This is a genomic window from Massiliimalia massiliensis, assembly GCF_900155615.1.
Lineage (GTDB): Bacteria > Bacillota > Clostridia > Oscillospirales > Ruminococcaceae > Massiliimalia > Massiliimalia massiliensis.
In genome coordinates this window covers 1-922,746 of sequence record NZ_FUHT01000004.1, presented here as the reverse complement: position 1 = coordinate 922,746, position 922,746 = coordinate 1, and the positions used below count along the sequence as shown (strand labels likewise).

Annotated in this window: 866 protein-coding genes, 9 tRNA genes, 3 pseudogenes, 4 riboswitches and 5 other annotated features (1 of these 887 only partly in view); of the genes and pseudogenes, 335 read left to right on the top strand and 543 right to left on the bottom strand. The window is 47.0% G+C overall.

Annotation, left to right across the window (positions count from 1 at the left end; translation table 11 throughout):
* The 10 genes from CZ360_RS13005 to CZ360_RS12960 form a co-directional block, all read left to right on the top strand.
* Positions 1–428, top strand: the 3' portion of a protein-coding gene (locus tag CZ360_RS13005; RefSeq protein ID WP_077534646.1) for a sugar phosphate isomerase/epimerase family protein. It extends 415 nt beyond the left edge of the window; the window shows 428 of its 843 coding nt (coding positions 416–843); its start codon lies off the left edge, out of view; its stop codon occupies positions 426–428.
* 16 nt (positions 429–444) lie between these two features.
* The gene (gene melA / locus CZ360_RS13000; RefSeq protein ID WP_077534645.1) at positions 445–1,860 is read left to right on the top strand and encodes an alpha-galactosidase; all 1,416 of its coding nucleotides are present in this window, start codon (positions 445–447) and stop codon (positions 1,858–1,860) included.
* Between the two features lie 70 nt (positions 1,861–1,930).
* Entirely contained in the window at positions 1,931–3,256 is a 1,326-nt protein-coding gene (locus CZ360_RS12995) for an ABC transporter substrate-binding protein (protein ID WP_077534644.1), read from the top strand.
* Between the two features lie 78 nt (positions 3,257–3,334).
* On the top strand, positions 3,335–4,213 hold the full coding sequence (locus tag CZ360_RS12990) for a carbohydrate ABC transporter permease (RefSeq protein ID WP_077534643.1): 879 nt from the start codon (positions 3,335–3,337) through the stop codon (positions 4,211–4,213).
* Entirely contained in the window at positions 4,210–5,046 is an 837-nt protein-coding gene (locus tag CZ360_RS12985) for a carbohydrate ABC transporter permease (RefSeq protein ID WP_077534642.1), read from the top strand. The genes CZ360_RS12990 and CZ360_RS12985 overlap by 4 nt, the downstream gene beginning before the upstream one ends.
* Positions 5,047–5,080: 34 nt before the next feature.
* On the top strand, positions 5,081–6,898 hold the full coding sequence (locus CZ360_RS12980) for a sensor histidine kinase (protein WP_077534641.1): 1,818 nt from the start codon (positions 5,081–5,083) through the stop codon (positions 6,896–6,898).
* Positions 6,899–6,904: 6 nt separating this feature from the next.
* On the top strand, positions 6,905–8,398 hold the full coding sequence (locus tag CZ360_RS12975) for a response regulator (RefSeq protein ID WP_077534640.1): 1,494 nt from the start codon (positions 6,905–6,907) through the stop codon (positions 8,396–8,398).
* 40 nt (positions 8,399–8,438) lie between these two features.
* Positions 8,439–11,465, top strand: coding sequence for a type 1 glutamine amidotransferase family protein (locus CZ360_RS12970; protein WP_077534639.1), 3,027 nt, complete (start codon positions 8,439–8,441; stop codon positions 11,463–11,465).
* 10 nt (positions 11,466–11,475) lie between these two features.
* Complete coding sequence (locus CZ360_RS12965) at positions 11,476–12,687, top strand: hypothetical protein (protein ID WP_077534638.1); 1,212 nt, start codon at positions 11,476–11,478, stop codon at positions 12,685–12,687.
* 4 nt (positions 12,688–12,691) lie between these two features.
* Entirely contained in the window at positions 12,692–13,639 is a 948-nt protein-coding gene (locus CZ360_RS12960) for a sugar phosphate isomerase/epimerase family protein (protein ID WP_077534637.1), read from the top strand.
* 871 nt (positions 13,640–14,510) lie between these two features.
* Here CZ360_RS12960 and CZ360_RS12955 read toward each other — a convergent pair.
* Positions 14,511–14,586, bottom strand: a tRNA-Gln gene (locus tag CZ360_RS12955).
* Between the two features lie 123 nt (positions 14,587–14,709).
* Here CZ360_RS12955 and CZ360_RS12950 point away from each other — a divergent pair.
* The 3 genes from CZ360_RS12950 to CZ360_RS12940 all read left to right on the top strand — a co-directional run bounded on the left by CZ360_RS12950 (position 14,710) and on the right by CZ360_RS12940 (position 17,180).
* Positions 14,710–15,069, top strand: coding sequence for a sulfite exporter TauE/SafE family protein (locus CZ360_RS12950; protein WP_077534636.1), 360 nt, complete (start codon positions 14,710–14,712; stop codon positions 15,067–15,069).
* Positions 15,070–15,090: 21 nt separating this feature from the next.
* Positions 15,091–15,477 carry a sulfite exporter TauE/SafE family protein gene (locus CZ360_RS12945; RefSeq protein WP_077534635.1) on the top strand — a complete coding sequence of 129 codons (387 nt, stop codon included), beginning with the start codon at positions 15,091–15,093 and terminating at the stop codon, positions 15,475–15,477.
* 98 nt (positions 15,478–15,575) lie between these two features.
* Positions 15,576–17,180 carry a Na+/H+ antiporter NhaC family protein gene (locus tag CZ360_RS12940; RefSeq protein ID WP_077534634.1) on the top strand — a complete coding sequence of 535 codons (1,605 nt, stop codon included), beginning with the start codon at positions 15,576–15,578 and terminating at the stop codon, positions 17,178–17,180.
* 132 nt (positions 17,181–17,312) lie between these two features.
* Here the strand turns inward: CZ360_RS12940 and tnpA (CZ360_RS12935) are convergent, their stop codons facing one another.
* Positions 17,313–17,774, bottom strand: a complete 462-nt coding sequence (gene tnpA, locus CZ360_RS12935; protein WP_077532218.1) for an IS200/IS605 family transposase — start codon at positions 17,772–17,774, stop codon at positions 17,313–17,315.
* Positions 17,775–17,943: 169 nt separating this feature from the next.
* On the bottom strand, positions 17,944–19,200 hold the full coding sequence (gene dinB / locus CZ360_RS12930; protein WP_077534633.1) for a DNA polymerase IV: 1,257 nt from the start codon (positions 19,198–19,200) through the stop codon (positions 17,944–17,946).
* A gap of 341 nt (positions 19,201–19,541) precedes the next feature.
* Between dinB and CZ360_RS12925 the strand changes: the two genes are divergently transcribed.
* Genes CZ360_RS12925 through CZ360_RS12905 form a run of 5 tightly spaced genes read left to right on the top strand, consistent with a single transcriptional unit; the run spans position 19,542 to position 23,966 of the window.
* Entirely contained in the window at positions 19,542–20,492 is a 951-nt protein-coding gene (locus CZ360_RS12925) for a D-2-hydroxyacid dehydrogenase (RefSeq protein WP_077534632.1), read from the top strand.
* A gap of 20 nt (positions 20,493–20,512) precedes the next feature.
* The gene (locus tag CZ360_RS12920; RefSeq protein ID WP_143530256.1) at positions 20,513–21,316 is read left to right on the top strand and encodes a Cof-type HAD-IIB family hydrolase; all 804 of its coding nucleotides are present in this window, start codon (positions 20,513–20,515) and stop codon (positions 21,314–21,316) included.
* A gap of 12 nt (positions 21,317–21,328) precedes the next feature.
* The gene (locus tag CZ360_RS12915) at positions 21,329–22,063 is read left to right on the top strand and encodes an acyl-[acyl-carrier-protein] thioesterase (RefSeq protein WP_077534630.1); all 735 of its coding nucleotides are present in this window, start codon (positions 21,329–21,331) and stop codon (positions 22,061–22,063) included.
* Between the two features lie 23 nt (positions 22,064–22,086).
* Positions 22,087–23,418, top strand: a complete 1,332-nt coding sequence (locus CZ360_RS12910; RefSeq protein ID WP_229408060.1) for a tagaturonate reductase — start codon at positions 22,087–22,089, stop codon at positions 23,416–23,418.
* A 59-nt stretch (positions 23,419–23,477) separates the two neighbouring features.
* The gene (locus CZ360_RS12905) at positions 23,478–23,966 is read left to right on the top strand and encodes a deoxycytidylate deaminase (protein WP_077534628.1); all 489 of its coding nucleotides are present in this window, start codon (positions 23,478–23,480) and stop codon (positions 23,964–23,966) included.
* 58 nt (positions 23,967–24,024) lie between these two features.
* Here CZ360_RS12905 and CZ360_RS12900 read toward each other — a convergent pair whose 3' ends face one another.
* Positions 24,025–25,215 carry a Card1-like endonuclease domain-containing protein gene (locus tag CZ360_RS12900; protein ID WP_159438301.1) on the bottom strand — a complete coding sequence of 397 codons (1,191 nt, stop codon included), beginning with the start codon at positions 25,213–25,215 and terminating at the stop codon, positions 24,025–24,027.
* Positions 25,216–25,566: 351 nt separating this feature from the next.
* Between CZ360_RS12900 and CZ360_RS12895 the strand changes: the two genes are divergently transcribed.
* Together CZ360_RS12895 and mutY are read left to right on the top strand one after the other, a co-directional pair.
* On the top strand, positions 25,567–25,911 hold the full coding sequence (locus CZ360_RS12895) for an MGMT family protein (protein ID WP_077534626.1): 345 nt from the start codon (positions 25,567–25,569) through the stop codon (positions 25,909–25,911).
* A complete protein-coding gene (gene mutY, locus CZ360_RS12890) occupies positions 25,901–26,956 on the top strand; it encodes an A/G-specific adenine glycosylase (RefSeq protein ID WP_077534625.1) in 1,056 nt (351 codons plus the stop codon). Before CZ360_RS12895 ends, mutY begins: the two co-directional genes overlap by 11 nt.
* Before the next feature lie 41 nt (positions 26,957–26,997).
* Here mutY and nagA read toward each other — a convergent pair whose 3' ends face one another.
* Positions 26,998–28,119: an N-acetylglucosamine-6-phosphate deacetylase gene (gene nagA / locus CZ360_RS12885; protein ID WP_077534624.1), complete on the bottom strand. Its 1,122-nt coding sequence runs from the start codon at positions 28,117–28,119 to the stop codon at positions 26,998–27,000.
* A 146-nt stretch (positions 28,120–28,265) separates the two neighbouring features.
* Between nagA and CZ360_RS12880 the strand changes: the two genes are divergently transcribed.
* Positions 28,266–28,562: a sporulation transcriptional regulator SpoIIID gene (locus CZ360_RS12880; RefSeq protein WP_077534846.1), complete on the top strand. Its 297-nt coding sequence runs from the start codon at positions 28,266–28,268 to the stop codon at positions 28,560–28,562.
* A 182-nt stretch (positions 28,563–28,744) separates the two neighbouring features.
* Complete coding sequence (gene tnpA, locus CZ360_RS12875; RefSeq protein WP_077534623.1) at positions 28,745–29,206, top strand: IS200/IS605 family transposase; 462 nt, start codon at positions 28,745–28,747, stop codon at positions 29,204–29,206.
* Between the two features lie 104 nt (positions 29,207–29,310).
* On the opposite strand, the gene CZ360_RS12870 is transcribed toward tnpA (CZ360_RS12875), so the two are convergent.
* Entirely contained in the window at positions 29,311–29,817 is a 507-nt protein-coding gene (locus tag CZ360_RS12870) for a YcxB family protein (RefSeq protein ID WP_077534622.1), read from the bottom strand.
* A gap of 246 nt (positions 29,818–30,063) precedes the next feature.
* On the opposite strand from CZ360_RS12870, the gene hrcA reads away from it, so the two are divergent.
* From hrcA to CZ360_RS12795, 15 genes are all read left to right on the top strand, one after another.
* Positions 30,064–31,104, top strand: a complete 1,041-nt coding sequence (gene hrcA, locus CZ360_RS12865; protein ID WP_229408058.1) for a heat-inducible transcriptional repressor HrcA — start codon at positions 30,064–30,066, stop codon at positions 31,102–31,104.
* Positions 31,105–31,120: 16 nt separating this feature from the next.
* Positions 31,121–31,654 (top strand): nucleotide exchange factor GrpE, encoded by a 534-nt coding sequence (gene grpE, locus CZ360_RS12860; RefSeq protein WP_077534621.1) that lies wholly within the window; start codon positions 31,121–31,123, stop codon positions 31,652–31,654.
* Positions 31,655–31,700: 46 nt separating this feature from the next.
* On the top strand, positions 31,701–33,557 hold the full coding sequence (gene dnaK, locus CZ360_RS12855; protein ID WP_077534620.1) for a molecular chaperone DnaK: 1,857 nt from the start codon (positions 31,701–31,703) through the stop codon (positions 33,555–33,557).
* Positions 33,558–33,637: 80 nt separating this feature from the next.
* Positions 33,638–34,798 carry a molecular chaperone DnaJ gene (dnaJ, locus tag CZ360_RS12850; RefSeq protein WP_077534619.1) on the top strand — a complete coding sequence of 387 codons (1,161 nt, stop codon included), beginning with the start codon at positions 33,638–33,640 and terminating at the stop codon, positions 34,796–34,798.
* Between the two features lie 177 nt (positions 34,799–34,975).
* On the top strand, positions 34,976–36,259 hold the full coding sequence (locus CZ360_RS12845) for a UDP-N-acetylglucosamine 1-carboxyvinyltransferase (RefSeq protein ID WP_077534844.1): 1,284 nt from the start codon (positions 34,976–34,978) through the stop codon (positions 36,257–36,259).
* A 147-nt stretch (positions 36,260–36,406) separates the two neighbouring features.
* The gene (locus CZ360_RS12840) at positions 36,407–37,195 is read left to right on the top strand and encodes an MBL fold metallo-hydrolase (RefSeq protein ID WP_077534618.1); all 789 of its coding nucleotides are present in this window, start codon (positions 36,407–36,409) and stop codon (positions 37,193–37,195) included.
* 27 nt (positions 37,196–37,222) lie between these two features.
* The gene (rlmH, locus tag CZ360_RS12835) at positions 37,223–37,702 is read left to right on the top strand and encodes a 23S rRNA (pseudouridine(1915)-N(3))-methyltransferase RlmH (protein WP_077534617.1); all 480 of its coding nucleotides are present in this window, start codon (positions 37,223–37,225) and stop codon (positions 37,700–37,702) included.
* A 138-nt stretch (positions 37,703–37,840) separates the two neighbouring features.
* Positions 37,841–38,491: an amino acid ABC transporter permease gene (locus CZ360_RS12830; RefSeq protein WP_077534616.1), complete on the top strand. Its 651-nt coding sequence runs from the start codon at positions 37,841–37,843 to the stop codon at positions 38,489–38,491.
* 24 nt (positions 38,492–38,515) lie between these two features.
* Positions 38,516–39,259 carry an amino acid ABC transporter ATP-binding protein gene (locus CZ360_RS12825; protein ID WP_077534615.1) on the top strand — a complete coding sequence of 248 codons (744 nt, stop codon included), beginning with the start codon at positions 38,516–38,518 and terminating at the stop codon, positions 39,257–39,259.
* 175 nt (positions 39,260–39,434) lie between these two features.
* Positions 39,435–40,028 carry an RNA polymerase sigma factor gene (locus CZ360_RS12820; RefSeq protein ID WP_159438300.1) on the top strand — a complete coding sequence of 198 codons (594 nt, stop codon included), beginning with the start codon at positions 39,435–39,437 and terminating at the stop codon, positions 40,026–40,028.
* A 103-nt stretch (positions 40,029–40,131) separates the two neighbouring features.
* A complete protein-coding gene (locus CZ360_RS12815; protein ID WP_159438299.1) occupies positions 40,132–41,442 on the top strand; it encodes an anti-sigma-I factor RsgI family protein in 1,311 nt (436 codons plus the stop codon).
* Positions 41,443–41,641: 199 nt separating this feature from the next.
* A complete protein-coding gene (locus tag CZ360_RS12810; protein WP_159438298.1) occupies positions 41,642–42,787 on the top strand; it encodes an efflux RND transporter periplasmic adaptor subunit in 1,146 nt (381 codons plus the stop codon).
* A 12-nt stretch (positions 42,788–42,799) separates the two neighbouring features.
* On the top strand, positions 42,800–45,694 hold the full coding sequence (locus CZ360_RS12805; RefSeq protein ID WP_077534611.1) for an ABC transporter permease: 2,895 nt from the start codon (positions 42,800–42,802) through the stop codon (positions 45,692–45,694).
* Between the two features lie 20 nt (positions 45,695–45,714).
* Positions 45,715–46,401: an ABC transporter ATP-binding protein gene (locus CZ360_RS12800; protein WP_077534610.1), complete on the top strand. Its 687-nt coding sequence runs from the start codon at positions 45,715–45,717 to the stop codon at positions 46,399–46,401.
* The gene (locus CZ360_RS12795; protein ID WP_229408057.1) at positions 46,391–47,317 is read left to right on the top strand and encodes an ATP-binding cassette domain-containing protein; all 927 of its coding nucleotides are present in this window, start codon (positions 46,391–46,393) and stop codon (positions 47,315–47,317) included. The genes CZ360_RS12800 and CZ360_RS12795 overlap by 11 nt, the downstream gene beginning before the upstream one ends.
* A gap of 35 nt (positions 47,318–47,352) precedes the next feature.
* On the opposite strand, the gene yfcE is transcribed toward CZ360_RS12795, so the two are convergent.
* The 5 genes from yfcE to leuC form a co-directional block, all read right to left on the bottom strand.
* Complete coding sequence (yfcE, locus tag CZ360_RS12790; RefSeq protein ID WP_077534608.1) at positions 47,353–47,898, bottom strand: phosphodiesterase; 546 nt, start codon at positions 47,896–47,898, stop codon at positions 47,353–47,355.
* Positions 47,899–48,073: 175 nt separating this feature from the next.
* A complete protein-coding gene (gene leuB, locus CZ360_RS12785) occupies positions 48,074–49,144 on the bottom strand; it encodes a 3-isopropylmalate dehydrogenase (RefSeq protein WP_077534607.1) in 1,071 nt (356 codons plus the stop codon).
* Between the two features lie 23 nt (positions 49,145–49,167).
* Positions 49,168–49,995, bottom strand: coding sequence for a sugar phosphate isomerase/epimerase family protein (locus CZ360_RS12780; protein ID WP_077534606.1), 828 nt, complete (start codon positions 49,993–49,995; stop codon positions 49,168–49,170).
* A 16-nt stretch (positions 49,996–50,011) separates the two neighbouring features.
* Positions 50,012–50,494, bottom strand: a complete 483-nt coding sequence (gene leuD / locus CZ360_RS12775) for a 3-isopropylmalate dehydratase small subunit (protein ID WP_077534605.1) — start codon at positions 50,492–50,494, stop codon at positions 50,012–50,014.
* Positions 50,495–50,515: 21 nt separating this feature from the next.
* Positions 50,516–51,784 (bottom strand): 3-isopropylmalate dehydratase large subunit, encoded by a 1,269-nt coding sequence (gene leuC, locus CZ360_RS12770; protein WP_077534604.1) that lies wholly within the window; start codon positions 51,782–51,784, stop codon positions 50,516–50,518.
* A gap of 176 nt (positions 51,785–51,960) precedes the next feature.
* On the opposite strand from leuC, the gene CZ360_RS12765 reads away from it, so the two are divergent.
* Entirely contained in the window at positions 51,961–52,641 is a 681-nt protein-coding gene (locus CZ360_RS12765) for a Crp/Fnr family transcriptional regulator (protein ID WP_077534603.1), read from the top strand.
* A gap of 57 nt (positions 52,642–52,698) precedes the next feature.
* On the opposite strand, the gene CZ360_RS12760 is transcribed toward CZ360_RS12765, so the two are convergent.
* Complete coding sequence (locus CZ360_RS12760; RefSeq protein ID WP_159438297.1) at positions 52,699–53,670, bottom strand: alpha/beta fold hydrolase; 972 nt, start codon at positions 53,668–53,670, stop codon at positions 52,699–52,701.
* A 474-nt stretch (positions 53,671–54,144) separates the two neighbouring features.
* Between CZ360_RS12760 and glmS the strand changes: the two genes are divergently transcribed.
* Complete coding sequence (glmS, locus tag CZ360_RS12755) at positions 54,145–55,965, top strand: glutamine--fructose-6-phosphate transaminase (isomerizing) (RefSeq protein WP_077534601.1); 1,821 nt, start codon at positions 54,145–54,147, stop codon at positions 55,963–55,965.
* A 78-nt stretch (positions 55,966–56,043) separates the two neighbouring features.
* A complete protein-coding gene (locus tag CZ360_RS12750) occupies positions 56,044–58,026 on the top strand; it encodes an ATP-dependent helicase (protein ID WP_077534600.1) in 1,983 nt (660 codons plus the stop codon).
* A gap of 60 nt (positions 58,027–58,086) precedes the next feature.
* Here the strand turns inward: CZ360_RS12750 and CZ360_RS12745 are convergent, their stop codons facing one another.
* The 3 genes from CZ360_RS12745 to CZ360_RS12735 form a co-directional block, all read right to left on the bottom strand.
* Entirely contained in the window at positions 58,087–58,509 is a 423-nt protein-coding gene (locus tag CZ360_RS12745) for a hypothetical protein (protein ID WP_143530254.1), read from the bottom strand.
* Between the two features lie 122 nt (positions 58,510–58,631).
* Positions 58,632–59,078, bottom strand: a complete 447-nt coding sequence (locus CZ360_RS12740; protein WP_077534598.1) for a cell wall hydrolase — start codon at positions 59,076–59,078, stop codon at positions 58,632–58,634.
* Positions 59,079–59,190: 112 nt separating this feature from the next.
* Positions 59,191–60,039: a putative manganese transporter gene (locus CZ360_RS12735; RefSeq protein WP_077534597.1), complete on the bottom strand. Its 849-nt coding sequence runs from the start codon at positions 60,037–60,039 to the stop codon at positions 59,191–59,193.
* Positions 60,040–60,246: 207 nt separating this feature from the next.
* Between CZ360_RS12735 and CZ360_RS12730 the strand changes: the two genes are divergently transcribed.
* The 12 genes from CZ360_RS12730 to CZ360_RS12675 all read left to right on the top strand — a co-directional run bounded on the left by CZ360_RS12730 (position 60,247) and on the right by CZ360_RS12675 (position 70,465).
* The gene (locus tag CZ360_RS12730; protein ID WP_077534596.1) at positions 60,247–61,083 is read left to right on the top strand and encodes a sulfide/dihydroorotate dehydrogenase-like FAD/NAD-binding protein; all 837 of its coding nucleotides are present in this window, start codon (positions 60,247–60,249) and stop codon (positions 61,081–61,083) included.
* Between the two features lie 56 nt (positions 61,084–61,139).
* Positions 61,140–62,528, top strand: a complete 1,389-nt coding sequence (gene gltA, locus CZ360_RS12725) for an NADPH-dependent glutamate synthase (protein WP_077534595.1) — start codon at positions 61,140–61,142, stop codon at positions 62,526–62,528.
* A 201-nt stretch (positions 62,529–62,729) separates the two neighbouring features.
* Positions 62,730–63,071 (top strand): preprotein translocase subunit YajC, encoded by a 342-nt coding sequence (yajC, locus tag CZ360_RS12720; protein ID WP_324612712.1) that lies wholly within the window; start codon positions 62,730–62,732, stop codon positions 63,069–63,071.
* A gap of 82 nt (positions 63,072–63,153) precedes the next feature.
* Positions 63,154–63,600, top strand: coding sequence for a TIGR04086 family membrane protein (locus CZ360_RS12715; protein ID WP_324612716.1), 447 nt, complete (start codon positions 63,154–63,156; stop codon positions 63,598–63,600).
* 154 nt (positions 63,601–63,754) lie between these two features.
* Entirely contained in the window at positions 63,755–63,898 is a 144-nt protein-coding gene (scfA, locus tag CZ360_RS12710) for a six-cysteine ranthipeptide SCIFF (RefSeq protein WP_077534593.1), read from the top strand.
* Positions 63,899–63,973: 75 nt separating this feature from the next.
* Complete coding sequence (gene scfB / locus CZ360_RS12705) at positions 63,974–65,353, top strand: thioether cross-link-forming SCIFF peptide maturase (RefSeq protein WP_077534592.1); 1,380 nt, start codon at positions 63,974–63,976, stop codon at positions 65,351–65,353.
* A gap of 42 nt (positions 65,354–65,395) precedes the next feature.
* Positions 65,396–66,187 carry a pyrroline-5-carboxylate reductase gene (gene proC, locus CZ360_RS12700; protein WP_229408056.1) on the top strand — a complete coding sequence of 264 codons (792 nt, stop codon included), beginning with the start codon at positions 65,396–65,398 and terminating at the stop codon, positions 66,185–66,187.
* A gap of 60 nt (positions 66,188–66,247) precedes the next feature.
* Positions 66,248–66,991, top strand: a complete 744-nt coding sequence (locus CZ360_RS12695; protein ID WP_077534590.1) for a stage II sporulation protein M — start codon at positions 66,248–66,250, stop codon at positions 66,989–66,991.
* Positions 66,992–67,033: 42 nt separating this feature from the next.
* The gene (locus CZ360_RS12690; RefSeq protein WP_077534589.1) at positions 67,034–67,861 is read left to right on the top strand and encodes a YesL family protein; all 828 of its coding nucleotides are present in this window, start codon (positions 67,034–67,036) and stop codon (positions 67,859–67,861) included.
* 11 nt (positions 67,862–67,872) lie between these two features.
* Positions 67,873–68,658, top strand: coding sequence for an HAD-IIA family hydrolase (locus CZ360_RS12685; RefSeq protein WP_077534588.1), 786 nt, complete (start codon positions 67,873–67,875; stop codon positions 68,656–68,658).
* 94 nt (positions 68,659–68,752) lie between these two features.
* Positions 68,753–69,769: a DMT family transporter gene (locus CZ360_RS12680; protein WP_407656982.1), complete on the top strand. Its 1,017-nt coding sequence runs from the start codon at positions 68,753–68,755 to the stop codon at positions 69,767–69,769.
* A 45-nt stretch (positions 69,770–69,814) separates the two neighbouring features.
* Positions 69,815–70,465 carry an HAD family hydrolase gene (locus CZ360_RS12675; protein WP_077534587.1) on the top strand — a complete coding sequence of 217 codons (651 nt, stop codon included), beginning with the start codon at positions 69,815–69,817 and terminating at the stop codon, positions 70,463–70,465.
* A 57-nt stretch (positions 70,466–70,522) separates the two neighbouring features.
* Here the strand turns inward: CZ360_RS12675 and CZ360_RS12670 are convergent, their stop codons facing one another.
* Positions 70,523–71,125 (bottom strand): sugar O-acetyltransferase, encoded by a 603-nt coding sequence (locus CZ360_RS12670; RefSeq protein ID WP_077534586.1) that lies wholly within the window; start codon positions 71,123–71,125, stop codon positions 70,523–70,525.
* A gap of 175 nt (positions 71,126–71,300) precedes the next feature.
* Between CZ360_RS12670 and CZ360_RS12665 the strand changes: the two genes are divergently transcribed.
* Complete coding sequence (locus CZ360_RS12665) at positions 71,301–71,795, top strand: pyridoxamine 5'-phosphate oxidase family protein (RefSeq protein WP_077534585.1); 495 nt, start codon at positions 71,301–71,303, stop codon at positions 71,793–71,795.
* A gap of 63 nt (positions 71,796–71,858) precedes the next feature.
* Here the strand turns inward: CZ360_RS12665 and CZ360_RS12660 are convergent, their stop codons facing one another.
* From CZ360_RS12660 to CZ360_RS12650, 3 genes are all read right to left on the bottom strand, one after another.
* Positions 71,859–72,458: a hypothetical protein gene (locus CZ360_RS12660; RefSeq protein WP_077534584.1), complete on the bottom strand. Its 600-nt coding sequence runs from the start codon at positions 72,456–72,458 to the stop codon at positions 71,859–71,861.
* A gap of 23 nt (positions 72,459–72,481) precedes the next feature.
* Positions 72,482–74,053, bottom strand: a complete 1,572-nt coding sequence (locus CZ360_RS12655) for a bifunctional ADP-dependent NAD(P)H-hydrate dehydratase/NAD(P)H-hydrate epimerase (protein ID WP_077534583.1) — start codon at positions 74,051–74,053, stop codon at positions 72,482–72,484.
* A gap of 141 nt (positions 74,054–74,194) precedes the next feature.
* Positions 74,195–74,740: a hypothetical protein gene (locus CZ360_RS12650; RefSeq protein WP_077534582.1), complete on the bottom strand. Its 546-nt coding sequence runs from the start codon at positions 74,738–74,740 to the stop codon at positions 74,195–74,197.
* A 146-nt stretch (positions 74,741–74,886) separates the two neighbouring features.
* Positions 74,887–75,127, top strand: a binding site (T-box leader).
* A 90-nt stretch (positions 75,128–75,217) separates the two neighbouring features.
* Here CZ360_RS12650 and pheS point away from each other — a divergent pair.
* Both pheS and pheT read left to right on the top strand, forming a co-directional pair.
* A complete protein-coding gene (gene pheS, locus CZ360_RS12645) occupies positions 75,218–76,237 on the top strand; it encodes a phenylalanine--tRNA ligase subunit alpha (RefSeq protein ID WP_077534581.1) in 1,020 nt (339 codons plus the stop codon).
* A gap of 38 nt (positions 76,238–76,275) precedes the next feature.
* On the top strand, positions 76,276–78,657 hold the full coding sequence (gene pheT / locus CZ360_RS12640) for a phenylalanine--tRNA ligase subunit beta (protein ID WP_077534580.1): 2,382 nt from the start codon (positions 76,276–76,278) through the stop codon (positions 78,655–78,657).
* Positions 78,658–78,723: 66 nt separating this feature from the next.
* Here the strand turns inward: pheT and CZ360_RS12635 are convergent, their stop codons facing one another.
* On the bottom strand, positions 78,724–79,602 hold the full coding sequence (locus CZ360_RS12635; RefSeq protein WP_077534579.1) for an NAD(P)-dependent oxidoreductase: 879 nt from the start codon (positions 79,600–79,602) through the stop codon (positions 78,724–78,726).
* A 176-nt stretch (positions 79,603–79,778) separates the two neighbouring features.
* Positions 79,779–79,955 carry a DUF1540 domain-containing protein gene (locus tag CZ360_RS12630; protein ID WP_077534578.1) on the bottom strand — a complete coding sequence of 59 codons (177 nt, stop codon included), beginning with the start codon at positions 79,953–79,955 and terminating at the stop codon, positions 79,779–79,781.
* A gap of 240 nt (positions 79,956–80,195) precedes the next feature.
* Between CZ360_RS12630 and CZ360_RS12625 the strand changes: the two genes are divergently transcribed.
* The 24 genes from CZ360_RS12625 to CZ360_RS12510 all read left to right on the top strand — a co-directional run bounded on the left by CZ360_RS12625 (position 80,196) and on the right by CZ360_RS12510 (position 96,849).
* Positions 80,196–80,441: an IreB family regulatory phosphoprotein gene (locus CZ360_RS12625; protein WP_077534577.1), complete on the top strand. Its 246-nt coding sequence runs from the start codon at positions 80,196–80,198 to the stop codon at positions 80,439–80,441.
* 242 nt (positions 80,442–80,683) lie between these two features.
* A complete protein-coding gene (locus CZ360_RS12620; protein WP_077534576.1) occupies positions 80,684–81,190 on the top strand; it encodes a terminase small subunit in 507 nt (168 codons plus the stop codon).
* Positions 81,177–82,427, top strand: a complete 1,251-nt coding sequence (locus CZ360_RS12615; protein ID WP_077534575.1) for a PBSX family phage terminase large subunit — start codon at positions 81,177–81,179, stop codon at positions 82,425–82,427. The genes CZ360_RS12620 and CZ360_RS12615 overlap by 14 nt, the downstream gene beginning before the upstream one ends.
* Before the next feature lie 27 nt (positions 82,428–82,454).
* Positions 82,455–83,645 carry a phage portal family protein gene (locus tag CZ360_RS12610; protein WP_159438296.1) on the top strand — a complete coding sequence of 397 codons (1,191 nt, stop codon included), beginning with the start codon at positions 82,455–82,457 and terminating at the stop codon, positions 83,643–83,645.
* Positions 83,642–84,622 (top strand): hypothetical protein, encoded by a 981-nt coding sequence (locus CZ360_RS12605; protein WP_077534573.1) that lies wholly within the window; start codon positions 83,642–83,644, stop codon positions 84,620–84,622. Before CZ360_RS12610 ends, CZ360_RS12605 begins: the two co-directional genes overlap by 4 nt.
* Positions 84,623–84,648: 26 nt before the next feature.
* Positions 84,649–84,984 (top strand): hypothetical protein, encoded by a 336-nt coding sequence (locus CZ360_RS12600; RefSeq protein ID WP_143530253.1) that lies wholly within the window; start codon positions 84,649–84,651, stop codon positions 84,982–84,984.
* Between the two features lie 22 nt (positions 84,985–85,006).
* Positions 85,007–86,011 (top strand): phage major capsid protein, encoded by a 1,005-nt coding sequence (locus CZ360_RS12595; RefSeq protein WP_077534571.1) that lies wholly within the window; start codon positions 85,007–85,009, stop codon positions 86,009–86,011.
* Between the two features lie 41 nt (positions 86,012–86,052).
* A complete protein-coding gene (locus CZ360_RS12590; RefSeq protein WP_077534570.1) occupies positions 86,053–86,412 on the top strand; it encodes a hypothetical protein in 360 nt (119 codons plus the stop codon).
* 11 nt (positions 86,413–86,423) lie between these two features.
* Complete coding sequence (locus CZ360_RS12585) at positions 86,424–86,750, top strand: hypothetical protein (protein ID WP_077534569.1); 327 nt, start codon at positions 86,424–86,426, stop codon at positions 86,748–86,750.
* Positions 86,747–87,259 carry a hypothetical protein gene (locus tag CZ360_RS12580; protein ID WP_077534568.1) on the top strand — a complete coding sequence of 171 codons (513 nt, stop codon included), beginning with the start codon at positions 86,747–86,749 and terminating at the stop codon, positions 87,257–87,259. Before CZ360_RS12585 ends, CZ360_RS12580 begins: the two co-directional genes overlap by 4 nt.
* Positions 87,256–88,281 (top strand): hypothetical protein, encoded by a 1,026-nt coding sequence (locus tag CZ360_RS12575; RefSeq protein WP_077534567.1) that lies wholly within the window; start codon positions 87,256–87,258, stop codon positions 88,279–88,281. Before CZ360_RS12580 ends, CZ360_RS12575 begins: the two co-directional genes overlap by 4 nt.
* 23 nt (positions 88,282–88,304) lie before the next feature.
* Positions 88,305–88,682 (top strand): hypothetical protein, encoded by a 378-nt coding sequence (locus tag CZ360_RS12570; protein WP_077534566.1) that lies wholly within the window; start codon positions 88,305–88,307, stop codon positions 88,680–88,682.
* A 21-nt stretch (positions 88,683–88,703) separates the two neighbouring features.
* Positions 88,704–89,027, top strand: coding sequence for a hypothetical protein (locus CZ360_RS12565; protein ID WP_143530252.1), 324 nt, complete (start codon positions 88,704–88,706; stop codon positions 89,025–89,027).
* A gap of 3 nt (positions 89,028–89,030) precedes the next feature.
* Complete coding sequence (locus tag CZ360_RS12560) at positions 89,031–89,258, top strand: hypothetical protein (RefSeq protein WP_077534564.1); 228 nt, start codon at positions 89,031–89,033, stop codon at positions 89,256–89,258.
* Positions 89,259–89,275: 17 nt separating this feature from the next.
* The gene (locus CZ360_RS12555) at positions 89,276–89,812 is read left to right on the top strand and encodes a LysM peptidoglycan-binding domain-containing protein (protein ID WP_077534563.1); all 537 of its coding nucleotides are present in this window, start codon (positions 89,276–89,278) and stop codon (positions 89,810–89,812) included.
* A complete protein-coding gene (locus CZ360_RS12550) occupies positions 89,803–90,786 on the top strand; it encodes a hypothetical protein (protein WP_077534562.1) in 984 nt (327 codons plus the stop codon). The genes CZ360_RS12555 and CZ360_RS12550 overlap by 10 nt, the downstream gene beginning before the upstream one ends.
* A gap of 23 nt (positions 90,787–90,809) precedes the next feature.
* Positions 90,810–91,157, top strand: a complete 348-nt coding sequence (locus tag CZ360_RS12545; protein WP_143530251.1) for a hypothetical protein — start codon at positions 90,810–90,812, stop codon at positions 91,155–91,157.
* 16 nt (positions 91,158–91,173) lie between these two features.
* Positions 91,174–91,527, top strand: coding sequence for a hypothetical protein (locus CZ360_RS12540; RefSeq protein WP_077534560.1), 354 nt, complete (start codon positions 91,174–91,176; stop codon positions 91,525–91,527).
* 15 nt (positions 91,528–91,542) lie between these two features.
* Entirely contained in the window at positions 91,543–92,604 is a 1,062-nt protein-coding gene (locus CZ360_RS12535) for a baseplate J/gp47 family protein (protein WP_077534559.1), read from the top strand.
* A gap of 27 nt (positions 92,605–92,631) precedes the next feature.
* Positions 92,632–93,132: a hypothetical protein gene (locus CZ360_RS12530; RefSeq protein ID WP_077534558.1), complete on the top strand. Its 501-nt coding sequence runs from the start codon at positions 92,632–92,634 to the stop codon at positions 93,130–93,132.
* A gap of 100 nt (positions 93,133–93,232) precedes the next feature.
* Positions 93,233–93,490 carry a hypothetical protein gene (locus CZ360_RS12525; protein ID WP_077534557.1) on the top strand — a complete coding sequence of 86 codons (258 nt, stop codon included), beginning with the start codon at positions 93,233–93,235 and terminating at the stop codon, positions 93,488–93,490.
* A 277-nt stretch (positions 93,491–93,767) separates the two neighbouring features.
* On the top strand, positions 93,768–94,409 hold the full coding sequence (gene phoU, locus CZ360_RS12520) for a phosphate signaling complex protein PhoU (protein WP_077534556.1): 642 nt from the start codon (positions 93,768–93,770) through the stop codon (positions 94,407–94,409).
* Positions 94,410–94,522: 113 nt separating this feature from the next.
* A complete protein-coding gene (locus CZ360_RS12515) occupies positions 94,523–95,197 on the top strand; it encodes a response regulator transcription factor (protein ID WP_077534555.1) in 675 nt (224 codons plus the stop codon).
* Positions 95,197–96,849, top strand: a complete 1,653-nt coding sequence (locus CZ360_RS12510) for a sensor histidine kinase (protein WP_077534554.1) — start codon at positions 95,197–95,199, stop codon at positions 96,847–96,849. The genes CZ360_RS12515 and CZ360_RS12510 overlap by 1 nt, the downstream gene beginning before the upstream one ends.
* An 84-nt stretch (positions 96,850–96,933) precedes the next feature.
* Here the strand turns inward: CZ360_RS12510 and ade are convergent, their stop codons facing one another.
* Together ade and aroD are read right to left on the bottom strand one after the other, a co-directional pair.
* On the bottom strand, positions 96,934–98,640 hold the full coding sequence (gene ade / locus CZ360_RS12505) for an adenine deaminase (protein WP_077534553.1): 1,707 nt from the start codon (positions 98,638–98,640) through the stop codon (positions 96,934–96,936).
* A 35-nt stretch (positions 98,641–98,675) separates the two neighbouring features.
* On the bottom strand, positions 98,676–99,410 hold the full coding sequence (aroD, locus tag CZ360_RS12500; RefSeq protein ID WP_229408055.1) for a type I 3-dehydroquinate dehydratase: 735 nt from the start codon (positions 99,408–99,410) through the stop codon (positions 98,676–98,678).
* 174 nt (positions 99,411–99,584) lie between these two features.
* Between aroD and rlmD the strand changes: the two genes are divergently transcribed.
* From rlmD to CZ360_RS12475, 5 genes are read left to right on the top strand one after another with little or no spacing between them, the layout of a single operon-like run.
* The gene (gene rlmD / locus CZ360_RS12495) at positions 99,585–100,949 is read left to right on the top strand and encodes a 23S rRNA (uracil(1939)-C(5))-methyltransferase RlmD (RefSeq protein WP_077534551.1); all 1,365 of its coding nucleotides are present in this window, start codon (positions 99,585–99,587) and stop codon (positions 100,947–100,949) included.
* Positions 100,950–100,986: 37 nt separating this feature from the next.
* Positions 100,987–102,024: a glycosyltransferase gene (locus tag CZ360_RS12490; RefSeq protein ID WP_077534550.1), complete on the top strand. Its 1,038-nt coding sequence runs from the start codon at positions 100,987–100,989 to the stop codon at positions 102,022–102,024.
* A 1-nt stretch (position 102,025) separates the two neighbouring features.
* Positions 102,026–103,549 (top strand): lipopolysaccharide biosynthesis protein, encoded by a 1,524-nt coding sequence (locus CZ360_RS12485; protein WP_077534549.1) that lies wholly within the window; start codon positions 102,026–102,028, stop codon positions 103,547–103,549.
* Between the two features lies 1 nt (position 103,550).
* On the top strand, positions 103,551–104,072 hold the full coding sequence (locus CZ360_RS12480; protein WP_077534548.1) for a hypothetical protein: 522 nt from the start codon (positions 103,551–103,553) through the stop codon (positions 104,070–104,072).
* A gap of 33 nt (positions 104,073–104,105) precedes the next feature.
* A complete protein-coding gene (locus CZ360_RS12475; RefSeq protein WP_077534547.1) occupies positions 104,106–105,146 on the top strand; it encodes a glycosyltransferase family 2 protein in 1,041 nt (346 codons plus the stop codon).
* Positions 105,147–105,179: 33 nt separating this feature from the next.
* Here CZ360_RS12475 and hemL read toward each other — a convergent pair whose 3' ends face one another.
* The 6 genes from hemL to CZ360_RS12445 form a co-directional block, all read right to left on the bottom strand.
* On the bottom strand, positions 105,180–106,460 hold the full coding sequence (gene hemL, locus CZ360_RS12470) for a glutamate-1-semialdehyde 2,1-aminomutase (protein ID WP_077534546.1): 1,281 nt from the start codon (positions 106,458–106,460) through the stop codon (positions 105,180–105,182).
* 15 nt (positions 106,461–106,475) lie between these two features.
* Complete coding sequence (hemB, locus tag CZ360_RS12465) at positions 106,476–107,459, bottom strand: porphobilinogen synthase (RefSeq protein WP_077534545.1); 984 nt, start codon at positions 107,457–107,459, stop codon at positions 106,476–106,478.
* Positions 107,456–108,952 (bottom strand): uroporphyrinogen-III C-methyltransferase, encoded by a 1,497-nt coding sequence (gene cobA / locus CZ360_RS12460; RefSeq protein ID WP_077534544.1) that lies wholly within the window; start codon positions 108,950–108,952, stop codon positions 107,456–107,458. Before cobA ends, hemB begins: the two co-directional genes overlap by 4 nt.
* Entirely contained in the window at positions 108,952–109,833 is an 882-nt protein-coding gene (gene hemC / locus CZ360_RS12455; protein WP_077534841.1) for a hydroxymethylbilane synthase, read from the bottom strand. The genes cobA and hemC overlap by 1 nt, the downstream gene beginning before the upstream one ends.
* A gap of 60 nt (positions 109,834–109,893) precedes the next feature.
* Positions 109,894–111,129, bottom strand: coding sequence for a glutamyl-tRNA reductase (locus CZ360_RS12450; protein ID WP_159438295.1), 1,236 nt, complete (start codon positions 111,127–111,129; stop codon positions 109,894–109,896).
* A gap of 187 nt (positions 111,130–111,316) precedes the next feature.
* Complete coding sequence (locus CZ360_RS12445) at positions 111,317–112,237, bottom strand: 4Fe-4S dicluster domain-containing protein (RefSeq protein WP_077534542.1); 921 nt, start codon at positions 112,235–112,237, stop codon at positions 111,317–111,319.
* A 169-nt stretch (positions 112,238–112,406) separates the two neighbouring features.
* Here CZ360_RS12445 and CZ360_RS12440 point away from each other — a divergent pair, with 169 nt between their 5' ends.
* The 3 genes from CZ360_RS12440 to xylB all read left to right on the top strand — a co-directional run bounded on the left by CZ360_RS12440 (position 112,407) and on the right by xylB (position 116,140).
* Positions 112,407–113,327, top strand: coding sequence for a LysR family transcriptional regulator (locus CZ360_RS12440; protein WP_077534541.1), 921 nt, complete (start codon positions 112,407–112,409; stop codon positions 113,325–113,327).
* 1 nt (position 113,328) lies between these two features.
* On the top strand, positions 113,329–114,456 hold the full coding sequence (locus CZ360_RS12435) for an ROK family transcriptional regulator (protein WP_159438294.1): 1,128 nt from the start codon (positions 113,329–113,331) through the stop codon (positions 114,454–114,456).
* A 154-nt stretch (positions 114,457–114,610) separates the two neighbouring features.
* A complete protein-coding gene (gene xylB / locus CZ360_RS12430; protein ID WP_077534539.1) occupies positions 114,611–116,140 on the top strand; it encodes a xylulokinase in 1,530 nt (509 codons plus the stop codon).
* Positions 116,141–116,186: 46 nt separating this feature from the next.
* On the opposite strand, the gene CZ360_RS12425 is transcribed toward xylB, so the two are convergent.
* Positions 116,187–116,894 (bottom strand): putative ABC transporter permease, encoded by a 708-nt coding sequence (locus CZ360_RS12425; protein ID WP_077534538.1) that lies wholly within the window; start codon positions 116,892–116,894, stop codon positions 116,187–116,189.
* Between the two features lie 170 nt (positions 116,895–117,064).
* On the opposite strand from CZ360_RS12425, the gene CZ360_RS12420 reads away from it, so the two are divergent.
* From CZ360_RS12420 to CZ360_RS12405, 4 genes are all read left to right on the top strand, one after another.
* Positions 117,065–117,556: a DNA-deoxyinosine glycosylase gene (locus CZ360_RS12420; protein ID WP_077534537.1), complete on the top strand. Its 492-nt coding sequence runs from the start codon at positions 117,065–117,067 to the stop codon at positions 117,554–117,556.
* Between the two features lie 83 nt (positions 117,557–117,639).
* Positions 117,640–118,119, top strand: coding sequence for a DUF2975 domain-containing protein (locus CZ360_RS12415; protein WP_077534536.1), 480 nt, complete (start codon positions 117,640–117,642; stop codon positions 118,117–118,119).
* Between the two features lie 10 nt (positions 118,120–118,129).
* Entirely contained in the window at positions 118,130–118,339 is a 210-nt protein-coding gene (locus CZ360_RS12410) for a helix-turn-helix domain-containing protein (RefSeq protein ID WP_077534535.1), read from the top strand.
* Positions 118,340–118,457: 118 nt separating this feature from the next.
* A complete protein-coding gene (locus tag CZ360_RS12405) occupies positions 118,458–119,627 on the top strand; it encodes an FAD-binding protein (RefSeq protein WP_077534840.1) in 1,170 nt (389 codons plus the stop codon).
* A gap of 43 nt (positions 119,628–119,670) precedes the next feature.
* On the opposite strand, the gene gdhA is transcribed toward CZ360_RS12405, so the two are convergent.
* The 5 genes from gdhA to CZ360_RS12380 form a co-directional block, all read right to left on the bottom strand.
* Positions 119,671–121,005 carry an NADP-specific glutamate dehydrogenase gene (gdhA, locus tag CZ360_RS12400; RefSeq protein ID WP_077534534.1) on the bottom strand — a complete coding sequence of 445 codons (1,335 nt, stop codon included), beginning with the start codon at positions 121,003–121,005 and terminating at the stop codon, positions 119,671–119,673.
* A gap of 269 nt (positions 121,006–121,274) precedes the next feature.
* Positions 121,275–122,519 (bottom strand): MFS transporter, encoded by a 1,245-nt coding sequence (locus tag CZ360_RS12395; RefSeq protein WP_077534533.1) that lies wholly within the window; start codon positions 122,517–122,519, stop codon positions 121,275–121,277.
* Positions 122,520–122,619: 100 nt separating this feature from the next.
* The gene (locus CZ360_RS12390; RefSeq protein ID WP_077534532.1) at positions 122,620–123,858 is read right to left on the bottom strand and encodes an MFS transporter; all 1,239 of its coding nucleotides are present in this window, start codon (positions 123,856–123,858) and stop codon (positions 122,620–122,622) included.
* Positions 123,859–123,929: 71 nt separating this feature from the next.
* Entirely contained in the window at positions 123,930–125,768 is a 1,839-nt protein-coding gene (uvrC, locus tag CZ360_RS12385) for an excinuclease ABC subunit UvrC (protein ID WP_077534531.1), read from the bottom strand.
* A 67-nt stretch (positions 125,769–125,835) separates the two neighbouring features.
* Positions 125,836–127,569, bottom strand: coding sequence for a B12-binding domain-containing radical SAM protein (locus CZ360_RS12380; RefSeq protein WP_077534530.1), 1,734 nt, complete (start codon positions 127,567–127,569; stop codon positions 125,836–125,838).
* A 181-nt stretch (positions 127,570–127,750) separates the two neighbouring features.
* Between CZ360_RS12380 and CZ360_RS12375 the strand changes: the two genes are divergently transcribed.
* From CZ360_RS12375 to CZ360_RS12235, 29 genes are all read left to right on the top strand, one after another.
* Positions 127,751–128,407 carry a rhomboid family protein gene (locus tag CZ360_RS12375; protein ID WP_077534529.1) on the top strand — a complete coding sequence of 219 codons (657 nt, stop codon included), beginning with the start codon at positions 127,751–127,753 and terminating at the stop codon, positions 128,405–128,407.
* 200 nt (positions 128,408–128,607) lie between these two features.
* On the top strand, positions 128,608–132,051 hold the full coding sequence (locus tag CZ360_RS12370; protein ID WP_077534528.1) for a PD-(D/E)XK nuclease family protein: 3,444 nt from the start codon (positions 128,608–128,610) through the stop codon (positions 132,049–132,051).
* A 1-nt stretch (position 132,052) separates the two neighbouring features.
* Positions 132,053–135,619 carry a helicase-exonuclease AddAB subunit AddA gene (gene addA / locus CZ360_RS12365; RefSeq protein ID WP_159438293.1) on the top strand — a complete coding sequence of 1,189 codons (3,567 nt, stop codon included), beginning with the start codon at positions 132,053–132,055 and terminating at the stop codon, positions 135,617–135,619.
* Between the two features lie 262 nt (positions 135,620–135,881).
* The gene (gene infC, locus CZ360_RS12360; protein WP_077534525.1) at positions 135,882–136,409 is read left to right on the top strand and encodes a translation initiation factor IF-3; all 528 of its coding nucleotides are present in this window, start codon (positions 135,882–135,884) and stop codon (positions 136,407–136,409) included.
* 21 nt (positions 136,410–136,430) lie between these two features.
* Positions 136,431–136,628: a 50S ribosomal protein L35 gene (gene rpmI / locus CZ360_RS12355; RefSeq protein ID WP_077534524.1), complete on the top strand. Its 198-nt coding sequence runs from the start codon at positions 136,431–136,433 to the stop codon at positions 136,626–136,628.
* Positions 136,629–136,720: 92 nt separating this feature from the next.
* Positions 136,721–137,077, top strand: a complete 357-nt coding sequence (gene rplT / locus CZ360_RS12350; protein ID WP_077534523.1) for a 50S ribosomal protein L20 — start codon at positions 136,721–136,723, stop codon at positions 137,075–137,077.
* A 96-nt stretch (positions 137,078–137,173) separates the two neighbouring features.
* Positions 137,174–137,965, top strand: coding sequence for a TrmH family RNA methyltransferase (locus tag CZ360_RS12345; RefSeq protein ID WP_077534521.1), 792 nt, complete (start codon positions 137,174–137,176; stop codon positions 137,963–137,965).
* A 12-nt stretch (positions 137,966–137,977) separates the two neighbouring features.
* Positions 137,978–139,177 (top strand): DNA-processing protein DprA, encoded by a 1,200-nt coding sequence (gene dprA, locus CZ360_RS12340; protein WP_159438292.1) that lies wholly within the window; start codon positions 137,978–137,980, stop codon positions 139,175–139,177.
* 22 nt (positions 139,178–139,199) lie between these two features.
* Positions 139,200–141,368, top strand: coding sequence for a type I DNA topoisomerase (topA, locus tag CZ360_RS12335; protein WP_077534517.1), 2,169 nt, complete (start codon positions 139,200–139,202; stop codon positions 141,366–141,368).
* Positions 141,369–141,410: 42 nt separating this feature from the next.
* Positions 141,411–142,745, top strand: a complete 1,335-nt coding sequence (gene trmFO / locus CZ360_RS12330) for a methylenetetrahydrofolate--tRNA-(uracil(54)-C(5))-methyltransferase (FADH(2)-oxidizing) TrmFO (RefSeq protein WP_077534516.1) — start codon at positions 141,411–141,413, stop codon at positions 142,743–142,745.
* A gap of 5 nt (positions 142,746–142,750) precedes the next feature.
* Positions 142,751–143,761: a phosphate acyltransferase PlsX gene (gene plsX / locus CZ360_RS12325; RefSeq protein WP_077534839.1), complete on the top strand. Its 1,011-nt coding sequence runs from the start codon at positions 142,751–142,753 to the stop codon at positions 143,759–143,761.
* Positions 143,762–143,779: 18 nt separating this feature from the next.
* Positions 143,780–144,460, top strand: a complete 681-nt coding sequence (rnc, locus tag CZ360_RS12320; protein ID WP_077534515.1) for a ribonuclease III — start codon at positions 143,780–143,782, stop codon at positions 144,458–144,460.
* Positions 144,450–145,448 carry an elongator complex protein 3 gene (locus CZ360_RS12315; protein ID WP_077534513.1) on the top strand — a complete coding sequence of 333 codons (999 nt, stop codon included), beginning with the start codon at positions 144,450–144,452 and terminating at the stop codon, positions 145,446–145,448. Before rnc ends, CZ360_RS12315 begins: the two co-directional genes overlap by 11 nt.
* Before the next feature lie 13 nt (positions 145,449–145,461).
* On the top strand, positions 145,462–149,040 hold the full coding sequence (smc, locus tag CZ360_RS12310) for a chromosome segregation protein SMC (RefSeq protein WP_077534511.1): 3,579 nt from the start codon (positions 145,462–145,464) through the stop codon (positions 149,038–149,040).
* A gap of 20 nt (positions 149,041–149,060) precedes the next feature.
* The gene (ftsY, locus tag CZ360_RS12305) at positions 149,061–149,969 is read left to right on the top strand and encodes a signal recognition particle-docking protein FtsY (protein ID WP_077534509.1); all 909 of its coding nucleotides are present in this window, start codon (positions 149,061–149,063) and stop codon (positions 149,967–149,969) included.
* Between the two features lie 24 nt (positions 149,970–149,993).
* Entirely contained in the window at positions 149,994–150,581 is a 588-nt protein-coding gene (rdgB, locus tag CZ360_RS12300) for an RdgB/HAM1 family non-canonical purine NTP pyrophosphatase (protein WP_077534507.1), read from the top strand.
* 5 nt (positions 150,582–150,586) lie between these two features.
* Positions 150,587–150,880 carry a YhbY family RNA-binding protein gene (locus tag CZ360_RS12295; RefSeq protein WP_077534505.1) on the top strand — a complete coding sequence of 98 codons (294 nt, stop codon included), beginning with the start codon at positions 150,587–150,589 and terminating at the stop codon, positions 150,878–150,880.
* Positions 150,881–150,931: 51 nt separating this feature from the next.
* A complete protein-coding gene (nadD, locus tag CZ360_RS12290) occupies positions 150,932–151,555 on the top strand; it encodes a nicotinate-nucleotide adenylyltransferase (RefSeq protein ID WP_159438291.1) in 624 nt (207 codons plus the stop codon).
* A 15-nt stretch (positions 151,556–151,570) separates the two neighbouring features.
* Positions 151,571–152,167 carry a bis(5'-nucleosyl)-tetraphosphatase (symmetrical) YqeK gene (gene yqeK, locus CZ360_RS12285; protein WP_077534501.1) on the top strand — a complete coding sequence of 199 codons (597 nt, stop codon included), beginning with the start codon at positions 151,571–151,573 and terminating at the stop codon, positions 152,165–152,167.
* A gap of 140 nt (positions 152,168–152,307) precedes the next feature.
* Complete coding sequence (gene rsfS / locus CZ360_RS12280) at positions 152,308–152,661, top strand: ribosome silencing factor (protein WP_077534500.1); 354 nt, start codon at positions 152,308–152,310, stop codon at positions 152,659–152,661.
* A 35-nt stretch (positions 152,662–152,696) separates the two neighbouring features.
* Positions 152,697–155,228 (top strand): leucine--tRNA ligase, encoded by a 2,532-nt coding sequence (leuS, locus tag CZ360_RS12275; RefSeq protein WP_077534498.1) that lies wholly within the window; start codon positions 152,697–152,699, stop codon positions 155,226–155,228.
* A gap of 195 nt (positions 155,229–155,423) precedes the next feature.
* Positions 155,424–155,600 (top strand): 30S ribosomal protein S21, encoded by a 177-nt coding sequence (gene rpsU / locus CZ360_RS12270; protein WP_077534497.1) that lies wholly within the window; start codon positions 155,424–155,426, stop codon positions 155,598–155,600.
* Positions 155,601–155,754: 154 nt separating this feature from the next.
* Positions 155,755–156,261, top strand: a complete 507-nt coding sequence (locus tag CZ360_RS12265) for a YqeG family HAD IIIA-type phosphatase (protein WP_159438290.1) — start codon at positions 155,755–155,757, stop codon at positions 156,259–156,261.
* A gap of 1 nt (position 156,262) precedes the next feature.
* Complete coding sequence (locus CZ360_RS12260; protein ID WP_077534493.1) at positions 156,263–157,126, top strand: TIM barrel protein; 864 nt, start codon at positions 156,263–156,265, stop codon at positions 157,124–157,126.
* Positions 157,127–157,144: 18 nt separating this feature from the next.
* The gene (gene aroQ, locus CZ360_RS12255) at positions 157,145–157,603 is read left to right on the top strand and encodes a type II 3-dehydroquinate dehydratase (protein WP_229408054.1); all 459 of its coding nucleotides are present in this window, start codon (positions 157,145–157,147) and stop codon (positions 157,601–157,603) included.
* A gap of 21 nt (positions 157,604–157,624) precedes the next feature.
* The gene (locus CZ360_RS12250) at positions 157,625–158,692 is read left to right on the top strand and encodes a M24 family metallopeptidase (RefSeq protein ID WP_077534491.1); all 1,068 of its coding nucleotides are present in this window, start codon (positions 157,625–157,627) and stop codon (positions 158,690–158,692) included.
* A 155-nt stretch (positions 158,693–158,847) separates the two neighbouring features.
* On the top strand, positions 158,848–159,405 hold the full coding sequence (gene efp, locus CZ360_RS12245) for an elongation factor P (RefSeq protein WP_077534489.1): 558 nt from the start codon (positions 158,848–158,850) through the stop codon (positions 159,403–159,405).
* Between the two features lie 78 nt (positions 159,406–159,483).
* Positions 159,484–159,945, top strand: a complete 462-nt coding sequence (locus tag CZ360_RS12240; RefSeq protein ID WP_229408053.1) for a CD1247 N-terminal domain-containing protein — start codon at positions 159,484–159,486, stop codon at positions 159,943–159,945.
* Between the two features lie 17 nt (positions 159,946–159,962).
* Positions 159,963–160,133: riboswitch (FMN riboswitch) on the top strand.
* A 135-nt stretch (positions 160,134–160,268) separates the two neighbouring features.
* Positions 160,269–160,844 carry an ECF transporter S component gene (locus tag CZ360_RS12235; RefSeq protein WP_077534487.1) on the top strand — a complete coding sequence of 192 codons (576 nt, stop codon included), beginning with the start codon at positions 160,269–160,271 and terminating at the stop codon, positions 160,842–160,844.
* Positions 160,845–161,031: 187 nt separating this feature from the next.
* Here the strand turns inward: CZ360_RS12235 and CZ360_RS12230 are convergent, their stop codons facing one another.
* The 8 genes from CZ360_RS12230 to CZ360_RS12195 all read right to left on the bottom strand — a co-directional run bounded on the left by CZ360_RS12230 (position 161,032) and on the right by CZ360_RS12195 (position 165,994).
* On the bottom strand, positions 161,032–161,535 hold the full coding sequence (locus CZ360_RS12230; RefSeq protein ID WP_077534485.1) for a S1 RNA-binding domain-containing protein: 504 nt from the start codon (positions 161,533–161,535) through the stop codon (positions 161,032–161,034).
* 60 nt (positions 161,536–161,595) lie between these two features.
* Entirely contained in the window at positions 161,596–161,892 is a 297-nt protein-coding gene (locus CZ360_RS12225; protein ID WP_077534483.1) for an FtsB family cell division protein, read from the bottom strand.
* Positions 161,841–162,359 carry a spore cortex biosynthesis protein YabQ gene (gene yabQ / locus CZ360_RS14410; RefSeq protein ID WP_077534482.1) on the bottom strand — a complete coding sequence of 173 codons (519 nt, stop codon included), beginning with the start codon at positions 162,357–162,359 and terminating at the stop codon, positions 161,841–161,843. Before yabQ ends, CZ360_RS12225 begins: the two co-directional genes overlap by 52 nt.
* Positions 162,360–162,381: 22 nt before the next feature.
* Complete coding sequence (locus CZ360_RS12215) at positions 162,382–162,672, bottom strand: YabP/YqfC family sporulation protein (RefSeq protein ID WP_143530248.1); 291 nt, start codon at positions 162,670–162,672, stop codon at positions 162,382–162,384.
* 128 nt (positions 162,673–162,800) lie between these two features.
* Positions 162,801–163,043 carry an RNA-binding S4 domain-containing protein gene (locus CZ360_RS12210; RefSeq protein ID WP_077534478.1) on the bottom strand — a complete coding sequence of 81 codons (243 nt, stop codon included), beginning with the start codon at positions 163,041–163,043 and terminating at the stop codon, positions 162,801–162,803.
* A gap of 66 nt (positions 163,044–163,109) precedes the next feature.
* Positions 163,110–163,397, bottom strand: a complete 288-nt coding sequence (locus CZ360_RS12205) for an HU family DNA-binding protein (RefSeq protein ID WP_267872692.1) — start codon at positions 163,395–163,397, stop codon at positions 163,110–163,112.
* 31 nt (positions 163,398–163,428) lie between these two features.
* Positions 163,429–164,229 (bottom strand): nucleoside triphosphate pyrophosphohydrolase, encoded by an 801-nt coding sequence (gene mazG, locus CZ360_RS12200; RefSeq protein WP_077534475.1) that lies wholly within the window; start codon positions 164,227–164,229, stop codon positions 163,429–163,431.
* Between the two features lie 49 nt (positions 164,230–164,278).
* Positions 164,279–165,994 carry a putative polysaccharide biosynthesis protein gene (locus tag CZ360_RS12195; RefSeq protein WP_143530247.1) on the bottom strand — a complete coding sequence of 572 codons (1,716 nt, stop codon included), beginning with the start codon at positions 165,992–165,994 and terminating at the stop codon, positions 164,279–164,281.
* Between the two features lie 270 nt (positions 165,995–166,264).
* Here CZ360_RS12195 and CZ360_RS12190 point away from each other — a divergent pair, with 270 nt between their 5' ends.
* From CZ360_RS12190 to CZ360_RS12180, 3 genes are read left to right on the top strand one after another with little or no spacing between them, the layout of a single operon-like run.
* Positions 166,265–166,768 (top strand): MarR family winged helix-turn-helix transcriptional regulator, encoded by a 504-nt coding sequence (locus CZ360_RS12190; protein WP_077534472.1) that lies wholly within the window; start codon positions 166,265–166,267, stop codon positions 166,766–166,768.
* On the top strand, positions 166,756–168,987 hold the full coding sequence (locus CZ360_RS12185) for an ABC transporter ATP-binding protein (protein ID WP_077534470.1): 2,232 nt from the start codon (positions 166,756–166,758) through the stop codon (positions 168,985–168,987). Before CZ360_RS12190 ends, CZ360_RS12185 begins: the two co-directional genes overlap by 13 nt.
* Positions 168,980–170,827, top strand: coding sequence for an ABC transporter ATP-binding protein (locus CZ360_RS12180; RefSeq protein ID WP_077534468.1), 1,848 nt, complete (start codon positions 168,980–168,982; stop codon positions 170,825–170,827). The genes CZ360_RS12185 and CZ360_RS12180 overlap by 8 nt, the downstream gene beginning before the upstream one ends.
* 99 nt (positions 170,828–170,926) lie before the next feature.
* Here CZ360_RS12180 and CZ360_RS12175 read toward each other — a convergent pair whose 3' ends face one another.
* Positions 170,927–171,862 (bottom strand): magnesium transporter CorA family protein, encoded by a 936-nt coding sequence (locus CZ360_RS12175; protein ID WP_077534466.1) that lies wholly within the window; start codon positions 171,860–171,862, stop codon positions 170,927–170,929.
* A gap of 298 nt (positions 171,863–172,160) precedes the next feature.
* Between CZ360_RS12175 and CZ360_RS12165 the strand changes: the two genes are divergently transcribed.
* On the top strand, positions 172,161–173,435 hold the full coding sequence (locus tag CZ360_RS12165; RefSeq protein WP_159438289.1) for an AI-2E family transporter: 1,275 nt from the start codon (positions 172,161–172,163) through the stop codon (positions 173,433–173,435).
* Between the two features lie 14 nt (positions 173,436–173,449).
* Positions 173,450–173,869: an SRPBCC family protein gene (locus tag CZ360_RS12160; protein ID WP_077534462.1), complete on the top strand. Its 420-nt coding sequence runs from the start codon at positions 173,450–173,452 to the stop codon at positions 173,867–173,869.
* Positions 173,870–174,001: 132 nt separating this feature from the next.
* Here the strand turns inward: CZ360_RS12160 and tnpA (CZ360_RS12155) are convergent, their stop codons facing one another.
* From tnpA (CZ360_RS12155) to secA, 3 genes are all read right to left on the bottom strand, one after another.
* Positions 174,002–174,463, bottom strand: a complete 462-nt coding sequence (tnpA, locus tag CZ360_RS12155; protein ID WP_077532218.1) for an IS200/IS605 family transposase — start codon at positions 174,461–174,463, stop codon at positions 174,002–174,004.
* 206 nt (positions 174,464–174,669) lie between these two features.
* The gene (locus tag CZ360_RS12150) at positions 174,670–175,776 is read right to left on the bottom strand and encodes an iron-containing alcohol dehydrogenase family protein (protein ID WP_077534461.1); all 1,107 of its coding nucleotides are present in this window, start codon (positions 175,774–175,776) and stop codon (positions 174,670–174,672) included.
* 72 nt (positions 175,777–175,848) lie between these two features.
* Positions 175,849–178,614, bottom strand: a complete 2,766-nt coding sequence (gene secA, locus CZ360_RS12145) for a preprotein translocase subunit SecA (protein WP_077534459.1) — start codon at positions 178,612–178,614, stop codon at positions 175,849–175,851.
* A 335-nt stretch (positions 178,615–178,949) separates the two neighbouring features.
* Between secA and CZ360_RS12140 the strand changes: the two genes are divergently transcribed.
* The 9 genes from CZ360_RS12140 to nrdR all read left to right on the top strand — a co-directional run bounded on the left by CZ360_RS12140 (position 178,950) and on the right by nrdR (position 186,572).
* A complete protein-coding gene (locus CZ360_RS12140; RefSeq protein ID WP_077534457.1) occupies positions 178,950–179,780 on the top strand; it encodes a prephenate dehydratase in 831 nt (276 codons plus the stop codon).
* Between the two features lie 158 nt (positions 179,781–179,938).
* Complete coding sequence (locus tag CZ360_RS12135) at positions 179,939–180,475, top strand: QueT transporter family protein (RefSeq protein ID WP_077534456.1); 537 nt, start codon at positions 179,939–179,941, stop codon at positions 180,473–180,475.
* A 140-nt stretch (positions 180,476–180,615) separates the two neighbouring features.
* Positions 180,616–180,753 (top strand): hypothetical protein, encoded by a 138-nt coding sequence (locus CZ360_RS14115; RefSeq protein WP_159438288.1) that lies wholly within the window; start codon positions 180,616–180,618, stop codon positions 180,751–180,753.
* Between the two features lie 148 nt (positions 180,754–180,901).
* A complete protein-coding gene (purB, locus tag CZ360_RS12130; protein ID WP_077534454.1) occupies positions 180,902–182,332 on the top strand; it encodes an adenylosuccinate lyase in 1,431 nt (476 codons plus the stop codon).
* A 147-nt stretch (positions 182,333–182,479) separates the two neighbouring features.
* Positions 182,480–183,889, top strand: coding sequence for a preprotein translocase subunit SecD (locus tag CZ360_RS12125; RefSeq protein ID WP_077534452.1), 1,410 nt, complete (start codon positions 182,480–182,482; stop codon positions 183,887–183,889).
* Positions 183,882–184,826 carry a protein translocase subunit SecF gene (gene secF, locus CZ360_RS12120; protein ID WP_143530246.1) on the top strand — a complete coding sequence of 315 codons (945 nt, stop codon included), beginning with the start codon at positions 183,882–183,884 and terminating at the stop codon, positions 184,824–184,826. Before CZ360_RS12125 ends, secF begins: the two co-directional genes overlap by 8 nt.
* Before the next feature lie 57 nt (positions 184,827–184,883).
* Positions 184,884–185,672, top strand: a complete 789-nt coding sequence (locus tag CZ360_RS12115; RefSeq protein ID WP_077534448.1) for a sugar phosphate isomerase/epimerase family protein — start codon at positions 184,884–184,886, stop codon at positions 185,670–185,672.
* Positions 185,673–185,778: 106 nt separating this feature from the next.
* On the top strand, positions 185,779–186,024 hold the full coding sequence (locus CZ360_RS12110; protein WP_077534447.1) for a DUF6514 family protein: 246 nt from the start codon (positions 185,779–185,781) through the stop codon (positions 186,022–186,024).
* Between the two features lie 86 nt (positions 186,025–186,110).
* A complete protein-coding gene (nrdR, locus tag CZ360_RS12105; protein WP_077534445.1) occupies positions 186,111–186,572 on the top strand; it encodes a transcriptional regulator NrdR in 462 nt (153 codons plus the stop codon).
* A 4-nt stretch (positions 186,573–186,576) separates the two neighbouring features.
* On the opposite strand, the gene CZ360_RS12100 is transcribed toward nrdR, so the two are convergent.
* A complete protein-coding gene (locus CZ360_RS12100; protein WP_077534444.1) occupies positions 186,577–186,957 on the bottom strand; it encodes a DUF4363 family protein in 381 nt (126 codons plus the stop codon).
* Positions 186,958–186,968: 11 nt separating this feature from the next.
* Entirely contained in the window at positions 186,969–187,643 is a 675-nt protein-coding gene (locus tag CZ360_RS12095; protein ID WP_229408052.1) for a DUF421 domain-containing protein, read from the bottom strand.
* A gap of 134 nt (positions 187,644–187,777) precedes the next feature.
* On the opposite strand from CZ360_RS12095, the gene CZ360_RS12090 reads away from it, so the two are divergent.
* The 3 genes from CZ360_RS12090 to CZ360_RS12080 are packed head-to-tail and all read left to right on the top strand — an operon-like array spanning position 187,778 to position 191,684.
* Positions 187,778–189,334 (top strand): spore germination protein, encoded by a 1,557-nt coding sequence (locus tag CZ360_RS12090; protein WP_077534442.1) that lies wholly within the window; start codon positions 187,778–187,780, stop codon positions 189,332–189,334.
* Between the two features lie 20 nt (positions 189,335–189,354).
* Positions 189,355–190,470, top strand: coding sequence for a GerAB/ArcD/ProY family transporter (locus tag CZ360_RS12085; RefSeq protein ID WP_077534441.1), 1,116 nt, complete (start codon positions 189,355–189,357; stop codon positions 190,468–190,470).
* Positions 190,467–191,684: a Ger(x)C family spore germination protein gene (locus CZ360_RS12080; RefSeq protein ID WP_077534440.1), complete on the top strand. Its 1,218-nt coding sequence runs from the start codon at positions 190,467–190,469 to the stop codon at positions 191,682–191,684. The genes CZ360_RS12085 and CZ360_RS12080 overlap by 4 nt, the downstream gene beginning before the upstream one ends.
* A gap of 31 nt (positions 191,685–191,715) precedes the next feature.
* Here CZ360_RS12080 and CZ360_RS12075 read toward each other — a convergent pair whose 3' ends face one another.
* Both CZ360_RS12075 and hprK read right to left on the bottom strand, forming a co-directional pair.
* Positions 191,716–192,450 carry a phosphatase gene (locus CZ360_RS12075; protein ID WP_077534439.1) on the bottom strand — a complete coding sequence of 245 codons (735 nt, stop codon included), beginning with the start codon at positions 192,448–192,450 and terminating at the stop codon, positions 191,716–191,718.
* Between the two features lie 62 nt (positions 192,451–192,512).
* Positions 192,513–193,472 carry an HPr(Ser) kinase/phosphatase gene (gene hprK, locus CZ360_RS12070; RefSeq protein ID WP_077534438.1) on the bottom strand — a complete coding sequence of 320 codons (960 nt, stop codon included), beginning with the start codon at positions 193,470–193,472 and terminating at the stop codon, positions 192,513–192,515.
* A gap of 207 nt (positions 193,473–193,679) precedes the next feature.
* Between hprK and CZ360_RS12065 the strand changes: the two genes are divergently transcribed.
* The 3 genes from CZ360_RS12065 to CZ360_RS12055 all read left to right on the top strand — a co-directional run bounded on the left by CZ360_RS12065 (position 193,680) and on the right by CZ360_RS12055 (position 198,937).
* A complete protein-coding gene (locus tag CZ360_RS12065; RefSeq protein WP_077534437.1) occupies positions 193,680–194,939 on the top strand; it encodes a glycosyltransferase in 1,260 nt (419 codons plus the stop codon).
* A gap of 198 nt (positions 194,940–195,137) precedes the next feature.
* Positions 195,138–196,523 carry an NAD(P)/FAD-dependent oxidoreductase gene (locus tag CZ360_RS12060; RefSeq protein ID WP_077534436.1) on the top strand — a complete coding sequence of 462 codons (1,386 nt, stop codon included), beginning with the start codon at positions 195,138–195,140 and terminating at the stop codon, positions 196,521–196,523.
* 158 nt (positions 196,524–196,681) lie between these two features.
* On the top strand, positions 196,682–198,937 hold the full coding sequence (locus tag CZ360_RS12055) for a glycoside hydrolase family 3 C-terminal domain-containing protein (protein ID WP_077534435.1): 2,256 nt from the start codon (positions 196,682–196,684) through the stop codon (positions 198,935–198,937).
* A 68-nt stretch (positions 198,938–199,005) separates the two neighbouring features.
* Here the strand turns inward: CZ360_RS12055 and CZ360_RS12050 are convergent, their stop codons facing one another.
* The 5 genes from CZ360_RS12050 to CZ360_RS12030 form a co-directional block, all read right to left on the bottom strand.
* On the bottom strand, positions 199,006–199,758 hold the full coding sequence (locus CZ360_RS12050; protein ID WP_077534434.1) for a class I SAM-dependent methyltransferase: 753 nt from the start codon (positions 199,756–199,758) through the stop codon (positions 199,006–199,008).
* Positions 199,759–199,793: 35 nt separating this feature from the next.
* Positions 199,794–200,591 (bottom strand): mechanosensitive ion channel family protein, encoded by a 798-nt coding sequence (locus CZ360_RS12045; RefSeq protein WP_077534433.1) that lies wholly within the window; start codon positions 200,589–200,591, stop codon positions 199,794–199,796.
* Positions 200,592–200,687: 96 nt separating this feature from the next.
* Positions 200,688–201,236, bottom strand: a complete 549-nt coding sequence (locus tag CZ360_RS12040) for a ferritin-like domain-containing protein (RefSeq protein WP_077534432.1) — start codon at positions 201,234–201,236, stop codon at positions 200,688–200,690.
* 56 nt (positions 201,237–201,292) lie between these two features.
* Positions 201,293–201,499: a hypothetical protein gene (locus CZ360_RS12035; protein WP_077534835.1), complete on the bottom strand. Its 207-nt coding sequence runs from the start codon at positions 201,497–201,499 to the stop codon at positions 201,293–201,295.
* Between the two features lie 59 nt (positions 201,500–201,558).
* Positions 201,559–202,650, bottom strand: a complete 1,092-nt coding sequence (locus tag CZ360_RS12030) for a hypothetical protein (RefSeq protein ID WP_159438287.1) — start codon at positions 202,648–202,650, stop codon at positions 201,559–201,561.
* Positions 202,651–202,759: 109 nt separating this feature from the next.
* Here CZ360_RS12030 and CZ360_RS12025 point away from each other — a divergent pair, with 109 nt between their 5' ends.
* From CZ360_RS12025 to CZ360_RS11925, 21 genes are all read left to right on the top strand, one after another.
* On the top strand, positions 202,760–203,014 hold the full coding sequence (locus CZ360_RS12025) for a YabP/YqfC family sporulation protein (RefSeq protein WP_077534430.1): 255 nt from the start codon (positions 202,760–202,762) through the stop codon (positions 203,012–203,014).
* A gap of 14 nt (positions 203,015–203,028) precedes the next feature.
* Positions 203,029–204,204: a sporulation protein YqfD gene (locus tag CZ360_RS12020; protein WP_077534429.1), complete on the top strand. Its 1,176-nt coding sequence runs from the start codon at positions 203,029–203,031 to the stop codon at positions 204,202–204,204.
* Positions 204,205–204,350: 146 nt separating this feature from the next.
* A complete protein-coding gene (locus tag CZ360_RS12015; RefSeq protein ID WP_077534428.1) occupies positions 204,351–205,322 on the top strand; it encodes a PhoH family protein in 972 nt (323 codons plus the stop codon).
* A 30-nt stretch (positions 205,323–205,352) separates the two neighbouring features.
* Complete coding sequence (ybeY, locus tag CZ360_RS12010) at positions 205,353–205,856, top strand: rRNA maturation RNase YbeY (RefSeq protein ID WP_077534427.1); 504 nt, start codon at positions 205,353–205,355, stop codon at positions 205,854–205,856.
* A complete protein-coding gene (locus tag CZ360_RS12005) occupies positions 205,849–206,343 on the top strand; it encodes a diacylglycerol kinase family protein (RefSeq protein ID WP_077534426.1) in 495 nt (164 codons plus the stop codon). Before ybeY ends, CZ360_RS12005 begins: the two co-directional genes overlap by 8 nt.
* Positions 206,344–206,389: 46 nt before the next feature.
* Positions 206,390–207,292 (top strand): GTPase Era, encoded by a 903-nt coding sequence (gene era / locus CZ360_RS12000; RefSeq protein WP_077534425.1) that lies wholly within the window; start codon positions 206,390–206,392, stop codon positions 207,290–207,292.
* A 213-nt stretch (positions 207,293–207,505) separates the two neighbouring features.
* Positions 207,506–208,261, top strand: a complete 756-nt coding sequence (recO, locus tag CZ360_RS11995) for a DNA repair protein RecO (RefSeq protein WP_077534424.1) — start codon at positions 207,506–207,508, stop codon at positions 208,259–208,261.
* An 11-nt stretch (positions 208,262–208,272) separates the two neighbouring features.
* A complete protein-coding gene (locus CZ360_RS11990) occupies positions 208,273–210,654 on the top strand; it encodes an endonuclease MutS2 (RefSeq protein WP_077534423.1) in 2,382 nt (793 codons plus the stop codon).
* 56 nt (positions 210,655–210,710) lie between these two features.
* The gene (locus CZ360_RS11985) at positions 210,711–211,007 is read left to right on the top strand and encodes a YlmC/YmxH family sporulation protein (protein ID WP_159438286.1); all 297 of its coding nucleotides are present in this window, start codon (positions 210,711–210,713) and stop codon (positions 211,005–211,007) included.
* 111 nt (positions 211,008–211,118) lie between these two features.
* Positions 211,119–212,339 carry a S24/S26 family peptidase gene (locus tag CZ360_RS11980; RefSeq protein WP_077534421.1) on the top strand — a complete coding sequence of 407 codons (1,221 nt, stop codon included), beginning with the start codon at positions 211,119–211,121 and terminating at the stop codon, positions 212,337–212,339.
* A gap of 78 nt (positions 212,340–212,417) precedes the next feature.
* Positions 212,418–213,563, top strand: a complete 1,146-nt coding sequence (locus CZ360_RS11975; RefSeq protein ID WP_077534420.1) for a glycoside hydrolase family 10-like protein — start codon at positions 212,418–212,420, stop codon at positions 213,561–213,563.
* A gap of 51 nt (positions 213,564–213,614) precedes the next feature.
* On the top strand, positions 213,615–213,800 hold the full coding sequence (locus CZ360_RS11970; RefSeq protein ID WP_077534419.1) for a hypothetical protein: 186 nt from the start codon (positions 213,615–213,617) through the stop codon (positions 213,798–213,800).
* A gap of 23 nt (positions 213,801–213,823) precedes the next feature.
* Positions 213,824–214,099 (top strand): spore coat protein, encoded by a 276-nt coding sequence (locus tag CZ360_RS11965; RefSeq protein WP_159438285.1) that lies wholly within the window; start codon positions 213,824–213,826, stop codon positions 214,097–214,099.
* A 159-nt stretch (positions 214,100–214,258) separates the two neighbouring features.
* Positions 214,259–216,247: an NAD-dependent DNA ligase LigA gene (ligA, locus tag CZ360_RS11960; RefSeq protein WP_077534417.1), complete on the top strand. Its 1,989-nt coding sequence runs from the start codon at positions 214,259–214,261 to the stop codon at positions 216,245–216,247.
* Between the two features lie 4 nt (positions 216,248–216,251).
* Complete coding sequence (gene gatC, locus CZ360_RS11955; protein WP_077534416.1) at positions 216,252–216,518, top strand: Asp-tRNA(Asn)/Glu-tRNA(Gln) amidotransferase subunit GatC; 267 nt, start codon at positions 216,252–216,254, stop codon at positions 216,516–216,518.
* Between the two features lie 20 nt (positions 216,519–216,538).
* A complete protein-coding gene (gene gatA / locus CZ360_RS11950) occupies positions 216,539–218,002 on the top strand; it encodes an Asp-tRNA(Asn)/Glu-tRNA(Gln) amidotransferase subunit GatA (RefSeq protein WP_077534415.1) in 1,464 nt (487 codons plus the stop codon).
* Between the two features lie 16 nt (positions 218,003–218,018).
* Positions 218,019–219,458: an Asp-tRNA(Asn)/Glu-tRNA(Gln) amidotransferase subunit GatB gene (gatB, locus tag CZ360_RS11945; RefSeq protein ID WP_077534834.1), complete on the top strand. Its 1,440-nt coding sequence runs from the start codon at positions 218,019–218,021 to the stop codon at positions 219,456–219,458.
* 231 nt (positions 219,459–219,689) lie between these two features.
* Positions 219,690–220,676: a tyrosine recombinase XerC gene (locus CZ360_RS11940; RefSeq protein WP_077534414.1), complete on the top strand. Its 987-nt coding sequence runs from the start codon at positions 219,690–219,692 to the stop codon at positions 220,674–220,676.
* Positions 220,677–220,909: 233 nt separating this feature from the next.
* Positions 220,910–223,534: a bifunctional acetaldehyde-CoA/alcohol dehydrogenase gene (gene adhE / locus CZ360_RS11935; protein ID WP_077534413.1), complete on the top strand. Its 2,625-nt coding sequence runs from the start codon at positions 220,910–220,912 to the stop codon at positions 223,532–223,534.
* Positions 223,535–223,677: 143 nt separating this feature from the next.
* Positions 223,678–223,941, top strand: a complete 264-nt coding sequence (locus CZ360_RS11930; RefSeq protein WP_077534412.1) for a chorismate mutase — start codon at positions 223,678–223,680, stop codon at positions 223,939–223,941.
* Between the two features lie 12 nt (positions 223,942–223,953).
* The gene (locus CZ360_RS11925; protein ID WP_077534411.1) at positions 223,954–224,163 is read left to right on the top strand and encodes a hypothetical protein; all 210 of its coding nucleotides are present in this window, start codon (positions 223,954–223,956) and stop codon (positions 224,161–224,163) included.
* A gap of 44 nt (positions 224,164–224,207) precedes the next feature.
* Here the strand turns inward: CZ360_RS11925 and CZ360_RS11920 are convergent, their stop codons facing one another.
* From CZ360_RS11920 to CZ360_RS11900, 5 genes are all read right to left on the bottom strand, one after another.
* Positions 224,208–224,840, bottom strand: a complete 633-nt coding sequence (locus CZ360_RS11920) for a hypothetical protein (protein WP_077534410.1) — start codon at positions 224,838–224,840, stop codon at positions 224,208–224,210.
* 58 nt (positions 224,841–224,898) lie between these two features.
* Complete coding sequence (locus CZ360_RS11915; protein ID WP_077534409.1) at positions 224,899–225,390, bottom strand: GNAT family N-acetyltransferase; 492 nt, start codon at positions 225,388–225,390, stop codon at positions 224,899–224,901.
* A gap of 19 nt (positions 225,391–225,409) precedes the next feature.
* Positions 225,410–226,417, bottom strand: coding sequence for a tryptophan--tRNA ligase (gene trpS, locus CZ360_RS11910; RefSeq protein ID WP_077534408.1), 1,008 nt, complete (start codon positions 226,415–226,417; stop codon positions 225,410–225,412).
* A gap of 29 nt (positions 226,418–226,446) precedes the next feature.
* Positions 226,447–227,637, bottom strand: a complete 1,191-nt coding sequence (locus CZ360_RS11905; RefSeq protein WP_077534407.1) for an aminotransferase-like domain-containing protein — start codon at positions 227,635–227,637, stop codon at positions 226,447–226,449.
* Between the two features lie 88 nt (positions 227,638–227,725).
* A complete protein-coding gene (locus tag CZ360_RS11900) occupies positions 227,726–228,166 on the bottom strand; it encodes a VanZ family protein (protein ID WP_159438284.1) in 441 nt (146 codons plus the stop codon).
* Between the two features lie 168 nt (positions 228,167–228,334).
* Between CZ360_RS11900 and CZ360_RS11895 the strand changes: the two genes are divergently transcribed.
* Positions 228,335–228,778: a CBS domain-containing protein gene (locus CZ360_RS11895; protein WP_077534405.1), complete on the top strand. Its 444-nt coding sequence runs from the start codon at positions 228,335–228,337 to the stop codon at positions 228,776–228,778.
* A 57-nt stretch (positions 228,779–228,835) separates the two neighbouring features.
* A tRNA-Ser gene (locus CZ360_RS11890) sits at positions 228,836–228,928 on the top strand.
* 293 nt (positions 228,929–229,221) lie between these two features.
* On the opposite strand, the gene CZ360_RS11885 is transcribed toward CZ360_RS11890, so the two are convergent.
* From CZ360_RS11885 to yunB, 12 genes are all read right to left on the bottom strand, one after another.
* Complete coding sequence (locus CZ360_RS11885; RefSeq protein ID WP_077534404.1) at positions 229,222–229,653, bottom strand: flavodoxin family protein; 432 nt, start codon at positions 229,651–229,653, stop codon at positions 229,222–229,224.
* A gap of 211 nt (positions 229,654–229,864) precedes the next feature.
* Complete coding sequence (locus tag CZ360_RS11880; protein WP_077534403.1) at positions 229,865–230,272, bottom strand: YlbF/YmcA family competence regulator; 408 nt, start codon at positions 230,270–230,272, stop codon at positions 229,865–229,867.
* Positions 230,273–230,313: 41 nt separating this feature from the next.
* Positions 230,314–231,747: a tRNA (N6-isopentenyl adenosine(37)-C2)-methylthiotransferase MiaB gene (gene miaB / locus CZ360_RS11875; RefSeq protein WP_324612710.1), complete on the bottom strand. Its 1,434-nt coding sequence runs from the start codon at positions 231,745–231,747 to the stop codon at positions 230,314–230,316.
* Positions 231,748–231,828: 81 nt separating this feature from the next.
* The gene (locus CZ360_RS11870) at positions 231,829–232,053 is read right to left on the bottom strand and encodes a DUF3006 domain-containing protein (protein ID WP_077534402.1); all 225 of its coding nucleotides are present in this window, start codon (positions 232,051–232,053) and stop codon (positions 231,829–231,831) included.
* 6 nt (positions 232,054–232,059) lie between these two features.
* Complete coding sequence (locus tag CZ360_RS11865) at positions 232,060–233,058, bottom strand: ComEC/Rec2 family competence protein (protein WP_077534401.1); 999 nt, start codon at positions 233,056–233,058, stop codon at positions 232,060–232,062.
* The gene (locus tag CZ360_RS11860) at positions 232,998–234,932 is read right to left on the bottom strand and encodes a YgiQ family radical SAM protein (RefSeq protein ID WP_077534400.1); all 1,935 of its coding nucleotides are present in this window, start codon (positions 234,930–234,932) and stop codon (positions 232,998–233,000) included. Before CZ360_RS11860 ends, CZ360_RS11865 begins: the two co-directional genes overlap by 61 nt.
* Before the next feature lie 18 nt (positions 234,933–234,950).
* The gene (locus CZ360_RS11855; RefSeq protein ID WP_159438282.1) at positions 234,951–235,766 is read right to left on the bottom strand and encodes a Cof-type HAD-IIB family hydrolase; all 816 of its coding nucleotides are present in this window, start codon (positions 235,764–235,766) and stop codon (positions 234,951–234,953) included.
* Positions 235,763–238,330 carry an FtsK/SpoIIIE family DNA translocase gene (locus tag CZ360_RS11850; RefSeq protein WP_077534398.1) on the bottom strand — a complete coding sequence of 856 codons (2,568 nt, stop codon included), beginning with the start codon at positions 238,328–238,330 and terminating at the stop codon, positions 235,763–235,765. The genes CZ360_RS11855 and CZ360_RS11850 overlap by 4 nt, the downstream gene beginning before the upstream one ends.
* Positions 238,331–238,363: 33 nt before the next feature.
* Positions 238,364–239,245, bottom strand: coding sequence for an undecaprenyl-diphosphate phosphatase (locus CZ360_RS11845; RefSeq protein ID WP_077534397.1), 882 nt, complete (start codon positions 239,243–239,245; stop codon positions 238,364–238,366).
* A 49-nt stretch (positions 239,246–239,294) separates the two neighbouring features.
* Positions 239,295–239,498 carry a YlzJ-like family protein gene (locus tag CZ360_RS11840; protein WP_159438281.1) on the bottom strand — a complete coding sequence of 68 codons (204 nt, stop codon included), beginning with the start codon at positions 239,496–239,498 and terminating at the stop codon, positions 239,295–239,297.
* Positions 239,479–240,240 (bottom strand): ClpP family protease, encoded by a 762-nt coding sequence (locus CZ360_RS11835; protein WP_077534395.1) that lies wholly within the window; start codon positions 240,238–240,240, stop codon positions 239,479–239,481. Before CZ360_RS11835 ends, CZ360_RS11840 begins: the two co-directional genes overlap by 20 nt.
* Positions 240,241–240,327: 87 nt before the next feature.
* Entirely contained in the window at positions 240,328–240,987 is a 660-nt protein-coding gene (yunB, locus tag CZ360_RS11830) for a sporulation protein YunB (RefSeq protein ID WP_077534394.1), read from the bottom strand.
* Positions 240,988–241,162: 175 nt separating this feature from the next.
* Between yunB and pyrB the strand changes: the two genes are divergently transcribed.
* Together pyrB and CZ360_RS11820 are read left to right on the top strand one after the other, a co-directional pair.
* Positions 241,163–242,230, top strand: coding sequence for an aspartate carbamoyltransferase (gene pyrB, locus CZ360_RS11825; protein ID WP_077534393.1), 1,068 nt, complete (start codon positions 241,163–241,165; stop codon positions 242,228–242,230).
* The gene (locus CZ360_RS11820) at positions 242,193–242,783 is read left to right on the top strand and encodes a flavodoxin family protein (protein WP_159438279.1); all 591 of its coding nucleotides are present in this window, start codon (positions 242,193–242,195) and stop codon (positions 242,781–242,783) included. The genes pyrB and CZ360_RS11820 overlap by 38 nt, the downstream gene beginning before the upstream one ends.
* Positions 242,784–242,838: 55 nt before the next feature.
* On the opposite strand, the gene CZ360_RS11815 is transcribed toward CZ360_RS11820, so the two are convergent.
* From CZ360_RS11815 to CZ360_RS11785, 6 genes are all read right to left on the bottom strand, one after another.
* A complete protein-coding gene (locus tag CZ360_RS11815; protein WP_077534391.1) occupies positions 242,839–243,795 on the bottom strand; it encodes an NAD-dependent epimerase/dehydratase family protein in 957 nt (318 codons plus the stop codon).
* Positions 243,796–243,830: 35 nt separating this feature from the next.
* Positions 243,831–244,946: a THUMP domain-containing class I SAM-dependent RNA methyltransferase gene (locus CZ360_RS11810; protein WP_077534832.1), complete on the bottom strand. Its 1,116-nt coding sequence runs from the start codon at positions 244,944–244,946 to the stop codon at positions 243,831–243,833.
* A gap of 73 nt (positions 244,947–245,019) precedes the next feature.
* Positions 245,020–245,862: a fumarate hydratase gene (locus CZ360_RS11805; protein WP_077534390.1), complete on the bottom strand. Its 843-nt coding sequence runs from the start codon at positions 245,860–245,862 to the stop codon at positions 245,020–245,022.
* A 17-nt stretch (positions 245,863–245,879) separates the two neighbouring features.
* Positions 245,880–247,046: an amidohydrolase gene (locus CZ360_RS11800; protein ID WP_324612709.1), complete on the bottom strand. Its 1,167-nt coding sequence runs from the start codon at positions 247,044–247,046 to the stop codon at positions 245,880–245,882.
* Between the two features lie 255 nt (positions 247,047–247,301).
* The gene (locus CZ360_RS11790) at positions 247,302–248,471 is read right to left on the bottom strand and encodes a cation diffusion facilitator family transporter (protein ID WP_077534387.1); all 1,170 of its coding nucleotides are present in this window, start codon (positions 248,469–248,471) and stop codon (positions 247,302–247,304) included.
* A 114-nt stretch (positions 248,472–248,585) separates the two neighbouring features.
* The gene (locus CZ360_RS11785; protein WP_077534386.1) at positions 248,586–249,263 is read right to left on the bottom strand and encodes a JAB domain-containing protein; all 678 of its coding nucleotides are present in this window, start codon (positions 249,261–249,263) and stop codon (positions 248,586–248,588) included.
* Positions 249,264–249,523: 260 nt separating this feature from the next.
* Here CZ360_RS11785 and CZ360_RS11780 point away from each other — a divergent pair, with 260 nt between their 5' ends.
* Both CZ360_RS11780 and CZ360_RS11775 read left to right on the top strand, forming a co-directional pair.
* Complete coding sequence (locus CZ360_RS11780) at positions 249,524–250,486, top strand: RluA family pseudouridine synthase (protein WP_077534385.1); 963 nt, start codon at positions 249,524–249,526, stop codon at positions 250,484–250,486.
* Positions 250,487–250,577: 91 nt separating this feature from the next.
* On the top strand, positions 250,578–251,795 hold the full coding sequence (locus tag CZ360_RS11775; RefSeq protein WP_077534384.1) for a cofactor-independent phosphoglycerate mutase: 1,218 nt from the start codon (positions 250,578–250,580) through the stop codon (positions 251,793–251,795).
* 50 nt (positions 251,796–251,845) lie between these two features.
* Here CZ360_RS11775 and metK read toward each other — a convergent pair whose 3' ends face one another.
* The gene (metK, locus tag CZ360_RS11770) at positions 251,846–253,030 is read right to left on the bottom strand and encodes a methionine adenosyltransferase (protein ID WP_077534383.1); all 1,185 of its coding nucleotides are present in this window, start codon (positions 253,028–253,030) and stop codon (positions 251,846–251,848) included.
* A gap of 294 nt (positions 253,031–253,324) precedes the next feature.
* Between metK and CZ360_RS14110 the strand changes: the two genes are divergently transcribed.
* A complete protein-coding gene (locus CZ360_RS14110) occupies positions 253,325–253,498 on the top strand; it encodes a hypothetical protein (RefSeq protein ID WP_159438278.1) in 174 nt (57 codons plus the stop codon).
* Positions 253,499–253,534: 36 nt separating this feature from the next.
* Here the strand turns inward: CZ360_RS14110 and CZ360_RS11760 are convergent, their stop codons facing one another.
* Genes CZ360_RS11760 through CZ360_RS11750 form a run of 3 tightly spaced genes read right to left on the bottom strand, consistent with a single transcriptional unit; the run spans position 253,535 to position 257,011 of the window.
* Entirely contained in the window at positions 253,535–254,902 is a 1,368-nt protein-coding gene (locus CZ360_RS11760) for a hypothetical protein (RefSeq protein ID WP_077534381.1), read from the bottom strand.
* Positions 254,899–256,059 (bottom strand): DUF58 domain-containing protein, encoded by a 1,161-nt coding sequence (locus CZ360_RS11755; protein ID WP_077534380.1) that lies wholly within the window; start codon positions 256,057–256,059, stop codon positions 254,899–254,901. The genes CZ360_RS11760 and CZ360_RS11755 overlap by 4 nt, the downstream gene beginning before the upstream one ends.
* Positions 256,060–256,063: 4 nt before the next feature.
* A complete protein-coding gene (locus tag CZ360_RS11750; RefSeq protein ID WP_077534379.1) occupies positions 256,064–257,011 on the bottom strand; it encodes an AAA family ATPase in 948 nt (315 codons plus the stop codon).
* 442 nt (positions 257,012–257,453) lie between these two features.
* On the opposite strand from CZ360_RS11750, the gene CZ360_RS11745 reads away from it, so the two are divergent.
* The 16 genes from CZ360_RS11745 (at position 257,454) to CZ360_RS11675 (ending at position 276,674) form a co-directional block, all read left to right on the top strand.
* On the top strand, positions 257,454–258,251 hold the full coding sequence (locus CZ360_RS11745) for a ParA family protein (protein WP_159438276.1): 798 nt from the start codon (positions 257,454–257,456) through the stop codon (positions 258,249–258,251).
* Positions 258,244–259,206: a ParB/RepB/Spo0J family partition protein gene (locus tag CZ360_RS11740; protein ID WP_077534377.1), complete on the top strand. Its 963-nt coding sequence runs from the start codon at positions 258,244–258,246 to the stop codon at positions 259,204–259,206. The genes CZ360_RS11745 and CZ360_RS11740 overlap by 8 nt, the downstream gene beginning before the upstream one ends.
* A gap of 199 nt (positions 259,207–259,405) precedes the next feature.
* Positions 259,406–263,644 carry a SpaA isopeptide-forming pilin-related protein gene (locus CZ360_RS11735; protein ID WP_077534376.1) on the top strand — a complete coding sequence of 1,413 codons (4,239 nt, stop codon included), beginning with the start codon at positions 259,406–259,408 and terminating at the stop codon, positions 263,642–263,644.
* 3 nt (positions 263,645–263,647) lie between these two features.
* A complete protein-coding gene (locus CZ360_RS13930) occupies positions 263,648–264,121 on the top strand; it encodes a hypothetical protein (RefSeq protein WP_143530241.1) in 474 nt (157 codons plus the stop codon).
* Entirely contained in the window at positions 264,096–264,479 is a 384-nt protein-coding gene (locus CZ360_RS11730; protein WP_159438275.1) for a type II toxin-antitoxin system RelE/ParE family toxin, read from the top strand. Before CZ360_RS13930 ends, CZ360_RS11730 begins: the two co-directional genes overlap by 26 nt.
* Positions 264,480–264,490: 11 nt before the next feature.
* Entirely contained in the window at positions 264,491–264,835 is a 345-nt protein-coding gene (locus CZ360_RS11725; protein ID WP_077534374.1) for a hypothetical protein, read from the top strand.
* Between the two features lie 126 nt (positions 264,836–264,961).
* The gene (locus tag CZ360_RS11720; protein WP_143530240.1) at positions 264,962–266,434 is read left to right on the top strand and encodes a hypothetical protein; all 1,473 of its coding nucleotides are present in this window, start codon (positions 264,962–264,964) and stop codon (positions 266,432–266,434) included.
* Positions 266,427–267,491: a M23 family metallopeptidase gene (locus CZ360_RS11715; protein WP_229408051.1), complete on the top strand. Its 1,065-nt coding sequence runs from the start codon at positions 266,427–266,429 to the stop codon at positions 267,489–267,491. The genes CZ360_RS11720 and CZ360_RS11715 overlap by 8 nt, the downstream gene beginning before the upstream one ends.
* Positions 267,492–267,509: 18 nt before the next feature.
* Positions 267,510–267,839: a hypothetical protein gene (locus CZ360_RS14105; RefSeq protein ID WP_077534371.1), complete on the top strand. Its 330-nt coding sequence runs from the start codon at positions 267,510–267,512 to the stop codon at positions 267,837–267,839.
* Positions 267,803–270,328, top strand: a complete 2,526-nt coding sequence (locus CZ360_RS11705) for a VirB4 family type IV secretion system protein (protein ID WP_077534370.1) — start codon at positions 267,803–267,805, stop codon at positions 270,326–270,328. The genes CZ360_RS14105 and CZ360_RS11705 overlap by 37 nt, the downstream gene beginning before the upstream one ends.
* Positions 270,329–270,358: 30 nt before the next feature.
* Entirely contained in the window at positions 270,359–271,003 is a 645-nt protein-coding gene (locus CZ360_RS11700; protein ID WP_077534369.1) for a hypothetical protein, read from the top strand.
* Between the two features lie 165 nt (positions 271,004–271,168).
* Positions 271,169–272,239, top strand: coding sequence for a hypothetical protein (locus CZ360_RS11695; RefSeq protein ID WP_077534368.1), 1,071 nt, complete (start codon positions 271,169–271,171; stop codon positions 272,237–272,239).
* Entirely contained in the window at positions 272,223–274,229 is a 2,007-nt protein-coding gene (locus tag CZ360_RS11690; RefSeq protein ID WP_077534367.1) for a VirD4-like conjugal transfer protein, CD1115 family, read from the top strand. The genes CZ360_RS11695 and CZ360_RS11690 overlap by 17 nt, the downstream gene beginning before the upstream one ends.
* A gap of 30 nt (positions 274,230–274,259) precedes the next feature.
* On the top strand, positions 274,260–275,264 hold the full coding sequence (locus CZ360_RS11685) for a replication initiator protein A (RefSeq protein WP_077534366.1): 1,005 nt from the start codon (positions 274,260–274,262) through the stop codon (positions 275,262–275,264).
* Between the two features lie 6 nt (positions 275,265–275,270).
* Positions 275,271–275,780 (top strand): DUF5697 family protein, encoded by a 510-nt coding sequence (locus CZ360_RS11680; protein WP_077534365.1) that lies wholly within the window; start codon positions 275,271–275,273, stop codon positions 275,778–275,780.
* An 18-nt stretch (positions 275,781–275,798) separates the two neighbouring features.
* Complete coding sequence (locus CZ360_RS11675; protein ID WP_077534364.1) at positions 275,799–276,674, top strand: hypothetical protein; 876 nt, start codon at positions 275,799–275,801, stop codon at positions 276,672–276,674.
* Positions 276,675–276,697: 23 nt separating this feature from the next.
* Here the strand turns inward: CZ360_RS11675 and CZ360_RS11670 are convergent, their stop codons facing one another.
* Positions 276,698–277,240, bottom strand: a complete 543-nt coding sequence (locus tag CZ360_RS11670; protein ID WP_159438273.1) for a DNA-3-methyladenine glycosylase — start codon at positions 277,238–277,240, stop codon at positions 276,698–276,700.
* A 148-nt stretch (positions 277,241–277,388) separates the two neighbouring features.
* Here CZ360_RS11670 and CZ360_RS11665 point away from each other — a divergent pair, with 148 nt between their 5' ends.
* Positions 277,389–278,081, top strand: coding sequence for a hypothetical protein (locus tag CZ360_RS11665; protein ID WP_077534362.1), 693 nt, complete (start codon positions 277,389–277,391; stop codon positions 278,079–278,081).
* 348 nt (positions 278,082–278,429) lie between these two features.
* Here the strand turns inward: CZ360_RS11665 and CZ360_RS11660 are convergent, their stop codons facing one another.
* The 25 genes from CZ360_RS11660 to CZ360_RS11540 form a co-directional block, all read right to left on the bottom strand.
* On the bottom strand, positions 278,430–279,410 hold the full coding sequence (locus CZ360_RS11660; protein ID WP_077534361.1) for a DUF6744 family protein: 981 nt from the start codon (positions 279,408–279,410) through the stop codon (positions 278,430–278,432).
* 38 nt (positions 279,411–279,448) lie between these two features.
* Complete coding sequence (locus CZ360_RS11655; RefSeq protein WP_077534360.1) at positions 279,449–280,591, bottom strand: DUF3854 domain-containing protein; 1,143 nt, start codon at positions 280,589–280,591, stop codon at positions 279,449–279,451.
* A gap of 1 nt (position 280,592) precedes the next feature.
* Positions 280,593–282,407 carry an AAA family ATPase gene (locus tag CZ360_RS11650; protein ID WP_077534359.1) on the bottom strand — a complete coding sequence of 605 codons (1,815 nt, stop codon included), beginning with the start codon at positions 282,405–282,407 and terminating at the stop codon, positions 280,593–280,595.
* A gap of 11 nt (positions 282,408–282,418) precedes the next feature.
* Positions 282,419–283,069: a hypothetical protein gene (locus CZ360_RS11645; protein ID WP_077534358.1), complete on the bottom strand. Its 651-nt coding sequence runs from the start codon at positions 283,067–283,069 to the stop codon at positions 282,419–282,421.
* Positions 283,070–283,140: 71 nt separating this feature from the next.
* A complete protein-coding gene (locus tag CZ360_RS11640; protein ID WP_077534357.1) occupies positions 283,141–283,953 on the bottom strand; it encodes a Rad52/Rad22 family DNA repair protein in 813 nt (270 codons plus the stop codon).
* Between the two features lie 3 nt (positions 283,954–283,956).
* The gene (locus CZ360_RS11635) at positions 283,957–284,625 is read right to left on the bottom strand and encodes a hypothetical protein (protein ID WP_077534356.1); all 669 of its coding nucleotides are present in this window, start codon (positions 284,623–284,625) and stop codon (positions 283,957–283,959) included.
* Entirely contained in the window at positions 284,622–285,188 is a 567-nt protein-coding gene (locus tag CZ360_RS11630) for a hypothetical protein (RefSeq protein WP_077534355.1), read from the bottom strand. Before CZ360_RS11630 ends, CZ360_RS11635 begins: the two co-directional genes overlap by 4 nt.
* An 11-nt stretch (positions 285,189–285,199) precedes the next feature.
* Positions 285,200–285,514 (bottom strand): hypothetical protein, encoded by a 315-nt coding sequence (locus CZ360_RS11625; protein ID WP_143530238.1) that lies wholly within the window; start codon positions 285,512–285,514, stop codon positions 285,200–285,202.
* The gene (locus CZ360_RS11620; RefSeq protein ID WP_143530237.1) at positions 285,499–286,044 is read right to left on the bottom strand and encodes a hypothetical protein; all 546 of its coding nucleotides are present in this window, start codon (positions 286,042–286,044) and stop codon (positions 285,499–285,501) included. Before CZ360_RS11620 ends, CZ360_RS11625 begins: the two co-directional genes overlap by 16 nt.
* A gap of 23 nt (positions 286,045–286,067) precedes the next feature.
* A complete protein-coding gene (locus tag CZ360_RS11615; protein ID WP_077534352.1) occupies positions 286,068–287,438 on the bottom strand; it encodes a DUF6094 domain-containing protein in 1,371 nt (456 codons plus the stop codon).
* 9 nt (positions 287,439–287,447) lie between these two features.
* Positions 287,448–287,873 carry a hypothetical protein gene (locus CZ360_RS11610; RefSeq protein WP_077534351.1) on the bottom strand — a complete coding sequence of 142 codons (426 nt, stop codon included), beginning with the start codon at positions 287,871–287,873 and terminating at the stop codon, positions 287,448–287,450.
* The gene (locus CZ360_RS11605; protein WP_077534350.1) at positions 287,873–288,091 is read right to left on the bottom strand and encodes a hypothetical protein; all 219 of its coding nucleotides are present in this window, start codon (positions 288,089–288,091) and stop codon (positions 287,873–287,875) included. The genes CZ360_RS11610 and CZ360_RS11605 overlap by 1 nt, the downstream gene beginning before the upstream one ends.
* 19 nt (positions 288,092–288,110) lie before the next feature.
* Positions 288,111–288,887: a ThiF family adenylyltransferase gene (locus CZ360_RS11600; protein WP_077534349.1), complete on the bottom strand. Its 777-nt coding sequence runs from the start codon at positions 288,885–288,887 to the stop codon at positions 288,111–288,113.
* Positions 288,884–290,152: a Mov34/MPN/PAD-1 family protein gene (locus tag CZ360_RS11595; protein ID WP_077534348.1), complete on the bottom strand. Its 1,269-nt coding sequence runs from the start codon at positions 290,150–290,152 to the stop codon at positions 288,884–288,886. Before CZ360_RS11595 ends, CZ360_RS11600 begins: the two co-directional genes overlap by 4 nt.
* Before the next feature lie 281 nt (positions 290,153–290,433).
* A complete protein-coding gene (locus CZ360_RS11590; protein WP_077534347.1) occupies positions 290,434–291,258 on the bottom strand; it encodes a Fic family protein in 825 nt (274 codons plus the stop codon).
* Between the two features lie 411 nt (positions 291,259–291,669).
* The gene (locus CZ360_RS11585) at positions 291,670–293,205 is read right to left on the bottom strand and encodes a vWA domain-containing protein (protein ID WP_083712057.1); all 1,536 of its coding nucleotides are present in this window, start codon (positions 293,203–293,205) and stop codon (positions 291,670–291,672) included.
* Positions 293,206–293,275: 70 nt separating this feature from the next.
* Positions 293,276–293,734, bottom strand: coding sequence for a single-stranded DNA-binding protein (locus CZ360_RS11580; RefSeq protein WP_077534345.1), 459 nt, complete (start codon positions 293,732–293,734; stop codon positions 293,276–293,278).
* A 31-nt stretch (positions 293,735–293,765) separates the two neighbouring features.
* A complete protein-coding gene (locus tag CZ360_RS11575; RefSeq protein WP_077534344.1) occupies positions 293,766–295,133 on the bottom strand; it encodes an AAA family ATPase in 1,368 nt (455 codons plus the stop codon).
* Between the two features lie 22 nt (positions 295,134–295,155).
* Positions 295,156–296,340, bottom strand: a complete 1,185-nt coding sequence (locus CZ360_RS11570) for a beta clamp domain-containing protein (protein ID WP_077534343.1) — start codon at positions 296,338–296,340, stop codon at positions 295,156–295,158.
* Between the two features lie 33 nt (positions 296,341–296,373).
* On the bottom strand, positions 296,374–299,388 hold the full coding sequence (locus tag CZ360_RS11565) for a helicase-related protein (RefSeq protein WP_077534342.1): 3,015 nt from the start codon (positions 299,386–299,388) through the stop codon (positions 296,374–296,376).
* Between the two features lie 588 nt (positions 299,389–299,976).
* Positions 299,977–300,636: a hypothetical protein gene (locus CZ360_RS11560; RefSeq protein ID WP_077534341.1), complete on the bottom strand. Its 660-nt coding sequence runs from the start codon at positions 300,634–300,636 to the stop codon at positions 299,977–299,979.
* 22 nt (positions 300,637–300,658) lie between these two features.
* Positions 300,659–301,105, bottom strand: coding sequence for a hypothetical protein (locus CZ360_RS11555; protein WP_143530235.1), 447 nt, complete (start codon positions 301,103–301,105; stop codon positions 300,659–300,661).
* A 17-nt stretch (positions 301,106–301,122) separates the two neighbouring features.
* Positions 301,123–301,581 (bottom strand): hypothetical protein, encoded by a 459-nt coding sequence (locus CZ360_RS11550; protein ID WP_077534339.1) that lies wholly within the window; start codon positions 301,579–301,581, stop codon positions 301,123–301,125.
* 20 nt (positions 301,582–301,601) lie between these two features.
* Complete coding sequence (locus tag CZ360_RS11545) at positions 301,602–302,240, bottom strand: DUF4367 domain-containing protein (RefSeq protein ID WP_077534338.1); 639 nt, start codon at positions 302,238–302,240, stop codon at positions 301,602–301,604.
* A complete protein-coding gene (locus tag CZ360_RS11540) occupies positions 302,237–302,776 on the bottom strand; it encodes an RNA polymerase sigma factor (RefSeq protein ID WP_159438270.1) in 540 nt (179 codons plus the stop codon). Before CZ360_RS11540 ends, CZ360_RS11545 begins: the two co-directional genes overlap by 4 nt.
* 110 nt (positions 302,777–302,886) lie before the next feature.
* On the opposite strand from CZ360_RS11540, the gene CZ360_RS11535 reads away from it, so the two are divergent.
* From CZ360_RS11535 to CZ360_RS11515, 6 genes are all read left to right on the top strand, one after another.
* Positions 302,887–303,138, top strand: coding sequence for a helix-turn-helix domain-containing protein (locus CZ360_RS11535; protein ID WP_077534336.1), 252 nt, complete (start codon positions 302,887–302,889; stop codon positions 303,136–303,138).
* 155 nt (positions 303,139–303,293) lie between these two features.
* The gene (locus tag CZ360_RS11530) at positions 303,294–303,650 is read left to right on the top strand and encodes a helix-turn-helix domain-containing protein (RefSeq protein WP_077534335.1); all 357 of its coding nucleotides are present in this window, start codon (positions 303,294–303,296) and stop codon (positions 303,648–303,650) included.
* Between the two features lie 93 nt (positions 303,651–303,743).
* Positions 303,744–304,364 carry a DNA polymerase Y family protein gene (locus CZ360_RS14405; protein WP_407656977.1) on the top strand — a complete coding sequence of 207 codons (621 nt, stop codon included), beginning with the start codon at positions 303,744–303,746 and terminating at the stop codon, positions 304,362–304,364.
* Positions 304,289–304,993, top strand: coding sequence for a DinB/UmuC family translesion DNA polymerase (locus CZ360_RS14400; RefSeq protein ID WP_407656976.1), 705 nt, complete (start codon positions 304,289–304,291; stop codon positions 304,991–304,993). The genes CZ360_RS14405 and CZ360_RS14400 overlap by 76 nt, the downstream gene beginning before the upstream one ends.
* A 92-nt stretch (positions 304,994–305,085) precedes the next feature.
* Entirely contained in the window at positions 305,086–305,430 is a 345-nt protein-coding gene (locus CZ360_RS11520; protein WP_077534334.1) for a hypothetical protein, read from the top strand.
* The gene (locus CZ360_RS11515) at positions 305,431–306,324 is read left to right on the top strand and encodes a C39 family peptidase (RefSeq protein ID WP_077534333.1); all 894 of its coding nucleotides are present in this window, start codon (positions 305,431–305,433) and stop codon (positions 306,322–306,324) included.
* Between the two features lie 660 nt (positions 306,325–306,984).
* Here the strand turns inward: CZ360_RS11515 and CZ360_RS11510 are convergent.
* The 3 genes from CZ360_RS11510 to CZ360_RS11500 all read right to left on the bottom strand — a co-directional run bounded on the left by CZ360_RS11510 (position 306,985) and on the right by CZ360_RS11500 (position 313,537).
* Positions 306,985–308,748, bottom strand: a complete 1,764-nt coding sequence (locus CZ360_RS11510; protein ID WP_077534332.1) for a glycoside hydrolase family 2 protein — start codon at positions 308,746–308,748, stop codon at positions 306,985–306,987.
* Between the two features lie 6 nt (positions 308,749–308,754).
* A complete protein-coding gene (locus CZ360_RS11505) occupies positions 308,755–310,137 on the bottom strand; it encodes a GH39 family glycosyl hydrolase (protein ID WP_159438269.1) in 1,383 nt (460 codons plus the stop codon).
* Positions 310,138–310,327: 190 nt separating this feature from the next.
* Positions 310,328–313,537, bottom strand: a complete 3,210-nt coding sequence (locus tag CZ360_RS11500; RefSeq protein ID WP_077534330.1) for a LamG-like jellyroll fold domain-containing protein — start codon at positions 313,535–313,537, stop codon at positions 310,328–310,330.
* Between the two features lie 123 nt (positions 313,538–313,660).
* Between CZ360_RS11500 and CZ360_RS11495 the strand changes: the two genes are divergently transcribed.
* Entirely contained in the window at positions 313,661–314,686 is a 1,026-nt protein-coding gene (locus CZ360_RS11495; RefSeq protein WP_077534329.1) for an IS6 family transposase, read from the top strand.
* Between the two features lie 96 nt (positions 314,687–314,782).
* On the opposite strand, the gene CZ360_RS11490 is transcribed toward CZ360_RS11495, so the two are convergent.
* From CZ360_RS11490 to CZ360_RS11480, 3 genes are all read right to left on the bottom strand, one after another.
* Positions 314,783–315,625 carry a carbohydrate ABC transporter permease gene (locus tag CZ360_RS11490; protein ID WP_077534328.1) on the bottom strand — a complete coding sequence of 281 codons (843 nt, stop codon included), beginning with the start codon at positions 315,623–315,625 and terminating at the stop codon, positions 314,783–314,785.
* Positions 315,626–315,629: 4 nt separating this feature from the next.
* Positions 315,630–316,529 carry a carbohydrate ABC transporter permease gene (locus CZ360_RS11485; RefSeq protein WP_077534327.1) on the bottom strand — a complete coding sequence of 300 codons (900 nt, stop codon included), beginning with the start codon at positions 316,527–316,529 and terminating at the stop codon, positions 315,630–315,632.
* Positions 316,530–316,648: 119 nt separating this feature from the next.
* Complete coding sequence (locus CZ360_RS11480; protein WP_159438268.1) at positions 316,649–317,980, bottom strand: ABC transporter substrate-binding protein; 1,332 nt, start codon at positions 317,978–317,980, stop codon at positions 316,649–316,651.
* Positions 317,981–318,191: 211 nt separating this feature from the next.
* On the opposite strand from CZ360_RS11480, the gene CZ360_RS11475 reads away from it, so the two are divergent.
* On the top strand, positions 318,192–319,958 hold the full coding sequence (locus CZ360_RS11475; RefSeq protein ID WP_077534325.1) for a sensor histidine kinase: 1,767 nt from the start codon (positions 318,192–318,194) through the stop codon (positions 319,956–319,958).
* A gap of 12 nt (positions 319,959–319,970) precedes the next feature.
* On the top strand, positions 319,971–321,527 hold the full coding sequence (locus tag CZ360_RS11470) for a response regulator transcription factor (protein ID WP_077534324.1): 1,557 nt from the start codon (positions 319,971–319,973) through the stop codon (positions 321,525–321,527).
* A gap of 478 nt (positions 321,528–322,005) precedes the next feature.
* On the opposite strand, the gene CZ360_RS14395 is transcribed toward CZ360_RS11470, so the two are convergent.
* Positions 322,006–322,257 carry a recombinase zinc ribbon domain-containing protein gene (locus CZ360_RS14395; protein WP_077534323.1) on the bottom strand — a complete coding sequence of 84 codons (252 nt, stop codon included), beginning with the start codon at positions 322,255–322,257 and terminating at the stop codon, positions 322,006–322,008.
* Between the two features lie 250 nt (positions 322,258–322,507).
* On the opposite strand from CZ360_RS14395, the gene CZ360_RS11460 reads away from it, so the two are divergent.
* The 4 genes from CZ360_RS11460 to CZ360_RS11445 all read left to right on the top strand — a co-directional run bounded on the left by CZ360_RS11460 (position 322,508) and on the right by CZ360_RS11445 (position 325,366).
* Positions 322,508–322,951 carry an RNA polymerase sigma factor gene (locus tag CZ360_RS11460; protein ID WP_077534322.1) on the top strand — a complete coding sequence of 148 codons (444 nt, stop codon included), beginning with the start codon at positions 322,508–322,510 and terminating at the stop codon, positions 322,949–322,951.
* The gene (locus tag CZ360_RS11455; RefSeq protein ID WP_077534321.1) at positions 322,938–323,213 is read left to right on the top strand and encodes a helix-turn-helix domain-containing protein; all 276 of its coding nucleotides are present in this window, start codon (positions 322,938–322,940) and stop codon (positions 323,211–323,213) included. The genes CZ360_RS11460 and CZ360_RS11455 overlap by 14 nt, the downstream gene beginning before the upstream one ends.
* A gap of 465 nt (positions 323,214–323,678) precedes the next feature.
* On the top strand, positions 323,679–323,930 hold the full coding sequence (locus CZ360_RS11450; RefSeq protein WP_077534320.1) for a helix-turn-helix domain-containing protein: 252 nt from the start codon (positions 323,679–323,681) through the stop codon (positions 323,928–323,930).
* Complete coding sequence (locus CZ360_RS11445; RefSeq protein ID WP_077534319.1) at positions 323,909–325,366, top strand: site-specific integrase; 1,458 nt, start codon at positions 323,909–323,911, stop codon at positions 325,364–325,366. The genes CZ360_RS11450 and CZ360_RS11445 overlap by 22 nt, the downstream gene beginning before the upstream one ends.
* 21 nt (positions 325,367–325,387) lie before the next feature.
* On the opposite strand, the gene CZ360_RS11440 is transcribed toward CZ360_RS11445, so the two are convergent.
* The 9 genes from CZ360_RS11440 to CZ360_RS11400 all read right to left on the bottom strand — a co-directional run bounded on the left by CZ360_RS11440 (position 325,388) and on the right by CZ360_RS11400 (position 334,644).
* Positions 325,388–326,392 (bottom strand): GGGtGRT protein, encoded by a 1,005-nt coding sequence (locus CZ360_RS11440; RefSeq protein ID WP_077534318.1) that lies wholly within the window; start codon positions 326,390–326,392, stop codon positions 325,388–325,390.
* A 19-nt stretch (positions 326,393–326,411) separates the two neighbouring features.
* On the bottom strand, positions 326,412–327,104 hold the full coding sequence (locus CZ360_RS11435) for an iron-sulfur cluster assembly scaffold protein (protein WP_077534317.1): 693 nt from the start codon (positions 327,102–327,104) through the stop codon (positions 326,412–326,414).
* A gap of 181 nt (positions 327,105–327,285) precedes the next feature.
* On the bottom strand, positions 327,286–327,666 hold the full coding sequence (locus CZ360_RS11430; RefSeq protein ID WP_159438266.1) for a DUF3783 domain-containing protein: 381 nt from the start codon (positions 327,664–327,666) through the stop codon (positions 327,286–327,288).
* 14 nt (positions 327,667–327,680) lie between these two features.
* The gene (locus CZ360_RS11425; RefSeq protein WP_077534315.1) at positions 327,681–328,490 is read right to left on the bottom strand and encodes an MBL fold metallo-hydrolase; all 810 of its coding nucleotides are present in this window, start codon (positions 328,488–328,490) and stop codon (positions 327,681–327,683) included.
* Positions 328,491–328,493: 3 nt separating this feature from the next.
* Positions 328,494–328,907 carry a DUF3842 family protein gene (locus CZ360_RS11420; protein WP_077534314.1) on the bottom strand — a complete coding sequence of 138 codons (414 nt, stop codon included), beginning with the start codon at positions 328,905–328,907 and terminating at the stop codon, positions 328,494–328,496.
* A 268-nt stretch (positions 328,908–329,175) separates the two neighbouring features.
* A complete protein-coding gene (locus tag CZ360_RS11415) occupies positions 329,176–330,408 on the bottom strand; it encodes a uracil-xanthine permease family protein (protein WP_077534313.1) in 1,233 nt (410 codons plus the stop codon).
* Between the two features lie 133 nt (positions 330,409–330,541).
* Positions 330,542–331,279 (bottom strand): YebC/PmpR family DNA-binding transcriptional regulator, encoded by a 738-nt coding sequence (locus CZ360_RS11410; protein WP_077534312.1) that lies wholly within the window; start codon positions 331,277–331,279, stop codon positions 330,542–330,544.
* A 399-nt stretch (positions 331,280–331,678) separates the two neighbouring features.
* Positions 331,679–334,159 (bottom strand): YfhO family protein, encoded by a 2,481-nt coding sequence (locus CZ360_RS11405; RefSeq protein WP_077534311.1) that lies wholly within the window; start codon positions 334,157–334,159, stop codon positions 331,679–331,681.
* Positions 334,160–334,212: 53 nt separating this feature from the next.
* Positions 334,213–334,644: a GNAT family N-acetyltransferase gene (locus CZ360_RS11400; RefSeq protein WP_077534310.1), complete on the bottom strand. Its 432-nt coding sequence runs from the start codon at positions 334,642–334,644 to the stop codon at positions 334,213–334,215.
* 200 nt (positions 334,645–334,844) lie between these two features.
* Between CZ360_RS11400 and yfbR the strand changes: the two genes are divergently transcribed.
* On the top strand, positions 334,845–335,411 hold the full coding sequence (gene yfbR, locus CZ360_RS11395) for a 5'-deoxynucleotidase (protein ID WP_229408050.1): 567 nt from the start codon (positions 334,845–334,847) through the stop codon (positions 335,409–335,411).
* 120 nt (positions 335,412–335,531) lie between these two features.
* Positions 335,532–336,884 carry a sugar transferase gene (locus CZ360_RS11390; protein WP_077534831.1) on the top strand — a complete coding sequence of 451 codons (1,353 nt, stop codon included), beginning with the start codon at positions 335,532–335,534 and terminating at the stop codon, positions 336,882–336,884.
* Positions 336,885–336,900: 16 nt separating this feature from the next.
* Here the strand turns inward: CZ360_RS11390 and CZ360_RS11385 are convergent, their stop codons facing one another.
* The 26 genes from CZ360_RS11385 to pyrH all read right to left on the bottom strand — a co-directional run bounded on the left by CZ360_RS11385 (position 336,901) and on the right by pyrH (position 363,901).
* Complete coding sequence (locus tag CZ360_RS11385; RefSeq protein ID WP_077534308.1) at positions 336,901–337,863, bottom strand: ATP-binding protein; 963 nt, start codon at positions 337,861–337,863, stop codon at positions 336,901–336,903.
* Positions 337,864–337,874: 11 nt separating this feature from the next.
* On the bottom strand, positions 337,875–338,783 hold the full coding sequence (locus CZ360_RS11380; protein ID WP_077534307.1) for a DnaD domain protein: 909 nt from the start codon (positions 338,781–338,783) through the stop codon (positions 337,875–337,877).
* A 149-nt stretch (positions 338,784–338,932) separates the two neighbouring features.
* The gene (locus CZ360_RS11375; protein WP_159438265.1) at positions 338,933–339,586 is read right to left on the bottom strand and encodes an HAD family hydrolase; all 654 of its coding nucleotides are present in this window, start codon (positions 339,584–339,586) and stop codon (positions 338,933–338,935) included.
* A 128-nt stretch (positions 339,587–339,714) separates the two neighbouring features.
* Positions 339,715–340,920, bottom strand: coding sequence for an aspartate kinase (locus tag CZ360_RS11370; protein ID WP_077534305.1), 1,206 nt, complete (start codon positions 340,918–340,920; stop codon positions 339,715–339,717).
* A 52-nt stretch (positions 340,921–340,972) separates the two neighbouring features.
* The gene (thrB, locus tag CZ360_RS11365; protein ID WP_077534304.1) at positions 340,973–341,869 is read right to left on the bottom strand and encodes a homoserine kinase; all 897 of its coding nucleotides are present in this window, start codon (positions 341,867–341,869) and stop codon (positions 340,973–340,975) included.
* Between the two features lie 15 nt (positions 341,870–341,884).
* Positions 341,885–343,129, bottom strand: coding sequence for a homoserine dehydrogenase (locus CZ360_RS11360; protein WP_077534303.1), 1,245 nt, complete (start codon positions 343,127–343,129; stop codon positions 341,885–341,887).
* Between the two features lie 24 nt (positions 343,130–343,153).
* Entirely contained in the window at positions 343,154–343,588 is a 435-nt protein-coding gene (locus CZ360_RS11355; RefSeq protein WP_077534302.1) for an ACT domain-containing protein, read from the bottom strand.
* Between the two features lie 211 nt (positions 343,589–343,799).
* On the bottom strand, positions 343,800–345,197 hold the full coding sequence (locus CZ360_RS11350; protein WP_077534301.1) for an alanine/glycine:cation symporter family protein: 1,398 nt from the start codon (positions 345,195–345,197) through the stop codon (positions 343,800–343,802).
* A gap of 142 nt (positions 345,198–345,339) precedes the next feature.
* The gene (hisE, locus tag CZ360_RS11345; protein ID WP_077534300.1) at positions 345,340–345,669 is read right to left on the bottom strand and encodes a phosphoribosyl-ATP diphosphatase; all 330 of its coding nucleotides are present in this window, start codon (positions 345,667–345,669) and stop codon (positions 345,340–345,342) included.
* The gene (hisI, locus tag CZ360_RS11340; RefSeq protein ID WP_077534299.1) at positions 345,659–346,003 is read right to left on the bottom strand and encodes a phosphoribosyl-AMP cyclohydrolase; all 345 of its coding nucleotides are present in this window, start codon (positions 346,001–346,003) and stop codon (positions 345,659–345,661) included. The genes hisE and hisI overlap by 11 nt, the downstream gene beginning before the upstream one ends.
* A gap of 14 nt (positions 346,004–346,017) precedes the next feature.
* Positions 346,018–346,779 carry an imidazole glycerol phosphate synthase subunit HisF gene (gene hisF / locus CZ360_RS11335; protein WP_077534298.1) on the bottom strand — a complete coding sequence of 254 codons (762 nt, stop codon included), beginning with the start codon at positions 346,777–346,779 and terminating at the stop codon, positions 346,018–346,020.
* A gap of 14 nt (positions 346,780–346,793) precedes the next feature.
* Positions 346,794–347,510, bottom strand: a complete 717-nt coding sequence (hisA, locus tag CZ360_RS11330; RefSeq protein ID WP_077534297.1) for a 1-(5-phosphoribosyl)-5-[(5-phosphoribosylamino)methylideneamino]imidazole-4-carboxamide isomerase — start codon at positions 347,508–347,510, stop codon at positions 346,794–346,796.
* Positions 347,507–348,112 (bottom strand): imidazole glycerol phosphate synthase subunit HisH, encoded by a 606-nt coding sequence (gene hisH, locus CZ360_RS11325; RefSeq protein WP_077534296.1) that lies wholly within the window; start codon positions 348,110–348,112, stop codon positions 347,507–347,509. The genes hisA and hisH overlap by 4 nt, the downstream gene beginning before the upstream one ends.
* Before the next feature lie 20 nt (positions 348,113–348,132).
* Positions 348,133–348,714 carry an imidazoleglycerol-phosphate dehydratase HisB gene (hisB, locus tag CZ360_RS11320; protein WP_077534295.1) on the bottom strand — a complete coding sequence of 194 codons (582 nt, stop codon included), beginning with the start codon at positions 348,712–348,714 and terminating at the stop codon, positions 348,133–348,135.
* The gene (locus CZ360_RS11315) at positions 348,711–349,775 is read right to left on the bottom strand and encodes a pyridoxal phosphate-dependent aminotransferase (protein WP_077534294.1); all 1,065 of its coding nucleotides are present in this window, start codon (positions 349,773–349,775) and stop codon (positions 348,711–348,713) included. Before CZ360_RS11315 ends, hisB begins: the two co-directional genes overlap by 4 nt.
* A 14-nt stretch (positions 349,776–349,789) precedes the next feature.
* Positions 349,790–351,085 (bottom strand): histidinol dehydrogenase, encoded by a 1,296-nt coding sequence (hisD, locus tag CZ360_RS11310; protein ID WP_077534293.1) that lies wholly within the window; start codon positions 351,083–351,085, stop codon positions 349,790–349,792.
* Positions 351,078–351,734, bottom strand: a complete 657-nt coding sequence (gene hisG / locus CZ360_RS11305; protein ID WP_077534292.1) for an ATP phosphoribosyltransferase — start codon at positions 351,732–351,734, stop codon at positions 351,078–351,080. Before hisG ends, hisD begins: the two co-directional genes overlap by 8 nt.
* A gap of 14 nt (positions 351,735–351,748) precedes the next feature.
* Entirely contained in the window at positions 351,749–352,942 is a 1,194-nt protein-coding gene (gene hisZ / locus CZ360_RS11300; RefSeq protein ID WP_159438263.1) for an ATP phosphoribosyltransferase regulatory subunit, read from the bottom strand.
* Positions 352,943–353,150: 208 nt separating this feature from the next.
* Positions 353,151–357,485: a PolC-type DNA polymerase III gene (locus CZ360_RS11295; RefSeq protein ID WP_077534830.1), complete on the bottom strand. Its 4,335-nt coding sequence runs from the start codon at positions 357,483–357,485 to the stop codon at positions 353,151–353,153.
* Positions 357,486–357,531: 46 nt separating this feature from the next.
* A complete protein-coding gene (gene ispG, locus CZ360_RS11290) occupies positions 357,532–358,578 on the bottom strand; it encodes a flavodoxin-dependent (E)-4-hydroxy-3-methylbut-2-enyl-diphosphate synthase (RefSeq protein WP_077534290.1) in 1,047 nt (348 codons plus the stop codon).
* 24 nt (positions 358,579–358,602) lie between these two features.
* Entirely contained in the window at positions 358,603–359,682 is a 1,080-nt protein-coding gene (locus CZ360_RS11285) for a M50 family metallopeptidase (protein WP_229408048.1), read from the bottom strand.
* A gap of 22 nt (positions 359,683–359,704) precedes the next feature.
* Positions 359,705–360,862, bottom strand: coding sequence for a 1-deoxy-D-xylulose-5-phosphate reductoisomerase (gene dxr, locus CZ360_RS11280; protein ID WP_077534289.1), 1,158 nt, complete (start codon positions 360,860–360,862; stop codon positions 359,705–359,707).
* 37 nt (positions 360,863–360,899) lie between these two features.
* A complete protein-coding gene (locus CZ360_RS11275) occupies positions 360,900–361,772 on the bottom strand; it encodes a phosphatidate cytidylyltransferase (protein WP_159438261.1) in 873 nt (290 codons plus the stop codon).
* Positions 361,773–361,891: 119 nt separating this feature from the next.
* Positions 361,892–362,599, bottom strand: a complete 708-nt coding sequence (locus CZ360_RS11270; protein ID WP_077534287.1) for an undecaprenyl pyrophosphate synthase — start codon at positions 362,597–362,599, stop codon at positions 361,892–361,894.
* A 9-nt stretch (positions 362,600–362,608) separates the two neighbouring features.
* Positions 362,609–363,163, bottom strand: a complete 555-nt coding sequence (gene frr, locus CZ360_RS11265; protein ID WP_077534286.1) for a ribosome recycling factor — start codon at positions 363,161–363,163, stop codon at positions 362,609–362,611.
* A 30-nt stretch (positions 363,164–363,193) separates the two neighbouring features.
* Complete coding sequence (pyrH, locus tag CZ360_RS11260) at positions 363,194–363,901, bottom strand: UMP kinase (RefSeq protein WP_077534285.1); 708 nt, start codon at positions 363,899–363,901, stop codon at positions 363,194–363,196.
* A 255-nt stretch (positions 363,902–364,156) separates the two neighbouring features.
* On the opposite strand from pyrH, the gene CZ360_RS11255 reads away from it, so the two are divergent.
* Positions 364,157–364,357: an alpha/beta-type small acid-soluble spore protein gene (locus CZ360_RS11255; RefSeq protein WP_077534284.1), complete on the top strand. Its 201-nt coding sequence runs from the start codon at positions 364,157–364,159 to the stop codon at positions 364,355–364,357.
* 182 nt (positions 364,358–364,539) lie between these two features.
* On the top strand, positions 364,540–365,694 hold the full coding sequence (locus CZ360_RS11250) for an aldo/keto reductase (RefSeq protein WP_077534283.1): 1,155 nt from the start codon (positions 364,540–364,542) through the stop codon (positions 365,692–365,694).
* A 54-nt stretch (positions 365,695–365,748) separates the two neighbouring features.
* Here the strand turns inward: CZ360_RS11250 and CZ360_RS11245 are convergent, their stop codons facing one another.
* From CZ360_RS11245 to murB, 14 genes are all read right to left on the bottom strand, one after another.
* Positions 365,749–366,300 (bottom strand): hypothetical protein, encoded by a 552-nt coding sequence (locus CZ360_RS11245; RefSeq protein ID WP_077534282.1) that lies wholly within the window; start codon positions 366,298–366,300, stop codon positions 365,749–365,751.
* A gap of 93 nt (positions 366,301–366,393) precedes the next feature.
* The gene (locus CZ360_RS11240; protein ID WP_077534281.1) at positions 366,394–366,645 is read right to left on the bottom strand and encodes a TIGR03905 family TSCPD domain-containing protein; all 252 of its coding nucleotides are present in this window, start codon (positions 366,643–366,645) and stop codon (positions 366,394–366,396) included.
* 23 nt (positions 366,646–366,668) lie between these two features.
* Positions 366,669–367,214: a phosphoribosyltransferase family protein gene (locus CZ360_RS11235; RefSeq protein ID WP_077534280.1), complete on the bottom strand. Its 546-nt coding sequence runs from the start codon at positions 367,212–367,214 to the stop codon at positions 366,669–366,671.
* Positions 367,215–367,295: 81 nt separating this feature from the next.
* On the bottom strand, positions 367,296–368,204 hold the full coding sequence (gene tsf / locus CZ360_RS11230) for a translation elongation factor Ts (protein ID WP_077534279.1): 909 nt from the start codon (positions 368,202–368,204) through the stop codon (positions 367,296–367,298).
* A gap of 82 nt (positions 368,205–368,286) precedes the next feature.
* Entirely contained in the window at positions 368,287–369,030 is a 744-nt protein-coding gene (gene rpsB / locus CZ360_RS11225) for a 30S ribosomal protein S2 (RefSeq protein WP_077534278.1), read from the bottom strand.
* Between the two features lie 212 nt (positions 369,031–369,242).
* On the bottom strand, positions 369,243–370,100 hold the full coding sequence (gene folD, locus CZ360_RS11220; protein WP_077534277.1) for a bifunctional methylenetetrahydrofolate dehydrogenase/methenyltetrahydrofolate cyclohydrolase FolD: 858 nt from the start codon (positions 370,098–370,100) through the stop codon (positions 369,243–369,245).
* A gap of 108 nt (positions 370,101–370,208) precedes the next feature.
* A complete protein-coding gene (gene lgt, locus CZ360_RS11215) occupies positions 370,209–371,348 on the bottom strand; it encodes a prolipoprotein diacylglyceryl transferase (protein ID WP_077534276.1) in 1,140 nt (379 codons plus the stop codon).
* A gap of 85 nt (positions 371,349–371,433) precedes the next feature.
* Positions 371,434–372,720, bottom strand: a complete 1,287-nt coding sequence (gene yfmH / locus CZ360_RS11210) for an EF-P 5-aminopentanol modification-associated protein YfmH (RefSeq protein ID WP_077534275.1) — start codon at positions 372,718–372,720, stop codon at positions 371,434–371,436.
* A gap of 19 nt (positions 372,721–372,739) precedes the next feature.
* Positions 372,740–374,020 carry an EF-P 5-aminopentanol modification-associated protein YfmF gene (yfmF, locus tag CZ360_RS11205; RefSeq protein WP_077534274.1) on the bottom strand — a complete coding sequence of 427 codons (1,281 nt, stop codon included), beginning with the start codon at positions 374,018–374,020 and terminating at the stop codon, positions 372,740–372,742.
* Between the two features lie 308 nt (positions 374,021–374,328).
* Positions 374,329–375,300, bottom strand: a complete 972-nt coding sequence (pfkA, locus tag CZ360_RS11200; RefSeq protein WP_077534828.1) for a 6-phosphofructokinase — start codon at positions 375,298–375,300, stop codon at positions 374,329–374,331.
* 85 nt (positions 375,301–375,385) lie between these two features.
* Positions 375,386–378,850, bottom strand: coding sequence for a DNA polymerase III subunit alpha (locus CZ360_RS11195; protein ID WP_077534273.1), 3,465 nt, complete (start codon positions 378,848–378,850; stop codon positions 375,386–375,388).
* A 16-nt stretch (positions 378,851–378,866) separates the two neighbouring features.
* Positions 378,867–379,769, bottom strand: a complete 903-nt coding sequence (whiA, locus tag CZ360_RS11190) for a DNA-binding protein WhiA (protein ID WP_077534272.1) — start codon at positions 379,767–379,769, stop codon at positions 378,867–378,869.
* A gap of 18 nt (positions 379,770–379,787) precedes the next feature.
* A complete protein-coding gene (gene rapZ, locus CZ360_RS11185) occupies positions 379,788–380,645 on the bottom strand; it encodes an RNase adapter RapZ (protein WP_077534271.1) in 858 nt (285 codons plus the stop codon).
* Positions 380,646–380,648: 3 nt separating this feature from the next.
* The gene (gene murB / locus CZ360_RS11180; protein ID WP_077534270.1) at positions 380,649–381,575 is read right to left on the bottom strand and encodes a UDP-N-acetylmuramate dehydrogenase; all 927 of its coding nucleotides are present in this window, start codon (positions 381,573–381,575) and stop codon (positions 380,649–380,651) included.
* A 196-nt stretch (positions 381,576–381,771) separates the two neighbouring features.
* Between murB and CZ360_RS11175 the strand changes: the two genes are divergently transcribed.
* Entirely contained in the window at positions 381,772–382,773 is a 1,002-nt protein-coding gene (locus CZ360_RS11175) for a tRNA modification radical SAM protein MnmL/YtqA (RefSeq protein WP_077534269.1), read from the top strand.
* Positions 382,757–383,299, top strand: a complete 543-nt coding sequence (locus CZ360_RS11170; protein WP_077534268.1) for a tRNA 5-(aminomethyl)-2-thiouridylate-methyltransferase MnmM — start codon at positions 382,757–382,759, stop codon at positions 383,297–383,299. Before CZ360_RS11175 ends, CZ360_RS11170 begins: the two co-directional genes overlap by 17 nt.
* Positions 383,300–383,332: 33 nt before the next feature.
* Here CZ360_RS11170 and CZ360_RS11165 read toward each other — a convergent pair whose 3' ends face one another.
* From CZ360_RS11165 to dut, 15 genes are all read right to left on the bottom strand, one after another.
* Positions 383,333–384,049 (bottom strand): N-acetylmuramoyl-L-alanine amidase family protein, encoded by a 717-nt coding sequence (locus tag CZ360_RS11165; RefSeq protein ID WP_077534267.1) that lies wholly within the window; start codon positions 384,047–384,049, stop codon positions 383,333–383,335.
* A complete protein-coding gene (locus CZ360_RS11160) occupies positions 384,046–384,858 on the bottom strand; it encodes a Cof-type HAD-IIB family hydrolase (RefSeq protein WP_077534266.1) in 813 nt (270 codons plus the stop codon). The genes CZ360_RS11165 and CZ360_RS11160 overlap by 4 nt, the downstream gene beginning before the upstream one ends.
* A gap of 16 nt (positions 384,859–384,874) precedes the next feature.
* The gene (locus CZ360_RS11155; protein ID WP_077534265.1) at positions 384,875–385,807 is read right to left on the bottom strand and encodes an RluA family pseudouridine synthase; all 933 of its coding nucleotides are present in this window, start codon (positions 385,805–385,807) and stop codon (positions 384,875–384,877) included.
* A complete protein-coding gene (lspA, locus tag CZ360_RS11150; protein ID WP_077534264.1) occupies positions 385,807–386,334 on the bottom strand; it encodes a signal peptidase II in 528 nt (175 codons plus the stop codon). Before lspA ends, CZ360_RS11155 begins: the two co-directional genes overlap by 1 nt.
* An 82-nt stretch (positions 386,335–386,416) precedes the next feature.
* The gene (ileS, locus tag CZ360_RS11145) at positions 386,417–389,200 is read right to left on the bottom strand and encodes an isoleucine--tRNA ligase (protein WP_077534263.1); all 2,784 of its coding nucleotides are present in this window, start codon (positions 389,198–389,200) and stop codon (positions 386,417–386,419) included.
* Between the two features lie 103 nt (positions 389,201–389,303).
* Complete coding sequence (locus tag CZ360_RS11140; RefSeq protein WP_077534262.1) at positions 389,304–390,155, bottom strand: DivIVA domain-containing protein; 852 nt, start codon at positions 390,153–390,155, stop codon at positions 389,304–389,306.
* Between the two features lie 15 nt (positions 390,156–390,170).
* Positions 390,171–390,932 (bottom strand): YlmH family RNA-binding protein, encoded by a 762-nt coding sequence (locus CZ360_RS11135; protein ID WP_143530232.1) that lies wholly within the window; start codon positions 390,930–390,932, stop codon positions 390,171–390,173.
* 3 nt (positions 390,933–390,935) lie between these two features.
* A complete protein-coding gene (locus CZ360_RS11130; RefSeq protein WP_077534827.1) occupies positions 390,936–391,388 on the bottom strand; it encodes a cell division protein SepF in 453 nt (150 codons plus the stop codon).
* A 22-nt stretch (positions 391,389–391,410) separates the two neighbouring features.
* Positions 391,411–392,121, bottom strand: a complete 711-nt coding sequence (locus tag CZ360_RS11125; RefSeq protein WP_143530231.1) for a YggS family pyridoxal phosphate-dependent enzyme — start codon at positions 392,119–392,121, stop codon at positions 391,411–391,413.
* The gene (locus CZ360_RS11120; protein ID WP_077534260.1) at positions 392,102–393,310 is read right to left on the bottom strand and encodes a biotin/lipoyl attachment domain-containing protein; all 1,209 of its coding nucleotides are present in this window, start codon (positions 393,308–393,310) and stop codon (positions 392,102–392,104) included. Before CZ360_RS11120 ends, CZ360_RS11125 begins: the two co-directional genes overlap by 20 nt.
* 15 nt (positions 393,311–393,325) lie before the next feature.
* Positions 393,326–393,562, bottom strand: a complete 237-nt coding sequence (gene hfq, locus CZ360_RS11115) for an RNA chaperone Hfq (RefSeq protein ID WP_077534825.1) — start codon at positions 393,560–393,562, stop codon at positions 393,326–393,328.
* Positions 393,563–393,648: 86 nt separating this feature from the next.
* Entirely contained in the window at positions 393,649–394,590 is a 942-nt protein-coding gene (miaA, locus tag CZ360_RS11110; RefSeq protein WP_077534259.1) for a tRNA (adenosine(37)-N6)-dimethylallyltransferase MiaA, read from the bottom strand.
* Positions 394,591–394,612: 22 nt separating this feature from the next.
* On the bottom strand, positions 394,613–396,613 hold the full coding sequence (gene mutL / locus CZ360_RS11105; RefSeq protein ID WP_077534258.1) for a DNA mismatch repair endonuclease MutL: 2,001 nt from the start codon (positions 396,611–396,613) through the stop codon (positions 394,613–394,615).
* 18 nt (positions 396,614–396,631) lie between these two features.
* Positions 396,632–399,229 (bottom strand): DNA mismatch repair protein MutS, encoded by a 2,598-nt coding sequence (mutS, locus tag CZ360_RS11100; RefSeq protein ID WP_077534257.1) that lies wholly within the window; start codon positions 399,227–399,229, stop codon positions 396,632–396,634.
* 158 nt (positions 399,230–399,387) lie between these two features.
* Complete coding sequence (gene dut / locus CZ360_RS11095) at positions 399,388–399,822, bottom strand: dUTP diphosphatase (RefSeq protein WP_077534256.1); 435 nt, start codon at positions 399,820–399,822, stop codon at positions 399,388–399,390.
* A gap of 179 nt (positions 399,823–400,001) precedes the next feature.
* On the opposite strand from dut, the gene CZ360_RS11090 reads away from it, so the two are divergent.
* Genes CZ360_RS11090 through CZ360_RS11070 form a run of 5 tightly spaced genes read left to right on the top strand, consistent with a single transcriptional unit; the run spans position 400,002 to position 402,635 of the window.
* Positions 400,002–400,367 carry a GntR family transcriptional regulator gene (locus CZ360_RS11090; protein WP_077534255.1) on the top strand — a complete coding sequence of 122 codons (366 nt, stop codon included), beginning with the start codon at positions 400,002–400,004 and terminating at the stop codon, positions 400,365–400,367.
* A 2-nt stretch (positions 400,368–400,369) separates the two neighbouring features.
* Positions 400,370–401,071 (top strand): ABC transporter ATP-binding protein, encoded by a 702-nt coding sequence (locus tag CZ360_RS11085; RefSeq protein WP_077534254.1) that lies wholly within the window; start codon positions 400,370–400,372, stop codon positions 401,069–401,071.
* Entirely contained in the window at positions 401,065–401,907 is an 843-nt protein-coding gene (locus CZ360_RS11080; RefSeq protein WP_077534253.1) for a hypothetical protein, read from the top strand. Before CZ360_RS11085 ends, CZ360_RS11080 begins: the two co-directional genes overlap by 7 nt.
* A gap of 34 nt (positions 401,908–401,941) precedes the next feature.
* A complete protein-coding gene (locus CZ360_RS11075; protein ID WP_077534252.1) occupies positions 401,942–402,193 on the top strand; it encodes a hypothetical protein in 252 nt (83 codons plus the stop codon).
* Positions 402,129–402,635, top strand: a complete 507-nt coding sequence (locus tag CZ360_RS11070) for a hypothetical protein (RefSeq protein WP_159438260.1) — start codon at positions 402,129–402,131, stop codon at positions 402,633–402,635. Before CZ360_RS11075 ends, CZ360_RS11070 begins: the two co-directional genes overlap by 65 nt.
* A gap of 47 nt (positions 402,636–402,682) precedes the next feature.
* Here CZ360_RS11070 and CZ360_RS11065 read toward each other — a convergent pair whose 3' ends face one another.
* The 9 genes and pseudogenes from CZ360_RS11065 to CZ360_RS14390 form a co-directional block, all read right to left on the bottom strand.
* On the bottom strand, positions 402,683–403,477 hold the full coding sequence (locus tag CZ360_RS11065; RefSeq protein ID WP_077534250.1) for an RnfABCDGE type electron transport complex subunit B: 795 nt from the start codon (positions 403,475–403,477) through the stop codon (positions 402,683–402,685).
* Positions 403,478–403,491: 14 nt separating this feature from the next.
* Positions 403,492–404,082 (bottom strand): electron transport complex subunit RsxA, encoded by a 591-nt coding sequence (gene rsxA, locus CZ360_RS11060; protein WP_077534824.1) that lies wholly within the window; start codon positions 404,080–404,082, stop codon positions 403,492–403,494.
* 8 nt (positions 404,083–404,090) lie between these two features.
* Complete coding sequence (rsxE, locus tag CZ360_RS11055; RefSeq protein WP_077534249.1) at positions 404,091–404,762, bottom strand: electron transport complex subunit RsxE; 672 nt, start codon at positions 404,760–404,762, stop codon at positions 404,091–404,093.
* Positions 404,759–405,307 carry an RnfABCDGE type electron transport complex subunit G gene (locus CZ360_RS11050; protein ID WP_077534248.1) on the bottom strand — a complete coding sequence of 183 codons (549 nt, stop codon included), beginning with the start codon at positions 405,305–405,307 and terminating at the stop codon, positions 404,759–404,761. Before CZ360_RS11050 ends, rsxE begins: the two co-directional genes overlap by 4 nt.
* Entirely contained in the window at positions 405,307–406,233 is a 927-nt protein-coding gene (locus CZ360_RS11045; RefSeq protein WP_077534247.1) for an RnfABCDGE type electron transport complex subunit D, read from the bottom strand. The genes CZ360_RS11050 and CZ360_RS11045 overlap by 1 nt, the downstream gene beginning before the upstream one ends.
* 36 nt (positions 406,234–406,269) lie before the next feature.
* Positions 406,270–407,586 (bottom strand): electron transport complex subunit RsxC, encoded by a 1,317-nt coding sequence (gene rsxC / locus CZ360_RS11040; RefSeq protein ID WP_229408047.1) that lies wholly within the window; start codon positions 407,584–407,586, stop codon positions 406,270–406,272.
* Positions 407,587–407,833: 247 nt separating this feature from the next.
* On the bottom strand, positions 407,834–409,111 hold the full coding sequence (locus CZ360_RS11035) for a sodium ion-translocating decarboxylase subunit beta (RefSeq protein WP_077534246.1): 1,278 nt from the start codon (positions 409,109–409,111) through the stop codon (positions 407,834–407,836).
* A 32-nt stretch (positions 409,112–409,143) separates the two neighbouring features.
* Positions 409,144–409,518 carry an OadG family protein gene (locus tag CZ360_RS11030; protein WP_077534245.1) on the bottom strand — a complete coding sequence of 125 codons (375 nt, stop codon included), beginning with the start codon at positions 409,516–409,518 and terminating at the stop codon, positions 409,144–409,146.
* A 219-nt stretch (positions 409,519–409,737) separates the two neighbouring features.
* A pseudogene (locus CZ360_RS14390) lies at positions 409,738–411,110 on the bottom strand (MATE family efflux transporter).
* A 274-nt stretch (positions 411,111–411,384) separates the two neighbouring features.
* Between CZ360_RS14390 and sigG the strand changes: the two are divergent.
* Positions 411,385–412,158: an RNA polymerase sporulation sigma factor SigG gene (gene sigG, locus CZ360_RS11020; RefSeq protein ID WP_077534822.1), complete on the top strand. Its 774-nt coding sequence runs from the start codon at positions 411,385–411,387 to the stop codon at positions 412,156–412,158.
* Here the strand turns inward: sigG and CZ360_RS11015 are convergent.
* The 7 genes from CZ360_RS11015 to CZ360_RS10985 form a co-directional block, all read right to left on the bottom strand.
* Complete coding sequence (locus CZ360_RS11015; RefSeq protein ID WP_077534244.1) at positions 412,142–412,639, bottom strand: NUDIX hydrolase; 498 nt, start codon at positions 412,637–412,639, stop codon at positions 412,142–412,144. The two genes, sigG and CZ360_RS11015, sit on opposite strands and share 17 nt — an antisense overlap.
* On the bottom strand, positions 412,640–413,314 hold the full coding sequence (locus CZ360_RS11010; protein ID WP_229408046.1) for an HAD family hydrolase: 675 nt from the start codon (positions 413,312–413,314) through the stop codon (positions 412,640–412,642).
* 194 nt (positions 413,315–413,508) lie between these two features.
* Positions 413,509–414,042 carry a GAF domain-containing protein gene (locus tag CZ360_RS11005; RefSeq protein ID WP_077534243.1) on the bottom strand — a complete coding sequence of 178 codons (534 nt, stop codon included), beginning with the start codon at positions 414,040–414,042 and terminating at the stop codon, positions 413,509–413,511.
* 177 nt (positions 414,043–414,219) lie between these two features.
* On the bottom strand, positions 414,220–414,456 hold the full coding sequence (gene rpsR / locus CZ360_RS11000) for a 30S ribosomal protein S18 (protein ID WP_077534242.1): 237 nt from the start codon (positions 414,454–414,456) through the stop codon (positions 414,220–414,222).
* A 27-nt stretch (positions 414,457–414,483) separates the two neighbouring features.
* Positions 414,484–414,927: a single-stranded DNA-binding protein gene (locus CZ360_RS10995; RefSeq protein WP_077534241.1), complete on the bottom strand. Its 444-nt coding sequence runs from the start codon at positions 414,925–414,927 to the stop codon at positions 414,484–414,486.
* A 13-nt stretch (positions 414,928–414,940) separates the two neighbouring features.
* Entirely contained in the window at positions 414,941–415,243 is a 303-nt protein-coding gene (rpsF, locus tag CZ360_RS10990; protein ID WP_077534240.1) for a 30S ribosomal protein S6, read from the bottom strand.
* Between the two features lie 99 nt (positions 415,244–415,342).
* A complete protein-coding gene (locus CZ360_RS10985; RefSeq protein WP_159438258.1) occupies positions 415,343–416,359 on the bottom strand; it encodes an RING finger protein in 1,017 nt (338 codons plus the stop codon).
* A 225-nt stretch (positions 416,360–416,584) separates the two neighbouring features.
* Here CZ360_RS10985 and CZ360_RS14140 point away from each other — a divergent pair, with 225 nt between their 5' ends.
* On the top strand, positions 416,585–416,737 hold the full coding sequence (locus CZ360_RS14140) for a hypothetical protein (protein WP_162494504.1): 153 nt from the start codon (positions 416,585–416,587) through the stop codon (positions 416,735–416,737).
* A 286-nt stretch (positions 416,738–417,023) separates the two neighbouring features.
* Here CZ360_RS14140 and CZ360_RS10975 read toward each other — a convergent pair.
* From CZ360_RS10975 to CZ360_RS10950, 6 genes are all read right to left on the bottom strand, one after another.
* Positions 417,024–417,100: transfer RNA gene (locus tag CZ360_RS10975), tRNA-Val, on the bottom strand.
* Positions 417,101–417,123: 23 nt separating this feature from the next.
* Positions 417,124–417,200, bottom strand: a tRNA-Val gene (locus CZ360_RS10970).
* A gap of 47 nt (positions 417,201–417,247) precedes the next feature.
* A tRNA-Pro gene (locus CZ360_RS10965) sits at positions 417,248–417,324 on the bottom strand.
* Between the two features lie 78 nt (positions 417,325–417,402).
* Positions 417,403–417,666: a hypothetical protein gene (locus CZ360_RS10960; protein WP_143530230.1), complete on the bottom strand. Its 264-nt coding sequence runs from the start codon at positions 417,664–417,666 to the stop codon at positions 417,403–417,405.
* Between the two features lie 49 nt (positions 417,667–417,715).
* Positions 417,716–418,891, bottom strand: coding sequence for a trans-sulfuration enzyme family protein (locus CZ360_RS10955; RefSeq protein ID WP_407656974.1), 1,176 nt, complete (start codon positions 418,889–418,891; stop codon positions 417,716–417,718).
* Between the two features lie 5 nt (positions 418,892–418,896).
* Entirely contained in the window at positions 418,897–419,550 is a 654-nt protein-coding gene (locus tag CZ360_RS10950) for an endonuclease III domain-containing protein (RefSeq protein ID WP_077534235.1), read from the bottom strand.
* Positions 419,551–419,723: 173 nt separating this feature from the next.
* Positions 419,724–419,827, top strand: a riboswitch (TPP riboswitch).
* 136 nt (positions 419,828–419,963) lie between these two features.
* On the opposite strand from CZ360_RS10950, the gene CZ360_RS10945 reads away from it, so the two are divergent.
* The gene (locus CZ360_RS10945) at positions 419,964–420,584 is read left to right on the top strand and encodes an energy-coupled thiamine transporter ThiT (RefSeq protein ID WP_077534234.1); all 621 of its coding nucleotides are present in this window, start codon (positions 419,964–419,966) and stop codon (positions 420,582–420,584) included.
* Between the two features lie 82 nt (positions 420,585–420,666).
* Entirely contained in the window at positions 420,667–421,212 is a 546-nt protein-coding gene (gene thiW, locus CZ360_RS10940; protein WP_077534233.1) for an energy coupling factor transporter S component ThiW, read from the top strand.
* 43 nt (positions 421,213–421,255) lie between these two features.
* Here the strand turns inward: thiW and CZ360_RS10935 are convergent, their stop codons facing one another.
* The 9 genes from CZ360_RS10935 to CZ360_RS10895 form a co-directional block, all read right to left on the bottom strand.
* Complete coding sequence (locus CZ360_RS10935; protein WP_077534820.1) at positions 421,256–422,422, bottom strand: iron-containing alcohol dehydrogenase; 1,167 nt, start codon at positions 422,420–422,422, stop codon at positions 421,256–421,258.
* Positions 422,423–422,566: 144 nt separating this feature from the next.
* A complete protein-coding gene (locus CZ360_RS10930) occupies positions 422,567–424,777 on the bottom strand; it encodes a sensor histidine kinase (RefSeq protein WP_077534232.1) in 2,211 nt (736 codons plus the stop codon).
* Positions 424,752–425,456: a response regulator transcription factor gene (locus tag CZ360_RS10925; protein ID WP_077534231.1), complete on the bottom strand. Its 705-nt coding sequence runs from the start codon at positions 425,454–425,456 to the stop codon at positions 424,752–424,754. The genes CZ360_RS10930 and CZ360_RS10925 overlap by 26 nt, the downstream gene beginning before the upstream one ends.
* Positions 425,457–425,597: 141 nt before the next feature.
* A complete protein-coding gene (prfB, locus tag CZ360_RS10920) occupies positions 425,598–426,710 on the bottom strand; it encodes a peptide chain release factor 2 (RefSeq protein ID WP_077534230.1) in 1,113 nt (370 codons plus the stop codon).
* Positions 426,711–426,815: 105 nt separating this feature from the next.
* Positions 426,816–428,216: an aminopeptidase gene (locus CZ360_RS10915; RefSeq protein WP_077534229.1), complete on the bottom strand. Its 1,401-nt coding sequence runs from the start codon at positions 428,214–428,216 to the stop codon at positions 426,816–426,818.
* A gap of 16 nt (positions 428,217–428,232) precedes the next feature.
* On the bottom strand, positions 428,233–428,805 hold the full coding sequence (locus CZ360_RS10910; protein WP_077534228.1) for a lytic transglycosylase domain-containing protein: 573 nt from the start codon (positions 428,803–428,805) through the stop codon (positions 428,233–428,235).
* Complete coding sequence (locus tag CZ360_RS14100; RefSeq protein WP_159438257.1) at positions 428,795–430,429, bottom strand: L-threonylcarbamoyladenylate synthase; 1,635 nt, start codon at positions 430,427–430,429, stop codon at positions 428,795–428,797. Before CZ360_RS14100 ends, CZ360_RS10910 begins: the two co-directional genes overlap by 11 nt.
* 34 nt (positions 430,430–430,463) lie before the next feature.
* A complete protein-coding gene (gene prfA / locus CZ360_RS10900; RefSeq protein ID WP_077534227.1) occupies positions 430,464–431,540 on the bottom strand; it encodes a peptide chain release factor 1 in 1,077 nt (358 codons plus the stop codon).
* A gap of 95 nt (positions 431,541–431,635) precedes the next feature.
* Positions 431,636–431,845: a DUF951 domain-containing protein gene (locus CZ360_RS10895; protein ID WP_077534226.1), complete on the bottom strand. Its 210-nt coding sequence runs from the start codon at positions 431,843–431,845 to the stop codon at positions 431,636–431,638.
* 209 nt (positions 431,846–432,054) lie between these two features.
* Between CZ360_RS10895 and CZ360_RS10890 the strand changes: the two genes are divergently transcribed.
* Both CZ360_RS10890 and CZ360_RS10885 read left to right on the top strand, forming a co-directional pair.
* The gene (locus CZ360_RS10890) at positions 432,055–432,456 is read left to right on the top strand and encodes a hypothetical protein (protein WP_077534225.1); all 402 of its coding nucleotides are present in this window, start codon (positions 432,055–432,057) and stop codon (positions 432,454–432,456) included.
* 109 nt (positions 432,457–432,565) lie between these two features.
* Positions 432,566–433,501, top strand: coding sequence for a S1 RNA-binding domain-containing protein (locus tag CZ360_RS10885; protein ID WP_077534224.1), 936 nt, complete (start codon positions 432,566–432,568; stop codon positions 433,499–433,501).
* Between the two features lie 39 nt (positions 433,502–433,540).
* Here CZ360_RS10885 and trxB read toward each other — a convergent pair whose 3' ends face one another.
* The 11 genes from trxB to CZ360_RS10830 form a co-directional block, all read right to left on the bottom strand.
* Entirely contained in the window at positions 433,541–434,467 is a 927-nt protein-coding gene (gene trxB, locus CZ360_RS10880; protein WP_077534223.1) for a thioredoxin-disulfide reductase, read from the bottom strand.
* 1 nt (position 434,468) lies between these two features.
* Positions 434,469–434,777, bottom strand: a complete 309-nt coding sequence (locus tag CZ360_RS10875) for a thioredoxin family protein (protein ID WP_077534819.1) — start codon at positions 434,775–434,777, stop codon at positions 434,469–434,471.
* 144 nt (positions 434,778–434,921) lie between these two features.
* Positions 434,922–435,797 carry a carbohydrate ABC transporter permease gene (locus CZ360_RS10870; RefSeq protein ID WP_077534222.1) on the bottom strand — a complete coding sequence of 292 codons (876 nt, stop codon included), beginning with the start codon at positions 435,795–435,797 and terminating at the stop codon, positions 434,922–434,924.
* A complete protein-coding gene (locus CZ360_RS10865) occupies positions 435,790–436,686 on the bottom strand; it encodes a carbohydrate ABC transporter permease (protein ID WP_077534221.1) in 897 nt (298 codons plus the stop codon). The genes CZ360_RS10870 and CZ360_RS10865 overlap by 8 nt, the downstream gene beginning before the upstream one ends.
* Positions 436,687–436,769: 83 nt before the next feature.
* Positions 436,770–438,149, bottom strand: a complete 1,380-nt coding sequence (locus CZ360_RS10860; RefSeq protein WP_077534220.1) for an ABC transporter substrate-binding protein — start codon at positions 438,147–438,149, stop codon at positions 436,770–436,772.
* Positions 438,150–438,173: 24 nt separating this feature from the next.
* Positions 438,174–439,352 (bottom strand): FG-GAP repeat domain-containing protein, encoded by a 1,179-nt coding sequence (locus tag CZ360_RS10855; protein ID WP_077534219.1) that lies wholly within the window; start codon positions 439,350–439,352, stop codon positions 438,174–438,176.
* Position 439,353: 1 nt separating this feature from the next.
* Complete coding sequence (locus tag CZ360_RS10850) at positions 439,354–440,490, bottom strand: Gfo/Idh/MocA family protein (RefSeq protein WP_077534218.1); 1,137 nt, start codon at positions 440,488–440,490, stop codon at positions 439,354–439,356.
* Between the two features lie 18 nt (positions 440,491–440,508).
* A complete protein-coding gene (locus CZ360_RS10845) occupies positions 440,509–441,279 on the bottom strand; it encodes a sugar phosphate isomerase/epimerase family protein (RefSeq protein WP_077534217.1) in 771 nt (256 codons plus the stop codon).
* Between the two features lie 25 nt (positions 441,280–441,304).
* Positions 441,305–442,276, bottom strand: a complete 972-nt coding sequence (locus CZ360_RS10840; protein ID WP_077534216.1) for a ketose-bisphosphate aldolase — start codon at positions 442,274–442,276, stop codon at positions 441,305–441,307.
* A gap of 1 nt (position 442,277) precedes the next feature.
* The gene (locus CZ360_RS10835; protein WP_077534215.1) at positions 442,278–443,273 is read right to left on the bottom strand and encodes a carbohydrate kinase family protein; all 996 of its coding nucleotides are present in this window, start codon (positions 443,271–443,273) and stop codon (positions 442,278–442,280) included.
* Complete coding sequence (locus CZ360_RS10830) at positions 443,273–444,700, bottom strand: L-fucose/L-arabinose isomerase family protein (RefSeq protein WP_077534214.1); 1,428 nt, start codon at positions 444,698–444,700, stop codon at positions 443,273–443,275. The genes CZ360_RS10835 and CZ360_RS10830 overlap by 1 nt, the downstream gene beginning before the upstream one ends.
* A gap of 272 nt (positions 444,701–444,972) precedes the next feature.
* Here CZ360_RS10830 and CZ360_RS10825 point away from each other — a divergent pair, with 272 nt between their 5' ends.
* Positions 444,973–445,953, top strand: coding sequence for a sugar phosphate isomerase/epimerase family protein (locus tag CZ360_RS10825; RefSeq protein WP_077534213.1), 981 nt, complete (start codon positions 444,973–444,975; stop codon positions 445,951–445,953).
* 50 nt (positions 445,954–446,003) lie between these two features.
* Positions 446,004–447,074 (top strand): substrate-binding domain-containing protein, encoded by a 1,071-nt coding sequence (locus CZ360_RS10820; protein WP_077534212.1) that lies wholly within the window; start codon positions 446,004–446,006, stop codon positions 447,072–447,074.
* 72 nt (positions 447,075–447,146) lie between these two features.
* On the opposite strand, the gene tagD is transcribed toward CZ360_RS10820, so the two are convergent.
* The gene (gene tagD / locus CZ360_RS10815; RefSeq protein ID WP_077534211.1) at positions 447,147–447,542 is read right to left on the bottom strand and encodes a glycerol-3-phosphate cytidylyltransferase; all 396 of its coding nucleotides are present in this window, start codon (positions 447,540–447,542) and stop codon (positions 447,147–447,149) included.
* Entirely contained in the window at positions 447,539–450,142 is a 2,604-nt protein-coding gene (locus tag CZ360_RS10810; RefSeq protein WP_077534210.1) for a bifunctional glycosyltransferase/CDP-glycerol:glycerophosphate glycerophosphotransferase, read from the bottom strand. The genes tagD and CZ360_RS10810 overlap by 4 nt, the downstream gene beginning before the upstream one ends.
* Positions 450,143–450,285: 143 nt before the next feature.
* Between CZ360_RS10810 and CZ360_RS10805 the strand changes: the two genes are divergently transcribed.
* Entirely contained in the window at positions 450,286–450,609 is a 324-nt protein-coding gene (locus CZ360_RS10805; protein ID WP_159438255.1) for a helix-turn-helix domain-containing protein, read from the top strand.
* 67 nt (positions 450,610–450,676) lie between these two features.
* Here CZ360_RS10805 and CZ360_RS10800 read toward each other — a convergent pair whose 3' ends face one another.
* The 24 genes and pseudogenes from CZ360_RS10800 to murD all read right to left on the bottom strand — a co-directional run bounded on the left by CZ360_RS10800 (position 450,677) and on the right by murD (position 474,046).
* Positions 450,677–451,471, bottom strand: a complete 795-nt coding sequence (locus tag CZ360_RS10800; RefSeq protein WP_077534208.1) for a glycyl-radical enzyme activating protein — start codon at positions 451,469–451,471, stop codon at positions 450,677–450,679.
* Positions 451,468–451,782, bottom strand: a pseudogene (locus CZ360_RS10795) (glycine radical domain-containing protein); the annotation flags it as partial. The pseudogene CZ360_RS10795 and the gene CZ360_RS10800, both read right to left, overlap by 4 nt.
* A complete protein-coding gene (locus tag CZ360_RS10790) occupies positions 451,764–452,717 on the bottom strand; it encodes a response regulator (protein ID WP_229408068.1) in 954 nt (317 codons plus the stop codon). The gene CZ360_RS10790 and the pseudogene CZ360_RS10795, both read right to left, overlap by 19 nt.
* Positions 452,718–452,975: 258 nt before the next feature.
* On the bottom strand, positions 452,976–453,419 hold the full coding sequence (locus tag CZ360_RS10785; protein WP_077534205.1) for a hypothetical protein: 444 nt from the start codon (positions 453,417–453,419) through the stop codon (positions 452,976–452,978).
* Between the two features lie 65 nt (positions 453,420–453,484).
* Complete coding sequence (locus CZ360_RS10780) at positions 453,485–454,222, bottom strand: DUF4367 domain-containing protein (RefSeq protein WP_159438253.1); 738 nt, start codon at positions 454,220–454,222, stop codon at positions 453,485–453,487.
* Position 454,223: 1 nt separating this feature from the next.
* Positions 454,224–454,781, bottom strand: a complete 558-nt coding sequence (locus tag CZ360_RS10775) for an RNA polymerase sigma factor (RefSeq protein ID WP_077534203.1) — start codon at positions 454,779–454,781, stop codon at positions 454,224–454,226.
* A gap of 517 nt (positions 454,782–455,298) precedes the next feature.
* A tRNA-Leu gene (locus CZ360_RS10770) sits at positions 455,299–455,385 on the bottom strand.
* 160 nt (positions 455,386–455,545) lie between these two features.
* Entirely contained in the window at positions 455,546–456,724 is a 1,179-nt protein-coding gene (locus CZ360_RS10765; protein ID WP_143530228.1) for an MFS transporter, read from the bottom strand.
* 162 nt (positions 456,725–456,886) lie between these two features.
* The gene (locus CZ360_RS10760) at positions 456,887–457,858 is read right to left on the bottom strand and encodes a Gfo/Idh/MocA family protein (RefSeq protein WP_077534202.1); all 972 of its coding nucleotides are present in this window, start codon (positions 457,856–457,858) and stop codon (positions 456,887–456,889) included.
* 39 nt (positions 457,859–457,897) lie between these two features.
* Positions 457,898–458,974 carry a uroporphyrinogen decarboxylase family protein gene (locus CZ360_RS10755; RefSeq protein WP_077534201.1) on the bottom strand — a complete coding sequence of 359 codons (1,077 nt, stop codon included), beginning with the start codon at positions 458,972–458,974 and terminating at the stop codon, positions 457,898–457,900.
* 84 nt (positions 458,975–459,058) lie between these two features.
* On the bottom strand, positions 459,059–459,961 hold the full coding sequence (locus CZ360_RS10750) for a hypothetical protein (RefSeq protein ID WP_077534818.1): 903 nt from the start codon (positions 459,959–459,961) through the stop codon (positions 459,059–459,061).
* A gap of 173 nt (positions 459,962–460,134) precedes the next feature.
* Positions 460,135–460,959, bottom strand: coding sequence for a sugar phosphate isomerase/epimerase family protein (locus tag CZ360_RS10745; RefSeq protein WP_077534200.1), 825 nt, complete (start codon positions 460,957–460,959; stop codon positions 460,135–460,137).
* A gap of 184 nt (positions 460,960–461,143) precedes the next feature.
* Positions 461,144–462,151: an alcohol dehydrogenase catalytic domain-containing protein gene (locus CZ360_RS10740; RefSeq protein ID WP_077534199.1), complete on the bottom strand. Its 1,008-nt coding sequence runs from the start codon at positions 462,149–462,151 to the stop codon at positions 461,144–461,146.
* A gap of 35 nt (positions 462,152–462,186) precedes the next feature.
* Positions 462,187–462,930 carry a hydroxypyruvate isomerase family protein gene (locus CZ360_RS10735; protein WP_205411126.1) on the bottom strand — a complete coding sequence of 248 codons (744 nt, stop codon included), beginning with the start codon at positions 462,928–462,930 and terminating at the stop codon, positions 462,187–462,189.
* A gap of 75 nt (positions 462,931–463,005) precedes the next feature.
* On the bottom strand, positions 463,006–464,370 hold the full coding sequence (locus CZ360_RS10730; RefSeq protein ID WP_077534198.1) for an ABC transporter substrate-binding protein: 1,365 nt from the start codon (positions 464,368–464,370) through the stop codon (positions 463,006–463,008).
* 63 nt (positions 464,371–464,433) lie between these two features.
* A complete protein-coding gene (locus tag CZ360_RS10725; RefSeq protein ID WP_077534197.1) occupies positions 464,434–465,285 on the bottom strand; it encodes a carbohydrate ABC transporter permease in 852 nt (283 codons plus the stop codon).
* 16 nt (positions 465,286–465,301) lie between these two features.
* Positions 465,302–466,210 (bottom strand): carbohydrate ABC transporter permease, encoded by a 909-nt coding sequence (locus CZ360_RS10720; RefSeq protein ID WP_229408045.1) that lies wholly within the window; start codon positions 466,208–466,210, stop codon positions 465,302–465,304.
* Positions 466,211–466,761: 551 nt separating this feature from the next.
* A complete protein-coding gene (locus CZ360_RS10715) occupies positions 466,762–467,778 on the bottom strand; it encodes a LacI family DNA-binding transcriptional regulator (RefSeq protein WP_077534196.1) in 1,017 nt (338 codons plus the stop codon).
* Positions 467,779–467,800: 22 nt separating this feature from the next.
* A complete protein-coding gene (locus CZ360_RS10710; RefSeq protein WP_077534195.1) occupies positions 467,801–468,262 on the bottom strand; it encodes a VOC family protein in 462 nt (153 codons plus the stop codon).
* A 289-nt stretch (positions 468,263–468,551) separates the two neighbouring features.
* Complete coding sequence (locus CZ360_RS10705; RefSeq protein ID WP_077534194.1) at positions 468,552–469,103, bottom strand: phosphatase PAP2 family protein; 552 nt, start codon at positions 469,101–469,103, stop codon at positions 468,552–468,554.
* 13 nt (positions 469,104–469,116) lie between these two features.
* On the bottom strand, positions 469,117–470,388 hold the full coding sequence (locus CZ360_RS10700) for a methionine gamma-lyase family protein (protein ID WP_077534193.1): 1,272 nt from the start codon (positions 470,386–470,388) through the stop codon (positions 469,117–469,119).
* Positions 470,389–470,542: 154 nt separating this feature from the next.
* On the bottom strand, positions 470,543–471,556 hold the full coding sequence (locus CZ360_RS10695; protein ID WP_077534192.1) for a M42 family metallopeptidase: 1,014 nt from the start codon (positions 471,554–471,556) through the stop codon (positions 470,543–470,545).
* Positions 471,557–471,559: 3 nt separating this feature from the next.
* A complete protein-coding gene (locus CZ360_RS10690; protein ID WP_159438251.1) occupies positions 471,560–472,591 on the bottom strand; it encodes a M42 family metallopeptidase in 1,032 nt (343 codons plus the stop codon).
* A gap of 48 nt (positions 472,592–472,639) precedes the next feature.
* On the bottom strand, positions 472,640–474,046 hold the full coding sequence (gene murD / locus CZ360_RS10685; protein ID WP_077534190.1) for a UDP-N-acetylmuramoyl-L-alanine--D-glutamate ligase: 1,407 nt from the start codon (positions 474,044–474,046) through the stop codon (positions 472,640–472,642).
* Between the two features lie 275 nt (positions 474,047–474,321).
* On the opposite strand from murD, the gene asnA reads away from it, so the two are divergent.
* Both asnA and CZ360_RS10675 read left to right on the top strand, forming a co-directional pair.
* Positions 474,322–475,329 carry an aspartate--ammonia ligase gene (asnA, locus tag CZ360_RS10680; protein WP_143530271.1) on the top strand — a complete coding sequence of 336 codons (1,008 nt, stop codon included), beginning with the start codon at positions 474,322–474,324 and terminating at the stop codon, positions 475,327–475,329.
* A gap of 42 nt (positions 475,330–475,371) precedes the next feature.
* Positions 475,372–477,456 carry a glutamine synthetase III family protein gene (locus CZ360_RS10675; RefSeq protein ID WP_077534188.1) on the top strand — a complete coding sequence of 695 codons (2,085 nt, stop codon included), beginning with the start codon at positions 475,372–475,374 and terminating at the stop codon, positions 477,454–477,456.
* A 37-nt stretch (positions 477,457–477,493) separates the two neighbouring features.
* On the opposite strand, the gene CZ360_RS10670 is transcribed toward CZ360_RS10675, so the two are convergent.
* The 3 genes from CZ360_RS10670 to CZ360_RS10660 form a co-directional block, all read right to left on the bottom strand.
* The gene (locus CZ360_RS10670; RefSeq protein ID WP_077534187.1) at positions 477,494–477,787 is read right to left on the bottom strand and encodes a Dabb family protein; all 294 of its coding nucleotides are present in this window, start codon (positions 477,785–477,787) and stop codon (positions 477,494–477,496) included.
* A complete protein-coding gene (locus tag CZ360_RS10665; protein WP_077534186.1) occupies positions 477,784–478,167 on the bottom strand; it encodes a MerR family transcriptional regulator in 384 nt (127 codons plus the stop codon). The genes CZ360_RS10670 and CZ360_RS10665 overlap by 4 nt, the downstream gene beginning before the upstream one ends.
* Before the next feature lie 68 nt (positions 478,168–478,235).
* Positions 478,236–478,787: a TIGR01440 family protein gene (locus tag CZ360_RS10660; protein WP_077534185.1), complete on the bottom strand. Its 552-nt coding sequence runs from the start codon at positions 478,785–478,787 to the stop codon at positions 478,236–478,238.
* A 217-nt stretch (positions 478,788–479,004) separates the two neighbouring features.
* Between CZ360_RS10660 and fucO the strand changes: the two genes are divergently transcribed.
* On the top strand, positions 479,005–480,156 hold the full coding sequence (gene fucO, locus CZ360_RS10655; protein ID WP_077534184.1) for a lactaldehyde reductase: 1,152 nt from the start codon (positions 479,005–479,007) through the stop codon (positions 480,154–480,156).
* 75 nt (positions 480,157–480,231) lie between these two features.
* On the opposite strand, the gene CZ360_RS10650 is transcribed toward fucO, so the two are convergent.
* The gene (locus tag CZ360_RS10650; RefSeq protein WP_077534183.1) at positions 480,232–480,894 is read right to left on the bottom strand and encodes a hypothetical protein; all 663 of its coding nucleotides are present in this window, start codon (positions 480,892–480,894) and stop codon (positions 480,232–480,234) included.
* A gap of 142 nt (positions 480,895–481,036) precedes the next feature.
* Between CZ360_RS10650 and CZ360_RS10645 the strand changes: the two genes are divergently transcribed.
* The 3 genes from CZ360_RS10645 (at position 481,037) to CZ360_RS10635 (ending at position 483,740) form a co-directional block, all read left to right on the top strand.
* Complete coding sequence (locus CZ360_RS10645) at positions 481,037–481,567, top strand: cysteine hydrolase family protein (RefSeq protein ID WP_077534182.1); 531 nt, start codon at positions 481,037–481,039, stop codon at positions 481,565–481,567.
* Positions 481,568–481,582: 15 nt separating this feature from the next.
* The gene (locus CZ360_RS10640; protein ID WP_077534181.1) at positions 481,583–483,022 is read left to right on the top strand and encodes a nicotinate phosphoribosyltransferase; all 1,440 of its coding nucleotides are present in this window, start codon (positions 481,583–481,585) and stop codon (positions 483,020–483,022) included.
* A gap of 286 nt (positions 483,023–483,308) precedes the next feature.
* Entirely contained in the window at positions 483,309–483,740 is a 432-nt protein-coding gene (locus tag CZ360_RS10635) for a WapI family immunity protein (RefSeq protein WP_077534180.1), read from the top strand.
* 274 nt (positions 483,741–484,014) lie between these two features.
* Here CZ360_RS10635 and CZ360_RS10630 read toward each other — a convergent pair whose 3' ends face one another.
* The 20 genes from CZ360_RS10630 to CZ360_RS10535 form a co-directional block, all read right to left on the bottom strand.
* Positions 484,015–485,373, bottom strand: coding sequence for a penicillin-binding transpeptidase domain-containing protein (locus CZ360_RS10630; RefSeq protein WP_077534179.1), 1,359 nt, complete (start codon positions 485,371–485,373; stop codon positions 484,015–484,017).
* Positions 485,370–487,148, bottom strand: coding sequence for an FtsW/RodA/SpoVE family cell cycle protein (locus CZ360_RS10625; protein WP_077534178.1), 1,779 nt, complete (start codon positions 487,146–487,148; stop codon positions 485,370–485,372). The genes CZ360_RS10630 and CZ360_RS10625 overlap by 4 nt, the downstream gene beginning before the upstream one ends.
* Before the next feature lie 156 nt (positions 487,149–487,304).
* On the bottom strand, positions 487,305–488,294 hold the full coding sequence (locus tag CZ360_RS10620; RefSeq protein WP_077534177.1) for a zinc-dependent alcohol dehydrogenase: 990 nt from the start codon (positions 488,292–488,294) through the stop codon (positions 487,305–487,307).
* Between the two features lie 22 nt (positions 488,295–488,316).
* On the bottom strand, positions 488,317–489,156 hold the full coding sequence (locus tag CZ360_RS10615) for a carbohydrate ABC transporter permease (protein ID WP_077534176.1): 840 nt from the start codon (positions 489,154–489,156) through the stop codon (positions 488,317–488,319).
* Entirely contained in the window at positions 489,153–490,061 is a 909-nt protein-coding gene (locus CZ360_RS10610) for a carbohydrate ABC transporter permease (protein WP_077534175.1), read from the bottom strand. Before CZ360_RS10610 ends, CZ360_RS10615 begins: the two co-directional genes overlap by 4 nt.
* 88 nt (positions 490,062–490,149) lie before the next feature.
* On the bottom strand, positions 490,150–491,499 hold the full coding sequence (locus CZ360_RS10605; RefSeq protein WP_077534174.1) for an ABC transporter substrate-binding protein: 1,350 nt from the start codon (positions 491,497–491,499) through the stop codon (positions 490,150–490,152).
* A gap of 185 nt (positions 491,500–491,684) precedes the next feature.
* Positions 491,685–492,497 (bottom strand): response regulator transcription factor, encoded by an 813-nt coding sequence (locus tag CZ360_RS10600; protein ID WP_159438249.1) that lies wholly within the window; start codon positions 492,495–492,497, stop codon positions 491,685–491,687.
* A 98-nt stretch (positions 492,498–492,595) separates the two neighbouring features.
* A complete protein-coding gene (locus CZ360_RS10595) occupies positions 492,596–494,365 on the bottom strand; it encodes a cache domain-containing sensor histidine kinase (protein ID WP_159438248.1) in 1,770 nt (589 codons plus the stop codon).
* Between the two features lie 176 nt (positions 494,366–494,541).
* On the bottom strand, positions 494,542–494,742 hold the full coding sequence (locus tag CZ360_RS10590; RefSeq protein ID WP_077534171.1) for a hypothetical protein: 201 nt from the start codon (positions 494,740–494,742) through the stop codon (positions 494,542–494,544).
* 69 nt (positions 494,743–494,811) lie between these two features.
* A complete protein-coding gene (locus CZ360_RS10585) occupies positions 494,812–495,258 on the bottom strand; it encodes a GNAT family N-acetyltransferase (RefSeq protein WP_077534170.1) in 447 nt (148 codons plus the stop codon).
* A gap of 60 nt (positions 495,259–495,318) precedes the next feature.
* Entirely contained in the window at positions 495,319–497,343 is a 2,025-nt protein-coding gene (locus CZ360_RS10580; protein ID WP_143530227.1) for a beta-galactosidase, read from the bottom strand.
* A gap of 197 nt (positions 497,344–497,540) precedes the next feature.
* The gene (locus CZ360_RS10575; protein ID WP_077534169.1) at positions 497,541–498,632 is read right to left on the bottom strand and encodes an aldo/keto reductase family protein; all 1,092 of its coding nucleotides are present in this window, start codon (positions 498,630–498,632) and stop codon (positions 497,541–497,543) included.
* A 19-nt stretch (positions 498,633–498,651) separates the two neighbouring features.
* Positions 498,652–499,494, bottom strand: coding sequence for an aldo/keto reductase (locus CZ360_RS10570; protein ID WP_159438246.1), 843 nt, complete (start codon positions 499,492–499,494; stop codon positions 498,652–498,654).
* 22 nt (positions 499,495–499,516) lie between these two features.
* Positions 499,517–500,041: a VOC family protein gene (locus CZ360_RS10565; protein WP_077534167.1), complete on the bottom strand. Its 525-nt coding sequence runs from the start codon at positions 500,039–500,041 to the stop codon at positions 499,517–499,519.
* A 54-nt stretch (positions 500,042–500,095) separates the two neighbouring features.
* Positions 500,096–501,232, bottom strand: a complete 1,137-nt coding sequence (locus tag CZ360_RS10560; protein WP_077534166.1) for a Gfo/Idh/MocA family protein — start codon at positions 501,230–501,232, stop codon at positions 500,096–500,098.
* 15 nt (positions 501,233–501,247) lie between these two features.
* Positions 501,248–501,997 carry a TIM barrel protein gene (locus CZ360_RS10555; RefSeq protein ID WP_159438244.1) on the bottom strand — a complete coding sequence of 250 codons (750 nt, stop codon included), beginning with the start codon at positions 501,995–501,997 and terminating at the stop codon, positions 501,248–501,250.
* A gap of 27 nt (positions 501,998–502,024) precedes the next feature.
* Positions 502,025–502,891 (bottom strand): carbohydrate ABC transporter permease, encoded by an 867-nt coding sequence (locus tag CZ360_RS10550; protein WP_077534164.1) that lies wholly within the window; start codon positions 502,889–502,891, stop codon positions 502,025–502,027.
* 13 nt (positions 502,892–502,904) lie between these two features.
* On the bottom strand, positions 502,905–503,798 hold the full coding sequence (locus CZ360_RS10545) for a carbohydrate ABC transporter permease (RefSeq protein WP_143530225.1): 894 nt from the start codon (positions 503,796–503,798) through the stop codon (positions 502,905–502,907).
* Positions 503,799–503,865: 67 nt separating this feature from the next.
* Positions 503,866–505,212 (bottom strand): ABC transporter substrate-binding protein, encoded by a 1,347-nt coding sequence (locus CZ360_RS10540; protein ID WP_077534163.1) that lies wholly within the window; start codon positions 505,210–505,212, stop codon positions 503,866–503,868.
* Positions 505,213–505,399: 187 nt separating this feature from the next.
* Complete coding sequence (locus CZ360_RS10535; RefSeq protein WP_077534162.1) at positions 505,400–506,755, bottom strand: ABC transporter substrate-binding protein; 1,356 nt, start codon at positions 506,753–506,755, stop codon at positions 505,400–505,402.
* 215 nt (positions 506,756–506,970) lie between these two features.
* On the opposite strand from CZ360_RS10535, the gene CZ360_RS10530 reads away from it, so the two are divergent.
* The 3 genes from CZ360_RS10530 (at position 506,971) to CZ360_RS10520 (ending at position 510,818) form a co-directional block, all read left to right on the top strand.
* Positions 506,971–508,725: a cache domain-containing sensor histidine kinase gene (locus tag CZ360_RS10530; protein ID WP_143530224.1), complete on the top strand. Its 1,755-nt coding sequence runs from the start codon at positions 506,971–506,973 to the stop codon at positions 508,723–508,725.
* Positions 508,703–509,794 carry a response regulator gene (locus tag CZ360_RS10525; RefSeq protein WP_159438242.1) on the top strand — a complete coding sequence of 364 codons (1,092 nt, stop codon included), beginning with the start codon at positions 508,703–508,705 and terminating at the stop codon, positions 509,792–509,794. Before CZ360_RS10530 ends, CZ360_RS10525 begins: the two co-directional genes overlap by 23 nt.
* 127 nt (positions 509,795–509,921) lie before the next feature.
* Positions 509,922–510,818: a TolB family protein gene (locus tag CZ360_RS10520; RefSeq protein WP_077534159.1), complete on the top strand. Its 897-nt coding sequence runs from the start codon at positions 509,922–509,924 to the stop codon at positions 510,816–510,818.
* Positions 510,819–510,880: 62 nt separating this feature from the next.
* Here CZ360_RS10520 and CZ360_RS10515 read toward each other — a convergent pair whose 3' ends face one another.
* Positions 510,881–511,660, bottom strand: coding sequence for a GolD/DthD family dehydrogenase (locus CZ360_RS10515; RefSeq protein ID WP_077534158.1), 780 nt, complete (start codon positions 511,658–511,660; stop codon positions 510,881–510,883).
* A gap of 280 nt (positions 511,661–511,940) precedes the next feature.
* Here CZ360_RS10515 and CZ360_RS10510 point away from each other — a divergent pair, with 280 nt between their 5' ends.
* Complete coding sequence (locus tag CZ360_RS10510; protein WP_077534157.1) at positions 511,941–512,984, top strand: LacI family DNA-binding transcriptional regulator; 1,044 nt, start codon at positions 511,941–511,943, stop codon at positions 512,982–512,984.
* 73 nt (positions 512,985–513,057) lie between these two features.
* Here the strand turns inward: CZ360_RS10510 and CZ360_RS10505 are convergent, their stop codons facing one another.
* Positions 513,058–513,729, bottom strand: coding sequence for a sugar O-acetyltransferase (locus CZ360_RS10505; protein ID WP_229408044.1), 672 nt, complete (start codon positions 513,727–513,729; stop codon positions 513,058–513,060).
* Between the two features lie 271 nt (positions 513,730–514,000).
* On the opposite strand from CZ360_RS10505, the gene CZ360_RS10500 reads away from it, so the two are divergent.
* The 4 genes and pseudogenes from CZ360_RS10500 (at position 514,001) to CZ360_RS10485 (ending at position 517,470) form a co-directional block, all read left to right on the top strand.
* On the top strand, positions 514,001–514,456 hold the full coding sequence (locus CZ360_RS10500) for a MarR family winged helix-turn-helix transcriptional regulator (protein ID WP_077534156.1): 456 nt from the start codon (positions 514,001–514,003) through the stop codon (positions 514,454–514,456).
* Between the two features lie 196 nt (positions 514,457–514,652).
* Positions 514,653–515,984: an MATE family efflux transporter gene (locus CZ360_RS10495; protein ID WP_077534155.1), complete on the top strand. Its 1,332-nt coding sequence runs from the start codon at positions 514,653–514,655 to the stop codon at positions 515,982–515,984.
* A 98-nt stretch (positions 515,985–516,082) separates the two neighbouring features.
* Entirely contained in the window at positions 516,083–517,123 is a 1,041-nt protein-coding gene (locus tag CZ360_RS10490) for an aldo/keto reductase (RefSeq protein WP_267872691.1), read from the top strand.
* 20 nt (positions 517,124–517,143) lie between these two features.
* A pseudogene (locus CZ360_RS10485) lies at positions 517,144–517,470 on the top strand (carboxymuconolactone decarboxylase family protein).
* 58 nt (positions 517,471–517,528) lie between these two features.
* Here CZ360_RS10485 and CZ360_RS10480 read toward each other — a convergent pair.
* Both CZ360_RS10480 and CZ360_RS10475 read right to left on the bottom strand, forming a co-directional pair.
* Positions 517,529–518,857 carry an MATE family efflux transporter gene (locus CZ360_RS10480; protein ID WP_077534153.1) on the bottom strand — a complete coding sequence of 443 codons (1,329 nt, stop codon included), beginning with the start codon at positions 518,855–518,857 and terminating at the stop codon, positions 517,529–517,531.
* A gap of 209 nt (positions 518,858–519,066) precedes the next feature.
* Complete coding sequence (locus CZ360_RS10475) at positions 519,067–519,279, bottom strand: cold-shock protein (protein ID WP_077534152.1); 213 nt, start codon at positions 519,277–519,279, stop codon at positions 519,067–519,069.
* Positions 519,280–519,877: 598 nt separating this feature from the next.
* Here CZ360_RS10475 and CZ360_RS10470 point away from each other — a divergent pair.
* Genes CZ360_RS10470 through CZ360_RS10460 form a run of 3 tightly spaced genes read left to right on the top strand, consistent with a single transcriptional unit; the run spans position 519,878 to position 522,736 of the window.
* Positions 519,878–520,819: an alpha/beta hydrolase gene (locus CZ360_RS10470; protein ID WP_205411125.1), complete on the top strand. Its 942-nt coding sequence runs from the start codon at positions 519,878–519,880 to the stop codon at positions 520,817–520,819.
* Positions 520,806–522,059: a hypothetical protein gene (locus CZ360_RS10465; protein ID WP_077534151.1), complete on the top strand. Its 1,254-nt coding sequence runs from the start codon at positions 520,806–520,808 to the stop codon at positions 522,057–522,059. The genes CZ360_RS10470 and CZ360_RS10465 overlap by 14 nt, the downstream gene beginning before the upstream one ends.
* 14 nt (positions 522,060–522,073) lie before the next feature.
* The gene (locus tag CZ360_RS10460) at positions 522,074–522,736 is read left to right on the top strand and encodes a DUF6320 domain-containing protein (protein ID WP_077534150.1); all 663 of its coding nucleotides are present in this window, start codon (positions 522,074–522,076) and stop codon (positions 522,734–522,736) included.
* Positions 522,737–522,781: 45 nt separating this feature from the next.
* On the opposite strand, the gene CZ360_RS10455 is transcribed toward CZ360_RS10460, so the two are convergent.
* Together CZ360_RS10455 and CZ360_RS10450 are read right to left on the bottom strand one after the other, a co-directional pair.
* Positions 522,782–523,060: a hypothetical protein gene (locus CZ360_RS10455; RefSeq protein WP_077534149.1), complete on the bottom strand. Its 279-nt coding sequence runs from the start codon at positions 523,058–523,060 to the stop codon at positions 522,782–522,784.
* 306 nt (positions 523,061–523,366) lie between these two features.
* On the bottom strand, positions 523,367–524,194 hold the full coding sequence (locus CZ360_RS10450) for a tyrosine-type recombinase/integrase (protein ID WP_077534148.1): 828 nt from the start codon (positions 524,192–524,194) through the stop codon (positions 523,367–523,369).
* A gap of 257 nt (positions 524,195–524,451) precedes the next feature.
* On the opposite strand from CZ360_RS10450, the gene CZ360_RS10445 reads away from it, so the two are divergent.
* The 3 genes from CZ360_RS10445 (at position 524,452) to CZ360_RS10435 (ending at position 526,734) form a co-directional block, all read left to right on the top strand.
* A complete protein-coding gene (locus CZ360_RS10445; RefSeq protein ID WP_159438241.1) occupies positions 524,452–524,901 on the top strand; it encodes a DUF3592 domain-containing protein in 450 nt (149 codons plus the stop codon).
* A 133-nt stretch (positions 524,902–525,034) separates the two neighbouring features.
* On the top strand, positions 525,035–525,949 hold the full coding sequence (locus CZ360_RS10440) for an ABC transporter ATP-binding protein (protein ID WP_077534146.1): 915 nt from the start codon (positions 525,035–525,037) through the stop codon (positions 525,947–525,949).
* Positions 525,946–526,734 (top strand): ABC transporter permease family protein, encoded by a 789-nt coding sequence (locus tag CZ360_RS10435; protein ID WP_077534145.1) that lies wholly within the window; start codon positions 525,946–525,948, stop codon positions 526,732–526,734. The genes CZ360_RS10440 and CZ360_RS10435 overlap by 4 nt, the downstream gene beginning before the upstream one ends.
* A gap of 97 nt (positions 526,735–526,831) precedes the next feature.
* On the opposite strand, the gene CZ360_RS10430 is transcribed toward CZ360_RS10435, so the two are convergent.
* The 5 genes from CZ360_RS10430 to CZ360_RS10410 all read right to left on the bottom strand — a co-directional run bounded on the left by CZ360_RS10430 (position 526,832) and on the right by CZ360_RS10410 (position 533,256).
* The gene (locus CZ360_RS10430) at positions 526,832–528,502 is read right to left on the bottom strand and encodes a thiamine pyrophosphate-dependent enzyme (RefSeq protein WP_229408043.1); all 1,671 of its coding nucleotides are present in this window, start codon (positions 528,500–528,502) and stop codon (positions 526,832–526,834) included.
* A gap of 30 nt (positions 528,503–528,532) precedes the next feature.
* Positions 528,533–529,870 (bottom strand): FAD-dependent oxidoreductase, encoded by a 1,338-nt coding sequence (locus CZ360_RS10425; RefSeq protein WP_077534144.1) that lies wholly within the window; start codon positions 529,868–529,870, stop codon positions 528,533–528,535.
* 133 nt (positions 529,871–530,003) lie between these two features.
* Positions 530,004–531,338: an FAD-dependent oxidoreductase gene (locus CZ360_RS10420; RefSeq protein ID WP_077534143.1), complete on the bottom strand. Its 1,335-nt coding sequence runs from the start codon at positions 531,336–531,338 to the stop codon at positions 530,004–530,006.
* Positions 531,339–531,386: 48 nt separating this feature from the next.
* On the bottom strand, positions 531,387–532,340 hold the full coding sequence (locus CZ360_RS10415) for a D-2-hydroxyacid dehydrogenase (protein ID WP_077534142.1): 954 nt from the start codon (positions 532,338–532,340) through the stop codon (positions 531,387–531,389).
* A gap of 19 nt (positions 532,341–532,359) precedes the next feature.
* The gene (locus tag CZ360_RS10410) at positions 532,360–533,256 is read right to left on the bottom strand and encodes a sugar phosphate isomerase/epimerase family protein (protein ID WP_077534141.1); all 897 of its coding nucleotides are present in this window, start codon (positions 533,254–533,256) and stop codon (positions 532,360–532,362) included.
* 234 nt (positions 533,257–533,490) lie between these two features.
* Here CZ360_RS10410 and CZ360_RS10405 point away from each other — a divergent pair, with 234 nt between their 5' ends.
* The 6 genes from CZ360_RS10405 (at position 533,491) to CZ360_RS10380 (ending at position 540,727) form a co-directional block, all read left to right on the top strand.
* On the top strand, positions 533,491–534,291 hold the full coding sequence (locus tag CZ360_RS10405) for an IclR family transcriptional regulator (RefSeq protein ID WP_077534140.1): 801 nt from the start codon (positions 533,491–533,493) through the stop codon (positions 534,289–534,291).
* 442 nt (positions 534,292–534,733) lie between these two features.
* Positions 534,734–536,113, top strand: a complete 1,380-nt coding sequence (locus tag CZ360_RS10400) for an ABC transporter substrate-binding protein (protein ID WP_159438239.1) — start codon at positions 534,734–534,736, stop codon at positions 536,111–536,113.
* 73 nt (positions 536,114–536,186) lie between these two features.
* Positions 536,187–537,134 carry a carbohydrate ABC transporter permease gene (locus CZ360_RS10395; RefSeq protein WP_159438237.1) on the top strand — a complete coding sequence of 316 codons (948 nt, stop codon included), beginning with the start codon at positions 536,187–536,189 and terminating at the stop codon, positions 537,132–537,134.
* 18 nt (positions 537,135–537,152) lie between these two features.
* Positions 537,153–538,004: a carbohydrate ABC transporter permease gene (locus CZ360_RS10390; protein WP_229408042.1), complete on the top strand. Its 852-nt coding sequence runs from the start codon at positions 537,153–537,155 to the stop codon at positions 538,002–538,004.
* Between the two features lie 28 nt (positions 538,005–538,032).
* Positions 538,033–539,367, top strand: a complete 1,335-nt coding sequence (locus CZ360_RS10385; protein WP_077534137.1) for an FAD-dependent oxidoreductase — start codon at positions 538,033–538,035, stop codon at positions 539,365–539,367.
* Between the two features lie 22 nt (positions 539,368–539,389).
* Positions 539,390–540,727, top strand: a complete 1,338-nt coding sequence (locus CZ360_RS10380; RefSeq protein WP_077534136.1) for an FAD-dependent oxidoreductase — start codon at positions 539,390–539,392, stop codon at positions 540,725–540,727.
* A 357-nt stretch (positions 540,728–541,084) separates the two neighbouring features.
* Here the strand turns inward: CZ360_RS10380 and CZ360_RS10375 are convergent, their stop codons facing one another.
* The 8 genes from CZ360_RS10375 to CZ360_RS10340 form a co-directional block, all read right to left on the bottom strand.
* On the bottom strand, positions 541,085–541,315 hold the full coding sequence (locus tag CZ360_RS10375; RefSeq protein ID WP_077534135.1) for a DUF6514 family protein: 231 nt from the start codon (positions 541,313–541,315) through the stop codon (positions 541,085–541,087).
* Position 541,316: 1 nt separating this feature from the next.
* Positions 541,317–541,526 (bottom strand): helix-turn-helix domain-containing protein, encoded by a 210-nt coding sequence (locus CZ360_RS14385; protein ID WP_077534134.1) that lies wholly within the window; start codon positions 541,524–541,526, stop codon positions 541,317–541,319.
* Positions 541,527–541,817: 291 nt separating this feature from the next.
* Complete coding sequence (locus tag CZ360_RS10365; RefSeq protein ID WP_077534133.1) at positions 541,818–542,129, bottom strand: phage scaffolding protein; 312 nt, start codon at positions 542,127–542,129, stop codon at positions 541,818–541,820.
* 174 nt (positions 542,130–542,303) lie between these two features.
* A complete protein-coding gene (locus tag CZ360_RS10360; RefSeq protein WP_077534132.1) occupies positions 542,304–542,684 on the bottom strand; it encodes a YjcQ family protein in 381 nt (126 codons plus the stop codon).
* Positions 542,674–542,913: a hypothetical protein gene (locus CZ360_RS14095; RefSeq protein ID WP_159438236.1), complete on the bottom strand. Its 240-nt coding sequence runs from the start codon at positions 542,911–542,913 to the stop codon at positions 542,674–542,676. The genes CZ360_RS10360 and CZ360_RS14095 overlap by 11 nt, the downstream gene beginning before the upstream one ends.
* Positions 542,914–543,084: 171 nt before the next feature.
* Positions 543,085–543,447 (bottom strand): hypothetical protein, encoded by a 363-nt coding sequence (locus CZ360_RS10350; RefSeq protein ID WP_077534130.1) that lies wholly within the window; start codon positions 543,445–543,447, stop codon positions 543,085–543,087.
* Positions 543,444–544,916, bottom strand: coding sequence for a structural protein (locus CZ360_RS10345; RefSeq protein WP_077534129.1), 1,473 nt, complete (start codon positions 544,914–544,916; stop codon positions 543,444–543,446). Before CZ360_RS10345 ends, CZ360_RS10350 begins: the two co-directional genes overlap by 4 nt.
* Positions 544,916–545,368 (bottom strand): phage portal protein, encoded by a 453-nt coding sequence (locus CZ360_RS10340; protein ID WP_077534128.1) that lies wholly within the window; start codon positions 545,366–545,368, stop codon positions 544,916–544,918. Before CZ360_RS10340 ends, CZ360_RS10345 begins: the two co-directional genes overlap by 1 nt.
* Positions 545,369–545,591: 223 nt before the next feature.
* Here CZ360_RS10340 and CZ360_RS10335 point away from each other — a divergent pair, with 223 nt between their 5' ends.
* Positions 545,592–545,849: a tyrosine-type recombinase/integrase gene (locus CZ360_RS10335; RefSeq protein ID WP_077534127.1), complete on the top strand. Its 258-nt coding sequence runs from the start codon at positions 545,592–545,594 to the stop codon at positions 545,847–545,849.
* Positions 545,850–545,852: 3 nt separating this feature from the next.
* Entirely contained in the window at positions 545,853–545,990 is a 138-nt protein-coding gene (locus tag CZ360_RS14380; protein ID WP_407656989.1) for a phage integrase SAM-like domain-containing protein, read from the top strand.
* A gap of 212 nt (positions 545,991–546,202) precedes the next feature.
* Here the strand turns inward: CZ360_RS14380 and CZ360_RS10330 are convergent, their stop codons facing one another.
* The 27 genes from CZ360_RS10330 to CZ360_RS10200 all read right to left on the bottom strand — a co-directional run bounded on the left by CZ360_RS10330 (position 546,203) and on the right by CZ360_RS10200 (position 568,657).
* Entirely contained in the window at positions 546,203–547,828 is a 1,626-nt protein-coding gene (locus tag CZ360_RS10330; protein WP_229408067.1) for a recombinase family protein, read from the bottom strand.
* Entirely contained in the window at positions 547,710–548,696 is a 987-nt protein-coding gene (locus CZ360_RS14275; RefSeq protein ID WP_077534125.1) for a recombinase family protein, read from the bottom strand. Before CZ360_RS14275 ends, CZ360_RS10330 begins: the two co-directional genes overlap by 119 nt.
* A gap of 18 nt (positions 548,697–548,714) precedes the next feature.
* The gene (locus tag CZ360_RS10320; protein ID WP_077534124.1) at positions 548,715–550,250 is read right to left on the bottom strand and encodes a recombinase family protein; all 1,536 of its coding nucleotides are present in this window, start codon (positions 550,248–550,250) and stop codon (positions 548,715–548,717) included.
* 104 nt (positions 550,251–550,354) lie between these two features.
* Complete coding sequence (locus tag CZ360_RS14090) at positions 550,355–550,525, bottom strand: SHOCT domain-containing protein (RefSeq protein ID WP_159438235.1); 171 nt, start codon at positions 550,523–550,525, stop codon at positions 550,355–550,357.
* Complete coding sequence (locus CZ360_RS10315; protein ID WP_077534123.1) at positions 550,518–550,880, bottom strand: type II toxin-antitoxin system PemK/MazF family toxin; 363 nt, start codon at positions 550,878–550,880, stop codon at positions 550,518–550,520. The genes CZ360_RS14090 and CZ360_RS10315 overlap by 8 nt, the downstream gene beginning before the upstream one ends.
* Before the next feature lie 507 nt (positions 550,881–551,387).
* The gene (locus CZ360_RS10305) at positions 551,388–551,840 is read right to left on the bottom strand and encodes an RNA polymerase sigma factor (RefSeq protein WP_077534121.1); all 453 of its coding nucleotides are present in this window, start codon (positions 551,838–551,840) and stop codon (positions 551,388–551,390) included.
* Between the two features lie 292 nt (positions 551,841–552,132).
* Positions 552,133–552,438 (bottom strand): hypothetical protein, encoded by a 306-nt coding sequence (locus CZ360_RS10300; RefSeq protein WP_077534120.1) that lies wholly within the window; start codon positions 552,436–552,438, stop codon positions 552,133–552,135.
* Positions 552,431–553,141 (bottom strand): ImmA/IrrE family metallo-endopeptidase, encoded by a 711-nt coding sequence (locus CZ360_RS10295; RefSeq protein WP_077534119.1) that lies wholly within the window; start codon positions 553,139–553,141, stop codon positions 552,431–552,433. Before CZ360_RS10295 ends, CZ360_RS10300 begins: the two co-directional genes overlap by 8 nt.
* A gap of 26 nt (positions 553,142–553,167) precedes the next feature.
* Positions 553,168–553,794, bottom strand: a complete 627-nt coding sequence (gene lexA / locus CZ360_RS10290) for a transcriptional repressor LexA (RefSeq protein ID WP_077534118.1) — start codon at positions 553,792–553,794, stop codon at positions 553,168–553,170.
* Positions 553,781–554,146, bottom strand: coding sequence for a WYL domain-containing protein (locus tag CZ360_RS10285; protein WP_077534117.1), 366 nt, complete (start codon positions 554,144–554,146; stop codon positions 553,781–553,783). The genes lexA and CZ360_RS10285 overlap by 14 nt, the downstream gene beginning before the upstream one ends.
* A gap of 78 nt (positions 554,147–554,224) precedes the next feature.
* Positions 554,225–554,767 (bottom strand): hypothetical protein, encoded by a 543-nt coding sequence (locus tag CZ360_RS10280; protein WP_077534116.1) that lies wholly within the window; start codon positions 554,765–554,767, stop codon positions 554,225–554,227.
* 159 nt (positions 554,768–554,926) lie between these two features.
* On the bottom strand, positions 554,927–555,757 hold the full coding sequence (locus CZ360_RS10275) for a hypothetical protein (RefSeq protein ID WP_077534115.1): 831 nt from the start codon (positions 555,755–555,757) through the stop codon (positions 554,927–554,929).
* 109 nt (positions 555,758–555,866) lie between these two features.
* Positions 555,867–556,274 (bottom strand): hypothetical protein, encoded by a 408-nt coding sequence (locus CZ360_RS10270; protein ID WP_077534114.1) that lies wholly within the window; start codon positions 556,272–556,274, stop codon positions 555,867–555,869.
* 78 nt (positions 556,275–556,352) lie between these two features.
* Positions 556,353–556,742 (bottom strand): hypothetical protein, encoded by a 390-nt coding sequence (locus tag CZ360_RS10265; protein WP_159438234.1) that lies wholly within the window; start codon positions 556,740–556,742, stop codon positions 556,353–556,355.
* 125 nt (positions 556,743–556,867) lie between these two features.
* A complete protein-coding gene (locus CZ360_RS10260; protein ID WP_077534112.1) occupies positions 556,868–557,437 on the bottom strand; it encodes a DUF6935 domain-containing protein in 570 nt (189 codons plus the stop codon).
* Between the two features lie 48 nt (positions 557,438–557,485).
* Complete coding sequence (locus CZ360_RS10255) at positions 557,486–558,301, bottom strand: TPM domain-containing protein (protein WP_077534111.1); 816 nt, start codon at positions 558,299–558,301, stop codon at positions 557,486–557,488.
* A gap of 13 nt (positions 558,302–558,314) precedes the next feature.
* Positions 558,315–559,409, bottom strand: coding sequence for a TFIIB-type zinc ribbon-containing protein (locus CZ360_RS10250; RefSeq protein WP_077534110.1), 1,095 nt, complete (start codon positions 559,407–559,409; stop codon positions 558,315–558,317).
* 26 nt (positions 559,410–559,435) lie between these two features.
* Positions 559,436–560,188 (bottom strand): hypothetical protein, encoded by a 753-nt coding sequence (locus CZ360_RS10245; RefSeq protein ID WP_077534109.1) that lies wholly within the window; start codon positions 560,186–560,188, stop codon positions 559,436–559,438.
* A gap of 44 nt (positions 560,189–560,232) precedes the next feature.
* On the bottom strand, positions 560,233–560,712 hold the full coding sequence (locus CZ360_RS10240) for a hypothetical protein (RefSeq protein ID WP_159438232.1): 480 nt from the start codon (positions 560,710–560,712) through the stop codon (positions 560,233–560,235).
* A gap of 37 nt (positions 560,713–560,749) precedes the next feature.
* Positions 560,750–561,625, bottom strand: coding sequence for a DUF4428 domain-containing protein (locus CZ360_RS10235; protein ID WP_159438231.1), 876 nt, complete (start codon positions 561,623–561,625; stop codon positions 560,750–560,752).
* A gap of 16 nt (positions 561,626–561,641) precedes the next feature.
* Positions 561,642–562,808 carry a hypothetical protein gene (locus CZ360_RS10230; RefSeq protein WP_143530222.1) on the bottom strand — a complete coding sequence of 389 codons (1,167 nt, stop codon included), beginning with the start codon at positions 562,806–562,808 and terminating at the stop codon, positions 561,642–561,644.
* 75 nt (positions 562,809–562,883) lie between these two features.
* Positions 562,884–564,188, bottom strand: coding sequence for a zinc ribbon domain-containing protein (locus CZ360_RS10225; protein WP_077534105.1), 1,305 nt, complete (start codon positions 564,186–564,188; stop codon positions 562,884–562,886).
* 3 nt (positions 564,189–564,191) lie between these two features.
* Positions 564,192–564,752 carry a hypothetical protein gene (locus tag CZ360_RS10220; RefSeq protein WP_077534104.1) on the bottom strand — a complete coding sequence of 187 codons (561 nt, stop codon included), beginning with the start codon at positions 564,750–564,752 and terminating at the stop codon, positions 564,192–564,194.
* A 23-nt stretch (positions 564,753–564,775) separates the two neighbouring features.
* The gene (locus CZ360_RS10215) at positions 564,776–566,194 is read right to left on the bottom strand and encodes an SPFH domain-containing protein (protein WP_077534103.1); all 1,419 of its coding nucleotides are present in this window, start codon (positions 566,192–566,194) and stop codon (positions 564,776–564,778) included.
* A gap of 101 nt (positions 566,195–566,295) precedes the next feature.
* Positions 566,296–567,675, bottom strand: a complete 1,380-nt coding sequence (locus CZ360_RS10210; protein WP_159438229.1) for a hypothetical protein — start codon at positions 567,673–567,675, stop codon at positions 566,296–566,298.
* Positions 567,676–568,010: 335 nt separating this feature from the next.
* The gene (locus CZ360_RS10205; protein WP_077534101.1) at positions 568,011–568,286 is read right to left on the bottom strand and encodes a zinc ribbon domain-containing protein; all 276 of its coding nucleotides are present in this window, start codon (positions 568,284–568,286) and stop codon (positions 568,011–568,013) included.
* 2 nt (positions 568,287–568,288) lie between these two features.
* The gene (locus CZ360_RS10200; protein WP_077534100.1) at positions 568,289–568,657 is read right to left on the bottom strand and encodes a hypothetical protein; all 369 of its coding nucleotides are present in this window, start codon (positions 568,655–568,657) and stop codon (positions 568,289–568,291) included.
* 403 nt (positions 568,658–569,060) lie between these two features.
* Here CZ360_RS10200 and CZ360_RS10195 point away from each other — a divergent pair, with 403 nt between their 5' ends.
* Genes CZ360_RS10195 through CZ360_RS10185 form a run of 3 tightly spaced genes read left to right on the top strand, consistent with a single transcriptional unit; the run spans position 569,061 to position 572,274 of the window.
* Complete coding sequence (locus CZ360_RS10195) at positions 569,061–570,389, top strand: ABC transporter substrate-binding protein (protein WP_077534099.1); 1,329 nt, start codon at positions 569,061–569,063, stop codon at positions 570,387–570,389.
* A 12-nt stretch (positions 570,390–570,401) separates the two neighbouring features.
* Positions 570,402–572,057: a helix-turn-helix domain-containing protein gene (locus CZ360_RS10190; RefSeq protein ID WP_077534098.1), complete on the top strand. Its 1,656-nt coding sequence runs from the start codon at positions 570,402–570,404 to the stop codon at positions 572,055–572,057.
* Positions 572,044–572,274 (top strand): helix-turn-helix domain-containing protein, encoded by a 231-nt coding sequence (locus tag CZ360_RS10185; RefSeq protein ID WP_077534097.1) that lies wholly within the window; start codon positions 572,044–572,046, stop codon positions 572,272–572,274. Before CZ360_RS10190 ends, CZ360_RS10185 begins: the two co-directional genes overlap by 14 nt.
* Before the next feature lie 146 nt (positions 572,275–572,420).
* Here CZ360_RS10185 and CZ360_RS10180 read toward each other — a convergent pair whose 3' ends face one another.
* The 30 genes from CZ360_RS10180 to CZ360_RS10035 all read right to left on the bottom strand — a co-directional run bounded on the left by CZ360_RS10180 (position 572,421) and on the right by CZ360_RS10035 (position 596,292).
* Complete coding sequence (locus CZ360_RS10180; RefSeq protein WP_077534096.1) at positions 572,421–572,675, bottom strand: helix-turn-helix domain-containing protein; 255 nt, start codon at positions 572,673–572,675, stop codon at positions 572,421–572,423.
* A gap of 12 nt (positions 572,676–572,687) precedes the next feature.
* Positions 572,688–574,517 carry a type IV secretory system conjugative DNA transfer family protein gene (locus CZ360_RS10175; RefSeq protein ID WP_077534095.1) on the bottom strand — a complete coding sequence of 610 codons (1,830 nt, stop codon included), beginning with the start codon at positions 574,515–574,517 and terminating at the stop codon, positions 572,688–572,690.
* A 59-nt stretch (positions 574,518–574,576) separates the two neighbouring features.
* Entirely contained in the window at positions 574,577–574,906 is a 330-nt protein-coding gene (locus CZ360_RS10170; RefSeq protein ID WP_267872684.1) for a toprim domain-containing protein, read from the bottom strand.
* An 18-nt stretch (positions 574,907–574,924) separates the two neighbouring features.
* On the bottom strand, positions 574,925–575,500 hold the full coding sequence (locus CZ360_RS10165) for a DUF3991 domain-containing protein (protein ID WP_077534093.1): 576 nt from the start codon (positions 575,498–575,500) through the stop codon (positions 574,925–574,927).
* Positions 575,501–575,517: 17 nt separating this feature from the next.
* Positions 575,518–577,611: a MobP3 family relaxase gene (gene mobP3, locus CZ360_RS10160; RefSeq protein WP_077534092.1), complete on the bottom strand. Its 2,094-nt coding sequence runs from the start codon at positions 577,609–577,611 to the stop codon at positions 575,518–575,520.
* A 2-nt stretch (positions 577,612–577,613) separates the two neighbouring features.
* Positions 577,614–578,021: a hypothetical protein gene (locus CZ360_RS10155; RefSeq protein ID WP_077534091.1), complete on the bottom strand. Its 408-nt coding sequence runs from the start codon at positions 578,019–578,021 to the stop codon at positions 577,614–577,616.
* A 329-nt stretch (positions 578,022–578,350) separates the two neighbouring features.
* On the bottom strand, positions 578,351–578,749 hold the full coding sequence (locus CZ360_RS10150) for a hypothetical protein (protein ID WP_077534090.1): 399 nt from the start codon (positions 578,747–578,749) through the stop codon (positions 578,351–578,353).
* A complete protein-coding gene (locus tag CZ360_RS10145; protein WP_077534089.1) occupies positions 578,746–579,363 on the bottom strand; it encodes a gamma-glutamylcyclotransferase family protein in 618 nt (205 codons plus the stop codon). The genes CZ360_RS10150 and CZ360_RS10145 overlap by 4 nt, the downstream gene beginning before the upstream one ends.
* A gap of 16 nt (positions 579,364–579,379) precedes the next feature.
* Positions 579,380–580,363 carry an amidoligase family protein gene (locus tag CZ360_RS10140; protein ID WP_077534809.1) on the bottom strand — a complete coding sequence of 328 codons (984 nt, stop codon included), beginning with the start codon at positions 580,361–580,363 and terminating at the stop codon, positions 579,380–579,382.
* A gap of 29 nt (positions 580,364–580,392) precedes the next feature.
* The gene (locus CZ360_RS10135; protein WP_077534088.1) at positions 580,393–580,656 is read right to left on the bottom strand and encodes a DUF6103 family protein; all 264 of its coding nucleotides are present in this window, start codon (positions 580,654–580,656) and stop codon (positions 580,393–580,395) included.
* Between the two features lie 10 nt (positions 580,657–580,666).
* The gene (locus tag CZ360_RS10130; RefSeq protein WP_077534087.1) at positions 580,667–580,930 is read right to left on the bottom strand and encodes a hypothetical protein; all 264 of its coding nucleotides are present in this window, start codon (positions 580,928–580,930) and stop codon (positions 580,667–580,669) included.
* 11 nt (positions 580,931–580,941) lie between these two features.
* The gene (locus tag CZ360_RS14205; RefSeq protein WP_205411123.1) at positions 580,942–581,571 is read right to left on the bottom strand and encodes a DUF6329 domain-containing protein; all 630 of its coding nucleotides are present in this window, start codon (positions 581,569–581,571) and stop codon (positions 580,942–580,944) included.
* 13 nt (positions 581,572–581,584) lie between these two features.
* The gene (locus tag CZ360_RS10120; protein WP_077534086.1) at positions 581,585–581,815 is read right to left on the bottom strand and encodes a hypothetical protein; all 231 of its coding nucleotides are present in this window, start codon (positions 581,813–581,815) and stop codon (positions 581,585–581,587) included.
* Entirely contained in the window at positions 581,812–582,852 is a 1,041-nt protein-coding gene (locus CZ360_RS10115) for a hypothetical protein (protein ID WP_077534085.1), read from the bottom strand. The genes CZ360_RS10120 and CZ360_RS10115 overlap by 4 nt, the downstream gene beginning before the upstream one ends.
* Complete coding sequence (locus tag CZ360_RS10110) at positions 582,849–583,340, bottom strand: hypothetical protein (protein ID WP_077534084.1); 492 nt, start codon at positions 583,338–583,340, stop codon at positions 582,849–582,851. Before CZ360_RS10110 ends, CZ360_RS10115 begins: the two co-directional genes overlap by 4 nt.
* Positions 583,340–585,214 carry a VirB4 family type IV secretion system protein gene (locus CZ360_RS10105; protein WP_077534083.1) on the bottom strand — a complete coding sequence of 625 codons (1,875 nt, stop codon included), beginning with the start codon at positions 585,212–585,214 and terminating at the stop codon, positions 583,340–583,342. The genes CZ360_RS10110 and CZ360_RS10105 overlap by 1 nt, the downstream gene beginning before the upstream one ends.
* Before the next feature lie 91 nt (positions 585,215–585,305).
* Positions 585,306–586,073 (bottom strand): class B sortase, encoded by a 768-nt coding sequence (locus CZ360_RS10100; RefSeq protein WP_077534082.1) that lies wholly within the window; start codon positions 586,071–586,073, stop codon positions 585,306–585,308.
* The gene (locus CZ360_RS10095) at positions 586,051–586,659 is read right to left on the bottom strand and encodes a hypothetical protein (RefSeq protein ID WP_077534081.1); all 609 of its coding nucleotides are present in this window, start codon (positions 586,657–586,659) and stop codon (positions 586,051–586,053) included. Before CZ360_RS10095 ends, CZ360_RS10100 begins: the two co-directional genes overlap by 23 nt.
* Positions 586,660–586,666: 7 nt before the next feature.
* Positions 586,667–586,927, bottom strand: coding sequence for a hypothetical protein (locus CZ360_RS10090; RefSeq protein WP_077534080.1), 261 nt, complete (start codon positions 586,925–586,927; stop codon positions 586,667–586,669).
* Positions 586,924–587,310 (bottom strand): hypothetical protein, encoded by a 387-nt coding sequence (locus tag CZ360_RS10085; RefSeq protein ID WP_077534079.1) that lies wholly within the window; start codon positions 587,308–587,310, stop codon positions 586,924–586,926. The genes CZ360_RS10090 and CZ360_RS10085 overlap by 4 nt, the downstream gene beginning before the upstream one ends.
* 11 nt (positions 587,311–587,321) lie before the next feature.
* Entirely contained in the window at positions 587,322–588,257 is a 936-nt protein-coding gene (locus CZ360_RS10080; protein ID WP_229408040.1) for a conjugal transfer protein TrbL family protein, read from the bottom strand.
* A gap of 55 nt (positions 588,258–588,312) precedes the next feature.
* Positions 588,313–588,645: a DUF3852 domain-containing protein gene (locus tag CZ360_RS10075; RefSeq protein ID WP_077534078.1), complete on the bottom strand. Its 333-nt coding sequence runs from the start codon at positions 588,643–588,645 to the stop codon at positions 588,313–588,315.
* On the bottom strand, positions 588,642–588,983 hold the full coding sequence (locus tag CZ360_RS10070) for a DUF7768 domain-containing protein (protein WP_077534077.1): 342 nt from the start codon (positions 588,981–588,983) through the stop codon (positions 588,642–588,644). Before CZ360_RS10070 ends, CZ360_RS10075 begins: the two co-directional genes overlap by 4 nt.
* Positions 588,980–593,350, bottom strand: coding sequence for a VaFE repeat-containing surface-anchored protein (locus CZ360_RS10065; protein WP_077534076.1), 4,371 nt, complete (start codon positions 593,348–593,350; stop codon positions 588,980–588,982). Before CZ360_RS10065 ends, CZ360_RS10070 begins: the two co-directional genes overlap by 4 nt.
* 77 nt (positions 593,351–593,427) lie before the next feature.
* Entirely contained in the window at positions 593,428–594,111 is a 684-nt protein-coding gene (locus CZ360_RS10060) for a hypothetical protein (RefSeq protein ID WP_077534075.1), read from the bottom strand.
* 75 nt (positions 594,112–594,186) lie between these two features.
* On the bottom strand, positions 594,187–594,528 hold the full coding sequence (locus tag CZ360_RS10055; RefSeq protein WP_077534074.1) for a SpoVG family protein: 342 nt from the start codon (positions 594,526–594,528) through the stop codon (positions 594,187–594,189).
* 15 nt (positions 594,529–594,543) lie between these two features.
* Positions 594,544–594,906 (bottom strand): DUF3846 domain-containing protein, encoded by a 363-nt coding sequence (locus tag CZ360_RS10050; protein ID WP_077534073.1) that lies wholly within the window; start codon positions 594,904–594,906, stop codon positions 594,544–594,546.
* Positions 594,899–595,207 carry an AbrB/MazE/SpoVT family DNA-binding domain-containing protein gene (locus CZ360_RS10045; RefSeq protein ID WP_077534072.1) on the bottom strand — a complete coding sequence of 103 codons (309 nt, stop codon included), beginning with the start codon at positions 595,205–595,207 and terminating at the stop codon, positions 594,899–594,901. The genes CZ360_RS10050 and CZ360_RS10045 overlap by 8 nt, the downstream gene beginning before the upstream one ends.
* Positions 595,200–595,451 (bottom strand): hypothetical protein, encoded by a 252-nt coding sequence (locus CZ360_RS10040; RefSeq protein ID WP_077534071.1) that lies wholly within the window; start codon positions 595,449–595,451, stop codon positions 595,200–595,202. The genes CZ360_RS10045 and CZ360_RS10040 overlap by 8 nt, the downstream gene beginning before the upstream one ends.
* The gene (locus tag CZ360_RS10035; RefSeq protein ID WP_077534807.1) at positions 595,438–596,292 is read right to left on the bottom strand and encodes a DNA adenine methylase; all 855 of its coding nucleotides are present in this window, start codon (positions 596,290–596,292) and stop codon (positions 595,438–595,440) included. The genes CZ360_RS10040 and CZ360_RS10035 overlap by 14 nt, the downstream gene beginning before the upstream one ends.
* Positions 596,293–596,338: 46 nt before the next feature.
* Here CZ360_RS10035 and CZ360_RS14085 point away from each other — a divergent pair, with 46 nt between their 5' ends.
* A complete protein-coding gene (locus CZ360_RS14085; protein WP_159438228.1) occupies positions 596,339–596,509 on the top strand; it encodes a hypothetical protein in 171 nt (56 codons plus the stop codon).
* Positions 596,510–596,544: 35 nt separating this feature from the next.
* Here CZ360_RS14085 and CZ360_RS10030 read toward each other — a convergent pair whose 3' ends face one another.
* The 20 genes from CZ360_RS10030 to CZ360_RS09935 form a co-directional block, all read right to left on the bottom strand.
* A complete protein-coding gene (locus tag CZ360_RS10030) occupies positions 596,545–597,591 on the bottom strand; it encodes an LPD28 domain-containing protein (RefSeq protein ID WP_077534070.1) in 1,047 nt (348 codons plus the stop codon).
* A 5-nt stretch (positions 597,592–597,596) separates the two neighbouring features.
* Positions 597,597–598,712, bottom strand: coding sequence for a DNA (cytosine-5-)-methyltransferase (dcm, locus tag CZ360_RS10025; protein ID WP_077534069.1), 1,116 nt, complete (start codon positions 598,710–598,712; stop codon positions 597,597–597,599).
* Between the two features lie 35 nt (positions 598,713–598,747).
* Entirely contained in the window at positions 598,748–599,041 is a 294-nt protein-coding gene (locus CZ360_RS10020; RefSeq protein ID WP_077534068.1) for a DUF4314 domain-containing protein, read from the bottom strand.
* A gap of 14 nt (positions 599,042–599,055) precedes the next feature.
* Positions 599,056–599,913 carry a hypothetical protein gene (locus CZ360_RS10015; protein ID WP_077534067.1) on the bottom strand — a complete coding sequence of 286 codons (858 nt, stop codon included), beginning with the start codon at positions 599,911–599,913 and terminating at the stop codon, positions 599,056–599,058.
* Entirely contained in the window at positions 599,906–600,598 is a 693-nt protein-coding gene (locus CZ360_RS10010; RefSeq protein WP_077534066.1) for a hypothetical protein, read from the bottom strand. Before CZ360_RS10010 ends, CZ360_RS10015 begins: the two co-directional genes overlap by 8 nt.
* A gap of 271 nt (positions 600,599–600,869) precedes the next feature.
* Positions 600,870–600,960, bottom strand: a tRNA-Ser gene (locus CZ360_RS10005).
* Between the two features lie 36 nt (positions 600,961–600,996).
* Positions 600,997–601,085, bottom strand: a tRNA-Ser gene (locus CZ360_RS10000).
* Between the two features lie 183 nt (positions 601,086–601,268).
* Positions 601,269–602,666, bottom strand: coding sequence for an amidophosphoribosyltransferase (gene purF, locus CZ360_RS09995; RefSeq protein ID WP_077534065.1), 1,398 nt, complete (start codon positions 602,664–602,666; stop codon positions 601,269–601,271).
* A gap of 134 nt (positions 602,667–602,800) precedes the next feature.
* A complete protein-coding gene (locus CZ360_RS09990; protein ID WP_077534064.1) occupies positions 602,801–604,540 on the bottom strand; it encodes an ammonium transporter in 1,740 nt (579 codons plus the stop codon).
* Between the two features lie 242 nt (positions 604,541–604,782).
* Positions 604,783–605,964 (bottom strand): LL-diaminopimelate aminotransferase, encoded by a 1,182-nt coding sequence (locus CZ360_RS09985; protein ID WP_077534063.1) that lies wholly within the window; start codon positions 605,962–605,964, stop codon positions 604,783–604,785.
* A 30-nt stretch (positions 605,965–605,994) separates the two neighbouring features.
* The gene (locus CZ360_RS09980) at positions 605,995–607,623 is read right to left on the bottom strand and encodes a CTP synthase (RefSeq protein ID WP_077534062.1); all 1,629 of its coding nucleotides are present in this window, start codon (positions 607,621–607,623) and stop codon (positions 605,995–605,997) included.
* Positions 607,623–608,462, bottom strand: coding sequence for a diaminopimelate epimerase (dapF, locus tag CZ360_RS09975; protein WP_077534061.1), 840 nt, complete (start codon positions 608,460–608,462; stop codon positions 607,623–607,625). The genes CZ360_RS09980 and dapF overlap by 1 nt, the downstream gene beginning before the upstream one ends.
* Before the next feature lie 51 nt (positions 608,463–608,513).
* On the bottom strand, positions 608,514–609,608 hold the full coding sequence (locus tag CZ360_RS09970; protein WP_077534060.1) for a carbamoyl phosphate synthase small subunit: 1,095 nt from the start codon (positions 609,606–609,608) through the stop codon (positions 608,514–608,516).
* 19 nt (positions 609,609–609,627) lie between these two features.
* The gene (locus tag CZ360_RS09965) at positions 609,628–610,194 is read right to left on the bottom strand and encodes an ANTAR domain-containing response regulator (RefSeq protein WP_077534059.1); all 567 of its coding nucleotides are present in this window, start codon (positions 610,192–610,194) and stop codon (positions 609,628–609,630) included.
* Positions 610,195–610,226: 32 nt separating this feature from the next.
* Complete coding sequence (locus tag CZ360_RS09960; protein WP_407656970.1) at positions 610,227–611,552, bottom strand: glutamine synthetase family protein; 1,326 nt, start codon at positions 611,550–611,552, stop codon at positions 610,227–610,229.
* A gap of 21 nt (positions 611,553–611,573) precedes the next feature.
* Entirely contained in the window at positions 611,574–612,296 is a 723-nt protein-coding gene (locus tag CZ360_RS09955) for a GltB/FmdC/FwdC-like GXGXG domain-containing protein (RefSeq protein ID WP_077534058.1), read from the bottom strand.
* Between the two features lie 15 nt (positions 612,297–612,311).
* Positions 612,312–613,544, bottom strand: a complete 1,233-nt coding sequence (locus CZ360_RS09950; protein ID WP_077534057.1) for an NAD(P)/FAD-dependent oxidoreductase — start codon at positions 613,542–613,544, stop codon at positions 612,312–612,314.
* Positions 613,545–613,563: 19 nt separating this feature from the next.
* Positions 613,564–613,992, bottom strand: a complete 429-nt coding sequence (locus CZ360_RS09945) for a 4Fe-4S dicluster domain-containing protein (protein WP_077534056.1) — start codon at positions 613,990–613,992, stop codon at positions 613,564–613,566.
* 17 nt (positions 613,993–614,009) lie between these two features.
* Entirely contained in the window at positions 614,010–615,515 is a 1,506-nt protein-coding gene (locus tag CZ360_RS09940) for a glutamate synthase-related protein (protein WP_077534055.1), read from the bottom strand.
* Positions 615,506–616,615 (bottom strand): class II glutamine amidotransferase, encoded by a 1,110-nt coding sequence (locus CZ360_RS09935; RefSeq protein WP_077534054.1) that lies wholly within the window; start codon positions 616,613–616,615, stop codon positions 615,506–615,508. The genes CZ360_RS09940 and CZ360_RS09935 overlap by 10 nt, the downstream gene beginning before the upstream one ends.
* A 378-nt stretch (positions 616,616–616,993) precedes the next feature.
* Here CZ360_RS09935 and CZ360_RS09930 point away from each other — a divergent pair, with 378 nt between their 5' ends.
* Positions 616,994–619,132, top strand: coding sequence for a glutamine synthetase III family protein (locus CZ360_RS09930; RefSeq protein ID WP_077534053.1), 2,139 nt, complete (start codon positions 616,994–616,996; stop codon positions 619,130–619,132).
* Positions 619,133–619,262: 130 nt separating this feature from the next.
* Here the strand turns inward: CZ360_RS09930 and CZ360_RS09925 are convergent, their stop codons facing one another.
* Positions 619,263–620,252 (bottom strand): alcohol dehydrogenase catalytic domain-containing protein, encoded by a 990-nt coding sequence (locus CZ360_RS09925; protein ID WP_077534052.1) that lies wholly within the window; start codon positions 620,250–620,252, stop codon positions 619,263–619,265.
* Between the two features lie 149 nt (positions 620,253–620,401).
* Between CZ360_RS09925 and CZ360_RS09920 the strand changes: the two genes are divergently transcribed.
* Positions 620,402–621,154: a helix-turn-helix domain-containing protein gene (locus tag CZ360_RS09920; RefSeq protein WP_077534051.1), complete on the top strand. Its 753-nt coding sequence runs from the start codon at positions 620,402–620,404 to the stop codon at positions 621,152–621,154.
* A 56-nt stretch (positions 621,155–621,210) separates the two neighbouring features.
* On the opposite strand, the gene asnB is transcribed toward CZ360_RS09920, so the two are convergent.
* The 30 genes from asnB to CZ360_RS09770 form a co-directional block, all read right to left on the bottom strand.
* Positions 621,211–622,794, bottom strand: coding sequence for an asparagine synthase B (gene asnB / locus CZ360_RS09915; protein WP_077534050.1), 1,584 nt, complete (start codon positions 622,792–622,794; stop codon positions 621,211–621,213).
* Between the two features lie 63 nt (positions 622,795–622,857).
* Positions 622,858–623,114, bottom strand: a binding site (T-box leader).
* Between the two features lie 155 nt (positions 623,115–623,269).
* On the bottom strand, positions 623,270–624,514 hold the full coding sequence (locus CZ360_RS09910) for a phosphonoacetaldehyde reductase (RefSeq protein WP_205411122.1): 1,245 nt from the start codon (positions 624,512–624,514) through the stop codon (positions 623,270–623,272).
* Between the two features lie 39 nt (positions 624,515–624,553).
* On the bottom strand, positions 624,554–625,420 hold the full coding sequence (locus tag CZ360_RS09905; protein ID WP_077534049.1) for a LicD family protein: 867 nt from the start codon (positions 625,418–625,420) through the stop codon (positions 624,554–624,556).
* Between the two features lie 6 nt (positions 625,421–625,426).
* A complete protein-coding gene (locus CZ360_RS09900; RefSeq protein WP_077534048.1) occupies positions 625,427–626,245 on the bottom strand; it encodes a LicD family protein in 819 nt (272 codons plus the stop codon).
* A 14-nt stretch (positions 626,246–626,259) separates the two neighbouring features.
* Positions 626,260–627,558 (bottom strand): phosphoenolpyruvate mutase, encoded by a 1,299-nt coding sequence (aepX, locus tag CZ360_RS09895; RefSeq protein ID WP_077534047.1) that lies wholly within the window; start codon positions 627,556–627,558, stop codon positions 626,260–626,262.
* 24 nt (positions 627,559–627,582) lie between these two features.
* A complete protein-coding gene (locus CZ360_RS09890) occupies positions 627,583–628,299 on the bottom strand; it encodes a phosphocholine cytidylyltransferase family protein (RefSeq protein WP_077534046.1) in 717 nt (238 codons plus the stop codon).
* Between the two features lie 82 nt (positions 628,300–628,381).
* A complete protein-coding gene (gene aepY, locus CZ360_RS09885) occupies positions 628,382–629,512 on the bottom strand; it encodes a phosphonopyruvate decarboxylase (RefSeq protein WP_077534045.1) in 1,131 nt (376 codons plus the stop codon).
* A gap of 21 nt (positions 629,513–629,533) precedes the next feature.
* Positions 629,534–630,262 carry an ABC transporter ATP-binding protein gene (locus CZ360_RS09880; protein WP_077534044.1) on the bottom strand — a complete coding sequence of 243 codons (729 nt, stop codon included), beginning with the start codon at positions 630,260–630,262 and terminating at the stop codon, positions 629,534–629,536.
* Positions 630,263–630,264: 2 nt separating this feature from the next.
* Positions 630,265–631,047 carry an ABC transporter permease gene (locus CZ360_RS09875; RefSeq protein WP_077534043.1) on the bottom strand — a complete coding sequence of 261 codons (783 nt, stop codon included), beginning with the start codon at positions 631,045–631,047 and terminating at the stop codon, positions 630,265–630,267.
* Between the two features lie 286 nt (positions 631,048–631,333).
* The gene (tyrS, locus tag CZ360_RS09870) at positions 631,334–632,566 is read right to left on the bottom strand and encodes a tyrosine--tRNA ligase (protein WP_077534804.1); all 1,233 of its coding nucleotides are present in this window, start codon (positions 632,564–632,566) and stop codon (positions 631,334–631,336) included.
* A 71-nt stretch (positions 632,567–632,637) separates the two neighbouring features.
* Positions 632,638–632,886, bottom strand: a binding site (T-box leader).
* Positions 632,887–632,931: 45 nt separating this feature from the next.
* Entirely contained in the window at positions 632,932–634,605 is a 1,674-nt protein-coding gene (gene recN / locus CZ360_RS09865) for a DNA repair protein RecN (protein ID WP_159438227.1), read from the bottom strand.
* A 9-nt stretch (positions 634,606–634,614) separates the two neighbouring features.
* Positions 634,615–635,070, bottom strand: coding sequence for an arginine repressor (gene argR / locus CZ360_RS09860; protein WP_077534041.1), 456 nt, complete (start codon positions 635,068–635,070; stop codon positions 634,615–634,617).
* Positions 635,071–635,085: 15 nt separating this feature from the next.
* Positions 635,086–635,946, bottom strand: a complete 861-nt coding sequence (locus tag CZ360_RS09855; protein WP_077534040.1) for an NAD(+)/NADH kinase — start codon at positions 635,944–635,946, stop codon at positions 635,086–635,088.
* A 29-nt stretch (positions 635,947–635,975) separates the two neighbouring features.
* Positions 635,976–636,791 (bottom strand): TlyA family RNA methyltransferase, encoded by an 816-nt coding sequence (locus CZ360_RS09850; RefSeq protein ID WP_229408039.1) that lies wholly within the window; start codon positions 636,789–636,791, stop codon positions 635,976–635,978.
* Entirely contained in the window at positions 636,784–638,637 is a 1,854-nt protein-coding gene (gene dxs / locus CZ360_RS09845; RefSeq protein WP_077534038.1) for a 1-deoxy-D-xylulose-5-phosphate synthase, read from the bottom strand. The genes CZ360_RS09850 and dxs overlap by 8 nt, the downstream gene beginning before the upstream one ends.
* A gap of 49 nt (positions 638,638–638,686) precedes the next feature.
* Entirely contained in the window at positions 638,687–639,139 is a 453-nt protein-coding gene (locus CZ360_RS09840) for a divergent PAP2 family protein (protein WP_077534037.1), read from the bottom strand.
* 22 nt (positions 639,140–639,161) lie between these two features.
* Positions 639,162–640,049, bottom strand: a complete 888-nt coding sequence (locus CZ360_RS09835) for a polyprenyl synthetase family protein (protein WP_077534036.1) — start codon at positions 640,047–640,049, stop codon at positions 639,162–639,164.
* Complete coding sequence (locus tag CZ360_RS09830; RefSeq protein WP_077534035.1) at positions 640,036–640,251, bottom strand: exodeoxyribonuclease VII small subunit; 216 nt, start codon at positions 640,249–640,251, stop codon at positions 640,036–640,038. Before CZ360_RS09830 ends, CZ360_RS09835 begins: the two co-directional genes overlap by 14 nt.
* Positions 640,252–640,255: 4 nt before the next feature.
* Positions 640,256–641,476 (bottom strand): exodeoxyribonuclease VII large subunit, encoded by a 1,221-nt coding sequence (gene xseA, locus CZ360_RS09825; protein WP_077534034.1) that lies wholly within the window; start codon positions 641,474–641,476, stop codon positions 640,256–640,258.
* The gene (locus tag CZ360_RS09820; RefSeq protein WP_077534033.1) at positions 641,473–642,417 is read right to left on the bottom strand and encodes a tRNA (adenosine(37)-N6)-threonylcarbamoyltransferase complex transferase subunit TsaD; all 945 of its coding nucleotides are present in this window, start codon (positions 642,415–642,417) and stop codon (positions 641,473–641,475) included. Before CZ360_RS09820 ends, xseA begins: the two co-directional genes overlap by 4 nt.
* Before the next feature lie 3 nt (positions 642,418–642,420).
* Positions 642,421–642,813 carry a transcription antitermination factor NusB gene (nusB, locus tag CZ360_RS09815; RefSeq protein ID WP_077534032.1) on the bottom strand — a complete coding sequence of 131 codons (393 nt, stop codon included), beginning with the start codon at positions 642,811–642,813 and terminating at the stop codon, positions 642,421–642,423.
* A gap of 52 nt (positions 642,814–642,865) precedes the next feature.
* Positions 642,866–643,219, bottom strand: coding sequence for an Asp23/Gls24 family envelope stress response protein (locus CZ360_RS09810; protein WP_077534031.1), 354 nt, complete (start codon positions 643,217–643,219; stop codon positions 642,866–642,868).
* A gap of 198 nt (positions 643,220–643,417) precedes the next feature.
* Positions 643,418–644,029, bottom strand: coding sequence for a SpoIIIAH-like family protein (locus tag CZ360_RS09805; RefSeq protein ID WP_159438226.1), 612 nt, complete (start codon positions 644,027–644,029; stop codon positions 643,418–643,420).
* Between the two features lie 46 nt (positions 644,030–644,075).
* Positions 644,076–644,648: a hypothetical protein gene (locus CZ360_RS09800; RefSeq protein WP_077534029.1), complete on the bottom strand. Its 573-nt coding sequence runs from the start codon at positions 644,646–644,648 to the stop codon at positions 644,076–644,078.
* 1 nt (position 644,649) lies between these two features.
* Positions 644,650–645,129 (bottom strand): stage III sporulation protein AF, encoded by a 480-nt coding sequence (locus tag CZ360_RS09795; protein WP_077534028.1) that lies wholly within the window; start codon positions 645,127–645,129, stop codon positions 644,650–644,652.
* Between the two features lie 30 nt (positions 645,130–645,159).
* Positions 645,160–646,305 (bottom strand): stage III sporulation protein AE, encoded by a 1,146-nt coding sequence (locus CZ360_RS09790; protein ID WP_077534027.1) that lies wholly within the window; start codon positions 646,303–646,305, stop codon positions 645,160–645,162.
* 15 nt (positions 646,306–646,320) lie between these two features.
* The gene (locus CZ360_RS09785; protein WP_077534026.1) at positions 646,321–646,713 is read right to left on the bottom strand and encodes a SpoIIIAC/SpoIIIAD family protein; all 393 of its coding nucleotides are present in this window, start codon (positions 646,711–646,713) and stop codon (positions 646,321–646,323) included.
* An 18-nt stretch (positions 646,714–646,731) separates the two neighbouring features.
* Positions 646,732–646,926, bottom strand: coding sequence for a stage III sporulation protein AC (gene spoIIIAC, locus CZ360_RS09780; RefSeq protein WP_077534025.1), 195 nt, complete (start codon positions 646,924–646,926; stop codon positions 646,732–646,734).
* Between the two features lie 18 nt (positions 646,927–646,944).
* Complete coding sequence (locus tag CZ360_RS09775) at positions 646,945–647,442, bottom strand: stage III sporulation protein AB (protein ID WP_077534024.1); 498 nt, start codon at positions 647,440–647,442, stop codon at positions 646,945–646,947.
* Between the two features lie 139 nt (positions 647,443–647,581).
* A complete protein-coding gene (locus CZ360_RS09770; protein ID WP_077534023.1) occupies positions 647,582–648,538 on the bottom strand; it encodes an ATPase, T2SS/T4P/T4SS family in 957 nt (318 codons plus the stop codon).
* Between the two features lie 423 nt (positions 648,539–648,961).
* Between CZ360_RS09770 and aroF the strand changes: the two genes are divergently transcribed.
* The 3 genes from aroF to aroC are packed head-to-tail and all read left to right on the top strand — an operon-like array spanning position 648,962 to position 653,409.
* A complete protein-coding gene (aroF, locus tag CZ360_RS09760; protein ID WP_077534021.1) occupies positions 648,962–649,972 on the top strand; it encodes a 3-deoxy-7-phosphoheptulonate synthase in 1,011 nt (336 codons plus the stop codon).
* Between the two features lie 37 nt (positions 649,973–650,009).
* Positions 650,010–652,340 (top strand): 3-phosphoshikimate 1-carboxyvinyltransferase, encoded by a 2,331-nt coding sequence (gene aroA, locus CZ360_RS09755; protein ID WP_077534020.1) that lies wholly within the window; start codon positions 650,010–650,012, stop codon positions 652,338–652,340.
* A complete protein-coding gene (aroC, locus tag CZ360_RS09750) occupies positions 652,321–653,409 on the top strand; it encodes a chorismate synthase (RefSeq protein WP_077534019.1) in 1,089 nt (362 codons plus the stop codon). The genes aroA and aroC overlap by 20 nt, the downstream gene beginning before the upstream one ends.
* Positions 653,410–653,453: 44 nt before the next feature.
* Here aroC and CZ360_RS14080 read toward each other — a convergent pair whose 3' ends face one another.
* The 11 genes from CZ360_RS14080 to CZ360_RS09700 form a co-directional block, all read right to left on the bottom strand.
* Positions 653,454–653,618, bottom strand: a complete 165-nt coding sequence (locus tag CZ360_RS14080) for a hypothetical protein (RefSeq protein ID WP_159438225.1) — start codon at positions 653,616–653,618, stop codon at positions 653,454–653,456.
* A 100-nt stretch (positions 653,619–653,718) separates the two neighbouring features.
* Positions 653,719–655,236 (bottom strand): 2,3-bisphosphoglycerate-independent phosphoglycerate mutase, encoded by a 1,518-nt coding sequence (gpmI, locus tag CZ360_RS09745; protein WP_077534018.1) that lies wholly within the window; start codon positions 655,234–655,236, stop codon positions 653,719–653,721.
* Between the two features lie 43 nt (positions 655,237–655,279).
* Positions 655,280–656,050, bottom strand: coding sequence for a triose-phosphate isomerase (tpiA, locus tag CZ360_RS09740; protein ID WP_077534017.1), 771 nt, complete (start codon positions 656,048–656,050; stop codon positions 655,280–655,282).
* An 86-nt stretch (positions 656,051–656,136) separates the two neighbouring features.
* Positions 656,137–657,348, bottom strand: a complete 1,212-nt coding sequence (locus tag CZ360_RS09735) for a phosphoglycerate kinase (RefSeq protein WP_077534016.1) — start codon at positions 657,346–657,348, stop codon at positions 656,137–656,139.
* 181 nt (positions 657,349–657,529) lie between these two features.
* A complete protein-coding gene (locus CZ360_RS09730; protein ID WP_077534015.1) occupies positions 657,530–658,402 on the bottom strand; it encodes a DegV family protein in 873 nt (290 codons plus the stop codon).
* Between the two features lie 32 nt (positions 658,403–658,434).
* Positions 658,435–658,929: a tRNA (cytidine(34)-2'-O)-methyltransferase gene (locus CZ360_RS09725; protein ID WP_077534014.1), complete on the bottom strand. Its 495-nt coding sequence runs from the start codon at positions 658,927–658,929 to the stop codon at positions 658,435–658,437.
* 232 nt (positions 658,930–659,161) lie between these two features.
* Positions 659,162–659,623 (bottom strand): IS200/IS605 family transposase, encoded by a 462-nt coding sequence (gene tnpA / locus CZ360_RS09720; RefSeq protein WP_077532218.1) that lies wholly within the window; start codon positions 659,621–659,623, stop codon positions 659,162–659,164.
* 189 nt (positions 659,624–659,812) lie between these two features.
* Entirely contained in the window at positions 659,813–660,844 is a 1,032-nt protein-coding gene (locus CZ360_RS09715; protein ID WP_077534013.1) for a DUF4097 family beta strand repeat-containing protein, read from the bottom strand.
* A gap of 5 nt (positions 660,845–660,849) precedes the next feature.
* Positions 660,850–661,449, bottom strand: coding sequence for a DUF1700 domain-containing protein (locus CZ360_RS09710; RefSeq protein ID WP_077534012.1), 600 nt, complete (start codon positions 661,447–661,449; stop codon positions 660,850–660,852).
* Positions 661,446–661,763 (bottom strand): PadR family transcriptional regulator, encoded by a 318-nt coding sequence (locus CZ360_RS09705; RefSeq protein WP_077534011.1) that lies wholly within the window; start codon positions 661,761–661,763, stop codon positions 661,446–661,448. The genes CZ360_RS09710 and CZ360_RS09705 overlap by 4 nt, the downstream gene beginning before the upstream one ends.
* A 136-nt stretch (positions 661,764–661,899) precedes the next feature.
* Positions 661,900–663,243 carry a D-alanyl-D-alanine carboxypeptidase family protein gene (locus CZ360_RS09700; RefSeq protein ID WP_159438223.1) on the bottom strand — a complete coding sequence of 448 codons (1,344 nt, stop codon included), beginning with the start codon at positions 663,241–663,243 and terminating at the stop codon, positions 661,900–661,902.
* A 274-nt stretch (positions 663,244–663,517) separates the two neighbouring features.
* On the opposite strand from CZ360_RS09700, the gene CZ360_RS09695 reads away from it, so the two are divergent.
* Positions 663,518–664,798 carry an O-acetylhomoserine aminocarboxypropyltransferase/cysteine synthase family protein gene (locus CZ360_RS09695; RefSeq protein WP_077534009.1) on the top strand — a complete coding sequence of 427 codons (1,281 nt, stop codon included), beginning with the start codon at positions 663,518–663,520 and terminating at the stop codon, positions 664,796–664,798.
* A gap of 169 nt (positions 664,799–664,967) precedes the next feature.
* Here the strand turns inward: CZ360_RS09695 and CZ360_RS09685 are convergent, their stop codons facing one another.
* From CZ360_RS09685 to ruvC, 16 genes are all read right to left on the bottom strand, one after another.
* Positions 664,968–665,522 (bottom strand): hypothetical protein, encoded by a 555-nt coding sequence (locus CZ360_RS09685; RefSeq protein WP_077534007.1) that lies wholly within the window; start codon positions 665,520–665,522, stop codon positions 664,968–664,970.
* Positions 665,523–665,574: 52 nt separating this feature from the next.
* Entirely contained in the window at positions 665,575–666,195 is a 621-nt protein-coding gene (locus CZ360_RS09680) for a J domain-containing protein (RefSeq protein ID WP_077534006.1), read from the bottom strand.
* Positions 666,192–667,133 (bottom strand): DUF5685 family protein, encoded by a 942-nt coding sequence (locus tag CZ360_RS09675; RefSeq protein WP_077534005.1) that lies wholly within the window; start codon positions 667,131–667,133, stop codon positions 666,192–666,194. The genes CZ360_RS09680 and CZ360_RS09675 overlap by 4 nt, the downstream gene beginning before the upstream one ends.
* A gap of 92 nt (positions 667,134–667,225) precedes the next feature.
* The gene (locus tag CZ360_RS09670) at positions 667,226–669,529 is read right to left on the bottom strand and encodes an ATP-dependent Clp protease ATP-binding subunit (RefSeq protein WP_077534004.1); all 2,304 of its coding nucleotides are present in this window, start codon (positions 669,527–669,529) and stop codon (positions 667,226–667,228) included.
* Between the two features lie 31 nt (positions 669,530–669,560).
* Positions 669,561–670,166 carry a CDP-alcohol phosphatidyltransferase family protein gene (locus CZ360_RS09665; RefSeq protein ID WP_159438222.1) on the bottom strand — a complete coding sequence of 202 codons (606 nt, stop codon included), beginning with the start codon at positions 670,164–670,166 and terminating at the stop codon, positions 669,561–669,563.
* Between the two features lie 55 nt (positions 670,167–670,221).
* The gene (locus CZ360_RS09660; protein ID WP_077534002.1) at positions 670,222–670,920 is read right to left on the bottom strand and encodes a CvpA family protein; all 699 of its coding nucleotides are present in this window, start codon (positions 670,918–670,920) and stop codon (positions 670,222–670,224) included.
* Between the two features lie 22 nt (positions 670,921–670,942).
* Positions 670,943–672,070, bottom strand: coding sequence for a DUF5711 family protein (locus tag CZ360_RS09655; protein ID WP_159438221.1), 1,128 nt, complete (start codon positions 672,068–672,070; stop codon positions 670,943–670,945).
* The gene (gene truA, locus CZ360_RS09650; RefSeq protein WP_077534000.1) at positions 672,054–672,818 is read right to left on the bottom strand and encodes a tRNA pseudouridine(38-40) synthase TruA; all 765 of its coding nucleotides are present in this window, start codon (positions 672,816–672,818) and stop codon (positions 672,054–672,056) included. Before truA ends, CZ360_RS09655 begins: the two co-directional genes overlap by 17 nt.
* 18 nt (positions 672,819–672,836) lie before the next feature.
* Entirely contained in the window at positions 672,837–673,649 is an 813-nt protein-coding gene (locus CZ360_RS09645; protein WP_077533999.1) for an energy-coupling factor transporter transmembrane component T family protein, read from the bottom strand.
* Positions 673,642–674,520 (bottom strand): energy-coupling factor transporter ATPase, encoded by an 879-nt coding sequence (locus CZ360_RS09640; protein ID WP_077534803.1) that lies wholly within the window; start codon positions 674,518–674,520, stop codon positions 673,642–673,644. Before CZ360_RS09640 ends, CZ360_RS09645 begins: the two co-directional genes overlap by 8 nt.
* 78 nt (positions 674,521–674,598) lie before the next feature.
* Positions 674,599–675,441 (bottom strand): energy-coupling factor transporter ATPase, encoded by an 843-nt coding sequence (locus tag CZ360_RS09635; RefSeq protein ID WP_077533998.1) that lies wholly within the window; start codon positions 675,439–675,441, stop codon positions 674,599–674,601.
* A gap of 24 nt (positions 675,442–675,465) precedes the next feature.
* Complete coding sequence (locus CZ360_RS09630; protein WP_077533997.1) at positions 675,466–676,332, bottom strand: class I SAM-dependent methyltransferase; 867 nt, start codon at positions 676,330–676,332, stop codon at positions 675,466–675,468.
* Positions 676,333–676,342: 10 nt separating this feature from the next.
* Positions 676,343–677,695, bottom strand: coding sequence for a phosphoglucosamine mutase (gene glmM / locus CZ360_RS09625; protein ID WP_077533996.1), 1,353 nt, complete (start codon positions 677,693–677,695; stop codon positions 676,343–676,345).
* A 44-nt stretch (positions 677,696–677,739) separates the two neighbouring features.
* Entirely contained in the window at positions 677,740–678,738 is a 999-nt protein-coding gene (ruvB, locus tag CZ360_RS09620; protein WP_077534802.1) for a Holliday junction branch migration DNA helicase RuvB, read from the bottom strand.
* Between the two features lie 54 nt (positions 678,739–678,792).
* Positions 678,793–679,401 carry a Holliday junction branch migration protein RuvA gene (gene ruvA, locus CZ360_RS09615; protein WP_077533995.1) on the bottom strand — a complete coding sequence of 203 codons (609 nt, stop codon included), beginning with the start codon at positions 679,399–679,401 and terminating at the stop codon, positions 678,793–678,795.
* Positions 679,402–679,425: 24 nt separating this feature from the next.
* Positions 679,426–679,932 carry a crossover junction endodeoxyribonuclease RuvC gene (gene ruvC, locus CZ360_RS09610; RefSeq protein ID WP_077533994.1) on the bottom strand — a complete coding sequence of 169 codons (507 nt, stop codon included), beginning with the start codon at positions 679,930–679,932 and terminating at the stop codon, positions 679,426–679,428.
* A 336-nt stretch (positions 679,933–680,268) separates the two neighbouring features.
* Between ruvC and rpsO the strand changes: the two genes are divergently transcribed.
* The 3 genes from rpsO to CZ360_RS09595 all read left to right on the top strand — a co-directional run bounded on the left by rpsO (position 680,269) and on the right by CZ360_RS09595 (position 683,880).
* The gene (gene rpsO / locus CZ360_RS09605) at positions 680,269–680,535 is read left to right on the top strand and encodes a 30S ribosomal protein S15 (RefSeq protein WP_077533993.1); all 267 of its coding nucleotides are present in this window, start codon (positions 680,269–680,271) and stop codon (positions 680,533–680,535) included.
* Positions 680,536–680,752: 217 nt separating this feature from the next.
* Positions 680,753–682,876 (top strand): polyribonucleotide nucleotidyltransferase, encoded by a 2,124-nt coding sequence (locus tag CZ360_RS09600; RefSeq protein WP_077533992.1) that lies wholly within the window; start codon positions 680,753–680,755, stop codon positions 682,874–682,876.
* 182 nt (positions 682,877–683,058) lie between these two features.
* A complete protein-coding gene (locus tag CZ360_RS09595; protein ID WP_229408038.1) occupies positions 683,059–683,880 on the top strand; it encodes a metallophosphoesterase in 822 nt (273 codons plus the stop codon).
* A 58-nt stretch (positions 683,881–683,938) separates the two neighbouring features.
* Here the strand turns inward: CZ360_RS09595 and CZ360_RS09590 are convergent, their stop codons facing one another.
* Positions 683,939–684,157 carry a hypothetical protein gene (locus CZ360_RS09590; protein WP_077533990.1) on the bottom strand — a complete coding sequence of 73 codons (219 nt, stop codon included), beginning with the start codon at positions 684,155–684,157 and terminating at the stop codon, positions 683,939–683,941.
* 165 nt (positions 684,158–684,322) lie between these two features.
* On the opposite strand from CZ360_RS09590, the gene CZ360_RS09585 reads away from it, so the two are divergent.
* Positions 684,323–684,802 carry an acyl-CoA thioesterase gene (locus CZ360_RS09585; RefSeq protein ID WP_077533989.1) on the top strand — a complete coding sequence of 160 codons (480 nt, stop codon included), beginning with the start codon at positions 684,323–684,325 and terminating at the stop codon, positions 684,800–684,802.
* Between the two features lie 57 nt (positions 684,803–684,859).
* On the opposite strand, the gene CZ360_RS09580 is transcribed toward CZ360_RS09585, so the two are convergent.
* From CZ360_RS09580 to CZ360_RS09525, 12 genes are all read right to left on the bottom strand, one after another.
* Entirely contained in the window at positions 684,860–685,255 is a 396-nt protein-coding gene (locus CZ360_RS09580) for an RrF2 family transcriptional regulator (RefSeq protein ID WP_077533988.1), read from the bottom strand.
* Between the two features lie 96 nt (positions 685,256–685,351).
* Positions 685,352–686,440 carry an RNA polymerase sigma factor RpoD gene (gene rpoD / locus CZ360_RS09575; RefSeq protein WP_077534801.1) on the bottom strand — a complete coding sequence of 363 codons (1,089 nt, stop codon included), beginning with the start codon at positions 686,438–686,440 and terminating at the stop codon, positions 685,352–685,354.
* A 68-nt stretch (positions 686,441–686,508) separates the two neighbouring features.
* Positions 686,509–688,260 carry a DNA primase gene (gene dnaG, locus CZ360_RS09570; RefSeq protein ID WP_077533987.1) on the bottom strand — a complete coding sequence of 584 codons (1,752 nt, stop codon included), beginning with the start codon at positions 688,258–688,260 and terminating at the stop codon, positions 686,509–686,511.
* A gap of 41 nt (positions 688,261–688,301) precedes the next feature.
* Positions 688,302–689,006, bottom strand: a complete 705-nt coding sequence (locus CZ360_RS09565; protein WP_077533986.1) for a DUF1287 domain-containing protein — start codon at positions 689,004–689,006, stop codon at positions 688,302–688,304.
* 85 nt (positions 689,007–689,091) lie between these two features.
* A complete protein-coding gene (locus CZ360_RS09560) occupies positions 689,092–690,099 on the bottom strand; it encodes a deoxyguanosinetriphosphate triphosphohydrolase (protein WP_077533985.1) in 1,008 nt (335 codons plus the stop codon).
* Between the two features lie 146 nt (positions 690,100–690,245).
* Positions 690,246–690,905 carry an IMPACT family protein gene (locus CZ360_RS09555; protein WP_077533984.1) on the bottom strand — a complete coding sequence of 220 codons (660 nt, stop codon included), beginning with the start codon at positions 690,903–690,905 and terminating at the stop codon, positions 690,246–690,248.
* Between the two features lie 74 nt (positions 690,906–690,979).
* Complete coding sequence (gene rpmE / locus CZ360_RS09550) at positions 690,980–691,180, bottom strand: 50S ribosomal protein L31 (RefSeq protein WP_077533983.1); 201 nt, start codon at positions 691,178–691,180, stop codon at positions 690,980–690,982.
* A 140-nt stretch (positions 691,181–691,320) separates the two neighbouring features.
* Positions 691,321–691,764: a hypothetical protein gene (locus CZ360_RS09545; protein ID WP_077533982.1), complete on the bottom strand. Its 444-nt coding sequence runs from the start codon at positions 691,762–691,764 to the stop codon at positions 691,321–691,323.
* 34 nt (positions 691,765–691,798) lie between these two features.
* Complete coding sequence (locus CZ360_RS09540; RefSeq protein ID WP_077533981.1) at positions 691,799–693,517, bottom strand: phospho-sugar mutase; 1,719 nt, start codon at positions 693,515–693,517, stop codon at positions 691,799–691,801.
* Between the two features lie 64 nt (positions 693,518–693,581).
* Positions 693,582–694,196, bottom strand: a complete 615-nt coding sequence (locus CZ360_RS09535) for an Rnf-Nqr domain containing protein (RefSeq protein WP_077533980.1) — start codon at positions 694,194–694,196, stop codon at positions 693,582–693,584.
* Positions 694,196–694,843 (bottom strand): Rnf-Nqr domain containing protein, encoded by a 648-nt coding sequence (locus tag CZ360_RS09530; RefSeq protein ID WP_159438218.1) that lies wholly within the window; start codon positions 694,841–694,843, stop codon positions 694,196–694,198. The genes CZ360_RS09535 and CZ360_RS09530 overlap by 1 nt, the downstream gene beginning before the upstream one ends.
* On the bottom strand, positions 694,836–695,855 hold the full coding sequence (locus CZ360_RS09525; RefSeq protein WP_077533978.1) for an RnfABCDGE type electron transport complex subunit D: 1,020 nt from the start codon (positions 695,853–695,855) through the stop codon (positions 694,836–694,838). Before CZ360_RS09525 ends, CZ360_RS09530 begins: the two co-directional genes overlap by 8 nt.
* 142 nt (positions 695,856–695,997) lie before the next feature.
* Between CZ360_RS09525 and CZ360_RS09520 the strand changes: the two genes are divergently transcribed.
* Positions 695,998–696,576, top strand: a complete 579-nt coding sequence (locus CZ360_RS09520; RefSeq protein WP_159438217.1) for an adaptor protein MecA — start codon at positions 695,998–696,000, stop codon at positions 696,574–696,576.
* Here CZ360_RS09520 and rpe read toward each other — a convergent pair.
* From rpe to CZ360_RS09495, 5 genes are all read right to left on the bottom strand, one after another.
* Positions 696,573–697,214 carry a ribulose-phosphate 3-epimerase gene (gene rpe / locus CZ360_RS09515; RefSeq protein ID WP_077533976.1) on the bottom strand — a complete coding sequence of 214 codons (642 nt, stop codon included), beginning with the start codon at positions 697,212–697,214 and terminating at the stop codon, positions 696,573–696,575. The genes CZ360_RS09520 and rpe overlap by 4 nt on opposite strands.
* Positions 697,215–697,329: 115 nt before the next feature.
* Positions 697,330–697,896 carry a hypothetical protein gene (locus tag CZ360_RS09510; RefSeq protein WP_077533975.1) on the bottom strand — a complete coding sequence of 189 codons (567 nt, stop codon included), beginning with the start codon at positions 697,894–697,896 and terminating at the stop codon, positions 697,330–697,332.
* Positions 697,897–698,298: 402 nt separating this feature from the next.
* Positions 698,299–699,699: a S1C family serine protease gene (locus tag CZ360_RS09505; protein ID WP_077533974.1), complete on the bottom strand. Its 1,401-nt coding sequence runs from the start codon at positions 699,697–699,699 to the stop codon at positions 698,299–698,301.
* Positions 699,700–699,784: 85 nt separating this feature from the next.
* On the bottom strand, positions 699,785–701,239 hold the full coding sequence (locus CZ360_RS09500) for a HAMP domain-containing histidine kinase (protein WP_077533973.1): 1,455 nt from the start codon (positions 701,237–701,239) through the stop codon (positions 699,785–699,787).
* Between the two features lie 131 nt (positions 701,240–701,370).
* Positions 701,371–702,063 (bottom strand): response regulator transcription factor, encoded by a 693-nt coding sequence (locus CZ360_RS09495; RefSeq protein WP_077533972.1) that lies wholly within the window; start codon positions 702,061–702,063, stop codon positions 701,371–701,373.
* Positions 702,064–702,333: 270 nt separating this feature from the next.
* Between CZ360_RS09495 and ychF the strand changes: the two genes are divergently transcribed.
* The gene (gene ychF, locus CZ360_RS09490; protein WP_077533971.1) at positions 702,334–703,428 is read left to right on the top strand and encodes a redox-regulated ATPase YchF; all 1,095 of its coding nucleotides are present in this window, start codon (positions 702,334–702,336) and stop codon (positions 703,426–703,428) included.
* A 77-nt stretch (positions 703,429–703,505) separates the two neighbouring features.
* Here ychF and CZ360_RS09485 read toward each other — a convergent pair whose 3' ends face one another.
* The 5 genes from CZ360_RS09485 to CZ360_RS09465 form a co-directional block, all read right to left on the bottom strand.
* Positions 703,506–704,126 (bottom strand): TetR/AcrR family transcriptional regulator, encoded by a 621-nt coding sequence (locus tag CZ360_RS09485; RefSeq protein ID WP_077533970.1) that lies wholly within the window; start codon positions 704,124–704,126, stop codon positions 703,506–703,508.
* Entirely contained in the window at positions 704,101–707,775 is a 3,675-nt protein-coding gene (locus CZ360_RS09480; RefSeq protein WP_077533969.1) for an efflux RND transporter permease subunit, read from the bottom strand. The genes CZ360_RS09485 and CZ360_RS09480 overlap by 26 nt, the downstream gene beginning before the upstream one ends.
* A gap of 181 nt (positions 707,776–707,956) precedes the next feature.
* Complete coding sequence (gene trmB / locus CZ360_RS09475) at positions 707,957–708,655, bottom strand: tRNA (guanosine(46)-N7)-methyltransferase TrmB (protein WP_077533968.1); 699 nt, start codon at positions 708,653–708,655, stop codon at positions 707,957–707,959.
* A 345-nt stretch (positions 708,656–709,000) separates the two neighbouring features.
* A complete protein-coding gene (locus CZ360_RS09470; RefSeq protein WP_077533967.1) occupies positions 709,001–710,449 on the bottom strand; it encodes an alanine/glycine:cation symporter family protein in 1,449 nt (482 codons plus the stop codon).
* 90 nt (positions 710,450–710,539) lie between these two features.
* A riboswitch (glycine riboswitch) is annotated at positions 710,540–710,634 on the bottom strand.
* 95 nt (positions 710,635–710,729) lie between these two features.
* Positions 710,730–711,773, bottom strand: coding sequence for a PLP-dependent cysteine synthase family protein (locus tag CZ360_RS09465; protein WP_407656969.1), 1,044 nt, complete (start codon positions 711,771–711,773; stop codon positions 710,730–710,732).
* A 434-nt stretch (positions 711,774–712,207) separates the two neighbouring features.
* Here CZ360_RS09465 and CZ360_RS09460 point away from each other — a divergent pair, with 434 nt between their 5' ends.
* Positions 712,208–712,411 carry a type II toxin-antitoxin system antitoxin gene (locus CZ360_RS09460; protein ID WP_077534799.1) on the top strand — a complete coding sequence of 68 codons (204 nt, stop codon included), beginning with the start codon at positions 712,208–712,210 and terminating at the stop codon, positions 712,409–712,411.
* Between the two features lie 75 nt (positions 712,412–712,486).
* Here the strand turns inward: CZ360_RS09460 and CZ360_RS09455 are convergent, their stop codons facing one another.
* Both CZ360_RS09455 and typA read right to left on the bottom strand, forming a co-directional pair.
* Complete coding sequence (locus CZ360_RS09455) at positions 712,487–713,188, bottom strand: flavodoxin family protein (RefSeq protein ID WP_077533966.1); 702 nt, start codon at positions 713,186–713,188, stop codon at positions 712,487–712,489.
* A 96-nt stretch (positions 713,189–713,284) separates the two neighbouring features.
* Complete coding sequence (typA, locus tag CZ360_RS09450; protein ID WP_077533965.1) at positions 713,285–715,102, bottom strand: translational GTPase TypA; 1,818 nt, start codon at positions 715,100–715,102, stop codon at positions 713,285–713,287.
* 282 nt (positions 715,103–715,384) lie between these two features.
* On the opposite strand from typA, the gene CZ360_RS09445 reads away from it, so the two are divergent.
* The gene (locus CZ360_RS09445; protein ID WP_077533964.1) at positions 715,385–716,125 is read left to right on the top strand and encodes a tRNA 2-thiocytidine biosynthesis TtcA family protein; all 741 of its coding nucleotides are present in this window, start codon (positions 715,385–715,387) and stop codon (positions 716,123–716,125) included.
* 49 nt (positions 716,126–716,174) lie between these two features.
* On the opposite strand, the gene CZ360_RS09440 is transcribed toward CZ360_RS09445, so the two are convergent.
* Together CZ360_RS09440 and CZ360_RS09435 are read right to left on the bottom strand one after the other, a co-directional pair.
* Positions 716,175–716,429: a hypothetical protein gene (locus CZ360_RS09440; RefSeq protein ID WP_077533963.1), complete on the bottom strand. Its 255-nt coding sequence runs from the start codon at positions 716,427–716,429 to the stop codon at positions 716,175–716,177.
* Positions 716,430–716,443: 14 nt separating this feature from the next.
* Entirely contained in the window at positions 716,444–717,274 is an 831-nt protein-coding gene (locus CZ360_RS09435; protein WP_159438215.1) for a histidinol-phosphatase HisJ family protein, read from the bottom strand.
* Positions 717,275–717,419: 145 nt separating this feature from the next.
* Positions 717,420–717,675 (top strand) — a binding site (T-box leader).
* An 85-nt stretch (positions 717,676–717,760) separates the two neighbouring features.
* Between CZ360_RS09435 and metG the strand changes: the two genes are divergently transcribed.
* The 8 genes from metG to CZ360_RS09395 all read left to right on the top strand — a co-directional run bounded on the left by metG (position 717,761) and on the right by CZ360_RS09395 (position 727,319).
* Positions 717,761–719,710 (top strand): methionine--tRNA ligase, encoded by a 1,950-nt coding sequence (gene metG, locus CZ360_RS09430; protein ID WP_077533961.1) that lies wholly within the window; start codon positions 717,761–717,763, stop codon positions 719,708–719,710.
* A 42-nt stretch (positions 719,711–719,752) separates the two neighbouring features.
* Entirely contained in the window at positions 719,753–720,301 is a 549-nt protein-coding gene (locus tag CZ360_RS09425; RefSeq protein WP_077533960.1) for a GNAT family N-acetyltransferase, read from the top strand.
* Positions 720,298–721,071: a TatD family hydrolase gene (locus CZ360_RS09420; RefSeq protein WP_229408037.1), complete on the top strand. Its 774-nt coding sequence runs from the start codon at positions 720,298–720,300 to the stop codon at positions 721,069–721,071. Before CZ360_RS09425 ends, CZ360_RS09420 begins: the two co-directional genes overlap by 4 nt.
* Positions 721,072–721,102: 31 nt before the next feature.
* Complete coding sequence (gene metF / locus CZ360_RS09415; protein WP_077534798.1) at positions 721,103–721,987, top strand: methylenetetrahydrofolate reductase [NAD(P)H]; 885 nt, start codon at positions 721,103–721,105, stop codon at positions 721,985–721,987.
* A gap of 15 nt (positions 721,988–722,002) precedes the next feature.
* Complete coding sequence (locus CZ360_RS09410) at positions 722,003–722,680, top strand: vitamin B12 dependent-methionine synthase activation domain-containing protein (protein WP_077533958.1); 678 nt, start codon at positions 722,003–722,005, stop codon at positions 722,678–722,680.
* Complete coding sequence (locus CZ360_RS09405; RefSeq protein WP_077533957.1) at positions 722,674–725,028, top strand: homocysteine S-methyltransferase family protein; 2,355 nt, start codon at positions 722,674–722,676, stop codon at positions 725,026–725,028. Before CZ360_RS09410 ends, CZ360_RS09405 begins: the two co-directional genes overlap by 7 nt.
* Positions 725,029–725,043: 15 nt before the next feature.
* The gene (locus tag CZ360_RS09400) at positions 725,044–726,354 is read left to right on the top strand and encodes an alpha-amylase family glycosyl hydrolase (RefSeq protein ID WP_077533956.1); all 1,311 of its coding nucleotides are present in this window, start codon (positions 725,044–725,046) and stop codon (positions 726,352–726,354) included.
* A gap of 113 nt (positions 726,355–726,467) precedes the next feature.
* Positions 726,468–727,319, top strand: coding sequence for a prephenate dehydrogenase (locus CZ360_RS09395; RefSeq protein WP_077533955.1), 852 nt, complete (start codon positions 726,468–726,470; stop codon positions 727,317–727,319).
* Between the two features lie 67 nt (positions 727,320–727,386).
* Here the strand turns inward: CZ360_RS09395 and CZ360_RS09390 are convergent, their stop codons facing one another.
* From CZ360_RS09390 to CZ360_RS09340, 11 genes are all read right to left on the bottom strand, one after another.
* Positions 727,387–728,157, bottom strand: coding sequence for a GNAT family N-acetyltransferase (locus CZ360_RS09390; RefSeq protein WP_077533954.1), 771 nt, complete (start codon positions 728,155–728,157; stop codon positions 727,387–727,389).
* Between the two features lie 97 nt (positions 728,158–728,254).
* Positions 728,255–728,629, bottom strand: coding sequence for a RidA family protein (locus CZ360_RS09385; RefSeq protein WP_077533953.1), 375 nt, complete (start codon positions 728,627–728,629; stop codon positions 728,255–728,257).
* Positions 728,630–728,643: 14 nt separating this feature from the next.
* A complete protein-coding gene (gene ilvA, locus CZ360_RS09380; protein WP_077533952.1) occupies positions 728,644–729,840 on the bottom strand; it encodes a threonine ammonia-lyase in 1,197 nt (398 codons plus the stop codon).
* Positions 729,841–729,900: 60 nt separating this feature from the next.
* Positions 729,901–730,154 (bottom strand) — a binding site (T-box leader).
* A 45-nt stretch (positions 730,155–730,199) separates the two neighbouring features.
* On the bottom strand, positions 730,200–730,688 hold the full coding sequence (locus CZ360_RS09375) for a folate family ECF transporter S component (protein ID WP_159438214.1): 489 nt from the start codon (positions 730,686–730,688) through the stop codon (positions 730,200–730,202).
* 116 nt (positions 730,689–730,804) lie between these two features.
* Positions 730,805–730,904, bottom strand: a riboswitch (THF riboswitch).
* Between the two features lie 138 nt (positions 730,905–731,042).
* The gene (ymfI, locus tag CZ360_RS09370; protein ID WP_077533950.1) at positions 731,043–731,780 is read right to left on the bottom strand and encodes an elongation factor P 5-aminopentanone reductase; all 738 of its coding nucleotides are present in this window, start codon (positions 731,778–731,780) and stop codon (positions 731,043–731,045) included.
* 87 nt (positions 731,781–731,867) lie between these two features.
* The gene (locus CZ360_RS09365) at positions 731,868–733,610 is read right to left on the bottom strand and encodes an LTA synthase family protein (protein ID WP_077533949.1); all 1,743 of its coding nucleotides are present in this window, start codon (positions 733,608–733,610) and stop codon (positions 731,868–731,870) included.
* Positions 733,611–733,798: 188 nt separating this feature from the next.
* Positions 733,799–735,955, bottom strand: a complete 2,157-nt coding sequence (locus tag CZ360_RS09360; protein WP_077533948.1) for a hypothetical protein — start codon at positions 735,953–735,955, stop codon at positions 733,799–733,801.
* An 18-nt stretch (positions 735,956–735,973) separates the two neighbouring features.
* Positions 735,974–737,224, bottom strand: a complete 1,251-nt coding sequence (locus tag CZ360_RS09355) for a glutamate-5-semialdehyde dehydrogenase (RefSeq protein WP_077533947.1) — start codon at positions 737,222–737,224, stop codon at positions 735,974–735,976.
* A 30-nt stretch (positions 737,225–737,254) separates the two neighbouring features.
* Positions 737,255–738,046, bottom strand: coding sequence for a glutamate 5-kinase (gene proB, locus CZ360_RS09350; RefSeq protein WP_077533946.1), 792 nt, complete (start codon positions 738,044–738,046; stop codon positions 737,255–737,257).
* A 4-nt stretch (positions 738,047–738,050) separates the two neighbouring features.
* Positions 738,051–738,848 carry a DUF975 family protein gene (locus tag CZ360_RS09345; protein ID WP_077533945.1) on the bottom strand — a complete coding sequence of 266 codons (798 nt, stop codon included), beginning with the start codon at positions 738,846–738,848 and terminating at the stop codon, positions 738,051–738,053.
* 118 nt (positions 738,849–738,966) lie between these two features.
* Positions 738,967–739,650 (bottom strand): histidine phosphatase family protein, encoded by a 684-nt coding sequence (locus CZ360_RS09340; RefSeq protein ID WP_159438212.1) that lies wholly within the window; start codon positions 739,648–739,650, stop codon positions 738,967–738,969.
* Positions 739,651–739,889: 239 nt separating this feature from the next.
* Here CZ360_RS09340 and CZ360_RS09335 point away from each other — a divergent pair, with 239 nt between their 5' ends.
* The gene (locus CZ360_RS09335) at positions 739,890–740,576 is read left to right on the top strand and encodes a helix-turn-helix domain-containing protein (RefSeq protein WP_077533943.1); all 687 of its coding nucleotides are present in this window, start codon (positions 739,890–739,892) and stop codon (positions 740,574–740,576) included.
* Positions 740,577–740,606: 30 nt separating this feature from the next.
* Here CZ360_RS09335 and CZ360_RS09330 read toward each other — a convergent pair whose 3' ends face one another.
* On the bottom strand, positions 740,607–741,248 hold the full coding sequence (locus CZ360_RS09330; protein ID WP_229408036.1) for a delta-lactam-biosynthetic de-N-acetylase: 642 nt from the start codon (positions 741,246–741,248) through the stop codon (positions 740,607–740,609).
* Positions 741,249–741,320: 72 nt separating this feature from the next.
* Positions 741,321–741,620: a hypothetical protein gene (locus CZ360_RS09325; RefSeq protein WP_077533941.1), complete on the bottom strand. Its 300-nt coding sequence runs from the start codon at positions 741,618–741,620 to the stop codon at positions 741,321–741,323.
* A gap of 238 nt (positions 741,621–741,858) precedes the next feature.
* Here CZ360_RS09325 and eno point away from each other — a divergent pair, with 238 nt between their 5' ends.
* On the top strand, positions 741,859–743,133 hold the full coding sequence (eno, locus tag CZ360_RS09320; protein ID WP_159438211.1) for a phosphopyruvate hydratase: 1,275 nt from the start codon (positions 741,859–741,861) through the stop codon (positions 743,131–743,133).
* A 79-nt stretch (positions 743,134–743,212) separates the two neighbouring features.
* Here the strand turns inward: eno and ftsZ are convergent, their stop codons facing one another.
* The 12 genes from ftsZ to mraZ all read right to left on the bottom strand — a co-directional run bounded on the left by ftsZ (position 743,213) and on the right by mraZ (position 757,722).
* Positions 743,213–744,283, bottom strand: coding sequence for a cell division protein FtsZ (gene ftsZ, locus CZ360_RS09315; RefSeq protein WP_077533939.1), 1,071 nt, complete (start codon positions 744,281–744,283; stop codon positions 743,213–743,215).
* Between the two features lie 186 nt (positions 744,284–744,469).
* The gene (locus tag CZ360_RS09310; protein ID WP_077533938.1) at positions 744,470–745,603 is read right to left on the bottom strand and encodes a cell division protein FtsQ/DivIB; all 1,134 of its coding nucleotides are present in this window, start codon (positions 745,601–745,603) and stop codon (positions 744,470–744,472) included.
* 30 nt (positions 745,604–745,633) lie between these two features.
* The gene (murA, locus tag CZ360_RS09305) at positions 745,634–746,893 is read right to left on the bottom strand and encodes a UDP-N-acetylglucosamine 1-carboxyvinyltransferase (protein ID WP_077533937.1); all 1,260 of its coding nucleotides are present in this window, start codon (positions 746,891–746,893) and stop codon (positions 745,634–745,636) included.
* 78 nt (positions 746,894–746,971) lie between these two features.
* Entirely contained in the window at positions 746,972–748,105 is a 1,134-nt protein-coding gene (gene murG / locus CZ360_RS09300; protein ID WP_077534797.1) for an undecaprenyldiphospho-muramoylpentapeptide beta-N-acetylglucosaminyltransferase, read from the bottom strand.
* Between the two features lie 64 nt (positions 748,106–748,169).
* The gene (ftsW, locus tag CZ360_RS09295; protein ID WP_229408035.1) at positions 748,170–749,366 is read right to left on the bottom strand and encodes a putative lipid II flippase FtsW; all 1,197 of its coding nucleotides are present in this window, start codon (positions 749,364–749,366) and stop codon (positions 748,170–748,172) included.
* 57 nt (positions 749,367–749,423) lie between these two features.
* The gene (gene mraY / locus CZ360_RS09290) at positions 749,424–750,440 is read right to left on the bottom strand and encodes a phospho-N-acetylmuramoyl-pentapeptide-transferase (RefSeq protein ID WP_077533935.1); all 1,017 of its coding nucleotides are present in this window, start codon (positions 750,438–750,440) and stop codon (positions 749,424–749,426) included.
* Positions 750,437–751,813 carry a UDP-N-acetylmuramoyl-tripeptide--D-alanyl-D-alanine ligase gene (locus CZ360_RS09285; RefSeq protein ID WP_077533934.1) on the bottom strand — a complete coding sequence of 459 codons (1,377 nt, stop codon included), beginning with the start codon at positions 751,811–751,813 and terminating at the stop codon, positions 750,437–750,439. The genes mraY and CZ360_RS09285 overlap by 4 nt, the downstream gene beginning before the upstream one ends.
* 26 nt (positions 751,814–751,839) lie before the next feature.
* Positions 751,840–753,276, bottom strand: a complete 1,437-nt coding sequence (locus tag CZ360_RS09280; protein ID WP_077533933.1) for a UDP-N-acetylmuramoyl-L-alanyl-D-glutamate--2,6-diaminopimelate ligase — start codon at positions 753,274–753,276, stop codon at positions 751,840–751,842.
* A gap of 25 nt (positions 753,277–753,301) precedes the next feature.
* The gene (locus CZ360_RS09275) at positions 753,302–755,728 is read right to left on the bottom strand and encodes a penicillin-binding transpeptidase domain-containing protein (protein WP_077533932.1); all 2,427 of its coding nucleotides are present in this window, start codon (positions 755,726–755,728) and stop codon (positions 753,302–753,304) included.
* A gap of 109 nt (positions 755,729–755,837) precedes the next feature.
* On the bottom strand, positions 755,838–756,317 hold the full coding sequence (locus CZ360_RS09270) for an FtsB/FtsL family cell division protein (RefSeq protein WP_077533931.1): 480 nt from the start codon (positions 756,315–756,317) through the stop codon (positions 755,838–755,840).
* A gap of 28 nt (positions 756,318–756,345) precedes the next feature.
* Positions 756,346–757,281: a 16S rRNA (cytosine(1402)-N(4))-methyltransferase RsmH gene (rsmH, locus tag CZ360_RS09265; protein ID WP_077533930.1), complete on the bottom strand. Its 936-nt coding sequence runs from the start codon at positions 757,279–757,281 to the stop codon at positions 756,346–756,348.
* 18 nt (positions 757,282–757,299) lie between these two features.
* Positions 757,300–757,722, bottom strand: coding sequence for a division/cell wall cluster transcriptional repressor MraZ (gene mraZ / locus CZ360_RS09260; RefSeq protein ID WP_077533929.1), 423 nt, complete (start codon positions 757,720–757,722; stop codon positions 757,300–757,302).
* Between the two features lie 263 nt (positions 757,723–757,985).
* Between mraZ and dpsA the strand changes: the two genes are divergently transcribed.
* Positions 757,986–758,870, top strand: coding sequence for a dipicolinate synthase subunit DpsA (gene dpsA, locus CZ360_RS09255; protein ID WP_077533928.1), 885 nt, complete (start codon positions 757,986–757,988; stop codon positions 758,868–758,870).
* The gene (locus tag CZ360_RS09250) at positions 758,857–759,426 is read left to right on the top strand and encodes a dipicolinate synthase subunit B (RefSeq protein WP_077533927.1); all 570 of its coding nucleotides are present in this window, start codon (positions 758,857–758,859) and stop codon (positions 759,424–759,426) included. The genes dpsA and CZ360_RS09250 overlap by 14 nt, the downstream gene beginning before the upstream one ends.
* 89 nt (positions 759,427–759,515) lie before the next feature.
* Here CZ360_RS09250 and spoVG read toward each other — a convergent pair whose 3' ends face one another.
* Positions 759,516–759,815 carry a septation regulator SpoVG gene (gene spoVG, locus CZ360_RS09245; RefSeq protein WP_077533926.1) on the bottom strand — a complete coding sequence of 100 codons (300 nt, stop codon included), beginning with the start codon at positions 759,813–759,815 and terminating at the stop codon, positions 759,516–759,518.
* A gap of 248 nt (positions 759,816–760,063) precedes the next feature.
* On the opposite strand from spoVG, the gene murC reads away from it, so the two are divergent.
* The 3 genes from murC (at position 760,064) to CZ360_RS09230 (ending at position 762,616) form a co-directional block, all read left to right on the top strand.
* Positions 760,064–761,440 (top strand): UDP-N-acetylmuramate--L-alanine ligase, encoded by a 1,377-nt coding sequence (gene murC, locus CZ360_RS09240; RefSeq protein WP_267872683.1) that lies wholly within the window; start codon positions 760,064–760,066, stop codon positions 761,438–761,440.
* Positions 761,441–761,550: 110 nt separating this feature from the next.
* Positions 761,551–762,351, top strand: coding sequence for a helix-turn-helix domain-containing protein (locus CZ360_RS09235; protein ID WP_077533925.1), 801 nt, complete (start codon positions 761,551–761,553; stop codon positions 762,349–762,351).
* A gap of 1 nt (position 762,352) precedes the next feature.
* On the top strand, positions 762,353–762,616 hold the full coding sequence (locus tag CZ360_RS09230) for a helix-hairpin-helix domain-containing protein (RefSeq protein WP_077533924.1): 264 nt from the start codon (positions 762,353–762,355) through the stop codon (positions 762,614–762,616).
* A gap of 18 nt (positions 762,617–762,634) precedes the next feature.
* On the opposite strand, the gene rbr is transcribed toward CZ360_RS09230, so the two are convergent.
* Complete coding sequence (rbr, locus tag CZ360_RS09225; RefSeq protein WP_077533923.1) at positions 762,635–763,171, bottom strand: rubrerythrin; 537 nt, start codon at positions 763,169–763,171, stop codon at positions 762,635–762,637.
* A 118-nt stretch (positions 763,172–763,289) separates the two neighbouring features.
* Here rbr and CZ360_RS09220 point away from each other — a divergent pair.
* The 3 genes from CZ360_RS09220 (at position 763,290) to CZ360_RS09210 (ending at position 765,498) form a co-directional block, all read left to right on the top strand.
* Positions 763,290–763,365: transfer RNA gene (locus CZ360_RS09220), tRNA-Pro, on the top strand.
* 219 nt (positions 763,366–763,584) lie between these two features.
* Positions 763,585–764,535, top strand: coding sequence for a sensor domain-containing diguanylate cyclase (locus tag CZ360_RS09215; RefSeq protein WP_077533922.1), 951 nt, complete (start codon positions 763,585–763,587; stop codon positions 764,533–764,535).
* A 519-nt stretch (positions 764,536–765,054) separates the two neighbouring features.
* The gene (locus CZ360_RS09210) at positions 765,055–765,498 is read left to right on the top strand and encodes a zinc ribbon domain-containing protein (RefSeq protein WP_077533921.1); all 444 of its coding nucleotides are present in this window, start codon (positions 765,055–765,057) and stop codon (positions 765,496–765,498) included.
* Between the two features lie 479 nt (positions 765,499–765,977).
* Here the strand turns inward: CZ360_RS09210 and CZ360_RS09205 are convergent, their stop codons facing one another.
* Positions 765,978–766,934: a helix-turn-helix transcriptional regulator gene (locus CZ360_RS09205; RefSeq protein WP_159438210.1), complete on the bottom strand. Its 957-nt coding sequence runs from the start codon at positions 766,932–766,934 to the stop codon at positions 765,978–765,980.
* Between the two features lie 279 nt (positions 766,935–767,213).
* Between CZ360_RS09205 and CZ360_RS09200 the strand changes: the two genes are divergently transcribed.
* The 14 genes from CZ360_RS09200 to CZ360_RS09130 all read left to right on the top strand — a co-directional run bounded on the left by CZ360_RS09200 (position 767,214) and on the right by CZ360_RS09130 (position 782,265).
* A complete protein-coding gene (locus tag CZ360_RS09200) occupies positions 767,214–769,049 on the top strand; it encodes an ABC transporter ATP-binding protein (protein ID WP_077533919.1) in 1,836 nt (611 codons plus the stop codon).
* Positions 769,015–770,757 (top strand): ABC transporter ATP-binding protein, encoded by a 1,743-nt coding sequence (locus CZ360_RS09195; RefSeq protein WP_077533918.1) that lies wholly within the window; start codon positions 769,015–769,017, stop codon positions 770,755–770,757. Before CZ360_RS09200 ends, CZ360_RS09195 begins: the two co-directional genes overlap by 35 nt.
* Positions 770,758–770,768: 11 nt before the next feature.
* On the top strand, positions 770,769–771,377 hold the full coding sequence (locus CZ360_RS09190) for an MptD family putative ECF transporter S component (RefSeq protein ID WP_077533917.1): 609 nt from the start codon (positions 770,769–770,771) through the stop codon (positions 771,375–771,377).
* Positions 771,377–772,108, top strand: a complete 732-nt coding sequence (locus tag CZ360_RS09185) for an energy-coupling factor transporter transmembrane component T family protein (protein ID WP_077533916.1) — start codon at positions 771,377–771,379, stop codon at positions 772,106–772,108. The genes CZ360_RS09190 and CZ360_RS09185 overlap by 1 nt, the downstream gene beginning before the upstream one ends.
* The gene (locus CZ360_RS09180; RefSeq protein WP_143530216.1) at positions 772,105–773,529 is read left to right on the top strand and encodes an ABC transporter ATP-binding protein; all 1,425 of its coding nucleotides are present in this window, start codon (positions 772,105–772,107) and stop codon (positions 773,527–773,529) included. Before CZ360_RS09185 ends, CZ360_RS09180 begins: the two co-directional genes overlap by 4 nt.
* 23 nt (positions 773,530–773,552) lie before the next feature.
* Positions 773,553–773,918, top strand: coding sequence for a metal-dependent transcriptional regulator (locus tag CZ360_RS09175; protein WP_077533914.1), 366 nt, complete (start codon positions 773,553–773,555; stop codon positions 773,916–773,918).
* Positions 773,919–774,132: 214 nt separating this feature from the next.
* Positions 774,133–774,441: a winged helix-turn-helix domain-containing protein gene (locus CZ360_RS09170; protein WP_229408034.1), complete on the top strand. Its 309-nt coding sequence runs from the start codon at positions 774,133–774,135 to the stop codon at positions 774,439–774,441.
* Between the two features lie 155 nt (positions 774,442–774,596).
* Entirely contained in the window at positions 774,597–775,211 is a 615-nt protein-coding gene (locus CZ360_RS09165) for a TetR/AcrR family transcriptional regulator (RefSeq protein ID WP_077533912.1), read from the top strand.
* A 108-nt stretch (positions 775,212–775,319) separates the two neighbouring features.
* Positions 775,320–777,092: an ABC transporter ATP-binding protein gene (locus tag CZ360_RS09160; RefSeq protein WP_077533911.1), complete on the top strand. Its 1,773-nt coding sequence runs from the start codon at positions 775,320–775,322 to the stop codon at positions 777,090–777,092.
* A 1-nt stretch (position 777,093) separates the two neighbouring features.
* On the top strand, positions 777,094–778,827 hold the full coding sequence (locus tag CZ360_RS09155; RefSeq protein ID WP_077533910.1) for an ABC transporter ATP-binding protein: 1,734 nt from the start codon (positions 777,094–777,096) through the stop codon (positions 778,825–778,827).
* Between the two features lie 404 nt (positions 778,828–779,231).
* Positions 779,232–779,594, top strand: coding sequence for a cysteine-rich VLP domain-containing protein (locus CZ360_RS09145; RefSeq protein WP_077533908.1), 363 nt, complete (start codon positions 779,232–779,234; stop codon positions 779,592–779,594).
* 367 nt (positions 779,595–779,961) lie between these two features.
* Positions 779,962–780,309: a replication initiator protein A gene (locus CZ360_RS09140; RefSeq protein WP_077533907.1), complete on the top strand. Its 348-nt coding sequence runs from the start codon at positions 779,962–779,964 to the stop codon at positions 780,307–780,309.
* Positions 780,302–780,550 carry a hypothetical protein gene (locus tag CZ360_RS09135; RefSeq protein WP_077533906.1) on the top strand — a complete coding sequence of 83 codons (249 nt, stop codon included), beginning with the start codon at positions 780,302–780,304 and terminating at the stop codon, positions 780,548–780,550. The genes CZ360_RS09140 and CZ360_RS09135 overlap by 8 nt, the downstream gene beginning before the upstream one ends.
* 74 nt (positions 780,551–780,624) lie before the next feature.
* Positions 780,625–782,265, top strand: a complete 1,641-nt coding sequence (locus CZ360_RS09130; protein WP_077533905.1) for a recombinase family protein — start codon at positions 780,625–780,627, stop codon at positions 782,263–782,265.
* A gap of 76 nt (positions 782,266–782,341) precedes the next feature.
* On the opposite strand, the gene CZ360_RS09125 is transcribed toward CZ360_RS09130, so the two are convergent.
* Positions 782,342–783,094, bottom strand: coding sequence for an EFR1 family ferrodoxin (locus CZ360_RS09125; protein ID WP_077533904.1), 753 nt, complete (start codon positions 783,092–783,094; stop codon positions 782,342–782,344).
* Positions 783,095–783,489: 395 nt separating this feature from the next.
* Positions 783,490–784,356, bottom strand: a complete 867-nt coding sequence (locus CZ360_RS09120; protein WP_077533903.1) for an AraC family transcriptional regulator — start codon at positions 784,354–784,356, stop codon at positions 783,490–783,492.
* Between the two features lie 174 nt (positions 784,357–784,530).
* Between CZ360_RS09120 and CZ360_RS09115 the strand changes: the two genes are divergently transcribed.
* Positions 784,531–785,547, top strand: a complete 1,017-nt coding sequence (locus tag CZ360_RS09115; protein WP_077533902.1) for a uroporphyrinogen decarboxylase family protein — start codon at positions 784,531–784,533, stop codon at positions 785,545–785,547.
* Between the two features lie 455 nt (positions 785,548–786,002).
* On the opposite strand, the gene CZ360_RS09110 is transcribed toward CZ360_RS09115, so the two are convergent.
* The 6 genes from CZ360_RS09110 to CZ360_RS09085 form a co-directional block, all read right to left on the bottom strand.
* Complete coding sequence (locus CZ360_RS09110; protein ID WP_077533901.1) at positions 786,003–789,278, bottom strand: DEAD/DEAH box helicase family protein; 3,276 nt, start codon at positions 789,276–789,278, stop codon at positions 786,003–786,005.
* Positions 789,279–789,281: 3 nt separating this feature from the next.
* Entirely contained in the window at positions 789,282–792,425 is a 3,144-nt protein-coding gene (locus tag CZ360_RS09105; RefSeq protein WP_077533900.1) for a site-specific DNA-methyltransferase, read from the bottom strand.
* Positions 792,415–792,717, bottom strand: coding sequence for a cyclic nucleotide-binding domain-containing protein (locus CZ360_RS09100; RefSeq protein WP_077533899.1), 303 nt, complete (start codon positions 792,715–792,717; stop codon positions 792,415–792,417). Before CZ360_RS09100 ends, CZ360_RS09105 begins: the two co-directional genes overlap by 11 nt.
* A 427-nt stretch (positions 792,718–793,144) precedes the next feature.
* Entirely contained in the window at positions 793,145–793,321 is a 177-nt protein-coding gene (locus CZ360_RS14375) for an ABC transporter permease subunit (protein WP_407656987.1), read from the bottom strand.
* Positions 793,322–793,651: 330 nt separating this feature from the next.
* Entirely contained in the window at positions 793,652–794,275 is a 624-nt protein-coding gene (locus tag CZ360_RS09090) for a response regulator transcription factor (protein ID WP_077533897.1), read from the bottom strand.
* Positions 794,276–794,353: 78 nt separating this feature from the next.
* Positions 794,354–795,433 (bottom strand): sensor histidine kinase, encoded by a 1,080-nt coding sequence (locus tag CZ360_RS09085; protein WP_159438208.1) that lies wholly within the window; start codon positions 795,431–795,433, stop codon positions 794,354–794,356.
* A 327-nt stretch (positions 795,434–795,760) separates the two neighbouring features.
* Between CZ360_RS09085 and CZ360_RS09075 the strand changes: the two genes are divergently transcribed.
* From CZ360_RS09075 to CZ360_RS09050, 6 genes are all read left to right on the top strand, one after another.
* Positions 795,761–796,690, top strand: coding sequence for an ABC transporter ATP-binding protein (locus tag CZ360_RS09075; protein ID WP_077533894.1), 930 nt, complete (start codon positions 795,761–795,763; stop codon positions 796,688–796,690).
* A gap of 73 nt (positions 796,691–796,763) precedes the next feature.
* Entirely contained in the window at positions 796,764–797,906 is a 1,143-nt protein-coding gene (locus CZ360_RS09070; RefSeq protein WP_077533893.1) for an ABC transporter permease, read from the top strand.
* On the top strand, positions 797,893–799,104 hold the full coding sequence (locus CZ360_RS09065) for an ABC transporter permease (protein WP_077533892.1): 1,212 nt from the start codon (positions 797,893–797,895) through the stop codon (positions 799,102–799,104). The genes CZ360_RS09070 and CZ360_RS09065 overlap by 14 nt, the downstream gene beginning before the upstream one ends.
* Before the next feature lie 196 nt (positions 799,105–799,300).
* Positions 799,301–801,772 carry a YfhO family protein gene (locus tag CZ360_RS09060; RefSeq protein ID WP_077533891.1) on the top strand — a complete coding sequence of 824 codons (2,472 nt, stop codon included), beginning with the start codon at positions 799,301–799,303 and terminating at the stop codon, positions 801,770–801,772.
* The gene (locus CZ360_RS09055) at positions 801,729–802,127 is read left to right on the top strand and encodes a GtrA family protein (protein WP_077533890.1); all 399 of its coding nucleotides are present in this window, start codon (positions 801,729–801,731) and stop codon (positions 802,125–802,127) included. The genes CZ360_RS09060 and CZ360_RS09055 overlap by 44 nt, the downstream gene beginning before the upstream one ends.
* On the top strand, positions 802,120–803,058 hold the full coding sequence (locus CZ360_RS09050) for a glycosyltransferase family 2 protein (RefSeq protein ID WP_077533889.1): 939 nt from the start codon (positions 802,120–802,122) through the stop codon (positions 803,056–803,058). Before CZ360_RS09055 ends, CZ360_RS09050 begins: the two co-directional genes overlap by 8 nt.
* A gap of 148 nt (positions 803,059–803,206) precedes the next feature.
* Here the strand turns inward: CZ360_RS09050 and CZ360_RS09045 are convergent, their stop codons facing one another.
* From CZ360_RS09045 to CZ360_RS09020, 7 genes are all read right to left on the bottom strand, one after another.
* Positions 803,207–804,139: a serine aminopeptidase domain-containing protein gene (locus CZ360_RS09045; protein WP_077533888.1), complete on the bottom strand. Its 933-nt coding sequence runs from the start codon at positions 804,137–804,139 to the stop codon at positions 803,207–803,209.
* A gap of 146 nt (positions 804,140–804,285) precedes the next feature.
* Entirely contained in the window at positions 804,286–805,434 is a 1,149-nt protein-coding gene (gene dgoD, locus CZ360_RS09040; RefSeq protein WP_077533887.1) for a galactonate dehydratase, read from the bottom strand.
* Positions 805,435–805,447: 13 nt separating this feature from the next.
* Positions 805,448–806,068 carry a bifunctional 4-hydroxy-2-oxoglutarate aldolase/2-dehydro-3-deoxy-phosphogluconate aldolase gene (locus CZ360_RS09035; RefSeq protein WP_077533886.1) on the bottom strand — a complete coding sequence of 207 codons (621 nt, stop codon included), beginning with the start codon at positions 806,066–806,068 and terminating at the stop codon, positions 805,448–805,450.
* A gap of 45 nt (positions 806,069–806,113) precedes the next feature.
* Entirely contained in the window at positions 806,114–807,058 is a 945-nt protein-coding gene (locus CZ360_RS09030) for a sugar kinase (RefSeq protein ID WP_077533885.1), read from the bottom strand.
* A 16-nt stretch (positions 807,059–807,074) separates the two neighbouring features.
* Positions 807,075–807,836 carry an IclR family transcriptional regulator gene (locus CZ360_RS09025; protein ID WP_077533884.1) on the bottom strand — a complete coding sequence of 254 codons (762 nt, stop codon included), beginning with the start codon at positions 807,834–807,836 and terminating at the stop codon, positions 807,075–807,077.
* Positions 807,837–807,963: 127 nt separating this feature from the next.
* Entirely contained in the window at positions 807,964–808,116 is a 153-nt protein-coding gene (locus CZ360_RS14075) for a hypothetical protein (protein WP_159438205.1), read from the bottom strand.
* A gap of 64 nt (positions 808,117–808,180) precedes the next feature.
* Complete coding sequence (locus tag CZ360_RS09020) at positions 808,181–809,008, bottom strand: helix-turn-helix transcriptional regulator (protein WP_077533883.1); 828 nt, start codon at positions 809,006–809,008, stop codon at positions 808,181–808,183.
* Between the two features lie 155 nt (positions 809,009–809,163).
* Here CZ360_RS09020 and CZ360_RS09015 point away from each other — a divergent pair, with 155 nt between their 5' ends.
* From CZ360_RS09015 to CZ360_RS09000, 4 genes are all read left to right on the top strand, one after another.
* Entirely contained in the window at positions 809,164–810,009 is an 846-nt protein-coding gene (locus CZ360_RS09015) for a sugar phosphate isomerase/epimerase family protein (protein ID WP_077533882.1), read from the top strand.
* A gap of 42 nt (positions 810,010–810,051) precedes the next feature.
* Positions 810,052–811,125 carry a Gfo/Idh/MocA family protein gene (locus tag CZ360_RS09010; protein WP_077533881.1) on the top strand — a complete coding sequence of 358 codons (1,074 nt, stop codon included), beginning with the start codon at positions 810,052–810,054 and terminating at the stop codon, positions 811,123–811,125.
* A 2-nt stretch (positions 811,126–811,127) separates the two neighbouring features.
* On the top strand, positions 811,128–812,000 hold the full coding sequence (locus CZ360_RS09005; protein ID WP_077533880.1) for a sugar phosphate isomerase/epimerase family protein: 873 nt from the start codon (positions 811,128–811,130) through the stop codon (positions 811,998–812,000).
* A gap of 145 nt (positions 812,001–812,145) precedes the next feature.
* The gene (locus CZ360_RS09000) at positions 812,146–813,372 is read left to right on the top strand and encodes a GNAT family N-acetyltransferase (protein ID WP_143530214.1); all 1,227 of its coding nucleotides are present in this window, start codon (positions 812,146–812,148) and stop codon (positions 813,370–813,372) included.
* A gap of 51 nt (positions 813,373–813,423) precedes the next feature.
* Here the strand turns inward: CZ360_RS09000 and CZ360_RS08995 are convergent, their stop codons facing one another.
* The 3 genes from CZ360_RS08995 to CZ360_RS08985 all read right to left on the bottom strand — a co-directional run bounded on the left by CZ360_RS08995 (position 813,424) and on the right by CZ360_RS08985 (position 819,583).
* Positions 813,424–816,591, bottom strand: coding sequence for a UvrD-helicase domain-containing protein (locus CZ360_RS08995; RefSeq protein WP_077533878.1), 3,168 nt, complete (start codon positions 816,589–816,591; stop codon positions 813,424–813,426).
* A 103-nt stretch (positions 816,592–816,694) separates the two neighbouring features.
* On the bottom strand, positions 816,695–817,504 hold the full coding sequence (locus CZ360_RS08990) for a glycerophosphodiester phosphodiesterase family protein (RefSeq protein ID WP_077533877.1): 810 nt from the start codon (positions 817,502–817,504) through the stop codon (positions 816,695–816,697).
* Positions 817,505–817,534: 30 nt separating this feature from the next.
* Entirely contained in the window at positions 817,535–819,583 is a 2,049-nt protein-coding gene (locus CZ360_RS08985; protein ID WP_077533876.1) for a beta-galactosidase, read from the bottom strand.
* 242 nt (positions 819,584–819,825) lie between these two features.
* Here CZ360_RS08985 and CZ360_RS08980 point away from each other — a divergent pair, with 242 nt between their 5' ends.
* Positions 819,826–821,589, top strand: a complete 1,764-nt coding sequence (locus CZ360_RS08980; protein WP_077533875.1) for an L-fucose isomerase — start codon at positions 819,826–819,828, stop codon at positions 821,587–821,589.
* Positions 821,590–821,706: 117 nt separating this feature from the next.
* On the opposite strand, the gene CZ360_RS08975 is transcribed toward CZ360_RS08980, so the two are convergent.
* The 3 genes from CZ360_RS08975 to CZ360_RS08965 form a co-directional block, all read right to left on the bottom strand.
* On the bottom strand, positions 821,707–824,859 hold the full coding sequence (locus CZ360_RS08975; RefSeq protein ID WP_077533874.1) for an InlB B-repeat-containing protein: 3,153 nt from the start codon (positions 824,857–824,859) through the stop codon (positions 821,707–821,709).
* 182 nt (positions 824,860–825,041) lie between these two features.
* A complete protein-coding gene (locus CZ360_RS08970; protein ID WP_077533873.1) occupies positions 825,042–827,105 on the bottom strand; it encodes a hypothetical protein in 2,064 nt (687 codons plus the stop codon).
* Positions 827,102–829,210, bottom strand: coding sequence for an efflux RND transporter permease subunit (locus tag CZ360_RS08965; RefSeq protein ID WP_077533872.1), 2,109 nt, complete (start codon positions 829,208–829,210; stop codon positions 827,102–827,104). The genes CZ360_RS08970 and CZ360_RS08965 overlap by 4 nt, the downstream gene beginning before the upstream one ends.
* 181 nt (positions 829,211–829,391) lie before the next feature.
* Between CZ360_RS08965 and CZ360_RS08960 the strand changes: the two genes are divergently transcribed.
* On the top strand, positions 829,392–829,967 hold the full coding sequence (locus tag CZ360_RS08960) for a TetR/AcrR family transcriptional regulator (protein ID WP_077533871.1): 576 nt from the start codon (positions 829,392–829,394) through the stop codon (positions 829,965–829,967).
* 82 nt (positions 829,968–830,049) lie between these two features.
* On the opposite strand, the gene CZ360_RS08955 is transcribed toward CZ360_RS08960, so the two are convergent.
* Both CZ360_RS08955 and CZ360_RS08950 read right to left on the bottom strand, forming a co-directional pair.
* Positions 830,050–831,675 carry a response regulator gene (locus tag CZ360_RS08955; RefSeq protein ID WP_077533870.1) on the bottom strand — a complete coding sequence of 542 codons (1,626 nt, stop codon included), beginning with the start codon at positions 831,673–831,675 and terminating at the stop codon, positions 830,050–830,052.
* The gene (locus CZ360_RS08950; protein ID WP_159438203.1) at positions 831,668–833,524 is read right to left on the bottom strand and encodes a cache domain-containing sensor histidine kinase; all 1,857 of its coding nucleotides are present in this window, start codon (positions 833,522–833,524) and stop codon (positions 831,668–831,670) included. Before CZ360_RS08950 ends, CZ360_RS08955 begins: the two co-directional genes overlap by 8 nt.
* 348 nt (positions 833,525–833,872) lie before the next feature.
* On the opposite strand from CZ360_RS08950, the gene CZ360_RS08945 reads away from it, so the two are divergent.
* The 4 genes from CZ360_RS08945 (at position 833,873) to CZ360_RS08930 (ending at position 839,393) form a co-directional block, all read left to right on the top strand.
* On the top strand, positions 833,873–835,207 hold the full coding sequence (locus tag CZ360_RS08945; protein WP_077533868.1) for an ABC transporter substrate-binding protein: 1,335 nt from the start codon (positions 833,873–833,875) through the stop codon (positions 835,205–835,207).
* Between the two features lie 148 nt (positions 835,208–835,355).
* Positions 835,356–836,228: a carbohydrate ABC transporter permease gene (locus CZ360_RS08940; RefSeq protein ID WP_077533867.1), complete on the top strand. Its 873-nt coding sequence runs from the start codon at positions 835,356–835,358 to the stop codon at positions 836,226–836,228.
* A 24-nt stretch (positions 836,229–836,252) separates the two neighbouring features.
* Positions 836,253–837,095 (top strand): carbohydrate ABC transporter permease, encoded by an 843-nt coding sequence (locus tag CZ360_RS08935; RefSeq protein WP_077533866.1) that lies wholly within the window; start codon positions 836,253–836,255, stop codon positions 837,093–837,095.
* Positions 837,096–837,194: 99 nt separating this feature from the next.
* Positions 837,195–839,393 (top strand): glycoside hydrolase family 2 protein, encoded by a 2,199-nt coding sequence (locus CZ360_RS08930; RefSeq protein ID WP_077533865.1) that lies wholly within the window; start codon positions 837,195–837,197, stop codon positions 839,391–839,393.
* 180 nt (positions 839,394–839,573) lie between these two features.
* Here CZ360_RS08930 and CZ360_RS08925 read toward each other — a convergent pair whose 3' ends face one another.
* The 13 genes from CZ360_RS08925 to rhaM all read right to left on the bottom strand — a co-directional run bounded on the left by CZ360_RS08925 (position 839,574) and on the right by rhaM (position 856,471).
* The gene (locus CZ360_RS08925) at positions 839,574–840,965 is read right to left on the bottom strand and encodes an L-fucose/L-arabinose isomerase family protein (protein WP_143530212.1); all 1,392 of its coding nucleotides are present in this window, start codon (positions 840,963–840,965) and stop codon (positions 839,574–839,576) included.
* A 23-nt stretch (positions 840,966–840,988) separates the two neighbouring features.
* Complete coding sequence (locus tag CZ360_RS08920) at positions 840,989–843,061, bottom strand: pyruvate formate lyase family protein (RefSeq protein WP_077533864.1); 2,073 nt, start codon at positions 843,059–843,061, stop codon at positions 840,989–840,991.
* Positions 843,062–843,084: 23 nt separating this feature from the next.
* On the bottom strand, positions 843,085–843,933 hold the full coding sequence (locus CZ360_RS08915) for a glycyl-radical enzyme activating protein (protein ID WP_077533863.1): 849 nt from the start codon (positions 843,931–843,933) through the stop codon (positions 843,085–843,087).
* A gap of 33 nt (positions 843,934–843,966) precedes the next feature.
* Positions 843,967–847,059: a beta-galactosidase, LacZ type gene (locus CZ360_RS08910; RefSeq protein WP_077533862.1), complete on the bottom strand. Its 3,093-nt coding sequence runs from the start codon at positions 847,057–847,059 to the stop codon at positions 843,967–843,969.
* A 30-nt stretch (positions 847,060–847,089) separates the two neighbouring features.
* Entirely contained in the window at positions 847,090–847,920 is an 831-nt protein-coding gene (locus tag CZ360_RS08905) for a class II fructose-bisphosphate aldolase (protein ID WP_077533861.1), read from the bottom strand.
* 16 nt (positions 847,921–847,936) lie between these two features.
* Positions 847,937–848,941, bottom strand: coding sequence for a carbohydrate kinase family protein (locus CZ360_RS08900; RefSeq protein WP_077533860.1), 1,005 nt, complete (start codon positions 848,939–848,941; stop codon positions 847,937–847,939).
* Between the two features lie 103 nt (positions 848,942–849,044).
* Complete coding sequence (locus CZ360_RS08895) at positions 849,045–850,061, bottom strand: LacI family DNA-binding transcriptional regulator (RefSeq protein ID WP_077533859.1); 1,017 nt, start codon at positions 850,059–850,061, stop codon at positions 849,045–849,047.
* A gap of 115 nt (positions 850,062–850,176) precedes the next feature.
* Positions 850,177–850,971 (bottom strand): ABC transporter ATP-binding protein, encoded by a 795-nt coding sequence (locus tag CZ360_RS08890; RefSeq protein WP_077533858.1) that lies wholly within the window; start codon positions 850,969–850,971, stop codon positions 850,177–850,179.
* Complete coding sequence (locus CZ360_RS08885; RefSeq protein WP_077533857.1) at positions 850,964–851,869, bottom strand: ABC transporter permease; 906 nt, start codon at positions 851,867–851,869, stop codon at positions 850,964–850,966. The genes CZ360_RS08890 and CZ360_RS08885 overlap by 8 nt, the downstream gene beginning before the upstream one ends.
* 53 nt (positions 851,870–851,922) lie before the next feature.
* Positions 851,923–852,948 carry an ABC transporter substrate-binding protein gene (locus CZ360_RS08880; protein ID WP_077534794.1) on the bottom strand — a complete coding sequence of 342 codons (1,026 nt, stop codon included), beginning with the start codon at positions 852,946–852,948 and terminating at the stop codon, positions 851,923–851,925.
* A gap of 427 nt (positions 852,949–853,375) precedes the next feature.
* On the bottom strand, positions 853,376–854,683 hold the full coding sequence (locus CZ360_RS08875) for a nickel-dependent lactate racemase family protein (RefSeq protein WP_229408033.1): 1,308 nt from the start codon (positions 854,681–854,683) through the stop codon (positions 853,376–853,378).
* 82 nt (positions 854,684–854,765) lie between these two features.
* Positions 854,766–856,103, bottom strand: a complete 1,338-nt coding sequence (locus CZ360_RS08870; RefSeq protein WP_077533855.1) for an esterase/lipase family protein — start codon at positions 856,101–856,103, stop codon at positions 854,766–854,768.
* Between the two features lie 17 nt (positions 856,104–856,120).
* Positions 856,121–856,471 carry an L-rhamnose mutarotase gene (rhaM, locus tag CZ360_RS08865; RefSeq protein WP_456085454.1) on the bottom strand — a complete coding sequence of 117 codons (351 nt, stop codon included), beginning with the start codon at positions 856,469–856,471 and terminating at the stop codon, positions 856,121–856,123.
* Between the two features lie 277 nt (positions 856,472–856,748).
* On the opposite strand from rhaM, the gene CZ360_RS08860 reads away from it, so the two are divergent.
* From CZ360_RS08860 to CZ360_RS08835, 6 genes are read left to right on the top strand one after another with little or no spacing between them, the layout of a single operon-like run.
* Positions 856,749–864,164 (top strand): non-ribosomal peptide synthetase, encoded by a 7,416-nt coding sequence (locus CZ360_RS08860; RefSeq protein WP_143530210.1) that lies wholly within the window; start codon positions 856,749–856,751, stop codon positions 864,162–864,164.
* A gap of 40 nt (positions 864,165–864,204) precedes the next feature.
* The gene (locus tag CZ360_RS08855; RefSeq protein ID WP_077533853.1) at positions 864,205–866,097 is read left to right on the top strand and encodes a sensor histidine kinase; all 1,893 of its coding nucleotides are present in this window, start codon (positions 864,205–864,207) and stop codon (positions 866,095–866,097) included.
* Positions 866,084–867,637 (top strand): HD domain-containing response regulator, encoded by a 1,554-nt coding sequence (locus CZ360_RS08850; protein ID WP_077533852.1) that lies wholly within the window; start codon positions 866,084–866,086, stop codon positions 867,635–867,637. The genes CZ360_RS08855 and CZ360_RS08850 overlap by 14 nt, the downstream gene beginning before the upstream one ends.
* Complete coding sequence (locus CZ360_RS08845; RefSeq protein ID WP_077533851.1) at positions 867,634–869,307, top strand: AMP-binding protein; 1,674 nt, start codon at positions 867,634–867,636, stop codon at positions 869,305–869,307. Before CZ360_RS08850 ends, CZ360_RS08845 begins: the two co-directional genes overlap by 4 nt.
* 12 nt (positions 869,308–869,319) lie before the next feature.
* Entirely contained in the window at positions 869,320–869,544 is a 225-nt protein-coding gene (locus tag CZ360_RS08840) for an acyl carrier protein (RefSeq protein WP_077533850.1), read from the top strand.
* Positions 869,541–870,089, top strand: a complete 549-nt coding sequence (locus CZ360_RS08835; RefSeq protein ID WP_077533849.1) for a 4'-phosphopantetheinyl transferase family protein — start codon at positions 869,541–869,543, stop codon at positions 870,087–870,089. Before CZ360_RS08840 ends, CZ360_RS08835 begins: the two co-directional genes overlap by 4 nt.
* A gap of 132 nt (positions 870,090–870,221) precedes the next feature.
* Here the strand turns inward: CZ360_RS08835 and tnpA (CZ360_RS08830) are convergent, their stop codons facing one another.
* The 3 genes from tnpA (CZ360_RS08830) to CZ360_RS08820 all read right to left on the bottom strand — a co-directional run bounded on the left by tnpA (CZ360_RS08830) (position 870,222) and on the right by CZ360_RS08820 (position 873,548).
* Positions 870,222–870,683 carry an IS200/IS605 family transposase gene (tnpA, locus tag CZ360_RS08830; RefSeq protein ID WP_077532218.1) on the bottom strand — a complete coding sequence of 154 codons (462 nt, stop codon included), beginning with the start codon at positions 870,681–870,683 and terminating at the stop codon, positions 870,222–870,224.
* Between the two features lie 204 nt (positions 870,684–870,887).
* Positions 870,888–871,694 carry a DUF368 domain-containing protein gene (locus CZ360_RS08825; RefSeq protein WP_077533848.1) on the bottom strand — a complete coding sequence of 269 codons (807 nt, stop codon included), beginning with the start codon at positions 871,692–871,694 and terminating at the stop codon, positions 870,888–870,890.
* A gap of 141 nt (positions 871,695–871,835) precedes the next feature.
* Entirely contained in the window at positions 871,836–873,548 is a 1,713-nt protein-coding gene (locus CZ360_RS08820; protein WP_456085453.1) for a Na/Pi cotransporter family protein, read from the bottom strand.
* A 328-nt stretch (positions 873,549–873,876) separates the two neighbouring features.
* Here CZ360_RS08820 and CZ360_RS08815 point away from each other — a divergent pair, with 328 nt between their 5' ends.
* Positions 873,877–874,515, top strand: a complete 639-nt coding sequence (locus CZ360_RS08815; protein ID WP_077533846.1) for a superoxide dismutase — start codon at positions 873,877–873,879, stop codon at positions 874,513–874,515.
* A 72-nt stretch (positions 874,516–874,587) separates the two neighbouring features.
* Here CZ360_RS08815 and CZ360_RS08810 read toward each other — a convergent pair whose 3' ends face one another.
* Positions 874,588–875,889 (bottom strand): FAD-dependent oxidoreductase, encoded by a 1,302-nt coding sequence (locus CZ360_RS08810; protein WP_077534792.1) that lies wholly within the window; start codon positions 875,887–875,889, stop codon positions 874,588–874,590.
* A gap of 357 nt (positions 875,890–876,246) precedes the next feature.
* Between CZ360_RS08810 and CZ360_RS08805 the strand changes: the two genes are divergently transcribed.
* The gene (locus CZ360_RS08805; protein ID WP_077534791.1) at positions 876,247–876,768 is read left to right on the top strand and encodes a CarD family transcriptional regulator; all 522 of its coding nucleotides are present in this window, start codon (positions 876,247–876,249) and stop codon (positions 876,766–876,768) included.
* A 38-nt stretch (positions 876,769–876,806) separates the two neighbouring features.
* On the opposite strand, the gene CZ360_RS08800 is transcribed toward CZ360_RS08805, so the two are convergent.
* Together CZ360_RS08800 and CZ360_RS14430 are read right to left on the bottom strand one after the other, a co-directional pair.
* Positions 876,807–877,193, bottom strand: coding sequence for a MerR family transcriptional regulator (locus CZ360_RS08800; RefSeq protein ID WP_077533845.1), 387 nt, complete (start codon positions 877,191–877,193; stop codon positions 876,807–876,809).
* Positions 877,194–877,286: 93 nt separating this feature from the next.
* Positions 877,287–878,438, bottom strand: coding sequence for an aldo/keto reductase (locus tag CZ360_RS14430; protein WP_077533844.1), 1,152 nt, complete (start codon positions 878,436–878,438; stop codon positions 877,287–877,289).
* 378 nt (positions 878,439–878,816) lie between these two features.
* Here CZ360_RS14430 and trkA point away from each other — a divergent pair, with 378 nt between their 5' ends.
* Both trkA and CZ360_RS08785 read left to right on the top strand, forming a co-directional pair.
* Complete coding sequence (gene trkA / locus CZ360_RS08790) at positions 878,817–880,175, top strand: Trk system potassium transporter TrkA (protein WP_077533843.1); 1,359 nt, start codon at positions 878,817–878,819, stop codon at positions 880,173–880,175.
* A 135-nt stretch (positions 880,176–880,310) separates the two neighbouring features.
* Complete coding sequence (locus CZ360_RS08785; protein ID WP_077534790.1) at positions 880,311–881,750, top strand: TrkH family potassium uptake protein; 1,440 nt, start codon at positions 880,311–880,313, stop codon at positions 881,748–881,750.
* Between the two features lie 92 nt (positions 881,751–881,842).
* Here the strand turns inward: CZ360_RS08785 and CZ360_RS08780 are convergent, their stop codons facing one another.
* Both CZ360_RS08780 and melA (CZ360_RS08775) read right to left on the bottom strand, forming a co-directional pair.
* Positions 881,843–883,144, bottom strand: coding sequence for an MBL fold metallo-hydrolase (locus tag CZ360_RS08780; protein WP_077533842.1), 1,302 nt, complete (start codon positions 883,142–883,144; stop codon positions 881,843–881,845).
* 210 nt (positions 883,145–883,354) lie between these two features.
* Positions 883,355–884,677: an alpha-glucosidase/alpha-galactosidase gene (gene melA / locus CZ360_RS08775; protein ID WP_077533841.1), complete on the bottom strand. Its 1,323-nt coding sequence runs from the start codon at positions 884,675–884,677 to the stop codon at positions 883,355–883,357.
* Between the two features lie 136 nt (positions 884,678–884,813).
* Between melA (CZ360_RS08775) and CZ360_RS08770 the strand changes: the two genes are divergently transcribed.
* Positions 884,814–885,617, top strand: coding sequence for an AraC family transcriptional regulator (locus CZ360_RS08770; protein ID WP_077533840.1), 804 nt, complete (start codon positions 884,814–884,816; stop codon positions 885,615–885,617).
* Between the two features lie 72 nt (positions 885,618–885,689).
* On the opposite strand, the gene CZ360_RS08765 is transcribed toward CZ360_RS08770, so the two are convergent.
* Complete coding sequence (locus CZ360_RS08765; RefSeq protein ID WP_077533839.1) at positions 885,690–886,352, bottom strand: Crp/Fnr family transcriptional regulator; 663 nt, start codon at positions 886,350–886,352, stop codon at positions 885,690–885,692.
* Between the two features lie 142 nt (positions 886,353–886,494).
* Here CZ360_RS08765 and CZ360_RS08760 point away from each other — a divergent pair, with 142 nt between their 5' ends.
* Together CZ360_RS08760 and CZ360_RS08755 are read left to right on the top strand one after the other, a co-directional pair.
* Positions 886,495–887,202 carry a 4Fe-4S dicluster domain-containing protein gene (locus CZ360_RS08760; RefSeq protein WP_077533838.1) on the top strand — a complete coding sequence of 236 codons (708 nt, stop codon included), beginning with the start codon at positions 886,495–886,497 and terminating at the stop codon, positions 887,200–887,202.
* An 11-nt stretch (positions 887,203–887,213) separates the two neighbouring features.
* Complete coding sequence (locus CZ360_RS08755; RefSeq protein WP_205411121.1) at positions 887,214–887,558, top strand: cupin domain-containing protein; 345 nt, start codon at positions 887,214–887,216, stop codon at positions 887,556–887,558.
* An 86-nt stretch (positions 887,559–887,644) separates the two neighbouring features.
* On the opposite strand, the gene CZ360_RS08750 is transcribed toward CZ360_RS08755, so the two are convergent.
* Genes CZ360_RS08750 through CZ360_RS08720 form a run of 7 tightly spaced genes read right to left on the bottom strand, consistent with a single transcriptional unit; the run spans position 887,645 to position 894,781 of the window.
* The gene (locus CZ360_RS08750; RefSeq protein ID WP_077534788.1) at positions 887,645–888,883 is read right to left on the bottom strand and encodes a 6-phosphofructokinase; all 1,239 of its coding nucleotides are present in this window, start codon (positions 888,881–888,883) and stop codon (positions 887,645–887,647) included.
* Positions 888,884–888,922: 39 nt separating this feature from the next.
* Positions 888,923–890,458, bottom strand: coding sequence for an FGGY-family carbohydrate kinase (locus CZ360_RS08745; RefSeq protein WP_077533837.1), 1,536 nt, complete (start codon positions 890,456–890,458; stop codon positions 888,923–888,925).
* 12 nt (positions 890,459–890,470) lie between these two features.
* Positions 890,471–891,526, bottom strand: coding sequence for a LacI family DNA-binding transcriptional regulator (locus CZ360_RS08740; RefSeq protein WP_077533836.1), 1,056 nt, complete (start codon positions 891,524–891,526; stop codon positions 890,471–890,473).
* 14 nt (positions 891,527–891,540) lie between these two features.
* Complete coding sequence (locus CZ360_RS08735; RefSeq protein WP_159438202.1) at positions 891,541–892,818, bottom strand: glycoside hydrolase family 140 protein; 1,278 nt, start codon at positions 892,816–892,818, stop codon at positions 891,541–891,543.
* Complete coding sequence (locus CZ360_RS08730) at positions 892,811–893,596, bottom strand: triose-phosphate isomerase (RefSeq protein ID WP_077533834.1); 786 nt, start codon at positions 893,594–893,596, stop codon at positions 892,811–892,813. The genes CZ360_RS08735 and CZ360_RS08730 overlap by 8 nt, the downstream gene beginning before the upstream one ends.
* A gap of 17 nt (positions 893,597–893,613) precedes the next feature.
* Positions 893,614–894,072 (bottom strand): ribose 5-phosphate isomerase B, encoded by a 459-nt coding sequence (gene rpiB / locus CZ360_RS08725; protein WP_077533833.1) that lies wholly within the window; start codon positions 894,070–894,072, stop codon positions 893,614–893,616.
* 31 nt (positions 894,073–894,103) lie between these two features.
* Positions 894,104–894,781 carry a class II aldolase/adducin family protein gene (locus CZ360_RS08720; protein WP_077533832.1) on the bottom strand — a complete coding sequence of 226 codons (678 nt, stop codon included), beginning with the start codon at positions 894,779–894,781 and terminating at the stop codon, positions 894,104–894,106.
* Between the two features lie 877 nt (positions 894,782–895,658).
* Between CZ360_RS08720 and CZ360_RS08715 the strand changes: the two genes are divergently transcribed.
* From CZ360_RS08715 to CZ360_RS08685, 7 genes are all read left to right on the top strand, one after another.
* Positions 895,659–896,993, top strand: a complete 1,335-nt coding sequence (locus CZ360_RS08715; RefSeq protein ID WP_159438200.1) for an ABC transporter substrate-binding protein — start codon at positions 895,659–895,661, stop codon at positions 896,991–896,993.
* Between the two features lie 181 nt (positions 896,994–897,174).
* On the top strand, positions 897,175–898,098 hold the full coding sequence (locus CZ360_RS08710) for a carbohydrate ABC transporter permease (protein WP_159438198.1): 924 nt from the start codon (positions 897,175–897,177) through the stop codon (positions 898,096–898,098).
* Between the two features lie 14 nt (positions 898,099–898,112).
* A complete protein-coding gene (locus CZ360_RS08705; RefSeq protein WP_077533829.1) occupies positions 898,113–898,949 on the top strand; it encodes a carbohydrate ABC transporter permease in 837 nt (278 codons plus the stop codon).
* A gap of 32 nt (positions 898,950–898,981) precedes the next feature.
* The gene (locus CZ360_RS08700; RefSeq protein WP_077533828.1) at positions 898,982–900,394 is read left to right on the top strand and encodes a hypothetical protein; all 1,413 of its coding nucleotides are present in this window, start codon (positions 898,982–898,984) and stop codon (positions 900,392–900,394) included.
* A 36-nt stretch (positions 900,395–900,430) separates the two neighbouring features.
* Complete coding sequence (locus tag CZ360_RS08695) at positions 900,431–902,566, top strand: alpha-L-fucosidase (protein ID WP_077533827.1); 2,136 nt, start codon at positions 900,431–900,433, stop codon at positions 902,564–902,566.
* Positions 902,567–902,930: 364 nt separating this feature from the next.
* The gene (locus tag CZ360_RS08690; RefSeq protein ID WP_077533826.1) at positions 902,931–903,977 is read left to right on the top strand and encodes a LacI family DNA-binding transcriptional regulator; all 1,047 of its coding nucleotides are present in this window, start codon (positions 902,931–902,933) and stop codon (positions 903,975–903,977) included.
* A gap of 1,007 nt (positions 903,978–904,984) precedes the next feature.
* Positions 904,985–905,998 carry a tetratricopeptide repeat protein gene (locus tag CZ360_RS08685; RefSeq protein WP_077533825.1) on the top strand — a complete coding sequence of 338 codons (1,014 nt, stop codon included), beginning with the start codon at positions 904,985–904,987 and terminating at the stop codon, positions 905,996–905,998.
* A gap of 588 nt (positions 905,999–906,586) precedes the next feature.
* On the opposite strand, the gene CZ360_RS08680 is transcribed toward CZ360_RS08685, so the two are convergent.
* From CZ360_RS08680 to gtfA, 8 genes are all read right to left on the bottom strand, one after another.
* Positions 906,587–907,924: a glycoside hydrolase family 27 protein gene (locus CZ360_RS08680; protein WP_077533824.1), complete on the bottom strand. Its 1,338-nt coding sequence runs from the start codon at positions 907,922–907,924 to the stop codon at positions 906,587–906,589.
* 93 nt (positions 907,925–908,017) lie between these two features.
* Positions 908,018–909,673, bottom strand: coding sequence for an alpha-glucosidase (locus tag CZ360_RS08675; protein WP_077533823.1), 1,656 nt, complete (start codon positions 909,671–909,673; stop codon positions 908,018–908,020).
* A gap of 94 nt (positions 909,674–909,767) precedes the next feature.
* Complete coding sequence (locus tag CZ360_RS08670) at positions 909,768–910,856, bottom strand: ADP-ribosylglycohydrolase family protein (RefSeq protein ID WP_159438197.1); 1,089 nt, start codon at positions 910,854–910,856, stop codon at positions 909,768–909,770.
* A gap of 72 nt (positions 910,857–910,928) precedes the next feature.
* Positions 910,929–911,921, bottom strand: a complete 993-nt coding sequence (locus CZ360_RS08665; RefSeq protein ID WP_077533821.1) for a LacI family DNA-binding transcriptional regulator — start codon at positions 911,919–911,921, stop codon at positions 910,929–910,931.
* Positions 911,922–912,110: 189 nt separating this feature from the next.
* Entirely contained in the window at positions 912,111–912,971 is an 861-nt protein-coding gene (locus tag CZ360_RS08660) for a carbohydrate ABC transporter permease (RefSeq protein ID WP_077533820.1), read from the bottom strand.
* Complete coding sequence (locus CZ360_RS08655; RefSeq protein ID WP_205411120.1) at positions 912,971–913,852, bottom strand: carbohydrate ABC transporter permease; 882 nt, start codon at positions 913,850–913,852, stop codon at positions 912,971–912,973. The genes CZ360_RS08660 and CZ360_RS08655 overlap by 1 nt, the downstream gene beginning before the upstream one ends.
* A 219-nt stretch (positions 913,853–914,071) precedes the next feature.
* A complete protein-coding gene (locus tag CZ360_RS08645) occupies positions 914,072–915,394 on the bottom strand; it encodes an ABC transporter substrate-binding protein (protein WP_077533818.1) in 1,323 nt (440 codons plus the stop codon).
* A gap of 101 nt (positions 915,395–915,495) precedes the next feature.
* The gene (gene gtfA, locus CZ360_RS08640; RefSeq protein WP_229408032.1) at positions 915,496–916,920 is read right to left on the bottom strand and encodes a sucrose phosphorylase; all 1,425 of its coding nucleotides are present in this window, start codon (positions 916,918–916,920) and stop codon (positions 915,496–915,498) included.
* 1,060 nt (positions 916,921–917,980) lie between these two features.
* Between gtfA and CZ360_RS08635 the strand changes: the two genes are divergently transcribed.
* Both CZ360_RS08635 and CZ360_RS08630 read left to right on the top strand, forming a co-directional pair.
* Positions 917,981–919,258 (top strand): O-acetylhomoserine aminocarboxypropyltransferase/cysteine synthase family protein, encoded by a 1,278-nt coding sequence (locus CZ360_RS08635; protein WP_077533816.1) that lies wholly within the window; start codon positions 917,981–917,983, stop codon positions 919,256–919,258.
* Positions 919,259–919,342: 84 nt separating this feature from the next.
* The gene (locus CZ360_RS08630) at positions 919,343–920,248 is read left to right on the top strand and encodes a LysR family transcriptional regulator (protein ID WP_077533815.1); all 906 of its coding nucleotides are present in this window, start codon (positions 919,343–919,345) and stop codon (positions 920,246–920,248) included.
* Positions 920,249–920,372: 124 nt separating this feature from the next.
* Here CZ360_RS08630 and CZ360_RS08625 read toward each other — a convergent pair whose 3' ends face one another.
* Positions 920,373–921,620, bottom strand: a complete 1,248-nt coding sequence (locus CZ360_RS08625) for a cation:proton antiporter (RefSeq protein ID WP_077533814.1) — start codon at positions 921,618–921,620, stop codon at positions 920,373–920,375.
* Between the two features lie 3 nt (positions 921,621–921,623).
* Complete coding sequence (locus tag CZ360_RS08620; protein WP_077533813.1) at positions 921,624–922,232, bottom strand: TetR/AcrR family transcriptional regulator; 609 nt, start codon at positions 922,230–922,232, stop codon at positions 921,624–921,626.
* Positions 922,233–922,746 lie beyond the last annotated feature (514 nt).

Sequence of the window (922,746 nt, the reverse complement as noted above, 5' to 3'; positions counted from 1 at the left end):
ACACTAAAATGACCTTTGAGTTAATGCCATTCAGCTTTTTAGACTCACCGAAAGAATATTTGAGATTTTTAAAGGCTTTAGACCGGTCAGAAGCAGGAATTCATTTTGACCCAATTAATTGTATCAATAGTCCGCGGGTATTATATGATCATGTCGATTTTTTTCAAGAGGCATTTCGCCTACTTGGTGAACAAATTGTTTCGATTCACTTAAAGGATATTGCTCTGAATCCAGAACCTTTTAGCGTTGTCTTGGAAGAAGTTCCGATTGGGCAGGGCGAAGTTGACTATTTAGTTCTTCTGCGCGAAATTCAAAAACTTTCTAAAGACATTCCGGTTATGCTGGAACATCTTCCTGATGAACAAACATTTGATGAAGCAACATACCGAGTGCGGCAGTTTGCAACCCAAGCAGGTATTACATTATAGTTAAGGAGAGGTTAACATGTCAAAGATAGCGATTATTGGGGCAGGAAGCATTATCTTCTGCAAAACCCTATTAAATGATTTATTGTCGACACCAGCACTGAAAGGCTTCACTTATACACTGATGGGGCCAACTATGTGGAAACTAGAGAAGCAAAAAGAATATGCAGATCAATTGATTGAAAAAAATAATTTAGATGCAAAGATTTTTTGCACAACAGATCGCCGTGAAGCGCTAAAGAATGCAAAATATGTAATTTTAATGTTTCAGATTGGTGGAACAGCCGCCTATCGTTATGATTATGAAATTCCGATGAAATATGGGGTAGATCAATGTATTGGAGATTCTATGGGTCCAGGTGGAGTTTTTAGATGCCTTCGCTCTGCCCCGGTTATTATGGGGATTGGTAAAGACATCAAGGAGCTATGCCCAGACGCTTATGTTCTTAACTATGTTAATCCTATGGGAGCTGTCTGCACAGTTGCTGGATGTGCGACTGATATGAAGATGGTGGGACTGTGCCATGGTGTACAGACAACATTGGATTTGATTGCGGGATATACTAACGTAGCTAAAAATGAGATCGACTATTTGTGTGCGGGAATTAACCACATGGATTGGTTTTTGAAGCTTGAAAAAGATGGGGAAGATTTATATCCGTTATTAAGAGAGAATATGGAAAAACCGGAGTATTATAAGAATGAGAAAGTTCGCGGAGAGGTTATGCGTCAATGCGGGTATTTTATGACGGAGTCAACAGGGCATTTGAGTGAATATTTGCCATGGTTCCGAAAAAATCAAGAAGTATTGGATTTATATTGTGATGAACCTGATTTTGGAGGGGCTTCTGGAGCTTATTATAAATATTCGGTTATGGTAGCAGAAAAATTTGCTAAAACTGATGTGCTTTCTATTGAAAGCGGAGAATTGGAACCGCGTTCAAAGGAATACTGTTCTTATATTATTGAAGCGCTGGAAACTGGTAGACCTTTCAAATTTAGCGGCAATGTGCGTAACAATGGCTTTATTACTAATCTTCCATATGACGCAACAGTTGAAGTGCCTATTTATGCAGACAGAGAGGGACTGCATCCTTTCACGATAGGCGATTTGCCAATCCAGCTAGCGGCAATGAATCAATCAAATCTTACAGTACAAGGATTGGCCGCTGAAGCAGCAATTCATGGAGATCCTGAATTGGCGTTTTGGGCGATAGCCATGGATCCTTTGACTAGTTCTGTGCTCTCTTTAAAAGATGTTCGCAAGATGGTGTCGGAAATGTTTGAAGCAGAAATGGAATGGTTGCCGCAGTTTGCGGGGAAAAAGTTGAAAGAAGTACCTCAAATTATTATTCCGGAGGGAACAACTCCTGTTCCGGTACCTACCGATCCGGCTTTAGCAATTAACAGTCGTTTTGGCAAACTAGGAGAATAAAAGAAAAAATGTAATCTTTCCATTTTTATAGTGGAGGCGTTCTATATTTATTGCGAGGAAATTCGACATAATGTATATTATACATATACTATTTACAGCTTTTAAAATAAAACTAGTAAAAAGAAACAAGGAGGAACTTATGAAAAGAAGAGTATTATCATTGGCACTTACAGCAATGATGCTGTCCGCAGCGATGGTTGGCTGCGGTAGCGGAGGTAATGATAGCAATTCGGGAACAAATAACTCTACTGAAGGAAAAACACTGGAGCTCTATTATCAGAAGACAAATGTAGATCAGTTCCAGAAAATTGTCGACAAATACAATGAAGAAAACACAAAAAATATTACAGTGGAGCTCAATGCGGTTGCTTCTGATACTTCAAAACAGGTGTTTCAAACAAGAATGGCCACAAAAGAATACATGGATATCTTACAACATTGGACCTCGCAGGCGGAATTCAGACTTCAGATTGAGGCTGGGCTTATCTCGGATTTATCAAATGAAAATTGGGTAGACAACGTTGTAGAATCTTACAAAGAAATTTCTTCGGTGGACGGGAAGTTGTACAGCTTGCCGCTTGCTGCAAATACCATGGGGGTTGCATACAATAAGACGATGTTTTCCGAAAACAATTGGGATATACCAACAACCTGGGCAGAGTTTATCAGTCTCTGTGAAACCATGCAGTCAGCAGGGTTCACTCCGCTTGTATTTTCAAATGGTGATAAGGACACGGTTTCCCAAAAATGGTATATGATTTCTGGTTTAGTTGGAGACGCGGAAAGTTTTTATCTTGGTATTAAGGATGGAAACGGTGAAAAAGTAACAGACAACGATATTGCAAAAATCACTTCTGAAAAACTGATAGAAGTGAATAAATTTGCTCAGAAAGACTCAATGGGTTGCAGTTACAGTCAATCCTGCGCTGATTTTGCCAATGGTGTAGCTCCGATGATGATTACCGGAATCTGGACTCAATCAGCGATCGAGGATGCAAATCCTGATATTGACTATGCGTATTTCCCTTTGCCGGGCGATGATGGGAATATCAATCTTGTAACCGCAGTAGATATCTGTCTTGCTGCGATTGAACCATCAGAGAATAATGAGGAGGCCAGAGACTTTATTGCCTATTGTGCACAGCCGGAAATTGCTCAAATGTACCATGATATGGATGGACAGCCATCTCCGATCTTAGGCGTTGAGGTAAGCAACGACAAGATTGATCTACTGCAGCCGCATATTGCAGAAGGAAAGACATTTATTTTTTATGGTGATTATTTCCCGGCAGGTGAACGGAACAATATCGATAATGCTTGTCAGACATTACTAGTGGATGAGGATATTGAGGCGTTCCAGACAGAATGGCAGAGAATCATCACAGCAGAACAATAGAATCAGTAACTTATGATAATATGAGTCTTACCGACTTGCGGTAAGACTCATATTAAAATACCGAAAGGTGGAGTAGTTTTGGTTAAAAGAATTCGTAAAATCAATGGATATCATGTCATTGGCTTAATCGCATTGATTTTATATAGCATTTTTTTTGTTTTTCCAGCACTCTATAGTTTGTTTTACAGCTTTACAGATTGGAATGGGATTTCACCAGGATTTCAGTTTGTTGGAATAAAGAATTATCAGGAGGTGTTTCAAAACAGCCGGCTGTTAAATTCGATTAAAATTACGTTGCTATATACAGTAATCAGCGTAGGAATCACCATCCCGGTTTCTATTATTATGGCAATGTTATTAAATACCAAAATCAAGTTTCAAAATGGATTCCGTTTTATCTATTTTTATCCGGCACTCCTTGCAATGCTGGTAGTAGGATTGATATGGAATGAGATTTTTGCTAATGCACTGCCAGCTTTAGGTGAAACATTAGGAATTTCATTTTTAAAGAATAATCTGACTGCAAGTGCAGACACCGCATTTTTATCAATTATTATTGTATCTATTTGGCAGAATGTAGCAATGCCCACCGTATTATTTATCGCTTGTTTGCAAAGTATTCCGGCAGACCTTTATGATGCGGCTAAAATGGATGGGGCGGGTCCGTTACAGCGCTTTTGGGCCGTTACCTTCCCATATCTCATCCCAACTCTAATCATTAATCTAATTAAATGCATCCGAGACAGCCTGGTAGTATTTGACTATATTTTTGCTATTACGGATGGAGGACCGGCACGTGCAACCGAATCGATGGGATATTTGATTTATAAGATGGGAACTTTTGAATTGAGTTTTTCAAAAGCCTGTTCGATTGCAGAAGTTTTATTTGTCATCATCCTGATTGTCTCATTCGTAATTATGAAAGGCTTAAATAGAAAAGGGGTGGATGCGGCATGACAGTCAAACAAAAACAAAAACTAGGAAGATTTTTCATTTATCTTGTGTTAATTATAGGCGTAATGCTGATTATTTTTCCACTTTATGTTACGATTGTAAATTCCTTTAAGACTATGCCAGAATCGTCACAGAGCTTTTTTACATTCCCTTCTGGTTTATACTTAAATAACTATCAGTCAGTTATACAGAATCCAAAATTTTTTACGGCGTTATTGAATACACTGATTATTACTGTGATTTCAATTGGAGCTATTGTATTGCTGACCCCGATGGTCGCCTATGCGATTACTAAAAATCCTAATAAACGTTTTTTCTCTTTTTTACTGTATTTTATCACAGGAGGTATGTTTGTTCCGTTTCAAATTGTGGCGCTTCCACTTGCAATTTGTATGTCGCGGATGCATTTATCTAATAAGTTTGGGATTATTATCGTATATGTAACTTATGCGATGATTATGGGAGTTTTCCTTTGTCATGGATACCTGAAAACCGTTCCGGCTGAATTGGAAGAATCGGCTTACCTTGACGGGGCAGGGCGTTGGAGAGCCTTCTTCTCTATCATTTTTCCATTAATTACACCGATTATTGCAACTATTATTATCTTGAACTTCTTATGGATATGGAACGAATTTTTAATTGCACTGGTATTAATGACTAATTCGAAAGATCAGACGTTAATGTTGTTTATTTACTCCTTTAAAGGAGAATATACTTTTGAATACAATTTGATGTTTGCAGCGGTAGTAATGTCGATCATACCCATTACAATTCTTTATGCTTTTCTGCAAAAGTATATTGTTACCGGATTGACAGGAGGAGCTGTTAAGACCTAAAATTTAATAGAAAATTAAATTGGAGGTTTCTGTTATGCGTACTCAGAAAATGTCAAGCATACAAACTCATCTGTTAGTGACCTATCTGGTAGCTATTTTATGCCCGATGATTGCTATTATCATTTTCTTTACTTATACGATTTCGCAGGATATTTCAAAACAGCGTTTAGACTTTATGGTTCAGATGAATGCACAGGTAAATAATAATGTAGATTCGCTCTTTTCCGGTATGGAAAATATTTTTTCTATGCATTATCTAAACTATTCTGTGCTTGATATTTTGAGAGAGCGTGGACCTCTGACGGATTTAGAGTATATTCAGAATAACAGTTTGATGAGAGACGTTATCATGCAGTCTGTTGGAATGACGCAATATATTGAAAATATTTTTGTAATCGGCCGCAATGATGTGATTTATACTGCCAGTTCAGCGACAAAGCGACAAGAGGCATTCATAAAATCTTGGATTGATGAACATTTTTTTGAAGACGATTCTGGATATATTACGGACACTTTTTCCGGTTTTGATTCTCTGAATGTGAACCAAGAGTTTGATTTTTCCGGTACAGAGAAATCAAAATTGACTTTTTTTGGCGTGGTGAGGCAGATTTATGATATTAATAATCAGCCGTTAGGGTATATCTGTATTGTAGTGAATACAGAGCGGTTTATGGATGCATTAGTCCCTGAAGAAAAGGATTTATCTGATCAAAGGTTATCAAATACAGTTATTATTAATAACCAAAAAATCATCTATCCCTATAACCGTAAAATTCATACAGATGCGCAGATATGGCTGCAGAGCGGGAAACTCACTGATACGGAATCTACTGAAAAAATAACGTATGCATCTAATCGCAAATTCGGTTACATTTCTTGCACAAATCATACCAGTGGATGGCAGATTGTTCAGTATATGCAGGCGGATCAATTGAAAAAGAATATTTTTGATGCCTTAAAGTATCTCTATTTGGCGATCTTTCTTTTTACTGGACTGGTACTTTTTTTGGGATATCTGACAATCCGAAGTACAATTCGACCGATTCACCATCTGATCAGTTCGATTAATCAGATTGACGAAAACAATCTGGTACCTTTAGATACGGCACATAAAACCAATAATGAGGTAGGTGTTCTCATTCAAGCGTATAACAAAATGATTCTCAGACTTTCTGAAAGTCTTACGCGAGAGCTAAAATATCAACGAGCACAGCATCAAATGGAACTCGAGATGTTGCAAACTCAAATTAATCCGCATTTTCTATATAATACTTTGGGGCTAATGGGAGCAATTGGGGATTTGAATAACATTTCAGAAATTCGTATCATTTCTGAAAGCTTAGCGGATATGTTTCGTTACAACATCAAAGGAAGCCATGTTGTGTTTCTAGAGGATGAACTGAAACAAGTGAAGAATTATATTACTATTCAAACATTTCGCTTTGCAGATTCCTTCAAAATTAAATATCAGATATTGCCAGATTTGTTGCATTGCCGGATTGTCAAATTTTTGATTCAACCTGTTATCGAGAATGCAATTTACCATGGCTTGGAACCGCGCGGCGAAGGAGGCGTTTTAATCCTGCAAGTTAGTGAGAAAGAAAATAATTTACTGATCTATGTGAAGGATAATGGTGTGGGAATTCCCAAAAAACGTTTGAAGGAACTTCATGATAAGTTGGAACATACGCAGGAAAACGTCTTGTTTGGTATAGAAAACCGGAGTATAGGAATCTTGAATTGTCATTATCGAATTCAGCATTACTATGGAAAACAGTATGGACTTTCTATTAACAGCACCGAGGGAAAAGGAACAGAAGTTATGATGATTATCCCGAAAATAGAAGGATGAGACCGTATGAATATTATTGTAGTAGAAGACGAGTTATATCTCCGAAAAAATATTATCAAAATCATTAATGAACGCGAAAGTCAAATACCGTTTTATTTATTTGAGGCGAAAAATGGTTTAGAAGCACTGGAGCTGATTAGAACGCAAAAATTGCATCTGGACTGTGCTTTTGTGGACATACGAATGCCTGTGATGAATGGCATACAGCTAACCGAGATTCTGAGGGAAGAAAGTCCAGAAACAGATGTGATTTTTATATCAGGTTACTCTGATTTTGACTATGCACGTTCTGCAATACAATATCGCGTAAAGGGTTATCTGTTAAAACCATTGAATCATGATGAATTTTGGAAAGAACTCTCTTTGGCGGTGGAACGGCATTTGAGGGAAGCGGAATTGCTCATGAAGAACTTGATGAATGGGTTGATTACAGTTGAGAATATTAATCATAACTTACTAGATAATATCATGACAAGCTATTATTTTATTGCTGCCTATTCTTCTGAAACTGAGCTGTTTAAAGTTGGGACCTTGGGATTATTAAATGCCGATTGTGAAACGTTTTCCTTTACTACACAGCACGATCAAGAACAATTTGTCTATTCAATTTGCTATGCTCATAGTCCAGAACAGATGCGACGATGCTGGGAACAGTTTGATGTGAATCAGTATCAAGTGACTGTACAGCAATGCCTAATTGGAAATTTGCATCATGGAGCAGATGAATTTGAAGAGACTATACGGGAAATGCATATCTTATTCCTAAACAGATCAAAAGAACAGACTGATTCAGTACTGCGTTTTGCGGATTTGAAACGAACCTATTGCCACAGTGAGATAATCTTTAAGAAAGAGGCGGAGACGTTACTGAACAGTTATTTGCTGAATGCGGATTTCAGTCAAATTTATCAGATGGTTCATCATATTTTCGCACAATACACAAAAGCAGAAACATCTGATCTGACAGCCTTACAAGATGTGTATATTCGATTTGTATTAACTGTTAACGATGCAATCCATGGGTTTAATCAAGAACATCAGCTGGAACTTCCTTATTTGGCGGTTGGCGATTTGCGGACTTATTATTCATTAGAACAACTGTGCGACGATCTCTGTGATTCTTTGTGCGGAATCTGCAAGCAAATCCGGGAAGCAGGAATAAGCCGCCAGAAACATTTGATGATGCAACTGAAAACCTATATTGATCAACATTATGCGGAGCCGATCATTGTTCAAGAGATTGCAAAAAACCAGTTGTTTGTCCATCCAAAGTATCTTGGGAATGTTTTTTATAAGTATATGCATATGTCAATAGCCGAATATGTTCTATGTGTGCGAATGGAGGCTTCAACGTCATTGCTACTGTCGGGGCAATTCAATATTACAGAGGTGTCCGAAAGAGTTGGATTTAATAGTCCGTCCTATTTTACGCTTCGATTTCGCCAATACTTTGGCAAAACACCCGGCGAATTTTTAGAGGATCACGGAATTGACGTCTAGTTTTATGAGGTAAATCAAATATTTTGAAAGGAATGAGAGAATGAAAATCATAGTACTAAGAGAACAGGGGATGCCACAAAGAGGCACGATTCCGACTACATTAGATATTTTGCGACGTTATCCAGAAATCACAATAGAATATGCGGGTATAGAAGAAATTTTGAAACATGGGATACAAGGAGACTATTTTTATAATTTACATGGTGAGATTTATCCGATCGTATTAGAAGAAGCAATCTATTCCTTTTTTAGCCGTGGAGGCGGCCTGCTTCATATAGGTGGACTTCCATTTGATACCGCGGTGAAATTTCAAGATGGAAATTGGATTGAGGTAGTCCGTACACTAGGTGATATTCGTAACCATGAAGGATGGGGAAACCTTGAAATGCCGATAGACGTATTTCGTGCACGTCTGGGAATTGTTACTTTCGATCCGCCATATCCGGAGGGGACATTTGAATGTAGGCAGGAGTTCGATCCTGATATGATAGGAAATATATCTTTTCAAGGAAATTTTCCAAGAAGAGGAGTTAATTTTTCTACGACGATTCCATTAGAAATTTTTAAACCCGAATTGACGCTAATTGACAGTCGTTCCTACCATGGACGTCCCATCTGTCGTGAAACCATTACGGCCGGTTGGGTTAATACACCGAATGGAGAGCACTATCTGCCGACCTTACAGTTAGTAAAGTATTTTGGGAATCCCTACCAAAAGGATCAAACAGTGTTATGCCATCCCTGGGTTGTCTTTTGTGGAGAGATGGAATCTGAACTGCCGATGGAGATTTATGACGGAATCTATCGTTGGATGTGCAGTGAAGCTAATTTGAAGGAAATTGAACTGGAGAGTGCTACCGTACATAGAGGTGAGACAGTTCATCCATCTGTTGCGTTGACTGGCCCATTACCGGATGGATGGGAAATAGCTGCATATTGTGCGGAACAGACCAAAAAAGACTATCAGATGAATCGCTCGATTGCATGGCATCCTTGTAAAGTAAGCTGCCAGGAGAAAAACTGGAAGGTGGATATAGCATGGAAAGAAAATAGTTTATTACAGCCAATTCGATTTGTATTGCTTGACCAAAATCAAAAGATTCGTGATTTTGTAGAATCAGCAGTTGTTTGCTGGGATTCTGAAATAGTAAAGCATACACGCAGATTTCAGGTTAATGGATGTTACTTTGATGAACTGAGCGATGACCAAGTCATAGAATCTTCTCGATGGGTCAGCGGAACAAACTGGCAGGATCGTCACCAATATGTATTGACATGGCATAATCCGAATCCACTTCGTGTTGCAAAAGATGCATATGATATGAACACGCATGGAATGACCTTTGTCAGAACTCACTATTTTATGCCGGGATGGTTTCGGGTAATGCCGGGAGAAGTGTTTGACGAAGCCTACCATAATTTTTATCAGGCTTTTGAAACGGGTCCTGAGATTAGTGAGCGGCACCTGCGCGCATTAGAAGCACATGTTATGCTGTTTTCAGAGTTTGGCCTAATCTTTATGCCTACTGTCTATACACAGACAGGGGCCGACATGGGGAATCCTGCACACTGGACTCAGTCATCAAGGATGACCAGAGTCCGTACTTATCGGACAGCTCAAAAGGCGTTTGCTAATCAGATGATGGAACGATTTGGAGATTGTGTCTCAATTTCCTGGGATATTTGTAATGAAATGAATGTATCAATGAACGAGGCTTCTGATTGGTTATCGGATATGAGAACTGTCTTTGGAAAGAAGAATCAGATTCTAGGAATAGGAACTTATACTTCGGATGACAGCATTGCACTGGGAGAGTCTGCTGATTGGCACTCCATTCATACTCCGTGCTGTAAAACCTACAATGTATTTCGAACTGGAAAGCCATGTTTGCTGCAGGAAGCATGGGTTCCTACCTCCTGTGTTGCTGAGGGAGAAGAAGATTTAGAAAAGGTGATGAATAAAAGCATTGCTTGGACACTGCAATTTGGCGGAAGTGGATTTATGCCGTGGAATTGGAATATGAGCCACACTAACTGTAGGTATCAGGGGGGATTTGTAGATTATTGGGATTTGGAACTGGGTTGTGCAGTCCATCCGGACGGTACACCGAGGCGCGGTAGAAAAATCATGCAGGATTGGGCGGCCCTCCTTTCGGGTCTCTCTTTTGACCAGAGACTAAATAGGCAAGTGATTTTTATCTATCCGAAGCACACTGTGGCCGGAGCAGGTTGTAAAGAATATTTTGACTTTTTCCGTTCTAACCGAATTCCTTTTCTGGGTGTTAATGACAGGGATTTTGCGGATTTTGATCTTTCGGATACGATTGCTGTCTTTGCCCCATATTATGGGTTGGGTTATCGTCAGTCAACTTACGAAAAACTGATATCCTTTGCAAAGCAAGGGGGAACTGTATTTACACACAATGATAACATGCAGTTAGATGAAAATGGGGATTATGCTCAAAATCGTGAAATTCCACCTTTCGGAAAGGTTGTGTCAGTTGGAAAGGGACAAATCAGATGGTATCTGGGATTTAATGACAGTAATATATTGGGCGTCTGTGATCCGGTTTTGTTTGAACAATTACCAATAGAGCGCTACTCAGAAACCTGTATTCCTTTAGTAGACGGACAAATCTGCATTCAGGAGCAGTTTTCTACTGAAGAAAAAACGATGCATACTGATTGGATTCCGAATCAAAAGCTTCGAGATCGGAACATGCCTGTCAAAATTGTGGTCCAAAATCACCAAAATCAAATAAGACGTGGATGGCTTAAGAATGGTGAGCCGTTACAAGTTGGTGATTTAACTGTAACCTCTGAGAATCCCTTGTTTTTAATACAGATTTCTGATGAGGAAATAATTGTTTCTGGCTCTGAGTTTGAGGTTTTCAGTTCAAAACCCATTTCAGGCTATTCGTTAGTGGATTATGACATCAGAGAACAGAAAATTCGTACAGTTGCAAAAACTGAGTTAGCAATAAAGTATTCAGAGCGAGAAATGCATGTATCTTTAAAGGGGTGGCAAAGAATGCATTGGCTCTCTATCAGAACGAAAGAAAAGTGAGGGAACAAAGATGACCAAACAAGAGATGATAAAGAAAGTTTATGAGGAGAAGGACGGAGTTTTAGAATTAATTCCGGTATTTGTACCTCGGCGTTTTGGAAATGCCGGACACAGGTTGAAACTGCATCCTGATGATTATTATGCTCTTGGAACTCAGCGTGGTTCCATTAAGGAACGTTGGTTTTCATCCGTTATCACTGCGATGAACGGCGAAAAAGCAGCCACAGATGAAGGCCTCAGTTATGTTAACACTACCGGAAATATAGGAGATAAAATCAGTTTGAAAGACTTTGTGGAAGAACTGAAAGGGAAACTGGTCGGTCAGGAATTATATGAAAAATATCAGACCTGGCCCATGTACTCCAAATTTTTTGACTATGAGGGACCTTTGTTTCATCATCTGCATCTGGACTTTGAAGCTGCTGCAAAGGTGGGGAAAATTGGAAAACCAGAAGCGTATTATTTTCCTCCGCAACTTAATAACTATCTTGGCAGCTTTCCGCATACTTATTTTGGATTTTCTCCTGACTGTACCAAGGATGAAGTGAAGGAACGTCTTCAGAATTATACGAAAGAGGATATTCGGATTACAGAGTTATCCCGCGCATACCGAATTCAGCTCGGCACGGGCTGGTATACTCCACCGGGCGTCATCCATGCACCCGGTTCCTGCTTAACCTATGAGCCGCAATGGAACAGTGATGTTAACTCTGTGTATGAGAACATCTGTGATAATGAAATTTATGATCGATCATTTCTGGATGAGAATTGTCCTGAGGAAGAAAAAAGCAATTTAGACTATATTATCGGTTTGCTGGACTGGAACAAAAATATTGATCCAGATTACCGGAAGCATTATTTCCGTCCACCGATGATTTGTCGGGAGACGGATCAATACTCTGAAAAATGGATCGCATATGGAAACGACTATATTTCCGCAAAAGAACTAACTGTTTATCCAGGGCAGCATGTATTGATTAAAGATCATTTTGCGTATGGATGCATTCTAACACAGGGATATGGAAGATTTGGAGGATATCGCTGTGAAACGGCAACCATGCTCCGGTTTGGGCAGCTGTCCTGCGATGAATTTTTTGTATCGGAACCTGCTGCAAAAAAGGGGATAGTGATTATCAATGAAAGCGAATGCGAACCATTAGTAATTCTCAAGCATTTTCCGTCAAACAGGGAAACGCCAGGAAAGCAAATCGAAAAGGAGTGATGATATGGAATTACAAAATTACGAACGAATTCATCAGGAAATCGAAAAGAAATTTTTGAAAATGAAACAAGAACATCCGGAGTATTTCAAAGAATCATTGAAATTTTCCTGGAGTAATTGGGGATTTGGAATTGAAAAGCTAGAAACTTCTGTAAAGCGATTGAAAAAATTCGATATAGAATATATTGAATTGCATGGAAATCATTATGGAGTAGATTTAGGATATTCTGTAAAAGAAACAAAACAGATTCTTAAAGAATATGGAATTAGTTGCGGAGGAGTATGCGGTATGTTTTCTCCGGAATGCGATCTTTCCAGTAATCTGCCGCGACATCGTCAGGCAGCGATTGATTATTTGAAACGTGAAATCGAATTTACTGCTGAAATGGGTGGAGAATATCTGCTTGTTGTGCCTGCGGCGGTAGGCCGTGCTAAAGCCTATGATGCAACGGAATTGGAACGGAGTACCGAGAGTATTTTAGCTGTTGCAGATTTGTTTGTAAAATACGGTGTTAAGGCAGCCATTGAACCTGTGAGAAGTGCAGAAACGAGCTTAGTACATACAATAGCAGAAGCAAAGCGGTATATTAAAGTCGTGGATCATCCAGGAATACAGCATATTAATGGAGATGTCTATCATATGCAGTCAGAAGAGACTAATATCAGTAAAGCCATACTGGAAGCAGGAGAGGCATTAGTGAATCTTCATCTAGCAGATAGCAACCGCTGTGCATTAGGTAGTGGATCAATGGATATAGATCATATTATTATGGCTCTATATCTGTTAAAATATAACCAAAAACGGTGCTTTGTGACACCGGAACCATTGGGGCCTGGCGGAGATCCATATCCTGCAATGAATGGAAAGCCTGATTCTGCCTTTCTGGATGCGTTAGTAAAAGAAAGCGTTTTCTATTTTAGAAAGCGAGAAAAACTGTTGTGTTCATTATAAGGATAATTCTTTTAATATACTAGTTTTGGATTAACACAAGGAGAGTAGTAATTCGCTACTCTCTTTTTGTTCTAGAAATTTTGAAACAAGTATATTATACGATTTGACATAACTAAAAGAAAAAATCCGGAGAATATAGATGAAAAAAAGAGACTATTTCTCAGGATACCTTACGCTTGCCGTTCAGAAACAACTTGTATGATAAAATCATAGTTTTGACCGTCAAAATGAGATAGACATTTTCGCATATACCTACGCAGGATATCAGGACGATCATTATTTGAACTGTAAATTGACATCTGGATAATTTGAATCGGATTGTAATTCAGAGATAGAAAAAGCCCGGCAGCGTTATGATTTACTTTCTACGTTAGATTAGAAGTCTGAATTAATGATCCAAAACCCGAAAAATAAAAATAAGCCCTTGACAAAGCATGTCATCAGGCTTATTATATCAAAAATAACCAACTATTAACAAAAAACCATCCCATTAGCTGTAATCTGGTTTGGCGACCATCTACAACTAATTGAAACGTAAGGCAATACGTTCAAAACACAACCTTGCAGAAAGCAAGAGACTGAACGCAACTGAACCTTACGCATACTATTTGAAACTTGACAAATAATATGCCAAGCCAACAGGATTTTGATGTGCTCACGTCCTGTGAAAAGGTCATACCCTCGGGATAACAACCAGAATAAGAAACTGATGTATTGCTATGATAGCGTCCAACAAGGATAATAAGGCAAATATGCCGTGCCTTAATTGGAACCCGGCAGGAAATCAATTTAATCGGATATATAGAAGAAAACTACATTAATTCAATAAGCCTATCCAATTTTCTGAATAAGCTTATTGAATTATTCTAATTGGCTGGGGTAAAAGGATTCGAACCTTTGGAATGGCGGAGTCAGAGTCCGCTGCCTTACCGCTTGGCTATACCCCAATAGTATAAAGCTTTTGTTTAACAGCAAGATATATTATAACAGCAGGAAAAGAATTTGTCAACACTTTTTTATATTTTTTTCCAAACGACTTATACTAATAAAAAACGGAAGGGAAGCGGAGGATGAAAAAGCATAAATTCGGATCAATTATATTAGGAGCGGTATCCGGAGTCCTGAATGGACTGTTTGGAGCCGGAGGCGGCGTAGCAGTTGTTCCGATGCTGGAGCAGATGGAGCTTGCCCCTCAGAAGGCCCACGCCACCTCGGTTGCAATTATTCTGCCGCTCAGTGCTGCGACGGCAATTCTCTACTGGATGCGGGGCGTGCAGGTGGACGGGCATATGATGGTGTGGCTGGTGCCGTTTGGACTAATTGGCGCGCTGATCGGTTCAAAACTGCTCAAAAGAATCAACCAGGATTTGCTGCGCCGGATTTTTGGCGCAATCATTGTTTATTCGGGCATCAGGCATTTGCTCGGATAAGGAAAGGAATGGCGGTAGGATATGGATATCGTTGTTTTAGCTCTGGCGGGCCTGCTGTCCGGAATCTGTGCCTCGATGGGCTTAGGAGGAGGATTTGTGCTGCTGGTCTATTTAACGCTCTTTACTCAGCTTTCCCAGTTAGATGCGCAATTAACCAATTTGGTGTTTTTTTTACCAATTGCTGTTTTGTCTGTAATTCTCCATCTGAAAAACCAGCTTATTGAAAAAAAGGTTTTGCTCAAAGCGATTGTAGTAGGTATTATCGGCGTTTTAATCGGGGGATTCCTTTCCGGTGTGATTGAGGAAGAACTTTTATCCAAATTATTTGGCGGATTTATTTTGTTGATCGGGCTGAAAGAATTATTTCATCGTAAATCTGGGAAAAATAAACAAAAAGAGGAAGGATAGATTTCAAATTATTACAAAATCATGCATTTTGTTTGCAATTTATTCATAAAGATGCTATATTTAGACAATAGAGTTTATTGACAGAAAGGAATGTACTTATGGAAGCATTAGAGGCAGTAAACGCGGGCATATGGTCGATTGCCCCGCCATTAATTGCAATCATTCTTGCATTGGTTACAAAAGAGGTCATTTCCTCGCTTTTGATCGGTATTTTTGCCGGCGCGCTGATTTACAGCGGAGGAAATCCGGTGGAAATGGTGGTCACAACCTTTGAGGTGATGGGAAGCAAATTAGGGGAGAACGCCAATATCCTCATCTTCCTCGGCCTTTTAGGAGCATTAGTTGTTGTCGTTACGAGAGGCGGAGGCTCCAGTGCCTACGGGAACTGGGCTGTCAGGAAAATAAAGACCAGAAAAGGAGCTTCTCTGGCTACCTGCGCGCTGGGCTGCCTGATCTTTATTGATGACTATTTCAACTGCCTGACTGTGGGGACGGTCATGCGGCCGGTTACGGACAAGCATCGTATCTCCCGCGCAAAGCTTGCATACTTTTTGGATGCTACCGCCGCGCCGATTTGTATTATTGCTCCGGTTTCCAGTTGGGGAGCGTCTGTCGCTTCCTATATGCAGGACGCGGGCGCAGAAAATGGGATGGCAACCTTTATCAGCACGATTCCCTATAACCTTTACGCGCTGCTGACTATCATTATGGTAGTAATTCTCTGCGTTACAAAGATCCAATTTGGCTCCATGACTAAATTCGAGAAAAACGCGATTGAGCTGGGCGACTTGCATACTACGTCGGCTGAAGACGTCCAGACAGAGGATTTGGGAACAAAAGAGGTTTCTACAAAGGGAAAGGTTTACGACCTGGTAATCCCGATTCTGTCCCTGATCATTTTTACTGTACTGGCAATGGCTTACACAGGCGGATTTTTTGCCGGAGAATGCAGTTTCACAGAATCCTTCGGGAATTGTGATTCCGCACAGTCTCTTGTCCTCGGCAGCCTTGCGGCCCTGGTTGTAACCTTCCTGCTCTATCTGCCGAGAAAGGTTTTGGGATTCCGTACCTTTATGGACAGCATCACGCAGGGAATCAAATCAATGGTACCGGCCTTTACTATCCTGATTCTTGCATGGACAATCGGCGGAATCTGCAACGTGGATTATCTGAATACAGGAGGATTTGTTGGAAACTGGGTCAACAATTCTTCCTTCCCGGTCTTTATCCTGCCGGTCATTATCTTTATTGTAGCGGGCTTCCTCGGCTTTTCTACCGGTACGTCCTGGGGCACAATGGCAATCCTGATTCCAATCGGGGCTGCGATCTGCACCACCCCGGAAACACAGACGCTCTTGATTCCGGTATTGGGTGCGATTCTTGCGGGTGCGGTCTACGGAGACCATATTTCTCCGATTTCCGATACCACGATCCTTTCGTCAACCGGTGCAGGCTGTAACCATATTGACCATGTTTCCACCCAGCTCTGGTATGCGACGGTGGTAGCCGCTTGCTGTGTTATCGGATACCTGATTATGGGTATTACAAACAGCTTTATTATTCCGTTGGTGGTTTCCGTGGCGCTGATGGCTGCGGCAATGCTGGTCTTGAATAGAATTTATAAGAAAAAATATCAGATTGATTATGATAAAATAAAGGTTGAGATGAAGGTAAATCAACCGGAAGAAATTAGCCAATCATAACCACCCGTCAAACGGGTGGTTTGCTCGCCCCTATAAGGGGCAGATACCGACCAGCGCCTAAAGACGCTGGCTTTCTCTTTGTTCAAGCCTATTGCCTTTGCCGCTTTTGCCGCCCCTTAAAGGGCGTTCGTACTACCTGCTACCCTTAAAAGGGTCTTCATACTCTTTTACACTCAATTTATCCAGTGCTATATCGTGCTTTTCCTGTTCCTCTATGTATTTCCGTATGGTTGCCTCATTGAGTCCTACTGTACTTACATAGTACCCCTCTGCCCAGAAATGTCTGTTCCCATACTTATACTTTAGATTTGCATGTTTATCAAACATCATCAACGCACTTTTTCCTTTCAAGTATCCCATGAAACTTGACACACTTATTTTTGGTGGTATACTTAAAAGCAGATGTACATGGTCAGGCATCATATTTCCTTCCAGTATTTCTACTCCTTTGTATTTACACAGTGTTCTTATGATTTTCTGCAAATCCACTCTATACTGTCCGTATATCGCTTTTCTTCGGTATTTCGGTATGAACACTATGTGGTACTTACACATCCATTTTGTGTGTGATAAACTGTTTGTTTTATTTGCCATTAAAATCACCTTTCTTTTTTTGCAATAAGCTTGAACATCTTATTGTACCACGAAAGGTGATTTTTTTGGTTTAACCTTTTGTTTCCCACCCGCATAGCGGGTGGTTTTCTGTTTCGTGCCGCTGGCACTCAACCGTCTAAAGACACTAATAACGACAAACCGGCTGGCCTTAATGGCCAGCCGGTTTGTTGTTTTCAGTTTCTGTATCCTTACGGAAGGAATCTGATCCGACGCCGATATCATTTTTCATCAGCAATGCATTTTGTATGGCCCCTTTTCCATACTTGCTGCGGATTTGATCCACCGCCTGTTCGAGATGAGAGAGCTTTTCGTGCTGATCTGCCAGCTGAGGCTGAAAGAGATTGACCTGAAATCCTTCCTCGGCATCGGTAAGCTGGATAGCTGTAACGGAAAGCATTCGGATCGGGCTGTTGATATCCCAGGAGGATTGCACCAGCTCCATCGCGCAGTCAGCAATTTCCCGGGAAATGTCGGTAGCGTGGTCGAGCTGCTTTTGGCGGGAGATGATATGGAGCGCAGGATTTTTAATAATGACCTGAACGCCCCGGCATTTTAGCCCGTGCTTGCGAAGCCGTGCGGCAACGCTGTCAGATAGGGCAAGGATGCCGGTCTTAATGTCATCTGTTCCCGTCAGATTGCGCCGGAACGTCATATTATTCCCAACCGATTTCACCTCGGGCTGATCGTCATATCGCCGCACCGGGCTTTGGTCAAGGCCGTTGGCATATTCCCAAATATTTTCACCAAGCTTTCCAAGCACGGAGGCAATTTGCCGTTGGTCGCAGGCGGCCAGATCGCCAATCGTGCGGATGCTAAGCTTTTCCAGGATTTTTTCGGCTGATTTCCCAACATAGAGCAGGCTGCTGACCGGAAGCGGAAAAACGACCTGCTGAAAATTTTCAGGGGTAATCACCGTTGTCGCGTCCGGCTTTTTATAATCGCTTCCAAGCTTGGCAAAAATTTTATTGAAGCTTACCCCGACAGAGATGGTAAGTCCGGTTTCTTGTTTGATCCGTTCGCGGAGGGTGTTGGCGATGGCCCGGCCGTCTCCGAACAGCCGCCTGCTGCCTGTGACGTCCAGCCAGGATTCGTCGATTCCAAAGGGTTCCACCATATCGGTATATTCCAGATAGATTTGATTCACCATTTTTGAAAAGCGGAGGTATTCTGCCCGGTGAGGCGGGACAAGAACAAGATCGGGACATTTTTTTCTTGCCTGCCAAATTGTTTCGGCGGTAACCACGCCAAAGCGCTTAGCCAGTTCATTTTTGGCCAGAATGATACCGTGCCTGCTTTCCGGATTGCCGCAGACCGCCATAGGAACGTCCCGAAGCTTGGGGTTATGGACGCACTCGACCGAGGCGTAAAATCCGTTGCAGTCACAGTGCAGTATTGTGCGTTCCAAGCCGATTCCTCCCAAAAGAAAATTTGTTCTAATTTTATTTTAGCGTAAATCTGAAAAGTGATCAAGGGATAAATTGTAAACGGTTTCTCTTTATGGTATAATAACGTTAATCGGAACGTTTAACGTCCCTAAAAACAGCTCCCAGAGCGAACTCTTTCGTGCCTTGCGGCATCGCCGTTTTTATCCCGGCAGCTTCATGGTATCACAGAGCAAACGAGGTTTGCTCCAGGGAGTTTCCTTTTCGGGAGATATCCCGGATTGGAAAAGCGATAAACGGAGTTTGATCCGGGAAAATTTCCTTATGATGAAGAACGGCTAAGGCCTTGACAGGAGGAATTGACATGAATACGGAACAATTACAGGTGCTGGTGTTGTTTCCGGCCAGTGAAGAACATAAAAAAATGCTGGAGTCGAAAGCGGAAATGGCGGAATTTACCTATTCGAGTCCCTCTACGGTAACGGAGGAGCAGGTTCAGCAGGCGGATGTAATTCTCGGAAATCCGCCGACAGACATGCTGCGCCAGAGCGGAAAGCTAAAATGGCTGCAGTTAAACAGCGCAGGCTATGACAATTACCTGGGTGATGGGATTTTATCGTCCGACACTATTCTGACCAATGCCAGCGGAGCCTATGGGCTTGCCATCTCTGAATATATGATCTGCGGACTGCTGATGCTCTATAAAAAGATGCCTTTCTATTTTGATGAACAGAAGCAGGCGAGATGGAGCGACGGCGGAGGCGTAAAATCGCTTTACGGCGCAACTGTTCTGGTTATTGGCTTTGGGGACATTGGAAATGAATTTGCCAGGCGGGCCAAGGCAATGGGTGCAAGAATCATTGGAATCCGCCGCAGGCTTGACCAGAAACCGGATTATGTTGACGAGCTTCATACTATGGATCGTCTGGAGACATTGCTGCCGCAGGCGGACGCGGTATCCCTCAGCATTCCGGCAAGCTCGGAGACCTATCATCTGATGAATGAAAAACGGCTGGCGCTGATGAAGCAGGATGCTGTTTTGCTCAATGTAGGACGAGGAAGCTCGGTAGACAGTGATGCGTTATGCCGGGCGTTAAACAGCGGCAAGCTGGGCGGCGCCTATCTGGATGTAACGGAGCCGGAGCCCTTACCGGGAGACCATCCGTTGTGGAACGCAAATAACATCATTATTACACCCCATATTACCGGCGGCTTTCATCTGCCCGAAACGCTGGAGCGGATCGCCTCAATTTGTGCGGAGAATCTAAAAGCTTTTACCGCAGGCACGGCAATGAAAAATGTGGTTAGAAGATAAGAAAGGATGTCACTGAACCGATGAGATATAAACTGCTGGCTTTAGATATTGACGGAACCTTGACCAACAGTCAGAAACGGATCACACCGAAAACACTGGAGGCGTTGGAGCAGCTCCAGGAAAAGGGAGTTAAAGTCATCCTCGCTTCCGGACGTCCTCTGCCGGGGCTGGAAAAATTTGCGGATGAGCTGCGCTTAAAGGAGCACGGCGGCTATCTGCTCTGCTTTAACGGCGGCCGGATTATCGATTATAAAACCGGAAAGGCGGTCTGCGACCATTTCCTGCCGCAGGAGCGGCTGCCGGCGCTTGCGGACGCCGCGAAGGAATACGGCGTGGCCTTGATGTCCTATGAGGGCAGAGAGGTCATTACCGAGATGCCGGAGGATGAATACATCTGTTATGAAGCGAAAATCAACGGTCTGAAGGTGCGTAAAATCGAAAATTTCAAAGAGTACGTTACCTTTCCGGTAAATAAGTGCCTGATGATGGCCGACGGCGAATATTTGGCAAAGGTAGAAGAAAAAATGAAACAGCGCTTTCCGGATTTGATGTTCTACCGTTCGGAGCCTTTTTTTCTGGAAATTATGCCGCAGGGAATTGACAAAGCGACGTCCCTACAGCAGCTTTTAGACCTGTTAGGCTATCAAAGGGAGGATTTGGCCTGCTGTGGGGATGGCTTTAATGATTTGACCATGATCCAGTTTGCCGGACTGGGCGTTGCAATGGAAAACGCGCAGGAACCGGTGAAACAGGCGGCTGATTTTATCACTCATTCCAATGATATGGATGGCATTGCGCATATGATTTCAGTTTGTTTTCAATAAAGGGGAAGTTGGATGATTCAGCATTTCGAAAAGGATATTACAGTCAGCCAGTATGAATGCGACTTTTTAAACCGGATGAAGCCCAGTTCGATTCTAAGGCAGGTTGAACAGGTCAGTATGGATAACTGTACGGCGATTGGCGTCGACGCCGCGTTATATGAAAGGACACATACGGCGTTTCTGCTGGCTAAGCTTGTGTTAGTACTCAACAGAGATATTACGGTTGGTGAACAACTCCATCTGGATACCACTGCCGCCCTTCCGGTCAGAGCGGTATATAACCGTTATACCAGCCTGACAGTATCCGGGGAAGAAGCGGCCGGTGTTGACACCCGGTGGGTTCTGGTGGACACGCAGACGAAACGAATCCTGCGCAAGCCTCCGGAGGAATTTCAGCTTCCGTTTGTCGACAGGACGGAGAAATCTTTTGACATGTCGATCAGAAAAGGAACGGAGCTGGAAACGCTCGGCATGGTAAAAGCGGAATACTCACGGACTGATATCAACGGTCATCTGAACAATGCAGAATATGCGGATATAGTCTTTAATTATCTTCCGGCGGAGCTGCTGCGAGAACAGGCGCTGAAAAAAATGGTGATCTATTATCATAATGAACTGCCGTTTGGAGAGGAAATGCGGATTCTGAGAGGAACCAACGAGGACGGGCAGTTTTATTTTCAGGGTATCCGGGAACGGGACGGAAAACCTTGCTTTGAGGCGGAGGCTATCTTTGAAAACGGATGCTAATCTGAAGGAAAGAAGGGACTATCGTGAACAGGGAAACAATCATTCAGTTCGGTACAGGACGATTTTTGCGCGGTTTTTTTGACTATTTTATCAACTGTCTGAACCAGCAGGGACTATATGACGGCAGGATTGTAGTAATACAGTCTACGCCGGGCGGCGCGGCAGAACGGATCAATGCGCAAAACGGAGTCTATCATCTGGTTTTGCGAGGAATTGAGAACGGGAAGGCCATGGAGGAATGCCACAGAATTACCTCCATTTCCCGCGCGCTAAATCCGGAATCGGATTTTGACGGCTTTCTGAAGCTTGCCGAAAACCCAGCTATGCGGGTTATTATATCGAATACGACTGAGATCGGCATTCAGTTTGATGCAACCGCTTCCTTTGACGACCGTCCGCCGAAAGCCTATCCGGCGAAGCTGTGCAGATTGTTGCATCACCGTTTTCAGTCCGGGCTGCCGGGCTTTTTAATCTTTCCCTGCGAACTGATTGACCATAACGCGGATGTCCTGCGTTCGGCGGTCTTGGAGCATGCGCGCCGGTGGAAGCTGGGAGAGGGCTTTATTCGGTGGATAGAAACGGAGAATCGGTTCTGCAATACGCTGGTTGACCGGATCTGCACCGGCTTCCCGGCAGAAGAAGCGGAGCAATGGGAGAAAAAGTTAGGAGGGCCGGACGCCCTTTTGAATACGGCTGAGCCGTTCCATCTCTGGGCAGTGGAAGGAAATTATGAGGAGGAGCTGCCGTTCCGGAAAGCGGGCCTGAACGTTGTCTGGACGGACGACATCACACCGTACAAGCTCAGAAAGGTACGAATCCTAAACGGCGGGCATACCTCGATGGTGTTGGGCGCCAGCCTGTTTGGACTGGAAACAGTGCTGGAATGTATGCAGGATGAAACGGTACACAGGCTGTTCCGAAGGTGCGTGTTTGAGGAGATTGTCCCAACGCTGGGAGAAAACGAGGAGACGCTTGCCTTTGCCTGTTCTGTGGAGGAACGTTTCCAAAATCCATATATCCGGCATCATCTGGCCGACATTGCGGTGAATTCGGTCAGCAAATTCAAGGTGCGGGTTTTGCCGACGATTCGGGAATATGAGAAAATGTTCCACTTACAGCCGCATGGGCTTTTGTTCTCATTAGCGGCGTTGCTGGCCTTTTACCGGCTTCGGGAGCCAAACGACAGGGCAGAGTATATCCATGTTCTGAAAGAAGCGCCGCTTTCCGCAATCCTTGCGGACACTGCAGTTTGGGGCGAGGATCTGTCCCGCTATTATGATATTGTCGCGCCGTATTATAACGCGATTCTGCAGAACGGTATGAAAGCGGCCTACCAGATGGTGCTGGAGAAATAAATACAAAACAGTCCGATATCCGACGGAATTTAAAACAAGGGAAAGGAATGATAGAAACGATGAAGCGGGAAGGATATATTTCCTGGGATGATTATTTTATGGGCGTTGCAATGCTTGCCGCTAAACGAAGCAAGGACCCGAACACACAGGTTGGAGCATGTATTGTCAGTCCGGATCAAATTATACTCTCAACCGGATACAACGGTTTTCCCATCGGCTGCTCCGACGACGAATATCCGTGGGAAAGGGAAGGCGAGCAGACCAAGTACCCCTTTGTAGTTCATGCGGAGCTCAATGCAATCCTGAACACCCGCGGGAAATCCCTGGAGGGCGCGAAAATCTATGTCGCGCTGTTTCCGTGCAATGAATGCGCGAAGGCGATCATCCAGTGCGGGATCAAGGAGGTGGTTTACCTGTCCGATAAATATGCGGATACCAAGGAAACCATTGCCTCGAAACGGATGATGTCCTCTGCCGGTGTTTCTTTCCGCCAGTTTACACCGTCGGTCGGTCAGATTGTGATTGATTTTGCCGGCGTGGAAAAATAGTGCTATACAAAAGCTCAGCCAAGCGGATGCTCCGCTTGGCTGAGCTTTTATGTTTATTTTATGTCCTGCGCATCCAGAACCGGCCTTCTGCAATATCGGTAAGCTTCTGCGGAAACTGCTTGTTGAACAGCTCTTCCTCCTCCAGAATCATGACGCCCATGTCCCCGGCGCGGCGGTAGGTCGCAGGAGCGACCTTTGATACGGCTGTAGAGGTTACCAGGACGGCCTTTGCGGCAATTCCGCCAAACCGTTCCGCGAGGAGCTTGATTTCATTCAGTGCGTGGGTAGAAGGGACGCCGGTCTTGCAGGAAATGAAAATGGGGGTTAGCTCATGAACCAGCATTACGTCGATTTCATTGGTAGTATCATTTGGGTCGTGGTCGCTGCCGTCCCAGTCAATGACCACGCTGACCTGCACATCATCGAAAAATTCGGTTTGATCCGCACACAAGCCTGTGTAAAGCTCCAGCCAGATGCCGGCATCGCTTAAGCATTTGCGGAGATGCTCATTCTTAAACTGAAAAGAAACCTGTCCGTTTCTGCGGTGAAGGCGAAGGATAATGCCGCATTCTGCCAGCGCCTGCATAATAGAAAAATTACACTCCGCGTTGACCTTGCCGCTGAGCTTCTCCGGGACAGATACTGCAAGGGTGTGCTCATCCTCCGTTTGAATTTGCTGGAAAAAGGTGGTCTGGGCGCCCCATTCCTGACGGTGCTTTTTATAAATATCCCAGACTGAGAGAATATCCCTTTGCATTTCCGGTGAACGGTATTCCTGGTTAAAATGGCCGTGGCGCATCATAGAGCCACCCGCGAGGGTCAGGATATCCCGGACAGTGAGCTTTGGCAGAGAGATTTCCGGCAAGGTGCTGTTTTGGAATACATTGAGGAATTTTTTGGAACGGTAATCAAAATAATAGACTGGAATTTTTTGCTCAAGGCAAAACGCTCCGGCCGCTAACAAAGGAATTTCTTTTCCTCCGGTAACCTCAAAGGCACAGGACGGGTTTGCCTGAACCACCCTTTGATAGGTGTCCATAATATTTTGGTAGTTCGCATAGTCATAATGATAAAAAGAGATTTTGGTCTGGAGTCCTCTTTGCTTGGCAAAACGGAGGATACTTTCCTTTCGGTATTCCCGCATAATCTTCTTATCGCCGAGGAAAACCACCTGCTGTGGATTCATCATCAACATACCCAGGACATTCTCGATGGGTTCCCGGTCGAACAGCTCAATGATTGTTTTCATCACAATCGACATTCCTTTCCGGATGTTTTTGCCGGTTTTACAAGCTTGCTTTCAAACAGGCGTTTTCTTCATCATACCATTTTTGGGGAGGATTGTAAATCAATGTAATATTTTGAAAGAAAAATAAATTTGTGGTATACTGAAGCAGATGAAACGTTTGCTCTTCTGTTCTCAGCTTCTTGCCTTTATAGTTTCCCGCCAGGGGCTGCTTTCATTCTAAACGGGACGCAGAACAGGAACGGGAATCAGCATGGAGGGCGGCTATCCTTTGCAAACTGAGTTTTTGTGCAAAACTGATTCAATTTGTGAGAAAGGAGCGCTTTCGCCCCGGCGAAGGCCATGGTATAAAGAATGAAAAACAACAGCTTTACAAAAATTTATGAAATTGTAAAAAAGATACCTTACGGAAAGGTGGCCTCCTATGGGCAGATTGCTCTGCTGGCCGGAAATCCCCGATGGTCCCGGGTCGTGGGCTATGCGCTGCATGTCAATCCCGATCCGGAGCATATCCCGTGTCATCGGGTAGTAAACCGATTTGGATATGTATCGCCCGCCTTTATTTTTGGAGGGGAAAACCGTCAGATTGCTTTGCTGGAGGCGGAAGGGGTGGCCTTTATTGCCGAGGGCCAGGTCGACATGAAAAAATACCGTTGGAACGGCGAAACAGAAGGGGGACGAAAGCTTGATGAAGGATAATTTAATAGAGATCGTGCAGCCCTTACTTGCCTGGTACCGTCAATCAGCCAGGGAGCTTTCCTGGCGGAGCGACCCGCAGTCTTATCGGGTGTGGGTTTCAGAGATTATGCTCCAGCAAACCAGAGTGGAAGCGGTGAAACCCTATTATGAGCGCTTTATGTCCGAGCTTCCGGATATCGCTTCCCTTGCAGGGGCCGAGGAGGAAAAGCTTTTAAAGCTATGGGAAGGGCTTGGATATTACAGCCGGGTGCGAAACCTGCAAAAGGCTGCCAGGATTGTGATGGAACGGTATGACGGAGAGCTTCCGGCCTCTTTTGAAGCACTGAGGGAGCTTCCGGGAATCGGGGAATATACAGCCGGCGCGATTGCCTCTATTGCGTTTGGGCTGCCGGTGCCGGCTGTGGACGGCAACGTGCTGCGGGTGCTCTCCCGAGTGACGGAAAGCGACGATGATATTACGCAGGCGAAGGTAAAACGGGATTTTGCCTCACGCTTAAAAGAGATCTATCCGAGGCAGCAGCCAGGCGATTTTACACAGGCGCTGATGGAACTAGGCGCGATGGTCTGCGTGCCGAACGGCGCTCCGCTTTGCGGTCTGTGCCCATTGTCCCATTGCTGCTTGGCGCATCAGCATGGGACGGAGGGGAAACTGCCTGTCAAAGCGGCAAAAAAGGCGAGACGGGTAGAGCAAAAAACGGTTTTTCTCCTTCGGTGCGGAGAGAAAGCGGCTCTTGCGAAGCGCGCGGATTCCGGTTTGCTTGCCGGATTGTGGGAATTTCCTAACGTCGAGGGCCATCTTTCTCCGGAAGAGGCCGGGCGTTTTCTATATAAAAAGGGTGCGGCGCTTTTAGAAATCAAGCGCTTAAAAAAAGCGAAGCATATCTTTACTCATGTGGAATGGGTTATGGAAGGATATTCTGCTCTGCTTCAGGAAGAAACGCCGGGACTTATTTGGGTTTCCAGGGAAGAGATGGCGGCGGGCTATCCTTTGCCGAATGCTTTTAAAGCTTTTCAGACGGTATTGCTCAAAGAATGGGAAAAGTAAACGAAAGCCGGGACAAATTTTCGAATTTGTCCCGGCTTTTATCATAATTCTGATGAAAGGTTACCATCCTGATAAACGGCCTCAACTTGATAATCCTGATCCAGAAGGAGCAGGTCGGCATGCTTTCCAACCTCCAGGCTTCCATAATCGCTGTCGCACCGGATTGATTTGGCGGGAAGAAGCGTTGCGCTTAAAATTGCCTGCTCTGCCGGGACGCCGAACCCGATCACGTTCCGCATACCCTGGTAAACGTTTGTGGAGGAACCGGCAATCGTTCCGTCCGAAAGCGTTGCCTTCCGGTTTACAACAGTTACATCCAGCCCGCCGAGCTGGTATTGTCCGTCCGAGAGCCCGCACGCGCACATAGAATCCGATATCATTACCATTTTAGCGGCACAGAGACGGAACATCAGTCGGATCACAGCCGGATGGATATGAATTCCGTCGCAAATCAGCTCAGCAAAGACATCCCGGTCTGAAAGCGCGCCGATAATCCCGGGATCGCGGTGATGCAGTCCGTTCATAGCATTAAACAGGTGGGTGATATGGTCTGCGCCTCGGTCAAACGCTTCCAGCGCGGTTTCATAGCCGCAGGCGGTATGGGCGATTGAAATGACCTTTTCGCTGTGATAGTCGTCAATGATCTTCATCGCGCCGTCAAGCTCAGGCGCTAGGTTAATGATCTTGAGCAGTCCGCCGGACAAACGGTTAAATTCATCCAGAAGTGCTTTGTCCGGCGCAGTCAGATACTGTTCGTCATGCGCGCCTTTCCTTTGCCGGCTTAAAAACGGCCCTTCCATATTGATTCCGATGATTCGGCTGCCGCCTGCCTGCTTTGCCGCCCCGGCAATATTCCGGGCTGCCCGCCTGCAACCCTCGGACGGCATGGTCATAGTGGTGGCACAGACAGAGGTGATTCCGTTTTTCTGGTAATATTTCAGCATGGTTTCCATTTCTTCCGGAGAAGCAGTAGAAAAATCAAAACCAACGCATCCATGCGTATGGATATCGATCAGTCCGGGAATCAGCAGCTTCCCGGAGCAGTCAAGCGCCGGTTTCCCTGGAATATGGGGCGCGATTTCTTCAATCAGCGCACCGTTCGTCTTTAAATCAAGTCGTTGGAATGTTCCACGGTAAAAGACAGAGGCATTCTGAAAAATCATAGTTTTGTTAAGGCTCCCTTCCTATCGATAGGATTTTTTCGGTAAGTAAAATTTATCTTTATTATACACCTTAATTTTGGAAAAGAATAGTATTTTCCCACATAAGTACAGGCTTTTTTGCATATGATGTACAAACTACAATGGATATGAGGGGAGATCACTTGAGAAAGCAGGCAGAATTTTTAGAGGACAGATGTTTGAAATTAGGGGAATACATATTAGAACATAAAGGAACGGTACGCAGTACTGCAAAGGCTTTCCATATCAGTAAAAGCACAGTCCACAAGGATGTGACTACGCGGCTATCCTCCCTGGATCATGCGCTTTATACGGAAGTGAAGAAAATCCTGGAACAGAATAAACAGGAACGGCACATTCGCGGCGGATTGGCTACCCGGGAGAAATACCGGAAAATCGGCCATGCGGCTTCGGTGGGTAAATAGGAACCAAGGGGAGCCGGCAGACAATTTGTCTGCCGGCTCCCCTTTCTTGTATAGAGAGAACCCCCGGCTGTGCCGGGGGTTCTGGAAAAGCTTTAGCGTTGCGTAGGAAAAAGGAACTCCTTTTGGTAAGATAAAAGTGCGGCCTGACAACTGCACAGGAATACCAAAAGGAGGACATTCGGATGACGAATGACAATAAGAGTTTAGCACATACAACGTGGAACTGCAAATATCATATCGTGTGTGCCCCAAAATACCGGCGAAAATTATTCTACGGAGAACACAAAGCAGAGATCGGGAAAATTCTGCGGGAATTATGCAACTGGAAAGGGATCCAAATAGTAGAGGCAGAAGTGTGCCCGGATCACATTCATATGCTGGTAGAAATCCCGCCAAAAGAAAGTGTGGCAGGATTCATGGATTTTCTCAAAGGAAAGAGCAGTATTCTCATCCACGAGAGACACGGAAATCTGAAATACAAATATGGGAACCGAAGTTTTTGGTGCCGAGGATATTACGTGGATACAGTTGGGAAGAACACAAAGAAGATTGCAGAGTACATACAAAATCAGCTTAAAAAAGATGCATTGCACGACCAATTGACGCTCAAGGAATACGCAGACCCGTTTACGGGTAGCAAGTAGCAATTCTTTCGCAGGTGTTAGACCGCAAAAAGCGCCTGCAGGCGCTGCCAGTCTCAGAGCCTTTCAGGCGTCTTTGCAAACCCACCGGCTTTGCCGGCGGATATTTACTTTAAACGGTATTTTTTGTAGGACAGATGATTGCGGATCATACTGCGGAACTCGATGATCTGATCCTCTGTCATATCGCGTTTCGGGAGATAGAGCATCCGCCTCACAGAAGTATAGCATAACAGCAGGTCGGGCAGCTCGCGCACCTCGTTGATCTGGCTCCAGTTAAGCTCAAGCTGTTCGGCTTCGCTATGTAATGTGATCTGCTCATCGTCAAAGGTCATGAGAAAGGTTTGGCCGATTGATTCCTTCCGCTTCGCGATAAGCTGCCGAACTCTGCGCAGCAGCAGCGCCATCATAATAAACGGATAGAGCATAAATGCGATACAGAGAAGATAATGGACGCGGACAATATCTTGGAAAATCAGGCAGAGCAGCCCGCCTGCAAAGGGAACCCAGCAGAGAACCAGCATTAAAACATTGCGGAAAATCACATTATAATATGCCGTACGCTTGACATCCTGCTCTGTCAGGGTTGTCTGAATTCGGATTTCACCCATCATAATGAAAAGCCTCCAATTATAAACAATAATTCTATTATAACAAATTTAAAATCATTTTCAATCCTAAACAGTACAAAAAAGCCCGATGAAAAAAGTTATCTTAAAATGTTAAAATTTAATTTACAAAATTTATTCAAAGAAACCTTGACAGATTGGATACAGAGTGGTAAATTATAGTTAGCACTCAAAGATGTTGAGTGCTAAAATTTGAAAAAGGATTGTAAGATGTGATAAGCGGCAAAACAGGTGGTGAAAAAATTGAGCTTAGATGACCGAAAACTGTTGGTGCTGTCAACGATTGTAAATGAGTATATCAGGACAGGAGAACCGGTTGGATCAAAAACCATTATTGCCAATTCTAAAATTAATGTTTCGTCCGCAACGGTCAGAAATGATATGGCCGCTCTGGAAAAGCTGGGGCTTTTGGAACAGCCGCATACTTCTGCCGGGCGTATCCCGACTTATCTGGGATACCGCCTGTACATTGAGAGGCTGATGCATCCGCATGTTTTGTCTGCCAAGGAAAAACGTGAGATTGACGAACAACTGACCCAGAATGGGATCACTGCAGAAAACGTAGTGGATAATGCGGTACAGGTGCTGTCCGACCTGACGCAGCTTACTGTGGTGAACAGCAATAATATGCCGCATTTTTCCGTAATTACCCGGGTAGAGGTTATCCCCGCCGGGAGACGTCTCTATGCGCTGCTGATCATTACTTCTACCGGGGCGATTAAAAATAAGATCTGCCGCCTGGAATTTGATTTAACCAATGAGCAGCTTGGCTTTTTTGCGGAATTCGTCAATAAGAACCTGACGGGAACAAATATTGAGGAGCTCACGCCGGCCATGCTCCAAAACCTGGCTATTGCCCTTGGGAGCTATATGATCTCTCTTTCCCCGCTTTTGTATGCGGTGTATGAGCTGAGCGAGGAGTTTACGAAAAACAGCATTAATATCCGAGGGGAGCAGCGCCTGCTTGAGGCGGGAAATATGAACAGTACAGAGATTATCCGCTTCTTAAATGAGAAGCAGGAGCTCGCGAGGCTTCTCTCCAATGCGTTCAGCGGAATCAAGGTGATTTTTGGGAAGGAAAACGATACGTTTTCCATTACCAATTCCTCGATGGTGGTTTCGCCTTATAAAATTGGGGAAGCTCCAGGCGGTTCGCTTGGGATTATCGGCCCGCTGCGGCTCGACTATGCGAAGGTAATACCGTACATGCAGTATTTTTCAGAGAGCGTGACAAAGCTTCTCTCCGATATTCTGCATGAAGAAGAAAAATAGAAGGAGAATATAGGAGATGGCGAAAAAAGAAAAAGAACTGAAGACGGAAACGGCTTCCGAGAATACTGTAGAAGAGGAAGTGAAGGATGAAGCGGCTGAGGAGACCAACCAAGAGCTGGCAGCCCTGCAGAAAGAAAATGAAGAGCTGAAAAACAAGCTTCTGCGCCAGATGGCCGAATTTGACAACTTCAAAAAGAGAACGTCCAAGGAAAAAGACGAGCTTTACGGCTATGCGAAGGCAGATTGTGTCGAGGCTGTGCTGGGAGTGCTGGATAACTTTGAACGCGCCCTTCAAACCGACTGTGCGGATGAAACCTTTAAGCAGGGAGTTGAGATGATCTTCAACCAGTTCAGCGAGGCGCTCAAAAAGCTGGGTGTGGAAGAAATTCCGGCACAAGGAGAAACCTTTGACCCGCAGGTGCACAACGCGGTCAATCAGGTAGAGGATGAAAACTTTGGAGAAAACACTGTTTGCCAGGTGTTTCAGAAGGGCTATAAAATTGGAGACCGCGTGATCCGCCATTCGATGGTGGTTGTAGCGAATCCATAAAAGATAAAGCTTATTACAAAATAGATATTTTAGGAGGAAGATTATTATGGGAAAAATCATTGGTATTGACTTAGGTACTACAAACTCTTGCGTTGCTGTAATGGAGGGCGGCGAGGCTGTTGTCATTGCAAATACGGAAGGCGCGAGAACCACTCCTTCTGTGGTCGCTTTTTCCAAAACAAACGAAAGAATGGTAGGACAGGTGGCAAAACGTCAGGCTGTTACCAACCATGACCGTACCATCACCTCGATCAAACGCCATATGGGTACTGATTACAGAGTGGATATCGACGGGAAAAAATATTCCCCTCAGGAAATTTCTGCAATGATTCTGCAGAAGCTGAAAGCGGATGCGGAAAGCTATTTGGGCGAAACGGTAACGGAAGCGGTTATTACTGTTCCGGCTTACTTCACCGACGCGCAGCGCCAGGCAACCAAGGACGCCGGTAAAATCGCCGGCCTGGAAGTAAAACGTATTATTAATGAACCGACTGCCGCAGCGCTTGCATATGGCGTCGATAAGGAACAGGAACAGAAAATCATGGTATACGACCTCGGCGGCGGTACCTTCGACGTTTCCATCATTGAAATGGGCGACGGCGTTCAGGAGGTTCTGGCGACTGCCGGGAACAACCGTCTGGGCGGCGACGACTTTGACCAGAGAGTGATCGACTGGATGGTTGCTGAATTTAAACGCGATAACGGCATTGACCTGTCTAACGACAATATGGCAATGCAGAGGCTGAAGGAAGCTGCTGAGAAGGCAAAAATTGAGCTCTCCAGCATGCCGACCACCCAGATTAACCTCCCGTTTATTACTGCGGACGCAACAGGCCCGAAACATCTGGATATGACTTTAAGCCGTGCGAAATTCAACGAACTGACCGCAGACCTGGTAGAAGCAACCATGGGGCCTGTCCGTCAGGCTCTTCAGGATTCCGGCCTTTCCACCTCCGAGCTGGATAAGGTACTGATGGTTGGTGGCTCCAGCCGTATCCCGGCTGTTCAGGACGCTGTCAAGAATATCATCGGCAAAGACCCGTTTAAGGGAATCAACCCGGACGAATGTGTTGCGCTCGGCGCGGCGATCCAGGGCGGTGTTCTTGGCGGGGAAGTCAAGGGGCTGCTCCTTCTGGACGTTACTCCGCTGTCTCTGGGGATCGAAACCCTGGGCGGCGTCTGCACCAGAATGATTGAACGGAACACCACAATCCCGACCAAGAAAACACAGGTTTATTCCACCGCTGCGGACAATCAGACCTCTGTTGAAATCCATATCCTGCAGGGCGAACGTGAATTCGCAAAAGACAATAAAACCCTGGGACGCTTCCACCTGGATGGAATCCCGGCGGCTCCGCGAGGAATTCCTCAGATTGAAGTTACTTTTGATATTGACGCAAACGGAATTGTACACGTATCCGCAAAGGATCTTGGAACAGGCAAGGAACAGCAGATCACCATTACTGCTTCTACCAATATGTCCAAGGATGATATTGACAAGGCTGTAAAGGAAGCAGAGCAGTTTGCGGCGGAAGATAAGAAGCATAAAGAGCAGGTTGATATCCGCAACAGCGCCGACCAGATGATCTTCCAGTGTGAAAAGACAATGGGCGAATTAGGCGACAAGGTATCTGCAGATGAAAAAGCTGATGTAGAAGCTAAAATCAATGCGCTCAAAGAAGAATTAAAGGGCGAAAATTACGACGCGATCAAAGCAAAACAGGAAGAACTGCAGCAGTCCTTCTATAAAATCAGCGAAAAGGTATATGCTGCTGCCCAGCAGGCTCAGCAAGCCCAGGCTGGCGCACAGGGAGCACCAGGTGCTGACCCGAACGCGGCGGCCGGCGGGAATGCCGATTATGTTGACGCCGATTTCACAGAAGTGAACGATGACAACAAATAACTTCCTCATAAGAAGGCAGGGTTTGCAGTTAGAGGGAATCCTCTAACTGCAAACTGTTGTAGAAAAGGTGGGTATACAGCTTGGCTGATAAGAGAGACTATTATGAAGTGCTCGGTGTGCAAAAGGGCGCTTCCGATGATGAAATCAAGAAAGCTTACCGCAAAATGGCCAAAAAATATCATCCGGACTTAAATCCGGGCGATGCTGAAGCGGAAAAAAATTTTAAAGAAGTAAACGAAGCCTATGAGGTGTTGTCGGATTCTGATAAAAAGGCGCGGTATGACCAGTTCGGGCACGCGGGCGTTGACCCGAATTACGGTGCCGGTAGCGGCGGTTATGGAGGCGGCTTCGGCGGCGGATTTGACTTTGGCGACCTCGGCGATATTTTTGATATGTTTGGAGGCGGCTTTGGCGGTTTCGGAGGGAGCAGGAGAGCAAACCCGAATGCGCCGAGAAGAGGTGCCGACCTACATACAAGCCTGATCATTGATTTCTTTGAGGCTTGTAAAGGAGCGCGCAAGGAAGTGAGGGTTACCCGTCAGGAAACCTGCGACGCCTGTCATGGCAACGGCTGTGAACCAGGACACAGCCCGCAGACCTGCCCGGAATGTAACGGAACGGGACAGGTGCGCGTTTCCCAGCGGACGCCGTTGGGCGTGATTCAAACCTCTCGTCCATGCTCCCGCTGCGGAGGAAAGGGTACGGTTATCGACCATCCCTGCAAAACCTGCGGCGGTTCTGGAAAACAGTCGCGCACCAAAACCATTGAGGTCAATATCCCGGCGGGAATTGATGATGGCCAGACGCTGGCGGTCCGAGGACAGGGGAACGCAGGCTCTAACGGAGGCCCGGCAGGAGATTTGACAGTCACAGTCACTGTCCGCCCTGATGTTCTGTTCCGGCGTGATGGGTTTGATATCTGGTGCGACATTCCGGTTACCTATTGCCAGGCAGTCACAGGAGATAAACTAGTAGTTCCGACTATAGACGGCAAGGTAGAATACCCGATGCCGGCAGGAACGCAGCCCGGGACGGTATTCCGGCTGAAAGGGAAGGGCGTTCAGCGTTTAAACGGGCGCGGACGCGGAGACCAGTTTGTCACCATGGTGGTGGAAGTGCCAAAAAATTTAAACAAAACACAGCTAGAGGCGCTTAAGCAGTTTGACGAATCGTTAAATGACAAAAATTATGAAAAACGCAAATCATTTTTTGAACGGATTAAGGATAATTTTAATAAATAGTGGGATAATAAGGGTTGGAGAAGTGCCAACCCTTATTTTTTATGCTGCGGATATTATAGCGGAAAATCGCCGGAAAATTACCAAATGTAACAAATTATGAAAATTTGGAAAATTGCTTTGCATTTATACCAGTTTATGTTATAATAAAATGCATGAGCGAAAAAGGAGAGAATGATTGTGGAAAAATACATCATCAACGGCGGAACACGCCTTTGTGGTGAGGTGCCAATCAGCGGTGCGAAAAATGCTGTTGTGGCGATTTTGGCTGCTACGATCTTAGCAGATACTCCCTGCGTCATTGAAAATATCCCAAATATCAGTGATGTTTCGATTTTAACCAGTATTTTACACGAGATGGGCGCTGCCATCAAAGTGATTAATAAACATAAATTAGAAATTGACACCAGCAGGGTGAAAAATCCTGAGGTTCCTTATGAACAGGCAAAACGGATGCGTGCCTCCTATTATTTTTTGGGCTCCCTGTTAGGAAAGTTCAACCATGCAAAGGTGCCGCTTCCAGGCGGCTGCAATTTCGGCGTCCGTCCGATTGATCTCCATCTCAAGGGATTTAAGGCTCTGGGGGCGGATTGGAATCTTGAATATGGAATAGTCAATATATCTGCTCAAAAGCTGATTGGTTCCAGCATTTATCTGGATATGGTTTCAGTCGGTGCTACCATCAATATTATGCTGGCGGCAGTGAAGGCGGAAGGAACCACCATTATTGAGAATGCAGCCAGAGAACCGCATATTGTCGATTTGGCCAACTTCCTCAACTCGATGGGGGCAAATATTATGGGTGCCGGAACGGATACCATCAAAATCCGCGGCGTTAATGAGCTGCGTGGCGTGGAGTATTCCATTATTCCGGATCAGATTGAAGCAGGAACCTATATGGTGGCCGCTGCGGCAACAAAAGGGGATCTGTTAATCCAGAATGTTATTCCGAAGCATTTGGAACCAATTTCCGCAAAGTTATTGAAAATGGGCGTAGAAGTAACGGAATATGACGATGCTGTTCGTGTGCGTTACGTCGGCACGCTAAAACACTGCGATGTAAAGACATTGCCTCATCCGGGCTTCCCAACCGATATGCAGCCTCAAATTACCGCGCTGCTCTGCCTTGCGGATGGGACAAGCATTGTAAAAGAAGGCGTTTGGGATAACCGTTTCCGCTATATTGACGAGCTGCGCCGGATGGGCGCTGTCGTATCGGTAGACGGACGGGTGGCGGTCGTGGAAGGAATCCCGGAGTTTACTGCCGCGCCGGTGAAGGCGGTTGATCTGCGGGCAGGCGCTGCGATGGTAATTGCGGCTTTATCTGCCGAGGGGACAACTGAAATCGAAGATATTTTCCATGTAGAACGTGGATATGAGGATATTGAGAAGAAGCTTCGTGCGATTGGTGCGGATGTGAAGAAAATCTGTATTCCGGATCGTGTTTTGGAGCAGGCTTTATAAAAGAAGAAAAAACAGCCACTTTTTTAAAGTGGCTTATTTTTTGTCAGGCGGGGAGACGGATTTTTTCTCTTTGCCTCAACATAAAGGACGAGTGTCCGGCACACCAATAGAAAGGAAAGCTTTATTTACATAAAGTATGGTTAAACAATGGCAATTATCTATCCATTGGCAAGTTCCTCCAAGGGGAATTGCATTTATGTAGGCAATCAGCAAAGTGGCGTTTTGATCGATGCGGGCATTGGAATCCGGGCGTTTGCCGCACATCTGGCGTTGATCGGAATTCCTCCTGAGGCAATCAAGGGGATATTTGTAACGCATGAGCATACCGACCATGTCAAGGGCCTGGAGAGGATTCAAAAGGCGCTGAAGGTTCCGGTTTACGGTTCAAAGGGAACATTAAAGCGTCTGATTGAAAAGAAAGTGCTCCCGCCTTTTGCGCCGATGCAGTTGGCCGAAGAGGAGACAGTGCTTTCCGGATGCTCGGTCATTCCGTTTGCGACGCCGCATGACAGCGAGCAGAGCCAGTGCTACCGAATCAGGACAGCAGAAGGGACGTCCGCCGTAGTCTGTACGGACCTGGGACATATGACGGATGAAATCCACCGGCATCTGCTTGGAAGCGACGTTGTTATGCTGGAGAGCAATTATGAGGAATCCATGCTTGCGGCGGGCAGCTATCCTTATTTTTTAAAGCGGCGGATCGCAGGACTTACCGGACATCTTTCGAACCTTGACTGTGCCGCGGAAATACGCCGGTTATACGACGAAGGAGTCAGGAAGTTTATTCTCGGACATCTCAGCGAGGAGAATAACCGTCCGGAGATTGCGTATGCCAATATTGTTGAGACGCTGGGACGCTGCGGAGCGACCCTGGGAAAAGACTTTGAACTGATGGTTGCACCGAGGGAAAACCATGGCAAGTGGATCGATTTTTGATCTCCCTAAAAAGGAATGGTGATATTTATGCTGACAATGCGCTTAATCTGTATTGGAAAACTGAAAGAGCATTACTGGCAGGAAGCATGCCGGGAATACCAAAAGCGGTTGGGGGCTTTTTGCCGGCTGGAGCTGATCGAGTTAAACGAATATAAGCTGCCATCCAGCCCTTCTGAAAGCCAGATCACAAAATGTATTGAGGAAGAAGGCCGGGAAATCCTGGCAAAGCTTCGCAGCGGCTATCATATTGCACTGTGTATTGAAGGAAAGGAATTAAGCTCCGAACAGTTAGCGGAGAAGTTTTCAGCGCTTGCTTTAAACGGCGTAAGTGAAATTGACCTGATCATCGGCGGCTCCTATGGGCTGTCAAAAGAAGTTAAGGCAAAGGCGGATCAGAAGCTTTCTATGTCCCCAATGACCTTTCCGCACCAAATGGCCAGGGTGATGCTGCTTGAGCAGGTTTACAGGGCGTTTCAGATTAACGCGAATGGAAAATATCACAAATAGCCAATGGAGAGGAAACACTATTTCCTCTCTTTTGCTTTGAAAAATATCTTGCAAGATTATGGGGATTTATAGTATAATTAGCTTTAGTATGTTACTATGATATCAATTGGTAACGAGAAAGTAATGGAGGGTTCTTTCATGGATTACCTTGGAATGTTTTATCAGCTTTTAAAGGGCTGTGGAATTACGATTATTGTATTTTGCGCGACCTATGTTATGTCAATCCCGCTTGGGATGGTGGTGACGCTTGGGGTTCGCAGCCGGGTGAAGCCGCTGCGGGCTGTCCTGAATTTTTATATTTACATCATGCGGGGAACGCCGCTGATGCTGCAGATTTTCACCATTTTTTACGGCCTGCCGTGCCTGCCGGTGATTGGGCCATACCTGACCCTGAACAGCCGGATGGCGGCAATTCTGATTGCGTTTACCCTGAACTATGCGGCATATTTTGCTGAAATTTTCCGTGGAGGCTTCCTGGCGGTGGACAAGGGGCAGTATGAGGCGGCAAAGGTTTTAGGGCTAAACCGCAGCCAGACCATGTTCCGGATTATTTTTCCTCAGATGTTCCGGGTCGCGCTCCCGTCCCTGGCAAATGAAACAATCACCCTGGTAAAGGATACCTCCCTGGTTTTTGTTATCGGGATGGGCGACCTGCTGGAGGCAGCGAAAAACATTGCCAATGCCGAGGTGACGATCCTGCCGTATTTCTTCTGTATGATCTTCTATCTGGTTCTGACGACAGTGCCCGCGCTGATCTTCAAGAAGCTGGAAAAGAAATATAGCTTTTAATGCTGGATAGGGAGGAAAACTCGAATGAATATGATACAAATTAATGACGTACATAAATCCTTTGACGTAGAAGTTCTGAAAGGGATTACGCTGGAGGTGAATCAGGGAGATGTAGTTGCGGTAATCGGTTCCTCCGGCTCCGGAAAATCAACGCTGCTGCGCTGCCTGATTGATCTGGAAAAGGTGGATTCCGGCTCTGTACTGATTGAGGGAGACCCATTGGTAGAGAACGGAATTTATGCAAAACAGACGGATATCCAAAAGCTGATTTTAAAAATGGGGATGGTGTTTCAGCATTTTAATCTGTTTCCGCACCTGACCGTCCGGCAGAATCTTGAGCTTTCTCCCAAGCTTGTCAAGAAACAGCCACAGGAGGAGATCAGCGCCAATGCGCAGAAGTACCTGAAAAAGGTCGGAATGCTGGAAAAGGCGGACGCATATCCGGCCTCGTTAAGCGGAGGCCAGAAGCAGCGCGTGGCGATCGCGCGTGCGCTGATGATGAACCCGGATATTATGCTGTTTGACGAACCAACCTCCGCGCTTGATCCGGAGCTTACCGGCGAGGTGTTGGAGACGATCCGTCAGCTTGCGGAAGAGAATATGACTATGGTGGTTGTGACCCATGAAATGGGCTTTGCTAGGGAAGTGGCGAACCGCGTGGTCTTTATGGACGGCGGGGTGATTCTGGAAGAGGGAACGCCGCAGGAGGTGTTCGGGAATCCGAAATGCGCCCGGACAAGGGAATTTTTGACTACAATTTTAAAATAGGAATGCCCAGTATGCAGAGATACATAGGCTGGCAGGCTGAAAACCGGTTTTTCAGCCTGTTTTTTGTTGATTCAAAACAGTATTTTATGCTATGATAAACAAAGAAGAAAAAAATTTAGAATTAATGCAATAAAACAGAATGCTCCTGCATTATTCTTATGAAGAGGTAAAAGTGATGATTTTTCTTGGTTTGACGTCAACGATGAAAAACACATTGAAACCGAATCATACACCAGCTATTGACGAACAGCTCTTGTTCCGGATCGCGGAAGGCGATACCGGGGCGCTCTCCGCCCTTTATGCGGAGACGTCCTCAGCGGTGTATGGATTTGCGCTGTCTATTTTGAAGGACGCCCACTCGGCAGAAGATGTGATGCAGGACACCTATCTGAAAATTTATGCTGCGGCTGGAAGCTATGCTGCAAAGGGGAAGCCGATGGCTTGGATTTTAACCATTGTGAAAAATCTTTCCCTGATGAAGCTGAGACAGAATCGGAAGCTGCCGGATGTCCCGCTGGATGAAAGCTGGGATATTTCCGATCCGAAGGACCGGTTTGCGGAAAGCCAGGATAAAATCTTGCTTCAGGCCGTATTAAAAGCATTAACTGAGGAAGAACGGCAGATCGTGACGCTCTATGCGGTTTCCGGGCTTAAACACCGGGAAATTGCTTCTCTGCTGGACCTGCCTTTGCCGACTGTTCTTTCAAAATATCGACGTGCATTAAATAAGATGCGCAGATTCATGGGGGATGAATTCAATGAAAAATAAGGAATTGATGGAAAGGTTAGCAGCCGAAATTCACGATGCTACACCGAATCAATTGGATGATATCCTCCTGAAATGCAAAGAGCAGAAAGGGAAGGCTATCAATATGAATGAGTTAGCAGTAAATAAAAAACCGAACCGGAAAAAATGGACTATTGGAATTGCGGCGGCCGCGGCAGCGTTTGTGATGGCGGTTGGTATCGGTGTGGCAAGCCACAGCTATTATGCCGTAGATTCTGTAATTGATCTGGATGTAAACCCAAGTATTGAGTTAAAGACCAACAAAAATGACACTGTCTTATCCGTGGAAGCACTTAATGACGACGCGAATGAAATCCTGGACGGGATGGATTTAAAGGGAGTTGATTTCGACGTTGCAGTGAATGCGCTGGTTGGCTCGATGCTGAAAAACGGATATATTGACGAGCTGAAGAACTCGATCCTGGTTTCCGTTGACAATGATGATGAAAATAAGAGCAGGGAGCTGGAAAGCCGTCTGATGGAATCCATTAACGCGATCCTATCTGAAAATGAAATTACTCCCGCTATTCTGGCTCAGACGGTGACCAGTGACGAGGAATTACAGAAGCTTGCGGACGAATACCACATTTCGATTGGGCGCGTTTCTTTGATTCAAAGAATTCTGGCAAAGGATCCTACCAAGAGCTTTGCAGACCTTGCAAAGCTGTCGGTTAACGATCTGTATCTGCTTGCGGATTCTAAGGATATTGATTTTGACGACCTGTTAAAGCAGGGTGATCCAAGCAAGGAAGGCTATATTGAAGCGAGCGCGGCAAAATCCGCCGCCTTCTCTCACGCAGGAATCCAGGCCGCACAGGCCTCCAATGTCAAGGCAGAGCTTGACTTTGACGACGGCGTGATGGTATATGAGGTTGAGTTTATCAGCAATAGGACAGAGTATGATTACGATATCGATGCAACAACCGGTGCAGTGCTGAAGGCTGACAAAGAAGCGATGGATCAGGATGATGCAAATGACCAGGACGATGACGATGACCAGGACGATGACGATGACCGGGATGATGACGATGATCAGGACGATGACAAGCCTGTTACCAGCGCCACCAGCCTGATCTCCAAGGATAAGGCGAAAAGCGCCGCCTTCTCCCATGCCGGAGTCAGCAGCGCGAAGAATGTATCGGTCATCCTGGACAAGGAAGATGGAAAGTACGATGTCGAATTTATTGCGGGCGGCTATGAATATGATTATGAAATTAACGCGCGTACCGGAAAAATAATCGAGTACGACCGGGATAAGCTGGAGGGTGAGAAAAAGAGTACTTCGAGCAAGGCGGCGTCTTCTGATGACGACGATGATGACCGGGATGACGATGATGACCGGGATGACGATGATGACCGGGACGACGATGATGACCAGGACGACGATGATGATTAAAACAGAGCGAAACAGGACGCAGGCAGACGCCTGCGTCCTGTTTCATATATCTGTATCCGGCTTGGCAATATCAATAGTATTTTTTTATTAATTTATCATATTGCTAAATAATTTGTGCGTATGAAAGAAAAAACTAGCAAATTTTATTGCTATGTATTATAATATTCCTTAAATGAGAAGTAAAAGAGGGAAGACGGAAATGCATAAATTAAGAGTCGGAAAAATATTGGTATCAATCGCTGCAATGACCTTACTGTTGCAGGGATGTTCTGTGATGCCTGAGGAAGAGGAGCTTCTGGCGCCGCCGGTCAAAGAGCCGGAGGCTGTGGAATATACGACGCAGAAGGTAGAACGCGGAGACATTGTGAATACGGCGAAGGGTTCGGGAAATATCGGTAGCAAAAAACAATACTCCCTCTCTTTTCCATACCGGAGCGGGTATCTGAAATCCGTAAATGTCAAGCTGGGAGATACTGTCAAGAAAGGGCAGCTGATTGCCGAGCTTGATACGGATTCGCTTGAAAAGGATATCCAAAAAAAGCAGCTTGAGATTGAAAAGATCAAGCTGGAATTGGAGCAACTGAAGAAAAATAATTCCTCCAATGAGCTGGAGCGCAAAAAGTTAAGACTTCAATATCTGGAAGACAGGAAAAAGCAGTTTCCGGATGAAGCGCTTGACCTTGAATATCAGATTGAGGACTTAAAGCTGGAAATTAAGGATCTAGAGAATCAGGACGGAGAAAGCTATGATATCAGGGCCAAGAAAAAGGATTTGGAAATTGCGCAGATCGATCTGGATGATCTGAAGCTGACCCGCGATAAGTCGCAGATTGTTGCGCCGAGCAGCGGAAAGGTTACCTACGTGGAGGAAATTGGGATTGGTGATTATGTCCCGGCACTGAAAACGATTATCAAGCTCTCCGACCCATCCGATCTGATCCTGGAATATACTGGCGGCTATGCTTTGGACATGAAGGTAGGGATGCCGGTTACAATCACTGTCGGCGGGACAACGGTCACCGGAGAGGTAGCAACCACACCGTCTGATTTCCCGGCAGAGGAGCAGGAGCTTCGGAAAGAAACGGTCTTTATTAAGATGGATGAAGTGCCGGACGGGATAGAAATCGGGGACAGCGCCAGCTTTGAAGTGATTCTGGAGCAGAAAGAAGACGTCCTGATTGTACCGAAGCGCGCCGTCATTCAATATATGGGAACCTTTACGGCGCGTGTATTGTCTGAGGATAATATCAGAAGTGAACGGGATATCGAAGTGGGAATTGAAACGGCGACGCAGTATGAGGTCGTGAGCGGGCTAGAAGAAGGCGACATTGTCATTTTGGAATAGGGGGAAGACAGCTTGTTTGAATTTTGTGTCAGGAAAATGATGCGAAACAAGTGGATGGTAGCTTGCCTGCTGATTGGTTTCATCATCAGTACTGCTGTAATTACTTGTATTCCCATTTATACCGGCAGCATCCTGCAGCGTATGCTGATCAAGGATATGGAGGCCCGTCAGGAAGAAACCGGGCTTTATCCGGGAAACTATTCTGTTACGATCAAAGCGCTCCAGCCGAACCTCAAAGAGGAGGAGCTTGAAAAAGCGCTGACCACCTTTTTCCGTTTAGAAGAAAAGATGGATGGGGGCAATATCTCTTCATTAGGAGTTCCGATTGTCGTTTCCAGCAAACAGTATCGTTATGTTGACAGCTATGCAAAGGTTGTAAGGAGCTCGTCCCGCGGCGGAAAAGAAGTGATGAGTCTGGCCGGACGAGAGGATATGTTCGACCACTGCAGCCTGGTTGCGGGGGAATTCCCGTCAGATAAGCAGAACGGCGACGCCATTGAGGTGATGCTCACAGAGGAAGGGCTGAATTTCTTTGAGCTTTCCTTAGGAGATACGCTTGATCTGACGCCGTATAACGATAACTACCCGGTGCAGAAGCTGAAGGTTGTCGGAGTCTATACCTATAAGGATTCCAGCGACCTGTACTGGAACAACAAGATCGGGGATTATAAAAAGACCGCGATGATGGACTTTGAGCTGTTTCAGGATTTATTTGTTGCATGTGAAACCCCGTTGATTGATAGTGCGAACTGGTACTATACCTTTGATTATCATGAATTGCAGATGAACCAGGTGCCTACTGTGATGTCCCGGCTGGGACAGCTCAAAAGCACATTGGGAGAAGGCACTTCGGTGGTCTTTAAAGCGAACGAAGTGTTTAAATCCTACGCAGAACGCCAGGAAAGCCTGAATATGACGCTTCAGGTACTTTTGGCGCCTGTCATTCTGATGTTGTTTTTCTATATTTTCATGGTTTCATCCTTGATTATGGAGCATGAGAAGAATGATATCACCCTGCTTAAGAGCAGAGGAGCGAACAACCTTCAGATTTTTTCAGAAACCTTGATGAAAAATGGAATGATTGCCCTCGTATCTGTGGTGCCGGGAACACTGCTTGGAATTTTAATCTGTAAAGTTTTAGGCCTTTCCAATGGATTTATGGAGCTGGTGGGCCGAAAAAATATCAATGTGGACTTTCACCTGGACAGCACCTATTTCCTTGGATTGCTGGGTGTATTCGCGATTGGGTTCCTTGCCATTATGATCCCTGCGACACAGGCTTCCCGGATGTCAATTGTAGAATATAAACGGAAAAAGGCGAAGTTTTTCAAAGGCGCCTGGTGGAAGAAAATTGGGATTGACTTTATCCTGATTGCGGTTTCCGTCTATCTGATCTATAACTACAACAATATGAGTCAGTCGCTGTCCCATTCGGATACCGGCATGCTCTCCTATATTGACCCGACCCTGTTTCTGATCAACGCGTTGTTTATCCTGGGTCTTGGGCTGTTATTTCTGCGGGTTTTCCCGTATTTGGTCAGGCTGATCTTTTTGGCGGGAAAACGGCTCTGGGCGCCGCAGCTCTATGCGTCCTTTTTGTCAGTCTCCCGTTCAAAAGGGAAGGATCAGTTTATCATCCTTTTCATGATTTTGACCGTTGCGCTTGCCATGTTCCATGCGACGGCCGCGAGAACGTTAAATAACTTCATGGAGGATCGCGTGAGCTACGCGGTCGGCACTGATATGGTGCTCAAGCCGGAACTTCCTCACAGGGACTCTTATTACAAAGTAGCAGAAAGTGAGGACGGGCAGGAAACGAAGCTGGAAGCGGCTTCCCCGGACGAAGGCGGATATCTTGTACACTCCGTCACCTATGTGGATATCCCATTCCAGCAGTTTGAGGAGATAAAGGGCGTAGAATCCGCAACCAAGGTGTTCCGGAAATCGGGAACAGAAATTTCCAGGGGCGGCGATGGCTGGAACAATGTACAGCTTATGGGAATCACACCACATGAGTTTGCAAAGGTAGCCTGGATGCGCGGCGATCTGCTGCCTTACCATATTAACGAGTATCTCAACCTCCTTGCGGAGGATCCGCGGATGATGCTGGTCTCCTCCTCTCTGAAAGAAAAGGGACTCAAGGTTGGTGATGAAATAGAGGTAACCTGGAAAAACCAACCCTATGCAATGGATGGGATTGTCGCCGGATTTGTAGACTATTGGCCATCCTTTAATCCGGTAAAATCGGACAGCCTGGATACAGAAACAGATTCGGAGCAGGAACCGACCCTGGTCATTGCAAATTACAGCCTGATTCAGGCGCAGATGAGGCTGGAGCCCTATGAAATCTGGCTGAGCCTGGACGGGAAGACCACCCATGCGGACATTTATCAGGATATTAAGGAGAAAAAGCTTCCGGTTGTTGATGTAAAGGATGCCGGGCAGCAAATCATCCAAATCAAAAACGACCCGATGCTGCAGGGGATCAACGGTTCCCTGACGCTGAGCTTTGTGATCACCCTTTCGATCAGCTTTATCGGCTTTTTGATTTTCTGGATTTTGAATCTGAAGGAACGGACGCTCCAATTTGGCGTACTCAGGGCGATGGGGCTTTCTAAGCGCAGCCTTTTATTCATGCTTGGCTTTGAACAACTGATGGTCACCGGAGGATCTGTAGCAGCCGGGATTTTAATTGGCCTGCTGGTCAACAAGCTGACCATCCCGATGCTGCAATACCTTTATGCTCCCTCAGAGCAGGTTCCGCCGTTTGACATTTATATGGATCCATCGGATTACGTAAAAATATTTGTTGTGATCGGCCTGATGATCCTGTTCGGGATTCTGATTCTGGGGCGGATGATCAATAAAATTAAGATCGACCAGGCTTTGAAACTGGGTGAAGATTAGAGATAAAGTGGAGAACACAGATGGAAAAACAGACGATTATTTCTACTGACGGGCTGTATCGGCAGTATAAGGCGGGAAATACAGTCGTTAACGCTGTCAAAAATATTTCTATGACCGTAAAGGAGGGGGAACTTACCGTCCTGCGCGGCCGTTCAGGGTCTGGAAAAACCACCCTTTTGAATCTGCTGAGCACGCTGGATATGCCGACGCAGGGGACTATTTATTATCATGATGAGGATATTACCAGGTTTTCTGAACAGAAGAAGGATCAGCTCCGCAGGGAGGAAATCGGGATAATTTTTCAGTCCGTTGCGCTGATGAGCCAGATGACAGCCTATGAAAATGTAGAATTTGGCCTGCGAATTGCCGGTATGCCTTATAAGGAATACAAGCCTTTGGTACAAAAGTACTTAAACCTTGTGGGACTCGGAAACAGAATGACTCATCTACCGGGCGAGCTGTCCGGAGGCGAACAGCAGCGAATTGCCATCGCCAGGGCGATTGCCCACCGCCCGAAGGTAGTGTTTGCGGATGAACCGACGGCGCAGCTTGACACCGCTACCGCGCTGCATGTGGTGAAGCTCCTGAAGGAACTGATAGAAACGGAAAAAATTACGGTTGTTATGACAACCCACGACCCGAATATGATGGAAATTGCCGATACGGTATATAGCTTACAGGATGGGGAGATTGTCGATGCGTACTGATACTGAGATGATTTTTTGTGAGAATCTTGTAAAGATATACCGGACGGAGGAAACGGAGATTCTGGCTTTGCAGGGCCTTGACCTGATAATCAATCAGGGCGACCTGGTCGGGATCATCGGAAACAGCGGCAGTGGGAAATCCACCCTGCTCAATATGCTGGGAGGACTGGACAAACCGACTGCCGGCACGATTTTGGTAGATGGGCAGGATTTGTTGAAATTTAATGATCGGGATTTAGTAGAATACCGCAGGAATACGGTGGGGTTTGTCTGGCAGAATGTTGCGAGGAATCTTTTGCCTTATTTAACCGCTACAGAGAATATCGAGCTGGTGATGCGCTTAAAGCATCGCCGGTTCAAAGAAGAACACCGCAAATGGGGGAAAGAGCTGCTCCATATGGTCGGGCTTTCCGGCCGCGCGGACAATAAGCTGAGCGAGCTTTCCGGCGGGGAACAGCAGAGGGTGGCAATTGGGATTGCGCTGGCTAACCAGCCGAAGCTTCTGCTTGCGGACGAGCCGACCGGTGCGGTGGATACACAGACCTCGGATCAGATTTTACAGGTGTTCCGAGATGTCAATGAGCAGTTGGGCGTAACGGTGGTGATCGTCACCCACGATATGTCCTTATCCAGGAAGGTGGATCGGATTATCGCCATCCGGGATGGAAAAACAAGCTCCGAGTTTATCCGGCGGCAGAAATATTCCAGCGCCCTGAACGAAATGGGCAGCTTCCTGGATCAGGACAGTCATGAGGAATTTGTCGTGATGGATCGTGCCGGCCGGGTACAGCTTCCCAGAGAATACCTTGACTCGCTTGGACTGCAAAACAAAAATAAAGTCCGGGTTGAGATGGAGGACGGGAGGATCATTATTGAACCGGTCAGGGAAGCGGAGGAACCAGAGCAGAAAGAATAAAAAAAACAGCAGGCAAAAATCTGCCTGCTGTTTTTTTATTTCATTGCGTATTCTTTCCATACAGTTCCTTCCAGTGTTTTCCATAGGAAGGCCCCGTCCTCTAAGATCAGATAGCTGTTTGGACTGTCCTCCTTAGGGATCGAGACAGAACCTGGGTTTAGATAGGTGTAATGCCCGTGTTGACTGCAGGCAGGAATATGGGTATGTCCGTGCAGCAGAATGTCACCTTCCTTCAGCTTGGGGAGGGAGGATTCGTTGAAGTGATGCCCGTGCGTTGCAAAGATCATTGTGCTGTGGTGGTATAGAATACAATAGTCGGCGAGAATGGGGAAATCCAGTACCATCTGGTCGACCTCGGTATCACAGTTTCCCCGGACACATAAAATTTCCCCGGAAATGTCATTGAGCATAGTGATCACCTGCTTCGGGGCATATTCCCGCGGAAGGTCGTTTCTCGGCCCGTGATACAAAATATCCCCGAGCAGCAGCAGCTTATCCGCCTGTTCCTTTTCATATGCCTGGAGCAGCCTGCGGCAGTAATAGGCAGAACCATGAATATCGGAAGCAATCATCAGTTTCATGCTTATGAACCATCGCTTTCTCTGTTGTGAAAGCGTCCTTTCTTGTGGAATAGGGAACGGCTGTAATACCGTATAAAACAGCTTTCCTGTTCCCGGTCATCATTATAGCATACTGGAAGAAAAAAGAAAACGGATATCAACAGTACTGACATCCGTTTTTATGTTTTTTGTACGGTTAAACACGCTCGGCAATCAAATCGCCCATCTGTTTGCAGCCAACCTGGATGCATCCATCGCTCATGATGTCGCCGGTGCGGTATCCGTCCTTGAGTACCTGTTTTACGGCATTTTCAATGGCGTCCGCTTCCTCGTCCAGATCAAAGGAATAACGGAGCATCATTGCGGCGGAAAGGATGGTTGCGATTGGATTTGCGAGGTCCATTCCCGCAATGTCCGGGGCAGAGCCGTGGCTTGGCTCGTAAAGCCCAAATTTTGTTTCGTTCAGGCTTGCGGAGGAGAGCATCCCGATGGAGCCGGTCACCATGCTTGCTTCATCCGAGAGGATATCGCCAAACATATTTTCAGTCAGAATCACGTCAAACTGCTTCGGGTCTTTCACAAGCTGCATTGCGCAGTTGTCGACCAGCATATCTACACATTCCACATCCGGATAATCCGCTGCCACCTCGTGTACAACCTTTCTCCAGAGACGGGAGGAATCGAGGACGTTCGCTTTATCTACACTGATCACCTTCTTGCGGCGTTTTCTTGCGATATCGAAGCCCTTTACCGCAATTCTCCGGATTTCTGCTTCAGAATAGACGAGGGTATCCTTTGCCACCATCTGGCCGTCCTGTTCCACGGTTTCGCGCGCGCCAAAATACAGCCCGCCGGTGAGCTCCCGCATCACGACCATGTCAAAGCCGTCCCCAATGATTTCATCCCGAAGCGGGCAGGCAGCTTTTAATTCCGGATAGAGGTATGCCGGGCGGACATTGGCAAAGAGTCCCAGACCCTTCCGGATGGCCAAAAGCCCTTTTTCCGGCCGGAGATTACCGGGGAGGGTGTCCCATTTCGGGCCGCCAACGCTGCCGAGCAGTACAGCATCCGCCTTTTGGGCAGTTTCCAGCGCCTCGTCAGTCAATGGAACGCCGTATTCGTCGATGGATTCTCCGCCCATCAAAATTCGGGTATAGTGGAAGGTATGACCGTATTTACCGCATACCCTGTCCAGCACCTTCAGCGCTTCATCAACAATTTCCGGCCCGATCCCGTCGCCTTTAATCAGAACAATATTTTTTTCCATACTGATTGACACTTCTTTCCTATTTATTCACAAATTCCCATCAGGACCTTGAGATAATCCACGCTGATTTTCAAATCCTGATAGCTGTCCCGCTCGTAGGCAAGGTCATGGTCAACAACAAACCATTCCGGCTTGCAGGCGAGACAAAGCGGCATCAGCTTCGGGATGTTCAGCATTCCATAGCCAACCGGACGGAACTCAAAATATCCCTTTTCCGGACGCGCTTTAGCTTCGCCGAGTTCTTCGCTCTTGCCGACCAGCGAAAGGTCTTTGGCATAGATGTCTTTGAAATGGATTACCGGGCAGCGGTAAGAGTATCTTGCCAGCGCCTCCGCCGGGTCAGCCTGGGCGAAAAGCATCCAGCCGAGATCAGGCTCCATGCAGATGCCTTCCGCTTTGCAGCTTTCCATTACAACATCCGCGATGGAAGGGCTGACGCGGTATTCGAAATCGTGATTATGATAGAGCGGGGTGATGCCGGCTTCTTTACAGCGCCCTGCAATTACCTTGATATCCGAAATAGTCTGGTCAAATTCCGGCGTGCCGGGGGCAATGGCGCGGTCAGGCCATGCGATGGTAATATAGCGGCAGCCGATTGTAAGATGATCCCGGATGACCTTGTCGGGATTTTTGATAAACTCGTTGCTCGGGACATGGTTGCCGACGGCTTCCATCGAAAGCTCGTCCAGCTTTGCTTTAATCTCCTCGGGCTTTTTCCCGAAGAAGCCCAGCAGCTCGACCCCTTCAAAGCCGATTGCCTTCAGCTTTTCCAGAACGGCAAAAAGGTCTTGCTCCGCCTCGTTTCTAAGGATATACAGCGGCGCGGCGATTTTAATCTTCTCCATCTTCATTCTCCAATCCCCCTGATTATTTTTTCAGGGAATTTAACAGTCCGTTGGCATGGATGATTTCCTTGATAAAATCAGGGAAGGGCTCTGCCTGATAGGTTTCGTTTTTTGTGAGGTTTGTGATAATCCCGGTATCAAAATCGACCGCGACCTCATCGCCGCCTTCGATCTTGTCTGCGGCTTCCTCGCATTCCAGAATTGCCAGTCCGATATTGATTGAGTTACGGTAAAAAATGCGGGCGAAGGTTTTGGCGATGACGCAGGAGATTCCGGCCGTTTTAATCGCTAGCGGCGCGTGCTCACGGGAGGAGCCGCAGCCGAAATTGTAGTTCGCAACGATGATATCGTTTGGCTGAACGTTTTTGACAAAATCCTTGTCGATGTCTTCCATGCAATGGCTCGCAAGCTCTTTTGCATCCGCAGTGTTCAGGTATCTTGCAGGGATGATAACGTCGGTATCGACATTATCGCCGTATTTATGTACAAATCCTTTTGTATTCATTCTGCTTTCTTCCTTTCTCCGTTATTTTCCCAGAACTGCTTCCGGGCCTGAAATTTTTCCGGTCACTGCGCTCGCCGCGGCGACAGCCGGGCTTGCCAGATAGACCTCGGAATCGACATGGCCCATCCGTCCGACAAAATTCCGGTTGGTAGTGGAAACGGCGCGTTCTCCGGCAGCCAGGATACCCATATGCCCGCCGAGACATGGCCCGCAGGTTGGCGTTGAGAAGGCACAGCCGGCATCGATGAAGATTTCAGCATAGCCGCGTTTCACACATTCCTTATAGATGGACTGTGTACCCGGGATTACAATCGCGCGGACGTCCTCTGCAACGCGGCGTCCTTTCAGGATGGCAGCCGCAGTTTCCATATCCTCCAGCCGTCCGTTGGTGCAGGATCCGATGACAACCTGGTCGATCTTGATGTCGCCCACTTCGTCAATGGTTTTGGTGTTTTCCGGCAGATGGGGGAAAGAGACGGTGGATTTGATGCTGCCCAGGTCGATATCATAAATCTCGTCATATTCCGCGTCGCTGTCCGCCTGGAAGACGGTATATTCCCGGTCAACGCGCCCCTTGACATAAGCCAGGGTAACGTCGTCCACTTCAAAAATACCGTTTTTAGCGCCGGCTTCAATCGCCATATTAGCCATGCAGAGCCGGTCGTCCATGGACAGGTTTTTGAGCCCTTCGCCGGTGAATTCCATGGAGCGGTATAACGCGCCGTCCACGCCGATCATTCCGATGATGTGAAGGATGACGTCTTTTCCGCTCACCCATTTATTCAGTTTTCCTGTGAGGTTGAATTTGATGGCGGACGGTACCTTGAACCAGGCCTCGCCCGTAGCCATGCCTGCAGCCATGTCGGTGCTGCCGACGCCGGTGGAGAAAGCGCCCAGAGCGCCGTAGGTACAGGTGTGGGAGTCTGCGCCGATCACGCAGTCGCCCGGAGCCACCAGGCCCTTTTCGGGAAGGAGGGCGTGCTCGATTCCCATATCACCGACATCAAAGTAGTTTTTGACGTGGTACTGCTTTGCAAAGGTGCGGCACTGCTTGCATTGCTCCGCTGCCTTGATATCCTTATTCGGTGTAAAGTGATCCATTACCAGGGCAATTTTATCCTGGTGGAAGATTTGGTCAAATCCTGCTTTGTTAAATTCATTGATGGCGACAGGGGAGGTGATATCATTTCCCAAAACCAAATCCAGCTTCGCCTTAATCAACTGTCCCGGTTTTACGGAAGGTAGCCCGGCATGTGCCGCCAGGACTTTTTGCGTCATGGTCATACCCATAATGTAAATCCCAACTTTCTTTTAAAATTAATGCTGCTGCGTCATGCTGCAATTAATAGCGGAGAAGGCTTTCCTCTCCAAATATTGTGTTGTTTTTATTATAGCATACTGCTTGCAAAAAGAATGTAAATAATGTTACAATTATAAAAAGGAATTAACAGTTTGGAGAGAATGAAATGGATCATACAAATCTTTTTTTCCCAAGCCCAATTGAACGGGACCTGCAGAACAGCAGGCTGATTGCGCTGTTTGCAAAGGAGCAGAATACCCGCGTTTTCGCAAAGGGGCAGATGGTCTACAGCCAGGGGGAGCACGCCGAAGCGTTTTATTATTTAAAATCCGGGCGGGCGGTAACCTTTCTCAGCTCTGAAAACGGAACGGAAAAAATACTTGCGCTTCAAAAACCGGGTTCGGTATTTGGGGAGGCCTCCTTTTTTGACGAATTGCCGAGGATGTCCTCCGCGCGCGCTTTGGAAAAGACGGAGCTGGTTGTCATTAACCAGCCGATGATGTTAAAATATTTCCGCACCCAGCCAGAAACCGCGCTGGATCTTTTGCGGTATCTTGCCAGGACGGTGAGGATGCTCTCCAGCCATGTGGATAATATGGCCTTTTTGCACGCCGACCGCAGGATAGCACAGCTTTTGGTGCAGATGTGCCGCGAAGAGGACGGCAGGCTGGTTGCGGGGATCAGCCAGGAGGAGCTTGGAAACATGGCGAGCGTTTCACGTATGACCGTCAGCCGCGTATTGGGCAGATTTGTAGAAGCTGGATGGGTGCGGGTCAACTATCGGATGACGGAGCTCTGTGATTTTCCGGCGCTTCAGGAATTTGCCTTTACAAGTGATGAATCATAAAAACCGGAGACAGCGTTTGCTGTCTCCGGTTTTTATGATTGCTGATCGGAAATCAGCTTAAACCTGTATTTTTGATATAGGCTTTTCTGCCGCGAACCTCTGATCCAGCCAGTTTAAGACGTCTTGGTAAACCTCTTCTTTGTTGATCTCATTTAACACCTCATGCCGCGCACCCGGATATAACCGGATCTGCAAATCTTCAATGCCTAAAGTATTCAGATGCTGATAGACTCTGGCAACGCCTTTCCCGTAATCGCCGACCGGGTCATTGTCGCCTGCGAACAGGTAGGCGGGCAGGTCTTTGCGGATCATCTGTCCCCACTGCGGGCGGTTGATCAGCCGGATCATGGTAAAGAGGTCAAGAAAAGCACTTGCGGTAAAGGTAAAGCCGCACTTTTCGTCTGCCGCAAACTGGTCGGCTATCCGTTTGTCCCGGCTCAGCCAGTCATGTTCAGAATAATGCTCCGGATATTTGCTGTTAAACCCGGCGTTTGTCAGCTTCTGGAGCAGGGAACTGCGGTGAAATTCTCCCCGGATTGCCCGAATTTGCTTTGCCAGCGTAATACCGACTGTGGTAAATGGGTTTCCCCCATTGGTGCCGACGATCATAACCCCGTCAATATCATCGCTGAACTGGTCGATATAGAGCCTCGTGATGAACGAGCCCATGCTGTGTCCCATCAGAATCAGTGGAATATCCGGATATTTCGCCTTCATTTTCAGCGTAAGACGGTGAACATCCTGAACGAGGTATTTCCACCCGTTATTCGGGGCAAAATAACCTAGGTAATCGTCATTTTTTACGGAGTCTCCATGCCCCAGGTGGTCGTTGCCACAGACAATATATCCGTGCTGGGTTAAAAACGCCGCAAAATCGCTGTACCGCAGGAAGTATTCGCACATGCCATGGGATATCTGGAGGATGGCTTTCGGCTTTTCCTGTGTATCCTCATTCCGGAAAATGTAATATGCAATACGGTCTGTCCCGTTGCTGCTTAAAAAATTAGAACGGCTCATAGCACATCCCATTCGTGTACACCCTTTCCTAGTTTTCTTAGTTATTATCATACACCTTTTTCGTGTCCATTTTCAATAAAAACTATGAATAATGTGCAACACTTTGCAAAATATATTCCTTCCACCGGCTTTATTTGACTTTTTTTAAAAAAAACAGTACAATAATTGCAGTATCAACATAGTATGGTTTGCGGAGAAAATTTTGAAAAGGAGGATCGTGGTGAGTCTATCTGATATCAGCGCCAGACCTGATTCCGCATACAGGGTTAACGAGGTGGAGAGATAATCGAGTGTTTCGGCGGGTGCTCTCCCGGTTGAGGGGGATTTCCTTTCAATCGTCAGGCTGTATACAAACGATCCGGGCAACCGGGTTTTACAAAAGTACAGCCCGTAAAATAATTTGTAATGCAGGAAGGCTTTTTGTAATATCCCTTGGGAATTACAGCTTTATTGTGTTGCCCTCCTGTGAAAGAAAGGGTTTTATTTATGTGCGGAATTGTTGGATATATTGGCAAACGGAATGCCTCTGAGGTATTAATAGACGGGCTGCGCAAGCTCGAATACAGGGGTTATGATTCGGCGGGAATCGCGGTGTTTGAAGAAGAAGGGATCAAGGTAGTCAAGGCAAAGGGCCGCCTGGACGATTTGGAAGAAAAAATGAACCTTGTCGGGAAGCCGAAAGGAAGCTGTGGAATCGGCCATACCCGGTGGGCGACCCATGGAGAGCCGAGCGACGTAAATTCCCATCCGCATGGAAACAGCCGGATTACATTGGTACACAACGGAATTATTGAGAATTATCTGGAACTGAAAGAACGGCTGGCGGCTAAAAATTATCTGTTTGAATCGCAAACAGATACCGAGGTTGTAGCAAAGCTGCTGGACTATTACTATGACGGAAACCCGTTTGAGACGGTCAGAAAGGTTATTGAGAACGTGAAGGGTTCCTATGCCTTTGGAATTATGTTTGCTGATTTCCCGAACCAGATTTTTGCGGTAAGGAAAGACAGCCCGATGATTGTCGGCTTAGGAGAGGGCGAGAATTTTATTGCGTCCGATGTCCCGGCAATTTTGAAATATACCAAGGACTATTATCTGATTGATGAAGATGAAATTGTGGTGCTGGAAGAGGGCGGCACGAAAATCTATAACCTGGATCATGAACTGATTGAAAAACAACGGCATACTGCGACCTGGGATATTGAGGCGGCGGAGAAGGGCGGTTATCCGCATTTTATGCTCAAGGAAATTTTTGAGCAGCCGGACGCTCTTCGGAAAACGGTACAGCCTAGGATTAAAGACGGCCTGCCCGATTTGCAGGTAGATTCCTTTACCGATGATTTGATCCGAAAAATCGGGAAAATTCATATTGTAGCCTGCGGAACGGCGAGCTATGCAGGAATGATCGGGAAATGCGCGATCGAAAAGCTGGCGCGTATTCCGGCGGAGGTCTGCATTGCGTCGGAATTTCGGTACGGCGATCCGATTCTGAAAGAAAATGATCTTGTTATCGTCATTTCCCAGTCGGGCGAAACCGCAGATACGCTGGCGGCCCTGCGGCTGGCAAAGAAAAAGGGCATCCATACGATGGCGATTGTCAACGTAGTAGGCTCTTCGATTGCCAGAGAAGCAGACAGCATCATCTATACCTGGGCAGGCCCGGAAATTGCGGTTGCGAGCACCAAGGCATATACGGTACAGATGTCTGTGATGTACCTGATTGCGCTGAAGATGGCGCTGGCGCTTGGTACTCTGAGCGAAGAAGAGGTGAAGGGCTATTGCGGTACAATCCTTTCCCTCCCGGAAAAGCAGCAGCAGATTTTAGACCAGTCTGATACCTGCAAATACTTCGCCTCCCGGTTCCAGAATGCAGAGCACCTCTTTTATATCGGCCGGGGCATTGATTATGCTCTGTCGATGGAGGGTTCCCTCAAGCTGAAGGAGATTTCCTATATTCACAGCGAGGCCTATGCGGCAGGGGAATTAAAACACGGCACCATCTCGCTGATTACGGATAACGTCCCTGTAATCGCGGTGGCAACGCAGGAAAACATCTATGAAAAGACGATTAGCAATATCAAAGAGGTAACAACGCGCGGCGCGAAGGTGCTTCTGGTTGTAAACGACCGTTTTGAAGTAAATGAGGATATTGCGAACTATGTGCTCCGCGTTCCGACGACGGACGATATCCTGATTCCGCTTCTGGCAGTGATTCCGCTGCAGCTTTTCGCATACTATACAGCAGTGCTGCGCGGCTGCGATGTAGATAAACCGAGAAATCTTGCAAAATCTGTGACAGTAGAATAATCTGAAGGCAGATAGAATCAGGTAACCAAACAGGCGGCAGTTCTTGCCGCCTGTTTTTTGAAGGAAAAGGGTGTGCAGATGATTACAGTTCCCGAATACACGGATCACATCCCTGTGATCCTGGAAAAACAGTTTGCGATTCAATTAAACAGCCAGCAGATCGAAGCGATTGAATCAGAAAAGGGCAATATCCTGCTGTTAGCGGTTCCCGGATCAGGAAAAACAACGGTGATGGTCAGCAGGATTGCGCATCGGATCTTAAACTGCGGAGTGGATTCCAAACGGATTCTGCCGCTTACCTTCGGACGGGAAACAGCACGGGATATGCAGAGAAGGTTTCTCTCCCTATTCGGCGGCAGAGTACCGGAACCTCCACGGTTTTCCACCATACATAGCTTCTGCCTGCAGGTGTTGAATTATTACGCGCGGAGATACGGCCGTCAGCGCCCGAAGCTCCTTGCCGGGCAGGAGGGCGCTCTGCTGAGAGGCATTTATCAGGAGATCAACGGGGAATATCTGACAGATGATATGCTGGAAAGTCTGCAAAACGATATCGGATTGGTGAAAAACCGGATGATTACCAAGAATGAACTGCGGGATTATGAGGTGACAGCCCAGAATTTTAGTGAGATTATGGAACAATATGATGAGGGAAAAAAACGGCGCAATGTCATGGACTATGAGGACATGCTTACCTTTGCGCTGGATATTCTGCAAAAGGTAGAGCCGGTGAGAAAAGAGTTTGCCGGGCGGTATGATGAAATCTATCTGGATGAAGCGCAGGATACCTCTAAATTACAATTTGAAATTCTCAGGGTGCTTGGAAAGGGGAAATGGACTTTTTTTGTCGGTGACGAGGATCAGTGCATCTATTCGTTCCGGGGCGCGTATCCGGAGGAGCTGTATGGGTTTTCTGTCCGTTATCCCGATGCCCAGGTGCTGAAAATGGAAGAAAATTTCCGGTGTCCCTCTGAAATCACAGGAAAAGCAAATGATTTTATCAAAATGAACCGCAGCCGTTATGCGAAGGAAATGGTGAGCGGAAAGGCGGGGGAAGCGGCAGTCGAGGTGATAAGTCTGGATGATTACAGCAGGCAGTACCGGCGGCTTCTGGAGCTTGCAGCAGCAGAGACAGGTACGGTTGCGGTCCTGTACCGCTATAATGAAAGCGCAATCCCGATGCTGAGCCTGCTGGAGCAGGGACAGCTTCCCTATAGCTGCCGGGAACGTTCCCAACGCAGCTTTTTCGGCAGTTTTGTAGTGCGGGACGTCCTGGCTTATTTTCAGCTTGCCGATGATCCGGAAAATCTCGGAGCCTTTGAGCGGGTCTGTTATCACTGCTATTGTTCCAGAGCAGTTGTTCTCTACGTTAAAAATAATTTTCCCAGATACCGTTCCGTGTGGGAAGCGGCTTTGGACTGCCCGGACGCTTCTGCTTATTCCAGGAAGAAGCTTTTGAGGATGAGGTCTTTGCTTCCTGCCCTCCGGAAAAAGCCGCCCCGCCAGGCGATTGACTGGATTGAAGAAAAGCTGGAATACCGGGACTATTTGAAGGGTAAATTTGATCAGGGAACCAACCGGATTACCGCCCATCTGAAGCTGAATATCCTCAAGGCGCTTTCCGAGCCTTACCGCACTGCCGACGAGTTCCTTTTGGGGCTTGACTCCTTAGCCCAAAGGCTGGCGCGTCCGGCAGACCAAAGTCCTGAGGCCGCGCTGACCCTTTCCACCATCCATTCCAGCAAGGGACTGGAATTTGATACGGTGGTTCTGCTGGATATGATGGACGGAATCCTGCCGAGCTCCCAGGCAGTTGAGGAAGCGGAGTATGAGGAGATGGACGAAATGGAGAGCGAGGCAAGGCTGTTTTACGTCGCTGTAACCCGCGCGCGGAAAAAACTGGTGATCTTTACGTCTGCATTCTGCAATGACGAGGAGACAGAAAAGTCCCGGTTTGTTTCCCGCTTTCTCGGCGAATCGGAAAAACAGGATGGAAGCAGGAAAGGCGTGAACGGAAAGCTCAGGCAAATGCTGGGCGGAATGACATCGAATAAGGGCTGACTCTTTTTGGAAGAGAAATGGCAGGACGAAGTCCTGCCATTTCCTTAATGTAATTTAAAATCAGAGATAAACCCTGACAAACTTGACGGAATAGAAATCACAGACCAGCAGGTCATCGGTTTCAAGCTCGTTTAGAATCAGGTAGTTTGCACCGACCTCCAGCAGGTAACCGCTGCGGTCGAGCAGGGTGTTGGTTCCGATTAAAAATTCGACCACTACCTTCTGGCCGACAAATTTTTGCAGGATGGCATTGAGATACTCGTCATTGTAGAGCATTTCAGACTGCGGCTGGTTGGACGGCTGGATAGGCTGCATCATCATGCTGTTGGACTGTGAGGTCTGCGGCATGATGCTTTGATAGGGCTGAAGCGCGTTCTGCGCGGCAGTCTGGTTGGCGGCATTCTGCATTGCCTGCGGATAAACACTGGAGTTTGGCTGCTTGCCGGCAAGATACTGGTTTAGGATATCCTGGAATTGATCCATTATAATCACCTTGCTTCTGCTGAGCAAAAGCATTCCTTTCATTCATGTTTTGGGGCTGCTTTTATTGGAAACGTTTTGGCTGGGAAACCGGTATAAGGCCTGGAATACCGGAAATCGGTTCTTTATGTATCGGCGTACTTTTCGGTAGGGATGTAGAAACAGTGGTCATTGATCCGGTTATGGATCACACCGGTGCCGCCCGGCGGAAAATAAGTGGTGCATTTGGGGCTGTAGGGGTTGTAAAAGAAGAGCGAATGGTCAACGCCGGGCAGGTTGTTTCCGGCGAGCGCCCAGTCGGCAATTTCATAGTGCAGCTCTGTCGGATTCATGTTCCAGACGTTCTGGGTATTGGTTCGCCCTCCAAGAACGCTCCGCATGCAGTTGAACTGCCCGGCCTGTTCAATTACATTGCGTACGTTTCCGCCCTGGTTGACCCGCGCAAATTCACCGTACTGGATGGTAGCGCGGTTCATAATTACACGTGCCACAGCGCGCATCCCTGCATCACCCTCGCCGCCTGCCTCACACTGGATAATTCTTGCCATCAGTTCCCGGGTAGTATAGGGCATCATACCACTCCTTTCTGCAGATAAAGTCGTATTATGCTATGCAAAAAAGGCGAAAAAGGATACAAAAAAGGAGAGCAAACACGTTTGCTCTCCTTTTTTGTAATTCGATTTGCTAAAAAATTGGGATGATCTGCAAAATCATGCCGATGATTGCTCCGGCAAAATAGGTGCAGGCAAGGATCAGGAAGCTCGTTTTCAGGCTCTTGGAGTCTTTAAAGAGGATGATAAACCCAAAGCCCGCGCCGGTAGAAAGCCCGGCAATTGCTGAGGCAAAGGAAATCGATCCCTTTAACAGCAGTTCAACCAGCAGCACAGAGGTCGCGCATCCGGGAATCAGCCCCACCAGTGCGGTGATAAACGGCTGGAAGATGCTCTGTGACAGAAGCAGCGCCTCCAGCTTGTCCTCGCCGATCAGATAGATGACGGCGTTGATAATCAGCAGGGTCACGCCGATAAAGGCGGAAATTTTCAGGGTATGGATCAGGGAATTGAGCAGAATTGATTTTTTATGGTGCTCATGGCAGTGCTCGCTGCGGCAGATCAGGTCTTTATCCGGGGACGAGGTCTTTTCGTTGCGGAAAATTGTATATTGAAACAGGTAGCCGGCGAGCATGGCGAAAATAATTTTGCAGAGAATCAGGGCAAGAACAATCCCAAAATCCTGCGACCGGGAAAGCAGGATGGGGATCGCTTCATCCGACGTTGCGATAAACACCGAGATTAATGCTCCCGCTCCAACGACACCGCCGTTATAGAGGGTTGCGTAGGCGGCGGAGAAGCCGCACTGCGGGATTGATCCGGCTAAGGCGCCCACCGCAGGCGCCCAGACACTGTTTCTGCTTTGTGCTATTTTTTCCGGTTTCATTTTCCGCTGGATCAGCTCGATCAATACATAGACAATCCACAAAATAGGGATGGATTTGAGCGTATCGACAATGGTTTCAAGGATAAATTCTGGCAAGATTTTCGCTCCTTTTCATGTGGTTTGAGCCTTCAGTTAGATATTGCTGTGGACAGCCGTTTATGAGTTAATATTATAATACAAAATGGCTGGGATGTCAAAATTGGAATGACGGTTTACTTGAAAAGAGGAGATGAATCATGTATAATAGAAATAATCTATGCCGAGGGCGAAAAATGGCAGTGAGAATTTGAGGAGGAATTCAGAATGTTTGAGATTGTAAGGAAAAAACAATTGAACGATTCTGTAGTTTTGATGGAAGTCAAGGCGCCGTTCATTGCGAAGAAAGCACAGGCGGGACAATTTATTATTTTCCGCGTGGACGAGCAGGGGGAAAGAATTCCATTGACAATTGCAGATTATGACCGTGAAGCTGGTACAATTACGATTATTTTTCAGACGGTCGGCGCTTCTACCAAGGAATTGGCGGAATTGAACGAAGGGGATTTTATCAAAGACTTTGTCGGACCGCTGGGCGTAGCCTCCCATTTTGACGAGGGGATCAAAAAGGTGGCTGTTGTCGGAGGCGGCGTTGGCTGTGCGATTGCATACCCGCAGGCAAAATTGCTCCACTCCATGGGGGTGAGTGTGGATCTGATTGCCGGTTTCAGAAATAAAGATATCGTGATCCTGGAGGACGAAATGAGGGCGGTCTGCGATAATTTGATCATTACCACAGACGACGGCTCTTATGCGAAAAAGGGATTTGTTACCAATGCGCTGCAGGAACAGATTGACGCCGGCGTGAATTACGACCTTGTCGTTGCAATCGGCCCGATCCCGATGATGAAGTTTGTATGTAAGGTCACAGAACCGCATGGAATAAAAACCATTGTTTCCCTAAATCCGATTATGATTGATGGAACCGGGATGTGCGGCGGCTGCCGTGTCACGGTTGACGGGCAGATTAAATTCGCCTGTGTCGACGGGCCTGATTTTGATGGCCATAAGGTCGATTTCGACGAATTGATGCGCCGGAATTCCACCTATCAGAAAGCAGAACGGGAGCGCGGCTGCCGGCTGCTGAACCAGGAAGTAAAATAAACTTAAGAAATTACTTGAGAGATCAATGATTGATATAGGGAAAGGGAATGAAGACAATGGCGAATATGTCCTTAGAAAAAGTAAAAATGCCGGAACAGGATCCGAATGTCCGGAATAAGAATTTTGAAGAGGTTGCGCTTGGATACGATGAAATCATGGCAATGGAAGAAGCAACCCGCTGCCTGCACTGCAAAAATAAGCCCTGTGTCTCAGGATGTCCGGTCAATGTACGGATTCCGGAATTCATCGAAAAGGTTGCGGCAGGGGACTTTGCGGAGGCTTACCGTATTATCACCTCGACCAATGCCTTGCCTGCAGTCTGCGGCCGGGTGTGCCCGCAGGAATCACAGTGCGAAGGAAAGTGTGTCCGAGGGATTAAGGGAGAACCGGTTGCGATTGGGCGGCTGGAACGCTTTGTCGCGGACTGGTATATGAAAAATGGAACGGACAAGACGGAAAAACCGCAGTCCAACGGGAAAAAGGCCGCGGTGATCGGTGCAGGGCCGGCCGGGCTTTCCTGCGCGGGAGATCTTGCCAGAAAGGGCTATCAGGTTACTATTTTTGAAGCGTTCCACAAAGCCGGCGGGGTGCTGGTTTACGGAATCCCGGAATTCCGTCTTCCAAAGAAGATTGTACAAAAGGAAATTGACAAGCTTTCCGAATTGGGCGTGACAGTAGAAACCAATATGGTCATCGGGAAGGTACTCTCTGTAGACGAGCTTTTTGAGATGGGCTATGAAGCGGTTTTCATCGGCTCCGGCGCAGGGCTGCCGAGCTTTTTGGGCATTGAGGGAGAAGGCTACATAGGCGTTTATTCCGCCAATGAGTTCCTGACGAGAATCAACCTGATGAAGGCATACCTTGATGAATATGATACGCCGATCCGCCATGCAAAAGCTGTTGCAGTGGTCGGCGGCGGGAACGTTGCTATGGATGCAGCGCGGAGCGCAAAGCGCCTGGGCGCGGAGCATGTCTATATTGTATACCGCCGTTCAGAGGCTGAAATGCCGGCGAGGGCGGAGGAAATCCACCATGCGAAGGAGGAGGGGATTGAGTTTCTCCTGCTTACTAACCCGACTAAGGTGCTGGGAAATGAAAACAGCGAGGTTTGCGGCCTTGAATGTGTCAAAATGGAATTGGGTGAACCGGATGATTCCGGACGGCGCCGTCCTCAGCCGATTAAAGGCAGCGAATTTGTACTGGATGTTGACAGTGTGATCATGGCGGTGGGTACTTCTCCGAATCCCTTGCTCAGAACTACAACGGATGGGCTGGAAGCAAACCGCAGGGGCTGCCTGGTTGCGGATGAGGAAACGATGAAAACCACTCGTGAAGGGGTATATGCAGGCGGAGACGCAGTCACCGGCGCTGCAACGGTGATCCTGGCAATGGGAGCAGGAAAGAAGGCTGCTGCGGCAATCGATGAATACCTCCAGAATAAATAATGTAAAGATATCATGAATGATTATAAATTATTCTTGCATCTTTTTGGAAACCAGTGTATAATATTTTTTGTGTAAATCGAATGGAAGCAGCGTTTTACGTTGTTTCCATTTGGCTTGTAAAGAGACGCCTTATCAGGCTCACGGTAAGGCGGTGGGAACTTAAAAATGAAGCGGTGAGTCAGAAAGGCTTTTGGTAATTTTATGAATATGATGAATTTGTTGGCTGCATCTACAACCAGCGCGGAGGGTGCAGGCGGTGCAATGTCCTTATTGATTACAATCGGGCCATTGATTCTGATGTTTGTCATTATGTATTTTATTTTGATCCGTCCGCAGAAAAAGAAAGACAAAGAAACCCAGAAAATGAGACAGAATGTGCAGGTTGGGGATGAAATTACCACCATCGGCGGTATCATCGGGTTGGTTGTCAGCCTGAAGGAAGACAATGTTGTTATTGAAACTGCGGGTGAAAGAAACAAGATCAGAATCAAACGCTGGGCGATTCAGTCCAACGCGACTATTCATGACGATCTGGAAGGTTAATTTCCTCTTCTGATGTATAAAACCGCGATCTCTGGAATAAGCTGTAATAAAAACGGAGTGAGGGGGAATCATTGTGTCTGCAATGACCGCTCCGCAGCGTAAGGCTGCGCGGAATAATAACAGCAAGAAATCTGCAAAGGGCTTTCTTTTCCCAATGTTCGTCTGTGTAATTGGGGGCGAGCTGGTGACGATTGTCCTGGCGGGATTTTTTGCGTTTATATTTGCTTTGGTTGATCTGCCGGATGTGGTGGTAACCGGGTTTGTTTTTGTTGCTCTGATTTTGGGCGCATTGGTGACCGGGCATCTGTGCGGGAAGGCGTTTCCGCAGGAACGGGGCACCATGGCAATTATCTGCGGTTTGATGATGACACTGATTCTGGTTCTGGTAAACCTGATATTCTTTCGGGAACCGATTACAGCGATGAGCTTTGCAAAGTATGCCGCAATTCTGGTGCCGGTATTTTTATCGGCAGCGATGACAAAAGCTTCCAAAACGAAAAACAGCAAAAAAAAGCTCAAAAAACGTTGAATCTGTCCGGACAATATGATATAATGTTCATATTAAATGATTGAAGAAAAGTTTGAATGCTTGTGATTCAAACATTGGGTTTGTTCAGCGACACGGAGAGTCTGACCGGGCTGGAGCTGTGCAGGCCTGTTTTGAAAGAAAGGAATGGGAGAAAATGAAACATATTAAAACCTTAAATAGCGCAAATCTGAAGAAATCTGCTGCAACCGGCGGATGCGGCGAATGCCAGGCTTCCTGCCAGTCTGCTTGCAAAACTTCTTGTACTGTAGCAAACCAGAAATGCGAACACAGTAAATAAGCGATGCACTTACTGCTAAGGGACATGGAACATGTCCCTTAATTTTTTGTATTACATAACAGAGAGGATGTTTTGATGATTCATCAATACCGTTTAAACGGATATTCGATTGTGCTGGATGTCAATTCCGGCGCCGTCCACGTGGTTGATGAAATTGTTTATGACCTGCTGGAAAAGCTGGTTCCGCCCTTGCAGGAGGAATGTCCGGAGGAAGCGGTCAGGGCGTTGGAAGAAAAATATAAGCGCGAGGATGTGCTGGCGGCCTACGAGGAGATCATGGAGCTTTATCAGGCTGAGCTCTTGTTCTCGGCCGATGATTATGAGCAATATGCCGGGATGATGGTAGCCTCCCCGATTAAAGCGATGTGCCTGCATGTCGCACACGACTGCAACCTGCGATGCAAATATTGCTTTGCTTCTACCGGAGACTTTGGCGGCGGACGGAAGCTTCTTGATGCACAAACCGGGAAAAAAGCGATTGATTTCCTGCTGAAATATTCTCACGGCAGAAAAAACATTGAGCTGGATTTCTTCGGCGGGGAACCACTGATGAACTTTGACGTAGTCAAAGCAGTGGTAGAATATGCCAGGAGCAAAGAAGAGGAATACGGGAAGAACTTCCGTTTTACCATCACAACCAACGGGATTTTGCTGGACGATGAGAAGATCAGCTACATCAACCGGGAGATGTCTAATGTTGTTTTGTCGATTGATGGCAGAAAAGAGGTCAACGACCTCCTTCGTCCGGCGCCGAACGGAAAAGGCAGCTATGACGTGATTGTTCCGAACTACCAGCGGCTGGTGGAAAAGCGGTTGGAGAATGAGGAAGACCGGTGGCAGTACTATGTGCGGGGAACCTTTACCAAGCACAACCTGGATTTTGCAAAGGATGTTATGCATTTAAACGAGCTGGGTTTTGATCAGATCTCAATTGAACCGGTGGTGTCGGAGGAATATCAGGAATACGCGATTACCGAGAAGGATCTGCCGCGAATTTTTGAAGAATATGAAACGCTCGCAAAACAGATGATTGAGCGGAAAAAAGCCGGAACAGGCTTTAATTTCTTCCACTTTATGATCGATCTCAACCAGGGGCCCTGCGCGATCAAGCGGCTGCGCGGCTGCGGCTGCGGGAATGAATATGTTGCCGTCACGCCGGACGGGGATGTCTATCCCTGCCACCAGTTTGTCGGGATGGAGGACTGGAAGATGGGAAGTGTCCACGATCTCTCCGTTGACCTGAAGAAAAAAGATTATTTCGCGAAAGCGAACGTCTATACCAAAGAGGAATGCAAAAACTGCTGGGCGAAGTTTTATTGCAGCGGCGGATGCAACGCCAACAGCTATCAGTATGCCGGGGATATCCATAAGGCGCATCATATTTCCTGCGAGCTGGAAAAGAAGCGCCTGGAATGTGCGATTATGATCAAGGCTGCTATGGCTGGAGAAGAGTAGAATCACAGGATTTCCGGTCTTGGGAAAGGAATGGGAACAATCATGAATGAAATTGGTTTTATCGGCGCCGGCAATATGGCGACCGCCATTATCAAAGGTTATATTGGAAAAGCGGAATCGGATATATTTGTTTATGACATTAATTGTCAGCAGGTAGAAAAGCTCGAAGCTGCCGGCGCAAAGGCAAAAGCCTCTGCGGCAGAGCTGGCCGAAAGCGTGAAATACCTGTTTTTGGCTGTCAAGCCGCAGAATTTTGAGGAAGTCCTTTCTGAACTGAAGGGGCATGTGCCGCCGGATACTGTTGTGGTTTCTATTGCGGCCGGCATTTCCTCGGCTTATATCAAACGGCAGCTTGGATTTGACGCCAAGGTGGTGCGGGTAATGCCGAATACCCCCCTGCTTTTGGGATGCGGGGCGTCCGCGCTGGCGCGGGTCAGCCCGACCAGCAGGGAGGAATTTGATTTCTGCTGCAATATTTTCCGGGCGTCCGGGGAGGCCGCCGTCATTGACGAGGAGCAGATGAACGCTGTGATCTCGGTAAACGGCAGCACGCCGGCTTATATCTACGAAATTACCCGTAGCTTTATCAGGTATGCTGAGGAACAGGGAATTGATCCCGAGGTTGCTTTAACGCTCTTTTGCCAGACCCTGATCGGCTCGGCCAGAATGATGACGGAATCCGGATATAGCTTAGAGGAATTGATCCAGATGGTGTCCTCCAAGGGCGGAACTACCATTGCAGGACTTGAATCATTCCGTGCGGACGGTTTGGGAGAAATGATAAAAAATGCCTGCGATCGTTGTACAAAACGCGCGTGTGAGCTTGCAAAATAGAATAATTTAAATTTTCGTAACATATAAATTATCATAATCTTTTATGATAGGAATGATGTTATGATTCGGACAAGCGGTTTTACCCCTGCAAATATAGAACCAGTTCCGTCCATTGCGGCAGATAACAAGATCGAAGAGGTGCCGCGGCTTAAAGAAAAAAAACAGGAAGCAAGCCGGTCTGTGCAGCCGGTTAAGACGGCGCAGCAAATTTCAGTGAAGCGTTCCCGCGCAACCCGGACGTTTTATTGGATGCTCGTCCTGTTTCTGCTTGGGATGCTCTATGGCGCTTCCTTTTTACAGAGCGGGCAGGACGGCTTGTGGGACAGTCTCTCCGCTGTAAACCAATCCTACCTTTACGCTGCGCAGAGCCAGGCCAACTGGATGATTTTCTTAAATGCCCTGACCTCGTCGGCAGTGTTCCTGCTGATTTCCTTTGTCAGCGGGCTGAGCGCGGTGGGACAGCCGGTTTCGCTGGGGCTTCTGTTTATCCGGGGACTGGGATTTGGCAGCTATACGGGATACCTTTATTTGACGCAGGGAATGCAAGGGGTACTCTATGCAGTTCTGATGATCCTGCCGGGGATGCTGTTATCTGTGATTGCGCTGACGTTGTCCTGCCGGGAAGCATTTCGTTTGTCCAACAGGATTCTGTTTTCTTTTTTAAGGGATTCCGTAACCCTGAAACGGGAAATGCTGACCTTATACCTGAAAAAGCATGTGATTTTGTTTGCCATGCTGGCGGCTTCTGCCGGAGTGGAGTGTATATTAAGGTTTGTTTTTTCGGGAATGTTCCATCTGGAATAGATGGGAAATATGATTTTGAAGTGAAAAAGAGGAGATGTATCCATGGCTGGATTTTTTGGGCTGTTCGATTACACCAAGCCTGGGAAGGGCGTAGATAAAAACGGGCCGCAGAAGAAGAGGTTTTTCCATTTCTTTGAACTATATTTCAGGAAGTTCTGGAAGCTGATTACCCTCAACCTGATTTATATTTTGTTCTGTATTCCGATTGTCACCATTGGGCCGGCAACCGCCGCGATGACCTATATCTTAAAAAATTATACCATGGAGCGGCCGGTTTTCCTCTGGTCGGATTTTCTGGAAGCCTTTAAAAAGAACTGGAAACAGGGCTTTGTGATGGGGCTGATTGACCTTGTGGTGCTGGTGTTAAGCTACGTTGCTTATCAGTTCTATTTTGCGCAGCTCGACAGCAGCAATTTTTTCTATGTACCGCTGGTACTGGTGCTTTCAATTGGATTTATTGTTGCGCTGGCAAGCATGTACATGTTTATTATGATTCCGGTTTTGGATATGAAATTTAAACCCATGCTGAAAAACGCGTTCCTTCTGTCGATTGTTGGGATAAAAACCAATCTTTTGACGACCCTGTTTGTAGTTTTAATCAGCGTTTTGATGTTCCTGTTCTTCCCGATTACGATCCTTTTGATTATCCCGCTTTATTTTACCACTGTCTGGTTTATCATGACCTATAATTCATTCCAGTATGTGGAGAAATATATTATTGACCCGTACTATGAACAAATTGGAGAGAAACGTCCGGATGTCCTGGATATGGGAGACATGGACGAGGAAGAATTTATCTTTGAAGATATCGGGACGCAGGAAGTTCCGGTAGAAACAAAAACCGCCAAGAAAGCAAAGACAATCAAGTAGAGGACAGGGGAATGAACCAGTTAGAAAATATTCGGCTATTTTTGTTAGATATGGACGGTACCTTTTATCTGGGAGACAGGGTTCTGGATGGCTCCCGGCCGTTTGTGGAGAAAATTGATTCTCTTCCGGACTGCCAGCTTGCCTTCCTGACAAATAATTCCTCCAAAAACCGGAGGGATTATGTAGCGAAGCTAAGCCGTATGGGTTTTTCCTTTGCGGATCACCAGGTTATTACCTCCGGGGAGGCGGCTGCGATTTATTTAAAACGTCAGAAACCTGGGGCGCGAATCTTCCTTCTCGGAACAGAAAGCCTGGAACAGGAATTTCTCGACGCTGGATTTGTGCTGACGGATGAAAACCCGGATTATGCCGTGCTGGGGTTTGACCTGAACCTGACTTATGAGCGTCTGCGCAGGCTCTGTGATTTTGTGCGGAGCGGTGTGCCTTATATCGCGACTCATCCGGATTTTAACTGCCCGATTGAAAACGGCGGTTTTATCCCGGATACAGGCGCGATGATCGCTTTTGTGGAGGCATCTACCGGGAAACGGCCGTTGGTAATCGGAAAACCAAACCGCTACATTATTGATTCTGCCGCGGAGAAATTTCACCTGCCGCACGACCGGATCGCTATGGTGGGCGACCGCTTGTATACCGATATTGCTGTCGGAGCAAATTCCGGAATCACTTCGATTTTAGTGCTCAGCGGTGAAACCTCTCTAAAGGATTTGGAGGATTCAGACATTCAGCCGGATTATATCTTCCAGGATTTGGGAGAGCTGGCCGAACAGCTATAAATAACAACAGGGCGGGGAGATACCGTCCTGTTTTTGCATGATAAGAAAAGCTGAGTTACATAATAGCCTTGCCGGAACCAAGAGGCAGAGCCGTTTGAATGATAAAACCAGTCTCTATTCAACAGGAAAGGAGCGCTTTCGCTTTGGCGGAGCCACGGACATAACCATGAAGAAGGTCAAGACAATATTTCAGAAAAATTCGGTGATTCTTTTAACGGCAACGCTTTGCTGCGTGCTGTGGGGAAGCGCATACCCATGTATTAAAATTGGATACGAGCTGTTTTCCATCCGCCCGGAGGATACCTTTGGTAAATTTCTGTTTGCCGGCTTCCGGTTCACACTGGCCGGGGTGCTTGTAATTGCATTTGCAAGTCTCATAAGAAAAAGGCTGGTAGTACCGAAAAAAGGACATTGGGGCGGAATTATCCTGCTCGGCCTTGTGCAGACAACCCTGCAGTATCTCTTTTTCTATATTGGCCTCTCTCATACCACGGGGGTAAAGGGAGCGATTCTGAATGCATTCGGCACCTTTATTGCTGTAATCCTTGCCCATTTCTGTTATAAGAATGACCGGATGAATTGGGCGAAGGGAATCGGCTGTGTAGTTGGGCTGGCAGGAGTAGTGTTGGTGAATCTCAACGGCGCGGGAGCAGAGTCCGGCGGCTTTTCCTTTTTGGGAGAAGGTTTTATGCTCCTAAGCGCCTGTGTTTTTGCGGTCAGCTTTATTATCAGCAAGGTGGTCTCCGCACAGGAGGATGCAATGGTTGTGACAGGCTATAACCTGTTCCTCGGTGGGCTGGTGCTGATCCTGCTCGGCATATTGGGAGGCGCTTCCTTCTCAGATATTACACCGAAGGCGGTCGGGCTGTTGCTTTATATGGCGCTGCTGTCCTCTGTGGCATTTACCTTATGGACAACCCTTCTAAAGCACAACCGGGTGGGGAAAATTTCCGTTTATAATTTCCTTGTCCCAGTGTTTGGAACAATTTTGTCCGCACTGTTTCTGGGAGAATCGATCTGGTCGTGGCAGAATATCCTGGCGTTGGTTTTGGTATGTGCCGGAATTTATATTGTGAACCGGAAAAAAGAGGAACCTGGGCAGGCTGAATAGACGATGCAATGGAAAACAATAAAATTGATATAGCGGGGGATCAGAATGATAAAAGCGGTAATTTTCGATTTGGATGGAACACTCTTGAATACCATTGAATCGATGGAAGCGGCTGGCAGCAGGATGCTGTGGGACTTTGGCCTGACTCCGAGACCGGCAGAGGAGTATAAACAATATGCCGGTGACGGAGCGAAAACGCTGGTTCGGCGTGTGTTAGCTGCGGCTGGCAAGCCGGATGAGGGTTTGCTGGAGCGTGCATTCCCGGTGTATATGGGCTATTTTGCTCAGACCTGCGGCTATCATGTGGAGCCTTATCCCGGAATCAGGGAGCTGCTGACGGCGCTGAGTCAGCGGAATATCAGGCTGGCAGTCCTGTCAAACAAACCGCACCAGCAGACGGTGGATGTAGTAACAGCCTATTTTGGAACCAAACTGTTCGATCTGGTCATGGGGCAGAGTGAGGCTTTCCCCAAGAAGCCTGCGCCGGACGGCGCGCTTTGGATGGCAAAGGAATTTGGCGTTTTGCCGTCCGAATGCTTGTATCTTGGCGATACCAATGTCGATATGCAGACCGGAAAAGCAGCCGGGATGAAGACAGTAGGGGTACTGTGGGGATTCCGGGACGAGAAAGAGCTGAAGGAGAACCATGCGGATGCAATCATCCGGCATCCGATGGAGGCGCTTGAGCTGCTGTAATATTAAATCGGGAAATAAATCCCCGTATGGCTCGGCCATACGGGGATTTTCAACAAATCATTTACCTTTTTGCCTTGTTTCGTATTTGATCCGGTCAGCATCAGTGATTTCCCGGAGTACCCGGCAGGGGTTTCCGGCAGCAACAACACCGGATGGAATATCCTTTGTCACCACGCTGCCTGCGCCGATTACTGTGTCGCTGCCAATATTGACCCCGGCAAGGACAACGGTGTTCCCTCCGATCCAGACATTATCGCCAACAGTAATGGGGTAAGAGTATTGCAGCCAATTGTTCCGCTGCTCTACGTCCAGCGGGTGTCCTGCGGTATAAAAGGCGCAGTTTGGGCCAAGGAAGATATGGCTGCCAAACGTTACCCTGGAGCCATCGAGGATAATACAATTGTGGTTGGCATAGAAGTAGTCACCGACTTCGATGTTGTAGCCATAATCACACCAGAACGGAGCCTCAATAAAACAATTTTCACCTGTTTTGCCCAGTATTTTTCCCATGAAGGCTGCGCGTTCATCGTGCTGCATCGGCCCTAACTGATTGTATTCGTGGCAAAGCTGTTTGGCGTGAATTCTCTCGTCTGTCATTGGGCCGTCGTCATATAACAGGCCCTTTTCTGCCCTGTCCTTTTGGATTTCTTTCTCAGTCATAGGGAACCCGTCCTTTCTGTTCTTTTCCATGATGATAGAAATGTTTTCTGCTGTTATTATAGCATAGCGACGAAAGGCTTGGCAAACCTATTTTTGCACGCGGCGTTTCATCGGCTTGTTGCATTTTGCGGGGAGCTGTTTTATAATACAGGTAACAGAAGAAAGGAGAACTGTTATGTTTCGGGAAATGCGGAGGAAAAAACAGGTTTTGACCAAGGAGGAGGCTGTTGCTGTCCTTCGGCGTGGAACTTCCGGGGTTCTGGCCGTTTGCGGTGACGACGGGTATCCATATGCCGTACCGCTCAGCTATGTATATGCTGATGATAAAATTTTTTTCCATTGTGCGAAAACAGGGCATAAGCTTGATGGGATCGCGCGGAATGAAAAAGTATCGTTCTGTGTGATTGACCGGGATGAAGTGGTTCCAGAACGCTATACAACCCATTACCGGAGTGTTATCGCATTTGGGAAAGCGCGCGTTTTAGAGGATGAAACAGAAAAGAGGGCGGCGCTGGAAAAATTAGCGGAGCGTTATTCTCCCGGTCAGACAGAAGGCCGGGCGCAGGAAATCAAGGAACAGATCGATCACCTTTGCATGGTAGAGATATCAGTCGAGCATATGACCGGAAAGCAGGCGAAGGAACTGGTAAAACAGAATGAAATGATGTAATGAGCAATAAAAAGCAGCCCATAAATTTTATGGGCTGCTTTTCTGCACAGTGTGGTTTTGCCGCTAGGAGGCTTCCGAGAGGGCTTCTGATTCAGCGGTATTCGGCTGGAACAGGAAGTCTGAAAACTCGCAGGTAAGATCAAGGGAAGGCACCTGCAAATCCAGGATGGTATTCTTTTTCGGATCAATCTGCATGGTGAAATTTCCGTCATCGCCTTCTCCCTTTAAGGTCAGGATACCGTCGGCTTCCGAGATCTCGACTCCGCTTCCTTTAGTTGCCTCATTGATCGACCGGAACAGGATTCCGGCAAGCGCCTTGGCGATCATCGAATCATCCCCGATGGTAACGCTCATGCCATGATAGGAGGCAGTGATGTCGCTTCCGTTGTACTGAAAGGACAAATCCTTTAACGCCTGCGGCTCTACAAGCTGGAAGGTAAAGGTATTTTCCGCCGTTCGGTTAATATCCGCTACAGCCGTCATCTGCTCCAGGCGGATTGTTGCGGTTGCAGAGAAGGGCTGCTGCAGCGAATCTGTTACAGATTGCTGCTCAGATTCAGAAAGCTTTGCGTTGCTGCGGATCAGGAAAATTGCGACAGCCGCAATTACTACCAGAACGATTCCAATCACCAGATAGATCGGAAACGGTTTTTTCTTTTCCAAATGCAGTTCACACCTTTCAGTGGTCAAGAACGGATCTGCTGGTCGCGTTCCAGTTCAATTTTCCGTAACAGCAGGGGGATCGCCTCGATGATATCTCTCGCCAAAATCCCATACTCTGACCTGATCCGCGCACATTCGTCTCCGGCGGCACCGTGCAGGCAGACCGCAAGACGCGCGGCATGGTCAGGCGCAAATCCCTGCGCAAGGAAGGAACCGATCATTCCTGCCAGGACATCCCCGCTGCCGCCCTTGGCCATTCCGGCATTCCCCGTTGTATTGCGGTAAAGGGTTCCGTCCGGGAGAGCGATCAGGGTTTCGTGGCCCTTCAGGACTAAGATTACAGAATAAGCCTGTGCGAATGAGCGCGCGCTTTCCTCGCGGTTTGACTCGATTTGATCAACAGATCTCCCGGTCAGACGAGAGAATTCCTTGGGATGCGGAGTGAGAATCAAAGGAACCTTTGCTGTTTGTACTATATTTATGTCACCAGCCAGTGCATTTATACCATCTGCATCTAAAACGACCGGAACTTTTGCTGTTTCCAGGGCGGCCGCGACCAATTCCCTGACAGAAGGGTCGGTTCCCAAGCCGCAGCCGATGACACAGGCGGTAGAAACGGACAGCCGCCTTGTCAGTGCGGGGATGTTCTCCGCGGAAACCGCGCCGTCGGCAGTTTCGATGAGAGGCAAAGTGACAGCTTCCATCAGAAAAGGCATGCAAGCTGAAACGGTGCTTTGTACGGAAGCAAGGGTGGTAAGCCCGCACCCGCAGCGCAGCGCTGCGAGGGTGGCCATCATTGCGGCGCCTCCCATCCCATTCCTGCCCGCGATGATCAAAAGCTTGCCAAAGTCGCCTTTGTTGGCATTGGGATTACGCTTGGGCAAAAGCGGAGGAAGGCTGGATAGGGACAGGGAAGCGGCAGAGGAAAAAAGACCTTTCATTGCTTCCTCGGGAATACCGATTTCCAGACATGCGACCTTTCCGCAATAGGCTGCGGAAGAGGGCATGGCATGCGCCTTTTTCAGCGCCGCCAGGGCAAAGGTATGGTCGGCGCGGAAGGTGGTTTCGGAGCAGTTCCCGCTGTCGCCGCTCATTCCGCTTGGAATATCAACGGCAATCCTGAGCGCTGCAGATTGGTTGGCAGCCCCGACCATACGGGCAATCGTCCCGGAAATCTCTCCGCGGAACCCGGTGCCAAAGATACAGTCAAAGATTACGTCGGCCTGCTTGATATGAAACAGGCTTACCATCGGCTCGCGTTCGGCATCCAGCGTTTGGATTTCCGTCATGGATAAAACCTTTTGGTGCATCAGCTTCGCAATTTCAGTAGCTGGCTCGCCTTTGCAGAAAATGACCGTAACATCAGCGCCCCATTCGGCCAAAATACGGGCGATAACCAGTCCGTCTCCGCCGTTGTTCCCGTTTCCGCAGAGGATGACGACAGAGGAGCGGGACACCTGGTCTGCAATTTCCGCATATCTTCTGGCACAGGCGGCGCCGGCATTTTCCATCAGCTCCAGATAGCTGACGCCGAGCTGGTCAGCGCGTGCCTCCGCTTCTTTCATCTGTGCGATCGATAGGGTATTTTCCATCATAAAATCACTTTCTTTCAAGTATAAAATATTGCTTTCACATCCATCTCCCTATCAGGGAGCCGGACTGCGCCGGTTGCCTCTGAAAAAGCCCTCGTTAAACAACGAGGGCAATCGGTTTTCAGTATTCAGTTGATTTATTAGCTATGCTTTCCATGCGATCCGTTTAATATACTGTTTTGCGTGGGACAGGATTTTTTCATTCGGGTTAAAAACCAGCATACATTTGCCGAATTTTGCGTGATCGCAAACCGCATAGTATGTATTCGGGTCTTCGGTGGAGGAACAGGCCATAATCACCGTAACGTTGGAATCCACCTTCGGCGCGCTTTTATAAAGGCCAAATTCTGTGAAGGCACGGGTATCGACAGTGATGAGACGTTTTCTCTTTCTGCGGGCAATGATTTTGTCTACGTCGATTTCTCCATTTGTAAGAATATATTCATATTCAATGCTCATCCCGGAAATCAGGAAATAAGTTCCGTAAATGACACCAGCCGCAAGCAGCAGGCCCAGCATGCTGAAAATCTGGCCGATGGTTCCAAGAATTCCTTCGTTTAGCCGCAGCCCTGGAAGAATAAACGCAAACAGGAATACCAGGAAGATCGCCGCGAAGATAATTAAAATCTTTTTGACTACATCAACTCCGGTTGATTTTCTTGCTACAATTTGTTCTAAAAATACATCCATTTTTCTGTTAACTCCTTATCGTGTAGGGTGGTGCTTTGCACCTCTTAGATATATTATAGAGGATTTCCTTCAAACATTCAACTCATTTTGTGGAATTTGTACTTGAAAAATTGTAAAAAATTTGTTATATTATTTAGTGTTATATGATAAACACGATGATGAAGAGAGTATGCGTTTCAATCGCTTTTGAAAAGAGAGGTCCTGTCACCGGCTGAGAGCAGGCGCAGAAACGGAGATGCAGAAGTTCGCTTAGGAGTGGTTTTGCTGAACCCCTGTGGGCATTAGGCGAAAACGGAGTGGCTGTCGTTAAAGAGCTTTTGAGTGTTTGCGGGATATTCCTGCAAAAATCAGGGTGGTACCGCGTTGGAATGATCTTTCGTCCCTTGGAGAAATCTGAAGGACGGAAGTTTTTTTATTGTGCGGGCCAAAAAATGTTTGTCATGGAAAGTATTATTGCGATACAGGAGGATTGTTCAAATGAGAGACGCGTTAGAGCAGATTAAAAACACCGCAATAGAAAAGCTGGAGGCCTGCGGTGATTTGAAGGCGCTGGATGAATTAAAGGTAAAATACCTCGGTAAAAAAGGGGAGCTGACCGCCATCTTAAAGCAGATGGGAAAGCTTTCGCCGGAAGAACGCCCGGTGATCGGACAGCTTGCTAATGAGGTACGCGCCAAAATTGAAGAGGAAGTGAGCCGGCGGATTGCGCAGCTCAAGGAGAAACAGCTTGCGGCGCAGCTTGCGGCGGAAAAAATCGACGTAACGATGCCCGGGAAAAAATTTGACATCGGGAAAAAGCATCCGCTCACCATTGTAATGGACGAAATCAAGGAAATCTTCCTCGGAATGGGCTTTGACGTTGTCAGCGGCCCGGAGGTGGAGCTTGATTACTATAACTTTGAAGCGTTAAACCTGCCGAAGGATCATCCGGCAAGAGACACGCAGGATACCTTCTATATTACTGAAAACACTCTGCTGCGTACCCAGACCTCTCCGGTTCAGATCCGTACTATGGAAAAACGGAAGCCGCCGATCCGGATTATCTCCCCGGGACGGGTGTACCGTTCCGACGCCCTGGACGCGACCCATTCGCCGGTGTTCCATCAGATTGAAGGACTGGTTGTCGACAAGGGAGTCACGATGAGCGACCTGAAGGGGACGCTTGAAATGTTTATCAAGGGTCTGTATGGCGAGGATTCCAAAATCCGTTTCCGCCCGCATCATTTCCCGTTCACGGAGCCGAGCGCTGAAATTGACGTTATGTGCTTTAACTGCCATGGCGAGGGCTGCCGCCTTTGCAAAGGGGAAGGCTGGATCGAGGTGCTGGGAGCCGGGATGGTTCATCCGAAAGTACTCTTAAACTGTGGGATCGATCCGGAGGAGTATTCCGGCTTTGCCTTTGGGGTCGGACTGGAACGCGTAGTTATGCGCCGCTTTGGGATTGATGATATCCGGATGTTCTTTGAAAACGACATGCGTTTCCTGGAGCAGTTTTAATCGGTTTCACAAGATTTGAGTAAGGAGAGAAAAAGTCGATGAATTTGTCAATGAAATGGTTATCCGACTATGTAGATATAGATGTAAACCCAAGAGAATATGCAGAGGCTTTAACCATGTCCGGCTCTAAGGTAGAAGGATATGAGATTGAAGGCTCGGAAATCAGCAACGTCGTAGTTGGGAAGGTGCTTTCTATTGAGAAGCATCCGGACGCAGACAAGCTGGTGGTCTGTCAGGTGGACGTTGGAAAAGAAGCGCCTGTCCAGATTGTAACGGGTGCGACAAATGTGGTAGTCGGCGCGCTGGTGCCGGTCTGCCTGGATGGCGCACTGCTGCCGGGCGGAAAGAAAATTAAAAAGGGAAAGCTGCGCGGCATGGTGAGCGAAGGGATGCTGTGCTCCTTGAGTGAGCTGGGACTGACAGTTAATGATTTTCCCTACGCGATAGAAGATGGGATTTTCCTGATTGAGGAGGACTGCCGGATTGGGCAGGATATTCAGTCCGCCATTGGGCTTAATGACACCAGCGTAGAATTTGAAATTACTTCTAACCGCCCGGACTGTCTGTCAGTCATCGGCCTTGCCAGGGAAACTGCAGCGACCTATGACGTTCCGCTGAAGCTGCATACTCCAGTTGTAAAGGGCAGCGGAGACGGTGACGACATCAAGAATTATCTGAAAGTGGCAGTAGAGGCAGCCGACCTCTGCCCGCGCTATACGGCAAAGATTGTGAAGGACGTGAAAATTGGGCCGTCACCGCTTTGGATGAGGGAACGGCTGCGCGCTTCCGGCGTCCGCCCGATCAATAACCTGGTTGATATCACAAACTATGTTATGCTGGAATATGGTCAGCCGATGCATGCTTTTGACCTGCGCTATGTGGCCGGGAGGGAAATCGTGGTGCGCCGCGCAAAGAACGGGGAAACCATGATGACGCTCGATGGGATCGACCGTACCTTTACCGATGACATGCTGATTATCTCCGATGCGGAAAAGCCGGTTGCGGTTGCAGGAGTAATGGGAGGCGAATACAGCGGGATCATGGACGATACTACGACTGTTGTATTTGAATCCGCAAACTTCATGGGCAGCAGCGTGCGGAAAACAGCAAAAAAACTCGGCATGAGAACCGACGCTTCTGCGCGCTATGAAAAGGGAATATCCGCGCTGAGCACGATGGAATGTGTAGAACGCGCCTGTGAGCTGGTAGAAATGCTGGGAGCAGGAACAGTGGTCGACGGGGTGATCGACGTCGACCATTCGGATAAGGAACCCGGAAGAGTAAAGCTGGAAGTTGAATGGATCAACAGGTTCCTGGGAATTGACCTGACTAGGGAAGAAATGGTGAAGACCCTAACCTCCCTGGGCTTTACGATGGACGGGGATATGATTTTGGTGCCGTATTACCGGATTGATATTGAGCACAAAGCAGATATTGCCGAGGAAATCGCAAGGATTTACGGCTATAACAATATCCCGACGACAGCCCCGACCGGAACAGCCCGCGGTGTTGTTACCCCGCGTCAGAAATTCGAACGCTCCATCAATGAAACCATGCTATCCCTGGGCTGCTATGAGATTATGACCTATTCCTTTATCAGCCCGAAGTATTATGACAATATCCTGCTGCCGGCTGACAGCGAGCTGCGGAATTCAGTAACGATTACCAATCCGCTGGGAGAGGACACCAGCATTATGCGGACGACTACCATCCCGTCTATGATGGAAATTGTATCCAGAAACTATAATAACCGTAACCCGTATCTCTGGGCGTATGAAATCGGAATGGAATACCGCCCTGCTGAAGGTCAGGAGCTGCCGGACGAAAACCCGATGCTGACGATAGGACTATACGGCAATGGCGCGGATTTCTATACCCTGAAGGGCATGACAGAAATGCTGTTTGACCGGATTGGAGTCGAGGATTTGGACATTGTCCCATGCAGCGATAACCCGACCTTCCATCCGGGCCGGTGTGCAGTTCTTTCCAAAGACGGAAAACCGGTTGGGATTTTAGGCGAGATTTCCCCGAGGGTCTGCCAGAACTATGATGTCGGTACCAAGGTTTATGTAGCCAAGCTTTCTGTCGACGTCCTGTATGAGCTGGCGGATAGTGAGAAATCCTATTGCCCGCTGCCGAAATACCCGGCGACCTCCCGGGATCTGAGCCTGATCTGTGACGATGAGCTGCCGATTATCCAGATTGAGAAGGCGATCAAAGGCGCCGTCGGAAAGATTTTGGAGAGGGTGGAGCTCTTTGACGTTTATAAAGGCGCGCAGGTAGAAAAGGATAAAAAATCCGTTTCCTATTCGATTGTCATGCGTTCCGACCAGGGAACCCTGACCGATGAAGAAGCGGACGGCGCGGTGAAGCGCGTCTTGAAAGCGCTTGATAAAATCGGCGTTACCCTGAGACAATAACATTAAGATGAATGGAAAAAGCCGCCAACACACCGGGCGGCTTTTTTTATCTTTTAGGAATCATCTTTATTTATGTTCACCAGTTTCCAGGCCGAGGTATTCGTACATGGTTGCAGCAATTTCCGAGGTGTCATGCTTCCCGCGTCCATCTTTTACGGCTGCGCGCATCAGGTCAAGCCCGCCGTCCAGCAGGAAGGCCGGGACGTTAAATTTGTCATAGAGGCGTTTTACATAGGTCATGTCCTTCAGGGCGAGCTCCAACGCGAAGTCCATGTGATAATCCTTATTGACAAATTTTTTGCCATAGAAATCAAAGACCCAGTTGTGGAACGGGCCGTCGTTCATGACCTTAAACAGATTTTTCGTATCAATTCCGAGCTTTTCCATCAACGGGAACATCTGTGCCGAAAGTGCGGCATACATCAGGCCGGTAAAATTCATCGCCAGCTTTACAGTGTGGGCGCTGCCGATTTCCCCGAAATAATCGATGGGGTCAGCATAGGCCGCGATGACCGGCGTAACGCGGTCGACCTCTTCCTTGTCCCCGGAAATGATGCAGGGAGCGTTTCCTGCCATGGTGTCATCCGGGCCGCCGAGCAGCGGCGCGTCAATCAGGACGCCGCCGTTTTCCTTAAATATCTGGTAGAGACGTTTGGTGGATTCAGGATAGCTGGTGGAAACATCGATTACCGTTTTTCCTTTGACGCCGGATTGGATAAATTCCGCCGTTACCCTTTCAATGACATCGGAGTTCGGAAGGGACAGAAAGGTGATTTCGCTCTGTTCGAACACGTCTTTGGAGCTGGGGGAGAGGGTGGCTTTTCCGGAAAAATACTCCATATTTTCTGGAAGCACGTCATAGATATAGAGCTGATGCCCCTTCTTGATCAGGTTTTCGCACATGCCGCGCCCCATTTTGCCTACGCCGACAAATCCAAGCCTCATGATAATGACCTCCTAAACTTTTATAAAATCAGTTTATTTATGTAGCCTTATTCTATCTCATTTTTATAACAATTTCAATAGTAATTTTCCTCATTAAAAAGAAATTACGACAAATTGAGGATAATTCACAAAAAAGAAGCCTCTGTTATAAACAGAGGCTTCTTTGAAAAAGGGAACTAGCTGCGTTTTTTGAAGGATTCGCAGTCTGTGCACTGTACCATTGTCGGGTTTGCTTCGTGAGTTCCGACAGTGATGCAGTCCAGAGAACAGTAATCCTTTTCGTTGCAGTGGTGTTCGCACTGCTGAACAGTACAACGAATGGACTGGTTTGCCTTACAGTTACTATTAGTCATAATTGGGCACCTCTTTCTTGATGGAATCATGAGAATCGCTTCTCGTTTTTATTATGCGGCTTTTTTTTGAAAACATACTGCGGAAAAAAAGCGCAGCTAAAAAGAAATGAGAATTTCATGAACAAAGCTAGAAACCTCTTGTTTTTTTGACAAAATGAGGTATAATAAAAATAATTGAACATAATGTGTAAAAATAAGCATATTGTGCGATGAGATAGAAATCATTAGGAGGGAAAATATATGATGGATAAAACCATGACTTTTTCGGTGAAGGATGAGAAAGAAAATGAAATGAAACGGATTCTAACCACCGTATATGATGCGTTGAGTCAAAAGGGATATAATCCGGTGAATCAGATCGTCGGTTATATTTTATCGGAAGACCCTACTTATATCACAACGCACAACAATGCGAGAAGTTTGATCCGTCATGTTGACCGCGATGAGCTGCTGCAGGCTATGGTCAAGGCATATCTGGACGATTGATATAATATCCGCTAAAAACCCCGCTTGGCCTTAAAAACGCCAGGCGGGGTTTTGTTATCTGTCGAGCTGATTTTGTGCTATATCAACAATTTGTTAATTCAAATTTGTTTATCTATCCAAAGTAGAAAAAATTATTTAAAAAAGTTGCACGTTTGCGTGCAACTTTTTTGCTTGTTCAGGGTAAGGATGGAAGCACATTTTAAATTGCTTCTGTCCGAGCAAAGGTAAGGAGGAAATGAAACGTGAAGGAACGCCGGAAACCTACCGCAAAAGAGATGCTCTTTTGTTATTACTTTCATCAGCTTCGCAATGGCCGGGAAGCGGCTGCGCGGGCGGGATATTTGCCGATTATGGCGGAAAACACTGCAATGAAATTATTACAGAGGAAGGATATCCACAGGGTTTTGAAAGGGCTGGATCAGGAATATGAGAAAGGCCGTCTGCAAAATGACATTATTTCAGGGTTAAAAAGGCTCGCGTTCGGTTCGGTCAGCGACAGCATGAAGCTGATTTTTCAAGATGAGCTTCCTGAATTAGAGAAACTTGATTTTTTCGCAATCAGCGAAATAAAAAGGCCGAAGGACGGGGCGCTGGAAATCAAATTTTTCGACCGCTTTAAGGCGCTGGAAAAGCTGCTGGAGATTTCTGAGGAAGCGTCCGGACAGGATGGAATTGCGGGCCTTTATCACGCATTGGAGCAGAGTGCCAGGATCATACAGGATCAGGCGGACGAGAATGGAAATTCATAATTTCTCTCCCAAGCAGCTTAGGCTGATGACATGGTGGTGCCGGGAAAGTCCGGATCAGGGCTTTGACGCGGTGATCTGTGACGGCGCTGTAAGAAGCGGAAAAACCCTGTGCATGTCCCTTTCCTTTGTATTATGGGCGACATCTCAGTTTATGGATGCAAGCTTTGCTATCTGCGGCAAGACAGTAACCTCCTTGAGAAGAAATGTGATTACGCCGTTAATCCCGTTATTGCAGGGATACGGATTTTACTGTGAAGAGAAGCTATCCAAAAACTATATTGACATTGGAAACGGCAAACGAAAAAACCGCTTTTATTTTTTCGGCGGCAAAGACGAAGGGTCGGCCGCGCTGATCCAGGGAATTACCCTTTCCGGCGTTCTGCTGGACGAGGTTGCCCTCATGCCAAGAAGCTTTGTAGAGCAGGCACTTGCACGGTGTTCCGTGAACGGCTCCCGGTTCTGGTTTAACTGTAATCCGGAGCATCCATACCATTGGTTCTATCAGGAGTGGATTTTGAAACGAAGGCAGAAAAATGTCCTTTACCTTCACTTTACCATGGAGGATAACCCATCCCTTTCCGCCCAAATCAGAAAGCGGTATCAAACGCTCTATTCCGGTATCTTTTACCAGAGATTTATCGAGGGAAAATGGGTGAGCACATCCGGGCTGGTTTACCCGATGTTTTCTGAGGAAAAGCATGTGTTCTGTCAGGAAGAGAGATACTCGGAATATTATATTTCCTGCGACTATGGGACGGTAAATCCAACCTCTATGGGACTCTGGGGAAACCACAACGGTATTTGGGACCGAGTACAGGAATATTATTATGATTCCCGAAAAGAGCAGAGGTTGAAAACTGATGAGGAGCATTACGAAGCGCTCTGCCGTCTGGCCGGAACGAGGGAGATCAAGGCGGTCATCGTTGACCCTTCGGCAGCAAGCTTTATGGAATGCATCCGGCGGCATGGACGTTTTCAGGTGAAAAAGGCTAAAAACGAGGTGTTGAGCGGTATCCGGCGTGTATCGGATGCATTGCGTTCCCATACTATTCGGATTCATGAATCCTGCCGGGACAGTATCCGGGAATTTTCCATGTATGTCTGGGAGGATGGGATCCGATTGGATAATCCGAAAAAAGAGTATGACCATGCGATGGACGATATCCGGTACTTTGTCAATACCGTTTTGAATCCAAAAGAAGAAGCGTTTTTCTTCCTTGCCAGTATTGGACGATAAAAATGAGCAGAAAGGAGTGTGATGCCTGTGAAGCTTTGGAAAAAGCGGAGTCAAAATTCTTCCGGAGAAGAAAGCGTATCCTTTTCTTCGGCTGCGCGCAATGCAAGAAATCCATTTTCGATGTTGGATTCCTATACCCCGCTATCCGCGCCGGAGCTGCGTCTGTTTGAAGCGATCCGTGAGGGCGTGCCGATCATTGATTCAGCAATCTATAAGACAGTTCGGCTGGTAGGGGGATTTCATCTTTCCTGTAAAAACCAGAACGCTCAGAAGCTTTTAGATTATTTTGCGCAGTATGTGAACGTCGGGGGCAGGAGCCTGGGGCTGGAGAGCTTTGTTGCAGGATATCTGGACAGCCTGCTGACCTATGGAAATGCAGTAGGGGAAATGGTGCTGAATCAGAACGGAACGGGAATCAGTGGACTTTATAACGCCCCAATCACAAATATTCAGGTCAAGGAAAGCGACAGGCCGTTGGAACTGGATTTCTATATCAACGATTCAGCAGGAAAATTCCGAAAGATAGGCCGTAAGGAACTGGTGCTGTTTACAGCGCTCAACCCAAAGGCGGGAAGGCTGACTGGAGAATCAATTTTAAAGGGCTTGCCATTTGTAACCTCAATCCTGTTTAAAATTTACCATTCTATCGGACAGAATTTTGAACGGGTTGGAAATATCCGGTATGCTGTTACCTACAAACCGGCCGGCGATATGGTGGATAAAGCCTATGCGAAGGAGCGCGCGCAGATGATTGCGCGGGAATGGACCGAGGGGATGCGGCAGAGCGCGGATGGACAGGTACGCGATTTTATTACGGTAGGAGATATCAACATTAAGGTAATCGGCGCTGATAACCAGGTGATTGACACCAATATTCCTGTGCGGCATATGCTAGAACAAATTATTGCAAAGCTGGGAATTCCGCCGTTTTTACTGGGGCTTTCCTGGTCGACAACCGAACGGATGAGCCAGCAGCAGACAGACATCCTGACAACGGAACTGGAGTATTACAGGAGACTGCTGACTCCGGTGATTCTTAAAATCTGCAATACCCTGCTTCGATTCAACGGCTTTGAAGAGGAGGCTTCCGTTACATGGGATACCATCAATCTCAAGGACGAGGTGGAACAAGCGCACGCGGCATTATACCGCGCCCAGGCAAAACAAATTGAAGCGAACCTGAAAGAAGGAGGAAATGAATTATCAGACAGGGAATGATCATCAAATCAGCGCGGCAGACAGAGGAAGACCTACAGAAAATCAACCGATTCACCCGGCGGGCGCTGACGGCGGACGAGGTCTACTGCTTTCATGTAATTCTCTGCGACAACGAAGTTGACCGGGATTATGAGAGCTTTACAACTGAGGCGCTGCATAAGCTGGCTGAGCTGTTTATTGGAAAGACTGGTATTTTTAACCATGATCCCAAGGGGGAAAACCAGACGGCGCGTATCTATGATACCCAGGTGCTGACCGAGGAGGGAAAGCTGACCCAAGCGGGAGAAGTTTATACCTATCTCTTTGCAAAGGCATATATGGTACGGAGCCAGAAAAACGCAGACCTGATCCTGGATATCGACGCCGGAATAAAAAAAGAGGTTAGCGTCGGTTGCAGTGTGGCTTCTGTAAGCTGTTCCGTTTGCGGAACAAATCTGAGGGAAAAGCGCTGTGAGCATACCCATGGAGCAAAATACAATAATAAGCTCTGCTATTCTGTGCTGGATGATCCGACAGACGCGTACGAATGGTCTTTTGTCGCGGTACCGGCGCAGAAAAACGCGGGGGTGACTAAACGTTATTCAGAGCGGAAGGATGCGGATCAGAAGGAGAAAGGCAGGAAGGAAGAATGTTTCCGCCAGCCGGAAGAGCTGGCAAAGCTGTTTGAGATTGCCCAAAGGAGCATCATGCTGACAAAAGAGGAAGCAGTGCATCTGGGACGGTATCTTGAAACACTGAAGCGTCAGGCAGAACAGGGAAAAGCCTTCCGAAACTGGAAAGAGAAACAGGTGAAAAGCTTCTTTTTGCTTCAGTATCCAGAGCTTAGCGTGGAAATGGCAGGCTCTGTAGTACAGAAAATGACCGATGAAGAGCTCTCGCAGTTCGAAGGGATTTACGGAGCGCAGGGAAGACTTCCGCAGCTTTCCGAAGGAAAAGAACAGGAAAAGCTATTTCAGCAGAAGGAATTTAAAATCTAATGGCAGTATGCCGGAAAGGAAACAGTATGAATTACAATCAGATTGGCGAAGTGACCGCGACTTTTCAGACAAGCGGTACCGTAAACGTAGGGGATCTTGTGGCGATGGCTGAAAACAGCACCGTGGAAACGGCTGCGGCAAACGACGAGGTGATTGGCGTTTGCGTGAGCAAAAACGGTTCCTATGTGGGGGTTCAGCTCAAGGGCGGCACAACCTTAGCATGCAGTGACTCTACATTAACTGTCGGGTACCATCAGCTCAAAGCGGCATCCGGCAATTCTATTGCTCTGGCAACGGAAGGAGCCTACCATTTGGTAGTTTCTGTAGATACCGGCGCCAAGACCGCAATGGTAATTTTATAAGGGAAACAGGAGGAACTTAAAGATGGCTTATTATGACAATATCCGGCTGGAAAAAGGGATGTACGCGGTCAGCGGGAAGTCCTTTTCCAATGTTCTGGAAGAACTTGATCCGAGCGACAACTACAAGGGAACAAAATTAGAGGGGCTGGATGCTTTTGAGCGCCAGTTAAAACGGTATGACATTAAGGTTGCGGGCGGAAAATCCGACGCGGTCGAAAAATTTTTCAGCACCTCCACCTCCGCCGCTCTCTTTCCGGAGTATGTAAAACGTGCGGTGGTATCCGGACTGAAGGACGGCAATATTCTTGACCAGATTTTAGCGGCAAAGACCTATATTGAAGCAATGGATTACCGCTCGATTACCTCGGCGAGGGATGATGAAGAACTCAAACCGGTTGCGGAAGGAAGCTCTATTCCGGCAACCACAGTCAAAACACAGGAGAACCTTGTGAAACTCCATAAACGCGGTCGGCTGCTCGTGGCCTCCTACGAGGCGATTCGTTTCCAGAGACTGGATCTCTTTACAGTAACCTTAAAGCAGATTGGTAACAGGATCGCACATTCCCAGCTAGAGGACGCGGTGAATGTGCTCCTGAACGGAGACGGCAACGACAATGCTGCAAAGACGGTAGCGCTGTCCGGGGAAAGCCTTGCCTATGCAGATCTTTTGAAGCTGTGGAGCGAATTTGATGAGCACGAAATGAATACCCTGCTGGTTGATACCAACGCCATGATGAAGCTGCTGACTCTGAGCGAGTTCAAAGACCCGGCGACAGGCCTGAATTTTCAGGGAACCGGGAAGCTCAGCACTCCGATGGGGGCAAGCCTCTATAAGAGCAGCGCAGTGCCGAGCGGCAAGCTGATCGCACTGGATCAGAGAAGCGCGTTGGAGATGGTGACAGTCGGAGACGTCAATATCGAATATGATAAGCTGATTGACCGTCAGCTAGAGCGGGCAGCGATTACTTCGACATACGGCTTTGCAAAGATCTTCCCGGATGCAGTCAGAGCAATGAGCCTTGCATAAGATGGCGGGCGGGGGAGTCCCGTCCGAAAGGAGGAAATCATTTGTTTGACTTTTATCAGGTTTTGGATCGTTTCCGGCTCATGTCAAAGCTCCCTGATGAGGAATCCTCTCAATATACGGAGGTGGTGCGCCTGTGCATTGCCGAGGTCGAAAAAAAACTGAAGCCGGGCATTGTCTTTGAGGAACATCAGGCGCTGCTCACAGAGCTTGCCGCGGCCAACGCCTACTACCGCTATATGATCATGACCAACATGGTTTCCGGCAGTATTAACGCGCTTGATTTGACAGTATCGGTAGATAATTCTAAACAGATTCAGGCGGCGAAACGGCTGCGGGATGAGCTTATGATTATGGCAAAAGACCTGCTCAATGACGATATCTTTTTATTTGGCATGATGTAAGGAGGGATAAGATGGTAGATGTTCAGTTGATCCGGGAGTTTTTCCATCGGTACGGCTCCAAAATAACGGATCCTAACGGCAAAAATGAAACCTACGGCGTTCTTTCCCCTTTCAAAAGCTGGGATTCCGAACGGGAAGAAAAAAACTACCCGCGCGCCGGCTACCAAATGAAGTGTGAATATGTGCTGCTGACCCTGAACGAAAGCGGCGTAGTACAAAAAAATGCCTCGCTCTGCTTAAACGGGAAAACCTTTCATGTCATCACAACCGATTGGTACTATTATGCCAATAAGCCGCTTTACCTTCGGGCATATCTGTGTGAGGAGGAAAATCCGTGATTACCGCGAAAAAATTAACAGAAATTGTCCGCAGCCTGGCGGAGAAGCTCGCTGTCCTATTTCCGGACTATAAGGTTATGGAAGGCTTTGGAAAGGAACAGTTTTATGGAACAGCCAAAACCCCCTTCCTTTCGGTCAGTCTGAAAAAGGTATCGGCGGAACAGGCAGGGTATGACGACTTCCTTGGCTTGGATGCGGGGGCAGGAGGCGGGACAGAAGTTTACGGAAAGCTTGCTGCGGTGACCATCGGGTTTTTGTTCGGATTTCCGCTATCCCGGTCACAGGAAAGCGGAAGCCTGTTTCTTTCACTCTGTTCCGCGCTTCTTGCCGAACCGGAATACGGGTTTCAGGAGATTTCCTGCGGGGAAACCGGATTTGATCCTGCAATGCAGTGTTTTACCCTTCAGGCTCAGGCAGTAACGCAGGTGATGATTGTAAAAGAAGAAGAATATTTGCCGGTGAAGGAAATTGTTGTCCGTCCATTGGCGGAGGGGAGGACAGAAACATGACGAAAACAATGCGTCCCGGTATTTATACCGATTATACCATTACCCCTGTCTCTTCCGGAAGATCCGGGAGAGCGGTCGGAATCGCTGCAAGGACAACGGCGGAATGTGAAGGCGTACAGGTAGTGACTACGCTTAGCCAGGCGAAACGGATTTTCGGGGAAAGCAGTGAAGAAAATGTCCTGATGCAGATGCTGACTGTGCTTTTTGCGGAGAGCTCCCCTGTGGTCTACGCGGCAGGGGTTACAGAAGATACGGAATCCGCCTATCAGGCGGCGATCGACGCGCTCTGCGAAACAGACGCCTATCTGATTACCCTTGACCGAAAAAGCCTTTCAACCTACCAGTATCTGCGCGCAAAGCTTTCGGTAAAAGAGGAAAAACTGGGAATTGTGACCGGGATAGAGGGTACTGCCCCGGATGTGCTTGCCAATACGCTCAATCATGAGCGGGTTTGCTTAGCAGTTCCGGAGGTGACAGCACCCGGCCAGACAGCCGATTTATCCGGCATATTACTAGCGGTACTGATTTCCGGATGTGATGAGATTTCCGGGAATCTGAACGGAGAAACAGTAGAGAAGGCGCTTTTGCTATCAGAACAGTATCCCGAGGAAAAGATAGAAAGCTATCTCACAAATGGGATCTGTGTTTTTGAAGAGCGTGCCGGTGTGATCACCCTAATTCGGGGAATGACCACAAAAACAAAGGATGATGCTGGTGGTTCTGATACAGCCTACCGCAACCTGGGAATTATTTTGACGATTGACACTGTCATCCCGGCTCTCAGGGAATTGCTCAGGGAAAAACTAAACCTGCTGCAGAATAATCAGGCTGGATTGAATACCATTCTGTCTCTGGTGGTTTGCCGATTGGACGACTTTGTAGATGAAGGCCTGATCAGTGAATACCAGATGCCCAGAATTTCTTTAGACGCAGAGGACTCCTCCGTTTGTATCGTGGAGACAGCGTTTACTGTTCGCCAGGGAATCAGCAGTATTTATCTGACCGCGCATATCAGTATTTAAAAAAGAGGGAGAAAGAAAACGTTATGGCATCGATTACAATACCGACCGGCAAGGATATTTCAATTGAAGTAGATGGAAAAAGGCTGGCGGTCGTACAGGGCTGCACTGTCAGAACGCTCCGGGAGACGAAAAGCGTTGAGGCATTCGGCAGCGAAGCTCCGGTTGCGACAGTGGGCGGGAAGCTGACCCATACTCTGGAGCTGAAAAAAATCGTTCCGGTAAACGGACTGGGAAGCATTGACTTTTACGGACTCCAGAATTTTACAGTTGTGATTGTCAAGCCGGATTGCCGGATTGTTTATTCAGGCTGTGAATGGAGCAGCATTGGCGAGGCACTCAGTCTCAATACGCCCTGCATTGAGACGATGCAGGCGGTTGCCAAAAAAAGAATGGTGCTGTAGGCGGAAAGGCGGAAAATGGGAATGATGAGAGAAACAGCGATCCGGCTGGGAGAGAAAGAATACAGAATGAAGGCGCTGTCCTGTGAGGAGGTGCTGGAAAGCCTGTCCCTGTGCGAGAGGCTGACCGGCGAGCTTTGGCAGGAGGATATGAGCCGTGAATTGGTAACGGCTATGTGTGAAAACGCGGTTTTGGGATATCTGAGTATTTATGACGGAGAAAGGGCTGCTTTTCATTCGGCGCGCGAGGTACTGCAAAAACTGACCCTAGAAGAATTGACCCGGATTTTTGATACCTATGAGCGGTACCTGACCGGGGATATGGTATTGGAGGAAGGCAGGGATTAAGAGATGAAAATCTTTGAGCAAGAGGTCAAAAAGCTTTTAAGCCGTTATTCTGTACCGGAAGCGCCTGAACCGCAAAGTGATTTAGATGAGGTTGCGCGGATCGATGTACCGTCCGGCCAGACGAAAAAAATATCCCGCCGGACAGTAGAGATGCAGCAGGGGTTAAGCCTGGAGGAGCTGGATCAACAAACAGAATACCGCCGCAGAAGAAGTATACAGCAGCTGGACTGAACAAATCAGGAGGAATTATGTCAACACAGTTTCAATATAAAGATTATGTTTTTTCCATTAATCCCAACCGTTTTGAAATTTTCCGCGGCAGGATTTTAAAAACCTTTCAGCCTCCTATGGTAAAGGACGGGGTATCTCCCCGGGCGATTATCCAGCCAATTGGATTGGAGCCAATTTCTGTTACCGGGGAAGGAGAACTGGTTGGAGAAAACCCAATGGAGGAATACGCGAGATTATACCAATTGTTTCTGGAGGAGGGAAGCGGGCTGCTGTCGCTGCCCAGTCTCACCCCTTTTTACTGTTATTTTGAGTCCCTGCGGATGACAGGGCAGGCCGGGCCGAATGTTTTAACCTATGAATTTGCTTTTTTAGAGGATTGCGAAAAAAATCAAGTATCGTTAACTTCCACTGACCGATATTATCTCAGCCGCCGCGGCGATACCCTTTCCTTGATTGCGGTGAAATGCGGAATAACGGTTGAACAATTGCTGTCAAGCAATCCTTCTTTACAGTCCTCGGAAGAGCTGGAGGAGGGAACTATGGTATGGCTGTAGCCTTAGCCCGGAATGCTGTTGTCATTGGCATTGACCAGAATGGCGGAAGAATAGTCTTCCAGAAAATTGTCAGCCTTGCATTTGAAAGCGACCGGTATTCTCCGGCGGATTCCCTGTCCTTTACCGCGCTTGACGCCGTCTCAGACAGATTAATTGTCCGGGCTGAGCTGGCGCTGGACGGGAAAAAGGTCTTTGAGGGGATTGTCGATGTGCAGAGGCAGACCATCGGCCAGAACGGGAGCTGCCACAGCTTCGTCTGCCGGCGAGATACCTGCCGGATGCTGGACAATGAAGTGAAGCCGTATTGGTATTTTAACCTGACTTCCGACCAGCTTATCAAGACGCATGCGCTGCCCTATGGCGCGTCGGGCGCCTCTTTGCCGAAATCTGCGGTTCTGCCGCAGATTTTGGCAAAGAAGGGAGCCTCTCATTGGGAGTTTATCACATTGTTTTGCAGGCTGGCCTATCATAAATCTCCCTATATTGACCGCAATGGAACGATAACCTGCGAGCCGTTCCAGGAAACCGAGCATTGTTTTTCCAATCGCCGTGCGGAGGGGATTCCTTTTACTGAGGCAGTCCTAACCGACGACCGGTATCTGCTGCTCACTAAGGTATGGGTTAAGACGGGAAAGGAGGAATATGGGGCGGCATATCAGTATGTCCTTTCAAATCCTCCGGCGGCGAAGCTGGGAATTCTCCGGGAGCGTTACTATAACCCGGAAAACGAATGGAAGGGCGAGTCCTCGCTGGCCGCAAGACAGTATTATGAAGACAAGCAGGCGGGCAGCTTTGAGATTGAGTTGACTGTCCCGGGGTTTTACGATATCCATGCCGGGGACACCGCGCGGTTTGATGACCCGAGGGGAAGCTACAATCATCTTTATGTGACCAGGGTACGAATAAGCAGCGACGCCTCCGGAAACATGACTAAGGTCACCCTTTGGGATCAGTACGGATTAATCAATCAGTAAATGGGAAAGGAAAGATGGCAGAGATGATTCATCGATTTTGGGAGAAAAGGACAGAAGAATACGCGGGCCGAGGGTCTGTTATGCGGTCGGAGCCAGGTGGCCTTGGAATCGCCGCTGAGGTGGACGCCCAGAAACTGGAATCGGTTCATCCATACGGTATTTATGCGGTTCCGTGCGAGCAGGACGAGGTGCTTGTCCTTCCTACGCAGGACGGAAAATATGTTCTGCTGGGTGTTCTGTCAGAGGATCAAACGGTTTCGGCTGGAGAAATCCTCTTAAAGTCAAAGAGCGGCGCCTATCTGAAGCTGCGGCGGGACGGCTGTGCGGAACTCAACGGATTGGTTATAAAACCGGACGGGACGACAACATAGCAGGAGGAAAATGCAGATGGATAATTTGATCGCGAACGGCGATATGGTAATCAGCGCAGACGGCAGCCCGGAGATGGTTTCCTGGTTACAGGAGCTGATCCAGCGGGCAATGATCCGCTTGACGGTTGCAAAGGGCAGTTTTCCATATGACATGGAGCTGGGCAGTACGATTACCCGGCTTGACCTAAACCAGACGGATGAATTTGTGCTGCTGGCGGCAGTGAGAGACGCGCTATCTGATCTCAGCGAGGTGACTGTTTCCGGCGTGGAAAAATCCGTTGACCGGAATACGCAGACCCTTTATCTAACCGTTTATCTGAATATCAGGGGCAGGGAAGCAATGCTTGAATTAAACCAGCAGCTTTGGTAAAAAGGAGGATCATACTTGGAGTTTGAAACAATCTATCAAAATATAAAAGCCTCGTTTGAGGAGCAAACAGGATACCCGGTATTGGACGATACCGATTTGGGTATCCGAATGAAGGTGGTGGCGGGGGAGCTTGCCCATATTTCACAGCAGATTGCAGACTGTGAGAAACAACTGTTTCCCCAAACCGCTACCGGAATCTATCTGGAGCACCATGGTGCCTGCCGGGATATCTACAAAAAGCCGGCCGCCGCTGCTAAGGGGACGCTGCGGTTTTCCCGCTCCAGCGCTGCGGCCCAGGATATTGCGATTCCTTCTGGGACGCTCTGCACCTCCTCTTCCGTCGGGGGAACCATGTATATGACGGAAGAAGACAGGGTTCTGGAGAAGGGGAAAACCTCGGTTGATGTTCCGGGTATTGCTGCCGAACTGGGAACAGGAGGAAATATCCTGGCCGGAAAAATTGATACGCTGGTCAGCACTGTTGCTGGAATCAGCACCGTAACAAACTCCTCCAATTTTTCCGGCGGGATGGCGGAGGAGAGCGACACTTCCCTTCGGAAACGGATTCTGGAGTCCTTTATCAACACATCCAATGGGGCAAACGCGAAGTTTTACAAGGATTTTGCCCTGAAATATGACCAGGTATCCTTTGCCAATACGGAATACCAGGCCGGCAACAACGTTTTAAAGCTCTATATTTCAGATTATTTCCGAATGGTTGACAGTGATTTGGTTACACAGCTCCAAAACGATATCCAGGCTGAAAAGGAACTGAATGTCAATGTCCAGGTCGCGGCGGCAACCCCGGTCACGCAGAATATAGAAGCAACGATCTATGTTACCGAGACAAGGAACACCAGCCGAAAACAGTCGGCTGCCGTTTCTTACCTGATGCAAAAAATATATGAACTAGGAATCGGGGAGTCCTTTAACCCCTATTCTATTGCCCATGACATTACCGATCAGATTGGGGACGTCCTGGCGATTTCGTTTGAGCAGCCCTCCACAATGGTAGAGATTTCAGCGGGACAGATCATTGAGCCGGGTATGATCAATATCAGTGTGGAATGTCTGTAGCTTTGCGGGAAAGGAAAGGTCATCAGGATGAATGCTTATCAGCGTATGTGTACGCAGCTAAAAACAACCGGACTTTACCGCTTGGACAATACCACAATTGTCGAAGCGGAAATGAAGGCCTATGCGGATGTAATGTCCCAGTTGCAGGAACAGCTTCAGGCAATCCTTAAGAATGGTTTTTTTGATATTGTCAATGGGACAATGACAGAAAAATTTGATATCCTGTTCGGGCTTCCGGTACATTCCGATCCAAATGTGCCGGAATCGGAAGGGGAACGGAAAGACAAGATTAAATTAATGAAGCGCAGGCTTGCTGTACGGAATACGGATTTTTACCTCCAGGCAATGAAGGATCAGCTAGAACTGGGCGGAATCAAGGCAAATCTGACGGAAAGCCCGGAGAACCGCGAGGTACAGGTCACGATCCTGGAAGATCAGAATTACTTTTTACAGAATTCAGAAAAGCAGGCATTTATTCAAAGTATTCTGCCCTGCCATGTAAAAGCGGTTGTCACCTTTTTAGAATAAAAATTTTGTCAAAAATACTTGACAAATGCTGGAAAGCGGGATATAATATAGAAAAAGAACAAATGTTCTTTTTGGAAGAAATAGAAACGGAGTGGGAAAAATGAAAAAATTTATGATGCTGATTGCTTTTGTTGGTTTTATATTTCTGGTTGGCGCTGCCGGCGGATATGATAAAGAAGCTTTTACCTTTGCAGAAACGATTGTAAAATGTGTGTTGGGCGGGGCCATGATGGCGGCAGGTGTGTTGGGTATCCGCGCGGTTGATGTATTACGGAAAAGAAAAGCAGTGAACGAGCGGTATCAGAGAATCCGTACTATCTGTGATTATGAGGCAAACCAGCTTAGAAGAACCGTTTGATTTTTTTGGAACATATGTTTATATCCTGCTATTGATGAAGGAAACAGGCTGTGAGAAGCTATCTCACGGCCTGTTTCTTTCCTTTTGCCGACTTTACATGGATTTAACAAAAGATAGATTTTACAATTAACCTTTCCATATTACAATAAAAATGTAAAAACGGTGTTTATCTATTGTTGCAGATTTTACCTGGTTCCCTGTAAAGCCCGCCTGGAACCGGGAGAACCGGATTGAAGACATACGGAAGGGCAGAAGACAGGGAGGTTATCAGATCAAGATGAGAGCACAATTTAATGAACAACTGGAGAAGATGCATGTCGAGCTGATTAAGATGGGGAGCCTTTGTGAAGAAGCAATTTCAATTTCTGCAAAATCCTTGTTAACGGAGGAACGCTCCTTTCAGGAAAAAGTAAAGGAACTGGAAATTGAAATCGACCAGAAGGAAAGCGAGATTGAAAGCATCTGTATGCGGCTGTTGCTGCAGCAGCAACCGGTGGCGCGCGATTTAAGGAACATTTCCTCCGCGATGAAAATGATTTCTGATATGGAGCGGATCGGGGATCAGGCCGCTGACATTGCTGAATTATCGCCGTTTATTGCAAAAGGCTGGACGCAGAGCACCCTGCATCTTGGCGATATGGCAAGAGCCGCGGTGAAAATGGTAACTGACAGTGTAGAAGCTTTCGTCAAAGGAAATCTCGATCTGGCCCGTGCGGTAATCCGGATGGATGACGAAGTGGATGCACTTTTTAACCAGGTTAAGCAGGAAATCACGGAACTGATCTATAAGCGGGAAGTGGAAGCCTCCCTGCCGTTAGATCTTCTGATGGCGGCAAAATATTTTGAGCGGATCGGCGACCATGCTGTCAATATTGCGGAATGGGTAGAATACTCCATTACCGGGATTCATAAAAAGTAATATTTATTTCGGCCGGTTTTATGCTATAATAAACTTGAACGAAACAGGATTTTATACATGGCCATTAATGTAATTGTCATTGGCAGAGAACTGGATAAAATAGGAGGCATGAGATGGTTTATTTTGTAGAAGACGATGACAGCATCCGGGAACTGGTAACCTATACGCTGAACAGCCAGGGGATGGAAGCGGAAGGGTTTGCGCGGCCTTCCGAGTTTTGGGAAGCCATGTCAAAAAAGCAGCCGGATTTGATCCTCCTGGACATCATGCTGCCGGAAGAGGACGGGATGAGCATTTTAAAGAAGCTCCGTACTTCGGCGGCTACCAAAAAACTGCCTGTTATGATGCTCACCGCCAAAAACAGCGAATATGACACAGTACTGGGACTGGACAGCGGGGCAGACGACTATATTGCAAAGCCTTTCCGCATGATGGAGCTGCTTTCCAGGATTCGGGCGCTGCTGCGCAGGGCGCAGGAAAAACCCAGCTATGAAGAGTATCGGGAAGGGGATTTGTATGTCTGCCCTTCCAAGCATATTGTAACGGTCTGCGCCCAGCCAGTAACACTGACGCTCAAGGAATTTGAACTGTTATGCCTGTTTTTGCAGAACAAGGGTTCTGTATTTACCCGGGCGCAGCTGCTCGACCATATCTGGGGCTACAGCTTTGACGGGGAAAGCCGGACGGTTGACGTTCATATCCGGACGCTCAGGCAGAAGCTTGGCTCCTGCGGTGCAATGATTGAAACAGTACGCGGTATCGGATATAAGATAGGAGGAAACAGCTAGTGACAAAACGTATTTTTCGCTCTATTATTACAGTAGCTGCCCTGGTACTTGTTTCATGTTTAATTTTTATCATGGGCGTCCTGTATGAATATTTCAGCGGGCAGTTCCAGAAGGAGCTGCAGCAGGCGGCGGATTATATTGGGACTGCGGTAGAACAGGAGGGTTTCGGCTATCTTGACCAAATTCACAGCGATGAAACAAGGGTGACCCTGATTGATGCAGACGGAACTGTCCTTTTTGACAATACGGCAGACATAACGTCTATGGAAAACCACCTCGACCGGGAGGAGGTTCAGGAGGCGCTGAACAAAGGAACGGGAGAGAGCTACCGTTATTCGGATACGCTGTCTGAAAAGACCTTTTATTATGCAGAACAGCTGGAAAATGGGATGGTTCTAAGGGTTTCTGGCACACAGTATTCTGTGCTTACCCTTATTTATGGAATTCTCCAGCCGCTTGCAATTGTGTTGATTATTCTAATTGTGCTGTCCGCAGTTTTTGCGAACCGTGCCGCAAAAAAAATCGTGCAGCCAATTAATGCGCTTGACCTGGAGAATCCGCCTGATGACGCATATGACGAGCTGGCGCCGCTTTTGATGAAAATCCGGCGGCAGAAACGGATGATCAAATCACAGCTCAGGGAAGCGAAAAGGAAGCAGCAGGAATTCTCTATGATTACGGAAAATATGGAGGAGGGTTTTTTGGTCATTAATTCCAAAACCGACCTTCTTTCCTATAATTCCAGCGCCCTGCGGATTTTAGGAGCCAAAACCGAGGAGGCAAAGGAAAGCGTGCTGGCGCTCAACCGAAGCGCGCCCTTCCGCCAGGCTGTGGAGCAGGTGCTGGAGGGCGTCCATCAGGAAACGCTTTTGGATATCCAGGGCGGAACCTATCAGCTCATTGCAAATCCTGTTTCGCAGGATGACGAGGTAACCGGTGCGGTTCTGATCCTGATGGATATTACAGAACGCACCCAACTGGAACGGATGCGGCGGGAATTTACCGCGAATGTATCCCATGAGCTCAAAACGCCTCTGACCTCTATTTCCGGTTTTGCCGAAATCATCCAGGACGGACTGGTAAAACAGGAGGACATTCCTGCCTTTGCCGGAAAAATCTTTACCGAATCGCAGCGTTTAATCCGGCTGGTGGAGGATATTATCAAGCTTTCCCAGCTTGACGAAGGCTCGGTACCGTACCAGAAGGATCTGCTGGATTTATATCAGATTGCCATCCAGGTAGCCGCGCAGCTTCAGCCGCCGGCGCAGGAATCCGGAATTACGGTGGCTGTAGAAGGGGAACACGCTATCATTTCCGGCGTGCGGCCAATTCTGGAAGAAGTCATCTTTAACCTGTGTGATAATGGAATCAAATATAACCGCCCGGGCGGAAGAGTTACAATCCAGATATCCGATGAATCAGACCGGGTTTCCCTGACTGTCTCGGATACCGGAGTAGGGATTCCCTTGTCTGATCAGGAACGGGTGTTCGAACGGTTTTATAGGGTAGATAAAAGCCATTCCAAAGAAATTGGCGGTACCGGTCTGGGGCTGTCGATCGTCAAGCATGGCGCCGCTTTTCTCGGCGCGGAGCTAAGCTTAAAGAGCGCTCTTAATCAAGGAACCGCTATTACCCTGACTTGGGAGAAATAAAGAGAAAAAACGTCCAGCAGATATTATCCGCTGGACGTTTTTTCTCTTTATCGCTGTTGCGAGGAAAGATTCGGCCTTTCAAATTTATTCTGCAGCTTTTGGTGCAAAGGGCAGGTATTCAAAGCGCAGGCTGTCAAAGATGCCGCGGTGGGTCAGGCGCGCCTCCGGAATCACCGGCAGGGAAAGAAAGGAAAGGGTCTGGAAAGGGTCGTGCTGTTCCTCCATCCCCATTTTCCGGACAGCCTGGATAAAAGACGTGGTCTGCTTTTCCACAAGGTTTCCGTCCTGGTCGGACATCAATCCGCAGACAGGAAGCGGAACAGCCGCCATTACCTGGCCCTCCAGCACCGCGGCATAACCGCCCTGCATTTGTTCCAAGGTTTTGATAGCTAGAAAAATGTCCGCGTCATTATCTCCAATCACAATCAGGTTATGGGAATCATGCGCGACGGTAGAGGCCGCCGCACCATGTAAAGAAAATCCCTTTACTACTCCGAGTCCTATAGAAGGGGTTGCATGATGCCGTTCCAGTACCGCTACTTTACAGTAGGTTTGGTTCGGTGTGAAGATACCGTCCCGGTGAGGGAGCGGTTCCCAGAGAAGCCGGGTGTTGATCTGGCGTGGGATTACTTCAATGACCGGGTATTCTCCCTCGCCGCAGGGGAGGATAAGCGAATCCATGCTGTACTTGGATAGGCGTACCGTATTCATTAGAGTATGGGGAATCTGCGGCGCCGGCTGTGCTTCTCGTTTTACCGGCCTGCCTTTGTGATAGACCGCGGAGATTTCCGTTTCAAGCAGGCTGTCCAGCACTACAAGATCAGCCTGGTAACCTGCCGCGACAGCGCCGAGGTGCTTTAGCCCGTAAATCTGAGCCGGGTGAAGGGAAGCGCATAGATAGGCTGTAATCGGGTCGACGCCCAGCCGGATCGCTTTTTTGATATGCCGGCTGATATGTCCCTGCCTGCGGATGCTGCCGATATGCCGATCATCGGTACAGAAGGCGATCCGGTCAAAGTCCAGGTGGTTTTGAAAGACAGCGTTTATTATTTCCTCCAGGTTCTTTGCCGCCGAGCCCTCTCTTGCCAGAAGGTACATCCCGTTTCGGAGCTTCTCCGCCGCTTCTTCCTGTGCAGAGCATTCATGGTCGGTCATGACCCCTGCCAGGAGATAAGCCTGCAAATCCTTTCCCGTCAGAAGCGGCGCGTGTCCGTCAATCGGCTTGTCAGCGAAAAGCTGTAGTTTTTCCAAAAGATCGGGATCGCCTTCCACCATCCCCTGATAGTTCATGACCTCTCCCAGACCGAGAACATGCTCCTCTCCCTTTAACGCTTCAAGGCTGTCGGCATTCAGCGTTGCGCCGTTGATGTCAAATGGGGTAGCCGGGACGCAGGACGGGAGCATAAAATAAATATTGCAGGGCAGGTTTTGTGATTGGGAAATCAAAAAACGGATTCCGTCAAGGCCGGATACATTCCCGATTTCATGCGGGTCGGCAATGACAGTCGTGGTTCCCCAGGGCGCAATTTCCTGCACAAAACAGGAAGGGAGGAGCATGGAAGATTCTATGTGAAGATGAGCGTCAATCCAGCCCGGAACAATGAATTTTCCGGTACAGTCCACTTCCTCAAGTCCTTCGTACGTTCCAACACCGACAATTGTACCCTTGCAGATTGCGACATCCTGCTGGAGCAGTTCCTTGGTAAAGACATTCAGCACAACCGCGTTTTTCAGTACCAGCTCAGATGGGATGATTCCCCGCGCGGACTGCATCATTGCCTGTGACATCATATTGATCGCCCCTTTCCGATGAATGGTTGATGAGATTAATGAATAAGCTCTAAAATCTCTTTCAGCTTATCTGCTGGTATCTGCCCGGGAGCGGAGGCGGCGCCTGACGTCCCAAATGTCAGGCAGGAACCGAAGCGCTCGCCGCATAACCGGCTGATGACGCCCAGCTTACCCATTGACATGGTGATCAGCGGACGTCCGGTCTGAGACGAAAAGGTCTCGGTTGCTCCGAGAAGGGTTAAAACATCCCGGGCGCTGTTGGGCATGACTGCGATTTTCGGGAGATCAGCTCCAAGCTCCGACATATGATTTAAGCGGGACAACAGCTCCTGCTGATCCGGCGTTTTCTGGAAGTCGTGGTTTGAAATGATAACGGTTACGCCATGCTCCCTTGCAACAGAAACGAGATTGGCAACGAGCTCATCTCCCATAAACAATTCGATGTCAATACCGTCCGCCAGACTGCTGCGGATTACTGTTTTCAGCAGAGAGGCATATTCCAGTGCAGAAATTTCTCGTTCTCCGCCTTCCTGCTTTGTCCGGAAGGTAAAAAGAATCGGTATTTTTCCGAGAGCTGTGCGAAGCTGTTTTAAGGCTTCCAGGACAGCGAGGGGATTAAAAATGTCCTGGAAGAAGTCCGCGCGCCATTCCATGAGATCAAGGCACGCGGGGGTAAATGCAGAGGCCTCCTGCAGCAATTTTTCCAGTGTAGCGCCGGTAATTGGAATACAAATTTTTGGTATTCCGGTTCCAAACCGCAAATTTTTCATTGTTACTATTTTCTTTTCCATCATCGTTCCCCAGTTTATTAAGTTAATCTTATTATAATACAAAACAGATCATTTGATAAGACAAAATTTGAAAAAACTGATTCTTTATTGCACAGAATAGGAAAATATAGTATACTAAATTATTAAGATCGTTGCATTCAGAAAGGTAAAATCATGGCCGAAGAGATTATAAAAAATCAAAGTTATGAGGTTTCCATTTCCGGCATGACCTCGGAGGGAAGCGGCGTCGCCAAGATTGATGGATTTGCCGTATTTGTTCCCAACACAGCAGTGGGAGACCGGCTGAAAATAAAGATTGTCAAGGTGCTCAAGCACTATGGATATGGCATTGTGCAGGAGATTCTGACGCCTTCGCCAGACCGGATTGCCAATCATTGTCCGGTTTATTTGCAGTGCGGCGGATGCTGTTACCGTCATATTTCCTATGCGGCGGAGCTTCGGATCAAGGAGCGGCAGGTAGAGGATGCCTTTTTGAGAATCGGTGCGATCCCGTTAAAACCGGAACCGATTGTCGGATCAGAAAGGGAAGAGGAATATCGCAATAAGGCGCAGTTCCCGATTGGGCTGAATGATGACCGGAAAGCGGTCACCGGCTTCTTTGCAAATCGCAGCCATCGAATTGTCAAGTGTACAGAATGCAGGCTTCTGCCGCCTGTATTTAATGCCATTGCCAGGGATGTAGTCCGTTTCATCAATAAGAACAGGCTGAAGGTATACGAGGAAAAAACGGGACATGGCGTATTCCGGCACATTTACCTGAGACAAGCGGAATACAGCGGCGAAATCATGCTTTGTGTTGTTGCTGCACAGCCGGAGCTGCCAAAGGAAGCATTGCTCGTCGAGTTTATAACCGAGCGTTATCCGCAAGTCAAGACGATTGTGGTAAACCATAATCCCGATCAGACCAATGTAATTCTTGGCCGGAACGAGCGGGTGATTTTCGGAAGCGGTGTCATTATTGACCGGCTCTGCGATGTTTCAGTCGAAATATCACCCAAGGCATTTTACCAGGTTAACCGCAGGCAGGCAGAGCGGCTGTATTTGCAGGCCATTGACTATGCGCGGCTAACAGGCGATGAAACCTTGTTTGACCTTTACTGCGGAATTGGAACCATCGGGCTTTCTGCAGCCGGCCGGGTGCGGCTGCTTGTCGGTGCGGAGATCGTGCCGGAGGCAGTTGAAAATGCTAACCGCAACGCCCGGCTCAACGGCTTTTCCAACACTCGTTTTCTCTGCGGTGACTGTAAAGAGGCTGTCCGGCAGTTGGAACAGGAATCGATCCGTCCCGACGTTCTGATTGTCGATCCTCCACGGAAGGGATGTGATCCTGATGTGCTGGAAACAATTGTTCGTTTGTCTCCTGAGCGGGTTGTGATGGTTTCCTGCAATCCGTCGACAGCAGCGCGGGACTGCCGGCTGCTGCAGGAACAGGGTTACAGGGTGGTCAAATACCGTCCGTTTGACCTGTTCCCGCGTACAAAGCATGTGGAGACGGTTGCATTATTAGTAAAAGAATGAGGCTTTGGCCCTTAGTGCGGGCTAAGAAGAGGATATAATGAAAAACGGGAAAATTTTAATTATTACCAATACGATTTCTGATGAGATTAATGAGGGGCAGCAAAAACTGACCTATCAATTGGTCAGTAAGCTTGCCGGAAGCGAGCGGGTGGACTGGGTTACGTATGCGATGAAATGCAGCCGGGCAAGCCGTCATTTTCCTTCTATCCTTTCTCCGGCACTGCTTTGGCAGATGATTCGCCTGAAATACCGTTATATTCTGTTTGTTCCGGTGGATGTGGAAAAGCCCCATTATTGGCTGATGGCGAAATTCCTGTCTGCCATTTTTCGGAAGAAAGTGGGTCTGTTAATCGGTTGGTACCATAAAAAGGAACCGCCCCATCAGATTAGTTTCTGCAGGCCGGATTTGTTTATTACAGCTTCCGATATCTGGAAGGTCTTTCAGGAATATCCGGGACGGAAATTTCAAATTCAATCCGCTGTAGATACCAAGATATTTTCTCCGGTGAGCCAGGAGGAAAAATTGAGGCTCAAAAAGAAGCTCGGACTCCCTTTAAACGAAAAGGTTGTGATGCATGCCGGACATCTGACCGAAGGCCGAAGGCTTGGCTGGATGGCGGAGCTCCCGAAAGGATACCGCGGCCTTTTGCTCCGATCCACCTTCCATGAGCAGGTGATGCCGGAGGCCGAAGATTTATATTTCAGACTGTTAAACCGAAAGAATGTAACGATTGTCGAAGGATATCTTGCACATATTGAGGAATATTTCCAGGCAAGCGATGTTTATGTTTTTACAGCAGACGAGACCGGTGCAATCAATGTACCGCTGTCGGTGTTTGAAGCGCTTTCCTGCAATCTGCCGGTGGTTTCCACCCGGATTGGCGAGCTGGAAAATATTCCCCAGGGAGAAGGGTTGTTTTACGTTTCGGGCGAGGATATCGAAGAAACGATACGGACAATTGACAAAGCCTCTAAAATAGAAGAGTGCCATACTAGAGATAAGGTAAAGCAGTACGACTGGCAGTATGGCCAGGAAGAGATGTCGCGAATCTTATTGGGAGAAAAGGGTCAGTAATATGGAGAGAAACCGGCAAAGGGATTTACAGAAAAATATCGTCGTCGGGCTGTTAGTCCAGGTTTTGTCTCTGGCCGTGAACCTGATATCTAAAAGCGCGATCCAATCCTACTTGGATATAGAATATCTGGGACTGCAAAGTGTGTTTGCCAATTTTTGCGATATCTTTGTGTTTGGTTTTGCGGGTCTTGGTACAGCGATGCAGTTTAGAATGTACCGCGCTTTTGCAAAGCAGGATAAAACAAGAATCCGGGAATTGTACCATCATTTTGATCGGATTTATCAGAAGATTACCTGGCTTGTCAGCGCTGTAGGCGGAATCTGTGCTATTTTTGTCCTGTTGACTATCAATGCGGACATTTCCGATCTGGAAGTGCTCTTAACATACCTGCTCTATCTCATTTCCATTATCATCACCAACCGTTTTCTTGTCCGCAGTTATTTTATTATGGCGGACGAAAGACGGTATGTGGTATCGGCAATTAATGGAGCGGTCGATGTAGCCGCACTGGCAGTGCAAATACTGGTACTGAAATTCACGAGAAATTATGCCCTGTTCCTTTTGTGTATCTTGGTAAAAAATGTGATCATCAATCTGGTCATCAAACGGTACCTGCATCGCAAATATCCGGTGGTGAAAGGGACAGCCGGTGAAATTCAGGATAGCGAGAAAAAAGAGATCGTCTCAAATATCAAGGATTTAATGGTGTCAAAGCTCGGCGCGGTTCTGGTGCGTTCCACCGACAGTATTTTGACCTCTTCTCTGATCAACACAGCGCTGGCTGGGATCTATTCTAACTATCAGTTTATTATTACGGGAGTTTTGAGCCTGCTGCAAACCTTTTTCCAGGCGATTACCGCGCGGATCGGGCATATCATGAACCATGACGATTCGGCAAAAAAGGAGAAGAGCCTGTTTTACAGTACGGCTGCGAATATCTGGATTACAGGATTTACGCTGGTATGCTTTGTGCTTTTGGTGCAGGATTTTGTTACGCTCTGGATGGGAAAAGACGCCTTGCTTTCAAATGTACTGATCTGCTTGATAGCCGTAAACTATTACCTGGACAGCATCCGGGAATCTACGAATACCTATCGGAATATCCTCGGCCTTTTTCATAAAATTAAACGTGCAGTGTTACTAAAAGGGCTGATTAACCTGATTTTGTCCATTATCCTTGGAAAGTTGTATGGGCTGGGCGGAATTGTGGCTGCTACCGGGATTTCTCAGCTTGTAACCCTGTTTTGGTATGAGCCGTACCTTGTTTACAAGTATTTTAAAAAATCTGTTTGGGTAGAGGTGTTCTATCAGCTGCGGGCACTTCTGGCAATTGCGGTCTGCTTGGCAGTATCTTATTTTGCTACCCAGTGGCTGACAGTAACCGGATGGGGAATGCTGGTCATAAAAGCGCTGCTCTGCGCGGCGGTTTCCAACCTCGTTTTGGCCTTGATGATCGGTCTCCTGTTCGGCGTGAAAAAGTTCATCCCGGAGAAATACCAAAACCGTAATAAAGGATCGAAATAAAATGAACCAATCAGAATGTAAAAGAGGAAGATACATCCTCTGTCTCTGGCCGGTAACGAATTCGGCAGAGATTCAGAAAAAAGCGGAAGAGCTGCTGGCGCAGTCGGGATGTCAGGTGCTGGAAACAAAAGAATATGATTGCAGTTACCGTCAGTTCTGCGATATCATCTATCTGGCATATCAAAATATGCCTTGGGCTACAAGCCCTCACTGCAACGGCGTTCTTCGGAAGGCTACCTGGTGCAGGCAGGGCAAAAAACGGCTGACGCTGCTCATTGTGGAAAGCTCAGGCTGTGAACCGGTCATAGGCGTAAAGCTAAGACTCCGGGAGCTTTATCAGCTAGGATACCATTGTGCGCATTCTGTGGATGACCCGGAGGAAACAGGCTGTTTTCTGGATCAGGTGGAGGAAATTGTTCGGCACAGGGATCTTTATTCGCGGAATCTTTCCTGGTATCTGCGCAGATGGATGATGCAGTGCGCGGTGTTTGTGAGGAAAGCGCGCGGAAAAATTGATGAATAGCTATTTCAGCGCAGCGGAAGGGAGAGAGGGCATATGAAACCCATGGTGTCGGTTATCATGTCGGTCTATAACAGCGAGGCCTATCTGAAGGCGGCAGTGGAAAGTATTTTGAATCAAACCTACCGGGATTTTGAATTTCTCATAGTGAATGACTGCTCTTCGGATTCCTCACTGGAGATTCTCCATAGCTATCGGGATCAAAGAATCAGAATCATTGATAACCCGGAAAACCTTGGCTTGGCGAAATCGCTGAACAAAGCGGTGAAACAGGCAGGTGGGAAGTACATCGCCCGGATGGATTCAGATGATATTTCGTTGCCTAACCGCTTTGAAAAGCAGGTGGCATACCTGGAAAGCCATCCGGATACCGGCCTTGTGTATGGGGATTTGATCCGCTTTCATTCCCATGAGCTGGCAAATGAGATGGACAGCAATGATTATCAGGCGGATTATATCCGTTCGATCCTGTTGTTTTATAATGTTGTCAACCATCCGTGTGTTATGATGAAGCGAGAAATTTTTGACTCCTATTCCTATAACCCGGATTTCTCTGTAACGGAGGACGTCAAGCTTTGGACCGAAATTTCTGCCCAATATCTAATGGAACGCCTGCCGGACAATCTGCTCTTATATCGTGTGCATGAAAAGCAGGTGAGCACTGCTAAACGGGATTTACAGCGCCGGCAGGAGCTGGTTCGGGTGACGCCCTGGTTAAAAGCGCTTTTAGGCAGGGTGTCAGAGGAAGAATTAGCGCTCCACGGGAGGATTGCCGGACGGGAAACGCCGGTGACGTCGGAGCAGGCGTTAAGCTGGCTTCACCGCCTGCGGGATGGAAACGAAAAGGAAGGCCTCTTTCCTACAAAAGCCTTCCGACAAGTCCTGCTCAGAATGTATGTCACAACAGCCGCCTATAATCACTATCCGCTTTTTCAAAAGCTGAAAGGCTGTATGAGCTTCGGCTTTTTTGAGGTTGTCCGGTTTGGGCTTAGGGTGTGCAGAAATCTTTTAGCTGATGATTGGTACTGGAGAAGGGCAAAACGCCAGATTAAAAAATGGCGGATTTCCTATGAATAAAAAACAGAGCAGGAATTTTTCCTGCTCTGTTTTTTATTCATGCGATAAGAAGCTTTCTGTGAGGGAGAGAAGGCGGTCAATATCTGCCTCCGTATGTGCGTTGGAAAAAAAGATCGCCTCAAACTGGGAGGGCGCGAGATAAATTCCATTTTCCAGCATGTATCGGAAATAGGCGGCAAACCGTTTGGTGTCCGAGGTTTTCGCGCTCTGATAGTCGGTTACTTCCTGACCGGTAAAGAACAGGCAGGACAGGGAGCCGGCTCCAGTTACCCGGCAGGCTGCTCCGGTCTGCTCTATGATTTCGGAAATACCCTTCCGATAGCGGCGGCCCAGCTGTTCAGTGTATTGGTAAATTTCCGGATGCTCCTCCAAAATGCGAAGCTGTGCTAGGCCGGCGGCCATTGCCACCGGATTGCCGCTTAACGTTCCGGCCTGGTAAACCGGCCCGACAGGAGAGACCATCTCCATGATGTCCCGGCGGCCGCCGTATGCTCCCACTGGCATCCCGGCGCCGATAATTTTACCGAAGGTAGTCAGGTCAGGGGTAACGCCGAAATATCCCTGTGCACCGGAAAGCCCCATCCGAAAGCCGGTAATAACCTCATCAAAGATCAGCAGCGCTTTGTGTTTGCTGCAGAGAGCGCGAAGCTGCTGCAAAAACTCTTTTTTTGGAGGGACTACGCCCATATTTGCGGCCACCGGCTCAATGATAACGGCGGCAACCTGATCGGGATGATCCGCAAACAGCTTTTCAACACTTTCTATTTGATTGTAGACGGCAGTCAGGGTATCCTGCGCGCAGCCCTGCGGCACGCCGGCGCTGTCCGGGATTCCGGAGGTCATCACCCCAGAGCCCGCTTTCACCAGCATGGAATCACAGTGCCCGTGATAACAGCCCTCAAACTTGATGATCTTGTCACGCCCGGTGAAGCCTCTGGCTACCCGGACAGCGGACATTACCGCTTCCGTGCCGGAATTGACCATTCGCACCATCTCTATGGAAGGAACAACCCGGCAGATCAGCTCCGCCATTTCCACCTCAGCCGGGGTGGCCGCGCCGAAGCTTAACCCGGATTTTGCCGCGTTTGCCGCCGCATCCAGAATTTTGGGGTGGTTGTGCCCCAGGATCATCGGCCCCCACGAGCCGATGTAATCGGTGTATTCCTTTCCATCCACGTCCCAGATTTTCTGAGCGTCCGCCTTCGCCATAAAACGCGGACGGCCGCCGACCGGGCCGAATGCCCGCACCGGACTGTTCACGCCGCCGGGAATCCGTTTTACAGCTCTTTCAAACAACTGTTCTGAACTTTGCATCTAAAAAAATCTCCTTTATCCGATTCTTCCTTCGCTGATAAACTGCGCCAGCTCTTTTGCGTAATAGGTGAGCAGCAGATCCGCACCCGCCCGGAAGACGGAAGCCGTCGTTTCGCAGACAACCGCCTCCTCGTCAATCCAGCCGTTTTTCGCCGCAGCCTTAATCATGGCGTATTCTCCGCTGACGCTGTATGCCGCGACAGGTACGTCAAAGCGTTCCTCGACTGTCTTGATCACGTCCAGATAGGAAAGAGCAGGCTTGACCATCAGGATATCCGCGCCTTCTTTCAGATCTAGCGCGGCTTCCTTGACAGCCTCTTTTTTGTTATGGTAATCCATCTGATAGCTTTTGCGGTCACCGAAGCAGGGCGCTGAGCCTGCGGCTTCCCGGAACGGGCCGTAAAAGGCAGAGGAATATTTTACCGCATAAGAAAGGATTGGGATATTTTCGTAATGGTTTTGATCCAACAGCGTGCGGATTGCCGCAACCCGCCCATCCATCATATCGGACGGCGCGACCATATCGGCGCCTGCCTGTACATGGGAGAGCGCGGTTTTTGCTAAAACAGGGAGGGTGCGGTCATTGTCCACCTGATCGCCGCAAAGCATGCCGCAGTGCCCATGAGAGGTATATTCGCAGAGACATACATCGGTGATATAGTATAAATCCGGGAATTGCCGCTTTGCCGTTTGCAGAGCCTGCTGGACAATTCCGTTTTCTGCCCAGGCCCCGCTTGCCAGTTCGTCCTTCTTCTCTGGAATACCGAACAGCATGACTGCGCCGACTCCCGCTTTGCTCAACCGTTCTAGCTCATAGGGGAGAGTATCGACACTGTAGCGGTATTGTCCGGGCATTGCAGATATTTCCTCGGTAATATTCTTTCCTTCCTTTACGAACAGAGGATAAATAAGGGAAGAGGAATCGACCCGTGTTTCCCGTACCATCTTCCTCAATGTCGGCTGGGTGCGAAGCCTGCGTGGACGCTGTACTAAATTCATCTTTTTTTCTTCCTTTCCTGGTGATAACAGATTAAAGCTTCTATCATGCTGTCAATTGTCGCTTGTTTTGCAACGACTGTCTCAAACTGAAAGCGTTTTGCTTCCTCCGCGGTTTGTTCCCCGATGCACAGGGCTGTCATGCCCTCACAGCCTTTCATCCGGGAAACAAATCCCCGAACAGTGGAAGCACTGGTAAAGGCGATAATATCGTCGGGTGTAAGTACCGGCGGGAAAAACGGCTGATATTTGGTTTCATAGACCGGCAGATCGGTATAGGAAATCCCTTTCCTGATCAGCGGCTTTAATACCTGATCAGTGGCAATATCAGAACGCGGGAGCAACAGCCTGTCCGAGGGCAGAAGCCGCTCGGAAAGTCCATTTCCCAGCGACTCTCCGGTAAAGGCTTCCGGCTGGTAGTCACAGAAAAGGCCTCCGTATTGCAGTACCGCTTTGGCAGTGGCCGGGCCAATCGCCGCTATTTTATGGGCGGACAGGCATCGGCTGTCCTTTCCGGCACGATGCAGGCCTTCAAAGAACAGCTCTGCTCCGGCAGGACTGGTAAAGGCGATCCATTGATAGTGATCCAGGTTTTGGATAGTCTCCAGAAATACCGGATTAGGAGAAATTGACTTGGTCTGGATAGAAGGCAGCAGCAGTACCTCTGCGCCGAGAATCTCCAGTCTTTCCGCAAGGGAGGAGGCACGGTTTTTCGGCCGGGTAACAACTATACGGCAGCCGTGCAGGGGACGATGTTCCGCCCAGGCAAGCTGGTTTTCCAGGGAACAAACCCTGCCTACTACAATAACAGCAGGGGAGGAAACCGATTTTTCCTTTGCCCTTTCCGGCAGGGTATCCAACGCCGCGACAACGCGCCGCTGCCGGGAGGTGGTACCGCTTTCGATTATGGCGGCCGGCGTTTCCGCTTTCATTCCGGCAAGGATTAATCCTTTACAGATATCTTCCAGCGCAGAAACGCCCATCAGAAAGATCAGCGTACCATCAAGCTTTGCGAGCGTATCAAAGTCAGGAAGAGAATGATCTCCGCGTTTCCGATGCGCGGTGATAATATGGAACGAGGAACAAAAATCCCGGTGCGTAACAGGGATTCCGGCATAGGCTGGCACAGCGACAGCCGAAGTAATACCGGGAATAATTTCATAGGGAATCTGATGAGAGGACAGCAGTTCGATTTCTTCCCCGCCACGGCCAAATACAAAGGGGTCGCCGCCCTTCAACCGAAGCACTTTCTTTCCTTTCTGCGCTTCCTTTAACAGAATCCGGCTGATCTCCTCCTGGGGCACCGGATGATGTCCGGAGGTTTTCCCAACGTCAATCCGTTCTGTGCCGCAGGGAATCAGGCTGAGCACTGCGTCCCCTACAAGACGGTCGTAAACAATTACATCGGCCGTTTCGATCAGGCGTTTGGCTTTGACAGTCAGAAGTCCTGGATCTCCCGGACCGGCGCCGGCCAGCCATACCTTACCATTCTTCATCAAACACCCTCCCGTCTTAATCGTTCTGCCAATTCTTCGCCCAGTTTCCGGGCATTCTCTACATCACCGGTTATTCTTCCGGTGGTATACTGCGCAGATTCTTCCTCAAAATAAAGCCCGGATAACCTGATTTCCTGACCGGATACCTCTGCATAGGCCGCGACAGGGGAGGAGCACCCTCCCTCCAGAAAGGAAACAAAGCCCCGTTCTGCCAATGCAGCCGCCTTTGAGAGCTCACTGCGGATACAGTCCAAAAAGACATAATCCTCTCCCTTTCGTCCCTGGACAGCCAAAATTCCCTGTCCTGCGGCAGGAATTATCTCGTCAGTGGAAAAATAACGGCTGATACGCCCGGATAGACCCAGCCGGGACAATCCGCTCGCAGCAAGGATCAGAGCGGTATATTCGCCTGCGTCCAGCTTTTGCAGGCGGGTGAGGACATTACCGCGCACCAGCTTGGTTTCAGCTTCCGGAAAGAGGGAAGAAAGCTGCAGACTCCTGCGCAGGCTGGAGGTTCCGATCCGATCCGTGTAAAAGCCGCCGCTATTCTGCGGCAGGACTAACGCGTCCCTGGGGTCGCCTCTGGTGGAATAGGCGACAATCGGAAGCTCGCGGTTTTCCTCCATCGGCATATCCTTCAGGCTGTGAACGGATAGATCGATTTTCCCGTCTGCCAGCGCCTGGTCAAGCTCCTTCACAAACAGTCCTTTTCCGCCTGCCTGATCCAGCCGGCGGTCTAAAATCCGGTCGCCGGTGGTTTTCATAGTAATCAGCTCAACGGTGAGCTCCGGATGGCAAGCTTTGATTTGATTGACTAGCAGCATGGTCTGTTCTACTGCCAATTTGCTTTCCCGGCTTCCTACCCGAATCGTCCGGCGCATCTTCATATCGATCACCAACCCTGAACAGGGTTCCTTTCTTACAAAACTATATGATGGAAATTATTTTTTTAGCCGTCGGGCAGATGCTTCAAGAGCCGGGAAAATTCGCTTGAGGCTTTCCCGGTCAAGCACATCACGCGTACCGTATAAAAGATTGCTGACCACCTTGCCGGAGGCTGTGCGGATTTTTTTTCGAAGCTCGTCGGACTCCTCGCGCGTCAGGGAAGAACGGTTCAGCTCCTTTTCAAGACGTGCTGCAATCTCTTTTCCAAGAATATGCCCAATCTCTTTCACAGTAGGAATATATTCCCGAAAGAAGTACCAGTTTTCAAACTCGGTTTCATATTCTTTTAAAATCTCCCGAGCCGATCTGAGCTGTTCTGCTTCTGCCTGTCCGGTATATTCGGAAAAGCAGTCCATATCAAATAGGGTAACGTCTGGGAGTGAGGCGCATCCAGGCTCAATATCCCGAGGAATCGCCAAATCAATTAGGGTGACGGGCCCGGAAAGCTTAGCCGACAATAGTTCGGGCTGCAATGTGAAATGGGGACTCAGCGTAGCGCTGACAATGATGGAAGCCCCGGACGCCTGTTCATACCGCTTATCATAGGATACTACGCTGCATCCTGCCGGGATAACAACTTCCTTATGCTTATATTGGCGAAGTGTCATCGTGACCTTTCCGCCAGCCTTTTCCAATTCCTGCGCGGCCAGACGCCCAATCTCGCCGTTTCCGATCACCAGGCAGCTTTGCCCGGCAATGGGAATTTCTTTTTCACGGAGAAGACGGATCATAGCGGAAGAAACAGAACGGTCGATTCCGGAACAGAGAATAGAAGATTTTACTTTTTTTGCTCCGGTAATTGCCGTTCGGAACAGCACCTCCAGAACAGCTCCGACCGCATGTTCCTCCCGGGCGGTTTTCAGCGCTGATTTTACCTGGGAAATGATCTGGTCATCCCCGAATATCTGTGAATGAAGCCCGCTGGATAATTCGCAGAGATATTGGACGGCTTCCTTTCCTTTCCGAATAGAAAAATAGGCTGAAAATTCTTCCACGGGCTGCCGGCAGGCCTCACAGAGCAGTAAGACCAGATCAGCCTGTGGGGAGCCGGGCAGAGAGCTGGTCCATAATTCTGTCCGGTTGCAGGTAGTGATCAGGACGCATTCCAGCTCCGGATGTTGTTTCCGGATAGAACGCAGACAGGCCCGCAGAGTCGTAGCAGTCATCGAAAATCGTTCCCGAACCGCAATATCCGCCCTGTGAAAATCGATCCCAGCCATTGTGATATTCATTGAAATGCCGCCTTTTCCAGTAAAATATAAAAGGAGAATCAAATGATTCTTGTATCGCCAAGCTTCGGTTTTGTACATCCCGGGGATTGGCTTTGCCTGTTCTAGTATATCACATTTTTCTGAGTGCGTTAAGTAATCTAAGAAAAGAAAAACCCGAATTTTTTCATTCGGGTTTTTCCTCCTATCCTTATCCATGGAGGATTTCTTCTTTTCTCTTTAAAATATCGTCGGAATATAGCTCTTTTTCCACCTGCTCAAATCCCAGCCGGGCAATGGTATCAGAAAAACGTTCTCCGTTTTTCCCCTGTTCCTTAAAAAGAAGGATTGCTTTTTCAATGATTGACAGGGCTTCTTCCTTGGAGGTGAAAATTTTGCTGAGCGTTTTTCCGACAGCGGTTTTTTTGCCCCAGCGTCCGCCGATATAAATTTTATATCCGCTTTTTGCATTTTTATTGCATCCAAAATAACATTTATCACTGCAGCGCCCGCAGTTGTTGCAAAGCTCCTGATCAATCTCCAGTATACCATTCTGAACCTTTGCCGCATTCATCGGACAGACTGCTTCAATCTGGCATTTTTTGCAGCCTCTGCAGGCTTCCTTATCGATGCTTGGAACCCGCTGACCAATAATTCCGAGATCGTTTAAATCAGGCTTGACACAGTTGTTCGGACATCCGCCGACCGCAATTTTAAATTTGTGGGGAAGAACGACGTCGTGGTAGCCCTCATAAAAGCGGTGATGAATTTCCTCACATAATCCGAAGGTATCATGCAGGCCATATTGACAGGTAGTACCTTTGCAGGAAACAACTGGGCGGACTTTTGCGCCGGTTCCTCCGGTTTCCAGGCCGGACTGCGCGATAAATTCGCGGAAAGCAGGAATATCCTTATACTCAATTCCGGGTACCTCTACTGTCATTCGGGCGGTAAAAGCCACTTCTCCGTTGCCGTATTTTTCTGCCGCTTGGGCAATACAGGCAGTTTGTTCTGCCGTGATCTTTCCGTTGGTAGTGATAATCCGCCCGTTGAACCGGTTGGTGCCTTTATTGTTCAGAAAGCCCAAGCCTTTGACTGATTTGATTTCGTCCTGGTTTAAAGTACATGCCATAAATAATGTCCTCCGATATCCAATTTAGATTTTCATTGACAATGTTTATTTTTTCTCAAACAATGACATTATACCACTTGAATCCAGAAGAATAAAATAGTATTATTAAATTACTGGTATTGAAAAAACCAATACCCGATTAACAGGCTTGTAACAGGGAGGCAGACAGATGACCATTCGCCATCTGAAGGTATTTATCGCCGTTGCGGAAGAAAGAAATATGAGCGCGGCCGCTGGAAAGCTGTTTCTTTCCCAGCCAACGGTCAGCCAGATCATCTCCGAGCTGGAAAAGCATTATGGAGTCAGACTGTTTGAACGTTTTCCAAAACAGCTTTTGATCACCGGAGCGGGAAAACGGCTTCTTGAGTATGCGCGTCACATTGTGGCTTCGGCGGACAGGCTGGATCAGATGATGCTGGAGGAGGCGGCTTTGCCGCATCTGCGTATCGGCGCCAGCGTCACAGTGGGCACCTGTATCATGGGCGGGCTGGCGAGGATGATGGAACAGGCATATCCGGAAATCGACCTGTTTGTCCGGGTGGACAATACCCGGGTCATTGAGGAACAGCTTTTGCAGAACGGACTGGACATTGCGCTGATAGAGGGAAAGATCAAAAGCAGTGAAATCCTGACCTGGCCGATTATCGACGACGTTATGGTGCTGGTCTGCGGCAGGGAGCATCCTTTTGCAGAAAGAAGATCCGTCTCCTTAGCTGAGCTGGGAAAAGAACGCTTTGTCCTTCGGGAAGAGGGGAGCGGGACAAGGGAGCTTTTTGAAAACAGGATGCGCGCGGAAGGTTATCCTGTCAAAGTCGGATGGGAATGCAGCAATCTTGGAAGCATCACCCAGGCTGTGATCCAAAATCTGGGTATTTCCGTCCTTTCCAGACGGTTGGTATCGGAAGAGCTTGCAAACGGGAAGCTCTGCGCCGTCATGGTGGAGGGCTGCTCCTGGAGGCGGGAGTTCCGCCTGGCCTACCATAAGCAGAAACAGCTTACAGAAGAGATGCAGACCTTTATGGGTTTTGCAGAACAGTATCGGGATGGGGACGACGCCCCAAACACCTGTAACAGAAAAGGGGATGTCTGAAATGCAGCAGGTTACAGTCAATAATCTGGAGGTGCGCAAAGCAAACAGAAACCGGATATACCGGTATATCCATCAGAAAAAACAGGTGTCAAAACAGGAAATTGCCCATGCGCTGCGGATGAGCCTGCCCACAGTGACCCAAAATCTCAAAGACCTGATGGATCAAAGCCTTGTAACGGAAGCGGGGATGCTGGAATCAACAGGCGGGCGGAAAGCGGCGGCTTATTCCTGTGACTTTTCGGTTAAAACGGCTGTAGGGCTGGATATTACCAAAAACCATATCGGCGCCGTAGTGGTAGACTTAAAGGGGAATGTCCTCTGCCACCGCAGAATCCGGTGTGCGTTCTCCAAAACAGAGGAATATTTTAAGCAGATCAGCGAGCTGGTTGAGAGTATTTTACAGGAATCGCGTGTCAGTACAACCTCTGTAACCGGAGTAGGGATTGCGGTACCGGCGATTGTTTCCAATAATCATCAGGAGATGAATTATTCCCCGGCACTGGGAGAGACGGATTGCAAGCTGTCTGATTTTTCCGCTTATCTCCCGTATCCCTGCACGCTCTTTAATGATGCGAACGCGGCCGGCTTTGCCGAAACCTGGGATCACAGCGATATCGGGAATATCGCCTATCTGTCTTTGAACTTTACAGTGGGCGGGGCGATCCTGCTGGACAGCCGGGTATATGGCGGAGAGAATCGGCGCAGCGCTGAATTTGGGCATATGACTATTGTGCCGGACGGCAGAAGATGTTATTGTGGGCAGCATGGCTGCGCGGATGCATATCTCTCTGCCCAGCGTCTTGCGGAATGTGCGGACGGCAGTGTAGCCGGATTCTTCGATCAGCTAAAGCAGGGTGACCCGGCTTGCGGAGAAATTTGGAAGGATTATGTTGCAGCTCTCGCGCTTATGGTGAACAACCTGCGGATGGTTTTCGACTGCCGGGTGGTGATAGGCGGATATGTCGGCTCTTATATTGAGGAATTTCTGGATGAGGTTGCCGAGGCGGTAGCAGAAAAGAATCCGTTTGAACGGGACGGGAGCTATCTCAGCGCCTGCAACTACCGTTTGGAAGCGACTGCAGTTGGTGCGGCGCTCCAGTATATCGACCGGTTTATCAAAGCAATCTGATACAAAAAACGGCCAGCCTTTTTGTCATACCTTCTGAATCTCCGAGAGACGGTTGACAAGAGGAATGGTTGGTTGTATCATACTTATAAAAGATATTTTGTAAAAGTATTATAAGAAGCAAAATATGATAAAAAATAAGAAAGAGGGAATCAGAATGAAATATTTGCTCGGAATCGACCTGGGCACTTCCGGTACAAAAACAGTGCTGTTTGATGAAAATGGAACAGCCGTCTGCTCGAAAACGATTGAATACCCGCTTTACCAGCCCCAGAACGGTTGGGCGGAACAAGACCCGCTGGATTGGTGGAATGCCTCTAAAGATGGGATCAAGTATGTCATCACAGAAAGCGGCGTCGATTCAAAGGATATTGCCGGACTGGGAATTTCCGGCCAGATGCACGGCCTTGTCATGCTTGATAAGGACGGGAATGTACTGAGAAAATCGATCATTTGGTGCGACCAGAGAACCTCGAAAGAGGTAGAACAGATGAACCGGGTGGTTGGTGAAAAACGGCTGATTGAAATTACTGCAAATCCGGCACTGACCGGCTTTACTGCCGCTAAAATCCTGTGGGTGCAGAATAATGAGCCGGAACTCTATGCGAAGTGCGCCCATATCCTTCTGCCGAAGGATTACGTCCGCTATATGCTGACCGGCGAGTTCGCTACCGAGGTTTCTGACGCAGCCGGAATGCAGCTTATGGATATTCCGAACCGCTGCTGGTCGGATGAAATTCTGAAAGCGTTCCATATTGACAAGGCTTTGCTGGCGAAGATTTACGAATCTCCGGATGTGACCGGCACCGTCCATGCCGAGGCGGCGAAACTGACTGGACTTGCCGAAGGCACGATTGTAGTCGGCGGCGCCGGCGACAATGCCGCAGCGGCAGTCGGAACCGGGATTGTACAGGAAGGGAAGGCGTTTACCACTATCGGGACTTCCGGAGTTGTTTATGCGGTTTCCGATAAAGTATCCATTGACCCAAAAGGCCGGGTACACACTCTGTGCGCCTCTGTTCCCGGTAAATGGACAGTGATGAGCTGCACACAGGGAGCCGGGCTGTCCTTGAAATGGCTGCGCGACACCTGCTGTAAGGAAGAGGTCGAAGAAGCTGAAAAGCAGGGGATAGACCCGTATATTATTATGGATCAGATGGCGGAAAAGGTAAAACCGGGCGCGGGCGGCCTGTTATACCTGCCCTACCTGATGGGCGAACGTTCTCCGCATCCGGATCCGGATTGCCGCGGCGTATTCTTTGGACTTTCCGCAATGCATGATCGCGCGAACTTGATCCGCGCCGTACTGGAGGGCGTCGTTTATTCCCAGCTTGAATGTGTTGACGTGTTCCGCGATATGGGTGTGAATATTGATGATATGATGGCCTGCGGCGGCGGCGGGAGGAGCCCGCTGTGGCGGCAGATGCTCGCTGATATGTATGGAATTCCGGTAAGCACGATCAAGGCTGACGAAGGCCCGGCGTTGGGTGTTGCGATCCTGGCCGGCGTTGGCGCAGGGCTCTATCCTTCGGTGGAAGAAGCCTGCGACAAGCTGATTCAGAAAAACAAAACCCAGCAGCCGATCCAGGAAAATCACGACGCTTACATGGGATACTATGAGCTTTATAAGAAGCTGTACCGAGATTTGATTGGCGATTTTAAGGAGCTTTCCAAATTGGATAAATAAGAACACAAAACAGGCAGCGAACAGTCGCTGCCTGTTTTGTGTTCATTTAATCGGTATTCTGTATAGGAATGCGCTTATCCCCTTCCACAAACATGAGATTAGCAAAAATCTTTTCCATCCGCGTGTCGGGGAAGGTTTCATCCACCCACTGTTCAATGCCGTTTTCCGGCGGGATTCCGTGATGGCGTTCCGTCATCCGGTCGGCCGCAATTGCGGAAACTGTAATGTTGAAAATCATAAATACCAGCATGATCCAGGTGGCCGGCTTTGCCAAGGCATCAGGAACTCTTTGTAGCTGTATACAAAGGGAAGGGCAGAGCCACTTCATCCATACCACGCCTAAAATACCCCAGATCAGGGAAAGGGATAGATGAATCCGGCCGTTTAGATTTAGGCTTTCTGCGCGATAATCCCAGGAAACGGTACCGAACATGGATTCCTGCACCCAACTGCATAAAAACTCAAATGCAGAGCCCACGATGCATCCGCCCAAAAACAGCCACCAGAGTCCTCTTTTAGAAACGCGGTTTAAACAGATGGTCATGCCAAGCGCACCCAGCCCGTAAACAAGGTTAAACGGCCCATAGACCAGTCCGGACCGGTTTTCATAGTAATGGTGATTGATAAAAAACCAGGCGATTTCCAGCATCACACCCAAAAAGCAGCCGATGACAAAAATCCAGAATAAGGTATAAAACCCTAACCGCCTGGAAAAACAGCTTTTTTGCTGAATCCCATTAGTATGGTTCTCCATAGATAGCCTCTCCTTTATGATACTGAATTTATCATATCAGAGAGGATGCAAGACAAACAGACAAAAAGCTTAAATTTCCCTTAATTTTATTGCCAGTAAGGAGTTTGGAAAAGATAGCATCGAAGGCTTAGACATGCTATACTAGTTTTATCAGAAAGGAATGTGAAGAAATGGCAGTTGTCAACCACGAGTTTTCCCCGGTTTATCAAGAGGATTCCGCCGTTTTGATTTTGGGCACAATTCCATCCCCAAAATCACGAGAATACGGCTTTTATTATTCCCATCCACAGAACCGTTTTTGGAAAGTGATGGCCTACCTGTTTCAGGAAGAGATGCCGGTCTCCAGGGAAGATAGGCTGCAGTTTGTACTGTGCCATAAAATTGCGCTGTGGGATGTGCTTGCGCGCTGTGAAATTGCCGGAGCTGCCGACAGCAGTATCCGCAATGAGACGCCGAATGACCTTTCCATAATCCTAAAAGGAGCATCTATTAAGCAAATATATACCACTGGCAAAAAGGCGGATGCCCTTTATCGCAAGCATTGCTATCCAATCCTTCAGAGGGAGAGCATCTGTCTTCCTTCCACAAGCCCAGCCAACTGCGCCTGTTCTTTTGAACGTCTGGTGAAAGCTTACAGCCAAATATTGACATATTGTGAATAAAGTATAAATTTATCGATTATCGATAAATTATTATTGACAATCAATAATCTATTTCCTATACTAGGAAAAAAGGAGATGATTGTATGCAGCATCTGGAATTATCACGATGGCTGAAAATCACTGTTATTGTCATTAGTATGTTTGGGCTGGCTTTTTGCTTTTGGATCATCCCAGCCTTTGGCTCTAGCTTAGCAAAGGCATATCCTGAATTTGCACACCTATTCTGGCCATGTTTGATTGGTATTTGGATTGCGTCATCCTGCGTATTCGTTGTTTTATTCTGTGTTTGGAAAATCTGCAGCGAGATTGGCAACGACCGTTCTTTTTCAGAAAAAAATGCCCGGTATCTTCGCGTCATCAGCAAACTGGCCTTGTTCGACAGCGTTTTTTGTCTTGCCGGTACCATCATTTTATTTTTGCTCAATGCAATGCCTTTCCTTGTTTTTTTAGTCATCCTTTTAATTGTTGTAGTTGGATTCTCGGTTTCTGTTGCTGCCGCCATTATTTCCAGATTGGTATTAAAAGCGGCCGTGCTCAAAGAAGACCAGGATTTGACGATATGAGGTGATAGGGATGATAACAGTAAATTTGGATATCATGTTAGCCAAACGGAAAATGAGTATGACCGAGCTGTCAGAAAAGGTCGGGATTACGATGGCCAACCTTTCTATCCTCAAAAACGGCAAGGCAAAAGCAATTCGCTTTTCAACGTTGGATCAAATCTGCCGGGTGCTGGACTGTCAGCCGGGCGATCTGCTGGAATTTCAGGCAGTGGAGTTTTGAATGTCCGTTATTGTGTAGCTTCCATTAACGAAATAGCCTTTTAAAAGAGCAGTTTAACCCATATTCCAGAAGAAAGGAAAGGCTTCCGTCAAGGCGGAGGCCGGAAGGATTATATATGATGACGCCGATGTATGATGTTGCGATCATTGGCCTGGGGCCTGCCGGCTCTACGCTGGCAAGACTGCTGGAGACAAGGTACCGCGTGATTGCAATTGATAAAAAATCTGCCGGAGAGAATGGATTTCAGAAGCCGTGCGGCGGCTTGATTTCCGGAGATGCGCAGAAGGCTCTTGCAAGCTTTGATCTGACTCTTCCAAAGGATATTTTGGTAGACCCGCAGATTTTTGCTGTTAAAACCATTGACTTAAAGAGCCGGCTGATCCGGCATTACCAGCGCTGCTATATTAATCTTGACCGCCACAGATTCGACCGGTGGCTGGAATCCATCATCCCGGACAGGGTAGAGGTTCATCAGAACTCTTCCTGTATTTCTGTCGAGAGGACAGAAAAGGGATTTTCGGTTTCCTATGCAGAGGGCGGAAAAACTCAAACGGTCTTTGCCCGGTATTTGGTAGGGGCGGATGGCGCCAACTCGGTTGTCCGGCGTACATTTTATCCAGCCAGGAAAATCCGTCATTATCTTTCGATCCAGCAATGGTTTCCGGAAACCCACCCAAACCCGTTTTATTCCTGTATCTTTGATCCGGAAACCAGCGACTGCTGTTCCTGGTCTATTTCAAAGAACCGGCAGTTCATCTTTGGCGGCGCGTTCCCGTTGGATCATCCCCGGGAACGCTTTGAGCGCCAGAAAAAGAAGCTGGAGCAGATTGGCTTCCGGTTTGGAAAAGTAGTGAAAACGGAAGCATGCCTGGTACTGCGCCCATCCTCTTTTCGGGATTTCTGCTGCGGGCGGGACGGCGTGTTTCTCATCGGCGAAGCAGCGGGCCTGATTAGTCCAAGCTCCCTGGAAGGAATCAGCAGCGCAATCAACAGCGCCAAGGAATTAAGCCGCGTAATGAATCGTGGAATCGGGGATTTCAATCAAAGGTATCGTGCAAAAACAAGATCTCTCCGTTTCAAGCTCTTTCTCAAGATTTTAAAATGTCCCTTTATGTATCAGCCTTTTCTCCGGAAGCTGGTCATGAAAAGCGGGATACAGAGCATTAAGATGACGGCGTCCGAAACAGAATATTTTGGAAATACGGAATCGATTTGTCCGAGCGTTCGCTTGGCCCGTCTGGGGATAAACGGCGAAAGAGACGGGATGAAAGGATTTCGGAATAAATAACAAAGAGGAAAGCTTTTGCTTTCCTCTTTGTTATTTATTTTAATTATACAATTCCTTGAGCAGTCATAGCATCCATTACCTTTTCAAAGCCGGCAATATTTGCGCCAACTACATAGTTGCCCTCAAAGCCATAGCGCTTTGCCGCGTCGTCCAGATTGTGGAAGATATTCACCATGATGTTTTTCAGCTTTGCGTCCACTTCTTCAAAAGACCAGCTCAGGCGTTCACTGTTCTGGGACATTTCCAGAGCAGAGGTTGCAACCCCGCCTGCATTGGCAGCCTTTCCAGGTGCGAAAAGAACGCCGTTTTCCTGGAGATATTCGGTCGCTTCCAGAGTAGTCGGCATGTTGGCGCCTTCTGCAACCGCCAGAACGCCGTTTGCAACAAGTGCCTTGGCATCGTCCAGATTCAGTTCGTTCTGTGTTGCACAGGGAAGGGCTACATCACATTTTACGTTCCATACGCCCTTGCCTTCATGGTATTCTGAATTCGGTCTGTAATTTTTATATTCCGTCAGTCTGGCGCGTTTTACTTCTTTAATTTCTTTTAACGCAGCGACATCAATTCCATCCGGGTCGTAAACCCATCCGGTAGAGTCGGAAACAGTCACTACCTTCGCTCCGAGCTCCTGTGCTTTTTGAGTCGCATAGATCGCTACGTTGCCGGATCCGGAAACGCAGACAGTTTTTCCGGTCAGATCAATACCGTTGCATTGGAGCATCTCGTGCGTCAGGTAAAGCAACCCGTAACCAGTTGCCTCAGTTCTGGCCAGGGAACCGCCGTAAGAAAGGCCCTTTCCGGTCAGAACGCCTTCATAAACACCCCTGATTCTCTTATACTGGCCAAACATATAGCCGATTTCACGAGCGCCGGTTCCGATATCACCAGCCGGGACGTCGGTATCCGCACCGATATATTTGCACAGCTCCGTCATGAAGCTCTGGCAGAAAGCCATTACTTCGCGGTCGGATTTTCCCTTCGGATCAAAGTCGGAGCCGCCTTTTCCGCCGCCGATCGGCAATCCGGTCAAGGAGTTTTTGAAGATCTGTTCAAATCCCAGGAATTTAATAATGCCAAGATTTACAGACGGATGCAGACGCAAACCACCTTTATATGGGCCAATTGCACTGTTGAACTGTACGCGGTAGCCGGTGTTCACCTGCACCTGACCGTTATCGTCCACCCACGGAACACGGAATTTTAACTGTCTTTCCGGTTCAACCAGGCGTTCCAGCAAAGCCTCTTTTCTGAATTTTTCTTCATTGGCCTCCACAACTGCCCTCAGGGATTCCAGGACTTCTTTAACCGCCTGATGGAATTCCGGTTCAGCCGGGTTTTTGGCGACGACACGTTCGATGACTTCATCAACATATGACATACTTTCACAACTCCTCAAGGTTAGAATCCAATCAACCGACAGCATTGCATTACAGCATTGAATCGTTGACGTTGTCTCTATTCTAACGTGATTAAATGAAGCTGTCAATAGAAAAACAGGCATTTTCGGCATATTTTACATCAAATCACTTTAGAAAGGACAGTTTTATTTTCAAACTATTTATATTTTAAATAAAAAGCGAAATAAAACTTAACATAATAAATATGATGAAAATGAAAATTCAAGATGCAAAACGAAAAAATTCATTTTTATACTACCAGGTTCGGATCCTTTCGATAATCAAGTATCATCGGAATACTGTAAAGCAGGGCGCTGGCGGCGGCGATCAGCGTCAGAACTACCGCCATCCTGGATACCCCCCATAAATCGATCAGGACGCCGCTTCCCATTGTCCCGATAATACCGCCGACGCCGCTTGTGATTCCAACCATAAAGGTGATGCCGGTAGCCCGGACATTCACCGGTGTAATACGGCTGACAATTTCAAGAGATACGGCAAGATAAGACCCGTAGCTGAGCGCCTGAAATATCTGGGAGATCAATAGGACTTCAAAATTGGGAGCAAAGGCCAGTAATGCGCCGCGTATAGCCATGAAGGTAATACTGGTGACATAAAGGGCGCTCAGCCGAAAACGGCGGACAAACCGAGTGATGACAAAGAGAACCGGGCATTCAAAGATTGCTGCGACGGCAAGGGCGATCCCAAGCTGGGAATCCGTCCCGTTAATTTCCTGTATTTTATAGGACATGTCAACCGCGCAGGGCTTCATAGCAATGTTATAGCCGCAGGAGCTAAGCAGGAATAAAAGATAGGTTTTATTTTTGAGCAGGATGCCAAGCGCCTGCCCGAACCGAAGGGAAGCGGCCTCATCATGCCTCTCTTTCCGCGTACCGCCGGCATTCCTGCAGGGAATTGTCGGCAGAGGAAGAACTGAAAGCACCATACAGGAAATAGTGATCATGCCGCAGATAAATAAAACGGTGTAGGAATGAAAAAAGGAAACCAGTCCTCCGGCAGCCGCGGCCATAATCGCGTAGCCGGCAGAACCGCCGATCCGGTTTTTTCCGTAATCAATATAAGGCCGTTCGTCACGCAGCGTAACAACCCAAGTGTCGATCAAAAAGCTGAGCGGTGTGAAAAAAACGCAGTAAAGCAAAACGGCAAAGACCGCGCCCCAGATACTCCCCGACAGCATTGGCAGAAGAAAAATGCAGGCAACTCCGCCGATCCCGCCGAGGACAACATATTTTTTCATAGGCAGGAAGGTATCGGTAATAAATCCTGCAAGCGGCTGGAAAAACAGCGAAACTACACAGCTTACGCTGTTAATCAGCCCGGCCTCAAAGGCGGAATATCCCTTTGACGTCAAAAAGGCCATCATGAAGCCAAAATAAAGGGCGTTGGTTGCAAACAGGAAAAAGTTGCTCATAAAAAAGCAGATATTTTCCTTTTGGAAATAATCGGTCACAGAAGACGGTATGCGGGCTTTCATATGTAAATTCCTTTCTCATCGTGAATTGATTGAACTGTCTAAAGTTATTATAGCATACAAAAAAGCCGTTCGTACAGGGTTAACGGCTTTTTTGTAAAATTTATATCAAAAGCTCTGGGTTTTTCCGGTATGCGGACAGCATGGGCAGAAAATAAATCATGGCGCTTACCAGGACAACTCCGACCAGAATGGCCGACATCCAGGCGACGCCGAATAAGTCGATCATAGCGCCGCTTCCCACAGTACCCACAATTCCGCCGACGCCGCTGCTGAAGCCGACCATCAGCGTGATTCCGGTGGCGCGAACCTTTTCCGGGACAACCGCACGTACAATCTCCAGACAGACGACAATATATGTGCCGTTGCTGACGGCATGCAGGAGCTGCGAGATAAGGAATACGGTAAAATTAGGCGCCAGGCCAAACATCAGCCCGCGTATGACGGTAGCGCCGATACAGACTAGATAGAGCCAGCTCAGCTTATAGCGTTTGGTAAAATGGGAAATTACAAATAGGAGAGGGCACTCCGCAACAGCGGCAACCGCAAGAGCGATCCCTAAGTCGGAATCGGTTCCGCCCAGTTCCATTACCTTATAGGCAGCATTCATGGAAAACGGCCGGAGCGCGATATTAAAACCCAGTGCGCTGAACAGAAACAGCAGATAGGTCTTATTGTGCAGCAATACCTTAAGCGCTTTCTGAAACGGCAGAGTATCGCTGTGAGCCTCTTCCTTCCTTTTCCCGGCATTTTTGCACGGGATATCTGGAATCGGGATCATAAAGACAATCACAAGGCCCAGGGTCATCATTGCGGATATGTATAATACCATGTAGCTGCTGAACAGCGATATGAGCCATCCGGCTGCAGCCGCCATGATCGCATATCCAAGCGAGCCGCCAAACCGGGTTTTTCCGTAGTCGATATAGGGCCGCTCGTCCCGCAAAGTGACGACCCAGGTGTCCATCAGATGGCTGATCGGGGTCGAAAATAAAAAGTAAATAAAGGCGGAAAGGACAGCGAGCGGAAAGCTGTCGGCCAAAAGCGGGAGAAGGCAGGTTGTGGCGATAGCGCCCAGGCAGGTCAGCACCAGATATTTTTTCATCGAGAGAAAGGTGTCAGTGATATATCCGACTAGAGGCTCAAAACAGATGGAAACGACACAGCCGATGCAATTGACCACGCCTGCCTCCAAAGCGCTGTATCCCTTCGAGGTTAAGAACGCCATCATAAACCCCGAATAGAGCGACATAGTCGACCAGACAAAAAAGCTGATGCAGAAAAAACAGATATTTTCCTTTTTTAGGAATGCAATCTTTGCGGCATTAATCCGAGGACTCATGGTACAAAATCCTTTCTGAATGTATCGTTTCCATTACAGATTCATAGGCCAGGCGAGCGGGTACCGATTCCTTACGGCTGGATTTCAGGATGAAGGTAGGCATAAAGAGCGGAAGCGGTTTCAGCGTTTAGCTTGCCGGCTGTCCGCAGCTCTTCTATTGTTGCTTCTTTCATAGCCTTCTGGGTTTTAAAGGCCTTTAAAAGGGTGAACGCCTTTTTTTCTCCGATTCCCTTGACCGAGGTTAATCCCATAGTAAACGTATTCTTTTTGTGCTTTGCGCGCTGGAAACTGATCGCGAACCGATGTACCTCATCCTGTATCTGGGTTGCCAGACGGAACGCGGCCTTGTTTCCGTAAATCTGGATTTCTCCTCCTGAGGAGGCAATCGCGCGGGTTTTATGCTTGGAATCCTTGACCATCCCAAAAACAGGAACGTCGATTCCCATTTCCCGAAGAAGCGGCTCCACAACATTGACATGTCCCTTGCCGCCGTCAAGCAGAATCAGGTCGGGCAGGCGTTTAAAGCCCTCGTCCTGAACTGATTCGTCAAAGTAGTTTTTAAACCGGCGGGTGATCATTTCCCGCATACAGGCATAGTCGTCCTGCGTTTGATTTTCCTTCATGGAGAATTTTTTATAGGCGGATTTCAACGGCTTGGCGTTTGCAAACACTACCATTCCGCCTACCATGTAGTCGTTCCCGATATTGGAAATATCGTAGCTTTCAATGTATTCCGGCTCTTTAGAAAGCCCTAACAGCTTGCCGAGCTCCTGCTGGGCAACAATTTCGCGGGATTTTTTATTCAGCCGCAGGGAAAGCTGTTCGAGCGCGTTGCTCTGCGCCATCTCAATCAGCCGCTTCTGCTCGCCCTTCTGCGGGACGTGAAGGTTCACCTTATATCCCGCAAGCTCGCTCAGGTAATCCTGATAAAGCGCAAGATCGGAAAGCTCAATGGACAGGGAGATAAATTTAGGGATATCCCCGCCCTTGACGTAATACTGGGATAAAAACTGCAGCAGCAGCTCCTCGGTATCGTAGACGTCGTAGAAGAAAAAATCATCCTTGTCATGAAGCTGTCCGCCGCGGAATTTTAATACCGCAACACAGGCTGTGCTGACCGAATGCTCGATCCCGATAAAGTCCTGATCCTTGTCGGTGTTGAGCAGTACCTTTTGAGTTTGCGCCAGCCGCTGGATGGCCAGCAAGCGGTCACGCAGCTTGGCTGCCTTCTCAAATTCCAGATTCTCCGCCGCTTCCTCCATCTGGTGTTTTAACTGGTCAATGGAATCTGCGCTCCCGTTCTTCAGGTAGGAGACTGCTTCCTTAACGGTTTGCTGGTAATCGGCGGGAGAAACCTTTCCCATACAAATTCCGGCGCAGTTTTTGATATGGTAGTTTAAACAGGGCCGGGTTTTCCGGAATTCCTCCGGGAATTTTTTCCCGCAGACCGGCAGCATAAAGACCTTGTTGACCTCGTCGACCGACTGTTTTACCGAAAAGGAGCTGGTGTAGGGCCCGATATAGGCCGCGCCGTCGGAAAGCTTCTGTTTTACTGCCTGAATCTGGGGATACTGCCCGCCGGTTACCTTGACATAGTGATATCCCTTGTCGTCCTTGAGCAGAATATTGTATTTCGGCGTATACTGCTTGATCAGGCTGCATTCCAAAACAAGCGCCTCAAATTCACTGTCACAGACAATATAGTCAAAATCCTCGACCAGCGAAACCATTTTACGCACCTTTTCGTTATGGCCCTTATTCTGCCGGAAATAGCTGACCACCCGGTTTTTGAGCCGCTTGGCCTTTCCGATATAAATAATGACGCCGGTGCGGTCTTTCATTAAATAGACGCCCGGTTTTACATCCAGGCTGTTTGCCTTGGCACGGAGCCGATCTATTCTTTCATCCATTTTTATGGCAATCCTTTCTTCTATCATGGAAGCTGGCTTTAGTCCCAAAACCGCCGCAGACCCACTTTTAGACTGCGAATTCCTCTAGCTCAATGATTTCATAGTCTGCGTTTCCGAGCAGATCGGTATGCAGGTATTGAAACAAAACCGCCGTTCTTTTTTCCTCCATCGTGACCGGGGAAAAGGGAAATACCTCCAGATGCGCCTGCCTCAGAATCAGCTTTGCCGGCATTTCCTGATAGCCGGGGAGGAACCTGCGGATCTTTTCCGGCGCGGCAAAGAAACGGTAGATGGCGCCGCGGTATTCCTGCTCATAGCCTTGAGTCAGCCAGTCCGGGATTTTTTTCGCCTTTTCATGGGAATAAAGGTCGAATTTTGCAAGCCACTGGAACCGGCAGAGATCGCCCCGTCCCAACGCCTGCAAAAACCGGTACAGGATGGTGTAGTATTCCACATTGGAATGGGAAACCTGATGGTATCCGTTTTCCTGATAAAAGGCTGCCAGGCTTTCATAAAAGGAAAACGGGTCAGGAAAAAGACCGGCGAGATAAGCAGTCGTTTTTTGAAACCGGCCGGAATTATAGTAGGTTTCCACCATTTCCTCAATCATTTTTAGCTTGAGAAGCTCACGGTAGGGCAGTACGTCCGTATAAAGCACCTCATAAGGCGGGTATTCGCTGCAGACAATTCCGTATTGGCCGGCGCTTTCATATAGTCCGGAGCCCTTCAGGAGCTTTAAAAAACCAACCTGGAGCTGGTCGGGACGAAGCGCGTACACATCGTTGAAGGACTGCGCAAAGCTGCGGTAGTCCTCATAGGGCAGGCCGATAATCAAATCCAGGTGTAAGTGGATGTTCCCGCCTTCCTTTAACGAACCTATAATATGCCGCAGCAGAGAAAGCTGCGTAATCCGCTGAATCGCCTTGAGTGTTCTGGGATTGGTCGACTGCACCCCGATTTCAAACTGGAATTGTCCCCGCCGCACTGTTTTTAGAAATGCCAGCGTGTCGTCGTCCAGCAGCTCGGCGGCAATCTCAAAGTGGAAGTTGGTAACGCCGTTGTCATGCTCCGAAAGATACCGCCAGATGCTCATGGCATAGGCGCTGTTACAGTTAAAGGTACGGTCTACAAGCTTGACCTGCCTGACCTTTTGCGCGAGGAAAAAGTCCAGCGCCTGATATACCTTTGTCAGGCTCATAAAACGGACGCGGCGGTCATTGCAGGACAGGCAGTATTGGCAGGAAAACGGGCAGCCGCGCGAGCTTTCAAAGTAGATAATTTTATGCTCCAGGTCGTCCATGCTGCGGTAAACAAACGGCAGGTCGTCCATAGACAGGAGCGGTGCAGGGGAGGTGACCCGGATCTCTGTTCCAGCTCGGTAGGCAAGTCCGCTGACCGTTTGAAGGTCTGCTCCGTTCCTGAGAGCGTCAAGCAGCCGGAAAAAGGCTTCTTCTCCCTCGCCGCAAATAATAAAATCGGCCGGTGTTTCTCTCAGCGCCTCCTCAGCGTTATAGCTGACCTCCGGGCCGCCAAGCAAAACCAGGCAGTTTGGCAATACCTTTTTCAGCTCGGAAACCAGCCGTTTCACCATGCTGAAATTCCAGATATAGCAGGAAAAACCAATGAGCTCAGGAGCCGTCCGGTAAATTTCCGGCAGAATCTGTTCGATTCTCTGATTAATGGTAAACTCCTGCAGCAGGATTCCTGTTTCTCCCCGCTCAGCCGCATAGTCCCTCAGATACCGGATTGCAAGGTTTGAATGGATGTATTTCGCATTAATCCCCACTAAAAGCGTTTTCATTCCTGCCCGCCTTTCTTCATTGATGCTTTTATCATATCATAAAATCAGTTTCTTTTCCACTCTTTCCGTCCGTTTTGCTGTCGCTGAACGCTAGCCAAACGTTCAGAAAATATCCCTTGATTAAATCGGACAAATCTAGTATGATGTATTATATTGATTGCACGTTTAAAGGAGATAGAATATGAACTGGCTGGATAAGATTGAGAGAAAATGCGGCAGAATCGCAGTTCCAAACCTGATGTTTTTTATTATCTGCGGGATGTTCGCCGTGTTTCTGTGTGAACTGATCATGCCGGAGCTTCGGCTTACCTATTGGATGTACCTGGATCGCGACCTGATCTTCCAGGGACAGGTGTGGCGGCTTCTGACCTTTATCTTGATTCCTACCTCTACCAGCCCGCTCTGGATCCTCTTCAGCCTTTATTTTTACTATCTGGCAGGAAGCGGGCTGGAATCCCAGTGGGGCTCCTTCCGGTTTAATTTTTATTACCTGATCGGGATGGTCGGGACGATTATCGCTGCGATGATCACCGGGAGCGCGGATAATACCTATCTGAACTTTTCCCTGTTTTTCGGTTTTGCGGCGCTGTTTCCGAATTTTCAGGTACTGCTGTTTTTCATTATTCCGATCAAAATCAAATATCTGGCCTGGCTGGACGCCCTGCTCTTTTTGGTCGGGTTTATCTTTGGGACATGGTCGGCAAGAGCGGCAATCCTGTTTTCGCTGGTTAACTTTTTCCTGTTCTTCGGCGGTGATTTCTTCCGCGGAATCAAACAGAATCTGCAATACCGGAAGCGCCAGAAAGAGTTCAGGCAGTATTTTAAAAATCAGAGATAAAAGGAGCCGCATCTTTAAAAAGATGCGGCTGTTATTTTCTGTTCGGCAGACGAAAAAATTTGTGTTATAATAACGTTAAACGGGTCGTTTAACGCCCCGAAAAACGGCTCTCAGAACGAGTTCTTTCGCGCCTTGCGGCACCGCCGTTTTTATCACTGTTGCTTTATGGTATAATTTATCAGGAAAGGAAGGCGGGCAGGATGGTTCACTTTATTTTGGGACGGGCTGGTTCCGGAAAATCCCAGGAGGTTGTGGAACAGGTACGGAAATTGTCCAAATCGGATATCCCGGTCTTTGTTGTCGTCCCGGAGCAATTCACCTTTGAAACGGAACGGAAATACTACCGCGCCCTGGGCGCCGCGCGGCTTAAAAATGTCATTATCACCAGCTTTACCCGGATTGCCCATCAGGTATTTAAGAAATACGGAGGAGCGGCCGGGGACTATGCGGACGACAGCATTAAGCTGATCTTAATGAGCGTCGCCATTGATGAAGTGAAATCCGAGCTTTCGGTATATGCCAGCGCGGCGGAGCGTACCAGCTTTTCGAGCACCATGGTCGATCTCATAACGGAGCTGAAAAATGCAGATTTGGACAGCGAAGCCTTCCTGCAAAGGACGGATGATATTACTGACCGGCTTCTGCGTGAAAAGAGCAGGGACATTTCAAAAATCTACGCGGTCTATGACGCGCTGCTGTGCGAACAGTATAAAGATCATCTGGACGATCTTTCCCGTGCTGTAGCTCTAATTAGGGAGCATGGCTATTTTGAGGACAGCGTTGTTTTTATCGACGAATTCAAGGGATTTACCGAACGGGAATTCCTGATGCTGCGGGTCATGATGGAATCTGCGCAGGATGTGACCATATCCCTCTGCCTGGATCCTAATGCAGATGGGGAAAATCAGCTTTTCTACCCGGTAGGGCTGACTTATCAGAAATGCAGGCAGCTTGCACGGCTGGCAGGACAGCGAATCGAGCCGCCGAAGGTACTGCGGGATTCCCGCCGTTTTGTCTCGCCGGAGCTTAGCTTCCTGGAGAGACATATCTTTTCCTCGATACCTCATGCGTTTCCGGGAGAAAGGGGAAAATTTCATGCTGTTCTGGCAGCGAATGAATATGACGAGGCAGACTATACTGCGGCGACAATCCGCAGTATAGTCCAGGAGCAGGGATATCGCTACCGGGATATCGTAGTCGTTTCGCGGGATCTGGAAACGGTGGAAAGCTGTCTGGAAAACGCCTTTTTAAAATATAATATCCCATATTATTTTGACAAGGTCAAGCAGATCGGTGCTTCTCCGTTGATCCGTATGATTGAGCTTTGCTTCTCCTGCCTTTGCGGCGGGATGAGCTCGGAAAATCTGATTTCACTGCTGAAATGCGGGTTCTGCGGCTACAGCGTGGAAGAAATCGCCCTGCTGGAAAACTATATTTTTCTCTGGGATATCCGCAGCTCCGGCTGGAAGGAGCCTTTCACCCGGAGCATCTTTGGGGTAGACCAACCGGCTAATGAAGAGGAACTCACACAGCACACTCTGACACTTCTGTCCTTTAACGCGATTCGGGAGCATCTTTACCGTGCCTTTTCCGATTTCCGGATCAAGGCGAAAGATGGGACGGTCAGTCAGATTGCCGGGGCATTGTCCAGCCTTCTCGAGGATCTGCGCGTGCGGGAGACTGTCAATAAACGGATTAATGCGCTCACTGACGAGACGCTTGCGCAGCAGCTTGAAGAGGTGCAGGAGCAGCGCCGGGTTTGGGAAATCACCGAGGAAATCCTAAGGCTGATGTCTGGGACAATCGGAAACCGTAAATTGCCGCTTAAACGCTTTTGTGAGCTTTTCTCCATGCTTGCGGGGAATTTTGACCTGGGCACGCTGCCCCAGACTGTCGACTGTGTGACGGTCGGGAGCGCGGAACGAATCCGTACCGACTGCCCCAAGGTTCTGTTTGTTCTGGAGGCAAACGACCAGGTGTTTCCCTATATTCCGCAAAACAGCGGATTGTTTACTGACCGGGAGCGCCAGTCCTTTGCCGAGATGGGGATGGAGCTTTCTAAACCCCTGAAGGATAAGATCAGGGAGGAAAAATTTATTGCCTACAAAACGCTTGCTATTCCCTCGGAGCAGCTTTATATCGTCGCCCGGAAAGCAGATATGAAGGGTTCGTCCGTCGCACCGTCTTATTTGTTCGGACAGTTTAAACGGATGTTTGGAGAGGAGGCTGTGACGGATACGGACGACATTGACCGGCTTTATTTCTGCCGGACGAAGCCGACCGCCTTTTCGGCGTTGGCCTACCAGTTTAGGCAGGACACGCCCTTTACCGCATCCCTCCGCTATTATTTTGACCAGGACTCTCTCTACAAAGAGCGGATGGAGGGCATTATGCAAAATCTCAGCCGCCGCAGCTTTCATCTTGATTCCAGGGATACTGCCAAAGCCCTGTACGGAGAATCGGTTTACCTGTCCCCGACGCAGGTAGAAAAATATCACCTCTGCAAATTTCGGTATTTCTGCGAGCATGGACTTCGGCTCCAGCCTAGAAAAAAGGTTCAGCTCAAGGGCAGCGGCCGGGGCCTGGTAATCCATAACGTGCTGTATGCGGTCTGCTCGCAGATCACTGATTTCAGCCATTTTGACCCGAAGCTGGTCGGTCGTTTGGTGGAACAGGAGCTGGATCACTATCTGGATACTGCCATGGGCGGGAAGGAAGGACGCTCAAAGCGTTTTCTCTACCTTTACCGAAAATTGCGGAAGACGCTGATGGATGTGCTTCAGCGCCTCTTTGCCGAACTGTCCCAGAGTCTGTTCCGTCCGGTGGAATTTGAATATAAGATCGGGGAACCCGGACATGTCAGGCCGCTTGCTATCCAGACTCCAGACGGACTGCGGCTTTACCTTCGCGGGACGGTAGACCGGATTGACGCCTACGAGACGCCGGGCGGGCAGCATTTCCTCCGTGTGATCGACTACAAGTCGGGAGACAAAACCTTCCGGCTGTCCGATCTGATGAACGGGATCAACCTTCAGATGTTTTTATACCTGATGTGCCTGGAGAAAAACGGAAAAACCCTCTATCAGGAAGCCAAAGGGGCCGGGGTGCTCTATATGCCTGCGGGAGACCTGAAAGCGAACCTTCCGCGTGAAGCAGACGGAGATTTATTGGAAAAGGAGACTGCGAGCCATTTCAGGATGTCCGGGGTGGTGCTGGACGACGAAGCTGTCCTGCGGGCTATGGAACGGGATTTGGTGGGCCGGTATACGCCGATTACCGTTCTGAAAAAAGCGTACGGCAAGGATGACCAGCTCAGGGAAAATGTCTTTATTGACCGTCACGCCAACGAAGAGCTTTTCTCCAGCGAGAGCATGAAGATGCTGCTCACCTCGGAGCAGATGGGCAGGCTGTACGGGAAGCTGACCCGGACGCTCCAATCTATGGCGGAAGAGCTGTACAGCGGAAATATCGAGGTTAAGCCCCTCCAGAAAGCAGGACAGCGCCCGGGCTGCGAATACTGCGAATTTTCCACCGTCTGCGGCTTTGAGGACGGGGACGAGGTTAATCAATACCAGGACTTTGATAAAGCCGAGCTGTTTGCACAGCTAGAAAATGAAGAAAATCAACAGGAAAGTGACCGATAACATGGCTAAAATAGATTTTACCCCAAACCAGCGGGCGGCGATTGACGCCGACAACGGAAATATTTTGATATCCGCCGCTGCGGGAAGCGGGAAAACAGCGGTTTTGACAGAACGGGTGATCCGACTGATGACAAAGGAACAGCCTGTCGCGGCAGACCGGCTGATTATCGTTACCTTTACGCTGCTGGCCTCTGTTGAGATGCGCCAGCGGATTGAAAAAAAGCTGTCTGATTTGATTGAGGAGAACCCGGAAAATGACTGGCTCCAAACTCAGCACATGCTCCTCTCCAACGCGAAAATAGGGACGATCCATTCTCTCTGCAGCGGCTTTTTGAAGGATCACTTTCAGGTGCTCGGCCTTCCGATTGTAAGCCGGATAGCCGATGAAAACGAGCTGAACACCCTTTATCAGGACATGGCCGAGCAATTGCTGGAAGCGCACTATCAGTCCGGGGAGGAGGACTTTTTAGTGCTGGCGGACATGTTCTCAGGCTATGATGACCGCCAGCTTTTGGAGCTTATCCTTGGAATTTACCATTGGTCGCGTTCCTATCCGTTCCCAGAGTCGATGCTCCGGCGGTTTGAAGAGCAGTATGAATCGGATACCCCATTTTCCGCTACGGAATGGTGCCGGCTGATTTGCAGGCATCTGCTCAGCATGACGGAGCAGGGAATGGGCCTGCTTTCCTGGGCGCTGAAGCAGGCGGAGACGGATGAACTGCTCAGGCAGAAATATGTTCCCGCTATCACCCATGATTACGATGTGTTCCAGGCGCTTTATAAGGCTCTGGAAATGGGAGACTGGGATACTGCCTGCAGCATTGCGGCAGACTATCAAAAGCAGCGGCTCGGCGTAGTGCGGGGACACGAAAATCCGGACTGGCTCAAGGAAATCCAGTCCCGGCGCAGCCAAGCCTGCGATTTGCTGCAAAAAACGATGCTGCCGAAATACCTTTCTATCACAGAAGCGCTTTTTCAGGAGGACAAGGCATTTTTAAGGCCGATCCTCCATGCCGTTTTTACTTTGGTGGGCGAGCTTTCCCAGGCGGTTGAACAGGAAAAACGCGCAAGGGAAATTATGGATTTTCCTGATTTGGAGCATCAGGCGCTGCGGCTTTTGGTACGGGAAGAGGACGGCGTTTACTACAAGACGGAAGAAGCGAAATCCATCGGAGCACAGTATGATGAAATCATGGTGGATGAATGCCAGGATATCAATCAGATCCAGAACCTGATTTTCTGGGCGCTGTCCCATGGCCCGGATTCGGTACGGGTCGGGTCGGAGGAGCTTGTTGCCTCAGGCGGGAATCTTTTCTTTGTCGGGGATGTGAAACAGAGCATTTACCGGTTTAGGAATGCGATGCCATCCCTTTTTACTCTTAGGAAAAGACTGTTTTCCGAGCAGGAAAACGCCTCCTCCAGAAAAATTTTACTTCAGAATAATTTCCGCAGCCGCAGAGAGGTGACGGACGCTGTAAATCAGGTGTTCTCCGCCATTATGACAGAACAGCTCGGGGAGCTTGCCTATGACGGAGAAGAGGCGCTTGTCTATTCGGCAAATTACCAGCCTGCCGCCGGATGCGAAGCGGAATTTCATCTCCTGGATCTTCCGGAAATTCCGAAAGAGGAAAAGCAGGAAAAAAATTTTGCAAGAGAAGCGCGCTATATCGGCCTGCTGATCCAGTCGATGGTGAGAGACGGACATCTCATCGAGGACCACGGAACCCTGCGTGCCTGTACCTGGAAAGACTTCTGCATCCTGCTCCGGTCGAAAAAGGGAAAGACGGCGTTGTTTACCGATGTCTTAAAGCAGCTTGGCATCCCCTGCTATGCCGAAGCAGGACAGGGATATTTTGATTCGTTTGAAGTATCGGTGATGCTCTCCCTTTTGCGAGTGATTGATAACCCGATGCTGGATATCGATCTCTTTACCGTTATGATGTCTCCGATGTTTCTGTTTTCTGTTGACGATCTGGCAAAAATCCGCCTGAAGGATCGAAAGGCAGCTCTTTATACCGCGGTGAATCTTGCGGCGCAGGAGGGCGACGCTGCCTGCCGGGAGTTTTTGGAAACCCTTTCCTATCTCCGGACGCAGGCGGTCATTCTGCCGATTGACCGGCTGATCCAGCTTATCTATGATCGAACGGGATTTTTGTTTGTTGTGGAATCGATGGTATCGGGCGAGCAGAAACGGGCGAATCTGCGCCTTTTGCTTAGCTATGCGGAAAACTATGAAAAGATCGGGAATCTTGGGCTGGATGGTTTTTTACGGTTTGTCCAGCGGGCGATTGACCGCGGGGACGATTTTGTCTGCGCGAATACTGTTTCGGAACGGGCCGATGTGGTCAGGATTATGAGCATCCACGGCTCCAAGGGGCTGGAATTCCCGATCTGTATTGTCGCGGATCTCTCCAAGCGGTTCAATCTGATCGATTTAAATCAAAGTGTAATGATGCATATGGACTATGGCTTTGGTATGAAAATCCGAAAACCGGACACCTACCAGTCCTATTCAACGCTCCCCTGGGAGGCTATCCGGCTGGCGCAGAAGCAGGAATCACTGTCGGAGGAGATGCGGATTTTATATGTCGCGATGACCCGCGCGCGGGAAAAGCTGATCCTGGTAGGCAGTGCGGAAAAACTGCCGGAACGCTGTCAGAAAAATTTGGAGGCGGTGGCGTTTGAGGGAGAAGTGAAGCCATACGCTCTCCTGAATCGTGCGTCTGTACTTGATTGGCTGGTCATGGCTTTGTCTGAATATCCGGAATTTCTGGAAGCGGTTTCCGATTGGCGGAAAACAGCGAGGATAGGCGCGTGGAACTGTATTTTTGCAAGGGCAGAGGAGACGGCTGAGCTACCGGAGGAGGGGCCGGCTTTCAGTGCGCAGCCATCCAATAAAATTCTGGCGCAAATCGAGGAAGCGATTGGCTATGTCTATCCGGATGAAGCGCTTCAGGCGGTTCCGGCCAAGGTGACCGTTACCCAGATTGCGAAGTCCAAGCAACGAGAAGCGCTTGCACAGCTTGAACCGATGGATTTAAGCGGACGGGAAATTTTAACCGGCGCTCAGCGCGGAACTGTACTGCATAGCTTTATGCAGTATGCGGATTTCCATGCTGCCGGCTCTGAGCTGGAAAAAGAGATTGAGCGGCTGGTTGACCAGGGCTTCCTCAGCGAGGCGGAGGCGGATTGCCTGAACCGGCGCGCCATCAAAGCGTTTTTCCAATCCTCCCTGTTCAAACGGATGATGGAATCGGACATGCTGGAGCGGGAATACCAGTTTATTTATGAGATCACCGCGGGCGAGGTAGACGATACCCTTAAGCCGCCGTTTTCAGAGGAGCGGATTCTGATCCAGGGAATTGCGGACGCCGTATTTATTGAGGACGGGGAATTGGTCATCGTCGATTACAAGACAGATCGGATGCGGAACCCCTCGGATTTTGCGGAAAAATACGCCGACCAGCTTCGTATTTATAAGGAAGCGCTCCGGCAGTATTTCGAATTGCCGGTAAAGGAATGCCTGATCTATTCTCTTCATCTTGCAACGGAAATCAAAGTGTGGTAGTATATAATATATTATTGGAACGGTTACTGAATTTTTTCGGCAGCCGTTTCAATAGTGCTTGACAAGTAAATGATTCCGTGATATACTATTTTAGAAAACAAAGCAGAACAGAATTTGCGTTCTCACCTATGGGTCTATTTTGCACTGCATAGGTCAATACGAATAAAATGCAAAAGGCGGATTGCCTTTCCATTTTGTGTATTGGTGGCGTGGACTGTTCATAAGTCTACGCTTTGTTTATTATCTGGGCATATGGAGGTGCTTGACGATTAGCAACAACAAAGAGCTGCTCATTAATGAGAGCATTCGTGAGAAAGAAGTACGCGTCGTTGACGCAGACGGCTCACAGCTTGGCATTCTGCCTCTGAAGGAGGCGCTGAATATTGCTGCGTCCAAAAATTTGGACCTGGTTGATATCGCGCCGCAGGCAAAGCCGCCGGTCTGCCGCATCATGGATTATGGCAAATATCGCTATGAACAGGCAAAACGGGAAAAAGAGGCTAGAAAAAATCAAAAAACCATTGAAATCAAAGAAGTGCGGATGTCATTGAATATTGACACACATGACTTTAATACGAAGGTAAATGCTGCCAAAAAATTTCTCAGTGCGGGAAACAAGGTGAAGGTTTCCGTCCGTTACCGCGGGCGTGAGCTTGCGCATCCGGAGCTTGGCAGAAATTTGCTGGAACGGTTTAAAGATGATTGCAGTGAAGTGGGTGTTGTTGATAAGCCGCCGAAGATGGAGGGGCGCAGCCTGGCCATGTTCATCGCATCAAAGCCCGTGAAGTAATCAATTAAGGAGGATATAAAAATGCCTAAAATCAAAACACATAGTGGAGCGAAAAAACGTTTTAAAGTAACCAAAAACGGTAAAATCAAACGTGCTCATGCTTTCAAGTCCCATATCTTGAACAAGAAGACAACCAAGCGGAAAAGAGGCCTTCGGAAAGCCGGCTATGCTGATAAGACCAATGTGAAGGCAATCAAGCTGCTGATTCCTTATAAATAATCGACCGGCTTGGAGGACGGGGCTATCCCCGTCGAAGATGAGAGAAAATTTTAACTGTACTTGAAAACACAGAACACAGGAGGTAAATACTTATGGCTCGTGTAAAGGGAGCAATGGCTACTCGTAAGAGAAGAAATAAAGTTCTGAAACTTGCAAAAGGTTACTGGGGCGGAAAAAGCAAACTATTCAAAACAGCAAAGGAAGCTGTAATGAAATCCGGCCAGTATGCATATATCGGAAGAAAACAGAAAAAACGTAACTTCAGACAGCTCTGGATCACCAGAATCTCTGCTGGCTGCAAAATGAATGGTATGAACTATTCTACTTTTATTAACGGTTTGAAAAAGGCAAACATCAATTTGAACCGCAAAATGCTTTCTGAAATTGCAATTCATGACGAGGCTGCGTTCGCAAGCTTGTGTGAAAAAGCAAAAGAAGCGTTACAGTAAGATGTCGGATACGCCCGTGTCAAATTGGCTCGGGCGTGTTTCTATATTATTTTCCCCTTGTATGCCTGTTTAAACTCTTGGATTTTTGGAGGCGTTATGGAACAGATTTCATCCAAAGAGAACCAAAATGTCAAGGAATACGGTAAGCTTGTTTCCTCAAAATCTCACCGTGACAAGACCGGCCGGTTCGGGATTGAAAGCGTCAAGCTGGTGCTGGAGGCGGCAGCCTCAGGGATAGAGCTGGAAAAGGTTTTTGTAACGGATCAGTGCTTTAAAAAACATACTGCTGCATTACAAAAGCTTTTTGAGTCAACCTGCCGTATCTATGAAATTACAGAACCGGTGGAACAAAAAATGACCCATACACAGAATGCCGGCGGGATTTTTGCAATCTGCAAAAAACTTGACAAGCGAAATCTGGCTGATACAATAGTAACCGGTGGAAAATATTTGTATTTGGCCGGATTGCAGGACAGCGGCAATGTCGGGACGATCATCCGAACAGCAGAGGCAATGGGGCTGTCGGGTGTGATCCTGTCAGCCGGCACCTGTGATCTGTACAGCCTGAAGGTTCTGCGAGCCAGCATGGGATCTGCGTTCCGTCTGCCGGTCATCCTTGGGGGAGACCCGCTGGCGGATATCGAAAAATTTCGCGGAGGCTTTGTCACCTATGCGGCGGTGGTGGACGAAAATGCAGATTCAGTGCTGGAAACCCGTTTTGCCGATTGCAGTGTGGTTGTGGTCGGAAACGAGGGAAACGGCTTGAGCAGGGAAGCCGCACAAGCCTGCGACCATCAGATTACAATCCGGATGAAGGGCAACGCGGAATCTTTAAATGCTGGGATGGCGGCCGGAATTTTGATGTGGGAACTGGTGCGCGATCATTAAAGGAGCATGGTGATGGACGAATTATTATATTGGGTATGGCTGTCCAGAGTGTTTTCATATGGGAGTGAAAAGCCGAGAAAGCTGATCGAGTATTTTCGGTCGCCCAAGAATATTTTCGAACTGAAGGAAGATGAGCTTGAAAAGCTGTCTTTTTTAAAGCCCTCTGACCGAAAGGCGCTTCGGCGCACCTCTTTGGAACGGGCCGAGGAAATTGTAAAACGCTGCCGGGAGCTGGGAATCCAGATCCTCCCTTATGGTTTTGACGGATACCCTAAACGCTTGACTCATATCTACGCGCCGCCGATGGTGCTTTATGTCAAAGGTGATTTGTCCGGCCTCGATGAGGAAGTCGGGATCACCGTGGTCGGTACACGAAAGGCCAGCGAGTACGGAAAGCGGCTGACCGGAAATCTATGCTATGAGCTTTCCCGCGCCGGGGCCGTGATTATCAGCGGGTGCGCGGAAGGGATCGATACCTATTCTCATTGGGGCGCGCTCAAAGCGGGCGGCCGTACCGTTGCAGTGCTGGGATGCGGCTTGGATATCAATTATCCGGCTTCTAATCACGATCTGAAACAGGCGATCCTCAAAAAAGGCGCCTTGGTTACTGAATGCGCACCGGGCGAGCATCCGAACCGCATGATCTTTCCAATTCGGAACCGGCTGCTGTCAGCGCTTGGGCTTGGCGTGCTGGTGACTGAAGCGCCGTCAAAAAGCGGTTCTTTGATCACCGTAGAGCATGCGCTGGAACAGGGCAAGGACGTTTTTTGTGTCCCGCCGCACGATATCTATGATCTCAATTTCAGCGGCGTAGTAAAATATCTGCGCGACGGCGCAGTGCCGGTTTTTTCTGCAAGAGATGTGCTCGAAGAGTATTTCGTACAGTATCCGCATAAACTGAATGCAGATATGAAGTTTGCACAGCAGGTGCAGCGCAATAAAACCTCCCCCGCCTACCAGCAGAAGCAGGGTGGCCATACCGTCGAACCGGTTCGGAAAAAAGTCTATAAGGCGTGGGACAGCTCTTTGGGTGAGGATTACCGAAAAATGTATGATGCAATGACAGAACAGCCGATGCTGTTGGATGAGATTGCAGCGAAAGCCGGTCTGAATGCAGCGCAGGCCGCTGCAATCGCAACGGAATTGGAATTATATGATTATATCTCTTCCTATTCAGGAAAGCGATATGCGAAACATCCAATATCTGAATAGAAAGGAAAATAAGGTTAAGAGAATGGCAGCTGAAACAACAAAAACAGTGAAAAAAACGACCAAAAAGACAACTAAAACAGTGAAAAAGCCAACCCGGAAGCTGGTTATTGTGGAGTCTCCCGGTAAGGTGAAGAATATCAAAAAGTATCTGGGCAGAGGCTATGAAGTGGTTGCATCTGTCGGGCATGTCCGCGACCTGCCGAAGAGCAAGCTCGGCGTTGATATTGAAAATGATTTTGAGCCGCAGTATATCAACATTCGAAAGCAGTCCAAAACCATTAAGTCGCTGAAGGAAGAGGCAAAAAAGTCAAAAACCGTCTATCTTGCGACCGACCCTGACCGGGAAGGAGAGGCGATTTCCTGGCATTTGGCGCAGCTTTTGGGGCTTGATCCAAAAGAGGCAAACCGCATTACCTTTAACGAGATTACCCATACCGGAGTGGAAAACGGGATGGAACATCCGAGGGCAATCAATATGGATCTTGTGGATGCACAGCAGGCGCGCCGCGTGCTGGATCGAATTGTAGGCTATAAGCTGAGCCCGCTGCTCTGGAAAAAAATCCGAAGCGGATTATCGGCCGGAAGGGTGCAGTCGGTAGTTGTCAGCCTGATTGTTGACCGGGAAAACGAGATCAGGAACTTTGTCCCGCAGGAGTACTGGACCCTGGAGGCAAATCTCACCTCCATGCTGGACGAGGCTCTTTCTGAGGTGAAACGAACCTTTACCGCAAAATTTTACGGCAAAAACGGAAAAAAGCTGGAGCTGAAAACCAAGGAAGCCACAGACCAGATTTTAGAAGCGCTGAAGGGCAGCGATTTCATCATCGATGCAATCAAGCGCGGAACAAGAAAAAAATCGCCTGTTCCTCCTTTTATCACCTCAACTATGCAGCAAGAGGCCTCCCGGAAGCTTGGCTTCCAGTCCCGCCGCACCATGCAGGTTGCGCAGGAGCTCTATGAAGGGATGGACGTAGCTGATTTTGGCTCGCTCGGCTTGATTACCTATATGAGAACCGACTCGCTGCGCATCTCGGATGAGGCAAAGCAGGCAGCCAAGGAATATATCACAGGGCGTTTCGGGGACAAATATCTTCCGGCGGCAGCCCGCAGCTATAAAACTAAAGGCAACGCGCAGGACGGGCATGAAGCGATCCGTCCGACAGTACCGTCTTTAACTCCCGCTATGGCAAAGGAAAGCCTGACAGCAGACCAGTATAAGCTTTATAAGCTGATCTGGGAGCGGTTTATCGCCAGCCAGATGGCGGACTGCATTTTAAATACCGTACAGGTGTCGGTCAAGGCGGGAGAGTATGACTTTAAGGCATCCGGCTATTCTGTACAGTTCGACGGCTTTACAGTCCTCTATGAGGAAGGCAAGGACGAGGAAACACAGGAGGACGGGCGTTTGCCGAACCTGCAGGAAAAGGAAAGCCTGCGGGTGAACAAGCTGGCCGGTCTGCAGCACTTTACCCAGCCTCCTGCCCGTTATACAGAGGCATCCCTGACCAAGGCGATGGAGGAAAACGGAATCGGCCGTCCAAGTACCTATGCGCCGACCATTACCACGATCATTTCCAGAAACTATGTGGAACGCGACGGCAAGCAGCTTGTCCCGACTCCGTTGGGCGAGATCACAACAGAGCTGATCCGCAAGCATTTCAACCAGTTTATTGACGTCGGCTTTACGGCGAATATGGAAACTGATCTTGATAAGATTGAAGCCGGGGAAGAGAATTGGAAGGAATGTATGCGCAATTTCTATGCCGATTTCGCGAAAGCGCTGGAAGAGGCGCAGAAAAATATCGGTGAGGAAAAGATTGTCCTGCCGGATGAGGTGACGGACGAGATCTGTGAGGTCTGCGGCCGTCCGATGGTAGTCAAGGTAGGACGCTTCGGCAAATTTCTTGCCTGCTCCGGCTATCCGGAATGCACCTTCACCAAAAAGATTGTGAAGGAAATGCCGGGAGAATGCCCGGTCTGCGGCGGGAAAATTCTGGAAAAGAAATCGAAAAAGGGTAAGAAATTTTTTGGGTGCGGCAATTACCCGAACTGTACCTTTATGACCTGGGATACCCCGACCAGGGACGTCTGCCCGAAATGCGGCAAAACACTGCTGAAAAAAGCGGGAAGAAACGGAAAAATCTATTGCTCTAACGAGCAGTGCGATTATGAGAAGGAAGACGGCAGATAGCCGGTAAAAACAGAGAGGAAACTTCGATTGATACAAGGCAGAATGAAAGTCAGTGTGATCGGCGCCGGCTTGGCCGGATGTGAAGCGGCATGGCAGCTCGCAAACCGAGGTATTCTAGTTGAGCTTTTTGAGATGAAGCCGCAAAAATATACGCCTGCACATCATTACAAGGGATTTGCGGAGCTGATCTGCTCCAATTCTCTTAAAGCGGCGCGGTTTGATTCGGCCGCCGGGCTTTTAAAAGCAGAGATGGAACGAATGGGTTCGCTTGTCATGGAAAGCGCCAGGCGGTTCGCGGTCCCGGCTGGGGGCGCGCTTGCAGTGGATCGCACCCTTTTTTCCGATTATATTACACAGAAGATTACCAGCCATCCGAACATTCGGGTGGTGCAGGAGGAAGTAACAGAACTTCCGGAAGGCACCGTCATTGTGGCTGCCGGGCCGCTGATGTCAGAGGGACTGGCGCAAGCCGTACAGAGACTGGTAGAAGAGGAACACCTCAGCTTTTTTGATGCGGCGGCTCCAATTGTTGCGGCAGACAGCATTGATATGGCGGTGGCGTTTGAGGCGTCCCGCTACAGCAATGGGGAAGGCGACGACTACATCAATTGTCCGATGAATAAGGAGGAGTACGAACGCTTTTATGAAGCGCTGATTTCAGCCGAATCCGCACCGTTGAAAGAGATTGATCAGAGAGATTTTAAGGTATATGAGGGCTGTATGCCGGTAGAGGTGATGGCAAAACGCGGCGCTGATACGCTGCGCTATGGGCCGCTCAAGCCGGTTGGACTGACTGACCCGAGAACAGGGCGCCGTCCCTGGGCTGTAGTTCAGCTTCGGAAGGAAAACGCGGGTTCCACCATGTACAATCTGGTGGGCTTTCAGACAAACCTCAAATGGGGAGAACAAAAACGGGTATTTTCGATGATTCCCGGACTGAAAGAAGCAGAATTTCTGCGGTACGGCGTGATGCATCGCAACACCTTTATCAACAGCCCGAAGCTGTTAAACGCGGCATTCCAGCTAAAAAAACAGCCGGAAATTTTCTTTGCCGGACAAATTACCGGGGTAGAGGGCTATACCGAAAGCGCCGCTTCCGGAATGTTGGCGGGCGTCAACGCCGGACGAAGGCTGGAGGGAAAAGAACCGGTGATTCTCCCGAGAGAGTCGATGCTGGGGGCGCTGTCTCATTACATCAGCGATGAAACGGTAGTGAATTTCCAGCCGATGGGCGCCAATATGGGCGTTCTGCCTGCTCTGGAGGAACGAATCAGGGACAAAAAGCTGCGGTACCGGACGCTTTCCGAACGAGGATATCGGGCGCTGGAGGCAGCATTGATGAAATACGGAGAATATGAAGATAGGAAAGGAATGTGATCATGATGAAAGTAGTAGTCGATGGGTTCGGCGGGGATAACGCGCCGTTAGCTGTTCTTCAGGGGAGCGCCATGGCGGTGAAGGAGTATGGAGCTTCTATCATTGTTACCGGAGATGAAGCGGTCTTGAAAAGGACGGCAGAGGAGAATGGCATTTCCTTGGAAGGAATTGTGATCCACCATACTGATGACGTAATTGAAGTTTGCGATGACCCAACTTCCATTGTCAAGGAACACCAAAATTCTTCGATGGCAGTTGCGATGAAGCTGTTAGCGGATGGAGAAGCCGACGCCTTCGTCAGCGCCGGGAGTACCGGGGCGGTAGTTGTCGGGGCTTCGTTGATCGTGAAACGCTTAAAGGGGATCAAGCGTGCATCTATCGCGACAATCATCCCGTCGCAGACAGGCTGCTTTATCCTTGCGGATGCAGGTGCGAACCTGGAATGCCGCCCGGAGATGCTGACCCAGTTTGCCATGATGGGATCAATCTATATGAACCGGATTATGGGGATTGACAACCCACGCGTCGGGCTGGTCAATGTCGGGGAGGAAGAAACCAAGGGCCGCGACCTGCAGCTTGAAACCTATAGCCTGTTACAGAACTCCAAGATGAACTTTGTAGGAAATGTGGAGGCGAGGGATATTCCTCTGGGCAAGGCAGACGTTGTTGTGGCGGACGGCTTTACCGGAAATGTGATCCTGAAGCTTACCGAAGGGCTTGCCAAATTCCTGATGAGCAATATCAAGGATATCTTTATGGGCAGTTTGGGCGGCAAGCTGGCGGCGGCGCTTGTAATGAAAGACATGAAGCAGTTTAAACAGAAAATGGATTATAAAGAATACGGAGGCGCTCCGCTGCTCGGTTCCGCGAAGCCGGTGATCAAGGCGCATGGCAGCTCAGACGGCTACGCCTACAAAAATGCGATCCGCCAGGCATGCGAATTTGCGGAAAAGGATGTCAACGGAGAAATCATAAAGGCCTTGCAGGCACAGAAAGAGGCGGAAAAAAGCCTTTAATCAGGGAGGTTGTTACCCTTGCTAGACTTTGAAAAGATGATCCAGTATCATTACCACAATAAAAGCTGGATGAAAGAGGCTCTGACTCATCCGTCCTATGCCAATGAAGGGAAAAAACACCTGAAAAATAATCAGAGGCTGGAATTTTTGGGAGATTCCGTTCTCTCGATTATTGTCGCGCAGCATCTGTTCGAGCATTATACCCATCTTCCGGAAGGGGAGCTGACCAAGCTGCGGGCTTCGTTAGTCTGTGAAAAGAGTCTGCATCAGTTTGCCTTAAAAATTAATCTCGGCGAATACCTCATTCTCGGAAAAGGGGAAGAAATGACCGGCGGACGGGAACGTCCCTCTATTTTGGCTGATGCATTTGAAGCGGTGATTGCCTCGATTTATCTGGATAGTGGATTGGATGAAGCCAGGAATTTTGTTCTGCGTTTTATTCCTGAAAAGCTGGACGTTAAAAAGATCACCTATGTCAGCGATTATAAAACGGCTTTGCAGGAGATTATCCAGAAAAATCGAGAAGAGAAGATTGAATATGTGCTGGTAGAAGAAAAAGGGCCGGATCATAATAAAACTTTTATGGTGGAAGTTCATTTGAATTCCAATGTAATCGGCACCGGCATCGGAAGAAGCAAAAAGCAGGCGGAACAAATTGCCGCCAAAGAAGCATTAGGGCTGATGGGTTATGAAACATAGCAATGTTGCACTGTTTATCCCAAATGCGGGCTGTCCGAATCAATGCAGCTTCTGCAACCAGAGGACAATTTCGGGAACACAGTCCGCACCATCTATCGAGCGGGTCAGGAAGGAACTGGAACAGGCCTTTCTGACACTGGCTGCCCCGCCGGAGGAAACGGAAATCGCTTTTTTCGGCGGAAGCTTTACGATGCTTGAACAGCATTATATGACCGGCCTTCTGTCGGTTGGCAGAGAGTATGTCCGGCGGTTCGGCTGCCGGGGAATCCGGGTATCCACCCGGCCGGATGCGATCAGCCCGGAGATACTGAATATTCTGTATGAATATGATGTCACTGCAGTCGAGCTTGGAGCCCAGAGCATGGACGATGATGTGCTCAAGGCAAACCGCCGGGGACATACCGCCAGGCAGGTTTGTGAAGCTTCAGAGCTGATTCACGGTTACGGATTTGAGCTTGGGCTTCAGATGATGGTAGGGCTTTATGGTTCGACTCCGGAAAAGGACAGGGAAACGGCAGAACAGCTTGCCGGGCTTTTTCCGAAAACCGTCCGGATTTATCCGACGGTAATCCTGCGCGGAACAGAGCTGGAAGAGAAGCTGAGAAACGGGAGGTATCAGCCCTATCCGATGGAGGAGGCGGTCTCTCTTTGTGCCGGTATGCTTGAATTTTTCGCCGGACGGGGAATTGATGTGATCCGGGTTGGCCTCCATGCTTCCCGCGATATAGAACAGGAAATGGCGGGCGGAATTTACCATCCTGCTTTCCGGGAGCTATGCGAAAGCAGAATCTATTTAGATCGCGCTCTGCGCCTTCCTTTTCACGGCAGCGGGGACAAGGTGACTTTACAGGTAAAAAGCTCCGAGCTGTCTAAAATGATCGGCCAGCGCAGGAAGAATATAATCTATTTAGAGCAGGAATGGAAACAAAGGATTAAAATTGCCGGGGAACCCTCCCTGGCGGCATATGAAATAAAGGTATTAGAATAGTCGAGGTGGAACATTGCTTTTAAAATCATTGGAAATACAGGGATTTAAATCCTTTCCTGATAAAACGAAAATTTCGTTCGGAAAGGGTCTGACAGCAGTCGTCGGGCCCAACGGAAGCGGAAAAAGCAATATCAGCGACGCAGTGCGCTGGGTTATGGGCGAGCAATCCACCAAAAACCTGCGCGGCGCAAAAATGGAGGACGTAATCTTTACCGGAACAAAGGCCAGAAAATCACAGGGCTTTGCGGAGGTTTCCCTGGTAATCGATAACTGTGACCACTCGCTGGGAATCGACAGCGACGAGGTTGTCATTACCCGGAAATATTACCGTTCCGGTGAAAGCGAATATATGATTAATCGTGCAAATGTCCGTCTCCGTGACGTCAACGAGCTGTTTATGGATACTGGCCTTGGCCGGGACGGTTATGCGATGGTCGGGCAGGGCAGGATTGCGGAGATTGTCCAGTCCAAAAGCGACGAACGCAGGGAAATTTTCGAGGAGGCAGCGGGAATATCCAAATACCGCTACCGAAAAAATGAAGCCCAGCGGAAGCTTGCCAATGCGGATGAAAATCTCGTCCGTCTTTTGGATATCCTCTCTGAATTGGAAGAGCGGGTAGAACCTTTGCGCCAGCAGTCTGAAAAGGCAAAGCGCTTTCTCGAGCTCGCAGAAGAGAAAAAGTCCCTTGAGATATCGGTGTGGTCCCAGAACCTGGCGCACGCGAATGTATCGCTGAAGGATCAGAGCGATAAAATGCTGGCGTTCCGGCTGGAACAGGAAGAAATCGAACAGCAGGTCGAGGGAATCGAAGCGCAGATTCAGGAGGTTTATCAGCAGATGCAGCAGTGTCTGGTTGATATTGATGAGCTGCGCCGCCAAAAGGATGAAACAGAACAAAAGGTTTCCGCCTTTCATTCTCAGATTGCGGTCTGCGAGAATGACCTGCACCATAATGAAGAAAATAAAAAGCGTATCCATCTGGAGCTGGAGCAATTCGGGCAGTCGGAAGAGCGCCTTTCCGGAGAGATCGGTGACAATCAGGCGAAGCTGGAAGAATTGAGCCAGTCGCTTGCCGGCCTGGAACAGGAAATTTCGGAGAAAGAGCAGGAGCTGCTCGCCCTGACAGAGCAAACTGACCAGTATTCTGAATCAGCAGAAGCGTTAAACCGCCGGCTGAATGAATTGCTGGTCGAACAGTCTCAGAACCAGATGCACATCCTGCAGGCTGAATCCCGGATTACCGAAACACAGCAGAGGCTGGCCGGTTATCGGGATATGATGGATTTGAAGCGCGAAGCAATGCAGGCAGATGAAAAGGAGCTTTCACAGGCGCGTTCCTTGATGGCCCGTCTGGAGGAACAGACCGTTTCCCTGCAAAACGCGGAAGGCGGCTATCAGATGAAGCTGGCAAGCCGCCAGAAGAAGCTGGAAGAGGCGCAGCAAAGGCTCGCTTCCTTAGAGCTTGGAATCAAGGAAAAACGCCAGAAGGCAAAGCTGCTGGAAGACCTGGAACAGAATATGGAGGGCTTTGCCTTCAGCGTCAAGGCAGTTCTGCGCCAGGGAAAGCATGGCGCCTTAAACGGCATCCTTGGAACTGTATCCCAGATTATTACTGTCCAGGAACAGCATTCCACCGCAATTGAAATCGCGTTGGGCGGGATGCTGCAGAATATTGTGGTTGAGACAGAGCAGAATGCGAAAGGCGCCATCCATTTTCTGAAACAGGAAAATGCGGGACGTGCGACCTTTTTGCCGCTGAGCTCGGTGAAGGGAAGCCGGCTGAATACTTCCGGCTTTGAGCAGCTAGACGGCTTTGTCGCCTTGGGAAGCGATTTGGTGCAGTTTGAACCGCGCTACCGGGGTGTGGTTGATTCCCTGCTCGGGCGGATCGTGATCGTAGAAGATTTAGATACTGCGGTTTTCATTGCGAAAAAGAATGGCTATAAATTTAAAATTGTGACTCTGGACGGCCAGGTAGTCAATGCCGGCGGTTCTATGACCGGCGGCTCGCTGAAAGGCCGCAACCAGGGAATCCTAAGCCGGAAGTCGGATATTGCCAAGCTGCATGAGGAAGCGGGCATCCTGCAGCATCAGTTGACAGAGGCTCAGAATGCGCAGCAGGCTTTGCAGCGGGAGGCCGGCGCATTAAGTGCCCAGATGTCCGCGATCCACAGCGAGCTTCTCACCGTCAACGAGGATAAAATTCGCTGCGAAGGGGAAGAAAAACGCCTTGCTTTGCTGTTGGAGCAGGAAAAAGAGCAGCTTTCTGCTGCCGAGGAAGAATTCCGCTTTGCTGAAGACGAATTGGAGAAAACAAAAAAACAGCTTGCTGCCTGGAAGGAACAGAGTGCCGTAATCGAGCGGCAGCTTTTGGAAGGCAGACAGCAGCTTTCTGCGATGCAGGGCGAACACAGTACCGCTAATGAAACCCGGATGGAGCTGACCGGTTCCTTACAGGAGTTAAGGCTTCGGCAGGTTGAAATCCAGAAGGATATCCAGTCCCTGGAAAATCTTATTAGAGAGCTGGGGCTCCGCGGAGAGGCGGCAAAGGAACAGCAGGAGGCCCTCCAAGGTCAATACCAGGCTTACCTGCAACAGGATGAAGAGATTCAGAGCCGCATCGTACAAATCAAAGGGCAGATTCAAGCGGCAAAGGAAGAATCCGCTTCGATGGACGCTGCTGTTTCGGACAGGATGGAACAGCGCAATAAGCTTGAGGGGATGACTACCAAGCTGCGGGGCGAGGAACGCAGCGTCTCCGTTCAGAAGGAAAAGCTGGTGCAGGAAATTGCCCGCCTGGAAGAACGGATTTCTGCAGTCCAAAAAGAATATGACAGCATTATCAATAAGCTCTGGGAAGAATATCAGCTAACCAAAAGCGAGGCCGATGCTTTTGCAAAACCGGTCGGCGATCTTGCGGCGGCAGAGAAGCAATTGCAGTCCCTGCGCGGGAAAATTCGGTCGCTGGGCAGCGTGAATGTTGCGGCGATTGAGGAATACCAGGAGGTATCGGAGCGGTACGAGTTTTTGAGCAGGCAGCTCAAGGATGTGGAAAAGTCCAAGGCGGAGCTCGAACGGCTGATCACGGAACTGACCGGGAAGATGCAGGAGATTTTTGAAGAGAGCTTCCATCAGATCAATCAGCATTTCCAGAGAATTTTCGTCGAGCTGTTTGGCGGCGGACGGGCAGAGTTAAAGCTGACCGATCCGGACAATGTCCTGGAATCCGGAATAGAAATCTTTGTGGAACCTCCGGGAAAAATCATCAAAAATCTGACGCTCTTGTCCGGCGGGGAGCAGGCTTTCGTAGCAATTGCGATTTATTTTGCAATTCTTAAGGTACGCCCGGCTCCGTTTTGCATCCTTGATGAGATTGAAGCGGCGCTTGACGACGTTAATGTTACGAAATATGCTGAATATCTGCGCCTGATGAGCGACCATACTCAGTTTATCATGATCACGCACCGCCGCGGCACCATGGAGGAGGCCGACGTACTCTACGGCGTGACGATGCAGGAGGAAGGCGTGTCCAAGCTGCTCCAGCTCAATGTTCAGGAAGTGGAACAGAAGCTTGGCAAGCTGGAAGGCTAGTTTAGGGGAGAACAGAAACGATGGGATTATTTGATAAAATTAAATCTGGGCTTAAAAAGACCAAGGACAACATGGTCAAACAGGTGGAAACCCTGATTAACTCCTTTACAAAAATTGACGAGGAGTTTTTTGAAGAGCTGGAGGAAACCCTGATCATGTCTGATGTAGGGGTAGCAACCTCAGTTAAAATCTGCGACCTTCTCCGTGAGAAGATCAGGGAAACAGGAGAGACCGACCCCTCCAAGATTAAAGGCATGATGAAAGAGATTATTACCAATATGCTGGCTGGCGGGGAAGAATTAAATCTCTCCACCAAACCCTCCATCATCTTGGTGATCGGGGTCAACGGGGTTGGGAAAACCACGACCATCGGCAAGCTTGCGGCAAACTTGAAGGCGCAGGGGAAAAAAGTGATCCTGGGCGCTGCCGACACCTTCCGCGCCGCCGCAATTGAGCAGCTTGAAATTTGGAGCGACCGCGCGGGCGTAGAGCTGATCAAACACAAGGAGGGCGCTGATCCGGCTGCCGTAGTATTTGATGCAATCAGCGCCGGAAAAGCACGCGGCTGCGATGTGATTATCTGCGATACGGCGGGCCGGCTGCATAATAAGAAAAATCTGATGGACGAGCTCAGTAAAATTTCTCGGGTGATTGACCGGGAAATGGCTGGCTGCGACAAGGAAATCCTCCTTGTTCTGGACGCGACAACCGGCCAGAACGCGGTCACCCAAGCCAAACAGTTCCAGGAAGCAGCCGGAATCACAGGAATTGTGCTTACAAAGCTTGACGGCACTGCCCGGGGGGGAATTGTCATCGCGATCAAGGACGAGCTGGGACTTCCGGTAAAATACATTGGCGTCGGAGAGCAGATTGACGATCTGCAGCCGTTCAGTCCGCAGGACTTTGCGGACGCCCTGTTTGACGAATAAGCACAGAAGGTGATGGATACAACGATGATAAAATTAGTTGCAGCAACCCAAAACGCGCATAAATTAGTAGAATTCAGGCGGATCCTTGAGCCGTTGGGTTACCGGGTGCTTTCCCAGGCGGAAGCTGATGTGGATATTGATGTAGAGGAAACCGGAACCACCTTTGCGGAAAATGCTTCTCTTAAGGCAGAAGCAATTTTCCGTGCGGCAGGATTGCCTACCATTGCAGACGATTCCGGGCTGGAGGTTGATTACCTGGGCGGCGAACCGGGAATTTATTCCGCCCGCTTCGGCGGGCCGGGATTAACCGACCGGGACAAATGTACCCTGATCCTGCAAAGGCTCAGGGATGTTCCGAAAGACAAAAGGACGGCACGGTTTGTCTCGGCAATTCATCTGATCTTGAGTGAAACTGACCGGCGCACTTATATCGGAACCTGTGAAGGCTTCATTGGCTGGGAAATGCTGGGAGATAACGGATTTGGTTATGACCCGATTTTCATGGTCAGCGATACGGACAGCTTCGCGGCCTTGAGCGGAGAAGAAAAGGATCAGCTAAGCCACCGCGGAGCGGCGCTCCGGAAAATGGAAGAAGATTTGAAAGGAATTTAAAATAGATGTTGACAAGTAAACAGCGTGCGGCCTTAAGAGGCTATGCCAACCAGATGGAGACGATCCTCCAGGTTGGGAAAAGCGGTATCACTGAAACTGTGATCCAACAGGTGAACGATGCATTAAATGCCCGGGAAATGATTAAAATGCGGGTGCTGGAAAACTCATTATTGACAGCAAAGGAAGCTGCAATTGAAATCTCGAAACAGACTGGTTCGGAGGTTGTCCAGGTGATCGGCACCCGGTTTGTGCTTTATAAACGAAACCCAAAAGAACCGGTTTATGAGCTCGGCAGGTAATCTACCCTTGAGAAAGGATCGCCTTATTATCACAAAGGCGGCATGATCAGCATGAAAGAAAGAATCGCAATTTTCGGCGGAACCTTTAACCCGATTCATAACGGACACCTTCATCTGTGCGTGGAATGCCAGAAAGAGCTCCAATTTGACCGGATGATCCTGATGCCGGATCATATTCCTCCCCATAAGGAAGTCGGATATCTGGCAGGGGAGACAGACCGGTATGAGATGTGCCGTATTGCGGCGGGAGAATACCCTTTTCTGGAAGCAAGCGATCTGGAGCTGCGTATGGATGGTATCAGCTATACCGTATATACTCTTCAGGAGATCAAACGGCTTTATCCCCAGGCGGAGCTGTATTTCATCATCGGGAGCGATATGCTGTATTCCTTTCATAAATGGTACCGTTATCAGGAGATCCTGTCACTGGCTTTTTTGGTGGCAGGGGCACGGGAAAGGGAAGAATACGACCGGATGGTACAGTATACCGAAAAGCTTGGCAGCCTGTCAAGCCGCGTCAGGATTGTCCGGTTTCACGCACTGCCCCTTTCCTCCACGCAGGTCAGAAAGGCGCTGCATCTTGGGGATGAAACAGTATCCGGCCTTCTCCCGGCAGGCGTGTTGGAATATATCAAAAAGCATGGCCTATACCAATTCGGAAAAGGAAAAGCGTGACAAAGTGCGAAAGGAATGATGACCGGCATGGTAGAAATCACTGAGCTGGAACGGCTCGTCAAGGAGCGGCTTTCCAAAAAACGCGCAAACCATGTTTTCTCAGTAGCAAGGCAGGCCGGAAAAATGGCCCTGCGGTATGGGGTAAACACAGAAAAGGCGGAGATTGCCGCACTGCTCCATGACATCACAAAAGAAGTTGATCCGGCAGAACAGTTGAAAATGATACAGGAATTTGATATAATAAAGGATAATGTGATTCTGGAGAGTCCAAGCCTTTACCATGCGGTAACTGCGCGGATCTATGCCCGGGATATCCTGAGCGTGCAGGACGCAGAGATTCTCAACGCAGTCCGTTACCATACGACCGCAAGGGCGGGAATGTCCGATTTAGAGAAAATTATCTATCTTGCAGATGCAGTCTCGGAGGACAGAGACTATAAACGGGTGGAGGAATTCCGCCGCCTGGCAATGGATGGCTTAAACCGGTGTATGCTGGAATTTTTAAAGTACAGCATCCGCTATCTGGTAAGGGACGAATGCCTGCTTCCTGTTGACACGATACAGGCATATAACGAGTATTGCAGAATGGCAGGCCATCAGAATGAACGATAGATTATGCCGAGGAAAAAGATAGCCAAAAGAACTGACGAACAGCTATTCATCACCTGAAAACCAGGTGAGCACCTTTGACGAGCTGAATGGGGAACAGGAGCCTGTCTCCTCGGCGTCAGGGGATTAAAGGAGAGAAGCGTATGACGTCTTTTGAACTAACAAAAGATATTGTAAAGGTATTGGATAATAAAAAAGCAGAGGATATTCAGGTGATTAAAGTCAATGACCTGACCATCATCGCAGACTATTTTGTCATTGCCTCTACTACCAGCTCGACCCATGTCAAGGCACTGGTGGACGAGGTGGAATTTCAGCTCAAGGAAAAAGGAGTTGAACCGCGAAAATTAGAGGGGTATCAGTACGCAAACTGGATCATCATGGATTATGGCGACGTCATTGTACATGTATTTCATGAAGAAACCAGAAAATTTTATACATTGGAACGCCTGTGGTCTGACGGAGAAACAATCGACATGAAGGAGCTGCTGGACTAGGAGGCAACCAAACAATATTACAGGAGTGGTAGAGAGTGAAGTACGATTTTGCTGCCATTGAAAAAAAATGGCAGGATGTGTGGGACAAGGAACATACCTTTGCAGCACAAAACGATTACAGCAAACCGAAATATTATGCGCTGGTGGAATTCCCGTATCCATCCGGGCAGGGGCTGCATGTTGGGCATCCCCGTTCCTACACTGCGCTCGATATTGTTGCGAGAAAAAAGCGTCTGGAGGGCTATAATGTGCTCTATCCGATGGGGTGGGACGCCTTCGGCCTGCCGACGGAAAATTTCGCGATCAAAAATCATATTCATCCTGAAATTGTAACGGCGAAGAATGTAGCCCGTTTTAAGTCGCAGCTAAAATCTTTAGGGCTTTCCTTTGACTGGAACCGCGAAATTAACACCACCGATCCGGGCTATTACAAGTGGACCCAGTGGATTTTCCTCCAGCTTTTCAAGCATGGGCTTGCCTATAAAAGTGAAATGGCGGTCAACTGGTGCACCTCCTGCAAATGCGTCCTGGCAAATGAAGAGGTGGTCAACGGCGTCTGCGAACGCTGCGGCAGCGAGGTTGTCCGTAAGGTAAAAAGCCAGTGGATGCTCAAAATTACAGAATATGCCCAGAAGCTGATTGACGATCTGGATCTGCCGGACATCAATTATATTGATCGTGTTAAAATTTCCCAGAAAAACTGGATTGGACGTTCTACCGGCGCGGAGGTGGATTTCGGTACAACCCAGGGTGATATCCTGAGGATTTATACCACCCGTCCGGATACGCTGTTTGGAGCTACCTATATGGTAATTTCTCCGGAGCATCCGTATATTGAAAAATGGGCAGATGCGATTACAAACATGGATCAAGTACGCGCCTATCAGGAGGAAGCAGCCAGAAAATCCGATTTTGAGCGGACAGAGCTGGCGAAAGATAAAACAGGGGTTGAGCTGCAGGGCGTACGCGGAATCAATCCGGTCAACGGAAAGGACATCCCGATTTTCATTTCCGATTATGTCCTGATGGGTTATGGAACCGGTGCGATTATGGCGGTTCCGGCACATGACACCCGTGACTATGACTTTGCCAAGACATTTGACCTGCCGATTATCGAAGTAGTCGCCGGCGGCGATATTGCGAAGGAAGCATTTACCGACTGCGCAACCGGCACGATGGTAAATTCCGATTTCCTGACCGGACTTTCGGTAGAAGAAGCCAAGGTAAAAATTGTAGAGTGGCTGGAAGAAAATAAAAAAGGACAGCCAAAGGTAAACTTCAAGCTGCGCGACTGGGTGTTCTCCAGACAGCGTTACTGGGGTGAGCCGATTCCACTGGTTTACTGCGATAAATGCGGCTGGGTTCCAGTACCGGAGGATCAGCTTCCGCTGAAGCTGCCGGAGGTTGATTCCTATGAACCGACCGATGACGGCGAATCTCCTCTGGCTAAAATGACCGATTGGGTCAACACTACCTGCCCGCACTGCGGAGGCCCCGCTAAGAGGGAAACTGATACCATGCCGCAATGGGCCGGATCATCCTGGTACTTTATGCGGTATTGTGATCCGCATAACGACCATGCGCTCGCCTCGAAGGAAGCGCTTGACTACTGGCTGCCAGTCGACTGGTATAACGGCGGAATGGAACACACCACCCTGCATCTGCTTTATTCCCGTTTCTGGCATAAGTTCCTCTATAATATCGGCGTGGTGTCCTGTCCGGAACCTTATGCAAAGCGTACCAGCCATGGTATGATACTTGGACTCAATCCGCGTAGCTTTGTCAATCTTTCCACAGAGGAACAGCGCAGACTGGTGGCCGAACACGGTAGCGAGGCCGCGGCCAAGGCAGCATTGGTAGAGAAATATGGTGAGATGGCTAACCATCCTGTAGTCAAGATGTCAAAATCTCTCGGCAACATCGTCAATCCCGATGATATGGTAACCGAGTACGGCGCCGACACCATGCGGCTTTACGAAATGTTTATCGGAGACTTTGAAAAGTCCGCGCCGTGGAATACTGCCAGCATTAAGGGCTGCAAGCGCTTTCTGGAGCGCGTCTGGAACCTGCAGGACGTTCTGATTGGCGGCGACAGCTACCGCCCGGAACTGGAAAGCGCGTTCCATAAGACCGTCAAAAAGGTAAGTGAGGATATTGAGGCGCTGAAATTCAATACGGCGATTGCCGCAATGATGGCTCTGCTGAATGATATTTCAAATATAGGCTCTGTCAATCGTGCCGAGCTGAAAACCTTCCTCGTACTGCTGAACCCGTTTGCGCCGCATCTGACTGAAGAGATATACGAGGCGCAGGGCTATGACGGGCGCCTGTCCGCTCAGCCCTGGGCTGTCTACGATGAAGCGAAATGCAAGGATGACACAGTCGAGATTGTCGTTCAGGTCAATGGGAAAATCAAAACCAAGCTTCAGGTAGCAGCGGACATCCAGAAAAATGATGCTTTGGCTGCTGCTAGGGCGGACGACAAGGTCGCGGCTGCACTGGACGGCAAAACGGTTGTGAAAGAAATTTTTGTACCGGGAAAACTGGTGAATCTTGTTGTGAAATAAGGTTTGGATATGGACTGCGGCTGCTGTCATAAAGGTTGATGGCAGTTGTAGGAAATGCCAAATTGCTGGAAAATAATTCGTCACAGAAAACTTCGGGATTCTACTTGACAATTATTGGGCGGCATTGTATAATATTATTTGTTGCAATACTAGATTGTAAACCTCTGCCACAAGGGCAAAGGGAGGGAATTGAAAGTGTCAGAAGTACGTGTTAAGGATAACGAGTCTTTGGACAGTGCTCTCAGAAGATTTAAAAGATCTTGTGCAAAAGCTGGCGTATTAGCTGAAGTGCGTAAAAGAGAACACTATGAAAAACCTTCTGTAAAGCGGAAAAAGAAATCAGAAGCTGCACGCAAACGTAAATTCAGATAGGATTTATGGAATAGTTGCGTAATAGGGATTACATATTGGATGGGCTATCAAACGTTCAGAAATGTAGTCTCGGACAAAATGTATTCTACTAAGAACGAAAAGCGAGCAGATTCTGCTCGCTTTTTCATTTATTCAATTAAGGAGAGAAATCGGATTGTCAATCTTTACCCCGAACCTATATCTGCATCGCATCACGGACTTAACGCCGGAACTATTGGCGCATTATGGAATCAAAGGAATCGTCCTCGACGTGGATAATACCCTAACGCATCACGGCAGCCAGGAGGTGTCACAGCCGGTATTGGACTGGCTTGCACAGATGCGAAACGCCGGTATGAAACTGACGATTGCTTCCAATAATTATGAAAAGCGGATCAACCCCTTTGCAGCCAAACTGAAACTGGATTATATTTCCATGAGCTGTAAGCCCATGACCTTTGCGTTTACGAAGGCCTGTAAAAAGTTTGGGCTTTCCAAAAAAGAGGTTGCTCTGGTCGGAGACCAGGTTTATACTGATATTTTGGGCGGCAATATCAAAGGGATGTTTACCGTCCTGGTTCAGCCCTTTGAGTTGGAGCATGGTATGCTCTTTCGGATAAAGCGGAGACTGGAAAAATTCCATCTCAGAAAATGCAAGCTGCAGGAAGGCGGGAAGGAATAGGATGACAGCACTCTTTGGACCTGCAGGAAATTCCCAGAGCTTCCAGGAAATGGGCTATAAGAAAACGATCCAGGTGCCGGAATATTTGTCCCGGTTGGGGCTGGACATCTATGAATACCAATGCGGACATGGCGTCAGAATTTCTGAAGCTGCCGCCAAGGCGTTTGGAGAGGAAGCACAAAAACGGGGAATTCTCCTGTCCGTACATTCTCCGTATTATATCTCCCTTTCCAGCGTAGAAGCGGAGAAACGTGACAAAAGCATCGAATATATTATGCAGACAGCGGCGGCAGCTCACGCGATGGGCGCCGACCGGATTGTAATCCATTCCGGCTCCTGTGCGAAAATCAGCCGCGATGAGGCACTGGCGCTTGCCAAGGATACCCTGAAACGAGCCCAGCATCGGTTGGACGAGCAGGGGATGGGAGAAATCCATCTCTGCCCGGAAACGATGGGAAAATTTAATCAGTTGGGCGATCTGGAGGAGGTTCTGGAGCTTTGCAGCGCAGAGGAACGGTTTCTGCCCTGCATAGATTTTGGACATCTCAATGCCCGTACCTTAGGTCAGGTTAACCAGCCGGAAGCATTTTCCCATATCCTGTACCAGATGGAAAATAAACTCGGCAGGGAGCGGGCGATGCAGTTCCATTCCCATTTTTCCAAGATAGAATATACAGAAAAGGGCGGGGAAAAGCGGCATCTTACCTTTGACGATCAGCAGTATGGCCCAAATTTTGAACCGCTGGGAGAGCTTTTGGCGGAGCGCGGATATACACCGCGTGTGATTTGTGAATCAGCAGGAACACAGGCGGAGGACGCAAGGGTCATGAAAGAGATTTATCAGGGATTTTTAAATCAGAAATAGAGATGGGGCGGATGAATTATGATGATCAGCAGAAGCCTGGGACTAAAAAAGAAAATCTTAGTTATTCATGGAGCAAATGTCAATATGCTGGGGGAACGCGAAACCGGGATTTATGGGAAAGAAACCCTTGACAGCATAAACCGTCAGATTGCGGAGTATGCTCAGTCGCTCAATCTGGAATGTGAGATCTATCATTCCAATATTGAAGGGGAAATCATTACAAAGATTCAGGAGGCAAAAGACCGCTTTGATGGAATTGCCCTGAATGCCGGCGCCTATACCCATTACAGCTATGCGATCCGGGATGCGATTTCAGCCGTAAGAATCCCGACGGTAGAAGTGCATATGAGCAATATTCAAAACCGTGAAGAGTTTCGGAAGAAATCTGTTTTGGCGGATGTCTGCGTGGGACAGATTTCCGGGTTTGGGAAATACAGCTATTTCCTTGCTTTGGACGGATTATCAAAAATGTTGTAACCACCGAGAGGAGCGTTTAAAATGGATCGGATAGAAGAACTGAAACGATTATATTTTCCTGGAAAATCAGACGCACTGCTGATTACAGCGCCGGTAAACCGGCGTTATTTGCTGGATTTCCCGTCGTCTGCCGGCACACTGCTTATCCTGCCGGAAAGCCAGTACTTTATCATTGATTTCCGCTATTTCGAAAAGGCGCGGGAGGTAGTGAAAAACTGTACGGTACTCCTTCAGGATCAGCTTTATCATCAGATCAATGAAATTTTTTCTCAGAATCATGTCCGTACAGTCGGCCTGGAGGATCATTCCGTTACCCTGCATGCTCTTGCCGTTTATCGTGAAAAGCTTTCGGCTGTCCCGGTTGAGGGAAGCGGACTGAGCGAGCTGCTTGAGGAAATGCGTTATACCAAAAGTGATGAAGAACTGGCAAGACTTGAAAAGGCGCAGCAGATTACCGATCAGGCCTTTACGGAAATTTTATCTTATCTTCGTCCCGGGATCAGTGAGAAAGAGATTGCGCTGGAGCTGGAATACCGGATGAAGCGCCTGGGCGCGGATGGTCTCTCCTTTGATACGATTGCGGTAGCGGGAAAAAACTCCTCGCTTCCGCACGGCGTGCCATCGGATTATCGGGTGCAGAACGGTGATTTCATCACAATGGATTTCGGCGCGCTGCTCGACGGATACCACGCGGATATGACCCGAACCGTTGCGTTGGGGGAAATCTCCGCAGAGCAGAAAAAGGTATATCATACCGTAAGAGAGGCGCAGCAGATTGCGTTGGATATGATTAAGGCCGGGCTTTGCTGCTACGACATTGACAAGGCCGCGAGAGATTTCATTTATAGCAGCGGCTACGAGGGCTGTTTTGGGCATGGGCTTGGACACAGCGTCGGGCTGGAAATTCACGAGGAACCGCGTTTTTCACCGGCCTGCCATACAATACTGCAGGAGGGGATGGTGCTTTCGGTAGAACCGGGCGTCTACCTGCCGGGAAAATTCGGCGTTAGAATCGAAGACCTTGTGATTATCGAGAAAGATGGGATACGCGATCTGACAAAAAGCCGAAAAGATTTGATCTGTCTATAGGAAATATAGTTTTTTCGTGAAAAAACAGATGTTTCCTGCCATTTTTTAAAATTAGTACTTGAAAAAAGGCGGAAGATACGGTAAACTAATAATGATAAGATGGAAGAAATGTGGAATAGCATTTTAGTTCATTGAGAAAAAGTTGGAGGTACAATATGATTTCAGCAGGCGATTTTAGAAATGGTGTCACTTTTGATGATAATGGGAATGTGTTTCAGATTATTGAATTCCAGCATGTAAAACCGGGAAAAGGGGCGGCTTTTGTCCGCACAAAACTGAGAAATGTATTAACCGGCTCTGTGACTGACAGAACCTTTAATCCGACGGATAAATTCCCGAAAGCATTTATTGAACGGAAAGATATGGAATATTCCTATCAGGATGAAAGCCTTTACTACTTCATGGATCTGGAAACCTATGATCTGGTTCCGATCAATGAAGAGCTTCTCGGCGATGCCTTTAAATTTGTTAAGGAAAATATGGTATGTAAAATTCTGTCCTACAAGGGCACAATTTTCGGTATTGAACCGCCGAACTTTGTAGAGCTCCAGGTTACTGAAACCGATCCGGGCTTTAAGGGTGATACCGCGACCAATGCGACTAAACCGGCTGTCCTGGAAACCGGCGCGGAAATCAAGGTTCCGCTTTTCATTGAAGAAGGGGAAATGATCCGTATCGACACCCGCACAGGGGAATATATGGAAAGAGCATAAGATCACACCTTTTGGCATATCATAAATATAAAACCACATCGCGTCCTGGATTTTGGGATGCAGTAAGGCAGGTATAGAATGGATAAAATGGATGTAGCAAGAAAAGCCGCGTATTTGCAGGGTCTGGCAAAAGGTCTGGAAATTGACGGAACTACCAAAGAGGGAAAACTGCTTCTGGCTCTGGTAAGCGCGTTTGGCGACTTGGCGGAAGAGGTTTCCGATATTGAAGAAGCCTGGGAAGAGCTGGACGAGGCTATTGATGCTCTGGATGAAGACCTTCAGGCGCTGGAAGATGATTTTTATAGCTTTGAAGAGTTTGATGACGACGAGGAATGCGATTGCTGTGATTGTGACGATGACGAGGAATTGTACGAGGTCACCTGTCCGGAATGCGGCGAAACCGTTTGTCTGGATGCCGATATGCTGGACGAGGGTTCTATGAACTGCCCGAACTGCGACAATTTATTGGAGTTTATCAATCCCGAAGAATTAGATGAGCTTCTGGAATCCGAGGATGACGAAGAAAAAGACGGCGAATAAAATAGTTAGCTGAATAAAGTCTGTTTCAGGGCGGAGTGAAATTCTCCACCGGCGGTAATGGGAAGAGATTCCTTAGTCCGCGAGCAAAACAAGTTTCCAATTGACAGCAAGTATTCTGTTTGGAAGCGAGTTGCAGATCCGGTGTGATTCCGGAACCGACGGTATAGTCCGGATGAAAGAAACAAAACTTTGTGGAAGTTCCTTTCGCAAAAGTGCGCCCTCGAACGTTTGTTCAAGGGCGTTTTTTGTGTTGGCCGCTTCCATAAGGCTGCACACCCCGACAGACCTTCAGAATATAAAAATTATTTCTTGGAGGTATTTCTATGCAACAGAAATCAACAGAAAAAACACGTTTCATCACATTGGTGGGGATGCTCAGCGCATTAGCGACCGTCCTCTATTACATTGGAGAAGTTCCAATGCCTTTTGCGGCCAATCTCAAAATTGGTTTTTCTGACCTTCCTGCTTTAATCGGCGCGATTGTCGCCGGCCCATGGGCTGGGGTTGCAGTAGAGGTTGTAAAAAACATCCTGCATCTGTTCCGGACAGATTCCTTTGGAATTGGAGAGATAGCAAACTGTGTCGTAGGAATTGGCATGGTAGTGCCATTCTCCCTGCTGTTTCGGAAGCTGAAGGAAAAGCATAATCTTTATCTGGCCTATTTCCTGGCTTCGCTGGGCAGTCTTGTCGGGATTGTGATATCCGGTTTGATCATCAATGCAATTGTTTATCCAATCTTTGTTGCCCTGATTGGCGGAATCATTGAGTCCCCGGCAGCTTTCTTGATTTATCTGGGCGGTACTGTTATTACCAACCTGATTAAATGGGTGGTTACACTGGTTCCGATTGCATTTTTTGTAAAGCTGCTGCTCAAAATCAGAGTATTCGCTCACGCATAAAACAGAACAAAGCTAAAAGCGCCGCATACAGCTTATATGCGGCGCTTTTAGCTTTGCTACAGAATCCTTTGGTATTTATCATAACGCCTGTTACAGCGCCGATTTCAAGGGGTTAGAAACTGGTGTGCATCAGGTGTTTCATAGATAAAAAACCAGTATGAAAAACATCATACTGGTTTTAGAGGCTCTATTTGGAACGCTTTTGCCCTGAACGGCGGTTTACTTCCCTGGAACGTTTCATGTCAGAAATCTTTTCATCGCTGCTCTGCATGAATTTGCTCAGCATATCTTCAAAGGTCGGAGAACCAGACTTCTGCATCGGGCGCTGATAATTTGTCGGGGCAGAAGGGGAGCGGCGTTCACCGCTGCCTTGATTTCGGTTATTATTAAAACGCGGACGGTTGTTTCCCTGCTGGGGTCTGTCTGCTCTGTCTTTGGAAAATTCCCGGCGCTGCTGCGGCATTGCTTTTTTAATGGAAAGACTGATTTTCTTATCGTCGTTGATAGCTAGAATTTTAACGGTAACAGTCTGCCCAACCTGCAAATGATCTGAAATATCATTGACATAGGTTGGCGCGACCTCGGATATATGTACCATTCCGACCTCGCCGGATTCCAATTCTACGAATGCTCCAAATTTTGTAATACCGGTTACTTTGCCTTCTGTGATTTTACCTACCTCAAGCTGCATAAATGAATTTTTTCCTCCTGTTTATAAAACGCTGTTTCCGTCATGAAAACAGTTTAATAACTAGTTGCCCGATATGTCCACATACACGCGTTCGTCCGGATAAACCAGACCCAATTTTTCCTTTGCGATTTTAATAATATATTCTGCGTCCGCGCCGTTGTCGATGAGATCCTGAAGCTCCTTATTGATGGTTTCCTTATCAACAATCTGTGCCTGCAGCTCAACCGTTTCCTGACGTTTCGCTTTGATATCATTACCAATTAAAATCAGGGAGATAACAACGTAGATTGTAAAGACAAGCAGAGCTACCGCAACGATGATCCCTTTGAGTCCTCTGGCTTTGCTTTTCGATGCCATAGAAATACTCCGCCCTTTCTTTTATCGTTTCCCTTATTATACACTATGCGCTTACCTTTTTTCAAGGGGAAAAACCGTTTTCCACAAATATTTTTCAAATGTTTTTTCATAAAGAGGAATAATTTCTTGATTTGACAGAAAAGCCACTGTATTAATCGGATGATAGGTGAAAAAATCTTTTTGAGAAGGCGGATGATCTGATGGGTCAGCCAGAGGACAATCCGGCTCACCGACTGGAAATACAGCCAGATTCCCAGGAGCTCTCCGGCTATTAGATAAATCCTGAGCTGTCCGTGGTTGGTAGCGACAAGAAACAGAAAGGTAAACAAAGTAGCGGTGAAAAAAAAGAGAAGATCTTGAAAAAAGGTGAAGATCTTGCCGCTTGGAATGAATTGACGGAACACGCGAAAACAGTCGTAGATGATCCCAAGAATCACGCCCAAAAGGCAGGCCTGGAAAAATAGCATCAACAATCAGCCTTTCTTTAGTTTATGGTTTAAAGAAATGGCCAAATAATCCGCCCGTTCCTTTTTTGATGACCGGATCAGAATAGCTGAAATCTGAGATTGTTCCGTCCATGATCAGCTCGCCTGTTTCAACGTTTGACTTTGTGATATGCAAATCCGTTCCGTGGATTGTCAGCTCACCCATCGATGTAATCAGGACAACAAGGTTTTCGTCAAAGCTCTCAATATTTTCTACTCCGGAAACAGTCAGGTTTTTCCGGCCTTCCAGAATTATCTGATGGGGAAGCCCGATTTGGCTTTTTTCTTCGATCATATCTGCGACCATCCTTTTTCTAAGATAAGATAGTATCAGTATATGCACAAATTGAACTAAACAGAAGGGAAGTGCGGCAAATGCGGGAAAAGGAACAAAAGGGATAGCCTAAGTATAGGCTATCCCTTTTACTCTATAATCTCATAGTTGCTGGCGGCAGTTTCCTTTGTGGTATGCTCTGACAGGCCCGTCACCTTTGCTTTCAAGGTTTTGGAACCAAGGTTTATTTCTATCACGTCGTCCAATTTCACCTGATAGGAGGCCTTTGCGACCGTCCCGTTGACGGTAATGCGTCCCGCGTCGCAGGCTTCATTGGCAATTGTCCGCCGCTTGATCAAGCGGGTTAGCTTCAGGTATTTGTCTAATCTCACAGTCGTTACTCCTTTTCATCAAATAAAAAAAGCCGACATTTGCTGTCGGCCTTTTCGCACTAAAACTTATTTTACTAAATCTTTTAATGCTTTACCAGCTTTGAAAGCAGGAACTTTGGTAGCCGGGATTTTAATGGTCTTACCGGTAGCCGGATTGATACCATCTCTAGCGGCACGATCTCTTACTTCAAAAGTACCAAAGCCAACAAGCTGTACTTTGTCGCCGTCTTTCAGGCTGTTAGAAATCGCTTCTACGGTTGCATTTACAGCTTTTTCCGCATCTTTTTTGCTTAATTCAGCTTTTTCAGCTACAGCAGCAATCAATTCAGTTTTTGTCATGTGTTTGACCTCCATCATTTTTTTGAATCAATAAAACTATTGTTTATTAATTACCTGATTTTTTTGCACAGTTCCATAGGGCGTTTAAAGTGTCCATGCCAGCGGAACCGATGTCAATATCCTGTGCGATTGCGTTCCGCTCAATATCTCTAAATCTATTTATAAACTTTTCTGTAGAATTTGTCAAGCTTTTTTCGGCATCAATTTTAAAAAAGCGCGAAATATTCACACAACTGAACAGAACGTCTCCGATTTCCTCATCAATATTGGAAATATCTTCCTTATCAAGCGCCTGTTTCAGCTCTTCCACCTCGCTTTGCAGGTCTGTAAGTGCTTCCTGTACGTTATTGTAGTCAAAGCCGGCGCGTTTGGCACGATGCTGAACCTTTTCGCTGCGCATCAAAGCCGGAAGTACTTTGGGTACCTGTTCCAGAGTTTCGGTATAGGACGCCTGATGCTTTTCCTCTTTTTTGATTGCATCCCAGTTTCTCAGGACTTTGTCAGCCGTATCTGCCTCAACGTCCGAGAAGATATGCGGGTGGCGGTGGATCAGCTTTTTGCAGATTCCGGTTACCACATCGTCAAAGGCAAAGCCTCCGGCTTCCTCCTCCATCCTGGTATGGAAAACAACCTGGAGCAGCACATCGCCCAGTTCCTCCTGCAGATGCTCTGGGCTATTCTCGTCAATCGCCTCCAGCACCTCGTAGGTTTCCTCTAGGAAATTTTTTCGGATCGTATGATGGTCCTGTTCCCGGTCCCATGGACAGCCATTTTCACCGCGTAAAATTACCATGATATTTAAAAGGTCATCCATAGTATATTTTTCTTTCTGCTCAAAATCTACCATTCTTATCTTTACGCTCCTTTATTTGTTTATTCCTTTTTATCTAAAAATTTTACAGAAGATGGATTCTTTCCAAAATCCCTGCAATTTTATTTCCTTTTGGCATCATCAGGATGTCTTCTTTCGGGATTGCACGGATCAGCAGGATAACAACCAGATAGACCACTCCGGCTGCGGCGACTGCCAGCAGGGTAATAATTTTGCCGTCAGAAATTTTGGCGACCAGGTAAGCTGTTCCGCCGCAGAGAAGGGCCGCAATCAGCGGCTTCCCGAATATTTTAAAATAGTTGAAGCTGATTCCGGTTATCTTTGTCAGCCAGATCAGGCAGAGCAGTACAATTACAAAATAGCACAGGAACGAACCGATGGCCGCGCCTTTTACATTGACGGTAGGGAAGCCCACCACAATAAAATTGGTGGTAATTTTAATGACAGCGCCCACCAGGATAAATTTGAGCGGGAGGTCGAACCGCCCGATTCCCTGGAGAATCGCGTAGATGGGAGTGGTAAACGCAAGGAAGATAGCCGCAATGCCAAGAAGTCTCAGCGAATCCGGTGTAGCTGCAACCAAGCCCGGCTTGGAGCCGTGGAACAGCTCAATAATCTGGGTAGAGAGCACGCTGATCCCAATTCCTGCCGGAAAGGCAATCAGTGCGGTCATCCGCAGAATCGATTCCGTATTTACCTTTAACGCCTTAAAGTTTCGGTCTACCCACGCGGCCGTTACATTCGGCAGGGCGCTTTTTCCAAAGAGAGTAGTAAAGGCGGAAACAAGGCTGAAATAGGTCAGCGCTGTGGTATATGTCCCATAAAGGAAGGTGTGCATTTCCTGCCCGGCGCCCAGATATTGCCCGTATAACTGGTCAAAATAATCCTTGTTAGCCACATAGGTGCTCTGGAGACGGTTGGAAATGGTCATTACGTCAATCAGGTTCGTAAGATTGATCGCTACAGCGCTCAGGGTAATCGGGAGCGCCGTTTTTACAAGCGTAAAGATGATCGCCTTGGAACGAACCGGAGCAGGAGACTCCCGAAGCTCCTGTCTAGTGAAGCCGTCACCGGAACGCTTGAACCGGATAAACATGTATAAAAATCCGGCTAGGGTGCTGACGCTGATCCCCAGCATAGCGCCGGCGGCAGCCAGCGGGAGGGAGACGGAAACAGCATCTGCCTCCGTAGAAACCTTCGTGCCGAAAACCATCCCGGTATCATGGAACTGTCCCTTTGCATAAGCGATCACCGCATAGGCAAATAATAATCCCAGGATCAGCTTAAAGATTACCTCTACCACCTGTGACACCGCAGTCGGCGTCATATTCCGAAGCCCCTCATAGTAGCCTCGGTAAGAAGCCATCATGCAGCTAAAGATAATCGCAGGCGCCATCGCAATGATTGCAAAACGCGCGTTTTCCATCTCCATAATATTGGAGAAGCCTTTGGAAAAGAATACCATCAAAAAAGCGCCCAAAAGCCCCAGGGAAATAAAGATCATCTGGGCCATCCGCAGCACCTTTCTGCAATCCCGGTATCTTCCCTTGGTTGCACAGGCGGCAACCATACGGGCTACAGCGGAAGCAAGCCCTGTAACCGTCAGGGCATAAATAGTAGTAAACAACTGATATGACGAGTTAAAATACGCCATACCAGTTGCATCCAATACATTCGTTAACGGTATTTTAAAAACGGCGCCAATGACCTTGACGATAATCATTGAAACCATTAGAATCGACGCACCCTGAATAAAATTCTGTTTCTTTGTGTTACCCAAATAAAACACTCCCGAATCTTTTATAATCAGATTTTACCTTTATCGATATATTATATATTACCATTTTTTTGTATTCATTACAACAATTTTCATAATATCTTCAAAATCACTTATTGGTTCATTCAAAAATATGGGAAGCATTCAAATTTTTTCCAATTCTAAAAGCTTTGTGAATGATCTGTTAAACATTGCAGTATCGGTTGCATTCAAAAACAAAAAGAGTTATTATTAATTAGTCGACTAATCATTTTTGCGGAATAGGAGGAAACCATGAAATACGAAGAATCAATGATGGCGAGCTTCGGTAAGGTTGTGCGGCTGCATTTTATCAGGACGCACGCTATGATGGAAAAAATCGGACTTTATCCAGGGCAGCATCCTCTTTTGTTTATCCTTCGGGAGGAGCCGGACGGCTTGAGCCAGAAGGAAATTGCCGCGCGGATGTCGGTAAAGCCGGCGACCATTGCGGTCATGATCCAAAGGATGGAGAAAAGCGGATACGTCGTCAGAAAGCATGACGAAACAGACCGTCGGGTTTCCCGTGTATTTATCACAGATTCCGGAAGAAAGATTGTTGATCAGCTTGCAAAAGACCGTATCCAGCTAGAAGAGGAGTGCTTCCAGGGCTTTTCAGAGCAGGAGATGGCGCAGTTTCAGGCCATGCTGGACCGGGTTGCGAAAAATTTGCAGGCAGTAACCGGACTGGAGCAGACGAAAGCAGTCCGAGAGCACAGAATTCATTCTGGTAGAGGAGGAAGAAAATGTCACAGCTAGGTAAGCTGCTAAAGCATTATGCCGGTTGGCTGGCGCTGATTTTAGTCTTGCTGGTTGTGCAGGCGTTTTGTGATCTGGCATTGCCGGATTACACTTCTAATATAGTCAACGTCGGCATCCAGCAGGGCGGAGTAGAAAGCGCCGCCCCGGAGGAAATTAGAGCTTCGGAATTTCAAAAAATTATTACTTTAACTTCAAAGGAAAACCAGGAACTGATAAAAGAAAGCTACTATCTGACCGAGGACGGGAAAGAAATCTCCTGGGATCAGAGCTTTGAGCAAATCACTTCGGATGACCGTTATCACTTTGTTCTGAAAGGAAGCGCTGATCTTGAAAGGCTAGAGCCGGTGATCGGCAGATCGATCATGGCGGTGTCTATGATCGACAGTGACAGCGAACAAGCCAAAGCCATGCAGTCCGCGATGCGGGAAAAGCTGCCGGAGGAAATGAAAAATATCCCGATGATGGATCTATTCCTGCAGCTCCCGGAAGAACAACTCGCACCAATTGTTTCCCAAATTGACGAACAGCTTCGTGAAGTGCCGGACAGCATCGTCTCGCAAAGCGCGATCAGCTATGTTAAAAACGAATACAGCGCAATCGGCAGAGACGTGGAACAGATCCAGAAAAACTATATCTGGATGACCGGGCTTAAGATGCTGGGCGTCGCCTTGGTTGCCATGGTATGTACCATCGCGGTCACATTCCTCGCCTCGAGGATTGCCGCAGGCTACAGCCGGGATCTCAGAAGCGGCGCCTTCAAAAAGGTTTTGAGCTTCTCGAGCAAGGAAATGGATCATTTTTCTACCGCGTCCCTGATTACGCGCTGTACCAATGATATCCAGCAGATTCAGATGCTGCTTGTCATGATGTGCAGAATGGTGTTTTACGCTCCGATTATCGGAATCGGTGCGCTCATCAAGCTCTCCAGCAAGGGCAGCTCCATGACCTGGGTAATCGGGCTGGCGGTAGTTGTCATCATGAGTATCGTACTGATGCTCTTTACCTTTGTCATGCCAAAATTCAAGGTTCTTCAGAAGATGGTGGATAAGGTCAACCTGATTGCGCGTGAAATCCTGACCGGCCTTCCGGTTATCCGCGCTTTTTCCACACAGAAGCATGAAGAAAAACGATTTGACGATGCAAACCGCGACCTGACCAAAACGAACCTGTTCGTCAACCGTGTCATGACCTGCATGATGCCGACCATGATGTTTGTGATGAACGGCGTTTCCGTTCTGATTATCTGGGTCGGAGCAGGGAAGGTGGACGCCGGAGTAATGCAGGTCGGAGACCTGATGGCGTTTATCCAGTATGCAATGCAGATTATTATGGCGTTCTTGATGATTTCCATGATGTCTATTATGCTTCCGAGAGCCTGGGTATCTGTGCGCCGCCTCGGTGAGATTTACAGTGAGCCGCTCTCCATTCATGATCCGGAAACACCGCAGCAGCCTATGGAAGAGAAAAAAGGATGGGTCGAGTTTAAAAATGTATCCTTCCGGTATCCCAATGCGGAGGAGGATGTTTTAAGTAATATCACCTTTACCGCAAAGCCGGGAGAGACTGTCGCGCTGATCGGTTCGACTGGTTCCGGGAAATCCACCCTTCTCAATCTGATTCCGCGCTTCTTTGACGTTACAGAAGGAGAGCTTTTGGTGGACGGTGTAGATGTCCGTGAGCTTTCCCAGCATGAGCTGCGTGCAAAGCTCGGGTATGTTCCGCAGAAGGCGGTGCTTTTCAGCGGAACAATTCGTTCCAATATCAGCTATGGCAATGAGCAAGCAACGGATGAAGAGGTAGTCAAAGCCGCCGAAATCGCCCAGTCTGCAGAATTTATTGACGAAAAGCCGGAAGGCTATGACAGTGCTATTTCCCAGGGAGGCGGAAATGTCTCCGGCGGCCAAAAACAACGGCTTTCCATTGCCCGGGCGATTGCCACCAAGCCGGAAATCTATCTTTTTGACGACAGCTTTTCCGCGCTTGACTTTAAAACGGACGTTACCCTGCGCAAAGCACTCCGTACCGCGACAAAGGACAGCACAATCCTGATTGTCGCGCAAAGAATCAGCACCGTTATCAATGCAGATCAAATCCTTGTGCTGGACGAGGGCAGAATCGTCGGCAAAGGAACGCATAAAGAACTGCTGAAAAACTGCGAGGTTTACCAGCAAATTGCATTATCACAGCTTTCAAAGGAGGAATTGGATCATGAGTAACCAATCGAAACCGGCTAGACGGCCTCGTGGTCCGATGGGACACGGACCAATGGGAGCGGGTGAAAAGGCAAAGAATTTTAAGGGCACCATGAAGCAGCTCTGGAAATATCTATCCCGTTATTGGGTAGCACTGCTGTTTACCGTATTGTTTGCGATTGGAAGCACAGTCTTTGCCATTGTCGGTCCCAAAATCCTGGGGAACGCTACAACCGAACTGTTCAACGGTTTGATGAGCAAAATTACCGGCGGCGCGGGAATTGACTTTGATGCGATCACAAAAATCCTGCTTTTCCTGATCTGCCTGTATATCATCAGCGCGGTATTTTCCTATATCCAGGGATGGCTGATGACCGGCGTATCCCAGAAGCTGACCTATCAGCTCAGGAAACAGATTTCAGAGAAGATCGGCCGGATGCCGATGAGCTTTTTTGAAACAAAAAATCATGGTGAAATCCTTTCGATCATCACCAACGACGTTGATACCCTTTCTATGAGCCTGAACCAGAGCGCCACGCAGCTTATTACTTCCATTGTAACGGTAATCGGCGTACTCGTCATGATGCTGTCCATTGACTGGCTGATGACCCTGATTGCGCTGTTTATCCTTCCGGTCTCTACTATTATTGTTTCGCTGATTGTCAAGCGCTCACAGAAATACTTTAAGGCGCAGCAGGATTATCTGGGACATGTAAACGGGCAGGTAGAAGAGGTGTTCGGCGGCCATTCCGTCGTTAGGGTTTTTAATGCGGAACAGAAGGTTACCGAACAGTTCGAGGAAGATAATGAAACACTCTATAAATCCGCCTGGAAATCCCAGTTTCTTTCCGGACTGATGCAGCCGATTATGAACTTTATCGGCAATCTCGGTTATGTTGCGGTTGCAATTGTCGGAGGCTACTTTGCTATCTCCGGAAGAATTACAGTCGGAAATATCCAGTCCTTCATCCAGTATACCCGCAACTTTACCCAGCCGATTACCCAGCTCGCGCAGGTTTCCAATATGCTGCAGTCCACTGCTGCCGCTGCCGAACGCGTATTCGAATTCCTGGATGAAGCGGAAGAGGATCAAACGGTAGAAAACCCAGTTCATATCGACAACCTAAAAGGAAGCGTTGCCTTTCAGGACGTTCGCTTCGGATACAGTCCCGACAAAATCATTATCAATGATTTCAGCGCTGAGGTCAGTCCGGGGCAGAAGATTGCAATTGTCGGGCCGACCGGCGCGGGTAAAACTACTATGATTAAGCTTCTGATGCGCTTTTATGACGTCAACAGCGGTGCGATTTTAGTAGACGGCCACGATGTAAGGCGGTTTAACCGGGATGAGCTGAGAGATATGTTTGGGATGGTACTTCAGGATACCTGGCTGTTCAACGGAACTATTATGGAAAATATCCGGTATGGCCGGCTTGACGCGACAGATGAAGAGGTGATTGCCGCTGCAAAGGCAGCGCATGCACATCACTTTATCCAAACCCTGCCCGGCGGATACCAGATGGTACTGAATGAAGAGGCCAGCAATGTTTCCCAGGGACAGAAACAGCTTCTGACAATCGCAAGAGCAATTCTGGCGGATCCGAAAATCCTGATTCTTGATGAGGCAACCAGCTCGGTGGATACCCGGACGGAAACCAGAATTCAAAAGGCAATGGATAACCTGATGAAGGGCAGAACCAGCTTTGTGATTGCCCACCGCCTGTCTACCATCCGGGATGCGAACCTGATCCTTGTTATGCGTGACGGGGATATCGTCGAACAGGGAACACACGACGACCTGATCCGTTTGGGCGGATTTTACGCGTCGCTGTATAATTCCCAGTTTGAACGGGCGGAGGCATAATTTATCATGCCAAATGAAGGAACCGGCGGAAAAATATTCCGCCGGTTCCTTTCTGTAATAAAAATCGTGAGAAGCAGTCGGCTTCTCACGAAAATCATCCTATTTAAACATCCTCGCCTTATAAAGGATAATGGCTGCGCCGCCGGTTAATACGCCGGCAACCAACAACGGAGCCCAGTCAAACTGATCTAACCAAAGTCCGCCGTCAATGTTCATCCCGTAGAAGCTGAACACCATGTTCGGAATTTCCAACAGGACAGTGACTGCGGTCAGGATTTTCATTACAATGTTCAGGTTGTTGTTGATAACGGAAGAAAAAGCGTCCATTGTACTCGAAAGCGTCCGGGAATAGATGCTCGACATTTCAATTGCCTGCTTGACCTCGATCAGCACATCCTCGAGCAGATCCTGATCCTCCTCATACATTTTGATAACGCGGCCGCGCAGAATTTTTTCTAGTGTGATCTCGTCCGCTTTTAATGAAGTGGAGAAATAAACGAGAGACTTTTCCAGGCCCAAAAGCTGCATCAGCAGGCGGTTTTTCATCGATTTGTCCAGCTTGCTTTCCAGGCTGGAGGTGATTTTGTCGATCTGCTTCAGGTAGGTCAGATACTGGGTTGCCCCGCGCAGCAGAATACGCAGCAGAAAACGCGTTTTAAGCTGCGTCTGAATATTGCGGATCACACCGTTTGCAAAATCATTGATTACCGGATTGTTTTGAAGTGAAATGGTGATAATATTCGTCTCAGTCATAATGATGCCGAGCGGCCGGGTAGTGTACAGGACAGTATTGTTGTCCTCGCTGGTCATAATCGGAATATCGACTAAAACAAGAGTCTGGTCATCCTCATTTTCAATACGGGACGACTCTTCCTCGTCCAGTGCGGCGCGGACAAAGTCGCGGTCAAGCTTCAGCCTATCCACCAGATAAGCGATTTCCTCTGCCGAGGGGCTGATCACATTTACCCAGCAGCCCTCCACAAATTCGGAGATTTTCACCATTTTGTTATGTTCTGTCTGATAATATGAAATCATCGAAAATACCTCCTAAATCCTGTCAGGTATCTTCGAAGGCGGCTGTTATAAGATACCCGGCATGCAATTTTGTTTCCGTATACAAGGGTCAGGGTTCATAATAACATCCTCCGTTTCAAAATCTCTAGCTGTTATATTATAGCACAAAAATTAAGCTTTGCAAAGCATTCTCAATCTTTTTGGGCTTTTTTACAATTTATTGATTGTTTTTCCAGAAATCTGTGTTATGATAATAAAGAAAAGCTGATCAGGGACATCGAGGAGGGGATCGGGAAACCGAAACGATATGAATAAAAATATGCAAGAAATACTATTTTCCAACAAGTTGTTTAAGCGTGTTCTGCTGTTGATCGTATTAACGGTGCTGCTCATTTTCGCCGTATTCAATATCGACCAGTTAATGGGAATACTCAAGCGCGCGGTCGGCATTATGACGCCGTTTTTCCTTGGAATTGTTTTTGCCTTTATCTTAAACCTGGTGGTCAAGCTCTTTGAAGAGCGCGTTTTTGCCAGGCTCAATGAGAAAAACGGAAAGATCTGGAAAAAATGCCGCCGTGCGGTTTGCATCCTGATTGCCTTTGTTCTGCTGTTTGCTGTCCTGGGTGTCTTTTGTTTTCTGGTTATTCCGGAACTGTTGAATTCTGTCAAGGGACTGACAGATAACCTGCCGGTCTACGCAAACCAGTTTACTGATTGGATCAATGACCTGCTGAAAAAGTATCATTTGACGGAACTGATGGCAGATCTGAATATCTCTACCCTAAAGCTTGACTGGAGCCAGTTGATCGAAAAGGTCACTTCTGTTGTCAGCGACGGGGGAAAAGCGATTGTTTCCCTTACCATGGGAGTTACAACCGGAGTTATCAACATGGTTACAGCATTAGTATTTGCCGTTTATATGCTGGCTAGCAAAGAAAAATTGATCCGCAATCTGAAACGGGTTATTTTTGCATTCCTGCCCAGAGAACAGGCTAAAACAGTTGTCTCGGTCGGCGCGCTTGCAAACCGGATTTTCAGCGGGTTTGTTTCCGGCCAGTTTACCGAGGCGCTGATTCTCGGTACGCTGTGCTATCTGGGGATGACAATCCTTCGGCTGCCATATGCGCTGCTGGTAAGCGTAATTATTGCGGCAACCAGTCTGATTCCGATTTTCGGCGCTTATATCGGCGCAGTTCTCGGCGGAGTTATCATTATCTTTATTGATCCGTTATCCTGCTTATGGTTTATTATCTTTATTATCTGCCTGCAAAATTTTGAAGGAAATATCATTTATCCGCGTGTCGTCGGGGGATCAATCGGTTTGCCCGGAATCTGGGTGATGCTGGCAATCTTTGTCTGCGGCGACCTATTCGGCTTGATTGGGGTATTGCTTGGCGTGCCTACTTTTTCCGTTCTTTATGCGATCCTAAAGACTGTTACTGCCAAACGGCTGGAGGACAGAAATATCAGCTATGAGCAAATTGTTCAGGCCTCCAAATCAGAGGTTCTTGCCGATACTGTACCGGTGGTTGAAGAAAAGGTGGAGACAAAGGAGAAGATCGATCAGGTAAAGAAGCCGCCGAAAAAGCTGTAAAAAGAAGGAATACAATGATGAAACGGACTTCCACTATTACCGAAATTATGCCGGCGGACATACAAACAGTATGGGGGATTGTAACGGATAACGAACATTACCATTGGAGAAGCGACCTTGAACGGATCGATGTGCTGGACGGTGGTGAACGCTTTATCGAATATACCAAGGATGGGTTTTCTACCGAATTTATCATTACCCGGATAGAGTCCTGCTATTGCTATGAATTTGATATGCAAACAAAAATTTTTACCGGTCATTGGATCGGGAAATACGAAAGTACAGGGGTAGGGGAGACAAAGCTCACCTATACGGAAACAATCCGGTTCAGCAATCCGTTGCTTGGCCTGATTTCCTATCTTTGCCTGCCCTTAAAAAGGATACAGAAGGCATATATGGACGATCTAAGAAAAGCCTTAAAAGAAAAATCATAACCACCCGTCAAACGGGTGGTTTGCTCGCCCCTATAAGGGGCAGATACCGACCAGCGCCTAAAGACGCTGGCTTTCTCTTTGTTCAAGCCTATTGCCTTTGCCGCTTTTGCCGCCCCTTAAAGGGCGTTCGTACTACCTGCTACCCTTAAAAGGGTCTTCATACTCTTTTACACTCAATTTATCCAGTGCTATATCGTGCTTTTCCTGTTCCTCTATGTATTTCCGTATGGTTGCCTCATTGAGTCCTACTGTACTTACATAGTACCCCTCTGCCCAGAAATGTCTGTTCCCATACTTATACTTTAGATTTGCATGTTTATCAAACATCATCAACGCACTTTTTCCTTTCAAGTATCCCATGAAACTTGACACACTTATTTTTGGTGGTATACTTAAAAGCAGATGTACATGGTCAGGCATCATATTTCCTTCCAGTATTTCTACTCCTTTGTATTTACACAGTGTTCTTATGATTTTCTGCAAATCCACTCTATACTGTCCGTATATCGCTTTTCTTCGGTATTTCGGTATGAACACTATGTGGTACTTACACATCCATTTTGTGTGTGATAAACTGTTTGTTTTATTTGCCATTAAAATCACCTTTCTTTTTTTGCAATAAGCTTGAACATCTTATTGTACCACGAAAGGTGATTTTTTTGGTTTAACCTTTTGTTTCCCACCCGCATAGCGGGTGGTTTTCTGTTTCGTGCCGCTGGCACTCAACCGTCTAAAGACACTAATAAAAGAACTCTGCGGTATTTTCCGCAGAGTTCTTTTATTTACTGTTTACTTCTTCCTCATCCTATCGGGAAAATCCGGTCAAGAACCTCCATTGCATCCTCTATCGTGAATTCTCCGGGAGCGGAACCGAACTTGTCGGCAGCCTTCCAAAGCTCATACAGAGCGTTTCGCTTGGCTTCCGGCAGGGCAAATGGCTGAAAATCTGTAAAGCTTTCGATAATGCTGCACATTTCTCCCAATGTATAGTCTGTCTCGTAAGTCAGGCGGTCTGCCTTTTTTGTTTCATAATCAAATCCGCGGTGGAGATATTCCGGCATAAAGACAGCGCAGGCAATTCCGTGCGCGACCTGGTATTCTTCTGTAAGAAAATATCCCATGGAATGGCAGAAGGAAGTTCCGGTTTTGGTGATGACCAGCCCGCCGTAAATCGAGGCTGCATATAGCTTTTGTTTCTGCTTGTCGGTAAAGCTCCCATCAGAGGCGGCATTTGTCAGAACGTCAAAAATAAGCTGAATCCCCTGGATGGCAAAGAGATCGGAAAGGGTATCAGCCTTGCTGCAGAAATAACCCTCTACACAGTGGGAAAGCGCGTCCAGCGCAGTAGCGACTGTGACGTCATAGCTCAGCGAACAGGTGTACCGGTAGTCACAGAAACTGATTTCCGCAAACAAGTCCTTTACAGATTTTTTTCGCCCGTCCCTGTCTACGGTAATCACGGCATAGGGCGTTACCTCACTTCCGGTTCCTGCCGTAGTTCCGATCAGCAGGAAGGGAAGATGATCATTCTGATAGCTGCGGGAATAGATTTCCTCGTCCTGAATGTCATGCTTTGCAAAAACGCTAACCGCCTTCGTCGCGTCAAGCGGGGAACCCCCGCCGATCCCGATGATAAAGTCAACGCTTTCCTTTCGAGCCAGGTCGCCCGCGCGTTTACAGGTTGACAAAAGCGGGTTCTGTTCCACCTCGTCAAACTGAATCCATTCTATATCATATTCTTTTAAAGCTGCCAGAACATCATCCAGCGCACCGCTTGCCTTTGCACTGTGTTTCCCGCTCACGATCATACATTTTTTCCCGTATGCAGGGAAGAGAGCGGCGTTTTTCTTTACGCAGTCCGGCCCATAAATCATCTTTGTCGGCATATAATAGGTTAAATCTAACATTCTAAAACCTCCGTAACTGATTTAAGATGGAGACAGACAATAGCTCGGGCTATTGTCTGTCATTCAACTTTTTTATTGATGTGGGGTGGTTACTTCCTGATTTGCTCCGCAGCACTTTTTGTATTTTTTGCCGCTGCCGCATGGGCAGGGATCGTTCCGTCCAACCTTTTGGCTGCGTACCGGCTGTTTACGAACCGTTTTTTTGCTCACGCTGTCCCCATGAACTGCGGTGGTAGGCTTGGCAACCTGTTCGCGTTTTGGTTCTTCATTAATCTGGATTTTCAGAGTCAGAATCAGCTTAACCGTATCCTCCCGGATTGCAGAAACCATTTCATCGAACATGTTAAACCCTTCCATGGTATATTCATCCACCGGGTTCTTCTGTGCAAAGGAACGGAGATGAATACCCTGTTTTAGTTCAGACATGTTATCAATATGATCCATCCAATAACGGTCAACCACCTTTAAGAGGATCACACGCTCCAATTCCCTCATCCGTTCTGTGCCGATCATCTTTTCCCGGACATCATACAGAAGCTTCGCACGCTGATATAAGGTGTTAATCAGCGTTTCGTGGGTCAGGTCGGCCAGCTCGTCAACACTGTACTGGAAATCCTCCTCGCGGGTCAAAAAGTTCAGGTAATAATCACGCAGGCCGGTAATATTCCAATCATCGTGAATTGCGTTTTCCGGCAGGTAGCGCTGAACCGTTTCAGTCAGCATTTCCTTGAGCATGCTCAGAATACTGTCATGAACGTCCTCTCCGTCGAGCACCTTGTCGCGCTGCGAGTAAATAATTTCACGCTGTTTATTCATGACGTCGTCATATTGGAGCACACTCTTACGAATATTAAAGTTTCTTGCTTCTACCTTTGCCTGTGCGCTTTCAATTGAGTTTGTCAGCATCTTGTATTCAATCGGCTGATCCTCTTCAACATTGAAGCGATCCATCAAATGCTGAATCCGCTCGCCGCCGAAAAGCCGCATCAAATCATCCTCCAGCGAGAGGAAGAACCGGCTGGCACCCGGGTCGCCCTGACGTCCGGAACGCCCGCGAAGCTGATTGTCGATACGGCGGGATTCATGCCGCTCTGTTCCGATAATGTAAAGCCCGCCGGCCTGGCGTACCTTTTCTGCTTCGCCTTTGATCTCAGACTTGTGTTTCTCCAGCGCGTCTTTAAATTCCTTGCGGGCCTGCAGGATTTCTTCGTCCTCAGTCTCGCCAAATCCGTTCGCCTCGACGATAATTTCCTCGCTGTATTCCTTTTTGCGGAGATCTGCTTTGGCAAGGTATTCTGCGTTTCCGCCCAGCATAATGTCGGTACCACGGCCCGCCATGTTGGTCGCAATCGTCACCGCGCCGTATTTACCGGCCTGTGCCACGATTTCCGCTTCCTTTTCATGGTATTTCGCGTTTAATACCTCGTGCTTAATTCCGCGGCGGCGGAGCATCGAGCTCAGCAGCTCGGATTTATCAATCGTAACAGTACCAACCAATACCGGCTGGCCTTTTTTATGGCATTCTACAATCTGATCGATTACCGCATTGAATTTCGCCTTTTCTGTTTTATAGACAACGTCGTTGAAATCCTCACGGACAACCGGCTTATTGGTTGGGATTTCAATGACGTCGAGTTTATAAATTTCACGGAATTCGCTTTCTTCCGTCAGGGCTGTACCGGTCATACCGGAAAGCTTGTCATAAAGGCGGAAGTAGTTCTGGAAGGTAATCGTTGCAAGCGTTTTGGACTCTCTGGCAACGGTTACATGCTCCTTGGCCTCGATTGCCTGATGCAGGCCTTCGTTATAGCGCCGCCCAATCATCAAACGCCCGGTAAACTCGTCGACAATGATGACCTCGCCGTCCTTGACAACATAATCCACGTCGCGGTGCATAATGCCATAGGCCTTAATTGCCTGGTTGATATGATGCTGCAGAGTCAGGTTATCTGCATCCATCAGATTTTCCACATGGAAATAAGCCTCGGCGCGCTTAACGCCCTTCGGGGTCAGGGTAGCGGTCTTTGCCTTTTCATCCACAATATAATCGCCGTCGATGTCGTCCTGTTCTTCCTTCTGGTCAACTTCTACCACGCGGTAAGGCTTTAAGGTTTTTGCAAAGGTGTCCGCAAGAGTATAAAGGTCTGTCGATTTATCCCCGGGGCCTGAAATAATCAGCGGGGTTCTCGCTTCGTCAATCAGAATGGAGTCAACCTCGTCGACGATGGCAAAATTAAACGGGCGCTGTACCTTCTGCGATTTGTAGATTACCATGTTGTCACGAAGGTAGTCAAACCCGAATTCGTTGTTGGTACCATAGGTAATGTCGGCAAGGTAGGCGTCCTTTTTGGCCTGTCCTTCCACGCCGTGGATTACCAGCCCAACCGTCAGTCCGAGGAATTTATAGAGCTTTCCCATCCACTCGGAGTCACGTTTTGCAAGATAATCGTTGACGGTAACAATATGAACGCCTTTCCCAGACAGGCCGTTTAAATAGGCCGGCAGGGTAGCAACCAGCGTCTTTCCTTCACCGGTGCGCATTTCAGCAATCCGCCCCTGATGGAGCACGATCCCACCGATAATCTGAACCGGGAAATGCTTCATTCCCAGGACGCGCCATGCGGCTTCCCGGCAGACTGCGAACGCATCCGGCAGGATATCGTCCAGCGTTTCCGCATTATTTAAACGGGCTTTTAAAACCGGCGTCTGTTCCTGGAGCTGGCGGTCGCTCATTTTACTGTATTTATCTTCCAGCGCCAGAACCTGGTCTACAATCGGCTGAATCCGTTTCAGCTCGCGGGAAGAATAAGTACCGAATATTTTTTCATATAAACCCATAAAATCTCTCCATTAGTTATTTTACATAGATGGCTTCTAACTTATATAGTATATAACGGATTGGGAATTGTTTCAAGTCTTTTGGGGATTTTTCGGTGGATATTTACACTCTGTTATTATTTTCTTAGCCAGATTGTCAAGAAACGGAAAAGATGGTATAATAACGTCAAATGATACGTTTAACGTCCCTAAAAACGGCTTTCAGAATGAATGCTTTCGCACCCTGCGATCTCGCCGTTTTTCATCCCGGCAGTTTAGTGCGGTATCATGGAGCAAATATTCTGTCACTGCCGCCGGATTCATATGGGCTTTATGATAGAGGAGAGAACTAGCTTATGTCTAAAATTGCGGTGCTTGGGCCAAAGGGCACGTTCAGCGACAGCGCTTATCAGGCTTACTGCAGAAAAAGCAGTGAAGCATTGATACCGTGCTATTACAGCACGATTGACGAGACCTTTCACGCGGTAGGAAAAGAGTGCGCTTTTGGAATTGTTCCGGTAGAGAACACCTTGGACGGCTATGTCCAGCGCAGCTTGGACCTTCTGTTGGAGATGAATTTGCATATCCTGACGGAGCTGACCGTACCGGTACAGTTTTCCCTGGCGGCAAATGCCGCCGGACTCGAGGATATCAAAACGCTTTACGTTCAGTTTAAATCCAGCGGACAGTGCCGCCGGGCTATCGACCGGCTCGCGGGGATCAGGCTGGTAATCACAGAAAGCAATATGGAGTCCTTTTACAAGCTGAAAGAGGGAAAACAGGGAGAAGCTGCGATTATCCCGCAGCATATGTTCCGGAGAGAGGAATGGGAGTTTGGGCTGGAAAATGTAACCGACTCCGCCAATAATGTAACCCGGTTCCTGGTCATTCAGCCCGGAGAGTCTCAGACGGCCGGGGCTATGGAAGAAAGGATTAAGGTTCCGCTTTATGTCATGCCCGCCTTCGATGAACCGGGCGTCCTGTTCCAGATCCTAAAGATTTTCAATGATAACCGGATTAATCTCGTTTCTATTATGTCCCGCCCGACAAAAAAGAACATGGGTACCTATAATTTTTATCTGGAGCTGAGCGGCGAAAAAGGTCAATGGGAGAAGATCAAAGAAGCAGTAGAGCAGGTTCAGTCCAGGTTCCCCGTTAAGATTTTGGGAGTCTATTCTGTTTTGTAGCCAAAAATCGGCAGGAAACTAGATGTTTCTGCCGATTTTTTCTTTTCTGCCTTGTAATTTCCCCTGCTTTTTGTTATAATCTGGAACGTACTTTTTAAGTACAAGTCAGTCGCAACCTCCTGACTATAAAGAAAACTACGAAAGAAGGAACCTTGAAAATGGAAAACACAAGCAAAAAGACCAGGAACATGGTCAAAATCGCGATGATCGCCGCGATTTATGTCGTCCTGACCCTGGCGGTCACACCCATTGCTTATGGGCCGGTACAGTTCCGGGTCAGCGAATGCCTGACCGTTCTGCCCGCCTTTACCTCCCTGGCAGTCCCCGGACTGACGCTCGGCTGCTGCCTGGCCAATCTTTTGGGCGCTCTCTTCGGAGTGAATCCCACCGGCTATATTGACGCGGTTGTCGGAACCTCCGCGACCCTGATTGCGGCACTGCTTTCTTATCTCGCAGGGAAGCTCCGAAACAAAGGCCTGCGTTATCTGCTGGTGCCGTTTTTTCCGGTACTGCTCAATACGGTGATCGTCGGGCTGGAAATTACATTTCTATTCAATCAAAATGACGCCTTCTGGAAGGCCTATCTGATGAATGCCGGATCGGTCGGCCTTGGCGAAGCGGTTATCTGCTATACCCTCGGGATTCTCGTCATGGTCATCCTACAGCGGAAGGACTTTTACAAGTGTCTCTTTTAGAATTAAGAAGATACGGCAGGAATTAGGTTGAATCCTGTCGTGTTTTTTTATGGAATTCTTCGATTTACAGCTTGTATTTTATCTCCTGATTTGATACAATAAATTTAAGGAATGAACAAAGCGCTAAGGAGGATTATTCCATGAAAAAATTTATGAAGGCAGTTGGCATTCTGGTGACGTCCGTATTATTGGTAAAAGGAATTTTATGCCTGATCGATTATCTGTATGAAACCTATTCGGTAAAATATATTGAATCCGATCTTCCCTCCGAGGATTAAGAAAAAACCAGCTTTAAAAGCTGGTTTTTTTATGCCCGTATTTTTCACCGGGAGGCTTGTCTTTTTTTCTTGAAATTGCCTTCCTGCTGTGATATAATAAAAAAGTATGTTAACGCTGGAAAAGCTTACTAAATATGGAGGTTTCAGAATGTACGATAAATATGTCAGCCCATTCAGCACCCGTTATGCAAGTGACGAAATGCAGCAGCTTTTTTCCGCTGAAAAGAAGTTTACAACCTGGAGAAGGCTCTGGGTTGCTCTTGCGCGTGCTGAGATGAAAATGGGGCTTCCGGTCACCGAGGAACAGGTAAAAGAGCTGGAAGCGCACGTCAACGATGTCAATTACGCTGTCGCGGAGGAACGGGAACGCCTGGTTCGCCATGATGTTATGTCCCACGTCTATGCTTATGGACAGCAGTGCCCGAAAGCAAAAGGGATCATTCATCTAGGCGCTACCTCCTGCTATGTCGGAGATAACACGGATATTATCATTATGCGCGATGCACTGAAATTGGTACGCCGGAAGCTGGTTAATGTGATCGACCTGCTTGGCAGGTTTGCAGAGGAGCATAAGGCACAGCCGGCTCTGGCTTACACCCACCTTCAGCCGGCACAGCTCACGACTGTCGGCAAGCGCGCAACGCTCTGGGCAAATGAGCTTCTCATGGATCTGGAGGAAGTAGATTACCGAATCAAAAACCTAAGGCTGCTGGGATCAAAGGGTACGACCGGTACTCAGGCAAGCTTTATGGAGCTGTTTGAAGGAGATACGGAAAAAATCAAGGAAGTCGACCGTCTGATCTGCGAGGAAATGGGCTTTGACGGAGTAGTTCCTGTTTCGGGACAAACCTATTCCCGAAAGATCGATTCCCAGGTGGTCTGTACGCTCAGTGGAATCGCGCAGAGCACCAGCAAATTTTCTAATGACATGAGAATCCTCCAAAACTTTAAAGAGATGGAAGAGCCCTTTGAGAAAAACCAGATCGGTTCCTCGGCCATGCCGTATAAGCGCAACCCGATGAGAAGCGAGAGGATTACCGCGCTTTCCCGCTTTGTTATGACGGACGCCTTAAACCCGATGTTCACTGCGGCGACCCAATGGTTCGAACGCACGCTGGATGACAGTGCGAACAAGCGGATCGCGGTCGCGGAAGCTTTCCTGGCAATTGATTCTATTTTAAACATCATGCTCAATGTCTGTGACGGACTGGTAGTCTATCCGAAGGTCATTGAACAGCGCGTCCTGAAAGAGCTGCCGTTCATGGCGACAGAAAATATCATGATGACGGCGGTGAAAAAAGGCGGAGACCGTCAGGAACTGCACGAAAAGCTTCGTCAGCACTCAATTGCCGCTGCCAGAGTGGTAAAAGAAGAGGGCGGAGAAAACGATCTGATCGACCGTGTATGCGCAGACCCGTCCTTTAACCTGAGCAAGGATGAAATTTCCGCAGTGCTCAAACCAATTAACTTTGTCGGCCGCAGTGTGGAGCAGGTAGAAGAATTTATCGCGGAATATATCACCCCATTGAGGGAAGCAAATCGGGATATTCTGAATGAAAAAGCGGAATTGACCGTTTAAGAATTTTGTGAAATTGGGGTTTCATGATTGACTTTTTACATAAAAGCATGTAAACTAAATTCTATGTAATGGCTGGATTTCACAAAATTCGGTAATTTTGATTCTATCTGTAATGGTTGGATAGAGTCTGCAATGGAGGAAAATCAAATGAAGCGAGTGAAAAAACCCGTCTTTTGGATCGTGGCTTTGTTGACGATTTTGTTTACAACACTGTCCATGACCGGGATCACTACTCAATATGGCGACATCGAGCATGTCATCATCAAAGGGGTAGACCAGATCAGATGGGGAATTGATATCCGGGGCGGGGTAGACGTAACCTTCACGCCGGAATCTGGAAAGGACGCGACATCGGACGAGCTTTCCGCGGCTGCGGAGGTGATGAGACAGCGTCTGGTTACTTTAAACATTACCGACTATGAGGTTTATACGGATGATGCGTCCAACCGTATCATTGTCCGGTTCCCATGGAAAGAGGGGGAGACCGATTTTGATGCGGAAAGCGCGATTGCAGAGCTCGGAGATACCGCAGTGCTGACCTTCCGTGAAAGCGACGAGGTGGACTCTGACGGCTTGCCCTCCGGCGTTACCAAGGAAACCGTCATTCTGGAAGGGAAAGACGTTAAAAGCGCGAAGGCCAAATACGGGCCGATCGACAGCAGCGGAACACAGCAATGGTATGTGGAGCTGAATTTGAACGACAGTGGAAAAGACGCGTTTGCAGAGGCAACTACCCGTTTGGCGGGGGAAGACTGTATTTCCATCTGGATGGATGACACCCAGATCAGTGCGCCAAACGTAAACAGCGCAATTACTGACGGTACCGCTATTATCAGCGGAAGCTTTAATCAGGACAGCGCAGAGTCCCTTGCTAATAAAATTAACGGCGGCGCGCTGCCGTTTAAGCTGGAGACAGAAAATTACAGCACGATTGACCCGACTTTGGGTATTGGCGCGCGTGACGCTATGGTGCTCTCCGGTGTAATTGCCTTTATTCTGGTTTGTCTCTTTATGATTCTGTGGTACCGGCTGCCGGGTATTGTAGCGTGTATCGCCCTGGCCGGACAGGTTGGCGGAATGCTCGCCGCCTTAACCGGATTCCTTCCGGGAATGAATAGCTTCACCCTGACAATACCGGGTATTGCAGGTATTATTCTGGGGATTGGTATTGGTGTTGACGCGAATATCATTACCGCGGAACGCATCAAAGAGGAAATCAATTCCGGAAAATCTATTGACGGCGCGGTGGAGCTTGGCTACAAGCGTGCATTCTCCGCGATTTTTGACAGTAATATTACCAATGTTATTGTCGCGATCATCCTGATGGGTACGTTCGGCCCGCCGAACAGCGCGTTTGCAACGCTGTTAAAGCCGTTGCTGTTTATGTTCCCGGCCTCCACAGAGGGCGCTATCTATTCCTTTGGATATACCTTGCTGGTGGGTGTAGTCGCCAACTTTGTGTTTGGGATTTTTGCTTCCAAATATATGATGAAGTCTGTCTCCAGATTCAAGTGCTGCCGAAATCCTTGGGTATATGGAGGTAGTCGCAATGTTTAAATTAAAAGGAAAACAAATAGGATTTGTTAAAAACAGAAAGAAATTCTTTATTATCTCTACCGTTTTGATGCTGGTGATCATTGTCAGCTCTTTTGTATTTGGCGTTGATCTGGATATTCGCTTTAAGGGCGGTACCATGGTGGACTATTCCTATGAAGGGGAAACCGGTGCGGTAGACCTGGAGCAGGTGAAAGACCTCGCTTCTGATATTCTAGGAACCAATGTTTCAGTAGAGGAAAAGTTCAATAAGCTGACTGAAAAAAATGGTTTTGAAATTACCTTGCTGGACAATGACAGTGTTTCCTCCGAATTACAGGGCCAGCTCAATGATACGTTGACTGAAACCTTTTCTGAACAGAATATCAAACAGCTTTCCATTACCAGCGTGAACCCGACAATGGGAAAAGAATTCTTTATCAAATGCCTGGTAGCTGTTGTATTCGGAAGTCTCCTGATGATCCTTTATATCGGGATTCGCTTTAAGAAAATCGGCGGTGTTTCGGCCGGCTTTATGGCGGTTGTCGCCCTGTTGCATGACGTTATGGTGGTTTTCGGGACCTTCGTTATCTTCAAAATGCCGTTGGACGACAGCTTTATCGCAGTAATCCTGACGATTTTGGGCTATTCCATTAACAGTACAATTGTTATTTATGACCGTATCCGTGAAAACAAACGGCTGTACGGTGCTACAAAGTGCTTGGCTGAGGTGGTTAATATCAGCGTTAACCAGACGCTGGCACGTTCGGTCAATACTTCTGTTGCCACAATCCTGTCGATGGTGGTAGTTTGTGTAGTTGCATTGGTCTGTGGCGTTACCTCAATTTTGAGCTTCGCTTTCCCAATCATTATGGGTCTGATCAGCGGTGCTTATTCCTCTGTCTGCCTGGCAAGTGAATTGTGGGTAACCTGGAAGGAAAGAAAGAAGAGTAAAGCGTAAAAAGCATAAAAGCCGTCCGAATGGACGGCTTTTACCATATAAAAAGGAGGAGCACAGATGAAGTTTGGAATCTCTACCTCTTGTTTTTATCCCGGACAGACAGAGGAGGCGATTCGAAGCCTTGCAGAATTCGGGCCGCAGGTGATCGAAATTTTTCTCAACACCTATTCGGAAACCACACCGGAATTCGCAAAGAGAATGAAAGCAATACTGGACGGCAGCGGGATTCAGGCTGTATCCGTTCATCCGTTCACATCCGGTATGGAATCACTGCTGTTTTTCTCAGAATATCAGGGCAGGATGGAGGATTCGATTCAACGTTATCAGGAACTCTATTTTGACTTTTTACATCAGGTTGGGGCAAGCATTCTGGTTCTGCATGGCTGTATGAACCATGTAACGATTGAAGACGAATGCTACTTTGAACGGTTTGCAAAAATGCGGGAAGCTGCTAGGCGTGAGGGAATTATCCTGGCTCAGGAAAACGTCGCTCCGTTTAAAAGCCACTCTGTCGAGTTTATCCGAAAAATGAAACAGTATCTGGATGGCCAGGTAGAATTTGTTTTCGATATCAAGCAGTCTGTCCGTGCAGGGGAAAATCCATGGGAAATGCTTGAAGCAATGGGAAAAAATATGGTTCATACCCATATCAGTGATCATAGGGATCAGGAGGACTGTCTTCCAATCGGAAACGGGGTTTTTGACTTTTCAAATTATTTTAATATATTGCATGCAAGCTCTTTTCAGGGAGCTGCCGTAATTGAACTGTACCGTCATAATTATCGGTCAGAAAAGGATTTGTTTGACTCTTACCGCCGTCTGCTTCACTTTAGCCAGAAGCAGTGATAAACCACTGCTTCTTTAACATGGCGAATCTTTTGTATGGAAAATATTTCCACAATGTAGTATAATTTTGTTACAACAATCTTATATGAAAGGACGTGGAGATTTTATGAAGCCAATAGAAGAAGATGATCAAAAATTACATTATGATATATGTCGCGGTACGGAATTAATAGAATCGGCCGAAATCTTCGAGTATGGTATTGTGTGCAGAGATCGACAAAATACCGTTGTCGAAAAAATTGAAAACATCAGTACAGAATACGATTTTGTTGCTCAGTTGGTTTCTAAGCTAAATGAAGGGGAGGTAGAGGCATGTCATTTTCTTGACATTGTTGAAGACGCAATTTGCTAGAAACAGACTATGATTTTTTTCTTGAATTTGTCTTTTTCTCATGGTATGATTAAAGGGTAGAAGTGAAGAAAGGGATGGTCATAAAAATGAAATGCCCATATTGTTCTTATACCGAGAGTAAAGTGACAGATTCTAGACCGACAGAAGATGATTTGAAGATTCGTCGGCGTCGTGAATGTGTCAGATGTGGTGGAAGATTCACTACGTATGAGATCATTGAAACGGCTCCGATTATTGTTTTGAAAAAAGACAATTCCAGACAAATCTTTAACCGTGACAAACTATTAAACGGCATGCTAAGAGCTTGCGAAAAAAGGCCGGTTTCAGTTGAGATGCTGGAAAAGGCAGTGGACGAAATCGAATTTGCCTGCGCCTCCTCTGCCTCAAGAGAAATATCTTCAGAAGCGCTTGGTGAAATGGCGTTGCAGCGTTTAAAGGATATCGACGAGGTCGCTTATGTGCGTTTCGCATCTGTCTATCGAGAATTTTCAGATGTGGAATCGTTCTTATCCGAGCTGCAGCACCTTTTGAACCACCGCAATCAATAGGAGATTAAAAAATATTTTTTAAGGACGGCAGTTCACATTCATAGATATGATTGAGCTCAAACTGGATCGTTTCAATGACAACCAACGCTTGTTGTGTTTGCTTTGATTCAATCAGGGCGTTGAGACGGACGAGATTTTCTTCTACCGTGTCAACCATATCATGGTTAACATAGCTGTCAATCATTTCTCCGGAAGATTTCCAGAGTTTCTGGGCGTCTTCAATTTGTGAATGTGCATCCTGAAATTGTTCGGATTGTAACGCCTCGATACTTTGATCCAGATATTGATACATTTGATGGTTTGTGCTTGAAATGTGTGTAATTCCCAGGACGCAGCATACTAGGATTGAGATTAAAATGATAGAAATTGTAATGAGACGTTTCATGGAAACCACTCCTATTTTGAGGTTTTGGGAACAATATAATATTGCAGTTGCTTATTAGCAGTCATTAAAAAGATTGAATTTAATGACTGCTTTTCTTTTTTTAGAGTAGCCTTCAGCCATGTCTCTGGAATTTCATATTGACTGAGGGCATCCTTCACAATCTTTCCATCACTGATAATCACCACAGGCGGGGTAGTATCCTCGCCTTTTAATTTTAGCATTTGGGGTGTGACGGTCTGCACGTCAAATTTTTGCAGTACACTCACTCCGCCGGTCGTTTCTACTACTGCATAGCTGACATCCCGGATATCGAAAATACTCTGTTCCCGAAGACTTTCCATTAGGTCGTCAATCGAAAAACGCAGCTCATGCAGTGCCTTTTGATTAATAACCCCATTGGCCACAACAATTACCGGACTGCCGGAAATGAATTTCCGAAAGCTTCTGCTTTTCAGGGAAATATTGGAGATATAAAGTTCAAATGCCACTAATACCAAGATCGGAATCGCGCCTGTTACCATCGGGATCGAGGTATCCTCAATCGGAAGGGAAGCAATATTTGAAATCAAAATGGTTATAACAAGCTCTGTAGGCTGAAGCTCGCCTAGCTGACGTTTCCCCATGATTCTCAACGCAAAAATAACCAATAAGTAAAGCAAAATTGCTCTGATAAATACAATCAGCATAATGTACCTCCAGAAATATCAAGATATCTACTCCTATTCTGGGAGTTTCAGGCTGATAATATTCCAAAACATGTATTTTATGGCCGGAAACGGAAAAGATAAGTCAAGAAATTTGAAAATAAAGGTTTGGGAATATGAGACGTTTTCTTTATAAAATTCAGTCAGAAGGGCTCTACAATACTTTATTCGGGATCAGCGAGGAAAAAAAGAAGCCTCGAACTGCCCCCGAAAGCAAAATATCCTCTAATCTGCTGGAAAATGTTGTAGTTATGCAGGAAAGGTTAAAGGGAAGCAGTGACTTTAATGTACGGGAGCTGGAAATAGGCGGTGTAAAGCTTGATATCTTTACAAATGAAGGGATGACAAACATTCAAACAGTAAACGATTCCCTCATTAAAATGGTAGATCACTTTAAGGAACGCAATGACGCTACCGCCGAAGAAATTTACCAGTTTATTGAAACAAAGATGCTTTTTGCGGCCGAGATGAAGGATGTTTACACCTTTGAAGATCTTTTTAAAATGATGATGTCAGGATTTTTGATTGTCCTGATTGATGGTGTTGACCATGCAATTTCTATGGGAGCACAGGGCTTCCAGTTCCGTTCGATTGCCGAACCGACCAGTGAAGCAAATGAACGCGGTTCCAAGGAGGGCTTTACCGAACCGATTAAAATTAATATGAGTATGATCCGCCGGAGAATCAAATCGGATGCGCTTCACTTTGAAATGCTGAAGGTAGGGGATACAGGACAGACTGATGTCTGCCTTGCTTACCTCGACCATGTCGTATCGCCGAAGCTTCTCAGTAGTATCAGGACTAGGCTTTCCAAGATTGATTTTAAGCTCATCCTCAACTCCGGATATCTGATCCCATTTCTGGAAAGTGTGAAGCGATCCCTTTTTTCAGATGTCGGATATACAGAGCGGCCTGACACTGTCTGTGCCAAAATTTACGAGGGACGGGTGGCGATTTTGGTAGACGGTACACCTTTTGCGTTGGTGGTACCGTATCTGTTTTCTGAAAATTTCCAGAGTATTGATGATTATGTTCACAAGTCCTATTATGCCACTGCGATCAGATGCCTGAAGTATATTTCATTTATCATCACAATTTTGCTGCCGGGCGTATATGTTGCGATGGGAACCTTCCATCCCGAGCTTTTCCCGCCAGCGCTTCTCTTTAATATTGTGTCCTCACAGGAGACAACACCGTTTCCAATGACGATTGAGGCGCTGATTATCTTTTTTATCTATGAAATAATGCGGGAAGCCGGGCTGCGGCTGCCTCGTCCTGTCGGACATGCCATCAGTATTGTCGGCTCGCTGGTAATCGGAGATGCAGCGGTCACCGCGGGCTTGATTGGCTCCCCAATGGTAATCGTAGTCGCCCTGACAGCGATCTCCTCTTTTGTTGTTCCCTCCTTGCAGGAGCCTGCAGCATTTCTGAAATTCGCCTTTATCATTATCGGCGGGACAATGGGTCTGTACGGAATCGCCCTGGGAAGCTTGATAGTCATGGTAAATGCTTCTACCTTGACAGCATTTGGCGTGCCGTACCTGTCTCCAATTTCACCGTTTAGCGGTTATTCTATGCGGGATATCTTTTTCCGCGCCCATCTGAAAACGCTACAGAAAAAAGAGGTACGCATTGAGGAACTGAATGGCGTTCATATTGACAGCCAAGAATAAAAAACAGGGGGAAAATCAAGATGGTTCAATATGGAAAAGTCAGCTCCATGCAGATTGTTCTGACACTGGTGGTCTGTAAGCTCTTTGCTGTTATTACCTATACGCCGGTATATACAGAAAAAGCAGAGATTACCGCGGTCTTTCTCGGAGGAGTCGTATCTACCTTAATTTTGCTGGCCGCAGCCACTCCTGTTATTCTGCTGTTTCGAAAAACGCAGGATGACATCCTAACGCTGTCTTACCGCCTGAATCCGGGGTTTGGATTTATTGTATTTATTCTTCTGTTAATTGGCGTTCTGGCCGCTGCTGTGGATACGATGGTAGACTTTCAGTTCTTTATGGTAAATGCGGTATTTCCCGATGCCAGTCGTTTTATCATTCTGATTACCCTAATGATCGCCGCATTTTACGCCTCCCTCATGGGATTGGAGGGGATTGCGCGGACTGGTACGATCCTGTTTCTGATTGTGTTGATTGCGCTGGTTACCATTGCCTTCACACTGCACAACAGGATTAATCTGCTCAACCTAAAGCCAGTTTTATACGAGCCTGTAAAAAGCATTTTATCTGTCGCATGGCAGGACACAGCAAGGAATATGGAGCTTCTGATTTTTATGATGGTGGTTCCGAATATCAAAGGGAAGGCGGCCAAATCCCTGCTTGGATACATTCTGCTCATTTCCGTTTTGTTATGCACAATTTCTTTTTTAGTAGCTACTGTTCTGGGTGAATTCACCTTCCGTCAGATCTTCCCGTTTTATATGATTGCTTCTGTTGTCGACAGTAAAATCATTCGTCGTTTTGACGCCATCCATATGACGTTATGGGTTATCACTGCCTTTCTGCGGACATCTCTCTTTCTTCTGACAGCGACCAGCCTGTTGAAGCGAGTACTGCCATATCATATCGGAAAATGGAGCTGCTTGTTTTCAAGCGTTGTTATTTTAGTGGCTGCCGGATTCCTGTCAGGCGGTTTGCAAAGCAGTAATCTTCTTTATGATTTTATCGGTAAAGGATATCCGTTTGTCATTCTCATTGTCCTTCTGCCGATCATCCTACTGTTAAATCTCAAAAGGATTTCTCCCTCAGCCTCAAAGAATAGGGAGCAGCAAAGAAAAGAGGAGAAGCCAGAATGAAAAAAACCATTTTTATCGTATTGTCTGTAGCAATGATTTTTTCCCTGACCTCCTGCTTTCCAAGTCATGAATTAAAGGAAACCGCCATCGTCCAGGCAATTGCCGTCGATCTGACCGACGAGGGATATGAATTGACTCTGCAGTTTTATGCCCCGAAGGGGAGCGGTGCTACCACGGCGATTGATACCAGCAACAATAATGCTAACATTGTAGTGGCAAAAGGGAAGACCATTACCGAAGCGGTCGACCAGGCTACCGCGATTCAGGGTGAATATATTTTTACCGGAAATAACCGTCTGCTTATTATCGGGGAACGGTTTGCAAAGGAAGGGGTAGAATCCCTTTTCAGCTATTTTGACCGTAATCATCTTACTACGCAGAACATCGATGTCCTGGTTTCAGAAGGCCCAGCCAAAGAGATTGTATCCGTTAATATTGACCAGGGGATTTTAGCGGCAGAGATGTTAGAAAAAATTGTAGAAAACTGTGAAGAAAATGGGATGATCCTGAGATGCCCGTATTACATGTTCAGCCAGAATATGTTCCAGTACGAGGGCTCCTCTGTCGTCCCGGTAATCGAAAAAACCGGTGGACAGGAGGAACAGAGCGAGGATCAGGGAACCGAATCCGGTGATTCTTCGGTAAGCGAAAGCATCCAGTCAGTTGATGTTGTTAAAATTGAAAAAACCGCGGTATTTAAAGACTATAAGCTGGCTGACATTGTGGATAAGGAATGCAGCCAAGGGCTTGCGTTTTTAAGCAATACAGTCAAAGAGGCTACCCTTGTCGCAGAGGATGCGAACGGACATCTTAGTTCTATAAACCTCTATTCCTGTGACGCTAAGCTGAAACCGGAGTTTCAGGATGACCAAATCACATTTGTCTTACAAATTAAATCAAAAGCCAGTATAGACGAGGTTCTGTTACCGGCGGGAGAATATACCGGACTGGACGAATTGGAAATTTTTGCACAATCGGCTGAAAGGCTGATCGCCGATGAATGTACAAGAGCATTCAACCGGGTGGTAAAGGAAGATCAAAGCAACATTCTCTATTTGGGAGACCTAATCCATAAAAACAACCCCAAGCTCTGGACTGCGATTCAGAATGATTTTCCGGCGCACCTGGAAAAACTGCATTTTCGTACTGAGGTCGATGTGGATATTACACGTCTCAGTATAGAAGCAAACCAGGCTCAGAATAAGAATAAATAAAAGGATGGGACAATTAATTTGTCCCATCCTTTTATTTTAAGACGATCCCTTTTCTCATTTTCAGATACTCTGCGAACCGGTCAAAATTGGAATTTAAAACCAGCTCCGGCGGAAAGCTGATCTCTTCAAGCATTGCCAGTGCATCCGGAAAATCCCCAATCTGTGTATAAAAGTGGGCGTCCGAATTGACCACAACCGGAACCTGATGCTTTTTGCAGAGTTTTGCGATCTCAGCACAGTTTTTAATGTTTGCTTTCCTGACATGGAAAGAGTGCTGATTGATTTCCACCAGCTTTCCAAATTCCCTAAAAGCCTTGATACAGGTTTCATAATCATAAATATAATCAGGGGAACCGCTATGGCCAATCACATCGACCCAAGGATTTTTCGCTAGATTCAGATAGGCGTTGGTATGCTGCTCCAAAGTTCCTGCTGTACAGTTGCAGTGATGGTAGGAAACAACCACCCACTCCAGCTCCTTCAGCATCTTGTCATCCAAATCCAGCGTACCTTCATAATCCATGATATTTGCTTCCACGCCCCGCAAAACCCGCACGCCCTCCAGCACTTCCGGAACGCTGGTTTTGAGATTGCGGAAATACCATTCGTGAGGTGCGTCCTTATTTTTCGGGCCATGGTCGGTTACAGCCAGAACCTTCAGGCCAATTTGGGCCGCGTACCGAACATTTTCAGTCAGCGTGCTGTAGGCATGGGTAGAAGCGAGGGTATGGGTGTGAGTATCTGCAAAAATCTGATGCTTATACATAAATAAATATTGCTCCTTTCAAAATGAGAGCGGCAGTAATATACTGCCGCCTTATCCTGTCTTTAATAAAAATCCCAGTTTTTGTGCGCTTGGGGATTATCAATGGTCATTCCGAGATTCTGCATGAGCTCCTGCGCCGCATTATAGCCCATTTTTTTCTGGCGGTTGTTCATAGCAGCAACCTCCAGGATAATTGCCAGGTTACGTCCCGGCTTGACCGGAATGGTGTGAGAAGGAATTTTTAATCCAAGGATGGTGGTGAATTCGTCCTCCATCCCCATACGGTCGTAAATTTTTTCCGGATCCCAGACCTCAAGCTTTACCACCATATTGATCTTTTCCGTCACCTTCACCGACCCCATCCCGAAGAGGCGGCGGGCATTGATGATCCCGATGCCGCGCAGCTCCAGAAAGTGGCGGATATTTTCTGGTGAAGAGCCGACTAGGCTGTGATCGGATACACGCCGGATTTCCACTGCATCGTCTGCAACCAAACGGTGTCCCCGTTTTACCAGTTCGATGGCAGTTTCGCTTTTCCCGACGCCGCTGTCGCCAAGAAGCAGTACGCCCTCACCATAGATTTCAATTAATACGCCATGGCGGGTAATCCTCGGCGCCAGCTCAACATTTAGGAAAGAGATCAGCCCGGACATAAAGCTGGATGTCGGTTCCGGAGTTCGCAGGACAATTACTTCATATTTTTCAGCAGCCAGCAGGATTTCCGGGAAGATTTCCAGTCCACGGGCAAATACAATGCAGGGAAAACCCCTTTGAAAAAAATTATTAATCCTGATTTCACGCTGCCCGTCGGAAAGCTCGCGCAGGTAGGCATATTCACCAAGCCCCATAATCTGGATACGCTTATTGTCAAAATATTCGAAAAATCCGGTTAAATTGATTCCCGGACGGTTAATATCAGCACTTTGGATGAGAGTATCTTCCTTGGATTCCGGCATATAGATGGTTTCCAGTTTAAACTCCTTGATAATCCGTTTGAGAGGTACGGTAAACGTTTGTCCCATATAAAAAGACCCCTTTCTCATCTTTCACACGATTCTAAATTTATTATAACTGAAAAATGGGAACTCTTCAACCAATTCCTGCTATTTTTCAGGATTTGGGCAAAGCATAAGAGAATTTTAAGAAAATTTGATTCAATGACTCTATCAAAAATCAGGAAAATGTGGTAAAATAATAAAAACATCGTGTAAAGGAAGGACGGCAATTTCATGAATATTGCGTTATTTACGGAAACGTATTTGCCATATATTAATGGTGTTGTCACGCATGTAAAGTCTTTAAAAGATGGTTTGGAACGTGCGGGGCATAAGGTATTGGTAGTTTCTGCCGACATTAAAGCGCGGCATCACTATATTGAAAACGGGGTACTCTGGTGCCCGGCTAAGGAATTTAAACGCTTTTACGATTATGGGCTTGCTTCACCGGTCAGCTTAAAACGCCTCCGGATGATCAAGCGGTTCCATCCCGATATCATCCATATTCATAACGAATTCGGCGTAGGGCTGTCGGGGATTGCAATCGCAAAAATTTTGAAAGTCCCCCTGGTTTATACACTGCATACCATGTATGACGATTACCTTTATTATATTGCCCCAAAACCGCTGATTCCATTTGTCAAAAAGGTATCTCACCGTTATTTCCGCTTTTTGGGAAAACGCGCCGCTGCGATTACCGGGCCGTCGCCAAAGGTTCAGGAATTCCTGAGCGACTGTGGGGTTGCCAAAGAGGTTAACGTTGTGCCGAACCCGGTGGAGCTTGACAAATTCCAGCTTGAATGTGTCAATCAGGATAAGGTAAAGCAGATTAAAGAGCAGTACCGGATTCAGGACGATGAATTGATCGTCTGCTTCTGCGGACGGCTGGGCAGGGAAAAAAGCGTTGATGTCCTGCTTGACTATTTTGCCAAAACAGTCAACCGTGACGATAAAATCCGCCTGCTGATTATCGGAGATGGGCCAAGCCGGCCGGAGCTGGAGGAGCAGGCAAAACGTCTCCACATCGACGATGTGGTTACATTTACCGGCAAGGCCGCGCACGACGAGCTGGTGAATTACTACGCCTGCTGCAACCTCTATGTAACCACCTCTCTTTCCGATACCAACTCCATCTCCATGCTGGAGGCCATGGCAACCGGTCTGCCCGTACTGCACCGTTTTGATAAGCTCAACGAGGGACAGGTAGTAATGGGAGTAAACGGCTATATCTTTTACGATGCCGAGGATATGTACGCCACAATGCTAAAATACCAGAGACTACCGAGCGACGCAAAATTGGCCTTACGCCATTCGGTTATTGAATCGGTAAAAAAATCCGGTCAGGAAAATCTTGCAAAATACCTGCTGGACGTCTACCATCATCTGGAAGAAAATTCGGAACACGAAAGAAAACATCATGGCAGGAAGAGAAAGCTTTCGGTCTACGAGCTGAATGTATTTGATAAGCATTCTGATTCGGATGAAGAAAAGTAATGTTATGCAAAAGGATACAGACAATGTTCTGTATCCTTTTTTATAATTTTAAAAAATAAGTCTTGACAAAAATAAAATCGATGCTATAATATAGACGTTTGTGTGTCTAAGAATAAATTGTGCAAAAGATAACTGAAAATAAAATTATGTGGAAAAATATAGGCAATAATGCCAACCAAAAAGATAGGAGAGAGAACTATGATTCAAGCAAAGCACTGGGATGTAGCCATTATTGGAGGAGGGATCGGCGGAATTATGGCCGCCTACCGCCTCAGCGAAAAAAGACCGGATTTACAAATCTGCATCTTGGAAAAGGGACACACGATTACCAAGCGGATTTGTCCGATTGTCACAAAAAAATCGGAGAAATGTGTAAAATGCCCATCCTGCGCTATTATGGAAGGAATGGCGGGTGCCGGCGCTTTTTCAGACGGAAAGTATGTCATTTCAACCGAATACGGAGGATGGCTGACAGAATTTCTGCCCCCGGAGACGGTAATTGACTATATTGAACAGGCTGATAAAATCCTGGTTTCCTTCGGCGCAACCACCGAACGTTTCATGCCTAACAATGAGCTGAAAAAGCTATGCCTGCAAAACGACCTGCATATGAGCCAGGCTCAGCTAAAGCATTTGGGAACAGACGCAAACTTTGATACCATGCGCAAGCTGATCGAATCCATGGAAGGGAAGGTAGAGATCCTCACCGATACTGAGGTAGTAGATGTTGATCCCGAAACCAAGGAAATTTCTGTAATACAAAAAGGGGAGACGGCTGTGTTTGAAGCAGGGCAGATCGTCTTTGCAGTCGGCCGTGCAGGAAGCCGCTTTTTTTCCAAATGGTGCCTCGGACACAATATCCCGCTCCAAAACAACCAGGTCGATATCGGCGTGCGGGTCGAACTGCCCTCCTATATCTGGGAGGACTTCTCCAAAAAAATCTATGAGCCGAAAATCTGGTACCGTTCTAAGCAGTATGGAGACACAACCAGAATGTTTTGTTTTAATGAACGCGGAAATGTCGTCACAGAGAATACTGACGGCGTCCTGACTGTTAACGGCCATTCCTACCGTGACCTTTCCAGAAAAACCGAAAACTCAAACTTTGCTCTGCTCTCTACCATCCGCTTTACCGAACCGTTTAAAGAACCGATTGAATACGCACGCCATGTCGCAAGCCTTGCCAACCTGATCAGCGGCGGCAGCGTCCTGGTACAGCGCCTGGGCGACCTGGAAGCGGGCAGGAGAACAGATGAAAAACGGATGAAGCAGTCCACAACCCGCCCGACTCTGAACGCGGTAGCGGGAGATTTGAGTCTTTGTCTCCCAAAACGGCAGTTAGATAATATCATCGAAACCTTACACGCCTTAGATAAAATTGCGCCGGGAACTGCAAATTATGATACCCTGCTGTATGGGATTGAATGCAAGTACTATTCCGCCCGGCCGGAATGCGAGGAATTCCGGCTGAAATCCTACGAAAATATTTATGCTATCGGGGACGGCGCTGGGTTTACCCGTTCGTTATCCCAGGCGGCGGCAAACGGGCTTTATGTGGCGGATCTGCTGTCCTGTCAAGGATAGCCGAAAAAAGTCCTGTTATTTTGGCAATCATTCTGCATTGGAAAAAAACGGGCGGTATGATATAATAATGTTAAACGAACCGTTGGGACGTCTGTCCCGGAAATTTTTGTAAAAAGCAGCAGTATCATATCTTAAATCATTGATAAGGAGTGAACAGCATGGATATTAAAAAACTCATTTCCGAGATGACATTGCAGGAAAAGTGTGAAATGCTTTCCGGCTATGACTTCTGGCACACGCAGCCGCTAGAACGGCTTGGAATCCCTTCCATTATGGTGTCTGACGGCCCTCATGGCCTGAGAAAGCAGGCGGAAGCGGCAGACCACCTGGGACTGAATGAAAGCGTTCCGGCAACTTGTTTTCCGTCCGGCTCTGCACTGGCTTCGTCCTGGGATAAGGAACTGATACAGGAAGTCGGGACAGCACTTGGAGAAGAGTGCCAGGCAGAAAATGTATCGGTCATCCTGGGGCCTGCCTGCAATATCAAACGTTCTCCTCTCTGCGGCAGAAACTTTGAATATTTCTCCGAAGACCCTTATCTTGCAACCCAGATGGCAAAGCATCATATTTTGGGCGTACAGTCCCAGGGAGTTGGAACTTCCATTAAACACTTCTGCGCGAATAATCAGGAAGCAATGCGGATGCGTACCGATACCATCGTTGATGAACGCACCCTGCGGGAGATTTATCTTGCTGCCTTTGAAACTGCTGTCAAGGAAGCCAAGCCCTGGACAGTTATGTGTTCCTACAATCAGTTAAACGGGACTTTCCTAGCCTGCAATAAAGAGCTTTTAACAGACCTGTTAAAAGAGGAATGGGGTTTTGAAGGACAGGTCATGACCGACTGGGGCGCGATTAAGAACCGGGGAGACTGCGCCGCGGCGGGTCTGGATATGGAGATGCCGGGTACAAAGACCGTTTTCAACAACGAAGCGTATGATGCTGTGATAAGCGGGCGAATCAAGGAGGAAGCTCTGGACAAAGCTGTAGAGCGGACGCTCCGCCTTGTAGAATGGGCAGTGGAAAACAACAAGGAAAATGCCGAATTTGACAAGGAAGGGCATAATCAGCTTGCCAGAAAGGTTGCCGGCGAGTGCATGATCCTGCTCAAAAACGATGGCTGTATGCTGCCGGTGAAAAAGGGCGACTCCATCGCAGTAATCGGGGAATTTGCGGAAAAACCCCGCTACCAGGGCGGCGGGAGTTCTCATATTAATCCGATTCACTGCACAACCCTTCTGGACGGCCTGAAGGAACTGGGCGCTGATTTTCAGTATGCAAAGGGCTTTTCCATTGATTCTGATGAAATAGAAACCGTGCTGTTTGACGAAGCGAAACAGCTGGCTGCCGGACAGGATAAAGTGATTATTATGGCTGGGCTTCCGGACAGCTATGAATCAGAGGGATATGACAGGACTCATCTGAATATGCCGCCGAACCAGATCGCGCTGATCAAGGAGATTGCGAAAGTAAATCCTAATGTCGCCGTCGTATTATCCAACGGTTCCGCCATTGTTATGCCGTGGCTGGATGATGTCAAAGCAGTGCTGGAGGCACATTTAGGCGGACAGAATTCCGGCGGGGCGGTTGCAGACGTTGTGACCGGAAAGGTTAACCCAAGCGGCAGACTGGCGGAAACCTTTGCCAAACGTCTTGAGGATACCCCTGCTTATCTGAACTTCCCCTGTCATCAGTATAAAGTGGAATACCGGGAAGGAATTTTTGTCGGGTACCGCTATTATGACAAAAAGAAGATGGACGTTCTGTTCCCGTTCGGATATGGGCTTTCCTACACTGATTTTGAATATTCCGGCCTGAAGCTGGATAAAAGCTCCATGCACGATTCTGACAAGCTGACCGTCAAGGCAACTGTAAAAAATGTTGGGGCAACCGCCGGAAAAGAGGTCGTTCAGCTCTATGTCGGAAAGGAACAGGAGGAAGTCCTTCGCGCTGAAAAGGAACTCAAGGGCTTCGAAAAAATAGCGTTAAATCCGGGAGAGAGTAAGGAAATTTCCTTCATCTTAGATAAACGCAGCTTTGCTTACTATAACGTCGATGATAAGGATTGGTTTGTGGAGGAAGGGGACTACCAGATTTTAATCGGTGCTTCTTCCCGCGATATTCGGCTAGAAGGGCAGGTTCATGTCATTCCGGATACCAAGCCCTCCTTTACCGCAGACCGGTTCAGCGTCGTTAAGGAGCTGCAGGATCTCGGTAGATCGACTGAAACGCTGACTAAGGTACTAAACGCCGCGCTCGACAATATGAATCAGGGCGATGGGGGAGCATTGTCGCCGCAGATGATGCAGGCAATGGTTCAAGAAATGCCGCTTGCCAGTATGGCAACCATCTTCCCGGATTTGATGAGCGAAGAAACAATTGCGAAAATTGTTTCCGAGGCAAATGGGAGATAAGTCCTTTTCAAAATCATAACAAAGAAGCAAGCCGAAATAATTTCCGCTTGCTTCTTTGTTTCTAATTATTAAGGCTTCCTTACAACATAAAGTGCAATTGTATCGTTTAATATAACTTTGTTACCGGCATTCATAACAGCTTTCCTGATTCCATGATAAAAATTTGATTTATATGGCGCCTTTAATGTGATATGTTCAACGTGCGTACCTAAATAGTTGATATACTCATCTGCATTATATATCCTTCTTTGCTTCCATTGACGAAAAGAAAGATCAATAAATCCGTAATTTAAGGCATTTTCATAGTTTAACTTACAGTTATATCTAGTTTCAACATGAAAATATTCATCATAAACTTTCTGTATCTCTCCATATAACATATCATTTGCTGTTTTTTCATCGGTAAGGGTCATGAACATCGCTAACATCCCTCCGCTTTTCAATAGGCTATATATTTTCGGAAAGGCAATATGTTCAGGGATCCACTGAATAGTGGCGGCAGAAAAGATTAAATCAAATTTTTGATTTCCAAAATCGTAGGTTTCAAAGTCATCGTTGATTATCCGGAAATTTTGATAAGAACGGAATTTATTCTTTGTAAATGCAACAAAATTTTCTCCCAATTCTATGGCCAGATAATGACATCCGGTTTTCAAAAACGGTTCTGTAGCCTGTCCGGTCCCAGGGCCAATTTCAAGTACCGTTTTCTTGGGATCAATTTTTGCATTTTGGATGATATCTTCAAAAAGCTCATCACAATATCGTGGTCTCCATTTATCAAACTGTTCTGGAATCGCATCAAACGTTTTTCTAAAATCCATACATTTCTCCCTTCAGATTCGAGTTCCTGCTTCTTTTATTCCTTCTGCTCATGGACAATAACGTCTAGATGCTCATACGGAATCTCTATTCCAGCTTCATCAAACTTGATTTTTACCATCTCCAGGAGGTCGTAATTCAAATTCCAATACTCATCGCTTTTTACCCAGACGCGGACAGCCAGCTTGAGTGCGCTGCTGCCATGCTCCGCCAGACGGATCACCGGCTCGGGATCCTTTAAAGCCAGCGGATGATTTGATACAATATCGGTTAATATTTCTTTTGCTTCCCTAAAATCATTCTCATAGCTGATCGAAAAGGTGAGATCCAGCCTGCGCTGATCCTCGCGGGTAAAATTCACGATGATGCTGTCAGTGATCTGGCTGTTCGGGATATAGATCGCTTTGTTGTCAATGGTATGGAGCTTGGTATTGACGATACTGATGTTTTCCACAGAACCTTCTACACCGTTAATCTGAATATAGTCGTTTACCTCAAACGGTCTTGTCAGCAAAAGGATAAACCCGCTCATCACATTGGACAGGCTGTTCTGCACCGCAAGGCTGACTGCAAGGCCTACCACGCCAAGCGCAGCCAACACGCTGGACGTTTTGATCCCGACGGTCTCCAGCAAAGCTAAAATCAATAAAAACAAAAGAACAAATTTCAGGATAGAAAGGATAAACCTGTGGGCGGTCACATTGATCTTGCTTCTCCCCAGTGCACGTTTCATCAGATTGACGACAATTTTTATTACAATCAGCCCGATCAGCAGCGTCAGGACAAGCTGCAGCGCAACCGAACCGTAGGATTCCCAAAATTTCTCAAACGACATACAAATTCCTCCTAGACGGATATTAAAAATATTATATCCCGAACAGGAAAGAAAAGCAAGAAATAAACCGCCGGAATCACTCCGGCGGTTTATTTCTTATAATTCTGCAATAAATTTTTCAAAGATAGCGATATGAACTTCCTCGTCCTCCGCAATTCTATGTATGACAGCAGAAATATTCGGATCGGATATGCGGTGGGACTGGAGCAGGTAACGATGATAGGTATCCTGTTCGCCCTTTAAATCCACCTGGAGCATCCGCTTAATATCCTTTGTGTAAGAAGGCATTGTGCCGTTCCAAGGGGTGCTTCTGCCCGCAAAGTTGGAGACAGCGCGCGGAGAACCGCCCAATCCCTTCATCATCTGTCCCATCAGGTTGAGATGATGCATTTCTACAATCGCAATCCTCATCAGCGTCTCAGAAATGAGAGGATGGCTCTCCTTAATCATGATGCTTTGGTAGACATATTGGTAAATCGCAGTCAGTTCGCCGCCGGCAGAAGCCAGATCTAATGACAACGGAATTAATAACTGCGGATTTTTCATGGTAATATTCACCTCGGGATAAGGCGAAGCGGCAGTTACAGCAATTTTTTCCACTGGAGCCGGCTGAGCTCCAACGTTTCTTATATTTCTTGAATTCATTTTTTATCCCTCCCATATTGATAATCTATCTATATGAGAAGACAAAAGAATATATGCTAAAGTTCAAAATCTTCCTGCTTATATTTTGGGATGATTTGGTTTCGTCTCGGCACCCGTTTCAAAGGCGCATACTGATATTGTCTGCAGGAATAGTATAAAGCGACAATCCCCTTTTTGGGACAGAATACCATCTGGTCATCCAGAGGCCTGCTGTGTTCACAATAGCTGCAACAGGGATCAATTTTATTTCCAAATAACTTCATGATTAACCGACCTGTACTTTCCTTATGCTTGGATTGGTTTTCTTTTATTGTAGCAAAATTCATCTGGAATCGCAAGCAGAATGTTTTTCCTTTCTTTTCCTTCCCGATGGCACAGAGACAAACAGCAGCATTCCCGCCAGAAGCACCATACAAAATGAAGCGGCCGGCGAGGTGGTAAACCATTTGGCTGGGAGGGGCGCCGCATTGCCGACAAAGCAGTCTGCGGTTGGCCGAACCAACAGAAATCCAAAATAGGCAAATAAAACGCTCAAGGCGGTATAAAGAATTCTAAATAGAATCCACCGCCAAATAGAAATTCCGCTTTTGATCACAATAGCTGTGATCTGCAGGAACACACAAACACCGCCAAAGGAGGTAAACAGCGCCGCCCCCAATACGCTCGATAAAAACGAAACAGAGGCAAGCCCCTGACAGCCCGCCGTAACCTCCAGTAATCCTTTTATAGCTAACGATAGCTTCCCATCAGATAAAAAATGATCCAGGATAGGGAAAGCGGCGCAGAACGTCACAACAAAGCTGCAGATAATGCCCATGGTATGCGTCGCCTGGTTGACCGAAGAAACAAAAACAGCAGAAAGCGTATCCTGCTGAGACCCTTGGGCGGCTGGTACCTGCTTTGGGACGGGATACCGGAAGCCAGAAATCACAGCCATCAACAGTGCGGCAAGCACCTGCGAAAGATATAAGATTACGCCAATCACCATACTATCCCATAAATAAAGGGAAAGGTAGCAGATTAAAAACGCCGGACTGCAATTCACACAGAACATCATCATCCGCTGGCCGGTTTTTACGGAGATCCTGTGTTCCTTTAGCTGGTCTCCGATTAATTTTGCCCCAACCGGATACCCTCCTAAAAGACTAAGCAGGAATATAACAAAAAGCTTGTCGTTTAATTTCAGCACACGGCGGGAAAAAAGGCGAAACGGCCTTGCCAGAACCCTGCAAAGAGAGGTATTCATGATTATATTGGAAAGGATCATAAAAAAGTAAAGAGATGGGATTAAGGAATTCAAACAGATATGAATTCCCTGAGAGATTCCGGCGGAAATATCCTGTGATAACAGAATACACCCTACCAAACAAATTGTTGTAATCCAGAATAAAAGCATCGGCAAAGCCTTTTTCATATACCATCCCATCTTCCTGTGCCAGTTATCTTTATGTATATGCGTTTCAAAGAAATAATATAAATAAGATAAAAGAAGATGGGTAGCAAACAAGAGGAGCTGGATAATCATGAGAGAGAAAAAACTAATCGTCAAACCCTATACTGAATTTGCAATTCACAGTCCGCGAATGATCCTTTACCGGAATCAGGAGGCTGTCATTGAGGGATGCAAAAAAATCCTGATTTATACAGATAATATGATTCGGTTCCAGACAAAAAAACAGGAAATTTGTTTTTACGGAAGCGGGTTGTCGTTAAAGTCGCTGAATTCAGAAAATATTATCATCACAGGCATGATCGATAAAATTGAATATTTCGCATAAAGGGGAAGATTAATTTGTATGTCAGGATGCTGCGATATTGCAAGGGCACCGTCAATTTCCAAATGTATGGAAAGGGAATCGAGGATTGCTTAAATGAAACGCTTTCAGAGGGAATCAAGCTATGGAACCTGAAGCAGAAAAACCAAAAGCTTTACGGCTGTATTACCGCCCGTGAATACCGTGCCTTCTGGCGAATCGCCCATAAGAATCAAACCAGGATTCACATGATCAGAAAAGCCGGCGTTCCGTTTTATCTGCATCGCTTTTTTAACAGGAAGGGATTGGTTCTGGGTACGGCATTGGGTATTATCTGCCTGCTTTTATCACAAAATTTTATCTGGGCTATTGATATTCATGATTACGAAGGGAAAGACCGGGAATACTTATCAGAGGTAATGGAAAATCATGGGATTAAAATAGGAGCCTATATTCCCACCTTAGATTTCCGAAAATTACAGCAGGAAATTCTGATGGAGGTGGAAGACATCTCCTGGATGGCATTAAATCGGAAGGGAACTGTAGTAGAAGCCGAGGTCTCCGAAAAGGTGGTTCCCCCGGATATTCGGGAAAGTCATCCCTGCAATGTGATTGCAAAACGAGATGGGCAGGTTGTCAGCATGGACGTTTATAACGGAAGGGAAATGGTGGAATTAAAGCAGGCCGTTTCAAAGGGAGATCTTCTTGTCAGTGGTATTCTGGATGATGAGATGGGAAATGTAAGGCAGGTTCATGCGGATGCCAAGGTGATTGCGCAGACAGTTCGAACCCATACCATCCGCTTTCATCTGAATCAAAGTGAACGCTGTTTTCTCGATGGCGGCACTAGCCGGCGGGCAATCGAAATTCTTGGTGTGCGCATTCCTCTCTACATTGATTTTTCCCTGCCGCATCCGTCCGATATAAAGGAAGAAAAAGAGGAGCTTGACATTCTGGGCTACAGATATCCTGTCACCTTCATTACAGAAAACCACCATTATTATGAAAATCTCAACACAGAATACAGCCGGGAAGAAGGACGGGAAATTATCGCCAACGCCTTTCATATCTACGAGGAAGAGGAACTGAAAAGCATCCGGATTCTCTCTTTTAAGGATCAGGAAATTGAGAAGGACGGGGTCTTGTCGATTACCAGGGAATATCTTTGCGAAGAGGACATCGCCGTGAAAATGCAACTATCCATTAACGAATAACGGAAAAAAGGACAGAAGTTTGTATAATTTGTGTGATTACATATAATGATGAAATATGATATAATATAGTTCGGAATCAGGATCAATTTTTTATTGATTTTTCTGATGAAACATGTAAGCGATGGACTAGGAACGGAGAGGTGCTTTTGGCTGAAAAGATAATCCATATTGACAATACAGAACACATCTACAGCCTGTTTGGCGACTTTGATGGAAATTTAAAAATTCTGCAGAAATACTATCATGTAAATATTGTAAACCGTGGAGCGGATATCAAAATCAGCGGCGAAGAATCTGATCTTGAAAAGGCTTCCACTGTAATTGACGGATTATTATTGATGCTCAGCAAGGGTGAAACCATCAATGAGCAAAGCATCCGGTATGTCATGAATATTGCGGAGGAGGAAAAATCCCTTTCTCCAATCAAGGATCTCACAGCGAGCGACTGCATCTGTCTGACCACCTCCGGAAAGCCGGTAAAGCCCAAAACGGTCGGCCAGAAAAAATATGTTGAAGCCATCCGGGATAATACGGTGGTATTCGGCGTTGGCCCAGCCGGGACGGGGAAAACCTATCTGGCGGTTGCAATGGCGGTACGCGCATTTAAGGCGCAGGAGGTCAATCGGATTATTCTGACCCGCCCTGCTGTAGAGGCAGGAGAGAGCCTGGGATTTTTGCCCGGGGATCTCCAGACAAAGGTAGATCCGTATTTAAGGCCGCTTTATGACGCGCTTTTTGAAATGCTTGGTGAGGAAAGCTTTAACCGCCATCTGGAAAAGGGAACGATTGAGGTAGCTCCCTTAGCTTATATGCGCGGGCGAAGCTTAAACGATTCCTTTATTATCCTGGATGAAGCCCAGAATACGACGGTCGAGCAGATGAAGATGTTCTTGACCCGGCTTGGCTTTAACTCCAAAGCGGTGGTAACCGGCGATATTACGCAGATTGATTTACCGGGAAATAAGCGTTCCGGCTTGATTGAGGTGCTGAAAATCCTGAAGAATGTTGAGGATATCTCAATTCTCAGGTTTAATGAAAAGGATGTAGTCCGCAGCAAAATTGTACAGGATATTATCCGGGCATACGAAAAGTATTACAATAACAAATCCAGATCATAATTTCAAGATAGAAAGGTAGAACACAAAATCATGGGAAAGGTAAAGGTACTCATTAAAAACGAACAGAAGGATGTGAAGATTCCTACCGGAATCCGTCTTTTAATCCGTCGTTGCTGCAACGCGGCGCTGCAGTTGGAGGGAATTGACCAGGAGGCAGAAGTCAGCGTTACCTTTGTCAATAATGAGCAGATTCAGTCTTTGAATGCAAAATATAGAAATATCGACCGGGAAACAGACGTGCTGTCCTTCCCGCAGTTTGAAGCGGAGGAATTCCATACCGAAAAACGCGACGACATCTACATGATCGGCGATATTGTCATTTCTGTTGAAAAGGCGTTTGAACAGGCAAAGCTGTATGGGCACAGCATCCAGCGTGAAATCGGCTTCTTAACGGTTCATTCGATGTTTCATCTGTTGGGCTATGACCATGAAGAAGGCGGCCTAAAAGCAGTGCAGATGAGGGAAAAGGAAGAAAGCGTGTTAATGCAGCTCGGTATCCCGAGGGGTTCCAGCTATGTGATGGAAGATGAGTAATCGTTATATCGAAGATGTTTCGAGTTTAGCAAAGAGCTTTTCCTATGCGTTCCGGGGCTTTCGCTTTGCAGTGGATAATGAGCGGAATATGCGGATTCATCTTTCTATGACGGTATTGGTAACAGAATTTGCGGTTATTTACCGTTTGAAGATTGTAGAATTCGTAATATTGCTAATCCTGTTTGGACTGGTCATCACTGCTGAGATGATTAATACAGCGATTGAAGCCCTGGTAAATTTGAATACAAAAGGTTATGACACGCTTGCCCGCATTGCAAAGGATGTTGCGGCAGGCGCTGTTTTAGTGTTAGCGGTTACCTCTGCAATTGTCGGCATTCTGCTATTTGGAAACCTGCAAAAATTACAAGCCGGCCTACTGTTTATCTGGGAGCATCCGGCGCTTATCGTGATTTTACTGGCTGAGCTGGCGTTCATTTGGCTGTTTGTGTTTCGCTGGGAAAAGCGAAAAAAGGGGCCGCGGAAATAAAAGAAAAGGAATGCTTTCATCTTGATGAAAGCTGTGGTTAAATACTATGGATCAAACTTATAGCGGATTTGTGGCGATTGTCGGGAAACCAAACGTTGGGAAATCGTCCCTGCTCAATGAGCTGTTAGGGGAAAAACTGGCTATTGTCACCCATAAGCCGCAAACAACCCGGACAAAAATCACCGGCGTATTGACACAAGGTGCAAAACAATATGTTTTTATCGATACGCCGGGACTCCACAAGGCCAAAAACCGTTTGGGCGACAATATGGTTAAAGCAGTAAATACTACCCTAAATGATATTGACGTGGTATTGTTGGTTGTAGAGGCTAAGGGTCAGGTTAACGAAGCGGAAAAGAATTTAATCGAAACGATCCAGAAAAGAAAATTACCGGCAATTTTGATTATCAATAAAATCGATCTGCTGGAACAGAAGGAGCTGCTCGCAAAGCGGATCGAGGAACTGACAGCCCTTCATAGCTTTGAGGCGGTGATCCCTGTCAGCGTACTGCAGCACGACGGAATCGGCCTGATCATGAAAGAGCTGGATCATTATTTGGTCGAAAGCGTACACTTTTTTCCGGATGACAGCCTGACGGATCAGCCGGAACGCGTAATAGTCGCTGAACGGATTCGGGAAAAAATCCTGATGAACATGCGTCAGGAAATCCCTCATGGAACGGCGATTGTCATTGAAAAAATGAAAGAGCGGGAAGACAAGGATATCTTGGATATTGAAGCGGTTATTTATTGTGAACGCTCCACCCATAAAGGGATGCTGATCGGAAAAAATGGCAGTGTCCTGAAAAAAATTGCCAGCGAGGCAAGGGAAGATATCCAAGGCTTTTTCGGCATCCAAGTGAATTTAAAATGCTGGGTCAAGGTAAAGGAGGACTGGAGAAACCGGGACGGTTTAATCAATAATTTCGGTCTCGCTTTCCGGGAATAATTGGTTACAGGAGTTTCCAATTATATTTTGAAGTTCTCTTCTCAATACTAAGCTTAGATGAAAATAGTATGGAGGAGGACGGGAAAATGGAACACATTGATCCATCAATATTGCAGACTGCCGATTCTGCTTGGAAACGGTTTGAGAAAAGCGGGACGATTGAGGACTACCTCAGCTATCGCTCTGCAGCAGAGTCCAGGAGGATCATAGACAATGTTAATCAAAACCCAGGGTCTTGTCCTAAAGCAACGGAATATCGGTGAAAATGACCGTATGCTGATCATCCTTTCCAGAGACTATGGGATTATGGAGGTTTCAGCACGCGGAGTCAAACGGCTGAACAGTCCGCTGGCCAGCGGATGCCAACTGCTTTGTTTTTCAGAGTTTTGTATTTTTCAGGGAAAAAAATACAATACCCTCAACAGCGCCGAAGTGCTCCATTCCTTTTATGATCTGCGTTTGGACGTCATGAAACTTTCGTTAGCCACCTATTTCTGCGACCTCACGAATTATCTTTCTCCGCAGGGAGATAATTCGTGGGTTTCTTTGCGTTTTCTTTTAAATACCCTTTCCTTACTGGAAAAAGGAAAAAGAGAACCTGCCTTATTAAAATGCATTTTTGAGTTAAAAATGCTTTCTCTCGCCGGATTCATGCCAAACCTGGTCTGCTGCTCGGACTGTCAGGTATATGAGGCGGATACAATGTTTTTTCTGCCGGTAGAAGCAAGGCTGCTCTGTTTAGACTGCAGTATGAACTATACACAGGAAAATCTGCTGAAATATACGGTAACGCCATCCGTCCTTTACGCGATGCGGCATATTATTTATGCGGATGACGATAAGCTGTTTCAATTTAATCTGAAAGGCGATTCCTTAAAGCAACTGGAATTTATTACAGAAAATTATGTTCTGATCCAGACAGATCAGAAATTCAAATCATTAGATGTATATCAACAGACAAAATATTAAAGGGGAAATCCATGATAATCAACGAAAAATACTGTAAAGTGTTAGAACTTGACAAGATTTTGCAGATGTTGTCAGAATACACCTGCTGCGATTATGCAAAGGAACGGGCACTTTCCATTAAACCGTTCACAAACCTCAGGATTGTAAAGGACGAAGTTGAAAAAACGAACGATGCGTTTTTACTGTCCTCCAAATTTGGAACCCCATCCTTTGCAAATTTAAAAGACCCATCCGGCGCCTTAAAACTGGCGGATGCAGGCGGAATGATTTCCTTGCCGGCATTTATCAATCTGGCGGAAATACTGCGGCAGACCAGGCTTTTGTGTGAATGGATTCGGCAGTGCCAGAATATGGAGAATAAGCTCCAGGAAATTTTCAGCTTTCTCGAATCCAATAAAGCATTGGAAGACCGCATCCGCGCCGTCGTCATATCAGAGGATCGAATCGATGATTTCGCCAGCGTGGAGCTCTCCGACATCCGCCGGAAAATCACCTCTACCCAGGCAAAAGCAAAGCAGAACATCGAAAAAATTATCCGCTCCTCAAAATACCAGAAGGTATTGCAGGAAAATATCGTCACCATCCGCGACGGGCGCTTTGTCATCCCGGTCAAGGCGGAATTTAAAGGGGAAATTCCCGGCCTGGTGCACGATACCTCTTCCAGCGGCGCGACACTGTTTATTGAACCGATGGCGGTAGTCGATGCAAACAACGAAATCCGCGTCCTGGAATTAAAGGAAAAAGCAGAAATTGAGCGGATTTTATATGAGCTTTCCGCACTCTGCGCAGAACATAAGGAAAATATCCTAAATAATTTTGATGTGATCATCACACTGAATATCTATTTCGCAAAATCCCATTTGGCCGCCAAAATGAACGCAATGATGCCAGCCATTGTAGATACCGGCGAGGTTGTACTGCGAAAAGCGCGCCATCCGCTGATCCATAAGGACGAGGTTGTTCCAATCAGTGTGGAGCTTGGCGAAAAATATAAAACGCTGGTCATTACCGGCCCGAATACCGGCGGAAAAACCGTCACCCTCAAAACAATCGGACTGCTGACTTTAATGACTATGTGCGGGCTGCTGATCCCTGTCAGCGACAACAGCACGGTCTCGGTATTCCAGAAAGTACTGGTAGATATTGGGGATGAGCAAAGCATTGAGCAAAGCCTGTCCACCTTCTCCGCACATATGACGAACATCGTATCCATTCTCAAGGAGGCGGATGAAAATTCCCTGATCCTTGTGGATGAACTGGGTTCCGGTACTGATCCGGTCGAAGGGGCCGCTATCGCTGTCTCTGTACTGGAAGAATTGAGGGAGAAGGGGAGCATCACCGCAGCGACCACCCATTATCCAGAACTGAAAATGTACGCAATTGAAACGGAAAATGTAGAAAACGCATGCTGCGAATTCGACGTCAAGACGCTCAGGCCAACCTATCGGCTCTTGATCGGTGTTCCGGGACGTTCCAATGCGTTTGCTATTTCCCGGCGGCTGGGGCTTTCGGAGGAAGTCCTTCAAAAAGCGCAGACACTAATTTCCCAGCAGGATCAGAAGCTGGAAACAGTAGTAGACCGACTCGAAAAATCTCGTCAGGAATATGAAGAAAAATACCGGGAATACAACCAGAAGGTCTATGATTACCGCAACCGTACACAGATTATTGAAGAAGAAAAGCGGAAACTCGAAAAACAAAAGGAGCAGATTATAGAGGCTGCCAGAGAGCAGGCCAGAAAAATTGTAGAAACTGTGAAGGCACAGTCCCAAAATCTGATGGATGAACTTGAGGAGCTTCGGAGACAAAAGGACAGTGAGGAATTCTCCAAGCGCACCTCACAGGCAAGGTCACAGCTTCGCGGAAAGCTTGATAAGCTCCACAGCCAAGCCAATCCCGTAACCGCCAAAACCAACGACGGCTATCGCTTGCCGCGGCCGTTAAAACGCGGAGATGATGTCCTTGTCGTGGATATCGACAAGCGGGCGACTGTACTGGAGGAGGCGGATAAAGCCGGGAATATCATGGTTCAGGCCGGAATTATGAAAATGCGCGTCAAGGTAGCAAATCTGAGGCTGGTTGAACAGAAAAACCCCTACAAGCAAACCGGACGGACGATCCGCAGTACAACGAAGGCTGTCGAACGGCGGGCTTCTACTGAGATCGACCTGCGCGGACAGACAGTAGAAGAAGCTTTGATGGACGTCGATTTCTTTATCGACCGCGCCATTCTGAGTCATCTGGAACAGATCACAATCATTCACGGAAAAGGTACAGGCGCCCTGCGCAGTGCAATCCACCGGCATCTGAAAAGCCATAAAAGCGTCAAATCCTTCCGCCTTGGAACCTTTGGGGAAGGGGAAGCCGGCGTTACCATTGTTGAACTGAAATAAAGCCAGAATAATAACAGGACGCCTCGCATAAGATGGAATATGCGAGGTGTTTTATTATGGGACCATCCCGTTTCGGTGAATTAAAAAACAAAGAGATTATCTGCAGTAAGGACGGGCTGCGGGTTGGGTATGTGGATGATCTGGTGTTCGATCCGAACACATTTCAGATTACCCACCTGATTGCCTATGGAAAATACCGTTTTTTTGGACTCTTTGGAAAATATGACGATGTCCGGATTTCCTGTGAACAAATTAAAGTCATTGGCGAAGATATCATCTTAGTCGATGATTATGAACAGGAGGGAAAAAGAAAAATAGTGAAAGAGCACTTTTTTGACAAATTTTTTGAATAGTATGCCGAAAAGCTGAATTTCTCTTGACTTTTTGACTGAAAGAATAGATAATAATAGTATTGTGAAGATTTCTATCTTATTGGTTAAATTGATTCTGGAGGGTTCTGATTTATGGAAGCAAAGCATACGGCCTCACGTATCTTTAAGGTTTTGTTTATCTTATTTTTAGTAATTTCTGTCCTGACCTCAGCCGTTTACCTTTCTGTTTCTATGAGTGTGTCCAAGGCCAAAAGTGACAACGGCATTCCGGAAATGTTTGGGAAACAGTATGTACCGATGATGAAAAGCGGGCTGTTCGAAACGATTCAGCCGGGTAGTATTGTATTGATTGAGGAAACCTATGCCAACCAGGTACAGCCGGGAGTTGTAATTTTATATGAAACCCCTGCCGATACGGATGCAAATGAAGTGTTTAACGGCTTGAGCCTTGCAACGGTTCAGGACGTAAGCCAGTCGGAAGAGGGAGGCGCAACTACCTTCACGATTAAAGACGGCACTACCGATGAGCTTCGGGATATTGCCGCAGAGTCAATTATCGGAAAGGGCGTCTATACTTTAAATGGGATGGGCAATGCTCTTCAGTTTGTCAATTCGACTGCCGGTTTGATTGTTTTAGAGGTAGTTCCGGTCTCAATTTTCCTGATCTCCCTGATCCTCTTTTTGGTGCTCCGTCCTAAACGCGGATACGTTGATGATGAAGAGGAAGAAATTCTAATTGACTCCAAGCCGCAGGAAGCTGCTGGAAAAATGAGTAAAGAAAATCCTTTGTTTGATACGGATATTGTCAGCAAAACAGTTTCGTCTGCTTCGTCAAGAACAATTCCTGAACCAGACATAGATAAACCGTCAGCACCGGTTGTTTCTGAATCATTGATGGACGAGTTCCTGCGAGAAGAAGCAGCAGCGCAGCCGCATGTTTCTGAAACCACAGCAGCAATGGGAATTACCCCGGAAGTAAAATCTCAACCGGAAGAAAGCGAGGATGACACAATGGATCAGCTTCTCAGGGATTTAGAAACTCCAGCAGAAAATAAAAACAGCGACCATACCATGGAATTTGACCTTGCAAAATTGCAGGAACAGATTTTGAATGATACTTCCAATGAACAAAGCAATGGAATTTTAAATGATCTGGATAAACAAATTGCAGAGCTGAAAGAACCGGAGGACAGCATCCAGTTCATGCTGCACGAAAATTCGATTGACGTCAACTTCCGCAATATCATTTCAATGGATATTGAAATCGAGAACCATCCTGACGGAAGCGGCTTTACCGTGAAAACACCGAATTATAATGCGGCGATTAACATTCATATCTCTAAAAACAAATAATGTTATGATTTATACAGTGTTTGAGCATTCCATAATGGGTTGCTCAAACATTTGTTTTATCAGGAGAAAAATCGTTTTATGAAGAATTTCAGGACACTATGTCGTGCTTTAGGCAGTTTTCTCAGTCTAGCCCTGTTTCTGTCATCCTGTACCCTATATGGGGGTCAGCAGGAACCCGTTAGTTCAGAATCTGAAGATTTCCCTGTCTCGGAATTTCCAGCCGCCAATGTCCCCATCACCGGCCATAACGCAAGCGGTTCATCCGATACTATGCGGGGCGTCTGGATTTCCTATCTGGAATTCGACCACATGCTGAGCGGGAAATCAGAAGATTCATACCGAACGGAAATTACAGACATGGTTCAAAACTGCAAAAAGAAAGAATTAAACACCTTAATTGTTCAGGTACGTTCTCATGGAGACGCCTATTACCCCTCCAAGCTTTATCCCTGGTCTTCCCACGCAAGCGGAACGGTCGGGAAAGCCTGTGATTTTGACCCGTTCAAAATTTTGATTGAACTTTCCCGGAAAGAGGGACTTTCCGTCCATGCATGGATTAACCCGTACCGCCTGATGAAAGACGAGGAAATGGAGCAGGTATCGGACGCATTTCTGATTAAAAAATGGTATCAGAATAACGACTTTATGGCTCAGGGAAAAGATGGTTACTGGTATCTTAACGCAGGAAACAGCGATGTCCAGGAACTGATTGTCCAGGGCGTTCAGGAATTGATTGAGAATTATGAGATCGACGGAATACAGATTGACGACTACTTTTATGATAAGGTAAAGCCATCTGATTTCGGTCAGAATGAGGAGCAGGGAAGAAAAAATGTTACCGATATGGTAAAACAAATCTATACATGTGTCAAAAAGAAAGACGAAAATCTTTTATTTGGCATCAGTCCAGCCGGAAATTATGGTAACCAGCCCGCCTCTGACCAAAGCCAGCTCACCAATCTATCCCTCTGGTGCACCGAAGAAGGGTATCTGGACTATGTAGCCCCGCAGATCTATTGGGAATTTGATAATGAGGAAGCACCATTTCTGACTGTTTTAGAAAAATGGGAGAAGCTGGTAGAGGATTCTCCGGTTAAGCTTTATGTAGGTTTGGCTGCTTATAAATTCGCGGATACCGACATCTTGCAGCAGGAAATTGACGAGGTAAATCAAAGAGAAAATTCAGAGGGATACATTTTATTTCGATATGATAATCTGGTTTAAACCGGGCATGATAACAACAGGAAATTGTTGTCATGAAAGGAGAAAAAATCGATGCCCGGTTTAACACAACAGGAGCTCCATATGCTGGAACAGCAGCTTCAATATGAGCAAGCCATGGTGCGGAAATACAAATTCTGTTATCAGTTTTGCAATGATCCACAGCTCAAAATTAAATGCGAGCAGATTGCCGCCCGACATGCAGACCATTATATGAAGCTATTGGATACAATCAGTTAAAAAATAGGAGGAAAAACTGTAACATGGATCAGGAAAAAATAAAGCTTGACCACGACCTGCTGTTCGATTTTATCTGTACCGAACGATGGCTGTCTAATTTATATAATTCCGCTGTCAATGACAGCAGCACCAGCCGTGTGAAACAGCAGATGCTCTATATTCTGTCGGATCAGCACCAGATTTATACAGAAATGTACGATGAGTTTTCAAAACGCGGCTGGGCTGAAAGCGAGAATGCAGATTATCAAAAAATTCAGTCCACAAAAGAAAAATATACCAATCAGTTAAAAGACCTTTAATAAAAAACCACAAGTAAATTTACTTGTGGTTTTTTATTTTTACTTGATACCATTTTTTTACTTGTTGTGATATAATAAAAGACAAAGTTCGACAAAAATAAAATATGATTTATATTATAATAAAATATTACAGTAATGAGAGAAAGGTTTGGAAATGTAATGGATCAGGCAGTCAAAGAAAGAATTGAAAAACTCAGAAAAAAAATCAACCAATATGCCAATCAATATTACAATGAGGACAACCCGTCAGTCAGCGATTATGATTATGATCTGCTGATGAATGAATTAAAACAGCTTGAAGCCAGCCATCCTGAACTGGTTACTCCAGATTCGCCAACTCAGCGGGTAGGCGGAGAAGCTTCAAACCTGTTCGAAAAGGTCACGCATGAGGTGCAGATGGGAAGTCTGCAGGATGTATTTGACCTGGATGAAATCCGCGAATTTGACGAACGGGTCAAAAAGGTGATTGAACAGCCGGAATATGTCGTAGAGGCAAAGATTGACGGGCTGTCAGTTTCACTGGAATACGTAAACGGGATTTTTACACGCGGTTCTACCCGGGGAGACGGATTTGTCGGGGAGGATGTTACTGCCAATCTCAAAACAATCCACAATATCCCGTTAAAGCTCACGCGGCCGATTCCTTTTTTAGAGGTGCGCGGAGAGGTTTATATGCCAAAAAAGACCTTTCTCAAGCTGGTGGAACAGCAGGAATTAAATGACGAGGTTCCGTTTAAAAATCCGAGGAATGCGGCAGCCGGTTCCCTGCGGCAGAAAGACCCTAAAATTGCCGCTAAGAGAAAGCTGGATATTTTTATATTCAACGTTCAGCGGATCGAAGGGGCAGCATTGGATACGCACAGCCAGAGCTTAGATTTCCTGAAAGAGCTGGGATTTACTGTCTCGCCATGGTATCATACCTTCAGTACCATTGACGAAGCGGTTAGAGATATTGAAAAGATCGGGGAACGTCGGGATCAATTTTCTTTTGATATCGACGGCGCAGTTGTAAAGGTAAATAATTTACAGGAACGGGAACAGCTCGGCAGTACTGCCAAATACCCAAAATGGGCAGTTGCCTTTAAATATCCGCCGGAAGAGAAGGAAAGCACTCTGCTGGATATCGAAATCAGTGTTGGCCGGACTGGTGTGCTGACTCCAACGGCTGTATTTGAACCGATTTTGCTGGCAGGAAGCTCTGTCAGCCGCGCTGTCCTCCACAATCAGGACTACATTACAGAAAAGGATATCCGTATTGGTGACCGAATCGTAATCCGGAAGGCCGGAGAAATTATCCCGGAGGTTGTCCGCTCAGTCAGCCATGCTCCTGCCAGCGTACCTTATTATATTCCAAAAAATTGTCCCTCCTGCGGGGAACAGGCTGTCAAGCTGGAAGGGGAAGCGGCACTGCGGTGTATTAATCCGTTCTGTCCGGCCACGCTTCTGAAAAATATGATCCATTTCGCTTCCCGGGACGCGATGAATATCGACGGGCTTGGGCCTGCAATTATCGAATCGCTGGTAGACAATCACCTAATGGCAGATGAAGCAGACCTTTATTACCTCCGCCGTGAAGACTTGTTGGAATTGGAGCGGATGGGGGATAAGTCTGTCGATAACCTCCTGACCTCAATTGAACGCTCCAAAGAAAATGACCTGGCGCTTCTTATCTTTGCGCTCGGCATCCGCAACGTGGGGAAAAAGGGCGCGGAGCTGCTCTGTGAAGCCTTTGATACAATCGATAAAGTAATGAATGCTTCCTGTGATGAGATTACCGCAATTGACGGGATTGGGCAGGTAATGGCGCAGAATATCACCGAGTATTTTTCACGGGAAAAATCCCGGGAGCTCATCCAGCGGTTGAGGGAAGCCGGGGTCAATATGACCCATGAATCAAAATTGAAGGGCAGTTTATTGAGCAATCTGACGTTTGTCATTACCGGGACTTTAAATCACTTTACAAGAAATGAAGCAAAGGATATAATAGAAAGAAATGGGGGAAAGGTATCGGGCAGCGTCTCCAAAAAGACAAGCTACCTGCTTGCCGGAGAAGCCGGCGGCAGCAAGCTGAAAAAAGCCGCAGACCTCGGGGTTCCGGTTTTGTCCGAGACAGAGTTCCTTGAGATGATAAATCAAACGGAGGAATAAAACCATGATTGATATCAAGCATATTGCAAAGCTTTCCAAGCTGCGGATCACTGCGCAGGAAGAAGAAAAATTTGCAGAAGAGATGGAAAAAATCGTCGATATGATCCAAAATCTGCCGCAGCTGGACGATACCGGCGCTCTGATTGACCCATCCAATCCAATGATCCTTCGGGAAGATACAGCAGCCCAGCATTTTAAACGGGATGCATTGATGCAGAACGCTCCGCAGACAAAAGCCGGATGTGTTGTGGTGCCAAAGGTAGTAGAATAAAGAGGGAAGGCGGAGTTTTGATGGAAATGTATCAGTATACCGCGACAGAATTGTCGTCTATGCTAAAGAAGAAAGAATGCAGTGCAGTAGAGGTAACGGAATCCGTTTTAAAGCGGGTTCATGCTGTTGAAAATCAAGTGAACGCCTATGTTACCGTAACAGAAGAACTGGCTCTGAAAAAAGCGGAAGAGGTGGATCAGAAACGTGCGGCAGGAGAACCGCTGCACGACCTGGCTGGCATCCCGATTGCAATTAAGGATAATATCTGCACAAAAGGCGTAAAAACCACCTGTGCCTCCAGAATGCTGGAAAACTTTGTCCCGCCTTACAATGCGACTGTTATTGAAAAACTGGATTCCTGTGATTATGTCCCGGTTGGGAAGGTGAATATGGATGAATTCGCCATGGGTTCCTCTACAGAAACATCCTATTTTAAAAAGACCAGTAATCCTAACCGTCTTGACTGCGTTCCGGGCGGCTCCTCAGGCGGAAGCGGCGCTGCCGTCAGCGCTGGAGAAGCGGTACTGGCGCTCGGTTCTGATACCGGCGGTTCGATCCGCTTGCCGGCCTCCTACTGCGGCGTAGTCGGCCTGAAACCGACCTATAGCTCTGTTTCCCGTTATGGTTTGGTTGCGTTTGCTTCCTCTCTGGATCAAATCGGGCCTCTGGGAAGAAGCGTATCCGATGTTGCAATGCTTTATTCTGCAATCTGCGGACATGACCCGCATGACGCAACCTCCGCAATGCGGGAATATGCGGACTTTAATGCCTCTTTGCAGCCTGATATCAAAGGGAAGGTCATCGGCCTGCCGAAAGAGTACTTCGGAGCGGGTGTTTCCGATACTGTAAAATCCAAGGTGATGGAGGCAGTCAAAGAGATGGAGCGTCAGGGTGCGGCTGTGAAGGAAATTTCTCTTCCAAGCACAGATTATGCCCTGAACGCTTATTACATTATTTCTTCAGCGGAGGCCTCCTCCAACCTCGCCAGGTTTGACGGAGTAAAATACGGTTACCGCGCAAAGGACTATCGGAATCTGGAAGAACTCTACGAAAAAACCAGAAGCGAAGGCTTTGGAGATGAAGTAAAACGCCGTATCCTGCTTGGCACCTTTGTGCTGAGCAGCGGTTATTACGACGCATATTATAAACGCGCAAAACTGCTCCAGAAACAGATTGGGGAGGAGTTCCGCCAGGCTTTTGAAAGCTGTGATGTAATCCTCACGCCAACTTCGCCGGATACCGCGTTTAAACTGGGGGAAAATATCGGCGATCCGCTGAAAATGTATGCGACTGATATTTGTACTGTCACCGTCAATATTGCCGGACTTCCGGCTTTGAGCATTCCGTGCGGAAAAGATGAAACCGGTCTTCCGGTAGGGCTTCAGCTAATCGGCGCAAAATTCAGCGAACAGAAGCTGCTGAATACTGCGCTTGCGTATGAACAGGCTGTCGGCGGATTCAACCAGATTCCGGAGATCAAATAGGGGAGGCATGGAAGAAATGGAATATGAAATTGTTGTCGGCCTGGAGGTTCATGCCGAGCTGAATACCAAATCAAAAATATACTGCGAATGCCATAACGCGTTTGGCCTGGAAGTCAATACCCAGTGCTGCCCAATTTGTATGGGAATGCCGGGGACGCTGCCCACTCTGAACGAAAAGGTGGTAGAAAAGGCAATCAAGATGGGGCACGCGCTTCATTGTGATATCAACCGGATCTGCAAGCAGGACCGCAAAAATTACTTTTACCCGGATTTGCCGAAGGCTTATCAGATTTCCCAATTTGATATCCCGCTTTGTGAACATGGCTATGTAGAAGTCATGGTAGAAGGGGAGGTCAAAAAATTCGGTGTAACCCGAATCCATATCGAAGAAGACGCCGGAAAGCTGCTCCATGGCGGGGAAAGCTTTGACGGTTCTTTAGTGGACTTCAACCGCTGCGGCGTGCCTCTGATTGAAATCGTATCAGAACCGGATTTCCGCAGCTCCGCAGATGCAAAAGCATATCTTGAGGCCTTAAAATCTATTTTACTGTATCTGGATATCTCCGACTGTAAAATGCAGGAAGGCTCTATTCGCTGCGACGTAAATGTTTCAGTCCGCCCGAAGGGAAGCGACGCGTTCGGTACTCGTGTCGAAATGAAAAACGTCAATACCTTTAGCGGCGCTGTCCGTGCCATCGATTATGAAGCGGCACGACAGATTGAGGTACTGGAAAATGGAGGAACAATTACCCAGGAGACAAGGCGCTGGGATGATGCCAGGGGAGTAAACGAATTGCTGCGAAGCAAAGAGGACGCGCAGGATTACCGTTATTTCCCAGAACCTGACCTGCCGACCATTGTTGTTTCACAGGAAAAGGTGGATGAGCTGAAAGAGTCCATTACTGAACTGCCAAACCTTAAGGTGATCCGCTATGTCACCGAATTCGGCCTGAGTCAGACTGACGCTGAGACGATCATTGACAGCATGGAAAAATCTGCTTGGTTTGAAGAAGTTGTCGCGGCAAAAGCATGCAATGCCAAGACCGCCGCCAACTGGATATTGGGAGATATTTCCAAATTTATGAACGAGACCGGGAAATCCTTATCTGATACTCAATTGACTCCAAACAAGCTGGCCGAATTGATTAGCTATATTGAGAGCGGAAAAATTTCCAATGCGGCGGCAAAGCAGGTGTTTGAAGTACTGCTTCAGGAAAATCGTGAACCTATGGATGTCATCAAGGAAAAGGGCCTGATGCAGATTTCAGATGAAGGCGCATTAGAAAAGGTTGTAGCTGACGTTTTAGCTGGCAATGAAAAGTCCGTTGCTGATTATAGAAACGGCAAAACCAACGCGTTGGGATATCTGACCGGTCAATGTATGAAAGCTACAAAAGGCCAGGGCAATCCGCAAAAATTAAAAGAGTTGTTGCTTGCAGCTTTAAGCGGTGAATAAATAAGAAACATCAAAAAGAACCAGTCACATCACATGAAACTGGTTCTTTTTGATACTTGCAATGAGACGGAAAATGTGTTAAACTCTAATATACATTATGTCGTTAAATAAAAATTTAACGACATTCAGGGGATCGCCGACAAACTACGATCACCAACATAGTTTTCTGGAAAAACCTGTTGACAACCGGCTGTATTTCAGGTATTGTTTAGCTATAAAGGAGTTTTTCATATGTATGATCAATGTCCAGATTTTATGCGGGAATTTCTATTTTATATGGAGACGATCAAAGGACGTTCTCCCCGAACAATTAAAGGATATTATACCGATCTTTGCACCTTTTTTCGCTTTATGAAATTACATAAAAAAAAGTGTGCTCCTGTCGAAGATCTCTCGCAGATTTCCATCCAGGACTTGGACATTGGGTTTGTCCGTTCGATTACCCTATCCGATGTCTATGAGTTTCTTCATTATGTCTCTACAGACCGGGACAACCAAGCAAAAACGCGCGCGAGAAAGGTTTCCTGCATTCGTGTCTTTTTTAAGTATTTGACCGTAAATATGAAGCTGTTAGATGAAAATCCAGTAGAAAACCTGGAAATCCCCAGCATTAAAAAGACGCTGCCGAAATACCTGACCTTGGAGCACTGCTATGAGCTTTTAAATGTTATAGACGGGCCGGATAAGGAACGGGACTACTGTATTATTTTGCTTTTCCTAAATTGCGGCATGCGGCTTAGCGAGCTGGTGGGAATCAATTTAAATGATATCCGGGACGACACGCTCTTATTGCGCGGCAAAGGCAATAAGGAACGGATTGTTTATTTAAACGGCGGATGCTTACAGGCCATTTCAGACTATCTGGTTATACGGAACCAGAATCTAGCTTCTATTCATTCCGAGGCAAAAAAAGCGTTATTCATTTCCCGTCGTGGAACACGCCTTGGAGCACGTCAGGTAGAACGGATCGTAGAAAAATATCTTAAATTATCCGGTTTGTCTGGTATGGGATATTCGCCGCATAAGCTCCGCCATACAGCGGCTACTATGATGTATCAGCATGGAAATGTCGATGTCAGGATTCTTCAGGAAATTTTAGGACATACTAATTTAGGTACCACGCAAATCTATACGCATGTGTCAAACGAACAAATAAAAAAAGCAGCGCAAAGCAACCCATTAGCTAATGCTGGCAAGAAAATCAATCAAAAAAAATAAATTGTATCTCACTGTAATTCTGTGATATAATAGTCTTGGAGATAATTGGAATCTTTTTTGTAAAGTTAAACAAATTAGCATTCTATTTGTAGGTAAAATTATACATGAACTTTGATAAAAAAATATCAATATCTCTTGACTTTTCTTCCTTAGTTTATTATAATGTAATTGTTAAGGAATTAACAATAAAATCGTCCAAACAATTTAAAACAATATAAATTGGAGGTTTTCTTATGGCTGAAAAGAAAGAAGCAGTAAAAAAAGAAACTGCAAAGACCAACCAACCGGATGTACAAGCAATCATCAATGATCATGTTGCCAAAGCGCAGGTCGCTTTGCAGGAATTCATGAAATATGATCAGGAACAGATTGACCATATCGTTCATGAAATGGCGCTTGCTGCTCTGGACAAACACATGAAACTTGCAAAATTGGCTGTCGAAGAAACCAAACGCGGCGTATATGAAGATAAGATCATTAAAAATTTATATGCCTCTGAATACATCTGGCACGCGATCAAAAACATGAAAACAGTCGGGATCATCAATGATAACGAGCTGGAAGGCTATATTGAAATTGCAGAACCGATTGGCGTAATCTGCGGTGTTACCCCGGTAACAAACCCGACTTCTACCACTATCTTTAAGGCGCTGAGTTCCATCAAATCCAGAAACCCGATTATTTTTGGTTTCCATCCATCTGCTCAGCAGTGCTGTGTTGCGACTGCAAAACTGCTGTTGGACGCTGCTGTGAAGGCTGGCGCTCCGAAAAACTGCATCCAGTGGGTTGAATATCCGTCTATCGAAGCAACCAATGCCCTGATGAATCACCCGGGTGTTGCAATGATCCTGGCTACCGGTGGCCCCGGCATGGTAAAGGCTGCTTACAGCGCTGGTAAGCCGGCGTTGGGCGTAGGCCCTGGTAACGTACCGGCTTATATCAACAAATCCTCCGATATGCCGGCTGCTTGCAATGACATTATGCTCTCGAAAACCTTTGACAACGGTATGATTTGTGCTTCTGAGCAGGCTGCGATTGTAGATAAAGAAGTTGCTCCGGAATTTGAACGCATCATGACTGAAAACGGATGCTACTTTGTAAAGGAAAAAGAAATTCCGCTTCTTTCTGAATTCTGCTTCCCTGCTGACAAAGGACATTCTTTAAATGGCACAATTGTTGGCCAGTCTCCGTATTGGATTGCGAAGAATGCCGGCTTCTCTGTACCGGAAGATACCAAGATCCTTATTGCAAAAATTCCTGGTGTTGGCGAAGAATATCCGCTTTCCAAAGAAAAGCTCTCCCCTGTTCTCGCTTATATCGTTGTTGACGGCGAAGAGGAAGGCTTCGAAAAATGTAAAGAAATGCTTATTCTTGGCGGTATGGGACACTCTGCTTCTATTCACACCACTGATAACGATATGGTGACCAGATTTGGCGAAGCAATGCAGGTTGGCCGCGTCATTGTTAACTCTCCGTCTTCTCAGGGCGGTATCGGCGATATTTATAACACCAGCATGCCTTCCCTGACCCTTGGCTGCGGTTCCTTTGGACGCAACTCCACAACCCAGAACGTTTCTTCCAGTAATCTGGTTAACATTAAACGTGTCGCAAAAAGGAGAACGAATATGCAGTGGTTCAAGGTTCCGCCGAAAATTTACTTTGAAGACGATTCGATTCAGTATCTGGAAAAAATGCCGGATATCAGCCGTGCATTTATTGTTACCGACCCGATGATGGTAAAATTAGGAAATGTTGACAAGGTTCTGCATTATCTGAGAAAAAGACCGGATTACTGCCATTCCGAAATCTTTGATTCTGTTGAATCAGACCCGTCTGTAGAAACCATTATGCGTGGCGTTGCTGCTATGAATAACTTCCAGCCGGATGTCATCATCGCGCTTGGCGGTGGTTCTGCAATGGATGCTGCAAAGGGTATGTGGCTGTTCTATGAACATCCCGACACCTCTTTTGACGGCTTAAGAATGAAATTTATGGATATCCGGAAACGTGCTTTCCATTTCCCGAAACTGGGCACAAAAGCACAGATGGTTTGTATCCCAACCACCTCCGGTACTGGTTCTGAAGTTACCTCCTTCTCTGTTATTACAGATAAGAAAAATAATATCAAATACCCGCTTGCTGACTACGAGCTGACCCCGGATGTTGCAATTATTGACCCGCAGTTTGTTCAGACTCTGCCAAAGAGCTTGGTTGCCGACTGTGGTATGGACGTCTTGACCCATGCAATTGAAGCATATGTCTCTGTATTGGCTTCCGATTATACTGATGGCCTTGCGCTCCAGGCAATCAAATTGGTATTTGAAAATCTGAAAAAATCCTATGATGGTGACTCCAAGGCAAGAGAAAAAATGCACAATGCTTCCTGTATGGCTGGTATGGCGTTTACCAATGCCTTCCTGGGAATCAACCACTCCCTGGCTCATAAGCTGGGCGGTGAATATCACATTCCACATGGACGCGCTAACGCAATTCTGTTGCCTTGGGTTGTAGAATACAACGCTCAGAAACCGACTAAATTTGCAACCTGGCCAAAATACGACCACTTCAAAGCAGATCAGCGCTATGCTGAAATTGCCCGTGTTGCAGGCATCCCAGCTCCGACAGTGGAAGAAGGCGTGAAAAACCTGATTGCGGCGATCCGCGAGCTGAACGATTACCTCAACATTCCGAAGAGCATTCAGGACTGCGGCGTAGATGAAAAGGTCTTTATGGCTACCGTTTACGAACTGTCTGAAAAAGCGCACGAAGATCAGTGCACCCCGGCAAACCCGAGATATCCACTGGTTACCGAACTGGAAGACATCTACAAAAAAGCTTATTATGGCTTGAAAAAATAACTTTCTTTTCAGTTTTGAAAAAAAGCAGGTTTGGGATTTCCCGCCTGCTTTTTTTCTGCCCTTCCCTCCCCTTCCGCTTGCAAGCTTTGGCCAGTTCCGTTATAATGATAGAAGAAAAAAATTAAGGGAAAGCAGGACTTTTTATGAATTTAGAAGAATGCCGTCAAACAATCGACCAGATTGATGAACAGATGTTAAAGCTATTTACAAAACGAATGGAGACAGTAATCGAGGTGGCAAAATATAAACAGGAACACAACCTCCCTGTTCTTCATCCCAAACGCGAGGAAGAAATTATCCGGCGCCAGACAGAAAAATCACCGGAAACCCTAAAGCCCTATGTCACAGAGCTTTATCAGACATTGATGAAGGTAAGCCGGGATTATCAAAACGCCCTAATTAAGTAAGGGAGAAATACTATGGCTACTTCTGCTGAATATATCGAGTTTGTATGCGAGCGGGAAGAAATCCATAAGATCATGACGGGTTCTGCTTTAGGAATCCCGTATGACGGTTCTAAGGAGCATTATATTTTAGATATTGAAAACTCTGAGCTGTGCTGTGAGGTAATTCGGCTATTGGATCTGATTACTCCCATACCAAAACCCAGAAAAAGAAAGACAAAATGAAAGACGGCGGAAACTCCCGCCGTCTTTCATTTTATTATAAGCCATTATTTAAAGGTAAACCAAAGAATTGAAAAGCCAAATGCAGACAGAAGCATGACTCCCAAATAAATACCATAAAGGACTATAAAACGTTTACGGATAGCTGGCGTCATACGCAATTTTACACATCGACCTTGATCAAATACTGCAATCGGAAGTGCGGTTTTTTGATCGAACAAGAAACGCCGCTTTTCCATATACCAAAGAAGCAGAAAGTTCAATACAGCATAGTAGACTGAATCGACAATTATGAAGAATAGAAACAGTGTTGCACTGATAGATCCCATACTTACAGTAGAAATATAAACCTGTATAGGATAAGTAATCGTAGCGATTAAAAATAGGATATAACCGCTTTTGGTCATAAAGTAAAAGAAAATGGATTCTATCGCAAAGAAAATAGTACTGACCGTATTTAAAAATACCTCCAAAATATGGATTGGCTGAAATACTCCGGTATGATGAAATAGGGTAGAAACAGTAGCAAACAACAGAATGAATGAAAAAGCAGACGATACAATTCCTATAGTCCGAAAAAATTTAAGAAACGCCATAGGATATCCACTACGTTTCAGCCACTCTGCTTTTTCTGAATAGGTTTGGGGGTTAAAGCTTGAGAGAGGGACATTTTGTGCCATACAAATTCAACCTTTCTGTCTTTTTAATTCTGGTGCTATAACAGCTCTTGATCTAAGCTTACACAAGTACAATATAAAACAGGATAATATCACTGTAGGTTCCATCGCCCATCTGAAAACCGCCTGGGATCGTTCCTAACCTCTGGAATCCAATCTTCTCATAAAGATGGATAGCTGGAAGATTGCTGCTTACTACCGCATTAAACTGCATCAGACGAAATCCCAATTCTTTTGCCTTTTGGAGGGAATGCCTTACGAGCTGCTCACCCGCCTTTTTTCCCCGGTAAGAGGACTTGACGGCAAAAGAGGCATTGGAAATATGTCCGCAGCGTCCGACATTGTTAGGATGAAGAATATACAGTCCTTTTATCTCCCCGGCATCTTCCAGAACACCGGTGAAAGATTGTTCGGCGAAAAAGTCTTCCGCTTCCCTGTCATCCTGCAAAGGTTCCTTCTGCGGAAAAGCAACCGCATCTTTTACAACTTCATTCCAGATTTCCCGCATCTGCGGCAAATCTTTGACTTCAAATGCACGAATATTCGGCTTCATGATCTTAATTCACCCCGGATCACTTGGCAAGGAAACCCACTTTACGGTATACCTTCCGCATAGTTTTTTCTGCTGTATAACCAGCTTTTTGCGCCCCGGCACGGTAAACTTCTTCTAGATATGCTTTGTCCTTCATCACGCGGTCATAATTTTCACGGATCGGACGAAGCGCTTCTGCTACTACCTCACCAACAGCAAGTTTAAAGTCACCATATCCCTTTCCAGAGAAATCCCGTTCAATCGTTTCATAGCTGTCCCCAGTCAGAACAGAATAGATAGACATCAGGTTGTTGATCCCATCCTTCCCTTCCGCATACCGGATTTCCATATCAGAGTCGGTTACAGCGCGTTTAAATTTTCTGATAATCACTTCCGGCGGGTCTAAAATGGTAATAAACGCATTTTGGTTTTCATCCGATTTTGACATTTTTTTAGCCGGATCGGCCAAAGACATCACCTTTGCCCCAACCTCCGGAATATATGGTTCCGGAATGGTAAAAGTAGGTCCATAATTATTGTTAAACCGGATTGCAATATCACGGGTGATCTCCAAATGCTGCTTTTGGTCGACGCCGACCGGAACAAGGTTTGCTTGATATAACAAAATATCAGCAGCCATTAGGGATGGGTAGGTAAACAGTCCGGCATTGATATTTTCCGGATGTTTCGCGCTCTTATCCTTAAACTGTGTCATACGGGAAAGCTCACCGAACTGGGTGTTACAGGCCAAAACCCAGTTCAGCTCCGCATGCTGGTAAACATGACTCTGAATAAACATCAAGCTTTTTTCGGGATCAACACCGCAGGCTAGTAATACCGCAAACGCGCTCAGGATTTGCTGTCTGAGCTTTGCCGGTTCCTGCCGTACAGTCAAAGAGTGCATATCGGCAATCATATAGGCGCAGTCATATTCTTCCTGTAAATGTACCCAGTTGCGGATCGCACCGATATAATTTCCCAGGGTGAAGGTTCCGGTCGGCTGGATACCGCTCAAAATAATCTGTTTCTTCTCTTGTGTGTCTGCCATAAAAGCTGGCCTCCTATCGTTAATTCCGTTTATAATGATTTGGAAAGCTCTCCCAGAATCTGGATTCCCTTCACAATGTCTTCATCACTAGGTGTGGAGAAGTTCAAGCGGAAGGACTGAGTCGGGTCGCTTTCCTTAGGCAGAAAAGCATTCCCCGGCACAACAGCTACCTTATTTTGTACTGCATTGCTGCAGAATTCCATCATATTGACTCCATCCGGCAGCGTACACCAAACAAACAATCCGCCTTCCGGTACTGTATAGGTGATTTTCGGATTGACATATTGTTTCAGGCTGTCCAGCATTAAACCGCATTTATGACGGTAGATGCCACGCAGCTTTTTTAAATGCTCCTCATAGCTGTTCTCCAATAAAAACTGGTTGCAGATCATCTGAGCCAAAATATTGGTATGTACATCGCTTACCTGTTTGCAGACTACAATTTTCTGGATGATCTCCTTATGAGCAACTACATAGCCGACTCGCAGACCAGGAGCAAGTATCTTGGAAAAAGAACCGCAGTAAATCACCCTGCCCTCTGTATCCAAAGATTTGATAGACGGGACGTGCTCTCCGGCAAAACGCAAATCACCATATGGATTATCCTCCAGGATCACAACATCATATTTTTTTGCCAGTTCCAATACGCCTTTTCTTTTTTCATAGGACATTGTTGTTCCGGTAGGATTTTGGAAGTTCGGAATCAGGTAGATCACCTTGGTATTTGGATTTTCTTTCAACGTGTTTTCCAGCTTTTCCAGATCAATCCCACCGTCAGAAAGCGGTACGCCGACCAGATTCACACCATAGGACTTAAAGGAATTCAGGCTTCCGATAAAGCTCGGATTTTCACAGACCAGCGTATCCCCAGAATCACAGAACACCTTGCAGGAAAGCTCGTTTCCCTGCTGGGCGCCGGACATAATAATAATATCGTCAAATTCATCATGAAAAATAGTTTCCCCACGGTCAAGCAGTACCTTTTTGATTGTTTCCCGCAGCGGCGTGTAGCCTTCTGTAATACTGTACTGCAAGGCAGCAATCGGGGTTTTGGTTAAAATTTCATCAGCAATCCGTTCAATTTCTTCGGTCGGAAAAGCTTCAGCAGACGGATTCCCGGCAGCAAACGAAATCACCGAAGGATCAGCGGTAAATTTCAGAATTTCCCTGATGGCAGATGCTTTTAAATTCCCCATTTTTTCTGAAAAGTTAAAGTTCAAAACAGACACGCTCCTCAATCGCACAAATTCTATTATTTTATTATACCATAAATTACAGGAACCTGCAAAAATTTTTCGGTTATCTCCTTCACCTTTTTCTGACCATTCCGGAGACGAGCAAGATCATCAGAACAGCGGCGATCCCTATTGTAACACCTACTTCATCCAGTAGGACGTCCCGGATCTGCCCATTTCTACCAGGTGTAAAATGCTGGATCGTTTCATCCAGGGCCGCCAGTATTCCTCCTGCCAGCAACGTCATGCAAAGCAGTTTTCCTGTCTTTTCATCCAAATTACGGAACCGCAGAAAAAAACACCAGAAAAAGCCAAATGCTGCATACTCTGTTAGATGCGCAAGCTTTCTAACCAGCCATTCTGATATAATTCCATCTAGATGCAGCGCCGTCAGCAGATTATTCAGGCGGGATGTCACATTTTGACTTAAAAGTGCAGAATGATCCCCAATCTGCATCGACTGATAAAGGATAAACAGCATGACAGATATGGCCAAAGTCAAAAAAACGATCATCCATCCCATTTGCCTTTTCTCCATAAACACGCTCCTACTGCCTAAAATAATATACATTGCATATAGAATATTATACCATATCTTTACGGTTCTACCAAAAGGATTTCATAAATTGTTCAAGAAGATATGATATAGTAACATTAGAAAAAAATAGTTGAGGTTATCTCCATGAATATTTTATTAAACATTACTCCCAAAAACCAAATCGCTTATGTTTATGATGATTATACCTTAAGACAAACATTGGAGAAATTGGAACATCATGGTTATTCCGCTGCACCAATTATTGACCGGGATGGCAGGTATATTGCCACAATTACCGAGGGCGATCTCCTGCACGTAATTAAAAACCGTTTTTCCCTGAATATCAAGGAAGCGGAAGGCTTACCGTTGATGGAAATACCCCGCCGGTTCCAAATTGAAGCCGTAACAGTCCACACCAGTATGGACGACTTAATTGCACATGCATTAAACCAAAATTTTGTTCCTGTGGTGGATGACCGCGGGGTTTTTATTGGAATCATCACTAGAAAAAAAATTATTCAGTATCTTTCTGCAAAATGTCAGAAATTTACGGAAAATTCTGTTATGGAAATTGAAAAAACATCTTGACAAAATAAAAAATATACGATATAATATAAAAGCTGTGTTGAGACAGCTTTTTATTTTGGAGAAGTCGCCTAGCCCGGTTTATGGCGCACGACTGGAACTCGTGTATGCGTTAATAGCGCATCGAGGGTTCGAATCCCTCCTTCTCCGCCAAACAGTCTAGAACCGCCTTAAAATGGGCGGTTCTTCTTTTATATCCCCGAAAAATCCCCGAATTTTTCGCAAAAATGAAAAAATCGACAAGGAACTCACTCCCTGTCGGATGTTGAAAAGTTGCGTGAAAATGTAAATAATTAGAAAATTATGTAAATATTTGTGGATAAAAATTTCTTCTTTTTTTCATAGAATGGTCTTTGTTTTCTAATTTATGTTTAATATGTGTGTAAATTGAAAAACAAAAAACGGGCGGCATTAGCCCACCCGTTTTTCCTATAACATTTACAAATCTACACAGCCAAGGAATCTACAATATTAGCAGCCCAGGCAACGACACCATCTACATCAGCATCTGTCACTTTACCCTGTTTAAACAAGCCGCCTTTGACCGTACATTCATATGTAGAGCCAACTACTTCCAATCCTTTGCCTTTAACAATGGTTTTCAGTTCTTCGATCGCACTGAAATTGCCGGAGCCGACCGCAAAAAACGCAACATTTTTTGCCCTGGACGGGGTTAAATCCCGACATAGGTCAAGGACAACCTTATTGGCAGAGGAACCTTTCATTTCTACACCGATGAACAGCAGCTTTTCATTTTCACTGGGATATGCAGGTGGGATCTGGTCACAGATTGATTCCTGCGCTTTTGCAATTGCACGAGCCATTTTTTCTGTATTTCCAGCGGGAGAAAAATATAATGCACGCATTTTAAACTTCATGATAAATAATGCCTCCAATAATTTAATATAAAATTATTATACCATATTTTTTTCCCAATTTATAGTTTTTTTGTAAAAGTTTTTCTATTTTCACATCTTGAATAGAATTACAGCCCTTTTTTGTGAATAATAGCGTGAAAAATAATTTCTGTATGGCAAAACCATTCAAAAAATACCGACAGTAACTTACTGTCGGTATTTTTCATTTCTATTAGTGGCAGCCGCCGCAGGTTGAGCAGCTTCCGGTGCAGCCGGACTGTTCCGCAGAACAGGTCTCGGGATCTTCCCCATTGACACACAGCATTAAAATCGTCGTAACTTCATTCATCATCTTATCCATCGCTTGTTTTGCATTATTAAACGCAACCATGTGCGGGTTCTGCATAATGGACTGGTAGACTGCTTTCAGTTCACGGTCAATATCAGCAATTTTTGCATCATCTTTCTGTTCTGCAGACATTGCTGTACTCAATTCAATTCTCTTTAGATTGAATTTCCCGATAGAATCCTGCAATTCCTCATCGTGGTCATTTGCTTCCTTCGCCTCATTCAGTGCTTTATATTCTTCGCTTGCCTGAATTTCTTTTCCCATTTGTCTTGCCAAATCGATAATCTCCATATTCAAATTCCTCTCTTTGCTTAACGTTTTATATTTTATTGTTACCGGTGAGACGTATTTATTTCACCGAGTAAAGCCCAATTTAATGCCTTGGTAATGGTTACCTCGACAAAACTGCCAATCAGTTCCTCCGATGCCGGAAAATCGACAATGAGATTCTGCTCCGTCCTCCCAGTTAAATATCCTTCACCGGCTTTTCCCGGGCCGTCAGCCAATACTCTCATCGTATCCCCAACATAACGCTGGAGCTGCTGTTCCCCGATCCTTTTCTGTTCCTCCAACAGTTCCATCAGCCATTTTGTTTTATCTTCAGCAGGAGTCGGATCATCCATAGAAGCCGCTTTTGTTCCCACACGTTTGGAATAGATAAAGGTAAATAGGGAATCGTATCTTACCTGACGGATCAGATCCATCGTCTGCAGAAAATCTTCCCTGGTTTCTCCGGGAAAACCGACGATAATATCGCTCGTAAAAGAAATATCCGGGATTCTCTGCCTGGCATACCGGATCAGTTCCAAATAGCTTTCAGTATCATAATGCCGGTTCATTTCCCGCAAAATCCGGTCGCTTCCCGACTGCACCGGCAGATGCAGATGATGGCACACCTTTTCGCATTCCGCTATGGTATCAATCAGCTCCGGGGTAGCGTCTTTGGGATGGGAGGTCATAAACCGGATTCGGAAATCCCCGTCAAGGCTGTTAATTTTTCTCAGCAGGCCGGAGAAATTAATTTCTTCTTCTAAACCCTTCCCATAGGAGTTTACATTCTGTCCCAATAGGGTAATCTCCTTATAGCCATCCAGCACAAGCTGCTCTACTTCTGCAAGGATTTCCCTCGAGGTTCGGCTGCGTTCCCTTCCGCGTACATAGGGAACAATGCAATAGGTACAAAAATTGTTGCATCCGTACATAATCGGAACCCATGCCTTTAGCGAACCGTCTCGTTGAATCGGGAGATGTTCGGCTATGACACCGTCACTATCCGGCGTCTCAAAAACGCGTTCCCTCGTACTGAGCGTCTGATATAAAAGCTCCGGCAAACGGTGCAGTACATGCGTGCCAAAGATCAAATCCACATAAGGGAAGCTCTTTTGCAGACGGTGAACAATATGCTCCTGCTGCATCATGCAGCCGCAAAGTCCAATCACCATCCCGCGCCGTCGCTGCTTGTTATGCTTGAGAGCGCCTACATTGCCAAAAACACGATCCTCAGCGTTCTCACGCACAGCACAGGTATTATAGATCACAAGGTCAGCATCCGCAGTAGATTCGCTGAAGCCATATCCCATACGTGCAAGCATTCCCTTTATTTTTTCTCCGTCGGAAACATTCTGCTGGCATCCATAACTGTGCACATGCGCAACCGGCATATGGTCGCCATACCGCATTTCCAGAATTTCCTTTACCCTGTGGGAAAATTCTTCCTGGCGAAGCAGCTCCTCTTCCGATACGAGCATTGTTTGCTGTTTGCTCAAATAGTATAACCTCCACTGGTATGATACGTATTTTAAAATTATACCATTTTCTTCTCAATTTATCAAGCTTTTCGTCAAAGCTTAATCATTTTTGGAAAAAAGGCGTTCCAAACGCTCCGCGATCCTTTCCCGGCGCTGTTCTGTCAGCCCGGTATCAATCCGGAAGCCATTTTCCTCCCAGATCAATACATCTCCTTCCCGGATAGCATCCGGTAAATTTTTCACTGGGAAACACAGGTGTTCTTTCTCCTCGGTCTCCAGGACAGCAAACCCATCCTCAATCCGGTCTACAATATATTGTTTCATTTCAGGTTATCCTTCCTTCTGTGTATGAACCGTCAGCCCTTCCCCGTCTGTTTCAAAGACGATATTTCCCAGGATATCGGAACGGAGAATTTCTCCATGTCGTTCTTCAAACCGTTTGAGCGCCTCCGCATGCGGATGTCCGTACTCGTTTTGATATCCGCACTGGATCACATAATATTCTGCTCCCACCTGATCCAAAAATTCTTCTGTATTCGACGTTTTAGAGCCGTGATGGCTCGCCAAAAATACATTTGCCCTGAGGTTTTCCCCATATTCCAGCAGATCGAGCTCCGCCTTTTTCTCCATATCCGCAGTGGAAAGGAATGCAATATTTTGGTAGGAAAAGCGTACCGCAACCGACATGTTGTTAAGATCATTATATTCTCCGGAAGGTCCCAGAATCGTCATAACAGCTCCGTCAATTTCATAATCATCTCCCACATTTGCCTGGATCACATTGACCCTCTGCATCTCAATCGCGTCTAGAAGATCCTCATAAGTCCGCGTAGTGGGAACAATACTCTTTTCCAGCTTCGGCATAATGATATTCTCGGTTGGAATCGCATTGATAACAACATCCATCCCGCCGATATGATCAGAATGAGGATGGGAAGCCACCGCATAGTCAAGCCGTTCCACACCCTGCGCTTTCAGATAAGCTACAACTGTATCCCCCTGGTCGTTCTCTCCCGCGTCAATCAGGATATTATGCTCCTTCGTCCGGATCAGCGTACAGTTTCCCTGTCCGACGTCAATATAGTGGACGGATACGTCCGCACTGCTAATCTCGGTATTCGGAAAAGACGAGTCTACAGTTAAATCTCTCCACTCATTGGCAATCTTCTGCCAGGTGGGGATTGCCGGGGAAAAGGGTAAAAAGGAGTTGACCGTAACGAGCAGTACAAAGGCTGCTGCAATCGTCAGCAGCGAATAAGCGGTTTTCGTTACCGAGGTTTTCTTCCGCCTGCTTTTTTTCCTCTTTTGATACCTTCTTTGGGTTGCCATGAACGTTTATTTCCTTTCTGTGCGTTTCTCTGCTTCACTGCGCCGGCAGAATGCCGCCTTGCATCCTGTTTTCGCAAATTTTCAGGCACATCCTCTACCAGCGCGTTTTTCCCTGTTCCGATCAGGTCGAAACGTTTGGCTTTTTTCAGCGCTTTTAACACCAGTCTTTGGTTTTTCGGGTGAAAATACTGCAGTAATGCACGCTGCATTGCCTTATCCTCCGGTTCAGTGGGGACAAATACCGGCTCCATTGTGTACGGGTCAAGGCCGGTAAAATACATACAGGTGGAAACAGTACCCGGCGTCGGATAAAAATCCTGCACCTGTTCAGGCCGGATGCGGTTCTGTTTTAAAAACAGCGCCAATTCGATTGCATCCTGCAGGGTACTGCCAGGATGCGAGGACATCAGGTATGGTACAAGATACTGCTCTTTGCCCGCTTCCTTTGTCTTTTGGTAAAACTTTTTCATAAAAGCAAGATAGGTTTCAATATGCGGCTTCCCCATCTTGTCCAGCACCGCATTGCTACAATGCTCCGGCGCAACTTTTAGCTGTCCGCTGACATGATACTGCACCAGCTCGTCAAAAAACGCCTCGTTTCGGTCCTCCATTAGATAGTCATAACGGATACCAGAACGAATAAAGACGCGTTTGACGCCTTTTATTTTCCGTATTTTACGCAGTAATTCCAGATATTCTGTATGATCGGCTTCCAGTTGCCTGCACGGAGAGGGAGCCAAGCATTTTTTTCCTTTGCAAAGCCCTTGTGTAAGCTGCTTCTTGCAGGACGGCTGCCTGAAATTAGCCGTCGGCCCCCCTACATCGTGGATATAGCCCTTAAATCTGGGATTGGCAGCCAGCAGCTCCGCTTCCCGGATAACCGACTCTTCGCTCCGCGTCGCAATCTTTCTTCCTTGATGGAAGGCAATAGAACAGAAATTACATGCTCCAAAACAACCTCGGTTATGGGCAATCGAAAATTCAACCTCTTCAATTGCAGCGACTCCTCCCAGCGCCTCATAACTCGGATGATACATCCGCATATATAGCAAGGCATACACCTTGTCAAGCTCTGACTGGCTTAGCGAGCGCATCGGCGGGTTTTGTACCAGCATCTTCTTTCCCTGACGCTGAATGATTGTTTTCCCGTAAACCTCGTCCTGTTCATTCATCTGCTGTCTGGTCGCTTTTGCATAACTCTTTTTGTCCCTCGCCACGATTTCAAAATCAGGGCACTGTACAGCGCCGTAAGGCGTGTTGACCGGATCAGTAAGATAGCATGTCCCACGGATTTCTGTCATCTCGCTGACCGCTTTTCCTTCCCGAAAGCAACGACCGATTTCGATAATCTGCAATTCGCCCATCCCATACATCAAAAGATCGGCGCCGGAAGACATCAAAACGGAAGGATGCACCTTATCATCCCAATAGTCATAGTGCGCAAACCGCCGCAGAGAAGCCTCCAGCCCGCCAATCAATACCGGAACCTCCGGATAGATCCGCTTTAGGGACTGGGTATAAACGGTAACCGCCCGGTCAGGCCGTTTTCCAGCCTTGCCTCCCGGAGTATAGGCGTCGTCAGACCGCTTCCGTTTTGCAACGGTATAATGCGCAACCATAGAATCAATATTCCCGGCTGTGACTAAAAACGCATATTTCGGCTTTCCGAATACCGTAAAGTCCGTATCGCCATTCCAATCCGGCTGAGAAATCATCCCAACTGAAAAGCCCTGGCTTTCCAATACCCTGGAAATAATGGCAATGCCAAAGGATGGATGATCTACATAGGCGTCTCCGGTTACACAGATAAAGTCAAACTGCCGGATGCCCTGCTCCGTCATTTCCTTTTTGGTGATTGGTAAAAATCCCGCCATACCTTCCTCCAAACTAATTTATAAAAATAGGCGTTCCAGTATTTCGGCTACGCCGTCCTCATCATTTGTTTTTGCTACCATATCAGCAGCGCTCTGAATCTCAGCAGGAGAATTCCCCATTGCTATGCCAAGTCCTGCCTCACGCAGCATCGCAAGATCATTAAAATGATCTCCAAAAGCGATCATCTGTTCCGGTACTATCCCCATCCGGCTGCAGAGTACTTTAACCGCTTCAGCTTTTGTCACGCCCAGCGGCATGATTTCGAGATAGGTCGCTTTCGATAAAGAAATATTCAGCTTTGTCCCGAACTGCCGCAGGAGTACCTTCTGCAGTCCGGAGATTTCCTCTGCCTGTCCGATACAAAGGAGCTTATTTGGTTCTGTATGACAGCGTGTCCATTCTTCGAACAGCTTATCCTGCTCGGCTATCTCCGGATCAAAGCCAATGGCTTCGGCTTCCCAGGAGGCTTCCTTGTCCATTGCTTCAACATACCAATGTTCAGCCTGATAAAGGCTGGTGTGGACTGGGTGCCGGCGGGTGATATCACAGATCTGTTTTGTTAGCTCTAACGGAATGGTACGGTTGAAAACAACCTGCCCGTCCAGGACGATATATCCGCCGCTATAAGCACAGACAGGAGGATTTTCCTCCCATAACGCTTCGTAAAAACAGGAAATCCCCTGCGGCGGTCTGGCAGAAACCAAAACAACAGGAATCCCCTGTTGTTTGAGCGCCAGGATTGCTTTCCTGGTACGCTCAGTGAGGATTCCCTGTGAATTTAAAATCGTACCGTCGATATCTGAGCAAACAAGCCGGTAGTCTCTTTTTGTCACGATTCCTGTTCCCCTTCCTGACGGTTTAATTTCATTTCAATCCATTGGTCGCGTGTCATTAAAACCTGCCGTGGTTTGCTGCCCTCAAAAGGCCCGATGATTCCCTTTGTTTCCATATCATCCATCAGGCGCGCCGCTCTGGCATAGCCCACCTTTAGCTTCCGCTGCAGGTAGGAGGTAGAGGCCTGCGAAGCTTCAATAACGCATTCAATCGCGTCATCCAAAAGCTCGTCCACATCCTCCCCGCTCCCACTGTCAGAAGCTTTTGTATTTTTTTCCTTGACAGCCTGACGTTCAATTTCATCCAGAATTTTATCATCATATTCAGATTCCACGTTGCCCTTGACAAACTGGACAATTTCTTCTACCTCTTTATCGCTGACATAGCAGCACTGAAGCCGGGTAGGCTTTGGCATTCCCACCGGATAAAACAGCATGTCTCCCCGTCCGAGCAGCTTTTCCGCTCCGCCGGAATCCAGAATGGTACGTGAATCAACCTGCGAGGAGACTGCAAATGCAATTCTGGAGGGGATGTTTGCTTTAATTACCCCGGTAATCACGTCAACGGAGGGGCGCTGTGTAGCAATCACCAGATGCATTCCCGCCGCACGGGCCATCTGCGCTAACCGGCAGATGGAGTCCTCTACCTCATTGGGAGCAGCCATCATCAGGTCAGCCAGCTCGTCTATAATGATCACAATCTGTGGGAGAGGGTTTAGATCCTCCTGAACCCTTGCCAGCTCGTTATAGCCGTGCAAATCCCGAACCTGATTATCCGCAAACAGCTTATAGCGGTTGAGCATTTCCGTAACCGCCCAGCCCAGTGCTCCGGCAGCCTTGCGCGGGTCGGTAACCACCGGAACCAGCAGATGCGGGATTCCGTTATAAATTCCCAGTTCCACTACTTTCGGGTCGATCATCAAAAGCCGTACCTCATCCGGACTTGACTTATACATCAGGCTGATAATCAATGTATTGATACACACTGATTTCCCGGAACCAGTTGCGCCTGCAATCAGCATATGCGGCATCTTCGCAATATCAAAAACAACCTCTTTGCCCGAAATATCACGCCCCAAGGCAACAGACAGCTTGCTCTTTGCGTCGCGGAACGCCGCAGAGTCTACAACCTCCCGAATGGTGACAATATCGGTTGTCCGGTTCGGGACTTCAATCCCGACTGCCGCTTTGTTAGGTATCGGCGCCTCGATCCGTACCCCGGCCGCCGCCAGGTTTAATGCGATATCATCGGCAAGCCCGGTAATCTTACTGATTTTTACTCCGGCTGAGGGCTGCAGTTCATATCGGGTCACAGTCGGCCCCCGGCTGATATCAATTACCCGTGTCTGGACGCCGAAGCTTTTCAGGGTATCTACCAGCCGTTCCGCGTTCGCACGCAGTTCGGAAGAGATATCCCCATTCTTCCGGTTAACCGGCGCCTTCAACAGGCTAACCGGAGGATAGCGGTATAAAACGCACTGTTCGCCTGAAGCGGAACGTTCTGTAAGCTGCTTTGCAATTTCCGTATCCGGTTTCTCTGCCTTTTCTGCCGCTGCCGGTTTTTCTTCTTTTCCAACCGCCTGTTTTACCAGGTCATCCAGCGGTGCTGTAGTTTCCGCTTTTTCAACATCCATTTTCTCCGGCAATGAAAGCTCATCAGCCTCTGGTACCAGGGGAACCTTCCCGATTGCGGCCTTGGAAGTATCCGTATTCTCAATCACATCAATAAACTGCTCTGTCAATTCCGGCTTCACGCTGATCTCTGGCTTGGGTTCCGTATGAAAAATCGCTTTTGAGGAGGAAACCGGATGTTTAGGCAGAGACTCAGGCCCCAAATCCACATCAATATTAAATTTCGCTTCCTGCTCCCTTTCTCGTTCCTCCTGACGCTGGATATAGTGATCCTCCATCATTTTAACCGGTTTGGATACATTCCGGAAGAAATCCAGCAGCGTCGCGCCGGTAATGAGCAGGATAAACGCAAATGCAAACAAAACGATAATAATTGTTGCACCCAGCTTGCCGCATAGATATAAAAGCGGCATACCGAGCAAAATTCCCCATACTCCGCCGCTCACACCTTCAGTTCCGTAAAGGTATAGATGTTTTACGGCTTCCCAGACGCCTTCTCCCGGATACTTCCCGACAAAAACAATCTGAATAAACGCGCAGAAGAGTGCCATCAAAATCGCCGACTGCCAAAGCTTATGCCGGATTTTTCCCATATGTTCGTCCAGGGTAGCACGAATGGCTATGTACAAAATTAAAACCGGAACGACAAAAGCGCCTGTGCCAAAAATCCCGAACAGCGCTTCATGAGTCCAGCGCCACAGGTTCTGTCCCTTGACAAAGATAAGCGCAAGCAATAAAAGGCCGACCGCAAACAGGATGATCGCCCACACCTGACGCTTATGATGCTCCTGCTTTGCAAGACGCTCCTGCGCCGCTTTTGACCTGGGAGCAGGTTTCCGGCCGGAAGCCTGCTTTGATTTTTGTGACGCCGGCTTTGATGTCCTGGAAGAGGAGGAAGTCCGCGAAGCCGAAGATTTCTTTTTTACTGCCATGAAACTGATCCGCCTTTTCTATGATGAAATCTTTTATAGTATATGGCCAAATGAGGTCATGATATTGCCGCCGCAAATGTGCTCATAAATCCCAATCCCGGTCACAATAATCCCCAGGATCAGGGTATAGAAAGCAAAAATTTTGAACCGGTTTGCCTTTAACAGCCACTGCACCATTTTAATGGAAAGGAAACCAACCACCGCCGAGGTTACCAGTCCGACAATAATAACACCCACTGACAAGTTCATATCCGATGGCGTGATGTCCTTTAGTTCCATCACCGAGCCGCCCAGGATCGCCGGAATTCCCAGAATAAAGGAAAAGGAAACTGCGGTTTCCTTGGAAAGTCCGCACATTAAACCAGAAGCAATGGTAGAGCCGGAACGCGATACGCCCGGGAGCGGCGCTACCGCCTGCAGGGTACCAATAACCAAAGCATCCCGAGGCGTAATCTGTCCGATAGTTTTTGTTCCATGTATACTGCGGTCTGCAAAGAAGAGCAAAGTCGCCGTCAAAAGGAAGCAAAGCCCTTCCACCAAGATATCGTCGTCTGATGAAACCGCTTTGTAAACGTCTCCCAGAACGAAATAAATAATCAACAGCGGAACAAGCGCCAGAATAATCATGAAAATCATATTGCGCTCAGGATTCCGATTTTTAAAGGAAAATTTTCCTGTGAAGATATCCCGTATCATCCGGAAAAATTCCATGATTAAGTCCCAGATTAAACGATAAAACGCGCCGAATACAGCAACCAGCGTCCCGACATGGAGAATAATGGAGAACATCAGTCCGGATTCTCCGCTTAAGCCTGTGAAATGCTGATAGAGCGATAGGTGCCCGGAGCTGGACACTGGTAAAAATTCTGTCAGTCCTTGAACGATTCCCTGAATAATTGCTTCGATAATAGACATAGTGTATGTAACCTTTCTTCTTATTAAAAATGGATCTAAAAGACCTGCTCTAACGCAAGTCCTTTAGATTCATTCCCAGACTGTACTTCGGATTCAGATAATCCTTGGGGTTCGTGGATATAATCCGGTTAAGCATAACATCCTGATTATATTTTACACCCTCAAGGATACAATTATCAACCCTTTTGTAAAAATAACTTGGCTGATTTTCCTGAGCAAATATTTCATTTTCGTCAATGATTGTGTACAACATCGCTTTTTTCCTCCTGATCCGACAACGTTTCATCAATCATAGTGTAGAGATAATGAAGCGCGTCCGATAATCCTCCCAGGGAATCGATCAGACCCTCTTTAACCGCATCCGTCCCGTTCAATACGGTACCGACATCCATCGCCAGCTCTCCGGTTTTCATCATCAGCTCCGTAAAGCGGTCTTCGGTAATCCGGGAATTCTCGGTTACAAATTGGACAATCCTGTCCTGCATTTTCTCAAAATAGGAAAAGGTCTGCGGAACGCCTAATACTAAGCCGCTCATCCGTACCGGATGGATTGTCATTGTGGCAGAGGGGACGATAAAAGAGTGCTTGGCGCTGACGGCAAGCGGCACGCCGATGGAATGTCCGCCTCCCAGAACGATCGATACCGTCGGTTTGCTCATCCCGGCAATCAGCTCCGCAATGGCAAGTCCGGCCTCCACGTCTCCTCCAACCGTATTGATCATGATGATCAGTCCTCTGATATCGGGATCCTCCTCAATGGCCACAAGCTGAGGGATCACATGCTCGTATTTCGTGGTTTTATTCTGGGCCGGAAGGATATAATGACCCTCCACCTGTCCGATAATCGTCAGGCAATGGATTAAATGCTTCCCCTTCGTGGTAATTGAGCCCATATCAACGATGCTGTTTCTCTGTTCTTCCGAATCCTTGTCCTGATTCTGATCAGTCTGTTCTTCCTCTGTCTCCTCTTCTTCGTTTTTCCATTCTGTATTCATGGTTCTCTCTCCTTTCAAGCTTTCTGTTAGATAGTTTGTCCCAAAAGAAGAAAAATAAAAAATATTGCCATATTTCAGGCAATATTTTTATTTTGAAGTAATTTCCTGCTGATCCTCAAATAAAAGCTGGGCATATTGCTGCGGCGTCTCACCCATGATCAGTGTTTCGGAAATGATATATTCCGAATCAATCGTGACTGTTTCGCGGTGCATTAACCCCACGCACATCAGGTCAAGGGAAAGATGAAGCACCAGCCGATGCCGGGTCTGGTTGATACCCGCGGCATCAAACTCGCTGGTAATACTGCTTTTTAAATAGCCAATCGGATAAATGTCAAAATTAACCATCGGGCCTTTCGCAGAAAAAAACCAAAAATTACTCAAGCTTCCCAGAGGGATCTGAATCGATTCAATTCCTTCATCGTGAAGCTGGCCTAATACCGAGTCGGTGATCTTATTCCGCACTAGGTTTACCTGCTCGGCATTAACCGAAATAGAGGAAATGCTTTGATTGTCCTGATACCGAATTTCTACCATCTGATCCGGCGATACCGATTCATCCTCCAGCAATTGAGTGACAGACTGGTTTAAAATTCGGGTGCCGATATTGTGAATCTGGTCTTTTGTCACATTTGCAAATAAATTGTCAATCGCATGATTAAAAAGCATCAGGCTAATACAGAGCATAACTATGACAAAACAGAATTTCATCTGTATTTTCAGGTGCCTGCGTTTTCTTCTTCTCATCGGAAAAACCCTCTTAAAATCAAAAAATAAAGCCTTTATTTTCAATATATGCTATATTTTCCATTTTGGTGAATCATTTGAAAAAAATCGGCCTCTTTGCAAATTGATATTGAAATCATTGCCGTAAATTGTTACAATGATAAGAAAGGACTTCTTACAGTAAGGATGATAAAAGATGGCTTACGAGCACCTGATCGATCTGAATGACCTCTCTGTTTCTAAATGGAATGAGATTATCAGCCTGGCGCTAAAAATTAAAAAGAATGAATCAGTATATTCAGAGGCGTGTAAAAATAAAATTTTGGCAACTCTGTTTTATGAACCCTCTACCCGAACCCAAATGTCTTTTCAAACTGCTATGCTCCGTCTGGGCGGACAGATCATTGGTTTTGACAACCCTCAGAATTCCTCTGTCTCAAAGGGTGAAAACCTAACGGATACCATCCGAATTGTTTCAGGATACGCTGATATCCTTGCAATGCGTCATCCGTTGGAAGGAGCTGCCAAGGCCGCGGCGCTCTACGCGGAATGTCCGGTTATTAACGCCGGCGACGGCGGGCACCTGCACCCAACCCAAACGCTAACTGATCTTGTTACACTACAGAGTGAAAAGGGTTCCTTAAGCGGACTGACTGTCGGCTTATGCGGGGATTTAAAATACGGCAGAACCGTGCATTCTCTGATTAAGGCACTTTCCATGTATCCAGATAACCGATTTATCCTGATTTCCACTAAAGAGCTCTCCATCCCGCAGTATATCAAGGATTGGATGAACAGTCATAACTGCCCTTATCGGGAATGCTACTCCCTTGCAGAAGCGATTCCGGAGCTTGACGTTCTGTATATGACCAGAATCCAAAAAGAACGCTTCGCCTCTGAAGAAGAGTACCGGCAGCAGAAAAATGTCTATATCCTGGACATGCAAAAGCTCTTTTCCGCAAAGCAGGATCTCTGCATCCTGCATCCCCTTCCCAGGGTGGACGAAATTGATTTAAATGTGGATAAGGATCCGCGCGCCATGTATTTTAAGCAGGCGGTGAACGGTGTCTATGCCAGAATGGCGCTAATCATTACGCTGCTGAATGCCAGGGAACAGACCTCGCTCCTTTCCCACCACAATCCGGCAGTCTGCTGCAGCAATCCGAAATGCATTACGAACCACGAAACATATCTGGAAAAATCTTATAAGGAAAATGGTGATTTGCTTGTCTGCGAATACTGCGATGAAAGACAGCTTTTATAAAAAGCGAATACTGCTGCTATTCGGTTCCCCGCATCATGTCGGCTCTACCTTTCGGCTTGTGATGCAGTTTTTGGATCAGTTTGAGGATCATACATATTTGCTGGAGCAATACAACCTCTTTGAAATGGATTTGCTGCCCTGCACTGATTGCGGAAACTGTCAGCACGGGCTATGCTGCTTAAACCATATCGATTATTATGAGGAAATCATCGAGGCTATCCAGCGGGCTGATCTTATTGTCCTTGCTTCCCCTGTCTACTGCGGCGGTTTTCCTGCGCCTGTCAAGGCGATGATGGATCGTGCGCAGCAATTTTATGTCAACAAATTTGCCGGACGGGCCAGAACTTTCCCTCAGCGCAAAAAGGGAATCCTTTTGATGACCGGCGGAAACTGCGGAGAAAAGCTGCAGGAATACCTATCCATTCCTACCAAAATGTTTTTTGACTGCATTAACACAGAATATTGCGGGAAAGCCATCATAGGAAACCTTGACAATAAGCTTTCCTTTGAAGCTGATTTTTCTCATATCTTTGATAAGATTTCAGATATCTAATAACAAACGGCAAATCCAATATTGGATTTGCCGTTTGTTTTATTTCAATAAAATACTATTTTACCTTGATCAAGCCTCGGTCAAGATAACTTTGTACAGCCAGTTTAATTGTTTCCACATTGGTATATTTCGGTTGATAGCCTAAAAGCTTTCTTTCCCTTTCAATGCTATAGAAACCGCTCCTGGCAATATGAAGGTAGGTGCTTTCACATTCTTCAGGATTCCCCTCATACTCACACCATTCTTTCCATGGCAAAAATCCGATCCGCGCCTCCTTGCCAAAGAAATCATACATCAGCTTCGCATAGCCGTAAAGCGTAATGGAATTTCCGCTTGCCGCTTCAAAAATCTCGCCAAGCGCTTTATCTCTGTGAAGCACCGCCTTTGCAAAGCATTGGGCGACATCATATCCATGTACATGGTGTATTGTTTCCATCCCAAAGTTTGGAAGCATGATTTGTTCACCGTCAGCGATTTTCTGAAATGGAGTAAGGGAAGCGTTTCCCCACGGCCCGATAATCGCCCACCCCGGACCGGAAATTTGTCCTGGCCGGATGCAGGTAGCGGGAAATCCATTTTCCTCATATTCATCTCTCAAATAATTTTCCGAGGCAAGTTTATCCTTTCCGTAAGCACACAAGGGGGTGTTTAGCATATCGTCAGAATTTACCGGCAAAAGCCCTGCCCTTCCATGCGCCCAACAGGAGGAGCAATACAGATAATGGGTACAATTTGTCCCTTTCAATGCACGAACCATCGCCTGGCTTTCCCTGATGTCAAAATTAATTAAATCAATAACAACCTCAGCCTGCATATCTGCTATCGCCTGAGAAAAGCCGGGTGCTTTTGTGCGGTCTAATTTCACTTTGACAGCCTGTTCCCATAAAGGGTTTTCTTCATAAGGCTTGGAAATTCCCCGCGACACTGCAAGCACCTCATAACCCTGCTCGATCAGCATCGGTACGAGATAGGTGCCGATATGGCCATACGCTCCGATAACCACAGCTTTCATACCTAATTACCTCTTTCTTTAAAAAATGCAGCTTACTATTTAAAATATTGGAATAGCTGGCATTTCATCATGCCGTTATATAGCTTCCGGCGCTTATCCGCTTTACGTCCGTAGAATGTTTCAAAGGAGTCGTGCGGGGAAATGATATAGTAGCCGGCACGCTCCATCCTTCGGAATACCTTTCCCATTGTCCGGTAGATCTGTTCCGATTCCCGCCTGTCCAGAAGCCGCTCTCCATAAGGTGGATTTGCGAAGGTAATGGTATTCTCCTTTGCAGTGAAATCCCTGATATCAGCAGTAATAACAGACATTTTTTTCAATACTCCAGCTTTTTTTGCATTTTCTTTTGTCAAAGCGACGCATTCCGGATCAAGGTCACTGCCGCGTGCGAAAAATTCCGTATCCCGTTTCATCAGATCAAGCCCTCTGGAACGCTCCTGCTGCCAAACTATGGGGTCACACAGTCCCCAGTCCTGCGCGGCAAATTTTCTTCTCAGACAAGGCGGGATATTCAGCGCTTTTAACGCCGCCTCAATCAAAAAGGTACCGGAGCCACAGAACGGGTCGTATACCTGGGAAAAGTCCTTCACCCGCGCCAGATCAATGATCCCTGCAGCCAGCGTTTCCTTAATCGGCGCCTCATTCGATTTTGCGCGGTATCCGCGCTTATGCAGGCCTGCACCGGAGGTATCCAGCATAATGGTGGCAGTATCCTTCATGATCGAAAAACGGATTTGATGCATCGGGCCGGTTTCAGAAAACCAGTCCTGGTGATAATGAGCTTTCAGCCGCTCCACCGCCGCTTTTTTGACAATTGCCTGGCAGTCCGGAATGCTGTGAAGCTGGGAGTTTAGCGACCACCCCTTCACTGGAAATGCATCCTTTTTTCCAATAAAATCCTCCAGCGGAATTGTCTTTACTCCCTGGAACAATTCTTCAAAGGACTTTGCCGGAAAACTGGCGAGTTTGATTAAAACACGCTCTGCGGTACGCAGGTTGATGTTAGCACGCGCCATCATATCCATCCCGCCGGAAAATTCCACCTTGCCGTTATCCGGTGTAACCGCCTGAGCTCCCATTCGTTTCAGTTCCCCTGCCAGAACACTTTCCAAGCCAAAATGGCATGGAGCAATATAAGTTAATTCGGTCATTTTCATACCAAGCTTCTGCAACGCAAAAGCAACCTTTCCTAGCGCAAAAATATCTTCGCGCTGCTACGTAATTTTAAAGTGTGGTCTCGGCATGCCTTGTTACATGGCATCCGACATTGACAGAAACCGGCAGCCCGGCAATGTGTGTGGGAAAGACTTCGATGTTCACTGCAAGTGCAGTCGTCGTCCCCCCAAACCCTTGCGGCCCTACTCCCAGTTCATTGATCCGTTTGAGCATTTCCTGTTCCATTTCTGCATAAAAATCATCATCGTTTGGCTGACTGACTGCCCGGCACAATGCCTTTTTGGCAAGATAGGCACATTTTTCAAAGTCTCCTCCAATCCCTACGCCCACTACAACAGGAGGACATGGATTAGATCCGGCAGTTTTGATCTGTCCAACCACGAAATCAATAATGTCCTCTCGACTCGCAGATGGTGTAAACATCTTCATCGCGCTCATATTTTCACTGCCAAAGCCCTTTGGGGCTACCACAATTTTCACCTGTTCTCCGGGAACAAGCTTCAGATGCAGAACGGCCGGCGTATTGTCATTGGTATTCACTCGTCTCAGCGGATCACCAACTACTGAGCAGCGCAGCTTCCCTTCCAGGTATCCCTGCCGCACGCCTTCGTCAACCGCCTCCTGCAGGCTGCCGTCCGTCAGGTGGACATCCTGTCCCAATTCCAGAAAAACGACCGCCATCCCGGTATCCTGGCAGACGGGCACACCCATACTTTGCGCACAGGCCATATTGTCCCGAATATCTCCCAGCACCTCTTTGGCCAATGGAAAGGCTTCCGTCTCCCGGCTATTTTCAATCAACTGCTGTAAATCACAGGGTAAAACCATATTTGCCTGAATGCACAGATTCTTGACCGCATCTGTGATTTTTTTAACAGAAAGCTCCCTCAAAACAAATCCTTCTTTCTTCAGTCATGTTTTTCTATTAATTTTCCGTTCAGAATTACATAGGACGGGCTGGTATAAACGTCCAGCAGGTCTCCCTTCACCACAATCAAGTCTGCGTCCTTTCCCTTTTTGATCGAACCGACGCGGCTGCTGAGTCCACAGATTTCCGCCGGTACGATGGTCAGCATCCTGAGCGCTTCTTCATAATCAAGTCCGGCCTTTACGCATAACCCCGCGCTCAGCGCCAGATATTGAATCGGGATTACCGGATGATCGGTACAAATAGCTGTCTTAACACCGTTTTTCTTAAGAACTGCAGCATTTTGAAGCTTCATATTACGCAGCTCCGGTTTGGAACGGTCACAGATAATCGGCCCAGCAATCACCGGGGCTTTTTCCTCTGCCAGCAAATCGGCTACCTGATACCCTTCTGTTGCATGAATGATCACATAATCGAGTTTAAATTCCTTTGCAATACGGATCGCTGTAAAGATATCGTCCGCACGATGCGCATGGAAAAACGCCTTCATTTTCCGTTTCAGAACCGGAATGAGCGCCTCGCATTTCGCGTCATATTCAGGCGGATCAACATCCGGTTCCTTTTTCGACTTTTTCATATCCTGCATATAACGTACCGTTTTCTGGAGCTCCTCCCGAATTAATGCGGCAGTCCCCATCCGGGTCATCGGCGTCTGTCCCTTTCCGTTATAGACGCTTTTTGGATTCTCGCCGAGAGCAAATTTCATCCCAACCTGTTCACTGACTGTCATATCGTCAATCCTGCGCCCGGCCGTTTTCACCGCGCACCAGGTTCCGGAAATCGGATTCGCGCTTCCGGGGCCGGTCAATACAGTCGTGATTCCCGCGTCTAGCGCCTCCCGAAAACAGAAATCCATAGGATTTATCGCATCAATGGCGCGCATTTGAGGAGTTGTGGGGTCTGTTTCCTCATTTCCGTCATCCCCTTCAAAGCCCAGGCCGTCCTCCCACATTCCAATATGTGAATGCGCGTCAATCAATCCCGGCAGAACAGTGGCTCCCTGTACGTCCAAAATCTCATCATCTTCCCACTTCAGGTCAGGCATCCCGCCAACCTGCTCGATCTTCCCATTCCGGATTCTGATAAACCCATTCGGAAAATTTTCCTTTTCCATTGTTTTTATATTGGCGTTAATAATAATCATCATTCGATTCCTTTTTTGACAAAAATTTTATTTTAGAGGAGCTATACTATATTCAGTACCAAAAAACGCGGTTGAAGAAATGTTTTCGGCCCTTTCTTTATTTAATCATAAATCGGCCTTTTTTTCAACCTTCTGGCGACTATTTTTGGTATTACATTCTATTTTACCCTTCATCAATTTTTCCTTTTCTTTTTACCGCCTTTTCAGAGGCGGTCTTTTTTTAAAGAAGAAGCGGCAGGAAATCCTGCCGCTTCTTCTTTAAATTGTGTAAGATTTATCTACATTAATCACTGTTTCGTAAGTGGGATCAATTGCTTTTACCGCCCGGTTAATTTCATCGAGTACTTCCCTGTCCGCCAGCCGGAACTGATGCGGAACCACAACGTCAAAGATCAAATTGGTATGAGTAGGGCCTTCTACCATACGGAAATCATGGATGGTCAGCATCGGGTCAATCATAGAAACCAAGCCCTTGATCTGGTCATACATTGCATTGGCAGTCTCGTCATCCGTCACAATCGGATCCATATGGATCACCGCTTCGCATTGGAAGGTACGGTTCAGGTCACGCTCGATGTTGTCGATGACATCATGTATTTTCAGAATATCAATATCACAGGGAACCTCTGCATGCAGAGAGATGATACAACGCCCCGGGCCGTAATTGTGGACAATCAGGTCGTGAATCCCGATGATCTCCGGATAGGATATTACATGATTTTCCACCGCCTGCACAAATCCAGCGTCCGGAGCCTGCCCCAGCAGATCGTTCATGGTATCCCGCGCTGTGCCAAGTCCTGCAAAAAGGATAAAGAAAGCAACAACTACCCCAATCCAGCCGTCAATGTTAATCTGGAAAAAATAAAACACCAACGTACCGACTACAACCGCCGAGGTTGCCACTACATCGCTCAGGCTATCCGCCGCTGTAGCTTTCATGGCAGCAGAGTCGATCTGTTTCCCCAATTTACGGTTAAAAAAGGACATCCACAGCTTGAGCAGAATAGAAAAAATCAGAATCCCAACTGACAACCAGCGAAAAGAAAGCTCCTCCGGATGAAGGATTTTTTCAAAGGAAGATTTTAACAGCTCAAATCCCATCAGCATGATGATCAGCGAAATAATCAGTCCGGAAACATATTCAATTCTTCCATGCCCAAACGGATGCTCATCATCGGCAGGTCTTCCCGCCATTTTGAAGCCGACCAGGGTAATAATGGATGACCCCGCGTCAGAGAGATTGTTGAACGCGTCAGCCATGATGGAAATAGAAGAGGTGAGTAAGCCGGCAAGCAGCTTGAGCAGACACAATACCACATTACAGCAAATCCCGACAATTCCGCCCAATCTCCCATACCGCTGCCGAACTGATTGATCGGAGGTGTTTTGATAATCCTTAATAAAATGGCAAACCAACCACTGTGTCATTCACTTTTCCCCACTTTCTTCCAGCATTCTTTTTATATTATCATCCCCATATCCTGTAAGTCAAGCCAAACCAGTCTAAAAATAAAACCGTCTTCCATAGGATTGGCTGACGGCTTAAAGATAATCCAAATTTTTAAGGGAAGCATAGCTTCTTCCTGAAACGATAATATGGTCGGTAACATCCACGTCCAGATGCCCCAACGCGGCCTGAAGATAGCTTGTGGCGACGATATCCTCATTCGAAGGAGCCGGCCCATTGACCAGATGGTTATGAGCCAAGATAACATGGACGGCGCGGCAGCGCAAAACCATTTCCGCAATTTCACGCGTATTCAAGCTCGCGCTGGTCAGCGTTCCTTCCCCGATCTTTTCGCAGCCCAGCTCATGGAATCCATTATCCAGCATCAGCAGATAGATCAATTCCTTTTTTGCTCCGAGATATTTCCGGACAAAATACTCTCCGATCTGATCTGAATGGTTGAGGACACGCGCCTTTGGCGCCGGATCAGAATTGTAGTAAACCTTTGCCATCTCAGCAATAACCTGAAAGAAGGTAGCGGTCGCCTCCGATACACCATCCACCTCCTTGAGCTCTTCCCGTGAAGCCTCCAATACACCTGCCACCGAACCAAAACGATGAATCAGAGCATGTGCAATCTCGTTGGTATCTCTCTGACGGATCACATAAAACAAAGCAAGCTCCAGAATATTGTGGTCATCGAATGAAGAAAAGCCCTCTTTCAAAAATCTTTTTCGCAAACGTTCCCGATGCCCTTTATGAGGATTATCCATTTCTTTTCGTCCCCTCTGTATGATAAATTTATTATACAGGGGATTTTTAGGAAACGCAACTGTTTTTTACTGCTTGAACCAGGAACACAGGACATGGTATAATAACGCTAAAGATATCGTTTGACGTCCCTGAAAACGGCTTTCAAAACGAGTTTCTTCGTGCCCTGCGGCACAGCCATTTTATCACGGTCGGCTTTATGATATAATAAAAAATAATTGCTTAGGAAAGGATGCTCTGTACCATCAGAGCAGGTATACCTGTGAAAACATTTTTAATTGCTGAAAATGACGCGGATCAAAGGCTGGATAAATTTCTGCAAAAAAGCGTTCCGCTTCTGCCGAAAAACCTGCTTTACAAATCGATCCGCAAAAAACGGATTAAGGTAAATGGAAAAAGAGCGGAGCTCAATTACCGGCTGCAGAAGGGCGACAAGCTGGACTTATACCTCAATGATGAATTTTTTACCGTGGAGCAGGATCAGGTCTTTCTCTCCGTTCCTGATCAGGTTGCTGTGGTTTATGAGGATGAACAGCTCCTTTTAGTCAACAAGCCGCAGGGACTGGTCGTTCATGAGGATAACGATAATACCCCCGACACCTTGATTAACCGTGTGAAGCATTATCTTTATGAAAAAGGCGAATTTTCTCCGGAAAATGAATTATCCTTCTCTCCTGCGTTGGTTAACCGGATCGACCGGAATACCTGCGGGATTGTGCTGGTGGCCAAAACAGCCGCTGCGCTTCGGGTACTCAATGACAAAATAAAGCGCCGTGAAATCACAAAGCAGTATCTCTGCCTCTTAACAGGCATTCCAAATCCTGAATCAGCCACTGTCACCCATTATATGAAGAAGGACACAGATCGCAACCTGGTGACTGTGCTGGAGTATCCTGACCCGGATACAAAAACCATGATTACGGAATACCGGGTATTGGAATCTAAAAACGGCCTTTCCCTGGCGGAAATTACACTGCATACCGGACGTACCCACCAAATCCGGGCGCATATGGCCTATTTGGGAACGCCTCTGCTCGGAGACGGAAAATATGGAAGGAATGAGATCAACCGAAAATACGGCTATAAACACCAGGCGCTGTGCGCCTATCGTGTACGGTTTGATTTTCAGACAGATGCCGGCGTGTTGGAATATCTGCGCGGAAAAAGCTTTCAAATAGAGGACATCTGGTTCGTCAACGAATTCCATCGTGGAATGGAACGGTAATAATTGTCTCTGATAGAAATACATTTGTCTTTTTAATGGAATTGTGTTAAAATATAAACAGAATTTTGTTTGAGACAGAGGTATAGAATTTATGAAACATGTTGTTTTGCTTTGTGACGGAATGGCAGATTATCCGCTTCAGGAGCTGGGCGGAAAAACCCCGATGTCGGTTGCACATAAGCCGCAGATGAACCGGCTGGCGCAGTTTGGCACAGTCGGCATGGTTCAGACAGTTGCCGACGGCTTCAAGCCCGGAAGCGATGTCGCCAATCTTTCCGTAATGGGATATGATCCCAAGCTTTATTATACCGGGCGCTCCCCGCTGGAAGCGGCAAGCATTGGGATTCAAATGGCTTCCGATGATATCGCTATGCGCTGCAATCTGGTAACGCTGAGCGATGAGGCGGAATATGCGGATAAAACTATGGTAGATTATTGTGCGGACGATATTTCTACCGCAGAAGGCTCGGAAATCGTCAAGACCTTAAAGCAGGTATTTGACAACATCGAATTCACCTATTACAGCGGCGTCAGCTACCGGCATTGCCTGGTCTGGCATCATGGTTCCGACGATCTGGGGGAACTGACTCCGCCTCATGACATCACCGGACGGAAGGTAACCGAATATTTGCCGAAATCCCCGAATGCTGCAAAGCTTTTGGAAATGATGAAAAAGAGCTACGAGGTACTGAAAGACCATCCAGTTAATCAGGCCAGAATTGCCAGAGGACTTCGGCCGGCCAATTCCATCTGGCTGTGGGGAAACGGAAAAAGCGCGGCCCTTCCGGCTTTTGAAGAGAAAAATGGCCTTCGCGGAGCAGTGATCTCGGCGGTGGATCTGATTAAGGGGATCGGCAAGCTGGCAAAGATGGACGTCATTGAAGTGGATGGCGCTACCGGCTACATTGACACCAACTTTGATGGGAAAGCCGCGGCCTGCATCAAAGCCTTACAGGATGGTATGGACTTTGTTTATATCCATGTGGAAGCGCCGGATGAGTGCGGACATCGTTTTGAAATGGAGAATAAAGTCCGTTCTCTGGAAATCATTGATGAAAAAATTCTGAAAAGGGTTTGTGAATATCTTGATCAGTCTGGTGAAGATTACAAAATCATGATCCTGCCTGACCACGCAACTCCGCTGGCGCTGAAAACCCATGTATCTGACCCTGTCCCGTTTTTAATCTATCAAAAGTCCAAGGCAAAAGAGAATCCGGAAATGGATATTTTTGATGAGCAGCATGCGAAGCAGACGGGCGTATCCGTCCCCTTTGGCCCGGGGCTTCTCAGCGAATTTATTAACGGATAGCCAATAAAAAAGAGATACTCTTATCGAGTATCTCTTTTTTCTATCACATTTTACTTCAGCGCAGCTTTTAACGCGTCAACACGGTCAGTTTTCTCCCAGGTAACGCCTAGGTCTTCCCTGCCCATATGTCCATATGCGGCCAGAGACCGGTAAATCGGCTTTCTCAGGTCTAACGCCTTGATAATCGCATTCGGGCGAAGATCAAACACCTTGGTAATCGCACTGACAATTTCGTCATCTGAAGCTGTTCCGGTTCCAAAGGTGTCGACCATAATAGAAACCGGATGCGCTACTCCGATTGCATAAGCAAGCTGAACCTCGCATTTTCTCGCCAATCCTGCGGCTACTACATTCTTCGCAACCCATCTGGCTGCATAAGCGGCACTGCGGTCTACCTTAGTTGGGTCTTTGCCGGAAAACGCTCCGCCGCCATGCCGCGCATAGCCGCCGTAGGTATCGACAATGATCTTCCTTCCGGTCAGCCCGCTGTCACCCTGCGGCCCGCCGATCACAAATCGGCCTGTTGGGTTGATATAAATTTTCGTATTCTCATCCATCAATTCAGCCGGGATGGTAGCACGGATCACCTGCTCCGTAATATCAGCCCGAATCTGTTCAAGGCTGACTTCCGGAGCATGCTGTGAGGATACAACAACGGTATCCACACGTTTCGGCTGCCCATCGTCATATTCAATGGTAACCTGGGTTTTTCCATCCGGGCGCAGATAAGGCAAAATTTCCTCTTTCCGTACCTTTGTCAGCCTCATCGCCAGCTTATGGGCAAGGGCAATCGGCATCGGCATGAGTTCCGGAGTTTCATCACAGGCATAGCCAAACATCATGCCCTGGTCGCCTGCGCCGGTCATATTGTCCTCTTCCCTGACAGCACCTATCTTATTTTCATACCCCTCGTTCACACCCATAGCAATATCCGGGGACTGCTCGTCAATCGAAGTGACAACAGCACAGGTGGTTGCGTCAAAACCATATTTTGCACGGTCATAGCCAATCTCTTTGACTACGCGTCTGGCAATGCTCGGAATATCCGCATAGCAGTTTGTAGTAATTTCCCCCATAATAGAAACAATCCCAGTCGTACAGGTGGTTTCGCACGCCACACGAGCATTGGGGTCCTTCGAGATAATTTCATCTAAAATCGCATCGGAAATCTGGTCGCAAATTTTATCCGGATGTCCTTCCGTTACCGATTCCGAAGTAAACAATGTTCGATTCATTCTGATCCTCCTCGATCCTGATTCCGCAAAAATAATATTTCTGTCACTTTATATATCATAACGTAATCTGACAAAAAAGTCAATTTTATCCGCTTTTTATCTGCTCTGGAATATTATCCTCTGAATCGTTAAAAATATTTTTGTCATCTTAATTTGTGCACTAACAATTTGAAGGTCTAAAGTTTGAAAAATAAATTTTCAAATACAGTTTTGCGCCTTGACGGCAAAGATACCGCCGTTATTTTGGCGATGACAAAAGCTGTACGATTTTTCAAGAAAGGAATGGTCATCATAATGAACAACCAACCGTCTAATAACCTGAATCAGCTTCTTTCCGAGAACAACGCGGCAAAGGAATATTTCATGAGCCTGTCCGAGCAGGAACAGGGGTTTTTGCAGCAGTGTACCTTTGATATTCATACGGTAGACGATATGTACCGTTATGCCAAGCACGCGGCGAAAAAGTAAAAAAGGAGGTATTGACAGAAGTCAATACCTCCTTTTTTACAGCCTGGATATTGTTAAAAGCTGTTTTAAAAACAGATCCAATGACTCAATCTGCTGAGGAGAGACTATATCCTCACGATAGAGAAATAGATTGTAAATTTCTGTGATATCCATTCCGTCAAGCAATTCAAAATGCTGTTTTCCCTTTTGCAGAATATCCCAGGTCGTATCATGAGGGGCAATGTCAATATGTTGAAGGATTAACCAGTCTAAAAAAAGACGGTATCCCATCTCGCACCGTTTTTCCGGTTCATGAACCCGCAGATATTTTCTGTAAAGCTTTTTCCATTTACGGATATGGTCAATGTCATCTTTCTTTCCATTTTCCATCCCGCGTTCCTCGTCTGTCAAGGTATGGACATAATCCTCATAGTATTCACTGTGAATCTCTGTACGCTGGAGAACTCTGCTCTTGTTTAATAGGGCTGCCAGCTTTCCGCCGATTTCGCGCAGCTTATTGATAATCGGTTTGCGAAAAAGAATCAGGAGCACAATGATGATAATTAGAAGCACAATTCCGACCGGAAAATCAGAAGCCGCACCCGATTCCGCAGTGGGAAACTGCCCGTCTCCCAACTCCGGCACAGAGGTTCCGGCTTTCTGAAAGCCTAGGAGACTGCTGAGGAGTGTGGTAATCGCACCAATCACCAAAATAATCAACCGAATCAGTTCCCTGCCGATCCAACCGATTCCGTCGGCAATCTGATCCTTGGCGAGAAAGAAAATCAAGGTAACCAGACACATGATGCCCAACAGGATACTGTTATAATAACGTATCTTTTTGGGAAGATGCTCCATTTTATGCCGGCGCCGTTCCATAAGCTGATCAATATTGCTTTGATTTCTCACCAACGCATAGATCAGCAGTACCAGAAGAAACAACGGCGCTAAAAACCGGGTAGCTGACGATTCCTTCTCTGTCAGGCAAAAAATTAATAACAGAGAGAGCAGGTTGGCAAATGCAAAGCCTAAAACCAGCATCGTCTTAAGAATTTCCGCATAATGATTGTAATACAGACGGGAACCACAGAAAAAGCAGACCGCAGAAAAAACGAAAAAAAGAACCATTGAAATGATTCCGGAATAGGAAAAGATCATTCCGGTTACAATCCCAGCCAGGATTCCGACTGCAATCACAGTGATATTTTTTATGACCGGCGCAATAGGATTTTTTGGACGATTCAACACCAGGGAGATCATACATCCCAAAAAACCGTTGGCTTCCATTGCCAAAACACCCCACAGCGTCAGCCCCACGCTAGACCGCGTAAACAGATAAATCGCCAGTGTAAACAGCGGATAAGGCAGGAGAAAGCAGGCAAAAATGGAAAGATATTTCAGTACAACAGGCAAAGGATTTTTCATGATACCCATTCCTCCCTGCTTTGTGTCTGTTCATTATATTGCTCCCTAAGGCAGAATAAATCCAGGTCGTCCGGGATTTCCTCCTCAGAAATGCGTCCTAAAATAAAGCATTTGACACGGATGCCCTGCCTCTGCTTTAATCGGATAAATTCGCAAATAGTGTCAGTCAGATATGAGGTGACAATCACAATATCAGAGGAGGTGACGGAATCCGAAATATCCATCAGATAATCGTCAAAGGAATCACTGATTCCGTATTTCAATTTTGCCAGAAGGCGGTATAGCTCCAGAATATGTTCCTGGCCCCATGACTGAGTGGACACCAATCCCTGATGTGTTTTTAGAAGGCTTGCTGAAATATTCCCATTCACCATTAGCCGCACAGGGATTTGCTCCGTTAACGTGTTCTCCAGAACCGCAACGCAGGTGCGGATACATCCCTCCAGCAAAACCGGCACCTCCGAAAAATCCCGTTCGCGCGACTGCATGTTAAGCAGCACTGTCAGCGTCTGACTTGAAGTAGAATCGTGCTGATATACCATCAGATTCTGTTCTTTTACCGAGGCGTTCCAGTGGATCTGGTTCATCGATTCATGCCCAGTGTATTCCCGCACGCCGGAGAAGAAAAACGGATCTTCCAAAAGGTTCTTTCGTACCACAGTGTCGCCGGTCAGATTTTTGGGCGCAAAGAACATTTCCTCCATGTCAAATGGCTTTGGCAGAACCAGGACATGGGCGTCTGTCTCGACCGGCCTGGAAAGGGTCACATTGCCGAACAGGTCGGTGGAGACCAGGACAATTTTCTGAATTTCCATTTCGCCCCGTCTAGTACAATTCACTTTCCAGACCCGTTCCACCTTCTGATAACTCCGTACCATGAAAAAGCTTGGCACAAACCGGGACTTATCTGTAACCACTGACTGCGCGCCGGCAAAATCCAAATCCCGCGAGACAGTAATTTCCGATTTCAACCAGGGAGCCGGAAGCCATTTCCTGTTGACAATGGTTTCCACCAGTTCAATTTCATCATATTGTACAGCCTCGTCTGTACTCAGACGGCAATGATAATCAAGTTTCTTCAAGCCCCAGTGCTCAAAAATCCAATTCTGTGCAAAAACCGCAAATAGAATAATCAAAAGCAAAGCTAAAAATTCCATATGATTACTTTCTTTCTACCGGAACTGTAGTCTGATTGACAATTTGCCGTAGATACTCTTTGGCAATTTCGCTGTTTTGCATCATGTTGTGCCCTTTGCAGATCATGCGGTGCGCCAGAACATCCTCAGCAACATCCTGAATATCATCAGGAATTACATAATCCCTCCCCTGCACTGCAGCCATCGCCTGAGCAGCGCGCATCAGTGCCAAGCTGCCGCGCGGGCTGACGCCCAAGCGGATTTTATCATAGCTCCTAGTCGCATGCACCAGATCAAGCAGATAATCTTTCACTGCCTCCCCGACCTTAACAGTCTGGATACATTGCTGTGCCTCTATCACTTCTTCTGCAGAGGCCACCGGCCGAATGCTTTCAGTCGGCCGGTCGGTTTGTTCCCGGCTCAGCATCGCTTTTTCATTCTGCACATCGGGATATCCCATGCTCAGGCGCATAAAAAAACGGTCAAGCTGGGCTTCCGGCAAAGGAAAGGTTCCCTGTATTTCAATCGGATTCTGGGTTGCGATTACCAGAAATGGCTCGGATAAGGGATAGGTATTCCCATCAACAGAAACCTGCCGTTCCTCCATACATTCCAACAGACTGGACTGCGTCCTGGGCGTTGCGCGGTTTATCTCATCGCCCAATAGAATATTCGTAAAAAGCGCACCCTTTTTAAACTGGAATTCTCCGGATTTCTGATGATAGAAATTCACACCGGTCAGATCAGATGGCAAAAGGTCTGGAGTAAACTGAACCCGTTTAAAATCACAGTTTACAGAACGGGCAAGCGCTTTGGCTAATGTGGTTTTCCCTGTACCCGGTACATCCTCCAGAAGAATATGACCAGAACAGAACAGGCACACAACGACCTTTTGAATTACATCATCCTTTCCCTTGATCACGGTGCCAATATTCTGTACTAGCCGGTCAGATAACATTTTTATATCCACCATAGTTCAATCTCCTTAGCATAACAAAATCTTATCTTTTATTATACTATAGTTTTTCTAAAAAAATCAACTAAAAAGACATAATATTTGTCGTAAGACACAAAAAACCTCCCTGAATTTCAAGGAGGTTTTCGATTTGATCTTTTCAAAAGAAGATTATTTTTTCATTGCTTCCTCGACCGCAACAGCGCAAGCAACCGTCGCACCGACCATGGGGTTGTTGCCCAAGTAGAAATCAAAAAATTTTTTATGTTATAGTTTTATTTAAAAATATCTGTAAAGGCCATTATAAAGGCTTTTTAAGTAATGACTTAAAACCATATAACCTTTATTACAATTTATCCAAATTTATCGTATTTTCATTTTGGGGTACAAAATGGGTACAAGCTTTGAAAACTTTTTAAGATTGTACCCATCTCCCCTAATTTATTATCAGGAGGTAAAAATGTGCAAGGTAATATCTGTTATTTCATATAAAGGCGGTGTTGGAAAAACAACGTCTGCCGTCAATCTCAGTTCATATATTCAAATGCAAGGAAAACGTGTCTGTACTATTGACCTAGATCCACAGGGAAATTTATCAAGTCACTTCGGAATATTTCCCGGACAATTAAAAACACAGCCAACCATGTACAACTTAATTCAAGGACTCGTGGAAGATCTGAATGATATTGAGATGGAGAAATTAGTTCAACAGAGCATCTGCCATTCTACAACAGTTGATGTAATTCCCTCAATTCCCCGGTTGGCAAATACGGAAAAGTCTATTCCACTAGCCACAAATTGTGAAGGATTGGTTCGTCGGTTAATCACATTTTTAAGATGCAACTATGATTATATATTTATTGACATTCATTCTGGCTGGGATATCTTTTCAGTGAACGCTATGACTGCATCCGATTCTATTATTATTCCGGTAGAAGCACATGGATTTAGTTATGAAGGGATCTCACCAATTTTAGGTATGATACATACTGTACAAACTAAACTCAATCCAAGTCTAAAGGTCGAAGGAATCATTATTACTAAGTTTCAAAAGATGACAAACCTATGTAATCAGATTTCAGAAGCAATTCTACAAAACTTCGGAACAGACATCCCTATTTTTCCTGAGTATATTAGATATGAGATTAAGGTTGCGGAAGCACCGACATTCGGAGTTTCTATCCATGAATATGCACCATCCAGTGATGCGGCACGTTCATATGCCAACATCGCTTCAGAGGTGATGAGTTATGCATAAAAGATCATTGAAAGAACAACTACAATCCAGACAGGCCGATCAAACGAATATCCAAATGTTTGATGAGATCTTGTCTGATCATTCTTCTCAATCATTGGTTCAGGAAAAAATTATTAAACTGCCGATCGGACAACTTGTAGAATATAAAGATGAAAATTTTGAAAGGCTAACCGGTCGACCGCAGCCATTTCGGGCATATAATCAGGATGAGTTGGAAGCGATGGCACAGAGTATAAAAAGAAATGGAGTGATAACGCCTATTACCGTTCGCCCATTCGAAGACGGAAAGTATCAAATACTTTCCGGTCGAAACCGAGTGCGTGCCTCTGTTATCTGTGGACTTGATTCAGTTCCGGGAATTATAAAGGATAAAATAAGCGATGTGCAAGCCGCATTAATTATGCTTGATACTAATTTGGAGCAGCGCCCATCATCTTCTTATAGTGAAAAAGCATTTGCATATAAAATGCGGGCTGAACTTTTAAATTGCCGGGGACAACGCAATGATATTCAGGAAAAAGACAAGAAAGATACTTTGACAGAGATTGGAAAAACATACCACGACAGTCGAAGAACTGTTGCCTATCTCATTCGTTTGACCTATTTAATACCAGAACTTTTAAAAATGGTGGATGATAAAAGATTGACGTTTAAAATGGGAGTTTCTATTTCTTATCTTTCTTTTGAAACACAAAAATATCTATATCAATGGATACAGACAAGTCATTCAAGCATTCGTAAAGAACAAATCGATCATTTGATCAAACTGGAAATAAATCAAGTTATCACTCCAAAACAAATAGAAGAAATTTTTTGTAAAGAGCTACAAAATCAACCACGATCATTTACAATAAATACTAAATATTTACAGGGATATGAATATTTACTGAAAGACCGAAAAGAAATACAGAGACTTTTCTTAGAATTTCTTAAAAGCTATCAATGCTCTAAATAACGTTAATCAATATTCTAAAAATTGAGTTATTATAGATAATAGAAAACAAACAATAAATCATCTTAACAATTGCGAGAACCATTCTCGACAAAAGTGCAAAGGAAGTGATAAAATCAGAGATTTTCTAATACAGACAATTTAATATATAAGCCACTCGGCATGATTGCCGGGTGGCTTTATTTATTAGAAAGGAGATAACATGATCAAGGGAAAGAAGATTACATCAGTGCTGCTGGTGCTGGCTCTCTGTATTGGGCTGCTTACCCCGCTGGTTATGACAGCAGTCCGAGCGGCAACAACAGAGGAACTGTATGTCATAGACCTGCCCAGATCGAATGAAACCAATAAGACCGGGTGGGGACATCCGGCTGTGGAACTGATGAATGGCTGGGCAATGGAAAGCTCAAACAAAGGAAATATGAAAGCATTAGGCAGTTACGAAGGACAGGTGGCGTACTGTATTGAACCGGGGATCGGAAGCTGGACTTTTGATAAGCTGACCCAAAAGGATGAAACCTATTGGGACAGTTATCCGAGTAAATTCAATCAAACCATCAGCCCGGAACTGATCAAGCTGTTCATCGGCAGAGTGATGCATTACGGATATATCGGGAAGGTATCCCCCTCCTGGACCAGCACCAACTCAGGAGCTGACCATATTGCGGAAATTAAAGCAACTCAGATCATCATCTGGGAGATCATTGTAGGAGAACGGGACGAACAATTTAATAAGGTGGACGGCGCCGATTACGGAAAGGACAATGTCTTAGACCTGATCCCCTCAAACTATCCCTTACGCAGTGAGACTCTGGAACACTACAACCGGATCGTGAATGCTGTCAAAAAACATGTCAAACTCCCCTCGGGATTTTCGCGTTCAGCTTCTTCGGCTAAAACCTACAAGCCGGAATATGACGGTTCTGCATATACCGTCACGATCCCGGACGCCAATCAGATGTTGTCCGAATACAGCTTTTCGGCCAATATCTCCGGTGTCACTTTTTCTGTCAGCGGAAATAACCTGGTGATCAAGGTCAAAGATCCGTCCGGTCAGAATATTAAGGTGACCGCCGAACGGAAAAATTCCAAGCGCAGAGGCGTTGTCGTTTGGACGGACGGGACGACCGGTCAGGAGAATGTCAATCAGCGGCAGAATGTGGCAACTTACGGGCAAACAGTGAATGATCCCATCAAGGGATATTTGAACCTGAAGATCGATGACGGTTCCATCAAAATCAAAAAGACCTCAGAGGATGGAAAAGTGTCAGGAATCCCCTTCCGGATTCAGGGAAACAAAACGGATCAAACGGTTACTACCGGAAGTAACGGTGAAATACAGGTAAATGACCTTGCTCCCGGCAGATATACCGTAACAGAAATATCCTCAAAAGAATATGAACCGCAGGAATCAAAACAAGTAACGGTGATCGGGGGACAGACTGCCGCTGTTTCCTTTCACAACACCCTGAAAAAAGGCAGTTTAAAGGTTACCAAAACTTCAGAGGACGGACTGACAGAGGGAATGAAATTTCATTTGTCCGGCACATCCTTAAGCGGAGTGAAAGTGGACGAATACGCGGTAACGGATTCCTCCGGGATCGCTGTGTTTGAGGATATCCCGGTCAGCGGCAGTACCCCGTATGTGCTGGAAGAAGCGGAAACTGAAGATCGGTACGTTGTCCCCAAGAAACAAAACGTTTTGGTCGAATGGAACAAAGTAACTCAAAAGAGTTTCCAAAATATCCTGAAAAAATGGAGCTTGACGGTCACCAAAACAGATCAGGAAACCGGAAGTCCGCAAGGGGACGCTTCTCTTTCCGGAGCCAAATACGGGATCTATCAAGGAGAGAAGCTGATCGACACCTATACGACAGACAGCTCCGGGCAGTTCACCACCAAATCATATCTCTGCGGGGACGACTGGACATTAAGAGAACTTCAGCCGAGCGAGGGATATTTAATTGATCCGACGGTCCGCCATATCGGTGCAGAGCCAAAGGAATATACTGTGGAATACAACGAGATCAGCATGGATGTGACCGAACAGGTGATCAAAGGAAGAGTAGCAATTATCAAACACAGTGATGACGGGCAAACAGGAATCGAAACACCCGAACCGGGCGCTGAATTTCAAGTGTATTTAAAATCAGCCGGAAGCTTTGATAACGCAAAGGAAACCGAGAGAGATACGCTTGTCTGTGACGAAAACGGATTTGCCCGGACAAAGCTGTTCCCTGCCGGTACATATACCGTACATCAGACGAAGGGATTAGAAGGTACAGAGAAGATCCCTGATTTTGATGTCCTGATCGACGAAAATGAAAAGACATATTTCTATTTATTAAATAACGCGGCTTTTGAATCGATGATCGAAATTGTCAAAAAGGATGCAGAAACCGGCAAGGTGATTCCCGCCGCCGGAGTCGGAGTGAAAATCAAGGATCTCAGTACCGGAGAATTTATCACCCAGCACATCAATTACCCCACCCCCGCAGATTTGGATACCTTCTATACCGACAGTACCGGGAAGCTCATGCTGCCTCAGCCTTTGCACAGCGGAAAATTCGAGCTGCATGAAGTGCAGAGCTGTGACGGATATGTGCTAAATCAGGAGCCGATTCCCTTTACCGTTGACGGAACGCAAAAAACAGTCACAATAGAGCTTTTTAACACCCCGCAAAAAGGGATCATCACTATTACGAAAACCGGTGAAATTTTTTCCTCTGTCACCGAATCGGACGGGATTTACCAGCCGGTCTATGAAACGGCCGGATTAGCCGGAGCAGCCTATCAGGTGATTGCCGGAGAAGATATCTACACCCTGGACGGGACATTAAGATACAAAAAGGGTGAGGTTGTGGATACCTTAGTGACCGGAGAGGATGGGAAAGCCCAGAGTAAACCGATGTATCTTGGGACATTCAAGGTGACAGAAATCGAAGCGCCTCCCGGAATGGTGCTGAATCCTATCCCTCAATCTGTGACTCTCACCTATGCCGGACAGGAGGTGGAGATCACTCAAACAGCAGTATCCTTCCAAAATGAACGTCAGAAAATAGAGATCAGTCTGAAAAAGCAATTAGAACAGGAGGAACAGTTTAGAATTGGTATGAACGGTGAACTGTTATCGGCTCAGTTCGGACTGTATGCAGAGGAAGACATGAAAGCAGCAGACGGGAAAGTCATCCCGAAAGATTCCCTTTTAGAGATTGTTTCCTGCAATCAGGATGGCAGCGCTGTCTTTATAACCGATCTTCCTGTCGAATCCTCGTGTTATGTAAAGGAATATTCTGCGGATGAACATTATCTTCTCAGCAACCGGAAATATCCGGTCTCCTTTGATTATGCCGGACAGGATACTGCAAAGGTAAAAGTGATTGTCAATAACGGAGAGGCAATAGAAAACGAACTGATTCGCGGAACGATCGAGGGGAAAAAGATCGATGAGGACGGATTCCCGATTGCCGGAGCGGTATTCGGTTTGTTTGCACCTAATGAAACTGAATTTACAGAAAAAACCGCACTGATGACAGCTCAGTCGAATCCGATCGGGGTGTTTCTCTTTGAGGATGTTCCCTATGGGGAATGGTTCGTGCGGGAATTAAAACCAGCGCCCGCCTTTGTGCTGAATACCGCCAATTACCCTGTTACTGTTTCTCAGGACAAAGAGATCATCAGGATAGAGGTCGAAAACAGATTCCTGACCGGGTCCGTCCGGGTCGTAAAGGTTGATGAAGAATATCCGGATCATAAGCTGTCCGGCGCGGTATTTGAAGTTTATGCGGATGCGGATCAAAACCGACAATTCGATGAAAAGGCTGACAAATTAGTCGGCGAACTCACCGAAACCCAGCCCGGGATCTATCAGCTGGACGGTTTACGGTATGGCGGATTCTTTTTGCATGAAAAACAGGCGCCTGAATTTTTCCTGCCGGATGAGCACTATTATTATTTTGAAATCAGGACAGACCAGAAAGTAATTACCGTAGAGAACAATGCAGGCATTGGGTTTACAGATAAACCAATCAAGGGAATTCTTGAGATTACTAAAACAGATGAAACAGGAAAAGTCTATTTACCGAATACAGGCTTCGCTGTTTATAATGAATCTGGTGTCAAAATAGCTGAAGGTTTCACCGATAAAAATGGAAAGCTGTCTTTTAATCTGCGGGCAGGAAAATATACCTGTACCGAATTCGCGGCAAAGCCTGGATATTTCAAACAGGATATTAACTATCCATTCGAGATCACAAAAAACGGACAGGTTATTTCGCTGGCTGTTACAAATGAAAAGATTCCATCCAATATTCCAAAAACCGGAGATCATACAAATATTTTATGGCCGGTTGCTATAGCGCTTCTCTCTGGCAGCGGCGTTATATTCATGGGAATTCGGATAAAAAAACAAATAAAAAACAATAGAAAGCAGAGGTTTTAATTTATGAGAAAATACTTTATGTCTTTTATTGACTTTTCGGAAGTCATCAATATTACATCAGATCCTATTCAAACGGAACAAGCCCTAAAGCGAATGTCAGAATTAGAAATACTGGATCAAAAGGGTAAACCAAATCCTACTAATATTAAAAATTTGGCAAACGATACTGTTCCGGCATTCTTAGACAAATTAAATCGTCGAGTACGCAATCGGTTTGGAGGCGTGAATAGCATAAACAAGACTTTTGTAAAACTTTACAGAAATCAAGAATTGATTGGTTTCTACCTATACCTTACATTTTGGTATGGGTTAATCGAATGGCAAGTTCCCGAGTCAACACGTCTGTTACCAGCTGATCCAGAAGCGTTACAGCTATTTTACAATGAATTTATGGTTATATTTGATCAATTCCTTAAAGAAAATGATTTGGGAAGCGAGGCCGTTTCACAAGATGAAAACAACTCGTCCAATTTTTGATTTTACAGATGCAGACGGAAACGCTCCTGTTCAAGAATTTATCAGAAAACTTGATCCTAAAATTCAACATAAAATAAATCAACAACTTGAACAGCTTCAAATGATACCTTGCAATTTACATCCGCCGCATGTAAAAGCCTTTCGCCTAGATCGGTATAAGGGGTTATATGAATTACGTACACGAATAAACAAAATGATTCGTATTATCTTTTTTCTGGATAATGAAGGGCGAATTATCTTACTGCATGGATTTATTAAAAAACGTGATCGGTCTACTGAACAGGCATTAGCAATAGCAAGAGCAAGAAAACTTGCTCTTGCTTCTGATAAATCCGCTATGAAACTTTACAAAAATTAGGAGAAATATCAATGCGAAAAATATACAAAAAATTACTACTTTTAACATGTATAGTACTTTGGTGTACCTGTCTATTTTCAACAACTGTGTCAGCAGCAGAAAATGATCTCTTTGGAGTAGCCAATACGATTATTCGGGATGTCTATCAAGATATTGCCGGTATCTCTACTGTTTTAGCCGGACTCATGTCAGCAGTAGCAGTGATTGGAGCAAAAATGTCTAATAATCAACACAAAGTAGATCAGTCCTGGGATTGGCTCAAGCGAATTTGGATAGCATGGGCTGTTATCAATGGGATCGGAGCTTTTATCGCATATATTACGCCATTCTTTGCAGGATATAATCAACTTCCATAATTTTACCAACTCTAAGAAAAGAGGTGACAATTTATTTTTGAAGCAATTTTAAAGGAGTTAATAGAATGGTCATATGGTTTATTTCTCCAATTATTTACTTATTGTGTTAACTCACTCATGAGTATTATGTCTACTGATCTGAGATATTGGGAAGCCAGTGTTCCGGCAGTAAATACATTGTATCAAGTTTTTGTTGCAGTTGGCTGGGGACTGTTAATCGGAAACTGTGCTTTTCAAGCAATGAAAGCAATGTTTGCAGGTCTTGGATTTGAAACAGAATCTCCTGCGATTTTGTTATTTCGTACCGGTTTGTTTGGTGTTCTTCTCATTTTTTCCAAAGAAATCTGTGAAATAGGATTGTCATTAGGTAAACACGTAATTGATTTATTAGATTTTCCCGATAAAATAGTAACAAAATTTCCAGATAAAGGAGCATTTGGCACTTTTAATGGCAGTTGGACTCTTGTTGTCATTGTCGGCTTTGTTTTAGGAATTCAATTGCTAAGATTGATCTTTGGAATTGGCGAGCGTTATGTAGTAGTTGCAATTTTAACACTGCTCTCTCCCGTGGGGCTTGCAATGGGAGGAAGCAAGTCTACAAAGGATATTTGTGTAGGTTTTATCCGCACCTATGCTTCTATGGTAGTCATGCTGGTTATCAATGCATTGTTTTTAAAATTGGTGGTATCCGCAATGACCGTTATGCCGCCTGATATTCTCGTTCTCCCATGGTGTCTGTTAATAGTCGGGATTGCCCGTACCGCTCGCAGAGCAGACAATTTAATTACCAAAATCGGATTGACTCCGGCGATCACCTCAGATCCATTGGGCGGCGGTAAAGGAATATTTGTCGCTATGACCGCTGCAAAAATGATTATGAGCGGAGTTTCCAAAGCGAGACATTCCAGTCCTGTACCTAATTCCACAACACATTCTTCCCTGAACAGTGGAATTACCAATAACAATGTTAGAAATGCCGCTTCAGGTGGGACAGTTCCTCAATTTTTCTCCAATAGTTCCGAGAATGTTCAACATAGCTTTTCCGGAAAAAACGCAAATGCTCAAAACATTAAAAGCCAATACACCAATTCTAACGGAAATATAGCTGCATCACAATCAAGCACTTCTAGATTCGGAGTCAATAGCTATTCAGATATAAGCACTAATCCGGTATCTGGAAATGCTTCCGATCACACTCCGTTTAAAAGTTCCCATTCAGCACATATCAATACAAATCGTTTTGGGGTATCTCCTATTCCGGAAACAAATGGTCAAACAACAAATTCGCCCGTTATTTCTGCCGGCAAAACTTCTGAAAAATCAATTGGAGCTGTTCCTCCTCAGAAAACCCAATTTGGAAAAAACACTCTAGGAGAAATGAAACCTTCCGCCTCATCATCACCAAAGGAAAACATCAGACATAATGAAAATCCGTTCCATATCGGTAAAAACACTTCACCGCAACCTACTGGAAAAATACACATGAATCCTATTTCCTTCAATTCATCTTCAGCTCAGCCGGATCAGGTTCCGGACTTAGAATTACACTGGGAAACTGAAAATAGTAATTTCGAAGCGGGAGATGAGAAAAATGTTTAATAAAAGCAGTATGAACCGTATCATGGATTTAGCCTATCATATCAAAGCACTCAAAGATATATTGATAGCTCTCATATACGGAAATTGGAAAGCGGCTGCTTTTCAATTAGTTAGACATTACTGGCCTGTTATTGTTGCAATTATTTTAATCATCAGCCTATTTCCCCTCATTATCTTTTGCAGTCTTCCAGTCGCTTTTTTAGGTTTCGCTTCAGATCAATCGTCCGATTCTTTAAACACTCAGGCATTAGCGGTACAAGGATACTATCAACGCTATGAGGATTTTTGCAAAGAGCGCGAAAAGGAAATCCGTGCTACCGCCGCAAGTCAGTATGATAATTTGGAAATAAAAATTTCCGGTGAACCTATGGAAAAAAACTGGTTTATTGTTTTACATTCCATCACCTATGACAACGATCTAAATAAAATGACTGAAAAAAGTGTCAAAGAATTAGTCATCAAAAGTATTGTTTACTCAATCAAAGATAACAAAGAAGATACCAATGAGTCCAACACAAAATCAAATACTCTAATCATCAGTTACCTTGATCCTATTTCATTCTTGTCCAAATACAAATATTCTGAATTTGATCGGAACTGGGCTCAGTTGATGTACACAACTTTATCAAATGAAAGTGTTTTGCCCGATGCAGACAATAGCGGCGGTAATATGGGGTCACTGTTTTTAAACATAGACTGGAGAAATCATGTGACTTCCAAATTTGGTCCTCGCGGCGGTACATTTGCCGGGTTTCATAAAGGCATAGATATCGCACAGCCTGTCGGCACAAAAATTTGTGCTGTAAAAAGCGGAACCGTCAACGCAGTCGATTATGGAACCACTACCTACGGATATTATGTAAAAATAGATCATGGCGGCGGTATGGAAACTTTATATGCCCATTGCAGTAAGCTGTTCGTAACAAAAGGACAGAAAGTAAATCAAGGCGATGTTATTGCTTTAGTCGGTATGACCGGAAGAACAAACGGACCTCACTGCCATTTTGAAGTCCGTATCAATGGAAAGGTCACTAACCCTGTTCCATATTTACCCTAAACACAGAAAGGAAATAACATGGATCAAATTGTATATATTCCTACTAATTATACAGACGCCGGAAAAATTCTCGGAATGTTTGAAATACGTAACACAATAGAATGCGTAGTGTTATGCGTTCCTCTGGCGCTTCTTATATTTTTCTTATCCCCGCTCGGGATAACTGCCACAATTGTCATCATCACAGTTTTAGTAGTACCTTTAGGTGGATTCACCTTATTTGGTATTCAAGAACATAGCTTTTTCTCATTTCTTTATATTTATACCAAATGGTATAAAAACAGAAGAATTCTTACATATAGGGGGTCAAAATGGATAAACGAAAAACGAAAACCCGGAAAAAATTAGATTTAAAAACTCTGCTGGTGGGAAAATCCAGAGAAATCTGTATTCCCGGCAGCCGATTTCCGAATGGAACGCAAAGCTTCGTGCCAATTGTTGATATACAAAAAGGTATATTGATCACACAAGATGGCCGATACGTTAAAGTTTTAGAAATCCTGCCGACAAACTTTTATTTAAAGTCTCTGACAGAACAAAAAAATATGATTTATTATTTTGCCAGTTATCTGAAAATCGCACCGCCGTCCTTACAAATCTTGATAAACACACAACGGGCTGATATCGACTCTTATTGCGAGCAAATGGAGCGGTATTATCATGCTGAGACCAACGAGAAATGCAAAGCCATGATACTGGAAGACGCACAACTCATAAATTATTTAGCTGCGAGCGTAGCTGTTACCCGTCATTTTTATCTGATATTTGAATATCAAGGTACGTCAAATGAGTTTTCCTCTATTGCCAAAGAATTAGACGAACAGGCAGAAACTGCATTTCAATATTTAGACTATTGTGGTCTGGAAGTTTTAAAACCCAGGAACTATGATGAGTTTTTGCTAAAAACCGTTTATACTTCTTTACACAAACAAGCAGCTGGAAATATTGACTTTGACGTGATGGCAGCACAAATCGGCCCGGTCTGCGGAGATCCTAATACCGATTTTGAACAGCTAAGTCCGGAAGAACAGGACGGTGCGGTTACAATTCAAGACATTCTATCTCCTAATGAAATTGACACTCGATCAAAAGAATACGTCCTAATTGACGGAGTCTATCACACCTATTTATACATTTCCGGTTATAGTTATCCAACTGAAATATGCTATGCGTGGCTATCCCCGCTTGCAGAGCTTGGAGACGGGATTTCGCTCAGTTTTTTCTTGGATAAAAAAAGAAAGGAACAGATCCTGCCTAAAGTATCAAAAACTACTATGTTTCGCAGAAGCCGTCTGCGTGATGTAGGAGATACCCGGATGGACTATGAGGAATTAGATGATGCCATCTCTGCAGGACTATATATTAAAAATGGTCTTAATCGTGACGGAGAAGAATTCTATTACATGCATACGTTAATTGAAGTAACCGCACTTGATACGGAAACTTTATCCAACAGGGTGCTTCAGGTACAGAATCTCTGCTCATCAATGGATATGACAGTTCGCCGGGCTGACTGGTATCATGAACAATGTTTTAAATCTATGCTTCCTGTCGCAAATTTAGATTCTGAAATCATGAGAAAATCCAGACGAAATGTACTTACCACTGCGGCGGCTGCGGCATTTCCATTTTCATCTTCTGAATTATGTGATGATACAGGAGTTTTTCTTGGAATCAACCTTCACAATAATTCTCCGGTTTTTCTCGATAACTACAATTTTGATCAGTATATCAACGGCAGTCTTTCTATTTTTGGGCAAAGTGGCGCCGGCAAAACTTTTGCCATACTGCTTCTCGCTATAAGATTACGAATGTGCGGTGTTCAGGTTTTTATCTGTGCACCAGAAAAAGGATTTGAATACCGATTAGCCTGTGAAGCAATCGGCGGGCAATATCTTAAAATTTCACCCGGCTCCGATGACTGTATTAACCCCTTGGAAATTCGCCGTACCACATTAGATATTGACAGTAATCTGGTTGATACAATCAATCGTACCGACTCGGTTTTAATGGATAAAGTTCAAGACGTAAATACATATCTGAGTCTGCGATATCCTGACATGAATGCCGAAGAATCTTATCAGCTGAATATCGCCTTGTTAGAATGCTATGAAAGCTTTGGCATTACAAAAGACAATGCTTCTCTTCTAAAATCAGACGGATCATTTAAGGATATGCCAGATCTCACACACCTTTATCCATACCTATTAAAGTATCCGGTCTTAAAAAATGTTGCCCTTGCTGTGAAAGAACTAATAGAGTTTGGTATGGGCGGTCAGACCAATGTCAACCTAAATTCTTCCTTTGTTGTTTTAGATACTTCTGGATCAAAGAAAAAGGACATCAGTTCGTCTACATTTATTGCGACATCTTTTATTCGTGATGAACTCAGCCGATCCAGAACCAGAAAAAAGGCTGTTTTTACCGATGAATTATGGGTAATAGCCGGAGAAGAAGGCAATGAAAAAGCAGCTGACTTTGTAATTGAAGTAATTAAGGTGATCCGGGGATACGGTGCTATTTTTGTTTCAGCTACGCAAAATGTTATTGACTATTTCGCACTTCGTGACGGGAAATTCGGAGATACTTTATTAAACAACAGCCGTTTTAAATTGCTGCTGCATATGGAGGAAGCCGAGGCGGTAAAATTGCAGGAAAAATTAAAGCTATCCGATGAGGAGATTCGCCAGATCACACGATACGGCCGCGGACAAGGACTTCTTTGTGCCGGAAAAAACAGGATTAGTGTAGAAATCCGTTCTTCTCAGGCAGAATATGATATGATCACCACAAACCGGGCGGACTTAGAAAAAAGAGAAAGCCAACAGCCTTTTTAACTATTTGACAAAAGAAAGGAATATATGAGAATGTGGTTTATAAATAAAAGAATTATGGATATGCAGCGTATGGTTGATTCATGCTCCAAGTATATTGACACGCTGGCTCACGGAACATGTTCTTCCGCTAAAGCAAATGCATTGTTAGATGCGGCTATGCAGAAAATCGAAGAATGTTGTATTTCGATGCGAAAAATTTGTGAAGAAATACGTCCGCCACTGCCTTCTTCACATACAGAAAAGACAATTTATCATCATCAGGAAATCTATGGACAGGTCACGGTTATGGACACCGGTTGGGTGGATATCCGTCTGGAAACACTACTTCCACATTGTCGTGCATTAAGTGGATCCAAATATATTACGGACACAATCACACGGTTGTTAAACAAATTCAAATCAGAAGGCGGTACACTTCCGTTGTTTGAAAAAGCTTTTGTCGCAATTATAGAACATTGTCCTATGGAATCAAGCGGTGTTTTTGACCATGACAACAAAGCCTTTAAAACAGCAATCAATGCAGTCAAAGGACGATTGTTTCAAGATGATAACCAATTTGAATTGTCTTTAGGTCTTTTTACAGTCCAGGACATCGAAACTTGTTGTCATATTTATGTAATGCCGTTTGAAGCGGCAGGTGATTTTCTTTACCTTTTAGCTTCTGATATGTTATAACGCTTTTACCCTATGCTTGTTAAATAAAAAAACATCCCAAAAATAAAAATGATAATTTAATCAAACAAGCACAGGGTAAATTGATGATTATATAAAGAAAAAAGTGTCATATTTGATAATTTTTGAATCCTGCTATCAAGCAGGCTTACATAGGGGTATGCTGTTATGATTTTTACCAAAACAGAAATAGATGTTTTAAAACTCTCAGCTTGGTGCAAAGATATTCCGGTCAAGCAGACAAACATATTTCCAGCAGAAACAATCGAAACACTCTTAAGTTTCAAGCTGATTCGTCCCAGCAAATGCGGATTAAGTTATCGCTGTACTGTTTTCGGATACGAGTTGCTCAACAAGATAGGTTTCCATTACTCACAGGACAAATATTATCGCGGAAAAGGATCAGCGCTAACAAGAAGAATTAACAATGCAAGTATTACTGGCTTTTTTTGGCGGTACGGCGCTGACGTTTTCAGAACTGATCCATGTTGTGATTCTAAACAATCAGTATTCCTTCCTTCTTTTGTTCTACGAAAAAAAGTTTCCTCCAATATCCTTGGCGGAAGCCGGTTAAGCGGTTTTCTATACACTCCGGAATTTACTTTTATCCCATATTATATTATGCCGGAATGTGCCGGGCTCTACGCCGATTCAGAACAGAGAACATTTCTTTCTGAAAGTCTCTTGTGCGGACGGAAAGCCGCTGTGCTTTATACCGGTACCGGAGAACTTCCTGATATCATCAAAACGATCTGTTTTCCTCAATCCAGATCAAAAAAGACAACTACAGATTCCTATTATCATGCTATGGAAAAATTTATTTGTCCTGTCGGTATCTTTCCTCTCACTGCAGAAGGATTGAGTCAACTCCGCATTATGGAAGTCTTAGAATACCGTTCAAAACTAATGCGTTGTATCTTAGGAAATCATTATCTTCCGCCGCTTCACAAGCAGTCAGACGGACGGAATAAAGGCAATTATGAGAACTTTTTAATAGGCATCGACTGCAATATATCACGATTTGAAAAAGCCGCTGCTCAGGAACGTACGCACATTATTTTACTGCCGCATCAAGCCGAAGCTGTACAGCCTTATTTACAGGGAAAAAATATAATTCTGCACACCATAGATATCCATACAGTGAAACAGCTGCTCCATATCCGCGAGCCGCTTTTTCTTCTTGATCAAACACCTTTCCAAACAGAACAAGGAGAATTTATCTATGCTCCGTCTATCTAATTTGATTAAAGAACTTGAAGATAAAGCAGAATTGATTTATCAGGAAAAAAGAAGCGATTTGCCCCGGTATATCCTTTCAGGTCTAGTGATTCTTTATGCTTACAGTTTAATCATTCACTCTGTGACAGCTGGAATCAACAACATCTGGAATGACGGTCATGAAAAACTATTCACCCTCAATCCCTTTATAAATATTGCCTCTGTTTTTAGTCCGCATGGATTAGGTATCACGTTATTTGTTGTGATCATGTATTGTCTCTTTTCTAAAAAAGGATACAGCCTGTTGTCTGGTTACAAAACAATTCTGGACAAGGAACGCGGCATTGAGATCCTGCCGGAAGGAACACATGGTACAGCGACATGGATGAATAAAAAACGTGCAAAAGAGGTGCTGGAAGTCGGCACGCTCGATCAGGTGACTGCTCCGCTGTTCGGAAAACTCCCCTCCGGAGAATACGTTGGTTTAAAAACTCTTCCGGGAATGAATCAAAATATTATCCTCTATGGTTCCCCGGGTTCCGGCAAATCCCGAGGTTTCATGATTCCTTTTATCTTACAGGTTATCCGAAGGGCGATGTTCCAAAATGAATCTGTCATCGTAATGGATCCAAAAGCTGAATTTTACGAAATGCTTTCCAAGGAATTAGAAGAACAAGGATTTTTTGTACAGGCATATAACTTATTGGATCTATTTGCTTCTGATGGCTGGAATTTTATGATTGATACTGCTCAAAACACAAATCTTGTACAGAACGTAGCCGAAATAATTATTCGTAACACCTCTAATGACGCTGATAAGGGTGACTTTTGGAGCACAGCTGAAAAGAACTTGTTAATGGCGTTGATCCTATACGTTCAAACATTGACGGACTCTGCAACCGGGGAGCTTCTTCCAATAGAAGAGCGAAGCCTAGGAACAATATACAAAATTTTATCTACCGCCAGTGTCAATGAACTTGATGCAAGGTTTCGGGCATTGCCGGCTAATCATCCCGCACGCCCGCCATACGGAATCTTTCGTCAAGCTCCTCACAATATCTGGGGGAATATCTTTATCGGTCTGGGATCCAGACTCAACGTATTTCAAAACAAACTGGTAGATTCCATTACCAAACATGGAGAGATTGATTTAAAACGTCCCGGGTATGAAAAATGCGCTTACTTTTGTATTGTATCCGATCAGGACAGTTCCCTGGAATTCCTGTCTTCCATGTTTTTTTCACTATTATTTGTGGAACTATTCGACTTTGCCCGTCAACAGGAAAACCGCAAGCTGCCTGTATGTGTCAATGTCCTCATGGATGAATACTGTAATATCGACCTGTTAGACAGCAAGAAAATTTTTTCCGTGGCACGTTCCAGAAACATCAACCTGCAAGCCGCCACTCAGGGAATCGCACAACTCTCCAACCGTTATCCACGTAATGAATGGCAAGAGATTGTAGGTGATTGCGATTATCAGTTATTCTTAGGCTGCAACGACATGATGACCGCTGAATACATTAGCACTCAATGCGGAAACACGACTGTCCGCGTCAACAATTCCAATATTCCAATGACGCCTCTGTTTTCACCGATTCTTAACACAACACGCCCCTATACACACAGCAAAACTTCTACCGGACGGCCGCTTATGATGCCAGACGAAATACGAAGATTGCCAAAAGACGAGCTGATTCTTTTGATGCGCGGGGAACTTCCTTTACGGCTTCAAAAGATTTCTCCGGAAGAACTGCCCTTTTTTCATCGGTTGACGCCTTGCAAAGCAACCGATCATATTCCGTTATGGAGAAAAGCTGAAATAGAAAGAAAAGAATCAAAGACTCAACAAGACCATAGCTCTGTTGATGTCATACAGGAATCAACGGCAGAAAAAGAGAACGAAGAGTATATTCCCACTGCTGAGGAACTGGAATTGAATCCACAAATAGACCTATCCAAAGGGATCGACTGTAAAACATTAAATGAGGTTTCACCTGAAGAACTTTAATATATTCATTTTTCTGAAAGGAAGTTATTTATGATCGAACGTACATACCGAATCAGTGATATTGTAAAAGATGATTTTCTACGGTTTCCGATTACCTTACTGGCTAATCCAAAATACAAAAAAATGTCTTTAGAAGCAAAATTTGTCTATTCATTATTGCTGAACCGACTTACTCTGTCACAGAAAAATGGCTGGATCAATGAAGACAAAGAAGTGTTTCTGATCTATACACGTGAGGAAGCAGCAAAAACACTAAATATCTCCTATAAAAAAGCAATTGCTGCTTTTAAAGAATTGATCCGAAACGGTTTGCTTTACGAACAGCGGCAAGGGCGGGGATTCCCCAATCTTCTATATGTTCTCAAGGCTGAACTTCAAGACAGCGAAGCTGAAGAATTTTCAAAAGAGTTTGGGGAAGCTTCCGAAGAAATGGAACAGCCCGAACAATCTCCTGAGCAGACATCCTATGCAGGCAGTTTAAGACCTTCCGATTTAGCACATCTTCATATCCCATTCATACCGTTCAAGATATGTCCTGAAGAAAGATCAAAAACTGTCCAAACAGGACATCAAGATATGCCCAAAATACCCCCAAGAAAGAATGATGATAAAAAGATTAAATCTAATCAAATTGAGAATAGTCCGTCAGTCTATCAAGATCAACAGGAAGAACTAAACGATTCTCAAATATTACAGAAAATCTATCAGAAATGTGAACTGGACATATTCCAGCCACACATTCAATCCATGTTCAAAAATATAATCGACCGTCTCTATTATTCTGAATTTCTGAAAGTTGGAAACGCTGTACTGCCACAAGAAAAAGTACGAAGCCAGCTATCTTCATTGGAACCTGAGGTTTTAATCAATATTTTAGAGGCTATGAAAGAAAATAAAAGCAAAATCGTCAATCCAACCGCCTACCTGATGTCGGCTATTTTCAACGGTATATCAGAAAAAGAAAGCAGCCTTATTTTAAGTTTGCCTTCTGAATACCAGTCGGTCTCAGATTTCTATATCCCTGATGAAAGGTAAGATCCTATGTTTTTAAGCAAACCGCAAAAAGAATTACTAGAAATCTTAAAGCAGGTCGGCAGCCTAAAAGAACTGCAAGCAAAGAAGCTGATTGAAATGAAGTATGCAAAATCAAACTGGGAAACAACGGCACATCAATTAGCCTGTAACGGGAAAATTTATCGGGAACAAGGCTATATCACTCTCCCTAATCAATCAATAGATCAAGATATCATCAATGCTGTTGACATCATGCTGCTGATAGAATCCTGTCATATTGAAATCTTTATAAAAGGCACTAAGCCATTCTCACTCACTTTTTTCCGACAGAGGGAGCATAAACTCTGGAGATACGACATATGCCCTGTGCCAGTTGGTAAGGAAATGATTATATGTGCTTTACTGGAAGGAATTAACTGTAAGTACCGGACAATTGTTTTCCTGTTAGAAAAATTAGAACAGCGCCCTTGTATCGATACAGTGTGCGACCACTGTTTCGTTCAAAAGAGCGCCCATACTTATCACTTTTATAAATAAGAAAGAAGGTTAAATACATTGGATTTTAAAGAATTAAATCTAACAGAATTAGATAAAAATTTGTCAGAAGAACAGCAAAAAGAATGGAATTCTATTTACGCGTCTTATCGAGCCAAATCCATATTGACCGGCAGGGTATGCGGTATGGATATGAAATCTATGACGGTTTTAGACCCGGAAACTGGGGCATCGCAAAGAAAAGAAATCTGCTGTTTAGTCATTATCAGTTATCGGGTCAAAGTTCTGATCCCTGAACAGGAAATTTGGTATAGCGATCAGGAAAAGCGTCCGATTCATGTACTTCGTTCTATGGCTGGGGCAACTATAGACTATGTGATTACTAATATTGACCGTGAAAACGAATGCTGCACAGCCTCGCGAAAGGAAGCTCTGCAAATCCGGCGACACTCATTTCTAAAACTGGCACCGGAAATCGGAAGAAAAATTCCGGCACAAATACTGGCTGTCGGCAGACATCATTTACTCTGTTCCTGTCATGGATTCGATATTACTCTATCTCAAAGGGATTTGTCCTATGCAATGCTTCCTGATCTAAGAGAACGATATCACCCCGGTGAAACCTATATGTCTGTCATTAAAAATTTTGAACCGGAAAAAAATCATCTGACTGTGTCAGTCAAAGAGGCTGAACCCCATCCTTTCGATGGTGCTGATCTTCGTCATCCAGTTGGAAGCAGACGAGCATCCGTTATTACAGGCAAATACAAAGGCGGCGTTTTCTGCAAGCTGGAAAAAAATTTAGATTGTATGTGTATTTATTCCCCGGATCAGTATGATGAAAATTTTGATATCGGGGATCAGGTTATTGTAGTGATAACAAAATTCAATTACCGTCAAAAGTTAGTTTATGGGAAAATCGTTGCTAAATGGTAATAGAAAGAAAGGCAGATGGCAAATTATTCCCTTTTTATTACAAAACAATACTCTTTCTCGTCTTTTACATTAATTCTAGACTTTGATTCAGTCTCAACTTTCTCTCCATCCACTAAATATAGAGGAGAATCATCACAAAGTGAATACTTTCCGTGACACTGACAGTATTCCGGTTTACTCTTATATAAATGCAGTGTTTTAGCTATTTTATCTGGACCATATTCTTTTCCATTTTTATCTTGTATTTTTTTAATTAAGACATTATCAGAATATTTATCGTCTGTAACAGATAGTAACAGCTGTCCGCCATAAACACACCAAGTTCCTGGTCTATCAAACAAAGGTGCTGAAACAAACTTTTTCGCTTCTTCTTTTGTCTTTCCACCACCATAGCAAATATATTTTCCATTATCATAGATTTCCCAATGATAATAGGCTTCTGTTTCTATTATCTGGTATCGTTCTTCCGTTTCACCGTTTTTTCGGCAAACAAACTTTCCAATTAGCTTCTGCGCAACCACTACTGAATCTTTGATGAAAAAATCCTGTTTGATAGTTTTCTTCACTTTTATCCCTCTTTCTTAAATGAAATCCTATACCCGATATTTGTTAATTACAATATATCACATGCTTTTCTGTGAAACAAACATTTGATTTAAATAATAAAATTTTATATAATAAAAAATTAAGAATGTATAAAAGGATGAGTTATAGATGAACAAAGGAAGTAAAAATGCATATGAGCTCTTGTTTTACATGAGTTTTGGAAATATGCATGATCCAGTAAAAGGTGCGATCAATATGGCTTACTGTGATGCAAGTAGAAGGGTATTGATTATTAAAGATAAAGAAAAGAAAGAAGCCTTTAGACAAAAGTGCACTCTAGAAATATATGACTATATTACTGAAAAATTATGCAAATTCACAAATTATGATTACTGGCACTATGAACTTTGCGAAAAACTACATAATATTTATAATAATGAAACGAAAATCGCGGGTTCCAAGGACAATCATGTTTTTACTTATGGTCATGCACAAAAATGGGTCAATATGACAATGAAGTATCTCTATCTATTTTATCATTTAATCAAAGATAATCCGGATTTTCCTTCAGAACTTTTTAATTATGATGGAATGGAAATACGGTGGGATGCAACAATTTCCGATCTTATCCGAAACAATTATAAATATTTTCATGCTCCAATAGATAGCTTTGTTTTGAAGACTCTCAAGAAAGATTTTGGGTTAACTTTAGGAGACACTTCATGGAGCAAATGTGACGACTATGATAAATATAAAAAACTTCAAGATAATTTACGCAACGAACTTAATGGTATTCCTCCGCTTGATTGGGAAGGCCCTGTTTGGATAAAAACAGCCAACCAATATAACAATTATAAATAAAATGGATTGTGAATATCTCTTAAATATTATTCACACATTACTATCGTTTCTCTCTACACATAAAACTTAATTCCAATGTTATATATTAAACTAAATATATCTACATATTTTTGATTTCTGTTTTTATCGATACGTATTCAGTATTTCTATTTCATGTTCTTCTCATTTAATCAAATTCCTCTTAATTTTCCAAATTTGAGCGAAAATACGAACTATGAGAAACAGACAAACAAAAAAGCTGAAAGGTATATCCTTTCAGCTTTTTTGTTTGTCTGTTTCTTATGCATGGACTCTTGCTAATTCCACTTTTGAGTATCTTTTTATCTTCTTCAGTACGCTGTGTGCAGATTAGGCCGCGTCTAAATATGTTTGTCCGTCTAATACTTTTTCGCGGTTTCTGACTTGAAGTTCTTCAGCCTGCATTTGAAGCAGAGAATATTCATGATTCAAGTCATCTAACTGTCTTTTCAGGACATCTTCATAAACCTGTTTTTTCTGCTGAAGTGCCTCGATCTTTTCCAGCCAACGGGAAATAACAGCATTAGAATTACAACCGCTGTCAATAAAATGCTGTACCCTGTTTTGGTAGAACTCTATATCCCGTTTATAATTTGCATAGAATTCATCTGTCATCTTCTGACGCTGCCGTTCATCGTCTACCACAAACATACTGTTGCTCATAACCAATCCACCATTCAGGTTATACTTGCTGATTGCATCAATATAGTCTTCCAGTAGATTCAGTTGAGATAAATATGGATTAGGAATAAAATACAAATTTCCATGAATGCTGATTTTGCTTGCCTGCATTCGATCAAGTTGATCCTGTATGACCGATTCCACATGACTGGTAGTATAACAAGTACAGAGACGTCCATATAATTCTACTGCCCTGCGGCAATATTCCTGAACATCTACATCAGCATCATATACTTCATTATCGCAATAAACTATTTCATTTTCCTTGTCAAAAATAATATTGGCTAATTTCATATATTCATTTGTCCTAGAATTGAGTGTTTCCTTAACAAGTTCACGGTAAATATGAGTGGCATCCTCCTTTTTATTGTCCCTGCAGTATATACGATAGATGTGTGTTCCGTTTCCATCTTTTATCTGAATGCGGTCTTTGATTGCGGTAGTTGCGCTGCGATAGGCACCGGATTTTGATTCCTTCGTAGGTTTGAATTTAGGCAATCCAAAAGACTGACCAACCTGAATGAATTTGGTTCGTTCTATTAAAATATTTGATGTAGAGTAATAAAAGAACTTACCGATAATACCTTCTGCCTTTTCCTGTACAGCGATATAATGATCCATGGCATTCATAATAAATTTCAATCCTTTCTACAAATTGTAAACAACTTTCAAGCTGCAAAATAGCCTCGTTCCCGTTTTAATTTTTCAAACAGCAGCCAATCATCAATGCCTTTTTGATCCGGCGGCCATGTAAATGTTCTGTATTCCTCACAAAGAGGCATACAAATGGATTGGATTTTTGACTGAGCGCGCTGTACATCTGGGTTACACCTAACATCCATGTCAATGCACTCTAAAATCCGTTTTGGATTTAATTGTGTAACAATTTCGCCTAAATATTTCAGATTTTGAACTCCGGTTAGACCAATAAACAGCTCTCCGCCAGACAGATAACTTGCAACATCAGCTTTTAACGGTCCTTCAGTAATTCGAAGCGTATCGCAGTTTTGGTCACCCACAATATGAATATAGCTGGAAATTCCGGTACCATTCTGATAGAAATTTCCGCGTGTAGAAAACCAACGAAAGCGATCTCCATTCTTTTTCACTCTTCGTCCGTCAGGATACGTAACAATTTTAGGAGGCGCTTCATCTAATCGAATCTGAAGACCTTGTATCTGATTATATCTGTCACACACCGGAATAAAAAATCCGCTATGCTGGCAACAAGCCATTTGCCATTGAAATTCTTTTGTACAAAATCCCGGCATATTGCATAAATCAAAGTGAGATGTCAAATGAGAAATGATTCGCTTTCTATCTTTACTGCTGGTAGGAATACTCTTATACATATTTCCACGGATCATTTCATCAGACAGTCCGCGGGATCTTAAATTTTGATAGTGCTTATCCTCTAATGGCAGTAACGACAGCATTTCCAAATAGATTTGACTTCGTTCATGAACCGGTCGGATATGCTCCATTTTCGATGGGGTATGTCCAGTGGAATACTCATGACTATGTACATTAGGCAAGTGCATTAGTTCCGCAAAAGATTGTTTGGTTGACAGTCTTTTCATACCCGGATTAAAATCTGCATACAAAGTAACTGCATTTCCTCCAGTGCCACAGTTGTGGCACCAGAAGGTTGCGTTTTCAGCTTTTCTGCTCATATACATGCGATATTTATAATCCCCGCAATATGGACATCTTGCCTGTACTTCATCGCTCTCTATGGTATCCCACTTAATATCCAATCCGCAAATCAAAGCTACATCTACTACGTCAATATAAATATAGTTTGTTCTCATATTAACCCGCTTTCTGCAATTCTTGGATTGGATTGATTTCTCCTTGATATTTCACTGCCAGCGGTTGATTTTTGACAACTCGAATCAGCATTGTTTGTGATGGCATCGATACAGGATTAAAGGCGGCAATGCTTTCTGTATTATCAATGCAAAGAGGGCAATCTATTTTGGTAATTTTCCTTAACATCCCGGCAATCTCAATTCCCGCCAATATTTTTTCAGACAGCGAAAGATATTCAAAATCACGTCCTTTGTAAGTAAACTTAAATACACCTTTTACCTCTCCGGTCGTGCGGACTATATCAAAAAGTTTAATTTTGACATTTGTCATTTGAATATCCTGAACAGCCAGTTCAGCCCGCTGAAAAATATACTCATTTAAGGCATGAATTGTATTTTTGTAATCGGTAATCTGCCCCTCATATTTTTCCTGTTCTTTCAACAGATTGTCGACCCGTTTCTCATAAGTCTCAGTGTCAATCGATGCTATTTTCGCTGAAAGATGAGTTAAATCAGCCTGCATAGAAACCAATTCAGAATACTCATCATCCGTAAGATTTCCACAGCGTTGCTGTTCCTCAATCTGTTTAATCCTGTTTTGAATGTCAGAAAACTTGACCGTTGTTTGCTGTTTTTGTTGCAGCTCTTCAATCTGTTTTGACAGTTTTTGAATATCTTCTTTCTGAAAGTTTTCAAACATCTGTAACCCCTGCAAATCCATCTGTTCTAATTCTGCCTTTTGTGCTGTCAGGTCTTTTCCGTGAATCACAATTTTCTGTAATTCTTCTTGAATTCCTTTTTGCACAGCAGGAAAGTTTTGAGCAGTTATTTGCGTAAAACAAGTAGGACATTTCGTTCCGACTGATAAATCTTGTAATTTCTCGTTAACTGTTTTGTATTGCTTTAAAGCCATATCCAGCTCTGCCTGCAGCTGTAAAATAGCCGGAGCAAATTTCGATACATACTTTTGCTGTTGTACCTGTTCCTTTTTAGTACGAAGCTGTGCAATTCTGATATTAGTGTCATCAGATACTTGGGTTAGTTTTTCTGAAAGAATTTTCTTTTGAACTTCCAAATCATCAAGATCAATCCCTTCATACTGTTTTTGGCTGATCGCTTTCATTTTCTCTTCGATCACACGTTTTTCACCATACAGTTCTGACAATTTGGCTACTGACGTTTCAAACGTTTCCCGCATAGCTTCAAGATTACCGTCCAAAACTGCAATTTTTCGTTCTGTCTGATTGATCATGCTCCGGAATTCTTTGATGATTTCCTCTGGTGATCGGCTCTCCAATTCAATATTTTTCAAATATTCCTGATCTGTTTGATTCAATTTGCTTAAAACTTCCTGTGAGGATACGGGTTTTAATTGCTTTACAACTAATTCCCGGCCTTTATTTCCCATTGTTTCCGCTAAATATAACGGATTAAACTGAGCTAAAAAAGTATCCTTATCACAGATCAGTCTTTCCAGATCACCTTGCCGAATTGTATAGGAATCCAAGAAAACCGATGTTTTATCTTGTTTACGAACGCGTGTTAAAGTATGAAGTTCTTCGTTTTGATCAACGAATTCCAGTTTGACTTCCACCTGATCAGCATTCTCATTCATCAAACAGCTTATATTTTGCTCGCCATAATAAGACACTCCATATAGCGCATAGGTGATCCCATGCGCTATTGTAGTTTTTCCTGTGCCATTATGTCCGAATATGTAATTGATATTACCAAAGGAGAAGACTGTATTTGATAAATGATTCCTAAAATTTGTGAGGCTCAATCTTACAATTTTCATACTGGTAATCGGATTCATGATAGCACCTCTTAATTCCACAATAATTGTTTGCTCAAATCCAACTCCTGTAATTGACCGGGTGCTTTAGTTGCTGAAACCAAACAAAGCATTTCTTTGTAAGACTGTGAATCCGGTCTCAAAACATTTAATTCCCATAATTGATTCTCATACCGTCCTACAATCTTCCAGCGACTGAAAGCTGACACATTTAATTCTGTTCGCATAATATTATAAATCGTATATTGATCCGATATCTCACACGGAAAACTATTTCGGAAATTTTCTACGGTTTCACATCTTTCACGAAGTGAATTCATTTCATCGGATTGCGGGAGTTCTTGTTGATTTTGCATCATATCTTTCTTTGCTGTTAATTGCTTAATTTCATTTGCTTTGTCGGTTAAAGCGATTTTCAACCTCTTACTTTCCTCTTGTAATTTTATAATCTCTGTACGCTGTTGCTCAACAATCACAGTCCCGTCCTTTTGTATTGCATTTTCATATTCATATAGCAAATATGCAATTAGAGAACTGCCGCCAGCCACTATAAGACATATTAGTGTATATTTTCCAATAGCAGGAATCAGATCAATAGACATCACGTTCCAACATAGCATAACCAAAATACAGATCGCAAGTACGGCGATATAATATACGGTTGAATATTTTGGGGATTTCATAATTTTATCCTTCTTTCTTTTTTGTTATATAAAATATCCGGCAGATATTACTGGCTGTTTTTCATAAATTGTTAAGCAGCCATTTGATAGCCCTCAATAATACAATAGTTGCCGACTTCAGGTGCCGTTTTAAATGTTAGTTTAGGATTGTAGATCATCTGTCCTTTTTGCAGCTGTGCATGCCCTTTTATATATCCTTTTATCATTTCTCCATTGGGCATTTTTAGCATAAGTTGTGTTTGCGGATCATCAGACGATCCATTCAATACTTTCATATCCTCAATACGTAAGACATTTGAAGTTTTAGGAGAAAAACGAATATTGGCTGCGGTATTGTTAGGCTGGTTCGTACTGGATATTTGATTTTTTATGGATCTATCCTGTGAATATTGAGCCACGAAATTGTTATAATGAGCTTTTAGCTTTGCCCATTCTGTTTTAGCAATAAATTTTCCGTCTGCCAGATTTACCCAAATATCAGGCATTTCATATAAGTATCGGCCCACACCCCACATAGAGGCTGCTCGTTTAAATGCGTTTGAAATACCGCCTTTGATTGGTTCAATGTCCGTATTTCCCGCACCGTCACTTTTAGAGATCCATTCCTCACGTTCGGCATGAAAGATGCTAATCATACAGATACATGACATGAGTCCCAGATCTTTATCTTTTTTAGCATTATAAATAGATCCCGGAATATAGATAAAGTTATTTTGCCAATTTTCTCTGCCAATCACACTGTCCAGCCTGTTTTGAATTGCGCGGGAATTGACAAATGCGGCTACCAAACCTTTTGTTCCGTCTTTTGAACATTGGATCACACGCCATTCAATTTCATGAACTGCAAATGGTTCTTCCAACCTTTGAACTTGCTCACTGGTCATAACTCAGACCTCCTTACAAAAGTCTTTCAACGTTTTACCGTTCATTGGAACTAGAATTTGATCATAATAATACTGCTGGTCTTTATCCTGCAAGTGTTCCATTAGATCCCTATGTCCCAGCTCCAGACGGTTGTTTCGTTCACTATAAAAATCATCGTTATCGGGCAGTGATAGAATAAACTGAGGAAAATTTTGCAGACTTTGCAGAGATTCAACATGCGGCATAGTATTCATTCCAACACACATATGAAATCCATTGACATTCGAAAATGGATATGTAAACATTTGAGTGTTTGGCGAAAGTTTTCCCAAACCCGGAATTCCAATTTCCACTCCCGAAATTCGTCCGCTGGATTCTACCGTAAAGCCAAACAAAATACGCGGCAAAGGAAAATTTCTGTATGTCGTTTCCATATAGGTAATGTCAGTAACTTTTTCCGGATATTCTATTACAATAAAACGCCTGTTATTCTCCATATCCCATAACATACTCACTGTTCTCTTTGGCAATAAGCCTGTTTGAAACTGATGTTTGACTTTGGTACTTTTATTGATACAGTTTAATAAATCATCTATTGTAATATTTTTTATACAGGCAACTCCGTTTTCTCTGAATTCCACATAAATTTCCTGCGTGCTTTTTAAATGTATCATAATCTCGTTCTCCATCATGAGTCGCTCCTTTCCTGTATGATATTGTTGTGATGAAATCCTGCTTCCGTTAATTGCAGTTTTATGTTTTTAAGCGAATTCTCAAAAAAATCAGAAATATCATACACAGCTTGCAGTAAATCAGCATATTCATAAAAATCCGGACTCAGTTCAATCAGCAGAACAGAACGCATCTTTTTCTTTAGTTTCTTAGGCGCACATAACCTCCAGCCAATAGAGTAACTGACATAATTCAGCCGATTATTAACAAATTCTTCAGCATTTACTACGAAGGGATTTTTTTTAAAGGGAACACCGTGCATTTTACTCCATTTTCTGCAAAGATAATAAAATTCCTCCATTTTTGAAAACTCAATCACACACAAATAATCATCATAATCTTCCTTATATGCATGCTCAACTTGACCGGGTATCAATAACATAGCTTCATAATATAAAGAAAACAAGTAATCAGAATCAATCGGCGTGTCAATAACTTCACCCGTATGGTCAAACACTATTTTTTCTATCCGCAAAATTTCAAAGAGCCTGGTATATTCATCAAAAAAATATTTATCAAACATACCGGTGCGCCTCATAAAAAATCGACCGCAGACAAAACGGGAACTGCCTGCTTCAGCTTAGAATATATGTCATATAGGATCGTTTGATTTCTTTCACCGGTTAATGATATGAATCTCTCTAATTCAGTTAAATCATCCAAATCAAATTTATCCATATCTAAAGAACCTGTATTTACATCATAGCCGCTTATGATTGGGCATACGACAGACAAGTAAAGATATTTTACACCTTCAGGAAATTGTTCCAGCTGTTGTTCTAAGCTGATTGCAGGATCAGTATTATTTAGATATTTTATCAATAAAGGTCGGTCTAAGCTATATTCCATGATAACCCCTCCATAGCAGACTGTTCATCAAAAGCTGTCTTGACAGAATGTGGTAAGTGAGCATATAAGAAATTAACTTCATCCTCATCTATCGGATTCGTTTCTATACATTGAATCAATATCTGATCTGTATCCTCCAGTTCGATAAGATTTTCTTCTCCCGATTGAAACATCAAATCCGGATTGAAAAATTCAACAAAATCAGGTATGAGATCTTCCATACTGTCATAAAATAATGAGCTGTCATATTGACTAAATAAATTTTCATGGCGTTTTTCATTCCGTTTTGACAATATATGCTCAACACAAGCTGTATCCATAGACCGTTTTGCTAACTTTATAAATGGATACTGCCGAAGTTCCTCTTGCCGAAAATGGATTTGTACACTGGATAAAAAAGCAAATATAACGACATCATAATATTCCTCTTCCGGGAGACGATTAGACACTAGATAATCATGAATAACATCGTAATGTCTCTCTGCAAAGTCCGATTCTGATTTTGTTAATTTTTGGGGGTATTGATACATAATCTTATCCTCTTTTCTTTTTATCATCCAATTGATCGATAGCCTTTTGATGTAAGAATGTTAAAAATCAGCTTGTTAGAAGTAATTTCCGTAACTTCCATTGACCTATCGCCAGGATCAAATTGGGTTTTTGTTTTTTTCTCTTTGACAATTCGGCCTTTAATAATATGCGGTGTGTCACATTGAATCAATCCGTTCATCATACCGCTGGCTCCTACTAAACCTATTTGCGACAGATTTAACGGTAAAAGGGGCTGACGCACTCGATTATCCAGCACCTTATTATCAAATAAATAATTGATACTCTTGGATTTTTTTAATTGTTCTGCTAACTCGGCCACATGAAACACTGCTCCTTCAAACCGTTCCACAGTTCTTTTCGGTACCGGAAGTTTATAACCAGATTCCGGCAATTGTGTAATAGGTTGGAGCATGTCAGGTGATATGAGATATTCTGACAATCTCATGGCCATTTGTGAAGCTTCCCGTTTGGGTGTTTTAGTCCCCATAAAGACAATCTGATGGAAATGTTCAAACTCTTTTCCTACGAATTTGTAAACTTGGATATGGGAAAAATTTTCACAAATTACTTTACAAATTTCATAAGTGGCTCTGTAATAAGGAATGATATAAATGAGTAATCCATCATTAACAAGCAACCTCAAGCTGTCTGTCAAAAAACTCTTTTCCAGTCTCCTATTACCAAATTCTGATGGAACAGATAAATATGGGGGATTCAAAAAAAGGCACTGAAAAACCCCATAACTAATCCGAGAATGAAAATAACTGCCAAATCCCACACGGTTTAAACATTGTTGGGCCTTCATTCCGCGCAACTCATCTAATTCAATTCCGTATGTAACAGCATTTGTTCCGTAAGCAAACCGCGACAAGGCTTTTCCTTCTCCACAACAAGGATCAATCAGATTGACTGGTTCAGCCGGAAAATAAATCGCCTTTTTAATTCGGTCAACATGTTCCAAATCAGTTGGATAATATCCCAATTTCACGCGGTTAGCCAGTCTTCCTAAAGCTGCCATGTTGACGTTCTCTTTCTTACATGGCAGCATTGTTTCAAATGCTTTTAAGGCAAGACATAACTGTGTATAGTCCTGTGTGCCTAAATAGTCAAAATTTTTCAAACTGTTCAATAACCTTACTGCAGTTTCAGCCAAAGAGTTTTCTCCGTATTCATTTAATAGTTGAATTAGCAGTGCAACAGTCTGCACAAGTTGCCTAACAGTATTTTTCAGTTCAGTTTTAACTGAAAAATCATTTTGACTCTGTTCATATTCTGAACGGATCTCGGGAAGCTGTTTGCGAATGCTCTGAATTATTTCTACGCAGTCATTGATTTCGTTTAAGCAAAAATAATTTGTCTTCTCATCATACATTTCTTATTTTCATCCTACTAATTCTGTATGTTGGGAATTAACCCGTTTTCTCACTTTTCCAGCGTATAAGTCAATTAACACATCCTTCAGAGCATTCACATATCCAGAAAAAGCGCGTTTAGCATGTCCCGGCATTTTACAGTCTTCAGGGATAATAACATAAATCGCTAAATAGTCTTCGACATCTTCCGCAATCACATGGACATACTGATCCTCTAAAACCACAAAGCGAAACTTTCCGTTTCCGCATATTTTCCACTCGCATTGTTCAATTAAGGATTTTTTTCGATATTTCATTTTTTTACTGAGTAATCCTAAAAATTGTTCCCAATCTGTATCCTGATTTCTGGTATATACAGCTCTGGAATCAATATAAAAACCATCATATGCGAATAAATTTTTATAATTTGGCGGAAGCCAATATCCTCGTTCCATTATGCTGCTCTCCCTTTTCTCTGATTTGGATTTCTGGTAATTAGATCAAATACTTTTAAAAGATCTTTTGGAATATCAGCAGTTCCTAAATACGTTTTGGTCATAATCGTTTTATGAGTGCCATCCGGAAGGATTTCTTCTACCATAAATAATTTTATTTTTCCTTTGTGTTTTACAGTTAATGTGTGTGATGACAAAATAAATTTTCTTTCTAACATCGTTTCATTTCCTTTCTTATCAGGCGACTTGGGATATCTTTTTCTGTTTTTTTCTGGGCTTTATAGTTTCAGCTCTCATATTGATTAACTTCGAAGAAAAAGTTACATATCTTGTTTGTAATTCTCCGGTAATTAAAAGATCATATAAAAAAGATATGATTGCAGTTGCCGCAATTAAATTTGCCGTTACAGTCTGAGGGGAAGACACCGCTCTCTCCGCACAGGATAACTCAGACGGCAGCTTATCCTCTTCCTTAAGCATATGTGAATACAGGGCGCAGACCGGCTTATATAACGTACGTCCCTTTTGACGTACCCCGCATACGACTTGTCCCGTAAATTCTCCGTTTCCAGAATCAATATAGATGAGATCATCCGTCTGACAAAACACCTTATGGCATATCTGTCTGGATCGATTGTTATCTACACAACCCAGCAAAATCACTTTTTGGGATTCAAGAGAATTCGACCATGATCTGCGTACAAAGTCCGGTTGTATCATCTGTTTTAGTTCATATTCATTTTCAAGAAATGACGGCCGATATTCGCAGGCAATTCCAAATGCTGAAGCATAACGCTCTGCCAATACTTTTGCCTTATTCTGTCCGATATCCTGATTTACAAAATTTTGCCTGATTAAATTTTTTTCTTCAACGATATCCCCGTCACATATAATAATTCTGATATTTCTGGAAGCGGCACAGGCGATACGATATAAATGCGGTATGGTATATCCTCCTGTTCCTCCAGCGCCTAAAACGATAATTTTTACTGGTGCAGTTTTTGAAAATTTCATTTTCTCAGCCTCCGCTTCAATTGGTTATATAAATTTTGAACAAATGGTTCCTTCACATGATCTTCTTTAAAAGTAATCTGAGAATTCCAATCTTTTGGATACAATTTCATCTCCGAAAAAACATCCGTTGCCTGAACCGGAATAAACTTTCCGCCGCAGCTTGCACGAACCGTTATTTCCGGCAATAAAAGATCAATCCGGCCAACTACCGCATACAATCTAGTTGCCTTTTCATCTTCGTCATCAGTCTTGGAAAATACAGCAGGCATAGTATGGTGGGAATGAATATCCATAACATGAATCCAGTTATCGGGATATTCTTCTAAAGTGCAATTTACACTGACTCTCGTAACCTCCTGTTTGGGGATTTTAACCAAATAACGTTTTTCTACCTTATCATATAAAATATGTGCCAAACCCTCCGAAGCAAAATCATTTGACAAACTGCGAAAAAAGCTCAAGATATCATTCAAAATGCTTATTGGTATTTTAGGTAATCTCATTTCGAATCCTGTTTCCATTTCGGGAAACTCCGGCAGATTGTCTGCCGGAGTTGTAAATATCCCAATTTGATTCTTTCGCATTTCATATAATTTTCCGTTACGGGAGGGAATAACAATAATAGGCTTATCGCTTTCGTGCGCTAATTCTGTTGAAGCGCAATAATCCTTGTATTGCGGCAATTGCATTTCCCCTTTGGATTGTGCCATAACTCTAGGTTTTACCTTGCATTCAGGATTTTTTTCAGAATTATTTTTAGCCTTTTTTATTCCCTCTAAAAATGATTTGGAATTTTCTATTTCTGATTTCAAATCATAGACTTTGTCACTGCCCGGATTATTGATCGATTTTGTTATTTTTCCGTAGACCATTGTCCAAGTCACCTTTTTAGCATCTGATAATTCCGGAAAATCTGACTGATACTTCAGGCGAAGATCCTCAAAAGTATTGTCCCTGTCTGTGATAGGATCGTTTGCATTTCCATAAGAAAAAACTGCCTCCTTTTCTGCAAATTCTTCTATCTTTCTTTTTTCACTTTTCTGTTGTGCTGCTTGCAGTGCAGCTGTAAAGGGGTCAGTTTCTTGCGTAATCGCAGGCTGTCCCGATATCGGGGGTGGAACTTCAGAAACTATTGATTGTTCATCATTTTCAACTGATATTAGCTCCTGTTCCGTTTTTTTAATTTCTAAAGGAACTGAATTGGATTCTGGCTTCTCCATTTGTGCCAAAAAATCATTTAAGGGGTTGTTTTGAAATTCGCTCATTTTGATTTGTCCTTTCTTTTTTATTTATTTTGTAAAACAAAAAAGACCGGCTTAAACTCTAACGAGTGAAAGCTGGTCTTTCTTGATATTACCATTTGGATTTATTCTCTTTTTCACCTATAAACTAAAAAAGGCCGGAATTATCCTCACACGATAATTCCGACCAAAAACTCAAACCTCAGCTGAAAACAGCTGTATTCTCAAACCTTTGCTATACATTAAATAATACAACATATAGTGGTATTTGTCAACACAAATACTGTATATTGATTTTTAGAATTTTATCTTTCGAAGTTTTTAGATTTTGACTCATCATCACTTAAATAATTGTCAAGCTTTTTCCCTCTGTTTTTTCCATGTTCTGTTCTGTCAAAGTATTTTAGCCATGTTTTGGTAATCTGAAACTGCAAAAACTTTATCATCGCACTGATTTCGCCCTCAGTATCGAAATGGTTCAAACATTCTACATAAAGGGGCTTATCCTCATTATAGATAACAACAGGAGGATAATTGTGGGTCATTAGGATGTAGTTCAGCAACATTCTTCCCGTACGTCCGTTCCCGTCAGCAAACGGGTGGATACTTTCAAATTTACAATGAAAATAAGCGGCAAGTACTAAAATGTTGTCTCCTGAATATTCAGATACTTCCTGAAGCAGTTCACTGATTTCTTGTTCAACATCTTGAGGCGGGGCGCCCACTTCGTCTCTTCCGACAACATAATCGTGTTTCTTAAATTCTCCGGGGCGTTCATGATTCACAACAAAACGGCGTTCGTCATATGTTCCGGCAGTTAAAATACGATGCGTTTCTTTCAACAGATCCATTGTCAATGGTTCTTTGTTTACAATTTTATTTTTCAGATATTCATAACAAAGCTTTTGGTTTTGTTGTTCGAAAATAGCTCTGGTTTCTCCCGAATATCCGGTGACCTTACCATTTTCAAAGATTTCCCTTGTATCGTGGTAAGTTACCTGATTGTTTTCAATTTTTCCGCTATTGTATGCAAATTCAATTCTAAAGCTGTCAAGAGCGTTATCAAGCTGCGCTGTTGTTTGAATATCAATCGCCCGCCATGCTTGCACTAATTCATTTAATTTATCCATAAGGAACCTCCTGTGTCCATATCTTATAATGGTATTATAACATAAAAAATTGTAAAATTTGAAAAATTTTTTGTTGTGCCAAATTTGGAAAATCAACGTGATATATTTTCATATCTTTCAGACTTTCTTTCTTGTTTATACTCTGAAAAACCCCATCATAATGGGATTTGGAGTACATTGATACAAAAATCAAACTGTCTTAAGAACGGTCTTAGACTGTGCTATTGAATATTTTAAATCCGATTTTCAGATTTTAAAATGATTTTTTTAAAAAAAGTTCTATTCGAAATTTGACAAATGAATTTTTTCTGTTATACTTTGTATTGTCCTTTTTTCGAGGGAAAGCAGCGAGGGGGTTGCTGGTTTCCCTCAATATTTAACACGCCGCCTTTATTAAGACGGCGTGTTTTTTTATGATACTTTACTGTTTAAAATTTGTATTGCAATTTCATCTTCAATAAGATCTTTAGAATGATAAATTTTACTGCAAAAAGGAATCAATGATTTCCCGCAGGAATCCTGCCCTTTATCCAATAAAATTCCCGTCATTACAGCACGGTATTGAGCTAACATATTTCTAAAATGTTCAGCAAAAGCATTGCTGATTTCACATTCGCCGTCTGTAATAATTGTGAGATCAGCATTTTCATATCCCTGTTCCATTAGTTTTAAAGCTTCTTGCAGCGGCGCTTCAAAATCAGTACCGCCGCCCCAAAATTGTTCCGCCGCGTTTAAAACATCTTCTGAATGATAATGTCCCGGTTCAAACAGATCTGTTTTGATTTGATCGGCAGATGAAAAATGGATCATAGCATATCTTCGTTTTTCTTTCGCCGCAATGTCAAGCAAAGCTAATGCAAACGCTTTGGACCAGTTAATCACTTCCCGGATACTGGAACTCTCATCGATCAGGACAATCATATCTCCTTTTCCTTTGATCGTTCCCATACGTCTTCGATACTGAGCCAGTCGCTTTTGATCATATTTTCTTAAAAATAATAGCTCAGTTTCTTTTGTCCCCAGCAAAGCAAGCTCTGACGATAAGCAATTCGATAGGTCATTGCCAAATACCACATCATATTTCTCACCCAGACCATAAGCATAACTGTTTTTTCGTTTATCCGCAATGATCTTGCGATACTTTCCGAGTGTTTTAGCAATTTCCTGAAGTTTCTCACTGTTTCTAACATGTTTTATCAGTTGCTGATTGACAGATATATTCATCATCGAACCTGTCTCATTTCCCCATGCACTTATGATCGTATGAGTTTCAATCGATTTTTCCAGTGCGGCGTCAATAGCTATTCCAATTTTAGGAGAGATCCTATCAATGTATCTTATGACGCCTTCGTTTACTTTTTTATGAAGATTTTTGATTTGTGAGATTTTGTTTCGCACCTTGTCATATAAAAACAGAACTTGTTTTACATTCGTATGGGTTGCTCCAGACTCCTTTTGAGCGATTCTGCATAACAGGGAATAGATTTGTTCGGTCAGTAAATCAATCACAGATAAAAAGTTAAGTTCTGGAATTTCAGGCGAATTAAGTTCCAGTTGATCCTGTAAAACTTGGCAAAATTCCTGCGCGGTTTCAAAAGAAGGCAGTTCCTTATTCTCACAGTACCGCTTTAACTGTTCCATTCTGTCATCTTGTAGAAGTATTTCTAAAATGGGTCTGTTTAAATACCGTTCCAAATTAGAAACATTTTTTTGATCCTTACGGTTAATAATCGGCGAATAAAGCGCACAGAAAATATCTTCTTCCAAAGATTGATAGTTTGGACAAATTTTTTCCCGAATATATATTTTCCCAGTATCCGAAAATTCGTCGTAAATCATTTTACACAAGTTTGTTGCATGAAGTAAGGTGGAACTGGACGGCAGTTCTTGTTTTTGATTTGTCAGCCACTTTTTAGCCTGTTCTACTGTGTTAAAATGTTTTTTCATCTTACAGTCCTTTCTATCGATCAGTACAAGCAGGCAATCGGCCTGCTTGTACTTCATTTAGCTTTTATGCTCATGCAAATGGGTTAAATGGAAGTTCGCTGTCAATATTAAGCTCTTCGTAATCTCCGGGATCAAAGCCGCCAAAACTGCCGCTCATATGATACTCTTCTGCGGTTTCGCGGTTCACAGGCGCCTTTTCTTCCGTTTTACTCTTGCTGTCCCCAAAATACACATTATCAGCGATGATTCTGATGGACGTTCTGTTGTTTCCGTTTTTATCCTGATACTTTTGAGTTTGCAGCCGGCCATCGACTGTTATCATAGACCCTTTTGAGAAATGATTTACTATGAAATCAGCCGTAGTTCTCCATGCCTCTACATCAAAGAAATCAGTGTCAAATTCCCCGGCAGCATTTTTAAAATTTCTTTGGTTGGCAATCGAAAAGCCTGTAACGGAGATTCCCGCATTCGTTTTCCGAAGTTCGGGATCAGAGGTAAGTCTTCCGGTCATCGTAATTCTATTTAGCATAACAATCGTCCTTCTTTCTTTTTCTCTTATTTTAGGCGGTTAACGCCTGATATTCTTTTAACTCTTGTAATGGTACATATGTAAATTTCGTTTCCCCGTGAATTTGCCTGCTAACAGATTCTACCCTAGAGAGCATTCCTTCAATCGCTACGATAGAAGCGTCATCTTCAGAAAATCCAGACCTTAGGGCTTCTACTTCATCATAAACCGAAACTAAATTTGTCCGAAACGTAAACAACGCCCGGTTCTTTTCTGTCGCCCCCAAAAAGTCATCCCGATACTGGTACACTTTAGCAAGCAATTTATCAAGCTTATCTCCCAACGGATTCTCAACCAGTCTATGGATCGTTTCTTTAATAATTGTATATTCCTCCGGCTTATTCCAAAGGTAATTAACTAATGCTGATAAATCTTTCGGAATCACAGTATCGCGTCCGTCAAGCCAAGCCTCAGCCTGTACAACCGGAGAATAATTGAAGTAGATGCGGTCGCTGACCTGAATATCTTTACGCCGTAGTTCGCATAAGATGATATCTGCCAATTCATTGATATTTGCCGGAATCCGGACTTTAGATACTTCCGTTTGCATTTCATACAGTTCTTCAAGCCCGATTATCGCCTGATTAGAAATTGTTATACTTTTCTGCTTCATATCCAAAATTTTCATCCGGTTTTCTTTATCTTTTACATACTGGGTATTAACCTTAAAATCAAAGCGGTCATACAATGCCTGTAAAGAGTTTTCCTCAGGATTATTAAAATTCGGGATCTCATTAGATGCAGAAAAGAAGCTGATAACCGGAATGTCAATCACAACACCTTCATTGGTGTAAGTGTGTTCGTTCGTTGCATTCAACAGACTGTTCAGGACGCCATCATTAGCTTTAAACAATTCATCCAAAAAACAAATATGCGCCTCCGGTATCTTATCTGTTGTTAAGATTTCTGGAGTTCCTCCATAAAGCTCCGCCAAACATTTTCTTCGTTTTTCCATTTTGTCTTGCAGTTCGGCAGCAGCAGAAAGTGAAGATTCATTCTCCATATCATTCTCAGAATCCTGCAGTAATCTTTTCATCATTTCAGCCATTTCCTGATATTTACTATCATGATTCAGACGTGATCGGGAAACATTTCCTGGAATGATACTGGACAGATCCAACCGTCCGAAGAGTTTTTCTTCATCCACCTCTTTACACATGGAAATGCTGAATTGTTTTGCTCCGTCTATATGTGACCTAAAAAGATCAATGGCCTGTGATTTAGACTGTCCCGGGCTGCCAACCACAAAAAGATTTTTTTTGGTAAGCAGTGCAAGAGCAATCGTATGAATTAGTTCTTCTCGTTCTGCCAGACAATTCTCTACCTCTTGAATGACAGCATTCATTTTTTTATATAGCATATTATTACATCCTCCGATTCAGTCAAGCAGCGACTTCCTTTGTTGACTGCTTGACAACTTTCTTTTTGCTTTTCGTTGTTTGTTTTTCTGATTTCTGTTTTTGTGAAATATGGACTGGACTCCTGGGACCTACAAAATATCTGCTTTGGTTCGCCTCAATAATCAAAAACCCCTGTTGATCAAACAACAAATCCATAGGTCCGGAACATTGCCGTACACAGCCTAACAGCAATTTTGGCTGATAATAAAAGCCTTGCTCCGGGCTTTCAATTGTATTGATTGCAGGGACAGAGGAGTGTGATATTCCTGATATAGTCTGCACTTGTGCCAGTATCTGATTGTTTTTAATCTGCACATTAACACAAGGATCATCGCCCGTACTCAAAATTGCAGTTACATGTTCTAATAAAAAATAAAAGTCCTTGGCGTCTACAGTTGCCCGGTAAACAGGATGAACCGCTTGCAATAATTTCGTACTCTCAATATATTGTCCTTGAAACATTAACGTTGAAAATATCAGGTCTGATTTCATGAATACAGCGGCAGCGCCTGAAATTCCGACAAACAATTCGTCATTGGAGTCAACAATGCTATCGAGTATCTGTATCGCTTTACCATGTAAAATCATTTCCAGCTTTCCGTCCGCACAATGCGGAGAACGGGAAACCGCAGCACATGCGCCATTGGTGGCCTGTGCCCGAGTATCTTCTTCAGAACAATTGATTTTTATGTAATGCATGAACTCTTTACCGACTTCGTTATTATGTAGATCAATAGCAAAGCATGTACGTTTTATTAAAGTATTCAGTCCTTTGACACAGATCGTATCCTGAGGAAAGGAAAGTCCTATTTTCGGGAATCCTTCAGCGTTTATACAAGCTATTTCATAAATTGCTGTTCCTGATATAATTTTTAAAGTATCTTGTTTTGTTTCAAATATTACAATTTCACCGGTTGCCAGCTTTATCATATCCGATATACATACAGGTGCTATAATAGCTCCTCCTTCTTCAATATGGCATTGATTTAGCCGTCTTTGAATATATGTCCGAATATCTGTACCAGTCAAGGTAACCAAACCGCTGTTTTCATTGACATTTATCAAAATTCCACCGATTTCCGGAATTGTCAGATTCCGTTTGGATATTACTTTTGAAACTGTTTGCACAGCTTCCAGTATAGTCTGGCGTTCAACAGAAAATTTCATTTTTGCTTTTCTCCTTTCATCTTTGATACAGTTTTATGAGGCGAGTAAATCAAAGATATCAAGTTGTCCTATTTCTTTCGGACTCCAAATCTGTTTTTTGGATTTCTGAGTTGTTACCGGACTGAAGATCTTAGGTGGCTCCTGTTTCTGATTTGATGACTGCTTTGCTTTTTGCACTGAATTCATTGGTTTTTGATTTCCGATCAGCGCCATTTTCTTAAAGCTATCTGCCAAATCGGTCACATTTTCCTTCACACCTTTCATCAATTCTTTGGCAAGCTGCGTTGTAAGATCATTGCAATCAGACAAAGCGGCCAACCCCTCTTCAGAAATATTTCCTTCTATGACTGTTGCTGCTGACAGCTTAGAGGCCATGAGCCTTAAAGCAGATTGCTGAATGGTATCTGCATAATAAGTCATATATACCTCGACTTTAGTTGCCGTTTGATTGATCCTCCAGCTTCTCCGTGAGGCTTGACGGAAAACATACAGATTGAATGCAATATTGTAAAAGATCAATGTAGTAAATGCGTTCAAATCCAATCCAGTCTCTACAATTGCAGGATTTACGATCAACACTTTAATGCCTTCTCTGACGCGTTTATCTACCCATGCTTCTCGTTTTGTCGTTGGTATTTTTTTATCTAATATTGCTGTCGGTATCTTTTTTTGGATCAGCCATTTTTGTATTTTATGCTGTGTATCAAGCCGCGTCCAGGCTGTGTAAATAATAACGCGCCCTCCTTCACCGATTTTACGTTCCACCAACTGTATGACATCTTCATCCTTAGGCTGAAAAACAGAACTGTTTCCAATATTTTGCGGGACAATCAATGGCTCGTTATCCCAGCCTTGTTTCTGTTTACGCAGAGGAACATAAATCGCTTTCTGATCGTACGGTTGATCCGGATATACAGAAAGCAGATTCATACAAGATGATGTAATCAGATTACCGATTTCCGGCATCTTTGCCATAATGCTCTTGTATTCTTGTTCGATTCTTCGATATTCCTGCAAAACATCATCCCGCATGCGGTATGGAAGTGGTATTTCTTCATAGTCCGGCAATTCTTTTCCCATATCCGTAAGCGACAGAAACACTGCATTTTCCATTAAAAATCTGGAATAAACGATCGGTGAAATACCGGGCAGAAATTTCTCTCGAATCTTGCGCTTTGTCGCTTTAGACGAAGCATTATAGTTTGACAGATCAACTTCATACATTTCCTCTATCACACCGTATTGCTGGCAAAAAGCTTTTGAATTATCGTATCTTTGATTATCTAAAATCATAAGATCAGCCTTTAGACGCCATAACAGATAAAACATACCTTTTGCATAGCCATTCACAAGTGTTGCGGTCATTCCGATTACTTTCTTAGAAATACCGGCAAGTTCAGCCATCGCTTGTCCTTGGGCGCTTTCTCCTGAATATTGGTGAAGCTCATCAATAAGCAATGCGTCTATTTTATGGAATTTCTTTTTAATATATGATGATAAAGGATATCTCCTATATGCACCAACAACTGGAAAAACACCGTCTGGATTTTGAATTACCTCTTTAATTTTCTCAGAGTGCTCCTTATTAACACTAACCGCTAAACCCAATCCTAAAAATCTTCGATGCACGAAACCAAAACCACCGATCCTGACCCATTCATATCGAATGTCTGATGGATTCAGTGCTTCCCATAGCGGATCTCCGCAATTTGGACACAGATGATTCCTTGAATTTTCATTTCGGAAAGCTAATGCATCCAGACAGTCATCTGTAAGGATTTTTTCGTTTACCATAAAGTCTATTGCGTTTCCGCAATTTGGGCATACAAAAGAATGCCGCCTTTCATTCCAACGCACAACTGGCTGACGCATATATCCGTTACGTGCTGTTTCCTTTGATAAGATACAATATACTGTGGTATCATGGCTCTGATAAAAACGATATAGCTGGTCAACATCAGAAATGCTGGAAACATGCTGCGCAAAGCAATTCGGAATACTCTCATGCAGTTCACGAACCCACTTCCCGGTAATATGAGAGGGGCAAATTACCACATTGAAATTTTTCCTTTGTCTTCGCAGTCCGCTATGCTGATATGCGTAAATGGCGGCACTCCCTATTTTGGTTTTTCCAGTCCCGCATTCCGCAACCAGAAATGCAAGCTTATCCTTTTCCATACAGCGTTTGAGAGCCTCCGCAGCTCTTAACTGAGCATCAAACAGAGAATATCCGGCATGATCTATAATAAACTGATTCACTTCTTCCAATTCTTTGCAAACAGGTTCTTCTTCCGGATTATAGACCGGCGGAAAACTCTCTTTAATACGGTTTACAATTTGATCTCCAAATATTTTCAAATATTTAGTGAAAGAGGTGATCTGTTCCCAAACAGGATTGTGGTTTCGAGCTTTAGGAATTGAAATATCTCCATTTTTTAGTCCATCTTCCAATATTTGCGCTATTTCCATTTCATCTGACGAAACACTCATATAGTAACCTCGAAATTCTTTCCAAAGGCAGAAAACTCTCATCTCTTGTAAAAGACCTCTCGTCTTTAATTCGGAAATAAAGTAATCCTGAAAATCCCAAATCAGCGGCACTGCTAATTTCCTGTCTAATTCATCAAACAGATCATCATCATTTTCGCAAAAAAAATACAGATTGCGCTTAATGTCTATTGTTTCATCGTCATTCTCTTTATCGTCCTCCTTATTCAGTCCTACACAAAGTGATTGCAAAGTATCGTCTTTCCGATAATAAATACTTTCTGCATAAACTCCGTCTCGGGTTATTTTCCTCTCATAATTTTTCGTTTGGAGTGATTGGATCTCGATCTGTTCATGTTGATAAAACATCTTCAAAGAACAGCCGCTGATAATAGCATCACTCATTGCTAATACGGTTTCCGGATAGCCTCCAAACCGAATTGCAACAATGGTATTTTCCCGATCCAATACGATCATGTCAGCGTAATTGGTGATACCAATTACGCTTTCTTTATACTCACATGATATTTGGATCAGGGACTGGGGGTTCATTGTTTTCATCAATCCTTTCAATTTTAAAGTATCTATATCAACAAAAAGGCTGCGCTATCTCTCTGTTACAGGGAAAATAACGCAGCCTTTTTTGGTTGCTTTGATTTATTAAAAGAAAAATAAAAAGGTCAGAATTAGCCTATATGGCATAATTCCAACCTTTTACTCAAACTTTAGTTTCATTGAAACTTAATACTCAAACCTCAAATTGGTTTTATTATACAATATTTAGTATACATTGTCAATACAATCCACTATATATTGCTATCGGAATAGTAATTTAACAATTATAAAGAAATAAAAATTCCTATTATCTTTGTACATACTGTTATAGTTTTTGTGGTATTTTAAAATCTTTAAATGAAGATTTTCTGTTCTGTTTTTCATACTGTTCAGCTATTATGTGTTTTAATAATTATAACAATAAAAAGAGGAAACAGAAAATTCTGTTTCCTCTTTAAAAATAAAAACAGGAGCTGGAGCAATTTATACATTAAACAAAGGATAACTGCCAGCTTTAGGCTAAAATTTTATTCAGCACACCACATGGCGAGATCAGAGCCTAAAATGGTTTATATTATTCTCCAGTCTCTGCTTTTATAAACGAACAGCACAGCTATCATCCAGCTGTTGGTGACTCAATAGGAATTTTTCAAAAATATCTGAAAGAATGCCTATCGATTCTTGACAGAATATATGCTCATTTAACCACTGCATCTGCTGTTTGCAATAGTCTTCAAACTTATGATCATATTGTTTGGGACTATAGTCATGAGAACGTTTTATCCCATTCTGCCATCCAAGAAGGATGTATCCGATTTGATCAATTTGAAGCCTCTTGTCCACAGCCTGAGCAGTTAGGTAAAGCTGTTTGAAGTAATCTGTATCGCCATTTTCCCAAAGTGAACGGAGCTGTTTTTCTAACTTTCTTTGAAACTGTTTCACATACATATTGTGAGCGATAGAATATTGTTCTGTCAAGTTTTCTTTGTCAGGTAAATTCATAATACCCATTGAAATTCCATATAAATAGGCTGTTTCATTATGATACTGCATGAAATCTAAAATCATGTCCCGACATTTGGAAAAACTTGAAGGAACTATATTATTTTGAAAAAGCGTTTCATACTGGCTGCATGTATAAATAGGGTGTTCCGTTGGATAAACACTGATTTCTCGCTCAAGCTTTTCTAATTGCTCAGTTCGGCTTAAATATCCCTCTATGGATGAAGTATATGGATCAAGACATTTTTTCATTCTTCTATTTCCTCCTTATACTTTAAACTTTCTGAAAAGATTTCGCTATTTTTTCAAACTCACTTTGCGAAAGATCCCCATGAAAGGATATAACCCAATGATTGGTTTCATATGCGAAAACTGATTCTTCTGCAAACCAAAAACTAGGTTCTTTGCCTTCTTTCATTATGTGAATAGAATATTTGTGAAAATAGGTTTCAAAATCCAACGCAATTTCGTCCTCGGAAGTGATCGTTGTACGCAGCAGGGAATGCTTGGGAAGATATTCGATAACAAACTCATCATTTTCGTACCGACTGATAGAGCCATCATGTTCTTCACCATAAAATGTGTCGAAATACCAGCAGTGTATATCATATAGTATTCTGTGTCCCAAAGACGTGCTAGACAACATAAGCATACAGCAGCATACCACGCAAATTAAACTTAGAAAAATAATCTCTCTCCGAGAATATTTTATTTGCTCCATTCTGCTGTTTCACACTCCTAGTTATATGTAGCTTCTTTGCTATAGTTGGTATGCGTTTCCAAATTTGAACCGCTATATACATAAAATACGGACTTTGTACGGTACTTATATCCTTTTGTAATGGTTTTGGAATAGGTATTGTACGCATAATAACTATTCGTGGTCTTGCTGGAGCCGCCTATACTAATCCAAGTCCCATTTTTATATTGCTGCAAATATGTATAAATCGTAATTTTCGTTGTAAGAGATTTTTTTCCATCTAAAGTGCTTCCGGCAGTAGCTTGCCCATTTTTAAAACCGATGGTTGAGGTAGCAGCGATAATATAGGAGAATCGCGGATCAATCTCCTCAGTAACTGGAACGTCCGGCTCATCAGAAATTGGAGGGGCTTCCTCTGCAAATACGCCGACACTCATTGTACATACCATCAGAACGCTAAAAAGAAATGCTGATACTCTTGTGATTGTCTTACTCATTTTGTTTTCTCCTTTCGCTTTTAAGAATGTATTGTGATAGATTCAGCAATCTGAATCATATCTCCCTTTGATAAGTTTCCGACCAATGTAAAAACAGAATCATCCAAAGTCCAAACCATAAATATTTCACTATCTATCTGAATCAGCGTTCCCTCCTGTTGATTGATCTGCACCTGTTCCATATCCTGATGTTCTGTGTCAAGAGAAGATTGATAATCTTCAACTGAATACTGTTGTAATCGGAAATAATGTGCTGAATCCTCAAACTGGTACAGCATGAAAATTCCCATGTCAGTTTCTTCTTTCAGGATAAATCCTTCAGGCAAATATCCAATAGTAAAAGTATTCGCAATATAGTTACCGCCCTGCATTTCGTATGATGTACCATAAAACACTTTCGTATATTCTTCAAATTTTTCTTGGATAAACCGTCGAATCGGTTCAAACTGTAAAGCCAGTGCTAACAACATAACGATTGCTATGAAAACAACTACAATTCGTTTGTGTATTGTAATTTTTCTTTGATGCTTCTGCTCCAGCTGTTCTACGAATTGTTCCAACTTGACAGATGGGACATAGTCTATGTCCGGTACTGAATGTATCATATCCTCAGCGACTGCTTCAAAAGCAGTACGCAAATTTCTCTGATACTGTTTCATTTTTCCATTTCCTTCAAGGCTTTATATATTAGGCGTTTTCCTCTGCATATTCGCTGTTTTGCAGTTGAATAAGATATGTTGAGAAGTTTGGATATTTGTTTGATACTCAGGTCATGATAATAACGCAGCATAAGCGGCTCCGAATAGATTTCTTTTAAAGTATAGATTGCGGATATAAGCTCCTCTTTTTGGGCTTTTGCAAGGTACTTTTCTTCTGCGGGCTGGGAAAATAGGTTGGTTTTTAGTCGTTCTTCTGCACGTTTTGCTGCCTTTTTCTTTCGCCAACGGTCAATAGCAATATTCTTAGCAATGACAATTCCCAGAGAAAGAAGCCGGATATTGTCCATCGTTTTAATTTTTTCAAAAATACCAATCATTCTGACAAAGGCTTCCTGAGTAATATCCTCTGCTGTATCGGTATCATGGCAGATTTGAAAGGCTGCGGAAATCATTTTATTTTTACATAACTGATAAATCTCTGTAAACTGCTTACGTTCTTGTTCGTTTTCAAGCAGCAACAGCAGATTAGTCAGCATTTTGGTCACCTTTTTCTTTTTTATTTCGTTAATTACCCATATTCGGGTAATTAACAGCATAACGATTGCTATGATAATAATATAAAAACGATTGAGAAAGGGTGAGGCATATGAAATATGAAGATATACTTATAAAGCGTATTCAATGCCTTTGCCGTGAAAGGGGTTACTCAATCAACTATTTATCTACTATTAGCAATGTCAGCCAATCTACTTTAGACAACATTATGAGAGGTCAAACTAAAAATCCCGGTGTGAAAACATTACATCGCATTGCATTAGCCTTTAATATGACTTTATCTGAATTTTTGGATTTTCAAGTTCTTAATGATTATTCATTTGATGAAGAAGAAATCGGATAAATAACTGGGTATCTTATACCCAGTTTTCTATTTTTATCTTACTACTAAAATCTAATAAAATCAATATAAAAATATTATAATCTAATAATATTATGATAAGTTTTAGATTTCAATGATAATATAAAATCACAAAATATACGAAAGGTGTTTAGGGTATGGAAGGACTAGGAAGAAAATTACAAAGCCTACGCTCCAGTACGAAATATACTCAAGATGATGTTGCTAGGTTAGTAGGAGTTGCTAGTTCTACTTACTCAGGATATGAGAGAAACATCAGTGAACCTGATTTGAATACTTTAAAGAGATTAGCAAATGTTTATAATGTGAATATAGATTATCTGCTTGGCAATACAAAAATAAAAAGCAGTTGGAGAGATTATAGCGGTGAGATTCAGTTAGAAAAACGAGTTGTCCCTGCCGGAGAAGTAATGGAAGCTCTGAAATCTCTTAGTATGGAAGAACGCGAACATATCATTGGCTTGATTAAAAGTATCGCTCAACATCATAAATGATGAAAATATTATTAGTTATTTTAAACTATGCTTGAAAGCATAATACAAAGGAAACCTCCGTAAACTAAGAAAAAAGTTTACGGAGGTTTTGTTATGAATCGGGTCATTCTGCACAGCGATATGAATAACTTTTATGCTTCCGTAGAAAGCCTTTTTCATCCTGAGTATAGAGGCAAACCAATGGCGGTAGCCGGAGATCCAGAGCAGAGGCATGGCATTGTTCTTGCGAAAAACTATGAAGCCAAAGCATTTGGAGTACAGACCGGTGATCCGCTGTGGCTTGCAAAGCAAAAATGCCCGGACATTATTTTCGCCCCGCCTCATTATGACAAGTATCTTCAGTTTTCTCAAAGGGCAAAAGAAATATACTCGGAATATACCGATCAGGTAGAACCATTCGGTTTGGATGAATGCTGGCTTGATGTAACCGGCAGTACAGGTTTATTTGGCTCCGGAAAAACAATCGCCGACACATTAAGGGAACGAATCAAAAAGGAACTGGGGATCACTGCTTCGGTTGGAGTTTCTTTCAACAAAGTCTTTGCAAAGCTTGGCTCTGATTTGAAAAAGCCGGACGCGACAACGATTATTCTTCCGGACGCTTTCGTCAGACAGTCTGGCCGCTTCCGGTTAGTGAATTGCTGTATGTCGGGAAAGCAACTCACCAAAAACTGCGAAAATACGGAATCAGAACGATTGGAGACTTGGCTTTGACAGATGTGCGTTTTCTGGAACAGATATTAGGGAAAAATGGGGTAATGCTCTGGCAATTTGCTAACGGGCTGGATCAGTCACCGGTATCCAATATCGGAGCAAAATCAATGATCAAATCCATTGGAAACAGCACGACGACTCCTAGAGATCTTGTGACTGATGAAGATATAAAGATTATACTGTATGTTCTGTGCGAAAGTGTATCGGCAAGAATGCGGGAATATGATTTTGTGTGCAGGACAGTGCAGATCGGAATACGGGATCAGGAATTGCACTTTTATGAACGTCAGGGAGCGATGACCTATCCAAACCGAACAGTAAAAGACCTGTTTGATCAATCATTTTTCTTGTTTAAACTTCATCGGCCGGAGAAACCCGTACGGAGTTTAAGTGTTCGGGCCTGCCAGCTTTCAGTTATGGGGAATGAGCAGTTATCACTATTCCCGGAAGAATTCAAGCTTCAAAAACTGGAACAACTGGACAGGGCAATCGACAAGCTGAGGGAACGGTATGGGCATTTCAGTATTCAGCGTGGAATCATGCTGACCGATCCGGAGTTGTCAAACCTTGATCCGAAACATGACCATATTATACATCCGGTTAGATTTATCGCTAATATAAATTTTTAAAATTAAAAAAAAGTGGTTGCTTTTTTTGATCAAATTTTCTCTTTATAGAGTGTTAGCTAACAAAATAAAAAAGCTATAAGGAGGAAATTAAAATGTTACTATACACCCTTACGACATCTTATTTAAAAAATGGTTCGTGGAAAGAATTCAAATATAAAGTTTCCAGTCAAATGGATGGTATTAAAATTCGAACTCTTTCTAGTAGTCCATTTTATCTTCAGTATCGTACATGTAATAAAGAAAATACTTCATTCTATTCATTTGTTAAAAGTAATGAAAACGATTATGCCGGTGCAAAGGGTAAACCGATCCAACAACTGCAGATCCAGGCATATACAAAATCCGGTACAAAACTCACTTCTAGAATCGTAGTAATGTACCGTGCTTCTGTTAAGGGCAGATGGTTGCCTTGGGTCAGTAACGCTGATCCAAAATGAATGCAAAGTGTACATACTAAATATCATCTGGACGGTACAATTGATACCTCTAGTTGGTATGTAGGTAACAAGGGACAAGATATTGATGGTCTGGAAATTCGTGTTTATGATGAGGATTCTGTAATTGATGGTGATTTCACAGGCAGAGAAGCCTCGCTGAATTTAAGTTATATGGTAAATAACTTAAATAATTGGGAGAGTTTTCCTAATGCAACATTAGCGCCACAAATTGACGGAATCAAAATTCAAACTAGTACCAGTAAAAATTACTATCTGGAATACAAGACAAAAAACGAAGGGATGTCTGACTATCTGCCTCTTGTGAAAAGTACAGGTCGAGCCAGCAATGATTATGCTGGTTTACCGGGAAAACCCATTCAGCTATTGCATATCCAAGCGTATGATAAAGATGGGACTAGACTGCGTTCCGGCGTCATTGTTATGTATCGTGTCCATGTTGAGGAAAGATGGCTACCTTGGGTAAGTAATGCTGATTCTGAGTGGATGCGTCAGGCAAAAACAAAATATGGTCTTGATGGCCTGCTAGATACAGAAAGTACTTATGCAGGAAATGACGTGCAGAATATTAACGGTGTAGAAATTATTGAGGAAAATGATACTAACGGAACAACACATACGCTAACTGGTGATTATAAGATCATCAATGTTTCATTTATTTCTCAATATCCAAAATATCCGACAGGATGTGAGAGCGTTTCTACTGTGATGGTTCTCAGGCACATTGGAAACCAAATGACTGTAGATACTTTTATTGACAAATATCTTAACAAAGGTTCAACTAAAGGATTTAATCCGTATGTTGAGTTTTTGGAGGGAATCCACGATCTACCGGAGGATGGGGATGTTTTGCAGAAGCAATCCAGCTTGCTTTAAATAAATTCCTGCCTGATACCAACTACACCTCTAAGGTACTCCGCGGAGTATCTGTTTCTGATTTATGTTCCGAATATATCGATAAAAATATTCCTGTCATCTTTTTTGCAACACAACAGATGCGAGAGATTTCCAAGACAACTACATGGTATACTGACGGAAGAAAAATCACATGAAAATCGGCCATTCCATTGTCTGCTGTTGGTAGGATATGACGATAACAATTATATCTTCAACGATCCGCAGGATTCCCGCGCACTCACCTATTACAATAAGGAATCGGTAGAAACAGCATATGATGCAGAAGGAAAGCAGGCTATTGTTATATCAAAAAAGAAAACCCACGGTGTGCGAATTGCTCACCGCAGGTGTGGGCTAGGGTGACGGAATTGTTACCCCTATGCCTAGAAGAAAAATGAGAATTGAGGGTTCGGATTTGGTTGTTTTTTTATTTTTACATTGTGATTTTTCAGTTTTACTTTTTGATGTCCTACTTTTATAAAAATGAATAAATTCAAAAAAATAGCTTAAATATTGACTTCATGTCATAAAAAAGAGGTCAAAATTTGGATGTCTTATTTTTTGAGTTTCAAATCTCGACCTGGGTTCGACTAAATCAACTCTCTGGTTAAAACTTCTTGATCAGAATTTGTAATATACCTAACGATTACACAAATCATTAATCCATTTTATGCGATCTGAATCTACTTTACACTGACGATCTGCGGTCATTAAGCCGTTCACCTCTTGCTCAACGTCTGTAAGCTGTGTGTATGCATATCCCCATACATAATCATTTTTCCAAAAAGCAAGAGTTTCTTCCTCGTAACGTTTGAAAAATTCCTCTTCATCTTCTACGGTTCCAAAATATCCCCATTCCTTATCAGAAGTTCCCGAAAAAGCGATCCCGCCATATTCTGTTATCAGAACAGGCTGTTTCCCATATTGATTGTTTTCAGAATAAAGGATTCTGCCTTGGGCATGACTTTTCATAATTGTTTCTTGGGATTTGTATTTATTTAAGATCTCTTCGACATTCGCTGTATAATCATGAATTCCACAGATGTCAGATGGACAGATCTGTTCCCAGCCGTCCTGCGTACTGACTAGGCGAATTGGATCATACGCTTTTGCTAATTCATATAATGATCTTGCCAATGCTTGTTGTTGCTCATCTTGAAATACATTTCGAATTCCCCAAGACTCATTGAAGGGTACCCAGCACACAATACAAGGATGGTTGTAATCCCGCTCTAAAAATTCCATCCATTCAGTTGTCAAGCGAACAATTTCGTTTGTATTAAACTGATATCCACTTGGCATCTCTCCCCAAACTAAGACACCTAAACGATCAGCCCAATAATAATAACGTGGATCTTCAATTTTCTGATGTTTCCGAGCACCATTAAAACCAAATTTTTTTGTCATTTCAAGATCAAGCAAAATTGCCTCATCGCTAGGAGGGGTAATTAGGCTCTCAGGCCAATACCCTTGATCCAATACCATCTTTTGAATATAGGGTTTGTTATTCAGCAAAATCATGCCATTCTTTGCCTCAATTTTCCGCATTCCAAAATAGGAGGATACCTTATCAACTTCTGCACCATCTATAGATAACATCAAACAAAGATCATACAAATTCGGCTCTTCAGGTGACCAATAATGCACCTCATCCACAGGATCCTCTTCTCTAATATCTAAAATTAGCCTAATATATTTTTCATATACCTTGGTGTTGATTACTCGACAAGTTTTCTCATGATACGAAACTAACGCAGTTAACTCTAACTTTTCGTTAGGTTCTTGGTCAAGAAAAACCTCCAATATAGCAATTCGACGATCAATATCTGGGGTGATACGCATATGATGAATATAGTTTTTTCCAACAGCTTCTAACCATACGGTTTGCCAAATACCTGTTGTAGGTGTATACCAACATCGTTCCGGTTCTTTTCCCCAATATTGCTTTCCTCTTGGTTTATCTAAAGAACAATCATCTTGTGCCATCACCGTTAAAACATTTTTTTCATCAGTAAGAAAATTTGTAATTTCAAAAGAAAAGGGAGTATGTCCTCCTTGATGTTCCCCAAGAAAAGATCCATTTAACCAAACTCGACAAATGTAGTCAACAGCGCCAAAATGCAATATTATTCGTTTACCCTCCATTTGTCGTGGAATTTGAAACTTTCGGCAATACCATACCACTTCATGCAGCTCTTGTTCATTAATCCCGCTTAATTGACTTTGATAACAGAATGGCACTAAAATTTCCCGTTCGAATGTACCATGCATATACCAACGTTCTTTTTCTCCACAATTTTTGTCATCGAAAGTAAAATTCCATGTTCCATTTAGATTTAACCAGATTTCCCTTTGGAAATCTGGACGAGGATATTCTGCTCTCGGAATTATTGTTTTTTCCATATTGTTTTATTTCTCTCTTTCACTCAAAATCACTTCTATAACACCATAGGGTTGCAAGTCCTCTTTAATCGATATTGATGAGCCGGTTATAACAAAAGTGTCAAAAGGCTTTATTGGTTTTTTGGAAACCAAGTTATTCTCATCTAATTTATAAAGATGAAGTATATATTCTTTTTTAGAACAATTTTTAAATTCTAAAGATAATTTCCTATTTTCTGCTGACATATTCCAAACCAACACGCCGTACTGTCCATCTTCCTCCCCAAAAATGCCTTCTACCGATTCATTATCAGTGAATAACCGAGAACCCTTTTCGGGAAATTTCGCTAATAATTCAAAGGCTCCAAATGACGGTTTGGGATTACCTTTCAAATCTAGCATTCCACAACGATCCACTCCTTTTCCAAAGACTTCAGGATCATTAAATTGAGCCCAATATACTGTTTTTATGTCCTTTTGAGCTGCAAAATAAGTAAAATCGTGTAATATTCGAGGCGCAGCTTGCAGATGTTCAATTGTACCATTTTCAGTAAAATCTGGTGTTGCAGGAACATAGGAATTATATTCCGTTAATAAAATTTCAATATTGCGAAATCGATCATATCCATTTAAGATTTCTTTTAATTCTCTTAGATTTTTATCTGGTTCGCCATATGCATGGTAAGAAAAAAAATCCAAGGGAAGTTCATTCTGTTCGATATAATCCAAAAATGGTTTTATCCAATTTAGATCAAAGGAAATTGCAGGGCCACCAACCAAAGCATCAGGATCTCCTTTTTTCACCCCAAGTGCCCCATAATGGTAAATCTTCAGGTAATCGTCAATTGAGCCGGTAAAAAAGACAGGCTGCAGATCCGGTTCATTCCAGATTTCATAATATTTGACCTTCCAACCCTTTTCACGCCAGTGCGCAGCATATTGCCGATTCAGTTCACACCATGCTTCCATATCTTCCGGCATCGTATTCCAATTACTACGCATCTGAAGATTTTCATTCATGTTTCCACCAGATTTTTGTTTTTCCTGAAGCGGCAAGGGGTTATAAGCATGAACATACATGATATCAACCATCTCCTCTTGTAGGGTGGAAGTTAGTTGATCCATGCCGGAAAAATTTATTTTGATATCATCTTTTGTTCCCGAAATCTGTGGAGAATCAATTTCCCTGGGAGAATTGAACTGATTATCATTTCCAAATCCCCATCCGGGGTCATAGCGAAATGCCCGAGGATTAAGTCTCTTTATTTGTTTTATGTCATTTAAAATCCGTTCCAAATCTACATAAGTGCAGACATAAAGTCCCAGCTTTCTGAAATTCAAACTTTCTTGATTTTCAGAAAAATCTACTGTAACTGCAAGCGGTTGTTGAATTGGTTCTGCTCTGTTCATCTTTCTGACCATTCCTTTCTTTTTATAAAAATGACCATTTTCTTTTGATTCGACACAAGATGCGTAAAATAATGCCTCTACTTATAAATACATAAAATACGAGAGAATTGTTTAAAAAAATTTTCTTTTAAATTTTCAGCTGAATCAACAGATCTGAACCCGTCTCAAGAGGGACGGGTTCAGAAATGGATTATTTTAATTCTCCGTTTGCCAATGCTTTTACCTCATTATCCGAAAATGCACGATTGTAAATGACCAGTTCATCCATGCTGCCTTTGAAGTAGTTGGTTGTGCTATTATGAATACGACCGACATCTAGTTCCAAAGGTGTATATAAACTTTTCTTTCCACCAATAGTCTCGGCTTCCTTGATACCGTCTACATACAGAGACATCTTACCGCTTGGGCGTTCTCTTGTTACTGTACAATAATGCCAATTTCCGTCATTGATACTGGTATTGGATTTTATGGTAACATCAGGACGACCAGTACCAAAGGCCAACTTTCCATCTAATAGGGAAACCCCAAAATCATTGGTTACTTCTGGGCATTCTCCGTCTAGAAGACCTGCACCCTCATACCATTGCGTCCCAGACATCGTTTGCGTTGTTTTTACCCAGAAACCAATTGTAAAATCATCAGCGATATTTCGGGTTAATGTTCCATAACTGGACCCGTCAAAAGTCAGAGCTTTTCCTTTCTGACCCACTATAGTAGCAACATTACCATAAAGATTGATATCATTTTGTTTATTAGAGGAGTCTATGGCTTTTGTATTGGAAACACTGTCAAAATGATATTGTCCATTTAGGAATTTATCACCAGAGAGTTCCTGAATCAAACCTTCCGGGATGAGGTAATTATAAATACGCACATCGTCAAGTAACCCTTCATAGTAATTACTTCCGGTTTGAATACGCCCCAAATTGAGCGTTGTTACCGTATCTAATGCCTGTGTACTACCTGTACCGGTAGCTTCCAGTTCTCCGTCAATATAAAGTTTCATTTTTCCGTTAGATTGCTGTCTAGTGACTGTGCACAAATGCCATGCGCCATCATTTACAGGAGTCTGAGAATAAATTGTTGTATCCGGATTACCAACACCAAAAGCCAAACGATCGCCTAATAGGCTGACTCCAAAATCATTGGTCACGCCTGGATTTTCACCATCCACTAAGCCTTTACCATAGTACCAAGGACCAGTTCCACCGGTCTGGGTGGTTTTCATCCAAAAACTTATAGTGAAATCATTTTCGACTTTATTTGCAAAATCAGCATAAGCGCTATCGCCATTAAAGATCATTGCTTTTCCGGTAAGACCTTCGTCGGTAAAAGTTGCGCCGCCATAAAGCTGTGCATTAAATCCGTTTCCAGTTTTATCGTTAGCAAAATATCCATTGTCTTCCATAGTATACCAGTTTATCAATTCTTTTTCCGGTGCTGAAGCCTTATTGATACTAAATTTTGCTTGTGTGTTCTTTCCTGCATTCTGCTGTTCAAATGAAATAATTACTCGTCCATTATTCCATCCTGCCGGAGCATAATCAGCCGGATTGATTGAGAAATCGGAAAAATTGGATACTTGAACCACTTGATCTGGTAGTTGCATAGTACCCCAAGGTAATTTGCTCTCTCTATTTGAATGATACAGACCTCCATGGAACAAAACACCTTTTTGATAGGAACCATTTACCATATAATCGATGCGGATTCCCAAAAGACTGTTGTTGTCTTTATCCTGTAATGTTCCATTAACTTCACAATTAACGTGGAAAGAATCCGGTAAATCTTCGACGGTTACGCCCACTAAAGAGTCAGCAAACTCTTCGTTTACCATACCCAAACGTGCCGTCCATGTGTTTTCATCAAAAGTGGCATAATTACTCTTTGATCTTTCGAAGAAATAATGATTTGTCTGAACAACTGTAGCAATATCCTTCTTTGAATCATCAGTAAGGAATGTACCATCTTCTACCGTCAGATATACCACACTCATTCCGGGGACTGTACCACTCCATGTAAGCCCAGAGGTACTGATATTTGTTCTAGACTCTGTAACTTGTAAGTTTTCCGATTGAGGATTGACATTATAGTTTGCATTCTGCGTATCAATACGCTGTACCTTTAAGGTTCCCTGTGAGAAAGGGATTCCATCAAGAGATACGTCGACAGACTTATCTGTTTCAAACATATTCCAAAGGACTACTGCCGCTTTATGAGAATCAGCAGATGCCATTCCTTCGATAGCTGAATCACTAATTGTCAACTGCTTACGATCAACAGGCATATCACCATAAATCTTATATGCATTAAAAACTGCTTTTCGTCGTCCATCATTGTTAATCATTCCGCAACGGTCAGCTGTATCACCAAATACTTCGGGATCATTAAATTGAGCCCAATAAACTTTTGTAAGATCTGGTTGCTGCATAAAATAATTAAAATCATGTAACAACATATAGGCCGCTTTATTCGTATCTACCGCACCATCTTGATGAAAATCAGGATACTGAACTCCTGGTTGATAGGAATTATATTCCGAGAGAATCAATTCTGTTGTAAAAAATGCTCCATCTAAATAATTGCGATAAACAGGTACTGTATCCTGCGGAAAACCAAATTTGTGAAAAGACAGGAAATCTAACGGCAGATTATTTTGCGAAACATAGTTTAAGAAGTCTGGTGTCCAGTCGGATGTAAATGCCAAAACCGGACCGCCTACTTTTGCATCAGAATCTCCTTCTTTTACGCCTTGAGCTCCATACTGATAAATTTCAAAATAATCCTCCTTGCTTCCCGTAAAGAAAATGGGCACAAGATCGGGTTCATTCCATATCTCATAAAACCCTACATTGCGACCAGTATCTTTCCAATGCTGAGCAAAAGCTTTATTTACTTGTTTCCATGCGTTCATATTGTTCGGCTTTGAAGTAAAGCTATCTCCACTTTGCAGCACTTGTGGGCTATAGCCATGAATATACATAGGATTCATGCCCCCAAGATTTAAAGCATCTGTAATGTGATCCATAATTGAAAAATTATACTGCAAATTGTCTACTGATCCAAAAATTTGTGGTGCGCCCAATTCATGTCGGTAAGCAAAGTTGTTGTTTAGAGCATCAACTCCTTCCCCCATGCCCCAACCGGTTTCGTACCGGAAGGAGTTAATATTTAACTCATCCGCTAAGTACATGTCTCGAAGCCACCGTTCTTCTCCTACATATCCGGAATTAAAAGGCGATACTTTGTTTTTTACCAAAGGATAGTCCGCAACCAGTGAAAAATTAACGTTTACTTCCACACTCGCTGCTTTCACTGTAGGGATGCTGATTGATAAGCTTGCCGTGGTCAATATGGCCACGAGGCAGAGTGATGTTAATCTTTTGATTTTCCCTTTCATTCTTATCCTCCTTTTTATTTTAAACGGACTGTAAAGCTAAATGAAAGTTGAAGACCCGTCAGCCCTTCTGGTACAATGGTTTCACCACAAAACACAGTACCTCCCGAAAGGAGACGAGTCTTCATGGCAAAATTATACCAGTTAAGCTACCCAAAGTGCAACAACAAAACAGACTTTTATCGCTACGGAAAAGATGCTCATGGTCATCAAAAGTATCGGTGCAAAAAGTGCGGACATCAGTGGGCGACGGAAACACCGCCCAAGGAGAGGCATCCGAATTATCCTTCCTGCCCAGTCTGTGGGAAAGCCACCTTCCTGCACCACGATAGGGAGCATTACAGCAACTATCGCTACTGTGACAAGAAGTGCAACCATTCCCTGTTCGTACCAAAGCCTACCGCTGTTTCAGTCCCGTCCATGTCCAAGCTGTTTGGCAAGACGGACTTCAAGCGGATGCGCTACCCTGTCCATGTGATCCTCATGGCCTTGAGTATGTTCTACCTAGGCAAAAACTCTTTCCGCAATATCGCTCTGATCCTGCGTACCGTGATGAATGTCCAGGTGTCCCACACAACCATTAGCAATTGGTGTACCCGCTTCGCCCCACTGTTCCAAAACATTGCCATACAGCTCATTCCGACACTCAATTTTAATTCAGACGAATGGCACGCCGATGAAACCGTGGTCAAGATACAGGGGGAGAAATACTATCTCTGGCTCATTCTGGACAGCGAAACCCGTTTTGTCCTCGGCTTCCATCTCGACCGCCACAGGGACAGCCCGCAAGCGTTTACCATACTGGAAGTCGTGAAGCCTATGGGGGCTCCGCAGGCCATTGTGAGCGACCGCTATTTTGCTTACCAGATGCCTGTCAAGACGCTACATGGGGTGCAGCACATCCGTGTGGAGAGTTTCCACGATGATATTACAAACAACCTCATTGAGTGCTTCAACAAGCAATTTAAGGCATGGTACAAAACCAAACAGGGCTTTTCGTCCTTTGCTTCTGCCAACAACCTCATTTCCATGTTCATCTTTTTCTACAAGTTTGTCCGCCCTCACTCCGCCTTGAACGGTCTTACTCCGGCTCAGTGTGCTGGCCTTCATCTGTCCAAAAAGCGTAAACGAGAGCTTCTCCTCGTTGCGTAACTATATTCGCTGATCTTGGGTCCTATTTTTTCATTTTTACTTTACAGTGCCATTTTAAAGACCCAATGTTTTCAACTTTCGACCTTTGCTATTAAATTATCCTTTCATTCCAGACATGGATATTCCTCCAATTAGTTTATCTTGAGCAAAGAAAAATACGAGTAACGGGGGAATAGAGTAGAGAGTTGACATTGCCATTCTATGTCCCCAGTTTACCGAACTGTAAAGTCGCTCACTGTTAATCGAAGCAATTCCCAGTGCCATGGTCCATTTATCACGAGTTTGCAGATAAATCAACGGTCCCATATAATCGTTCCATGTATTCATAAATTGGAAAATAACACAGGTTGCCAAAACAGGCGTTAACAACGGTAATAAAATCTTAAAGAAAATCTGTAATCGGTTACAGCCGTCTATTGTTGCAGCCTCATCCAATTCTGAACTAATCCCTTTCAAATACTGATGAATCAAAAAGATAAAAAATGGAAATCCAAACATATTCGGAACAATCAGAGCAGCATGTGAATTGATCCATCCTAACAGATTAAATTCCATATACTGAGGCAGAATCAATACCTCATTCGGCAAAATCATGGTAGCAAGTACAATTACAAATAATATATTTCTTCCACGAAACCGAATTCTTGCAAATCCGTATGCAACAAGCGCAGAAGAAAGTACTGCAAGTATAACATTGCATCCCACGATTTTTAAGGTATTTATAAGATAAAGGGTAAAATCCTGCATTGTCCAAGCTTCTCCATACCACTGAAAAGTTATAGGGTTTGGTATCAACTTAGGCGGAAACGCAAAAATGTCTGTTCCGACTTTCAAAGAGGTAGACAGCATCCAGTAAAATGGGAAAATAAACAAAATTGAAAGCGCGATCAGGACCAGGTACCGGAATAGTCGCGAGAAAGAAACCACTTTTTGTTTCATCTAATTACACCCCTTTATCTTCATTATTGTTTGAAAACTTCATAATTACCAAAGTACAGACTAATACTATGATAAAGAAAACCCAAGCTATCGCAGAGGCATATCCCATTTTCATGTCATTAAACCCTTTTTTATATAAATACATAACCATAAACAGCAAGGAGTGTCCTGGGTTGCCATCCGTTCCGGCCAATGTCTGAGCCTGTGTAAAAGTACGAAATGCTCCAATAACCGTTGTGATAAGATTAAATACAATAATCGGTTTGATTTCAGGTAAAGTTATGTAAAAAAGTTTCGCAAAAGCACCCGCTCCATCCAGCGAAGCACTTTCATAAAGATGAGGGGGTACATTTTGTAGAGCTGCCAAAAAGATAACCATTGGAGCCCCAACAAAAGTAGTACACATAATAATCAAAAAAGCCCATGGAGCATATGCCGGATTTCCCAACCAGTCTGGTCCACTGATTCCAAATAACGACAGAACATAATTGATAACTCCAAAGTCTGGGCTAAAAATCCAAGACCAGACCAGCGCCACCGCAATTCCCGAGACTACGGAAGGAATATAGAATGCTGTTCGAAAGAAATACATGGCTTTGGAATTTATGTTCAATAATAATGCAAGTGCAAGTGACAAAATAATTGTGATTCCAACACTCGTCACTACAAACCGGGCAGTTACCCATAATGATTTCAAAAATAGATCATCATGAAATAAATCAATATAATTTTGAATACCAACTATCTGGTAATCTGTAAACATATCCCAATCAGTAAAAGAAATAAACAGACAAAAAGCACCGGGTATCAATGTGAATACTAAAAACCCAATCAACCATGGAGAGATAAACAAATACCCAGACAGATTATCTTTCCATCGGCTTTTTTTCATACCTTTCGTCATAAACTCACCTCTGTTTTCCCAGACACGCTAAATAAAATGTGCCTTTACTATTTCTGAGAGAAATAGGCGATAGAATATGAACACGTTCTACCGCCCATTTCCTTAACACTAAGGATTTCTTATTCTGCTTTTTTAACCGCTTCTACTGCTTCATCTAAAGCTTGTTTTGAATCTTTTCCCTCTACAACTACAGCACTAATAGCATTCACCATTGCATCATTTAAGGCAGAAGCTACAGGACTATAGGTACCAGCTGGTTTTGGATAAACATATTTATCCGTATTAAGTATTGGATCTGCGAAAACCTTGAGCAATGGATCATCCATCAATTTTAATTCTTCAACCAAAGCGGTAGTTCCTGGAACAGACCAACCACGAGAGCAAAAATCTCTTGCAGTTTCTTCACCCACACGAGCTGCTACAAACTTAAATGCTTCATCTTTATTTTTGCTATCCTTGCTGATGCAAAGAGGATTTGTAAATGTAACATTGACAGCAGGTTTATCACCCTTATTTGCTACCGGCAGACCTACAACGCCCAGATTATCCATATCAAAGGTTCCGCCCGCTTCTAAAGACTGTACAAACCCAGAGAAAGCATAATGCATGGCAAGCTGACCACTCTTGAACATTTCATCTCCGCCGCCAGCTGCCTTGAGTGAAGTGGATTGTGGAGAAACACCGTCTTTTACAAAGCTGGTGTACCAATCCAGAGCCTCTACCATCTTATCAGAATTCATAACGCCATCATAATTTAAGTCGTCATCAATGATTCGCGCGCCATTGCCCCACATCATGGTTTCATATTGACCACTCCAGTCAAGCTGAATGTCAATTCCGTATACTTTATCCGCGCCATCGCCTTTCGTCATTTGAGTAGCAATATTTTTGCAGTCATCCCATGTCCATCCTTCTTGTGGATAAGCAACTCCGGCATCATCAAATAATTGCTTGTTATAATAAATTCCAGTAACGCCTGCCCAACCGAATAAGCCATAAATTTTTCCATTGTAACTTCCGCTCTCAATTAAAGCAGGATTCTGGACGTCTAAATCAAAATTATATTTTGCAATATAATCATCCAAAGGTTCAAAAACATCCATCTTAAACATTTCCTGCCAGCCATCTACCCATGCAACATCAGGAGCAGTACCCGAAGAGAGTGAAGTTTTCAGTTTGGTCATATACCCATCGCCAGCAGTTGGTTCATACTGGATGGTGACGTTCGGATTATCTTTCATATATTTATCGATAAATTCTTCACTAAATGTTTGCCAGTCTCCATCTTCCCATGTCATGTAACGTATTGTTACCGGTTCACCAGTTTTTGCCTCCGAACCACCTGATTCGGAACTATCACCATCTGGTGTGGTTGTTGTACCGCAAGCGGTAAAAAGCATACTGCTTGCCATTAAAGCTGCCAATATTGAAATAAAATGTTTCTTTTTCATAAACTGCCTCCTGTTCATTTATCTTTGCAACAAGTTTCATTGATAGAATTAATTCTATGGTTTTATTATAAACAAAATACTTCTTTGCCACAATCCACTAAAATTTAGTTAATGTTCAATATTCTTAGATTTTAATAGCATTTTTCTCACTAGCCATCCTTATGATAATTTGTTATAATTTATAAAAACAAAAGAAATTAGGGGGATTCCTATGAAAAGACGGGTCACATTCTCTCTACAGCACAAATTATTATTGGTATTTCTTCTCTTTCTCTTTATGCCTCTACTTATAATGGGGTTTTTAGTACATAACCGTTACTACAACTATTTTTTGGAGAAAGAAATTACACTTTCCTCACAAAAAATCGATGAAGCTACCCTTAAATTGGAAGATTATATAGAGCAGATTGATCGGTTGACTTTTGATATTGTTTATAACGAGGATATCCAAGATTTACTAATGGATTTTAACCCCAATCGATTTATCGGTACTCGTGTGGAGTCCAAGTATTTTCAGGATCAATTTGGTGTGAATCGTTTGGATGACAACAACATTTATTATTTAAAAGTATCGACACTGGATGGGCAGATCGGCATTTCGGTAGGGAATACTTTTCCTGAGGATGAAAATTTTGACAATACTTTTTCAGATGGGACACAAAAAAGTTTGTGGAATCTCCCCAGAACAGTCTCTACCTTTTATAATGATCAAGTTTCTCTTATTTCTTTCTATCAAAAAATCACGACCTCTTATGGTCAAATCCCAATTGGTACCTTGCGAATAGATATACGGGAACAAGAATTTATTGATCTAATGTCTGAATTTAATTACCTACCTAATTCAATGGTCCTGTTATTAAACCGTGATGGCAAAATAGTCTCTTCTTCCGGAAAGCTGCAGGAAGAGGGTGTGCTTACGAATATTAAAGCTCAATGTATTGATCTAGAGTCCACCGAAGCAAAAACTTTTACATTGTCATCAAAGAGTGGAGATCATTATCTTATTGTCGGAAATCCAATTAACAATGGATGGCGTTTGGTACATGTTATCCCTGCCTCCAGTATTGAGGAACAGGCTTTGTCTATCAAGCAATACACATATATTGTTGCTTTCGGTGTTATCCTGTTTTCTCTCATTCTTTGTATTTTACTTTCGTTTTTCATATTAAGACCTTTAAAGCGGCTTATGACAGCAACACAAGATTTACAAGACGGAAATTTAAATACAAAAGCCGATATTCGTTCACGGGATGAATTCGGGCAGCTCGCAGATAGTTTCAATCAGATGACAGATCGAATCGGTTTTCTAATCCAAAAGAATGCTGAAATTAAACGTCAGGAAACAATAGCAGAACTATTATATATGAATTCTCAAATCAATCCTCATTTTTTATATAACACTTTGGACAGTATCCGCTGGAATGCACGACGACAAGGGGCCTTGGAAGTCAGCCAGCAGATAGAGATGCTTTCTGATTTGTTTCGGTATTACTTGAGTAAGGAAAGTAAGTTTGTCACATTTCAGGAAGAGATTCACCATATTGAAAATTATTTAAATATCCAGAAATTGCGTTTTAAAGAGAAATTATCCTATACAATTGATTTTGACAATCAGGTGAAATCGTTGTATACTATCCGGCTTATCTTACAACCGTTGGTAGAAAACTCCATTGTACATGGACTGGAAAATAAAATTGATGATGGTCATTTATCCATTATAGGAAAAATTGACAATGAGGATGTCATTATCACTGTCAAAGATGACGGTATTGGAATCAATGAAGAACTGGTGATGAAACAGTTACTTGACAATAATCCCCAAAAGGCTTTTGCGTTAAAGAACATTGATGACCGATTGCGATTGCATTTTGGTAAGGAATACGGAATAACATTTCATAGCATTCCAGGAATCGGAACTAACGTTACTTTACGGCTTCCTATTTTGATAAAGCCGCCTAGTGACGATTTACCATTATAAAAGGAGGTCCCTATGAAATTATTAGTTGTCGACGATGAGTCCAGTATTCGGGAAGGTTTAGTGGAGACGATCGATTGGAGATCTATTGGAATTGATTCTGTATCCAGTGCTAAGAATGGAATTGAAGCAATGAAATATATTCGTCAGTCGACACCCGATATTTTGTTAACCGATATCAGAATGCCTGGTATGGATGGTTTAGAACTTGCAGAATGTGTATCAAGACTGTATCCAAAAACAAAAATTCTATTATTGAGCGGATACACTGATTTTTCTTATGCAAAACAAGCCATTTCTATTGGTGTGAAGGAATATCTGGTAAAGCCGGTCAATATAGACGACCTTATTGACAGAGTGCGAATGACCGTTGAAGAGATCAAGCACAGCACTCCTATATTACAGACATCAAACGACTTCTCCTCTACGATCAAAAAACTCTTAAAAGATCCTAATTTAGTTAAAGAAGAACTTGCTCTTTTCATTCATTCCGCCGGATTTCGTTGGAATCAGCCTTATCTTCTGACAAGTCTGGTAGAACTATTACCATATGATCCGCTTGATGAAGCTAAACCAGCCCCATTGGATTTAACAGAAATCACTGATGCTTTGTCTCATTCATACCCAATCGAAGTATTTTGGATGCCTGGAAATAAAGCAAATCAGATTTTGTTGTTTTTTAATCTTTCTTCAGCATCAGATTCGTCATCCGTGCAAGAGACTGCTTCAAACTTCATCGATACATTTTGTCAAAAATATAATCAACAATCTACGATAGCTTTTAGCGATATGTTTTCTGCTTATTCGTTTCAAAGTGCCCTTCGAGATGCAGAAAAAACATTGCAGTACCGCTTTTTTATTGGCAATGGAGTCACACTCACTTCACAACAATTTTCTAAAAAACAGTTCGAACACCCCATTTCTCCCGATTCTATTCGAGGAGAATTAACTAAAGCCATTCGATCTGTGAATATCGAATCCTGTCTCCATTTACTACACCCCTTATTTCAAAGCTATCGTTTTTCAGATATCACGGATATTAAAACTATCCAAAACTACTGTTTTCAATTAGTTTCTATGCTATCGGTCCAGATAGACGATAGAGTGGATGTTAGAAATAATTTACTTAATTTAGGCTATATTCAATATGTAAAGCACTTCTCTATATTAGAAGAATACATTCATCAGGTTGAATTTTTTTATTGTGACATTCTAGCGATTATCAAGCAAAATCAGCCTTCAAAAAGCAGATGGATCATCAAACGGGCAAAGGACTTTATGAATCAAAATTATACATTGCCTTTATCGGTAGAGCAGATTGCACAACAGGTGGAGCGGAGCCCAAGTTATCTCTGTCATATTTTTAATTCGATTGAAGGAATTCCTATCACAGAATATTTAAATAAACTGCGTGTACAAAAGGCAAAGGAATTGCTTCGCGGTACATCCATGATGTCTTATGAAATCGCAGAATACGTTGGATTTAAAAATTATCGATATTTTACGCAAGTCTTCAAAAAATATACTGGAAATTCTCCTACTCATTACCGAAATATTCAAGGAAATAATTAAGGTAATTCATTTTCCAACTAGTTAATTGATGTTTCAAATATAGCATCCTTCTGTATGATAATCCAGAATCAAAAAATTTGAATTTTTCAATTATTATTAACTTCTTTCTACCACAAGCTCCAATCCCTTAATAAAACAGTAGGAACAGAGAAACACCGGTAGTATATACTCTGCAGGTGTTTCTCTCAATGATACAATACCCTAAGAAATCGGAATATTCTGTGAGATCAAGATTCTCCGTTAAAATAAGGTTTACCATTTCTTCTGTTTCGGATTCCACTGCTTTTATATGTTCTGCCGAAGATTCGGTTTGTTTTTTCTGCGCTTTAATTTAAGAATGGCGCACTGAGCTGTTCCAGTTTTCTGTCAATGATCTCATTCTCATCTACCGCCAGAACCAGCAGTCGATCGAATTCGGTTTCCAATTCTTTGATTTTGTTCTCTATTATAATAGGGATTACTTCTTCCTTTTCTCCAGTCACACGATGATGAGGGTATCTTGCAATGCGGCAGTCACTTCTTTATGCTGATTATGTATCAGTGAACGAATCCCTTGAGTTATAGCATGATAAAGCATGGTTACTTCTATACTTGGCGAATTCCCGCACGATTTCGGTCCAAACTCCAATCGGTTAATGCACCGCCAGACAATTTGCTTTCTACCGTGAATATTCCATGTCACTCTGCGGAAGTAACAGCTGCAGTTCCCACAAACTAACCTTTCGGATATATCTTGGTTATATCATAGAGGATCAAATAATTTATATCATAAATTTTAAAAAGGTAAATATTTGGATATCCATTATCCAAATATCTACCTTTTATTTTTTAATATTAAAATCCAGGAGAAAATACATGTTGAATAATTATAAAAGACAAGTTCAACCTTTTTAATATTTACAAAAAATTCATATTTACAAGGTTCGGTTTTTAGCTCGTTTTTACCTTGTCTTCTATATGAAGGGGTAAGGTGATGCGAGATGTTGTTCTTTCCTTTAAAAGCTGAAAATGTTAGTGATGAAATAATTGAATACATTGATAAATATTTGAAAACTATCATCAATAATACTCAAAGGCGATTTTGTAAAGATCAACAGAAAGCCCAAAAATATGACATCATATTCGTAGAACTGGAAAAATTCCAGGAAAATTTATATTTTATTGATTCAGATTTAGAAGAGGTAAACTGTGGTCATATTGAGTTTGCAAATAATAATATCTCTATTCAACAAATCGAATTAGAAGAGGCTATTAGCCAATTAACAGCAAAGCAAAAAAATGTTCTAATTAAAAATGTTCTTTTTGAGATACCTCTTTATCAAATAGCTAAAGAAATGGGAATCAGTACAAGAATGGCAGAAAAGCACAAATCCCTAGCTCTCAAGTACCTTAGGAGGAGGCTCCACGATTATGAAAAAATATGATTCGCAAAAGCAAATCCCTTTACCGTCTGCAAATTTAATTTTAGATTTTATTAACAATCAATCTGATACTGATTTACAGCTTCTAAATTTTTATAGTAAATACATACGAAGCGCTTCAATGCGACCAGTTTATTCTCCAGACGGAATAATTGTCGGAAAAGTTTTTGATGAAGATTTAGAACAGGAAATAAAAATTGCATTGATTAAAGGTTTACCTGCTTTAAGGAAAGCACTTTTACAGCGGTTTTTCCATAAACCATGACACATCCTGTATCAATACAGGCAATCGGCCTGATATGATAAAATTGGTATCTTGAAAAATATGTCTTATTAGACATCATGGTAGCATACTGTATAACTAACCGGCGAGCGGCGCATTTCTGCGATAATCCATTACTTGACAAATAATGGCTGCTATAACCCGGGATAATGATACATGTCGTATGGCTTAGCGACGCTGGCTATTACCCAGCCACAACTTAGTAACGTAAATTTGTTGTGATGCGGTACATATAACTTTGTGCAATCGTTGCACAAAGTTATATGTGAGTCAACCGATACAGTATGTCCCATTATAGATGGGGCCTAAAAAATCTATATACGCAAAATATTTTTATTTATTAAAAAGACGCATGCCTACACGTTTCATCAATGTTCAACGTCCAAAACAATCAATATCGAAATTTGACAGAAGATTTTCTTCCAATAGAATAAAGGAGGGAGAATAATGAGTATCACATTATATACCGTCAAAGAAATTTCTCAAATTATACATTCCAATCCAAGCTATGTGTATGATTTGATCCGAAAAGGATTTCTTCCAGCAATGAAGCTCGGAAGTTATAAAGTAAGAGAGGAGGCTCTAAAAATGTTTTTGTTGGAAGCTGAGGGAAAAGATCTGACGGATCTGGATGATGTGAAAGAACTCCCTAAAATCAATGATGGAGGCGATCACAATTGGCTCAAGTCACATGTATGAAACGCGGAAAAAAATGGCAGTATCGTTTTGAGGGTGCACCAGTCAATGGAAAAAGACAACGTTTTACCAAAAGCGGATTTTCTACAAAAAAGGAAGCAATGACTGCTGGTACGAAAGCTTTAGCCGAATATGAAAATTCCGGATTAAGGTTTATACCTTCCGAAATAAGTTATTCAGACTACTTAGATTATTGGCTAAAGGAATATTGTCAAATCAACTTAAAGGAGTGTTCATATTTAGGGTATCAAAAGAAAATCAACAACTATATTCGCCCAGTATTAGGAAAATATCACTTACATTCTATTACACCTGCAATTCTCCAACAATTTTTAAATGAAAAATTTAACGAAGGATTCAGCAGAAACACGTTAATTTGTTTAAAGGCTCTATTGAGCGGCTCACTATCTTACGCAGTGGAACCTCTGCGATTTATCCAGTCAAATCCAATGCAAGGAATTAAACTCCCTTCTCCACGAGCTAAAGCAGATATCCCAACTCGTTCTCACCCAAGAGAAATTATTTTGGAGAACGAATGGAATAAAATCATTAGCCGCTTCCCTTTTGGAAATTCATGCTATATTCCCCTTTTGCTGGCTTATCGCTGTGGATTGCGGTTAGGTGAGGCTTTTGCGATTGACCGTAAACATGATATCGACTGGGAACATGGAATATTGGACATTAACAAGCAAGTTCAAAATCTAAAAGGATACTGGACCTTTACAGAACCCAAATATAATTCTTTTCGCAAAATAAAATTAGATAAAATTACGTTAGAAGAATTGCGGAAAGTCTCAATTTTTGAAGATCGTGCAATAGCATTCTACAGAGAATGCTATATCCATCTTTATGAAAATCCAAAACGTCAAATTGTAACAGAGAAAGGAGTAGACTGTAAAGAAATACATATGCTGAACGTAAGAGAAAACGGTTCATTTATCTCTCCTCGCATTATGATGCACTGTGCAAGAGTCATTCATTATGACCTGGGTTATGCGCACTATACTTATCATGCACTTCGGCATACACATACAACTATGCTGATTGAAAGAGGAGCATATATTAAGGATGTACAGGAACGCCTGGGACATAAGAGTGTTCAAGTCACTTTACAGATTTATACACATATCACTCAAGCTATGAAACAACAGACAACCAATATCTTAGAGAATATTCCGGTAAACGGAAATGGGAGTAATCTTCAACAGATTCAAGATCAAAAAAGTATTGAAACGATATTGCAGGATGTCAGTATATACCCGCAGAAATCCAGCAGTGATGCGACTTCGCCGACCCATGTACCCAACCTCGGGGTACAAAACTGTACCCCATTCAGAAATTCAGGGTACAATTTGGGTACAAATGCCACATTCCTATCTTCTTCAGAAGATTTTGAGACAAAAAAAGAGCCGCTCAACGAGCAGCCCTTTTTAAGATGAACCCACGATTCATGCGGATTCTTATTTGTTTTTCATTGCTTCTTCGACAGCAACAGCACAAGCAACAGTAGCACCAACCATCGGGTTGTTGCCCATGCCGATGAGACCCATCATTTCCACGTGAGCCGGAACAGAAGAGGATCCTGCAAACTGAGCGTCAGAGTGCATACGGCCCATGGTATCAGTCATACCGTAGGACGCAGGACCAGCAGCCATGTTGTCCGGGTGCAGGGTACGACCCGTGCCGCCGCCGGACGCAACAGAGAAATATTTCTTACCCTGTTCGACACATTCTTTTTTATAGGTTCCCGCAACTGGATGCTGGAATCTGGTCGGATTGGTAGAGTTCCCGGTGATAGAAACATCAACGCCTTCCTTGTGCATGATCGCAACGCCTTCAGTTACGTCGTTTGCGCCGTAGCAGTTAACCTTTGCTCTTAAACCGGTAGAATAGGATTTACGGAAAACCTCTTTTACTTCTCCGGTATAGTAATCCATTTCAGTTTCAACATAGGTAAAGCCGTTGATTCTGGAGATGATCTGAGCAGCGTCCTTGCCGAGGCCGTTGAGGATAACTCTTAACGGTTTCTGGCGAACTTTGTTTGCCTTTTCGGCGATTCCGATCGCACCTTCCGCAGCAGCAAAGGATTCGTGGCCAGCCAGGAAAGCAAAGCATTCAGTTTCTTCTTCCAGCAGCATTTTGCCGAGATTCCCATGGCCCAAGCCAACCTTACGCTGGTCAGCAACAGAACCCGGAATGCAGAAAGCCTGCAGGCCTTCCCCGATTGCAGCTGCAGCGTCAGCCGCTCTGGTGCAGCCCTTTTTGATTGCAATTGCAACACCAACAGTGTAAGCCCAGCAAGCGTTTTCGAAGCAAATCGGCTGAATTGCTTTTACCTGGTCATAGATGTTCAGGCCGGCATCCTTTGTAATTTTTTCAGCTTCTTCAATGGAAGCAATTCCATAACTATTCAGAACAGAATTGATTTTATCAATTCTTCTTTCATAAGATTCAAATAAAGCCATCTTCGTGTTACCTCCTCAATTACTCTTCACGCGGGTCGATGATTTTTGCAGCGTCAGCAACACGGCCATACTGACCTTTGGATTTTTCAAATGCTGTTGCAGCGTCATCGCCTTTTTTCATGAAGTCCATCATTTTGCCGAAGTTGACGAACTGATAACCAATGATTTCATTGTCTTCGTCAAGAGCAATCCCGGTGACATAGCCTTCTGCCATTTCCAGGTAACGCGGACCTTTTTTCAATGTTCCATACATAGTACCAACCTGAGAACGAAGCCCTTTTCCGAGGTCTTCCAGGCCAGCGCCGACCGGTAAGCCGTCTTCAGAGAAAGCACTCTGAGTTCTGCCGTATACAATCTGCAGGAACAGTTCTCTCATTGCAGTATTGATTGCGTCACAAACAAGGTCAGTGTTCAGCGCTTCCAAAACAGTTCTGCCCGGCAGAATTTCAGAAGCCATTGCAGCGGAATGAGTCATCCCAGAACATCCGATGGTTTCCACCAGCGCTTCCTGAATGATTCCCTCTTTTACATTCAAGGTTAATTTACAGGTACCCTGCTGCGGAGCACACCAGCCAATACCGTGTGTTAAACCGGAAATATCAGTAATCTCTTTTGCCTTCACCCATTTGGCTTCTTCCGGGATCGGAGCAGCACCATGAGCAACGCCTTGTGCCACTGGACACATTTTCTCTACTTCATGTGAATAAATCATTTGAAAACTCCTTTCGGTTTTACCTTAATCAACTGTATAAGACTTTATACGTCTACGGCACTTTACCACATATCATTATAATCATTTTTTTCCGTTTAATCAAGTATATTTTTGTTATCAATTTAACAGATCGGAATTTTGCTGAAAAACCGATCTTTTTCTACCCTCTTTTGGTTTAAAGTTACTTTTGATGGACGCCCAGGCTTTCCCGTTCCCGGCAGAGCTCCTCAAACAGTTCCGAAACCTTCCAGGAACTGTTATGCTGTGTCACTACCGCTTTGATCAGGTGGGGCGCAGCCGGACGCAGTTCGTTCAAAACGGTTTGGAAACGTTTCTCCGCAACCCCGCTGAAGAGCAAAAAAGCTTCTGGCAGCCGCTCCGAGACAGTGGATTCTAATTCCTTTTGCCCGCCCTGCAGACATTCTGCAACCGTCTGCTCCAGCTCGCTGTCGCTTAAAAGCCGAACCGGTACATCCAAGCGCTTCAGTACTTCTGCAATTTTCTCATTCTCTTTTGGATAATACAGCACTAGCTCCTGCGGCTTTACAATTCTTGCTTTCATTCTTATTTCCTCACTCATAGTTTTTCCGGGTTATAAAATACCGTCACACAGCCATGCCGGTATTTGCAGGCATCTCCCCCGACTGTCCGGGTAGGCTTGCCTGCGGCGCCGCCCAAAATTTCCAAACAGCATTCTTCCAGATCAGGAACCACCTCGTCTTCCAGCGCATCAACTCCATGACCACAATAAATCCGGCCCGCTTCGGCAAGCAATGGCTTTAGTTGTCTCAGCTTGTCCAGATATTCGTGCAGGGGAACTGAATACTCTAGAAACAGCCACGGAGACGGGTTAACAGAATCTCCGGAAAAGAGAATGCGGGAGGACTCATCATAAAACATCAGAGAGCCCGGTGTATGTCCGGGAAAAGCGATAGTTCTCAACGTAATCCCGCCTAAATCAATGATATCTCCATCGTCGATGGACTGATAATCAAACGAGGTGACCCGATTGATTCCCTTTTCGATTTGATTGAGCTTGTCCGGGTTATCCGTTACGCAGGCTCTCACATACCGCATCCGGAAATCGAGTCCCATGGATTCCGGCATCAGAAACGCATCGCGCTCATTGACATAAATTTCATCAAACAACGGATTACCGCCCGCATGGTCTGTATGCAGATGGGTAGTCAGAACCATCACCGGCAGGTCAGTCAATTCTTCAACAACCTCCCTCAGATTCCCAATTCCGGCGCCGGTATCGATCAGAGCAGCCTTTTTCTTTCCTATCACCAAGGCCATTGTGTCTACCTGATGATCCAAATCCTCCGCAATGATATAGGTATAGTCGTTTACCTGATGGACTTGATATAAATTGACTTTGCTCATTGATCAGATCTTCCCTTCTATCTGTTCTGCAATCATTTGAACTGCCTCTTCGATATACTGTACAATCGGCTTAGTTTGCGTGCCGACTACTACAGCATTACATTTTGCAATTGGAATTAAAATTTTCTGCGCCTGGCTTTCTGATACAGCCGCAGCCATGCTTGGCGAAACCTCCCCGAACATGGAATTTGCCAGCAGAATTCCTACCGGTCCGGCGATTACATCAGCACGCTTGCTGTTATAGATCACTGCATTTTCCCCGGTTGCACCCGCGTCAGCACCCGCCTTTAACATCGCTGAGGCTGCGCCGGAGTTCGTCCCGACTGCCACCACCTGCTCATCCGGCAGCCGCTTTTTCAATTGCTCAATCAGGGATCGGCCAATGCCGCCGCCCTGTCCGTCGATTACTAAAATCATCGTTTGACTATGGCTTTCGCGCAGTGAAAGCCTCCTCCTTTCGGAATTGTGGTTGGTTTTGCAAAGCCAAATCGATGCCTGATGAGACAGCGAAAACTGCAAAACTGGGTTTGAAAGATTACACTTTCAAAATTTTCCACATATAAAATTACCTTTTTTATTATAGCACTGTCCGGGAAAGAAATCTAGAAGAAAGCAAAAGGAAACATTCTTTATGATATAAAAAAAGCTCTGCAAATTTTATCTGCAGAGCTTTTTACTTTTGATATTATTCTTCTAACGGCAGTAATTTGTTCGCAGCAACACCGACAACAACTGCAACAAACAATCCGGAAATCTGGAAATCGCCAAAGCTGATTCCGCTGCTCAGGCCTAGGCCAAATACCAGGATCAGTCCGGTAATCAGCAGGTTTCTGCTATGAGCAAAATCAAGCTGCGCTTCTGTTATGGTGCGCATACCGACCGCGGCGATCATTCCGAAAAGGACAACCGCCATCCCGCCTTTTACTGCATCCGGAATACAGAGAATCACTGCTCCAACCTTTCCGAACAGCCCCAGCGCAATTGCAAAAACTGCGGCAATCTTTAAAACGATAGTATCGTATACCTTTGTAACAGCCAAAACGCCGGTATTTTCAGAATAGGTGGTATTGGCAGGCCCACCCAATAGTCCGGCCGCCATGGTAGCAAGCCCGTCCCCGATCAGAGTTCTGTGGAGTCCCGGATCCTCCAGGAAATCCTTCCCAACAACCGATCCGTTTGTGGTGACGTCCCCAATATGCTCCATAAAGGTTACAAAAGCAATCGGCGCAAGCAAGGCAACCGCTTCAAGATTAAATTCCGGAAGGGTGAAGAACTCACCTATTTTCCAGAACGGACTGATAATACTGGCGTCCGCAATCGGCTGAAAATCAACCAATCCCGGACAAACACCAGTCAACGTTAAAATAATGGACAGGATGTAGCCGCCCAAAAGGCCAATTAGAATAGGAACCAGTTTGAAGAAGCCCTTGGCAAAGATAGAAACCACAACAATAATAATTAGAACAAATACTGCAACCCACCAGTTTGTTTTTGCCATCTCAATCCCGGTTGGCGCAAGAGTTAAACCGATCACAACAATGACCGGCCCGGTTACAACCGGAGGAAACAGGCTGCGTACCCGCTTTACACCGATCAGCTTAACCAGCAGCGCCAGCAAAAGATAAACCGCGCCGGCAACGATAATGCCGCCCTGTGTGGCAGGGATTCCATATTTTGGAATCGTAATCTGCAAAGCAGCAAGAAACGCAAAACTGGAACCGACAAACACCGGTACCTTATGCCCGGTCACAAAATGGAAAATCAGCGTCCCAATCCCAGCGCAGATAAGCGCGACAGACGGGTTGAGTCCAGTCAGCGCCGGCACAAGCACAGTGGAACCAAACATGGCAAACAGATGCTGAATTCCCAGCAGAAGGGTAGCGCCTTTTGATAATTCCTTAGTTGAAGTAACTACCATATCAATGTCCTCCTAATTTTCAAATTCGCTTTATTGTATCACAATATGAATAATTTGTAAAGAAAAATCGAATTTCCTCAGGTTTGCAAAATAAAGGGATCTGTCTTTTAAAACAGATCCCCCATTCTCTTATTTATTCCCCGTCATCCTGGTTCTCCCAGTTATGGAAAACATTCTGTACATCATCGTTTTCTTCGAGTGCATCCAGCAGTAAGTTCATCTTCCGAATATGTTCCGGTTCTGTCAGCTGCGTATAAGTGCTCGGAACCTGCTCTACCTCTGCAGAAATAACCGTATAGCCTTTTCCTTCAAGAAATTCCCGGACATCCCCGCATTCCGCCGGCAAGGTTTCGATTTCAACTGCTTCTTCCCCAAAATCAAAATCCTCGACTCCGGCTTCCATGCAATCCTCCATTACCTTTTCCTCATCCAAACCGTCGTTTTCCAATATGACGATTCCCTTGGTGGAGAACATATAGGAAACACATCCGGACGTCCCAAGGTTTCCGCCGAATTTATCAAAGTAATGGCGAACCTCTCCGGCAGTACGGTTTTTGTTGTCCGTCAGTGCTTCTACAATTACAGCAACGCCATTCGGGCCGTATCCTTCATAGACCATGCTCTCATAGTTATTTTTATCATCGCCGCCGGCAGCCTTTTTAATAACCCGGTCAATATTATCGTTCGGAACGTTATTCTGTTTCGCCTTTGCAATCAGGTCGCGCAGTTTTCCGTTCGCAGCCGGATCTGCCCCGCCTTCTTTGACGGCAACCATGATTTCACGTCCGATTTTAGTAAAAACCTTTGCACGCTGAGCATCGGTTTTTCCCTTTTTGTGCATAATATTTTTCCATTTGGAATGTCCTGACATAACTAAAACACAAGCCTTTCTCAAAATTTTACTTCATTTACGGTTATCTATTATATACTATTTTTCGATTGTTAGCAACACTTATCCTGTTTCTTTCATTTGAACTTGACAATTTTTTCTTGGCATAAACCACAATGTTTTGCGAAAACTATTTTCGTCAAAGAAAAATCTTTGACAAAAAAACAAATGAGGTGAAATCATGTCTGCAAAAAACAAAAGTAACAATTGTCCGAGCAATAACGTGAATCCGCAGAATAAAAATAATCCGTCTGCTCAGAACAAAAAACAGTCTCAGTTTAATAATAAAAAACAAAATCCAGAAGCTCAGAACAAGTTCGAAAATGATTGTCGTTAGTTCGTGTTCCTAGCTGTTTCCCCTTTACAAAAAAGAGCTGTTAATCAGCTCTTTTTTGTTTTGCCGTCTTTCTCCTCCTGCGTCGAACTGTCAGACAGCACTGCCTTGATATAGGCATATTGCGCACGATTAATGCCATCCGGCTCCGCATAAGGCAGCCGATGCCTCTTTGCCCTTACCTTTGCCTCCGGATGCTTTCTGCGATACCGCCTCATATACCATACATAAAGTATCCATACATTCAGCGCCGCAAAGCTGACAGCGATCCCCTCATAAAGCCCCGGCGTCCGATAGCGGAACACGATTGTATTTTCGCCCGCAGGAGCTTTTACAGCCATAAAGCCGACATTCGCTTTGACAATTTCTGTTTTCTCCCCATTGACATACGCCGTCCAACCGCGTTCATAGGGTACGGAATAGAACACCAGGTTATCACGGGATAGCGTGATTTGAGAAGTAAAGCCATTGGTATCATAGGTAAACTCTGTCCCCGCGCCGGCCGCCCGGTCCTGGCAATCCAGATAATAATCCTCCTCTGTAATGTCGGGCATCTGGTCCTCCGGCAGACGTTCCAGAATATCGCTGTATTTTTGCGCGTCCTCATCAGATAAAAGAATAGCCCGGAGCATCAGCTTATCTTTACTGGAGGCCAGATAATTTTCCTGAACAGTGCTGTCCGCGTAATAGTCATAGGTAAAGCCCATCGGGATAAAGTATTGGTTTTCATATACATTCAGCCCGTTCTGCTGGCCTATCAGTTCAAAGCCATACAGCGAGGGCTGCTCTTCCTCATCGATCTCCGCAAAGAGATATTTTACACTGGTCAATGCTCTCAGCCCATAATAGGATAATTCCGGCCTGGACGCGACATCCCGATCAATATCGATATTTTCATAGAATTCCATAATCGAAGCCGGGACAACAGAATGGAAGCACTGAATCGTAGACATATCCCAGTACATCGGCATGTTGTCCAATAGCTCATACTCGTCCACCCGGTAAAATTCGCTTTCATCCAGAGTAAAGTTTTCTTTTCCCTTAATTCCCTGCTCGACCACTAAATCATAAATATCTCCGGAGGCATGCTGCTTGCCGGTGCCAATTACCATCATGGTGCTGATTACCGAAATCAGGCAGATAAAACCGGCTGCCTGTCGGTAAAACACCTTGCTATGACGGGTCTGGTAATAGAGTACCCAGAGCAGTAAAACCGAAAGCAGCGCAATCAGGACATATGCCCACAAGCGCTCAGGATACGGTTCAAACTGGAACCACTTTACCACTCCGTCCTCGTCCTTGGTCGGCAGCACTCCGATCAGTGCAAACGCGCATACCATTACGGTACAGAATTTTATCCCAAACGAGAAATCCATCTTAACATCCTGCAGCGCAAAACAGGTGGCAAGACACATCATCAATACCGGCATATAAAACCAGCGGGCATAATAGCTGGAATTAAAAGCATAGAAAGAGCTATTCAAAATAGGAACCAGCGCCATAATCCCGCAGATAAGCAAAATCCGCTTCAGCCAATGCTTTTTGGCATACCTGCAAAAGACTGCTACACCACTCATACTGAAGAGCGGCAGATAAGCCGAAACGGACGACCATTTGGCATTGGAATCCGGAAAGAAATTCGGCCGGGATGGGATATCCGGCGGGAAAAACAGGCTTTGAAGAATCAATCCATAACGCTGCACATTATTATAAAGCAGCATATTCATTCCGTAATACATCGAGCTGGTTCTCGGATTATCAATAATCGCCAGCGCAGAGGGAAGGAGCACGATACAGGCAAGCAGAACGCCCAGCACCGCCTCAAATAGCAGGAGCAGGAATTTCTTGGCATTGATCCGAAAATCCGGTGAGAAACACCGAACAATAAAATAAATAATTGTAAAGGTAACCTGTCCGAAAAAGAAGAAATAGTTTACTACCGCGCATAATGCAACCGCAAGCGCAAAGCATCCTCTTCTCCCATTCACGACAAACTCTTCCAGCGCAACCAGCAGCAGAGGAAATAAAATAACCGCCTCATGGAAATGGTTGAAAAAGATATTAAACTGGTTGAACCCGCAGAACGCATACATCAGCGCCCCTATAACCGCGTAGTAATTATTCTTGGTAAAACGCTTTAAAAAAGCAAAGCCTGTCAGCCCCGCGCATCCAAACTTTAAGATCAGCAAAGGCCCCATTAAGAGCGGAACCATGCTGCTGGGAAAAGCAAGGGTTAAAAGGAAAAAGGGACTGGTGAGCAGATAAAAGCTGTACGAACCGATAAAATTGGCACCGAGGTCTGTCCCCCAATCCCAAAAAATCTGCCCGTCCCGAATCGCGTCATGTGCATGAAGATAAAATGGGATCTGCTGGACATTAAAATCCCCGTAATACAAAAAATATCCCTTTTCATAGATTATGAATGGGAGAAAGATGACTGCCGCAACAATCAGGCTGATCACGAAGATATTCAGATAATCATTCCGAAAAAAGAATACTTTCCTGTTGTTCTGCAAAGACTGGTTCATATTACTTGAATTCCTTTCCTATGGTCTTTTTAAAAACACGGCTGCTCCCGCCGTCAGATCGAACCAACAAGGTTTTTTCTCATAAAGAGTTCCGCCGGCTGATCAAAAGGGCAATGATCCAAGATCAGACAGCCGCAGTCCCGGTATCCCAGTTTACGGTAAAACTGCTGCGCCGGCTCATCCGCCTGAGTAGAGACCAATACCATCTGATAGCCGTCTCTTCTCATTTCTGTTTCCCAATACTCCATCGTCCGCTTGCCATAGCCGTGTCCCCGCGCTTCCGGAATGATGGAAATCAAATTCAAAAACGGAATCATATCCCATAATACATTATAATGAAACAGGCCTACTGGAATTTGATCCCGGAAAATTACATATCCGAAACGTCCGCGTACCTTTTGCAGAAATCCCGCTTCTGTTACATGTTTATCGATCGAAAGCCAGAATGGCTTGTCCGCCTCAGTAACATATCTGATCGTCAGCATCTTCTCCCCCGCTATCGTCCTCTTATAAAATATTATTTTTATTATAACACATTTTTCCAAAAAGGACATCTGTACAGGATTTTTTCCAATTGTTTCACGATTTTATCATAGACTTTTCAGCATTCTTATACTATACTATATAATTGTGAAAAGTAATGTCAACGACTGGAGGAAACGGGATGAGAGGGAATTTTTATTCAATGGTTCTCCGGATGAAATATGTCAACCGCTGGGGCCTGATGCGCAACACCTGGAAAGAAAGCCTGTCCGAGCATAGTTTAGACGTCTCCATTCTTGCCCATGCTCTAGCTGTGATTGCGAAGAAACGGTTTGACCGGCAGGTTGACCCGCAAAGGGCTGCTATGCTGGCACTGTTTCATGATGCAGCCGAAATTATTACCGGCGACCTGCCCACGCCGGTGAAATATTATAACAATGATATCTGTACTGCCTATAAGCAGATTGAAAAGGCAGCGAACTGTACCCTTCTCGATATGCTGCCGGATGATTTCCGCGAGGAATACGAGCCGTTTTTTCTGCCGGAAGAAAGCGACGACTATCTTTGGATACTGGTAAAAGCAGCGGACAAGCTCTCCGCGCTGATCAAATGCATGGAGGAGGAACAGTCCGGCAATCCCGAATTCTCTGTTGCCAAGCAAGCGCAGCTTGAGTCTCTACATAGGATGGAGCTTCCCGAAGCAGAGCTTTTTTTGCAGGAATTTTTGGACGGATTTTCCAAAACCTTGGACGAACAATCCCTGGATTAGTTGAAAAAAGAAGCAGACAATGGTATAATTTAAAAATATGTTAAATATCGACCTCAAGCGTTTGGAGGGTTTCACTTGAGACATCGTGTACGAAAATTTCAGCGAAGTATTGTCTTTGTCATGAAAATTTTATTATATTTTGCGTTATTCGCAACCTTTTTCCTGCTCTTTGCGATTGACTATCCCTATATTCTGAAGCTGTCCCGTACAGCCGCGATTACCATGGTGACCTTTGTTGTGCTGGGAACAGCCCTGTTGTCTGTATACGGAGGGTACGCAATCGGAAAGCAAAAGAGCAAACCGATTATCCATTCCATGATACTGGCAACGGTGATTACTGACCTGTTTACCTATTTTGAATTTTGTATCATGAACGCCAGTCCGGCAAATAACTATGCATTCCGGCTCGCCGCGCCTGAAATGCTGCTGTTGATCCTCATCATTCAAATTTTGGTCATCATTGGCTGGACCTATTTTGGAAATTTCGTTTATTTCTCTATTACACCGCCGGAACGGGTATGCATTATTACATCTTCTAAAATCAGCCTCGGAAATGTCCTGCCTAAAATCCGCAAATATAAAAAGCAATATCAGGTGGCTGATATTATCGACTATAAGAGCGAGGACATTTTTGAAATGATTCTCCGCAATGATACAGTATTCTTTTATGATGTTCCTTTGCAGGCCAGAACTGCGCTGATTGAATTTTGCTATGACAATATGAAAAATATCTATTACAACCCGGAACTCAGCGATGTGGTGGCGGCAAACGCAAAGCACGTGGTGCTGGACGATAAATCCTTCATGTCCCTGGTGGTAAAGGATCTGTCCCTGGAGCAGCGGTTTATCAAACGCCTGATTGATATCATTTTATCATTTTTGGGTCTGGTCATCGCCAGCCCAATCCTGCTTATTTCCGCTATTTCCATTAAAATTTGCGACGGCGGTAAAATTATGTTCAAGCAAAAGCGGGCGACAAAGGGCGGGCGTATCTTTGAAGTCTATAAATTCCGCACCATGAAGGAAAACGTAAAGAATGTTTCCGCAAAGGTGGACGACGACCGGATTACCTCTGTTGGAAAAATCCTCCGAAAAACGAGGATGGATGAGCTTCCCCAGCTATTCAATATCTTAAAGGGCGATATGAGCGTTGTTGGGCCGCGTCCCGAAATGCTGGAAAATGTGAAGCGTTACACCAAAGAGTTGCCGGAATTTGCCTACCGTTTACGCGTCAAGGCTGGTTTGACCGGCTACGCGCAGATTGTCGGGAAATACAACACATCTCCGAAAGACAAACTGTTTCTTGACTTGATGTATATTGAAAACTACAGCATCTGGCTGGATATTAAGCTGATCTTCCAGACACTGATTGTATTCCTCAAAACGGACAGTACGGAAGGCTTTAAGGAACAGCCGCAGATTGAATTTGTCAAGTATGATGCAAAGCAGTCAAAAAAGAGCAGGGCCGATTAACGCGGCTCTGCTCTTTTTATTTCCGGCAAAGGTTTTGCTGGCGGATGTCTGTCCCGCAGAATTTCAGGCATTTATAAAGTGTCATTAAACGAGAACCTGCTCTTGCCCCGTACCGGGTTTCCAATTGCTTCGGGGTTAAGTTTGTATTGATAATTGTCGGTTTCCCGGCATTCAGCCTGGAATTCAGGATATGGTAAAAGGTCGACTGGTTATAGTTGCTGTCGTATTCCGCTCCGAGATCGTCTAATACCAGCAGGTCTGCGCCCATCACAGTTGCTGTGGTGTTGACGCCCTCCTCTCCTTTGCCAAACCGTTCATTTTGAATCTTTTCAAAGAAGTCCTGGGCTGTTCCATATAAAGCCGTATACCCCGCTTCAATCGCCTCTCTGGCAATAGCGAGGGAAAGGTGTGTTTTTCCCAGGCCCGTATTCCCCATCATCAAAATATTCGGTGACTGGAGTGAGAAGGAAGCCGCATAAGAACGGCAGAACTGATAGATCTGTTTCATTTTCTCATTATCATCGCCCCGATAATAGCCCAGGTCAAAATCCTGGAAGCTGCAAAGGGACATAAAGGTGGAATGATTAAAATCTTCCGCTGCAATTTTCCGTACCAGCATCTTTAGGCAGTCACATCGTTCCCCTTCCACATAGCCGGTATCCCTGCAACGGGAGCAGTGAAATTTTGTTTCCAAATAGTCGGAGGGAAAATGATGTGCCAATAACAGCTCCTTAATCTTTCCCTGCGCACGCTGGTTTTCCTCGATAATTTTGGGCATCACTTCGGACAAATCAGCCGATTTGGCCAGCACGAGCTTGGTCAGCCTGATCACTGACTGAGACATGGTGTCCTCCATACTCAGCACCTGAGGCACCTTTGCAATCACCTCTTCCCGCCGTTTCTGGGCAGCAACCAAAGCCTCCTGTCTGCGGTGGTCTAAAATATTGAATGCCTTTTCATAAATCTCCCGCTTTGTCATCTGCTATTCTCCTAATCCAGGGTCGGGACATTATCCCAATAGCGGTCGAGCAGATCAATATCATAGGACTGCTCCGTATCAGAAGCCTGATACTTTTTCCCGCCGTCCTTCTGGTTTATTTCCCGTACTGTACGGTATCCCTTTTCATTCCAGTTGGACAAAATCTTATTCATATACGCCATAGCAGCCTTGCCGGTGTTCTTCACCGTCCGCTCATAGGCAAGCTGCAGAACATCCAGGCTGAACTGGTATTCCTCCAGCCAGGTGCGAATCCATTTTTCCTCCGAAGGAATCAGCTTCCGGTCTGCAATGCCAAGCAGCTTTTTCACCTGGCCTTCCTTTGCATGGTATTCGGCTGAATGCTTCAAAAAGGTTTCCGCGGCAGTATGGGTAGTAATCCCTTGGTCGTACCAGCTTATACATACCTTTTCAATATACCGGATATCCTTTTTCCCATTTTTCACTGAATACTGGATTGCCATTACAATTACATCAGCCGGCAAGCGGTAGTACTCATAAATATGGGTGATGGTTTTCATATCCGTTGAGGTCAAAGGCCGTTCCATGATCTGTTCCATAGTGGAAAGCAGGTATTTCAGTTCCGGATCATTGCATGGCTGCACCGGTACAGCCGGCTTGGACGTTACCATATGTACCTGCGGCTGCCGAGCAGCAGTTGCCTCAGTATCCGCAGCTAAAACCTGCTTGTCAATCCAGTAGGAAATCGCCTGGCTGACCTTCTCCTCCTGTATGTTCAGAAGCTGTGACAGCAGATGCACGCTGTAATTTTTATCCGGATCCTTAAAAATCATCAGGATAATTTTCAGGTAATCGGATGGAATATCCTGTATCTCGTCGACAATCAGACGAGGCAGAGAAAAATTATTTTTGTAGTTTGTAAAGTTGATGTGGTAATTCAATGAAAAACCTCCTCCCGATTGCTCATGATGGACGGCTGCAATGATAAGCCCCCGCTGGATTCGCGACACATTTTTGCCGTTTGTGCTTTTTATTATAGCATAAAGCCTGATAAGAAACAACGCCCAAAGATGACTTTGGACGTTTTCCTCTATTTCTTCTGAATCCACTTCAGTATTTCACCGCAATCCTCTGTATAAAGGTCAGCCTGTGCATTTAAAAGGCGGGATCGTTCCCCATATCCCCACAAAACGCCTACCGAATAGATACCGGCGTTTTTAGCCGCTTTGATATCAATATCGCTGTCTCCGATCAGTACGCATTCCAGTTTTTCAAAGCTTTCCCTTTTCTGAAAAGCGAGGAACTGCTCCGGATCCGGCTTCGGGGCAAAGCCCTTAGAATTCCCCAGGACGCCGGAAAACGCGACATCCGGAAGAAGCCTTTGCAGCATCTTTTTTACAAATTCAATCTGCTTATTGGAATAGATAAACAGATTGATATCCATGGAAAACAGCTCATGAATGAACCGCTCCATACCGGGATACAGCCTGGTTTCACTGCAATAATGCTGCTCATAATAGAGGTCAAAGCCCTGCTTCGCTTTCTCAAGCAGCCTACTGTCGGACAGTGGAGTCATCGCCCGGCTGATCAGGTCATATACACTGTCCCCAATAAATTTCTGAATATCGCCGCGCCCTCTCTTCGGGCATCCGATTTGGGATAAGCCGAAATTAACCGCGTTCGTTACATCATCCAGGGTGTCCGCCAGCGTTCCATCCATATCAAAGCCAACATATCGAATCATATCATTTTCCTTTTTCCAAAAAGCTTCTATTTTCTTTCCAAAATCTGCATACGGCATGATAGCCCAGCAAACAAAACAGTCACCTTTACCGAGCCGAACAGCGCCGGGTAAAGGTGATAGCTGATTGATTAAAACTCAAACGCGCTGTGGACTGCAACCACGGCCTGTTTCGCCTTATCTTTATCAACCAGGACGGAAATCTTAATTTCGCTGGTCGAGATCATTCTGATATTAATACCCGCTTCATAAAGCGCTTCAAACATTTTAGAAGCCACACCCGGATTCGACTGCATCCCAGCGCCGACAATCGATACCTTTGAAACGTTATCATCCATTTCAATTTTATGTGCCTGGATGTAGTCTTTTTCTTCATTCAAGCATTCCATTGCAATGTCTTTCTGATCATACGGTACAGTAAAGCTGATATCCTTGGTATCGTCGCGGCCGATTGACTGCAGGATAATATCAACATTCACTTTCCGCTTTGCCAATGTGGTAAATACCTGGAACGCAATGCCAGGACGGTCCGGCAAACCGATTAGAGCAATTCTTGCAATATTATCGTCTTTCGCGACCCCTTTAATCAACATTTTCTCCATTTTGATTACCTCCTTAACCTGCGTACCCGGTTTTCTTTCCAAACTTGATAATACTTCTAATTTGACATTATATTTTTTTGCCATCTCAACAGAACGGTTATGCAAGACCTGTGCGCCCAATGTGGCGAGCTCCAGCATTTCATCAAAGGAAATTTCACTGAGCTTTACAGCATTCTTCACAAGGCGCGGGTCAGCAGTATATACCCCGTCAACATCTGTATAAATCTGGCAGAGATCCGCATGCAGGGACGCTGCCAGCGCAACTGCGCTGGTATCCGAACCACCGCGGCCCAATGTCGTGATGTCGTCAAAACGGTTTAATCCCTGGAAGCCGGCTACAATGACTATGTTTTTCTTATCCAGCTCCACATGCAGGCGTTCTCCGTCAATCTTCCGGATCCTTGCATCGCCGTACTGGGAATTGGTCACAAAACCAGCCTGCCAGCCTGTCAGTGAGACAACAGGATATCCCATGCTTTCAATCGCCATAGCCAGCAGAGAGATCGAAATCTGTTCCCCGGTAGCCAGCAGCATATCCATTTCCCGTTTGGACGGGTTCGGATTGATTTCCGCCGCTTTCTCAATCAGGTCATCTGTAGTATCCCCCTGAGCGGACACAACGACAACAACATTATTCCCCTTGTCATAGGTATCGGTAACAATCTTTGCGACGTTAAATATTCTGTCCCGGTTCGCAACCGACGTGCCACCAAATTTCTGTACTATCAAACCCATTTTGTTGACCTCCTAAATAGATACAATCGATTCTGCCTCTATTAATACTTTATTATTCCAAGACGACTCTGGTTCCTAAATTATCGATGGATAATTTATATATTTTCCACGTTTCCAGCCCGCTTTCATCAAGATAGCGGCGGACTTCCTTTTCAAACCCATAATTTTTGGTGCCTACAATGGACATAATGGTCGGCCCGGCGCCGCTGATATATGTCCCATATGCTCCCAACGCATAGGTCTTGTCAAAAACATCCTGCGCATGAGGGATCAGTTCCATACGGTAAGGCTGATGGAGACGGTCTGTCACCGCAATCCGGATATTCTCATATTTCCCCTGTAAAAGCGAGGCGGAAAAGAGCGCTGCCCGAGCCAGGTTATACCTTGCGTCCATATGGCTAACTGTTTCCGGCAGGCACTGTCTGGCAAAGGCAGTGCTCAGCTCGAAGTCAGGTACAATCGCAAAGAAATCCAGATGCCGGTAAATTTCCTGCTTCACCCAATGCACCTTCCGGTTTTCCTCATATACGGAGGTGACGATCCCGCCCAGCAATGCAGGAGTCGTATTGTCCGGATGCCCTTCAATCTTTGCCGCGATATTGACAAGCTCGTCGGTATTAAACGGAGAACCTAGAATCAAATTCGCTCCGTAAAGGCCGGCTATGATACAAGCAGAGCTGCTTCCCAATCCCCGGGTCATGGGAATATTATTTTCCTGCAAAATCTTGATTCCATCCAATTTTTTTCCACACTGCTCAAATAAATATTTTGCAGAAACATAAACGAGGTTTGTCTCATCGGTTGGGATTTTTGTCCCGTCAGCAGAAGAAATCTCCAGGATATCGCTCTTCCCAATCCAGACATAGTTATATAAATTCACGGCCAAACCCAGCGAATCAAAGCCTGCGCCCAAATTTGCGCTGGTAGCCGGAATTTGTATTTTCAGCATAAAGAATCCTATCCTTTAATAATTTAAAATACGAATTTTATTGACAATATAAATACTGTCGGCATTGAGAATTTTTTCCTTGTCGATCAAATCCTGTTCCAGGATATTTTCCATTACAACCGCAAGCTCATTTTCCGGCTGCTCCGGACGGGAGAGATATTTTACCTCGCCAAACAGCTCTTTGATCTTTTCCCTTGCCTGACGGTTGTCACAGGCTGATATGCGGACATAATAGTCGCAGCAGGTTGTCCGGTAATCTACCACATGATTGACGCCGTCGTCCACCCAAGTCAAAGAGCTTGTGGTGTCGCTTGCCTTTGCCACATCAATGACGTCGGCCACAACAGCGCTCGCAGTCGGCAGCTTTCCGGCGCCGCGTCCGTAAAACACGACGTCCCCAGTCGCATTTCCGCGTACCAGAATGCCGTTGAATACGTCGGTAATTCCGGCAAGCTGGCTCTGCTTATTTAATAATGCCGGGCTGACCATGCACAGGACATTTCCCTCATCATCCAGCTTTTTCACCCGTCCGATCAGCTTGATCACACAGTCATTGCTCTCGGCATAGTCTACATCCTCCAGCGTGACGTGTCCAATTCCCTCGGTCGGGACATTTTCCGGATAAATCTGTTTTCCGTAAGCAAGGGAAGCCAAAATACAGATTTTCCGGCAGGCATCATGGCCGTCGACATCGGCGGTTGGGTTGCGCTCTGCATACCCCAGAGCCTGCGCCAGCTTCAAAGCCTCGTCAAACTGCATCTGCTCGGTAATCATCTTCGTCAGGATAAAATTTGTCGTCCCATTCAGAATTCCGGCAATTTCATCGATCTGATTGGCGGCCAAACAGGAATGCAGCGGACGGATAATCGGAATCCCGCCGCCTACGCTTGCTTCAAAATAGAAATTGACATGGTTTTCTTTTGCCAGGCGGAGCAGCTTTGCCCCTTTGGCGGCGACCAGCTCCTTATTGGAGGTAACCACGCTTTTTCCATGCTTTAAAGCTGCTTTTGCAAAATCATAGGAAGGGTTAATCCCGCCCATTACCTCAACAACAATCGAAATTTCCGGATCGTTTAAAATATCCGCGTAATCCTTGGTGAATTTATCGGCATACGGCACATCAAAGTCCCGTAGATCCAGAATCCGCTTGACATAAATATTGTCCCCCGCATTTTTGGCGATATATTCCTGGTTTGTCTCCACAACTTCCACAACACCGGAACCAACTACGCCATGTCCCAATACTGCAATATTGATCATTTTCCCCTTCAAGCCTTTCTCTATTTAAATTCTTCTAAATTCAACAACACCGTCGATTTTCCGCAAATCCTCCCGGAAAGCCGCCATGCTGGTACGCTTTTCATTTACACGCATGGTGACTGTCACATCTGCGGCTCCGTCGACCGGGATATTCTGGTTCACCGTCAAAACATTTGCCTGATGCCGATAGAATACAGAAAGCACCGACGACAAAACACCCGGCTCATCGCTTAGCTTCAAATAAAGCGTTATGGTTTTTTTCGTCTGTTTTTCTTCATATAGAAATACGCTGTCCTTATACTTGTAAAAAGCGCTCCTGGAAATATCAACCATTCTGCACGCTTCTGTAGAGCTTTTGGCAATTCCCTTGGAAACCAGCTTTTTCGCCTCCAGCACCTTCAGAAAAACACTGGGGAGCACCGAGGCATCCACCAGAATCAGTTGTGGCTCCAGATCCATTCAGTCCACCACCTAAACACATTTGTATATCAGACAAATACGACTATACCATGAATTGGCAGACTCTACAAGCAGAAATTTCAGGAAATATTCACTAAATCATTTGAATAATCCCAGAATAATAAAAATATTCTTTATTTTCTTTTATTTTCTCTCTATTTCATTAAATGATATAGAATCTGTTTATTTTGTTTTACATCATTTTATATTTTTAGGTACTTCTTCTAAATCTTTGCTTTTTTCTCTTTTCCTCCCGGATTCCAATCTGGTATTTTTTGGTGAGTCCACAGATTGTTTTCTGCATACCTACCAGTCCAATCAGGTTCGGAATAGCCATCAGGCCGTTAAAGGTATCGCTGAGGCTCCAGACAAACTGCAGTTCCATCACCGCGCCAAGCACAATGCAGGCGAGATAGATAAACTGATAAAGCCGAGCCGCAGATTTTTTCTCACAGAGGAATTTGACGCAGCTTTCCCCGTAATAAAACCACCCGATCAACGTAGCAAACGCGAACATGGAGACAGAGATTGCAAGAAACCAATCCGCAAATTTTGTCCCAAACAGACTGGAAAACGCAGCGGCGGTCAGCTTTGCGCCATTCAGCCCGCTGTTCAATACGCCGGTTGTCAGGATGACTAATCCGGTAATTGTACACATCAGGATTGTGTCAAAAAACACTTCAAAGACGCCCCACATTCCTTCCTCAACCTCGTTCTGGTTTTCGGAGGCGCCATGTGCAATAGAACCGGAGCCCATTCCAGCCTCATTGGAAAATACGCCCCGCGCAAAGCCAAACCGGACGGCATTCATGGACAGATATCCCAGAATTCCGCCGCCCGCCGAACGGAAATCAAACGCATCAGCAAATATCAGCTCAAAAGCATGCGGGATTTCCGGAAGCCGGAACAGCAAAATTAGAATGGAACCGCTCAAATAAAATAATGCGAAAAACGGTACCGTAACCGCAGAAATCTTTGCAATCCGCTTGACGCCGCCCAGAATCACCATGCCGACCAGAACCGCAGCAGCCGTCCCGATCCAAAAGCGGCTGCTGTCCTCAGCGATGGCTGAAACCGATTCGGCAATAGAATTGATCTGCGTCATATTCCCGATTCCAAAGGAAGCCAGTACACAGAAAACAGCAAACAGGCTGCCCAGCCATTTCTGCCCCAAACCGGCTGAAAGGTAGTACATCGGGCCGCCAACCGCCTCTCCGGAATCAGTTTTCTTCCGGTAGTGTACCGCAAGCAGAATCTCAGCATATTTGGTAATCATTCCAAAGAAGGAGCTGACCCACATCCAGAAAAGCGCGCCGGCACCGCCGCTGACCAGAGCAGTCGCCACACCGACGATATTCCCTGTCCCAATACAGCCAGCCAGAGAGGTCGCCGCCGCCTGGAAAGAGGAGATTGCCCCGTTTTCTCCAGTCACTTTCTTCCGGAAAATCCGTCCGATGGTGCATTTCCAGATCATCGGCCAATACCTGATCTGGAAAAAGCCGGTGCGGATCGTAAAATAAACGCCTACGCCGATCAGCAGAATCAGCATAAAAGGACCCCATACAATAGAATGGAGCGCTTCATTGGCAGCAGCGAACGCTTCTTTCATCCTCTCAATCCTCCGCAATCTCCTGAGCCAGCCTGTCAAAGCGGGTCACCGCCTGATACAGGAACAAGTTACCGCGTGAAGGGCAGTAACTTGTCACTCATTCTCATTCAATTATATTGCAGATTCTGAGATGATATGTATTTTATGAATTTTTATCAACCACATGAAATTTTTTAAGGTTCCCGGTTTTCTGCCGGCGTTCCTCCAAAACAGCGCCCACATCGTCAAGACTCAGCCCTGCCTCTACCATCAGTACCATCATATGGTAAATCAGGTCGCCCATCTCATTGGAGAGCTCCTCTTGATCCTGATTTTTCGCGGCGATCACCATTTCAGTGCATTCTTCCCCGCATTTTTTCAGAATTTTATCCAGGCCCTTCTGAAACAGGTAACAGGTATAGGAGCCTTCTTCATAATTTTCCTTCCGTTCCTTTACAATCTCATAAAGGCCCTGCAATGTTTCATTCTGCATCCTTTTCTTCCTCCTTACAATTCCATACCGGCTGAAAGAAGCAGGTATAATTTCCGGTATGGCAGGCCACGCCGGTTTGGTTTACCCGTACCAGCAGCGTATCATCGTCACAGTCGGCGGTAATACTAACCACCTTCTGCAGGTTTCCGCTGGTCGCTCCTTTATTCCAAAGCTCCTGCCTGGAGCGGCTATAAAACCAAGTATAGCCTGTTTCTATCGTTTTCGCAAGGCTTTCCCGGTTCATATAGGCGAGCATCAGGACATCTCCTGTCTGATCCTCCACCACAATTGCCGGGATCAGTTCCGCTTTTACAAAATATCGCTCTAAATTCATGCCGCTTCCCCTCTCTATTTACTCATCCGTACCGGGATATGGTGCTCTTTCAGGTGTCTTTTAACCTGCCCGACCGTCAGCTCCTTATAGTGGAACAGGGAGGCCGCCAAAGCCGCGTCTGCGCCGGTTTCTTCAAATACAGCGCTGAAATGCTCCAGCCTCCCGCATCCGCCGCTTGCAATGACGGGTACGTTTACCACATTGCAGACAGCGTTTAGCAGCTCATGATCAAATCCATTTTTCATCCCGTCTGTATCCATCGAGGTCAGCAGGATTTCCCCGGCTCCCAGCGAGACTGCCTGTTTCGCCCATTCAACAGCATCCAGGTCGGTATCAATCCGTCCCCCGTTTACCACCACATGAAAACTGCCGTCAATCCGTTTCGCGTCAATCGCGACCACTACGCACTGGTTTCCAAACTGGTCGGCCGCCTGGGCAATCAAATCAGGATTGCGCACCGCGGCGGAATTGACAGATACCTTATCCGCCCCCGCGCGAAGGGTATTTTTAAAATCCTCAATCGAGTTGATACCGCCGCCGACAGTCAGCGGCACAAAAACCTCCTGCGCCGTCCGCTCTACTACATCGAGGATTGTTTTCCTTCCCTCATGGGTCGCGGTGATATCCAGGAAAACAATCTCGTCAGCGCCCTGCCGGTTATAGTCCTTCGCACATTCTACCGGGTCTCCGACCTCCTTGATCCCGACAAAATTAATTCCCTTGACAACCTTTCCGTCCCGGACGTCCAAGCAGGGGATAATCCGTTTTGTGAGCATAGTCTTCCCTCCCGTTATCCGTTTGCGACCTGAATCGCTTCCTTCAGGTCAAGTGTGCCTTTATAGATTGATTTTCCGCAAATGGTGCCCCAGACCCCCAGCTTTTTCAGCGCCTTAATATCAGCGAGATTGCTGATTCCGCCGCTCGCAGTGATATCACAGCTCACAGCCTGATTGATAGCGGCAAGCTGTTCCAGATTCGGGCCGGCAAGCGTTCCGTCCTTCGAAATATCTGTAAAGACAATATTCTTTACACCAGATTGTTCCATTTCCTTTGCAAGAGAAAGATAGTCCACATCGCTGGTATCCAGCCAGCCTTCGGTTGCCACCATTCCGTCCTTGGCGTCAATTCCCACCACAATGCGGCCGTGGTATTCTTTCACTGCTTCTTTGACAAACGCAGGATTTTTCACCGCAATAGAGCCGAGAATAACCCTGTTAATCCCGTGGCTGAGATAGTATTCCACCGCATCCAGCGTCCGGATTCCGCCGCCAAGCTCAATTTTCAGCGAGGTTTCTTTTGCCATCTCGGTAAAAAGATCGCGGTTTACCATTTTGGCGTCCTTGGCTCCGTCCAGGTCTACCATGTGAAGATATTCCGCTCCGGCTTCTCGAAAGGTTTTTGCCGTTACAAACGGATCCTCCGCCACCTTTTCTACTGTGCCGAAATCCCCCTTCAGCAGGCGGACGCAGTTGCCGTCTTTAATATCAATTGCAGGTAAAATAATCACTTGGTTAATCCTCCAAAGTTTTTCAGAATCTGCAGTCCGACCTCTCCGCTTTTTTCAGGGTGAAACTGGGCGCCGAACACATTCCCGTTTTTCACCAATGCAGTGACGCACCCGCCATAACAGCAGGAAGCAGACAAGTATTCCGGCATCGTATACGCCATATAGGAGTGGACAAAATAAACGCAGTCACCTTCTGTCACTCCATGAAGAAGCGGGTCAGAAGAATTGTGGATATTCAGTTCATTCCAGCCCATATGCGGAATTTTTAAGCCTTCTGCCTTGAGCATATCTACCTTTCCAGGAATCAGACCCAATCCTTTACATACTTCAAATTCACTGCTTTCCTCAAACAGCATCTGCATTCCCAGGCAAATCCCCAGCAGTGGTTTCTTCTTCACCTGCTCCTTGATTTCCTCAACCAGTCCGGTAGCGGCAAGCTGTTTCATCGCGAAAGGAAAGGCCCCTACGCCGGGCAGGATATAACCGTCCGCCCTTTGAATGTCTTTCAGATCATTGGTGATCAGATAAGGCAGGCCCAGATATTCCAGCGCATTTTTCACACTGAACAGGTTTCCGGCCCCATAGTCAATGATTGCAATCATCTGCGGTTTCCCCCAATTCTTTATAAAACCCCTTTGGTAGACAGCACTTCCCCTTCTTTTAAAGGTGCTACCGCCGCTTTTAAAGCATGTGCCGCCGCTTTAAACAGCGCTTCTGCCTTGTGGTGGTCGTTCTTTCCGTATTCACAGCGCAGGTGCAGGGTCATTCCCGCCTGGAATGCGACCGCGCGGAAAAACTCTTCCGCCATCTGCGTATCAAAATCACCGATTGAATCGGCGTTAAATTCACAATCAAATACCAGATATGGCCGGCCGCTGATATCAAGACTTGCAAAGCCCAGCGCTTCATCCATTGGAATAAAAGCAGTTCCATACCGGGTAATTCCGGATTTATCGCCCAATGCCTTTGCCAGAGCCTGCCCTAGCACAATACCAGCATCCTCAATGGAGTGGTGGCAGTCGACTTCCAGGTCGCCGTCAACGGTAATGGACAAATCCATTCCACTGTGGACAGCAAGAGCGGTCAGCATGTGATCAAAAAATCCAATCCCGGTATTGATATTGCATATCCCGGAACCATCCAAATTCAGGTCAACAGAGATATCTGTTTCCTTCGTTGTTCGGCTGATTGACGCCTTTCTCATAACGAACCCTCCTGTAAGATCGCTTTTAATTCCCGGATCAGCTTCCGGTTTTCATGTGCGTTTCCGGTAGATATCCGCAGGTGTTTCCCCATCAAACGCACCGCGATAGAGCGCTGCTGCAGCGCTTCATAAATTTTCCTGCTGTCCTTCGTTTCCAGATATACAAAGTTGGTACAGGATGGATACACCCGCACAATCTCCCTTGCAGCTGCTGCCAGCTCTTCCAATTCTGCCTGGAGCTGTTTTCGGTTCTCAATAATTTCTTCGGCAGCTTCCTGCAAAAAGCGTTCGTCCGTCAACAGAATCTCACCGAAAGCCTGAGAAACTGCATTGACGTTATAGGGCGATTTCACCGCACGCAAAACCTTAGTCAGCTTCGGCGTAGTAACAGCAAAGCCAATTCTCGCCGCCGCCAGGCCGATTGCCTTGGAACAGGTGCGCAAAACCATCAGGTTTTCATATTTTCCCGCCAGCTTGATCACAGACTGATCCCAAAAATCCATATAAGCCTCATCCAGAATAATCAGGGCTTCCGTTCCTTCTACCAGCCGGAGCACATCTTCCCTCTTCAAACCCAGAGAGGTCGGATTGCAGGGATTGGAGAATAAAAGTGCTGAAATATTATGTTTTTCCAGATATTGGAGCGTATCCTCTACAGAAATAGTCAAATCTTCCCGCTTTGGGATGATCTCACAGGCTGTCCCGAACATTTCCGCGTAGATTCGGTACATGGAAAAATCCTGGTCGAAAACCGCCAGCTTCTGCCCATCCGAAAAAAACGCGGCGGCCAGGAGCGACAGCAATTCATCAGAGCCGTTAAAGGCGGTGACCAAATCCCGGTTTACCCCATAATAGGTCGCAAACGCCTCACAGAGACGGTTTGCATACGGGTCGGGATAACGGTTAAACTCGATTTCCTGCAGCCGGTCGGAAAATGCCTGAGCCTGTAACGGCTCTAGTTGAAGATACGATTCATTGGCGTCCAAACGAACGTTATAACGGCCGACAATCGGCTGATATGGCTCCAGACCTTGAACTGCCTGCGGCAAGGTGTATTTCATACAGAATACCTCCCTTATTTTTCATTCTGATAACGCACAATGATGGAATTGGCATGCGCCGTCAGGCCCTCTTTGTTCGCCAGCAGGACAATATCGTCATGCGCCTGGCGAAGCGCCTCGTCCGTATAATAAATATAGCTGGATTTCTTAATAAACGCATCCACAGAAAGCGGGGAGAAAAACCGCGCTGTCCCGCTGGTCGGCAGAACGTGGTTCGGCCCTGCATAATAATCGCCCAGTGGTTCCGGCGCATAATTTCCCAGGAAAACCGAGCCGGCATTATCAAGCTTCCCGATATATTCCATCGGATTTTCCATCATTACTTCCAGATGCTCCGGCGCAAAAGCATTCGCAAGCTCCACCGCATATTCCTTGCTGCTGCAAATAAAGATTGCGCCGAAATCCTTCAGGGATTTCGCAATAATATCCTTTCGTGACAGTCCGGCACGCTGGCGTTCCAGTTCCCGAACAGTCTCCTGTGCCAGCTTTTCAGAAGTTGTCACCAGGATCGCCGAAGCCAGAACATCGTGCTCCGCCTGCGACATCAAGTCAGCAGCGACATACTTAGCCGGAGCCGTCTCGTCCGCCAGGATCAAAATTTCACTTGGTCCTGCTATCATATCGATATCTACCGTTCCGTAAAGGAGCTTCTTCGCCGTCGCCACATAAATATTCCCCGGCCCGACGATTTTGTCGACCTGCGGAACGGATTCTGTTCCATACGCGAGCGCCGCGACAGCCTGCGCGCCGCCCAGGAGGAATACCCGGTCGACTCCGCACAAGCCGGCGGCTACCAGGATATCCTTATTCGCCGTTCCGTCAGACAACGGCGGCGTTACCATCACAATTTCTTCAACCCCCGCGATCTTTGCAGGAATCGCATTCATCAATACCGAGGAGGGGTAAGCGGCGGTGCCGCCCGGCACATAAATCCCGACCCGTTTCAGTCCCCGGATTCTCTGTCCCAAAATAACGCCGTTTGTCTTGGGGTTAATAAAACTCTGCTGCTTTTGGCGGTTATGAAAATCGCTGATATTTTCAATCGCATTGAGCAGGGCGTTCACATATGCCTCATCCGCCTCCGAAAGCGCGTTATTGATTTCTTCTCTCGGAACTTCAATGTACTTCGGCAGCTTGCCGTCAAATTTTTCCGTATATTCCAGCAGGGCTTTGTCCCCGCGTTCCTTCACATTTTCCAGGATGTCGGACACACGTTCCGTGACAGTTTTGCCGACTTCAGTGCTCCGGCTTTTCAGCAGCTTCATATAGTTTAATTCTGCGCGGCCATCCGCTTTAATCATCTCAATCATTGTTCCCATCCTTTCCACAGCCTGCAACCGCTTTTTCAATCAGGCCGATAATCTGCTCCATTTCCTTTTTGTACAGTTTCAGGCTGACCGTATTCACAATCAGCCGGGCCGAGATGTCGGTAACATCCTCATAGACCTCAAGCCCATTCTCCCTGAGTGTAGAACCGGTCTCCACAATGTCGACAATCGCATCAGAAAGCCCCAGCAGAGGTGCAAGCTCAACCGAGCCCTCGATCTTAACAATCTTGACGTCCATTCCCTTGCTCTCAAAAAAGCTTCGGGTCACATTTGGATATTTCGTAGCAATCGTCTTTTCGGTATAGCCCGCATAAAAGTCGCCGCCCTTTTTTCCGGCCAATGCAAATTTGCATCTGCCGAATCCAAGATCAACTACCTCGAAAAAGGTTCCGCCATATTCGAGGATGGTATCCTTCCCGACAACCCCCATATCACAGACGCCGTGCTCAATATAAGTGATGACATCGGCAGCCTTCGCAAGCACGATTTCAAGGTTCGCATCCGGAATCTCCAGAATCAGCTTCCGGCCTTTATTATGTAACTGTTCACAGTCAAATCCAAGCTGCTCAAACAGCCTGACCGTATCTTTTTCCAGCCTGCCCTTGGTCAGGGCAATTCTGATTGGACGCATCTTGTCTTTCTCCTTTATCTGTTGATGATTTTCACGGTTTCACCGACCAGATCAATTCTGGTAATTCCTTTTTCCCCGGCGTAAAAGACCGCTTCTTCCTGTGTATCCGCCAGGCTGTATTCACTGACAATCCCCTGATCCGCCAGGGATTCTACATGCTCCAGCGCCGCCATCTGGTATTCCGGTTCAGAATACACCAGTACGGAAATCGGGCGCAGCTTGTGATCCTTTGCGCTGAGCAGCGCATTCACTGCCGAATCAACATTCACCCCAAAGCCGACCGCGCCCCAGTCTTTCCCAAACTCCTGAAGCAGGCTGTCGTACCGGCCGCCAGAAAGAATTTCCTCTCCGTAGCCTTCTACATAGCCTTTAAATACAATCCCGGTATAATAGTCCGTCCGGTTAACGATTCCAAGATCGACTGTTATCTTTTCTTTTAGTCCCAGCATCGCAAGGGACTGGTAAAGCTCCTTGAGGTATTGCAGCAGCTCCAGGATCGACGGATCCTTTACCATCGATTCCACCTTTTCAAATACCTCCTGACCGCCGAACAGGCGCGGGAGGATTTTCAGAACTGCTACCTCCTCAGAATACGGCAAGCCGTTGAGGACGTCCTGCAGCGCCGGGTAGTTTTTCGACTGGATCAGGAAACGGATCGATTCTTTCTCTTCAGGGCTTACTTTCAGCCCGCTGATCAGAGAATTAAAAATTCCGATATGTCCAATTTCCATCCGGAACCGGTCAATTCCCAGATTTTGCAGCGCCTTCATCGCAGTAACCAGCACCTCAATATCCGCCTTTTTGTTGGAAACACCGATCAGCTCGATTCCGGTTTGCATAATCTCATCGCTTCTTCCGCGCAGGGACTGGTTTACCGAAAAGACCGCCTGGTTGTAATAAAGCCGGAGCGGTACATACTCCTGTTTCAGCCGAGTGGCGCAAAGGCGCGCAATCGGCATGGTAGAGTCCGGACGAAGCACCATCAATCGCCCCTTGGGATCAACCAGCTTATACATCTGTTCCACCGGGATACTGTTTTCAATGGTAGTGAAAACATCCATAAATTCCAGTCCGGGGGTTACAACCTCATGATATCCGCGCAGTTCAAACGCGTCCCGCAGCTTTGTCTCGATCTTTTTTCTCAAAACTGCTTCCTCAAACAGATAGTCCTTGGTTCCTTCCGGAGTGACCAGTTTATTTTTCTCCATAATTATGATCATCGCTTCCGCAAGGCGAAAGCACTCCTTTCCTGTGGAATATAGCCTGCAGCATCGTCATCCTTCAAGTAGCGAAAAATACAAAACGAATTCATTTGCTTTATTATGATATCACTTTAACATACTACTATAATAAAATCAAGGTATTACAGCATATTTTGTATTATGTTCCAAAAAACTCCCATATGCGCGGTCATTTTTAGAAAAATGTAACCTGAGCGGTTTTTGGCATATCGCCGAACGCTCCCATCTGCTCAAGCAGCTCGATTACAGATTTTGACACGCCAGCCCTGGCCTGCACTTCGTCAATCGAGATAAAGCTTCCCTTTTTCGCCGCCTTCTGAAGATTATAAGCGGCGGCCTCTCCGAGCCCTTTCAGCGCAGTGAACGGCAGCCGGATTTTTCCGTCCTCAATCGTATATTTGGTAGCGTGGGAATGATAAAGATCAACCGGCAAAAACTCGAATCCCCGGCAGATCATTTCATTGATGATCAGCAGGATATTAAATTCGTCATCCTCTTTGACACTGCGGTCATTCCCCTTATGCAGCAGGGCTTCCAGGCGGAATTTAACAGCAGAGCGCCCCTTTACCGCTTCCTCCGCGTCAAAGTCGCCGTTCCGGACAGTAAAGTAGGAGGCGTAAAACTCCAGAGGATAATAGATTTTATACCAGCCCAGTCGGACTGCGGAAATATCATAGGCAGCGGCATGCGCTTTCGGGAACATATACTTAATCTTCATACAACTGTCAATATACCATTCCGGTACATTGTGTTCCCGCATAGCTGCCAGGTGTTCCTCCGTCAGCAGCTTGGTTGCCTTTCCCTTACGGGTGATTTCCATAATCTTAAAGGCCATGCCGGGCTCCAGCCCCTTGTGGATCAGATAGGTCATAATACTGTCACGCGTACCGATTACCTCACTGATGGTACAGGTTCCGTTTTTAATCAAGTCCTGCGCGTTGCCGAGCCATACGTCTGTCCCATGGGACAGACCGGAAATTTGAAGCAGATCGGAAAAATTCTTCGGCTGCGCGTCTACAAGCATCTGGCGGACAAAGCTTGTCCCCATCTCAGGCAGGCCGAAGGTTCCGGTTTCGCTGTAGATATCCTGCGGCGTGACACCCAGGGCTTCGGTTGAGGTAAAAAGGCTGTACACCTTCGGATCATTCATTGGAACGTCAGTGACGCTGGTACCCGTCAAATCCTCCAGATGCTTATAATGAGTCGGCCCGACATGTCCCAGCTCATCCAGTTTCAGGATCGTGTCATGGAGAGAATGGAAGTCAAAGTGGGTGGTAATAATTCCGGAATTCGCATCGTTTGCCGGATGCTGCACCGGAGTAAAGTCATAAACATCGTATTTATCCGGCACAACCACCATGCCGCCCGGATGCTGTCCAGTAGTCCTCTTTACACCAGTACACCCAATAGCAAGCCGGTTTTCCTCCGCCTTATGCAAGACCCTTCCGGCATCCTCCAGATACTTCATAACAAATCCATAGGCCGTTTTATCCGCGACCGTACCGATTGTTCCCGCCTTAAAAACATGATCCTTTCCAAACAATTCCTCAGTATATCGATGCGCGCGGGACTGGTATTCATCCGAGAAGTTCAGGTCAATATCAGGCGCTTTGTCCCCGTTAAATCCAAGGAAGGTTTCAAACGGGATGTCATGCCCGTCCCCAACCAACGGCGTACCGCAATTCGGGCAGTTTTTGGAGGGCAGGTCAAAGCCGGAGCCAACCGAACCATCCTCAATAAACTTGCTGTATTTACAATTCGGGCAGAGATAATGCGGAGGCAGAGGGTTCACCTCTGAAATTCCGGACATGGTCGCGGCAAAGGACGAACCGACCGAACCACGGGAACCAACCTGATAGCCGTCCTGCTCGGATTTAAAGACCAGCTTCTGCGCGATCATATAAAGAACCGCAAACCCATGCTTGATGATAGAGGTAAGCTCCCGTTCCAGACGTTTTGCCACCAGCTCCGGCAACGGATCGCCGTACATCCGCTTTGCTTTCTCATAGCAAAGCCGCTGAAGCTCTTCCTCTGAGCCCTCAATTTCCGGCGTATAGGTTCCGGCCGGGATCGGGCGGATATCTCCGTCGATCATATCCGCAATCAAGTTGGTATTTTTGACAACCACCTCATAAGCGGTTTCCTCGCCCAGATATTCAAATTCCTTGAGCATCTCGTCAGTCGTGCGCAGATAAAGCGGCGGTTGGTTGGCAAAATCCTTAAACTTCTGACCAGCCATCAAAATTTCCCGGAAAATACTGTCGTCCTTATTCAGAAAATGGACGTCGCAGGTTGCTACCACCGGGATATTCAGCGCCTTCCCGAGGTTCACAATGGTCTGGTTGAATTCCTGAATCCGTTCCATGTCGGGAACAATCCCTTCCCTGACCATGTACTCGTTGTTTCCGAGAGGCTGAATCTCCAGATAATCATAAAAGCGCGCAATCCGGCAGAGATCCGTCCAGGACTGTCCGTCTACAATCGCCCGGTACAGCTCGCCCGCTTCGCAGGCGCTCCCGATCAGCAATCCCTCACGGTGTTTCATGAGCACACTCTTCGGAATCCTGGGACGTTTAAAGAAAAAGTCCAGATGCCCGTAAGAAACCAGACGGTAAAGGTTTTTTAGCCCCGCCTGGTTTTTCACCAGGATAATCTGGTGATAGGTTTTCAGCTTTTTCGGGTCGGCGCCCGACAACGCTGTATTAATCTGCTGAAGGGTTTCTACCTGCTCATCCTTTTTCAGCATAGCGGACAGCTTGATAAAGATCTTCGCAAGAGTATCCGCGTCATCACAGGCACGGTGATGATTAAAATCCCCTACCTGCAGTTCCTTAGCCACAATATCAAGCTTATGGCGTTTTAACTGGGGCAGCAGCTGACGGCAGATCGGGACAGTATCGATTGATGTAAAAGCAATTTCTTTTTTTGCCCGCCCACAGGCAGCTTTGATAAAATTCATATCAAACGGCGCATTATGGGCAATCAAAGGCGCGCCGTTACAGAAATTCAAAAAGCTTTCCAGTGCTTCCGCTTCTTTCGGAGCGTCCGCTACCATCTCATCAGTAATACCGGTCAATTCTACAATATTGTGCGGAATTGCTTTTTCCGGGTTGACAAAGGTATTGAAGGATTCGAGAATTTCCCCGTTTTTGATCCGCACCGCGCCGATTTCTGTCATCCGCTCTGTTGCAGAGCTTAATCCTGTTGTCTCGGTATCAAATACAATGAATTCACCGTCAAGGCTGCGGTCATCATCCCCGACAACCACATCGGCACAGTCATCTACAAAATAGCTTTCCACACCGTAAATGACTTTAAAGTCCCCGCCCTTTTTCCGGATGGAATCCACTGCGCTGACCGCCTCCGGGAAGGCCTGTACCACGCCATGGTCGGTAATTGCGACAGCCTTATGTCCCCAGGAATAAGCGGTGTTAATCAGCTTGTCCGCGCTGACCACCGCGTCCATGGAGGACATATTGGTATGCAGGTGGAGTTCCACCCGTTTTTTCTCTGCGAGATCCTTCCGCCCTTCTTTTTTTACCGTCATAATGCTGTTTGGACGAATAGTGACGTCATTCGCATACTTATCAAAGCTCGCTTCACCCTGCACAAAGATACAGGTTCCCTTTTTGAGCTTGTCATAATCGTCCTTTTTCTTGACATCATCAAAGATTTTCAGGGTATTTGACCCGGTATAATCTGTAAAGTCAACAGATAGGATGATCTTGTCCTCTTTTCTTGTCAGGCGGGAATCGATTGCAAAAATTTCTCCCCACACGGCAACGCGCCCGGATTCAGCCGATACTTCCGCAAGGTCGATCGGTTTTTCCCTGATCGGGCGGCCCATAATGATTTCGCTTCCTTCCAAGCTAAACGGAAGCGTGCCAGCCTGAAATTTGACAACCTGCCGTCTGGAAGGTCTTGCAGGCGCAGAATCCGGACGGTAAGCCGGCGTCTCCGGGGGAGGAGCCCCAAAATCGCTGACAGGAGGCGGCGCTATGTATTCAATCGGAGGAAGGTCCGGCAGGAGTTTATTCGCTTCCTCCTGTGTCATGCTCAGTTTACCGGTAAAAGCAACCTGTACGCGCAGGGAAAATTCCTCATAGATCAGATCGGCAATACTTTTGCGCAGATTTGTCTGCTCCAGGATCGCTTCACCGCCATGCTTTAATTCAATCGACAGGATCCTGTCCTGATAGCTTGGCACCGCATGGTCAAAATACCCGTTGATTACGCTCACCCTCGGCTTTAGAACAGCAACAATATCCGCAAAATAATCCGCTGAAAACAGATCAGGATGATACTTGACCTGCAGGACAAAACGGTTCAGCTTCAAATTATTTTTCAGTTCCTGCTCTAATTCCAGCCGGTTCTGCCAATGGATCACCTGATCAAATCTTGCCGTACAAATAACCAAATTATCCTCACGGTCAACTTCCAGCTTTAAAATTTCACTTTCTGACAACAGGGTTCCATACCGCTCCTTCTGAGAAAGGTACCCCCCAAACATTTCTTCCAGACTGTGATTCAAATAAAAACACCTACTTATCTTTACCCTACATTCCTTCAATTTCCCGCAGCAGCTCTGGGACGACTTCTTCTTCTTTGACCTTCCGGATAATTTCTCCTTTTTTAAAAAGGACAGCGCATCCATCGCCGCCGGCAATTCCAATATCCGCTTCCTTTGCTTCACCGGGCCCGTTGACAACGCATCCCATCACTGCAACCTTCAGCGGCTTTTTGCAGTGTTCCAAAGCCATCTCAATCTGGTTTGCCAATCCAATCAAGTCAATTTTTGTCCTGCCGCAGGTCGGGCAGGAAACAATTTCAATCCCATCCCGGCGCAGATCCAGCGCTTTCAAAATGTCCTTGGCGGCATAGATTTCACGCACCGGATCAGCCGTTAATGAAACGCGGATCGTATCCCCAATTCCATGAAGCAAAAGACTTCCGATCCCTGCAGCCGACTTAATCAATCCCATCCGTTCCGTTCCGGCCTCGGTCACGCCAAGGTGAAGCGGATACGGGCACTGCTCCGCTAGCAGCTCATATGCCTTTACCATAGTCGGCACATGGGAGGATTTAATTGAAATGACAATATCGTCAAAATCGAATTTTTCCAAAAGGCGGACATGGTAAAGCGCGCTTTCCACCAAAGCCTCTGGGGTCGGCGCACCATATTTTGCTAAGATATGCTTTTCTACGCTGCCGGAATTCACCCCGATCCGGATTGGAATCCGACGATTCCGGCAGGTATCCGCTACCTTTTTGACGTTTTCGTCACTGCCGATATTGCCCGGATTTATTCGGATTTTATCGACGCCTGCCTCTGCACATTCCAGGGCCAGGCGATAGTCAAAATGAATATCCGCAACCAAAGGGATAGATACTTTGTCTTTGATAGCCGGGACAAGCGCCACAGCCTCCCTGTTTGGAACAGCCGCGCGGACTATTTCACAGCCAGCCTCTTCCAAACGGACTGCTTGGCGAACGTTCCCCTCGATATCCTCAGCCGGACAATTCAGCATCGACTGGATGGCTATATTCCCATCTCCAAGGACAATATTGTTTAACTGTACCTGTTTTACATTCCTGTTCATCATCAGAAACCCTTTCCTGGTCTAAACCTAAAACAATCTGATAATATCCTTTAGCGTAATGACAATCATTAATCCAAACAGCAGAATTAAGCCCACTGCATGAATGACTCCCTCATACTTTGCCGGAACCGGTTTGCGGAAAATTGCCTCGATCAGGATAAACACCAGTCTGCCGCCGTCCAGTGCGGGGATTGGCAGCAGATTGAAGATTCCCACGTTGATTGTCAGAAACGCGATCAAAATGAAAAGATTCGTCCAGCTGATCGAAACCGCCTGGCCAATTGCCTCGCCAACTCCCACCGGCCCGGACAACTGGTCAAACCCGACCTTACCGGTAATCAAATCCCCCAGCGAAATCCAAACCAAGCGTCCGAGCGAAAGTGCTTTTCCCGCGCTGTAGCTTAAAGATTTTCCGAGAGAATTTTCCTCGGCAAGCAGCTTAAAGTCAATATCAAGCTCCCGCTTCTCTCCTGTCACCTCGGTATAGAATTCTACCTCTTTCAGTTCCAGCTTTTCGCCGTTCCGTTTCACCTGAAAGTCGATGATACCGTCATCATCGCCCAATATTTCCGTAACCACGTCGTCATAGGTAAACGCGGCCCGCCCATTGACCTTTAAAATTTCGTCGCCAACCGCTAAGCCGTATTGTGCAGAAACTGCATTTTCATTAAAGGACGCCACCTGCCTGGTTGGGACATGAGACATCGTAAGAACCACGCCCAGCAATACCAAAAAGCCCAGCAGCAGGTTCATTACAGCACCTGCCACCACAATACAAAACCGCTTCCAGACCGGCTTATTACAGAAAGCTCTCTCATCAGCAGAGGTGGAGTCCTCGCCTTCCATGCTGACATACCCGCCAATCGGAAGAATCCGCACAGAATATTTGGTATTGTGATTAACCGGAATCATTTCACCGGTATCCGGATCCAGTTCCACCTCATCTGATTTTTTCTGATGGGTATAAATCGCAGGCCCCATCCCCATTGAGAATTCCAAAACCCTGACCCCGCAAAGCTTCGCTACAATAAAATGTCCCAGCTCATGGATCATAATGATAATACCAAACACCAAAATTGTAAGTAAAATTGTAACTGCTAAATTCAAAAAATCAAGCCTTTCCTCTGGACTAAGCCATCTGCACGGCCTTGTTTAATACCATTTCCCGCGCTTCCCGGTCAGTATTTATTATGTCGTCTACTGTAAAATTATTCCGTCCCGTAAACTTCCCAAGCACATCCGACACCAGTTCCCCAATTTGCAAAAAGCTAATTTTTCTGTCCAGGAACAGTGCAACCGCCTGTTCATTCGCACCATTGACCGCCGCCGGGCTCAACCCGCCTTCCTTGACTGCCGCAATACACGCCTTTAAGCAAACAAAAGTGTCATAGTCCGGTTTAGCAAAGGAGAGGCTTCCATAATCCGTCAAGGACAACGGCTTTACATTGCAGGAAACTCTTTTTGGATAGGTTAAAGCGTACTGAATAGGAATTTTCATATCCGGCACGCCCATCTGCGCAATCACAGAATGATCCTCATATTCCACAGCCGAATGGATCACACTCTCCCGATGGACAACCACCTCAATCTGGTCGGGCTGTAAATCGAAAAGCCACATCGCTTCGATGAATTCCAGTCCTTTATTCATTAACGTCGCACTGTCGATGGTGATCTTTGCGCCCATGCTCCAGTTTGGATGAGCAAGCGCGTCCTCAATCCGGACATCCTTAAGCTCTGCGGAGGTTTTCCCATAAAAAGGCCCGCCGGAAGCAGTTAACAGGATCCGGCTGATTCGATTTTGAGAATTCCCCTGTAAGCATTGGAAAATGGCAGAATGCTCGCTGTCCACAGGATAAATCGGCACCCCGTTCCGTTTTGCCGCTTCAATAACCAGCTTTCCTCCGGTTACCAAGGTTTCCTTATTCGCCAGCGCAATCTCCTTTTTGGCTTCGATTGCAGCCAGGGTTGGGCGCAGCCCAATCATTCCGACAACAGAATTTAAGATGATATCAGCTTCCGCCATAACGGCAAGCTCCATCAGCCCGTCCATTCCAGTGACAATTTCCACCTTCAAATCCGCAGTCAGAGTCTTCAGCTCCGCATATTTTTCCTCCAGGAAAATACAAAGCTTTTTCGGGCGGAATTTTCTTGCCTGTTCTGCCAATAATTTTACGTTATGATATGCCGCAAGCCCACAAACTGAAAAGTTGTGGGCTTGACATACCTCTAACGCCTGTGTTCCGATCGAACCTGTCGAACCTAAAATACAAAGCGTTTTCTGATTCATACTCTAAACCTTCAGGCTAAAAACCTGCTCCTTTCTGCTATTTGACAAGATCACTTGCCGTTGACATAATCGGCCAGATATCGCACATTACATAGATAAACGGCGCGATGAACAAGACACTGTCGAACCGGTCGATAATACCGCCATGTCCCGGAATAATATTGCCAAAATCTTTAATTCCCGTCTGGCGCTTAACAATGGAAGCGAATAAATCTCCAAAGATTCCGATAATAGATCCCACAAAAGACACAACGATCAAAGCGATCAAATTGGCCTCCAGGTGAAGGGAGTCCTCTGTTATAACAGTATAAACATAAGTAAAGGCAACATTAAAAATAACGCAGAATATAACTCCGCCGACAGCACCCTCAATCGTCTTTTTCGGGCTGATTGTCGGAGCCAGCCTATGTTTTCCAAATACGCGGCCGATAAAGTATGCTCCCGCATCCGAAATCCACGCACACAGGAAAATCAACAGGATATAAAAAATTCCGCCGTCATACTTATCCCGGACAAAAACAAAGGAAGAAAGTGCAAACGGAACCAACACAGAAACTGTGAAAGCGACGCCTATTTCTTCAAATTTCAGCGTATTATGCCGGGCAAACAAAATAGCAATCAATATAACGATATAAACCAGCATCACCAGGGTAGTCCGATCCTTCATGAGTTCAAAATTCATGAAAGGAATCATCCCGGCAAACAGCATAGAACACACCAGGATCACTGGATTAGCGACATATTTGGTGGAATGCAGAAATTCATAGACGCCGATCATACAGATCAATGCAATCGCAATATTTAATACAATCGTATCATAGAAAAAGAGTACCGCGATTAGAATCGGAATCCCGATTACCGCTGATAATAGTCTGGTCTTCATCTTCATCACCATGCTTTTGTCCAGCAAAAGCATTCCCTTTCTTTCGGCATTTGAGCTTCTTCCGGCTTAAAGAACCGCCGTTTCCGGCGCGAACCGCTCAAAAACACTGTGTAAAAAATACTCACACTCTTCGTTGTTTTTTCTATCTATACACCACCGAACCGGCGGTTTCGGGAGGCATATTCCTCCAGCGCTTTATCAATATAGCTTTCGTTAAAATCAGGCCAGAGAATCCGGTCCATAAACACATATTCCGCATAGGCCGACTGCCAGATCAGAAAATTGGACAGCCGGTATTCCCCGCTTGGACGGATAATCAAATCCACATCCGGCTGACCCTTTGTGTAAAGATAATCCCGCACCGTATCCTCCGTGACCGATTCCGCGGATAGCTTCCCGTTCTGGATATCGCGGTTCATCTCCTGAAACGCATGAACCAGCTCGTCCCGCCCGCCATAATTAATGGCAATATTCAGATGCATTCCGGTAAAGGAGCTGCTTTCCGCTTCACAGTCCGCAATCAGCTTGAGGATATCATCGTCAAAGCTTGACAAATCCCCGATAAACTGAACCTGAACATTTTCATCCTTATGGTTTGGGGCGTCCACCAAATACTCCCTCAGCAATTCTATAATCGCACGAACCTCTTCCTGAGGACGTTTCCAGTTTTCCGTAGAAAAGGCATATACGGTCAGATAACGGATTCCTATTTGATTGCAGTAGTGTACCACCTTGCGAAAGGTTTTTGCACCAATTTTATGCCCAGCCTGCCTGGGCAAGCCTCTCAGCTTTGCCCAGCGGCCGTTTCCGTCCATAATAATTCCGATATGCTTTGGCAAACAACTCTTATCCATGCCGTGTTCCTATATTTCCATGATTTCTTTTTCTTTTGCCTTTGCAGTATCATCTGCTTTTTTACAGTATTTATCCGTTAGATTCTGGACTTCCTTTTCTCCATCCTTCAAATCATCCTCGGTAATCGCAGAATCCTTTTTCATTGCTTTGAGTTTTTCATTTGCATCCCGGCGGATCGAACGGATCGCGACCTTAGATTCCTCAGCAAGCTTATGAACATCTTTTACCAGTTCTTTTCTGCGTTCTTCTGTCAGAGGCGGGAATGCAATACGGATCACCTTTCCGTCATTGGTCGGGTTGATTCCCAAGTCAGAGGTCTGGATTGCCTTTTCAATGGTTTTCAGTGTCGACATATCCCAGGGCTGGATTACCAGCATCCGTGCCTCCGATACGGAGACCGCAGCCATCTGATTGATTTTGGTCGGAACGCCATAGTAATCGACATTGATTTTGTCAAGGACAGAGGGATTCGCTCTGCCCGCGCGGATTGCAGTATATTCATGCTCTAAGGATGCAATGCTTTTTTTCATTTTTTCTTCTGCTTTGTTGATCACTGTTTTCATGGTGATACCTCCTAAGATTAAGTAAATATATTACGCTGTCACGATTGTGCCAACTTTGTCGCCCTGTGCCGCACGGACAATGTTATTTGGGTCATTCAGGTTAAATACCAGGATCGAAATATCATTGTCCTTGCACATGGATGCCGCCGTACTATCCATTACCTGAAGTCCCTTTGCAAGAACATCGGAGAAGGTCAGTTCGTCAAATTTGACTGCATCGTCAAATTTATGCGGATCCTTATCATAAATACCGTCTACCATCGTAGCCTTAAAAATGACATCCGCTTCAATTTCTGCCGCGCGGAGAGAGGAAGCAGTGTCAGTGGAGAAAAACGGATTTCCCGTTCCACAGCCGAAAATCACAATCCTTCCCTTTTCCAGATGCCTGACTGCGCGGTTACGGATATAGGGCTCCGCTACCTCCTGCATAGCAATTGCAGTCTGAACCCGGACGTCCATTCCAAGCTCTTCCAAAACATCCGCTACCGCCAGCGCATTCATCGTTGTGCCCAGCATCCCGATATGGTCTGCTCTGGTGCGGTCCATAGCGCCGCTGGAACGGCCTCTCCAAAAATTCCCGCCGCCAACTACAATGGCAATCTGCGCGCCTAGCTTTGCGCAATCACGGATGCTTTCACAGATTTTTGTAATCACGCTATAGTCAAGGCCAAAACCCTTTTCTCCGGCCAAAGCCTCTCCGCTTAATTTGAGCAGGATACGGTGATATTTCAATGCCATATTGCATTCCTCCGAACGATTCGATCTAATAAAAAATAAATAAAAATGATATCTTGCAGATTATCAGAATTATTATAGCATATTTCAAAAAATAAGTAAATAATTTCCGCAGAAAGTAGGCCGCCTGATTCAGAAAAAACTGGAATGCGTTCTAAACATTTCCAATCATATTTCATCTCAACAGGAAGATAATAATAACACAAACGCAAGAGAAAAAGAAATAAACTTTAAATTAATTAAGGAGTGTAAAAAATTATGTCTAGCAGAAACAGTAATAAACTCGTAGTACCTCAGGCGAAAGAAGCAATGGATAAATTCAAAATGGAAGCAGCAAGCGAAGTTGGCGTTAACCTGAAACAGGGTTACAACGGTGACTTAACTTCTAAACAGGCTGGTTCTATCGGCGGTCAGATGGTTAAGAAAATGATCGAATCTTACGAAAACTCCATCAAGTAGTTTACCTGATTGATCTTTGTAGTAAGAAAAATAGGGGGTTCCTGTCAAACAGGAACCCCTTTATTTTGTCCCTGTTTTTCAAATCCATCCAGGTTGCCTGAAAAACCGGCCGACGCACTTGTTTTTTCAATTTTTTTATTCTATAATGAAAAACAAGAATAGAACGAAAGGAAGGATCGTCTATGCAATATCGTCCCTACGGCAAATTGGATTTTCAGGTATCCGCTTTTGGAATGGGGTGTATGCGCCTTCCCCGGATTCTGAAGGAAGACGGAACTGCGGAGGTTGACCGTGAAAAAGCATACGAGCTGATCCGTTATGCCGCCGATCATGGCGTCAACTATTTTGACACCGCATACGGCTATCATCACCAGACCAGTGAAGCAGTACTCGGAGAAGCGCTTCAGGGCGGTTATCGGGAAAGGGTCAAAATAGCCACCAAGCAGCCTTTTAATGTGATGAAAACGCATGCTGATATCCGCAGGAATCTGGAAAACACTCTCAAAAAGCTGCGTACCGATTATATTGACGTATATCTCATCCATAATATTCAGGCAAATGTCTGGGAAGATATCAAAGCCCGGAATATTTTAGAGGAATACGAAAAATTCCGGCAGGAAGGACTGATTCGTGGAATCGCCTTTTCCTATCACGGAGAATTTGAAGCCTTTAAAGACATCCTCTCCTATTATCCCTGGGATATGTGCCAGGTTCAGCAAAATCTTTTAGACTGTGATAAAGAGGTTACGGAGGAAGGCATCAGACTGGCGGGTGAAAAGGGCTGCGCGCTCGTTATTATGGAACCCCTGCGCGGCGGCGGGCTTGCCAACGCTCCAGAGGATGTACAGGCAGTTTATAATAGCTATCCGGTAAAACGTTCCCCGGCGGAATGGGCGTTCCGCTATCTCTATGACCATCCGCAGGTGAGCTGTATCTTAAGCGGCGTGACTACGATGGAACAGCTAAAGGATAATATCCGTATCTTCTCCGAAGCGGACGCTGTGGCTGATTCGATGACTCAGGAGGAGAGGGATCTGATGCTGCGTGCAAAGGCTGCTTATGAAAGCCGCGTCACCATCCCCTGCACCGGCTGTGAATACTGCATGCCATGTCCGCAAAAGGTGGATATTCCAGGAATATTCCAGAAATACAATACCGGAATGATGTTCAAAAATTTTGATAATCCCAAGCGTACCTATATGTTCACCAAAAATGCTAACCAAAGTGCTGTCAACTGTATTGAGTGCGGTGCGTGTATGAAGAAATGCCCGCAGCATATCGATATTATCAGTCAGCTCAAGGCGGCGCATGAAGCTCTGGACGGATGGAAAGAATAGTATTTACATAAAACGGGCCGCGCAAACGGCTCGTTTTTCCATCTCAATTGATACTTATAGGTTTAAATAGCCGTCCTCCTCCAGCCTCAGCTCTCCCAGCAGGATCAGGATGGCGACATAGGCCAGAATAGAGAGATCATTTCGTTCCCCGCTGATCCGGCAAGGTATTTCCATTGGATCAATTAAAACGCCGTCCAAGGTGTAGACAGAACGCTGAAGCGAGATCACCAGTCGGTCATCATCCCGGCTGGAAAAGGTAACTGTGTCCCGGTTTGAGAATCCGTAGGTCACAGTCTTTAAATGGTGGCGGGATACAAAGGCAAGCTGACGGCGATAGTTTGCATTCACCACTGCAGTGATGTCCCCGGAAATTGTTTTGAGAGGATGCAGGTCACATTTATTTTTAAAATAAATGATTGTCCGGTCTGCATAAAGGGATTTCAAATGATCCGTCTCAATTAGCTCAATCTGGGTATCCTCTCCGGCTTCCATCAGGACATCCTGATTGTAAAATGAAATCGGGACTTTTGAATGCAGAGAAGCATATATTTGGTCGGACAGCGCATGATCTTTTTCATTTCCATAAAATAAAGCTCTTTTTTTCACACAGACCCACCTATTCAAACAACAGTTAATCTTATTGTAAGCAAAAAAGCGGCAATCATACAAAAAAGCGGAGCAGCGACTGCTCCGCTTTTTTTATTTTGATTCTTTCATTTTCTTGAGTGCCTTTGCCAGTTGATCCGGGCAGGAGGTCGGTTTAAAACCGCAGTGAATTCCTTCCAGCCGGGAAATGACATCGTCCACCTTCTGTCCCTTTACCAGGGAAGCGATGCCGGTTGTATTGCCGGCACATCCTCCCGTAAAGCGTACTTCCTTAATGGTGTCCCCATCCACTTCAATATCAATCTGCCTGGAACAAACGCCGGACGGCTTATAGGTATAGTTCATTTCCTTGCACCCCTTTCTGGTGGCTATTCATGATTTGAAATCAACGGCAGCTTTTCCAGGAAAATAATATCCTTCCGGTCAGCAGCGTCTCCTTCGGCTAACACAGCGGCCTTTGCAACAATATTACCGCCGGACTTTTCAACGAGCATCTCCAGCGCGCGCAGGGATTCCCCGGTGCTGATCACATCATCGACAATAACCACCCGTTTCCCTTCCAGATAGTTTTTATCCTCTGCATCCAAATATAAGGTCTGAATCCGGTCGGTGGTAATAGACTTTACATCGACGCCGACCGGGTTTCTCATATACAATTTTATGCTCTTTCGGGCCAGAATATATTTCTTCCCGTTCTGCCGCGACATTTCATACGCTAACGGAATTCCTTTGGATTCCGCGGTTAACAGGACGTCATATTCGGGCAGGCGTTCCAGCAGAGCTTTGGCACACGCAATGGTCAGCTCCACATCAGAAAACATTACAAAACCGGCAATTGATAAATCATCATTCAATTTACATACAGGCAGTTCTCGTGTTAAGCCCGCAACCTGCAAGGTATAATACTGATCCATAACCAGTTCCTCCTTCATCAAACACGCAAAGAGGACTGTTTCACACGGTAAAACAGTCCTTCATGCACATTTATCTGTCTCTTATTTCATCATGCTGGCAACTTCATCCGCAAAGTTGTCTTCTCTCTTTTCAAGGCCTTCCCCTTTTTCAAAACGGACAAAGCTGTTCATCTTGATGGAGCCGCCCAGAGCCTTCGCGGTATTTTCAGTGTATTTTGCAACAGTCAGGTCGCCGTCCTTAATAAACGGCTGTTCTTCGAGGCAAACCTCTTTATAGAACTTATTAATACGGCCCATTACCATTTTTTCAGCAATATTAGCCGGCTTGCCTTCATTAATCGCCTGAGCAGTCAGGATTTCTTTTTCTTTTGCGACAACCTCTTCCGGAACGTCAGACTTGTTTAAATACTGCGGGACAGCCGCCGCAATCTGCATTGCGATATCCTTTGCGTATTCGCCGAAGCCTTCCTTATCCGCAACATCAGTATCAAATTTCACCATAACGCCGATTCTGCCGCCGCCATGGACATAAGCTACCAGGTCGCCTTCCATTCTTTCGAAACGGCGAATCTTCATGTTTTCACCGATAGTCAGGATTTTATCCCGGAGTTCTTCCTCAACAGTCATATCGCTGCCCGCACATTTCAGAGTATTCAGCTCCTCAATGTTTGCAGGGTTATTGTCAATAATAGTTTTCGCGATATTGTTTACAAATTCAACAAACTGGGCGTTTTTCGCAACAAAGTCAGTTTCAGCGTTTACTTCCAGCACAACGCCGACCTTCTTATCAGAATCTACAACGGACACTACAAGTCCTTCCGCAGCAATTCTGCCTGCTTTCTTTGCAGCCGCAGCCAATCCCTTTTCTCTCAGGATTTCAATTGCTTTTTCCATATCGCCATCGGTTTCGGTTAATGCCTTTTTACAGTCCATCATGCCGCAGCCGGTTCTTTCACGCAAATCTTTTACGTCTTTTGCAGTAAATGCCATTTTCTTTTCCTCCTATTATTCATTCAAATTATTCTTGAAAAATGCCCGCGCAAAACAGTTGCCCGGGCATTCAATGCTGTCATTATTCAGCGGCTTCTTCTGCTTCGGCTACTTCTTCTGCTTCCACAGCTTCTTCCATCTGTTCGCCCTGTCTGGATTCCAATACAGCGTCAGCCATTGCGCCAGCCAGCAGTTTTACTGCTCTGATTGCATCGTCATTGCCAGGGATGACATAATCGATATCGTCTGGGTCACAGTTGGTATCGACGATAGCAACAACCGGGATTCCCAGGTTTTTCGCTTCAGCAACAGCAATTTTTTCTTTTCTTGGGTCAACTACAAACAGAGCGCCCGGAAGCTTATTCATGTTTTTGATACCGCCCATGAATTTTTCGAGTTTCTCGATTTCCAGGTTTAATTTGATAACTTCTTTCTTCGGGAGAAGATCAAAAGTACCGTCTTCCTGCATGGTGCGGAGCTGTTCTAATCTTTTAATTCTGCGTTTGATGGTTTTGAAGTTGGTCATCATACCACCGAGCCAGCGCGCGTTGACATAGTGCATACCACAGCGGAGAGCTTCTTCTTTAATGGAATCGCCCGCCTGTTTTTTGGTACCGACAAACAGGATTTCGCCGCCGTCAGCAACAACGTCGCGAACAAAGTTGTATGCTTCTTCCAGCTTTTTCACTGTTTTCTGCAAGTCGATGATATAAATACCATTTCTTTCTGTGAAAATGTACTCAGCCATTTTCGGGTTCCATCTTCTGGTCTGGTGACCAAAGTGCACGCCAGCTTCCAGAAGCTGTTTCATTGAAACTACTGCCATTAGTAATTTCCTCCTTCATAAATTTGGTTTGTTTCCTCCGTTTCGTCCTTTCCAGCCACCGAACCTATCCGGCACCCTGCTGAAAGTTGTCAAAACGTGTGTAAGAGAAAGCGAAGCGGTACTGCGCTTTCTCTGCAAATTCTTGCTAGGTACTTTGCATACCAAAAGCATTATAAATTATATCATAAACAGAAATAAAATGCAAGCACTTTTTATTCCGCCGTATGATTCTGGATTTTTGCTGCGGTCAGGGTATTTTTCATCAGGGTTGCGATGGTCATTGGGCCGACTCCGCCCGGAACCGGAGTGATGTAGCTGCAACGCGGCGCAACCGCGTCAAAATCAACATCTCCGCAAAGCTTTCCGTTCTCCAGCCGGTTCATCCCGACGTCAATGACGACAGCGCCTTCCTTCACCATATCCTCGGTGACAAATTTTGCCCGGCCGACAGCCGCGACCAGGATATCGGCATTCCGGCAAATCTCCTTGAGGTTTTTTGTTCTGGAGTGACAGATGGTGACCGTTGCATTTTCATGCAGCAGGAGCATCGCCATTGGTTTTCCTACGATATTGCTCCGCCCGATTACTACGGCATTTTTCCCACAGACGTCAATCCCGGTGGAATGGAGCAGCTCCATACAGCCGGCAGGCGTACAGGGCAGGAAATCATAATCGCCGATCATAATTTTTCCTACATTCGCGGCATGGAACGCGTCGACATCCTTCATCGGAGCAATGCGCTCAATCACCTTATGCTCATCAATCTGTTTCGGAAGCGGAAGCTGTACCAGAATCCCGTTCACTGCCGGGTCTGCGTTTAGCTTCTGCACTAACCCGAGCAATTCCTCTTCCGTTGTTTCCTCCGCCAGCGCATATTCCCTGGATTCAATTCCGACCAGTTCACATGCTTTTTTCTTGTTATTGACATAAACCCTGGAAGCCGGGTCATTTCCCACAATGACAACCGCCAGGCAGGCGGAAACTCCTCTTTCCTTCAGGGAGGAGACCTCCTCCTTTACCGCCATTTTTACATCCATTGATATCTTTTTGCCGTCAATCAGTTCTGCCATATCGATCGATTTCCTTTCTTCAGATCAGGTACCTGTTATCATTACATGCGGCGCTGCTCCATTGAAAAAACCCTTTCTTCCATGGGAAGGGCAAGGGACGGGAAAAGCCTATTCCTCCTTATCGTCATATGTAGCCGCGCCGTTGTCCTCCGTCTCGTCAGCCGGAGCTTCAGAAGAATCCACTGCTTTAGATTCCGTTTCCTTTTCGGCTTCCTCAGACGATGTTTTTTCCCCATCGTCCGCCTTTTCTGCCGGTTCGGAGGATTCGGCTTTGATTTTTGCTTCCTCTTCCTTAGCCGCTTGTTTTGCTTTCTTCTTCTCCAATTTTTCTGCCTTTTTCGCTGCCTTCCGTTCTTTCTCCTGTTCCGCGTAGGCTTTAGGATCTTTATTTCTCAATTCTGCCAGCTCCAGGACTTTTTTGGACTCGTCCGTTTTTACATAGAGCTTCAGATACTCAGGGTCATTGTTGCGTTTAATTCTGGAACGGATTACCAGCCATACAATCAGCGAAGTAATGAGAAGCAAACCGGAAAGAATCTGGGACACCCTTAAGTTTCCAAGATAAAGGCTGTCTGTCCGCAGACCCTCAATGAACATCCTGCCTAAGCCGTACCACATCAGGTACATCAGGCCGACTTCACCGTCGAATTTCCGGCGTTTTGAATAGAGATGCAGCAGGATAAACCCGATCAGGCACCAAACAGATTCATAAAGGAAACATGGATGAACCAGGGTATTCGCACTCGGCACGCTCATGCCAAACAGATATCCGTCGGAAACCTCCGCGCCATAAGCCTCTGCATTGACAAAATTCCCCCAGCGCCCGATGCACTGACCGATCAAAAAGCCCAGCGAAGCAATATCCAGCATCGGCAGGACTTTGACATTGCGGATTTTGCACATAATAATCCCAAAAACAGCCGCTCCGATTACGCCGCCGTAAATGGCGAGTCCGCCTTCTCTCATAGCAAAGATGGAAAGCAGGTCATCCTTGTAATTCTCCCACGAAAAGACGACGTAATACACCCGGGCCCCGATAATACCGCCTACCATACCAGCCAGGATTACGTCAATTGCACGGTCCGCGTCCAGCCCAAAGGTTTTCATCCTTTTCAGGCCATATACCGCAGCAATGATGAAACCAACCGCAATGATAATGGCATACCACGCGATTTTGAATCCAAACACCGAGATAAAGGGGTTGATGGAAAATTCAAGATTTAGATTTGGAAATGCTACTGTGTTCATTGCTCACAATGGTTTTGCCTGAACTCGAGCCAGGCAAAACTTCCTCCTTTTTATTTTTTACACAGCTTAACGCTGTGAAAGAAAACTATACTGATTCTGCCAGCGGTTCTACAATCGACAGCGCCATTCTGGACTCGTCCAGCGAACAGGAAAAGCGCTGTTTTATATCCTTATAGGTAATCCCCTCTGCCGCTTTGATATTGTCATAAATATCAACTCCCGCAAAGTAAGAGCTTACCAGTCCATTCGCTACATTTTCCACCTTGTTGAAGCCGCGGACAATCCTTCCATAAAGCGCTTTTTTGCAGCAGAGAAAATCCTGCTCGCTCAAGCCTTTTTTCCGCAGTCCGGCAATTTCTTTTTTAATCTCCTCCGCCACCCTGCGCGGGTCTTTGGATTCCCCGGCAAAAATATTGGCAAAATATCCCCGGCCGCTGAACACCTCGGTGCCGAATTCCTGATTGATCAGCCCCTCGTCATAAAGCCTCCGGTAAAGCGGGCTGCTTTCCCCGGCGATCATTTCGAGCAGAATCTCGGTTTCGAGCTGAGCCTTCAGCCATTCATAGCCGCTCAGGGGACTCTCTTTATAACCGATCTGAAACAAGGGCTGCGCAACGCTCAGCTGCTGAACGACTTCTGCCTTTTCAATCTCCATCGGCTCGTCCGCCGTTTTCTGCACCAGCTTTACCCGTTTGGACTCTTTCAGGTTTTCTTCAATTACCTGCTCCGCCACATGAACCGGGAAATTTCCGGCAATCGCCAGCACCATATTATTTAAATTATAAAAGGTATGGTAACATTTGTAAAGTAAATCCGCATCAATTTTTGAAATACTTTCCACCGTTCCCGCAATATCAACCTGTACCGGATGATTCTGGTACAGCGCGCCGAGCAGATTGAAGAACACCCTCCATCCGGGATTATCCTCGTACATCCTGATTTCCTGCCCGATAATTCCCTGCTCCTTTTCCACCGTCTCCTGGGTAAAATAGGGGGACTGTACAAAAGTGAGCAGCGCTTTTAGAGATTCTGCGAACTGATTGGTCGTGCTAAACAGATAGCAGGTCCGGTCAAAGGAGGTAAACGCATTGGCGGAAGCGCCTGTCTTGGCAAAGAGAGTAAACGCGTCGCCGTCCTCGCTCTCAAAAAGCTTATGCTCCAGGAAGTGAGCGACTCCTTCCGGAACCTCGGTAAAATCCGGATCATCCCCGGATTTGAATACAGTGTCAATCGACCCTAGCTTTGTCCCAAACAGGGCGTAAGCGGAGCTGTAGTCGGACATCGGGTACAGCAGGATCGTCAGCCCGGATGGATGCTGAATATAATAATACTTTTCCTGTAATTTTTCATTTCGTACGATTCGTTTTTTCATGTTGGTCGTCAGCCTCTTCCTAGTTTTCTTTTCCTGTCAAGAGATAGCAGATTTCATACCTTAGCTGGTTTGCGGCCCAAACCACATCTTCTTTTGTGACCGCACAAATTTTCTTTGCCTCTTCTTCCGGAGTGTTTGCGGTTCCGCAAAGAATCTGCCCCAGATAATAGGATTCTATCGAAGCATTGGAATCATTCACAGAACGATAGCTGTTTATCATACTGAGCTTTGCATAGTTCAGTTCTTCCTCTGTGATATTTCCGTTCTGCATTTCTTCAATCTGACGAAGGATTTCTGTTTTTGCCTTCTCAATATTTTCATTTTCCACACCGGAATCAATCTTTACAATCCCTTTTGTCCGATCCATACGCGCCGCGCAGTAATAGCAAAGGCTCAGTTTTTCCCGGACATTGGCAAACAGCTTTGACATCGGCGTGCCGCCCAGCACCACCACCATCAGCCTCAGCGCATATAGCTGTTCGCTGTCGCATGGGATTCCGGTAGAGAAGCCCAGTACCATTTTGGACTGGCTCACTTCCATCCGGTCAACCTGTTCCATCGGTTCTGCCAGCGGAGAATGAATTTCTGTTTTGACCTCGCGCAGGTCATTCTTTCCACGGCTCAGGACACGGAGCTGTTCCTTCGCGATTCTTTTGCAGCTCTCTGAATCACCGCTCCCCACAAACAGGATTTCCATCTGTGCGGTGCTCAGTAGCTCGTGATAGGCGCGCGTTACCTGTTTTGCATCCAACGCCTTGACCTGTTCTACCGTCCCGTACTCACTCAATCCATAAGGCTCCCCTCCGCAAAGAAGCTGGGTTGTTCTTCTTAGCGCAAACATCCGCTTATCATTAATTTCCGCTTCAATTTCATCAATTAGGGACTGCTTTTCCACTTCCACCTCGGCGGGCAGAAACATCCCGTTCTCTGTCACCGGATGAAGCAGCATTTGGAACAGAACAGTGGAGATCTGCTCTGTTATATTCTCCTTGCCGAGCGCAAAACGGTCATCAATGCTCAGGATGGAAAGCGACAGAATCTGCATATCCCCGAATTTCTCCACCTCGTATTCTACAGAAGCGCCATAGAGAAGATTGAGATACTTGTTAAACCTTGTAAAATCCCGGTATTTGTCATACCCTTTCCGAAGGAGGCTGGGAATCAACGCATTTTTCGCCGCAGATTCCTCCCGAAGGGCTGTAACAAGATGGATTTCTATCTGGTTTGTCTTAAACCGCTCATCGGAAACCGCGTGAAAACGGACTCCGGGATATAATTCTTCACTCTGCAACACACTCATTTTGAAACTCCTCCTGCTGAATTGATTGAATCCAATCGATCTATATCTTTCCTGCAAAACCAAAACACTACATTACTGAAACTATGATAGCAAAAAGCTGCCGGAATCAAAACGGCTGCACCGTAAGGCGCGAAGGAATTTGTTCCGAGAGCCGTTTTGATGGACGCTAAACGACACGTTTAACGTTATTATACCATATCTATTTCCCAAATTCTATGAAATAATTCCGAAATTTTCATATCACAAAAATAACAGGTATCCATTTTTTATCGGATACCTGTTATCAATTTTTTCATTTTATCCCAGAATTAGAACGAAATCTCGTTCGCGATTTTATACAGGTCAAGCGGAAATTCTTTCTTCATATGCAGTGCTTCCTGGATATCAAAGTCAACGATATCCCCATTCTGCATCCCGACAACACGGTTTCCGATTCCCTTTTCGAGCAGCTCTACCGCATAATAACCCAGTCTGCTTGCTGCAACTCTGTCGCGCACCGTCGGATTACCGCCGCGCTGTACATGTCCGAGGACAGTCGCTCTGGTTTCAATTCCGGTCGCCGCCTCAATCTGCTTTGCAATTTCAGCAGAACCGCCGATTCCCTCTGCAACCAGAACAATAAAATTCTGTTTGCCGAGCTTCTGAGCCGCTTTGATTTTCGAAATTACTTCATCCATCTTTACTTCCAGCTCAGGAACCAGAATACAAGTCGCACCGCATGCAATCCCGGTATTCAACGCAATATAGCCCGCGCGGCGCCCCATCACCTCTACAACACTGCAGCGGTCATGCGACTGAGCGGTATCGCGGATTTTATCCACCATTTCCATCGCTGTGTTCATCGCTGTATCATAGCCGATGGTATAATCCGTACATGCGATATCGTTGTCAATGGTTCCAGGAATGCCGACGCAAGGCACGCCAGCTTTCGACAAATCCGCGGCGCCGCGGAAGGAACCGTCCCCACCGACAACGACAATTCCGTCGACCCCGACCTCATCACAGGTTTTCTTTGCCCTCAGGACACCTTCCCATTCTTTAAACTCAACACATCTTGCTGTGTAAAGAACCGTGCCGCCGCGATGAATAATATCCGAGACAGAACGCATATTCATCTCGATCATCTCACCATGGATCAGGCCATTGTAACCACGCTGAATCCCGATGACACGCATCCCCTTTTTCACTGCTGAACGGACAACGGCGCGGACTGCTGCGTTCATGCCAGGTGCATCGCCGCCGCTGGTCAATACACCAATTGTTTTCTGTTTTGTATCCATAATAAGCGACCTCTCTTTTTTTAATCTTTCTCCTGTTAACATTTTATCATATTTTGTAAAACTGTCAACGATTATTTCAGCCTTTTTACGTTTTATATACAACGCTTTCATCTGATAATCGCTTTTTTAGCTCTTTTAATAAATTCCCGGACACGTCTGCTTTGTAATCCTTTACATGGAAGTAAGATTTCTGATCTGCAAAATAGAAAACCACCTCTACTGTTCCCGGAAAACGGGCCAAAATACTCTTCACATCCACAATATTCGGATCAGTTTTTCCCGAAAGCTTCAGATAGAGCTTCGGCGTCTTCTGCGCGGCGCCCTGCCGGGAAGCCAGTTCCCCAATCGAATATACTTTTTCGCAGATCAGCTTCGGGCGTTCCTCTTCCTTCACAGACACCTTCCCGCTAAGCATGATGATTTTTCCCTCTGCTAGCAATGAAGTATTCTGCGCGTAGACATTCGGAAATACGACGGCTTCCATGCTTCCGGTTTTATCCTCAAACTGCAGAAAGGCCATTACCCCGCCATTTTTTGTAGATAACGCCTTTTTATGCTGAATAATGCCGAAAAGATTGATTCTTCTCCCGTCAAGGGCAAGCTTTTCCTCCTCATCCTCCAGCATCAGGGAACTGATGTCCGTCACCTTCATCCGGATGTTTACCTTCCCTGCCTGGTCGAGCGGATGTCCGGAAAGATAGAGCCCGACTGTCTCCTTTTCCATCGCCAGCAGCTCGGATACAGCATATTCCTCTGCCTTTGGAATCTCATATTCAGGAGGCGCGTCCTCCACTACCGAAAACAAGCTGATCTGCCCTTCTATATTCCGGCGCTTATTGCTGTCAATCTGATCCACAATTCCCTCATAGGAGCGCATCATCTCTTTCCGGTTATGCGGAAAGGAATCAAGCGCGCCGGAACGGATTAAGCTTTCAATCGCGCGTTTGTTCAGGTCTTTCCCATACATCCGTTCGCAGAAGTCAAAGAGCGAAGTAAATCTGCCGTTTAATTCCCGCTCCGCGATCATATTCTGAATCACGCCCCTGCCCAGATTTTTAATTGCCAGCAGCCCGAAATTAATGTCGTCTCCGATGACGGTAAAGCCAGCCTCACTGATATTGACATCAGGCGGAGAAACACGGATATGGTTTGACTTGCAGTAATTGATATATTCATTCACCTTATCTGTATTGGACAGGACGCTGCTCAAAAGTGCCGCCATATACTCCCGCTTATAGTGGGTTTTCAGATAGGCAGTCTGATATGCGATATAGGCGTAGGCGGCCGCGTGGGATTTGTTAAATGCATACGAGGCAAAGCTTGACATTTCATTGAAAATCTCAGTCGCCGCCTCTTCGCTGACCCCGTTGTTGACAGCACCTACGCATTCTACCGTCCCATCCTCATTTTTCTTTCCATAAATGAAATTCTGCCGTTCCTTCGCCATGACGTCCGCTTTTTTCTTTGCCATTGCGCGGCGCACCAGATCTGCTCGGCCATAGGAAAACCCAGCCAAGCTCCGGCAAATCTGCATCACCTGCTCCTGATAGACAATGCACCCATAGGTAACGTCCAGAATCGGGCGCAGCAACGGATGCAGATAGGTGACATGCTCCGGATGATTTTTATTGTCAATATACCGTGGGATAGACTCCATCGGCCCCGGACGGTAAAGGGAGATGACCGCAATGATATCCTCCAAGTTCTGGGGCTTCATCTGGGTCAGCACCTGGCGGATACCACCGGATTCCAACTGGAACACCCCGTCCGTATCCCCCTGTGACAGCATTTCAAATACCTTCGGGTCATCCAGCGGGATTCCGTTCACCCGGAAACCGGGTTCCCTCTTCTGGATTTCCGTCTCGCATGCCTTGATCACCGTCAAGTTCCGCAGGCCCAAAAAGTCCATTTTCAAAAGCCCCAGTTCTTCCAGTGTAAACATCGGGAACTGGGTGACGACCACGTCGTCGTTTTTCTGGAGCGGGACATAGGTATCGGCAGGCTCCCTGGTAATGACAACCCCCGCCGCGTGGGTTGAGGCGTGTCTCGGCATTCCCTCAAGCTTCATGGCGGTCTCAATCAGTTCATGTGCCTGCGGGTCGGTATCATAGGCGTTTTTCAGCTCCTTTGACTCCTTGAGTGCCCGCTCGATGGTCATATTCAGCCGCGCCGGAATCATCTTTGCAATCACGTCGACAGCCTGGTAAGACATCCCTGTCGCCCGACCGACGTCGCGCACCGACTGTTTTGCCGCCATCGTTCCAAAGGTGATGATCTGCGCCACATGGTCGGAGCCGTATTTGGAGATCACATAGTCAATGACCTGCTGCCGTTTTTCAATGCAGAAGTCAATATCAAAGTCAGGCATGCTGACCCGTTCCGGGTTAAGGAAACGTTCAAACAACAGATCATGACGGATTGGATCGATTCCGGTAATCCCGATACAATAAGCCGCAAGGCTGCCCGCTCCGGAGCCGCGCCCCGGCCCGACCGGAATATCGTGCTCCTTGGCATACCGGATAAAATCATAGACAATAAGAAAATAATCGATATACCCCATCTGGGCAATCACTCTGATCTCATACTCCAAACGTTCCGTAAGGATCGGGTCAGGCGCTTCCCCATAGTTCCGTTTTAAGCCGTCCCAGCAAAGAGATTCAAAAAACTCCTGGTTTTCCCTTCCGTCCGGCGCTTTGAAATAAGGAAGCTTGGTCATCCCAAACTCAAAATCAAAATTGCACTGCTCGGCAATCCTGACAGTATTTTCAACCGCTTCGGGATAAAGTGAAAAAACCTCTGCCATCTCGTCTCCGGATTTGAGGTAAAATTCATCCGTTTCAAATTCCATTGCCTGGTTCTGCCCATAGACGGTATTGGTTTGGATGCACATCAGCACTGCCTGTGTTTTGGCGTCCTCTTTCTTGAGGTAATGCGTATCGTTGGTTGCAACCAGCCCGGCTCCCAGCTCCTGTGCAATCCGGGCCAGATGCGGTATCACCTGCTTCTGATTGTGAATCCCATGATCCTGAATCTCAATATAATAGTCGTCCCCGAATACTGAGTGATAAAACCGCGCCGTTTCGAGCGCTTTTTCATATCCGTCCTGCAAAATCTGCCGCGGCAGCTCCCCTGCCAGGCAGGCGGAAAGGCAGATCAGCCCTTCATGATACCGTTCCAGCAGTTCATGGTCGATTCTGGGCTTATTATAAAATCCATTAATATACCCTTCTGAAACCAGTTTAATCAGGTTTTGATAACCCGTTCGGTTTTTGCAGAGAAGCACCAGATGATAGGGCGAGCTGTCGATCTTGTGTACCTTGTCAAAACGACTTCTCGGCGCCACATAGACCTCGCATCCAATAATCGGCTTGATCCCCGCTTCTTTGCACGCTTTATAGAAATCGACCACGCCGTACATATTGCCGTGGTCTGTAATTGCGATCGCTTTCTGCCCAAGCTGCGCCGCATATTTCGCCAGCTCTTTAATCCGGCAGGCGCCGTCCAGGAGGCTGAACTCCGTATGGACATGAAGATGTGCAAACTCTTTCACAATCGTTCCCTTTCCTTTATTTCTGCTGTCTCAGCTCCTCCGCAATCGAGGACAATTTTTTCAGACGGTGGTTCAGCCCGGATTTAGAAAGCCCGCAGTTTAAAACGCCGCAGAGCTCCCCCAACGATAGCTCCGGATACTGAAGTCTTGCCTCCGCCGTCTTTTGCAGGTCATCCGAGAGATATCCCAGCCCTTTTTCCTTTAGGATCAGCTCGATATCCTGTACCTGGCGGACAGAAGCCGCCACCGTTTTCTGAATATTCGCGGTCTCGCAGTTTGTGATCCGGTTCACATTGTTGCGAACCTCTTTTACAATTTTAACGTCCATCATGCTCATGGCCGATTTTACAGCGCCCATATAGGTCAGGAGATCCTCGATATGCTCGCTCTCCTTTAAGTACAGAATTTCCTGTCCCTTCCTCTTTGTCTGATGGAACGGAAATCCATATTCAGCATAAAGATTCCGGATCAGATCAGCCTGTCCGCGATCCGGAAATTTCAGCTCCAAATGATATTCCCGGGATGGGTCGACCACCGACCCGCAGGAGACAAAGAGCCCGCGCAGAAACGCCGCCCTGCAGCAATCCCGTTTAAGCCGTTGCAGGCATTCCTCCAGCGGGATCCCATAACGCCTTTCAAAAGCGGCCCGGTCCTCCGGATCCTCCAAGGTCAGGAGGAATACCTTATTTTTTGCCCTCGCTGTAAGGTTCGGATCAGTTACCGTAGCTATGACGCCGGTCTCCTCTACCAGCTTTTCCGCAAGGAGAACAATAGTTTCCCGGTAATCAGAGCGGTAAAGAACTCCTGTCTCCTTTACCGGCGCAAACCGAATAGCCGCATATGTAAATACAAAGCCGCATTCCTGACAGTGAAGCTTCGCATTACAGAGCTCCTGCTTCACCGACTGTGAGAAGGTCATCCCTGACACAATCCTTTCCTATTTACTGATATCCCTGTGATGTACGGTCACCTTCCGGTTCTGGTCAAGAAGATGACGGTAGATCATCTCCGCAAAGGTGACAGATCGGTGTTTTCCACCGGTACACCCCATTGCGATAACAAGCTGGCTTTTTCCCTCCGCAATATAAAGCGGAATCAAAAAATCAATGAGATCGGTGAGCTTTTTCAACAGCTCCTGAGACTGCTGCCAGCTCATCACATAATCCTGTACCTCCGGCATAATTCCGGTCTTGTACTTAAGCTCTTTGATGTAAAACGGGTTTGGCAGGCATCGGACGTCAAAAACCAGATCCGCTTCGTTGGCAGGCCCGTATTTAAAGCCGAAGGACATGCAGTTAATCAGCATTCCCGTAGAGATATTGTCCAGGAATATCCCCGTCACCTTCTCCTTAAGCTGAATCGGGGCAAGATGGGTCGTGTCAATGATATAATCGGCCCGTTCCCTAGCCGGCTGGAGCATCTGGCGTTCCTTCTGGATCGCCTCTTCAATCGAGGGATGCTCCACATCAAACAGAGGATGCTTTCTTCTCGTTTCCTTGTAACGGTTCATCAGGACATCATCAGCGCAGTCAAGAAAAAGCAGGCGGAATTCAATATTGCGTGCGGAAAGATGGTCGAGCTCCTGATAAAATTCCTCAAACATTTTACCGCTTCTGCCATCGACAACTATCGCCATTTTGCTGATATTGCTCTGATTCTGTACAGCCAGATCCGCGAACTTGCTGATCAGCATCGGCGGCATATTGTCAACACAGTAAAATCCGATATCCTCTAAGGTATCGATCATCCGGGATTTTCCCGCGCCGGACATCCCGGTAATAATCAGCATTTCCATCGTTTATTTCCCTTCTTCGGCCTCAAAGCCAATCTTCCTCACTTCACATTCCAATGTAAATCCTGTCTTTTCTTTTACTGTCTGCTGGACAATTTTGATTAAATCCAGAACGTCCCGGCAGGTCGCATCCTTACGGTTAATCACAAATCCGCTGTGCTTTTCGCTGACCTGCGCGCCGCCGACCGTCCTTCCCTTCAGCCCGCATTCTTCGATCAGCGCTGCGGCATAAGCTCCCTCCGGCCGTTTGAAGGTGCTTCCGGCGCTTGGGAATTCCAACGGCTGCTTTGCCTTTCTTCGGCCATAAATTTCATCCATATTAACGCGGATTTGCTGTGCGTCTCCTTTTTTCAGGGAAAAGGCCGCACCCAGAATCGGGAGCTGTTTTCCAGTAAAAAAGCTGTGCCGATAGGAAAAATCAAGTTCTGCGTTTTCCCGCCGCTGAGGTTTTCCTTTTTCATCCAGATAATCGGCAAATTGCAGTACATCCTTTATCTCCCCGCCATATGCGCCGGCATTCATAAAGGCAGCGCCGCCTACTGTAGCAGGGATTCCATAGGCGAATTCCAGCCCGGTCAGCCCGTTCTGCTGGGCGAAGGTGCAGAGCCTCGCAAGGCTTGCGCCTGCCTGTGCGTATACAGTCGTTTCATCCAAAAGCCATATATCAGAAAAATTATGATGAAACAGGATAACAGCGCCGCTAAAGCCCTGATCCGATACCAGAACATTGGAGCCATTCCCCAAAAACAGAACCGGAAGCCCTTCTTCCCTGCAAATCCGGACAGACTCCGCCGCCTCTTCCACCGTATGCGGAAGGATCAGGATTTCACACGGCCCGCCGATCTTAAACGACGTATAGTTTTTCAACTGAACCTTAGTTTTATATTCAATTTTCTTTTCTTCCAAACGGCCGGCCGCTTTTTCTATCATCATATCTCATAAACCTTTCTATCGGGCTGTTATGATTAAAAATCATTCTATTCATCTATATAAAATATTATACAAAATATTTCTCAAATAATCAATTTCAATCCTGTAAATTATTTGTCTCATGGCAAAGGCCGCTTGCCATTCCTGCAAGATCAGGATATAATAACTATATTATCCTGAGTCAATCGAAAGGTTTGTTATGAAATCTCCATTTCTATTTTCTGACGACAATAAACGCTACCATACCTGGAACTATCACCTGCGGCATCAATTTGGCTGCAAGGTTTTCAAAGTGTCTCTCAACGCCGGTTTTACCTGCCCGAATATCGACGGCAGCAAGGGATTGGGCGGCTGTACCTATTGTTCTTCTTCGGGAAGCGGCGACTATGCCGGAAATCCCGCGCTGCCGCTTTCACGGCAGTTTGAAACAGTACGGGATCAGCTTCTCCGCAAATGGCCGCAGGCAAAATATATCGCCTATTTCCAGGCACACACCAACACCTACGCCCCGTTTCCTGTCTTACGGCGCTGTTTTGAGGAGGTATTGAGCTTTCCGGATGTAGTAGGTCTAAGCATTGCCACCCGTGCGGACTGCATCAGCCGCGAAACAGCGGATTACCTGGCGGAGCTTTCCAAACGCACCTATCTTATCGTAGAATTGGGCCTGCAAAGCGTATTTGACAGTACGGGCGAGCGGATTAACCGATGCCACACCTACCGGGATTTCCTGAACGGCTATACCATGCTCCAAAGCAGGGGGATTAATCTCTGCGTTCATTTGATTAACGGACTTCCGGGCGAAACCCCGGACATGATGCTCTGCTCCGCCAGGACAGTCGCCGCGCTTCGCCCGCACGCCGTCAAGCTGCATCTGCTTCACGTCTTAAAAAACACCCAAATCGCCAAACAGTATGCAGACGGCGATTTTTCCTTGCTCACCCTGCCTGAATATGTGCAGATCATCTGCGACCAGTTGGAGGCGTTTCATCCCGAAACAGTCATCCAGCGAATCACCGGAGACGGCGCGAAGGACGAGCTAATCGGGCCGTTATGGAGCCTGAAAAAATTTGTAGTAATGAATGAGATTGACAAGGAGCTTCTGCGCCGGGACAGCATGCAGGGACTCAAATGGGAATCTCCATCCACTTTTCAGAAAGGATGCCAGAATCAGGCAACAGAACCATATGGAACGGATTCTTGATTTTTCCAAAACGCTTTTAAGGCCACATCTGCATGACAACGGCCTGTATCTTGACTTCACAATGGGAAACGGGTATGACACCCTTTTTCTAGCGCAGCATACCCATTCAGCCGTATATGCCTTTGATATCCAGCAGCAGGCGCTGGATGCGACCCAAAAGCTTTTAAAGCAGCATCAAGCTGAAAACGTCCGCCTGATCCTGGACAGCCACGAACACTTTTTAAACTATATCACACCGCCGTTCGACGCCGGGATTTTTAATCTTGGATATCTGCCGGGAGGAGATAAATCGGTTACGACCAAAAGTGAAACAACCCTGAGAACCCTGGAGCTGGCCGTAGAAGCGCTGAAAAAAGGCGGTTTGCTGCTTTTGACCCTTTATCCGGGACATGAGGAGGGAAAGGAAGAAAGCTTCTCAGTGGAAGCCTTCTGCCGGAATTTAGACGGAAAAAAATTTGACGTGCTCAAATATGATTTTATTAATAAAAAGCATCCTCCCTATATTCTGGCAATTGAGAAAAAGTAAAAGAACGGATGACATGGCTTTGTCATCCGTTCTCTATTCTTCCAGGTGAAAGGTATCGATAATACCGTCTGCAATTGCTTCGGCATATTCTTTCAAATGCTCGTCAAACATCTGGTTATCCAGCTCATTTTCCATAAAGCCCAATTCTACCAGACAGCTCGGCATTTCCGATTCCCGGTTTACCGAATAATCCGCGTCCGAATTATTTTCCCGATACCCGAATTTCACACCACGGTCTGCCTGAATTCCAACGTCGTTTAAATTAGCGAGAATGGCTTTGGCAAGCTGGGTATCCGGTTCCGGAGCAGTATGCTCTACCCAGATTTCCACCCCTTTTCCAGCACCGCTGTTCCGGTGGATGGAAACAAAAACAATCGATTCGTATTGATTAGCCAAATCCGTTCGCTCTTTCAGCCCGATATTGGAATCGCTGTCCCGGGTCATCAGCACCTTCTGTCCGCGTTTCTCCAGAATTTTTTGTATCTCAAGAGAAATGCGAAGCGTGTCGTCCTTTTCCTGCCGTCCTTCATATACGGCGCCGGTATAGTCTCCCCCATGTCCGGGATCAATACAGATCGCGCCCTTGGGATACTGCGTGCCGCGCGAGCATTTTATAATCCCAAAAATCAAAAGCGCCGTCAAGGCAATCAACAAAAGCAGCGCGATATTCCTCCGCCTGCGGAGCTGTCTCCGCCGACGATCATTCCTGCGCCTTTGATAGGCACGGCGGTTTAAGTAAAGATTATTCATTGCTCGTGCTCCATAATATAATCAATTACTTCTGCAATTGCATCCTCTTCATTGGAACCCACAACCAGGTTAGCTGCGTTTCGGACATCCTCCGGCGCATTTTTGACTGCCGCCCCGACATCCGCCGCCTCCAACAGCTGCAGGTCGTTGTAATAATCTCCGACCGCATAAATTTTTTTCTGTTCCAAATGCTCCATCCGGGTCAAAATTTTCAGGGCATCTCCCTTTGAGGTGTTGCGTGGCAGCATTTCGCAATAATACTGGCTGGAGGTAACATAGGTGACATCTGTATGCTCTAGACTATCTAGATATGCACAGAGCGGTTCCATCCGCTCTTTTTCGGTTGCATAGAGCACCTTATACCATTGGTCGGGAATCTCCTCAATCGGAGCGATTGTATGTACCAGATGTTCATGCTCCATATGATCCTGAATCTGCTTGCTCATCTGGGTGACAAAAATCTCTTTTCCCAGGAGGATTTCTACTCCAACCTCTGGGAACTTCCTTGCAATTTCAGCCGCATACCCCTTTGCTGTCTCCGGCAGGACGGAATTCCATACAATTTCGTCTCGATAAGGATCATACAGTACCGCGCCGTTATTCAGCACTACCGGCGTATCCGGCAGAATTAGGTCATGATACGGAAGATAGGATGGCACCGAGCGCCCTGTCGCAATGGTAAAGCCTCCGCCAAGCTGCCTGAGCTTCCGGATTGCCTGCAAATTCCTGTCACTGATGCTTTTGTCTGTACGCAGCAGCGTGTCGTCCATATCTGTGATCAGCAGAACGTGAGAGAGCGGTAATTCCATCTTTCTTCTCCTTTTATTATTTCGTTAAGCCGCGAAGGAAGGTCTGGAAATAATCAGGCAACGGAGAGTCAAATTCCATCCATTCGCCGGTTTTAGGATGTACAAACCCAATTTTTTTCGCGTGCAGGCATTGTCCGTGCAGGGACGTGATCACTTTTTTCGGCCCATAAACCGGGTCCCCCGCCACCGGGCATCCAATATATGCCAGATGCACCCGGATTTGATGAGTGCGTCCGGTTTTCAGCCGGAATCTTAGATGAGAAAAGCCCCGGTACCGTTCGATGACCTCAAACCAGGTAACGGCAGGCTTCGCGTTTTTCTGGGTAACGCACATCTTTTTCCGGTCTGCCTGGCTTCTGCCAATCGGCAGGTCAATCTCGCCGGAATCTTCCCTTGGCGCGTGATAGACTACAGCCTGATATTCCCGCAGAAAGCTGTGCTCCTGGATTTGCTCAGCCAGAGAAAGATGCGTCTGGTCATTCTTCGCGACCATCAAAAGGCCGGATGTATCCTTGTCAATCCGATGGACGATTCCCGGCCGAATCACGCCGTTGATTCCGGACAGCGACTCCCCGCAATGTGCCAACAGCGCATTGACAAGCGTCCCGTCATAGTTTCCGGGAGCAGGATGGACAACCATTCCCTTCGGCTTGTTGACGACCAGAAGATCGTCGTCCTCGTAAACGATATCCAAAGGAATATCCTGCGGCAGGAGATTCAGCTCCGCAGGATACGGAAACTGCGCCAGCAGCCGATCGTCTGGTTTCAGCTTATAGTTTTTTACCGCAGTTTTCCCGTTGACTAAAATATTTCCGGTTTCAATCAGCTTTTGCAGAGAGCTGCGGGTACGCTCCGGATAACATTCGGACAAGAAGCGGTCAAGACGCTGTCCGGCGCATTCCTCTCCGGCAGACCATTCTTCTGTAAATTCGTACTCTGTCTGTCCCATTATGCCTCTTTCTGTTTAGATGTATCGATTTCCTGGGTTTGATCGTGTTTTTTGATCCGTTTTCCTTCCAAGAACAGAAAATAGAAAATAAAGAGGATTGTCCCGACCACCACACAGCAATCCGCAAAATTAAAGATCGCAAATTTTACAAATTTGACATGGATATAATCCACCACAAAGGTACGGAAAATGCGGTCAATCAAATTTCCGATCCCGCCGCCGATAATCAATCCGACCGCCCACATCAGGACTGGCGATGAAAATTTATTCAGGATCAGCAGGACAATCAAAAGCAGTAAAACAACCCCTGTCACTCCAACCAGAAGGAAGGTGCGGCCGGCAAAAATGCCAAACGCCGCTCCCTTATTTTCGCAGTAGGTCAGGTTCAAAACACCGTCGATTAACGGCATGGTTTCAATTGGAGACAAAAACTGAATGGCAAGATATTTAAAGAGCTGATCCAACCCAATAATCAGCACTGATACGGCGAGGATTACATAGTTTAAATGTTTTTTCATGAAATTCATTGATTTTCTCCCGTTTGACTTACTTTTTAATAGGAAAATTGCCGTTATGCAGCATTCCTGATAACGGCAATTTTAACATCGTTTATTTTTCCAAAACGCCGGCACAGCGTGCGCATAAGGTCGGATGGCCGGTAACAGAGCCAACGCTGTCGTCAAACTTCCAGCAGCGTTCGCATTTTTCGCCTTCTGCCTTGCTGACAGTTACAGAAAGGCCTTCCGTCTCGCCTTTGAATTCACCGTCACCTTTGAGCACTTCCACCTGAGAACAGATGAACACCATTTTCAATTCTTCCGGTACCGTTGAGAGGAAATCATAAAGCTCTCCGTCACAGTAAAGGCTGACCTTTGCATCCAACGGTTTTCCAACCAGCTTTTCTGCCCGTTTCTCTTCCAATGCTTTCTGAACATCACCGCAGACGTTATAGATACGATTCCATTTTGCCAGGAACGCTTCATCGGCTTCCACATCCAGCGGTTCATTCATCTGATTAAAGAGGACGTTTTCCGCGTCATCCTGTTTGGAATGCGGCATTGCTTTCCAAATTTCGTCAGAAGTGTAAGCCAGGATCGGAGCCAGAATCTTTGTGAGAGAGTCGAGGATCAGATACATCGCGGTCTGGGCAGAACGGCGCAGCCCGCCGTCCGGCGCCTCACAGTATAGTCTATCCTTGATAATGTCCAGATAGAAGTTGGACATGTCAACAACACAGAAATTATAGATCGCGTGGTACACCACATGGAAATCAAGCGCTTCATAACCAGCCTTTACCTTCTCAATTAGGGTATTCAGACGGGTTAATGCCAGGCGATCCAGCTCCTGAAGGTCTGACAAGGAAACCATATCGGTATCCGGATTAAAATCATAGAGATTTCCGATGATATATTTTGCGGTATTCCTGATCTTGCGGTAGGTATCGCTCAACTGCTTTAATATTTCCTTGGAAATCCTGATATCGGCGTGGTAATCGGAGGAAGCCACCCAAAGTCTTAGAATATCGGCGCCATACTGCTGGATGATTTCATCCGCTTCAATGCCATTGCCAAGAGATTTGGACATTTTCTTCCCTTCGCCGTCTACAACCCAGCCGTGGGTGCAGACCGCCTTATAAGGCGCCGTGCCCTTCCATGCGACGGAGGTAAGCAGCGATGACTGGAACCAGCCGCGGTATTGGTCCGCGCCCTCCAGATAGAGGTCAGCCGGCCATCTGAGATCATCCCGTTCCGCCAGCACAGCCGCATGGCTGACGCCGCTGTCAAACCAGACGTCCATGATATCCGTTTCTTTGGTAAACTCACCGCAGCCGCATTCACATTTCACAGATTTCGGGATAAATTCGCTCGGATCCTTGATGAACCAGGAATCTGCCCCTTCCTTCCGGAACATATCGGAAATTGCCTTGATCGTTTCATCATTGACAATCATCTTGCCGCAGTCTTTGCAATAGACAATCGGGATCGGAACACCCCAGGAACGCTGACGGGAAATACACCAGTCGCTGCGGTCACGCACCATTCCTTCAATCCGTCCTTCACCCCATTCAGGAATCCATTCTACATCACGGATTGCCTGGATTGCTTCTTCTTTAAATCCGTCAACCGAGCAGAACCACTGTTCTGTTGCACGGAACAGGACGGGCTGTTTGCATCTCCAGCAGTGCGGGTACTGGTGCTTAATTTTCTGCAAAGCAAAAAGCGCGCCGATTTCATCCAGCTTCATCGCAATCGCCTTGTTGGCGTCATCCGTTTTCAGACCTGCAAACTCGCCGGCTTCTTCCGTCAGAGTTCCCGTCGAATCGACCGGGACGACAATCGGGATTTCCGGGTAATTCTTGCAGACTTCAAAGTCCTCAACACCATGACCCGGCGCAGTGTGGACGCATCCGGTACCGCTTTCCAGGGTAACATGGTCGCCGTAGATAACCAGGGATTCCCGGTTCATAAACGGGTGAGCTACCTTCATATATTCAAGTTCTTTTCCCAAGAAAGAACCTTCTGTCTCGTAATCGGAAATCTTAGCCGCCTCCATTGTGGAAGCAACCAGTTCTTTGGCCATGACATAATATTCGCCGTTGGCCTTCACAAGGGTGTATTCATATTCCGGACCCAGGCAGATCGCCACATTGCCCGGCAGAGTCCAAGTAGTGGTAGTCCAAATCACGAAATAGACCTGAGACGGGTCAATTTCCATCTTAGAGAAAAAGCCTTTATCGTCTGTAACCTGGAATTTCACATAAATAGAATGGCAGGGATCATCCGCGTATTCGATTTCAGCTTCCGCTAGGGCGGTATTGCATTCCGGGCACCAGTAGACCGGTTTCAGGCCTTTATAGATAAAGTCCCGTTTCGCCATCGCGCCGAACACTTCAATCTGCTTCGCCTCAAATTCCGGACGCAGGGTCATATAGGGATTCTCAAAGTCCCCAATAACGCCCAGACGCTTAAACTGATTCGTCATGGAATCAATAAAAGAGGTTGCAAACTCCTTGCAGATTTTTCTCAGTTCAATTTTCGAGATTGAGGCGGGATCTACCCCATCCTTTTTCAGGGCCTTGAGTTCAATCGGCAGTCCATGGGTATCCCAGCCCGGAACATAAGGCGCCTTAAAGCCGCTCATATTTTTATACTTGATAATAAAATCCTTGAGAACCTTATTCATCGCAGTACCCATATGGATATTACCATTTGCATACGGCGGTCCGTCATGAAGGATATATAACGGCTTCCCGTCATTTTTCTGCATCAGCTTCTGATAAAGCTTTTCCTCTTCCCATCCCTTGAGCATATCCGGCTCCCGTTTCGGCAGGTTGCCCCGCATCGGAAACTCAGTCTGCGGTAGATTTAGCGTATTGTTGTAATCCTGTGCCATTCAATAAAACTCCCCTTATGATCTAACTTGCTGATATAACAAACAAGTACCTGACAGCAAAATGCCGGCAGGTTCTCGTTTGCATCATATCATTGGGCGGCGCTTAGTTTTCGCTCCCAAATTTTAGTTCGCCAAATTTGCTGACATACTGCTCTGACTGTTCTACCGGTGTTTCCTCTGCAGGAGCCTCTGCTGCTTCCGGAGCTGCGGCTTCCACTGGAGCAGCCTCTTCCACAGGAGCTGCAGTTGCAGAATCAATGGTTTGTGCAGTGACAGTAACATCCTCCGGCAGATTGTCAAGCTTCTGCTCTTCTACCTTCTGCTGGTAGATATTTTTTTGCAGTTCCCTTACTTCTTTTCCTTCTTCCGTTTTGTCCGGTTCATCATCCGGAAGCTTTTGGATCAGGTCAATATGGTTGCGGTAGATATCAAGCAGTTCTTTTTTGAATTTGGAAACCTCGCGCTGTGTTCTCAGCAGAATGGTCTGTTCCTTTTCAATCTCATATCTGCTTGTCCGCAGGGTATTTTCGATATTAGCCTTTGTATCAGCCATCATGCGCTCGGATTCCGCTTTGGTTTTGGTCAACAGCTCCTGAGAAAATGCCTTCGCTTCCGAAACCATTTTTTCAGAATCCAATTTTGCTGCAGCGGTCATATTTTCAGATTTTTCTTCTGCTTCCTTGACCATGTTATCCGCTTTTTCCTGCGCCTCAGCAACTGTAGCTTTCGCCAGCTTCTGAGCGCCCAGCAAAGCTTCCTGCAGGCTTTCCTCATCCTTTTTGTACTCTTCGACTTTCCTTGCTAAAACTTCAAGCTTTTTCATCATATTAACTTTATCAGTCTCTAAAGTTTGAATATAGCTAGCAATATCACCAAGATAACGTTTGACGGAATCCGGATCATAGCCTTTTCTAACCGCTTCAAATTCTTTTGACATAATCTCGTTAATATTCATACGATGGTGCCCCCTTCATATATACTTCTGCAATAAAATATGATATCTGCCTTTTTTTGTCTCTCGAATCTCTTTTGCCAGAATATATTTGCCAAAACCACGAACCGTTATGATGTCCTCCGGCTTCAGCAGAATAGACGGAGAAGAAACCTCCTCATAATTAAGCTGAACTCTTCCGGCAGAAACCAAATCCATGGTTTTCGACCTGCTCAGTTTTGTGGCTAAACCTACCACACAATCAATGCGCAGGGAAGCAACCGTCCCCGCAATCTCTGCAAATTGCTGTTCTACCCGCAAGGGAATGTGGTCTGTCTCGGAAACCGAAACTCCTACCCTGCCGATTTTCTGCATATTTTGCAGAATGTACTCTGCAGCGGTTTCCCCCGCTACTACGGCGGCCTCTCCTTCGCCCACTACAATATCCCCAATTGTCTCCCGTTTGAGCCGCAGCGCCATCAGGGAACCCAAAAAATCCCGATGTGTCAGCGCATCGCTTTTCCGGAAGGTAAAATAGAGATACCGGAATGGAAACGCCAGACTGTCCTCAGCAAGGTAATCCGGATATACACACAGCATCTGCCGTTTTGCACCCTCATACCCGCCGCCAAAGCAATAATGACAGTCACGATACTGATTCAGCGCCTGCTTTGCAAGCATCTGCTGCCGCTCGTCCAGAAACAGCGAATATCTCGGATAATTCTTTTCCTGTACGGATACCGCCATATCACGTATCCTCGCAAGAAAGAACTCGTCCGCCTTTTCGTTTTTCTGATCCATCAGTTAAAAATAGACGCCGCTGTTTTCCAGTTCATCCAAAAGGTCGCCCATAATATCGACATTGTACGGAGTGATGATAAAGGTACTGTTTGCAACCCTTTTGATCTGGCCGTTGTTCGCATACGCGACGCCGCTTAAAAAGTCAACCAGCCTTCTCGCCAGTTCCTTGCTGGCAGATTCCAGATTGAGCACAACGGTGCGCTTGTTGTTGAGATGGTCGGCAATGCTGCTGGCATCTTCAAAGTGTTCCGGCTTTACCAAAACAACCTGAAGCTGCGTTGTAGCATGGATATTGACCACTTTATTTTTCTTGGAGGACACGGTAGTATCCTCATAATCGTAATTCGTATTCTTTTTCGGTTCCGGAGCGCTGGAATTTAAAATATCCATTTCATCATCAAATTCTTCGTCTTCCGGCGGAACAAAAATATCTCTGATTTTATTTACAATGCTCATAAGTTTTTTAACCTCCAGCAATTTATTTTTGATAATCTCTTTTTCCAAACAACGCCGTACCGATACGGACAATGTTAGATCCATATAAGATTGCCTGCCCATAGTCCGCAGACATCCCCATTGAAAGCAAACTCATATCTATATTATCTAATTTTTTAGCCTTGATGTCAACAAATAATTTACTAATATTGTAGAAATACCGCTCAGATTCGCCGATTGGTGGTATACACATCAGTCCTTTTACAGAAATATTGTGCAAATTAGACAACGTTTCCAACGCTTCCATCAGTCCATCAGGCGTAAAACCGCTTTTACTTTCCTCCTGCCCAATGTTAACTTCAAGCAAAATATCCATTTTCTTCCTGTTTTTCCCCATAATTCGGTCAATTTCCTCTGCAAGCCTGACGGAAGAAACCGACTCGATCATCGACACAGAATCAGTTAAATACTTTACCTTATTCGTTTGTAAATGTCCGATAAAATGAACCTCCGCACGGGAAAGGTCATACTTGTCCCGTTTCGATTCAAATTCCTGTACCCGGTTCTCTCCCAGGAGGTCAAGCCCTTCGGAGATCGCCACATTCACAAGCTCCGGCGGGACAGTTTTGGTCACAGCCATAATTCTGACCTCTTCAGATCTGCGCCCGGCCTTGACGGCCGCTTCTCCTACCTGATAGCGAATCCGCTTTAAATTTTCCCGGATATCCTCCGGACTACATTGGCATATCATCATATAACCCATCTTTTCCTTCAACAATTACTTCATCATATAACTGCAAAAAATCCTTATCATCAGACACCCTGCTGATTACATAATCGTCTGCTGTATAAACGATATCGATCTGGCGGAACCGGACAACCCTGCCTGAATTGATGTAAACACCGGTTTTTCCATCCTTCATCCGGACAGCGTCGCGGCTGACCCGCAGCCCCTTTCCGCTGCCGAAAAAGATCACCGGCTTTTCTTTTCTCAGATCGATAATCTTCTCATTCATAATACCGCTGGAGAGCAAAATCGCGCTGGTTTCCTCATCCGGGTTCTTATTGATTTTTTCTACCTTGGCTTCAATTTTATTCGTCTCGTTTCCCGAAAAGATCAAATCCACCTTTTTGCCCTCGCTGAGCTGTTCGAGATCCTTGGTAGCAATCAGAGCGGCAAACCGCCAATCAGTGGAACCGATCATCTTGCCTACGATCTCCTTCGGCTCGGTTGGCTCTGTATTGTTCAAGAGCTCCTTTACCCCATCTACAGAGAGCTCGGTCAAAGAATCCTTGGTAATCACCGCTTCATACCCGTCAAGCAGGCTGGTAAAATAACCGGAAACCGGGCTTTTAACGACCGTTCCCTCCGGTGCGGCAAGCGCCTTGCGTTCTTCCTCCAGCGAAGACAGCTCCTCCTCAAAGGAAAGCTCTGGATTAAGCGCCTTTTCCTGCTTTAAAAGCTGCTTCAGAAAATCGGAGGACGTGCCGGACAGGTCGGAATACTGCCCCCGCTGAATCGAGTAAAGCAGACTCGACTGTTCCCGTTCCACCGCCGAATGAATATTCTGAAGGTCTGATCCGGAAACCGTATTGGATTCCTGAAGCTCCTTTAAAACAGCAATCTTTTCATCCAGCCGCTGAGCCTGAAGATGCAGCGAAAGATCACTCTCAGACTGGTACACAGTCGCAATTGCTGCGTCCTTTACTACCTTCTGTGCGTTGGGGAATTCATACTGGATGATTCCGTCATAATTTTCCTCAATCAGTTCTTCATCCTTGAGCATTACGCCTTCCAGCTCCACCTGATCAGTGTACTGATACATTTCTGCGATCTCTGTTTTATAAGGCGAATAAAAAAACTGATAGATCTGATAGCCAAAATATATCAGGGCAAACAGCGACAATATGACAGCAAGCGCCCTGCCTAATTTTGCGTTCATAATACCTCTTCCGTTTTATTCGTCGTTTGTATCGGTATCCATCATGGAAACCGGGCGGGTCGGGATCACTGTGGACATCGCATGCTTATAAACCAGATTCTGGCGGCCGTCACAGTCTAGAATTACAATGTAGTTGTCAAACCCTTTTACGATCCCGCGGAACTGAAATCCATTCGTCAAAAAGATCGTAACCGGGATTTTTTCTTTTCTGGCCTGATTTAAAAATACATCCTGTAAATTCAAGTTTTTCATTTCTTCCGCGAAGAGATATTTTTCTCCGCCCAGACCACCTTTCAATCAAAAAATTATACTCTCAGTAATCATTTTAATTCATTCTATCACAGATTGAAAAAAGTTTCCACATATTTTTGAGAATTTTTTATGACATTATCAAAAGTATCAAATTCATCAGGGAAAAACCAGCATATTTGCGGATTTCTGCGAAACCAGGTTAGCTGTCTTTTCGCATAACGCCGGGATTCCTGCTTAATTTTGTCGATACAGTCCGCCAGCGGCAGCTCCCCAGCAAAATAGGGCTTGAGCTCCTTATAGCCAATCGCGTTATACGCCGTTTTCAAATCGGCCGCCGACAGCACCTCCTGCGCCTCGTCCACCAGGCCGTCCTCCAGCATCCGGTCTACCCTCAGGTTAATCCGATCATAGAGCTTCTGCCGGTCGCGAAAATTAAGCCCGACCATACAGGAATGATAGGGAGGCGGCTCCAGCCGGCTTTCCTTTTTCTGCTGAGTCAGCGTTTTTCCGGTCAGCCGGTAAACCTCCACCGCACGCACCAGGCGTACATAATTGTGGGGATGTATTTCCTTTGCGGCCTCCGGGTCAATCTCACAGAGATACCGGTATAGGGTCTCACCGTTGTCCTTTTTGGCCTCTTCATAAAGGGCTTCCCTCAGCGCGAGATCTCCCCTCTGCTCAGAGAAGGAAACATGGTTTAAAAGGGAATCCACATAAAGCCCTGTTCCCCCGGCAATTACCGGCAATTTGCCGCGGCCCGTTATCTCGTCAATCTTCTCCCGAGCCAATCTCACATAATCTGAAACGGAAAACGGCTGGGATGGGTCGAGAAAGTCAATCAGATGATGCGGAACGCCCTCCATCTCCTCTTCGGTAGGCTTAGCGGTTGCAATGGACATCGTTCGGTAAATCTGCATGCTGTCGGCCGAAATTACCTCGCCGTCAAAGCGTTTTGCCAGCGCGACAGCAAGCTTTGTTTTTCCAGAGGCAGTCGGTCCCACGACAGCCAAAACCCTTTTCTTATCCATTGCAAACGTCTCTCCTGATTCTTTAATTATGGCGGCCAAACCGCTTTTCAATTTCGTATTTTGTCATGGTAATCCCTACCGGGCGTCCATGCGGGCAATGCCTTATTTTATGGTCAAAATACACCTGTTTTGCCAGTTCCTCCAGTTCTTCAGGCGTATTGTCCTCATTTGCCTTAATCGCCGCCCGGCAGGCCATCGAGTGCAGCAGGTCGTCAAATGCCTGCGGCGTAATATCCACCTTGGAAAGGAGCAGGTTCTTTGCCAAATCCTCTACAATTCCTCTCAGGTCATACCGGCTGAGGATCAGCGGCGCTTCTTTTACCCGGACGGTACCGTTTTCCCTTTCCAGTACAAAGCCCAGCTTTCCGGTCAGCTCCCGATGGGACAGAAGCGCATCCGCTTCCTCACTCGAAAGCGGAACTGAAATCGGGGTAAGCAGAATCTGCCGTTCCTGCAGATGGATTTTCTCTTTAAGCTGTTCAAAGAGAATCCGTTCGTGCGCCGCGTGCTTATCCATCATGATAAACAAATCCTCCGTTTCAAAGAGGATATAGGTCTTGAACACCTCGCCGATCATCCGGATTGCGAGCTCCGGCTCTGTTTCTGTTTCTCCGTCCGGCAAAGGTATCGGAACCACAGGGGCCGGTTTCGCCTCTTCCGGCTGTTTCTTTTCAAACGCTTCCCGGGACAGGAAGGAAAAATCTTCCAAAGACTCCGCCGCAGAATGGGAGGACGGTTCCGGAGGCGCTTTCCGTTCTGGCTCCGGTGGCTGTGAGGATACCGGCCGGCAGTTCCCATCCAGGCTTTCCTGTTTTCCAGCGTGGTAAACGACTCCCGGTTCATGGAGTGTGACCTTCTGCTGCGGCGAAAAAACCTGCGGATTGATATGCAGCAAATTGTCGTCCTGCCGCACAGGCCGGACCGGCTCACGCGCCGTTTCCCTTTCCGTTTTCAGATAAGTTTGCTGTGATGGCGCCTGCCGAAACGAGGATAAAAGCTGCGGATCCTCCGTTTTTGTCTTTTCTGTTAAGATATCCTGCTGATCTAATGCTGATTTTACCCCGAAATAAACCGTTTCAAACACAGGGCGTTCCTGCACGAACCGGATTTCTATCTTTGCCGGGTGGACATTGACGTCTACCTGGTTAAAGTCAATTTTTAGCTTCAAAACACAGGCCGGAAACTTCCCAACCATGATCGAATGCTTATACCCTTCTTCCAGCGCCGCTATACAGGTTCGAGATTTCACATACCGGTCGTTCACGAAGAAGTACTGCATAGACCGGTTCGTGCGGGCGAAGGATGGCTTTGTAACATAGCCCTGCACCGTCAGTCCATTGTGGGAATAGCTGACCGGAATCAGCCCGGAAGAGAATTCCTTCCCAAACACAGCATAAACGGCGGAAATCAGCTTTCCGTCTCCAGGGGTATGGAGCGCCGTTTTGTTGTCCTTAATCAGCTTAAATGAGATTTCCGGATGGGACAGCGCAATCTTTTCTACAATCCCCTGTACTGCGTTTCCTTCCGAAAAATCCTTCTTTAAAAATTTCAGCCTGGCAGGCACATTGTAAAATAAATCCCGCACGATCATGGTCGTCCCGTTCGGGCAGCCGGCCTCTTCCAGCGACTGTTCCTCTCCTCCGTGAACGACATACCGGCAGCCCAGCAGATTTTCCCTGGCCTTGGTGATCAGCTCCACCTTTGCCACCGCACAGACAGACGCCAGCGCCTCGCCCCGGAATCCGAGAGTCGCGATATCAGACAGATCCTCTCTGCTTCTGACCTTACTGGTTGCATGGCGCAGAAAGGCAGTCGGGACATCCTCCGGCTCCATTCCGACCCCATCGTCCGTAATCCGGATAAAGCCGATCCCGCCCTGTTTGATTTCGATAGTAACAGCCGTCGCTTTCGCATCGATTGCATTTTCCAAAAGCTCTTTCACGATGGAGGCCGGGCGTTCGATCACTTCCCCGGCTGCGATCAGCTCCGATACCGCCTTATCCAACACATGAATTTTTGCCACGCCATGCACCTGCCTTTCTTATTTTAATAATTTCTTCCATTCATACAGCATGCTGAGCGCCTCCAGAGGCGTCAGCGTGTCCACCTGCAGCGCTTTTAACTTTTCCTCAATCTCGCTGGTATAGCTCATCAATGTCATCTGGCTGTCCTGCCGGACAGGCTCCTTGACCACCCGAACCACGCCATGCTCCGATTCCAATTCCGATAATATTTCCTTTGCGCGGCTGACAACCCTTTCCGGGATTCCCGCCAGCTTCGCAACCTCAATTCCAAAGCTGTCATCCGCGCCGCCCGGCACAATTTTCCGCAGGAAGGTGATATCGTCTCCCCGTTTTTTCACCGAGATATTGTAGTTTTTAACCCCTTCCAGCTCGTCCTCCATGGAGGTCAGCTCATGATAATGGGTCGCAAACAGGGTTTTACAGCGCAGCCGTTTGGTATTGACGATAAATTCCACCACCGCCTTGGCGATGCTCATTCCGTCAAAGGTAGAGGTTCCGCGCCCGATTTCATCCAGAATAACCAGACTCTGCGAGGTCGCGTATTTTAAGATGTGCGCCACCTCGCTCATTTCCACCATAAAGGTGGACTGTCCGGCAGCCAGATCGTCCGATGCGCCGACACGGGTGAAAATCCGGTCTACAATGCTCAGTCTGGCGGCCGAGGCCGGGACAAAGCTGCCAATCTGCGCCATGATTGTAATGATCGCTACCTGCCGCATATAGGTGGATTTCCCCGCCATATTCGGCCCTGTGATAATTGCCATCCGGTCGGAGGAGGTATTAAGATAGGTGTCATTCGGGACAAATACGCTCCCGTCGAGCATCTGCTCCACCACCGGATGCCGCCCATTTTTGATTTCCAGGCTTCCGTCCAAGGTCAGCTCCGGGCAAACATAATTGTTCTGCATCGCGACAAACGCAAGCGAGCAGAAAAAATCAAGCTTTGATACAGCGTTTGCAGTCCGCTGGATGCCGTCCAGCCGGGAGGCGATATATTTCCGGACTTCGTGGAAAATCTCATTCTCCAGCGCCAGGATTTTTTCGCTCGCGGTCAGCACCTTAGTTTCCAGTTCCTTGAGCTCCTGTGTAATATACCGCTCGCAGTTTGTCAGGGTCCGCTTGCGGATATAGGTTTCCGGCACCATATCGAGATTCGAGTTGGTAACCTCAATATAATAGCCGAACACCTTGTTGTATTTTATCTTCAGCCCCTTGATTCCGGTCTTTTCCCGTTCCGATTCCTCGATTCCCTTGATTATTTCCTTGGCGTTGGTGCAGAGGCCGCGGTATTCATCCAGGTTTTCATTAAAACCGGGTTTAATATATCCGCCGTCCTTGAGGCTAAAGGGCGGTTCCTCCACAATGGAGTTTTCCACCAGGTTCGCGATATCCTCCATCAGGTCAATGTCATTATGTATTTCCCGAAGCTGCTCGCTCCGGAACGAAGCAGTCAGCTCCTTAATTTCCGGCAGACGTCTTGCAGTCGCCGCCAGCGCGCGCAGCTCCCTCGGGTTCGCTGAGTCATACACCACCCTTGTCATCAGACGTTCCAGGTCATATACGCCGCCAAGCTGCTGCTGGAGGCCGTCCCTGACCATATGCCCGTCAAAGAGCTCCTTCACCGCATTCTGCCGTCGGGTAATTTCCGCCAAATTGATCAGAGGCTGTTCGAGCGATTTTCTCATCAGCCGTTTCCCCATCGCAGTTTTGGTTTTGTCCAGCACCCATAACAGTGTTCCGCGCTTTTCCTTCGTGCGGATCGTCTCGGTAATCTCCAGATTTCTTCGTGCCGTAATGTCAATATTCATGTACTGGCTTTCCGTATAGAAATGGATCTGGGAAAGGCGTTTCGCTCCCTCATGCTGGGTTTGGTTGAGATACTGAATCAGCCCGCCCAATGCGAGGACAGCAAGACCGCCGCCTTTCATGCCGAGCTCTTCCGCTTCCGAGACCTTGAAATGCTGCTTCACTTCCCGCTCCGCGTCCGAAAGGTCGATCCGCTCTCCCTCATAGGTGCTGCTGAGCGCTGTCAGACGGTTTGCAAGAAACTCCTTAATCTCCTTATCCTTCTGAAACGCCTCATTGCAGAGAATTTCCGCAGGCATGAATTTGGAAAGCTCATTTAGGACATCGTTGGAAAGATTCGTACTGATCTGCTCCGTCAGATAGACCTCACCGGTTGAAATATCCGCAAAGCAGGCCGCAAAAGCCTTTCCTTTGATATAAATACTTGCAATATAGTTGTTCCTGGAATCCTCCAGCATATCCCCTTCGATCAGGGTGCCCGGCGTGATCACCCGGATCACATCCCGTTTGACAAGACCTTTGGCAAGGCTTGGATCCTCCGTCTGTTCGCAGATGGCAACCTTATAGCCCTTATCAATCAGCCTCTTGATATACGTTTCCGCAGAATGGTAAGGGATTCCGCACATCGGCGCACGCTCCGGCAGGCCGCAGTCCTTTCCCGTCAGGGTTAGCTCCAGCTCTTTGGAGATATTGACCGCATCGTCAAAAAACATCTCATAAAAATCCCCCAGCCTGAAAAACAGGACGTGGTCTTTATGGGCCGCTTTGATATTCAGATACTGCTGCATCATGGGAGATAATTTTGACATACCGGTTACGCCTTTCGTTCATCAATTTTTCCACAACATATAGTGTCAATATTTTATTAATTCTACCATATTTTGCAGTTTTTTTCAAGATTGAACAAGTGATTCTTCTGCTGCAGAAAACAAAAGCCATGCGTGCATTTGGGCCCGCATGGCTTTTGTTATCTGCCGGTTGAACCGAACCCGCCGCTTCCCCGTTCCGTCTCGGAGAGCTCCTCCGCTTCTTCAAATTCTGCTTCCAGGAACGGGGTAATAATGAGCTGGGCAATCCGTTCGCCCGGCTCCACCACCGCGTCCGTCTGGCTATGGTTGTGCAGGAAGATCAGGTATTCCCCGCGATAGTCGCTGTCACAGACTCCTACCTTATTTGCAGGCGCAAGCCCCCTCTTAGTCGCCAGCCCGCTCCGCGCATAGACTAAGCCTGCATAGCCCTCCGGGATTTCTACAGCAAGCCCTGTACTGACTTTAGCTGTTTCGCCTGCTTTAATTGTCAGGGGCTTCTCCAGGCAGGCATATAAATCATATCCCGCGGCAAATTCACTCCCTCTTGTCGGGATTACCGCATTCGGATTTAATTTTTTGACGTGAATCAACATACCAATTACCATGCTTTGCTTTGCAAAGACGTCCTTTCCAGCGCAAATACCCAGCGCTTTTTTTCTATTCTACCATATACGCCGCAAAAATAAAATAAAAAATTTTGTATAGCCTCTTGACAATTAGCAAAGAATATTGTATTATTTCAATAGTACAATAATACAAAGGAGATGAAAGGATGAAATGGGAATTTCGGGACGACAGGCCAATCTACAGCCAGCTTGTGGAACAGATTCAGAGAAGAATCGTATCCGGCTCCTTTCCTGCCGGCTCAAAGCTGCCGTCAGTCAGGGATTTGGCCTCGGAAGCCTCTGTCAACCCAAACACCATGCAGAAAGCCTTCGCAGAACTGGAACGAATCGGACTGGTTTACTCCCAGCGCACCTCGGGACGATTTATTACCGAGGATCAAACCAAAATAGAAACCATCAAGGATGAATTGGCCTCTGAAAAAATCGGTGAGTTTTTCACACAGATGAAGGAACTCGGTTTTTCCCAGCAGGATACGATTCGCCTGATTTCAAAAACATCTAAGGAGGAATGAGTATGGACCACATTCTAGAATGCAGAGGAGTTTCCAAAAATTATCTGGCCCAAATCCCTGCGCTCAATTTTACCAACCTGACCGTAAACCGCGGCCGTATCGTTGGGCTGCTTGGCCCAAACGGAAGCGGAAAAACAACCCTGATCAAAATGGCCAGCGGAATCCTGACGCCCACATCCGGCAGCATCTTAATTAACGGCGTCCCGGTTGGACCGGACACCAAAAATATGGTGTCTTACCTGCCGGAACGCACCTATTTGAACGATTGGATGAAGGTGCGCGATATTATCCAGTTTTTTACCGACTTCTATCAAAACTTTAATCCGGAAAAGGCCTACGATATGCTGGGGCGCCTGAACATCAATCCGGATGACCGCTTAAAAACCATGTCCAAGGGTACTAAGGAGAAGGTTCAACTTATCCTGGTCATGAGCCGCGAAGCGGATCTTTATCTTCTGGACGAGCCAATCGGCGGAGTTGACCCGGCGGCCAGGGATTATATCCTGGATACGATCATTTCAAACTACAGTGAAAACTCCACCGTTATGATCTCCACCCATCTGATCTATGATATTGAAAAGGTTTTGGATGACGTAATTTTCATTAATCAGGGAAATCTGGTATTAGCTTCCTCTGTTGATGACATCCGGGAAAAACAAGGTAAATCCATTGACGCTTATTTTAGGGAGGTATTCAGATGTTAGGCAAATTAATGAAATACGAATTCAAGGCAACTGCCCGCCTCTTTATTCCAATGTACCTGATCCTTTTAGTGCTTTCCTCAGTCAACCGGGTGCTGCTGGAGCTCAGTGGCTACAGCACTAATTTCACCCTTTTCCCCGCCGGTTCTACCCTGCAGAACATTTTTGAGATGCTGGCGGGTACTACCACCATGATTTATGTCCTGGCAATCTTTGCCGTTCTATTTCTAACCTTTATCATCTTTGTTTACCGTTTCTACAAAAACCTGCTAGGAGACGAAGGATATCTGATGATGACTCTGCCGGTAAAGCCCAGCCAGCAACTCTGGGCAAAGCTTCACACCTCCCTGATCTGGACAATTTGCAGTGCTCTGGCCTGCTGCCTCTCGCTGGTCATTCTGCTGATCAATGCTGACGGCGTGGAGTGGATGGTAAAAAATCTTCCGGAAATGTTCCGGCTGATGTTCCAAATCGATTCTGTGGAAAAGGTGCATATCATTTTCTATATCATTGAATTGGTTGCAGTGATGGTAATTGGCGTTTATTCCGGCGTGATGTTCTACTACGCCTGCCTTGCAATCGGCCACCGGATGAGCAGAAAGCACAAATTATTATCTGCGGTCGGCGCTTACCTGATTATTTCCTTCGCTATGCAGGTAATCGGCGTAATCCTATTGATCATCAGCGGATCAGTCTTTGACTTTTCCTTCATGAATCTCCCGGCAGAATGGATCTTCCACATCATGATGATCGCATCTATGCTGATGGGCATTGCTGAATTTGCGGTATTTTTCCTCATTACCAATAATATACTAGGTAAACATCTGAACCTTGAATAGCAAAAGATCCATCAAATAAAAAAGGGTACAGATTTTGAAAGAGGTGACCTTCATGAAACCAGCCATTATCGCAGTCCTTATTTCAGCCGCAGTTTTATCCCTCGCAACAGGACACTGGAAAAAGCTGCTGGAACAGGAAGCGGCCAGGGTTATGCCCTCCCCATCCGTAGTGCGCATGGTTTATGATTCCCTGCCAGAAAAAGTGAAAGAAGGGTTAAAAAATGAAACGGATTCTTTTAGTTTTGTTGACAGCGGCAACAATTGCCGTGGCCTGCTCCGGTTGTAGTCTGTTTGACAAGATATCGGATACCATGGACGCAGCGATGGAATTGGCTGATTCGGTCGACGAGATCAAAAAAAGCGGACGGGTAGAAATCCTGACGGAGGGCAGCGATGAACCGGTCGCTGTACTGGAAACCGAAGAAGAAATGAAAGATTTTATTTCCCAGATGGGTCTTTCCTCTGTAAAAGATATCGTCACACCAAGCGATGCCGGCCTAAAAATCGCGAAGCTTCCAAAGGAGGCGGAGATTTCCTATATCTGTATTTTCTATCAGGAAGAAACGCAGAAGGCCGGACAGGATGAAAGTGACCTGAAGGAGCTGGAAATTGCAAGAATGGTCTTTTATAAGGATATCCCCTATCTCACCATTGAAATGAGCAGCTTTTCCCTCGACTTTCAGCTTCCCGAAACCACCGACAGCTATTTCGAAAGCCTGATCCAATAGAAAGAGAAACGCCTGTGCGATTTGCACAGGCGTTTCTCTTTCTATCTTTATTCCTTAACCAGAATACATTGCACCGGACATGCTGCTGCGCATTCCCCGCAATTTGTACACTTGTCATAATCAATCCGCGCTTTGTTCCGCTCCACATGGATCGCATCATACCGGCAGGTCTTTTCGCATTTCTTACATCCGATGCACCCCGCCGAGCAGGCGCTCCTGGTATATTTCCCAAGGTCGCAGTTGAAGCATTTTACTACAACCTTCTGCGCTTTTTTATGAACGCCGATGATGCCCTTCGGGCAAACGCCGGCACACATCCCACAGCCGACGCAAAGCTCCTCGTTGACATGTGCGCGTCCGTCCACAATACTGATTGCCCCGTATTGGCAGACCTTCTGGCAGTCCCCAAAGCCCAGGCATCCGTAATTGCATTTTCCCTTCCCGCTGTAGTAAAGGTTACAGGCGCTGCAGGAATAAATTCCGTCATATTCAAAGATATCTCCGGTTGTTTCGCTGGTACCCTTACAGTAGACCTCAGCGACCATCGGCTCAACAGCTTCAAAATTTTTCCCCAGAACCTCGCTGATCACCTTTGCGGCTTCTGCGCCGCCCGGAAGGCAGAGATTTGTTTTGACGCTGTCATCCTCTACCAGCCTCGCGGCATAGCCGTCGCAGCCGGAAAAGCCGCAGGCGCCGCAGTTTGCGCCCGGAAGCGCATCTCTGATTTTCTCTACCCTTTCATCCACCTTCACAGCGAACACCTTAGAAAAGATGGAGAGCAGCAGTCCGGCAAAAATACCAAGCCCGGCAAAGATAAGGGCGGGAATTAATATTTGAGTCATAATCGTTTTCCTCCTTATCCAAAGATACCAGTAACCAGGCCGTTAAAGCCCATAAATGAAACAGCTACAATACTCGCCGCAATCAGCGTAATCGGGACGCCCTTAAACGTTTCCGGCACATCCGCCGCCTCTACCCGTTCCCGGACTCCCGCAAACAGGATCAGCGCCAGGGTAAAGCCAAGACCCGCGCCCAGAGAGTTCACCATAGAGGAAAGGAAATTATATTCGTTTTCCACGTTTAACAGGGTTACGCCCAAAACCGCGCAGTTTGTCGTAATCAGCGGGAGATATACCCCCAAAGAATTATACAGCGGCTTGATAAAGCGTTTTAGGATAATCTCAACCAGCTGGACAAACAGTGCAATTACCAGGATAAAAGCCATCGTGTTGAGATATTCCAGATGGTTTGGAACCAACAGGAAGGTATAAATCGGATAGGTCATGGCGGAAGCCATCAGCATAACAAAGATAACTGCGCCGCCCATGCCGACCGCCGAATCCATCTTTTTCGAAACGCCCAAAAACGGGCAGATTCCCATGAACTTGCTCAGTACAAAGTTATCAACCAAGATCGCGCTGAACAAGATTACCAGCATTTCTTTCATTAAATCCATTATGCGTTGCAGCCTCCTTCCTGATTGGTGCAGTTCGCCTGGTTCGGGCATCCGTCACAGCCAAACTTTTCCTTTGGCTTACGGTGCATCGCGCGGATGATAATGTTCACGACAGCAATCACCACACCAAAGACAAAAAAGCCGCCGGCTGGGGTGATAAAGAACAGCATCGGTTCATACCAATCGCCGAAGGAGAACCCGAGGAACGAACCCATTCCTAAGATTTCACGGATCGATCCGATCACAAACAACGCCAGCGTGAAGCCGATTCCCATCCCAAGTCCGTCGAGTGCAGAAGCACCAACTGAATTTTTACTCGCAAACATTTCCGCACGCCCTAAAATAATGCAGTTTACTACAATCAGGGAAAGGAAAATGCCGAGCGAATCATAAAGGCTTGGGAGATAGGACTGCAGGATAAAGCTGACAAAGGTTACAAAGCCAGCGATAACAACGATAAAACACGGAAGGCGCACTTCCTTGGGAATGACCCTCTTGAGCAGGGAAATAACAATGTTGGAGCAGACCAATACAAAGGTGGTCGCCAGCCCCATCCCAACGCCGGTCATCGCAAGCGTCGTGGTAGCCAAAGTCGGGCAGGTACCCAGAAGCATTACCAGAACCGGGTTTTCTTCCAGAATTCCTTTGCTGAATGTTTTCCAGTTCCTCATGCCAGCACCTCCCCTTTCACTGCTTCAAATTGCTGGAGTGCAAAATTAACTCCATTCCTCAGCGCTGTGGACGAGATCGTCGCGCCGGTAATGGTATCCACCGAATCGGCAGTCCCGCTGACCCCAACATAGTTTTCCAAATATTCGGCGTCCTCAACCCGTGTACCGAGGCCCGGGGTCTCCCCGCAGGACACAATTGCGACGCCTGTGATAGCCCCCTCTAAGTCAAACCCCACCAGTGCTTCGATCGGAGTGCCTTTTCCCGCATAACCGACTGTCTGGATATGCAGCGCAACTCCGTCGCCGGAAGCATTTTGATATACACCCAGCAGATCTGCCTGGTCGGACTGGTAGTCAACCTTCTCAAGTTTTTCCGAATCCGGAAAAACCAATGGTGCAAATTCCACACATTCTTCCTCGCTGAGACCCGGCTGGATATTGCCTACGCCGGTCGCGTTATAGGTAAAGGCGAGCAGAACCGCGACTAAGACAGAAATAATGGTCAAAACCAGGGTTGGGATGATAATGCTTTTTGCCTTTCCCATTATTTTTCCGCCCCCTTCCGAACCTTTTCTACACCAAACGGTTTTGCTTTGGTAGCGCGGTCAATCAACGGAGTCAAAAGATTCATAAACAGGATAGAGAACGACACGCCCTCCGGGTAGGCCCCATACAGGCGGATCGCGACGGTCATCAGCCCGCACCCAAAAGCAAAGATCAGCTTTCCTTTGGTCGTGATCGGCGTAGTCGCATAATCAGTCGCCATGAAAATTGCGCCCAGCATCAATCCGCCAGCCAGGATCTGATTCACCGGGTCAGACCCAAATAGATAGGACAGAACGAATACCGTCCCGATATAAGTGACAGGGATTACAGGGCTAATCACCTTCCGAATTACCAGGTATACCCCGCCGATCAAAAGCGCGAGCGCGCTGGTTTCACCAAGACAGCCCGGGACGTTCCCCAAAAACAGCGCCAAGGTATCCGCATGCTCAATATCCAGAAGCGGAGTCGCCGAGGATACAGTATCCACAGCAAAAGGCTCTACCCAATTTGTCATATGTACTGCAAAGGAAGCAAACAGCACAATTCTTGCCGTTAAAGCAGGATTTGCAAAGTTCTGCCCGATTCCGCCAAACATCTGCTTTACCACAACAATTGCGATAAAGGAACCAATTACCGCGATCCACAGCGGAATGGTTACAGGAAGATTGTACGCGAGCAGCACGCCAGTTACGACTGCGCTCAGGTCAGAAATAGTATTCTCCTTTTTCATGACCAGACGGCTTAGATATTCAAATAAAACACAGGATAAAACACATACCGCCGTTACCAGCAGCGCGCGGATTCCAAACACTACATTCGCCGCGACCAATGCCGGCATTAAAGCGATCACCACATCCCGCATAATGATGCTGGTTTTATTGTTGCTGGTAATATGCGGGGACGGTGTAACAACAAAGTTTCCCATAGGCTCTCCTTCTCTCCAAACATTCATCCATATCCATTACGATTTTTTCGTATTCTTCCGTGCAAATGCCTTTGCCAACTGATTTTTCTGAGCAAGCTGGCGTTTGGCCGGGCAGATAAAGCTGCAGCAGCCGCAGTTGATGCACAGATTGATCTGAAGGCTGTTTAACGCGTCCGCGTCCTTCCGGTCATATGCCTTTTCCAGCATAGTGGGCATCAGGCCCATCGGACAGACAGAAACACATTTTCCGCAGCGGATGCAGGAGGTTGTCTGTTTTCCCAGGATATCATTATGGGAAAAGACCAGAATCGCATTATTATTTTTGATGACCGGCGTATCCACCGAATTGACCGGAGTTCCCATCATCGGGCCGCCCATCAGCAGCTTCTTACATCCAAGATCTCCGTCGCAGTATTCCAATACAGCGCGGATCGGCGTGCCGATCGGTACAATCAGATTCTGGGGATTTCCAACGCTGTCGCCGTCTACCGTAATCCGTTTGGACACCAGCGGCATACCGGTTTCCAGGTATTTCCCGATAAAACCTGCTGAGGAAACGTTCATTACAATTACGCCGCAGTCTGCCGGAAGCTTCCCGGCCTTGACCTTAATCCCGGTGGTGGCATAAATAATGGATTTCTCCGCTCCCTGCGGGTAAAGCTGTTTTAACTGGACAACATGGAAATTCGGATCATCCGCAGTCTTTTCATCCAAAAGCCTTAATGCTTCCGGCTTGTTGGCTTCAATGCCGAAATAAACCTGTTTGATGTTGAGATATTTTTTAACCGCCTTAATTCCTTCTAAAACCGCGTCGGTATTTTCCAGGCACTCCCGATAGTCGGAGGTGATATATGGTTCGCATTCTGCCGCGTTGATGACCAGCTTATCAATAATTTCCGGATTTTTATAAGCAAGCTTCACATGAACCGGAAAACCCGCGCCGCCTAAACCGACCGCGCCGGATTCTCTGATCGCGGCGATAAAATCATCCTTATCGCTAATAAACGGTTTTTTCACCGAATCACTGACCGTATATTCACCGTCGTTTTGGATGACCACCGCCTTTGTCTGAACGCCGTTGACTGTCCAGAAATCATCCACGCGCAGCACCTTTCCGGAGCAGCTCGCGTGAATCGGCGCTGAGAAAAATTCCTCTGTATCGCCGATTTTGTCTCCCAGCTTGACCAGGTTGCCAGCTTTGACAGTCGGCTTACACGGAGCGCCCATATGCTGCTGCATTGGGATGATTACTTCGGATACGTCGCGAAATACGACAGAGGCCAGCTGCTCCGTATTTTTGCAATGCGGCACATGAACCCCCTTTAAAGAGCGCATGCTTTTGATAATTGCCATAAACTGATACCATGCCTTTCCCCTTTTATTCTTCCCGGACTCTTCCGGAACCGCATGATTGCCACCAGTTCCTCTCCATGCAGGAAAGGAACCCAATACCTTTTTATTTTAGCATTTTACTTTCCTAAAATCAAGATTAATAGACAATTACTGACACAAGATTCTATGTAAATTTTTGTTATAATTAACAAGAATAAAAATTGACACAAAAAAACAGGCCTGCATAAGCAAGCCTGTTTCAAAATCATTATCCAAAAATACTAATTAAGACACCGGCAGCAACGCCAGAACCGATTACGCCAGCGACGTTCGGACCCATTGCATGCATGAGCAGGAAGTTGGTCGGTTTTTCCGCAGCGCCAACCTTCTGAGATACACGGGCTGCCATCGGAACCGCAGAAACACCAGCGGAACCAATCAACGGGTTTACCTTTCCCTTGGTAAAGATATACATCAACTTTCCGAAAAGGACGCCTCCCGCCGTACCAACACAGAATGCAAATAATCCAAGGAAGATAATCGCAATTGTCTGCGGGCTCAGGAAGGTTTCCGCATTGGCAGTCGCACCAACGGTTACGCCCAGGAAGATAGTGACGATGTTCATCAGCTCGTTCTGAGCGGTCTTGACCAAACGGTCAACAACGCCGCTCTCTTTAAAGAGGTTGCCGAGCATCAGCATACCGATCAGCGGAGTAGCAGACGGTACTAAGCAGCATACAACCAAGGTAACAATGATCGGGAACAGGATTTTTTCGGTTTTGGAAACCGGACGGAGCTGTTCCATTACAACCAAACGTTCTTTCTTGGTAGTTAAAAGCTTCATAATCGGAGGCTGGATAACCGGTACCAACGCCATATAGGAATATGCGGCGACGGCAATCGGGCCTAAAAGCTCCGGAGCCAGCTTACCGGTTGTGTAAATCGCGGTCGGGCCGTCAGCACCGCCGATGATTGCGATAGAAGCGGCCTGTTCCGGTGTAAAGGTAAGTCCCGGGATTCCGATCTCGGAAATTGCAAGCGCTCCAATAAAAGTAATGAAAATACCAAGCTGTGCAGCAGCACCCAGGATAAAGGATTTCGGATTTGCAATCAACGGGCCGAAATCGGTCATACAGCCGATCCCTAAGAAGATCAGCGGCGGATAAATCCCCAGCTTAACGCCCTGGTACAGATAGTACAGCAAACCGCCGTTTGTCTGTTTTTCGAGATTTTGAAAAACCTGAAAGGTTTCCGTTCCCGTATTGACATCGATTAACGGGAAATGCTTGGCAGCATCCATTGCAGACTGAGGCTCAAATATCATCTTCGGATAATCCATAACCCCGCCTAAAGGAATGTTTACGAGCAGCATACCGAACGCAATCGGCAGAAGCAACAAGGGTTCGTACTGTTTTACAATTGCTAAATACATCAGGACACAGGCAATGGCAATCATGATGAGGTTTTTCCAACCGCCATCCTGAAAAAATGCCGCAAACCCGGACTGGGTCAGCATATCGCCCATGCTCTCTAAAAACATCGACATAGTTTTTCTCTCCTTGCGTTATTTTCCTATTCTTAAAACGGACGGGTATTCTCCATCAGCCCAGCCATATTCCACACATTGCGCGAACCAACACGCTGAATGGTTTTCACCCGGAACGGTTTTACAACTCCATTTTCAGTCATGACACAGGCAATTGCGGCAGTAATGGCGGCAACAACCTCGTCGGTCAAGCCGTCCTCTGCCAAAGGCGCTGCGGCTTTCGGAGCAGAAACAACCGCTACTTCTGATTTTCCGTTTCCTGTGCTATTGCCGTTTTTTTTTGTGTCAATAGATTCAAAAATCTTACCAACAATCCACACAATCAAAATCAGGACAACCAACGCAATGAATACAACGACAATACCTGTAATCGCTACGTTAAAAGTATCCGCCCAACTCCAATCCATAACATTCCAACTCCTTTACACAAATTCATCCATAGATCACGGATTATTCAAAATTTCTTCTTATACATTATAACTGAATTGTTTGTCAATTTCAATGCGGGATCAACAATTTCCGCACAAAAAACAAAAATTTGGTTATTTTCTTAACAAAGTTTTCATACTAGTAGAACAAACTGATAAAGATGCACAAAACAAACCGTTTGTGCTTTTTATATCTTGTTAAGTTTCCTCCCGCAACGCTTTCCCGGCATTTTTCAGGTGTTTATGATAAAAGACGGCAAAGCAGGCCGCAGTACTGCTGGCCGCAAGGAGGTCAGCCACCGGCTGTGCATAAAAGACACCGTTCACACCCATAAACAAGGGCAAAATACACGCAAGCGGGATTAATATCACAATTTTCCGCAGCAGTGCCAAAAACAGTGATATCTTAGCTCTGCCCAACGCAAGGAAGGTTTGCTGGCAGCCGTTCTGTACTCCCATCGCAAAGATACATCCCATCTGAATCCGAAGAGCCGGAACAGCCGTACTGACTAAATGCGGTTCACTGTTGAAAAGATGGATATAGATTTGCGGGACAAGCAGAAAGCTCAGCCAGAGCAAAAAGGCATAGGAAACACAATAGCGCATCAAAAGCTTGTACCCTTTTCGTACCCGGCCGAACTGCCCAGCGCCGTAATTATAGCTCAAAATCGGCTGCGCACCCTGGGTCAAGCCCATCAGCGGCATCATTGTTACCTGCGATACACTTGATATGATTGTCATTGCACCCACATAATAATCATTCCCATAATGCTGCAATAATGTATTTAAAACAAGCATAACCAGGCTTTCCGTCGACTGCGTAATGAACGGTGAGATTCCCAGAGCCAGGACGGCGCCTAATAACTTCCAGTCAATCCGCAATTTTTTAGTCTCACCTTGACAGTAGTCTTTTTGCCGAAAAGGAACGCAAGCACCCACGCCGCAGATATTCCCTGGGAAATAACCGTAGCAATCGCCGCACCGCGCACACCTAAATCAAATACAAAGATAAATACCGGATCAAGGATAATATTTGCCACAGCTCCGATTACTACAGTCAGCATCCCGGTTTTTGAAAAGCCCTGTGCTGTGATAAAGCTGTTTAGCCCCAGAGAAATCATGACAAAGATGCTGCCCATCAAATAAATACTGATGTATTCATCCGCAAAGGAAATCGTATCATCGCTTGCGCCGAACGCATATAAAAAAGGGATTTTCCAGATCAGGAAGGCCGCCGTCAAAACAACAGCCAAAGCCGCCAGCGTTACCATACAGGTAGAGAGTATTTTCTGTGCCTTTTGCAGATTCTTTTCCCCAAGGCTCATCGACATCAGCGGCGCTCCGCCCATCCCTACCATACAGGCAAACGCAGCGATCAGCGTGATAATCGGAAAGGTCAGCCCAACGCCGGTAATCGCCAAATGGCCGATTCCAGACATATTTCCGATATAGATTCTGTCCACAATATTGTACAGTGCGTTAATGAGCTGTGCCAGAATAGCCGGTGCCGCCAGCCGCAGCAGAAGCTTATGTACAGGAAACGTTCCTAAATCATTTGTTTGTGCAGACAATTTTTCATCCCCATATTTTTTATTGATGCAAAATAAAATATCCTTCTCCGGGCCGGGAGAAGAATATTGTCCTTAAAGCTATTATAACACATCTATTTTTTTCGTCAAGGCGAAGCAAAAGCCTCCCTTTTGGTATTTGGGCTGATGAACAACGACTTCGTCAATAAGTAAAAGAAAGCAAAAAGAAACCGTTAATTTTTACCATCTGTTTGATTTTTCAATTTCCTGTTCATACTTCCTGATGTAATTCATCGAAAAAGGCAGGTAATCAATGATGTGGGCTAACAAGGTAGAAATCAGCGGAATCAATACATCCAAGCTAACTGTACTCAAAGAAAAAGAACGGATTGAATACCTCAACAAAATGAAAGAAGGCGACCCAACTGCAAGGGAAAAATTGATCAGCGGCAACCTTAAGCTTGTGTTAAGCGTAATCCAACGTTTTACCAACCGGGGCGAGAGCCTGGACGACCTGTTCCAGGTGGGCTGTATCGGCCTGATGAAGGCGATCGACAATTTTGACACCAGCTTTAACGTTCGCTTCTCGACCTATTGCGTCCCGATGATCATCGGGGAAATCCGCAGGTTTCTGCGCGACAATTCCAACTCTGTCAGGGTGAGCCGTTCCCTTAAGGATACCGCATACCGCGCGATGCAGGCAAAGGAAAAGCTGATCCGCAGCCTGGACCGGGAACCCTCTATCGAAGAGATCGCAAAAGAACTGGATATGCCCAAAGCAGACGTTGTCGTCGCACTGGAGGCCATCGTCGACCCGGTCTCCCTCTATGAGCCTGTCTATTCCGACGGCGGGGACACTATCTATGTCATGGATCAGCTTGGAGACAAGAGCGACGAAAACGACTGGCTCGGTGAAATCCTTTTAAAGGAAGCGCTGACCAAGCTCAATGACCGCGAGAAAACCATCCTGACCCTGCGGTTTTTCCAGGGAAAAACCCAGGTGGAGGTCGCGCAGGAGATCGGCATCAGCCAGGCGCAGGTCAGCCGATTGGAAAAAGGCGCGCTCGACCGGATCAAAGAACAGATTTAGCCGTCAGTTCCCTGTAATATGCCAAAAGAGGGTGCATCTGCTCCTCTTCCCAAAGCCTGTCAATCTCGTCCATATCCATCCATTTTGCATCAGCCACTTCTTCCGGCTGGAGCTGTAACGCCGGCCGGTCAGCATCCAGCTCAAAATACCAGACCGTATAAAAATCGTGAATTTCATCCCGGCGTTCGAAATGGATAACCCTTCCATCCTGCGGCGCCAATATAACACCTACCTCTTCCCGCATTTCACGAACTGCCGCTTCCAGCTCCGATTCCCCGCGCTGCACACAGCCCCCGGTACATTCCCAGAGATTGGGATAGCGCTTCCACGCGCAGCGCTTGGACATCAGGTATCTCCCCGAGCGATCCCTGACCCAAACGCTTACGACCTTGTGATAGCAGCCGGGCGGCATCTGACTGTCCCGCAGCAGCTCGCCTACCTTTTCTCCATCCTGGTTGAACAAATCCCAATATTCCCCCATTTATCTGCACATCCTTTCCGGCAGCGGCGCCAAACGGAAATCGTCCAGATAGCCGTCTGCTGCGCTGACAATCGCGTCTTTCTGTCCCTGGGAATAAAAATCGGCAACGCCATATACCTGCATTCCAGCCTGCTTTGCGCTGCGCACACCGGGCAGCACATCTTCAAACATGATGCACTCCGACGGATGAAGGCCAAGCCGTTCCGCCGTATGCAGATATAAATCCGGGAATTCCTTTCCCCTTGCCACCTCGCCGGCATAGTTAAACTGATCGAATAATTCTAAAATCCCATTCCGCTTCAGCACCGGGACAGCCAGGTCTTTCGACAAACCGGATGCAACCGCCAGCCGGACTCCAGCTCCCTTTAGTTCCAGCAGATACTCCTTTGCATAGGATTTTAGCTGTACCTTCTCACTATATTGATAAAAGGCCAGGTCATGCCACTCCTGAATAATGTCCCCTGCCTTTTCAGACAAATTAAACCGCGCTATAGTATAGTCGGCGGCTTCCTGAAAGCATTTCGCGCAAACCGCTTCTATGTAATCTGCCGGAACAGCAATACCGCGGCGGGATAAAAATTCCTGATCTACCCACTCCCATACATAGGTTGAGTCCAACAGCGTTCCATCCAGGTCAAATACAGCAGCCTGGAATGGGATTCTTTTCCGTTCCATCCTAATCACATTCCCTCTCATTTGAAATTTACAGTTCTCTTCCTTATTATTTTTCCATCAAAAAGCGCCTGCCTACATACGAAAGGCAAGCGCTTATACTCTCTATAAAAATGCAGGCTGTACCCAACCGCCCTAATAAGATTTTCACAGTAAACCAGTATAACATAAAAACAATAAGCTGTAAAGAAGCCGGCTTATTCCAAACGATAGGTTCTTTCCCGGAACAGCATGGCCACAGTCTGGAGCAATTCGATTTCCCGTGTTTCCCAATGGCGTGTTTTATGGCAGTCGTCCAAGCTGATCCACCCAAAGGCATAGCCGTTTTTCACCAACAAATACTCCAGGCTGGCCTTTACATTCATTTCCTCAAAATAAGCGCGTGCCCCGGCATCCTGAATATCAGAAACCCGGTCGTACTTCGCCAGGCAGCCGTATTGGAAGATCGAGAGCACCTGTTCACGCCGGGCCGGATAGCTCCATTTTACCGGACCCGCTTCCTCCTTGTACCACTGGATATCTGTTTGAAAGGACTCTTCATCGCTGGAAAACAGACAGATATAAACGCGGTCAACCTGATAAATATCGCCGATCCTTTCCAAAATATGATAAATTGCTTCTCTCGGGTCTTGATATCGGCTGAATTCATCCAGCATTTCCGACACAAAGCTCATGACCGACCAATCAAAAACCGCATAATCGTTCAGACCTTCTTCTATGCGCTGACTCATACCGATTTCCCCCTTCTTCCTTTATTTTTGATACAGCATACAAAATATTTTAATTGAGTATTACTATAATGTCAACAGAAATGTTTAAAAATTTATATTTATTCTACAAATTAGACAAATAAAAATGGCCATACCCTGACAGTATGGCCATCTTCGATTCCCTGATACGCAGTGGGTTTATTCACTTACATATGGCAGCAAAGCAATGTGGCGAGCACGCTTGATCGCAATAGTCAGCTGACGCTGATGGCGCGCACATGTGCCGGTGACACGTCTCGGAACGATTTTTCCTCTTTCCGACAAGTATCTTCTCAGCTTTGCAACATCTTTATAATCAATTTCAGAAACCTTGTCTACGCAAAAAGCACAAACTTTTCTGCGGGAACGTTTCCCACGGTTGTTGTTTCTTTCCATCTTTCAAGTACCTCCCTCTTTTAGTGATTAAAACGGCAGGTCGCCGTCATCGGTATCCAATTCCTCATAATCGTCCATATTCCCAACGGAAAATCCGGTTCCCTTAGCGGGTTCGTTCATCTCAGTCGGCAACGGAAAATTCTGAGAACTTGATCTCTGTGCGTTCTTACTTTCTGCAAAATGCACCTGATCCGCCACTACTTCCACAGCAGTCCGTTTATTTCCGTTTTTATCCTCGTAGTTTCTGGTCTGGATTGAACCTTCTACGATAATCATACTGCCCTTCTGGAAATATTTGCAGACAAATTCAGCCTGCTGCCGCCAAGCGACAATATCAATCCAGTCGGTCAGGTCACGGTTATAGGTACGGTTTACTGCAATGCGAAACGCCGTAACAGATACGCCATTCGGAGTTTGACGAAGCTCTGGGTCAGCCGCCAGCCTTCCCATTAAAATCGCCTTGTTCAACATAACCAATCAACTCCTACTTTTCTTCTGATTTTGCAATAATCATAGAACGAATTACGCCGTCAGTAATCTTGTAAACACGATCCAACTCTGCCGGGAAATCCGGTTTGCTGGTAAAGTTAAACATAACATAGTAGCCGTCATGTTCATAATTGATCGCATAAGCGAGTCTGCGTTTACCCCATTCATCAACAGAATCCAAGGTTGCAGCCTTAGAAATCATGTCAGTGAATTTTGCAACTGTGGCTTTGATACCATCTTCACCTAATTTAGTACTTAAAATGATGATTGATTCATAGCTCTGTTCCAATTTTGCCATTGAAAAGCACCTCCTTTTGGACTTTGGCCCTGCGCCGTAACGCAGAGCAAGGATAACAGAAATATTATACCTTGTCCGGCAGGTTCTGTCAAGTACTTTTTATATTCCTATTCCGACGCTCATGATCAGGAAAGAGAGGGCGAACATCGATACCAGATATACCCCCAGGCAGATCATGATCAGCTTGGTAGAAACCGATCCATGCTTTGTAAGCGCCGCGACATAGGCGTCATGATCCGGGTTTTTATCCTTAAGCTTTTGAATAGAACCCATGGCATATCCTTTATAAAGGCGGTTTGCCAACACCCCGGAGACAAACCGGACAAAAATCGAAATCATGGAAAAGGTATTTCCGATCACAAGAAGCTGCTGGCTGTTAAACCAGGCTTCAGCGCTTGGATCAACCATCTGGCGGGCCATGTCAATTGTTGTCAGGATATTCGGCACATCCAGCGCCAGCATTACAACAAGAAACAAAACTCCCCATAGATACATTTTCCGGTAAAGGAAATAAAAGCCATGAAAAAACATCGCCGCGAAATTAAAGCTGAACCAGCTCTTGTTTTCGCTGAACTGTTTAAATTTAGGAATAAAGTAGGAGCTGTTCTGCCCTACAAAAATCGCGACATCCCGTACCGGAACCTCGTCTATGTTTTCATCCGGATTCACTCCTCCGAACGGCGTAGTAAACGGATTATAAGCCATCTGAGGCGGCGGGCTCTGATACCCCTTCCCGCCGGGCGGATTCTGTCCGATATTTACGCCCGCGTTCCCGTGGTAGCTTGCCTGGTCGTTTCGAACCGGGTCATTCGGGTTTTGCTTCACCGTACGCAGCGGGTTGCCGCAGACCTCGCAGAACAATCCCTGAGGTGGATTCAGGCTGCCGCAGCGGCTGCACCGGTTCGGTACGTCTGTCCGGGTATAGGTCTCCTGCTCCTTTTTCGGAGGCTCCCACGCCTTTCCGGCCGCGTGCAGGTCATCGCGGACACATTTCCCTGTTTTCTCCACACAGGCTTTATGGTAGGGCGCACCGCATTCCGGGCAGATTGCAATCGGTTCCCCATTTTCAATTGGCTTATGACAAATCGGACAGGTGACGTCCTGATATTTCCCCATAAAATCCTCCATCCACTTCATGTGAATTATGCTTTATTTTTATGTCCTATTATAGCACACTTGTTCGAAAGATACAAACCGGAGATGTAAAGTTTTTGTGAAAAGGGGTACTCCTGCTTTTTTCTCTCCCGGAGCCGATTTCCGATTACCGGCAAATATCCCGCCAAAAGCATTTTTGCCGCGCTTTTGGATATACTAATGATAAATTTGAAACGAGGTGTTGTGATGTCTACTATTGGCCCTAAAATTCAAGAACAGTTTGAATCTCTCCCAATCGATCTGAAGAACGAAATCCTTTCCCGGAATATTACGCTAAATACGCTTCCGGAGCTGATTTCAGTTCTGGAGAAAATTGTTGAAGAAGGCGAAAACGCTTAAAACTGCTTATTCATAACGCAAAAGGAAGTAGTGCTATGAACGAGAAAACAAATCCAAGGCTCCGGAAAAATCAACTGAAAAAAAATCGGCTGCTGATAATCAATGGACAAACCCTAATTTAAAGTATTATCCCGATCATCGTGACCGCCGGGACGGCCCTGGCGGCGAAGGAGCAGACGCTGAATAGGCGTCTGCTCCTTTTGCTGTCAAACTGATTGAAAGCTACATAAGAATTTTTCGGGGATAAAAAAACAGAACCGCCTATTTAAGGCGGTTCCGGGCGTTTTGGTGAAGACGAGTGGACTTGAACCACCGACCCCCTGCATGTCAAGCAGGTACTCTAACCAGCTGAGCTACGCCTTCATCTGAAGCTATAAAAATCCGTTTGGTAGAGGCAGAGGGACTCGAACCCACGACCTCTCGCATGTGAAGCGAACGCTCTAACCAGCTGAGCTATGCCTCCAAACAGAAAACCTGTACACCCTATCCAAAAGGATATACAGGCTTTATTGGTCGAGGTGACGGGACTTGAACCCACGGCCTCTGCGTCCCGAACGCAGCGCTCTACCAAACTGAGCCACACCTCGATCTTACGTAGCCCCGTTTCGGAGCCACGCATATTATTATACAGACTATGCAGAATTTTGTCAAGCATTTTTTTAGATTTATTCTGCTTTTATATTTCTGACAATCAATTTTGCCAAATCCAAATTCTGCTTCTTCACATACAAATAATAGATTATTTCAAGTTCAGGTCGTTCTCCAATTTGCCCTACTAATATCCCGTTTGTTCGGGCATTATTTCCGTTATTAACAATTTTAACTTTATAGGGTATTTTGTTCTCTTCAAATGACTTTTTAACTAGACCATACTTTAAGGCAGACTGCGTAATGAGCACTTCTTTCCAGAAAAAGCAAAAGTCCATCATATATCTCCTTTTACAGCTATTTGTCTAAATATTAAGACTGAAGCACTGATCAAAGACTCCTCAGCGCCTGATCCAAATCCTCCAGTAAAACTTCTTGATCCTCCAGCCCGCAGTGAATCCGGATCGTACTGCCGCTCAGTCCGAGAAAATCCAGTTCCTCCCTGGAAGCCTTGTACATCACAGGGATTGCCAGGCTTTCAAATCCGCCCCAGGAACAGCCGATTTTAAAATAGCGCAGCTTATTGACCAGTTTTAGGGCGTTCGATTTTTCGCCGTCCAAATCGAAGGTCATTAACCCCGTATGGCCCGTCTGCTGGGCTGCAATCAGATCATGCTGCGGATGGGACTTTAGCCCAGTATACCGCACACAGGATACCTTATCCTGCTTTTCCAAAAATTCCGCTACAGCCATCGCTGTATCCTGGTGTGCCTTGACCCTGACAGACAGCGTGCGCAGCCCTCTCAGCACCAGCCAGGCCTCCATCGGCCCCATAATACCTCCGTAAAGCTCCCGCATATTCGACTGAATATAATCCATTAGCCCTGCGTCCTTTGAAACCAGAACACCGCCGATAATATCGGAATGTCCTCCCATATATTTGGAAAGGGTATGCATTACCAGGTCAACCCCCATTTCCAATGGCTTCTGGAAAATTGGGGTACAGTAGGTATTATCAATATAGGTCTTAATGCCGTGCTTTTTCGCAAGGGCAGTCACTTGACGGATCGGCGTCACAGAAAAAGCAAAGGTGGAAGGGCTTTCCATGATAATCAGGGCAGTTTCCGGACGGATGGCCTGCTCATATTCACTGATATCAAGTCCTTTGACATAAGACACCGTCATCTGAAATTTTTTCATACAGACCTGGGTGATAAAGGTTTTAACCGGCCCATAGGCATTATTCATACAGATGATATGACTTCCGGCTTTGCAGGCTGCCATGATTGCACTGCTGGTTGCCGCCATCCCGGAGGAAAACAGAAGCGCCCGTTCTCCCCGTTCCAAAGCCGCGATCTTCCGTTCGGCAATCTCTACCGTCGGGTTTGATACCCGCCCGTAAATATAAGCCCCTTCCTTGGAAGCGTCAAAATTCAGATATTCCTCAGCCGTATCAAAAACATGCAGGGACGTCAGGTAGACAGGCGGAACCACCGCACCCATATATTTTTCATTTTCATCGCCCAGATGCTCTAAAATAACACTGTCATTCTCCATTTGATTCATTCTTTTCATCTACCTTTTCTTTTGTCATTTTTTGTTTTGTTTTTGCAGATATCAGATAACGGACATGCTTCGCACCTCGGATTTCTGGCCATGCACCATTCCCGCCCAAAATGTACCAAACGATGGCAGAAATCACCGCCTTCTTCCGGAGGCAGAATCTTCCGGAGCTGATTTTCAACAGCCAGCGGAACAGTAGATCCATCGGTTAAGCCGAGCCGCCCGCAAATCCGGATGCAATGGGTATCCGTCACAATCGACGGCTTGCCATACACATCCCCAACCACCAGGTTAGCGGTCTTTCTCCCGATTCCGGAGAGCTTCAGCAGCTCTTCAATAGTGTCAGGAACAACCCCGTTGTAATTGTCAATCAGTTGATTGGACATCATGATGATATCTCTTGCCTTGGTTTTTCCAAGTCCGCACGGACGAACTATTTGTTCAATATCATCATACTCTGCATGCGCAAGAGACTCCAACGTCGGATATTTTTCAAACAATACCTCGGTCACAATGTTGACCCTGGCGTCTGTGCATTGGGCAGAAAGCCGGGTTGAGATCAACAGTTCATAAGGATGCTTATAGGTCAGCGAACATACCGCCTCCGGATACAGCCCTTTCAGTCTCTCGATGGCAAGCAGCGCCCGTTCTTTTTTCGTCATCGCGACTTCCTCCAAACCTTCAAGCCAAACAGAAGAATCCTACGGCCCCCTGTTTGCTTCCTTTTTCGCTAATTTTTTCACTATTATAGCATACATTCAGGAAAGATACAATCCAGCTTTTCGCCTGTCCGTATTTTTTTCTTGACAAATTAAGCCAGTCCTCCTATAATTAAAAACGAAATCAGGGGTGCCGTCAACGGCTGAGAAAAGGCTGAAGCCTTTAACCCTTTGAACCTGAGTGGATAATCCCAACGTAGGAAGATTACAATAATACTGTAATTTCATTGCTGGTTTTTCAGCAAGCTGTTTTCGTGCGCATGAGGGATATTCTCATGCGTTTTTTCTTGTAAAAGGCCAGCGCGTCCCAAGGTCTGATTTCAAATAAAATATTTATTTGAAAGAGGTAATGCTTCATGACCAACAACAGGCTGAAAACCATGGTTGAAGCCGGCGTATTGCTGGCAATCGCCGTGGTTCTCACATTCATCCACCTGCCGGCGCTTCCATACGGCGGAAACATCACCCTGTGCAGCACGCTGCCAATCATCCTTTTTTCTTATCGCCACGGTTTGAAATGGGGATTCCTGTGCAGCTTTGTATTTGCTCTTTTACAGGTTCTGCTCGGTCTGGGAGAAATTAAAGGAATTACCGGAGTCGCCGTAATCGGAAGCGTATTTTTTGACTATCTTCTGGCTGACACGATTCTGGGTATCGGAGGTATCTTCCGCAATAAGCTGAAACGTCCCTCCGCAGCTTTGGCAGCCGGGGCGCTTCTGGCCCTCTTTTTAAAGTTTGTCTCTCATTTTATCTCCGGCTTTATCTTCTTCGGCGAATATGCGGAATGGTTCTTCACCCAGGACAGTATTTCCGAGTGGGGAGCAAAAGTTCTGGAGGCATTCAGCGGCCCTGGCTTATACGCCTTCTATTCCGCTGTATACAATGCTACCTATATGCTGCCGGAAATGATCATCACCGCGATCATTGCCGCAATAATCGGTGCGGTGCCTATGATCGGGAAAAAGGCCGACGCATAGCAAAATCTCTCTTAGCCGGGATTGATCCTTCACCTCCCGGTAAGACAGACAATATTACATTGAGAAAGGATTCTGGATTATTATGAAAAACCAACAGATAAAAAAATTAGCTTTTGCCGCTTTGCTGATTGCGCTTGGCGTCGTCTGCTCCTCCTTTGCAATTCCGGTCGGCGCTTCCAAATGCCTGCCGACTCAGCACGCGGTCAACGTCCTGGCCGGCGTGTTTTTAGGTCCTGTATATAGCTGTTCCATGGCATTTATCACTTCTCTGATCCGGCTGATGCTAGGAACAGGCAGCCTGCTTGCTTTTCCAGGCAGTATGATCGGCGCGCTTTTATGCGGCCTTGCCTTCAAATACGGCAAACGTCTCTGGTGCGCTTTTGCCGGAGAGGTTTTCGGCACAGGGATTCTGGGCGCATTGGCCGCTTATCCGGTCGCCGTTTTCCTTCTCGGGAAAGAAGCCGCTGTCTTTGCTTATGTCCTCCCGTTCTTAATCAGTACAGTCGGCGGTTCCATTCTTTCGGTAGTATTTATCAAAATTCTGGAGAAAACCCATGTGATGTCAATGATTCAGAACAGCCTGGGCACGACAGTACGCCAGAAAAAAGCGGAACAGCCGAATACATAACGAATAAAAGTGCGCGGAATGTTAAATCCGCGCACTTTTTATTTTATAATGCCAAACGATAAATCTCTTTTACATCCTCAGCCTTCAGCTTGACAAAATTTCCGATTCCGGTTTCACCATACGCAATATTTTCCGCCATAAAGCTGATATCCTCTTCCTTGGCTCCCAGCTCCCCAAAGCTGACCGGAAGTCCTAAGCTGCTCCAGAAATTTTGCAGCCGGCAAATGCCTTCCAGGGCAGTTTCCTCCGGATTCTGAAAATCCATTGTCACGCCGAAAACGCGGGCGGCAAACTGTGCAAACCGCATAACGTCATGCTTGTAAACATATCTCATCCATGCCGGGAAAATAACGCTGAGTCCTGCCCCGTGCGCACAATCATACAGTGCCGAAAGCTCATGTTCTATATTGTGGCTGGCCCAGTCCTGCTCGCGGCCTACGCCCACAACATTGTTATGCGCCGTCATGCCTGCCCACATAATATTTGCCTGGGCGTCATAGTCAGCCGGGTTTCTGACCGCTTTCGGAAGCTCTTTGAGCATGGTGCAGAACAGCCCTTCGCAAAGACGGTCTGTTACCTCCACCTCTTTTGTATTGGTAAAGTAGCGTTCCATGATATGCGCCATAATGTCAGCGCCGCCGCAGGCCACCTGATATTTCGGCAAGGTCGCGGTCAGCTCAGGGTTCAGGATTGAAAAACACGGACGGATCGCATCGCCGGTAGCACCGCGCTTGAGCATCCCCTCTTCCTTTGTAATCACACTGTCCGGTGAGCCCTCGCTGCCTGCCGCAGGAATGGTAAGAATCGTCCCAACCGGCAGAGCATGCTCGATCAGCTTTCCCTCATAAAAGTCCCAAAAGTCGCCGGCATACACTGCTCCTGCCGCGATTGCTTTGGCAGAGTCAATCGTACTGCCTCCGCCGACAGCAAGAATGAAATCCACCTGTTCCTTCCGGCAAAGCTCAATTCCTTCATATACCAGGCCGGAGCGCGGATTTGGCTTGACGCCTCCCAGTTCAAGATAGGGCAGGTTTTCCTTTTGCAGCGATGCACAGACTGCGTCCAGCAGTCCGCTTCGCTTTACCGATCCGCCCCCATAATGGATCAGTACCTTGTGTCCTCCGAAGCGGCTGACAAGTTTTCCTGCTTCCTCCTGCTTTCCCTTCCCGAACGCAAAGTAGGTAGGACTATAAAATGTAAAATTCAGCATCTTGTTTTCTCCTTTAAAATTTTTATTCATTTCTATCAATGACCTCATCTTTCATCATATTATCAATGTCCTGAAAGTCAAGTATTAATTTGTAAATTTTACCTGCAAAAAAGTACGTGTGGAACGAAATTCCACACGTACTTTTTATGCTTCCTGTTTTTCATCCAGGATAACCTGCTCTGCTTCCTCAGTTTTGACTGCTGTTTCGGCGGTTTCTTCCTGCGGCTGTACCTCTTCTATGATCGGGAAGGATACAATCGCCTTAAACTGGTCGCCGTCAATCTTCACCCGGAAGGTTCCTCCGCTGACCTCGGCAAAGCTTTTAGCAATGGAAAGTCCAAGCCCATTCCCCTCTGTGGTACGGGATTTATCGCCCCGGGCAAACCGTTCGAGAATTTCTTCCTCGGTGAATTCCATTTCATAGGAAGCGGTATTCTTGACGCAGACGGACACATCGTCCTCTTCCCGCAGTATCTCAACAAAAATCCGCGTCCCGTCCATCGAGTATTTCAGGGCATTGTCAATCAGGTTTTGGAACACCCTGTAAAGCTTCTTTCCATCTCCCTGAATCATCATCGTCCCTGCAGTAAACGAGGTTCTGATCGTCCGTCCCGACCGCTCAATCCGGTCCTCCATATCCGCCAGGGTCTGCTCCAGCAGCCGGTGAATATCCAGCTTCTCCCGCTCTACCTGCGCTTCCCCACTGGTGGTTTTCGCAAGGTCAAACACGTCGGCCACCATATGCTTCAGGCGGTCGGATTTCTGGGCGAGAATATTCACATAGTCTTTCGCCTCATCGTTCAGATCTTCCTTCTGGAGCAGGTCAATGTAACTGATAATCGAGGTCAGCGGTGTTTTTAAATCATGTGAAACATTGGTAATCAGCTCAATTTTCATCCGTTCGCTTTTGATCTGGCTCTCAATGTTTTTCTGCATCCCGCCACGGATATCGTTGAGCTGTCCGGCCGTATTTCCCAGCAATGAACTAGAATCCAGAACAAGCTGGCTGTCCAAATTCCCATCCGCAATCCTGTCGATCTGCTCACATAGCATCCCGACATCCTCGTTTGCCTTTGCATAACCGTTGGCATACCATGCCAGCAGAATTAATGCTGCAAAGCCAAACAAAGAAGCAAACAACAAGCCTGCGCCGACATCGTAGCCGAACATTGCCTGGCCCATACAGATCGCTGTAATAATCCATAAGGCCATTTCTCCTAAAATGAACACCAACTGTCTGGTAAATAATGTCCTCTGGAAACGGTATTTTTTAAACCGTTCCCCATTAAACAATCCTGACACAGCGCGTCCCAAATACCTACATCCTTTCCAAATCCACCGGAGCAGCTTTCCAATCAGCGACGTTCTCCAGAAGCAATGGGTTTTCAGCTTCCTTGCCAACGACAAAAGCGCTGCTAAAACAGCCCCGCTGCATGCTGCAAAGCCAAGCCCGCACAATACCGACAGCAATAGCCAGGAGGTAGACGCTCCCGCGTCGCCATAATACTGCCGCATATATTGATATTCTTCAGCCTGTGTGATCAGCAGCGCGCCCCACAGTACCGCCGCCGCTGCGCCAAGGCCAATGGTAACCTCTGTCCAAAGCCGGTCAAACCAACAGATTTCCGTTTTTTCCTTTCCTGCCTTTTTTCCGGTTACAGCCAACAGGAAAATCAATGAAAAGAGCATCACAGCAAAATAAACGCATAGCTTAACCGCTACAGCAATAAACTCCCGCCGTTCCGCACTCCAGGACTTCTGAAGGCCGGTCAGCCAATCCTGCGGATATACAAAATCAATTTTTATCTCCTGCAATTCATCTGTCGAATAAGAGTAATAGAACTCTGGTGTTGGCACGCCATCCCTGCTGCAGGTAATCTGCCCGTCATAGTGATAAGCAAGACCGCTTTTTTGCAGTGCAGCCAATTCCGACTTTTCCACATTTCCTATGGTTTTTGTTTCCCCATTTTTCTGATAGGTCGCCAAATAAGCAATCGCTCCGCTCTCCGATATTCCGTCATTATTATAGCAATCCCTCTGGAAAAATTGGAACGATTCAAAAGAGTCATCCAGCCCGACATCACTGATAAAATTCTGATACATCTCATAGTTCATTTTCTCAGTATACTGAATCCGGTTTAATATCATAGCCAAATCAGTTTGCACCTGGATGGCCTGCACATCACTGTTTTCATAGTTCTCACAGATCAGGGGCTCCGGCCCGAAGTCCTCGTTCGCATGGATTCCAACCGCCAGGGCTGTCTCGACAATCAAGGCAACAAGAATAATAAACAGGAAAAACAGCGTTAGCTTGGTGCCCCGATGTCTGCTAAATCTTCTCCACTTTGTATCCAATTCCCCACACCACCTTTAAATATTTGGGTTCCTTCGGATTAATTTCAATCTTTTCACGGATATGCCGGATGTGAACCATGACTGTGTTTTCCACTGAGTAGGCGTCTTCGTTCCAGACGCGGCGGTAAATTTCCTCTGCAGAAAACACCCTGCCCGCATTGCTCATCAGCAGCTCAAGAATTTTAAATTCCGTTGCCGTCAGCCTGACGATCTCCCCGTCGACGGTTAATTCTTTAGCCTCGCTGTTCAGCGACAGCCCCCCGACCGTTACGACATGAGCCTTGCTCTGCCCTCCGCCGATATCTCCCAGATGGATATACCGCCGAAGCTGTGATTTAACCCGCGCTACCAGCTCGGACGGATTAAACGGCTTTGTCACATAATCATCCGCTCCCATCGAAAGCCCGATAATCTTGTCGCTGTCCTCTGTTTTGGCGGAAAGAATAATAATGGGGATGTTTTTGCTTTCACGGATTTTCATTGTGGCGGAGAGTCCGTCCATTTTCGGCATCATGACGTCCAGAATAATGAGCTGCACACTCTGGGTCATTAAAACATCCATGGCTTCCATCCCGTTATACGCACGAAGCACCCGGTAGCCTTCCAGTTCCAGAAGTTTTGCAATTGCTCTGACAATTTCACGGTCGTCGTCCACGACCAAAACACATGGCTGATCCATTTTGAAATTACTCCTTTGCTGTTCCCTTGATTTTATTATAAAGAATGGGTATCGAGATTTTTTCGTGAAAAATCTTAACGAATTCTTAAATGGATGATGCAAAACAAGGCGGCATTTATCCTGCCGCCTTGTTTTTTTCAGTTAGATATCGCCCAGGCTTTTCGCCTTGAGATATGCGTTGATAAAACCGTCCAGATCCCCGTCCATCACTGCGCTGACATTCCCGTTTTCAAATCCGGTGCGATGATCCTTCACCAGTGTATATGGCATGAAAACATAGGATCGGATCTGTGAACCCCAGGCAATTTCTTTATGTTCACCTTTAATGTCCTCAATTTTTTCCAGATGTTCCCGCTCTTTAATCTCGATCAGCTTGGATTTGAGCATCTTCATGGCTACATCGCGGTTCTGATGCTGGCTCCGCTCATTCTGGCAGGATACCACAATCCCCGTCGGAAGGTGGGTGATCCGGACTGCTGAGTCAGTTTTATTGATGTGCTGCCCGCCCGCACCGCCGGAGCGGTAGGTGTCCACCCGCAAATCATCCGGAGAAATTTCAATTTCAATGGTATCGTCAATTTCCGGCATGACCTCCAATGAAGCAAAGGAGGTATGCCGCCTGCCCGACGCGTCAAAGGGAGAGACACGGACTAACCGGTGCACCCCTGCTTCTGATTTTAAAAAGCCATAGGCGTTTAACCCCTCAATCAGGATGGAGGCGCTTTTAATCCCCGCCTCGTCCCCATCGAGATAATCCAGTATTTTATAACGGAAGCCGTGCCGCTCCGACCATCGGGTATACATCCGGTACAGCATCTCCACCCAGTCCTGCGCCTCGGTTCCGCCGGCCCCCGCATGAAAAGTCAGAATCGCATTATTCGCGTCATACTCCCCGCTTAAAAGGGTCGCGAGCTTCTGTGCCTCCAGCTCCTGCTCCAGCCGGTCATACTGTTCCTTAATTTCCGGCAGAAGGGACTCGTCCTCCTCTTCCATTCCCATCTCCACCAGGGTGGCGATATCCTCATAAAGCCCGTAAAGCTTTTCATATTTCTCGATCATGCTTTTAAGCTCGCTGGTTTTTCGCAGTACCTTTTGGGAATTCTCTGCATCATCCCAAAAGCCGGCTTCAGCAGCTTGTGCCTCCAGCTCCTTGACCTCGTTCCTGGCGCGTTCTAATCCAAGTGCTTCACCCAGATCGTCAAGCTGCGGTTTCAGACTACCCAGCGCAAACTTATATTCTTCAAATTGTAACACGTTTGTCCCATCCTTATTCTCGTTTTTCTCCTCTATTATAAAGGAAAACCATACGATTGTAAAGCGCGGAAAAATCCCGGGACAGCTTTCGCGTCCCGGGATTTTTTATGCGTTTGCATAGGCCGCAAATCCACGGTAAGTCATATAAACATCGAGTTTAGAGGTCACCTCAAACGGCGCATGCATAGAGAGCACAGGGACGCCAACGTCAATTACGTCAACACCGAGGTTCGCGATATAAGCCGCGACCGTTCCGCCGCCGCCCTGGTCGACTTTGCCGAGCTCCCCGATCTGCCAGGAAACGTCCGCCGCATCAAAAATGCGGTTTACCTCTGCAACAAATTCAGCCGAAGCATCCGAAGTGCCCGATTTTCCGCGCGCACCGGTATACTTGGTGAGTACCACACCGCGGTTTACATACGCCGCATTCCTGCGGTCATGCACATCCGGATAGGTCGGGTCAAAGGCGGCGTTTACATCAGCAGACAGGCAGGATGAATTCGCCAGAACAGTCCTTCCTTCCACGCCGTACGGCCTAGCCAAATCGGCAATAAAGTATTTCAGGTAGGCGGCGCGGAGGCCGGTATTTCCATCCGAACCGGTTTCCTCCTTATCCGCAAAAATCGTAACCAGAGTTTTTCTCGGTGCCTCACATTCCAACGCCGCCATCAGCGAGGTATAGGCACATACGCGGTCATCCTGTCCGTAAGCGCCGACCATACTCCGGTCAAGACCCAAATCCCTGGCTGTATAAGCCGGGACAAGCTCCAGCTCCGCAGAGATGAAGTCGCGCTCCGTCACACCATATTTATCATGAAGAATCTTCAAAATATTAAGCTTGACCCGGTCGCTCAGGTCATCCTCCCGGAAGGGCAATGATCCGATTAAAATATTGAGCTCCTCGCCGCGGACGCCGTCCGCCAGCGTGCGCTTCATCTGGTCGTTTGCCAAATGCGGCAGCAGGTCAGTCACACAAAAGACCGGATCGTCGATATCTTCCCCTATGCGCACCTCAACAGAAGTTCCGTCCTTTTTAATCACAACGCCATGTAAAGCCAAAGGCATTGCCGTCCATTGATATTTCTTAATTCCGCCATAATAGTGGGTCTTTAAAAGCGCTAGTTCAGTGTCCTCATAAAATGGGCACTGTTTCAGGTCAAGACGCGGTGAATCAATATGAGAAGCCGCGATATGGACGCCATGTTCCAGGGATTCTGTTCCGATTACGGCCAAAATCATCGCTTTTCCTCGGTTATTATAATACACCTTATCCCCCGCATTGTATTGCTTTGCTGGGTCAAATGCTGTAAAGCCCTTTTGCTTTGCAAGCATTTCAATCTCTTTTACAACTTCACGCTCCGTTTTTCCATGATCCAAAAAGAGCTTATACCCTTCCGCAAAGCGAAAAGCGTGATCCAATTCTTCTTCGCTCATTGCCGCACCCAAATTTTCTGCTTTTATCATGAGCTGTTCTTTGAGCTCATTGCCCAAGGTTTTTTCTGACATCCAATTTTCCTCCATTCTATGCTGCGCCGGAACGCCGCTGATAATTATGATAATACCGTTCCACTTTCTGCACATAATGCGCAGTGTCCCGGTATGGAATCTGCGTCAATGTTTTGCCGTCTGAGGAATACCGTTCATCCTGCAGCCATTTGTTGGTGATCCCGCGCCCGGCATGATAGGCTGCCAGGGCGACGTCTGTGTTCTGAAATTCATCCAGCAGATAGGACAGAAAAAACGTTCCATATTCGATGGCGATCCTTGGCTCAAAAAGATCGTCATGCTGGTATTCGGTGTAACCCAGCTTTGTCCCAATCCAGTTAAAGGTATCTTCCGTAATCTGCATCAGGCCTTTTGCGTTATTGACAGACACAGCCTCCGGATTAAACCCGCTTTCCGTTTTAATCACAGCATAGATCAAGTCTTCATCCACCTGGTATTTTTTGGCATATTCCGTTACAATTTCCGAATACTTCTTTGGATATGCCATGTCTCCATAGCGGTCTATTCCAAATTTGACAGCAAACCCCAATAAAATAAGACAGAGAATACACAGCAATATCTTGCCGCTTTTTCTAAGCCTAATTACCATTTATTTTCTCCTTCATGGCAGCGGTTATGCGGTCGACCTGCTCTTTTAATTCTGTCTGAGAGCCATTATTTTCTATGATAAATTCAGAACGTGAACGGTAAAATTCGTCATCCTTCTGTGCATTCATCCGGTTTTGTGCTTCCACGGCAGACATGCTGTCCCGCTCCATGATTCTTTCCTGGCGCAGATTTGCATCTGCCAGAACAGAAACAATAGAATCGCAGATAATGTTCGCGCCGCTTTCGAACAGAGTCGGCGCATCCAGTACAATAATCCGGTAGCCCTGATCCCGAAGCTGACGAACCTCCTTGTTGATCTGTTCGGTGATCGGCGGGAACATCACGCTGTTTAGGAAAATCCTGTCTTCTTCATTGGCAAAAATCCGTTTTCCCAGTGCTTTGCGATTCACATTTCCGTCCTCCAAGAGGATTTCCCCGCCAAAATATTCTACAAGGCGCTGTTGAACCGATGGCATCATAATAACATCGCGCGAAACCACATCGCAATCCACAATTCCAATGGCACCATCCTGACGCAGTATCTCACAGATCATGCTCTTGCCCGCGCCTGTCTGTCCTGTCAGTCCTACAATCACAGCACGGTCCATATTGACCACCTCAAAGCCGCACGCCCGAAGCAATCGGTTATATACTGCCAGCCCAACGCCCTCCTGTTTTGGTACGCGTGCAAAGACGGTCTGGATATCCTCATGCTGGTCAATCTCGCGCAGGACGTCAAACAGGCGGCTTGCCTGGGAAACACTGTCGTTACGCTTTCCAAAAGTAAAGCACGGGATATCAAACAAAGACTCTTCTCCCTCAAACACCAGGACAGCCGTTTTTTCGTCTGCAGAACGGGAAACATACTGGCAGAAATCTGTCAGACTCCCCTCCACCATAATTACATTGGCATTCGGGGAGTAATGCTGGTATTTCATTCCCGGCGACGCGACCGGTTTATCGTCCATCACCCTGGTAAATACGCCGTCATCAATGGTTACAGCCGAAACGGCCTGAAGCAGATCATTAATCGTAATTTTGCCTGGACGGAGGATTTCCACCTGGTCATCCATCACCTTAACCACTGTCGATTCTACCCCAACCTCACAGGTTCCCCCATCGAGGATATAATCGATTTTTCCCCTTAAGTCGTGAAAAACATGAGCGGCACTGGTCGGACTTGGTTTCCCCGAAACATTTGCACTCGGCGCCGCAAGCGGCACGCCGCAATAGCGAATAAACTCCCGCGCCGCAAGATGTGCCGGCATCCTGACACCAACCGTTTCCAGTCCGGCAGTAACCGCATACGGAACGCGCTCATTCTTCGGCAGAATCATGGTAAGCGGCCCACCCCAGAACTTTTTCGCCAGCTTCTCGGCAGTTTCCGAAACCTCGCTGACAACTTCCCTGAGCATCTCCATATCCGCGATATGAACGATCAGCGGGTTATCCTGCGGTCTTCCCTTTGCCTCAAATATTTTGCTGACGGCGGTCTCGTCAAACGCATTTGCCGCCAGTCCGTAAACCGTCTCTGTCGGGATTGCAACGACCTCGCCGTTTAATATCTCTCTTTTTGCAATTTCAAAATTTTCAGTTGTCGCTTTTAAAACTCTTGTATCTCTCATACAGCAATTCCTCTTTTCTTCTCACAACGCGGATTTATTGTTCCGCGTCTGCTGCGAGCTTGAGCGCCTGATCAGCAGTAATTAATGCATCGATTACTTCGTCCAGATTTCCGTTTAAATTGTCCTCCAGATGGTAGAGGGTCAGCCCAATCCGGTGATCGGTCAGCCTTCCCTGCGGATAGTTGTAGGTTCTGATCCGTTCTGAGCGGTCGCCGGTTCCTACCTGCGCTCTCCGTTCTGAAGCAATCTTATCCTGCTGCTTCTGCTGTTCCATTTCATATAAACGGGAACGCAGCACCTTCATCGCCTTATCCTTATTCTTAAACTGGCTCCGTTCATCCTGACATTCCACAACCAGACCGGTCGGAATATGGATAATCCGGATAGCGCTTTCCGTCTTGTTGATATGCTGCCCGCCCGCGCCGCTCGCGCGGAAGGTATCGATTTGCAGGTCGGTGGGATTAATTTCAATATCCACATCCTCTGCCTCCGGCAAAACGGCCACCGTTACCGTAGAGGTATGCACCCGTCCGGCAGACTCGGTTTCCGGCACACGCTGAACACGATGTACCCCGCTTTCAAATTTCAGCCTGGAATAAGCACCTTCCCCTTCAATGCTGAAGCTGATTTCCTTTACACCGCCAAGCTCGGTTTCATTTAGGTTGAGCACCTCGCATTTCCAGCCCTTGCGCTCCGCATACATCGAATACATACGGTAGAGGGAATGTGCAAATAAGGCTGCTTCTTCGCCTCCGGCGCCGCCGCGGATTTCAACGATGACGTTCTTGTCGTCATTCGGATCCTTCGGGAGCAGCAGGATTTTCAGCTCTTCCCCGCAATCGGCCATCTTCTGCTTGCAGGTATCGTATTCCTCCTGCACAACCTCTTTAAATTCCTTGTCCAGACCGCCCTCGTCCAGCATCTCCCTGGCCTCTTCCATTGAGTTTTTCGCGGTACGGTACTCCCGGTATTTTTCCACTACCGGCGTCAGGGACTTATGTTCTTTCATTAAATCCCGGTATTGAGCGGGATCGCTCACAACATCCGGATCCATCAGCTTCTGGTTAATTTCCTCATATCGTTTTTCTGTTAATTCCAATTTGTCAAACATCGTTATACCCCGCTCTGCCTATCGCAAAGCATCCTTTCCTCTCTAAAATTGCATCCGTAAATTCACATCGTAATCTATAAGAAAGCAAAAGCCCGCTATCGTTCCTTATCAAGCCGCTTTGCTTCTTCGGCCGGAATGACCTCTTTAATATTTTTTTCAATTTTGACCCGCGGAACCATGACTTCCCTTCCGCAGGATTTGCATCGGATTTTAAAGTCCATTCCGACTCGCAGAACATCAAAATAGTATTCACCACACGGATGCTTCTTCTTCATTTTCAGAACATCGCCTACCTGAACATCCATCTTTCAGCACCTCCATACCGTTTGATATCCAGCAATACATTATTAAGTTTTATTATATCACGAAAGCCCAGCAAATGGCAAATAATTTGTAATGAATCTATAAAATTTCATGAAAATTTTTTATTAACCATACTACGGAATCAAGAAGTTTCCACGTTTAACTTTGCCGATTTCAGAAAAAATAGGAATAGAAAGGAGTTGAGCAAAACATGCCTAACAAAAAAATCACCGCTAAATTTGAAACCATTGATATGGCAGAATTTGCAGCACATGGCATCACCAATAACTTTAAAAATGTCGCAAATATTAAAATCAGATATAAAAACCTTCCTAGAGATCACCGGGAGCATTCGGACAGGGAAGGCGATCTGGGCTATTCCCCAATTTTTCCGGTTGCTACAGCAGTCGGCTCCGGAGCCTCTTTTGGAGCACCGTTATTTGCTCCGTTTGCCATCGATATGCTGGATGATTCGGAAAGAGTTGACCGCGATATCCCGGAAATCGAACGAACCACAGAAAGCCGCATGGTAATCGAGGCCGATGAACGGGCAACCAAACAGATTGCCAGCAAGCTCCGCTGTCTCGGCGGTTATGAAATCGAAGTATTTTAATAAAAATCGTCCGCATAACCTCCTGCTGCTCCGCATATAAATGACCTATAAGCGCGATACGGAAATGCCTAAAAGGAAAAGGCAAAGCAAAATGTAGGAGGTTTCGAAAATGACAACATTTTATCCGGAAGGAATCCTTTCCCGCAGTAAATCAAATACGGAAAATCTGAAAAGCCCCGCCTCAATCCAGGAAGCTATGCAGAAAAAAACACCGCTTGAGGCCAGAGCTGCAGTATGCGACAGCGACCACAACCTAATTGTGGATCTGGGCTTTATGAAAGGGATCATTCCGAGAGAGGAATGCGCCATCGGCATCAGCGACGGAAGCACCCGGGATATTGCAATTATTTCAAAGGTCAATAAGCCGGTCAGTTTTTATGTGACCGATATCAAAAAAGACCAAAACGGTTCCCCTTTTGCTGTCCTCTCCCGCAGACTATTGCAAGAACGCTGTCGGGAGGAATACATAAATAAGCTCCTTCCCGGCGATATCATTCATGGGAAGGTAACCCATCTGGAATCCTTTGGCTGCTTTGTCGATATCGGCTGCGGAATTATTTCCCTGATCCCGATTGACGCAATCTCTATTTCACGGATTTCCCATCCCCGGGATCGGTTTGCAGTCGGTCAGGATATTCTTGCCGTTGTAAAATCCTTTGACGAGCAGGGAAAAATCTGCCTGACCCATAAGGAGCTGCTTGGCACCTGGGAAGAAAACGCAGAGCAGTTTACCCCCGGTGAAACTGTGTCCGGCGTAATCCGTTCTATAGAAAATTATGGGATTTTTGTCGAGCTGGCGCCGAATCTGGCCGGACTTGCAGAGCTAAAGGAAAATGTGAAGGTAGGACAGCATGCAAGCGTCTACATCAAAAGCCTGATCCCGGAAAAGATGAAAATCAAATTGATCATTGTCGACCATTTTGACGCGGATTATCCAAGACATGGCTATCATTATTATGTCACCTCTCCGCACATCGATTATTGGAAATATTCTCCGGACTGTGCAGAGAAACAGATCGAAACCCTTTTCCAACCGGAAGAATAAAGTGAGAAATCCCGTATAGCGGCTGCTATACGGGATTTTTTACGCCAAATATTCTTCAATATAATGAGAAGCAGTCGCACCGTCCGCAGCTGCCGTCACGATTTGCCGGAGAGGCTTTGTTCGGACGTCGCCCACTGCAAACACGCCTTCTAAAGCTGTTTTTGTTGTTTCGTCCGCAACAATATAGCCGTATTCGTCCAATGGTATCTGGCCGGAAAACAGCTCTGTATCAGGTTTCCGGCCAATCGCTACAAATAGCCCATCACAGGAAATCCGGCGTTTCCTTCCGTTGGAGATATCCTCCAGCTCAGCTTCGGCTAGCTGCTGGTCACCCAGCAGCGCTGTAATACGGCTATTCCATAGAAATTCCACGTTGCTTTTTTTCAATGGATTCAGATAAACCCTGGAAGCGCGCAGCGAATCCCTACGGTGCACCAAATAGACCTTTTTGCAGATTTTGGAAAGATAAAGCGCGTCTGTCGCCGCGCTGTTTCCTCCTCCTACAACGATTACTGTTTTTCCTTTATATAACATTCCGTCGCATGCCGCGCAATAGGCTACCCCGCGTCCGGATAGGCGTTCCTCATCTGACAGTCCCAGCTTTCGCGGTACAGCTCCGGTAGCCAGTACCACCGACCGCGCCGCAATCTCCCCGGAGGTCGTCTGTATCCGTTTGATCGGAGCAGTCAATTCAGCGCCTTGTACCTCGGCAAATACCGTCTCCGCCCCAAACCGTTCCGCGCCTTTCTGCATTTTCTCTCCCAATTCAAATCCGTCAACCCCATTCTCAAAGCCCGGATAATTATCGATCAGGGCCGTTGTCGCCATTTGCCCGCCGGGAGCCAGCTTTTCCAGTACCAGAACAGAATAGCCGCTTCTGGCACAATAGAGCGCAGCAGTATATCCGCCCGGTCCGCCGCCAATCACTGCCACATCATATTCCTGATATTCCTGTTTTCCTATCATACTAATCCAGAGCGACCCCCTGTTCCTTGAGCCAGGCAGTAATGGAAGCTTGTGAAGGCGGATTCACAAGCTGTTCACTGCCTTTCCCATTCCGAAACAGAATCATGGAGGGAATCACATTGACAGCATATTGGCGGGTGAGCTCCGGTTCTTTATCCACATTGATCCGAACGATTCGAACAACATCCCCTATCTCTTTTTCCAGCCGATCCAGCGCGGGAGCAAGCCTTCGGCAATATCCACACCACGGTGCCCAGAATTCAATCAGTACCGGCCGGCGTGATTCTAATATTTCTTTTTGAAAATCCATTTCTTTTTTCTCCTTATTATGGCCTATAGTTTTCGGTTTTATTATGCCACATAACAGGAGGTTTATCATTTCATTCCAATCAGCAAAAAGCGTCCGGAAAAACCAGACGCTTTTTAAAATCCAAATTTTAAACAAAAGGTTCCATTACCCCTTTACTGCGCCAGCCGCCATTCCTTCCATCATTTTTTCCCGGAAGAAAATATACATAATGATGATCGGCAGACTTCCAATCAGCATTGCAGTAATTCGGACAGGCATATTGCCTGAATATTGTCCTTGAAAGGTAGTAAGCCACACAGGAATGGTTCGGAACTGCGCTTTGGAGTTGAGTACCAGAGCAAAAGAAAATTCATTCCACAAACTCATGAAGTTCAGGATCAAGACTGTACTTGTAATTGGACGGCAGATCGGGAACATGATATGTGTCATAATATAATTAACGCTCGCGCCGTCTACAAACGCTGCTTCTTCAATGGATCGCGGAACTGTTTTCATATAACTGTCATAAAGATAAATTGCCATTGGCAATGCAAAAGTAACATACGCCGGCAGTAAAGCAAAATAGGAATTAGTCATATTTAATGAATTCCACTCAATATAAAGCGGAATCAGCAATGCGTGAATCGGAATCATCATACCGACTAGGAAAAACCCATAAATCAACCGTCTTCCCTTAAAATGATATCTTGACAGGAAATAAGCCAGAACAAAGGAAATCGATACAATCAAAACAAGTGATATCAACGTATTATAAACACTGTTAAAAATCGCACGATATACATCGGGTGAACTAAAAATATGTTTATATGCATACAACGTCGGCGGATTTGGAAGTGCAAATACACTGACAGAGAATTGCTTTCGATCTTTCAGAGAATTGTAAAACAGCCATAAAAATGGAAAAATATAAGTCAAGCATAAAAAATACAAGATCAGGTTAATCAGGACTTTTAATACTCCGATACGAATTCGATAAAAGACCGAATATCCGTTTTCATTAATGCGATTTGTTCTAGTCATTTCGGCTCACCGCCTTTTTAATCAGCGACATCACTCCGATAAGCAATAGGCTGATAATTAACATCGAAATAGAAATTGCAGAACCGTAGCCATAGTTCGCCTGTTTAAAGGAAACAATGTACGAGTACATCCCCAAAACATTTGAAGCGTATCCCGGCCCGCCTCCGGTCATAGCGAATACCTGATCGAAAATTTTAATACTTCCGGTAACAGAAAGCAACATCACTACACTGATTGTATTTTTCATCAACGGCAGGATAATGTAGACAGATTTTTTCAACCCGGTTGCTCCGTCAATTTCCGCCACCTCTAAAATTTCCTTGTCAATTGCAGACATTCCCGAGAGCAGAATAACCAAATAGTATCCAATAAATTGCCATGCCAGTGGAATACAAATCGAAGTCATGACAATTTTAGGATCTGCCAGCCAGTTTTGCTGCAAAGATTCCAAGCCGACAAGCCGTAGGAGTGTGTTAAAGACACCTGTCTGATTATCATACATAATTTGCCACAAATAGGAAACCACTATCGCTGAAATAACACATGGAAAAAAGAAAACCGACTGTACAAATTTACTCTTAAAGACATACCCGGTGGAGATCATTACCATGATGATAAAAGCCGGTACAAGCTGGGTTATAATAGCAAAAATCATGATAAAAATATTATTTTTAAGGGATAGCCAGAAAATGTCGTCTGACAGTATTTTTACATAATTGTCCAGTCCGTTCCAAACAAGTGTAAAATTTGTTGTCATATTGAGGCTGTAGTAAAAAGCTGTACATAATGGCAGGATTACGATAAACAAATACAGCAAAATCGGAATCAAAAAATAAAACAGCACTTTTCGGAATTTAATTTGATATAAAATGGAAGAACCGTTTTCCATATTCTCACCCCTATTGTATAAGAAGCCCCATTTCCATTCAGCATGGGAATGGGGCTTCCAGCTAGTAAGCGTTCTTGTTCAAATTACTGCATCGTTTTGCATTCTTCTTCATAAACTGCCTGGATATCTTTTGCAGCCTGTTCCGGTGTAGTCTGACCAATAATGATTTCCTGCAGCTTCTTATAGAGAATTTCAGACATTGCGGCGCCGCTCTGCTGTTGATTCATCAAGGTCATACTCGGAGCTTGAGAAATCAATTTGTTCATATCGTCTTGCAGAACAGGAATTTTACTTGCATCGTATTCGCCAACGTTTTCCATCTTGATAACTGGAATTCTGCCGACCTCGACATCATTGCGGGCATATTCCTGGCCGGTCATTGCTTTGGCGATCCCAACAGCCGCGTCAGCCTGTTTCTGAGTATTTTCTGCATTTACCGCGACTTCCCAGCCAGATCCACCAGTAAAGATACCTGCTTTCACAGAATCAATTGCGCCAGCCGGACGCGGAGTCGGTGCAACGCCTAAGGACGGAATCAATTCTTCTGGACAGTCTGTAACCAAACCAGTCAGCGTGTAAGAGCCGCCAAGGATCATAGCTGCTTTTTCATTGTAGAAATAAGCTTTATCCTGTGTATTGTTGTCGATAGAAACCATGTCCTCGTTGAAATATCCCTTATCGTTCAGGTCTTTAATCGTTGTCAAAACAGAAATAAACTTTGGGTCATCATAGCTCGCCTGATCCGTATAGCCGCCGATAGCAGCGACCCATTCCGGACCACAGAGGTATTCACAGAGTATTTCCGCAAGGTTGGAATAAAGCGGCCAGCCGTCTTTATCGCCCAAGGCAATCGGAATATATCCGGCATTTTTGGCCTTCTCGCAGAGTTCCAGGAATTCAGCCCATTCTGCCGGAACGGTTTCATAGCCTAGCTCTGACAAAATGTTCTTATTGAAATAAACGCATTCATTGGTAATGAACTGATATGGCACACCGTAAATTTTGTCATCAAAGGTCGTTTCTACGAACAAGCCCGGCAGGAAGGAGTCCGCCCATGCTGTATCCTCATCAAGATAGGATGTCAGATCATAAAGCAGCCCGCCCTTTACGCTGGATTTCATATCCATACTGTTAATGAGGAAAATCTCCGGCAAGTTCTTTGCCGCCGCCATAGTCTTAAAAACCGTATTCTGATAATCAGAAGAGTTGTATGGGTCAATGGACAGTTCGATGTTATTGTCCTGCGCATATTTGTTTACAATATCAAGCGGATAGGTCTGATCCCGCATCTCTTCTTCAACCCAAGTACAAGCAAAAGTAAGCTTGACCTTTTCCCCGCCATTGTTTTCATTGTCTCCGCCAGCAGAGCCTGCCGCATTGCTATTTCCGCCGCAGGAGGACAATGTCATTGTCCCGGCAAGGACTAAAGCTAATAATCCAGCCGTCAGTTTTAAGTTTTTCATACCAATTCTCCTTTTCTGTTCAGTTTATTTATCTAATGATTTATTAAACCACACATGCAGACTCCATTTTTCTGGGCCGTGCAGTGGCTTTCCAACAATATCAAGCGTTCCGTCTCCAGTCATATCAGTCAAAACGGCTTCATGAATTCCTGTTCCCTCATCAATAATATAACGAGTCGTAAAGTTCCCAGTCCCGTCGTTTTCATACACCATTAACCGCGGCGGCCGAACTGCATAGTCTTCGCTGTCACCTCGGCACGCTCCTATCTCGCCGACAAAAATATCAGGGTATCCATTTCCGCACAGATCTGCCACAGCAATAGAATGGGCATCCAGCAAACCTGTTTCGACAATATGTTCCGTCCATATCCCGTCATAACATTCTTCCTGCGGTTTAAACCATGCGAGCTTACCGCCCTCACTTTTTCCGTAAATCCAGGCATCCCCTTCGGAAAGAAGAATTTCATTTTTTCCGTCCCGGTCAATATCCGCAACAGCAATCTTATTGGTGATGTAGTTTTCTGCAGTGAACTGGTGACATTCCCATCCGCCGTTTCTCCACTTGTACCAGGATACCCCGCACACTAACTCAAGTTTCCCGTCATTGTCCACATCTCCAACTGCCAGCCCTTCATCCGGCTGTACACCGGTCTGTTGATGAGGATTCGGCAGTGTTTTACCTTTAGCAATCACTTCCAATCCCGGCCATGGGCTCTGGTAAGGATCAGACGGAATTGGGACGCAGAATATCGTTGTTTCAGGAATTTGGTTAGTGAATATCAAATAATTCTGTCCATCGTTTTTGATTGGAGCAAGCATGGTATCATGCTGCTGGCCCTGGCCGGTTTTGGCGATCAAATGCCGTTTCCACTCCCTATCATCTCCCGGGTTTTCCCACCAGGACATTTCGTCGTTCTTCCAGTCCGAACCATTAATAATGTCCGGAAAACCGTTCCCAGTTAAATCAATTGCCCTGCCTCCGCATTCCTGACGTACAACATGAGCGATATGATGCTTTTTCCAAGGAGCTTCTGTACCGCCGTTTTCAAACCAGGCCATCTCACCGTTTCTGCCGCATACAGCAAAGTCCGGTTTTCCATCGGCATTAAAATCGCCGATCCCACAAAAGGTATTCATCTGACCATCTGCCACTGCGTTGACTAGCTCTCCTATCACATGTTTCCGAAAGCATGGTTTTCCCATCCTATACTCCTCCTATTTCATTCACAGCAATCCAACTATGCTTCTGATCGGACAGAGCCGCCGCATCCAGCACCTGCTGGCAGGCCATGCCGTCATAAAAATTCGATTCGTTTTCTGTTCCGGTTTCTATGGCGTGCACCAGCCCATAAATCTGGTGAATAAAGGTGTGCTCCCAGCCAAGGTTGTGTCCTGACGGCCACCAGTGAGATACTAGGTTATGACAGGATTCCGTCACATGAATTTTCCGAAATCCCTTGACTTCTTCTTCCTCTTCATCAAAATAGACCTCCAATTCGTTCAGTCGTTCCAGATCAAACCGAATCGCGCCTTTCGAACCGGTAATCTCAAATAGGAGCGCATTTTTCCTGCCGGCGCTCATATTGGAAACCTCAAAATTTCCCAAGGCACCATTTTCAAAGCGCGCGAGGAAAACTGCCGCATCACTTGTAGTAACTGTTTTTTTCTCCCCGCTTTCAGCAGCTTTCCTTTCCTTTACAAATACGGCGGATTGACAGCATACCTCTTGAATTTCTCCCGCCAAATACCGCGCAAGGTCAACTACATGCGCGCCTTTGTCTCCAATAATCCCCGCTCCTGCCAATTCCTTATCCATTCTCCAGACAAACGGAAAATCTGGCGAGAGAGAAAAATCTTGAAAATAGAAACCACGGAAATGATAAATCTCACCAATCTTTCCCGATTCAATGAGTTGCCTTGCCAGCTTGATCGCAGGCAGTCCCCGGTAAGTGAAATTGCAAAGGTGATGCACCCCGTTCGCCTTCACTGCGCTGTACATTTCCCGCGCTTCCTGATAATTTAGACAAAGCGGTTTTTCACAGATCACATGCTTCCCGTGTTTGGCTGCTTCAATCGCAATTTCTTTATGGAATTTATCCGGCGTGCAGATATCGATCACATCAATTTCCGGATTTTCCACCACTGATTTCCAATCCCGCGTTGTATGCAGGAAACCGTACCTCTCAGCCGCTTCTTCCAAATCATCCTCCATACCGCAGAGAGTATGGCAGACCAGATGGTGGTCAATCTCAAAAAACATTTCCAGATCACGATAGGCATGGCTGTGTGCCTTTCCCATAAATTTATGGCCAATCAGCCCGATATTCAGAGCTTGTTTCATCGAAAATTCCCTTCTGTTCTATTTCATCGCCTGTTCCCGGATATGGAACAGATTGTTCGCGCTGATTCCAGCTGATTCAAGCGTCGGTTTATCAAACTCCTCCTGCTCTACAATAAACCAGTCCGCTTCTTCCCGGAGACCGATTTCAGCAACCTTTACCATGTCGATTGCACCATCTCCGATCTCGGTGTCCACCAGCTTTCCGTCACGCTTCAGATAATCTTTAAAATGGATGCTGGGACTGTATTTTCCGTACCGTTCCATAAACGTGATACAGTCAACTCCGCCGGACTCTACCCAATAAACGTCAATTTCCAGCTTGACCGCGTCAAGATCCAATGCCTCAAAAAACAAGTTAAATCCTGTTTTCCCATCAAAGGCTTCAAACTCATATCCATGAATATGGTACAGCAGTGAAATCCCATTTTCCCTGAGCTGTTTTCCCCATAGGCCGAGCTGCTGCGCAAACCGGACATAATCATCCGCCGACTGTCTTTTTTCCTCCGGCAGCCAGGGATAGACAATTGTCTTTGCCCCGCATGCCAGCGTATAGGCAATGATTTCCTCTATCCGCGTTTCAAAGTCGCGGTGTTCAAAGGTAAAGCCGGCTAATTCAAGTTCCGTTTCCTTTAAAACCGTATGAATTTCTTCCGCAGTTGCTGCCTCGATCGCACCGGCCGGAAACTCCACTCCCTCATAGCCTAAAGCTTTCATTTTGCGGATTGTTCCCAGATAATCCTTTGCCAGCTTATCTCTGACTGTATAAAGCTGAATTCCAATTTTCGCCACTGATATTCCCCCTCATTGAGCTTTTTTAGCATTTCCCTGCGCTGCCCATCACCTGTTGGATTTTTCTGATATACAGGCGGGTCATCTCTGCACGCGAGGCCTTTAAAAATGTTCTCGGGTCAATCGTTTCGGGATTTTCCCATAGTGCTTTCCGGGCTGCCGCGGTTGCCGCAATCCAGCCGTCGGAAGCAACGTTTATTTTGCAGACCGCGCTTTCCGCCGCACGCTTAACCTGTTCCTCCGGAATTCCCTGCGCGGCGGTCAGATGCCCGCCGTGGCGGTTAATCATCTCTACATATTCCGGATAAATGCAGGAGGAGCCATGCAGTACAATCGGAAATCCCGGCAGCGATTCTTCAATTTCTTTCAAAATATCAAACCTCAGCGGAGGAAAATTCCCATCCTCATCGGCAACGATTTTCACGACGCCGTGGCAGCTTCCAATCGAAATCGCCAGACTGTCAACTCCAGAGGCTTCTACAAATTCTTTTACCGCTTTGGGGTCGGTATATTTCGATTCGCTGTGGCTGACCTCTCCTTCTTTCCCGGAGAGTATGCCCAATTCTCCTTCTACACAGACATGATGCGGATGCGCAAGCTCCACAACCTGCCTAGAAATCGCAATATTTTCCGAAAACTCCTTTGCAGAGCCGTCAATCATTACTGAGGAAAAGCCGTTTTCAATACAGCGCTTGCAGTCTTCAAACCGCAGCCCGTGGTCAAGGTTTAACGCAACCTGAATCGGGCTGTTTTTCGCAGCGACCCGTTCCATGCTTGCCGATACCAGATGCCGGACATATTCAATCCCCATGTTCTCACAGGTATGGGCGGAAGCCTGAATAATCACCGGCGACTGCAGCTCGATGCAAGCATCAATGATCGCCTGAAGCTGCTCCGTAAAAACAAAATTGAATGCCGGGACAGCGTATCCGCCGTCATATGCCTTGCGAAATAATTCCTTTGTATTCACAAGACCTAATTCCTGAAATGAAACCATTCTATTTTCCCTCTTCCGTTTCTTCTTTCATTCGCTCCGCAAAAATCCTCTGTACCTCCAGATAGGAAGGGATAGCGGGCATAGCGCCTTCTTTTACAGCGGTCAGCGACGCTGCCGTATCCGCAAATAAGCCCGCCTGCTTTAGCTGGGACGTACTAAGATCAGATAAAGAAAGCTTATGCCGAACCACATAGGAAAGGAAGGCGGCGATGAACGCGTCTCCGCAGCCGATGGAATCCCGCACCTGCACAGGCAAAACAGGAATCTCAAGGACTTTATCCCGATAATAAATCCTGCTGCCTCTGCTTCCCATTGTAACAATACAGAGCTTCAAAGAATCCGGACGATTCTCCAGCCAATGATCATTTCCCATATACCGGCACATCAGCTCGTATTCATCCTCGTTCATTTTCAGAAGATCCGCATACGGCAGCATGCTCTCAAAGGCTTTTGCCGCCTCTCTCGGACTGTCCCACAGTACCTCTCTGTAATTACAGTCAAACGAAACCGGAACACCTGCTTTTTTTGCTTCACCGAGCAGATACTCCGTTGCTTCCCGGATTGGGGAAACAGTTAGGCAAAGCGAGTCCAGATGAATCCAGGAAGCGTTCCGTACCATTTCAAGATCAATTTCCTCCGGCCGCAAATTTGCATCTGCACCAGGATTGCGATAAAACAAATATTCAATCGAACCGGACGCTGGCTTAGCGTGAAAGTTCAGCGTCGTCCGAACCTGGCCATCCTGCAGAAGGTGCTGCGTCTCTACCCCATAATCGTTTAGGGTTTGAATCAGACAGTTACCGAACGCATCCTTTCCAACTTTTCCGGCAAAAAGGCTCCGGACTCCGAATTTGGCCGCCGCTACCGCCACATTAGCACAGGAGCCTCCCGGCATCGGATGGAACGATTTCATATGAGTCAAATCCACCCCCAGCTCTCCGGGGAAAAAGTCCATGATCATGACGCCAAAGCTCAAAAGATAAGGCTGGTGTTCCATCAGTCCCAGTCCTCCCCGCGCAAATACGCCTTGATCTGCGCTTCTGTCGGATCAACCGGGTCAGGCTTCAGTCCCGGAATATACCGGGTTGCTTCATAGAGGGCGGCTGCACATTGATCCGCCACACCCGCAACATGGTGGATATACGGTCCGTAAATCAACCGTTCTTCCCATAGCGGCCAGTTGTTCACTTCCATCCAGAGATAGGTTCCAAGATTATAGGGCCCTGTGGTTTGCTTCCCCTGTCCAATCAGCAGAGAATACTCTCCGTCCAGCCCGTCAAACCGCACCACTGTAACATCCCTGGCGGAAATCTCAAAATTCCCGGTTCCCGGAAGCGGCGGCCTGATATTGCAGTGCCTTCCCAGAAACGCGTCGCATCCGTTTTTGCACATTGTCATCGGGAAGTTCCCGCAGTGCCACAGAAGCTCGGCATTTTCATTGTCCGGATGGCGCATAGTCATATCCGCTAAAAATGTCTGGTCTGTAATGTTGCTGGCGCTCTGAACCAATATGGAGCTGATTGCTCCATGAATATCTGTCTCACAGGCCACTGGTATTCCTGCCGCAGTGACCTCGGCATTCGCAAAGCAGGAATAAAACTGCATCTGATTCGGCAGATCATCGTGGCATTTGATCGCAATGGCGCTCAAATCCTGCTCCTTCGCCCAATCCAGCATAAAGAGCTTTAACGCCGCCGTCTGCAGCAGCGATTGTTCTGTCATATCCTTCAGCGCAATTCTATTACGGATCGACTCAACCTCTTCCATGACCCGGGGATCTTCCTTGATTAACCGCTCCACCGAATTCTGCACATGAAACAGCGTGATCGGAACCAGCTCAATTCCCCATTTGGTGAGCAGCTCCTGCTCGTTGATAATCACAGTATAGAAATTATCCGGCCTGGTACTGATCTGGCCGATTCTCGCACCCATAAAGTTCTTCACGATCCGAGCCGCAGCTACAAAATTAAAAACACCGCGCCGGAACACCTCTGAATCAAGACGTGAATTTGTAATATATGTAAATGGCACATGATACTTGTTTAGTACGTTGCTGGTTGCGAAAAGGCCGCACTGACTATCTCTCAAATGCTCGCCGTTCGGCATGGGATTTTCATCCCGAGGCCCCCACAGCAGAAACGGCTTTTGCATCTTTCGCGCTACATAAGCCACAACCTCTTCGGTTCCAAAGTTAACGTGCGGGGCAAACACGGCATCCACCTTTTTTTCCTGAAACAGCGAAACGGTCTTTTTCGCGTCCTCCAGAGTCAGGAGCAAGCCTTCTTCATTTACAGAATCAATGTTGACAAAATCAATTTCCCATTCTCTTAGTTTGTCTTCAACCAAACCCTTATATTTCAACGCATCTTCCCGGGAGAAACAAAACCGTCTGGTTGGCATTAAGCCGATTGTGACTTTTTTCATGATCATACCCCTCAAATGATGTAAATTTTGCGAAATCGTTATCACAACCTAATTATAAGTTTATAAGACACATTTGTCAATAATTTAGAAATAATATTTAATTATTTGTATATATCCACATTTATATTAAAAATCATTTGGCGATTTATCCAAATCATTTCCTAATTTTTTTCTTTTTACCGCAAATATTTGACATTTTTTTAAAATACGCTATAATAATAAATGAAATATTTTTTCGCTAAATCAATTTTTATGATATGAGGGGCGGTTATATGAAAATCGGTGTTTTTTCCATTTTATTCAATGATCTTCCGCTGGAAGATGTCCTGTCCTATCTTTCTCGTCAGCAGATTCACACCATCGAACTCGGAACCGGCGGATATTCAAGGTCAAACCATGTCGACGTTCCAGCGCTTCTTCATTCCGAAACGGAACGCCTTCGCTTTTCTGAGCTTTTAAAACGGTACGGTTTTTCCATCAGCGGATTGGGGACGCAGGGAAATCCGGTTCATCCTGATCCGGAGCAGGCAAAGCGCTACCACCACGACTTTGTGCAGACCGTGCTGCTGGCGGAAAAATTAAAGGTGGATACTGTCCTGGTTCTCTCTGGCTGTCCCGGAGGCCGTAAGGAGGATCGGACTCCGAACTGGATCACCTGCCCATGGCCGGAGGACTACAGCAAAGCATTGGAATATCAATGGGAAGAGGTACTGATCCCCTATTGGCATCAGGCAGCGGCCTTCGCTGAAGAACATGGCGTTACCAAACTGGCAATGGAACCGCACCCCGGTTTTGCAGTTTATAATGCGGATACACTGCTCAAACTCCGTTCCCATACCAGCCCGGTGATCGGAGCGAATTTCGACCCCAGCCATTTTTTCTGGCAGGGAATCGACCCTTGTATTGCCATCGAAGAGCTCGGCAAGTCAATTTATCATGTCCACGCCAAGGACTGCTACGTCTATCCTGAACGCGTCCGTCGTAGCGGTGTGCTGAATCCTCAGCCCTATTCCGATTTTTCACAGCGGAGCTGGAACTTCCGCACAGTCGGTTACGGGCATTCAGCCGAGGTGTGGAACAACATCATTTCTATCCTGTCAGAGATCGGATATGACGGCGTAATCAGCGTCGAACACGAGGATGCGCTCATGACGCGGGAAGAAGGGCTTTCCAAAGCAATTCATCTGCTCTCTGAATGCTTCATCAGAGAATATCCACAGACAAAATGGTGGGAGCTTCGTCCGGAGGGTTAACCAGGCTTCAAGATTACTTGATAATTTAAAATGCAAAGGAGGATAAAATTATGGGATCAAAAACAACATTGGCTGATATTGCAGAGTCTATGGGGCTCTCAGTTGCTACTGTACACCGCGCCCTGACAGGACAGGGACGGATCAATGAAGATACAAAGCAGCGGATTCTCCAGCGCGCGGCCGAAATGCAGTACCAGCCAAATGTCATCGCCAGCCACCTTTCATCAAAAAGGAAATCTAAAATCGCATTCCTCTGTCCGGACAACTTTTTTTATCAGAACATCATCGAAGGTGCAAAGGCCGCCTATAATGAATACCGGATTTTCGGCTTGTCAATCGACTTTCTTCTTGCCGACAACTATAGTCCCCAGATTCAGTCAGAACAGTTAACAGAAATTATCAACCAGCACAGCTATGACGCAATTGCTCTTTCCCCCACCCATACCCTGCTGCTCGACCCATTGGTAGAGGCCGCGACAAAGCAGGGCATCCCAGTCGTCACCTTTAACAACGATCTCCCCAATTCTTCCCGGAGCTGTTTTGTAGGGGAAAACGCCTATATTTCCGGACAGCTTGCGGCACAGCTCTACTGCAGCATCCTGCCAAAGGGTTCATCGGTTGCACTCATGCGCAGCTTAGTATCTGCCGAGGGCTTAACACAGCGAATTCACGGCTTTTTGGATTATATCCAACGCCAGTCGGACATCCAGGTTGCCGGCGTCTATGATTTCTATGATAACATTGAAAACGCCTATGAAATATCAAAACAACTCTTATTAAGTACAAAAATTCCCGCAATTTTCAGTAACAGCATGATGGGAACAATCGGAATTGCCCGGGCAATTTCAGAACTGCAGTCTAACACCTTTGTCTTAGGCTATGACATCAACGAAGAGATAGAAGAATATATCCGGAGACAGGTTTTATTCGGCAGCTTTTTCCAATTTCCATACCGCCAGGGATACTACACCATCAAGGTCTTATACAAGCTGCTCAAGGAAAACGCACTTACCTTGGATACCAACGTACTGTATCTTCCTACCCAGTTGATTCTAAAAACAAATCTTTCCCAGATTAATGACGATAAAATTATGCAGACGATGGAAGTACAGCGGTATTAAAGTGAAAATAACAGCAAAAAAGAGAAGCTGAAATTTTTTCAGCTTCTCTTTTTAGTTTGGGCCAGGATGAAGTTACCGGTTTCCCAATGTATCCTTAATCTGGGTGGTAGATATCCCTTTCGTGCGTTCTAGAAATACCAGGCTGCAATACTGTTCCAAATACCGAAAACGGTCGCTGTCGGCCCAGTCGCTCCCCATCACGACAATGTCAACGTCATATTTTTTTATGTCGTCGATTTTTTGCTCCCAATTATTTTCCGGAATCACTAAATCTACATACCGTACTGCTTCCAGCATCATTTTTCTGGTTGCATAATTGTGGTATGCTTTCTTTCCTTTTAGAGCGTTAAATTCATCAGTGGATAAAGCTACAATGAGATAGTCGCCCAACGCCTTTGCTCTTTTCAATAGGTTAATATGCCCATAGTGGAGCAGATCAAACGTCCCATATGTAAGCACGCGCCTCATAATAATTCCCCTTTTCCTGTAAACAAAGATTCTATATCCATATATTTGCGATCCCTGGTATAATTGATCAATCTGGAAATATTGATCTGTGGCAATATACGGTCTAATTCCTGCCGATAGATAGATTTTACGCTGTGTTTAAATAGCCCTGTCCGACGATACAGAAAGACAGCGATCTTGCCAAACAAGGAAACGGCCATTCCTTCCGGTACTACAAGGCATTGCGGTATCCTTTCCTGATTCAGACGGATAATTCGTTCTGTTTCTTCCGTAAAAGTTTTCTGTTTAAACACCAGAATGGTTTCAGCCGTAATATGCTTTAAAATGATTTCAAATTCCTGCTGTTTCTCTTCTGTGTCCAGATTGCTGCATATTATGACCTCATGCGCCGTTTCATAATTTTGACGGTATCTGATTACTTTATCCGGAATCTCCTTGCCTTCAAAAACAATATCATTTACTATTTTTGTATTTTCTGCTGATTCGAGTGAAGAAAAATGATCCAAAAATTTTTGATACTCTTCAGAAACTACAAATTTATTTTTTGTATTCATATATTGAATCAGACTGTCAAGATCATATATCTTCACAAACGGAAGCTCATTCACATCAAAATACATTCCCCTGCCGTCTACATATTCTTCATAATCATACATAAAAAGTATGATCTCTTTTTGAGTATTTGCAAAATCAAAAAATACACTGGAATAATCTGTAATTAAGGCATCTGCAATATTCAGAAACTGATACGTCTCCAAATACGGATGCAGCGTCCGAATCCGATTGTATGTCCCCAGCTTCACCTTTTTCATAATGATTTGATGCAGCTTGACAAAAACAACAATGTCGTCTGATAATTCGCGATCCAAAGCTGTTAAAATTTCTTCTACTTCTGCTTGGTATTTTGAAATATCTGCTGTCTGGATCGTATTCCCTCTCCAGGTTGGCATGTAAACAAAGATTTTCTTTCCTTCTATTCCAAGATTCCGCTTGATCTGTTCTATCTCAGAAGAATCAAAAAAGACAGTATTCCTTGGATAGCCAGATAGGATAACCTTCCCGGTATAAAGGGCGTCAAGATCAAAATTTTTCATTATGTGCCGGCGTGTGTACTCATTGGGGTATAGCAGGTAGTCAGACATCAAAAATTGCGTCTGATTGTTTCCCAGGTCTTTGAGACCATGGTTCATCTCCCTGCCCAGCTTTTTCAAAGGAGTTCCATGCCAAGTATTTAAAAACACCTGCTCCGGCCTTTTATTTACATATTCCGGTAATCGGGAGTTATTCACAATATAGTTTGCAGTAGCCAAGATTTTTACAAATTTTTTAGAGTGGACACGAACCAGCTTGATTTGCTCCATTCCCTGATAACGCAAATACAGCTTGTCATGATAAGGATTTCTTGTAGCAAAATAGATTTCATATCCCGGGTGGGCCAGCAATTCCTTCGCCATATAGAACGGGCTGTCAGTCAGATTCCCGCCATAGTAGGACATAAACAGCGCCTGTTTCTTCTGTACCGAATAATGTTTTCGGCAAAAGCCATAATAAACACGGTTATAGGTTAGTTTTTTAGTATTTCTCAAAATAAACCTATAACATTTGGAAACAATCCTATAGAGCCGATTAGGCGTATAAATGTAAAATCTCATAGAATTCAATTTTGTACGGAAATATTTTGGCTTTTTGGTTCTAAAGTTTCTCAGGGTGCCTTTCCAGTTTGGAAAATAGAAATCAAAATAAGTATAAAAACTTTTGACAAATTGCATCTGAACCTTTTTATTTTTACATTTTTTCATCAGGGCAATTCTGCGAGTAAAATAACCACAGGATTGCCTTAACAGCAATTTATTGTACTGATCAAATCTGCCATGCTGGATAAAAAAATCATTTATATGTGCAAGCGATTTAGGAATGTCCAGCCAGCGCTCGTCACAGACATTCGTAATGGAATGGTTATTTTGTATAAGATGATAACATAAAGGCTTTGTCAAGATTGTGACTCGATGAGAAAAATATTTATATTTTGATAAAAAAACGTAATCCTCTGCATAGTGAAAATCTTCAGGAAAACAGATCTGATAGTTTTTTATGATATCTTTCCGAAATAATTTATCCCAAATAAAAGCAGTTGTTTGTGTCAATACTCTGCTGTCCTCATTTAGAGAATTTCCAGATACTTCACTATGATTGATGACCTCTTTTTCACGTCCGTTTTCATAAACATTGTATCTTCCGCATTCTACCAAGGTGATTTCCGGCTTTTCCATCTCTTCTAGCATTTCTTCATACATAGTCGGGGCGATATAGTCATCGCTGTCGCAAAACCCAATATATTTTCCAGACGCAATCTCCAGTCCTCGATTTCTCGCCGCCGACGGCCCGGAGTTTTCCTGCCGAAGTACTTTAATTTGCATTGGATAGTTTTTTTGATACTGCTGCAGAATTTCAAAAGTATTGTCTTTGCTGCCGTCATCAATCAATATAATCTCTATGTAGTCGTGGATTGTTTGATTTAATATACTATCAAGGCATCGTCCAATTTCAGCTTCCGCATTAAAAGCCGGGATAATAACGCTAATCTTTTTTTCACAAACCATTTGAAAATCTCCTTTATGTCAAACCATAACATTCAATTTGAATTATATCACTTCATTTTGTGTATTGTCAATTCTTTTTGTGACAATTAATGACTAATTTTTTGCAATTCTATATAATGAAAGAAAATAAGGAGGACGACCCAATGCAGTTTGGCGATATTTTACGCGAATTATTGGATAATCACGATATCTCACAAAAACAACTTGCTAAAGACATGAATATTGCAGCCTCGACATTGGGTAACTATATCAGAAATATACGGGAACCCGATTTTGAAACCTTAAAACAATTTGCTAATTATTTTAAGGTTTCCACAGATTATCTTTTAGACCGGCAGACCGGATTTACTGCAAATCATTTAGAGGATGAACTGCTGTGCGTATTCCGCTCATTGCCTGATTCCCAGCAGAAAATGTATCTGGAGCAAGGAAAAGTTTTACTGAAGTTCCTGAAAAAAAGTCTATAATGATTGAAACGCGGCAAGGCGCTGACCAGATTGATTCTGGTCAGCGCCTTGCCGCGTCTGCCGTCAATTACCCAATTTCAATTTTAATTCCGTTTGCTGCAAACTGTTCCTGTATCCGCGCAATTTCTCCTGGCGGCGGGGATAAAAACCGCTCTGTCCATTCTATACCCAGTGCCTGATATTTTGATTCCCCCAAGGAATGGTAAGGCAGAAGCCAAACCCGCTCTACGGACTGCAAAGATCGCAGAAGCTTTGCAATCCGTTTCACTTCCTCCGCAGTACAGGTTAAGCCTGGAATAAAGGGAATTCTAATCCACAGCCTTTTTCGATCCGCAGAAAGCTTCCGCAGGTTATCGAGAACCTGTTCGTTGGAGCATCCTGTACACCGTTGATGCAAGGCAGGATCAACCGCCTTGATATCATACAATATGAGATCTATATTTTCCAGAAGCTCTGGGCTGTACCAGGAGGCCGGAACATTTCCGGCGGTGTCTAGTGCTGTGGAAATATCCTGATCCCTGCACATTCTGGAGAGCGTCAGCAGAAAGTCTCGCTGAAGCATCGGTTCTCCGCCGGAAAAGGTGACTCCGCCGGAGGTTCTGCCGTAGTATATCTTATCCCAAAGCACCTCGTTTAGCACTGCTTGCGGCGTATACCACTTTCCGCATATATGTTCCCCAACCGTACTGTGCATCAGTTCAGGCTTCGGGGAAATTGATTCGGGATTGTGGCACCAGCGGCATTTTAGACTGCATCCTTTTAAAAACACAGTGGTCCGAATTCCCGGGCCGTCGTCCAAGCAAAAATGCTGGATATCAAACACTAGTCCCTTTCCATTGCCGTCTTTCAGCCGGCCATTCATCTGCTTCCCCACCCTGTCCTTGTGATAATTTCCTCCTGTACTTCCGGAGAAAGGGTGACAAAATAAGCGCTGAATCCCGATACGCGAACAATCAGGTTCTTATATTCTGCCGGGCGCCTCTGCGCTTCCAGCAGTATCTCTCTGTCCACAACGTTACACTGGATTTCCATTCCACCCATATCAAAGTAGCTTTCAAAGAGCGCCCTGACCGCGCTGCGCTTCTCCTCTTTCTGAAAGTAAGCCGGCTGAAATTTCAGATCCAAAACCATTCCGTTCGAGAGCTCAGTATGGTCTACCGCACAGGCAACAGAAGATAAAACCTGTGTAGGGCCATATTTTTCCGTTCCCTGTACCGGCGAGAAGCCATTTGCAAGCGCTTTCCCGGCCTGTCAGGGATATCCATTCTTCCGAGATAGAAGAATACCGATTCATTTCGCTGGAAAAACTGATTTACCAAAGCCTGTGACGCCTGTTCGACAGCCGTCTTCAAGCCTGTCCAGCATGGAAACGGCAGGCTGACGCCCGTTGCAATTGGGCTTCCAATTAATTCCTTCAGCCTGTCCTGCTGCTCCAGGATATACCGGTAACGGTAGCTTTTCCCCTTAGCGAGCGGCGGAAGATATAAAACCGCAGTGAGACGGTCGTCTACACAGTGCAGGACATCAAAATGCCGTACCGGCTTTTCAGTTTCCTTAAGGATCGCCTGCACCAGCTTGTCCCTCTGTTCCGCCAGCAGTTCCTTTTTGTACACCCTGACCTGAAGAAGCACCGCCTCGCTTTCCGGTACATATTCACTCATATAGGCAGGAAGGAAAGCAAAATGGTTATCAAGCGCGTCCTGGTATTCCGACCATTTTTGCCTCAGCCCTGAAACAGCACGACGGTCAAGGTGCTCTTTGATGTGCTGTAAGGTTTTTAACAAAATGACTTCATCCAGCTCATGCTTGAGAATATAGGATTTTACCTCTAAATCAATCGCCTGTTTGGCATAATTAAAGTCATTGTAAGCCGTCAGGATGATAAAAAAACAGTCTGATCCCATTTTGATCATCTGATCCACCATCTCCAGCCCGGTCATTCCGGGCATTACAACATCCGTCAGCACAATGTCGGGCTGCTTTTCCTGGAACACCTTCAGCCCTTCCGCTCCATTATGTGCTTCCCCGACAATCTGAACTTCAAAATCAACCGCATCAATTAATTGCCGAATATATCCCAATGCGTCATCTTCGTCGTCCACAATCATGATTTTATACACAATTCGTTCCCCTCTCTGAAACCACTGCATGCTCTGTGCTTATTTACGTATATTATACAGTATTTTTTTATTTTTGCAATTTTATTTGTCTGGAATGATCTTCCTAAACGACAAAAAACGCCCTGCCGATAAGACGGCAAGGCGTTTTTTCCGTAAATGCGGAAGAAGCAGAAACTTTCGTTTCTGCTTCTTCCGACAGGAATCGTTTTGATTTATATTCTATGCTTTCGCATAAAATACCAAAAATTAATAAGTATCTGTCGGGGAATAAACCGTATGGGTTTCAAGTACCGTCCCGGAGCTATTCTTTACAGATACATAGGTTCTCAGGCGGTAAGTCCCTCTGGAGGACAGATAGTAGTCAATGGGCAATACAACGGTCCCGGGACCTTTTTTGCTGGTAGTCCAGGATTTGATATGGGTCACGCTGCTCCCGCTGATTTTTTGAATCGTGCAGGTCAGAGTATAGGTATAAGATTTAGTGCCTGTAACAGTACCCGTCCCCGTTGCATGCCCTAACGAAGAAATTTTGAAAGAAGATGAGGCTTGTGCAAAATTATCGAAAAGAGGCATTATTTCCCCTTCGCCGCTAGTCGGGGCTGGCGGCTCCTCCGCCGACACCGGCAGGCAGGTCAGCGCCATCATCATGCAAGCCAAGATTCCGGCAAACAGCTTCTTGCTTTTTCTCATAAATGTTCAACCTCCTTATTGTTTCCGACTATAAAAACAACAAAGAGGCTGATTTGCAACACTATTTATTTGATTTCTACACTTTCTGCAATTTTTATCACTTCACCATCGGATAATTGTGCAATTAACACAAAGAAATATTCGTCTCCCTGCCAGGTTAAATTATAAAATCCATCTTTTTTGGTTAAAACTCCGTCCCGGCCTTTTATCTTTATTTCTTCATATGAGTCTAAATCTTCGGTATCAATATGCAAAGACAATTGAGATATTGGTCGCTGTAATATAGATATTATTGAATGATTTGAGTTATTTGTATACTCAGTAAAAATGTCCATATTACCACCCAACGTACTAGAAGATTTGATATATCCTTCCGGAATATACGTCGGCAGTGAGGCCCATTCCGGAAGGTCAGAGTCATCCGGCGCCTCTGACGAATCCACCCCAATGACGGCATAATCTCCCTTCTGGCTGATAAACATATTTAAAAACTTGGCGCGAAACGCATCAACCGTCAGCATACAGGTGCCAAACCCTACCAACACCACCAGGAAAATAATCGCTGCCCGGTTCAAAATTCTTTTGGAGCGCTTTCTGTGCTCCCTCAGCTTCTTTTTTCTGGCCTCCGCATCGATCAGCTTATAAAACATCTCCCTTTCTTCCGGGGAAATCCGGAGATCAGGATCGGCATTGTTTTCCTTTGCCTCTTCAATAATTTTTGCGCCCTCCTGCTCTAAATAACCGGAAAGGGCGGTTTTCAATAATACGTCCATCAATTCCTGGCCGTGATCCTTCTGATTCATATCAGTCTCTCCCTTCCAGAATAATTTTATATGCATGGCGGCGCGCCCTAGTCAGATATTGCCGGACATTATTCGGTTTCGTTTTAAGAATCCTGGAAATCGCTTGGTCATCCATTTCGAATATATACTTACAAATCAGTAAATTTCTTTCCCGTTCCGGCAGGCGTCGAATCGTATCACAAAGCTCGTTGTATTCCATCTTTGCATCTAAAATAAACTGCGGCTCCATTCTCGGGTCGAAAAGATGATCGGATACGTCCTCCTCATTTCCTACATATACAATCTCAGAAGCCCTGCTGCTTTGGCGGATATAGTTGATCGCCGTATTTTTTACAGTGAGCATAATATAAGACGCCCGCTGGTTAGGTGTTAACCCGCGGACTGTATCAATATGCCTGATTAAATTGACAAAGGCCTCTGAAACAATATCCTCCACAACATTCCTATTATTTGTCACTTCATATGCTTTCTTTTTCATGGTAGCATAATACTTTTCAAAGATATTTTTCATAAATTCTTTATCGCTGTCATCTTCTATAGACATAATCACGCCTAGCATTTAACACTTCACCTCTTTAATAGGCTTATTATAGCATACTTGTTAAAAAATTTCCATAATTTGGGCGATAAATGTCGTTATGTATGCCTCTGTATCCTTTCATCAAATTTTTTAATGTCGAATTTTCACGATAAAATTCAGCCTATGGAACAGGCCAGGGAATTAAATATACAATATCGAAATAAAACACAGCCCATCGCGGTTTATCCGCTGCAGTCTGCACAGGACTTGCGCTGCAAAAAGATGCCTGCTTTCAGCGCGGGCAGAAAATCCAGGCAGAGCAAAAGCCTCGAACACATAATGTGTTCGAGGCTCTAGACTATGTATTACGAAATAGATGCCCGTTTCGGCGCAGGCACAAAAGAAAACACACCCCACAACGTGAGGCGTGCGACTTGGAAGCGGCAACTTGCCGCTGTCTGCCGGGTACAAAAAAGATGCCAGCTTAAACGCGGGTAAAAAAACAAAGCGCACCCCACAAAATGAGGTGCGCGATTTGTCTGCGGCAACTTGCCGCTGGTGCCGGTGGCCGGACTCGAACCGGCACGGTGTCGCCACCGGTGGATTTTGAGTCCACTACGTCTGCCAATTCCATCACACCGGCAAATCCGTATATTATTATAACGAATTTTCACTTTCTTTGCAAGGCTTTTTTATAATTTAGGAAAAATAAATAGTTTTTCCTGGATTTTTTAGGAATTAATTCCCGCTCCATCCAAAAAATTCTTCTCATAAAATCTCTTGCTTTTTCTTGCAGTATCTGCCTATTCCCTGTGCCTTTTATAGTACAGCAGGGATATAAGCGCTCCAAACAGTGCTGTTGCGGCTAAAAAGCAAAAACCGGTTATATTTCCGCCCAGTCCAATCAAACCGCCGACAAGCGCCGGAAATACTGTCAGGCCAATGGCATAAACCGCCTGAAAAAATCCCATAGCTGTTGATTTTTTCTCCTTTGGCACCTCTGCCATTCCCTCTGAGGTGAGATAAGACAAGAGAATCCCTGTTGACATCCCTGGGAACGCCTGCAGCAAAAAGATAACATATGTATTTCCCACAACCGGTACCAATACACAGTATAACCCCGTCAGCAGAAAAATCAACGGAATATAAAAACGTGCTCCCCTGCGTCCGCAGAATTTAGAGGAAGCAAATTGTGCTGACAGCACAGCCGAAATCATATAGAACACAGAAGCGCCGCCAATCAGCCCGTCGGAGGCGCCCAATTCCTTAAGAACATTAGTAGTAAAGGACATTGCAGTGGACATCTGTATCCCCTGCTGTATCAGGGCAAGCGCGGAAAAAAGAAGCAGTCTCCGGTTGCAGCAGACGGATAAAATGGTGCGCACGTTTCCCCTCTTAAGAGAATCCTCCTGCGGTCGTTGGACGTCCTTAATCAAAAAGAGGGTGATAAGCATCCCCAAAATACCAGCTATTGCGCTGGCGCCGCATAGAAAGGCCATGCTCGTCTTTTCATACAGGAAGGTTCCGAACACAAAGGCAAGGCAAATTCCAAGATTACAGGCCATAATTGCCCGGCTGGTCGCCTTCTGCTGTTCCTCCGGAGAAAAATATTCAGAAAACAGCACCATGTAGGAAATCCACATGGCAGACGCCGCACCGCCTACTAAATTTGCCGCTAAAAACCCCATTCCGTCCGGGGCTATTATACGAATGAGTGAGGCCGCTGAAGCAAGAGCTACGCCGAGGAAAACAAACACTTTGTGCTTCCCGATGATGTCCGCCATTACCCCGACAGGAAGGCGCAGCAGAAGCTGAGTAAAACCATATGCGCCGACCACCGTCCCAATCAGCCCGGCAGAGATACCGATAGCAGTTAAATACGGCGTCTGAAATGGGATATAAACATATTGGGCAAACCAGAAAAGGGTTATCACCGCCAAAAGGATATTCTCTTTTCCAAGCCATGTTTGTCTTCTTTGCATATAAAATGCTCCTTTGCAAATTTTCCGAACAATATCAAGAGATTGTGATCAATCATCTGCTCAAAATTGTCAGCACCTCGCAGCAGGCTGATTGTACAGATCATAAAAAAGCCATTTTCCCGCAAAAACGGGCTGTTGGTTATCCAACAGCCCGTTTCCTTTTTATTTCGACCAATCTGCCTGGAGCTGGTCAAACAGCCCTGCGCAATCAATGGTATCTTTATGAGGAATATAAGGGCTTTCCAGTTTTCCACTGCGGTATAAATCAATGATATGCTCAATCTGGTAGATGAACCCATCCTCCGCTGTTTCGGTAAAGGTCTCAATCAGATTATTCTCATCATCATAGAGCTCGCATTGTTTCCCGCGAATGAAATCCCGGACAATAATATGTCCGTCCGGGCCATAAATACCTGCATCCAGATTCGTGTTTAGACTAATTCCGCAGACCAGAGAGGCGATTGCACCATCTGCAAACTGCATCGTAATCACGTCGAAGCTGTCAAGCCCGTTCGGGGTTGAGGTATGCATGCTCTGCATTGCTACCGGCAAACGCTCCATAATCCCGGTTGCATATTCCAGCGGATATACCCCGGCGTCATACAACGCGCCTCCCGCCAAATCCGGATTATACAGCCGGTTTTTCAGGTCGTATTTTACATGGAAGGAAAATTGGGCGTCCATATATTTCACAGAACCAATTTTCCCCTGTCTGATCCATTCTTTGGTTTTTAGTGTCACAGGCAGGCATCGAGTCCACATAGCTTCCATCAAGAGAACCTTGTTTTCTCTTGCCAGTGAGATTACCTCCTCGGCCTCTGCCTTTGTCAAGAAAAATGGCTTTTCACAAAGGACTGCCTTCCCATGCAGGATACACTGCTTTGCTACTTCATAGTGGAAATTATGGGTTAGGCCAATATAAACAATATCTACCGCAGGGTCTTCCATTAATTCCTGATAGCTGCCGTATGCTTTCTCAGCCTGATGTTCTTTCGCAAATGCGTCTGCGCGTTCCTGGCTTCTGGCCGCTACTGCTGCCAGCCGTGCTCGATCGCAGGTATTCAGGACACTGGCAAAACGATTCGAGATCAATCCCAGTCCGATAATGCCAAATCCCACTTTTTTCTGTTCCATTTCAGTTACCTCTTATCAGCATGATTCTAAGCTTATGTTTTATTTAAGCGGCCGGCTGGCTGCCCTGAAAAATGCCAAAACATTTTCCGGCGGCGTCCCTGCCTGAATCGCATGAGACGGCGCTAAAATATAGCCGCCGTTCTCTCCGAGTACCGCGATCCGCTGCTCTACCTCTTTTGTCACCTCTTCCGGTGTTCCAAAAGGAAGGGTAGATTGGACACTAATTCCGCCATGGAAGCAAAGGCGGTCTCCATACTGTTTCTTCAAAACGCAGGGATCCATTCCCTGGGCGTCAAATTGCAGAGCCTCCAGTACATCAATGCCCATATCAATTAATTCTCCTACAGCCTCCATAACCGCGCCGTCGGTATGGTACATCACCTTTGCATGATAGGAATGTACCAATTCGTTAATCCTTTGATGATGAGGCTTGATATGCTCCCGCCATGTATCCAAGGACATCAGAAGTCCGTTCTGCTGACCGATATCGTCTGCTGTAAAGATAATATCAATCCCACCCTGGGCAGCCTCCAGGCATCTTTTCATAAACTCGTAGAAAAAATTCGTCACGCGTTCTAAGATCGCATCAGCAAGCTCAGGATCTACCAGCAGGTCAATCATCATGTTTTCCAGCCCGCGCATATACCAGGAGGATTCAAAAATATTAGCGTTACCCAATACTACTGCGCGAGGACATTCCTCCTGTGTCTGCCGGATGATTTCCGGCAGGGCAGCATAATCAAACCAATCCGGATCAGGAAAAAGATAGTCGTCTAACTCGGACACATCTTCAATTTCCGCAAGCGGATAATGGCAGATCTCATCATAGCTTCCTTCCCCATAGGATACAGCCCTTCTGCTCACGCCCCAGATGTCGGTTTCAGAACCATCGGCATTTTTTATGTTCCGTTCTGAAGGCCCGATATAAGGCGGCGCAACCCATACCAGGTCGCTTTTGCTATTAAGATATTGCTCTACGGCATGTTCATCCTGCAAGCCCAACAACAAGGCCAACTGCTTCCTTACCGGCGGATTGACGCCAAACCCCAGGGAAAAAGGGATACAATCCGGCTGTCTATGGGAAATAGCTGCCAAAACACGTTCCTTTGCATTCATGTCAGTTCCTCCCCGCTTCACTGTAATTCAAAATATACGTCAAGTTACTGCGGAGGATTGCCCGCCAATGTTCTGCAGGCAGTATTATTTATCCTCTACTCCGTTCATGACAACATTGTCATACTTTTCATTTCTGTTCAAAACAGCCTGTTTATTGTTCGGGCTGGAACGTCTTTCAAAGTTCGGGAAGCGATGCTCCAGGGCAGCCAGAGAAATTTCAACATCCTCGTGGACTTCCTCCGGTGTAAAGCATCCAACCGTAACCATGTCGCACGGACGAATGGTGTTCCAGGAGAAATTCAAGCCGACATATGGAGTTGTTCTGCCTGCACCCATGGATTTGATCGTCATAACAGGCTTCTTGGCATTATTGATAATAGAAGCTACCGTTTCCACTTCAATCTGCATCAGGAATCCAACGCAGTTATATATCTGAATATAAGTTTCAATGTCGTATCCATTTGCATCGGAATACAGGATCAGCTCCGGCATATGCGCACTCAATCCTGGAAGCATTCCTTCTTCCCGGATCATCTTGGTATAGTCGTCTAAGCGGTCCATGGTTGCTGTATTTTTATTCACCAGCTGCTCTGCACTGGAATGATGAAGCAGGCAGAAGGTGGAGCCGATTTCGGCACTTTTATGGATGGCGGCGCGCGCTTCCGCCCTTGCCTCATCCGTATCGTCTACATTGATAATCGGGGTGTCCACAATAATATATTTGATCCCCAGCTTTTTTTCTGCATAGCGGATTGCCTCAACCATCCGAGGGGTATCGCTGATCGGCCCCATGATCGTGTCAATCCCATATTGTGCATATGCTTCCAGTACCGGGAAAAAGCTCTCCGGACTCTGGTAGCGGTCAGTAATTCGTTTGTCTGCGGCTTTTCCGGTATGGCTCCAGCCTAACAGCCAGTTTGTACCAATAATCATACGGGATACAGATACTCCCGCAATCTCAGTTCTTGGAAATTGTTTATCTTTCATAAATTTGTTCCTTTCCTCCAGGATTTGTGCAGATTCTGTGTTCCCCAACATGACAACGGTTTTCCATTGTCCAAGCACAATCTCTTGCCTTCTACCCCATAATATAATTCATCAAAATCCCCCGATAAAGTATCGGGGGATCACTATGATGCATTACAAGTATTATCTGATTTCTAGAAGCCCAGCAGTTCAAGATACTTTCTGCTCATCGTAACCGCTTCTATCGGCGTTCTGCCAACGGAAACGTCTTGTTCTACGACAACATACTCAGCACCATTTGCAACTGCCGCATCCAGAATCTCCGGCATGACCTGCATCCCAAACCCTACCGGACGGAATTCAAATCTGCCTTCCTCTTTTTTCTTTTCACCCGGATCAATGCCGATCAGTTCATACAGGTTTTCCGGATTCCCTTCCTTATAGAAATCCTTCAGATGAACAACCGGGCAGCGGTTTGCATATTTTGCAATGTATTCTACCGGCTCCTCCCCTGCTACCTTTACCCAGCAGCAGTCGAGCTCTGTCTGCAGAAGATCTGCTGATACCGTATCATACATATAATCTAATGCATACTGTCCATTGTCTACTTTTACAAACTCAAAGTCATGATTATGATAAAGCAAGGTTACGCCATGCTCATTGCAGACCTTACCAATCTGAGGGATCAGGCTCATTACCTTATCAAAGCCAGGGGTGTTTGGACGGAGATCATCCGGCAAATATGGAATCGCAATAAATTTGCAGCCGATTTTTACATAGTCTGCAACCGTCTTTTCCATATCTGCTTCCAACTCCACCAGTGGAACATGCGCAGATAATGCCGGGATACCCGCTTCGTCCAGCGCCGCTTTTACTTCCTCAGCGCTATGGCCGTACAAGCCAGCCAGCTCGACGAAATCATACCCGATCTCTTTGATTTTTTTCAAGGTGCCCAACAGATCTTTTTCTGCATAATCACGTACAGAATATACCTGTAAGCCTACTGGGAGTTTTCCCATAGTTTCATTCCTCCTTATCATTTTCCATCAGAATAATAACACGCAAATCAATTGATTACGCTTTTATAGGAACCCTTCCCAAAGTATATAATATTGCACCTATACTCATGGTATGGTTAATCCTATCCGTCTTGCAAAGCCCGCCTGCACTCAGAAAGACTGACAATTATGAAAGAACCTTTCATTAGAGAATATATGGTTCGCCGTCTTCCATGGTCATGTCAATGATCGCCTTCATGTACTTGCCGTATTTATCATACTGCTCTGCCTGCGCTTCATCAAACTTGTTGAGCGGGAAAATTTTAACCGGAATATCTTTGTAGTTCCAGGATCCGTTCGCCAGCATTTCCACCGCGTTCTCTGCGCCTTCTCTGGACAGCCATTCTTCTCTTGGATGGGTGTTCAGCATTTCAATCGCTTTCACGCCCAGCTGCTGTACGTCTACGGTTCTCTTTCCGCCGGTATGGTAGTCTGCTACGCAGAGCTGTCCGCGCAACGCGGTCAGGTTTACCGCCAGGTCTAAGGAATCGCTTCCTTCTTCAGGATCTAATCCTGCGCCCCATTCCATAACGACTTTGAAACCGTCTGTGAGGTTTCCATGGAGGAATTTTTCTTTTGCTTCCTCAACAGTATATACCTCATCTGCCCCATATTTCTTCGCATCCTCTAAAGAGGTCTGGCGCTTGTCGATTGCTACGACATAGCAGCCGCGCAGCTTCAGCAGGCTGATCGCGCCGCATCCCATGTATCCGCAGCCTACTACCGCTACATGTGTTCCCGGCATCTGAACCTTCGCTTTGCTGACCGCGCTCATCATGCAGGATAACGGCTCTACAATCAAATCTTCATCCCGGACGTTATCCGGCAGCTTGATTACGACTTCTTTGACCGGGTCTGCGATGGCATACTGCACCATTCCGCCTGATCCCGGCAGAGTGCCGCCCCACATACCGCTTACACGGTCGCCTACTTTAAAACCTGTTACATTCTTTCCAACCTGTTCAACGATCCCCATTGGTTCATGCCCAAAGGTCATTCCAGCCTCTGCAACCTTCCAGTCGTCATGCTCCGAATGGCATACGCCTACATATTTGGTCTTAATTAACAGCTGATCATCGTTTGGAACCGGAATATCAATTTCTCTGATTGTGTTTTTCTTTGGTCCCACTGCTACGATTTGTTTCTGTTTCATTGAGCTCTTTCTCCTTTGCTCCTGCTTATTATAGCTTATTTTGGTAACTTTTTCAATCCTTCTAATGCGGGTTTTTCAGGAAAATATTCCAGCCCGATATACCCAGCATATCCGGTTTCTTCAATTGCCCGGAAAATATTCGGGTAATTCAGTTCTCCGGTATCAATTTCATGCCGTCCCGGATTTCCGGCGGCATGGAAATGGCCGATTGCGGAAATGTTTTCCTGAATACTCCGGATCACATCTCCCTCAGTGATCTGCTGATGATAAATATCAAACAGAATCTTTACCTTGTCGCTGCCTACTTCCTTTACAATGTCAAACGCTTCTTTTGAGGAAGAAAGGTAATATCCAGCGTGGTCTACTGCCGTATTCAAGGGCTCGAGCACCAAAGTAATATCATTTTCCTCCAGCATTGGAACAGCCCGCTTTACCCCTTCGCACAGAGCTTTATGCTGCTCTTCACGGGGCTTCCCGGTATCTGCTCCCACCTGGCTGATCAAGGTTTTGCATCCCAGCTTTTTCGCTGCTTCGATGCTTTCCTTCAGTCCTGCCAGATATTCATCATGCTGACTCGCATCCACCAAGCTTACAAATTTGGTGCACATAGCCGCTACAGTTAAGCCAAGCTTCTCTTTTTCAGCAGCCATCCTGTCAACATCTTTATCCCACCAGGACCAAAATTCAAATCCCTTGATCCCAGCCTCTTTTGTCTCACGCATCCCTTCTGCGAAATCTTTTCCGTGATACAATGCGTCGATACACACGGAGTAGTTCACTATGTTACTCCCCTTCCGTTCTGAATTCTTAGTTAACCGAGCCGGACAGCACCGGTTCGGTTAACAAGACAGCAATTAGCCTAAGTCTACTTCGTTTTTGTCATAGATTTCCTGGCACTGTTTCAGGCAATTGTCAACTTCTGTTTTGATGTCAGCGCCACCAACGATATTGGTCAGCATGGTGTTGAGCGGGCCGTTCGGGAACGCGTCGATCTGGCTCCAGGTCGGGATAGCCGGGTCGCCGTAAATAGCGCGGTTAGCCTGTTCCGGGAATGCTTTCATCCAGTCACTGCTGTAGAATTCGTCTTCCATAACTTCTTTTCTAGCATTGATGAGGTTAACCGCGGAGCAGAATTTAATCTGGCCTTCTGCAGAGCAGAAATATTTCAGCCATTCTTCAGCAGCGGCACGTTCTTTGGTAGAATTCATAATGCTGATCGGTGCGGTGTAAGCAACAGAAGAAACACCTTCGCCAGTCAGGTTCGGCATAACTGCACTGCCGGTAACTTCTTCAAGCTGCGGAGCATTCGACTGGACAGCAGTCATGAAGTCAGCATTCTGTCCTAATACGATGGATGCTTTTTCAGCCTGGTATTCTGTACCAGCGTCAAAGGACGGGTCGATTACGTTCGGAGTGCAGACTTTATACTCATTAATCAGGTCGAGCATGAACTGGATGGTATCGATCCCTTCCTGTCCGCCGAAGGTAAATTCAGTGTAATCCTCATTCATGACGCTGGTGCCATGGCCAGCCAGAAGGTTAAACCAACCCTGGTCAAAACGAGCCTGGCCAACCGGAAGAACAACTCCCGACCGGGTAATATTTCCACTGTCATCGGTCTTGGTCAGCTTCTTGGCAGCTTCAATCAGTTCATCATAGGTAGTCGGAACTTCAGTAATTCCAGCTTCTTCAAAGTGAGCTTTGTTGTATACCATTGCACGGGTATCCATACGCCACGGAATACCGTAAACCTTGCCGTCAATCTTTACTTCGTCAATGACAGCCTCGAAGTAAGCGTCATCCCCGCCTAATTCTTCATAAATATCTGTAATATCAGCCGGGCCATACTGGCCGTTTCCGATTTTCACCATGGAAGGAGTGAAGAAAATGTCAGCAACATCCGGAGCTTCGCCGCCGGTGCAGGCCAGTGTCAGCTTGGTCAGAGCCTGACCCCAGTCGATGATGGAGTAGTTTACGGTAATGCCGGTTTCTTCTTTAAATGCCTCTGTCATTTCTTTCAGGACCTTTTCCTGTGCGGAAGCGTCACTGCCATATTTCTGCATGGTGAATGTAATTGTTTTTCCGCTCAGGTCGCCGGTATCTCCGCCGGCAGCGCCGGAATTGTCGGTAGCAGGCTTGTCGCTGCTGCCGCATGCCGCAAAGGTTGAGAGCATGAGAGCCGCTAATACAGCGCTCATAATTTTCTTTGAATGTTTCATACGTTTTTCTCCTTTTTTCTTCGTTTATTTTAACAGCATACGCTGTTACGGAAACTAATACATTTAACCCTTTACCGCACCTGCGGACAAGCCGCTGATGAGGTATTTCTGTAAAAATGCGAAGAAGATAATTGCCGGGAGTGTAATCATAACCGCAGCGGTCATAGACAAGGAAACGTTTGAGTTCGCTCCATACTGACCGATGAAGTCATAAATACCAACTGATGCAGGCTTCATGTCATTATTGGACAGCATAACGCTCGCCCACATGAATTCGTTCCAGCCCTGGATAAACGCGAAGATTGCTGTTGCAACCAGGCCGGGTACGGAAATCGGCAGCGCGATCTTGAAAAAGATTCCAAACTTGCTGCACCCGTCCAGCGTAGCGCTTTCTTCCAAGGCCATCGGCACAGACTGACTGAAGTAGCTCTTCATCATCAGGGTGCAGAACGGGATTGCCCATACAGAATAAGCAATGATCAGGCCCTGGTATGTATTGGTAAGATGCGCGTTGTACATGATAAAATAGAATGAGATAAACGGCAGGGTGCCGGGAATCAGCTGCGAGATAATCATCATGACTGAGGTGAATTTCTGGGTCTTTCGCATAACAAACCGGCTGATGCTGTAGCCGCAGAAGGTAGCCAAAACCAGACAGACAATCGTCGTCATCAGCGATACAAACAGCGAGTTGCCCAAATATCTCAGCAAGGGCATCTGCTCCCATACCAGCTTATAGTTGTTAAAATCCAGATAGGAAGGAATCCATTTCGGCGGAGATGCCATCAATTCCTCACGTGGTTTCAGAGAGGTCATTACCATCCAATAGAAAGGAAACAACACAAAAAAGGTGGTAAAAATCATCACAACCCAGTGACGAAGTCCGTTTAAAAAGCGTCTGCTTCTTTTATTCATCGTTGCTTGCTCCTTTCTATATATTATCTGTCTGCCGCAGTTGTTTTCTCAGGTAAACAACTGCTGGGAAGAGCAGGATCAGCATCATCAGGACACTGACGGTAGCACCGGAGCCATAGTTAAAGTTGATAAACGCTTCGGTATATACGTCAACCGCCATAACCATCGTACTGTTGAGCGGCCCGCCCTTGGTGACCAGGTAGCTGATATTGAAGTTATTGAACTGCCAGATCCCTTCCAGCAAAATAGAAGTTTCAATGACCGGCATCAGACATGGCAGCTTGATTTTGAAAAACCGTTGTACTGCATTCGCCCCGTCAACTGTCGCCGCCTCGATCATATCCTCCGGGATGGTCTGCATCCCTGCCAGGAACATAACCATCAGGAACGGAAAGATTGACCAAACGTTGATGATAATGATTGAAATCAGCGGAAGAGAAAGGAAGCCTAAAATCGGTTCCGTATTCCCCAGGAAATTGATCGGCTTATCGATCCAGCCGAGCTTCATAAAGAGTCCGTTAAACGGGCTGAACGTTTCGCTCAGCAGCAGCTGCCAGATAGCGGATGTAACCAGCGGCGGCGTTACCCATGGTGCCAGGAACATCGCGCGGAAAAAGGTTCTGCCCCGGAACTTTTTGTTCAGTTCATTTGCAACCAGCATTGCGAAAACTGCGCCCAAAGCCAGAGATAGGATTGCAAATATGAGGGTGTTTAGGATTGTCTGCCACGTCTGGGGATCCTTTAAAGCTGTGATGTAGTTTGCAAACCCTACATACGATGTCGTCGGACTCAGCAGCGATTTGTCTGTGAATGATAGCCGGATTGAATCCAAACTCGGATAAATTTGGACAATCAATACGCCGATTAGTGCAGGCAAAAGCATAATTACAGGCGTATACTTGTCGATAAACTTTTTAAAACCCACTTTGAAACCTCCATTTTTCAAAATCTGTTTAAATCACACTTTTTCGTTCGATAATAAAATATCCGGAAAACACCCTTTAAGAGGGTGTTTTTTATTATTTTAACTAGAACGAAAAAGTGTACATTGTCTTTCTTCTTCGCGCTATCAACCTCTTTCTTTGCGGATTTTTTCGACCAGCAGTATTTGTTACACAAAACATGAAATTTTCCATAAGTATTCACACGTGCAACAAAAAGGAAATTTCATTTTATCATTTTACGAATCAGAAATTTGTTGTGTATTTGTCACAAGTATTATTATAAGTTTTGTTAAATAATAATTCAATTTGTAATTTTCATGAATTGTTCATAATATTTTTGTGCATTTTGATGTGATAAATTACATATTGTCAAACCATATCCTAAATTGATTGCCCGTGTTAAATGTCACAAAATCTCTTTATAATCATGGTTTTAACTGTATAAAAATATTTGATTATGTCAAATATGGTATTTTTACATAAAGAAAGAACCACCTCGCAATATCTACTGCGCGGTGGCTCCCTAGTACTTTTATAAATCTGTTGACCGGCGAATCGCCAGCTTGGGACTTAATGTGATTGTCTTCGCATAAAAGTCCATTGTTTGATGCTTATTTTCAATAATCATCTGGATCGCAGCCTGCGCCATTTCTTCCAGCGGCATCCCAACGCTGGTCAGCGGAGGCACCAGTGACGGTGCAAAAATATCGTCGAATCCAGTAATTGCCATATCCTGAGGGATTCGGCGGTTAGTGTCTGCACAATACCGCATAGCGCCAATCGCATATTGATCAGACCAGGCAACAATCGCAGTGGTTTGAGGCCACTGCTTAAGCCCGATTTTGGTAGATTCATAGCCGTCACAAATCCTGCCGTCCTTTAACGTATTGACAATCGGCGGGTTTGTGACCCCTATTTCGCTCAATGCATTTTTAAAGCCCTTCAGCCTTTGCTTATCCACGGTATTATTAGGAGCTGAACCAATATACAAAAGATGCGTATGTCCCAAATCTAATAAATGGCGGGTGGCCAAATAGACACCCTCGCTGCCATCCAGCAGCACACGGTTTAACCCATAGCAGCGCGCAGTACGTTCCACAAATACAATAGGTACTCCGCAGTCCAGCAAAAGATTCCTTTCCCTTTCAGGCAGATCAGCCTCTTCAAATCCAACGACAATAATCCCGCAAACCCCCTGGCGAGTGAAATCATTTACAACGTCCACCAAATTTGAAACGGTATTCTTTCCAACCCGCAGCATCGCGTACATCTGATTCCGGTTTGCTTCTTCGGCAAGCGCGTGGGGCAGGTAAGCAAAAAAGGGGTTCTCGCGGTCCGGCGGAGTCCAAACGCCCACTACATCCTTTCGAAATGCCGGTATTTCTTTTTCTGGGATAAGATAGCCGAGTTTATCTATCGCCTGTTGAATCAACAGCCGTTTGTTCTGTGATACATACCCATTGTCGTGAATGACTCGTGCCACGGTAGCAACTGAGACGCCCGCCTCTCTGGCAACGTCCATCATTGTTGCTGTTTTTTTGATTCCCATTGACAAGCCTCAATTCACTATTTTATTTTGGAAAATCCTCCAGCAGCTCCAAAATCAGCTTTAGATCACCCTGGGTGTCCATATAGGCAAACTGACCCGAAGCATCCCCATAAAGCCCTCTCTGAAGCAGTGGATATCCTTTTTCTTCTAGATTTTTAATCTGTTCGTCTGCACTTTTCACCTTAAAAGCAATGTGATGCAGGCCTTCACCTTTTTCATTTAAGAAATCCCTCCAGACGCTTGGCGTATCGTCCGGTTCGATCAGTTCAATCTGCAGGTGCGGCGTTTCAAAAAATTTCATGTGGCAGGAGGCGTTTGTCGGTTTCCCCAAATAGGTTCCCTTGACGACCTCCGCTTCGCCGGAATAGCAGGTAGGCGGGCACTCTACGCCAAAGAAATCAGCGAACTTCCGGCCCGTTTTATCTAAATCATTTACCACCAAACCAATTTGTACGACAACGTCTGTACCAATCATTGTGTTCATAGAAAACTCCTCTTTTCTAAAATATTTTCGTGACAAATAGATTTTACACAATTCAGTTATTCGCAGCCTTGTATCTTATGCCGCAATCATAAGACACAATACCCGATTCTGTTTTCAGCATAACAAAATTTGTTTTATTTTTCAATCATTTTGGTGAAAGGGCAAATTTTTTTCGGATATTTTACCAGTAAAATATGAAATTTTTCTGTAAAAAGCATCATCAAAAAAACATATTTTCCATAAATAGCACAAAAAAACAGGCAGAAAACGCGCACGTTTCTGCCTGTTTTTATACCAATTTCTGACGATTCCGCTTTTCCCACCTGGAATAACCCCAAGCCGCCAAAAGGCCAATGCAGGTGCCTAAAGCCGCCCCGGTCAGTACATCTGACGGATAATGCACATAGAGATAGACCCTTGAAAAGGCAATCAAAGCGGCCAGACACAAGGCTGCCGTTCCAAAGCGCTTATCAAAGGTAAACAGTGAAACCGCCGCGGCAAATGAGCTGCCGCTGTGACCGGATGGAAAAGAATAGCCACTCGGCGGGGAAATCAGCAGCTTGAAGGTCGGATCGTCAATAAAAGGCCTCGCCCTGCTGACAATTGGCTTCAGCACCAGATCGCCCAAAATAAAGGTTGCCGCCACCGCAGCCAGCATGATAATACCCCATGGGCGCGTCCGTTTAAAGAACAGAAAGATGATACCGGACAGCAGCCAGATAAAACCGGCATTTCCCAGTCCGGTAATTACCGCCATCACCGGATCAAGCCATCCCCCGGCCAAGTGGAGTTGAATCCATTCTATAACCGCATGGTCAAACTGGTAAATTGCATCAATCATCGCCTCACCCCATCTAGTCCAGGGATAGGTAGCCCTGCTCCAGCATAGATTGAGCTGCAAGCAGAATGCCAATTTTCCCGGTATGGTAAGTGATACCGCCCTGCAGCCACACAGCATAGGGTTCCCTCAATGGTGCGTCCGCAGAAAGTTCAATCGAAGCGCCCATCGTAAATGCGCCAGCCGCCATAATAACCTGGCTCTCATAGCCGGGCATGTCCCAAGGCTCTGGGGAAACAAAGCTGTCTACCGGGGAGCCTTTCTGAATTCCCTGGCAGAATGCGACCAGGGCCTCCGGACGGTTAAGCTTAATTGCCGCTATAATATCTGTACGGGGCGCATCATAGCGCGGGAATACCTGGTAACCCAGCCTTTCAAACATCCGCAGTGCAAAAACGCTGGTTTTCAACGCGGACGCAACTACTCCCGGCGCAAAAAAAAGCCCCATGAACATTCCCCGGCTCTGGTTTAAGGTACAGCCCACCTCTTTTCCCATTCCAACAGCAGTCAGACGGTAGGAGCACAGCTCAACCAGCTTTGCTTTCCCGGCAATATATCCTCCGGTCTGCGCAATCGCCCCGCCTGGATTCTTAATCAGCGATCCCACCAGCAGATCAGCTCCGACTGCGGACGGTTCCTGCTTTTCGACCAGTTCCCCATAGCAGTTGTCAACAATAACAACCGCATCCGGATTCCCCTTACGGATTTCACAGATAATCTCTCCGATTTTAGCTACGCTCAGCGATTCCCGCAGGGAATATCCCCGTGAACGCTGAATATATGCAACCTTACAGTCTTTGACAGCCTCTGCGACTGCCGCAAGATGAACCGAGCCATCCCCCAGCAAATCGAGCTGGCGGTAATGGACTCCAAAATCCTTCAGCGATCCGTTTCCCTCGCCGCGAATCCCGATAACCTCTTCCATGGTATCATAGGGCGCGCCCGTCAAAGAGACCAGCGTGTCCCCTGTACGGAGCACCCCAAACAGCGCGACGCTGAGCGCATGGGTGCCCGAAACAAAGTTGTGGCGCACCAGCGCATCCTCTGTTCCCATCACCTTTGCGTAAACCTCATCCAGCACCTCTCTGCCCCGATCGCCGTATCCATACCCGGTGGAGCCGATAAAATGCGTTTCGCTTACACCGCATTCCATAAAGGCAGAAAGCACCTTTGCTTCATTATGTTCACAGATTTCGTCAATCCGTTCGAAAACGGGACGGCAGTCCCGTTCCACTTCCCGCCCAAAAGCCGCAAGCTTTGGGCTAATTGAAATCCAGTCAGTAATCATCGTAAAACCCAGGCCTCTGCATCCGCAAAGGCTACCTTCCTTGAAAATTTAATGTACGGGCGGAGAGAATCATCTCCGCAAAAGGACAATTGCCCTGTATGAAAGGCAACGCTTTCATACGCCCGTCCGGCTGCACTCTATCATTCCTGTTCAATTATAGAATATTTTCCGCCAGCTCATGTACCAGCCGCAAGACCGACCTGACATCGTCCTTTTTCACTGTACAAACACCCGAATGCAGATACCGGCAGGGCGCGCTGACCGCAATCGTCCTTGTCCCGCCCCGGGAGGTCTGGATAGCGCCGGCATCATTCCCGCCCGCCACCATGGTTTTGGTTTGAGCGGTAATCTTTTTCTCTACCGCCAGCTTATAGGACAGCGCATACAAATCCCGGTCATAGATGGCGGCACGGTCCATAAAGCCTACCACAGCGCCTTTCCCCAGGCAGCAGACCTGTTTCTGCTCCGAAACGCCGCTGAGATCAGCGGCAGTGGTCGTCTCTACGACAACTGCAAAATCCGGGTCAACAGAATACGCCGCCGCCTTCGCGCCGCGCAGGCCAACCTCCTCCTGGGTCGTAAAGAGAAAGTAAGTATCAAATTTCAGCTTGCTCCGGATCAATTCCACCAGCACCGCACAGCCAATCCGGTCGTCCAGCGCCTTTCCCTTAACAAACCCGTTGCCAAACTCTTCAAATTCAGTGCAGAAAACAGCGCAGTCCCCAGGTGTTACAGCTCCAAGCGCCTCTTCCCTGGAGGACGCGCCGATATCGATAAACATATCCTTGACGTCTACCACGGTTTCCCGTTCCTTTTCCGTCTGCTGATGGATCGCCTTGGTTCCGATTACCCCTGTAGTTCCGGTACGGTAAAGGCTGACAGCGCGGCCCAGCACCACCCGGCTGTCAATTCCGCCGACTGTGGTAAATTTCAGGAGTCCGTCCTCTGTCACATGTGTGATAATAAAGCCAACCTCATCCATATGCGCACAGAGCATCAGCTTTTTATCCGGGGTTACCATCCCTTTTTTGAAGCAGATCAAATTACCCATTGCATCAATCTCATACTGGCAGTAGGCTTTTACCTCTTCCAGGATCGCGTTCCGGATCAGTCCTTCATCTCCGGACACGCCGTTAAGCCTGCAATATCGCTCAATCCGTTCCCACATTTCCTATTCCCCCTTTCCCACTTCTGACAGATAGGCCGCAAGCAGCTGTGCCGCGGCCTCGCAGTCGGCAAGGTCAATCATCTCAATTGGGGTATGCATATATTTCAGAGGCACCGACAGCAGTCCCATCCGCACGCCTCCGCACAGGGTGCCGATTGCGTCCGCGTTGGTTCCAGTCGTACCGCCCATCACCTCTGTCTGATAAGGGATTCCCTTTTCCTCCGCCAGCCGGACAAACTCCGCTGAAATCTTCCGATCCAGGGACGGAGCCATTCCAATCATCGGGCCCTTTCCCATCTTTCCACATTTATATTCATCCGCATCGGGCGTATGGGCAAAGGAGACGTCCAGTGCCACGGCGATATCAGGCTTAAGCCGGTAGCCGGCAATTTCCGCACCGCGTTCGCCGGTTTCTTCCTGCGTAGTAAACATTACGGAAAGCCCGCAGTCCAGTTTTTCATCCTGCAGCAATTCCAGCGTGCGGAGAATGACTGCGACACAGCACCGGTCGTCCAGCGCCCGGGAGGCGACCCGGCTGCCCAGCATGGAGTGAAAATCTGACCGGATGCTCACCCGGTCACCCAGCGCGACTACCTTTTTTACCTCATCCTTCTCCATCCCGACGTCAATCAGAATCTGTTCAATCTCCGGCACCTTCGCGCCGTCCTCCGAAGAGGTCAGATGCGGCGGCATCGCCGCAATCACGCCATGAAGCTCCTTCCTGCCATAAACGGACACTTCCTGGCCCAGCACCAGCCTGCGATCCATTCCGCCGCAGCTTGCTACCTTCAAAAATCCCTTTGCATCCACATGGGTGACAATCATCCCAATTTCATCGATATGCGCGTCCAAAAGCACGGTGGGTTTTCCCTCCTCGGCCAGACGAACAACACCCAATACATTCTGAAATGCATCAATTTCGGCGTTCGGGGCATAGGGCTTCAACAGGTTCAGCGCCGCCATGGAGGCATTTTTCTCCCATCCGGAAATTCCCGGCGCCCTGCAGAGCGTTTCAATTGTATTTCTTAACTCCATTCTGTTAGCCATTCCTTTCGCAAATTTTTTCTCCTGCTCATCCATTCTTTATTGCAGCGCATGGACAATCCGCTTAAAATGCTGTCCGCGCTGTTCAAAATTCAGATACAGGTCAAAGCTTGCGCTCGCCGGCGACAGAGTAACGACATCCCCCGCCTTAGCGGCCTCCCGCGCCTTTTCTACAGCCTCTTCCAGCGTTCCCGCATGAAGAATCGTCAGCTCCTCTGGACGATAGGATGGATCTTCGGTCACTGCCTTTTCAATTTTAGGAGCAGTCGCTCCCAGCAGCACCAGCACCTTCACCCTCTCATTGATATAGGGCGCCAGCGGTTCATAGGGAATTTTTTTATCATATCCCCCGGCAATCACAATCAGTTTCTGGTCAAAGGCCTTTAGACCCGCGATTGTCCGGGTCGGGCTGGTCGCGATGCTGTCATTATAATACCGCACTCCGTCCAAGGTTCGCACCAGCTCGATCCGGTGCTCTACCCCGCCGAATTCCATTGCCACCTTCCTGATGGTCTCGGCAGAAACCTCATCGGAAACCGCGCTGATCGCCGTCAGGTAATTTTCCACATTGTGCATTCCGGGCAGCTTGATGTCGTCCTTATGGATTATCTCCTGTTCTTCTCCCTGCACCACCCGAATCAGCGTTCCGTCCTCCCTCAGGTAAGCGCCGTTACAAACTCTTTGCGTGCGTGAAAAACAGCTCAGTTCCCCGCGCACCTCCGGTGCAAAGCCCCGGGTAATATCATTATCAAGATTCAAAACAGTTCTCGAGAAAGCGTTCTGATGCAGGAAAAGATTTTTCTTCGCACTGATATATTCCTCCATGGTCTTGTGTACATCCAGATGGTTCGGCGCCACATTGGTGACAACAGCCACATCCGGCGACTGGCGCATGGAAATTAGCTGAAAGCTTGAAAGCTCTACCACTGCGGCGTCCTCCGGGCGGATCGATTCAATGGCCGGCAGAAGCGCCTTTCCGATATTGCCGCCCAGATGTACCGTTTTCCCTTCCGCCTTTAAAAACTCGCTGATCAGCGTGGTAGTGGTAGTTTTTCCGTCTGAACCGGTTACCGCATAGATTTTGCAGGGACAAAGGTCAAAAAAGACCTCCATCTCCGAGGTGACTACCCTGCCGTTTTTTCTGGCCTCGGCCAGCTCCGGTGTGAAATAATTCATCCCAGGCGTACGGAAGATAATATCCGCCTCCCGAAAAGCCGCCGTATAGCCTTCCCCCAGAGAAAATTCCGCGCCCAGCGCAGAAAGCGCCCTGTAGTTTTCAGCATAGCTCTGCAAAAGCTGTTCTTCCGTTCTCTTATCACAGACGATGACATCCAGGCCTTTTCCAATCAAAAGGCGGATCAAATCAAAATGGCTCACGCCCATTCCGACAACCGCGATTTTTTTTCCTTTTAATTCTTCAAAAAAACGTGAGGCTTCTCGCAACATCACACTTCAACTCCTCATCCCAGTCACTAATATTTTATTATACTTTTTTTGCCTATAATTATCAATATTTTCCGGAAATATTTACAAATTATCTTTCCCCCGCCTTTCGTGAAATTCTTTAATTTTTTGGAAAATCCCGGCCGCGAATAAAGTGAAAACAGAAAAAATAGGGAGAATTGCAAGGCTTTACTTGTCAAACACCCGCAATAATGATAAAATTATTTTTATGACATGAGAAATAATTCTGATCTGAAAAGGAGTTGTCCCGATTGAGCATAGAATCCTGCTATTTCCCGGAAGCCTATACCGATAAGCTTTCCATTCTTGACACGGAAATTGCCATCAAGCTGGTGAAGGATACCTTTGAAAAAAAGCTGGCTGAAAACCTGACCCTGACCCGTGTTTCCGCGCCACTGTTCGTCCGCCCGGAAAGCGGACTCAACGATGATCTGAATGGCGTAGAACGCCCGGTCGGCTTTGATGTGCCGGACGCCGGCTGCGAGGTGGAAATTGTTCATTCTCTTGCCAAATGGAAACGGCAGGCCCTGAAACGCTATCATTTTGCGCCGAATACAGGGCTTTACACTGATATGAATGCGATCCGCCGGGACGAGGAGCTGGATAACCTGCATTCCGTCTATGTCGACCAGTGGGACTGGGAAAAAATCATCACTCCGGAAACCCGTACCGTAGAAACGCTCAAGCAAACCGTCCGGCAGATCGTCAAGGCGGTAAAAGGGACGCAAAACCGCTTGGCGGAGACCTTTCCGCAGATCAAAAGCTTTCTCTCAACGGATATCACCTTCCTCACCACGCAGGAGCTGGAAGACCGTTACCCAGACCTAACGCCGAGGGAACGGGAGGACGCTGTCTGCAGGGAGCATAAGACTGTTTTTTTAATGCAGATCGGCGGCCTGCTCAAAAGCGGGCAGAAGCACGACGGGCGCGCTCCGGACTATGACGACTGGGCCCTAAACGGCGACCTTTTGATCTGGTATCCGCTTTTAAACCGCGCGGTGGAGCTCAGCTCCATGGGGATCCGTGTAGACGCTGCGGCTTTGCAGCGTCAGCTTGCCCAGGCAGGCTGTGAGCAGCGCAAGACGCTTCCGTTTCACCAGCAGCTATTAAGCGGAGAGCTTCCGCTCACGATGGGCGGCGGAATCGGGCAGTCGCGGCTGTGCATGGTTCTGCTGCAGAAAGCGCACATCGGCGAGGTGCAGGCTTCCATCTGGCAGGATGATATGATCAAAGCCTGTGAAGAAAAAGGAATTACCCTGTTATAAATGTAAGTAAATAGCCATATCTAAAGGATAAGGAGCAGTTACATGAATTTTGATTTTTCACAATTCGGATGCAATGTTTTCAGCGATACCGTCATGCGGGACAAATTGCCCAAAAGCACCTATAAGGAGCTGAAAAAATCCATCGAATCCAGCCAGCCGCTGACGGCGGATGTAGCAGAAATCGTGGCGGAAGCCATGAAGGACTGGGCGGTGGAAAAGGGCGCTACTCACTTCACCCACTGGTTCCAGCCTATGACCAATATTACCGCTGGAAAGCTGGACAGTTTTATCTCCCCTACCCCGGACGGCAAAATCATCCTGGAATTCTCCGGAAAGGAGCTGACCAAAGGGGAACCGGACGCCTCCAGCTTCCCGAACGGAGGCCTGCGCAACACCTTCGAAGCACGCGGCTATACCATGTGGGACTGCACTTCTCCGGCTTTTATCAAAGATCATACCCTCTACATACCCACCGCGTTTTGTTCCTATACAGGAGAAGCGCTGGACGCGAAAACTCCGCTGCTCCGTTCCATGGAGGTGATTTCGAATGAAGCCATGCGTCTGCTGCGCGCTTTCGGAAACACCACCTCCAAACGAGTGATTGTAACAGTGGGTGCAGAACAGGAATATTTCCTGATCGACCGCGAACTGTACGAAAAGCGCCTGGATCTGAAAATCTGCGGCAGGACGCTGCTGGGAGCAAAACCGCCTAAGGGACAGGAAATGGAGGATCACTACTTCGGCCGGATCCGGATTCGGATCGCCGACTATATGCGCCAGCTTGACGAAGAGCTCTGGAAGCTCGGCGTAACCGCAAAAACCAAACACAACGAGGTTGCCCCCGCACAGCATGAGCTTGCGCCGGTCTTTGACTCGGTTAATATTGCGTGCGACCACAATCAGCTCACGATGGAGCTGATGCGTACCATTGCCAAGAAAAACGGTCTTGCCTGTCTGCTTCACGAAAAGCCGTTCGCGCATATCAACGGCTCCGGTAAGCACAACAACTGGTCGCTCTGCACGGACGACGGGATCAACCTGTTTGAGCCCGGCAAAAACCCCTATGAAAATATTCAGTTTTTAACCTTCCTTTGCGCGGTCATTACCGCGGTGGACGAATATTCCGACCTGCTCCGGCTTTCCGCCGCTATTGCCGGGAACGACTACCGCCTGGGCGCCAATGAAGCACCGCCTGCAATTATCTCCATCTTTCTCGGCGAGCAGCTCACCTCTGTCCTGCATCATATTGCGGAAGGGGAAAAGCCGCAGAACCAGATGGAATCCGCCTTTTTGCAGATGGGCGTTGAAACCCTTCCCAAGCTGAAAAAGGACGACAGTGACCGTAACCGGACTTCTCCCTTTGCCTTTACCGGAAACAAGTTTGAATTTCGGATGGTGGGATCGTCCGCTTCGATTGCCTGTGCAAATTACATCCTCAATACGATTGTGGCCGATGTGCTCTCCCGCTTTACCGACCGGCTTACCAATTCCAAGGACTTTGACGGTGAAATCCGCCGGATTATCCGGGATACGATGCAGCAGCACGGACGGATTATCTTTAACGGGAACAACTACACCCAGGAATGGGTGGAGGAAGCTAGGCGCCGCGGCCTGCCAAACCTCTCGAATACTGTGGACGCCGCCGCCGCTTATCTGGAGCCAAAAAATATCAGCGTTCTTGGCAGAAACCATGTCTTAAGCGAGGTGGAATGCCAGTCACGGTATGAAATTCTGCTTGAAAACTACAGCCATATCATTATGATCGAAGCCAACACCCTTCTGGAGATGGTGAAAAAGCTGGTGATTCCCGCATCGGTCGAATATATCGGTTCGATCTCTGACAGCTACCTGAAGCTGAAGGAAACCGGGATACAGAATCACAGCATCTACGGCCTGCTCCAAAACCTATCTTCCCTTCTGGATGGGATTGTTGACACCACAAACCGCCTGGAGGAACTTGTCTCTTCCGCCCCGGCCGAAAGCAGCCTGGAAACCGCGGAATACTATCGCGACCAGGTGCTTCCGAAAATGGAACAAACCCGGACGTTAGTTGACCGGATGGAGGTTGTGACAGACAAAAAGAAATGGCCGATGCCAAGCTATACAGATTTACTGCACCGAGTTTAAAAAAAGCCATTCAAGGGATTTCCCTTGAATGGCTTTTTTATGCAATTTCGTAATCGACTGCAACGCTTCCTGAACGCACCCGATGCATATAGGTTTTGACCGTTTCCACATGATAAGGATGGTTTTGGTATGCTTCCATATCCTCCCTGCTGTCCAGCAGAACCTCCAGGATAATATCATAGGAACGTTCAGAGTGAAGGAAATCGATCCCTACCTGGATGTCCCTGAGCTGCTCCACCTTTCCCTTCATAGAAAGCAGAACCTCCCTTGCCCTTTGGCATGCCTCCGGGCTGTTATCCTTGAGCTTAAAACAAACGATATGCTTGATCATGCGCCTTTTCCCTCCACTTCATGTTTACATAAATTACTGTAATAGTTAATTTTCCAATCAATCTTTTCCAAATTTTTTTGCAGCTCAGCCATTTGGTTTTCTACATGCCTGCGATGCTCACAGAGCAGGTCCACGCACTTTGGCAGAGAATCCTTCCCTTCCATGCACCAATCGAGGAACTGCTTGATTTCCTTAATCTGCATCCCGGTATTTTTCAGGCAGCAAACCAGGCCGAGCCATTCCAGATCATTGTCGTCAAACCTGCGGATGCCGGATTCTGTCCGTTTGATGGAGGGCAGAAGCCCCTCCTTATCATAATACCGCAGCGTATGGGTAGTGAGTCCAAATTTATCTGCAACCTCTTTAATGGAATATGTCATAGTAATGACCACGCTTTAAAAAACAAAGCTTCCTTTCTGCATTCTGCGATTTACGATCAAATGAATTTTTATAACAGTTCAGGGTTATAATGCGCCCGCTCCCCGCCGATAAACTTCGGTCTTGTCCTGGCACAGATAATCGGAGCCTCCCCTATCTGTCGTACAGAAAGCCGAACCGGCACCGCTACCCGCTTCAGGTGCATTCCGATCAAGGTTCCGCCGATATCGATCCCGCAGGAGGCCTTTACTTCCTCTACGGCAACCGGATGGTCAAAATGCGTATAAGCAGTCGTGGCAAAGGAACCTCCCGCCTTCATCTGCGGCATCACGTTCACTGCCTCCAGCCCGTAATACAGAGCCGCCTCTTCCTCTATAATAACGGAGCGGTTCAGATGCTCACAGCACTGGGCCGCCAGATAAAGCCCTTTTTCCGACAGCACAGGAGCAATCCCCTGATATATCGCTTCGGCAATTTCCATATTGGAATGCGTCCCGATTTTCTCGCCGCCGACCTCACTGGTAGAGCAGCCTATGACCACCAGGCTTTTCGGCCCGGGATCTGCAAGTGCCAGCAGCTCACGAACCGCCTGCTCGGACTGCTTTTTGATTTCTTCTAACATGCTAATCGCCTCATTCTTTTATTCTAGTTTATTGTATCACAATTATCTTGCTACTTCAACTGATAAATTATTTGAAGTATTTTGCTCTGATTTGATTGCTTTTGCGCAGTATTTGATCGAAGCATGATTGTTTCGCAATATGGCGCAGGATACTGGACAGCAGAAACAGATTGCGGTATACTGAAACCAGAAAATAAAGCGAAGGAGTGAACCGTTTATGGCAAACAGAATGGTACTAAATGAAACAAGCTATATCGGCGCGGGGGCAATCGCCTCAATCGTCGATGAAGCAAAAGGACGCGGATTCAAAAAGGCTCTTATTGTAACAGATAAGGATCTGGTAAAATTCAACGTTGTCTCAAAAGTAACTTCCCTGCTGGATAACAACGGGCTGGCTTATGAGGTATTTGATCACGTGAAGGCGAATCCAACCGTCGGGATTGTAAAAGAGGGCCTGAAGGTCTTTGCAGAATGCGGCGCAGATTACCTGATCGCAATCGGCGGCGGTTCCCCGATTGATACAACAAAAGCAATCGGCATTATCTCCGCAAATCCGGAATATGCCGACGTGGTTAGCCTGGAGGGCGCGGTGAATACGCCGAACAAGTCCGTCCCGATTTTTGCTGTTCCAACTACAGCCGGAACAGCCGCCGAGGTTACCATCAACTACGTTATTACAGATGAAGAAAAAAAGCGCAAATTTGTCTGTGTAGACCCGCATGATATCCCCATCGTCGCATTTGTCGACAGCGACATGATGAGCTCTATGCCGAAGGGTCTGACCGCCTCCACCGGGATGGACGCGCTGACCCACGCAATCGAGGGTTATACCACGAAGGCGGCCTGGGAGCTGACGGATACCCTTCATCTGAAGGCGATTGAAATTATCGCGCGTTCCCTGCGTTCTGCCGTCGCCGGCGAACCAAAGGGCAGAGAGGATATGGCGCTCGGCCAGTATGTAGCCGGAATGGGCTTCTCGAATGTCGGGCTGGGAATCGTGCATGCTATGGCACACCCTCTCGGCGCCTTTTATGACACACCGCACGGGATCGCCAACGCAGTGATTCTGCCATATGTAATGGAATACAATGCTCCCGCAACCGGTGATAAATTCCGTGAAATCGCACGTGCAATGGGCGTGGAAGGTGTCGACGGGATGACACAGGAGGAATACCGGAAAGCAGCTGTTGAGGCTGTGAAAAAGCTCTCGGAGGATGTTGGAATTCCGAAAACATTGCGTGAAATCGGCGTAAAGGAAGAGGATCTGGAGGATCTGGCCAATTCCGCTTATGCAGACGCCTGCGCACCGGGCAACCCGAAAGACGCCTCTGTGGAAGACATCCTGAACCTGTACAAATCTATCTATTAATCCTTTCTGTTGTAAAACTGAATCAGGGCGTTGAGGAGATTTCCTCAACGCCCTTTTGCATTTGCTTATTTGTCTTTATTGGTTGAAGGCCTCCGGAAAAGCCGCAGAGGAAAAGATATCCCCGGAGGCAGAATCCTGCAGATTTACCGTAACAGTGTAGTCCTGCTCCCCTCTCATTTCCTGGTAGAGACATCCGGTAAGTCCCGCCTGCCAGACCGAAAAGCTGTCTGTGGCAGACTGTTCAAACTCTGCCTGGTTTGATACCACCAGCGTAATCGTTTCGAGGTTATCGTCGTACAGCACGCCGCGGATTGTCCGGTATACCTCTCCGTTTGTCATTGCTTCCAGCGCTTTCACCGATTCCTTGCGCAGTTCTATCAGCACTATTTCATATTTTTCCGAATCTATCACATAGGTGACCGAGCCGTCCGCATTTACGGCGGCCGATTGGTATCCCATGTCCTTCTGTTCTTCGCTCAATTCCTCTACCGCATTTTCTCCAAGAAGTTCGCCGGAAATCGTGATTTCAACCGTTCCATCCTGAAGCTTCCTATCTGCTTCTTCAGAAGCTTTCTCCTGCTCTGCATCCTCGCTGCTTTCTTCCGCCGTAACGGCTTGGGAGGGCACGTCAGCCTGATCCTCTAAAGCGGCTTCCTCCACAGCGCTTTTTCCACATGCAGAAAATACCGCCAGACAACACAATGCAGTCAAACTCAATGCCAATCTCTGAAATCGCATAATACTTTCCTTTCTGAATGTGAGGCTTATGCTAACTACTATACTACATTCTTGGCTTTTTGTAAACTCTTATTCGCTTGTTTTACCTGTATGATTGTGCTATACTAAGACAAACTAAAGCTGTTAGAGAGGATGAATCCGTATGAAAAAAGCGTTAATCGTGGTGGATTATCAAAATGATTTTGTCTCCGGGGCGCTTGGTTTTCCCAGGGCTTTGGAGCTTGAAAAACCGATCTGCGATAAAATCAGAAAATACCTGGATCATCATGGCGATCTCCTGTTTACCTTCGATACGCACGACATCGATTACCTCCAAACCCAGGAGGGGAAACACCTCCCGATTGAGCACTGCCTCAAAAACAGCACCGGGTGGGATATCTATGGAAAGGCAGCGGCTTTTCAACAGGAAGCCAGGCGGATCTTCTGCAAGGACACCTTTGGTTCGCTTAGCCTTGCGGAATTTCTGAAGGAGCAAAATTATGATTTAGTAGAGCTTTGCGGCGTTGTTTCCCACATCTGTGTGATTTCCAATGCAGTGCTGGCAAAGGCTGCCCTTCCGCAGGCTGAAATCCTGATTGATGCAGGCTGTATTGCCGGAATATCAGAAGAGATGAACCAGAAGGCCCTCGATATTATGGAAGGGCTTCATATGACGGTGATCAACCGAAAATAGAAAAGAGGAAAATGCATGGAGCAGCCAAACAATACCCTTTTATGCGATTACTATGAATTGACAATGGGAAACGGTTATTTTGAAACAGGATTAAAAGACCGGATTACCTATTTTGACGTCTTTTTCCGTCAGGTGCCTGACCACGGCGGTTTTGCCATTGCCGCCGGACTGGAACAGATCATTGAATATATTAAAAATCTGCACTTTTCTGAAGCGGATATCCAGTTTCTGCGGGAGAAACGGCTTTTCTCAGAGGATTTCTTAAAATATCTTTCCGCGTTCCGTTTCAGCGGCGATATCTGGGCGGTTCCGGAGGGAACACCGATCTTCCCCGGCGAACCGATTCTGACTGTCCGTGCTCCCGCAATTGAAGCACAGCTGATCGAGACCTTTGTATTGCTGAGCCTAAACCACCAGTCCTTGATTGCAACAAAGGCGAACCGGATTGTCCGCGCGGCAAACGGGCGGGTGGTGCTGGAATTTGGCTCCCGGCGCGCGCAGGGCGCGGACGGCGCGGTTCTCGGCGCCCGGGCGGCTTATATAGCGGGATGCGCCGGAACCGCCTGTACCCTGACCGACCAGCTTTACGGCGTGCCGGCCGGCGGCACGATGGCGCATTCCTGGATTCAGATGTTCGATGATGAATATACTGCCTTTAAGACCTATTGTGAGCTTTATCCGGAAAACGTAACGCTTCTGGTTGACACCTACAATGTATTAAAAAGCGGGATTCCAAATGCAATCCGGGCCTTTCGTGAGGTGCTGGTACCAAAAGGAATCCATAACTGCGCCATCCGTTTAGACTCCGGAGATATTACCTATCTTTCCAAAAAAGCCCGAAAAATGCTGGACGAGGCTGGATTCCCACAATGCAGAATCGTGGCCTCCAATTCCCTGGATGAGCTGATCATCCGGGACATTCTGGTACAGGGTGCGCAGGTAGACCTGTTTGGCGTTGGTGAGCGGCTGATCACCTCCAAAAGCGATCCCGTATTTGGCGGCGTCTACAAGCTCGCAGCCATAGAAGATGAAAATGGGACGATTATCCCAAAGATCAAGCTCAGTGAAAACGTAACAAAAATCACGAACCCTCATTTCAAGAAAGTCTACCGTCTTTACGAAAAGGAAACCGGAAAGGCTTTTGCTGACCAGATTTGTGTCCATGACGAAGTGATCGACGATTCCAAGCCGATTGAGCTTTTTGATCCGGATTTCACCTGGAAGCGGAAAACCTTTACTGACTATACCGCTAAAGAGCTTCTTCTCCCGGTCTTTTTGGGCGGCAAATGCGTCTATGAATGTCCCTCCACCGACGAAATCAAAGCTTACTGTGCAGAGCAGCTCGACCTGCTGTGGGATGAGGTGAAACGGTTTGAGAACCCGCACAATTACTATGTAGACCTTTCTCAGAAGCTCTGGGATATCAAGCATCAGTTGTTGTCGGAAAAGAAGTAGAAAATGCGGCTATTTCCGTGAAAGAAAGTCTTATAAAGTAAAGCGGCCGGTTCATTTGCTAACGCCTGATAAGGAAGTATTTTAGAAAACAATAAATGTACTAAATTATCAGGCATTGCAAAGGCGACCAAGAAAGATGAATACCGAGAAAAATTTTTCTCGGTATTTTTTATCAGTTCGTAAAAGAACTCGCCGAACTGTTGAAAAAATAGGTTTCCTTTGATACAATTGTTTCGGAGAGTTTTATATTACAATACAGACAAACTGGAATTTGTAGGAGGGCAGTATGTTTATCATAGAGAACAATAAGAGTATTAGTTTTAAAGTAAGCAGTTATCAGTTCCCAAAAGCTAAATCTTCAAACGATGAGTATGATGCCAACTGGTTGATTTGTGAAATCAAATATTCTGAAGATGATTTCAGTCAAATTTATAAAGATGCTTGTTTATTAACTTATGAATTAGAGGATTTGATAAATTCTCTGTCGAAAATTCTTGTTGGAGATGAAAACAGCTATATTTCCGATTTTATGGAACCATACTTGCAAATATCGATAGCAAAAGCAGAAGAAAAAGTAATGTTTATCGTTCACTTTGTATATGACACTTCAGGAGGAATTTGGAAAAAAAGAAAAGTTGCCGCTTTAGTTGAGAAAGAATATGCAACTCAAATTTTAGATGAATTGAGAGAATTACAGAAAGTTTATCCTCAACGCTAACTTCCGGTTTGTTGAACAGTAAAAATTATAATCTATAGTATTTTGTTCAACCGATGACTTGTGAGCATATCATTCGTCATCGTTTTTTTGTTATCAAAATCATACATACACAGACGATGTCCACAATGATAACGAGCATCGGGTTTTGATATCAAAATCCACTTTGCAGCATAAAAAGAAACGATACAGCCCTTTTAAGGTTGCATCGTTTCTTACGTATAGGATACCTTGTTATGGAACTTGCCCATTGAAACCGGCCGCTTTACTTTATTTTCTATTCGACCGCTTTTGCGGCTGCTTTCAGCGTCGCCTGTGCGACCGGAATCGCAGTTCCCGTTCCGCTTCCCCCGTTTTCCACCACGACTACAAATGCAAGCGGTACGGACGGATCATCGGAAAAGCCGACAAACCAGGCATGCGGCCTTCCGTCATCCACTTCGGCCGTTCCTGTTTTCCCACAGATCGAGAGGCCGTCAAAACGGGAATCTCCATACTCGCTTTCCACGTTATTCCTCATCAATTTTTTAAGCTGGTCGGCTGTATCCTGGCTTAACATCCGGTTTTCCTTGGAGCCCAGTTTTACCTGATTGAGCAGCTTTGCCGTAGAATCGACATAGTACGGCGTAACCGCAGTGCCGCCGTTGGCAATTGCACCCATATAGATCAGAAACTGCATTGGGTTTACCATATCGGTATACTGCCCGATCCCTGCCCAGGCAAGACCGACCTCGTCCGCTTTGCTCAGACCGAAATTCCCTTTTGAGGTTTTGATCCCGCTGATGGAAAACTGATTGTTAACACCCGCGTCCTGCACATAGTTCAGGAGCGTTTCTTTTCCCACCTGATTTGAAATCTCAGCAAAGGCAGCGTTACAGGATTTTGCCAGCGCTTCCTCAAAGCTGATCTCCCCATGGTTTCCGGTGCAGGCAATCCATTCGCCGTTTATTTCAATTCCGCCCCTACAGGTAAAGGTCTGGTCATAAATATCGTCAATGGTATCGATCGCAGCAGCAGAGGTGATTAACTTAAACACCGACCCCGGCGTATACACGCCGTTGACCACCCGGTTAATATAAACGCCCTTGTAGGAATCGCCGTCCAGATCCGGCGGATCCATCGGGTCATAGGACGGCTTGCTGACCATGCAGATAATTTCTCCCGTCAGATAATTGTAAACCCCTACAGCGCCATTGTAATTCCCCAACGCCTGGTAAGCCGCCTTGCTGGTTTCGGCATCAATGGTCAGCTTTACGGAATCGCCCAGCGAAAATGGACTATAGGTACCGTTAATCCTGTCATATCCGATCAGCTTTGCTTTTTTTGTTTTCAGCACACCGGTCGAAATATTATCATTCAAATCTCCCACGGCATGAAGAGTCGCTTTTCTCAGAAGCGCGTCCTTCGCGGCGTAGGATGTCCCATTCTCATCCAGGGTCAGCAGCACAGTCCCGTCTTTGGAAAGGACAGTTCCCTTCCCGGTAGGAACACCATTTTGATATACATCCTGATTGGCCGGATGCACTACCCATTTCTCCGCATTTTTGGCATAGCGTCCCAATAAGACGCACAGGCAGACTAAAAAATAGACGATCACAACTACCAGAATTTTAGCTCTTCGCCCAATCCGTTTCATCGGCGCACCACCCTCTTTCTAGCTGTCCTGGGAGACGGTTCCCATTCCGATGCGGCATTGCGCTTCATCTTTGGCCGGGTGTAGTTTAATGCCGCAGTGATAAAGCTGAGAAGCCCCCAGCTTGCCGCAATACTAGAGCCACCGTTGCTGACGAACGGAAGCGTTACGCCGGTGATCGGCAGCACATCGGTCGCGCCGAAAATATTCAGCGACGCCTGGAACAAAAAGATAGAGGCCGCCGTACAAGCTGCAATAATATGGTAGGAAGAATAGGTTGTCTTCCGCGAACGAATTGCGCCAAGCAGAAACAGAATATAGCAGGCAACCACCAGCAAGGCAATCAGAAGTCCCCATTCCTCACAGATCACGCCAAACACCAAGTCGGTGTCTGCGGCGAACACCTGCTTTAAAAAGCCGTTCCCGCCGCCGATTCCCAAAAGGCCGCCGCTGGCCGACGCCATCAGCGTCCTTGTCTGCTGGAAACCCGCACTGTCGTTGACGTGCTCCCAGACATGTCCCCAGGCGGCAAACCGATTCATAATATACGGCTTAAAGAACAGGATCAGCAATCCGCCCATTCCTGCGGAAACACAGGTCAGGATAATTGCGCGGACATCCCCGCTCGTCATAAAAATCAGCACCAGAAAGGTAAAGAAGAAGATCAGCGCAGTACCGAAATCTCCCATCAGAAACAAAAGCCCGATACATCCGGTCGCATAGACAATCAGCCTAGTCAGATTCTTGGTGGTCAGCAGCCATTCCAGCGTTGCAGCGCCCGCGAACACGAACAGGATTTTTACAAACTCAGAGGGCTGCACACTGACAAATCCCAAATCAATCCAGTTTTTCTGCCCGTTCTTGGTAACGCCCAACAGCAGGTTGACAGCCAAAACCAGGATGGAGATGATTCCGGCATACCTCCTGAGCTTCATAACAAGGTTTAAATTCCTCAAAATCCCACACATCACACAAAAAATAACGATTCCAAGCAAAAACGCCAAAAGCTCCTTAATCAGGCTGTATGGAGCGGCGCTCGCCGTTGTGCAGAAACCGATTGTCGTCAGGAAAAAAGCAATCGCTTCGGCTGTAATATTCCGGATTCCCAGAAGATAAGCGGAAAACTTATATACCCACGGCAGGATCAGCAATACAACAAAGCATGTCACAAGGGACGGCATATATTTTTCCGGCAGCGTGATATAAAGCTGCAAAAACGCCAATACCTGAAACAGGCTCAGCGCGCCCAGCGCCACATTCACTGATCCCAGCTTCTGCGCCCTGCGGCGGAATTTGCGGCGAAACCGTTCCCATCGGGACTCCAGCCATCCCTTTTCCTCCGAATCCTCGTCGGTATACCTGGATGGCGGGCTCAGCCGCATCTTGACGCCGGCCATAGAAATTTCATCCCCAACGCTGATCAGGCTGTCCTGCTCCAGGTCTTCTCCATTGACAGAAATCCCGCCGTTGGAGTTGGTATCGCTGATCTTCCACATTCCGTTTTCTTCCATCGACAAAACGGCGTGCTGCCTTGACATAACCGGCAGCGGCACCACTACGTCGCAGGCTTTCGAACGTCCAATGGTTGTTTCGTAATGGGTGATCGGCAGACGGATCGCTCCGTCCTCCACATTTAACACAGCTAAAACCTTTGTTGTTTCTGAGCGGTGAAACATACACCGTTTTAACTGTATTAGAATAATCACAGCATAAATAACAAATAAAAAGCGGGCGATCACCAGATAATAGGTGTTTAAAAATGCAATCACTTGTTCCATACAATCCCTCCCCGCAACAAACGATAGCTAGGCATTATTATCTATTTTACAGGAAGTGATATAGAAAAATCAAGCCTATATCATGAACATTCCGTAAAAGGAGGGAGCAGTTTTCCTGCTCCCTCCTTTGATCGGGCTGATTTATTCGTCTCTCGTTTATTCCTTCGAACAGCGAACCAACGCCTTGATATACCCTCTCGGCTTTTCCTCCATCTCTCGATTCGCACGGTCAAAGTCCTCCATTTCGTAGATATGGCGGCTCATACCGGTAAACTTCCACTGACCGCTTGCAATGAGATCCATACACTTCTGACAGAGACTCGCCTGGTATTCATTCCTGCGTTCGTGCAGGTTTTCCAGAGTGAAGGATTTAAAGTTCCACAGTTTAAAATCAATGCTCCGGTCACAGTCATTATTATGATACCCGCCGACTCCCAAAAATCCATGAGCACACACCATATCTCCGGCCAAGCGCAGCGCGCTTTCGGTTCCCGCAAATTCAATGACGATGGGAACGCCCGTTTTAAAGAGATCCACTTCCTGATCCTTTTTGCTCAAATCCTGATCCATTGTTTCCCAGTTCAAAATATATTCTGCAGGAATATTATCCGGAGCATACACCTCGGCAGCTCCCATCCTCAGGGCGTTCTCACGCGCTTCCTCCCTCGGGTCGACAACAATGATTTTTCCTGCGCCTTTGAGCTTCAGCAGAGAGAGCATCCCCAGTCCCATATATCCGGCTCCGACAATCGCCACAGTGCAGCCAGGCGTAACAACCGGGACACGCTCCGCCCCGCTCAGCAGGCAGGACAAGGGTTCCAGTACAGCATCCTCATCCGGCACATGATCAGGGACATGGATCGTCCGTTCCGGCCGCATTACAATATATTCCGCGTAGCCGCCAGCCAAACCGGATACCCGGTCTCCCGGCTGAAAGCCCTTTACGTTTTTTCCGGCCTTTTCCACTACGCCAACCGGCTCGTGTCCAAAGATCTCCCCTGCCTTCGCTGTATTCCACGGATACCATTCCGAATGGCACATCCCGGTATAGGTTACCCTGACTAAAAGCTCTTCCTCGGTGATTTCAGGCACCGGAACATCCGCCACCCGGCTGGTACCCGGTCCGGTCATGATAATCTGTCTCATTCTCCTTTTCCTCCCATCATTTTTAGCCTTTTACTCCGCCCTGCGTCAGTCCTTCTATAAAGGTTTTTTGCAGGCAGAGATACAGTACAATAATCGGGCCCAGAGCAATCATCCCGGCCGTATAAATTTTGGCAAGATCACGGCTCCATTCCCCGACGAATTTATAAAACCGGGTAGAAACCGTCCGAATATCATCCGTTGTCAGGAAGGTGTTTGCCCATAGGAATTCATTCCAGCACCAGACGAATACAATCAACGCCACTGTAGCAAGAATTGGCAGGGAGAGCGGCATTGTGACATGCAGGAACACACCGAATTCACTGCATCCATCGATCTTTCCTGCTTCCTCCAGTTCCCTGGGGATTCCCACCAGGAAGGTGCGGATCAAAAGCATGGAGAACGGGATATAGCTTGCCGCATAAATAATAATCACGCTGGCATGTGTATTGACTAATCCCATTTCGCTGAAATTGTAATAAAGCGGGACAATATACATAAACGCCGGAAAGGACATGCCCAGCATAAAATACCCAATAAAGAAATTCCGGCCTGGTATTTTAAGCCTTGCAACGCCATAAGCCGCCAGGCCCGCCCCTACCAGAACAATGACAATTACGCATGCCCCGATAAAAATGCTGTTGCGGAACGCGACCGCATAGCTCCCCTTAACCCAGGTCTCTGCATAATTGAGAAAGGACGCGTGTTCCGGCAGCCCAATTGGCATGTGCTTAATCTCCACGTCGGTTCTCAGTGTGTTGATAAACAGCACTACAAGCGGAAAAAGCTGGAATGCAGCCAAAAAAATCAACACTGCGTGGATTAGCACGTTGAGAATCGGACTTCTTTTCTTTACAGTACTCATACCGCTTCCTCCACTTTCTTCCGTACTAGCTGGTTTACAAAGAAAATTGCAAGTACAATCACACTTTGCAGAATACAGATAGCGTTCGCGTAACCAGCCCTGTAATTGACAAACGCATTCTTATAAATCCAGGTTGACAGCAGTTCTGTCGCCTGGCCCGGGCCTCCCATCGTCATGACCCAGACAAAGTCAAAGGACAGGATCGACCACATCAGGCTCATCGCGACAATAAATACAATGGTCGGGCTGACCCCCGGCACAGTTACATGCCAGAACAGCCTTGCCCTCCCGGCGCCGTCAATGCTCGCGGCCTCGTAAAGCGTGGGGTCGATCTGCTGCAGTGCCGAGATAAACAGCACCATTACAAACCCCCACCAGCTCCAGTTGCTGACAAATGCCACTGAGAACAGCGCAATCTTAGGATCTCCCAGCCACATAATATCCGCCAGCCCATCCAATCCCATGGATTTAAAAATCGTGGTAAACCCATAATACGGATTATAGAAATTTGACCAGATTTTTCCCGCAATAGCCGCAGATAGCACATAGGGAAGGAAATAGGTCGTACGGTAAAACATCTGCAGCTTGGAATGCTTGACTCCGGATACCCATACTGCAACAAAAATTGAAATCACAATCGGCACCGTGACAAACCAGAGCGTCCAGATCGTTGTGTTCTTCAGCGCGACCGGAAGAACCTCATCTGTGGTAAACATTTCAACAAAATTATCCAGCCCAACAAAGGTAGGATTCCCGATTCCGTTCCAGTCAAAAAAGGAGAGATAGAGCGTTTTCAGGGATGGAACAATTACCACAATGAAATGATATATAAAAGCCGGCAGTACAAAGAAAAGTCCCGCCCAGCGCTTCAACTCACTCTTATCCTTCAGAAAGCTTTTTTTCATTTCTCCACCACCAGTATTCAAAGATGAAGCTGTATGCTGCAGCGACCTGTCCTGATCGGCAGCATACAGCTTTTCGGTTCATTATGTATTATGATACTGCCGGTACCTTTCCGTCAGCCAGCTCTTTTTCAAAAATTTCCTGTGTCTTTTCCAGATATTCATCGCTGGTCAGTTCGCCCAGATAGATTTTCTCAATATTATCCATCATATACTGCCTTGTTTCAGCAGGCCAGTAGGTCCACATAACATGCCCAGCAGCAGAAAGATCTTTTTGAGTTTCTTCGAGCATCCCGATGATTTCCTTGTCTACCGGGTTCATAGATTCAGGATAAAGCTCTTCCGGAATATCCATTGGCAGGGTCTGCGCGCCTTCTGCAACTGATTGGGCATGCAGTTCCTTGTTGTCAAACATGGACTGGATAAATTTCCAGCAGACATCCGGATATTTTGTATTCGCATTAATGGCAACGACGCCGCCGGCGCCCAGCGGAAGGGTCGGAGGTACGCCGTCTCTCAGAGATGGGAACGGAACCGCGCTGTATTCAAAATCCTGGATTTGGTTTGCATAGGTGCCGAGCTGCCAGGTGCCGGTCATTCTCATCGGAGCCTGCTGTGAGTAGAACAGCGCATTGCTGTCCTCATCGCTGATCGCGTGGGATTTCTTATCATTGATCCAGCCGTTTTGCCACATGGTATTCAGGCAGTCAATCGAGCTCTTAAAAACAGGGTCAGTCCATTTCATTTCACCATTCAATGCCTTGACCACATTATCCCGTCCGGCATAATCGGCAAACGCGACAGATACAAACTGTTCGTTAATCGCCTTAAAGTCAGAGGTACCGAATGCGATTGGAATCAGGCCCTTATCCTGGATTGCGTTGCAAAGGGTTTCCAGCTCCTCATAGGTTGTCGGAGGCTCCCATCCGTTTTCTTCGAACATATCCACATTGTACCAAAGCATCAACGCCTCATAGGAATTCGGGATGGAATAGATCTTTCCGTCCACCTTGCAGGAATCGAGCGCCCACTGGAAAATAACCTTGTCAAGACCTGATTCTGTCACATAGTCGGTCAAATCCAGCACCTTATCGCCCTTTACATATTCGCTGGTGATGGTCGGCCCGCCCATGTTGCAGATATCCGGCCCGTTTTTTGCCGCCATCTGAACCTTTAATACCTGCTCATAGTCGGCGGTCGCAGAAATCTCGACCTCATAGCCCGGGTTCGCTTCGTTAAACGGAGTGACGACATATTTCATCCAGCGCTCATGCTGAATATCGTCCATCTGCTCCGTAAACCAGATCAGCTTGACAGCTTCGCCGTCTTTGCCGCCTGCGGCTCCGGAAGTGTCGTTATTCTTTTCCCCGCAGCCTGCCAGGGCCGAGGCTGCCATTCCGGCACAGAGCAATAAAGCTAATACTTTTTTAAAGTTTTTCATCTGTTTTTCCTCCTTATCGTTTCAGATGTCTTATCTGTGTCTATATTGTAACGTAACTTTGAACGGATATCTAGGGAAAAAAGTTCGGATTTATTCCAAGATTTTTGGCATATTAACTCTTTATTTTTATTATGAATACTATTTTTTATCCAATATTAATAATTTTGATCGGGTTTTATTTCAGATTAATCCAAATGTTCCCGATATTCAGATGGTTTCATGCCCAGATACTTCCTGAAAATCTGACTGAAATATTTCGGATCCTCAATCCCTACCATCCTAGAAATCTCGTATACCTTCAGAAAAGGATTATTCTGGATTAGCAGCCGCGCATGTTCAATCCGGGTGAGCATCACATAGAGGGCGAACGGGATTTTAGTCTCTTTTTTAAACAGCTCGCTCAGATAAGTCTGGTTAATAAACAGATGCTCACTGAGATGCTTTAGGTTAATGTTTTCATCGTAATGCCGGTTGATATATTCCACAGCGCGATAGGTCACCCCCTTTACCGGCAGACAGGCCTCCTCTATGGAGAGCCCATATTCCAGAAGGCGCTCCCGCTGCGGATAGAGCTGGTTTTCCCTGCAGATCAAAAGGTCGACATATACGGACTGGTTTTTCGCTGAGTAAATCTGCTCTTTCAGCTTTTGCAGCACCGCTTCAATCTGTTCCTTACGGGTTGGTTTCAGAATATAATCTACCGCGCCCAGCTTGATAGCTGATTGCGCAAGGGAAAACTCCGCATAGCCTGTCAAAAAGACGATAAAAACCTCTCGGTAATTCTCCCGAATCCATTGTCCCAGCTCAATACCGCTGATTTCCGGCATCTTGATATCCAGAATCACAATATCCGGATGCTGATAACAGAGCTTTTCCATCGCCTCATAGCCATTGGAAGCCTCCGCAACCACCTGGTAGTCATCCGAAAGCTTCTCGATAATACTTTTCAAGCCTGCCCGAATCAGATATTCATCGTCTACCAGCATAATTTTAATCATTGTTATGACCATTCCTTTCTTGGGCATTGTACGGTTTTAGCATAGCCAAAATGACGGCGGTATTTTTGCCGTCAAAGCACGAAGCTGTATTCGAAAATCTATTTTTCAAGCTTCTCCTCCTGTTCCGTTTTAGGTACTGTAAGCATGACCGTGGTACCCTCCCCGATCCTGCTTTGGATGCTCAGCCCATATGGCGGCCCGTAATGAAGCCTGATCCGGCTCAGGACATTCTGCACTCCGATCCGGCGCTCTGTTTGCTTAGCGCAGCTCTGATCCACCTTCAAAACCTCTTCAATTTTTTCCTGTGACATTCCCGCCCCGTTATCAGATACAGAAATCCGAACGCTCTCATTTTCCGTCCATGCCCGAATCTCTACCCGTCCGGCGCCGATTTTATTTTCAATCCCATGGATGACCGCGTTTTCTACAATCGGCTGGATCAGCATTTTCATGATTCTTCCATGCCGCGCTTCCTCCTCGACCTCGATGGTATATTCAAACTGGTCTCCGAATCTCGTCTTGTGGATATAGAGATAATTCCTGATATATTCCAGCTCCGTTTCAATCGTCACAATCCGGTTTGAATCGCTGATCGAATACCGCAAAAGATCCGCCAGGCTGGACACCAGCTTGCTTGTCTCATAGTTTTCGTCCAGGATCAAAAGGGCATTGATCGTCTCTAAGGTGTTGTAGAGAAAATGCGGGCTGATTTTTGCCTGCAGGGCTTCCAGCCGGATGTCCCGCTCCATCAGCTCCTGCTGATAGGATTTAATCAGCAGCTCATTGATATCGTCAAGCATCCCATTAAATCCCTCGCTAAGCCACTTTGTTTCCAGAAATGTGTGATCCTCTATCCGTATGTCCAGCCGGTCGTTCTGGACAGCCTTCATCCCCTCTGTCAGCTTGGCGATTGGCTTAGAAATCTTCGAGGCAATAATAAGCGACAGGGTAATGACAATGACTGCGCCGACAATCATGGATAATGTCATCAGCATCTGTCCATGCCGGACATTATCCTGCAAAGACTGGATCGGAATCAGCCCGACCATCTTCCAGTTTGTGACAGAAAGCGTATCAAAGGAAACAACATATTTCACTCCGTCAATTGTCCGTACCATATCATTGGCATCGCTCTGATAAAGCTCTCCAACAATCTCATCAACGGGCGATTCTCCGCTTTTGTTCTGCGCAATGACATTCCCGGTTTCGTCTACCAGGCAAAGATGTCCCGCCATGCCGTATTTCGAGAGAATATTATTGAGGTATAGTGTTTTGAGGTTGACCACCAAAACGCCCAGCTCCTGAAAGGTATTCACATCCACAATCCGGTATTGCAGGGAGGTGAGCTGATGGGTGCTGTATTTGAGCGGAAATTTTGGAATCCAGATGCATTCACCTCCAGTTGTCTCCAGGATGTCATACTGCGGATACATCTTTTCGGTTTGATAGACGCTTTGCATCGAAGTATCCCCAAAGTATATCCCCTCGCTTTCTCCGATCGGGAACACGCCAATAGAATGCATTCCCTTCTCCTTCATGAGGGAACCGGTGATGACACGGTTTAGCTGCTGCTTCCAGTTTACTTCACCGCCTTCCATATCGGACACTGTTTTGACATATTCCAAAATATTTGGATTATAGGCGAGCGAGGAAGCAAGTGTTTTCATTTCGGATAAATAGGTATTCATGGTCTGCTGTACCTCCTCCACCTCCTGGTGCGCCAGTTGCTTGGTATTATCAGTTACCATCCTTTCGCTCGTATAGAACATGATGGAGCCAACCACCGCGAAGAACAACAGGAAAACTGCAACATATGATACCGACAGCGCTGTTTTGATTGGGATTATCGGTTTTTTAAACCATCTCATCTTATCTTCCCCTTTCCTTTTCATGCTTGGAAGCTGCTTTCAGTATACTATATATCGCCGATCAAGAATAATCAAATTTCTTCTGATTCACTCAAATATTTTCGGAAAGCTAAGAATATTCAACCGACAGCTTAAGAAAATCATCGGCTTTAAACGCGCACGTCATGCTATAACAGCTAGAAGAACCGGACTATTGCGGAGTAGATCCCGATCTTTCCGGTCATACGCATGACGGACAGCTTTTCCCCGGAAACATGATTGTCCGGTTCTTCTGGGAGAATCCCTACGGTTATCTGAAAAAAGGAAAAATGCACCCGATTGTTCCCTCCGGAATCGGCGGGCATGCGGATCGGTACAAACAGCAAAATCACCGTCATTCATACGAATTTTCAAAACGGATCATAATAAAGCGGCCGCAGGATAAAACCCACGGCCTCTGTTTGTTGCTATATTTCCTGCTCCAATTCCTTGATAAAACGGAGCTGCTCTTTTTCCAAAGCGTATCCCCGATTACGGTAAAACTGATGCGCTGCCTTCCTTGACATCCCGGAATTCAGCCTGACCGCGTAGGCGCCGCTCTCCAGCGCCCAATTTTCCACCTCATGCAAAAGTCTCGTCCCAATCCCATGATTCCGGAATTCCAATAACACAGCCAGTCCCAGAATATTTTTCATCTGCGGATAGTAAAGCAAATCGTAATCCTCTGCATGAATATATCCTGCTGTTTTTCCGTCCGCTATGGCTACAAACACTTTCTCCCTGCCGCTTCGCAACACTTTTTCCAGCTTTACCTGCACTAGTTCAGCCGGATATTCATAACCCAAATCCAGTTTACTAATCAAAGCAATGTCCTGATAATCTGAAGCTCTGGCTTCTCTTATGATAATGTCCATTTTACTCCTCCAAAAGCACATTATGATGTGATCTGAAAGCCGCGAATACAATCACCTCAATCAGGCTTCAACCAAAATCAGGCATTCAAATGGATTTAGAAGAATCGTTCCGCTAAGCGTCTCGCCGGTAATGGTACAGTATTCTTTCGGCAGGTTAAACGGAATCTCCGCTTCGTTAAAATTTTGGACAAATAAATAAGACTCTTCGCCGGAACGTTTGCTTACTGTCACCCCCTGCGGCAGTTCTTCCGGCCAATTTCCGGCAAGCTCCTCCTCGTCAGCCAGATCATGGTAAAACGCCTCAAAGAAGGCGTCCTCATTTTCCGAACAGACATAGTAGGCTTTTCCCTCTCCGAATTCATTGACGGTCAAAGCGGGCGTTCCCTGATAATAGTCAGCTTCATATTCTGCCAGGGAAACGGCGGTTACAGGATGTACAATATCCCGCAGCGCTCCCACCCGGTAAGAACTCCCACGATAGGATACAAAGTTCTCCCGATGCGGCTGTACAGCGTCAATTTCTTCTTCCGAAATCCCGAGCACATCAGCAATCAATCCTGGATATCCGTTCATAAAGCAGAGGTCTGTTTCGTCCACAACCCCACTCCAGTAGGTAGTGACAAAAATCCCTCCCCGGCGGACAAATTCACGCACCTGCTCCGCAAATCTTTCCTTCAGCAGATAAGCCATTGGCGCGATCACCATCCGATAGCCGGAGAGCTCCCGGTCCATGTTAATGATATCCGTGCTGATTCCCATCTTCCAGAACGGACGGTAATGCTTCATGACATGCCCTGCGTAATCCATCGGAACAATCGGCCCCTTAGCATCCTCTACCGCCCACCAGTTTTCCCAGTCAAAAACAATCGCCACTTCAGATTGGTTCACAGTCGGATAAATCTGATCTGAGATTTGATTCAAAACAGTCCCGACCTCTGTTACCTCCCGGAATGTCCGTTGGTTTTCCGTATTCTGGTGCCCGATCAGAGCGCCGTGGAATTTTTCAAAGGAGCCTCTTCCCTTCCTTATCTGGAAATACTGTACGCTGTTTGAGCCATGCGCCACAGCCTGCAGGGAGGCCAGCAGGTGCATCCCCGGACGTTTTTGAGTATTGACAGGCTTCCAGTTGGTAATCGAGGGCGTACTTTCCATCAGAAGGAACGGCGCTTTTTTCAAGCTCCGCATCAGATCGTGCATAAACGCCGTCTCAGTCGCTGCCTTGAGCTCATCCGGCTGAGCATGCCAGTTCGGATAGCTGTCCCAGGAGATCACGTCCACCAGCTTTGCAAACTTAAAGTAGTCAAGGTCTTTAAAAAAGGTCATCATATTGACAGTGACCGGAAGCTTTTCCCCGTGCTTCTGAACCGTCCGGATTTCCTGCTCGCAGAAATCCATCATCTGTTCGGTACAAAAACGTTTCCAGTCCAGATTCAGGCCATGGATGCCGTTCTCTCCATGAGGAGCCGGGCTTTCAATCTGCTCCCATGCGGTATAGGTATGACTCCAGAAATTTGCCCACCACGCATGGTTGAGCGCATCCAGGGTTTGATATTTCTTTTTCAGCCAGTCTCGGAATGCCTGCTGGCAAAGCGGGCAGTGGCATTCCCCATGTGTGTCGTTTCCGCCGAGTTCATTGGAGATATGCCAGAGGATCACTCCCGGATGACCGGAAAAAGCTTCTGCCAGCCGAGCATTCAGGGCGTTAAGCTTTTTCCGCATCACAGGCGAGGTAGGACAAAAATTGTGCCTCCCGCCGGGAAGATTGCGGACACGGTTAGCTCCAACCATCATCACTTCCTCATATTTTGCGGTAAGCCAGCGCGGCATCGCGCCGGACGGCGTCGCCAGGATGGTATAAATCCCGGCTTGATATAGGCTGTCGATGATCTTTCCCAGCCATTCCAGCCGGTAGACGCCTTCTTCCGGCTCCAGGGCAGCCCACGCAAAGATTGCAAGGGATACGCAGTTAACCCTTGCCTTTTTCATGAGCTCAATATCTTTTTCCAGGATATCCGGACGGTCCAGCCATTGATCCGGATTATAGTCCCCGCCATGCAGCATATGTGGAAATTTTTCAATCATCATCTTATTTGTTCCTTTCCGGTTTTCCATGATTCCAACACCTCGATTCCTATCCAGACAATTATAAATGCCACTGAATTAGATGTCAATCATTCCGCGAAAATTTTTATCAGTGTACAAACTATATAAAAAAACAAACCACGTATGCCTGTGAATCAGTTCACAGAACATCCGTGGTTTGTTTTTTGTGAGGAAAAAGATTAAAAGTCGATATAATCCGGATGGTATCCGAATCTCATACCGATGTTGAAACCGTCAATGATACGCATATCTTCATCCGATAATACAAAATCAAATACATTGTACTCAGACCTGATTTGATCCGGCAAAAATGCCTTTACTGTAGTAACAACACCATGCTGCATAGACCAGCGGCTCACTACCTGGCCGTTAGTTTTGCCGTATTTCCGGGCAATCTTGGTAATCCCTTCGCAATCGTCGAAAAATCCTTTCTCTCTTCTCGGATTTTTACTCAGGTCATTCGGATTCTGGGTAAACTCTGAGGAACGGCGTTTCGGATCAATTCGCACCGCATAGTTTGCCTTGATATGGTCCTCGTCTGTCTGATACAGCAAGCCGAACCGGTTTACATCCGTACACATTCTCGGCTTGGTCTGAACATAAAGCTCATTTTCTTCAAACAGCCCGCCGAATGCAATCTCCTGTTTTTCGCAATATTCGCGCAATTCTGTACAGGCGTGCAGCGGATGAAAATGACTTTGGTTAATCATGGGCTTTACAGTGCATTTGGGACTGCCCAGCAGTTCTTCCATATGATGGATTTCCAGATTGCAGACCCCTACCGCACGCGCCAGCCCTTTTTGGTAAAACTGGATCAGGCCATCGGTATCACCATTGTCAGTTTTTTTGATTTCCCGTCCGCAGTAAGCGTCGATAAACGCAATTTTCTTCGGCCAATCTGTCGCGAGATATCCTGGCCAATGGATGCAGTAAAGGTCTAGATAATCCATTTCAAGCTGCAATAGGGTCTCATCAATCGCCTGGTTAAACCTTCCGTCTACCATTTCATCCAATCGCATTTTGGACGAGATGAAAAATTCTTCCCGCGGAATTCCGCTCATTTTGATTGCTCTGCCCAGTGCGCGAAGCCCGCCATGGTCTTCTGCTGTGTCAAAATAGCGAAAGCCTGCTTGGATTGCTTCCAGGATCAATTCTGTCTGAGTTCTGATATTATATGATTTTTTTGCTATCTCTTCAATGCTGAATCCCAGCACCGGGATTTTGACACCGTTCGCAAGGGTGATGGCAGAAGCAGGGGATAAATTATTCATAGTTGACCTCCATAACTTATTAGAAATTGAAGTTTTCAGTATCCCAGTTGCTATCCTGTTCTACGTTCAGAGCATTAATTTTTTTCATTTCTTCATCGGATAACGCAAAGTCAAAGATATCTGCGTTGCTGATCATATGCTCCTTATTTGCCGTTCTCGGGATAGTGCATACGCCACTCTGCAAATCCCAGCGCAGAACAACCTGAATCACAGATTTATTATGTTTTTCAGCAATCTCTTTCAGTTCTGGGATATCGTTAACCGCACCGCGCACAATCGGCAAAAATGCTTCATAGACAATATTGTGGTTGTCACAGAAAATCTTATTGTAGAGATTGCGGCAAAGCGGATTGTAGGAATCCTGCTGAACATGAGGATAAAGGTCACAATTCTTCATCACATCCAGATAGTGATGCCTTCTCACGTTGGTTAATCCCAAGGCGCGAGCTCTGCCGGAATAATAAATGTCCTGCATCACTTCCCAGGTTTCCAGCAATTGTCCTTGAACCGGCCAGTGGACAAACAACAGGTCAACATATTCCATATCCAGTCTGCGCAGGCTCTCTTCAAAATCCTTAATGACCTCTTTTCGGCCCTTCCGTGCATCAGTATTCCAAATTTTTGTGCTGACAAAAAACTCGTCTCTGGAAATCCCGGATTCCTTAATCGCCTTTCCTACCGCACGTTCCGTATGATAGATATTTGCCGTATCAATCAAACGGTATCCGACATCGATCGCGTCCCGGATAATTTTTGTCTGTTCGGTCACAGTCGGAGCGATTTCTGCAGATCCGTATCCCAACCGAGGCATTTTTACTCCGTTGCGCAGCATAATCGTAGAATTAAAGCTTAATTTTTCCATATAAACCCCCATCACCTATTGCCTAGTGAATGTCTGTTAAGAATTCAAGGCCTGGCTTAATGCACAGGTTCGTGCCAAGCACATCTTCGGTGTCCAATACCGACCATCGGTCATTATTCGGCGCATAAGTGTCAACGATATATTCATAACCATCTTCCTCAAGCATATCATTTAGCGCGTCGCACTTGTCCCCGACCCGAAACGCAATATGGTGGATTCCCGTCCCATGTTTGTCATAGTACTCCCGGAACGGTCCCTTTTTTCCCGGCTGAATCAATTCAATCATCCAATCCCCCATTGGAATATCTGATTCAAGCCATTCGTATTCTTCTCCATCCCCAAAATTATAGTCGTCCCGGTAACGATTGCGGGGATCCTTTTTTTGTCCTTCTTTCATTTGTTTTAGATTGTTTCCACGAACCCTAAGGTTCATTTCCTTTTCATCAATCCCCAGGATACGCGCCCACTCCTTTGTCGCCTTATGTATGTCGTTGACAATAATGACAAAGTGGCATAATCCTTTTACATCAATAGTCGGTTTATTCATTCCTTACACTCCTTATGATAAATTTATTATTGAACCGCCCGGACCTTCGGAATATTAGACAAGCGCCGTTTCCTCGGTTGGGGCCCAAATTCCGTATTCTGGTTTACCAACATATCCGCAGGGCAGCGGAGCCGGCGTATCAAAATCAGACTGCAAAAGATAAGCAGTATCCGACTGGTTGCTCAACAGCATCCCCTCCAGCATTTCCAGCAAGTGGTATCCCATTTCTTTGGAGGCACGATGCGGCCGCTGTTCCAGAATCGCCCATGCCATTTCCGCCACTGCGACGCCCCGGCATTCATTCTGAAAGCCATGGAGCAGCGGCAGCTCCGTCATCGCATTAAAGGGCGTCTCCAAAATCAAGCTGCTTGCAAACACATTCGGATCTCCAATGGATAAAATCCCTTCTGTCCCATAAATTTTCAAGATTCTGGTTTCGTCAAACACCGTATCCGAATTCAGGTGAAACGTCCCCATCACACCATTTCGATATCGGATATTTGCTGAAATGACATTTTCCGTTTCTACCTGATACTGCTCCCCGTAGGTATGGTTTGATATCCGGCGGTCTCTCCTGACCGGCTCATGAATGCCTGCAAAGGAAAACACCTTCTCGGCCGGCCCGAAAATACTCGCAAGTGCAGTCATATAGTAACAGCCAACATCAAACAATATCCCGGCGCCTAGTTTTCTCAAATGCGGCAGAACTTCACTGGTAATTCCAAAGTCCCTGGTCACAGAAGCGACAAAAGACAGCGGCTTCCCAATCATGCCTCTTTGGATCATCTCGATGGCGGTTTGAACTGTTGCCCCTAAGAAGGTATCCGGCGCCACACCCAGCCGCAGATGCTTGGAATCAGCCAGCTCACAAAGTTCTTCAGCCTGTTTCAGCGTTACTGCAAGCATTTTTTCAGAATAGACATGTTTCCCGGCTAAAAGCGCCGCCTTGGTCACAGCATAATGCGCTATCGGATTAGTAAGGTTTACTACCAGCTCGATCTCTGGATCGGCGAAGATTTCTTCCGACGTCATAGCCTTAATTTGGAATTGCTCCGCCCGCTCCTTCATCCTGGCAGTATCCAGGTCAGAGCAAGCAACAAGATCAATCACGCGAAACCGGCTTTTCAGATTGGTCATATATACTTCGCTTACAACACCACAGCCGATGACGGCTGTTTTTATCTTTTTCAAACTCGATCACCCTCTTTATTTTTGGCAGATTACCGCCCTCAGCCCCTTAATCGGAGCTTCTATTGGAAAATATTCCAGCCCGGTATACCGTTTATAACCCAGTTTTTCTATCTGATCAAACAGATACGGGTAATTAATTTCCCCGTCCTCCAGTTCATGACGGTCTGTGATTCCAGCCGCATGGAAATGTCCGATCTTGGCAATATTTCCTGAAACCCTCCGCAGGATATCTCCTTCGTCAATCTGCATATGATAGATATCATACAGCAGTTTACAGTGCTCGCTGTTCAGCTCATCTACAATACGAAAGCCGAGCGCAGAATTGTCAAGGAAGGTATTGGGCGCCTCCAGCGTCGAATTAACCGGCTCTAAGAGGATGGTGATATCGTTTCTCTCCGCAATCTTAAGAGCCGCTCTGAGCGTTTCCAGCATATTCTGGTATTGTACCTCAAACGACTCCCGTGTAGAGTCGCCCGGCTTGGTAATAATCTGCCTGCATCCAAGCTGCCTTGCCACCTCCACTGTTTGAGCAAATGCGTTCAAATAGTCTTCCCTCTCATCGGGATTGACCAGGCTATAAAATTTTGTACAGAAGGCAACAATATTCAAATGATATTTTTCCTTCAATTCCAGCAAGCGTTTCAGATCCTTATCCCACCAGGTCCAGAATTCGATATTGCTTATTCCATTTTCTGCAATTTCCTGTACTGATTCATAAAAATCATGTCCGTAATACACTGCATCTACACAGACCGAAAAGTTCATATGTATTCTCCCTTCTTCCAATAGCATTTATCCTTTTACGGCTCCCGCCGTGAGTCCCTGTACCAGATATTTCTGCGCAAAGGCTAAAAACAGCAGTGCCGGCAGAACTGCAATTGTAGAAGCCGCCATAAGATATCCCCAGTTGGTATCCGATTGCTGCACAAACTTCGTAAGACCAACCGTCAGAGTTTGAATATCCGGCTTGCGAAGCAAAAGGCTTGCAAAGGTGTATTCGTTCCATGAGTTTAGGAACGTCAAGATGCTGACTGTAATTAATCCCGGCAAAGAAATCGGGAAGATAATTCTGAGGAAGGCCACAAAGCCGGAACACCCGTCTACCTTTGCCGCCTCTTCCAACTCCCTCGGCAGGGAATCAAAAAAACTGCGGATCATCATGATATTAAACGCCAGGTTACTGGCAGTATAATAGATCACAAGCGACGACAGATTATTCACCATACCATAGGATGAATAGAGCATAAACATCGGAATCAACAGCAGCATCAGCGGGAACATCTGCATTAGCAAAAGCAAAACAGAATATCCAGTAAAAAACTTTCCCCGAAAACGGGACAGCCCATATCCGGCCATGGCTGCGATAATAACACAAAATACGGTTGCAAGGATGGACACAATCGCACTATTGACAATGTTCATGCCAAAAGATGTTTTCTGGAACACATCAATAAAGTTTTGCAGCGCCCAATCTCCCAATTGCGGGAAAAGGGAGGTCGTGCTTAATACCGCATCCTGATTTTTAAACGCCGTTCCAACCATGGAAATCAGCGGAAGGTCGACCACAAAAATAATGATGAACAGCGCCAGATAGGCAAATAGTTTTCCAATCCGGTGCTTAGCCCTGCGAGAAAGAAGCCCCGAAGATCTTGTTTGCATAATTACACCTTCCTCACTCTTCTGCATTGCGCTGAAGCCTGAAACGGATCAGAGCAAAGACCATCATAATGACCATTACCAACACTGCCATAGCCGAGGCATACGCAATTTTATTTCTTGCAAACGCAGTAAAATAAATATAAATCGGCAGGGTAAAGGTAGACTCGTTCGGGCCGCCGGAGGTCAGCAGGTAAATGTTTTCAAAATTATTGAAATTCCAGATAAACTGCAGGGTCGTACACATAGTAGTGACACCCCGAATTCCCGGCAGCGTAATGTTTTTTAATGAACGCCAAAATCCGGCTCCGTCAATGGAAGCAGCCTCATACAAATCCGGGGATATGGACTGCAGTCCGGCTAATATAACAACCGTCATAAAGGGCAGGCATTTCCACGCCCCCACAATAATTACGGTGAATTTTGCAAGTGTTGGATTGGCAAGGAAAAGCACCGGATCCTCAACAGCCCCGATTTTTTCTAAAAAGGCATTCACGATGCCATGCCGGTCGTTTAACATCCATTGCCAGTTTGTCGCAGTCACCGAGCTGGAAATTACCCATGGCAGCAGGATAACCGCCCTGAAAAGCCCGCGCCCATGCAGCTTTTTATTGAGCAGCAACGCGATTGCAAACCCGGCTGCATACGAAATCAGTACAGCGCCAAGAGCGTTTAAAAAGGTAAATCCCAGGGTTGAGTAAAATTTATGATCAGAAGTAATGATATCCACATAATTGGAAAAGCCGATAAAGGCAGTTGCATTCGGCCGGTTAAACCGATAGCTTGTAAAGGAATAAGAAATCCCCTGAATTAACGGATAAATAAGCAAAAGAAGCATTAAAATCAAAGCTGGCATGATCATGGCAACGCCCAGGCGATTGCTTTCCAGTTTACTTCGCGGACGCAACATTACGGCATCCCTCCTTTATTATTGTGTGCAGACCGAAGTCCATCGGCCTGCACACAAGCTCTGTCTGTTAATAACCAGCATCCTCAATGATTTCACTGATTTCATCGCATACCTGATCGATGGTAGCCTGATAGTCGTCTCCGGCCAGCAAAGCATTCAACGGTTTCGCGCCGGTTCCTTCCGCATCCATTGTAGTATGGAACGGATAGAAGCTCTGAACCGGATAAATATTCGGATAAGAATTTTCCGCGTTCAGCCAAACATTCGCATATTCACGGACTAATTCACTGGTCATTACCTTTTCCTGCTGGGAAGCACGAATCGGGATGCATCCGTTGCCGCCTTCCGTATACAGGATGTCATTATTCTCATACCACCATTTCAGTACAGCCAATGTTTCTTCCGGATTTTCGGTTTGGTTAAATGCATGATAAGCCTGGAATGCAGACGCTATGTAGGGTTCTTCAACGGATGGGCCTTTAACCGGATTCATAACACCGATTTTATCCTGCATGTCCTCTGCAACCCAGGTCGGCGCGTTAGTTAGAATGACCGCCGTCTCGCCGGTATTCATCATCCGTTTGATGTCGTCGCCAGTATAGCTGATAACCGCTCTGCCGATATACCCTTTGTCATACATTTCCTTGATAATGCCCATGATTTCCGTATATTTATCACTCTGTAAATTTGGTTCAAGATCCTTTGTCAGAATAGAAGCTCCATTCGACATCATGAACAGGTCGTTGACGTTGGTAAGACTCGCAAAGTCAGAGCCTGCAAAGGCAAACGGCACTACCTCCGGATATTTGGCAAGCAGCTTATCGCAGACTTCCATAAATTCATCCCAGGTTGTCGGCAGTTCGGTAATCCCCGCGCCCTCAAATAATTCTTTGTTGTAGAACAGGCCGGTGCCGTCTTTTGAAAACGGAAGACCGATCAGTTCCCCATTAAAGGTTTCAAAATCAAATGCTGCTTGGCCAACCTCATCGACAATCGGACTGCCTTCCGCTACCCAAGCGTCATAAATCGGCATCAAATCCAGCGCTTCACCCATGTCGGCGTACTGGATACAACCGGTCGAGGCTTCACAGGCAATATCCGGCGCTGTCTTAGACACGACCGCAGTCAGGAAGGTGTCATAGTAGTTGTCCCACGCCACCATCGAAGTTTCAACTTTAATTCCTTTTCCGTCAATGTTTTCGTCTGTTGCCCGCTGCGCCTGCTTCTTCAACGCTCCCTCATAAGCGTCGCCGCCCCAGTTGCATTCCCAGATCGTCACGGTTGGTCCTTCACCCGCCGCTACATTGGAAGCTGCATTTCCGGTACTGGAAGTGCCGCCGCCAGCTTTTTCGCCACAGGATGCCATGCCTAATACCATGACCTGTGCCAACAGCAAAGCGAATAATTTTTTCATAGTGTTCCCTCCAATTTTAATCGAATTTGGATGTTTTTTAGCATGGCTTTAGTATATCATTCGTAAATACGCTGGTAAATGGATTTAATTTTGGGTAATTTTTGGACAATTTTATAAAACGCCTTCATGAATTAGAAAAAAGTGCAAAAAAATCACCCCTGCTTACCGCAGGGATGATTTTCAGTTGCTATGGCTCCTGATACTGATCCATAATTTTCTGGAGCGCCTTGTCCGCCTTGGAAAGCACCTCGATGACATCTCCGCCCTCCATAATTTGTTTGGAAATCGTCCAGAGAATTTCACTGTCCAAGTAAGAATCAAAGGTATGCAGTGTTGCAAAGGGATAGGTATAAATCCTTCCGTGTTCCTGTATCCTATCAACCGCCTGCTTCAATTCCTCATCGTCCTCCAGAACTTTTTCCAGATAGGAGGAACGGATCGGCAGCAGAGCCCCGGTTGACCCGCGGTTAAACAGCGGTTCGTTGTTCTCAATCAGCCATTTGAGAAAGTTCCTGGTTTCTTCCGGATACTCCGTTGTGCTGAACCCGTGATAAGCCTGCGGCGCATTGGCTGTATGGCCGTACATATTGTTGTTGCCAGCAATATTGACAATGGTACCGCATAATGCGTACATGTCCGTCAGATACAGGTTTAGGTTCACTTCGCATAAAAACATGCAGGCCTTGTCATTGAGGAACGCCTTCTGATTTTCTTCGTCCGTCCCGACGGAACCAATCAGTTCATCCTGTACCCATTGACTGAGATAAGCCAGCGCATCTCGGTTCAGGCTGGAATCCAAGCCCGATTGATATTTATTTGTTACAGCCACACCACCGCTCGCCTCAATGAAAAAGGTAGTCAGCTTTACATAATCCGCATTTGTCTCGGTATTGGCTAAAAACGGGACTTTGTCAGGATATCGTTTCTGTAAAATATACAAAGTGTCGGTTAAATCAGAAAGCGTTCCGGGTATCTCGGTGATCCCCGCGTCCTCGAAAAAATCTTTCCGATAAACAACCGTTTTAAAGTCCATTCCAAACGGAAGGCCAACCAGCTTGTCATGGTAGGTAAAGTAATCGAAATATTCCTGATCGATCTCCTCCAAAATAGAGCTTTCCTCTGTCCTCCATTCATCGAGAATCGGGGTAAGATCCAGCGCATAGCCCTTACTGGCATACTGAATCGCCTGCGGCATGGCGCTGGAGCAAAGATCCGGTTCATCCCCGGCAGCCACGCTCTGCAGATAATATTCATAATACCCGTCCCAGGAAATCATCGTCGGATTCACCTGTACATTGAGCTTGTTTTCACTGTTATATCTGCTCACTAGCTGTTCTACCGCAGTCCGGTATTCGAATTTCTGGCTCCACTCTGCCTCCCAGAATTCCAGTTGGATCTTGGCCGCATCCGGGCCGGCAGGATTAGCCGGCTGAACGTCATTTGTCTTTGTGCCGCAGCTGATTGTTGTCAGGAAAAAGGCAGAAATGAGCAAGGTAGCACTGCATTTCTGAAACCTCAAAACGGTTTTTCTAAAATTTTTCATTGACTTTCCCCCGCGATTTGCTAAACTATAAGTATATGATAACAAAAAATCACATAATTTTCAATGAGTTTATTGTTATATTGTCTCAATTTGTGTCGAAAATGTACACATTTTCTTGCTGTCAAAAAGCAATAAAAAAAGCCCGTAAAAACGGGCAAACAGGCTATGTTAATATCGAACGAAAATGTGTACTAATTCTTGCGGGGTGAAGCGATTTGTTTCAACGAATTAAAATGAACTTTTCTGCCAAAGTAGTAGCCATCGTCCTGTTATGCATTATTGTCCCACTGACAATCACGCTGGTTGCCTCCTATTCCGCCTACCGCTATCTTGTGATTCAGGAAGCTAAAAATTCCACCAAACAAAATGTCGATTTTATCACAGAATACATCAATTCCTCCTTCAATACCATCTATGAAAACCTAACCGTTTTTGCGGAATCTAATGATATTGAAAAAATAATTGCTGTGGAGCACCTTTCCAACGCCGAGCAGACGCAGCTGCAGGACAACCTGGTCAACTTCTGCTATAACTATTCAGTTTATTCGAATGCTTACATCAGCAGCAATGCCCAGAAGTCCCTGTACAGTGCCTACAGCGAAACCAAGGGACGCGCCAAATATGACGACGTCATTCATTCAGATTGGTACAGAGATGTTAACGGCACCTATGATTACGCTGTGCTTCACTATCCTTTGGGTTCTTCCGAATCCCTTTCCTGTGTGAAAGTAATCCGCAGTACGACCGACTTTCAGTGTCTTGGCTACTGCATGGTAAAGCTGCGGCTGTCCTATCTTGATTCTGCCTTTTCGCTTTGTCACAGCTCCATCGGAGAATTTTATTGCGTCACTGATCAAGGCAGGATTCTGTGTTCTACATCGGAACAGGTTGACCCTAACATTGATTTTTCCGCGCTTTCCTATACTCCCAGCTTCGAAAATATCGGCGGAAAAATAACCTATTGCCAAAAGATTTCACAGTCAAATTTATATATTGTCGGCGTATTCCCAACCAGCATTCATAAGCTTTCTGTTATTTATCCCTTTTATATCGGCTTAATCATCGCTGTATTATGCCTTGCTGGAAGTATCCTTGTCTCAGTGCTGATGATTCGAAAATTCCTCCGGCCTATCCACGTCTTGGCAGAAGAAATGGAGGATTCCGACCTGGATTCCCTGAAACCTGTTTTACTCTCCGGCAGGAAGGACGAGGTGGGAATGCTGGAAGAAAAATATAACGAGATGATTATGCGCTTTAATGATATGATTGACACCCAGTACCGGGCTGTTCTCAGTGCCCAGGAAGCGCAGCTTAAGGCCATGCAGCTCCAAATCAACCCGCACTTTGTCAATAATACCCTGCAGATGATCGGCGGAATTGCAGTGGAGCACGGCATGATGGATGTTTATGATCTGATCCGCTCCTTCTCCGGGATGTTCTACTATTGCTTAAAATTCAAGGGGAATATCGTTATGCTGCGGGATGAATTGAAATACCTCGACGACTATATTAAAATCCAGCAGGCTCGGTTTCCCAATAAATTTCAGTATGTAACAGAGATCGATCCGAGCACAGAAGCTCTGGAAATCCCGAAAATGGCTCTCCAGCCGCTCATGGAAAACTGCTTTGTCCATTCCTTTTCCCACATGAAATCCGGCTGGCGGATTTCGGTAACATCTCATCGGTTTGGAGACCGTTATGAGGTTTCTGTCGTTGATAACGGGATTGGGATCAGCCGCGAACAGATCGAACAGCTTCAGGAAGCACTAATGCACGAAAATATCAATGACCCATTTAACATTACAACCAGTATTGGCCTGCAAAATGTCAATATCCGGATAAAAATATTATACGGCGATTCCTACGGCCTGCGTATCCTAAGCCCGGAATCGGGCGGAACCAGAGTTACGCTTTCATTACCAGCTAAGAATGGAGATGGAAAATCAAATGATAAAATTACTGATTGTTGATGATGAAATTGCATCCATTAAAATTATTAAGGCATTTCTGGATTTTGAAAAATATGATATCTGCCTAATTGGGGAAGCGGAAAACGGTGTGGAGGCAATGAACTACATTCAGTCTGCGAACTGTCCGGATATCATCATCACTGATATGAATATGCCTCTGATGGATGGAATTTCCCTCCTTCAGTATCTGATCGACTGCCAGCTCAGTATTAAAACCATTGTCATCAGCGGCTATTATGATTTTCCTTATACCCACGCAGCGATCAAGGCGAACGTCCATGATTATCTTCTCAAGCCCGTCGATCCGGAAAAGCTCAATGCCGCAGTAAAAAGCTGTGCCGAGGAAATACAGGAGGCACAGCAGGTAGTAGTGGGTTATCAGTCTCCCAGTATACAGATTGATCTGCAAACTTATCAGGCCATCCTCAAACAGGTAGACGCTTTGTGTTCTATGCTGAATCACGGAAGCGAGACGCATATTAATCGCCAGCTCCAGAGTATACGAGAAATGCTTCGGGAACATCCTCAGCCGGAAAAAACCGCAAGGCTGGCCTATAAGCTGGGAAGCGAGGCCCTGCTGCATTACTGCATTGAAGGAAACTATCCGCCCGGCCAGATTGATTCCACCGCTTATGACTCTGACAGCAAGGCGCTTTCTGTCGACGGAATGATAGATCACTTGTCTGGGCTATACCGCACTGTATACAAGCAGGTTCAGGGACGGAAAGAGAAAGCATCTGTAAAAACCTCTTTGGAGGAAATTCATGCCTATATCGGGGATAGCTATCGCAAAAATATCCGTTTAGAGAGTATTGCAGATAAATTCTTTGTCAACAAGGAGTATCTATCCACCCTGTTCCACAAAAAATACGGCGAAACGATCAGTGAATATATCATCCGCTTGAAAATGGAGGATGCAAAACGGCAGCTCCAATATTCAGATAATACGATCAACAATATCGCTTCCTCCCTTGGCTATACCGACCCATGCTATTTTAATCGTCAGTTTAAAAAATATGCTGGTGTATCACCAGGAAAGTACCAAAAAGAGCATTCCCGAAGGCGCTGATATTTAGTCGGCGCCTTCTTTTTAAAATGATCCAAGGGAAAAATTTAAAATTTTCTATATTCATTTTTTCTTGACTCTGGTATGATGGAATTAATCAAATTATGGATGATCAGAAGGAGGCAATCATATGAAAACTGCAGGCGAAAATGCGATGGATCTGAAGCGGATATTTGACCGTGACGTAATCAGCATACTCGAGCTGCTGGATATCAATACCGGAGAGACAACATCGCTCCAACGCTTTGATTATCTGATCGAGGCGCCGTCTTTCCGTTCCGAGGACGAAATTATCTTTAATTCCAGAGGACACATCTTTTCCTATCGGATTTCCAGCCAATCGCTGTTCGAGGTAAATACCGGATACTGCGTCAACTGCAATAACGACCACGTCCTTTCTCCGGACAAAACCAGAATCGCCGTATCCCATCAGACCCAGGAAGACTGGCAATCCCGGATCTATATCATCGATCTTACAGGAAAACAACCTCCCCGTCTGATCACACCAATGGCTCCAAGCTATCTGCATGGCTGGAGTCCGGACGGAGCTACACTAGCCTACTGTGCCGAGCGAGATTCAGAATATGATATTTATACCATCCCGGCTGATGGAGGCTGTGAAAAACGGCTGACTGCCACTCATGGGCTGAACGATGGGCCGGAGTATTCGAGCGACGGGAACTATCTTTACTTTAATTCTGTTCGGAACGGGCTGATGGACTGCTACCGAATGAATCCAGACGGAACATCGGTTTTCCGCCTGACAGACAACGGCAGAAACAACTGGTTCCCGCATATTTCTCCTGACCAGAAAACGGTCGCCTATATCTCCTATGATCCCAAAGAGGTAGCAGCTGGCGATCATCCTGCAAACAAGCACGTGGAAATCCGCGCAGTAAATCCCGATGGTACCAATGACCGCGCCATCCTAAAATTTTTCGGCGGACAGGGCTCCCTAAACGTGAATTCCTGGATGCCGGATAGTGTACATCTTGCCTTTGTACGCTACGAGCTCAAAACAAAATAAAAAAACCTCTCAATCAGGCAGAAAAGCCGCTCCAGGTGGGAGCGGCTTTTCTGCCTTTTGCTTTATTGAATGGTAAAACCACCGTCAATGACAAGGTTTTCACCGGTAATCATATTAGATTCATCACAGGACAGGAATAGAATCGCCGCTGCGATTTCATCCGCTTCCGCAAACCGGTTTGCCGGAATCGCTTTGAGCATCCGTTCCTTTACTTCCCCCTGCCACGCGCGCTCACCTAAAACAGTACGCACAACCGTTGGCGCCACGCCGTTGACATTGATTCCAAATTCTGCCCATTCCAGGGCGAGCACCTTGATCATTCCGATCATAGCGGCTTTGCTCATGGTATATCCAATATGCTTATCAATGGCAATGAAGCCCGCCTGCGAGGTAACGCATACGATCTTTCCGCCCTTTCCCTGTTCAATCATTACCTGCCCGATCTTCTGGGTCAGCCGGAACGCACCAATCGCATTAACATTGATCTGATTTTCGACCAGCCTGACGTCAATGTCCTCTGCGTTGTCCAGATCAACGCGCCCGGCAACATTTGCGAGAATATGTACCTCTCCAAAGGTCTTCAGCGTTTCCCGGACAACATTTTCCACATCATCCTGACTTGTCAGGTCTGCATGCACGCCTATTGCCCTGACTCCAAATTCCTTCTCTAAATCTTCGGCCACCTGCGGAACATCGTCCTTGACGTCAACCAGGACTAGGTTCGCACCCTTTCTGGCATACATTCTAGCTGTCTCCAGCCCGATTGCTCCAGCGCCCCCTGTTACGACGGCTGTTTTCCCTGTGAGGTCAAATTCCCCTGTTACCGGTTTATACTGAATCATTTTCTCGCCCTCCTAAATATTTATTATTTGTTTAGTTATATTTAGATTTTATATCCAAATATAACTTTTGTAAATACCCAATACTATACAATTTTCCGGTTCCATATTTGGCTTTATTTACCAGTCAAAAATACTAAAATCAAATGATTTTTCTTATTTCAATTTATTGAAATATTTTTCTAAATATTACTAAACAGTTCAATAAACCATTGACATTCTATTCTGTTTTCTTTATACTATTAATAATAAAATGATTATTTGAAAAAGGAAGAGGTTCATCATGACTAACCGTGAAATTGCACAGCATCTGGGTATATCTCCTGCCGGGCTATCCTTAGTCATTAACCATAAACCGGGAATTTCGGAGGCAACCCGTACAAGAGTCCTGGCGCAGCTTCAGGAAATGGGATATGGCTTTTTGATTAAAAAACCGCTCACCGCCACAAGCAGCAACCTGTGCTTTATCATCTACAAACGGCACGGCGAAATTTTGGATCTCCATCCTTTTTTTCTGTTACTAATGGAAAATATTGAAACGCACGCGCGTTCCCTCGGATATAATATACTGCTTTGTACCATTGACAAACGTCAGCCAATCGAGCCGCAGCTCAGTCATATCAAGGAAATGGATGCCCAAGGCGCAATCCTTTTCGCAACAGAGATGCAGGATGAGGATATGGAGCCATTTCAGGGTCTTCCTTTTCCCATTGTAGCACTTGATCATGATTTTACCCGGCTTCCCTGCAACACGATTTCTATTAACAATCAGATGGGTACCTTTCAGGCGATTGAATATCTGGTCAAGATGGGACATACCCGGGTTGGGTACCTGAAAAGCAGCATTCGGATAAGCAGCTTTGAGGAGCGTCAGCAGGGTTACGAAAACGCCCTTCTGTATTTCGGATGTCGGCTCTCCGCCTCAGATATCCTGGAGGTTCATTATACGGAGGAGGGATGCTGCCGGGATATGAAACAGTATTTGGAGACGCATTCCGGTTCTGGCCTGCCCGGGGCTTTTGTCTGCGATGACGACACCATTGCCGCGGGCGCTGTGCGGGCATTTTCTGAGTATGGCTACAAAGTACCGGAAGATTTCTCTATCATCGGATTTAACGACCGTCCTATCTGCGAAATGACTGCTCCGCCGCTTACTTCTGTTAATGTGTCCAAACATGCGATGGCGGTAGAGGCAGTAGATGAATTAATCCGCCTGATCCAAAGCCAGGATCATATCACTGCTGAAACGCGATCCAGGAAAATTCGGATCGGCACAAAGCTAGCAATCCGTCAATCTGTTGCATACAGAAACAGTCCCCAAAAATAAAATCAGAGGGCGCCATTGAAAATCAATGGCGCCCTCTGATTTTTTGCCGAATGCAGTATCTGCCGGCCAGGCGCTATTCTATCACCTGATTGTCTGCCAGAATCTCCGGTTTATATTTCATACTGTCTTTTTCCGTAATCTCGCGGATCACCGTACAAGGATCCCCAGCGGCAAAGCTATTCGGCGGGATATCCTTTACTACAACGCTTCCCGCGCCAATCACACAGCCGTCTCCGATCGTAACGCCGGAACAGACCACTACATTAGCTCCCAGCCAGCAATGATTGCCGATATGCACCGGCTTTGCATAGCAAAGACGCTTGATATTGCCGTCTTTATCCCGAATTTCATCCCGTTCATTGGGCAGCATCGGATGGATCGGAGTGACGATGGTGATATTCGGCCCAAAGTTGCAGTGGTCGCCAATCGTAACAGCCGCGTCATCCTGCACCGTCAAATTAAAGTTTGCAAAGAAATTTTTTCCAATCCTGGTATGCACTCCATAATGGAAAAAAATTGGCCCTTGCATAAAGCCTCCGGGGCCGATCTCTCCAACAATTTGCCGGATCAATTCCTGCCGTTTTTCCACCTCGTCCTCATATGTCCGGTTGTAGTCCAGGTTCAGATTATGGGTGCGCAGCTTTATTTTTTTCAGCTCCGGATCAGCCGGGCTGAACAGCACCCCGGCCATAATTTTTTCTTCTTCTGTCATCGTTATCACCATACTTTCCTTATGCTGGGGCATCTTTTAAGCCATCCCGACTTTTGTAAAACAGCAGATACCTCCTATTCTTACCTATTATCATATCGCAATGACAGAAGAAATACAATACGCGATTTAAAATATTTCTGTCCTGCGAAATCCAAACTAACTCCATCGGAATATCCTCCTATGTTCCCCATGCTTTTAGAAAAATTGTTTTCAATCCGACCCTTGACAAACAGTAAAATATTCCCTATAATACAAATAGTCCGAATTAGTACTTTATGAAACCGGACTATCAGGAGGAGCATAAATGGAGTATGACCCATCATCGGAAGGAAGTATCGAGGCTTACCGGGCCACCTGCAAAGATTCTGAAAGCATTTATGCCCAGTGCGCAAAATGCTGCGGATTATCCGAAGCGGAATACTGGATTTTGCTGATGCTTCACGAAGGTGTCGATACGCAAAGCGGCATCAGCGAACAGCTTTTTATCAGCAAACAGACTGTAAATTCAGCCTGCAAGCAGTTGATTAAAAAGGGGCTGGTTCATCTCGAAACGCTGGAGCATAATCTGAGGACAAAAAAAATCGTTTTCACAGAAGCCGGCACCGCATTTGTAGAAGAACATATCAGCAGTGTTGACAGGATAGAAGAAGCTGTCTGGAATATGATGCCCGCAGAGGAACGGATGATGCTGATACACCTTACCCGAAAGTATAACCGGCTCATGAAGGCGGAGCTACAACAGTACCGGAAAACAAAATAGTTTGGTCATCGGAGGACCTGTGGTCGCAACCGCAAGGTCGATAAGATGTCGAGTGCGCTCGGTTATTTCGATAGCCGGGCATTTTTTTAACCAAATCGGTTGGCTGCAATAGACTTTACGCAGCCAAGAATATACCGTATTCCAATTCTACAAGAAAGGAGTGCTTTCGACTGCTCGAAGGCTATCGTCTTAACAAATGAGAATCCAATTATCTGAACACTTTACCTATCCAAAATTGCTGCGTTTCGTTTTTCCGTCAATTATTATGATGATCTTTACCTCTATTTATGGTGTTGTCGACGGCCTGTTTGTCTCCAACTTCGTGGGAAAGACGCCCTTTGCGGCGCTGAATCTGATTATGCCGCTGCTCATGATCCTGGGCGCGCTGGGTTTCATGATCGGTACCGGCGGGAGCGCTATTGTCTCCAAAACGCTGGGAGAAGGAAAAAAAGAAAAGGCAAACGAATATTTTTCCATGCTGGTTTATGTCACTATCGTCGGAGGACTGATTTTAACTGTCGTCGGCTTGATCTGGATTCGCCCAATCGCAATTGCAATGGGAGCGGATGACGCCATGGTCGAGGACTGCGTCCTGTATGGAAGAATTCTCCTGGTTTCCCTGACTGCCTTTATGCTCCAGAACGTTTTTCAGAGCTTTCTGATTACTGCCGAAAGACCGCGTCTGGGCCTGGCGGTTACCGTTGCCGCCGGGGTGACAAATATTTTCCTGGATTTTCTGTTTATTGTCGTGTTCCATTGGGGGTTGGCAGGCGCTGCAATCGCAACGGCAATTAGCCAGGCTGTGGGCGGAGTGATTCCGATGATCTACTTCTTTTCCAAGAACAGCAGCCTGCTCCATCTGACAAGAGCAAAATGGCATGGCAGAATTTTAATAAAGGCCTGCACGAACGGTTCCTCTGAGCTAATGACCAACATTTCCATGTCCATTGTCAATATCCTATATAACTTCCAGCTTATGAATCTTGCCGGCGAGGACGGAATTGCGGCATATGGGGTCATTATGTATGTAAACTTCATCTTTGTCTCTATTTTTATCGGATATTCCATCGGCTGCGCTCCCATTGTCGGCTACCATTATGGTGCGGCCAACCACGCTGAACTGAAAAGTCTTTTCCGTAAGAGCCTAACCTTTATCGGTTTAACAGGTTTTCTGCTGACTGTCCTGGCCCTTTCCCTGTCCCCATGGCTTTCCAAGCTATTTGTCGGATACGACCCTGTACTGTATGAAATGACAAATCATGGTTTCCGGCTGTATGCCCTGTCTTTCCTGGCGAGCGGGTTCAGTATCTTTGGTTCGGCGTTTTTCACCGCTCTGAGCAATGGAGCCGTATCCGCAGCTATCTCATTTTTGAGAACCCTGGTTTTCCAGATTGTTGTCGTGATGATTTTACCGATTTTCCTGGGAATTGATGGGATTTGGCTGGCTATCGTGGTGGCAGAGGCAATGGCACTGATTGTGACAATTGTTTTCTTTGTCATCAAAAAAGAAAAATACCACTATCTGTAAGTTCCTTCAAAAAGCTTTTGAGGCTGCCTTGATTCTCAGACGAACATATGGGTAAGATGGGAGAGTGAAAAGAGGTGTGGTGATCGGAACTTCGTGTCCTGAATCATTTTTTAATGGCTGCCAGGGAGGAAAAGATCATCCGGGCCGCGCAGCTTTTACATGTCACACAGCCAACACTTTCCCGTCAGCTCATGCAGTTGGAGGCAGAGCTCGGCGTCAAGCTGTTCCGGCGCGGCCAGCACAGCTGGACGCTGGAGGAAGGACAATCCCGTGAGATCATCAAGCGCGGCCTGGAGCTCGGCGTAAACTTTTATGATACTGCAATTGCCTATCAAAACGGTACCAGCGAGGAATATGTCGGCAGGGCGCTCCGGGACTTTGCCCGGAGGGAGGATGTCGTGGTAGCGACAAAATTCCTCCCGCGCACAGAAGAAGAAATTCAAAACAAAATCAGCGGACAGCAGCATGTTGCAAGAATGCTCGACCAAAGCCTTTCCCATCTTGGCATGGATTATGTAGACCTGTATATCTACCACATGTGGGACTACCATACGCCATTATACGAAATTATGGAAGGGATGACCCAAGCGGTTAAGTCCGGAAAGGTAAGGGCAATCGGGATTTCTAACTGCTACGCCTATCAGCTTGCCAAAGCAAACGCGCTGGCAGAACGGGAAGGCTTTACCAAATTCGTATCGGTGCAGGGGCATTACAACCTGATCTTCCGGGAGGAGGAACGAGAGATGACCCGTCTATGTCGTGAAGACCATATCGCGATGACTCCTTACAGCGCGCTGGCCGGCGGCCGGCTATCCAGACGTCCCGGCGAAACCAGCAGGCGTCTTCAGGAGGACAGCTATGCTAAGTTCAAATATGACAAAACGGCAGAACAGGATCGTGTGATTATCAACCGCGTGGCAGAGCTTGCTGACAAGCGCGGCGTCTCCATGACGGAAATTGCCCTTGCATGGCTGTTGACAAAGACAGATTCCCCGGTGGTCGGGGCGACAAAGCTACAGCATATTGAGGACGCAGTCAGAGCGGCAGACCTTTCTCTCTCCCAGGAAGAGATGACCTATCTGGAAGAGGCATACCTCCCGCACCGGCTTGTGGGCGTCATGGCACAAAACAATCAATAGAGAAAAAAGAGAGAACAGAAATGTCAGAGAAAAAAGTCACAGCCGGAAGAGACGCGCTGGGAGATTTCGCTCCCAAATTTGCGGAATGAAACGACGATATTCTATTTGGAGAGGTATGGTCAAGGGAAGAACAGCTTTCCCCCAGAGACCGCAGCCTGATTACTGTTACGGCGCTGATGACAAGCGGTATTCTGGATTCCTCCCTAAAATTCCACCTGCAAAGGGCAAAGGAAAATGGGGTCACAAAAACGGAAATCGCCGAAGTGCTGACCCAGCTTGCTTTTTACAGCGGCTCGCCCAAGGCGTGGGCGGCCTTTTATATGGCAAAAGAAGTCTGGGAGGACTAAGCATACAGAAGCAAGAGCGGGATGATGTCTAGCATCATCCCGCTCTTTTTTTCCGTATTTAATTGATTGCCTTATATTCTTTCCATTTCCCGCTTTTATAACGAATCACAAACGCAACAGACCGGGCTAACCAATCCATTCCCATTGCAATCCACACCCCAATGATTCCAAGATTCAGCACCATCCCAAACAAAACGGCGGTGCCAAGACGGAATACGATCATAGAACCGACTCCAACATACATGGTAAATTTGGCGTCCCCAGCCGCCCGCAGGCTATTCGACAGGTTAAAGGAGGTTTGATGAAGCAAAATTGCCAGAATGTTATGCATGATAATCAAAAAACAGCTCAGACGGTAGGTCTGGTCAGACAGCTCATAAATCTGCAGAATCAAGGGCAGGGATACACAGACAAGCACACCCAGAACCGCCGTGGCAAGATAAGAAATCTTCATCAGCTTCCAGGTATATGCCTTCGCCTGCTCATATTCATCCGCGCCGACACACTGCCCTACAACAGTAACCATAGCCAGGTTTACTGCATTCACTACCACAATGGCAATCATGTCCACACTGTTTGCAACGCCGTTTGCCGCGATCTGGACTGTCCCAAACAATGCCACAATGCTGGTTACCAACACTCTTCCCAACGCAAACAGGCCGTTTTCTATCCCATTTGGTACAGCGATCCGCAATATCCTCCTGATCGTTTCCCGATCCCATCTGCAAATATCTTTCCACCGCACGAAAACCGTATTGGACTCTCTGAACGCCAGCGCCGACATTAAAATCCCGGCTACAATGCGAGAAATCAGGGTCGGTACCGCCACCCCGGCAACGCCAGCGTGGAATACAAAAATTCCCACTGCGTTCCCCGCCACATTGATGGCATTCATCAAAAGCGAAACATACATCGTTACATTTGTCTTGCCCATCGAGCGGAACAACGCCGCGGAAGAATTATAGATACCGAGAAACGGAAAAGAAAAGGCGGTAATGACCAAATAGGTAGCAGCCGCTTCCATTACATCGGCTTCGATTGATCCAAAAAATAATTTCAAAATTCCATGATGAAAAACAGTACAAACAGCCATAATCACCGATGAAATCAAAAAAGTGATAACTAATAGCTGGCTGGCGGACAGGTTCGCCTTTGTCCTATCGCCGCTGCCCAAAAACTGCGATACAATCACAGCGCCGCCTGTCGCAACTGCTGTTAAAATGGTAATGATCATGTAGCAGAACATATCTACCAGCGCTACGCCAGAAATTGCCGCTTCGCCCGCATAGGAGACCATCGCAGTATCCGCCATGCCAACCAGCATGACCAGCACCTGCTCAATAACCAGCGGAATAATTAATTTCTTTAATGCTTGGTTTGAAAACAATACTCTTCTTCCTCTCACGATTGTCAAATATCTTCCCATTCTGTATCTTTTATTATAAGACTGAATCTCTGTCAAAGCAAATACCTTATTTGTATTTCCACCCATGCCTGAAAAGCATTTGTAAGCGCTGCAAACCGAATACCGTTATAGCAAAAGGAGCGGGAAACAAAATTGTTTCCCGCTCCTTCATGTTCTGCCAAAGACAAAAACTATGCTATGCAAACATTAACCGCTCTCAGCTTGCGGCTGTTTTTCGGATCAGTTTCGGTATCATAGGTTACCTTCTGACCTTCTTCGAGAGATTTAAAGCCATCGCCTAAAATTGCTGAGAAATGCACGAATACATCTTCCCCGCCATTATCGTTGGAAATAAATCCATAGCCTTTTTCTGAGTTGAACCATTTTACTGTACCGTTATTCATAATCGGGTACCTCCAAAAAAATATTTGTACCCAAATAAAACAAAACTCACAAGCTCAGCGAATCATCTAACTAACAATGATCTGCAAACTTGTGAGAACATAGCAATTATCTTGAATACATTTATAGTATATCACCTTTTATTTCGTTTGTCAAATAAAAGTTTACCGAAATTCGTACAAATTAAAATGGGGGTTCCTTGTGAATCATTTTTTCGTATGGTATAATAACGTTAAACGGATCGTTTAACGTCCCAAAAAACGGCTCTCAGAGCGAACTCTTTCGTGCCTTGCGGCACCGCCGTTTTTATCCCGGCGGCTTCATGACATATATAATATTAAACGTAAACGGATCGTTTAACGTCCCAAAAAACGGCTCTCAGAGCGAACTCTTTCGTGCCTTGCGGCACCGCCGTTTTTATCCCGGTGGCTTCATGACATATATAATATTAAACGTAAACGGATCGTTTAACGTCCCCAAAAACGGCTCTCAGAGCGAACTCTTTCGTGCCTTCCGGCACCGCCGTTTTTATCCCGTCTTCTTTATGGTATAATAAATAAACAAGAAACATTTCCTCCGTTCCAAGAGAAAGGAATTTATATGGCAATCAACAAATTTATGCGTCTTGCACTGAAAGCATTGTCCTATCCTGATATCGATATCCGTAAAACCTATCAGCTACAGCGTTCTATCCAGCATCTGAAGGCACCGAAGCTCCTGCCGCCGAATCACAATTGGCAGGATCATGTGGTTCACACAGGCGGCAGGGATATTTTGACGCGCATTTATACTCCGAAGCAAAACGCAGAGGAAAACACACTGCTCTTTTTTCATGGCGGCGGATGGGTAACCGAAAGCATCGACACCTATCACAAAGTCTGTTCTGCTCTGGCAGACGCCACACAGAGCAAGGTTATTTCAGTAGAATACCGTTTGGCGCCGGAAAGCCCGTTCCCGGAGGGATTAGAAGACTGCTATGCTGTAGCGCGGGAGCTGTTCCTGCACCCCGTGCAGTTTGGATTTGACCCTCATAGCGTGACCCTGGTCGGAGACAGCGCCGGTGGGAATCTTACCGCGGCTGTTTCACTGAAGGCGCGGGATATCGGGGAGTTTTCGATTCCCCGTCAAATTTTGATCTATCCTGCCACTTACTATGACCACAGCGTCAGCTCGCCGTTTCCATCTGTGATCGAAAACGGAAGCGACTATCTTCTGACCTCAAAACGAATCTGCGAATATATCGATCTTTACAAACGCGATGACGGCGATTTAAAAAGCCCTTATTTTGCCCCGCTGTTGGCGGAGGATTTTTCCAACCAGCCGGACACTCTGCTGATCACAGCCGAATACGATCCTCTGCGCGACGAAGGAGAGGCTTACGGCAGAAAGCTTTGGGAGGCCGGGAACCGGGTAGAAGTCCACCGTATGAAGGACGCGCTGCACGGTTTCATGAGCCTGGGAATCGGTTATGTCCATGTCCGCCGCGCGCATGAGCTGATTAACGCATTTTTAAATGGGAGCGAAAAAAATGAGTCAAACTAATCGCTGGCTGAAGCTGGATAATGCCGGGAAAATTTTTCCGGCTACCAGCAGCAGACGGGAAACTGGTGTGTTCCGTTTTTCCTGTGAGCTGAATGAGCCTGTACAGGAAGAGGTTCTACAGCATGCACTGGAAAAAACGCTGGCCCAGTTTCCGCACTTCTTATATATTCTGAGGAGCGGCCTGTTCTGGTACTATCTCGAAGCAAGCGAGCTGAAGCCGAAATGTCACATAGAGAATACCGGCGTCTGCTCCCAGCTATTCTACCGGAACAAACGGCATCTTTTATTTGACGTCAGTTATTTCCATAACCGAATTAACCTGGAAACCTACCACGCCCTCGCGGATGGTACCGGCGTTATGCAGTTTCTGAAATACCTCGTCTGTTCCTATCTGGCTGAGACACATCCTGAGGCTGTCAGACAGGAGCTTGCGGATGAGATCTCCCCCGTTCCGATTTCAGCCCGTGCCGAGGACAGCTTTAAAAAGTATTATAAGAAAATCCGAAAGGATAGGCCGAAGCTTCCGGGCCACGTATACCACCTGACTGGGATGCATGCGGAAAATTATGTGATCACCGAAGGCCTGATGTCCTGCAGTGCCGTTCTTAGGCTGGCTAAGTCTTATCATACCTCCCTTACCATTTTTCTCTGCGCGCTTCTGATTCTGTCTATCCGTCAGGAAATGGTTCTGTACAATGAGAAAAAGCCGATTGTGATTACCGTCCCAGTGAACCTGCGGCAGTATTTTTCTTCCGACACGATGCGGAATTTTTTTGGAAATATCCGCGTTGCCTATCAGTTTGGACATGGAAAGGACGAACTGGAGGATTTGATTGCTTCCTTAAAAGCTTCCTTTGAACAGGGGCTTACTGAAGAGAATCTCAGAAGCATTATCAGCGGATATATGTCGATTGAGAGAAATCCATTTGTCAAAGTGGTTCCGCTGTCAGTCAAAAACTTCTTCCTGAGAATTGCGCGGCGGATGTCCAATTCCGGGGAAACGATGGTAGTTTCCAATATTGGAAAAACACAGCTTCCGCAGGAAATATTGCCATATGTCCACCATATGTCTGTATTCGCCAGCACCACCCGGCTCCAAGCCTGCATCTGTACCAGCGGGGATGTGCTGTCTGTCGGCTTCAGTTCCAGCTTTGAGGATACCGATATCCAGCGCAGCTTCTTCCGTCTTCTCGCGGGCATGGGCGTGGAGATCGAGATAAAGAGTAATACCTCTGATTGAGAGGAGAGTTTAAAATGCTTTATTGCAAGCCCTGCAACGTCAAAGTGTCAGGGATTCACGAACACTGCCCCCTTTGCGGCGGAAACCTTTCCGGCGACACAGAGGAAACACGCAGCTACCCGGTGATTCCTCCTAATCCCAACCGGACAAAGCGGATCATCCAAATCATTTCCACAGCCGCAGTCAGCGCGGCGATTATCTGTTTTGCGATTAATCTGCTGATTCCGTCCGAAACCTGGTGGTCTCTATTTGCCGCGTTAGGATTAGGCTGCGGCTGGCTTTGGGCAGTGATCGGTATTATCAAAAAGGCCAAGCTGTTAAACAACATTGTTTGGCAATGCTTTTTAATTTCAGCGCTTGCTTTCCTTTGGGATGTGCTCACCGGCTGGCGCGGCTGGTCGGCGGATTTCGTCTTTCCCTCGGTCTGCATCGGCGCAATGCTCGCGGTGCTGATTCTGTCAAGAGTGCTCCGGCTCCCAGACAAGGAATATCTGATCAACCTGATTGTCTGTGCGGTTATGGGAATTATTCCGTTGGTATTTCTGTTTACCGGCCTTTTGGAAGTGATAATTCCATCCGTCATCTGTGTGGCCGTAAGCTTGATTTTAATTTCGGTACAGCTTATTTTCAACTGGAAGGCCATGTACCGTGAAATCACAAAGAAGCTGCATCTTTGATAATTTGATAAGTTTATCAAAGATGCAGCTTCTTTTACCATCAAATTATTTCCCATCTGTTCCTGTTTTCCCCAGCTGCCGGCTGCACATGATATAATTCAAAGCCTGTTCCTCTGTTTCAAAGGCAACTGCTTCCTGTGTAATATACCGCGCCGCCTCGTTCCATTCTTCCAGACTGTACACAGATGGATCTATTTGTGATACCGCGCACTGCACAAACAGCAGATTTTCTGGATTATGCAAATCAGAAAGATAGAGGCATCCGCTTTTCGCCGCAATATATTCCAGCAAATCCAGTTCCTTATTCTGTCTTTTTGACATCATTTATATTCCCTCCCGGTTTCAAATCGTTTCTGACCTGATTCTTTCAGGCTGAACAACATAATGATAATTATGTTGTTCTCTTGTGCTAATCAACTGTATGATAAAGACTGATTTCTCCCGGAAATATTTATTTTTTCGAACAGAGGCAGCAACAAGTTAAACCGGAAATTTTTCCAGTAATTTCCGGTTTATTTCCCTGCAATTTTCTAATTTATCCCTTGCCGGCTCTTGCTAAATTCAACAGAATATGCTATTATTTTTATGTAAACAAAATATTTCTTTTTCCAATTAACAACATAATTATCATTATGTTGTTAATATTTTTTGTACCTGTTCTATCTGCCGAAGGTACCGGTATCCGGTTTCCATGGTATAAATCCGGGTAGTGTTAATACTACTGTGCCCCAGCACATCCGCCAGCTTGACAATATCCTTTTCTACGCTGTAAAATGTCCGCGCAAACAGATGGCGCAGATTATGAGGAAAAACCTTTTCGGGCAGCACCCCTGCTTTGCTGCAGAGAGCTTTCATCTCCCGCCAAATATTGCTTCGGTTTAAAAGTTTTCCATTTCTGCTTACAAAAATCGCTCCGGCTTTCCGGCCGGATTTTTTTATATATTCTTTTAACAGCCTTTGCAGCGGTATGGGAATAAAGACAATCCGCGTCTTATTTTTGCAGCTCACAACAGCTTTCCCTTTCTGAACCGCTTCCACTGTAAAATATTGAAGCTCGCTTACCCTAATCCCCGTTGCGCAAATAGTTTGGAGAATGAGGGAAAGACGAGTGTTTTTTGCCGCCTTGACCAGGCGCTGGTATTCTGATCTGCTCAGTTCCCTTTCCTCGGCAGCAAAAATCTGTCTCTGGATTTTGAGCAGCTTGACACAGCAATCCGGTTTTCCGATAAAGCGCAGATAGCAGTTGATCGCAGCCAGCATAGAGTTGACACTGGCGGCCATATACTGCCCGGAAAGATGCTCTTTATAGCTAATAGTAAGCTCTTTTGTAACCTCCCTCTCCGCAAGATATTCAAAAAAAGTGCGGATATCACGAGCATACTTGTCGATGGTTGCATTGCTTTTTTCTTCTCGCTTCAAATACTCTTTAAATGTTGAAATACAGGTTTGTTGGTACATAGCACGACTCCTTTGCTAAATGTTATCATTATCATCTCCCATTTTTATTTTACTATAACTATTTTTTGCATAGTCGATTTTGAACTTTTTAAAAACATGTACTGGATCAGCCGTACAGCAGAAATTTGAAAAAGTTTCCAGCCGGTTAACTTTTTATCGTTGTGAAACAGCAGAAAAAAATGACGGTATTGATGTGATATGATATAATGTGGATATGAAAGAATCGAAAATTTGACATTATTGAAGGAGGCCATAATTTGAGTGTAATTGAAAAAATACTGATATATGGCATATGTTTTCCTTTATTGTTTTGCGGCGTTGGTGGCTTTTTTGCACGAAATGGATATATACATTTTAAGGAAAAAATAGATAAAAAACGCAGATGTTTAACACAAACAATGGGAAAAATTGTAGACATAAGCAGTATGACAACTACAGTAAATCATAAGCGTCGCATAAGTTATTTCCCAACATACGAGTATGTTGTCAACAATGAAATTATCCGCATTGAAGTGAAAATGGGAACAAGCCGTTGTCAATATAAAATCGGTGATGAGGTGCAGATTTGGTATGATGCAGTCTCACCTCATTATAGCTATATTGACAGCTATAAAGAAGATTCTATAACTGCAATCGTTTGTTTGGTATTAGGCAGCTTCGCTGTTCTTGGTGGTTTGTATGTTGGAATTACGGCGTGTCTGGGTTAAACAATCACTGCTTATCGGTAACAACATAATTTTGGAGGGCAAGAAGAATCGAAATGGTAAAAAATCTGCATAGATGTGGTAAAATACATTTAATCAAGAGCGATAAACCCTAATTTGATGAGGAGTGTTTGAAATGAATGCTGTTGCAATCGAAAGCTTGTCCAAACAATATCCCGGAGGCAAGCAAGCTCTGTCCCACATAGACATCACCCTAAAGCAGGGAGAGGTTTTCGGGTTCCTCGGGCCGAACGGGGCCGGCAAAACAACTACGGTTAAAATTCTGAATGGCATTCTCACCCCATCTGAGGGAAGCTGCCGGGTACTTGGCACAGACCCTGTAAAAAACCCAGAGAAGGTACATGCACTATCCGGCGTGGTAACAGAGCACGCACAGATGTATGATAATCTTACCGGCCTGCAGAACCTTGTATTCTATGGTTCCGTTTTTGGGCTGACCGCCTCGGAAAGTGAAAGGCGGGCCAACACACTTTTAGAGGAGCTGGAGCTAACAGAAGCTAAAGACCGGAAGCTAGCCGCCTATTCCACAGGGATGCGCCAGCGTTTGTCCCTTGCCCGCGCGCTGATTCACCAGCCCAAGGTGCTTTTTCTCGACGAGCCCACTTCCGGACTTGATCCGGAAAGCGCGCAGAATGTGAATCATCTGATCCGCAGACTGGCAGAAGAAGCAGGGATTACCGTTTTTTTATGCACCCATCAGCTTCGCTACGCCCAGGAAATCTGTACCCGTTATGGGCTGATTGACCGGGGCAAGCTGCTCGCCTCTGGATCTCTGGAGGAACTTCGCGCCGAAACCTCCTCCAGAATAGCGGTAAAGATACGGGCAAGCAGGATACCGGAATTGTTACCCTGCCGGAAAATCGGGGAACAGGAATTTGAAATTGAGATACAGTCAGAGAAAGAAATCCCCCGTATTGTCCGGCAGATCGTAGAGGACGGAGGCGATATCTATCAGGTTAATCCCAGACAGCCTTCCTTGGAGGATATCTATTTCACACTGACGTCCAAACAGAAGGAGGCAGAAGAATGAAAGAGGCTATGCGCGCAATTATCAAAAAGGATTTGAAGGGCATTACTGCAAACAAACGGCTGTTTTCCACCCTGTTGATTGTCCCGCTTGTCTTAACGATTGTGATGCCTACCATTTTTATCTTGGTTATTCATTTTGTACCGGAAGAAACTGATGATTTCCAGCAATTGCTGAAAATGCTGCCCATGGCAAAACAGACAGGGGATTTCAGCCTGACGGTTATCGGCCTGATTCTGAACTATATCCTGCCGGTATTTTTTCTCATGATCCCAATTATGACTGCTTCGATTATGGCGGCCAGCTCCTTTGTGGGAGAAAAGGAAAAGCATACGCTGGAAACACTGCTTTATTGCCCGCTCACCCTAAAGCAGATCTTCCGTTCCAAGGTATTTGCCTCTTTTTTGCTGAGCATGATCGTTTCCTTCTTTTCTTTTTTTACCATGCTGATCGTTTTGGAAGCGGAAATTCTTTTCTTCACCGGCAATCTAGTCCTTCCGGATGTAAACTGGCTCGTCATTATGCTGCTCATCTCGCCTGCTATTTCCCTGATCGCCATCACTCTGATTGTCCGTGGATCTGCCAAAGCGCAGTCTGTGGAAGAATCACAGCAGGGCGCGGTCTTTCTGATCCTTCCGATCATCCTCCTGGTGGTCGGGCAATTCACTGGAATCCTGCTGATCAGCTTCTGGATTCTGCTGGGGCTGGGCATCGTTTGCGCACTGCTTGCATGGCTCCTTTTAAAAAAATCAATGGGCAGATTTACCTATGAAATGCTTCTGCGTTAAAAAAACCGGCAAACCAAAAATTGGTTTGCCGGTTTTTATCGTTCCGTACTTTGATTTATATTTCAGAATGCCGAACAAGATGACTTAGCGGCGGAAATTAATAAACAAATTCCTTCACATTATCTAATGCTGTTCCCATGGAGCAGTCCACCTGCGGATCACAGACGATATCGATTACCGCAGGCTTCCCGCTGTCAACCGCACGCCCAAGAGCCGCAGGAATATCAACCGGATCAAATACCCGCTCCCCATAGCAGGCAAAGCCCTCTGCCACCTTAACATAATCGATCATCCCCTGGTTTTCAGACATTTCGACGGCATATTCGTATCCGTAAGCACCCTTCTGGTTCTGGCGGATCAGTCCCAGATAAGCATTATTTACGATCACTACAATAACCGGAACTTTATTTTTCGCGCATACCGCCAGCTCCTGTACATGGAAGGTGAAGCCGAAATCGCCCATAACGGCTACTGCACGTTTCCCTGTCGCGATGCTTGCGCCAAAAGCGGCCGGGATATCATATCCCAGTGTTCCGGAGCCGCCGGAAGGCAGGTATCCCCGAGGAATATTGATCTCCTGTAATTGCCCCGACCAAATTTGCGTAATTCCGCATCCGGTAGTAAAAATGGCGTCGTCCCCAAAGAACTGGTTCAGTTCCCGGAACACACGATGCGGATTAATCGGTTTGCAGTCATAATCCACCTTTCTCGCCAGTTCCTTTCTCAGGGCAGGAATCTGCGGCACGATTTCCGGATTGCCGAAAAGCTCTCTTGCTTTTGCTTCTTTCAGTAATGCTTCAATCGTCAGCTTGGCGTCCGCAACAATTCCAAGGTCGGCCTTCAGAATTTTCCCGATCTCCCAATCCGCGATATTGACATGAATAAACTTTCTTCCTTTGGTATAGGTCTCAATATTCCCAGTATGGCGGTCGCTGAACCTGCAGCCAATCCCGAGCACCAGGTCGGATTGCAGGAACACCTTATTTCCTATCGGCTGACCGACCTGAATCCCGCAATGTCCCGCATTTAATGGATGGTCTACCGGTATTCCTCCTTTTGCCATATAGGTTGTAATCACCGGAATATTGAGCTGTTCCGCCAAACGGACGCATTCCTCTGCCGCTTCTGCCAGGATGACCCCGCCGCCCATAATCATTACCGGACTCTTTGCCTCCTGAATCAGATCAAGCGCCTTAGAAATATCCTCTGGTTTCGGAGCCGGATTTTGGTAGGGCTGCGGCTTATATGAGGAAGGATCAAATTCGATCTCCGCGTTCTGGACATCGAGTGGAAGGTCTACCAACACAGGCCCCGGCTTTCCCTCCCGGGCAATCCGCATCGCTTCAGAAAAGACGGCCGGAATGTCTTCCGGATCGGTGACACAATAGGTTTTCTTGGCGACCGGTTCACAGATTTTTGCAATATCCACACACTGAAACGCATCTTTTCCAAGCTGCGCCCGAACGGCCTGGCCGGTAATTGCCAGGACCGGAATACTGTCAATATTACAGGTATAGATTCCGGTGACGAAATTAGTTGCTCCCGGCCCGGAGGTGCAGAGCGCAGCGGCCATCCGTCCGCTCGCCCTGAAATATGCCCCGGCCGCATGGACGCAGGCTTCTTCATGACGGTGGCAGTAGTGCCGGATATTCGCCTGCGCCATATACTTGTACAGCCCATTGATTCCCGCCCCGGGGATACCAAATGCATCAGTAATCCCTTCCGCCTCCATAATTTTTACAATTGCCTCTGATGCTTTCATTTTCATAACTACTTCTCCTTTGTCCTTTCTCATAAATTATTTTATTTTTACGCCCTGGTGCCTTAGTTCCCGTTGCAAATCGGCAATATTGACGTTCCGGGAAGATACGTTTTCCTTGATCGCCACTGCGCTGGCTGTCCCGGCAGCCTGGCCGGTTACCATAGCAAAATTCACCATCCGAGAAATCCCATAACAGCGCCGTTGTGCAGAGACACAGCGCCCCGCGACCAAAAGATTCTCCACTGTCTGCGGCACTGTAATCCGGTATGGCACCTGGAAATGACGGTCTGTAGAAGCAGGGATAGTTCCCTCTGCGCCATCGCAGCAGAAGGGGTATACCCCGATGGATTCCGGGCTTGACTTTGATTCAAAGATATCATGCAGATTCAGCGTATACTCCCCTACAATCCGCCTGGTTTCCCGAACACCGAGTCCCATGGAGAAGTAGCGCAGCCGGGCATGCTCCATGCCTGGGGCGTACTTCCGGTAGATCGGGATCGTTTTCATGATAGCCTCTCGTCCGAGGATTTCCGCCTGGGTCAGGCTGATGACGTCTGTCCCGTCCACCGGCAGCTGCGTCTGGTTGAGAGCCGGGAGAGCGTCCGGTTCCACCATGTTATAAACAAAACCCTTGCGCATCCCCTCCGGCACAGGAATCCCGTCGCGTTCCGCTTCATCCAGATAACGGTGGCACAGCCGGTGAAGAATGGGGTGCCGGGACATGGGATCGCGGTCTACATCTTCAATAAAGCGTTTTGTATCAACATTGCTCAGCCCGTAAACAATCGTGCCGTTATATAGCTGATCAGCCGGAATTGATCCGGTTGGTTCCTCCGCACTGACAAAGGCGGCGCCTGCTCTTGCCGCAATATCCGCATCCCCGGTACAGTCCACCACTCTTTTTGCCAAAACCGCCTGTCTGCCCGACTTTGACTCCGTGACAATTCCGACGATCCGGTCGCCGTCCATCATAGGAGAAACTCCCAGGCAGTGCAGAATAGAAACCGCCCCATTTTCTTCCATTAACTCATCCGCAACATATTTTAAGGCTTCCGTATCATATGCCCTGCCCGTACCGGGACGGAAAAAGCAGTGCTGGCTGAGTCCCGCCTTAACCAAACGGTCATCCAGCTCTGCGAAAATACCACCTGGCATGACAGCCTTCTCATCCCGCCACCATGCCGGCGTTTCCATCGAACAGGTCGTTAAAATACCGCCCAGGCATCCATAGCGTTCTACAACAATTGTTTTAGCCCCTGTACGCGCCGCACCAACAGCGGCCGCAATCCCGGCAGGGCCGCCTCCAACGACAAGAACGTCGCACTCGGCAAGAACCGGAATTTGCGCCGCCGGTTCAAAAATCGACTGGTTCATTGTTATGATCATTCCTTTCTTGGGAATTGTACAGTTCTCGTATAGCCAACATGGCGGTGATATCTCTGCCGCCAAGGCACAAAACCGTGTTTGAAAATTTATTTTTCAAGCTATCCCGCATTTCAGCAGCCATCTAAAATACTCTGACACCCTGGCGTTCCAGCTCCTGCTGAACCGAGCTGACCGAAACATCCCGGCTGTTCGTATCCTGCTGGATGGAAAGCGCGCTCGCAGCTCCGGCCGCCTGCCCGGTTACCATGCAAAAGTCCATCTGCCGCGTGGTCGGGACAGCATCCCTTGTACAGGCTACGCATCGTCCCGCGCACAGCAGATTTTCCACCTTCCTCGGAACAATAATCCGAAACGGTACCTGGAAGTATTCATCGGTATAGGGGATTTTTTTCACATTTTCCCCGTCCATATAGATTGGGAAAATGCCTACTGTATCCTCAAACCGTTCGCCGTCTAAAATCTCCCGTCCGGTAATCATATGCTCTGACACCATCCTCCGGGTTTCCCGGATGCCGACGGTCATTGCAAAATTTCTCAGCTTTGCCTCTCCAAGCCCTTCCTCTTTTCCATACCTATGGAACCGGTCAATGACCTTCATAACCTCTTTACGCAGCTTGATTTCCGACCTGGTCAGGCTGAGTACATCCGTCCCGTCTACATCCCGGTCCCAGGTAGCCAGGTTAACATTGATATCGGAAGGCGGCATCGGTGTATAGAACATTCTGTTCAGGCTGTTTTCAAGCGGTTTCTCTCCTGCGTCAACCGCTTTTTGGAATGTTTTGTAAAAAAGCTTATGTACATAGGGATCGCGGCTCATGGGATCTTCGTCCATCGCGGCTTCCAGCTTGGGAATATCCACATTTGTCAGGAAAAATTTCAATGTACCCGCAAAAAGCTTTTCGCTGTTTTTGCCTCCCTTTTCATACGGAGCACCTGCGCGGGCCATGATGTCACCGTCTCCGGTACAGTCGATTACCCGCTTTGCCAAAATCGCCGTCCGTCCGGATTTGGACTCGGTAATCACGCCGCATACAGTGTTTCCCTCCATATAGGGAATTGTACCCAGGCAATGGTAGATCGGTGTGATATGGTAATCTTTTATTAGCTGATCCGCCATATATTTATATACTTCCGTATCATAGGCATATCCAATGGAAGGCCGGAAGGATGTCTGAGCTGCCGCGTCAAGGGCCAGCATCCTCTTCTCGATTTCCGCTATAACGCCGCCCGGCATTGTCGTTTTTTCCTGCCGGTACCAGGATGGCGGTTCCACTGCGCCAACCGTAATATTCCCCCCCAGGCAGCCATATTGCTCTACAATAACCGTATCCGCGCCGGCCTTCGCCGCGCCGACGGCTGCTGCTATTCCGGCCGGTCCGCCGCCCACTACCAGTACATCACATTCCATCAATACCGGTATTTCGTGCGCGCAGTCCAGGACTGTTTTCTCATTCATCTTGCATACACCCCTTCCCTGTTTTTAAAACAGGTCATCATCAAATTATTAGTTCACACGATTCTGGCAGTTTCCCTCCATAAATTTTCGGAGGTTGTCAACTGCAATATCCATCAACCGCTGGCGGCTCTCCTTTGAAGCCCAGGAAATATGCGGCGTAATCAGGCAATTTTTTGCCGAAAGCAGCGGATTATCCGGACGGACAGGTTCCTCTGACAAAACGTCCAACCCGGCTGCAGAAACCTTTCCTGCATTCAGGGCATCCGCCAGATCCTGTTCGACAATCAGCGGCCCGCGCGCATTGTTAAGGATTATTACTCCATCCTTCATGCCGGCAATACTTTTCCGATTGATAATCCCCTCCGTAGAAGGGAGAAGCGGGCAATGGAGCGAGATGACGTCCGCGCGCGCAAGCAGCTCATCAAAGGATACATATTCGCCGAGCTCTCTGCCTGATTCGTTTTCCATTTCGTCAAAGGCAAGGATCTTCATCCCTAATGCCCTGGCAATCCTCGCCGTCGCCTGCCCGATTCTTCCAAAGCCGATGATGCCCATTGTTTTTCCCTGCAACTCGATTAACGGATAGTCCCAAAAGCACCAGTCAGGGCTGCTGCTCCATCGGCCCTGATGGACTGTTTCGCTGTGATATGCCACGTGATGGCAGATTTCCAGCAGCATGGCAATAGCAAACTGGGCAACCGCCGCTGTGCCATAGGACGGAATATTACAGACCGGAATCCCCCGTTCCCCTGCCGCTTCAGTGTCGACCACATTATATCCGGTCGCCAAGACGCCGATATACCGAATCGACGGACAGCTTTGCAGAATTTCCCGAGTTAACGGAACCTTGTTGACAATAACCGCTTCGGCTTCTCCGATCCGCTCTATAATTAACTCCTTCGGCGTGCGGTCATAAACTGTCAGTTCTCCAAGCTGTTCCAATCCGTTCCAGCTCAAATCTCCCGGATTTTCGGTATAGCCGTCTAACACTACAATTTTCATTCCTTTTTCCTCCTTTCTCTCAGTCTTCCAGCAGTGCCCACGCACGGTTAATTACCCTTTTGGTGTTTGCAAGGATAACGTCCGCATCTTCATCCGCCCACGGTTTTACCTCAAAGGAGAGGACATACGGCTGTTCTGGGCAGAAGAAGCCCTCCTCCTTCAGTACGCGGAAAAAGTCCAGAAGCTCCGGCACATCATTCGCACTGTCCGGGAAGCCGAACCGCGGATGCTGGTCGCCGTATGCCTCATATCCCGGTTTGACAACGGCGTTGCCAATATGGAAATGTGTAATATAGGGACGCAGGGTACGGATCACGAACCTGCTGGTTTCATAGGTTGTCGGGAAATGACTCAGATCTACCAATAGCCCGAAGTTATTATGCGTTGTGCGCATCTCCTCGGCAAATTTTCCCGCATACGGCGCAGGGCCAATCAGAGCCGCCTTATCCATGTCAAAATCAAATACTTCCAGTTCAACTGTCATCTCTTTAGTCTTTGCGTAATCACAGACAGCACGGGTCGTCTTTAGCAGTTGTTTAAAGGCTTCCGTTTTCGTCTGAGTCTCCCATTTTCCCGCCAAAAACGCGATACCCTTTGCACCGAGCTGTTCTGCTTCATCAATTGCTTCCAACAGGGTTTTCTCCGCCAGCAAGCGCTTTTCCTCTACAAGATCGTTTGGATTCAGCTTTGGTCCCAGCAGCCGGGGCTGCGCGCCGTAGCAGACCTTTAAATGCGCCTGGGAAAGCAGTGCTGCCGCAGCGCTCCTAGCTTGATCATCCGGAAAACGGCACACCTCCACCGCGTCAAAAAATTCATCACAGGCGATTTTTTTCAGTGACGACATGACCTCTTCATTCGGAAAGCTCATCCATTGGATGGTTCCGACCTGAAAAAACTTATGAATTGACTCTTTCATGAAAATCTCCTCCTTTAATTTTATTTATTAAAATTATATTTTATTTATTGATTTCAAAATTAGAGTATCACAATCAAAACGATTTGTAAAGTAGTTTTTTCGTATTTTATTTTTTAAAATTATATTTCGATTTATTGAAATTCATGTGCAATATGACTATTGAAAAAATTTCTCTTTTGATTTACACTATAATTGACAAAATATTAGAAATGGTGATTACTGGAGGATTTATGCATGAAACAATCTGATAAGCCGACCGCAAAAAATTTCTCAGCGGAAAAGACAATGAGAATTATCGAACTACTTGCCCGCAACCGCGAGCCAATGCGGCTCCAGGATATTGCACAGGCTCTGGAATCAAATTCCAGCACAGTACTGCGTTTTCTTGTTTCCCTTGAAGACTGCGGATATGTCGCGCAAAATCCCTCCACCCTGCAATACTACCTGACCTTTAAAATCTGTTCTGTTGCTAATATGGTCAGCGCGGAAATCCGTCTATTTGATTTTGCGCAATCCTATATGAAGCAAATCTCAGAACGATTTGGCGAATCCGTCTGCCTGGCGATTGAAGAGGATATGACGGTAGTATATATCGGCTTTATCTCAGGGCCAGACCAGATGCTGCGCACCATGCAGAGGATCGGAAGCCGCGCGCCCATGCATTGTACCGGCGTTGGCAAGCTTCTTTTGCTGGATCATGATGAAGGATATATCAATAAACTGATTGCCGAAAAGGGGCTTCCGTCCTTTACAGAAAACACCATCACAACCAAGGGGCAGCTGATGGAAGCACTGCAGGCCGCGAGGAAGAACCAGTATGCGTTCGACAACGAGGAATGTGAGATCGGCGCCCGCTGTATCGCTGTTCCAATCCGGGATTACACCCAAAAAATCATCGCCGGACTCAGCGTGACCGGGCCGATCTTTCGAATGACAGATGAAAAAATCGAGGAAAACCTGGACTTCCTAATCCAAATTGCGGATAAAATCTCCCAACTGCTGGGCTCTAACACCTTTATCCGTTCCAAAAATTAACCGATAAAACAAAAAAAGAGGGTATGCTTTTTGCATACCCTCTTTTTTTGTTCTATTATTGATTTTCGCATAATATTTTTATATAACAAAAGTAAATTTCTTATAATAAAATATTTTTTTGATGAAATTAACAAAAATATCTTTACAAACAAATATTATTATGCTATTATGATAATCAGAAAAATCGATATCGAATTTTAATTATCAAAATTCATTGAAATCCACACTCTCCAAAGCAATAAAAATTGCGGAATCAATCATAATTTACTGGGCTTGTCTCATAAAATCTCTTGAAGCTAAAAATGTTAATGCCGGCAAATATCTTTTTTATGCCAGAGGGATTTCGTCATCTTCAGTCGATTCTGAAAGAGTTAGGGTTTCAATGCAATCGGTAAAAAAGCAACCATTCAAAAAGTCTTATATTCATGAAGGAGGCAGACAAATGAATAAAAAACTGATGTCAATTATTTTGGCGGCCGGTATGGCGGTTGGAATGATGGCCGGATGCGGTGATTTTTCTGATCAACCGGAAACAAGCGAAGGAGGAACTACCGCAGACGGAAAAACAGAGGTTATCTTCTATCACTGGACACCAATCCCCGAAATGGAGCTCATGGAGAAAACCTTCAATGAGACCCACGATGACATTCATCTTACATACAAACCAATTCCTGACTCGCCTGACGCAATGATCAAGATGAACACCATGCTGATGGCTAATGAACCGATGGATGTTACTTCGCAATGGTCTACCGACCATCTGCAGCTCAGGGTAGAAAACAATCTGCTGGAAGGTTTAGACCAATACTTTGAGAAAAACGGTCTCGATTACGCCGAGGTGTTCGGATCAGCCGCCAGTGAAATCACCACAATCAACGGCTACCACTACTCCATGCCTTATGCAAACAAATTATATGCTGTTATGTATAACAAATCCATCTTTGATGAGGCTGGGGTTGCCTATCCGGAAGAGGGATGGACCTGGGATGAATTTGATGAGATTGCCAAAAAGGTTTCCTCCGGTGAAGGTGTCAACCGTGTATACGGAACCTGTCTGATGCCAAAGGAAACCTGGTACTACCGCGCCAGCCTGAAATTAGGACTCAACGCCATGTACAAGGAAGATGGAAGCGCCAGCAACTTTGACGATCCGGCCTTCCTGGAAAGCCTGCAGTGGTTGTACGACCTTCAGGAAGCAGGTGCTCAGAAACCATTTAATGAGTTTGCAGAGGCTAGCTTAGACGCAAATGCGAACCGCACCGCTCTGTTCTATAAGGGTGGATACGCGATGGACATCGTTCCTACCTTTAATATTTCCAACTGGGGCTCCCTACCGGATAACGCTCATGATTTTGAGGTTGGTATTGTTACCATGCCGGTAGAAAAGAAAGGCGATCCGTTGCAGACCATGTACGAATTCAGTGACCTGAGCATGGTAGCAAGCAGCAAAAATAAAGACGCTGCCTTTGAATTCATGAAATGGTACTGTATCGAACGTCCTGACGTCTGCGTAGCAGAAAAATATATGCAGCCGACCGCTTCATACTTCCCGTCAGAAGAGATTGAACAGATCTGTATTGACAAAATTTATTCCTGCGAGGGAGTCAGCACAGATGAAATGCTGCACGCTTTCACCAGTCCGGAAAGCGAAATCGCGCGTATTCCTGGCTTTAAATTTACAACAATTGCAACCGCGCAGTCAGAGGTTGTAGGCGAAATGGATAAGCAGATTGAACAGGTGTTCTTTAATGAAAAAACACCGGAGGAAGCGATCAAAGACCTGAAAGCAAATGCAGACGAACTGATTGCAAAAGCAAAATAATTTTATTCACCTGGTCAAACGGGAACCAGTTCCCGTTTGACCAGAGAAGTTTTATCACATAGGGGGTGATGGTGTGGCGACAGCAACGAAATTAGACCGTCACGCAATAACCAATCTGAATAGACTGGTTGCGAAGAGAAGCATTCGCAGAAGCACACTGATTGGTTGGTGCTTTCTGCTGCCGAGCTTTATTGGATTTGTCATTTTCCGCTTTCTGCCAATCATCTGTTCTTTTTTATTGGGATTTACCGAGTGGAACCTAGTTTCCGGTTTTTCGGGCATCCGCTTTGCCGGAATAGACAATTTTATAGAGCTTTTTCATAACGATACCTTTTTGACTTCCCTGTTGAACACCTTGCAATATGCGGTAATCGTTGTCCCGTTCACCGTAGCGCTGGCGTTGATCTTTGCCGTTATTATCAACGACAAAATTCATTGCAGAAGCCTGGTACGTCTGATGATTTATATGCCGTATATTTCTTCGATGGTCGCAGTGGCCATGGTCTGGACGAGTTTATATTCTCCTAACTATGGGCCGATCAACAGCGTATTGAAAAGCATTGGGATCGAAAATGTACCCGGATGGATTACATCCTCCAATTCTGCCCTGCCCGCTTTGATGATCATCGGAGTCTGGCAAGCTGTCGGGTATTATATGGTGCTGTTTATCGCCGGCCTGCAATGTATCCCCGCGAGTCTTTATGAGGCTGCGGAAATCGATGGGGCGAACGCGATCCAGTGTTTCTTTAAAATCACCATTCCAATGGTTTCGCCAACCACCTTTTTTGTTTTAATTAACTGCATTATCGGCTCGTTTAATGTATTTACACTGGTAAAAACCATGACAACCGGCGGGCCGGGCGACTCCACAATGGTAACTGTATACTATGTTTATGAGCAGGCGGTGGAATACAATAAAATCGGATACGCGTGCAGCGCCTCGATTATCCTGTTTCTCTTTGTGTTCATCATCACCTTCATACAGCTTAAATTCTCGGACAGATGGGTCCATGAAGGATAAACAGAAGGAGGTTTTGCGATGCGTACCAAAGCCCATATGGGTTTAAAAGGAAAAAAGGTCGTTAAGCTGCTTCTGACAATCCTGATGCTGCTTGTCGGCCTGACCATGATTCTGCCATTTGTATGGATGCTGTCAGCATCCTTTAAACCGGAAAGCGACATTTTTACCTTTCCGATCCAGTGGATTCCAAAAGACCCGATTCTTTCCAACTATACAAACGTCTGGTCTGGAATCCTACCCTTTTATCAGTACTATGGCAACACAGTTTATGTAACAATTTTATCCACGATCGGCGGGGTAATTACCAGCCTGCTGTCTGGATATGCCTTTGCAAGAATCAATTTTAAAGGAAAGAATATCATCTTTCTGCTTTATCTTGCCACACTGATGTTTCCGAACACAATGCTCCTGGTTCCGCGTTTGGTTATCTATCGTTTCCTGGGGATTTACAATACCTTCTGGGCGTTGATTCTTCCAAACAGTATTTCAACCTTCGGAACTTTTCTGCTCAAGCAATACTTCTCTTCCCTGCCGAGCGAGCTTTTTGAGGCAGGTAAAATCGACGGTTGTAATGAATTCCGGCTTTTCTGGCGGATTGCTGTCCCTCTTGTTTCCGCCGGAATCGCAGCGTTTACAGTGTTCACCTTTGTTTTCTGCTGGAACGACTATGAAAATCCGCTGATGTTTATTACCGACCGTCACCTCTATACTATCCCGCTGGGCGTCATGGAATTTAAGGGGTTGAAGACAAGCAGCATCGGATATATCATGGCAGGCTCCGTCCTGTCTCTGATTCCAATCTTTATCCTGTTTATCAGTGCGCAAAAGTACTTTGTCAAGGGGATTGCAACAACAGGGATTAAGGATTAGTCTTACGGAATGAGAGGAAAATGAGAAAATGAATGAAACAATGACCGAGCCCTCACGCCAAACTCCAGTTCTGGCGTCAGCAGATGTCCTGGTAATCGGCGGAGGGCCGGCAGGAATTTCCGCAGCAATCGGCGCGGCGGATGCCGGTGCTTCTGTCATCATCGCAGAGCGCTACGGCTTTTTAGGCGGAATCCCGGCAATCTGTAATATGGAACCGTCATCCTGGTGCCGGCAAAAGAATACGGTAATGCCCGGCGGCGTACAGGCACTGCTGGAAAAAAAGATGCTTGCGTATGGCGCGGCGGAGGAGCCGCTTTTTCAGCCCTCCGCCTCCTATAACTACGATACAGAAATGCTCAAATTCGTGGTGGACGAACTGATGGAGGAACACCATATCCGGCCTGTCTATCATTGCCTTGTCACAGAGCCATACATAGAAAGCGGCGCAATCAAAGGTGTTTTTATCGAATCAAAATCCGGCAGGCAGGCCCTGCTTGGAAAACGGGTGGTAGACTGCACCGGCGACGCGGATATTGCCGCCCTATGCGGCGCTCCGTTCGAAAAATGCAATCTTGGAAGAGACGAAAAGGAGGATATGATGTATGGAACGCTGATTTTCGGTGCTTCCAATGTCGATATATCCAAAGTTCGTGACAACCTGAGTATACACCCGGAAATGCTGGATCGTGTCCGGCATGAATTCATCAGCGACGGTTTTTCAAAAGCGCGTGCAGATCATTATCCAATCCCACCGAACGGTTTTCAAAATCAGGTTATTTTCAACCGGATGACCCGGGGAGAAGTGACCGCTATTAACCGGGTTCGGGTTCCCGTTGACGGGAACGACGTGCTCAGCCTCACCCAGGCTGAAATCCTTTCCCGGAAGGAGGCGCTGGATACTCTGGAGCTTCTGCGCAGATATGAGCCTGGCTTTGAAGATGCAACTCTTCGCCAGTTTGCCACAGCCGTAGGCGTTCGGGAAACAAGGCGCATCATCGGGAATTACCAGCTCACGCTGGAGGACATCATCGGCGAACGGAAATTTGATGATTCAGTCGGCGTATATCCGGTCTGTATGGACGGGCCGAAGCTGTGCAGGTCTGCGATGACAAACGCCCATTTTCAGATTCCCTACCGTATTATGATCCCTCAGGCGGTTGACAACCTGCTGGTCGCAGGCAGGTCTGTTTCTGCCACAAAGGACGCGACCCACACCACGCGAGGCGTAGATTTTTGTATGATTACCGGCCAGGCCGCAGGTATCGCCTGCGCACTGTCAATCAAAGACGGCCTGCCGGTTCGGAATGTTCCAGTCAGCCGGCTGCAGGAGATATTACAGCATCAGGGAGTCCGGATTTCTTAGTTTCAGGATAGGAGGAAATAATATGTGTGAAATGATCACTGAACCGGAACGCAAGATTCCGGTTTTGATGAAGGCCGATGTTGTGGTAGTTGGAGGAGGCCCCGCGGGAATCGCAGCTTCTGTCGGCTCGGCAAGAACCGGAGCTAAAACGATACTCGTAGAGCAGTACGGATGTCTGGGCGGGCTGATCTCCATCTCCTCTATGGAACCGCCATCCTGGTGGCGGGAGGAGCGTACAACAATGCCGGGCGGTGTTGTCGAGGATCTTGACCAGAAAATGATCGCTATGGGAGCTGTTCAGAAAAGCTTTTTCAAGCCTGCCACCTCCATTGCGTATAATACGGAAATGTTTAAATATGTAGCCGATGAATACATACAGGAAAATGGTGTCACGCCCATCCTGCACTGTATGGGCGTGATGCCCTTAATGGACGGAAACAAAATTGTCGGCGTAGTAACGGAATCAAAATCTGGCAGGAAGGCCATCCTGGCTAAACGGGTAGTAGACTGTACTGGTGACGCGGATATTGCCTATCGCGCCGGGGTATCCTGTGTTATGGCGGAAGAACCAACCGGCGATCTTGGCGTCGGGGAACCTCTTGGAGCCACCCTTGTATACGGTGTTACAGATATCGATGTTGATGCAGTAGAAGCAGAAGCAGATTCTGATCCGTCGCAGCGTCACCCTGTTATGCATCGGAAAATGTATCACGGCATTCAAAAGGCCCGGGAAGCGGGAGAAAAAATGCCCAAATATACCAACAAGTCCTTCATCTATAATTATAAGACGAAAAATGAACTGACCGCACTCAATCACTGCTGGTGTCCGGCTGACGGGACAGACGTCCTCAGCCTAACCAAAGCGGAAATTGAATCAAGAAAAAGCATTGTCGAAATCATTCCGATTCTTCGTAAATACGAAAAGGGATTCGAAAACGCAAAGCTTAGAAATTTTGCCATGACTATCGGTATTCGGGAAACGAGAAGAATCATTGGTGAATACCGGATGCAGTTTAAGGATATCTTTGATGAGAAGCGCTTTGAGGATTCTATCGGAGTTTATCCCGTCTGCATGGATGGAGCAGAAGGGGTTCTGCCTGCCTTTACAGAGGCATATTTCCAGGTTCCGTACCGTATCACTGTTCCATTAGAAATTGAAAATCTGCTGGTAGCAGGCCGCTGCTGTTCTTCTATGCGGCGGGCTACGACTATAACCCGGCAGGTAGATTTCGCTATGGTGACCGGCCAGGCGGCCGGAACTGCGAGCGCACTGTCTGTGCGACAGGATGTCCTCCCACGGAATGTCGATGTCAAAACACTCCAAAAGGAGCTGCGCAGCCAGCGGGTCAGGATTGATTAGCCATTCCCCTAATACTAACAATCTATAATTGTTCTGATAGAACAAAAATTAAATAGGAGGCCAAGAAAATAATTTCTTGGCCTCCTATTATCTTATAAAATCCCAGCCCTCATTAAAACAAACTGGAATAACAAAAAGTATTAGAAAATAAAACGGTGTCTTAAACCCCGATATAATGAGATTTAAAAGCTTTTTCCTGAAGCTGCTGACCAGATTCGAACTGGCGACCTCGTCCCTACCAAGGACAAAAATAACATGTAAAACCCTGTTACAAAAGAAGTTTATAATCAATTGACGACAAATTATCAAAACCCGGCAGAAAGATTAATCCCTGCCGGTATATTAATCGTAATACTTTTATCCAATAAAGTCTTCAATAACATTTATTAGATGAATCGGATCAAGCTGTTCTATATTACAAATTGATATTAGGTTCAATACTATATCAATGTCTGTAGAAACGTCAGAAACCTCCTTTATCTTTTTCCAATGCCCATTGTCTTTTGCATAAACCTCTATGCAAAATGTGCCATAATTTCCAACTTCTTCTAAGTATTGCAGTTCATGTCTGTGCTGATAAAGATACATTCTAAAATACGTCCTCCCTGTAATCTTCTACCTGAATATGAAAAATCAAAACGAGCCTGATAAAATTTTCTGTTGTCGGTTTCACTTCTCCTTTCTCTATCTTTTGATATCCCCGCAGCGACATGTTCATTCTCTCCGAGACCTGCTGCTGTGTTAGGCCCAATTGTTTACGTGCTTGATAAATATCTTTTGAAAAATGGTGCCGAAACATTACATAATCCCTCCTTAATTGGAAGAATATTACATTTTTGATCAGGCTTCCACGAACTATAGTTCATATTATGTATTGTGACGAAAAAATTTACATATTGAATAAATTTTAATAGTAAGGCACAAATATCAATAGATAATTTATTGATGAATTGACCAATTTCGACAATATTTTACATATATTCTTTTTAAACTAAAAACCGCTTAAGGATGGATCAAAACATTCCTAAGCGGCCTTACTTCTGTTATCTCTTTTTAATCTAATATCTGGACCCTGTCGATAGGAGTACCGTCAGCATTCCCGGCATAGCCATCCATCGCATCCGGCCTTTGCCAGCGTGCTGGATAAGCTCCAGGCTTGTTTGTCCTTTACCCGCGCCGCCTTTTCATTGGCAAGCTGGGTCTGCAAATCTTTCACGTCGACTTTTGAAAGGTCTGCAACTTTGTTGTTTGCGTTGATCAAATCAGTACGCAATGTGCTGATTTCAACGTCCTTTGCTTTGATCTGGGTCTTTAAATCTGTGATTTCTGTTCCGTTCTGATCCAGGATTTTATCAATCACTTCTTTTTCCAATCCCAAATCGGTTAAAAATTTTCTGTCCATCTGTGTCCTTTCTCAGCTACACGTTTTTAACGAGGTTCCGTTCCTCCGCTGTCCCGTGGATTAACGACGCCGGGCCGGTCATTTTTAAAAATGGGTATAAAAAAAGACACTAGGCTTTCGCTTCGTGTCTTGATTTATTGAATTTGGGCATAAAAATACCGCCTTAATAGGCGGTTAAGTAATTTGTGATAGGATAAATGATTTTAGGATATCCATTCCGAATAACCCAACTTGCTTTGCGAGTTCGGCAATTTTTTTGCGCGAAGGCATACTCTCGTCGATACTTGCCAGTTTCTCTACATACTCTACTCCTTTTCTGGTAAGATAGATGTTTTTTCTATATGAAGAGATAATTTTACGAGCGTCCATTGTTTCCGGAGGCCGCCAATCAAAACCTTGTATATATCCTTCGTTTTGCAGTTTTAACAAAGCCGCATTAAACACAACTACTTTTAAGTCTAACACCTCGGCATGTACAGTTTCCATATCTGGAACATCTTTTTGATATTCAGAATACAAAGCATACAGTACTTGATGTTTTGTGTCAATCGTCATTATTTTCACCCTCTTTTTCCATCTCTTTTTTTAAATCGTCCAATATCCACGACATATCATCGTTCAATACAAACTCAGTTCCCGGCGGATACTCTTTGGCAGGGTCAAAATCGTGAACATATAAAATTTTTTTATGTGTCTCTTCCCTTTTCAAATCGAATCCCCCGATCTCCCGGATACGGCTTACTATGATCTGTTTTTCCAATCCAAATTTCAGGAGGTATCCCATCCAGGAACGCCTCGCATAAATACATTCCGGGAAGAAGATGTTTGCAGCCATTGCAAACGGGACTAAAGATCATGTCATGATACGGGTCTCCGTCAAACTCGGTTCCAGATTGAAATGCGTTTTTCAAATATTTGTTTTCCATGTTAATCCTCCGACCCCAAAAGGCAGGCTTTAAAACTCTGAAAGCATCTCATCAAAATAATGTTCCACTGTCTGCGATGCGCCGCCTTTTAGATCTTCCCGCTCTTTTTGTAATAAGCAGATCAATCTGGTTCTAACATTTCCACATGCGTTTAAATTCCAGCATACTTCCTCTTCCAATGTCCTTTCATGAAAAGGCTTATCATATATGCAAATATATTTTTTCCCACTTCTATTCCGCTGCTGCATTTTTTTCTTCCACGCTTCAAATGCTTGAACTGCAGCTTTGGGCGCGTCTTTTCGTATTTTGGCAGTGTCATATTGATACAGCTTTTCTGTTCCTGGCTCCGCATAATAAATCCATTGTGAGATGTTTTTTACAAAGTCACTCATCTTACCTTATACTCCCATCCATACTCTTCTGCAAGCTTTTCAGTCGCCATATGAGCGTTTCTTCCATTTGTCCTATAGTAACGCTGCCATTGCAATTTTGCATGTTCCAGGTCAAAGCCTTCTAAACGTGTTTCCTCTCCTATTCTCAGAGTATACACCGTACCGTCATGCCCTCCGGCAACTATCATTTCCAGATCATCGATCAGATTTAATGACTCAATATCTTCTATACTGAAAGAATCGCTCGCACTGTGGTTGTGTGTCAAAATTAGTTTTCCATTTGTATCGGGCAAATAAATATCATCTCCCCCATAATCTCCTGTCCTAACTACGGATAGTCTTTTTCCTGTTTTCGAATCGAGAAATACAATCGTTTCGGTTGCCTTTCCGTTATTTTCTTTGATAACCGCACTAGTATACTGATATAGCTTTTTGTCAACTTTTCGGCTGGCAGTCAAGCCTCTAAATTTATTTTGATAGTCCTTGCTGGTTAAATATTTCAGATCTGCAGAAAAATCTTTTTTAAAATTATTTCCAGATGCTTTTACCGATATTTTACCACTTTCCAGCCACCTGTCAATCCCCGGATTCTCTTTCCCGTTCGCCCAGTCAGCCAGTTCATCCGCTATCTGTTCATAGCTTTTCGGGATCACCGCAATTACCGTACACATCCCGTTCGGGTGGTCTAAGGGAAGCTCGTCCTTTTCAAACAGCCGTCCGTTCCTCTGCCGGCACAGCTCGCAGCTCCGCCCGCTGTTGGAGGACAGCCATTTGTACTTTTCAATAAAGGGATTCTCCCTCGTGCTTCGCTGAAACGACATCTGATAGGCATGGGTCACGCCGGTTCGCGCCAGCCTCTGGGCGTTGTAGTCTACCGTCTTATGTATCCCCGGATAAACCCTTGACCAGTCGAACGGTTTCGCTGCCTTTGGATTCAGGTAAATCTCTAAATCCTTCGCCAGGTCATACGCCGGTTTCTTTGCAACGATCCCCTGGTTAATGACGTACTGGATATCCCTGTTAAACTTTCCCTGATAGTTCCAGATTCGTTCCGACAGGCCGGTAAAGTCCCTGTAGACCCCGCCGCTTAAAAGCTCGTTGACAACACTGTCGGGGATTTTGGAAAACACATCGGCAAACCGTTCCGACAGCTCCGGGACAAGCCCGCTCCAGAACGCCGATTCCGCGCCTGTAACAGCGTTTGCTGTCTCCAGCATGGTATTTTGTACCAAGTCTCGAATCACCCTGTAAACTCCCCTGCTTTCGCGCCTGAGTTCCTTTGCATAGTCCTTGAGCCAGCGATAGGTCAGCGTTTGATCCGAATGACGGGACAGCCGGGAGGAAAGGTCGGCCGCGATCTCTCCATAAAGCTTTCTGATTTCCTTCTGCTGCTCCTTTGTAATCCTGATCCGCTTTTTCTGCGCTTCCCGCACCAGGTCGCGGTACTGCTTTACATGTCCGTAAGGCATTAGATATCACCCTCAAAGCTATCCTCCAGCATTTCGCGTTCCTTTGCCATCTGGGAAAGCTCCTCGTCGGCTTCATCGGCTGTCATGCCCTGCCGCGCTGTTCCTCCCCACTTCATCAGGTAGGACTTTCTGGAACGCGTCTGGTTTGTTACCTCCTGCATGTCCAGGGTGCGTTCTTCGTCCTCATCCTCCGGCAATGGGTACTGGTTATCAATCATGACGATATGCTCGGCGGCAGCGAACTCTCCGTATTCTTTTTTCAGTTCCGGGAACACCTCAGCCGCGTAAAGGATCAACTCGCTCAGCCAGTTGAGCGCCGGCTTCCAGGCGGTCATCTTTTCCTCACACCGGCAGATCAAAGGCCAGTAAACCGCTTTCATTGCCTTCCCGGAGGTAACGATGGATTTCATCGATTCCAGGTTTATGTCCGGAACGCTTAACGCGTCATACATTACTTGCAGAGCAGTATTATCAATCTATGTCAGTTGAAAGTGCTGAGACTATATAAATAGAAAATCCCGGTGATTTCTCACCGGGTATAACTTTCTAAAAGGGTGATACTATGCCAATTCAAAAATCGGGCGGAAAAAAGGATGGAAAACAACGTTACCGCGTGCGCCTCAACTATACTGACAGTGATGGCAAAGCACACAAATAGAACGTGTCGCCTATGGATTGGCTGAGGCAAATGATCTTGAGACCAAATTAAAATCCGAGATAAAAGATCAGTCTCCCGCTAAAAAAATCACAGTTCAAAAACTGTTTGACGAATCTATCAAGATGAAATTCCATGAGGTGCGGGAAAGCGCACTGGACAAAGTAGAGCAAATTTTGCGCCGGGATGTTTTGCCCGCCTTCAAAGACACACGCCTGAATCGGCTTAGCGTTTCAGTATTGCAAAGTTGGAAAAATGATATTGCCGCCCGGGATTGATCGATAATTACAAAAAAGAATAGCTTTACGACTTTTCGTGCCATGCTAAACTATGCCGTCAAAATGGAGTATATTCCCAAAAATTCACCAAGGGATCAATATACAAGAGATTGCCTGACGTTTAGGACACTCAAAAATTGAAATCACCTGAAATACCTACAGTCATTTATGTCCCAGAGAAGAAGAACGCGCAATTAGTATTCTAGATAAAATTAAATAAAATTGGGGGATAAAAGAAAAGAACCGCCTATTTAAGGCGATTCTTTAACATTTGTCTAAGCCACATGAAAAAGATATTTTTGGCATTTCGGAGGTGGGATTTGAACTCTTGATCTTGAACCCCCTGTCCAATTTCATTGCTCCACCTCCACTTCCATTTCGAGCCCGTCTATAAAAATCACTTTGATGCGCTGTTTGGTTTGTACCACTACGCACCGCAGTATTTTTCGTATCATCCTGTCATCATACTCCATCGGATGATTTTTCATTCCTTCGAGTATGGTGTATAGGTTGGCCAGCCTTGACTCTGTATCGGCTCGTTTTTGCTCGGCAGCAGCATACTCGGCAAGTCGGTTTTCAAGTATTCTCTTTTCGCTCATGAGTTCTCCGATGCGAGGATCAGTGAGCAGGCTCTGCTGATTTTCGGCGGTTACGCTGTTTAGGATGTCCTTGAATTTCTTGTCGATTTGTGCGATTCGGATTTGGATATCCATGCTTTCGTCCTCACCGGCTTCACCGCCGAGCCCCATCTGTATATGCATCTTGAGGGTTTGCAGTACATGAGGATTCGTCTGTGCCACTTTCATGACCGCCTGCATAATGGCGTCTTGAAGTGGCTTTTCGTCCATTGTCGGGGATTGGTGGCAGTATTTCTTTCCGAAGTCGAGACGGCTGATACATCGCCATACGATTCGCTTTTTTCCGTTTACCGTCCATGTGCATCGGCGGTATGGCGTTCCGCATTCCCCACAGACAAGCAGTTCGGTGAGAGCATATTTGCCGCAGTATTTGCCTTGCTCCGTAGTTGAGCCGATCTGTTTGACCTTTCTTTTTGAAGCGCGTCTTGCGAGTTCCTCTTGGGCAAGTGCAAAGGTTTCATCATCGATGATTGCCGGATGATTATTTTCTACATAGTATCGTGTACGCTCTCCGGCATTGACGATGACCTTTTTGCTGATACAATCTTTGATGTATGTTTTTCCGAGAAGTGCATCTCCCTTGTATTTCTCATTGGATAGGATGGATTGCACCACGCCGGGCTGCCATACTGTTTTGCCCATCGGTGTGGGGACGCCTGTTTCCGTCAGGTTACTGGCAATCTGCTGCAGGCTTTTGCCTGCGAGAAATTCGTTGTAAATCAGCCGTACCGTTTGGGCTTGTTCGGGATCAATTTCCGGCTTGCCGTCCGCGCCTTTGCGGTATCCGAGAAAGGATTTGTAGGCAATGAACACATTGCCTTCTTTGGCGCTTTGTGCCTTGCCCCATGCCACATTGTGGCTGATGTTCTCTGATTCGCTTTGAGCTATCGAACCATATATCGCGATATAAAACTCAGAGGACGGTTCGATGCTGTGTAGGTTTTGTTCCTCGAAATATACATCCACATTGATATCCCGCAGTTTTCTGGTTATCAAAATGCATTCGAGTGTGTTTCGTGCGAATCGGCTGATGGATTTGACAATGATCATATCTACCTTGCCGCGTTTGCATTGCCGAATCAGCTTTTTGAATTCGTCACGCTTTTTCATGCTGGTGCCGGTGATCCCCTTGTCGGCATAAATGCCTACGAGCTTCCATCCGGCTTCCCGGTTGATGCGGTCGGTGTAGTGATTCACCTGATTTTCGTAGCTGTTGAGCTGTTCATCCTGCTTGGTTGACACGCGGCAGTAGGCCGCCACTCGCTTGGTGATATACTGTGTGCTGTATACGTTGATCGGCTGTATTGTCGGCGGGATTGCGCGGACTCTCTTTTGAGGCATTACTGCAGTCTGTTCCATTTGCGATCTCCTTTCCGATCTTGCGATCGTTTTTTAATGTGATGCTGACGTTTCCGTCACCGTTCAAGAGGATAGCGGTAACGGTGCGTTCTGTAAACTCTTGGCTGTATTGAGAAAGCGGCCCCGATTTCTCAAAGGTCACTTTCAGCATTTCTGTCACGCTCTCGGTGGTATCCATCTCAGAATACCGGAGCGAGGCACATTCAAATATTTTGTTTTTCAGTGTTTCCTTTTCAATTTCAGAGCTGTCCAGTAGTTGCCCGATTTCGTTTTCCAATCGTCGGAGACAGGAGGACGGTTCCTTTTGTTTGATCGGCACATCGATCAGTCTTGTATCAGCGATTGCCTTGTTCAGACATTCGGTGACAGCGGTCAGCAGTTCTTCATCGCCGATCTTTATGGTGGCTCCGCAACCCTGACAAATCCACTTTTCACCGAAGGAGGTTCGACTGTCATGCATACGGCGCATAAGCTGGCCGCATTGCTCACAGCAGACAGGGATATTTAAGCTATAGATGTCGGCGCTTCGATCAATGTCTTTCTGCGTGTTTCGCTCGGCTTTTATCTTCTGTGCTTTGCTGAAGGTGTCTGTATCTATAATCGGCGGATAGGTTTCATCACCGAGGTATCGGACGTCTTCCACAATCCGTTTCAGCCGCGCCTTGTTCCAGCCGGTGACGCCGGGCATATATTCGGCACCGCAGCCATTCAGCTTTTTGGCGATTTGCAGAAGCGAGCCGCCCTGCAGATAGTCTTCAAATATGTTGCTGACAATTCGGCTTTCCGCAGGATGCCGGATGATTTTACCGTTTTCAAATTGATATCCGAAAGAGATGTTCCGTTTTTTCATGCAGTGCGCTCCTTTCCGTTAGATTTTTTCTGTAAGGACAAGCCCTCCCGCGAGCCGGAAGCTCAGCTTCTGTCCGCTGATGACCGTGATGCTTTCTACGATCTGCCCGAACAGTCCCTCGTCAAAAGCGCCTGTCGGCTTGTATTCGCTCATGGTTTCATTGAGGACTTTCAGCGATTCAATAATCTCGTCATCCTCATCCTCAGCCATAATACGGTGGCGTTCCGAGCGCAGTTCGGTAACCTTGCGGTCAAGCTCGCTTGATTGCTCTGCGTACTCGGCGTTGTTGAGGATACCGTTCTTATGCAGTTGGGTAATTACAAGAATTTGTGCATTGATATCTGCGATTTGGCGGTTTAACATATATACTTTTTCACCGTAGGTACAAGTACGGTTTTGTAGTTTTTCGAGCTGCCGGATAAAGCTGCCAAGCAGTTCATCACAATTGTCAGCGAGCTTGCTGCTCATGCGGCTGAAGGCCGCCATGACCGTGACTTCGCGGACTCTGTCGCAGGCGCATTGCGTTCTGCCGGAGGATTTGTAGGAGCATATCCAATAGGCTGTGCCGTTCACGATCTGCCTGCGGTAATTGTGTCCGCAGACGGGACATTTCAGCATCTTGCTGAGTGGATACCGATTCGGCTGTGATGGGCAGCGCACCGTTTTGCTCCTTTGCAGTTCTTTGGCTGCCATGTAGGTTTCCCGGCTGACAATAGCCGGATTGCTGTTCTCCACATAGTATTGAGTTACTTCGCCTTTGTTCCGTTTTTTCTTGAAAGGGATACATTCGGTGGTGTAGCTCTTTTGCAGCAGCGCGTCACCCATATATCGCTCGTTGTTGAGGATATAGTCGATGGTGAAGAGGTGCCATGTTTTTTGCCCGTACCGCTTTGGCACCCCTTCTTCATTTAACAGATTGGCAATGCTTTGCTTGCCGTAACCTTGCAGATAGAGATGAAAAATCCGGCGAACCACTTCTGCTTCCGTTTCGTTGATACGAAGCTCGCCGTCTGTAAGTTTAAACCCATAGGCGGCTCGGCAGCAGTTGAATTCGCCGGTTTCCATTCTCTTTTTGTAGCTCCACCGCATATTATCGGATATGGTTTCCGATTCCTTTTGTGCGGCGATGCCGGGTAATGTCAGCATCATTTCAAGGTCGATTGTTTCGGTGTCAATGCCTTGTTCCTCGAAGTAGATGCTGATCCCCATTGTGCGGAGCATTCTTGTGACGGTCAGTAATTCTGTGTAGTTGCGGGCAAACCTTGCAATGGTCTTGGTGATGATGCGGTCGATTTTTCCTTTTTTGCAGTCACGGATCAGCCGGTTGAAATCATCGCGCTTTTCCATGCAAGTGCCGGTGATTCCTTCATCAGCATAAACATCTACTAAAGTATAGCCAGGATGGTTTCTTGTATAGTCGGTGTAGTATCTGACCTGTGCTGCGAAGGAATGGAGCTGATCCTCAGAATTGCTTGACACCCTTGCATAGGGGGCAAGGCGTATCATTCGGTTGGTTTGTTTTTGTGAGGTCAGTTCGGTGATTGTCTTTGTCATGCGTTTCTCCTTCCTGCGGGTATTCCGCTTGTATTACCGCTTTTCCTGCGGCAACACGAAAGATACCACAAGAGTTCGCATACATCCAGCGAATATGGCGAAAATTAAGAGATAAGACATATCTTTTTCTGTGGATCGTAATGCTCCGCTGTGTAGCAGAGGATACGGTTATATTCTTCCTCGGTAATCAGCTGCATGGACAGCAGAAGGCGAAGCATATTGATGCTGTAACAGAGAGAGGCTTTCTGAACAGCGGCGTTTTCTTTTTCAGTCATGGTCTGTACCTCCGAATCCAAGGCTAACCGCCATTGCGGTTTCGACACGTCCCATATCTTCTTTGGAAATCTGTCCGAGATAATCGGACAATCGTGTTTTGTCAATCGTGCGAATCTGTTCCAAAAGCAGAGTAGATTCACTCTCTAAAAACTCACAGTCAATGGTTACATGGGTAGGTTGTGCTTTTTTCTTCTGTATCGAAGTAAGCGGTACAACAATCGTTGTGGAGCTGAACCTGTTCCCGATGTCATTTTGCAGAATAAGGACAGGGCGCATACCGCCTTGCTCGCTCCCGATGACGGGAGACAAATCGGCGTAGTAGATTTCGCCGCGTTTTACATTTATATTCTTCATTCCTGTGTACCTCCAAGTAGTTTAAGTAAAAGCACAAGGGCAAAGGAAACCGAAAAGGGCATACCTTTCCCTTGTACTGTAAATCGTTTTGCGTTTGCGTGACCATATTTGTCCTCAACATCCGTGGTCAACGGCACTCATGCAAACAACCGATAGCTACTCGGTTCCCCAGGAATCTCACCTCCGCGTGGTTCTCACCCGGCCGCCCTCTTTGGTTGCGACGGATCACGGCTCTTTCTTGCCGCTTCTACGCTCGACTTTTGACTGGACGGGGTGTTGGCTTTCCGATGCCTGTCATGGCGATTTGTGCGGTGCTGCCGCACTATCTGTTTTTCAAAGAGAAACAGATCGCTTGTCCCTTTTGGGAACAGCAGACGGAAAGTATTTGCTGACGGACTTATTCTTTTGTCAATGAGCAGACCGTCTTCCTGAAAGAAAAGAAGGCGGTGAGAAATAATTTCTTTTTTCTCACTTGTATAGGGGAAGAAGTCTGCACTTTGAGCCAAATTATTTTTTGAAATCGGATAATTTCCTTAATTTCCGAAGGATTACCATCTTTCGGTTATTGATTGTCTTCTGCGGAATACCGGTTTCTTTGGCATATTCTCGCTCTGTCAGTCCGTCATAAAACAGCGCTTTTATCAATGCCTTATCCGCATCCGGCAAAGCAGAAACAGCGCGCTGTAACGCCTCGATTTCCGTTTCTTTGAGGACTGTATTGTCTGGGATATTTTCCGTATCGATAAACTCTCTGAAATTCTCATAGGCTCCGTCCTCGCCGCCGATGAGACCACTCATCTGAATTTCATGTTCAAAAAAGCTGGCGTCATTGTCTTCGATATTCCAGCCGGTTCTGCGGTAGGCGTGATAAACCTCCCGTGTAACCTCAACTTCTTCATTTCTGCGGGTTACGGTGTTGTAAACCGTAAGGGTGAATTTTTTATTTTCAATTGTGGCCATTTGCCTTTCCTCCGTAATTTGAGATTTTGATCCACCCATCAAAATCTCAAATTACGGGTACTTGGCGGTCTGGCACTGCCATCTGCCGTATAACATAAAAAGTCCTTTCCGCAGCGGTTAAGCCGGGAAAGGACTTCTTGTCATCGTACAAAGCGCGTGTGCGAGAAAATAAAAAAGCACCGTAAAAGCGGAATCATCAACAGGCATGGTTATCCTGTCAGATTCCGGCTTTGTACGGTGCAAGGGCAGTCACGATCCATCGGATCGGCTCCGCATACGCGATTAAAAGTCGTTATTCTTTATTCAGTTTTTCAAGGTAGTCTTTTCCGTAGTATTTGAGCTTCAGTTTCCAGATGCCTTTCTGTCTTCGGAAATAGGCGTAGTTCATAATATATTGAGATTTGCATTTCGGGCATTTAGAAAGGAAATGTCCTTTTGCATCGGAAAACACTTTGTCAATTACAAAATTGCATCGCGGACATCTGATCTCACGCAGTGTTAAATCAGCCGCTTCTTCTTCGCATAAATCAAGTTTCTTCTGTGTTTCAGGCGGGGGCGGAGGACGATCGTATCGTTGTTTGCTCTGACAGTTATTCATTTCTATCACCGCCTTTTATCTTATCAAAGTATTCTGCCATATCCCGTTCTTCCAGAAGACCGTATTTTCTCAACTGAATCAGCATAGTTGTAAAAGATACGCCAAGCTCATCCGCCATCGCCTGCATACTTGGTTTTATCTCAGGCAGGAAAACACAATCGCCGTATACGGGAATCTTGTTTTTTCGGAAATACCTGCGAACAGATACAGCAAGAAGCTCTTTCGGCATAAGGATGATAGCTGCCATTGTATTCGCCTGACATTCACCAAGATTCATTCTTTCGTGCAGTTCATTCAGGTCATATCGTCTTTCTGTATCATAGACACGGTTAAAACAGGGAGCTGTATGAGTCGGATCAGCTCTGTTGATCAGAATATGGCTGATTTCATGCGCTAATGTAAATCGTCGTCGGCTGCTTTCGCATGGGTACTGGAGAAAGCTGTCAAGGACGATGGTCTCTTTCGGAAATATGATTCTCTGTTTTTGCCCGTTGCGAAAAACAGTCAATGCACTCTTTCCGTCCGAAGTGAAGCCGATCTTGTCCTGATCGCTTTCAGCAAATTTTTCATAACGGACAGTCAGCCCAAGATATGACGCAACGGAATCAATATCTATCCGTTTCGGAGGAGGCTTTCCGCAGGCCACATGAACCAGTCCTTCCGCTATTTGTTCAATTTCTCTGTTGGATACATATACCTGCATCTTAACCCCTCCTTCATTCAATGTGCTTACAGTGTTTTAATGACATTTTGGGCAACGCCCTGTATAGTGCAGTCCTGAACATAGATATCTTTCATCTTGCTGTTTTCAGGATGAAGCCGGATACACCGGTGTTTTTTATCTCTGTAGAACCGCTTAAGTGTGGTTTCGTTGTCTACCAGCGCAACGACAATATCTCCTTCTTCTGCGGTATTTTGCTTCCGAACTACCACAAGGTCGCCGGGTTCAATACCTGCCTCAATCATAGAGTATCCGCTTGCCCGCAGAAGGAAAAAATCTCCCTGTCCGAACAGCGCCACAGGCAAAGGCACATATTCTTCAAAGTTTTCTTCAGTGTATTCCGGCAGACCGCAGGACACATTGCCAAGTATCGGGACACGATTGAGTTCAGGGCTTGCTTGGATTGTATCGTTGATTTCAATTTCCCGTTTACTGCGTGTTAAGATTCCCCGGTCTTCCATTTCAGTAAGGTATTTATACACATTGCTTTTTACCGTATCGACGGCCTTCGCAATCTGTTCCATAGTAGGTGTTCTGTGATATATAAACTGAAATTCTAAAATATATTCTTTAATTTTCTGAATGCGTTCCTCTTTTTTTCTTTTCTGTTGTAGAAGTATGTTATTTATCGTCATCCTCCAGTGCGGAGTGGAGCGCTTGCCGGTATTCTTTAACAAGAGAGTCTGGATACACGATGCGAATTTTTCCACCAAAACTGAACATCCAGCCAAAGAAGGTAGGGATGACCGATACGAGGACATCGGCAACAAAACAGCAGTTTTCACACTGAGTAGTGTGGATATCCTGACCAAACCGGTCGATGATAACCTTCATCATATCGGCATCGCATTTTAATCGCACAAACTGCATTTTTCCATCGTACATGGAGAAGATGCTGTTGAAGTATGCAGCCGGTTTAAAGTCTGCAGGTTTCCCGACCGCTGGTATAACGGTCAGTTCAACATTGTCAATCCAAACCACGCTCACTTATGCGATATCCACGGAGCATAAAACAGTCTCGTAATCAATTTTTCATAAGTAGTGTGCTAACACAGCTTATTTCATTCATTTAGATATATTGATGCTGGCTATTATAGCCTGAACATCTGCATCTTCAAGACTCATCTTATCTCCGTTCTCAAGACATATCGTAAGCTGTATCTGATCTGATCCTTCTTCTCCTGTCCAAAGGATTGCGATAGGGGTATCTATACTTTTTCCTGTGAATCCGTTCCAGGTATAGTCCCCGATAGTAACGGGCTCAATGTCGGCAGTTTCTTCATACTGCTCTTTCATAGGCTCCATCATCGGATCATCAGGACCAAAATAACTTATCATAATATAAGGTGTTGAGAAAAGGTCCCACTCACTTTCTGCACCTTTAGCGATTTGAATTACATTAGGATCATAGCCTTCTTCATACTCTTCAAAGTAATCTGTGCCGTGAAAGCCCATCCACCCGTCGGGGACAAGCGCACTGATATTTCCGCCATCAAAGGTTTCACCTGTAATATCCGCAGGATCAGTTGCAGCAGGGGCGCCGGAACATCCGGCGAGAATCGCTGTTAATAATACAGCTACAAGTATAGATACAATATTCTTTTTCATAGTATTTCTCCTGTTTTGTTAATAGTTGTTTTGCTCAATTTTTACTTCCCAATAGGTAAAATCCCTTATTTTTGTCAAACCGGATCAGACTTCTTCCAAAAGAACCATTTCATAGTCATACAGCAGACAATACGTCGTTACCGTTTTATCTGATTGTCTTTATCTAACATTTTTTTGCTTTTTTATCACAAGTAAAATGACTACTATGACAATACATCCTATTACCGGAACAACAATAACGGCTACGAGCCACCACGGGAAATGTGTTTTCTCATAACTGCCGATATTCGTCGGCTCTATAGTGCTTTCGCTGTTATTATCAGGTTCAGCGGTATTATTCGTTGTATCGCTTTCTTCGGAAATGCCACTGAATTTTACAGTTTTCACCTTTATTGCTTTACAGTTAAGGCAGGTGTAGACTTTTTCTCCGTCCGATTGTGCAGTAGGTTTTTTTGTTATTTTTCCTGAGTCCCAATTATGTCCTGTAGCCGGGACTTCCGCACGTTCAGTAACACCGCAGTCACATTCCCGTACCTTTATGCCAATCTCTGTGCAGGTTGGCTCAGTTATTACCATCCATTCACAGAAGCTGTGGATATGGGCAGTTGTATTTTCGAAATACTCAACACGGATTAATCTACTGTATACCGGATCGCTTTCGGCTCCGCCCGATACATTCCATGCGGCATAGCAGTACCATTTAACACCAATTTCCTCAGGCACCTGATAGATGTCGCTTTCCGCACCAAAAATAGCATGGATCATCGCCATATTCTCTGTATCGGCAACATACCACTGATATCTTACAGTGCCTCCGTTAGGCACTGTTGCGTTGGCATACAGAACAATACTTCCATTGCCAATTTCCCTGTAGCAATCCGGCATTTCTGCCTCTATCACGGGCTTTTCCACGACTGCTGCATAGACACCGACGACAGAAAAACAAGCAAGAGTCAGTACAAGGATAAAAGCGGAAACAACTTTTTTCATACCATCCTCCTCTCAATTGTTTCGTTGTCTATTATCTTTTGACAGCCAAATTAGAGACAAGCTTTCTTTAATATAAAGCTGTTTATTCTGTATATGCACATAAACAGATTCAGGCTCTTTCCAGAAGAATCGTTCCGTAACTGTAAACAAGGCATCCATCCGTTGTCACGGGAATCTCCGCAAACGGATCTACCTTTTCTCCGAAAACTTCGCCCTCTGTCTTTGTGTCATAGTAGAACTTCCCGTTTTCTTCTTTCCAAGTGGTACTCTCAATAACAGCATAGCCGTCTTCGCGCACAACGACCCCATGCTCGGCCGCTTCAGCTTTCATTTCCTCGGGCACAAACATAAGTGTATTGAGGGAACCGTCATCGGCAAATTCTGTCCTGCATTGCATTATCCGGCCAAATTCTTCAAACTGCTCGTCATCCGGCAAATTACCGGGTGTAAAGACCAGCTCGCCGTCCGGTGACGGCAGGCGCATTTCTTTCACTTTCCAAATTCCACGGATATCCATTTTGTTTTCTCCTCATTAAAATTAGGTTTATTTTGGAAAAAGGCTTGCCGGAACAAGCCTTTTTCCGGGTATGGATGATCATGCAATGTACTCTTTTTTGTTGAATCCAGCGCCGATGATGTAAAGAACAGGTAAAACAAGACCGAGCAGCAGAGAGAATACGCTGAAAGAACCGCCGCCAACAGAATTCAGTATGGTGCCTACAACGCAAAGTACCGCTACAATGATGCCCCACACCATGCAAGTTCCGGCCTTTTCCGGTTTCTTGCAGTTTTTTACGCCAATAATTCCGGCAATTAACTGTGCAACCGCACTGACAATCATCAGTGCAACGGAGGCATAAAGCATTGCCGACGAAATTTCTCCGTCACTGATATACGCGAGAGCGGCAACGCCAAGTGCTGCGATGATCCCCAGAATAATCGAAATTCCTCCGCCGATGATCATTAAAATACCTGTCACTTTCAAGAAACCTGAGCCTTTTGTTTTTGCTGTTGTCATTGTTAAGACCTCCTAAAATAAATTTTTATCTAAAACGGTTAAACGCCGTTTTATTTGATGTAATCGGATAAGCTATCCTAAAATTTTTTTGATTAAGCCCACGGATCGGCAGCTTTCGGTGTGCGCACGCCGGTCAGCAGATACTGTTCCCACAAAAACCATTTGCCGTCGGAACCGCGCTGGCGCATTTTGATAGGACGGGGATCATCCGCACCGCCACAGGGAATAAATAGTTTTATATAACCCTGCTCCTCACTGGAAACGTGGTTGCTTTCGATGATGATAGTGTACGGCTCGGAAGGGGTGTAGTTGTTGTCCGGTGTGGAACCGGTGAAATAAGTGAACGGCAGATAGGTCTTTCCGTCGCGGAAACGGTCGTTCAGGAAAGAAATGTCCTGTCCGTTCAACGGACGCGGACCGCGCAGCCAGTTGAGCATCTCGGTGCCGATATTCTTATCCGCCGCATAAGCGCAGAGGGCGAGAACGGTGAGAGCCGCCGTCTTGAAAGGCGTGTCAAGGCTCGCTTCGGGCAGCGCCTGCATTTCAGCGAGGCTTTCCGGCAGCGAAGTAAAGGTGAATGTCTCACGCTTGCTGCCGAGGGACTGTGCGGCGGAATTGACCGCCTGCTGAGCTGTGCTTTTCAGTTTATCAAAAATACTCATGTTTTTATCCTCCCGAATATGTTTTATAGGTGTATTACCTTGGTACCGTTAGAATTTACCGCCCCCGCCGCCGTGAGTCGAGCCGGAGGAAGAAGTGTGCGTACTGCTGCCCGAAGAGCTGTTGTTTTTCGGCTTTGCCGTGCGCGTGACAGTGTTGTACAGGAACAGATCTCGGCTTTCTGTAATATTCAGACTGCCGTCCTTCGTATAGTTGCCTGCCGCTGCCTGAAAACGAACTGTCTTGAGCTTGGATTTCATATTCCCAACAATCATGAAGGACAGGCATACACCCACCGCAATCGAAATTGGGATCCAAATCAGAGCAAGCGGCTCCTTCGGCAGATTGTGCGAATCGTAGGGGTCGCCGGTTCTTGCCTGTGTGATGAAATCGTCGCAAAGCCCGGCAAATTTATCAAAGGCTCCTGAGAAATCACCGTCGGACAGGTCCTCTTTGATCTGCTCTCCGATATATTGGATTCCCGCGTCGGTAAATACCGTAATTCCATAGCCGTGTGTGGATATGTACCAATCATTGTCCTCCATGCTGATCAGAAGCAGCGCACCGTCCCTGTCTTCTCCATATCCGAACAAGCAATAATCGTAAATATCATCGGCATAGTCACGGGGAGTCAGTCCTTCCAACGTGTCTGTCGTCAGTACGACGATCTCCATTTTCTGACGCTCGCACAGTTCATCAAGCTTTTCTAAAAGCGCAGCCTCTTCGCTGTCGGAAAGCAGATCCGCCAGATCCTGAACGCGCTCATACTCACTTGCAAAGCCGTCTGTCTGTGCAGCAAAAGCGGGCACTGATACACAAAGGCCGATAACAAGGGAAAGCAGAATCAACAGTATTTTCTTTTTCATTCCGTATCCCTCCTTATATAAGCCCGATCAGGTGCAAAAGCCATGCACCTCCGTAAGTTACAGCCGCAAAAATCGCCGCCAGCATAATTGTCCAGAGAGACGCCGCCGCTTTGTCCACCGGCAGGTCACCGACAAATTTTCCGGTCTGTCCGTTCATGGCAAAAGTGTATTGATTACCGTTCCAGGTTGTATTGAGAAGCCACACGGGATAAAGCGCATAACGGGCTTTCCCGCCATGGAATTGCACACTGCTGTTTTCCGCCGTCACGGTGGAGTATCCTTGAACCGTTCCGGCAAAGGCTTCCTCGGTGGAACGCTTGACGCGCTGGTTGGCGCGCTCAATACTCTCTTCTGCTGTTACATCGTACTTATCCGCCAGATATCCGGCAAGGTAAGCTGTTTGGAAATCCAAAGCTTCCGAAAAGTCATACGGCTCTATGGATTCCATCAGATCGTCCGCCATCTTGGATGAGCCGTCCACCGGCACGTGTTCAAAGCTGACGCTGCCGCCTCTGTGTACCATAAAGTGGCTGGTCTCGGTGTAGTTATAGTCGCTGTCGCTCCATGTGCGGACTTTAGTGGCACGGTAGCGTACCTGTGCGTCCACATCCGTATCAAATAACCAGAATGGAACATAGATCCCTTTGATTTCGTCGATATGGTTCTGATCCTTAAAAATTTTCGGCAAAAAGCGTTTCCCGGTCAGGTGTTTTGTAAGCCCTGCCTTTGCCGCCTTTTTATCCAGCTTAAACGGAATGACAAGGTCAGGCTTAAGAGCACCCGAAAACTGTCCCATCATCACAACAGGGTTGCCGCAGAACGGACAGGAGGTGGCTGCCGTATTTTCATCGCCCACAATTTCACCGCCGCAGGACTTGCATACATAGGAGCGAAGGCCGTCTGCTTCTCCTTCCTGCCACTCGGCTCCGGCGGTGCTCTCCCAGCTCATATCATCTGACGCTTCATTCTTCAGCACGCTGTCATAATCGGCCAGTGTTTCCATTTCAAATTCCGTGTCGCAAAAGGGACATTTCATTTTCTGGAGCGTGCTGTCAAAGGCTATCGCACCGCCGCAGCAGGGACATTTATATTCCTGCAAGGTTTGCATAGAAAAAACTCCTTTCTCAAAGAAAATTATCCGTCGAATGCCGCAAGCGCTGCATCCGCCCTTTGGATCCACTCGGTACGGTCTCCGTAGATTGCCGCATCCAAGGAGTTGATTGCCTGTTCCGCTTTGGCTTCGGCGTCGGCCTCTCCTCTCACCGCGGCATGAAATCCTACGGTGATATCCTTTACCGCAGCCATCTGCTGCTTCCATACATTCGCGGCGTTTCCGAGTGTATTCTGTATGCCGAACAACGTATCAAAGTATTTTTTCATCTTTTCATACTCCTTGATGTTGTTCATGGTGAGAACAAACTCGTAAAGCCCCTCGGTATTGATAAAGCCAAGCCGTGCCATGGATTTTTTCTCGGTCTTATCGCCGTTTCTCACAACTTCTTCCTCATACTGATAGCTGCGCAGATCGGCGATACGGTACACACACGCACGAGTGGTCTTACCGAACATCATGAACTTGTAATCGTTCTGGACAAATGCCATCAGTCCGATATCCTCAGCCACATAGAGATAACTGCCGAAGCGCTTGAGCTTCTGGGTTTTATCCTTTGTTTTCTCACGCGGTACGAAATAGTGATCCCACAGCCTGGTACCGCGTTCCACCTGAGCAAGATGTGCTTTTACGCCGGGAAGGTTTCCGTGTACATAGTCATATACTTTGAATCCTTTTTGTCTGCAGTTCTTGCGGCAGATGCAATTGCCGTCCGCCAGTCTCTGGGTTTGGATCAAATTGATATCTGCTCCGCAGATTGCACATTTATCAGCCATAATAGCCCTCCTTTTTGCTTTAATAAGGTGATAGAAAGTATCATTCAGTTTGTCGGAGTGTCCTCCGAACTCTCAGCTTCCTCATAATACCTGTCGGCAAGCGCATAGAGATAATCAAGCCCCCTGTCGCCGGGCCTCGTCTCTTTCTCTACGCTGTTTCCGTCAGAGAAAGTCATACCAAAACTGCGCACCGGCGCGTCTGATATATCGAAAATGCATATCGGATTGCGATATTTGAAAAGTCTCTCTATCTCGCCGTCCTCACGGATGACCTGAAGAAAGCCCTGTGCGTCTTCATCCGTTATCGGGAAAGAAGCGAATGAAGCGTAATGCTCATTATTATTCCCCACAACACAGTCCGCGGAGAAAACCCAGTTGTCTTCTTTCTTTTGCACAGCGAAGGAATACACGGGATTACTTTCCATACCGTAATAAACGGTATGGATGAAAACGATATCATCGACAGTATATTTTTTGTTTCCTCCGCAGCCGAAAAGCCCCAACAGCAGTGACAGAATTGACACAATCGCTACCACCTTGTATACAATGTGTTTCATAATTTTATCGAAATGGATTGCCGCACTCCGGACAGACCTTCGGCGGTTTAATCCGGTATTCTATATCGGATCCGCAGGACGCACAGTGTATCGTCATTGCGGCAGGCTTCTGGCATCCGCAGTTTTTGCAGAACTTGCCGTCGTTCTGTGTGCCGCAGGACAGGCAGAGCCATTCCTCGTGATTGGCCGGCTGCACAGCAGGTGCAGGACTCGGCTCAGGAGCAGGATTGTAGGAACTGACCGGGTACATACCGGGGCCGGGACCATCATAGGTTGCGGACATATCCTTACGGTGCGTCAGAATATCCGCAAGCTCAAGCATCTTCTGCTCATATTTGCGGTACAAATCGCTATAACGGCTGTCGGGACGGTTGCCGTCGCTCAGTTCCAGCTCTATCTCGTCGAACCACGGGGAATCCACGAAGATTGTGACATTGAACTCATATTCGTATGTATAACGGGGCGGCTCATAGCTCTTTTCGTTTCCGTCGGAATCCTCATAGAAAATTTCTTCTTTATTTTCCTGAATGTCCGTCTCGACATTCATCACTTGTGAGAAATGAATGAGATCGGGGTTGCCGCTGCGCCAGTCGGAAAGCCCTGTGACAATGAAGTACTCTACGGCGGGGTCGATGTACACCTTCATGCTTCCATCAAAGGTAATATACGGTGAGAAACCGGCGAGCTTATTCCGGTTATCCTCACGGTAGGCAAGCTGCGCCTTTATTTCCTCAATAGTAGAGTTCCTGCGATCACTGAAAAACGGCGAGAGCTTTCCTGCACAGTCCTTGCAAAGATTGCCGTCCTCCAGCTTGCGGTTGCCGAGAAATCCGATTTTCTCGCCGCAGATGTCGCAGTATTTTTTATCAAAAAGTCCCATATGCTCATGTTCCTTTCTATTCCATATCAACAATATTCCAAGAATATGTAGACGCATCATAGAAGTATATCCTGCCGGTTGGGGAAACTGCGTATGAGAATTCAGAAACAAAAATCTCCTCATCCGCTCTCCCCAGAGAGATCATGATACAGGGTTCATCCTCTATTTCCGTTACTCCATCAAAAAACATGGTCATTCCTTGTTCCAGATATTCCTGTACTTCCTGCACCTCGGAAAGAAGCATCGCTGCCTCTTCTTCAGTGAATCCTTCCAGTTCGTCATATTCATCATCGATTTCAAAGACATGGGGGATCATTTCAAAAATCTGCCCCTTTTCATCTGTCCGAACCAGCCAGATTCCGCCATCCACCAGCACCTGAGACGGCAGGGAGGTCAAATCCATCTGCGAAGCCGCCTGATAGGGCAGAGCCTCATATCGGCCGATATTATCAAACCCTTCATTTATATCATCCAGCCAGACTGTCTGCGTCTCATAATCAACTTTCCAAGCTTGCGCACAGAATGTCTCCGATTTTCTTATCTCTTCCTGAGGCTGCCAGCCGGTATACCGTCTCAAAAAGGGAGCTGTATCACTAAAGTAGAGAGAAAACATACTATCGCCATTATTCAGCTGCATCAATCCAAGCAGCACTTCTCCGTCGCAAAGTGTCTTCAGTCTAATCAGATGGTCCCCGGCGGAACTGGTTTTGTTGCTGATCGGTCCACTGGAATCCTCAGTAAATTCCAGGCATATCATATCGGGGGCTTCTTCCTTTTCGGTTTCCCACCAGTCCAGATGGTAAACTCCGGTATCTTCCAGTACCGCGCCGTCCTGCGGATCCTTGAGCCGTACATGAAATTCGCCGTCTGTGGAAAACGTGATCCATGCCGCCGGGCTATCCGAAGCCGGCGGGCAGTAGACCCACTCACCTTCCAATACTGACTTGAGAGCATCTTCATCGGTAAAGTCCAGCGGATCGGATGTTAGGTCCTTTTCGTTCTCCGTGGGCTGTGGAACAGGAGTGTTTGTACTTTCCTCAGGCGGGGACGGATCGGGTTTGATCGAACCGGTAGCCGGCTCCTTCGGATCCCAGATTTTTTCCCATGCCTCTAATGCACTGCATCCGGAAAGCAAAAACAAAACCACAAATACCACCAATAATTTACTTATCCTTCTATTCACCTTTAACCCCCTCCTCCATATCGAAATAGCTTTTTTGTATCTATGTTCTTTGTGAAGTAATTCCATATCCTAATCCTATTTTTTGGTCGTCTTAAGACTCCATTTGGAATTGTTTAAGTGCAATCCGTACCCGCAGAACGAACAGCAGTGGTTTTCATCCGGTATGAAATTGGCGCCGCAGGAGGGGCAATCCTTTTCTGTGAAAAAGCTGCCGTCTGATTTCCTCCTTTGGGGATACCTGGCTCTTTGCAAGGTCAGGATCCTTTTATGCTTCTTCGTATATGGCTTTTTCCCTTCAGGGAGATAGGTTTCACTGATATACACCCGGGCTGTTATTTGGGTTGTTTTTTCCGTGTTGACAACCTTTTTTAATATAATGCTGCCAACGCTGTACTCCATCAGATCGGTATCGCTTATTTTTTGGTACAGCGACTCATTGATGCAGGAGCGCAGGTAGTTTTCGGAATAGCGGACGATTTCTTCAGGTAGCTTTTCCTGTTTCGCCGTTTTGCGGCTGGTCATAATAAGAATCGACGCTAAAACGACAATAGCAACGCCGAAACCGACCGCCAGAGACACCTGTATATCTGGAATGAGCCAAAGGCAAAGGAACACACAGATAAAGAGAATCATCGACGACGCCAGCAGATACAAAGCCCTTTGCAGATCTTCCCCGATTTCTTCGTATACTTCAAATGCCTCGGTTTGCCAGTCGTAAAAATCGCTTTGCATTACACCGCCGCAGTAGGGGCATACCGTCTGCTGGCTATTGAGCTCCACCTCTGCGCCGCAGGAAGGGCAGATGACTTTGATTCTGTCCACGTAGTAGTTTTCCTTTTTTCCGACACGGTCCGCATTGCGGACATGCCTGGACTGGAGGATCCGGGCATAGGCTTTTTTGTGATAGGTCTCCTGGATCAGTTTCTCGCCTCCCGATGAAGCAAAGCGCTCCAGCGCACAGCACTGCAAAATGGACTCGCGCCATTCCCGACCGTCATCGTTCCATCGCTTGAAGTCGTTTTTGGGCACCGGAACGACATCCGCCAGCCGGATCTCCCGGCAAAGCTTCCGCTGCTTCAGCAATTCCAGCTGACGCTCGGTATTCCTGCGGAAGGTCTTATCCATTCTCGCCGGGAGAAGGCCTTTGTCCGCCCGTCCCAGAGGGAGCAGGACGTTCTCAAATGATTTTTTGATATCATCGCGAAGTCCTGCGCCCTGTAATGGGGTACGGCGTTCTGCCAGCAGTCTTCTGCGCTTTGCCCGTTTCCAATTCTTTGGCAAAAGACCGGAAAGGTCGATTTTGATAACTTTTTTACCAACATAACCAGCACAGACTAACGTGAATGCCGCCGCCAACAGAAATGCTTCCCAAATATTCATCCATTATCTTCCTGCCTTCCCGGTTCCGCTCTTTTTGCCCTTTCCGGTGGGATTGCTTTTCTCCTGCTTCGATTTTTTGCCGAACAAATCACTGGCAAAAACGTAGATCACAAAAGCACCGACGGGAATTGCCACACAATAAAGAAGGAAGATAAAGGGGTTATTGTCCGGCGATAATTTGTACTCTCCATCTGAGGTCTTATAGATCTCAACAGAAATGGTGTCGCCTTTCTTCAGCTGGTCATAGGCAGCTTTCTTTTCATAATCGCGTGCGGAAGCATAAAAATCATAATTGCCGTAAAAAGTTTTTCCATCAACAACAAAGGAAAGTTTCGTCCGATAATCCGTTCCCGTTATCATGTTGTCATCGTCTTTTTCATCCTTGCTGGAAATCTCCTCGATCACGGCCTCAACTTTTCGGATATCGGTTGTATTTTTATACTCATTGGCGTCAATCCGGCTGGTAATAACACCGATGATCCCAGCCACCAGAAGCCCGACGCCCACAAGCAAACCAATGATAGAGTATAACCTTTCTTTTCTTTTAGCCGGATCTTTATGCAACGGAGGACACCTCCCTCTAAGTATTATTGCCTGTCGCTGTCATCAAAGATATCGCCGCATTCTGGGCAGAACTTCGGCGGATTCTTCGGATCCTCCGGCTCCCAGCCGCACTTATCACAGCGATATAACGGCGCTCCTTCCGGCTTTTTCGCACCGCAGTTCTGACAGAATTTTCCTTTGTTGACCGCGCCGCAGGAACAGGTCCAACCGTCTGTGTCTGCCGGCTTGGGAGAACCGCATTCAGGACAGAACTTGCCGGTAGCCGTAGCGCCGCACTTACATTTCCAACTCCCTGCCGTAGGCTGAGGCTCGGGCTTTTTGGAACCGCAGTTGGGGCAGAACTTACCGGTAGCTGTATTGCCGCAGGAGCATTTCCATTGTTCCATGCCGCTGCCGTTCTGCGGCTGCTGCACGGCAGGCTGCGGCTGTTGCTGCTGACCCATGGCGAACAGGTTTTGCGCATTCATACCGCCACCTGCGTTCATTGCCATGCCCATTCCCATAAATCCGGTCATAGCGCCTGATTCGTTAGAAGCTGCCGCTTTCATCGCATCCGCCTGTGCGCCCACAAGAGTAGCCGCTGCCATCGTCGGGTCGCGCATAATTGCCGTGCGCTGAGCCTGCTTGATCATCTCGGCATCTTCTTCCGGCAATGTGACAGAACCCAATGCAATGCTGACGACTTTAAGACCGCGCAGTGTGCCCCACTTTTCTGAAAGCGCTGTATTCATGGCATTTTCAAGGTCGGTATTGTGACTGACGATCTGATTGGGACGAAGTTCTAAATCGGAAAGTCGTCCAAACGCCGGCTGTAAGGCACTGATAAACTCTGTTTTCAGTTGACCATCCAGCTCTTCGCGGGTATATTCCTGCTCCACGTTGCCGCAGACATTGGTATAGAACAGCAGTGGATCTGCAATCTTATAAGAATACACACCGGAACAGCGTACTGATACATCCAAATCCAGCCCGATCTTTGAATCCACTACACGGAAAGGGATGGGGTTCGGAGTGCCGAATTTATTATCGATAAGCTCCTTGGTATTGAAATAGTAAATGCGCTGATCCTTTCCGGTGTCGCCACCGTAAGTAAAGCGTTTACCGATAGTCTTAAAGGTTTCCTTGATGCTCTCTCCGAGACTGCCGGAAAAGATGGATGGCTCAGTAGAGGTGTCATATGTAAATTCTCCGGGTTCGGCGCAAACCTCCACGATTTTGCCCTGTTCAACAATAATCATGCACTGACCGTCGGCTACAGCAATGCCGGAACCGTTAGAAATAATATTATCGTTTCCTTTGGTGTTGGAGGAACGTCCGCTAACACGCTTTTGTCCTTTGGTGACAAGTACCTCCTTGGGCATGGACTCGCAGTAAAAAAACTCCTTCCATTGATCGGCAAGCGTTCCTCCCAGTGCTCCGATACCTGCTTTAATAAGTCCCATGATCATGACTCCTTTCTTATCATTAAGAATAATTAAGTTGTTTCTTTACCGGCTCGTGCCGGCAACCTGCGGTTTGTTTTCGCTGCCTTTTCTGTTTTGACTTATCCCATTCCAAGCGGTGTCCATATATCATTTACGACATCGTAGGAATAGACGAGGTCACCGCAGACAGCGTAGTGGAATTCGTCGACAAACTGCTCCTCGTGGTCTGTTCCCACGGAAAAGAGTTTGCAGGTGTTGCCGTCAATGTCGACCGTTTGCCCGGTGTAGAGGACGCACATGCCTCGCCTCATCGCTTCTTTGACCTCATCGAATGTGCAGAGGTAATCCATCTCCTCCTCGAAGCCATATTCACCGGGATCGTATGGTTCATAGACCGAGAAGTCATACAGCCCGACGCACTCTACGATCTTGCCGTCCCTCCCCGAAATAAAGGGTCGGAATTCATGGGCGCCGAAACCGTCTACGATCACCACCCGCACATCGGAGTAGATTTCGCTGACATTGCAGCGCAGGAGGACAATCTCGCCGGGACCCCCTTCGAGCAGCGGGTCGCTCATATCATCGACATACTCGCCATTTTCATTTATCGTGGAAGAATAGATCTTCACCTGTTCCCCTGCCTGGGGAACGATGACATAAAGCTCCTGCCCTTCGGCCATGCAAAGAGTTGCATCGGAAAGGAAAGGGTATGTCTGCCCGGTGGTGCTGTATTCCAGATAATCGTAAAGGTCCGCCCCGGTGCTGTCATAGCCTACATATCCGATAAAGGCTGCCCCGAAAGTGCCGTTTTGCAGGATTTCCTCCCGCAGTGCTTTAAGACCGGGATTTTCCAGCATTTCGTCATCTGACTCTATAATGGAGCCTCCTTCCTCATACACCGAAAAATCATATACTCCTGCGATCGCCACCAGATGGCCATCTTCCATAGAGAGGGACGGACGGAACGAAATGGCTGCGACACCGTCGGTGGAGACGATCAAGACATTGGAATATATCTCGCTGAGATTACATCGCACTAAAAGAACCTCGCCGGGATCTCCTGTATAAATTGGAGCGTTCAAAACATCCTCATAGGTGCCGTCATCAGTGATCATGGAAGGATACACCGTTACCGTCCATTCTTCATTAGGCGGTACAATGGCGTATAGTTCCTGTCCCTCCACCATAACAAGAGGCGCTTCTGAGAGACAGGGATACTTTTGACCAGTTTCGCTGGCTGCAAGATAAGTATACAGATCCGCTTCTGTACTCTCGCTGTCTACATAGCCGATAAAAGCAACGCCAATATTACTTTCGCTGTCTAAAATATTTTTTCTTAACACAGCAAGTTCCGAATCTTCCTCTTTCATATCATCTGATTCCGCATCTGAAACTTTTGGCAGATCAACATTCGGGTCAGGCTTTAATGCACATCCTGCCAACAATACAAAGCAGAGCAACCAAACGACCAGAAAAGGCCAACTGTTACGCGCTTTCATTTTTTCACCAACTTTCATTTTCATGACTATGTTCGTGGCATATATCAGCTGCTTTGGCTTCTGTATTTCCAAATCAGCAGGTGATGTAATTATCATTAATATTCCATTGCTGACTTCCTTTTTTGAATTAGGGATTGATATATCATTGCGTGTGCAGCAGGAGAGTCTTTATCATTTTTCCTTTCTCCTTGCGGCAGTTATCGTTTTCACAAATAATTTTTATTATGTTTTCATCCGCGACTTTCGGCAAATACCGTAGCTTTTGTTATCTGTTCTGTCGCAGATCTTACAACTGACAGAATAACTACTTCCTCCAAATCGGATTGCCGTCTATCTCAGTCAGCGGAAATTTTCAGATATAGCGACTGCCCGCAGTGGGGGCAGAATCTTGCGTCGGCGGCAAGCACCGTACCGCAGCGGTCACAGCAGAGATGCCTTTCCCGGTAGCGGTCATACAGGGTTTTGGTAAGACACCGCATACCGCAGTCGGGACATACGCTCTGCTCACTGTCCACCACCGTGCCGCAGTGGGGACAGACTTTCATTCGTTTCATTACCTTCGGGCCGAAGCCGCATTGCTCCAGCCAGTTCATTTCCGCTTTCGCTGCCACAGCTATCCACTCCCTTCATAATGTAATTTTTGTTTGCATACGGGGCAGAACCGTTCCTTGGCACCCGCGTCGATTTTTGCGCCGCAGGATTTGCAGTATCTGGTTTCATACTCAAAGGGAGCGCAGTCGGTACATTCAAACACCATCGGATTATATACCGCGTCGATAATAAATCTGCCGCATTTCTGGCATTGGTTAAAATGCTGCCTGCCTTCCTTTTCCCACGCAAGCATCAGCTCATCTTCGGGTGTATCCGCGTGATACGGCGATGTGATACACACCAGTGCTCCCGAAACATCACAGTAAAAACGATAACGGTTACCGCCGGTATCCGGAGTGATTGTATATGCCGCCGTCTTTTTTTCCTTCATTTGTGTTTCGCCCCCCTTTCGGATAAAAAGTTGAGTTACGGCTTATCAACAGGAAATCACATTTTTATATTGACTAAGTCAATTGCATTGTGATATAATAAATTAAATAGGTGGGGCGGAACTCTGCACTCGCCCTCACGCAGACAGAGTTCTTTTTGCAGATGTGTTTCCTGCAAATAGGGGTACCCTCACCGATTTATAAGCGACGGCAAGACTCTATACCCTCCTTAAAACATTCTTGCTGATAAAAGTATACAGACAATTTCCTGTTTTGTCCCCGTCAAAAACCCCCGAATTGATAGGTCGGATTAAAAAAATATGATGTTTTCAGCCTCTTTACGGGCGGTTTTGATAGGAAAACAGATAGGTAGTCTGTGGTGGTATCCCCACCGAGGAGGTTTTTATGAAAAAACTGCTATCTTTCTTTTTGATCGGGCTGACGTTCTGTTTTGCCTTCACCGGCTGTTCTGACAAACCAAAGCTGGATCCTGACAATCCGGTTACTCTGACCATGTGGCATGTGTACGGTGAGCAGGCCGACTCTCCCATGAACCGGCTGATTGAGGAATTCAATCACACGGTGGGAGCGGAGAAGGGCATCATCATCAACGTTACCCTGATGTCCAACACCTCCCAGATTGGTCAGAAACTATTGGACGCCCAAAACGAAGTTCCGGGTGTTCCCTCCATGCCGGATTTGTTTTTTTGCCACAGCAGCAACGCAGAGGAACTCGGCGTTGCAAATTTACTGAATTGGAACGACTTATTTACCGAAGATGAATTAAACAATTATGTGCCGGAATTTTTGGAAGATGGCAAAATCGGAGATGTCCTTGCGGTATTCCCCGTTTCCAAGTCCACTCATGTTCTGTATGTCGCCGGCATGCAGTTTGACCGTTTTGCAAAGGACGCGAATGTATCCTATGATGATCTCTCCACCTGGGACGGCTTCTTTTCCGTTGCGGAAAAGTATTATGACTGGTCCGGCGGTGAGCCTTTTTGCGCATTGGATTATCCCATTCGCTGCGTTGAGCTGAACGCGCTTTCAAAAGGCGCCGAAAACTTTTATACCGAGGACGGTTGGTACGACTTTGATAATCCTGTTTTCAAGGAATCTTGGATGGAGTTTGCCCAGGCGATTTCCAAAGGGCACATCGTTGTTTCCGACCTTTATTCCAACACAATGGTAATGACGGGCGAGGTGATTGCCGGTATCGGTTCGAGCGCGTCCATTCTTTATTACAACGATGTCATTACATATCCCGATAACACAACGGAACCGATGAATTTGCAGGTTGTACCGCTTCCGAAAACAAAAGACGCGGATTTGCTTATAACACTTGCCGGTGTCGGGCTTTGCTCGTACAAGACTACTGAGCAGAAAGCAGAGGCTGCTGCTGTATTTGCACGCTATATCACCGAAGAGGCGCGTAATTTTGAATTTGTAGCCTCTACGGGATATATGCCTGTCAACAAAGGCTCTTTTGAAAAAATCAAAGATTACGATTTTGAAAGCAAGGCATATGAAAATCTTTATACAACGCTTTTTGAGGTGAACGAAACGGCAACCGCAATCAGAGAGCCGTCATTTGCCGGATATTACGAAAAAATTTACGCTTTGTATGACAGGCTGCGTGAGATGCAGCCCCGGCTTGCGGAAAGATTTGCAAACGGTGAAGACGCCGCCAAGCTGGTAGCCGAAACATGGGAATTGTTTCGCTCGATAGAGTAAGGCGGTGACGGCATGAAATTGTTGCCCGGTTTTACAGGTAAAAAGCGATCCATGAAGCGAAAGCTTTTGGCCTATATGCTTATCCTCGTAGCGCTTGTCCTGACATTGCTGTTTTCCGGACTGCTGTTATTAGGGCAATTTACAGGCGCAGAGCAAACAACTTTTGAAACATTGGATTTCCAGGCGGATGTATTTCACAGGCAAATTGAATCCCATATTGAAGGATTGTCCGTTATGAGCATTCAGCTGTCTGTCGATACTGCCGATGCTATTGAAAAGTACCTTTCAGAAAATCATATCGGCTTTTCAGACATCAGTGATTCAGAGATAAACATTGCCGCTGTTCAGGAAGCAACTTTCAATATACTCAGGCAAAAGCTTCTTGAGGCTAAATGTTCAGGCGCCTTTATTGTTCTGAATGCAACGGTCAATGCGGACGCAGATAACGCTGCAAGCTCTCGCTCGGGTTTGTATTTGCAGCGCAGCTCTTTAGATTACTCGGATACCGGTATTTTGCTTTATCGCGGACTTGCACAGCTCGGAAAGGAACACGGCGTTATGCCCCACCGAAAATGGAGGTTGGAGTTTAATACGGATCTGTTCCCAAATTCCGATCAATTAACGGCCGATTCCAAACAGCCGCTAACCAATGCATATCGCCTTTCCGATATATTTACTCTTACGGGAACATCGGAAAGAGCCGTGCTAATGACGCTCCCGATTATCGGCAGGAACGGAACGGTATACGGACTGTGCGGGTTTGAGATCAGCGAGAGTTATTTCAGGCACACATTCAGCCAGCCGTCCAAGCTGGAACACACTGTATTTACAATCAACAAAGGCAGCGAAAGTATGATAAATCATGCAGACAGTTTCAGCTGCGGTATAACGGACGGATATTATTTATCGCCGAACGGACCATATATTTCTTCTTCTCTCGGCAACGGGCTGACCTTATTCCGGGGAGACACTTCGTCTTATATCGGTGTAACAAAGCAAGTAAACCTATGTAAAGACAGTGATACTTTTTATTTAACAGCTCTTGTTCCCAAACAAGATTTTGACAGATGGGTTTTAGATGACACAATACGAATTATATTGCTCGTTTTGCTTATTCTCACAGCAACGATCGGATGCAGTTATTTCTTTACACGCAGGTATCTGTCGCCGATTAAAAAAAGCTTGGAGCAGCTCAAACAGAAAGAATATGACAGGGATTCCGGTATTTCGGAAATAGACGACCTGTTCGCTTTTCTTGCCGAGCAGGACCGCATCAATGAAGCGGCGTTTGATACGATGCGAAGAGAAAAAGCCGATATGCAGACTTCGCTGGATCAAATCCGGAATGCACACGACGAAACTATGCAGCAGGTCGAGAGGCTGGCATATTCCAGGAAGAACGAGGTGGATCCTTATGATTATGAGGATTTCAAAAACGGTCTCAAATTTTTGACAGAAAGGGAAAAAGAAATCCTGGGTCTGTATATTGCCGGGAAAACCGTAAAAGAAATCGTGGCGCTGACCGGCTTGAAGGAATCTACCATTCGTTTCCACAACAGAAATATCTACACCAAGCTGAATGTGCATTCTCTGAAACAGCTTTTGCGTTATTCCGCCATTATGAAGCAGGAAGAAGGAGAAAGGGGGAAAACAAATGGCATTAGCTGACAGATTGAATCAGATTGTATCCGAGCAGAACATATCCAAAACCGAGTTTGCCCGCAGACTTGGTATTACCGTGAACTATGTGTATATCCTTACAGGCAACAGCCGGCCGGATACGCAAAAAAATAAGACCATTTCTCCCTCCCTCGCTAAGCTGATCGCCCTTGAATTTGGCTATGATGCAGACTGGATTCTCCACGGAGACGGCACAGAAAAGTAATATAGAAAATGCAATAAGGCTACTAAACTTATGTTTTCTTTCTGCTGTAATCTCTCTTAAAGTGGGTACTTAGGGGCAGTCCATAATGAACCGCCCCTCAGTCCACAAAAAAGGCATAATACTCCCTTGGAGTGGAAATAGATTTTTCAAAGTAAATAATATCGATTCGAGGTCGCACTTCCGTTTTCACGGTAGTGCGGCTCTTTTCGTATCAGACCGGCTTTTTCCAAGTCTTTGACAGCCCGCTTTGCTGTACTTCGGGAGAGCGACAGATCCTTTGCAATGGTGTTAAGCCCCGGCCATGCCTTGTGTTCCGCATCCATGCGGTCATGGAGATAGATATACACCAGCTTTGCACGATGCGGCAGGTCGGTTTGATACAGCTTGGTGTAATATGGCACAAAACCACCTCCTTAACCTGTCCGTATCGGTTTCGCAATTTTTTCCTGCTGTGCTGCGTGATTGACTTCCTGTGCAAAGGTTGCTTCGGCAGGCTCGGTCATCATCTGACCGCCTGACGGCGGACTTGCAGCAGGAACGCGCGGTTTCTTTTCCTGCGGATATCTCGCGGTAATATTTTTGATGAGCGTTTCGCGGCTGATATAATGCACACGGCGAGCGCCCTTGTCGGTGATTGTATAGGAGTTTTCAGGAAAAGAAATCCCCCACTTGAAAAACAGCTTGAGCTTTGATATAAAGGGATGTGTTCCGGTTTTCATTACGATAAATGAGCCTTTTTTCATACTCTTTAGTTCATCTGCCGACATTAAGGCTCTTTCGGTCATCTGCAGTGATTGGGACGGATCATTTTTACTTCTTGAAACCGAACCGGTCATAACTGTCCGTGTGCCAAGCGCCCTTGAAATGATGTCCGCCGTTTCGCTTGAAGGCGCAAATCCGCCTGCGATAGTGAGCTGACAGTTGTCTTGTATGATGGCGGTGCCTTCTTTTCCGTAATTCTTTTCAAGCTGCTGATAACTCTGAATAATGCTGACAATGGAAAGCCGCCTGCTGCGGGAGGCGCTGTACATCATCTCAGCAGATTGGATAGGCGGAAGAGTACCAAATTCGTCACAATAGAACATAGCACGGTTCGGAAGTGTTCCACCGTTCTCATCTGCCACAGCGAGAATTTCCCGGTATAGCTGCTGGATGAGCAGGCTGACCATAAAATAAGCGTTGGGATTTTCCTCCGGCATAACAATGAATACGGCGGATTTTTCATTGCAGAAGCGTTCCGCGTCAATTGCTGTATCAAAGCACAGTACTTGTTCCATCTCGCTGTCGAGGAAAGCATTGAGGCGTGACATTACGGTTGACATGACGGACGCCATCGCCTGATCGCCGGTGTTCAATGCCGCGCCGGAAAACCACCTTGCCTTATGATCGGCAGGAAGTCTGTCCATTAAGAGCTGGAACTGATTCTTGCCTTTGACATTGCTCGGTGCCTGCAAGTCCTGTACCAGCTTGAACACCGAAACAATGTGCCGCTGGTTTTTGGGCGCAAATTCGGCAATGAGCAAAATGAGAGAAACCAAAACACCTTCAGCCGCGTCATAAAAAAAGGCGTTTTGACCATAAGCGGAAGCGTCGCCGTCTGCGTAGATCAAGGTCTTTCCAATGATTTTTGCATATTTCGCTGCTTTGGCACGGAGAGCGATATCCTGCGGATTTTCTTTCGCCATATCCATATATTTGTTAACAAGGTGCAGGATATTGTTGCCGTCTGACTTGGTGGGGTTACGCAGATCGATCACCGCAACATTATATCCGTAACAGTTTTTTGCGATCCCGCCGTAGTGCCGATACAGATCGCCCTTCGTATCAGTTGTCAAGAAAGACATTCCAGAAGCACAAGCGTATTCCAAATTCGGATACAGCCAATAGGCAGTCTTTCCGCAGCCTGCCGCACCCACCATCATGCAATGCACATCGGCGTCATCTACATATGCAATGGTATTACCGCCTTTGCTCTGACAGCCGACGATAATTCCCTGCGGCAGCTTCGGAAGAGTGTTTTCCTTCGCCTGCTTTCTCCACTCATCAGGTGTAAACGGTATTTGCTTGTAGATTCTGCGGATTTCTGATTTAGAGGCGAACCGAGCTGTGCCATGCTGTCCGTCGCCGACCGTTTTGCTTTTGATGTTGTTGAGGCTATAGATATGTGATAGGAGCGTTATTCCACCGAGAACGGCGAACATAACAACACCCAACACAATCAGCATAGTAATGTTGCCTGTCATAAGGCAGCACACTTTCGATTATAATTCATCACTCCTTTACCTATTGATTGTATTTTTCTTTACATAAGCTGTTGACTGAAACATTCTGATTCCTCCGGTTTCGTTGGATATAAAAGATCCTCGTTCCAGTCTTTATGGATCGGAACGAGGATTTCATGTTGAATGCCTTTCAAAAAAAGCGCAACCGATGTTCGTTTGTTGGCAAGCTGTCCGGCTTCGTCATTGTCACGACAAAGGTAAACCGTTTTGATATTGGGGTTATCCCTGATCATCTGCCACAGCACATGGTCAGACACGCCACAGGATGCGGCATAGCTGTGCTTTTTCCAACCGTCTTTATGCATGGAAATAAAGGACAGCATATCTATTGGAGCTTCAAAAACAAACAACTTGTTGCTTGAGCCAATCTAGTGGAAACTATATTCCGGCAGACTGCCGTCCTGATTTCCTTTATAGGTGCTTTGTGATCCGCTGCCTCGTTTGTGAGCATGGCGAGGTATACCGTTCTGATCGAAGCCGACGAACACCGCGTTATGGTATTCGGCTGATTCGTAGATCATTCCTTTGTGCGTAAAAGTATAGAGGACATCTCTGTCTATGCCTCTGCAATTGATGAGATAAGCATAGACGCGGCGCATATTATCGTTGCTTTTTGGCAGTGCAAAAGGTTTCGGCGGTTTCTTCTGTACCGGTGGAGAAACAACAAGCGTACCCGAACAGCCGCCGAGGAGATATTCCATCGCTTCAGGATAGGATTTGTTGTAAAACCGTCTGACGAAGTCAATCGCATCGCCGCCGGTGCGCTCATACTGATGAAACCACAGGTTTCCCCGGATGGTGACTTTTTGCGATCCCTCTTTCCATTCATACTCTGAGCCGGAGCGTTTCAAGGCTTCGCCCTGACTACGGAGCAGTTGTGCAATGTCTATCTGTCGCGCCTGTTCTTTTTCTTGTTCTGTGAAATGAATATATTTCGTTGACATGGTAACTCCTTTCTCGGTTATCCCATTTTCAATCCATGCGCCTGTTTCTTTTCTTCAATCTTCTGCCGGAGCTTTCTGTCGATCTCCATTCGCTGGCCGTCTTCATTTCTGCGAATACGGTCTTCAAACATTTGGGCAAGATGAGAGAGCAGGCGAAAAGACGCCATGCTGACAGACGGTTTTGTCATTCTTCCACTGTAGTAGTTCTGCAGAAGACGCGCGGCATACACATTGCCCTGTTCGGCGGAGTCCAACAGCAGAGCAATGCCGTTTTGAATATCCTGTTCAGCGTCTTTGCCGAACAGAAGCATTTTTCCAAGCTGATACTGTGCGTACTGATTTTTTTGTTTTACGGATTCCCACAGCCAATGAAGAGCCTTTCCTGTATCCTTTGGAACCCCGTCTTCACAGAGATACAATTTTGCAAGGAGATATTGTGCCTGACTGTTTTTTTGCTCTGCAGAAGAGTTCAGCAAGCGCTCTGCCTCAAATACATCTTTTTCGATATGCTCACCTCGAAAACAGAATTTACCGAGCAGATACTGCGCCCACCCATTCCCGTCATTTGCAGATTCCCGAAGGAGCCGGATCGCTTTCACTTCATCGCTCTGTACAGCAAGCCCGGCAAGGTGCATCTTTGCAAGAGAATATTTCGCATAGCTGTTGCCCTGATCGGAGGCTTTTTCGAGCCAGCTTTCGGCTTGCTGGAAATCCTGTTCTATTTCATTTCCCAAAAGATATAGCTTGCCGAGACGGTACTGTGCATACTCGTACCCCTGCGCAGCGGACAGCAGAAGCCATTGCACCGCTTCAGCTGGATCGTATAGAAGGCTGTCTTTGTCGAGGTATGCTTTTGCCTTGCGGTATTGAAACAGCGGATGGTCGGGATCGCTCCACCATTTTTTAGGCGCAGACGATTCTATCTTTGTTTCTTCCGGTTCCTGCTCATCGAGAGTGAATTCTTTCGGTTCGGATACTGCTTCTTCAAAGGTGATACGGTCATAGAGGATGTTCAGCGATTCCTGTATGACAGCGTTTTTGACTGCCTTAAATTCTTTGTTCTGTGACAGCGGCATCCGAGTATCGCGCTCATCCTGATAGGTGCCGGTGATAGTATCACGCTGTTCATACCACAAATCATAAAGCGCAGAAATATCTTTGTCCTTTGCCAGCTCATCCACAATTGCGTTCACGATATTGCGACCTGCCTGCGGAAGATACCCATATACCTTTTTGCCTTTGTAATTTTTCATCTGCTCCGACAGTTTCACCAATAGATCCGTAACAATAGGGTTATCGTAGCTGCCGGAGTTGATTCGTGATATGATGTCCGAGAGAACATCACGGCTCTGCTGTACCAAAGCATTTCTCTGGTTGGTCTGCTCGATATACACCTGCATCAGATCATGCTTGAAAATCTGACGGGCAAATGCCGCCTTAATATTTCGTATTCCTTGTTTAGTGAGATACGGTTCTTTCCCCACAGAGTAAGCGACCATGTGAATATGAGGATGATAGCTCTCATTGTGAAATGCAGCATACCACCGCAGATCACAAAGCGGTATCTTCATGTTCTTGGCAATTGTTTCTGCTTGGGAGCGTACAAGGTTTCGCCACGCATAGGCGTTGTCATAACCAAGACGGGAAGCGTCCTCGCGGCGAAGAGACAGGATATGCGTATACACATTCCCGTCATGATTTGCTACTTCCGCTGCAACCTTTGAAAGGTTAATCGGCACATTCTGATCCGTAAACAGACCATGCTCGCCCTGTCGTTCTGCACGGGGGCGCTTTGCAATATACTCCACATAGTTTTCTCTCTTGCCGATGAGATCGACATTATCTTCAATAGCGCGGGTGATAAATTCCGAAGCCGTTCCTTTGCTTGGATGGGACAGGTAGTCCGCATATTCAAAGCTGTTTTTCATGTCGGGAAATTCTTCAGTGAGTTCTGTAATCAGTTTCTTCTGTTCTTTGCTGACAGGTTTATACCGCCATGTGTCATCTATTTTCTGAACGCCGTCGCGTTGCGCGATATATTTGATGAGATGTTCCGAGTGCAGTCTGCTGCCGGATTTCAGATACCGGGATTTCAAAATAATCTTTGCCATTTTTAATTACCGTTTTGAAACTTCACAGCATTTTCAAGCCGCACCGATCCGCGCAGTTTTTTCACTTCATCTACGCACATACCACGCAGTTTTGTCAGCGTGCTTTCGTCAATCTGATTCGTCGCTGCCGTCACATGAAGCATCATGCAAAGCTCTACCGCAATTTTGAAAAGCAGAGTTGCCATCCGATCCTCGAAGGAGTCGAGGCTGCCCTGCATCGTAGAGATGATGACATTCGGAAGATACTGTTTGTATTCCTCGCTCGCAAGATATCCGCAGTAAAAAATGATTGCTTTTTCTATGAATTCGCTGGGACTTTTACAGTTATCCGCTTCAAAATTCTTCATGATTTTATCTTCCACAGACGGGTAAAGCCACAGCGGAATGCGTATTTTCTTTTCTTTTTCCATAGGCGTCTGCTCCTTTCTGACAGCCACCTTAAAACCGCCGTATTTTCCTTGCATACGGCAGTTTAGGTGTACCTAAACCGCAAAAACCGAAAAGGCTCACAAACCCTGACGCAGTCCGCATTGCGGGCTGCTGTGAACCGGCGGAAGGGGCGTTTACAGCCACCCGCCTTTATCCTGCAACCAAATCGCAGGCAAATGCCGGGCGATTTGCCGTTGTGTTTGCCATCTTTGCCGTTCCCTCAGAAACCGCCCAAATTCGTGCAAAGCCTGTCGGTCGGGTACTTTCTCCGCTTCGGCGTTATAATCGGCACACGGGGCGACACGGCGGCTCACAGGCTCGGTTTTTCTTTTTTGATAACCTTGCCGTCAAGACGAGAGAAGCAGCTTTCGGTAAAGGAGAGACCGCACTGATCGGCGAAGCGGTCCAGTACAGACAGCATATCTGCTTCCTTTAAGCTGACCGGTTCGGGAAGCGTATCATAACAGATCCACTCCGGCAACGCCGGATCGTCCTTGACGAACACATCGTATCCGAACCGAAGGGTGTCATCTGACCGATAGAGAACTGCGTCGAGGCGAAGACAACCGACAATGAGAGAAGCGGCAACCGTTTCCGAAAAATCAGAAGGAATATTTCGTCTTAGCCGCTGCACATCTTTTTCCTTGAGTTTTCGGTCGTAGCAATACCTGTCTTCAAGCTGTTTTTTTATTTCTTTGATACGGTTCACCAATGCATCCCCTCCGAAAAATAAAAGGGATCGGACTCGTCCATTTCCGGTTCCTCATTTGCAAGTTCTTCTTCCTCATCATCAAAATCTTCGTTTTCATATTCGGGATCGTCATCCGAATCGGAAATGTTAAACAGCGTCTGCTGACCGAACCGATTGCTGCACTCTCTGTAATATTTCTGTGTGCTGTCTTTGACGGCATTGTCAAGAATATCGGTATCCAGCTCGCAGTTGTGATATCCTTCCAGCACGGTTTGGTAATAATACGGAGTCGGAAGACCGAATCCCATCTTGAGATTCATGATATACACCATTGCATTTACTTCTTCACTGTCAAGCTGTACGGGAACATTCTGCTTGAAATAATGGGCGGGATATCCCTCGTAGCGGTCGAGCGATCTTTCATCCTGCGACTTTATCTCCCATACCGCGACAGGCACCGAAGAGCCTTCCTTCGGAGCAATGGTAGCAAAAGCACTATGCGGCTGTCCCTTGAACTGCAACTCGTAATTGTCAATCACGCCTGTTCCGTATAATTTCGCGCCGGGACAGCGGTATTTCATTTGGCGGATATTAAGGTTGCTGCCGTAGGCAACATATAATCGTTTGCTCATATTAACTTTTCACTCCTTACATCTGCATAGAAAAAGCAGGAGCGTCTTGCTCCTGCTCATCGAGTTCTGTGATTACTTCTTCCTCTGACAGTCGTTCTTCCGCTTCCTGTTCTGCCAGCCGTTTGGCGGCAAGCCTTGCCTTTTGTGCTTCTGCCTGCGCCGGATCACGCCATGCAATGTTACCCTCTAAATTTTTCAGCAGATGCTGTCGGGCGGTTTTGAATTCATCACCGATCAGTCCCAGCCGCAAAAGCCAAGTGCGGAAGGTATATTTCTCATTTTCCGGCTGCGTCTTGATGCGAGAGGCACCTCGCTGCACAAGCGCCTGATGGCTGATGGCAAGGCACAATTGAATATATGATTTGATTTCTCCGGCATGAAGTGTGGAATTGAACATACGGAATTCAATCGTGCCTTTTGAGAACACACTGTGCAGATTGAGCGCATGGTAACGGCTGTCATCGTAATGAATATATCGTCCACCGTATCCGTTGTACCACATCCTTTCCACTTCATCCATCGTCCGAGGGCGCTTGTGATTGAGTTCCTCTAAAAACCGGGTATCAGTTTTTTGACAGTAATGCTCGCGACTGACCTGAACTTTTAATGTCTTATAGAGCAAATCTTCTTTGGACGCCATGATATTCACAATATTTCGGAGCGTCTGCGGTGTATGGGAGGAAGCATCCACATGAACATGAATACCGCATGAGTCATTAACTTTTGCACCGCCTGCACGAAGTTTGCGCACAAGCTCCTGTACCGTTTCGATATCCTCATACTGACAAATCGGAGAAACAAATTCTACCGAGTAGTCCCGGCTTGCCGAACGGTTGTTGCCGTTTCTGCATCGGATGGAGGCGTCGCTCACCAGTTTCCATTGGCGGTTGCGGTTATCCCTGACCGTATAAGTGTCATACCCGCCGCCTATATGAGTTGCCTGTGTACCGAAATGTCCGGCAATAATTCTTGCCGCCGCTGCTCTTGTCAGTCCGGTCATCTCAATTTCGATGCCGAAGTTCTGGCTTCTCAATCGGAATCACCATCCGTGCCGGATTTAACGCCCACAGCAGAAGAAGGGACAACTTTCGGTTTCTTCGGTTTGGCGGCTGTTTTGTTTCTGGCATTCAGTTCAATGAATTCCCGCACACCGGCAGGGACATATTTGCTGTACAGCGCATCGGCGGCTTTCTCCATTTCATCTTCAAAGGAGAGGTCTTTCTGCGCCATATACAGCTTGGCGGCAGAGAGCTTCTCTGCGTCAAAAGACACAGGGATTACTGCTTTTTTCATGATGTTCACCTCACAAATTCATTTGGGGCTGTGCCATATCGACAGAGGGATGTTCTTGTTCGTTCAGCGCCGTCAGCCCATTGTTGTAATCATTGATCATCTTTTCAGCCTCGGTCATGGTTTGACTGCCGTCATACCATCGGGATTCCATCTCAGCAAGGGTATCTTCGATGGTGCCGCCCACATGGGCGGAGTAGCTTTTTGCTGCGTCAAGGAACGCCTCGCGCCCGTGCTTTTTATATATCCCGTACAGGGATTTCATTTTTCCTTTCATCTGCTTCTCCTTCACATAGAAAGAACAGGATCGGCGGGTTCGCTCCAATCCTGCTCGCTTGATTGCTTTTGTTCCTTTTCTGCCGGTATATACTGCGGATTCATCTGCATGATGATTTCATTTTCAAACAGCTCTACCGCATCAAATTCCGGTTGACTGCTTAACATCTCGCAAAGCATTGCTGTGTCAAGCGGATATTCGCCGGGGCTGGGATTAAAATCCGATAATAGGATTCGCAGCATACCGTTCTGATGATGAGACGGTGCAGTTCGCACAATCTCGTTCATTGCCGCCTGCATCCGGTCGCAGTAATCCTGCAATACCGGATCATATCGCTGATCCTGCCGCAAAAGCTGACGGGCATTGGGAACAAATGCAGAATATCGGGCGTAGGCGCTGCCTTCGGATTCTACGAGAATGCCGTCATCCCGACCTTCGCCCAACACCAGCAGACAATGGTATACACCGTCTGTGTCCTCATACATACAGTCGGTGTTTTCGAGGATGAAATCATAATCGTTCAACAGGTTTTCCGAGAAATGATCAAACCAATCAGCAGACAATTCTACGGTTTTCTCTACCACACAGGGGTTTGTTTCAATCTCCGTATCTTTTCTGCGGAGAGGTACATTGATTTTCATAGCGGTTTCTCCTTCACATAGACAATTTTGGATGTTCGTCCTCGCTGTGGTAGACTTCATCATCCATAACATCTGCACCGAGCATTCCGAGAATATTATCAAGCTGCTCAGTTCCCGAACAGCAGTCCGGGGTATTGGCAAGGTAGGCTGTGGTCTGAACCGCATCTTCCGCCAGCAGGATTTCATTGGTTTCGTTTTCTTGTTTCTGCCGTTCTTCTGTAGGTGTCATTGTTTTTTTACTCATGAATTTGTTTCCTCCTGTTCTTCAACATAACTGATATACGGTATTTTCAGCCAGTGCGTCCATGCTGTATCGCTAAGGTTTGTCAGTATAACGCCTGCCGTAGTGTTCGCTGCCTGAACCACCTTGCCGTTCCCGATATAGATACCGATATGACCTTCATGCCACACCGCCAATCCGGGGATTTCGGGGATGGTATCAATCGTGCCTTTCTCTGTGGCGTTCTCATACATGGTATCCGCACCGATATCGGGCATACCGTTTGTACCGTAGTTGACTTCCTTAGTTTCGGGATCAAGCCAGCCATAGCCTTTAATCAGCCCAACACAGTCTGCAGTCCGCCTGCCCAGCCAATTCTGACGGATGAAATCCTCATGACCGCCAACCTCGTCCGGGTATTGTTCCAGCTTAAAATCAAACATTTCCTGATCAAATACATTACCGTAGGTTCCGTACACATAGCCCCATCCGGCTTTCTTCGCTTTCATTGCCCACTGCACAAGATCAAGATTATTCTTTGTAGCAGGATCGGTGTAGCCGGAGAGGTCGATTGCCACAGCACGGATGTTTCCCATGATCTTTCCGAAATCTTCGGCGGTAAGCTGCGTGCCGAATGCGGAGTTAACCGCTACGATAAGCTGTGCATCTGTCTGATCTTCAGCAAAACACCCGACCAGCTTTGAGACAAAGCCGTCCTCCGAAGCATAGCCGGAGAGCGCAAGCACATAAAGCACCTGCGCTTCCTTTACTCTGCCGCCAAAGCCTGCGGTTTTCATTTCATCCTCAATGGCGTACATGGTATCCTGGGCAAACTGCAGCTTTTGCTGTTCCTCGGCGGAGAGGTTCTCCACCACCATCGTTTGCAGACGGTCGGTATCAATCTCAATGCTGCCGTTGAAGATGGAGACAATCGCCACGATGGGCATGATGATTATGATAATAATTCCAAGCACAATGCCAAGAATGGTTTTCACCACCTTCGGATTGGTCAGCAGTGATACCGCAATCTTTTTAAGGGCGGCGGCAACGGTGGCACTCATAGATGCATCTCCATGCTGTGAGACAAGCTGTTTTCGTAATCTTCCAAACAGGAGTGAAGGGAGACGGTAAAGGCACAGCTAAAAGCATCCTGTATATCCATCTCCGAACAATCCTTAATCTTTTTGCATCCGCATTCCAAGAGCGTTTTTTGAGAAGGCATATCCTGCATAACGAGCCGTGGATATCCGTTAAGAGATACCGTGTCGCCGATCTTCAGCGCTATTCCCATACAGTCGTGCATACCGGAATCCTCGCCCACAAAGCCTTTGACCTCCCGAAACCATTCGCCGTCATCGAGATAAAGATAGGTCGCGTCCTCATGAAGACCGGTCAGCGTATTCTTTTCGCTTAACAGCTCGCCAATCTTCTCAAGTTCATCGGAAGTGTTCCTGTTTGTCATTGTCGCACTTTTCAAGGTCAGATGTTTTTTGAGTTCGGCGATTTCTTTCGTCAGCTCACGGACTCTTTTTTCTTCTGCCGTATTCATTATCGTCCACCTGACTTTCCGAACAGCGCCGTTTTGTATTCAGGAGCGATGACCTGCAGGAGATATCGTTCGTTTCCGCATCGGTAGAGACAGGTTCCTCTTTCGGGATATTTAATCAGTTCAAACTCGCTTGGCTCAACCTGTAAGGCGTCCATATATTCCTTGGGATTGATCTGTCCGGCATTGAACAGGAACTGATGCGTAGGGATAGAAAACAGCGGTTTTGTAAACTCACGGATAGACGGAATCAGAAAATCTTCGATATTCTGACTTGCCAGTATGATCGAGGATTCCTTTTTACGCACACGCTTCATGGCGTTGCGAATATATTCGATTGCCGTCATATTTGTAAGAAAGAGGTACAGCTCGTCAATGCTCGCCGCTGTATTACCTTTGCCGAGGTACAGCTCGTCAATGCTCGCCGCTGTATTACCTTTGCCGAGGAGCTGGTTGCTCATAAAAGACAGGATGTTGAACAGCATGGCGTCTTTGAGGCGCTTGTTGGTATCCATTAAGCCCTTCACACCAAACACAAGAAAAGCGTCATCGGTGATATTGGTATGGCCGTTAAAATATTTGCTTTCCGCGCCCACGCACATGGAGTGGATGCCGAGGCATACCTCTTGGAGCGTTTCTTCGGTGTAGAGATATTTTCTCTGCTTATCGTAGGTCATAAATTCTTCTTCGCACAGGTTATAGAAATCCTCCATGATAGGAAAGTCGGACGGATTCTTTGCACTGTAATCGGTACTGTCGGTAATGCCGAATCGGGCATACAGCTTCGACAGCAGGATTTCAATTGTATCGATCTGACTGTCGCTGAAATCCTTGTAGCTGCGGAAGAAATCTTTTAAAAAGGCGATATGCTGGCTGAGCCTCGTCACCTTTTTGAACGCCGCAGGTGCGTCGGGATCAACATCATCTGTGCTGTCGTTCCACGCTTTGGGTTCCAACGGATTGATGGTGTATTCACCGGAAAGAAAATCGATATAACAGCCGCCCAGCGCCGAACAGATTTCCTCGTATTCGCTTTCTGGGTCAAGGCAGATAATCCGCTTGCCCGATTCTCGAAGATTGGTGAGTATCAGTTTTAACAGATAGCTTTTGCCTTGACCGCTGTTTCCGAGAATGAGGATATTGCTTGTAGTCTTGTCCTCGGCTCTGCGATCAAAGTCCACGAGGATGTTTGTGCCAAATTTATCTCTACCGATATAGATGCCTTTCGGATCGGTCTTGCCTGAAAAATTAAAGGGATATAGATTTGCCACCGAGCTTGCTGGCAGGACGCGCTCATACTGTGCGCCGAACTGATTTGCGCCCACAGGCAGAACAGAGAGAAATCCTTCTTTCTGCCGTAAGGTCAGACGGTCTACCGACATCTTGGAGCGCGTAAGCTCCATTGCTATCTCGCTCTGTAATTCTTTGAGCGCGTCCATGTTTCGTGCTTTTAACTCAATGAACACCGAACAGTGCAGAAGCGGCTCACGGTTCTTTCTCAGATTCGCCAGCAGCTCCACCACATCTTGGAGGTTGCCCTCCGCTTCAATGGTTTCGTTTACATCGGTGCCGCCGCTTTTCAGCTTGTTTCGGCGGGTAGCGTTTTGGATAATTTTGCGCTGCTCCATGCTCTCCACCAAGCGATGGTAGATGCGCAAAGTTACGCCACTGCGGTCGGCAAGCTGCGAGAGGATGGCTTGTTCTTCGGTAGAGGGCGGATATTCACGGATCGCCCACACACAGCGATAGCTGTCGCCAAGGATATAATGGTCGGATAGAAATTTGACCGTGCCGGGCAGGATCATGTCGAAGAAGTCTTTTGTGCGAACTTCTTCCATCTGCTCCGGTGTCAAAACTTTTGGTTTGCGTTTCAGCATTTTTCCTCCTTCTGCCGTTTTGCAAAGGCAGAAGGAATCTATGTTAATCAGCCGTTCTGCCATTTGCAAAACGACTGATCTATTTTCTTAGTTATTGTGTCTTTACTGCTGCTACAAGCAGCCTGCCGTCTTTTCCTGAACCGTAACAGGTGGACAGGGTGATAATCTGCTGCCCAAACACAGGTGTAATGCCGGTATCATAAAGCGATTTTTGCATAACCATTTCTATTTGCTCGGTAAACTCCGCACTGTCGGCCGCAAGGATAAAACTGTACCAAACATCGGTTTTCTGAACAGCGGCAACGGCAAAGACAGTATATTTCTCCGCACCGGATGCTGTTTGCAGTTCTATGGTCGAATGTTCATAGTAAAAGGACTGCTCGGTATAGTGCCGAAGCGCGGAAAACATCGTGCCGTTTTTCATGTTATGACCGTAAAGGATAAGATTGTCACTCTCCAAATCGCACTGACAGTCCAGAAACGGCACACCGCTTTGGCTGTATTCGCCGTAGAAATTTCGGCGCAGATATTTCTGCGGATTCTCCGGCGTGTGCATGACAGGATAGTTGACCGCCGTATCGGGAACGCACAGCCAGCCGATGCAATCTCCATTTTGAGTGAAAAGCTCCGACAGATCCCGCAGGACTTCTGCCTTTTCATGGGTTTCATACGACGAAGAGGCTGTTTCATCGATAGGTTCGGCAGGCGGCAACTCCACCAGCTCGGCAAGGGTATCAAAATCGTCCTTTTCTTTCTGTTGGGATGATAATTCCTTCCAAATCATTGCGCCTGACAGGATCAATACCACCGACAGCAGAACAGAGAGGATGACAAGGCTAATCTTCCGAGTTTTCGTCATTGTCTACCTCGTAAAACTGTTCGCCGTCCACATCCGGCATTGCCTCTCCGTTCATGCTGGCTTCAAAGTACAGGGCAAGGAAGCGCTTGATATCCGCTTTCTTCATCCGCTGTACCTCAAAGCCCTGCTCGGATATGACTTTCTCAATCCGGTTGGCAGTATCAAAGGTCTGTTTGTCCTTTGTGTTTTTCAGCCTTGCGATAAACAAAAACTGCCTTGCAGTCGCCATCTCCATTTGGATATTGTCGAGGAAATCAATGTCCTTTTTGATGATTTTCCGCACCTTTGGGTTCTGTTCTTCCGAGAGCCTGTCGTGCAGATATGCCTTGTTATCGTCAAAGCATTCGGAAGAGTCGGTGCAGGTGATCTCGATATCAGGGATGGCAGACAGTACCATCATCAGATGGCGGATTTTAATCTCGATGTTCACATAGGAGAGGACAGAGATGTTTGTCGGGGAAACAAGATAAAACAAAAGCTCGCCCTTATTCGTAGCGAGCCCGTATTTCGTAAATGTCTTGATGCCGATTAAGTTCTGCACCGAGCGTCCTTTTTTCTTTTTCTGCGGTTTCTCTTTCTTTGCCATGTGCCGGTCACCTCCATTCGTAATATTGCTGGGTTGATATAAAGTACCGCACGGCATATTTCATAAAATCCAGTATGGTCGTATCGTCCAGACGGATGGTCAAAAAGCCATAGCAGAGCGTGGCGGCAGCGGGGATCACAATCCGAAGCTGCACCAACGCTACAATGGAAAGCAGTGCGGCAATGCCGAGAATACAAAAATCCCGCAGTCCCCACAGCCACAGGTTGGCTGTGGCTTTTAAATTCTGCGGGTATAGATACTGTGTCATGAAATCCCTCCCATTGTCGGCGCACCGCCGCAAGTCTCGTTGCAAAATTCCTGCGGTGTCTGACCATGTGTTTGCATAATCTTTTCGGCTATCATGTCTTTCATGAGCTGTGTTTCGGCAGCGGTTGGCTCATAATCAAAGTATTCGCTTCCATCATCGCGGCTGATCTCGCATTCGATGCGGAGCGTATCTGCAAAAGGATTATATTTCCCGTACAGATTCAGCCATGCGCCGTCCTCATCGTTGATATGAATGCCGAATTTTTCATCCACATCAAACCATGATTCAAAATATACCGTGATTTCCTGTCCGATGTCACAGTCAACATCCATATCTGCATCCACACGCAGATCGTCTTTTTCGAGTTCCTTGTTTTCTTTCATGCTGCATTACCTCACTTTCCTGCGGCTCTGGCAACAGAACGCGTCAGATTGACCGCTGTGGTCGTTGCGTGAACAACGCTCATCATGTTGACTCTCACGCTCGAATCAAGTCCAAACTGCTGCGCAATCCTCGGCACTTCGTTTGCGGCGAGCATGATGCCAAGCCCCAGCAGCATATTGCCGGGGAAGGTCAGCAGCCCCAAGAATAACAGCGAAGTCTGCATGAATGCCGTTAAACACAAGGCTGCAATCTGCTTCATCCACTGATTAAAGCCGTCCTGATAGCCTCTCGGCACAGAGAACATATACAGCGCGCCTACAGCCATTTGAATGAGCAGGATTCCGCCGCGCTTGATGTTGGCGAAAAATATCTTGATTACACAGTAAGCAAAGGCAATCAGCGCAAGGATGTTGAATAGGTTGAAATTGATGTCTGCCGATACCGCAAAGCTACCCACCAGCACGCTGGTGCTTTCTCCCGCAAGATCAAGGGTTCGTCCGCCTGCAAAAATAGCGGACAGATCGCGGGAGAAAGTGTTTTGCAGGCTGATGCAGAACTTATACAGCTCCACAGGGACGATGCCAATCAGCGAACAGGCAAAAAAGCCTTTGAGGATATTGACAGCCGTTGACTTGATATTCGCTCTGCCGCATTGGTACTCAATCGCCACATCGAATATGGCGACAACCACACCTGCGACAAAAAGCGCCCAGCCAAACAGTGTAAAGAGCCTGATGGTCGCCTGAATCCAGTCAAGATCAAAAATATCTGCGCCCATATTACCCATCAGGGTAAAAAAATCGGCAACGGCATTGTAGATAGTTTCATACATCCATTTGAGCATGGTGTTCCAGATTACATTGGAAATTTGCTCTCCTAAAAAGTCAAATACGCCGCCGATGGCGTCACCAATACCGGAGAATATATCTCCTAACCAGTCGAACAAGCGCTTCACCTCCAATCAGCCGTCCCGATTTTTCGGGACGGCTCTGTTCGATCAGCTAGAGAATTGTCCAGATATACAGCGGCGCTGTCAGCGTAAAAATCAAGCACGCAAACAGGATGCAAGGTGCGGCAAATTCAAACTGCCCGTGCTTGCGGTACTCGAAGTAGCTCGTCCCGACTTTCACAAAAAACAGGATTGCCAGAATCATATCCACTACAGGGAAAACAACATTGTTTACGACTGTCTGTATCTGACTTTTGGCGGTGTTCCAAGTGCTTTCAATCGCTCCTGCCACATCGCCTGCGGCAAAGGCAGGTACGGCGGTAATAGCAACCATGAGTGTCAGAACCGCCACACACATAAGAATTCGAAGCGTTTTCTTCTTCATAAGCAGTTTCCTCCAATCTTTTTTCGGATATCACATTCCCGTATTTTACGAGTTTTTACATTGAGATTTTTGCAGAACTGTATTTCGGATTGCATTCCCTCGGTTTCCTCATCTCCGAAGATCCACATTTCATCACAGAACCACAAAAGCGAAAGACCGGCAGCCATGCCGATTTCCCGTTCTTTGGGATTGCTGTCATCAAGACACTCTGCATAGAAATGCGGCACGACCGGAGCCGTGCCGCACAACAATGCATATTTGGTATATCGGCGGACTCTACGCAGATTTTCTGCCACATTACCGCCGAGAGGGGCGCAGATATACACCTTTTTCATCATTCGTTGTCATCATCCTTCTTTTTCTTGAAGTAGACGATTACGCAGGAGATCAGGCCACCGACAGCGATACTGCCAAGTCCGATCCAAAAGCCGAGATTGCTGTTGTCACCGGTCTGCGGAATATCAGGGACAGGAGGTGTGAGCTTTACAGTCTGACCTTCGTCCTCAATGTCTGCATGGGCAACGATTTCCACATCGTCACGGTACAGGCTTTCAAACACAACGATTTCGGTTGCGGTTGTCAGCCCTGATGCGTCAAAAACAAAGGTGACGGTGATTTCACCGTTCGGTGTGTCGGGCTTAAAGGTGAAAGAGCTGCGGATTTCTTTTCCGTCAACAAGCAGTGGTTCGCCTGTGGATTTATCCATGAGAATGCCTTTAACAGTGTACTCTTTACCGGGTATAAGGTTTTTGTAGGATACAACATCCTCAATCTTTACTCTGTCGCTTGTGGTAATTTCCTTCTTTCCATCTGCCGTTGCCTGTGTGCTGATTTCGGGGACTTTTACCGTTACGGTCTGATCTTCGTCCTCGATATCCGCATGAACGGCAAGCTCCATACCGTCACGGTAGAGGCTTTCAAACACTACGATATCGGTGTCTGTCTTGATACACTTGGCATCGAAGGTGAATTCAACGATAACTTCGCCGGAAGGTTCTTCCGGTGTAAATACGGTTTCAGCATGGATTTCTTCGCCGTCAATCATAAGCGGCTTGCCTGTGGATTTATCCATAAGCACACCCTTCAGCACATATTCCTTGCCGGGGATCAGATGCTTGTAGGATACGGTATCGGTAAGGGTGAACACCTCGGTTGCACAGACTTCCTTTTCACCGTCCACAGTCGCAGTTGTTCCGATTTCGGGGATACGGTCATTGACTACGGTGATTTCGATGAACTGTTCATGCTCACATACGGTCATAGAATAGATTTCCTCATTCGGCAGGAAGCCCTCCGCAGGCTGCAGTTCCTTGACAAGCCAGTTTCCGTAAGGGATATTCTCAAAGATGAAGATACCGTCCTCACCGGACTCGGCTGTAAGGATTGCTTTTTCTGCCGTAAACTCGGTTTCATCCGCACGGAACAGACCGAACAATGCCCCCGCAATGATTTCTTCGGTTTCACGGTCAATTTTCAAGCCTTTGAAAGTACCGTAAATGAGATTATTTTCAATGGCTTCGCCGTCATTGACCTTGATTTCCACAAGGATGGATTCCTGTCCGGCATAATCAAACACAATCGGGTGCTTCTGTCCCGAAATTTGATAATGGCCGTCTGTGCTGATTTCCTTAACATACAGCTTTGCACCAACGGGAATATCCGCAGTAAAAACTGCATGGCCGTTTTCATCGCAGTTTACGATTTCCAAGAGACCGTCTGCCGGGATCACGCTGCCGTCTGTAGCAGTAAGATTCTCTGCGGCGAACAGACCAAACTGTACCGAAAGGATTTCGTTGTTGTTTCCAACGCCAAAGATTTCGTTTTTCTCCAAAACCTTTGAGAGACTGATTTCTGCCTTTTGGCATTCGTTATAGAAACTTGCCGCTGTTTCTGTGATCTCAATCTCCTGTCCTGCATAGGTCAGCTCGACAGAATGCACTTCGTCACTAATGGCCATGCCAAACGGCGCAATTTTTTCGCGCACCTCAAATTTTCCGAGATACAGTGGCTCTGAGGTGGCTGTTCCGTCTGCGCCTGTGGTAACCTCCGCAACTACATCGCCTTTGGCATAGCGGAGCGTGCCGTCCAAGGTATAAACATCTTCAGCAGCGGTGATTTCATAGACCGCACCGGGCAAGCCGTGAACCGAGAAGACAGGCTGATACAATCCATCAGCTTCGACCACAGAAGAAAAAACCTCGCCGGTCTTGCTGATTTTAATAATGCCTTTCTGCGCTACATTGTGTTTTTCTACCGTTACGATTGTCTGACTGCCGTCTACTGTGAAGGGAACAGGATTGCTGTCGAGGACATATCCGTAACAAGTGTTCTGCTCAATGATTTCGTAATTTCCGTAAGGTAGCGCCTCCGGCATCATGAGCTTGCCTGTGCTGTCGGTGTAGTAAATGTCGATATCCACAGGCGTCGGGTAGTTGATATGCTGAACAATATATTCGCCGGTATCGATATTGCGCACTTTGAAACCGATGCCGGAAGCGGGGATCACCTTGCCGGTTTCAATATCCTTTTTCACAATCTCAATAAAAGCTTCGAATGCGGCATTGTTGATGAGATAGCGATAGACTTCGCCATTCTTATTGACGAACACATCGAAGGCAGGCATTAATTCCTTGCCGTCCCATCCTTTGGTTTGCTTTACGGTATAAATGCCATAAGGAAGGTCTTTGGTTTCGGCAAATCCGAATTCATCACAAACAAGGATATCTCGCTCGGATTCCTTTGCGGCTTCATAACTGCCGGAGGATTTGATGAACACCTCAAATTCCGCACCTTCTTCGGGCGTTTCAATCTGCGTTTCGCCGTCATCGCAGTGCTTAATGACAGCAATCTTGCCTTTTTGAACGGTTTCGAGAGTATCCAGCGCCGTGCTGTTGTACTCTACGGTATAGAGTTTCGGTTCAGCGCCGATATGCTCGCTGCCTTCCGTTACAAGGTATCCTTCGGAGGCTGACAGCTCGCGCAGACTCCAATCGGAATCACAGATATAGAACTTGGTGGTAAACTGCCCATTGGTGTCTGTGGTATAGGTGTCCACGAGCTGATCGCCCTTAAAAATGCCATAGACAGCCCCGCCGAGAGAAGCGTCCCCCTGTGCAGTACCGGTTTCCTTATCACTCTTGGTTACGGTGAGCTGCCATTTCTTGAGGACATTCTCAAAGGACTTGCTTGTCACCTTGTTCCACTCAACTGCCGCCAATTGATCTTCAGGAATAACATAACGGATGGCGGTATCCACTTCTTCGAGAGTATAGCCCGTGCCAATAAGAACATCTTTGAAATACGCCTTGCCATCGCCGCCGACCACAGCATATTCATCTACCGCCAAACCGGAGAGCGATGTGCCGAACAAGTGGAATTTTGCACCCTCGCTGAGTCCGTCCTCGCTGGTCTTGGCAACCGTGAGATCACCGCGCTTTAACACATTGCTGAAAGTAACAGTTGCCGTCTGACCGCTGACTACAGTAACACGGCGAACCTCCTGCGGCTCGTATTTTTCCTCTGTCAGCTCGGTTACGGTGTAAATTCCGGGCATGAGATTATCAATTTGAATCTGACCGCCGTTTTTGGTCTGTACGGTTTGATCAATACCCTTGCCCTGTACATGGAAAGACACACCGTCCACCTTGCCATCCTCGGAGGTCTTGACGATTTTCGCTGAACCGTAGGAAACCTTGATATTCAAATAGCCCTTTACAGGATCGTTGACCGACTGTGCATAGGTGACGGTATCCTGCAGTTCGCCGTTCGGGCCGTAAACACCGTCTGTCCAAGTGATGATTCCACGCCTTTGCGAATTTTTCTTTTCTGCCGTAATCGTAACGGCGCTTTCCGGCGCTGCATAGGCGGTAATCGTCAGCTTATTTCCGCTTATAGAGAAACGAATACCCGAAGCGCTTGCGGAGAAAGAATAATTCCCAAGGACATTGTTTGTATCGGTAAGTGTGGCGGTATACTTTTCGCCGTCCCATTCCAGTTCAATATTCTGTGCCTTTCCTGTGGATTTGGAAAAGAAGCTCGGCACTTTGGAATGTTTCTGCACACTTGCCGCAATGGAATTGTAGTAGCCCATGATTTGGCTGTACAGCGGGTGACCTGTGCTGATCTGATCGCAGATTGCGTCTTTGCCGCCTGTGCCGACTTTGTTAAAATCAGCGTCACGCTCGCCAACAACTGTTTCCCAAATCAAAAGCTGTGTGGCAACAGCGTATGCCAGCTTGTCAGCGCCCTCGTTCTGCGAACGCCAAGAGGTCGAAATCGTACCCGTATATCCATACTGAAAGATACGACCGATGAACAGCTTAATATCATCGGGGGAGATGGTGTTATTGTAGGATGAGGGATAGTTATCCCAAAAATCCTCTCCCTTTTTCGTAAAGCGGTCGCCTGTTTTCAGCGGGACGCCGGGTTCAATGCAGTAACAGATATTGCCGTCATACGAACCCATAGCATAAACACTGGTGTATCGTGATTTATGAACAGACCAACCATTCATAAATTCATGACCGTCATGTCCCCATTTGCCGCCATAGTTGGCATCACCGTCACGGGGAAAGGAAACGAGGCAAACCTCATCGGTTTCTTCTGCTGCGTAGGCTGTCGTTGCGCCGATTCCAAGGAAGGATGCAAGGCACATGACAACGGCTAAAAGCAGCGAAACGCCTCTTTTCTGAATCGTTGTGTTCATTGTGAAAAAACTCCTTTCGGACAAACAAAAAACGCACCGAATTTTCGATGCGTTTTCGTTTGCTATTTGATTTTTATTTATGCGTAGCCGATATATAGATCATAGCTCCCATCTGAGCGTTCCTGCGCCCATATCCAGACATCGGTGATATCCTCGTCCCGGCTGTACCGATTTAACCGGCTTTCAATATCCCGCTGCAGGCAAGAGCTATGCGCACTTGCTGTAATTGGATTGTCCCAGCAATCAACCGCCGAGCTTTCCAGCCGTAGTCCAACGCTTATAGCGTAGGTTTCAGCATAGCTGATCCAAGCCTGAATGTTAAAATCGGGAATCGTGGGTTCTTCGGATGGTGCGGTTTCCTGCTCCGGCTCCCTCTGCGGCGGTTTCTCCGCAGAAGCTTGAGTGAGAGCAGGTTTTGATTCCTGTGGTTCCGGTTCTTTCGGCGCTACAGGCTGGGCTTCCTGTTTGGAAGACTCGATGGGAACAGACGAAGATTGGGCAGGTTTTTGTTCTTCCGCCCATGCAGGCGTTCTTGATTCAGAAGTCTGCTCCGGGGAAGCGGATTCTGCCGGATTCTCCGATTCATCCGACTCGGCAGGGATGTCTCCGTTTGGTTCAGAAGGCAATGTTGCATCTGCCGAAACGCTGCCCGAAGCCGGATTATCCGTTATAGTCAGCGGCGCATCCTGGTTACCGCACCCTGCAAGGCTTAGCAGCGTCAAACCTGCAAGGAGGAGCGCGTATCGTTTCATTTTCTTCATGATTATCACCTCTGACTACAAGGATACGGGAAAGAGAGCAAAAGTCCAGCGAGAATCGGCTGTTTTTGAAAAAAGTCACATTCTTTGTTCAAAAACAGGAGCTTCGTTTTCTTCCTGTTCTTCCAAACCCTGCGATTCATCTTCTTCCATGTGCAGGCGCTGCTCGTATGCTTCCAAAACCGCATCGCTGACAGCGTTGCGGGAGGTTTCATTCAATGCGAATGCCACATCCGAATACTGCATATTTCCGTTTCGGTCTTTATATGACCGGTAAGGCATTCTTGCGAACAGACCGTTTTTGCTGTCCATAACGGCAATATCCCTAATCACATACTCGTCGCCGAGGATTATGCTGGCGTATGCCTTGATGCGGTTGTCTTTTCCGATAAAGCGGTCAATTTGTGCTTTTACCTTCATTCTGCAATTTCCTTTCTACCATGTGTAAAATGTGTAGTCGATATTTTCTTTTACTTCCTCCGGTGAGATATCCTCGATCTCACCGAAGCGCTCTATATATTTTTGCATTTCAGTATCGGTAAGAGAGCGAAAGTTTTCGCCGTCTTCGCCCACTACGAAAAACGAACCGGCAATCACATCGCCGTTTATACGGCGGTTGCCGTCCATGCCATTGAGCTTTGATTCTTCATTGCATACAAGCAGCGTACCATCACCGTTGCCGATGACCTCAATCAAGCCGCCGACCGTTTCCTGCAGATCGTCAAGCTGATCGGTGATAAACAGTTCATGGGGAGACTCGTGCGGCTCTACCATCAGAACACGAAGCGTTTTAGGCATTCTGCTCACCGCCTTGATTTTCCGCCCATTTTACGGATAGATGAATGAGGGCGGCGCGCTGTTCATCGGAGGAGAGACCGTCAAGAAACTGAAGCAGCGTGATGCCGTCCGCCTGCTTTTTAACAACAGGCGGTGTTTCTTTGCAGTTATCGCAGATTTTTTCGCGCCTGACCACAACGGTGCGGTCATCCTGCTCGATAAAGGACAGCACATCGTTGTACTGAAAGCCTACGCGCCTGCGAATTTCATAGGGAATCGTGATCCTTCCTCGTTTTCCGAGAATGCGGTACAGCTTACTCATCGTCACCATCCTCTCCGAAGTATTCGTTCATCTGCTCTTTCAGGCATTCGCCGCAGCAGGGACAGCAGTAAGGGCAGCCTTCGCAGTCCTCGTTGAAGGTTTCGCAAAAAACATCCTCCGGCGCTTTCTGAATGACAATGCGGCTGCCATCTGCAAACGCTTCCACCGTTACGCCGGGGACAATCCCTGCGGCGATCAGCGCTTCAGTCGGCACGGGGAGCATTTCAAATTCATATCGTTCCATTGTAAATTATCCTTTCATTCAATATTTCCTGCATATTGATCTCGTCAAATAATGTGAGCTGCACCGAAGATCGGGCAAGCTCGGTGGTATCGTAATTGGAGATCAGCAGTTCGGGATACTGTTTTCCGTTGTCATATCGCTGTGCGATATTGGAAAGCCTTGTCGTTCCCTCAATCACGATGCCGGGACGGGCATACAGCTCTCGGATAAACTCGCAGTCGTTATAGGAAAGCAGGAATTTTCCTTTTATAGAGAACAATGCTTCGGCAAGTCCCTGATGGTCAAATCCATCGGCTGATACCGCTTCATAGTACTGATCCGCTTGGTAATACGGCGGATCGCAGTAGAAAAAGCTCTCCGGCCGGTCGTACTGTGAAATGAGTTTAACGCAGTCCTTATTCTCGACAATGACCTTCTGCAATCTGCCCGCCGCTGCTTCTATCAGGGGGAAATTGTTCCACATGGCGTGGGGCTGACTGCCGAAGGTGGAGGTTCCTGCTGCGTAGCTGTAGCGAATGAGCGCATAGTAATAGGCGGCTCTGCGCACATCGGGCAAAACCGCCTGCGAATGAAGCATCTGCTTCATATATTCAAAATCAAGGCGGGAGTTGAGCAGATACCGCAGTTCGCCGCAGAGCTTCTCCGGCTGCTCCCGTACACACCGATATAGATTGACGAGGTTTCCGTTGAAATCATTGAAGACCTCAAAATCATTGCCGGGCGGTTTGTGAAACAGCACCCAGCCCGCACCGCCGAACACCTCGATATATCTCTTGTAGTCCAGAGGAAAGCGGGCGAGAATCTCGTTCCGAAGTGCTTTTTTCCCGCCAACCCATGCCATAAAACTGTTAATGTGAATCACCTCCTTTGCGGAGGCGTCTGCGTGCATGAAATACGCAGAAAAACAAAAGGAGCCGTTTTCCATGTACGAAATTTCATACACGCAAAACGACCTCTTTGATTTAATCTCTGCTATTCAGTTTTTCCCTGAGCCTGTGGATTTCCTGCTGGTATTTGCTGATGCGGTTTACCTGCACACAGCACAAAACCACACCTGAAATACAGCCTCCAAGGAGCAACCCAATCAAAAAATTCAGCATAGCTTCATCACCTCGCTTTCCTGCGGAGTATCGGATTTTAGAAATTCTCCAAGTGTTTGTTCCTCGCCTGTAAAATTCGGTTCCGTATCCTCGGTAAAGGAGATATATCCTTGTTTTCCGAAATCCAGTGGTTCTTTTGTGATAACGCTGCCGCTATGATTAACGCCAACCTTTGGTTCAACCGAGCAGAAGCGGTCGCCGTCATCGCTGTGGCGCAGATGATAGCAATACATCCCTTGGGGGATATCCGCATCTGTCAGCCTGTCGTTAGTAAACAAGGCAGGCTTTCCGAGCAGTTCGATCTGCTGGTATTCCTCATTTTCCACGCAGATATATTTCGTACCGTCAGCATTCAGGCACAAATCCAAATCAAGCGGATCATAGTCCCATATCCGGCAGGCAAATTCAATGGCTTCCTTTTGGGCTTCGGGGAAATATTCTTCAATCCGTTCTCCGTTTTGATAACTGTATCTGCCGCAGTTTTGTCCGATATCCTCGTCCGCCCATTCATGCTCAAAAGTGATTTCAGGATATCTTGCGGCTAATTTTTCAATGACGGGATGGGGAGCAGCCCATGCACTTTGAAACCAAATGTTGTTGCCGCCGCTGTAATCTCTGCTTTCGTCATATCCGTATGCGTTCCACTTTGTACCCCAGTTTTGATTGCACCACTCATACCATGTCGGCGCGCCGAAGTCACGAATATTCTGCCAAGCGGCTTTGCCAAGCTCCCATTCATCACGAGGGATATCCTTTCGCTGACGAAGGAAGATTTCTTCGCTTTTCACAGGAATGCTGCGCAGCTTATCCATATTCATGGTACCGCCAAGTGTATACACTTCGATAAAGCCTTTATAGAAATCCAAGCCTCTTTTTGTACGGCTGCCTGCTTCGATGTCCAAACACTTAGGCATCCCTGTGATCTTATTGAAGTCAATCGTTCCGATACCTAAATCATCATTTTTGATTGCTTCAAGCATTTCACGGATTTTCTTTTCATCACCCTGCAGGGTAATGATGTTTTCTACATGATTCGGCATTGCGTTCACTCCTTTATAATTTCATATTTTTTGTTTACCGCCTTGAGCCGGGATAGGATATCTACCAGCACCGGCACCATAATGCTGTTGCCCGCCAGCTTGTACAGCTTGCTGTCGGACAAACCGAGTTCCGTCCGCAGCTTGAAAAACTGCTCATCGGAGAACCCCATGAGGCGGAAGCACTCCTGCGGGTGCAGCCGCCTGATCCACCCGTGATGGAGAATTCCGTGCCGGTCTACTACCGTGAGGCAGTGGGCGGGAGCGCCATTTGGCCGTATGCGCGGGCCGTTCTGCCGGATGGTTTCCCGGTCGGGATTGATAATGGGATACACGCCGTCGTACTCAAAGAACACAGCGGAATGCTCTCCTTTGCGGTGGCTCATGCCAGAATCCTGCCGGGCGGTGATGCATCGGGCGGTATCGGTGAATTTAGAATTCTCATTGTAATCCACAAGGTACAGTCCGGTCTTGCCGCCGAATCCGCCGCAGGAGGCGGTCTGTGTTATGGCTGCTCCGTTTGCGTCGTAGACTCGTTTTCCCTGTGTCTGATGATCTGTGAGTTCGGAAAGAGTTTTTCCGCTTTTTCTCTCGACAGGAAGTATTTCTCCGGCACATCGGGGATCAAGATATCCGACAAGGAACACGCGCTTTCGGCTTTGGGGAAGGTAAGCCGCGCCGTCAATACATTGCCATTCGCACAGATACCCCAATCGAGATAGCTCACTGAGGATTGCGGTAAAAACCTGCCCTTCGCAAATCGTGCGGATTGGGGGTACATTTTCAAACACGAAAAATGCAGGGTGTTTCGCTGCAAGTATGCGGGCAAGCTCAAAGAAGAGAGTTCCCCGTGGATCGTCGAAAGCCTTTCTTGCTCCGGCTGCGCTGAAAGCGACGCAGGGGAAACCGCCGACAAGAAGATCGAAATCAGGGATTTCATCGGTATTGACTGCTCTTGCGTCATCGCAAAAATATTCTCCTTCCGTTTGGTATAGGGTGCGGTAGGCTGCGACAGCAGTGGGATCGTTGTCGCAGTAGCCCACAAAAGAAAAACCGCCGAGCTGTTCGGCGGCGGTGCGGAACGCGCTCATTCCGCAGAACATATCAAGTATTCGGATCGCCACAGGGTATCACGCCCCGGCCTTGTATCATCCTTTCTTCACTGCATCTTCATTCCAAAATCCTGTGAATCGGCCATTTCCTGTTCCTCTGCCAGTTCTTCCTCCGTCAGCTTACGGAAGGTGTCCTCTCCGGGGACAATACCAAGCTGTCTGCCATTATCAAAATGGCAATGCAGCGTTCCGATATCGTCCACACCTACCACGGTACCTCTTGTCCCTGCTTCAATCGGATGGGGATCATCTCCCATTTGCAGGAGCAGAATCCTTGTGCCGGGCGGATAGTTGTCCTTCATTCGCTGGACAAAGCGCCGTTCCGCTTCCAATCTGTTCATTTCACATTCTCCCTTCATTCCATTTGTATATTTCCGAAATGCGGACTGTCGGTCATTCGCTGCCGAAAATCCGATTCGTTTTCCATAAAGTAATCATCTCCGTCGTTCCAGAAAGACACATACAGATCGCCGTCATCGGTGTGGATTTCTCTTTGTTCCAGCCCTTCTCCGAAGCCGTCCGCCGCCTGACCGATCAGTTCATCAATCCATTCCCGTTCTTCGACCGGGGAGAAGGCTTCCCGCAGTCCGGTGCTGATCACGCCGAACAGCTCACCGTCCGCTTCTTCCACATCCCACACGGCGGATATGAGCTTTGCCCTTGCAGATTCGCTGCCGTCAAAATAATGCGCCATATTGTTGAGGTCGCGGGCCTGCTCCTGTTGCAGCAGTTCCCGGACGGCATCCTCATTCGTCAGTGCATAGCCGTTGTCCACCTCAACCCAATCTCCGTATTCCTCATCGGTCATGTGGATTTGCAGGGGGCAGTAGTAATTGACAGTCACGGCTATCAGCCCATCGCTCATGGAGCGGATATCCTCCATGAGCGCTTGTGGGGAGGTATATTGCCCGAGCAGAATATTCTGCTCGATTTCCTCCTGAAGCTCCGGCTGCGCATTTTCTACCATGTGTGCGCACAAGTTGGCGTCCTCCAGCGTGTGGGTAGGATTGAACAGCACAGCCAAGTTGTTTCCGATATCCGAATCGGCAAAAAGCTTGATCTGAATATCCTGTTCCTCGTCATCATTGATTAGAATCTCTGTAAGCCGCTTACGGATACCGATCTGTGCCAGCTCGTATTGCAGCGTGAAGCGGTCACTTGGCAGCGTTAGAATTGCCGTTTTCTCTCCGCTTGTAATGAGCGCGTTAAGCATGGCGCACCTCCTGTTCTGTCAATACCGAAGCGCCAAACCGGGCTGCGGTCATAGCCTGTACGATAAGGCGGAAGGCTCTGTCCGAGATCACCTCGCTGTCGGACAGCTCACACTGGGATATCTGCCTTTCGACAGTCTGCAATTCCTTGACCGCTTTCCACAGGGCATACCCATCCGTGGAAATGTTTCCAAGGCGGACGCTCTGCAAATCCACTTTGCCGTCCTTGCCGATATGATGCTTTGCGCTGATCCATAGGGAATGCTCCGCCGTCAGCAGATACAGGGCGGCAAGCGCCCGATTATCCGGCTTGCGGAGTTTTGTGCGCTCAGCTTCAAAAATTCGCTTGTGGGTTTCGTTTTGAAAAATCATGGGGAGATCATCCTTTCGCTTGTATAGTTTGGCGAGCCGCCGCTGAAACGGCGTGTGCGGCACATCCTGAAATGCGGATAAAACGGCTTCCTTCAAAGTGACAGCGCCGCATTCCAAACGGATGTCCAGTACAGGGCAAACCGGAAGTGAGCAGCCACCCTTTTTTCTGTGGTACAGACAGAGGCGGCAATCACAGTCTTTCTTGGTGTATTTGTATGGGCTGCGAAATCGACCGCCGCCTTTCTGTGTGCCATAGGGCAGTTTTTTCATGATCGCCTCAATGCTGTTGAGGGCGGGAGTATCGGTAAAATACATTGTGTCATCTCCTGTTCGTGAAATGAAAAAAGCCCGAAGTCTTTTGCAAAACTTCGGGCAGATAGATAACAAAAACGGCAGGCAAGTTTTCTCTGACTTGCCTGCCAATTCAGCAGTTATTCAGTTGTACGGGAGTTCAGATCCATTCTCAAAGCAAAAACAGCGGTTTTATATCTTCAAATATGCATCCTGAAATCCCGGCATTTGGGCAGCAAAAAACCCCGATAAAATCGGGGTTTATGCGGAACATATCTTTTTTATGTTCCCTTTATGGCGGAGAAGGGGAGACTCGAACTCCCGCGCCGGTTACCCGACCTACGCCCTTAGCAGGGGCGCCTCGTCACCAACTTGAGTACTTCTCCATTCGTGACGTTCTAAAGGAACTATCAAATTTTATGTGGCGGAGAGGGTGGGATTCGAACCCACGGTCCCTTGCGGGATCACTGGTTTTCAAGACCAGCTCCTTAAACCACTCGGACACCTCTCCAAGCAAATTTAACCAAAAGCTTGGTTAAGCGACGATATATATATTATCATATGAAGCTGTGTCTGTCAAGGGGTTTTCTGATTTTTTCCTCACCCATTCTATCTTGCCCCACGTATTCCCACTCTATTCGAAGCAGGTTAAATGACTGGGAAAAACAGAAATCCCCCGTTCCCTTGACGATATTTACTTTTCTGTTTTCTGATTTATATCATGAAACAGCGGTGTTACATAGTTTCCGCTAAAGCATGCAAAGCACAGCTTATCCGTACCATACACCCCGATTAAATCATCAATCGTCAAAAAGCGGACAGAACTCGCACGGGTATACTTACAGAGCTCCTCACAGGTATATCGTGCGGAAATCAGTTCCTTTTTGGTGGAGGTATCCACTCCGTAAAAGCAAGGATAAGCCATCTCCGGGGAAGCTATCCGCACATGAATCTCCTGCGCTCCCGCCCCTTTCAGCAACGCCACAATCCGTTTCATCGTTGTGCCGCGCACAATGGAATCATCCACCAGGATAATCCGTTTTCCCTTCACTACAGAAGCATTGGCGGAAAGCTTCATTTTAACGCCCATATCCCGTTGCTCCTGCGTCGGTTCAATAAACGTCCTGCCCACATACCGGTTTTTAATCAGGCCGACCTCGTAGGGCAGACCACTTTCTTCACTGTAGCCCATCGCCGCTGCAACCGAGGAATCCGGCACGCCGACCACAATATCAGCAATCGTATTTCCCTTGTCTTTCTGGGCGAGCCGTTTTCCGCTCGCTTTTCGTACAGTGTGTACGTTCAGCCCTTCAATATCGCTGTCCGGGCGGGAAAAATAGATATATTCCATTGCACAGATCCGATGCCGTGTATCGGAGGTATAATGAAAGGTTTCCAATCCCATGTCAGAAAACTTTATGATCTCTCCCGGTTCAACATCCCGCAGAAAACGGGCGCCCACACTGTCAAACGCACAGGTTTCACTGCTGACGCAGTAGCCGTCCTCAAGCGCAGCAACCGAAAGCGGACGCAGGCCGTTTTTATCCCGTACCGCATAAAGACTCCGCTCTGTCAGGATGACAAAGGAAAAAGCGCCCTCCATCTTTTGGCAGGCTTTCTGGATTTTTTCCAGCATCGTTCCATGCTCCCGCTGGATCAAGTGCAGGATAATTTCACTGTCACTGCTGCCATGAAAAATATTGCCGTGATTTTCCAGGCGCTCCTGCAGCTCGTCTGCATTGACAATCTGTCCGTTGTGCGCGACCGCCATACAGCCGATTTTCGCGCGCGCTACAATGGGCTGCACATTTTCCAGCTCATTCCCGCCTGCTGTTGCATACCGTACATGACCGATGCTGTTTTCCCCCTGCAGTTTTTTCAGCTCCTCGGAATGGAACACATCGGAAAGCAGGCCCGTTCCTTTAATACAGTCAATGGTTTTCCCGTCGCTGGCCGCAATCCCAGCGCCTTCCTGTCCTCTATGCTGCAATGCGTGCAGTCCGAAATAGGTTAGCTGCGCGGCCTGCGGATGGTGATAAATTCCAAATACGCCGCATTCTTCTTTGATTTCATTGAGAAAATAATTGTGCATTTACTGGTCTATCCTTTCTGGACACTATACAAAACCCTTTGATTGGCTTTGTCAAACGAAATCTCCCGTTTAAAACACGGGAAAGGCTTTGGCAGTCCAATGGAAACCGCCAAAACCTTACTCCCTATGATACATTAGTCCTCGCCCTGCAGCGCGTCATAGCCCTGTTCTCCGGTGCGAATCCGAATGGTATTTTCCACATCGTAAACGAAGATTTTTCCATCGCCGACATTTCCGGTATAAAGCACCTTTCTGGCCGTATCAATCACGGTCTGAACCGGAACCTTGCTTACTACGATCTCCACCTTGATTTTCGGCAGGAGTTTTGCAGAATCAAGCTTCACGCCTCGATAGTAGACGTCGTGCCCTTTCTGCACGCCATATCCCAGTACCTGGGTGACGGTCATGCCGGTCACGCCGATTTCGTTCAATGCGGTTTTCAGTTCCTCAAACCGTTCCTGGTTAAAGACGATTGCCAGTTTTGTCAGTTTGACAGCCGAAGCCGGCACGTCAGACGGTACTGGCATCGATTCAGCCGGTACATGCTCTACCATAACCGGAGCTGCTTCTTCCGCCGGCTTGGCTTCGCCGGTCAATACCTGCGGAACCTGGACAAAATCTGCATAAGAGCTGGTCAAGCCATGCTCGGTGACATCCAACCCCTGAAGCTCCTCCTGCTTGCTTGCACGCAGACCGATTGTTTTCTTGATGACAAAGAACACAACCGTCATGGTCACTGCGACCCAGGCGATCACTGACAGAACGCCCAGAATCTGCGTACCGAGGAACTGGAATCCGCCGCCATAGAATAAGCCAAGCGGCGTTCCGTTGTCATCAGTCAGATAGTAGGCAAACAAGCCTGTCAAGATTGTGCCTGTTGCACCGCAAAGGCCATGCACACCGATTGCACCGACTGGATCGTCAATCTTCAGAACTTTATCAACAAATTCAATTCCGAATACAACGACAAATGCTGCAACCAGGCCGATGAAAAATGCGCCTACCGGAGTGACGACGTCACAGCCTGCGGTGATTGCTACCAACCCAGCTAAAGAGCCGTTCAAGGTCATTGATACATCCGGCTTTTTATAGCGAATCCAAGTGATAATCATTGTCGCAACCGTTGCGGTAGCTGCCGCCAGGTTGGTTGTTACAAAGATACTGCCCGCAGCAAAGATCGAATCATCGCCCGTCATGGAAACAGTGGAGCATCCGTTGAACCCAAACCAGCAGAACCAGAGAATGAACACGCCCAGTGCACCCAACGTCAGGCTGTGTCCCGGGATCGCGCGAGGCTTGCCGTCCTTGCCATATTTTCCAATACGGGGCCCTAGGATTTTAGCGCCGACCAACGCGGCTACACCGCCGACCATGTGTACTGCGGTCGAACCCGCGAAATCGTGGAACCCTAGTTGGGCCAGCCAGCCGCCGCCCCAAATCCAGTGCCCAGAGATCGGATAGATCACCGCACTGATTACTGCGCTGTAAATACAATATGCGGAAAACTTGGTACGCTCTGCCATAGCTCCGGAAACAATTGTCGCTGCTGTTGCGCAGAACACTGTCTGGAAAATCAGGAACGCCGGCAGCGGAACGCCTTCCGGCAGAATGGAGGAATAGTCCCCCAGTACCAGCGGGTCAAACCCGCCGATCAGCGCGCCGGCCCCACCGAACATAATCCCAAACCCAAGAATCCAGAAAATTGGTGTCCCAATCGCAAAATCCATCAGGTTTTTCATGATGATGTTCCCGGCGTTTTTTGCACGTGTGAAGCCAGTCTCAACCATTGCGAAACCAGCCTGCATGAAGAATACCAACGCGGCGCCTACCAGCACCCAGATGGTGTTTACTGATGAAAAGATCTGATCCATCATTTGTCCCTCCAAAACCATAATGTGAAATACATGGCCATGTATTCGCCTGGTATAAGCATAAAAAGAAAGGTGCTGTGATCCCTGATCACAGCACCTTTGCTTTTCTTGTCTTTATTATAGCAGATATGAATAATTTGTCAAGAGAAAATGAAATATTACTTTCTGTTTCCTGCATTTTTTACCATTTTAATAAAGATGTTTCAAAAAACCCTCTTGTTTTTGCAGGATATTATAAAATTCTTTTATTGATACAGCTTTTCCAGGCGTTTCATCGCTTCCTTGGTCGCCTCCTGCGTCGCAAAGGAAGTCAAACGGAAAAAGCCCTCTCCATTCTTTCCAAAGCCGCTTCCAGGCGTCCCGACAACATGGATATTATTCAAGAGATGGTCAAAAAATGCCCAGGAATCCATCCCGTCCGGACATTGCAGCCAGATATAGGGCGAATTTTTTCCCCCTACGTGCCAGATGCCGAGCCTTGTCAGCGTATCGGAAATCAGCCTTGCGTTTTCCTGATAAACCGCGAGATTTTCCCGGCACTGTATCTGCCCCTGTGTAGAAAATACTGCGGCAGCCGCTTTCTGTACCGGATAGGAAACTCCGTTAAATTTGGTCGTCTGCCGGCGCAGCCACATCTTTTGCAATGAAGCCCCATTCCGTTTCAGTGCAGACGGAACAATGGTATAGCCGCATCTGGTTCCTGTAAAGCCAGCCGTTTTGGAGAGTGAGCAAAATTCAACCGCACATTCTTCCGCCCCGCTGATCTCAAAGATACTGCGCGGAAGATCCGGATCCCTCACAAACGCTTCATACGCTGCGTCGAACAAAATCACCGCTTCCTGTTTCCGGGCATAGTCCACCCATGCCTGCAGCTGTTCCCGGGAATAGACCGCGCCGGTCGGATTATTGGGGGAGCATAGATAAATAAGATCCGCCCGCCGGCTTTCTTCGGGCATGGGCAAAAATCCGTTTTCCTTTGACGCGTCAAGATAGACGATCTTCCGCCCGTCCATCAGATTGGTATCGCAGTAAACCGGATAAACCGGATCAGGGATCAGCACGGTATTCTCCCGGTCAAAAAGATCGAGAATGTTGCCGACATCGCTTTTGGCCCCGTCGCTCACAAAAATTTCTTCTGTGGACAGAGCTACACCAAAAGCTTCATAATAGTTCCGAATTGCTTCCCTCAGGAAGCCATAGCCCTGTTCCGGGCCATAACCATGGAAGGTTTCCGCCTTTCCCTGTTCCTCAATTCCCTCATGGAACGCCTCGATCACAGCCGGGCATAACGGGCGGGTAACATCCCCGATCCCAAGCCGGATAACCGCCGCATCTGGATGGGCTGCTGAATATTCCGAAACCCTCTTGGCAATCGTAGAAAAAAGATAGCTTTCCTGCAAGCTCAAATAATTCTGATTTATTTTCATATGAATCACAATCCTCCCTGTCTGAAACCATCAATCCCGGAATGTGTCCTTCACGCCACGTTTTTCCAGCGCGGCGCGGATAAATTCGCGGAAGATGGGGTGCGCTCGGTTGGGACGGCTTTTAAATTCCGGATGATACTGTACACCGATATAAAAGGGATGCGCGGGAATTTCCATTGCCTCCACCAACCGTCCGTCCGGAGACAATCCAGAAAACACCACCTGCTCCGCTTCATACAGGTCCCGGTACTCGTTATGAAACTCATACCGGTGGCGGTGCCTTTCCTCGACATCCTTCTGCCCGTAAGCGCGTTCGAGGATTGTACCCTCCTTCACATGGCAGGGATATGCGCCCAGCCGCATTGTCCCGCCCTTCGGGATATTGCCCTGCTGGTCGGGCATCAGGTCGATTACACAACGCGCGCCGTCCGGAGCAAATTCCCTGGAGTTTGCATCCTTCCAGCCCAGCACATTCCGCGCAAATTCAATGGCAGCAATCTGCATCCCAAGACAGATTCCGAAATAAGGAACCTTGCGTTCCCTTGCATACTGCGCAGAGAGGATCATCCCTTCAATTCCGCGGTTGCCAAAGCCGCCCGGAAGGATCACGCCGTCTGCTTTTCCAAGCAGCTCCTCTACTGTATCCGGCTTAACCTGCTCGCTGTCGACCCAATCGATCTCTACCTTTGCGCCGTTCTCCCATCCCCCATGGCTTAGCGCCTCTGCAACGGACAGATAGGAGTCGTGCAGCCTGACATATTTCCCGACCAGGGCAATTTTGACAGTCTGATGGCTGTTTTCAATACGCCGCAGCATCTGCTCCCATTCGGTGAGATCCTTTTTGTGGATCGCTTCAGAAAGAGAGAGCTCCCGCATGGCAATCCTGGCAAGTCCAGCCTCCTCCAGCATCATCGGCGCCTGGTACAATACCGGGAGGGTCAGGTTTTCGATTACACAGTCCTCCTTCACATTGCAGAACAGCGCGATCTTTTTCAGCACAGACCCTTCCACCGGCTCGTCGCATCGGGCGACAATGATATCCGGCATAATGCCAAAGGACTGCAGCTCTTTTACCGAGTGCTGAGTCGGTTTTGACTTATGCTCGCCGGAGGATTTCAAGTAAGGGATCAGCGTCACATGGATGAACAGGCAGTTTTCTCTCCCGATTTCATGAGACACCTGCCGGATTGCCTCCAAAAACGGCTGGGATTCGATATCTCCGGTCGTTCCGCCAATTTCCGTTATCACAATATCGGCCTGCGTCTTTTTCTGTACGGAATAAATAAACGACTTGATTTCATTGGTGATGTGAGGAATGACCTGTATGGTCTCCCCCAGATATTCTCCGCGCCGCTCTTTTTTCAGCACATTCCAGTAGACCTTTCCGGTTGTCAGGTTGGAAAACTGGTTGAGGTTTTCGTCAATAAACCGTTCGTAATGCCCGAGATCCAAGTCAGTTTCTGCACCGTCCTCTGTCACGAACACTTCCCCGTGCTGATAAGGGCTCATGGTGCCGGGATCGACGTTAATATAAGGATCCAGCTTCTGTGCAGCAATTTTAAAGCCCCTGGACTTTAACAACCGCCCTAGAGAAGCCGCCGTAATTCCTTTCCCAAGCCCGGACACAACCCCTCCGGTCACAAAAATGTATTTCGCCATTAGACATCTACCTCCCCTGTAAAGACTGTTTTTGCCTCGCCTGTCATCCAGACGGTTTCTTCCGTATAGTTAATGTCCAGGCTTCCGCCAAGAAGCTGTACCGTGATCGGCGTTCCGGACGGGGAATAACCGTTTTTTACTGCCGCTGCGGCTGCCGCACAGGCGCCGGTTCCGCAGGCCAGGGTTTCGCCGCTTCCGCGTTCCCAGACCCGCATCTGAAGCAGGCGGGGATTGACTACCCGCACAAATTCCGTATTAACTCCTTCCGGAAAAATCGGATGGTGTTCAAACCGTTTTCCCTCTTCTTCCAGGTCAAGGCTCTCTATGTCATCGCGGAACACCACACAGTGGGGATTTCCCATCGAAACGCAGGTAACCGTTTCCTCCCTGCCGCCAATCTCAACCTTCCGCGCCACAATTTCCGTGCCTTCCAGCCGGGCGGGAATTTTCTCCGGGGAAAATTCAGCCTTTCCCATCTCAACCGCTACAGAAGCGACCGCGCCCTGCTCAACTGTTAAATGCAGGAGTTTCATCCCACTGAGAGTTTCCACTGCAATGGGCGTTTTCTGTACCCGGCCGCTGTCGTACAAATATTTCCCTACGCACCGGATTCCATTCCCGCACATTTTCCCCTCGCTGCCGTCAAGGTTAAAAATTCTCATTTTTGCATCGGCAGTTTGGGAAGGGCAGATTAGGATGATCCCATCCCCGCCGATCCCAAAATGAGGTTTGGAAAGCCGGACGCTTAATTCGGCAGGATCTTTGATGTCCTGCTCAAAGCAATCAAAATAAATATAGTCGTTCCCGCATCCATGCATTTTTGTGAATTTTAGTTTCATCTTCACATGCCTCCCCTTTCATTGGCTCCTTCGCCATTTGCATGCCTATCCTCAGCCGGCACGGTAATCAGACATTAGCTTCAAAAACCGGTCAAACAGTATTTCCGTATCCTTTGGCCCCGCACATGCTTCCGGGTGGAACTGAACAGAAAACGCCGGCATATTCCGGTAGCTGACTCCTTCACAGGTCTTGTCGTTGAGGTTCATAAAATTCATCTGTGCATCGGGCGGCAGAGTTTCCGACAAAACCGCATATCCGTGATTCTGACTGGTCATATAAATGCGGCCGGTATCCATTTCCTTTACCGGCTGATTTGCGCCCCGATGCCCATATTTTAACTTCCCGGTTTTCGCGCCCTGCGACAGAGCCAGCAATTGATGTCCCAGACAGATTCCAAAGGTGGGGATGTTTTCCCCGCATACCTTTTTAAGCTCCTCAATCACACCAGGATTGTCCTGAGGATCTCCAGGGCCGTTGGAAAGCATAATCCCATCCGGGTGGAGCGCGATGATCTCCCCTGCTGTCGACATAGCGGGTACTGCCGTCACATTGCAGCCACGCCGGTTCAGTTCGCGGATGATATTCTGCTTTGCGCCAAAGTCCCACAGCACAACATCATAACAGCCATTCTCCGCCGGGTAATATTCCGGCTCCGTACGGCTGACTGCCTCCACTGCCTTCTGCACCCGAGATTGCTTCAACGATTCAATCTCCGCCTGGGTATAAGGGGGTGCTTTCGTAGTAAGCTTCCCATTCATTACACCGTATTCCCGGATCACCTTGGTCAGGTAACGAGTGTCGATATCATAAAGCCCAGGGATATTTTTTTCCTTAAAAAAGGTGTCAAGATTCCCCTCGCTCCGATAGTTCGAAGGATTCTGACACCATTCTCTTACAATATACGCTGAGAGGAATACATTCCTGCTCTCAAAATCTTCCGGAATAATTCCATAATTCCCGATTAAAGGGAAGGTCTGGACTACGATCTGCCCATAGTAGCTGGGGTCGGTCAGAGTTTCCAGATACCCCGTCATGCCGGTGGTGAAAACCACCTCGCCCAGTATCTCTTCACTGACCGGTGCGCCGAAGCTTTTTCCTTCCAGATATTCCCCATTTTCCAACACCAGATAAATCTGCTGTGACATTGATAACCCCTCCTCTGATTTATAGGTCAAATTTCTTTAAAATCCCCTCTGCAACCTCTCGTTTGGTCATCCTGCGATCCATCGCATTCTTTTCAATGTACCGATGCGCTTCCTGTTCTGTCATCTGCATATACTGAATCAGCAGACATTTTGCCCGGTCAACCAGGCGGATCTCTTTGATCTGGTTTTGCAGCTTCATCTCCTGCGGCGTCCCGCCAGACAGCCGATGATGCAGGCTCAGCATCAGATAAAGCGCGTAGGAAAACATTCTTTTTCCCATGCTGACGGAAAAAACAAAGATGCCATCTTCACATAGTTTGTGAGAAATATCGGTTTCTAATTCATTTTTGACAACCAAAATCACACCTGCCGTTGTCTGTAGGCAAGCATTCGCTAAATCATATCCAAATTCCTCCGGAAAGGGCGTTACAATAATTACGATCGAAAATTGCTGGGAGGCAAGATACCGTCTGGCTTCTCCACAGCTTTCCGCGAAATACAGCTCTGCCGAGATACAGGAAACAACCAATTCCGAAAAGGCCTGCATTGCTTTTGGGTTGCCGGACACGATCAATACCCGTTCCATCACTTCACCCGTCTTTCCTGTTTCCGCTCCTGTTACACCGTATGAAAATAAGTATCCATTTCAAATTGATGACGGTTATTCGATTGCTCATAGCATTCCCATTCCCGTCGTTTGCAGAACAGGTATTTCCTCAGGGTATCTTCCGGCAGAACCCGTCTGACAAATTCACTTTGTGCCGCCAGTTCCAAAGCCTCGGAAAGCTGGCCGGGCAGACTGAGGATCCCATGCTCCCGGATATAAGCATCCGCCTCGTAAAGGTTTTGGTTGCAGGGCGGCGTAAGGGTAAGCTTCTGCTCAATCCCGTCCAGACCGGCATGGATTAGAAGCGCAAACGCAAGGTAAGGATTGCAGGCCGGGTCCGGTGAACGCAGCTCCATCCGGCTGTATTCCCCGACAGAGGCTGGGATTCGGATCAACTGCGATCGGTTCTGGTGCGACCAAGTCACATATTTCGGCGCCTCGTAATTCCCAAAACGGTGGTAGGAGTTGGTCAGCGGGTTTAAAAATGCTGTGATTTCCGGCACACGCTCTAAAATTCCCGCGATAAAGCTTTCGGAGCTTTCCGAATGGTCTGGCCCGCTGGTCTTAAACAGGTTCTTCCCGCCCTTCGCCAGGGAAAGATTGATGTGCATCCCATTTCCGCTATTGTCCAAAAATGGCTTAGGCAGGAAGGAGGCAAACAAACCGTTCTGTGCTGCAATCGATTTGACCACCCACTTAAAGGTCATAAAGTTGTCTGCTGCAGAAAGCGGATCGGAATAGCGAAAATCGATTTCATTCTGTCCTGGGCCTCGTTCGTGGTGGGAGCTTTCCGGCTGGATTTCCATCTCCTCCAGCGTCAGGCAGATGTCCCGCCGCACATTTTCCCCCTTGTCCAACGGCGCAATGTCACAATAGGTACCATGGTCAAACGGCTCCCTTGTCGGGTTGCCATCCGCATTCGTGCGGAAGAGATAAAACTCGCACTCTGTCCCGATGCGGCAGAAATACCCCAAATCAGCACAGCGCTGCACTGCCTGCTTTAAAAGGTTGCGGCTGTCTCCCAAAAAATCGCTTCCATCTGGATTCTTCACGCTGCAGAACAATCGCATCACACGGCCATGCGACGGGCGCCAGGGCAGGATCGACAGGGTCGAACATTCCGGCATAAGAAAAAGATCAGAACGGTCTACATTACCAAATCCCTCGACTACGGACGCGTCAAAGGAGGCGCCGTACTCAAAAATACGCGGCAGCTCTGTCGCCGGCACAGAAAGATTCTTCTGCACACCCAGCAAATCGCAGAACGCCAGACGGACAAATTTCACGTCATGCTCCTGGACGAACCGCAACACTTCCGAAATACTATCGTTCATCATACCTTTTCCTTCCCTTTCCAGTTAGTTGGTTGTATAAAGCTGTTTGTATGGGTTTTTGCTGTTTGGTGTGATAATATAAAACGGCTTTTCCAAGATGGTCTGCATCGACTCGTGGAACAGCTCGCAGAACTGCTTTAATACCGGTTCGATTTCCTGTAAATCCTCCAATCCGGCAACTCTGTGCAGCAGACGGTCGGAGAGATCAGCCGGGAGAGAATCGCCCCTCAGATAGATTTTCCCGCCATGCATTCCCATGCCGCAGAAATTTCCAACCGGCGCCTGCCCGTCGGACTGAAGCCCCAGCACGATAATCGTGCCGCCGGCCTGGTATTCGCCCAGAAAGCTTCCAGCCGCACCGCCGACTACAATCAACGGTTTTTTCTCCTGGTATTCCTTCATATGGATTCCGGTACGGTAGCCGGTATCCCCATGAATAAAAATGCTTCCCCCGCGCATTGCATAGCCGGTCGCGTCCCCGGCCATCCCATTAACATAGATGTTGCCCGCGTTCATAGTATCCCCGGTTGCGTCCTGAACATTTCCCTGCACGTAAATATCTGTTCCGTCCAGGTAAGCGCCCAGCGCGTTTCCCGGCACACCGACGATGGACAGTTCTTTATCCGCAAGCCCGCTGGCAATATAGCGCTGGCCGCAGCAGTTCTGAATTTTTATTTTCCTGTCAGCGCTTTGCTTCACCTGCCGGTTCAGTTCCTGAAAGCTAAGCCCCTGTGCATCTATCTTCATCTTCAGTCCTCCCTTTTAATGCGGCTGTGCCAAAACCTGTTTCCGTTTCTGCTTGGATAACGCGATGAGCTGCGGATGAAGCTTCATCTGTTCAAACTCAATTTCATCCAGCGGCGTTTGCTCCCGGATCAAAGACGTATAAATTCCCGCGCGTTTGATATCGCCGATCAGGATATATCCTTTAAGCACACCGTCCCTGATAAACAATTTCTGGTAGGTATCTCCGTCCTGAATCAGCATCGGCTCCCCCTCATAGCTTCCGGCCGTAATCATATGCAGCCCCATGAGTCCCATCGCATTCATCGGGAAAAGCGGGAGACTTTCCTGTTCGTTTCCGGCCATAAAAAGCCCGGCCGTTTCTCCCTGCAGGTAAGCGTTTGGGAGAAGCGCCAAAACCCGATTCTGTCCGGTAGTAATATCAAAGCTCTCGACACAGTCTCCCGCCGCATAGACATGCGGGAGCGTGGTTTTGCAATGGCTGTTTATGACGATTCCCCGGTTTACCTCCCCGCCCGCTTCAGAAACAAGCTCTGTATTCGGGCGAACGCCAACCGCTATTACCAGGATGTCAAACGGCACCGTCCCGCCGCTTTTTAAGGCTACGGAACCAGCCTCAAAGGATAACACGCTGTCCGAAAGATAGAAGACAAGCCCCTTTTCTTCCAGATGCTCCTGTACCCTTTTTGAGCCTTCTACATCTAGAATACTAGATAAAATTCGATCTGACAAGTCAACCACTGTAATTTTTTTCACCTGTCCCAGAATCCCTTCGGCACATTTCAGCCCAATCAGACCTGCGCCGATAATCAGCACCCGGCTATCCGGCGTTATCTTCTGCTGAAGCTGTTTTGCATCGTCCAATGTCATAAAGGTAAATGGATGTTCTACCTTCTTGATGCCTTCCATCGGCGGGATAAACGGCCTGGAGCCGGTCGCCACCAAAAGCTCATCATAGGGTATGCCCTGTCCGTTTTCCAGAAGGACAAATTGGTTTTGGGCATCGATCTTCGCTGCTTCCTGTCCGAGGATGGTAGTCACCCTGTTTTTCTGGTAGAAATCATCCGGGCGGTATTTCATCCGTTCCAGATCGGTTTTTCCGTTCATCAGATAGGAAATCAGTGGTCTCGAGTAGATATGGTAAGGCTCTTTGGAGATCACGGTGACGGTTCCATCCCGGTCACTCTGCCGGATTCCCTCAATGCATCCGGCTGCGGCGGTCGAATTCCCGATGATTACATAACGTTTCATAATCAATCTATCCTTTCCTCTACCGTTCCTCAAATACAATCGCCCGGTTTGGACATCCCTGTACACAAAGAGGCGTGCCATGAGTATTGTTCAGGCACAGTTCGCATTTCTGTACCGCCTTTCCCTCGCCCGGCATAATCGCTCCGTACGGGCAGGATAATACGCAGGTGTAGCACCCGACACATTTTTCCTCCTTCAGGCGGATTACACCGTCCTCAATGGTAAGCGCGCCGGATATACAGCCCTTTACGCAGAGCGGCTCCGTACAATGCCTGCAGGAAACCGCAAAGTGGATTTCCCCGCCGTCCTCAACCTGAATTCTCGGATGGATCGTTTCTCCCTTGAGTGCGTCGATCATGCTTTCTTTCCCGGAATTTGCAAAAGCGCAGTAATATTCGCACAAATGGCACCCCAAACACCATTCTTCATTTACATAAACCCGTTTCAAGCTTGCTCCCTCTCTTCTTATTCGCCGGCGTGGCTGATTCCTAAAATGGATAATTCCTTCTCGTTTAACCCGATGCCCCGCAGCATCAAACGGTTTCCTTTCAGCGCTTCAATCGAGTTAATTCCCATGCTTCCCATTATTTCTTTAATTTCATGAGTCCAGGCGCGTACCAAATTCACAAGCCGTTCTGTCCCAACCTCTGGATTGAGCCGTTTGACAAGGTCAGGCCGCTGGGTTGCAATCCCCCAATTGCATTTCCCGGACTGGCAGGAACGGCACAGGTGGCACCCGAGCGCGAGCAGTGCGGCTGTCCCAATATAGACGGCGTCCGCTCCCAGTGCGAGCGCTTTGACGACGTCGGCGCTGGATCGGATGCTCCCGCCCACGACAATGGAAACCTCCCCGCGGATTCCCTCTTCCCGCAAGCGCTGGTCAACTGAGGCCAAGGCAAGTTCAATCGGAATGCCTATGTTATCCCGGATCATAGTCGGCGCCGCGCCGGTACCGCCCCGATAACCGTCAATGGCGATAATATCCGCGCCGCTTCTCGCAATCCCGCTGGCAATTGCCGCCACATTATGGACTGCCGCGATTTTGACGATCACCGGTTTTTGATAGTTGGTTGCTTCCTTGAGTGAAAAGATAAGCTGGCGAAGATCCTCAATCGAATAGATGTCGTGATGCGGCGCCGGAGAAATTGCGTCCGACCCCTGCGGAATCATCCTGGTTTTGGATACGTCCGCGACAATCTTTGCCCCAGGGAGATGCCCGCCGATTCCCGGCTTTGCTCCCTGACCCATCTTGATTTCAATAGCGGCTCCAGTATTAAGATAATCCTTATGAACCCCAAACCGTCCGGAGGCCACCTGGACGATGGTGTTCGGCCCGTATTCATAAAAGTCCTCATGCAACCCGCCTTCTCCGGTATTATAGCAGATTCCGAGCTCGCGTGCGGCCCTTGCCAAAGAAGCATGCGCATTATAGCTGATAGAACCGTAGCTCATTGCGGAAAACATAATCGGCGTGGTCAGCTCAATCCCCGGTTCCAGATTGTTGATCAGCCGGCCGTCCTTCCCGCGCTCTACCCTGTGAACCTTTTTCCCCAGGAAGGTCTTGGTTTCCATCGGTTCCCGCAGCGGGTCAATCGGCGGATTGGTAACCTGGGAGGCATTAATCAGCATCTTATCCCAGTAAACCGGGTAATTGTTCGGGTTTCCCATCGAGGAGAGCAGTACTCCGCCGGTGTCAGCCTGACGGTAAACCTGCCGGATCACATCCCAAGTCCAGTTGGCATTTGGCCGGAAGGTGTGGTCTGTCTTCACGATTTTCAGCGCCCTTGTCGGACAGAGGGTTACGCACCGATGACAATTGACGCACTTAGATTCGTCCGCAAGCATTACGCCCTTCTCCTCGTGATAGGAGTGGACTTCGTTTGCACATTGCCGCTCGCAGGCGCGGCAGGCAATACACCGTTCCGGGTTCCGAATCACCTCAAATTCCGGATAAATATATTCTAACGACATCCCTGTCCCTCCTGACATTTTTGATTCAGGCGCACAATCACCGGTTCTCCGCCTTTTGGCGCCCAGATACGATCCAGCTCTGGTTCAATGACCCGGATCGCCGCTTCCTCGCTGGCGGCATAAAAGAGATTACCCTTCTCCGCAACCACCATAGACCTCAGCTTTAACCGGTCGTTCAGTGCCATCATCCCGCCCTCAAAGCCAAGCAAAATGGAAAATGGCCCTGTGATCAGGAAACCGGCAAAGAGATTTCGCAGATAAGTAAGCGTCTCCCGCTCCTTCTCCGGCATCTTTTCAATGGTGCTCCAGAACGGCGCTGCGATAACATGCGCGGCCTCCTCCAAAGTGAGCCTCTGCCTGCGGAGCAGGTAGTCAAAGATATAAGTGATCACCTCAGTGTCTGTCAGCAGGTTACAGCGGTAACCGAACATCTCAATATAGCGCCGGTTCGCATCATAGGAGGAAATTTCCCCGTTATGCACAATAGAATAGTCCAGCAAGGAGAATGGATGCGCTCCGCCCCACCAGCCAGGCGTATTGGTCGGGTAACGGCCGTGAGCTGTCCAGCAGTAGCCTTCATATTCTTCCAGCCGGTAAAACCGTCCGACATCCTCCGGAAAACCAACCGCTTTGAAAACGCCCATATTTTTCCCGCTCGAAAAGATATACGCGCCGTCAATATTGGTGTTTACCCGGATCACACACCGAGCGACAAATTCCTTTTCATCCAATTGGCTGTCAGCCAGCTTATGGGACAGCGGCATTACGAAATACCGCCACATCATCGGCTCATCGGTAATGCTTTCTATCTTCCTGGTTGGAATTTTTGAGAGGTTAATGACATCAAAATGCAGCTCCAAAAATTTTTCACACTGCTGTTTTGCTTCAAGATTATCATAAAACACATGGAACGCATAGTTGTTTGCGTATTCCGGATAAATCCCGTATCCTGCAAATCCCCCTCCAAGGCCGTTGCTCCGGTCGTGCATAACTGCGATTGATTCGATCATTCTATCTCCCCGAACGGGCGTACCGTCCTTTGAAAAGACTCCTGAGATCGCGCACCCTGACGGGATTCTTACCTGGCCTTCCTTCAACATAGCCTCATTCCCCCTCAAACATAAAAAAAGCGTTCATGATATCACGTCTTTGCCCATGGAAAGACATCATATCATGAACGCCGTTGTTCATTGGAACTATTATAATATATTGCAAGTTTGTTGTCAATAACTTGCGAAAAGATTTCTGTTCTTTACAAATCAAAGCTTTTATTCCTATTGTTTTTTGTTATTCAGGATAAAAATGACAGGGATTTGAAAAAACTTGCAAATTTTCTCTTGACAATTCTTAAAAACAGGAATATAATGCAAGCAGAAACAGCAAGGGCGCTGCGGCAGGATGCCGCGGCGCTTTCTTTTTTTATTATGGCTGCTGTTAAACTAATATTATGATGAATGAGGAGAAAGGAAGGAATGCAGATGAGCCAGGTTGTATTATCCGCACAAAAAGCAAAGGACGAACTAAGCCGTATCCCGGAATTGTTCGGCAGCATGGTGTTTAACGACCATGTAATGAAGGAAAGGCTGCCAAAAGATACATACAGGGCGTTGAGGAAAACTATTGAGCTGGGCAAAAGCCTTGACAAGAGTATTGCCAATGTCGTTGCCAATGCTATGAAGGACTGGGCAGTAGAAAAGGGTGCCACCCACTTTACACACTGGTTCCAGCCAATGACCGGAATCACCGCGGAAAAACATGACAGCTTTATCTCTCCGGAAGGAGACAGCTCAGTTATCATGGAATTCAGTGGAAAAGAATTGGTGAAGGGAGAACCGGACGCCTCCAGCTTCCCGTCAGGCGGACTGCGCGCTACCTTTGAGGCCAGGGGGTATACCGCATGGGATCCATCCTCCTATGCCTTTATCAAAGACGATACCCTATGCATTCCGACCGTTTTCTGCTCCTACAGCGGTGAGGCGCTGGATAAAAAGACTCCGCTTCTCCGTTCTATGGAGGTGATTAACAAACAGGCTCTGCGGATTCTGAGGCTGTTCGGGCATACCGAAGTCAGCCGCGTTAACACCACCGTCGGGCCGGAACAGGAGTATTTCCTGATTGACCAGGATACGTTCCAGCAGAGGGAAGATTTGGTTCTCTGCAACCGCACCCTGTTTGGGAGCAAATCGCCGAAGGGCCAGGAACTGGAAGACCACTATTTTGGTGTAATCAAGCCCCGCGTCGCAGCATTTATGAAAGATTTGGATGAGGAGCTCTGGAAGCTCGGTGTCCTCGCAAAAACCGAGCACAACGAGGTTGCGCCGGCCCAGCACGAGCTCGCACCGATCTTTTCCTCTACCAATGTTGCAACCGACCACAACCAGCTCATGATGGAAATCATGCAGAAGGTCGCCTCCCGTCACGGCATGGCCTGCCTGCTTCATGAGAAACCGTTTGACGGCGTGAACGGAAGCGGCAAGCACAACAACTGGTCTATCTCTACCAACACTGGCGTCAACCTTTTAGAGCCCGGTGATTCCCCGAGGGAAAACGCACAGTTCCTCCTCTTCTTAACCGCAGTAATCAAAGCAGTGGATGAGTATCAGGATCTGCTTCGTGTTTCCGTTGCCAGCGCAGGGAACGACCACCGGCTGGGCGCGAATGAAGCGCCGCCGGCAATCGTCTCGATGTTTTTAGGCGATGAGCTGACTGAAATCCTGGAATCAATTGAAAACGGCTCGGCCTACAGCCAGAAGGATAAAGAAGACATGCGGGTTGGCGTGCATATCCTGCCGCGTTTTCCGAAGGACACCACCGACCGAAACCGTACCTCTCCGTTTGCATTCACCGGCAACAAATTCGAGTTCCGGATGCTGGGCTCCACCCTGTCCATTTCCGGGCCGAACATCGTACTCAACACGATTGTCGCAGAAGAGCTTTCCCAGTTTGCCGATATTCTCGAACAGGCGGATGATTTCAACGCAGCATTACATGAGCTGATCAAAAAGACCTTTTCCGAACATAAGCGGATCGTTTTCAACGGAAACAACTATTCTGATGAATGGGTGGAAGAAGCAAAACGACGCGGACTACTGAATCTGAAAACTACAGTAGACGCGCTGCCCAGCTTCATTTCCGATAAAAATGTCGCGCTGTTCACCAAGCATAAAATTTTCACCACAGCAGAGCTTCATTCCAGATATGAAATTTTGATGGAATCCTACAGCAAAAAAATTAACATCGAAGCACTCACAATGCTGGATATGGCAAAACGTAAAATCCTGCCGGCAGTCGCCTCCTACATTCATTCCCTGACGCAGTCGGCGCTGGATAAAAAAGCGCTCTGCGATTCGATCCCACTTGACTATGAAATGGATCAGATCAAAGCATTGTCCGAGGATGTAAAGCTGGCTTACGAACAGGTTGGCAAGCTCCAGCGCGATCTGTCGGCCGCACAGGAACTCAGCGACGTTACTGAACAGGGCGTTTGCTTCAAAGATACGGTGCTGGTAGACATGGAGCAGCTCCGCGCCACCGTAGACAAAATGGAGGAAGCCACCTCAGAGGAATACTGGCCTTATCCAAACTACACGCAACTGCTCTACAGCGTTCACTATTAATCCTTCAAACGGCAAAAAGGACGATGGGAGATATCTCCCTATCGTCCTTTTTGTCAGCCAGAAATGGCAAAAGCGGCTCCAGATGGAGGCTGGAACCGCTTTTGCCATTTTTCTATTTCCGTAACAACTGCTAGTCGCTGCACTGAACCGCACCTTTAATGAAATTTCCAACCTTACTTTCCATATCATAGTTTGCCTTGTCAAATTCTTCCATAGAATAGACGTGGTTGGTAACGCCTTTGAATTTCCAAATTCCTTTGGAGATGAGCTCGAGCGCCCGTTTGCACAAACCTGCTTCATATTCGATCCGCCGCTCATGGCAGTTGACCGAAGTAAGCGCCTTCATATTCCATAGTTTATAGTCAATCAAACGGTCTCCGTCATTATGAAAGCCGCCGATGCCCAGCCGTCCATGGGCTGAAACCATATCACCAGCCAGCCGGAGCGCGGCCTCTGTACCTGCAAACTCCATGACATCATGGAAGCCAAGGTTAAAGATATCTGCCTTATGGCCGTCTCGGGTCAAATCCGGTTTTCCCCAGGTTTTCCAGTTTAACACCATCTCCTGCGGCAGGTTCTCCGGTGTATAAACCGCCGTTGCGCCAAATTTCAGGGCATTTTCCCTGGCTTCCTCCCGCGGGTCGACCACAATAATATCGCCGTAGCCCATTGCGCGGAAAAGAGAAATCATCCCAAGCCCCATATAACCGGCTCCTACAACCGCAATCGGGTCTCCGCACAATGCCGGGGACATTTTCTGCCCTGCGCTTAACAGGCACGCAAGCGGCTCTGCAATCGCATCAAGATCATCCAGATTATCCGGCACATGGCAAGCCTTGTGGGGTTCCATAACAATATATTCCTTGTATCCACCGCCGCCCAGGCCTGTCACACGATCCCCGACCGAAAAGCCCCTGACGTTTCTGCCGACCTCTGCTACTACGCCTACCGTCTCATGCCCGAATACATCTCCGGGCTGAGCCGTTGACCATGGATACCACTCTGAATGGCACATCCCCGTATAGGTAACACGGACCAGAATATGGTTATCATCAATTTTAGGGATCTCTACATCTATTATTTTACTGGTTTTCGGGCCAGTCATCACAATCTGCTTCATCTAATTTTCCTCCTGCAGCCTTTGTACATTTCTATTCCTGACTACACTTATATCATATCAGCAAATCCGCTTGAGAAATATCATAAAAGCGAAATAAATCTGGACAAAACCGACTTTCCGGTATATAATATACATAAAAGGTGGTTTTTATGAAAATTTTCCAGATGCAAATCTTTTATTCAAAGTCCGCTACTGTCTTTCCTCACAAGCATGACGTATGGGAAATCATCATCAACACTGAAGGCAGCGGATTAAATTATCTCGGCCAGGACACAACAGAATTTCATCCCGGTGCTATCGTACTCTGCCCGCCCGGCGTAGTCCACCACAAGGCGGCCAGGGAAGGCGGTTTCGCCGACCTGTCTATCCTGTTCTCTGACCCATATTATTTTAACAGCCTGCGCCACCATCATTTTGAAGATAATCCGGAAAAAGAGGTGCAGCAGCTCCTGGAAATCGCATATCAGCACTACCATCAGGACAATAATGATCAGATTGCAGCAACGCTGATGGAGGCAGTTTGCGCGCTTATCACCCGGTGGGATCAGGCAGAGCATCAGGATGAACGGGTTGAAATCCTGAAGAACCTGATCGCGCAGAATTTTACTAATCCCGACTTCGAAATCCGGGATGCAATGGAGCAGATGAACTACTGCGACGATTATGTACGGCGCTGCTTTAAGCGCGAGACCGGGATGACCCCGGTGCAGTACCTCAACCGAATGAAAATTGATCTTGCAAAAAAGCTGATCCAGAATGCGACTTACCCGAAATATCCGATCAGCCATATCGCCTATCTCTCCGGCTTTTACGATGTCGGATATTTCTCCCGCGTCTTTAAAAAGCTGGAAGGGGTGGCTCCGACGGAACTGGCCGGTTCTGTCAGCGATAATCCACGATAGGTCTCCAGGCTTACAGGATGAGCCCTGCCGAAAAACGGCAGGGCTCATCCTGTTCTTTATTTTCCACTGTCTCCATAGTTTGCAAGGACGCGCGCGCTCGGATCGTCTACGTTGCAGCCCTCCCAGGATTTGTTCGGCATCCAGAAATCCGGCACCATCTTGGCCTGCCCCGGATAATACCGTTCAAATATTTCCCGGTAAAGAAGGCTTTCCTTGGTAAAGGGCTGCGCAAAGTCAAACTGCCTGCGCCTTTCTTCAAACTCTTCGTCGGTATACTGCGCTTCAGCATATTCTTTCAGGTCATCTACCATGCTGTGCCCGACAGCGTCGCTGAAAGCTGCCTTTTCCCTCCAAAGGATACCTTCCGGCAGCCATTCTCCCTCCTCAAAAGCCTTGCGGAGGAGATATTTTCCCTTACCGTAAGTATTCATCTTTTTAGCCGGGTCAATCGCCATGACATAGCGGGCAAAATCCAGGTCGCCAAACGGAACCCTTGCCTCCAGGCTGTTGCTTGCCAGGCATCGATCCGCCCGCAATACATCATAATAGTGCAGCTCGCTCAACCGTTTCTGCGCTTCCTTCTGAAACTCGGCTGCGCTGGGGGCAAAATCCGTATACTTATATCCGAACAGCTCATCGGAAATCTCGCCAGTCAGCAAAACTTTGACGTCCGTCTGCTCATGGATCGCCCGGCAGATCAGATACATTCCCATACTGGCACGGATTGTTGTAATATCATAGGTTCCCAACGCTGCAATCACCTCCGGAAGCGTTCGGAGCACCTCGTCCTTCGTCATGATAATTTCTGTATGCTCTGCCCCGATATAATCTGCAACCTGGCGCGCGTATTTCAGGTCAATTGCATCCGTATCCATTCCAATCGCAAAGGTACGGATCGGCTTTCCAAGCAGCCTTGCCGCAACTGCGCAAACCAAGCTGGAATCCAGCCCTCCTGAGAGGAGGAAGCCCAGCGGCGCATCCGCATCCAGGCGTTTTTCAATTCCGGCCACTAATTTTTCCCGGATCGCAGCGCAGACAGCGCCCAGATCATCATGGCAATAGCTGTCCACATGGGAGATATCCAGATAGCAGGTAAACGTCCCATCACACCAGTAATGTCCCGGCGGAAATGGAAAAATCTCTTTCACCAGCCCAACCAGGCTTTTCGGCTCACTGGCAAATGCAACCGCGCCGCTCTCGGAATAACCGTAATAGAGCGGACGAATTCCGATTGGATCACGCGCCGCAACCAGCTTCCCACTTGTTCCGTCGTACAGCAGGCAGGCAAATTCAGCATCCAAATGCTGGAACATCTCCAACCCGTATTCCCGATAGAGCGGGAGGAGCAATTCGCAGTCCGAGTCTCCCTGGAACTGATAGCCTCGTTCCTCTAGCTGTTTTTTCATCGCGCGGAATCCGTACAGTTCCCCATTGCAGACCGTCCAGCAGCCATCCCGGTGGAAAGGCTGCATTCCCTCCGGAGTAAGCCCCATAATCGCAAGGCGCGCAAAACCGAGCCAGCCAAAGGGAGTTTCCTCCACCCGCCAGTCATCCGGCCCCCGTTCTTTTGTCCGCAGCAGGCATTCGGTAAATGTTTCTTTCGGCAAATCCTTTCCTAAATAACCCATAATTGAACACATAGTCAGCACCTCTTTTTATTATTTTCTTGATGGAAATAATAAAGGCAGCCAATCCATCCTAACCCATAGGACGAATCGCTGCCAATCCGCGGTGCCACCTAAATTGCCATTCCTGCCCATAGGCAGAATGACCCCTTTTTCGCGTTCGCCTTTGAAACGCTAGCCCAGTAACGCGGGCAGACGGCTTGCCTACTTTCCTTTCAGGAGTTCAGCTCGCAGCTCCGGAGTGTTCTTTCGGACAAACATTGTGCAGGGCTCGCACCATCCCCTGCTCTCTGTGACAACTACATTGTCTTACTTTTCTCCATCTCTGCTTTTAAGAATAGCATATCATATTCTATTACCGCCGTCAATATTTTCATTTGAGAAAATCCGACCGAGACTAGACCATTTTTTGTCAAAAATACAAATTTGCTTTCAAAATAAAAAGCAAGGGAGAAACCGACTCGATTTCTCTCTCGCTTTTATACCATCCCTATGCTTGTTCAAACTGTTTGAGGTAAGCGTTTCCCTGTTCGGCAAATTTTTTGATTTCTGTTTCCGGCAATTTGGTGAAAACCTTTGTATAGATTTCCCGGATGGCTTCTTCGGTCAGATGGATTGGGAAATTTTTCAGCCGAACCGGATTGACAGAATGGATCAGCTTTTCCATTTCCTCCGGCATCACACGTTCCCCTGCTTCGTCTGCAGTCAGATAAATTGTCGGGAGCATCCCCATCGCAGCGGTTACTGCAAAGAATGCTTCAGGCGCTTTCCCGGTTTCCAGCCCGAGAAACGCGGCAAGCTCTTCCAGGACCGACCCAAGATAAGCCTCTCCGCGCGGATCAATGCACTCGTCCAGATGGGCGAGCATATAGGCCCACGCCTGCGGCAGGCAGACCGCTACCGCATGTCCGTGCGGCATATGGTACATGGAGGTAATTTTATAGCTCATCGCGTGCGCGGCTGTTGTTTGGGTAATATTGATGGCACGTCCTGCAAGGTTAGCGCCCAGACAAATCTCTTCCGCGGCTCTTTTATCATTTTCCAGATATGCCCTTAGATTTTTCAGAATCAGCTTCATCGCTTCCCGTGAAAACTCTTTGCTCTTCTCATTGGAATTGACCGACCAGTAAGATTCAATCGCCTGACACAGAGCGTCAAGAACGGTCGCCTTTTTCTGGTAAAGCGGGAGAGTGATTAAAAATTCCGGCTCCAGGATGACATGATCCGGGATACAGTCCGCGCTTGCAATCGATTGCTTCTCTCCCTCAAAATAGATAACGGCAAACCGGGTGGATTCACTTCCTGTTCCCGCAGTTGTCGGAATACAAAGATGGGGTACGGCAACACCCTTCCATTCCTGTTTGAGATAGTTAATTTCCGGATCGAGCACAGCGAAAAGATTGATACACTTTGCTACGTCAATCGAGCTGCCCCCGCCAATGGAGAGGATGCAGTCGCAGTGTTCGCGTTTTAAAAGTTCAACTCCCTCCACAACCGATTCATAAAGCGGGTTGGGGGTGAAATTGTCAAACAGGACAAACTCTGTTCCTAGTTCAAGCTGATGCTCCAAAAACATCGGCTGAAACGGATCCGTACAGACAACAAGCACCTTTTTCGCCCGCATGTCCTTCAGGGTATCTGCCAGCAGACCGGCAGAACCATGCCCATAAATCATCACCTGTTGGTCATGATGGATTGTTTCCATAATGATAGTCACCGCGCCTTTGCATCGCAAAGGCTTCCTTTCTTTGAAATTAAGAAAGGAAAAGGCAGCCTATTCCGCCTTTTCCATTTCCATGTCATGATGAAGCAATATGTCCTCCGGGAATTCCTCACCCTCCCACCAAACGGTATACGGGTGGTGAGGCTGGCGCGCTTCCATCGGCGGAAGCTGCATATAATCCCCATAAAGCTGCTGTAAGTAAGCGTCATAATTTGCCGGCGCATGGAACATGACGCCCTCAAACGACAAATCGTGATATGGAAGATATTCTTCCTTCTTCACCGTTTCCTTTTCCTTGTATACGCCGAAATTAATCCCGATCTCCTCACACTGGTCAAACGGGTATTTAGCCGCTTGGCGTTCTACCATCCGGTAAAGCCGTTCCCTGCCGATCATCCGGCTTGGGACTGCCGCAAGTGTCTTAATCAGGGCGCGCAGCTTTGTTCCTCCGCGCATGAGCTGGGTCTGGGTATAGGAAAACAGCTTTTTCGTAAACCACAATTTCTTGAAATAGCGCTTCCGCACGTTCTCATCTGCCGGGACGCCGTCAAGCGGAAAAATATCAATCCCGATGCTCATCTTATACCGTTCGGAATAAAAGTAGTGTTTTGCCATGGTACGGGTATCCACTACCTTCATAAACAGCCGGGAATGTTCCTTGCAGTTTTTTACGGAAGTTACCCGGTAAACATCGGAAATCCATCCTCCCGAAACCTCAAGCAGCTTCTCATAATCGGGCCGCGGCATCGAAACGTCAATGTCATCGTCCCAGGGAATAAAGCCGCCGTGCCGGACTGCGCCAAGCAGCGTTCCCGCGACAATATAATATCGGAGCTGGTGAGCATCGCAATACTCTGCAAACGCCTTTAAGATATGAAATTGTACAATCTTTAATTCCTCTAATGATAATTCTCTCATAACCGTCTATTCCGATAGTCGCACTTCTTCAAGCTGATGGCCCACCCGTTTTTCTTCAGGCGGGAGCTGCATATAATCACCAAAGTAATCCGTTAAATGCACGCTGAGATTTCCCGGACAGAAAAGCTTTTTTCCCTCAAACAGGATTTCATCCAGATTGTCCAGATTCTCATTTTGGATTAAAAGCTTCGGAGTTAAAGCATAGCAGCGGCAGGCTGTTTCCCGCCCGCCGTACCGCTGTATTTCCCGATCCAGCCGGAAGTATAGTTTCTTTGCGGACACCGGCCTCAGGGCAATATGCAGGAACTTTCTTACAAGGCCCTTCATTCTGCCTGAAAAGCCAGTTTGCGGCGTACTGGTACCGGATACAAATTTTGAAACATAGACCTGGTCAAGAAACCGTGCTTTTTTAAAATACCGTTCCCGCTCTTTGGAATGATCCGGCGCCGGATCAAATGGAAAAATATCGACAAACACGCCATGATGCATTGCAAGCCCACTCAGGTACTTCTCCACAAACCGCGTGCCGTTTTTACGAATTTTAGTAAAATAAAACGGCGCGTTGGGATCGGTTTCATGGTTTTGTAAAAAATACTCCGGTTTCAGCTTTCCAGGCGCCGCCTGCAAAAACCGTTCATAGTCCTCCCGCTTCATCCCGATGTCGAGATCGTCATCCCAGGGAATAAATCCGCCGTGACGCACCGCGCCCAGAGCGGTTCCCGCTATAATGAAATACGGGATACCCTCTTCCCGGCAAATCCGGTCGATCTCACAGCAGATTTCCAGCAGCGTCATCTGCAGGCTTCTCAGTTCGTTTGCATCCATATGAAACTCCGCTTCTATTTTGCTTCCGGGATCAAGGTCAGAATTTCCTTGATCGGCATCACCTGCTTGTCCGCCTCCATACAGCGGCTGTTTTGCAGGATCAGCTCGGCGGTATGCTGCATAGCAGGGAATGCGCTCCGGATCAGGTGATTTGCGTAGATCACGATATTGACGCCGTGCTCTGCAAATTCTTCTTCTGTCACCATATTGAAGGTAGTCGGTACCACTACCAGCGGAGTGATCTTATCCTTTTCGCGGAAAATGCGGCAGAATTCAAAGATTTCATCCGGGGTTTTCTGTCTGGAATGAATCATAATCCCATCGGCGCCCGCTTTTACATAAGCGCGTGCCCTCGCAATCGCGTCGTCCATCCCCTGTTCCAGAATCAGGCTTTCAATTCTCGCAATCACCATAAAGTCATGGGTAGTCAAAGCCTCTTTCCCGGCCTTGATTTTCTCGCTCATTGCTTCAATGCTGCACTGGGTCTGGCTAACCTCTGTACCAAACAGAGAATTTTTCTTCAAGCCCTCTTTATCCTCGATGATCACCGCAGAAACGCCCATCCGCTCCAGCGTTTTTACCAGGAATACAAAGTGCTCCACCAGCCCGCCGGAATCCCCGTCAAGGATAATCGGCTTTGTGGTTACTTCCATAATCTGGTCAATGGTATTCAGGCGGGAGGTATTGTCAACCAGCTCAATGTCCGGTTTTCCCTTTGCGGTAGAATCGCAAAGGCTGGAAACCCACATCCCGTCAAACTGGATAATCTCCCCGTTTTTCTCAATTTTAGTATTTTCAATAATCAGGCCTGTCAAACCATTGTGCGCTTCCAGAAGAGTGACTGGCTTTTTCATCTTCAGGAGCTGCTTTAACCGCCCGCGGCGCTGCTCCGGCATAGAGAGAATCCGTCTTGCGTCGGCTTCCATGACTTCTTCTACCGGATTGACGGTATACGGGAATTCCACCAGCTTGCCGCCGTAGCTTTCAAGCACTTTAATAACCTTGGCGCGGACAGGAGCCTGCGTTCCGGTCAGCCAGTCGTCGCCATGGACAACGATGTCCGGTTTATATTTCAAAAGGTTCTTCTCATAGTCGATGCTGTCCTGCGGTACAACGGAGGAAACCCCCTTCAGGCTGCTGACAATTTCACAGCGTTCCTCAAACGTTACAGTGGGAAATCTTTTAAAACGCGCAATTGCTTCGTCGGTCATCACACCAACCATCAATTCTCCAAGCTCTGCCGCACGAGAAATAATTTTAATATGTCCGTTGTGAATAATGTCGCTGCTCAGGCTTAAATATACCTTTTTCATTTGTTTTCACTCCTATTATTTTATTTATTGTAACAAGTCAAAATGAGCCCGGAAATTTTCCAGATCATCTTTATTGTCAACTTCTGCACAAAACTGGCCTTGCAGGTCAAGCTTCCTAATGTTCAGGCCGTCTGCAATTTCATTGAGCGCATTCTCCGCGTAAACAGAGGTGTTTCCGGCTTCACAGAATGAAACAATCCGCGCAAGCCAGGCGTTCCAATCTTCTTTTTTCAGCAGATAAAGCGGCTGTGCTTCCACTGCATTTTCAAAAAACTCAACCCCGACCTTGACAACCTTTTCGCCGTCAAGCACTGCCTTGAAATCCTTTTCTGGCAGCGGGAGAGTACTGTCAACGGTCATCACACTGGTTTTACTTCCCAGCACCGTTCTGAGCACCTTGGTCTCAAAGGCAAGATCCCCATGCATCAGAACAATATCCTCGTCCCGCAGGGCTTCTCTCGCCAGATAGATGGAATAGATATAATTTGTCTTATCATAAACCGGGTTGTTAAAATACGTAATTCTCGCTTCCGGATAGCGTTCGGTTAAATGCGCTTCCAGAAAATCAGCAAACGGCCCGGTTGTCATCACAATGTCCCGGATGCCGCAGGAAAGCAGCTTCTGAACCTGCAGGTCTACCGCCGCGATTCCCGGAACAATTTCGACCATACATTTCGGGCGGTCAGCCGTTAATTCTTCCATCCGTTTTCCGAGCCCGGAATTTAAAATCAGCGCTTTCATCTTCTATGACCATTCCTTTCACAAAACAAGCGGATCGCCGCAGGTTGTTGCATCTTGATGCAGAAACCTGGGTGAAAAGCTGCTATTTCCCTTCTACGAAGGACATGAATGCCTCTTTGTTTTGGATCGGCGTTGTAGTTGGCCGTCCCAGATCTGCACGAGACAGGAGGTTTGTTTTAATTTCAATTAAAACCGGGCCCTCCAGATTTTTGCATTCGGAGAGAGCGCCCAGAATTTCCTGTTCCGTCCGGGCAGTAAATACATGCTGGTATCCAAAGGCTTTTGCCGCTGCCGGAAGATCAATTTTGGAAGCGACTGTCGGTACACCGCCAACAGTCTCATGCGCGCCGTTATTGATGACTACATGATAAAAATTCTTCGGCTGGTTTGCGCCCAGTACAGCCAGACTGCCCAAATGCATCAGCGCAGCGCCGTCGCCGTCCAGGCAGAACACCCGGCGCTCTTTCTTCTGCTGCGCGATCCCCAGGGCGATCATACAGCTATGTCCCATTGAGCCAACAGTGAGAAAATCCTTCTCATGTCCTTCCCCTCGTGCTTCCCGCGCTTCAAACAGCTCGCGGGAGAGCTTACCGGTAGTAGAAACAAAAATATCGTCATTCTTTGCCTGACTGATTATCAGCTTCACAGTCTCTTCGCGGCTCAAGGGGCAGTCGTTCTGATACACCATCTTCTTGTCATTTTTCAGCGCGCCCTTTTTCACGACAACCGCATAGCATTTGCCGTCCGCAAAGGCTTTTTGCGCTTCTCCCATTGCGGCTTTCAGCTCTTCTGCTGTAGATTCAGGGGTCAGGACTACATGCGCGATATCAAGGCAGTCCAGTAGCTTGCAGGTGATTTCCCCCTGGAAAACATGCTGCGGTTCATCATGTACGCCCGGTTCACCGCGCCAGCCAATGACAAATAAGACCGGAATTGCATAGACCTTGTCATTTAGCAGGGAGCAGATCGGGTTGACTGCATTGCCAATCCCACTGTTCTGCATGTAAACCATGGCCGGTTTCCCGGTAGCAAGATAATGTCCCGCTGCCAGGCCAACAGCAGCGCCTTCGTTTGCAGCAACAACATGCTGCTCACAAATACCAAAACGATCCATCAAGTGGTCGCAGAGCGCTTTGAGCTGAGAATCCGGAACCCCGGTAAAATAATCAACTCCCAAAGTCTGTATTTCCGACATAAAGTCTGTAATATTCATTTTAATCCATCCTTTTAAGTATTATTTCATGAATTCCTCATAAGCCGCAAGAACCTCTTTGGTGTCTCCCTGCATTTTAATTACTCCGTCATGGAGCCAGAGGATACTGGTACAAAGCTGGCGCAGGGTATCGCTGCTGTGTGAAACAATCAACACTGTACGATCCTGGTCATTAATTAACGATTTCATTTTCGCATAGCTTTTTTTCTTAAATTTTGTATCGCCCACACTGAGCACTTCATCGATCATCATGATATCGGTCTCAAGAATTGCGGTGATCGAAAAGGCAAGCTTGGAATGCATTCCGCTGGAGTAGGACTTAACCGGCATATCAATAAATTTTCCCAGTTCGGAAAATTCAATGATTTCTTCCATCTTTTCCTTAATAAATTCCTGGCTGAAGCCCAAAAGCATTCCAGAAAGCATAATGTTTTCCCGGCCGGTTAATTCGGTTTGAAATCCGACACCGATAGACAAAAGCGAAACAGAATGGCCCTTCATATCAATCGTCCCGGAATCAGGTGAAAAAATACCCGCCAATGTTTTTAACAGCGTGGATTTCCCGCTTCCGTTCCTGCCCACAATCCCGAGAATCTCTCCCTTTTCTACAGAAAAGGAGACGTTTTTCACCGCTTCAAACTGTTCGGTTTTCCGCCGCTTAAAGGAAAAGAAATTCTGCTTGATCGAATATTTTTGCAGGTTCCGATAATTTACACAAAGGTCTTTTACCTCAATTGCATATTCCCTCATTTTTACAACACCTTGACATAACTGTTTTCATTTTTATAAATTGTGTGGATTCCAACAGCAGAAATCAGCAGGCCGACCAGACACCATAGCCCCAGCCATTTCCAGCTAATCATTTCCCCGTAGAGCAGCGCCTTCCGCATGGAAGTCATTAAAAAGGCGACAGGATTTAGATGGGACAGATAATCGCTGTAGGGAGATGGAATTCTGGTAGACAAATTATAGAAGATCCCCGTCATATAAAACACAAGCCGCAGGCCGATCTGAGTCACGTTAAACAAATCCTGCACAAACACGCCGAAGTGGAGCAGGATGGTGGCAAACCCAAAACAGATGATGAAAAATACAATCAGAATCGGGATGGCGCAGAGGATATTCCAGGTTACCGGAACGCGGTAAACAATCATCATCGCAATGACAATCAGGAAGGAAATCCCCATTTTAAAGGCTTCAACGCCCATCTTTTCCAATATCAGGATGTACTTTGGGAGATAGACTTTGGAAACAATCGATTTATTGCTTTTTACAATCTTTATGCTGGAAAGCATCAGGCGGTTAAAAAAGTTCCACATCGTTAACCCGATAAAAATAAAGACCGGAAAATACTGCTCCGAAGCGTCAAATACCACGCCAAAAATAAAGGTATAGATCAACATAAAACAAATCGGATCTAATATCCACCACAGCCAATTTAAATAAGAACTGGCTACTTCTGATTTTAAGTCCGATTTTGCTGAATAGATCGTATAATTTTTGTATTTATGTAAGTCATGAAAAAAACGGCTCATTACAAACTCCTACTTAAAATGATTTCTTTTCCGGCAAAAAACCGGCAGTTGAAAGGATCATCAATATAGTTAAGCACCATACATAATACACTTTTTTTCCCTATTTGTCAAATAAAGCCAGCCTGAATAGGCAGCAAAACACAAAATTTGTAACATGTTACAGGTATACTAGAAGTATGTTCTGAAATTTGTGTTTTATACAAAAAAGGGCTTTCAAATCTATGACAAATGTATAAAGGGCATTTCCATCAGACATGTCTGGAAATGCCCTGAAAATACAGGCTTCTTATTTTTTCAATACCACCTTATGGTATACCTTTTTCCCTTTGCGGACGATGATAAAGCCGTCCTGGAACGCCTCCTGCAGTACCATTTCTGTCGGCGCGGCAACCTTTTTGTCATTGACCGAGACACCGCCCTGCTGAACAAGCCTTCTTGCCTCGCCTTTAGACGGGCAAAGCGCTGTTTTCACCATCAGGTCAAGGATTCCGATGCCGCCGTCGCTAAATTCGTCCGCCGTCAGCTCGGTAGTCGGCATGTCATCGGTATTGCTCTTGGAGGAGAACAGCGCCCTGGAAGCGTCCAACGCTTTCCGCGCCTCTTCTTCCCCATGCACCAGCTTGGTCACCTCAAAGGCAAGCCGTTCCTTAACCGGGTTCAGTTCACTGCCGGTGAGGTGTTCCATCGCCTCGATCTCCTCAATTGGAACAAAGGTAATCAGCTTCATGCAGTTGATGACATCTTCATCGTTGACATTTCTCCAATACTGGAAGAAATCATACGGGGAGGTTTTTTCCGGATCAAGCCACAAAGCGCCCTTCTCGGTTTTTCCCATCTTCTTCCCTTCACGGGTAGTCAGCAAAGTAAAGGTCATTCCATATACCTCTTCTGCTTCCACACGGCGCACCAGGTCAACCCCCTGGAGGATATTTGACCACTGGTCATCCCCGCCGAGCTCGAGCTTACAGCCGTAATTCTGGTACAGGTGCAGGAAGTCATAGCTCTGCAGGAGCATATAGTTAAATTCCATGAAGCTTAAGCCTCGTTCCATCCGGGACTTAAAGCATTCTGCCTGCAGCATCTTGTTCACTGAGAAATGCACCCCGACGTCGCGGATAAAGTCAATATATTTAAAGTTAAGCAGCCAGTCGCCGTTTTTCACCATCAGCGCCTTGCCGTCGCTGAAATCAATAAATTTAGACATCTGGCGTTTAAAGCATTCTGCGTTGTGGTTGATTTCTTCCGGCGTCATCATCCGGCGCATGTCGCTTTTCCCGGTCGGGTCTCCGATCATAGTAGTTCCCGTTCCTAGAAGAGCAATCGGACGGTGTCCTGCCTTTTGCAGATGCGACATGACCACAAGCTGCAAAAAGTGTCCGACATGCAGGCTGTCCGCCGTTGCGTCAAAGCCGATATAGAAGGTGACCTTTTCCCTGTTCAAAAGTTCTTCAATCTTATCCAAATGGGTTGACTGCGCGATAAGTCCTCTTCGCTGGAGTTCTTCAAATACTGTCATGATAAACATCCTTTCATCTGTTCGATTCCGATTCGTATGAGAGCAAAATAAAAGCCCTCTATCCGTCAATCCGGATAGAGGGCGAAACTGTTCCGCGGTACCACCTCTGTTGCCGCTGTTTCCAGCAGCCACTCTCCGGGCACACTTCCGATGCCCTTACCGCTTTAACGGGCGGACCCGACCTTGCCTACTAAAAGGGAAACCCTTCGTTCCGCTTGTAACTCCGAGAGGTATTCCTCCAGCCCATCCCTATGCCCTTTCACCAGCCGGGCACTCTCTGAAAGCCTCTGGACAAGAGTACTTGTTCTCTTCACCGCTTCTTTGCTATGTGAGTAATCATAGCACAATTTTTTTGAGATGTCAACACCCTAACAGGAGTTCTTTCCCTGCTCGATCATCTCTTTCGCACTGTTTAATACCAGGTCGCTCACCCGGTCTGTTCCCATAATCCTGGCAACCTCCTGCACCCTGCCGTTATCGTCCAGCGCCGACACGCGGGTAAAGGTACGGCCACGCTCTGTTTCCTTATGGATCAGCATATGGTGCTCTGCCAAAGACGCCACCTGAGGCGAGTGAGTAACACAGAGCACCTGCCGGTGCTTTGCCACGCCGCGCAGCTTCAACCCGATTTTCTGCGATGATTTCCCGCTGACGCCGGTATCGATTTCGTCAAAGATCAGGGTGCCGATCTCATCCTTTTCTGCCAGTACGCTTTTTATCGCCAGCATAATCCGGGACAGCTCCCCGCCGGAAGCAATTTTGCCGAGCCCGCGCAGCTCCTCGCCGCGGTTCGTGGAAAAGAGAAATTCCACAGCGTCGCATCCCTTCGGGCCGTATTTTGCCTTAGTAATTTCCACCTTCATTGCCACATTCGGCATATCGAGGAACCGGAGTTCCCGGGACACCTGCTCCACAAACCGTTTGGCAGCCTGATGGCGGACATCGGAAAGCAGCTTGCCGGCGGCCATCACCCGTTTTTTCTGTTCTTCCAGTTCCTGGCCAAGCTCCTGCCTGCGTTCTTCGGAAAGCTCGATCTGTTCCAGCTCCCGCACTGCCGTCCGATAAAAGTCCAGTACCTCCCGGATCGTCGTGCCGTATTTGCGTTTCAGCAGCGCCAAATCGTCATGGCGCTGCTCGAGCTGCTCCAGCTCGTTAGGATTAAACTCAAACCCTTCCAAAAACCGGGACACCTTCCCGGCCACCTCTTCCGCTCCGTCCTGGACGTTGCGCAATTGTTCCGCCAACTCCTGAACGGTATGGTGGTATACGCCGATTTCATCCAGCGCTTCCACACTCTGCCGCAGCAGATCGCAGGCGCCGCCCTCCTCTTCAAAGCCATAAAGCATCGCGTAGACGCCGGAGAGCTGTTCCGAGATCTTGGCGGCATTGCGGATTACGCCCAGACGCTCCTCCAGTTCCTCGTCTTCTCCCTCCTTGGGGGCGATTTGGGAGATTTCCTCCGTCTGGTAGCGCAACAGGTCGATCCGCCGGATTTTCTCCTGCTCGTCCATGCTGATCCTCCGCCACTCGCTTTTTAAAGCGGAATAGCGCCTGTATTCTGACTGGTAGTCCTCGAAAATCTTTCCTGTATCGGCATAAAGATCGAGGATATCCAGATGATTCTCACTGTTTAATAAGACCTGGTTGTCATGCTGTCCGTGGATATTGATCAGCATCGAGCCCAGCTCCCGGAGGATTGATACCGTCACCGGGCGGCCCATCAGCCGCGCGGCGCTCTTTCCCTCCGTATTGATTTCCCGGGAAACCAGCAATTCCCCGTTTTCGCTTTCATAGCCGTATTCCCGCAGCGCTTCCTCCACAGAATCCGGCAGCTCTCCAAATACTGCGGACACCACCGCTTTTTCTGTCCCGGTACGGACGGTCTCCTTGCTCGCGCGCTGGCCCAAAACCAGGTTGATCGCATCAATCAGGATAGATTTTCCAGCGCCAGTCTCTCCGGTAAAGACCGTAAAGCCGGCCTCGAAAGTCAGCGTCACCCGCTCGATTACTGCAAGGTTCTCAATATAAAGCTCCTTGAGCACAGCCCTCACCTACCTGTTCAGCAGTTCCTGAATTGTTTTTACCACATATTCCGCCTGTGACTGAGAACGCATCAGGGCGAAAATCGTATCATCCCCCGCAATCGTACCGACGATCCCGTCCAAATTCATGGTGTCCAGCGCCGCGCAGGCCGCGTTCGCAAATCCGACATGGCATTTAATAACTACAATATTCATCGCACAGTCTACCGACTTCACCGCTTCTGCAAAAACAGAATGAAATTTCACTGAATCCGTCTGCGTAGACGGGTCAGTATGGCAGGTATATCGATATTTCCCATTTGGCGTTAAGACTTTAATGAGATTTAATTTTTTGATATCCCGCGAAACCGTCGCCTGTGTAACCTCGAATCCCGCTGCTCGAAGGCGTTCCAAAATGCCCTCCTGGGTATAGACCTCTTCATTCTGTATGATATCAAGGATTTTCTGGTGTCTGCTTTCTTTCACAGCCTTGTCCCTCCATCAAGATTTTGCACGTGTCAGGAATTTATCCTGCAGCACTTCGTAAAAAGGTTTATCTGTCAAATCAATCAGCCGGGCTGTTGTCTGGCTTTTCTTAACGATCACCCGGTCTCCCTGACGGACACGCACAGCCTGCTCGCCGTCCACTGTTAGGTAAATTTCTGTTTCGCTCTCATGCCCAGGACAGATCGTCAGGCGGTTATGTTCTGAAAATACAATCGTGCGGTCAAACAGCGAATGCGGAGAAATCGGCGTCAGGGTGATGCAGTTCATATCCGGATCGATGATTGGCCCGCCGGCGCTCAGCGAATAGGCGGTAGAGCCGGTCGGAGTCGACAGGATCACGCCATCTGCCCGATAGGAGCTGACAAACCGGTCCATACAGAAGATGTCCAGGTCAACCATCCGGGAAATTGCCCCTTTTGAGAGCACAACGTCGTTCAGCGCCAGATATGAGGAGCATTCCGCCCCCCGCTGGTGAACCACCTCCAGCATCATCCTCGTCTTGGTACGGTAGTCTCCCTGCACCAGCCTTTGAAGCGAATTTAACTCGTCCGGCTCCAGCCCGGCCAAAAAGCCAAGCCGTCCCGCATTGATTCCAAACACTGGCCTGTCGTATGCAACCGCATGTTTGGCGGCATGGAGAATCGTCCCGTCACCGCCGACCGCAATGACTGCCTCCGCCTCTTCCATAAGACTGTAGAACTCTCCATATTCGACATAATCACAATCGCAGCTTTTCTTTGCTTCCTCCGACATCATCACAGCCGCCCCCAGCTCTGTAAGATACCGGCACACCTCCTTGGTGCAGGCCAAAGCGTTAGCCTTGCCGAAGTTCGATACTACCATAAACCGTTTCATCAAGATTCCCCCACACTCCTCCTGCGCGCTCAGGAAAGCGCATCATGTGACTGCTTCACTACAGCCGCAATTTCATCCCGCGGCGCCCATTCAGCATCATCAGATTTTTGCAGATAAAACAAATATTCGATATTCCCTTCCGGGCCCTTGATGGGCGAAAAGGTTATTGCCTTTACACAAAAGCCGTTCCCTGCGCAGAAGTCGTAAATTTTTTCGCAGACCTCCCGATGAATTTCCGGTTCCCGGACAACGCCTTTTTTCCCCACTTTTCCCTTTCCGGCCTCAAACTGGGGTTTCACCAGGCAGATAACCTCTCCGCCCTCAGCCAGAAAACGGTATAGAACCGGCAGAACCAAGGTCAGTGAGATAAAGGACACATCAATCGAGGCAAACTCAATCACGTCCGGAACCTGTGTCTCTGTGATATGGCGGATATTCGTTCTCTCCAGGTTGACAACCCGTGGGTCATTCCGCAGGCTCCAGGCAAGCTGTCCGTAACCCACGTCAACCGCATAGACCTTAACCGCACCGTTTTGGAGCATACAGTCGGTAAAGCCGCCCGTTGAAGCGCCGATATCCATGCAGGTTTTCTCCTGAAGGGTAAGGGTGTAAAGCTCCATGGCTTTCTCAAGCTTCAGGCCGCCCCGGCTGACATACCGCAGGCCCTGTCCCCGCACCTCTATTTTGGAAGTTGCCTTAATCGAGTCTCCGGCCTTGTCACATTTCTGGTCATCCACATAGACAATGCCGGACATAATCAGCGCCTTCGCCTTTTCCCGGCTCGGCGCCAGCCCCTGTTCCACCAGGGCGGTGTCCAGCCGAATCTTTTTTATTTTCTCAGCCACGTTTATTTCCATCCTCTATCCTGTTTCGAATTGATTGGGCGTCCAGGCCATAACGCTTGAGCACGTTTCCAACAACACCCTGTCTGACAAATTCTCCGTCAATCGCGGTGAGCGAAAAATCGCCCTTCCAGCCACGTTCATATAGGGCGCACATCATCTGCTGCCCAATTCCGCCGCATTTCATTCCCTCTTCAAAGAAATAAATTTTCTGGTATTTCCGGGCAATTTCCAAAGCCTGCTCCGGTATCGGGACAATCCGCACCAGCTTTAGCACCGACACACCATCCAGCCTTTCCGCCGCGGAGCATACCTGCTCTGTTTCCCGTCCATAGGTCACAGCCAGCGCTTTTCCGCCAGCGTCCTGATAGACAAAATTATCCTTATTTCTGCATCGCAGCAGATGCGTAATTTTTTCCGACCCGCGCGGATAACGCACTGCTACCACGCCCGTATGGTCATACAGCGCCTTTTGCAGGCTGATTTCCAGCTCCCCGTAGCTCTCCGGGGAATAAACGGTGATATGCGGAACCGCACTCAGGAAAGATACGTCAAAAACCCCCTGATGGGTCTCCCCGTCATCCCCGACTATTCCGGCACGGTCAATCCCCAGCACCACATGCTGCTGCTCGATCGATGCATCATGAATAATCTGGTCATAGCCCCTCTGCAGGAAGGAAGAGTAGACCGCAAACACCGGACGCATTCCCTGGCTCGCCAGGCCCGCGGCAAAGGTTACTGCGTGCTGCTCCGCAATCCCGACATCAAAAAAGCGCTTCCGGTATCGGGAGGAGAAATGCTGCAGACCTGTACCGTATTTCATGGCCGCAGTGATTGCGCAGATTCTTTCGTCCGTACCGGCCAGCTTTGCAAGCGCCCTGCCGAACACGTTGGAATAACTATCCTCCGGCGCGACGTCCGGATTTCCTGTCTCTACATCAAATTTGCTGATCCCGTGATAAGCTCCGGGATTTTCCTCCGCATAGCAGTAGCCTTTACCCTTGGTGGTATCGACATGCACCAGGATCGGCCCATCCATCCGTTTCGCAGTGGTAAGGGCGTTGGTCAGCGCCTTCAGGTCATGGCCGTCAACCGGTCCCAGGTAAGAAAAGCCCATCTTTTCAAAGAAGGTGGAATTATATAGCGCGTTCTTCAGAATCGATTTTGAAGAACGGATCGAATTTTTCAAATGTTTTCCCACAACCGGCGTATGGTCAAGTACCTTTTCCACACCCTTTTTAAAGTCCAGATATCCCGGCTGCACCCGGATCGTGGAGAGATATTTCGCAAACGCTCCGACATTTTTGGAAATGGACATATCATTGTGGTTTAAAATGACAATCAGCTTATTCCGGTTCTGTCCGGCATTGTTCATCGCCTCGTATACCATTCCGCCGGTATAGGAACCATCCCCGATCACTGAGATCACGTGATGATTATCACCTTTCAGGGAGAGCGCCTTTGCAATCCCGTATCCCGCCGAAATGGAGGTAGAACTGTGTCCGCCGATAAAAGCGTCATGCACGCTTTCCTTTGACTTTGGAAACCCACACAGCCCGTCTTCCTGCCGCAGGGTAGCAAACTGGTCTTTCCGTCCGGTCAGTATCTTATGGACATAGCTCTGATGTCCAACGTCCCAGACAATTTTATCATACGGGGAATCAAAAACACGATGGATTGCCAATGTCAGCTCCACCACGCCCAGATTGGAAGCGAGATGCCCGCCGGTCTTTGAAATGGATTCCACCAAAAATTCCCGAATCTCTTTTGCCAACAGGTTCAAATCAGATTCGGACAGCCGATCCAGATCCCGCGGGGAATGGATCGTATCTAAAATTTTGTGCTCCATACTATTTTTCACCTTTTTTCAGTTCCCTGCAAACGGGGAATTTCCCGGATTAAAATACAGGGATAATCAGCGCGATTACTATCCCTAAAACCGCGCCGGCAACAACCTGAAGCGTTGTATGCCCTAATAGCTCCTTGAGGTCTTTTTCCTCAGTCAAGTCCTTCATATCAACCTTTTTCAGCAGTACGTTGATAATCCTGGCGTGTTTTCCCGCTTCCAGCCGTACTCCCATCGCGTCATGCATCACAACAGCCGCAAAGATAAACGCAAGCGCAAACAGCGGAGAGGATACTCCGCTGGATCTTGCCATAGCTACTACCACGCCGCAAACAGTGGAGGAGTGGGAGCTTGGCATTCCGCCGGAGCCGATCATCCGTTCCCAACGGAATTTCTTCGTTTCAATGAGCACTAAAATCGACTTAATAAGCTGTGCCGCAAACCAGGAGATCAGCCCGACAATCAATACATAATTATGAAAGAAATCATAAACTAATTTACTCACAGTTCCTGTCCCTTCAAGCTTTTTATTTTCGCCGTTCTAGCAGCGATGTGATCAGATGCTCCAAAAAGGCGCCTCTGTCTTTTCCATGGACAATCGCATAGGCTTTTCTGGTATATTCCTCCGCCATCCTCTGGGCCCGCTCCATCCCGAACAGAGTAATAAAGGTGGTTTTATCATTTGAGAGGTCGCTGTGTATCGGTTTGCCGAGCTCCTGCTCATCCGCGATGATATCCAGGATATCATCGACAATCTGAAAGGCCAGCCCGAGGTTTTCTCCGTATTGCTCCGCAAGGCTGATATCCTCCTGCGCTGCCCCGGCACAGATAGCTCCCATCTTGCAGGCTGCTTTGATAATCGCGCTGGTTTTCAGGCAGTGCATCTGTGTCAGCAGCTCTGCGGACACCGCTTTTCCTTCAATTGCCAGATCAATCACCTGACCGCCGACCATCCCGTCCGCACCGGCAAAATAAGCCATTTCCTTGATGGCGCGTACCGCGGCGGCAGGGTTCTTTTCCGAGAGCGCAGAATCCGCCATCACCTCAAACGCTCTTGTCAGCAGGGCGTCTCCCGCGAGCAGCGCCGTTGCTTCTCCAAACTGCTTATGGCAGGAGGGCTTGCCTCGGCGCAGGTCATCGTCATCCATGCAGGGCAGGTCGTCATGGATCAGTGAATAGCAATGGATCATCTCCACTCCGCAAGCAAACGGCAGGGCGTCCTCAGGCTTTCCTCCCAGCATCCGGCAGAATTCCAGCGTCAGCACCGGTCTGATCCGTTTCCCGGCATTCATTACCGAATACCGCATCGCCTCGATAACCTCGTCATAAGTCTCTCCTCGGAAAGTTAATATCCGATCCAAAGCCTCGTTAATGAGCCGGATATCCTCCTGCATTATTTCATCAAATTGCTTCATCTGGTTTTCCTGCTTTCAATTCTTCCAATTTTAGCTGCGCCGACTCCAACTGCTGGCTGCATTGCCTTGTCAGCGCAATCCCTTGTTCATAGAGAGTAAGCGACTCATCTAAATTCAGTTCGCCCTGCTCCAGGCGGGCAATAATCTGTTCCAATTCCTGAACCGTCTCCTCAAAGGAAGGCAGTTTTTTTGTTCTCGCCATCTTCTCAGCCCTTCTCCTTCAGTCTGACCAACTCGACTGTACTTTCAATTTCCCCGTTTGCCAACAGCGTCCGAAGCCTGTCACCGGGACAGACCTGTCCACTCCCAGTCAGGATTTTATCTCCACTGTAGGTTACCGAATAACCTCTTGAGAGCACCTTTAATGGGTTAAGCGCTTCCAGCATTGCCATGCAGCTTTGCGCATGCTGGCGTTTCTGCTTCATTCTTTGATCCGCCGCGTGTTCCAGCCGTTCCCGGAGGCTTTGCAGAGCGTCCCTTGCCGTCAGCAGGCGCGCCTCCGGGGATAACGCTGCAAGCCTCCTTGCAAGATGGCGCAGGGCTTCTCCATTTCTGTCAAACCTGATTTCCATCAGGCCATCCAGCGTGCTTTCATACACTTTAATTTGGTAGAGCATATCCCGCAGGTCAGGCGCACAGAGCTCCGCCGCTGCCGATGGAGTCGGCGCACGCAGATCCGCCGCAAAATCTGAAATTGTGAAATCAATCTCATGTCCCACCGCAGAAATTACCGGTACTGTACATTCATAGATTGCCCGCGCAACACGTTCTTCATTAAAACACCACAAATCTTCTGCGGAGCCGCCGCCGCGCCCGACAATCAACACATCAAGGCTGCATTTCTCAGCCGCACGTATCCCGGCACAGATAGAATCGGCAGCGTTCTCTCCCTGTACCAGCGCGGGAATCAGCACTACTGTCGCAACCGGATACCGCCGAGAAAGAATATTAAGGATATCCTGCAGCGCGGCGCCGGTTTTCGAGGTGACAACCCCGATACGTTTTGGATAGCGCGGGAGCGGCTTTTTGTGTTCCTCCGCGAACAGCCCTTCCTCTGCCAGCCGTTTTTTGAGCTGTTCAAAGGCAAGGGTCAGCGCACCGATCCCATCCGGTTCCATGTGCTCACAATAAAACTGCAAAGCGCCGTCCCGTTCAAACAGCCGCACCGACCCTGTCAGGATTACATTCATCCCGTTTTCCGGGCGGAACCGAACCCTCTGCGCATAGGCGCGGAACATCACACCCTTGATCGAGCAGTTCCCATCCTTCACTGAAAAATAAAAATGCCCCGACTTCATGTGATGGGTAAAGTTGGAAAGCTCGCCCTTCACGGTAATCGTCTGTAAAAACGGGTCGGAATCCATTAAGTTTTTCAGGTACCGGTTTAACTGGGACACTGTATAAACTGCGTCGTAAAACTCCATCATAACAAATCTTTCCTTTGCGCGGACAATGCTGCTAACACAGCAATCCCCGCGCTGTTATCCGAGGAAAACTCCGGCGCCGCAAAGCTCCCCCCAAACCGCTCTGAAAGCGATTTTCGGATCAGGGAATTGGACATGACCCCGCCAGCATATAAAATTGGCTTTTCCCCATATGTATGACAAATTTCCTGTGTCATTCCGGCTATTGCCGTCTCCACACAGGAAAGACAGTATTTTGCTATATATTCTTTCGGAACGCCTTTCTTAAAGAGTGCTTCACACTGGTTCTGCACCCCGGACAGGCAGCAGTCGCACCCCCTGAGAGAAGCCCTTCCCCGCACCGCTTCCGGACATTCCAGCGCGAGCCGTTCCAGCTCTATCCCGCACGGAAAGGAACACCCCAGCATCACGCCTACCCGGTCAACAGCCTGTCCCGCGTTCAGGTCGAGGGTTTTTCCAACCACCCTTACCCGGATATCCGGCCCATCCGCATGGACAAGCAGCGCTTCTGTTGTCCCGCCAGAGACATGGAAGGCATAAAATTCGCCGGACAGCCAATCAAGACATCCGGACGAATACAAGGCCGCCGCAATATGGCCCTCCTGATGAGAAAACGGATACCGTGGCACACCAAGAACGGAAGAAACTGCCTGCGAAACCATATCGCCTACCAAAAAGCATGGCATATAAGAACCTTCGGCACGCCGTGGAAATGCGGAATAGCCGACAGCAGCGATCTTCCTTCCTGATCCGCCCATCAAATCCGCCATCAAGCCGCCCAATTGCTTCACATGCAGAAAGACCGCGTCGCTCTGCCGCAGCCCGCATTCGCGCTCCTTCACAGGAAGAAGCTTTTTGTGCATCTCCACTGTTCCGGCAGCTTCGTCATAAAGCGCCACAGAGGTGGTATAATTGCTTGTATCAATTCCCAGATAGAGTCCCATCGCCTAAACGTCCTTTGAAACCGAAGCCAGCACACCGTTAATAAAGGTGACATCATCCTTCAGCGTATAGGTCTGTGCAATTTTCACTGCCTCACTGATAGCGATTTCGTCCGAAATATCATCACAGTATTTCATCTCATAGATCGCCAGCCGCAGTACGGCAAGAGACACCTTCGAGATTCTGGCGAGCGTCCAATTTTTCAGATGCTTTGCAATTACTGAGTCCAATTCCTCACGATGGTCGTCTGCGCCGCGAAACAGCGCGATAGCCTGCTCGTTCAGTTCAAAGCTGTCGCATTCCTGCGCCGCCTGGATCATTTCTTCCACAGAATCCTGGTTGAAAATCCGTTCAAAGGTCAGCATAAACGCCGCTTCCCTCATTTGATGCCTTGTCATATCGTCTTGTATCCTCTCAGTTATAAAGTTGTGCCGTCTCAGACCCGGCTTTCTATTCCACCGTCGCCTTTACGTCCTGAACATATACGTTCACCTTGGAGACGGTAATCGCCGTCATATTCTGCACAGCTTCCTTCACGTATTCCTGTATTTCTTCCGCAACTTCCTTGATTTTATATCCCTGCCTGACAACGACATAGATATCCATCTCCGCCACGCCGGCATTCATCTTGGTCAGGATCGGCTTGTTCCGCTCGGAACGAAGCACAACATCTCGCATCCGGGACGGGGAGGGCGCCATGCTGTAAACTCCCTCTACATCATTGACAACCAACTGCGCGATTTTTCCAATTACCGCTTCGGAAATATTCAGTTTGCCACTCATCTGTTCTGCCTTTACATCCATTGTAACGACCTCCGTTTATCATGATGTTTCCCAACATGGATTATGTGAATAAAAATACAATTTCATTCTTGTTTTCGTATAGCTTATTATAGCATAGAATCCATTAAAAAAAAAGTTTGTTTCAAAAATTTTCAAAAAATTGACTATTTATGCAAAACAGAGAACGGAATCCTTCCGTTCTCTGTTTTTTTGCCTATTCTATTGGTTCACTTCCTGAATCGTGATATTCTCGGCCTTGATATCCTTCTGGGACAGAACGATATTTTTAATCTGCGCCGCTTCCTCGACCTTTAGCCCCGACGTCTGGACAACGACATTTGCCGTCTCCCCGTCAAGATAAACCACGCATTCCGCAAAGCCCTTTGCCTTAATTAAGTTTTCAATCTTGCTCTCGTCTTCAATCTGCTGGGAGATTTCCACAATTTGAGAAGTGGCTTCCGCAACCTCCTCCGCGCTCGCATCCGAATTTTCGAGGACAGATTTTACCGTTTCTACCGCTTCGTCACGCGCTTTGGTTCGTTCCAGCTGCGCCTTTTCAAAGTATTCAGAGGCAGTCACCTCGCCGCCCACCAGCTGCGCGTCCCCATAATTTTTCCCTTCGAGCCGCTCGCCGTCGGTCGCAGCGGAGGTAACCTCTCCTCCTGTTTCAGCAGCGCTTTCGGTCTGGGAGGTCTGGTTGAGAACGTCTGTAACCAGATAATCGTCCCCTTTGTCCGCATAGAGGTAGTTGACATATACCGCGCCGCCCAACAGCACCACCAGGGCCGCCAGGATAATCTGTTTTTTTCCGATCACAAAATTTGCTTTCATAAAAATCATTCCTTACTTTCCTCAAAAATTTTTCATCATCAGCCGCTTATCCGCCCGACGATGCTGCTTTCGCTACACTGACCCGCGCGGACGAAATGCCAAACGCCGTTGTCAGGACATCAATAATTTGTGTTTGTACCGACACTTGATCTGCCCCATCGCATACCACCACAATTCCCTGTATCTTCGGGGTCAATTCAGTACGGATCAACGCCTGTTTCTTTCCATTATCACCCTCCACCATCACTATGGTATGTTCATCATCGAGCCTTTCCTGCGTGGTTTCCCCAGAGGTGTCGGTTCGGTCGGTAGAACGCTTTGTTTCGGATTGGTAAACATATTCCGATCCGCTCTCCAGCGTCAGCATGACATCCGGGTTGCCGACCCCGTCAATCCCCCGCAGCAATTCTTTGACCTTCTTCTCGAGCTGCTGGACATATTCCTCTTCCGTTATCCCCTGTGCAGTGCTTTGCGCTGCCTGTGAATCCTTTTTGTCGTTCCAGAATCCGGATAAAAAGATAATCCCAATTAAAATGATCCCGGCAATGAGAATCAGCTTCCGCTTTTTGTCATCCTGCACCACCGAATCAACCATTGTTTTGAATCGTTCCTTGCCCATTTTAACCGTTCCTTTCCAATTCCAGCTCTGGCACAATCCCGAGATTCTCCTCCACAAGCTGTTCAGCAGCCGGGGCATTGAGAATTTCCTCCCGCGGCAGGATAATGAGTATCTCAGTAATAGTTATGCTGTTGTCCTCCTCAATATGAACAGTAGCCCCAACTTGTTTCGCGGAAATTCCCTTTCCCTGCAGCAGAGCTGCAACCTGCCGCTGAAGCCCCTCTTCCGTAAGGGTCACTACACGGTTGTCTACCGTATCCTCAAGCTCCGGGATTTGCGTCTCAATCTGCCGGGAATCCCATTCCAGCAGTTCCCTCCAGTCCCCGTTTACAATCGGCTGGACAATGCTGGCGAGGAAAAACAATCCCACTGCAAGCTGAATAGTCCGTTCCATATTTTTTCCCGGTACCAGGATGGAAAAAATTCCGGTGACAATAATGGTAATACAGATCGAAGCTCCAATAGAACGGATCATTTCCATGTCAGCCACATCCTTTCCTCCGTATTGAAATTATGACCCATTGCTCAGCACCAGCATTAGGGACACTGATACGATCAGCATCACTGCAAAGCAAACCAATACCGCCAGCAGAAGCGAGAGTACAAAACCGACCGATTCCAGCAGTCCGCTCACCTCGGAAACACCGAGTGCGTCGCCGGCGGCTTTGGAAATTTTCAGCGCCATATTCATAAAAAACAGGGTAATGATTGCCGGCAGGAAGGTCATCACGATAATCAAGATGCCGAATGTCCCAACGCTTGTCCGTATAACCCCCAGCGAGCCCTGTACCACCGTCATTGCCTCACTGACCGCACTCCCTACGATTGGAACCAGCGATCCTACCAGAAATTTTCCCGCCCGGAATGTCACGCTGTCCGTTGCTCCCGCCACAAAGCTTTTGATCGTCAGCAGACTGACAAAAACTGTTAAAAACAACCCCAGGCACCACACCACTGCAGACCGGATTGCATTGGCAATCCCGCCTACTCTGATTCTGTGGGTGGCAGCCCCGCTAATGCTCAGCGCCAGATAAATACAAATCAGCGGAATCAGGATATGAGAGCTCAGGTACGAGATGACCTGAATTACCGTAAGCAAAATGCTTTGATAGGCAAAGGCGGACAACGGCTTCCCGGATGCTGCCACCACACCGGTATAAACCGGGACAAAGCTTGTAATAAACCGGCTGACCTCGTCAATCATTTCCGTAATTTCCCGGATGAGCTGAATAAGCGGTGAAACAATGATGGCAGACGCCCCCAGTACCACTACCACAGAAAACACCTGATTGGAACCCCGTTGGGCGGTAGTATGCATCATTTCCATCATAGCCGCAACCAGCACCATCCCCAGGGTCAGTGTTAATATCCGAACCGGTTCGCTGACTCGGTCGGCAATCTGCCCAAGCAACACGTCCCACAAATCCCCAATATTCAGCTCTAGCATGGTATTTTCATCCAGCGCAGAAATTCCGCTTTCCTCTAAAAATTCCTGTGCGTTTTCCGGTGCCAGACGGAACAGCTCGTTTGCCCCGCTGCTCTCAAAATAGGCGGCATAATCGTCCGAGAGACCGGTCTCTCCCTCCGCTGAAACCGGCATCGGGAAAAAACAGCAGAGTATAACGAAAAACGCCGCCAGATAACGCATCCATTTCATCTTTCCACTTCCTCTCTAGGGTAGGTCAATCAAGCTAAGCGCCAAATTCAAAAGATTCTGGAATAACGGCAGGGCAATCACCACCACTGCCGCTTTTCCTCCCAGCTCCACCTTCCCCGCAAGCGCGCTTTGCCCCGCGTCCCGGCAGGTGTCTGCCGCAAGCTGCACCACATAACAGATTCCAAGTGCCTTGATGACCGCCTTTGCATATTCGCTGTTGACCTGCACCCGTTCCATCATCTCCGTTACTGTCTGGAATACCGGCTCAAGATTCAAAAGGATCATCCCAAACAGCAAAATTCCGCTGATCAGTGCAGTCAGCATCGCGTATTCGGGCTTATACTGCTTAAACAGGATACACAGCGCCGCTCCAACCAGCGCAATCCCCACGATTGGAAAAATATCCATTGGACTGTATCCTTTCCGTTAAAAGCCAAATAAAGATTTGATTGTTTCAAACAAATCCTGTATCTGGTAAACCATCATCATGAGCACTACAATCAGCCCTGCCAGTGTGGTCATCATCGCCTGCTCCTCCCGCCCGGAACGGATCAAAAGCTGGTTTAAAACCGCTACGATAATACCAATCGCAGCTATCTTAAAAATCAAATCGATATCCATTTTCCCCGACCTTTCCTTTTACCAAATCATAATCGCCAGCCCGATTCCGCTTAAAACACCCAGGGAATGGTACAGCTTTGACTTCTGTGTCTTCTCCTCCTCGGCCTGCTGCTTGTTCTGCTCCAAAAGACTGCGCAGTACCATAAGCTCGCTGATCTGGTTCTCCGCCTCTGTGCTGCCAAGCACCTCCCCGATCTGTAAGGCCATCTTCCGGTCATCCTCCGGGATCCGTTCTTCCTTCAGGGCTTCTTTCCATGCTTCGGGAAAAGGCAGGCCTGTCCTGCTCCTTTCCCGGCATACCGGCAAAAAGCGGAGCGGCTTCAGGCTTTCATATTCTGAAAGCCATTCCACCAGCTCGGCTGTCGTCATCTTTTCATATTTCAGGCAGGCCTGTACCTTCTCCAGCATCAATAAAGCCGCATTCAGCCATTTTATCCGCCCGGACAGGCCGGCGGCCCGTTCATAACCGATTAACGCACAAATCCCGACAACCGCAACGCTCATAATAAGTTTCATTTTCCATGGCCATGGCTTTCGTCAAGACGAAAGCACTCCTTCCTTCCAAGACTAGAGTCGATTCTGCTTTCAAAATTGTCACTTATCAGGGGAAATGGGCCTTCCCTCACTCCCAGCACGAAATCCGCCGTCCACGTTCTTACCTTCCGAAACGATTTTCCGCCAGCCTGACTATTTCCTTCACCTCTCCTGGGCAGCCCGTCCCCTTTAATATCACAGCAAAATCGAACACTCCCTCAGAAAGGACGGAAGCGATTTTTCCTCGGTTGTTGACGTCTTCCAGGCTGCTTCCATGCACAGTGGCCAGGACGGAGACTCCAGCATTCATGCTCTGCAAAAGGGCAAGGATATCGTCCTCCGAGCCAATCTCATCACAGGCAATTACCTGCGGCGACAGGGTTCGTATCGCCATACTCATCCCGATGTGCTTGGGGTAAAGATGGTAGACATCGGTATTTTTTCCGAGCTGGTTTTGACTTACACCTCTCCAGACAGCAGCCAGCTCCCCTCTCTCGTCCACCACAGAAATTTTGTAGGAGCGTCCGGCCCGCCCTTCAGATAGCTGGCGGATCAAGTCCCTCAGCAGGGTGGTTTTCCCACTGCCGGCCTGTCCGACAATGAGTACAGAATGCAGCCCGTCTAAAAACAGCTTTTGATAAAGCTCGTCAGCGACGCCCATCATCTGGCGCGCGATCCTCAGATTGACCGAACTGATCTCTTTTACTCCGGTTACCCTTCCCTGGTCAAGCAGGCATGTCCCGCAAATCCCGGCACGATGTCCGCCCCGTAAGGTGATAAAGCCCTGCCTGATTTCCTCCTGAAAGCTATGTACTGAATACTCGCACAACAGCTTGAAGGTTTCGTCCAGTTCGCGCTTGGAAATACAATAAGCCCGTCCGTTTTCTGACGATACTGTCCCATCCCGGTTCAGCAGATAGGAATTTTTCCCGTCAAAGAGACAGACCGGCTTTTCCGCCCGGAGGCGGATTTCATGAAGGCTGTCCTGCATGAACTGGGGAATTTTTTTGATTGTCAGCCGAAGCCCTGCCGGCAGATATTCACATACCTGCAGGAATCCTTTTCGGTTCTCGTCCATCTTTTCTTTCCCTCGCTTTCCACTTCATTCTGCGTTTATTAAACCATATGTAAGAGGCCGCCCAATTAGAACTTCTCAAAAAAACTCTTGACAAGATCACCAAAGAAGTATATGATTAAGACTGTAAATAGATGACCGGAAGGTCATATATGATCAAGGGAGTTCAAATTCTATGTCTATTGCTAATGCTGTGAAATCTTACTTTTTCTACTTTAGCAGCCAAATCTTCGCCTTTAGAAGCTTTGGTTATTTTTGCTGTGGAAAAGATAGATTTGCTGGATTGAGTCAATAGAATTTTCTGGATATTGCCTGGAATGGGTAACGATATGAAAAGGTCTGTGGCTTTGTGTAGCAAAGTCATAGGCCTTTTTTGATGCCGGAAATCAAATTTGTTCATCCAAAAGGAAAAGGAGAGTAGAGAACATGATTATCATTCTGAAAAACGGTCAGGCCCCCGACCAGGTAAAAGAGCTGCACGACTATTTGGGACAGTACAACGTAAAAATATCAGAAATCCAAGGGGAACAAACCACCATCTGGGGGCTGGTTGGTGATACAACAAAGATCGATATCGCAGCGATTCAGGCAAAGGACGTTGTAGAAGACATCCGCCGGGTATCAGAACCCTATAAAATTGCAAACCGGAAATTCCATCCGGAGGATACTGTCATCGATGTCTGCGGCGTGCAGATCGGCGGCGGAACCTTCGACGTCATCGCAGGGCCCTGCTCGGTTGAGAGCGAGGAACAGGTAATTGCCGTTGCAAAAGAGGTCAAAAAAAGCGGCGCAAAATTCCTGCGCGGCGGCGCGTTCAAACCGCGCACCTCTCCGTACGCCTTCCAGGGACTGCACGACGAGGGCTTAAAATACCTGCTGGAGGCCAAAAAAGAAACCGGACTGCCGATTGTCACCGAAATCATGAGCCTTGCGCATCTTGATCTTTTCGAGGATGTCGATATCATCCAGGTCGGCGCAAGAAATATGCAGAACTTCGAGCTTTTAAAAGAGCTTGGCCATTGCGATAAGCCGATCCTGTTAAAGCGGGGGCTTGCCAATACTTTGGAAGAGTTCCTGATGAGCGCGGAATACATTATGGCGGGCGGAAATCAAAATGTCATCTTCTGCGAACGCGGAATCAGAACCTTTGAAACCATGACCCGGAATACGCTGGATCTGTCCGCGATTCCGCTTTTAAAGCATTATTCCCATCTGCCGATCATCGTTGACCCAAGCCATGCAACCGGCATTCCATGGCTGGTGGAACCGCTCTCCCTCGCGGCGATTGCAGCCGGGGCGGACGGCTTAATGATCGAGGTTCACAACAATCCGAAAATGGCGCTCTGTGACGGAGCGCAGTCTCTCACACCGGTACAGTTTGACCAAGTGATGAAAAAAGTCACGGCACAGGCGGAATTCTCCGGTAAAACACTGTAACTGAAATCCCATCTTTACAGAAAGGTTGTTATCCTCCATGGCAGAAACCATTCCCATTCAGACAAATCACCCGTACCAGGTCGTGGTGGGTCAGGGTCTCTTGGAAAAGACCTACGAAACCGCCCGCCCAATCACAGATTTCCGCACTGTAGTCATTGTCTCCGATGACAACGTAGCGCCGCTTTACCTGCAAGCTGTGCGGGACAGTTTTCCGGAAACAATCCGGGTTGAATCGTTTCTCATCCCGCATGGCGAGCAATCTAAAAACGCGCAGAATCTTTTTAAGCTCATGGATTTCTGCGCCGGGCTTTCCATGACCCGAACCGACCTTTTGGTTGCGTTGGGCGGCGGAGTTGTCGGAGATCTGACCGGGTTTGCCGCCTCAATTTATCTGCGCGGCATCCCTTATCTGCAAATCCCGACGACACTTTTAGCGCAGGTGGATTCCTCTGTCGGCGGAAAAACGGCGATTGATATTCCCGCGGGAAAGAACCTGGTCGGGACATTCTACCAGCCGGCGGCAGTTCTCTGTGATACCGGTTCCCTGTCTACCCTAACTCCGGAAATTTTTCATGACGGCGTTGCGGAAATTATCAAATATGGCTGCATCTATGACGAGGCCCTATTTGAGCAGATTCCGGATATCCGCCGCCCGGAAACACTGGCCGCCATCATTAAGCGCTGTATTGAAATTAAAGCCGAGGTCGTCTGTCAGGACGAGTTTGACAAGGGTCTGCGGATGATCCTGAATTTCGGGCACACCATCGGCCATGCGATCGAAAAATACTACCATTATGCAGGATACACCCACGGACAGGGTGTCGCGATTGGAATGGCGTTCCTCACAGGGATTTCCGAGCGGGCCGGCTATACCAAGCCGGGCACTACCCTCCGCCTTTTAACCTTACTTAGGAGCTTTGACCTGCCGATAAGCTGCGGTCTTTCCAACGAAACATTGGAGGAGATCTGCGCACTGGACAAGAAGAACCTAAATGGCGGACTGAACCTGATTTTAATTTCTAAAATTGGTACCGCTTTCGTACATAAGGTAAATCAGCAGGAATTCCAATACCTGCTCACCTTACGGGAACCCGGCCTGCCGGAGCATGCCGCTTTCTCTCCATCCCATTTAAAAGGGACTGTTACCATACCGCCATCGAAAAGCCTGCTGCACCGCGCACTGATCTGCGCGGCACTGGCCCGGGGAACAAGCAGCATTCATCATTTCGGGCTGTCAGAGGATATTACCGCAACAATGGACTGCCTTACAAAGCTCGGTGCTTCCTTTAAAATCAAGGGGGATACGGTACTGGTCAATGGAATCGCCACGCCTCCAGACGCTGTCAATCTGCAGTGCGAAGAATCTGGTTCCACCCTCCGGTTTCTGATCCCGGTAGCGGGCGCATTTGGCATCAACGCAGTTTTTCATGGAAAAAACCGTCTTGTGGAACGTCCGCTTGCTATCTATCAGACGGTGCTATCCGAGCATGGCGTTAAAGTAGATTATAACGGAAATTTGCCGTTTCAAATAGCCGGAACACTTCGGCCCGGAATTTACCGGGTCAACGGCAACGTCAGTTCACAGTTTATCACAGGGCTTTTATTTGCTCTCCCACTGCTGGAGGAAACCAGCAGAATTGAAGTCCTGCCGCCGTTTGAATCGAAAAGCTATGTAGATATCACCCTGCATGTCCTGTCCCAGTTTGGCATCCGGATTGAGCAGACAGAAAGCGGCTACCTGATTCCGGGCGGACAGCAGTACCGCTGCTGTGAATATACCGCGGAGAGCGATTATTCCCAGGCGGCGTTTTTCCTTGTGGCCGACGCGCTGGGAGCCGATGTTGCATTAGAGTCCTTCCCTGAGACATCTGTTCAGGGTGACCGGGAAATTCTTTCCATCCTCAAGCGTGCCGGGGCTGAGGTCAAATCTCAGGATGGGGTGCTGACCTGCCGGGCTGAAGCCTTAACCGCTTTTGAAGCGGACGGGGCGGATATCCCCGATCTGGTTCCAATCCTGGCTGTGCTGGCCTGCTTTTGTAAGGGGACTTCGCATATTACTCACACAGAACGCCTGAAGCTCAAGGAGAGTGACCGGATCGCTTCCACCCTGGATTTAATCCGGAAAATGGGAGGCATCGCCTCTTATCAGGATGGAACAATTACCATTGAAGGCGTCGGAACACTCTCCGGCGCGGAGCTGGAGAGCTTCAACGACCACCGCATCGCCATGTGCGCGGCGGTTGCCGCCTCTGCGGCAACCGGAAGCACTATATTGCATCACGCTGACTGCGTAAAAAAGTCCTATCCCGCGTTTTTTGACCATTACCGTCAGTTAGGAGGTTGCTGTCATGTCCTCGATTTGGAATAACGGAATCCAGCTATCTATTTTCGGTGAATCCCATTCCGCCGCGATTGGGGTGGTAATCGATAACCTGCCTGCCGGTGTATCCATCGATATGGAAAGAGTGCAGGCATTTATGAAGCGCCGGCAGGCAAAATCGGATGGGACGACCACCTCCCGTGTCGAGCCGGATGTTCCGGAAATTCAGTCCGGGCTTTACCAGGGAACTACCAACGGCACGCCGCTCGCCCTTTTTATCCGCAATACCAATGTTCGTTCCCAGGATTACCAGAACGTACAGACAACCGTCCGTCCGGGACACGCTGATTTCACCGGTTACCTGCGGTATCAGGGTGCTAATGATATCCGGGGAGGCGGGCATTTTTCCGGCCGCCTAACTGCTTGTCTGGTGGCTGCCGGGGCGATCTGCGGACAAATCCTGGAGCAATACGGTGTTTATGCGGTAGCCCATCTGCTGTCCGTCCATGATATCATCTGCAGCAAGCTGGATACCCAAACGCTGACCCGGAAAAAAATAGAGGAAATCCGTTCCCTCCCCTTTCCGGTAATCGATGAGATCAAACGGATGCGGATCATTGAAACCATTCAGAAAGCCCGGCTGTCTATGGATTCTGTCGGCGGAATTGTCGAGTGCGCAGCGCTTGGGATGCCGGCGGGAATCGGTTCTCCTATCTTTGATAACCTGGAAAGCCTTATCTCCTCGATGATGTTCAGCATTCCCGGCGTTAAAGGCATTGAATTCGGTGAGGGATTCCACGCCCCGCGGCTTATGGGAAGCGAGAACAACGACCCGTTTTATCTGGACGGTGATATTGTAAAGACAAAGACCAACCATCACGGCGGTATCCTGGGAGGGATTTCCTCCGGTATGCCGATCGATTTCAGGCTGGCGTTCAAGCCAACCCCATCGATTGCGAAAGAACAGGATACCGTTGACCTCGCGGAACACAAGGAGACAAAGCTCAGTATTGTCGGACGGCATGATCCCTGTATTGCCGCAAGAGCCGTCCCGGTAGTAGAAGCCTGCTGTAATACAGCGCTGTTATCCGCGATCATCAAACAAAAGGGCATATAAAAAGAGAGGCATGCAGGTCTGCATGCCTCTCTTTTTATATGCTTCTATTTTGCCCGGATCAATGTTTCCGCACAGTTTCTCAGTTCTTCTACCGATTTCATTTTCATTCCAGTCTGCTGGATGGTTTCCTGAATATGCACCGGCAAAGAGGAAAAATACTGTTCGGCCATTTTATCTTCCTGCAGCAATTTACTCAGCTCTTCGTTCATATGCTAACATCCTTTCTGGTTTCAAACCCTATTCTGAGTATGTCCCGAAAAAGAACCGCTATACAAAAAGCGGAGAGGAAATTCCTCTCCGCTTTTAATTTTATTCAGCAATCAAGCTGGTTCCATCCATTTCTTCCGGTTTTGGCAGATCCAAAATCTGAAGCATCGTCGGTGCAATATCGGCCAGCTTTCCGCCTTCCCGAAGCTTGCAGTCCATCCCAGCTACGATAAACGGCACCGGATTGGTGGTATGAGCAGTAAACGGAGAACCGTCCGGCTCATACATCTGGTCTGCGTTTCCGTGGTCAGCGGTAATCAGCGCAACACCGCCCTTTGCCAGAATCGCATCTACAGTCCGTCCGACACAGGTGTCAACCGCCTCTACAGCCGCCTTGGCAGCATCGAAAACGCCGGTGTGGCCAACCATATCGCAGTTTGCGTAATTGAGGATAATCACGTCATAACGGTCTGATTCAATTCTCTTGACCACCTCATCACAAACTTCATACGCGCTCATTTCCGGTTTCAGATCATAGGTAGCAACCTTAGGAGAGTTAATCAGCGCGCGGTCTTCCCCTTCAAAGGTTGCCTCTACACCGCCGTTAAAGAAGAAGGTTACATGCGCGTATTTTTCAGTTTCAGCAATTCTAAGCTGGGTCAAGCCGTTTTTACTGATATATTCCCCAAAGGTATTCACCAGTGTCTGTGGCTTGAACGCAACGTCAACGTTCGGCATTGTAACGTCATACTGTGTCATGCAGACAAAGCAAAGCGGGAATCTGCCGTCGCGGCGTTCAAACCCTTCAAACGCATCGTCAACCAGAGTACGGGTAATTTCCCGCGCACGGTCAGGGCGGAAATTAAAGAAGATCACACTATCACCTTCTTTGATTTTCCCGTTCGGATCGCAGACAGTCGGCACTACAAACTCGTCAGTAACACCATCCGCATAAGATTTAGCCATGGTATCAGCCGGGCAGGCATTTTGTACGCCTTCCCCGTATACCATCGCCGCATAAGCCTTTTCCACACGCTCCCAGCGGTTGTCACGGTCCATAGCATAGTATCTGCCCATTACGGTTGCAATCTTGCCAACACCGATTTCTTCCATCTTTTTCTCAAGCTGTTCAATATAATCCTTACCGGAGGTCGGCGGAACGTCACGTCCATCCATAAAGCAGTGTACATAGACGTCTTCAATTCCAAACCGTTTTGCCAGCTCGAGCAGTCCATAAAGATGCTCGTTGTGGCTGTGTACCCCGCCGTCTGACATCAGACCCATCAAATGCAGCGCTTTATTATTGGCCCGGCAGTTGTCCATCGCCTTTACCAAAGCAGGATTCTGGAAAAAGTCTCCATCCTGAATTGATTTTGTAATTCTGGTCAGTTCCTGATACACAACCCGTCCAGCACCAATGTTGGTATGTCCGACCTCGGAATTCCCCATCTGTCCGTCCGGCAGGCCAACGTTCAGCCCGGACGCACCGATATAGGTCATGACACCGTTTTTAATAATCCGGTCCAGATTCGGTTTTGCTGCCGCAGTAATCGCATTGCCGTAATCCGAATCATTCTTTCCAAAGCCATCCATGATAATTAACGCCAAAGGTTTTTTCATTCAAATATCCTCCAAGGTCAGCGACCGAAAATTTTGCTTATCCTTAGCCATTGCTTGCAGCTTTTACGATCACAGAGAAATCCTGCGCCTTCAATGCCGCACCGCCGATCAGACCGCCGTCAACATCCGGCTGGGCAACCAGTTCTTCTGCATTTTTCGCGTTCATGGAACCGCCGTACTGAATGGTCATTGCATCAGCGGCAGCCTGGTCATACATTTCAGCAATCACGGAACGTATGATCGCGCAAACTTCATTTGCCTGTTCTGCTGTTGCGGTTTTTCCGGTTCCAATTGCCCAAACCGGTTCGTACGCAATGATAACCTGTTTTAGCTGATCCCTGGCAACATCCTTCAGCGCGATTTTGGTTTGCAGCGCAACCAATTCGGCAGTAATCCCATTTTCACGGTCTTCCAGCATTTCGCCAACGCAGAGGATCACGTTTAAGCCGGCTTCAATCGCAGCTTTGGTTCTCTTGTTAACAGTCACATCGGTTTCCCCAAAATACTGTCTTCTTTCACTGTGGCCGATGATAACATATTCCACACCCATTTCTGTGAGCATGTCAGCAGAAATTTCTCCGGTGAAAGCGCCGGATTTTTCAAAGTGGCAGTTTTCAGCTCCTACTTTGATGTTGCTGCCTTCGGTTGCTGCCAAAGCGGTTTCCAGATTGGTAAACGGCACGCAGATTACAACGTCACAGGAAGCGTCCGCAACAAGCGGTTTTAATTCTTCAATCAGAGCTTTGGCTTCCGCCCTGTTTTTATTCATTTTCCAGTTCCCGGCAATAACTGCTTTTCTCAATGCTTTATTCATAGTGACAATCTCCTTTATAAATAAAAATAATTCTGATACGTGAAAACGGGCAGGCAATTTGGTTACCTGCCCTTTCGTTTTCGGACTTATTTATCGCTTACGCATTCAATACCCGGCAAAGCTTTGCCTTCCAGAAATTCCAGGGAAGCTCCGCCGCCAGTAGAAATGTGCGTCATCTTGTCGCCAAAGCCCAGGGTGTTGACCGCTGCCGCAGAGTCGCCGCCGCCGATAATGGTGACCGCATCTGTTTCAGCTAACGCTTTTGCAACCGCAATGGTTCCTTCCGCCAAGGTCGGATTTTCAAATACGCCCATCGGCCCGTTCCAAACGACTGTTTTCGCAGCTTTTACAGCATCTGCAAACGCTTCTCTGGTTTTCGGCCCAATATCAACGCCCATCATTTCCGGATCCATTTCTGCATCGTTGCAAACCTTAGTTTCAACAGGTGCGTCAATCGGGTTCGGGAAATCCTTAATCATAACATTATCAATCGGAAGCAGAATTTTTACACCCTTCTCATCTGCTTTTTTCAGCATATCCTTGCAGTAATCGATTTTAGTATCGTCAACAAGAGACTTTCCAACGTTGTAGCCTTTCGCTTTCAAGAAGGTAAACGCCATACCGCCGCCAATAATCAGGGTATCCGCCTTGTTCAGCAGGTTTTCGATTACATTTAATTTATCGGCAACCTTTGCACCACCCAGGATGGTAACAAACGGCCTTGCAGGATCTTCTACCGCATTACCGAGATATTGGAGCTCTTTTCCCATCAGATAGCCCACACATGCTTCGTCAACAAAGGAAGCCACACCGACAGTAGAGCAGTGTGCCCTGTGCGCGGTGCCAAATGCATCGTTTACAAACACATCGCAGAGGCTCGCCAGCTCTTTGCTGAAAGCTTCCCCGTTTTTGGTTTCTTCTGCGCGGTATCTGGTATTCTGAAGCAGAACCACGTCGCCGTCCTTCATAGCGGCAACAGCGGCTTTTGCATTTTCACCCACAACATTGTCATCTGCAGCAAATACAACTTCTTTGCCAAGCAGCTCGGAAAGGCGCTTTGCAACCGGCGCCAAAGACAGTTCCGGTTTTGGTTCCCCTTTCGGTTTCCCAAGGTGGGAGCACAGGATTACCTTTGCACCGTCAGCAATCAGTTTCTTGATTGTCGGCAGGGCTGCGACAATTCTGTTTTCATCTGTGATCACGCCGTTTTTCAGCGGAACGTTAAAATCGCAGCGGGCCAAAACTCTTTTGCCCTTAAAGTTAATGTCATCAACCGTCTTTTTGTTTAAAGAAGCCATTTGTTTCATCCTTTCAAACGATAAAAAATTACTTTTTTATACCTTCTTGTCAACCAATTTATCTTGGTTAAACTTCTAACAAACTACCATCATTTTACACTAAAACAGCATTTTTTGCAAGTAGAATGTTTGCCCTATGCCACCATACAGTTTGGGCAATTTGTCAACGAAACATTCAACCCTAATGCTTCTGAGAGCCTTTTACAGCAACCGCAACCAAATTCGCGCCGATGTTGATGGAGATGGTAGCTCCGATCTGGACGATATCTGCCGCCGGATAGCCAACCGCCTTTTCCAGTTCTTTGATCAGCTTGTCCCGTTCCGGTATATTGTTGCCATATAGTACAAGGTACGGTGTTTTCGGAACCATGTGTTCCTTTGCCATTTTAACCAGTGTCGGAACCACCGCTTTGTCTCCCCGCACCTTGGCAGGCGTAGCGTTTTCGCCGTCAATAAAGGTAATAACCGGTTTCAGACCCAGCAGCTCTCCGACAAATGCGGCCGTACTGCTCACCCGTCCTGATTTTTTCGCAAAGTCAAGCGCATAGGCTGTCGCATAGATTTCCACGCTGTTGAACCAATCCTCCAGATAGGCAAGGATTTCATTTACATGTGTTCCCCTCTGCGCCTTTTTTGCCGCTTCCACCACTGCATAGCCATAAGCATAGGAATAGGTTTTGGAATCGAGCACATGGACACGGTAATCAATTCCGGGATGAGCCTCCTCAAAGCTTTTCTTCGCCATCAAAGCAGAATTGAAGGTATTGGAGCCATTCGAGTTGATACAAATATAAATTAAATCCTGATATCCCATTTTCCAGAATTCTTCAAACCGTTCCTCAAAGATCATCTGGGTAATCTGCGCATGGGTAGGGATTTTGGGTTCGCTGTACAGCCGGGTATAGAATTCATCATGATCCGGGAAATCAACCCGTTCATAGTACGTTTCATTTCCCATCGTAAGCGGAAAGCCCAAAATTTCGATATCATAATCCGCCTCATATTGAATAGGGATATCCGATGCGGAATCGGTCATGATTTTTACTGATGCCATCTTCTTCTCATACCTTTCTTTTCATTACATAATTACCACTCAAACCGGGTTAACTGTCCCTTTACCTTCAGCTCCGGGAAACCCCATTGCCTAAGCACCTCATATGCGGCCAGCGCAACCGTATTGGACAGATTGAGGCTGCGTGCATCCCGGATCATGGGGACGCGCACCGCTGTTTCCGGATTCTGATACAAAAGCTCCTCCGGCAGGCCGGCGTCCTCCCTGCCAAAAAACAGATAAACCTTGTCCGGATATATAACGTCCGAATAGATATGCTGTCCTTTGGTGGTGAAGTAATAATACACCCCATCATTTCCCGCAAAAAAATCATCAAGGCTTTCATAGTAGGTGATATCCAGCAGGTACCAGTAATCCAGGCCAGCGCGCTTCAGCTTCCTGTCATCTATCTGAAATCCCATCGGCTTGACAATATGAAGCCGCGCCCCAGTCGCAGCACAGGTGCGTGCAATATTCCCGGTATTCTGCGGAATCTGTGGTTCTACCAAAACAATGTTTAGCTGTTTCATCTTTTTGCCCCTGCTTTTCTATTCCTCATTTTATCATTTTAGCAAAATATAAGGAAAAACACAATAGGTTACTTTCTAAAGATATTGTAAACAATCATAACCACCCGTCAAACGGGTGGTTTGCTCGCCCCTATAAGGGGCAGATACCGACCAGCGCCTAAAGACGCTGGCTTTCTCTTTGTTCAAGCCTATTGCCTTTGCCGCTTTTGCCGCCCCTTAAAGGGCGTTCGTACTACCTGCTACCCTTAAAAGGGTCTTCATACTCTTTTACACTCAATTTATCCAGTGCTATATCGTGCTTTTCCTGTTCCTCTATGTATTTCCGTATGGTTGCCTCATTGAGTCCTACTGTACTTACATAGTACCCCTCTGCCCAGAAATGTCTGTTCCCATACTTATACTTTAGATTTGCATGTTTATCAAACATCATCAACGCACTTTTTCCTTTCAAGTATCCCATGAAACTTGACACACTTATTTTTGGTGGTATACTTAAAAGCAGATGTACATGGTCAGGCATCATATTTCCTTCCAGTATTTCTACTCCTTTGTATTTACACAGTGTTCTTATGATTTTCTGCAAATCCACTCTATACTGTCCGTATATCGCTTTTCTTCGGTATTTCGGTATGAACACTATGTGGTACTTACACATCCATTTTGTGTGTGATAAACTGTTTGTTTTATTTGCCATTAAAATCACCTTTCTTTTTTTGCAATAAGCTTGAACATCTTATTGTACCACGAAAGGTGATTTTTTTGGTTTAACCTTTTGTTTCCCACCCGCATAGCGGGTGGTTTTCTGTTTCGTGCCGCTGGCACTCAACCGTCTAAAGACACTAATCAAAGGAAAGGAGAGACAGTCTGCCTCTCCTTTCCTTTTTTATTCTGTAAATTCAATGTCAATGTCACCGCAGTCCGCTTTAATCTCCATCTGATTTTCACCGTTGTTTTTCACTTCCTGAAATTTGTCTCCATCAACTGAAATGTCTCCCAGGTCCGTATCCAGTGATAACTGGTAATCGCTGCGCTTGCCGGTGATGCTGAATTGCGCGTCCCCGAGATCAACCTCTGCTTGAATCTTACCGGTAATCCTGCCAGCGAGCTCTACAGAGCCAGCCGAGCTTTTTAGCGTAAGGCCGTGCACAGTCAGACTCTCTGCTGTGATATCCCCCAGGTCATTCTGCAGTGACAGGATGCCCTCGCTCCAGCTGCAATCCTCCAATTCAATGTCTCCTGCGTTGCAGATCATAGATTCTACCCGTCTGCCGGAAACAGAAGTAAGCGTGAGGTCGCCCAAATCCATATCGCAGCTCAAAACTTGGATCTCACTTTTTTCAATTGCCGCTTCTCCCGAATTGTTGTCGAGCTCCAGCTTTTCCGCTGTAACTCCGGATAGCTCCGTATTCCCTAATCCCGCATATAGTGAAATCTCCCCGGCAGTCAAATTTTCCAGGCGGGTATCGCCGCAGTCGTTCTGCACAGAAAGCTGATCCAGTTTCGTCCCCTTCGGAACAGATACAATCACAGAAGCCGTCCTATTCCCCAAAAAGCCAATCTGGAGCTGGAACGGGCTGTTCTGAGCTGCCGATTCGATTTTAAGGGATTTGTCTTCCAGGGTATAGTCTATCCTCTGATTTTCATGATAATAGATAATTTCCACACCGTAGGAATCCGCTTCCTTTACTTGGACGTCGGCCAGACTCGTATCGATCATAAGATTCTGAAATGCTTCCAGGTCAAGATCCTTCACTACCTGTTTCTCTTCATTTTGTTTTCCAACAGTCACAAATCTGTCATTCTCCCATACCAGCCCTGTAGCCGCGCCAAACACATATCCGATCGTTACCAGGATTATCCCGATTCCAATTAGACTCAGGGCAATTGACAATATTATTTTTGCTGTTCTTTTCATACGGTTCACTCTCCTTCCAGTCCATTCGGCGCTTTACGGTGCCGGTTCAGAAAACGCCCTAACGCACGTCCAATTCCCGAAACGGAAATCCTGCCGAGCCAGACGGAAAACAAGCCGATTAATAATCCCAGCCCGACTGCAAAAACCCCAATTCCGACAAAAAACACAGCAGATGCAGGAGAGGCAACAAGAACCCAGCAGCCCGCGATAATCACCGCGATCCCTCCCAGTACTGCGCCAAGTCCTGCGGCACAAAGCGCCACCATGACCGAGACCGCCGCAATTACCAGCACCAGCGCGACTGCTGCAATGGCAACCGCAAGCGGCAGCGCAATCGGAGAGGCAAAAATAGCCAAGATTATCAGCCACACCTTGGAAAGCCCCTGTTTCGTCGACTTAGCCGGTTTTTGAAGTCCCTTGACAGCATAGTCGCCCAAAATCTGGGCTGCAACCTCTTTCGGTGTTCCCAGCGCATGGATAGCCTGCTCATTCCCCTGAGCATCCTCCAGATATTCCTCGTAATAGCGCATAGCCTCCTCTCGTTCTTCGATCGGGATACGCTCCAGCTCCCGCCACAACTCATATAAAAACTGTTTCTGATTCATTCTCCGATCCCTCCTGCTAACATTAAGTCCCCCTTCTGCTTATAGTCCGTCCATTCCTGCTTTGCCTGCCCCAGTTGGACCCGGCCCGCCTCTGTAATATGGTAATAGCGGCGGTTTCGGCCCTGAAAAGGCTGGTCATAGGTTTCCAGGCAGCCGTTCTTCTGAAGTCTTCTTAGCACAGGATAAAGCGTTGATTCTGATATCTCCATAATCTGCTTTACACTTTGCGTCAGCACATAGCCGTAGGTGTCTCCCTTTTCCAAAACAGCCAGGACACAGGAATCCAACAGCGCCGCACCCAGTTGGAATGTCATCCTCTCACTCCCATCAATTTATATCTTTGACAATATTATATATTGTATAATATTGTTTGTCAACAAAAACCTGCAATTTTTTCTTTTCCCGGGTTTCTGCCCCAAGTCAGTAAAAAATTGCAGGCTCATCCTTTGCTTATTTCAGCCTGTTCCGGCTTTTTCGGCGTTTGCGTTTTTTGTAATTATAGGAAATGGAAAATACGATATAAAGGAATACCAGGACGGCCAAAACAACCAGCCCAACCTTAACCCATTTATTCTCAAAGAACCTCTGTGCTTCATACAGGATATATTTGAGAGTACTCCGTTCTACGTCATTTGCCGCGATCAGGTTGACTGTCGCCAGCGTTTCCCCGTCAATTTTCAGCTCCATTGTCCCGACCTTGTCACCCTTTTTAATCGGCGCGAGCACCTCGTCGTTCAAATGCGGAACTTTTTCCAGCGCTTCATTTAAGTCCAGGTCATTCGGCAGAAAGGACAGGACATCCTCACCCGGCAAGGCCATCACATAGTTGTTGCCGGAGGATAGCTCCACCGGTACCTCTGCAATATATTCCTCCAGATCCACAATGGAGCGCATGCTGAAATCATTGAACACCCAATTGTAAAGCTTTCCGCTGTCCTTGGTCGTTCCATTCAGGCGATTTCCTTCCGAATCCCTGGTCGGCGCGCCAAGTACGGACAGCAGGTAGGTATTTCCATCCTTCTGCGCCATTGTCACCAGATTCTGGATGCCGGAGGAGGACGCCGTTCCCGTTTTAATCCCTTTGACATACTGATTATAATAGACAGACTTATCATTCATCATTGCGTTGGTATGAGTCCAGTAACGGGTAGAGTCGTTCTCGCCCCGTTTGTTGGTCGGCGGGAGCTCATAGTAGTAGGTGGTCGCAATCTCCTCAAATTTTGGAAGGGAGAGCGCATATTTGGTGATCAAATACATATCATATGCAGTCGTAAAAGAATCCCCGTCGTTCAAGCCATGCGGATCGGCGAAAACCGTATCGTTTGCCCCGATCTGTTTCGCTTTGTCGTTCATCATTTTGACAAAGGCGTCCGTATCCTCTTCGCAGAAATAATAGGCAATGGTTCCAGCCGCGTCGCAGCCGGATTTCAGCATCAGTCCATAGAGCAGGTCCAGCATTGTCATTTCCTCTCCGGCGCTCATCCCGCAGTTGGAGGCATTGCGGCCATAGAGGTCGTCAAAGACAAAAACCGGAGCAGTTACCTTGGTACTCAGATCGCTGCAGTTTTCCAGCGCGATAATCGCCGTCATGATTTTTGTCAGGGACGCCGGACAGAACTGCTTATGTTCATTCTTGGCATAGATCACCGTATCGGTATCCAGATTCACAAGATAGGCGCCTTCGCTGGAAATTTCAAAATCCGGCGTAAAGGTCAGCGCCTGGGCGGGAAGGGCAAAAAATGAAATAGAGATTGTTATGGCCAGCAAGAATGCTGTGACGCGTTTTTTTAACATCGAATCATTGTCTTCCTTTCTTTTTGAATCTGTATGGGAACGTGCCGTGCCCCACTCGATTTGTGCTTTAAAATTCATTTGGCCTGTTAACCAGCCAATCGGGCCAAAGCCGCCCGGAATTGCTTTTTATTATAACATAATTTCAATGGAAAACCTATTACTATTTTATGACATGCTACAGTTTTTTACACGCCGGTCTGATTTGCGTTTGTTTTTTCCCTGCAATACTGCTATAATTAATTTGAAATACTGATCAAATAAAGGAGCGGTCACCATGAGCCAATATAAATTTGACACAAAAATGGTTCATTCCGGTTATCAGGTTGAACCAACTACGAAATCAGTTACACCGCCGTTGTATCTGACCAATGCCTATCAATTTGACGATTCACAGTTCGCGCAGGAACTGTTTGAGTTAAAGCAGGGCGGCAATATCTATACCCGCCTGCAAAATCCAACCAACGACATTCTGGAAGCGCGGGTCGCAGACCTTGACGGCGGCGTAGGCGCGCTGTCCTTTGCTTCCGGACATGCCGCAATTTTTAACACCATGATAAACCTTGCCAGCGAGGGAGATGAGGTCGTCGCCTCCAACGCTATTTACGGTGGTGCGATCAATATGCTCGGCGTGACCCTCAAACGCCTTGGGATTACTGTAAAATTTGTTGACCCGGATGACCTGAATGCCTGGGAAGCCAACATCAGTGAAAAAACACGCGCGCTGTTTTTTGAAGTGGTCGGCAACCCAAACGCAAATGTAGCGGATATTGAAGCAATCTGTAAAATCGGGCGCCGTCATGGAATCCCGGTCATTGCAGATTCCACCTTTACAACTCCGTATCTCTGCCGTCCGATTGAATTCGGCGCTGATTTTGTCATCCACTCCGCCACCAAATTCCTGGGCGGACATTCTACTGTGATGGGCGGTATTGTCGTGGATTCCGGAAATTTTGTTTTCAAGGGAAATGAACGTTTCCCGCTCTATAACGAGCCGGATCAGAGCTACCACGGAATCGTATTCGCCGATCTCGGTCCGACGGCCTTTATCAGCCGCCTGCGAGCCCTGATCACCCGCGACCTTGGCGCCTGCCTTTCCCCATTCAACGCGTTCATGCTTTTGCAGGGGATCGAAACCCTGTCCCTCAGGATGCAGCGGCACTGTGAGAATGCGGATAAGGTGGTCGCGTTCCTGGCCTCCAATGATTCCGTATCCTTCATCAACTATCCGTCCCTGCCGGACAGCCCATATAAAGCATTGGCAGATAAATACCTTCCTAACGGTGTCGGTTCTGTTTTCACATTTGGTTTAAAGGGCGGCAAGGAAACCGGGCGGAAATTTATTGACAGCCTGCAGCTTTTAAAGCATGTTGCAAACGTTGGAGATGTCCGTTCCCTGGTGATCCATCCCGCTACTACCACCCATAGCCAGCTTTCGGCTGAACAGCTAAAGGCCGCCGGGATCAGCGAGGAAACTGTCCGCCTCTCGATTGGCTTAGAGGACACCGAGGATATTATTGCCGATCTTGACCAGGCCATAAAAAAAGCCGTTAAATAGACTATCAATCATTAAAATAAAAGCTGGGAGCGAATCTGCTCCCAGCTTTTTCAGATTCTGACAAACCGTTGTTTTTCCAACGCCCATCGTTCCGTTAATCATAATCAGCCGTTTCATCTTTCCTCCATCAATAAGAAAAGGGAAGCAGCTCTGCTTCCCGGATTTTATGTTAATGTAAGCGCCTGAGATATTTCGGCTTGATTTGGTATATATAAAGTGAAACCAGCCGGGTTACAGCGATATCATAGATCAGGAAAACCGCGTTGCCAAGCAGAAGCAGAATCCAGATTCCAAGCTTAAATACTGCAAAGTCCTCCATGATCTCCGTCATACCCAGTACATAAATCATAAACGCATACGAGACAATCGCCGCCGCGTTAAAGAGGGCAAATTTCAACACCCATTGCACCGGCTTCGCCCATGGAACAGCCTTTGTCCGCAGCGTCTCAATCTTCCCTTTCACAATCGGGTAATAACCGAGGAAAGCAATAAACAGCACCACTGCTTCTTTATTTGGAGTAATTACAATAGACAGCAGGGCGACTGCAGCAAACGCAATCAACGCAGCCTTGAATCCAAATTCGATTACCAGCACAACCAGAAAAACCCCTGAAACAGCCGGCAGGGCATATTCGGCAAAGGGGAAAACCCCCGTGAAAAACATCGCGACCAAGCTCAATGCCGATATGATTCCACCATATGCAATCCGCGTGCTCCTCTTCATTTTAAGCCCTCTGCTTTGCCAGAAACAAAGCTTCCTTTCACAACAATTGATACTAACAGCAAGAAATCAAATCGCCGCCCATACATTCACAGCAACAATCCGCACAGATCAGCCCGCTGCACATATCACAAGCAGAACAGCCGCCTGTATTCTGGGTTGTCTGATATGGGTTTGGATTGTTGCCGTATCCTGTGCCGAAGTTTCCTTGTTTCTGCCACATAATCCGGTTCATTGCCGCGCGGTATTCAGGATTATTCGGATTCATCCGGCAGGCAGTTGAGAAATGGTTGGCGGCATCCTCCAGCCATCCGCGGGAGAAATAAACACTTCCCTTTAAGAAATACCATTCCGCATCCCGCATATTTACCGGGATACCATCCAACAGTTCCTCCGCTTCCACCAGACGGTTTTGCTGAATCATCCGCCTGATATCAGACAAATTGGATGAAGCAGAGGTTCCGGCCGCGCTTTGTCCGCCTCTGGCCCGGCGCTCGTTCATAATGGTATCAAACGCCTGGTTCACCTCGGCCATCTTTTCTTCAGCCACTTCTTTTAATGGGCTTTCCGAATAGTTGTCTGGATGATATTTTTTTGCCAAGCTGCGGTAGGCGCTTTTCACCTCTTCATCACTGGCGGATGGGTTTACGCCCAACACATCATAAGGATTTGTCATACTGTAATTTCCTTCCCATTGGTTTCAATTTCTGTCTGATCTGCGGCGTTCGGCTTGGATGTTCCTTTTTCCAGTACAGCCTTCAGGCTCTGATGTAAACCAAGATAAATCAGATTGTCTAAAATTGTTTTATACCGCTTCAAATCAAGCAGTTCGTAGGCAGCCGCGATCTGACCGACCGTCAGATTCAACACGCCCTGTGCATAAGTACGGATTTCACTCAGTTGCTCTGTTCCGTCTTTTTGAGCCTTTCGATAAAGGATATTGTAGCTCCCTGTCTTGATATCGTCCGCCAGGTCGTCCAGCGCGTCAATCAGATATACATAGCGCCCTACCAGATATCCGAGCCGTGAAAGAACGCGCCGCTGCGCGTGGTGCTCCGAAAGCCGCTCAAAAATCTGTGACAGCGCTTTCGCCGTAGGTTCAGCCGCCCGGTCGATGCTGTCCGAGTCGCTGTGCTCTACCTCATACTGCTCCTGCATACATGTACCGACGATCTCCTCCAGCTCCGGATGAAGCTTTTTAGCGCGTTTTCTAGCCGCAGCAGCAAAGGGTAAAAGCAGATATGCCTTGATCCTGCCGCCGATTCCGCTATCCTGGATATTATCCTTTAATTTATAATAGAACATAATCATCGCGGCAGAAGCGCTCAGCGTCAGATCGCCGCAGGGCACCATGCACGGCTTTTTTTTCAGTGGGTTCGCCACGCATTTTTCCATACGAAAGCCGCCGCATTTGTCGGATAAAGAGAGGGAAACCATGGATAAAAAGGTGAAATCATAGCTCAAGGTCAATCGCGCAAAAGGACCATAAACCTTGCCAAGCTGTTTGCACAAGCCGCAATAAACCGCTTTATAGGTATCGAATTCCTTCATTTTCATCTCAGGCTTATACGGCTTGATATATCCAAACAATTCCTGTCCTCCCTCTTTCTCCATGATTATACGCATCTTTTATCTTACTTGAAACAAGCAGGAAAATCATGACAAAACTGTAAAAAAACTGAGCTAATCTGATAAATTCTACCGTTTTAGGAAAGACTCTCTGTCTGCAGTGTGATTTTTCCAGCCTCAGCAGTTAAAGCCAAAAGCTGCGGCGGATTTTCATACTGCTCAATGAGAAGGTTTGCGATCTTATCTTCCACATCCCGGCGGATTACTTTGCGCAAATCCCTTGCCGCATATTTCCCGCCTTCCGCCAGGGCAGTGATTGCTTCCAGCGCTTTGGCGTCATAAGCGAAACGGATTCCCTTATCATTGAGCGGTTCTTTCAGTTCATCCAGCATCAGGCCGGTAATCTTCATCAGGTCGTCCTGGGTCAGCGTGTTAAAGACGATTACCTCGTCCACTCTGCCCAAAAATTCAGGACGTAGAAATTCACCAAGCGCTTTCAATGCCTTTTCCTTTGCCAGCTCACCTACAGTCCGGTTAAACCCGACGATCCCTCCCTTTTCAGAAGAGCCTGCGTTCGAGGTCATCGCGACGACTGTATTTTCAAAGCTCACCGTTCTTCCCTGGGCGTCAGTCACCCGGCCTTCATCCAAAATCTGAAGCAAAATGTTCAGAACATCAGGATGTGCCTTTTCGATTTCATCGAATAAAATTACGGAATACGGTTTTCTCCTGACCTTTTCAGTCAGTTGCCCGGCTTCATCATATCCTACATAGCCCGGAGGCGAACCGATCAGTTTTGAGACAGAATGCTTCTCCATATATTCGGTCATATCCAATCGAATGAGAGGCTCGACCGAATCGAATAATTCTTCGGATAAAACTTTCACCAGTTGGGTTTTCCCTACACCGGTCGGTCCAACAAAGATAAAGGAAGCCGGACGTTTTACTTTGGATAGCTGTACACGGCTGCGGCGGATTGCGTTTGCAACTTCGTGAATTGCTTCGTCCTGCCCTATTATCTTTGCCCTTAAACGGTCGTCTAATGATGCCAATTTCTTGTATTCATTCTCCTGGATTTTTGCTGCCGGAATTCCCGTCCATAACTCAATCACCCGTGCAATATCCGAAACCTCAACCTGGATATTGGCGATACGCGGTTCGATTTCCTTGAGCTTTTCCTTTACAACAATCAAGTCCGCCCTTGTTTTGGCAATTTTTTCATAATCCATTGCCTCCGGGTCAGCTTCCAGCTCCTCCAGCCGATCATTAAGCTCCTTCAGCTGCCGATTGAGCTTTTCATAATCAGTCAAATCCGCATTGCGGATCGAACAGCAGGAACACGCCTCATCCAGCAGGTCAATCGCCTTATCCGGCAGGTAACGGTCGGTGATATAGCGCTCCGACATGGTGACAGCCAGATGCGCAATATAATCGGACACCTTCACCTTGTGGTGCGCTTCATAGTATTTTTTTACCCCCAGCAAGACCCTGAGCGTATCCTCCATGCTTGGCTCCTGCACCTTCACAGGCTGGAAACGGCGCTCCAGTGCGGAATCCTTTTCAATGTTTTTCCGGTATTCGTTAAAGGTGGTCGCGCCGATTACCTGGATTTCCCCGCGGGAAAGCGCCGGCTTTAAAATATTCGCGGCGCTCATCGAGCCCTCAGAGTCCCCAGTTCCAACAATGGTGTGCACCTCGTCAATAAACAGGATGATATTTCCGGCCTTTCTCACCTCGTCAATCAGACCCTTGACCCGGCTTTCAAACTGACCCCGGAACTGCGTCCCGGCAACCAGCGCGGTCATATCAAGCAGATATAATTCTTTATCCTGCAAACGGAACGGGACGTCGCCCCTTACAATCCGCTGGGCAATTCCCTCTGCAATCGCTGTTTTTCCAACGCCCGGTTCCCCAATCAGGCAGGGGTTGTTTTTAGTCCGGCGGCTCAGGATCTGGATCACACGGTAAATCTCGCTGTCCCGTCCGATCACCTCGTCAAGCTCGCCCCGCTCCGCCCTTGCCGTCAGGTTGGTACAATAAGCTGTTAAAAATTTCCGTTTTGCCTCTTTATTCTTGCTGTTCCGGCGTTTTGGAGTACCGCCGGCCTTCTCCGCTTCTTCCGAAACCGATACGATTTCGTGCGGTTCTTTTTCTATTTCATCAGATTGCGGCTGGTTCGAAAACATGTTCTGCAAAAAAGGCGGCATTGTATCCATCCCGCCCATTTCAAAGGAGTCCCCATCCATGAGATCCATCATCTGGTCGCTCATCTGTTCAATATCTTCGTCTGTCAGGCCCATCTGCTCCATCAAGGAATCCACCTGCGGAATTCCCATTTCCTTGGCGCATTTTAAGCACAGGCCTTCATTGACAGTCTTATCCCCTTCCATTTTTGAAATGAACAACACTGCCATTCTTTTTTTACATCTGCTGCAAATCATTCGTTCTTTCTCCTTGAATCAATCTGTTGTCTTACGATTGACGTCCTTTGTCGTCCTGCTTTTCTACCGAAGCCTTCCATATTTCTTTACATGTCACCTGTCCGCCGGTCTCCTTCTTCTTCAGCTTAAAGAATTCTGGTATATAGAGGATAAAAGCCAGCGCGGCAAAAATCAGCATAATCCACACAAGCAATCCCAATGTAGAAGATGGAATTCTGGCATTCCACACCGCATAGATCATTACAATATAGAATACAACGGTGGAAACCTTGCCAAACCATCTGGAAGAGGGCAGCTTGTGGCCGTCCCGCAGCAGGCGGTATCCTGCTATTAACATTATAAACTCTTTTATCACCAGGAGGCATAGAATAATTATAAATTCTTTATGTCTAATTGCTAAACAAATGCAGACTGAAAGCTGCGTCAGCTTGTCAGCCAGCGGATCCAGGATTTTGCCAAGCTGGGTAATCTGATTGTATTTTCTGGCGATAAAGCCGTCCAAAAAGTCAGTGATTCCTGATACCAGCAGCACCAGCGCCGCAGTCCAGCTATACTCGGGCGCTGCAAAAAATAATACTGCAAAAACCGGTACCAGGATCAACCGGCCCAAGGAGAGAATGTTTGGGATACTCATCATTTTGTCTCCACTTCTGAAGCAACCGCTTCCTTTTCTTTTCATATTTCTTTATCTATTAGCTTAAACGGAAAAATGGCATCCATCCGTTTAACCATCCAAAAATATAGGTTTTTTCTGCAATTTCAGCACCATTTGGCACACAGAGCAAAACCAAACTGACAACCAGCACCAGCAGGAATCCCACTACCGCCGCCTGTACAATTCCGATCAGCCCGCCGGCCAGGTGATTAAGCCCGCTTACAATCGGAACATAATCCACAACCCCACTGATATAGGCGATTTTGCGCACCAGAAAACAGCACACAAAAAATAAAACAAAAAACAGGACGATACCCGCAATTCCGGAAACAATCGGCAAAAGGACATAGTCGGTAATCCCTCCGGCAGCGTTCTGTGCAGCTGATTCTGCTGATGAGGAAATTTTTTCCGCCAATTCCTCTGCCGACCCAAAATGGTTCATCCAATTTTGAAGCAGAACCGGCGCCCGGCTATACATCGCCTCAACTGATTCAGTCAGTGAGCCGGTTTCTGTTCCGATTTTTCCTGCAGTGTATTCCACCAGCGGCGTCCTGCACCAGCCGGTAATCAGCTCTCCCAGCCACTTTCCCACGACGGAAGCGATCACCGCGGAAGCCAGGTACCCCACCGCATAAATCGCCGTACGGATAAAGCCCCGCCGGTAACCCAGCCAAACCATCAGAGCCGCCGATAAAACAATTACAGCATCAATAATAATTGGTAATAAATTGGTCATCTGTTCCCTCTCTGTTCCAAATTTACGATAATTCCTCCAGCCGGTCGTCGGACAACCCAAAAATTTGTCCGTTCAGTACAGCCAGATATTTGCTTTCATTTTTGTTTTGATAGGAATCCAGCTTTTCCAATTCCTCGGAGTATACTAACACGTCCGACTTAGTCATGGCATAAATCCGGTTATCTGTACAGGTCAGTCCTACCGCTCGCTCGGAGGTAGTGACCGAAGCCGCCTGTTTTCCGTCAAGGTCAACACAGACAAGGTCGGTTGCATTAGGATCGGTTGCGTTGATAACCCCGACTACCACCTTGTCCTTTTGGGATTGATCCAGCAGGGAAAGCGTTCCCGGATAGGAATAGGAACCGAGCTTTTCCCCCTCCCTATTGAGCATCAGGATCTCCTGCTCACAGGCCAAAACAATCACCCCGTCATCCTTCACCGACAAGGAAACAATCATTGAAGTCTGGTATTCCTTTTTAAATACTTCCTTCTCCTGGTTGAAGAAAATTTTATAAACCACACTGGCAAAGGAGCTTCCGTTGGTCGTCTGGGCTGCAATCACACAGCTCTCCTTGCTGGAAAAGTCCAGTGCCATGATATATTCGTTCATATAATAGGTGCAGACCGGTTCATCCAAATTGCTGTTGTAAACGCTCAGTCCGCTAGTGTAGCTGCTGTCCGCATAAGCGACCGCTACCATCCCGTCCTCCTGCACCTGTGCAAATAGAATCGAGTTTTTCAGTTTCAGCGTCTTAGCTGTGCCGTTTTTGGTATCCAGCCGGAGCGTATAGCCTCCATGGTCATAGGTCAGGGCATATTTTCCGGCTGTCTGTGTCACCGGCTTTGAAAAGCCATGCACCACGCTGTTTTGCCTCTGCGCAAGCTTGGAGTAAAAATTAACTACGCCTTCAGTCGTCACGACCAGACTGTCTTCCGTCGTCTTGAGCGAAATCGGGGATTCCCCCTTCAAATTGATCGGAAACTCCGCCGCTTCCTCCTTCTGAGCCGCTTCGCTGTCCATCCATTCCTTCACCAGCAGTCCTGCGGCAACCACCAGAATCACAATCAGAAATCCCGTCAGGAATTTCCTATACCGCTTTTTCTTGATTTTTTTCTTACGAAATGCCTCAACATCATATGCTTTTCCCAAACCATTCATCTCCATATTCTACGCGATTGAGGTACAAGCCCTCTGGTTTGGCGGTACGTCCCGCCCGTGTTCGGTCTTTGCTCAAAATGATATCCCGAACCGAATCCGGTGGGATTTTCCCTTCGTTGATTTCCAGCAGGGTGCCGGCCATAATCCGCACCATGTGGTATAAAAAGCCGTTCCCCGATATCCTGAAACAGACCAGATGTTCCCCTTTCCGGTAAACAGATGCTTTGTAAACCGTCCGGGTCGTTTCAATTTCTTTTCCGCCTGCCGCACAGAACGCCTTAAAATCATATGTCCCCACAAAACCCTGTGCCGCCTGATGCATCAATTCGACATCCATCGGATATTTATATTCGCAGGCAAGCCCTTCTAAAAACGGATTCTTAATCTCTGAATTCCAGAGCTGATAAAGGTATTCTTTCTCCCTGCACTGGTATCTGGCATGGAATTCCATTGGCACCTGCCGGCAGCTTTTTACCGCAATATCGCCGGGCAGAGCATGGTTTAATGCAACCGGAAACCGGTTCTCTGGGATCAGGCTTTCCGTTTTCATATTAAAGTAAAAGGAATTCGCATGTACGCCGGTATCCGTCCGGGAACATCCGGTGATCGGTTCCCGGCTTCCAACAACCGACTCAATCGCATCCTGGAGCACCTGCGCCACCGATACGGCATTTTGCTGTACCTGGTAGCCGTGGTAATTTGTCCCGCGGTATGCGATCTCAAACAACAGGTTTCTCATGTAACTCCCTTTCTAAAGCTAAACAAACGCCGGTACAAAAATATTCAGCAGGATCACCCCGGCAAAACAGACCGCCATTACTGCTGCGCCGTACCAGTCCAGGCTGCTGTAATGGAGCTGGCGCATCCTAGTCCTTCCTTCTCCGCCCCGGTAACACCGGCATTCCATAGCAAGCGCCAGCTCCTCAGCGCGGCGGAACGCGGAGATAAACAGCGGGATCAGGATTGGGACAAGCGCCTTGGCGCGCTGCATCAGTCCGCCGGATTCCATATCAGCTCCCCTGGCCTTCTGCGCGGACATGATCTTGTCCGTCTCCTCGATCAGGGTCGGAATAAAACGGAGCGCAATCGTCATCATCATCGCCATCTCATGCACCGGAAAATGAATCTTATTCAGCGGCCGCAAAAGCTGTTCAATCGCATCGGTCAAAGCGATCGGCGAGGTCGTATAGGTCAGCAGAGAAGTCCCCATGATCAGGAAGATAATCCGGATGACCATCTTCAGCGCTACAATAATTCCATCCACCGTAATGGTGATGAAGCCAAGCTTTACAAGCGGCTCGCCGGTAACAAAAAAGATGTTTAACACCGCGGTAAAGATGATGAGCGGAAGAATCGGCTTGACGCCCTTGAGCACCATGATAAACGGGATTTTGCTGATCCAGATTGCCGCGATGAGGAAGATAACTGGAATCAGAAATCCAGCTTCATTTCCCACGCAGAACAGCATCACAATATAGGCGATTGATAAAATGAGCTTCATCCGCGGATCCATCCGATGAATGACAGACTTGCCCGGGAAATACTGCCCAATGGTAATATCTCTAAGCACGGCCGGCACCCCCTTTGGCTTTTAACAGGCGCAGGATATCAGCCTCTGCCTGATCGACAGTATAGACATTTTCCGAAACCGGATATCCCGCCGCACGGAGCTGGTGGAACACCTTGCTGACCTGTGGAACGGAAAGCCCCATTCTGGTGAGCTCCTCGTTTTTCGAAAAAACCCGTTCGACAGTATCGTAATCGAATACCTTGGCATGGTTCATCACCAGTACCTTTTCGGCATATTTCGCAATATCCTCCATGCTGTGCGACACCAACAAAACGGTGCTGCCCGTCTGCTGGTGGTATTCCCGAATCTGGCCCAGAATTTTGTCCCTGCCCTTGGGATCCAGTCCGGCAGTCGGCTCATCCAGGATCAAAACCTTCGGACGCATCGCGATTACACCCGCGATTGCAACCCGGCGCTTCTGTCCGCCGGAAAGGTCGAACGGGCTCTTTTCCGCATATTTTCCTTTCAGCCCGACAAAATCCATCGCTTCCATCACGCGGGTATGGATTTCCTCTTTGGAAAGCCCCATATTCCCCGGTCCAAACGCAATATCCTTGTATACCGTTTCCTCAAAGAGCTGGTATTCCGGATATTGAAACACCAACCCTACCTGGAACCGGACATCCCGGATATTCTTCTTGTTTTTTTCATCCCAGATATCTTTTCCATCAACATAAATTTTTCCGGAGGTGGGCTGCAGAAGCCCGTTAAAATGCTGGATCAGTGTTGATTTTCCTGAACCGGTATGCCCGATTACTCCGATAAATTCACCTGGTTCGATTTCAACGCTTACATCCTCAATCGCCGCCTTTTCAAAAGGGGTTCCGGCACTATATAAATGAGAAAGATGCTCGGTCTTTATAATTGCCACGTTTGTTCTCAGCCTTTCTTCTTTTCCGGTCACAGCATCGATCTGTCCGTGCCGGAAAGTCTTTTCCTGTCTCCGTCCCTATGCCAAAAGCTGCTCCAGCGCCGCCGTACATTCATCCTCGGTAATCACATCGTCCGGTACGGGAGCGCCCTCTTGCTTGAGGCGGTAACAGAGCTCTGTTACCTGGGGAACATCCAGCCCCAGCTCCTTCATTTTCTCGACCTGAGAAAAAATTTCCCGGGGCGTACCGGTTATCACCACGTCTCCATGGTCGACTACGATCACCCGGTCAGCATGGACAGCCTCATCCATATAGTGGGTAATCAGCGCGACCGTCGTCCCGTAGTCACGGTTAAGCTCCATCACAGTCCGCAGAACCTCCCGCCTTCCCTTCGGGTCAAGCATCGCGGTAGGCTCGTCCAGCACAACGCATTCCGGGCGCATTGCAATGACTCCCGCAATCGCAATCCTTTGCTTCTGCCCGCCGGATAACTGATGCGGCGCATGCTCTTTAAATTCATACATATCAACTGTTTTCAATGCCTCGTCCACCCGCCGCCGGATTTCCTCCGGCTCCACGCCAAGGTTTTCCAGCGCAAACGCAACGTCTTCCTCGACGATGGTCGCTACAATCTGGTTGTCCGGGTTCTGGAACACCATCCCGACCTTCTGCCGGATATCAAACAGATGCTCCTGATCCGCGGTATCCACTCCATCGACCAAAACCCTACCGCTTGTCGGCAGCAAAACCGCATTGAAGTGCTTGGCCAGGGTGGATTTCCCAGAACCGTTATGCCCCAGGATCGCCACAAATTCCCCTTGATGGATTGATACGTCAATATCGTTCAGCACAAGGATGTTTTCCTCTTCTTCCCTGACATATTCAAAATGCAAATGCTCGGCCAGAATCAAGTCTTTCACCGTCACCGCTCCTTTTTCTTTTCCCTATTCCGCTTCCCAAAGCGCTGTGGAACCGCAGGGAAGGATATATCCGCTCTCCTCAACCGGAAGCCCGATCTCGTCCGCCGAAACAATTCCCGAATGCCGGCTTCCAATAGTAACGCCCAGCAGGTATTCCATAACCGAGGGCGATAGTCCCGTCGTATAGGAATTCAGTGCGAAAAACAGAGGATTTTCCGACAGCACCTGGCCGCACAGAGAAACCAGATGGTAAACCTGCTCCTCAAGCTGCCAGACCTCGCCTCCCGGCCCCCGGCCATAGGAAGGCGGATCCATGATTACTGCGTCATAGCGGTTCCCCCGCCGGATCTCCCTGGCGACAAACTTTTCGCAGTCGTCTACAATCCAGCGCACCGGCTTGTCCGAAAGTCCGGAAAGCGCGGCGTTTTCCCTTGCCCAGGCGACCATTCCCTTGGAGGCGTCCACATGGCAGACCGAGGCTCCCGCATTCGCGCAGGCCAAGGTTGCCCCGCCCGTGTAGGCAAAGAGATTGAGCACCTTTACCGGGCGACCCGCCGCACGGATTTTTCTGTCAAAGTAATCCCAGTTGACCGCCTGCTCCGGAAACAATCCCGTATGCTTAAATCCGGTCGGCCGGATAAGGAATTTCAAATCCCGGTAAGAAATATTCCAGCTTCCCTTCACCTGTTTCTGAAAGTCCCAATGCCCACCGCCTTTACTCGAACGGATATAATGTCCGGAAGCCCTGTTCCAGGAGAGATTCTCCCTCGGCGTATCCCAGATGATCTGGGGATCGGGGCGGATCAATAATACTCCTCCCCAATTCTCCAGCTTTTCTCCGTTTGATGTATCGATAATCCGGTAATCCTTCCAATCCCTTGTTGCTCTCATGAATTCTCCTTTATACTTCCTTCTCCGCTTCAATCACAGCGCACACCTCGTCACAGCAGCGTTCAATCAGGGCGGTGTCATCCCCCTCTACCATCACGCGGATCAGCGGCTCTGTCCCGGAGGCACGCACCAGCACCCGCCCGGTTTCTCCCAGCGCCGCCTGCACCTCAGAAATCTTCTTCTTGATTGTCCCGTTGGTCGCAAGCAGCTTTTTGCCGTCCTGCGCAATCTCGACGCCTTTTAAGACCTGCGGCGCCTTTTTCATCACCGAAGCCAGCTCCGACATCTTCTTTCCGGAACGTTTTAAGATGCTCAGAACCTGCACTGCGGTCAGTTGTCCGTCGCCAGTCTGTGCAAACTCCTTAAAGATAATATGCCCGGATTGTTCCCCGCCGATTACATAGCCGTATTTCAGCATTTCCTCCAGCACGTACCGGTCGCCGACCGTGGTGCAGACAAGGTTGATGTCCTGCTCTCTCGCAAAACTATGCATCCCGAAATTAGACATGACCGTTGCAACCAACGTGTTCTCGTTCAGCCGCCCGCGCTGCTTCAGATCGTTCGCGCAAATCGCCATAAGCTGATCGCCGTCCACCAGTTCCCCGTTTTCATCCAGCGCCAGACACCGGTCGGCGTCCCCGTCAAAGGCAAACGCCACATTGCAATGATTGTCGAGCATAAACCGCCGCAGGCTGTCCATATGGGTAGAACCGCAGTTTTTATTGATATTCAGTCCTGTCGGGGACGCATGCAGCACATGGACGTCCGCTCCAAGCTGGGTGAACAGAGTTTCGGCTGTCCGGGAGGCTGAACCGTTTGCGCAGTCCAGTGCAACCTGTATGCCGGTAAAATCGTCCTCTACCGTGTCAACCACATGGTCAATATAGTCAAGCATCGCGGAATCGCGCCGGTACACCCTGCCCAGCTTCATCGGGGAAGCCAGCGCAATTTCCTCCGGCGCGTCCAGGATCAGCCGTTCAATCTCATTTTCTACATCATCCGGGAGCTTATAGCCGGTACGGGAAAAGAGCTTAATCCCGTTAAATTCCGCAGGATTATGGGAAGCGCTCACCATAACGCCGGCATCTGCGGAATATTCTCCAACAAGCCATGCGACAGCCGGCGTCGGCAGCTCGCCCAGCATCTCCACGTCCACTCCCACCGAGCAAATCCCGGCGGACAGCGCGCTTACCAGCATCTGTGAGGACAGTCTCGTGTCCTGTGCGATGATGATTTTTGGCCTTCTCCTGGCCTGGCGGATCAGCACCTGTGCCGCCGCACGCCCAATCTGCATCGCGAGCTCGCAGGTCAGGCTATCATTCGCAATTCCTCTTGCGCCGTCTGTTCCAAACAATCTACCCATGAATTTCTCTCCTTAGTATCCTCAATATCGTATCGCTTCTCTACTTACAGAAGCTGCTGTCCGTCCTTCAAAATGCCTAAATGCTTGTAGGCAAGCGGCGTTGCACACCGTCCCCTCGGCGTCCGGGATAAAAATCCAAGCTGCATCAGATACGGCTCGCAGACATCCTCCAGCGTAACCGCCTCCTCACCGAGCGCTGCCGCCAGCGTTTCCAGCCCGACCGGCCCGCCGTTATAATTGCGGATAATTGTGGTCAGCATCCGGATATCATTGGTATCCAGTCCCAGATCGTCAATCTCCAGCCGTTTCAGCGCAACATCCACAATCTCCCGGGTAATCACGCCGTTGCCCAACACTTGAGCAAAGTCCCTCACCCGCTTGAGCAGGCGGTTCGCTACACGCGGCGTCCCCCGGGAACGCTTCGCAAGCTCCAGCGCGCCTTCCGTCTCGCAGTCAATCTCCAATATTCCGGCGCTGCGCATAATGATATCGCAGAGCTGCTCCGGGGTATAAAGCTCCAGCCGCAGGAGCATTCCGAACCGGTCGCGCAGCGGCGAGGTAAGCTGCCCGGCGCGTGTCGTCGCGCCCACCAACGTAAACTTCGGCAGGTCAATTCGAATGGATCGAGCCGCCGGCCCCTTCCCGATGATAATATCCAGCGCGAAATCCTCCATTGCCGGATAGAGCACCTCCTCTACCGCACGCGAAAGCCGGTGGATTTCATCAATAAACAAAACGTCGTTCTGATTGAGGTTGGTTAAAAGCGCCGCTAAATCACCCGGCTTTTCAATCGCCGGCCCGGACGTCACCCTGATGTTAACATTCATCTCGTTGGCAATAATGTTGGAAAGAGTGGTCTTGCCAAGTCCCGGCGGGCCGTAAAGCAGCACATGGTCAAGCGCCTCGTCCCTCGCCTTCGCGGCCTGAATAAAAATCGAAAGATTTTCCTTCACCTTTTCCTGGCCGATATATTCATCCAGCGTCTTTGGCCGGAGGGAGAACTCTACGTCTACGTCTTCCTGCGTAAATTCGGGAGCGATCATCCGGTTTTCAAAATCTGTTTCCTTGCTGTTTTCAAACACGATACCACTCCCCCCTTACAGATTTCCGGCCAGGCCCTTCAGCCCGGCTTTAATCATATCTTCTACCGAAGCAGACGGGTCCATGGAAGCGATGAAGGCCGCCGCCTCGGACTGGGCATAGCCCAATACCACCAGTGCGCTGATCGCTTCCGCCGCGTTTCCGGTTGCAATCCCGGCTGAAGCAGGCGCCATCCGTCCGGTTACACCATCGGCCACCTGTTCCTTTGACACCTTATCCTTTAATTCCAGCACAATCCGTTGGGCCGTTTTCAGCCCAACGCCCGCGCTTCTGGTCAGGCTCTTGGCATCGCCCGAGGCCACGCAGAGCGCAAACTGCTCCGGAGTGTGATCGGAGAGGATGGACAGCGCCGCTTTCGGCCCAACGCCGTTTACCCCGATCAGCATCCTGTAGCACGCAAGCTCAGACTGCTCGGAGAAGCCGTATAAATCCATCGCGTCCTCCCGGACATTCAGATAGGTATATAAGAACACCTCTTCCCCAATCGAAGGGAGACGGGAAAGGGTAGTCAGCGTGGTTTTCACCCCAAAGCCGACTCCGCCTACATCCACCACGACAAAATTCGGTTCTGAAACCCGGAGCGTTCCTTTTAAACTATAAATCATATTTGTTCTTCTTTCCTGGACAATTTATTTCCATTCTTCAAATTTTTTAAAATTCATCAGTGACGGCGCCGTATGCGCATGACAGATCGCAATTGCCAGCGCGTCCGCCACATCGTCCGGCTTTGGGACGGCTTTCAGGTTTAAAAGCTGCTTTGTCATCTCCTGCACCTGCGTTTTTACCGCCTTGCCGTACCCAACGACAGCCTGCTTCACCTGAAGCGGAGTGTATTCATAGCAGGGTACATTGTGCAGGCTTGCCACCAGAAGGATAATGCCTCTTGCCTGCGCGACATCAATCGCGGTTTTTTGGTTGGTGGTAAAGAAAAGCTTCTCAATGGCAACTGCGTCCGGTTTATGCATTTCGATGATCTGGGTAAAGTCCTCATAAATGATTCGCAGCCGCGCCGCAAATTCTGTTCCCGCGTCTGTCGTGATCGCGCCATAATCCAGAGTGGTAAATCGAGAATTGCGGTATTCCACAATCCCAACGCCGACAATCGCATAGCCGGGGTCAATTCCAATAATCTTCATTTTATCAAATCCGTTTCGGAGCTGTTTTCTCCATGACTGTCTCATATGCATGATTCAAATTATTATATCATATTTTGCCGCTGAGATCAATATTCCATCTGCGCCAGCATGCCAAAAAAGGACAGCCCGGCTCTTGATTTTCCGCAGAAAAAGAGGTATTATAAAAATGATGGAAAAAGTTCTGAATTATTTCTTTACAAACCTTTTCCATTATGGTATAATATATTTACTTTGCCGTGGTTTGCGGGATTAAGCCCAATAGGTTTGACAAGCCTGTCAAACGGGAGTTCATCTGCCCCTTACTCCGACAAGGCAGAATTTTAATGAGGTGAAACTATGCTGAGAAAAGAAGAAAAAAACGCGGTTATCGCGGATAACCGTCTGCACGAAACCGACACTGGCTCTCCGGAAGTACAGATCGCTGTTCTGACCAAGAGAATCAACGATTTGCAGGAGCACTTTAAAGCGCACCCGCATGACCATCACTCCAGAAGAGGCCTTCTGAAAATGGTTGGTCACCGCCGTAATCTGCTCGGTTATCTGAAGAAAAAAGATATCGAACGTTACCGTGCTGTAATTGCCAAATTAGGTTTACGTAAGTAGGATTCACGCTGTAAGGCAGATGGAAACATCTGCCTTTTCGTGTTTTTATCCGTATGGCCGCAGCAGCAAAAAAATCAAACAATCATGGCTGGCAAACCGTAAAACGGTAGGTATTTAGCATTAAATCGTACCCTTAACACTCCGCTTGAGGGCAGGATTTATTGCTAACCCTGCCGCCCTGACCCGGCGCCGGCCGAAAATTCAAGGAGGCAAAAGTATGCTGAACAATCCAAGAACATTTGAAACAACCTATGCCGGCCGGCCGCTCATTGTGGAAACCGGCAAAACCTGCGAGCTTTCCAACGGCTCCTGTTGGGTTCGCTATGGCGATACCGTTGTCATGGCAAACGTTACCGCATCTGCCAAGCCAAGAGATGGGGTAGATTTCTTCCCGCTCTCTGTCGACTATGAAGAAAAGCTCTATTCTGTGGGCAAAATTCCGGGTTCCTTCCTGAAAAGAGAGGCGCGTCCCAGTGAAAACGCAATCCTCACCTCCCGTATGGTGGACCGCCCGATGCGCCCGCTTTTCCCGAAAGACATGCGCAATGATGTTTCGATTGTGATGACCGTGCTTGCAACCGATATCGACAATTCTCCGGAAATTGCCGGTTCCATCGCCGCGTCAATCGCAGTCAGCATTTCTGACGTACCGTTTAACGGCCCGATTGCTACCATCAGCGTCGGTTTGGTAGACGGCGAAATCGTGTTAAACCCCATTACGGCGCAGAGAGAAAAGTCCGACCTAAACCTGACCGTCGCCGGTTCCAGAGACAAGGTGGTCATGATTGAAGCCGGGGCCAACGAAGTGGATAACGAAACCATGCTCAAGGCGATCGAGACAGGCCATGAAGAAATCAAAAAAATGGTCGACTTTATCGCGTCTATTCAGGCTGAAATCGGAAAAGAAAAATTCACCTTTGAATCCCAGGAAGTCCCGCACGATATGTTTGACGATGTCGCCGCAATCGCTTACGAGGATACTAAGCTGGCTCTCGATACGGACAACAAGCTTGTCCGTGACGAACGGCTGCTCCCGATTTATGAAAAAGTATATACTGAACTGGAAGAAAAATATCCGGAATCTCAGGTCAAGCTGGACGAATGCATGTATAAGCTGCAGAAAAAGATCGTCCGTGAATGGCTGTTTGAAGGCAAGCGTGTAGACGGACGCCAGATGGATGAAATTCGCCCGCTTGCTTCTGAAGTCGGCGTTCTGCCGCGTGTACACGGTTCCGGCCTCTTTACCCGGGGACAGACTCAGGTGCTCTCTGTCGCGACCCTAGGGCCGATCCGTGACATCCAGAATCTGGATGGGATTGATGAAAATTCCACCAAGCGCTATATGCACCACTATAATTTCCCGTCCTATTCCGTAGGCGAAACCCGTCCGAGCAGAGGGCCTGGACGCCGTGAAATCGGCCATGGCGCTTTGGCGGAAAAGGCGCTCGTTCCGGTGCTCCCTTCCCTGGAAGAATTCCCGTACGCAATCCGCGTGGTGTCCGAAGTATTATCCTCTAACGGTTCTACCTCCCAGGGCTCTATCTGCGGTTCCACCCTTGCCCTGATGGATGCAGGCGTTCCGATCAAGGCGCCGGTTGCAGGGATTTCCTGCGGGCTGATCACCAAAGAAGACGGATCCTTTACCACCATGGTTGATATCCAGGGGCTGGAAGACTTCTATGGCGACATGGACTTTAAGGTCGGCGGAACCCATAAGGGTATCACCGCGATCCAGGTAGACATCAAGGTCGATGGTTTGACGATGGATATCATCCGGGAAGCGTTTGAAAAAACCGAAAAGGCCAGAAACTATATTCTCGATGAAATCATGCTCAAGGCCCTTCCTGCTCCGCGTGAGACCGTCGGCGAATTTGCTCCGAAAGTGCTCCAGACCAAACTGCCGGTTGATAAAATCAAAGACGTTATCGGAAAAGGCGGCAGCGTAATCCAGAAAATCTGCGCAGAATGCGATGTCAAGATCGATATTGACGATGACGGCCTGTGTGTTATCATGGGTGTGAATCTTGGTAATGCAAGACGCGCGCTCTATATGGTTGAAACCATTGCCATGGATCCAGAAGTCGGTGCGATCTATAAAGGGGTTGTCACCCGCCTGATGAATTTCGGCGCGTTTGTTGAAATCGCTCCGGGCAAAGAAGGTCTGGTTCATATCTCCAAGCTGGAAAACCACCGTGTAGAAAAGGTTGAAGATGTTGTTTCTGTCGGAGATGAAATTGTTGTCAAGGTTGTTGAGATCGACGACCAGGGACGGATCAATCTTTCCAGGAAAGATGCCATCGCTGAAATCGAAGCAAAACAGGCACAGAAGAACAATCAGTAATCATAAATGCTATCAAAAAATCCGTCCTGCTGGTTCACAGCCCGGACGGATTTTTATTGTCACGGGGTAGCGTGCCGCAAAAAAGTATGATATACTGTTAAAAATAATGCCGTATTTCACAGTAAATTATTCCTAACAAAGAAAGTGAAACCATGAAAACAAAGAGAAGAAAGGTCACGGTAATGATTCTAATCGTCCTTGGCCTGCTGCTGATTCTTGTGATTCTGGATTCCTCCAGGCTTAAAATTGTCTCCTACCGGATTGAGAACGAAAAGATAGGAGAGCCTCTCCGAATCGCGCTGATCACAGACCTGCATTCCTGCAGGTACGGAACCAGCCAGGAAACACTGGTACAGGCTGTAGAGGAACAGCAGCCGGATATTATTCTGTTGGGCGGCGACATCTTCGACGATGAAGTTCCGCATCAAAACAGCAGAATTTTCCTGAGCCGGATAGCTCAAAAATACCCCTGCTTCTATGTATCGGGAAACCATGAATTTTGGAGCGGAGAGATCGAAACGCTCAAGGATTGGATCAGGGATCAGGGGATCACCGTCCTGGAGGGCGATTGCCAAATCTTTGAGGCAAATGGGAGCGCGGTTAATCTTTGCGGAATTGACGATCCCACATATATCGGCATGGAAGAAATCAAAGTACAAGCCGAACATGCTTATTTGTCTGCCGACCCCACAAAGCTTACCCTTCTGCTAACGCATCGTCCAGAGCTTGCCGATCTGTACCGGGAAATTGGTTTTGATTTGGTTCTTGCAGGTCACGCTCATGGCGGCCAGTGGCGAATACCGGGTATCCTAAACGGGCTGCTCGCACCGGATCAGGGACTGTTTCCGAAATATGCGGGCGGCGCTTATCAGCTTGGCAGCACGACGATGATCGTCAGCCGCGGACTGGCCCGGGAAAGCACCTTGGTTCCCCGTATCTTTAACCGGCCGGAGCTGGTTGTGATCGATCTGCTTCCGGAAGCTGCTGAAAAAACAAATAGATAGCCATACTATTCCTGAAATGAGCAGAGAGCCCGCCATTTCTTGGCAGGCCCTCTTTTTCCTATTTCTCCTGAGTGTTTCCCAGTAGATCTACTAATTCGTCGCGGAGGTGTTCCATATGCGTGATTTCAAAATCAACAGAGCTTTTTAACATTCCGTTATAGACATTTCCGTGTTTGGCAGGCTGGCAGTCGCGCTCACAAAGACGGTTCATACAGTCTTTCAGCTCATGGATTTTATGATTCATACAATCGGATACTAATTTTTGGCTTGGATTCATTTTTCTCGTTCCTTTCAAGTGATTTCTGTCTTTAGTTTATCCGGTTGTCCTCCCATCATGCAGAAAAACCGCTTGGATTTACATGATATTTTCATAAAAGTGTGCTATAATAAAAAGCAAAACAGGATCTATAGAAAAGCTGCTTGCAGAAAAAGGAGAAAATATATGGCCGAATTAGAAGCAAAATATGTGGCGGACTCCCGGACGGAACAGACACAGATGGTCTTATCAGAACATATCAACGGCTATAACCGTTTATTCGGCGGAAAGCTGATGGAATGGATCGATGTGGTTGCCGGCGTAGTTGCCCGGCGGCATTCCAACCGCAATGTGACGACGGTGTGTATTGATAAGCTCCATTTCAAGGCTCCGGCGCACGTCAATGATATTGTAGTATTAAACGGTAAAATCACATATGTCGGCCGGACTTCCATGGAGGTTCGGGTTGATACCTTCGTGGAAGACCTGGATGGGTACAAGCGTCCGATCAACCACGCCTATCTTGTCCTGGTTGCAATCGACGAGCAGGAACGTCCCGTTCCAGTTCCCGGCCTGCTCCTGACCAATGAGCAGGAAAAAGCGGAGTGGGAAGCCGGGATGAAACGTTCCGAGCTGCGCAAACAGCGCAGAAAAGATTTTTTCTAGGAAATGAAAAAGAGTCCATTTATCAAAAAAGATAAATGGACTCTTTTATGTATCCTGCTAAATTAAAGTATCAACTGTGACAGCAGAAAGCTCGTCCCGGAGCATCTTGGAAATCCGGTGGAATTCCCTGCGCACTTTGCAGGTACGTGACTTTTGCCGGTTGCAGCCAATCTGCGCATCCAAGCATCGGCTCAAATAGCAATCCCCTTCTATCACACAGATGATATCATACAAGCTAATTTTTTTCGGAGCACGGGAAATTTCATAGCCGCCCTTAATGCCCTTAAAGGATTTTACCAATTCACTTGCTACCAGTTTGCGAAGAATTTTCAGAGCAAAACGCAGGGTAACGTCCGTCTCCTCCGCAATTTTTTTAGCGTCGGCGCGCTGCTCACTCTTTGCAAGGTATAATATAATTCGAATTGCATAATCCGTTTCCAACGTGATATGCATATCTCTCCCCCATTCACAGTCCTGTTTTAATTAGAGATGAATTGAGTATATTATAACACAAAAAAACAGTAAAGTAAAGGGTGAACACACAGCAGCTTAATCAATAAAATCCTTCAGCTTTTTGCTCCTGCTCGGATGCCGCAGCTTCCGCAGAGCTTTCGCTTCAATCTGACGAATCCGTTCACGGGTCACGTCAAATTCCTTTCCGACCTCTTCCAGTGTCCGGCTTCTCCCATCCTCCAGGCCAAAGCGTAAGCGCAGCACCTTTTCTTCCCGTTCTGTCAGTGTTCCAAGCACTTCGCCGAGCTGTTCCTTCAGCAGGGTGTGCGAAGCGGCGTCAGCCGGGGCAGGCGCGTCGTCATCCGGGATAAAATCGCCCAGATGGCTGTCTTCCTCTTCCCCGATCGGAGTTTCGAGCGAAACGGGTTCCTGCGCGGCACGCATGATTTCACGCACTTTATCAACCGGCATATCAAGTACTTCCGCAATTTCTTCCGCACTTGGATCGTGCCCGTTTTTATGCAGCAGTTGGCTGCTTACCTTTTTCACCTTGTTAATAGTCTCAACCATATGAACCGGAATCCGGATCGTTCTCGCCTGGTCGGCAATCGCCCTTGTAATCGCCTGCCGAATCCACCAGGTCGCATAGGTGGAGAATTTAAATCCCTTGGTATAATCAAATTTCTCTACTGCCTTAATCAGACCGAGATTTCCTTCCTGAATCAAATCCAAAAACTGCATTCCCCGCCCGACGTACCGTTTTGCAATACTGACAACCAGCCGCAGATTCGCTTCAGAAAGGCGCTTTCTCGCAGCAGCATCTCCCTGGTTCATCCGGGTAGCAAGCTCGATCTCCTCTTCCGCAGACAGCAGCGGAACCCGGCCGATTTCTTTCAGATATACCTTGACCGGATCATCGATATTGACCCCTTCAGATGCCAGCGTGCTCTCCAGCTCCAGATTCAGGTTTTCATCCTTGGTAAAATCCAAATCCTCATCGGCGGTATAGTCGTCGACAATCTCAATGTTCAGGTTTTCCAGAGAATCATAGAGTTTATCCATCTGCTCTGCGTCAAAGTCAAGCTCCTCCAGGGCGTCCGTAATCTCCTTCGCAGTCAGCCTGCCCTTGGCCTTTCCCTGTTCCATCAGGTCAACAACCGCTGTTGATTTTTTTTCTGTAGCCATATCGTATTCTCCCTCAATCAATATCTGTATCATATCAAACAGAGCAAATCGCCCTGCTTTCTATCTCTTTATCTGGAACTTTTCTCCTGCCGGTACCGTTCCAAATCTTCCGGCGTCAGTGTTTTGACATCCTGCGCTTTCAGGCTGCTCCTGTACTCCCGCAATACGGAAATGTAATCCTCCAACATAGCGATCGCCGCATTTTCGTTTTCTGATTCCGCCACCATTGCGGCAATCCGGTCAAATTCCGGTTCGCTGAAATCGGGGTTTAAATCAGATAGCCCAATCTCATTATTTGCACGAAATAGGGTATTGATACGCGAAAAAACGCACTGATTAAACTGTGTGACAAAATCTTCTTCCCGTATTTTTGACAAAATCTCCCCGCAGCTATCAGGATACCGCAAAAGCAGTGCAATTATCCCTTCTTCCGCGCGTGCCGCACGCAGATGACGAGCTTTTTCCGGATTGATCCGGTCGGACAGAACCTTTTGATTTGTCTGGATGACATTCCACTCTTTCTTTTCCTCAGCACGCCGCCTTTTTTTGATCAGCGCGTCCGCCTGCGCCATCAGGCTGTCAACAGTCACTCCCGTCTCTTTGGCGACCAATCCCGCATAAACCTCACGCTCCAGCCGGTTTTTTACCGAAGCAAGGACAGACACAGAACGCCGCGTATACTCCACCTTCCCATTGGTATCCTCAATGTCAAACTGCTTTTTGATCTTGCCCAGCTCAAACTCAATTACATCTCCGGAAGCGTCGAGCAGGATTTCAAAGCGTTTGGCGCCAAATTTTTTGATATATTCGTCCGGGTCTTTCGCCCCTTCCATCTTCAGGATTTTAGTCGAAACACCCACCTCGGACAGCAGGTTGATCGCCCGGTGAGTCGCCTTCTGTCCAGCCTCATCCGAATCGTAGGCGATGACTACTTCCTCCGCATATTTGGAAATCAGCCGGGACTGCTCCGAGGTCAGCGCGGTTCCAAGCGTTGCGACAACATTCTCAAATCCCGCGGCATGGATCGCGATTACATCCATATACCCTTCCGCCAGAATCAGCCGTTTTTCCTTGCTGTTTTTCGCAAAATTCAGGGAAAAAAGATTCCGGCTTTTTTTAAAAACCAGCGTATCGTTTGAATTGAGATATTTAGGCTTGCTGTCGTCCAGCACTCTTCCCCCAAAGGCAATCACATTGCCGCGCACGTCAATAATGGGAAACATGACCCGATTTCGAAACTGGTCGTAAACACTGTCGTTTCTCCCTTTCCGGACAACGGCAGCCTGCTCCATCTCCTCATAGGTAAAGCCCTTCTTCCTCAGATGGTCGCGCAGAGCGTTCCAGCTATCCGGCGCAAACCCAAGCCCATATTTTACAATTGTCTGGTCAGAAAGCTGTCTCTGTTTGAAGTATTCGTATCCTGCCCTGCCCATCGGCGATTTAAGGCAATGATGGAAAAAGCGTGCCGATTCCCGGTTGATTTCCAAAATTCTTGCCTTTATCTGTCCGGCCCGGTCGCTTTCCCCTTCCTCTGGTACAGTCAGCCCAACCCGTTTTGCGAGAAAGTGGACTGCCTCAACATAGTCGAGATTCTCAATCCGCATGATAAAGCTGATCACATCACCGCCCGCACCGCAGCCAAAGCAGTAAAAGGATTGGGTGTTCGGGTAAATTACCATCGAAGGCGTTTTCTCGGAATGGAACGGACAGAGCGTTTTCTGATTTTTCCCCTCCCGCTTTAACGGCAGATAGGAGGAAACAATATCCTCGATATCGCAGTACATTAATAGCTGCTGAATAAAGCTTTTTGGGATTGGCATTCTGTCCCTCCTTTCCTTCTTTGGTCATCCGATTGATGAGATTACGTTTCTTCCAATTGGGAAGCGTCAAACCGGAAATGCCCGCTGATATGATACCGCAGCAAGGCGTCCTCCTCCCGGTCTTTCTGTCCCGCATTGTGGAGCAGGTATGGGATTCCCTTTTCATTCCGAAGATCAGAAATAATCCCGATATGCCCCGGATCATCAAAGGTCACAATGTCCCCCGGCTGCCATTCCTCTATTTTAGTTGGGTCTAAGCTCAGCGAAACCGCATGGCGTTCAAAAAACACCTTTAAATTGCGCACCCGCCTGAAATCAATATTGGGATCCGGCGTACCGTTGGTAGCGGGATAGTTCTCGGTGTGTGCGGCAATATCCTCGTCTACCATATCCTTCAGCGTATAGCCTGCATGGTCAAACGCCCGCCACACTAAATCAGCGCAGCAGCCCTCGTCCTCCGGCGGATATCCGCCCGCGTAATAGGCAGCGCTGTATTTGGGGTGATTCTCGGCATCCTTTTTTGCCCCCAACAGGATATCAGTGTAGTCATCCACACCGTTTCCATTTTTGTCAACCGTACTGAGAACGCGGGTAATCTGGAATTTTTGCTCCGCCTCCTCCGGAGACAGAGGATGGGAGTCGAATACGCCCAGCCAACTAAGCAACAACCATATCCCTGCTGCAAACAGCAGCAGGACTATCCACGCGCATACAATACGCCCCTGTGCGATATGACGTCTTCTCATCCTGTCACCCGTACTTTCTAAAGGCTATTCCATTCCTTCTGTATCTCAGATAAGCCGCCCGGCGCATGGAAATTTTTATCCCTTGCTATCCAAACATCTTCGGTACAAACAGCTGCTGGTAAAGGTTGATCGCATAGATATCAGTCATCCCCGCCAGATAATCGCAGATCGCCCTGTCAAGCCCCTCTTCTTCTATGACGCTGTGATAAGGCTCCGGCAGCTTTTCGGTATGATTCTGAAAATAACGGTAAAGCTGGATCAGCAGCTCCTGCGCTTTGCTCTCCTCTCCCTTGGCAAGAGGATTGCGGTAAACACACTGGAACATGAAATCCCGCAAGCTGCGGTGCGCTTTCCATACCTCATCGCTCATCCTGATTTGATTCTGCCCAAAACTGTTCTCAATAATCGATTCGATCAGCGTCGAAATCCGCTCGCTTTTTGTCCTGCCCAGGACATACAGGCAGTCATAGGGCAGTTCCTCCGGCCGCAGGATTCCGGCGCGGATCGCGTCCTCAATATCATGATTGATATAGGCAATCTTGTCTGAATATTCGACAACCTTTCCTTCCAGCGTCGCCGCATCAGCGCCTCCGTCAGAGTGGGTCGCAATCCCATTGCGCACCTCATATGTAAGGTTCAGGCCCTTCCCGTCCCGTTCCAGCCGGTCAACCACTCGGATGCTTTGCTGAGCATGATGAAACTCGAAAGGCGCTACGGAACTCAACGCCTTCTCGCCGGAGTGTCCGAACGGCGTATGTCCCAGGTCATGCCCCATGGCAATCGCCTCGGTCAAATCCTCATTGAGCCGCAGTGCTCTGGCAATCGTCCGGGAAATCTGCGCGACCTCCAGCGTATGGGTTAATCGGGTTCGGTAATGGTCGCCCAACGGCGCCAAAAACACCTGTGTTTTATGCTTTAACCGACGAAAAGAAGCAGAATGGATAACCCTGTCGCGGTCTCTCGCAAAATCTGTGCGGATGGGACAGGGAGTTTCCGGCCTTTTCCGGCCCTTAGAATCTATCACTAAGGTTGCATAAGGAGACAGGATTTTCCGTTCAATTTCTTCCGCATAACGGCGCGGCTGTAAATCCATTCCAAATCCTCTCCTTTTCTGGTTACTAATAATATATACAAGGGGAACAGTTTCAATCCCTTCTTTTTATGAAAAAAAGAAATAAAATCAGAAAGAAATACAGATTTCCTCTTGAATCACATACAAATTTGACAGTTTCTCCAAAGCTAGAGATCCTCAAAGCAGGAATCAAGCGCCTCCGGCACAACCTGTCCGTTTGTCAGTTCCGTCAAAGCTTTGAGAAAAGCTTCCCTCCTGTCATAACGAACCAAAAACTCCATCCGTACCAGCTCGCCAAAATCGGAATCCAAGACCTTAAGCGGGTAGTTCGGAAGAATATAGCTGATTTTTCCGTAAAGCGGATATTCAAACGACATCCGATACCGGTAGCAAACCGACAAATTTAGGATTTCCGCCGCGTCTACAGCGATTTTTGAGGTATGGGAATAGGCTCGGACAAGTCCGCCCGCGCCGAGCATGATCCCTCCGAAATAGCGGGTGGCAATCACACAGATATCGGTGAGTCCTTCCTTTTCCAGCACATCCAGAACCGGGCGTCCCGCCGTTCCCTGCGGTTCCCCGTCATCGGAGCAGCGCTTCAGTCCGCCGTTCCGCAGGATATAGGCATAAACGTTGTGAGTCGCGTCCCAGTACTGTTTTCTTTTCTGCTCAATAAACCGCAGGGCATCTTCCTCTGTTTTGCATGGCTGGACCGACCCAATAAACCGGGACTTGCGCTCTACAAATTCATCCTCTGCGTATTCCCTGATCGTCCGGTAGGAGGTTTCCATCCTGTTTTCATCCCCTTTTCGCTTATGATCTGCCATAAAATAACTTTAAGCGGTGCAAAGATTACTCTGCACCGCTCTATAAAGTCTGATTCAATCACGCAATAGGCTCCTTATTTCATGCCAAAACGTTTCTTAAATCTGTCAACGCGTCCGCCGGTATCAACCAGTTTCTGTCTTCCGGTGAAGAACGGATGACATTTAGAACAAATTTCTACTCTGATATCTTCCTTGGTGGAACGGGTTTCAATCACATTCCCACACGCGCAAGTAATTTTGCACGGTTTGTAATCCGGATGGATTCCCTCTTTCATTCTTGTTCACCTCACAAATCCTCTTATACTGCAAACGATAGATTTTGCCATCGTTTATAAGGAATTCTACCTCATTCGAGATGTCCTCACAAATACATATCATATCATAAACTAAAACAAAAAGCAAGACTTTTTTCTATTTATTTATTGCCGCCGTCTTGTACAGGCTCCATCTGCTCATAGAAAGCGAGAAGCTGCTCCCGGAAGTCATCGCCAACCAAAAAATATTCTCCGGAGAAATCAGATATTCTGCCGCTTGAGAAGCTGCATCCGCTATCAGTGTGATCTTGATAATAAACGGTCAAGCTAACTTCCCAGCCGCCATAGGGCTCCAGCTTGATTTTTCTCCCTTCATACTGGTTCACATACTCGGCAATCTCCAAAATCAGTTCTTGGGACTCTGTTATATGCGTTGTAGGCGGCGAAGGCATTTTGGAAATCTCGATAGATACAATCTCATCAATACGATCTATGAATTCCAGCTTTCTCACCGTGGTTTCCGGCTTTTCATCCAAATTCCCGAATACAAAAAAGCCGGTTAGGAGCAGCAGGGCAAAGCAAGAGAAAACCACAAGCTTTTTCATTGCGCACTGCCCCTTTCCTTCCGCACGCAGTCAATTAGAATCCCAGAATTCTGGTTAAGTCCTCTTTCAGTACGCGGTCGAGTGCGTAAGCGTCTTCTCTGACATCCTTTACTGTGGTGTAATACGCTTTGATTTTCGGCTCCGTACCGGACGGGCGGATGCAGACGCTTGCCTCATCTTCCAGATGGTAGAACAGCACCGCAGAATTCGGGAGCGTAAGCTTTTCCCTGTTTCCGGTGAGCATGTCGGTGCTTTCCCCGGTAATATAATTGTCCACACGCAGTACCTTCAGTCCGCCGATTTGGGTTGGAACGTTCTGCTGGAGGTTTGCCATAATCTCATTCATCCGCTCCATACCGGCCGCCCCTTCACAGGTAAAGCTCTGCTGCGTATGATAATAGAAACCGTAAGTTTTGTAGATTTCATCCAAATATTCCAGGACGGTAATCCCTTTTGAACGGAGATACGCTGCCATCTCACAGATCATCATCGAAGCGACAACCGCGTCCTTATCCCTCGCATGGGTGCCGATCAAATAACCGTAGCTTTCCTCAAAGCCGAAAATATACCGTTCCGGATGCCCCAGCTCTTCCAGGCCGTAAATCTGTTCCCCGATAAATTTAAAACCGGTCAGCACCTGACGGAACTCTACACCATAATGTTCCGCGATCTTTTGAGCAATTGCTGTGGAAACAATGGTGGAAACCGCCACCGGGTCTTTCGGCATAATTCCTTTGGCAATCCGCTGGGAGCAGATATATTCCATCAGCATCGCGCCGACTTCATTTCCGGTAATCAGGACATATTCCCCATCATGGTTCGGGACTGCAATTCCAACGCGGTCGCAGTCCGGATCGGTTGCGAGCAAAAGGTCTGCCTTTTCCCTTTTACAGAGCTTCAGTCCCAAATCCAGTGCCTCCGCAATTTCCGGGTTCGGGAAAGGGCAGGTCGGGAACGTTCCATCCGGCTTTTCCTGCTCTGGAACGACCACGACATTCTGAATCCCAATCCGTTCCAGAATCGCGCGCACCGGCTTGTTCCCGGCGCCGTTTAACGGGGTGTAAACAACCTTAAGCCCCGCCTCCTTAACAACGTCTTTATTGATCGACTGTTTCTGGATCGCGTCTAAAAATGCCTCCAGTACATCATCAGAGATGACCTCAATCATCCCGGCGGATTTTGCTTCCTCATACGCCATCAGCTTCACACCGTCAAAGATATCGACCTTTCCGATATTCTCCAGCACCTGGTTGGCGCCCTCCAGCGTAATCTGGCATCCGTCGTCCCCATATACCTTGTAGCCGTTATACTTTGCAGGGTTGTGGCTGGCTGTTACCATGACCCCGGCGCTGCATTTCAAATGCCGCACTGCAAAGGAAAGGCACGGCACCGGCATCAGCTCTTTATAAATATAAGCCTTGATCCCATTGGCTGCCAGTACACAGGCGGTTTCCTTTGCAAACACATCCGATTTGATCCGGCTGTCATACCCAATCGCAACTGTACCGTGATCATATTTCGCATTGATGTAGTCGGCAAACCCCTGCGTCGCACGCCGGATCACATAAATATTCATCCGGTTTGTACCCGCGCCGATTACTCCGCGAAGACCTGCTGTCCCAAATTCCAAATCCTTATAAAAGCGGTCTTTGATGCTCTCTACATCATCAGTAATCGCCGCCAGTTCTTCCTTTAGGTCACTGTCCTCCAAATCCTGGGAAACCCAGCGTTTGTACAATTCCATTTCTAGCATTGTTCTTCCCCCTAATCATAATTATATCAAAAGGGTCTCCGCCCTTTTCATTCTCTGTTTTCTATTATACCGGAAGCTCGTGTCCAATCATGCCGTAAATTGCCAAAGAAAGGATACCGATATAAAACAGGGTGATTGGAAAACCGCGAAAGGCCTTTGGAACTGCCTTGCTGTTTAACCGTCCATAAGCGATATAGGTCAGATAGGTCGCCAGGGTAAACCCAAAGCCGGTTCCAATCCCGAAGCCGATAAAGCCCGGCAGCTCCAGCTTATATTCGGTTGACAGCAGCAAAGCGCCCAAGACCGCACAGTTAAATGCACAGCGATGGATAAACATCAGCATCATATCCTTATTTTTTAGCGGGAGACGATGCGTTACAAAAAGCATTACAATATAAACAACAGCGATAACGCCAATATATACCAGAGGCAGGATATAACTGCTGCTGTCCAGCTTCTGGACATAGGGCAGCAGATAGTAGACAGCTACCGCGGAAAGGGTAGTAATGATCGTCATGATCATCCCGAAAGCGAAAATGCGGTATTTTTTCCGGATAATCCACAGCGAGGTAGAAGCTCCCAGCGCGCGGGAAAAGATCGTATTCTCCGTAAACATGGCAATCAGCGCATATAAAAACATCTTGCCAAAAAAAGTTGTGGTAAATTCAAGCCATGTCATCAGCGGTTTCCTCCCTTTTTCTGGTCAGTTTCCCCGCCATGCAGGTAAATACGGAAGCGCTGTACAGCAGCCGCCAAAAACCCCAGCACGATAAAACCGCCGAACGGCAGCATAAACGCATAAATTTTGCCGGGCATATTCAGCTCATTGCCGAAAAATGAACCGTTCCCGAAAATCTCCCTCAGCATGCCTACCGTCACAATCACCAGGAAGAATCCAACCGTATGGCAAAAGACATCCAACATCATATTCAGACGTTTCATCTTGAGAAAACGCGTTTCGGTTTTGGTCACAATCAAAGAGTTCGTCACCAGCAAGGGGAGAAAAATCCCCACTTTATACACCGAATCCGGGAACATGAGATTCATCAGGTAAGACACCGGGATATAGAGCAGGCAGGCTAAAACCACATATAGAATCACCCGGATAGCATACGGCAGCTTTTTAGGTACAAAGGAGGCCAAGAGCACCCCGAAAAAGGTAATCAGGATAAAGCTCAAGCCCAGAATCAAGCCATTCTGTGCAGTGTTGGCTGCAACAATGACCGGTGCAATTACCAGCCCGCGTTCCAAAACCGTGTTATTCACCAACAGCCCATCAAAACGGTCGATCTGTTCCCGATGCTTTTGATAATAAGTTCTAAGCACGTTTTCCACCAACCCTTCTGACCCGCCGTCCCCGCAGCGTCTCACTGTCCTTCAGGAACTGGTTTAATATCGGTATTTTGCGGCAAAGCCAGTCCGACAAGCGGTCGAACTCCCTTGCCAGCGCATTTGCAAAGAGCAGGACAAACACGAACTCAATGTCGAGAGCCCCGGCTTTCCGGAACAGCATAGTTACAAGTCCCAGGAAAATCCCATAAAGCACCTGCCCAATTGCAGTTAACGGAGATGTATGCGGATCGGAGGCCATAAATATCACTCCGAACAGCAGTACTCCGGAAGTAATTTCAAAAATAACGGAATTCAGCCTTCCCGTACTGGTTCGCGCGAACAGACAGGCGTAGCACGCAACTGTGAATAAGAACGCTCCCGTAATCCGGAAGGAAATTGCCCGTCTCAAGCACAAGAAAAGGAAAACAGCGGCCAAAGCGATAATACAGGTAGCACCCATCGCACCCGGATATTCCCCTAAAAGCAACGGGAAAAGGGAAATCTGAGGCGTCCCGCCCACATTCATCACCGATGCCGGCGAGGTTGCATATAATACACCTGCCTCCTCGGCAATATGCGGGGTTAACGGAAGCCAGCTTCCGGGAACTGGAAATTTTAAAACCTGTTCAGAAAAGCTAATCCCCACAATTGCTACACCCAGCGCCGCAGGATTAAAAATATTCCGTCCTGTTCCGCCGAACGCATACTTTCCAATCAGCAGGCCGCTGACTACAGCAATCACAACGACATAATAATCGACGCTGGCAGGCATCAGCATGGTGATAACCAGTGCGGTTACAATCGAGGAGTAATCATGCTTCTCCGCACGCGGCAAGCGGAAGAGCCATCGTTTCAAGATCAGCTCCATCAGCATTGCCGTCACCACCGCTATAGCGGCAATAATTGCCGGACGGGCGCCAAAAAAGTAGACAGGAACCGCCAGCATAGCAACAAGCGCTAAAATTGCAGAAACGCAATGGTCGGAAATTACAATACTATGTTTCATGTTTGGAACTCCATTCTGTCGGGATATCCCGAATAAGATACCGGCATGCCTGATTAAGCCGCCAGTTCCGGTTCTGATTCCGAATTGAACCGTATAAACTTAATAGTGAGGCTTCTCACTTTATTTGAAAAATGGTGATTTTTTGAAGATAGAACAGCTTGATGAAAAAACTGTCCGCATTCTGCTCTCAGCCGCAGATATGGAACAGCTTGATCTCACATACGAAGAAATGGATTATAATAATACTGTGACCAAGCGCGCAGTATTTATCATCCTGCAGCGCATCAAAGCGCAGACCGGTCTCACCTTTGACAATCACCGCCTGTTTATCGAGGCTTTCCCCGATTCCAACGGCGGATGCATCCTCTATCTCAACCTGATTGACGACGCGCAGAGACAGCACGGCCAGAAAGAACGGTACAGCTTCGATACGCCTCTTATTTTCGGATTCGAGTCATTGGATTCCCTCGTCGCCGTTTCCAAACGAATTCTCAATGAATTTAACCACCTTGTTATCAAAACAGAGCTCTATCTCTATGGGAACGACTATCGCCTGCTGCTATACACCTATTGCAGGATGGAAGAACGGATTATCCATCTGCTCCGGGAATACGGCACCTTCCTCGGTAAGGGCTCTGTGTTCTGTGCTTTTATCAAAGAGCATGCAAAGCCGATTCTTTCCGAAAACGCCATCGAAACAGTGGTGGAATATCTCTCTTAGAGAGAAGAAAAATAATCTACCATTTCCTCTGGGTTTTCCGCGCCGAAAATGCAGGATCCCGCAACCAGCACCGATACGCCGGCGGAAACCGCAGCCTTGGCTGTTTCCCGGTTGACCCCGCCGTCCACCTCAATATCCAGCGACGGGTTTTCCGACTGCGCATAAGCACGAAGCGCCTTTACCTTTTCGAGCATCTCCGGCATAAATTTCTGTCCGCCGAAGCCAGGCTCCACAGTCATCACCAGAACCATATCCAGGTCTTTAACATAAGGGAAAACCGCTTCCACCGGCGTTCCCGGCTTAATCGAAACCGCCGCCTTTTTTCCCTTCTCCCGGATCATGCGGATTGTCGTTTCGGGTTCTCCTTCCGCTTCCAGATGGAAGCAGATCAGATCAGCTCCCGCATCGCAGAATATATCAATATATTGCTGCGGTTTTGAAATCATCAGATGTACATCGAGGAACATGTCTGTACACCGTCTGACTGACTCCACAACCGGCACACCAATGCTGATATTAGGTACGAAATGCCCATCCATGATGTCGACATGAAGCATGGCCGCTTTCTGAACCTTTTGAATATCCGCCCCCAGATTTGCAAAATCAGCCGCCAGAATCGACGGCGATACCTTTGTCATTTTCAATACGTCCTTTCAACGCGGAAATAAACCGCGCTTTTTTACAATTTCTAAAACCTCTATTGGTTCAATATTTATTGGCATCTACACACTGAAATTTTATCCTCTCAGGTTACTAAATCCCCCTGATTGAATTCACCCATTGATACCACGGCTTTCCGAAGGTTGTCCTTGCTATCACAGCGAATGCAAGCAATACAACAATGCAGAGCACAAGAGAAACTGCCATAAGAATCATTCTCTGTTCCCTGATGCCGTTCACCTCATCTGCATTGATGCAGGCAACTACATCGTCATTCTCATTAAAATATACCGTGATATGCGTATTGTCCGGGAGATTGGATGATAAGCCATATTCTTCGGGATTAATATAGTAAAGTTCATTTTTCACATAACGAATTTGTCCGTCTTCCATCCTTCCAGTACGGCTTTCCGTATAGCCGCCTTTGTATTCCATCCCGGTTGCTGACATTGCAAAGCCTGTCATCACAGCAAGAACAGCACAAGAAAGCAGCACTAACACAACGGTCCACCGAAAGCTTTTGATAAATGCCTTTGCCGCGATTTCTTCTTCTGAAGTTTTATTAGGTTTCTTCATCAATTTAAAGCCAAGCGAAATGACGTTTATTCCGTCCGCAGCATTGATACCCAAAGCAATTCGATTGAGATTATTGATTTTCATAAATCTCACCTCAAAGCTCCTACTTATTATATTTTACTAAATCCCAATGATATCGTCAACAAATAATCATAAAATTTAAGTTTTTTTCACTTTTCAATGCTCAGGCGGGAAATGAAACCACAAAAATTTTTTCCCTGTAATTATCAATGCAAACCATGATATTTCCCGTGATCGGCTTAAAATCAACCGCCTTCCCACATATTTAAGCTGTTCCGCTTTGCGCTTTGCGGTAGCCAATCTGATAAAGCAGCATAAAATAAAGTACAGTCTATTTTTCAGGGCAGGAGGTAAAAGTGACCGTTAAGATGCCGGTCCGCAGGGGAGCTTTGCCGGGCGCCTGTCCTGGAATGGGGCTGTTGATATAACAAAGCAGCAGGGTAATATAACCCTGCTGCTTTTTCGTTAAGACACTACTTTTCCGCTCATGTCCTCCTGCAATTCTACACTGACGTCAAAGGTACTGGCCTTCCCGTCCTTCACGCGGTAGATCGTCAGCTTGACACTGTCGCCGGGTTCCTTTTCATTCAGCACCTCAGAAATCTCCTTAATGCTGATGACCTCATTCCCGTCAAGCTTTGTGATAATATCTCCCGGCTGCACGCCCTGTGCGTATGCATCGGTAGATTCATCCACCTGGACAACCCGCAGTCCTGCCGGCGTGCCGCGCAGCTCAGCTAATGCCTGCGGGATAGACTGGAACGTAATCCCGATCCGAACCCTGCCGGCTACATAGCCGTTTTCGATTAGGCTTTCAATGACAGGCTTTGCTTCATGGATCGGAATGGCAAAGCCAATCCCCTCGTATTCCGTAGCGGCGATTTTCGAGGAGTTAATCCCGATCACCTGGCCATATTTATTCACCAGCGCTCCGCCGGAGTTTCCCGGATTAATCGCGGCGTCGGTCTGGATACAGTCCATCGTATAGCCGGAGGTGCCGATTGCAATCGTCCGGTCTACACCGGAAATAACGCCCTGTGTAAAGCTGCTGGACAGGGTACGCCCGGTTGGATTTCCAATCGCCACGGCAAGCTCCCCAACCTTTAGCACCGTGGAATCCCCAAACTCTGCCGCAACCAGATTTTCTTTATCTATTTTCACAACCGCGAGGTCTGTCCGGGTGTCCACACCAATCAGCGTGGCCTGGCAGTAATCCTCATTGTTGAGATAAATTTCGATTTTATCCACCGGCGTTGTGCTGACACCTCCGGTAGAGGTATCCTCCTCCATAACTACGTGGGCGTTGGTGATGATGTATCCGTCCTCAGACATAATAATTCCGCTGCCCTCACTGTACGCCTGGTTTTGCAGGGCCGATTCCTTGGTGTAGACCACTACGCCGACAATAGACGGCATCACCTTGGTGGCGATTTGCTCAGAGGTGAGTACGCCGCTTGGCGAATACTCCTCGGTTTCCTCTTCCGTTTCCTCAGGAGCAGAATTAATTTCCAGCGAGGTTCCCGACGGCTCCGACGTTCCGGTACCCTCCGCCGTCTTTTGAGCGGCAGGCCCCTCTTTATAAATCGCGTAGCCGATAAAGATAAAGATCACAAATACCAAAATAATACAGAGCAGGATGGCGAATACCTTTAACCCGCCCGATCCCTTGCCGTTTTTCTGAGGAGGCTGAGGCGCTGAATAGAATGTATTCTGTCCCTCCCGATAGCTGCCGTTTCCATTGGCGGAAAAGTCAGGATTAATGTTCACTCCGTTTGTGCTCTTTGGCCCGTTGGAAAACTGCCAGTTGACACTCTGTCCCTCATGTTCCGAACCGGGGTTCTCCCCGAATGGCCATTTTTGATCCATCTTAAATCACCTTGCCCTTGCTCCGCAAAGGCTTCCTTTCTTAAGGATTCCGGACAGCAGCCGGTTGCTGCCCTATCACAAAATACTATGAATTCTTCTTGAATTTATTCTGAGTCTTTGGTTTCCCGGGAGGAAGGGTAAACAAAAATTCGCAGTATTCCCCCTGCACACTCTTGACAATAATATCGCCGCCATGCAGCGTGACAATCGACCGTACAATATACAGTCCCAGCCCAACGCCGCTTTTGTCCTGTCCCCTGGAACGGTCTGTCTTGTAAAACCGGTCAAACACACGCGGGATTTCCTCTTTGCTCAATCCCTCGCCGGAATTTTTGACGCCGATCATCTGCCGGCCGCCCTCTTTTAAAAATTCAAACTCAATATATCCGCCGGTATTAGCAAACTTAATAGCGTTTTCTGTCAGATTATAAACCACCTGGTGAATTAAGTCCTCATCCGCGTCTACAAAAACCTTATCGTGATCCAGTCCCCTGATTTCCAGCTTCTTGTCGTCAATCTGCCGTTCCAGGCTGAACAGGGTCTGGCAGATCGTATCCACCATATCGAAAGTATGACGGTTTAATTTCATCTCCCCGGCCTCAATCTGGGAAAGATTCAGCATAGAGCGCACAATTCGCGACAGGCGTTTCACCTCGTCGGACACAATCCGCAGATACTGCTTCTGTTTCTCCGGAGGGATCGTCCCGTCCAGAATCCCGTCAATAAATCCACCGATGGTAGTCATCGGGGTTTTCAGCTCATGAGAGACATTGGAAATAAAGCTCCGCCGCATTGTCTCCAGCGTGGAAAGAGACTGCGCCATGTTGTTCAGCGCCATGGCGAGCTGCCCAACCTCGTCATAGGAATAGACAGTCAGCCGCGTAGAAAAATCTCCATTTCCGAATTTCTGCGCCGCTTCAGACATCTCCCTGAGCGGGCGCACCATGGAATGGGTAACAAAATAAATAATAATGCAGACCAGCACCAGCACCACCAGCGCAGAGATCGCAAACATTTTGAATACTTCTATCAGAAAGTTCTGCATCGATTCGGTGGAGTTCATCGACGCCAGCACATAACCCACCAAATCTCCGCTGCTGCCATAAACCGGTGCGCCGACCGTAAAGCTGTGGCTGGTATAAATCCCGCCAAGCGTCCCTATCTCCTTATACTCGCCATCTGTCTGCATCGCCGCCAGGATCGTGTCCGTCAATTGGTAGGTCGTGTGGCGGCAGGGATATTCTTCAGTGCAGTAGGCGGTTCGTCCATCCGTATCTACCAGGAAAAAATCCGCACCGATCGCATCAGCTAACAGATCAAAATAGCTCTGCGGCTTCCCCATGAGAATCCTATTGTCCTCATCGATGTTCGCTTCTACCTTGTCTACCGCTTTTACGACATTGGTCTGCAGCAGCTCGTATTTTTCCGTTTTGAAATACCCAGAGGCAAACAGCATCAGCGCAGAGCCCAGTATTCCAATACTGACCAGGATCAGCGATGCGCAAACAGAAAAATATTTTGTAAAAATACTCTTTTGCATAATTAAAAGTCCCTTCTTACCAGGGCGCGCCGACTAAGGCCATCTGCTTCGGCGTATTGAATTTCTGCAAGCTCCAAGGCAAGAAAATCCGTTCCAAAACAGGGGTTCTGTTTTGGAACGAATCAAAAAGCTTATTCATTTACCTCAAACTTGTATCCGACGCCCCAAACAGTTTTCAGCGCCCATTTATCCGATACGCCTTCCAGCTTTTCGCGCAGGCGCTTGACATGCACATCGATTGTCCGGGAATCCCCGTAATACTCAAAGCCCCAGACCTCGTCAAGCAGCTGGTCGCGGGTATATACCCTGTTGGGATTGGAAGCCAGGTGGAACAGCAGCTCCAGCTCTTTCGGCGGAGTATCGATCACCTTGCCGTCAACCTTTAATTCATAACGGGTCATGTTGACTACCAGCTTATCATAGCTGACCTCTTTAACCTCTTCCGACTGGCTGTTCTGTCCTATCCGGCGCAGCACCGCCTTGATCCTGGCGATCACTTCCTTCGTATCAAACGGTTTTACGACATAATCGTCCGCGCCAAGCTCAAGTCCCAGCACCTTGTCAAACGTCTCGCCCTTCGCCGTCAGCATAATGATCGGCACATTGGACTTTTTGCGAATTTCACGGCACACCTGCCATCCATCCAGACCGGGCAGCATAATGTCCAGCAAAACCATGTCCGGCGCCATTGCATTAAATTTGACAATCGCTTCCTCCCCGTCATGTGACAGAATCACGCTGTATCCTTCTTTTTCCAAATAAAGCCGAAGCAGCTCGCAGATATTCTGGTCGTCGTCAACCACAAGAATTTTTCCTAATGACATGTCATTTCCCTCCACATCCTGCTGTTTTTCACTCTATTACTTCTGTAATCAGATATCATCCTTCATGATATGAATGCTTGTATTTATTATACATGATGCCGGCAAACCTTTGCAACACCTTCTGTGAACAAATCATAAAACTTTTTTGTGAAAAGTATAAAAAATCCCCTATTTTCGCCTTAAGAAAGGGTTTTACATTTCTGCTCTTTTATTGTATAATATTGATTTAGAATCTATGGAATTTATATCAGAAAGAATAGAGGGAAAAATATGAAATTAGGAATGGTCGGATTGCCGAATGTCGGCAAAAGCACCCTGTTCAACGCATTGACCAATGCCGGTGCTGAATCCGCAAACTATCCGTTTTGTACCATTGAGCCAAATGTGGGCGTTGTTTCTGTTCCAGACGAGCGGCTGAACTTTTTGGATGAAATGTATCACCCGAAAAAATTCACCCCCGCCGTCCTGGAATTTGTTGATATCGCGGGGCTGGTCAAAGGCGCTTCCAAAGGAGAAGGACTGGGAAACAAATTCCTTTCAAATATCCGTGAGGTAGATGCCATCGTGCATGTGGTACGCTGCTTTGAGGACAGCAACATCGTCCATGTCGACGGTTCCATCGGGCCGCGCCGGGATATCGAAACCATCAATCTCGAGCTGATTTTCTCCGATATCGAGATTTTGGAACGCCGCCTTTCCAAAACAGTCAAGGCTGCAAAGGCTGACAAAAAGCTGCAAAATGAAGTCCAGCTTTTAGAGCGCCTGATCGCTCATCTGGAAGACGGAAAAACCGCCCGCTCCTTTGACTATACCGAGGATGAGCAGGAGCTGATCAGGCAGTCGCCGCTTCTTTCCAACAAACCGGTTATTTACGCAGCAAATCTCTGCGAAGCCGATTTTTCGGGCAGTCTTTCGGACAACCCCTTCTATCAAGAGGTCTGCGAAATCGCGGAGGAAGAACATGCCGCCGTCCTGCCGATCTGCGCAAAAACCGAAGAGGATATCGCGGATATGGATGCGGAGGAAAAGACGATGTTTCTTTCCGAGCTCAATCTGACCGAATCCGGATTAGACCGGATTATCAAGGAAGGCTATTCCCTGCTGGGGCTGATCTCCTTCCTGACAGCGGGCTCTGACGAGGTGCGTGCCTGGACGATCACCAGGGGCACCAAGGCTCCGAAAGCAGCCGGAAAAATCCATACCGATTTTGAAAAGGGCTTTATCCGGGCAGAAATTATCAGCTTCCAGGATCTGATGGACTGCGGAAGCATGACAGCTGCCAAGGAAAAGGGACTTGTCCGTTTAGAAGGGAAAGAATATGTAATGCAGGACGGAGATATCGTCAATTTCCGGTTCAATGTATAATCCTTCTTATATGCAAGCTTATTTATAAAAAGAAAAAATGCGGAACGATGATATCGTTCCGCATTTTTATTTCTTTTTTACTGAAAAGCTGCGACCAGCATCTGATAGGCCAGCCTTTGCTCTGTCTCCCAGTCCTTCGCGGCACCGCTGCACTGCCTGGAAACCAGGCTGGTGCAAACTCCTGTAATCACAAAATGCTGATATTCCGGACTGCTTGCCGGATTGATCTCTCCTTCCCGGACGCCCTGCTCTAAAATCTGGTCGAGCAGGGAAAACAGCTTCTGCGCCGCCAGGTTGAAATCCTCCTTCACTGACTCCATCATCGTTACCAGCGAAGGGGATAATTCCCCCGCACCGGCTATACTCATAATGTTGGTACCGGATACCGCCTTGCGGTGGACCAGGTCAAATATCCCCCGGCACAATTCCCGGAAAGTAGCGCACCGAGAAACCTGTTCCTGCAATTGCTCGACTTCCCTCCAGACCTGGTAGAGAAAAGAGTTGGCGAGCAGTTCCTCCTTGCTGGCAACATACTCGTAAACCGTTCCCTTCCCTATTCCGGCCTCCTTGGCAATATCCGCCACCCGGAGCTCAGAAAGGCTCTCTCCACGCTCCAGCAACCCATTTACTGCCTGATACAGCAGAATTTCCTTTTCGCTTAATTCCCGGTTTTTAAAGTACCGCTTCGCGGTTTTCATCGGATAGCTCCTCCTCTATCTTAATTGGCTTGAGCTCCTTCCGGCGCAGCAGGTCATAAATGCAGGGCACCACCAGCAAAGTCAGCAGCGTCGCATAGGTCAGCCCTCCAATTACAACAATTGCAAGCGACTGCGTCATTTCAGCGCCGGTGCCCACACCAAGCGCCATGGTAGACATCGCCAAAATCGTAGTCAGCGCTGTCATCAGGATCGGACGGAAACGGGTTCTTCCCGTCTGCACCAATGCTTCCCGTTTTTCCATTCCGCTCAGCCGGAGCTGGTTGGCATAATCCACAAACACAATCCCATTGTTAACAACAATTCCGGCCAGCACCAGGAATCCCAGCATGGAGATAACACTGAGCTCATTTCCGGTCAGGAACAGTGCCAGCAATCCGCCTGTAAAGGCCAGAGGCATAGTGAACAATACGATAAACGGAGAAACGAGCGACTGGAACTGCGCAACCATGATCAGGTAGATAAAGAGGACGGCAGCGCCGATCATCATCACCAGATCGCCCAAAGCGTCGTTAATCGTCTCATTTTCACCGGTCAGGCTGACACTGTAGCCTTTCGGCACCTCGTAATCCTTCAGCTCCTTTTCCACATCCCGGCTAACCAGGCCAATGTTATGGTCATCGTCAATCATAGCCGAAACGGTCATAATCCGGGTTTGATTGTCGTGGCTGATCGACTGCAGGCTGTCTGCCTCCTCAATGGCCGCGATATCGCTTAAGCGGACATTAGCTGTCTCCTGATCCTTTGTCCCCTCAAGCTGATAGGATTTCAGGGTCTCCTTTGTCAGGTCGGAATCGGTGACAATCACTACCGGATAATCAGCATTATCCATTGTTAGGGTGGTGGCGTCCGCTTCCTCCTGAATCGCCCCGCTGATAGCCTGGTAAATCTGCGCGACAGTCAAGCCGTATTCCATCGCTTTATTTTTATTTACAGTAATCCGCAGTTCCTTGGTATTGTCCTCAAGCCCGTTGGTTACTTCCTCTGTCCCCTCGGTATTCTGGAGAAGTGTTGTCATGTCGCGCACAATCTCCTCCATCTGGTCGAGGTCGGTACCCCGAACTTCCAGTTCGATTCCGGAGCCTCCCAGCATAGACATATCCATATTGGATTCCTGAACCAGTACCTCTCCGCCGAGATCTGCTGTTTTCTCCTCCAGCAGTCTTGCGATTTCCTTGCTGGATTGCTTTTTGTTTTCGTCCAGCAGAAGGTAGAAGGTCATCTCTTTCGAATCAGAGCTCCCCATTCCCATCAATGTACTGGACTGCATTGCGCCGATCGTCTGGATATCCTCAATTTCCAACGCGCGCTCCATAAACTTGTCACTCGCTTGATAGACATCCTCTTCCTCAGCGTCATCCGGCATTGTCAGCGTAGCTGACATCTGAGTGGAATCCATCTCCGGCATGAAAGCCGTTCCCATCTGTACTACCAGGACGCAGGAAACGGCCAGCAGCACAACGGTAAGGGACAGCACATAGACCTTCCGCCTCAGACAGAAGCGCAGCAGGCGCTCGTACCCGTTAACCACAGCGTCAAACCAAGGATGCTTTTTCTCATCCGCTTTGGTCAGGATGGTGGAAGCCATTGTCGGAACCAGGGTCAGCGCGACAAACAGACTGGCCAGCAGCGAATAGGCAATTGTCAGCCCCATATCGGTGAAGAGCTGGCGGGTAATTCCTTCTGTAAAAACAATCGGCAGGAAAACGCAAATTGTTGTCAGGGTGGAGGCTGTAATCGCGCCGGCAACCTGTTTGGCTCCCTGCACTGCAGCCCTGCGCTTGCTGACGCCAAGGTTGCGCAGCCGGTAAATATTCTCGATCACAACAATACTGTTATCCACCAGCATCCCCACACCAAGCGCCAGGCCGGAAAGGGAGATAATATTCAAGGTCACGCCGCTGAAATACATCAGCACCATCGAAAACAGCAAGCTGATCGGGATACTGGTAGCGATAATAATTGTCGGCTTGATCGTTTTTAAGAAGAGCAGCAGGACAACAATCGCTAAAATCCCTCCGTAGAGCAGGTTGCTTAAAACACTCTGGATGATCATGTCAATATAGACGCCCTGATCCATCAGAGCGGTAATATGAATATCTTCATTCTCCTCCATCATCTGATCCATCACTTCGTGGAGGTCATCGGTTGCCTCTGTCGTCGAGCTGATGCTTGATTTTTCGAAGGACAGCAGAATTCCGTTGTTCCCGTTCACCTTTGCGTAGGTATCACCGCTGTTGTCTGTCCATTCAATTTTTGCAACATCCTTCAGATGAATATCGCCCACACCGTCAATCCCGGTTGAGGCGAGCAGAAGATTTCCAATTTCCTCCTCGTCCGAAAACTCGTCGCCCACCTTGATCAAATACTGGCTGTTATCCTCACCGAGATAGCCGGCCGGCATAGAGAAATTTTCCGCCTGGAGTATTTTCTGGATCGAATCGGCAGAAATCAGCCCGTCCAGTCCAGCGTTTTCATATGCTGCGTCGCGCTGTTCCTCGAACTGGGTCTGCGCTTCGTCCAGCTTTACCTGCGCATCGGTTATCTGAACTGAGGCTTCGGTCAGCTTTCTCGTCAGGGTCAGTTTTCCCTCTTCCACCTCTTTTTCCTGCTGTTTTAATTCCTCCAGGGAGTCAATCGCCGTAATCCCCTGCTGAGCATTGGTAATTCCGGTCTGTGCCTGCTCAATCCCATCTTCCAGAAGCTTGATCTGGTCATCCAGCGCGGAGGTATCCATCCCTGCCTCCGCCATCTGGTCGCGGGTTTCCTGCGCGGTTTGAAGCTGATCCTCCAGGCCCTTTTTCGTCTCTTCAGCCTGTTGGATCACATCCTGCAATTCTTCTTTATCCATGCCGATTGCATCGACAACATCCTGTAGCTGCTTTTTTCCGTCGGAAATCTGGATTGCAGCGTCCACCAGTTGTCCAGTCTGGGTTTCGCTTTCATCCTCCAGTTTTTTCTTCTGGTCATTGAGCTCCTTTTGCCCAGAACGGATCTGGGCCTGCGCATCAGCCAGTTCAGTATCAATCTTCTCTAACACCTTGTCGTTCAATTCATCAATTTTGTCCTGATCCAGCGTAATTTCCAGACGCTTCTCGATCTGGCCGGCAGCAGTAACAGAAGCAATGCCGTCCAGACGTTCAAACTTCGGAATCACAGTGTCAGTAACATATTCGGACACCTCATATGCGTCCATCCCGTCAACGTCCACGCTGGCCATCATCACCGGCATCATATCCGGGTTCATCTTCATCAGCGTTGGACTGGATATTCCGTCATCAAACGCGGCGGAAACACTGCTTACCGTGTTGTTAATCTCAATCATAGCAGAATCCATATTGACATCCTGATTGAGTTCCATCAGCACCATACTGTAGTTTTCGGCTGAGGTAGAGGTAATCTGCTTCATGCCGGTAGTGGTGGAAAGCGCTTGCTCTAATGGCTTTGTTACCGCAGTTTCTACCTTCTCTGGGCTTGCACCCGGATAGGCTGTCGTTACGATAACATAGGGAAAATCAATATTCGGCATCAGGTTCGGCGTCATGTGGCTAAACGAGATAAAGCCCAGCACCAAAACCATGATCACCGCGACAACCACGGTAAAGGGTTTTTTTACGCTAAATTCGGACATAGTTCTTTCCTCTTTTCATTTCCGACCGACTGGTCGGTCAATTCCCAATCAGTATATCACATCTCCGCCTATGATTCCAACCCATGGTTTCATTTTTTACAAAATATTTACTTCTCTTCCGGTTGGAAAAGAAGTAAGCGCAGGGCAAATCATGTCCTGCGCTTACTTTCGGAACATCTTCCTAATCCCGTTTCTTCCACTCAATTTCATCCAGCGTCCGCACTCTCAGGTTTTCTGCAATCAGGAATTTAATCGGAATCCCTTCTTCGCAAAACCTCACCTCGTGCTCTGTGTCAATATTGGAGGGATAATCGGAACGATGCAAATCCCTCGTCAGGTATTTCACTTCAAATCCCGCCTCCTTGAGATATCCCAGCGTGTCCTCAAAGAGGGCATCGTCATCCGTTTTAAAGTGAAGCTCGCCGCCCGGCCGGAGGAACGTCTGATATTTTTGAAGCTGTCTTGTATGAGTCAGACGTTTTTTATGATAGCTTGATTTGGGCCACGGGTTGCAGAAGTTAATATAAATCCGCTCCACAATGTCCTCTTCCTTCATGATATTTAAAATCCGCTCAATATCATAGGCTGTCAGGACAACATTGCGGTCTGACCGGCCATGCTCCTGAAAAACCTGCTCAATATTTTTTACCGCGCTCGCCAGCACCACGCTCTTCATATCGATTGCAAGATAGTTAATTTCCGGATGCTCTGCGGCAAGCCTTGCAATGAAAGTTCCTTTCCCGCAGCCCAGCTCCAGGTGCATCGGCTGACGTTTGGCAAAACAGTTCTGCCACGCGCCGTTTGGACGGAACGGGTCGTCATAAAAATAAGGGCATTCGTCCAGCACAGGCTTTGCCCAGGGCTTATTTCTCATTCTCATTTTTTTGTCTCCTCAATCCATGATCGACTTTTATTATAGCAAAAGTTCAAACCGCTGTAAACAAGAAAACACTCTGTGGATCGGATGAACCACAGAGTGTTTTCCCATGAAAAGAAGGGGACAATTTATTAAAAATTTAGTCGTACGCAAATTTGGTTATTGGGAGCTGTTGCCGTCTACTCTAAGTATGTACACTTTTTAGGAATTCTATTCATCGGTCTGATCTCCCTTGGAACAATTTTTATTATAACGGCTAGTTATTAGCAAAGGGATACGAAACTGTGTTATTTTTGTAAATAAAAAACGAATAAATAAAGGTATGGAAGAATCCATACCTTTATCCGTTTATTTTTGAAGCGGGGACTCCTTCTGCCGGTCAAAATATTTTTTGGTTTCAGCTACGATCACGCCGTTCAGCGCAAACAACGCAACCAGGTTTGGCAGCGCCATCAGACCGTTAAAGATATCAGCAATCGTCCAAACTGCGGAAATGGTCATGTATGGCCCGATAAAAACGCACAGGATATACAGCCACCGGAAGCCAAGCACCAGCTTCTGGTTTCCTCCGGAGAGATACTCCAGGCAACGCTCGCTGTAATAGTCCCAGCCGAGAATGGTCGTAAACGCAAAGAACACCAGGCAGACCATCAGAATAAAAGAAGCAACTGTAGGCGAAAACGGCAGACCCTCCTGGAATGCCTTGGTCGTCACTGCAACCCCTTCCAGCCCGCTCTGATAAGCGCCGGTCAGGACAATGGTAAGACCGGTAAGCGTACAAATCACAATGGTATCAATAAAGGTACCCGTCATAGAAACCAGTCCCTGCCGGACAGGTTCCTTGGTTTTTGCGGCAGCAGCCGCAATCGGTGCAGAGCCAAGGCCCGCCTCATTGGAGAAAATCCCTCTGGCAATTCCCATCTGCATCGCAACCATAATAGAACCAAGCGCGCCGCCCGCAACCGCTTTCAGTCCGAATGCACTCTCAAAAATGGTCACCAGAGCACCTGGAATTTCCTTAAAATTGCAAACCATAACAACCAAGCAGAAAATAACATAGACAATTGCCATAAACGGTACTACAACCTGTGAAACATTGGCAATCCGCTTGATTCCCCCGATGACAACCAAAGCCACACAGAAGGTTAATATCAGCCCGGCAATCACAACCGTCCAGGAATACTCCATCCCAAAGATGGAAACCGTCCACTGTGTTTCCGGGTCAAAGAAATTCTTAACAGCATCCGCAACTCCGTTGACCTGGGTAAAGGTACCGATCCCGAATAGTCCGACGCACATTCCGAAAAAGGCGAAAACTTTCGCAAGCCATTTCCATCGTTTGCCCATTCCTCTTTCAATGTAATAAAACGGTCCGCCGAGCGCGTGCCCGTTTTCATCTACCACCCGGTATTTGACTGCGAGCAGGCCCTCCGAATACTTGGTGGCCATCCCGAATAAAGCGGCGATCCACATCCAGAACAGAGCTCCCGGTCCGCCCGTTACAAGCGCCGTTGCAACCCCGACGATATTTCCGGTACCGATTGTTGCAGACATCGCGGTGCATAACGCGCCGAAACTTGAGACCTCACCGCTTCCGCCCTCTTCATTTTTGACCATGAACCTTAAGGCTTTCGGCAGATGGCGAATCTGCAAAAAACCCAGCCTTGCCGTCAAAAACAATCCGCCTGCCAAAATCAGGACGATCAGCGGGATTCCCCATACAAAATCATCGATTTTTTTCAAAACTGCTCCAATGTTGTCCAGCACAGTTGCCTGTGCCAATAAATTGAGATTCATTTGTTTTTCTCCTCCTGCGTGTTTTAAATCAAAAGAAAAAAGCCGAAAATCGAAATTTCCGGCTCTCACGAAGAGTAAGACATTTAAGCATTCTATTGCCCTGTCCTTTTGCCTGAGAGATTGGGAAAAATTCCCGTACACCTTCGGCGCCCGCTTTTTCATCGGGACTCTCCAGAGTAACCGTCAATGATAAAATTGACTTTTATATTTTAACATATTATTCATATCTTCGCAATAGTAAATACAAAAAGGGAAGCAGCTATCTGCTCCCCTTTTTTGTTTATATTGACCGATAAGCCTTCACTGTCACCAGCTCGATATGGCTGCTGATGTATTCTTCCCTCATGGCCTGCGGCTGGGAATAGTCAGTAGAAAGGTATTTCTTATTATCATCGGCAAACGCCGTAACAATCACGCTGTCTTTTCCCTGCATATTCTGTGCCAGGACAGAACCCAGGAAATTCGCCCCTGAAGAGACGCCTACCCCGATTCCCAGCTTTTCAGAAAGCATCCTTGCCATAATAATCGAGTCAATGTCGTCAACAGACACTATTTCATCAATTTCATCTAAATGGACGATGCTTGGGATAAACTCATCCGAAATCCCCTGAATCTTATGCACCCCGGTTTTGTATCCGGTGGACAGAGTCGGCGAATTCATTGGCTCCAGAGGATGCACCTTACAGCGCGGATTTGCCGCCCTCAGCCGTTTTCCCAGCCCCATTACTGTGCCGCCGGTTCCCACTCCGGCTACAACGCCGTCTGCGGTCAAGCCGATTGCCGCGAGCTGTTGGACGATTTCCTCTCCTGTCGTTTCATCATGGCACTGGACATTATCCTCATTGGAAAACTGCTTCGGAAGGAATACCCCGCCTTGTTCCGCAAGCTCCTCTGTCAGCCGGATCGAGCCCAGAAAGCCGCCCTGCTCCCTTGATACCAGCCTGACCCTTGCGCCATAGCTTTCCATCAGGTTGATCCGTTCTTTACTCATCCAGTCCGGCATATAGATCACAACCGGATGCCCCAGATAGCTTCCCATTGCAGAAAAGGCAATCCCCGTATTTCCACTGGTTGCCTCGGCAATGATATCTCCAGGCCGGATTGTTCCTGTCTCATACGCTTTTTTCAAAATATAGAAAGCCACGCGGTCTTTAATACTCCCGGATAGATTATAATACTCCGCCTTTGCAAAAATCCTGCGCAGCTCGCCGTCATACCGGAAAACGATTTCCAGCAGCGGCGTATTGCCAATCATCCCTGAAATCTGCTCAAATTTTTCCTTGACTGTTTCTTCCATATAGACCACCATACCTCTGTTTTGCAAAGGCTTCCTTTCTTCGAAATTCAATTCGTTTTCACCTGCGGCGAAAACGCCGCCGTCCTTTTGGCGGCACAGAATCAAAAACGGGGCGTGAAAAAAAGCACTTCACGCCGGCCGGCTTATCTAAAAATAATCGTACCTTCAAATTTTATCATGTTAACAGTGAAAAATCAAGGGAGCGCATCTGTGTTTTGATCCGGCCCGTTTCATTCGGGTGGATCGCCGTTCTTTTTTCAGTTTGCAGGAAGGAATTTTCTTTTTCCAAGAATAAATTGTATTTTTCTGGAAAAAATATGAATAGATCGGCATTTATCGACAAAATAATGTACTTATTTTAAGTCCAAACAAAACAAAAAATATTTTTTTATCCTTAAGATAAATTTATATCTCTCATGAAAATGAAGTAGAAAACGAGGCTAAAGGTGAGAAATTTGAAAATGAAGCATTTAGGCATCCGAATTGATGCAGAGCTGCATGCAAAGCTGCATTATGTATGCCGATACGAGGGGCGGTCTGCAAACGGACAGATTCTCTATCTCATCCGAATGTGCATCGCGCAATTTGAGAAAAAACATGGGAAGATCCCGCTTCCCCCAGAGGAGGAGAAACGAGTTCCGTCCGACAGCCAGCCGACCGAATGACCGCACAAAACCGTCTGCATAAAAATGCAGACGGTTTTTCACTGCCTAAAACAAATTTCTGTTAATATAGCCCATTTATCGCTTATCTCTGATCCAACCCTTATCAAGAAAAAATTGATTGTCAAGACTCGGCCGGTCTTCCGACTTCAGTACACCCTGATGCATCATTTTACAGACGGAAAACAGAGCGTTGACTTTAAAGCTTTTATGAAGGCGCGGCATTGTCCCAGATACCCTTTTGGCAAGCCGCGTCATCTTCTGCTCTAACATTTTTTGATGTTTGTCCGTAATGTTGCTCCAGAAAATGTCCCCCATCATTCCCGCTCCGCAGGTATGTATCTTGGATACTCCCATCCAGTTCATACTGGTTTTCACATCTTTCTGCGCCGAGCCGTTCGGAGCACCCACGCTGTTAGTGATTACAACCGCGGTCTTTTTAAAAAATTTTGGATCGGGACGATGCACCATCCAATGCACACAGAAGTGGTCTAATACGGATTTGATCGAAGCCGGCGCCCGCAACGCATACACGGGGTAGGCAAAAACCAGAAGATCCGCCGCAAGGCAAGCGTCCCAGATCGGCCCGATTGTTTCTGCATGAGGGCACCTTTCCTCTCCGCGAAGGAAACAGTTTTTACATCCCACGCAAAAAGGCGGCATATCCTCGGGATAGAATTCCGTAATCTGATTTTCGGTCCGGAGATATTGCAGAAACATCTCTTTCATGTGATACGTAATCCCTTTTACAGAGGTGCCGTTGAGTACAACAATTTTCATTTTAAATCTCCCGTTCAGCCTAACGGCGGTCAGATAAAAAGAGACTATCCTGTCAACTAGGGTCAACAGGATACCTCGGTCAGTGCAATATAACAGTTACTTTTTATTCCGCAGCTTCGCACGCTGGGTATTATCCAGAACCGCTTTCCTGATTCTGATATTTTCCGGCGTAACCTCCACCAGTTCATCGTCCGCAATAAACTCCAGCGCCTGCTCCAGGCTCATCACCTTTGGCGGAACCAGCCGCAAAGCATCGTCAGAACCGGAGGCGCGCATATTTGTAAGCTGCTTTTTTTTGCAGATATTGACTACCAGATCCTCTGCCTTTGGAGATTGGCCGACTACCATCCCTTCATAAACCGGAACGCCCGCGCCAATGAACAGCGTACCCCGATCCTGGGCGTTAAACAGCCCGTATGCCACGGAAGTCCCGCTTTCAAACGCGATCAGGGAGCCGCTGTTCCGTTTCTGGATTTCTCCCTTATAAGGCTGGTAGCATTCAAAGACAGAACTCATAATCCCTTCCCCTTTGGTATCGGTCAGGAATTCATTCTTATATCCAAACAGCCCGCGGGCAGGAATTAAAAATTCAATCCGCATCCGGCTGCCCTGCGGCGCCATGTGCTGCAGCTCCGCTTTTCTTGCACCCATTTTTTCCATTACAGCGCCCATATATTCTTCCGGCACATCGATTACAAGACGTTCGATCGGCTCGCATTTTTTCCCGTTGATCTCCCGGTAAAGAACGCGCGGCGTGCTCACCTGAAGCTCATAGCCCTCGCGGCGCATTGTTTCAATCAGAATCGAAAGATGCATCTCTCCGCGGCCCGCGACAATGAAGCTGTCGGTGGTATCAGAATCGGCTACGCGCAGGGAAACGTCCTTGAGCAGCTCCCGCTGCAGGCGGTCACGCAGTTGGCGGCTTGTGACAAATTTTCCTTCTTTTCCGGCAAACGGTGAATCGTTAACCGAAAAAGTCATCTCCACCGTTGGCTGGGATATCGCGGAAAACTCGATGGGTTCCACTGCTCCCGGATCGCAGAGGGTATCTCCGATAGTAAGGTCAGCAATTCCTGAAATGCAGACAATATCTCCCATCTTCGCAGTATCGCAGGGTACACGGTTCAGGCCCTCGATCTGATAAAGGTTTACGACCTTGCCCTTATACTGCCGTTTCGGGTTGTGATAATCGCACACCATTACTTCCTGGTTCTGCTTGAGTGTGCCGCGGTCAATCTTCCCAATGGCAATCCGGCCGACATAATCGTTATAGTCGATCGATGAAACCAACATCTGGAACGGCTCGTCCGGCTCTCCTTCCGGCTGCGGGATATGCTCTAAAATAGTATCAAACAATGGGATCAGGTCTGTTCCCGGCTTAGTGTAGTCGGTGGAGGCTGTTCCCTCCCGTCCGGAGCAGTAAATCACCGGACTGTCGAGCTGCTCGTCCGACGCGTTCAAATCCATGAGAAGCTCCAGCACCTCATCCTCAATTTCGTCCAGCCGCGCATCAGGACGGTCAATCTTATTGACGACGATGATGATTTTGTGACCCAGCTCCAATGCCTTTTGCAATACGAACCGCGTCTGCGGCATAGTACCTTCAAAGGCGTCTACCAGCAGCAGCACGCCGTCCACCATCTTTAAAATCCGTTCTACTTCCCCGCCGAAGTCAGCATGTCCGGGTGTATCGATGATATTAATCTTAACCCCTTTATAGTGGGCGGAAGTGTTTTTCGCTAAAATCGTAATTCCACGTTCCCGTTCCAGATCATTGTTGTCCATGACACGGTCCTGTACCACCTGGTTTTCTCGGAACGCGCCGCCCTGTTTCAGCATTTCATCCACCAGGGTGGTCTTTCCGTGGTCAACGTGAGCGACAATCGCAATATTTCTTAAATCTTCTCTAATCAAACGTATCTCCCTCTTTTTTCTTTCCTATTCATTCGAATCCTTACATATTATACGGCTTTGCCCTTGATTTTTCTACTTTTTTTACAATATTTCCTGAAAAATCGTAACAATGTATACAAACATGATTAGAAAGTATCTTCCCTTTTGTGAACATTTTGAAGCTGAGCCGGGTTTATTTATTTCCCATATCCTTGCTATGCAATTTCTGCAACTTGTGATATAATAATTTTGTTTCTATTTGAAGCGGAAAATTTTGTTCAATCTTTCTTATGAGGTGACCCTATGCAGAAGATGTTGGGATATATGAGGAAAGCAATCCATGAATTCGACCTGATCCAGGACGGGGATAAAATTGCGGTGGGCGTATCGGGCGGAAAGGACTCTGTTGTGCTCCTGAAAGGGCTGGTGCTCCTGAAACGGTTTATCGGCATCGACTATGACCTGGCCGCCATTACCCTCGATCCGTCCTTTGGCGGAATTCACACTGATTATTCCCCGATCAAAGCGTTTTGCGACGAACTGGGAGTTCCCTATATTCTCAAGGAAACCCGGATTGGTGAAATCGTTTTTGATATCAGGAAGGAAAAGCATCCCTGCAGCCTTTGCGCCAAAATGCGGCGCGGCGCGCTGCATGACGCGGCGCTGGAAGCCGGCTGCAACAAGGTGGCGTTAGGGCATCATTTTGACGACGTAGTGGAAACCTTTATGATGAATTTATTTGTTGAAGGAAGGCTCGGATGCTTTGCCCCGAAAAGCTACCTCTCGACAAAGCAGCTCTGGATGATCCGGCCCATGGTATTCGCGCCGGAACGGGATGTCAGGAAAGCGGCCGTAAAAAACGGCCTTCCGATTGTCAAGTCAAAGTGCCCGGTAGACGGGAAAACAAAACGGGAAGAGATGAAACAGTTCCTTCGGGAACGGGAACACGGGGACGACGGCTTCACCTTCCGGATGTTTGGCGCCATGCGCCGGGCCGGTCTGGATGGCTGGGGTTATCCGGAAAAACAGCAGAAAAAATCGTAGCTGCCAAAAAGCGGATGGCGCCGGTATTTGCCGGTTCCATCCGCTTTTGTTACATATTTCGCATGTGATCCTGGTTGATCTGCTGCTGAACCTGTTCCTGAATAATTCGGTTCTGATCCTGTATGATCCTGTTCTGTTCTTCCGTCATCCACTGATGGTTTTGGAAATCCTGCTGGTTCGGCATTTCCTCCGGGCGTTCCTGCGCATTCACCTTTTTCAGGCAGACGGCAAGCACCGCTGCGACCACGCCTATCAATAGGATCACAAAAACACCGACTAAAAATATAATATTAACTCCCATCATACAGTTTTCCCCTCCTAATCAATATCGTAAAAGGAACATTTCCGCTGAGTATACAGCGCAATTGCCCGAAATCCCGCTTCTTTTGCCATTTCATATGCAGTGTCAAAGTCCGCCGCGATGTCCTCCGCACAGTGCGCGTCTGAGCCGATCGTCAGAATTTCCCCGCCAAGCTCATGATAAAACCTCAAAATCTCCATACAGGGGATCGCTTCTCCCATACCCTGGCGCAGACCGGAGGTATTGATCTCAATTCCCTTTCCGCGCTCAATCAGCCGTTTCAGCACGCAGGCAAACTCCGCCTTATAATCCATCAAAGTGACGCATACACCCTGCCGGGCCGCATAGCGCTTAATCAGGTCGATGTGCGCCAGCGTGTCAAAATCCCCCTCATCCGCAAGCCGGTACAGCTCTTCCAGGTTCATCCTGCAATAATCCTCATTCCGCCCGGCCAGGTAATCCCGTTCGCTGAAATCTGTGTCCTCCGCTTTGTGCAGAGAACCCAATACAAAGTCAAGCGGCATCATGCTGAGCACCTTCTCGGAAAATTTTGGATTTAGGTGCGGTTGCCCGAGCTCAATCCCGCTTTTAAAGGAGAAACGATCCCCATATTTTTCTTTGCAGCGTGCAAAAGCGTCAACATAACGCTGCCAGTATTCCAGGGTAAACCGGTCTATCGGGGAATAACAGGAGCCCTTGAAATCAGGTGAGAAAATTTCAAAATGGTCGGTAAAGGCAACTTCCCGTATCCCTTTCTGTATAGCCGCTTCGCACATTTCTTCCATTGTATTGGCGCCGTCCGGCGAAACGGTGGTGTGCATATGATAATCTGCAACAATTCGTTTCATTTCCCATCCCCCAATCCTCCCTTCCATTATAGAGGGTAACCGGAAAAGCCACAATCGGCAATCTATACGAATTTTTCCAACAATGGATTTTCGCTTGACTTTTTTTAAAAAAATGGATATAATAAGTACAATTATATAGGTTTACAAACTGGCTGTGAAAAGAAGAGTAAGCAAAGGAAGCTTTTGCAGAGAGTCCGACAGGCTGAGAACGGATAAGGGGAAATTTGCTGAAGATGGTCTTGGAGCTGCGCACCGAAAAGGGATTTCCTTTAGGCTGCGACGGGTTTGCCCGTTATCGCAATATGCTGTCGGCCGCCTATGGTCTGCAGCAGATGAGTCCTTTTCCGTGAGGGAAAGGAAAATTGAGGTGGTACCACGGAAGTTTTGCTCTCGTCCTCGAAACCTGGTTTCGGGAACGGGAGTTTTTGTTTATCCCGAAGGCCAGCAAGCTATTATTTGTGAAATGTAAAGAAAGGTGAATCTACTATGTCTGAACAGCAAAAATTTTATTTAACAACCGCAATTGCGTATACCTCCCGCAAGCCGCATATCGGGAATTCTTACGAAATCGTCCTGACCGACGCCATTGCGCGGTTCAAACGGATGATAGGCGACGATGTGTTCTTCCTTACCGGGACAGACGAGCACGGGCAGAAGATTCAGGAAATTGCCAATGAAATGGGCATCACACCGAAAGCCTATGTCGACCAGGTCGCCGGAGAAATCCGCCGGATTTGGGATTTGATGGACTGCTCCTATGATAAGTTCATCCGCACAACGGATGATTACCATGAGGCGGTTGTGAAAAAGATCTTTCAAAAGCTCTACGACCAGGGGGATATCTACAAAAGCGAATATGAAGGCTGGTACTGCACCCCCTGCGAATCCTTCTGGACAGAAACTCAGCTTGCAGACGGCTGCTGCCCGGACTGCGGACGTCCGGTCAAAAAAACCAAGGAAGAGGCCTATTTCTTCAAGATGAGCAAGTACCAGGATCGTCTGATGCAGTACATTGAGGAGCATCCGGAATTTATCCAGCCGGAATCCCGGAAGCGCGAAATGGTTAACAATTTCTTAAAGCCGGGCCTGCAGGATCTGTGTGTTTCCAGAACCTCCTTTAGCTGGGGTATTCCAGTCGATTTTGACCCGAAGCATGTCATCTATGTCTGGCTGGACGCGCTTACCAACTATATTACCGCCTTAGGCTATGACCCGGACGGAAGCAGCGAGCTGTTTGAGAAATACTGGCCTGCGGACGTCCACATTATCGGAAAAGACATCCTGCGCTTCCACACGATCTACTGGCCGATTATGCTGATGGCGCTCGGCCTGCCGCTGCCAAAGCAGGTGTTCGGCCATCCATGGCTGCTCTCCGGCACGGATAAAATGAGCAAATCCAAAGGAAACGTCATGTATGCCGACGACCTGGCCCGCCATTTTGGCGTGGACGGCGTCCGGTATTATCTGCTTAAGGAAATGCCTTATGCGCAGGACGGGACGATCACCTATGAAAATATCATCGCCCGCTATAACTCGGATCTTGCCAACACATTGGGCAACCTGGTCAACCGGACGGTCGCCATGTCCAACAAATATTTTGACGGAGCTGTCAAAAATGCCGGTGTCGCAGACGCTCTGGACGACGACCTGAAATCCACCTGCCTTTCCTCAGTGAAGGAATACACCAGCCTGATGAATCAATTTAAGGTTGCCGACGCACTGGAAGTAATCATAAATGTTGCACGCCGGAGCAATAAATATATTGATGAAACCGCGCCGTGGACTTTGGCAAAGGACGAAGCGAACTACCCAAGGCTTCAAACTGTGCTCTATAACCTGTTGGAGAGCATCCGGTTTATCGCCGTCATGGTTTCCCCGTTCCTTCCCCAGACCGCAGAAAAGATTTTTGCGCAGATCAATACAGACATTACCTGCTATCCGTCCCTGAATGAATTCGGAAAGCTAAAGGAGGGGAAGGTTGGAACCGCCGCCCCGCTCTTTGCTCGGATTGACGAGGTGAAAAAACTGGAAGAGCTGGAAAAAGAAATTGAGGCAAGCCAGAAAGCCGCAGCACAGAAAGAAGAAACGAAAGAGGAGGCGCCGGAGGGTCTGATTATCAATATTGACGATTTTGCCAAAGTAGAGCTGAAGGCGGCCAAAATCATCGAATGCGAGCCTGTTAAAAAATCTGATAAGCTGCTCTGTCTTCAGCTTGACGACGGCAGCGGCACGCCGCGTCAGGTCGTCTCCGGGATTGCCGCCTGGTACCAGCCGGCTGATTTAATCGGAAAAAAAGTTATCATTGTTGCCAATCTTAAGCCGGTTAAACTGCGGGGCGTAATGTCAAACGGGATGATCCTCGCCGCCGACTGCGACGACGCTGCAAGAGTTTTGTTTGTAGACGATCATATCCCAGCAGGTGCAAAAATCCGATAAACGGACTGCTTTGATTTACAACTGAATACCGGAGGTTTTACCATGCAACATCTTGGAACACAACCCATCACAACACAACGATTATTTCTCCGAAAATTTAGACATTCCGACGCAGACGCGATGTTTTCCGGCTGGGCGGGGATACCGCAGGCAACCCGCTACGTTAGCTGGGGCACCCACCGCACGCCGGATGAAACCGCCGCAATCATTGATTCCTGGATCGCAGAGTACCCAAAGCTCCATTTTTACGAATGGGCCATCACCGATCTTTCGACAGGCAAGCTGATCGGTTCTATCGGCGCGGCTGCACAACCGGATTCCACGGCCTGTGAGGTCGGCTACTGCCTGGCCCCGGAATACTGGAACCAGGGCCTTGCTACCGAAGCGTGCCGGGCGGTCATCCAGTATCTTTGGAACTGCGGCTTTGAATCGATTGACGCACTTCATGATCTCCGTAACCCGGCCTCAGGACGGGTAATGCAGAAAAGCGGGATGCACTATCAGGGCAAACGGATGGTAACGCTGATGAAAAACGGCCAAACCGTTCCATGCTGCCACTATATCATCAGAAAAGAAGGTGTCCCCTATTGAGCTATCACAATATTTTTGATTCCCATGCCCATTATAATGACGAACGTTTTCGCTCCATTCAGGAGGAAACAATCCGGCATATCAGGGAGAACGGCGTCGCGGCAGTACTGAATGCAGGCTGTGACATGCCCTCCTCCTATTCCGGACTGGAGCTGACCCGGCGCTATCCTTTTTTCTATTGCAGTGTCGGTATTCACCCCCACGACGCAGAAAACTGGTCGGAAAGCAATCTTGAGGAGCTGGCGGCGCTTGCAGGAGAAGAAAAGGTGGTCGCCATTGGGGAAATCGGGCTGGACTACCACTATGATTTTTCTCCGCGCGGCCGGCAGAAAGAGGTCTTTGAAAAGCAGCTCCTGCTGGCACAGGAGCTCTCGCTTCCCGTCATCATCCATTCCCGTGAGGCGACTGCAGATACGCTTGAGCTGCTGCGCAGATACCGTCCAAAGGGTGTGGTACACTGTTTTTCCGGTTCCGCTCAGACAGCATCGGAAATTCTCTCCCTGGGAATGTATCTGGGCTATACCGGCGTGGTTACCTTCAACAACGCTAAAAAGGTACTCGAGGCGGTGAAGGTCACGCCGCTTGACCGTCTGCTCCTGGAAACAGACTGCCCTTATATGGCGCCGGTTCCCTACCGCGGCAAAACCTGCACCTCCGATATGATTGCTCTGACCGCCGAAAAAATTGCCCAAATCAAAGAGACGGACGTGCAGGATCTGATTGATATTGCAAACCGTAACGCCCATATCTGCTTCGGCATCCCCGAATAGCCCAAATCCCAAGAAAGGAATCATGAAAATCATGGATCTCTCAAATCTTTTCAGATATAAAAAGGTGGTCTATTCCCTGGAGGTTTTCCCGCCGAAGAAAACCTCTTCTGTTGACACCATCTATAATACGCTGTACGGCCTGCGCGGACTGCCGGCTGACTTCATCAGCGTTACATACGGTGCGGGCGGGTCAGATACCCAGCGCAGCAAAACCTGTGAGATCGCCTCGCTCATTAAAACAGAATACCAGATTGAGCCGGTCTCTCATCTGACCTGTCTCAATTCAACCAAAGACGATATCCGCCGAACACTGGACACTCTGAAAGAGCACGGCGTACAGAATATTCTGGCACTCCGGGGCGATAAAAGTCCCACAGTAGAGCCGAAGGAGGATTTTCAGCACGCCAGCGACCTGACGGAATTCATCAAAAATTATGACGCGGGCTTTAATGTAATGGGCGCCTGTTATCCGGAATGCCACTGCGACAGCGATACCCTTGATGAGGATATCGACAACCTGAAAAGAAAGATTGACGCTGGCGCTTCTCATTTAATTACACAGCTCTTTTTTAATAACGACCATTTTTATGAGTTCATGGATAAGCTCGTCCAAAAAGGGATTACCGCCCCGGTTTCAGCCGGTATTATGCCGGTCACAAATAAATCCCAAATCGAGCGTACCGTTTCCATGTGCGGCGCCAGCCTGCCGAGAAAGCTGAGCACCATGATCAACAAATACGCGGATGACCCGCAGGCGCTCAAGGACGCTGGGATCGCTTACGCAACCAACCAGATTATCGATCTGATCGCCAATGATGTGCGCGGAATCCACCTCTATACCATGAACAATGTCGAAACAGCAACCCGGATCACAGGCAGCATTGAGAGCATCATCAAAAGCAGCAACCGGGTTTAGAAAGGAACCGCCACCTTGAATACGCTGATTCAAACGCTGAACCGGGATGAAATCCTGCGGTATCTCGGCTATAACGGACAGTCTCTCTCCAGTGCATTGTCCGAGACAATTGACACCTGCATCCGCCGGACACTCCGGGCGATCCAGCCGAAATATCTCTACCGCCGTTTCCCGGTTTCCCGCGAGGATAACGGCATTCGGATCGTCCATACCCCCGTTCTGCTCAGGGGACGCGACATCCAGGCACAGCTCGGTAACTGCGAAGAGATCTATCTGCTGTGCGTAACGCTGGGACTCCAGATCGAACGCGAAATCCGCACTGCCATGATCCTTGCGCCGGATGAGGGCGTCATACTGGATAGCTGCGCTACCACTGCGGCAGAGCAGCTCGCAGACCTTGCGGAGCAGGAAATCATCACGCAGTGCAGGCAGGAAGGTAAAAACACCACCTGGCGGTTTTCTGCTGGCTACGGTGATCTGCCGCTTGAAACGCAACAGGATATCATCTCCCTGATGGACACACATCGAAAAATCGGCCTGTCGTTAACCGACAGCCTGCTGATGACTCCCGCCAAATCCGTTACAGCCATAATCGGCGTAACGGACACTGCCAAAGATCCCAGAAGAAATAAATGCGATTACTGCAATAACCGAGCAAATTGTACTTTCAGAAAGCGAGGAACTCAATGTTAAAAAACTTTGACCATGTGATCCTGCTCGACGGAGCAATGGGAACCATGCTGCAAAAATCCGGCGTCAGGATCGGCAAAGTACCGGAGGCGCTGAATATCACCCATCCGGACATCGTGATAGACATCCACCGCCAGTATATTGAAAGCGGCTCGGATATCATCTATTCCAATACCTTTAGTGCAAACCGCTACAAGCTTGCCCACTGCGGCTACACGGTTGACCAGCTTGTAACGGCCGGAGTTAAAAACGCCAAAAGAGCCGCAGAAGGAACCAAGGTAAAGGCAGCGCTCTCTATCGGACCGGTCGGCGAATTGCTGGAGCCAAACGGAAATCTCTCCTTTGACAGCGCCTATGATATTTTCCGGGAAATGCTGATTGCCGGAGAAAAGGCCGGAGCCGATCTCGTTGTGTTTGAAACGATGACCGACCTGCTGGAGATGAAAGCCGCCGTATTGGCCGCAAAGGAGAATACCAGCCTACCTGTTTTCTGCACCATGACCTTTGAGGAAAACCATCGCACCTTTACCGGCGTATCGGTGGAGTCAATGGCTGTTACCCTGACCTCGCTCGGCGTGGAGGCAATCGGAGTCAACTGCTCGCTGGGTCCGAAGGAAATTCTTCCCATTGCGCAGAAATTAAGCCGGTGGACTCCCCTGCCCATTATCATAAAGGCCAACGCCGGCCTGCCGAATTTAAATTCCAACACCTACGATATCTCCGCTGAAGAGTTTGCCGAGACTATGCGGGAGTATCTTCACTGCGGCGTATCCATCATCGGCGGATGCTGCGGTACAACGCCCGGCTATATCAGAGAGCTTGCCCGTACAGTCAAAGGCCAACCCGTTTCCAACCGGGACTGGCAGCCGCGTTCCGTACTGTGCAGTGCCAGCCATCTCGTAGAGGTAGACGGTGTGCGCATAATAGGAGAACGGATTAACCCCACCGGAAAAAAACTGTTCAAAGAAGCTCTGATTAACCATAATACCGGTTATATCCTGACGCAGGGACTCGAACAGGTCAAGGCGGGCGCCGACATTCTGGACGTCAACGTCGGCCTGCCGGAAATCGATGAAAAGCAGATGATGCTCGAGGTGGTCAAGGGGCTGCAAAGCGTCCTGGACGCACCGCTCCAGATCGATTCCTCAAATCCTTCTGTGATTGAAAGCGCCCTGCGGATTTACAACGGGAAGGCCATTGTCAATTCTGTCAACGGCGAACGGAAGGTTTTGGATCGGATTTTGCCGGTTGTTAAAAAGTACGGAGCGGCAGTTGTCGGTCTCACGATGGATGAAACGGGAATTCCCAACGCTGCAGAGGATCGGTTTGCGATAGCCAGACGGATTGTAGAAGCGGCGGAAGAGTATGGCATCCCCAGAGAAGACATTTATATCGACTGCCTCACCCTGACCGCCTCCGTTCAACAGAAGGAGGTTCAGGAGACACTAAAGGCCGTCAAAATGGCAAAGGAACAGCTCGGCGTCAAAACTGTGCTGGGAGTTTCCAACATCTCTTTCGGCCTGCCGAACCGCGAGCTGATCAATCACAGCTTCCTCCTCCTCGCCATGGCGCATGGGTTGGACTGTCCAATCATCAATCCGAATATCAAGTCAATGATGGACGCAGTGGATGCATATAATGTCCTGTATAACCGGGACGTGGGCTCCAAGCATTATATTGAAAAGCACCATGCGGCCGTATCCGCGCCGCAGCCCAAAAGCAAGCAGGATATGACCCTTTCCTATGCCGTTGTCAACGGGCTGAAGGAAGCGGCAGGAGAAATTACAGGAACCCTGCTTCAAACCATGGATCCTCTCGCGGTCATCAATGAAATCCTGATTCCCTCGCTCGACCAGGTCGGGAACGATTTTGAAAAGGGAATCATCTTTCTGCCGCAGCTCATCCAGTCGGCAACCGCGGCGCAGGCTGGGTTTGATCAGATCAAGCTGGCACTCGCCAAACAGCCGGCCGCAAGGTCGGTCTCCAAAGGAAAGATCGTCCTTGCAACGGTAAAGGGTGACGTTCACGATATCGGGAAGAATATTGTCAGGGTAATCCTGGAAAACTATGGATATGATGTAATAGACCTCGGGAAGGATGTCCCGGTTGAAACTGTAGTTCAGGAAACCAAACGCAGCGGCGCGAAGCTGGTTGGACTGAGCGCCCTGATGACTACTACCGTTGTCAGTATGCAGCAAACCATTGAAGCGCTGCATCAGAGCGGTGCTGACTGTAAAATTTGGGTTGGCGGAGCTGTGCTGACCGAGGATTACGCCATGAAAATCGGCGCTGACTTCTATGCCAAGGATGCAAAACAATCAGCCGATATTGCAAAAAAAGTATTAGGATAGCAGGGAGTGAGCTGTATGTGGGCAGAAACCAGTGCTTTTTATCAGATTTATCCGCTTGGATTTTGCGGAGCGCCTTGGGAAAACGACGGGATCACCGTTCCCCGGATTCGGAAAGTATCCGATTGGGTCGAACATCTGAAACGGCTGGGAATTGACGCGGTTTATTTTTCACCCCTTTTTGAATCAGACCGTCATGGATATGATACCCGCGATTTTCAGCAGATCGATTGCCGGCTGGGAACGAACGAGGACTTTGCCGGCGTCTGCCGTTTGCTTCACCAGAACGGACTGCGGATCGTGCTGGATGGGGTCTTTAACCATGTCGGGCGCGGATTCTGGGCATTCCGGGACGTGCAGGAAAAAAGATGGGATTCCCCCTATAAGGATTGGTTCTGCCTTAACTTTGACGGTGACTCCAATTACCGGGACGGATTCTGGTATGAGGGATGGGAAGGGCATTTCGAGCTAGTGAAGCTCAATCTGCAAAATGAAGCGGTGGTGCAATACCTGCTTGATTGTGTATCCGGCTGGATTCGGGATTTTGACATCGACGGGCTGAGACTTGATGTCGCCTATTCGCTGGATCACAATTTTATCCGCAGGCTGCGCGCCCAATGCGACCAGCTCAAGCCGGATTTCTTCCTTGTCGGAGAACTTCTCCATGGGGACTATAATCAGTGGGTGAACAATTCCATGCTCCATAGCTGCACCAACTATGAGTGCTACAAGGGACTTTACTCCAGCTTCAACTCCATGAATATGTTTGAGATCACTCATTCCCTGCTTCGGCAGTTTGGGCCGGAAAACTGGTCGCTTTACCGAGGGAAGCACCTCTTTAACTTTGTAGATAATCACGACGTTTCCCGGATCGCTTCCATTCTGAACGATCCGAACCACCTTTATCCGGTCTATGCGTTGCTCTGTGCAATGCCGGGAATCCCCTGCGTTTATTACGGAAGCGAATGGGGCGCCAGAGGCGAGAAGGCGCAGGGTGACGAATCACTCCGTCCCTGCTTTGAGGTGCCGGAATGGAACGGGCTGACCAATTGGATTTCCTCCTTGCTGACAGCGCGTCGAAACAGCGAGGCACTCTGCTTTGGTGATTTCAAAAGCCTTGTCCTAACAAACCATCAGACCGTTTTTCAGCGGCAGAGCGAGCACCAGAGGGTCATCATTGCAATCAATGCCGATTCCCAGCCCTATACCCTGCATTTTGATGCCGGCTGCGGCAAGGGAATCGATCTGATTACCGGAAGAGAACATGATTTTGGCGGCGGAAGCGAGCTGCCTCCTTACAGTGCATTCTATTGGGATACAGAACGGTGATTCTTGACATCCAATCCGTTCGCTGTTATACTTTAAATGGATAAACTGCCCGCCGGTTCATGGTTGTTCCTCCGGCGGGTTTATGATAATAGAAAGAAAGAAGGAAAAAGCAGATGAAAATTGCTGTTGTTGGGCTTGGACTGATCGGCGGGTCACTCTGCAAAACAATCAAACGCTATACCAGCCATCTCTGCTTAGGCTACGATCTGGATAAAAATACAGTACGGCAGGCGCTGGAAGCCGGTGCAATCGATGAAGCTATCAGACCAGAGAATCTGTCCCAGGCTGATTTTACGATTGTCAGCCTTCATCCCGCCCAAACGATCACCTTTTTGCGGGAACACGCGCAGGATTTCCGGAAAGGCAGTATCGTGATCGATACCTGCGGCGTAAAGGAAAGTATTATCGACGGTATCGGGGATTCTTTAGAAAGAAAAAACGTCGCCTTTGTCGGCTGCCATCCCATGGCGGGCAGGGAATTTTCTGGATTCGCCTATTCACTGGGCAACCTTTTTGATCACGCGAGCTTTATTATTACCCCGGTAGAGTCCACCTCGAAACAGGCTGTCGAAGCTGTCAGGCAGTTTGCGACGGAACTGCATTTTCCCAATATTGTGATTGCTACGCCTGCCGAACATGACCGTGTTATTGCCTTTACCTCCCAGCTTGCACATATCGTATCAAACGCCTATGTCAAAAGCCCGGTTCTGGGTTACCAGAGCGGGTTTTCTGCCGGCAGTTTCCTTGATCTGACGCGGGTTGCCAAGCTGAACGAATCCATGTGGACCGACCTGTTTCTGATGAATCAGCCTTCGCTGCTGGTGGAGCTGGACAACATCATCCTTCATTTGCAGGAATACCGGGCCGCCATCGCGGAAAATGATGGTGACCGTCTTAAAACCCTACTACGGGATGGCAGGATTCTAAAAGAAGAAAGCTTAAAGAAAAACAATGAACCATGTTAATATTCTACGGCAAAAAGAGATAGACCACGGTCATTCCGCAGTCTATCTCTTTTTCTATCTTTTTTTCCTAGTTATGATTCATCTTGCCTATTGCTTCCTTGGTTTTCGCTGTGAGCTGCACCCAGGCAGGACGAAAGCCGCTTCTGACAGCATTGCGGGCAGATTTAATATTCGACCATGCACAGCAGTAAAACGGCACCAGGCCACGGCTTAATATTTCCGCGGCAAGCTGGCTTGTCAGGGCAGAAGCAATCCCCTTTCTCCGGTAGCTGGGCAGGACGTCAATCCCAATCTGCCACATACTATCGCAGTCCGCAGAAGCGCCGGCAAGGCCGATCAGCTCCCCGCAGTCAAACGCGCCAACCGCCAGCCGGTCTAGGTGTTTCCGCTTTTCGCAGAGCGCATTGCTCCACTGAGGAAGATAGTATTCTGCAAACTCGTCCGGCATCAACACCCTCGTCTGATAAGCGCAGTCTAATGGACGGAAAACCGTGATATCCGGCAGGAAATACTCCGCCATGAAGCAAACGCCCATTCCATATTCATTCAGGCTTTTTTCCAGGACATGCAGATGAGGCGTTTCAAAGCAATGCTCTGCCGGATACCGGTCGATATATTCCCTTACTTTATCTGCAGCTTCTTTAGATACCGAAGCCACAATATTGTTTCCATAAGAGGTTAAATCACAGAAAAAAGGCAGCTCCAGATACCGTCTCGCTCCCGGATTCGGACGGGATATGACCACCCGGTTCTGCTCAGACAGAAAGTCCTCCGGCCTGCAGTTGCTGTCAATCGCGGACTGCCGCATAGCAATCTCCAAAATCTCCCGGTTTGTCATCTATCCGCCTCCCTCTCAGTATCAATGTATTTACCCATTGCAGTACAGCGCCAGCCGAAAAGCAATCCTACTTTGGCTGGCGCCTTACTATCTCCTATTATAATTCTGCAATGACTTCAACCTCGACCAGGACATTTTTCGGCAGCTGCTTCGCAGCCACACAGCTTCTGGCAGGTTTCTCTGTCATATATTTTCCATAGACCTGATTAAATGCCGCAAAATCCGCCATGTCGCTTAAGAAGCAGGTTGTTTTGACCACCTTTTCATAGGAGCTTCCCGCTTCTTCCAGCACTGCGCCCAGGTTTTTCATAACCTGCTCTGTCTGCGCCTCAATTGTAGCCACCTCTACTTCTCCGCTTGCCGGATTAATCGCAATCTGCCCGGAGGTAAACAGCATCCCACCGCATTTTACTGCCTGTGAGTACGGCCCGATTGCATCCGGTGCATTTTTGGTGTATACCTTTTCCAACATTTCATTTTCTCCTTCTATTTTACAATATTAAAGCCTGCATCGGTTAATGCCTGCTTGATTTCCTCAACATGCGCATGGTCTCTGGTTTCCATGACAAGGTGCAGGTAGCATGCGTTGATGTCCATATCCAGATCTGCACGGTCGTGATGGACAGCCACCACATTTCCGCCCTTCTGCGCGATGATCTCTGAAATCATGCTGAGCTGTCCCGGCTTATCCAGTAACGCAATAGTAATATCCGCGCTCCTGCCTGCTTTCAGGAGTCCTCGGTTAATCACACGGGACAGGATCGTAACGTCAATATTTCCTCCGGATACCAAGCAGACAACCTTTTTGCCCTTAACCGGTACCTTGTTAAACATTGCCGCCGCTACGGAAACTGCGCCCGCACCCTCCGCAATCAGCTTCTGCTGCTCAATCAGGGTCAGGATTGCGGTGGAAATCTCATCATCGGTTACCGTTACGATTTCATCCACATACTTGCTGCAGATATCATAGGTATGCTCGCCGGGAGTTTTGACTGCAATCCCGTCCGCGATGGTGGACACCTCCGTCAGAGTTTGGATCTCATGGCTATGTACGGAATTAAACATAGAAGGGGCTCCCGCTGCCTGCACCCCATATACTTTGATGTTCGGATTCAGGGATTTAATCGCATAGGCAACGCCGGAAATCAGACCGCCGCCGCCGATCGGCACAATGACAGCATCCATCTTTGGAAGCTGCTCCAGCAGCTCGAGCCCGATGGTGCCCTGTCCCGCGATAACATCCTCGTCATCAAACGGATGGATAAAGGTATATCCCTTCTCGTCCCGAAGCTGTAAGGCGCGCTCGTAGGCATCGTCATATGCCCCTTTTACCAGGCAGATGTCGGCGCCATACCGTTTGGTCGCTTCCACTTTGGAAATCGGCGCGCCGTCCGGCAGACAGATCAGGGATTTGATCCCGTTTTTGGTTGCGGCAAGCGCAACGCCCTGCGCATGGTTTCCCGCTGAGCAGGCAATCACACCGTGAGATTTTTCTTCATCGCTTAATTGGGAAATCTTATAGTAAGCGCCCCGCACCTTAAAGGAGCCGGTTACCTGCAGGTTTTCCGTCTTGAGATAAATATCGCTTTCGGGATTCATATTCGGTGCATGAATCAAATCGGTCGGTCGGATTACCTCCTTTAACACATAAGATGCATGATAGATTTTGTCCAATGTCATCATATTATTTTACCCCTTTCAGATATGGCTGTAGCTTCAAAATAAAAAGGCCTTCCTCTCTATTCCAGAGACGAAGGCCTTCAGCTTCCGCGGTACCACTCTAATTGCTGTCCTAACTGTTGACAGCCTGCTTTAATCTGCGTCCAACAACGCATCCCCTGATAACGGCGAGGAACCGTATCCTCCTACTCCCGCCCAAAGGCAGTTTCAGCGATCTGCTCCAGGGTGATCCTAATACCGCATTCCTGCTGCCTTCCAGCACCCGGCAGCTCTCTGTGAGAAAGAGGCGGTCTTACAGGCCCTATCATCGCAATTTTCTTATTTTTTATTACTATACCCCTCTTTTTGGGGTTTGTCAAGTCCTAGCGTGCAATGCCCGGCAATTTCACCCGTTCCATCATCTTCAGCATTCCAAACATCAGGGTTGTTTCCACCGGAAACAGGATCGCCGCTTTTAACGCCCTTGCAGGCAGAAACACCATATATCCCTTTCCATACATCATAGAAAGCCACAGGGTTCCCAAAAGCAGTTCTACCACTACAACCGTCAGCCGTGCCAGAAGTGTCCTTCTTACAGAAATTGGACGTTTATAAAGGAAGCATCCGTAAATCATCCCGCTGAGCAGCGCATTCAGGGTAAATCCCGGGAAATACGCGCCAGTCGGCTTGATAATTAGATTCAGGATATCCCCGGCTGCCGCCACAATCCCCCCAACTACAGGCCCATACAGAGACCCACTCGCCGCAATCGGCAGGTAAGAGAAACTGAACCGAAGCGAATCAGTGAGCTTGATCGAAAAAAACAGGAACAATAGGATATTCAGCGCTAACAGCATCGCTGCAACTGTCATTGAACGCACCTTTTTTAGTTCCAAAGCGGATGATTTAAATTTTCCAAAGAAAGAATTCATGTCATGACCTCCTTAAATAAAATTTGCTACACATAAGGAGGCACTCCAATATATGCAGCAGCGGGATGCGAACCTTGTACCGCAAGCGTACTGCCTTTCGTCCATATGACAACTCCCCGTTCATATGACACTTAACGCACAAAGTCCTACTCTGCCATCAATTCTTTTGGTACTTTTATTTTAGCAAAGTAAAGTCATTAACGCAATATTCGTTGTACACAAAAACGTTCCTTTTCCCATACACATTTTTGGAACATCCTAATTGCCAAAAAGAAGCCGGAGATGATCCAGCCCCTAAATTACAATTCCACCGTTTACATTTAAAACCTGCCCGGTAATAAAGCCAGCCTCTTCCGAGGCCAGAAAGAGGATTGCCCGGGCAATATCCTCCGGCGTTCCAATCACACCCAACGGCGTTTCTTCCCTAAGCTCTTCCAGAGCCGATGCAGCCAGCTCCCGGTTCATGTCGGTCATGACAACACCGGGCGCGATGCAGTTTACAGTAATATGGGAAGGCCCCGCCTCTTTTGCCAACGCCTTGGTAAAGCCGATCAGCGCAGCCTTAGAGGCTGAATAAGCCACCTCGCAGGAGGCGCCGGCAACGCCCCACATAGAAGAAATATTAATAATCCTCCCCATTTGGCGGCGGATCATTCCGGGCAGTACCGCCTTAGCGGCATAAAATGCTCCGTTTACATTAACGCCGAAAATCCGGTTCCAATCCTCTGCTGTAGTATCCTGCAGCAAGCCAATCAGGGAAATTCCGGCATTGTTTACCAAAACATCAATCCCACCAAATTGCCGCTGTGCTTTTTCCGCCATCTGCTCTACTGCTTCCGGGTCAGATACATCGGCCTGCAGTGGTAAAAACGGTACGCCGAATGCAGAAATTTCCTCCTCCAGCCTCCTGATCTCCTCAGCAGACTGCCTGTAATTGGCAGCAATCCGATATCCGTTTTCAGCAAAGAGAAGTGCTGCCGCACGCCCGATTCCCCGGGAAGCCCCTGTAATCAATACCGTCTGATTCTTCATATTTGTAAAAGCGCCCCTTTCTCATAGCTGCTCCCAGCCGGCTCCTCCATTTTTAAGAAAGCGCCTTTCCGTAGAAAAGGCGCTTTCTTACCGTAAATAATAATTAGAATATTTATCTCCCAATATCAAATCATACGTCAGGGTATCCAATACCTCGTTATGATAATCCATCCGATATTCCATCGTATAAACCGGGTCCTTCTGATACTGTTCCAGCATCAGTTCCATAATATCGTTGCCCGGCAGCCCAATGGAGTCCGCCAACAGCCAGGGCAGGTAAAAGGCCGAGACTGCCTTCTGATCCTCCAGCTCAAAGCTAAAGTCGTAGTTGCTCCAAACAAAAAACTTCTGGCGGTACATCTGACGGCAGTTTGCCGCCTCAATTCCCATCTGGTCATAAATATCAAAGTCCCCGGAAAAGCTCGGGTAATGGTCCCCGACAAACAGCACCACTGTAGGTTCCTCAAGCTGTTTTAGCTGTTCAATTAAATTCCCCAATGCCTCGTCCGTCTGTTTGATCCCATCCATATAATACTGGAACTGGCCGTCCTCATCCGTACCATACGGCATATGGTTTTGCATGGAAGTAATATGAATATAGCTTGGCTTATCATCGACAGTGATCTGCTCCACGGCCTTGTCAAAGGCTGACTGATCGTCAATATATCCGTGGTAATAGCTTGGCGACAGGAAGGCATCCTGGAAATACAGCCGGTCAAACCCATAATAGGGGTAAAGCTCTTTTCTTCGATACAGGTCTGAGGTATAGGGATGCATATAGGTGGTAGTATACCCCTGGGATTGATAATAGGAAACAGCCGTTGTCTGTTCCTCCAGGGATAGCATATTCTGCGGTGAAATCGTCCCGTTCAGCGACTTAATCGGCAGCCCGAACAGCAGCTCGAACTCTGTTCGGATCGTATATCCCCCAAATGTCGGGACAATTGCCTCACCCGAATAGCCTTCATCCCTTATATGGTCAAAATTTTGATAGTACTCGTCCAGCTCAAGGCTGGGGAAAACCCGGAAATCCGCATAGGATTCGCTCATAATGGTAATCACATTCGGCTTTACCATTGTTTCCTCTTTTTGCGTGACCGTATCCGTGCTCAATGTTTCGATAGATTCCTCAGAATAATTTTCCGGCTCCTGAACGCGTGTCGTTTGGATAACGTCTGACAAATTCTCAACCAAGAAAGCAATCAGATAGTTCTGCTCAAATTTTTCCTGCTGTACAAAATTATTGTTCATCCCGCCATGCTGCACGCCACAGGCTGAAAAGACTGCCGAGGAGAATCCCGGGATAAAGAAAAAGAGAATGGTCAGCGCAAGGGAGGCAGAGCATCCCGATATCACATGCTTTCTGGCAAGAGAAATCTTCGGGCCCAGCAGGAACAGCGCTGTACAATAAAGCGCTAAAACCAGCAGGGTAATAATCTGAAACGAATAAATTTTGATATCCGCAAACTTTAAAACATCCTGGATATTTGTTACAACACTGATATCATAAATAGTAAAATGGGAACCGCTCGCCTGAAAGCGATAAAATTCAATACAGGACAAGGCGTACCAAAACACGCTGTTAATCACCGCAGAAACCGCAACGCGACGAAACAGCAGGCTAAATATCCCATAGGAAATCGCAATGGCCCCAAGATCAAACAATAAAATTGTCGGCTTTTCGAAAATTAGTTGATAGATGGTTCTCCAGGAACCGCTCTGGTTGACCTCTGTCATGAAAACTAAACAGACTGGAAATAAAGCGGTCAACGCAATAGCAAGGAGCCTCGCGGCCCGGCAGTTCCGGAGCTGTTTTAAACTCAGTTGCATGGATTTTTTCGCCTTCCGTAACCTAATAATTTGGATCAATTTCTGTTTGGTGTACCAACACCTATGGTACAGCCAGCATCCTAAAAAGTCAATACTCGATCTTCACAATGTTAAGGTTTTCATCAAAAACATATTGTATAGTATAACAAACGGTTTTCGAAAAATCGAAAACCGTTTGTCGAATCATATTATGCCGCCTCAGAAGAAGATTCTGTTGTCGCGGAGTCAGTGGAAGCAGTGTCTTCCTCAGTCTCTGAAGAAAGGCTGTCTGACGTTGTTCCCTCCGCCTCGCTTTCTCCAGCATCTGCCGGATAAGAAGCGCCGTTTAAGCTCAGGTCGCCGTTTTCAACCGATTGAATCCAATAGTCCCCGTCTTTTGTTTTGGTGTAATGATAGATCATGGTCTTGTTAATCTCTTCATCGTCCATATTCTGCTCAATATTCCAGAACGGGCCGGGCAGAACATAACCTACCGTCACTGTATAGTCGCTCCCCGTATGGGTTACCGACTGCACGCTCGGCGCATACGGCAGAGACTGCGGGATAGTCGGAATATAATAAAGCTGCTTTTCCTCATCGTAAATGACAGTGAAATCCGCGTCAGAAAGCTGCTGATGCACAATTTCAACATTGGAGCCAAAAATCTGGCGGATATACACCTCAATATCCAATGCCGGTACAGTCATCGTGCCAAAATCATCCTGCTCATACTTATCCGTATTTTCTTCATTAAGGAGGAAATTCCAGATACCGGCCTGAATCACAACCTTGCTGTCGAGCTTGTCCACACTTTCAAAAGCAGGGACATCGACAACAACCAATGGATAAACCCGGTGATTAAACGCTGACTTGACTTCCTTCTGGCTGAAAAAGTCCTTGGCAAAGCCAAAGCCAAAATAGGCGACCGCGCCGATTCCTACCAATGCGAGAATGGTCATAATAATACCTAAAAAAGCATACCGATGCTTCTTTCCGGCAGGATTCTGAGACGGAAATTCAGCCGGGTCAATTTTCAGTGTCGCTGTCGGCTCTTTCACCTCCGGCATCTGCCGCTCCGGTATATCAGAAATTTCCGCTTTCTCCGTTTCCTTCTTCGGTTCTGCTGCCGGCTTGAGTTCCATTGCTTCTTTTGGGATACTAATTTCAAATGTCCCAGCAGGCGCGTTTTCCTTGATCTCCTCTTTTGGAATATCAATCTCAAAGGTCGTATCCTGTACTGTTACCTTTTTGCGCGCTTCCGGTTCAGCCACCACAGGCTCCCCGGCCTTTTCCGCCTCTTTAACCGGTACTGGCTCCGGTTTTCTCGGTTCTTCCGGCGCCGAAGCCTTCAGCCCGGTATCGTCCGCCGGCGTTTCCACAGCAGGCTGGCTTATTGTTGGCTCTGGCTGGATCTTCTCATCCGGCGCCGCAGGGCTTTCCGTCTCCTGTTTTCTCTCTGGCTGGGAAAGAATGCTTCCAAAACCATAGGCTTTGGATTCCTCCTCAATTTCCCGGATCAAAGCGTCAATATCCAGTTCATCATTCAGATTCCAGTCACGCTTTGGTTCCTCCTGCGGCTGAGCAGGCAGCTCCTCTGCAGGCTCTTTTCGGGACTCCTCCACAGGCTTTTGCACTTCCTGATGCTTCTCCTGAGGAATCGGAATTCCAAATACATCATCAAATAACGGCTTTTTTTCTTCAGCCGTCTTTTCTGGTGCAGGCTGTTCCGGCTTCGGCTGTGGCGCCTCTTGCTCACGATGGCCTGCTTCGGCAGACGCCTCCGGCTGAACAGCAGCCGGTTCCTCTTTCTCAGCCCTTTCCGCCTCTGCCTTGGCCTTTACAGCGGCCTGCTGCTGAGCTTGTTTTTTTGCCAGCTCTTCTACCTCTGAACGGTTCAGCTCAACAGTAAAGGACTGAAACCGCTCTTGGTATTTAGGCGGTTCTGCTTTCGGCCTGCTTTGTGCCGGGAACTCCGCCGTAAAGGATAAATCCGACTTTTTCCCCACCGGTTTAGCTGGTTCTGCCGGTGCCGGAGACGCAGCCTGTATGTCCGGTTCCGGTTTCGGTTCCGGCGGAAGCTCCTCCGTTTTCCTTTCCGGGACAGAAGCTTCATCCACCTCAGACGCCGTCTGAGCCGGTTCACTTTTCCGATAGACGTTCAGAATATCATCAAGGTCTTCGGCATCCAATAATTCTTTAAAATTTTCCGAATCAATAAATGTGGCAACATCATCGTCATTCAACAGCCGGTCCAATTCATCCTGATCCAGCAGCCGATCGATTTCATCCATGCTCATCCCGCCATCGGTTCGGTTGTTTGAATCCTGGTTGAAAAGCCCATCTGCATCTTTTCCAAAAACTGACATAACTGCCTCCTGTAATTTTTATCTGATCTGACCATTTCCAGTCACGATATATTTCACGGTTGTCAAGTCTCTCAGACCCATCGGCCCCCTTGCATGGAGCTTTTGGGTTGAAATCCCTATTTCAGCGCCCAGACCAAATTCCCCGCCGTCTGTATAACGGGTGGAGGCGTTCACATAGACTGCCGCCGAGTCTATTCTGGCAGTAAATTCCTGTGCATTCTGAAAATCATTGGTAACAATACAGTCAGAATGATGGGTTGTATAACGGTTAATATGTTCTACGGCCTGGTTAAAATTCTCAACCACCCGCACTGAAATCTTGTAATCCAAAAATTCTTCCGCATATTCCTTTTCAGTTGCCGGAAGAATTCCGTCGCCCAATATCCGGCGGGTTTCCCCGCAACCATACATCTCTACATGAGGCGCTTCAAATGCCTTCGCCATCATCGGCAAAAACTTCTCCGCCACTGCCTTATGAACCACCAGGCTCTCGCAGGCATTGCAGACTGAAGGCCGGCTTGTTTTGGCATTATCCACAATCCTGACTGCCATTTCAAGGTCAGCCGAAGCGTCAACATAGACGTGGCAGTTGCCGGTTCCCGTCTCAATGACCGGCACAGTCGCATTCTGTACCACCGCCTGAATCAGCCCTGCGCCTCCGCGCGGAATCAAAACATCCAGATAGCCGTTCATTTTCATCATCTGGGTGGAAGCCTCACGAGACAGGTCGGTAAGGAGATTGATCACATTACAGTCAAGCCCCTCCCGCTCGACAGCCTCGCGCATGAGCTCTACCAGTACCGCGTTGGTGCGGAACGCCTCTTTGCCTCCGCGTAAAATGACAGCATTAGAGGCCTTTAAGCAGAGCACAGCGGCATCAACCGTCACATTGGGACGGGATTCATAAATCATCCCTACAACGCCCAAGGGCACTCGCTTGCAGAGGATCGAAAGCCCGTTTGGCATCGTCTTTCCGTTGTCCACTACGCCAACCGGGTCATCTAAATCCACAACCTTCCGGACAGAATCCGCGATGGCGGCGATCCGCTCCTCTGTCAGGCGCAGACGGTCAATCATCACTTCCGCGATCCCATTTGCCCCGGCATTTTCAATATCAATCCTGTTATTTTCTAATATCTGTCCGCTTTTCTGCTCCAAAAGATCTGCAATTGATAGCAGCGCCCTGTTTTTCTGCGCAGTTGACACAACCGCAAGTGAAGCCGCCGCCTTTTTAGCCCGGCTTCCCAGCGCTATCAGTTCAGAATTCATCTTCCAAACCTCCCTTTTCCATTGTTACGGTTACTTCCTCGTAATATCAAACAATGTTCCGACTTCTTTTCCATCATAGAGATCATATAGCCCTTCCGGTTTTAAGCCGTTAAGGATCATCATCGGAAATCCATACTGATTTGCCAGTTCTGCGGCGTTCAGCTTAGTGACCATTCCTCCGGTTCCAAAGGCGGAGCCCTTTCCGCCGGCAAGCGCACGGATCTCGTCAGTGATCTTATCCACAAAATGGATCAGCTTCGCGTCCTTATACTGGCGCGGATCTTTATCATATAGCCCGTCTATATCAGACAGAACGATCAGCAAATCAGTACGGCACAGGCTTCCAACAATTGCAGACAGGGTATCATTGTCCCCAAACTCGATTTCCTCTACTGCGACGGTATCATTTTCATTGACAACCGGCACAATCCCCAGCTCCAAAAGCCTCTGGAAAGTATTGGTAACATTTGTCTTGCGGTATTCGTCCTTTATGGTGTCCCGCGTCAGCAACACCTGCGCCACCTTGTGATGGTATTCTGCAAAGAGCTTATCATAGATGTACATCAATTCGCACTGGCCGACTGCCGCGCACGCCTGCTTTGTCGGCGTGTCCTTCGGACGCTCCGGCAGTCCCAGCTCGCCGACCCCAACGCCGATTGCCCCGGAGGAAACCAGAATAATTTCCTTCCCTGCGTTCTTGAGGTCGGAAAGCACTTTAACCAAATGTTCAATCCGCCGGAAGTTCAGCGCCCCGGTGGGATAGGTTAAAGAGGAGGTTCCAACCTTGATGACAACCCTCTTTGCATTTTTTAATACTGACACTACTCTACACGTCCTTTTGATGAGAACTTATCATTTCATTGGCCTGAACCGACAGCAGCACATAGCTGGAAGGGAGAAACGCCAGAATCGGAAATACGAATACACATAAAAGCAGCAAAGGCAGGACGGCGACATAGGCAACGAATGCCTGCTTCCGTTTTCCTTTCATTCTGCTGACCGAGATGCGCACTGCTTCCATCGGGCTAATTTCCGGAGATTCAAACCACAGATAATAGGAGAGAAAATACTTCAAATTGAAATAGAATCCGCCCAATAGCCCTGCGGCCAAGGCCACCACCCACAGGACATACATTGTACCGTAAAGGGTACCGATAACAGGACTGCTATTGGAAACCGGATGATCCAGAACCATTTTGATCAGGAAGCTCGGCAGCAGGCACACCAGGTACCAAAACAGTTTTCTCACATTCAGCATCAGCCGGAACCAGAGCACCGTGACATAGCTTCGAAAATCCTCAAAATAACAGAAAATAATTCCGAGAGACTGTTCCTGCCCAGCACAGACAGAATAAAACCATCTCCGCGCTCCCAGTTCAAAGGGCAGGCACACCAAACAGCCTAAAAGCACCCAGAGCACCGCGAAAAGCCATTCCTTGGTAAATAGGTATTCTGTTTTCCAAAATGCCACCCAACGGATCTGATAATTCAGCCCAATTAATTTGGCAAATAAAACGAAAAGAAACAAAAGGGCAATCATGCTCATGGAGAGCGCAATCATCCGCGTCACATGGTTTTTTAAAACAAAAAAGCCCTTTTGGAATAAGCTTTTGTTTTCATCCATTTTTACATCGTTCCTTTTCCAAAGAGACTTCTACCACAAAGCAGAAATACCCTTATCTAATTTATTTTATCAGAGCCTATCCCTGATGTCAACTCAAACCGACTGATTCCCGGTATTTTTACGGTTTTTCTGTCCGGGATTCCGGTACGTCAATAAAATGGTACAGCCTGGAAACGGCCACCTCATCCATTCCATAAGGCAGCTTGTCGCAAATTTCAAACCGCTGGGAATCGCCCCACAGAGAGGCGTTTACCAAAATAGAATACCCTTTCCCATTATCCGCCGACCACTGGGCCGCGCTGCGGGTCGGAATTCCGCACATAGAAAGCAGCGCCATCATGACGCCGCCGTGTGTCACAACGGCTGCGTCGGAAATTTTCTTTTTCATCATGTCCAAGATGATTTCATGCAATCCCTCTTTAATCCGGCCGCCGAATTCCATCATATTTTCCCCGCCCTCCGGAGATTCAGCCATGTTCGTAGACAGCCACCGCAAGAACTGCGGGTCGTTTTTCAAATCCTCTACTGATTGGTTTTCGTAGATTCCAAAATTATATTCTTTGAGCTTCTCCACTGTCTGCGGCTCCATGTCAGGATACAGGATTTGCGCCGTCTCAACACAGCGTCCCAACGGGCTGGAGTAGACGATGCCCACATTAGGGTACTCATATTTTTCCGCCAGCTCCTTCAAATGCGCCTTCCCCTCGCTGCAAAGAGGGATATCGGTCACACCGACGTAACGCCCTCCTAGGTTAGCGGATGTAAGGCCGTGCCGGATTAGGTAAATGCGGTAAGTTCTCATGAAAAATATCCCCCGATTCTTTTTTCTTGCCATGTATAAATTCTTTTTTATTATACTGGATAGTGGGGATCAATTGGTGTTTTTTTTGTAAATAAGCTCTTTTTTGTTGCAAATGCCTAAAATTTAGGTAGAATTTTATCGACAAAAACTGCTTTTTTTCCGCAAAACGTCTTTACAAATTGTATCAGTTATAATATAATTTACTATGTGTTAATCTTTCTTAAAGGAGGCGAGACACCATGAACAGCGACTTCCCGAGAATTTTGACCCTTCTTCGGAAAGAGCGTGGGATTAGCCAAAAGCAAGCTGCAGCAGAATTGAATATTTCTCAAGCTCTTCTTTCGCACTATGAAAAGGGGATTCGGGAGTGCGGTTTGGATTTCGTAGTTCGGACTGCTGATTTTTATGGTGTTTCCTGTGATTACCTGCTAGGGCGTTCTCCGGAGCGGACAGGCGCCACCCTCTCGGTAGATGATCTGCCCGATCCAGATGCTGTGCCGGATAACAAGCTGGCCAAGGGAAGTATTATGCCGGTGCTGAATAAAAAACTGATCGTCAATTCCCTGGCGATCACATTTGATCTGCTTCAGCAGTTTGATCATAACGATCTGACAACAGAAGTGTCTAATTATCTGATGCTGAGCGTGTACCATATGTTCCGGATGCTTTACAGCATTAACCCGAAAAATGAAAGCAATCTATTCACTGTCCCGCAAAATATCTCTTCCCAGATGATCACCTCCAACCTGATCAAATGCGAGGCAAACCTGAGATGGATTATGGAAAACGGAGATAATAAAAAGGAGAAAAAGCTGGATCGCGAAACCCTTTCCATCTCCTCTCAAACGCTCCAAAAAAACTATCCCCAGCTTAATTCCTCTCTCCTGAATTTAATTAAAAACAGCGAAAATATTATAAAAAAATAGAAGCAGGTCGGTTGATCTGCTTCTATTTTTTTATCCAAGCCTGCCAAAGGCATACCCTTGCACCCGGACTCCGTCGATAAAGTCGCCCAGGATCGCCGTATTAGTAGATGAAACTGCATGCAGCAGATAGATGGCTCCGTTATGGGCCGAGGCTACTGTTTTCTGCAGCGCGGTACTTTGTGCCGGCTGGTCGTCTGTCAGCCAATCACGGTAAGCAAAGCTCCAGAATACCGAAGAATACCCAAGCTGCTGTGTCAGGGCGAGAGTTCTTTCAGACCATTCGCCTCTCGGCGGACGGAACAATGTCATTTGATAATTGAAGTTTTGCAGAACATAATCATGCAGCCCCGCAATCTCCTCCTTGGCCTCAGAAACGGAGACACTCGGCATAGACGGGTGGTTCACGGTGTGGTTCCCCACTACATGCCCTTCATCAATCATCCTCCTGATCAAATCCGGGTTTTCCTTAACGTACGGCATGGTGACAAAGAACACTGCGGGGCAGTTTTTCTCTTTCAGCACATCGAGAATTTTTTCCGTATATCCATTTTCATATCCTTCGTCAAAGGTTAAGTAGACATTCTTTTGGTTTTCACCAATAAAATAAGCGTCATATTTTTCATATTTCTGCTGGAATGTCAAACAAGATGTGGGACGATTTGCATCGTCCACATCTTTGCCCTGTCCCCAACCTTTGGTCTGATTTTCCAAGGACTGCAGCGCATTTTCATCTACGCTGACATTTCAAAGGCTTTCCATAGCCGGCAGATCGCCGGTTTTAGAAGTGTTTTCGCTGTTAACTTCACTGCTGTTGTTATCAGTCAGGTCATCGACAGCGCTTTCTGTGCCGCTGATGACGTCGTTGACACCGTTTTCCACGCCGCTCACCACGTCATTGACTCCGCTTTCAACACCGCTTACCACATCTTCAACAGCGCCGTTGCTGTTTACGGACGAAGTGTTTTTATCATCCTTGCTGGAGCTGCAGGCGGTAAATAACAAGCTAAGTGACAAGGCCATGGCTAAAAATTTCCATTTTTTCATAAATATCCTCCCATTGCGGTCATTTTTCCGCAGTTGATTGCAATATACTCAGAGATATCGCAATAGTATTGTGTGCGAAAATAGGGACATTATTCTCCGTGTGCCGCGCATAAAACACGAATTTTTATTCATCCTAAAAATAGATATATCCCTCTTTACAATGGAAAGCTTAAGCCGCAGAGCCAGTACTCATTCCAAAGAAAGGAGACCTTTGCAGTGCAAAGGTACTGAAGATACAATGAAACCAATTCAGCAAACGACTATACAGGCTATTCATGGGAGACAGATACTGGATTCCCGGGGAGTCCCGACCATAGAGGCACAGGTGATCCTGAAAAATGGACTATCGGCTTCCGCCTCTTCTCCATCCGGAACCTCCGGCTGCACCTTTGAAGCCTGCGAGCTGCGCGACCACCTGCCGGATTACCACGGTCAGGGCGTTACCGCTGCAATAAACCAGATCAATACGCCGATCCGGGAAGCGCTTCTGGGAGAAGACTGTACCGATCAGTGGACCATAGACCGCAAGCTATCCCTGCTGGACGGCACTCCCAACAAATCCAAGCTTGGAGTAAACACCATGCTGGCGGTTTCTCTCGCCTGTGCAAAAGCTGCTGCAAAGTGCTGCGGGACGGAGCTTTACCGTTATCTTGGCGGAATCAACGCCAACAGATTGCCCGCGCCTTTAATCAGCCTGATCAGCGGCGGGAATTCTTCGAAAAATCAGATGGAGCTTGCAGAAATCCTGATGCTCCCGGTATCCGCCAAATCCTTTTCAGAAGCGCTGAAGCTGGCGGCCGATGTTTTTATCGAGCTTGGACGTCTTTTAAGGCAGGAAGGCTTTTCCTCCGCAACAGGAATCCACGGCGAATATATGCCGGATCAGGGCGATGACGGGCAGATGCTCGGCTTAATTATGAAAGCGGTTCAGAATGCCGGATATCAGCCGAATTATGATGTAACGCTTACCTGCCGGGCAAAAGCCAGCGGGTGGTACAAGAACGGACATTATATTTTTCCCAAACAGCAGAAAAAAATTACCCAGGCCGATTTAATAAAATATTGGACGGATTTGGCATCCCAGTATCCAGTCTCCGCTCTGATCGATCCTCTTGCAGAGGAGGACTTTGCCGGCTTCCAGGAGCTTACTTCACAGCTTGGCAATTCCCTCCGGGTCATCGGGAACGACCTGTTTGCTTCCAGGATCGAACGGATACAGCAGGGAATCTCAGCTAAGGTAGTCAACGCGGTTTTAATAAAGCCGAGCCAGATCGGGACGCTGAGCGAAATTCTTGAAGCCGCCTCTGCCGTCCGCAAGGCTGGCATGGAACTTGTGCTTTCCCAATATGACGGTGAAACCGGCGATACGTTCCTCTCCGACCTCGCCGTTGCGATCGGCGCGGATCAAATCCTTGCAGGCGCGCCCACGGGATTTGAACATGTCGGGAAATATAACCGCCTAATGCAGATAGAATCCTCGCTTAGCGGGAGCACCTATTCCGAATCCAGATAACCAAAGGCCGTTCAAAATCTCCCTCATGTAATTAAAAAAGCCCGATACAGTGATACTGTATCGGGCTTTACTTGTGTTCTTACTGGTTTTTGTTTCTGAAAATATCCATAAACACATCAAAGTCAAGATCCTCTTTTTGTGTGCTATCAGCCGCCTTTTCCGCTTCTGCATCCGGAACAATGAACTGCTCTTCCCCATTTTCAAAGCCGGTTGCAATCACAGTAATTCTCATCTCATCCTGCAGGCTGTCGTCAAACGCAATACCCCAGAAGATATTTGCATCCGGATGCGCGGCATCGGAAATAATAGAGGTCGCAACATCTGCTTCTTCAAATTCAATATCAGAAGGAGCTGTAATATTAATAATAATCCCTCTCGCGCCGTCAATGGTAGTTTCCAGAAGCGGGCTGGAGATCGCCGCCATTGCCGCGTCATGCGCTTTGTCCTTGCCAGTGCCAGAACCGACGCCCATATGAGCATAGCCGGCATCCTTCATCACTGCGCTGACGTCCGCAAAGTCCAGGTTGACAAAGCCAGGAATATTGATCAGGTCAGAAATACTCTGAACACCCTGTCTTAAAATATCATCTGCAGCAGCAAACGCTTCAGTCAATGTCCGACAGCGGTCGGTGATATTTTTCAGCCGTTCATTCGGAATCACAACCAAGGCATCCACATGCTTGCTCAGTTCAGCCAAGCCGGTTTCCGCATTGGACATTCTCCGTTTCCCTTCAAACGCAAACGGCTTTGTCACGATTCCAACGGTAAGAATCCCCATTTCTTTCGCAATCTCAGCAACAATCGGCGCGGCACCTGTACCGGTTCCGCCGCCCATTCCTGCGGTGATGAAAATCATCTGCGTCCCCTTGAGGATCGCTTCAATTTCCTCCCTGCTTTCATCAGCCGCACGCGCGCCTTTTTCCGGGTCGCCGCCGGCGCCTCTTCCCTTGGTCAGCTTATCGCCGATCTGGATTTTATATGTAGCTTTAGAGCGATCTAAAACCATTTTATCTGTGTTCAAGGATATAAATTCTACGTCCTGAACGCCACATTCCACCATGCGGTTTACAGCGTTTCCACCGCCTCCGCCAACACCGATTACTTTAATGTTTACCACATTGTTATCATTTGTGTCCAGAGCAAAGGTCATATTTTTATCCTCCTAGTTGATGATTTTCCATCTATTTTACTTTTCTGATAAAAGTATATAAATCTTCCATTTTTCATTACATGTTTTTATTATACTAGATTCATTTTGAAAAATCCAGTACTTTCTGTAATTTTCTGCAACAAATTTTTGAATTTTTTACTGAAAGTATTAGCAATTCTGGAAAATTTATTCTTTTGGTTCTGCCTCTGGACTGTCTGAATCTTCTGTGCTTCCAGTTTTTCCCTTCGGAAGCTCCTTCACAAGCTCCTCCTCATTCATTGGACGGAAATATGCCTTGCCTGATTCTGATACATCCAGCACTCCGGTTTCCGATTCACTGATTTCTTCCGCAAGAAGCTGCCTTGCCAACAGGAGCTTATCCTCCAAGCCGATGGCACTGCCAATCTGCAGACAAATTCTATTTCCAATATTCACCTTGATCTCTACACCGTTTTTCATGGAAATCCCGTTGACACTGCCCAGCTCGTGGGCAGACAGGCTTTCGAGCAGGTCGTTTGCTTCCTGATAATCCTCGCTGCTATTGACAAAGCTCCCGATTTTCTGTTTGGACAGGTCAATCCCGGTCACGATGATCAGCTCCTCATATCCTTCCGGCGATTCAGAAACAGCAATCAGCCGGCCGCCCGAACTCAAAATGTAATACTGTTTTTCAAAATAAACAGCCAATGCCGGGGAGGCAGGCGTCACCTCAAACCGAAGTGTTTCCGGCAGAGAGCGTTTGATCGAAATTTCATCAATATCAATGCTCTGCTTTAAGATATCCTCTTCCATCCGGCTCAGGTTCAGACGGAACAGATTGTCCCCTGCCGCCACATTGCCGATCCGCGCCAATTCCTCTGCAGTATAGTCCCCGCCCCCTGTTACAGTCATTGTCTTAATATTAAAGAAAACCGTAACCGAAAGGGTAATTCCTGTAATCAGGACAAAAAAAAGAATCAAAATATAATAAAGGCTCCTATTGCGCCGTCTGCGTTTTTTATGGCGCCGGCTGTTTTCCGCCCGCGCCTGGTCACGCATCCTCTTTTTGTTTTTCTCCTGTGCCTGCGGAATATCCTGTAATAACTGCTGCATTTCAATCGCGCGTCTTTGTGCAGCGCGCTGACGTGCATCCATACCATTCACTGGACGCGCAGGCCGCTGTGCCGTGTTTGTACCGCCTTTGCCGGCCTGTTTCTGCTGAAACTGCCTCTGTGCTTTTTCTCTTTTTTTCTGTCCGGCCGAGATTTCCTTTGATTTCACACGCGGGGCAGAATGCTGGTTCATATTGACTTTTCTCTTTTTTAACTTCTGCCTCTTCATGAACTTCTCCTTTGAACTATCTATCCCGGCCTATTCTTCCATCCGCCGGATCATGCCGCCAATCTGCATGATACTGTCTTCTATTTTCTCATAGCCCCGGTCAATGTGATGAATATTGCGGATCACTGTTTTCCCCTGTGCCTTCAGCCCGGCTACAATCAGTGCCGCTCCGCCGCGCAGATCTTCTGCCCGAACCACTGCTCCGGTCAACCGGCTGATTCCATTGACCACGCATACCCGGCCTTCAACTTTGATATCCGCGCCCATTCTGCAGAGCTCCGGGACATGCTTATACCGGTTTTCAAAAATATTTTCCACAAACATACTGCTGCCGTTCGCAACAGTCAGCACCGACATAAACGGCGCCTGTGCATCAGTTGGAAATCCGGGATACGGCATTGTCCGGATGCTGCGCACACTTTTCAAAACAGAGGGTGCCTTCAGATAAACGCTGTGATGCCCTGCTGAAATCGTAGCACCCATTTCCTCAAAAAACGGGATCATACTTTCCAGGTCGTTCGGGTTGACATGCTTTAACAGCAGCTCCCCGCCGGTAATAGCACCGCAGCAAAGATAGGTCGCAGCTACAATCCTGTCTGGAATCACCGCATGCTCTGCCGCATGCAGCCTTTCCACACCGTCAATTACAATTGTGCTTTTCCCCGCCCCGCGGACTTTCGCTCCGCATCGGTTGAGAAAATCGGCAAGATCAATGATTTCGGGCTCCTGTGCCGCATTGCTGATGACAGTCGTGCCCTTTGCAAGTACACTGGCAAGCAGGATGTTTTCTGTTGCTCCCACACTGGGGAAGGCCAAAATCACCTTTGCACTATGTAAACCGTCTTCCGCCTTGCACTGAAGATACCCGTGCTCATCCTCTATGGTGACGCCGAGCTTTCTCAGCGCATCCAGGTGCAGATCGATTGGGCGGGGCCCAAGCTCACAGCCGCCCGGCATCGAGAGCAGCGCTTTTCCCATTCGTGCCAGAATTGCACCCAGAAAAACAATTGATGAACGCATTTCACGCATCAAATCCTCTGGGATATCCCATCTGGATACCGACCCCGGATCAATTTCCAGGGTGTGCTCCTCCCGTTTGACTGTACACCCTAAATATTCTAAAATTTTTACCGCAGCGTCAACATCACTGAGCTGCGGACAATTATGGATGATCTGCTTTTCTCCGCTTAACAGAGTCGCAGCTAAAATCGGCAGTGAGCTGTTTTTGGCCCCCTGAATGTCGATTTCACCTGTCAGTCTGCGTCCGCCTTCTACTTCTAACACGCTCATCCCGAAACACCCTTTCATCCTGCATTGAATTCATACCGTATCCTATGCATAATCAAGGGAGTTGGTGATGCCCAAAAATCAGATTAAACCACAAATTAAGCGGTAAATGCGCTCTGTGCTGTCCAAAATCGCCAATTTTGACGCATTTTTGCCTAATTGGTTTAACTTTTCACGATCCTGATAAACCGATTCTATCATCCTGAGAAAGCTGTCTTTGTCATAGTCCTTTTCCTCTATCAGCATCGCAGCGCCATGGTTGACAAGCACCATCGCATTATGAAACTGATGGTTCTCCGCCACATAAGGGGAAGGAACCAAAATAGAGGCTTTTCCGGTTGCCTGCAGCTCGCTTAAGGTAATGGCTCCAGACCTGCAGATCACCAGGTCAGCCGCTGCCAGGCAGGTATCCATATTATCGATATATTCCCGCACATCAATGTTCGGATCGGCCTTTTTTCCAAGCAGCTTCCCAAACGGGATTCCCCGTTCCTCAACCATCTGAGGAAAGTGTTCCTTTCCCAGCCTGCCGTATCCATGGATATGGTTGATCTTATCCTGCTGGTAATTCCATTCGATTAAGTCCGCAGCCGCATGATTTATTACTTTTGCGCCAAGACTTCCGCCAAAGGAGAGGATACAAACCTTCTTATCCAATCCCAACGACTTTCTCGCTTCCTCTTTTGTCTTAAAAATCACGCTCTGCCGCACCGGATTACCAACCACCTCACAGTGTGCCTCCGGGTCAAAATGCTCTTTTGCCTCCGCTACTGCCAGCATGACCGTATCCACCTTTTTGGCCAGCAGCTTATTGGTCACGCCCGGAAAGGCATTCTGTTCATGGATCATGGTTTTTATCCCAAGTTTTGCAGCGGCAAGCACGACCGGCCCGCTGACATATCCGCCTGTTCCGATGACCACATCAGGCTGAAAATCCCGGATGATCCTCTTGGAGACAAAATCTGCTGTCACCACGTGACAGACTGTCTTTATGTTGTGTACGATATTCTGTACCGACAATTTCCGGCGGAACCCGCTGACCTGAACCGGCGTAAAATCAAATCCAGCTTTTGCAACAAGCTGCGCTTCCATTCCTTGCGGCGTACCGGCGAATAAAATTTCCGCCCGTTCGTCCTTGGAACGGATATACTGCGCAATGGCAATCGCCGGATTAATATGCCCGGCTGTTCCTCCCCCTGCTAACAATACTCTCATCAATTTATCCTTTGTTTCCCGCAAATGACGGGACACAAATCCTTTCTTCCTAATATCAACCCTATCAGGGCTTTTCTATTACTGAATGCCTGGAGATATTTAACAAAATCCCCATCTCCGCAAGCTGCATCAGCAGCGCGGTACCCCCATAGCTGAAAAACGGGAGGCTGATCCCGGTATTCGGGATGGCATTTGTCACAACCGCGATGTTCAAAAGCGCCTGTATTCCGATTTGAACGGTAATTCCAATCGCCAGCATTGCGCCAAATTTATCCGGAGCCTGGTTCGCAATGGAAAAGCCGCGGTAAACCAGCAGCACAAACAGGGTAATCACCAGAATCGCACCGATCAGGCCCAGCTCTTCACAAACAATGGCAAAGATAAAGTCGTTCTGCGGTTCAGGCAGGTACAGGTATTTTTGCTGCGAACCGCCCAGGCCAAGCCCCATGATACCGCCGGATCCGATGGCAATCAGCGATTGGCAGGTCTGCCAAACCTTATCATGGATATTTTCATTCCCAAATGGATCAAGCCAATTGTGAATACGGGAGGTGATATAGGAAACATCCTTAATCAAAATAACTGCTACAACCATCGCCGCCAGGGCTGCCAGCATCAGTAGGAAGTATTTCGGTTTTGTCCCGCCGACAAACATCATAACTCCCGCGATCGCACAAATGATAATAGTACCCGAAAGATGCGGTTCCAGCATCATAAGCCCGACTACCGGGATCAGCAGCGCAAAAAAAGGCCAGAAACCATAACCTGTTCTCATCCGTTCATAGTTCGCGGCAATCATTGTAGCAAATATAATGATAACCGCCAGCTTCATATATTCTGAGGGCTGGAAGGTTCCAAGCGGGCCGAGATTAATCCATCGTCGGGCGCCGTTATGTTCAAAGAAAAGCACAACCACCAGCAGGCCAAGGCCAAACAGGTAGATCGGCAGAACAAATTTCTTATACCAACGGTAATCAATTTTTGATATCAGCAGCATCGCCACGATTCCGACCACTGCAAACAGGCCCTGTTTTTTAATATAAAGCAAGCTGTCGTGGTCATAATAGAGCGCATTTGCATAGCTTGCAGAAAAAACCATAATCAGCCCGAAGGCCAGCAAAATCAAAACAATCAGCAAAAACGCGGTGTCCATTTCCCCAATCGAACGCCGTTTTGCACGAACCTGTTTTTTTGCCGGCTTCTCCCGTCTGAATATTTTTTTCCTTGCGGCGGCGCTATCCGCCATGTGAGAACTCTGCAAGCCGCTCCACCCTCTTTCCTAAATATAGTATAACTTGATTTTCAGAAGATATCAGCATTACATGGGAAGAGCAAAATATCCGATCACGCAGAAAATCAATGTCACCAACGAAAATACCGTTACAATCTTCACTTCACTCCAGCCGCTCATTTCAAAATGGTGATGGATAGGGCTCATCTTAAAGATCCGTTTCCCGGTGGTCTTAAAGCTGATCACCTGCAGGATCACAGAGCCAGCCTCACACCAGTAGATAATCCCGGCAATAAAGAGGAGCAGCGGCATATCCAGCCCAAACGCCAGCGCCACCACGCATCCGCCTAAAAACATTGAACCGGTGTCTCCCATAAACACCTTTGCAGGATGGAAATTCCACATCAAAAAGCCTAAGCATCCGGCCGCGGTCGCTACTGCAAACAACCCCAGATAGGGAAGCGAAAGCTTCATGGTGTAAACCATAAACGCCAGCGCAAACACAAAGGTGACAGAAGAAGCAAGGCCGTCCACCCCGTCCGTCAGGTTAACGGCGTTGACAAAGCCGATAATCAAAACCACCATAAACGGATAATAAAACCATCCGAAATTAACCTGGCCAAAAAACGGAATTTCGACAATCGTGGAAACCGCGCCCGCCATTGTCAGGATGAACAGATATCCGACTGTGAGGAAAAACTGAATAATCAGCTTTTCCCTGGCACGCAATCCGAGATTCCGTTTTTTGACCACCTTGATATAGTCGTCAATGTATCCCATTAACCCAAAGCCGAGCGCAAGGACAACACCGGCAGCCAGCTTTACAGTCTGCACCTGGTCCGCTTTATAGTCAAAGGCGATCCACGCGGTAATATACCCGACAATTACCGCTACAATAATCCCGATGATAAACATAATGCCGCCCATTGTCGGCGTGCCCTGCTTGGCCTGATGCCAGGTCGGGCCAATCTCCTTGATGGTTTGGCCATATTTTAATTTTTTCAGGTACGGCACCAGAAAGATGCCCAGTGAAGCTGTCAATGCGAATGCAATCACAGCAGTTAAGATCGTTGCAACTCCACTGCTTCCCAATATGTTGTTCATTTTATTGATCCTCCCGCTTTTCCAAACACTGTCGTTATCAATTCTTCCAGCTTCATCCCTCGGCTTGCCTTAAAGATTACTGCGTCACCTTTGCGGAGATTTTCCTGCAGCCATTCGGCTGCCTCTGCCTTCCGCACGGTATGGAACACCGTTTTCAGACCATGTTCCTCTGCCCCGCGTGCAATCTCTGCCGACTGCTCTCCGCAGCATATCAATCCGTTAAGGCCGGCCTGCGCCGCAAGCCGCCCCACCTCAAAATGCAGTTCTGCCGATTTGGGCCCAAGCTCCAGCATATCCCCCAAGACGGCGAAACGCTTCCCTCCGCATTCTACCTTCCGGATGACATCCAGCGCAGAACGCATCGAGTCCGGACTGGCGTTATAGCAATCCGCGATGACCTTAATTCCGTCATACTCCTGTATGCTCTGCCGCATACCGGCGTTTTGGTAACCCTTCACCGCTTCTACAATTTCTTCCGGGGCAATTCCCGAAAGGATTCCAACGCAGAAACCTGCAAGCGCGTTATATACATTATGGATACCAATCGCCGGTAAAACCGCCGGATACCGCTTTCCCTGATAAACAAAGGTAAAATAGGTGCTGTCGTTTTCTTCTAGGACGTTTTCCGCCCAAACCATTCCCTGCCGGGCTTCAAGCCCAAACCAAACCGCCCGATCCTTCAGAAGCTCCGCCTCCTCCAGGGTTTTGAGCATGTCATTATCCCCGTTTAAGACAATCTTGCCATCCGGCTTCATCCCATCCAAGATTTCAAGCTTTGCCTTGAGGATATTTTCCCGCGTTCCCAGATTTTCCAAATGGGAAACGCCGATGTTGGTAATAACAGCAAGATCAGGCTGCGCGAGCTTGGAAAGGTAGCTGATCTCCCCAAGCGCCGACATTCCCATCTCGATCACCGCCGCCGTATGCGCAGGCTCAATCCCAAGCAGTGTCATCGGCAGGCCGATATCATTATTAAAATTCCCCTGCGTTTTATGAACGCGGTATTTTCGTGAAAGAACCGCCGCGATCATTTCCTTCGTCGAGGTTTTCCCTACGCTCCCGGTAACGCCGACTGTGAAAAGGGAATGCTTTTCTTTATAATAAGCCGCCAGCCTTCCCAGGGCAAGCCGGGTATCCTCTACCAGAATCACCGGATGCTCCGTTTTCATTTCCCGGCTGCTGATTGCCGCCAAAGCGCCGGCTTCAAACGCCTTTTCTATAAAATCATGCCCGTCAAACCGTTCCCCGGACAATGCCAGGTAGAGGCATCCAGGGCTGATTTTCCGGGTATCGGTAGAAATTTCATCTACCGAAAGCTTGCTGTCATGGTTTAATTTACCATCCACCGCTTCCGCGATTTCCTGCAATGTCATCCTCTGCACGCTCTGTCCTCATTTCCTCATTCATTTAAATTCTTTGCAATCTGGGCCACTACTTCCCGTTCATCATAATGGATGGTTTCGTTTTTCAGGATCTGATAGGTTTCATGCCCTTTCCCCAGCAGTACAATGACATCGTCCTGCTGAGCATTCTCCATCGCATAGCGGATGGCTTCAGTCCTGTCGGTGCGTTTTACAAAATCCACCTTTCCGCTCATCCCCGGAAGAATATCCCCGATAATTGCTTCCGGATCCTCACTCCTAGGATTGTCAGATGTTACAATGATAAAATCCGCGTATTTTTCGCAGGCCTCCGCCATCAACGGACGTTTGGTACGGTCACGGTCGCCGCCGCATCCGAATACGGCAACCACCCTCCCTTTCGATACTGCCTTTAAGCTCTGCAGAATATTTTCAATCCCATCCGGCGTATGGGCATAATCACAAACCACCATAAACCGGCTGTTTGAGAAAATGATTTCACATCTGCCCTTCACGCCTTTAATTTTTGCCAGCGCAGAAATAATCGTATCCATCGAGATGCCCAGCACCCTGCAGATGCTGATTGCCGCCAGCGCGTTTTCTACCGAATACAGCCCTGGGATCGCAAAAATCACCCTGCTGGTTACTCCGCCATGAGTCATCCGGAAATGTACCGAGCTTGCCGTACATTCGATCTCACTCGCGTAAAAATCCGCATTCGGGTCAGAAACCGAAAAGGTGACAGGCTTTTCGGGCAGTTCTTCCGCGAGTCTCCTTCCATAGGCGTCGTGGATATTGACAACATTATATTTCCCCATCGTAAACAGTTTTTTCTTTGCGAGAAAATAATCTTCCATATCCTTGTGATAATCAAGGTGATCCTGGGTCAGGTTGGTAAACCCACAGACCTCAAACCGGCTCCCTAAAATCCGTTCCTGCGCGAGTGCATGGGAGGATATTTCGCTGACTACATAACAGCAGCCTGCGTCCAGCATCTCCTTTAGAGTTTTCTGGAACATATAAGCGTCCGGCGTGGTATTCGGGTTTGGCTTTACTACAGCGCCATATTCGATCTGAATCGTCCCGATCAGCCCGGTTTTCAGCCCGGCGGCTTCCAGGATCGATTTGATAATCGTAGTGGTTGAGGTTTTTCCGTTTGTTCCGGTTACACCGATTAGTTTGATCCTTTCGGAAGGATTTCCGAAGAAGTTCGCACAGAGCATCGCATAGGCTTTTTTGGTATCCTGGACAATCAATTGATTTTCAAGGCCCATATCCTGTTCTACCACAACAGTCCTGGCCCCGCGAGCGGCTGCATCTGCTGCAAAGCGATGTCCGTCTACATTGCTGCCTTTAATCGCAACATAGATGTCGCCCGGCTCTACCAGCTTAGAATTATTTCTGATATCCTTTACTTCATAATCATGGTAGGGCGACTGGATGTCAATCCCCTGAATCAGCTCTGAAAGCTTCATCGAAACTTCCTCCCTTTTGTCATTTTTAATCTACAACCTCAACTGCATACTGAATCGTGACAATGGTGCCAATCGGCACTTCCTTCCCTTCCGCAACGCTCTGGGATATGACCTTCACGTTTCCTGATACATCCGAGCTTCCGTCCAGGCTGACATTGAGCCCCGCATTCACCAGTTCCTGGTTTGCGGCAGACGGCGTCATCCCAACTACATTTGGAACCGTCACCTTTTCCGCAGTACTGTTCTTTTCAGTATACACGATAACAGTACCGCCGTCGGCAATGCTTCCGTTTCTCGGCATCTGGTCTACTACCGTATCCCCGTCGCCGACCTTTTTAATTTTCAGCGACTTCTTCGCCAGGGTATTCTTTGCATCCGCAACCGTAGACCCGATTACGCTCGGTACAGATACCTCCATATTTTCCAAGTCCTCGTCGGAGTATTCCGGCGCGACGCCTAAATAAGAAAGAGTATCTTTGATTACTGAACCAAGCGCCGGGCCGCAGACCGCGCTGCCGTAATAGGAGCCGGCTGTCGGGTTATCCGCAACAACTAAAACCGCAATCTGCGGGTCTTCCACCGGAGCAAAGCCGACAAAAGACGAAACATGCTCTTCACTCTTATTCGCCTTCTGAGATGTACCCGATTTCCCTCCTATGCGGTAGCCCTTGACATAAGCAGTTTTGTTTTTTTGTATCATTGCTTCCAAGCATTCCCGGATTTTTGCAGAGGTGTCCTCTGAAATCACCTGGCGTTTTACATCGGTTGACGTGGTTTGAATCACATTCCCGTTCTGATCCAGCACTTCCTTTAAAACATGCGGCTGCATCAGGTAGCCTCCGTTCACCGCCGCGGAAACAGCCGTGATTAGCTGAATCGGAGAAATGGCCGAGGTCTGGCCGAACGACGCACTCGCAAGCTCAACCGGCCCAAGTTTATCCTCCGTATAATACAAGCTCTTCTGCGCTTCTCCGGGCAGATCAATGCCGGTTCCCTCGGTGAGGCCGAACTTCTCGAAGAAATCAAAGAAATTATGCGGGCCAAGCGCCGCTCCCATTGCCATAAACGCCGGGTTGCAGGATTCCACGATTGCGCCCTTAAAATCGAGTGTACCGTGGCCGGTTCTTTTATTACAGTGAATTTTCGTGCCGGCTACATTCAGCACACCGCTGCAGTGGTAGGTGCTGGACATGGTCGCCACCCCAGTTTCCAGCGCGGCGGAAGCCGTGACCACCTTGAAGGTGGAACCCGGCTCATAAAGCCAGCCAATCGCCTTGTTTCCCCATTGCTCTGAGCGAAGCTGTGACTTAATATCTGCAATTTCGTCCTCGCTTTTCCCTTCCGAGGAGGATTCCAACGTAGATTTGAGCTGTTCTGAGAAAATTTCGCTTGGATTATTGGGGTCATAATTTGAGCTGTTCGCCATAGCCAGGATTCCTCCTGTTTTGACGTCCATGACAATAATCAGCGCACCGCCCTCCGGTTCATGCAGGGTCATAATCTCTTCCACCTGCTTTTCCGCAAAGCGCTGAATATTTTCGTCAATGGTCAAAACAATGCTGTTTCCGTCCACAGCGTCATATTTCTGCTCATAGCTGGTTGGGATTGTATTTCCCAGGCCATCAGTCGCACTAATTATTTTACCGTTAGTTCCCTGTAAAATACTGTCGTATTCCAGTTCTACGCCATAAAGTCCCTGATTATCCGTTCCGGTAAAGCCCAGCACATTGGAAGCGAGCTCGTTATTCGGATAATACCGTTTGGTATCTTCAATCAGGGAGATAAAGGTAAAGCCATTTTCGGAAATGAGTGTGCGCACCTCATCCGCCACTGTTTTTTCAACCTTTTTCTTGATTACCTCATATTGGTTGTTTTGATACGCCTGTTCAAGCACATCCTCATAATCCAATTCTAATATATCTGACAGCCCTTTTGCAACCGCTTCTTTAGCCAGCATCACACAGCTATTCCCGTTTTCGGAAAATGCTTTGATCTGCTCCACCTCGCTGTCCTTCAGGCTGCCTTTGATGGAAACAAAGCGCTGATCGCTTTCCAGCCGCTTCATTATCTTCGCCTTATCCATATCCAAAATCCCGGACAGGCTGCTGGCCAATGCTTCCTTCTGCCCGTCCTCAATGGCGGCAATCTCTACATACACCTTGTCGTTTTTTACAATAGATGGCGCCAGAACAACTGTCCAAACTGTAGCGCTCTGGGCAAGCGTAGTCATATTGGTGCTGTAAATAGAACCCCTGTTTGCATTAATTACCTGGGTGGACATCTGCTGCTTTGCTGCATATTCCTGATAAAAGTCCGATTTTACTACTGCCGCCTCTACCAGTCTGGTGCTGACATATAGCAGCACCACCGCCATGATCAGAGCGACAACCCGGTTAAGCCGGAATTTCATTTTATTTGTCATCGGCTGATTTGCCTGTTTGATCTTTGCCATGGAAACCCCCTGTCCCTTATGGGAGAAAACTCTAATTTCAAGCACAAAAGGGTTCCAATCTCCTCGTTTTGACGATGATGAACCCTTTCAGTCTGTATATCATATTATATTAGCCTAAAATGTATTCCTTAATCTGCTCAAGCCATGCGCTTGCCTGATCCAGGATTGATTTTCCGGAATCTGCCACTTCTACTTTATTGTCCTTTTTCACACGGACACAGGTAACCTGGCTCTGATCCGGTTCTACAAGGCCGTATTCCTCCGTGGCAGTTTTTTCCACTGTTTTTAGAGACGACAGCCCCTCTACCTGGAGCTCCAGGCGTGCGGATTCGCTTTCCAGTTCTTCAAGCGTGCTCTGAGCGGAGAGCATGGCGTTATTTTCTTCCGTCAGTTGAACCTTTGCAAACATCAGCGCTCCGCAGAGCACGATAATATATCCAATGCACAGCAAAGAACGGCCAAGGTGCTTCGGCTGCGGCCTTGCCTGTGCTTTCGATTTTTCCAGTTGTCTGATTCGGGGCTGTTTATCCTGTTGTTCTGCTGGTTCAAAATTGCGCAGTGCATAAGCTAAATTGTTGTTCTGCGTCACTTTGCTTCCCCCTTGTTTTTACTTCCTTTTATTTTTCTTCCGGCAGTTTTTCCAGGATACGAAGCTTTGCGCTTCTGCTCCTTTTATTCACTGCCAGCTCTTCTTCTGTCGCGGTTAATGGTTTTCTGTTAATCAACGCGGCTCTTGGTTTCCTTCCACAGACGCACTGCGGAAAATCCGGCGGGCAGATACAGCCCTTGCACCACGCCGAGTATTTCTGTTTGACAATCCTGTCCTCCAGTGAATGGAAGGTAAGAATCACCATCCGGCCTCCTGGTTTTAGGAGCGCAAAGCCCCGTTCCAGCGCTTCCTCCAGTACGTCAAGCTCGCCGTTTACAGCAATCCGGATCGCCTGAAAGGTTTTTTTGGCCGGATTTTTATTCCGTCTGGCGCTAGCCGGCATAGAACATTTGATAATCTCAGCCAGCTCCAGTGTTGTCTCAATGGGTTTTTCCCGTCTGCGTTTTTCTATATTCAGCGCAATACTGTGTGCGAATTTTTCTTCCCCGTATTCCCGGATAATCCGGGTGAGTTCCGGAACGTCCCAGCCGTTCACAATTTCTTTTGCACTAATCCCGCTCTGACTCATCCTCATATCAAGCGGGGCCTCCTGATGGTAGCTGAAGCCTCTTTCCCCGCAGTCAAGCTGATGAGAGGAAACGCCTAAATCGAGCAGAAGTCCGTCGATTTCTGTAACGCCGCGCTGTGTCAGGACGGTATCCATCTCTCGGAAGTTGGTCTGGATAACCTCCGCGCACGGGTATTGCCTCAGGCGCTCTGCAGCAATTCTGACAGCGTCCGGATCTTGATCCAGCGCAAACAGCCTTCCGTTCCGCAGACGCTTTGCAATCTCGGACGAATGCCCCGCGCCTCCCGCGGTTCCATCCACATAGGTTCCGTCCGGCTTAATATTCAGCCCCTGTATACATTCCTCCAGCATAACGGAGATATGATGAAATTCCATCACCGGGCCGCCTTTCTTTTAAATTCCCAATTCATCCACAATTTCAGCAAGATGCTCTGCCTCAATGGAATTCATAACATTGTTCCAGTTTTCCTGGCTCCAAATCTCGCAGTTCTGGGATACACCCACGATCACAACGTCTTTTTGAAGCTGGCAGTATTCTCTCAGATTCTGCGGAATCAGGATTCGTCCCTGCTTGTCCGGCGTCATTTCTACTGCGCTGGAAAACAGATGGCGGCGGATATTCCGCGCCTTTGCCATTGGCAAAGCGTCCACCTTTGCTACCAGCTCGTCAAACTTCTCAACCGAATAAACTGTCAGGCAGGTATCCGTCAGGCTTTTGGCAAGGATCAGCTTATCACCTATTTCTTCACGCAGCTTGGCAGGGAAATTCAGTCTGCCCTTGGCGTCAATGGTATAGTTATATTCACCGCTCAGCATTTCCCCACCTCCTGTATGCTTTTAGATCGTTTTAGGCACTGTTAACCACTTTTCTCTACTTTAACCCACTTTTAACTCTATTATAAACACTTTGCTATTGGAATGCAACCCAAATCAGTAATATTTTCGAAATTTTCACATATTTTTTTGCTTTCCTTTTTAGGAAAATCCAGAGTTTTCCAGAATAACGTAATCTTTCCTTTCACCCGCTTTTTCAAAAATGCATATGATATAGAAAAAGAGCTATTACGGAGGAGATTTGATTGAAATACCAAAAAACAAAACAAACATGTATTCTCGCGGGCGGCGATCTGCGACAGGTACATCTTGCCAACTGTTTGTCCAAGGACATGGAGGTCGGAGTGACCGCAATGGGAGATGACGTCTCTTCATTTTCTCCCCGTATCCATACCGACCTATCAAAGGTTGTGCAGCCGGATATCCTCATTCTTCCCATGCCGGCGGTAAATGGAGATTTCTTAAACGCCCCGCTTTGCAAAGAGCCTGTACATATTCAAACTGTTCTTTCTCTCATATCGCCCCAAACGGTTGTTTTCGGCGGAAAAATCAGCCCTGGACTCATACAAAAGCTGGAGAGCCTTGATATAAAATACTTTGATTATCTCAAGCGGGAAGAGCTTGCCATTCTAAACGCTGTGGCAACTGCGGAAGGCACGCTTGAGCTGATTTTCGCCGAGCTGCCCGTCACCATCTTCGGCCTGAATATTCTCATTGTCGGGAGCGGACGGATTTCCCGCGCGCTGCGCACCCGCCTCGCCGCTCTGGGAGCGCGGGTCAGCGTCAGTGCCCGCAAGCATGCTGACCTGGCCTGGATCCAGGCAGAAGGGTGTACTCCCCTGCCTATCAAAGACCTGGAACAGAATATCGGCCAGTTTGACGTTGTGATTAATACTGTTCCCGCCAAGCTATTCGATGAATCAATCCTTAAGAAGCTGAGAAAGGACGCACTTCTGATCGACCTGGCCTCCAAGCCGGGCGGAGTCGATTTCGAAGAGGCAAACAAACTGGGTATCAAGACCATCTGGGCGCTTTCTCTGCCCGGCAAAACCGCCCCCATTACATCCGGGGAGATCATCTATCAAACAATCTGCAACATCATAGAGGAGGAGCAGCATGGAAAAGCTTAAACTTGGATTCTGCCTGACCGGTTCTTTTTGTACCTTTCAGGCCGTTCTGGAGCAGATGGAAATTCTGCGCGAAACATATGACATCATTCCGATTATGTCCTACCACGCCTATGAACTGGATACCCGGTTCGGCGCCGCCAAGGAACATATTGACAGAATCGAGGCGCTATGCGGCAGGAAAATCATTCACGATATCCCATCCGCCGAACCAATCGGCCCTAAGAAGATGACGGATATCATGCTAGTCGCTCCATGCAGCGGAAATACACTTGCAAAGCTTACTTTGGGAATTACCGATACCCCGGTCGCCATGAGCGTAAAAAGCCATCTGCGCAACGCCAAGCCGGTGGTGATTGCTATCTCAACCAATGATGCACTCTCCGGCAGCGCCAAAAATATTGGCGCCCTGCTCAACCTGAAGCATTACTACTTTGTTCCTTTCCGCCAGGATAACTGCCAGGGAAAACCCACCTCAATGGTCGCGGACTTCTGGCAGATTCCCGAAACCTTAGCCGCTGCATTGGAGTACAGACAAATAGAACCGATGGTCATTTAATCCCATCGGTTCTATCTTTGCTAAAAAAAGCACGGTGCTTCTCACACCGTGCTTTTTTCTTCCAATCCTATGTTGAATCGGAAGTATTTCTATTCAGGCTGTTCCGATTCGTTTTCCGCCATAAGCTCCTGCGCCTCTAATTCCTGCTGATAAGCCTCTAAAATTGCAGTTTCAATATATTCCCGCGCCTGGGCTGAAATTGGATGGACTACATCCCGGAAGGTTCCATTTTCTTCTCTGCGGCTCGGCATTGCAACAAAAAGCCTGGTTGGGCCTTCAATTACTTTGATATCATGGATTGCCAGCATATCATCTACCGTGATGGATACAACCGCTCTTAATCTGCCGTCGTTTAATAGTTTTCTGATTCGGATATCTGTAATATTCATTTTGCGTCATCTCCCTCGGTTTGGTTCATTGGCTTTTAGTTTGTACCATTATCATAAACGATAAACTTTAAAAGATTACGGTAGAAATGTTTACTTTTTTTGAACATTTCAAAAGTTTTTACAGTTTTCGATCTTTTTTGCTTAATTATATGAATTTTTGTATTAAGATATAGAAAGTTGTTAAAACAGAAACTTTTGTGCTATAATATTAATAAGGTCTACATTGGGATGAGAAAGGTTTGGTCTTTGTGAACTTAAATGACAGTGTTTTAAAAGATAAAAAGCATATCCATTTTATAGGGATAGGCGGTTCCGGGATGTATCCCCTGGCGCAGATTCTCCATGCGCAGGGTTATTATCTAACCGGTTCAGACAACAATCCGACTGATACGCTCGAGCGGGTCAAGGAGATGGGAATTCCCGTCATAGTTGGACAACGGGCTGAAAATATTAATGGTGCCGACCTGATCGTACATACTGCGGCGATCATGGCGGATAATGAGGAATTGATTGCAGCGAAGGAAAGCGGTGTTCCAGTTTTGGAACGCAGCGATCTTTTGGGAATTCTGACCGGGCACTTTGACAATGCCGTCTGCGTAAGCGGGACGCATGGCAAAACTACTACTTCTAGTATGCTCACCCAAATTTTCATGGATGCCGGCTCTGATCCGACGGTGGTAATCGGCGGAAAGCTTCCCTCTATCCAAGGAAGCGGGCGGATCGGCGAAAGCGGGAATATGGTCTGTGAAGCCTGTGAATTTATGGATCATTTCCTGAAATTGCAGCCGGACATCTCCCTGATTCTCAATATCGACGAAGACCATATGGAGTATTTCAAAACCTTAGAAAATCTGATTGCCTCGTTCCGCAGGTTCGCTTCTAATGCCAAAAAATTTGTGGTAGCAAACGGTGACGACCCGAATACCTGCCGCGCCGTCAGAATGCTGTCAAAGCCGGTCAGCACCTTTGGCTTTTCGTCCGATAACGACTACTATCCGGAACAGATCAAAACGCTTGACGGGGTTCACACCTGTTTTGATCTCATGCATCGGGGAGAAAAGCTGACAGAGATCGACGTATTTGTCCCTGGTAAGCATAACGTTCTCAATGCAGTCGCCGCCTGCGCTTGTGCAGTCGAAAGCGGGATTAGGCCCGAATCCTTAAATCTGGGAATGAAAAACTTCAAGGGCGCCTGCCGCCGGTTTGAGGTGCTGGGCCAGGTAAACGGGATTACCGTAGTTGATGATTATGGACATCATCCGGCGGAAATCAAAGTGACGCTGGAGGCCGCAAAATCGATGAACTTCAAACGGGTTATTGCAGTGCACCAGCCGTTCACCTATTCCCGTACCGCCCGCCTGCTCGATGATTTCGCCGAGGTGTTGCAGATCGCCGACCTGACTATCCTAAGCGAGATTATGGGATCAAGGGAAAAAAACACCATCGGGATCTATGCCCGAGACCTCGCCGAAAAAATCCCGGGCTGTGTCTGGTTCCCGGAATTTGATGAAATTTCCGATTATGTTGTTTCGATCGCACAGCCCGGTGATATTATTATCACGCTTGGCTGCGGGGACGTCAATAAATGCGCCCACATGATTGTAGATAAGCTCAAGCGGAAATAGAAACCGCCGGCCTGCCCTTTTTCATGAAAAAGGGCAGGCTTTTCCATTGCAATCCAAAATGGCTTATGATAAAATATTGAGTGAAAAAACTGTAGGAAAAGGGACTTGCTATGATCACTTATTATGAAAACCGGGAAGTACCGTTTGACAGCTATCTGACCAAGGATCTCACTTTTATGCTCCATCTGCATAAGCAATTGGAGCTTGTATATGTTACAGAAGGTTCGGTTTCTCTCAAGGTGGACGAGCACAATAAAACGCTTTCCCAAGGTGAACTCGCTATTATTTTTCCCAACAGCATCCATTCCTACGAATCCGGCCAGCCCAGCGAGCTGCTGCTGGTAATTCTTGAGCCAGAGCTGGTAGGTGACTATGCACAAATCCTAAATAAAAATCAGGCCGTCAACCCATTCCTGCTGAAAAGCCAGATTCATCCGGATATTATTTATCTTCTTCCCTATCTTATCCGTTACCGTCAGCAGCCGATTTCCCGAAAGCTTTTAAAGGGATATCTGGCTATTCTCGTCGGACGGGTTTTGGAGCAAGTAGAACTAATCCCCTCCAGCTCAAAAACCGATGCGGATTTGGTTCACCGCGCACTCTATTACATTAACCGTCATTTTACCGAACCTCTTACCCTGCAGTCAATTTCCTCAACGCTCGGATTCAGCAAATATTATTTGTCCCGCTGCTTTTGCGAAAAAACCGGGTGTAATTTTAATCAATATCTAAACTCCCTGCGGATTGATTATGCTAAACGGCTGTTAGAATCCTCCAATCTGAGCGTAACCGAAATAGCATACGAATCCGGCTTTGAAAGCCAGTGCACTTTTTACCGCGCTTTCCGGGAAACGTCTGGAGCAACGCCCAATCAATACCGCAATCAATTCCAAAAGCAGGAGGGCTTTTAGCATGAAAACAGAGCTGCGAAAAATTCCGGGAGTTGGAATAGAAACAGAAAAGGATTTAATCCGTCTTGGCTATCCCACCATTGCCTCTTTAAAGGGAGCCAATCCCGAAGAACTATATGAGCGCGACTGCATTGAGCAGGGAGTCCAGATCGACCGTTGTCAGCTTTATGTTTATCGATGTGCCGTTTATTATGCCAGCACGGAAAATCCTGATCCTCAAAAATTAAAATGGTGGTACTGGAAAGACAAACCGCCAGCCAAATAAACGGCTGGCGGTTCTCCATTAATAATTTTCAGCTAGGATTTGGAAAAAAGCCTTTAAATGCTTGCAAACTGGACACATCTCCGGTGCCTCTTCTCCCTCGTATTGGAATCCGCAAACCCGGCACTGCCAAACCGCTTTACCATCCTTACGGAATACTTTGTCATTCTGAACATGATTGGACAGCTGCTGATACCGTTCTTCATGGGTCTTTTCGATTTTACCAACCTGTTCAAACAGAAAAGCAATATCGTCAAAGCCCTCCTCTTTTGCAGTTTTTGCATACTCTGCATACATCTGGGTCCATTCAAAATTTTCCCCTGCAATCCCATCCTTTAAGTTTTCTTCAGTTTGGGGAATTCCCTCATGCAGCAGCTTAAACCAAATTTTCGCATGGGCTTTCTCATTATCAGATGTTTCTTTAAACAATGCTCCGATCTGTTGAAAGCCATCTTTTTTGGCCTGATCACTATAATACTGATATTTCGTATGAGCCTGTGATTCGCCTGCAAATGCCGAAATCAGATTTGCTTCTGTTTTACTGCCTTTTAATTCCATAGGCTTACCATTCCTTTCCTTATCTTGATATTTTTAGTCTGAACAAATTCATGAAATTTTATACGAGAAGATTTCAATTTGACAATTGCGTTACTTTTCGATATAATAGAAAAATAACCGGGGTGTGGCGCAGTTGGTAGCGCGCTTGACTGGGGGTCAAGAGGCCGTGGGTTCAAGTCCCGTCACTCCGACCATATGAATGTTGCTGTCAACATTAGAAAAAGGAGAGCCTTTATAGACTATCCTTTTTTTAATTTGTCCGAGGTCTACGAAGCTTAGAGCGAGGCAGCTTGTCTGCCGAAACAAAACAGCTCTTTGGCTTCTGCGCCTGCAGGCGCATTTTAAATAGGAGTATTTGTATAGAAACTGATGTAAGCTTGTCAAAGCTACAATGACCGAAGGAATTGGATTCTATGTTAAATGATACGGTAGAGACAGAAACTATAGATGTTTTGGAAGCGAAACAATTTAAAACACGTCTGAGCATCGCGCTTAAGACTGCAAAAATATGTGTTTTTGAGGTTGATATCGTCAATCAGTTGTATACCTTTTTTGAAAATTCAGAAGATATATTCGGTGTTTCTGGTGCAGAGATACTAAAAGATGTTCAGCCATACAGCAAGCTTTCTCCCGCCGCGTATGAAAAAGCTGTTTCCGAATATTTTTCACACCCGGATGATGCTGCAGTCATCGACAAAGCCTTTCAGTCTATTTTTGCCGGGAAAGCAACTACCTATGAAGCCCGCATGAGAGCCGGCGGCTCTGATTTTATTTGGTGTAAGCTGGATGTGACGCCTATTATTGAAAACAATGTGCCTGTTAGGATGATCGGCGTGATTACTGATATTACAGATTTAAAAACCAAAGCAGATAAGCTGGAGCAAGCTGTGAGACTTGACGGATTCACAGGCCTTTATGATAAAAACAACTCCATAGATCTGATTCGGAAAGCATTGCTCCAAAAAGCGGATCGGAGTCATGCGCTCATATTACTAGATATTGATAACTTTAAAATGTTTAATGATTTATACGGTCATACTGTGGGCGACCAAATTATTCGGCTGGTGGCAGACACTTTAAAAACATCTTTTAGAAAAACTGATATTATCGGCAGGTTTGGCGGAGACGAGTTTATTCTTTTCGTCCAGAATTTTCCTGATCTCGAATGGCTTATAGAAAAACTTCAGAAATTAGTTGCGTGCCAAGAAGGCAATTATTGTTGTACAAACAGCATTGGTATCTCTATTTTCCCACAAGACGCAAAGGATTTTAACTTGTTGTTTGAAAAAGCGGATAAAGCGCTGTATCAATCAAAGTTGACCAGAGGAGCCTATTCTTTTTTCGGAACACCTATTGAGAGCTGAATTGCTGAGATTTAGTCGTCGCTATGTATTTTGTTATATGTTATATGCCCTTATTTAAAACGGTGTACGGCCATTGTTTCTTTCCCCTTCAAACTGGACACAACAACCAAAGAAGTTAAAAATAGAGTGATGAAAACAAAAAAGTTTTGAAGCCCAAACTTTATTGTCCGATTTGAAAGCAGGCAGAAACCGCTTAGGTCTCGGAATATTCGATTTTATTTGTTTGGATGTTTTGTTATTTCGAGGATTTAGGCCTTCAGCTCTAAAATCCGTTAGCATCTTTTTTGTCCCTGAATAAGACCCGCTTTTTGACAAATTTGTTCGAAAAGCGGGTCTTGTTTTATCCCCAATGCTTTGACAGCTTGGCTTTATTAAAATTTTCGCTTTGTGCGGCTATGCCTGTCATATCAGCTGTTTATAGTATTGAGAATTCTATCGGGAATAGCAACAGCGAGTTGCTTGTTAAAAACACAGCATAAGGCTATAATAAAAACAGAACATTTTTAAGGGGGAACGTGTATGGAGACACGAAATATTCTCAAGAGCTTACGTGAGCAAAATCATCTTACACAGGAGCAAATGGCGCAGCGCCTCCAGGTTACTAGACAGGCAGTGAGCCGTTGGGAAACGGGAGAGACGCAGCCTAATACAGAAACGTTAAAAATAATATCGCGGGAGTTTGATATATCAATCAACACACTTCTTGATTCTCCTCGGCAGCTTGTCTGCCAATGCTGTGGCATGCCTTTAAATGAAGATCATTTGATTAGTCAAGAATCTGACGGCAGCTATAATGCGGATTATTGCAAATGGTGCTATGCTGATGGTAAATTTGTATATCGATCGAAAAAGTCGCTGCTGGACTATTTGGTTAAACATATGCCTAATCCCGATCATTTAGATGATGACATAAGGCGTGATCAATTTGATTTGTATATTTCACAGCTAAAACACTGGAAATAATTTTATTATGTTGATTCCCGTATAAGAAAACAAATACAGGAACTGTTTGAGGAGCAGCAGCCAAACGTATACGCATCATCTGGGAAAGTAGTTATTGTCTGGCATGTATCGCGGCAGAAACAATCCTGAAAAAACCGGCTGTATGGTAAAGCTCTGTTTCAGAGAAAAAAAGGCTGTCCGAATGGCAGAGGAGCATAAAGAAGTATTGCGAAAATACTAACCTATGCCAAGTGAACGAGAAATAAGAAACCTCTATGTGAATGGACGAACCATTTGCATAGAGGTTTTCTTTTGCTTCTTAAAATTTTTCAGCGTCCGCAGGACGCGCAGCCGTCACCGAATGGGGACGATCTTGGGGGCTTGGGGGTTATCCCTCAACAAGCATTTTGGCCGGGGCAATCCGGCCAAAATTGCAAAGCATGTATATGTTTGCATTGCTTGCCAATCTGTGAAAACAGCCTATGAATATAACTGAATTTCTAATTGTTTTGAAGCAATACTCGGACTGCTTGCGGCGTTTCTCCAAATCTCTGCTGAAAGATATGGTAGAAATTTGATACTCCATGATAGCCAACTGCTTTTGCGATGTCGCCAGTGGACATATCGCTTTTTTCAAGAAGTTCCAGAGCAAGTTCCATCCGCAATGCCCGAATGTATTCCCCAATGCTTTTGCCTTCTGTAAGCTGAAATGCTTTTTGGAGCTTGTTTTTGTTAAGAGCAACGCTTTTGCTAAGTTCAAGAATTGTGGGAACACTGCCGATGTTTTCTTTAATCAATCGTTTTGCCTGTAAAACGGCTGCAATTTCATCTTCACTTAGGTAAACAGGCGAAGCCGAAGTATATCGCTGCATCAAATCCAGCAGATAACTCGCAGCAGTCAATCCCTGTCCACGCATCCAAAGCTGAAATGCGTCTCCTGCAAGTGGGCAATTTTCAATACGCCGATAGACAGATAACAACTCCGGCGAATGAATCTCATTGCAGGTTAGAGATTGTTTAGCATCCTCCCAAAAGCTGTCATAAAGAGACACGTTATTTTCTCGAAAAAAAGATTCCTGAAAATACATTCCCCGAAACCGGAGCCGCTGCCCACCGGATATTTTCATAAAAAGAGGAACCGGAGAATTAAATACGTAACAGTCTATGCCGTTGCGGGATTTCCTCATTTCGGATTTTCGGTTATAACTAATCATTTGTCCTTCTTCCGTAAAGCCGATTCCTATATATCTCTGTTGGATTTGTGAACGGAACACTATATCCTTTGGAAATATAACGTCAACAGAAGCCACACAAAAACCATGCAAATCTCCCCAAAACCGGACATAGGAAGTCTTATCGAAAAAAGTAAACAAAGTGCAGTTCCCAATTTCTTTTTGTTCGGCTCCCAGAGAACCATAAAACAGCAATGTTTCATCTATATTATGAATTGTAATCATAGTAATCACCTCTATACGGAAATGGCACATCCTTTTCTGTTTTGGCACGATTTTTGGTTAGCAAAAACTAACTATTGAGATAAAGTATATCAAGAAAACCGCTTAAAATCAAGGGGTTTCCGAACAGCATAGGATAATAGTGTTGTGTTTTAGGCACTGTAAGGCCGCTTGACGGAAAGCAGGAAGTGTTGCATAATGTCCGTTGGTTAGCTTGCGCTAACCAACGATAATCACTTGTCTTTCCGAACAGTGAATTTGAAAGGCAGAGAAAGGAGAACTATGAAAGAGACAAAGAAAAACGCTGTCCTGCGGGTATTCCAAACTGCGCGATGCAGTTCTGCCCGATATATCATTGGCGTAGCCTGTTCCTCTGTCAGCATATTGCTGTCGGGTGTTCCATTCTATACGATCTACCAAATCGTCCGTATCTTTCTGGAAGCATCCTTGAATCATACGGCTGTAGACGTGTCCGCTGCATGGCTGTGGGCGGGAATTACGCTGGCAAGTATTGCCGTTGGCATAGCGCTTTCAATTATCGGCAGTTTTGTTTGCCATTCCTGTGCCTTTCACGCGCTCTACGGTTTGCGCATGAGGATTCTGAATCACATGGGCAGGCTGAATCTGGGCTTCTTCACAGGAGGGCAATCCGGTGCGGTACAAAAGACCATGAATGATAACATCGAGAAAATGGAAAATATTATCGCCCACGATGTATCGAACCTCATAGGAGCCGGTCTTTTGCTGGTTTCGCTGTCGGCGCTGCTGTTTTCCATCAATGTACCGCTTGCTTTGACGATTGTTGCCGCATTGGTGCTCGCGTTTATCATTCAGTTTTCGGCTTTTGGAGGGAAGCGTGGGCAGAAAATTTGGACGGATCTCAACCGTTCTTCCACAGAACTGGACGCGGCATTTTCAGAGTATGTGTCCGGGATGGAGGAAGAAAAAATCTTTGGAAAGCCGGAGGCTGCGGCTTTACGGCTAACCAATCTGATAGAGAAAAATCAGAAAAGCATGATGGCTTACTTAAAACGGGTTACGCCTATTTACGGAGCCTACAAAACCATCACGCTCTCTGTGCTGGCTTTCATTTTAGCAACAGGATGTGTCCTGCTGTATCTGAATCCCGGCGATCACGGCTTGATGATGGAATTGTTGATGTTTTTAATTGTAGGACCGGCAGTCATCAGCCCACTGATGGAATTGGTGGAGTTTGGCGCAGACCTTCGGAATCTGGCTGTACGGATGGATCAGATTGAGGACGTTATGAAGATGGAACCGATAACGGAAGGCGCGTGCGATACCCCGCCGGTTTCTGCGGAGCTTACGTTTCAGGATGTGAGTTTTTCCTACCAAAAAGCGGCTGATCCTCTGCGGCGCATGGCGCTGGAGCATGTCACAATGCACATTCCGGCTGGTTCTTTCGCGGCTTTAGTCGGACCGTCGGGCGGTGGAAAATCCACAGCTGGGCAACTGCTGGCAAGATTTTGGGATGTGGAAAGCGGAAGTATCTCGATTGGAGGAAAGGATATACGTGACTATTCCACCAAGGCGCTTATGAATACGGTTGCCTTTGTATTTCAAGATACCTATATATTCGCTGAAAGTGTGTACGACAATATCGCCATGCACCAAAATGTAACTCAAGAAGCAGTTGAGTATGCTGCAAAGGCCGCACGCTGCCACGATTTTATTCAGGCATTACCGGAAGGCTATCACACCAAATTAGGTGACGGCGGGCACAAATTATCCGGTGGAGAAGCGCAACGCATTGCCATTGCAAGAGCGATTCTGAAAAATGCCCCGATTGTTGTGCTGGATGAAGCGATGGCTTTCGCGGACGCGGAAAACGAACTGGCGCTGCGGGAAGGTATGGCAGAATTACTGAAAGGAAAAACCGTTCTGATGATCGCACATCGCCTCTACTCCATCCAGGACGCAGATATGATTTTCGTTTTGGAAAACGGACGGCTGAAAGAAAGCGGGACGCACAAAGACTTGCTTCAAAAGCATGGTCTGTATGCCCATCTGTGGGACATTCAGAACGAAACCGAAAGCTGGCGAATGAAAGGAGGGACAGCACATGTTTCAGATAATCCGGCAATTCACCTTCCATAGGCCGAAGGACATCATTCAGCCCACCGTATGGCTGTTTCTTTCGCAGGCGTTCAGTATGCTTCCAGCAATTCTGGCGTATATGGCAATCTATACGCTGGGGCAGGCTTTTGTGCCGCCTTACACATTGGATTTGCAGCTTCTTATCACGCTTGCCGCCACAGGTTTGGGATATATCCTGCTTCAATATGGAATAGAGATGATAACCTATTATTTCACTTACGGGCGCGCCTACAGTGATACGGCGAAAAAACGGATGGCATATATCCAAAAGCTGCGCCGTCAGCCGCTGGGATTCTTTTCGTCCAAAGAGTCGGGAGAATTGATCAGTTCCTTTGCCAATGACTTTTCAAACGTGGAATACACACTCTGCTACTGGCTGCCCTATCCCATTGGTGTGGGAGCACTTTTGGTGATTTCCATTGTATGGATAGGCATTTACGACTGGCGTATGGGGATTGCCATGTTTGGAATGTTGCCAATCTGCGCGGCAATTATGTTCGGGATTGCCCGAATCAAAGAAAAACACAGCAGGCAGGTCATGGCTGCAAAAACCCATGCGGCTACGCAAATCAATGAATATCTTCATGGTATGAAAGACCTGAAGGCATATCATCGTACAGGAGACGGATTTCATGCTTTGGAAACGGCCATGCGGAAATTGCGGGATGAATCGCTGAAAGAAGAAGCAGTTGCAGGCAGTTTGTCCACCTTGTGTTCTTCTTTGGTAAAGTTCATTGTTCCCATTACGGCTGCGGTTGGGCTTTATCTGCTGATCGGCGGCACACTGTCTGTTTTGGATTTTGCAGGCTTTCTCGTTTTAGCGACTAAACTGGTAGAAGCGGAGTTGATGATTGTCACCAGCATATCCGCGCTGCGCGGGATGCTTCCTTCCGGCGAGCGGTTAGACAAGGTGATGACAACAGACGAGCCGCCCGGCAAAGAACAGATGGAGGCTGGCAGTGCCTACTCTTTTGAAGATGTTTCTTTCCACTACACGAAAGGACAGGAGATTATTCAGGGAGTTTCCTTTGATACGCCTTCCGGTTTGCTGACTGCATTGGTAGGGCCATCAGGAAGCGGAAAATCCACCCTGCTTCGCCTGATGGCGCGGTTTTGGGATTATCAGAGCGGGCATATTTGGATGAATGGCAAAGACATTCGTGAAGCTCAAACGGACAGTCTGCTTTCCAACATTTCTATGGTCATGCAGAACGCCTATTTATTCCGTGGAACCATTCGGGATAATCTTTGTTTTGGCAATGAGAGCATTACGGAAGAACAGATGATAAAGGCGTGTAAGCAAGCCCGCTGCCATGATTTTATCTCTGCCCTGCCGGAAGGATATGATACGGTTATTGGCGAAGGAGGCGCAACGCTTTCCGGTGGTGAGCGCCAGAGGATTTCCCTTGCCAGAGCATTCTTAAAAGATGTACCGATTCTTCTGCTGGACGAACCAACCGCATCTTTGGATGCGGATAATGAGGCAATGGTGCAGAAAGCGCTGGACGAGATTTCCAAAGAACGCACAGTCATTATGATTGCGCACCGATTAAAAACAGTACGCAGCGCCGATCAAATCCTCGTATTGCAGGATGGGAAAATCATAGAGAAAGGAACCCATAACCAGCTTGCAGGGCAAAAAGGATTATATGCCCGGCTGTGGGGGCTGCAAAGCCAAGCTGGAGATTATACATTCAAACAATCTTAGGAGGTTTTCAAATGAAAGAAAAGGTATTAGGTCTGAAAGAATTTGTCATTGTCCTACTGCTGGCCTGCGTGGAAACAGCCATCGCCATCGTCGTTGCCATGCCATTTGCCGCTAATTTGCAACTGGTATATTTTCTGGTTCCCGGCCTTGCGGGGTTGATTAACGGTATTATCTACGTCCTACTTATAAAGAAGTGCCCGAAAATCGGCACGCAGTTTATCATCCCAATGATTTATGGTCTGTACTTCCTGTTTACGGGCAGCGTCTATGTATTTGCGTTTTTCGCAATTCTGGCGGTTGTAAACGAACTCATTATGCTGGGCGGCGGGTACAGAAGCAAAATCCGGCCTGCCATCCCTCATGCGCTTACATGGATGCTCAACTCAATGGGCAGCACGCTGACCATGCTGCTGTTCCGCGATAGTTTGGTACAAAGCTATGTGGCTATGGGCATGGATGCTGCCAGTGCGGACGCGGCTATCGCATCTTTAGAAGGATTCTGGCTGGCCCCACAGAACATTGCAATCGCTTTGGTCGCAGCCGCAGCTTTGTCCATTGCCGGATATGCGCTGGGCATGAAAATGCTGGGCAAACATTTTAAGCCTGCCGGAGTTGTGTAATGGAAAAACGAAAGCAGAGCTATTTCCGGCCAGACCCACGCACATGGTTGCTGCTCTGCCTGCTGGGGATTGCCTCGATCCTGCTGGTTCACTCTGAAATCGGAGGATTATGCCTGTTCCTGGGGTGCCTGCTGATCCATTTGCTGACAGGAAAGGCGAATAAAATCTTGCCCTATGCGTTGTATTACCTCGTTTTTTATGGGATAGGCTGGGCAGGTGTGAGGCTGCTGGACAGCAATGTGGCCTTTTCAGTGAGTTCCATGCTGTCCAGTATTGGAATTGTCGGGAGGAAAATATTGATTCCCTTGTCCTTTGCCACCGCCCTTGCCGGAGAAGCTACCGGCTCTCTGATGGCGGCTTTGCAGGCCATGCGTTTCCCAAAGGCTGTCGGGATAGCGGTTGCGGTAGTTTTACGATTTTTCCCAACGATCTCCGGGGAATACCGGGCCATCCGTTCTTCCCAGCGGTTTCGGGGAATTGGGGTAGGCGTGGTTCACACGCTTACCCATCTTCCTTCTACAGTGGAATATATTTTAATCCCACTGATTTTAAGAACGACAAAGGTGGCAGAAGAACTATCCGCGTCTATGACAGTGCGCGGCGTGCGTTTTTCCGGTGAAACTATCAGCTACCGCCCCATCCATTTTAGCTGGAAGGACGGCGCTCTTTGTGTATTTATGGCGGTGATTGCCGGTGCGGTTTTTGTGCTGGAGAAAGGAGGGGTTTTGTGATCGAATTAAAGAATGTCTCCTTCTCCTATGCGAACAACTGTGAGAACAGTGGGCTGCGCCGCATTGATTTGACGGTTAAGAAAGGCGAACTGATTATTCTGGCGGGTAAAAGCGGCTGTGGCAAAACAACTTTGACGAGGGTTCTCAACGGGCTTTGTCCGCAATTTTATCCGGGAAACCTTACAGGCAGCTATTCCCTTGATGGGCAGGACGCACTGAAAATGCCCATCCATCAGTTAGGCACAATGGTTGGCAGCGTATTCCAAGACCCACGCAGCCAGTTTTTTACCACTAATACGACCGACGAAATTGCGCTGGGCATGGAGAATATTCCATTGGAGCGCGCTGTTATGCAGGAACGGGTAAAGGCAGTATGCGCACAGATGAACATTGACCGGCTGCTCGACCGGAGAATATTCCCGCTGTCCAGCGGAGAAAAGCAGCTTATTGCGATTGCGTCCATCTGTGCTATGGAACCCAAAGTGATCGTGATGGACGAGCCTTCCGCAAATCTGGACAGCGATGCTATGGTGCGGTTGGGCACATTGCTCTACCGGCTGAAAGCAGCCGGGCATACCATTATCCTTTCAGAACACCGTTTTCACTATGTACGGGATTCCTTTGACCGGCTTGTTTTTATGGAAAATGGTGCAATTTCTGCTATTTACGATCATAATGAAGCGTTGCGGTTGAAAAGAGAGCAGCTTGCAGGCATGGGGCTGCGTCCCTTTGAGGCACCGGCTTTTCAGGTGGGCGGCGCTTTTCAATCAAAACCGGAGGATACCTTGCAGGTTTCTGAAATCTCCTGTATGCTGGACGGACGGCAGATTTTAGAAGAAGTTTCTTTTTCAGCGAGAAGCGGAAAAATCCTCGCTATTGCGGGACCGAACGGCGCTGGAAAGTCTACCCTGTGCCGGACAATCACCGGATTGTACCGGGCGATGGGAACGGTGCAGATTGACGGGGAATATCTGAAACGTAAGAAGCGTACAAACCATTCTTTTTTTGTGCAGCAGGATTCCGATTACCAGCTTTATGCCCCGACGGTTTTAGATGAATTTTGGATTGGAAAAAAAGAAACGCCTGCTCGAAAAGAGACCGCTTTGGCGAAATTAAAGGAAATGGGGCTGGACGCTTTTCAAAACCGGCACCCAGCCTCGCTCTCCGGCGGTCAAAAGCAGCGGCTGCTTTTGGCGATTGCGGCAGCCAGCAGCAGAAGCCTTCTTGTATTTGACGAACCTACAAGCGGATTGGATGGCTACAATATGCGGCTGACCGTGCAGCTTTTCAAACAGCTTGCAAAGGAGGGCAAATGCCTTCTTCTGATTACACATGACATGGATTTAATTGCCGAAGCCGCTGACTGCGTTCTATACCTCGAGCAGGGAAAAGTGCGTTACCATCGCAATGTGCTGCGGTAAGTGTAGGAAAAGGAGGTATGCCAATGGCTTTGACATCAGCGATGGAGGATTATTTAGAAGCTGTATTTATGCTCCAGAAACAAAATGGTTATGTCCGCTGCGTGGATGTTGCAGAGCAGTTAGGGGTAAAAAAGCCTTCCGTAAGCCGGGCAGTCAAGGAGCTTTCTAAATCCGGTCATCTTGTTAAAAATGCCAACGGCACACTCTCCCTGACAGAAACAGGATTGCAGTTTGCCGAGCAGATTTACGAAAAGCATCGTTTTTTTACAGAACGGCTCATAGCGGCAGGTGTAGACCCCATAATAGCAGAACAAGACGCTTGCAGTATTGAACATGCAGTTAGTGCGGAGTCTTTTCAAAAGTTAAAGAAAGCATTTGATGATGGTTAGGTGGTGGTGATATGGGAAATTAGCCGTACTTGATTTAGCTGAAACCGGCAGACAGATCGGAGAAAAACTGTTTGCTCTGCTATCCGTAGAGCAACGGAGGGAACTTGCGCAGTTTGTTTTCGAGGGTGAGACAAACTATACCGATCCGATTTCTTTACCATATCAGGCCATCTTTCGAGGCAAATATACCATTCCACAGCAGGCCAAGCACCCTTTGACGGAAATCCGCAAAGATGATTTATACTTCTGCTTAGAGCAAAGACTTATTACGGTTCGTGAGCAGATAATCGAGCTAACCGTCAAAGAATTTGAAATCTTCTCCCTGCTTATCCTAAATCCCAAACGGGTATTCACCTATGAGATGCTTATGGATTTGGTATGGAATGAGGACTATACCTACTACTCCCGCAAGGCAGTCAATAACCATGTAAGCAACTTGCGGAAGAAGTTAAAGATTGCTCCTGATCTCCCGGACTATGTGAAAAGCGTCTACGGTATCGGGTATAAATTTGAAGAACAATAACAAGGACAAGGTGGGACAGCGTTGTATGCTCTCTCACCTTGTCCTATCTCCAATGTCTGAAATGCCTCTATGGGTAATTTCCCTCTTGACAGAACCCGCCTCTCGGTATAAAATATAACAGTGATATATAACAGTGTTATAAGGAGGCGAGGGAAATAGACGGAAATCTGACAACCTTAAAACGCATCCATCAAGCAGCAAAAACAGAGTTTTTAGAAAAAGGCTACAAAGACGCTTCCCTGCGGAATATCGTTAAATCTGTCGGCATGACGACGGGAGCCTTTTATGGCTATTACAAAAGTAAAGAAGAACTGTTCGAGGCTTTGGTGGGCGAACATTATGCGTATCTGCTGAACTGCTTTCAAAAAGCACAGACGGAATTTGCCGATCTACCCCACGAGCAGCAGCCGGAGGTTATGGGAGATATTTCCGGCGCTTGCATGTTTGATATGCTCCACTACGCCTATGAACATCTGGAGGAATGTAAGCTGATTCTCTGCTGTTCGGAGGGGACAAAGTTTTCCGGTTTCATCGATGAAATGGTAGAGATTGAAGTGGCAGCGACCCATGCCTATCAGGAGGTCTTGCAGGAGCTTGGACGGCCTTCCCCGCAGATTGACCCTGCGCTGGAGCATATTCTGATTACCGGCATGTTTCATACTTTCTTTGAACTGGTGATTCACGAAATGCCGCTTCAAAACGCAGAAAACTATGTGAAGGAAATGCGGGCCTTCTATACAGCCGGATGGATGAAAATTATGGGGCAGTAACGCCCTGTAATTTTTGCCCGGAGGTTAGCAATAACTAACTTATGAGGATATAAGAAGAATGCGCTTGTGTTCTCTTTATCATAAATAAACGAAAAGGAGGAATCTTCTTTGAAAAAACAATCCAATCTGTCACGGCTGCTTGCAGTTGCAGGCGGCCACAAATACCTGCTCTATGCTTCATGGGTGCTTTCGGCCATCAGCGCCCTTATCGCGTTAGTGCCTTTCTACTACATTTGGAAGGTTATACAGGAAGTGCTGGAGGTTGCGCCGGATTTCAGCCATGCGCAAAACCTGACCCATAACGGCTGGATGGCGGTGCTGTTCGCAGTGATTGCGGTGCTGGTCTACATAGGCGCTCTTATGTGTTCCCACAAAGGGGCGTTTCGCATTGCCACCAACCTGCGCCTGCAAACGATGGAGCATATTGTAAAGCTACCGCTGGGGTTTGCAGAACAATTCGGCAGCGGCAGGCTGCGCAAAATCGTCAATGAATCCAGCGCCGCCACCGAAACCTATCTGGCGCATCAGCTTCCCGACCGTGCCAATGCCATTGCGACACCATGCGGCCTTTTGGTTCTGCTGCTGGTGTTCGACTGGCGGCTGGGGCTTTTGAGCCTTGTGCCGGTTTTGTTGGGCTTTCTGATTATGATGACGATGACCGGGAAGAAAATGCAGGAAAAAATGAAAGAATACCAAAACGCTCTCGATGATATGTCCAATGAAGCGGTGGAGTATGTACGGGGGATTCCCGTTGTGAAAACCTTCGGGCAGACCATATTCTCCTTCAAAAAATTCAAGGATTCCATTGATAGGTATAAGGTGTGGGTGATTGCCTATACCAAGCAGCTCCGAGCACCCATGATGTTCTACACTGCGGCGATCAACGGAGTGTTTGCTGCGCTGATTGCCGGTGCGCTGATTTTTACAGGGGGCGGCGTTACGAAGGATTTCCTGCTGGATTTGATGTTCTACATCATCATCACGCCCATCATCTCCGTCACCCTTACCCGAATCATGTTCCAGAGCGAAAATGCCATGATTGTGGACGACGCTTTGCATAGAATCGACAGTGTATTGAATTTGAACCCTCTTGCAGAAGCAGCACAGCCGGAACACCCAAATGACGCTTCGGTACAGCTTAACCATGTCCATTTCAGTTATGATGGGAAAAACGAGGTCATCAAGGATATTTCCCTTTCCATTCCCGCAGGGCAGACGGTGGCCTTTGTGGGACCTTCCGGCGGTGGCAAGACCACGCTTGCCAATCTGATCTGCCGGTTCTTTGACCCGCAGGACGGGCAGGTGAAGATTGGCGGCGTGGATGTGAAAGACATTCCGAAAGAAGAACTGATGAATACCGTTTCTTTTGTATTCCAGAACAGCCGCCTAATCAAAGCCTCGATTTTGGAAAATGTGCGCATGGGAAAGCCTAACGCAACCCGCGAAGAAATTATGGCCGCGCTCCATAACGCACAGTGCGACGATATTCTGGAAAAGCTGCCGAGGGGCGCGGACACCGTGATAGGGACAAAAGGTGTGTACCTTTCCGGCGGCGAACAGCAGCGGATTGCCATCGCCCGCGTGATGCTGAAAAATGCGCCTATCGTAATCTTAGACGAGGCCACCGCCTTTGCCGACCCGGACAATGAATCCCGCGTACAGGCCGCTTTCTCCAAGCTGTCACAGGGGAAAACGGTGATTATGATCGCCCACCGGCTCTCCACCGTGGCTGGCGTAGACCAAATCTATGTCATTGAGGATGGACAGATCACAGAAAGCGGCAAAAGCTGTGAGCTGTTGGAAAAAGGCGGCGTATTCAGCCGCATGTGGCGGGACTATCAAACTTCTGTTCAATGGAAGGTTGCAAAGGAGGTACAATAAAGTGATTAAAAAACTTCAAAAGAAATATGCCCTTTCCGAGCAGGGGGCGAAGGATCTGGTAAAAGGCTGCCTTGCCTGCGTCCTCCAGAATCTTTCCTTTATGTTTCCCGTTGGGCTTTTATATTTTTTAGTGGCCGATCTGATGAATGGCGGCGTACCCGGTGAAAAAATTATCTTTTATATCATCGGCTGCGTGGTGTGTATCGGCCTGATACTGATTACCACTTACTTTCAGTACAACGCCACCTACTTTACCACCTATACGGAAAGCGGTGTGCGGCGGATTACGCTGGCCGAACGGCTACGGAAGATTCCACTGTCCTTCTTTGGAAAAAAGGATTTGGCGGATCTCACAAGCACCATCATGGCCGACTGCACCTTTTTGGAGCAGAGTTTTTCTCACTTCATTCCCGAACTGGCAGGCTCCATCATCTCCACTGTCTTAATTTCAATTAGCCTTTTTGTATTCGACTGGCGCATGGCGCTGGCGGCGCTTTGGGTTCTGCCGGTGGCCTTTGCCATCGTAGGGTTCTCCGCAAAGGTGCAGGAACGGCTCAATCAGAAAGCGATGGATGTAAAGATGGCCTGCGCGGACGGGATTCAGGAGTGCATTGAGACGGTGCGCGACTTGAAGGCTAACAACGCCGAAGCAGAATACCTGAAAGGCTTGGAAAAGAAAATCCGCGCCGTGGAACACCGCTCCATTCTCAATGAATTTGGGCTGGCGGCCTTTGTGGTGTCCGCGTCACTCATATTAAAGCTGGGAATTGCCACGGTTGCATTGGCAGGCTCTATCCTGCTGATAGGCGGTAGCCTTGATGTGCTGACCTTCTTCATGTTCCTGCTTGTCGTATCAAGGCTTTACGACCCGCTGCAAGGGGCGCTGCAAAATCTGGCGGCGGTTATCAGCACGCGCACCAATATCGCCCGTATGAATGAAATCCTCGACCATCCGATTCAGCAGGGAGAAAGCACGCTCAACAACAAGGGATATGATATTACCTTCGACCATGTAGGCTTTGCTTACAACACGGGAGAAACCGTATTGAAGGATGTTTCCTTTACCGCAAAGCAGGGCGAAGTCACGGCATTGGTGGGACCTTCCGGCGGCGGCAAAACGACAGTTTCCCGTCTGGCAGCAAGGTTTTGGGACGTGAGCCGGGGGAAAATCACCGTGGGAGGCATGGACATTTCCAAGATTGACCCGGAGGCGTTGCTTTCCCTGTTCTCCATTGTGTTTCAGGATGTTACCCTGTTTGATAATACAATCTTGGAGAATATACGGATTGGGAATAAGGACGCAACCGACGAACAGGTTTTGGCCGCTGCAAAACTTGCCAATGTGGATGAATTTGCTGAAAAGCTGCCGGAGGGCTGGCATACTAACATCGGGGAAAACGGCTGCGAGCTTTCCGGTGGGGAACGGCAGCGGATTTCCATCGCCCGGGCTTTCTTGAAAAACGCCCCGATTATCCTTTTGGACGAGGCAACCGCTTCCCTCGATGTGGAGAATGAAACCTTGATTCAAACGGCCCTCTCCCGTCTGATTGCGGATAAGACGGTACTGGTGATCGCCCACCGGATGCGCACCGTAGCCGGAGCAGACAAAATCGTGGTGCTCTCCGAAGGAAGCGTGGCAGAAGAAGGCGTACCGAAAACATTGTTGAAGCAAAACGGCTTATATGCCCGAATGGTGAAGCTACAGACGGAGAGCCAGAATTGGAAGCTGGCGTAAAGTCTTTATTTCTTCCAGTTTTATTATCTGCCGCATCGGCTATAAATTTGAAATCTGAGGAATACCATCATGGCTTTCATAAGCCATGATGGTATTTTTTTGTGGAAACGCCTACAAAAACACCCTTCAAAATGTCACGGCTAATAGAAGGATATTTTTTTGAATTTTCCAATGAGAACCCCGAAAAAAACCTCAAAAATGAAATGAATATTAGAGTGATATTTTTGTGTTTACCAGTGCAACAATCCCCCGAAAAATGTACGGATATATGAAAGGTATTCTGAGTCATTTCAAATTTATTTTCAAAAGGGGGTGTCATTTTGCTTTCAAAATGTACGGATAGATAGGGAGAGTTTTTTACAGTCTGAAAGGAGGTGCTGGAAATCAAAGAGAAAATCCCCATCATGACCTATTCCCAGTACCGCAGGGCAAGAAAGCTGGTCCATCAGTGCTGCAACTATGAGAATGGGAACTGCCTCGCTCTTGACGATGGAGAAGAATGCGTCTGTGTGCAGAGCATTTCCTACTCCCTGCTGTGCAGGTGGTTTCGCGTCGCTGTCCTGCCTTTGGATGAACCTCTGGCGGCTGCTTTGCTTTATCGAAAAGAGCAGAAACGGTGTGCTGTCTGCGGCCAGCCATTCCTTCCCGGTTCCAACCGGGCGAAATACTGTAAGTCCTGTGCCGTTGTCATTCACCGCAGGCAGAAAACAGCCAGCGACCGGAAAAGGCGGGCTGCCTGCGGACAATTAGAGGCGAAAAGGCCTTGATTCTGCGGGTTTTGCAAGCGCCGGTCAACGGGATAGAGGGATAAATCCCTTATGCCCGCCCAGAACGAGCTTTTAATTGTCCGCACAGGCCTTTGACCTAAACGGGATTTCCCCGGACAGGCGGCAAGCTGAGTACATATAGGATCCCGCTATATTTTGTCCGCCTCAACGGGAATATCCAGGATTGGTTTTTCAGAATGTGGCAAAGCTGACGCTCTGGAGCGCCCATATCCTATATTTCAGTCCGTGGCTCTCCCGCCTCTCAGACAGTCCGGATTTAGACGGTAGTTAATAAAAAAGAGTTAAATACAAAATAGTCAATATCAATCTATCTATCACAGCGATGGATGGATAGGAAGGAGGATTTATGATTCCATACAAAACAGATACGGAAATTTCGTCTTACATCATTTTTCCACGGTTCCTTATCTCTCTGGATTTATCCAATGACGCCAAGGTGCTGTACGCCCTGCTTCTGGACCGGGCGGGGATTTCCAGAAAGAAAGGCTACATCGAAGCGGATGGGACCATCCGCCTGTACTTTACTGTGGAGGATGCCAAAGCGAAACTTCGCCGAAGTAGGCAGGTGGCAACGCGGGCGTTTCACGAACTGGAATCCTGCGGTCTGATCTTCCGCCGGAAACAGGGTCTTGGCAGGCCAGCTATTATCACATTGAATTTACCTGTTGACAAAAGGAGGGACGCCAATGATTGATGAACAAAAGCTGTATGAGATGCTGAAAGACTTTGACCCTGCCGTGGGGGAACGGATGGAAAAACATTTCAGGGACGGAGCGTTTTATTTTGACCTTGGCGGCAGCAGCTATCCCTTTTTTGAGGGGAATACCGTCTACACGGTCATTCCCCACTTTGCGGAAAAAGGCTCGGAAGGGATCGTGAAAAAACTGAAGCGGCTGATGGAAAAAGATTTGAAAGAGAAAGAACCGGAAAGATAGCTGCAAAAAGCCAATCGGAGCGTTATAATAAGGGCAACCGTTTACTTGGCTGCCTGAACAGAAAGGAGAAGCAAATGAACCAGCAGCCAGAAAAAATTACCGCATTATACTGCCGCTTGAGCCAGGACGACGCCCTGGACGGGGAAAGCAATTCCATTACCAATCAGAAAACCCTGTTGAGCAAATACGCCGCCGACTATGGATTCCGGAATACCCGGTTCTTTGTAGACGATGGATTCTCAGGGACCAGCTTTCAGAGGCCGGGATTTCAGGAGATGATGCGATATGTGGAGGATTACAGCGTATCCGCTGTGATTGTCAAAGACCTGTCCCGGCTGGGCAGGGAGTATTCCTACATGGGGCGGCTTCAGGATTTCATCTTTCCCGCTTATGACGTCCGCTTTATCGCCATCAACGACGATGTGGACAGCGCCAAAGGGGAAAACGATTTTGCAGTGTTCAAAAATGTATTTAACGACTACTACGCCAAGGATACCAGCAAGAAAATCCGGGCGGTGGTAAAGATGCGAGGCGAAGCCGGGGAGCATATCGCCAGCAACCCGCCCTATGGGTATATAAAAGACCCGCGGGACAAGAAGAAATGGATCGTGGACGAAGAAGCGGCAAAGGTGGTGCAGCGTATCTTCAACCTCTGCATTGCGGGGAAAGGCCCCATGCAGATTGCTAAAATCCTCACAGCCGATAAGGTACCGACCGTTACCGCCTATCACGCAAGGCAGAAAGGCTGGGCTATGCCGGAGAATCTTTATCAGTGGTGTGCCAAATCTGTTGCCGGGATGTTGGAGCGGCGGGAGTATACGGGCTGTACCGTGAACTTCAAGACCTATACCAAGTCCCTGAAATTCAAAAAGCGGATGGAAAACCCGGTTGAGAACCAGAAAGTCTTTGAGGACACTCAGCCTGCCATCATTGAGAAAGTCCAGTGGGAACGGGTACAGGAACTGCGGAAGAATAAACGCAGGCCGACAAAAACAGGAAGGACCAGCATGTTCTCCGGCCTTCTCTACTGTGCCGACTGCGGAGCCAAGCTGTATTTCTGCACCTGCAGCACCTACAAGGACGACAGCCAGAATCATTTCGTTTGCTCCAACTACAAGAGCAACACCGGCTCCTGTAAAATCCACTATATCCGGGAACAAGTACTTTACCGGATTGTGCTGGAGACCATCCAGCGGACATTGAGTTACGTCCGTATGTTCCGGAAGGATTTCAAGCTGGAAATGCTGGCGCAGGATGAGGAAAGCCGCAAGGCGGAACTGGCGGAAAAGCAGAAAGCCCTCTCTGGAGCAAAAAAGCGGATGGAGGATTTGGACCGGATTATCCAGCACATCTATGAGGACAATGTGCTGGGCAAGCTATCCGACAGCCGGTACTTAAAATTATCCCGCCAATATGAGAAGGAGCAGGCAGAGCTTGAACAGCTTGCCTCTGTACTGAAACGAGAAATTGAAGCACAGGCCGGGCAGGTTTCCGATGTGAACGAGTTTCTGAAACTGGTGGACAAGTATCTGGATATTCCGGAACTTGACGCTGCCATTCTCAATGGGCTTGTGAGAAAGATTGTGGTACACAGTCCGGTAAAGGAGAATGGAAGAAAGCAGGTGCGAATCGACCTGTATTTCACCTATGTGGGACAAATCCGTATCCCCTTGAAGATTGGAAGGGAGTCCCTAAACGAATCGGAACCGGCGTGACTTAACACGCCGGTTCCTGCCAAATTTCTTTTTACTTCCTTATGGGACGCTGCCTAATACGGGACAGCCTTTTTTATTAGACGTCTTTTTTACAGATATACCGGGGCAGCCCTTGGCTATGCTTTCCGTACTCAATCGCTTCTGTTGGACATCGGCAGATACACGCCATGCAGTGTGTGCAATGATTTCCCCATGCAGGCTTTCCGTTTTCAATATGCACATTATTAAGAGGACAAACACTGACGCATTTGCCGCAGGAAATACAGGCATCCGTAGTATAAAATTTCTTTGCGTGAACCATCGTCGGATAGAAAAATTCATTCACTATACCACTAATTATTTTATCTCCGAAAGAAATATCTGCTTGAGGAAACACTTCTCCTTGCTTAATACAAATCGCAGCCTGATCAATTACGCTTTCTGCCTGATCAATGATCTGTAAGGCTGTTTCTTCATTTGGCGTGGAGAACAGCGCAATATAATTTTCCGGCATCACGATTTCCATACACCCAGAATAATTCATTTTCTTTTTGAGGCAAAGCTTTTCCAGATATTTCCCTGCATTTCCGATATTTTCGCCGCAGGTCATTACAAAATAAATATTCTTATTTCCGTTAAGAGGCGTCTGCTCCAACCATTTCTGTACAATGCGAGGGATTCTCCATGCATAGGTGGGAGTCACCACTACCCAAGGATTTTCCGAAGATATTTCTGAAAAATCATGATTTCTGATTTTTTCAAAAAGGTTTATCGTTTCATCGCCTGTTTCTTTCCCGATTCTTTTGGCTGTATATTCGCTATTTCCTGTTCCTGAAAAATAAATAATCATCAATTGATCCTCCTATTCTGCAAACATTATGTATCTGTTACGATACAGCTCTTCTTTTTAGATGAGAAAAAATGATTCCATGGCAGCATCCCGCGGTATTCCAGAATGAGGAAAGAACTAAATAATCTGCTTATCCAGTAAAAACTTTTCAAACAAACAAAAAAGAGGCGCATTGTGATTCTCTGTCACGATGTAAATGAATCCGGATCCCGTTCTTAATAAACGTGACGAAAGGTAATAAACCAGTTTTACACTCTTAGAGAATATTTTTGCTTTCACTTTTTTCCATTTTTGATAGGTTTTCTTTTTGCGCTGCTAAAACCTTGTCATTCTGGTTCAGGCATCAATTCGGTAATAATCCGAAAAAAATCAAAATATAGAATGATAATGATCATTTAGACTGAGTAATATTTCCTAAAATCAAGCGGTGTAAGGTGATAGTGACCTGTAAAAATTTTGATAAAGTAGGAGGTATTCGGTATACCTACATTTTCTCCAATAATGCTTACCGGCAAACCGGTATTGATCAGCAGATTAGCCGCCAGGGAAAGCCGCATCGTATTAATATAATGAACGCAGGTAGTTCCGGTATGCTTTTTAAAATATCTTAAGAAATGGTAACGGCTGTATCCTGCCACAGCCGCAAGTTCATCCACAGTTATTTTTTGGATCAGATGATCACCGATATAGCTGATGATGTCTTTGATGCTATTTGAATCCGTTGAGCCTGCTCTAGCCAATGATTGGTAAAGCTTATTTTTAATAAGATTTCCATATATTTTGCAAAGCTCGCTCTGTATCAAAAAGGAGTTTTCGTCACTGTCATAAAGATTCCACTCGGCAAGCCGATCGATAGCTGCTGATATCTCCGGATAATCTTCTGCTTTGATAATAGGGGTGAACATCAATTCCTCGTTCTCAAACGGCTGAATGAATTTTTTTGTTATTTCTGGCATCATAGGATTTTTCAACGTATCCAGGCTGAATTGAACTACACGACAGGAGAGCGGAAATCGTTGATCCACCTTACCATAGTGCAGCATCTGCGGCGAAATAATAACGATATCGCCATCACCAACCTGATAGCTCACTGAATTGATAGCGTAATTTCCTATGCCGCCGGACAACTTCAACAGTTCAACCTCCTTGTGCCAATGAAGTCTAAAATATTCGTAATCGCTGCCCATAACCGTATCAAAAATTTTAACGGGCTGTCCCTGGCCAAGCTGAGAAATCTGCTCATAAAACATTAAATGTTCCATAAAATATAATCCTTATTATAAAAAACAGCACGATCGTATTATTTTATTGCAACTATTGCAGTACATTTTATATTTTAGCCAATTATAATAAAAATGTAAAGCAAAATAGAATCTATTACAATAAGGAAAGGATTTTTCATACTGTATTAGCGGTATGAGAGAAGAGCACAAGCTATGTTCAGACCTGAAAATAGAAAACCGGATTTTAGGAATAATATGGAGGTGGTATTAAATCGCGGTATCCCATCACGTCCAACCCTTTTTGAATTTTTTCTTAATGACAGACTCTATAACAAACTAGTGGATAAACCAGAAGGCTTGAGTAATATCGAACGCATTGTACAGGCCTTTAATAGTGCAGGCTATGATTATGCCACAGTACACCCTACTGATTTTTCCTTTGCGCCGCCTCATCACGCCCAGGATAAAACAATCTCTATCAATGAAGGGATTATTGCTGATAGGGCCGCCTTTGACCAATTTCACTGGAAAAATCCAGAAGATTATTCACTAGAAGAATATCTGAAAATACCGGAATATCTGCCAGATGGTATGAAAATAATACCTTATGGTCCTTCAGGAGTTCTGGAAAACGCTGTAGACCTGATGGGCTACGAAAATCTCTGTATGATGATTTACGATGACGAACAGCTGGTCTACGATTTGTTTGAAAAGGTTGGAACGACTTTGCTTAAGTATTACGATATGGCCATACATAATGATTTCGTAGGCGCTGTAATCTCTAACGACGACTGGGGTTTTAACAAGCAGACTATGCTCTCCCCCGCTGATATGCGGCGTTTCGTATTCCCTTGGCATAAGGCGATAACAGATTTGTGCCATAAGGCAGGCAAACCAGTTATCCTTCACTCCTGCGGCAATTACGATGCAATCATCGATGATATCATCAACGACATGAAATATGACGCTCGTCATTCTTATGAGGATAATATCACCCCAGTGGAACAGGCCTACCAAGCTTTACAAGGTCAGATTGCCGTTTTAGGCGGTATAGATATGAATTTTATGGTCACCAAAACTCCTGAAGAGATAACGGCCAGGGCTGAGTCCCTTATCGCTGAAGGGATGAAACACGGAGGCTATGCCCTAGGAACGGGAAATAGTGTTCCCGAATATATTCCAGATGAACATTACTTTGCTATGGTGAAAGCCGCTTTCAGGGAATACTAGTCCGTACAAAATTATGAAATAGTAGGAAAAGTCTCTCAGACCTATTGAAGCAAATAAGCGCAGCGGCTGGAACTATCTTTGTCAATGCTCACATCAGCCTTACCAATTTACCATCCAAGTTCTGTGTGAAACACAGACTTTTAAAGGATAAAGACATATTTGGCACGATAGTTCAAAATTTTCATACTGAAATGGAATTAAAATGGATGCGACAAGCAAAGAATCAATCAACTTATAAAATCGTCCGTTATTTCGCGCGATAACATAAGCGCTTGTAGAGCAAATAATCTGAAGAATAGCGGTAACAGGAATTGTTACCAGAATATTTATACCACAACTACCAACTGTATTTCTATAGATTTTACTGTACAATTCGTCTTCGTCCGAAAAAACTGTATCGCCAACAAAATGATATAACAAAGCCGGCAGGTGGAGTAATCCATCTGCCGGCTTTGTTATTGCTGTAGGATTTTATTGATCATCAGCTCAACACATTCGCTGTTATCCAAAGTATAAACATTGTGTGCTTCACGATATGCGCGATCTGCATCTACCTGTGGTGTACTCCACCACATTCTCAAATCTGAGGATTTGGTTCCGGACATGATGAATGAATTTAGGATGACAGTTTTACCGTCAGCTGTGGGAGCAAGTCTTTTCTCCAAATCCTTGATGGTTTTATAAAATTCTACCTTAGGATCATCGGGACGAATATGCATCAATCCCTTCGGGTCTATAAAGGAAATGTATTGCTTGTCATCAGTGTCAATCCACAGAATATAGTCGGGATAGAAATTACCTACTACAAAGAATCCCATACCAACTTTGCTCTTATTGCGGAGCAAGTACAACGATTTTCCTTCCAGCTCGCTGCTGTGGCTTTCCACGTATTCTTTCAAGTAATCCACAAACACCATTTCATCGGTGTTAAGTGCAACAGGAGACACTTGAATTTCTAGATTGCTCTTTTCTAAGCAAATCAGTGGTGCGTAAAGATGCGATCTAAAATCGAACATCACCATTCTGCCATGGAAGGAATCTTTCTTGTAGACATCTAATCCATTGTTTGTCTGAAGGATTGTAGATATCTCCGATATGTAGCTTTCCAATTCATCGCCGGTGGTATCCAACGGATGCTGCTGCGCGTAGGTGATAGTGTATTCATCCACAAAGTTGCTGTCGTCAGCATCCAGAATCGCATATTCCAGCATCGATGCTTCCCAACGTTCCTTCTCATATTTGAAGAACTTATCCATATAGGATTTCAGCGCCATGATTGCATAATCTGTTGCCGCCTCCAGCTTTGCGAGCGTATTGATTTCCAAATGATGCTTAGGAATCAATAACACATACCAGCCTTCTGTTCGAAGTATTTCCAGCAATTTGTCTGCCACAACGCTGATATTATAGTATCGCTTTTCGCTCTTGTATTGCTGCAATTCTTCAAAAATGCGTTGCATATCCAAAATCGGCAAAATGTTTGTAGGGAGGACGTGTTCTTCTGGCATGGCTTCAATTTTGAAGCTGAAGGTGGAATCGATGGATTGAATTTTGCTGCGGCAATCAATGACTGTTTTGCTCTTGAGCAGATATCTTAGGAATCCCTGATCGGGCTTATCCAAAATCAATCTGCCAGCTTGCTGCTTGAAATCAGCTCCATCTTTAACCTTAATTACGTAGAGTTTCGTTCCCTGTATCTCTTTGAAACGACTAATTACCGGCAAGCGCAATTTATGGACGGTTTCATTGGTTGGCGTTCCTTCTTGCTCCAGATAGCTCTTGAATTCTTCCATGTACTGCGCCTTAACACCAAATATGGTAAGTGTTTCAAGCAGTTCAATGTGCTTAGGCGGTTTTACACTTGCGTCTAATTTTCTTGAACGCTTCAAACATCCTTCGTAGCCTTTCAAACGAATACCGCGTCCAAAAAGCTGAATTGCTTGAGAGCCTTCGCCTTTGGCAAAATTGATAAGACCCATCGTAGATACACGCCAGCTATTCCAGCCTTCCGTAAATTTACGAGACCCTATCAGCATTTTGATTTTAGAATTTTTAGCGTTTATGCTACGGAACAGGGAATCCGAAACGAATTCTTCTGTACTGACAATAATGCCCTTCTGCTCGCAGTTTTTCAGCAGCCCTGATGTGTCACCAATATTAATGACACCGAAGTAATCGCCGTATTCGCCAACCTTCAGTCCGATTTCACCGGATATCTGCCGAATGTTCTCCATTCTCAAGCGAGGTTCGTCCGCATTTCCGTCAGTATTGAATACAACATGGAGGATGTCTGCAAACATAACAGCAGGATCAATATCGTTGTCAAAAATGTCCTGCAATGCTCGGAAATCTCCGTAGAACAAGTCTTTGCCGGAAGCGTCGTACAGACCGGTGTCCTCGTTTATTACAGCGCGGATATTCTCAATTGCTTTTGCACGATTGCTTAGGAAGGTGTTAAGGAACAACAGAACTTCTTCCACATCGGTCAGCAAATTCTTTTCCGCCTGCGTCAAATTACTACTCTTTACCGGTGCAGTAACGCGGTTGCCCACAAATACCAGCAACGGCTTTTCGATGTGGAATTCACGCAAAGTGTCCGACTGGGTTTCGAACACCTTTATCTGCTGATAGAATGACAATAAGCATCCCACTAAATACAGATGGCGCTGTTCCTCAACAATACTTTTTTGTAGGTTATAAATTCGATAATCTTTTCCGTATCCGTCACTATAGAAGTACTTATAGGAATAGTCCATGATGATAGACTTTCCGTATTCCTCCATGAGCGCACGCTCATCCTTAGCCTTCTGTGTGTTGCCTGTGGCGCTGGCGTTTAATGCCTGCTTGAAGGTAGCAGAGTATTCAAACGCAAATCCTTCAGCAGATAGACGGGTACGATAATCATACCAAACGTCACCAGAAAGGCCACGGTGGCCTTCGTCCACCAACACAAGGTTGTTCTGTTCAAAGCTGTCGACGGATACAGTCTTAACTTTGCCTTCTTCCTTCAACTTGTTCATGTCAATAACGATTACGTCGTCACGACGGGTAGCGAAGCCGCGATCCTTTTCGAACATGGCTGCCGGAATAGAGGACAGTGCCAATTCTTCCAAATGCTGTTTGCTCATGCCCTCGTTCGGTGCCAACACAATGATCTTATTAATGCTAAGCTTGCTGTTTAACCGTTTGGCGCGTTTGAAATAGTGAAGGAATTGCAGAATGTTCAGGTGCATAATCAGCGTTTTGCCGCTGCCGGTTGCACACATGAATGCCAGTTTATTTAGTTTATCTACGGTGTATGGCTGAAAATCAATGAGACCAAGGGATTCGTTTTTCTTTTCCTGCAACCATGCGTTTAGGTCTGAGCAGAATATGTCAGCGCCGGAAAAGTACCGATCCAGATACATTTCTGTAAAAAGCAGCGCAACATACTGAAAATACTTCCATCTTAAGCCGCCGCGCTTTTCTCCGATTTGTCTGGTGTGACGGCAAATGTTTTCGTCATAAAGGCGTAGTTTCTCCGGGGTAACCGCTGCGCCTCTCATTTTGCAGATGCGGGAGAGATAATCACAGAAATAGGTGTTGCCGCTTTCATCGACGCCTTCATATTCGGTGCTGTTCAGCTTCTCGCTAAGTCCGCTAAGGGAATCAATTTTCAACTCGTGCAGGAAATAACGAAATAGCACCAATTGGTCATCAAAGGAGGCTTGTTGTGTGGTTCGTTTTGTCACGGTTTACACCTCCTCAAACATGCGCTTCTTGAATTCGATTTCGGTTACCTGTACCTTCCAGCCATCGCCGGCGCCGCGCAGATTTTCCAAATTATTATCGCCATTAACGAAAATTACATCGTATTTGCGATCCTGTGCGTTCTTGCGATAGGTGGTGAAATAGGCATCCAGTGCTGCGTTGGAAGCAATGATGTCCTCTGTCACAGTGCGCCAAATCACCAATGCACGACGTCCGTCGGGAAGGGTACCCTCGATCTGGCGGAAAGCATACTGCCCGCTGATATCGCTGACTAAGTCCACTGCGCCTTCATAAGCAGGTGTTTCTGCCGGTTTGCTGAGATAATAGGAAATAGCGCTCTGCCAATTCACAGTCAAACCAATCAGGTAGTTGAAGGTTTCACATAGGTCGATGCCGTGCTCTTTGCACTCATTTTTCTCAGTGATCTTCATGGTATAGGCAAAAGGATTCGAGAATGCTTCCACATCCAGCAAACTGCCCCGGCTCTCCAGGTCTACCATGTAGTGAATCAGATAATCCTCGCCCAACAGAGCTGCCAGCTGTCCGCCATCATCAGAGAGCTCGATGTTGGACAATGCGTCCTCGTAGCTTTCCAGACGAATATATTTGATAATCTGAGTTATGCCCTTATCTCTCTGCTTCGGTAATCCATCTTTCCATTCGGGCGCATATACTACTTTTTTAATACGCGGCCTGGTTACTATCTCGAAATACTCTCCCATTTCTATTAATATATACTTTTTGGCATTTTCGTTGTTTCTATTGTCGCTGATGACCGCATGACCAGTTGTACCAGAACCAGCAAAAAAGTCCAGCACAATATCATCGGGTTCTTTGGCTGCTTTAGATAAAATCGTATCATAGAAAGAAACTGCATGACAATATGGGAATGAAAGACCCATCTTTTTCAAATCAGTGGTTCCTTTCTTGGACTCGTAAATGACAGAATTCAGTTGCTTTTTGGTTGCTGTGGACAAATACATTTTGTATCGAGGCTGAACGGTCTCGTCATCACCAAAGATAATATCGCCCTTATCTATCATTTTTTGCAAAGTTTCTGGCTTTCGAGAAAAACCATTATATGGAACCGGACACGGTTTTTTAGTAACAGGATGAATGAGCGGACGATGGAATTTCTCGTCTGCTCTATATTCCGGAGCACGGAGGCTAACACTCTGGTAAATACGTCCATCGTCAGAAATATTTGAATATGCCTTGTCGCCTCTTTCGATTTCGGCATTTGCACTTAGCCAGGAACGATATTCCGCTCTCACGTGGTCGTCCACGACACCTTTATTTGCTTTAATCAGCTCCTCCGCTTTTTTCAACATGGCTTTTGCACTTTCCGGATTAATGCTAATAGTTATATCATCGGGGCTAAACCATGTTAAATATTCGTGCTGAGTTGCTATACCATGTCCACCAGTCATGGGATTTTTCTTGTCCCACACAACAGTACCAAGATTAATCAGGCTTTTGTTTTGGAATAAATACCACAGGTTCTCATACTCATTTTCATCGATATGGCAAATAAACGATGCTTCGTGAGAAAGGAATGGAATAGCCGCATTTATTCTATTGTCCATCATAGACATCCAACTGGAATGCCTGTAATTATTTTTGTATAAGAATCCGCTGGTATCAGTGTTATATGGAGGGTCGATATGAATGCATTTTATACGCCCCCTGAAAGTCGTATCAAGAAGAGCGAGTGCTTGAATATTATCTCCTTGAACCATCAATCCACTTGTTTGTTCGCTTAAATCAGGAATGCTCTCCAGCAATGTATATTTGAAGGTGCTTGAGAAATGTTTAGTATCGATGATAAGATTCTTGTTTTGGCGCAGAAATTCAACAGTAGGAGGATTGCTCCAACCTTCCGCTTCATCAATGGCATACATAGAAATCCATTCGTCTATTTGCGCTTTGTTTGCGATGATTTCCGACCAGAATGCTTCGGCAATTTTATCCAGCGTAATACACCAGTTAGTTTCTACAACGAATTTTTTCTTCAACCATAGCTTTTTCTGAAAATCTTCAATTTGTGCAAGAAAGTCGATGATAATCTTACCAATACGTTTTATTGTTTTGATTTTTGCAAGATATGTTTCCACGCGTGCTTCGCTGCCTGTGTCCAAATCCTCAAGGTGCATAACTTCACTCTTGATGAAGAAATCCAGCTCGCGAGTGAGGAATCCGCGTAAATCTTTATGGATGAAATAATCAAAGGTGTTTTTCGCTACATAGCCTTTCAGGTGCTTCTCCAGCAGTGTGGTAGTTTCCTTGCCTTTGCCGGTTGGAAGTGGTGAAAGCAAGCCGATGAGCTCTGCATCGCGCAGTGACAGAAGCCATTTCTGGATGGCGTCGTAATTTTCTTCGGCATATTTACGTTTCTTATCTTCCGGAATATCATATATAAAGCGTATCACGATTTCACGCGCTTCTGCATCATATTCGAACGTCTTGATGCCTGGATAGTTTTCTTCATCTTCGGTAAAGAGCATAAAGACACGCTTATTGTCCTTACCTTCTTTATTGTTATTCTGCTCGGTTGTTGCATCAACCAAGCGGAAATGGACAGAAATTCCGTCAAAAACGAATGTGTAATCTTTGAAGTTTTCGCTTGTCTTAATGTAATATTGATCCTGATTTGCCCAGTACAATTTTACTTCTTCGCCCTCATAGGGGATGGCATACACGCCTTCTTTGTAACGACGCTTAGAAATGAAATCGCCTTCTTCGTAATAACGGTTAAAGAAGGAATAAAGAGCAGAGTACACATCAGTCTCAAGTGCTGCAAGGTCAGCTCCTTCTGCAAGCTGTTTTTGAAGTGCAATATATTTCTGCTTCATAGGTGCAGTTTCAGACAGAGCATCAATTGTCATGTCCATTCCTGCAACATTTTCCTCAATCTGTGTCATCTGTGTACGGATTTCCTCTTTCCTGCCCTGAGCAAAAGGTGCTAAGGTTTCCTGTACCATCTGCGGCAGACGCTCCGTCAAGAATGTTTCAATCTGTGTCTTGCGGAGGTTCATAACACGATAAATACCAAAATCAAGATCAGATTTATCGAGTTCGAAAATCTCCTTCAATAATTTTGTAAAGCGATCCAATCTCTCATTTGCCATTTTCGTTTCCTCCAACTATTTTATCTATTTCTTGCATAGCGGCAATTACGGCTTGACCGGCATTGGTGATGCGGTATTTGCCTCTTTTTTTATATGGGGTAAGGCACCCTGAATCACATAAGGATTTCATCCATTTATTAATGGTTACTGGACTGCATTGAAGTTCCTGTACCAAATCGTTCTGCGAAAACGGAACCACAGGGCCATCTCGCGTATCTGTTTGGCGCTCCGCGAGCCACGAGAGCAGAGCGTATTCTTTTGAAGCAAAGATATTTGCTGAAATTGTTGTCACAGGAGCACCTCCAATCATTACAGTAAATTATAGTGTTTTGATATGAAATATGATTTTATTATAGTACAATAAAGTGCAATGTCAAGAGGTGCGCAAAAAATTCATAAATAGTTTCATATTGCTTCGTATAATAAAAAGACCATCCACGTCAAGCTTTTGCTTGATCATGACGGATCTTTTCTGTTTTTGCATCATAATCCCACCTCCTTGGATCGTATCACTTTAGAAACCAAAAGCGTAATTACAGCAAGCAACACTACCATAATAACTGATGCAGCCTGCCCTAGCCCGGAATATTTGTTATAAGCATACATCGAAATGGTCTCACAAGCTCCTCCGGGCCCTCCACGGGTAGCTGCCATTGGGAATCCAAATACTTTAAAGCCCCAGGACATCAATAAAGTAATATTGGTGGAAAAAGCCGGAACTAACAAGGGTAAGTGATTTTTAGAAAACGCTGTATCGGTTCTGCACCATCTATCATCGCTGCTTCATTATAGTCCGCCGGAATAGATTGCAGGGCAGCAATGAACATAAGCATACAGTAGCCGCTATCACGCCAAATAGACATCATGCAAAGAAAAGCAGTGCCGGAGCCAGAAATAAGATATTAAACAAGGTTTTATTGAACCGTAAGCCATATCGGCGATTCATGTTGGATCACTCCTATCATAAATAAAAAACAGACCGAGTCCAAATACAAAACCATGTTTGGACTCGGTCTGTTTTTTCTCTGTGATATAAGAATTTTCTTTCCGATTTCATTCGTCACAACACCGCAATGCTTTAAGCTCTGTTTCTGTTTGATAGGCCGTCGGGGCCTAACTGTCTAGGCCGACACAGCAGGAACGCCGCAAAAGCGGCAAAATGCCGCTAAATATGAAAAACATTAACTGGACATCAACGTGTTTGCTTTTCTAAAATAAAGGAACCCCTACTCTAAATTCTTATAATAGAACACCGCCAACTGCGTCCTGTCCCGCAGGCTGAGCTTATCTAAAATTGTACTGAGATAGTTGCGTACAGTTCCTTCGCTCAGATATAGCTTTTCTGCGATTTCTTTATTATTGAAGCCGTTTGCAACCAGTTCCATGACCTCCATTTCCCGGTCGTTGATTCCAAAGGAGGAAAAATCCATGCTTCTCCGGTGATTCATCAATGAAGGCAGCTTGGTGACAATCTCACTGCCAAACACGCTCTGCCCGGACATGACCGCCTTAAGCGCCGGAATAATAGTCTCGATTTCCTGCTTAATCAGGTATCCCTTAGCGCCGATCCGAAGCGCGCGCACAATATATTCATTATCCGAAAAGGTGGTCAGAAATAATATTTTTGCATCTGGATACTGTCGCAGGAGCCGTTCTCCCGCCTCCAGTCCGCTGATCCCGCCCATTTGAATATCCATCAGCAGAATATCCGGCATTCCGTGCCCGCAGAGCTGCAATGCTTCCTCACCGCTATTCCCGGTCGCCGTAACCTGAATCTCAGGATCAGACTGCAGGATTGTTTTAAGTGAAATACAAACAAATGGATCATCGTCAATAATTATTACATTCATCATTGCTTTCCTCTTTTGTATCCTTTCTACCCAAAAACCGCCCAGATAAATTCCGGCTTGGCTTGATGCAGAAGGGCTTTATTTTCCCGGCTTTTCTTCCTGCCGTTTCGGAACCGAAATAAAGACCCGGAATCCCTTTTTCTGTTCTGTACGAAAGATTCCGCACAGCGCTTCCACCCGGTCACGCATATTCTGCAGGCCGATGCCATTAGGATCTTCTTTTCCCCTTTTCGTTCCATTATCCTCTACCATCAACTGATAAAGTGCCGGATGCTCCAATACCATGACAGACGCCTGTGTCGCATTGCTATGCCGGGCAATATTGGAGAGCGCCTCCTTCACTACAGCGGCAAAGCAGTACTGTACCTGTTTCGGCACAGATTCCGCTTCATAGGTAAAGGCAACCGGGCAGAAATCAAACGTCTCGATCAAAGAATAAAGCTGGATTTTCAGTTCAAGAGAATCATCATGAAGGTCGTGGACGCTGCTGCGGATATTATCCATTGCATCCGACAGCGTATCCTTCACCATACTGAGCTGGCTGTTTAGGCCCTCGTCCTGTTGGTTCACCACCTGCATTGCGCCCACCTGCAACAGAGAGCGGGTCAGCAGATGGCCTACATTGTCATGGATTTCCCGGGCAATTCGATTCCGCTCTGTCAGCGTTGCAAGACGCACCTCATAGTCCTGTTTTTCCATCAGCTCCCGGTTTTTCCGTTCCAGATGGGCTTCTTTTTCCTTGCTGTTATCCTGTACCAGATAAAATTTCTCCTGTACCGCCTCATATCCGTCTGTTCTGCTGCGGAGTATCCAGGCAAAGATACTGAACAGAAACGCCAGGAGAAACACCGTTATCTCTCCTGCCGCAAGAGTGAAAAGAACAACCGCAGCCGGAGCAATCAGACAGAGCCGTCGTTTTTGTCCTGCCAGATCGTAAGCCATCATTGGAAGGAACAGCGCTAAATCCAGCCAGAAAAATATCGCTGCGCAATAGCACATGCAGAGCGGGATTACAGTTTTCTGTTCCGAATAGCTGTTCAGCGCGCTGACTGTCACTGCAATGAGCAGCGCTCCGATCACTTCGGCGGACACCCCGGTAAACAGTACTCCCAGTCCGCACAAAATCAACAGCATCAGCTTATCAATCAATTTGTTCACAGGCATCCCACCTTCTTTTCTCTATTATACCATAAAGCTTCCGTGATAAAACCGGCAATGCTGCAAGGCATGCAAAAATTCGCTCTGAGAGCCGTTTTTAGAGGCGTTAACGACCTATTTAACGTTATTATAACATAAATTTTTCCCATGCCAACGCTCTGATCAAAAAATATGACAATTGTCATGCCGGAATGTGATTCTGATCACTGGAAGCAACCTCTCCTATTTGCTAAAATAGAATCAGTGATCATGACGAAGGCGGCTCCAAACCTTCATGATTCTTAATCCGTCGCCGCCGCAGACCAGCTAGAAAGGATTGGCACGACTATGATTGAAGTTAAAAATCTCGTCAAACGGTATGGGGATCTTATTGCACTGGACCATTTTAATCTCAATGTACGCAGCGGAGAAATTTTCGGGCTGCTCGGCCCGAATGGAAGCGGAAAAACCACTGCCATCAACTGCATGCTGTCTCTTTTAAAATATGACAAGGGGGAAATCCGTCTTTTTGGAGAGCCTATGACGCCGAATAACTATCGGTCAAAACAAAAAATCGGCGTAGTAATGCAAAACGTCGCGGTTTTCAACGAATTAACTGTCTATGAAAACATTGATTATTTCTGCGGACTGTATGTAAACGATAAACGAAAAAGAAAAGAGCTGGTAGAGGAAGCGCTCCGCTTCGCCGGCTTGGAGGATTTCCGGAAATTTATTCCTAAAAAGCTAAGCGGCGGGCTTCTGCGGCGGCTTAATATTGCCTGCGGCATTGCGCACAAGCCCGAGCTGATCTTCCTGGATGAGCCTACCGTGGCGGTTGATCCACAGAGCCGAAACAATATCCTGGAGGGAATCAAGAAGCTGAACCGGGAAGGAGCCACTATCATCTATACCTCTCATTACATGGAAGAGGTGGAACAGCTATGCACCCGGATCATGATTATGGACAAAGGAAAGGAAATTGCAACCGGTACAAAAGAGGAGCTCAAGGCCATGATCCGTACCGGAGAGAAGCTAACTGTCGAGCTGTTTGACCTGCCGGAACCTCTCCTTTCTGAAATCCGACGGGTCAAAGATGTGATCCAGGCCAGTTTCGACGGGGAAAAGCTTTCTGTCAACTGCAAAACAGGCAGTCATGCTATGATCTCCATTCTCGATTTGCTCCGTCAGAACGGAATGCATTTCGGGCGGGTTTATTCCGAACCTCCGACTCTCAACGACGTCTTTTTGGAGATTACCGGAAAACAGCTTCGTGACTAAATAAATCTGATGCGGCAATACCGGTAATAATCAGGAAAGGAGCCCTTTACAGGACAAAGGTATAGTGATTTTTATGATGTGGAATTTATTTTCAAGAAACCTCCTCTGCCATTTGAGGAGCAAGGAATTTTTTATCTGGATGCTGATCTTCCCAATCATGCTTGCAACACTATTTTATTTTACCTTTTCCTCATTGGATCAGGCAGACCAGCTACAGGTTATCCCAATCGCAGTTGTAGAGGAGGGGATGCCGGAAGAGGACAGCGCATTTTCGGATACTGTCCGTTCCCTCTCCGAAAAGGGAGATGAGCAATTGTTTCAAACCCAGTTTATTTCCGAGGAAGAGAAAGCCCGGCAGCTTTTAAAGGACGGGGAAATTGACGGATACATCCAATATGAGAATGGCAAACCGGGACTGGTCGTCCGGGAGGATGGTTTAAACCAGACTATTATCAAAAGCTTTTTAGATCAATACCTTCAGACGAAAAGCAGTATGGAGAATATCCTTCAGGAAAACCCGCAGCTTGCCGAGCGGCTTCCCTCGTTGTTCAGCCGCGAAACAGTGACCGAAGAAATTTCTCTGTCACAGAACGCGCCGACCAGTAAGGTGAACTATTTTTATGCGCTGCTCGCGATGGTCTGTATGTACGGCGGAATGCAGGGGCTTAACGTTGTTTCCTTCCTTCAGTCAAACCTTTCGGCAATCGGCGCGCGGAAAACGGTATCTCCGGCCAAGCGGTGGAAGCTTATTTTTGCCGACCTGTCAGCCGGCGTGACGGTACAGTGGCTTGCCATCATTCTGGTCATCCTATTTATTCGGTTTATCCTTCAGGTTGATTTCGGCCCACAGCTTTTGCCGGCTTTCCTGACCGGTATCGTGGGAAGCCTGACGGGCGTTTCCTTTGGTATGCTGGTTTCAGTACCGAAGCGCCTGAAATATTCAGCCAAAACCGCTCTGGTTGTTGCGGTAACTATGGTATTTTGCTTCTTTGCCGGCCTGATGACTTCCGGAATTAACTATTTGGTCGAGCAAAAGGCGCCCGTCCTTGCCTGGATCAATCCGGCAGCCCGGATTGTCGACGCATTCTATTGCCTGTACTACTATGATACCTATTATCAATTTTTCCTGAATATCGCCGTTTTACTGGCGATGTCCCTTGTGATGTTCGGTATCACGATCTTTTCTATAAGGAGGCAGCGGCATGAGAGTCTTTAAAGCCTGTTTTACGATTATGCGCCGGCACGCGGTATCCTTTCTAGTCTATTTTTCTATCTTTATTACGTTGTCGGTCGTGATGTCCTCTCTGTCGGTACAAAACTATTCCACCGATTTTGAAGCGGAAAGGCCGGGTTTCGCTGTCCTAAACCGAGATAAGGATTCCGCCTACACTGATGGATTCCTCCAATTTCTCTCCGGATATGGGAAACAAACCGAGCTGAAGGATGAAAAGAAAGTGCTTCAGGACGCAGTTTTTTATCATGAAGCGGAGTATATCGTAATCATTCCTGAGGGATTCACCGAACAGTGGAAGGACGGAGAGAGCCCAAAGCTGGAAACTGTGATGGTGCCCGATTCCGCGGCCGGCTATTATCTCGATTCCCTTACAAGCCAATACTGGAACCTTGCGCATACCTATCATCAGGCTCTCCCATCGATGGGAGAGGAGGAGCTTATCGACGCAGTAATTGGCGATCTGGATATCAGCGCAGAGGTAGAGAAGGAACAGTTTTTAGAAAGCCAGCCGGTTCCGCTGATCTTTGAAATTTATCACCGGATGATGGCCTATATCCTTCTAATCCTGGTGATGCTTTGTGTCAGCACCGTATTCCTGGCCTTCAAACGGCCTGACCTGCAGATGCGCGACCTGTGCAGTCCTATGAGGCCGATTCAGATGGGCGGGCAGATCGCCCTGTTCAATGCAGTGATCGCGTTTGGCTCATGGCTGCTGTTGAATGTGGTCGGCCTGTGCTTTTATGGCCCACAAATCAAGGCGGTGGATTCCCGGATCATTGGGTTGTTTATCCTGAGCGGTTTTGTATTCATGCTGGTCGCACTTTCGATCAGCCTGCTGGCAAGCAGGTTTGTAAAGAATGAAAATGCCCAGAATATTGTATCCAACTTTATTTCCCTGATTCTCTGTTTCCTGGGCGGGGCATTTGTTCCCCTGGAGCTGCTTGGGCCCGGGTTGCTGAATGTCTCGAAGTTTACCCCGACCTACTGGTATATCAAGGCATTGGAATCGGTCAGCGGCCTTACTGCCTTTGACAGCGAAGCGCTGCGTCCGGTCTGGTCTAACCTGTTGATTTTATTGGGGTTCGCGGTCGCCATCTTCTGCGTGTATCTGGTTGTCAATCAATATAAAAACCGCTCGGAGGAATCCTTCGGGAGTATTCAGACAGAAATCGAAGCATAATAAAAAGGAACCAGCCTTCTTTTGAAGGGCTGGTTCCTTTTTTTCGTATTTCACAGCTTGAATGAAGTTTAAGGAGAGGTTGGAAAGATTTTGTGAATATGCGACAAACACTGTTTCAATCTTAAGAATTCTTTAATTTTTCTATCGGATACATTTAAAATTTTCCAGATAAGATAGAATACGAAAGGAGAGCGCCATGCAGCTAAAGAAATTTCGATATCCAGTCCTGCTGACCATTATCTCAGCAACGCTTTTGCTTCTGTCTATTCCTGCCGGCGCTGCCTTTGGTTCCGAAATCGACTGGCTGAGCCAGCACGTCAGCATTGCCGAGCATTTCCGCCAGACCTTCTATGAAAACCACAGCTTGCTGATCAGCTTTTCAGAGCTGGGAGGAGGCAGCAATTTTTATATGTTCGCTTATTACGGCTACCTTCGCCCGGACATTTTAATTGGCTGCCTGCTTCCCATGCTTTCGATGAAAACAATTTTGATCGTCTATGCGGTTTTGGGTGTGATTGCCTCAGTAAACCTGTGCTATCTCTGGCTTTCAAAGCAGTCCTTTCCTCCTTTTTTCTGCTTTCTCGGTAGTGTCCTGCTGGCCTGTGCAGCCTGTTTTTTTCAGGCGCACCGCCAGCTTATGTTTGTTAATTACCTGCCTTGGCTTTTTCTGGCGCTTCTCTCCGTTGATTATTTTTTAAAGCGCCGCAGGCTGGTTCCCCTGGTGCTATCCTGCCTGGCGATTATTCTGCACAGCTTTTATTTTTCTATTTCCTGTTTTGCGGTACTGTTCATTTACCTTCTCTACCGCGACCGGGAACGAAGCATGGTATTCCGGTTCATCCTCGGTATTTTCTTGGCATGCGCTTTGGCGGCAATCCTTTTGATTCCCACTGCGCTGGTGCTGTTAGAGCACAGCAAGGATACCGGCGGCGGTACCTCCCTTCTGGAAATCCTGGCAGTCAACCCTCCGCTAAAAAATTTTTTATACAGCGGATACGGCTGCGGTTTGACCATTATTGCACTCTATGGCCTGCTTCTTGGTATTCGGCATCGTCCAACCAGGATTTTTAGCTGTGTTGTATTCGGCTGCCTGTTTTTTAATGTTGTTGCATTTATACTCAACGGTGGTCTTTATATTAAGGGTAAAATTTTAATTCCGTTTATTCCGTTAATCCTATTGATTTGTGTAACGGTATTAACTGAATTGTACCAAAAAAATCTCCGGCATAATATTCCTCTTCTTCTTTTGAGCTTTGTTCCCTTAATTTTCTGTTCCGGGAAACAGCTCGCCTATCTGGACGCCGGGTTTGTCCTTCTCTTTGTCATCCTCTCATGGAGATATAAAAACAAGCTTCTGCCCTATCTATCGCTCTTGGTTATCCCACCGCTTCTATTTATACAAACCAACCGTACGGAGGAATTCGTTCCGGCCGACGACACGCGGCAGGAAATCTTCAGCAGGTCGGAGATGGAGGACGTCTATCAAGACCGGACAACGCGGTTTGACCAGATCGACTTTGACGAAGCAATTGCGAACGTCAATGCGGCTCTGATTCCCGGGATGAAAAAAACTACCATGTATTCCTCTACTATGAATACGGCTTACTCCAGCTTTTATTATGACACCATGAAAAATGCAATCAGCATCAACAATCGGGTCGCGCTGCTCTCCTCTCCAAACCCCTTTTTTGAATATCTGATGGGCGTGCGTTACCTCCAGGCAGACAAGGATAACCTTCCTGCAGGTTATGAAATCAAGCAGGAGCGGGACGGGCATGTACTCGCTGAGAATGATTCCGTACTGCCCGCTGCCTACGTCAGCTATAACCTGATGTCCGAGCAGGAATTTGAGACCTATTCTTTTCCACAGACACTGGACACAATTACAAATAATACGGTGGTTTCCAGCGCGCCGCAGAATCATTACCAGTCTAAAATCACTGAAACAACGCTGGCCTATCAGACCGCTCGTCTCCCTGCCGGGCTGAACGTCCTGGAAACAGAAAGCGGCTACGAAGTGGAGGCTTCCGAACCCGCCCGCTTCACCGTTGATCTTGATACACCGATTGATGGGAAAACAGCAATTATCACCTTTGAAGTAGAAAACCCGGATGGGCAGGCAGTAATCATTTCCCTGAATAAAATCCGCAACAAGCTGTCTGCCGACAGCGCCGCCTATCCAAACCACAACCGCCAGTTCACCTATTTTCTCTCCTCTGACAGCCTGATCGATTCAATCGACGTTTCCCTCAGCAAGGGAACCTACCAGATCAGCAATATTAAGGTATATGAAATTGAAAACAGCGAGATCGGAACGAATGAAGTTGCCGCCGCCGACCTCCAGGAAACAAAGAGCGAAGAGGTATTAAGCGGATTGGTCACAGCCGAACAGGACGGATATTTTGTGACCTCCCTCCCAATTCAGAACGGCTACCGGGCGACAGTCGACGGAAAAGAAGTTGCAATCGAAACCGTCAATCAAGCGTTTGTAGGTTTTCCGGTTACCAAAGGAGAGCATCAAATCAAGATTACCTTTACACCTCCCGGAAGAACTGTTGGATTGGCCGTCAGCCTGATCGGCCTCATCCTTCTGCTAATTCTTTGTATCATAGAAAGGACACAACATGAAAAAGGAACAGCTAAAAGAACTCATTTGTTACGGCGTTAACGGTGTGATGACAACCGGGGTAAACTATATCGTTTATTTCCTTCTGCTTCACTGCCATGTCAATTATCTCATCGCAAATACCTTGGCATGGGTTGCCGCCGTTATCTTTGCCTACATTACCAACCGGAAGCTTGTTTTCCATTCCAATCAAAGTATTTGGCGGGAATTCGTCTCCTTTACCGCATTGAGGTTTGCAACTCTGCTGGCTGAGAATGCGCTTCTATTCCTCTGCATCCAGTTGATTGGTTTTTCTCATTTCTGGTCAAAAATACTGGTGAGTGTTGTTACTGTCCTTGCAAACTATGCGGTCTGCAAGATGAAAATTTTCACGAAAGGGGCCGCCCAGCGTGGATAAAATCAGCATCATTGTTCCCTGCTATAATGAGGAGGAATCCCTTCCCCTTTTCTATCGAGAGGTCTGTAAAGTGATGGAACAGATTCCGGAGACCGAGGTGGAATTTGTCTTTGTAGACGACGGAAGCCGGGATCATACGCTTCGTGTCCTCAGAAAGCTTGCCGAAGACCCCCGCTGCAATTATTTCTCCTTTTCCCGCAATTTCGGAAAGGAGGCGGCTATGTATGCGGGCCTTCGGCATGCAACCGGAGACTACTGTGTGATTATGGACGCCGATTTGCAGCATCCGCCTTCCCTGCTTAAGGAAATGTATCATGCAGTCAGCCAGGAGGGCTTTGACTGCTGCGCCGGCTTCCGGGAGGATCGGGAAGGCGAAGGTAAGCTGAGAAATTTCCTTTCCCGTGGATTTTACAAGGTGATCCAAAGAATGTGCAGTTTGGATATGACTGACGGCACCGGTGATTTCAGGATGATGAGCCGTCAGGTAGTGAATTCTATCCTAAAAATGAAGGAATACAACCGGTATATGAAAGGTATTTTTTCGTTTGTTGGGTTTGAGACCAAGCTCATTCCGTTTCATAATGTAGAACGTGCGGCAGGCACAACCAAATGGAATTTAAAGAGCCTGTTCCGCTATGCGATGGACGGCATCTTTTCCTTTTCCACTGCGCCTGCTGCATGGGCGGGAGTGCTTGGAATCCTTCTGTTATTTGTTGCCTTCCTTGTTCTGGCAGTCAGCTTGTTTCAAACGCTGTTTAGCCAGGCAATTGGTATGTGGCCCTGGGTAATTGCCCTGATTCTGGGACTGTCCGGGATACAAATGTGCTTTATCGGCGTGTTGGGACAGTATGCTGCCAAGGGCTATATGGAAACCAAAAACCGTCCTGTTTACATTATCAAGGACAGCAGTCAGAGGAAGCGCCGTTCATAAATTACTGACCTCAGTTTTTACTGTTTCTCTTACACAAAGCCAAAGGAGACCGGAAGCATGCTTCCGATCTCCTTTGGCTTTGTGTTATAGTGAATCCCTATGCTTTGTTCCTGGATAAATACGTCGTACTGGCTATATCATCCTCACTTTACAACTTGTCCGCAATGCCGTCCATAAATGTAATAATCCCCGCTTCCACCTCGCATTTGATGTCCGCGTAATTATGAATCTCATGCCGGTAACCGGAGTAGATCTTTGTTTTCACATTATGACCGGTATCAACCAGCCAGTTGGAAACCTCGTATACGCCTTTTCCATATTCTCCAACTGGGTCCTGATCTCCGGCGATGCTGTAAATTGGTAAAGCTGTAGGTACCTTTTCCGCCCATTCTTTCCCTTCGATCTGCAACATCATCTGTACAAAATCATAAAGGGAGCGGTTGACGATTGGCTTTGTAAATGCATCAAATGGGTCGGCTGCGTGATCCCGCTGTACATACACGTCATGGCAGATCCATTCATTTCCGATCGACACCTCGCCGCAACGTTCGCACATCCATCCCATAAGTGCCTCGGTAAATTCGGAATCGGACTCCATCGAGCGGCCAGAATCAATCGCCTGCTTTATCTTCTCAGCCAGTTCTCTTGCTCCTCTGAAGATTCCTGCTGTACCGCAGATAGTGGCTCCCGCCAGCTCATTTCCATATTTCGCGATAAAATCCCTGGTCACAAAAGACCCCATGCTGTGTCCGAACAAAAAATACGGCAGGTCGGGATACATTCCGCACACCAGTTCCTTGAGCGCATGCTCGTCCTCCATCATCGTGTGCGGGCCTTTCTCTCCCCAGTCGCCCCATGTACCGTTTTCCACCGCCGTTTTCCCATGTCCGACATGGTCGTCCGCCGCTACAATATATCCCTTATCCAAAAAGGAGGAAATCATATGGAGATACCGTCTAGAATGTTCACCAAAGCCGTGAACAACCTGTACAATTCCTTTCGGTTTGGCTGTCGGAACATAAATCCATCCGTATACATTATCCCGCTCATTATAAGATCGGAAAGTGACTTCTTGCAGCATATATACCGCTCCTTTCGTGCCTAAATAAATTAAACGTTTTAATTATTATATAATGCTGCAGGAATTATGTCAATATTTCTTTAGAATTTATGTAGAAAAAATATGTGCAAATCGCCAGTTACCTGCTGTACATTCCACACAGATCTTTACCATTCCGCGATGGAGCCGTCCTGATGCCTCCAGACAGGATTTTTCCATGTATGAGGATGCCGGCTCTCCTCCAGCACCAGTTCCTTGTTAACCTCCACACCTATTCCCGGCAGCTTGGGCAGATTAACAAATCCCCCGGCAAAAACAAAGTCTTCCCGGTTATTGACATAGTCCAGCACACTAGCTCCGGTGTTATAGTGAATCCCTATGCTCTGTTCCTGGATAAACGCGTTGTAACTGGTTGCGTCAACCTGCAGGCAGGAAGCCAAGGCAATCGGCCCCAGAGGGCAATGCGGAGCAAGCGCCACATCATAGGCCTCCGCCATGGCGGCAATTTTTTTCACTTCTGTAATTCCTCCGGCATGGGACAGGTCGGGCTGGATAATATCCACATAACCCGTTTCCAGCAGGCGTTTGAAATCCCAGCGCGAGAACAGCCGCTCCCCGGTTGCAATCGGGATATTGCAGGCATTGGCAACGTCCCGGAAGCTTTCCATATTATCGCAGAGCACCGGCTCCTCGATAAACATCGGGTCAAATTCCTCCAGCTTTTTGGCAAGAACCTTAGCCATTGGCTTATGTACCCGCCCATGAAAATCGATTGCGATCCCAAAATATTTTCCTGCCGCCTCCCGGATCGCTGCAACCCGCTCTAAAACTGCGTCAATCTTTTCATAGCTGTCAATCATCTGCAATTCTTCGGTAGCATTCATCTTGATAGCGGAAAAACCCTTTTCCTTCTTTTCCAGCGCATCGCGCGCAACGTCGCTCGGACGGTCTCCGCCAATCCAGGAATAAACCTTCATTTTATCCCGGCAACGCCCGCCCATCAGCTCGTAAACCGGCGCGCCGTAAAATTTCCCCTTGATATCCCAAAGGGCCTGGTCGATTCCCGCGATTGCGCTCATCAACACCGGGCCTCCGCGGTAAAATCCGGCCCGATAAAGCGTTGTCCAGATATCCTCGATCCGCATCGGGTCATTGCCGAGTAAATACTCCTTCATTTCTTCCACACAGGCACGGACAGTCGAGGCTTTTCCCTCAACCACCGGCTCGCCCCAACCAGTCAGTCCATCGTCTGTTTCAATCTCAACAAAGCACCACCTCGGACGAACCAAATAGGTGTTAACTCCTGTTATTTTCATCAATATCCTCTCCTTACCGTCTGATTTCGTCCATAAAGGACTGAACCGCCTGTTTCGCACCTTCCCAGTCTCTGGCGCTCAAAAGATCCTTTGGAATCAAGTTGCTCGCTACGCCGACACCAAGATAGCCCGCAGCAAAAAAGGCTGCGGCATTCTCTTTTTTCACCCCACCGACCGCAACATAGTCGGTCTGGTCAAAGGGGCCCTTTAAGCTCTTCACATATCCCATCGGAAGGTCGCCGGCCGGGAAAAGCTTGAGAACCGTAAAGCCATACCGCACGCAAAGGCTGACGTCGCTTGGCGTCATCACTCCCGGCAGCAGACGAATGTTCTGCTCCGCACAATAGCAGAGCACATCTTCGTCTACTGAAGGCGACAGCAAAAAGTCTGCTCCCGCTTTGACCGCTTCCCTCGCTTTTTCTACAGTAACCGCAGTTCCGGCTCCAATCCGAATCTCCGCGCCAAACCGTTCCTTTAAAAGTGCTATCTGCTGCAGAGCCGCCGGAGAATTCAAGGCGACCTCTACCGCTTTAATCCCACAGACGGAGACTGTATCTACATAGGGAACAGCCTGCTCCATAGGGACTTTTCTCATAATCGCAACTACCGGGTTTTCTATGATTATTTCACGCATGTTCAGCACCATACCTTTTCTTACATAATCGATTGTAATTATCTTTTAACGGTAAACTGTCTCCTGCTTCCCTAAAATTTGTTCCAGTTCCTCACGCAGCAGGTATCCTTCAATATCTCCTCTCGTCTCGGTCGCTTTTGCTCCGGCAACCGCTCCATAAAAGCCGCATTCCGACAGTGGTTTCCCCTCCAGCATTCCCACCAGGAACGCCGCGTCAAACGCATCTCCCGCGCCAATCGGATCCACCTTGTTACAGGGATAGGGAGGGATCGGAAAAATTTCCTCCTTTGACGCGACCGTTGCTCCCTTTGCACCGTCCTTCAGCGCCAAATATTCCATCCGCCCGGAAGAAAACAGTATTTCTCTTAGCCTTTCTATCTCACCGGTTCCGTACAGTACCTGCGCCTCGTCCTTCCCTATCAGCACATAATGTGCGCGGGAAAGATATTCCCTGATCAGCTCGGTATAATCGCGGTCTTTCCAGAGTTTCCGGCGGATATTCGGGTCAAAGCTAATTTTCACGCTATGCTTCTCCGCGATCAACATGGCCCGGTCAATCGTCTCCCGGCAGCTTTCGCTCAATACCGGTGTAATCCCGGTAATATGTAAAATTTTTGCATCCGCGATCCATTCCTCCCTGATATCATCCGGCGATAAATGGCTGGCCGCAGAGTTTTCCCGGTAATAGGTAACCTTTGTCTCGCTTCCCTCGCTTGTCTCCTTGAACATTAACCCTGTCCGATAATCCGGATCGGCAGCCGCATAAGCTTCTACTCCTTCAGCCCGGACAGCCCGCAGAACCTGCTCTCCAAATTCATCCTTCCCAACCCGGCTGATCCATCGGGCGGAGCATCCCAGCTTCTTTGCCCCTATGGCAAAATTGCTCTCCGCGCCGGCAATCCGAACCTGATAATCTGAGATATACCGCAGCTTTCCATGCTCCTTCGGAACAAATGCCGCCATGGTCTCCCCAATTGTGACAAAATCCATTGGAACCCCCCTCTGTTTATTGCAGACCTAAATCAGTAAACTGGAGCAGCTTTTCGGCCTGCTGTTTCGCTATAGTTAAAGCCTGCTCAATCTGCCTCTTTTTGGTGTCGTCATACCGGTAAACCGGTACGGCTACGCTAAAGGCCGCGACAATCTCCCCTTTTTTCCGCAGCGGCACTGCAATACAGCAGATATCCAGATTTGACTCCTCCGACTCATAGGAAAAACCGGTTTTCCTGCTCTCCTTCAGTTGCTGCTCCAGCACCGCATAGTCGGTGATCGTTTTGGAGGTCAATGCTTTCAGTCCCTCCGGATACATCGCTTGAAGCATCGGGAGGGTATAGTCAGTCAAGAGCGCTTTTCCCAGTCCTGTCCCATAAGCCGGGAGGCGAATTCCGACGCACGATGTCATCCGTACGGCATGAGGCGAATCCACCTTTCTCAGGTACAATACATCGCTGCCGCTGAGCACTGCGAGATGGCATGCTTCCCCGCACTGAGCTACTACAGCTTCCATCAGCTTCTCCAGCTCATCCAGGCCGGAGGAATCCCGAAGATAGGAATTTCCGATTTGATAAGCCATTTGTCCGATTCGATAGCAGCGCGTCTGCCTCTCCTGCTTAAGGTATCCGCGTTCTTCCAGGGTATGCAGGATAGGAAACAAGCTGCTCTTCGGAGCTCCCAGTACATCGCAGATGTCTGTCAGGTTCATTCCATTCTCCTGGCCTGCGAGCAGCTCAAAGATGTCTAAAACCCGTCCGGTTGCCCGATGATCCATAGACCGCCCACCTTTTCGTATATACGAATTATTTCTTATTTAAGAATCTGATTTTTATTATAGGCAAGAAAGAGAAAAAAGTCAATAAAAAGGCAGCAGAAAATTCTGCTGCCTTTTTGGTGCTTTTCTACAGGTCATCAGCGTCCTGCACCGGCTGTTCATCATCCATGGGCACGCCCGTATAGCTCCCCTGCACATCGGACAGAATCTTTTTCTTCTGCTTCAGGGTAGGGTTAGCGGCCTGTGCAAGATTGTCCTTGAGTTCCTTTTTCGGTTTCATAATGCCAAATCCTTTCGTTTTTATTAGTATCGCATAATCGTGAAAGGATATTCATCGGTTAAAGCTACTCCGCAAAATCTGGATGCTTTTCCTGTGATGGAAGGCGGCCAAACACCTTTTTATAGGTTCTTGAAAAATAGGAAAGGTTATGGAAACCGCTTTGGAGTGCGCTCTCACTGATATTATACTGCCCGGAGGCCATCATTTTCCTTGCGTTCATACAGCGCAGACGGTTTAGGTATTCCAAAGCAGTTTGTCCGGTAATTTCTTTAAATACATGGCAGAAATAGCATTTGCTGAAGCCCACATGAGTACAAACATCAGCTACAGAAATCCCTTCCCGGTAATGCCCTCGGAGAAACCGAATGGCTGATTTTACCATCTCAACTTTAGGATTCCCGCTGTCGGTCAGCTCTCGATTTTCCCGGCCCGTCTGATAGCGTCTCGTCAACTGCAAAAAAATCAGCTCGATCAACGCAAAAACCGCCCGCTGATACCCGGAGGGCATCTGATCCACCTCCTCCGCCAACTGCTCATAATACCGCGCGATCATCCTGTCACGGACAACCGGCATAAACAGGGAATCCGGCGACATAAAGGGAAAGGAATCCGTTAACGTCCTGTCTGGGATCAGGCAGTAATAAACGCTTCTGGTTTCACCGCCGCGAATCCAGTGGAGTATTTCCGAATTAATCACCACCACATCCCCCTTTTCCGCACGCACGTGCTGGTCATTCAGCGTGATCTCGGCATCCCCCTCGACAAAGTAAAGCAGCTCAATATTTTCATGCCAATGGATCGGAAAATCATCCGAAGCCTGCCCTCTACGGTCTAAATGAAAGATCACTGGGAAATCTTTTTCCGAATAGGTGTGTTTTTCATAAAGTGTCATAAAAGTCACTGCACCTTTTTGTGTTTTTTAGAATTCCACCGTTTTGAGAAAGCAAAATTGTGTTATGAACTGACAAAAATCAGGATTTCTTTTTCACTATATCCATTATATAATAAAAATATCGTAATAACAATCTTTTTATCAGGAGGTTTTGTATGAAAGCGTTTCCCATTGGTGTATTGTTGGAATCATTTCAGACCGATACCCATACCGCGCTCAAAAAAGCGGCGGAACTGAACCTCGGCGGAATCCAAATTTATGCAACACGGGGAGAGTTTGCTCCGCGTGCTATGACCCCGGAAAAATGCAGGGAATTTCTCAAGCTGGTTCAGTCATACGGGCTCACTATTACCGCGCTCTGCGGCGACTTGGGTCGGGGCTTCGGGGATCCATCCTTGAATCCGGAACTGATTGAGGAATCCAAACGCATTCTGGAGCTTGCTAAAATGCTCGAAACAGATGTCGTCACTACCCATATCGGCGTCATACCGGAAAGCCCGGAACATCCCCGCTATGAAGTCATGCAGAAGGCCTGCCTGGAGCTCTCCGCCTATGCGGACGGCATGGATGCCCATTTTGCCATTGAAACCGGGCCGGAACGCGCGCAAACCTTAAAGAGCTTCCTGGATTCGCTTGGTTCCAAAGGCGTAGCCGTCAACCTTGATCCTGCAAACTTTGTCATGGTAACCGGCGATGATCCTGTGGAAGCGGTTTATACCCTTAAAGATTATATCGTACACACCCATGCTAAGGACGGAAGAAAGCTGCTGGACAAGAATCCGGAAATCATCTATGGGCTGATTGAGGATGAAATTCAATCTGCCGAAGCCTTTATCGAGCTGCCGCTCGGACAGGGCGATGTGGATTTCAAAGCATATCTCAACGCCCTAGATCAGATCGGATATCACGGATATCTGACTATTGAACGGGAGGTCGGCGACAACCCGTCCGCTGATATCGCCCTTGCGGCGGATTACCTGAGAAGCCTCTGGAAAAAGTAAGCTTTACTGTTAAACAATGCAAAGAAAGGAATGAAAACGAAGATGAAAGAGAAAATTAAAATCGGGATCATCGGCGTCGGAAATATCTCCGAGGAACATATCCAGTCCTATCTGCGCAGTCCGGACGCAGAGCTTTACGCATTCTGCGATATTAATTCAGACCGTCTCACGAAAATGGGAGAGAAATATCAGATCACTCGTCTTTATCACGACTATCATGAGATGCTCTCTCTGCCAGAGCTAGACGCAGTCAGCGTCTGCACCTGGAACAGCGCGCATGCTCCTGCCGCGGTCGCTGCGCTCGATGCCGGCAAGCATGTCCTCTGCGAAAAGCCAATGGCGCTGTCAAAGGCCCAGGCAGAACAGATGCGGGAAGCAGCCCTGCGGAATAACAGGCTGTTGATGATCGGTTTTGTCCGCCGGTTTGGAAATGACTGCGCGATCCTCCAGGATTTTATTGATCAGGATTATTTCGGAGAGCTCTATTTTGCAAAAGCGACTTATCTCCGCCGGAAAGGAAATCCCGGCGGCTGGTTCGGTGACAAATCCCGTTCAGGCGGCGGCCCGCTGATTGATCTTGGCGTCCATGTGATCGACCTGGTTCGCTATCTGATGGGAAAGCCAAAAGCGGTTTCCGTCTATGGCGCCACCTTCCGGAAATTGGGCGACCGCAGTGAAATCAAGGGTGCGGCCGGTTACCAGTCCTCCGGAAAAACCGACCATGATATCTGCGATGTAGAAGACCTGGCGACCGGAATGATCCGGTTTGAAAACGGTGCGGTACTGCAGATCGACGCAAGCTTCAGCCTGAATTTAAAAGAAGACAAGGGAGAAATCGAATTGTTTGGAACCAAAGCCGGCGCGAAGCTTAACCCTGAGCTGGAGCTGTTCAGCGAGGATTGCGGATATATGACAAACGTCTCTCTCACTGTCCCGACGGCGCTCAGCTTTGAAGACCTGTTCTATCAGGAAATCAGCCATTTTATTTCCTGCGTAAAGGACGGCCTGCCCTGCCGTTCCCCTGCAGAGGATGGAGTAGAAATGATGGCAATCTTAGACGCATTATATAAATCAGCGGCAACCGGACATGAAGTAATTCTTTCCCAGGAGGACTAAACATGAATGTTTCGATGAGCACCTACTGCTATTACCCTTTGATTCAAAGCGGGGAATTGTCCCAGCTCGGGACAATCAAGCGCGCCAAAGCACTCGGATTCGATGCAGTGGAAATACAAAATCTTTATCATCCGGACGACATCTCTGACGAAGCCTATGCAGAACAGGTTCGGAATACCGCAGAGGAATGTGGAATCCCTCTCTCCGGCTTTACCTTTGACGCCGACCTGCTCAACGCATTCGGCGGTGACACCCAAAAGGAAGTAGAGCGCATCAAGCATATGCTTGACTTGGCGGCCATTTTGGGTGTATCCTATATTCGTCACGATTGTACCGTTGGCCCCTCTGTTAAGGAGCGCCAATACCGGGGTTTTTCCCACTATCTGCCTACCCTCGCAGATGCATGCCGGGAAATCACCGAATATGGGCAGTCTCTCGGCATCCGGACGATGATCGAAAATCACGGGTTCTTCTGCCAGGACAGCACCAGAGTGGAACAGCTTGTCAATACCGTCGCCCACCCGAATTTCGGTCTTCTGACCGATATCGGGAATTTCCTGTGTGCCGATGAAGCGCCGGAAATCGCAGTCGGACGGGTCGCTCCTTATGCATTTTATGCCCATGCGAAGGATTTCCATGTCAAATCTCCGTCCGGACAAAACCCAGGGGAAGGCTTTTTCCAAAGCAGGAACGGCACCTTTCTTCGCGGAGCTATCATCGGGCATGGAGATGTTCCGGTGCGCCACTGTCTGGCGGCGTTAAAGCGTGCCGGGTTTGACGGGACAATCGCAATTGAATTTGAAGGGCTGGAGCATCCGGATGTCGCCCTTCCAATCGGACTGAAAAACCTGAAAACATACTGGAGCGAAGCATAGACACGAAAAATTTTCTGCAGGATACCTTTTTCAATCAGTATTTTGTGATCTTCGTCATCTGAAAGACGGCGATTTTGCTTCGCAAAACCAGCCTCAATTTCTAGGAAAGGAATGCTTTCGCCGAGCGAAAGCATTGGTAACGAAGATGATTGTCAGAAAAATAACACCGCAGGAATTTTTGCAGGCAGAAGAAATCGGGAACATTGCCTTTGAATTCTCCGCCAAAAAAACCACTCTGGAAGAACGTCTCAAGCAAATCAAGGAATCGCCCTCCTCCCGTCCAGACCACTATTCCCTTTGCCGCTGGGCGGCTTTTGACGATGACGGAACAATGATGGGTTCTATTTCAACCTATCCCTATCAAATCCAGTTTGACGGAAAAAGTGTTGGGATGAGCGGAATCGGCTTTGTTTCTACCCTTCCGGGCTACCGGCGCAGAGGGGCAATCCGCGGCTGTTTCGAACAGGCTTTTCGGGAAATGAAAGAGCAGGGACAGGTTTTTTCCGCCCTTTATCCCTTTTCTGTGGAATATTACCGGCAGTTTGGCTATGAGCTGGCGCCGCAGACAGTGGAATGGACCGTACCACTGTCCTCCATTCCCAATTATGAGGGAAAGGGCTCCTATCATCTATATCGGCCGGGTGAAGATCTGTCAGACTATCATCTTATCTACCGGGACTTTGTCTCCGGATATAATCTTGCTGCCATCCGTGAGGATCTTGATTTTTCCCCTTTTACTCCAGACCCGGTGGAAAGCAAAGCCTATTGGTATCTCTACCGGAACGAGAAAGGCGTCCCAAAAGGATATCTTCGTTTCTATAAAGAAACCGTGGACAAGGAACGGCGGATGGATTGCGGCACGCCCTTCCGGGGAGTCGAATTCTGTTTTCGGGATATCGAGGGGCTGAAGGGACTTTTGTCCTTTGTCAAATCCTTTGCGGCAAATTATGACTCGCTTGTCCTTTCCCTTCCGGCAGACATCCCATTAGAGCTTTTTCTTGGAGAAGCCAATGGGATTACACGAAAGATCAGCTTTGCCGGGCTTTACCGGGTGGTGGATGCAGTACCGGTGCTGATGGCTGCTGCATACCGCGGGGACGGAGCGCTCTCAATTGAAATCGCCGACAAGTCCGCACCCTGGAACGAAGGTGTTTTCACCGTCGAATTCCAAGACGGGAAAGCCATCCGGGCAGAGAAGACCGAAGCCGCTCCGCAGATTTCAATGGGAATCGGAGATTTCACACGGCTGATTTCGGGCTGCTATGAAGGGCAGGAAATCCGGCTGATGCCGCATGTCACCATTCATCAGGAAACCTCTGCCATTGATCAAATCTTTTACCGGAAGCCAATCTGGCTGCACGACTTTTTTTAAAAAAGGGCCTGTACATTAAAATGTGCAGGCTCTTTTAGCTATATATTAAAATCAAAAGAAGCTGAGCTGTTTTCCTTCTGCCCTTTCTTTTCCTGGTGGCGCAGATTCCGTCTGGAGCTGTTCACGGGGAATATCTCCGAGAAACGCAGAGGGTTCCTGCGCGGCAGAGAGGATTAGCGTTTCCTTTGCCCTAGTCATAGCTACATAGAACAGCCGCCGTTCTTCCTCTATTGGCGGTTCTGTTCCCGGGCGTTCCATCGGCACGGTTCCTTTTTTTGCCCCGCACAGGAAAACAACCGGATATTCCAGTCCCTTGGAGGCATGGAAGGTCATGAGTGTCACCGCATCGGAGACATAGCTCCGTTTGGCGGCCCGTTTCCAGTCTCCCTCCTCTCCAAAGGTCAGGTTATTCAGGAATGAGAGGAGATCAGGATGGAATACCGCCATATTCAAAAGTTTCCCCATTTCTTTGGAATCGGTAAGCTGTAATTCCGAAATCCAGTCTGCCACCAGCTTTTCCGGTTTCTGCTTGAGCTTTTTCCGGTAACGCACGATCCGGTCCGCCCATCGCTCTGAACTCACTGTTTCCATATCCGGTTTCCATTCTCCGGCAACGCGCTCTGCTTCTGTCGCAGAAAGCTTTTCAATTCGGTTCAGATAAACCCTGAGCGAAAAATGGTCGTCAGACTCCAGCAAAAACCGGAAAAATGAAACAGTGCCGTTTACCAACGGATCGGAAAGCAGATCGTCTCTTCCTGCCACAGCATAGGGGATGCTCTCCTTGCGCAGACACTGCTCAAGAAGTTCCTCCTGCCGGTGAGTCCGGTAAAGGACGGCGATATCGGAAAAGCTTCTCGCTTTTTCCTGTCCGCCCAGGAAGGACTGTGCATCCAGCATATCCATCCCGCCAACCATCCGGTTGATTTCCTTCGCGATAAAAATCGCCTCCGACAGGTCGCTTTCCGCCCGAACGAATACAGGTTTTTCAGATTTTGGAAGCTGCGGCAGAAGTATCCGTTCTTCTCCTGGATTTCTCGAAATGACAGACAGAGCGCTGGTCAAAATTTCCGGCGAAGAACGGTAATTGCGTGTTAGGCGAATTTCCTGAAGTGCAGGGAAATCCGTTTTCAGTTTCTCAAAGCAATACGCGTCCGCGCCCCGGAAACCATAGATCGCCTGGTCAGGATCACCGATTACGAACAGCCCTTTCCCAAGCTGATTCCACTGGAGGATAAGCTGATATTGCAGGGTATTGATATCCTGAAATTCATCAACCAGCAGATACCGGCTGTGTACCGCTTCCCTTTTCTGTTCCTTTCCGGCTTGTTCCCAATGCTGCAGCGCCCGGATCAAAAGATCATCATAATCAAGCAGATTCTGTTCCTCTAAACACTGCTGATAAGTCTGGTACCATTCTGCAGGCAGGGTTTCTGATTTCGTCACCCGGCAGTTTTTGCAGAGGGATATTTCCCGAAGCAGCCGTTTTGGATTCCATCTGGAACCAAACTGCTTTAATACCTTTTTCGCCAGTTCTTCTGCTGTGAGCTCATCCACAAGAGAGAAGCCTTTTTCCCATCTCTTAAGCTGATTCATGCAAATGGCATGAAAGGTGCCGATTGTCATGGATTTCGTGATCCGTTTTGTGCCAAGCTCCTCTTCCAGCCGCTCTTTCATCTCCCTTGCCGCCTGGTTTGTGAAGGTGACGGCGGTAATTTCAGACGGCTTGACGCCCTGCTCCTGGATCAGGAACAGAATTCGTGAAACCAGGGTTTTGGTCTTTCCGGTTCCCGGCCCCGCGACGACGGCTGCCGCCGGCGCATTTGTCCTGACAGCCTCCATCTGCTCCGGATTTAACCGGCTGGCTGGGCCTTCCTCTTTTACCGGCTCTGGACTTATGTTTCGGTCAAGTCTTTTTGGCTTCTCTTTTCCTTCCAGCTTCATGGAGGTAACCGGCAGAAAGCTTAATTGCCCGCTTAGCTGGGTGATTTCCGAGGGTGTCAGCAGTTCAATTGTGCCGTATTCCCCATCGTATCCGGGAATCCGTTTCACCTTACCTTCCCGCAGCCTGCGAATCCCCTCTTCCACGCAGGGGCCCGCAGCCCGGCCGATCAGATCAAGTGGTATGTCCCTCAAAATTGCAAACTCCGGGCCGAGTTTTCCTAAAATCATCTCGTATTCCGCCTGTACCCTTTTGCTTGCTGCCGATCTTCCGGTAGAAGCCGCAATAACCTCAGGCAGGGGAACCAGGCTTTCAAAATGGCGGGCGTTTTCCGGGCGGCAGCCCTCGGCCCGGTCAGCAAGCTGCTCCACTCTGTGCTCTACCCCAATCGTAATCTTTTTCCCACATACCGGGCATTTTCCATTGTACTGCGCCGTTTCCTGCGGCTTCAGGCAAAGGCCGCAAGCCCGATGTCCGTCATAGTGGTATTTCCCTTCCTCCGGGAAAAACTCAATTGTCCCATAAAATCCTCCCCGCGCGCCTTCGCAAATTGCGCGGTTCAACGCCTGATAGGAGGGTGAAATGTCTAAAAGGTCTGCCTCTCTCCCAAGCTTTGCCGGGGAATGTGCATCAGAATGGGACACCATCGTATACCTGTCTAGTGCGGATACCCGCCAGTTCATGGGCGGATCGGAGGAAAGCCCCGTCTCCAGTGCATGAATATGGGGAGTCAGATCTTCAAAACATTCCTCAATCGTATCAAATCCAGAAAAAGCACCGAACAGGGAAAAGTGAGGCGTCCAGATATGGGCCGGGATAAAGATGGCGTCCGGGCAGGTCTCCAGCGTAATTTCCAACAAATCATGGCTGTCCAGTCCCAAAATCGGACGGCCGTCCGAATGGATATTCCCGATTGCTTCGAGTTTTTTGGAGAGCCTGTCTGCTTCCTCCAGGCCCGGCAGCAGAATCAGGTTATGTATCTTTCTGGTTTTTCCGTTCTTTTTATAAATAGAGCTGATCTCGCCTGAAACCACAAACCGTACGTCTCCGCCGATCCGGTTCTCTGTGATGCGAAGCTCCGGCTTCAGGCAGTACAGTCCGTCCTCTGCCGGCATAAGCTTCTCCTTTAGCTCCGCCCGCCAGGCCGGATGGGTAAAGTCGCCAGTTCCGATCAGGCCAATCCCCTTCCTCGCTCCCCAAAAATCAAGCTGTTCCGCAACACAGTCCCTGCTGGTGGCACGCGAATATTTAGAATGAATATGCAGATCCGCAATCAACATGTTGTTCACCTGTTTCCTTCCTAGATAATTTTATTATATCCGGATTGGAGAAAAGTTTCAATGAAAAACAATACAGGCGGCTGCTGCCACAGCCGCCTGCAAGTCATTCATGCAGTCCTTTTTTCTTCAAAACAGCCAGCGCCGGGATCGGATTATTGCAGGTGAACAGCGTTGATCCGCTGCTTAATGCTTCTTCCGCCGTTTGCTCATCATCCGGGCAAAAGCCCCAGACCTCAATTCCCATATCCTGGAATTCCTTTGTCAGCTCCGGAGAAAGCAGCCTCATATCAGGCCTGTCCGGGAATGCCTCCATCGCAATTCCCACTGCGAACAGCTTGGAATAGGTACCGTCAGGCCCTTCCCGGAAATTGTCCATGTATTCTTTCGGAAAGCCCTGAGTCTTCACCTGATAGGTATCCACCATATAGTCTATGATCTCAGCGTCAAAGCAGGTGAATACACACCGCTCAAGCATAGCGTACTGCTCTAGGATTTTCATCGCGCAATCTACAGTTTCATGAGTCCGCTCTTTTATCTCTACATTCAGCAGAATTTCCGGCCAGTCTTTTAACAGCTCGCAAAGCTCCGAAAGCGTCGGTACCTCCAAGCCTTTGAATTCTTCTGCGAATTTTCCGCCCGCGTCGAGCGTCTTGATCTGTGCCAGCGTCATATTCCGGATCAATCCTGACTGATCGGTTGTACGAGATACATCATTGTCATGCATCACAACCACTTCATGGTCGCTGGTGAGGTTGAGATCAATTTCCAGCATATCAACGCCCTGCTCCAATGCTTTCCGAAAGCCTAACAGCGTGTTTTCCGGATAAAGAGCCTTCATCCCGCGATGTCCTGCGACCATTACCCTGGAGCGGTCGAGCACACGCTCGATTCCTTGAAACGATTTCTTTTCCATCTCATCAACCCTTTCATTCGAAATAAAATATTACCGGCTCAGCACCATGACGCCGTATGGCGGAAGCTCCTGTGCGCCGGAGCGCTCCCGGCCGCTCAGGATATCCTTCATGGGCTGTTTCAGCTCCACTGTGCAGGGATATTCCTTATAGTTCAGGACAAAGAAATATTCCTGCCCACCCTTTTTCCGTACCGCCAGCTCACACTGCGGCGGAATTGTCAGACAGTCAGAATAAGGGGCGCCGATTCCCAGTTCCGTTAAGAAGGCCTTTGCGGTTTCCATCGAGAAGCCAGCGCCGAAATAGTAGGCGGTTCCTCTGCCGATCTTTCTGCTCACAAGCGCAGGAGAGCCCTGGTAATAATTCGAGGTAAAGGAAGCCTCTACCTTCGCCTCCGGCGCCGTCACTTCAAGCACATCGTTGAAGAAGGGAGCGTCAATTTCTTTTCCGTTCCAAACAGCCGTCTGCTTTTCGTCATATGGCCCCAGGAAGGTATAGTCTGCTATCCGGACGCCGCAAAGCTCCCCGGCATAGCCCGCCATCGGTCGCATCGGGCATCTCCCGTATTCGTCCTTATAGCCAGTCCGCGCACCGAACACCAACGTTCCCCCCTGCTCAACATATTTTTTGAGCAGGCCGGCTGTTTCTTCCGTTAGAATTGTGGCATGAGGATAAATCAAAACGTCATAAGCGGCAAGCTCCTGCAAGCTGCTCTTCTGCCAAAGATATAAAAAATCGCACGGCGTATGAGTCAACTGTGTTGCACGGAACCATCCGTCATCGCTGAAATTGGACAAAGGCCCATGCCAACGGTCATGTTCTCCGTCCCATTCATTCGGGTAATCTTTTACAACTGCAATCTTCGCCTGATATTTTGCGCCCGCAATCTCACCCATTACCCGGATATCGCGATAGATTGCCTTGAGCTCCTCTAAACGGCGGTTAGGCTCGTTGGAATAGTCATTCAGGCCGTGCCAGTAGATTTCTGTCCCAATCCAGCAGGTACGCCAACGGAAATAGCTGATGAAATCCGCTCCATGGGCGATGCTCTGCATTGTCCAGAGCCGCATCTGGCCCGGCTTCGGTGCAGGCGCCTCCATCCGGGTTGTCCACCCGTTCGCGCCAGACTGCTGCTCCATGATTCCAAAATTTGAAGAGATCGATCGGGTTTTGATCAAGGACCAGCTCCATTTTCGGTCATTCAGATTGCCGGGACGTTTTGGGTCAGCCCCAAGATCAAACGCAAAGTCAGGATAGCTGTCATAGCACAAAAAGTCCAGCGACTGATCCATTAATTCCTGATAATCCAGATGTCCAAAGTGTCCGTTTGTCGTAATAAACTGCCCGTTTTTCAGATAACGGCGCAGAATGTCGCTTTGCAGCTTACAGTAAGACACCGCGCTCTGGGAAAAGAATTTTTTCTCTTCCAGTGCCAGATGTGGATTTGGGGAATTATGATAGTTTTTTCGCGGCAGATACACCTGGTTCCAATCGGTATAGGTCTGGTTCCAAAAAGTCATTCCCAGCGATTCATTCAGGTTATCCAGCATCTGATATTTATTCTTCAGGTATTCCCGGAATGCCCTGTGATCTGCTTCCGAATAGAAAACGTCGCATTCGCAGTTCAGCTCATTATCGATCTGCCATCCGATAATATTAGGATGGCTTCCATAGTGCTCTGCCAGCTTTTCCACAATTGTTTCCGTAAACCTGCGGTAAACAGGGGAATTATAGTTATAGTGCCGGCGCATCCCGTGATAGACCGGATGTCCCTCCAGATCAACGTTTAAAACTTCCGGATAGGCTTCGGTCAGCCACGCTGGCGGGGTTGCGGTCGGGGTGCAGAAAATCACTTTCATCTCCTGCCTCCGGACAGCTTCCATGAACCGGTCAAAAAAGGCAAAGGTAAAATTCCCCTGTGTCGGTTCAAATAAATTCCACGCAAACTCCGCGATCCGGATCACCTCGATCCCGTGTTCCTTCATCCGGATCAGGTCGTCCTCCCATAAGGTTTCAGGCCAATGTTCCGGATAGTAGCAAACCCCCAGCGTGATATGATCCAGTTGAATAGAATGCTCCATCTATTTTCTTCCCTTCATCACAATTTTCTTATCCTTATTATATCGGCTTTCTACCCGAAACACAATGGAAATCTTTCATTGTTTCCTATTCTTTCGTCAGACTCCATAAGTTTTAGAAATTATCTTTAGAACATCCTCCCATTGACACCCAATATCCGGTTTGATATCATTGGCTTAATACAGGAAATATTCAATTTATATCAGAAAAGGAATGCCGAAAGCCGGCAGAATGGAGCGAGAAAATGAATAAACCAAAAATTGGAATCCGGCCGATTATTGACGGACGTCGGGCGGAGCGTGCAAATCTGGAAGAAAAGGTTATGAGCATGGCGATCGCCGCAAAAGAGCTGATTGAAGGAAGCCTCAAGGATATCGACGGAGATCCTGTACAGTGTGTAATTGCGGACACTACCATCAGCGGCAGCGCCCAGGCAAAGCAATGCGCGGATAAATTCTCCACCGAAAATGTGGTAGGAACCTTAAGCGTCACCTCTTGCTGGTGCTATGGAAGCGAAACGATGGATACCGACCCAATGACGGTAAAGGCTGTCTGGGGCTTCAACGGAACAGAAAATCCGGGTGCTGTTTACCTTGCCGCGGTTCTCGCCGCCCATGCGCAAAAGGGATATCCTGCGTTCAGCATTTATGGACACGATGTACAGGACAAACAGGATACTTCCATCCCTGAGGATGTGCAGGAAAAAATCCTTCGCTTTGCCAAATGTGCGATTGCAGTCGGTACCATCCGGAATAAGAGCTATGTCAATATCGGTTCTGTCTCCATGGGCATCCAGGGATCTTACTGCGATGACGCCTTCTTCCAGAAATATCTGGGTGTCCGGCCTGAATTTGTCGACATGACAGAAGTACTCCGCCGGATTCAGGGCGGTATCTATGATCCGGAAGAATATGAACGCGCATATGCGTGGACAATGGCAAACTGCAAAGAAGGGATTGACCGAAATCCGGCAGAGCTGCAGCATTCCGAAGAACAGAAAGCAGAGGAATGGAAATTCGTCGTTAAGATGACATTGGTGATCCGGGACATCATGCTTGGCAATCCACGGCTGAAAGAGCTGGGCTATTATGAGGAAAGTCTTGGCCGCAACGCCATTGCAGGCGGCTTCCAGGGACAGCGGATGTGGTCGGACTGGCAGCCGGTCGGAGACTTTGCAGAATCAATCCTCTCCTCTACCTTTGACTGGACCGGTGCAAGGCGTCCTACTGTCCTTGCAACTGAAAATGACAACCTCAACGGTGTTTCCATGCTGTTGGGACAACTGATGACCAACGGCGCCAGCGTTTTCGCGGACGTGCGCACCTACTGGAGCCCGGAAGCCATTGAACGGGTAAGCGGCTGGAAACCAGACGGGATGGCGAAGGACGGGTTTATTCATCTGATCAATTCCGGCGCGGCCGCTCTCGACGGCAGTGCCCAGGCAAAGGATGCCGATGGAAAGCCCACTATGAAATCCTGGTACAATATGAAAGAGGACGATATTGACCGTTGCTTGAAAGCCACCTCCTGGCATCCGGCCAACGCGGGTTATTTTTCCGGCGGCGGCTTCTCCGCACATTTTGTAACTGACGCGCAGCTCCCGGTAACATTGGTTCGGATGAACCTGGTTGCCGGTGTAGGGCCAACCCTACAAATTGCCGAAGGATATACCATTACCCTTCCGGAAGAAGTGCACAATATCATCGATCTGCGTACTGACCCCACTTGGCCGACTACCTGGTTTGTACCAAGACTGACCGGAACCGGCGCGTTTGACAGCGTCTATTCAGTTATGGCAAATTGGGGTGCCAACCATGGTGCTTTCGCCTTTGGACATATCGGGCAGGATCTGATTACCCTCGCCTCAATGCTGAGAATTCCGGTTTCAATGCATAATGTGTCGGCTTCTGATATTTACCGCCCACATTCCTGGGGCGGATTTGGAACTGCTGATTTGGAGAGCGCAGATTACCGTGCCTGCGCGGCGTACGGCCCGCTTTATAAATAGCTATATAGCCAAACACAGGGTGTCCGGAAAATATTCCGGACACCCTGTGTTAATTTTGAGAATTACAAAATATTTGTCTGCAAAAAGCGGCCCGATTTGAAACGGGCCGCTTTTTCATTAAGCTTTTTTGAGATATTTCGAAGCTGCATAATAATACTTGCTTCCGATTTTGAGCTTATACCAGGTATAGCCGTTTGCGGATTTGGAATAGCCATCTACAACAGACACGCCTGCACCCGCATATAACAGCCCCGCCGACTTATAGGCAGTGCCGGCGCCAGTCCTGTAATTAATAGTAGTAGTTACCTTATATTTTACCAGTTTTTCTGAGCTGGAAGAACTGCTGGAGCTGCTGCTCTTTAATTTCAAATACTTGGAAGCAGCGTAGTAATATTTTCCGCCAATCTTAATCTTATACCAGGTGTAGCCGTTCGCGGATTTGGAATAGCCGGAAACCACTGACACACTCGCACCCTTGCTGAGCAGACCAGCGGATTTATAGGAAGTTCCTGCACCTGTACGGTAATTAATCGTTGTAGTAGTTACATAAGTTTTCAAGGTTTCTGAGCTTCCGGAAGAACCCCCGGAGCTACTGCCAGAGCTTGAGGAGCTCTTAGCCTTCAAGTATTTAGAAGCAACATAATAATATTTGCTGCTGATCTTTACCTTGTACCAGGTATAGCCATTCGCGGACTTGGAATAGCCTGAAACCACCGATACACTTGCACCCGATTTCAGCGTCCCGCCAATGGAATAGGAAGTTCCCGGCCCGGTACGGTAGTTCACCACCGTAGTAGTCGTATAGGTGGTCAATTTCTCCGAACTGCCGGAACCGGAAGAGCTCTTCTCTTTAAGGTATTTAGAAGCAACATAATAATATTTGCTGTTGATCTTTACCTTTGCCCAGGTATAACCGTTTGCAGATTTGGAATAGCCCTCTACAACAGATACGCTTGCACCCGATTTCAGCGTCCCGCCAATGGAATAGGAGGTTCCTGGCCCGGTACGGTAATTTACTGTTGTAGTAGCCGTATAGGTAACCAGCTTTTCTTTAATGGTAAAGGTGACGCTTCTGCTTCCGCCGTAGCTGCCTGTTCCGGTAATTTTTACCGTTGCTGTCCCAGCATTGGTGTTATTGCTGTAGGACAGGGTATAATGTGTTCCCTCTTTTAAGGTTGTAGACCCATCCTTCACCGTAGGTTTCGGCTTAATCGCTGAACCGGTATAATTCTGGGCGGAAATAGAGGAAACCGTAATTCCAGAGCCAGCAATATTTTTCGCCCAACGCGCGTAAAGGGTAATATCACTGCTGGAATTTACCTTCGTTGAGGATGTCACCTTAGATCCGCCGCTCTTAGCCGTATACCAGCCCTGGAACACATATCCTGAACGGGTTGGCGTTGGCAGCGTACCATAGGTACTGCCGTTTGTCACTGTCTTGGAGCTTGTGCTGACGCTGCCGCCGTTTGCATTAAAGGTGACTTTCCGTTCGTTGGCCGGAGCGTTTACTTTTACCCCAATCGCATCAAAGCTTCCGTTCCCTGTCTGCGCATAAATCGTTGCCGTTCCGGCACCAACCGCCGTAACAACGCCCTTTGAGTCAACAGTGGCGACCGCCGGATTGCTGGTTTCAAAGTAAACCGTACCGGCTTTTCCGGAGGTTTTATAGCTCAGGGTTTTGGTTTTTCCTTTGGTAATTGTCGTATCAGTATTAACTGTAATAAATTCCGCGCTGGCATAACCTTTGTAGGTCTTTCCTCCCACAGTGGCGCTGATATAGTACCAGTATGGATTATAGAGAACTTTCGAGCTATAGGTGTCCGTATCATATCGTGTTCCGCCGCTCAAAACAGTAACGGTAGTTCCTTTTGGAATGCTAACCAAAACGGAACTATCTGTTTCAGTAGAGGCTTTCGAGCGCAGTTTCAATGGGGAAGATGTGGTCGTCACCTTTGCCGTCTTAACTGATTTTGTAAAGGACACTGTGGCGTCTAAATCAGGCATATTGTCATAGACCGGGATGTACAACACCCGCTCATCAGACAGAAGCCCGATTTTATTATAGCCGTTATATGTCGAAAGAGCTTCCGCCGCCGCGCCGAAGATGCTGGTCATATACTGATGGGTATATGTAGCGGAGGAGGCGGCCGGATTCACATTAAAACGCTGGAAATAACTTGTCTGCTGACCAGCCGAGATATATCCGTTCTCAATAAATTTCGCGCCGCCCTCTATTGCCTTTATCGGATCGTTCCAGCCTTCCTTTTTCGCGCGCTTCATAGCGTTTTCAATCGGATATGTACCGTCATATGCGCCGATATTGTAAAAATTGTAGTATCCGGTATATTTCACCCCGCTTGCCGGGCCGACATAGGTGCCGGAAACACTCCCGCTTCCATTAACCCCAACTTCCTGAAGGATTTTAGAAGCGAGATAGTAGGGGCTGACTTTATATTTGACTCCCGCAGTATAAATTGTTTGCCCATAAGTTACATCCAACTTGACTGTTTTGCCGCTGGTGTTAATATAGGAAATCTTTTTATTGGACATAAATGAGCCGGAAAGGATCGCTTCCACTCCCTCAAGGGTTTGCCGGGAGGCATTATATTCATTGCCCTCAAAGATAAGGGAACCCTTCGCATCCAAAAAGTTTCTGGGATCAAGGAAATAAGCCGTCATCGCGCGGGTTGTCCGCACCCAGCCGGCATCCTTCTGCACATATTTTCCGGTGCTGACATTATAGTCACCGGACGCGTTGCTCTTAATGAGGTTGCTTGCACCATTCTGTACCAAGCCCTTGCTCTCCGCAGTAACCGCTTTGCTCCAGTCAAGCCCAGTATCCACCATCTGGAATTTCCAGTTGGGATATTTTTTGTGCAGCGCTTCTAAAGCGTCATGATAGCTTTCCGGAAATTGCGCAAGACTCTGCTCATAGGTGAGCGCCGCGCTGCGGAACATTGCCTTCTTAGGACTGCTGTAGGCTTTGATTTCATCTACCAGAGCCTGCGTTTCCGCGTCCGGTTCGGCAAATTCCGACTCCTGCCCATCCACGCTGGACGTACTATCCTCCGAAGTATCAGAAGAAATCTCCGAACTTGTATCTTCACTGCTGTCAGAAGAAGGGTTTGATTCTGTCTGTGAAGATGTATCATCAGTCTGAGACTCCGATGTTGTTACAGAGGTAGTATCATCCTCTTCAGCCAAAACCTGCATCGGAAAAACGGTCGCCAGCATTGCGGTGATCAATAATACCGATAGGAGCTTCTTCATAAAATCACATTCCTCTTTCTGTTCACATTCTACTACATTTTAGGTATACTTCTCATGAAACCAATTATAAACAATCTGTAGAATAATGTCAAACTACTACAGAAAAAAAGAGGAATTTGCATAAAAACAGCAGGTATTCTTTAGAACACCTGCTGTAAAGACATAAAGATTTTGTAAAAAAACTATCCTCCAATAGAATCCGTCCGGTAAATAAATTTTACATTCCCTGCCATCTGATCGGAAATCCCGGCAAAGCTGCGGTATTCCCTGGAGGCATCCGCCATTGCCTGGAAGCGACCGATTAAATCTTCAAAATCCCCGTTGAACGCCTCGGCCAGCTTGTCAATCCCTTCCTCCTTAAATTCCTTCATGCCATCGTTTAGCTGCATCGCGCCGTCATTCAGCGCCGATACACCGTCCAATAACGCCGAGCTGCCGGACTGCAAGGCAGAAACGCCGTCCGATAAATCCTTGGCGCCGTTTTTCAGCTGCTCTGCACCACTATTCAGATTAGAGGCGCCTTTGTTTAGTTCCTGGCTGCCCTTGTACGCCTGATCAACCCCGTCAGTATAATCCTGCAGCCCTTGGTAGAACTGGCTGTAGGCGTCAAGCTGTTTTTTTAGCTGATGAAGGCTGCTGCTTCCATTTTCTGCATCCTGCACTGCCTGCCGGATGCTGTCCTGAATCGTCTGACTCTTCATTTGCTGGTCAATCAGGTTATCCTTGGTGTCCTGAACGGTACGGTTGATTTCCTTGACAACAGAATCTGATTGCATCTGCTGATTAACCGCTTCATCAATCGCCTGCCTCTGCCCGGATGGCAGAGCATTGTACTGTTCCTCCGTCAGTCCCTGGCTTTCCAGTACGCCGGCCTTTACCTTTTGTTCAGCCGCCGCATAAACCTGGTTGTAAATCTCAGCCGATTTATCCTCTATCGCTTTCTTCACCTGGCTGAGCGCCGACTGATATGCCATCTGATAAACTGTATCCGAATCAAGACCCGCAATGGCATTGTTGAGTACGGTAGAATAATTCTCAATCGTCAATGTCGGGACACTGAGTCCCGCTTCTTTCAGTTGTGTATTCGCTGTGGAAAGCAAGGTTTCAAACACCTGCTTTGCCCCCGCCTTGAGATTACCGCTCTGTCCGGAGAGCTCTTTCAGCCCATCATTTAATTCGCCAGTACCGTCCTTCAGCTCCTGTGTCCCGTCGCTCAGGGAGGAAGCGCCTTCCTTGAGGTCTTTTGCGCCGTCCGCCAGTTGGCCGACGCCGCTGATCAGCTCACCTGATTTGGTCAGCAGGGTGCCCAGCCCCTCATAAAGCGCGGAGGAACCGTCCAAAAGCTGGGTGCAGGCATCCTGCAGTTGCGTTACTGCTTCCTTTAAACCGTCAAGATCATCGACATCATCAAGATCAAGCTCATTAAACAGTTCATTCGTAACGACAGTCAGCGTCGTGAGGAGGGAAAAATCAGTTACATCGGCCGTAATCTCCACACTTTCCGGAAATTCCAGCTTATCTTTGTCGAGCTTCAGGCTTTCCTGCATTCCAGGCAGGGCAAAGCCCATCACAATGCTTCGGTCGCCGTCGCTGACTACTTTCCCGTTGGAAATCTCTACATTTCTAAAATGTTCATTATCCAGCGCCAGACCCGTCACAGCCACAAATGGAACATAGACGGTTTCTGCCTTTCCATTGACTGTAACAGTTTTTTTCTGAGTATTCTTATAAGTTAACCGGATGGTGACCTTTCCGCTCTTCCCGGCTAAGTCCGCCGGGGTGATTTTCTTCCCATCCAAAAGATACTCAATGCTCATATTGACCGGCAGCTCTTTTTCAATGGTTCCCTGATAGTAGATGTCGCCGCCGTCTGCCGGCCAGGTATAGCTGCCGTCCGAACCTCTCTGGCCAGTTTCATCCCCCTTGACATTAGAAATATCACTGAGCTGCGTTTGATCCTCTACCTGGCTGTCACCCAGGAGATTCTTCAGCCAATCGCTGACAATGATTTTTTTCACATTGCCGTCAGCCTCCGCCAGTACATATACTGTTTCATCCTTTTCATTCAGAAGATCGGCGTCTGCGGTTGGCGTTGTATCTGCATCGGCCGATTCTGACTGGGTGCTGCTGTCCTTTTCCTGATTTGCCTGCGCTGCGTAAGCAAGCGCGCTTACGCTTCCCGCCGTTACGGCGACAGCCGCAAAGCAAGATACAACCTTCAATATGTTTTCTTTCTTCCATTTCATACCTGAAGACCTCCATTTATCATTTTTTCCTGTTTTTCTTTCTTCTGGCGGAAGCCGATCCCGGTTTTACAGATCAGCCTGTCAAACGCCATAAACATCGGCGGCAGGAAGAAGATGACGGATACCATACTAATCAGAGCGCCCCTTGCCATCAGACTGCATAGCGAGCTGATAATGTCAATCTCTGAATAAACGCCGACGCCAAAGGTCGCGGCAAAGAATCCCAGCGCGCTGACGACAATTGAAGGAATGGAAGCGCTTAGAGCCGTATAGACCGCGTCTCTCTTTTCCATGCCGCGGAACCGCTCCTTTTTATACCGGGTCGTCATCAGGATCGCATAATCGACCGTTGCCCCAAGCTGGATGGTGCTGATGCAGATCGAGGCGATAAACGGCAGTACTGTACCGGTATAATGCGGAATGCCCAGGTTCACAAAGATCGCCAGTTCAATCACCGACACCAGAATGACCGGCAGGGAAATTGACTTCAGAACCAACAGGATAATCACGAATATCGCGGCGATTGAGAGGGTATTCACCACCTGGAAATCCCGGTCTGTAGTTGTGATCAGATCTTTTGTGCAAGGAGCCTCCCCAATGAGCATACCGTTCGGGTCATAATCCTTTAAAATGGTATTGATCTGATCTAACTGGCTGTTTACCTCGTCGCTTGCTACCTTATACTCAGAGCTGACCAGGATCAGCTGGTATCGGTCGGATTTTAATATTTCCCTGACGGAGTCCGGAATGACTTCCTCCGGCACCGCAGAGCCTAAAACAGAAGCAAGGCCCAGCGATGTTTTGACCCCATCCACCCGGTTGATCTCTTCCAGCATCTTCCGCGTATCCTTGCTGCTCATCCCGGAATCAGCCAAAATCATGTGCGTGGAACCCATTTCAAATTCATCCTGCAGCTTACTGTTGGCAATCATATAGTCCATATCAGCCGGCAGGGTGTCCCCAAGGTTATAGTATACGTTGGTTTTGGTATATCCATAGAGCGCAGGGATCAATAAAACCAAGAACACCGCGATCAGCGCCTTATAATGTTTCAGGATAAACTGCGGAAGTTTTTTGAAGCTCGGCAGCAGCGGGCGATGCCTTGTCTTTTCAATCACCTTGTCGCAGCACAAAATCATGGAGGGCAGGATGGTAACGCAGCCCAGAACCCCAAAGGCGACACCCTTCGCCATGACGATTCCTAGGTCTTTCCCCAGCGTAAAGGTCATAAAACACAGCGCGATAAATCCGGCAATGGTGGTAATGGAGCTGCCCAGCACCGAGGTGACGGTATTGGAGATCGCATGGGCCATCGCCCGTTCCTTATCGCCCTCAAACCGTTCCTTCTGCTCGCTGTAGCTGTGCCAGAGGAAAATGGAATAGTCCATCGTAACGCCAAGCTGCAGAACTGCAGAAAGCGCCTTTGTAATATAGGAAACCTCGCCCATAAAATAATTGCTTCCCTGGTTATAAACAATTGCCATCCCGATGCTCAGCAGGAAAATAATCGGAATCACCCAGGAGTCCATGCAGAGCATCATGACCAGACAGGCCAGCAAAACGGCGATCCCAACATAAATCGGTTCTTCCTGTTCACATAACTCCCGCAGGTCTGTCACCATAGCGGACATCCCGGAAACAAAGCACTGCTTTCCAGCAACGGAACGTATCTGTGTGATTGCTTCCAGCGTTTCATCCGCTGAGGTTGAGCTGTCAAAGAAAACAGCCATCATGGTCGTGTCTCCCTGATTAAAGACGTCATAAACCTTCTCCGGCAGAAGCTCCATCGGAACCGAAACATCCGCCAGGCTGTCATACCACAGGACATCGGCTACATGGTCAACCTCTTTAAGCTGCGCCTCCAGCTTTGCGACATCCTTCGGCTCCATTCCCTCTACCATGACCAGGGAAAACGCACCGATTCCAAAATCATCCAACAAAATGTCCTGTCCTTTTACTGTGTCCATATCGTCCGGCAGGTAATCCAGGATATCATAATTGATCCTGGTAAACGCCATTCCCAATATCGATGGGATCAGCAGCAAAAAGCAGACGATCAGGATCGGAACACGAAATTTCACAACCCCTTTTCCGAAACGAACCACCCAAACTCCTCCTCTTTTTATCAACAAGTGTTGATTTATCAATCAATTTATATTATAATATAATGTGTTAATATTTCAATAATCAGTTTATTATTATAATGTTTGTTAATTAACAACAGCTTGTCCGGTTTTTAATTACTCAACACATTTCTGACAGACTGTCCAGAAAGGATGAAATGGCATGGAAGAAAAAAAGATTGACCGAAGGGTCAGAAAAACAAAAAGGCAGCTTCGCCTTGCTCTGACCGAGCTATTGCAGGAAAAGCCAATCAAGGATATCACCGTCCGGGAAATCGCGGACCGGGTGGACATCAACCGCGGCACCTTTTACCTGCACTACCGGGATGTTTACGACATGCTCGAAAAAATTGAAAAGGAACTGTTCGCGGAATTCAATGAGATCATGCAGTCGCATAAGGAGGAAACCGACCCCACCAAGCCGCTCCCGATTCTCAATGATATTTTCCAGTTTTTTATCGACAATGCCGATATGGCGATTGCGCTGCTCGGGCCGAACGGCGACCATGCTTTTGTCAATCAGCTTCAGGACATTGTAAAGGAACACTGCGTCCATAATCTGATGCTGGTCTACCGGCACAGCAATCCGAAGCATTTTGAATACTTTTACGCATTTATCGTCAACGGGTGCATCGGGCTGTTCCAGACCTGGCTGGAAACCGGAATGAAAGAGTCTCCGGAAGAGATGAGCTCCCTGGCGGAACAGTTTATTCTGCGCGGAATCCAGGTGCTGGCATAACAGATATGCTTGCCTGCCGGCTTGGAACCAATAGAAAAACAGAACGGGAAGACCGTAGTACGGCCTTCCCGTTCTGTTTTTCTTAAAGGGCTTCATCTGAGCCTTTCTTCGTATGCTTTTCAATAAACTTTTTGGGCGACAAGCCAAAATACCGCTTAAAGCATTTGCTGAAATATCCAACGTCCTCATACCCGCAATGATAGGCGACGACAGTAATGCTCTCTGCCCCGTCAAGCAGCTCCCGCTGCGCGTTGCCCATCCGGACATCCAGAATATAATTCCCAATGGTAGTGCTGCGATGTTTTTTAAAGATCGAGCAGAGATACTGGATATTGATGTAAAACTCCCCGGCGATGATCTCCAGCTTTAAATTCGGGTTCGCAAAATTAGCGTCAATATACTCCGCAACCTTCTGTGCCAGCTTTGCCTGAGAATCGATGTCCTTTTGGTTAATCTGCGCCATGACCCGGTCAGCCGCATCCATTACAAACTTTTGAAGCTGCTCTAAGGAAGGAGCCGACATGATATGTGAAAACAAACTGACATTCTCATTCGGCTTCTGAAGTTCTGTCCGGTATTCTGTCGCAAAATCCAGTACCACTGAGAACAGGTCGGTAACATGCATATACACCGTATCCGGGTCGAGGTTCCCCTCCATCATTTTTGCAAACACCTTCCGGATCAGGGCATGCACCCCGTCATGGTTGTTTGCGCGCATCAGGGAAAGAAGCTGCTTGCGGTCCTCCCTCGAAAAATACTCCTTGGACAGATGCGGCTTGGTCTGGGTGTCTGAATAGAAGTACACGCCTTTCTTGTCATGAAATAGCTGATATTTCTTCAAGGCCAGCGCTTCGTTATAGGACTCGTTCACCTCGCCTAGAGAGGTTCTCAGGTCTCCGAAATAGGCGGTGACAACCAATCCGAGATAATCCTCCGCCACAGTGCAGACCTGCTCCATCCTCTCCTGCAGCTGGAGCTCCGCATTGTCCTCGTGATACAACCGGAATACAATGCAGATCATGCCGTTTTCATTCATACAGGTTCCAAAGCTCATTGCCTCCTTGAATATGTCCCCCATTACATTACAGATAGCATAGTGGCATAATTTTTTGTCCTCCTGATTCCAAATCTCCGCATTTTTAATGTAGATATCCAAAACAGCCGCCACATAAAGACTGTCCTTCTTCGGAAAGTTAAAATTCCGTTCCAATTCCTCTTCATCATAAAAATCGTTGAGCAGAAGCTTGCTGATCATGCTTTCCTTATATGCGGAAAACATCCCTTGTTTTGCACCGGAAATTAGGCTGAGCGTATTTTCTGTTTCCCGTTCCTGGTCAATCGTTCTGCTCGCCTTCTGCAGGCTTTGATACAGCTCATCGCTCTGCAGCGGTTTTAGCAGGTAATCCTGTACGCCGAGCTGGATTGCCTTTTTTGCATATTCAAATTCCCCATATCCGGTCAGGATAATCACCTTTGTTTTAGAATGGGCTTCTTTTGCTTTTTTGATCACAGTAATCCCATCCATAACCGGCATGGTAATGTCTACCAAGGCAATGTCCGGTTTCATATCCAGCAGCTTTTCCAATCCGTCCTGTCCGTTTCTTGCTTCCCCGCATACTTCAAATTCCTCGGAGTAAGCGGCAATATATTTTTTTAAAGCCTGCCGGAAATAGAATTCATCCTCAATAATGAGTATTGATTTACTCACCCTTTTGCTCCCCCTTTTTATTTTTCTGCAAATCTGCCGGAATGTTTTTCGGAATCACAAGCGTTACCTTTGTATATTTCCCATATTTACTGTCAATTGTAAAGGAATAATCTTCCCCATAAAGCAGCTTTAGCCTGCGGTTAATACTGGCCATCCCGAATGATTTCGGAGAATCCGTCTCCTCCAGATCGCTGGAGGATTCAATCGTCCGGCGAAGGTGTCCGAGCGTTTCCTCTGTCATGCCAATACCGTTATCTACAATAACAAAGCGGAGATACTCTCCATATTCGGTCAGGCTGATCTCAACAATTCCTTCTTCCTGCTTTTCCTTAATCCCATGATAAATTGAGTTTTCAAGAATCGGCTGCAGCGTCATTTTGGGAAGCTGATATTTTGTCAGCTCCTCCGGGATGTCGAAATGATAATCAAGATATTCAATATACCGCAGCTTTTGCAGATACATGTATTGCTGGGATAGCTTTACCTCATCAAAAACGGAAATAATGTCGTTTCCGCGATTCAGAGAAAGCCGGTAAAACGAGGCCATTGCCGAAATGCATCGGCTGGCGGTTTCCCCCATCCCAAGATCGATCAGAGATTTGATCATCTCCAGCGTGTTGTAAAGGAAATGAGGCTTAATCTGCGCCTGGATCAAATGGAACTGGTACTCGCTTTTTTCCTCCTGCTCCTTATAAACCCGTTTCAGCAGCCGGTTGACCGCGTTCATCAGGTTATTGAAGCCCTCATACAAAACCTCGATTTCTCCGGCAGACTGGCGGTTTGCTTTCTGGCTGAGGTCGCCCTCCGCCGCATCGTGAATAGTACTGGCAAGCTCCATAATCGGCCGGGACAGGGAACGTGAAATAATATAAGAGATCAGCAGCGCCGCAAAGCAGGATATAGCCGCGATCACAAAAATCCACTTATTCAAAATCTTTTGTCCTACCAGCAGGCTGTCCAGCGGCTGGCAGCTTATGACCGTCCATTGCACCGGGTCTTTCAGTTCCTGTGAAATGGTATACAGCATGTCCTGCCCCTTGACATTTTTGGTCAGGGAACCCATTTCATAAAGCTCTTTGAGCTCCGATTCGCTGAAGGTACCGATCTTCTGAATATTCTGGGAAATAATTGCCTTGTCAGAGGACGAAACGACAGTATTTTCCTCATTCAGGATATAAAAGGAGGACTCCACGTTTTTCGGCATATTGTTTTCAAAGATAGAAGCAAAATTGGATTCCTTGATTACAAACATCACATAGCCGTAAATTGCCCTGGAATCCAGATCCACAATCGGCTTGGTGACCAGAAAAACCGGGGTAGTTCGCTGGCCCTTATTGTGAAGCTGGTACGGCCCGGAAATCGTTACTCCCCAGTTTTCCCGCACTGCCTCAAAGTATTCATCGTCCAGCAGTTCCTCCACGCCGGACATGTCATATCCGCTCACGCCGAAAAATTCATTATCGGCGGCAACTAGATCCCACATATAAACATTCCGGTTCAGACCCATAATACTGCTGATAATCTTATTAAGCTCCAGCCGCAGCTTATATTTTTTTACCTCCTCAACAGGCGGTGAAGGATGCGCCTTCGCTTCGGCAATGACGCGCGGATCGACCGCAACCGAAACCACATAGTCCTGAATATGAGTGATTTTCGTGTCAAGGTTATTGATAATCAACGCCTGCTCCCTGCGTGCAGAGCCGAGTGCATTGTTCACGTTTACATTGGTGGAAACCGTATTAATCAGAATCGCCGTAACGATCAGGGAAACCAGGATCAGCAGAGAGCTCCAGCAGAAAATTTTATTTTGCATTGAGATACCGGATTTTCGTTTCATGTAATTGATCATTTTCCTGCCTTTCATAAGAGTATGCAATGAAAAATTGAGATTGGGTTATGTTGAAATTACCATGCTTGAACACAAAAGGCGCAAAATTGCGTTGTGAAAGGTTTACGATTCCTCTCATTTTTGAAAAGCGAATTATACGCTGATATAATGTAAGCAGCGAATCTTTTCCATGTGTAAATTATACACAAAAGCGACAATAAAACCTATAACAATTCTACAACTAGCGAAGATTTTACCATTCATGCGAGGATTTTCTATATACCTTGAATATATTTCATCTTATAATTATGTACATCTTAGACAAGTTAAACAATCTAAGAAAAATCAAATCAGGAAAGGACTAGTATTATGAAGAACACAAAAAAATTATTGGCCTCTGCTCTCTGTGTTGCATTGTGCGCTACCATGTTTGCCGGCTGCGGCGATTCTGGTAAAGGCGGGGACAATTCTGCCGCTGCTAATGGGGGCGATGGCAAAAGCGGTTCATTAACCATCAATTACCTGTCTTCCCGCAATACGGATGAAGCTGTTATGACAACGCTGCAGGACATTGCAGATAACTACGCAAAAGAAAATCCGGATATGGACTTCTCGTATGAGGTGGAAAGCATTACCGACAGAACCTCCTACCTGCAGAAATTAAAAATCCTGGCTTCCAGCAACGAATTACCGGAATGGTTTGAATCCGACCCGGACACCTTCTTCGTTGACCTGGTTAACAACGACACTGTTTACAACATTGAAGACCTGTACAATGAACTTGGTGTTGGCGACAAATTCTTCAACATCTGCAAAGAATACGTCAAATTGCCGGGAACTGATAAAATTTATCTCATGTCCTGGCAGGCAAACGCGGAATATTTCTTCTACAACAAAGACCTGTTTGAACAAGCTGGCATTGCTGAAACGCCAAAAACAATGGATGAATTGATGGATGTCTGCAAGACCCTGAAAGACGCCGGCATCACTCCGATTTCCACAACCAGCTCCGACTGGCCGGTACTCCGTTACTTCGCGATGATCCCATTCCGCCAGACCGGCAACAGCTATCTGGAGGAAGCCTGCGCAGGCACCGCTTCCTGGGGCACCGATGTTGGTATCGAAAACGCAGCTTATATGCAGGAACTGGCCCAGTACTTCCAGACCGGTTTCTCCTCCACCGACTATGACACCATGGTTGACCTGTTCGTAGGAAACAAAGCCGCTATGCTTTATAACGGTACATGGGTTTTAGCTGACCTGCTGGATGAATCCACGGGTGACCTGAGAAGCGACCTTGGCTACTTCACCATGCTGACCTACAAAGACAATGATACAACCGGCGCTTCTGATTACTTTGCTAACTGCGGAATCGGTACGGCTGTCCGCAAAGACGTTATGACCCAGGAAATGAAGGATTACCTGGCTTATGTCTTTGAAAACTATTCGGATATTGCACTCAACGACTACAACCTGCTCCCTTCCATCAAACCGTCCTCTACCGACGGCCTGCCGGAAATCTACCAAACCATTTTGAACGACGTTACCAATGTCAATACCTATGCAAAATGCTGGGACGTTGTGATTGATTCCGCGTCTCTGGAAACCCTGAACAAATCCACAACAGAGCTCTGCCTCGGTGAAATGACTCCGCAGGAATGGGCTGATTCTTTAGACAAAGCAGTAGAAGCAAACAAAAAATAATTCCATGTTAAATGGATGGCGATCTCCCTCTGTGGGATGATCCAGGGCAAGTTCGGCAACTGCATCCGCGGTTGCCGAAACCTGCTTAATTAAGAACTGACCCGGGATTGGACATTCTGTTCTTTCCCATCAAACGGAGGGTTAAATTATGAGACCAAGAAACAAATGGGAGCCGTGGCTCTTTTCCGCCCCGGCGCTGATTGTATATGTCTGCATCGTATTGGTTCCGGTAGTCTGGTCAATCGTATACAGCGTTTTCGACTGGAACGGGATCAGCGCGATGAAATTCGTAGGCCTGCAAAACTATTCCCGCATGTTCGGAGACGAAGTTTTCGTCACGTCATTTTTCAACAACCTGTTCTTTATGGCAGTGGGGACAATCTACCAGGTATTTACCGGCTTGATTATGGCCATTATCCTGACCAATATCACAAAAGGAAATAATATCCTGCGGGTAATTTATTTTATCCCCTGTATTATTTCTTCCATGGCAATCTGTAAAATCTTTGAAAAGCTGCTTTCTGTTGAACCGCAGGGTGTTCTCGCCGCGATCATGGAGGGGATGGGGATGGAGCCTATCGCGCTTCTTTCCGAGCCAAAATGGGCGTTGCTTGTCGTCACACTGGTTGACGGCTACAAATTCTGCGGGCTTTATATGGTGATTTTCTATTCTGCGTTTATGGCTATCTCCAATGATGTGGTTGAAGCAGCCTACATCGACGGATGTACCTGGGGACAGCAATACCGTTACATTAAACTCCCGATGATTAAAAACATCTTCTTCGTTGTACTGGTAATCGTAATAAACGGTACACTGAAGAGCTTCGATGTATCATATATTCTGACCAACGGCGGTCCGGGAAGCGCCAGTGAACTGGTCGCCACCTATACCTATAAAACCGCATTCAGCTCCACGCAATTTGGCTATGGGAGCGCTTTGTCGGTCTTCCTGCTTGTGGAATCGCTGGTTGCGGTCGGAATCATACGTATCTTCCAACAACGTGCTGCAAAGCGTGATTAACGGCGGGAAAGGAGAGAATATCTTATGCAACGTCTTACTACCAGCAAATGGCTGAGAACTTTATTCTACATAATCCTGATCGTCGTTCTGGTATTCCAGACCTATCCGATGTTCTGGGTGCTGATGTCCAGCTTTAAAACCAAACAGGACATGGCGTATATTGCGCCCTATGCTTTTCCGAGCAGTTTCTATCTCGGAAACTATGTCACCGCACTATTCGAGTCAGACTTAATCCGTTACTTTTTAAACAGTGTGGTCGTGGCGGTTGGCACTCTGGTCGGCATTGTCATTTTAAGCGCGCCTGCGGCTTACGCAATCAGCAAAATCCGTTTCAAGCAGAGCGAAAAGCTTCTATCCTTTTTCCTTCTTGGAATGATGATCCCGATCTTCGCGTGCCTGGTTCCGATGTTCCAGATTTACAATGCGGTCGGGCTTCGTAATACCTATCTGTCTCTGATTCTGCCGCAGATCGGCTTCAGCCTGCCAATGGCAATTTATCTCTACACCGGCTTCATGAAATTTGTTCCAAATTCATTGCTGGAAGCGGCCACGATTGACGGGGCGAACAGCTTCCAGATGTTCTCCAAGATCATGTTCCCGATGGCGAAAAACTCCACCATCACCATTATTATCTACAACTTCGTCAATATCTGGAACGAATTCACCTATGCCAATACCTTTATGACCAAAGGGATTATGAAAACCCTGCCGGTCGGGTTAAATGATTTTGTCGGCGAAATGGGCCGCCGCGACTGGGGCGGAACCTTTGCCGCGATTGTCCTTGCCATCCTGCCGACACTGATCATTTATTTCTTCCTGAATAAAAATGTTATGGAAGGGATGGCCGCAGGCGCGGTCAAAGACTAATTCCTAGATTCACAGCGAAAAGTACGATATGGCGCTAAACTTTAGCGCCATTCCTCCTGTATGGAACGAATATACAAAACCCTAATTACCGTGAAAGGAATGATTAGCTTAATGAACCTCAATTTGAAACAAGGCTGGAAGGTCATGCAGGATGTGCACGATACTGCGGAAGGCTTAAAAATTTATCAGGATGAATCCATCCTTTACTCCATGGGCGCGCAGCTCTCCGAATGGGAGGACTTGGAGGAGCTCAAGCAGCTCCAGCTCGTTTTTTCTGATCAGCCGTACTGGGGACGCGAGCTGCGTTACTTTAACCAGGCTCCATGGTGGTACAAAAATGAATTTGACGTGCCGGCAGATGCAGGCAGCCACTGCGTCATTAAATTCACCAATGTTGACTATTACTGCAAGGTATGGTTTAACGGCGAATTGCTCGGTGAGCATGAGGGGTATTCCATCCCGTTTGAATTCTGTGTTGACAAGCTTCTGAAAAAAGGTGAAACCAATACCCTGATGGTCAAGGTTTGGTCGCCATGGGACGACGTGGTCGATGGCAACAAGCAGGAACGCCGCACCTTCCTGATCCTGCGCAACATGGTAAAAGGCACTTACGAGCATTCAGACACCTTTGTCCAGCGCGATGTCAATCCGGTTGGTATTTATGGTGACGTTACGGTCGAAATCACCGAAAATGCCTCCTTTGAAGGCCGTCCTGAAATCACCTATACGCTGGATGAAACCTTGAAAAACGCGGTGCTGAACGCCAAGGTGAATATTGCCAATGCTACAGAAAGCTATACGCTGCGGATGGCCTGTGTCGATAAGCTCACAAAGGAGATCATCTGCAACACCGCTGTTCCGGTTAACGGAGACGGTGAAGCAAATATCTCCGGCACTGCGGCTGACATCCGTCTGTGGAATACCTGGGACCGCGGCGGGCAATGGCTGTACGACGTGATCGTCACCTTGGAAGATCAGGACGGAAACGAAGCCTATCGGTATCATGAGGTAACCGGCTTCCGTAAAATTGAAATGATCCGAAACGAGAAGGAAACCACCTTCTATCTCAACGACAAAAAATTATATGTCCGCGGCACCTCCTATTTCCCGGATGCTTATGTTTCTGCAATGAACAAGGAACGGTATAAACGCGACCTGCTTGCTATTAAGGCATGTGGATTCAACCTTGTCCGGGTACACGTCCATGTGGAATTTGAGCTCTTCTATGAGCTCTGCGCGGAAATCGGGATTGCCGTTATTCAAGATTCCGAATATAACTGGGCGCATCCGGACGACGATGCTTTTGCAGACCGCTTCATCGACGTATTCCTACAGACCGTTGATCTATTAAAACGCCACCCGGCTATTATTTGCTGGATCTGTATGAATGAGCCGGGACTTCTTGACGCAGAACAGGCAAAAGAAGCGGAGGGCGACGCCGCAGCAGGGATGCGCGGCCACAGCCGTTCTATGGACGTCAACCCAGGCCCTGCGCTTTATCAGGCGACCTGCGAGCATGACCCATCCCGGCCTGCTATCAAAGGCTCCTTCTGCGAGGATGATCCATACAGCGGAGACAGCCATAACTATATCGGATCCCTTCATGGAGACGACACCCACTACCGCGAAATCTACGGCACAGTCGAAAAATTCAATACGGAATATGGCTTTGACGCTCCGCCCTGCGTGGACAGCCTGAAAAAGCTGCCGAAGCTTTATAACCGTCTGAGCGGAATTGTAGACCGGTTTGATGAAATCGGGCGTTACCAGTATGTCCTCCTGAAATACTACACTGAGCACTACCGGATGCAGAAATACGCGCCCAATTCCGGTTATGTACAGTTCTTGTTCAACGATATGTGCCCGCAGAGCTTTTACGGGATTTTCGACTGGTGGGGACTTCCAAAAGACGGCCTGGACGCTATGCTCGAAAGCAACATGCCAACCGGGATCTTCCTGAAATTCAACGAAACACTTGACAGCATCTATGCAGTCAACGATCTGCTTACCCCAATCGGCGACTGCGTTGCAAAATGGGTAATCACCGACGGAAAGGGCAATGTAATCCAAAAGGATGAAAAAGAGATCAAACTTGATGCTGACGATATCGTCAAGGTCAGCGACCTGGCTGTCGACGCCTCCTCCTACGACAGGGTTGATGTTGCACTGATTATCATGAAGGATGGAGACGTTATCTGCTCCAATCATTATGAGGATGTTCTGAACATGCCGGAGCATACGCCGGGACATCCTTCCCGAATCACCCACGAGCTGGGCATGAGACTTTATTTTGCTTAAAGCTTCGTGATGAATCCCTGCCTGTACATGAATTATATCTGAAAATTATCTATAAGCTTGCACCCTTCCTCAAACGGCCAGCCTGGCTTCAGGCTGGTCGTTTGCATATCCCATTCAGAATCAAAAAGGAGAGCTGATGAATTCGTCAGCTCTCCTTCTGATTTCTTTCTGCTTTCCAGCCTAGAAGCGTTTCACCTCATAGCCCAGGTAATTGGACAGTGCTTCCTCCGCCGCGTCACAGACGTGTTCCGGAGCAACCGCCATATGATGGCGGTAACCGTTTTTTCCGATATAATCCAGCACGTCATCCATCCCTTTTGCAGCCAAGATGGAGCCTGTTCCGAAAAATTCGGGTTCAATCGGGTCGCGTGTCAGTTCTCCGCAGCCAAGATAGGCACAAATTTTCCCATTCTCTGTCTTCATGCTGCCAAAGGAAACCTTTCCCCTGCGCAGGACGCCCTGATTGACGCCTACGCCGGAGCCTTCGCCATAGCTCTTGACAAACATCTTGTGCTCAATGGTGGTGCCCTTCCCCTCCATCAGCGAGATCGGTACCGGCCCGCAGTGGAACAGGATGCATTTGTCCGGGTCATCCCGGTAGTTATTGTTGATGTCCAACAGCATGGAAGGGGTGTTCCCTGCCAGCGCCAGCGCCTGCATCATCAGGGTATTGGTAATATCCACCTCACAGGAGGCGGCAATTCCGCGTTCGTTCAGTTCTCCCAGCACCATACAGGGCGCAATCCCAAACTCTAGCTGGAACTCATTCCAGCAGCGCAGGGCAATTCCGTTTAAGTCATATTCCGCAATGAGATCATCTACCACAGCACCCAGCCGCGCAATATTATGAAGCTTTTCCATCGGGAAATCAAAGCGGGTGATCTTCAGGTATTCCGTTGCCTTTGCTTCAATCCTATCCTGCGGAACAGCGCGCATCCGGCGGAACACCTCGCCAAGATCAAAGGTTTCAACATTCACACCGGCCCGCTGCATCCCAATCTCGTCAATCCTGACTGTTTTAAAAGCAGTTGTCCTTGCGCCAATCGACCCGAGATTATACCGCTTCATCCCATTGACAACACGGCATATCCCGGCAAAGGTCTGGATCTGCGCCTGAAATTCATCTGAGGACGGATGGATGGTAAACGGCTTGAGCAGGGTATATTTGATCCCGCATTGCCGCAGGACATTGCACATGGCGATTTTTCCGCACATCGCGTCGCGGCGGTGGGCAAAGTCCATCTTTCCCTCCTCGTCCGGATAAGCCTGTACCAGAATCGGCACGCCGGCATCCCTTAATGCGACGCAAGCGCCGTTTTCGTCCCCGAAGTTCGGCAGACAGAGGATCACGCCCTGGTATTTGCCCCGGTTCTGATCCAGAAAACGGGCGAATTTTTTTCCTTCTTCTATTGTTTCCACCGCGCCGTAACGGGTCTCTGATTCTTCCATCATGATATAATCATAACCCGCTTTGGAAACGGCCTCCGTCAATTCCGCCCTGGCATCCGCGATAAGCTCTCCGGGAAAGAAACCACGGTTTCCGAAAAACAGGGCAAAGGTGATTTTCTGCATTTATACAACCTCTTTTCTATCTCTTACATCATAAGTTCCATACGTTTAATGATCTGATCCTGATATACGTCGTCAAGCTCTACAAAATATCCGCTCCAGCCCCAGACTCGGACAATCAGGTTCCGGTATTTTTCCGGATGCTTTTTCGCGTCCAGCATCTTCTCCCGGTTCACCGCATTAATCTGCATCTGGTGGCCGCCCAGATCGATAAAGGTTTTCACGAACATGGCAACCTTCCGGATACTGTCGTCGTTCCGGAATAAAGTATCATGCAGTTCAATGGTCAGAGGCCCGCCGTTGCATACCCGCACCAGATCAGGCTTTGTAAATGACTTAATAATAGAAAATGGCCCGTCACAGCGCGCCAGCAGGCTCGGAGAATAATTGCATGCAAATTCCTCGCCCTGCTTTCTGCCGTCCGGCGTCGCCATCAGATTCTCGGACTGCCACACATAGTACATTGCCGAACCGGTTCCGGGACGGAAGATTCCTCCCCGTTCGTTCTGTTTACCGTCCAGCGCGTCGGCAAACCAGCCGAGCAGCTTGACCGCGATTTCATCTACTTCGTCATTGTCATTGCCCATTTTGTCTGAACTGAAACGGAGCTTGGTACAAAGCTCCTCATTTCCTGCAAAGTTATTCTCAAGAAGCTTCAGCAGCTCTTTTTTGGATACAGAGGCGTCGTCATAAACATATTTTTTTACCGCCGCAAGCGAATCCACCGCGGTAGAGAGTCCGCTCCCATGCAGGCCAAAATTATTATACCGTCCGCCAAAGGAGATATCCTTCCCATTTTCGATACAGTCAAGCATCATCAGGGAGAGGAAAGGCGCCGGCTCCATATAGAGGTTGTGGACACTGCCGCAAAGGCGCTCCGCCTCTTGGAAGATATTTTCCTTTACCGCAGCAAGACAGTCCTCAAAGGTATCAAATTCCTCCAGATGCCCCACCATCTCTGTGACTGCCATCGGAAAAGACAACCCGTTGATATTCGGCAAATCCATCCCGGCGCCTGGGATAATAAACTCCCAGCAAGCCGCAACTACATAATTGTGTGCATCCTCGTCGGAATATCCCCAGCGCTTGAGCGCCTTAATCACTATGTCATCATTGGCATACTGCGGGAAGCCCAGCCCCTGCTTCGTCAGATGAGTTCCTCTTTCATAAGCGGAAAGCGGCGTTTTTTTGTTCACCCGCAGGTTGATTTTAGGGTCGATCAGCTTTAATTCCAGACTGGCCTGCAGGCAAAGGTCAGAAAGTTCATTATAGGTTTCCTTTCCGTTTTGATCCAGTCCGCCCAGTACCATACTCTGGCCATTGTCGCCCTGCTGCATCCCGGTATAAAGGTCGCTGTCCTTGTTAAAGCTGATAAAAAATTCTTCCAGCAATTCCAGTGCGGAGTCATGGGTAAGCGTTCCATTTTTAATATCCCGGTCATAATACGGGAACATATATTGGTCAAACCGCCCCACCGTGTTGTGGTAGTTAAAGCTTGCCCAGAGACAGTAATGGATCAGCCGGAAAAACTGCAGCGCCTCGGAAAAGGTCCTTGGTGGCTGCTGCGGGATGTGGGCAAAGGCTTCCGCTACTGTCCTGTTTCCAACCCGCCGCGCCTCTTCCCGATACCGCTCGGCAAACTGTTCAATCGTTCCCAGCAGCTCCAAACAGCAGGATAAAAATTCGACTGCATCCGTATCCTGTTTCAGCTCATTATCTGCGATCAAATCCCGGAGCTGTTCCTTCTTCCGGTCAAAGCCAACGTCGATCAACTGGCTGTATAAGGGATTGACATTGCAGACCTTGCCCCGCTCGTGGATATAATGTTCCTTCCGAATCGCTTCAAATTCCTCTTCCGTAAAGATCTCAGGAATAGCCGGTACAGTCCGGAGCAGAGCAATGGTTTCATCTTTCAGGACAACCGGCTTTTCCTGTTCCAGCATCCAGACAAGCCGTTTGGTTGCTCTCTGAAGATCAGAGAGCTTCTGTTGCCGCCATACCTTTGCCATCTGCCGGCAGTCTGTTGCGGGCTGACGGAATTCATGATGCTTCTGCTCTACAATAAAGTAATCCCGCAAGCGGGAAATATATTCTGTCATCTTCACACACCTTTCCTTCTGGTTTATAATACAGTGCAGGGAATCCCAAAGGATTCAAAGCAAGACTGCATTGCGCTCACCTCACGTGCAGTATCAAATTCCGGCGAATATTCCTTTCCCAGCATTTCATACTTGGCTCCTGCCGTTTGGTGATAGGGTAACAGCTCTACCTTTTGTAAGGATTCAACATCTATGAGCAGCTTTGCCGTAGCCGTCAGGTTCTCTTCGGTATCATTCACGCCCGGAATGAGCGGAACGCGGATTACAAACGGTTTCCCGGTGCCTTTCAGCCGTTCCAGATTTTCCAAAATCAGTCGGTTATCTACTCCTGTAAAATGCCGATGCCGTTCTGGATCAATCAGCTTTATATCCATCATAATAAAATCCAGCCGATTGACCACCCTCTGAAATATGTCCGCTTTACAGTACCCGCTGGTCTCAATAGCTGTGTGCATCCCCTCCAGCCGGTCAATGACATCGAGTACAAACCCCGCCTGCATCAGCGGTTCTCCGCCGGAAAAGGTAATTCCTCCGCCGTTCATGCGAAGGATATCCTGATTTTTCAGCAAAATCTTGGCAAGCGCCTCGTCTGTGTAAACTGTTCCGGCAATCTTTCTAAGCTGCAGCGGACATACGTCCACACATGCAAAGCAGTTCATACATCCGTCCGGATGCTCGCAGACCGCTTCGCATCTGCCGCAGCGGATACAGGCGTGATGGCTCACCATAAGCTGCGGGAAGGACTCTAGCCCCTCCGGGTTATGGCACCACTGGCATCGGAGGGGACAGCCCTTTAAAAAGACTGTCGTCCTGATCCCGGGGCCGTCAAAAACGGCCATCTGTTTGATATCAAATACCGTTCCCCGGCTCATGCGTGCTTTCCCTCCTTAGCCATATTGTACCTCTTATAATGCTTTCATATAGAACTGGAAGCGGTAGGTCCTGCCGGCGCGCATCCGATACGGTTCATGCGCGATGCCGCCCCAGCTATCGTCCCCGCCTACACCCATCTGATGCCAGTTCACCCTGACATAGGTACCGTCTGCCGGCGGAAGCTCATACGGATGATCTGCGGATTCAATCTGATCCGGCGAATAGGGCAGCGCACAGATTTCCAGCAGATCGCGGCTCCAGAATTTAAAGCCGTGGTTCTCTTCATTTGTTACAGTCATCCATCGGACATCGGTGACATTCCCGCATTCCTGCGGCCGGACATACTGGATGAAGCGGTTTTCCACTTTATCTTTCCAAATTCCGGCATAGGTTCCGTCCTTGCGATCCCAGTAGCTGTCGATTGGGCCGTTCCCGTACCATTCCATCTGGTTCATCTGAGGACTCAACTGAAGCATATAGCCAAGTGACGGCAGCTCCGGCAGTCCCTCCGGCACATCGAAATTCATCTCTACCGAAATCGTCCCATCCACTAAAATCGTATAGGTAGTAGACAGCTTAGCAACCGGGTCTGTCAGCAAGTCATAGCGCGCTGTTACAATCACGCGGTCTTCGTCACGGACAAATTCAAAGCCGGTTAAAGCCGGTTTTTTCGCCGCATATTTCCACGGTGCACAGCGAATCTGTGTTCCGTTCCCCAGGTCAACGTCAGTAATCGCCCTCCAGAAATTCGGTTTCATATCCTTTTCAAGATACTCTACTCCGTTTTTCTGATAGGAGGCCAGCGTGCCCCAGACACGAGCCGCAAAGACAATCCGGAAATCCGCCCCATCAACAAACAGGGATCCAAAGGTGCGGGTTACTTTTAATTCGCCCTTAGTCTCCGCTTTGATGGTATAAGCCGGATACGGATGATTCAGTCTCATCTGCTGGACGCAGTCGACAAAACCGGCTTCTGCATAGTTTGTCTCGTTCTTTGCAGTTACATAAACGGTCAGCAGATATTCATGCCCGTCTGTTACATCAACCGGGCTTTCTTCCCAGAGGTTTACGCGCCCCCTAGTCAGCGGTTCCAGATCGACGCAGGCTTCCCCATTCGCGCAGGCGGTTCCGTCTTTGAGAATTTCCCAGGCAAGCTCATACTCATTTAAATTGGTAAACAAGAATTTATTATAAATTTCAATTCGGCCGGTCGCCGCGTGGATCAACCGGATATTGACATTGCGGTAGGCGTGCTTAACCGCTAATACCTTCGGCGTATCGGAGCTGTCCGGCAGCAGCATTCCGTTACAGCAGAAAATATCGTCATGCAGGCGCTCGCCGAAGTCGCCGCCGTATGCTGCATAGGGCTTCCCGTCCGGGGTATAGCCAAGCAGCCCGCTGTCCCGCCAGCTCCACATATAGGCGCCCTGCAGCTCCGGATAGGTGTCGAACAGGTCGATATATTCATCGACATTTCCGAGACTGGTACCCGGGCAGACCTCATATTCGCAGGAGATAAACGGCTTTTTCGGATCGTTTTTGGTATACTCCACCATTTCCCAGGGCCGCATGTACATCTGATTTTCAAATTCTGTTACAAAATCATATTCCCGGCAATGGAAGGTTCCTTCATAAAAGGTTGGCCGGGATGGGTCGGTTTCCTTAAAGTAGCGGTACATGGAAGCGAGCACTTCTCCGCCGAAGGATTCATTTCCCAACGACCAGAATACGACGCTCGGGGAATTCTTATCCCGTTCAAACAGGTTCGCGCAGCGATCCAGCAGAACGTCCTCCCAAACCATCTCGTTTCCCGGCTGAGTAATCCCGATTTCTACCTGGTCGTTGAACCAGGTTCCGTGAGACTCCAGATTCACTTCATCCGCCACATACATTCCATACTCATCGCAGAGATCCTGCCATTCCTTCTGATAGGGATAGTGGCTGGTGCGAACCGCGTTGATATTGCAGGCTTTCATCCGCTTGATGTCGGATACCAGACGGTCGTAGGAGACTGCCCGGCCGCGGTACATATCAATCTCGTGCTTGCACATCCCCTTGATGATGATCCTCTGCCCATTAATATAATAGACATTGTCCTTAATTTCCAGTTTCCGGAAGCCAACTCTCCCGGAGACAGCCTCCTTAAGCGTGCCGTCCGCTTTTTTGGTCAGCAGGACAACGGTATAGAGATGCGGCTTTTCCGCGCTCCATTTCAATGGATTCTCCAGCTTGAAAGAAATTTCCGCTTTTTTATCCGCGCTGTTTCCTGCCGGAATTTCCGTTTCAAAGGCAAGAGAACCATCGGGCGCATAAAGGCGAAGGGCTGTCGCCGGATGTTCTTCCGAAAGATAGGTCAGCCGGCAGGTACCGTTCACATCCCGATATGTATTGTCCAAATCATAGTCAACCCGGAAGTCAATGATATGATCCGGCTCTACCGCATAGAGGTAAACATCCCGGAAAATTCCGCCTAGCCGCCACATATCCTGGTCTTCCAGCCAGCTCCCGGTGCACCATTGGTGTACCCGCATGGCAATTCTATTTTTTCCTTCTTTCAGATAACCGGTAATATCAAATTCCGAGGGAGTATAGGTATCCTCCGCATAACCGACGAATTCGCCGTTGACCCAGAGGTAAAACGCACTTTCAACACCCTGAAGGGACAGAATCACCTGTTTCCCTGCAAATCGCTCCGGCAGTTCAAATTCAGTGACATAGGAACCGGTTTCATTATAGTTCTGCGGAGCAAAGGGCGGCATAACCTCTTCCTCCTGCTCCCATGGATAGGCGGTGTTGGTGTACTGCTTTCTTCCATAGCCCGCCATCTGCCAGGACAGCGGCACCTCAATCTCATCCCAGGAGGAAATGTCAAATCCCTCCTGATAAAAGTTCTGCGGCGCGTCTTTAGGGCAGGTAACATGCCGGAACCTCCAGTTTCCATTTAAGGAGCAGTAGTAGGCGGAATCCTTGATTGAATAGCGTTTCGCCATTTCCTCCGTATCATACGGAACGGTAACGGAATGGGCATCCATACGGTTAATCTGATAAATTTCAGGGTTTTTTTGCCATTCGGCAAATGTGCAGGTTGGTTTGTTCATCTTCCTCACCATGCTTTGCTTCTGCAAAGCTTTCCTTTCTTTGGATTTTTTATCTTGTTATTTTAATCGGTAAAAGACATCCATGATATGATCCAGGTATTCCTTCATGGTATCAGCCGCCACTTTTGACAGCTCCTGGAACAGATGACTGTTCTCCGGATGTTCTCGCCCGTATTCCAGGGCTTTCTGATAGGCTCCTGCTCCCATATAGGAATAATAATTGATTTTCCGGATACCCCGCTGAATTGCAGTGACATAATCCTCGTCTGCGACGCCGGAGCCGCCATGCATGACAAGCGGAAGGTTCGCCGCCTTTTTCACCTCGCTGATAATGTCAAAATTCAGGACAGGGGTTTTAGCATAAATCCCGTGTGCTGTTCCAAATGCGATTGCAAGCGCATCCACACCAGTCGCCGAGACAAAATCGGCCGCAAGCGCAGGGTCAGTATACATTCCTTCTGTGCCGCCGACAGTCGCCATACATCCAAGCTCCGCTTCCAACGAAACGCCGTGGCTGTGGACATATTTTACCACTTGCCTGGTTTCCGCCTTGTTTTCCTCATAGGGAAGCGCAGAACCGTCAAACATCACAGAAGTAAAGCCCAGCTCCACAGCCTGCTCCAACACCTCCATTGAGGTGCCATGATCCAGATGGACGCATACAGGCACCTTAGCGCGCCTTGCAAAGTCCACCATCACCGGGCCGATCTGATGCAGCGGGCCGCATGGGAAATGAACCTCTGCATGTTCGATAATCACCGGTACATTTTTTTGCTCCGCCATTTCAATCACTGCGCAGAGACTTTCAAAGCAAGGTGTGTTAAACGCGCCGACTGCGATTTCCTTTTCCTCTGCAAATTTCATAATTTCCTGTAAGTTAACCAGCATCTTTTCTTACCTCCTGTTACTGACCGTATTGTTGATTCAGCCGGTTGACCTGCTCCATTCCAGTTAGGCCATTGATAGAGCTGTCACCGGAAAGGGAGGCGGCCGCCGCCCCATTCCCGATCTTTAAGATTTCCTGCGGCCGCAGTTCATGGTACAAGCCATACAGCGCTCCGGCGCAGAAGGCGTCTCCCGCCCCAACGCTGCTGACAATAAATCCTTCCGGAAGGATCAGCGATTTCTGCGAACAGAAATCCCCGTTCCGATCCATATAATAGCCCGCTTCCGGGCAGTGAATGATCACGCATTCCGCTACGCCGCAGACAAAGAGCCTGCGGCAGATTTCAGGAATCGCTTCTTCCCTCAGTACACCGCTTGGATCCCGCGCCGGTATTCCGGCTATCATCCCCGCCTCGATCTCATTAACGATCAGGTAAGAACAATATTTTAACGATGGAGATACCACCTTTTGAAACCGTTCTCCATCCTCGCTCACCACATCAATCGATGTTTTAATCCCTTTTTCCTGCAAGCTATGAAGCACACGCGCCATGACTGTACCATATTCCGGATCCTCCTGATCCATTGCGTTAAGCAGGAGGGCATACCCCAGATGTGCCATTTTAACGTTCATGGAATCAATGGGAATATCCCCAGGGCTAAACCCCTCGTTGACTCCCTGAAAATTAAAGAAGGTTCGGGTGTGGTTTTTCAGTGAAACCACCGCGTCAGTAAATCCGGTAGCTCCATTCTCCTTGACTGAAACATATTCGGTATTGATTCCGCATCCGCGCAGGACATCAAGCAGATAATCGCCGTCGCTGTCCCGGCCGACGCATCCTACTGCGTAGAGCGGATCATCCGTCTCCAGCTTGGAAAGGTTGATAATGGTGTTGCTGACACATCCGCCGACGCAGTGATCCTGCGCCCGGATATTGGCAAGCATACCTTCCTCCGGGAAGGTATCCACCGTCTTGACATGGTCGATAAAAATATTCCCGCAGATCGCGATTCCAGTTCCCATTCAGATGCCTCCCTACATTTATCCATTAACGTTAATGTAATTGTATAAAAAAACAAGCCTGCTGTCAAGCGGCGGCTTATCTTTTCAGTACTATTACCAAAGATCAGGCTTTTGTTTTGGTTGTTTCTCTAATCTTAATTTCAGCCGGAAGCACCAGGCGGATCGAATCCTTATGATGGCGCTGAATTTGGTCGATCAATAGCTCAACCGATTTCCTTACCATCAGCGATTTGGAGCTGCTCACTGTTGTTAGCTGGGTCGGCAGGAGATAGTTTGACTGGATGTTGTCAAACCCGACTACCGAAATATCTCCCGGCACAGAAATCTGCTGTTCCTGAAGGAGAGAAATCACCTCCAGGGCAATCATATCGCTGAACGCCACCACGGCAGTATAATCATATTCTTCAAACAGCGCGTGCCGGATTTGCTCCAGCCGCTGACCCGGGGACAGGGTAACTGTCGCTACCTGTGCCTGCCCTACTCCAAATTCCGACAGCGCCTCGTAATATCCGTTTAACCGCTCCTGCGCACTGGAAACCGAGAGCGGCGCGTTGATAAACAGGATTTTCCGATGCCCTTCCTGTAACAGATGCCGGGTAGCAAGATAGCCGCAGCGCTGGTCATCATACAGCACCGCGCTGGTATCCATATCCCGGAAATACCGCCCGTGCAGTACAAACGGGACACCCTGCTGCTGTAAAAAAGCAACATTTTCCCGCCCGTCCGGAGAGGGACACAGGATAATCCCGTCTACGTTTTTCTCAAGTGCCATTTCCAGCGCCATCCGCTCGGTTGCCTTATCCTCTTCGGTATTAATCACAAAGGAAACATAGCCCTTCTCCTTCAGCCGTACCTCCAGTCCCTTTACCATAATGGCAAATAACGGGTTTGAAAGATCGCCCAGCACAATCGCAATGGACTTGCTGACGCCGGAACGGAGGAACACTGCCGACGAATTCCGGATATATCCCATTTCCTGTGCGGTTTTTCGAATCAGCCGCTTGGTTTTATCAGAAATATCGGGCTGGTCTTTCAGCGCATGGGAAACCGTATTTACCGAAAATCCCGTCTTTGCGGCGATATCCCGCAATGTCACCCGTCTTGTTTTCTCCTGCTGCATCCCATCACCCTTTCTGCATCCTATGATAAACGCTTTATCAAGGCTTGTCAACGTCCTTGAAAGCAAAAATCCTGCGGCGCCCCACAGGATTTTTTTAAAACATATCGCTCATCACTTAGGAAAACAGCATCCGGTCGTTATCCAGTTCCTCATTATTTTTCTGTGCGTAGAGTTCCAGAAGCTCCGGAACCGTCATATTTTTCCGTTCTTCTCCGGAGAGGTCAAGGATAATTCTCCCCGCGTTCATCATCACCGTCCGGTCGCCCATCTTCAGCGCCTGGCTGATATTGTGGGTAATCATCAGGGTAGTTAAGTTTTGCTTTTTTACAATCTGGTTGGTAATCTGCAGTACCTTTTCTGCCGCTGACGGGTCAAGTGCGGCGGTATGCTCATCTAAAAGCAGCAGCTTCGGCTGGGCAATGGTGCTCATCAGCAGGGTGACAGCCTGGCGCTGCCCTCCGGAGAGCAGTCCCACCTTGGTTTTCATTCTGTCCTCCAACCCCAAGCCAAAGTCTGCAAGTGATTGGCGGAAAAACACGCTGTCCGCTTTCTTCAGCGCCAATTGAAAAGCCCCCCGCTTGCTCCGCGCATAGGCGATTGCAAGGTTTTCCTCCACTGTCATATCCGGCGCTGTGCCCTTCATCGGATCTTGAAACAGCCGTCCGATCTGGGAAGCGCGTTTATGCTCCTTTTTATAGGTAATATCCTCTCCGTCCAGGGTGATTGTCCCTTTGTCCAGCCAAAAATTTCCGCTGACCGCATTCATCAGGGTTGATTTCCCTGCTCCGTTGGTACCGATCAGTGTGACAAATTCTCCCCGCCCCAGAGACAAACTGACATCACAAAGCGCATGATGCTCATTTGGGGTACCGGCCAAAAAGGTTTTATCCGCATGTTCAATCTTAAGCATTCCGGTTCCCTCCTTTCCGGATTTTATGCAGCTGAATTATTCTTTTGACAGCAGGGACTGCAAGCGCGACCGCTACAATAATCGCGGATACCAGCTTGAGCATATAGGATGGGAAAAAGCTGGTTTTCAGCGCCAAAGCAATAATCAGCCGGTAAACCAGGGAACCGGCAATGGCGGATACCAATCCGACCGTAACCGAGCGCTTTCCCATAATTGCCTCCCCAATGATGACAGACGCCAACCCGACAACCACCATCCCCACTCCGGAGCTGATGTCCGCAAAGCCCTGATACTGCGCAATCACAGCACCGCTGAGGCCGACACAGCCGTTGGCAATCGCCAGCGCAATGATCTTCACCACATCTACATTAATAGAAGAAGCGCGCACCATATCTTCATTATTCCCGGTCGCACGGATGGAAAGTCCCAGCTGCGTCTTGAAGAACCAGATCAGGACTGCTGCGCAAACCGCCGCGAAAACAAACCCAATCAGCAGCTTGGAACCGTCCTTCCCAAGAAACGGCATTGTTCCCAGCACCTTATTAAACAGGGTGTCTGTTCCGATCAGGGAAAGATTACTCTTTGCTCCCAATACAAAAAGATTAACAGAGTAAAGCCCGCTCATTGTCAGAATCCCCGCCAGGATCGGATGGATTCCAACCTTTGTCTGTAAAAATCCGGTGACGCATCCTGCTGCGGCGCCTGCCAAAAAGGCCGCCAAGATGCCGAGATACGGATGCCCCGCCACCGTAAAGGAGGCGGAGACCGCAAGCCCCAGGGTAAAGCTTCCGTCTGCCGTCAAATCCGGAATATTCAGGATGCGGAAGGTAATATAAACGCCCAGTGCCAGCAGGCCGTAGATAAGGCCAAGCTGTAAAGAACCGATGACTAATGTCATAGCGGGTACATCCTTTCTGCTGTTCAATATGAAAAGATAAATACAATGATGATTTATTCCGCGCCGTCTGCGTCAGTCAGCAGGGTGGCGGCAGCTTTTACATCATCAGAGAGCGTAACGCCGATTGCGTCTGCGGTATCCGTATTGATTACAGTGGTGAATTGATCCACGACAACCGCAGGGATATCAGCAATTGCAGTCCCTTTAAAATATTTGTCGGCCATATCGGCACTGATCGCGCCGATCTCGGTATCGCTGATGCTGATGGTTGCAAACGCGCCGGAAGAAACCATGACGGCGGAACTGCCGTAAACCGGGATTTTTGCTTCCCGTGCAACCTGTGCCACCTGAGGCATTGCGGTCTGGACAACGCTGTCGTTCGGGACGAAGATCGCGTCAACCTTCCCCACCAGGGACTGCGCCGCCTGCTGTACCTCACTGGAGTTTGTTACAACCGCTTCTTCATATTTGATTCCGTTTGCGTCCATGTATTCTTTCGCGCTCTCTATGGTGGTAACAGAATTAACCTCGCTGGTGTTATAAAGCAGACCGTAGGTCGTTTTGCCCGGGGTGAGCTGATCGGACAGCTTAAACATTTCATCTACCGGGATCGCGTTGGAAGTTCCGGTCGCATTCATATCGGGATGCTCCATATCGGAGATGATTCCGGCGCCTACCGGGTTTGAAACGGAAATGAAGATCACTGGGATATCGCTCCCCATATTCACCATCGCCTGTGCGGAAGGAGTTGCGATCGCGGCAACCAGGTCTACATCCGCATCCACCATTTCCTGGCAGATGGAGTTTAAATTTGTCGCGTCGCCCTGCGCGTTTTTATAATTGACCTCCAGCTTATCCTCGGTGTAGCCGAGCTCCTCCAGCCGGTTTAAAAAGCCCTCGCGCATATCGGTAAACGCGCCGTTATCCGCCATCTGGACAATCCCAACAGTCAGCTTTTCTCCGCCGGCCGAACCGGATTGATCCTGTCCGCCGGATTCTCCGCAGGCGGTCATCCCTATTACCAATGTGCCGGTTAAAATCAGGGCAATTGCTTTTTGGAGTAAATTTTTCTTTTTCATACGTTTGATCTCCTTTTCAAAATAGTTGATTGATCTGTTTGGCTTTTGACGGAGGATCAGATGAATCCGGCACCCTGCTTCTTCCAGCAAACAGGGCTCAGAGCAATAAAAAAGCATCTGTCCTTAATACAAGGACAGATGCGAACCATCTGCGGTACCACCTTGTTTGACGTTAAAATAACGCCCAACTCATCAGAATGCCAACACACTCTTCACCCGATAACGCCGGTGTTGCGTCGCAGCATACTCAGGAAAACCCTTTTCCCTGCGCCCTCCGTAGTCCATTTGTCCGATCCGCTTTTCCGCCGGGTTCCCATCCTCCCCAGCTCTCTGCAGGCGCGTAATACGGTTTTATCTCCACATCATTGGTTTAATAATAGTATAATCACATTCAGAGAATTTTGTCAATACTTTTTTCAAAAAAATTTCAGCCTTCCACCATGTACGGCACAGTGCTGCCTCCCATCGGCATGACATAGACATCTTTTCCCGCCAGGTCAGCCTGCGCCATCATCTCCTCGACGGAGAAAAAGCCCCGCAGACGCATATCCCGCAGCGTATCGGCGGAAAGCTCTGTCAGCATCAGCACCCGGCAGCGCCGGATCGCTTCACAGCTTGCGTAAAAAATATATCCCGCAATACTGAAATGATCCCGCAAATCATGATCCAGCGTATCGGTTTTCAAAGATTCAATCCAGTCGAAAAAGTCGGGCGCGCCGCCGCCCTCTTCGCATCGCGCCAAAAAGATCATTGTTCCCCCGTCTTTCAGGCACTGGGACGCATTGAGCAGCGACTTTACCCCCTGATAAAGGTTCATATCCTTCGGGAAGCCGCCGCAGCTTACAACAACTACATCCGCTTTTTTTCGGATCGGAACGCCGAAATATTCGTCCACCAGCCGGCAGCTTTCCTCCCAGGCGGCTTTCCAGTGCCCGCATACCAGCTTTGCATGTTTCCCTGTACTGCCCATAATGAGATTGATCCCAAACACCGGCGCTACCATCGCGGCTGCCTCCAGCATATCCTCGTTGACAGGGTTGCCTTTAAGCTTTCTCATTCCGATCAGGCCGCTCGAATGGGGTTCCAGCGGGTCAAGACACATCAAATGGTTCTGGTTGATGGTCGATTTTGCGCTGACGCCAGGCAGAATGCTCTTTCGGCCGCCGCCGAACCCGGACATCAGATGGTGTACTGTGCCTCCCATCAGAATTACTTTGCGGCCGCAGACCAGGGGATTGACAAAAACCTGCGTTCCAAAGCTGGTCAGTCCCAGATATTTGAGGTCAGCCGCCATACAATCATGGTTGACTACCCGTACTAGATGAAATACCCGGCTCCCGGTCAGCTTTTCCAGCTCCTCTCCGGTCATCGGGCGGTGGGTTCCCAGCGCTACCAAAATGACAATCTGCTCCGCCTTCAGTCCGATTTCCTCTATCAGATAATCGACTAGCAGCTCACAGATCAGATCCTGCCGCATCCAGTAACGGGTGATATCGCTGATGATCACTGTGACCTCGTCCCCGCGCCCGATCAAATCTGAAAGCGGCGCGCTGCCAACGCATTCCTCCGTCACCGCGCGGCGGAACGCACCGGCCAGATCTTCAATCTCCTCCGGCGGTTTTCCCTGCAGGACGGTGACAGAATTTGCCCCGCTTAAATCGAGCGATACTGTGGTATCTCCATATTTTAACTGAAACGGCTCCATTCGGTTTCCCTCTTTCTTCCTTTGCATCATGACGTATCCTTGCCCTATATTCTATCATATCTCCGGCAAAAAAGAAAGAGAAACAGGAATCTCCCTGTTTCTCGTCTCTATTCTAAAAGCCCATTTCCTTTAGGCCGTGAACTACTCCGACATAAAATTCCCGCACGTCGAAGCCCTTGATATTTTCCCGGTTTAAATCAATCATATCCCCATGGGAAATTCCGCGCCGCCCCTTTGTTTCCAGCAGAGTGAATTTGCTTCCCCATTTTGCTGCCTGCACCCCGACAAGCCCGTCGTTATCCTTGTCAAAGTGCTTCACCAGCAGGTAGCTCATCCACTGTGGAAAAGGCGCGCTGTTCCACCTGCTCATCTTTGAAGCGGTGCTCTGATAATAAACATTCTCTGCGTCCAAAACCCTCTCATTAAAAGCCCGGCAGCTTTCCTCCGTCAAGTCCTGCACCGCAGCCATAAAATCCGGATTCGGATCTCCCAGCTTTTTCAGCGCTGAATTATATTTCCGCGCAATCATATTACAGACCGATTTTGGGATTTTATGCAACAGATAATCCGCAAAGGCGCAGCCCCTATGCGGCGTATTGATGGTAGTCAGCGAGGCGACATAGTGATCCATACCGAGGAGGCTGATCGTATAGCGTGAGTCCAGCCCGCCCTTAGAGTGGGCGATAATATTCACCTTTTCCGCGCCGGTCTCAGCCATCACCTCTTCTATTCTGGTTTTGAGCTCTACTGCACATTCCTCAACCGAAGCCGCAGACTGCTGATTCCCATAGTAAACCTCCGCGCCGTTGCGCTTGAGCTCCTTTGGAATCCTGCCCCAGTAGTTCCAGTATTTTAGGTCGCGGAAAAACACCCCGTGTACCATCAGTACAGGATATTTTGTCCTGCAAATTTCGTTTTCCTTCCGGACACTGTTGAGCTCCTCCTTTTCTGTTTCCAGCTCATATTCTTGTTTGGCAGTATGCACCATTTGGTAAAGCAGCACCAAATTGAATATCGGGAGCCACCACAGAAAAAGAAACAGCACCTTTTTTACCATTCCCAGTTGTTTGGAGAGGATGATAATTCGCAGCGTCCCATTGACAGCCAAAGCAGCCTCCAGCACAATACAGAAGACCAAATTGACAAAAAATGCCGCATGCCCTGTCTGTTTGCTGAACACCTCAATGCCAAACCAAATCTGAAACGCAATATTCGCGGCAAGAGTAATCAGGAACAGATATACCAATTCTCTCCCGTCATTCATCACTGCCCAACGGTTTTTTGCGGCTCGGTACCGCGGCACAATATTGATAACCACAAAAAGTACAGCCAGGCAGACTCCGCCGGGAATACCGACCCATAGCGAAACTGAAAACCATGAACAGAGCAGGATCAGGTCAGTTGTCAAAAATAAAAGGACACTATTCAAAAGCCGAACCAGCCATTTCATTCTCAGTCACCCTGCCTTTAATCCAGATGGAATACTTCTGTCAAATCCACCGTTACTGGGCTGTTATCCGGATTGCATTCCATGATATCGGCCATATAGTCCCACCATTTTCGATTAATCTGTGTATCCGCGCCGGCGTTCCAGAGAGCCTCATCCTCAATTTCTATCATACCGAACAAGGTCAGTGTTTCCTTATCAAGGAAGATAGAATAGTTTTTTCCTCCATGCCGGTGGATCATCTCCTTCATTTCCGGCCAGAGAAGCTTGTGCCGCCGTTCATATTCCCCTTCCATTCCCGGGAACAGCTTCATCCTAAATGCTTTTCTCATCATCATCCCCCGTTTCCCCAGCCGCTGTTTTCCGTCCATTCCGGCCGCGGCTTTTCTCAAATTTATTATAGAAGGAGCGTAAAAGAACGTCAAGCAATTTTTGATTCAGAAGCTGAAAACCACTTTTAAATCAGAGTCTCGGCCTGAATAAAGTGAATTTTGTCGAATTTGAGTACAAAAATTACGGGAAAGCAGGAAGAAAACGTTGCATTTGGAAGATAAAAGGCTTATAATAATCTTTGAATATACATATCGGCTTTTTTTCTGAAAATCCACTCAAAAGGAGCTATCCTCTGTGCAAGAATTTGCGTGCAAAATGAATTGTTATCCACTCTCAAACAGTCAACTGAATATTTGGGCTCTGGAGCAGTCATTTCACGGCACCTCCATGAACAATATCTGCGAGACAATCCGTATCCGTGGAACCTTTGACATTGCCCTGCTGCAGGAGTGCCTGAATCTTGTCCTTCAGTCGGATTCTTCTCTGAGAATTCAAATTACATTAAACGACAACCATATACCGATGCAGTATGAACAGGAGTACCGCGAACAGCAATTTCCTGTTTTTGACTTTTCGGCTACCAATCAAACGGGCATCCAGCACTGGGAAAGCAGCATTACCAAAGAGGTGATGCCGGTGTTGAATGCGCCGCTTTTTTATTTTGCCATCCTGAAAATCGGGGAACATGAGGGCGGCGTGCTGATTAAAACGCATCACCTGATTTCCGACGGCTGGTCTCAGGTTGCCCTGATTAACCGGATCGCCCAGACCTATCTTGCCCTGCTCAACGGGGAAGCTGTCACGCTGGATCCCACGCCGAGCTATCGGCTCCATGTAGAGGAGGAGGCAAAATATCACAGCTCCAAGGCATACCTGAGAGATAAGAAATTTTGGGAAGAGACCTTGCAGAATCTCCCTCAGCCGGTGTCTCTGAAGGAATACAACAACGCGGAGCTGAGTCCGGTCGGCTTGCGGAAAACCTTTCTTCTTTCCGATACACTGAACCATGCTCTGACCGCTTTCTGTACCAGCCGCCGGGTTGCGCCGTTCGCAGTATTCTATATGGCGATTGCGATCTATCTCAAGCGGGTAAAGAATATCGGAAAGCTCTGCATCGGTTCCCCAATCCATAACCGGAGCAACGTGACCGACCGTCAGACCACCGGCATGTTTGTGAGCACCCTCCCCTTCTTCAGCAGTTTGGATGAGAACTGGAGCTTTGAGGAATTTAACGAACACCTGGCCGAAAACTGGCTTGATCTTTTGCGTCACCAGCGTTTCCCGTTTTCAGAAATTACCTCCATTGCTAAAGAGCATAATCCTGACCTGAACCGCCTGTTCCATTTGGTGCTCTCCTTCCATAACAGCAAGGCCTACCGCAACCGGGACACCTCCATTGTTCTCTCCGGGCAATGGCATTACGCTGGATATCAGGCGGAGCATCTTTGCATCCACTTAAACAATATCGAGGATGAACGCCGGTATTCAGTAAACTATGATTACCTAACCCAGTTATTCTCCAAATATGATATCGAGGATTTCCACCATTATTTGATAAATATCCTGACTCAGGCTCTATCCTTTCCCAGTCTCCCCATCTACAAGCTTTCGATCCTCGGCGCCGAGGAAGAGGAGAAGGTTCTGTACTCCTTTAACCGTACTGAAGCTTTCTGCTACAGTGGAAATCTCAGTCAGAAGCTGGACGAAATCTATCAGGCATTCGGTTCCCGCGCCGCAGTCATCGAGGAAGGAAAGCGGTATTCCTATCATATGCTGTCTCAAAAGGCGGGTGCTGTTTCAGAAGCACTGTTCCGCCTGTTCCCGGACGGCAAAGAGATTATCGCCTTATTCCTGCCGAAATCCTACCAACTGCTCGCTTCTCTCGCAGGCGCAGTCCGCAGCGGAAACGCGTTTGTAATTCTTTCTCCCTCCCTGCCGGAAAAACGGATCGAACAAATCCTTTCCGACAGTGGCGCGTCAGTTATTTTAACCTCTGCTTCTCATTCGGAGCAGCTTCCGTCCAGTGAGGTGCCGGTGATCAATATCGACACACTGCCAGAAAAAAGCAACAGGCCGCTGCCGGAATGTCCGGCAAAACCGAACGATCTTGCTTATCTTGTCTATACCTCAGGCAGCACCGGAGTACCCAAAGGGGTGGAAATTGAACAGCAGTCCCTTTTGAATTTCGCTGAATCTATGCGTCCCTTTTACGGAAAGGGAGCTGTACTTTCCCTATGCAACATCAGCTTTGACGCTTTCCTTCTCGAGAGCATTGTCTCCCTGTTAAACGGGCAGACCATTGTCCTCCCGACGGAGGAGGCACAGGAGGATCCGGCTCAAATCGCGGCACTGATCCAGTCCTATGGTGTCGGTTTCCTGGCGGTTACTCCTTCGCGTCTGACCGCTTATTTGAAAAATACGGACTTTTTCCGCGCTGCCAATCGTTTGGAATCGATCATCTGCGGCGGCGAAGCATTCCCGAGCAGCCTATTAAAAACCCTTTCCAGATGTACCGGCGCAAGGATTTATAACCAATACGGCCCCTCCGAAGCCACGATTGGAGTCAGTACCAGTCTTCTTAACGCGGTTCCGGTGATCAGTGTCGGCGCGCCGATGCGAAACTGCCGCTGCTACATTCTGGACAAACATTTAAAACCCCTGCCAATCGGTGTTTATGGGGATTTATACATTGGGGGGCTTTGTGTCGGACGCGGCTATCACAACGCTCCCGAGCTTACTGACAAAGCATTCCTGCCCAGCCCATTCGAGCCGGAGGAACGGATTTACCGAACCGGAGATCTTGCCGCCTGGACAGAAAACGGCGAACTGATTCTCAAGGGCCGGGAAGACGGGCAGGTCAAGCTGCGCGGACAGCGGATCGAGCTGGATGAAATCGCATCCTGCCTGATGCAGCATCCGGCGATCCGCCAGGCTGTGGTACGGTTGTTGAATGTAGACGGTCAGTCGATGCTGGTCGCCTATTATGCTGCCGGCCAGTTTGTAACTGAATCCGAACTGCTGGAATTTTCTGCGACCTATCTGCCGGGATACATGATCCCCGCGATTTTCCAGTCAATTCCCTCCGTCCCGTTGACGCCGAACGGCAAGGTGGACTATGCCCGCCTTCCTTTCCCGGTGATCCAGAAAAGCTATACAGGGCAGGCAACCGCCAGCGCCGCCGCCCAAACGGTTTTATCAGTTTTCCAGAATGTGCTGAAGCGTGCTGACCTATCGGCCTCGGACGATTATTTCCTCTGCGGCGGAGACTCGCTCAATGCGCTGGAAACCCTCTCTGAGCTCGAATCAGTGTTTGGGGTGCGGCTGCGCGTTGCAGACCTGTATGCCTGCCGGACAGCGCTCCGCCTTGCAACCCGGCTGGAAGGCGCAGGAGAACCAGAGCCATCCTACGCTGAAATCCAAAAGTCCGCGCCGTTGGAAGTCTATCCTTTAACGCCGGCACAGCTTGGCATCTATTTTGAAACGCAGATGTCGCCTGACAGCACCTCCTACAATATGCCGTGCGGATTCCATGTGGCCGGGCCGATTGACCCGATGAGACTGGAGGCTGCCGTACAAAAGCTGATTGATCTGGAACCTCTCTTCCGGGCGGCGTTTCTACCGCAGAAAGATGGGATCGGGCAAAAGATCTGCGAAATCTGCAGGGCTGATTTTACTATCTACCGGGATATTCCATTAGAAGAAGCCAAAGAGGCGTTTATCCGCCCCTTTGATTTGTCGCGTCCACCCCTGTTAAGAGCCGCCCTGTGGCAGTCCGGCCAGGATGAGGCGGTAATCATGGTCGACCTGCATCACATTGCCGGCGACGCGGTAACTGCCGCGGCGACTCTCCAGCATCTAGACATGCTCTATCGCGGCGAGACACTGTCCCTGCCGAATATTACCTACCTTGATTATGCTCAGTGGCTCAAGGAAAACAGCGCGCGGCTGTCCGGTGAGGAACGCGGCTATTGGCAGGAACAGATGCAAAACGCACCTTCCCTGCCGGACATCCCGACCGACTTTCCCCGGCCAAAACAGTTCGACTACACCGGAACAGAGCTTTCTTTTTCACTCAGTGAAGCGGAAAGCCTCTCCTGTGAACAATATTGCGAACAGCGCGGTTTGACTCCTTATATGTTCTTTGCCGCCGCCTTCGGAGTTTTCCTGTCCAAGCTTTCCGGCAGCAAGGATTTCTTTGTCGGAACGCCTGTTTCCAGCCGTCGTTATCCGTCTGTTTCGGAAACTGCCGGCCTGTTTGTCAACACTCTGCCACTGCGCCTTACCCCGAAAGAGGGGCTTACACTCGCCGATTATCTGGCGGCTGTAAAGGACACTATCGTCGGTCTGCTTGACCATCCGTTTTTTCCACTGGATGAAATTGTCACCCTCTCCGGTACGGAACGGGTACAAGGGCAGAATCCGCTTTATAATACCATTATTTCCATGCGCCCGGTTGAGGTGGACGGCTTTACTTTTGCGGGCCAAACAGCAGCACCTGAGCCTGTCCCGGCAAAAAGCGCGAAGGTAGATCTGAATCTGGAGGTTGCCAAATCCGGCGGATGCTATCAGTTCCGGCTGGAATATGCGGATCATCTTTTTGCCGCAGATACAGTTTCCCTCTATTCCAGAAGTCTAATTACTATAGTCAGAGAAATCCTGCGGGATGATTCCTGCCTGCTGGAAAACCTGAGTGCGGTTTCTGCGCCAGACCGTTACCGCCTTTTTGAGCGTCCAAGCCATTATCATCTTCCCTATTCCGATCTCCCGATTGACCGGCAGGTCGACGCGATGGCGGAAATGCTTCCGGATTCTCCGGCGTTCATCTTCCATGATGAAGTGATGACCTTCTCGGAGCTGAAGGCCCGTTCCGACGCTTTGGCCGCCTTGCTTCTTGAACAGGGGATTGGGCCGAGGGACGCAGTCGGCCTGCTCTGCCGGAGGGGACCGGAACTTCCGGTCGCTATGATGGCTGTGCTGAAAACAGGCGCCGCCTATGTTCCGATGCTGCCCAATTTCCCGGAAAACCGTCTGCATTATATGGTTGAAATCAGCGGCGTCACCTTAACGCTCTGCGATCAGAAAACTATGGAGAACCTGCCGCAGGAGCTTCCCTGCCGCTTTATGGAGATTAACCCGTCCTATGAAAGTCCCCGCGCCTTTCAGCCACCCGAGGGGCGGGATATTGACGACACCTGTTTCATCCTTTTCACCTCCGGCTCAACCGGAAATCCAAAGGGCGTTATGATCCGGCATCGGTCAATCTGCAACCTCATCGCGGTGCTCGATCCTATCCTTTCGAGCATAGACGGCGGCTTTTTGTGCACTGCCAATTCGATCTTCGATATTTTTACCACTGAAACGCTGATTGCTATGGCATATGGGAAATATTCCGTCATGGCGGATGAAGAGGAAATGATGCTTCCCTGGAAGGTTGCGGAGCTCATTACCAAACACCGTGTTGGGATGATTGAATTCACTCCGTCCCGAGCCCAGCTTTTCCTGAATAACCATGTGTTTTTTGAGGCAATCCAAAGTATGCCGGTTGCCATGATGTGCGGCGAGGTGCTGCCTCCACAGCTCCTGCAAATGCTGCGGGACGCCAAATGCCAGAGAATTTTCAATCTTTACGGCCCGACTGAGGTTACCGTCTACTGCACTATGGACGAAGTCACCCATGCCGACCGGATTACTGTTGGGCGGATGTATCCGAATTGCCGCGGATATGTCCTGGATGAGGCGATGCGCCCCGTCATGCCTACCGCAAGCGGTGAGCTCTATTTTTCGGGTGACTGTGTCGCAAACGGCTATGTAGGACGGAAGGATCTTACTAAGGAAATGTTCCTTCCCGATCCCTTCTTCCCCGGCGCAACCATGTACCGGAGCGGGGATATCGTCCGTCTTCTGCCCGACGGAAGGATTGATTTCCTGGGCAGGCGGGATCATCAGATAAAATTAAACGGCCAGCGGATCGAGCTAAGTGAAATCACACAAAAAATTCTGGATTCCGGCTATGCAGCCCATGCAGCGACCATCGTTAAAAAGGACGGCAGTTTTATGGTACTGGCCTCCTTTGTAGAAGGAAAACCAGGCTGCAGCTTTGATGCTGCGGCCCTGCGCGGTTACCTCAAAAAAGAATTGCCCGCTTATATGGTTCCCTCGGAAATTCATCTGCTGTCAGCACTTCCCTGCACCGCTTCCGGAAAATTGGATTTGAAAAAGCTGGAAAACTGGGCACCCGAACAACCAGAAACAACAGACACGCCGCCCGCTAGTGTGCCGGAATCTATTCCTACTGAAACACCGCAGGGGCATACGGACAATAAGACTGTTTTTCCGGCGCCGGAAATGCCGGAAAACAGCTCGCTGGAATCCCTCTGGGCAGAGGTGCTCTCGAAAGAGCAGATTGATCCGCAAATTTCCTTTTTTGAACAGGGCGGCACCTCGCTTGCCGCACTAACCCTTTTAAGCAGCTACTTTAATCAGGGGCTTTCTATGACCCTTGCAGAATTTTATGAGCATCCAACGCTCCAAGCCCAGCTCTCCTTTTTTGGACTTAAAGAGGAAACACAGGCAAAGATGGCGGAGATCACCCTGCAGGCTGCAGAGCCGCCTGCCATCTCCCCCAAAACGGATATTCAGCCGCAGGTCATTACGGCATCTTCAAAGGAAGCTGTTTTCCTGACGGGCGGAACCGGATTTTTTGGCTCCCATTTGATCCGGGCGTTGTTAGACGAGGGATATCCCAAGCTATTCGCCCTTGTTCGCGGGGAAAACCCAGCCAGGCTATACGAGACATTGGCCTGGTATTTTGGCAGCGGATGGCTGAAATCAAATCGCGCTAAGATCGTACCCATACAGGGCGACTTGCTGCAGCCAGGATTCGGCATCCCCGATACACTGTCCGAAGAGCTTTCTAAGCAGATCTCCTATGTTATTCATGCCGCGGCTGACGTACGGCATTACGCCAGCGATGGTCTGGCTGAGCTGACCAATCGCGGGGGAACAGCAAACGCGATTTCCTTTGCCCGCAGAGCGCAGGCGAAACTGATCCATATTTCGACAATCAGCCTGGGTGGGGAATACCTGCTCGGCTCACCTAAAACAGTCCGAGATTTTACAGAACAGGACTTTGAAATCGGGCAGAACTGGCGTGACAATGTTTATCTGCGCGGAAAATACGCCGCAGAGCAGCTTGTCCGCGAGGCGGCTCAAAACGGCCTGTCTGCCGTTATTTTGCGAATCGGCAGGCTGGTTGGGCGCAGCAGCGACGGCGTGTTCCAGAAAAACGCCTCCACAAATGCGTTCTGGGGACTAGTGAGCGGAATCTGCTGCTTGAGTAAAATTTCAACTGATTTAGCGCAGCTCCCTTTGGAGATGACCGCAGTAGATGAATGTGCGCGGGCTGCCGTTCTTCTGATGCAGTCCTGCGGGCCGGTTTATCACCTGTTTAATCCGCAGGTGCTGCCAATCCGGGAAATTCTCGCGCAGTTGGGCAAAAGTTTTCAGGAGGTTGACCGGGAAACCTTTGAACAGCATTTAAAGGAGCGTTCCCGTTCTGCGGATGGCGTAAAAATCGCGCCTTTGTTATCGCAATATTATCGCCTGATGCAGGTGCCGTTCCGGATTACGCCGGTTTGCACCCTAACAGAACAGTCTCTTGCAGCGCATCAGTTTTACTGGAAAAAGCCAGACCCACGCAAGCTTTTACAGTCCTTCTTCGAGGACGAATAGTCTTGTTACCAATATTAATGGCAGGAAAGGAGTGGAAGCTATGTATATCTCAAATAGCCTGATGGCTTTTTTCATCATATCCATTATTCTAATGGTCGCGTTTATTATCACCATGGTTCGTACCCGGCAGGTGAATCTCCTGCACAAATTCTATTTTGCTGCTGTGCTTATCTTAATCATCTGGCTTTTGGCCTTGATTGGGATTAAATATACAGACCCGGAAAACATACGGTGGCTGATGATTCTGGATGGGATTACCAACCTTGGCGGAACTTTAATTCCACCCTGTTCGCTTTTATTTGTGATCTGCTATACCAAAAAATATGAAAGTAATCTACCCAAAGGATATTGGTGTATTTTTATTCTACCGATTCTATCTTTGATCATGATCTTCACAAATAACTTTCATCATCTCTTTTATCGTGTATTTTCTCTTTCCAGTACCACAGTGGTATTTGGCCCTTATTTTCCGATTCACTCAGCTTATACCTTTGCCTGTGTTGCTTTATCTGTGATCCTGATGATCCGCTTTGCATTTAAAACGAAAACAAGGCTACATATTTGGCAGGCGATTCTATTCACGATCGGAAGTCTTGCTCCCAGTCTAACTAACCTCTTGGTTGTTGGGGGGCTGATTAAAGCCACCATTGTAATCACCCCGATTAGTTTTATTGTCACTATTATCTTTCACGGACTTGTCATTTACCGACTGCATCTGTTTGACGTGAAACCAATCGCCATGCAACAGTTGGTGAATCTGATGGGTGACTGTTATCTGATCATTAATCAAAACGGACTTATCATCGGCTTCAATCAGCCATTTGCTGAGTTGCTCGGACGTCAGCATGGAATTCGGGAAAACATTTATCTCCATAGCTGTGTCCAAAATGAGGACGTTGAAAACAAGACAGCTGTTTATAACTTGCTCAATGCAATTCACTACTGCCAAGAAACCAACGTTAAAACAGCTTACGAGCAATCCTGCAGCATGACACGGGACGGTGAAACGATCCGTTGTTATTATATGGTTGAAGTGACTCCCCTTGTAGTAAAAGGAAGTGTCTGCGGATTTTTGTCCATTTTCAAGGATGTTACTCAAATCAAGGTAAATATGCAGCAGTTACAGGCCAGTCAGGTTAAAATGATGGAGCAGGAACGTCTGGCGTTTTTAGGGCAGATGGTCGGCGGACTTGCTCATAACTTAAAAACTCCGATCATGAGTATTTCCGGAAGCCTTTCTGCTGTAGAAAACCTGATTCAAGAATGTACCCTGAGCATCGGTGACGCTGATGTGACGCCGGATGACTATCATGAAATATACGCGGAAATGGACTCCTGGCTGCAGCGGATGCGGGAATCCTGCGCTTATATGTCCGACATTATTACAGCCGTCAAGGGACAAGCCAGCAGCATGAATGTTTCTGACAGCGTTGATTTCTCTTTGACAGAAACCTTTAAGCGAGTTTCCCTGCTGTTAAGGCATGAACTGCTGAACAGCCGCTGTTCCCTTATCATAGAAAACCGGTTTGATGATTTTGATATCATGATGCATGGCGATATCAATAACCTAGTTCAGGTTGTCACAAACCTGGTATCCAATGCAATCGACGCTCAGACACCGGACGGACGCCATGATATTATCATATCCATTGACAAAAACGACGAGGCGCTGGCCATATCGGTCAAGGATTTTGGCTCTGGTATCCCAGAAAAGGTGCGCACAAAGCTATTAAAGCAGATGATCACCAGCAAAGGAAACCAGGGAACCGGGCTCGGCGTATTTATTTCCAACACAGTAATTCATGCAAAATTCGACGGATCTATGTGGTTTGAAGAAAATCCCGGCGGCGGAACAATATGGGTCATCTCCATCCCGTTGGATCACGTAGCCTTTGTTGACCGAAAAGAGGTGATGGCAAATGAGAAAGAATAAAGTAATTGACCAAAAAAATGAATTCTCCATTCTGACACTTGACGATGACAAAATCATGACCGAAACCCTGCAGTCCTATTTTCAGGCAGCCGGCTACCGGGTAGATATTGAGAATGATCCTTTGACTGCCATCGAACGGATCAAAACCAAAGAATACGATATTCTTCTGCTGGACTTTCTGATGCGCCCGATCCTCGGCGATGAGGTTGTACGGCAGATCCGTACCTTTGATCAGGACCTCTTTATTATCCTGCTGACCGGCCATAAAAGTATGGCGCCGCCGATTAAAACCATCCGCGAGCTGGATATTCAGGGCTATTATGAAAAAAGCGACCGATTCGACCAACTGGAGCTGCTGATCGAATCCTGTGCAAAATCAATCCGGCAGATGCGTACAATCCGCAATTATCGGGATGGACTGAGCAAAATCCTGGAACAGGTTCCCCGTTTAAACCACCAGCAGGAATTATCCGCATTCCTTTCAAAAATCCTGGAGCAGGTTTCTGAAATCCTGCCCTGCAAGGACGGATTCGTATATCTGGACTTTGCAAGACTGGTGGATGACAAACAGCTCCAGGAAATGGACCCCCAATCCTATCTAGGAATGGGAAAATACAGTTCCCGGAATCAGATAGACATCGGCTATTTTAACTCCTATTTTCAGGATCAGCAGCAGATGATTGAAGAAAAGGAGAAGCGTCTTTTAACAGCGCCTCTGTCGGCAGAAGGCCGCCGGCAGTTCGGCATCCTTCAGATGGAGTTCCCGGACCGAATCCGGCACGAGGATGTCCAGCTTTTAGAGGTATACGCCAAACAGCTTGGCGAGATTGTCAACAACCTCATTCTCCATTCCCTTTTGCAGCTCCAGAACAAGGAATTAAGCGACGCGTATGCCTCCATGCGCCAGAACTACTTTGAAACGATTGATGCAATCCGAAAAATCGTTGATGCCAAGGATTTTTACACTCGCGGGCATTCCGACCGTGTTGCCTTCTATGCAGTGAAAATAGCACAGGAAATGGGGAAAAGTTCGGACGATATCGAGCGGATTCGGGTAGCGGGACTATTCCATGATATCGGAAAAATTGGAATTCCCGATGAAATTCTCCGCAAAAACGGCCCGCTTACTGACGAAGAGTATGCCCTGATCAAGGAGCATCCATCTCTGGGTGAACAAATGCTTTCCTCCGTTTCCCTATTTAATGATATCCTGCCGGTTATTGCGGCGCATCATGAGCGGATGGACGGACGAGGATATCCTGCCGGGCTAACCGGAGAACAGATACCGGAGGAGGCCCGGATCATCAGTGTTGCAGACTCCTTTGACGCGATGACCTCCAAACGGACTTACCGCAGCAGCCTGACGCGGGAAGCTGCGATTGCCGAACTGAAGAACGGCAAAAACGGACAGTTCGATTCTCAGATTGTCGATGTATTCCTCAGAATACTTGATGATCATGCAGATACGCTGGAACAGGAGCTTGCTCAGGTGACAGCAGAATCCATATACTTTAAAAAAAGAGAAGGTGAGGCAATATGAAAAATATCCCACAGAAGGAAAGCCGTTATTACCCAACCTTTCGGGAATTTTTGACCGATGTTTCCGATCGTTATGCAGACGCACCCGCTATTACAACCTATCTCAGAGGATCGAAAAGACATGATAAGTCCTTTCGGGAATTAAAAGAGGACTCTTTTGCCTTTGCCTCGGCTTTATTTGCCTCCGGGCTGAATGGAAAGCATGTTGCCCTGATCGGTGAAAACAGCTATGAATGGCTGGTCTCCTATTTTGGAACCGCTATTGCCGGCGGAGTTTCCATTTGCATCGATACCGAGCATGCAGATCAAACTATTCTGGAGATGGTGCAACAGGCAGATGCTGAAGGCATTATCTGTTCTTCGGCGCTTCGCAACCTCTGCAGCACAATAGAAGAAGAAATCCCCCAAATCAAAAGGGTGATTGTAATCGGCGGAAAGGAAGATGACCCAGAAAGCTTTACCTCCTTTCTCCTCATGTCTAAAGATGCGGAGGCACAGCATCGCTTTTCCGCCTATCAAATTGACCCAAAACAAACAGCTTCTATTGTTTATACTTCCGGAACGACCAGTACAGCGAAACCGGTAATGCTGTCCCATTCTGCAATTCTTTCCAATGCCGCCGATTCTCTTACCATCCTGGACTCTAGGGAACGAATTTTTAATTCCCTTCCCCTCTACCATACCTATGGCTTAACTTGTGGTGTCCTTTGCGGTTTGATCCGGGGGATCAATGTCTGTCTCAGTTGTGATCTCAAACGGATGGTTCAGGAAATGACACAGTTTAAACCCAATCTTTTGGTCGCTGTTCCTCTGATCATCGAGGTGATCCATAAGATAATCTGGTCATCCATTGAAAAAGCCGGCAAAAAAATCTCTGTACAGCGGATGATCAAATTGGAGTCTCTCCTGCATCGTCCGGGCGTAATCATTGGCACTGGTATTAAGGCGGCTCTCAAGGGCACCTGTCTGGAAGAATTGGATGTAATCCTATCCGGTGGGGCTTATCTGGCGCAAAACATTGCAAAAGATCTTCTCCATATGGGGATTGTGGTGTTGCAGGGCTATGGAATTACAGAATGCTCACCCAGCATTTCTTGTAACCGCAACGAGGATTTTAGCCTGGATTCCGTCGGAATGATCCTTCCTGGTAATGAGGTAAAATTTATAGAGGATGAAATATTAGTTCGTGGCTATTCCATGATGAGCGGATATTATAAAGCACCGGAGTTGACAGCAGAATCTTATGATGAAGAAGGATGGTTTAAAACCGGTGATTTGGGATATCTCGATAAGAAGGGCCACCTCCATATCACTGGACGGAAGAAAAATCTTATTGTAATGAAAAACGGAAAAAAGGTTGCGGCAGAGGAAATGGAAAATGAAATCCGTAAAATGCCGTTGGTCAAAGAGGTTATGGTTTACGGAGCGCTCAGCGGCGCTTCGACGGACGATGTCAAAATCGCAGCGATTATATATCCAGATCCAGCTTTGACTGAAAATATGAGCAACTACGAAATCCTGGAGCAGCTTCAGGTGTATATCAATGAAATGAACGCAAAGCTGCCAATTTATAAGCAGGTGCAGATGATTAATATTCGGGAAACCGATTTTGAACGCACCGCTTCCAGAAAGATCAAACGTCAGAATATACAGGAAAATGCACAAGGATAGGATGGATTATTTGTGTTGGAAATATTAGAAGAAATTATATATCATGTGACCGGCAAGAGCGGTCTGACGATGGATACCGACTTTGTTAAGGATTTAGCCCTGAATTCCTTCGATATTATGAATATCATCTGCGAATTTGAGGAACGGTATGATATCAGCGTGCCAACCCGCGATGTGTGGCAGCTCAAGCAGGTTAAGGACGTTATTGCCTATATGCAGGAAAGAGGGCTTGAATGATCCGCGCAAACATTCAGATTGTAATCTGTCCGCTTAGCCGGATTTCTGCGCCAAAGGAAATAATCCTTTCTCTCGGAACAGAATTTGCCCGGAAATACCATCTGCCCGTTCCGTACCAGGTAGTTACCAGGCCGCGCCAGAAACCACATTTTGACTGCGACGGAATTTACTATTCCATTTCACACAGTGGAGATTACTGGGCCTGCGGGCTCAGCGATACGCCGCTCGGGATTGATCTCCAACGGCATCAGCCCTGCAGACAGGCGCGAATCGCAGGCCGGTTTTTTCATCCGGCAGAGGCGGATTGGCTAGCTTCACGGCCGGACGACGCTTTTTTCCAAATTTGGACTGCTAAAGAAAGCTATGTCAAATTTACGGGAGAGGGAATCACCGATCAATTTTCCTGTTTTTCGGTAGTTAATCCAGACGGTGGTATTGATTGCTGCAGGAACGGTTACTTTCAGTTTCTCCCCTTTCAGGATGGGTTTACCTTCTGCGTCTGTTCTGCTAAGCCCGCTCAAATAACTCTGATACAGCAATCATAACCACCCGTCAAACGGGTGGTTTGCTCGCCCCTATAAGGGGCAGATACCGACCAGCGCCTAAAGACGCTGGCTTTCTCTTTGTTCAAGCCTATTGCCTTTGCCGCTTTTGCCGCCCCTTAAAGGGCGTTCGTACTACCTGCTACCCTTAAAAGGGTCTTCATACTCTTTTACACTCAATTTATCCAGTGCTATATCGTGCTTTTCCTGTTCCTCTATGTATTTCCGTATGGTTGCCTCATTGAGTCCTACTGTACTTACATAGTACCCCTCTGCCCAGAAATGTCTGTTCCCATACTTATACTTTAGATTTGCATGTTTATCAAACATCATCAACGCACTTTTTCCTTTCAAGTATCCCATGAAACTTGACACACTTATTTTTGGTGGTATACTTAAAAGCAGATGTACATGGTCAGGCATCATATTTCCTTCCAGTATTTCTACTCCTTTGTATTTACACAGTGTTCTTATGATTTTCTGCAAATCCACTCTATACTGTCCGTATATCGCTTTTCTTCGGTATTTCGGTATGAACACTATGTGGTACTTACACATCCATTTTGTGTGTGATAAACTGTTTGTTTTATTTGCCATTAAAATCACCTTTCTTTTTTTGCAATAAGCTTGAACATCTTATTGTACCACGAAAGGTGATTTTTTTGGTTTAACCTTTTGTTTCCCACCCGCATAGCGGGTGGTTTTCTGTTTCGTGCCGCTGGCACTCAACCGTCTAAAGACACTAATAAAAGCCAGCCCGCGATATACGCGGGCTGGCTTTTTGTATCTATTATATTTATATTATTCTTTCTGGGAAAGGAACCGGATGGCAAAAAAACCGGCAGCAGCGGTCAAGAGGCAGAGGACAAGCTCCCACCCCTGCGGTATTCCCGGCAGCAATTCCGGGACAGAGCCAAGCATAAATCCGAGTATCATTAGATAGGTCGGTCTGGGATGAATGGTCATCGCTTTTTCGAGTAGTTTGGTCGTCAGGATGATTCCGAGCAAAAGCCCGATTCCCAGTGGAATCAGGAATGGAAAATAGCATTCGCTGATTGCACGGATCATCTCGTCGTACAGCCCCAAGATCAACAGCAGATAGGAGACGCTGATTCCCGGAAGCACTAAGGCGACTGCCGCCGCGATTCCGGCAACAACCAGCAGCAAGCTGCTCACCAGCCCTGCATTCATCTCCTTCTGATACCACCCCTGCGGAATAAAGGACAGCAATAACACCGTCAGAATTCCCAGCCCGATATACAGGATCAAATCCCACGAAAATTTCCTGATCCGGGCTTTTTTGACAATCATAGGAATGCCGCCCGCCACAGCGCCAAGAAAAAAGCAGAGCGTAGGGTTCGGATACCGTTCAATCAAATGGAGCAGCGGGTTTGCAAATAAAACCATTCCCAAAATACCGCCCAGGGCAAAAATCCCTAAAAACAAAAGGCTTTTCCGTTTATGCTTCAGAAAGGAACTGACAGAGGAGATCAACTGGTCATAAATCCCCAGAATCATAGCCATCGAGCCTCCGCTCACCCCCGGCACCAGCATGGTTCCGCCGATGCATAGGCCTTTACAGAAAACGAGCAGCCTGTTCTGCTTCATATCCGATCCCCCCTCTCTTTTATTTTTATGATCTTCTCCTTCTTTTATCCGTCTGTTTTTATTATATCATGAATCCGCCGGGATCAAAACAGCGATGCCACGAGACAGGAAACAGCTCGTTCTGAGAGCCGTTTCACATTATTATACTGGCGCAAGCGCCGGTTCTGTTTTCTCCGCTGTTTCGGTTTCCAGGAATCCGTCCGGGAGTCGGTCTAATATCTGCCCGATATTCAAAAGATGGTCCCCAATTCGTTCAAAATCGGTCAACATCTCAGAATACAGGATGCAGGCATTGTCCTCACATACGCCGTCCTGCATCCGCTCAATCTGCATTGCGCGGTTGTGCAGGGTCATCTCATCAATCCGCTGCTCCAAGACGGAAATCTCCTGGAGGTTTCCTCTCTGGATTTGATCAAAGGGAAGGAAAAGCTCAAATGCCTGAAGGCTAATCCGCTTCATCTCCTCCATCTCTTTCATCGCTTCGTCCGAGAAAGTAATCCTCTCATCCTCCATCCGTTTTGTATATTCACAAAGGTTAATTGCATGATCCCCGATCCGTTCCAGGTTGCCCGCAATCTGGAAAAAGGAACTGATTGCTTTGGAATCCGCTTCATTTTCTTCATAGGCGATAGTATGGGAAATATACCGGGCGATTTCCTTATTCAGGTAATCAATATATTCCTCCCGCTCTCCAACCGTCTCCAGCCGCTTGGAGGAACGCTCCAGCACCGCCTGAAAGCTCTGCTCCACATTATCCCGTGCCATCTGGGCCATCCGTCCCAGCTCTTCCCAGACATTATGCAGCACAATAGCGGACATCCCGATCTGATGCTCCCTGGAAAGGTCGGTAGGCTTAATAAACAGGAGCTGATGCTCCGCCTCGGTTTCGTAGGCCTTTTCCGGCAGAATTTTCGTCGCTGCCTTTGCAAGATATGTTCCAAACGGCAGCAGGAGCAGCGTAGTGACTACATTAAACAGGGTATGCATGTTGGCGATCTGCGCTGCCGGATGATCCGGAGTAAAGGATTCCATGAAAGATACCAGCGGCGTCGTAATACAAACTACAGTAAAGATCGTCGTCCCAATGATATTAAAGAGCAGGTGGATAATGGTAGTCCGTTTCGCATTCCGGTTGGTGCCAATAGACGCCAGGACAGCAGTAATGCAGGTACCGATATTCTGTCCAAACAGGACGTACACTGCACTCGGCAGCCCGATCAGGCCGCTTGTTGCAAGCGCCTGCAAAATGCCGACTGAAGCAGAGGAAGACTGGATAATTGCAGTAAAGACCATCCCAGCCAGAATTCCCAGAACCGGATTGCTGAACTGTGTCATCAGGCTGACAAACGCTTCTGATTCTCTCAGCGGACTCATAGCTGAGCTCATCATTTCCATCCCAATGAACAAAACTCCCAGTCCGGCAATAATTTGTCCGTAGTGATGGCAGCTTGGCTTTTTGAAAAATACGACAAGAGCGACACCCAAAAAGGCAAAAAGCGGCGCCATAGCGCCAACGTCCAACGCAATCAACTGGCCGGTAATCGTTGTGCCAATATTAGCGCCCATAATAATCCAAACCGCCTGGCGCAGGGTCATCATTCCAGAATTGACAAAGCCGACCACCATCACAGTGGTAGCGGAGGATGACTGAATGACTGCGGTAATTCCCGCCCCTACGATCACGCCGAGAAAACGGTTGGAGGTCAGTCTTTCCAAAATCCGTTTCATCCTGTTTCCGGCGGCAGCTTCCAGTCCGGAGCTCATCATCTGCATTCCATACAGGAAAAGCGCCAAACCTCCCAGCAAGCTTAAAATATCTGTAATTTTCAAAACCCGTCTCCCCTTTCTGATCATAAAAAGAAGGTACAGCCCGTACTCAGTCGGAATACAGACTATACCTTACGCAGCTATCCTATTGAAGAAGCCCTGCTCCTTGGCACGCCCAAATGCTTCATCAAAAATATCTCCTTTATTCAACTGGTTTCGCACTCATTATAAGAGAAATTGGAAGGAAGGGCAATACGATTTGAGGAAATTTTACCGCGATTTCACCCGGACTTTACATATCGATATGTTACCAGACAGAGAAAAACACATATATTTTAGCTGATCCTGCTCATTTTTTATCCCTTTTCTCACCAAATCACAGAAAAAGCATATATTGGAATGAGGAGGGATTCAGATGATAAATGACTGCTATCCGTTTGAGAATATTCCATTGCCTTATGATTACGACTCGTTGGAACCCCATATTGATTCGCTAACCATGCACCTGCATCACGACAAGCATCTGCAAACCTATATCGATAGGCTAAACCAGGCATTAAAAGAGCATCCACGGCTGCAGCCGCTATCCCTGGAGCAATTGATCCGCTCTGCCGCCCATCAGCCGCGGCATATCGGCGTTCCAATTTCTCAGAATGCCGGCGGAGTCTATAACCACAGGATGTATTTCGAGACACTTACCCCGGATTCGCCTACCCAGCCAAATACCCTCCTTGCCAATGCAATAGACCGTTCCTTTGGAAGCTTTTCGGAATTCCAAAAGCAGTGGAAGGAGGCTGCATTAGGGGTATTTGGCTCTGGATACGGCTGGCTTGTAGCCGACCGATGCGGCCGGCTGCGAATTATTAAAACAGCCAATCAGGATACCCCCCTGACTCTGGGACTTTCTCCTGTCATCAACATCGACGTCTGGGAGCACGCCTACTATCTCAAGCATTATAACAAACGGGCGGACTATATCGACGACTGGTTTCAGGTGGCCGACTGGACAAAAGCCGGTGAGCGGTATGCAAGTGCTCTTAAAAGGCAGAGATAAATATCTGGCAAAAGCAATATATCCGGCAGAAAATCCTGCCGGATATATTGCTGCAATTGATATCAAATGATTTTATTCTACCTTACTGTCCCGCATCGCCGGATTATCGATCAGCCGTCCATGATAGTCAAACCGGGAACCGTGGCAGGGACAATCCCAGGTGTGCTCAGCCCGATTCCATTTCAAAGCGCACCCCAGATGGGAGCAGCGCTTGGTAACCGGAAGAGCCATATCTGCAATGGTGGTGCCGAAATTCACCCAAAGCTGTTTACGAAGCATCGTCCGCTGTGGAGAAAACACATCGGCAAACCGGCTGGAATTTCCCAGAATCCGATCTGTGAGAACTGCCGCCGCAACCATGGAAGAGGTCATTCCCCACTCATTAAATCCGGTGGTGACCAAAAGATCAGGTGTGGCCGGGCTGTACTGTCCGATATAAGGAACATCGTCCAGACTCATGCAGTCCTGCGTTGCCCAGACATATTTTTCTTCAGCACGCGGAAAATATTGCCGGACAAACCGATGTACCGCCGGAAAGCCGCCGCCTTTGCTGCCGGTTCGGTGATCGCCCCCGCCTACCAGCAGCAAATTCTTATAATTTCGGAAATAAATCCCGCCCTGGGCTGTATCTACATAGGTTCCATGCAAATCCGGAGCGCCCGCGAGCGCCACCACAAAGGAACGCATTTGATAGAGCTTCGCAGGATAGAGTCCCCTGCGGTTAAGAAAAGGAAAATGAGTCGCTACAATGATCTTCTTTGCCCGAATTGTTCCGTTTGGCGTTTCAGCAAAGCCGCCTTTCAGCCGGCTCACAAAGGTGTGTTCATAGATATTCAGTCCCTTGGCAATGCCGTACAGGAATTTGAGCGGATGGAACTGCCCCATATCGGGGTAGCAGACCGCACCCGATACCGGAAATGGCAGCCGGGTCTTTTCCTGAAATTCTGCCGGATATCCCAAACGGTTTACCGTTCGAACCTCCTGTTTCAATTTTCCGGGATCAGCCCTTGTATACATAAACGATGGCTCAATCTCAAAATCACAGGGATATACTTTAGCAAGCTCCTGGAATTTCCTAACTGCCCAAAGGTTCGCATCCAGGTACTGCTTCGCCTTCTGAACGCCAAACTTCGCAATCAAGTCAGTATATAGTGCGTCATGCTGGGCGGTCAGGACTGCTGTTGTTCCCTTCGTAACGCCTCCGCCAATCTCTTTTGCTTCCGCCAGCAGATAAGGAACGCCTGCCTGCTCCAGCCGGTACGCGCACAGCACACCAGCCATTCCGCCTCCAATAACCAGTACCTCTGTTTCCGTATCCTCCCGCAGAGCTGGGAATGATGGGCGCTGTACCGATTGATCCCATAGATATTCCATCCGGTTCTCCTCCAATGAATAAAAATCAGCTTGTTTTAGTATTAGCCCTTTTCCGATAATTATTTTTAGATCCTCCGCAAAATCGGAGGAAAGCACCGGCACAATGCGGTGCTTATACGGTTGAATAGAACTTTTCACTAAATTGCACTCGTTTACTTCTAGTCAAAGATTCATAAATTAACGGTTTTTTTCAGAAAATGAACATTTTTACTTAAAAATGTGGTATACTATAAATAAGAACTCAACGTGTAGTTTGCTTAGCAAAACGTAAATCCGGTTGCAGCAGGCTGCACGTTTTTCTTTTTCATAACAGAGGAATCTAAAACCATAGCAGTAAGAATCAAAGTGGGGATGAATGTGTATCAAGTTAATGAAATGATTATGTATGGGACAGACGGCGTATGTAAGATCGATTCTATTGTGACAAAGGAAATAGGAGGAAATTCCATAGAGTATTATGTGCTCAAGCCAGTCTATAGCAATAATTCTACCATTTATGTGCCGGTACATAATCCGCATTTGAAGAAAAAAATGCATCAGGTACTGACGTCCGGGGAGATCTATCAGCTCATTAAAGCAATGCCGGATGAGAATGTCGTATGGATCGAAAATGAGAATGAACGGAAAGAAAAATTCAAGGAAATTATTATGAGCGGGGATCGAATGAGTCTCATTAAGATGATCAAGGCGCTCTATTTCCATCAGCAGAAGCAACAGGAAAAAGGGAAACGGCTTCGCGCTTCTGATGAACGTTTTTTCACAGAAGCGGAACGTATTTTATATGACGAATTTGCGCTGGTGCTTAATATTGAGCCGGAACAGGTTCTTCCGTTTATTATGGAACAGGTGCAGATCAGCGAAAAAAATCAGACAGCATAATATCAAGAGACGGGCTTTCGAATGAAAGCCCGTCTCTTTTATTGCTCCGGCTCGTCCCAGGATAGCTTTCCGGTTTTTGCCGCCAGCTCGTATTTGGAAATTTTATAGTTCAGCCGCTCCAGCGTATTGTCAATCTCCGCACGCTGTTTGAGCAGCCGCTCCCTCTGCTCCAACAACAGCTGAAGCCGGGCAGGAATGGTTTCATCTCCAAGCTGATAAAGCCTTACATATTCTATCATGGCTTCGACAGGAAGCCCTGCGCTTCGCATACACTTCGCCAGCTCCACCCAACCGCAGTCCTGTTCCGTATAATCCCGCAGCCCGCTCGGCGTACGGTGAACCGGCGGGATCATGCCGATCCTTTCATAGTACCGCAGCGTATCCTGCGTCAAGCTATATTTCTTGCTGACCTGCGCAATCGTCATATACTATCACCTCATGACATTAGTATAGCAGTAGAATATTCCAGCGTCAATGAAAAGCAATTTGGGCAGACACATGCCTGCTTTGCCAAAGACCTATCTCCCAAACACCTCAGCCGCCTGCTTCATTTTGCGGATGACATCCGTTCCAAACGGACAGTTTCTCATGCAGGCGCCGCATGCAATACATTCTTCCGCATGATGTTCCAATAACTCATAGTGGTTTTGTACTGTTTCCGGCACAAAGCCCTGTGCAACCGCCAGATCTAAATATTTATTGACAGCCGCAATATCAATTTTCACCGCGCAGGGCGCACAATGCCCGCAATACATGCAGTGTCCGCTGAAAGAGCTCTTTGGCGCGTTGGCGAGAATTTCACTGTAATCCCGCTCATCCCCGCTCGCGCCGCAGTACCTTGCGGCAGCCTCAATTTCCTCTGCCGTTGCCATACCACCCAGCACCGAGGCGACTGCGGGACGATCCAAACAATAGCTGATACATTGGACAGGGGTCATCGCTCTTCCAAACGGAGTCTGCTTTCCGTCCAGCAAGAGGCCGCCTGCAAAGGGCTTCATCACGGTTATCGCCACGCCTGCATTCTGGCAGGCCCGGTAAAGCCGGTCACGCTTGGGATCGATTCCCTCATAAATCCGGTCAAAGGCATCCTTTTCAAAAAGCGCGTTTACATCCTCATTGGCCGGCAGCATCTCGTATGCCGTCTTCTGCTTGAAAAAAAAAACATCAATCAGACCCGATTCCACAGCCAAAAACGCGACATCCGGATTATGGGTAGACAAGCCCAGATGCCTGATCAGACCCTGCGCCTTGAGTTCTTCCGCATAATGGATTACCGTCCCGTTCATGACAGCTTCATAGTCATTTTTATCATCTACATAGTGAATCATTCCAATATCAAGATAACCGGGCTGCATATATTCCATCAGCTCTTCAAAGGCTCTTTTCACCTCGTCCGGTTTTCTTGTCCGAAAGTACTGCCCGTCCCTCCACGCACTGCACAAATGCGCCTGAAGGACATACTGATCCCGCGGATACTTTTTCAGTGCACGTCCCATATTCTTCCTAACCTGGGGATTGGAGGTATACAAATCCCAGAAATTGATTCCTGCCGCCATAGCGCAATCCAACAGTCTTTCACATTCGGGATAGTCTTTCCCTTCAAAGCCCTCACATCCCATTCCGACTTCACTGACTCGGATTCCAGTCCGTCCCAGCGTCCTATAATCCATATGATCCCGCCTTTCACATTTGATATTCTCCCGGCATTTCTTCCGTCCGGCTCACAATGGCGGTCAGGATAGTATCTCTTGCCGGGAGTCTTTCCGTTATTCTTATGGTAACACCTGGACTTAACTCGAAGTCAAGAGGCTTCATAAAAACTTTACATTTGTCTTTTTCTTCATGCCTGCCAGGAACCATCTTTACTATATGGCTATCCTAAATTCCGCCATTTTCAACAAAAAAGAAGAAAGTTCACTAATTTTTGAATCGGAATATGTATAAGAAACGCGATTTAAAAGCAAAATCTGCTATTTTCCTAGACTTTTTCAGCAAAAGTGTTATAATATATTACGCCCACATTAACATAGCATAAAGGAAGTGGTCCAATGGAAATCATTCTGGTTGGCTGCGGTAAAGTGGGAGCCGCATTGGTAAGCCAGCTCAGTGAAGAAGGTCACAGCATTACCATTATCGACACCTGCGCTGATAAAGTACAACGCCTTACTGAGGATTTGGACGTCATGGGGATCGTGGGCAACGGCTCCTCAATCAACGTTCTTACCGAAGCAGGAATGGAAACGGCCGACGTATTCATCGCTGTCACCGGTTCGGACGAGCTGAACCTATTATGCTGCATGTTTGCTAAAAAAGCCGGACATTGCCGCGCCATTGCACGCGTGCGGAATCCGGAATACAGCCACGAGCTGGAATTTATAAAACAACAGCTTGGGATTTCCACCATCATCAATCCTGAGCTGGCTGCCGCGCGGGAGATTTCCCGCTTGCTGCGCTTTCCTGCGGCCATCAAAATCGATACCTTTTCCGACGACCGGGTGCGGCTGATTAAATTTGAGCTTTCCGATGCGCGCAGCCTCGGAAACACCCCAATCCGGGACATCCCGGGCCTGGGCTGCGATATCCTGATCTGCGCGGTTGAACGCGGTGAGGAGGTCATTATCCCGGACGGAAGCTTTATGCTCCGAAGAGGAGATATTGTGACCCTGCTGGCTACCCACGAAAAAGCGGTTGCCTTTTTTGGAAAGATGAACATCCCCAACCGTCCGGTGCGGAGTGCATTAATTGTAGGCGGCGGCACCATCGGCTATTATCTGGCAAAAGACCTGATTGCACATGATATCCGGGTGCGGATCGTCGAGCAGGATACCAGGCGCTGCGAAACGCTTGCAGAAGCGCTGCCGGAAGCAACCATCCTACACGGCGACGGTACTGACCGCCAGCTTCTGCTGACAGAAGGATTGCCGATTGCAGAGGCTTTTGTTGCCCTGACGAACATTGATGAGGAAAATGTACTGTTGGCGCTCTTTGCCAAAAAACACAGCGATGCGAAACTGGTCACCAAAATTAACCGCCTCGAATTCGACGATATCCTGGATGGACTTGAAATTGGCAGCGTAATTTATCCGAAATATATGACCTGCGATTTTATCGTCCAGCATGTCCGCGCCTTACAAAACGAGGCCGGCAGCAATATTAAGACGATGTATCATATTCTCGACGACCGGGTTGAGGCGCTGGAATTTGTTGTCCACGAGTCCTCGCCTATCACAAATGTTCCATTGTCTAAGCTTCGCCTGAGGCCCCACCTGCTGGTCTGCTGCATCACCAGAGGAGACAGGGTGATTATTCCGAGCGGAGACGATTCAATCCAGGAAGGTGATTCGGTCATCGTCGTGACACTGGATCATGGCTTAAATGACCTCCGGGACATTATTTCTGCCTATTAAAAGGAGCTTAGCGTGAAAATGATTTTTCACGCTCCGTTTTTGAGTCTGTACCACACTATACAAGCAACTTGATCAGCCGGCTCAAATTCCGAAAGAAAGGAATACCCTTGCAAGGTTAGGGGTATGGAGAACGCTATGAACCTATGCATGATCGTTTATATATTAGGATGGATTTTATTGTGCGAGGGCGCGCTGCTTGTCCTCCCGCTGATGGTATCAGTCTATTATGCGGAGCCTACCTGGCACGCATTTTTAATTACCATTGCCATCTGTCTGGCTTTAGGCGCGCTGCTGGTGCACAGGAAGCCGCGCAATCGCGTGTTTTATCTGCGGGAGGGCTTTGTCAGTACCGCGCTGAGCTGGATTGTCATCAGTATTATGGGCGCGCTGCCCTTTCTGCTGACTGGTGCGATTTCCGATCCGATTGACGCGCTGTTCGAAACTGTTTCGGGCTTTACTACCACCGGCGCCAGCATCCTTTCAGATGTTGAGGCACTTCCCAAAAGCCTGCTTTTCTGGCGCAGCTTCACCCACTGGATCGGCGGTATGGGTGTTTTGGTGTTCCTGCTGACGCTGCTTCCCCTAACCGGAGGATCCCATGTCAACCTGATGAAGGCGGAAAGCCCCGGCCCTCAGGTGGAGAAGCTAGTACCGAAGGTACAGTCTACCGCAAAAATTCTCTACAGCATCTATATTGTTCTCACAGCCATACAAATCCTGCTGCTGCTTGCAGGCGGTATGCCGCTCTTTGACGCTGTTACCACGTCGTTCGGTACCGCAGGTACCGGTGGCTTTGGGATCAAAAATGACAGTATGGCCGGATATTCGGCCTATATACAAAATGTCGTTACCATTTTTATGATTCTGTTCGGCATGAACTTTAACTTTTATTTTCTCCTGTTGCTGCGTAAATTCAAACGCGCTTTCCTGCTGGAGGAAATCCGCTGGTATCTACTGATTATTGCCGTCTCTATCCTGATTATTACCTTAAATATCAGCGACCGGTACGAAAGCCTGGGCCACGCATTTCAGCAGGCCGCTTTCCAGGTGAGCTCTATCATCACAACGACAGGGTTTGCCACCACGGATTTCAGCCTCTGGCCTCAGGTGTCCAGAACCATTCTGGTAATGCTGATGCTGGTAGGAGCCTGCGCGGGCAGTACCGGGGGCGGATTCAAGGTGTCCCGGTTTATCATCCTGCTGAAAACAGTCCGTAAGGAGCTGCATCATTTTCTGCATCCCCAGAGTATTGGAAAAATCACCATAAACGGGAAAATTGTGCCGCATGAGGTCGTGCGCTCCGTAAACGTATTTATGGTGACCTATGTCTTAATTTTTGCTTTTTCCATCCTGTTGATCGGCTTTGACGACCATGACCTGATCACAAACTTTACTGCGGTTTCCGCAACGCTCAACAACATCGGGCCCGGCTTAGAGCTTGTCGGCCCAACTCAAAATTTTGGAATCTTCTCCGGCGGTGCAAAGATTGTCCTGATCTTTGATATGTTAGCCGGCCGATTAGAGCTTTTCCCACTGTTACTTCTATTCACACGGGAAACATGGCGGAAATTTTAAAGTGCCTATAAAAAGCGCAAAACGCGGAGCCTGAAATCCAGGCTCCGCGTTTTATTCTATGCTCACTCGCTGAAATATAACCCAAATACAGATTATCGGATGGCAGATTTCGTCACCCACATAGAGGCAGACCGGTAGGCTACATCATAAACTGGTTCTGTAACCCACTTTCCCGTCTGCTGCGTCCAGGTTAAATCAGGATCATTCCCAAGCAGCTTCTCGCACAGAACGATCATATCCTCTAAGACCTCAAAGCAGAGAGGCGTATATCGTCCGCCTTCTTTCTGCTCGGCGCTTTCCTGCACCCAATGGCCTCCATAGATGAGATAATCTCTCAGCCCGGATGTCTTTTCCAAAAAATGCTTTAAGCTGTCCAGATATACGCTTAGAGGCCGGATTCCTGGAATCGCCATTAAGACGCCCATCCCAGAGCCAAACGCGTCGCCGGAAAAAAGGCATTGATCCTCATGGTCAGCAAAGACAATACTCCCCGGCGTATGTCCAAATGCATGGAACACCTCAATCTGCTTTCCTCCCAGATCAATGATATCCCCCTCCTGAACCGGCACAAAGCAGCCAGGGCGAAAAGTCTTTCCCGGCATCATTGCCTGTAAAAAATCTCTGGGCAGCTCTGCCTCATTGGGTGAGATATAGACCCGCTCAAATTCATCTGCATGGAGCATATGGTCGCCGTGCGCATGGGTAATTGCCAGCTCTACCGGCAGCTTAGTCAAGGTACGGATCATCGGCAGAATGGGTCCGTCACCCATCCCTGTGTCAATAAGCAGCGCCTTTTTCTCCCCTTCAACCAGAAAGAAGGTTTCAATTGTTCCGGATTCTATATTCCACAGGCCCGGTTTCAGCCAATGGATTTCATACTGCGACGCCTTTGTCTGCTGGAACAGCCAATCCAGCAAAGATTCATCCAAAGGCTCCTGAACCTGTTCATATACTGCCGTTTTGCTGCCAGCGTATCGGAGGGAATAAATCATTTTTTCGCCATTTCCTTCAAATTCCGGTTTGCCCGGAAAAGCGCGTATCGGCAAAAATTTGGCGTTGCGGATGGCATACGGATCGCCCGTACCGCCGATTACAGCGCAGGCGGCAAGACTCCTCGAGTATTGTGCCGCCAATCTCCAGGCAGCATCAGCCCCGGCGCCTATCCCCAGCAAGTAAACCTTCGCGGGATTCGCCTTTGTTGTCTGAAACAGCTTTCCAACCCGCTCCATGATCGTTTCTATCCGTTCAAATTCCGTATCATGCAGAAGATAGCAATCTGCATAGCCAGCGATCCAGTTGGCGGTATCAGCACTTTGGATGCTGTCATCCAATAAAAGAACCAACGGATAGGTTTGATGCTCTGCAACCTGTTTTGGAATGAATAAATGTTCCATTTTATTATCCTGCCTTTCTTGCGGTGTCAAGCCAATCACTAGCTTGCATCACCGTTGCTGATTTATCACGCCAAAAGTCTACTCGCATGTAATGTGCTTTTGTGCTGCGATATAAATAATAATCGGAAGCTTTAACAAAGTCAACCCTGCGGTAAAGCCGTAAAAAGAGCAAATCCCTTTTGGGATTTGCTCTTTTTCATATTTTTACTATTATCGATACATCTTCATATAGTCGCCGTGCGCATCAATCAGTTCGTCGCACATTTTAACAATATCGTCGATGCTCAGCTCAGCCGCAGTGTGCGGGTCCAGCATCGCCGCCTGGTAGATGCATTCCCTTTTTTTAGTCACAGCCGCTTCGATCGTTAAAAGCTGAACGTTGATATTCGTCATATTCATCGCCGCCAGCTGAACCGGAAGTCTGCCGACACGGCACGGATTAATTCCGGTACCGTCCACCATACAGGGAACCTCAACACAGGCATCAGCAGGCAGGTTTTCAATACTTCCGCGGTTGAGCACGTTTCCTCCTATTTTATAGGGATTGTTCGTCACAACAGCTTCCATGATGTAGGAAGCATATTCTTTGCTTCGTTCATGGGTAATTTTTCCGTCCTTCAGGATATTTGCCTTTTCCTGATCCCATTCCGCAATCTGCTTGATGCAGCGTCTCGGATATTCGTCCAACGGGATATTAAACCGGTCAATCAGTTCCGGATACCGGCTCTTGATAAAGAGCGGATTGTATTCCGCATTATGTTCGCTGGATTCTGTACAATAATAGCCCAAATGCTTGATATATTCGTACCGAACCATGTCGTCATGCTTTTCCGAAGCATTTTTCTGCGCGGCCCGCCTGCGGATTTCCGGATACAGGTCATTGCCGTCCTTATCCGTAATGCTGAGCAGCCATCCCATATGGTTGATGCCGGCGATGGTTTCGACCCGCCCTTCCAGCTTATCCTCCATGCCCAGTGCCTTGAGCAGATTTTCAGAGCATACCTGAACGCTGTGACAGAGTCCCACCGTTTTCACTCCGGTATACCGCTGCATATATCCGGACAGGATTCCCATCGGGTTGGTATAATTTAAAAAGATTGCGTCCGGGCAGACCTCCTCCATATCCTCTGCAAAGCCCTGAAGAACCGGGATAGTACGAAGCCCGCGCATAATGCCGCCGATTCCCAGCGTATCTGCAATCGTTTGCTGAAGTCCAAACTTTTTCGGGATTTCAAAGTCAATAATCGTGCAGGGATCATATCCGCCGACCTGAATCGCATCCACAACAAAATCAGCGCCCCGCAGCGCTTCTTTTCTGTTTTCCACGCCAAGATAGGTCTTGATGGTGACACGTCCCTGATTTGTGTTTTTGTTAATTGCATCCAGAATAATTTTGGAATCCTCCAGGCGCTGCGGATCAATATCATAAAGCGCCACCTCGCTTTCACACAAGGCCGGCGTGCACATGCAGTCACCTAAAACATTCCTTGCAAATATGGTGCTTCCTGCACCCATAAATGTAATTTTTACCATTCAAAATTCCTCCTGTTCCGATTGCCATTTATTGTCTTTTATTATATAATGGGTATCGAGGATATAATATTTGTTTTGTTTCTAAAAATTGTTGTTTTGTTGTTTTGTGAGGTGATGTGCTATCTATCAGAATACAGTGGAACCTCTGGCGGTATACTTCTGCGGCAGCGAGCAGTGTGCGCCGGGACATTTCTTTGGCCCGGCAGTCCGTCCGCATTACCTGATCCATGTCGTTTTGCAGGGTACCGGGATTTATCAGAGAAAAGAGCAGACCTATCAGCTTGGCCCAGGAGACGCTTTCTTGATCTCCCCTCTGGAATCCACCTATTACCAGGCGGATCAGGAACATCCCTGGAAATACGCCTGGGTGGGATTTGACGGCTCTATGACGGCTCAGGTTTTAGAGAGCACCTGCTTTGCCAAAGCCTGCGTTTACCGGTGCCCGGACAATTCCGAGACTCTAGAAGCCGTATTGCAGCAGGCGGTATCAGTTCTGAAGGTTTTTCAAAGAGCTGACCACCATTCCCTGACTTTAACCGGAGCTTTTCTGCAACTGCTTGGCCTGATGCAGAGCCATGAACCCGCGCCGGCTGAAAGCTACCCCAAGCAGTATCTTGCAAAGGCAAAGGAATATATGGATAATAACTACAGCTACCATATCCGTATCTCGGATATCGCCTCCTTTGTCGGCATTGACCGCACCTACCTATACCGCATCTTTATGGAACAGGAGCATATTTCCCCTAAGCAATACCTCTTTCAGCTAAGGATCAGAACCGCTGTCAGCATGCTGTCGGATTCCCGCTATACTATCACTGAAATTGCCTATTCCTGCGGCTTTCAGGATGCCTCTGCATTCTGCAACTACTTTAAAAAAGCTATGGGAGTCACGCCGCGCCAGTTCCGAATTAATCTGGAACTCGCAAAAGCACATTCCTAGTCCTGCCCCGAACACAGATACCAGATATTACAGCAAAAAGCAGGGATATTGCGAATCGCAATATCCCTGCTTTCAGTCCTGAATCCAAAATTGGCGGCCGGAAACCCGGATCAGTCCGTCCCGCTGCATGGCGCTGATCTCCCGCGACATTGCACTGCGGTCAACCGAAAGATAATCGGCCAGCTCCTGCCGGTTGAACGGGAGCGTAACGCAGCGGCTGCTCTCCTTCAATGCCTGGGCATTCAGGTATGCCGTCAGCTTATCCCGTATTGTCCGGGCAGACAACACCTCAATCTTCCCGTTTAAATACAGATTTTTCCTCGCCAGAATTTTGAGCATATTCTCCACAAAACGGCTATGAAACGTACAGGCGGAAGGACATACGGAAAGAATCCTGCGGTAATTGATTAGCAGCAGAATGCTTTGATCCGCAGAAACTACATCAACCGGCAGGGTATCTACCTCCGCGCAGGCAAAGGCCTCACCAAACAGCTCTCCGGGCGAGAGCTTTGCCAGCATTGCCCTGTTGCCGAACAGATCGCTGCGGGATACCTCTACGCGGCCTTCCAGCACTACTCCTATTTCTCCGGCAGGGCTGCCCGCCAGAAAAACACTTTCATTTTTTTTATATGCAGCTTGTTTTCCGCGCAGGCATTGCAGCATGGATTCAATCTCCTGATCCGACAATCCAAAAAACAGCGGAGATTTTTTTAATATGTCAAAATATTGCCTCATCGCACTATCTGTTCCCTTCGCTCTTTTTTACAAAATTAGACAAACGACCTTAAATATTTTCTTTTTGTTGCAAATGCAACATACATTTTAACCTCAGTATAGTATACTGAACTCACAAAGTCAAGAAGGAGGCATCATTCTTATGATGAGAAAAATAATAAAAATCGATGAAGAAAAATGTATTGGCTGCGGCCTCTGCGCAGAAGCCTGCCACGAAGGCGCCATTGGCATGGTCAACGGAAAGGCCAAACTCCTGCGGGACGATTACTGCGACGGCTTGGGCGACTGCCTGCCTGTATGCCCAACCGAGGCAATCACATTTGAAGAACGGGAAGCACGGGCCTATGATGAGGCTGCTGTAAAGGCACGGATGCAGCAGGCGGATAAACAACCGGCAAAAGGCGGCTGCCCAGGTTCCCATGCTCATGCAATCAACAAAACCAGCCAACCAGCATCTGCTTCGTCTGCTTCTGAAGCAATGCAGAGCGAGCTGCGCCAATGGCCGGTACAGATCAAGCTTGCGCCTGTCAACGCACCCTATTTTGACGGCGCCAGTCTCCTAATTGCCGCAGACTGTACAGCCTATGCCTACGCGAACTTCCATTCAGAGTTCATGAGAAACAAAATCACCCTGATTGGCTGTCCAAAGCTGGACATGACTGATTACAGCGAAAAATTAACGGCAATCATCCAAGCGAACAACATCAAAAGCGTTACGGTGGTGCGGATGGAAGTACCTTGCTGCGGCGGAATTCAGCAGGCAGTGATTACTGCTCTGCAAAACAGCGGCAAAATGATCCCGTGGCAGGTAACTACCATTTCCACTGACGGGCAGATTTTGGAGAACTAGGAGGAAGCCGCATGGAACAAATGATTAAAAACATGCCCCATGCCGAGGTATTGGCCTTAGCAGAGCAAACTACCTACCTGGAGGGACAGATCGTCAGCAAAACCCTGGCGCAAAACAAGCATCACAGCCTGACCCTGTTTGCCTTTGATAAAGGGGAAGAGATCAGCACCCACGATTCAGAGGGAGATGCGATGGTGCTCTGCCTGGAGGGTGAGGGACGGATTACAGTCGATGGAAAAGACCATACTCTAAAAGCGGGCGAGGCAATTGTCATGCCAGCCAAAATTCCTCATGCAGTTTATGCGGCGGAGCGGTTCAAAATGCTCTTAACGGTATTGTTTTCAGATAATCGGTAACAAAATTCCGGACATAAAAAAGCAGGCCTGTTTTTACAGGCCTGCTTTTTTATGGATCGATTTCCTCTTTACAGAGCATAGGATTGCTAGATGTCTGCCGTATCTCGCTCGTCGCTTTTTAACACAGAAAATGCGGGCAGCCCATCCTCATAGTCCGGAAATTTTTCTCCCATAATAAGCGGCTGCATATAGTCAATGCATTCCTGGGTGACATAGTTTTTGCCCGAGGTAATCCAAGACTGCGGGATTTTCTTTTCCTTATTCGCAATCCCTTCAATTTTGAACAATGCCGGCTTCATCAGATAGGGTTTACTGCTGATCCGCCTGATTCCCACCATATATCCGCTCGTTCCGTTCTCCGCGTAACGGACCGCCTCCTTGCCAACCTTGTAGGCTTCCTCGACATCGGTTTCAGAAAGGCAGTGTGCGGCACAGCGCTGCAGGATATTAAACTCCACGCACTTGACTCGCGGCGTAATATGAGCCATTACCTCCCGGCGCAGTATCTGCCCTGCGCCGCCCAGCTGCTGATGTCCAAATCCATCGGAAACAGCGGCAGTATCCGCTATATAGCTGCCATCGCAGTCCTGAATCCCTTCCGATACCACAATCAATACATTTTTCGACCGCCCGAACGCCTCTTTGACATCGTCCAGGAAACGCTGCATGCTAAACGCTACCTCCGGCAGGTAGATCAAATCCACCACCTGTTTCCCATTATAGCGTGCCAACGCTCCCGCAGCCGCCAGCCATCCGGCATTTCTTCCCATGACCTCCGCGATGGTAACCTGCTCGTTTTGATACACATGCGCATCCTGGTATATTTCCAGCAGGGAGGTGCCAATATATTTTGCGGCGCTTCCATATCCCGGGCAATGATCGGTATCCGCCAAATCATTATCTATCGTCTTTGGGATGCCCAGAATGACCACATCAAGCTTCTTTTCCTCCGCATATTGGCTGAGCTTCATCACCGTATCCATCGAGTCGTTCCCGCCGATATAAAAGAAATATCCGATATCCTTCTTGCGGAAAAACGAAAAAATCCGGCTGTATTCCGACTCATCCTCCCGCCAATCCTTTAAACGGTGGCGGCAGGAGCCAAATGCGGACGACGGCGTAGTCTTTAACCGTTTCAGCTGGTCGAACGCCACATCGTTCAGACAAAAATAGCTCTCTGTCAAAATCCCCAGAATTCCGTTATTCGATGCATATACTCTGTCAATTTCATCTGAACGAAAGCATTCAAAGGCAATTCCAACAGCGCTGGAATTAATGACTGCGGTCGGGCCGCCCGATTGTGCAATTAAACAGTTCTTTTTCATGGTTCTCCTCTTCCCCTGCTGAAGCGGCTGCATAGTTTCTTACCGAACCTCTTTTAAATCCTGGAAATCCCCTTTGACATGGTCATAAATATTCTTGTAAATACGGAAGTACTGCATGTACTTTTCATGGTTTTCCGGGATCGGCTCCATTGGGTCAATATATTCTGCTTTTTCCTTTGCGATGCTGAAGTCCTCTAGATATCCTGTTGCCACCGCTGCCAGAAGCGCGTCTCCATATGGCGCGCCAACCCGGTTTTTGACAAATACAGTCGGCACATTCAGCACGTCGGTAATGATTCTCCGCCACAGCTTGCTTTTGGCCCCGCCTTCATTCATCACCAACGGAAAATTCATGGGAATTCCCTTTTCCTGAAACAGCCGGAACGAATCATAGAGCGCATAGGCCACGCCTTCCATCATTGCACGCACCAGATGGCCCTTGGTATGGTATAACGACAGGCCGAACACAACGCCCCGTGCGTCGTTGTCCCAAATCGGCGTGCGCTCCCCCATCAGGTATGGCAGCACAACCAGGCCCTCGCTTCCAATCGGAATCTTTTCCGCCTCCATATTCAGGTAGTCATAAGCGTCAAAACCAGGCACCAGGCGTTCCATTGCCGTCTCCATCTGGGAAAAATTCTCCTTCAGATACCGCAGCACCTGTCCGCCGGTTTGGGTCGTGGAAACAGTTACGTAAGTATTCAAACAATTATTAGTATAGGGAAAATTGAACATACTGTCAAGAAAGTCCGTATTCTGATGAACAACGCCGAAATTCCCACAGGTTCCCAGATTCATCTGGATGTCCCCGATTTCAGCAGCGCCGCCCCCGATCCAACCGGCATTGCAGTCCACCTGTCCTCCGGCAACCGGGATCCCGGCAGCCAGGCCGCATTCCTTTGCAGCCTGTTCTGTCACTGTGCCGATGATATCCTCACAGCGATAAAACGGCGGTATCAGCTCCATGCTCAGTCCGAGGCGTTCCATCATTTCCCGGTCAAATTCCCGTTTCAGGATATCATAGGCCACCCCGTAAAAGGTGCCTGCCGAATAATGCGCCGTAGCTTTCCCGGTAAACTTCATGCGGATAAACCCGTCAATGGTCAGCGCCTTGTCAATCCGCTTAAAATCCTCCGGCCGGTTTTCTTTTTCCCACAATAGGTTTACTAGGATCGGATGATCCTCAATTCTATTTCCGGTCAGCTCAAAAATTTTCTGTACGCCGATTTGCTCTTTCAGCCACTTTTCCTGTGCGTTGGCCCGCCGATCCATGAGGTTATAGGCATTGTGCACCGGTTTTCCTTCGCCGTCCACTAATACTAAGGACGGCAGAGCGGACGAGGTTCCGATTCCTCTGATTTCCTCCGCCGAAACCCCGGATTTCTGCAAACATTCCTGAATCATGCTGCAGGTTGCAGGCCAATAATTTTCGGCAAGATGCTCTGAAAAATTTTGATGGTTTGTCAAAATGGGATACTCCCGAAAGGAATAGCTCAATACATCTGCATTTCTGTCCATCACACAGGCCTTGCAGCCGCCGGTACCGTAATCAATCCCGATGAAATAATCCCCCATGTCAATTCCTCCTTATCCTTTTTTCCCAAAGATCTGACCGCTGCTCCCGCGGCAGATCAGTTCTCCGGTCAGTACTGTCTTTATAAATTCACCTACCCTTTTTTGATGAATTCTGGACAGTACTCTTTGTGCCGCAAGCCGCCCCATCTGATTTTGATGGATGCATACGCTGGTCAGCGCCGGAGACATCTTTTGGCAAATATTAATATTATCGATTCCGGCGATTGCGAGCTCCTCGCCAATCCGGATTCCCTGCTCCTGAAAATAGTCCATTGCTCCCAAGGCCATCAGGTCGTGACTGAAACAGATTGCAGTCGGCAGGTCGCCGCGTTCATGCAGCTCTTTCGCGGCTTGGTATCCATCTGCTTCCAGCCAGTTTTCCGCGAGAACGACATATCGCTCTTCTCGCGGAAGCCGGTGGCGCGACAAGCCTTCCTCGTACCCGTGATACCGATCCAGAAAGGCCGGAAGGGTCTGATTTCCGCCGATAAAGCCGATCTTGGTATGCCCATTCCGGCAGAACAGGTCTACTACCTCCATGACAGCGCGTTTGGTATCAATACAGATATCATCAAATCCATATTCCCGGTACTCGTCTGCCAGATGGTCGGACATCTGGCAGAGCACAAGCGGGAGATGCGGCTTTTTTAGGTAGGACAGGTAGGGCGTAATATGATTGAGATTTACCATAATCATACCGTCCGCCGCATGTTCCCTCAGCAGATCAAACGCTTTTTTCTCATATTCGATGCTGCCGTTGGTATAATACAGGATCATGGAATAACCGCTTTCGCGCACTTCTTCCTGAATTGCGGATATCATCTGCACATAAAATGGATTTTCCATGTCAGGAATAGCAACCAGCAATAGGCCGGTGCATTTTGTCTTTAGGCTTTGCGCTGCCCGCGTCGGGATATAATTGAGTTCCTCCGCGGCAGCTTCCACTTTCTCCTGGGTTTCCTGCTTGATATAGCCGATGTGGTTCAAAGCCCGGGATACCGTACCGGGAGCAACTCCCGCCAGCTTTGCAATATCATAGATTGTAACCTTCTGATTTTTTTTCTCCATTCCGTATCCTTTATCTATTTCTCAAAAATGTAAAGCGCATCGTGATTACTGCCATTAATTCCGACCAGAGTTCTCCCGTCTCCCATTGTAAGCTCTGGAATAAAAGTTCTCCTGGCCGCAAGGTTCCATGCTGTTACCCGATAATCCGACAGTTCCTTATACAAGGTAAATTCACAGTCAAACGGCTGGTAAACCACCAAAACATCCTGGTTTTCCAGTGTTCCAGCCATAATATAAGGCGTATCGGTCAATTCCTGTGCCGGGAGAAGTCCCATCAACTGATGGCTCTCCATAATATGGCGCACAAACCCCGCATCATTGGCGCCATCCAGCCGAATAGCGTCCTGGAAATCATACGGTTCGCCCCACATGCTCTTGGCTAAGAAAAGCATCCCTTTTTTATGGCATCCCCAGGCGCCGTGCGCTCCATAAGTTATCCCGGCGGAGGCTCCGCTCAGCACGCTGCTCCACAGCGCCCGCCTCACGTCAAAGGAAGAAAACTTTTCATAGGGATTTTCAAAGTTTCCCAGTCCTTCATAGCAGGGTTCCGTATTAATCAGCGGCTTCACCAGGGGCTGCCTCAAAAAGCCTTCGCTGCATTTTGTAATATTGCTTAAAAATTCTTTTCCGCCATGGCTAGACTGGTAAGAATAAAAAGAATATCCAGAGCGGTGCAGCAATTCTTCCGGGACATGGTCCAACCCGCCCATCAGGTGCATCGACGTCACACCGTCAGGGGCAAGTTCTTCCAGTACGTCAAAAATTGCCTGGTAATATTCTACGACCCGCGGCGTTTCAAAATTTGTGTCCCCTGTCACTGAATAAATGGGATGATACCGGTCAAAACGGTTCAGCATATACTTTGCCAGCTCCCGCACCCTGGAAAGCGGCAAAACCCGCTCCGGGCTTTTCAAAGCGCCCCAGGTATCCGGGATATAATTCACCCAAAACAGATGCAGGCAAGGCGTGATTCCAGCTTCCGCCGCCATTTCTACCATTATTTCCGCCTTGTCAAAATAAGCTTCGTTGATCTGGTCAAATAAGTAATGGCCTTCCTCATCCAACGCAAAAGGCTCTATGTCCTCCTCTCCGACGCTGTTATCGTGGGCAATCGGCAGCACGCTGATCTGCACTGCGTTAAAGCCCTGCCGCCTGCGCAGCCGGAGATAGTTCTGCCATTCTTCCAACGATAGCTTTTGAAAGGCCATCCAGATGGTGTCAGCCAGATAAAAATAAGGCTTCCCATCCTGTAACAGGTATCTTTTTCCAGAGGGTACTGATATATTAGCCATTCCTTGTTCCTCCAATCCCATTCTTCGTTAATAATGTCATGATCTTTTCAAAGCTTTCCAGATCCCATGCAGACCTGCCGATAAACAGACCGTCAACGTCCTTGCGCTGTGCCAGGCCAAGGCAATTTTCCGGGTTCACACTTCCGCCGTAAAGCACCGGAATATCCTTCCCTGTGTCTCCAAAGAGCTCGGTGAGCTGGCCGCGAATGATTCCATGTACCCACTCTACATATTCCGGTTCTGCTGGCACGCCGGATTCTCCGATTGCCCAGACCGGCTCATAGGCTACCCAAATGGATGCCGCCTGCTCCTTTGTCAGGCCAAATAACCCGATTTTAAGCTGTTTGCGGATGACCTCCGGTGTCACTGCATAGGCCTTGTCCTTGGCATATTCCCCTACGCATAAAAGCGGCGTCATCCCATACTTTAATGCCGCTTTCACTTTTTTATTTAAGTCCTCATCGTTTTCGTTATAATACTGCCGGCGTTCTGAATGCCCAAGCTCCGCTACGTCAATGCCAAGGTCACAGAGCCATTTCGGGGAAATTTCGCCGGTATATGCGCCCTGATCCTCCCAGTGCATATTCTGCGCCCCAATCATGACCGGCGTACCGATAAGCTGTTCCTTCATCTCTCTAAGATGGGTATAGGGAGGAATAATGAAATAAGTATATTGCGGAAATTGTCCTGCCAGCTTTTTCAGCCCGGCAGCATACTGCTCCGCTTCCTGAAAGGTCTTGTGCATTTTCCAGTTTGTGCCTAGTAAAAACCGCTTCATATATTTCCCCCTGCCTCCTATTTCATTGTCTCGGCTTCAATCGCTTTGATTTCCTGTACCTTTGGTGTGGAACTGCCGTCGACAAATTCCAGGGAGAGCCATTCTCTGGTGATTTTTTTCGCCAGCTCCGGGCCGATCACCCGGGCGCCCATACACAGAACATTGGCGTCGTTGCTCAGCTTTGCGCGTTCCGCAGAGAAATTGTCATGGCATACCGCCGCCCGGATGCCTTTAAACTTATTCGCCGTCATAGCCATGCCGATTCCCGTTCCGCAGACCAGAATCCCGTTTTTTTCATATCCGCTCTCAATGATCCTTTCGCATACCCTTTTGGCAATCGTAGGATAGTTGGTAGGATCATCACTGCTGTCGCACCCTACATTCTCAACCGCATATCCCAACTGCTCCACCAAACCCATAATGGTATTTTTCAGCTCTACTGCCGCGTTGTCGCATCCTATTACAATTGTTTTCATCTGATTCATTCTCCTTTCCAACATGAACTGCTTATGAACGGGCCACGGTATCCGGATCTTCTCCCTTTATTAAGCGATGAACCTTTTCAACCTGTTCCTTCGACAGATAGCTGGTCGTTCCAAACAGCTTAGAAACAAACAGGGCTTTGCAGAACATTTCCAAAGTTTCCATTTTATAGAATGCTTCCCAAATGGTATTTCCCATAGTCAAAGCCCCATGATTCGCAAGAAGCACCGCGTCAGCCTGCGGCGTCTTTTTCATAGCCTTTGCCAATTCCTCCGGCACCTCACAGCTAATCGGGGTACAGTATTCCGTGATGGCGATTCCGTTCAGGTTAAACAGCACTTCCGGCAATGCGACTCTCGATAATTCCTGTTCAATACCGCTCGTCATCGATAACCCAGTTGCAGCCGGAGGATGTGCATGCACCACTGCTGTGACATCCGGCCGCTGCCGGTACACCGCTAAATGCATCCGGATATCCCGTGCCGGCTTTGATCCGGATAAAACCTCTCCGTCCGGACTTACCACCGTAAAACTGCTTTCCTGCAGCTTCCCCTTACAAAACCCGGAGGCGGTAATTACAATTTCTTTTTCATTAAGGCGTATGCTAAAATTTCCGTCTGTCCCAACCAACAATCCCTTTTGGTAAAGCTGGCTGCCAACTTCCATCATTTCCTGAATGCTCTTTTCTGCGTCCAAGCTCATTCCTCCTTTGTCATAAAACCATAAACAGCTATATAAAACCGGTTTTATATTACTTTACTCTTATTATATCATAGCGGGACATTGATTTCATTTGTAAATATATCTAAAGTTACATCCGCTTATTTGTTTGATAATACCGAAAATATAGCAAATTGAACCATCTTCATTTTTTACACCCATATTGGCCATGCCTTCGGTATGGAAAATATCGTTAAATGTCACATTGACGTTTACACGCCCTGCTCCAAATTTTCTTTTATATTGTCAGGGAATCGAATAAAGGTACTGCTTCGATAGCTGTTCCAAATTGATCACATCTCCCGTTCACAATTTTGATCTCCAGTTTGCAGAATGAATTGATCCTTGCCATCCAATCATAGCATTATTCTAATTATTTGACACGCAGGATTCCCAGCAAAAACAATATACAAGAAACAAACAGATACCTGCTGTAAGCCCTTTCTATAAACATTATATTTTACAAAATATCTTCTCGCTCTGGAATTACATTCCTGCGATGCCACAATATAAAAAGCCGCTTCTTTCTATCGAATCGCCGTTATAAATTATATTCTCATTAAAAGATATAGCAAGGGCCTCTCTTTCAATGTAAAACCTAAAGGCAATTTTATAAAAAACCGGAAACTAATATTAATTTTATAAAACCGATTTAATATTTACTGTCATAAAATATAAATAACTTTATTCATCATTGGTATTTTTAACAAAAGTTTATCAAATAAAAATAATTATATTTACAAATAGATATATTTTTTATATAATCTAGATAAACAAAAAACAGGAAACCGATTTAATAATTTGTTCTCAGTGGCGTAGAAACCCGTTATTTAAATTAAATTTTTAGGAGGTCATGAAAATGAAAAGTAACAAACGATGGCTTAAATGGATTTGCCTTGGGCTCGCATGCGGTATGGCACTGAGCGGATGTTCGGGCAACGGCGATGACTCTACGGACAGCCAGGGCGGCTCCGGAAATTTGCCTGTAATCCGATTTGCAACCAACTATATGGCGGGAACAGAGCAGTTCCACTCAGATTTTTCCGAAATGGTTGAGGCTTATGCGGCCTCCGTGAAGGACAAATATACCGTAGAGTTCGAATCTGAGAGCGGTGATAACCTGCGAGATAAAATTAAAACGGATTTAGCAGCGGACAATCTCCCGGACTGCTTCCATTATTGGACGGCCGGCAGCGTGAAGGATATGGTAGACAATAACCTTCTGCTCGATATTGATGAATATTTTGCGGTCAGCAAAAACCTGTCAAGAGATAATTATCCTGAAAGCTCGTTAGGAGTTTATACCTTTGACGGGAAAACATACGGATTCCCAATTGAAGGCTCCAGCAACTACATGCTGTATAATAAAGAAATTTTTGATGAAAAGGGATTAACGCCGCCTACCAATATGGATGAGCTATTAGAGGTTTCCAAAGCCTTATCCGCCGACGGAATTGTTCCCCTGGCAGTTGGTTCCTCTGCCGGAAATCCTGCGCACTTCTGGTATGCAGCAGTATTCTATCAGTACTATACGCAGGAAGAAAGCAATACCATCTGTGGCGAACAGGACAAATGGCTGGGTGAAGATAATATCGTGAAAACCGGCAATCTGATCGAACAGATGCGCGACGCCGGCACCTTCCCGGCAGACACCTTGGGCAGCGGCGATTTTGCTCCGGCAGTCTCAATGTACAATGAAGAAAAAGCCGCTATGATTTACGCTTTCCCATGGGTAATTCAGCAGTTTACCGATGAAATCGTGGAAAAATCTGAATTTATGGATGTTCCTGTTATGCCCGATGCCAAGTATTCCACCTCTGATTTTGTAGTCGGCGGTACGAATTTCGGTTTTGTTGTTAATGCAAAATCCTTCCACGATGAAAGCAAACAGGCCGCTCTGGTTGATTTTGTAGACTATCTCCTTGGCGATGAAGTAAACCAACTGGTTGCAGAATCCGGACGCTGGGCGGTTAAAATCCAGGAATACGATGAATCCAAATTGAATCCTCTGTATGTCAGAGCACAGGAATATCTCGACGGAAGAGAAGAACGCGTTCATCTCTGGTCTAATATGCCGGCAGCCGCCTCTCAAGAGGTATTCTCCTATGCAATGGATGAGCTGTGGGCTGGCTCTGCCACTGTAGATCAAATCAACCAGGATATTCAGGATTCTATCAACAGTGACTTATCATAGCGCAAAATCTTCCAGGCGATAGTGGAACACAAACATATATGGCAGTTTAATAAAAACACTACAGAAATCCGATTGATCGCCTGTATAAAAGTTATCTTTGCTCATGCAATGGTTGAATAGGGAAAGCGGGTATGGACTGCAAGGTCAATCCGTACCCGTTTTCACACTAGGGGGGATTCTTTTGAAAAAAAGAAGAGACATGGCCTTTTCGGCTTTTTTCTTAGCGCCGGCACTGATTGTATTTGTACTTTTAATTATTATCCCGATTGTTATGACATTGGAATATTCCCTAACCTCCTGGCGAGGGGTAGGAGAAATGAATTTCGTCGGCCTGGAAAACTATATTAAGCTTTTCCAGGATCGTAATTACATAACAACTGTACTGAATTCCTTTATTCTGCTTATTATCGGGCTGGTTGTCCAGCTTTCATTTGGCATGGTAGGCGCCTTTTTAGTCAGCCGGTTAAATCGCGGCTATAAGTTTTACCGATCCGTTTACTATTTGCCTTCTATTATTTCTGCGGCGGCAATGGCTCTGCTGTTTTCTATCTTTTTCAATGCGGATATGGGGCCGTTTAACGAGATATTATCGGCGCTAGGCTTTGGTGATTCCATTGCGGGCCGCTCGTGGCTCAGTGATTCCAGCGTCGTCATCTATTTTGTAGCCGTCCCGCAGATTTGGCAGTATATGGGACAGCAATTCATTATTTACCTGGCGGCAGTCCAGAACATACCTGAGGAATTATTTGAATCCGCTTCTCTGGATGGTGCCAGCTCAGCAAAAATGTTCTTTAAAATTACAGTTCCTTCCTTGCGGCCGATTACCAGCGTAGTGGTAATTTTGATTATCACGGGATGTTTGAAAGCATTTGATTATCCCTGGATCATGACTACAGGCGGGCCCGGATATTCGTCCTCCTATATGGCTGTCATGATGTACCGTGAGGTTTTTAAAAATGGACATTTCGGTTACGGAAGCGCCGTGGCAATGTCGATCCTGTTCATATCTCTGATTCTTGTTGTAATTTACAACCAGGCAAATGATTCCCTCGGATCAGAAAAAAATCAGGAAAAACGCGCCAGACGCCGCCGGATGAAAATATAAAGGAGGAATTTGTGTTGAATAAAGTAACAGCTCCGATTGGCTATGTGGCAAAGATAGGAAAATTTATTTTCTTAACAGTTTTTGCGATTTTGGCCTTATTCCCATTTTATTGGATGCTAGTAAATTCCTTCCGCAGCAATGACCAGATATACAGTAACGCCTTAGGCTTTCCGGAACAGATTAATTTTGATAACTTTGTCAGGGCCTGGCAGGTAGGCAATATCGGAACCTATTTTTTTAATACGCTTTTTGTAAGTGTCGTCGCCGTCGCCCTAATCTTAGTAATTTCCGCTATGGCCGCTTACGTCTTGGCAAAAGTATGGAACAGCAAAGTCCTTTATTTGCTGTTTTCTCTGGGACTGATGATTCCAGCCCATACGATTATTGTTCCCTTGTTCTCTATCTTTAATAAGGTAGGGCTGACCAACAACTTTCTCTCAATTATTCTTTCTTATCTTGCTATGGAATTGTCCTTATCCATCTTTATTTTAAAGGGATTTATGGTGGCGCTTCCAAAAGAGCTGGACGAGGCCGCAACCATCGATGGCTGCAGCCGGACAGGGGCATTTTTTCGGGTCATCCTGCCCATTTCGCTGCCCGGACTGGCGACAGTAGGGATTTTAGCCTTTCTATTCTGTTGGAACGAATTTCTGATCCCCTTGGTATTGATCACGAAAAGCGAGATGAAAATGCTCTCTCAGGGAATTCAAGACCTGAACGGCCAATATGTTTCTGAATTGGGCGTGATGTTTGCCGGCGTAGTGATGATGGCTCTTCCGGTCGTAGTAGTCTATTTAATCTTCCAGGAACAGGTTATCCGGGGCATGGTCGCTGGAGCAGTCAAGGGATAACAAAATATTGAAATAGGAATGGTGACTTGATTATGAACAAACCAAAGCTTGGTATTATCTTTCTGGCAAAGATAAACCATCAAAAAGAAGAAATCCGTGAAATGCGGGAGTACTATCTCCAACGATTTGCGCAATGTGAGGAAGCGGATGTTCTGATTCCAGAAGATCTCATTTTGGAGGAAGCGGACGCGGTAAAGGCGGTCAAGGATATGGAAGCCCGCGGCGCCAATGCAATCGTCCTTGTGGTTGGAACCTGGATTTATTCCTCCGTAGCCATCTCTGCGGTCAACGATATCCATGTACCGTTTATTTTGTATGGGCTGTCAGATAAAATCGCGAACGGCAATTTCGGTGCTTCCATCCAAATCAAATACGTCTTGACGGAGATGGGGAAAAAATTTCTATATTTATACGGCGAAGCCAGAGACGAGAACAATATTGATACCATGCTCCGGTTTGCACGGGCAGCTTGGGTAAAAGAAGAGCTGCGCAACAAAAAAATTGCTACTATCGGCGGAAAATGCATGATGATGTATCAAACTCAGGTAAACGAGTTTGACTGGAAAGCGGTCTTTGGGTTGGACTTCCCCCAATATGATTCCCTGCAGATTTTCAAGGAAATGGAAAAAATCAGCGATGAGGAAGCGCATAAGGTTGAGAAAGAATTCCTAGAGAAGGTTGACAAAGTAATTTGGGAAGCGGATAATGGAGAAAAGCTGGAAAGCGATGCGATTTTCACCCAGGCCAAAATGTATTTGGCGTTTCTGCGAATGAAAGAGCTCTATCATATTGATGTGTTCGCTAACAAATGTATGCCGGAGATGTCCGCTTTGCCCTATGGCTATGGATACGCGGCATGCCTGGCAACCTGCATGCTCAACGAAGCAGGCATTATGACTGCCTGTGAAGCGGATGTTCCGGCTGGGATTTCCATGTATATCCTCCATCTGATGACCGGAGGACAAAAGGTTTTCTTTGCCGATATTGGGCGGAAACATAAAAGCGGCAACGGTGCAACCTTCTTCAATTGCGGTACTGCGCCTATTTCCATGGCAGACCACTCCAAGGGAGTTGAGCTCTGGCCAATTGCCGGCAACATTGCCGATGATGCTCTTCCCAATGAGTATCTATGCGGAAAAATGAAAGGCGCTTCAATTAAGTTTGAGCTGGAAACCGGCAAAAAGGTAACGATCCTGCGCGTAGGAGGCAATGGAGACACCTTGCGGATGCATGTAGCCAATGCAACAACCATTCACAGAGACGTTGCTCCGGATGAAATATTCGGACAGCGGTGGCCGGGCTTCGGCTTGGAATTTGAGCATGATACCAAAAGCTTTTTTGACCATACGGTAGGTCATCATTATTCTTTGGTATTCGGTGACTGGAGCCGGGAACTGAAATATCTGGCTGAAATTCTTGGTATTGGATATGTATACGACTGCTAAATAATCAAATCTCATACTGAAAAAGGAGAAACGAAAATGAATAATAACTGGCATCAGCGCTCCCGAAAAAGATATTTCCTTGATTATCACATTGACAGCTGGAATGACACATTCCTGACCCAATATGACCCTGAATATTTTGCAGAGTGCTGTTACCGAAGCGGCGCTACAGCGGCAACCTATATGGCAAACACTCATACCGGTCTATTGAGCTGGCCGTCTAAGCTGGGCGGGGTGATGCATCCCGGTCACAAGGGCAGAGATATGCTGAAGGAAACCATCGACGCATTGCATAAAAGAGGCCTGGACGCTATCGTATACTATGTATTTGTCTATGCGGCTGACTATTGGAACAAGCATCCGGAGGCAAGAACCGTCTTGGCGGACGGTACCGCCGAAAGAGAGAGAATCAATACAGAGGGCGGCCCCCATCGGTTTGCCACCTGCTGTATCAACGACCCGGGATACCACGACTTTTCATTGGCTGAGCTGGCAGAAATCTGTGACAACTATGACTTCGAAGGCGTCTGGCCGGATATGACCTTCTGGCCGACTGTATGCTATTGTGATAACTGCCGGAAGCGTTACCGGGAAGAAACAGGCGAAGAAATGCCTACTGTGATCGATTGGAAGGATCCAAGCTTTGTTAAACTAATCCGGACCCGTCAACGCTGGCTGAGAGAGTTTTGCCAGGAGGTGACAGATACCATCAAATCCAGAAAACCGGGCATGAAGCTGGCCCAGCAGTCTCAGACCTTCACCTGGGATTGGATGGCCGGTGCTTCTGCGGAATTGTCAGATTGCTGGGACTGGATGTCGGCAGATTTATATTGTGATCGGTATGGATTGTCCTATTCCAGCAAACTATTTTATTCGCTGAGCAATTTGAAACCGTTTGAGCGTGTCAACTGCTGGAATGTTCCGAACATTCATGAGCATGTGATTACTAAAACAGAGGATGAGTTAAGCCAGGTGGCCTATTCTACCATTATGAATGACGGCGCACTGACAATTATCGACCAGATTGACCCTGTGGGAACCGTTCACACCAGAAACTATCATACTATGGAAAAGGTATTTGGGAAAATTACCCCATATGAGCCATATTTAGGCGGTGAATTCTGCCAGGATGTCGGGATTTATTACAGCCTGAATTCCAATTTTGACCAGGAATGGAACGGGCGTCCTGTAAAAGAGGCGGGTTGTACCTTTGAGTATCAAAAGGACAATCCAGATTATCAGGCGGCTAATTCCCATATGAAATGCTCCTCCAATGCTGCAAAAACATTGACCTGGTATCACGTTCCCTATGGCGTCGTTACCAAAAAAAATCTTAAAGACCTGAAAAAATACCAGGTTTTAGTATTGTCTAATGTTGCCATGCTGGACGAGGAGGAAATTAAAGCCATTCGGGAATTCGTAGCTGATGGCGGTTCTCTTTACGCAAGCAAGGAGACTGCTACCATTACTGGAAGCGGCAGCTATGACGGGAAGTTTCTTTTATCGGATCTGTTCGGCGTCCAGTTGGAGGGCCGAACCAAAGAAAGCCGCACCTATGTATCGCCTACCGAGGAGGGAAAAGAAGTATTTCCAGAAGTATTTTCCGCCGACTTCCCTGTTACAGTGTACGACTGGCAGACTAACGTCCGCGTAATTTCCTCCGAGGCCAAGGTGCTTGGTACCATAACACTTCCCTATCTCTATCCGACTGAAGACCGTCATGGCAGCATCTTAACCACCCCGCCGGGGAGATTTACACAAGCTCCTGCGATTGTCGAAAACACATATGGCAAGGGAAAGGTAATCTATTCTACAGCCGCACTGGAAATTGGTACCCATATCAGCCAGCGAGAGGTATTTTACCAGCTTATCAAACGCCTTTCCGGCTCATATTGCACGGAATTAGAGGGATTCCAGTCCGTAGAAATCACACGATTTGAAAAGCCGGAAGAAAATTGCACCATGCTGCACATACTAAACTTCCAAAGCGAGCTGCCCAATCTGCCGATTGCCAATCTGCAATTCAAGGCAAAGCTATTTGGGAAATCGATTGCAGAAGTTATTTTGCTGCCAAATGAAACCGGTTTACAGTACTCCTGTCAGGGCGATACGGTTGAAATCCAATTGCCGGATTTACAGGATTATGCATTAGTATGTATAAAATATAGATAATTTCCTCCTCAAATACAATCCTAGGCAAACCCCAAACTCTTTCTCATCCCTGCGTTTGGAAATGATCGCTCTGCTCCTGAAAGCATATTCTTTTTTCAGCAGCTCGCGGGCCCGCGCAGGGATTGGGAGAAAGAGATAGGAATGATATCGTAAAATTCTCTCTTTTGAGAATTATTTCGTATTGATCATTACTTCTCGGTTAGAACCGAGAGACAGATGCGTTTCATGATAATGCGTTCGCACCATCAGAAGCATTCAGTATCAGGAGTCGTCTAATCGCCTTATAGAAGCGCTGTAATTGAACTTTTCTTATAATCATGGTAAAATATGGGTAAATAGTTCTATATTGCGAAAGGAAACGATTATGGATTCAAAAAAAGAAACGGTAACCATCTATGATATTGCTGCCGCGGCACAGGTTTCACCGGGTACGGTTTCTAGAGTGATCAACAATGTTGGCTATATCAAGCCCGAAACCAAGGAGCGGGTAACACAAGCAATTCAAGAGCTGCATTACGTTCCGAACAGGGCCGCGCGTTCCTTAAAAAACAACCGCACCAATTTGATTTGTCTTGCCTTTCCTGAAGCGGATAATCCTTTTTTCTTTGCGCTGATTGGAGCTGTTCAAGAGGTTGCAAAGCAGCATCATTATTCTCTGATGATCTACTATACAAAAGGCTCTCCGGAAGAAGAGCTGAATCTGCTGAATATGATGAACGAGAAGATCGTGGACGGCCTGTTTCTCATCAATTTTAATTATACGGAGGAGCATTTTAAAGCGATCAGGCGAGTGCGATGTCCCTTGGTTGTGAGTTCCCTATGCGTATCACCCTATGGCGGTAACGAAACAGACAATTTCGATTATGTAGGGATTGATGTTAGAAGGGCGTTATATCTTTCCACCATACATATGCTTAAGCAGGGACATCGCCGAGTAGCTCTGATCGGGGGAGATAAGAGTATTTATGTATTCCGGGAGCGTTTTGAAGGCTATTGCAGTGCCCACGTGGAAATGGGGGTTCCAGTGGATATGAAAAACTGCTTTTTCGGCGATTACGATCAGAACGCCGGATATGAGGCGGCTCTTCGTATTTTAAACATGAAGGACCGGCCTACTGCCGTCTGCGCCGCCAGTGATGTAATGGCTTTGGGAGCTATAGCTGCCTTTCAGGAAAATCATATTAGAATCCCGGAAGATATCGCGATTGTAGGAATGGATGACGTCAATTTTGTCAAATTTTTGTCACCACCGTTATCCTCAATCTATATGGCACAAAGAGATATGGGACGATGCGGTGCAGAGTTTTTATTCCGCCGTTTGGAGGGAGACGATTCCCCTTCACAAAAAATAATTTTTCAGCCAAAGCTGATTATACGGCAAAGCAGTTCCTTTACAAGACCGCCGGAATAATTCTTGATGGTATAAAAGCAGCAGGTACATACGATAAGACGTACGTACCTGCTGCTTTTTCATATCGCGCTTTGCATGTAAGCTGTTGACGAGTCAGCCGTCCAGCAGTTTACAATACTCTATTAATATGTATATCCCATAAGGCTTCACCCGTCTGTTTCAATATCGGGAATACACATCTGCTCCCTAATAATCCGGTTGACATATATCATGTTCCCCATTTTGGTTTCGGTCGAAAGAGAACGCTATTATCTGATATCTGGAATCAGATGCCATCACTTATATTAGACCTGGATTGACCATTGGAATGAATAACGTCTGTCATGACAAACCAGCATCTCTAAGCATCTTCATAACCATCGACCTTCTCCTCTTTATTAATTCTAACAAATCCATTCCTTTCCCTCCTATGATAAATTTACAATTTCATTATAAGCAAGGGGAAAATATTAATCAAGTAGGCACTTTTTTGTAACTACTAAATTAGTACTGATAACAATTATCCATTTTTCTTATCGAGAATTGTCTTGGTTTTTTCTGAGACAGTATCTAAACCACACTGAAAGGGGAGCGTTTTTTATTGTAATAAAAGTCAACCTCCTTCCATGGTTTGACAGCTTATCGCGATACCGTTTGTGTGCTAGGATGCCAAAGCAAAAAGGATCAAGCAACGCGTTAATCTCGGTGAGCATTTTTTAGTTTAAGTTCCATATTTCAATATCAGGAAAATAAGATCAACCACATTCTGGAATTCTATTTAGCAGTATTTTTCTGTACCGCCCATTAAAATTCACTATATAGGGTTGTCAGAAAACTCTTTACTTAATATCCGAAAGGATGTAAAATATAATTATAGTTTCGGGCAAGAAGGTACTATTGCTAACGGTAAAATCAACGAATTTGTGAATGCCGCAGGGCTTACACCAAAGTAATTGGCTATGCGTTAGATTAGATTTTGTTTTTTGTATTTAGTATGGAAAGGATATCCAGCAGAACGGGTGAGAATAATGGATAAATATTGGTATTGCGGTGTTTTGGTTAAAGGAATCCAAGCAATATATTCTTATATCAGCGATATGGGTGAAATACAGCTGGATTCCTATGTCATGGTCCCATTTGGCAGCCAGAACACGCCAAGAATAGGAATTGTAAAATCCTGTGCAGAATATGCAGCGGAGGAGGCTCCATATCCGGTTGAATGGACAAAGCATATCATCAGGGAAGCGACAGCAGAAGAATATGAAAATCAAACGCTTATCGCTCAATTTTATACTGATAACGATATAGAAGATGATATAGAAAATGAATTAGATGAGGTCAATTTTTATATTGAAACAGAAGATTGGGAAGCGATTTTAGGATGGGCATGTGATCACCATGATTGTCTAAATGGGAAAATTGCCCGAAAGGTCATTGAGTGCTATGAGCTTTGCCAAAAACAGGAAATGCCGATAGCCTCTGTGAATCTCGGCACCTTCTACTATACTGGCAGATTTGTAGAACAAGACTATCAAAGAGCCTATGAGCTTTATAAGCTAGCGGCAGACGCAGGCAATCTTCGGGCAATTTGTAACTGTGGATATTGTTTTTATTATGGTCGTCATCAAGATATCGATTATGAAAAAGCATATGAATATTTTACTCTCGGTGCATTGCTTCACGATGATGCAAACTGTTTATATAAATTGGGAGACATGTATCTCAACGGCTATGGCGTGACTAAAAACGAGAATTATGCTTTTACCCTCTATCAGAGGGCTCTGCATCGCAGCTTGGAAAATGATGCAGATTCTGTTTGCATAGCAGACGCACAATTTCGGGTTGGAAAATGTCTTCTTTATGGTATTGGCGCAGACAAAAATATTGAAGAAGCGCACGAGCTGTTGTCCTTTGCTCTTGTGAATTTCTATAAGAGACGTAAGACTGATACCTTTGTAGTTAAACTCATCAAATCCACCAAAAAATTGTTAACAGAAGCGCAAGCCTGTCTTGACAAGGAAATTTCAGATTATCAAGGGTAAACCGGGATATCCCCTCAACGGTCAGGAATCCTGAAAACCGCACGTTCTTAACCCCCCTTTAGGTACAATAACAGTACCCAAAGGGGGGTGATACTATCAAAAAATATGTTTTATTTTATTTCCAGCCGTCAGAATAAAACAGGTTCGTATTTAAACACCTCACTTTTAAGCTCTGCATACGGCAGCCTCTGTTCATCCTATTAAGCTTTTGGGCCATTCAATTTTGTCCAACGACTGTAAAAAAGCTTCACCGGTATCAGTCTCTATCATGCATACATAGTATGCCTTTCCATACAAATATTCTCGATAATGAATAAAGTGGTTGCTATTTACATTTTCTAAGTGCGTTAGCACGCCACACCGCTGACAACAGTATATTTCCTGCTTCAAGGCCCTTTTAAAATATTTAGGAACTCGAACTGTTTCATTTTGCACGATAAGTCCCGTAATTCGCTTTGGAGCTCCAGGTCCATAAAGCTGTTTCCAGCTTTGAGAACAATACAAGCAATGGAATGGGAAACCATCCGTTTCATTAAAAACCAAAAGCACACCTATCACTTAATAAGTAATGGGTGTGCTTTTTTGTTTTTATTTTTTCAGGCAGTAAACGACGGCCCCATGCGGAGCAATCTGAGCTGAAAGCTTCTCCTCTGCAATGCCCTTGTCTTCCCGCGCCCAAAGATCTCGTACCTGATACGCGCCAGCAATCTCCAATTCCTCAAAAGAGGCCGTAACCTGCCCTGCTATATCAGAAAGGTTAAACAGCGCCACATAGACACTGCCGTTCTCCTGGTCTGTACTTTTCCAAACGCATTCCCTTTCGTTGCGGTATACCTGATGTGCGTTGGTACCACAACGCTGCATCCGTAAAATCTCTTCGTTTGTTAGCAGAGACAAGGTAAAGTCATCATTATCCCGCAGCTCTCCGCCCATGATAAGCGGCGAGCGGAAAATGCTCCACAGAGACATCATAGTATACTGTTCGTCCGGGGTAAAGTTGGTCCAAGTGGTATCAAATTCTAAGCCTGCCGGGTCTTGCCAATCTCTCAAATACAGGCGCAGGCTTCCCAATGGAAGCATATCGCAGTCCGGCCAGTTCCCCGGGGATACCTGACGTTCCCAGACTTCACAGCGTTCAAACATAGCCAACAGCAAGTCCCATCGATCCCAGAAATCATCGGTAAGGCGCCACATATTGGCATTTTGCCGCAGATGCCAAGCCTTTTCAATAACTGCCGGCCCCGGAGAAAGACTCAATACCATCTCCCGTCCGCAATTGTCGATCGCCCGGCGGATCATCTCGATCTCTTTTTCCGCCGAATAAGGATGATCCGGATACGCACTGGTGTTGCAAATATCATCCACTTTAATAAAATCCACGCCCCAGGAAGCATACAACTCAAAAATGGAATCATAATAAGCCTGCGCACCCTCCATCTGGGCGTTGATTCCATACATGTCTGTGTTCCACCAGCAAATGGACGCGCTGGAAGCAATCTTATCACAGGTGGTATCCGTTCCTTTTACCGGTAAATGCCGGTGTACCGCCAGCCGCGGCACCCCGCGCATAATATGGATACCAAACTTCAACCCCATTTTGTGGATTTTTTCTGCAATCGGCGCAAAGCCCTTTCCGCCCGCTGCCGAAGGAAACCGCTCCGGCGCAGGCATCTGCCTGCCGTATTCATCCATTTCCAGCCGGGCAAAGGGCATGTAAAACGGAACTTCCCTGCCAGACGGCACTTTCCCCGCTTGTGGTTCAGACCATTGAATATCACAGACAACATATTCCCAGCCGTATTGCTTCAGATGTTTTGCCATATATTCGGCATTTCCCAAAAGCTGTTCCTCATTTACCGCCGGCCCGTAACAGTCCCAACTATTCCAGCCCATAGGCGGTCTCAAAGCCACGTTATCCTTCTTCATTATTTTGCTTCCTTTCTCAAAATACAGCGCTAAGCCTTTTAGGACTCCCGATTTCTATTCGGTTAATCCGGGATTTTTCACGAATTCCCCTGATTATCCTTGCAGAGAGAGGACAACCGCCTGATATGGAGCCATCGTCATCCTTCCCGTCTCATGCTCCAAGCCGCCGCAATTATTCAGCAGAATTTCCTTTACTTCTTCACTGACGCACACAGTCTGCTCCTTGCTGGTGAAATTGCAGAATATACCTACCATTTTATCCCCTAACATTCTGCGGTATGCAATGAGGCAGTCCTCCGCTTCCCGCTGCGGGATAAACTCCCCCCTGGCAAATACATCTTTCCATTTTGGATCACGCCGCAGCGCTACCAGTTTTTTATAATAGGACAGGACAGAGCTTGGATCATTTTTCTGAAGCGCAGCATTGATCTGTAGATAATTGGGATTTACCGGAATCCACGGTTCAGCGTCACTGAAACCCGCGTATTTGCTGCCGTCCCACTGAATCGGAGTACGTCCGTTATCACGGCTGTATTCCCTCAGTTCCTGCAGCAACTCCTCGGTGTCCCCGCCGTTTTCTACACATTCACGATAACGGTTCTGTACCATCACGTCCTTAAAATCCTCAATGCTGTTCCAGATACTGTTGGTCATCCCCAGCTCCTGTCCCTGATAGATAAACGGTGTTCCCGGCAGAAAAAAGTAGATCGTCCCCAGGCACGCAGCCGAAGTGCGGTTTTGGTCGGACGGCTCCAGGAACTTATTGATCCCACGAGGCTCGTCGTGGCTTTCCAAGACAACGCCGCTCCAGCCCAGTGCAGAAATCTGCTCCTGGGAATCGAACATCTTATTCCGCCAACGATATATTGCTTCCTTAGAGGATTTATCCGCTTCACCCTTCATGTTATACCAGTTGAAGTCAAAGATCATAGAGAAATACCCGTTTTTCCCCGCGTAATCGGTGAAGGAATCCATGGGAACGCCGACAGCCTCAGCTACTGTTACAGCATTTCTTTTCTCATAAGTCCGGTCGCGAAGCTCTGTCAAAAACACTCCGATTCCCGGATAATTCTGGTAATTCTCAATCTGATAAAGCGAACCGTCAGGCGTTGGTACTGAGGCAAAGGTCAAGTCTTTTTTAATAAAGGTAATCGCATCTACCCGGAATCCGGCAATTCCTTTGTCCAGCCACCAGTTGACCATGTCGTACAGCTTCTCCCGCAATTTTGAACTTTCCCAGTTAAAATCAGGCTGCCGCTTGTCAAAGGTATGCAGATACCATCTGCCATCCGGAATCTGCGTCCAGGCTGACCCTCCAAAATTGGAACGCCAGTTGTTGGGCGGATTCCCATCCTCTGTCGTTTTAAAAATAAAGTAATCCGCTTCTTCACTGTCTGGGTCATGGACAGCCTTTTGAAACCACGGGTGCTCGTCTGAACAATCATTTATTACTAAATCAAGCAGAACGCCAATTCCCCTTTCTTTTGCTTCCCGGATCAGCGCGTCCAAATCCTCATTTGTTCCAAATATCGGGTTGACTTTATAATAATCTGAAATATCATAGCCATTGTCCACCATCGGGGACTGATAGCAGGGATTGATCCAGATTAAATTAACTCCCAGCTCTTTCAGATAGTCGAGTTTGCTCCGGATTCCGTTAAAGTCCCCGATTCCATCGTGGTTGGTATCGCAAAAGCTTTGCGGATATACCTGGTACACAACCGCTTCCTTCCACCAGTCTGGCTTCATTTTTTATATCTCCTCCCACATCTTGTCTATATCCTAAAAATAATAGCCGCGGACCGTTCTGTCCCCGGCTATCTGCTAAGCGGCAGCAAGTCTGTTATTTCGACACAATCTCTGCCGCGTTCATTGTTTTTTCCGCCAGTTCCCTGATACTGATCTGTTCCGGCAGTTTGAAAGCATATTTTTCATACCTTTGGCAGCCGTCCCATTTATCCCAGATCATGTTCACCATAATCCCATTCAGGAATTCTTTCCATCTGGCGGGAATTTCCTTTTCGCCAGCGATGGCGCCCATCACGCCCCCTACTGTGCAGGCGTTGCAATCGGTGTCATAACCCAATTGGATAGACAGGCTCATCGTCTCTGAAAAATCCCCATTCCCAAAGTACAGCGCCAACAGCACCAGCCCAGCATTCGGAATCGCATCTGCTATATGGTGTTTGGGAAGCGCTGAAAGGAATTCCTGCCTGGCCTTTTTCCAATCCGCGTTTGCTCGTGCCGTTTGATAAGCCCGTTCTATCTCACGAAAAAACACGGTATCGCGATCCAGTTCTCCTATTGCATATTCAATAATATCTGTCACGCAATTCATCCGCATAGCGGCATTTTGAAGCGCCGCGCCAAATACGGCTCCCTCGCATCCTTCCCGCCGATTTACCATAGACCCATATTCCAGCGCCCGGCTTCTTACAGTTTCCGGATGTTGGAATGTCAAAATTCCAAGGATCTCATTATAGATCAGCGCACAAATGCCCCAGTCCTTAAAGTATTCTGTCAGCGGAATCCCGGAATCAATCTCCAGGTGCTCAGGAGGCCTTACCCCCTTAGCAAATTGCTCAAGCGCATGCCTTCCCTCACCAAAATTCCGGTAATTGAGATTTTCGACCCATACCCGGCCCAGTTCCTCAGGAGTTGGAAAACGTCCTAATTTCAGTATCTCTTCCACCATCAGCCATTCCATCAAAGTGTCGTCGTCAGCCATACCGCCATACCTAAGCAGGATATCATAAACATTAAACGCCCAATCCGTATGCCGATACCTATCCACTGAGCTTAATATTCCATCAATATATTCTTCAACCGGATAGTCCTGATACTTGTTTTCGAAAAACAAGCCATTATTGTTTCCGGCGATCATCCCAGTCCATGCTCCGTATATCTTATCAAAAATTTCGTCTCTGTACATCGTTTTCCCCCTTGCCAGTAATTCTGATTGAAATCCCATGGCTCGGTTATTTAAGGCTGCCGCTTGATCAAACTATTCAGACTTTAGCCGCGTACTTCCCCGCATTTTTAACTCAACCGGCAGGATCGTGCGCATCGCAACAGCCTTTTTGCCGCGTCGGCCAAGAATGCTGTTTACCGCCGCCTCCGCCATCCTTTCGATAGGCTGGCGAATCGTTGTAAGCTGCGGAGTTGTCAGATGACACAGCTCCACATCGTCAAATCCGACGACCTGCAATTGTCCCGGGACATCAATCCCATGATCATAGCAATACTGTAAAATCTGTGCTGCCATCGTATCATTACTGGCAAAGATCCCATCCACATCAGGCATCTGGGCAAACACTTCCCGGATAATTTCTGCATAAGAGCGGGTGTAAAATTCCTGTTCTGTGGTCGTGAAAATCTGGTAAGGGACGCCAACCTCCTGACATACCCGTTCAAAAGCGACCGCACGCTTATCGCCCGGAAGCCCTTTGGAAAATTCACCGCTGATATGCAAAAGCTTTTTACAGCCGCATGCAATCAAATGGCGCGTTGCCAGCTCGCCGCCCAATTCATTGTCACAGCAGATATTAATCCCATATCCTCCGGACTGGCGCTCAATCATCACGATGGGCATGTCCTGCTCCACATATTGTTCCACATCAGGCGTCCGGCTGGCAATTATAATCCCAGCCACCTGATTGGATTTCAGCATATCTATATACTCCTTCTCCTTTTCCACCTGTGCCTGGGAATTGCACAAAAGAATCTTAAAATTCTTTTTAAAGCAGTACTGCTCCAAATAAAAGGTGAGCTGGCTGAAAAACGGATGCTGGATTGTAGGAACGATCACTCCGATCATATTGGAATGTTTCTTTGTCAGTGACCGTGCCAGCTCATTCGGCTGGTAATTTAATTCTTTCATGCTCTGATACACTTTAGCGCGGGTTTTCTCACTGATATATCCTCGGTTATTTAACACCCGCGACACCGTTGTCACGGTAACTCCTGCCCGTTCAGAAACATCTTTTAAAGTGCTCATAGCCAAAACCACCCTTCTTCGGAATATTATACATGTTTTTTAAATTGCATTCAATATTTTAATATGATTCCTCCGAAAAATCGTCTGTGTCTGTTCTGGCCGTTGGTTCATCAACCATTTATAATGGCATAGATTCTCTATCGTGCCACAGCCGCGGCACAATAGAGAATCCTTTCCGGCTAAGACCGGCTACGATTTAACTGCTCCGGAGACAACGCCCGCAATGATATGGCGCTGTAAAAACAAGTACAGGATAATGACCGGAGTCACCGTCATGACCAGCGCCGCCATGATTAGCCCTAAGTCTGATGTATAGGTTCCATAGAACCGGTAGGTCGACAAAGGCAGGGTAAACAGGTCACGCTTGGTCAATATCAGACTTGGCATCAGATAATCGTTCCACAGCCACAATACATCCAATACTACCAGCGTGGAAGTCATTGTTTTCAGCAACGGAAAAACAACCATAAAAAACGTTTGGTATTTATTACAGCCGTCAAGCAGCGCCGCCTCCTCCAGTGAGATCGGCACACCCGATTTGATTGCCCCATGATACATGAATACCGCAAGTCCCATACCGAAACCGAAGTTCAAAAAGATTAGGGTCGCGCGGTTATTCAGCAGGTTCAACGTGTTTCCGTAAATACTGACCAGCGGGATCATCAAGGCCTGGAACGGGATGATCATTGCCGCCAGCATCATGCCGAACGAAATCCGGCTCGCCAAATATTTTGTCCGGACAAATACATAAGCCGCCATCGCCGCAAACAGCACAATCAGGATCATGCTGAGCACAGTAATCAAAAGCGAGTTCATAAATGCTGCTGGAAAGCGCATGGATTCAAAGGCTTCCGGATAGTTTTGGAAATAGAAGCCTTTGCTGTCAACCAAAGCAAGCGGATCGCGCACGATGCTGACCTTCCGTTTAAAAGAGTTGATCAGTACCATAAAGAATGGAAACATATAGGCGATCAAGAGAATGAACAAAACCACTACCTTTACAATATGGCCGATCCGTGCTTTTGTTCCGCCGATCACGTTTTTACTCATTACGCATCAACCTCCATTCTCTTGCCCAGATAGGTCTGTGTCAAAGCTACCACTGCAACCACAATAAACAAAATGATTGCTTCTGCTTGGCCGACGCCATAACGCTGTGAATTGAAGGCCATCTGGTATACATACATCGCCGACATCTTAGTCGATTCATATGGCCCGCCGTTGGTCAACGAAAGGTTCAGGTCATATACCATAAAGGTACGCGTCAGCGACAGGAACAGACAGATGACAAAAGAGGGAACCATCAACGGAATAGTGACATAGCGGGTTACCTGGAAGCCGGTGCATCCGTCAATGCTGGCAGCTTCAGTCAGATCCTTCGGCACGCCGACGAAGCCCGCCACGTAGATCAGCATCATATAACCTGAATACTGCCATACTGTTACGATCACAAATGCCCAAAATGCAGTGGTTGGGTCGGATAGCCAGGATTTTTCAAACAACGGGATTCCCAGCGACTGCCCAATCACCGGCAGGGTACGTGTAAAGACGAACTGCCAGATAAAGCCTAATACAATACCGCCGATCAGATTTGGGGTGAAAAATCCAGCACGGAAAAAATTCTGTGCTTTCATGCCACTGGTCAAAAGGTAGGCCAGGATAAACGCTACCAGATTGATCAGGATTACGGATATGATAACATATCCCAAGGTCAACAGCAGTGATTTCCAAAAATCACCGTCTTTGAACACCGTGATATAGTTCGCAAAGCCTACCAGATTTTTCTGGTTTCCAATGCCGCCCCAATCGGTAAAGGTCAGGTATAGACCATAGATGAAGGGAATAATGACGACTGCAATAAATCCCACCATCGCAGGGCCGGCAAACATCAAAAAATGCTTTGTTTTGCCTAAAAATGTTTTCTCTTCCATAATGAGGCCCCTTTCCTTTCTCATGTCATTTCGCGCAGGTTCAATGTACGCCCAAGGTGTGCCGCACAACGTGGTTCCGCCGCTCACCATTCGGGCTGATAACACGGAAAACACAAACAGCCCGGGGAAAGAGGAGGTATGCTGCCCGCCTGTTTATAAAGCTTCCCCCGGACGAGCCGGGGGAAACCAAATTTACAGCGAATGACATTCTAATGGATCTTAGTCGATTTTATCAATATTTTCAGTCCAGTAGTCAACAACAGAAGCAGCCAGTGCATCACGGTTTCCGTCAGTCAGATATTTCTGCATCGCACCACCTACAACAGTCAGGTGATCGCCAGGGGCACGGTTCCAGGTTGGATACATTGTCCCGTCGGAAACATGCTGTTTCACAGAAACGCTCAGTGGGTCGCTGTTTTCCAGAGTATTGTTATTAAACGCGGAAACCAGGTTTGCCTCTTCTACCAGGAAGGATTTCCCTTCATCATCAGTTGCCAGCCAGGTCAGGAAATCTTTTGCAGCCTGCTGTTCTTCTTCAGAAGCAGTATTATTAATAATAATCTGTTTGGTTGCGGTACCAGAAATCATCTTGTTTGCCTTATCGTCGGCAGAGGTGTTCTGCACCAAAGGCATAATTCCAAATTCAGTGTCGCCATCAACATATTCGCTGATGTTCGGCCATGCCCAGTTTCCGTTGAACCAGAAAGCAACAGTGCCGTCTGCCATGTAGGAAGCAATCAGGTCATAGTCTGCAGAAAGCGGGTCGTTCGCATAGATATTGTATTTGCGGAGTGCGTCTACAGTATCCATCACAGAGTTGTAACGTTCGTTTGACGCGAAATCCACTGTACCGTCTACGATTTCATGAATGAAAGCAGAAGTACCTGCTTCGGTGAAATCCTGCTGTTCATAAGCCAGCGTGAACAGGTGTGCGCCCAAAGACCAGTCTTCCTGAGCGATTGCCACCGGAGCTTCCATGCCGCCCGCTACCAGCTTGTCGCACAGTGCAGTAAAGTCAGAAAGGGAAGCAATTGTGCTAGGATCAAAATCTTCACCGGTAGTCTTTTCAATTGCAGTCTTGTTGTAGATAATACCGCGGCCTTCAATGCAGAATGGGAAAGAGGCTACCTTATCGCCAATCGAAATGGTCCAGTCAGTGTCCTTTACCCAGCTCTCGCCCGACAGATCAACTGCATATTCTTCACCGAAGCTGTAAACGTCAGTGGGGTCGAGCATTGCCATTACCGGTTCATTTCCAGCAGCATAAGCTTTCTGCATGTAGGAATAGATGGTTTCGTCACCGGTTACCTGCATTTCAAAACCAGACAGTCCTGCAATATCGCTATATTCTTCCTGCATTGCTTCCCACTGATCATAAATCTCAGTCTTGATTCCAACAATCGAAAGGGTTACATTGCTGTTTTCTTTTTTACCCGTATCACCAGAAGCGTCGTTCTTTCCACCGTCAGAGCCACATCCTGCAATGAGGGTAGCTGCCATTGCCGCTGCCAGCAATACGCTTAGAATTTTTTTGTTTTTCATAATTATTCCTCCTAAAAAATAATCATCAAAAATATTTTCCTATGATTTGAGCTTTTGATCTATATAACATGAGCCTCCGCTCATGCGATACAACAAAATTATTATTTCTGCTCTGAACAGGTGATGGTAAACTCGTGGGTTTTCAAATCAGCCTCTAGGACAGCCATTCCATCTTGACTGCTCCTAGTAATTTTGATTACATGTTCCCCACGCAGCTCTGTTTCACATTCGCCTTCCACCGCGAACGCCGGATGAGTATTGCGGAATTCCATCAATTCGCGCAGATCATTTACGATCCTGCGGCTTGCAAAATTATCTGCAATCTCTTCCTTCGTATAATAATGGCGGTTAATATTTCTGCCCTCTTTGGTTGCTTCTAACAGCTCCAGATCATTTTCGCCCGCCATTGCCCCGACATAATAGACCATCGGAATACCCGGTGCAAAAAATTGGATCGCGCGAGCCAGCAAATAAGCCTTGTCATTATTCCCTAACGCGGAATAATAGGTACAGTTGATCTGGTAAATGTCCAAGTTGTTATACGCCTCTGTATTATAGATCCGTTTTACATTGGCGCCCTTGGTAAACATGTTGTTTTTTGTTTCCTCAATTTCTTCGTCCGTCAGGAGATCCTTGACGTCAACGATTCCGATTCCGTCATGAGTATCCAGGGTTGTAAACTGATGCTTTGGACACTGGTCGATCCAGTTTTTTAGACGGTCGCCCCGACCAGAATACAAGGCATGCAGCACCAAAACAGGCAGCGCGAAATCATAGATCCAAAATCCCTTTTCGGCGATTTTCATCTGGATAGAATAATGCTCATGGATCTCCGGCAAGATCATTACACCATAAGGTTTGACTATATTTTCAATCTCATGCAGCAGATCCCACATTTCCGGTTCTACAAAAAAGCAGGAGGTTCCGGCACGCTTCACCGCATAAGCAAATGCGTCCAGGCGGATGATCGAAGCACCATTCTCACACATGCGGATCAGTGTTTCTCTGATAAAGTTCCGGGTAACCTCAGTGTCAACATTCAGATCGATCTGTTCTTCCCCAAAGGTACACCAGACCTTTTCCGTAGTTCCGTCTGCAAACTCTACATCGATGTAGGGAGCACGCGGCTTCCGCTTGTAGATCTTGTCCACCTGTTCCTGGGTCGGTTCGCCGTTTTCCCAAAAATCTTTATAGCGGATAAATAAATCTTTGTATTGAGAGGCATCCTTTTTGCTTTGGAAATCCTTAAAATATTCGGATTGCCTGGAAATATGGTTCACCATAAAATCAAACATTAAGTAATAGTTTTTACTGATTTCACGGATTTGTTCCATCGTTCCCAAATTTTCATCAGTTATATCATAACGCATCGGAGCAAACCCACGGTCGCCCGACGAAGGGAAAAATGGCAGAATATGAACCCCGCCGAATGCTTTGGAAAAATAGATGTCCAAAACCTCTTTCAGTTCCCCCAAATTTTTACCCAGACTGTCCGCATAGGTGATCAGCATGATCTTGTTAATCATACGAACGCCTCCTTTTCCTCTGCCAGCTAAATAGCAGGCCATATCTTAAATGCAATCATTTTATCTCGTTTTTTCTAACCGGCAAGATCTAGTTCGAGCTTCTAAACTTCTAAAAGCAGCCTTCTATAGCAATAGGTACCTCTATTCCTTACCATACCCGAAAAAGCAATCTTTAGCCCTGTAATTTATGTACACATTATATAGTTGCACGACAAATATGTCAATCGATTGACATAAACAGAATTTGTGTTTCTATTTTTTGTACAATAAAACAACATATTTTTTTACATTATTCACAATGAACTAAAGCCACATTTTGTATTTAATAAAGAAAAAAGCGTTTTAACGGAAAAAATTAAATAAAAACAACAAAATTTTATTCTATTTTTATAATAGATATTAAAAAATGAAATTATTTCTACTTATATGTCACTCGAATAACATAAAGGTTTATAGCTTCTGCTTAAAGTGTCAACAGCCATCATTTTCCATAATAACCGGATCAATATCTATCTTTCTATGGAAATGTTTGGATTCTATGTTATCGTTTATTTATTTTCACAAAAAAGAGGAAACTTTGAAAAACGAATTAAATACGGAGTGTCTGAATAGAAAAAGAAGCCGAAATTTGGAGTTCTCATTAGTTCCAAATTTCAGCCTCTGTTCGTGACAAAGTAATTGTACGATTTATTTTCTTTATAGGTTAATTCCTATTCTATGATATTATTTTTATATAACATCTTTTGATTTACTATATTTTAACTATGCCATCATTTCAATAAGAACTTATTGTATTTTTGCAAAGCGAACCAATTTCTCTCAACGCCGGGCGGCCCCTCATTTTACCGCGAACGGCCTGATTCCTTCGTTCGAGTAGCTGGGTTACAAATCGCATACACAGATCAGCAAAGAATTTAATTGTAGAAGAACCGTATTCTGATTTCCTTACGCGGGTAAATATAATAGCCTGAAGCTATAATAAACTTATTTAATATGTATTTTACTTATAAACAAATAAAGAGTATAATAAAAAGAAACAGTAAACGAAGGAGATTTCAAGATGCATACAGAAATTGAAACGAAATGTGTCCGCGACGGTTGGAATCCGAAATCAGGAGAGCCCAGGCAGCTACCGATTATACAAAGCACAACCTTCCCTTATGCAACAAGCGATGATATGGGAAAGCTGTTTGACTTAGAGGCGGAAGGATATTTCTATACAAGACTTCAGAATCCAACGAATGATGCAGTAGCAGCCAAAATATGTGCCCTTGAAGGCGGCGCAGCAGCCATGCTTACTTCTTCCGGCCAAGCGGCAAACTTTTATGCCGTGTTTAATATTTGCGAAAACGGCGGCCATTTTATTGCCTCATCGTCGATATACGGAGGCACCTATAATCTATTTGGCGTAACAATGAAGAAAATGGGTATCGAATGTACTTTTGTGGATCAAACGCTTCCGCTTGAAGAACTTGAGAAATACATTAAGCCGAACACAAAATGTATATTCGGGGAAACAATTACAAATCCGACCGTCAATGTTCTGGATTTTGAAAAATTTGCGGCATTGGCACATTCGCATGGCCTGCCCCTGATTGTTGATAATACATTTGCCACACCGATTAACTGCCGGCCCTTTGAGTATGGCGCTGACATTGTTACACACTCAACAACCAAGTATATGGACGGTCACGGCGTAAGTGTTGGCGGCTGTATTGTAGACAGCGGTAATTTTGACTTTGCTGCTCATGCAGATAAGTTCCCGGGACTTACAACACCTGATGATTCGTATCACGGAATCACCTATACCGAGAAATTCGGAAAAGGAGCGTATATTACAAAAGCAACGGCGCAGCTTATGAGAGATTTCGGCTCCATACAGTCTCCGCAAAATGCTTTTTATATCAACCTTGGGTTAGAATCATTGCATATCAGAATGCAGCGCCATTGTGAAAACGCACTGGCGGTAGCAAGATATTTAAAAGAAAACGAAAAGGTCGCTTGGGTACATTATCCCGATTTAGAAGATGATGAAAATCATGTGCTTGCACAAAAATATTTAAAGAACGGTTCCTGCGGCGTGCTGGCTTTTGCATTAAAAGGCGGCAGAGAAAAGTCAATTAAATTTATGGATTCACTCCATTTTGCAAGCATCGCAACGCATGTTGCAGACAGTAAAACTTGTTTGCTGCACCCTGCAAGTCATACACACAGACAGTTGACTGAGGAGCAGTTAGCTGAGGCAGGCATCCCCGCCGACTTGATAAGGCTTTCTGTCGGTATTGAAAATGCAAAGGATATCATTGCAGATATTGAGCAAGCGTTAAATAATATTTAATCATAAGTGCGTCGGATACTATCGTATTCGGCGCATTTTTATGCTATAATAAAGCAAATTATTTTAAGAAAGAATGTAGATAAAATGACTCTCCAACAATTAAAATATGTTGTAACAGCAGCTGAATGCGGAACAATCAGCGATGCTGCAAAGCAGCTTTTCGTATCGCAGCCGAGTTTGACAAATGCCATCAAAGATATTGAGGAAGAAATGCAAATCAGCATTTTTTACCGAACAAACAAAGGTATTACAATATCAAACGAGGGCGATGAATTTTTGGCGTATGCCCGCCAGGTGTTGGAGCAGGCGAATCTATTGGAGGATAAGTATAAAAACACCAAGAAGCAAAGTCCGCGCTTTTCCGTATCTTCTCAGCACTATTCGTTTGCTGTTAATGCATTTGTAGATGTTATCAGGGAATTTGACGGGAACAGTTACGATTTTACTTTAAGAGAAACGCAAACCTATGAAATCATCGAAGATGTCAGTCACTTGAAAAGTGAGATCGGAATATTATATCTATCAGACAAAAATAGAGAAATTATCAAAAAGCTCATTAAACAAAACAATTTGGTATTTCAACAGTTATTTATAGCGAAGCCACACGTTTTCATATGTTCCTCTCACCCATTGGCAAATAGATCGAAAATAACTTTAGACGACCTAGAGAATTATCCGTACCTTTCATTTGAACAGGGAGACTATAATTCTTTTTATTTTTCAGAAGAGATTTTAAGCAATTTAGACAGAAGAAAAAACATTAAAGTCAGGGATAGAGCAACATTATTTAATTTAGCGATCGGATTAAACGGCTATACAGTAAGTTCTGGTGTTATCAGCAAAGAATTAAACGGCGAAAATATTATAGCCAAACCGTTGTGTGTAGAAGAAACCATGGAAATAGGAGCATTGTTAAAAAAAGATTTACCTCTCAGCCGTTATGCAAAAAGTTATCTTGAATCGTTGAAGTGCCACGTGCCAAACACATAATATATAACCAAAAGCATGATACCGCTGAACGAATTTTGCTGCAGCTTGATTTACAATAATGTTTCCAACGATCTTGCGTCCTGTTCTGCCGCGCAGAGGCTTCCAACAAAACAGATCTTTATGTTCAACCGGCCGATGCGGTATCCTTTTCCTTTTCTCCTTTGTGAAACTCTCCGGCCCATTCAAAACCCTTTTTCGCCATAATCACAGCAATAATTTCATTGATCACCGCCGCAGCCGCAATTGTTCCTTGAATAATTTTCGCACACTCTGGAGCAGGCCCGGTCAAAACCGAAACTGCAATTCCAGTAAAGACGAGTGATACTCCTGAATGCGGCAGCAAAGTGAACCCAAGAAAATTACGCACGGTTTTTGGAGATTTGGTGACAGACGCTCCCAAAAAAGCCCCAAAATATTTTCCCAAAGCACGGGATAAGATATAAATAACTGTAAATAGACCTGCTCCCATAATCAAGTGGTAATCAAGCGGGGCGCCTAGATTCAGAATAACCACAATCATCGCCACACCGAGGATTGGGTTAAATCCCTGCATAATTTGTACTAGCCGTTGTTCCGACACCATATTAGAGAAAGCAGCTGAAAAAGCCATTCCGATCAGCATAAAATTGAGCACCGGGCGAGGCAGCAGATGATTGCAAAGAAATCCTATCCCCGATGTAATCAGGATCATGAGGATTAAAATCATCAAAGTTACTGGGGTACTGCAATCCCTTTTTAATACAAAACCTGCCAATAATCCAGTAATCACGCCAATTACCAGCGGCAGCAATACAACCAATGCAATCATATAGGCGGGCAGATCTCCAGCAGACAAATTCCCAGCTATGACTGCCACTGCACTGAAAAACACAATGCAGCCTACGATATCATCCAGCGCCGCCATTGGGATCAAAGTAGAGGTAACCGGTCCTTTTGTTTTAAATTCTCTTACAATAGACAAAGCTGGCGCCGGGGCTGTTGCCAACGCAATTCCGCCGAAAAGGAAGGCAAGATACAAAGGAATATTGGAAAAATAAAAAACTATTCCAAATATCAGAGATACTAACACAAATGTTCCCAAAGATTGAGTGAGCGTGGTAACGATAATAGAACGACCGGATTTTTTTAGTTTTTTCCAGACAAGCTCAGTGCCAATCATCAGACCTACGGCACATTCTAAAATATGCATGGTGTTTTGATACCATGCGGCATTCAGCAATTCGTTGTTGGTCAATGACAATGCATGGGGGCCCAGAATCATGCCCGCAATTAACCATCCCAAAATAGAGGGCAGTTTTAATTTTGAAATGAACTTTCCTGCCAAAAAAGCTAATAGAATGGCGGCTAATAACCGTAAAATTGATAAAGTCATAATCTATTCTCCTTTTTTCGCCAGCCCATAAAGCATAAGATCCAGCATTTGAGTAAGTTTTTCTTCATGGTCGGCAATCTTAACCATAAAATCCTTACCAGCATATGCCGGACTGCTAAAATATCCATTAAACATTTCCTGCATAACAGCGTAATATTCCAGTGCTATCGCCTCAGTAATTCCATCACGCAAAGTCAGTGCCGAAATGGCCTTTCGATATATTGCCTGATTCAAACAATCAAAATCTTTTCTGAGGATTTTAATTTCCTGTTCCAATTTTGACGGCGGCTGCAGAACCGCTTCAAAAAAGATTCTGGCATGAAAGGGGTGTTTTGAAAAATAGCATATCCGATGTTCCATGTATTTCTGTAAATCCGCATCGGTTTTCTGTGCCTTTAAATATGCTGTCACTTCATCAAAACAGCGAGATACACAAGCCAGGTATAACTCCTTTTTGCTTGAAAAATTGTGGTAGAGCAGGCCCTTGGCAATGCCGTTTTCTCCGCAGATTGCACCAATAGTAGCCGCCGTATAGCCTTTTTCACCAAATTCCTTCATGGCTGCCATAAGGATACGGTCTTTTGTACGACAGGTTTTCTCTTCTTGAGTCATAAATTTCACCCTTTAACAAAAATTGACTATTCGGTCTATAATTTAGTGTGGTCAAAATAGACCTAATAGTCAATATTTGATTTGTAAATTTTCTTGCCTATCGTCATTTGGAAAATACTATTCTGACTATCAAATCTCTTTGTATCCTCATGTGCTTTAAAAGCTTAAAATCGGCCTGATTTCCAGTTCTGTCCGCTTATGCAACGAGAGAAAAGAACATAAAATGAAACAGCGGAGTCTCCAGCCTGAATAATCAGGCGGAAGCTCCGCTTTCTCACTATTTTATTCGGTTTTAGTTTTGGACATCCACGGTAAAACCGTTTTTCGGATTTTGCTTCAAAAAGCCCGCAAACCCGCATGAATACTGAATAAATATCCGCCGGCTACGCCGGCGGTTTTTCTTATGCGGGTATAACCCGCTGTTACTGGCAGCCATTGCAATGGCATATACGGTCTGACACTTGCAAAAAATTGTTACTTGCTACCCTTGAAAGGGTCTTCGTACTCTCTAATG

Bases quoted from the DNA above. Each gene is read 5' to 3' on its own strand.
- CZ360_RS14405 (WP_407656977.1), top strand. From the start codon at position 303,744: ATGAATCGGGTCATTCTGCACAGCGATATGAATAACTTTTATGCTTCC.
- CZ360_RS12915 (WP_077534630.1), top strand. From the start codon at position 21,329: ATGATTCAGCATTTCGAAAAGGATATTACAGTCAGCCAGTATGAATGC.
- CZ360_RS08655 (WP_205411120.1), bottom strand. From the start codon at position 913,852: ATGGAAGAGAAAACATTTTTAGGCAAAACAAAGCATTTTTTGATGTTT.
- CZ360_RS09785 (WP_077534026.1), bottom strand. From the start codon at position 646,713: ATGGATATTTTTCCAATCGTGGGGATTGCGCTGGTTGGAGCGGCGCTG.
- CZ360_RS10750 (WP_077534818.1), bottom strand. From the start codon at position 459,961: ATGAAAGATAAACAATTTCCAAGAACTGAGATTGCGGGAGTATCTGTA.
- CZ360_RS12190 (WP_077534472.1), top strand. From the start codon at position 166,265: ATGAAATACGAAGAATCAATGATGGCGAGCTTCGGTAAGGTTGTGCGG.
- CZ360_RS12815 (WP_159438299.1), top strand. From the start codon at position 40,132: ATGAATGAGTTAGCAGTAAATAAAAAACCGAACCGGAAAAAATGGACT.
- CZ360_RS11745 (WP_159438276.1), top strand. From the start codon at position 257,454: ATGTGCAAGGTAATATCTGTTATTTCATATAAAGGCGGTGTTGGAAAA.
- CZ360_RS10870 (WP_077534222.1), bottom strand. From the start codon at position 435,797: ATGACTAGAACAAATCGCATTAATGAAAACGGATATTCGGTCTTTTAT.
- addA (WP_159438293.1), top strand. From the start codon at position 132,053: ATGGCTAAAATAGATTTTACCCCAAACCAGCGGGCGGCGATTGACGCC.
- CZ360_RS14385 (WP_077534134.1), bottom strand. From the start codon at position 541,526: ATGTTTCGGCACCATTTTTCAAAAGATATTTATCAAGCACGTAAACAA.
- CZ360_RS10520 (WP_077534159.1), top strand. From the start codon at position 509,922: ATGAAAACTGCAGGCGAAAATGCGATGGATCTGAAGCGGATATTTGAC.
- CZ360_RS11900 (WP_159438284.1), bottom strand. From the start codon at position 228,166: ATGATCGTTTTTTTGACTTTGGCCATATCTGTCATGCTGTTTATCCTT.
- CZ360_RS12480 (WP_077534548.1), top strand. From the start codon at position 103,551: ATGAACCAATCAGAATGTAAAAGAGGAAGATACATCCTCTGTCTCTGG.
- CZ360_RS10430 (WP_229408043.1), bottom strand. From the start codon at position 528,502: ATGAAAATGAAAGCATCAGAGGCAATTGTAAAAATTATGGAGGCGGAA.
- dgoD (WP_077533887.1), bottom strand. From the start codon at position 805,434: ATGAAAATAACAGGAGTTAACACCTATTTGGTTCGTCCGAGGTGGTGC.
- CZ360_RS12780 (WP_077534606.1), bottom strand. From the start codon at position 49,995: ATGAAGATGGAGAAGATTAAAATCGCCGCGCCGCTGTATATCCTTAGA.
- CZ360_RS08880 (WP_077534794.1), bottom strand. From the start codon at position 852,948: ATGAAAAAGAAAAATTTACTCCAAAAAGCAATTGCCCTGATTTTAACC.
- CZ360_RS11815 (WP_077534391.1), bottom strand. From the start codon at position 243,795: ATGAAAGCTGTGGTTATCGGAGCGTATGGCCATATCGGCACCTATCTC.
- CZ360_RS10605 (WP_077534174.1), bottom strand. From the start codon at position 491,499: ATGAAAAACTTTAAAAAAGTATTAGCTTTATTGCTCTGTGCCGGAATG.
- CZ360_RS09855 (WP_077534040.1), bottom strand. From the start codon at position 635,946: ATGAAACGGTTTATGGTAGTATCGAACTTCGGCAAGGCTAACGCTTTG.
- CZ360_RS10635 (WP_077534180.1), top strand. From the start codon at position 483,309: ATGTTTATCATAGAGAACAATAAGAGTATTAGTTTTAAAGTAAGCAGT.
- CZ360_RS09005 (WP_077533880.1), top strand. From the start codon at position 811,128: ATGAATGTTTCGATGAGCACCTACTGCTATTACCCTTTGATTCAAAGC.
- CZ360_RS10725 (WP_077534197.1), bottom strand. From the start codon at position 465,285: ATGAATAAAAGAAGCAGACGCTTTTTAAACGGACTTCGTCACTGGGTT.
- CZ360_RS12260 (WP_077534493.1), top strand. From the start codon at position 156,263: ATGACAGCACTCTTTGGACCTGCAGGAAATTCCCAGAGCTTCCAGGAA.
- CZ360_RS09140 (WP_077533907.1), top strand. From the start codon at position 779,962: ATGATTCCATACAAAACAGATACGGAAATTTCGTCTTACATCATTTTT.
- CZ360_RS09185 (WP_077533916.1), top strand. From the start codon at position 771,377: ATGGAAAAACGAAAGCAGAGCTATTTCCGGCCAGACCCACGCACATGG.
- CZ360_RS10380 (WP_077534136.1), top strand. From the start codon at position 539,390: ATGTGTGAAATGATCACTGAACCGGAACGCAAGATTCCGGTTTTGATG.
- CZ360_RS10630 (WP_077534179.1), bottom strand. From the start codon at position 485,373: ATGAAACGGATTGGGCGAAGAGCTAAAATTCTGGTAGTTGTGATCGTC.
- CZ360_RS11535 (WP_077534336.1), top strand. From the start codon at position 302,887: ATGAAATATGAAGATATACTTATAAAGCGTATTCAATGCCTTTGCCGT.
- CZ360_RS10320 (WP_077534124.1), bottom strand. From the start codon at position 550,250: ATGACAAAGACAATCACCGAACTGACCTCACAAAAACAAACCAACCGA.
- CZ360_RS10100 (WP_077534082.1), bottom strand. From the start codon at position 586,073: ATGACGAAAACTCGGAAGATTAGCCTTGTCATCCTCTCTGTTCTGCTG.
- CZ360_RS11475 (WP_077534325.1), top strand. From the start codon at position 318,192: ATGAAAAGACGGGTCACATTCTCTCTACAGCACAAATTATTATTGGTA.
- glmS (WP_077534601.1), top strand. From the start codon at position 54,145: ATGTGCGGAATTGTTGGATATATTGGCAAACGGAATGCCTCTGAGGTA.
- CZ360_RS09680 (WP_077534006.1), bottom strand. From the start codon at position 666,195: ATGACAAATCCTTATGATGTGTTGGGCGTAAACCCATCCGCCAGTGAT.
- CZ360_RS12215 (WP_143530248.1), bottom strand. From the start codon at position 162,672: ATGATCGAAGAAAAAAGCCAAATCGGGCTTCCCCATCAGATAATTCTG.
- CZ360_RS10140 (WP_077534809.1), bottom strand. From the start codon at position 580,363: ATGACCGGACTGACAAGAGCAGCGGCGGCAAGAATTATTGCCGGACAT.
- CZ360_RS08930 (WP_077533865.1), top strand. From the start codon at position 837,195: ATGATTAGCTTAATGAACCTCAATTTGAAACAAGGCTGGAAGGTCATG.
- CZ360_RS11015 (WP_077534244.1), bottom strand. From the start codon at position 412,639: ATGGGGGAATATTGGGATTTGTTCAACCAGGATGGAGAAAAGGTAGGC.
- CZ360_RS09000 (WP_143530214.1), top strand. From the start codon at position 812,146: ATGATTGTCAGAAAAATAACACCGCAGGAATTTTTGCAGGCAGAAGAA.
- rpmI (WP_077534524.1), top strand. From the start codon at position 136,431: ATGCCTAAAATCAAAACACATAGTGGAGCGAAAAAACGTTTTAAAGTA.
- CZ360_RS12065 (WP_077534437.1), top strand. From the start codon at position 193,680: ATGAATATTGCGTTATTTACGGAAACGTATTTGCCATATATTAATGGT.
- CZ360_RS12715 (WP_324612716.1), top strand. From the start codon at position 63,154: ATGACCGCTCCGCAGCGTAAGGCTGCGCGGAATAATAACAGCAAGAAA.
- CZ360_RS09710 (WP_077534012.1), bottom strand. From the start codon at position 661,449: ATGAATCAGAAACAGTTTTTATATGAGTTGTGGCGGGAGCTGGAGCGT.
- lexA (WP_077534118.1), bottom strand. From the start codon at position 553,794: ATGACGATAAATAACATACTTCTACAACAGAAAAGAAAAAAAGAGGAA.
- CZ360_RS09460 (WP_077534799.1), top strand. From the start codon at position 712,208: ATGAAGCATTTAGGCATCCGAATTGATGCAGAGCTGCATGCAAAGCTG.
- CZ360_RS12765 (WP_077534603.1), top strand. From the start codon at position 51,961: ATGGATCATACAAATCTTTTTTTCCCAAGCCCAATTGAACGGGACCTG.
- CZ360_RS09425 (WP_077533960.1), top strand. From the start codon at position 719,753: ATGCAACATCTTGGAACACAACCCATCACAACACAACGATTATTTCTC.
- era (WP_077534425.1), top strand. From the start codon at position 206,390: ATGGATCAAACTTATAGCGGATTTGTGGCGATTGTCGGGAAACCAAAC.
- CZ360_RS10425 (WP_077534144.1), bottom strand. From the start codon at position 529,870: ATGAACCAGTCGATTTTTGAACCGGCGGCGCAAATTCCGGTTCTTGCC.
- CZ360_RS08690 (WP_077533826.1), top strand. From the start codon at position 902,931: ATGGATTCAAAAAAAGAAACGGTAACCATCTATGATATTGCTGCCGCG.
- CZ360_RS09600 (WP_077533992.1), top strand. From the start codon at position 680,753: ATGCTGAACAATCCAAGAACATTTGAAACAACCTATGCCGGCCGGCCG.
- asnB (WP_077534050.1), bottom strand. From the start codon at position 622,794: ATGTGTTCAATTATGGGTTATTTAGGAAAGGATTTGCCGAAAGAAACA.
- metG (WP_077533961.1), top strand. From the start codon at position 717,761: ATGTCTGAACAGCAAAAATTTTATTTAACAACCGCAATTGCGTATACC.
- CZ360_RS11420 (WP_077534314.1), bottom strand. From the start codon at position 328,907: ATGATTTTAGTAATCGACGGACAGGGCGGCGGCATTGGCCGATCCCTG.
- leuC (WP_077534604.1), bottom strand. From the start codon at position 51,784: ATGGGTATGACCATGACGCAAAAAGTCCTGGCGGCACATGCCGGGCTA.
- CZ360_RS09595 (WP_229408038.1), top strand. From the start codon at position 683,059: ATGATTCTAATCGTCCTTGGCCTGCTGCTGATTCTTGTGATTCTGGAT.
- CZ360_RS12380 (WP_077534530.1), bottom strand. From the start codon at position 127,569: ATGAAAACGCTTTTAGTGGGGATTAATGCGAAATACATCCATTCAAAC.
- CZ360_RS09310 (WP_077533938.1), bottom strand. From the start codon at position 745,603: ATGAAGAGGCAGAAGTTAAAAAAGAGAAAAGTCAATATGAACCAGCAT.
- CZ360_RS11505 (WP_159438269.1), bottom strand. From the start codon at position 310,137: ATGAACAGAGCAGAACCAATTCAACAACCGCTTGCAGTTACAGTAGAT.
- CZ360_RS11405 (WP_077534311.1), bottom strand. From the start codon at position 334,159: ATGAACCAGTCTTTGCAGAACAACAGGAAAGTATTCTTTTTTCGGAAT.
- CZ360_RS09980 (WP_077534062.1), bottom strand. From the start codon at position 607,623: ATGGCGAAATACATTTTTGTGACCGGAGGGGTTGTGTCCGGGCTTGGG.
- CZ360_RS12390 (WP_077534532.1), bottom strand. From the start codon at position 123,858: ATGAGTCCTCGGATTAATGCCGCAAAGATTGCATTCCTAAAAAAGGAA.
- CZ360_RS12375 (WP_077534529.1), top strand. From the start codon at position 127,751: ATGAACTGGCTGGATAAGATTGAGAGAAAATGCGGCAGAATCGCAGTT.
- CZ360_RS09510 (WP_077533975.1), bottom strand. From the start codon at position 697,896: ATGAAAATCAATAATCTCAATCGAATTGCTTTGGGTATCAATGCTGCG.
- CZ360_RS10610 (WP_077534175.1), bottom strand. From the start codon at position 490,061: ATGAAAAAAAGCTTTCTGAAGGATAAGAGTGAGTTGAAGCGCTGGGCG.
- CZ360_RS11895 (WP_077534405.1), top strand. From the start codon at position 228,335: ATGAATATTTTATTAAACATTACTCCCAAAAACCAAATCGCTTATGTT.
- CZ360_RS09925 (WP_077534052.1), bottom strand. From the start codon at position 620,252: ATGAAGCAGATTGTGATGACTGGCCCGAAAACCAGTAAAATAATAGAT.
- CZ360_RS09440 (WP_077533963.1), bottom strand. From the start codon at position 716,429: ATGATGGGAGTTAATATTATATTTTTAGTCGGTGTTTTTGTGATCCTA.
- CZ360_RS11990 (WP_077534423.1), top strand. From the start codon at position 208,273: ATGATAATCAACGAAAAATACTGTAAAGTGTTAGAACTTGACAAGATT.
- CZ360_RS09015 (WP_077533882.1), top strand. From the start codon at position 809,164: ATGAAAGCGTTTCCCATTGGTGTATTGTTGGAATCATTTCAGACCGAT.
- CZ360_RS12650 (WP_077534582.1), bottom strand. From the start codon at position 74,740: ATGGATGTATTTTTAGAACAAATTGTAGCAAGAAAATCAACCGGAGTT.
- CZ360_RS08735 (WP_159438202.1), bottom strand. From the start codon at position 892,818: ATGGCTAATATATCAGTACCCTCTGGAAAAAGATACCTGTTACAGGAT.
- CZ360_RS11605 (WP_077534350.1), bottom strand. From the start codon at position 288,091: ATGTTAGAAAGAAAATTTATTTTGTCATCACACACATTAACTGTAAAA.
- CZ360_RS11390 (WP_077534831.1), top strand. From the start codon at position 335,532: ATGAAAATTTTATTATATTTTGCGTTATTCGCAACCTTTTTCCTGCTC.
- rpoD (WP_077534801.1), bottom strand. From the start codon at position 686,440: ATGGCTACAGAAAAAAAATCAACAGCGGTTGTTGACCTGATGGAACAG.
- CZ360_RS10465 (WP_077534151.1), top strand. From the start codon at position 520,806: ATGAGTCAAACTAATCGCTGGCTGAAGCTGGATAATGCCGGGAAAATT.
- CZ360_RS10390 (WP_229408042.1), top strand. From the start codon at position 537,153: ATGCGTACCAAAGCCCATATGGGTTTAAAAGGAAAAAAGGTCGTTAAG.
- CZ360_RS09190 (WP_077533917.1), top strand. From the start codon at position 770,769: ATGAAAGAAAAGGTATTAGGTCTGAAAGAATTTGTCATTGTCCTACTG.
- CZ360_RS11570 (WP_077534343.1), bottom strand. From the start codon at position 296,340: ATGAAATTTTCTGTTGAACGCCAGACTATACTGGAAGCTGTGCAAACA.
- aroD (WP_229408055.1), bottom strand. From the start codon at position 99,410: ATGAAAAATTTGCGGTTTGGAACCGGAATACCAAAAATTTGTATTCCA.
- CZ360_RS09835 (WP_077534036.1), bottom strand. From the start codon at position 640,049: ATGAAGCAATTTGATGAAATAATGCAGGAGGATATCCGGCTCATTAAC.
- CZ360_RS11685 (WP_077534366.1), top strand. From the start codon at position 274,260: ATGATCGAACGTACATACCGAATCAGTGATATTGTAAAAGATGATTTT.
- cobA (WP_077534544.1), bottom strand. From the start codon at position 108,952: ATGAAGAATGGTAAGGTATGGCTGGCCGGCGCCGGTCCGGGAGATCCA.
- CZ360_RS08925 (WP_143530212.1), bottom strand. From the start codon at position 840,965: ATGCAGAAAATCACCTTTGCCCTGTTTTTCGGAAACCGTGGTTTCTTT.
- CZ360_RS12295 (WP_077534505.1), top strand. From the start codon at position 150,587: ATGTTGACAAGTAAACAGCGTGCGGCCTTAAGAGGCTATGCCAACCAG.
- CZ360_RS09955 (WP_077534058.1), bottom strand. From the start codon at position 612,296: ATGAAGATAGATGCACAGGGGCTTAGCTTTCAGGAACTGAACCGGCAG.
- CZ360_RS10615 (WP_077534176.1), bottom strand. From the start codon at position 489,156: ATGAGTACTGTAAAGAAAAGAAGTCCGATTCTCAACGTGCTAATCCAC.
- CZ360_RS09830 (WP_077534035.1), bottom strand. From the start codon at position 640,251: ATGGCGAGAACAAAAAAACTGCCTTCCTTTGAGGAGACGGTTCAGGAA.
- ade (WP_077534553.1), bottom strand. From the start codon at position 98,640: ATGATGTCACAGGCAATGATGCAGTCCGCGCGGGGAATCATCCCATCT.
- CZ360_RS10700 (WP_077534193.1), bottom strand. From the start codon at position 470,388: ATGATTACTGACTGGATTTCAATTAGCCCAAAGCTTGCGGCTTTTGGG.
- rpiB (WP_077533833.1), bottom strand. From the start codon at position 894,072: ATGAAAACAATTGTAATAGGATGCGACAACGCGGCAGTAGAGCTGAAA.
- CZ360_RS09705 (WP_077534011.1), bottom strand. From the start codon at position 661,763: ATGACATTCCAACTGGGTGCGGCGCTGTTGGATTCCTGTGTCCTGGCT.
- CZ360_RS08680 (WP_077533824.1), bottom strand. From the start codon at position 907,924: ATGAAGAAGGATAACGTGGCTTTGAGACCGCCTATGGGCTGGAATAGT.
- CZ360_RS09325 (WP_077533941.1), bottom strand. From the start codon at position 741,620: ATGAAAAAATGGAAATTTTTAGCCATGGCCTTGTCACTTAGCTTGTTA.
- CZ360_RS09055 (WP_077533890.1), top strand. From the start codon at position 801,729: ATGAAAAAGGAACAGCTAAAAGAACTCATTTGTTACGGCGTTAACGGT.
- CZ360_RS12970 (WP_077534639.1), top strand. From the start codon at position 8,439: ATGAAAATCATAGTACTAAGAGAACAGGGGATGCCACAAAGAGGCACG.
- CZ360_RS11495 (WP_077534329.1), top strand. From the start codon at position 313,661: ATGGCAAAATTATACCAGTTAAGCTACCCAAAGTGCAACAACAAAACA.
- CZ360_RS12055 (WP_077534435.1), top strand. From the start codon at position 196,682: ATGGATATTAAAAAACTCATTTCCGAGATGACATTGCAGGAAAAGTGT.
- CZ360_RS11005 (WP_077534243.1), bottom strand. From the start codon at position 414,042: ATGAGTCAGCGCATAGAAGAAGGTCTGAACGATTATGCGGTTTTTGAT.
- CZ360_RS10045 (WP_077534072.1), bottom strand. From the start codon at position 595,207: ATGAGTAAGCTGTACCGCATTCTCGGAAAACGAGGAAGGATCACGATT.
- CZ360_RS08900 (WP_077533860.1), bottom strand. From the start codon at position 848,941: ATGGGAACTGGAATCGCGATCTGCGGGAATATTTTTATCGACCATGTC.
- CZ360_RS10640 (WP_077534181.1), top strand. From the start codon at position 481,583: ATGGAGCAGCCAAACAATACCCTTTTATGCGATTACTATGAATTGACA.
- CZ360_RS09990 (WP_077534064.1), bottom strand. From the start codon at position 604,540: ATGATGGATCAGATCTTTTCATCAGTAAACACCATCTGGGTGCTGGTA.
- CZ360_RS08730 (WP_077533834.1), bottom strand. From the start codon at position 893,596: ATGAAGCGGTTTTTACTAGGCACAAACTGGAAAATGCACAAGACCTTT.
- CZ360_RS11500 (WP_077534330.1), bottom strand. From the start codon at position 313,537: ATGAAAGGGAAAATCAAAAGATTAACATCACTCTGCCTCGTGGCCATA.
- CZ360_RS10235 (WP_159438231.1), bottom strand. From the start codon at position 561,625: ATGGGACTTTTTGATAAAAAATACTGCGACATCTGCGGCGAGAAAATC.
- CZ360_RS09725 (WP_077534014.1), bottom strand. From the start codon at position 658,929: ATGAAACAGCTAAACATTGTTTTGGTAGAACCACAGATTCCGCAGAAT.
- CZ360_RS10600 (WP_159438249.1), bottom strand. From the start codon at position 492,497: ATGATTAAAATTATGCTGGTAGACGATGAATATCTGATTCGGGCAGGC.
- CZ360_RS11725 (WP_077534374.1), top strand. From the start codon at position 264,491: ATGCGAAAAATATACAAAAAATTACTACTTTTAACATGTATAGTACTT.
- CZ360_RS09950 (WP_077534057.1), bottom strand. From the start codon at position 613,544: ATGAAACGTTATGTAATCATCGGGAATTCGACCGCCGCAGCCGGATGC.
- CZ360_RS10415 (WP_077534142.1), bottom strand. From the start codon at position 532,340: ATGAAAATTGTAGTGTTAGACGGCTATACCGAAAATCCGGGAGATTTG.
- hisI (WP_077534299.1), bottom strand. From the start codon at position 346,003: ATGAATTTAGAGCGATATTTTGTAAAAGCGGAACTGATCCCGGCAATT.
- CZ360_RS12750 (WP_077534600.1), top strand. From the start codon at position 56,044: ATGATTACAGTTCCCGAATACACGGATCACATCCCTGTGATCCTGGAA.
- CZ360_RS10805 (WP_159438255.1), top strand. From the start codon at position 450,286: ATGCAGTTTGGCGATATTTTACGCGAATTATTGGATAATCACGATATC.
- nadD (WP_159438291.1), top strand. From the start codon at position 150,932: ATGAAAGAAAGAATCGCAATTTTCGGCGGAACCTTTAACCCGATTCAT.
- tsf (WP_077534279.1), bottom strand. From the start codon at position 368,204: ATGGCATTTACTGCAAAAGACGTAAAAGATTTGCGTGAAAGAACCGGC.
- eno (WP_159438211.1), top strand. From the start codon at position 741,859: ATGAAACCAATTCAGCAAACGACTATACAGGCTATTCATGGGAGACAG.
- CZ360_RS11160 (WP_077534266.1), bottom strand. From the start codon at position 384,858: ATGGAATTACCGCTCTCTCACGTTCTGCTGATCACAGATATGGACGAC.
- CZ360_RS12960 (WP_077534637.1), top strand. From the start codon at position 12,692: ATGGAATTACAAAATTACGAACGAATTCATCAGGAAATCGAAAAGAAA.
- CZ360_RS09735 (WP_077534016.1), bottom strand. From the start codon at position 657,348: ATGGCTTCTTTAAACAAAAAGACGGTTGATGACATTAACTTTAAGGGC.
- CZ360_RS09800 (WP_077534029.1), bottom strand. From the start codon at position 644,648: ATGGGCAAGGAACGATTCAAAACAATGGTTGATTCGGTGGTGCAGGAT.
- CZ360_RS11700 (WP_077534369.1), top strand. From the start codon at position 270,359: ATGTGGTTTATAAATAAAAGAATTATGGATATGCAGCGTATGGTTGAT.
- yfbR (WP_229408050.1), top strand. From the start codon at position 334,845: ATGGTTCTCCGGATGAAATATGTCAACCGCTGGGGCCTGATGCGCAAC.
- miaA (WP_077534259.1), bottom strand. From the start codon at position 394,590: ATGGATAAGAAAAGGGTTTTGGCTGTCGTGGGACCGACTGCCTCTGGA.
- CZ360_RS12040 (WP_077534432.1), bottom strand. From the start codon at position 201,236: ATGAATTCAAGAAATATAAGAAACGTTGGAGCTCAGCCGGCTCCAGTG.
- efp (WP_077534489.1), top strand. From the start codon at position 158,848: ATGATTTCAGCAGGCGATTTTAGAAATGGTGTCACTTTTGATGATAAT.
- CZ360_RS09790 (WP_077534027.1), bottom strand. From the start codon at position 646,305: ATGAAATGGATGCGTTATCTGGCGGCGTTTTTCGTTATACTCTGCTGT.
- CZ360_RS10935 (WP_077534820.1), bottom strand. From the start codon at position 422,422: ATGCTGAATTTTACATTTTATAGTCCTACCTACTTTGCGTTCGGGAAG.
- phoU (WP_077534556.1), top strand. From the start codon at position 93,768: ATGAGAGCACAATTTAATGAACAACTGGAGAAGATGCATGTCGAGCTG.
- hisF (WP_077534298.1), bottom strand. From the start codon at position 346,779: ATGCTCACAAAACGGATTATCCCCTGCTTGGACGTCCGGGACGGAAAG.
- murB (WP_077534270.1), bottom strand. From the start codon at position 381,575: ATGATGATAGAAAAAGCGGCCGGCCGTTTGGAAGAAAAGAAAATTGAA.
- yfmH (WP_077534275.1), bottom strand. From the start codon at position 372,720: ATGAAAAAACGAATCGTACGAAATGAAAAATTACAGGAAAAGTATTAT.
- CZ360_RS14105 (WP_077534371.1), top strand. From the start codon at position 267,510: ATGGATCAAATTGTATATATTCCTACTAATTATACAGACGCCGGAAAA.
- CZ360_RS11550 (WP_077534339.1), bottom strand. From the start codon at position 301,581: ATGAGTAAGACAATCACAAGAGTATCAGCATTTCTTTTTAGCGTTCTG.
- CZ360_RS10540 (WP_077534163.1), bottom strand. From the start codon at position 505,212: ATGAAAAAATTATTCGCTTTGCTGTTGGCACAGGTCATGGTATTAGGC.
- CZ360_RS10215 (WP_077534103.1), bottom strand. From the start codon at position 566,194: ATGGGACTTATTAAAGCAGGTATCGGAGCACTGGGAGGAACGCTTGCC.
- CZ360_RS09665 (WP_159438222.1), bottom strand. From the start codon at position 670,166: ATGATGAGTATCCCAAACATTCTCTCCTTGGGCCGGTTGATCCTGGTA.
- rplT (WP_077534523.1), top strand. From the start codon at position 136,721: ATGGCTCGTGTAAAGGGAGCAATGGCTACTCGTAAGAGAAGAAATAAA.
- CZ360_RS10765 (WP_143530228.1), bottom strand. From the start codon at position 456,724: ATGCAAAGAAGACAAACATGGCTTGGAAAAGAGAATATCCTTTTGGCG.
- secF (WP_143530246.1), top strand. From the start codon at position 183,882: ATGTTTAAATTAAAAGGAAAACAAATAGGATTTGTTAAAAACAGAAAG.
- CZ360_RS10315 (WP_077534123.1), bottom strand. From the start codon at position 550,880: ATGAAGAATATAAATGTAAAACGCGGCGAAATCTACTACGCCGATTTG.
- CZ360_RS11490 (WP_077534328.1), bottom strand. From the start codon at position 315,625: ATGAAACAAAAAGTGGTTTCTTTCTCGCGACTATTCCGGTACCTGGTC.
- CZ360_RS14090 (WP_159438235.1), bottom strand. From the start codon at position 550,525: ATGACTGAAAAAGAAAACGCCGCTGTTCAGAAAGCCTCTCTCTGTTAC.
- CZ360_RS11520 (WP_077534334.1), top strand. From the start codon at position 305,086: ATGTTACTATACACCCTTACGACATCTTATTTAAAAAATGGTTCGTGG.
- hemL (WP_077534546.1), bottom strand. From the start codon at position 106,460: ATGCAAAGTTCAGAACAGTTGTTTGAAAGAGCTGTAAAACGGATTCCC.
- CZ360_RS12985 (WP_077534642.1), top strand. From the start codon at position 4,210: ATGACAGTCAAACAAAAACAAAAACTAGGAAGATTTTTCATTTATCTT.
- CZ360_RS09505 (WP_077533974.1), bottom strand. From the start codon at position 699,699: ATGGATCAAAAATGGCCATTCGGGGAGAACCCCGGTTCGGAACATGAG.
- CZ360_RS08750 (WP_077534788.1), bottom strand. From the start codon at position 888,883: ATGAAAAAGAACTGTTTAATTGCACAATCGGGCGGCCCGACCGCAGTC.
- CZ360_RS12515 (WP_077534555.1), top strand. From the start codon at position 94,523: ATGGTTTATTTTGTAGAAGACGATGACAGCATCCGGGAACTGGTAACC.
- CZ360_RS11555 (WP_143530235.1), bottom strand. From the start codon at position 301,105: ATGGAGCAAATAAAATATTCTCGGAGAGAGATTATTTTTCTAAGTTTA.
- CZ360_RS08975 (WP_077533874.1), bottom strand. From the start codon at position 824,859: ATGAAGAAGCTCCTATCGGTATTATTGATCACCGCAATGCTGGCGACC.
- CZ360_RS12315 (WP_077534513.1), top strand. From the start codon at position 144,450: ATGAAACATAGCAATGTTGCACTGTTTATCCCAAATGCGGGCTGTCCG.
- CZ360_RS10620 (WP_077534177.1), bottom strand. From the start codon at position 488,294: ATGAGACAGATTATCATGACCGGACCGGGTACCAGCCGGGTGGCGGAT.
- CZ360_RS11080 (WP_077534253.1), top strand. From the start codon at position 401,065: ATGTTAGGCAAATTAATGAAATACGAATTCAAGGCAACTGCCCGCCTC.
- CZ360_RS10780 (WP_159438253.1), bottom strand. From the start codon at position 454,222: ATGAATCAGAAGGATCACGGCCAGGAATTGATGGACGTATTATTGAAA.
- CZ360_RS09660 (WP_077534002.1), bottom strand. From the start codon at position 670,920: ATGACCAATTTATTACCAATTATTATTGATGCTGTAATTGTTTTATCG.
- CZ360_RS11375 (WP_159438265.1), bottom strand. From the start codon at position 339,586: ATGATTCGATATGTTGGCTTTGATATGGATGGAACGCTGGCGGACACC.
- CZ360_RS08645 (WP_077533818.1), bottom strand. From the start codon at position 915,394: ATGAAAAACAAAAAAATTCTAAGCGTATTGCTGGCAGCGGCAATGGCA.
- CZ360_RS10675 (WP_077534188.1), top strand. From the start codon at position 475,372: ATGAATTTTGATTTTTCACAATTCGGATGCAATGTTTTCAGCGATACC.
- CZ360_RS09275 (WP_077533932.1), bottom strand. From the start codon at position 755,728: ATGGCAAAGATCAAACAGGCAAATCAGCCGATGACAAATAAAATGAAA.
- gpmI (WP_077534018.1), bottom strand. From the start codon at position 655,236: ATGAAAAAACCTTTGGCGTTAATTATCATGGATGGCTTTGGAAAGAAT.
- secA (WP_077534459.1), bottom strand. From the start codon at position 178,614: ATGGGTTTATATGAAAAAATATTCGGTACTTATTCTTCCCGCGAGCTG.
- CZ360_RS12405 (WP_077534840.1), top strand. From the start codon at position 118,458: ATGACGCCGATGTATGATGTTGCGATCATTGGCCTGGGGCCTGCCGGC.
- mraY (WP_077533935.1), bottom strand. From the start codon at position 750,440: ATGAACAACATATTGGGAAGCAGTGGAGTTGCAACGATCTTAACTGCT.
- hemC (WP_077534841.1), bottom strand. From the start codon at position 109,833: ATGCGCCGGACGATTCGGGTAGGAAGCCGGGAAAGCAAATTGGCAGTA.
- CZ360_RS08995 (WP_077533878.1), bottom strand. From the start codon at position 816,591: ATGTTGATTGCGGATCTGCATATTCATTCTAAATATTCGCGTGCCACC.
- CZ360_RS14140 (WP_162494504.1), top strand. From the start codon at position 416,585: ATGTCTACTATTGGCCCTAAAATTCAAGAACAGTTTGAATCTCTCCCA.
- CZ360_RS12570 (WP_077534566.1), top strand. From the start codon at position 88,305: ATGGCATCGATTACAATACCGACCGGCAAGGATATTTCAATTGAAGTA.
- CZ360_RS11580 (WP_077534345.1), bottom strand. From the start codon at position 293,734: ATGCTAAATAGAATTACGATGACCGGAAGACTTACCTCTGATCCCGAA.
- CZ360_RS11985 (WP_159438286.1), top strand. From the start codon at position 210,711: ATGGGACCATCCCGTTTCGGTGAATTAAAAAACAAAGAGATTATCTGC.
- folD (WP_077534277.1), bottom strand. From the start codon at position 370,100: ATGGCAGAACTGATTGACGGCAAAAAGATATCAATGGATGTAAAAATG.
- aepY (WP_077534045.1), bottom strand. From the start codon at position 629,512: ATGAATATTACAGACTTTATGTCGGAAATACAGACTTTGGGAGTTGAT.
- CZ360_RS12150 (WP_077534461.1), bottom strand. From the start codon at position 175,776: ATGTTAGATTTAACCTATTATATGCCGACAAAGATGATTTATGGGCCG.
- CZ360_RS11575 (WP_077534344.1), bottom strand. From the start codon at position 295,133: ATGCTATATAAAAAAATGAATGCTGTCATTCAAGAGGTAGAGAATTGT.
- CZ360_RS08675 (WP_077533823.1), bottom strand. From the start codon at position 909,673: ATGAAGCCAGACTGGTGGAAGGAAGCGGTTGTGTACCAGGTATATCCG.
- CZ360_RS12585 (WP_077534569.1), top strand. From the start codon at position 86,424: ATGGTAGATGTTCAGTTGATCCGGGAGTTTTTCCATCGGTACGGCTCC.
- CZ360_RS12095 (WP_229408052.1), bottom strand. From the start codon at position 187,643: ATGCTGATTGTATTTATCAGAGCAATTTTGCTTTACTTATTGGTTATT.
- CZ360_RS12800 (WP_077534610.1), top strand. From the start codon at position 45,715: ATGGAAAAACAGACGATTATTTCTACTGACGGGCTGTATCGGCAGTAT.
- CZ360_RS12685 (WP_077534588.1), top strand. From the start codon at position 67,873: ATGAACCAGTTAGAAAATATTCGGCTATTTTTGTTAGATATGGACGGT.
- CZ360_RS12110 (WP_077534447.1), top strand. From the start codon at position 185,779: ATGAAGCCAATAGAAGAAGATGATCAAAAATTACATTATGATATATGT.
- CZ360_RS12940 (WP_077534634.1), top strand. From the start codon at position 15,576: ATGGAAGCATTAGAGGCAGTAAACGCGGGCATATGGTCGATTGCCCCG.
- CZ360_RS11800 (WP_324612709.1), bottom strand. From the start codon at position 247,046: ATGATGATTATTATTAACGCCAATATAAAAACAATGGAAAAGGAAAAT.
- CZ360_RS11295 (WP_077534830.1), bottom strand. From the start codon at position 357,485: ATGTTTGGGGGGTACCTTTCTCAGAAGGAGCGGTATGGAACCCTGTTG.
- murD (WP_077534190.1), bottom strand. From the start codon at position 474,046: ATGTTGCGAGAAGCCTCACGTTTTTTTGAAGAATTAAAAGGAAAAAAA.
- ybeY (WP_077534427.1), top strand. From the start codon at position 205,353: ATGGGAAAGGTAAAGGTACTCATTAAAAACGAACAGAAGGATGTGAAG.
- CZ360_RS12475 (WP_077534547.1), top strand. From the start codon at position 104,106: ATGAAACCCATGGTGTCGGTTATCATGTCGGTCTATAACAGCGAGGCC.
- aroA (WP_077534020.1), top strand. From the start codon at position 650,010: ATGGCAGAAACCATTCCCATTCAGACAAATCACCCGTACCAGGTCGTG.
- CZ360_RS12740 (WP_077534598.1), bottom strand. From the start codon at position 59,078: ATGCCCTATACTACCCGGGAACTGATGGCAAGAATTATCCAGTGTGAG.
- CZ360_RS10175 (WP_077534095.1), bottom strand. From the start codon at position 574,517: ATGACAGGCAACATTACTATGCTGATTGTGTTGGGTGTTGTTATGTTC.
- CZ360_RS11625 (WP_143530238.1), bottom strand. From the start codon at position 285,514: ATGGAATATAGCTTAGACCGACCTTTATTGATAAAATATCTAAATAAT.
- CZ360_RS12540 (WP_077534560.1), top strand. From the start codon at position 91,174: ATGGATAATTTGATCGCGAACGGCGATATGGTAATCAGCGCAGACGGC.
- CZ360_RS10960 (WP_143530230.1), bottom strand. From the start codon at position 417,666: ATGATGGACTTTTGCTTTTTCTGGAAAGAAGTGCTCATTACGCAGTCT.
- CZ360_RS08885 (WP_077533857.1), bottom strand. From the start codon at position 851,869: ATGACATTAGTCATCGGTTCTTTACAGCTTGGCCTTATCTACGGCCTG.
- CZ360_RS09820 (WP_077534033.1), bottom strand. From the start codon at position 642,417: ATGGGACTCTATCTGGGAATTGATACAAGCAATTATACCACCTCTGTG.
- CZ360_RS08715 (WP_159438200.1), top strand. From the start codon at position 895,659: ATGAAAAGTAACAAACGATGGCTTAAATGGATTTGCCTTGGGCTCGCA.
- hisD (WP_077534293.1), bottom strand. From the start codon at position 351,085: ATGATTGAGATGATTAAAGCGGATGGCCGCGCAGAATTAAACTATATG.
- CZ360_RS12235 (WP_077534487.1), top strand. From the start codon at position 160,269: ATGCAACAGAAATCAACAGAAAAAACACGTTTCATCACATTGGTGGGG.
- CZ360_RS10275 (WP_077534115.1), bottom strand. From the start codon at position 555,757: ATGAAAAAAGTTGTTTCCGCTTTTATCCTTGTACTGACTCTTGCTTGT.
- CZ360_RS11680 (WP_077534365.1), top strand. From the start codon at position 275,271: ATGTTTTTAAGCAAACCGCAAAAAGAATTACTAGAAATCTTAAAGCAG.
- CZ360_RS09355 (WP_077533947.1), bottom strand. From the start codon at position 737,224: ATGAATTCTGAACTGATAGCGCTGGGAAGCCGGGCTAAAAAGGCGGCG.
- CZ360_RS12545 (WP_143530251.1), top strand. From the start codon at position 90,810: ATGATTCATCGATTTTGGGAGAAAAGGACAGAAGAATACGCGGGCCGA.
- CZ360_RS11920 (WP_077534410.1), bottom strand. From the start codon at position 224,840: ATGGCACAAAATGTCCCTCTCTCAAGCTTTAACCCCCAAACCTATTCA.
- CZ360_RS10155 (WP_077534091.1), bottom strand. From the start codon at position 578,021: ATGGAAAAAGAAAAGAAAATACGCATTCCGCTGTGGCTTTACCCGTCT.
- CZ360_RS11760 (WP_077534381.1), bottom strand. From the start codon at position 254,902: ATGAAAAATCCTTTGCCTGTTGTACTGAAATATCTTTCCATTTTTGCC.
- CZ360_RS08860 (WP_143530210.1), top strand. From the start codon at position 856,749: ATGAATTGTTATCCACTCTCAAACAGTCAACTGAATATTTGGGCTCTG.
- xseA (WP_077534034.1), bottom strand. From the start codon at position 641,476: ATGATGGAGTTTTACGACGCAGTTTATACAGTGTCCCAGTTAAACCGG.
- glmM (WP_077533996.1), bottom strand. From the start codon at position 677,695: ATGGGTAGATTGTTTGGAACAGACGGCGCAAGAGGAATTGCGAATGAT.
- purF (WP_077534065.1), bottom strand. From the start codon at position 602,666: ATGCACAATTATTTTCTCAATGAAATCAAAGAAGAATGCGGCGTATTT.
- mazG (WP_077534475.1), bottom strand. From the start codon at position 164,229: ATGGTAGATTTTGAGCAGAAAGAAAAATATACTATGGATGACCTTTTA.
- CZ360_RS12060 (WP_077534436.1), top strand. From the start codon at position 195,138: ATGATTCAAGCAAAGCACTGGGATGTAGCCATTATTGGAGGAGGGATC.
- adhE (WP_077534413.1), top strand. From the start codon at position 220,910: ATGGCTGAAAAGAAAGAAGCAGTAAAAAAAGAAACTGCAAAGACCAAC.
- CZ360_RS09205 (WP_159438210.1), bottom strand. From the start codon at position 766,934: ATGATTACAATTCATAATATAGATGAAACATTGCTGTTTTATGGTTCT.
- CZ360_RS09590 (WP_077533990.1), bottom strand. From the start codon at position 684,157: ATGAATCCAAGCCAAAAATTAGTATCCGATTGTATGAATCATAAAATC.
- dut (WP_077534256.1), bottom strand. From the start codon at position 399,822: ATGTTGATTCACGTCAAAAAATTAAATCCGAATGCGGTAATCCCGACA.
- CZ360_RS12435 (WP_159438294.1), top strand. From the start codon at position 113,329: ATGCAGCAGGTTACAGTCAATAATCTGGAGGTGCGCAAAGCAAACAGA.
- CZ360_RS10085 (WP_077534079.1), bottom strand. From the start codon at position 587,310: ATGAAAGAAAACAAGGAACTCGAAAAAGACGATCTGCGTGTGGATGCA.
- trmFO (WP_077534516.1), top strand. From the start codon at position 141,411: ATGAAAGTCAGTGTGATCGGCGCCGGCTTGGCCGGATGTGAAGCGGCA.
- CZ360_RS12175 (WP_077534466.1), bottom strand. From the start codon at position 171,862: ATGATTTCATATTATCAGACAGAACATAACAAAATGGTGAAAATCTCC.
- ilvA (WP_077533952.1), bottom strand. From the start codon at position 729,840: ATGATGACATTGGACAAAATCTATCATGCATCTTATGTGTTAAAGGAG.
- CZ360_RS10195 (WP_077534099.1), top strand. From the start codon at position 569,061: ATGAAAAAACTGCTATCTTTCTTTTTGATCGGGCTGACGTTCTGTTTT.
- CZ360_RS10385 (WP_077534137.1), top strand. From the start codon at position 538,033: ATGAATGAAACAATGACCGAGCCCTCACGCCAAACTCCAGTTCTGGCG.
- CZ360_RS08950 (WP_159438203.1), bottom strand. From the start codon at position 833,524: ATGATCAATTACATGAAACGAAAATCCGGTATCTCAATGCAAAATAAA.
- CZ360_RS12180 (WP_077534468.1), top strand. From the start codon at position 168,980: ATGAGTAACCAATCGAAACCGGCTAGACGGCCTCGTGGTCCGATGGGA.
- CZ360_RS10790 (WP_229408068.1), bottom strand. From the start codon at position 452,717: ATGATTGTGGACGACGAAGATGACGCATTGGGATATATTCGGCAATTA.
- CZ360_RS11880 (WP_077534403.1), bottom strand. From the start codon at position 230,272: ATGGAGATTATCGATTTGGCAAGACAAATGGGAAAAGAAATTCAGGCA.
- CZ360_RS09385 (WP_077533953.1), bottom strand. From the start codon at position 728,629: ATGTTGGAAAAGGTATACACCAAAAATGCACCGGATGCAATCGGGCCG.
- CZ360_RS10690 (WP_159438251.1), bottom strand. From the start codon at position 472,591: ATGGAGTTAAGAAATACAATTGAAACGCTCTGCAGGGCGCCGGGAATT.
- CZ360_RS08915 (WP_077533863.1), bottom strand. From the start codon at position 843,933: ATGAGCCGGGGAACGGTATTTGATATCAAACAGATGGCCGTTTTTGAC.
- trxB (WP_077534223.1), bottom strand. From the start codon at position 434,467: ATGATAGGAAAACAGGAATATCAGGAATATGATGTGGCAGTGATTGGC.
- CZ360_RS12820 (WP_159438300.1), top strand. From the start codon at position 39,435: ATGATTTTTCTTGGTTTGACGTCAACGATGAAAAACACATTGAAACCG.
- CZ360_RS08700 (WP_077533828.1), top strand. From the start codon at position 898,982: ATGAACAAACCAAAGCTTGGTATTATCTTTCTGGCAAAGATAAACCAT.
- CZ360_RS08935 (WP_077533866.1), top strand. From the start codon at position 836,253: ATGCAACGTCTTACTACCAGCAAATGGCTGAGAACTTTATTCTACATA.
- CZ360_RS08810 (WP_077534792.1), bottom strand. From the start codon at position 875,889: ATGGAATATCTATGGGATCAATCGGTACAGCGCCCATCATTCCCAGCT.
- CZ360_RS09715 (WP_077534013.1), bottom strand. From the start codon at position 660,844: ATGAAAAGAACAGCAAAAATAATATTGTCAATTGCCCTGAGTCTAATT.
- CZ360_RS08665 (WP_077533821.1), bottom strand. From the start codon at position 911,921: ATGAGCACTTTAAAAGATGTTTCTGAACGGGCAGGAGTTACCGTGACA.
- CZ360_RS11090 (WP_077534255.1), top strand. From the start codon at position 400,002: ATGAAATGGGAATTTCGGGACGACAGGCCAATCTACAGCCAGCTTGTG.
- CZ360_RS11980 (WP_077534421.1), top strand. From the start codon at position 211,119: ATGGAAGCAAAGCATACGGCCTCACGTATCTTTAAGGTTTTGTTTATC.
- CZ360_RS11430 (WP_159438266.1), bottom strand. From the start codon at position 327,666: ATGAAAGCAAGAATTGTAAAGCCGCAGGAGCTAGTGCTGTATTATCCA.
- CZ360_RS10505 (WP_229408044.1), bottom strand. From the start codon at position 513,729: ATGCCCCAGCATAAGGAAAGTATGGTGATAACGATGACAGAAGAAGAA.
- CZ360_RS10580 (WP_143530227.1), bottom strand. From the start codon at position 497,343: ATGATGATTGAAAAATTTCCACATATGCTGCATGGCGGGGACTATAAT.
- CZ360_RS11845 (WP_077534397.1), bottom strand. From the start codon at position 239,245: ATGTCTATTATCGAAGCAATTATTCAGGGAATCGTTCAAGGACTGACA.
- CZ360_RS11600 (WP_077534349.1), bottom strand. From the start codon at position 288,887: ATGAAATTTTCAAAAACTGCACCAGTAAAAATTATCGTTTTAGGCGCT.
- CZ360_RS09345 (WP_077533945.1), bottom strand. From the start codon at position 738,848: ATGGATGAAAACAAAAGCTTATTCCAAAAGGGCTTTTTTGTTTTAAAA.
- rpe (WP_077533976.1), bottom strand. From the start codon at position 697,214: ATGACAAAGGTATCGCCGTCGATTCTGGCGGCTGATTTTGCAAATCTG.
- rdgB (WP_077534507.1), top strand. From the start codon at position 149,994: ATGATAAAATTAGTTGCAGCAACCCAAAACGCGCATAAATTAGTAGAA.
- CZ360_RS12525 (WP_077534557.1), top strand. From the start codon at position 93,233: ATGAAAAAATTTATGATGCTGATTGCTTTTGTTGGTTTTATATTTCTG.
- tnpA (WP_077534623.1), top strand. From the start codon at position 28,745: ATGACGAATGACAATAAGAGTTTAGCACATACAACGTGGAACTGCAAA.
- CZ360_RS10115 (WP_077534085.1), bottom strand. From the start codon at position 582,852: ATGAGTGCCACCGTTGCCGCCGCCCTTAAAAAGATTGCGGTATCACTG.
- CZ360_RS10550 (WP_077534164.1), bottom strand. From the start codon at position 502,891: ATGCAAACAAGATCTTCGGGGCTTCTTTCTCGCAGGGCTAAGCACCGG.
- CZ360_RS11690 (WP_077534367.1), top strand. From the start codon at position 272,223: ATGCTCCGTCTATCTAATTTGATTAAAGAACTTGAAGATAAAGCAGAA.
- CZ360_RS12140 (WP_077534457.1), top strand. From the start codon at position 178,950: ATGTCTAAAATTGCGGTGCTTGGGCCAAAGGGCACGTTCAGCGACAGC.
- leuB (WP_077534607.1), bottom strand. From the start codon at position 49,144: ATGGAAAAAAATATTGTTCTGATTAAAGGCGACGGGATCGGGCCGGAA.
- CZ360_RS11870 (WP_077534402.1), bottom strand. From the start codon at position 232,053: ATGAAACAATATATTGTAGACCGGATTGAGGATGGGTTTGCTGTCCTG.
- hemB (WP_077534545.1), bottom strand. From the start codon at position 107,459: ATGAATTTAGTACAGCGTCCACGCAGGCTTCGCACCCAGCCGACATTG.
- hisE (WP_077534300.1), bottom strand. From the start codon at position 345,669: ATGCAGAATGAAACATTGCAGGGCCTTTATGAGATTGTAAAGGAACGG.
- CZ360_RS09340 (WP_159438212.1), bottom strand. From the start codon at position 739,650: ATGAGAACTTACCGCATTTACCTAATCCGGCACGGCCTTACATCCGCT.
- CZ360_RS10565 (WP_077534167.1), bottom strand. From the start codon at position 500,041: ATGAATAAACCGACTATTGATGTAAAAGGATTATGCCACTTTGTCATT.
- CZ360_RS11250 (WP_077534283.1), top strand. From the start codon at position 364,540: ATGCAATATCGTCCCTACGGCAAATTGGATTTTCAGGTATCCGCTTTT.
- CZ360_RS08990 (WP_077533877.1), bottom strand. From the start codon at position 817,504: ATGGAAAAGAAATCGTTTCAAGGAATCGAGCGTGTGCTCGACCGCTCC.
- CZ360_RS09770 (WP_077534023.1), bottom strand. From the start codon at position 648,538: ATGGACGAGAACCGAAAAGGATTCCTGCAGGTATGTGAATATCTGCCG.
- CZ360_RS10010 (WP_077534066.1), bottom strand. From the start codon at position 600,598: ATGTATTTTACCGATACTCCCGCCCTCAACAGCATTGAGGCGATCATG.
- CZ360_RS09540 (WP_077533981.1), bottom strand. From the start codon at position 693,517: ATGCTAGAAATGGAATTGTACAAACGCTGGGTTTCCCAGGATTTGGAG.
- CZ360_RS12345 (WP_077534521.1), top strand. From the start codon at position 137,174: ATGGAACAGATTTCATCCAAAGAGAACCAAAATGTCAAGGAATACGGT.
- CZ360_RS12745 (WP_143530254.1), bottom strand. From the start codon at position 58,509: ATGGATCAATTCCAGGATATCCTAAACCAGTATCTTGCCGGCAAGCAG.
- ispG (WP_077534290.1), bottom strand. From the start codon at position 358,578: ATGATGAACAGGAATGTAAAACAGGTACAGTTAAACAATATTGTCCTT.
- ruvC (WP_077533994.1), bottom strand. From the start codon at position 679,932: ATGAAGATTATTGGAATTGACCCCGGCTATGCGATTGTCGGCGTTGGG.
- CZ360_RS12030 (WP_159438287.1), bottom strand. From the start codon at position 202,650: ATGAAAAAGGCTTTGCCGATGCTTTTATTCTGGATTACAACAATTTGT.
- CZ360_RS11865 (WP_077534401.1), bottom strand. From the start codon at position 233,058: ATGGCAACCCAAAGAAGGTATCAAAAGAGGAAAAAAAGCAGGCGGAAG.
- CZ360_RS08740 (WP_077533836.1), bottom strand. From the start codon at position 891,526: ATGGAGAAAAAAAATCAGAAGGTTACAATCTATGATATTGCAAAGCTG.
- CZ360_RS10745 (WP_077534200.1), bottom strand. From the start codon at position 460,959: ATGGGAAAACTCCCAGTAGGCTTACAGGTATATTCTGTACGTGATTAT.
- CZ360_RS10585 (WP_077534170.1), bottom strand. From the start codon at position 495,258: ATGGACATTATCATAAGAGAAGCCAGAGCTTCAGATTATCAGGACATT.
- hisB (WP_077534295.1), bottom strand. From the start codon at position 348,714: ATGAGAAAGGCGTCAATCAGCCGAACAACGAAGGAAACAGATATCTCT.
- CZ360_RS09360 (WP_077533948.1), bottom strand. From the start codon at position 735,955: ATGTCAGTTTTTGGAAAAGATGCAGATGGGCTTTTCAACCAGGATTCA.
- CZ360_RS10525 (WP_159438242.1), top strand. From the start codon at position 508,703: ATGATAAAATTACTGATTGTTGATGATGAAATTGCATCCATTAAAATT.
- CZ360_RS12090 (WP_077534442.1), top strand. From the start codon at position 187,778: ATGAGACGTTTTCTTTATAAAATTCAGTCAGAAGGGCTCTACAATACT.
- CZ360_RS12045 (WP_077534433.1), bottom strand. From the start codon at position 200,591: ATGTCGTTTGAGAAATTTTGGGAATCCTACGGTTCGGTTGCGCTGCAG.
- spoIIIAC (WP_077534025.1), bottom strand. From the start codon at position 646,926: ATGGATATCGATTTGATTTTTAAGATAGCTGCGATTGGTATTATCGTA.
- mraZ (WP_077533929.1), bottom strand. From the start codon at position 757,722: ATGCTGAGCGGTGAATATAACTATACCATTGACGCCAAGGGCAGACTG.
- CZ360_RS11440 (WP_077534318.1), bottom strand. From the start codon at position 326,392: ATGGCTTTATTTGAATCTTATGAAAGAAGAATTGATAAAATCAATTCT.
- CZ360_RS12825 (WP_077534615.1), top strand. From the start codon at position 38,516: ATGAATATGATACAAATTAATGACGTACATAAATCCTTTGACGTAGAA.
- CZ360_RS12165 (WP_159438289.1), top strand. From the start codon at position 172,161: ATGCAAGAAATACTATTTTCCAACAAGTTGTTTAAGCGTGTTCTGCTG.
- CZ360_RS12420 (WP_077534537.1), top strand. From the start codon at position 117,065: ATGGCAGTTGTCAACCACGAGTTTTCCCCGGTTTATCAAGAGGATTCC.
- CZ360_RS09215 (WP_077533922.1), top strand. From the start codon at position 763,585: ATGTTAAATGATACGGTAGAGACAGAAACTATAGATGTTTTGGAAGCG.
- CZ360_RS10250 (WP_077534110.1), bottom strand. From the start codon at position 559,409: ATGCAAACCTTGCAGGAATATAAATGTCCCTGCTGCGGCGGTGCGATA.
- CZ360_RS09030 (WP_077533885.1), bottom strand. From the start codon at position 807,058: ATGGATTTTGTCACAATTGGGGAGACCATGGCGGCATTTGTTCCGAAG.
- CZ360_RS09970 (WP_077534060.1), bottom strand. From the start codon at position 609,608: ATGTCACAGCAGATTTATCTGGTGTTGGAAAATGGGGAATATCTGGAA.
- CZ360_RS09090 (WP_077533897.1), bottom strand. From the start codon at position 794,275: ATGAATGTAATAATTATTGACGATGATCCATTTGTTTGTATTTCACTT.
- CZ360_RS08835 (WP_077533849.1), top strand. From the start codon at position 869,541: ATGATCCGCGCAAACATTCAGATTGTAATCTGTCCGCTTAGCCGGATT.
- recO (WP_077534424.1), top strand. From the start codon at position 207,506: ATGTTAATCAAAACCCAGGGTCTTGTCCTAAAGCAACGGAATATCGGT.
- CZ360_RS11970 (WP_077534419.1), top strand. From the start codon at position 213,615: ATGCCCGGTTTAACACAACAGGAGCTCCATATGCTGGAACAGCAGCTT.
- CZ360_RS10185 (WP_077534097.1), top strand. From the start codon at position 572,044: ATGGCATTAGCTGACAGATTGAATCAGATTGTATCCGAGCAGAACATA.
- thrB (WP_077534304.1), bottom strand. From the start codon at position 341,869: ATGCTGAAAATACAAATTCCGGCTACCAGCGCAAATTTGGGCGCAGGC.
- CZ360_RS10120 (WP_077534086.1), bottom strand. From the start codon at position 581,815: ATGAGTAAAAAAACAATGACACCTACAGAAGAACGGCAGAAACAAGAA.
- pyrB (WP_077534393.1), top strand. From the start codon at position 241,163: ATGGCTTACGAGCACCTGATCGATCTGAATGACCTCTCTGTTTCTAAA.
- CZ360_RS10885 (WP_077534224.1), top strand. From the start codon at position 432,566: ATGACAACATTTTATCCGGAAGGAATCCTTTCCCGCAGTAAATCAAAT.
- CZ360_RS10365 (WP_077534133.1), bottom strand. From the start codon at position 542,129: ATGGACAGAAAATTTTTAACCGATTTGGGATTGGAAAAAGAAGTGATT.
- CZ360_RS12240 (WP_229408053.1), top strand. From the start codon at position 159,484: ATGGATAAAATGGATGTAGCAAGAAAAGCCGCGTATTTGCAGGGTCTG.
- CZ360_RS10410 (WP_077534141.1), bottom strand. From the start codon at position 533,256: ATGAAAGAGTCAATTCATAAGTTTTTTCAGGTCGGAACCATCCAATGG.
- CZ360_RS10910 (WP_077534228.1), bottom strand. From the start codon at position 428,805: ATGGTAATTAGGCTTAGAAAAAGCGGCAAGATATTGCTGTGTATTCTC.
- CZ360_RS09900 (WP_077534048.1), bottom strand. From the start codon at position 626,245: ATGGATGCAAACGAACTGAGAAGCCTGCAGATGACGCTGCTGGAAATC.
- CZ360_RS12230 (WP_077534485.1), bottom strand. From the start codon at position 161,535: ATGCAGCTTGAGGTAGGTAAAATCACAGAAGGCAAAGTAACCGGTATT.
- CZ360_RS14085 (WP_159438228.1), top strand. From the start codon at position 596,339: ATGAAATACGCAGAAAAACAAAAGGAGCCGTTTTCCATGTACGAAATT.
- dnaK (WP_077534620.1), top strand. From the start codon at position 31,701: ATGGGAAAAATCATTGGTATTGACTTAGGTACTACAAACTCTTGCGTT.
- CZ360_RS12605 (WP_077534573.1), top strand. From the start codon at position 83,642: ATGATCATCAAATCAGCGCGGCAGACAGAGGAAGACCTACAGAAAATC.
- CZ360_RS09890 (WP_077534046.1), bottom strand. From the start codon at position 628,299: ATGAAAGCGCTGATTTTAAATTCCGGGCTCGGAAAACGGATGGAAGAA.
- CZ360_RS09210 (WP_077533921.1), top strand. From the start codon at position 765,055: ATGGAGACACGAAATATTCTCAAGAGCTTACGTGAGCAAAATCATCTT.
- CZ360_RS11930 (WP_077534412.1), top strand. From the start codon at position 223,678: ATGAATTTAGAAGAATGCCGTCAAACAATCGACCAGATTGATGAACAG.
- rsfS (WP_077534500.1), top strand. From the start codon at position 152,308: ATGACGTCTTTTGAACTAACAAAAGATATTGTAAAGGTATTGGATAAT.
- CZ360_RS10760 (WP_077534202.1), bottom strand. From the start codon at position 457,858: ATGGAACAGAAAAAAGTGGGATTTGGCATTATCGGACTGGGATTGATC.
- CZ360_RS10665 (WP_077534186.1), bottom strand. From the start codon at position 478,167: ATGACATATTCCATTAAAGAGGTTGCAGATAAATTTGGACTCACTACC.
- CZ360_RS09200 (WP_077533919.1), top strand. From the start codon at position 767,214: ATGAAAGAGACAAAGAAAAACGCTGTCCTGCGGGTATTCCAAACTGCG.
- murA (WP_077533937.1), bottom strand. From the start codon at position 746,893: ATGAGCGTGTTAGAAGTAGAAGGCGGACGCAGACTGACAGGTGAAATC.
- CZ360_RS09905 (WP_077534049.1), bottom strand. From the start codon at position 625,420: ATGAGAGAATTATCATTAGAGGAATTAAAGATTGTACAATTTCATATC.
- CZ360_RS10915 (WP_077534229.1), bottom strand. From the start codon at position 428,216: ATGTCAGAAAAAACCTTGGGCAATGAGCTCAAAGAACAGCTCATGATA.
- leuD (WP_077534605.1), bottom strand. From the start codon at position 50,494: ATGAATACAAAAGGATTTGTACATAAATACGGCGATAATGTCGATACC.
- CZ360_RS11965 (WP_159438285.1), top strand. From the start codon at position 213,824: ATGGATCAGGAAAAAATAAAGCTTGACCACGACCTGCTGTTCGATTTT.
- CZ360_RS10670 (WP_077534187.1), bottom strand. From the start codon at position 477,787: ATGATCAAGCATATCGTTTGTTTTAAGCTCAAGGATAACAGCCCGGAG.
- ruvA (WP_077533995.1), bottom strand. From the start codon at position 679,401: ATGATTTATAGTTTAAAAGGAACGCTCCGGGTTTCAGAACCGAATTTT.
- CZ360_RS11915 (WP_077534409.1), bottom strand. From the start codon at position 225,390: ATGAAGCCGAATATTCGTGCATTTGAAGTCAAAGATTTGCCGCAGATG.
- tpiA (WP_077534017.1), bottom strand. From the start codon at position 656,050: ATGAATAAAGCATTGAGAAAAGCAGTTATTGCCGGGAACTGGAAAATG.
- CZ360_RS11755 (WP_077534380.1), bottom strand. From the start codon at position 256,059: ATGGAATTTTTAGCTTTGCTTTTGATTATTCTATTTGCGGTTTTTGCA.
- mutS (WP_077534257.1), bottom strand. From the start codon at position 399,229: ATGTCAAAATTATCTCCCATGATGCAGCAGTATCTGAATATCAAAGCG.
- CZ360_RS11165 (WP_077534267.1), bottom strand. From the start codon at position 384,049: ATGAATAATCTTTACTTAAACCGCCGTGCCTATCAAAGGCGCAGGAAT.
- CZ360_RS09795 (WP_077534028.1), bottom strand. From the start codon at position 645,129: ATGGAAATGATCCGTTCTATTGGAGCTTCGATCTGTATTACCATTATT.
- CZ360_RS10200 (WP_077534100.1), bottom strand. From the start codon at position 568,657: ATGAAGGAAAAAAAGACGGCGGCATATACAATCACTCCGGATACCGGC.
- CZ360_RS08765 (WP_077533839.1), bottom strand. From the start codon at position 886,352: ATGAGGCAATATTTTGACATATTAAAAAAATCTCCGCTGTTTTTTGGA.
- hprK (WP_077534438.1), bottom strand. From the start codon at position 193,472: ATGGGACAAACGTTTACCGTACCTCTCAAACGGATTATCAAGGAGTTT.
- CZ360_RS10305 (WP_077534121.1), bottom strand. From the start codon at position 551,840: ATGGCCACAATTGAAAATAAAAAATTCACCCTTACGGTTTACAACACC.
- sigG (WP_077534822.1), top strand. From the start codon at position 411,385: ATGTGGGCTAACAAGGTAGAAATCAGCGGAATCAATACATCCAAGCTA.
- CZ360_RS10650 (WP_077534183.1), bottom strand. From the start codon at position 480,894: ATGCGATTTCAGAGATTGGCATTGAGTTTGACTGCATTGTGTTGTCTG.
- CZ360_RS09175 (WP_077533914.1), top strand. From the start codon at position 773,553: ATGGCTTTGACATCAGCGATGGAGGATTATTTAGAAGCTGTATTTATG.
- CZ360_RS12565 (WP_143530252.1), top strand. From the start codon at position 88,704: ATGATGAGAGAAACAGCGATCCGGCTGGGAGAGAAAGAATACAGAATG.
- CZ360_RS11120 (WP_077534260.1), bottom strand. From the start codon at position 393,310: ATGAACGCAAAATTAGGCAGGGCGCTTGCTGTCATATTGTCGCTGTTT.
- CZ360_RS10270 (WP_077534114.1), bottom strand. From the start codon at position 556,274: ATGGATATCCGTGGAATTTGGAAAGTGAAAGAAATGCGCCTGCCGTCA.
- CZ360_RS14080 (WP_159438225.1), bottom strand. From the start codon at position 653,618: ATGAACGAAGAGCTGAGTAAATTGCTGCAGGAAGATAAAATGGCCGAA.
- CZ360_RS12370 (WP_077534528.1), top strand. From the start codon at position 128,608: ATGGTTCACTTTATTTTGGGACGGGCTGGTTCCGGAAAATCCCAGGAG.
- tnpA (WP_077532218.1), bottom strand. From the start codon at position 870,683: ATGGCAAATAAAACAAACAGTTTATCACACACAAAATGGATGTGTAAG.
- yfmF (WP_077534274.1), bottom strand. From the start codon at position 374,020: ATGAGTGTGTTGCAGAGTGAAGAATTATATCCCGGAGTCCGTTTTCAC.
- CZ360_RS10625 (WP_077534178.1), bottom strand. From the start codon at position 487,148: ATGGAACAAGTGATTGCATTTTTAAACACCTATTATCTGGTGATCGCC.
- CZ360_RS10030 (WP_077534070.1), bottom strand. From the start codon at position 597,591: ATGCCGAATCATGTAGAAAACATCATTACCCTGCAGGGTGATGAAAAG.
- CZ360_RS09480 (WP_077533969.1), bottom strand. From the start codon at position 707,775: ATGTCCGAATTTAGCGTAAAAAAACCCTTTACCGTGGTTGTCGCGGTG.
- CZ360_RS11045 (WP_077534247.1), bottom strand. From the start codon at position 406,233: ATGGGAAACTTTGTTGTTACACCGTCCCCGCATATTACCAGCAACAAT.
- CZ360_RS12185 (WP_077534470.1), top strand. From the start codon at position 166,756: ATGTCACAGCTAGGTAAGCTGCTAAAGCATTATGCCGGTTGGCTGGCG.
- CZ360_RS10865 (WP_077534221.1), bottom strand. From the start codon at position 436,686: ATGGAAAACGGTTCTTCCATTTTATATCAAATTAAATTCCGAAAAGTG.
- CZ360_RS12125 (WP_077534452.1), top strand. From the start codon at position 182,480: ATGAAGCGAGTGAAAAAACCCGTCTTTTGGATCGTGGCTTTGTTGACG.
- CZ360_RS11235 (WP_077534280.1), bottom strand. From the start codon at position 367,214: ATGGATCAGTATTATACCTTGCAGGTTGCGGGCTTAACACGAGAACTG.
- CZ360_RS09120 (WP_077533903.1), bottom strand. From the start codon at position 784,356: ATGGAACATTTAATGTTTTATGAGCAGATTTCTCAGCTTGGCCAGGGA.
- CZ360_RS12900 (WP_159438301.1), bottom strand. From the start codon at position 25,215: ATGAAAACAATCATTGAGCTGTTCGACCGGGAACCCATCGAGAATGTC.
- CZ360_RS09930 (WP_077534053.1), top strand. From the start codon at position 616,994: ATGAGCCAGGTTGTATTATCCGCACAAAAAGCAAAGGACGAACTAAGC.
- CZ360_RS11450 (WP_077534320.1), top strand. From the start codon at position 323,679: ATGAGTATCACATTATATACCGTCAAAGAAATTTCTCAAATTATACAT.
- CZ360_RS09375 (WP_159438214.1), bottom strand. From the start codon at position 730,688: ATGACAGTTGCAGCGATGCTGTTAGCGCTGAATATCCTATTGTTCCTG.
- CZ360_RS11735 (WP_077534376.1), top strand. From the start codon at position 259,406: ATGATCAAGGGAAAGAAGATTACATCAGTGCTGCTGGTGCTGGCTCTC.
- CZ360_RS11975 (WP_077534420.1), top strand. From the start codon at position 212,418: ATGAAGAATTTCAGGACACTATGTCGTGCTTTAGGCAGTTTTCTCAGT.
- CZ360_RS10260 (WP_077534112.1), bottom strand. From the start codon at position 557,437: ATGAGTATTTTTGATAAACTGAAAAGCACAGCTCAGCAGGCGGTCAAT.
- CZ360_RS11590 (WP_077534347.1), bottom strand. From the start codon at position 291,258: ATGGATAAATTAAATGAATTAGTGCAAGCATGGCGGGCGATTGATATT.
- CZ360_RS10835 (WP_077534215.1), bottom strand. From the start codon at position 443,273: ATGGAACACCAGCCTTATCTTTTGAGCTTTGGCGTCATGATCATGGAC.
- CZ360_RS12410 (WP_077534535.1), top strand. From the start codon at position 118,130: ATGATAACAGTAAATTTGGATATCATGTTAGCCAAACGGAAAATGAGT.
- CZ360_RS10440 (WP_077534146.1), top strand. From the start codon at position 525,035: ATGAATGCTGTTGCAATCGAAAGCTTGTCCAAACAATATCCCGGAGGC.
- CZ360_RS08960 (WP_077533871.1), top strand. From the start codon at position 829,392: ATGGAAGAAAAAAAGATTGACCGAAGGGTCAGAAAAACAAAAAGGCAG.
- CZ360_RS11650 (WP_077534359.1), bottom strand. From the start codon at position 282,407: ATGAATCCGATTACCAGTATGAAAATTGTAAGATTGAGCCTCACAAAT.
- aroC (WP_077534019.1), top strand. From the start codon at position 652,321: ATGTCCTCGATTTGGAATAACGGAATCCAGCTATCTATTTTCGGTGAA.
- CZ360_RS09060 (WP_077533891.1), top strand. From the start codon at position 799,301: ATGCAGCTAAAGAAATTTCGATATCCAGTCCTGCTGACCATTATCTCA.
- CZ360_RS11255 (WP_077534284.1), top strand. From the start codon at position 364,157: ATGTCTAGCAGAAACAGTAATAAACTCGTAGTACCTCAGGCGAAAGAA.
- pyrH (WP_077534285.1), bottom strand. From the start codon at position 363,901: ATGGCATTGAAATATCACCGTATCCTGCTCAAATTAAGCGGAGAGGCT.
- CZ360_RS12690 (WP_077534589.1), top strand. From the start codon at position 67,034: ATGGCTGGATTTTTTGGGCTGTTCGATTACACCAAGCCTGGGAAGGGC.
- grpE (WP_077534621.1), top strand. From the start codon at position 31,121: ATGGCGAAAAAAGAAAAAGAACTGAAGACGGAAACGGCTTCCGAGAAT.
- CZ360_RS09675 (WP_077534005.1), bottom strand. From the start codon at position 667,133: ATGGAGAAAGAGGGAGGACAGGAATTGTTTGGATATATCAAGCCGTAT.
- CZ360_RS10345 (WP_077534129.1), bottom strand. From the start codon at position 544,916: ATGCCTTACGGACATGTAAAGCAGTACCGCGACCTGGTGCGGGAAGCG.
- CZ360_RS11655 (WP_077534360.1), bottom strand. From the start codon at position 280,591: ATGAGAACAAACTATATTTATATTGACGTAGTAGATGTAGCTTTGATT.
- CZ360_RS11565 (WP_077534342.1), bottom strand. From the start codon at position 299,388: ATGAAAACAATGAACCCCCAGTCCCTGATCCAAATATCATGTGAGTAT.
- CZ360_RS11925 (WP_077534411.1), top strand. From the start codon at position 223,954: ATGGCTACTTCTGCTGAATATATCGAGTTTGTATGCGAGCGGGAAGAA.
- CZ360_RS09545 (WP_077533982.1), bottom strand. From the start codon at position 691,764: ATGAAAAAGCTTGTGGTTTTCTCTTGCTTTGCCCTGCTGCTCCTAACC.
- CZ360_RS10020 (WP_077534068.1), bottom strand. From the start codon at position 599,041: ATGAACAGATTGGAAGCGGAACGGCGCTTTGTCCAGCGAATGAAGGAC.
- CZ360_RS10825 (WP_077534213.1), top strand. From the start codon at position 444,973: ATGAAAATCGGTGTTTTTTCCATTTTATTCAATGATCTTCCGCTGGAA.
- CZ360_RS12440 (WP_077534541.1), top strand. From the start codon at position 112,407: ATGACCATTCGCCATCTGAAGGTATTTATCGCCGTTGCGGAAGAAAGA.
- CZ360_RS08670 (WP_159438197.1), bottom strand. From the start codon at position 910,856: ATGTACAGAGACGAAATTTTTGATAAGATATACGGAGCATGGACTGGG.
- CZ360_RS12760 (WP_159438297.1), bottom strand. From the start codon at position 53,670: ATGGGATGTGCTATGAGCCGTTCTAATTTTTTAAGCAGCAACGGGACA.
- CZ360_RS12810 (WP_159438298.1), top strand. From the start codon at position 41,642: ATGCATAAATTAAGAGTCGGAAAAATATTGGTATCAATCGCTGCAATG.
- CZ360_RS11355 (WP_077534302.1), bottom strand. From the start codon at position 343,588: ATGGATCTGGAGCCACAACTGATTCTGGTGGATGCCTCGGTGCTCCCC.
- CZ360_RS10705 (WP_077534194.1), bottom strand. From the start codon at position 469,103: ATGATTGATGCAATTTACCAGTTTGACCATGCGGTTATAGAATGGATT.
- CZ360_RS12225 (WP_077534483.1), bottom strand. From the start codon at position 161,892: ATGGCATCGAAAAGCAAAGCCAGAGGACTCAAAGGGATCATCGTTGCG.
- CZ360_RS10050 (WP_077534073.1), bottom strand. From the start codon at position 594,906: ATGCCTAAAACGCTTCGTGTTCTGATGGTAGAGCCGCACGAGTCTCCC.
- CZ360_RS08755 (WP_205411121.1), top strand. From the start codon at position 887,214: ATGGAACAAATGATTAAAAACATGCCCCATGCCGAGGTATTGGCCTTA.
- CZ360_RS10575 (WP_077534169.1), bottom strand. From the start codon at position 498,632: ATGAATAATTTATCCCCTGCTTCTGCCATCACCCTTGCGAACGGTGTC.
- CZ360_RS10810 (WP_077534210.1), bottom strand. From the start codon at position 450,142: ATGGTTTGTGAAAAAAAGATTAGCGTTATTATCCCGGCTTTTAATGCG.
- CZ360_RS11630 (WP_077534355.1), bottom strand. From the start codon at position 285,188: ATGTTTGATAAATATTTTTTTGATGAATATACCAGGCTCTTTGAAATT.
- CZ360_RS09445 (WP_077533964.1), top strand. From the start codon at position 715,385: ATGCAGAAGATGTTGGGATATATGAGGAAAGCAATCCATGAATTCGAC.
- CZ360_RS12490 (WP_077534550.1), top strand. From the start codon at position 100,987: ATGAAAAACGGGAAAATTTTAATTATTACCAATACGATTTCTGATGAG.
- CZ360_RS14115 (WP_159438288.1), top strand. From the start codon at position 180,616: ATGAAAAAATTTATGAAGGCAGTTGGCATTCTGGTGACGTCCGTATTA.
- yajC (WP_324612712.1), top strand. From the start codon at position 62,730: ATGAATATGATGAATTTGTTGGCTGCATCTACAACCAGCGCGGAGGGT.
- CZ360_RS10375 (WP_077534135.1), bottom strand. From the start codon at position 541,315: ATGTATCTTTATCAGCACAGACATGAACTGCAATACTTAGAAGAAGTT.
- CZ360_RS08625 (WP_077533814.1), bottom strand. From the start codon at position 921,620: ATGACTTTATCAATTTTACGGTTATTAGCCGCCATTCTATTAGCTTTT.
- CZ360_RS11595 (WP_077534348.1), bottom strand. From the start codon at position 290,152: ATGAGCGAATTTCAAAACAACCCCTTAAATGATTTTTTGGCACAAATG.
- CZ360_RS12115 (WP_077534448.1), top strand. From the start codon at position 184,884: ATGAAGTTTGGAATCTCTACCTCTTGTTTTTATCCCGGACAGACAGAG.
- gatB (WP_077534834.1), top strand. From the start codon at position 218,019: ATGGAATATGAAATTGTTGTCGGCCTGGAGGTTCATGCCGAGCTGAAT.
- CZ360_RS11665 (WP_077534362.1), top strand. From the start codon at position 277,389: ATGAACAAAGGAAGTAAAAATGCATATGAGCTCTTGTTTTACATGAGT.
- CZ360_RS10875 (WP_077534819.1), bottom strand. From the start codon at position 434,777: ATGGATTTTCAAAAAGAAATATTAGAATCACGCCGGCCGGTACTGATT.
- nrdR (WP_077534445.1), top strand. From the start codon at position 186,111: ATGAAATGCCCATATTGTTCTTATACCGAGAGTAAAGTGACAGATTCT.
- CZ360_RS12560 (WP_077534564.1), top strand. From the start codon at position 89,031: ATGAAAATCTTTGAGCAAGAGGTCAAAAAGCTTTTAAGCCGTTATTCT.
- CZ360_RS11035 (WP_077534246.1), bottom strand. From the start codon at position 409,111: ATGTCGATGTTTTTAGAGAGCATGGGCGATATGCTGACCCAGTCCGGG.
- CZ360_RS10435 (WP_077534145.1), top strand. From the start codon at position 525,946: ATGAAAGAGGCTATGCGCGCAATTATCAAAAAGGATTTGAAGGGCATT.
- CZ360_RS11315 (WP_077534294.1), bottom strand. From the start codon at position 349,775: ATGAAATACACCTTGCCGCAGGCAGTTCAAGGTCTGGAGCCATATCAG.
- CZ360_RS11470 (WP_077534324.1), top strand. From the start codon at position 319,971: ATGAAATTATTAGTTGTCGACGATGAGTCCAGTATTCGGGAAGGTTTA.
- rpsF (WP_077534240.1), bottom strand. From the start codon at position 415,243: ATGGCAAAATTGGAACAGAGCTATGAATCAATCATCATTTTAAGTACT.
- CZ360_RS09535 (WP_077533980.1), bottom strand. From the start codon at position 694,196: ATGACATGGCTTGAATTTACCACAACTTTTTTTGGCAAGATGTTTTTA.
- CZ360_RS11175 (WP_077534269.1), top strand. From the start codon at position 381,772: ATGAAATCTCCATTTCTATTTTCTGACGACAATAAACGCTACCATACC.
- rlmD (WP_077534551.1), top strand. From the start codon at position 99,585: ATGGCCGAAGAGATTATAAAAAATCAAAGTTATGAGGTTTCCATTTCC.
- ileS (WP_077534263.1), bottom strand. From the start codon at position 389,200: ATGGCACAGGATTACAACAATACGCTAAATCTACCGCAGACTGAGTTT.
- CZ360_RS09280 (WP_077533933.1), bottom strand. From the start codon at position 753,276: ATGAAGCTTTCAGAGCTGATTCAGGGGATTGACATCCAGTCGCCCTAC.
- CZ360_RS12945 (WP_077534635.1), top strand. From the start codon at position 15,091: ATGGATATCGTTGTTTTAGCTCTGGCGGGCCTGCTGTCCGGAATCTGT.
- CZ360_RS09195 (WP_077533918.1), top strand. From the start codon at position 769,015: ATGTTTCAGATAATCCGGCAATTCACCTTCCATAGGCCGAAGGACATC.
- CZ360_RS10035 (WP_077534807.1), bottom strand. From the start codon at position 596,292: ATGGCATGGGTTGGCGGGAAAAAAGCACTTCGGAACGAGATTCTCGCC.
- CZ360_RS10830 (WP_077534214.1), bottom strand. From the start codon at position 444,700: ATGAAAAAAGTCACAATCGGCTTAATGCCAACCAGACGGTTTTGTTTC.
- CZ360_RS09805 (WP_159438226.1), bottom strand. From the start codon at position 644,029: ATGAAAGCAAATTTTGTGATCGGAAAAAAACAGATTATCCTGGCGGCC.
- trpS (WP_077534408.1), bottom strand. From the start codon at position 226,417: ATGGCAGACACACAAGAGAAGAAACAGATTATTTTGAGCGGTATCCAG.
- yabQ (WP_077534482.1), bottom strand. From the start codon at position 162,359: ATGCTATTTTTCCAGGCCTGCCTTTTGGGCGTGATTCTTGGGATCATC.
- CZ360_RS09875 (WP_077534043.1), bottom strand. From the start codon at position 631,047: ATGAGCCGTTTTTTTCATGACTTACATAAATACAAAAATTATACGATC.
- CZ360_RS10400 (WP_159438239.1), top strand. From the start codon at position 534,734: ATGAATAAAAAACTGATGTCAATTATTTTGGCGGCCGGTATGGCGGTT.
- CZ360_RS10855 (WP_077534219.1), bottom strand. From the start codon at position 439,352: ATGGGAAAACCATGCTTTCGGAAACATGTGATAGGAGAGCTAGTCAAC.
- CZ360_RS10090 (WP_077534080.1), bottom strand. From the start codon at position 586,927: ATGACACAGTATCTATACCCGCAGAATTTAAAAGCCACAGCCAACCTG.
- trmB (WP_077533968.1), bottom strand. From the start codon at position 708,655: ATGAGAATGAGAAATAAGCCCTGGGCAAAGCCTGTGCTGGACGAATGC.
- CZ360_RS08760 (WP_077533838.1), top strand. From the start codon at position 886,495: ATGATGAGAAAAATAATAAAAATCGATGAAGAAAAATGTATTGGCTGC.
- CZ360_RS09125 (WP_077533904.1), bottom strand. From the start codon at position 783,094: ATGATTATTTATTTTTCAGGAACAGGAAATAGCGAATATACAGCCAAA.
- CZ360_RS09435 (WP_159438215.1), bottom strand. From the start codon at position 717,274: ATGAAACGAATTGTTGCAGATTATCATATGCACACCACCGTTTCGCCG.
- CZ360_RS10245 (WP_077534109.1), bottom strand. From the start codon at position 560,188: ATGGCTGATAAATGTGCAATCTGCGGAGCAGATATCAATTTGATCCAA.
- CZ360_RS13930 (WP_143530241.1), top strand. From the start codon at position 263,648: ATGAGAAAATACTTTATGTCTTTTATTGACTTTTCGGAAGTCATCAAT.
- CZ360_RS08820 (WP_456085453.1), bottom strand. From the start codon at position 873,548: ATGATCAGAAAGGGGAGACGGGTTTTGAAAATTACAGATATTTTAAGC.
- CZ360_RS09065 (WP_077533892.1), top strand. From the start codon at position 797,893: ATGAGAGTCTTTAAAGCCTGTTTTACGATTATGCGCCGGCACGCGGTA.
- gatC (WP_077534416.1), top strand. From the start codon at position 216,252: ATGATTGATATCAAGCATATTGCAAAGCTTTCCAAGCTGCGGATCACT.
- CZ360_RS12205 (WP_267872692.1), bottom strand. From the start codon at position 163,397: ATGGAGGTCAAACACATGACAAAAACTGAATTGATTGCTGCTGTAGCT.
- dnaG (WP_077533987.1), bottom strand. From the start codon at position 688,260: ATGCCAATCCCAAAAAGCTTTATTCAGCAGCTATTAATGTACTGCGAT.
- CZ360_RS09565 (WP_077533986.1), bottom strand. From the start codon at position 689,006: ATGAGAAGACGTCATATCGCACAGGGGCGTATTGTATGCGCGTGGATA.
- lgt (WP_077534276.1), bottom strand. From the start codon at position 371,348: ATGAACACAGTAGCATTTCCAAATCTAAATCTTGAATTTTCCATCAAC.
- CZ360_RS08825 (WP_077533848.1), bottom strand. From the start codon at position 871,694: ATGAAGCAGAACAGGCTGCTCGTTTTCTGTAAAGGCCTATGCATCGGC.
- CZ360_RS11620 (WP_143530237.1), bottom strand. From the start codon at position 286,044: ATGTATCAATACCCCCAAAAATTAACAAAATCAGAATCGGACTTTGCA.
- CZ360_RS10165 (WP_077534093.1), bottom strand. From the start codon at position 575,500: ATGTCAACGAAATATATTCATTTCACAGAACAAGAAAAAGAACAGGCG.
- CZ360_RS08785 (WP_077534790.1), top strand. From the start codon at position 880,311: ATGAACCTATGCATGATCGTTTATATATTAGGATGGATTTTATTGTGC.
- CZ360_RS11085 (WP_077534254.1), top strand. From the start codon at position 400,370: ATGGACCACATTCTAGAATGCAGAGGAGTTTCCAAAAATTATCTGGCC.
- CZ360_RS10545 (WP_143530225.1), bottom strand. From the start codon at position 503,798: ATGTTGCGTCCGCGAAGTAAACTGGAAAGCAATCGCCTGGGCGTTGCC.
- metK (WP_077534383.1), bottom strand. From the start codon at position 253,030: ATGAATCGAACATTGTTTACTTCGGAATCGGTAACGGAAGGACATCCG.
- tnpA (WP_077532218.1), bottom strand. From the start codon at position 174,463: ATGGCAAATAAAACAAACAGTTTATCACACACAAAATGGATGTGTAAG.
- hisH (WP_077534296.1), bottom strand. From the start codon at position 348,112: ATGATTGCAATCATTGACTATGGGGCCGGAAACCTGTTCAGTGTGAAA.
- CZ360_RS10130 (WP_077534087.1), bottom strand. From the start codon at position 580,930: ATGAAAGGAAAAATGAAATCCCTGTACGGGATATATAAAAAGCACGGG.
- CZ360_RS09390 (WP_077533954.1), bottom strand. From the start codon at position 728,157: ATGACAAACCGGGAGATTTTGGAGATTGCTATGCGGCAGTCCGCGATT.
- CZ360_RS11515 (WP_077534333.1), top strand. From the start codon at position 305,431: ATGCAAAGTGTACATACTAAATATCATCTGGACGGTACAATTGATACC.
- CZ360_RS08895 (WP_077533859.1), bottom strand. From the start codon at position 850,061: ATGCAGCAGGAGAAAACAAGACGGGTGACATTGCGGGATATCGCCGCA.
- CZ360_RS10360 (WP_077534132.1), bottom strand. From the start codon at position 542,684: ATGACGATTGACACAAAACATCAAGTACTGTATGCTTTGTATTCTGAA.
- CZ360_RS10105 (WP_077534083.1), bottom strand. From the start codon at position 585,214: ATGCTGAAACGCAAACCAAAAGTTTTGACACCGGAGCAGATGGAAGAA.
- CZ360_RS10500 (WP_077534156.1), top strand. From the start codon at position 514,001: ATGGAGTATGACCCATCATCGGAAGGAAGTATCGAGGCTTACCGGGCC.
- CZ360_RS12655 (WP_077534583.1), bottom strand. From the start codon at position 74,053: ATGATGGAAAATACCCTATCGATCGCACAGATGAAAGAAGCGGAGGCA.
- CZ360_RS10225 (WP_077534105.1), bottom strand. From the start codon at position 564,188: ATGAATATTTGGGAAGCATTTCTGTTGGCGGCGGCATTCACGTTAGTC.
- CZ360_RS09580 (WP_077533988.1), bottom strand. From the start codon at position 685,255: ATGCATATCACGTTGGAAACGGATTATGCAATTCGAATTATATTATAC.
- CZ360_RS11030 (WP_077534245.1), bottom strand. From the start codon at position 409,518: ATGGATTGGAGTTGGGCGGATACTTTTAACGTAGCGATTACAGGTATT.
- CZ360_RS09730 (WP_077534015.1), bottom strand. From the start codon at position 658,402: ATGGCATCAGTAAAAATCATGACCGATTCCGCATCGGATATCCCTATT.
- CZ360_RS11540 (WP_159438270.1), bottom strand. From the start codon at position 302,776: ATGCTGACTAATCTGCTGTTGCTGCTTGAAAACGAACAAGAACGTAAG.
- CZ360_RS10535 (WP_077534162.1), bottom strand. From the start codon at position 506,755: ATGAAAAATTTTAGAAAAACCGTTTTGAGGTTTCAGAAATGCAGTGCT.
- CZ360_RS09935 (WP_077534054.1), bottom strand. From the start codon at position 616,615: ATGTTGAAGGAAGGCCAGGTAAGAATCCCGTCAGGGTGCGCGATCTCA.
- hfq (WP_077534825.1), bottom strand. From the start codon at position 393,562: ATGAAAAACTTGAATTTACAGGATGTATTTTTAAATCAGGCCAGAAAA.
- metF (WP_077534798.1), top strand. From the start codon at position 721,103: ATGGATCTCTCAAATCTTTTCAGATATAAAAAGGTGGTCTATTCCCTG.
- CZ360_RS09700 (WP_159438223.1), bottom strand. From the start codon at position 663,243: ATGTTAAAAAAACGCGTCACAGCATTCTTGCTGGCCATAACAATCTCT.
- CZ360_RS11940 (WP_077534414.1), top strand. From the start codon at position 219,690: ATGTATGATCAATGTCCAGATTTTATGCGGGAATTTCTATTTTATATG.
- ligA (WP_077534417.1), top strand. From the start codon at position 214,259: ATGGATCAGGCAGTCAAAGAAAGAATTGAAAAACTCAGAAAAAAAATC.
- CZ360_RS09335 (WP_077533943.1), top strand. From the start codon at position 739,890: ATGAACAGCGACTTCCCGAGAATTTTGACCCTTCTTCGGAAAGAGCGT.
- CZ360_RS09020 (WP_077533883.1), bottom strand. From the start codon at position 809,008: ATGACACTTTATGAAAAACACACCTATTCGGAAAAAGATTTCCCAGTG.
- CZ360_RS11705 (WP_077534370.1), top strand. From the start codon at position 267,803: ATGGATAAACGAAAAACGAAAACCCGGAAAAAATTAGATTTAAAAACT.
- CZ360_RS14275 (WP_077534125.1), bottom strand. From the start codon at position 548,696: ATGAAAAAACGGAACATCTCTTTCGGATATCAATTTGAAAACGGTAAA.
- CZ360_RS10740 (WP_077534199.1), bottom strand. From the start codon at position 462,151: ATGAAACAGAAACAAATCGTAGCAGTGGGACCAAAGAAAAACACAATC.
- CZ360_RS11170 (WP_077534268.1), top strand. From the start codon at position 382,757: ATGGAACGGATTCTTGATTTTTCCAAAACGCTTTTAAGGCCACATCTG.
- CZ360_RS12615 (WP_077534575.1), top strand. From the start codon at position 81,177: ATGGAAATTCATAATTTCTCTCCCAAGCAGCTTAGGCTGATGACATGG.
- CZ360_RS11640 (WP_077534357.1), bottom strand. From the start codon at position 283,953: ATGACCAGTGAGCAAGTTCAAAGGTTGGAAGAACCATTTGCAGTTCAT.
- CZ360_RS10070 (WP_077534077.1), bottom strand. From the start codon at position 588,983: ATGATGAAAAAGGTGTATATCTGCGCCCCTCTCGGCGGTAATGTGGCA.
- CZ360_RS09495 (WP_077533972.1), bottom strand. From the start codon at position 702,063: ATGTCATTAGGAAAAATTCTTGTGGTTGACGACGACCAGAATATCTGC.
- CZ360_RS11510 (WP_077534332.1), bottom strand. From the start codon at position 308,748: ATGGAAAAAACAATAATTCCGAGAGCAGAATATCCTCGTCCAGATTTC.
- CZ360_RS12550 (WP_077534562.1), top strand. From the start codon at position 89,803: ATGGCTGTAGCCTTAGCCCGGAATGCTGTTGTCATTGGCATTGACCAG.
- CZ360_RS10060 (WP_077534075.1), bottom strand. From the start codon at position 594,111: ATGAAGAAAATGAAACGATACGCGCTCCTCCTTGCAGGTTTGACGCTG.
- CZ360_RS14100 (WP_159438257.1), bottom strand. From the start codon at position 430,429: ATGAGAGATACAAGAGTTTTAAAAGCGACAACTGAAAATTTTGAAATT.
- CZ360_RS12670 (WP_077534586.1), bottom strand. From the start codon at position 71,125: ATGACTGAGAAAGAAATCCAAAAGGACAGGGCAGAAAAGGGCCTGTTA.
- CZ360_RS12950 (WP_077534636.1), top strand. From the start codon at position 14,710: ATGAAAAAGCATAAATTCGGATCAATTATATTAGGAGCGGTATCCGGA.
- rpmE (WP_077533983.1), bottom strand. From the start codon at position 691,180: ATGAAAGAGGGAATCCATCCGGATTACAAACCGTGCAAAATTACTTGC.
- CZ360_RS11645 (WP_077534358.1), bottom strand. From the start codon at position 283,069: ATGAAATCCCCAAAATATTCAACCGTATATTATATCGCCGTACTTGCG.
- CZ360_RS12625 (WP_077534577.1), top strand. From the start codon at position 80,196: ATGATGGATAAAACCATGACTTTTTCGGTGAAGGATGAGAAAGAAAAT.
- CZ360_RS09985 (WP_077534063.1), bottom strand. From the start codon at position 605,964: ATGAAAATAAATCAGAATTATTTGAGCTTGCAGGAAAGCTATCTTTTT.
- CZ360_RS10450 (WP_077534148.1), bottom strand. From the start codon at position 524,194: ATGTACCAACAAACCTGTATTTCAACATTTAAAGAGTATTTGAAGCGA.
- CZ360_RS08870 (WP_077533855.1), bottom strand. From the start codon at position 856,103: ATGAAATGGCTGGTTCGGCTTTTGAATAGTGTCCTTTTATTTTTGACA.
- tagD (WP_077534211.1), bottom strand. From the start codon at position 447,542: ATGAGGCGCGTGCTTACATATGGGACGTTTGATCTGCTCCACTATGGG.
- CZ360_RS11560 (WP_077534341.1), bottom strand. From the start codon at position 300,636: ATGAAAAAATGTCTTGATCCATATACTTCATCCATAGAGGGATATTTA.
- topA (WP_077534517.1), top strand. From the start codon at position 139,200: ATGGCAGCTGAAACAACAAAAACAGTGAAAAAAACGACCAAAAAGACA.
- scfA (WP_077534593.1), top strand. From the start codon at position 63,755: ATGAAACATATTAAAACCTTAAATAGCGCAAATCTGAAGAAATCTGCT.
- ychF (WP_077533971.1), top strand. From the start codon at position 702,334: ATGAAATTAGGAATGGTCGGATTGCCGAATGTCGGCAAAAGCACCCTG.
- CZ360_RS10210 (WP_159438229.1), bottom strand. From the start codon at position 567,675: ATGAAAGCGCGTAACAGTTGGCCTTTTCTGGTCGTTTGGTTGCTCTGC.
- scfB (WP_077534592.1), top strand. From the start codon at position 63,974: ATGATTCATCAATACCGTTTAAACGGATATTCGATTGTGCTGGATGTC.
- CZ360_RS09880 (WP_077534044.1), bottom strand. From the start codon at position 630,262: ATGAGGGAATATGCAATTGAGGTAAAAGACCTTTGTGTAAATTATCGG.
- CZ360_RS09365 (WP_077533949.1), bottom strand. From the start codon at position 733,610: ATGCAACTGAGTTTAAAACAGCTCCGGAACTGCCGGGCCGCGAGGCTC.
- CZ360_RS10350 (WP_077534130.1), bottom strand. From the start codon at position 543,447: ATGAGTGACTTTGTAAAAAACATCTCACAATGGATTTATTATGCGGAG.
- CZ360_RS12575 (WP_077534567.1), top strand. From the start codon at position 87,256: ATGACGAAAACAATGCGTCCCGGTATTTATACCGATTATACCATTACC.
- tnpA (WP_077532218.1), bottom strand. From the start codon at position 17,774: ATGGCAAATAAAACAAACAGTTTATCACACACAAAATGGATGTGTAAG.
- CZ360_RS12995 (WP_077534644.1), top strand. From the start codon at position 1,931: ATGTATATTATACATATACTATTTACAGCTTTTAAAATAAAACTAGTA.
- CZ360_RS10660 (WP_077534185.1), bottom strand. From the start codon at position 478,787: ATGTTAGAAGAAATCAAAAAGCAGTCCGAGCAGGCGGTTCGTGAGCTG.
- CZ360_RS10755 (WP_077534201.1), bottom strand. From the start codon at position 458,974: ATGAATGCAAAGGAACGTGTTTTGGCAGCTATTTCCCATAGACAGCCG.
- CZ360_RS12160 (WP_077534462.1), top strand. From the start codon at position 173,450: ATGATGAAACGGACTTCCACTATTACCGAAATTATGCCGGCGGACATA.
- CZ360_RS11140 (WP_077534262.1), bottom strand. From the start codon at position 390,155: ATGAATATTAACGAGATTATGTCAAAAGAATTTGAAGCGGTTAGAAAA.
- aepX (WP_077534047.1), bottom strand. From the start codon at position 627,558: ATGAAAAAGGTATATTTAAGCCTGAGCAGCGACATTATTCACAACGGA.
- CZ360_RS12100 (WP_077534444.1), bottom strand. From the start codon at position 186,957: ATGAAACGTCTCATTACAATTTCTATCATTTTAATCTCAATCCTAGTA.
- dxs (WP_077534038.1), bottom strand. From the start codon at position 638,637: ATGGAGCACAAAATTTTAGATACGATCCATTCCCCGCGGGATCTGGAT.
- CZ360_RS11125 (WP_143530231.1), bottom strand. From the start codon at position 392,121: ATGATGATATGCCAATGTAGTCCGGAGGATATCCGGGAAAATTTAAAG.
- CZ360_RS08635 (WP_077533816.1), top strand. From the start codon at position 917,981: ATGCATACAGAAATTGAAACGAAATGTGTCCGCGACGGTTGGAATCCG.
- proC (WP_229408056.1), top strand. From the start codon at position 65,396: ATGAATGAAATTGGTTTTATCGGCGCCGGCAATATGGCGACCGCCATT.
- CZ360_RS12600 (WP_143530253.1), top strand. From the start codon at position 84,649: ATGAATTACAATCAGATTGGCGAAGTGACCGCGACTTTTCAGACAAGC.
- CZ360_RS14075 (WP_159438205.1), bottom strand. From the start codon at position 808,116: ATGAAACCGAAAAAGGAACTCAAGGACAATCTTGCACAGGCCGCTAAC.
- CZ360_RS11400 (WP_077534310.1), bottom strand. From the start codon at position 334,644: ATGCTGACGATCAGATATGTTACTGAGGCGGACAAGCCATTCTGGCTT.
- CZ360_RS09135 (WP_077533906.1), top strand. From the start codon at position 780,302: ATGATTGATGAACAAAAGCTGTATGAGATGCTGAAAGACTTTGACCCT.
- CZ360_RS08940 (WP_077533867.1), top strand. From the start codon at position 835,356: ATGAGACCAAGAAACAAATGGGAGCCGTGGCTCTTTTCCGCCCCGGCG.
- CZ360_RS12730 (WP_077534596.1), top strand. From the start codon at position 60,247: ATGTTTGAGATTGTAAGGAAAAAACAATTGAACGATTCTGTAGTTTTG.
- CZ360_RS09230 (WP_077533924.1), top strand. From the start codon at position 762,353: ATGAAAACAGAGCTGCGAAAAATTCCGGGAGTTGGAATAGAAACAGAA.
- CZ360_RS10055 (WP_077534074.1), bottom strand. From the start codon at position 594,528: ATGAAGGTAAAAGCACAAATTGACCGCTTTATCGGAAAAGACAACCGC.
- CZ360_RS11615 (WP_077534352.1), bottom strand. From the start codon at position 287,438: ATGTATGATGAGAAGACAAATTATTTTTGCTTAAACGAAATCAATGAC.
- CZ360_RS10840 (WP_077534216.1), bottom strand. From the start codon at position 442,276: ATGGTTTCATTTCAGGAATTAGGTCTTGTGAATACAAAGGAATTATTT.
- rsxC (WP_229408047.1), bottom strand. From the start codon at position 407,586: ATGGCAATTATCAAAAGCATGCGCTCTTTAAAGGGGGTTCATGTGCCG.
- CZ360_RS12530 (WP_077534558.1), top strand. From the start codon at position 92,632: ATGAATGCTTATCAGCGTATGTGTACGCAGCTAAAAACAACCGGACTT.
- gtfA (WP_229408032.1), bottom strand. From the start codon at position 916,920: ATGATTAACAAGATCATGCTGATCACCTATGCGGACAGTCTGGGTAAA.
- CZ360_RS08875 (WP_229408033.1), bottom strand. From the start codon at position 854,683: ATGATGCAAAGGAAGAAAGAGGGAAACCGAATGGAGCCGTTTCAGTTA.
- frr (WP_077534286.1), bottom strand. From the start codon at position 363,163: ATGAAAACAGTGATCAACAAAGCAGAAGAAAAAATGAAAAAAAGCATT.
- CZ360_RS09965 (WP_077534059.1), bottom strand. From the start codon at position 610,194: ATGGAACGGGTATTGATCGTGTCCGGCAACCCAAAAGCAATGCAGGCC.
- CZ360_RS12450 (WP_159438295.1), bottom strand. From the start codon at position 111,129: ATGAATATCACAATGGCTGGGATCGATTTTCACAGGGCGGATATTGCG.
- CZ360_RS11715 (WP_229408051.1), top strand. From the start codon at position 266,427: ATGTTTAATAAAAGCAGTATGAACCGTATCATGGATTTAGCCTATCAT.
- CZ360_RS10645 (WP_077534182.1), top strand. From the start codon at position 481,037: ATGAAAAAAGCGTTAATCGTGGTGGATTATCAAAATGATTTTGTCTCC.
- CZ360_RS10135 (WP_077534088.1), bottom strand. From the start codon at position 580,656: ATGAAAAAAGCAGTAATCCCTGTGTCTTTTGACGCAGAGAAGCTCTCT.
- CZ360_RS12250 (WP_077534491.1), top strand. From the start codon at position 157,625: ATGGATCGGATAGAAGAACTGAAACGATTATATTTTCCTGGAAAATCA.
- CZ360_RS12695 (WP_077534590.1), top strand. From the start codon at position 66,248: ATGATTCGGACAAGCGGTTTTACCCCTGCAAATATAGAACCAGTTCCG.
- CZ360_RS11460 (WP_077534322.1), top strand. From the start codon at position 322,508: ATGTTGTTCTTTCCTTTAAAAGCTGAAAATGTTAGTGATGAAATAATT.
- CZ360_RS14205 (WP_205411123.1), bottom strand. From the start codon at position 581,571: ATGAAAATCAATGTACCTCTCCGCAGAAAAGATACGGAGATTGAAACA.
- CZ360_RS12965 (WP_077534638.1), top strand. From the start codon at position 11,476: ATGACCAAACAAGAGATGATAAAGAAAGTTTATGAGGAGAAGGACGGA.
- CZ360_RS11130 (WP_077534827.1), bottom strand. From the start codon at position 391,388: ATGAGCATTGTAAATAAAATCAGAGATATTTTTGTTCCGCCGGAAGAC.
- lspA (WP_077534264.1), bottom strand. From the start codon at position 386,334: ATGAATTTCATGAAAAAACATTTAAACTATGTAATCCTCGCCGTATCA.
- hisG (WP_077534292.1), bottom strand. From the start codon at position 351,734: ATGCGTCCAATCAGAATTGCCCTGACCAAGGGCAGGCTGGAAAAAGAT.
- CZ360_RS11660 (WP_077534361.1), bottom strand. From the start codon at position 279,410: ATGAATGCCATGGATCATTATATCGCTGTACAGGAAAAGGCAGAAGGT.
- CZ360_RS09485 (WP_077533970.1), bottom strand. From the start codon at position 704,126: ATGAAAACCGCGAAGCGGTACTTTAAAAACCGGGAATTAAGCGAAAAG.
- CZ360_RS12925 (WP_077534632.1), top strand. From the start codon at position 19,542: ATGAATACGGAACAATTACAGGTGCTGGTGTTGTTTCCGGCCAGTGAA.
- CZ360_RS10510 (WP_077534157.1), top strand. From the start codon at position 511,941: ATGACTAACCGTGAAATTGCACAGCATCTGGGTATATCTCCTGCCGGG.
- CZ360_RS11270 (WP_077534287.1), bottom strand. From the start codon at position 362,599: ATGGATAAGAGTTGTTTGCCAAAGCATATCGGAATTATTATGGACGGA.
- CZ360_RS09940 (WP_077534055.1), bottom strand. From the start codon at position 615,515: ATGTCGTTAGAATATATTTATCCGGAATTTGAGGTGATTCGGAACCCG.
- CZ360_RS11720 (WP_143530240.1), top strand. From the start codon at position 264,962: ATGTCTACTGATCTGAGATATTGGGAAGCCAGTGTTCCGGCAGTAAAT.
- CZ360_RS09405 (WP_077533957.1), top strand. From the start codon at position 722,674: ATGTTAAAAAACTTTGACCATGTGATCCTGCTCGACGGAGCAATGGGA.
- yfcE (WP_077534608.1), bottom strand. From the start codon at position 47,898: ATGAAACTGATGATTGCTTCCGATATTCATGGTTCTGCCTATTACTGC.
- rsxA (WP_077534824.1), bottom strand. From the start codon at position 404,082: ATGAAAGAAATGCTGGTAATCTTGTTCAGCGCGATCTTGGTTGATAAC.
- CZ360_RS10820 (WP_077534212.1), top strand. From the start codon at position 446,004: ATGGGATCAAAAACAACATTGGCTGATATTGCAGAGTCTATGGGGCTC.
- CZ360_RS09630 (WP_077533997.1), bottom strand. From the start codon at position 676,332: ATGAGAGCAACAAGGGATTGGAAGGATTACCGGATTATCGATACATCA.
- CZ360_RS11415 (WP_077534313.1), bottom strand. From the start codon at position 330,408: ATGGTAGTTACTTCAACTAAGGAATTATCAAAAGGCGCTACCCTTCTG.
- CZ360_RS12665 (WP_077534585.1), top strand. From the start codon at position 71,301: ATGTTTCGGGAAATGCGGAGGAAAAAACAGGTTTTGACCAAGGAGGAG.
- CZ360_RS10145 (WP_077534089.1), bottom strand. From the start codon at position 579,363: ATGAGCAAACGATTATATGTTGCCTACGGCAGCAACCTTAATATCCGC.
- xylB (WP_077534539.1), top strand. From the start codon at position 114,611: ATGAAATATTTGCTCGGAATCGACCTGGGCACTTCCGGTACAAAAACA.
- truA (WP_077534000.1), bottom strand. From the start codon at position 672,818: ATGAGAAACCTGTTGTTTGAGATCGCATACCGCGGGACAAATTACCAC.
- CZ360_RS10340 (WP_077534128.1), bottom strand. From the start codon at position 545,368: ATGTATGACGCGTTAAGCGTTCCGGACATAAACCTGGAATCGATGAAA.
- CZ360_RS12415 (WP_077534536.1), top strand. From the start codon at position 117,640: ATGCAGCATCTGGAATTATCACGATGGCTGAAAATCACTGTTATTGTC.
- CZ360_RS10860 (WP_077534220.1), bottom strand. From the start codon at position 438,149: ATGAAAAACTTAAAACTGACGGCTGGATTATTAGCTTTAGTCCTTGCC.
- CZ360_RS09695 (WP_077534009.1), top strand. From the start codon at position 663,518: ATGAGCCAATATAAATTTGACACAAAAATGGTTCATTCCGGTTATCAG.
- CZ360_RS10715 (WP_077534196.1), bottom strand. From the start codon at position 467,778: ATGGGAATCAAAAAAACAGCAACAATGATGGACGTTGCCAGAGAGGCG.
- gltA (WP_077534595.1), top strand. From the start codon at position 61,140: ATGGCGAATATGTCCTTAGAAAAAGTAAAAATGCCGGAACAGGATCCG.
- CZ360_RS11370 (WP_077534305.1), bottom strand. From the start codon at position 340,920: ATGGGTTTGATAGTACAGAAATTTGGTGGCACGTCGGTTGCGAACCGG.
- CZ360_RS10555 (WP_159438244.1), bottom strand. From the start codon at position 501,997: ATGAACTTTTCGGTCTGTGTAGATGCAGTGTATTACGGACATGATTTT.
- CZ360_RS11790 (WP_077534387.1), bottom strand. From the start codon at position 248,471: ATGACACAGTGGTTGGTTTGCCATTTTATTAAGGATTATCAAAACACC.
- CZ360_RS12395 (WP_077534533.1), bottom strand. From the start codon at position 122,519: ATGAAAGCCCGCATACCGTCTTCTGTGACCGATTATTTCCAAAAGGAA.
- mobP3 (WP_077534092.1), bottom strand. From the start codon at position 577,611: ATGGCAAAGATTATTTTGAAATCCCGGTATCTGAAATCCGGCAGCAGA.
- CZ360_RS11425 (WP_077534315.1), bottom strand. From the start codon at position 328,490: ATGAGCAAAGTCAATTTATATCAAGTCCATCAGGTAAACGACTATACC.
- CZ360_RS09115 (WP_077533902.1), top strand. From the start codon at position 784,531: ATGTTCAGACCTGAAAATAGAAAACCGGATTTTAGGAATAATATGGAG.
- CZ360_RS09920 (WP_077534051.1), top strand. From the start codon at position 620,402: ATGAAAATTTTCCAGATGCAAATCTTTTATTCAAAGTCCGCTACTGTC.
- thiW (WP_077534233.1), top strand. From the start codon at position 420,667: ATGAAAAACCAACAGATAAAAAAATTAGCTTTTGCCGCTTTGCTGATT.
- CZ360_RS08800 (WP_077533845.1), bottom strand. From the start codon at position 877,193: ATGACGATTGCGCAGGTCAGCAAGAAATATAGCTTGACGCAGGATACG.
- CZ360_RS08850 (WP_077533852.1), top strand. From the start codon at position 866,084: ATGAGAAAGAATAAAGTAATTGACCAAAAAAATGAATTCTCCATTCTG.
- CZ360_RS10850 (WP_077534218.1), bottom strand. From the start codon at position 440,490: ATGAAACAAGCTCTGAATATCGGGCTGATTGGCCATAAATTTATGGGA.
- CZ360_RS09105 (WP_077533900.1), bottom strand. From the start codon at position 792,425: ATGGCAAATGAGAGATTGGATCGCTTTACAAAATTATTGAAGGAGATT.
- CZ360_RS08660 (WP_077533820.1), bottom strand. From the start codon at position 912,971: ATGAGTAAAAACGTGATCGGCGGAACAAAAGCACGGATCGGCCATATT.
- CZ360_RS10710 (WP_077534195.1), bottom strand. From the start codon at position 468,262: ATGAACACAATGATTGGTACAGACGTTGTCGTACAAATTGGTTTGGTG.
- CZ360_RS12085 (WP_077534441.1), top strand. From the start codon at position 189,355: ATGGTTCAATATGGAAAAGTCAGCTCCATGCAGATTGTTCTGACACTG.
- CZ360_RS10330 (WP_229408067.1), bottom strand. From the start codon at position 547,828: ATGCCTCAAAAGAGAGTCCGCGCAATCCCGCCGACAATACAGCCGATC.
- CZ360_RS10695 (WP_077534192.1), bottom strand. From the start codon at position 471,556: ATGTGGGAACGGATTGAGCGATATTGCAGGCTTAACGGCGTGTCCGGA.
- CZ360_RS09555 (WP_077533984.1), bottom strand. From the start codon at position 690,905: ATGGCAGATCATAAGCGAAAAGGGGATGAAAACAGGATGGAAACCTCC.
- mutY (WP_077534625.1), top strand. From the start codon at position 25,901: ATGAAGGATAATTTAATAGAGATCGTGCAGCCCTTACTTGCCTGGTAC.
- CZ360_RS11740 (WP_077534377.1), top strand. From the start codon at position 258,244: ATGCATAAAAGATCATTGAAAGAACAACTACAATCCAGACAGGCCGAT.
- CZ360_RS10280 (WP_077534116.1), bottom strand. From the start codon at position 554,767: ATGAAAAAGAATATTGTATCTATACTTGTAGCTGTATTATTAACAGCG.
- CZ360_RS11410 (WP_077534312.1), bottom strand. From the start codon at position 331,279: ATGTCAGGACATTCCAAATGGAAAAATATTATGCACAAAAAGGGAAAA.
- CZ360_RS09775 (WP_077534024.1), bottom strand. From the start codon at position 647,442: ATGAAACTTATTATGAGCGTTGCGGTTGTCGGGATTTGTGCGTTAATC.
- CZ360_RS10420 (WP_077534143.1), bottom strand. From the start codon at position 531,338: ATGAATGAGAAAACAGTCCTGGACTGCGCGCACGAAATACCGGTATTG.
- CZ360_RS12445 (WP_077534542.1), bottom strand. From the start codon at position 112,237: ATGGCATGTACTTTAAACCAGGACGAAATCAAATCAGTCAAAGGCTTG.
- CZ360_RS12630 (WP_077534578.1), bottom strand. From the start codon at position 79,955: ATGACTAATAGTAACTGTAAGGCAAACCAGTCCATTCGTTGTACTGTT.
- melA (WP_077533841.1), bottom strand. From the start codon at position 884,677: ATGGTAAAAATTACATTTATGGGTGCAGGAAGCACCATATTTGCAAGG.
- plsX (WP_077534839.1), top strand. From the start codon at position 142,751: ATGAAAGTAGTAGTCGATGGGTTCGGCGGGGATAACGCGCCGTTAGCT.
- CZ360_RS09045 (WP_077533888.1), bottom strand. From the start codon at position 804,139: ATGCTGCAAGAAGTCACTTTCCGATCTTATAATGAGCGGGATAATGTA.
- CZ360_RS11610 (WP_077534351.1), bottom strand. From the start codon at position 287,873: ATGGAACGAGGATATTGGCTTCCGCCAAATTATAAAAATTTATTCGCA.
- CZ360_RS11155 (WP_077534265.1), bottom strand. From the start codon at position 385,807: ATGGGACAGACAGAGTACGAATTTACAGAAGAATGGTCTGCCGGAGAG.
- CZ360_RS10955 (WP_407656974.1), bottom strand. From the start codon at position 418,891: ATGAATCAAATGGAGAATGACAGTGTTATTTTAGAGCATCTGGGCGAT.
- rhaM (WP_456085454.1), bottom strand. From the start codon at position 856,471: ATGGACGGAAAACAGCGGCTGGGGAAACGGGGGATGATGATGAGAAAA.
- CZ360_RS11775 (WP_077534384.1), top strand. From the start codon at position 250,578: ATGAAACATGTTGTTTTGCTTTGTGACGGAATGGCAGATTATCCGCTT.
- CZ360_RS10995 (WP_077534241.1), bottom strand. From the start codon at position 414,927: ATGTTGAACAAGGCGATTTTAATGGGAAGGCTGGCGGCTGACCCAGAG.
- gatA (WP_077534415.1), top strand. From the start codon at position 216,539: ATGGAAATGTATCAGTATACCGCGACAGAATTGTCGTCTATGCTAAAG.
- CZ360_RS11850 (WP_077534398.1), bottom strand. From the start codon at position 238,330: ATGGCAGTAAAAAAGAAATCTTCGGCTTCGCGGACTTCCTCCTCTTCC.
- pheT (WP_077534580.1), top strand. From the start codon at position 76,276: ATGAATTTGTCAATGAAATGGTTATCCGACTATGTAGATATAGATGTA.
- rbr (WP_077533923.1), bottom strand. From the start codon at position 763,171: ATGGAATTAAAAGGCAGTAAAACAGAAGCAAATCTGATTTCGGCATTT.
- CZ360_RS11840 (WP_159438281.1), bottom strand. From the start codon at position 239,498: ATGTTGTACACAATCATTGACGAAAATGAAATATTTGCTCAGGAAAAT.
- CZ360_RS09560 (WP_077533985.1), bottom strand. From the start codon at position 690,099: ATGGATTTACAGCCGCGCCGTTATGCGGAAGAAATTGAACGGAAAATC.
- prfA (WP_077534227.1), bottom strand. From the start codon at position 431,540: ATGTTTGACAAATTGGAATTAACAGAAAAACGATATGAGGAAATTAAC.
- CZ360_RS08745 (WP_077533837.1), bottom strand. From the start codon at position 890,458: ATGGGGGATTATTTCATCGGGATTGATTACGGTACCGGCGGCTGCAAG.
- CZ360_RS08970 (WP_077533873.1), bottom strand. From the start codon at position 827,105: ATGAAATGGAAGAAAGAAAACATATTGAAGGTTGTATCTTGCTTTGCG.
- CZ360_RS08695 (WP_077533827.1), top strand. From the start codon at position 900,431: ATGAATAATAACTGGCATCAGCGCTCCCGAAAAAGATATTTCCTTGAT.
- CZ360_RS09810 (WP_077534031.1), bottom strand. From the start codon at position 643,219: ATGGATGTAAAGGCAGAACAGATGAGTGGCAAACTGAATATTTCCGAA.
- rsmH (WP_077533930.1), bottom strand. From the start codon at position 757,281: ATGGAATTTCATCATATCTCCGTTATGCTGGAGGAATGTATACAGGGG.
- CZ360_RS09250 (WP_077533927.1), top strand. From the start codon at position 758,857: ATGGAAAAGCTTAAACTTGGATTCTGCCTGACCGGTTCTTTTTGTACC.
- pfkA (WP_077534828.1), bottom strand. From the start codon at position 375,300: ATGGATACAAAACAGAAAACAATTGGTGTATTGACCAGCGGCGGCGAT.
- CZ360_RS12005 (WP_077534426.1), top strand. From the start codon at position 205,849: ATGAGTAATCGTTATATCGAAGATGTTTCGAGTTTAGCAAAGAGCTTT.
- CZ360_RS08920 (WP_077533864.1), bottom strand. From the start codon at position 843,061: ATGACAGAATATATTTCCCGCTTGCGGGATTACTTTATTGTAGAGCAG.
- CZ360_RS11480 (WP_159438268.1), bottom strand. From the start codon at position 317,980: ATGAAAAAGAAACATTTTATTTCAATATTGGCAGCTTTAATGGCAAGC.
- CZ360_RS10015 (WP_077534067.1), bottom strand. From the start codon at position 599,913: ATGCTTAACGCGCTCATTACAAGCGGAGAGAAAACGGCAATTCTAACG.
- CZ360_RS11635 (WP_077534356.1), bottom strand. From the start codon at position 284,625: ATGATGGAGAACGAGATTATGATACATTTAAAAAGCACGCAGGAAATT.
- CZ360_RS09235 (WP_077533925.1), top strand. From the start codon at position 761,551: ATGATCACTTATTATGAAAACCGGGAAGTACCGTTTGACAGCTATCTG.
- CZ360_RS12025 (WP_077534430.1), top strand. From the start codon at position 202,760: ATGAGAGAGAAAAAACTAATCGTCAAACCCTATACTGAATTTGCAATT.
- CZ360_RS09070 (WP_077533893.1), top strand. From the start codon at position 796,764: ATGATGTGGAATTTATTTTCAAGAAACCTCCTCTGCCATTTGAGGAGC.
- CZ360_RS10470 (WP_205411125.1), top strand. From the start codon at position 519,878: ATGGCAATCAACAAATTTATGCGTCTTGCACTGAAAGCATTGTCCTAT.
- ruvB (WP_077534802.1), bottom strand. From the start codon at position 678,738: ATGATCGCTCCCGAATTTACGCAGGAAGACGTAGACGTAGAGTTCTCC.
- CZ360_RS08685 (WP_077533825.1), top strand. From the start codon at position 904,985: ATGGATAAATATTGGTATTGCGGTGTTTTGGTTAAAGGAATCCAAGCA.
- CZ360_RS08815 (WP_077533846.1), top strand. From the start codon at position 873,877: ATGATAAATGACTGCTATCCGTTTGAGAATATTCCATTGCCTTATGAT.
- CZ360_RS10775 (WP_077534203.1), bottom strand. From the start codon at position 454,781: ATGCTAGGCGTGATTATGTCTATAGAAGATGACAGCGATAAAGAATTT.
- ymfI (WP_077533950.1), bottom strand. From the start codon at position 731,780: ATGAAGAATCAGACGGTATTGATTACAGGGGCTTCCCGGGGAATCGGG.
- CZ360_RS08620 (WP_077533813.1), bottom strand. From the start codon at position 922,232: ATGACTCAAGAAGAGAAAACCTGTCGTACAAAAGACCGTATCCTTATG.
- CZ360_RS09025 (WP_077533884.1), bottom strand. From the start codon at position 807,836: ATGGATCATCGGGCAACCGGACGGGTTTTAGACATCTTTGAGCTGCTC.
- CZ360_RS10190 (WP_077534098.1), top strand. From the start codon at position 570,402: ATGAAATTGTTGCCCGGTTTTACAGGTAAAAAGCGATCCATGAAGCGA.
- fucO (WP_077534184.1), top strand. From the start codon at position 479,005: ATGGCAAACAGAATGGTACTAAATGAAACAAGCTATATCGGCGCGGGG.
- pheS (WP_077534581.1), top strand. From the start codon at position 75,218: ATGAGAGACGCGTTAGAGCAGATTAAAAACACCGCAATAGAAAAGCTG.
- CZ360_RS10255 (WP_077534111.1), bottom strand. From the start codon at position 558,301: ATGAAAAAGAAAATACTGTTGATTCTGCTTTCCCTTGTTATCGGCCTT.
- CZ360_RS10985 (WP_159438258.1), bottom strand. From the start codon at position 416,359: ATGGGGAAATATCAGGACGTCACCTGTCCGATTTGTCATAAGCCAATT.
- CZ360_RS11750 (WP_077534379.1), bottom strand. From the start codon at position 257,011: ATGGTGGATATAAAAATGTTATCTGACCGGCTAGTACAGAATATTGGC.
- CZ360_RS11885 (WP_077534404.1), bottom strand. From the start codon at position 229,653: ATGAAGTTTAAAATGCGTGCATTATATTTTTCTCCCGCTGGAAATACA.
- CZ360_RS10895 (WP_077534226.1), bottom strand. From the start codon at position 431,845: ATGGATGTTCAGGTAGGCGATGTTCTGAAAATGAAGAAGAAGCATCCG.
- rlmH (WP_077534617.1), top strand. From the start codon at position 37,223: ATGCTGACAATGCGCTTAATCTGTATTGGAAAACTGAAAGAGCATTAC.
- CZ360_RS12555 (WP_077534563.1), top strand. From the start codon at position 89,276: ATGTCAACACAGTTTCAATATAAAGATTATGTTTTTTCCATTAATCCC.
- spoVG (WP_077533926.1), bottom strand. From the start codon at position 759,815: ATGAATATTACAGATATCCGAATCAGAAAACTATTAAACGACGGCAGA.
- CZ360_RS09075 (WP_077533894.1), top strand. From the start codon at position 795,761: ATGATTGAAGTTAAAAATCTCGTCAAACGGTATGGGGATCTTATTGCA.
- CZ360_RS12425 (WP_077534538.1), bottom strand. From the start codon at position 116,894: ATGGAGAACCATACTAATGGGATTCAGCAAAAAAGCTGTTTTTCCAGG.
- CZ360_RS12795 (WP_229408057.1), top strand. From the start codon at position 46,391: ATGCGTACTGATACTGAGATGATTTTTTGTGAGAATCTTGTAAAGATA.
- CZ360_RS08855 (WP_077533853.1), top strand. From the start codon at position 864,205: ATGTATATCTCAAATAGCCTGATGGCTTTTTTCATCATATCCATTATT.
- rpsO (WP_077533993.1), top strand. From the start codon at position 680,269: ATGCTGAGAAAAGAAGAAAAAAACGCGGTTATCGCGGATAACCGTCTG.
- CZ360_RS12035 (WP_077534835.1), bottom strand. From the start codon at position 201,499: ATGAAGTTATTTGGAAATAAAATTGATCCCTGTTGCAGCTATTGTGAA.
- CZ360_RS11485 (WP_077534327.1), bottom strand. From the start codon at position 316,529: ATGACGAAAGGTATGAAAAAAAGCCGATGGAAAGATAATCTGTCTGGG.
- CZ360_RS12135 (WP_077534456.1), top strand. From the start codon at position 179,939: ATGGAAAACACAAGCAAAAAGACCAGGAACATGGTCAAAATCGCGATG.
- CZ360_RS11585 (WP_083712057.1), bottom strand. From the start codon at position 293,205: ATGAAAAAACATTTTAACACAGTAGAACAGGCTAAAAAGTGGCTGACA.
- CZ360_RS12895 (WP_077534626.1), top strand. From the start codon at position 25,567: ATGAAAAACAACAGCTTTACAAAAATTTATGAAATTGTAAAAAAGATA.
- CZ360_RS12880 (WP_077534846.1), top strand. From the start codon at position 28,266: ATGAGGGGAGATCACTTGAGAAAGCAGGCAGAATTTTTAGAGGACAGA.
- rsxE (WP_077534249.1), bottom strand. From the start codon at position 404,762: ATGAGGAACTGGAAAACATTCAGCAAAGGAATTCTGGAAGAAAACCCG.
- CZ360_RS09285 (WP_077533934.1), bottom strand. From the start codon at position 751,813: ATGACATTGCAGGAAATCGCGGAAGCGGTGGATGGTAAATTAAACCAT.
- CZ360_RS08980 (WP_077533875.1), top strand. From the start codon at position 819,826: ATGAATAAACCAAAAATTGGAATCCGGCCGATTATTGACGGACGTCGG.
- CZ360_RS10075 (WP_077534078.1), bottom strand. From the start codon at position 588,645: ATGAAGAAGAAAACGCTTCGAATTCTTATGTGTGTGGCGGTTCTGACA.
- CZ360_RS08905 (WP_077533861.1), bottom strand. From the start codon at position 847,920: ATGCTGGTTAACTTACAGGAAATTATGAAATTTGCAGAGGAAAAGGAA.
- CZ360_RS10570 (WP_159438246.1), bottom strand. From the start codon at position 499,494: ATGGAAAAATTAAGCTTTAATTCTACGATTATGCTGCGCAACGGAGTA.
- rapZ (WP_077534271.1), bottom strand. From the start codon at position 380,645: ATGGAAATGCTGATTATTACCGGGATGTCCGGCGCGGGAAAATCCCGG.
- CZ360_RS11810 (WP_077534832.1), bottom strand. From the start codon at position 244,946: ATGACCGAATTAACTTATATTGCTCCATGCCATTTTGGCTTGGAAAGT.
- CZ360_RS11695 (WP_077534368.1), top strand. From the start codon at position 271,169: ATGATTTTTACCAAAACAGAAATAGATGTTTTAAAACTCTCAGCTTGG.
- CZ360_RS10460 (WP_077534150.1), top strand. From the start codon at position 522,074: ATGCTTTATTGCAAGCCCTGCAACGTCAAAGTGTCAGGGATTCACGAA.
- dapF (WP_077534061.1), bottom strand. From the start codon at position 608,462: ATGAAACTAAAATTCACAAAAATGCATGGATGCGGGAACGACTATATT.
- CZ360_RS10945 (WP_077534234.1), top strand. From the start codon at position 419,964: ATGACCAACAACAGGCTGAAAACCATGGTTGAAGCCGGCGTATTGCTG.
- CZ360_RS12920 (WP_143530256.1), top strand. From the start codon at position 20,513: ATGAGATATAAACTGCTGGCTTTAGATATTGACGGAACCTTGACCAAC.
- CZ360_RS08845 (WP_077533851.1), top strand. From the start codon at position 867,634: ATGAAAAATATCCCACAGAAGGAAAGCCGTTATTACCCAACCTTTCGG.
- CZ360_RS10295 (WP_077534119.1), bottom strand. From the start codon at position 553,141: ATGCAGGTATATGTATCCAACAGAGAAATTGAACAAATAGCGGAAGGA.
- CZ360_RS11350 (WP_077534301.1), bottom strand. From the start codon at position 345,197: ATGAAAGAAGCGTTCGCTGCTGCCAATGAAGCGCTCCATTCTATTGTA.
- CZ360_RS09010 (WP_077533881.1), top strand. From the start codon at position 810,052: ATGAAAGAGAAAATTAAAATCGGGATCATCGGCGTCGGAAATATCTCC.
- yunB (WP_077534394.1), bottom strand. From the start codon at position 240,987: ATGAGAAGAAGAAAACGCAGGCACCTGAAAATACAGATGAAATTCTGT.
- CZ360_RS09130 (WP_077533905.1), top strand. From the start codon at position 780,625: ATGAACCAGCAGCCAGAAAAAATTACCGCATTATACTGCCGCTTGAGC.
- CZ360_RS11860 (WP_077534400.1), bottom strand. From the start codon at position 234,932: ATGGCGGGATTTTTACCAATCACCAAAAAGGAAATGACGGAGCAGGGC.
- CZ360_RS12485 (WP_077534549.1), top strand. From the start codon at position 102,026: ATGGAGAGAAACCGGCAAAGGGATTTACAGAAAAATATCGTCGTCGGG.
- CZ360_RS08780 (WP_077533842.1), bottom strand. From the start codon at position 883,144: ATGGAACATTTATTCATTCCAAAACAGGTTGCAGAGCATCAAACCTAT.
- CZ360_RS09455 (WP_077533966.1), bottom strand. From the start codon at position 713,188: ATGAAAATTGTTGTACTCAACGGCACCTCTGTAAAAGGGATTACGTAT.
- CZ360_RS10110 (WP_077534084.1), bottom strand. From the start codon at position 583,340: ATGAATACGGCAGAAGAAAAAAGAGTCCGTGAGCTGACGAAAGAAATC.
- CZ360_RS12075 (WP_077534439.1), bottom strand. From the start codon at position 192,450: ATGTATAAGCATCAGATTTTTGCAGATACTCACACCCATACCCTCGCT.
- CZ360_RS10065 (WP_077534076.1), bottom strand. From the start codon at position 593,350: ATGAACACAACGATTCAGAAAAGAGGCGTTTCGCTGCTTTTAGCCGTT.
- CZ360_RS12980 (WP_077534641.1), top strand. From the start codon at position 5,081: ATGCGTACTCAGAAAATGTCAAGCATACAAACTCATCTGTTAGTGACC.
- CZ360_RS10405 (WP_077534140.1), top strand. From the start codon at position 533,491: ATGAAACAATCTGATAAGCCGACCGCAAAAAATTTCTCAGCGGAAAAG.
- CZ360_RS11385 (WP_077534308.1), bottom strand. From the start codon at position 337,863: ATGACAAAGCGGGAGATTTATGAAAAGGCATTCAATATTTTAGACCAC.
- CZ360_RS10040 (WP_077534071.1), bottom strand. From the start codon at position 595,451: ATGGAACGATATGAATTTGAAATGCTCCCCGTGCCGACTGAAGCGCTG.
- nusB (WP_077534032.1), bottom strand. From the start codon at position 642,813: ATGACAAGGCATCAAATGAGGGAAGCGGCGTTTATGCTGACCTTTGAA.
- CZ360_RS11545 (WP_077534338.1), bottom strand. From the start codon at position 302,240: ATGAAACAGTATCAGAGAAATTTGCGTACTGCTTTTGAAGCAGTCGCT.
- CZ360_RS11360 (WP_077534303.1), bottom strand. From the start codon at position 343,129: ATGATCAATATTGCAGTATTGGGACATGGCGTAGTTGGTTCCGGTGTT.
- CZ360_RS08985 (WP_077533876.1), bottom strand. From the start codon at position 819,583: ATGGAGCATTCTATTCAACTGGATCATATCACGCTGGGGGTTTGCTAC.
- CZ360_RS09500 (WP_077533973.1), bottom strand. From the start codon at position 701,239: ATGCAAAAGAGTATTTTTACAAAATATTTTTCTGTTTGCGCATCGCTG.
- CZ360_RS10495 (WP_077534155.1), top strand. From the start codon at position 514,653: ATGAGAATCCAATTATCTGAACACTTTACCTATCCAAAATTGCTGCGT.
- CZ360_RS11530 (WP_077534335.1), top strand. From the start codon at position 303,294: ATGGAAGGACTAGGAAGAAAATTACAAAGCCTACGCTCCAGTACGAAA.
- CZ360_RS11065 (WP_077534250.1), bottom strand. From the start codon at position 403,477: ATGACTCAAATATTAATTCCCGCCCTTATCTTTGCCGGGCTTGGTATT.
- CZ360_RS14110 (WP_159438278.1), top strand. From the start codon at position 253,325: ATGAACAACCAACCGTCTAATAACCTGAATCAGCTTCTTTCCGAGAAC.
- CZ360_RS10455 (WP_077534149.1), bottom strand. From the start codon at position 523,060: ATGATGTCAAAAAGACAGAATAAGGAACTGGATTTGCTGGAATATATT.
- CZ360_RS09470 (WP_077533967.1), bottom strand. From the start codon at position 710,449: ATGAATCTCAATTTATTGGCACAGGCAACTGTGCTGGACAACATTGGA.
- CZ360_RS14095 (WP_159438236.1), bottom strand. From the start codon at position 542,913: ATGGGATACCTCCTGAAATTTGGATTGGAAAAACAGATCATAGTAAGC.
- CZ360_RS09685 (WP_077534007.1), bottom strand. From the start codon at position 665,522: ATGAAGAGGAGCACGCGGATTGCATATGGTGGAATCATATCGGCATTG.
- CZ360_RS12905 (WP_077534628.1), top strand. From the start codon at position 23,478: ATGAAGCGGGAAGGATATATTTCCTGGGATGATTATTTTATGGGCGTT.
- nagA (WP_077534624.1), bottom strand. From the start codon at position 28,119: ATGATTTTTCAGAATGCCTCTGTCTTTTACCGTGGAACATTCCAACGA.
- CZ360_RS12840 (WP_077534618.1), top strand. From the start codon at position 36,407: ATGGCAATTATCTATCCATTGGCAAGTTCCTCCAAGGGGAATTGCATT.
- CZ360_RS12080 (WP_077534440.1), top strand. From the start codon at position 190,467: ATGAAAAAAACCATTTTTATCGTATTGTCTGTAGCAATGATTTTTTCC.
- CZ360_RS10475 (WP_077534152.1), bottom strand. From the start codon at position 519,279: ATGAATAACGGTACAGTAAAATGGTTCAACTCAGAAAAAGGCTATGGA.
- purB (WP_077534454.1), top strand. From the start codon at position 180,902: ATGTACGATAAATATGTCAGCCCATTCAGCACCCGTTATGCAAGTGAC.
- CZ360_RS08720 (WP_077533832.1), bottom strand. From the start codon at position 894,781: ATGAGCTTGGACGCAGAAAAGAGCATTCAGGAAATGATGGAAGTTGGC.
- rpsR (WP_077534242.1), bottom strand. From the start codon at position 414,456: ATGGAAAGAAACAACAACCGTGGGAAACGTTCCCGCAGAAAAGTTTGT.
- hisZ (WP_159438263.1), bottom strand. From the start codon at position 352,942: ATGGAGAAAAATAAACTGGTCACTCCGGAAGGAACCAAGGACTATCTG.
- CZ360_RS11070 (WP_159438260.1), top strand. From the start codon at position 402,129: ATGAAACGGATTCTTTTAGTTTTGTTGACAGCGGCAACAATTGCCGTG.
- CZ360_RS12050 (WP_077534434.1), bottom strand. From the start codon at position 199,758: ATGGATTTTAGAAAAACGTTTGATGCGATTCCAGAACAGTTTGATAAA.
- CZ360_RS10800 (WP_077534208.1), bottom strand. From the start codon at position 451,471: ATGAATGGCCGGCTGAAAGACGGCAATGGAAAGGGACTAGTGTTTGAT.
- CZ360_RS08630 (WP_077533815.1), top strand. From the start codon at position 919,343: ATGACTCTCCAACAATTAAAATATGTTGTAACAGCAGCTGAATGCGGA.
- whiA (WP_077534272.1), bottom strand. From the start codon at position 379,769: ATGACCTTCTCACAGTCGGTGAAGCAGGAGCTCTGTAATGCGAAGCTT.
- gdhA (WP_077534534.1), bottom strand. From the start codon at position 121,005: ATGTCATATGTTGATGAAGTCATCGAACGTGTCGTCGCCAAAAACCCG.
- CZ360_RS11135 (WP_143530232.1), bottom strand. From the start codon at position 390,932: ATGGATCAGAAAAACGAAAAGGCGGACGAGTTCTTTCTTGCGAGGATA.
- CZ360_RS09670 (WP_077534004.1), bottom strand. From the start codon at position 669,529: ATGATTTGCAGCAGATGTAAAAAAAGAATGGCAGTGTTGTTCATTTCA.
- aroQ (WP_229408054.1), top strand. From the start codon at position 157,145: ATGATGATCAGCAGAAGCCTGGGACTAAAAAAGAAAATCTTAGTTATT.
- CZ360_RS09525 (WP_077533978.1), bottom strand. From the start codon at position 695,855: ATGAAACATAGTATTGTAATTTCCGACCATTGCGTTTCTGCAATTTTA.
- CZ360_RS09145 (WP_077533908.1), top strand. From the start codon at position 779,232: ATGACCTATTCCCAGTACCGCAGGGCAAGAAAGCTGGTCCATCAGTGC.
- CZ360_RS09960 (WP_407656970.1), bottom strand. From the start codon at position 611,552: ATGATGAACGATAGTATTTCGGAAGTGTTGCGGTTCGTCCAGGAGCAT.
- CZ360_RS10785 (WP_077534205.1), bottom strand. From the start codon at position 453,419: ATGAGAAAAAGCAAGAAGCTGTTTGCCGGAATCTTGGCTTGCATGATG.
- CZ360_RS12595 (WP_077534571.1), top strand. From the start codon at position 85,007: ATGGCTTATTATGACAATATCCGGCTGGAAAAAGGGATGTACGCGGTC.
- CZ360_RS11455 (WP_077534321.1), top strand. From the start codon at position 322,938: ATGAAAAAATATGATTCGCAAAAGCAAATCCCTTTACCGTCTGCAAAT.
- CZ360_RS09400 (WP_077533956.1), top strand. From the start codon at position 725,044: ATGTGGGCAGAAACCAGTGCTTTTTATCAGATTTATCCGCTTGGATTT.
- CZ360_RS10730 (WP_077534198.1), bottom strand. From the start codon at position 464,370: ATGAAACATTCAAAGAAAATTATGAGCGCTGTATTAGCGGCTCTCATG.
- CZ360_RS10515 (WP_077534158.1), bottom strand. From the start codon at position 511,660: ATGATTCAGTATAAACCGGTAACAGGGGAATTTGACCTCACAGGGAAA.
- CZ360_RS09395 (WP_077533955.1), top strand. From the start codon at position 726,468: ATGAAAATTGCTGTTGTTGGGCTTGGACTGATCGGCGGGTCACTCTGC.
- trkA (WP_077533843.1), top strand. From the start codon at position 878,817: ATGGAAATCATTCTGGTTGGCTGCGGTAAAGTGGGAGCCGCATTGGTA.
- CZ360_RS10095 (WP_077534081.1), bottom strand. From the start codon at position 586,659: ATGGCAAAGAAAGAGAAACCGCAGAAAAAGAAAAAAGGACGCTCGGTG.
- dxr (WP_077534289.1), bottom strand. From the start codon at position 360,862: ATGAATCAGAAAACGCTTTGTATTTTAGGTTCGACAGGTTCGATCGGA.
- CZ360_RS14430 (WP_077533844.1), bottom strand. From the start codon at position 878,438: ATGGATTATAGGACGCTGGGACGGACTGGAATCCGAGTCAGTGAAGTC.
- CZ360_RS08945 (WP_077533868.1), top strand. From the start codon at position 833,873: ATGAAGAACACAAAAAAATTATTGGCCTCTGCTCTCTGTGTTGCATTG.
- CZ360_RS12975 (WP_077534640.1), top strand. From the start codon at position 6,905: ATGAATATTATTGTAGTAGAAGACGAGTTATATCTCCGAAAAAATATT.
- CZ360_RS10950 (WP_077534235.1), bottom strand. From the start codon at position 419,550: ATGACGAAAAAAGAACGGGCGCTGCTTGCCATCGAGAGACTGAAAGGG.
- CZ360_RS10590 (WP_077534171.1), bottom strand. From the start codon at position 494,742: ATGACGGTGATTTTGCTGTTTGTACCGATCCGCATGCCCGCCGATTCC.
- CZ360_RS10300 (WP_077534120.1), bottom strand. From the start codon at position 552,438: ATGAATAACTGTCAGAGCAAACAACGATACGATCGTCCTCCGCCCCCG.
- CZ360_RS11785 (WP_077534386.1), bottom strand. From the start codon at position 249,263: ATGGATAATCCTCATAAAGGGCATCGGGAACGTTTGCGAAAAAGATTT.
- CZ360_RS11050 (WP_077534248.1), bottom strand. From the start codon at position 405,307: ATGGGAAAGGCAAAAAGCATTATCATCCCAACCCTGGTTTTGACCATT.
- CZ360_RS10890 (WP_077534225.1), top strand. From the start codon at position 432,055: ATGCCTAACAAAAAAATCACCGCTAAATTTGAAACCATTGATATGGCA.
- CZ360_RS08890 (WP_077533858.1), bottom strand. From the start codon at position 850,971: ATGCTTAAGATTGAACATGCGGATAAAACCTTTTTGGCCGGTACCCCA.
- CZ360_RS10595 (WP_159438248.1), bottom strand. From the start codon at position 494,365: ATGAGATGGTTTAAAAAACCGATAATCCCAATCAAAACAGCGCTGTCG.
- CZ360_RS09585 (WP_077533989.1), top strand. From the start codon at position 684,323: ATGGCCGAATTAGAAGCAAAATATGTGGCGGACTCCCGGACGGAACAG.
- CZ360_RS10925 (WP_077534231.1), bottom strand. From the start codon at position 425,456: ATGGATCAGCCATGTGTTTTGGTCGTGGACGACGACCGTGAAATTGTC.
- tnpA (WP_077532218.1), bottom strand. From the start codon at position 659,623: ATGGCAAATAAAACAAACAGTTTATCACACACAAAATGGATGTGTAAG.
- CZ360_RS11435 (WP_077534317.1), bottom strand. From the start codon at position 327,104: ATGATTTATTCACATGAAGTAGAGAAAATGTGTCCAGTGGCACAAGGC.
- CZ360_RS12870 (WP_077534622.1), bottom strand. From the start codon at position 29,817: ATGATGGGTGAAATCCGAATTCAGACAACCCTGACAGAGCAGGATGTC.
- CZ360_RS12830 (WP_077534616.1), top strand. From the start codon at position 37,841: ATGGATTACCTTGGAATGTTTTATCAGCTTTTAAAGGGCTGTGGAATT.
- rpsB (WP_077534278.1), bottom strand. From the start codon at position 369,030: ATGGCAGTAGTTTCAATGAAACAGCTTCTGGAAGCTGGCGTGCACTTT.
- CZ360_RS09035 (WP_077533886.1), bottom strand. From the start codon at position 806,068: ATGCGTGAAATAATCATAGAAAACCCGGTAGTTGCGATTATGAGAAAA.
- dprA (WP_159438292.1), top strand. From the start codon at position 137,978: ATGGACGAATTATTATATTGGGTATGGCTGTCCAGAGTGTTTTCATAT.
- yqeK (WP_077534501.1), top strand. From the start codon at position 151,571: ATGATGACCGGCATGGTAGAAATCACTGAGCTGGAACGGCTCGTCAAG.
- ftsY (WP_077534509.1), top strand. From the start codon at position 149,061: ATGGGATTATTTGATAAAATTAAATCTGGGCTTAAAAAGACCAAGGAC.
- CZ360_RS12635 (WP_077534579.1), bottom strand. From the start codon at position 79,602: ATGAGGCTTGGATTTGTCGGCGTAGGCAAAATGGGGCGCGGCATGTGC.
- uvrC (WP_077534531.1), bottom strand. From the start codon at position 125,768: ATGGATGAAAGAATAGATCGGCTCCGTGCCAAGGCAAACAGCCTGGAT.
- CZ360_RS11240 (WP_077534281.1), bottom strand. From the start codon at position 366,645: ATGAACTATACCTATAAGCCGTCCGGCGTTTGTTCCAGGCAGATTGAT.
- murG (WP_077534797.1), bottom strand. From the start codon at position 748,105: ATGAGAGTATTGTTAGCAGGGGGAGGAACAGCCGGGCATATTAATCCG.
- CZ360_RS11835 (WP_077534395.1), bottom strand. From the start codon at position 240,240: ATGAATACAGAATGGAAAAACGAAGAAGAGGAGACAGAGGAAGAACAG.
- CZ360_RS11730 (WP_159438275.1), top strand. From the start codon at position 264,096: ATGAAAACAACTCGTCCAATTTTTGATTTTACAGATGCAGACGGAAAC.
- CZ360_RS11010 (WP_229408046.1), bottom strand. From the start codon at position 413,314: ATGGAACGGAAAAGAATCCCATTCCAGGCTGCTGTATTTGACCTGGAT.
- melA (WP_077534645.1), top strand. From the start codon at position 445: ATGTCAAAGATAGCGATTATTGGGGCAGGAAGCATTATCTTCTGCAAA.
- CZ360_RS12675 (WP_077534587.1), top strand. From the start codon at position 69,815: ATGATAAAAGCGGTAATTTTCGATTTGGATGGAACACTCTTGAATACC.
- aroF (WP_077534021.1), top strand. From the start codon at position 648,962: ATGATTATCATTCTGAAAAACGGTCAGGCCCCCGACCAGGTAAAAGAG.
- ftsZ (WP_077533939.1), bottom strand. From the start codon at position 744,283: ATGACCTTTGCTCTGGACACAAATGATAACAATGTGGTAAACATTAAA.